Genomic DNA, 913,342 nt, shown 5'->3' on the forward strand with positions numbered 1-913,342 from the left:
CGGCACCTCCGCCGCGACCGCCGCCTCGGCGATCGCCCGGCCGTCCGAGCCGCCGCCGACGGTGGTGAGGACGAAGGGCTCCTCGACCACGGAGTGACCGGCGCCGAGCCGGCCGTTCGCGAGGAAGCCGGTGTGCGCGACGAGGTCGTGCAGCCCACGCGGGATCTCGCCGGTGGCCGCCGGGTCGTGCACGGTCGGGTCGCCGTAGACCCAGACGGCGTCGTACAGCTCGCGGACGGCACCGGCCCCGCCGATCGCCTTCCACTCGGCCGAGGTCGCGGAGCGGCGGTCGAGCACGTCGCGCAGTCCGAGCACGACGACCGCGGCGGGATTCGCAGAGCGGACGGCGCGCAGCGCGGGCTCGAGCTCGCCGTGCACGCCGAACGCGTGCCGGTCGACGATCACCAGGTCGGGGGCGAAGGCGGCGAGACCGGCGCGGACGACGTCGCCGCGCAGGCTCGTCAGGGTGCGCAGCTCGACGTCGAGGTGGCGCGAGCGGTAGCCCTGCTCGCCGGTGGTGACGCCGGGGAGCGCGAGCCAGTCCCAGCCGTCGGGCGCGGCGAACGCGGTGGCGGAGGACTGACCCGTCACCAGCAGGCCGGTCACCTCCTCACCGAGCAGCTCGGGCAGCGCGCTGTTCAGGGCGTGCGCGAGAGCGACGTTGCGCCGCACGTGGCCGAGCCCCACCGAGTCGTGCGAGTACAGGGCGATGCGGATGACCATGTCGTTCCCCTCGAAGGCGATGAGCGCGGCCCGGTGGCCGCGGCGGATCCTCGACCCGTGCTCACAGCCTCCCGACGGGGCGTAAGCCGGGTGTGAGACGAAGATGAGAGCCGTCTCATCTGCGGCCGTCGATCCCCTCGGGTCCCTCGTCCCCCTCGGCTCCCTCAACTCGCTCGGGAAGAGAAGCGGCCGCCCTCGCGTTGCACGCTGCATGCCTTCGACGAGCAGCACTGTCACCGCCCCCTCCCGCGCCTCGATCGACACCACCGAGTCGGCTCGCGCCGGCTGGGAGTCGTGGCTCGCGCGCCGCGCCGAGCGGGTCACCGGCCCGCGCGGCGACCTGGCCCTGGTCGAGACCCGCTGGCTCGAGCCGGGCGAGAGCGTCGACGACGAGGCCGCCCTGGCCGGCTACGGGCCGACCGCGACCCTCACGCGCATGCGCCGTGCGAGCCTGGACACCGGTGAGGAGGAGTACGGCTACCGCGTCTGGGACGCGGCCTCCGAGGGCATCCGCTCGTTCGACGCGATCGAGACCTTCCCCTTCGACGCCGCCTGGGTGCTCGAGGCCTGGTTCGAGCCGGTCGACGACGCGCGCACCATCCCGTTCGAGCACCTGCGCGACAACGGGGCGACGCGCGACCTCGTCGTGCCCGGCGACATCACCTTCTCGCTCGTCGACGACGGGCGGGCGCACGAGTACACGGTCGCCGCGTTCGACGACGGCGGCACGCTGCTCGTCCCGTTCGGCGACCCGACCAACCGCAGCGACGACCCGGAGCTGAAGAGCTATCCGGTCGGTCGGTTCCTCGTGGTGCAGCGCCTGGGCGGAGCAGCGGACGCCGGTACGCCCGGCCCGGTGCTGCTGGACTTCAACCGCGCCTACATCCCGCCGTGCGGGTTCTCGCCGCACTACAACTGCCCGCTGCCGCCCGCGCAGAACCGCCTCGGCGTCGCGGTGACCGCCGGCGAGCGCCGGGTGCTGCGCGCGGCGTAGATCGCCGAAGGGTCAGCTCGGCGCGAGCAGGCGGTCGAGGGCCTCGGGAAGGTGCCGCAGCACCGAGACGTGGCCGTCGGCCGGGTGCTCGCGCAGCTCGGCGCTCGGGAGCAGCGCCCGGAGCCGTCGCGCGTGCTGCGGGGGGATCACCCGGTCCCGGCCGCCCTGGACGAGCACGACCGGGCAGCGGATCGCCGCGAGGTCCACTCCCCACGGCGCGGCGAGGGCGACATCGTCGTCGATCAGGCCGCCGTCGCCCCACTGCTCCGAGCGCGCGACGTCCTCGCCGAGGGCCGCCCACTCCCCCTCGAGGGCCGCGTAGTCGGCAGCCACGAACGACTCGGGGTCGAACTCGTCGGTCTCGGCGAAGCGGGCGCGCGCCTCGCGGCCGTCGCGGGCCGCGGCGAGACCGCCCGGAGCGGCCATGCCGTCGAACCAGGCGGGGTCGCCGTCGTACGGCGCGGGTGAGGCGAGGACGGCGACCCCGTCGACCCGGTCGGGGAGCAGTGCGGCGCAGGCCAGGGCGTGCGGTCCGCCGCCCGAGGCACCCGCGGTGAGGATCCGGTCGAGGCCCAGCGCGTCGAGCACGGCGCGGACGTCCTCCGCCGCGGAGGCGACGTCGCGGCCGGGCCGCGCGCTCGAGCCGCCGTAGCCGGGGCGGCCGTAGGAGACGAGCCGGAGTCCGCGGGCGCGGGCGGCCTCGAGCACCGGCGCGAGCAGGGCGCCGGTCTGCGGGGAGCCGTGCTGCCAGAGCACCGGCCGTCCCTCGTCGCCGCTGTCGTGGGCGACGAGCAGCCGCCCCTCGGCGGTCGCGACCTCGGTGGTCTGCACCACGTCCTGCTCCTCTCCCCCGCGGACCGCGGTCCGCGGATCGTCGTTCCGGACCGCTCAGCCGCCGGTCAGCGCCGTGCGTCGCGCCACGAGCTCGTCGAGAAGGACGCGCTCGTCGAGGGCGGCCCCTCGTCCGCCGCGGCCGGCGAGCTGCTGCTGGCGCACGTGCGCGAGCCGGGTCGCGGAGCGGAGGAAGCCGCGCATCGCCCGCGGCCGGTCGCCGCCCGCCACCCGTGCCCAGCGCAGCGCGGTGCGGCGGCCCTCGGCGGTGCCGATCATCCGCACCTCGGTCGGCGAGAGCCAGCCGGCCGCCGCGTAGTCGCCGAGGCGCTCGAGGGTGACCCGCCGCTCCTGCCTGCGCAGCAGCACGACGACCACCACGGCGACCACGAACAGCGGCACCTGCACCACGCCGTAGAAGCCGAACCAGTCGGACACCAGGAAGGACGAGCCGTTCCAGAGGGCGTGCAGGAACGCGGCGAGCGCGAGGCCGAGGAGGGCGACCGGCAGCCGCGCGGCCGGCGGTCGGTTCATCGCGAAGCCCAGCGCCGCGCCGAAGCAGGCGGTGAAGAGCACGTGCGCGAACGGCGAGAGCACCCCGCGGAGGAAGAAGGTGACGGCGAGCGAGCCGAGCCCGCCCTCCACCAGCGCGCTGCCGAAGTAGAGGATGTTCTCGACGAAGGCGAAGCCGGAGGCGACGACCGCCGCGTAGACGATGCCGTCGACCGGTCCGTCGAAGCTGCGGCGCCAGATCAGCAGGATCAGCAGGACGCCGAGGCCCTTCGCCGACTCCTCGACGATCGGCGCCTGGATCACGGCGCCGACGAAGTCCGACTCGCTCGGCTGCGCCCCGGTGGCGTAGACCGCGATCTGCACACCGAGATCGACCAGGAGCGCGATCGCGACGGAGCCGGCCGCTCCCCAGAGGAACGCGAACCAGAGGCCGAGCGGCGCCTCGGGCTCCCAGCGGTCGACCCAGCGGACACCGGCCAGCACGACGAGCAGCGGCACCAGTGCGACGACCGCGCAGATGCCGGCGGCGGTCGCACCGAGCCCGGAAACGACGTAGGCGAGGACGAGCAGGAGCAGGACGCCCAGCAGTGCGACGCCGATCGCACCCAGCACCGTCGGGACGATCGAGGGTCGGGCGGGGGCCGGCGGCGGGTAGGCGCTCATGGGGTCCGAGAGTAGGGCACCGGCGGCCGCGCGGTCCGGCGGTTGACAGGGGGCCCCGGCCGGGCCGTGTCCGATTCCCGCGATCCTCCGGCCCCGGGGCGTGCCAGTCTCGGAGCATGGTCGAGGATCCGCTGTTCGAGGAGCGCTACCGCGCGGTCGCCTCGCGCGACTCCCGCTTCGACGGCCGCTTCATCACCGGCGTGCACTCGACCGGCATCTACTGCCGCCCGAGCTGCCCCGCCGCGACGCCCCGTCCGGCGAACGTGCGCTTCTACCCGACCGCGGCCGCCGCGCACGAGGCGGGGCTGCGCGCCTGCAAGCGCTGCCTGCCCGACGCGGTGCCCGGATCGCCGGAGTGGAACCTGCGCGACGACACCGCGGCGCGGGCGATGCGGCTGATCGGCGACGGCGTGGTCGACCGCGAGGGCGTCGAGGGGCTGGCCGGGCGCCTCGGCTACGGCGCTCGCCAGCTCGGGCGGATCCTGCGGGTCGAGCTGGGCGCTCCGCCGCTCGCCCTCGCCCGGGCCCAGCGCGCGCAGACCGCCCGGCTGCTGCTCACCGGCACGGAGCTCCCGGTATCCGAGGTGGCGTTCGCCGCGGGGTTCGCGAGCATCCGGCAGTTCAACGCGACGATCCAGGAGGTGTACGAGCGCAGTCCGAGCGCGCTGCGGGCGTCGGCGCGGGGCGGGCGGTCCGAGGCGGCCGTGCACGCGGGGGCGACCGTGCTCGCGCTGCGGCTCGCCGTCCGGGCGCCGTTCGATCCGGGGGTGCTCGCCGCGCTCGGGGCCGACGCGCTGCCGGGACTGGAGGAGGCGGGGCCGGGGCGGTACTCCCGCTCGCTCGCACTTCCCGGCGGCCCGGCGGTCGTGCGGCTCGAGCAGGACGGCGAGGCGATCCGCTGCACCGCGATCCTGGTCTCGGTGGCGGATGTCGGCCCCCTGGTCGCCCGGGTGCGCCGGCTGCTCGACCTCGACGCCGACTCCGCGGCGATCGACGAGGCGCTGGGTGCGGATCCGGTGCTGGCGCCGCTCGTCGCCGCGACGCCGGGAATCCGCCTGCCCGGCTCCGTCGATCCGGCCGAGACCCTGCTCCGCCCGCTGATCGGGCGCGGCGCCACGGCGGCCGCCGCGCGTGCGGCGCTGACCCGGCTGGTGGCGGCGCTCGGCGAGCCGCTGCCCGCTGCCCTCGCGACCGGCGGCGTCACCCGCGCCTTCCCGTCACCCGCGGCGATCGCGGAGAGCGGTGCGGACGTCCTGCCCGGCCCCGCCGGCCGGGTCGGGACTGTGCGCCGGATCGCGACCCTCCTCGCGGACGGGACGCTGCGCCTGGATGCGGGCCCGCCCCGCGAGGACCTCGTCGAGCGGCTGCTCGCCGTCGACGGCATCGACCCGGCGACGGCCGGCGCCGTCGCGGCGCGGATCACCGGCGACCCGGACGTGCTGCCGGCCGGCGACCGCGCCGTACGCACCGGCGCCGCCGCGCTCGGCCTCCCCTCGACCCCCCGAGCCCTCGCCGAGACGTCCCGCCCCTGGGCCCCCTGGCGCAGCTACGCCGCCCGGCACCTCGCCGCACACTCACCGCGAGATGCCACTTGAGTACGCGACACGCCGCGAGAAGTGAGCACAAGTGGCATCTCGCGGAGGGAGAGGGGGCGGGCTACTCGGCGGGGGGCTCGATGATCGGGAGGGACGCCGTCATCGCCTCGATGCCGGAGAGCCGGGCCGGCGAGATGAGCCGCAGCACCTCCTCGCGCGACATCAGGCCCGCCTCGACGACGAGGTCGGCGACGTTGCGGCCGGTGGCGAGCGCCGCCTTCGCGAGGGCCGCCGAGGCGGTGTAGCCGATGCTCGGGGTCAGCGCGGTCACCACTCCCACTGAGGAGGCCACCATCGCCTCCAGGCGGTCGATGTTGGCGGTGATGCCGTCGATGCAGTTGATCCGGAGAGTGAGGCAGGCCTGCGTCATCCAGGTGATGCTCTGCAGGAGCGAGTGCGCGATGACCGGCTCGAACGCGTTCAGCTGCAGCTGACCGGCCTCGGCCGCCATGGTGACGGTGACGTCCGCGCCGGCGACCGAGTACGCGACCTGGTTCACCACCTCGGGGATCACCGGGTTCACCTTGCCGGGCATGATGCTCGAGCCCGCCTGGCGCGGCGGGAGGTTGATCTCGCCGAAACCGGCCTGCGGACCCGAGGAGAGCAGGCGCAGGTCGTTGCAGATCTTCGACAGCTTGATCGCCGAGCGCTTCAGCGCGCTCGAGAACGACATGAAGACGCCGGTGTCGCTGGTGGCCTCGACGAGGTCCTGCGCCATCTCGAGGTCGAGGTCGGTGAGCTCGTTGAGGTGGCGGACGGCGGCGGCGCCGTAGCGCGGATCGGCGGTGATGCCGGTGCCGATCGCCGTCGCGCCGATGTTGACCTCGGCGAGCAGCCAGATCGTCTCGGAGAGGCGCGCGTGATCCTCGCCGAGGGTGGTGGCGAAGCCGTGGAACTCCTGGCCGAGGGTCATCGGCACGGCGTCCTGCAGCTGGGTGCGCCCGACCTTGAGCACGCTGCCGAACTCGACCGCCTTCCGCGAGAACGAGGCCTGGAGCAGCGCGAGCTCGTCGAGCAGGCGCCGCAGCGACCAGGTCATCGCGATCTTGATCGACGTGGGGTAGACGTCGTTCGTCGACTGGCTGCGGTTCACGTCGTCGAGCGGGTGCAGGAAGGCGTAGTCGCCCTTGGGCCGCCCGGCGATCTCGAGGGCGACGTTCGCGACGACCTCGTTCGCGTTCATGTTCGTGGAGGTGCCCGCGCCGCCCTGGATCACGCCGACCACGAACTGGTCGTGGAACTCGCCGTCGATGATGCGGCGGCAGGCCTGCTCGATCAGCTCGGCCTTCGCCGGGGCGAGGCTGCCGATCTCGGTGTTGGCCCGGGCCGCGGCGAGCTTGACGGTCGCGAGGGCGCGGACGAGATCGGGGTAGATCGAGATCGGGCGCTTGGAGATCGGGAAGTTGTCCAGTGCACGCGCGGTGTGGATGCCCCAGTAGGCGTCGGCCGGGATGTCGAGCGGACCGAGCGAATCGGTCTCGGTGCGGGTGGCGGCGTCCACGGGGGGTCCTTCCGGCGGGGCCTGCGGGCCGGTGCTCTGCGGGCCGGTGCTCTCGGGGTCGATGCTCTCGGGGAGGGTGGTCGAGGCGGATGTCACGTCAGCTCCGTCGCTGTCGTCGTGCGGCCCCGAAGGGTGCAGGGGGTCCGCGAACTGCGCCGCCAGCCTACGCCGGGGCCTCGTTCCGCCGGGTCGAGGGCGTTCGGCCCGCCCGCGGACTCACCGCCGGCCGGGCGGAACGGCGGCGGCGGCGCGGAGAGACGGGCGTGCCACTGATCAGGCCACCTCCACCGAAGCGGCCGTCGAAGGACCGCGACGGCCACGGTGGCCCTTCTTCTCGCTCTCACGAGCGGCGCGACGGGGCCACTCTGGCAGCATCACCTCGAGATCGGATGCCCCATGCTCGCCCTGCTCCTCGTCCTCGCGCTCCTCGCCGCCGTCGCGGTTCCGCTCGCGCTCGCGGTCCGTCGGGACGGGTACTCCCCCGTCGCGTTCGACCGCGCCTACGACAGCCGGGGCGGCGGCGCCTGAGACGGCGCCACCATCCCGCCGCGCCCGCGCTCAGTCGACGCGGTCCGGCTCCGGAATGCTCGGCGCCGCCTGCAGCCCGCCGCTCAGCGCGTAGCGCTCCTCGGGAGAGAGGACGAGGCGCTTCCGGCCCCAGACCGCGAAGCCGATCAGGATGATCACGTAGACCACGGCGATGGCGATGATCGCCGGCTGGAACGCGTCGTTGAAGAGGAAGCCGAGGAAGATCAGCACGTTGATCAGCGCCGCGATCACCGCTCCGGGGACGCCCCACGGGCTGCGGTAGGGGCGGCTCGCGTTCGGGAACCGGCGGCGCAGCAGCACGAACGACACCATCTGCATGAAGTAGGCGACGACCGCACCCCAGACCGCGATGTTCAGCACGATCGCGCCCGCGACGGCGCCGACGTTGTCCGGGTCGAGCCGGCTGAGCACGTCGACCACGACGAGCGCGACGAAGCCGATCGCGGCCCCCACGGTCAGCGCGATCCACGGCGTCTGGCGCTTGCCGGTGAGCGAGAAGACCCGCGGGTAGTAGCCGGCCCTCGAGAGCGAGTACATGTTGCGCCCGTAGGCGAACATGATGCCCTGCAGCGAGGCGAGCAGCCCGATCAGGGCGAAGAGCGCCAGCACGGCCGCCACACCGTCGCCGACCATCGCGCGGAAGCCGTCGAGCAGGGGCTCGGGCGACTCGCCCATCACCTCGGAGCCGATCAGCGCCGTGTTGAGGAAGAGGACGAGCAGGCCGGTCACGATCAGGGTGCCGCGGGCCCAGAAGCCGGCGCGGGGGATGTCGCGGACCGGGTCGTGCGCCTCCTCGGCCGCGAGCGGCAGCTCCTCGATCCCGAGGAAGAACCACATGGCGAACGGCAGAGCGAAGAGGATCGGCAGGACGCCGTGCGGGAGGAAATCGCTCTGACCGGCGTCCGGCGCGATGTTCCACAGGCTCGACCAGTCGAGCGCCGGCGAGAGCAGAGCCATCACGGAGAAGGCCAGGAGGATCGCGATGGACACGATCGAGACGACGATCGCGAAGCGGAACGAGATCGCCGCGCCCGCCGAGTTCAGCGCGACGAAGACGATGTAGAGGACCAGCCACCAGATCCACATCGCGCCGGAGAGGTCGAAGCCGAGCAGTTCGCTCGTCACCCCGTTCGCGTACTGCGCCGAGAAGAAGACGACCACGGCGGTGGTGGCCACGTACTCGATGGTCTCGGCCAATCCCGTGACCAGGCCGCCCCACGGCCCCATCGCCGAGCGGGCGAAGGAGTAGGCGCCGCCGGTGTGCGGCATGGCGGCGGACATCTCGCCGATCGAGAAGATCAGGCCGTAGTACATCACCACGAGGACGGCGAAGGCGATCAGCATCCCGCCGAAGCCGGCGAAGGCGATGCCGAAGTTCCAGCCGGAGAAGTCGCCGGAGATGACGGCGGCGACCGCCAGCCCCCACAGGCCCCAGACGCCGGCGGAGCGGCGCAGGGTGCGCTTCTCGAAGTAGCCGGCCTCGGCCTCGCGATAGGTCACCCCCGCGGTGCTGGTGACGTTCGCGGAGTCGGGTCCGGACGCCGTCGGGCGCCGCGCACCCTTGCTCGTCGGAGTCTGCTTCGTCTGCTCTGCCATCGGGTCTCCTCGGCTCGGGTGGTCCGAGCATAGGGACCTCAATGGACGCTGGGAAGACCGATGGCGTTACGACGGTGTGAACGGCGCGATCCGAGGGGTCCGATCAGCAGCGCGCATCCTGCGCCGCCAACACTGACGTCACTCCGTCGGCGACAGCGGCTGTGCTTCAATGGACCTCGATCCGACCAAGCGGCCTCGTCCGGCCACCCGGCGGAGTGACCCCCGGAGGCATCCCATGGCACCTGTCAGCGCCGAGAGCAGTGCCGCCGATCGACGCCGTGCCGCCGACCCCGCCCCCGTGCGGGGCATGCTCACCCTCGAGCGACTCGACGCGCTCATCGAGGCGGGCGAGATCGACACGGTGATCGTCGCCTTCACCGACATGCAGGGCCGGCTCGTCGGCAAGCGCATCTCGGCGCGGCTGTTCCAGGACGACGTCGCCGCGCACGGCGCCGAGTGCTGCAACTACCTGCTCGCCGTGGACGTCGAGATGAACACCGTCGCCGGCTACGCGATCTCGAGCTGGGAGCGCGGCTACGGCGACATGAAGATGATCCCGGACCTCTCGACGCTGCGTCTCGCGCCGTGGCTTCCGGGGACCGCGCTGGTGACGGCCGACCTCACCTGGCTCGACGACTCTCCGGTCGGCGAGGCGCCGCGGCAGATCCTCCGCGCGCAGCTGGACCGCCTCACCGAGCGCGGCCTCGAGGCGTTCGTCGCCACCGAGCTCGAGTTCATCGTGTTCGACGACTCCTACCGCGAGGCGTTCGCGAAGGGCTACCGCGGCCTCACTCCGGCCAGTGACTACAACATCGACTACGCGCTGCTCGCCTCGACCCGGATGGAGCCGCTGATGCGGGACATCCGGGTGTCGATGGAGGGCGCCGGCCTGTACTGCGAGGGCATCAAGGGAGAGTGCAACCTCGGCCAGCAGGAGATCGGCTTCCGCTACGACGCCGCCCTCGTCACCTGCGACAACCACTCGATCTACAAGTCGGGGGCGAAGGAGATCGCCGACAAGCACGGCAAGAGCCTGACCTTCATGGCCAAGTTCAACGAGCGCGAGGGCAACTCCTGCCACATCCACCTCTCGCTCCGCGGCACGGACGGCACGCCCGTCTTCGCCGAAGCGGAGAGCGAGCACGGGATGTCGCCGCTGTTCCGGCACTACCTGGCCGGCCAGCTCGCCGCGATGCGCGAGTTCACCCTCTTCTTCGCGCCGAACATCAACTCGTACAAGCGCTACGTCGACGGGTCGTTCGCGCCGACCGCCGTCGCCTGGGGTCTCGACAACCGCACCTGCGCCCTGCGCGTCGTCGGCCACGGCGCCGGGATGCGCGTCGAGAACCGGGTGCCGGGCGGCGACGTCAACCAGTACCTGGCCGTCGCCGCGCTCGTCGCCGCCGGGCTGCACGGCATCGAGAACGAGCTGGAGCTCGAGGACGTCTGCACCGGCAACGCCTACGGCTCGGGAGCGCCGCGCGTCCCGACGACGCTGCGCGAGGCCGCCGACCTGTTCGAGTCCTCCGCCCTGGCGAGGGCCGCCTTCGGCGACGAGGTCGTCGACCACTACGTGAACAACGCCCGGGTGGAGCTCGCCGCCTACGACGCCGCCGTCACCGACTGGGAGAGGGTGCGCGGCTTTGAGCGGCTCTGACCTGCGGACGGACTCCGAGCAGGGTCCCGTCGCCCCGCGTCCGATCATCGGGCTCACCACCTACCGCGAGCGCGCCGTCTCCGGCGTCTGGGACGTCGAGGCGTCCTTCCTGCCCGCGAACTACATCGACTCGGTGACGCGGGCCGGCGGCGTGGCGCTGCTCCTGCCGCCGCAGCCCGCCTCGGCGGAGACCGCTCGCGCCGTCGTCGAGCGCCTCGACGGGCTGATCGTCTGCGGCGGCAAGGACATCGACCCCGCCCGCTACGGCCAGGAGGCGCACCCGGAGACCGACGCGCCCCGCCCCGAGCGCGACGCGTGGGAGGACCACCTGATGACCGCCGCGCTCGAGGCCGACCTGCCGTTCCTCGGCATCTGCCGCGGCGCGCAGCTGCTCAACGTCTCGCTCGGCGGCACCCTGCACCAGCACCTGCCCGACGTCGTCGGCGACCGCCGCTACCAGGCGGGCGGCGGAGTGTTCTCGCACGTCGACGTCGCGGTCGAGCCGGAGTCGCGCCTGCGCGGACTGCTCGGCGAGGACGCCGTCGTCGCGCAGGTGTACCACCACCAGGCGGTCGACCGGGTCGCCGACGGCCTCGAGGTCGCCGCGCGGACCGCCGACGGCACCATCGAGGCGCTCGAGCTGCCCGGACGCCGCTTCGCGCTCGGCGTGCAGTGGCACCCGGAGGAGGACACCGCCGACACCCGCCTCTTCACCGGCCTGGTGGCCGCCGCGCTCGCGCACCGCTCGAGCACCGGCACGGCAGAAGGCTCCTCCCTCAGAACCCCGAAGGACGCACTCCGATGACCCCGCCGACGACGACGCCGACCCCGCCGACGACGACGCAGACCCTCGTCGACCCCTCGACGGGCGCCGCCTTCGACGAGGTCGCCCTCGCCGACCTCGCGACCGTCGACGCCGCGATCGAGCGCGCGGCCGTGGCGCAGCACGGCTGGGCGGCGCTGGCCCCGCCCGACCGGGCCCGCGCCCTCCGCCGCTTCGCCGCCGCCGTGGACGGCGCGATCGAGGAGCTGGCGCGGCTCGAGACCCGGAACTCCGGTCACCCGATCACGCAGTCGCGCTGGGAGGCGGGGCACGTCCGCGACGTCCTCGAGTACTCCTCCGCCGCTCCGGAGCGCCTGCTCGGCGCGCAGATCCCGGTCGCGGGCGGGCTCGACGTGACGCTGCACGAGCCGCTCGGCGTCGTCGGGATCATCACGCCGTGGAACTTCCCGATGACGATCGCCTCGTGGGGCTTCGCACCGGCGCTCGCCGCGGGCAACGCCGTCGTGCTGAAGCCGGCCGAGTGGACGCCGCTGACGAGCCTCCGCCTCGCCGAGCTGGCCCTCGCGTCCGGACTGCCGGAGGGGCTCTTCCAGGTGCTGCCCGGCCGGGGCGACGTCGTCGGCGAGCGCTTCGTGACCCATCCGCTGATCCGCAAGGTCGTCTTCACGGGATCGACCCGCGTCGGCAAGCGGGTGATGGCGGGCTGCGCCGACCAGGTGAAGCGGGTCACGCTGGAGCTCGGCGGCAAGAGCGCGAACATCGTCTTCGCCGACTCCGACCTGGAGCGCGCCGCGAGCACCGCCCCGTACGGGGTCTTCGAGAACGCCGGTCAGGACTGCTGCGCCCGCAGCCGGATCCTGGTCGAGCGGCGCGTCCTCGACCGCTTCCTCGAGCTGCTCGAGCCGGCCGTCCAGGGCGTCGTCGTCGGCGACCCTCGGGACGAGGGGACCGAGATGGGCCCGCTGGTCTCCGCCGCGCACCACGAGCGCGTCGACGCGTTCGTCCCGGAGGGGGCGCCCGTCGCGTTCCGAGGCTCGGCCCCGGCCGGCCCGGGCTTCTGGTTCCCGCCGACCGTGCTGCTGCCGGCGAGCGGCGACCCGGTCTGGCGCGAGGAGGTCTTCGGCCCGGTGGTCTCCGTGCTCCCCTTCGAGGACGAGGCCGACGCGATCCGCCTCGCCAACGACACCGACTACGGCCTCTCCGGCTCGATCTGGACCCGCGACCTCGGCCGCGCGCTGCGGATGTCGCGGGCGGTCGAGGCCGGGAACCTGTCGGTCAACTCGCACTCCTCGGTCCGCTACTCGACGCCGTTCGGCGGCTTCAAGCAGTCCGGGCTCGGCCGTGAGCTCGGACCCGACGCGGCGCTCGGCTTCACCGAGACCAAGAACGTCTTCTTCGCGGCCGACTGACCCGGCCCCGCCCCACCCCTGCACCCTCCCTCGAAAGGCCGCACCATGGCGCTCCCTCCCCTCGACACCACCCCGATCGACCTCACGCAGCGCCTCGCCGGCAAGGTCGCCGTCGTCACCGGCGGCGCCAGCGGGATCGGCCTCGCCACCGCGACGCGCTTCGCCCGCGAGGGGGCGCGCGTGGTGATCGCCGACGTCGACGTCGCGCGCGGCACCGAGGTGGCCGAGGCGCTCGGCGGGATGTTCGTCCGGGTCGACGTCACCAGCGAGGCGGAGGTCGACGCCCTCTTCCAGGCCGCGGTCGACGCCTACGGCTCGGTCGACATCGCCTTCAACAACGCGGGCATCTCGCCGCCCGACGACGACTCGATCGAGACCACCGAGCTGCCGGCCTGGGAGCGCGTGCAGGACGTGAACCTCAAGTCGGTCTACCTCTGCTGCCGCGCGGCGCTCCGGCACATGACGAAGCAGGGTCGCGGATCGATCATCAACACGGCCTCGTTCGTAGCGGTGCTCGGCTCGGCGACCTCGCAGATCAGCTACACCGCGTCGAAGGGCGGCGTGCTCGCGATGAGCCGCGAGCTCGGCGTGCAGTTCGCGCGCCAGGGCATCCGGGTGAACGCGCTCTGCCCGGGCCCGGTCAACACCCCGCTGCTGCAGGAGCTCTTCGCGGCCGACCCGGTGCGGGCCCAGCGGCGGCTCGTGCACATCCCGGTCGGGCGCTTCGCCGAGCCGGAGGAGCTCGCCGCCGCGGTCGCGTTCCTCGCCAGTGACGACGCCTCCTTCATCACCGGGGCGACGTTCCTCGTGGACGGCGGCATCTCCTCCGCCTACGTGACCCCGGAGTGAGCGCGGACACGGGGGCGGGCGGGGCGGACGCCGACGCGGAGGGCCGCCCGGCGGCCCCCGCGGCGAGCGCCGCGGAGGCGGTCCTGCGACGGCTGCTCCGCGGCAACGCCTTCGAGGAGACGGTGCAGCGGCTGATGCAGACGGTGAACCTCGGACTCGTCGCGCCGGGCGAGCGGCTGCCCGCCGAGCGCGAGCTCGCCGCGCGGCTCGGCGTGGGGCGCGACACCCTGCGCGACGCGATCGCCTCGCTCGCGGACGCGGGATACCTGGTGGTGCGGCGCGGCCGGTACGGCGGGGCCTTCGTGGCGGAGGAGCTGCCGGCGGCCCCGGTCGGCCGGCGCGGCTTCGACCGGGCCGAGATCGACGACGTGGTGGGGCTGCGCGAGATCCTCGAGGTGGGTGCTGCGCGGCTCGCGGCCGGAGCGGATCTGACGGCCGCCGACCGCGAGCAGCTGTTCCAGGCCCTTGCGGACGTCGAGGGCGCGAGTCCCGAGGACTACCGGCGGCTCGACTCCCGGCTGCACCTGACCATCGCCGAGCTGGCCGGCGTCCCGTCGCTCCTGCCGCTCGTGGCGGAGAGCCGGACGCGGGTGAACGCGCTGCTCGACGACATTCCGCTGCTGCCGCGGAACATCGCCCACGCGGACGAGCAGCACCGGGCGCTGGTGACGGCGATCCTGACCGGGCGGGCGGCGGAGGCGGCCCGGCTGATGACCGAGCACGTGCACGCCTCCGCGGCACTGCTGCGCGCGTTCCTGACCTGAGCCGGGAGCGGCCGCCCGGTCAGCTGACGTCGGTGCCCGTCGCGATCGCGACGAACGGCACCAGCAGGCCGAGGAAGAGCAGGGCGACGACGAAGAGCGCGACGAGGCCGATCATGACCGAGTTGAGGACGATGCCCCAGACGGCGAGCGTGCGGCCGGTGGGCTCGCGGCGGAGGCCCAGGATGCCGAAGACGAGCCCGGCGACGGGGGCGATCACCGTGAGGCCGAAGAAGACCGAGGTGACACCGAGGATGAGGCTGGTCAGCGAGAACGGAGTGGACGGGGCCGGGTCGGCGGCGACGGGCGGGACGCCGTACGGGGCCGGGTGCTGGGCGGCGGGCCGCTCGGACTGCGGGCGCTGCTGCTCGGCCTGCGGACGCTGCTCCGGCGCGGGATCGGTGAGGACGGCGGTGGAGCCGTAGACCTCGGTCGGCTGCTCGTCGGCGGGGGTGCGGGTGGACGGGGTGGACTCGGCGTTCGACACGGTCGGTGCTCCTTCTGCGGGGTGCGGTGCCGGGGGCGCCCGGCGATGCCTCCACGCTACGGAGGACGCGGATCCACCCCCATCCGGCTAACCCCCGGGCGGGAGGGGGAACCCCCCGCTCGCTCCCGGGGGCCGGTGCGAGACTGGGACGACCGGCGGTGCGCCGGGACGATCGCGAGGGAGCGGCCGCGGATGGACGACGACGAGACGCTGCGCCGCCGCCGCGACGGCCGCGGGGCCCGCGCGATCTGGCTCGCCGGACTCTCCGCGCTCGCGGGCTTCGTGATCCTCTCCCCGCTGATCTCGGTCACGGCGACGGTGCTGGCCTGGGGCGCCCGGCGTCGCGGCGGCACCCTGAGCGACCGCAACGGCGTCGTCGCCGTCAACTGGCAGCTGACCTACCTCGCGCTGCAGCTGATGCTCGTGCCGCTGCACCTCGCGCTCGTCTCGGTCCGCGACACCTGGGGCGGCGGCTGGCCGACCCTCACGATCGCGGCCATCCTCGGCCTCTTCGTGCTGAACCTCGTCCTCTGCGTCGTGCTCGGCGTCCGCTCGGGTCGCGGCCGGAGCGTCCGCCTCGTCATCGCGGTGCCGTTCGTCCGTTCCTCCCGGCCGGTGCGCTGACCGGACACGCCACCCGCCCTCTCTACCGGATCAGCACTTGATCGCGCCGTGGATGATCCCCCCCAGCAAGCCGACCGTCGCCGAAGTGATCGCGCCGGGCCCGGTGATCGCCCCGACGAAGCCTCCAACGGCGGCGCCCGCAATGCCCGATTCCGAGACGCAGTGGCCCCACTCCTTCGAGCTCCAGTCGCTGGAGAGGGTCAGTGCCGCCGCACCGCTCAGTTGTGAAGGAGCGAAGTGGAAGGTGATCGTGTCGGAGTCATCGACCGTCCAGCTACCCCTCACGGTCTGCTTGCCTTCGACACTGACCTTGGTGGGAAGGGCTTCCGACGTGACGTTCCCGTCGGTGACGCGGACCTTACCGTCTTTGGACTTCACGGGTCTGGCTCCGCCGCCGACGTCGAAGGTGACGGTCGAGGCGGTTGTGCGCTTCACCGTCATCTCGACGTGACCACTGGACTGCACCTGTGCCGGTGCGTCCGCTGCGGTCGACGCCGCGGCGACGGGTGCTGCGCTCAGCACAGCCGCGCAGACGACCATCGCCGTCACTGCCGTTTTCGCGATCTTCATATGGTTGCTCCTCTTGATCGGTTCACCGGCGCTGATCGCGCCGGAGGTTGAGCAGGGTGCAGATGATGAGAACGACGATCGAGCTGACCAGGATCTTGACGAGCAGATCCCATGGGTCGGTCGCGCTGACGGCATCAGCGACGGTGTTGCCGCAAAACGTCCCGACGAAGAGCAGCACGAACAGCGACCAGGGCTCGAGCTTTCTCCACGTCGGCTCCTGCTTCCGTCGATCCGCTGGCTGCTCTGAGTTCTTCATCACGGGAACCATACCGAGATGGCTACGACGCGCTTGCCATCGGCGGCGGTCCTCCGGCATTGGCGCGCGACGTCGCCTCATCCGCCAGCGGTCAAGATCTCCGGTGGCCAGTCCGGCCTCGGAGCAGGAGCCTGCACGAGCGCGTCGAGCCCGCCAGCGCGGGATGGCAGGCTGGTCGGGTGACGCCGATCGCCTTCCCCCCGCCCGTGTCCGTGGTCGCCGACGACGGGACGCGGATCGCGACCTACGCGCTCGGCGACGAGGGGGCGCCGACCGTGCTGGCGGTGCACGGGTTCGCGTCGAACGCGGTGCTGAACTGGGAGACGGCGGGCTGGCTGCGGACGCTGACCCGCGCGGGCTACCGGGTGGTCGCGCTCGACCAGCGCGGGCACGGCGCCAGCGAGAAGCCGCATCGCGCCGGCGCGTACGGGGTCGACCTGATGGTCGCCGACATCGTGCGCGTCGTCGAGACCTACGACCTGATCGCTCCGCACTACCTCGGCTACTCGCTCGGCGCACGGATGGGCTGGGTGCTCGGGCTGGAGCATCCGGAGCTGCTCGGGACGCTGAGCCTGGGCGGGCTCACGGTCGGCGAGCCGCTGCGGCACTTCGACGCGGCGGCGGCCCGGGCGCGGGTGGCCGACGGCGGCGAGATCGACGACCGGTTCACGCGCGCCTTCATCGGCATGGCGGAGGGCGTCGCCGGGAACGACCTGGCCGCGCTGGTGGCGGTGGCCGACGGGGTGCGCGGCGGGGCGCATCCGGAACTCGGCGCGCACCCCGACCTGCCGACGCTGATGGTGACGGGCGGGGCCGACCCGATCGCGCCCGGTGGGGCGCGGCTGGCGGAGGAGGCCGGGGCGCGCTTCGTCAGCGTCCCGGGTCGCGATCACACGAGCACGGTGCCGGCGCGGGCGTTCAAGGACGCCGTGCTGGCGTTCCTGGCGGAGCACGCCTGACGCGTGCGGGTGGGCCGGCGTGCGATCCGCAGGCGATCCCGGCGGGAGCGCGCTCGCGTCCGCGCGGGGGCGCCGGCGAAGCGCCGGATCACCTGCAGATCGGACCGGGACCGCCCGTGGAGGCGCGCGGCGTAGCATCGCGGCATGCTTGCGATCCGCGTCGAGAACCCCGGCCCCGACTCCCGCCTCGTGCTCGGAGAGGTGCCCACGCCCTCCCCCGGACCGGGCGAGGTGCTGCTCCGGGTGACCGCGGCGGGCGTCAACCGCGCCGACCTCGGGCAGCGCGCCGGCGTGTACCCGCCGCCGGCCGGCGCCTCGGAGATCCTCGGCATGGAGGTGTCCGGGACCGTCGTCGGCCTCGGTCAGGGCGTGACGGGCGTCGCGGAGGGCGACGAGGTCTGCGCGCTGCTGTCCGGCGGCGGCTACGCCGAGCACGTCGTCGTCGATGCGGGACTGCTGCTGCCGGTGCCCGAGGGCGTCGACCTGATCTCGGCCGCCGCGCTGCCCGAGACGACCGCGACCGTGTGGTCCAATCTGGTCCTCGTCGCCGGGCTCCGCGCCGGCGAGACGGTGCTGATCCACGGCGGCGGCAGCGGGATCGGCACCACGGCCATCCAGATCGCCTCCGCGATCGGCGCGCGGGTCGCGGTGACGGCCGGCAGCCCGCGGAAGCTCGACGCCTGCCGTGCGCTCGGCGCGGACATCCTGATCGACTACCGCGAGCAGGACTTCGTCGAGCGGATCGCGGCCGAGACCGAGGGCGGGGTCGACGTGATCCTGGATCCGGTCGGCGGTGACTACCTCGCCCGCGACGTCGAGGTGCTCGCCCTCGGCGGCCGGGTCGTCTTCATCGGCAACCAGTCCGGCGCGCAGGGCTCCCTCGACATCGGGACGCTGATGCGCAAGCGCGCGGCGGTGCACGCCACGACCCTCCGGGCCCGGCCGCTGGAGGAGCGGCGCGCGATCATCGGCGCGGTGCGGGAGAACGTGTGGCCGCTGGTCGCGGACGGCACCGTCCGGCCGGTGGTCGACGAGGTGATCCCGCTGGCCGAGGCCGAGCGGGCGCACGAGCGGATGACCGCCTCCGGGCACATCGGCAAGCTGCTGCTCACGCCGTGACCGCGCGCTGACCGCGGAGCATCAGCCGAGACTCCTCGTCGACCGCGATCGGTAATGAAGGGGCGGCTCAACTGATGCTCTGCGGCGCGGACGGGTCAGACCGCCGCGCGGAGCAGGCCGAGCGAGCGGTTGATGCCGTCGACGTCGACGCTCGCGGGGTCGAACGTCGCCTCGGGGGCGAGCCCGAGGGCGTCGAGCGCCTCCGCGTGGTCGGCGGACGACGGGTCGGTCGCGGCGCGGACGGTGTCGGCCCAGGCCGCGGGGCCGCCGGGGGCGTCGAGCGGAGCCGCGCCGCGCGCGCCGGTGCAGCGCGGCAGGGCGGCGCCGAGCGGCGACACCGACTCGAGGCGGATGACGTGCCGCCACTCGTCCTCGAGGTCGTAGACGTAGAACAGCTCGTCGCCGACGCTCTCGAGCACCTCCGCGAGCGCGACGCCGCCCTCGTCGACCAGGTCGGAGCCGAGCTCCTCCGCGTCGGCCGGCGAGCCGATCGGCGCCTGCTCCTCGTCGGGCACGCCGACGCTGAAGAAGTGCGGCTGGGCGTCGGTCCAGCCGAGCGAGAGCTGCAGGGCGAGGTGCAGATCGCGCAGCGACGACTCCGAGGACAGCTCGAGTCGGCGCCAGACGACCGGCTTGGTGCCGAGCAGCGAGACGTGCAGGGCGTAGGCGGAGTCGGTGTCCTCGGTGGCCTCGTCGAGGATCTCGAGGCGGGTCGCGTCGCGGGCGCCGAGCAGGACGATGCTCGCGCGGACGACCGAGGCGAGGACCGGCTGCAGGCCCTCGGGCAGCACGTAGCCGAACTCCGGCGAGTGCAGCAGCAGGCCGAGCTCGGCGGCGTCGTCGAGCATCCGCTCGGCCGCGCCGACCATCCGCTCGCGCTCGTCCAGGGCGTCCTCGAGCGAGACGTCGAGGTCGGCGGCGAGCTCGTCGACCAGCTCGCCGACGACGAGGCCCTCGTGGATCTGCGCCTGGCAGGCGACCGCGATCCGCACCAGCACGGCGTCGGTGGTGGTGATCGCGCGCTCGCGCGGCGAGAAGGCGCCGTTCTCGGTGTCGGCGGCGGCGAGCGCCTCCTGCGCGCTGACGAGCCAGAGCTCGACGAAGCGGGCGATGTAGGCGATCCGCTCGACCGAGGCCTCGTGCGCGTCGGAGCTGCGCCAGAGCGGTGCGGACTCGCCGAGGCTCGCGGTGGAGCCGTCGGCGTCGAGCACGGCGGAGGCGACCAGCGCGTCCCACCAGGCCGAGACCGGGATGCGGACGGCGTCGTCGCTCGGCGAGGAGCCGGCGGAGGAGACTCCGGCCTCGACGACGATCTCGCGGGCGGCGCGCTCGGAGACGGTCGCTCCGTCGGTGGCGGCGAGGTGCTCGACGACGACGTCGGCCGCGTGCACGAGGGCGGTGGCGCGTGCGGCGGAGAGCATCTCGGCGTCCGGGACCTCGTCGAACTCGAGCAGGTCGTCGAGGACGGCCTCGACGAAGGAGCCGGCGAGGTCGAGGACCTCGTCCAGCACGGCCTGGCACTCGTCGAGCTCCTCGTCGGTGCCGGTCCAGAGGTCCTCGTCCGTCAGGAAGTCGAGGAAGTGCTCGACGACCTCGGCGACGGTGAAGAGGGTGTCGTCCAGGTCGGCCTCGCTCTCCTCCCCGGAGAGGTCGGCTTCGATCTGGTCGAAGACGGCCTCGAGGAGCTCGGCGTCGGGCTGGGCGAACGAGCCGCGCGGGCGGAGGTCGCGGGTCATGGCGAAGAGGTCGGTGAGGACCTCGACGGCCTCGTCGACATCGAGGTGCTCGTGCAGGACGGCGACGTCGGCGAGGTGCGACCGGTACCAGCTGCGGAACCGCACCATCAGCGCGGTCTCGGCGGTGCGGCCGCCGCCCTGGCCGCCGGAGCCGCCGGAGCGCCCGTTCCCGGATCGTCCCTGATTGCGCTTCTTGCCCATCGTTCCTCCGCGACCGCTCCCCCTCGACGACGGAGCAGTACAGCCTACCCAGTGCGGGCGAGCCGGGTCACGCCCGCGGGGCTCCCCGCGGTGAACGCCGGGCGAACGCCGCGCGCGCTCGTCGCGCCTCCCTCGGCGCGGTCTCCCGGGTCGATCCGTCGCGAACGGCGGTGTCGCGCGCGTCGACAGGTGCTTCCCCGACGGATCGATCGGTGCGTCGGCGGTGCGGCCGCGCGCGGGTCGGCGTAGCGTCGGGCCATGGGTGCATGGAGTGGAGAGCCGTTCGGCAACGACACGGCGAGCGACTGGGTCTACGAGCTCGACGAGGCCGGCGACTGGCAGTACGTCCGCGAGGCGCTGGACGCCGCGGTCGGGCCGGCGCAGGTGGACGCGGATGCGGCGACCCTCGCGATCGCGGCCGCCGAGGTGGTCGCCCGCGGACTCGGCCGGGAGGGCGGTCCGCACGCCGACACGATCACGCACTTCGTGCAGCGGGCCGGGCGTCCGGACGACGAGCTCGTGGCGCTCGCCCTCGCTGCGCTGGCCGCCTCCGACTCGCCCGGCAGCGAGCTGACCGAGCTCTGGGAGGAGGCCGACCCGGAGGAGTGGCGCGAGGCCAACGACGCGGTGCGGAGCGTGCTCGAGGAGGCCTGATCGCGAGTGCCCCTTCCGTCTGCAGCGACCCGCGCCTCCCGCCGCACTAGCGTGGCGAGGAGCGGCCGGAGCAGGTCGCGACGAGAGCGACGAGGGGCGACGATGCCGGACTTCACCACGGACGACGGGGTCCGGCTGAACTGGACCGAGCAGGGCGACCCGGCCGGGCGGCCGGTGGTGCTGATCGCCGGGTTCAAGGCGCCGGCGACGAGCTGGAAGCCGCAGCAGGGGCCGCTCGCGGAGGCGGGCTACCGGGTGATCTCGTTCGACCGGCGGGGGCACGGGCTGTCCGAGCGGACGGAGGCCGGCGCGACGATGCTCCGGCACGGCGCGGATGTCGCGCAGCTGCTCCGGCACCTGGATCTGCGCGGCGCGGCGCTGGTCGGCGGGTCGATGGGCGGGAACTCGATCTGGGCGTTCCTGGCCGGCACCGCGGGAGGCGCGGCGGGAAGCACCGACGAGAGCACCGGAGAGAGCGCCGGAGAGAGCCGCGTCGACCGCATCGTGATCGTCGACCAGACACCGCGCATGCTCAACAGCGACGACTGGCCCTACGGCTTCTACGACTACACCGAGGCGAACCGCGACACCCTCTTCGCGACCACGATCCCGGATCCCGGCCGCTGGAGTGTCGCGTCCAAGGGGCCGGTGCGGATCGCGCGGCTGCTGAAGGCACTCGGCGGCGGCGAGCGCCGGGAGCTGACGGGGACCGAGCGGCGGCTGCTGAACGACCACGCGAGGGCCGACTGGCGTCCGGTGATCGCGCGGACGAGCGTGCCGGTGCTCTTCGTCGCCGGGCGCGAGAGCGAGTTCTGGCCGGCCGAGCACGCGGCGGCCGCGGCCTCGCTCGCTCCGCGGGGCGACTCCCTCGTCATCGAGAAGGACGGCCACGCGGCGAACATCGAGCAGCCGAAGGCCTTCACCGCGGCGCTGCTGGAGTTCCTGGCGCGCTGATCTCGGGAGAACCGACAGCGGGGGCTCAGCCCGGGAACGCCTTGCCCGGGTTGAGCACGCCGAGCGGATCGAGCGCGTCCTTGATCGAGCGGTGCATCCCGAGCACGCGCGGGCCGAGCTCGTCGGCCGCTCCCGGCAGCTTGAGCAGCCCCACGCCGTGCTCGCCGGTGACGGTGCCGCCGAGGTCGAGGCAGTCCTCGACGATGCGGTCGAAGGCGCTCTTCGCCCGGGCCTTCGCGGCCTCGTCGCCCTCGGGCGCGATGATCAGCGGGTGCAGGTTGCCGTCGCCGGCGTGGGCGATGGTCGCGATGACGACGTCGTGGTCGGCGGCGGCCGAGCGGATGCGGGCGAGCATCTCGGGGACGGCGCGGCGCGGCACGCAGACGTCCTCGGTGAGCACCGGACCGAGGCGCTCGAGCGCCGGGTAGGCCAGGCGGCGGGCGAGGAAGAGCCGGTCGACCTCGTCCTGGTCGGTGGCCTGCTCGACCGAGAGCGCGCGGGCGCCGGCCATCAGCGCCTCGACGCGGTCGGCGGCGGTGCGGCCCGCCTCCCCCGGCTCGTCGACCTTGGCGAGCAGCAGCGTGTCGACGCCGTGCGGGAGCCCGAGGTGCTGCCAGTCGTCGACGGCGCGCAGGCAGGTGCTGTCGATGATCTCGAGGGCGGAGGGGATGATGCCGGCGGCCGAGATCGCGGCGACCGCGACTCCGGCGTCCTCGAGCGAGCCGAAGGAGCCGACGATCGCGCGCTGCTCACGGCCCGCGAGCGGGAGCAGGCGGAGCGTCAGCTCGACGATGATGCCGAGTGTGCCCTCCGAGCCGACCATCAGGCCGGTGAGGTCGTAGCCGACGACGCCCTTCGCGGTGCGGCGGCCGAGGCTGACGAGCGAGCCGTCGGCGAGGACGACCTTCATGCCGAGGACGTAGTCGCGGGTGACGCCGTACTTCACGCAGCAGATGCCGCCGGCGTTGGTGGCGGCGTTGCCGCCGATGGTCGAGATGGCGGAGCTGGCCGGGTCCGGCGGATACCAGAGTCCGGCCTCGGCGACGGCCGCCCGCAGCGCGTCGTTGATCACGCCGGGCTGGGCGACGACGAAGCGCTCGTCCGCGTCGATCTCGAGGACGGCGTCCATCCGCTCGAGCGAGACCACGAGGCAGCCGGCGAGCGCGTTGGCCCCGCCGGAGAGGCCGGTTCCGGCTCCGCGCGGGACGACGCTCAGACCCGCGCGGGCGGCGACGCGGACGGCGTGCGCCACGTCCTCCGCGCTCTCGGCGAGGACGACCGCGAGCGGCAGGCCGTGGGGCGCCCACTCGGCGTCGTCGTGGCGGTAGGCCTCGCGGACGTCGGCGTCGGTGAGGACGCGGTCGCCGAGCAGCGTGCGCAGATCGGCGAGCACGCGGTCCCCGGCCGGTGGCCCGTCCTGGGTCCGCTTGTGATCCTGGGTCTGCATCGGCACCGTCTCCACGACGGACGAACCTACACCCGGCGCCTGCGGCCTGCGGCTCACCGGGCCCTCACGCGCCGAGCCCGGTGATCAGGGCGCGGTGGAAGAGCTCGCCGCGCTCGAGGGCCGCGATGTCGGCGCGCTCGTCGACGCCGTGGATCGCGGCGCGCTGCTCCTTCGTCATCAGGAGCGGTGCGAAGCGGTACACCGCGGGGGCGAAGCGGTGCAGGTGGCGGGAGTCGGTCGCCGCGTTGATGACGTAGGGGACGACCGCCGCCTCGGGGTGCGACACGGCGAGCGCCGCCCGCAGCGCCGCGAAGGGGGCGCCGTCGCTCGGCGACTGCGGCGACGGGTCTTCCCCCAGCACCACCTCGACGGTCACCTCGCGGTCGCGGATCCGCCGGCGGACGCGCTCGGCGGCCCCGGCCGCGGTCTCCCCGGGGGCCAGGCGCAGGTTCAGCACGGCGGTCGCCTCCGCCGCGAGCACGTTGTCGGCGGTCCCCGCGCGGAGCATCGTCGGCGCGATCGTGGTGCGGACCAGGGCCGCCGTCTCGCCGCCGAGCGCCGCGAGCACGGGCGCGGCCAGCTGCGGCCGGGCGCCGAGCAGTCGGTAGAGCGCGCCGCGGGCGCCGGGTGCTCGGTCGGCGAGGAGCGCGAGCGCGCGGGCCAGCGCCTCCGGGACCCGGGCGGGGAAGGTCGAGGGCGTGACCCGGGTGATCGCCCGCGCCAGGCGGCCGACCGCGGTGAGTCGCGGCGGGGCGGAGGCGTGACCGCCGGCGGAGCGCGCGGTCAGCCGGAGCGTGAGCAGGCCCTTCTCGCCGACGCCGATCATCGCGACCGGCCCGACGACACCGGGCAGCGGCGCCTCGACGACGGCGCTGCCCTCGTCGAGCACGAGCCAGGGAACGATCCCGCGCTCGTGCAGCGTCTCGGCGATCGCGCGGGCCGATGCCCCGCGCACCTCCTCGTCGCCGCCGAAGGCCAGCAGGACGTCGCGGGCCGGCACGACGCCGGCGGCCAGGAGGTTCTCGACCGCGTCGAGCACGACGACGAGCGGGCCCTTGTCGTCGAGGGCCCCGCGGCCCCACACGGCGCCCTCGACGATGTCGCCGCCGAAGGGCGGATGCGTCCAGGCGGCGGGGTCCTCGACCGGCACCACGTCCAGGTGCGCCATCAGGACCAGCGGGTCCGCACGGGAGTCGCGGCCCGGCCAGCGGTAGAGGAGTCCGCGGTCGGTGATCCGCTCGGGCTCGAGATGCTCGTGAGTCAGGGGGTAGAGCTCGCGGAGCAGCGCGAGCGCCTCGTCGACGGTCTCGAGCTCGGCGGAGACGGTGCGGAGGCGGATCAGGCGCGCGAGCCGCTCAGGCAGACCTTGACGCGGAGTGTTGTCGTGCAGGGGGTCCTCGATCCGTCGCGGGGCGTCCGCTCATCGTGGCGCACGGGGTGGCGCCCGGGGAGACGGACGCGGCGTCGTCCGGGAGCCCTGCGGGTCGACCGGACGGGACGAACGAGCGTCCCGCTCGGCTCCGGAGACCCTCGGGTCCGGGTCCGAGCACTGGCCCGCGTGTTTCGAGCATGAGAAATCACGCAGCGATCTCGCGGCAGGGGTTGCGCCTGGCGCCCGTTCTCGTTGGAATCACCGGATGACCGAAACGACGAACGCCGCCGCCAGTGCCCCCGCGAAGGGCGGAGGGTCGCTGAAGAAGGTCATCACCGGCCCGCTGCTCTTCGCCTTCATCGTCGGCGACACCCTCGGCGCCGGCATCTACACGCTGGTCGGCACGATGGCCGCCGACGTCGGCGGGGTGATCTGGCTGCCGCTGCTGATCGCGCTCGTCATCGCGCTGCTGACCGCCGGCACCTACGCCGAGCTGATCACCAAGTACCCGCACGCCGGCGGTGCCGCCCGATACGTGGACCGGGCGTTCGGCAAGCCGTACCTGTCGTTCCTGGTCGGCTTCCTGATGATGGCCTCCGGCATCACGACCGCCGCCTCGCTCGCCAACGCGTTCGCCGGCGACTACCTCGGCGCGCTGCTCGACGTGCCGCCCGCGCCCACCGCGATCGTCTTCATCGCGATCCTCACGCTGATCAACCTGCGCGGGGTGAAGGAGTCGCTGACCGCGAACCTGGTCGCCTCGGTGATCGAGGTGAGCGGCCTGGTCATCGTGATCGTCTGCGCCGCGATCTTCTTCGGCGGCGGCAACGGCGACGCGGCCCGCGTCTTCGAGTTCAACCCCGACGTCGCGCCGCTGCAGGGCGCGTTCGCCGCCTCCATCGTCGCCTTCTTCTCCTTCCTCGGCTTCGAGGCCGCGGCGAACATGGCCGAGGAGGTCCGCAACCCCTCGAAGGTCTACCCGCGCGCGCTGTTCGGCGCCCTGATCACCGCCGCCGTGGTCTACCTCCTGATCGCCCTGGGAGCCGTGATCGTGCTGCCGAACGAGGAGCTCGCGGAGTCGACGGGCCCGCTGCTCGACGTGGTCGCGGCCAGCGGAGTGGCGGTGCCGCCGTGGCTGTTCGGCCTGATCGCGCTCATCGCGATCGCGAACGGCGCGCTGCTGTTCATGGTGATGGCGAGCCGGGTGGGCTTCGGACTGGCGAAGTCGGGCCTGATGCCGAGCGCCTTCGGCCGCGTCCTGCCGAACCGCCGCACCCCCTGGGTCTCGATCGTCGTGGTCGGCGGGGTGACCATGCTGCTCAGCCTCGTCGGCGATGTCGGCACGCTGGCCGAGACGACCGTGCTGCTGCTGCTCCTGGTCTTCATCTCCGCGAACATCTCGGTGCTGGTGCTGAAGAAGGATCGCGTCGACCACCCGCACTACTCGGTGCCGCGCGTCGTCCCGGTCCTGGCGATCATCGCGAGCGTCGTGCTGCTGACGCAGCAGACCGGCGTGGTCTGGCTCGGGACCGCCGGCTACGTGGTCGTCGGGACGCTGCTGTTCCTGGCGACGCGCTTCGGCAAGAAGAAGCACGCGGAGCAGACCGCGGCGGCCGAGAGCGAGGACGCGGACCGCTCCTGAGCCGGAATCGGCGCGTCGGCCGCGCACGATCTCGGCTGAGAGAGGTGGGCGTCCCCTGTGGGGCGAGGCCCACCCGATTCAGCTGATGTTGCGCGGCGGGTGTGGGACCGTGGGGCATGTCCGTCTCCCTCGCGCCGTTCCCGCTCGCCGAACTCGCCGAGTGGATGTCCGTCCAGCGCGCGTCCTACGTCGCGGACCGGATGCGCGCGGGCGACGACGAGGCCGCGGCGTTGCGGAACGCCGACGCGAACGACGAGCGACTGTTCCCGGGCGGCGTCCTCGCACCGGGCCACGACGTGCTGCGGGTCCTCGACGACGGGCGCCCGGTCGGCGTGATCTGGGTGGGGCCGCACCCGCAGGAGCTCGAGGGCGTCGCCTCCATCTGGGACGTCGAGGTCGACCCGTCGGAGCGCGGCCGCGGGTTCGGCCGCGCGGCGATGCTGCTGGCGGAGGAGCACGCCCGCTCGCGCGGCTACCGGGCGCTCGCGCTGAACGTCTTCGGCTTCAACATGACGGCGCGGGGACTGTACGAGTCGCTCGGCTACGAGCCGACGTCGCTCCAGATGCGCAAGGAGCTCGGCTGACCGGACGCGGAACGGGCTATGGCGTCACCGCGGGGCCCGGTTCGGGTCCGTTCGGCGTCGGACCGAGAGTCGAGTGGACGCAGAACGGCCCGAGGACCGGTCGGACGCGGCACACTCCTCCTCGCACGACGGGGTCAGCGGGACCGCCGCTGTAGGTTGGCAGCCATGCCCGATGACGACGTCCTCGACGCCCTCCGCGCCTTCGTCCGGGAGCGGGAGTGGGCGCAGTTCCACTCGCCGGAGAACCTCGCGAAGAGCATCAGCATCGAGTCCGGCGAGCTGCTCGAGTGCTTCCAGTGGGGCGGGAGCGACCTCCCGGCGGCGATCGAGGAGCTCGCGGACGTCCTGACGTACTGCTTCCTCCTCGCGGACCGGCTCGGGGTCGATCCCGGCGCAATCGTCCTCGACAAGCTCGAGAAGACGCGCGCGAAGTACCCGGTGGAGAAGGCGCGGGGTCGGAGCGAGAAGCATGACCGGCTTTGAGCTCGAGCGGCTGCCCTTCGACGGGGACCGGGTGCGCGCCTGGGGAGCCGCCGATCCCCGCCACCGCAACTGGCCCGTCGTCTACGTCCTCGACAGCGCCTCGGAGGTCTACGTGGGCGAGTCGCTCAACGCGGAGGCGCGACTGCGCCAGCACCTGGACTCGCCGGCCAAGAGCCGACTCGATCGCGTGCGGGTGGTCTTCGACGACACCTTCAACAAGTCGGCCTGCCTCGATCTCGAGTCGTTCCTCCTGCGGATGCTCGCCGGCGAGGGACGTCTGACCGTCCTCAATCAGAACGCCGGCATCACCGACGCCGACTACTTCGACCGCGCCTCTTACCGGGAGACGTTCGACGAGGTCTTCGAGGTGCTCCGCACCCAGGAGCACCTCTTCCAGCGGACGCTCCCGGAGATCGTCAACAGCGACCTCTTCAAGCTGTCGCCGTTCAAGGCGCTCAACCACGATCAGGCCGTCGCCGTAGAGGACATCCTCGAGGGGCTGTTCGCCGACCTCGAGTCCGGCGAGCGGAGCACCGTCGTCGTGCAGGGCGACCCGGGGACCGGGAAGACCGTCGTCGCCATCTACCTGCTGAAGCTCTTGCAGGACATCCTCCGGCACGATCCGGAGGAGCCGCTGGACGCCGACTCCGTCTTCAGCGAGTTCTTCACCCCGGGGCACGCCGAGCTGCTCGCGACGCTGCGGGTCGGACTGGTCGTGCCGCAGCAGTCGCTGCGCGGATCGATCTCGCGGGTGTTCACCCTCACGCCGGGGCTGTCGAAGGACCTCGTGCTGACGCCGTTCCAGGTCGGCGAGAGCGAGGAGCCCTTCGACCTCCTGCTCGTCGACGAGGCGCACCGGCTCAGCCAGCGCGCGAATCAGCCGTCGGGGCCGCTGAACCGGAAGTTCATCGACATCAACAAGCGCCTCTTCGGCGAGGACTCGCTGGAGCACACGCAGCTCGACTGGATCCGCGCGCGGAGCCGGCACACGATCCTGATGCTGGACACCGCGCAGACCGTGCGCCCGGCGGACCTGCCCGCGACAGTCACCCGAGCCGTTCTGGCGGAGGCGTCGGCCGCGGGTCGTCTCTACCCGCTCCGCTCGCAGATGCGCATCGCCGCCGACAAGGACTACGTCGGGTACGTGCGAGCCGTGCTGTCCGACGATCCGCCCCGCGCTCGCGAGGACTTCGGCGAGTACGACCTCCGCTTCTTCGACGATCCGAGCGAGCTGCGGCGGGCCGTCGTGCAGCGCGACCGGGAGCACGGCCTCTCGCGCCTGGTCGCCGGGTACGCGTGGAAGTGGGTCACGAAGACGGACAAGAGCGCGTTCGACATCGTGATCGGCGACGAATCCCTCCGCTGGAATCAGACGCAGCGCGACTGGATCAACTCCCCCGGCGCGATCGACGAGGTCGGCTCGATCCACACGGTGCAGGGCTACGACCTGAACTACGCGGGCGTGATCATCGGGCGGGACCTGCGCTACGACACCGTTTCGGGCCGCATCGTCTTCGATCGCGCGCACTCCTTCGACAAGAAGGGCCGCGAGAACAACAAGAAGCTGGGAATCACCTACAGCGACGAGGACCTGCTCTCGTACGTCCGCAACATCTACACGGTGCTGCTCACGCGCGGGATCAGGGGGACGTACGTGTACGTCTGCGACGAAGCGCTGCGCGAGCACCTGGCCCGCTGCTTCTGAGCGGGGAATCGCGGAGCCGCAGACGTTCGGAGTCAAACGACACGACGAAAACCAGTACAGGTATACTGCACCTGAACCGAATTCTGCTGACGAGAGGGCGAGCGTGGACGCCGCGACCGTGCCGGACCTGCTCGACTACCGCGGTCTGGCTGCGCAAGGCCTCACCCGATACGGCCTCGACGGCTTGATCCGGACGGGCGAGTTCGAGCGCATCGCTCCCGGCCTGTTCCTGCGATCGGGGCTCGCCGACGACACGACGGCGGCATGGATCGCGATCGCGGCGAAGAACGCGGACGCCACGCTGTGCCTGCTCACGGCGCTCTCGCTGCACGAGCTGACCGACGAGATCCCTTCTCGAAGCGACGTCGCTGTTCCACGCGGCGCTCAGACGGTCACCGTGCATCACGCCCTCCTCACCTGGCACCGGTTCGACGCCGGCACGTTCGGCGTCGGTCGCGGTGAACACGCACTCCCCGGCGGGATGTCGATCGGCCTCTACTCGGCCGAGCGCACCCTGATCGACGTCTTCCGGCTGCGGCACGTCTGGGGCACTGACCTCGCGCTCGGCGCGCTCAAGCAGTGGCTCCGCAGGCGGGGCAGCAGCCCGGGTGCGCTGCTCGCGATGGCTGAGGACTTCCCGATGGCGCGTCCCGCACTCCAGCAGGCGCTGGAGGTTCTTCTGTGAGCCCTGGTCCGCAGCACGGCACCCCGGCGGGAGACGCGATTCTCGCCATCCGCGCCTTCGCCCGGCAGTCCGGCGCGGACGTGCAGGAGCTGATGACCTTGTACGCGCTCGAGGGGCTGCTGGCGCGGATCGCGCTCTCCGAGTACCGCGAGGACTTCGTTCTCAAGGGCGGTGTGCTGCTCGCCGCATTCGCTACGCGCCGCCCGACGAAGGACATCGACCTCCAGGCGACCGGACTCGACGGTGACCCCGAGGAGGTCGCGGAGCGTGTTCGAGCGATCGCGGCGCTGGGGTGTCCCGACGGCCTCGTCTTCGACCCCTCCGCGGTCACCGCGACGACGATCCGCGACGAGGACGAGTACGCCGGCGTGCGAGTGAGACTGACCGCGCGGCTCGCCTCTGCGCGGTTGACCATCGGGATGGACGTGAACTTCGGCGACCCGATCTGGCCTGCGCCGCGCCTCATCGACCTGCCGCGCGTCGTTCCTCTCGGCCTCCCACCCGTGACAGTGCTCGGGTACCCGCTGACGATGGTGCTCGCCGAGAAGATCATCACTGCCGTCGACCGCGGTGTCGCCAATACTCGATGGCGCGATTTCGCAGACGTCCACGTGCTCACACGACTCCACTCGGTCGACGCAGGAGAGCTCCGCACCTCGATGACCGCTGTCGCCGAGTACCGCGAGGTCGCGCTGGCGCCCCTCCTGCCCGCGCTCGCGCCTATGAGCGAACGAGCGCAGCAGAAGTACCGCGCCTGGCGTACCCGCTCGCACCGTGACGGCGAGCTCCCCGAGGCGTTCGGCGACCTGCTCGGCGCGGTCGCGCGCTTCAGCGACCCGGTGCTGTCCGCCGCAGTGCCAGGTCGATGGAATCCTGTCGTCGCGACCTGGGAGTGACGGTGAGGCTTCGCTGCCGACCGGCGCGGGGATCCGGGACGACGAGGCTGCACGAGCCCGCGCTCGAGGTCGGTGTCGCCCGACGCGGTCAAGGGCCGGAGAACGCGACAGCGATCGCGCCGCTCGGGACGGAGGCGGCGGCGAGTGTGGCCGCGGCGCGGTCGGCGTCGCTCGTCAGGGTCACGGCGAGGTGGTCGGGGTCGGCGCGGAAGGCCGCGACGGGGACCGCGGACGAGATCGCGGTCCAGAGGCGCTCGGCGTCGTCGAGCCAGGGGCCCGGGGTGCCGCTGACGAGGAGCGCGCGGTCGGCGCTCTGGACGCTGACGTGGGGTGCCGGGGTGTCCGGGAGCAGGGCGGGGGCGCTCCGGGCGAGCGCGAAGGCGTCGGCGGCGGTCGCGCCGTCCGACAGGAAGAGGCTCAGGCCGCTCACGCGGTCCTCGCTGTCGTCGGCGGCGAGGGCGAGGGACTCGACTCGCGGGTCGTCCCGGAGCGAGAGCGCGGCGGCGATCCGGCCGGACGTGAGGTCCTCGTCGCCGGACACGGGCAGAGTGAGGTCCTCGGCGTCGAGGAGGATCCGCACGTCGCCCGTCGGGCGCTTCGCGGCGAAGGCGGCCAACCGGTCGGCGAGGGACGTCACGTCGGCGTCGGAGAGGTCCTCGCGGGCGACGACCTCTGCGCTGACTCCGCCGGTGAAGGGCATGTCCTCGACCGTCGCGAGCTCGAGGTCGGCGACCGCGTCGTCGCTGCCGAAGGTGCGTGTGAAGTCGGCGCGGAAGGAGTCACCGCTGCAGCCGGCGAGCAGGAGTACAGCCGTCAGGACGACGGCGGCCCGGCCGAGCCCGCGCACCCTCCCCTGTCTCATCGGGCCAGCGTACGTCCGGACCGCGGAGTGCACGGGGAGTGGACGGATCGCCCTCCGCGTGCTCGTCGAGCGAGGGGAGCGTGTCGATCCGGCGCGGAGGGTCCGGTGGGAGCCGTCGAGGCAGCCGTTGGTGACGGATCGATGCTGTGGCGAGTAGTCGGGGCCGGCACCCGCCGGCACGACGCCGGGCCGCCCGCGTCGAGGGCGGGCGGCCCGGGTCGTCAGCTCGTCGAGGGGACGGCGGTGGGATCGGCCGACGGGGCGGGCTCGGCGGCCGAGGTCGACGCCACGCCCCGGCCGAACGCCTGGCCCTGCAGGATCGCTCCGAGGTCGACGCCGGTCGCGGACTTGACGCTGTCGAACGTGGCCGAGAGGCTCGCCGCCTGCTCGCGGGCGATGTGGGTGGCCGCGGTGTCGCCGCCGATCAGGGTGATGGTGCCGACGTTCTGGTAGCCCTTCGCGAACTCCGCCATGAGGGAGGGCAGCTGTCCGATGAGCTCGCGGCCCAGGATCGCCTCCTGGTTCTCGCGGAGCGCTTCCGCCTCGGCCTGGATCGCGGCGGCGCTCGCCTCACCCTTGGTCCGGATGGCCTCCGCCTCGGCGGAGGCGTTCGCGCGCAGGGCCTCGGCCTCGGCGCCGGCCTTGGCCCGCAGAGCGTGGGCCTCCGCCTCGGCGCGGGCACTCACTGCCGCCGCCTCGGCCGCGGCAGACGCCTGACGCGCCTCCGCCTGGCGCTGGACGGCGTAGGCCTCGGCGTCGGACACCTGCTGCGCGACCTGGCGGTCGGTCTCGGCCTTCTTCGCGCGCCCGTAGGCGTCGGCGTCGGCCTCGGTCTGGCGCCGGTACTTCTCGGCGTCGGCCACGCGCTTGACGTCGGCGTCGAGCTCGGCCTGCCGGTTCTCGGCGCGCTGGACGAGGACGGCCTGCTCGCGCTCGGCGCGGGCCAGGTTCTCGGCCTGCTCGGCCTCGGCGTTGGCGCGGCCGACCTCGGACTTCGAGGCGGCGGTGTTCTTGTCGAAGGCGGTCTGCTCGATCAGGTTCGCCTCGTCGGTGGCGAGCTGACGGGCCTTGACCTCGCGGGCCGCGTTGATCCGGGCGACGTCGGCCTCGCGGCGGACGCGCTCGATCTCCTGCGCGCCGAGCGCCTCGATGTAGCCGTTGCGGTCGGTGACGCCCTGGATGGCGAAGGAGTCGAGGACGAGGCCCTGGGCGAGCAGGTCGCCCTTGATGCCCTCGGCGATCTCGTCGCCGAGCTTCTGGCGGTCCTGCATGACCTCCTCGACGCTGAGCTTCGCGACGACGCCGCGCAGCGCGCCCTCGAGCTGCTCGGTGGTGAAGACGTCGATCGACTGGTCCTGCGAGGCGAACCGCTCGGCGGCGGCGCGCACCTGATCCGGCGTGGAGCCGATCTTCACGAGGGCGACGCCCGCGAGGTGGATCGTGACGCCGTTCTTGGTCTGAGCGACCGGCTCCATCTTGATCTGCCGCGACCGCAGCGAGATGCGGTCGGAGCGCTGGGTCAGCTTGTTGACGAAGGCGCCGCCGCCGGTGATCACGGTCATGTTGGACGTCAGCCCGTCGTCGCCCTTCTGCTTCTTCCCGACGATCACGATGGCCTCGTCGGCCTGCGGGACCTGGTACCAGGCGCGGAAGATGAAGAAGCCGATGATGGCGAGCAGCAGCACGACACCGACGACGATGCCGGCGCCGACGACCCAGAGCAGATCAGAATTCATGGACGAGGGACCCCCTTCTCGGAACCCGCGCAGGGCGGGTTTCTGAGCGATGTACAGCTTCATCGTGGCACGGACGGGGTTCCCGGGCGTCGGCCGGACGGCGGATGCGTCGCCCTCCGCGCGGGACGAGCGCCGGTGCCCGGCGGGAGCACGCCGCGGCCGGAGCGACGGGCGACGAGCGGGCGGAGATGCCGTGATCACGGCAGGAGCGGATGCTGCAGGAACGATCACAGCGAGAGCGATGCGATGGCCGCGGTCTCAGCGAGAGGAGACTCAGCAGCGGGAGACGCCGGGAGGATCTGCCACTCTCGCGAGCAGTTCAGTGCTGGGGTACCTGGACTCGAACCAAGAACAACTGAACCAGAATCAGTCGTGTTGCCAATTACACCATACCCCAATGGTCATCCGGCGGTGAGGTCGGGACCAGGCGGCGACCGGAGTGGAACTCGGCGCCGAGAGACGACAGTACCCTACGGACGCACGCCGCTCAAATCGGCTCCGCGATCGTGCACGGCGAGGGCCTCCGACTCGGGGGCGGCCTCGCCGAGGCGGGCGCGGACGAGGTCGCGGTTGATCGCCGAGGCGACCTGCGCGCCGGAGCCGGCGGCGACGATCAGCTGCTGCGGGCCGGGCGCGGTGACCTCGCCGGCGGCGTAGAGGCCGGGGACGGAGGTGCGGCCGCCCGCGTCGACGCGGAGGAAGCCGTCGGGGTCGACCTCGGGGCCGGCCGGGTCGAGGTAGTCGAGGACAGGGACCCAGACCGGGCGGACGAAGGCGCCGGTGCGCGGGATCACGTCGCCGTCGGCGAGGGCGACGCCGGTCATCACGGCGCGCTCCCCCACCAGGTCGGCGACGGGGCGGCGCTCGATGCGGATGCCGATCGAGTTGAGCAGCGATTCGTCGGTGTCGCTGACCACGCCGACGCCGTTGGTGAAGACGATGAGGTCGGTCGACCACTGCGAGAGCAGCATGGCCCGCTCGGCGAGGTCGGCGGTCTCGCCGATCAGGGCGAGCGGCTCCCCCGCCTTCTCGTAGCCGTCGCACTCCATGCAGCTGTGCACCGCCGTGCCGTAGTAGGCGCGGAGGCTGGGCAGCGTCGGCAGGCGCTCGGACAGGCCGCCCGCGACGACCACCGCCGTCGCGAGCACGGAGCGGTCGGCCGAGCCGCGGACGCCCTTCGCGGTGACGACGAACTCGCCGCCGGAGCGCTCGACGGAGGTGACCATCGCGTTGTGCACCTCCGCCTCCTCGTACTGCTCGAGCTCGGCGCGGCCGAGGCGGCGCAGCTCGAGCGGCGAGACGCCGTCGCGGGTGAGGAAGCCGTGCGAGTGCAGGGTCGCCGCGTTGCGCGGGCGGTTGCTGTCGAGCAGCAGCACGCTGCGGCGCGCGCGGACGAGGTTCAGCCCCGCCGAGAGCCCCGCGGGGCCGGCGCCGATGATGACGACGTCGTAGTGGCCGCCCTGCACCTCCGCCACGATCAGCTCCGAGTGTCGGCGAGGCGGGCGAGGCGGGCGATCGACTCGGACTTGCCGAGGATCTCCATCGACTCGAACAGCGGCGGCGAGACGCGGCGGCCCGAGATCGCGGTGCGCAGCGGCCCGTAGGCGATGCGGGGCTTGAGGCCCAGGTTCTCGATCAGCGCGCCGGCGAGCGCCTCCTGGATCGAGGCGGTCAGCCACTCCCCCTCGGGCACGAGCTCGAGGGCGCCGATCGACGCGGCGAGCACCTCGCCGGCGTTCGCGGGCAGGCCCTTCAGCGCGTCCTCGTCGTAGGCGAGGGCGTCGGCGGTGGTGAAGAGGAAGCCGAGCATGCCGGGCGCCTCGCCGAGCAGGCCGATGCGCTCCTGCACGAGCGGGGCGGCGGCGTCGAGGACGGCGCGCTGGTCGGCGGTCGGCTCGCCCGCGAGGACGCCGGCGGCGATCAGATAGGGGATCGTCCGCTCGGTGAAGTCGTCGACCGCGAGCAGGCGGATGTGGTCGCCGTTGATCGACTCGGCCTTCTTGAGGTCGAAGCGGGCCGGGTTGGGGTTCACGTCGGCGACGTCGAAGGCGGCGATCATCTCGTCGATCGAGAAGACGTCGCGGTCGTGGGTGAGCGACCAGCCGAGCAGGGCGAGGTAGTTGACCAGGCCCTCGGGGACGAAGCCGCGGTCGCGGTGGTGGAAGAGGTTGGCGGAGGGGTCGCGCTTGGAGAGCTTCTTGTTGCCCTCGCCCATCACGTACGGGAGGTGGCCGAAGCGCGGGACGAAGGTCGTCAGTCCGATGTCGATCAGCGCGTGGTACAGCGCGATCTGGCGGGCGGTGGAGGGCAGGATGTCCTCGCCGCGGAGGACGTGGGTGATCTGCATCAGCGCGTCGTCGACCGGGTTCACCAGGGTGTAGAGCGGCTGGCCGTTGGGGCGGACGACGACGAAGTCGCTGAAGGAGCCGGCCGGGAAGGTGATCTCGCCGCGGACGAGGTCGTCGAAGGAGAGGTCGGCGTCCGGGACGCGCAGGCGGAGCGCCGGGCTGCGGCCCTCGGCGCGGAAGGCGGCGCGCTGCTCCTCGGTGAGGTCGCGGTCGAAGTTGTCGTAGCCGTGCTGCTTGGCGCGCCCGGCCGCCTCGTTGCGGGCGTCGACCTCCTCCGCGTTCGAGTAGCTCTCGTAGAGGTGGCCGGAGGCGAGCAGGCGCTGGATGACGTCGGTGTAGACGTCGCTGCGCTCGGACTGGCGGTAGGGGCCGTGCGGGCCGCCGACGCCGACGCCCTCGTCCCAATCGAGCTTCAGCCAGCGGAGCGCGTCGATGAGCTGCTCGTAGCTCTCCTCGCTGTCGCGCGCCGCATCGGTGTCCTCGATCCGGAAGACGAAGGTGCCTCCCGTGTGCCGCGCGTAGGCCCAGTTGAACAGGGCCGTGCGGATGAGGCCGACGTGCGGCGTCCCGGTCGGGGACGGGCAGAAGCGGACGCGGACGTCGCTCCCGGTCGCGGTCGTGAACGGGTGCGCGTCGTGGGCGCGATCGGAGGGCGGGGTGAGCTCAGACATACGGGGCGATTCTAGCGGCGGGGCGGGGAGGGGCGCCCGGACTGGACAGGGGGCTGCTCGGGCGTCGGTCGGGCCGCGGGATCCGATCCGGCTCGCGGGCGGCCGGCGCTCTTAGCGCGAAGCAGTGCTCCGCGTCAACGGACTTCTCGAACGGGAGGAGCAGTGGTGGCCTGTGCTCACTGCTTCTCCCCGGGGCCGCTCGACGACGAGCGCGTCGCACCCTGCCGCCCCGGACGCGCCAGCATGCCCGGAAAGGGGTCCCGATGAGCACGGTCGTTCTCGACACCGCCCTCTCACCGCTCGCCCCTGCGACCGACTCGCTGAGCGAGCCCGCCTCGCCGCGCGAGGAGAAGGACGCCCGCACGCTCTCCCTCTTCCACGCGGCGGCCGGCGCCGACGACGCCGAGGGGGCGCGGATCCGCGAGCGCATCGTGCTCGACCACCTCGGGCTGGCCGAGGCGATGGCGAACCGGGTGTCCCGCGGCGGCGGCGATCGCGCGGACCTCCGGCAGGTCGCCTACGTCGGGCTGGTCAAGGCCGCCCGCCGCTTCACCCCGGAGCGCGGCGACAGCTTCGCCGCCTTCGCCGTGCCCACCATCACCGGCGAGCTCAAGCGCCACCTCCGCGATCTCGGCTGGATGATCCGCCCGCCCCGCGGCGTGCAGGAGCTGCACCGCCGCTCGGCCGTCGTCGCCGACGAGCTGGCGCAGGAGCTCGGCCGCCACCCCAGCGACCGGGAGATCGCCCGCCGGCTCGGGGTCGAGCCGTCCGAGGTGGCCGACGCGCGCTCCGCCGGGCACCCGCTCTCGCTCGACGAGACGGTCGGCGAGACCGGCGTGCGGCTGGGCGAGACGCTCGGCGGCGAGGACGAGGACCTCGCGGCCATCGACCGCCGGCACGGCCTCGCCCAGGCGCTCGCCGAGCTCGAGAACGGCCAGCGCGAGCTGCTCCGGATGCGCTTCGTCGAGGAGATGACGCAGCAGCAGATCGCCGATGCGCTCGGCACCACGCAGATGCAGGTCTCGCGGCTGCAGCGCCGGATCCTCGCGCAGCTCGCCGACCGCCTCGGCGCCCCCTCGCGCAGTCATCAGCCGCCGAGCCGCGCGCGGGTCGCGTCGGTCGCCGTGGTCACGCCCGTCCACCCTGCTGCGCGGCTGCGGACCGCCTGAGGTGCGCGTCGGCGCGCGACGGCAGAGCGGCGAGCGCGTCGAGGACGTGCTCGGTCCGCACCGCGAGCAGCGCCGGATCGGGCTCGGACGAGAAGACGTCGCCGCGGCGGAGCGACGCGTCGGTCAGCACGACATGCGGGCCGCTGACCGGCGGGCCCCAGGCCTCGGGCGGCGCCGGTCCGAAGATCACGACCGACGGGATGCCGTACGCGGAGGCGAGGTGCGCGGCGCCGGTATCGACGGTGACGAGCACCTCGGCCGCGGCGACGACCGCTGCGAACTCGCTCAGGTCGATCGCGCCGGCCAGCACCTCGCCGGTGCCGGCGAGCTCGGCGACGCGGCGGGCGCGGTCGGCCTCGTTCGCGCCTCCGGTGTAGACGACGCGGTGCCCCTCGGCGGCCAGCGACCGAGCGACGGCGGCGAAGCGCTCCTCCGGCCACTCGCGCGAGCCGTAGAAGGCGCCGATGTGCACGATCGCGGCGCCGGCGACGGGCGCGGGCACGTCCGGGACGGCGATGCCGACGTCCTCGGGGTCGGCGTCGAGGCCGATCGAGTTGACCAGCCGAGCCCAGCGCGCGCGCTCCAGCTCGCCGTCGAGCCAGAGCGGGCGGGGGTCGTCGTGGCTCGCGTCGGGATCGAGGGCGGGCACGCGGAACTCGAGGCGGCGCTCCGGCTCGAGCGCGATCAGGGCGTCGCGCGACTCCGGGCCGTTGCCGTGCAGGTTGACGGCCAGCTCGATGCGGCCGGGCGCGACCGGCAGCGGATCGTCCAGCCCGCGCAGGGTCGGCACGAGGGCGTCGAGGCCGTCGATCAGGTCGACGATCGGCTCCAGCCAGGGCGTCGTCGCGAGAATCAGCCGGTGCTCGGGGAACCCGCGGCGCAGGGCCTTGAGGGCGGGGACGGCCACGAGGATGTCGCCGAGCTTGAGGGCTCGCAGCGCGAGGATCTCCGGGGTTCCGTCCGGGGCGGTGAGAGCGCGCACGGCGCCTCCTTCCTGTCGGAGGTCCCGTACCCCGCTCCGGCGACCTCAGACGCGCGGATCTCCGGCGAGCCGGGCGGCGGACGGCGGTCAGGCCCCGACGCGCCCGAGCGGACGACTTCTCCTCCCCCGCGTTTGGAACCCCGATCAGGGGGGTACGAGGGAGAGGTGAACGACTCGATCCAGACGGGCTCGGCGCACCGCACCGCGGAGGACGCCGCCGCCCCGCGTGCCCCGCGCCTGCGCGGGATCCTCTTCGACCGCGACGCGACCCTCGTGGTCGACGTGCCCTACAACGGCGATCCGGCGCTGGTCGAGCCGATGCCCACCGCGCTGGACGCGGTCGAGCGGGCCCGCGAGGCCGGACTCGCCCTCGGCGTCGTGACGAACCAGTCGGGCATCGCCCGCGGCATCATCGACCGTGCGCAGGCCGACGCGGTGAACCGCCGGGTGGACGAGCTGTTCGGCGGCTTCGACGCCTGGATGCTCTGCCCGCACGGCCCCGAGGACGGCTGCGGCTGCCGCAAGCCCGCGCCGGGCATGGTCCTCGACGCCGCGGAGTCCCTCGGACTGCCCGCCGACTCCCTCGCGGTGATCGGCGACATCGGCGCCGACGTCGGCGCGGCGGCGGCGGCCGGCGCCCGCGGCGTCCTCGTGCCGACCCCGGTCACCCGGGCCGAGGAGGTGGCCGCCGCACCGCTGCGCGCGGCGACGCTCCTCGAGGCGGTCGAGCTGCTCCTGGCGATGCAGCCGGACGAGGACTCCGAGTGACGCGCCGCGTGCTGGTGGCCCGGCTCGACAGCGCAGGCGACGTGCTGCTCTGCGGCCCCGCCGTGCGCGCGATCGCCGCCGACGCCGAGGTGCTGCTGCTCGCCGGTCCGCAGGGGGCGCCCGCCGCGGCGCTGCTGCCGGGGCCGGTGGCCGTGCGCACCTGGTCCTGCCCGTGGATCGGCGACGCCTCGCAGCCGGTCGACGCCGCGCTCGTCGCGGAGCTGCGCGCCATCGTCGAGGAGTTCGCCCCGGACGAAGCCGTGATCCTCACCTCCTTCCACCAGTCGCCGCTGCCGCTGGCCCTGCTGCTGCGCCTGGCCGGCGTCGCGCGGATCTCCGGCGCCTCCGTCGACTTCGCGGGCGCCCTGCTCGACGTGCGGCTCGTCCCCGGCGAGACGCTCGAGGAGGACCAGCCCGAGCCGGAGCGCGCGCTCGCCATCGCGGCGGCCGCGGGCTTCGCGCTGCCCGAGGGCGACGACGGGCTGCTGCGGGTCGATCGCGGCGGCGCTCTGCCCGCCGCGCTCGAGGGCGTCGGACCGTACGTGGTCGTGCACCCCGGAGCGGCGGTGCCCGCGCGCGCCTGGCCGTCCGAGAACGCGGCGCGCGCCGTCGAGCTGCTCGCCGACTCCGGAGTCGCGGTCGCCGTCACCGGCGGGCCGGGCGAGCGCGCGCTGACCGCCCTCGTCGCAGGAACCCGCGGCATCGACCTCGGCGGCGCCACCGACTTCGCCGGTGCGGCCGAGGTGCTCGCCCGCGCCGAGGTCGTGATCAGCGGCAACACCGGGCCGGCGCATCTCGCGGCGGCCGTCGGCACGCCGGTGGTCAGCCTGTTCGCGCCCGTCGTCCCGGCGATCCGCTGGGCGCCGTACGGCGTGCCGGTGGCGCTGCTCGGCGATCAGACCGCGGCCTGCGCCGGCTCTCGCGCCCGCGTCTGCCCCGTCCCCGGCCACCCCTGCCTCGCGGGGGTGAGCGCCGAGGAGGCGGTCGCCGCCGCCCACCGGCTCCGCGCGCTCCCGCGCCGCGACTCGACGACATCCACCACGACACCCACGGAGGCGCTCGCATGAGGATCCTGCTCTGGCACGTGCACGGCGGCTGGGCGGACGCGTTCGTCCGCGGCTCCCACGAGTACCTGCTCCCGACGACCCCCGCCCGCGACGGCTGGGGCCTCGGCACCGGCGGCCGCGACTGGCCGCGCACGATCGAGATCGCCCCGGAGGAGCTGCGCGACGCCGACGTCGACGTCGTCCTCCTCCAGCGTCCCGAGGAGCTCGCCGAGGCGGAGCGCCTGCTCGGCCGGCGGCTCGGCCGCGACGTCCCGGCGGTCTACGTCGAGCACAACACGCCCCGCGGCGACGTGCCGGACAACCGCCACCCGCTCGCCGACCGCGACGACCTCCTCCTCGTCCACGTCACGCACTTCAACGCGCTGATGTGGGACACCGGATCGACGCGCACCACGGTGATCGAGCACGGGATCAACGACCCCGGCCCCCTCTACACCGGCGAGCTGGCGCGCTTCGGCGTGGTCATCAACGAGCCGGTGCGCCGGCAGCGGGTGACCGGCACCGATCTGCTGCCGCGCTTCGCCGCGGTCGCGCCGCTGGACGTCTTCGGGATGAAGACCGAGGGCCTCGTCGGGACGCCCGGGCTGCCCGCCGACCGCCTCGACGTGCTCGGCGACGTGAAGACCGGCGCGATGCACGCGGAGCTGGCCCGCCGCCGGGTCTACCTGCACCCGTTCCGCTGGACCTCGCTCGGCCTCGCGCTGCTCGAGGCGATGCACCTGGGGATGCCGGTCGTCGCGCTCGAGACCACCGAGGCCGGCCGCGCCGTGCCGCCCGAGGCGGGCGCCATCTCGAACGACCTGGACGCACTGGCCGCCGCCGCCCGCGCGCTGATCGAGGACCCGGAGCGCGCTGCCGTCGCCGGAGCGGTCGCCCGCGAGGCCGTGCTCGCCCGCTACAGCCTCGGCCGCTTCCAGCGCGACTGGGACGAGCTGCTCGGCGACCTCACCCGCAGCCGGCCCGCCCGGCGCGACCTGTCCACCGCCGGAACCGCCGGAACCCGCGAAGGGAGCTCCCTGTGACCTCGACCCGTTCCCTCTCGATCGCGATGGTCTCCGAGCACGCCAGCCCGCTGGCGACGCTCGGCGGCGTCGACGCCGGCGGCCAGAACGTGCACGTCGCCGCGCTCGCCGACGCGCTCGCGCGCCGCGGCCACCGCGTCACCGTCTACACGCGGCGCGACGACGCCTCCCTCCCCCGCCGGGTGCCCTTCACCTCCGGCGTCGAGGTCGTGCACATCGACGCGGGCCCGGCCAGCAAGGTGTCCAAGGACGAGCTGCTGCCGTTCATGGGCGACTTCGCCGTCGACCTCGCGAACGACTGGCTCGATTCCCGCCCCGACCTGGTGCACAGCCACTTCTGGATGTCCGGGGTCGCCGCGCTCGACGCGTCCGAGCGGGTGGAGCGGGCGACCGGGCGCCGCGTCCCGGTCTTCCACACCTTCCACGCGCTCGGCGTGGTGAAGCGCCGCCAGCAGGGCGCGCTCGACACCAGCCCCGAGGAGCGCGCCTGGCTCGAGCCGGGTGTCGGCCAGCGCGCGGACGGCGTCGTCGCCACCTGCTCCGACGAGGCTTTCGAACTGAAGGGCCTCGGCGTGCCGACCGCGAGCATCTCGGTGGTGCCCTGCGGTGTGGACCTCGAGCGCTTCACGCCCGACGGACCCGTCGCCGAGCGCACCGGGCGGGTGCGCCTGATGAGCATCGGCCGCCTCGTGCCCCGCAAGGGCATGGGCCACGCGATCGAGGCGCTCGCCCGCCTGGTCGCCGACGGCTGCGACGCCGAGCTGGTCGTCGTCGGCGGCTCCGGCTCGGGCGACGCGCTCATCGCCGACCCGGAGTACCAGCGCCTGCACGGCGTCGCCGAGGGCCTCGGAGTCGCCGACCGCGTCGTCTTCGCCGGCCAGCTCTCGCAGACCGAGATGCCGGCGACGCTCCGCTCCGCCGACATCGTGATCTGCGCGCCCTGGTACGAGCCGTTCGGCATCACCCCGCTGGAGGCGATGGCCTGCGGCGTGCCGGTGGTCGCCTCCTCCGTCGGCGGGCTGATCGACACGGTCGTCGAGGACGTCACCGGCGTGCACGTGCCGCCGCGCGACCCCGAGGCCCTCGCCGCGGCCCTCGCCGCGCTGATCGCCGACCCCGAGCGCGCCCGCGCCTACGGAGCCGCCGGCCGCGCCCGCGTCGAGTCCCGCTACTCCTGGGACCGCGTCGCCGCGGACACCGAGCGCGCCTACCTGACCACCCTCGCCGGACTCGGCGACGGCGGTGCCGCCATGAGCGGCACCGCTCGCACCTCCCTCTCCTCCACCCCCCGGAAGGCGGCCCCGCGCAGATGAGCATCGACACCGTTCTGGACACCCCGACGGACACGCCGTCCGACACCTCGACGGACGCCGCCCGGCGCCTCGTCGACGACCACGTCGCCCGCGCGCTCGACGTCGTCGCGCAGCTGGAGCGGCACTCCGACCGGATCGTCGCCTGGGGCGTCGAGCTGGCGGACCGCCTGCACACCGGCGCCCGCCTGCTGGCGGCCGGCAACGGCGGCTCGGCCGCGGAGGCGCAGCACCTCACCGCCGAGCTGGTCGGCCGCTTCGACGGCGATCGCATCCCGTTCTCCGCGATCTCGCTGCACTCCGAGACCTCGAGCCTCACCGCGATCGGCAACGACTACGGCTTCGACCACGTCTTCGCCCGCCAGGTCACCGCGCACGCCCGCAGCGGCGACGTCGTCGTGCTGCTCTCGACCAGCGGCCGCAGCGCCAACCTGCTGCACGCGGCCGAGGCGGCCCGCGCGGCCGGCGCCCGCACCTGGGCGCTCACCGGCGACGGGCCCAACCCGCTGACCGAGGCCTGCGACGAGTCGATCGCCCTCGAGGGCCACGGCTCGAACGTGCAGGAGGCGCAGCTCGTGCTGGTGCACGCGCTCTGCCGGGCGTTCGAGCACCGGATCCGCGTGCGGACGGGGGCGGCCGCGTGAGCCGGCTGCGGATCGCCGTGGTCGGCGACGTGATGCTCGACGTCGACCTCTCCGGGCCGGCCGAGCGGCTGAGCCCCGACGCGCCGGTGCCCGTGGTCGACGTGTCGACCCGCGGAGTGCGCGCCGGCGGCGCCGGGCTCGTGGCGCGGATGCTCGCCCGCGACGGGCACGACGTCGTGCTGGTGACGGCGCTGGCCGATGCGGCCGATTCCGACGCCGCCGAACTGCTCGCCGCGCTCGACGGTGTGCGCGTGGTGGCCGGGCCCTCCGGTGCGCCGACCCCCGTGAAGACGCGCGTCGCGGCCTCCGGTCAGGCGGTCGTCCGCTTCGACCGCGGCTGCGAGCGCCCGCCGGTGCCGACCGTGACCGAGGAGATGCTCGCCGCGCTCGGCGAGGTCGACGCGGTCGTCGTCGCGGACTACGGCCGCCGGCTCACCGAGGACGCCTCGCTCCGCGCCGCCCTCGACGCGCTGACGGTGCCGCTGGTCTGGGATCCGCACCCGCGTGGGACCGCTCCCGTCGCCGGGACGACGCTCGCGACGCCGAACCTCGGCGAGGCGACGGGCTTCTCCGGGGCCTCCGGCCGCGGCGTCACCCTCGCCGAGACCGCGGCGACGACGCTGCTCGAGCGCTGGGGCTGCGGCGCGGTCGCCGTGACGATGGGCTCCGGCGGCGCCCTGGTCCGCTCGCGCGGCGCCGGCGTCCCGGTGGTGCACCCGGCCGCTCCCGTCCCGCCGACCGACCCGTGCGGAGCAGGCGACCGCTTCGCCGCCTCCGCCGCCGTCGCGCTGGCCGGCGGCGCCACCCGTCCGAGGCGGTCGGCGCGGCCGTCGCCGCCGCCGGGGCCTACCTGCTCGCGGGGGCGTCGCCTCGCTCGCCGCTCCCGCCGACACCGCCGCCCTGCACGGGGCCTCGGGAGTGGACGCGCTGCGCGTCGCCGAGGCTGTCCGCGGCGCCGGCGGCACCGTCGTCGCGACCGGCGGCTGCTTCGACCTGCTGCACGCCGGTCACGCCCGCACCCTCTCGGCCGCCCGGGCGCTCGGCGACTGCCTGATCGTCTGCCTGAACTCGGACGACTCGGTCCGGAGGCTGAAGGGACCGGCCCGGCCGATCATCCCCGAGGACGACCGGGTCGACCTGCTGCTCGCTCTCGAGTGCGTCGACGCCGTGCTCGTCTTCGGCGAGGACACCCCCGACGAGGCGCTGCGCCGCATCCGCCCGGACGTCTGGGTGAAGGGCGGCGACTACTCCGCCGAATCGCTGCCCGAGACCGCGACGGTCGCCGAGTGGGGCGGCCGCGTCCTGACGGTGCCGTACCACGCCGGCCGCTCGACCACCCATCTCGCCGCCGCGCTCGCGCGCGTCGGCTGACCGCTGTCGGCTCCGGCCGATCATCACCCGGCCGGCCCCGCCGACCGCCGCCCCACCACGTCGGCCCCGCCGACGACGAGGATCCTGGAAGGGACACCCATGACCACCACCCCCACCCCCATCGGCCGCGTCCTGATCACCGGAGGCGCCTCCGGACTCGGAGCCGCCGTCGCGGCCGCCGTCACGGCCGCGGGCGGCACGCCGATCGTCCTCGACCGCGACGTCTCGAACGTGCAGGAGGGCGTCGCCGCCTACCAGGTGGACGTCGCCAAGACCCGCGAGGCCGAGAAGGCCGTCGTCGAGATCGCCCGCGAGCACGGCGGCCTCGACGCCGTCGTCACCGCGGCCGGCATCGACCGCTGCGGCCGCCTCGTCGACGTCGACCCGGAGGAGTGGGAGCGCGTGATCTCGGTCAACCTGCTCGGCACCGCGGCCGTCGTCCGCGCCGCACTGCCCTTCCTCACCGAGACCCACGGCCGCGTCGTCACTGTCGCGTCCTCGCTCGCGATCAAGGCCGTCTCGGACGCCACCGCCTACTGCGCGTCGAAGTTCGGCGTGCTCGGCTTCACCCGCGCTCTCGCGGCCGAGACCAAGGGCGAGATCGGCGTCACCACGCTGATCCCCTCCGGCATGAAGACCCGCTTCTTCGACGACCGCGACGCCCAGTACAAGCCGGGCCCCGACGCGCTCCTCAACGACCCGGAGAACGTCGCGAACGCCGTCATGTTCGTCCTCGGCCAGCCCCGCGGCTGCGAGGTCCGCGAACTCGTCATCACCCACGAGGAGGAGCCGTCCTGGCCGTGAGCCGCTGACGCCTGACGCGTCCGCCCCCCTCCGCGAGATGCCACTTGAGTACGCACGCCTCGGCGTGTCGCGTACTCAAGTGGCATCTCGCGGTTGGGGGACGTCAGCGGGTGGAGGCGAGGACGCCGCGGACGTCCTCGAGGACCCGGGCGACGGGGACGTCGTCGACGAAGGACAGCTCGTGCTCGCAGCGCTCGGCCGTCCAGCCGACCTGCGTGACGTCGACGTCGCAGACCGGGCAGCGGACGGTCCAGCTGAGCTGGAGGCGGTGGCGCTGCCGGCCGAGCGGCTGCGCGTTGATCGCGTTGCCGACCCAGAAGACGCCGACCGTCGGCGCGCCGACCGCCGCCGCGAGGTGCCGCGGACCGCTGTCGTTGCCGAGCACGAGGTCCGCGAGCGAGAGCAGCGGAGCGAGGTCCGGCAGCTCGACCGCGTCCGCCCAGGACACCGCGCCGGGGGCGGCCGCGACGATCGCGTCGGCCGCGCGCGCGTCGGAGGCGTCGCCCACGACGAGCACGCGCGCCCCGTCGGCCAGCAGCGCGCGGGCCACCTCGGCGAAGTTCGCGGAGCTCCAGCGGCGCCGCACGTCGGTCGCGCCCGGGTGGATCAGCACCAGCGGTCCGCCGGCGGGCAGCGCGGCGGCGAGCCGGTCTCGGCGCTCCGGGTCGACCTGCAGCGACGGCTCGAGCCGCACCGCCGGGGCCCCGGCGAGCCCGACGATCTCGAGCGCACGCAGCATCTCGTGCTGGTAGTAGACGTAGGGGATCGTGCGCTCGAGCTCGAGCGCGTCGTCGGTGCGCGAGCCGATCGTGTGCCGCGCGCCGAGCCGCTGCAGGAACGGGTTGGAGTAGCGGCCGCCGCCGTGCAGCTGCACCGCGAGGTCGAAGCGCCGCGCGCGCATCCGCTGCGTGAAGTCCTCGACGACCTGCGGGTCCTCCCCCTCGCCGTCGCGGACGCCCTGAGCCACCGGCAGGATCTCGACGTCGCTCACCGGCGACTCGACGCCCTGCAGCAGCACGCGGTGCGCCGGAGTGCCGAGCAGCACGATCTCGGCGCCCGGGTAGGCGGCGGCGAGCGCGTCGACGGCGGGCAGCGCGAACAGCAGATCGCCGAGTCCGCCGCCGCGCAGGACGGCGATCCTCTCGACTCCGTCGAAGCGGTCTCGGAGCGGGGCGATGGCGACCACGGTCGTTCCTCTCGGTGGGCGGAGCGCGACGGCTCCGGGGAAGGGGCACTCCTCCTCTTCCCCGCCGGGGGCGATCCGAAACCGTCGACGAGCGGTCGGGGCCCGTCCGACATCAGCTGAGAAGGGAGGGCCTCCGCTGTGGGGGGGAGGGACCCTGCTCTCAGCTGATGTCGTGCGGCAGCAGTCCGCCCGGCCCGCTCAGCGCTGCGGGTGGATGTGCACCTTGCGCGCCGACTCCGAGCTCGCCGCGGCGAGCGCCTCCGCGTAGTCCGCGAGGCCGAAGGTGTGCGTGACCATGCGCGCCGCCAGGTCGGGGAGCGTGACGACGTCCTCGACCGCGGCCGGGTAGGAGGTGGCCAGCGACTGCGAGCCGACGATGGTCAGCTCCCGGTCGAACAGGTCGTACGGGAAGAGATCGATCGACGCGGTCGGGCTCACCACGCCCATCTGCAGCAGCGTGCCGCGCTCGGCGAGGCGCACGAGCGCGTCGGACACGGCGGAGGGGTGTCCGCTCGCCTCGATCACGAGGTCGACATCGTGCTCGCTGCTCCGCTCGCCCGGTGCGAAGACGGCATCGACGCCGAACTCGACGGCGGCCTGGCGGCGGACGGCGCTGGGCTCGACGACGTCGATCCTGGCGCCGCCGCGGGCACGCACCAGTGCTGCCGCGAGCAGACCGATGGAGCCCGCTCCGTAGATCAGGACCCGCTGCCCCGCGACGGGGCCGACGCGGTCGAGGGCGTGCAGGACGCAGGCGAGGGGCTCGATGAGGGCGCCCGTGGTCCAGTCCATCCCCTCGGGGAGGCGGAAGACGACGCCGACCGGCACGCGGACCAGCTCCGCCACCGCGCCGTCGGAGGTGACGCCGATCGGCACGAGGTTCCGGCAGAGGTTCGTGGCGCCGACGTCGCACTGATCACAGTGCCCGCAGGCGACGTTCGGATCGACGCAGACGCGGTCGCCGACCGCGAACTCCTCGACGTCCGCGCCGATCTGGACGACGATGCCGGCGAACTCGTGGCCGGGCACGACGGGGAAGGTGCCGGTGGGGTAGTCGCCGGAGGCGAGGTGGATGTCGGTTCCGCAGATGCCGACGACCTCCGGCGCGATCACGACCTCGCCGAGCCCCGCTACCGGGTCGGGCAGCTCCGCGACGTCGATCGAGCCCCTGCCGTCGAGAACCACTGCGCGCATCTGAACACCTTCCGCTGTCGGGGCCGAAGGCGATCCTCGGCCCTGAGGACCCGCCGCCGCCCTGTGCGGGCGTGGCGAGTGCTGGACAAAGGCTAGCAATGTTTGTACGTACAGTCCAGACGAACCGCCCGCCATCGGGACAGGAGGAACGAGGGTGTCCGCGCGGCACCCGGTTGCGGCCGGACAGCACGCTGCTCCTGTCCGGCCGGTGAGGACAGTCCGTGCGTTACTGTCGGAGGGCCCGCCCCGAGAGGGCGGAGGACATCGATCGGAGACTGCGATGATCCCGCCCATCGAGCGCGACTCCCCCGTCCCCTACTACGAGCAGCTCTTCGGGATCCTGAAGCAGCGGATCGTCTCGGGCGGCATCCCCGCCGACGAGCGGCTGCCGAGCGAGCTCGAGCTGGGTCGCGAGTTCGGGTTGTCCCGCGCCACCGTCCGCCAGACGCTGCAGAAGCTCGAGACCGAGGGCTTGGCCCGCCGCGTGCCGCGCCGCGGGGTGTTCGCCGCCGCCCCCGAGCGGACGACCGGCTGGACCGTGCAGGACACCGCGGGCTTCCTCGACTCGCAGCTCCGGCACGGGCGCACCGGGATCGCGACGCGGGTGGTCGACGCGCGCTCGCTGGTCCCGCCCGAGCACGTCGCCCAGGCGCTGCGCCTCGCTCCGGGCACGCCCGTCTTCGCCCTCGAGCGCGTCCGCTCCCTCGACGGGACGATCGCCATGTTCAGCACCAACTGGTTCCCGAGCGAGGTGGCGCGCACGATCTCGACCGCGCAGGACGTCCTCGACGGCACCGGCTCCGTGGACAGCACCCTCCGCCGCGCCGGGTTCACGACCGACGGTGCGCACCGGATCATCCGGTCGATGCGCGCGCCGCAGCACGTCGCGACGCAGCTGCAGATCGGCTCGGAGGACCCCGTGCTCCGGGTGCGGTCCAGCTCCTGGAACCGGGACGGCTTCCGGTTCGACTACTACGAGACGTGGGTCCTGACGGACGTCGTGCCGCTGGAGGTGCTGGTCTCCGCGAGCTGAGCGCGGGTCCCCTGCCCGTGCACGCTCAGGCGCGCGGAGGAGAGCCGCCGAGCACCACGGCCGGCTCCGGATCCCAGCCGACGGCGCGCGCCGCGAGGAGCGCCGCCGAGACCGCGGTGACCTCCGGCTCGAAGATCGGCGTCGTCCGGTAGCCGTTCACCGCCGACTTGATCTCGACCCAGCCGGGCGAGTGCACCCAGCCGCCGGCGAGCCGCACTTCCGGCCGCTCCGGGGCTCCTCGGCGGACCGCGTCGACGGCGTCGCGCCCGGCGATCGCGAGCGCCCCCAGCACGGCGGACGCCCGCGCCCGCGGGTCCCGCGGGGCGTGCAGCGCGTAGGACGGACGTCCCCCGCCGCGACGACCCGGCACGAAGTACCCCGAGTCGAGGACCGGCAGCGGCTCGGAGCGCCCCGCCAGGAGGTCGCGGAGGTGCCCGTCGACGGCCGGGTCCTCCCCCGCCCAGGCCACGTTGCGCGCCAGCTCCTCGACCCGGAGCAGCGTCACGCCGGCGGAGCGGATCCCGGGCGCGACGTCGACCTGGTCCCGCCGCCCCGCCTCCGGCAGCGGCGACTGCGTCACGACCACCTCGGCCGTCCCCATCGAGTCGAGGACCGCTCCGGGCGCGATCTGGTCGACGCCCCAGCCGCCGATCGGATGGTCGTGCCCGCCCGCGACCACGACCGCGTCTGCGGCGAGCGCCCCCGCCTCGCGCAGGAGCGTCGAGCGGAGCGCGCCGACCACGTCCCCCGACCGCACGACCGGCGGCAGCAGCTCGACCGACCCGAGCGTGGCGTCGATCCGCTCGGAGGCCCACCGGCGATCCCGCGACCGCCAGGCCGCCGTGCGCGAGGCCAGGGTGTCGCTGAGGAACGGGCGACCACTCCAGACGACGCCGGAGTAGTCGGCCAGGGCGATCCAGGACGCGGCGCGACCCTCGAGAGGCTGCGTGCGCGCCCAGGCCCAGCCGACGAGGGTGCGGACAGGGTCGGTCTCGGCGTCGAAGCTCTCGTCGTCGTGGAGGCGTGGCCGCAGCGACCGGAAGACGCCCTGCCGACGCGGGTCGAACCAGGCGAGCGCGCGGGTCAGCGGGCGCAGGCCCCCGTCCACCAGGACGCCGTCCTCGCCGACCCCGACGGAGCAGATCGCCCGCACCACGCGGACGCCCCCGCAGACCTCGACGACCATCTCCTCGACGCAGCGGAGCAGTGTGACCGCGTCGACCGAGAGCTCGCCGTTCTCCCGTGGCGTCGCCCGGCCGGCCCGCGCGACGACGCGGCCGGCGGCGTCGAGCGCGACCACCTTGACGTTCGTGCTGCCGACGTCGACTCCGCAGGCGACCGCGTCCCGCTCCGTGCTGCGCACCCGTCCACACCCTCCTCGACGCCCCGATCCATTCTCGCCACTCCCCGGTCAGGAGGCGGAGCGGCGCAGGAGAGCGGGCGCGGCCGCGGAGTCGTAGCCGAGCGCGGTCTTCGCCGCCGCGTGCTGCGCGAGGATCTGCGGCTGGGACGCCGAAGGCTGCAACTCCGTCGCCGTGCTCGTCCACTCGGGGAAGGCGCCGGACAGCGCGACCGCGGCCTGCATCGCGGCTCCCTTGGTCACGTACTCGTCGGGGTCGGGCAGGAGCACGGGGAGCTCCACGAGCTCGGTCAGGATCCGCTGCACCGCGAGGCTCCGCGCGGCGCCGCCGATCAACAGCAGGCGGCGGGGGCGGATACCGCACGCGCCGAGGGCGTCGAGCATCTCGACCTGGCTCGCGAGCGTCCCCTCGAAGACCGCCCGGGCGAGGTTGGACCGGGTGAGGCTGGTGAGCGAGGCCCCGTGCAGCGACCCGCGCGCGTCGGGCAGATCCGGCGTCCGCTCCCCTTCGAAGTACGGCAGGAGGGTGAGCCCCTCGGCCCCCGGTGCCGCGGCGAGCGCCAGGTCGGACAGGTCCGCGTAGCTGCAGCCGAGCAGCGCCGCGCCGAGCTCGAAGTTGCGGGCGGCGTTGAGCGTCGCCACCAGCGGCAGGTGGGCGCCGGTCGCGTCCGCGTAGTCGCAGACGTAGCCGGCGTAGTCGCGCACCGGCGAGGACGACCGGGTGTAGACGACTCCGGAGGTGCCGAGGGAGAGGACGACGTCGCCCTCCTCCAGGCCGAGCGCCAGCGCCGCGGCGGCGTTGTCGCCGCTGCCGATGCCGAGCGCGAGCCCGGCGGGGATCCCGGGAGCGCCGGCGCCGGTGAGCCCGGCCGCGGCGAGCGGCGGCAGCACTTCCGGCAGCAGAAGGTTCCGGCCGAAGGCGTGCTCGACGAGGTCGCGGTCGTACTGCCCGCTGGCGGCGGACCAGTACGCGGTCCCGCTCGCCTCGGAGCGGTCGGTGACGAGAGCGCCGATACCGCCCTCGCGCCCGCGCAGCCGCCAGGTCAGCCAGTCGTGCACGATCGCCACGGCCGCGGTCCGGCGCGCCGCGTCGGGGTCCGTGTCGCGCAGCCAGCGCAGCTTGACCGCGGTGTCGGAGAGCGTGATCGGCAGCCCGGTGCGCCGGATCCACTCGTCGCGGCCGAGCTCGGCGTTGAGGTCCCGCATCTGCGCGTGCGAGCCGGTGTCGTTCCAGAGCGGAGAGGCGCAGACGACCTCGCCGGCCGCGTCCAGGAAGACAGGGGTGTGCTGCTGCCCGCTGACGGAGACCGCGAGGACGTCCTCCAGGCCGCCGGCGCGGTCGACGGCCCGCAGCAGCGCGGTCCACCAGACGTCGGGGTGCACGATCGTCTGCGGCGGGTGCTCGGCCTTCCCCTCGCGGACCGCCCGCCCTGTCTCGAGATCGCGGACCGTGACCTTGCAGGCCTGGGTGGAGGAGTCGATCCCCGCGACCAGCCTCGCCGGAGCGCCGCGCGTCACGACGGCAGTCCCCGGAGGTGCTGCCACTGCTCCGCGGTCCGGGCGGACCATGCGGCGAGCAGGGCGCGGCGGTGGGGATCGGGGTGCACTTCGAGCGGGTCGCAGTCCTCCCAGCGCGCCGCGACACCGCTGGCGAGGGCCTGCGCGCCTCGCGAGACGACCTCGGGGAAGCGCGAGACGCTGAGGCTCGTGCCCAGCAGGTCCGCTTTCAGCTGCAGCCAGAGCGGGTTCCGGCTCGCCGGACCGATGACCTTGATGCGCTCGGGCCGCTCCGGGAACAGCGCAAGCACGTCGCGGAACTGCACCGCGAGCCCGAGGAAGCAGCCCAGGACGAGCTCGTCCCGGCCGGTGTCGCTGCGGAGCCCCGCGATGATCCCGCGCGCCGCTGCATCCTTCGCGGGCGGAGGGCTGCCGCGGAACTGCGGAAGCACGAGCGGGAGTGCGTCGACGTCGACCCCGCCCTCGAGGTAGCGGCGGTGCGCGGTGCCGATGGTCGTCGACAGCTCCTCGGCGTCGATCCCGAGCAGCGACTGCAGGGTGGCGAAGGCGGACCCGCCGGTGGGGATCGAGGCGAACAGGGTGGACCCGGCGCCGGTGCAGGCGATCCCGTTGGCGAGCTTCGCGCGCTCGGCGTCGGCGCCCAGCTCGGGGACGTCGCGCAGCAGCAGCAGGCCCTCGGTGGTGCCGGTCGAGTTCAGCAGCTCCCCCGAGCGCAGGTCCGCCCCGATGGCGCCGACCATGTGGTCGTGACCGGCGACGTGGACCGTCGCGTCCGGCGGGAGCCCCGTCTCCCCGGCGGCCCCGGCGCTGAGGGGCGTGCCGTCCGCCGCCGTCCGCAGCTCGGGCAGGACCTCGACGCCGACGCCGAGCAGCGCCGCCACCTCGGCCGACCAGGTGCGGGTGCCGAGGTCGAGCGCCATCGTGCGACTGGCGAGGGAGTACTCCGACCAGCGCCGCCCGGTGAGGGTCGCGGCCAGGTGCTCGGCGATGTTCAGCCACTGCGCGCCGGCGGCGTCCTCGCCCGCCTGCTCGAGGGCCCAGGCGATCTTCGACAGGCCGTAGTTCGCGTTGACCGGCAGACCGGTGGAGCGGTAGACGAGCGAGCGGTCCGCGGCGGTGAGCCCGGCGAGCCGCTCCGCTCCGCGGTGGTCGTGCCAGAGGATCATCGGCGATGCGAGCGAGCCGTCCGAGCGGACGAGGCCGCCCGACTCCCCCACCGCGGTGATCGCCAGCCGCTCGACGCCCGCGCGGAAGGACGGGTCGAGGCCGCGCACGAAGGCGATCAGCCCGCCCCGGAGCAGGTCGACCTCGTAGATCTCGCCCCATGCGTCCTGCCGCGTCGGCGTGCCCTCTCGCGCCGAGGCGACGAGGCCGCCGTCCGCGTCGAAGGCGCACAGCTTCACGCTGGTCGTCCCGATGTCGATCGTGATGGTGGGGAGCATGCCGGCTCCCGTCAGGCGACCGAGGGGTTCAGCGTGCGGATGCGCCGCTCGACCACGTCAGCGATCGCCGCCACCGCGCTTGTGGACACCCGGATCAGCGAGGCCTCCCGGTTGTTCGCGTTGTAGGCCTCGCCGAAGGCGCGGATCATCGCGTTCCGGAGGTCACTGGCGACGTTCACCTTCACGACGCCGAACTCGTGCAGCCGGGCGAGCTGCTCGTCCGGCAGCCCCGAGCCGCCGTGGACGACGAGCGGGACGCTGCTCGCGGCGCGGACCCGCGCCAGGAGGTCGAAGTCGATCGTCGCGCCGGGCACGTAGCCGTGCTGGTTGCCGACCGAGACCGCGAGCATGTCGCAGCCGACGGCGTCGATGAAGTGCTTCACCTGATCAGGGTCGGTGGTGCTCGCGTGCTCGGGTGCGACGTCGTCCTCCTTGCCGCCGATGCTGCCGAGCTCCGCCTCGAGGGCGATCTCCGGGGCGCAGAGAGCCCGTGCCTGGGCGGAGACGCGCACGTTCTCCTCGTAGGGGTGCTCGGAGTAGTCGATCATCACCGAGGTGAAGTCGGCGGCGAGCGCGCCCTCCACGGCGGAGAGCTCCTTGCCGTGGTCGAGGTGCAGCGCGACGGGCACGTCCGTCGACGCCAGGCGCCGGCTGACCATGTCGTGGATGTACTCGTAACCCGAGAGCGCGACGTTCGTGGGCGCCACCTGGATGAAGGTGGGCACGCCGACGCGCTCGACCGCCTCCACGATCCCCATCGTCGTCTCGATGTTGGTGGTGTTGAACGCTCCGGCGACGAGGCCGCGGGAGGTGCACTGGCTGATGACGTCGATTCCGCTGACCAGGGGCACGGCGGGTCCTTTCGTGTGGTGCGCCGGGGTGGCCGGCGAGGAGCGGGACGCGCCGAGGGGTCGCTCCCGTGGGAGGGGAGGCGGCGATCGCCGCGCGCCCCTCGGGATCAGCGGCCCTCGGCCGGAGCCGCCGGGGCGGTGGAGCCGGAGAGGTCGTCCAGCGGGCGGCCCTCGGCGACGACGCGCTGCGCCTCCTCCGGCACCTGGAGCCAGCGGACCGAGACGCCCGCGAGCACGTAGAGCGCGGCGAAGACGATGGTGACGCCGCCGGCGCCGATCGGCCCGAGGAGCAGCGCCACAATCAACGGACCGACGAAGGTCGCCGCTCCCGCGCCGAGGTTCAGCACGGCGATCGAGTTGCCCTTCTGGCCCGGGGCCATCAGCGACATCAGGACCGAGATCGGGGTGAAGCCGGCGAGCGTGATCCCGAACAGAGCGGCGCAGAGCGCGGCGACCCAGTACTCGTCGCTGACCGCCGTCGGCAGGAAGTAGAACGCCAGAACGCTCACGGCGGAGCCGATGCAGCCGAACCAGCGCAGCGTGCGGTGCCAGCCGAGGCGATCGCTGAGGACGCCGAAGAACAGGTTCGCGAAGATGTTCGAGGCACCGAGGATGAAGACGAGCTGCAGCCAGCCCGCCGTGCCGAAGCCGAGATCGACCGCGAAGACGGTGGGGAAGAACACGAAGAGCCCGAACTGCGGCGCCGTGTTGACCACGCGGACCAGGCAGCCGAGGCCGACCCGGGGCTGGGTGAAGGCGATGGCGACGCTGTTCACCAGGCTGCGGCCGGTGCTCACCCCGGGAGCTGCGAGGCGGCCGCCGCCACGGGCCTTGCGCAGACCGACGAGGGAGACGAGACCGCCGAGGACCACCAGGCCGAGCGAGAGCCAGAACGTCTCGTACTCGCCGAGGACGGGGACGGTGCCGGAGGCGACGAGGGAGCCGAGCGTCGGCAGGCCGCCGGTGAAGGCGAAGTAGAACCAGCCGACGGCCGAGCCGAGGCGGTGCGCCGGGCTCGCGCCGAGCACCCAGACCAGGAAGCCGTAGGCGAAGAACGGGTAGGCGATGCCGCGCAGCCCGTACACGATCAGCATCAGGGTGAAGTTCTCGGAGGGGAGCGCCACCGCGAGGAACACCACCTGCAGGCTCGCCCAGAGGACCAGGCCGATGACCATCACCCGGCGCGGGCCCCAGACGTCGGAGAGGGCACCGGAGAGCCAGGAACCGAGGGTGACCATCAGCCCGTAGACCGTGATGATGACGGCCGCGTTGGTCTCCGACCCGGCGCCGTTGTCGGCGAGGTAGGGCGCGATGTACCCCGACTCGACGCCGTCGCCGATCATGAAGAGCAGGAGGCCGACGAAGCCCCAGACGAGGGGCTTCGGCAGGCCGATCCTCTCGATGAACGAATGCGGCTCGGGGCCCTGAGCGCGGATGCTCGTCGTCGCTGACATGCGGATCCTTCGGTCGTGGTGCGGGAGGAGTTCCGCGAGGCGGTGGGCCGAGGGCTCGGACGCGGGAGGAGAGATGCGCTGACCGCCTCATGCGGACTGTACGTACAGAACGTACCATGAGAACGCCGGCCACGGCGAGGGCGTCAGCCGTCCCGGCGAGACGGCCGTGCGCTCTCGGGCGCTCAGTCGACGGCGAGCGTCCCGCGCCGCACCTTGCCCGCGTCGTCGCGCAGCGGCGAGCGCTGGAGCCGCAGAGCCCGCGGCGCCCGCGAGCCGAGGTGCTCGCGCGCGAAGGCGAGCAGCTCCTCCTCCGTCACGTCGCTCTCCGCGATGTCCACCACCGCCTCCACCGCCTGGCCGAGCTCGGCGTCCGGGACGCCGAAGGCGACCGCGCCGCGCACCGCCGGGTGCTCCTCCAGCACCCGCTCGATCTCGGCCGGGTAGATGTTCACGCCACCGCGCAGGATCTGGTCGTCGGCCCGGTCGAGCACCGTCAGGTAGCCGTCCGCATCGACGGAGCCGAGGTCGCCGAGGGTGTCCCAGCCGTCCTCGGTCCGCTTCGACTCCCCACCGAGGTAGCGGTAGGTCGGCTCCCCACGGCGCAACTGCACGAGCCCCGGCTCGCCGACCGCGCACTCCGACCCGTCCGACCGCAGCACCCGCAGCTCCGTGCCGCCGATCGGCCGGCCGACGCTCCCGGGCCGCTCGAGCCACTCGTCGCCGCGGATCATCGTCAGCCCGTTCGACTCGCTGCCCGCGTAGACCTCGACGACCCGCTCCGCGCCGATCCACTCGATCAGCGCGCGCTTGTCCGCGGGCGGGCACGGCGAGCCGAGGTGCAGCACCGTCTCGAGCGAGGAGACGTCCACGTCCCGGTGCCCGGGCGTCCGCAGCAGCCGGTGGATCATCGTCGGCACCAGCAGCGCCCAGGTCACCCGGTGCTCCGCGATCGCCGCGAGCACCCGCGCCTCGTCGAAGCGCGGCAGGACCACCAGCCGCTGCCCGGTCAGCAGCCCGCGGAAGGCGTAGGTGAAGGTCGCGGAGTGGGTGAGCGGCCCGGCCACGAGCTGCACCCCCTCCCGAGGCAGGAAGGCCGCGACCGGCTGCGAGGGATCCATCAGCGCGGGCGCCGCCGCGAGCACGATCTTCGGCCGCCCGGTGCTGCCGGAGGAGGCGGGCGCCTTCCACGACGCAGCCCAGATGTCGGGCAGCTCGTCGTCCGGCAGCGCCGGGTCGGGCTCGAAGCCGGCGGGGACGAACGGCACGCCGTCGAGCTCGACCCCGATGCTCAGCGAGGGCCGCCCGAGCGCGCCCACCTCGGCGAGCTCCCGCGCCGACAGCCCGCGCGACAGCGGCTGCGGCGTCGCGCCCGCCTTCCAGATCGCCGCGCAGGCGAGCACCAGCTCGGCGCTGTTCGACAGCGAGACCGCGACGAGCGAGTCCGGAGTGACGCCGAGCGCCGCGTAGGCGCGCGCGAGCCGGTTGGAGGCCCGGTCCAGGGCGCCCGCGGTCAGGGTCGCGTCATCGGCGACGACCACGACGCGCTCGGGGTCCTGCTCGGCGAGCGCCGAGAAGCAGCGCGAGAACGACCGGCGCATCACACGCCCACGGATCGGCGGCCGAGGTGAGCCCGGTACAGCGCCTCGTGACTCGCGGCGACGTCGTCCCAGGAGTGCGAGAACGCGAGGTCCCGCCCGGCCCCGGGCTCCGGCGCCTCCCCCGCGAGCGCCGCGGCGAGCGCCTCCCGGATCCCCGCCACGTCGCTCCCGTACGCCACCGTCTCCCCGAACACCTCTCGCAGCACCGGCAGATCACGCGCGACGACCGGCACCCCCGCGGCGAGCGCCTCCATCGCCGCCAGCCCGAAGCCCTCCTTGGTCGAGACGAAGCCGAGCACCGCCGCACCCGCGACGAGTGACGCGAGCCGCTCCTCCGGCACCGTGCCGAGCACGACCGGCGTCACCCCCCGCTCGGCCGCCCGGCGCTCGAACTCCTCGCGGTAGCCCCGGTAGTCGAAGAGCGTCTCCCCGCCGCCGAAGACCAGCGACGCGCCCGGCGCGAGCCCCGCGAACGCCTCCAGCAGGTCGATGCTGCCCTTCCGCGGCTCGATGCCGCCCAGCGCGAGCACGTAGCGGCCGAGCTCGGCCCGCCACTCCCCCGCCGAGTCGCCGTCGGCCGCGGCGGCGAACCGCGCGGCGTCGACGCCGTTCGGAATCACCGCCGGCAGCCGCCCCCACCCCGCCGCGACCTCGTCCGCGACGGCCTGCGACACCGCGAGCAACCCGGCCGGTCCGGTGATCGCGCGCTCGTGGCAGGCGATCAGCGCCGGCGTCGTGAAGGCGTCCAGGTGGTGCACCGTGCGGAGCAGTCCGCCGGCCCCCGCGAAGCCCGCGTCGAGCGCGGCGTTCGCCGAGATGCAGTCCTGCGCGTGCACGACGTCCCACTCCCCGCCGTCCTCCCCCAGCGCCACCGCGAGCGCGTCGAGCGAGCGGACGATCCGGTCTCCGACGTCCTCCCCGTCGCGCGCCGCGAACGGCACGACCCGGACGGCCACCGCGCGGTCGACCGCGCGGAAGAAGGCGGAGTCGCCGCCGCGGCCGAGCGTCCAGACGGTCACCTCGTGCCCGCGCCGGGCCAGCGCCTCCGAGAGCGCGAGCGTGTGCACCACGCCGCCCCGGGGCTTCGTGGAGTAGGTCAGCTGCGCGATCCGCACGGGGTCTCCTTCGGGCGGGGCGGCACCCGCACGGGCGGGCGGCACCGGTCGGTCGGGCGGTCCCGCGGCTCAGCCGGTGGGAGCCGCGCGGTGGTACGCGTGCTCGGCGCGGTCGCGCAGGTGGTCCATGCTGCGGCGGGCGCGGGCGACGGAGGCGGAGACGTCGTCGGTCGCGACGGCCAGCCCGCCCTTCGCCCAGGTCTTCGCGAGGATCTCGCCGGCCGGGTCGACGACCTTCGCCTGCCCGAGGAAGCGGAGCCCGCCGAGCACGCCGGTCTGGTTCGAGGAGACCAGATACACCTGGTTCTCCGCGGCGCGCGCGCAGTCGTAGAGGTCGAACAGGTGCGCCTGGCGGTCGTTCCGGATCCGGTCGGAGCGGTCGGTGACGCTGGCCGGCCAGGCGCTGAGGCAGCAGAGGATCTCGGCCCCGTCGAGGGCGAGGGAGCGCGCCGACTCCGGGAAGGTCTTGTCGAAGTCGATCATCATCCCGATCCGCCCCACGGCGGTGTCGAAGGAGCGGAAGGAGTCGCCGGCCGCGTACGCCTCCGACTCGCCCAGCGGCAGGTGCACCTTCCGGTGCGTCCCGATCACCTCGCCGCCCTGCACGCAGACCGCCGAGTTGTAGCGCCGCACCTCGCCGCCCTCGAGCGCGCGCTCCGCGATGCCGAAGCAGACGGTGGTGTCGCCCGCCATCGCCGCGACGGCCGCGACCTCCGGACCGTCGACCTCCACGGCCTGCGGCAGGTCGTCGGGGCCGGGGTGGTGCATGTCGAGGAGGTAGCCGCCGAGGGTCGCGTCCGGCAGCACCAGCAGGTCGATCCCGCGCTCCTGCGCGCTCGCGATCATGCCGGGCAGCTTGACGAGGGTGCGCTCGATGTCGCGGCCGAAGTGCGCCGCGACCGCGGCCATCGTGATCGTCGACATGGTCCTTCTCTCCCGCCCTCTGCAGGCGGACGGTGCGGCAGGGCGGACAGGAAGCCGTCGCCCTCCGCTGCCCCGCGCGGCCGGACGGCGCGCTCGGGGCGAGCACGTGGCCGTCACCGTACCGCGGCGCCCTCGAGCCGGTCCAACCGCGCGCCGCCGAGCAGTTGCTGCACCACGTGCTCCGCATCCCGCGCGATCGCCTCGAAGCGACCGGAGCCCCAGGTGTTCAGCCAGGGCAGCCCGAGGAAGTGCAGCCCGGGCACGGCGGTCGCGCCGCGCCGGTGGGTGGGGTGCCCCGCGCCGTCGAAGACGCCGATCTGCATCCAGGAGTAGTCGGCCCGGAAGCCGACCGCCCAGACGATGCTCGTGATCCCGGCGGCCGCCAGGTCGAGCTCCTCGATCTCGCGCTCCGGCCGCCAGACCGGCGCGTACCGGGCCTCGGTCGGCGCCTGGATGCCCGAGCGCTCGATGTAGGCGTCGATGTCGTTCTTGATCGACTCCGCCACCGAGTCCGCGTAGTCGAGCGACGCCTCCGCCGTCGGCGCGAAGCAGAGCGACGCACCGTCGACCTGCTGCAGCCGGCCGTAGAGCGTCATCCCGTCCCGCGCGAACGCACGCAGATCGATGTCGCGGCCGCCGCCGCGCCCGGTGACGTAGTGGTTGGTCGACTCCCGCTTGGAGAGCCCGCCGACCTGCGCGTGGACGGGCACGTCGTAGACGCCCATGTCGGCGAGCCAGGCCACGCAGTCGCGCCCGCGGTAGAAGCGGGCGACCCGCGGAGCGGTGCCCAGCGCCAGGTGCACGTCGCGCCCCTCGAGGAAGAGGTCCTCCGCGATCTGCGCGCCGGACTGGCCGGAGCCGACCACGAGCACCCCGCCCTCGGGCAGCGCCGCGGCCGAGCGGTAGTCCGCCGAGTGCAGCTGGACGATCGCGTCCGGGATGCGGTGCGCGACCGCCGGCAGCACCGGCCGGTGGTAGCCGCCGGTGGCGACGACGACCTGGTCCGCCGTGATCGTGCCGCGCGAGGTGACGATCTCGAAGGCCCCGTCGGCGCCCTCGCGCAGCCGCAGCACCTCGGTGTCCTCGGCCACCGGCGCGCCGAACGACTCGGCGTAGCGCCGCACCCAGGCGTGCACCTCGTCGCGGGTCATGAAGCCGTCCGGGTCGTCGCCGTCGTAGGGGTAGCCGGGCAGCCGGCACTGCCAGTTCGGCGTGACGAGCGTGAAGTTGTCCCAGCGGCGGTCGATCCAGTCGTGCGCGATGGTGTCGCGCTCGATCACGAGGTGCTCGATCCCCTGGTCCGTGAGCAGGCGGCTGATCGACAGCCCGGCCTGGCCGGCGCCGATCACGGCGACCGGGAGGTGCCGGCCGCTCTCGAGCGCGGTCACGCGCGCATCCCCTGCCCGGACGCGGGGACGGAGGACGGAGGGAGCGGCGGATCCATCGCCAGCACCCGCACCCGCCCGCCGTCGAAGCGCGCGGCGGCCGCGAGGATCTCCGACTCCTGCTGCAGCGCGGAGGTGCAGGCGAAGCCGAACTTCGCGCGCACCCGCTCGCTCGCCAGCCGCAGCGCCTCGGTCGAGCGCCCGACGAAGTCCTCGAGCGGGTAGCTCTCGCCCTCGGCGAGGTAGTCGTGCATCACCAGGCTCGGCGAGTAGCAGCGCTCCTCGACGCCGTCCGGCCAGCGGACGTGGAAGGTCATCTCAGGCATGGACCAGCCCTCCGCTCCAGACGCGGTCGATGTCGTAGGCGTCCGGCCGGCGGTCGCGGAGGTGGAACATCCCGCCGCGCATCGCCTCGAAGGTGCCGCGCACGTCGATGTCGGCGACCGCCATGCCCGAGCCGAGCAGCGTCGTCGCGAGGATGTTGCCGCCCGGATCGACGACCTTCGCGTTGCCCACGTAGCGCAGCGACCCGAAGGTGCCGGACTGGTTCGACGCCAGCCAGAACACCTGGTTGTCCAGCGCCCGGGCGATGTCGAACTGGTTGAAGCGGTAGGTCCAGCGGTCCTCCTGCAGGTTCTCCGCCGTCGCCGTCCGCGCGGCCGGCCAGGCGGAGAGCGAGGCGATGATCTCCGCCCCGTCCAGCGCCATCGAGCGGGCCGCCTCCGGGAAGGCCTTGTCGTAGCAGATCTGCAGCCCGACCCGGCCGACCGGGGTCTCGAAGACCGAGTAGCCGGGTCCGGGCGAGTACGACATGTGCTCGCCGAGCGGCTGGTGCACCTTGCGGTAGCTGCCGTAGATCTGCCCGCCGTCGAGCAGGGCGGCCGCGTTGTAGCGGGTCTCGCCGTCCGCGTCGAGCTCGCAGAAGCCGATCGCGACCAGCAGGTCGCCGGCGATCTCCTGCACCCGGCGCAGCTCCGGCCCGTCCAGCGCGATCGCCGGGGGCATCGAGCGGGTGGTCGTCTTGACGGTGTCGCCGTGGTTGCCGAGGGAGGAGAGGTAGCCGCCGATCGCGGCCTCGGGCAGGACGAGGAACTCGACCCGCTTCTCGCGGGCCTCCTCGGCCAGCGCGGCGATGAGCGCGTAGTTCTGATCGAGGTCGCGGGTGAAGTTCGCCGCGACCGATCCGACGACGGTCATGGCGTCGGCCTAGAGGTTGTAGGTCGAGTTGATGATGGCGCCCTTGCGGGCGTAGTGGATGACGGCGTCCTGGACGTCGAGCGGGTGGCAGGGGATGGTGCCCTCGATCAGGTCCTCCTCGCGCAGACCGTGCAGCGCCATGCCGAAGCGGCAGACGAAGACGCGGTTGCCCTCGTCGATGAAGGTCTTCAGAGCGTCGTTGATGTTCTGCTCGCCGGGGAAGCCGGAGTCGCCTACGGTCGGGAAGCCGCGGGTCGCCATCGCGTTGATCGTGCCGGGGCCGTAGAAGTAGACGGCCGACTCGAAGCCCTTGCGAGCCGCGCGGGTCGCCTGCAGGATCGCGACGAAGCTGACCGAGGACTCGTGCGCGATGCCGTGCACGAGCGTGAAGTAGGACTGGCCGGGCTCGGCCTGGTAGTCGGGGAAGACCTTGGTGGAGCCGTAGAGGTTGCTGCCCTTGGGCAGCGAGGGGTGCGCGATCTCGGAGCGCGACTTCTCGATGTTCGCGCTGATCTGCTCCTCGATCGAGGCCTGGTCGTCGCTGCTGTGGTCGGCGGGGGTGGTCTGGTCGTCGGTCATGAGAACCTCCGGGGTTCGGTGAGGAGCGCGCCGGGCGGGGCGCGAGCGAGTGGTGCAGGGACAGGAGTGCCGGGTGGAACGGGCGGTGCTGTGATGCAGAGGCCGGCGTCGCTCGAGCGGGACAGACGACGAGCGGAGCGACGGGGCCGGGTCGGGTGCGTTCGTCCCGACTGCGTCCAGTCAAGGCCGCTCGTGTTTCGAAGTGGTTTCGGCCAGAAGAAGCCTGCGTGACGCCGGGGACGAGTCCGGACACCCGCCGGATGTAACACGATCGCGTTCCCGATGTCATCGCTCCGAAACACCGCGTTGACCTAATGGAGGCTCACGACGTCGGACTCCGCCGTCGCGCACCGCTCGACTCGACACTCCGAGGAGCACCATGACCGATCTGCAGACGCCCCGCTTCCGCACCGCCGATCCCGCCCCCGTCTCCCCCGCCGACTCCGACGCTGCCGGCTCCTGCGCCGCCGACGCCTGCGGCTCGGCGCCCGTCCGGCGCACCGGCTCCTCCGCCCTGCGCACCCGCGTCGACATCGCCCTGCAGGGCATCCGCGTCGACGCCCCCGTGCACCGCGAGGCCGGCGCCGGCCCGAGCGACGACGGGCACGTGATGCTCGGCGGCCTCGGCGCCGCCATCCCCGTGAACCCGAAGAGCCCCTACGCCGTCACCAACGGCCGGCTCCTCCTCGACGGCGCCGACATCGGCCTCGACGTCGAGCCGGTGAAGCGCCCGCGCTTCTACGACCTCAGCACCGCCGACGGCGTCTCCTACGAGAAGATCGCCCGCCTGCACGGCCGGAACATCCTGGCCACCACCGTCGTGCAGACCTGCATGCGCTACGACGAGGCCGAGCGCTGCCGCTTCTGCGCGATCGAGGCCTCGCTCGCCAACGACTCCACCATCGCCGTGAAGACCCCCGCGCAGCTCGCCGAGGTCGCCGAGGCCGCCGCCCGGCTGGACGGCATCCGCCAGATGGTGATGACCACCGGCACCTCGAAGGGCCGTGACCGCGGCGCCCGGCACCTGGCCCGCTGCGTCCGCGCGGTGCTGCAGGCCGTCCCCGGGCTGCCGATCCAGGTGCAGTGCGAGCCGCCCGAGGACCTCGCCGCCCTGCAGGAGCTGAAGGACGCCGGCGCCCTCTCGATCGGCATCCACATCGAGTCGATGGACGACGACATCCGCCGCCGCTGGACCCCCGGCAAGGCGCGCGTCTCGACCGCGAAGTACTGGGAGGCCTGGGACGAGGCGGTGCGGATCTTCGGCCGCAACCAGGTCTCGACGTACCTCCTCGTCGGCCTGGGCGAGGACCCGGACGAGCTGGTCGCCAGCGCCGGCGAGCTGATCGAGCGCGGGATCTACCCGTTCGTGGTGCCGTTCCGGCCGCTCAAGGGCACGCTGGCGACGGAGGTGGACCACGTCCTGCCGCCGGCCGGCTCGCTGCTGGAGAAGGTCAGCGAGCAGGTCGCCGCGCTGCTGATCGCCGCCGGGATGCTCTCCTCCGGGCAGAAGGCGGGCTGCGCGGCCTGCGGTGCCTGCGGTGTGCTGAAGACCGCCGGCGCCTGATGGAGCTCTCGATCCTCGAGGGGGTCCGGGCGGTCGCGCCGGCCGCCCGCGACGCCTTCGTGGTCGTGGTCGCGGACCCGGCGGAGGTGTCCGCGTACCGCGCGCTGCGCCGCGAGGTCTTCGTCGGCGAGCAGGGCCTCTTCGACGCCGACGACCGCGATGCGCTCGACGAGGATCCGCGCACCGTCGTGCTGGTCGCCCGCTCGGCCGACGGCGTGCTCGGCGGCGTGCGGATCGCGCCCGCGCTCGAGCAGGACCTCGGCTGGTGGACCGGCAGTCGGCTGGTCGTCCGCCGCAGTGCCCGCGGCGGCGCCGGGATCGGGGCCGCTCTGGTCCGGGCCGCCTGCGCCGAGGCCGAGGCGCGCGGCGTGCTCCGCTTCGAGGCGACGGTGCAGACGCAGAACGAGGTGCTCTTCCGCCGGCTCGGCTGGGACCGGCTCGGCGCCGTCGAGGTCGCGGGGACTCCCCACGTGCGGATGCGCTGGCCGATCGACCGGTTCGACCGCCTCGCGCGCGGTGCGAAGGCCGCGCTCGGTCCGCTGCTCGACGCCTTCGCCGGGCAGCTCGGCGGACCGGGCTTCCGCGGCGACGACGGCGCGCCCGTCCCCGGCTCCGACCTCGTCGCCGTCTGCGACGCGATCGTCCCCTCGATGGTCGAGCGCGACCCGGAGTGGGCGGGCTGGTGCTCGGTGCTCGTCAACGTCAACGACCTCACCGCGATGGGCGCGGACCCGGTCGGCCTGCTCGACGCGGTCGGCGCGCGCGACGCCTCCTTCGCCGCCCGCGTCCTCCGCGGCCTGCGCGCCGGCGCCGAGGCCTGGGGCGTGCCGCTGCTCGGCGGGCACACCCAGCTCGGCGTCCCGGCTGCACTCTCCGTCACCGGCCTCGGCCGCACCGCGCGGCCGGTCCCGGGCAGCGCTCCGGTCGGGCACGAGCTGAGCCTCACCGCGGACCTCGCGGGCGGCTGGCGCCCGGGCTACGCCGGCCTGCAGTGGGACTCGACCTCGGAGCGCCCGCCGGAGGTGCTCCGCGCCCTCGCGGCGAGCATCGGCGCCGGCGCGCCCGACGGCGCGAAGGACGTCAGCATGGCGGGCCTCGTCGGCACCGTCGGCATGCTCGCCGAGGCGTCCGGCGCGGGCGCCGACATCGAGGTCGCCGCGATCCCCCGCCCGGCCGCCGCGGGCCTCGCCGACTGGCTCTCCTGCTTCCCCGGCTTCGCGATGCTCACCGCCGACCGCCCCGGCGCCTCCGGCATGGGAACGCCGCACACGACGACCGCCGCCATCGGCCGCGTCGTCCCCGGCGAGGGCGTGACCCTCCGCTGGCCCGACGGCGAGACCACCCCGGCGATCACCTCCGCCGTCACCCGCCTCGGCGCCGCCTGATGCTGGTCGAGTAGCCCCGCAGGGGCGTATCGAGACCCACCGTCACCAGCAGGGCGGATCTGCAGACTCCCGTTCTGACGGCGGTGGATCTCGATACGCCCGCTTCACGGGCTACTCGATCAGCAGGGATCCGCCCTCACCTGATGTTGTGCGGAGCGTTCCGTTTGAGCCGCCCCGGCACGGGTACCGGAGGTCTGCACGCGCGTCCGCGACCCCTGCGGACGCCTCCGACCGAGAGGTGACCGTGACCATCGACACCGCGACCCCCGCCGCCGGCACGACCGGCGCCACCGCCGACCTCGCCGCCGACGCCGTCTCCCGCGCCCGCGCCGCCTTCCCCGCCTGGGCCGCCACCGCGCCCGCCGAGCGCGGCGCCCTGCTGCGCGCCGCCGCCCACCGCGTGGCCGCCCGCGAGCAGGAGCTCGCCGATCTCAACACCGAGGAGACCGGCAAGCCCGCCGGCGACGCCCTCGGCGGCGTCCGCGCCGGCGTCGACACCCTGCTGCAGTACGCCGAGCTCGGCCCCCTGCACCGCGGGAAGAGCCTGCGCGGCGGTGCTCTCAACGTCGACCTCGCCCTGCCGCACCCGCGCGGCGTCGTCCTCGCGCTCACCCCCTGGAACGACCCGGTCGCCGTGGCCGCCGGCATGCTCGGCGCCGCGATCGTCTCCGGCGACGTCGTCGTGCACAAGTCCAGCGAGCGCAGCCCCGGCACAGGCGCCCTCTTCACCCGCCTGCTCGCCGACGCCCTGCCCGAGGGCGTGCTGACCCTCGTCGAGGGCGACGGCGCCGTGGGCGACGCCCTGGCCCGCACCGACGGCGTCGACGTCCTCGCGCACGTCGGCTCGACCGCCACCGGCCGCGCCCTGGCCCGGATCGCCGCCGTCACCGGCGCGCACACCATCCTCGAGAACGGGGGCAACGACGCGCTCGTCGTCGACCGCGACGTCGACCCGGTCTGGGCCGCCGAGCAGGCCGCCCTGGGCGCCTTCGCCAACGCGGGCCAGATCTGCACCTCCGTCGAGCGGATCTACGTGCACCGCGACATCGCCGAGGCCTTCACCGCCGCGCTGGTCGTCGAGGCCGAGCGCTGGCGCGACGGCCCGCTCCCCCGCCTGGTCGACGCCCGGATGCGCGACGCCGTGCACGAGCACGTCACCTCCGCCGTCCGCGACGGCGCCCGCGTCCTCACCGGCGGCGAGCCCGGCGACGGCACCTTCTACCCCGCCACCGTCCTCGCCGACTGCACCGACGAGATGCTGGTGATGACGGAGGAGACCTTCGGCCCCGTCGCCCCCGTCCTCGTCGTCGACGACTTCGACGAGGCGCTCACCCGCGCCGCCGCCGGCCCGTACGGCCTCGCCGCCACGGTGCTGACCGCCGACATGGAGCACGCGCACCGCGCCGCGGCGACCCTCCCGGTCGGCACCGTCAAGATCAACGGCGTCTTCGGCGGCGCCCCCGGCGGCAGCGCCCAGCCGCGCGGGACCAGCGGCTCGGGCTTCGGCTACGGCCCGGAGCTGCTCGACGAGATGACCACGACCACCGTCGTGCACTTCGGCCTCCCCGTCCTGCCCGGCGGCGCGCGATGAGCCTCGAGGGCTCCGCGCTCCAGCGGGCGAGCGCGCTGGTCGCGCACGTGCGCGAGCGGCCGCCGGTCGTCGCGGTCGTCGGCGACCTCATCCTCGACTCCTGGTGGCTGGGCGAGGCGGAGCGGGTGACCCGTGAGGCCCCCGCTCCGGTGCTGCGCCTCGAGGACGTCGTCGACGTCGCCGGCGGCGCGGCCAACACCGCGGCGAACCTCTGCGCGCTCGGCGCCGTCGTCCGCACGGTCGGAGTCGCGGGCCGGGACCCCGAGGGCGACCGCCTCCTCGCCGCGCTCGAGCGCGCGGGCCTGGACACCGGCGCGATCGTCCGCAGCGACGCCGCCACCACCATCAAGACCCGGGTCGTCGGCGGCGACAGCGTGATGCTGCGCGTCGACTCCGGCCCGCACCGCCCGTCCGACCCCGAGCTGGCCGAGCTCGCCGAGGCCGCCGTCCGCGCGGCCGACGGCGCCGACGCCGTGCTCGTCTGCGACTACGGCTCCGGGATCCTCCGCGAGGCCGTCGAGCGGGTGCTCGCCGTGCAGCGCCCCGGCCTCCTCGTGATCGACGCGCACGAGCTCGCCGACTGGGCCTTCGCGGCCCCGGACCTGGTCACCCCGAACGCGAAGGAGGCGGAGCGCCTCCTCGGCACCCCGCTCGGCCGCGGCAGCGAGCGCGCCGCCGCCGTCCGCGCCGCGGCCGAGAGGCTCCGCGAGCGCTCCGGCGCCCGCCACGTCGTGGTCACCCTCGACCGCGACGGCTCGACCGCGCTCGACGCCGACGGCACCGTCTCCCGCACCTTTGCGCAGCCCGCGGAGGAGAAGCAGGCCTCGGGCGCCGGCGACACCTTCGCGGCCACCGCGACCCTCGCGCTCGCCGCCGGCCGCTCGCTCGCGACCGCCGTCGACCTCGCGCAGGCCGCCGCCGACGTCGTCGTCCAGCGCCCGGGCACCTCCGTCTGCACCGCGGACGACCTGCTCGCCTCGCTCGCCGCCCCCGGCGCCGTCGTGCTCGGCGAGGACGGACTGGTCGAGGTGCTCGCCGAGGAGGCCCGCCGCGGCCGCCGCATCGTCTTCACCAACGGCTGCTTCGACGTCCTGCACCGCGGCCACACCGCATATCTCCGCCAGGCGCGCGAGCTCGGCGATGTGCTGGTCGTCGCCGTCAACGACGACGACTCGGTCCGCCGGCTGAAGGGCGAAGGCCGCCCGATCAACCCCGAGGGCGACCGCGCCGGCGTCATCGCCGAGCTGGGCTGCGTCGACTACGTCACGCTCTTCAGCGGCGACACCCCGATCCCGCTGCTCGAGCGCGTGCAGCCCGACGTCTACGTGAAGGGCGGCGACTACGCCCCCGACATGCTCGCGGAGGCGGTGGTCGTCCGCTCCTACGGCGGCACCGTCACCACCGTGGGCTACGTCTCCGAGCACTCGACGACCGAGATGGTGCAGCGCATCCGATCGTCGTCGGCGCCGTGAGCAGCCGGCGCTGGTCGGGGCGCTGGGGCCGCGACCTGCCGCCGGAGACCCCGGCCGTCGACGTCCTGATCCCGACGGTCGGCCGCTCGGCGGAGCTGGCGGCGACCCTCGCCGGGCTCGCAGCGCAGGACGACCCGCCGTTCCGCGTCATCGTCAGCGACCAGTCGGACGCCGCGGTGACGGAGACGGATCCGACCGTGGTCTCGATGCTGCGGATCCTCGCCGCGCAGGGGCGCGCTCCGCTCGTCCGCCGGCACCTCCCCCGGCGCGGTCTCGCGGAGCAGCGGCACTACCTGCTCTCGCTCGCGACGGCGCCGGCGGTGCTCTACCTCGACGACGACGTCTGGCTCGAGCCGGGCACCCTGGCGCGGCTGCACGAGGCGCTCGGGCGCCTGGACTGCGGCTTCGTCGGCTCGGCGGTGCAAGGGCTGTCCTACCTGGGCGACGAGCGGCCGCACGAGCAGACCGCGTTCGAGCCCTGGGACGACCGGGTGCAGCCCGAGCGGATCCGGCGCGGGACGCCGGAGTTCGAGCGCTGGCCGCTGCACAACGCCGCGAACCTCACCCACGTCGCCGCCCGCCTCGACGTCCCGGAGGGCGCCTGGCGCGCCTACCGCGTCGCCTGGCTCGGGGCGTGCGTGCTCTACCGTCGCGAGGCGCTCGTCGCCTGCGGCGGCTTCGACTTCTGGGAGCAGCTGCCCCCGGAGCACAGCGGCGAGGACGTCGCCGCGCAGTGGCGCGTCATGGAGCGCTTCGGCGGCGCGGGGCTCGTCCCCAGCGGTGCCGTGCACCTCGAGACGCCCACGACGGTCGCCGACCGGCGCGTAGACGCCTTCGACCGGCTCTTCACCGAAGAGCACCAGCACTGACCGAACGACGAAAGGACAGCACGATGGATGCACCCAACCCGATCCAGGTCCAGAAGTACCTCGCCGGGATCGACTACCCGGCCTCGAAGGACACGATCGTCGAGACCGCCGAGAAGGAGGGCGCCGACAGCGACGTCCTCGACGCCCTGCGCGCCATCCCCGAGGGCGACTACGACAAGCCCACCGACGTGAGCTCCGCCGTCTCGAACGTCTGACCCCTCCGCGAGATACCACTTGTGAGCACGACACGCCGTGTCGCCCGCCCACAAGTGGCATCTCGCACGTGGCGCCCGGGGCGGACAGCACCCGGGTGCGGAGGTCGCACCTGCGGTGCGGCTGCCCCTTCACGCTGATCGAGCACCCCGCGTCACGATGAAAGGTCGCACTCCGGTGCGGCTGCCCTTCCATGCTGGTCGAGCAGCCCCGGAGGGGCGTTTCGAGACCCGCCGTCCTCAGCAGGACGGTCTGCACACCGTTCTCTTGACGCCGGTGGATCTCGATACGCCCGCTGCGCGGGCTGCTCGATCGGCATGAAGGCCGCCTGCGGGGCGAATCGCCCCCGTCAGGGAAGACGTCGCCCACGCATGCCGGCCGAGCACTCACCTGCAGTGGACCGGGTAGAGACCATGACTCTTCATGCTGGTCGAGCAGCCGTCCGCAGGACGGCGTATCGAGACCCCGGCCCGCCGGCGGCTACGCCGAGACCGGCTCCCGCTCCCTCAGCACGCCGGACTCCAGCGCCGCGAACGACAGCACCTTGTACCCCTCGGACTCGAAGAAGATCGTCGCGCGGTCGTCCTCGACGCTCATCACGGTGCCGGCACCCCACTCGCGGTGCTCCACCGCCTCGTCGACGCTCAGCGGGGCGTCGGATCGAGCCCCGGACGCCGCCTCGTCGGCCGCCTCCTGACGCGCCTCGTGCCGCTCGCAGCCGTCGCAGTTGCCGCACCACTCCGGACCCTCGACGCCGAAGTAGTCCAGCAGCACGCGCCGCCGGCACTGCGAGGTCTCCGCGTAGGCCCGCATCATCGACAGCCGCGACTCCGCGATGCGCTCGCGGGAGGAGAGCTCCTCCTTCACCGCGCGGACCGCGTCGTCCCCGCTGGCGTCGCTCACGGCCCGCAGGCCGCCCTCGGTCTGGAGCAGGTCCGCCTCGGCCAGGTCGTTGACCAGCCGCGCGACGGTGCGCGGCGACTTGCCCAGCGCCTCCGCCAGCTCGTCGACCTGCACGCCCGGCTTGTCGGACACGGCCGCCCACACCACGCGCAGCGCGGCCGGCTCGACCCGACGCTTGGCGAAGAAGCGCCGCAGCCCGAGGTCCTCGAGCCGGTAGTGCAGCGCGGCCGTGGCCGGCTCGCTGTCGCGGCCGGCGCGCCCGATCTCCTGGTAGTACGCGTCGAGCGACTCGGACGTCGTGGCGTGCAGAACGAAGCGCACGTCGCCGCGGTCGATCCCCATGCCGAAGGCGGAGGTGGCGACCACGACGTCCAGCTCGCCGTCGCGCCAGCGCCGATGCACCTCGCGCCGCTCGCTCGTCTTGAGCCCCGCGTGGTACGCCGCGACGGAGCGGCCCTCGGCGGCGATCTCCGCCGCGTACGTCTCGGTCTCCTTGCGGGTGGCCACGTAGACCAGCCCCGGGGCGGTCCAGCTGCGGGCCTCCTCGGCGACGGCCGCGCGCTTCTCGTTCTCGCTCTCGTGACGGTGCACCACGAGGCGGATCTCCGGGCGGTCGACGCCGTGCACCTGCACCTCGGGGTCGGTCATGCCGAGGCGCTCGATGATCTCCTCGCGCACCGGCCGGGAGGCGGTCGCGGTCATCGCGAGCACGGGCGGGTCGCCCAGCGCGCCGCGGACGTCCTTGAGGCGCAGGTAGTCCGGGCGGAAGTCGTGCCCCCAGGAGGAGACGCAGTGCGCCTCGTCGACGACCAGGAGCGAGACGCCGGCCGCAGCGAGCCGGGCCACGTTCTCCGCCTTCGCCAGCTGCTCTGGAGCGAGCAGCACGTAGAGCGGTCCGCCCTCGTCGATGCGCTCCCAGGCCCGCGCGACGGCGGCGGCGCCCTGCGCGGAGTTGATGGCGACGGCGGGCGGCGCGGCCGGCGCGGCCTCGATCGAGGCGAGCTGGTCGGCCTGCAGCGCGACGAGCGGCGAGACGACGAGCACGACGCCCCCGCGGTCGGCGCCGGCGATCTGGTAGACGGCGGACTTGCCGCCGCCGGTGGCGAGGACGAGCAGCGTGTCGCGGCCCGCCGCGGCCGACTCGATGGCTTCGCGCTGCCCCGGCAGCAGCGACGTCCAGCCGAAGTCCTCGCGGGCGATGCGGTCCACGGTGCTGCGCGTGGTGCGGGCGCGCCCGGCGGTCGTCGTCGTCGCGGCAGCGGCCTTCGCGGTCGTCTTCTTCGCGGTCGTCTTCTTCGCGGTCGTCTTCTTCGCGGTCGTCTTCTTCGCGGTCGCGGTCTTCTCGGCGGCGGTCTTCGTCGTGGCGGCGGTGCCGGTGCTGCGGGTCGTGCGGGGCGAGCTCATGCTTCGACGCTACGTCTCCGCCCCCGCCGAGCGTCTCCGCTTGACAGCTCCGGGGAGCACGGTGAAGCCATCGCCCCGGCCCCTGCTGATCGAGCACCGGTGGCCCGGACGTGCTGGTCGAGCAGCGCCGCAGGCCACCCCATGCTGGTCGAGTAGCGCCGGAGGCGCGTATCGAGACCCGCCGCCGTCCGACACCTGTCAAGACCCTGCCGCCCGCCGCCCCCCGCGTGCTCGGATGAAGGCTCCGACGAGAGGAGCCCCCGTGCCCGAGAACGTGAACGAGGACCTGCCCGAGCAGGAGTCCGACCTGACCCCGAACACCGGCGGCGCCCAGACCGTGCTCCCCGGCGAGGACGCGAGCGACGCGAGCGCTGCGGGCGCCGCTCCCGGCGGCACCGCGATCGACCGCGGCGTCTCCGACACCGTCACCGAGGGCGACAGCGGAGGCGACACCGTCTCCGGCGACGCCGACCTCCCGGACGACACCGACGGCCCCGTCACCGACGACTGACCCGACCCCCGCGAGATGCCACTTGTGCACGCGACACGCCGTGAGAAGCGTGCACAAGTGGCATCTCGCGACGAGCGTCAGGCCCGGGACACCACCGGGCTGAAGAGCGTGCCGATGCCCTCGATGTCGATCGCGACCGTGTCGCCGTTGGCGATCGGCCCGACGCCGGCGGGCGTCCCGGTCAGGATGATGTCACCCGGCAGCAGCGTGAACACCCGCGAGACGTAGGCGATGATCTCGGGCACCCCGTGGATCATGTCGCCGGTGTTGCCGGACTGCAGCCGCCGCCCGTTCACCCGCGTCTCGAGCGCGCTCTCGTTCCAGACGAACTCGGTCTCGATGACCGGCCCGATCGGGCAGAACGTGTCGTAGCCCTTGGCCCGCGCCCACTGCCCGTCCGACTTCTGCAGGTCGCGCGCCGTGACGTCGTTCGCGATCGTGTAGCCGAAGACGACGTCCTCGTAGTCCTCCGCCCGGACGTTCCGCGCGATCGCCCCGATCACGACCGCGAGCTCGCCCTCGAACTCCACCTGCTGGCTGTCCTCGGGCAGCACGATCGGCTCGTCCGGCCCGATCACCGAGGTGTTCGGCTTCAGGAACATCAGCGGCTCGGCCGGAGCGTCGCCGCCCATCTCGGCCGCGTGGTCGGAGTAGTTCTTGCCGATCCCGATCACCTTCGAGCGCGGGATCACCGGCGCGAGCAGCTTCGCCTCGGCGAGCGGGATCCGCTCCCCCGTGGTCTCGAAGCCCGCGAACATCGGGTCGCCGGCGAGCACGACCAGGTCGTCCTCGTCCAGGATCCCGAAGTGGATCGCGCCCCCGTTGTCCCCGGAGCGCTGCGTGGCGAATCGTGCGATCTTCATGCGTCCAACCTCGTCATCCAGCCGTGCGCGTCCTCGCGACGTCCGTACTGGATGTCGGTCAGCTCCTCGCGCAGCGACATCGTCAGCGCGCCGGCCGGCGCGCCCTCGTGGCCCACCGAGAAGCCGTCGCCTTTGAGCTCGGCGATCGGCGTGATGACCGCCGCGGTCCCGCAGGCGAACACCTCCACCACGTCGCCGGACTCGACCCCGTCGCGCCACTCGTCGATCGACACCTGGCGGCGCTCGACGCGGTGGCCGCGGTCCTCGGCCAGCTGCAGCACGCTGTCGCGGGTGATCCCCTCGAGGATCGAGTCCGACTCCGGCGTGACGAGCGTGCCGTCCTTCTTCACGAGCACGACGTTCATTCCGCCGAGCTCCTCGATCCAGCGCGACTCCTGCGAGTCGAGGAAGAGCACCTGCGCGCAGCCGTGCTGGTACGCCTCCTGCTGCGGCAGCAGCGACGAGGCGTAGTTGCCGCCGGTCTTCGCCGCTCCCGTGCCGCCCTTGCCCGCGCGGGCGAAGGACGTCGACAGCCAGATCGACACCGGGGCGACGCCGCCGGAGAAGTAGGCGCCGGCCGGGCTCGCGATCACGTAGTAGCCGACCTCCTCGGCCGCGCGCACCCCGAGGAACGCCTCCTTCGCGAACATGAACGGCCGCAGGTACAGGCTGGTCTCCGGCTCGGACGGCACCCAGGCGCCGTCCGCCGCGATCAGCTGACGCAGCGACTCGACGAACAGCTCGGTCGGCAGCTCGGGCAGCGCGAGGCGGCGGGCGGAGCGCTGCAGCCGACCGGCGTTCGCCTCGGGGCGGAAGGTCCAGATCGAGCCGTCCGCGTGGCGGTAGGCCTTCATCCCCTCGAAGATCTCCTGCGCGTAGTGCAGGACCGCCGCGGCGGGGTCGAGCTGGATCGGGCCGTAGGGCTCGACGCGCGGGTGGTTCCAGCCGTCGGCGCGCGACCAGCGGATGTCGACCATGTGGTCGGTGAAGTGGACCCCGAAGCCGGGGTTCGCGAGGATGCGGGCGCGCTCCTCGGCGGAGCGCGGCGCGGGGTTGGCGGTCACCTCGAAGGCGAGGTCCTGCGCGGGGAGGGTGTCGGTCATGAGGGGTTCTTCCTGGAGTGGCGTGGGGGCCGGTGGGGAGCGGGGGCCCGGAGGGAGCGGGTCAGCGGAGCCGGGCGACGACGGAGTCGCCGATCGCGGCCGTGGAGCGCGGGGTGCCGTCGCGCGACTCGATGTCGGCGGTCACGGCCGCCGTCACGCGGGCGGCCTCGTCACCGCGACCCAGGTGGTCGAGCAGCAGCGCCACCGACAGGATCGCGGCGGTCGGATCGGCGAGCTGCTTCCCGGCGATGTCGGGCGCGGATCCGTGGACCGGCTCGAACATGCTGGGGAACGCGCCGTCGGGGTTGATGTTGCCCGAGGCCGCGAGTCCGATGCCGCCGCTGATCGCGCCGGCCAGATCGGTCAGGATGTCGCCGAACAGGTTGTCGGTGACGATGACGTCGAACCTAGCAGGATCGGTCACCAGGAAGATCGTCGCCGCGTCCACGTGGAGGTAGTCGACGGCCACGTCCTCGTAGGTGGCCCCGATCTCGTCCACGAGCCGCTTCCAGAGCGAGCCGGAGAAGACGAGCACGTTGGTCTTGTGCACCAGCGTGAGCTTCGAGCGGCGCGCGCGGGCCAGCTCGAAGGCGTGCCGGACGACGCGCTCGACGCCGTAGGCCGTGTTCACCGAGACCTCGTTCGCGATCTCGTGCGGCGTCCCCTGGCGGATCGAGCCGCCGTTGCCGACGTACGGCCCCTCGGTGCCCTCGCGCACGACGACGAAGTCGACCTCGCCGGGTGCCGACAGCGGCGACGGCACGCCCGCGTAGAGGCGGGTCGGCCGGAGGTTGACGTAGTGGTCGAGCGCGAAGCGCAGGCGCAGCAGCAGCCCGCGCTCGATGTTCGCGTCCTTGAGGCGCGGGTCGCCGGGCACGCCGCCGACCGCGCCGAGCAGGATCGCGTCGTGCGCGCTGATCGAGGCGAGGTCCTCGTCGGTGAGGACGTCGCCGGTCTCGAGGAACCGGCCGGCACCGAGCGAGAACGGCGTCCTCTCGATCACCAGGTCGGAGTCGGCGATGACGGCGTCGAGGACCTTCACGGCCTCGGCGATCACCTCCGGTCCGATCCCGTCTCCGGGGATGACGGCGAGCTTCACGGTGCGGGTCATGGCGGTCCTCAGACGTGCGGGGGGCACGGGCCGGGGTGCTGCGCGTCCAGAGCACTGGGCGTGCGGAGCACTCGAGCGTGCGGGGCAGGAGACCAGCCCAGCGTACTCTCGGGCCGCTCCTCCCGCCGGTCGCGCCGCGTCAGCTGCGGCGCAGCCGCCAGGCCGCCACGACGCCGGCGAGCAGCACCAGTCCGACGCCGATCCAGGCCGACCAGCCGACGCCCGCGTCGAACGCGGCCCCGGCCGACGCCAGCAGGCTCGACGCCGACTCGGCCGGGATCTCGCCCGCGACCGCCACGGCACCGCCCAGTGTCTCCCCCGCGCGCTGCGCCTGACCGGCGTCGAGGCCCGCGGGCAGCACCACACCACTGCGGTAGGCCGCCGTCAGCACCGTGCCGAGCGTCGCCGTGCCGAGCACCGCGCCCAGCTCGTACGCCGTCTCCGACACCGCCGAGGCGGACCCGGCCTTGTCGGCGGGCGCGTTCGCGAGCACCAGCTCGTTCGAGACCGTCTCGGCCGCTCCGATCCCGAGGCCCAGGAAGGCGAACGAGACGGCGACGGTCAGCGCGGAGGCGCCGCCGGGCGCCGCACTGCCGATCGCGAGCAGCGCGTAGCCCACCGCCGAGATCACGAGTCCGGCCGGCACGACGATCCGCGGCGAGATCCGCCGGGCGATCGGCACCACGCCGAGTCCCGCGCCGATCATCACCACGAGTCCCGGCACCAGCACGAGCCCCGCCTCGAGCGGCGAGAGGCCGACCACGAGCTGGAGGTGCTGCGAGACGAAGAACAGCCCGCCCACCAGCGCGACGACGCTGAGCAGGTTGACCAGGATGGCCGCGCTGAACGAGCCGCGGCGGAAGAGCGAGAGGTCGAGCATCGGCACCTCGCGGCGCTGCTGCCGGCGCACGAAGAGCACGCCGCTGACGACGCCGACCACGAGCGAGAGCACCGCGACCGCGTCGATCCCGTGCTCGGCGGCCGACTTGATCGCGTAGACGATCGGGGCCATCGTCGCGAGCGAGAGCACGATGCTGACCACGTCGACGGGCCCGGGCCGCGGGTCGCGCGACTCCGGCACCAGGATCGGCGCGAGCACCACCAGCGGCAGCAGCACCGGCACGGCGAGCAGGAACACCGAGCCCCAGGGGAAGTTCTCCAGCAGCACGCCGCCGACCAGCGGGCCGACCGCCGAGCCGACCGCGAAGCCGGTCGCCCAGATCGCGATCGCCATCCGGCGCTGATCGCGGTTCGGGAAGAGGCTGCGCAGGAGGGAGAGGGTCGAGGGCATCAGCGTCGCGCCGAAGAGACCGAGCGCCGCGCGGGCGGCGATCAGCGCGCCGGCCGTCGGGGCGAACGCCGCGGCGACGGAGACGACCGCGAAGCCGACCGCGCCGATCAGCAGGAGCCGGCGCCGGCCGACCCGGTCGCCGAGGCTGCCCATCGCGACCAGCAGTCCGGCGAGCACGAGCGGGTAGGCGTCGACGATCCAGAGCAGCTCGGTGCCGGAGGGCCCGAGGTCCTCGGCGATCAGCGGCAGCGCGAAGTTGAGGACGGTGTTGTCGACCGAGACGAGCAGCACCGGCAGCATCAGCACGGCCAGCGCGAACCAGGCGCGGCGGCCGACGCGGGGACCGTCGGGCTCGACCGCGGCTCCGGTGACGGCGGAGCCGGTGATGGTGACGGTGGCGACGGGTGCAGTGCGGGCGGACACAGTGGTGCTCTCTCTCGAACGGGGTGATCGCGACCGAGTATACCGTCCAGCCGGTACAGTAGCCAGGGGTTGAACCGGGATCCGTCCCTAGGATGGAGCCCATGCCCGCCGCCCCCGCCCGCGACCGCGTCCTCGACGCGTTCGAGGCCCTGCTGATCGACCAGGGCGAGCGCGCGGCCACCCTCGACGCCGTGGCGAAGGCCGCCGGCGTGTCCAAGGGCGGTCTGCTCTACCACTTCCCCTCGAAGGACGCCCTCGTCGACGGACTCGTCGGGCGCCTGGACGACCGGCTCGCCGAGGACATCGACCGCATCCGCACGTCCGACGAGGGCGTCGTCCCGTACCTGATCCGCACGTCGTTCGCCGCGGACACCCCCTTCGACCGCACGATCCTCGCCGTCTCGCGCGTCGCCCAGGGCCACGACGAGCGCGCGAGCGCCGGCCTCGCCCGCATCCACGACAGCTGGTACGCCGTCGTCGCCGAGGCCGTCGGCGACCCCCTGGTCGCCCGCGCCATCGTCCTGATGAGCGACGGCCTCTACTACAACTCCGCCCTGCTCCCCACCGGCGACAGCCCCCGCGGCGAGGCCGCCGACGTCCTCGCGGTCATCGCCCGCCTCCTCCCGAGCTGACCCCGCAGGACCAGCCGCCGAAGGAGCAGCCGCCGTCCCCGCCGACGAAGGAGCGGCCGCAATCGCGCCCGCCCGCCCTCTGTGCCGGTCGACCGGCCGTCCGAAGGACGCGGCTCATGCTGGTCGAGCAGCCGGCCGCAGGCCGGCGTATCGAGACCCGCCACCGCCAGCACGCCGGATCGCGATACGCCCGCTCCGCGGCCTACTCGATCAGCAAGCAAGGAGCAGCCGCTGGCGCGCCTGCCACGCGCTGCCCTGCCATGCCGAAGGACATGCTGGTCTAGCAGCCGGCCGCCGGCCGGCGTCTCGAGACCCGCCGCCTACAGCCGCACGGTCCCCTCGATCAGCGTCGCCGTCGCTCCGCCGATCCACACGTCGTCGCCGACGCGCTCCACGAGCACGCGCCCCGCTCGCCCCATCGCGGTCCCCTGCGCCGCGACGTACCGCTCGGGCGCCAGCCCGGCCCCGATCAGCCACTGCGCGATCCCCGCGTTCAGGCTCCCCGTCACCGGATCCTCCGGCACCCCCGCGTCCGGGATGAACGCGCGCACCTCGAAGGCGCACTCCGCCCCCGCCGGATGCGGCCCGACGACGCCCACGGCGAGCCCGCCGAGCCGCGCCGAGTCCGGCCGGATCGCGAGCACCCGCTCCGCCGACTCCAGCCGCAGCGCCAGCCAGCCCGGACCGTTGTCGGCCCACTCGTGCCCGAGGATCTCCTCGCGCGCGAGCCCCAGAGCGGCGGCCGCGCGCGCCAGCGTCGGCTCGTCCACCAGCCCGGTGCGCTGCCGCGGCGGCGCCGCGAACGCGATCGCCCCGTCCGACACCCGCAGCCGCACGAGCCCGGCCGCGCACTCCTGCACCAGCACTCCGGCGTCGCGCGGCACTCCCCCGGCCGCGAGCCACGCGTGCGCGCTGCCGAGCGTCGGGTGACCGGCGAAGGGCAGCTCGCGCCCCGGCGTGAAGATCCGCAGCCGGTAATCGGCCTCCGGCGTCGTCGGCGGCAGCAGGAACGTCGTCTCCGACAGGTTCGTCCACCGCGCGAACGCGGCCATGTCCGCGTCGGCCACGCCGTCGCCGTCGACGACCACCGCGACCGGATTGCCGAGGAACGGCTCCGCGCCGAACACGTCGACCTGGGCGAACCTGCGCTGCACGGAACTGCGCTGCACGGCGCCGTCCTCTCTCGTCGTGGCGGGCGGAGTCCTACTCCGTGATGTCGATCTCCTGCATCAGATCGGCGTCGATCGCGACGCGGACCTTCTCCAGCAGTCCGTCCGGCGCCGGCGAGTCGATCGTGATCACCGAGAGGGCCTTGCCGCCCGCCTCGGTGCGCGCGATCTGCATGCCCGCGATGTTGACCGAGGCCTCGCCGAACTCGCGCCCGTAGACCGCGACGATCCCGGGCCGGTCGACGTAGCTCATCACCACGTGGTGCTTCGCGAGCGGCACCTCGACGTCGTAGCCGTTGATCGCGACGAGCTTCTCGACCTGCTTGGTGCCGGTCAGCGTGCCCGAGACCGAGATCTGCGAGCCGTCCGAGAGAGCGCCGCGGAGCGTGATCACGTTGCGGTACTCGTCCGAGACCGCGTCGGTGATCAGGCGCACCTCGATGCCGCGCTGCTCCGCCAGCACCGGCGCGTTGACGTAGGACACCGTCTCCGACACCACGTTGCTGAAGACGCCCTTGAGCGCCGCGAGCTTGAGGACCTTGACGTCGAAGCCGGCCAGCTCGCCGCGCACCTCGACGTCGATCGAGGTCACCGGCGAGGCGGCGAGACCCGAGAAGACCTGGCCCAGCTTCTCCACCAGCGGGATGCCGGGGCGGACGTACGGGTCGATGACGCCGCCCGCGACGTTCACCGCGTCCGGCACGAGCTCGCCCGAGAGCGCGAGGCGCACCGACTTCGCGACCGAGACGCCCGCCTTCTCCTGCGCCTCGTCGGTCGACGCCCCGAGGTGCGGAGTGACGACCACGTTCTCGAGGGCGAGCAGCGGCGAGTCGGTCGGCGGCTCCTTGACGAACACGTCGAGCCCGGCGCCGGCGATGGTCTTCGCGACGAGGGCGCGGTGCAGCGCGTCCTCGTCGATCAGCCCGCCGCGGGCGACGTTCACGAGGAACGCGGTCGGCTTCATCAGCGCGAGCTGCGCGTCCGAGATCATCCCGGTGGTCTCCGGCGTCTTCGGCATGTGGATGGTGATGAAGTCGCTCTGCGCGAGGAGCTCCTCGAGCGGCAGGAGCGTGACGCCGAGCTGCTGCGCGCGGGAGCTGGTGACGTAGGGGTCGTAGGCGACGACGTTCACGCCGAAGGCCTGCAGGCGCGCGGTGATCAGCGCGCCGATGCGGCCGAGCCCGATGATGCCGACCGTCTTCTCGTAGAGCTCGACGCCCGTGTACTTCGAGCGCTTCCAGAGGCCCTGCGCGAGCGCGCTGTGCGCGGCCGGGATGTGGCGGGCGAGGCTCAGGATGTGGCCGACGGTGAGCTCGGCGGCCGAGATGATGTTCGAGGTCGGCGCGTTCACCACCATGACGCCGGCGGCGGTCGCGGCCGTGATGTCGACGTTGTCGAGTCCCACGCCCGCGCGCGCGACGACCTTCAGCGAGGGGGCCGCGGCGATCGCCTCCGCGTCGACCTGCGTCGCGGAGCGGACCAGGATCGCGTCGGCCGAGCCGAGCGCCTCCAGCAGCGCGGGGCGGTCGGTGCCGTCCACGGAGCGGATCTCGAAGTCGGGACCGAGGGCGTCCACGGTGGCGGGCGAGAGTTCTTCGGCGATCAGGACGACCGGCTTAGTCACGAGAGGCGCTTCCTTCGGGGAGGGGACGGAGCGGGCACCGAGCACGGGGCGCGGTGGAGCCCCCGCCACTGTAGCGGAGGGCCGCAGCCGCCCCCGGCCGTGTGACGCCCGCTCTCGACAGCGGGCGCCACGACCGACTAGAGCGAGACCAGGCTCTCGAATCCGAGGATCAGCTGCACGTCGAGCGAGAGGGCGGCCGAGAGGCAGAGCCCCGCGAACAGCAGGCCTGTCCGGGCGAGGAGCCCGCGGCGGCGACCGAGCACCAGCGCCAGCACGAAGCAGACCACCGGCAGCAGCAGCCCGAGCAGCAGCACGATCCAGCCCGTGCCGTTGAGGTCGGTGCCGAGCGTCGCGGCGTAGGTGCGCAGCCCGACGAGGTTGCCGATCCCCTCCCAGACGTCCCAGGCGAAGAGGAGCGCGAAGACCGCGGCGATCAGCACCGAGAGGAGGAGGCGCCGGCGCGGGTCGCTGCGGCGCGCGCCGCCGCCGAGGGTCGCCTTCGCCGAGCTGTCGGCCGAAGTGGAGTCGGTCGAGGTGGAGTCGGTCGCGGTGGAGTCGGCCGCGGTGGAGTCGCTCATCACGCGCCCTTCAGGAACGGCAGGGGGGCCAGCAGGATCAGCCCGGCGATCAGCCAGAGCACGCGGGTCCTCGTGCGGGCGCTCCGCGTGCCCAGCAGCACCGCGGCGAACCAGGCGGCCGGTCCGGCGACCGCGAGCCAGAGACCGAGCCCGTAGAGCCCGCCGCCGAGCGGGTCGCCCGCGAAGGTCGCGGCGATCGTGGCGTTCTGGCGGGTCGCGGTGATCATCCAGCCGATCGTCCAGAGGAGGTAGAGGCCTGCGGCGACGCCCATCGCGACCAGCAGCACGGAGGAGGCTGCCGCCGCGTCGGCGGCGTCGCGCTCGTCGTCCGGCTCGTCGTCCTCGAGCCCGTCCTCGTCGTCCTCGCGCAGCTCGTCCGGCAGCTCGTCGACGTCGCCGTCCCGTGCCTCGCGCTCCCGGGGAGCCGAGCGGACCGCCCGCGGCGCCTTCCGCCGCACAGGCCCGTCGCCCGCGACCAGCGTCGGGTCGCCGCCCTCGCCCGCCCAGCTGAGCGCGTCGTCGTCCCGGTCGTCCTCGGGTCTGCTCTCGATCACCGCAACACCCTAGCCGCGCGTCCCTCGCAGTCGGCTCGGAGCACCCCGACACCTCCCCGCCACCGCGCGGTCACCCCCCGGCCTCCCCCAGGCGGGACCCTTCGGGGATGGCGGAGCAGTCGGGGACGGACGAGCGCGCGGCGGAGGGCGGCCGGCGCCGCTACGTCGCGATCGGCGACTCCTTCACCGAGGGCGTCGGCGACCCGCACCGGCTCCTGCCCAACGGCGTCCGCGGCTGGGCCGACCGCGTCGCCGACCGCCTCGCCCGCGCCGAGCCCGGCTGGGAGTACGCGAACCTCGCCATCCGCAGCAAGCGGCTCGCGCAGATCACCGCCGAGCAGCTGACGCCCGCGCTGGAGCTGCGGCCGACCCTGGTGACGCTCTACGCCGGCGGCAACGACATCCTCGACCTCGGCACCGACATGCGCGTGCTGATCGACGGCTACGAGCACCTGGTCGACGCGCTCGCGACGACGGGCGCCTCGCTCGTGCTCTTCACCGGCTTCGACATCCCCGGGCTGCCCGCACCGCGGATGTTCGTCAAGCGCAACCGCGTCTACAACAGCGCCGTCCGCCGGATCGCCCGCGAGCGCGGCGCCGTCCTCGTCGACTACTGGCGGATGCAGGCGTTCCGCGAGCCCGCGATGTGGTCGAGCGACCGGATGCACCTCTCCAAGCGCGGGCACCGCGTGCTGGCGGCCGAGGTGCTCGACGTCCTGGGCGTCCCGCACACCATCTCCGCCGGCCCCTGGGACGCGCCCGAGCCGCTCACCCCGCGCGAGCTCCTGCGCGACCAGTACCGCTGGGCGCACGACTGGGTGCTCCCCCTGGTCGGCCGGAAGATCCGCCGGGTGACGCTCGGCGACCACCTCGCTCCGCGCTGGCCCGAGCCCGTGCTCGTCCCGCCGAAGGGCGGCCTGCGCCGCCTGGCCCGCGACGCCGCCTCCTGACGGGCACTCCCCCACAGAGCATCAGCCGAGAGCACACCGCATCCGCCATCAGCGATGAGCGGCGGTCTCCGCTGATGTTCCGCACGATCAGCCGCCCGCATCGCCCCGCGCGTCCCTAGGACAGCAGCGGCAGCAGGGCCACCAGCAGCAGGGCGAACGCGAGCATTACGATCGGCGCCGCCCGCCCCGCATCCGAGCTCAACGGCGCGGCCCGCCTCCCGGTGCCGGTCAGACCGCGGCGATCGATCGCCGCCACTCCCCCGCGCACCGAGAGCGGCCCCTCTTCGAGATCGCCCGGCCAGCGCTCGACCAGCAGCCGCCGACTGCGGGCCAGTGCGGCATCGGAGGCACGCAGAACGGCCAGCGGCAGCGCGTTGGCCTGCGACGAACCGATTCCGGCCGCCGCGCCGGCCGCGACGACGACCACAGCCGTGACCACCGCCCCCTCCGCCGCCTGCAGTGCGATGGCCGCGACCAGCAGGAGCACCCCGATGAGCGCGATGACGACGCCCGCGAGCGAGAGCACCGAGAACAGCGCCGAACTCGCCTTCAGATCCCGCGTGGCCGCCCGCCCGCGGGCCTCTGCCCGCGCCGAGCGCGACGGCGCGAGGATGCCGGGCAGATCGGCCGGCGACAGCGCGTCCTCCGGCAGCCGCACATCGAAGGGCAGGTCCGCGGTCTCGGCGAGGTCGTCCCGCCCGAGATCGGCCGGCACCGGCCAGGCCGCGCGGGCGAGGCGCGCCGCCGCGTCCTCCGTCCGCCGCCGCAGCGCCGAAGCGGTGGCGACGAGCAGCGTCCCCGCGATCAGCGCGAGCGCGAAGGCCGTGACCGTCCGCAGCGCGACCGGCGCCGACTCGAGGATCCCCCCTGACGCCAGCGCGAGCGCCGCAGCGAGCCCACCACCGGCGACCCCGCAGAGCACGACCCCCGCGGACACCTCGTACGACAGCCCGTCCCGTGCCGCCGCCACGCCCTCGTCCCACTGCCGCAGCCGCCGTGCCCGTCGCTCCATCCGCCCCACGCTACCCGCGCCCCCCGTGGTGCGCATGCTGATCGAGCAGCCCGCGCAGCGGGCGTATCGAGCGGAGGGGGCGCCTCCGGCGCCACCGCGGGGCGGGGAAGCGGCAGACGTTCATGCGGTGGTGGGTCTCGATACGCCCCTGCGGGGCTACTCGACCAGCATGTCTGCGGGCGTCTCTTCCAAGTAGATCCGCCAGCGCCAGAACGACGGTCAGCAGACCATCCGTGCTGGCGACGCCGGGTCTCGATACGCCCCTGCGGGGCTACTCGACCAGCATGTCTGCGGGCGTCTCTTCCAAGTAGATCCCCAGCTTCAGACCACCGTGGATGGAGTGCAGCGGAGGAACGCCCCCTCGTGCTGATCGAGTAGCCCCTAGAGCGGGCGTATCGAGATCCTCCAGCTTCAGACGCCGACCCTGCAGACCCGCCCTCCCGACGACTTCAGGTCTCGAGACGCCCCTCCGGGCCTGCTCGCCCACCGTGGAGCGAGGGCCGATGCGAGTCGACCCGTGACGGGCTTCGGCCGAGCAGCAGGGCCCGAGACGGGTCGACTCGACTGACGCGCAGGTGTCGAGTGGACGTGGGCAGGGGCCGGCGCAGAGCTCAGCGCCCGTTTCGGGTCCGTTCGCGAATCATGCAGATCGAGTGGACCGCGCAGCGGGCGTATCGAGATCCACCAGCGCCGGAACGAGGGTCTGCAGACCCGCCCTGCGGAAGACGGCGGGTCTCGATACGCCGCTGCGCGGCTACTCGACCAGCATGAGATGCGGCGCCCGACCAACATGAGGTGCGGCGCCCGACCAACATGAGGTGCGGCGCCCGACCGAGGCGGACCACCCCCGGACGCGACGGAGCCCCGGCCCCGCCGGCGTCCACCGCGAGTGCGGTGGCCGTCGACGGCCCAGGGCTCCGAGGTCCGTCAGTGCGGGCGACTAGCGCGCGACGCTGCCGTCCGTGTAGTCCTCGTCGGTCTGCTTCCAGGCGAAGAGCTTGCGCAGCTCGCGGCCGGTCTCCTCGATCGGGTGCTTCTCGCCCTTGGCGCGCAGCTCCTGGAACTCGGGCGCTCCCGCGTCCTGGTCCGCGATGAAGCGCTTCGCGAAGGCGCCGCTCTGGATGTCGCCGAGCACCGCCTGCATGTTCTGCTTGACGCTGGGGTCGATGACGCGCGGGCCCGACACGTAGTCGCCGTACTCGGCGGTGTCGGAGACCGACCAGCGCTGCTTGGCGATGCCGCCCTCCCACATCAGGTCGACGATCAGCTTGAGCTCGTGGAGGACCTCGAAGTAGGCGATCTCGGGCTGGTAGCCGGCCTCGACGAGGGTCTCGAAGCCGTACTGGACGAGCTGCGAGGTGCCGCCGCAGAGCACGGCCTGCTCGCCGAACAGGTCGGTCTCGGTCTCCTCGGTGAAGGTCGTCTTGATGACGCCGGCGCGGGTGCCGCCGATGGCCTTCGCGTAGGACTTCGCGGTCTCCCAGGCGGTGCCGGTCGCGTCGTTCTCGACGGCGATGATGTCCGGGATGCCGCGGCCGGCCACGAACTCGCGGCGCACGGTGTGGCCGGGGGCCTTCGGCGCGATCAGGATCACGTCGACGCCCGCGGGCGCCTCGATGTAGCCGAAGCGGATGTTGAAGCCGTGCGCGAAGGCGAGCGTCTTGCCCTCGGTCAGCTTGTCCGCGATCTGCTCGCTGTAGATGGCGCGCTGGTGCTGGTCCGGCGCGAGGATCATGATCAGGTCGGCCCACTCGGCGGCGTCGGCGACGCTCTTGACCTCGAACCCGTCGTCCTCGGCCTTGGCGGTCGACTTCGACCCCTCCTTGAGAGCGATGACGACCTGGACTCCGGAGTCGCGGAGGTTCTGCGCGTGGGCGTGGCCCTGCGAGCCGTAGCCGACGATCGCGACCTTCTTGGACTGGATGATGGAGAGATCGGCGTCGGCGTCGTAGATGAGCTCGGTCACGTGATGCTTCCTTTTCTGTGGATGGAGTGGGCGGAGCGGAGAGCGGCGCGGAGCCGTCAGTTCTTGAAGACGCGCTCGGTGATCGACTTCGAGCCGCGGCCGATGGCCAGCAGACCCGACTGGGCGATCTCCTTGATGCCGTAGGGCTCGATGACCCGGAGGAACGCGGTGGTCTTGCCCGAGTCGCCGGTGACCTCGATCACCAGGGCGTCGGTCGCGACGTCGACGACGCGGGCGCGGAAGAGGTTCACGGCCTCGAGCACCTGCGAGCGGGTGACGTTGTCGACGCGCACCTTCACGAGCAGGTGCTCGCGGTGCACCGACTGGTCGGGGTCGAGCTCGACGATCTTGATGACGTTGATCAGCTTGTTCAGCTGCTTCGTCACCTGCTCGAGCGGGAGGTCCTCGACGTCGACGGCGACCGTGATGCGCGAGAGCCCCTCGAGCTCGGTCGGCCCGACGGCCAGCGACTCGATGTTGAAGCCGCGGCGTGCGAACAGTCCCGCGACGCGGGTGAGCAGTCCCGGCTTGTCCTCGACGAGCAGGGAGAGAACGTGGTGGGTCATGCGGTCTACTCCTCGTCGTCCCAGGTCGGGCTGTGGTCTCGGGCGTACTGGACGTAGCTGTTCGAGACGCCCTGCGGGACCATCGGCCACACCATGGAGTCGCGGCTGACCACGAAGTCGATCACGACCGGCCGGTCGTTGGTGGCGATCGCGAGCTCGATGGCCGCGTCGATCTCCTCCGGCTTGGTGACCCGGATGCCCAGGGCGCCGTAGGCCTCCGCGAGCTTCACGAAGTCCGGCACGCGGATGGTGTCGTGCCCGGTGTTGAGGTCGGTGTTGGAGTAGCGGCCCTCGTAGAACAGGGTCTGCCACTGGCGCACCATGCCGAGCGAGGAGTTGTTGATCACCGCGACCTTGATCGGGATGTCGTTGATCGTGCAGGTGGCGAGCTCCTGATTGGTCATCTGGAAGCAGCCGTCGCCGTCGATCGCCCAGACCGTGCGGTCGGGCTCGCCCACCTTGGCGCCCATCGCCGCGGGAACGGAGTAGCCCATCGTGCCGGCGCCGCCGGAGTTGAGCCACGAGTTCGGGCGCTCGTACTTGATGAACTGCGCCGCCCACATCTGGTGCTGGCCGACACCCGAGGCGAAGACGCCCTCGGGACCGGTGATCTCGCCGATCCGCTTGATCACGTACTGCGGCGAGAGCAGGCCGTCGACCGGCTCGGTGTAGCCGAGCGGGAACTCCTCCTGCAGGCCCTTGAGGTAGGTCCACCAGTCGGCCGTGTCGGGCGCCGCGCCGTCGATCGCCTTCGCGAACGCGTCGGTGAGGTCCGGCAGGACGTCCTTGAGGTCGCCCACGATCGGCACGTCGGCCGTCCGGATCTTCGAGATCTCGGCCGGGTCGATGTCGACGTGCACGACCTTGGCGTTCGGCGCGAAGAGCGCCGCCTTGCCGGTCACGCGGTCGTCGAAGCGCGAGCCGAGCGCCAGGATCAGGTCCGACTCCTGCAGCGCGAGCACCGCGGGGACGGTGCCGTGCATGCCGGGCATGCCGAGCTGCTGCTCGTGCGAGTCCGGGAAAGCGCCGCGCGCCATCAGCGTCGTGACGACGGGGGCACCGCAGGCCTCGGCGAACGCCAGCAGCTCGGCCGCCGCGCGGGCGCGGATGATGCCGCCGCCCACGTAGAGCACGGGCTTGCGCGCCTCGGCCAGCAGCTGCGCCGCGGCCTGGATCTGCTTGCCGTGCGCCTTGGTCACCGGGCGGTAGCCGGGCAGGTCGATCCTCGGCGGCCAGACGAACGGCGCCGCGTCCTGCTGCGCGTCCTTGGTGATGTCGACGAGCACGGGGCCGGGGCGGCCCGTCGTCGCGATCAGCACGGCCGAGGCGAGCGCCGAGGGGATGTCCTCGGGGCGCGTGACCAGGATGGAGTGCTTGGTGATCGGCATCGTGATGCCGACGATGTCCGCCTCCTGGAAGGCGTCGGTGCCCATCAGCGTCGAGAAGACCTGGCCGGTGATCGCGAGCATCGGCACGGAGTCCATGTACGCGTCGGCGATCGCGGTGACGAGGTTGGTCGCACCCGGCCCGGAGGTCGCGATGCAGACGCCGAGCTTGCCGGTCGCCGCGGCGTAGCCCTCGGCCGCGTGGCCGGCGCCCTGCTCGTGGCGGACCAGGATGTGGCGGATCTTCGACGAGTCCATCAGCGGGTCGTAGACGGGCAGGATCGCGCCGCCGGGCAGGCCGAAGACGTCCTCGATCCCGAGCATCTCGAGCGAGCGGACGACCGCCTGCGCTCCGGTGAGCGACTCGGCGACGGGCGCGACCGCCGGCGCGGACGCGGCGGTGCGGGGTGGCTGGGGTGTCGGTGCGGTGGGCACGGCGGACGGATCCGGGGTCATGCGGGTGTCGATTCCTTCGAAGCGTGATGCGGCGGCGGGCACCGGGGGCTCGGGGTGCGAGCGAGCGGTGCCCGGGAGGCGCGAATGCGCGGCCGGCCCGAGCGGGCCGGGATCAACCCGTGGTGGCGCCCTCGGCGGCCGAGCGGACGAGCTTGGCGTACTTGGCGAGGACACCGCGGGTGTAGCGCGGAGGGAGGGGCGCCCAGCCTTCTCGGCGGGCGGCGAGCTCGGATTCGTCGACGAGTAGGTCGATCGATCGAGCGGCGATGTCGACCCGAATCGGGTCTCCGTCGCGGACGAATGCGATGGGACCTGCGTCCACCGATTCGGGAGCTATGTGGCCGATGCACAGGCCGGTTGTGCCGCCTGAGAATCGTCCGTCGGTCAACAGTAGTACATCTTTTCCGAGGCCGGCCCCCTTGATGGCGGCCGTGATGGCCAGCATCTCGCGCATGCCCGGGCCGCCCTTGGGGCCCTCGTAGCGGATGACCACCACGTCGCCCTTCTTGATGTCGCCGTCGGTCAGCGCGTCCATCGCCGCGCGCTCGCGCTCGAAGACCCGCGCGGGGCCCTCGAAGACCGAGGCGTCGAAGCCGGCCGTCTTGACGACCGCGCCCTCGGGAGCGAGCGAGCCCTTGAGGACGGTCAGGCCGCCGGTGGCGTGGATCGGGTTGTCGAGAGTGCGGATGACCTCGCCGTCCAGCGGCGCGATGTCCATCGCCGCGAGGTTCTCGGCGACCGTCTTGCCGGTGACCGTGAGGCAGTCGCCGTGCAGGAGGCCCGCGTCGAGCAGGGCCTTCATCACGGCGGGGACGCCGCCGTGGCGGTCCACGTCGTTCATGACGTACTTGCCGAACGGCTTGAGGTCGCCGATGTGCGGGATCGTGTCGCCGATGCGGTTGAAGTCGTCGATCGTGAGGTCGACCTCGGCCTCGTTGGCGATCGCGAGCAGGTGCAGGATGACGTTGGTCGAGCCGCCGAACGCCATGGCCACGGCGATCGCGTTCTCGAACGCCTCCTTGGTCAGGATGTCGCGCGCGGTGGTGCCGTTGCGCAGCAGCTCGACGACCGCCTCCCCCGACTTGCGGGCGAAGTAGTCGCGGCGGCGGTCGGCCGCGGCGGGCGACGCGGAGCCGGGCAGGCTCATCCCGAGCGCCTCGGCGACGCTGGCCATCGTGTTCGCGGTGTACATGCCGCCGCACGAGCCCTCGCCCGGGGCGAAGGCGCACTCGATGCGCTTGGCGTCCTCCTCGGACATGATCCCGGCCTTGACGCCGCCGACCGCCTCGAAGGAGTCGATGATCGTGATGTCCTTCTCGGTGCCGTCGGACAGCTTGACCCAGCCCGGCGCGATCGAGCCGGCGTAGACGAAGACGGCGGCGAGGTCGAGGCGCGCGGCGGCCATCAGCATGCCGGGCAGCGACTTGTCGCAGCCGGCCAGCATGACGGTGCCGTCGAGGCGCTCGGCCATCATCACGGTCTCGACGGAGTCGGCGATGACCTCCCGCGAGACGAGCGAGAAGTGCATGCCCTCGTGGCCCATCGAGATGCCGTCCGAGACGGAGATGGTGCCGAACTGCAGCGGGTAGCCGCCGCCCGAGTGCACGCCCTCCTTCGCGCTGCGCGCGAGGCGCTCCAGCGAGAGGTTGCAGGGGGTGATCTCGTTCCACGACGAGGCGATGCCGATCTGGGGCTTCTCCCAGTCGTCATCGCCCATTCCCACGGCGCGCAGCATCCCGCGCGACGTCGTGGCCTCGATGCCGTCCGTGACGGTGCGCGAACGAGGCTTCCAATCGATTTCCGGCATGTGACGAGGCTACCGCCTCGCACGCGGTGCTCCCGCGCTCCGCAGCGCGCTCCGATCCGTCGCGAACGGTCGTGTCGGCGGCCCGGGGGCAGCCGTTCGCGCCGGATCGACGGGACGGGCTCAGCCCGCGGTGGCGCGGAAGTCGGCGAGCAGCGACAGCACGTGGGCGATCTGCTCGGGCCCGCGGACGCGGTAGGCGGCCGAGGTCGTGCCGGCGCCGCTCTTGACGCCGACGTCGCCGGTGCCGAGGACCGCGAAGGCGTCCTCGTCGGTGACGTCGTCGCCCGCGTAGAGCACGGCGGTCGCGCCGGTGTAGCGGCGCAGGTGCTGCACGGCCTCGCCCTTGGTGGTCGAGCGGACCGAGAACTCGAGCACGTTCTTGCCCTCGCGGACGGTGACGCCCTCGACCTCCGCGCGCGCCTCGGAGAGGGCGACGACGTGCGCGACGCGGCTGTGCCGGTCCGTCGCGAGGCGGGTGTGCAGGGCGAAGCCGGCCGGCTTGTCCTCGATCCAGACGTTGTCGATGCCGCGGGCGATGCCCTTCAGCACGTCCTCGAGCACGCCGACCTTCGCCAGCTCCGTCTCGTCGAGGCGGACGGCGTCGTCGCCCGGGTCCAGGCGGATCTCGATGCCGTGCGAGCCGACCAGCAGCGCCTCATCCGGCAGCTGCGCGACCTCCTCGAGGCTGCCGAGCGCGCGGCCGGAGACCAGCGCGACGCGGGTGCCGGGCAGCGCGAGCAGCCGGAGCACGGCCTCGCGCGCCTCGGGCAGGGCGCGGGCGCCCGCAGGGTCGTCGACCTCCGGGGCCAGCGTGCCGTCGAAGTCGAGCGCCACCAGCAGCCGTCCGGTCGCGGCGAGCTCGCGCAGCGCGGTGACGAGGCGGTCGGGCACGCCGGGCAGGTGCTCGCCGGGCGTCGGGGCGACGACGGTCATCGCGTCGCCTCCGCGTGGTCGCCGCGGGCCTCGTCGCGGCGGACGTCCTCGTGGTGCGCGTCCTCGGCCGCGCGACCGCGGACGCCGTCCTCGTGGTGCTCCGCCTCCTGGCCGAGCGGCGCCTCCTGGCCGCGCGCGGCCGGGTGCACGTCGAGCTGCTGGCCCGCGGCGTGCTCGCTCAGCGCGTCGAGGAAGCTGGCGGACCAGCGCGAGACGTCGTTCTCGAGCACGCGGCGGCGCAGCGCCCGCATCCGGCGGGTGCGCTCGGCGCGCGGCATCCGGGCCGCGCTCTCGATCGCGTCCTTGAGACCGGAGATGTCGTGCGGGTTGATCTGCACGGCCTGCTTCAGCTCGTCCGCGGCGCCGGTGAACTCGCTCAGCACGAGCACGCCGTCGTTGTCGAAGCGGGAGGCGACGTACTCCTTCGCGACCAGGTTCATCCCGTCGCGCAGCGCCGTCACCAGCATCACGTCGGCGGCGAGGTAGAGCGCCACCATCTCCTCGCGCGGGTAGCCGTGGTGCAGGTAGCTGATCGCCGGGTTGCCGATGGTGCCGTAGTCGCCGTTGATCCGGCCGACCTGCAGCTCGATGTCGTCCCGCAGGAGCTTGTAGGTCTCCACCCGCTCGCGGCTCGGGCTCGCGACCTGGACGAGCACCGCGTCCTTGGTGCTGAGGCGGCCGTCGGCGAGCAGCTCGCCGAACGCCTTGAGCCGGTGGCCGATGCCCTTGGTGTAGTCCAGGCGGTCGACGCCGAGCATGACCACCTCGGGGTCGCCCAGGTCGGAGCGGATCTGCCGCGCCCGCTCCTGGATCTCGGGGGTGCGCGCCATCGCCTCGAACGCGGCGGAGTCGATCGAGATCGGGAAGTGGCGGGCGACCACCGGGCGGACGCTGGCGCCGCGGCGCGAGCGGTTGACCCGGCGGGTGCCGTCGACCGCGTCGTCCTCGACGGGCACCTCGACGACGGTGCTGCGGGTGTCGTAGCCGAGCAGGCGGCGGACCGCGCGGAGGAAGCTGCCCGCGTCGCCCTGGCGCTGGAAGCCGATCACGTCGGCGCCCAGCAGGCCCTCGACGATCTGCTTGCGCCACGGGAGCTGGGCGAAGATGCCGTAGGGCGGGAACGGGATGTGGTTGAAGAAGCCGATCGTGACGTCCGGGCGCAGCTCGCGGAGCATCTTCGGCACCAGCTGCAGCTGGTAGTCCTGCACCCAGACGACGCCGTCCTGCTCCGTGACGGCGGCGGCGGCCTCGGCGAAGCGGCGGTTCACCCGGACGTAGGCGTCCCACCACTCGCGGTGGTAGGTGGGCGGCGCGATCACGTCGTGGTAGAGCGGCCAGAGGGTGTCGTTGGAGAAGCCCTCGTAGTAGTCCTCGAGCTCCTGGGCGCTGAGCGCGACCGGGACGATCTGCACGCCGTCGTTCTCGAACGGCGCGACCTCCTCGTCCGCGACGCCGGGCCAGCCGACCCAGGCGCCCTCGTTGGCGCGCATCACGGGCTCGAGCGCGGTGACCAGCCCGCCGGGCGAGGTCTTCCACGACGCGGTGCCGTCGGCGTCGACGACGCGGTCGACGGGGAGGCGGTTCGAGACCACCACGAACGCGTTGCGTGCGGTCGAGACGGGGGCGTCCGCGGTCGCGGTGTCCCGGTCGTCGGTGCTGTCGTCGGTGCTGTCCTCGAGGGGTGCGGGGGCGGAGGCGGAGTGCGGAGGAATGGTGGGTCCCGATCGTCGGTCGTGCCGTCTTCGTACCCGGGGAGGCTACCAGCCGCACTCGGACGGGGGCCGGGTCTCAGCCCTGAGCGAGAGCGAGCGCCAGCACCGCGCCGCCGACCGTCGGCACCACCGCGACGGCGCCGAGCAGCGCGTACTGCCGCCAGGAGATCGTCACGCCGAGCGCGGTCAGCCGCTGGTGCCAGAGCAGCGTGGCGAGCGAGGCCCACGGGGTGATCAGCGGCCCGGCGTTCACGCCGATCAGCAGGGCGACGAGGCGCACCGGATCGGCGGCGACCGGCTCGAGCGCGAGGTAGGCCGGCAGGTTGTCGACGAGGTTCGCGGCCACGACGCCGGAGCCCGCGAGCCGGAGCAGGTCGCCCACGCCGCTCCCGTCGCCCGCGACCACGGCGAGCGCCGCTCCGAGGCCGAGCTGGTGCGCAGCCTCCATCACGACGAAGAGACCGGACGCGAAGACGACCAACTGCCACGGCAGGAGCGAGACCTTCAGCGCGGATGGCCGCCGCACCGCGAAGAGCACGACGAGGGCGAGCGCCGCGACGGCCGCGGGGATCCACACCTCGAGCCCGGAGACGAGGGCGGGCAGCAGCAGCGCGACGACGACGCCGGCGCCGATCAGCAGGACGCGGTCCTCGACCGGGGTCCGCTCCCCCGTCCGGTAGCGGCCGGCGAGCTCGCGGCGGTAGCGGATCGCGAGCACGAGCACCGGGATCACGGCCGCGACGAGCGCGGGCGCGGCGGTCAGCGCGGCGAAGGCGAGCGGCCCGTCGACGCCGAGCCGCCTCTCTGCCAGGAGGTTGGTGAGGTTCGACACAGGGAGCAGCAGGGAGGCGCAGTTGGCGAGCCAGACGGTCGCCATCGCGAACGGCAGCGGCGACACCCGCACGTGCGCGGCGAGCAGCACGACGACCGGCGTGAGCAGCACGGCGGTGGTGTCGAGGGAGAGGAAGACGGTGCTGACGATCGCCATCGCGACCACGAGGAGCCAGAGCAGAGCGGTCCGCCCGCGGCCCCAGATCGCGGCCCGCTCGGCCACGACCGTGAAGACTCCGGCCTCGGACGCCAGCTCCGCCACCACGGTGACGGCGACCACGAAGGCGAGGATCGGCGCCGTGCGCTCGACCAGCTCGCCGAGCGCGTCCATCGGCAGGACCCCGGTGAGGGCGGCGATCGCGCCGAGCACGAGGAGCACCGCCCCGATCACAGCCGTGCGCATCTCGTATCCGTTCTCCTCGGTGCCCGCCGCGGCCCGGCGTCGAGCAGCGGTTCACCGTAGCGGGCGGAACCGGCGACGGAGCCGCCCGATGGCCGTCGGCGGTGTCAACCGTTGGGAGGGAAGCGGGCCGCACCGCTAGCGTCGTGGTGAACACAGGAGGCAATCGATGCGCAAGTTCATTCTCAATTCCAGCGTCATCAGCGCGATCGTCGGAGGCTGGTCCATCCTGCAGACGACGCGCAAGGGTCCGCGCGACTGGCGGCTGGCCCTGCAGTGGGTCAGCTGGGCGATCGCGCTCGCGGTCGCCATCGGCTCGGTCTCCTACGACTCGAAGGAGCTCGTCAAGGAGCAGAACGGTAAGAAGCGCGACCGCTGACCGCCGCACCCCTCTGACACGCCGCGTGCCCTGGGCCGCGGCGTGTCAGCGCGCTCCGGCGCCCTCGCCCCGGGACACTGGAGACTCAGCACGCGGCACGGGAAACGGGGTTCGTCATGAGGTTTCGTCTGAGGCGCCGCCAACCGGCCCCCGAGGTCGTCGCGGCCCCCGCGCTCACGCAGGACCAGCTCTTCGCCGTCGTGCACGAGCGCCTCTCCGCCTTCGTCGGCGCCGAGGGCGCCTGGGTCGTCACCCGGCGCAGCCACGACGACCGCGACCCGATCTTCCACGGGATGCTCGCCCGCTCGCTCGCCCACGAGCTGTCCGCCGCGATCCAGTCCGAGCAGCTGCGCGCCGGCGTCGAGGCCACCGCGAACCCGGTCACCTCCGCCATCCCCGTGATGCGCGCCTCCACTCCCCCCGTCACCGCGGAGCCGGCCGCCCCCGTTGTCGAGCCCGCCGCCCTCACCTGGGACCCGAAGCCGATCGCCGTCTGGGCCGAGCCCGACGCCGCGTCCGTCGCGACCTCCGCCGACGCCACCCGCTGACCCGAGGGTCCCCTGCCTGCTGAGCCCGTCGGGTCTCGATACGCCGCTCCGCGGCTGCTCGACCAGCATGTGCTGCGTCAGAGCGCGTCGAGGATGTCGTTCTTCAGCGCCTCCGCGCGGGGTCCGAAGACCGCCTGGACGTTCTCGCCCACCTCGAGCACACCGGCCGCCCCGAGCGCCTTCAGCCGCGCCTGATCGACCAGCGAGCGGTCGCCGACCTCGACGCGCAGGCGCGTGATGCACGCGTCGACGTGGACGAGGTTGCCGCGCCCGCCGAAGGCCGCGATGAGCGACTCGGCCTCGGACTCCGGCGGGTCGTTCGTGACGGGGGTCGGCTCCGGCGCTTCGACAGCGGCGGAATCGCCCTCGTCCACGCCGGAGACGACGTCCTCGCGCCCGGGAGTGCGCAGGTTCCACCTCGTGATCACGAGCCGGAACAGCAGGTAGTAGACGACGGAGTACACGACTCCCATCACCACGAGCAGCCCGACGTTCTTCGCGGCGGGCGCCGTGCCGTAGAGAAGCAGGTCGACGAGCCCGGCGGAGAACGAGAAGCCGAGGTGGACGTCGAGGAGGTCCGCGAAGGCGAGGGACAGACCGGTCAGCACGGCGTGCACGACGTAGAGCGGGAACGCCGCGAACATGAACGCGAACTCCAGCGGCTCCGTGATGCCGGTGAGGAAGGCGGTCAGGCCGGCCGCACCGAGGATGCCGATCGCGGCGGCGCGCTGCGAGCGGTTCGACACGTGGATCATCGCCAGCGCCGCCGCCGGGAGTCCGAACATGAGCACCGGGTAGAAGCCCGACGTGAGCGCGCCCGCCGTCGGGTCCCCCGCGGCGAAGCGGGTCAGCTCCCCCGTGACGACACCGCCGTCGGCGTTCGTGTACGAGCCCTGGAGGAACCAGACGTACGAGTTGAGGATGTGGTGCAGCCCGAGGGGGATCAGCATCCGGTTGGCGAAGCCGTAGACGAAGGCGCCGAGCGCCCCGGTGCCGCCGATGAAGGCTCCGAGACCGGTGAGGCCGGACTCGAAGACCGGGTAGAACCAGCTGAGACCGAAGCCGACGACGAGGCACGCGAGCGAGACGACGATCGGGACGAACCGCCGGCCGCTGAAGAAACCGAGGGAGGCGGGGAGCTGAACGGTGTGGAACCGGTCGAACAGCACGGCCGTGAGCAGACCGACCACGATCCCGCCGAAGACGCTGTAGTCGATCTGCGCCTGGTCGCCGGCGGCCGTCGTCCGCCCCGCCAGGACGATCGGCGACAGGACGGTGAAGACCTTCGCGAGCACGAGGTGGCCGACGACGGCCGCGAGCGCGGTCGAGCCGTCCGGCTTCCTGGTGAAGCCGATGGCGACGCCGACGGCGAACAGCAGCGGCAGGTTCTCGAAGAGGGCGCCGCCCGCCGCGCTCATGGCCGTGAAGAACGGGCCCAGGACGGGCACGTCGATCCGCCCGAGCAGGTCCGGCTGCCCGATCCGGAGGAGGAGCCCCGCCGCGGGCAGGACCGCGATCGGGAGCATCAGGCTCTTGCCGAGGCGCTGCAGTCCGGCGAAGCCGCGGACGGCCGGGCGACGGCGCGAGACGGGCGCGCTCCCGGGGCGGGCGGTCATGCGGAGAGCAGAGGGTCGCCGGCGAGGACGGACGCGCCGTCCGCCGCGAGGACGTCGACGTGGTCCGCCGTGCACTCCAGCACGACGACGGGGACGACGGGCGGGAGTCCCGCGGCGACGATCGCGGGGACGTCGTAGGCCAGGACGGGAGTCCCCGCCTCGACACGGTCGCCCTTGGCGGCGAGGATCGTGAATCCGACGCCCTTCAGCCGCACCGTGTCGATCCCGAGATGGACGAGCACCGCCCGACCGCCGTCCGCGACGACCACGAACGCGTGCGGCAGGACCTGGAGCAGGATCCCGCGGACCGGGGACACCACCTCGACGGCCTCAGCAGGAGGCTCGATCGCGACCCCCGCTCCCATCACGCCGGCCGCGAAGAGCGGGTCGGGGACGGCCGAGAGGGGCACGGCGCGCCCGGCGAGTGGGGACAGGACGACGACCACGGAGACTCCCTCGAACCGGAGACCGGCTCGTGCTCACCACCGGTCGCCGATCACAGTAGGTCGGCGCGGAGCCCGGCCGAGCTGTGGCGCGAAACGCCCTGCGCGCCTGCCGACGGGTCTCGATACGCCGCTGCGCGGCTACTCGACCAGCATGAACTCCCCTGCTGATCGATCAGCACTGCAGAGGGCGTCTCCGCTTCACGCGGATCGAGTAGCCCTCGCAGAGGGCGTATCGAGATCCCGCGCGCTCAGACGGTCGGCCAGCTCTCCGGGCCCTCGCTGCCGGCCGGGTACTCGTCCAGCGGCACGTCGTCGGCGCGCCAGGCGTCGATCGCCGGCTGGACGATCCGCCAGCACTCCTCGGCCGCGTCGCCGCGGACCGACAGCGACGGGTCGTCGTCGAGGATCCCCGAGATGACCTCGCCGTAGGCCAGCAGCTCCCCCGCCCCGAAGGTCGCCTCGAGCGATGCGCGCTCGAGCGTGTAGGGGTCGCCGGGGCCGTTGATGTTCAGCTCGAGCGCCATCTGGTCCGGCGCGAGGAAGAGCCGCAGCACCGACGCCTCCGCCGTCCCGTGGAAGCCGGCCGGCAGGTGCGGCACCGGCTTGAAGCGGATGACGATCTCGCGCCGCCGCTCCCCCAGCGCCTTGCCCGAGCGCAGCGTGAACGGCACTCCCGCCCAGCGCCAGGTGTCGATCTCGACGGTCAGCTCGGCCAGCGTCTCGGTCTTGCGCGCGGGGTCGACGCCCTTCTCGTCCGCGTAGGCCGGCAGCTGGCGTCCGTCGACCGAGCCGGCGGCGTAGCGCGCCCGCCGCGAGCTCGCGGTCAGGTCCTCGCCCGCCAGCCGCGTCGCGCGCAGGACGATGCCCTTGGCATCGCGCAGGTCCGCCGCGTCCAGCGTCGACGGCGGCTCCATCGCGACGACCGCGAGCACCTGCAGCAGGTGGCTCTGGATCATGTCGATCAGCGCGCCGGCGCCGTCGTAGTAGCCGGCCCGCCCCTCCAGGCCCAGCTGCTCGTCGTAGACGATCGCGACGCTCTCGATGTGCTCCGCGGACCACAGCGGCTCGAGGATCCGGTTCGCGAAGCGCAGCCCGAGCAGGTTCATCACCGTCGCGCGGCCGAGGAAGTGGTCGACGCGGTGCACGCGATCCTCGGGGACGAGGGCGGCGACGCGCGCGTTCAGATCGCGGGCGCTCTCCTCGTCGGTGCCGAAGGGCTTCTCGAGCGCGAGCACGGTCCCCTCCGGCAGGTCGTGCGCGGCGAGCGCGTCGCAGGCCTTCGCCGCGACGGCGGGCGGCAGGGCGAAGTAGATCGCGACCGGGCCCTCGCAGCTCGCGAGCAGCGCGGCGAGCGCCTCCGGATCCGTCACGTCCACCTGCTGGTACCGGGTCCCCGACACGAGGGCCTCGATGCCGGCGCCCGAGGCCGTCTCGGTCGCGAACGACGTGGTCACCACCTGGTGCCAGTGCTCCTGCGTCCAGTCCTCCTGACCGGCGCCGACGAGGTGCAGGCGGCGATCGGGCTCGCGGGTCAGGAGCTGACCGACAGCGGGCAGGAGGAGGCGGGCGGACAGGTCCCCCGTCGCACCGAGGATGAGCAGCGTGGAGACCGACTGAGGCATGCGCCACACCCTACGGCGCCCCCGCCGACGGTTTCCCGGCCTTGACGGGGGCGCGCCCCGGTCGGTGGTCCTCGGACCTCGCAGGAGCGCCCAGCGTTCTGCTGCCAGGATCAGCGCATGGTCTCCCCGATCGAGGACTACGCCGTCCTCTCCGACTGCCGCACCGCCGCTCTCGTCTCCCGCGACGGCGGCATCGACTGGCTCTGCCTCCCCCGCTTCGACTCCGCCTCGATCTTCGGCGCGCTCCTCGGCGGTGACGACCAGGGCCGCTGGTCGCTGCGGCCGGTGGACGCGGAGGCGACCGTCGAGCGGCACTACCTCGGCGACACCCTCGCGCTCGTCACCACCTGGACCACCGCGACCGGCGTCGTCGAGGTCACCGACATCATGCCGCTGCGCGACGACCGGGCCGAGCTCGTGCGCCGCGTCCGCGGCGTCTCCGGCACAGTGCGGATGCGGCAGGAGCTGCGGATCCGGTTCGACTACGCCCGCACGCTGCCGTGGGTGCGCCAGGAGGGGACGGACGAGGATCCGCTGCTCGTCGCCGTCGCCGGCCCGGACGCGGTCGTCGTCCGCGGCGTGCGCCTCTCGGCGACCGATCACGTGCACGCGGCCGAGTTCGACACGGCGCCCGGCGAGACGGTCGACCTGTCGATGGCCTGGTTCCCCTCGCACCAGCGCGCCCCGAAGGTGCTCGACGTCGACAAGGCGATCGAGCGCACCGTCCGCTGGTGGACGGAGTGGGCGGGCGCGATCCGCTACGACGGCCCCTACCGCGAGGCCGTGGTCCGCTCGCTGCTCACCCTCCGCGCCCTCACCGACGACCAGACCGGCGGCATCGTCGCCGCCGCGACCACGTCGCTCCCCGAGGAGTTCGGCGGCAGCCGCAACTGGGACTACCGCTACGTCTGGCTCCGTGACGCCTCCCTCACCCTCGAAGCCCTGCTCGCGCACGGCTTCGAGAAGGAGGCGCAGAAGTGGCGCGCCTGGCTGCTCCGCGCCGTCGCCGGAGCCCCCGAGGACGTCCAGATCATGTACGGCCTCGCCGGCGAGCGCGACCTGGCCGAGCGGGAGATGCCGAGCCTGCCCGGCTACGACGGCGCCTCGCCCGTCCGGATCGGCAACGCGGCCGTCGACCAGTACCAGGCCGACGTCATCGGCGAGGTGATGGTCGCCCTGCACGAGGCGCGCGCCGCCGGAGTGGACGAGACCGAGTTCTCCTGGCCGCTGCAGCGCGCGCTGCTCGGCTTCGTCGAGAGCAACTGGCAGCGGCCCGACAACGGCATCTGGGAGATCCGCGGCGAGCCGAGGCACTTCACCCACTCCCGGGTGATGATCTGGGCGGCGCTGGACCGCGGCGTCCGCGCGGTCCGCGAGCACGGCCTCGACGGTCCGGTCGAGACCTGGGAGCGGCTGCGCGACACCGTCCGCGCCGAGATCGAGGAGCAGGGCTTCGACGCCGAGCGAGGCCACTACGTGCAGTCCTACGGCTCCAGCGAGGTCGACGCCTCCCTGCTCGTCCTGCCGATGGTCGGCTTCGTCGCCGCCGACGACCCGCGGATGCTCGGCACGGTCGCCGAGCTCGAGCGGGCGCTGATGCACGACGGCCTGCTGCACCGCTACCGGACGGAGTCCTCGGTCGACGGCCTGGCCGGCGGCGAGCATCCGTTCCTCGCCTGCTCGTTCTGGCTGGTCAGCCAGTACGCCGCCTCCGGCCGCCTCGACGACGCCCGGACGCTGATGGACCGCCTCGTCGGGCTCAGCAACGACGTCGGGCTGCTCTCGGAGGAGTACGACGTCGAGAACCGCCGCCACGCGGGCAACACCCCGCAGGCGCTCTCGCACCTCGCGCTGGTCCAGGCCGCCGACGCGATCGCGGCGCACCGGTGAGCGCCCGGCGTGCCGCGCCGCGTCGGCGCCGCCCTCTCCGGATCGTCCTGCTGAGCCTGGGCGGGCTCGTCGCGGTCGCCGTCCTCGCCTTCCTGACCTGGTCCTCGATCGTGATGGGCCCGGACGCCGAGGCCCTCGCCCGTGTCGACGCGGATCCCGCGGTCGCCGTCGAGCGCACCGACACCGCGATCGTGCTGACGCCGACCGACGACGCCGGCACCGCCCTCGACGGGGTCGGGCTCGTCTTCGTCCCGGGTGCCAAGGTCGACGCCGCCGCCTACGAGGCGACCCTCGCGCCGCTCGTCGAGGCCGGCGCGAGCGTGGTGATCACCCGGCCGATCCTCAACCTGGCCTTCTTCGACCTCCGCTCGCTCGAGAGCTTCACCGCGCAGGCCGGCGGCGTCGACGAGTGGCTGGTCGGCGGCCACTCCCTCGGCGGCGTGAAGGCCTGCCAGTGGGGCGAGGACCCCGAGGTCGCGGGTCTCGTGCTCTTCGGCAGCTACTGCGCGAACGACCTCTCCGCGTCGGCGCTGCCGGTGCTGAGCGTGAGCGGCTCGGAGGACGGCCTGAGCACCCCGGAGAAAGTCGCGGCGGCGAGCGACCAGCTGCCCGCCGACGCGCGCTTCGTCGAGATCGACGGCGCCAACCACGCCGACTTCGGCTGGTACGGCCCGCAGCCGGGCGACGGCACCGCCACGATCAGCCACGAGGAGGCCGACGCGCGGATCGCCGAGGCGCTGCTCGCCTTCGCGTCCGACCAGGCCTGATCCGGGCCCGGCCGCGGCCGCGCTCAGTCGCGCGGGCGGCCGTCGCGGTCGGGCGTCTCGCGCAGGTCGATCAGGCCGGTGAAGAGCGCGCCGCGCTCGTTCGACTGCTGGTCGCCCGAGAACAGGTTGTCCGGCGCCGAGCGGGTGCGGCTGCGCGGTACGGGCGCGGTGCCCGCCTCCTCGTGCTGCATCTCGACGCGCTGGCGCGGCAGGGCGATCGGGTCGCTCTCGTGCAGCCAGGTGACCAGCCGCTCACGGACGTAGCAGCGCAGGTCGAACAGCGTCGGCGCGTCCTTCGCGGTGACGAGCACGCGGATGCGGACGTAGCCGCCGACCGCGTCGGTCACCTGCAGGACGCCCACCCGGTGATCCCAGAGCTCGGTCTCCTCGAGGATGCGGTGCAGCTCGGTGCGCATCTCCTCGGGGCGCACGCGCCAGTCGAGGTCGAGCTCGACGGCGCCGAGCAGCTCGGAGCCGGTGCGGGTCCAGTTCTGGAACGGCTGCGTCGTGAAGTAGTTGGTCGGCAGCACCAGGCGGCGGTCGTCCCAGAGGTGCACGACCACGTAGGTCAGCGTGATCTCCTCGATCCGCCCCCACTCGTTCTCGACGATGACCACGTCGTCCAGGCGGATCGCGTCGCTGAAGGCGAGCTGCATCCCCGCGAAGATGTTGGTCAGGCTCGACTGCGCCGCGAGACCGGCGACGATCGAGAGCACACCGGCGGAGGCGAGCAGGGACGCCCCGGCGGTCCGCGCCTCGGGGAAGGTCAGCAGCGAGGCGCCGATCGCGATCACGACGACGGCTGCGACGGCCACGCGCCGGATGATCGTCATCTGCGTGCGCAGGCGCCGCGCCCGCCGGTTGTCGGCGGTGTCGGTGCGGTAGCGCTCCGCGCCGAGGTCCTCGAGGAAGACGAAGGTCGCGCCGACCAGCCAGGCGGCGGCGCCGATCGTGGCGATCTGGAAGATCCGGTCGACGAGCCCCGGCCAGGTGTCGCCGGAGACGGTCGCGGCGAGCGCGGCCCAGACGGCGATGGTGAGCAGCAGCACGCGGAACGGGATGCGCACCCGGCGGATCAGCAGCCGCGCCCAGGTCTTGCGCTTGCCGATCGAGCGGATGATCAGGGCCACGACCGCGGTCACGACGACGGCGATCACGACGGCGATCAGGACGGCGAGGGCGATGGAGCCGACTTCTTGCAGGGCGTCTTCGGGCACGGCGGTCCTTTCGGGAGGGGGACGGGCGCGCACCATCGAGCGGATCGGACGAAGAGGGCAGCCTCCCACGGACGAGGCGGGGAGCGCAGGGAGCGCAGCCGCACGTTGCGGGGATGCCCAGGCGGAGAGCGGCGGCGTCGCGCGCTCCGCAAACGACGAAACGCCCGCCGGAGTGGCGGGCGTCTCGAGTGGTGCACCCCCTCGGACTTGAACCGAGAACCCACTGATTAAGAGTCAGTTGCTCTGCCGATTGAGCTAGAGGTGCGTGGTGACCGGCGAATCGTGCGTGCCGAACCGAGGGATCACATTACCAGCGCCCACCCCCGTTTCGTCAAATCGACACTCGGACACCCCGCTCGCTGCCGATCGAGCAGTCCGCGCCTCATGCTGATCGAGCAGTCCGCGCCTCATGCTGATCGAGCAGCCCGCGCAGCGGGCCTATCGAGATCCACCGGGTCCGGACGGCCGGTCGCCATAACCCGTCCCTCGGAGGCGGAGGGTCTCGATACGCCCCTCCGGGGCTGCTCGACCAGCATGCAGTGCGCCCCTCCGGAGCTGCTCGAGCAGCAGGGAGACGCGCGTCCACACCGCGCTGGCACCAGGCCATCGGCGGGGTCGCTCAGTATCGTGGACGCGTGACCCTCGACGACGACCTCCGCCTCGCCCTCCGCCTCGCCGACGCCGCCGACGCGATCTCGCGCGAGCGCTTCCTCGCGCTCGACCTCGTCGTGGACACCAAGCCCGACAGCACGCCCGTCTCGGACGCCGATCGGGCCGTCGAGGAGGCGATCCGCGCGATCCTCGCCGCCGAGCGCCCCGACGACGCGATCCTCGGCGAGGAGTTCGGCACCTCCGGCGACGCCGCTCGGCAGTGGATCCTCGACCCGATCGACGGGACGGCGCACTTCGTCCGCGGCGTCCCGATCTGGGCGACGCTGATCGCTCTCGCGATCGACGGCGTCCCGGTGGTCGGCGTCGTCTCGGCCCCCGCCCTCGGCAAGCGCTGGTGGGCCTCGAAGGGCTCCGGCGCCTGGGTCGACGAGAGCCGGGCTCCCCTGGGCAGCCTCGACCTGCCGGACGGCCTGCGCGGCGTGCTGGTCGCCCCCGCCGCGGAGGAGCCGCGCCGCCTGCAGGTCTCGCGCGTCGCCTCCCTCGCCGACGCCACCTTCAGCTTCAACAGCATCCAGCAGTGGGACGGCGCCGGCCGGCTCGAGCAGCTGCTGGAGCTCGCCCGCACGGTCTGGCGCGACCGGGCCTACGGCGACGCCTGGCCCTACATGCTCGTCGCCGAGGGCCTCATCGACGGCGCCGGCGAGTTCGACGTGAAGCCCTACGACCTCGCCGCCCTGGTGCCGATCGTGCAGGAGGCGGGCGGCCGCTTCACCTCGGCCGACGGCGAGGACGGCCCCTGGCACGGGAGCGCCGTCGCGACGAACGGCCACCTGCACGACGAGGTCCTCGCGATCGCCGCCCGCCGATGAGCCGGCGCCGCTCGGCTCTCCTCGCCGCGGTGCTCCTCGCGGCCTCCCTGCCGCTCGCGGCGTGCTCCTCGGTCGTCGGCTCCGGCGGACCCGACGCGGTGCGCGACGAGACGGGAGCGGTCGTGACCGCGGGCACGGTCGACCCCTTCTCGATCGCCAAGGGCGACTGCCTCCAGGAGCCGGACGACGACCGCGTCGCCGACGTCGAGGCCGTCCCCTGCGCCGAATCGCACGATCTCGAGGTCTTCCACGTCTTCGCGCAGCCCGGCGACGACTACACGAGCCGCAACACCCTGCTCGCCCAGGCGGACGCGGGGTGCGAGCCCGAGTTCGGGGCCGTGATGAGCATCGCCTACGGCGACTCCGCCCTCGAGTACCGCAGCTTCGTGCCGTCCGAGGTCAGCTGGCGGCACGGCGACCGCGCGATCCTCTGCGCCGTCTTCGACCCGGCGACCGGAGCGAGCACCGGCAGCCTCTTCGGTGCCGCGCGCTGAGGCGGGAGGCCGGTGCCCCGGCCGACGCGGTCAACCCCCTCCGCCCGTCGTTTGACAGCACCGCAGCGCGCGCGCATCGTGGGAGCACGGTCGGACACGGCCGACCAACGGCTCGGGGGCGCCGCGATGCGCTTCAGGAGTCGGCTATGCACGAGCACGCGGGAGACACCCCGGAGAGCCCCGAGCCGGAGCGATCGGCGACGACGGAGCACGTGCTCCGCCCGGCGGACACCCTCTTCACCCGCCTGCAGCAGCAGAGCGCGCTGCTCGCCGCCGCCGAGGCACTGGCCGGATCGTCCGACGACGCGGTCCGGCGCTGGGGCCGGCTGGTGCACGACTACGCGCTGATCTCCGACCGGGTGGTGTCGGTGCACGGCGACGCCGAGGAGGCCGTGCTCGGCTGGCTGAAGCCCCGCGGCGTCGTCGCCCTGCTCGTGACGGAGGACTGCGTCGACGACCACGCGGTCGAGCACCTGGCAGCGGCCCTCGGGGCGATGAACGCAGTGACGCTGACCGTGGACGGAGAGCGCTCCGACCGCCTCGCGCCCCTCACGAGCACACTCGAGCGGCTCCTGCCGAGCGCGTTCGCGGAGCTGCGCATCGATGCCGAGGCGCGCTACCCGGTGGGGGCGACGGCGGCGGTCCTCACGCGGCAGCACCTCTACCGGGCCTGGACTCCGCCGCTGACGCTGGACGCGCCCACGGGTGGGGACGTCCGCGACGACGACGAGCGCCTGGCGCTGCTGACCCTCTACGGGCGGGTCCGTCAGCTCGACGTCCGGCCGGAGTGACCGGACCGGCGCAGCATCCGTACCGTGCAGCATCCGTACCGTGCTGCATCCGTACCGTGCAGCAGCAGCCCCGTGGAGCAGCCGCTGCGGCGGGAGCGCGTCCTCCTCGTGTGCGACGACGACCGGTGGTGGAGATGGGGGGAATCGAACCCCCGTCCATCGCTGTGATTCTGCGCCTTCTACGGGTGTAGCCAGTGAGAGCGTTCTGCTCGGCCCCGACCGTTACCACTGGCGCATCGGTCGACGGGCCCAGCCCGAGTGCAAGTCCCGCGTCGCCCTCAGGCGTAACGACGCAGCAAGTCCTCTAGATGACGCCAGGATCCGGGGCGAGGACGCACCCACGGGCTGACGGACTATCTACTCTGGCTTAGGCAGCGAGAGCGAAGTCGGTGCGCTTCTGTTCGGCACCTGTGTTTTTCAGAGATCGTTAACGAGATAACCCTGAATCCTCGACCCGCTTCTCGCAGTTTCGCAGGCGATGTCGAAACCGATCATCCCCGCGAGCACTCGCCGGCCGATGGCCGGGTGGAGTGGGTCGTCGTCGCACACTGTGGAGTTACGAGGCAAGAGTCTACCTCGTCGAGCGGGCCGTGACCCGTCGACGGCGCAGATCGAGCAGTCCGAGCACCAGCGCCAGCGCGATCAGCCCGAGGGTGACGAAGTAGCCGTTGCGGAAGGCGTCGTGGTACTGGTCGAGTCCCTCGGCCATCCCGGCCTCGCTGGCGAGAGTGGCGAAGAACACCGCCGAGGCGCAGGCCGTGCCCACCGCCGTGCCGACGCGCTGCCCGAGCTGGCCGACCGAGCCCGCGACGCCGCCCTGCTCGGGCGAGATCTCGGCCAGCGTCAGGGTCTGGTTCGGCGAGACGACGAAGCCGCCGCCCGCGCCGGCGACGAGCATCGCCGCGCCCATCCCGTAGGCGGCCGTCTCGGCCGGCAGCAGCTCGGCGGCCAGCAGCACGAGGGTGAAGCCGATCACGACGAGCACGATGCCCAGCACGACGAGGGCGCGGCCGTAGCGCTGGACGAGCTTGCCGCCGTACCAGGCGGTCACCGCGGAGCTGAGGGCGAACGGGATGCTCACCATGCCCGCGAACACGGGCGCGAGGCCGAGGCCCTGCTGGAGGAAGAGCGTGGTCAGCAGGAAGGTCGCCGGGATGGCCGCGAAGTAGGAGGTCGCGACCAGGATCCCGTTGCGGTACGAGCTGGTGCGGAAGATCCGGAAGTCGATGACCGGGGTGCGGTCCTTCGCGGCGTAGTGCGCCTCCCACTTCACGAAGGCGTACGCGGCGACGACCGCGAGCAGCAGCCAGAACCAGCGGAACGGCGAGTCCGTCGAGGCGCCGGTGGTCAGCAGGAACGGCAGCATGAAGGCGAAGATCGTGACGCCCAGCAGGAGCAGCCCGACCGGATCGAGCGAGGTGTCGCCCTGCGGGGTCCGCTGCACCTTCGGCAGCAGCTTCCAGGCGAAGACGAGGGCGGCGATGCCGAGCGGGATGTTCATCCAGAACAGCAGGCGCCAGCCGTCCTGCTCGCCGCCGATCGCGATCAGCAGACCGCCCAGCGTCGGGCCGAAGGCCGTGGAGAGCCCGATCACGGCGCCGAAGACACCGAAGGCGCGGGCCCGCGCCGCCCCGGTGAACAGCTGCTGCACCAGGCCGAGCACCTGGGGCATCTGGATGCCGGCGGCGACGCCCTGGACGAAGCGGGCGACCACGAGCAGCTCGATGGTCGGCGCCACGGCGCAGAGCAGGCTCGCGAGGGTGAACGCGGTGAGCCCGACGAGGAACAGCAGTCGCCGCGACTTGATGTCGCCGAGCCGACCCGACGGCACGAGCGAGAGGCCGAACGCGAGCGCGTAGCCCGCCACGATCAGCTGCAGCTGGCTCGGGTCCGCCGAGAGCGACTTCTCGATCGAGGGCAGCCCCACGTTGACCTTGGACAGGTCGAGGATCGTGAAGGCGGCGACGGAGACCGCGACGGCGAAAGCCCGCCAGCGCGTCCTCTCCTCCGCGGCGGTGGTCGGCGCGTCGGGAGCGTTGTCGGGAGAGGTCACGACGTCCAGTCTCTCAGGACCGCAGGGCACGCCTCCCCCGCTTGCGGGACGTCGGCGCGGGCGCCCTACTCGCCCATGCGGCGGCGGGTCGACATGGCGCGGTCGGCCTCGCGGCGGTCCTGGCGCTCGCGGAGCACCTGGCGCTTGTCGTAGTCCTTCTTGCCCTTGGCGACCGCCAGCTCGACCTTGGCCTTGCCGTCGCTGAAGTAGAGCGAGAGCGGGATCAGCGTGTACCCGCCCTCCTTCACCTTGTTGTGGATCTTGAGGATCTGCGCCTTGTGCAGCAGCAGCTTGCGCTTGCGCCTCGGCGGGTGATTCGTCCAGGTGCCCTGGGCCCACTCGTTGATGTGCACGGCGTCGAGCCACGCCTCGCCGCCGTCGACGAAGGCGTAGCCGTCCACGAGCGACGCGCGCCCGTTGCGGAGCGACTTGACCTCGGTTCCCGAGAGCACGAGTCCCGCCTCGTAGGTGTCCTCGATGAGGTAGTCGTGGCGCGCCTTGCGATTGGTCGCGACGACCTTCTGTCCCTGTTCCCTGGGCACGGCTGCTCCTTCGGTCCGAGAGCGATGGTGGGCCACCCCGATCGGGGCAGCCCACCAGTATACGGCCGCACGCGGCCGATCGCGCCGGGCGGTCTAGACCCGCAGGTACCGCGCGATCGCCACGTTGGCGGAGATCGCCGCCAGGATGATCCCCACCACGATGAGGATCGGCACGACGATCAGGGCGTCGTCCACCCCGACGAAGGACGTCAGCGGGATCCGGTAGGCGAGGAAGCCCTGCACGAAGAAGACCACGATCGCCACGACCGCGACTCCCGCGAGGATCGAGCCGAGCAGCGCCGCGAACACGCCCTCGAGGATGAACGGGGTCTGGATGAACCGGTTCGACGCGCCCACGAGCCGCATGATGCCCAGCTCCCGTCTCCTCGAGAACGCCGACAATCGGATCGTCGTCGCGATCAGCAGCACCGCCGCCACGAGCATCAGCACCGCGATGCCGATGGCCGTGTAGCTGGCCGCGTTGAGGATCGAGAAGATCTGATCGAGGTACTGCTTCTGGTCGGTGACGCTCTCGACCCCCGAGACGCTGGACAGGCTCTCCACGAGCACGTCCGACTGCGTCGGGTCCTTCAGGTTGATCCAGAAGGTCTGGTTGAGCAGGTCGGGCGTGACGTACTCGGCCACCGGGTTCCCGGCGAACTGCTCCTGGAAGTTCGCGTAGGCCTGGTCGTGGTCCTCGAAGTAGGAGCGGTCGATGTACGGCGCCAGCGTCGCGCCGGCGAGCTGCGTCTCGACGGTGTCGATCTGCTCCTGGGTGGCGTCGGACCCGCTGCAGTTCGCGCCGCCGGAGGTGGCCGTGCACATGTACACGGCGACCTGGGCCTTGTCGTACCAGAAGTTCTTCATCTGGCCGATCTGCATCTGCAGCAGGATCGCGGTGCCGACGAAGGTGAGCGAGATGAAGGTCACCAGGATCACCGAGACGACCATGGAGACGTTGCGCCGGAGGCCGCTCGAGACCTCCGACCAGATCAGTGCGTATCTCACTTGACGGGTCCTACATCCTGCTGGTCGTCCCCGGACTCGTCGCCCTCGCCCGCGTGGGCGCGCAGCCCCAGGCGGGCCGCGAGCGACTCCTCGGGGAGGGCCCCGGTGTCGGCGGGGAGGTAGATCGGGCCGGTCTGGCTCTGCAGCTCGACCACGCGCGGCGAGACGGGGGTCTCGGCCGGAGCGGGGGGCGGCGGCACGACCGGGTTCGACCGGGTGGTGGGGCGGGCCGGAGCGACGTGCGTCTCGGGAGCGGCGGCCGAACGGCGGCCCTCCGGGACGCGGGGCTGAGGCGCGGTCTGCTGCAGGCGCGGGCGCGCGAACGCGGCGCCGTGCTCGGGGAGCTCCGGAGCGGCGGCGGCGGGCGCCGGTTCGCGGCGCAGGTCGACCTCGGGGACCTCGGCGGGCGCGAGGGCGCTCTCGGTGATCACGGGGACGGCGATCGAGGAGGTGGTCGTCGGGTGGTCGTCGGCCGCGACGACCACGACGCCGTCGTGCACGACGGTGATGCTCTCGGTCTGGCCGTAGCCGCCGCGGCTCTCGTCGCGGACGATGCTGCCGGCCGAGAGCTCGATGACGCGGCGCTTCATCTGGTCGACGATGCCGGCCTCGTGGGTGGCCATGATCACGGTCGTGCCGCCGGCGTTGATCCGCTCGAGCAGCGCCATGATGCCGGCGCTGGTCGTCGGGTCGAGGTTTCCGGTCGGCTCGTCGGCGAGGAGGACCGCGGGCTTGTTGACCACGGCGCGGGCGATGGCCACGCGCTGCTGCTCGCCACCACTGAGCTCGTGCGGCAGGCGCGCGGCCTTGCCGGCGAGGCCCACCATCTTGAGCGTGTCGGGGACCGCCTCCTGGATGTAGCCCTTCGACTTGCCGATCACCTGGAGGCTGAAGGCGACGTTGTCGAAGACGGACTTGTTCGGGAGCAGCCGGAAGTCCTGGAACACCACGCCCATGTTGCGGCGGAAGTAGGGGACCTTGCGGCTCGAGATCTTGCCCAGGTTCTGCCCGAGCACGTGGATCGAGCCGGAGGAGGGCCGCTCCTCCTTGAGGATCAGGCGGAGGCAGCTGGACTTGCCGGACCCGGAGGCGCCGACGAGGAAGACGAACTCGCCCCGGAGGATCTCGAGATCGATGGCGTTGAGGGCGGGTCTCGTGCCACCCCGATACTGCTTGGAGACGTTGTCGAAGCGAATCATGTCGGTACGAGGGTAAGCGACGATTCCGGAGAGTGACCCGTCCGGCCGCCCGGCGCGCCGAGCGGCCGGCGCTCCGGCGGGCCCGACCCGGGAGTCAGGCGCCCCGCGACTCCCCCGGTCGCCGCACCAGGGCGACGACGAAGGAGCAGGCGGAGACGGCCGCGCAGGCGAGGAGAGCGATCGCGAGAGCGGACGACGCCCTCTGCGCCTCGGGAGCCGGCATCGACGTCGCCGGCTCCGTCCCGACGCTGACGAGCGACAGCCAGACGAGGAGGCAGACCGCCGCCGCGGCCGCCGTCGTCGCGATCACGGGGGCTGTGCTCCCCCCTCGCTCGGCACCCCACGCGCGCCCGAGGAGAGCGGCGGCGCCCAGCAGCAGCAGGCCGGCAATCGCCAGCGCCACCGCGAAGCCGGCCCGCCACTCCTCGTCCGGCACGGCGTCGAACGCACCTGTCCGGTTGCCGATGACGGACGCGACGACGAACGCGGCCGCCGCGAGCGCGAGAGCCGCGCCGCCGCGCCCCGCGAGGGAGGCGGAGCGGCGGGCGCTCGTGCTCATCGTCCGTGCGGGTCGCCGCGGGTCAGGCGGACTTGCGCCAGCGGATGCCGGCGGCGATGAAGCCGTCGAGGTCGCCGTCGAAGACGTGCGAGGGGTTGCCGACCTCGTGGTCGGTGCGGAGGTCCTTGACCATCTGGTACGGCGCGAGCACGTAGCTGCGCATCTGGTCGCCCCAGCTGGCAGTGATGTTGCCGGCCAGCTCCTTCTTGGTCGCGGCCTCCTGCTCCTTCTGCAGCAGCAGCAGGCGCGACTGCAGCACGCGCATGGCGGCAGCGCGGTTCTGGATCTGGCTCTTCTCGTTCTGCATCGAGACGACGAGGCCGGTGGGGAGGTGGGTCAGGCGCACCGCGGAGTCGGTCGTGTTGACCGACTGGCCACCGGGGCCCGAGGAGCGGAAGACGTCGACGCGGATGTCGTTGTCCGGGATCTCGATCGCGCCGGCCTCCTCCATCAGCGGGATGACCTCGACCGCGGCGAAGGACGTCTGGCGCTTGCCCGCGGCGCCGAAAGGGCTCATCCGCACGAGGCGGTGGGTGCCGGCCTCGACGGAGAGGGTGCCGAAGGCGTAGGGCGCGTCGATCTGGAAGGTGGCGGACTTGATGCCCGCCTCCTCCGCGTAGCTCGCGTCCATCACGGTCGCGGAGTACTTGTGCTTCTCGGCCCAGCGGAGATACATCCGCATCAGCATCTCGGCGAAGTCGGAGGCGTCGACGCCGCCGGCGCCCGCGCGGATGGTGATGACGGCGGGGCGGTCGTCGTACTCGCCGTCGAGGAGGGTCTGCACCTCGAGCTCGCCCATCGTCTTCTGCAGGGCCTCGAGCTCGGCGATCGCCTCCTGCTCGGACTCGGCGTCGTCCGCCTCGTTGGCCATCTCGACCAGGACCTCGAGGTCGTCGAGGCGGCGCTCGATCGCGGTGATCCGCGCGAGCTCGGACTGGCGGTGGCTGAGCGCGCTGGTCACCTTCTGCGCGTTCTCGGTGTCGTCCCAGAGGTCGGGGACGCCCGCCTGCTCGTTCAGCTCCTCGATCTTCGCGCGGAGCTCGTCGACGTCGATGACGGCGAGGATGTCGGAGAAGGTGGAGCGGAGAGCAGTGATCTGCTCGGTGAAGTCGTTGTCCAGCATGGTGACCCCAGACTACCGGGGCCGCCCCGGGTCGCCGCGGGCCACCCTCCCGGGAGGCGCTCGGCAGGGGGCGCTTAGGATGGGGCCAGTGAGCAGCACCGCCGAGCGCCCGTTCCCCGTCGGGCCCCTCCTGCTCTCGACCTTCCTGCCGACCCTGCTCTTCTCGGTCGGCGAGGGCGCGATCATCCCGCTGCTGCCCGCCGTCGCCGGCGACCTCGGGGCGACGCTGGCGATCGCCGGCCTCGTCGCGGGCATGATCATGATCGGCGAGCTCGCGGGCGACATCCCGAGCGGCTGGATCGTCTCGCGGATCGGCGAGCGCGGCGCGATGCTCGGCGCCTCGGGCGCCTCGATCCTCGGGCTGGTGATCTGCCTCGTCTCGACCTCGTGGGTGACGCTGACCGTCGGCGTCTTCCTCATCGGCCTCGCGACGGCGGTCTTCGCGCTCGCGCGGCACGCCTTCATGACCTCGTTCGTGCCGATCAGCCACCGGGCGCGGGCGCTGTCCTCCCTCGCCGGGGTGTTCCGGGCGGGCTGGCTGATCGGCCCGTTCCTCGCGGCCGGTGTCGTGCACCTCAGCGGCTCGGTGGAGTCGATCTTCTGGGTGCACATCATCTGCTGCGTCGCCGCGGTGGTCGTGCTGCTGCTCGTGCCCGACCCGGCGACGGTGCTGCGCCGCGCGGCGGCCGCCTCGGCCGCCGCCGACCCCGCGCTCGACACCGCCGCCGAGGCCGCAGCCGTGCCCGAGTCCTCCCCCGGACTCGTCCGCACCCTGCGCGCGCACCGCGGGGTCCTCGCCCGGATGGGCTCCGGGGCGGCCGTGATCGGCGCTCTGCGGGCGAGCCGGACGCTGATCCTCCCGCTCTGGGCGGTCAGCCTCGGCCTTGCCGAGACCGACACCGCGATCATCATCGGCGTCGCCGGCGCCCTCGACTTCGCCCTCTTCTACGCGGGCGGGCAGGTGATGGACCGCTTCGGCCGCGGCGCCACCGCGATCCCGTCGATGATCGGCCTGGGCGTCGGGCACCTGCTGCTGGTGGCGACGCTCCTCGCCGCGGACCCGGTGCCGTGGTTCGTCGCGGTCGCCTGCGTCCTGGCGGTGGCGAACGGGATCGGCTCGGGCATCCTGATGACCATCGGCGCGGACCTCGCACCGCCCGACGATCCGGCGCCCTTCCTCGGCGCCTTCCGCTTCACCGGCGACGCGGGCAACGCCGCCGCGCCGATCGCGGTCTCGGCGCTGACCGCGGCGGTCTCGCTGCCGTTCGCCGCGGGGGCGATGGGAGTGCTCGGGCTGGCGGGCGCCGCCGCGCTCTCGCGCTGGATCCCGCGGTACCTGCCGCACCGGCGCCCGCGCGGCTGACCCTCTCGCGGCTCCCTCCTCGACGTCCCCTCCTACACTGGAGCCCGCACGCGGGAGTGGTGGAATGGCAGACACGCAGGATTTAGGTTCCTGTGCCGAGAGGCATGTGGGTTCGAGTCCCACCTTCCGCACGAGGGGCGGCACGGGGCGCCGCAGCGCGCCACCTTCGGGGGCCGCCCCGGTCGTCTTCCCGGTTTCGCCGGTACAGTGAGCGCGGTCGAGCCGCCGCAGACCGAGGACCGGCTGCGGCGTCGGCCGGCCGGACGGCACCGATCGACCGAACGGCACTGATCGACTGGAGAACCGTTGAACCACGCCGCCCTCATCCCCTGGCTGGACCCGGAGACGATCCTCACCTCGTTCGGTCCGTGGGGCGTGCTCGTCGTCTGCCTGATCGTCTTCGCCGAGACCGGCCTGCTGATCGGCTTCCTCTTCCCCGGCGACACCCTGCTCATCATCACGGGCCTGCTCGCGCACGAGAACGCCTCCAACGGCGGGCTCGGCGTTCCCATCTGGGTGATCTGCCTCGCGGTCGGCTTCTCGGCGTTCGTCGGCGGCGAGGTCGGCTACCTGATCGGGCACAAGGCGGGTCCGCGCATCTTCGAGCGCAAGGAGTCCGGCCTCTTCAGCGTCGAGAACGTCAAGCGCACCAACGCCTTCTTCGAGCGCTTCGGCGGCCTCGCCGTGATCCTCGCGCGATTCGTGCCGATCGTCCGCACCTTCGCGCCGATCGCGGCCGGCGTCGCCCACATGAACTACCGCAAGTACAGCCTCTACAACCTGATCGGCGCTCTGATCTGGGGCAGCGGAGTCACGCTGATCGGCTGGCTGCTCGCGTTCATCCCGCCCGTCGCGGACTTCGTCTCGCACTACATCGACGTCATCCTGATCGGCGCCGTGGCCCTCGCGATCATCCCGACGGTGTTCCACTTCCTCCAGCAGCGCCGCAAGGCCCGCCTGGCCGCCGACAAGGACACCGACGCGTCCGAGGCGAGCGCGCTCGTCCTCGACCCGACCGCCGTCGACGACGAGCGCCGCAAGCACTGATCCGCTGACCCCCTCCCGCGAGATGCCACTTGTGCACGCGACACGCCGTGTCGAGCGTGCACAAGTGGCATCTCGCGGGGGAGCGGCTGCGCCCCGATCAGGACAGGGTCGTCGCCAGGGCGGTCAGCTCGGCTCGGAGGGCGGTGAAGGCCCGGGCTCGGTGGCTGCGGGCGTTCTTCTCGGCGGGGGCGATCTCCGCCGCCGAGAGGGCCGAGCCCGAGGGGACGAAGACCGGGTCGTAGCCGTGGCCGTTGGTGCCGCGCGGACCGGCGGCGATGGCGCCGTCCCAGCGGCCCTCGACCACGATCTCGCAGCCGCCGGGCAGGACGGACTCGGGGACGACCAGCGCGATCGTGCAGACGAAGTGCGCGCCGCGGTGCTCCGGCTTCACGTCGGCCAGCTGCGCGAGCAGCAGCTCGTAGTTCGCGACCGCGTCGTGCGCGTGTCCTGACCAGCGGGCCGAGAAGATGCCCGGCGAGCCGCCGAGCACGTCGACGCAGAGACCGGAGTCGTCCGCGAGGGCGACCAGGCCGGTGTGCGCCGCCGCGGCCCGCGCCTTGATCAGCGCGTTCTCGGTGAAGGAGACGCCGTCCTCGACCGGCTCCGGCCCGTCGTAGGCGCGGACGCCGACGCCCGGCAGCGCGCCGGCCAGCATCGCCCGGAACTCCTCGACCTTGCCCGCGTTGTGGGTGGCGAGGACGAGGTCGAGGCTCACGCGTCCTGCCCTGCGGCCAGGGCCTCGGCCTGGAACCGCGCCAGGTCGGCCGCCCCGCCGACGGCGAGGTCGAGCAGCGCGTCCAGCTCGCGGCGGTCGAAGGGGGCGCCCTCGGCGGTGCCCTGCACCTCGACGAAGAGGCCGCGGCCGGTGACGACGACGTTCATGTCGGTCTCCGCGCGCACGTCCTCGACGTAGGCCAGGTCGAGCATCGGGACGCCGTCGATGATGCCGACCGAGACCGCGGACAGGCTGTCGATCAGCGGCTGGGCCTTCTGGCCGACGTACTTCTTGCCGCGGGCCCACTCGATCGCGTCCACCATCGCCACGTACGCGCCGGTGATCGCCGCGGTGCGGGTGCCGCCGTCGGCCTGGAGGACGTCGCAGTCGATCACGATCGTGTTCTCGCCGAGGGCCTTGGTGTCGACGACCGCGCGCAGGCTCCGGCCGATCAGGCGCGAGATCTCGTGGGTGCGTCCGCCGACCTTCCCCTTGACGGCCTCGCGGTCCATCCGGGAGTTGGTCGCGCGGGGCAGCATCGCGTACTCCGCGGTGACCCAGCCCTTGCCCTTGCCCTGCAGCCAGCGCGGGACGCCGTTGGTGAAGGACGCGGTGCAGAGCACCTTGGTGTTCCCGTAGGAGATCAGCGCGGAGCCCTCGGCCTGGGTGCTCCAGCCGCGCTCGATGGTGATCGCGCGCAGCTCGTCGGGCGCGCGGCCGTCCTTGCGCTTCGCGGTCGGCTGGGCGGTGGCGGGCTGGGCGGCGGTGCTGTCGGTCACTCGGGTCTCCCTGGAGTCGTGCGGCGCGCGGCCCGGTCGAGCTCGCGCAGGTTGATCGTGCCGGTCTCGACGAGGTCGACGCTGGAGACCTCGGGACCGAGGAAGCGCCGGGCGAGGCGGACGAAGTCGCTCGACCCGGTCTCCTCCCAGCGGTATGTCGGCGGGGCGGCGGCGGTGCGCTGCAGTCCGTGCGCCACCAGGGTCCGGTAGACGTCGAGCGCGGTCTCCTCGGCGCTCGAGACCAGTCGCACGTCCGGCCCCATCACATAGGCGATGGCGCCGCGCAGCAGCGGGTAGTGCGTGCAGCCGAGCACGAGGGTGTCGACGCCGGCCTGCTTCATCGGCGCGAGGTACTCCTCGGCGAGCGCCAGCAGCTCGTCGCTCCAGGTGACGCCCGCCTCGACGAACTCGACGAAGCGCGGGCAGGCGGCGGTGACCAGCTCGAGGTCCGGTGCGGCGACGAAGGCGTCGTCGTAGGCCCGCGAGCGGATCGTGCCGACGGTGCCGATCACGCCGACCCTGCGGTTGCGGGTGTCGCGGACGGCGCTGCGCACGGCCGGCTGGATGACCTCGATCACCGGGATGCCGCGGCCGATCGTGTAGCGCTCGCGGGCGTCCCGCATCATCGCCGCGGACGCGGTGTTGCAGGCGATCACGAGCAGCTTCGCGCCCTGGTCGACCAGGGTGTCGAGGGTGTCCAGGGCGTAGGCGCGGACGTCGGCGAGGGGCTTGGGCCCGTAGGGCGAGTGGGCGGTGTCGCCGAGGTAGACGATCGACTCGTTCTGCAGCTGGTCGATCACGGCGCGGGCGACGGTGAGTCCGCCGACGCCGGAGTCGAAGATGCCGAGGGGTGCGTCCGTCACGGAGGAAGAGCCTACCCGCGCCCGGGAAGGGTGCCCCGTGCAGGGAACGGTGCATGGAACACTGGTCGGATGGACGCGACGGCCTTCCTCACCGACCGCTACGAGCTGACGATGGTCGAGGGCGCTCTCGGCAGCGGCACCGCCGACCGGCGCTGCATGTTCGAGGTCTTCGCCCGCAGCCTCCCGCCGGGCCGCCGCTACGGGATCCTCGCCGGCACCGGCCGCCTGCTCGAGCTGATCTCCCGCTTCCGCTTCGGCGACGCCGAGCTCGACTGGCTGCGGGAGAACCGCGTCGTCGACGCCCGCACGCTGGACTGGCTGGCCGACTACCGCTTCCAGGGCGACATCTGGGGCTACCGCGAGGGCGAGGTCTACCTGCCCGGCTCCCCCGTCCTCATCGTGGAGGCGCCCTTCGCCGAGGGCGTGCTGCTCGAGACGCTCGTGCTGAGCGTGCTCAACCACGACAGCGCCGTCGCGAGCGCCGCGGCCCGGATGGTCTCGGCCGCCGACGGCCGCCCGCTCGCCGAGATGGGCTCGCGCCGGGCCGGCGAGCGCTCGGCCGTCGCCGCCGCGCGCGCCGCCCACATCGCCGGCTTCGGCGCCACCTCGAACCTCGAGGCCGGCCGCAGCTGGGGCGTGCCGACGATGGGCACGTCCGCGCACGCGTTCACGCTGCTGCACGACTCCGAGGAGGACGCCTTCCGCGCGCAGGTCGCCGCGCTCGGGCCCGGCACGACCCTCCTCGTCGACACCTACGACGTCCCGGCCGCCGTCGACCTCGCGGTCCGCGTGGCCGGCACCTCGCTCGGCGCCGTGCGGATCGACTCGGGCGACCTGCCGCAGCAGGTCGCCGCCGTCCGCGCGCAGCTGGACGGCCTCGGCGCGACCGGCACGAGGATCACCGTCACGAACGACCTGGACGAGTACGGCATCGCAGCGCTGGCTGCCTCCCCCGTCGACTCCTACGGCGTCGGCACCTCGGTCGCGACCGGCTCCGGCCACCCCACCGCGGGGATGGTCTACAAGCTCGTCGCGCACGAGGACGACGCGGGCGAATGGGTCTCGGTCGCGAAGAAGTCGGCGGCCAAGGCCTCCATCGGCGGGCGCAAGTCGGCGGGCCGGCGCCTGACCGAGGACGGCGTCGCCGTCGAGGAGGTCGTGCACGTCGGGGCGGGCCCGGAGGGGGCCGTCGGCGAGGACGAGCGCGCCCTGCTGGTGCCGCTCATCGAGGACGGCCGGATCCGCGACGAGCACCTCGGCATCGAGGGCGTCGCCGCCGCCCGCGAGCACCGGGCGAACGCCGTGCTCGAGCTGCCGCTGGACGCACTGCGCCTCGGCCGCGGCGACCCGGTGATCCCGACCCGCTACGCCTGAGCACAGCACCCCGAACCGGGGCGGGCCCGCGAAGGGGCGGGCCCGGCTCCCGATGCGGGCCGGGCCGCGCGCCCTACTTCATCCGGGCGTAGATCTCCTTGCAGGAGGGGCAGACCGGGAACTTCTCCGGGTCGCGGCCCGGCAGCCACTTCTTGCCGCAGAGGGCGCGGACGGGCTTGCCGGTCATCGCGCTCTCGAGGATCTTGTCCTTCGGGACGTAGTGGGAGAAGCGCTCGTGGTCGCCCGGCTCGATCGTCTCCTGGTTGAGGAGCTCCTCGAGTTCGCGGTCGAGGGTGGCGGTTCCTCCGCCTCCCTCGAGGGGGTCGGTGCTGCTGTTCTCGAATCGGGACGTCATGGCTCCGATCCTACGCTTGGAGCGCGGGAGCGGGCGGGGCTCGGCGAGGCTCAGTAGCGGCTGGTGAACGAGACCAGCTCGGCCGCGCGGCGGTCGAAGAGGAAGCCGCCGAGCAGCACGCCGAGGGCGAAGACGCCGACCGCACTGGCGAGACCGGCGAGGATCGCCTGGTCCCGGTCGCCCTCGAAGAACAGCGCCTGCACCGCGAGCACGACGGCCGGCGCCGCGAGCAGCAGCCCGAGCCCGAAGGCGAGCGCCTGCGCGCCGGCACCGCCCGCTCCGGGCGCCTGCGGCTGCACGAAGGCGCTGTCGCCCGGCCGCGGCGCCGGATAGGCGAGCCGCGCCGAGAGGGCGCTCGCGACCCCCGCGGGCACCAGCAGGAGCGCGGCGTTGACCGCGAGCAGAATCGGCAGCGCGTCCTCGAGTCCGGAGGTGGCGCTGCTGACCAGCGAGCCGAGCACGACGATCGGGAGCCCGAGCAGCAGCGTCGGGAAGGCGCGACCCAGCCGGTCCGACCAGCCGCGCACCCCCGCGGCGGCGTGCAGCCAGAAGGCCGAGCCGTCGTAGGCCACGTCGTTGTGCAGGAACCAGCCGAGGAAGAGCGCGACGAGCGGCACGGGCAGCAGCGAGAGCAGCGGGAACGGCACCCCCACCACGGCGAGGAGCAGCACGGCGAGGACCGGGAGCAGCGGCACGGCGACGAGCGAGGCCTGGTAGCGGGGGTCGCGGACCCAGTAGGTCGTGCTCCGCGCCGCGATCGCCCCGGTGCGGGTGCCGCCGAGGACGTCGAACCAGCCGAGGCGGAGGCCGCGCGGCGGACGGGAGGTGCGCTCCGGTCGCCCGGTCAGCGCGCGGACCACCAGCCACCAGAGCGCCGCGGCGGCGGCGAGGGTGAGCAGCGCGGTCAGCAGCGGGCCGGCCGCCGCCCCGGACGCGGCGCTCGGCGCGATCGCCCATGCGGCGCCGAAGGGCGTCGGGGCCAGGACCTCGGCGAGGCGCTCCAGCGCCCCCGAGCCCTGGCCGCCCCAGTCCAGCCCGGCGGCGAGCACGAGGGCGACCGGCACAGTGAGCAGGAGGACGAGGCCGAGCACCGCGAGCAGCTCGCGCGCGGTGCGCGAGGGGACCAGCGCCGACGAGGCGGCGAGCCCGATGCGGGTGAGCAGCGCGGCCGTGAGGACGCCGAGCAGCGGGCCGGCCACGGCCAGGACCCCGGCGTCGGGGAACAGCCGGATCGTCGCCGCTGCCACGACGACGAGGCCGAGCACCGGCACCGAGACGAGCCCTGCCAGCGCGAGGGCGGCCGCGAGCCGGCCGCTCGGGATTCCGAACAGCCGGAACGCGCGCGGGTCCATCGGGTCCTTCGGCCCGAGCAGGAACGGGAGCACCAGGAAGCCGAGAGTCAGCACCGCTCCCCCGGCGACGACGGCGTCGCGGGCGAGCCAGGAGCCCGGCTCGATCGTGCCGAGGCCGGCGAGGAGCGCCGCCGTGGACAGCACGACGACGAGGAGGCCGAGCAGGGCGCCGCCCGTCCGCCGCGCGCCCGAGCGGAAGGCGCCGAGCAGGACGTCGAGCCTCAGCCGGAGAAGTCGTGCAGCCACTGCAGCCCCTCGGCGATCTGCTTGCCGCCCGCGAGCTCGAGGAAGCGCTCCTCGAGCGTCGCGGTGCCGGCGACCTCCTCGACGGAGCCCGAGGCGAGGACCTTCCCGCCCACGATCACGGCGACGTCGTCGCAGACGCGCTCGATGAAGTCGAGTCCGTGGCTGGAGAGGACGACGGTGCCGCCGCCCGCGACGAAGCGGCGCAGGACGGTGATCACGGCCGCGGAGGAGACCGGGTCGACCGATTCGAACGGCTCGTCGAGGACGAGGACGCGGGGGGCGTGGATCATGGCGCCGGCGAGCGCGACCTTCTTGGCCATGCCCGCGGAGTAGTCGGAGATCAGGCGCTCGAGAGCGTCGGTCAGGCCGAGCGCCTCGGCCAGCTCGACCGTGCGCTGATTGGCGGTCCTCCGGTCGATCCCCCGCAGGGCCGCGGAGTAGTAGAGGAACTGCGCACCGGTGAGCCGGTCGAACAGGCGCAGGCGGTCGGGCAGCACGCCGATCAGCGGCTTCGCGGCGCGCGGGTCCTTCCAGACGTCCACGCCGTGCACCAGCACGCGGCCGGAATCCGGGCGGAGGAGCCCCGTCATCATCGAGAGCGTCGTGGTCTTCCCCGCTCCGTTGGGGCCGATGATCCCGTAGAAGGTGCCGGCGCGGACGGCGAGGTCGATGCGGTCGACCGCCACCGTGCGGCCGAAGGTGCGGGTGAGGGCGTGCAGCTCGAAGACGACGGGGTGCTCGGGATCGGCGGCGGGCTGCACGGGATCGGCGGCGGGCTGCACGGGCTCCGCGGCGGGAGCCGGCGGCACCGCGGAGGCGGACTCGACGGGAGTCTGCGACTCGGCGGCCGGAGCGTCGTCGCGCTCGGATTCCTCGGCGTTCGTCGCGGACGTCATCCCGCTACGGTACCAAGTCGCCCCGGACGGCGACGGGGCGCGCCGGGCCCCTCGGGGCGGCGCGCGAGATCCGCCCCGCCGACACGGCTCCTGGCAACCCCTGGCCTTCGAAGGCGTGCACAGTACACTAAGTGGCGACCCAGGAAGCGATCAGGTCGCTGCACGCCGGTGAAGGATCGCTACGCGGCGGTGAACACCTCGCTCCGCGGCGACTCGACTCGAGGAGAACACATGACGAGCAAGCCCTTCCAGGCCGCCCCCACCGGCGGTTCCACCGGCACGCCCGCCTCCGTGGTCATCCTCGCCGCGGGCATGGGGAGCCGGCTCGGCCGCTCCCTGCCGAAGCCGCTGACGCCACTGAACGACGGCCGCACGATCATGCAGCAGCAGTTCGACAACATCCACCACGCCTTCGGCACGAAGGTCCCGGTGAGCATCGTGGTCGGCTACAAGCTCGAGCACATCATCGAGGCGTTCCCGTCGGCGACGTTCGTCTACAACGAGCAGTACGACCAGACCAACACCTCCAAGAGCCTCCTCCGCGCCCTGCAGGCCTCCGGCCAGGGCGGCGTGCTCTGGATGAACGGCGACGTGGTCTTCGACCCGCGCATCCTCGACCGCACCGCGGACCTCATCGCGAAGGACGTCTCCTTCGTCACCGTCAACACCGCGAAGGTGTCCGACGAGGAGGTCAAGTACACGACCAGCGCCGAGGGCTACATCGACGAGCTCTCCAAGACGGTGAAGGGCGGTCTCGGCGAGGCCGTCGGGATCAACTACGTCTCGGCCGCCGACAAGCCGGCGCTCATCCGCCAGCTGGCCCGGGTCGACGCCCAGGACTACTTCGAGCGTGGAATAGAGTTGGCGATCGAGCAGGACAGACTGCTCGTCGAGCCGATGGACATCTCCGACCTCTACGCCGTCGAGGTGGACTTCGCCGAGGATCTCGAGCGGGCGAACCTCTTCGTCTGAGGCTCGCGACTCGTCCGGCTCGAACCGAGCCGTGCGAGGGGAGTCTTCCGCCGTGAGCAGTCCCGCACGCGTCGACGATTCGGCGACGGCCCTGCGTCCGCACCGCTCGCGGGCCTGGCGCTACCGGCACTCGCTCTGGCTGCTGACCAAGCGCGACCTCACGGTCCGCTACGCGACCAGCGCTCTCGGCTACGTCTGGTCGGTGCTCGACCCGCTGGTCATGTCGGGCATCTACTACTTCGTCTTCACCGTCGTCTTCCAGCGGTCGGTCGGCGAGGACCCGTACATCGTCTTCCTGCTCGCGGGCCTGCTGCCGTGGATGTGGTTCAACCAGGCGACCTCGGACGCGACCCGGGCCTTCCTCCGCGAGGCGAAGCTCGTGCGCTCCACGTCGATCCCGCGCACCATCTGGGTCGGCCGGATCGTGCTGTCCAAGGGCATCGAGTTCGTCGCGAGCCTGCCCGTGCTCGTGCTCTTCGCGGTCGTCGCGGGGGCGTCGGTGACGCCGGCGATCCTGCTCTTCCCGCTCGCGATCCTGCTGCAGGGCGTGCTCACCCTCGGTGTCGGCCTGCTGGTGGCTCCCCTGGTCGTCTTCTTCCGCGACCTGGAGCGCGCGATCAAGCTCGTGCTGCGCTTCCTCTTCTACGCCTCGCCGATCATCTACTCGACGGCGAACCTGCCCGAGGCCGTCCGCCCGTGGGCCGCGCTCAACCCGCTCAGCGGGATCTTCGCGCTCTACCGCTCCACCTTCTTCGCGAGCGAGCTCGACCTGCCGCTCATCCTCACCTCCGTGCTGATCTCGTTCCTCGTGCTCGGTCTCGGTCTGATCGTCTTCCGCCGCTCCGAGCGCGCGGTGCTGAAGGAGCTGTGACGGTGGCCTCCGCCGATGAGCACCGTGCCGGCGACGCCCCCGTCGGCCACGCCCCTGCCGGTGACGCTCGCGTCGTGATCGAGTGCCGGGGTCTCGGGATCCGGTTCCGGCGGAACCGCCGCGGCCGTCGCTCCTTCAAGGACCTCTTCGCCGGCGGTTCGCGCCGGTCGCGGCCCGGCGAGTTCTGGGCGCTGCGCGGGCTCGACGTGCGGGTGCACGCGGGCGAGGCGATCGGCGTCGTCGGCCGCAACGGCCAGGGCAAGTCGACGCTGCTGAAGCTCGTCGCCGGCGTCGTGCTTCCCGACGAGGGCGTGGTCGAGGTGCGCGGCGGCGTCGCCCCGCTGATCGAGATCACCGGCGGCTTCGTCGCCGATCTCAGCGTCCGCGAGAACGTCTACCTCACCGCCGGGCTGCACGGCATGTCCAAGCGCGAGGTCGACGACCGCTTCGACTCGATCATCGAGTTCGCCGAGATCGGCGACTTCCTCGACACCCCGTACAAGCACCTCTCCAGCGGGATGAAGGTGCGGATCGCCTTCTCGGTGGTGTCGCGGCTCGAGGAGCCGATCATCCTCGTCGACGAGGTCCTCGCCGTCGGCGACAAGGCCTTCCGCGAGAAGTGCTACGCCCGGATCGAGGAGCTCCTCGCGGCCGGCCGGACGCTGTTCTTCGTCTCGCACAACGAGCGCGACCTCCGCCGCTTCTGCACCCGCGGGCTCTACCTGGACAAGGGCGCCCTGGTGCTCGACGGACCGATCGATCAGGTTCTGGCCCGGTATTCTGAGGACTACGCGCCGAAAGCGCAGCCCGCCGCGGAGTGACGGCAGGTCGAGCCGGAGCGTTCGGCTCCGCGCTCCTCGGATCCTCACGACGCAGGAGTGCAGACATGTCCTCGAAGAAGGACCGCAAGGACCGCGACGAGCTCGAGCAGGCCGGCAGTGCCGGCGTCGAGAACGCGCAGCTGGCCCGAGTGCTCGATCGCGTCCTCGCCGTGCAGCGCCCGGCGGTCCTCGCGAACATCCGGGCCCTGCGCCGCCGCCGCCCGAACGCGACTCCCGAGCAGCTGATCACCTCGCTCGAGCGGCAGTACCTCTCCAGCGTCGCCGCCGGAGGCGCGGCCATCGGAGCGACCGCGGTCGTCCCCGGCATCGGCACCGCCGCCTCCGTGGCCCTCTCCGGCGCCGGCGCCATCGGCTTCCTCGAGGCGAGCGCCCTCTTCGCGCAGTCGGTGACCGAGGTGCACGGCATTCGCCTCGAGGACCCGGACCGCGCCCGCGCCCTCGTGCTCACGCTGATGATGGGCTCCTCCGGCAGCGAGCTGGTGCGCCAGGTCGCCGGGCACGCCACCGGGACCAGCACGGGGATGAACCAGTACTGGGGCTCGGTGGTGACCAAGGGGCTGCCGTCGTTCCTCGTCGGGGAGCTCGCCGACCGGGCCAAGAAGTCGTTCGCGAAGCACTTCCTCGCGCAGCAGAGCGCCGGGCTGGTCGGCCGGGCGATGCCGTTCGGGATCGGCGCCGCGCTGGGCGGGGTCGGCAACGCGATGCTCGGCCGCAAGGTCGTGCAGAGCGCTCGGGACGCCTTCGGGCCGGCCCCGCGCGAGTTCGGGAACGTCTTCGTGCTCCCGCCGACGAGGGCGGAGCGGAAGGCGCTGGCCGCCGGTGCCGACCCGCTCGAGCTCTACGTCCGCGACTACGGCGGCACCGGCGAGAAGGTCGCGCTGCTGCTGCACGGCCTCGGCTCGGACTCGCGGATCTGGTACGCGCTGGTGCCGACGCTGCACGAGCACGGCTACCGCGTCGTCGCGCCGGATCTCGCCGGCCACGGCGGATCGCCGAAGTCGCCGGCCTACTCGGTCGAGCACTGGGCGGAGGACGTGCGCGCCTCGGTGCTGCAGTCGCCCGACCTGATCGTCGGGCACGGCCTCGGCGCGGTCGTCGCCGCGCGGCTCGCCCCGGACTACGGCGCCGAGCGGCTGATCCTGCTCGACCCCGCCTTCTCCGACGCGAAGGGCCTCACCAGCGCCCTGCGCCGCGGGGGCTCGATCGCGCACGTCGAGAAGGGCGACGCCGACGAGCTGCGCCACCGCCACCCGATCTGGACCGACGAGCAGATCGAGCTCGACGTCTCGGCGCACGCACTCTGGGACCCGGAGTCCGCCTCCGGCCTGACGGCGCGCGGTGCGGCCGACGCTCCCGACGTCTTCGCGGTGCCGACGCTCGCCGTGCTGCCGGAGGACCCGCTCGGCCACTCCTCGCTCAGCGGCGTGCTCGCCGACCACGGCGCCGAGGTGCGCACGGTCCCCGGCGCCGGCGCCTCGATCCTCCGCGAGGACCGCGCGGCGCTCATCGCGGCCCTCGCCGACCGCCTCTAGCCCCGGCCTCTGCGGAATCGAATCGCCGGGGCGATCCGGTTCCCGGGTCTCGAGACGCCGCTGCGCGGCTACTCGACCAGCATGGAGGGCCGCGGTTCGCTCAGCAGGCCGTCCAGCAGGCGCTGCAGCCGCCGCAGCAGGCGTAGCCGCAGTAGTTGCAGGCGTCGCAGCAGACGCAGCATGCTGATCGAGTGGCGGCCGCGGGGCGCGTATCGAGATCCACCCACCGAACAGACGTCGGTCTCGATACGCCGCTGCGCGGCTACTCGAGCAGCATGGGCCGCGAGCAGCGCGAGGAGCTTCACTTCTTGGCCTTGGCGGCGGCCTTGGCCGCCTGCTTCGTGGCGCGGACCTTCGCGAGGGACTCGGGCGAGACGATGTCGGCGACCGAGCGGAACGAGTCCTCCTCGCCGTAGGCGCCGGCGGCCTCGCGCCAGCCGGCGCCCTCGAAGCCGCGGCGCTTGCCGAGCAGGGCGACGAAGATCCGGGCCTTCTGGTCGCCGAAGCCCGGCAGCGCCTTGAGGCGCGCGAGCACCTCGCGGCCGTCGGGGTCGTCGCGGGTCCAGATCGCCGAGGCGTCGCCGTCCCAGTCGTCGACGATCGCGCGGCAGAGGGTCTGCACCCGGCCCGCCATGTTGGCCGGATAGCGGTGGATCGCCGGGGGCGTGCGCGACAGCTCGGAGAAGCGGTCCTCGTCGAAGTCCGCGATCGCGGCCGCATCGAAGGACGACCCCTCCTCGGCCAGGCGCTGCTCGAGCTTCAGCGGCCCCGAGAACGCCGTCTCCATCGCGACCTGCTGATCGAGCAGCATCCCGATCAGCAGGGCGAGCGGGTCGCGGGTGAGCAGCGCGTCGGCGTCGGCGTCGTCGGTGATGTGCAGGGCGGAGTCGGCGGTCATCCTCCAGGGATACCACGGACGCCGGGACCGCCGCCGAGCATCGCCCGGACGGTGCGGTCGATCGTGCTGAGCGCGGTGGTCAGCTCGAGATCGCTCGCGCTGCCGTAGCCGAGCACCAGCGCCTCCTCCTCCGCCCGGTCGGCCAGCGCGTAGTCGTCGAGCGGTGCGACGAGGAGCCCCTCCGCCGCGAGCGCCGCCACGACCGCCACCGCCGAGAGCGGCGCGGGCAGCCCGAGCACCACGTGCAGCCCGCCGTCGAGCCCGCGGGCCGAGCCCCACTCGATCCCCTCGGAGAAGTCGCGGACCAGCCCGCGCCGATGCGCGTAGCGCCGTCGCGACCGGGTCAGGTGCCGCCGGAAGCCGCCGCCCGCCATGAAGGCGGCGAGCGCCTCCTGCGTCGGACCGGAGACGGAGGCGTCGCGCTCGGCGTCGACCCCCCGCACCGCCGCGTGCAGCCACGACGAGGGCGGCAGCGCCAGGTACGCCACCCGCAGCCACGGCGACACCGTCTTCGAGAACGAGCCGACGTGCGCCACTCCCCCGCCGCCGTCGAGCGACGCGAGCGCCGGCAGCGGTGCGCCGACGTAGCGGAACTCGCTGTCGTAGTCGTCCTCGATCACCAGGAGCCGCTCCGTCGCCGCGCGGCGCACCAGCTCCAGCCGGGCGGCGAGCGCCAGGCGTCCTCCGGTCGGGTACTGGTGCGACGGAGTGACGATCACGACATCGGCGCCGCTCGTCGCGAGCGCGTCCAGATCGATCCCGTCGGCGTCGACCGGCACCCCGACGACCTCGTGCCCCTCGGCACTCAGCCGCCGCCGCACCGCCGGGTAGCCCGGGTCCTCGACGGCGACCCGCACCGAGCGCCCGAGCGCCGCGGCGGCCGCCCGCACCAGCAGGGCGACGGCGTCCGCGGTCCCGCTCGTCACGAGGACGTCCTCCGCCTCCACGTCGATCCCGCGCGAGCGCCGCAGCTGCTCGGCGACCTGCGCCCGCAGCCCCGCGTGCCCCGCCGCCGACGGCAGCTCCGAGGGCGGAGCCGAGAGCGCCGGGCGCCAGGCGGCCCGCCACTCGGGCCCGTCGAGGTCGCGCGTGTCCGGCCGCCCCGGCCGCAGGTCGAGCCGCACGGGCGCCGGCACCACCGCCGACTCCGCTCGTTCCACCCGCGATCGAAGGGGCACGACCACCCCGTCGGCCGCGACGGTCACCGCCGCGCGCGGGTGCGCGACGAGGTAGCCCTCGCCGACCAGCTGATCGACCGCCGCGACGACAGAGCCGCGCGAGACTCCCAGCTGCTGCGCGAGCACCCGGCTGGACGGGATCGCCTCCCCGGCCCCGTAGCGCCCGTCGAGCACCGCCGCCCGCAGCGCCTCGGCCAGCCCCGAGCGGACGGAGCCGCGCTCCGGCACGCTCAGCAGAAGCGGCACTTCGAGATCGCCGGACGCCATGGACTCCCCCGCTCTGGACCACTCGACACGTGCTCCCCTGGCATCCTCGCAGATCCAGCCCGGCCGCGATCCTCGAGCCATGGACACTCTCAGCACCACCGACCGCACGCGCGTCACCCGCCTGCGCGACCGCCAGGTCCTCGACCGCGACGCCCTCGACGCCCTGCTCGACGAGGCCCTGATCGCGCACGTGGCCGTCGTCCGCGACGGGGCCGCGATCGTGCTGCCGATCCTCTTCGCCCGCGATGGTGAGGACCTGCTCCTGCACGGCTCCAGCGGCGGCGGCCTCCTGCGCGAGGCCGCCCGCGGCTCGCTGCTCACCGTCGCCGTGACCCTGGTCGACGGCCTGGTCGTCGCCCGCTCCGCGTTCGACAGCTCGATGAACTACCGCTCCGCGATGATCCTCGGCCGCGCCGAGGCCGTCGAGGGCCCCGGCAAGGCCCGCGCCCTCGACCTGCTGACCGAGCGCTTCCTCCCCGGCCGCCCCGCCGAGACTCGGCCCAGCACCGCCCGCGAGATCGCCGCGACCCTCGTCCTCCGCCTTCCCCTCGCCGAGGCCAGCCTCAAGATCCGCGCCGCCGGCCCCTCCGACGACGCCGACCAGACCCCCGGCGTCTGGGCCGGCACCGTCCCCCTGGTCACGCGCACCCTGCCGCCGGTCCCGGCCTCCGGCTCCGCGCCCGATCTCCCCGCCTCCGCGATCGCCTTCACCGGCACGGTCGACGGCACGCTGCCGCCCTTCCGCTGAGGCCGCACCTGCAGGAGAGGACGAGCCTGCTGGCCCGCCCCACTGAGGACGGCGGGTCTCGACACGCCCCTCCGGGGCTACTCGACCAGCATGGATGCGCCCCTGCAAGGCCACTCGACCAGCACGCCTACGGCGCCGTCATGCTGATCGAGCAGCCCGCGCAGCGGGCGTATCGAGATCCACCAGCGTCGGAAGACCAGCCTGCAGACCCGCCCTGCTGAGGACAGAGGATCTCGATACGCCCCTGCGGGGCTGCTCGACCAGCATGCTGCCGCTGAGGCCCTCCGCCGGGCACGAGGCGCGGGTGCGGTGCCTCGTCGCGGCTCCTGGCTCGGGCCTGGCGGGCGCGCCGCAGGCGCGCGGGAAGGAGCCGCGACGAGGTACCGCACCCGCGCCGTCGCGCAGCGACGCGCCGAAGTGGACCCTACTTCGTGTCCTGCCTCGGGAACACGACCTTCTGCACCACGATGATCACCGACGCCGCCACCGGGATCGCCACGAGCGCCCCCAGCACCCCCGCGAGCGTCCCGCCCGCGACGGCCGCGATCACGACGACCGCACCCGGCACGGACACCGCGCGGTTCATGATCCGCGGGCTGAGGACGTACGCCTCGACCTGCATGTAGACGAGGTAGTAGATCGCCGCGACGAGGGCCGTCACCGGCGAGGCGAGCAGGCAGGCGAGCGAGATGATCACGGCGCCCGAGATGGTTCCGACGAGCGGGATCAGCGAGCCGAGGAAGGCGACGCAGGCCAGCAGCGCCGGCACCGGACCGCCGATGATCAGCAGCAGGATGAAGGTCAGCACGCCGTTGACCGCCGCGAGCGACACCTGGCCCACGACGTAGCGGCCCACCGCGCCGGTGATCTCCTCGCCGACCTCGCGCGCCTTCGGGCGGTGGGAGGCCGGGGCGAAGCGGTAGGCGACCGACTTCATCGAGCGCAGCGACGCGAGGAAGTAGAGGGTGAGGATGAGCACGATGATCGCGCCGGTCACGCCGCTGGCGATGCCGCTGCCGACCGCGAGGATGCCGCCGCCGAGCGAGAGCAGGTTGTTGGGGTTGCCGATGAAGCTCTGCACGTTGCCGATGAGCGAGTCGACGTCGACGACACCGCTGAGCTGCCGCTCGAGGTCGAGCACCCACGGCTGCGAGGCGATGTCGGAGACGATCCGGGGAGCGCTGGTCACGAAGATGGTGAGCTGCTCGATCAGGATCGGGATGATGTACAGCAGCAGCCCGGCGAAGATCAGCAGCACCGAGGCCAGCACGATCGTGATCGCCAGAGCGCGCGGGATCCTCTTGCTCTCCAGCCAGGAGACGAGCGGGTCGAGACCGAGCGCGAAGAACAGCGCGACGAAGACGTAGGTGAGCACGGTGCCGAGCGAGACGACGAGTCCGCCGACCACGAGTGCGACGAGCACGCCGAGACCGCCGAAGAGGCCGATCCGGAACGAGCGGATGGTGAACTGCGGCCGCTCCGGGTCGCTCGACACCACGATGTCGGGCTCCACCGCGGGCTGGGCCGGCGCAGCGGGGCGCCGGCGGGAGCGGGCGAAGGCGCGCGGGGTGATCATGCGTCGAGCGTAGCGGGGCGCGAACGGCCGCCCGTTCCGAGGCGGAAGGCTTGACGAGGAGCCGCTGCCGGGGCGCTCGCCGGGCCCTCAGCGCTCGGGGTCGCGCTCGTCGACGGCGACGTCGTCGCGGTGGAGCTCGGCGTGCCGGTCCCACTCGGCGAGCAGCTGCTCGACGGCGGCGTGGAAGCGGGCGGTCGCGGCTCCGGGGCTCGTGTCGCCGAAGTAGTGGGCGACCCAGCGCTCCAGCCGCTCGACGGCCGCGTCGTCGTGCTCGACGCTCTCCAGCCGCGCGACGACGCCGCCGGCGTCCTCGGCGCGGAGCCACTCCGCATCGCCGAGGTAGCCGGACTCGTCGACGTCCGCCGCCGGGCTGATCGGCCGGGTCACCAGCAGCGGGCGGCCGGTCGCCAGCCGGTCGTAGACCATCGCCGAGACGTCGAGCACCGCGACGTCGGCGGTGAGCTGCCAGCCGAGCTCCGCGGAGGTGTCGTGCACGTGCCGGGCGGCCGGATCAGCCGCGTTCGCCGCCGCGATCAGGGCGACGATCTCGCGGGCGGCCGCCCCGTAGGCCGGGTCGACGGCGCCGCTGCGCGGGTGCGGCCGGTAGACGAGGCGGTAGCGGCGGTCGGCGAGCACGGCGCGGGTGAGCGCGACGCCGTGGGTGCGGATCGAGCCGTAGCCCGCGGCCGGGCGGTCGCCCTCCCAGGTGGGGGCGTAGAGCACGACCCGGCGCTCGTCCGCGGGGTAGGGCGTGCGGCCGGAGACGTGGTCGGCCTGCGGGCGGCCGATGGCGAGGGCTCGCTTGTCGAAGTCGAAGTCCCAGAGCACCCGGCGCAGGCGTGCGAGCGCGGCGTCCCCGGCGATGAAGCTGTAGTCGTAGGCCTTGAACTGGTTCGTCGTCATGTACATCTTGTCGCTCTCGCCGTGGTTGACGAAGACGTGCCAGCGGCGCCCGTAGCGCATCATCTGGAAGTTGCGCGCGTTCTGGTTGACGTAGAGCACGATCCGCAGCGGCTGCTCGTCGATGGCGGTCTCGAGGTCGGCGACGGAGCGCACGTGCGCGACCGGCACGGGGCTCTCACGCAGCAGCGCGCGGGTGGCGGTCGCGTTCCGGGAGAGGATCACGACCGGGTGGGTCTTCGCGAGCTCCTGCAGCGGCGCGTACCACTGGCGCAGCTGGTAGAGGTTGATGTCGCCGTCGGCGAAGTAGACGCCGATCTCGAAGACGCCGGGCGTCAGCGGCGCGCGCTCGGCGATCGCGCGGGCGACGTCGCGGCGAGCCCGCCGGGCGGTGAGCAGGTCGCGGGCCACTCCGCGCGCCAGCGTCGCGTCCCGGAGCAGGCGGGCGAGGACGTCGCGGGGTGCGGGTGTCATCGGTCCAGGCTACAAGCCCGGGTTCTGCCTGCCGATCGAGCAGTCGGAGCGGCGACCAGCATGTGGTGGGCCCTTGCGAGGCTGCTCGGCCAGCAGGGATCGGTGTCCTCCGGCACTCAGGGCGCCGGGGTCACCCGGAGCCAGACGAACTGCAGGGGCGCGAGGCGGAAGCCCTCGCGCAGGTCGACGGCGATCTCGGTGACCAGGTCGAGCGCCGCCGGCGCGAAGCCGCCGAAGCGCTCCGGAGCGATCTCCTGCGCCTCGTCCGAGACGTTCGCGAGGACGAGCACCGCCTCGCCGTCGCCCGGGCGCTGGTAGCCGAGCACGTGGTCGTTCACCGCGTCGAAGACCGTGAGGGCGTTCCCCGCGAACAGGTCGGTCCGCTTGCGGACCGCGATCAGGTGCAGCAGCCCGCCGAAGATCTCGGCGGCGTCGGCACCCGGGGTCTCGCGCTCGGCGTAGCGGGCAGCGGGCCGGCGGGGCCGGTTCACCCAGCGGGAGTCCCCCGCGGTACTCGGATCGTCCAGGTAGCCGTGGTCGTTCAGCTGGCCGACCTCGTCGCCGAGGTAGAGCAGCGGCAGCCCGCCGGTGCTGAGCGCGATCGAGTGGGCGAGCAGCACCCGGTCGATTCCGTACGGGTCGCCCGCCTCGACTCCCGCGAGCGAGGCGGTCGTGCCGGACACGCGCCGGTCGCCCGTCCGCGGGTTCTCCTGGAACGGCACGCCCCGGGCGAAGGTCCCCTCGAAGCGGTCGGTGTAGAAGTCGTTGAGGAAGCGCCGGTGCCCGGCCGCGTCGATGCCGAACTCGGCCGCGTCCTCGTCGGCGAAGGTCCAGCCGATGTCGTCGTGCCCGCGGACGTAGTTGACCCACGCCGTGCCGGCCGGCAGCGCGTGGCGCCGCTCGAGGGCCTGGGCGAGCAGCCGGACGTCGCGCGTCGCGAGCGCCTCCCAGGTCAGGGCCATCTGCAGCGGGTTGTAGGAGAGCTGGCACTCCTCGAGGTCGATGTACTCGATCACCTCGTCGGGGTGCACGATCGCCTCGGACTTGAACAGCAGCGACGGCGCGGCGAGCCGGCAGACCTCGTTGAACGCGCGCAGCAGCAGGTGCGCCTCGGGCTGCGACTCGCAGGTGGTGCCGAGCTCCTTCCAGATGAAGGCGACCGCGTCCATCCGCAGCGCGTCGACGCCCTGATTGGCGAGGAAGAGCATCTCGCCGGCCATCGCGCGGAAGACCTCGGGGTTCGAGTAGTTGAGGTCCCACTGGTAGCGGTGGAACGTCGCCCACACCCAGCGCCCGTCCTCGAGCGGCACGAAGGAGCCGGGGTGGTCGTCCGGGAAGATCTCGCGGGTGGTGCCCTCGAACGCGTCGGGCTGCTCGCGATCCGGGAAGATCCAGTAGTAGTCCTCGTAGCGCTGCTCGCCCGCGAGCGCCTTCCGCGCCCACTCGTGCTCGTTCGAGGTGTGGTTGAAGACGAAGTCGACGACCAGCGCGATGCCGTGCTCGCGCAGCTCGCCCGCGAGCAGTCGCAGATCGTCCATGTCGCCGAGGTCAGGGCGCACGCGGCGGTAGCTGGACACCGCGTAGCCGCCGTCCGACTCCCCCTCCGGAGCATCGAAGACCGGCATCAGGTGCAGGTAGTTCAGCCCGATCTGGCGGAAGTACGGGATCTCGGCGCGCAGCCCCGCGAGGTCGCCGGCGAAGCGGTCGACGTAGCAGACGCCGCCGAGGGCCTTGTTGGAGAGGAACCAGTCCGGGTGCTGCCCGCGGGCGCGATCGAGCGCGCGCAGGTCCTCCGGGCGCTCCTGCCAGGAGGTCGCGGCGAGCTCGACCAGGGCGACGATCTGCTCGACGAGGTCGTCGCGGCGCGCGTAGACCGCGGCGAGCAGGTCGACCAGGCGCGGGAGGCGCGCGTCGAGCCGCGCCTGGAACTCCGGATCGGCGACTGCTCCGCCGACGGTGTTCACGCGGGAGCGCACGGCCGTGATCAGGTCGTCGGGGGTGGGCACCGGCTCGTCCAGCACTGCACCGGGCAGAGCTGTCGAGGGGGGCTGCGTCGAATCGAACACCGTCGTCCTTCCGAGGGGCGTCCGCCCGGCGGGGGGCGGATTCCCCGATGCTAGACGATCGGGGGACGCCCGGCGACCGTCATGCGCAGCAGCGTCCGGCCTGCCACAATGCGGCGCTCCCCGGGGTCGGCGGTCCAGCCCTCGCGCCAGCCGGCGAACCAGGCCCGCAGCGCCCGGCGGTCGTTCCGCCAGCGCAGGCACTGGATCGCGGTCCACGAGCCGACGTAGGCGAGCGCGAGCGGAGCCGGCAGAGAGCGCCGGGCGAGCCACACCCGGTTGCGGGCGTTCAGCCGGTAGTAGTCGGCGTGCCGGGTCTGCTGGATCACCGGGTGCTGAGCGACGAGCTCGCCCGCGTACCAGGTGCTGCGCCCGGTGTCCCAGACCCGCCAGGCCAGCTCGATGCCCTCGTGCGCGTAGAAGAAGGGAGCCGCCCAGCCGCCGGTCTGCTCGAAGACGTCGCGCCGCAGCACGACCGCGCCCTCCCAGACCGAGAACACCGGTCCGGAGCGGCGCGGGTCGCCCTTGAGGATGCGCGGGGTCCAGCGGCGGGGCGCGGGAGTGCCGTCGACGCTGTCGACCCGCGGTTGCACCATGCCGATCCGGCGCGGCGAGGCGAGCAGCGCGACCGCGTCGCGGAGGAAGCTCGGCGACGGCACGCGCGCGTCGTCGTCGAGGAAGAACAGGTAGTCGCCCGCGACGACCGGCACGCCGGCGTTGCGGCCGGCCGGGATGCCGAGGTTCTCCGGCAGGGCGAGCGCGCGGACGCCGTCCGGCAGGTCCTCGGGCGCCCAGCCGTTGCCGACGCAGACGACGTCGAGTTCGACCCCCTCCTGCGCGAGGACGCTCGCGAGCCCGGCCGCCAGGTCGTCGGGGCGCGTGCCCTGGGTGAGCACGACGACGCCGACGCGCGGCACCGCGCCGGTCACCCGCTCAGGACCGGACACGCTTGGAGGCCATGATCGCGACGAAGTGGCCGACGAGCGCGAGGAGCGCGAGCGGCAGCAGCGCCGACACCAGCACGCGATCGGCGGTGCCGGCGCCCACCACCAGTCCGACCAGGCTCGCGGCGAAGGCCAGCATGGTCAGCTCGACCGAGTGGTACAGCCGGTGGAACGGCAGGAACCGCGCGGCGCGGCGCAGGCGCGCGAGGGACGAGGAGGACGGCGTCGCCTCCCCCTTCGTGTCGGCGAGCCTGGTCAGCCCGGCGTTCGCCCGCGCGACGTGCACCATGTCGTTGAGCGCCTTGTTCAGCACGATCACCAGCGCCAGAGCGAGGCCGATCGTCGTCCACAGGAAGTCCTCGGGGGCGTCGAACGGGAGGCCGGCGGCGCGCAGACCGAGGGCGATCGGGATCAGCGACTCGGTCGTGTAGTGGCCGACCTTGTCGAGGAAGACGCCCGCCGGCGACGAGGTCCGGCGCCAGCGCGCGACCTCGCCGTCGCAGCAGTCGACGAGCATCTGCAGCTGCCCGAGGATCAGCGCGAGGGCGGCGCCGGCGATCCCGGGGATCAGCAGCGCGGCGGCGGCGCTCCAGCCGACCAGGATCATCAGCCCGGTCACGCCGTTGGCCGAGATCGAGGTGCGCAGCAGCAGCATGGTCAGATACGGCGAGAAGCGGCGCAGGTAGAGCGAGGCGGTCCAATGCTCCGCGTTGCGGCGTCCGCGGACCTCCGGCGGCTGGGCGACCGCGCGGAGCTCGGCGATCGATCGCGGTCTGGCGGTGCTGGTCATGCGTCCCTCGCGGTGTCGGCGGCGGTGTCGGCCGTGCCCTGGTGGCGGTGCGCCGCGATGTTGCTGGTGAGGCCCGCGAAGCCGAGCACGAAGCCGGTGCCCCAGGCGACGTGGATCGAGGGGATCACGACGAGGAACCACAGCATCGCGCGCGGCCCGTCGGCGCGGGCGACGGCGAGCGTCGCGGCCGCGACGAGCAGCAGGTAGCCGACCGGGACGACGAGCCCGAGCAGCAGCCACGGCGCGGCGCCGAGCAGCGCCTGCACCGCTCCGGCGACGCCGGCGAGCAGGCCCAGGGCGAGCAGCGCCACGAGGACGGGGGGTGCGAAGTAGCGGAGGGAGCGCGACGCCGGGAACAGCCGGGTCAGCTCGCCCCGCCACATCCCGGTGGAGAGGAACTGCCGCAGCAGCGCCCGCATCGACGGCCGGGGGCGGTAGGTGACGGTGAGCCGCGGCGTGAACCAGACGAGTCCGCCCGCCTCGCGCAGCCGGCGGTTGAGCTCCCAGTCCTGCCCGCGCTTGAACCGCTCGTCGAAGAGCCCGGCGCGCTCGAGGGCGGAGCGTCGGAAGACGCCGAGGTACACGGTGTCGGCCGGACCCTCCTCGCCGCCGACGTGGTGCGGGGTGCCGCCGAGGCCGATCCGCGAGCCGTAGGCGCGGGCGACGGCGCGCTGGAACGGGGTGAGCCCCTCGGCCGCCATCACTCCCCCGACGTTCGCGGCGCCCGAGCGCTGCAGCGCCTCGACGGCGATCCGCGCGTAGTCGTGCGGGAGGACGGAGTGGGCGTCGACGCGGACGACGACGGGGTGCTGCGACGCGCGGATCGCCGCGTTCAGCCCGGCGGGAGTCGAGCCGACGGGGTTGGCGACGACGCGGATCCGCTCGTCGGCGGCGCTGAGCTCGGCGACGAGCCGCTCGGTGCCGTCGATGCTCGGCGCCAGCGCGAGGACGACGTCGAACGGGCCGGCGTAGTCCTGAGCGAGCAGCGAGTCGACCGCCGCCCGCACGTGGGTGACCTCGTTGAGCACGGGCATCACGTAGGAGACGCCGGGCAGATCGGGGAGGTCGTCCGTCGGGATCTCGGGCTGCATGGGTCCAGTTCGTGAGGCGGGGCCGGGCGTCCTGACCGGACGCGGGCGCCCCACACTACCAGCGGCCCGCGCGCCGCCCCGCGGACGAGCAGCCGCCCCCGGGGACGGATCCCCGGGGGCGGCTGCTCGGTGCGGAGAGGGTCAGCTGGTGGCCATCGTGCCCAGCGTGACGTCGAGCTCGAAGGTCTTGCCGCCGCGCACGTAGGTCAGCTGGACGTCCGCGCCCGCGGCCTGCGCGCGCACCTGGGCGGTGAGGTCGGAGGCGCTCGTGATCGGCGTCCCGGCCACTCCGGTGACGATGTCGCCCGCGGCGAGACCGGCGGCCTGGGCGGCTCCGCCGCTGGTCACCTCCTGGATCCTCGCGCCGAGGACGTCCTCGGTGGAGTCCGAGACGCTCGCGCCGAGGAGGCCGTGCGTGGCGGAGCCGTTCGCGATGATCTCCTTCGCGACGCGCTCGGCGACCGCGCTGGGGACGGCGAAGCCGACGCCGATGTTGCCCGACTGCCCGCTCGACCCCGAGGACTGACCGGCGCTCGCGATCGCCACGTTGACGCCGATCAGCTCGCCGTCGCTGTCGAGCAGCGCGCCGCCCGAGTTGCCGGGGTTGATCGCCGCATCGGTCTGGATGACGGGCAGCGAGATGGTGCTCGTCGCGGGCGTCTGCTGGGTCTGCCCGGGGATGTCGAAGTTGAACGGGCTCTCGGTGCCGCCGCTCGAGCTGTCGCCCGAGTCGTCGGGGGCGGCCGAGGAGGCGACCTGGATGCTGCGGTTCAGCGCGCTCACGATGCCGTCGGTGACGGTGCCGGAGAGGCCGAGCGGAGCGCCGATCGCGACGGCGGTGTCGCCGACGTTGACCTCGGAGGAGTCCGCGAAGGTGATCGGGACCAGGTCGGTCGCGTCCGCCAGCTTGATCACGGCGAGATCCAGCGTCGGGTCGGTGCCGACGATCGTCGCGGTGAAGATGCGGCCGTCCGACGTGGTGACGGAGACCGCGCCGTCCGAGATCTGGCCGTCGAGGGTGACGACGTGGGTGTTGGTGAGGACGTAGCCGTCCTTCGAGAGGACGATGCCCGATCCGGTGCCCGACGAGGAGCTGCCGGCGACGGCGATCGTCACGACGCTCGGGGTGGCCTTGGCGGCGACGGCGGTCGCGGTGGTCGCGTCCTCGGCGTTGTTCACCGTGATGGTCTGCGAGCCGCTGGAGGACACCACGCGGGTGCCGGCTCCGTTGGAGGCGGACCAGAGGCCGAAGACGCCGGCGCCGGCGACCCCGCCGACGACCGCGCCGATGGCGAGGGCCGCGACGACGCCGACTCCGGCGCGGCGCTTGGTCGCAGCGGTCGAGCCGAGCGGGGGCTGGCCGCCGCCGAAGGAGCCGTTCTCGCCGACGGGCGGCTGCTCGGTGCTCTGCACCGTGTGCGCGGCCGGAGGCGCGAACTGGCCGTAGCGCGGGGTCGGCGGGACCGGCTGCGCCTGGTTGCCCTCCGCGGAGTTCGAAGTGTAGGACGGGAGGGGCTCGGTGGCCCCGGTGGACGACGACGGCGCTCCGGTGCCCGCGGGGGAGGTGGGCTGTCCGGGGGTGTGCTCGCCGGAGATGGGCTGGTTCGCCTCGTGGCGGCGATCCTCCGGCGTGCGGGGATCCTCCGGCTGACGAGGACCGTCGTGACTCTCGGTCATGGGTGGTGCTCCTTCCAAGCGGGGATAGCTTGACCAGCGAACCTGTGCGTTCCTTATGACGGGCCTGCGAGCGGCACGCCAATGCCCGAGGGGCGCGGGAGCGGCCACTCAGCCACCAGACTGGCGGGGTGAGCATCCCCGGATCCTGGACCCGCGCCGCCGCCGGCGCCGGTCTTCTCGGCCCGAGCGGCGAGGTCGCCGCCACCGTCTTCAGCGAGATGAGCGCGCTCGCCGCGCGGACCGGGGCGATCAACCTCGGCCAGGGCTTCCCGGACGAGGACGGTCCGCAGGAGGTGCTCGAGGCCGCGCGCGCGGCGATCTCCGCAGGCCTCAACCAGTACCCGCCCGGGCTCGGCTTCCCGGTGCTCCGCGAGGCCGTCTCCGCGCACCAGCGGCGGTTCTACGATCTCGCCGTCGACCCGGACGGCGAGGTGCTGGTCACGACGGGCGCCACGGAGGCGCTCGCCGCGACGCTGCTCGCGCTCCTCGAGCCCGGTGACGAGGTCGTCACCTTCACTCCGCACTACGACGCCTACGGCGCCCTGATCGCGCTGGCCGGCGGCGTGCACCGCACGGTCCCGCTGCGCGGTGCGGACTTCCACGTCGACCACGAGGAGCTCGCCGCCGCGGTCACCGACCATACCCGCGTCATCCTCGTCAACGATCCGCACAACCCGACCGGCTCGGTGCTGCCCGCCGAGACGCGCGAGCTGATCGTGCGTCTCGCGCACCGGCACGACGCGCTGATCGTGACGGACGAGGTCTACGAGCACCTGCGCTTCGACGGCGCCCACGTGCCGATCGCGACCCTGCCCGGGGCCCGCGAGCGCACCCTCACGGTGTCGTCGGCCGGCAAGACCTTCAGCACCACCGGCTGGAAGATCGGCTGGATCACCGGCCCGCGCGAGCTGATCACGGCGGTGCTCGCCGTGAAGCAGTTCCTGACCTACGTCAGCGGATCGCCGTTCCAGGGCGCGATCGCCGTCGGCCTGGAGCTCCCCGACTCCTTCTTCACCGGTATCGCGACGACCCTGGAGCGCAAGCGCGACGTGCTGTCGGCAGGGCTCGCGGCGGCCGGCTTCACGGTGTCACGATCCGCGGGGTCGTACTTCGTCGTCGCCGACGCCACTCCGCTCGGCTGGGACGACGGGGTCGCCTTCTGCCGGGCGCTGCCCGGGCTGACCGGAGTGGTCGCGGTGCCCGTGTCGGCGTTCTGCAGCGCCGCGGACGCCGACGCCTACCGCTCGCTCGTGCGGTTCGCGTTCTGCAAGCGCTTCGAGGTCCTCGACAGCGCGGCGGAGCGGCTAGCGGGACTCGCGCGCCGCGGCTGACCGGCGGCCGGCCCGGACGGGGCGGACCTCGAAGCGCCGCAGCGCGAGGGCGGGGTTCTTCTCCCGGGCCGCGGCGATGCGCTCCTGCGAGAGCCAGGCGACCGCGACGTCCTCGACCTCGCCGAGCGTCGCGATCTCGACGCCCATCGGGTCGACGATCATGCTCGTGCCGACCCCGATCGGCGGGGTCTGGTCCGCGGCGACGAGGTAGATCGTGTTCTCGAGCGCGCGGGCGGTGACCAGGGTGCGCCAGTGCGCCTCCTTGAGCGGGCCGCGGACCCACTCGGCGGGAGCGGCGACCACGTCGGCGCCCGCGTCGACGAGCCAGCGGGTCACCTCGGGGAAGCGCAGGTCGTAGCAGGTCTGCAGGCCGACCACGAGGCCGCCGACCTCGAAGGTCTGCGGGACGTCGATCTCGCCGGGCGCGACCCAGTCGGACTCGGTCTGGCCGAAGGCGTCGTACAGGTGCAGCTTGCGGTACGTCGCGACGACCGCTCCCCCGGCGTCGACGGCCACGAGCGTGTTGGCGATGCGCCGGCCGTCGTCGACCGACTCGACCATGCCGGCCACGAGGTGGACGCGGAGCTCGCGGGCGATCACGCCGAGCCCCTGGACGAAGGGGCCGTCGAGCGCCTCGCCCGCCGCGACGAGCTCGGGACCGAGCGGATCGACGAAGAACGAGCTGTACTCGGGCAGGACGACGACGCTCGCGCCGCGCTCGGCGGCGATCCCGGCGAGCCGGCGGATGACGGCGAGGTTCGCCGCGCGGTCGTCGGTGGGGGCGAACTGCGCGACGGCGAAGCCGACGGCCGCCGCGCTCGCGGGCCGAGCGGCCTTTCGCGCCGAGGCCCTGCGCTGCGCCGCCATCAGCTCGGCGGGTAGAGGAAGAGCGCGACGCTCGAGGCCGGGACCGTCCGCGCGTGGTACGCGTGGTCGTTGCCCCAGTTGTACTCCTCGAGCGAGACGGTGCCGTCGGCGTTGACCGACTGGACGTACGCGACGTGGTTGCCGTTGAACCAGGCGACCGCGCCGGGGACCGGGGTGCTGCTGGTCTCCCAGCCGTGCGACGCCCACTGACCGGCCCAGGCGTAGGCGCTGCCGCCGCCGGGGGTCATGTTGCCCCAGGTCCACTTGAACGGAGCCCCGGTGGAGCCCTGGTCGCGGTTGAGGCGCCAGGCGACGAAGTCGACGCACTCGCGGTAGTAGTAGCGCAGCGGCGAGAGCCCGCCGCCCTGGTCGTCGGTCAGCGCGTCGCGCCAGGGGTAGTCGTCGCCCTCCTCGCGGGGGGTGACGGAGCTGCTGGTGCCGCCCGAGCGGCTCGGGGACGCGGCGGCGGAGGACGTGCCGGAGGCCTCCTCGGCGGCTGCCGCTGCTGCGGCCGCGGCGGCGTCGGCCGCCGCCTTCTCCGCGGCGGCGGCGAGGGCGCGCGCCTGAGCGGCGGCCTCGTCGAGCTGCGCCTGCGTGGGCGCGGTGAAGGAGTCGCGGATGACCTGCTCCTGCACGGCGGTCGAGGCGACGGTGAGCTTCTGGTTGCCGAGCGCCTGGACGCGGGCGGCGGCCTCGATCGCGGCCTGCGAGTCGGGTGCCGTGTCGAAGGAGTAGGCGGGCAGCGCCATCACGGCGACCATTCCGGCGATAGCGGCGGCGGCGACGGTGCTGACGGTGGTGCGCAGGACGCGACCCCGGCGGCGGCGGACCGGCGCGACGCTCGCGAGGACGGGCGTGCGCACCGCGACGGGGGCGACGGGCACCGGGCGGGTGCGGGGGGTCGGACGCTGGGCCTGCGCGGCGGACTCGGCGTCCCGCCGGCTGCGCCGGGTGAGGTGGATCCCCTCGCTCGCGGACCCGTCCCGGGTCGCTCCTGCGGTCTCGTCCACCTGTTCGTCGCTCACACCAGCACCCTTCGCATCCCGGACGAGGATAGCGTGCGCCCCGGCCCGACACACCGAGCGACTCGGGGCTCCCGCCGAGTGGGCCCCTCCTGCTGATCGAGCAGCCCGCGGAGCAGGCGTATCGAGATCCACCGGCGCCAGAACGACGCGTCGGCAGACCCGGCCTGCGGGAGGCGGTGGGTCTCGAGACGCCCCTGCGGGGCTACTCGACCAGCATGCGCGACCACAGTCCCACGTCAGCAACGTGCTCCTCGTGATCCAGCGACCGGCGGAGTAGCGTCGCGCGCAGGCGCGGCGACGGCGCCGCGCGGACGGGAGCTGGTCATGATCCGGAGCGAGCGGGCCTTCAGCGGGTTCAGCGTGCAGGACGTCGAAGCGGCGAGGGCGTTCTACGGCGACGTCCTCGGGCTCGAGGTGTCGGTGAACGCGATGGGGATCCTCGACATCGCCCTGCCCGGCGGCGGGAGCGCCATCGCCTACCCGAAGCCGAACCACGTGCCGGCCGAGTTCACGATCCTGAACTTCGCCGTCGAGGACGTCGATGCGGCGGTCGCGGCCCTCAACGACTCCGGCGTCGTCACGAAGATCTACTCGGACGGCGAGATGCCGACCGACGAGAACGGCGTCATGCGCGGGCGGGGGCCGACGATCGCCTGGTTCCGCGACCCGTCCGGCAACGTCCTGAGCGTCATCGACGCGGTTTCATAGCGCCGTCGGAGACCGCGGTTGACGACGGAAGCCCGTTAACGACGAAAGCCGGCCGCTTTCGCGACCGGCTTCCGTCTTCTTGTTGCGGGGGCAGGATTTGAACCTACGACCTCTGGGTTATGAGCCCAGCGAGCTACCGAACTGCTCCACCCCGCGGCACAAGAAGAGACATTACACGGGGATCAGAGCCGATGCAAATCGCGGACGAGGGCGGGGCGGGTGGTGCTCCGCGCGGGACGACCGTGGACGCTCAGTCCGGCTTCGTCGCGGTCCACGCGACACCCTCGAGGGCGCCCGCGGCCGCGTCGAGACCGGTCCCGCGGAGGGCCGCGGCGACCGCGTCCGCCGAGCGCTCCCAGGTGTGCACCGCCGGGTCGACGACGCGCGGGCGCGCCTGCACGCCGACGACCGCCGTGCCGCCGGGAACGAGGAACCACTCGACGATCCGCGCCCACTCCTCGAGATCGGGGAGCCACGCGATGGCGTCCAGGGTCGTCACGACGGCGTCGAACCCGTCGGGCTCGGGCAGCATGTGCCGCAGCTCGTAGAGGTTGGTGCAGACGAAGCGGGTGCGCTCCGCGAGACCGCGCTCGCTCGCCGCCTGCCGCGCCAGGCGGACGGCCGGCATCGAGAAGTCGACGCCGATGACGTCCTGCCCGCGCTCGGCCAGCAGGAGCGCGTCCGCGCCGGCCCCGCACTGCAGGCGCAGGACCCGCGCGCCGGCCGGCACCGCCGCCGTGAACGCCCGGAGGGGCGCGCCGTCGCCGGCACGCCCCTCCCAGTACTCCCGGTTCGGATCGAGCCACTCCCCTGCACGCAGGTGCTCGCCACGATCGACCTGGACCATCGGCCTACTGCTGCCCCTCGGCCGCCAGCGCCCGCTGGAGCGCCTCCGTGAGCTGCTCGTCGGCCGCCGCGAACGCGGTCAGGTCGCCCGCGCGGAGGGCCGTCTCGCGGGCGGCGAGAGCGGTGCTCGCGTCGCTCAGCGCCGCCTGGAGCTCGGTCTGGTCACCGGTCGGGGTGCCGCCGGTCTCCGTGCCCGCGTCGCCCGTCCCGGTGTCACCGGTCCCCGGGTCCGCCGTGTCGGTCGGCGTCGGGGTCGGCGTGACGACCGTCCCGGTGTCGCCCGCGTCCGCTCCCGAGTCGCCGCCGAAGAGGCTGTCGAGCGCGGCGTCGAGGGTGTCCTCGAAGGCGATGTCGTCGCCGAACGCGACGAGCACCTTCTGCAGGAGCGGGAAGCTCGTGTCGCCGTTCGAGCTGACGTAGATCGGCTGGACGTAGAGCAGACCGCCGCCGACCGGCAGGGTGAGCAGGTTGCCGCGGGTCACGGTGGTGTCACCGCGCTGCAGCAGCGCGAGCTGGTTCGCGACCGTCGGATCGGTGTTGAACGCGTTCTGCACCTGACCCGGGCCGGGCACCGTGTCGTCGCTCGGCAGCTCGAGCAGGCGGAGCGTGCCGTAGCCGTCGGCCACCGCGCCCTCCGTCGAGCCCGCGTCCGAGTCGGCGACGAGATACCCGGTGAGCACGTTGCGGCTCGCCGCGCTGCCGGGTGTGCTCGCGGGGATGTACGTGGAGTACAGCGAGTACGACGGCGTCTCGACGTCGGGCGTCTGCAGCGTCAGGTAGTACGGCGGCTGCAGGGTGTCCCCGCCGCCGACCGCCGCGGCGCTCGCCCCGCCCGAAGTCGGGTCGTTCGGCGTGGACCACGCGGCCTCGCGGGAGTAGAAGGATCCCGCGTCGGTGACGTGGTAGGTGCCGAGCACGGCGCGCTGCACCTTGAAGAGGTCCTCCGGGTAGCGGACGTGGCTCAGCAGGTCGGCCGACATCTCGCTGATCGGCTCGACGGTGCTCGGGAAGATCTTCTGCCAGGTCTGCAGGATCGGGTCCTCGGTGTCCCAGGCGTACAGCGTGACGCTGCCGTCGTAGGCGTCGACCGTGGCCTTGACCGAGTTGCGGATGTAGTTGACGTCGTCGGTCGGGAACTGCTGCTGCGTGTTCGTGTCGGCGATCGCCTGCGAGAGGCTCTGCACCTCCGAGTACGGGTAGTCCGCGGACGTGGTGTAGCCGTCGACCACCCAGACCACGCGGCCGTCGACGACGGTCGGGTAGGCGTCCGAGTCGAGCGTCAGGTAGGGAGCGACCTTCTGGACGCGCTGCACCGGGTCTCGGTCGTAGAGGATCTGCGACTGGTCGTTGACGCCGTCCGAGAGGAAGATCTGCTCGGACTGGAACTTGATCGCGTAGACCAGCTTCTTGAAGACGTTGTCGAGCGACGGTCCGCCCTCGCCGTCGAACGTCGTGTAGGTCTGCTGCTCGCCCTCGGTGCCCGACGGGTAGTCGAGCTCGATGTTGCGGTCGCCGGTGCCGCCGACGATCGAGTAGCCGGGCGAGTTCTCGCCGAAGTAGATCCGGGGCTCGTAGTCGCCGAGGTCGCCGGTCGTCGGGACGCCGGACTCGATGAAGACGGGCTCGCCGTCGGCGGAGCGCTGGTTGCCGTAGGCGGCGACCAGGCCGTAGCCGTGGGTGTAGACGAGGGTCTGGTTGTACCAGGTCTGGTTGGTGCCGAGGCCGTTGAGGTTCAGCTCGCGGACGCCGACCACGGCGTCCTGCGTCGAGCCGTCGATCGAGTAGCGGTCGACGTCGAGCGCGTTCTGCTGGTCGCCGAAGGAGTAGTACTGACGGAACTGCTGCAGCTGCGAGAAGGCGTCGGTCACGACGGCCGGGTCGAGGATGCGGATGTTCGCCGTGGTCTCCGCGTCGGAGCGCAGCGCGCCCGGCTCGGCGTCGGTGGTCGCGTCGTACGGGATGACCTGGACGTCCGAGACGCCGTAGGCCTGCCGCGTCATGTCGATGTTGTCCTGGATGTACGGCTGCTCGAGCGTGCGCTCGTTCGGCTCGACCTGGAACTTCTGCACGACCCAGGGGTAGAGCGAGCCGACGAGCAGGCTCGCGACGATGAGGAGCGCGGTGCCGATGACGGGCAGACGCCAGCGGCCGATGAAAGCCGTGATGATGAAGAGCACGGCGATCAGCGCGGAGATGGCGGCGAGGATCTGCAGGCCCGGGATCGTCGCGTTGACGGAGGCGTAGGTCGCGCCGGTGATGCGGGCGCCCTGACGGCTGAGGGTCGCGTACTGGTCGAGCCAGAGGCTGACCGCCTGCACCAGCAGGTAGAGCGCGGCGATGATCGCGAGCTGGATGCGCGACGACTTCGAGATCCGCACCTCGCGGCCGTTGATCCGGATCGCACCGTAGAGGTAGCCGGTGGCCAGGGTGGCGAGCGCCGAGATGATGAGGACGGCCGAGGCGAAGCCGACGATGCTCTGGTAGAAGGGCAGCTCGAAGAGGTAGAAGGACGTGTCCAGGCCGAACAGCGGATCGACGTCGCCCGAGGGCGTGCGGTTCCAGAAGGTCAGGCTCGTCTGCCAGCGGGTGGACGAGGAGACGCCGGCGAAGAGGCCGAGCACGGCCGGGATGCCGAAGGTTGCCAGGCGCCGCAGCGGCTCGACGACCTGCTGGTAGCGGTCGATCTGCGAGTTGAGCTTCGCGTAGACCGGGCGCAGCCGGTAGGCGAGCGTCAGGCTCACGAAGACGGGGACGGCCATCGCGACGAAGCCGATGACGAAGAGCCCGCCCGCGGCGAACCACTGCGTCGTGAGCACCGAGAGGAACCCGAGCTGGTCGTACCAGAGGATGTCGGTGTAGAGACCGGCGAAGACGAAGAACGCCACCACCAGCACGGCGACCACCACGACCGTGACGGCGAGAACGCTCCGTCTCTTGCGCGGGGGGGCTTCGGTTGCTGCAGAACTCACGGATAAGCCTCTTGCTGTAGAGATGTGACGGGAGGCTCCCCATGGTAGGCGACGACCGCCGGGGGGACCTGAGCGTCGCCCTCAGGGAGCGGGCCCGCGCTCCGCCCTGAGCGGACAGGGCGGCTCGGGCGGGCGGTGGATCTCGATACGCCCGCTCCGCGCGCTACTCGATCAGCATGAAGGGAGCGCGTCGCGACTCGATGCGACTCGGAGACGCCGGCACCACCGCATGCTGGTCGAGTAGCCCGCAGGGGCGTATCGAGACCCGCCGTCGCCGGCCGGAAGACCGCCGTCGTCAGTTGATCGGGGTAGCGCCGTCGCAGGTCGGCAGGGCGTCCGTGTCGCCCGCGGCGACGCCCTCCAGCGCGGCGAGGGAGTCGTCGAGGGTGGCGACGCTGAAGACCTCGAGGCCGTCGGGGACGTGTCCGACGACCTCGTTGCAGTTGTCGGCGGGCGCGAGGAAGTACTGCGCCCCCGCGTCGACCGCTCCGAACATCTTCTGCCGGATGCCGCCGATGGCGCCGACCTCGCCCGCGGCGTCGATGGTGCCGGTGCCGGCGACGGAGGCGCCGCCGTTGAGCGCGCCCTCGGTGAGCTTGTCGATGATCCCGAGAGCGAACATCATCCCGGCGCTGGGCCCGCCGACGTCGTCGAGCCGGATGTCGACCTCGAAGGGGAAGTCGAAGGCCGCTCCGGCGACGATGCCGATCACGGCCGCTCCGTCGTTGTCGACCGGGGTGACCTGCACGTCCTGCTCGGCGCCGCCGCGCTCGACGGTGAGGGTGACCGGCTGCTGCGTGCCCGAGGCCTGCACGGCGGCGCGGAGGGCGGCGACGTCGGCGACCGGCTCCCCCGCGACGGCGACGATCTCGTCTCCGGTCTCGAGCGCTCCGGCGGCGGGCGAGTCCTCCGGGACCTGCACGACCGAGACGCGCTGGCCGATCGGGTAGCCGAGCTCCGTCAGCGCCGCGGCGATCGCCTCCTGCTGCGAGTCGGTCATCTCGGCCTGGTTCACCTGGTCCCGCTCCTCGACCGTCGAGGACGGCGGGAAGATCTGCGCCACCGGGACGACCGCCTTGGTGCGGTCGAACCAGGCGCCGGCGACCTCGATCCAGGTCGGCAGGCTCTGCGGGTTGCCGACCACCGAGACGGTCAGCATGTCGAGCGTGCCCTCCGTGGGGTAGGTCGTCTCGTCGGGGATGGAGATCAGCGGCACGTCCTCGCCGCTCGTGCCGAGGGTGTCGAAGACGGGACCCGGCTGCTCGATGACGTAGGGGGCGGGGGTGACGCCGAGACCGACGACCAGCGCGACGCCGGAGAAGAGGACCGCGGGGCCGACCCAGGCGCGCCGGCCGCGCGGAGAGGACGGGCGCGGGTCGACGGAGAACAGCAAACGGGGGCCTCTCTGGGGACGTGCGGGGCGGCGGCGCCGGCGTGTTCGCGGCGGGCGGAAGCGGGTCGGGGCCGGGCGGTCGACTTCACGTCGTGGCTCCGGACGCTCGGGCTAACGTAGCTTGCACGACTGGGAGTCGAGTCACGATCCGTCGCCCGAACCGGGTGGGCGGAGTCCGGCTCCGTGCGACGAGAGAGGGCTCCCCGAATGGCCGAAGGCGACAACGCGGACCGACCGGGCGGCGGCTCGGAGGACGAGTTCCGCGACATGCTGCGGCAGTTCCTCTCGGGGAACGGCCCGATCGACCCGAGCCAGCTCGCGGGCGCCGCCGGGCTGCCCAACGACCCGGTCGCGCTGCAGAACCTGCTCTCCCAGCTGCAGAGCGCGATGCAGCAGTCGGGCGGCGGCATCAACTGGTCGCTCGCGCTCGAGCAGGCGAAGCAGCTGGCCCGCGCCGACTCCGCGCCGGTGACCGACGCCGTCCGCGCACCGCTCGACGGCGCCTTCGGCGTCGCGGCGCTCTGGCTCGACGAGGTCGCCTACGTCTCCGAGCTGAGCCGTCCGCCGCGCACCATCAGCCGGCTCGAGTGGATCTCGCTCACCATGCCGGTCTGGACGCAGCTCGCGGAGCCGGTCGCGCTCAGCATCTCCGACGCGCTCACCGGCGTGATGCGCGATCAGGCCCCGGAGGAGATGAAGGCGATGATCGCCGGCGCCGAGGACATGATGCGCGGCATCGGCGGCACCCTCTTCGCGCTGCAGCTCGGCCAGGTGGTCGGCCAGCTCGCCGCCGAGGTCGTCTCGGGCGGCGACATCGGCATCCCGCTGCTGGAGGAGAACGATGCGGCGATCCTGCCGCAGAACGTCGCGGCCTTCGGCGAGGGCCTCGACATCCCCGTCGACCAGGTGCAGATCTACCTCGCGGTGCGCGAGCTCGCCCACGCGCGGCTCTTCCGGCACGGCAAGTGGCTGCGGCTCGCCCTGATCTCGCAGATCACCGACTTCGCCCGGGGCATCACGATCGACACCAGCCGTCTCGAGGAGCTGGCCGAGAACTTCGACCCCTCGAACCCCGAAGAGCTGCGGGACGCGATGACGTCCGGCGCGCTGATCCCGCCGAAGACCGAGGAGCAGCTCGCCGCGCACGGCCGCCTCGAGACGATGCTCGCGCTGATCGAGGGCTGGGTCGACGTGGTCACCGCGGCGGCGACCACCCGCCTGCCCAGTGCCGGCGCCATCGCCGAGACCGTCCGCCGCCGGCGCGCGTCCGGCGGGCCCGCGGAGTCGGCCTTCGCGACGCTCGTCGGCCTCGAGCTGCGGCCGCGCCGCCTCCGCGAGGCCGCCGCGATGTGGCAGGCCGTCACCGACGCGGTCGGCCCCGAGGCGCGCGACGCGCTCTGGTCGCACCCCGACGTCCTCCCCGGCTCGGCGGATCTGGACGACCCGTCGGCCCTCGTCGCGCGTCTGGGCGCGGAAGCCCGCGGCGAGACACCGGAGCCCGACGAGATGGACCTCGCGCTCGAGGAGCTGCTGAACGGCACGACCCCCGCGGCGCCGGAGGGCGACGGGACCGACGGAGGCGCGGACGGCCGCCGCTCCGACGACGAGGGCACCCCGCCCACCGGCGACCGGCCGGTCTGATCCGGTCGCGGGAGGCGTCCACGACCTGTGGACAACTCCCGCGCCGCGGGGCCGCTCTCGGCCATGATCGCCCGATGGTCCTCCGGCTCGATCCCCGCTTCCCCCTCCTCTGGCGCTCCGCGACCGCGATGCAGATCGGTCTCGACCACCCGCAGGTCGTGCTCGAGGGCGTCGGCTACGCCGAGGAGCTGCTGCTGCACGCCCTGCGGATCGGCACGAGCGCGGGCACGGCTCGGCTGATCGCGACGCGGGCCGGCGCCGCGGACGCGCGCGTCGACGAGCTGCTCGCCGCGCTGCGACCCGTGCTCGTGCGGAGCATCGACCCCGATCCGCCCGCGTCGCCGCGGGTCGTGGTCGAGGGGGTCGGCTCCGCCGCGGACGCTCTGCGCAGCCTGCTCCGCGGCGAGGGCTGCGAGCTCGTCGGCGACGACGCGCTGCCGGAGCTCGCGGTGCTCGTCGCGGACTACGCCGTCGCTCCCGCCCGCGCCGCGCACTGGCTCTCGAGCGACGTGCCGCACCTGGCCGTGGTCTTCGGAGACGAGGCGGTCCGCATCGGCCCCCTCGTCGAGCCGGGCGGCGGGCCCTGCCTGCACTGCGCCTACCGCGACCGGATCGACCTCGATCCGGAGTGGCCGCGGCTGGTGATCCAGGTCCTCGGCACGACCGCATCGACCCGCACCGCCCTCTCCAGTGCCACGATCGCGGTCGCGGCCGCCGACGCGGCGCTCCGGCGGCTGCACGCCGGCTGGACCGGGCTGCGCGGCACCGAGCGGACCTACTCCGATGCCTCCGGCGCGTTCAGCGAGCGCCGGCTGGAGCCGCACCGCGAGTGCGCGTGCCGATCTCTGCGAGGAAGCGCGACGGCTCCCGCCGCGTGACCCGGCCGACGGTCGACTGCGACCAGGACAGCCGCAGGCGCTGCCGGGCGCGGGTGATGCCGACGTAGAGCAGCCGGCGCTCCTCGTCGATCGCCTCGAGGCCGTTCGCGTAGGAGATCGGCAGCAGGCCCTCGGTCAGCCCCATCAGGTGCACAGACTCCCATTCCAGGCCCTTCGCCGAGTGGAAGGTGGCGAGGGTGACGGCCGCGCGGTCCGGCTCGTGGTGCACCTGCTGGCGCGCGAGGAGGTCGTCGGTGAACTGCTTGAAGCTCCAGCCGGCGGGCGCCTCGTCGACGAGGCGGGCGAGCGTGTCCAGCGACTCCCAGCGCTCGCGCACCGCGCCGGGCGCGGACGGCGGCTCGGCGCTCCAGCCCAGCGAGCGCAGGACGTCGCTGACCGACTTGAACAGGGGCTCGCCCGAGATGGAGACGGAGGCCGCGCGCAGCTGCATCACGGCCTGCTTCACCTCGGGCAGGTCGAAGAAGCGCTTGCCGCCTCGCAGGTGCGCCGCGACGCCGCGCTCGTGCAGCGCGCGCTCGAGGATCGCCGACTGCGAATTGGTGCGGAAGAGGATCGCGATGGCGGAGGGGCGCACCCCCGCCTCGATGTCGGCGGCGACGCGGGCCGCCACTCCCCTGGCCTCCGCGACGTCGTCGGGGTAGGCGTCGATCGCCGGCTCCAGGCTCTCGGCGGCGGCGGAGGCGCCGGCGACGGGCTTCTCGACGACGGAGTGCAGCACGAGCGCGCCGGGCCGGCCGCGCATCAGGCGGTTCGCGGTCTGCACGATCGGCGGCGCCGAGCGGTAGTTCTCCTCGAGGCGGACGACCGTCGCGGCCGGCCAGCGCGAGCCGAAGTCGAGCAGGTAGTCGGCGCGGGCGCCGGCGAAGGAGTAGATGGTCTGGCTCGCGTCGCCGACCACGCAGAGGTCGCTGCGGTCGCCCAGCCAGAGCTCGAGCAGCCGCTGCTGGAGCGGGTTGACGTCCTGGTACTCGTCGACGACGAAGAAGCGGTACTGCTCGCGGACCTGCATCGCCATCGCCGGCTCGGACTCGAGCATGCCCGCAGTGACCAGGAGGACGTCCTCGAAGTCGATCTGCCGGCGCTGGTCCTTCAGGCCCTCGTACTCGTCCACCATCGCGACGGTCTGCTCGAGGGTCAGCCGGCCGGGCAGCGCCCGGGTCCGCGCGGCGACGGCGTACTGCTCGAGCGAGAGGGCGGAGACCTTCCGCCACTCGATCTCGGCGGAGAGGTCGCGCAGGGTCGCGGTGTCCAGCTTCAGCCGCAGGCGCTCGGCCGCGTGGCCCAGCAGCCGGGCCTTGCCGTCCAGCAGCTGCGGCATCGTGCCGCCGACCAGCTGCGGCCAGAAGAAGCCGAGCTGCGAGAGCGCGGCGGCGTGGAACGTCCGGGCCACGACGCCGCCCGCGCCGAGCACGCGCAGCCGGGAGCGCAGCTCGGCGGCCGAGCGGCTCGTGAAGGTGAGCGCCATCACGCGGGCCGGCGTGTAGACGCCGGTCGCGACGCCGTGCGCGATCCGGTGGGTGATGGTCCGCGTCTTGCCGGTGCCCGCGCCCGCCAGGACGCAGACCGGGCCGAGCAGCGCCTCCGCGGCCTCGCGCTGCCCCTCGTCGAGTCCGTCGAGCAGGGTCACGCGACGATGGGGCCGTTCTCGAGCGCTCCCCCGTACCAGTCCTCGATCATCGCGCGGGCGATCGACGAGCGGCCGGGCAGCAGCACCGACTCGAGCGAGTCGTGCAGCTGCTGGCGGGTGAACCAGCGCAGGGCGACGATCTCCTCGCCGTCCGGGAGCAGGTCGGCGGGGGCCTGGTCCTCGGCGAGGCGCGCGGTGAAGCCGATCATCAGCGAGGCGGGGAACGGCCAGGGCTGCGAGCCGAGGTACTGCGGGTCGACGACGCGCATCCCGGACTCCTCGAAGATCTCGCGGACGACGGCCGCCTCGAGCGACTCCCCCGGCTCGACGAAGCCGGCCAGCAGCGAGAAGCGGCCGGTGCCCCACATCGCGTTCGAGCCGAGCAGCAGGCGGTCGTCGGCGTCGAGGACGCAGACGATGATCGCCGGGTCGGTGCGCGGGAACACCTGGCTGCCGTCGGCCGGCGAGCGGCGGACCCAGCCGCCCTGCTCGATCACGGTCGCCTCGCCGTTGCGCGGCGAGAAGCCGTGCGAGGCGTGCCAGTTGACCATCGCGAGCGCCTCGGTGAAGAGGCCGGCGTCGCGGTCGCTGAGGTGCTCGGCGAGGGTGCGCAGGGCGCCCCAGGCGGCGTCGTCGGGCTCGAGGGCGCCCGCCTGCTCGTCCGTGAGCACGGCCGCGACGACGGGGGTGCCCGCGGGCTCGCCCTCGGCGTCGACGGTGGTGCGGCCGAGGTAGAGGCGGAGGGCGCCGGCGGGCACGTCGGTCGTGGGGCGCAGCGCGAGGCGCTCCCCGTCGACGAGGGCGCGGTCGCCGCGGAGCAGGAGGACCCGGGTGGCGGCGTCCGCGTCGAGCTCGTCGAAGAGATCGTCGCGCGCGCGGGCGAGGTAGTCCCGGTCGACCGCCTGACGGGCGAGCGGGAGGCGGTCGGAGAAGGACGGGATCATGCGGGCTCATTTCGAAGCGGTGCCGGGGGGACGGCCGGTGCGGGGCCGAGGAGATGGCGGGCCGGGCGGCGGCCGGGAGGAGCGCGACTCCTCGACGGCATCGGCTGGTCAGCGCGTGGCGACCGGCCGGTCGGGCGCCCGGCGACCTACCCTGGTGAGCATGGCCAGATCCCATCTCACTCTAGCCGCGCTGGCCACTTCGGCCGTCGAGGGCCTCGACGTCCGGACCGCGCGCGCCTTCACGCACTCGACGCACGGGGACTTCGACTCCGCTCTGCTGACCACGCGCGACGGCGCCCGCCTGGTGGTGCGCGTGCCGACCTCGCCGCTGGCCGAGCAGGAGCAGCTCGGCGACCTCGTCGCCCTGCGCGCGCTGACCGCCGGCATCCGCAGCCGGCTGCCGTTCGATCTGCAGGAGAGCATCGGGCAGACGCCGTTCGACGGCACCCGCGGCGTCGTCTACGAGTACCTCGAGGGCGACCGCGTGCTGATCGACGACGTCGCGGCCTCGAGCGGACTCGCCGACTCGGTCGGGCGTGCGATCGGGGCGATCCACTCGCTGCCCGCGTCGTTCGTCCAGGAGGCTGGGCTGCCCGTCGCCTCGGCCCGCGACAGCGTCAACGAGTCGGTCGCCGTGATCGAGCGCGCCGCCGACACCGGTCACGTGCCCGCCGCGCTCGTCGCGCGCTGGGAGTCGGCCTCCTCGGACGAGGCGCTCTGGCAGTTCGACCCGACGGTCGTGAACGGCTCGATGACCTCCGACTCCTTCCTCCGCTCCGGCGACTCCGTCAGCGCGGTGCTCGGCTGGGCGGCGCTGCGGGTCGGCGACCCGGCCCGCGATCTGCACTGGCTGCTCAGCGCACCGGGCGCCGGCACCGCCTTCGCGGCGTACTCCCGGATGCGCGCCGGTGCGGTCGACCGCACGATCCGCCAGCGCGCCCAGCTCTACGCCGAGCTCGAGCTCGCGCGCTGGCTGCTGCACGGCACCGAGACCGAGGACTCGGCGATCGTCGACGACGCGGTCGGGATGCTCGACCTCCTCGTCGACAGCGTCCTCGGCGACCTGTCCGCGCCGCTGTCGACCGACACCGGCCCGGTGCTCGAGGTCTCCGAGGTCGAGGAGCTGCTGAACCGCACCCCCGGCGCGCGGACCGGCTCCTCCGCTCACGGCCGCGGGCTCGCTCCCGTCGCCGAGGAGAGCGACTCCGAGAGCTCGCGCTCCGAGTAGAAGCGCTCGGGCCGCAGCACGAGGTCGTCGGCGACGAAGTAGAACACCGCGTCGACGCTCTCCAGCGGCACGCCCTTCCAGCGCGAGTAGGCGAGGCGGTACAGCGCGAGCTGGAACTGCTTGAGCTCGAGATCGGCCGCGTCCTTCGGGGCGCGGCCGGTCTTCCAGTCCACGATCTGGAAGCCGTCCTCCGTCCGGTACACTGCGTCGAGCTTGCAGACGACGACGTGCCCGGCGAGCTGCAGGTGGATCTCGATCTCGACCGCCTCCGGTCGGCGGTCGGCCCACTCCGAGCGCTCGAAGGTGTCGATCAGGCCGGCCAGCTGCTCGCCCTCGGCGCTCTCCGCGGTCGCCCCGCCGTCGTCGAGCTCGTCGGGGAAGGTGTCGACCGACTCGGACTCGCCCTGGATGCCGAAGCGGTTCTCGACCCAGGAGTGGAAGGTCGTGCCGAGCCGGGTCTGCCGGTACGGCCGCTCGGGCATCGGCCGCCGCAGCTGCGCCACGACCTCGGCCGGCGTGCTGACGATGTCCTTGAACCGCGACGCCGGGATGCGGGTCGGCAGGCCGACGCGCTCGCCACCCGCGAGGCGCACGGCGCGCTCGGCGAGGAGCAGGCGGATGTCCGCGCCCCGGGCGCCCAGCAGCGCGGGCTCGGCGATGCGGACCCGCTCGGCCGCCGCGCGCACCCGGTCGCCGCGGGCGCCGAGCGGGTCGTGCGGCCAGTGGAAGGTGCGCGGGGCCTGCTCGAGCGGGTTCTCGAGGTTCGACGGTTCGACCGGCAGCTCCGGCAGAGTGCGGGCCTCCGCGAGGTCGCGCAGGAAGACGCCCGGCCCGCGCGGCTTCGCCTGCCCGGCCCACCAGGAGCCGCTGAGCAGCAGGTGGTGGCGGGCCCGGGTGACCGCCACGTAGGCGAGCCGGCGCTCCTCCGACTCGTTGCGCTCGCGCAGGGTGTCGCCGAAGTCGGCGATCGCGTCGACCACCTCCTTCTGCGTCGCGCAGCCGCGCCAGGCGAGGTCCGGCAGCTCGGCGGCGTCGCCGCGGAAGGCGTAGGGCATCGCGCCCAGGCGCACCCAGCCGCGGAAGCCCTCGACCGGCGTGCCGGGCAGCTCGCCGTCGACCATCCGCGGCACGGCGACGAGGTCCCACTCCAGGCCCTTCGAGCCGTGGATCGTGAGCAGCTGGACGGTGCCGGGCTCCGGGTCCTCGGGCCGCGGCGCGAGGCCGTCGCGCTTGTCCGCGAGCACCAGCCAGCGGAGGAAGCCGCGCAGCGACGAGCCGGTCCCGGCGCCGCGGTCGTCGGTCTGCAGGTAGCCGGACACCGCCTCGCGGAACGCCTCGAGGTTGGCGCGGCCGTCGCTGCGCGACTCGTTGGCCTCCACCTCGATGTCGAGGCCGAGCTCCTGCTCCACCAGCGTGACGAAGTCGAGCAGGTCCAGGCCCGCCCGGGCGCGCAGCCGGGCGAAGAGCGTGCCGGCGTCGTGCAGGCGGCGCAGCCCCTCGTCGCTGAACGAGGACAACGCGGAGTGATCGATCCGGCCGTCCTCGCCGGGCCGCCGCGAGGCGATGAAGTCGAGGGCCTCGATGATCGAGCCGCCCTCGCCCTCGGTGACCGAGGCGCGCATCCGCTCGCGCACCTCCTCGGGCAGCAGCCGGTGGGCGTGGTCGCGCGAGGCGAGCCAGGAGGCGAGGTCGCGCAGCGCGCGCAGGTCGCGGACGCCCAGGCGCCAGCGCGCGCCGGCCAGCAGCCGGACCAGCTCGCTGCCCGCCGCCGGGTCCTCCACCACGGTGAGCGCGGCGACGAGGTCGGCGATCTCGGGCTGGCGGAGCAGGCCGCCGATGCCGAGGATGTGGTACCGCACGCCGTGCCGAGCCAGGGCGGCGGCGAAGCGGTCCATGTGCGCACGGACGCGGAAGAGCGCGGCGGCCGACGGCGGCGCCTCCCCGCGCTCGGCGCTCGCGGCGAGGCGGCCGGCGAACCAGCGCGCGACGTCGTCGGCCTCGTCCTCGATCGTCTCGGGGAAGGTGAGCTCGACGGCGTGGTCGGAGGCGCCCGGACCGGCCGCGAGGCGGTCGACCGGCACGGCGCTGCCCGCGGTGAGCGGCGCGACGACGGCGTTGGCCGCGGCCAGGACTCCGTGGCCGTTCCGCCAGCTGGTCGACAGCGAGAAGCGGGCCGCGGAGCCGAAGTCGAGCGCGAAGCGGCCGAGGCCCTCCGCGCTCGCCCCGCGCCAGCCGTAGATCGACTGGTGCGGGTCGCCGACGGCCATGACGCCCTGCTCGGCGAAGAGCCGGGCCAGCAGGCGGGTCTGCAGCACCGAGGTGTCCTGGTACTCGTCGAGCAGCACGACCCGGTAGCGTGCGCGGTGCTCGTCGACGACGCGGGGCACCCGCTCGATGATCCGCAGCGCCAGCGCCACCTGGTCCGAGAACTCGACGAAGCCGCGCTCGGCCTTCGCCTCCTGGAACCGCTCGGCGAGCGCCGTCAGCACCGGCAGCGCGCCGACGGCCTGCAGCGCCTTCTCGAGCTCGCGGTAGAGACCGGAGCCGCTGGACCCGCGGGGCAGCTCGCCGAGGCGGAGGAAGTCCTCCGCGAAGCCGGCCACCTCGGCCGGGTCGGCGAGGTTGTCGGCGAGGTCGTGCGCGAGCGCGACGGTGAGGTCGGTCAGGCGGTCGATGCTCGCCTCGACCTCGAGGATGCGCGGGTCGGCGGTGTCGGCGACGACCCCGCGCGCCAGGTGCCAGGCGGAGGCCTCCGAGAGCACGGTCGCGTCGCCCTCGCGCCCGATCAGGGCGGCGTTGTCGCGGAAGATCGTGTTGGCGAAGGCGTTGTAGGTCGAGACGGTCGCGGCCTCGAACGGGTCGGGCTCGGTCTGCCCCTCCCGCAGCGGCAGCAGTCCCGCGGCACCGAGCTGGTCGATGCGCCGGCCGATCCGCTCGCCGAGCTCGGCGGCGGCCTTGCGGGTGAAGGTGAGGCCGAGGACCTCCGACGGCGCGGCGAGGCCGTTGGCGAGCAGCCAGAGCACGCGGTTGGCCATCGTCTCGGTCTTCCCGCTGCCGGCGCCCGCGACGACGAGGGCCGGTTCGAGCGGCGCCTCGATGACGGCGCGCTGCTCGACGGTGGGCGGGCGGAGGTCGAGGGCCTCCGCGATGGTCAGGGCGTCGATCACGGGCGGTGTCCCTCCTCGGGGCTCGCAGCAGGGTCGGGAGCGGGGTCGGCGGCGGGATCGGGGTCGGCGGCGTCGAGGGAGGAGCCCTCGGGAGCGGCGGTCTCCTCCTCGTCCGTCTCGACCTCGTCGAGGGCCAGCAGCCCGTCGCCCGACACCTCCGGCACCGCGTGGATCCGGTAGCGCAGAGCGTCACCCGGCGAGAAGGGGACCGCATCGAGCAGCCCCGAGAACCCCGACGACGCCATCCCCCGCGCGGCGGCGCGGACCCGCGCGCGCAGCGCCTCGAGCTCCTCCTCGCCGAAGCGGGGCTGGACGACCTCGCGGTAGAGCGAGCCGCGCACTCCCTTCGCGACGAAGAGCAGCTTCGCGCCGCCGCCCTCGTCCGCGCCGGCCGCCTCGATCGCGCCGCTGGCGACCGCGAGCTGGTAGCTGCCGAGCTGCGCGTGCTCGGCGATGTCGGCCTGGCGGGGCGTGCTCCGTCCGGTCTTGAGGTCGACGATGACGACGGAGCCGTCCGGTGCGCGCTCCACCCGGTCGATCGAGCCGCGGATCCGGGCGGGCGGCACGTCGATCTCGAACTGCTGCTCGCGCCCGAGCACCGCTCCGCCGCCGCGCTCGAAGTCGGCGAGGTAGGCGGCGAGCCCCTCGACCAGGCGCCGGGTCACCCGCAGCTGCCGCTCGCCGAGCCACGGCGACTCGAAGACGAGCTCGGGCCAGCGCGACTCGAGCTCGGCCCAGAGCGCCTCCGGCTCGGTGCTCGCCGCGTTCTCGAGCACCCAGTGCACGAGCGTGCCGACCCCCATCGCCGTGCTCGTCGTCGAGCCCGAGACGGCGTCGACGAACCAGTCGAGCGGCGAGCGCTCGAACGCCTCGAGGCGGCTGGGCGAGACCGAGACCGGCCGCGCCGGGTCGTCGAGATCGAAGAGCGGCTCGGTGGTGGAGGGCTCGAGGACGCCGTACCAGGAGGCCGGATCGGCGCCGGGCACCTCGGCCAGCGTGAGCGCGCGCAGCCCGCGGATCGCCGCCGGCGCCTCGGCCGAGTTCGGCGTCGTCGCCGTGCGGCGCAGGCCCGCGACCGCCCCGCGCAGGGTCAGCGGCACGGCCGACGCCGCGTCGAGCCTCGGGGCGTCGGGCGGCGTGAGCCGGAAGAAGAGGGACGGCGTCTCGTCCTCGCCCGCGACGGCGCTCAGCACGAGCTGCCGGCGGGCCCGCGAGGCGGCGAGCGCGAACATCCGCAGCTCGTCGTCGAGGGTGGCCTTCCGGCCGTCGAGCGGCAGGTCGCCCTCGCCGCGCGCGCGCCGGATCAGCCCGTCCGGGTCGAGCAGCGAGCCGCGCTGGCGCAGGTTCGGCCAGACGCCGTCCTGGAGCCGCGCGACGACGACCACGTCGAACTCGAGACCGACGACGGAGGAGGGCGTGCCGATCAGCACCGCGTCCTCGACCGAGCGCGGCGCCAGCGTGTCCTCCGGCACCTCCGCCTCGAGGATCTCGGTGACGAAGCCGATGGCCGAGTGGCCGGGCGCCCGCTCCACGAAGCGCCGCGCCGCGCTGAAGAGCGCGACGACGCCGTCGAGGTTGCGGTTCGCCTCCGCCGCGGTGAGACCGGTGCCGAGCGCCAGCTCGCGCCAGGACGAGGCGACGCGGCTCGACTCCCAGGCCGACCAGAGGAGCTCCTCGATCGACCCCTGCTCGGCGTGCAGCCGGCGGACCCGGTCGATCGTGACGGCGAGGCGCTCGGCCTGGCGCGCCGGACCCGAGTCGATCGTGGCGAAGCGGCCCGGAGCCTCGAGCGCCTCGACGAGCAGCGGATCGCTCGCGCGGATCCCGCCGCCCGCGAGCTCCTCGGCGCGGAGGGCGAGCCGCAGCCGCCGGAGCCCGAGCCGGTCGACGCCGCCGAACGGGCCGAGCAGCAGCTCCGCCGCCAGCTCCGCATCGAGCGGCCGCTCGCCGACCGCGACGCCGACGAGGACGAGCAGCGCCCGGGCGGCGTGGTCGTCGCGGAGGGCACGGCCGGCCAGCACGGAGCGGGTGGGGACCTCGGCGACGGCGAGCGCCTTCAGCAGCGGCTGCACCGCCGCACCGGAGCGGACGACCACCGCCATCCGCCGCCACGGCACGTCGTCGCGCAGCCGCCGCTCGCGGAGCAGGCGCGCCACGGTGGCCGCCTCGCGCGCCGCCGTCGGCGCGTGCAGCACGAGCACGGGAGCGGGCGCCCCCTCCTCGTCGGCGCGAGCCTCGGCGGCGCGCTGCCGGCCGGCCGCGGCCGTGCCGATCCGCTGGGTCGCCGCGGAGACGAGCGAGCGCAGGGCGGCGCCGTGCCGGTGCACGCGGCCGAGCACCAGGGTCTCGGCGTCGCGCACGCCGATCGCTGGGCCGAAGCGGCCCAGGGTGTCGGAGGCGGCGCCGCGGTACGCGCTCGTCGCGACGTCCGGGTCGCCGAACGCGATCACGGTGACCCCGCGCGCGGCGAGGGCGCGCAGCAGCACGACGGTCGACTCGCTCGCCTCCTGCATGTCGTCGACGACGACGAGGCGCAGCTCCCGGATCCGCTCGCCGCCGCCGCCGTCGCGGATCGTCTCGGCGGCGAAGGCCGCGAACTCGGCCGCGTCGAGCCTGGTGCCGGCCTCGGGCGACATCCACTCGACGACCTCGCGGAACTCCTCGAGCACCGCCGCGGCGGCCGACCACTCGCCGCGGTCGGCGTCCACCGCGAGCCGGCGGATCGCGTCCGGGTCGAGACCGTGCTCGGTCGCCCGCATGCCGAACTCGCGCAGCTCGGTGCGGAAGGTGCGCAGCCGCAGCACCTCGGGGCTGAACTCGTCGGGCCAGCGCGGCCCGGTGCCCTCCTCGAGGTGCCCCTCGAGCAGCTCGGAGAGGATGACGTCCTGCTCCCCGCCGGTGAGGAGCGTCGGCCGGTCGATGCCGAGCTCCTTCGCCGCGGCGGTCACCGCCTCGAAGGCGAGCGACGTCGCGGTCCGCGCCAGCGGCCCCCGCGTGGGCACGCCCAGGCGCAGCGCGAGCACGTCGCGCAGCGCGGTCGCGGCGGTGCGGCTCGCGGCGAGCACGGCGATCGACTCCGGCTCGTAGCCGCGCTCGAGCACGCGCTCGGCGACGAGCTCGACGATCGTCCGGGTCTTGCCCGTGCCGGGGGCGCCGAGCACGGCGGCGCTGCGGCCGTCCGCCAGGGCGAGCACGGCGCGCTGCGACTCGTCGAGGGCGACCCCCTCGGCGGCGGGGTCGTCGCGGGCGGGAGCCTCGTCGGAGGCGGGTGCCGGGGTTCGAGGAGCGCTCACGCGACCACGCTAACGAAGACCGCCGACACTCCCGCCCGCCCCTCGCGCGGCCCTCGGGAGCCGGGTCCGCTCAGCGCGAAACCGGCGCCGGGCGCCGGGCGCGGTCCCGTATCCTGACAGCCACGTCCCCTCCCGAAAGGCACTGCTGGTGGAAATCCGTATCGGAATCGTCAACACCCCGCGCGAGCTCAACTTCGAGTCCTCGCTGTCCGTGGCCGAGGTCGAGAAGACGGTGACCACCGCGCTCGAGGCGGGCGCCAAGGTCCTCCGCCTGCGCGACGAGAAGGGCAAGATCTACATCGTCCCCACCGAGACCATCGCCTTCGTCGAGGTCGGCTCCGAGGAGTCGCGCCGCGTCGGCTTCGTCGCCTAGCCCCTCCCGACGGTCACGTCGTGGAGCTCCTCTTCGTCACGCTCGGCGGGATCCTCCTGGGTCTCGCCGCCCGCTACGGGCTGCCGCACCGGCATCTGCACGGGTCGGTCCTGGTCCCCGCGCTCGGCGGCGTCGTCGCCGCGGTCGTCTGGGTCGCGCTGACCTGGGCCGGTCTGCCCTGGGACGGCGGACTGATCTGGATCCTCGCGCTCGGCCTCGCGGCCGTCGCGGTCCTCGTGGCCGACGTCGCTCTGGGCCGGGCGCGCACCCGTCGCGACGACGCCGCGCTCGAGGCGATGCTCGCGGGCCGGGTCGCCCCGGACCGCGTCGCTCCCTGAGCGCACCCCACCACCACGCCGAGGCGCGGGAGTCCTGGACTCCCGCGCCTTCGTCGTTCCCGGGGCGGGGACCTCAGGCCGGCAGCGCCTCGACCCGCTCCGTCGCCACGAGCGTTTCCGCCAGCGCCGCGCGGATCGGCTCCACGATCGGCAGCACCCCGGCGAAGTCCGCCGCGAGCCGCTCGGCGGCCGCGCTGAGCGGTCCGCCGCCGATGATCACCGCTTCGGCTCCCGCCGCCTGCGCCCGCAGCACCGCGGTGCGCAGCTCGCCGTGCAGCCGCTCCGGGTCGTCGAGCTCCTCGGCGGGCGAGAGAGTGAGGAAGCAGCCCGCGTAGGCGGGGAGGCCGCCCGACTCGGCGACGAGCGCGCGGATCACCGGCTCGAGCCGTCCCGTCGTCGTCGCGATCGCGAAACGGCGTCCGCCGGCACTCGCAGCGCGGACGGCGGCGGCGCCGATCCCCACGACCGGCAGTCCGGTGGCCGCCGCTGCCCCGGCGGCACCCGGATCCCCGAACGCCGCGACGACGATCGCGTCCGGAGTGTGCGCCAGGGCCGCGCGGCGGGCCGCGGCGACCACGTGCTCAGCCGCGGCCGCGAGGGCGGCGGGAGTGGTGATGATCGAGGGCCCGTGGGCCGCCGTCTCCCCCACGATCCGGACGTCCTCGCCCCGCACCGCGTCGCGGGCGACGGCCACCAGGAGCCGGGTGGTCGCGACCGAGGTGTTCGGATTCACGACGACGACGGTGCGCTGCACGCTCAGTCCTCCGCCATCGGGCGCCCGACGGTCTCGCGCGGGAACTGCACGGCGATCGCGCAGATCGCGAACAGCCCGGCGAGGAGGGCGAACATCCCGCCGACCCCCGAGGCGTCGAGCACGGCGCCGGCGAGGAGGGGGAACAGACCGCCCGACAGCGAGCCGAGGGCGAGGATCACCGAGGTGCCGAGTCCGCGGATCCGCGTGGGGTACTGCTCCGGAGCGAACAGCCAGATGGTGGTGTTGAGCACGATCACCGAGAAGTTGAAGAGGAAGCCGAAGACCAGCACCAGCGCGACGGTGGTGCCCAGGAAGCCGAAGCCGAGACCGGCGCCGATCCCGAGCAGGGCGGCGATCGTGAGCGTGAGCTTGCGCGGCAGCCGGCGGGCGGCGAGGGCCGCGACCAGCGCTCCGACCAGCGAGCCCGACTGCATCACGAGGGTATACCAGAGCGCACTGGTGATGTCGAAGCCGCGGGAGGTGAGGATCAGCGGGATGAGGGTGAGCATCGAGATCTGCGCGGCGTAGGACATGCAGACCGCGACGCCCAGGGCGATCGTCGTGCGGCGGTGGCGGCGGCCGAAGAGCTCGGTCCAGCGCGGAGTGGTCGCGGCGACCACGGGCCGGTCGGCGGCGCCGCCCAGGTAGTCGACCTCGTTCTCGACCGGGCGGTGCAGCCGGCCCTGGGCGAGCCGGTTGAGGACGGTGTTCGCCTCGGCGACGCGGCCGCGGGCGGCGAGGTAGCGGGGAGTCTCGGGCAGCGCGCGCCGGTAGACCACGACCGCGAGAGCCGGGATCACCAGGATCCCGAAGAGCCAGCGCCAGCGGTCGTCGCCGGTGAAGACCGAGAAGACGATGACACCGAAGAGCGGGGCGAGCATGTTGCCGAGGCCGGCCGCCGCGACGTTGATCAGGCCGACGGCCGTGCCGCGGTGCTTGGCCGAGAAGAACTCGGCGAGCATGATCACGGCCGTCGCGATCTCGCCGCCCAGGCCGAGGCCGACCAGGAAGCGCGCGGCGACGAGGATCTCGTAGCTGGGCGCGAAGGCGCAGAGCAGCGAGCCGACCGCGAAGATCATCAGGTTCGCGCCGAGGAGGGTGCGCCGCCCGATCCGGTCCATCACCACGCCGGCGAGGACGCGGCCGAGTGCGACCGCGGTGAAGGTCGCCGTGTTGAGCAGGCCGATCTGCGCGCCGGCGAGCCCCCAGTCGGCGGCGAGGATCGGACCGGCGACGCCGACCGTGTTCTGCTCGATGGCGTCGAAGAAGACGCCGAAGAGGATCATCGCGACGATGCCCAGGTGCGCGCTCGTCACTCCGATGCGCGAGTAGGCGGCCTCGATGCGGTCGCCCATCGTCGTGGCGGGGGGCGGATTCGTGACGGTGCTCATGGGGCGGGTCCTTCCGGCGGAGTGGCGAGGGAGGCGCTCGGTATACCGAGGCACGTCGATCACGGTAGATCCGATCCGGCGCCGGGGTGTTTCAGGCAGATGAAGACGGCGTTACAAGGGCCGCCAGGTCCGTCCTCCGCCGCCCGCTACCCTTCGAGGACGGAGAACGGGTAGACCGACTGGAGCGCCGATGCCGACGAAGAGCCCTGCGCAGACGATGTCGCAGCGCGTGTACGAGGAGCTGCGCGCACGGATCCTCGACGGCCGGCTGCCGGCGGGCGAGCCGATCCGCGAGCGCGACCTGGCGACCGAGCTCGCCGTGTCGCGCGTCCCGATCCGCGAGGCCCTGCCCTGGCTCGAGCTGGCCGGCCTGGTCACCGTGCGCCCGCGCAGCACCGCCGTCGTGTCGATCGTCCGGCGGCGCGACGTGGACGAGCTCTACGACATCCGCTCCGCGCTCGAGCCGCTCGTCGCCCGGAAGGCCGCGGAGGCGGTGGCCCGCGGCGCCGACGCCTCGGCACTGACCGCCGTGGTCGCGGAGGCGAGCGCCGCACTGGCCGCCGGCGACCTCGCGCGCTTCCACTCCGAGAGCGGCCGCATCCACGGCGCGATCGAGGCGATCGCGGGCAACCGGCTCCTGATCACCACGATGCAGCCGCTCGACGAGCGCAGCAACCGCCTCAACATCGCCAACATCCAGGCCGAGCCGGGCGTCCGCCACGAGGAGCACGTCCGGCTCGCCGAGGCGGTCGCCGCCGGCGACGCCCCGCTCGCCGTCTCCGTCGCCCACGCCCACGTCGAGTGGGGCCGCGCCCGCACGATCGCCACGCTGGCCCACGTCCCCGGCTTCATCGACGACTGACCGGGCGGCCGCGCACTTCCTCCGTGCTGATCGACCGGCCGGTGGCTGTCGCCTTCATGCTCATCGAGTAGCCCGCGCAGCGGGCGTATCGAGATCCACCACCGTCAGAACCTGACTCTGCAGCCCCGCCCTGCTGACGACGGCGGGTCTCGATACGCCCCTCCGGGGCTGCTCGACCAGCATGAGGTGCGGCACAGACCGAGCTCCGGCTGACAGCCGCGCCGGCGGGTCAGGCCGTCAGCCCGAGCGCGTCCATCCGGCGGGTGTGCGAGGCGATCAGCTCGGTGAAGACCGGCTCGATCCGCGACTCGTCCGAGTCCGGGTTGCCCGAGCCCATCAGCGCCGAGCGGGCGACGAGGAGCGTGTCGCCGACCAGCCGGCGCCCCCAGACCGCCAGCCGGGAGCCGAGCCGCTCGTCGGCGGCGATCTCGCGGCGGAGGATCGCGACGAGCCCGTCGATGCCGGTGTCGGCGCCCAGGGTCTGCGCGATCCGCGGTCCGACGTCGTTCGGCAGCCCGCCGGTGAGCCGGATGAAGAAGTCGTCGAGCAGCCCAGCCGTGATGTACGCCGACAGCAGCGTCTCGTGCAGGTCCGCGCCGCGGGTGAGGTGCTCGAAGGTGTCGATCGCGGGCCGGAACGGCGCCATCGCCTCACTCGGCTCGACGTCGCGCCGGCGCAGCTCGGCGACGACCGCGTGGTGCTTCGCGAGCGCGGTGCCCGCCGCCGCCGAGATCGCCTCCTTGTCGGCGAGGTCGTCCGTGCCCGCCACTCCGCGGGCCAGCGCCTCGAAGACGGCCAGCTGGAGGTAGGCGACCTGCCCGAGGTAGGGCAGCAGCTCCGGGGTCAGATCGGCCAGGTCGACGCGGTCGCGCTTGCTCGTCGCCTCGCCGCGCGGGGTCAGTCGGGGGGCTTCGCCGAGCGGACGTCGACGTCGGAACCAGGCTGCCATCCGATCAGTGTAGAGCGCGCGCCGCCCGCGCTTCCGGGCCCGGCGACCCCCGTGGCGGTAGACTCGCCGGGATGTCACCGGCGCTGGATCGGTGACCCTGCGCCCGAGTCGTACAGGGGCGTGGACCGTTCGACACGACAGGCGCTTCACTCCGTGACTTTCTCCGACCTCAAGATCGACGACGACATCGTCGCCGCACTCGCCGCCAAGGGCATCCTCGAGCCGTTCCCGATCCAGGAGCAGACCATCCCGCTGGCCCTGCAGAAGCAGGACATCATCGGGCAGGCCAAGACCGGCACCGGCAAGACCTTCGGCTTCGGCCTCCCCCTCATCCAGGCCCTCGGCAATGACCCCGAGCCCGGCGTCAAGGCGCTGATCGTGGTGCCGACCCGCGAGCTCGCCGTGCAGGTCACCGAGGACATCGAGCTCGCCGCCTCCAACCGGCCGACCAAGATCGTCTCCATCTACGGCGGCAAGGCCTACGAGGGGCAGATCGAGCAGCTCAAGGCCGGCGCGCAGATCGTCGTCGGCACCCCGGGCCGCCTGCTCGACCTCGCCGGTCAGCGCCTGCTCTCGCTCGCGAGCGTGCAGACGATGGTGCTCGACGAGGCCGACAAGATGCTCGACCTCGGCTTCCTCTCCGACATCGAGAAGCTCTTCGCGCAGACCCCGGCCACCCGCCACACCATGCTCTTCTCGGCGACGATGCCCGGCGCGATCGTCGCGCTGGCCCGCCGCTTCATGAACAAGCCGATCCACATCCGCGCGACCGACCCCGACGAGGGCATCACGCAGGCGAACATCAAGCACATCGTCTACCGGGCGCACTCGCTCGACAAGGACGAGGTCATCGCGCGCATCCTGCAGGCCGAGGGTCGCGGCAAGACCGTCATCTTCACCCGCACCAAGCGCGCGGCCGCCCGCATCGTCGAGGAGCTGAACGACCGCGGCTTCAACGCCGCCGCCGTGCACGGCGACCTCAACCAGGAGCAGCGCGAGCGCGCGATGGCCGCGTTCAAGGCAGGCAAGAAGGACATCCTGATCGCGACCGACGTCGCGGCGCGCGGCATCGACGTCAACGACGTCACCCACGTGATCAACCACACCATCCCGGACGACGACCAGACCTACCTGCACCGCGTCGGCCGCACCGGTCGCGCCGGCAAGACCGGCATCGCCGTGACCTTCGTCGACTGGGAGGACCTGCACAAGTGGGCCCTCATCAACCGCGCGCTCGAGTTCGGCCAGCCCGACCCCGTCGAGACGTACTCCTCGTCGCCGCACCTCTACGAGGACCTCGCCATCCCCGCCGGGACGAAGGGGCGGCTGAAGCCGACCCCCATGCCCGCCGAGGCGAAGGCGGACGCGCGCCCCGAGCGCTCGACCCGTCAGCGTGAGCCGCGGGAGCCGCGCGAGGGCGGCCGCGAGCCGCGCCGCCGCAACCGCGGCGGTGACTCCGCCGAGTCCTCCCCCGCCACCGCCGAGACCGAGTCGGTGCCCGCCGGCCAGGCGCCCTCGAGCGAGAGCAAGGAGCACCACGACGGCAACAGCGAGCCCCGCCGCCGCACCCGCCAGCGCCGCCGCAGCCCCCGCCCGGACGGCTCCGCGTAGGCCTTCGCCCCCAGGTCTCGAGACGTCCGCTCCCCGGGCTGCTCGATCAGCAGGAGAGACCTGCTGGTCGAGGAGCTCCGCAGGAGCGTCTCGAGACCCGCCCGCCGTACCGACGGCGCGGCTCAGATCACGCGCGCCGCCCCGCGGATGGCGTCGACCGTCGCGCGGGCGGTCGTGTTCTCGCCGAGCCGGTTCGGCTTGCCCGTGCCGTGGTAGTCGCTCGACCCGGTCGTGACCAGGGAGTAGCGCGCCGCCAGCTCGCGCAGCCGCCGCTTGCCCTCGCCGGTGTTCTCGCGGTGCTCGACCTCGAGTCCGAAGAGCCCGGCGTCGACGAGATCCGGCAGCAGCGACTCGATCACGATGCCGCGGGTGCTCGTCGCCGGGTGGGCGATCACGGGGACGCCGCCCGCGGCTCGCACGAGCCGCACGGCCTCGACCGGGTCCGGTGCGTAGTGCGGCTGGAAGTAGCCGCCGCGCCAGTCGAGGATCCCCGCGAACGCCGCCGAGCGGTCGGTCGCGAGTCCGCGGGCGACGAGCGCGTCGGCGATGTGCGGCCGCCCGATCGTCGTGCCGGGGCTGGTCTGCGCGAGGACGTCCTCCCAGGTGAGGTCGTAGTCGGCCGCGATCGCCGTGACGATCGCCTGCGCGCGGTGCGAGCGCTCCGAGCGGATCCGCGACGTCTCGGCGGCCAGACCCGGATCGGCCGGATCGGGCAGGTACGCGAGCACGTGCACGCTCGCCCAGCCGACACGGGAGGACAGCTCCATGCCGGTGAGCAGGTCGATCCCCGCGTCGCCGGCCGCGGCGATCGCCGCCTCCCAGCCGCGGGTCGTGTCGTGGTCGGTGAGCGCGACGCCGTCGAGACCGGCCGCGGCCGCCGCTCGGACGAGGACCTCGGGCGGCTCGGTCCCGTCGGAGACGAGCGAGTGGGTGTGGAGGTCGTACCCGCCTCCGGGGACATGCATGGTCGCCATCGTAGACGCGCGTCCTGCGGACTCCCCGGGATCGATGCCCTAGCCTGAGCCGGGATGGGGACACGACTGGTCAAGTTCGCGGTGGCGCTCGCAGTGGCGCTCGTGCTGCTGGTGGTCGCGGCACCCGGCTTCTTCGGCATCGCCGGTCAGACGCCCTTCGCGCAGCTGGTCTCCTTCCGCTCGGCCACGGCCCTCGCCGCGGTCGCCGGAGCGGTGGTCCTCGTCGTCGTCGCCGTGCTCGTCGAGCCGGTGCGCCGGCTCGCCCTCGTCCTGAGCGCGATCGGGGTCGCCTTCGCGCTCGTCCTCGGCGGCCTGCAGGCGGTCCGCGGGAGCGACTCCGCCCCGCCGCGCGCGCACCGCCTCGGCGATCTGCGCGTCCTGAGCTGGAACCTCCTGCACGACGGCGTGCCCGCCGAGATGGTCGCAGCGCTCGCGAACGCGAACGCCAGCGACGCCGTCGCCCTGCTCGAGGTGTCCCAGGAGCGCGCCCAGCAGGTCGTCGACGTCCTCGCGGCCGCCGGCCGGCCGATGACGCTGCACCTGGTCGCGGGCACGGGCCCCGCCGACGGCACGGCGCTCCTGCTCTCGCCGTCCCTCGGCGGCTACTCCGTCGACGCCGCGAGCACGCCCACCGCGACCAGCCCCTCCCTCGTCGCCCGCCCGGACACGGCGGAGCGCCCGGTGATCGCCGCCGTGCACACCACCGCTCCCCTGCCCGCGCAGACGACCGAGTGGCGCAGCGACCTCGCGCGCCTGGCCGATCTCTGCACCGCCGAGGAGGACCTGGTCGTCCTGGGCGACCTCAACTCGACGCTCGACCACTGGTCGGCGCTCCCCGGCGACTCCGATCTCGGCGGCTGCGCCGACGCCGGGCGACTCGCGAACGCCGCCGCCGTCGGCACCTGGCCGACGAGCCTCCCGACGGGCCTCGCCGCTCCGATCGACCACGTGCTGTTCTCCGGCCGCTGGGACGTCTCCGGCTTCGACGTGCTCAACGACCAGGACGAGGCCGGCAGCGACCACCGACCGGTGATCGCTCAGCTCTCCGTCCGCGGGATGGTCAAGGAGTCCTCCTGATCGTGCTCTCGACCGCCGCTCGCGGCGGGAGGAGGAGAATGGGGGGATGACGAACACGGACGAGCAGACCTCCACCGCGGCACCGGAGACCGTCGCCGCCGCCCCGACGCCGCGCGCGACGACCAACCGCTCCACGACGCCCGGCTCCGACCGGTTCCGCGACTTCATCGCGTCCGGCTGGGCCGACCGCGAGGAGGCGCTGCCCGCGCCGCGCGAGCAGGCCGCCTTCGCCGCGGGCCGCCGCGAGCGCCTCTCCGCTCTGCACACCGGCGTCCGGCTGATCGTCCCCGCCGGGCGGCTGAAGCAGCGCGCCAACGACACCGACTACCCGTTCCGCGCGCACTCCGCCTTCACCTGGCTGACCGGCTGGGGCTCCGACTCGGAGCCGGGCGCCGTCCTGGTGCTCGAGCCCGCGGGCGAGGGCCACAGCGCGACGCTGTACTTCCGCGAGCGCGCCGGTCGCGACTCCGACGAGTTCTACGCGAACTCCGAGATCGGCGAGTTCTGGATCGGCCCGCGGCCCTCCCTCGCCCAGGTCGCGAGCGACCTCGGCCTCGAGACCCGGGGCATCGCGGAGCTCGACGCCGTCCTCGACGCGGCGGGCGCCCCGGTCGCGGTCCTGCGCGAGGCCGACCCGCTGGTCACCGCGCGCCTCGACGCGCGCGCGAGCGACGCGGAGGGCGACGCGGAGGGCGACGCGGCCGATCGCGACGCCGCTCTCGAGCGCGACGTCTCCGAGCTGCGCCTGGTCAAGGACGAGTACGAGATCGCCGAGCTGCGCGCCGCCGTCGACGCCACCGCCCGCGGCTTCGAGGACGTCCTGGCCGACCTGCCCCGCATCGTCCGGCACGAGCGCGGCGAGCGCCTCATCGAGGGCGTCTTCAACGGCCGCGCCCGCGCCGACGGCAACGCGGTCGGCTACGACACGATCGCCGCGGCCGGCGCGCACGCCTGCATCCTGCACTGGACCCGCAACGACGGGCCGGTGCGCCCCGGCGACCTGGTCCTCCTCGACGCCGGCGTGGAGCAGGAGAGCTACTACACCGCCGACATCACCCGGACCTTCCCCGTGGACGGCCGGTACACCGAGGCGCAGCGCCGCGTGCACGAGACGGTGCGGGAGGCGGCCGACGCCGCGTTCGCGATCGTCCGCCCCGGCATCCGCTTCCGCGAGGTGCACGCCGCCGCGATGGCCGTCATCGCCCGGCGCACCGCCGAGTGGGGACTGCTGCCGGTGAGCGCAGAGGAGGCGCTCGAGGCGGACAACCAGCAGCACCGCCGCTACATGGTGCACGGCACCAGCCACCACCTGGGTCTCGACGTGCACGACTGCGCGAAGGCCCGCCGCGAGATGTACCTGGACGGGATCGTCGAGGCCGGCATGGTCTTCACGATCGAGCCCGGGCTCTACTTCCAGCCCGACGATCTGACCGTCCCTGCGGAGCTGCGTGGCATCGGCGTCCGGATCGAGGACGACGTGCTGGTCACGGGGGACGGCGCCGAGAACCTCTCGGCCGGGATCCCCCGCTCGGCCGACGACATCGAGGCGTGGATGGCGCGGCTGGCCGGCTGAGCTCCGCGCGACGACGGTGCGGGGGCGTCGGCGCTCAGGCGGCGACGGCCTCGACCGACGTGCGCTGGGCGGTGGCGCGCGCGAGTCCCTCGAGCAGGACGGCGAGCTGCCCGGCGGGCGCCGCCGGGTCCTCCGGGTGCCACTGCACCCCGACGATCGGCGCGTCGCGGTGCTCCAGCGCCTCGACGACGCCGTCCTCCGCCCGGGCGACGACCCGGAGGCCGGGAGCGAGCGCGTCGACCGCCTGGTGGTGCGCGCTCTGCACGGCGAGCGCCTCCGCGCCGAAGAGGCCGCCGAGGGCCGAGTCCGCGGCGAGCACCACGTCGTGGCGGTGCATGCGCTCGTGCACCGGCGCATCGGCGTTGAGGTGCGCGGCCTCCGGGCCGAGGTCGGGGACGAGCGTGCCGCCGAGGGCGACGTTGACGATCTGGAGGCCGCGGCAGATGCCGAGCAGCGGCGTGCGGCGGGTCAGGGCCCGGCGGACCAGCGCGATCTGGGCGGCGTCGGCCTGCTCCGCGTGCGGACCCTCGCCGGCGTAGCCGCGGGCGACGCCGTAGCGCTCGGGGGCGATGTCCTCGCCGCCGGCCAGCACGATCGCGTCGGCGCCGAGCGTCTGCTCGAGCAGCGCCGCTGTGCCGAGGTCCTCCGCGGCGAAGCGCTCCGCCTCCCAGCCCAGCTCGCGGGCGAGACCGAGGATGCGTCCGTTCAGCATCTGCACGTAGGCGTGGTACTCGTCGCGACCGGGGCGCGTCGAAGCGACTTCGACGATGGCGAGCGTTCCTGGCATGCCTCCATCCTGGGCACGGGCGCGCGGCGGGTCGAGCGGCGACGACACGGGCGGTAACACTGGGCCCGTACGATCACGGAGTGACCTCGCCGACCCCGTCCCTCCCGGAGCGTCTGCACCGCTCCCGGGCCGACGTCTCCGTGCTCGCGGGCACCACCTCCGAGCGGCAGGTGCGACCGCTCCGCGAGGCGATCGAGGCGGCGGCCGAGCACGACGACGACGCCGCCGCGCTGCTCGACGCCGTCGAGGCCCAGACGGCGCTGCTCGAGCGCGCCGAGACGCAGCTGAGCGCGCTGGAGCGCTCGGTGCGCGACGACCTCGACCGCGCGGCCACCCTGACCGACGTCCGGACCACGGCTCAGCTCGCCTCCGCCGCCGATGTCGCGACCGCCTGCGCCGCCGCGACCGCCCTGCTGCTCAGCGTCGACGACGCCCGCGCCTCGGACGTCCGGCACGATCCCTCCGCCGTGCTCGCCCTGCTGCTCGAGGCGGACGCCGCGCTCGACGCCGTGGTCGCCGGCTACCGCGATCCCCGCGCGCAGGCCGAGCGGCAGCTGCTCCTGGTCGAGGGCGCGCGCACGGTCGCCCTGCTCGGGGCGGATGCGGTCGCCCTGCTGGCCGCCGTCCACGGGGACCGGGTGAGCGCCGCGCCGCGCATCCTCGCGGACGAGACCCGCGCCCAGCTGGACGCGGCTCTGCGCCTCGCTGCCGCCGACCCGTCGGCGGCGCTCGAGCAGGCGCGGGCCGCCGACGACCGCGCCCGCTCGGCACTCGACGAGGCGCTGCTCGACCTCGACGGCCCCGGGGCGCCGTCCGCGGATCCGCTCGCGGCCGCGCCCGGCGAGCTCCCCGCCGCCTGATCCGCGCGGGCGGCGCACCCGCCTCCGCACCTCGGAGCCGCGTGCCATAGTGAGGGACATGGCGTCCTTCCTCGTTGTCCCGCAGTGGCAGGGGTCCGCGTCGACGCGGGCCATGCGCCTGGTCGACGGAGCCGAGGCGATCCGCGGCGATCTGCCCTCCTCCGCCACCGTCGTCGTCGACGTCCCCGCCGAAGCGGGCGATGCTCAGGACACGGGAGTCCGCCGCTACGCGTCCGTCGCAGTGACCGCCGAGCGGGTCCGCGAGGCGCTGGCGGGCCGGCCGGGACCGATCGTGACGATCGGCGGCGACTGCGGGGTGGAGTTCGCGGCGATCGGGCACGCGGTCCTCAGCTCGTCCGAGCCCGTCGCCCTGGTCTGGTTCGACGCGCATCCGGATGCGAACACTCCGGAGACCTCGCCCAGCGGCGCGTTCTGCGGCATGGTGCTCTCGGCCGTCCTCGGCCGCGGCGTCGGACTGCTCAGCGCGTCCGCCGCGGACCGCATCGCCGACGAGCACGTCGTCCTCGCGGGCGTCCGCGCCTCGGACCCGGGCGAGCTCGAGGGACTGCTCGAGCGCGGGGCGACCCACCTCGGTGTCGACGCGCTCGATCCGGAGGCGCTCGTCGCCGCCGTCGAGGCGACCGGCGCGGGCTCGGTCTACGTGCACATCGACCTCGACGTCCTCGACCCGGCCGAGGTCGCCGGTCTCTTCGACCCCGTGCCGTTCGGCGTCCCCGCCTCGCGGCTGGTCGAGTGCCTCGCGGCGCTGCGGGCCCGGTTCCCGCTCGCGGGCGCGGGGCTCACCTCGTTCGCACCCTCCTCGCCGACCGCCGCGGTCGACGACCTGCCGACGATCCTGCGCCTGGTCGGCGCGACGACCCGCGGAGTCTGAGCCTCGGCGCTCCCCGGCGTCGGACTGCGCCGGCCCGGCCTGAGCGCCGACTCCGAATCGGCGCCCCGCCGCGACCCGGTGTCGGCGGCACCGGGCAAGATGGACGGACGCGACCCGAGCGGAGGACCGATGAGCGACGACCGGCGACGTGTGCGCACCGAGCGGCGCGGGCACGTGCTCGAGATCGTCCTCGACCGGCCCGAGAAGCGCAACGCAGCCGACTTCCGGCTCCTCGGCGAGCTGGCCGCCGCGTACGGCGAGCTCGACCGCGATCCGGAGCTGCGCGCGGGCGTGGTCCTCGCCGAGGGCGCGCACTTCACCGCCGGCCTCGACCTGGCCGACATCGGTCCGCGACTCGGTGGCGACGGCCTCGACTTCGTGCCCGAGGGCGGCCTCGACCCGTGGGCGATCCGCACCCGCCCGGTGGCCAAGCCCGTCGTGATCGGCCTCCAGGGCACCTGCCTCACCCTCGGCATCGAGCTGGCGCTCGCGAGCGACGTCGTCCTCGCCGAGGAGTCGACCCGCTTCGGCCAGATCGAGGTCGCCCGGGGCATCCTGCCCTTCGGCGGCGCGAGCCTCCGCTTCCCGCGGGCCGCGGGCTGGGGCGACGCGATGCGCTGGATCCTCACCGGCGACGAGTTCGACGCCCGCGAGGCGCACCGGATCGGCCTCGTCCAGGAGGTGGTGCCCGACGGCACCGTCGCCGAGGCCGCCCGCGCCCTGGCCGAGCGGATCGCCGCGCAGGCTCCGCTCGCCGTCCAGGCGGCACTCGCGAGCGCACGGCTCGCCGTCACCTCCTCCGACGCCGAGGCGGCCGCCGCCCTGCCCGCCGAGCTGGCCAGACTCGCCGCGTCCGACGACGCGCGGATCGGCATGGAGGCCTTCCTCTCCCGGACGCGAGCGGAGTTCACCGGCCGATGAGCGAGCAGGCACCCGCGACCACGTCCCTCCCGACCACCACCGCCCCCGCGGCCCGGCACACCTCCGTCCTCGAGGCCCAGCGCGAGCGCGCGGCGCAGCAGCTCGAGGTGCGCCTGCGCTACGGCGACCAGGTCTGGGAGCTGCGCGAGGTCGACCACTTCGCCGTCTTCTCCCGCCGCTCCAAGGCGCGCCGGGCGGGCCGCGCCCTCGTCGCCTCCGGCTTCGAGATCGCGATCTCGCGCCTGCGCCTGCGCCTCGTGCTGGTCGCGAGCCACCACGCCGCGGTGGACGAGGAGGCGACGACCGCCTTCCTCCGCCAGGTGATCGAGGTCGTCGAGCGCGAGGGCGGCCGCTACGACGGCTGGCGGGCCGAGATCGTGCCCGCGCACTGACGATCCCCTCCGGGCCGCACGGCGCCGGAGTCCAGGACAGAACGGGCGAACCGCCCCCGAGAACGATCCGGAGAGACCATGACCACGCCGAGCACCGACGCCGCCACCGACACCGCGGCCGCCGACACCTTCGATCTGATCGTCATCGGCGCGGGCCCGGTCGGCGAGAACATCGCCGACCGCGCCGTGCAGGGCGGGCTGACCGCCGCGATCGTCGAGAGCGAGCTGGTGGGCGGCGAGTGCTCCTACTGGGCCTGCATGCCGTCCAAGGCGCTGCTGCGCGCGCCGATGGCGCTGCGGGCCGCCCGCGACCTCCCGGGAGCGGCCCAGGCCGTCACCGGCGGCGTCGACGTCGCCGCGCTCCTGGCGCACCGCGACTCCGTCACCAGCGGCTTCGACGACCACGGCCAGGTGCAGTGGCTCGAGGGCGCCGGCATCGAGCTCGTCCGCGGTCACGGCCGCCTCAGCGGCGTCCGCGAGGTCAGCGTCACCGCCCCCGACGGCTCCGTCCGCGTCCTGCACGCCCGGAGCGCGGTCGCCGTCGCGACCGGCACCAGCGCCGTCGTCCCCGACATCCCGGGTCTGCGCGCCGCCTCGCCGTGGACGAGCCGCGAGGCGACCAGCGCCGAGATCGTCCCCGGCCGCCTGGTGGTCGTCGGCGGCGGTGTCGTCGCCTGCGAGATGGCGACCGCCTACGCCGGCATGGGCTCGACCGTGACCCTGCTCGCCCGCAGCGGACTGCTCGCCCCGTTCGAGCCGTTCGCCGGCGAGCTGGTCGGCGACGCCCTCCGCGAGCTCGGCGTCGACGTCCGCCTCGGCGGCTCACCCGCGTCCGTCGAGCGCCGCGCCGACGGCACCGTCGCGGTGACCCTCGAGGGCGGCGACGTCGTCGAGGCCGACGAGATCCTCGCCGCCACCGGCCGCGCCCCGCAGACCCGCGACATCGGCCTCGAGGTCGTCGGCCTCGAGCCGGGCGACTCCCTGAACGTCGACGACACGATGCTGGTGCTCGGCGAGGACGGCTCCCCTGTCGGCTCCGGCTCCCCGTGGCTCTACGGCGTCGGCGACGTCAACCACCGCGCACTTCTCACCCACCAGGGCAAGTACCAGGCGCGCGCCGCCGGAGACGTCATCGTCGCGCGCAGCACCGGCGGCGAGGTGAAGGACGCGCCCTGGGGCGCGCACGTCGCCACGGCCGACCACGAGGCCGTGCCGCAGGTCGTCTTCACCGACCCCGAGGTCGCCTCCGTCGGCCTCACCGCCGCCGCGGCCGAGAAGGCCGGCTACCGCACCCGGGTCGTCGACTACGAGATCGGCTCCGTCGCCGGCGCCTCGCTGGCCGCCGTCGGCTACACGGGCACCGCCCGGATGGTCGTCGACGAGGACCGCAAGGTCCTGCTCGGCGTCACGTTCGTCGGCAAGGAGGTCGGCGAGCTCGTGCACTCCGCGACGATCGCCGTCGTCGGCGAGGTCCCGCTCTCCCGCCTCTGGCACGCCGTCCCCTCCTATCCGACCATCAGCGAGGTCTGGCTGCGCCTGCTCGAGACCTACGGGCGCGACAGCGCGTGAGCGCCCTGCGGCGCGCGGTCGCGGTCGTCGCCCTCGACCCGGCGATCACCCGGCCCGGCTACCTCTTCGCCTGCGCGGTCGGGCTGGCCTGGGGCGCGCTCTGGAGCACGGGCCCGATCGAGCGCCGCAACGGGCTCGTCGTCTTCACCGGTCTGCCCTCGTGGGCGTTCGGCCGCGGCGGCTCCTGCGTCGGCACGAGCTACCTGACCGGCACCAACGCGTCGGACGGCGTGCTGGAGCACGAGGCGGTGCACAAGGAGCAGTGGCGCACCTACGGGATGTGGTTCCCGCTGCTGTACTTCGTCGCCGGGCGCGATGCGCTGCAGAACCGCTTCGAGATCGAGGCCGGGCTGGAGAAGGGCGGCTACGTCCGTGGTCGCTGATCAGACGGGGCGCGTCGTCGTCCTCACCGGAGCCAGCTCCGGGATCGGCCGGGTCGCGGCCGGTGCGCTGGCCGCGGCCGGCGCCCGAGTCGCCGTCGTCGGCAGGAACCCCGAGCGGACCCGCGCGGTCGCCGAGGAGATCGGCGGCGATCCGTTCGTCGCCGACTTCGACCGCCTCGACGACGTGCGCGACCTCGCCGCGGCCCTGCTCGCCCGCTACGACGGCATCGACGTGCTCGCGAACAACGCCGGCGGTCTCGTCTCGCACCGCGGCGAGACGGTCGACGGGCACGAGCGGACGATCCAGAGCAATCACCTGGCCCCGTTCCTGCTGACGCGGCTCCTGCTCCCCCGCCTGATCGAGACGGGCCGCGAGCGTCCCGGCGCACGGGTGATCGGCACCGCGAGCGCCGCCCACCGGATCGGCCGGCTCTCGCTCGACGACCTCGACCGCCGGCGCGGGCCGTGGCTGGGCGGCTGGCGCGCCTACGGCACCTCGAAGCTCGCCACGATCCTGTTCGTCCGAGAGCTGGCCGAGCGCCTGCTGCCGACCGCCGTCGACGCCTACTCGTTCCACCCGGGCGTCGTCGCGACGGGCTTCGGCGCCGACTCGCGCCTGATGTCGCTGCTGTCGCTGAGCGGGTCGCCGGGCATCTCGGCCGAGGCGGGCGCCGTCCCGCTGATCACACTCGCGTCCGAGTCCGACGTCGGCGCGGCGAGCGGCAGCTACTTCGACGGGCTCCGGCCGGACGGCGCCGTCGCCGCGCAGGCGCGCGAGCGCCAGCTCGGCCGGGACCTCTGGACGCTCTCCAGCCGCCTGGTCGGCGTGCCCACCGCGCTCTGACGCCGCGGAGGGCGCGCCGCGCCGCTAGTTGGCCTCGGAGCGGCCCGTCCGCCAGTAGCCCATGAACGCGACGCGCGTCCGATCGACACCGAGCTCGGTCACGAGGCAGCGGCGGATCAGCTTGATCGCTCCCGCCTCGCCGGCGATCCAGGCGTAGAGCCCGGGGTCGGTCCGCTCGGCGGGCACCTCCCAGAGGATCCCGCTGTCCACGTCCACGTCCGACACCTCCACACCGCGGTGGTGCGCGGTGAGGAACCGGGTGGCCCAGCCGCGCACGGACTCGCCGAGCTGCGCGCCCGGCGTCGTCCAGGAGCGCACCAGCCAGTGCACGCGGACCCCCTCGGGGTGCCGCAGCGGCAGGCGGTCCTCCGCGCTCGGCACCTCGAGGAAGGCGGCGCCGGTCGCGGACGCCGGAAGGCTCTCGAGGATCGCGCTGATCGCCGGGACCGCCGTCTCGTCGCCCGCCATCAGGAGGGTCGTCGCGGCGCCCGGGTGCCACTCGACGCCGCCGCCGGCGAGCTCCGAGCGGGTGTCGGGCGCGATGATGACGACCTGCGCGCCGACGCGGGCCGACTCCACCCAGGCGGAGGCGGGACCGGTGTCGCCGTGCGCGACGAAGTCGACGTCGACCTCGGCCTGCTCAGGGCGGGCCGCGCGGATCGTGTAGGTGCGCAGCGGGTTCCGCAGCTCGTCCGGCAGCTCGCGCCAGCGGGTGTACCAGTCGGGAGCGAGGCCGTCCGGTCCGCTCTCGTCCGCCACCGAGCCCATGAAGTCGTGCGCGCTCGAGGTCGGCGTCGGCACGACCAGCTTGATCCGCTGGTCCGGGCCGGTGCAGCCGACCGAACCGAGGTCGTCACCGGTCAGCGTGATCCGGATGAAGTGCGGCGCGATCCGGACCGCGCGGGCGACGGTCGCGAGGTACGGCCGGTAGGCCGGGCGGGCGGGGGCTTCGGTCAGCGGAGGCACCTGTCCAGTCTCGCAGAGAAGGTAAGCCTTACCTAATCCTGAGTGGCTCTCAGCGAGCGGCGTGCTCCGCGGAGACGCGCAGGCGAGCCTCGACGTCGGCGGCGAGCTCCGCCACGACGGCGCCCTCTCCGCCGACCCAGGCGCAGAAGTCGTGCCGGTCGTCGGCCCACGGGTAGTCGCCGTCGACGACGGACATCTCGCCCATCCAGGCGCGCACCGCGCGGTCGAGCGCGACGCCGCGCGCGCAGGCGAGACCGGTGCCAGGAGCGCCGGAGCGCTGCGAGCGGCCGAGCCAGGTGACGCAGACGCGGCCGGGGGCCGACAGCGGCGGCAGGCCGCGGGCGTCATCCACCTCGACGAAGACCTGGCCCCGTGCGTTGGCGGGCAGGGCGTCGAGCATGCTCTGGATCCACGGCACGACGGTCTCGTCGCCCGCGATCAGGAACTGCTTGACGTCGACCGGCTCCGAGCCGTCTCGTCCCTCGAACATGCACATCGGAAGTAAGTATAGGCATGCCTAACCTGAGCGGCCAAGGGCCTGGAGCTGCCCGTTCGCCGGGTGTCAGCGGGCGCCCGGCTGCCCCGACGTCACCACTGCGGCGGGTGCCGCCGCTGCCAGCGCGCCCGCCGCTCGAGCTGCGCGCCGATCGAGAGCAGCACGGCCTCGCCGCCGGGGCGCCCGATCAGCTGGATCCCCATCGGCAGCCCGTCCGCCGTGACGCTCAACGGCAGCGCGATAGCGGGCAGCCCGCTCACGTTCACGAACGAGGTGTACGGCGTGTAGCGCACCTGCTGCTCGAAGTCGTGCTCCGGATCCTCGGCGTCGTACCAGCCGACCGGTCGCGGGGTCATCGTCATCGACGGGGTGAGGATCGCGTCGAACGGCGCGAAGGCGGCGATCACCGCGCGCTCGTAGGCGGAGAGCACCCCCGCGGCCTCGACGATCTCGCGCGCCGAGCGCTTCCGCCCCTCGCGGATCAGCCACTGCGTGAGCGGCTCGAGCAGCTCGAGCTCGTCGCCCTCGATCGGGAGCGTCGACGCCCCGCTCTGCCAGAGCATCCGGAAGGCGTCGGGGTAGGCGGCGGACGGCGGCAGCAGCGCGTCATCGAGTCCGTGGCCGAGCGCCGAGAGAGCCGCGATCCCCTCGTCCAGGGCGGCGCGCGCCTCCGGGGCGAGCCCGATGTCGTACTCCTCGTCCCACGGCGAGGCGGTCAGCACGCCGATCTGGAAGCGGCCCTCCCCGCGCACCGCGGCGCCGAGGAAGGAGCCGTCGCCGTCGCCCGGCGCGGCCAGCGCCGTGCGCTGCGGGACGACGCCGTTGCGGCGCTCGAGCATCCCCTCCAGCAGCATGCCGGCGTCGGCGACCGAGCGCGTCAGCGGTCCGGCGACGACGAGGCCGCCCACTCCCCCCACGCCGGACAGCGCCGGCACCCGCCCGCGCGAGGGCTTCAGGCCGACCAGGCCGCAGGCCGCGGCGGGGATGCGGATCGAGCCGCCGCCGTCGGAGCCGGGCGCGAACGGGAGCAGACCGGCGGCGACCGCGGCCGCCGCGCCCCCGCTGGAGCCGCCCGCTCCGAGCGAGGTGTCCCACGGAGTGACCGTCGGCGGCCCGACCCGGTTCTCGGTGTAGGAGGGCATCCCGAACTCGGGGGCGGCCGTCTTGCCCAGGCTGATCGCGCCCGCGGCGTCGAGCACCTGGACGATCTCGTCCGACGCATCGGGCACGAACGACTCCCGCAGCCTCGACCCGAAGGTGGTGCGCACGCCGGCCCGGCGCCAGAGGTCCTTGTCGCCGCTCGGCAGTCCCCAGAGCAGCGCGGTGCGCGGGACGGAGTCGAGCGCGGCCGCGCGGGCACGCGCCGTGTCCGCGGTCACGGTGGTGAAGGCGCCGAGCTCGCCGTTCCAGCGCTCGATGCGGGCGAGGTAGTGCTCGGTCAGCTCGAGCGGGGTGATCTCGCCGCGCTGCAGCCAGTCCCACTGCTCCTGAGCGCTGAGGTGGTGGAGTTCGAACATGGAACGACCCTATTCCGCCGCCTCAGCGCTGGACTGTGAGCGCTGAGGTCGGGCGGAACAGGGTCGTGGGCTCGTCCGCGCTACGCGGCGCGGCGGCCGATCTCGCGGACGCCGTCGTCGGTTCCGAAGCGGCTGCCCGGGGTGAGGACCGTGTCGCGGTCCACCCGCGCGCCGGTCGCGACGACGGCCGAGCCGCCGATCCGCGAGTAGCTGCCGATGTGCGCACCGGGGCCGATGATGGCCTCCGGTCCGACGTGCACGTTCGCGCCGATGAAGGCGCTGTGCCCGATCATCGCGTCGCGGTCGACCCAGCTGCCGGCGCCGATCCACGCGCGCTCCCCGACGGTGGCGCCGGGTTCGACGTAGGCGCCCGTCTCGACGTACGCCGACGCGGAGACGCGCGATCCCGGAGCGACCATGCCGCGTCCGTTCGCGTGCCGGCGGTAGACGATCTCCTCGTCGGCGCCGCGCACTCCCCGCCCCTTGCTCATTCCTGTTCCTGCCATCTGCCTCGAGCTCCTCCGAGCGATCCGATGGGCGAGGCACTCGGGCCCCACCCCGCTATCGGAGACAACAGCGCGCGGGGGTCGCGCATTCCCCGTGCGGGGGGCACTCAGGCTCGGGGCTCGACGACGTCCGCGACGGCGGTGACCACGGAGCGGAACCGCTCCGGCGCGTCCCGGATCCGGCGCCGGGCGAGCACGCCCGCGAGCGCGGACGAGGCGCCGGACGCGACGAGCTCGCACTCGACCCGCGAGCCGTCCTCGTCCGCCAGCACCCGCCACTGCTCGAGGCCGACGACCGGCAGCCGCCGCTCCAGGCCGTCCGCCGAGCGCTCGAACGCCGGGCCGTCGTCGGACGCGAGCACGTCGGCGAGCGCCGCGAGCACCGCGGCGGGCTCGGCGTGCAGGATCGAGGCGAGGGCGAGAAGGCTGCGCATCGCGGCAGTCTCCCATGCCGGACCGGACCCCCTGCTGATCGAGCAGCCCCGACTCATGCTGGTCGAGTGGCCCCGCAGGGGCGTATCGAGACCCTCAGGCAGACGCCGTCAGGAGCGCTCGTCCAGCACCCTCCGCAGCCAGTCGAAGGAGGCCTTCGGGACGCGGTCGCGGCTGCGGGAGTCGAGCGCCACGAGTCCGTGCGGCCGCGTGTAGCCGTGCTCCCACTCGAAGGCGTCCACGAGGGTCCAGAGCTGGACCGCCTCGAGCGGCAGCCCCTCGTGGACCGCCTCGGCGAGCGCGCCGAGATGCGCGCCCAGCCAGCGGATCCGCTCCGTGTCCACGATCTCGCCCTGCCGGTCCGGCAGGTCCGGGTAGCTCGCGCCCAGCTCGGTCAGCACCAGCGGCGGCAGCCGGTCACCGTAGCGCTCGACGAGGCCACGCAGCACCGACACCGGCGCCCAGGGCGCGAACGGCGAGCCGTCGCCGGTGCGGTCGAGCTCGGGCCAGGGCCGCGCGTGGAAGGGCAGCGCCGGCGGAGCGCCCGGCCCGGTCGGCAGCGACGGATCGCGACCCGCGGCGATCCGCTGCGGCGCGAGCGGCGCGACGCCGTAGAAGTCGAGAGGGGCGCCGATGCGGGCGAGGTCGACCGGATCGACGCCCGCGAGCGGCGCGAGGAACGGCGGCAGCTCCTCCGGCCCGGCCGGGTAGGCGCCGGTGAGGACGGCATCCGCCACGAGCCGGTTCTGCAGGACGTCGGCGAGCGCCGCCCACGCGCCGTCCCGCTCCGACTCGCTGGCCGGCTCGACCACGGCCTGCGCGTCGACGAGGCCGATGCGACCGGCGAGATCGGCGGAGCGGAGCGCCTCGACCGCGACGGCGTGCCCGAGCAGCTGGTGGTGCAGGGCGGGCAGCGCGCTGAACAGCCGGCCGGCACCCGGCGCCTGGTTCTTCAGCGCGTAGCCCTCGAGGAAGACGGTCGACGGCTGATCCAGCGTGATCCAGTCCGCCACCCGGTCGCCGAGCCGCGAGCCGATCTCGAAGGCGACGTCGCCGAAGCGGAAGGCCGTGTCGCGGTTCATCCAGCCGCCGCTGAGCGCGGAGGGGGTGTCCCGGTGCTGCAGCGTGAGCGCGATCCGGAGTCCGGCCCCGGCCAGCTCGTCGAGCAGGCGGTCGTAGAAGCCGAGCCCGCCGCGGTCGATCGGCCCGCGCCCGTCGGGCTGCAGCCGGGTCCAGGAGATCGAGAGCCGCAGCTCGTCGACGCCGAGGTCGACCAGCAGGGCCAGGTCCTCGCGCCAGCGCAGGACGAAGTCGGTGGCGAACTCGGGCGTCGCCTCCTCGGCGATCGTTCCGCGCCGCAGCGCGAAGTCGTCCCAGACGGAGCGGCCGCGCCCGCCCGCTTCGAGCGATCCCTCGGTCTGGAACGCGCTCTGCGCGAGCCCGATCCGCAGACCCGCCGGCAGCAGTCGCCCCAGCTCCCGTGGATCGTCGAAGCGCGCGGTCTCGGCGCGCACCTGCTGCCGATCGCGTCCGCGCGCTGCGTCCTCGCTCATCTTTCCTCCGAGTCGTCGATGGGTATATTGTCGCGGAAGCGCTCTCCCGCTCCGACCAGCCGCTCCCCCGCGGGGCGGACGCGGATCCGCCCTCCGGTGTACATCCGGCAACGGAGGCGCGCCGCGCTTGACACCACCCGCGTGCCCCCGTGCAATGGACGCACCGTGATTCCGAGTGTCGCCGCGTCTGTTCCGGGGGGTTCCGCGACGAGGGGTCCGTCGGTCGTCCCGACGGGTCGCCCTCGCCGCTCCCCCCGTTCGTCGCGCCGTCGTCCGGCCGCCCTCCTCCTCGTGCTGCTCGGCGCGCTGGGCGCCGCCGCCGGCCTGACCGCGCCGAGCGCGCAGGCCGCGGCGCCGCTCACCATCACCTCCCCCGTCTCCGGCACCGTGCTGCCCAGCGGCGCGGTCACCGCGACCGGCACCGGTACCGCGGGCGACCAGATCCAGATCGGCCTCACCGGCAGCACCGAGCCGCTCTGCATCACCACGGTCGGCGCCGACGACACCTGGAGCTGCGCGCTCGATCTCGACGACGGCCGGATCCGCCTGACGGCCGTGGAGCTCCTCGCCGCCGGCGGCACGACCTCGGCCCGCACCGAGATCGCGGTCCTCAGCGCCCCCGTGATCGAGTCCGTCGACGGCTCGGCCACCTCGGCGGGATCGGTCAGCGGCACCGCCTACCCGGGAGCGAGCGTCGCGGTCACCTCCGACGGCGGCGCCTCCTGCCTCGCGACCGCCGACGGCGCCGGCCGCTGGTTCTGCCAGCTCGCCCCCACGCCGGCATCCGGGAGCTACCGCGTCACCGCCACCCAGTCCGCCTCCTTCGCCGGGAGCACGGTGTCGCCGGCCAGCGCCGCCGTCTCGCTCGTCGTGGACACCGCCGCGCCGGTCGCGCCGACCCTCACCTCTCCCGGGCCCGGCGCCGCCCTCCCGCTCACCGGCGCCGTCTACGCCGGCTCGGCCACCGAGGGCACGCGGGTCTACGTCTACGTCGACCTCGTCAACACCTGCGACGCGCCGATCACCGGCGGCGCCTGGACCTGCACCGGCGGCACGGTGACGGCCGGAGCGCACCGCGTCTCGGCGATCGCCGGCGACGCGGCCGGCAACTACAGCTCGCGCAGCCCGTGGATCGACGCCACCTTCTCGGCGGCCACCACGACGCCCTCCGCCGCTCCCTCCGCGACCGCCCCCGGCACGAGCCCGGCGACCCCCGGGAGCACGCCCACCACCGCACCCGGCTCGCCGACGGCCCGGCCGACGATCCCCGGGAGTACTGCGACGCCCTCGCCTGCACGCCCCGGTCAGACGGCGCCCGCGCCCGAGCCCGCGCCCTCCGACGGCGCCACCGCCGCGCCGGCGCCGGGCGCCGCGCCGAGCGACCCGCCGACCACCGGACCCGCTCCCGTCCCCGACGGCGGCTCGGCGCCCGGCGGCTGGAGCGCCGCCACCGGGATGACCACCGCGCTCTCCTCCGGCGCCCCCCTCGGCACCATGGCCGACTGGATGCGCTCGCTCGCGCTGGCGGTCGCCTCCCTGGCCCTCCTGGTCGTCCCCGCCCGTCTCGCCGTCGCCGGCCGGGTGCCGCGCGAGGCGCGCACCTGGCGCCTGACCGGCCGCAACCGCGCGCGGGTGGAGTACGACGACCGGCCCGAGCCCGCGCCCGTCTCGACACGGACCATGGTCGTCGGCATGATCGGCTGCGCCGCCGGCCTCGTGCTGCTCTCGGGCCGGGTCGACGGGCAGCCCGCCTACCTGCGCCTGCTGATCGCCGTGATCGTCGCGGTCGCCCTGGTGAACACCGTCGCCGCGGGCGTCCCCGCGCTGGCCGGGCGCCGCCTCGGTCTGCCCGGCATCCGCGTGGTGGCCTCGCCGCGCGCGCTGCTGCTGGTGGCCGGCGCCGCGCTCCTGTCCCGCTTCGCGGGCCTCGACCCGGCCTTCCTCTTCGGAGTGGTGATCGGGCTCGTCCTGCCCGAGAACGCCTCGGCCGTCGCACGCGCGAAGCTCGCGACGGTGCGGGTGGTGTCCCTGCTCGGTCTCGCCGCCGTGGCCTGGGGCGCCTCCGCGGCCGTCCCCGCCGACGGCTCCTTCGCCGCCGTCCTCATCGCCGAGGTGCTGAGCGCCACCACGCTGCTCTCCGTCGGCTCGAGCGTCGTGCTGCTCTTCCCGGTCGGCCGGCCCGCGGGGCAGAGCATCCTGCGCTGGTCCCCCGTGCTCTGGCTCGGGCTGACGCTGCTGGCGAGCACGGTGCTGTTCCTCCTGCTCACGCCGACGATCGCCGCCTGGGCGACCGACGGCGGCGGCGGGCCGGCGCTCTTCGCCGTGATCGCCTTCACGGCCGTCTGCACGTCGATCTGGGCCTGGCGGCGCTTCGTCGACGTCGGCGAGTAGCGCCGGGGCGGACTCCGGCCCGGCGGCCCGGGTGCGGGCTCAGCCGATCGCGGCGAGCTCGCGCACGTCGTCGTCCGGCAGCACGTCGACGACGGCGCCGACGGTCATGTCGGTGAGGGTCGCGATGCCGTCGTAGACGCTGAGGAACGCGGTGTCCGCCGCGTCGCGGCCGGTGGCGATCCGCACCAGGCTCGACCGCGGCGCCAGCGTGGTCGCGTCGACCACCCGCCAGGAGCCCTCGATCCACGCCTCGGCGACCGCGTGGAAGTCCATCGGCGCGAGCCCCGGCGCGTAGACAGCGACCAGCCGGGCCGGCACGTCGAGCGCGCGCAGCAGCGCCACCACGAGGTGGGCGAAGTCGCGGCAGACCCCGCGGCGGGCGAGCAGCGTCCGCTCCGCGCCGTCGGTCGGCAGGCTGGACCCGGTGACGTAGGCGAGCCGGGTGCCGACCCAGGAGCTGACCGACGCGAGCAGCGCGGCGCCCTCGAGCCCCGCGAACTCGGCGCGCGCGGTCGCCCAGAGGATGTCCGACTCGGCGTAGCGGCTCGGCCGCAGGTAGCGCAGGCGGTCGACCTCCTCGCCGGGCAGCGGCTCCAGCACGCCGCCGACGCTCGCGGTGTAGTCGACCACGAGCCGGCCGACGCCGGCCTCGAGGACGTGCAGGCGGGTGCCGTGCTGGTCGAGCACCTCGCGGGCGGCGACCTCGCGCCCGTCGAGCTGCAGGGACACCGTCTCCGGTGCGCCGTAGGCCTCCGCGACCGCGATCGAGAAGACGAGCGTCGCGCGTCGCGCGACGTCGAGGGTCAGCCGGGCCGAGACGTCGCGCTTCACGCGCCCTGCTCGCCCTTCGGCGGCGGGGTGGGAGCGGCGTCCGGCTCCTGCACGAGCTGCAGCCCGCCGGAGGAGTTCGCGGAGACCGTCAGCAGATCGATCCAGGTCCGGTTGATCGACGGCACCCGGCCGCCGAAGTACTTGAAGTAGAGCGGCACCGACGGGTCGAGCCAGATGCTGGAGCGGCCGTCGCCGACCGCGGGGTCGTCGCGCCAGGAGAAGAAGAAGCTCTCGCGGCGGCGCAGCTTGTTGGCGATGACGATCTGGACGTGCGTGAGCGTGCGGTCGTCGAACTCGATCTCGACGCCCGAGGCGCCGTAGAGCAGCTTCCCCATGGAGGCCTCCCGACCGCCCGTCGCCGGGCGGTGCATGACAGTGCCCAAGGGCACGAGAAGAAGGAGACGCCACGAGGCGCCGCCGGGCCGTCCGCCCCCGGGACGGCGGCGCAGGCGCTCCGTCCGGGCGAGGACCGCCCGGCCACGACTCTATGCGAGGGCGGCGTCCGCCGCGGGGAATTGACGGGATCGGGCCCGGCCCGGTAGCCCGGATCGGAACTCCTGTGCTCCCGCACGACTCACCGTCCGCGCGTCACGGCGATGTCGGAGGTCGGACGTACGGTACCCGCATGATCGAATGCGGAAGCTGCGGAACCGATGCCGTCGTCCTGGACCGCTCCGGCGGGACCGACCCCGAGGGAGTGGGCTCGGAGGAGCTCGTCGTCCTCTGCGCCGAGTGCGCCCCCGGCGAGATCACCGCCGCCCTCGAGGCGGCCCTGCTCGACGGGGCGCGACACACCGAGGCGGTACCGCTCAGCAAGAGCGCCCACGCCCGAGCGGCCTAGCCGGGGGACTGCGTCCGCTCCGACTCCGGATCGCCGCGCGTACCAGCTGTGCACCGGCGCGACGCCGCGATCGTCGACGTGTGTGCAGCACACGCCGAGTTCGGACGTCCCGACGAGTTCTCCCCTCAATGGCTGAAGCCCCGCAAGCGGGGCTTCAGCCCGGCGACGTTCCGGAGGCCGGCCCGTCGTACGTTCACGCTGCGTCGGGGTCCGAGAGACCAGCGCGCTGGCGCCGAGAGAGTGCCCCCACTGGGACTCGAACCCAGACTGAGACGATTTTAAGTCGTCTGCCTCTGCCGATTGGGCTATGGGGGCGACCACCGGGCGGCGCGCTCTCGCGCACCGCCCGAGGGTGCGGTCAGGCCTTGGCGGGCTCGCCGCCGACGGTCACGGGCGCACCGGCGGGGCCGGGGGTCTCGGCCGGCGCGGAGACGGCGGCCGGAGCGGCCGGACGGGGGCGCGACGCGTAGGTCTCGAAGGAGCCGCGCGGGTACTCGCGGGCCTCGATCGAGGCGATGTCGCGGCCGAGCCAGAGGTTGTTCCACCAGCCCCAGACCACGCGGAACTTGCGCTCCCACGAGGGCATGGCGAGACCGTGGTAGCCGCGGTGCATGACCCAGGCCGGGAAGCCCTTGATCGCGATCTTGCCGGACTGGAAGACGCCGATGCCGATGCCGAGGCCGGCGACCGCCCCCGCGTTCTTGTGGAAGTAGTCCTTGGGCGCCTCACCACGGAGGACCGCGATGATGTTGGTCGCCATGAGCTTGCCCTGGCGGACGGCGTGCTGGGCGTTCGGCACGCAGAAGCCGCCGACGCCGCCGCCGGTGAGGTCGGGGACGGCCGACACGTCGCCGGCGCCCCAGGCGCCCTCGACGATGACGTCGTCGTGGCCGACACGGAGGTCGGCGCGCACGCGCAGTCGGCCGCGCTCCTCGATCGGGAGGTCGGAGTTCTTGATCGACGGGTTCGCCATGACGCCGGCGGTCCAGATGATCAGGTCGGACTCGAAGCTCTCGCCGGTCGACAGCTCGATGACGCCGCCCTCGGCGGACTTGAGCTGCGTGTCGAGGTGCACGGTGGCGCCGCGCTGGTCGAGGTTCTTGAGGACCCAGTGGCTCGTCTCGAGCGCGACCTCGGGCATGATGCGGCCCATCGCCTCGACGAGGTGGAACTTCGTCTCCTCGAAGTCGATCTCGGGGTAGCGCTTCAGCAGCGCGCTCGCGAACGAGCGCAGCTCGGCGAAGACCTCGATGCCGGCGAAGCCGCCGCCGACGACCGTGACCGTCAGCAGGCGTGCGCGCTCGGGGCCGGCCGGCAGGGTCGCGGCCTTGTCGAAGTTGGTGAGGATGCGATCGCGGATGGCGGTCGCCTCCTCGATCGTCTTGAGGCCGATCGCGTTGTCGGCGACGCCGGGGATCGGGAAGGTGCGCGAGACGGAGCCCGCGGTGACGACGATCTGGTCGTAGACGAACTCGTAGGGCTCGCCGACCGTCGGGGTGATCGTGGCGGTCTTGGACGCGTGGTCGATCTTGGTGACCTTCGCGGCGAGGATCGCGGTCTTCTTCAGGTGGCGGCGCAGCGAGACGATCGCGTGACGCGGCTCGATGGATCCGGCGGCGACCTCGGGGAGGAAGGGCAGGTAGGCCATGTAGGGCAGCGGGTCGACGATCGTGACCTCGGCCTCGTTGGCGCGGAGGTACTTCTCCAGCTTCCACGCGGTGTAGAAGCCGGCGTAGCCGCCTCCGACGATCAGGATTTTGGGCACGGTGAACACTCCAGAGGGATGGACAATGCGAACACCCTGCTTCTCGCGAAGTGCCCGCTCTCGATGCGGGTGGCAGCACTGACCCCGACTGGGAATCAGCCTAGCGAACCGCGCGTCGAATCGCGTCGACCCGCCGGGCCTCGGAGCCGGTCAGACCTCGAGCGGCCGGCACTCGCAGCGCTCGGGCGACCAGGAGGCGCGGGCGAGCGCCAGGTCGCCGATCGGGTTCACTCCGGGGCCCGCGGCGAGCGCGTGACCGGCGAGGGCGTGCAGGCACTTGACCCGCGTCGGCATGCCGCCGGAGGAGATGCCGGCGATCTCGGGCACGACGGCGATGCTCTCGCGGTCGGCGAGGAAGGCGCGGTGCGCGGCGGCGTGGGCGTCGCGGAGCGCCTCGTCCTCGGCCAGGAGCTCGTTGTACTCGACCATGACCTGGGTGGCCTCGAGCTGCGAGATCGCGGCGGTCGCGGCCGGGTGGGTCAGGTAGTAGAAGGTGGGGAACGGGGTGCCGTCGCTGAGCCGCGGACTGGTCGAGACCACCGTCGGGTTGCCGCAGACGCAGCGCGCGCTGATGCCGACCACGTCGCGGGCGGGGCGGCCCAGCTGGGCGGAGACCACGGCGATGTCGTGCTCGGTGGGCGGGTCGAACGGGGGCGTGGTCACGGAGGACTCCAGGGGGCGCGGGGACCGGAGGGAACTCTCCAGTGTAGGCGGCGGCCGGGCGAGGGGGCCGGGGTCAGGGAGTGGGCGTGAGCTCCGCGGTCGTCGGGTCGCCGAGGCCGGAGACCGCGATCGAGGACAGCAGCGAGCCCGCCCAGTCGCTCGGCGTCTTCTGCACCGAGTTCGACGCCGGCTGTGCGGCCTGCTGCGCGACCGCGATGTCGTCCAGGACGAGGTAGCTGACCTCGCCCGGCATCACGAAGTAGAGGCGCTCGCGCGCCTGGGCGCGGACGAAGGCGGGGTCGGACCAGCGCACGCGCTGCTCGTCGAGGTTCTGCGACTGCGTCTTCGCCGCGTCGACCGAGCGCTGCAGCTCGGCGATCTCGGCGCGCTGCTCGACGAAGTTCTTCACGCTCGGCGCGAGGACGACGACGGCCAGGATCATGATGCCCATCACGAGCAGCGTGAAGCCGGAGCCGCGGACGCCCGCGACCCAGGCCGAGGACGGCGCGACCGGCGGCCGCTTCGCGCGGGGGGTGCGCGAGGACTTCGGGGCGGACGAGCCGGGCTTCGTGCCCGGGCGCTTGGAGCCGCTCGTCGTGGAGCCGGTCGTCGAGCCCGGCTTCTTCGACGCGGACGGCTTCGACGCTCCGGGCGCGGCGGCTGCGGACGTCGAGGCGGCGGGCTTCGAGGTCGACGAGGCCGGCGTCTCGGCGGCGGCCGGGCGGCGGGGCGCGCTCCCGGGAGCGGAGGGCCGGCGGGGCGGTCGGGCCATGGGCGGGTGCCTCCTCGAGCGGTGGAACGGGTGAGGGCGGAACGGGAGCGGCCCCGGTGCCCGCACCGAGGTGCTGGGCTCCGGGGCCGCTCCGGCGGGGAGAGACTACGCGGTGAAGCGCGGGAAGGCGGAGCGACCCGCGTACGTCGCGGCGCCTCCCAGGATCTCCTCGATGCGCAGCAGCTGGTTGTACTTCGCGACGCGGTCCGAGCGCGCCGGGGCACCCGTCTTGATCTGGCCGCCGTCCACCGCGACCGCGAGGTCGGCGATGGTGGTGTCCTCGGTCTCGCCGGAGCGGTGCGAGAGGATCGCGGTCATGCCGCTGCGCTGGGCGAGGGCCACGGCGTCGAGCGTCTCGGTGAGCGTGCCGATCTGGTTCACCTTGACCAGGATCGAGTTGCCGGCCTTCTCGGCGATGCCGCGGGCCAGGCGCACCGGGTTGGTGACGTAGAGGTCGTCGCCGACGAGCTGCACCTTGTCGCCGATCTCGGCGGTGAGGTGGGTCCAGCCGGCCCAGTCGTCCTCGTCCAGCGGGTCCTCGATCGAGACCAGCGGGTAGTTGGCGACGAGGTCGGCGTAGTAGGCGGAGAGCTCCTCGGCCGAGAGCTTCTTGCCCTCGAAGGTGTACTTGCCGTCCTCGAAGAACTCGGAGGACGCGACGTCGAGCGCCAGGCCGATGTCCTTGCCGGGGGTGAAGCCGGCGGCCTCGACGGCCTTGAGGATGAAGTCGAGCGCCTCGCGGTTGGTGGGCAGGTCGGGGGCGAAGCCGCCCTCGTCGCCCAGGCCCGTGGCGAAGCCGGCCTTCTTCAGCTGCGCCTTGAGCGCGTGGTAGATCTCGACGCCCCAGCGCAGGCCCTCGGAGAAGGACTCGGCGCCCAGCGGGACGGCCATGAACTCCTGGATGTCGACGCCGGTGTCGGCGTGCGCGCCGCCGTTGATGATGTTCATCAGCGGGACGGGCAGGGTGTGCGCGTTCGGGCCGCCGACGTAGCGGAAGAGGTCGAGGTCGGCCGACTGCGCGGCGGCCTTGGCGACCGCGAGGCTGACGCCGAGGATCGCGTTCGCGCCCAGGCGCGACTTGTTCTCGGTGCCGTCGAGCTCGATCAGCTCGGCGTCGACGAGGCGCTGGTCGGTGGCGTCGAAGCCCTCGATGGCCGGGCCGATCTCGTCGATGACGGCGTCGACGGCCTTCTGCACGCCCTTGCCGAGGTAGCGCTCGGCGTCGCCGTCGCGCAGCTCGTAGGCCTCGAAGGCGCCGGTGGAGGCGCCGGAGGGGACGGCCGCTCGCGAGGACGCGCCGTCCTCGAGCAGGACCTCGACCTCGACCGTGGGGTTGCCACGGGAGTCCAGAATTTCTCGGGCGACGACTGCCTCGATAAGGGCCACAACTATCTCCTCTTGACGGGTGGGCTCCCGGAGGGCGGGAGCGGTCGGGAAGGAGTCTACTGACCGCCCCGGAACGGGAGGAGTCCGCGAGGCGTCGCTAGACTCCCAGGGCCCTGACGGCAGCCGCGCCGCACGGCCGCCGATCCGCTCCCGCCCACCGGAGGACCCCGTGACCAGCACCGCCGCCGCCCTCGTCGAGCGCCTCACCGAGGTCGTCCCCGACTTCCCGAAGCCCGGCATCCTCTTCCGCGACCTCACCCCGGTCTTCGGCGACGGCGAGGCGCTGCGCGCGGTCGCCGACGCGCTGATCGAGCCGTACCGCGGGCGGATCGACGCGATCGCCGGCGTCGAGGCGCGCGGCTTCCTCCTCGCCGCGGCCGCCGCCTACTCCGCGGGACTGGGCGTCGTGACGATCCGGAAGCCCGGGAAGCTGCCGCGGACCGTGCTGAGCGAGCAGGCGACGCTCGAGTACGGCAGCACCGTGCTCGAGGTGCACGAGGACGCGATGCCGAAGGGCTCGCGCCTGCTGCTCGTCGACGACGTGCTGGCCACCGGCGGCACCCTCGACGCGAGCTGCCGCCTCATCGAGCGCGCCGGCTGGTCCCTCGAGGGCATCGCCGTCGTGATGGAGCTCGACGGCCTCGGCGGCCGCGACCTCCTCGCCCCGCGCCGCATCGACGCGATCGTCACCGTCTGACCCGTCCCCTCTCGCTTCCGCGAGATGCCACTTGTGCGCGCGACACGCCGTGTAAGGCGTGCACAAGTGGCATCTCGCGGAAGGGAGCAGACGTGCGTCAGGACAGGGAGAGCGACATCCGGGACAGGACGAAGGTCTCGATGACCTGGACGACCATGTAGAGGATCAGCGAGACGCCGGTCACGATGACGACGGCGGACCAGATGTCGTCGAAGCGGGCCTGCGCGGTCCAGCCCGCGATGCCGCCGCCGATGCCGTCGCCGGTGGAGAGCCACTCGGCCAGCAGCGCGCCGGTGATCGCCCCGGGGACCGAGACGCGGACCGCCGCGAAGAGCGAGGGCAGCGCACCGGGGATGGCGACCTTGCGGATCGCGGTGAGCGTGGATCCGCCGTAGACCGAGACGACGTCGAGCATCTGCGGCGAGGCGTTGTTCAGGCCGAAGGCGATCGTGACCAGCGCCGGGAAGAGCACCACGATGCCGCCGACCACGGCGACCGAGGCGACCGTGCCCTGGCCGAAGACCAGGATGATCAGCGGCGTCATCGCGATCAGCGGGACCGAGCGCAGCAGCAGCGCGAACGGCATCAGCGCGTGCTCGATGCCCTTGGAGAGCCGGAACAGGATCGCGACCAGGATCGCGACGACGAGACCGGCCGCGAAGCCGATGAACGAGTCGACCATCGTGACGGCGAAGAGCGCGCCCAGCTCGGCGCGGTGCTCGGCCGCCGCCTCGTCGGTCACCAGGTGCGCCCAGACGTCCCACGGCCCCTTGATCACGTACGGCGAGACGCCGCTGAAGAGGATCACGCCGATCCAGATCACGAGGACGATCGCGATGGTCGACAGCGCGATCAGGAGGCTCTTGCGCAGGCTCTTCAGCGTGGCGCCGAGGGCGGCGCTGCGCAGCTGACGGCGGAGCTCGTCGACCGCGATGATCTGCGTCGGGCTCGACTGCTCGGTGCGGTCGGGGATCGTGGAGGTCATGTCATGCCCGCTTTCCGGAGGACCACGGGGCGATGAGGCGCCCGATCAGGCCGACGAGGCCGTAGCCGATCAGGGCCACCGCCGCGCAGAGGAGGAAGAGCGCCCAGACACGCGGTGAGTTCAGCGAGACCTGCGCCGCGACCAGGATCGGCCCGACCCCGGTCTCGATCTTGCCGAAGTACTCCCCCAGGATCGCGCCGAGGAAGGCCGCGGGGACCGCGATCTGCAGCGCCGAGAGGATGTTCGGCAGAGCGGCGATCGCGCGGACCTTGCGCAGCTGGGTGAACTTGGTGCCGCCGTAGACGGTCACGACGTCGAGCGACGCCTTGTCGGCCGCCTTGAGGCCGAGCAGGCTGCCGACGACGGTGGTGAAGAAGACCGAGAGCCCGGCGAGGAAGATCGCGGTGGCGCTCGGCTGCCCCGGCGCGTCGGAGCCGCCGAGGATGAGGAGCACGAGCGTCCCGATCGCCACGATCGGCACGCAGTAGGTGACGACCGCGAGCTGGGAGACGATCCCCTCCAGCCACGGCACGACCAGGACGAGCGCGGACAGCACCAGGGCGACCAGGTTGCCCCAGAAGTAGCCGACCGCGGCCTCGCCGATCGTCACCGAGAAGTTCGCCCAGTAGAAGGCGGGCCCGTCCTCGGCGATGGTCTGCGCGACCTGGATCGGCGTGGGGACCGGCGCATAGGTCGTGCCGCCGGTGGGGGCGGTGACCAGGGCGATCAGCCACCAGACGGCGACGATGCCGACGATGCCGATCAGCCCCGACGCCCAGGGCGGCAGGGAGCGCGAGCGGCGCTCGGTCGTCGGGACGGGAGCGGGGAGCAGCGTGGCCACGGTGCGCCTCAGTGGTCGTCGGCGGCCGCGCCGCCGTCGCCGAACAGCAGCTCGGACGCCTGGTCGACGTACGCGTGGAACTCGGGGGTGCGCTGCATCTCGGGGGTGCGCGGACGGGGCAGGTCGATCTCGATGATCTCCTTGACCCGGCCGGGCCGCGGGCTCATCACGGCGACCTGGTCGGAGAGGAAGATCGCCTCTGAGATGCCGTGGGTGACGAGGAGGGTCGTGGCAGGCTTCTCGGTCCAGATCCGCAGCAGCTCGAGGTTGAGCTTCTGCCTCGTCATGTCGTCGAGCGCGCCGAACGGCTCGTCGAGCAGCAGCACCTCGGGCTTGAGGATGAGGCAGCGGGCGATCGAGACGCGCTGGCGCATGCCGCCGGAGAGCTGCGCCGGCTTCGCCTTCTCGAAGCCGCGCAGGCCCACGAGGTCGATCAGCTCGTCGATGTAGGACTGGTCGACCGACTTGCCCGCGATCTCGAACGGGAGGCGGATGTTCGACATCACGCTGCGCCAGGGCAGGAGCGCGTGGTCCTGGAAGGCGATGCCGAGCTTGTTGTCGCGGCGCAGCTCCTTGGGCGTGCGGCCGTCCACCCGGATAGAGCCCGAGGTGGGCTCCTCCAGCCCCGCGAGAATGCGCAGGATGGTGGACTTGCCGCAGCCCGAGGGGCCGAGGAGCGCGAGGAAGCTGCCCTGGTCGGTGTGCAGATCGGTGTCCTGCAGCGCGGTGACGCTGCGAGAGCCCATCCGGAACGTCTTCGACAGGCCGTGGATCTGGATGCCGGTGCCGCCGGCACCCTGCTCGCGCAGAGTGCCGGCGTCGGTCGTGTCGGTCACGAGTGGTGCCCTCCGTGGTGCTGGTTCGATGACCGCGGTCAGGCGGCGTACTTGACGAGGTCGGGGTTCTCCTCGTAGACCTCGGCGAGGAGGCTCATGTCGAAGAGGTCGGCGGCGTCGACCTCGATGCCGGCGCCCGAGAGCGACGCGAGCGTCTCCTCCTGGAGGCTGTCCGAGATCGTGAAGAGGCCGTTCGAGGCGGTCTCGTCCGAGACGACGAGCTCCTCCGACTGGATAGTGGAGCCCTTCTTGGAGGACTCCTCGTCGAGGCCGAGGTCCTTGCCGTAGGTCTCGATCGCGAGCATCGCGCCGGCCTCCGGGTCGTTGACCGCGTCGGTCCAGCCCTTGATCTCGGCGACGAGGAACGCCTTGAGCGCCTCGCGCTTGTCCGCGATGGCCATGTCGGTGACGGTGAAGGTCTCGGCGACGAACGGGAGGCCGTTGTCGGCGAAGGGCAGGTTGACGACCTCGTAGCCCTCGGCGGCGACGGTGATCGCCTCGTTGGTCAGGTAGGCGATGAATCCGTCGACCGTGCCGTTGATCAGCACGGACGGGTCGTACTCGACCGGGACGACCGTGAGGTCGGACTCGGAGAGGCCGTTCGCCTTGAGCAGCGCCTGGAAGAGAGAGGTGTTCGACGCCTGGACGCCGATCTTCTTGCCGGCCAGGTCCGCGGGGGTGGCGATGTTGCCGGCGGTCGCGATCGAGAGGACCGTGAACGGGTTCTTCTGGTAGGTCGCGCCGATGATCTTGAGCGGCGCCTCCTGGGTCGCGACGACGGTGCCGACCGAGACGGCGTCGCTCAGCGCGACGTCGGCCGAGCCCGAGAGCAGCTCGGCGGTGCCGGTGGAGGGGCCCGCGGTCAGCGTGACGCCGGCGAGGCCGGCCTCGGTGTAGTAGCCCTTGGAGTCGGCGAAGAACTCGCCCGCGAACTCCTCGTTCTTGATCCAGGAGAGCTGGACCTTCAGGGTGCCGAGGTCGCCGCCGTCCTCGGCCGAGGCGCCGGAGGAGTCGGAGGCGCAGGAGGCGAGGACGGAGACTCCGCCGAGGGCGAGACCGGCGACGCCGGCCATGCGCAGGACGCTGCGGCGGTCGAAGGTCTGCGCGGTGCGGAAGGGCGACAGGGGCAAGGGGGACTCCTCGGGTAAGGCGGTGGAAGCTGCTGTGGTGCGCGGGTCGCGACGGGTGCCCTGCCGGGCGCGCCAAGCCGCGCCGATCGGGGTGCCTCGACGCTATCCTCGGGAGATTTCTCCGGTGTGTCCGCAGATTTCGCGGGTATTAAGGGTCTCACGGATCCGCCAACGATCCGACCGCTCCGCCCGTCCCTCCCGGCGGATCGACTGAGGCCCCTCTCAGCTCAGCCGAGCGGCTTGAACGCGAGATCCGCGGCCGTCACGGCATCGCGAGGCACGAGTGCGAAGCGCGTGAAGCCGGCAGCGGCGGCCCGGTCGAGCAGCGGTGTGAGGTTCTTGGCGCGGCGCTCGAGGCGCACGCGGGAGCCGGCGGCGATCAGCTCCTGCTTGAGGGCGAGCAGCAGCTCGGGGGCGGCGTCGCGCTCGTGCACGAGGACGATCGCGTCCGGCCGCTCGTCGAGCGGCACGTCGATCAGCTCGACGATCCGCTCGAAGCCGATCGAGAAGCCGCAGGCCGCCACCTCCTGGCCGAGGAACCGGCCGATCATGCCGTCGTAGCGCCCGCCGCCGCCGACCGACGAGCCGGAGGAGGGGTGTGCGATCTCGAAGATGGTGCCGGTGTAGTAGCCCATCCCGCGCACGAGCGTGGGGTCGAAGCGGAGCGAGACGCCGGTCGGCAGCGAGCGCAGCGACCGGGCGAGCGTCTCGAGGGCGAGCACCGCCTCCGGGTCGATTCCCTCGGGCAGCACGCCGAGAATCGCGGACTGCTCGAGCGCCACTCCCCCGGCGGCGACGTCCGCCTCGATACGGGCGAGGTAGCCGCCGAGCACGGCCGCGGCGTCCGGTCCGTCGGCCTCGAGCTCGGCGACGACTCCGCTCGCGCCGATCTTGTCGAGCTTGTCGATCGAGATGAGGGCCGGGCCGAAGCGCTCGGGCGCGAAGCCGCAGTGCTCGAGGATGCCGGTGAGGATCCGGCGGTCGTTGATGCGGATGGTGCACTCGCGCAGGCCCAGGGTGTCGAGGGCCGCGGCGGTGGCGGTGATCAGCTCGACCTCGGCGAGCTGCCCCGGCTCGCCGATGATGTCGATGTCGCACTGCACGAACTGGCGGTAGCGACCCTTCTGCGGGCGCTCGGCGCGCCAGACCGGGGCGATCTGGACCGAGCGGAAGACGGTCGGCAGCTCGGCGCGGTGGCTGGCGTAGAAGCGGGCGAGCGGGACGGTGAGGTCGAAGCGGAGGCCGAGGTCGGCGAGGCCCGAGGCGTCGTCGGCGGCGGCCGCCGCGGCGAGGTCGTCGTGCGAGAGGCCGCGGCGCAGCACGCTGAAGGCGAGCTTCTCGTTGTCGCCGCCGAGGCCCGAGTGCAGGCGCTCGAAGTCCTCGACGACCGGGGTCTCGATCTCGTCGAAGCCGTGCGCCGCGTAGACCCGGCGGATCACTCCGAGCGCGTGCTCGCGCTTCGCCTTGTCGGCCGGGAGGAAGTCGCGCATGCCGCGGGGCGGGGTGATCGCAGAAGCCATGCGGCGATTCTCCCAGACCGTCGACCGGTGTTCTCCGGCCCTCCGCGCCGCCGTCGTCCGGCCGGTCGGGGGTGTCGGCTAGGCTCGCCGCGCTCGCGCGGTCAGGGGGATCGCCGCGACTCGACGAGGGGGACTCGATGGAGACGCACGCTGATGCCGGCATCGTCGCGGAGGGGGTGTCGCGGGCGTTCGGGTCCGTGCACGCCGTGCGCGACGCCAGCTTCGAGGCCCGGCCTGGTGAGGTCACCGCGCTGATCGGGCCCAACGGCGCGGGCAAGACGACGCTGATGCTGCTGCTCGCGACGCTGCTGCGCCCCGACGCCGGCCGGCTGCGGGTGGCCGGGCACGACCCGGTCGAGGAGTCGGCCGCCGTGCGCGCCGCGCTCGGCTGGATGCCCGACGTGCTCGGCTCCTGGGCGAGCCTGACCTGCCGGGAGACCCTGCGGACGACGGGGCAGCTGTATGGGCTGCCACGCCCGGATGCCGAGGCCCGGGCGGACGAGCTGCTCGGGCTCGTGGATCTGGTCGAGTTCGGCGACCGGCCGACCCGGGTGCTCTCGCGCGGCCAGAAGCAGCGGCTGAGCCTCGCCCGAGCGCTCGTGCACGACCCGTCGGTGCTGGTGCTCGACGAGCCTGCCTCGGGGCTCGATCCCGGCGCGCGGATCGCGCTGCGCGACCTCGTGCTGCGGCTCGCCGGCGAGGGGCGCACGGTGCTGGTCTCGAGTCACGTGCTCTCCGAGCTCGACGAGATGGCGACCGCGGCGGTCTACCTCGACGGCGGAGTGACGGCCTCGCAGGAGGCGGTCGCGCGCGCGTCGCGGGCACTGCGGGCCTGGCGGATCGACGCGGTGCGGCCGCGCGGGGCGGAGCTCGCCGAGGTCGTCGAGCGGCTGACGGGCGTGCCGGTCCGAGTGGAGCGCGACGCGGCCCTCGTGCCGGTCGTCAACGATGCGGCGGCGGCCGAGCTGCTCGCGCGGCTGGTGTCGGCCGGGGTCGCGGTCAGCCGCTTCGCGCCGGCGGTGGGTGAGCTGGAGCACACCTTCTCGGATCTGACCCGCTCGGCCGGGGAGCCGGGGAGTGCCGCGCGGCCGGGGAGTGCCGCGCAACCGCGCACCGAGAACGAGGAGGACGCCCGATGAGCGCCGAGACCACCGCCCGGCCGCTGCCCTTCCTGCAGGGCGTCGGCATCGTCCTCCGGCTCGAGCTCGCGCAGCGGGTGCGCGGGACCTCGTCCTTCGTCCTGCTCGGGCTGTTCTTCCTGCTGGTCGGCGCGGTCACCGGGCTGCTGGTGGTCGCGACCGGCGTCTTCTCGGGCAGCGGCGCCGTCGTGGGCGGCTTCCTCTACTCGACCCTCGTCTACTTCGTGCTGCTGCTGGGCAGCCTGGTGACGCCCGCGCTCTCCGGCACGGCCGTGAACGGCGACCGCGACGCGGGGACCCTCGCGACGACGCAGGTCACCCTCGTGACCACGGCGCAGCTCGTGCTCGGCAAGTTCGTCTCGGCCTGGCTGGTCGCGCTGGCGTTCCTCGCGAGCACGGTCCCGTTCCTGCTCGTCGCCGTCGGGGTCGGCGGGGTGTCGCTCGCCTCCGCGTCGGTCTCGGTGCTCGTGCTCGCGGTGCAGCTGGGCGTCGTCGCGGCGATCGGAGTGGGTCTCAGCGGGATCCTCGACCGGCCGCTGATGTCGGTCGTCACCACCTACCTGGTGGTCGCGGCGATGAGCGTCGGGTCGCTGATCGCGTTCGGGCTGCTGACGGCGGTCACGACCACGGAGCAGCAGACCGTCTTCGTCGACGACGACGAGGGTATCTGCGGACCGGACTACGAGACGCAGGTGGCGCGGGCCGACTACTACTGGGGGCTGCTCGCGCTGAACCCGTTCGTCGTGCTGGCCGACGCCGTCCCGCCGCAGCTCGACGAGTACGGCTCGCCGGAGGACCTGTTCACCGGGCTCTCGCTGCTGGTGCGGCAGGCGCAGATCGCGCCGGAGCCGGTCGTCGAGCTCTCCTGCTCCGGCTACACCGGCTCGACGCGGCCGAACACTGCGGAGGAGGTCTTCGACGCGACCGTCCCGTCCTGGTTCGTCGGTCTGACGCTGCAGCTGGTGCTCGCGGTCGGGCTGCTGCTCGGCGCGATCCGCCGGACGGCGACGCCGGCGGCGCGCCTGCCCCGCGGGCGCCGGGTCGCCTGACGGTCGGCCTTCCTGCTGATCGAGCAGCCCGCGCCTCATGCTGATCGAGTAGCCCGCGGAGCGGGCGTATCGAGATCCCCGTGATCAGCACTCGAGGCGACAGTCACCCCTCCCGGCGCTCCAACTCCACCGCGCGGATCTCGTCCTGCAGGTCGCGCGTCGCCGTGCGCAGCGCGCGCTCGGCGTCGAGCCCCTGCGCCCGCGCCGACGCGACGATCGCGAGCAGCAGCGGGCCGAGGTCCTCCTCCGACTCGATCGGCAGCGGCCCCTCCCCCGCGTCGACGATGCCGAGCGTGGTGGCCTTGCCGATCACCTTGTCGGCCAGCGCGAGAGCGGGCATGCCCTGCGGGATCCCATCGAGGACGCTCGTGCGGTGCGGCTTCTCGGTCTTCTTCAGCTCGTCCCAGACGGCGATGACGTCGTCGGCCGTCTCCGCGGTCGCATCGCCGAAGACGTGCGGGTGGCGCCCGATCATCTTGGCGTTCATGTGCGCCGCGACGTCCTCGATGGTGAACGGCTCCGGTCCGTCGGCGGCGAGGTCGGAGTGGAACAGCACCTGGTAGAGCACGTCGCCGAGCTCCTCGATCAGGTCGGCCCGGTCGCCGGCCTCGATCGCGTCGACAAGCTCGTGCGACTCCTCGATCAGGTAGCGCACGAGCGACTCGTGAGTCTGCTCGGCGTCCCACGGGCAGCCGCCCGGGGCGCGGAGGACGTGGACGGTGCGGATGAGCTCGTCGAGCCGGGGATGCGCGGTCACCCGGCCATCCTCGCATCCGCTCTCGTGCCCTGATCCGTGGATACCGGTCGCGCGGCCGCCGTCGCGGGCCGCACATCCGCCGGTCATCGGCGCGTAACACGCGCCGACTACGGTGACCGCGGGACGCGACCGCGGCCCGGAACAGGAACGCCACCGTGACCGTCACCCCTCCCGCCACCGGCACCGCCCTCGATCGCGGCGCCCCGCCGAGCGCCGAGCTGCACATCCACATCGAGGGCACGATCGAGCCCGAGCACATCGTCGAGATGGCGCGCCGCAACGGCATCGCGCTGCCGACGGAGGACCTCGACGCCCTGCGCGCGCGCTACGCCTTCCAGGACCTCGCCTCCTTCCTCGAGCTGCACTACTCGAACCTCACCGTCCTGAAGACGGAGCGCGACTTCTTCGAGCTGGCCACCGGCTACCTCGATCGCGCGAAGCTGGCGAACGTCCGCCGCGCCGAGATCTTCTTCGATCCGCAGACGCACCTGGGCAACGGGGTCGCACTCGACGTCGTGATGGGCGGGCTCACCCGTGCGCTCGGGCGGAGCGAGGAGACGCACGGCATCTCGACCGACCTCATCATGTGCTTCCTGCGCGACCTCGGGGCCGACGCGGCCGACGAGATGCTGACGGCGATCCTCCCCTACCGCGAGCACATCATCGGCGTGGGGCTCGACTCGAACGAGGTCGGCTTCGGGCCGGAGCTCTTCATCGACGTCTACGCGCGGGCCGCGGCGGAGGGCCTGCACCTCGTCGCGCACGCGGGCGAGGAGGGCGGCCCGGAGACGGTCGCCGAGACCCTCGAGCTGCTGAAGGTGGAGCGGATCGATCACGGCATCCGGGCGATGGAGGACCCGGCGGTCGTGGCGATGCTCCGTGTGCAGGGCGTGCCGATCACGGTCTGCCCGCTGTCGAACGTGGCGCTGCGCGCCGTCGACACGATGAAGGACCACCCGCTGCCGGCGATGCTCGACGCGGGACTGATCGTCACGGTGTCCAGCGACGACCCGCCGTACTTCGGCGGCTACGTCGACGCGAACTACCGCGCGCTGGTCGAGGAGCTCGGGATGGACGACGCGCAGCTCGAGCGCCTCGCGCTCAACTCCTTCGACGCCGCCTTCATCTCCGCCGAGGACCGCACCCGCTGGCAGGCCGAGGTCCGCGCCCACTTCGCGTCCTGACCCCCTCCGCGAGATGCCACTTGTGCACGCGACACGCCGTGAAAGGCGTGCACAAGTGGCATCTCGCGGGGAGGGCTAGCCCTCGGGGTGCGGGGCGAGGTCGGGGGTCGCGCGGTCGAGGTCGGCGGCCTCCTCCTCGGGGCGGGGGGCGATCGTCTCGTCCTCCTCGAGCTCGGGGATGCTCGGCTCGTCGGGAGCGGGGATGCGCGGCGGGACGGAGTGCTCGTCGGAGGCGGTCATGATCGGTCCTTCGTTCGGGGTCGGAACCGGCGCGCGGGCGGCACGGCGGCGGTCAGCTCGCGACGGCGGCGGGCTCGGGGAAGAGCGCGTCGAGCAGGTTCGCGACCCAGTCGATCAGCGCGCGGTCGCCGAGCGGGACGCCGTCGAGCACCGGCATCGGCACGACCACGGCGTTCGCCTGCTGCAGGTACTTCGCGGTCGGGTACATCCGGCGCAGGCGCACCTGGATCGAGTCGGCGAGGTGCGCGGGCGCGACGCGGACGTTCGAGCCCATCGCGACCACGTCGCTGAGGCCGGCGCGCTGCGCGCGCATCCGCAGCCGCGAGACCAGGACGAGGTTCTCCACCGCCTCGGGCAGGTCGCCGTAGCGGTCGGTCAGCTCCTCGACCACGAGGTCGACACTGCCCTCCTTCGCGGTCGGCGAGGTCGCCGCGGACAGCTTCTGGTACGCCTCCAGACGCAGCCGCTCGCTGTCGACGTACTCCTCCGGGATGCGCGCGTCGACCGGAAGCTCGAGCCGCAGCTCGGTCTGCCCTTCGGCGACCTCGCCGCGGAAGCCGTCGACGGCCTCGCCGATCATCCGCAGGTAGAGGTCGAAGCCGACGCCCTGGATGTGGCCGGACTGCTCGCCGCCGAGCAGGTTGCCCGCGCCGCGGATCTCCAGGTCCTTCAGCGCGATCTGCATGCCGCCGCCGAGGTCGGAGTTCGCGGCGAGGGTCTGCAGGCGGTCGTGCGCGGTCTCGGACAGCGGCTTCATCTCGTCGTAGAGGAGGTAGGCGTAGGCGCGCTCGCGGCCACGGCCGACGCGGCCGCGCAGCTGGTGCAGCTGCGAGAGGCCGTACTTGTCGGCCCGGTCGACGATCAGGGTGTTCGCGTTCGGGATGTCGAGGCCGGTCTCGACGATGGTCGTCGAGACGAGCACGTCGAACTTGCGCTCCCAGAAGTCGACGATGATCCGCTCGAGCTGCGACTCGCTGAGCTTGCCGTGCGCGACGGCGATGCGCGCCTCCGGCACCAGCTCGGCGAGCTGCGCGGCGACGCGGTTGATCGTCGAGACGCGGTTGTGCACGAAGAACACCTGGCCCTCGCGCAGCAGCTCGCGCCGGATCGCGGCCGAGACCTGCTTCTCCGAGTACGGGCCGACGAAGGTGAGGATCGGGTGGCGCTCCTCCGGCGGCGTCGCGAGCGTCGACATCTCGCGGATGCCGGTGACCGCCATCTCGAGCGTGCGCGGGATGGGCGTGGCGCTCATCGAGAGGATGTCGACGTTCTTCTTCAGCGCCTTCAGCTTCTCCTTGTGCTCGACGCCGAAGCGCTGCTCCTCGTCGATCACGAGCAGGCCCAGATCCTTGAAGACGATGTTGTCGCTGAGGAGGCGGTGGGTCGCGATGACCATGTCGACGGTTCCGTCGGCGAGGCCCTCGATCGTCTCCTTCGACTCCTTCGCGCTCTGGAAGCGGCTGAGGGCGCGCAGGTGCACCGGGAAGCCCGCGAAGCGCTCCTGGAAGGTCTCGAGGTGCTGGCGCACGAGCAGCGTGGTCGGCACGAGCATCGCGACCTGCTTGCCGTCCTGGATCGCCTTGAACGCGGCGCGCACGGCGACCTCGGTCTTGCCGAAGCCGACGTCGCCGGAGAGCAGGCGGTCCATCGGGATCGGCCGCTCCATGTCGGCCTTGACCTCGTCGATCACGGTCAGCTGGTCGGGCGTCTCCGCGAACGGGAACGCCTCCTCCAGCTCGCGCTGCCACGGGGTGTCCGGCGGGAAGGAGTGCCCGCGCGAAGCCATCCGGGCGGAGTAGAGCTTCACCAGCTCGACCGCGATGTCGCGGACCGCGCGGCGCGCCTTGCTCTTGGCCTGCGCCCAGTCGCTGCCGCCCATCTTGCTCAGCGCGGGCGCCTCGCCGCCGACGTAGCGGGAGAGGAGGTCGAGCTGGTCCGTCGGGACGAGCAGCTTGTCGCCCGGGAAGCCGCGCTTGCTGGGCGCGTACTCGAGGACGAGGTACTCGCGTCGCGTCTTCACGGCGTTCCGCCCGCCGCTGGAGACCTCGCGCTGCGAGAGCTCGACGAAGCGGCCGATGCCGTGGGTGGCGTGCACGACGAAGTCGCCGGGGCTGAGCTGCAGCGGGTCGACGACGTTCTTGCGGCGCGAGGCGAGCTTCTTCACGGCGCGCGAGTCGTAGCCGACGGTGCGGCCGTAGAACTCGGTGTCGGTGAGCAGAGCGACCTTGGCGCCGTCGACCTCGAAGCCGTGGTCGACGTTGGCCTGGAGCACGTAGGCGAGGCCGGGCTCGAGCTCGGCCGGCAGGTCGGGCACGATGCGCGCGGCGACCTCGTGCTCCGCGAGCACCTGGTCGGTGCGCTCGACCGTGCCGGTGCCGGGGGCCGTGAGCACGACGCTCCAGCCGTCGGCGAGCCGGGCGCGCACGTGCGCGAGGGCGCCCTCGACCGCACCGCCGAAGCCGGGCACGGGCTCGCCGTCGACGCGGACGGCGAGGATCTCGTCGATCCCGAGGTTCTCCGGCAGCACCTCGGCCTCGCCGGCGGCGGGACCCTGGCGGAAGGTGCTCATCGTCCACCACGGGTGGTCGGGGGTCTCGGCGCCGGGGGCGCTGAACTTCACGGCGTCGCGGAGGGCGCCGAGCGAGATGAACTCACCGGAGGCCAGGTCGATCGGGGCCTCGGCGCCGGCGGTCGCGGCGCTCCACGCGGCCTGGAGGAACTCGCGGTTCGTCTCGGCGAGGCTGATCGCGCGGGTGGCGACCCGCTCCGGAGCGAGCACGGCCACCGCGGCGCCGGCCGGGAGGTAGTGCGAGATCGGGACGAGCCGCTCCAGCAGCGCGGGGGCGAGCGACTCCATCCCCTCGACCGGGATGCCCTCGGCGATCTTCGCGAGCATGGCGGAGAGGCTCGGGAACTCGTGCAGCATCTCCCGGGCGCGCTGGCGGACGGCCGGCACGAGCAGAAGCTCGCGGCTCGGCGGCAGCACGACGGAGTCGGCCTCCCCCGGCAGCGAGCGCTGGTCGGCGACGGAGAAGCCGCGGATGGAGTCGACCTCGTCGCCGAAGAAGTCGATGCGGCTCGGGTGCTCGGCCACGGCCGGGAAGACGTCGAGGATCCCGCCGCGGACCGCGAACTCGCCGCGCCGGGTGACCATGTCGACCCGCGAGTAGGCGAGGTCGACCAGCTCGGACGAGATGCGGCCGAGGTCGTAGCCGCGGCCGCCCTTGACCAGGCGGATCGGCGCGATGTCGGCGAGGTTGTCGGCGACCGGCTGCAGCGCGGCGCGCACCGAGGCGACGACGACGAGCGGCTTCTCGCCGGTCCAGGTCTTCATCCGGCGCAGGGCGTCGAGGCGGCGGCCGACGATCTCGGCACTGGGGCTGAGGCGCTCGTGCGGCAGCGTCTCCCACGCCGGGAACTCGACGACCTCGGCGTCCGGCAGCACGCAGCTGAGCGACGCGCGGACGTTCTCGGAGTCGCGGCCGGTCGCCGTGACGACGAGGGCGGCCTGCGGACGGTCGACCTCCGCGCGGCGCTCCAGGAGACCCGCCAGCAGGGGGACGCGGAGGCCGTCGGCCACGGAGAAATCGGCGTCGCGGATCGCGAACGCGAGAGCGTCGTCGAACGTGGAGGCGCGCGAGAGCGCCGAGATGATCCGGTTGAGAGGCACCGGAGGAGTTTACTGCCGACCTCCGACACCGGCCTCGGCCAGTGCCGGACGTCGGTCCACGCCGGTCCCTGCCCGGCGCGGCGCGGTTGGGTCGGGCGCGGGGTGCGTTCCGCAGAGCGTCCTGCGATCGGCTCTTCGAAATCGCTTGGCACGCGATTTCGAAATCGCCTTCGGGGCGGTCGGCTGGTCTGCCGGGTGCTGCATCTCGATCCGTCAGGAGTGGTCGGCTGGGAGTAGCTGAGGCGACCGGTCTTGACGGATTGGGTCCGCGTTCGGGACAGGGGCGAGGTCGAGTCGTCAGGAGTGGTCGCTCGGGAGTGGCTGGAGCAGCCGGTTGCGACGGGGCGGCGCACGGCAGCGCGGGCGCGGCCGCCGCGCTGGGGACGGTGGGTCTCGATGCGCCCCTCCGGGGCTACTCGACCAGCATGGAGGGGGACATCGCCCTCTGCCGGGCGTCCACTGCATGCTGATCGATTAGCCCGCGGAGCGGGCGTATCGAGATCCACCACCGTCAGAACGCGAGTCTGCAGACCCGACCTGCTGGTGGTGGTGGGTCTCGATACGCCCCTCCGGGGCTGCTCGACCAGCAAGAGCCGCCCAGCGGGCCCGTATCGGGATTCGCGCAGGGCGGCGCTACGGGGTCGTGTGGACCTTCAGCTGGGCGGCCTGGAGGCCGGCGTCGGCGATCAGCTCGACGGCGTCGGCGGCGTCGGCGATCAGGATCGGCAGGGTCTCGCGCTCGGGGCCGGCGAAGTCCTTGAGGACGAAGTCGGCGGCGGGCTGGCGGCCGGGCGGGCGGCCGATGCCGACGCGCACGCGGAGGAAGTCGGCGCCGTCGGTCGCGGCGAGGATGTCGCGGATGCCGTTGTGGCCGCCGTGGCCGCCGCCGTTCTTGAGGCGCAGGGTGTCGAAGGGGATGTCGAGCTCGTCGTGCACGACGATCAGGCGCTCGGGCGCGAGGGAGTAGAAGTCGAGCAGCTGCGCCGTCGGGCCGCCCGAGAGGTTCATGAAGCTGTTCGGCTTGCCGAGGACCAGCTTCGGCCCGCCGGGGCGCAGGAAGCCCTCGGCGACGACCGCATTGGCGCGGTTGTGCCGGCGGAACGAGCCGCCTATCCGGGAGGCGAGCTCGTCGAGCACCATCTGCCCGACGTTGTGCCGGTTGCGCGCGTACTGCGCGCCCGGGTTGCCCAGTCCGACGACCAGCCAGGTCTCGCCCATCTCGTTTCCTCTTCTCGATGCGCTCAGCAGCGACGTCTTCCACGGGGCAGGACCCCTGAACGCGGAACAGGCCCGCTCGCGATCGCGGCGGGCCCGTTCGTGCGGGTGGTGCTCCGACTACTCGGCGGCCTCGGTGGGGGCGGCGGGCTCGGTGGGCTCGCCCTCCTCGCCCAGGTCCTGCTCGACCTCCTCGGTGACGTTCACGATGAGCGCCTCGGGGTCGGTGAGCAGCGTCGCGCCCTCGGGGAGGGTGACGTCGGCGGCGGTGATCTGCGTGCCGGCCTCGAGTCCCTCGACCGAGACGACGACGTTCTGCGGGATCTTCGTGGCGTCGACCTCGAGCGAGAGCGTGTTCGCCTCGGTCGAGACGAGCGTGCCGGGAGCGGCCTCGCCCTCGACGTGCACGGGGATGTCGACCGAGACCTTCTCGCCGAGGCGGATGACCGCGAGGTCGATGTGCTCGATGATCTGGCGGACCGGGTCGCGCTGGATGTCCTTGACCAGCGACGTCTGGGCGACGCCCTCGATGTCGAGCTCGAGGATCGCGTTCGCCTTGCGGACCAGCAGGAGGATCTGGTGGCCGGGGAGCGTGACGTGCACGGGCTCGGTGCCGTGGCCGTAGAGGACCGCGGGGATCTTGTTCTGGGCGCGGATCTTGCGGGCCGCTCCCTTGCCGAACGAGGTGCGGACCTCGGCGACGACCTTGTTGGTGAGTTCTGCCATGGTGTTTCTCCTGGACGGCGTCGTGCGCCGCCTGCTCGGGTCCCGGCCTGGGGCCGCGGACGGGGTTTCGACTCGAACGCGTGTCTGCGTGAGGAAAGGTCCGCGGCGCTCCTTCCGGAGCTCCACCTGGTTCCACCGCGTCGATCACGGATGCACGGGGCATCCCTCGCCGAAGTTCAGCTGCCCACCCTACCGGCCGCGCGGCCGAGCCGCCACCCGCGGGCGCCCCTACCGCGCCCCCAGCCGGGCTGGCTAGCGTGCGGGCATGACTTCTGACGACTTCGGCTCCTACGTCGAGAAGAACGGCTTCCACCGCGACACCAACTACATCCCGACCCGCATCACCGCGGACGGCCGCGACGGCTACCCGGTCGAGGCAGGCCGCTACCGGCTCGTCGTCTCGCGCGCCTGCCCGTGGGCGAACCGCGCCGTGATCGTCCGCCGACTGCTCGGCCTCGAGGACGCGCTCTCGATGGGGATCTGCGGCCCGACGCACGACAAGCGCAGCTGGACCTTCGACCTCGACCCGGGCGGCGTCGACCCGGTGCTCGGCATCCCGCGCCTGCAGGACGCGTTCCTCGCACGCTTCCCCGACTACCCGCGCGGCATCACCGTGCCGGCCATCGTCGACATCCCCACCGGCCAGGTCGTCACCAACGACTACCCGGTGATGACGCTCGACTTCTCGAGGGAGTGGACGCAGTTCCACCGCGAGGGCGCTCCCGACCTGTACCCGGAGAAGCACCGCGACGAGATCGACGAGGTCGCCGAGCTGGTCTTCCAGGACGTCAACAACGGCGTCTACAAGTGCGGCTTCGCCGGGTCGCAGAAGTCGTACGAGCGCGCCTACGACGCGCTCTGGGCCCGCCTCGACTGGCTGGAGGAGCGCCTCAGCACGCAGCGCTACCTCGTCGGCGACACGATCACCGAGGCGGACGTCCGCCTCTTCACGACGCTCGCCCGCTTCGACGCCGTGTACTACAGCCACTTCAAGGCCAACCGGAACCTGCTCTCGGCGATGCCGGCGCTCTGGGGCTACGCCCGCGACCTGTTCGCCACTCCGGGCTTCGGCGACACCATCGACTTCCAGCACATCAAGTCGCACTACTACGAAGTCCAGCGCGACATCAATCCGACCGGCGTCGTGCCGAAGGGCCCGGACCTCTCCGGCTGGCTCGTCCCCTCGCACCGCGAGGAGCTCGGCGGCCGCCCGTTCGGCGACGGCACCCCGCCCGGCCCGCCGATCCCCTCCGAGGTCGTCCCCGAGGGCCACGGCGCCTGACCTCCCTGAACGGCCGTGCTCGAGAGGTTCCACCTCCGTGCACGGCCGCTCACGGCTGCGCGTCCGACCCCAGCGCTAGCCTGAACGGGTCCACCCTGAACGTGTACGTCGAGGAGAACCGTGTCTGACCAGCCCACCGCCACAGCCAACATCGGAGTCGTCGGTCTGGCGGTGATGGGCTCGAACCTGGCCCGCAACCTCGCCAGCCGCGAGGGCAACACCGTCGCCGTCTACAACCGCTCGTACGGGCGCACCGAGACGCTGATCACCGAGCACCCCGAGGCCGGCTTCGTCGCCTCGGAGACCATCGAGGCCTTCGCCGCCTCGCTGAAGACCCCGCGCACCGCGATCATCATGGTCCAGGCCGGCCGCGGCACCGACGCCGTGATCGAGCAGCTGACCGCCGCGTTCGAGCCCGGCGACATCATCGTCGACGGCGGCAACGCGCTCTTCACCGACACCATCCGCCGCGAGAAGACCGTCCGCGAGACCGGCATCCACTTCGTCGGCACCGGCATCTCCGGCGGCGAGGAGGGCGCGCTCAAGGGCCCGTCGATCATGCCCGGCGGCTCGGTCGAGTCGTACAAGACGCTCGGACCGATCCTCGCGTCGATCGCCGCGGTCGCCGAGGGCGAGCCCTGCGTGACCCACATCGGCACCGACGGCGCCGGCCACTTCGTCAAGATGATCCACAACGGCATCGAGTACGCCGACATGCAGCTCATCGCCGAGGCGTACGACCTGCTCCGCACCGTCGGCGGCCACGAGCCCGCCGCCATCGCCGACGTCTTCGACGCCTGGAACAAGGGCGACCTCGAGTCGTACCTGATCGAGATCACCGCCGAGGTGCTCCGACAGGTCGACGCCGACACCGGCAAGCCGTTCCTCGACATCGTGCTCGACCAGGCCGGCTCGAAGGGCACCGGAGTCTGGACCGTGCAGAACGCGCTCGACCTGGGCGTGCCCGTCGGCGGCATCGCCGAGGCCGTCTTCGCCCGCGCCGTCTCCTCCAAGCCCGCGCAGCGCGCCGCCGTGCAGAAGCGCGTCACCTCGCGCCCCACCCCCGTCGCCCTCTACGACGGCTTCGAGGACGACGTCCGCGCCGCCCTCTACGCCTCGAAGGTCGTCGCCTACTCGCAGGGCTTCGACGCGATCATCGCCGGTGCCGAGAAGTACGGCTGGGAGATCGACAAGGGCGCCGTCGCGAAGATCTGGCGCGCGGGCTGCATCATCCGCGCCCAGTTCCTCAACCGCATCGTCGACGCCTACGCCGAGAACGCCGAGATCACGACGCTGCTCGAGGACCCGTACTTCGCCGAGGCCGTCGCCAACGGCGAGGCCGCCTGGCGCCGCATCGTCTCGACCGCCGCACTCTCGGGCGTCCCGATCCCCGGCTTCGGCGCCGCGCTGTCGTACTACGACTCGCTCGCCTCCGAGCGCCTGCCCGCCGCCCTCGTGCAGGGCCAGCGCGACTTCTTCGGCGCGCACACCTACCAGCGCGTCGACAAGGAGGGCACCTTCCACACGCTGTGGTCGGGCGACCGCACCGAGGTCGAGCAGGACCCGTCCACGCACTGACCCGCTGCCGCCGCCCGCGCGGCGCTCACGCAGAAGGCGCCCCCACCCGTCGGATCCTCGGATCCCGCGGGCGGGGGCGCCTTCGTCGTGGGGAGCGCGCGCCGGGTCAGCGCAGCCATACGGTCGTGGCGGGCGGCAGCAGGCCGCCGTCGAGCGGGGCGCTCGCGAGCAGCACCTCGCCCTCGGGCAGCTCGACCGGCTCCTCGCCGAGGTTGGTCACCGAGTGCCAGCCGTTCGGGCGCGCGAAGTGCAGCACGCCGGGCTGCGCGTCCCGCCACTCCAGGCTCTCGTCGGTCTGCAGCTCGTGCCGGAGCGCGAGGGCGCGGCGGTAGAGCGCGAGCGTCGAGTCCTCGGCGAGCTCCTCCGCCTCGACGGAGGAGTCGGCGAACCAGGCGGGCTGGGGCAGGTGCGCGCCGCCGGGGCCGAAGCCGAAGGAGTCGCCGGTCGACTCCCACGGCAGCGGGACGCGGCAGCCGTCGCGGCCGACGTCGGTGCCGCCGCTGCGGAAGAACGTCGGGTCCTGGCGGTCGGCGTCCGGGATGCCGGCCACCTCGTGCAGGCCGAGCTCCTCGCCCTGGTAGAGGTACGCCGAGCCGGGCAGCGCCAGCAGCAGGAGGGTCGCGGCGCGGGCGCGGCGCAGGCCCAGGGCGCGGTCGAGCACCGGCTCCGCTCCCCCGCTGAGCAGCCAGTGCTTCGCAGGCGCGGTCTCGGCCGCTCCCTTCTGCGGCAGGCCGTAGCGGGTCGCGTGCCGGACCACGTCGTGGTTCGACAGCACCCAGGTGGTCGACGAGCCCGACTCGGCGGCCAGCTCGAGGTTGAAGGTGATCAGCCGGCGGAACTCCTCCGCGTCGAGGCCGGCCTCGAGCAGGTCGAAGTTGAAGGCCTGGCCGAGCCCCTCGGGGCTCGCGTACCGGGCGCGGCGGGAGGCGTCGACCCAGGCCTCGGCGACGGCGGTGCGCGGCGGGTCGTAGGAGTCGAAGAGGGCGCGCCACTCGGCGTAGACCTCGTGCACCTCGTCGCGGTCCCAGAACGGGTGGCTGCCGTCGAGTCGCTGGCCGTCGATCTCGGCGGCCGTGGGGAGCGGCTCGGTGAGGTCCTTGACCAGCGAGTGCGCCACGTCGATCCGGAAGCCGTCGACGCCGCGGTCGGACCAGAAGCGCAGGGTCTCGAGGAAGTCGTCGCGGATCTCGCGGTTCGCCCAGTTCCAGTCGGGCTGCTCCTTCGCGAACAGGTGCAGGTACCACTGGCCGTCGCCGACCGGCTCCCAGGCGGGGCCGCCGAAGACGGACTCCCAGTCGCTCGGCGGCAGGGCGCCGCCCTCGCCGCGGCCGTCGCGGAAGACGTAGCGCTCCCGGGCGGGCGAGCCCTTCGGGGCGGCGAGCGCCTCCTGGAACCACGGGTGCAGATCGGAGGAGTGGTTGGGGACGATGTCGACGATCACGCGGATGCCGCTCTCGTGCAGCCGCGCCGTCATCTCGTCGAACTCGGCGAGGGTGCCGATCCGCGGGTCGACGTCGCGGTAGTCGGCCACGTCGTAGCCGCCGTCGGCCAGGGCCGAGGGGTAGAACGGGCTGAGCCAGACCGCGTCGATCCCGAGCTCGCGCAGGTACGGGATGCGCTCGAGGATGCCGGCGAGGTCGCCGATCCCGTCGCCGTTCGCGTCCGCGAAGCTCCGCGGGTAGATCTGGTAGACGGCCGCCTGCCGCCACCACTGGGCGTCCTCGGTCGTGCCGCTCCTGGTGAGTACCGTGTCCGTCACGGGGGTCCTTCCGTTCTTCGTGATGTGTGGTGTGTGGTGGTGGTTCGTCGTCGGCCGGCGCCCGCCGCTCGGTGACGGTGGGTCTCGATACGCCCCTGCGGGGCTACTCGACCAGCATGTTCGGGGCCGGCTCGTGCGCAGCACGGCACCCTCGCCTCCCGGAGTCGAGCCCGCGGGTCTCGGGGTGGTCGGCTGCAAGGCGGAGGAGGGAGGCGTAGCGGAGCTACGGCGACCGACGACAACGCCGCAGACGGCCGCCCCGAGGCCCGCGAGCCCTACTTGATGGCGCCCTGCGTCACGCCCGACATGACCCAGCGCTGGGTGAACAGGTAGACGATGATCGCCGGGGCCATCGCCATCAGGTAGGAGGCGAAGGCGACGTTGTAGTCGTTGCTGAACTGGGTCTGGAAGATCTTCTGCAGCACGGGGAGCGTCTGCAGCGACGGGTCCGAGGTGATCAGCGACGGCATCATGAAATCGTTCCAGGAGGCGAGGAAGGCGAAGATGCCGACCGTCGCGCTCATCGGGGCGAGCAGCGGGAAGACGAGCCGCCAGAAGACCTGGTTGGTGCTCGCGCCGTCGAGCCGGGCGCTCTCCTCGAGCTCCTCGGGCAGCGAGCGCAGGAACGCGGTGAAGAGCATCACGCTGAAGCTCAGCTGGAACATCACGTGCAGAACGGCGACGCCGAGCGGGTTGTCGAGTCCGACGAGTCCGGTGAGCGAGACCTGCGAGAGCGCGAGCACCGGGAACGGCAGGAACATCGCCGCGAGCAGGTAGAAGAACGACCAGCGGTAGAGGCGCTTGTCCCAGTTCCGCGAGATCGCGAACGCGGCGAGGGCCGAGAGCACGATCGTGCCGCCGACCGTGATCGCCGAGACGAAGACCGAGACGGCGAAGCCGCGAGGGAAGTCGGTCAGGTTCCAGGCCTGGACGAAGCCGTCGACCGAGAACGGCAGCGGGATCGAGAAGGCGTTGCCGTCGACCGCCTGGGCGCCGGTCTTGAAGGCCATGGTCAGGGTGACCCATAGCGGGCCGATCACCGAGAGGGCGCAGACCACGAGGACGAGGGTGAGCAGGAGGCTCGAGCGCCGCCGCTTCCCGCCGCGACGGGCGTCGGCGTCGACGGCGGCCCGGGTGCCGGGGAGGGACGGGGCGAGGGGGACCTGGCTGGTCATCAGAAGGCCGCCTTTCCGCGCGAGACGCGCAGCTGTACGAGCGCGATCACGAGCGCGATGAGGAAGAAGATCGTGGCGTTGGCCATCTGGTAGGCGTAGTCGCCGCTGGTGAAGCCCGAGAAGATCGTCATCGCGACGCTGCGGGTCGAGGTTCCGGGGCCTCCGTCGGTCAGGCCGACGATGATGTCGTAGGAGTTGAGGAAGTTCTTGAAGCCGATCACGAGGTTGATCACGACGTAGCCCGCGACCAGCGGCAGCGTGATCGAGCGCAGCTGCCCCCAGCTGGAGGCGCCGTCGAGCGAGGCGGCCTCGTAGACGTCGCCGGGGATCGAGAGCACGCCGGCGATGTAGATCAGCAGCGCGGAGGGCACGGCCTGCCAGGCGGTCACGATCACGATCGCGAGCCAGGCGAGGTTCGGATCCGCGAGGATGCTGTCGGCCAGCGGCGTCGCTCCGACCGACTGCGCGAAGGCGGGCAGCGAGTTGGAGAAGAGGAAGTTGAAGACGAACGCGATGATGATGCCCGAGACGACCATCGGCAGCACGAACACGGCCCGCAGCGCGACCTTGCCGCGGATCTGCGAGGTCAGCGCGATCGCCAGGAGGAACGCGACGACGTTCACCAGGAGCACGGTCACCAGCGCGAGCCCCACGGTGAACCCGTAGGAGGCGAGGATCGCCGGGTCCGAGAACAGCGCGACGTAGTTGGTCAGGCCGATGAAGCTCCACTCGCCGAAGCCGATCGAGTCGGTGAAGCTGAAGAAGATCCCCATCAGGGCGGGCAGGGTGATCGCGAGCGTGAAGAGCACGAGCGCGGGGAGCAGGTAGAGCAGGAAGGTGCGATCGGCGCGCGGCTTCCGTCGCGGGGCGGCGGCCGGCCGAGGAGTCGCGGCGGTGCGCTCCTCCGGGCGGGCGGGGGCGGAGAGGGCCATGGTGTCTCGTCTCTGAGAGGGGGTCGGGGAGGTCTAGGAGCGGAACGCGATGCGCGCCCAGTCGGCGTCGATCGTGCGCAGCGTGGCGGCGGGGTCGGACCCGAGGGCGACGCCCTGGACGTAGTTCTGCAGCGGGATGTTCTGCGGCACGAGCTGCGAGGCGCCGAGGCTGAACGCCGCCCGGTCGTAGAACTCCTGCAGCTCGACGAGCGTGGGCTGGGTGACGGCGGGGGCGTCGGTGGTGACGCCGAAGGCGTTGTTGTCGGCGTTGTAGGCGTCGATGATCTCGGGCTGCATCAGGAAGGAGAGGAACTCGCGCGCCGCCGCCTTCTTGGTCGAGGCCTCCGGGATCCACAGCGCGAGGTCGACGTTCACCCGCACGCGGCGCTCGTCCGGGTCGTCCGTCATCGGCAGCGGGAAGGCGCCGATCGAGAGGTCCGGGGCGGTCTTCGCGATCTCGCTCAGCGCCCACGGGCCCTGGAAGTACATCGCCGCCTCGCCGTTCGAGAAGGCGAGGTTGCCGTCGCCGTAGGCCCGGCTGGCGGCGTTCGGCTGCGCGTAGCCGGCGAGCCGCACCATCTGCTCGACGGGAGCCGCGAAGTCCTTCTCGAACGAGACCGGCGAGGAGGGACCGACGTCGGCGCCCTGCTCCTTCAGCTGCGAGAAGAAGGCCTCGAGGTCGACGGTCCCGCCGACGGAGTAGTCGAACAGTCCCTGCGCGACCGTCCACGGGTCCTTGTAGGTGCCGTAGATCGGCGTGATGCCCGCGGCCGTCAGCGCGTCGCAGACCGCGAGGAACTCGGTCCAGGTGGTCGGCACCTCGAGGTTCTGCGCGGCGAAGATCTCGCGATTGTAGAGCACCGCCGACATCATCAGCGAGTAGGGCAGCACGCTGGTGCGGCCCGGGTAGGACGCGGTCTGCTCGATCAGCGGCTGCAGGTCGGGATTGATCCGCTTCGCCTCGGCCATGTCGGACAGGTCGCTCAGGGCGCCCCGCTCGACGAACCGCGCGACCTCGAAGTTGTAGTTGAGGCAGCCGAGGTCCGGCGGATTGGTGCGGACGAAGCCGGCGGAGAGGTTGGAGGAGAAGTCGTGCACGACCCGCACCCGCGACTGCGCGGCGTGGAAGCGCTCGATGACCTCGTCGAAGTAGCCGATCACCTCGGGCTTGGACTGGAAGAAGGTGATCTCGGTGACCCCGCCCGAACCGGAGGGGGAGGCGCAGGCGGCGAGGCCGAGCGCGGCGGCGCCGGCCGTTGCCGCGGTGAGGAGGGTGCGCCGGCTGAGGGCGGTGGTGGTGAGGGGCACGTCGTCGTCTCCCGGGTTGCGGATAAGTTGCTTCAGTGACTAAATCTAGGTAATAGATCTAGTACGCGATGTACTGTTGCAGCCGATCCGGCCGAGGTCAAGGGGAGCGTGGAGAAGATGTCCGACAGCAGGCTCTCCGCGAGCACCGGCTCGTTCCAGCGCCGGCGCAGCGCGCTCGACGTGCTCGAGCGCGCCTGGACCGGCGAGGCGATGACCGCCTCCGCCCTGATCGAGCGCACCGGCCTCACCCGATCGACCGTCATCGCTGTCTGCGACGACCTGATCGAGCTCGGCTGGCTGGAGGAGCTGGAGAACCAGCGCGCCGCCGGCGACTACGTGAAGGGCCGCCCCGCGCGCCGATACGCGCTGCGCCGCCGCGCCGGCGTCGTCGTCGGCGTCGACGCCGGGCAGCACAGCGTCGGCGTCTTCATCGCCGATCTGCTCGGCGAGACCCTCGTCCGGCACGTCGAGCCGGTCGACCACGAGCGGGTCGAGGACCTCCCGCACGAGCGCCGCGTCGCCGACATCGACCGGATCCTCGACCGCGCCCTCCACCTCGCCGGCGTGACCGACGACGAGGTGCTCGCGCTGACCCTCGGCGTCCCGGCACCGGTCGACGCGCTCGGCCACTCCCCCGCCGGCGACAACGGCTTCTGGGGCGCGATGAACCCCGGTCTCGTCGACCACTACTCCGGCCGCGGCTGGTCGCCCGTGGTCGACAACGACGCGAACCTCGCCGCGCTGGCCGAGGGCTGGCGCGGGGCCGCGATCGACTGCGACGACTACCTCGCCCTGCTCTCCGGCGAGCGGCTCGGCGGCGGCATCGTCCTCGGCGGCTCGCTGCTCCGCGGCGCCCGCGGGCTCACCGGCGAGATGCGCTACCTCGACCTGGTCGAGGGCGTCGGCTCCGCGGAGGGCATCGCCGCCCTCGCGCGCACCTGGGCCCGCGAGGCACTGGCCGTCCCGGGGCGGCCCGCGTCGCTCCTCGACGCCGTGGCGAAGCCGGGAGCGGCCGAGGTGCTCGCCGCCGCCGACGCGGGCGATCCGCTGGCCGCCGCCGTCGTCGCGCGGCTGATCGACCGCCTCACCGCCATCACCGCGACCGTCGCCAATCTGCTCGACGTCTCGCTGATCGTGGTCGGCGGGGCGCTGGCCGCCTCGGCCGGTCCGCTGCTCGCCGCGGTCTCGGAGCGCCTGGTGGGCGAGGTGCACGCCCCGGCGCCGCGGATCGTGCCCTCGACGCTCGGCGATCAGGCGGTCGCTCTCGGCGCCGTCCGCTCCGGCCTCGTGCGGGTGCGCGCGGATCCGCTCGCGCTCCGGCTGCCGAGCCGCCCGGTCGAGACTGCCGCACTCGCCTGAGGCCCCGCTACCGCCGGAAGGCGCGGACGATCAGCAGCAGCGCGAGCAGGACGGCGACCGCGGCGGCCGTCGCCGAGGGCAGCGCGAGCAGGAGGACCAGGGCACCCGCCGCCGAGACGACCGCGGGCCAGCGCGCTCCGGCGACTCCGCGGTCGAGCCGGCGCAGGATCAGCGCGATCAGCGAGGCGGCGACCGCGAACGCGAGCAGGGCGTCGGCGTCGAGGACGACCACCGCGAGCACCGACACCAGGCAGACGGCGAGCTGACCCGCGGCGGGCACCCCGGTGCGGCGGTTGCGGTGGTCGAAGGGGCTCGGGATCTCGCCCGCATCGGCCAGGCGGACCAGCGCCGAGGCGTCGCGCCGGGTCAGGGCGATGAGCGCGAGGAGGGTGGCGAGCACGGCCGCGATGCCGACCAGGGCGGCGGCCGGGGTCCCGGCCGCGACCGCGGAGAGCGAGGCCGGGACGTCGGCGAGCTCCTGCGGACCGACGAGCAGGAGCAGCCCGGAGCCGATCAGCGCCGCGACGAGGGCCGTGACGCCGATCGCGGGCAGCGACCGCCGCAGCGCCGGAGTCTCGCCGGTCTGGGCGGGGGCGAAGAGGAGGAGCAGGAGGGCGGCCGCCGTGACGCTGCCCTCCGCGCCGCCGATGACCGTCTCGGACGGGGTCGCGACGGGGTGCGCCAGGGCGAGGATCACGGCCGAGGCCAGCAGGAGGAGGAGCACGAGGCCCAGGAGCACCCGCGCCAGTCCGGGTGGGAGGACTCCCCCGCGGAGCACGAAGAGGGTCGTGCCGACGATCAGGAGCACGGCGACCGGGCGGGCGCTCGCGCCGACGACCGAGTCCGCGGCGGTCAGCGCGACGGCGGACGCCGCGAGCGCGCGACCGGCGAGCCCGAGCCACTCCCCCGTGGGCCCGTCGTGCACCTCGCGACCGGAGTCGGCGACCGCGCCGACGACGGCCATCGCCGCCGCGAGCCCGAGTCCCAGCAGCAGCCACCAGCCGGCCTCGAGGGCCGCGGGCGACCAGACCAGGAACAGCGCGGGGACCGCGACCGACGCCTGCGACAGCTCGGGCGCGCGCAGCAGACCCCCCGTCCGGGTCATATCACCATGCGCGCGCATTCACTCATGCTAAGGCGTCGACCGCCTCCCGGAGCGAGCCGGAGGCCGCCGACCGCGGCAGCTGCGCGGACATTTCGCGCACCCTTGCTGATCGAGTAGCCCGCGCAGCGGGCGTATCGAGATCCACCGGCCTCAGACGCGGGTCTGCAGACCGCCCCACGGGCGACGCCGGGTCTCGATACGCCGCTCCGCGGCTACTCGACCAGCATGTGCCGCGCGGAGCGCGGACGTCTCCAGGCTGCGGCTTACGCGTCGCCGTCGAACATGGAGGTGACGGAGCCGTCGTCGAAGACCTCGTGGATCGCGCGGGCCAGCAGCGGGGCGATCGGCAGGATCGTCAGGCGGTCCCACTTCTTCTCCTCCGGCAGCGGCAGGGTGTCGGTGACGACGACCGAGTCGATGAACTCGGAGCTGAGCAGCTCGCGGGCCGGGTCGGAGAAGACGGCGTGGGTCGCGGCGACGACGACGCCGATCGCGCCGGCGGCCTTGAGGGCCTCGGCAGCCTTGGCGATGGTGCGGCCGGTGTCGATCAGGTCGTCGACGAGGAGGCAGACGCGGCCGCTGACCTCTCCGACGATCTCGTGCACCGACACCTGGTTGGCGACCTTCGGGTCGCGGCGCTTGTGGATGATCGCGAGCGGCACGCCGAGCTTGTCGCTCCAGATGTCGGCGACGCGGACGCGGCCCATGTCCGGCGAGACGACGGTGAGGGTCGAGGGGTCGAGCTTCTCGCGGAAGTGCTCGAGCAGCACCGGCATGGCGAAGAGGTGGTCGACGGGGCCGTCGAAGAAGCCCTGGATCTGCGCGGCGTGCAGGTCGACCGACATGATGCGGTCGGCGCCGGCGGCCTTGAACAGGTCGGCGACGAGGCGGGCCGAGATCGGCTCGCGGCCGCGGCCCTTCTTGTCCTGGCGCGCGTAGGGGTAGAACGGCGCGACCACGGTGATCCGCTTGGCCGAGGCGCGCTTGAGCGCGTCGACCATGATCAGCTGCTCCATGAGCCACTCGTTGATCGGCGAGGTGTGCGACTGCAGGACGAAGACGTCCCCGCCGCGGACCGACTCGCCGTAGCGGACGTAGAGCTCGCCGTTCGCGAAGGTGCGCCCCTCGGTGGTGACCAGCTCGGTGCCCAGCTCGTCGGCGACCGCTTCCGCCAGTGCCGGATGCGCCCTCCCCGAGACCAGGACCAGGCTCTTCTTGTTGCTGGCGGTGATGCCCGTCACTGTGCTCCGCTTCCTCCGGTCGCGCGGTCGGTGCCCTCGGGCTCCGACGCCTGGGCGGCCTCGGCGGCGGTGGCCGACGCGGTTCCCGGACGATGGGTCTGCACCCATCCGGCCATGTTGCGCTGCGGAGCGACGGTGATGCCGAGGGCTCCGGCGGGGATGTCCTTGCGGATGACCGTGCCGGCGCCCGTGTACGCTCCGTCACCGATTCTAACGGGGGCGACGAAGACGTTGTGCGACCCGGCGCGCACGTGCGACCCGACGACGGAGGACGCCTTGTTCACCCCGTCGTAGTTGGCGAAGATCGAGCCGGCGCCGATGTTCGACTCCTCGCCGATCGTCGCGTCGCCGACGTAGGAGAGGTGCGGCACCTTCGAGCCGGCGCCGATCGTCGCGTTCTTGGTCTCGACGTAGGTGCCGATCTTGCCGCGCTCGCCGAGCACGGTACCCGGACGCAGGAACGAGAACGGGCCGACCTGCGCCTGCGCGCCGATGACGGCCAGTGTCGCGTCCGAGCGCTTGATCACCGCGTCCTCGCCCACCTCGCAGGAGTCGAGCGTCGTGTCCGGTCCGATGATCGCTCCGGAGGCGATGACCGTCGGCCCCTTGATCTGCGTGCCGGGGAGGATCTCGACGTCGGGCGAGAGCACCGCGTCGACGTCGATCCAGGTCGTCGCCGGGTCCTGGATCGTGACGCCCTCGAGCTGCCAGCGGCGGACGATCCGGGCGTTCAGCTCGAGCGCCGCGTCCGCCAGCTGGGCGCGGTCGTTGATGCCCGCGACGAGCCAGCGGTCCTGCACCGGGACGGCCTCGATCGCGCGGCCGGCGGCCTTGAGCGCGGCGGCGGCATCGGTGAGGTACTTCTCGCGCTGCGCGTTCTCGACGCCGATCGCACCGATCACCGCGCGCAGGGCGGCCGCGTCGAAGGCGTAGACGCCGGCGTTGGTCTCGGTGAGCGCGAGCTCGGCGTCGCTCGCGTCCTTCTGCTCGACGATCGAGGCGAAGCCGCCGTCGGCGCCGCGGACGATGCGGCCGAAGCCGGTCGGGTCCTCGAGCACGCAGGAGAGCATCGTCAGGGCGTTCGCCGCCGCGAGGTGCTCGTCGACCAGGCGGCGCAGGGTCGGGGCGTCGAGCAGCGGGACGTCGGCGCTGAGCACCACGACGGTCCCGTCGAAGTCGTCCGGCAGCGCGGCGAGGCCGAGCTCGACGGCGCGGCCGGTGCCGGGCACCTCGTCCTGATCGACGACGAGGGCCGCCGGCGAGTGGTCGAGAACCGCGGCCGCGACCCGCTCGCGCTCGTGCCGCACGACCGTGACGACGTGGCCCGCGTCGAGCGAGGCGGCCGTGTCGAGGACGTGCCCCAGCAGCGGGCGCCCGGCGAGGCGGTGCAGGACCTTGGGGGTGCGGGACTTCATCCGGGTGCCCTGACCGGCGGCCAGGATCACCACCGCGAGCGTGCTGTCGACCATGGTGCGCGTGCTCCTCCGTCCGGCACCGGTGCTCGGTGCTCGAGCTCCGCCACCAGGATTCGAACCTGGACCGGACAGCTCCAAAGGCTGCCGTGCTGCCGTTACACCATGGCGGACCGCGCTCGCGCGCGCCGTCCATCCTGCCATCCGCCCGCCCTCGCCGTCGCCGTGGCGCCCTCGGCCGGGAGGCTCCCGGCGACTCCCGGTCCGTGCACCCGCCACAATGGACGGGTGAGCGCGAATGACGAGGTGGACGGCATCGTCGACGCCTGGGTGCGCGAGCGGCCCGACCTCGACTTCACCCCCCTGCAGGTCTTCTCGCGGATGCGCCGGCTCGCCAAGCAGCTGGAGCGGGCGCGCGGCAGCGCCTTCGGCCGCTCGGAGCTGGAGACCTGGGAGTTCGACGTCCTCTCCGCGCTCCGCCGCGCCGGCTCCCCCTACCGGATGAGCCCGAAGCAGCTGCTGCAGGCGACGATGGTCACCAGCGGCACGATGACCAACCGGATCGACCGGCTGGTCGAGCGCGACCTCGTCGAGCGGCTCGACGACCCGAACGACGGACGCGGCGTGCTGGTGCAGATGACGCCGTCGGGCCTCTCCCGCGTGGACGCGGCGATCACCCGGCTCGTCGACGCCGAGCAGGAGCTGCTCGGAGCCCTCACGCACGCGCAGCAGGAGCGGCTGGCGCAGCTGCTCCGCAAGCTCTCGCTCGACTTCGGCTGACGCCCGCCGCGCTCCGGCTGCGGAGCATCAGCTGAGACCGTCCCTCCTCGCCGATCGCCGATGAGACCGCCTCTCAGCTGATGTTCTGAGCCGCACTCAGCCCTCGAGCAGCTCCGAGAGCTCCAGCCAGCGCAGCTCGAGCCCGGCCGCCTCGTCCTGGTGCTCGCGCAGCTTCGCGTTCAGGCCCAGGATGCCGTCGTAGTCGTCCGGGTCGTGGGTCGCCATCTTCTCGTGCACGGCGGCGGACAGCTGCGTCAGCTTGTGCAGGCGCCGGTCGATCGCCGACACCTCCTTCTCGGCGGTGCGCCGCTCGGCGCCGCCGAGGCCGGACGGAGCCGGAGCGGACCCACCCGTCGAGCCGCCCGCGGGCGCGCCCTTCTCCAGCGCGCGGCGCAGGTCGAGGTACTGCTCCACTCCCCCGGGCAGGTGGCGGAACGCGCCGTCCATCACGGCGTACTGCTGATCGGTGACCCGCTCGAGCAGGTAGCGGTCGTGCGAGACGACGAGGAGCGTGCCCGGCCAGGAGTCGAGCAGGTCCTCGATCGCGGCGAGCATGTCGGTGTCGAGGTCGTTGGTGGGCTCGTCGAGGATCAGCACGTTCGGCTCGCTCAGCAGGATCAGCAGCAGCTGCAGCCGACGGCGCTGACCACCGGAGAGGTCCTTCACCGGCGTCGACAGCTGCGCGCTGGAGAAGCCGAGTCGCTCGAGCAGCTGCCCGGGCGTCATCTCCTTGCCGCCGATCGAGTAGCTGGTGCGCTGCTCGGCGATGATCTCGCGGACCGGCTGGTGCTGCACCTCGGTCAGCTCACGCAGCTGCTGGTCGAGGATCGCGACGCGGACGGTCGTGCCGCGCTTGACCTTGCCGCTGGTGGGCTGCACGCTGCCGGCCACGAGGCCGAGCAGCGTCGACTTGCCGGCGCCGTTCACGCCGAGGACGCCGGTCCGCTCGCCCGGCGCGATCCGCCACTCGATCCGGTTGAGCACGGTCCGCTCGCCGTAGCGGACGGTGACGTCGAGCAGGTCGACGACGTCCTTGCCGAGCCGCGAGACGGCGAGCTGCGACAGCGAGACGGAGTCGCGCACGGGCGGCTCGTTCTCGATCAGCTGGTTCGCCGCGTCGATGCGGAACTTGGGCTTGGCCGTGCGGGCCGGAGCGCCGCGGCGCAGCCAGGCCAGCTCCTTCTTCATCAGGTTCTGCCGCTTCGACTCCATGGTCGAGGCCATCCGGTCGCGCTCGACGCGCTGCAGGATGTAGGCCGCGTAGCCGCCCTCGAAGGGCTCGACCAGGCGGTCGTGCACCTCCCAGGTGGCGGTGCAGATCTCGTCGAGGAACCACCGGTCGTGGGTGACGACCGCGAGGCCGCCCGAGGTGGCGGCCCAGCGGCGCTTGAGGTGCTCGGCGAGCCAGGCGATGCCCTCGACGTCGAGGTGGTTGGTGGGCTCGTCGAGGAAGACGACGTCCCAGTCGCCGACGAGCAGCTTGGCCAGGGCGACGCGGCGGCGCTGGCCGCCCGAGAGCGCGCCGACGACGCCGTCCCAGGGGACGTCGCGCAGCAGCCCGGCGATGACGTCGCGGGTGCGCGCGTCTCCGGCCCACTCGTGCTCCTCGAGGCCGCCGACGACGGCCTGGGCGACGGTGAGCTCCTCGTCCACGGTGTCGGCCTGGTCGAGCATGCCGAGCGTCACGCCGCGACGGTGGGTCACCCGGCCGCCGTCGGGCTCGATGCGCTGCGCGAGCAGGCGGAGGAGGGTGGACTTGCCGTCGCCGTTCCGGCCGACGATGCCGATGCGGTCGCCCTCCTCGATGCCGAGGGAGACGTCGTCGAAGATGACCCGCGTGGGGTACTCGAGGCGGAGCGACTCAGCGCCCAGGAGATGTGCCATAGGGGCCGAGTTTACCGGGGGCCGCCTCCGCGGATCCCCACGAGCGGACGCGGTGCGCTCAGGCGACCGTCACGGTGCGCATGTGCCAGCCGGTCGCGCCGTCCGGGGCGGGCGGCGCCTCGTCCTGGGTCTGCACCAGGCCCTCGGAGTCGGTGGCGCGGACCAGGACGACGTGGTCGCCCGCGATCGCGTCCCACTCGTAGACCCACTGGATCCAGGTGTCGGCGGTGACGGCCTCGGCGAGGCGCGCCTCCTGCCAGGCGCCGCCGTCGATCTGCACCTCGACCTTCGAGATGCCGGTGTGCGGCGCCCAGGCGACGCCCGCGACCGCGACCGTGCCGGACGGGACGGCCTGGCCCTGGCGCGGGACGTCGATGCGCGACTCGACCTTGATCGGGCCGCGCTCGGTCCAGCCGCGGGTCGACCAGTAGGCGACGTCGTCCTCGAACGTGGTGACCTTGAGCTCGGTGACCCACTTGGTCGCCGAGACGTAGCCGTAGAGGCCCGGGACGACCATCCGCACCGGGAAGCCGTGCTCGACCGGGAGCGGCCGGCCGTTCATGCCGACCGCCAGGAGGCTGGCGCGACCCTCGTCGGTCAGCACCTCGAGCGGGCTGGAGGCGGTGAAGCCGTCGATGCTGCGGGAGAGCACCATGTCGGCGCCGGCGGTCGGGCGGGCACGGGCGAGCAGCTCGCGGATCGGGTAGCCGAGCCAGAGCGCGGTGCCGATCAGGTCGCCGCCGACCTCGTTCGAGACGCAGGAGAGGGTGACGAGGTGCTCCTCGAGCGGGAGGGCGAGCAGCTCGTCCCAGGTGAGGGTGATCTCCTCCTCGACCATGCCGGTGATCGTCAGCGACCAGTCCGCCGGGTCGACGCTCGGCACGGAGAGCGCGGTGTCGATCCGGTAGAAGTCGTCGTTCGAGGTGACGTAGCGGCTGATGCCCTCGATGTCGTCGAGGACGCCGGTCGCGGGGATCGGCGCGGCGGTGGCGGCGGGGGTCGGCAGCACGACGGCCTCGCGGACCGCAGTGACGGCGGAGGCGGCGGCCGTGACGACCCGCGCGCCCACGCCCGCGACGACGGCGGCGGCGCCGGCGATGCCGACCAGGCGGAGGAAGGAGCGGCGGTCGGTCGAGCCCTGGGCGGGCTCCTCGTCCCAGGCGCGCAGGCGGGCGGAGGCGGCGCGCAGCACCATCGCGCCGGCGACCATGCCGACGACGCTCGGCGCGGCGTCGATGCCGGAGGCGCCCTCCCGGCTGACGGCCGCGAGCGCGCCGAGTCCGGCGACGGCGGCGAGGAGCAGGACGCCGAGCGGGGTCTTGCGGTACTCCAGCAGCCCGGCGGCGATCGCGAGCAGGGCGACCGCGAGGCCGAGCGAGACGAGGAGGACGAGCTTGTCGCCGGTGCCGAACAGGGCGATGACCGTGTCCTTGACGCCCGGCGGGACGATGTCGATCACGAAGCCGCCGACCGCGACCAGCGGACTGCCGCCGGCGCCTGTGAAGACGGCGACGAGCTCGGCGGTCGCGAGGGTGACGGCGGCCGAGACGAGTCCGGTGAGGATCGCGAACAGTGCTACTCGTCTGGGGGCCATGAGCGGCACTCTAGGCCACGAGATCGAGCGTTCTCTGCGGACCGCGGGCGGGGTCTCGATACGCGGTGCGCGGCTACTCGACCAGCATGGAAGGCCGCTGCGCGCGAGTGGGCGAGTCGCTCTCGGCTCTTGATGATCGAGTAGCCCTCGAAGAGGGCGTATCGAGATCCACCGTCTCCAGCAGGTCGGGTCTCGATGCGCCGCTCCGCGGCGAGTCGACCAGCAGGCAGTGGCGGCTGCTCGACCTGCGTGGTCAGGTGGAGAGGAGGCGGGCGCCGTGGACCGGGCCGGAGACGCGGACCGCGCGCATCCGGGCGGCCGTCAGCTCGAGCTGCAGGTCGAGCGCCGCGTCGGCGTCGGGCAGGAGGAAGGCGACCGTCGGGCCGGAGCCGGAGACGAGGCCGCCGAGGGCGCCGCTCTCCTCGCCGCGCTCGAGGATGCGCGCGAGCCCGGGCTGCAGGTGCAGCGCCGGCGCCTGCAGATCGTTGTGCATGGCGTCGGCCAGCATGGCGGCGTCCCCCGCGCGCAGGGCCTGGAGGACGTTGGGGTCGATGCTCGGCGTCGCGGAGATCGGCCGGAAGTCGTGCAGGTGCCGCTCGCGGTGCCGGTCGAGCTCGCGGTAGACCTCGGGGGTCGACAGGCCCTGCTCCGAGAGCACGAGCACCCACTCGAAGCGGCCCTTGGCGAGCGCGGGGCTCAGCTCGTCGCCGCGGCCGACGCCGATCGCGGTGCCGCCGGTGAAGGAGAACGGGACGTCGGCGCCGAGTCCGGCGGCGATCCCGAGCAGCTGCTCGCGGGTGCAGGCGGTGCCCCACAGGGCGTCGCAGGCCAGCAGGGTCGCGGCGGCGTCGGCCGAGCCGCCGCCCATCCCGCCGGCGATCGGCACGTTCTTCTCGATCTCGAGGTGCACGCCGCCGCGGTAGCCGGTCGCCCGGGCGAGCGCACGCGCCGCCTTGATCGCGAGGTTCGACCCGTCGACGGCGAGGCCGCGGGTGTCGATCGAGCCGGAGAACTCGACCGAGAAGTCGGGCGCATCGCTCGCGCGGACGTCCTCGTAGAGGGACAGCGACTGGAAGGCGGTGGCGAGCTCGTGGTAGCCGTCCTCGCGGACGGCGCCGACCTTCAGGTAGACGTTGATCTTGCCTGGCGCTCGCGCGTGGACCCGGTTCGACGTCGTCGCGCGATGGGCCATGCGACCACGCTACAGGGTGGCGGAGCCGCGCTCGTCCGCGGCGGGAGCGCTCTCGTCGGCGTCCTCCGCGTCGCCGTCGACGTCGCCGTCCTCGCTCGCTGCGGCGGGCACCGCGCCGCCACGGACCGGCACACGTGCCGGGTCGAGAGCCCGACCGAGGGCGGTGAACGCCGCGACGTCGAGCTCCTCGCCGCGGGCCGTCTGCGGCACTCCGGCCGACTCGAGCGCGGCGATCGCGGCGGTGCTGTCGCCGAAGAGCGCGGCGAGCGACTGGCGGAGCATCTTCCGCCGCTGCGCGAAGGCCGCGTCGACCACCGCGAAGACCGCCCGGCGCAGGGTCTCGTCGCCCGGCTCCTCGCCGCGCTCGAACGAGACCAGCACGCTGTCGACGTTGGGGACGGGCCAGAAGATCTGCCGGGAGACGGTGCCGCCGGTCGTGAAGGAGCCGAACCAGGACGCCTTCACGCTCGGGCCGCCGTAGACCTTGGAGCCCGGGCCGGCCGCGAGGCGGAGCCCGACCTCGGACTGCACCATCACCACGCCGGAGCGGATGCTCGGGAAGTGCTCGAGGAAGTGCAGCAGCACCGGCACCGAGATGTTGTACGGGAGGTTCGCGACGAGCCGCACGGGCTCGCCCGGCAACTCGAGCACCTTCATCGCGTCGGCGCGGATCACCGTGAGCTCGGCGGCGGGCGCCATCAGCTGGACGGTGCGGGGCAGCTGCTCCGCGAGCCGGCCGTCGATCTCGACGGCGACGACCCCGGCACCCGCCTCGAGCAGGCCGAGGGTGAGCGAGCCGAGGCCCGGGCCGATCTCGACGACGCTCTCGCCCCGCTCCACGCGGGCGAGCTTGACGATGCGGCGGACGGTGTTGGCGTCGTGCACGAAGTTCTGGCCGAGCTTCTTCGTCGGGGTGACGTCGAGCAGCTGGGCGAGATCGCGGATCTCGGCGGGTCCGAGCAGCTTCGGGACGGCGTCCTCGTCGGGCCCCGCCTTCGCGGCGTGCCGGCCGGTCATGCCAGCTGCCCGACCGGCTCCGACGGCTCCGAGCCGACCTCGCCGCCCCACTCGCCGTAGACCTGCTCGGTGTTCGAGGCGATCGTGGCGGCCAGGTGGCCGACGTCGGTCTCGAGCGTCGCGGCCATCGAGCGGAGGGTGTGCGGGATCAGGTAGGGCGCGTTCGGGCGGCCGCGGAACGGCTCCGGAGTGAGGTAGGGCGCGTCGGTCTCGACGAGGATCAGGTGCCGCGGTGTGGCGACCAGGGCCTCGCGCAGCGACTCCGCGTTCTTGAACGAGACGGTGCCGGCGAAGGAGAGGTACCAGCCCTCGTCCGCGCACATCCGCGCCATCTCGGCGTCGCCGGAGAAGCAGTGGAAGACGGTGCGCTCGGGGGCGCCGACCCGGCGGAGGGTCTCCATGACCTCGCGGTGCGCGTCGCGGTCGTGGATCTGCAGCGCGATCCCGGTCTCCTTCGCGATGCGGATGTGCTCCTCGAACGAGCGGAACTGGGCGGCGCGGCCGCTCTCGCCGGTGCGGAAGAAGTCGAGGCCGGTCTCGCCGACGGCGCGCACGCGCGGCTGGGTCGCCAGCTCGGCGATCACGGCGAGAGCGTCGTCGAGCTCGCCGCGCTCCTCGAGGGCGGGCGCCTCGTTGGGGTGGATCGCGACGGCGGCGAGCATGCGCGGCTCGGAGGCGGCGCGCTCGGCCGACCAGCGGCTGGTCTCGACGTCGGTGCCGACCTGCACGACGCCGCGGACGCCGACCGTGGAGGCGCGGTCGAGCTGCTCCCGGTAGTCCAGGGGCTCGAGGCCGTCGCTGATCTCGAGGTGCGTGTGGTTGTCGTAGACGGGGACGACGAGCGCCTCGGGCAGCGGCGGGTACGTCAGGTCGCGGCCGGACGTGTTCTCGCGGGCGCGGACGTGCTGGCTGTCGGTCATGCGTCCAGGCTACCGGGGCGGGGCGGCGGGGCCCCGGAGGGTGGATCCGGAGAACCCGCGCCGGCGGACGGTGGATCTCGATACGCCCGCGCAGCGGGTTGCTCGATCAGCATGAGAGCGCCCGCGGAGCGGGCTGCGGGCTCCTCCAGCAGGCGAGGCAGCCGCAGCACAGCATGCTGGTCGAGCAGCCGCCGCAGGCGGCGTATCGAGATCCCGGCTCAGGACTCCGGGACCTCGATGCGGGGGAAGAGCGGCGCGAGGGTGCCGACCGTGGTGCCGACCGGCAGCTGTCCCCACTCCCCCGCCGCGCGGAGCGGCTGGGCCGTGAGGGCGCCGAGCGCGTCCTGCACGCCGAGCGCCTCCCAGAGCGCGGTGGTCGCGCGGGGCACGACCGGCGAGAGCAGCACGGCCAGGGCGCGCAGCCCCTCCGACGCCGTGTAGAGCACGGTGCCGAGGCGCTCGCGCTCGTCCCTCTTGGCGAGCGCCCAGGGCTCCTGCTCGGTGATGTAGCCGTTCAGCTCGTCGACGATCGTCCAGACGGCGGTGATCGCGTCGTGGATGGCGAGGGTCCCGATCGAGCGGTCGGCCGCGGCCGCCGCCTCCGCGACGGTCGCCTGCACGCGCTCCTCCGCCTCGGTCGGCGCCGAGGGCTCGGGCACGACGCCGTCGTAGTAGCGGTGCAGCATCGCGATCACCCGCGAGGCGAGGTTGCCGAAGCCATTGGCGAGCTCGGCCTGGTACCGCGCCGCGAGGTCCTCCCAGGAGAAGGAGCCGTCCTGCCCGAAGGTGATGGCGCGCATGAAGTAGTAGCGGAACGCGTCCGAGCCGAAGGTGTCGGTGATCTGCTCCGGCGCGATGCCGGTGAGCTTCGACTTCGACATCTTCTCGCCGCCGACGAGCAGCCAGCCGTGGCCGAAGACCTGCTTCGGCACGTCGAGCCCGGCGGCCATCAGCATCGCGGGCCAGATCACCGCGTGGAAGCGGAGGATGTCCTTGCCGACGATGTGGGTCGCCGGCCAGCGGCGCTCGAACTCCGCCTCGTCCTGGCCGTAGCCGACGGCGGTGATGTAGTTGAGCAGCGCGTCGAACCAGACGTAGACGACGTGAGAGTCGTCCCACGGCACCTTCACGCCCCAGTCGAAGCTCGAGCGCGAGATCGAGAGGTCGGCGAGGCCCTGGCGGACGAAGCTGACCACCTCGTTGCGTGCCGACTCGGGCTGCACGAAGTCGGGGCGCTCCTCGTAGAGCGCGAGCAGCCGCTCGGTGTACTCGCTCATCGTGAAGAAGTAGTTCTTCTCCTTGAGCAGCTCGACCGGCTTGGAGTGGATCTTGCAGACGTACTGGCCCTCGTACTCGCCGGTGCCCTCGTCGAGGTCGGAGAGCTGCTTGTACTCCTCGCAGCCCACGCAGTAGTAGCCCTCGTACTCGCCGGTGTAGATCGCGCCCTGGTCGTAGAGCTTCTGCAGGAACTTCTGCACGTTGAGCTCGTGGCGCGGCTCCGTCGTGCGGATGAAGTCGTCGTTGGCGATGTCGATCGTCGACAGCAGCGGCTGCCACGCGTTCTGCACGAGCCGGTCCGCCCACTCCTGCGGGGTCGTGCCGTTCGCGGTGGCGGTGCGGAGGATCTTCTGGCCGTGCTCGTCGGTCCCGGTCAGCAGCCAGGTGTCGTCGCCCGCCTGGCGGTGCCAGCGGGTGAGGACGTCGGCGGCGACCTCGGTGTACGCGTGCCCGATGTGGGGGACGTCGTTCACGTAGAAGATCGGGGTCGTGAGATAGAAGGAGGCGCCGTCGGACATGGCGACCATCCTAGGGTTCGGCGCCGGGGCCTCCCGCTGTGTGACGGAGCGGTGCCGGACGCGACCCGGGCCGGCTCAGCCGCGACGCGAGGCGAGGGCCGCCTCGTAGAGCGCGCGCTTGGAGAGTCCGGTGATCTCCGCGACCTCGGCCGAGGCCTCCTTCAGCCGCGCGCCGGCCGCGACCCGCTCGAGGACGTCGGCGAGTCCGTCCTCCAGGGAGGCCTCCCGCTCGGGCGCGCCCTCGACCACCAGGCAGATCTCGCCGCGGAGGCCGTCGGCGGCCCACTCGGCGAGCTCGGCGGCGGTGCCCCGGCGCACCTCCTCGAACATCTTGGTCAGCTCGCGGCAGACCACGACCCGGCGCTCGGGGCCCATCGCCTCGACCAGATCGGCGAGGGAGTCGCCGATGCGGTGCGGCGACTCGAAGAAGACCATCGTCCGGCGCTCGTCGACGAGGGAGCGGAACAGCGTGACCCGCTCGCCGTGCTTGCGCGGCAGGAAGCCCTCGAAGCTGAAGCGGTCGGTCGGCAGGCCCGAGACGGCGAGCGCCATCAGCACGGCGGAGGGGCCGGGGAGGGCGGTCACCCGGACGCCGGCGGCGACGGCCGTCTCGACGAGGTGGTAGCCCGGGTCCGACACCGTGGGCATGCCGGCGTCGCTGAGGACGAGGAGGTCCTCCTCGCGGGCGAGCTCGACCAGCTCGGCGGAGCGCTCGCGCTCGTTGTGGTCGTGCAGCGCGTAGAGCTGCGGCCGGTTCTCGATCCCGAGGGCCCGGAGCAGCTGGATGGTGACCCGGGTGTCCTCCGCCGCGATGTGCCGGGCGCTCTCGAGCGCCTCGACGAGCCTCCGTGTCGCGTCGCCGAGATTGCCGATGGGCGTGCCGGCCAGGATGATCATCCGTCCATCCTCCCAGTCGCCGCCCATCCGCACCGGAACGCGGCCCTGCGGCGGAAGCGCGCGCCGTTAGCATGGCCGGGTGACGGACCGACCGCAGCGCGACTTCGACGACCTGCTCCTCGACTCCGCGGGGGCCTCGCGGTCCGTGCCGGTCGGGCCCGCGGACGGGAGCACGGACGGGAGCGCCGCGCCGGCCCACGTGCGCGGGAGCGCTCCGGACGTGCCCCGCGGCTCCTGGTTCGACGACGTGCACGACCGCCTCGTCGCGACCACCGTGCGCCGCCGGCTCTGGGAGCTGGGGCTGCCGATCCTGGTCGTCCTGGTCGCCGCCGTGCTCCGGCTCTGGAACCTCGGCCACCCGCGCTCACTCGTCTTCGACGAGACCTTCTACGTCAAGGACGCCTGGACCCTCTGGAACCTCGGCTTCGAGGGCGCCTGGCCCGAGAACCCCGATCCCGGCTTCGCCACCGGGGCCGTCGACGTCTTCACCGGGGCGCCGTCCTTCGTGGTGCACCCGCCGCTGGGCAAGTGGATCATCGGGCTCGGGATGGGGCTGCTCGGCGCGGACGACAGCGTCGGCTGGCGCCTCGCCACCGCGATCGTCGGGATCCTCGCGGTCGCCCTCGTGATCCTCATCGGGAAGCTGCTCTTCCGCTCCACCTTCCTCGCCTCGCTCGCCGGCCTGCTGCTCGCGATCGACGGGCACGCGATCGTGATGTCGCGGGTGTCGCTGCTCGACGGCGTCCTGATGTTCGTGGCCCTCTGCGGTGTCGCCGCGATCCTCCTCGACCGGCGCTGGGCCGAGGAGCGGATGGCCGCGAAGGTCGCCGCGGGCGACCTGCCGAGCTGGGGTCCGGTGCTGTGGTGGCGGCCCTGGCTGCTCACCGCCGGCCTGATCTTCGGTCTCGCGGCCGGCGTGAAGTGGACCGGGATCTACTTCCTCGCCGCGTACGGCGTCTACGCCGTGGTCGTCGACGCCCTGCTGCGCCGGCGCGCGGGCGTCCCCTTCTGGGCGAGCGGGGCGATCCTCAAGCAGGGGCCCGTCACCTTCCTCCTGGTCGTGCCGATCGCGCTGATCGCCTACGTCGGCACCTGGCTCGGCTGGCTGCGCACCTCCGGCGGCTGGGCGCGGCAGTGGGCGACGGAGGCGCCGGGCAACGCCTGGACCGGCGCGCTCGCCTGGGTGCCGGACTGGGCGCAGAGCCTGTGGCACTACCACGTGCAGATGTACGACTACTCGATCAACCTGCGCGCCACGCACCCCTACGAGGCGAATCCGCTGACCTGGCTGCTGATGCTGCGGCCGACGAGCATGTACTTCGTCGACCAGGCCACCGGAGTCGACGGCTGCGCGGCGGTGCGCTGCGACGAGGCGATCACCTCGGTCGCGAATCCGCTGATCTGGTACGCCGGCGTGCTCGCGCTGGTCTACCTGCTCTACCGGCTCGCGCGCTACCGGGAGTGGCGCGCCGGCTTCGTGCTGATGGGGATCGTCGCGGGCTACCTGCCCTGGATGCTCTACCTCGACCGCACCGTCTTCCAGTTCTACTGCGTGGTCTTCGAGCCCTACATGATGCTGGCGCTCGCCCTGACGGCGGGGGTGGTCATCGGCGACCGCGGTGACGAGCGCGGCCGGCGCACGCGGGGCATCGTGATCGTGCTGATCTTCGTGGTGCTCGCCGCCGCGCTGACGGCCTACTTCTACCCGCTCTGGACGGGGCAGCAGACGTCCTTCTCGTTCTGGCAGGCGCACATGTGGCTGCCCTCGTGGGTCTGATCGCCCGGATCGGTCCCGGGCTCGCGGTCTGCGCGGCCGCGGCGGTGCTGGCGTTCGCGGTGCACCTGGCCATGCCCGCCGTGCCGATGCTGACGGCGGCGGTGGCGCTCGGGATCCTGGTCGCGCAGCTGCCGGCCTCCCGCCCGCTGCTCAGCGGCCGGCTGGCACCGGGGCTCAAGTTCTCCTCGCGCACGCTGATGCGCACGGGCATCGTGCTGCTCGGGCTCAAGCTCTCGCTCGTCGACATCGCCGCGCTCGGCTGGGGCGCGATCCTGATCGTCGTCGCGATCGTGCTCGCGACCTTCGGTCTGACCTACGGCCTCGGGCGGGCGCTGCGGCTGCCGGGGCGCGAGCCGCTGCTGCTGGCCGCGGGCTTCTCGATCTGCGGGGCCTCGGCGATCGGCGCGATGGCCGGAGCGACCCGGGCGAAGGAGCAGGAGCAGGCGGTGCCCGTCGCACTGGTCACCCTCTGCGGGACGCTCGCGATCGCGGTGCTGCCGGCGCTGCGGTATCCGCTCGGGCTCTCCGACGTCGAGTTCGGGCACTGGGTGGGCGCGTCGGTGCACGACGTCGGCCAGGTGGTGGCGACCGCGCAGGTCGCGGGGGCGTCGGCGCTCGCGATCGCGGTGGTCGTGAAGCTGGCCCGCGTGGTGATGCTCGCGCCGATGGTCGCGGTGGCCGCCGCGGTGACCCGGCGTGCCGGCGCCGAGGGCGGTCCGCGGCCGGCGATCGTGCCGCTGTTCGTGGTCGGGTTCCTCGCGGCGGTGCTGGTGCGGACGCTCCTGCCGCTGCCGGAGGGCGTGCTGGTCGCGGCGGACACGGCGCAGACCTGGCTGCTGGCCGCCGCGCTGTTCGCGCTCGGCAGCGGCGTGCGGCTGCGCGCGCTGCTGACGACCGGCTGGCGGGCGCTGGTCGTCGCGCTCGCGTCGTGGTTCGCGATCGCGGCGATGGCGCTGGCGGCGGTGCACGCGACGCTGTGACGCTCGGCCTGGACGAGCACTCCGAGCCTGGGACTGTTACGGGATGCGACGCCTCCGCGCCGCGGTGTCGGCGGCGCCCGCTAGCGTCGATCGCATGGCAGATCGCGAGTACGGCTTCAAGACGCGGGCAATCCACGCCGGCAACATCCCCGACCCGGTGACGGGCGCGCGAGCGCTGCCCATCTATCAGACGAGCGCGTTCGTCTTCGACGACACCTCCGATGCGGCGGCGCGCTTCGCGCTGCAGAAGTACGGGAACATCTACTCCCGGCTCTCCAACCCCACCGTCGCCTCGTTCGAGGAGCGGGTCGCGAGCCTCGAGGGCGGCCTCGGCGCCGTCGCGACCGCCTCCGGCCTGTCGGCGCAGTTCATCACCTTCGCGGCGCTGGTCGGCGCGGGCGACCACGTCGTCTCCTCCGCCAACCTCTACGGCGGCTCGATCACCCAGCTCGACGTGACGCTGCGGCGCTTCGGCGTCGAGACGACATTCGTGCAGTCGAGCGATCCGGCGGATTACGCCGCGGCGATCACCGACAAGACCAAGGTGCTCTACGCCGAGACGATCGCGAACCCCTCCGGCGAAATCGCCGACATCGAGGGCCTCGCTGCCGTCGCGCACGCCGCCGGCATCCCGCTGATCATCGACTCCACCGTCGCCACGCCGTACCTCGTCCGCCCGATCGAGTGGGGCGCCGACATCGTCATCCACTCGGCCACCAAGTTCCTCGGCGGGCACGGCACCACCCTCGGCGGCGTCGTCGTCGAGTCGGGCCGCTTCCACTACTCGGCGGAGAAGTTCCCGCTGCTGCACGACGCGGTCGCCTCCTACGGCGGTCTCTCCTGGGACGGCAACTTCGGCGAGTACGGCTTCCTCACCCGCCTGCGCGCCGAGCAGCTGCGCGACATCGGCCCGGTCCTCGCCCCGCACTCCGCGTTCCTGCTCGCGCAGGGCGTCGAGACGCTGCCCTACCGGATCCAGGCGCACGTCGACAACGCCCGCCGCGTCGCGGAGTGGCTCGACGCCGACCCGCGCATCGAGGCGGTCTACTGGGCGGGCCTGCCCGCGCACCCGCACCACGAGCGTGCGCAGAAGTACCTGCCGAAGGGCCCCGGCTCGGTGTTCAGCTTCGTGGTCAAGGGCGGCCGCGCCGTCGGCCAGACCTTCATCGAGTCGGTCGACCTCGCCAGCCACCTCGCGAACATCGGCGACGCGAAGACCCTGGTGATCCACCCCGCCTCGACGACGCACGCGCAGCTCACCGAGCAGCAGCTGCTGCACGCCGGGGTGCTGCCGGGCCTCGTCCGGCTCTCGGTCGGCATCGAGGACGCGGACGACATCATCTACGACCTCGACCAGGCGCTCACCCGCGCGGTCGAGGAGCACGGCACGCCGGACGCACCGACCGAGCTGCCGGACGACGTCTCGGTGACCATCGACTCCCCGACCGTGGAGGTCTGACCATGAGCGACACCGCCCTCGCGCCCGCTGCCGCCGAGGCCGACGACACCGTCGTCGCGCACCTGTCCAACGGGCTGAGCTGCTCCGTGCCGACGAACTCGCCCCTGGCGAAGCTGCTGAAGTCGCAGCGCACCTGGGTCGGACCGGACGCGAAGAAGCGGCTCGAGATCCTCCGCCGCGCGAAGACCGTCGCGATCGTCGGCGCCTCGCCGAACGCGGCGCGCTCGTCCTACTTCGTCTCGACCTACCTCCAGCAGTCGAGCGACTACGAGCTGTTCTTCGTGAACCCCAACGCGAAGGAGATCCTCGGGCAGCCCGTCTACAAGAGCCTCGCCGATCTGCCCGTCGTGCCGGACATCGTCGACGTGTTCCGCAAGGCGAGCGACATCCCCTCGGTCATCGACGACGTCGTCGCCATCGGCGCGCCGACCGTCTGGGTGCAGCTCGGCATCTGGAACCAGGAGGCCGCGGAGTACGGCGAGTCGAAGGGCCTCACCGTCGTGATGGACCGCTGCATCAAGGTCGAGCACGCGCGCTTCCACGGCGGCCTGCACCTCCTCGGCTTCGACACCGGCCAGATCACCTCCCGCAAGACCCTCCGCTGACGCCCCTCCTCCTCCCGCGAGATGCCACTTGTGCACGCTTTCCTCGGCGTGTCGCGTGCACAAGTGGCATCTCGCGGAGGGGGGGCAGGGGTGCGGGGTCAGTCGCCCTTCACGTTGACGAGCTGGCGGAGGGTGTGCCGGATCTCCACGAGATCGGCCGCGTCGGCCATCACCCGGTCGATCGGCTTGTAGGCCGCCGGGATCTCGTCGAGGAAGGCGTCGGTGTCGCGGTACTCGATGCCGGTCATCGCCTCGCGCAGCTGCTCGTGCGTGAAGGCCTTCCGCGCCGCCGACCGCGAGTACTCGCGCCCCGCACCGTGCGGTGACGAGTTCAGCGACATCGCGTCGCCGCGCCCGGCCACCACGTACGAGGCCGTCCCCATCGAGCCGGGGATGAGGCCCGGCCGTCCGGCGTCGGCCTGGATCGCACCCTTCCGGCTCACCCAGACGTCGCGGCCGAAGTGGCGCTCCTTCTCGGTGAAGTTGTGGTGGCAGTTGATCCGCTCCCGCTCCTGGACGCCGCCGCCGATCCACTCGGAGAGCTGCCTGATCACCCGGTCCATCATCTCCTCGCGGTTGAGCAGGGCGAACCGCTGCGCCCAGCGCAGCTCGGCGACGTAGCGGTCGAACTGCTCCGTCCCCTCGACCAGGTAGGCGAGATCCGGGTCCGGCAGGGCGATCCAGTGCTGCTCGCAGTACTCGCGGGCGATCCGGATGTGCTCGGTCGCGATCCGGTTGCCCACGCCCCGGGAGCCGGAGTGCAGGAACAGCCAGACCGCGTCGGTCTCGTCGACGCTCACCTCGATGAAGTGGTTGCCGCTGCCGAGCGAGCCGACCTGCAGCCGCCAGTGCTTCGCGGAGCGCGCCGGGTCGAAGCCCGCCGCGGCGGCGAGCGCCTCCAGCTCGGCGACCCGCGGCTCGGCGGTCGCGACGATCGTGCGGTTCGCCGCTCCCGCCGACAGCGGGACCGCGCGCTCGATCTGCCGCCGCAGCTCGCCCAGGTCGCGGCCGGCGAGGTCGCTCCGGGAGAACTGCGTGCGCACGGCGATCATGCCGCAGCCGATGTCGACGCCCACGGCCGCCGGGATGAGCGCGCCGAGGGTCGGAATGACCGAGCCGACCGTTGCGCCGCGCCCGAGGTGGGCGTCGGGCATCAGCGCCAGGTGCGGATGGATGAACGGCATCTCCGAGGCTGTGAGTGCCTGCTGCCGCGCGTTGTCGTCCAGGATGCTCGCCCAGGAGACGAGCCGCTCCGTGATTCTCTGCATGGTCCTTCCTCTCGTGAAGGCCCGGCAACGCCGGGATCGGGGTGGGACGCGCTCGGGGCGGCAGGATGCCGCGAGCCGACCGCGAGGCCCCTCCCCTGCAGAGGAGTGCCGACGCGCGAGGGCCCCGAGACGATGTCGTCCGGGGGCCTGGGCGATGGCCTAGGGGTGCCGGACGACGCCGGGCTGGAGGTTCGCGGGACCGCGCTTCGAGCGTTCGAGCTCGACCGCGCCGGCGAGGGCGCGGGGGCGGTCGGCGACGAGCAGCTCGACGCGGGTCGATCGGTACGCGGTCACGGGCTGCTCCTTCCGGGCGTCGGTGGGCGCACTCCGGTGATGCGCTCGCCGACGGTAGCAGCGCCCCGCACGGGCGTGCAACCCGGGCGTGTCGCGGGACACCGCCCGTCGCGAGGTCCAGGCGCAGGATCCTCCTGGCCCACGCCTGAGCGCCTCCCCCGTGAGTCGGAGTCTCCTCCGCATCGCGTGCGCGGTCTCTGGGCGATCCCTCCGTGTCCCCGGATCCGTGACAACGACAGGAGTAGGCAGGACGGGCAAGGGAGAAGCGAACTCCGCCGATCGTGACAACGAATCAGGCCGCCCGGCGGCCACGAAGAGGTGTACGAAACGATGAGAACCACCCGTCCCACCCCAGTCACCCAGCGCCCCAGGCGCCTCCTGATCGCGGGGGTCGCCTGCGGCGCCCTCGCCTTCGGGTCGGTCGCCACGGCACCCGCGGTCTTCGCGGCCGAGGCGCCCGTCAGTGCCGCAGCCGCCTCGGCCGCCGCCTGGCCCGTCGTCGCCGAGGGCGAGAACAGCGCCAACGCCCGCACCGTGCAACACCTGCTGAACGCCGCCGGCGCCTCCGTGGACGCCGACGGCGTCTTCGGCCCCGCCACCGCCGCCGCGGTGACCTCCTTCCAGAGCGCTCGCGGTCTCTCGGCCGACGGGATCGTCGGCGCCCAGACCTGGGCGGCCCTGATCACGACGGTGTCCTCCGGGGACTCCGGCGAGGCGGTCAGCGCGCTCCAGGTCCAGCTGAACAAGGTCGGCGCGAGCCTCACGGTCGACGGCGCGTTCGGCGCCGCGACCCTCGCCGCCGTGAAGAGCGTCCAGTCGGCGGCCGGGCTCACGGTCGACGGCGTCGTCGGACCGCAGACCTGGCAGTCGCTCGTCGGCGCGGGCTCGGGCACGACGCCCGACCCCGGCCAGCCGGGCGAGACGTTCGCGACCCTCAGCGAGGAGCAGCTCGCCAACGTCCGCACGATCATCGCGGAGGGCAAGACGGCCGGCGTGCCCGAGTACGGCTGGGTCGTCGCCATCGCGACGGCGATGCAGGAGTCGCGTCTGCGGAACCTCTCGGGCGGCGACCGCGACTCGGTCGGCCTCTTCCAGCAGCGCCCGTCGGCGGGCTGGGGCGACGCGGCCGACCTCGTCGACCCCGTGTACGCCTCGAGGGCCTTCTACGGGGCGGCGAACAGCCCCACCACCAACACCGGCCTGACGGACGTCGCCGGCTGGGAGTCGATGTCGGTGACCGAGGCGGCGCAGGCCGTGCAGGTCTCCGCCTACCCGGACGCCTACGCGCAGTGGGAGACCCTGGCGCGCGAGGCCGTCGAGAGCGAGGGATGAGGATCATGAGCACCACGGACATCAGCACGACCACCACCACGAGGGCTCCCGAGACCCGGCGTTCACGGGGCCTCGGCGCCCGCGCCCTCGCGGCCGTCACCGCCCTCCTGCTCGCCCTCGGCGTCAGCGTCGGGACCGCGACCAGCGCCCAGGCGGCCGACTGGCCCGTGCTCTCCTCCGGCGCGTCCGGCGAGGACGTGACCACCGCGCAGTACCTGCTGCGCTCGTCGGGTCAGTCGCTCGCCGTCGACGGAGCGTTCGGCGCCGGCACGCAGTCGGCGGTCACCTCCTTCCAGTCCGGTGCGGGCCTCGCGGCCGACGGCGTGATCGGCGCGGCCACCTGGGGCGCGCTGACCGTGACCGTGCAGAGCGGCGCCTCCGGAGACGCGGTCAGCGCCGTCCAGACGCAGCTGAACGCGAACGGCGCGTCCGTCGCGGTCGACGGTGCCTTCGGAGCCGCGACCACCGCCGCGGTGCAGAGCTTCCAGGGCGGTGCGGGACTGACCGCCGACGGCATCGTCGGTCCGGCCACGTGGAAGGCGCTGATCGCCGGCACGGGCGGCGGCACCACGCCTCCCCCGTCGGGCGACGCCGCCGCGACCGCGCAGGCCATCCTCGACAACCCGGGGATCGAGCTCTACGAGCTCGGCTCGGACGCCGCCTCCACCTCGCTCGCCAACATCCGCGACACGGCCGCCGGCCGGCCCGCGAAGACGAGCCCCGAGGGCGACGCCGGTGTGACCTCGGTCGCGCTGAACCCCGCCATGCTCGACGCGCTGCTGAAGCTGAACACGCAGTACGGCCACACCCTGCGGGTCACCTCCATCGCGGGTGAGGACCACTCCACCGGCTCGGGCCACTACACCGGCGACGCGGTCGACATCGACCTGATCGACGGCGTGCGGGTCATCGAGGGCGCCGACCACCAGGCGATCCAGAACGCCTGCGCCGAGATGGGCGCGACGCTCACCCTCGGCCCCGGCGACGCGGGCCACTCGGACCACGTGCACTGCGAGTTCTGACACCCGGGACCCCGGTTCCGATCCGCTGAACCACGGGGGCGGGCGCTCGAAGGGGCGCCCGCCCCCTTCTGCGCGCGAGGCGTAGTCTCGGCGGATGAGTGCTTACGTCTCCGCCTTCGACCTGTTCAGCGTGGGGATCGGCCCCTCGAGCTCGCACACGGTGGGGCCGATGCGGGCGGCCCTGGCCCTCGCCGAGCGGCTGCGCGACGCGGGGCTGCTCGACCGGGTGAGCCGCGTGGTCTGCACCCTCTACGGCTCGCTCGGCTCGACCGGCATCGGTCACGGCACGCCCGATGCCATCGTCGCCGGGCTTGCCGGGCTGCACCCGGAGACCTGCGATCCGGAGGAGGTCCGCGGGGCCTGGAGTCGCCTCGACCAGGACGGCTCGATCCTGCTCGCGGGTGCCGTGCGCCTCCCGATGACCCGCGACGACATCGCCTTCGAGCCGCGCACCCGACTCCCCGAGCACCCGAACGCCCTGACCTTCAGCGTCTGGCTCGGCGACGCGGCGCTGCCCGAGTGGGAGGAGACCTACTACTCGATCGGCGGCGGCTTCATCCGGCGGGCCGGCGAGCGCGCCGAGCTGGCCTCGCTCGCGCCGCACCCCTACCCCTTCGTCTCCGCGCTCGACCTGCTCGCGACCTGCGACCGCACGCGCTCGAGCATCGACGAGATCGCCGCCGCCAACGAGCGAGCGCTGCACCCCGGCCTCGACGTCGACGCGCGGCTCGACGCGATCTGGGACGCGATGGCCGCCTGCGTCGAGCACGGCCTGGCGACCGAGGGCGTGCTGCCCGGCGGGCTCGGCGTGCAGCGCCGCGCCTCCGTCCTGCGCGGCAGGCTCGAGGCCTTCGAGGACGACCCGCTGGACCGCGCGCGGGCGACCTCGGTGGAATGGCTGCACGCGTTCGCCCTCGCGGTGAACGAGGAGAACGCGGCCGGCGGGCGCGTCGTCACCGCGCCGACGAACGGAGCGGCGGGGATCATCCCGGCCGTCGCTCACCACTACCTCCGCTTCGTCCCCGGGGCGGACCGTGCGGGGATCCGGCGGTTCCTGCTCACCGCGACGGCGATCGGCTCGCTCTGCAAGACCAACGCCTCTATCTCGGGCGCGGAGGCCGGCTGCCAGGGCGAGGTCGGCTCGGCGTGCGCGATGGCGGCCGGCGCGCTCTGCGCGGTGCTCGGCGGGACGCCACGGCAGGTGGAGAACGCGGCCGAGATCGCGATGGAGCACCACCTCGGGCTGACCTGCGACCCGGTCGGCGGCCTGGTGCAGATCCCGTGCATCGAGCGCAACGCGATCGCGGCGTCGACGGCGGTCAGCGCGGCCCGGCTGGCGCTGCACGGCGACGGGACGCACCGGGTCTCGCTGGACACCGTGATCGAGACGATGCGGCAGACGGGCATCGACATGTCCTCGAAGTACAAGGAGACCAGCGAGGGCGGTCTCGCGGTCAACGTCATCGAGTGCTGAGCAGCACCGCCGTGTGACGCCGGATGAAGCGGCGTGACACGCCGATCTGCGGAGCGTCGGGGGTCGGACCTAGCGTTGTCCGAGTGAGCAGCTCCCCCTACCTCGCCCGGCCGATCGTCTCGACCCAGTGGCTCGCCGACCACCTCGGCCGCGAGCACCTCGTCGTCGTCGACGCGAGCGTCCTGCTCGTGACCGGCTTCGACGGCCGGCCCGGCTACCTCGGCGGCGATGAGCAGTACCTCCTCGAGGGCCACGTGCCCGGCGCGGTGTTCGGCGACCTGCTCGCCCAGCTCTCCGACCCCGACGCGCCCTTCCCCTTCACCAGGCTCGACCCCGAGCGCTTCGCCGCGGCGACCGCCGCTCTCGGCATCGACGACGACTCGGTGGTCGTCGTCTACGACTCCGCGGTGGGCCAGTGGGCGTCGCGCCTGTGGTGGCTCCTGCGCGCCGCCGGGCACGACGCGGTCGCGGTGCTCGACGGCGGCCTCTCCGCGTGGCGCCGCGAGGAGCGCCCGATCGAGACGGGCCACGTCGAGCCGCGGGCCGCCGGGGGCGTCACCGTGCGCCCGGAGCGCCCGCTCTGGATCGACAAGGCCGGGGTCGAGCGCGTCGTCCGCGGCGAGGAGCCCGGAGCGCTGGTCTGCGCCGTGCCGCCGAGGGAGTTCACCGGGGAGCAGGGGCGCCGTCCGCGCCTCGGCCACCTCCCCGGCTCGGTCAGCGTCCCGGCCGTGCGCCTGGTCGACCGCGAGGACAACACGCTCCTCCCGCCGGAGCGGCTGCGGGCGCTCTTCGGCGAGAGCCTCGAGGCCGAGCGGATCGTCCTCTACTGCGCGGGCGGGATCGCCGCGACGGCCGACGCGCTCGCGCTGGCCGTGCTCGGCGTGGACACCGCGGTCGTCTACGACGGCTCGCTGAACGAGTGGGCCGCCGACCCCGACGCCCCGCTCGTCGTCACGGCCGCATGAGCAGCTCCTCCGGCAGCTCGGTCGTCGGCAGCGCGCAGACGAACGCCTCGCAGGAGTAGGCCGTCGGCAGGCCGTCGCGCGACGTCCGGCCCTCGAACAGCTCGAAGCCCGCGAGGGCCCACTCGGCCGCCGCGCCGTCGCTCACCACCGCCAGCACACCCAGCCCGGTCTCCCGTGCGCCGCGCTGCAGCTCCGTGCGCGCGCCGTCGTCGGGAACCACGACGACCAGCTGCGTGACCGGTCGCGCGAGGTGCTCCGCCAGGGCGAGCACGCCGCCGAACCCCATCGGCTGCCCGAGCGCGCCCGGCCCGATGCCCGCGACCACGGCCTCCGCCGCGTCCCGGTAGCGCCGCTCCCCCGTCAGCAGATACAGCCCGTGCGCCGCGTCGGCCGCCGCCGAGAGCCCCGAGGGGTAGGCGCCCTCGGACGGATCCGCCGCCAGCAGCAGCCCGCGCGCGGTGAGCGCCGGGTCCCCGCCGCCCGGCAGCGCGAACGGCGGCCAGGACGGGGCCGCATCCAGCGCCCCGTCGATCAGCGTCCGGGCGACGACCGCGTAGCGCGGCGCCCCCTCGGCGAGCGCCAGCTGCAGCAGCCCGCCGGCGAGCATGCCGAGATCCTCCAGCGCCGGGCGCGCGGCGGAGACGGAGTCGCCGAGCGAGGCGCGGACGCTGACGCGCCCGTCGACGAGGTGCCGCTCCAGGAGGAGATCGGCGGCGTCGCGCGCGGCAGCGATCCAGTCCTCCCGGCCCAGGGCCCGCCCGGCTCGCGCGAGCGCTCCGATCGCCAGCCCGTTCCAGCCGGTGACGACCTTCTCGTCGAGCGCGGGCGGGGTCAGATCCGTGCGGTCCTCGGCGAGGTAGTAGCCGCCCTCCGAGCGCTGCCCGTCGACGATGCTCTCCGAGTCCTGCGCGCTCGCGAAGCCCCCGCTCGGCCGCCGCAGCGTCTCGAGCAGGAAGGACGCGACGCCCTCCGCCACCGCGGCGAGCGCCTCCCGGTCGGTGCCCTCGCGCCCGAGCAGCACCGCCGCCACATCGAGCAGCTGGGCGTTGTCGTAGAGCATCCGCTCGTAGTGCGGATCGCTCCAGTCCTGGCGGGTGGCGTAGCGGAAGAAGCCGCCGTCGCGATCCCTCAGCGGCGAGCCCGCCAGCGTCAGCAGCGTCCGCTCGGCCAGCTCCGCGCCGTCGTCCCGCGACGCCAGGAGCCCGAGCACCGGCGCCACCGGGAACTTCGGCGCCCCGCCGAACCCCCCGTGCACCCGGTCCTCCTCCTCGGCGAGCGCCCCGACGGCCGCCGCGAGCGCCGCGTCGTCCGGGAGCGCGTCTCCCGTCGGCACCACCGCCGTCGCCTCCCGCAGCGCCGCGCTCAGCGACCCCGCCGTCGCCTGCACCTCGTCGCGCCGCAGCCGCCACGCCTCCGACACCGCGTCGAGCACGTCCGAGAACGCCGGCACCCCGCCGACGGCCCGCGGCGGGAAGTACGTCCCCGCATAGAAGGTCTCCCCGGCGGGAGTCGTGAACACCGTCAGCGGCCAGCCCAGATTCCGCGTGAACGCGCTCGCCGCCGTCAGATACGCGGTGTCGACGTCCGGATGCTCCTCGCGATCCACCTTGACCGCCACGAACCCGTCGTTCAGCCGCGCCGCCAGCACCGGATCCGAGAACGACTCCCGCGCCATCACATGACACCAGTGGCAGGTCGCGTACCCGATCGACACCAGCACCGGCACGTCCCGGCGCACCGCCTCGGCGAACGCCTCCTCCCCCCACGGGAACCAGTCCACCGGGTTGTCGGCGTGCGAGCGGAGGTACGGACTGACACTGGAGCGAAGTCGTTCGGCCATGCCCTCCACGCTAGACGCCGCCCCGCCCGTGGGGCCGTTCATGCTGATCGAGTAGCCCGCGCAGCGGGCGTATCGAGATCCACCACCGTCAGGAGATGAGTCTGCAGACCCGCCCTGCCGACGACGGCGGGTCTCGATACGCCCCTCCGGGGCTGTTCGACCAACTTGAAGGGACGCCGCGGCCACGCCGCCCGCTGAGGACGACAGGTCCTGAGACGACCGAGTCTCATCCCGAAGGGATGGACGCCCCCTCGCCGCTGTCTCACCCCGAAGGGGTGGACGCGGTGCCTCGTCCGCCCCACCCGTCAGCACGTCAGACGCCGAAGGACGCCTCAGCGCTCGAAGAACCACCCCGTCGGCCGCTGCGGCCCCGGCGACCCGCCGCCGCTCGCCCGCCGGCCGAAGACCAGGTACGCGATGCTCCCCGCGAACGGCAGGATCACGATCAGCGCCACCCAGCCGACCTTCGCGACCTTCGACAGCCGCCCGTTCGCCAGCACGCCCCGGATCGCGAGGATCAGCAGGACGATGTTGAGGATCACGAGGAGGGACTGCGTGCTCACACTCGGCTCTCTGCTCGGTCCGCGCTGCGGGAGCGGCGTCCCGCGGGATTCCGCGGGAGGACCTGGGCATCATGTCACGGCGCCGTAGGATGGAGGGCTCATGTCAGACGTCCTCAGCATCCGGTATCCTCCCGAACTCCCCGTCTCGGCGCGCAGGGACGACATCGCCGCCGCCATCCGCGACCACCAGGTCGTGATCGTCGCCGGCGCCACCGGCTCCGGCAAGACGACCCAGCTGCCGAAGATCTGCCTCGAGCTCGGCCGCGAGAGCATCGCCCACACGCAGCCGCGCCGCATCGCCGCCCGCACGATCGCCGAGCGCATCGCGGAGGAGCTCGACGACGAGGTCGGCGGGCTCGTCGGCTACCAGGTCCGCTTCACCGACAAGGCGAGCGCGTCGACCCGGATCAAGCTGATGACCGACGGCATCCTGCTGAACGAGATGAACCACGACCGGATGCTCGCCCGGTACGACACGATCATCATCGACGAGGCGCACGAGCGCAGCCTCAACATCGACTTCCTGCTCGGCTACCTGCACCGGCTGCTGCCGCGCCGCCCGGACCTGAAGCTGATCATCACCTCCGCGACGATCGATCCGCAGAGCTTCGCCGAGCACTTCCGGGACGCCTCGGGCGCGCCCGCGCCGATCATCGAGGTCTCCGGCCGCACGTATCCCGTCGAGATCCGCTACCGCCCGCTCGTCGCCGAGGAGCCCGAGGAGGAGGACGACACCGACGTCCCCGACGCCACCAGCGGCAGCCGCGACCTGATGACCGGCATCGCCGACGCGCTCGCCGAGCTGGCCCGCGAGGACCAGGGCGACGTCCTCGTCTTCCTCTCCGGCGAGAACGAGATCCGCGACGCCGAGGACGCGATCCGCGGGCGGAACCTCCCCGGCACCGAGGTCCTCCCCCTCTACGGCCGGCTCTCGGCCGCCGATCAGCACCGCGTCTTCGAGCGCGGCCGCACCCCGGGCGTCCGCCGCCGGGTGGTCCTGGCCACCAACGTCGCCGAGACCAGCCTCACCGTGCCCGGCATCCGCTACGTGATCGACGGCGGCACCGCCCGCATCTCCCGCTACAGCGCCCGCTCGAAGGTGCAGCGCCTCCCGATCGAGGCGATCTCGCAGGCCTCGGCGAACCAGCGCTCCGGCCGCTCGGGCCGCACCAGCGCCGGCATCGCGATCCGCCTCTACTCGGAGGAGGACTTCGAGCGCCGCCCCGAGTTCACCGACCCGGAGATCCTGCGCACCGGCCTCGCCGCCGTCATCCTGCAGATGATCTCGCTCGGCCTCGGCGACATCGCCGGCTTCCCGTTCCTCACCCCGCCCGACTCCCGCGGCATCAAGGACGGTCTCGATCTCCTCACCGAGCTCGGCGCCCTCCGATCCCCCGCCTCCCCCGCCGACTCCCCCTCGCGAGATGCCACTCATGAGGGCGACACGCCGAAGAAACCCGTCACAAGTGGCATCTCGCGGGGGGCCGACAAGGCGCCTCAGCTCACGAGGATCGGGCGGGATCTCGCCCGGCTGCCGATCGACCCGCGGTTCGGCCGGATGGTGATCGAGTCGCGCAAGCACGACGTCAGCCGCGAGGTGATGGCGATCGTCGCCGGGCTGACGATCCAGGACGTCCGGGAGCGGCCGCTCGAGCGCCGCGCGCAGGCCGACCAGCAGCACGCCCGCTTCGTCGACCCGACCAGCGACTTCCTCACCCTGCTCAACCTCTGGAACTACGTGGAGGAGAAGCAGGCCGAGCTCTCCTCCAGCGCCTTCCGCCGGCTCTGCAAGGCCGAGTACCTCAACTACCTCCGCGTGCGCGAGTGGCAGGACGTCTTCCGCCAGCTGCGCCAGCTGGCCCGGCCGCTCAAGCTCGAGCTCGGCGAGCCGAAGGTCGACCCAGACGGGATCCATCGGAGCCTCCTCGCCGGTCTGCTCTCGCACCTCGGCATCAAGGACACCACCTCGCAGCAGGCCCAACGCGCGGCGAAGAACCGCGAGCGCCAGAGCGTCCAGTACGTCGGCGCCCGCAACGCGAAGTTCTCGATCTTCCCCGGCAGCGCGCTGGCCAAGAAGCAGCCCGACGCCCTGATGAGCGCCGAGCTGGTCGAGACGAGCAAGCTCTTCGCCCGCTCCAACGCCGCGATCGATCCGGCCTGGGCCGAGGCGATCGCCGGCGACCTGGTGAAGCGGCAGTTCAGCGAGCCGCACTGGGAGAAGGCGCAGGGCGCGGCCGTCGCCTACGAGAAGGTCACGCTCTACGGCGTGCCGATCATCGCCCGGCGCCGCGTGCAGTTCTCCCGGATCGACGCCGGCTACGCCCGCGAGCTCTTCATCAGGCACGCGCTCGTCGAGGGCGAGTGGGACGCCCGGCACGCCTTCGACCGCAAGAACCGGGCCCTGCGCGCCGAGCTCGAGCGGCTCGAGGAGCGGACCCGCCGCCGCGATCTGCTCGTCGACGACGAGGCCGTCTTCGACTTCTACGACCGCCGCGTCCCGCGCGACATCACGTCCGTCCGCTCCTTCGACTCCTGGTGGCGCACTGCGCAGCACGACGAGCCCGATCTGCTGACCATGACGCAGGAGACCCTCCTGCCCGAGGACGCGGAGCAGATCGACGAGACCGCGTTCCCGACCCAGTGGCGCCAGGCCGACCAGCGCTTCCGGCTCTCCTACCGGTTCGAGCCGGGCACGGAGGAGGACGGCGTCACCGTGCACGTGCCGCTCGCGCTGCTGCCGCGCGTCACCCCGCTCGGCTTCGACTGGCTCGTGCCGGGGCTCCGCGCCGAGCTCGTCACCGCGATGATCAAGGCGCTGCCCAAGCACCTGCGCCGGAACGTCGTCCCCGCGAACGACTGGGCGCGCAAGCTCACCGCCGCCCTCCCCCAGGACGTGCCGAACCCGCCGACCGAGTCGTTCGCCGCGACCCTCGCCGGCGCGATCCGCCGCGAGGCCGGCGTCGTGATCGACGCCTCCGACTTCGACCTCGAGCGCATCCCCGCGCACCTCCGCGTCACCTTCGCGATCGCCGACGAGCGCGGCCGGACCGTCGCCGCCGGCAAGGAGCTGGCGCCGCTGGCCGAGCGCCTGCGCGGCCGGGTCCGCGACGAGGTCGCGCGGGTCGTCGAGGCGCGCGTGCCCGACGCCCTCGAGCGCCGGGGGATCAAGACGTGGGACATGGCGGAGCTCCCCCGCGTCACCGACACCCGCCAGGGCGGCAACACGATCCGCGCCTACCCCGCGCTGATCGACGACGGCGACTCCGTCTCGATCCGCCTGCTCGCGACCGCCGAGGACCAGGCGCGCGAGCACCCGCGCGGCGTCCGCCGGCTGCTGCTGCTCGCGACGCCCAGCCCGGTCGCCTACGTGCAGCAGTACCTGACCGCGAACGAGAAGCTCGTGCTCGCGCAGAGCCCGTACCAGAACACGACGGCGCTGTTCGGCGACTGCCTGCTCGCCTGCGTCGACGCGGTGCTCTGGCGGATGAAGCCGGACGGCATGCTCTTCCTCCGCGCCGAGTTCGACGCGGTCCGCGACCGGGTCTCGGGCAGCGTGATGGACTCGATGTTCGAGACCGTGAAGACCGTCACCACGATCCTGACCACGGCGCGCGGGGTCGAGAAGGCGCTCAAGGCCTCGACGAGCATGGCGCTGCTGCCGGCGCTCACCGACGCCCGCGAGCAGCTCACCGGCCTCGTGCACCCGGGTTTCGTCTCGGCGACCGGGCTCGAGCGGCTGCGCCACCTGCCGCGCTACCTCGCCGGCATCACCGAGCGCTTCACCAAGATCGGCGAGAACGTCGGCCGCGACCGGGTCTGGCTGAACGAGGTGCAGGCCGCACAGGAGCTGTACCGCTCCTCGGGCGGCACGATCCCGCTGCCGCCGCACGCGCCGGAGCGCCTGGTCCGCGCCCGCTGGCTGATCGAGGAACTGCGGATCAGCTTCTTCGCGCAGAGCCTGGGCACTGTCGAGAGCGTGTCGCTGCAGCGGATCCGGAAGGTGCTCGCGGGCTGACCGGGGTCGCCGCCGACCGGTTCGGCGGCCGTCGCCGGCGGGCCGCCGCGGGCCGCTAGTGTCGTCCGGTGGGCAGCTACACCGAACTCCTGAGAACCCCCGGCGTGGGTCGCATCATCGCGGCCCAGCTCACCGCGCGCTTCCCGTTCGGGATGCTCTCGCTCGCCTTCCTCCTGCACGTGGAGCGCGTGCACGACTCCTACGCCGCGGCCGGCCTCGTGCTCGGCTCGATGTCGATCGGCCAGGCGATCGCCGGTCCGCTGACCAGCCGCCTGATGGGCCGGCTCGGGATGCGGCGCGTGCTCACCGCGACCCTGATCGTCTGCGCGGCCGCGATCATCGCGATGGCGCTGCTCCCGCTGGAGATCTGGCAGTTCGTCGTCATCGGCTTCGTCTCGGGCCTCAGCATGCCGCCCGTGCAGCCGGCGGTCCGGACGATCTACCCGAAGATGGTGCCCAGCTCGCAGCTGACCCCGCTGTTCTCGCTGGACGCCTCGGCGCAGGAGATCATCTGGGTGCTCGGCCCGGTGCTGACGACGTTCGTCTCGATCCAGATCTCGACCGTCGCGGGCATCCTCACCGCCGCGTTCTTCCTCGTCGGCGGCGGGATCTGGTTCATCGCCTCGCCCGAGGTCGGCCGGGTGCGGATCCCGCGCTCGCGCCGCCGACTCGGCGTCGTGCTGACCAAGCCGCCGGTGCTGCTCGCGACCGTGGTCGGCTTCCTGCTGGTCGGCGCCTGCGCCGCGGTCGAGGCCGGCGTCGTGGCGGTCTTCGGCGAGGGCGGCGTGGAGTCGGGCGTCGTCCTGGCGATCTTCGCGGCCGGCTCGCTCCTCGGCGGTCTCACCCTCGGCCACATCCCGATCAGCCGCTGGGCGACCGCGCGGCGGATGCTGATCGTCACCGTGGGCATGGGCCTCGCGGCGTTCTCGACCGACTTCTGGTGGCTCTCGATCACGCTCTTCCTGGCCGGCGTCGGCATCGCCCCGGCCCTGGCCGCGCTCTTCACGATCACGGCCTCGAGCGTGAAGTTCTCCGACACCGCGGAGGCCTACGGCTGGGTCGGCACGGGCCAGCTGATCGGAGCCGCGCTCGGCTCGGCCATCGCCGGCGTGCAGATCGACCGGTCGGGCCCGACCGCCGCGATCGTGGTCGCCGCGGTGTTCGCCTTCGTCGGCTTCGCGGTTCCGGCGCTCGGCCGCCGCTTCCACCCGGACCTGCGCGGGCGCGACGCGAGCCCGCTGCCGGACACCGAGCCGGTGGAGCTGCCGACCTGAGTCGTCGTCCTCGACGACTCTCTCGCGGAGGCGCCTCCCACCCGGCTCCAACCCGGCTCCGTTGAAGCTCCCAGGCTGTCCCCCCTAGGGTGGGGCTCGCCGAGGAGACGGAGGGGCCGCCGATGGGACTGCGCGACGACGCGGAGGAACTCGTCCGCCAGCATCAGCGCGAGGCGGAGGAGGCGCACGTCCTCGACCCCTGGGCCGACCCCGAGACGCCCGAATGGGCCGGCGAGCTCGCCGCGGCGCTCTGGCAGGGCTCCTTCCGACCGAGCCCCGTCTACTACCGCGCGGAGGACCCCTCGCACGCCTGGCGCGGACCGCATCCGATCCGGGTGCACCACCTCGGCTTCGGCTGGCAGATCACCGCGCGGCGCCTGCGCTCCGGCGCGATCGTGCCGAGCACGGTCGTGCTGCTCGAGACCGGCACGCTCTGGCTCGGCCTCGGGCCCGCCCGCCGACCGGGCCGCGGACTGCGCGGCCTCGGCGAGCAGGGGATGGTCGAGGGGCTGCAGCCCGGCCACGACGACTACTTCGCCGTCCGCCGCTTCGTGCACTCCAGCCAGGCCGCGCGGGACGACCGCCGTCTGCTCTTCGGCGTCGCCGGCCTGGCCGCGCTGATCGAGGACACCGTCCGCGTCGGCCCGCACGGCGAGCTGCACTGGCACCTCTGAGCACGGGCACCTCTGAGCACGGGCACCTCTGAGCACGGGCACCTCTGACGGCTTTCGCGAGATGCCACTTGTGACCGGTTTCCGCGGCGTGTCGTGCTCACAAGTGGCATCTCGCGGAGGGGGAAGAATGGGGGGATGAGTGTTCCCCTGATCCCCCTCAACGACGGGCGGGCGATCCCGCAGGTCGGGCTCGGCGTCTACAAGGTCGGCGACGACGAAGCGGCCCGTGCCGTCGCGACCGCGCTCGAGGCCGGCTACCGGCACGTCGACACGGCGACCCTCTACGGCAACGAGCGCGGCGTCGGCGAGGGGATCCGCGCCAGCGGCCTCCCCCGCGAGCAGGTCTTCGTCACCACGAAGGTCTGGAACGACGACCACGGCTTCGATGAGACCCTCGAGGCCTTCGACCGCAGCCTGGAGCTGCTCGGCACCGACTACGTCGACCTCTACCTCGTGCACTGGCCGATCCCCTCCCGCGACCGCTACGTCGACACCTACCGCGCGCTGGAGCGGATCCGCCGGGAGGGCCGAGCCCGCTCGATCGGCGTCTCGAACTTCGCGATCGAGCACCTCGAGCGCCTCCTCGGCGAGACCGAGGTCGTCCCCGTGATCAACCAGGTCGAGCTGCACCCGCGCCTCCCGCAGGAGGAGCTGCGCGCCTTCGACGCCGAGCACGGCATCGTGACCCAGGCCTGGTCGCCGCTGGCCCGCGGCCGCCTGCTCGACGAGCCGGTGCTCGCCTCGATCGCCGCGAAGCACGGCGTCTCGCCCGCGCAGGTGGTGCTGCGCTGGCACGTGCAGCACGGGGTCGTCGTGATCCCGAAGTCGGTGACGCCCGCGCGGATCCGGGAGAACCTCGACGTGCTCGGCTTCGCCCTCGACGAGGAGGATCTGGCAGGAATCCGCGCACTCGCGACCGGCGAGCGCACCGGACGCGACCCGAGCCTGGACTGACGCGCCCTAGCCTGTCGGCATGACGACGCGAGCCCCGGAGACGAGAACCGCCCTCCTCCTGCACGGACTCGGCGGGGCCTCCGGCACCTGGTGGCGGGTCGCCGCGGCGCTGACCGCCGCCGGCTGGAGCGTGACGGCCCCGGATCTGCGCGGTCACGGCACCGGTCGCCGCGGCGGCTCCTCCCGGCACGACGACTACGCCGACGACGCGCTCGCCCTGCGCGCGCCCGGCGGGGCCTGGGACCTGGTCGTCGGCCACTCCCTGGGCGGGGCCGTGGCGGTGCGGGCGGCGGCGCGCGACACCGGCTGGGCGCGGCGGCTGGTGCTCCTCGATCCGGTGCTGCGCCTCGAGGAGTCGGAGCGGGCGGGGGTCCGGGCCGGCGAGGTCGCCGCCCTCGCGGTCACCGCGGACGAGCTCGCGGCGGCCGAGCCGCACTGGGACGAGCGCGATCGGGCCGAGAAGCTCCGGGCCGCGCACGCCGCCGATCCGGCCGCCGTCGCCGCGACGATCGACGACAACGAGCCGTGGGATCTGCTGGCCGACGTGCCGACGCTCCGGGCGCCCGTGCTGGTGCTCGGCGGCGACCCGCAGGTGTTCACGATGTTCCCGCCGTCCGTCGCCGCGCGGGTCCTCCAGGGCAATCCGCGCGTGCGCTACGCGGTGGTCGCGGGCGCCGGCCACAGTCCGCAGCGCGACCGCCCCGCCGAGACGCTGGCGATGCTCCGCGAGTGGGCCGAGAGCGACGCCACGGCCTGACTCCGTGCATGGCCGCTCACGACAGGCCATGTTTCCGCGCGGTGACAAGTGCCTCGAAGGGGTGTCTTTAGCGCCTGGCCTGTGAATACGCTCGCAGAGGGCACCGTCGCTTCTCAGCACAGCGAGAGCGACGGAGACCGTCGGTCCGACGGCCGCCGCCCTCGACGAAAGGGACCACCTGTGGCTCACCCCGCTACTGAAGACACCTCCGGCGCACGACGTCGGCGTCCACTCCTCGGCTCGGCCGCGATGATCGGCGCCGGCGCGCTGGTCGCCGGCTTCGCCTTCGCTCCCGCAGCGAGCGCCGCCGAGCCCGCCGACTTCGCCGACACGGTGACGGTCGACGGCATCATGACCCACCTCGAGGCCTTCCAGGCGATCGCGGACGCCAACGACGGCAACCGCGCGATCGGCACCGAGGGCTACGAGCTCAGCGGCCAGTACGTCGAGGCCGTGCTGAAGGCCGCCGGCTACACCACCGAGCGCCAGGACTTCACCACCACCACCCAGACGATCGACGAGTTCTCGCTGACCACGACCCCCGCGGTCGAGGGCATCCCGATGTCGTTCACCCCCTCGACTCCCGAGGGCGGTGTCACGGGCGAGCTGATCCAGCCGGTCGACCCGCTGGGCTGCGACGCCGACGCCTGGGCCGGACTCGACGCGACGGGCAAGGTCGCCCTGGTCAGCCGCGGCACGTGCAGCTTCTCGGAGAAGTCTGCCGCTGCCGGCGCCGCCGGGGCCTCCGCCGTGATCATCTACAACAACGCTCCCGGCGAGCCGCTGAACGGCACGCTCGGCGCACCCGACGACAGCTACATCCCCTCCGTCGGCGTCACCCTCGAGGAGGGCCAGTCGCTGATCGCTGCGCTGCCGACGACGGCGACGCTCGTCCTCGAGCAGACGACCACCGACACCGACACCTTCAACATCATCACCGAGACCCCGGGCGGCGACCACGACAACGTGGTCATGCTCGGCGCACACCTCGACGGTGTGCCCGAGGGCCCCGGCATCAACGACAACGGCTCCGGATCGGCGACGCTCCTCGAGACCGCCGTGCAGCTCGCTGACGCGGGCGAGACGACCAACGCCGTGCGCTTCGCCTGGTGGGGCGCCGAGGAGGTCGGGCTCGTAGGCTCGTACACCTACGTCGACTCGCTCTCCGAGGAGGAGGCCGGCGACATCGCGACCTACCTGAACTTCGACATGGTCGCCTCGCCGAACTACGTCGTCTCGGTCTACGACGCGAACGAGTCCACCTACGAGGCTCCGGTCGAGGTGCCCGCGGGCTCCATCGCCACCGAGAAGGCGTTCACGGACTACTTCGACTCGATCGACCAGCCCTGGATCGACACCGCGTTCGACGGCCGCAGCGACTACGACGGCTTCATCTCCGCCGGCATCCCGGCCTCGGGCCTGTTCACGGGAGCGGACGACATCAAAACCGAGGAGGAAGCCGCGCTCTTCGGCGGCACCGTCGGCATCCCGCACGACCCGAACTACCACTCGGCCGGCGACGACCTGGCGAACATCAACCAGGAGGCGCTCGGCATCACCTCGAAGGCGATCGCCTTCGTGACGGCCTCGTTCGCCGAGGACACCTCCGCGATCGACGCCGAGAAGGACCCGACCACGCCGGAGCCGGAGCCCAGCACCCCGCCGTTCGTGCTCCCCACCAAGGAGCAGGTCCTCGGACTGATCGCCGCCGGCCTCTCGCCGCGCGAGATCGCGGCCGAGCTCGGCATCACCGAGGCGATCGCCCGCCCCTACGTGCAGCAGATCATCGACCGCTACGGCATCACCGACCGGGCGAGCGCTGAGCGCCTGATCCGCGAGTACCTCGCCGACCGCGGCGTGCTCATCGGCGGCTAGCCGCCACCGCACCACCCGAGGCGTCCCGCTCCGGTCGACCCGTCCCGCTCCGGCAGGACGCCTCGACGGGGGCGGGACGCCTCACCCGTTCTCGGGCGGCCGAGTAGGAGAAGCCGCTTCTCGTCTCCGAGGTGGATAAGTACGCCGCGGCGGCCCTTCATGCTGGTCGAGTAGCCCCGCAGTGGGCGTATCGAGACCCGCCGTCGTCGGCAGGGCGGGACTGCAGACTCGACTCCTGACGCTGGTGGATCTCGATACGCCCGCTGAGCGGGCTACTCGATCAGCATGAGGTCGCCGCTCGCCGTCAGCCGCGGCGGGCGCGGGCGAAGGCCTCCTCGACGTCCTCGTCCGGGTCGGCGAGGAGGCGGAGGGTCGCCAGGGCGTGGAAGCGGCGGGCGTCCTCCTCCGACCGCGCGGCCACCTCGAGGACGGGGGTCGCGGCGTCGCCGAGCATCAGCAGGGCGCGGGTGAGGGCGCGCTGGTCCGGGCGGTCCCGCTCGCCGAGGTGCTCCGCGAGCTGCCGGGCGAGGGCGGGCCGCTCGGGCTCCGGGGCGAGCCCTGCGGCGGTGCGCCAGGCCGCGTGCGCGACCGCGGGGTGCTCGTCGTGCAGCAGCGCGGGCGTGATCGCCGGGAACGCGCGCGGGTCGCCCACCTTCGACAGCGTGTGCAGCGCCTGGCTGCGGGCCTGCGGAGTCTCGGACTCGAGCTCGGGCAGCAGCAGGTCGACGGTGACGCCGGGCTCGTGCCGGGTGAGGGCCCAGGTGAGCATCTCGCGGACCCCGAAGTCGGGCTCCACCGCGCAGCGCGCCACCAGCACCTTGGCGTACTCGTCGGCGGGTCGGGTGCCCGCGGTCATCGCGGCCTGCAGCCGGGACGACGCGTCGGGAGCGGTCAGGGCGGCGCGGAGCCTGTCGGCGGGCCGGTTCTCGTCAGTCATCGCCGCCCATTCGACACCCGCCGCCCGAAAGGACGTCGAGTGCCGCCCCTCCCCTCCCTCCCGCGAGATGCCACTTGTGACGTGATCCCTCGGCGTGTCGCGCTCACAAGTGGCATCTCGTGGGAGGGGCAGGGCTTCCCGCCGCGGCGGCGCACGGTGTTCACTGGGGCCATGCGAGCCATCTGGAAGGGCGCGATCACCTTCGGCCTGGTCAACGTGCCGGTGAAGATCTACAGCGCGACCGAGGACCACGACGTCCCCCTGCACCAGGTGCACGACAAGGACGGCGGCCGGATCCGGTACCAGCGCAAGTGCGAGATCTGCGGCGAGGTCGTCACCTTCGACCACATCGACAAGGCCTACGACGACGGCGAGCGCACGGTCGTGCTCACCAAGGACGAGCTGAAGGCGCTGCCGGAGGAGCGCGACCGGGAGATCGACGTCGTGCAGTTCGTGCCGAGCGAGCAGGTCGACCCGATCATGTTCGACCGCGCCTACATCCTCGAGCCCGACTCCTCCTCCCCCAAGGCCTACGTGCTGCTGCGCCGCACCCTCGAGGAGACCGACCGCACCGCCATCGTCGAGTTCGCGCTCCGGCAGAAGACCCGCCTCGCGGCGCTGCGGGTGCGCGGCAAGCTGCTGATGCTGCAGACGCTGCTCTGGGCGGACGAGGTCCGCGAGGTCGAGTTCCCGTCGCTCGAGGGCACCACCCGGATCGCGGCCCGCGAGCTGGAGATGTCCTCGCACCTGGTCGACTCCTACTCGGAGGACTTCGACGCGTCGAAGTTCCAGGACTCGTATCAGGCCGAGCTGCGCACCCTCATCGACGCGAAGATCGAGCAGGGCGACGCCCTCGACACCTCCGCCACCTTCGGCGAGAAGCCCGAGGAGGAGGGCGGTGGCGAGGTGCTCGACCTGATGGAGGCGCTGAAGCGCTCGGTCGAGCGCAGCCGCGGGGCGAAGGCGGGGGCGTCCGCGGACTCCGAGGAGAAGGCGCCGGCGAAGAAGCGGGCGACGAGGAAGAAGGCGGACGACGACGAGGACGCCGCCGCCGAGGACGACGCGGCGCCGAAGAAGACCGCGGCCAAGAAGACGACGGCGAAGAAGACCGCTGCGAAGAAGAGCGCCGACGACGAGAAGACCGCGCCGAAGAAGATCGCTCCGAAGAAGAAGCCTGCCGCGAAGAAGACGGCCGCCGAGCAGGACGACGCGGCGACCGAGAAGGCCGCGTCCTGACCCCTGCCGGCCCGGCCCGTCGGCTCAGACCAGCTCGTCCACGTCGTCGAGGTCGACCGCGACCGAGCTGATCAGCGCGAGCAGCGCCTCCGCATAGGCGTTCTCGGCGATCTCGTCCTCGAAGACGCGCTCGCCGCCGCCGAGCTCGGCCGTCACGGCGAAGCGCACCGGCCCGCCGTCCTCGACGCGGCGCAGCGAGCGGAACGTCCCGCGGAGCAGCTCGCGCAGCTGGTCCTCGCGCGGCAGCCAGAGCGAGTCGTCGAGCGCCACGGAGTCGAGCGCCCACTCGGTCGTGCCGTTGAAGCCGAGCACCGTGCCGGTCTCGTACTCGTGCGGCTCGATGGTCATGTCGCTCACGGTGAAGACGTCGCCGTCGAACCCCTCGCGCTCGATGCGGAAGCGGTCGCCGGTGACCGGTGCCCAGCGCAGCCCCGCGGTCCGCAGCGCCCTGGCGAGTTCGAAGGAGATCATCCCCTGATCATGGCGCGCGTTCCCGGACGGAGGCCGCGAAGACGGGCCTTCGGTCCCGATGTCGGTGGGTGAGTTTACGTTCATGAAACGTCCGGTTCACAGGCCGGGCACCCGCACTGCATAGCGTGGCTCACTGTGCCCCTTTCAGGGGCGAGGGTCGCCGTCGACGTGCGGTGACGCACCACCGCTCCCCGGGGCGGCGATCGAGAGGACCACTATGCCCGACTCCCCCGACCTCCTCGCGCAGAGGCCCCGCGCCCGCGCACCACGGAGAGGCCTCGCGCTCGCGGCCCTCGCCGGCCTGGCCCTCGTCGCGTCGCCGCTGGTCGCGACTCCCGCCGCCGCTGCTCCGAGCGGCGACGAGCTGGTCATCAGCGAGGTCTTCGCCCGCGGCGGCTCGGCCGGCGCGACCTACACCAACCGCTTCGTCGAGCTCTACAACCCGACCGGCGCCGACGTCGCTCTCTCGGGCCTCTCGCTGCAGTACCGCTCGGCCACCGGCACGGCGAACCCGACGACGACCGTCGCGCTCACCGGCACCGTCCCCGCCGAGGGCCACTTCCTGATCGCCGGCGCGAGCAACGGCACGAATGGCGCGCCGCTCCCCGCCGCCGACCAGACCGCGAACGGCCTCAACATCGCGGCCGCGGGCGGCACGCTCTTCCTGGTCGAGGGCACCGCGACCCTCGTCGCCCCGCCGACCGGCACCGCCGAGCAGCCCGAGGCGGTCCTCGACCTCCTCGGCTACGGCACCTCGAACACCTTCGAGGCGGCGGCGGCCACCGCGCCCACCCTCACCGAGTCGATCGCCCGCGCCGACACCGCGACCGGCGACACCGACTCCAATGCCGCCGACTTCACCGTCGGCGCGATGACGCCCGAGGCCGCCGGCGGCAGCGCCCCGGAGCCGACGCCGGCGCCGACCGGGACGGCGACCCCCACGGCGACCCCGACCGCCCCGCCGACCACTCCGCCGACGACGCCGCCGACCACCGCGCCGACCGTCTCGATCGCCGAGATCCAGGGCACCGGAGCCGCCTCCCCGCTCGTCGGGCAGACCGTCACCACCACCGGTGTCGTCACCGCGCGCTACGCGACCGGCGGCTACAACGGCTACGTGATCCAGACCGCCGGCACCGGCGCGCAGACCACCGGCCGCACCGCCTCCGACGCCGTCTTCGTCTACTCCTCCGCCTCGGTCGGCGCCGTCGCGATCGGCGACAACCTGCGCATCACCGGCGCCGTCAGCGAGTTCAACGGCCTCACCGAGCTCACCCCGACCTCGGCCGCGACCGTCGAGAAGCTCGGCACCCCCGCCGTCGCGCCGATCCCCGCCGCCGTGGGCCTCCCCCGCACCGTCGAGGAGCGCGAGACGCTCGAGAGCATGCTGATCGCCCCGCAGGGCGCCTTCACCGTGACCGACACCTTCGACCTCAACAGCTTCGGCTCCGTCGGCCTCGCCGCCGGCGACTCGCCGCTGCTGACCCCGACCGAGGTCGCCCGCCCCGGAACGCCCGAGCTGGCCGCGATCGTCGCCGACAACGCCGCCCGCGCGATCGTCCTCGACGACGGCGCCTCGATCAACTTCCTCGGCGCGGCCGCGAACAAGGCGATCCCGCTGCCCTACCTCACCCCGACCGAGCCGATCCGCGTGGGCGCCCCGGCGACCTTCACGACCCCGGTCGTCCTCGACTACCGCAACGGCGGCTGGTCCTTCCAGCCGACGACCCAGCTGACCGTCGAGAACGCTGCGACCGTGCAGCCCGCGACCTTCGCGAACACCCGCGAGGCGGCCCCCGAGGCCGTCGGCGGCGACCTCTCGATCGCGTCCTTCAACGTGCTGAACTACTTCTCCACCACGGGTGACTCGATCACCGGCTGCACCTTCTACACCGACCGCGACGGCGACCCCGTCACGGTCAACAGCGGCTGCGACGCCCGCGGCGCCGCGAACGCGGACGACCTCGAGCGCCAGCAGGCCAAGATCGTCACCGCGATCAACACCCTCGGCGCCGGCGTCGTCTCCCTCGAGGAGATCGAGAACTCGGCGAAGTTCGGCAAGCCGCGCGACGAGGCCCTCGCCACCCTGACCGCCGCGCTCAACACCGCCGCCGGCTCGGAGCTGTGGGCCTACGTGCCCTCGCCCGCCGCCCTCCCCGCGCTCGCGGACGAGGACGTCATCCGCACCGCGTTCATCTACAAGAAGGCCGTCATCGAGCCGGTCGGCGAGTCCGTCATCCTGAACGACGGCGTCGCCTTCTCGAACGCCCGCAAGCCGCTCGCCCAGGAGTTCCGCCTGATCGGCGACAGCGCCAGCGAGTTCGTCGCGATCGTGAACCACTTCAAGTCGAAGGGCTCCGGCTCCGGAGTCGACGCCGACCAGGGCGACGGCCAGGGCGCCTCGAACGCCTCCCGCGTCAACCAGGCCACCGCGCTCGTCGCGTTCGCCGACCGCCTGAAGACCGAGAAGGCCACGGACCTCGTCTACCTGCTCGGCGACTTCAACGCCTACTCGCAGGAGGACCCGATCCAGGTCCTCCGCGATGCCGGCTACGTCGACCAGGGCGCGAAGGACGGGAAGTACTCCTACTCCTTCGACGGCGCGGTCGGCTCGCTCGATCACGTCTTCGCCTCCCCGGCGGCCGACGCGACCGTGACCGGTGTCGACACCTGGAACATCAACAGCGGGGAGTCGGTGGCGCTGGAGTACAGCCGCTACGACTACAACGCGACGATCTTCTACGACACCTCGGCCTACCGCTCGAGCGACCACGACCCGGTCGTCGTCGGGCTGGACCTGCCCGAGACCGCTCCGGCGACCGTGATCGACGTCGCGACCAGCGCGAAGACCACGCGCCTCGCCGTGCTCCGCACGCTGACGGTCACGGCCGTCAACAACGGCCCCGAGGCGGTCGCGATCGAGATCTCGACGCCCTACGGCACGCGGACGAAGAGCTCGGTGAAGCCCGGCCAGTCGTTCACGACCTCCTACCTCACGGTGCTCCGCCCGATCAAGGCCGGCACCGCGACGATCGAGGTCACCGCGAAGGACGGCACGGAGCGCACGTACCAGCAGGCGTACAGCGCCCGCTAGAGCGTCGGCCCGCCGGCCGACGCACGACCGACCGCAGGGGCGGGTCCGCTGAGAAGCGGGCCCGCCCTCGTCGCGCCACCCCTGACGTCGCGCGGTCTCGGCTCCTAGAGTGCGGAGCATGCCCGAGGGAGACAGCGTCCACCGTCTCGCCGCCCGCCTGAGGCGAGCGGCGGACGGCCGGACCGTCGCGGACGGCGAGCTGCGCTCGGGCGACGCGGCCGGCAGCTCGCTCGAGGGTCTGCGGATCCTCGAGCACGACACCCACGGCAAGCACCTGCTCACCCGCTTCTCCGATGGTCTGACCCTGCACACCCACCTGCGGATGCAGGGGTCCTGGACGGTCACCTCGCCCGGGCGCTCCGTGCCGCGGGGCGTGCAGAAGGACGTCCGCGTCCGGCTCCGGCTCGACGACGGGGTCGCCCTCTGGGGCATCGACCTCCCCGTCGTCGAGCTGCTGCCCACCCGCGACGAGGCGCAGGCGATCGGCCACCTCGGTCCCGACCCGCTCCGCGCCGACTGGAGCGCGGAGGAGGCGGTCGCCCGCCTGTCCCGCGTGCCCGAGCGGCCGGTCGTCGCCGCCCTGCTCGACCAGCGCCTGATGGCGGGGCTCGGCAACCTCTGGGCGAACGAGGTCTGCTTCCTCCGCGGGCTCTACCCCTGGCGGCCCGTCGGCACCGTCGACGTCCGCGCCCTGGTCGCCACCGCCGCCCGGGGCCTGCGCGCGTCCGTCACGGTCCCCGGGATGTTCCAGACCACCACCGGTGACACGCGTCGCGGCGAGCGGCACTGGGTCGCGGGCCGCGCCGGCCGGCCGTGCCTGCGCTGCGGCACCACCGTCCTCGTCCGCGCCGAGGTCCGCGACGACCCGGAGCAGCGGCGCACCTGGTGGTGCCCGCACTGCCAGCCCGAACCCGCCGACTCCGGGCAGTGACCCGGGCGGCGCGCCTGCGTAGGCTGGGCGGCAGGACGAGCGGAGGGGTCGCATGAGCGAGAACGTCTGGGGATCGCCGGAGCCGGCGTCGCGGCGCGAGGAGCCGGCGACCGGGGTCGAGCGATCCGGCACGCCCCCGCAGCCGCAGGAGGCCGCCGAACCCGACGTCGAGCTCGCCCGCCCCGAGGACATCGAGCGGGCCCAGGCCGTCAAGGACCTCAAGCGCCGGCGCGACTTCGCCGGCTCGGTCGGCGGCTGGATGACCGTTTCCGCGATCAGCACCGGCGTCTGGTTCGCGACGGGCGCCGACGGCTACTTCTGGCCGGTCTGGCCGATGCTCGGCATCGGCATCGGCGTGGCCAGTCAGGCCGCCGCCCTCTGGGGCCCGGCCAAGAAGGAGATCACCGAGGCGGACATCGCCGCACAGATGCGCAAGCGCGAGCTGCGCGGCCGCTGACGGCCGGTCTCCCGCCTCCACGCTGGTCGAGCAGCCGCGCAACAGCGTCATGCCGGTCGAGCAGCCGAGCAGCGGCGTATCGAGACCCACCCACCGACAGCACCCGCCTCGCCCGGCACCCCCCTCCCAGGACTCCCGTCGACCCCGGCTGCTAGGGTGCGTTCGAGCGCGCCGACGTCCCGACGGCTGCGCTCACGGCACAGCGTGGCGCGCCGGACCCGAGGCGTGCCGCCTCCGGCACCGCCCACTGACGGTTTGGACACCCTTGGCCGACTCCTCCTCGCCCTCCTCCGCGCAGCCTCCCTTCGACGCGTCGCAGTTCCACGAGCTCCCGCCGAAGCGGCCCTCCCGCCGGGCCGTCGTGCTCGGCGCGGTCGGCGCCGGTCTCGGCCTCGTCGCCCTCGGCGGCGGCGGCTACGCCGCGTACCGCGCCCTGCAGCCCGACCAGCCCGGCGTCTCCGGCGAGCCGGGCACCCCGGCCGCCGAGCTCGATCTGCTCGCCGGCGTCCCGACCCCGACGCCGTCCTTCGGCCCGAACGGCACCCACTGGCCCTCGCGGACCCCGTGGTTCACCGGCGACGTCGATCTCGAGGTCGAGGTGGAGTGCTCCTGGTCGGCGATCAGCGAGGCGATCACGACGGCGCTCGACACCGCGGGCCCCGCCGACACCATCCGCATCCTCGTCGCACCGGGCGAGCTGCCCGGCGGCGGCGCCGGCTCGAGCTCGTCTCCGATGATGCAGGACATCGGCACGCTCGATCGGGACACCCGCGTCCTCGTCTACCCGCGCGACGGCTGGGGCACGGTCACCACCGCCAACTCCTGGCGCCTGCTCCGCGTCTACAACGTCGCGCTCGTGGGCATCGTCACCAACGGCGCCTTCCTCGCCTCCGGCTGCAGCAGCTCCGCCTTCGCCCGGATCACCACCAACGCCTACAACGTCTACGGCGTCGACGGCACCGACTTCACCGAGAACGTCGAGCTGGTCGAGGTCGTCGTCCCCGACGCCCAGCTGCGCGACGAGGACGTCTCGAGCATGCGCACCCCCACCGACGGCGCGGGCGGCCTCCGCCACATCTTCCGCATCGGCTGCTACACCGCTCCCGCCTACAAGGAGAAGGGCTCCGGCGCGCACACCGACACCGTGCAGTTCTCCGGCCAGGGCGGCAACTACTACGGCGACATCACGAGCATCGACTGCATCGACTTCGCCTCGACGAACACCGCGTTCCAGATCGGCTCTGCGCAGAACGTGCGCTACCAGCACTGCCTGGTCGTCGGAGCGGACGTCGTCAAGCGCGTCTTCCCCGTCCCGGACGAGGCGGATCAGGACGGCAGCTTCGGCGCCTCCAACGGTCCCGGCGTCGAGTTCGGCTGCTCGGCGCTCGACAGCACCTTCATCGGCCCGATGGGCGCCGCCACCTGGGCGTCCGTCTCGGGGTCGACCGCGGGCTACGAGACGACCGGCGCCGCCCCGAAGGAGGGCGAGTGGATCATCGACGAGTCGATCCTCGAGTGGACCGCCGACGACGTGCACGAGCGCAGCCCGCAGGTGACGAGCGAGTACCTGGCCCAGATCTGGGCCTGACCGGCTCTCAGCCCGAGTGCCGTCCGGCCCGCGCGGGTCGCGCCAGCGATGCGAGCGGCGCCGGCACCGTGAACAGCGGATCGCCTGGGATCAGCGCGAGCACCCGGCGGATCCCGAGCGACAGCACGACGATCGCCGCCGTGAGCACCAGCGGGTAGAGCAGCGCCGCCACCGGCCTCTCGAGCAGTCCGGTCAGCCACGCCGCATCCGAGTTCGCGACGAGCGACCACAGCCCCAGCAGCGGCACCTGCAGCAGGTAGATCGGCAGCGTCCGGCGTCCGATCGCCGAGCCGACCCGCGCGGCCGGCGCCCAGCGGCAGAGCAGGGCGGCGCAGGCCACGGCGAGCGGGATCGCGCTCGCGCTGACGACGAACCCGGCGATCTGCGCGACGGGCCCGTCCGCGACGCGGCCGCCGACGACCGCCAGCAGGAACACCCCGAGCGGCGCGAGCAGCACCAGCACGCCCGGCCGCGAGAAGCGGCGCAGCTGCTCGGCACCGAGGACGCCGAGCGCGAAGAAGACGAAGTTCGCCAGCAGCGCGTCGCCGAAGAGGATCACCCGCAGGTTCGTCGCGAGGAACCAGGCGGCGGTGCCGAGCAGCAGGATCCCCCACCAGGGCACCCGGAGCGCCCGCAGCAGCACCAGCACGGCCGGGTAGAGCGCCAGCGCGAAGAGGAACCAGAGCGTGGTGGTCGGGAAGACGAACTGCAGCAGGACGCGGTCGAGCGAGTCGATCGAGTGCGGGAAGTCCGGTCGCGCGAGCAGGGCGAAGAACACGGCGTAGAGCACGACCCACACCGCGTAGAGGTAGTAGTTCGAGACGAGGCGCACGCGGGCGGAGCCGCGCCGCCAGCCGCGGAGGAGGCCGGACTGCGCCAGCAGCCCCGCGAGCGCGAACAGGATCGGCATCCGGATGCGCCCGAGGGAGCCGCCGACCTGGTCCCAGAGCGCGGCGACGGAGGACGCCGGGTCCGCGACGGTGGCGAAGCTCCAGATCAGGACGTGGAAGAGGACGACCGCGAGGACGCCGAGGCCGCGGGTCGTGTCGATCCAGGCGAGCCGCTCGCGCGCGACGAGCGCGTCCCCTGATCCCGTTGCCACGCGAACCAGTATGAGGGCTCGATGTGTCGCGGCAAACGCGACGTGCGGCGCCCAGCATCGGTTTGCGGGGGCAGCTCGCGGCGTTCGGCCGCGCGAAGGGCCGTCAGCTCGCGCCGTCGAGCCGCCCGACAGCGGTGACCCGCACGACCGCGGCACCCGCCTCGTCCGACTCCGCGAGATCGACCGTCGCCGAGATGCCCCAGTCGTGATCACCGGCCGGATCGTCGAGGATCTGCCGCACCCGCCACTCGGTGGGTGTCTCGGTCACGAGCAGCATCTTCGGCCCCCGCGAGTCCGGGCCGATCCCGATCGAGTCGTGCTCGTCGTAGTAGTCGTCGAGCGCCTCGCCCCACGCGTCGGCGTCGAAGCCCGCCGCCGCGTCCAGCTCGCCGAGCGCCTCGTGGTCGTCCAGCGCCGCGAGGGTGACCCGCCGGAACAGCTCGTTGCGCACCAGCACCCGGAACGCGCGGTGGTTCGCGGTGAGCCGTCGCGGGGCGGGCGGCACGATCGCCTGGTCGGCGGCGTGCAGGGCCGGGTTGACCAGCTCCTCCCACTCGTCGACCAGCGAGGAGTCGACCTGGCGCACCAGCTCGCCGAGCCACTCGATCAGGTCGTGCAGCTCCTCGTTCTTGATCTCGTCGGGGATCGTCTGCCGGGCGGCCCGGAACGCGTCGGAGAGGTAGCGCAGCACGAGGCCCTCCGAGCGCGAGAGCTTGTAGAAGGCGCAGTACTCGCCGAACGACATCGCCCGCTCGTACATGTCGCGCACGACCGACTTGGGCGAGAGCTCGAAGTCGCGCACCCACGGCTGGACGGCGGTGTACGTCTCGAAGGTCGCCTCGAGCAGCTCCTGCAGCGGCTTCGGATGGGTGACGCTCTCGAGCAGCTCCATCCGCTCCTCGTACTCGATCCCGTCCGCCTTCATCGCGGCGACCGCGTCGCCCCTGGCCTGGAACTGCTGGGCGCCGAGGATCTGCCGCGGATCGTCGAGCGTCGCCTCGAGCACCGAGATCACGTCGAGCGCGAAGGTCGGCGACTCGGGGTCGAGCACGTCGAACACGGCGAGCGCGAACGGCGAGAGCGGCTGGTTGAGCGCGAAGTTGGGCTGCAGGTCGACGGTCAGCCGGATGCGGACCACGCCGTCGCGGTCGACGATCTGCTCGACCACCTCCGCGGTGCGCAGCGTGCGGTAGATGCCCAGCGCGCGGCGGGCCAGCTGGAGCTGCCGCTTCCACGGCTCGTGGTTGTCGAAGATCAGCGCGTGCACGTTCGCGAAGACGTCGCCGCCGCGCGCGATCACGTTGAGGAGCATCGACGAGGTGATGGTCATGTGCGAGGTGAGCGTCTCGGGCTCGGCGTCGACGAGCTTGCGGAAGCTCGGCTCGCCCCAGCTGACGAAGCCCTGCGGTGCGCGCTTGCCGACCCATTTGCGCCGCTTCTTCGGGTCGTCGCCCATCTTGTCGAGCGCCTTGCGGTTCTCGGACTCGTGCTCGGGCGCCTGCACCACCACGGTGCCCGCGGTGTCGTAGCCCGCGCGGCCGGCCCGCCCGGCGATCTGGTGGAACTCGCGGGCCGAGAGCTGGCGGCTCTTCACGCCGTCGTACTTGGTCAGCGCGCTGAGCAGCACCGTCCGGATCGGCACGTTGATGCCGACGCCGAGGGTGTCCGTGCCGCAGATGACCCGCAGCATGCCCTGCTGGGCCAGCTGCTCGACCAGGCGGCGGTACTTCGGCAGCATGCCCGCGTGGTGCACGCCGATCCCGAGCCGGAGCAGGCGCGAGAGGGTCTTGCCGAACGCGGTGGTGAAGCGGAAGCCGCCGATCACCTCGGCGATGCGGTCGCGGTGCTCGCGGGTGGCGATGTTGGCGCTGGTCAGCGCCTGCGCGCGCTCGAGCGCCGCGGCCTGCGAGAAGTGCACGACGTAGACCGGAGCCTGGTTCGTCGAGAGCAGCTCCTCGATCGAGTCGTGGATCGGCGCGATCTCGTAGAAGAAGTGCAGCGGCACCGGCCGCTCGACGCCGGTGACGGTGGCGGTCTCGCGCCCCGTCCGCCGGGTGAGGTCCGCGGCGAGCGCCGTCACGTCGCCGAGCGTCGCCGACATCAGCACGAACTGCACGTGCGGCAGCGTCAGCAGCGGCACCTGCCAGGCCCAGCCGCGGGACGGGTCGGCGTAGAAGTGGAACTCGTCCATCACGACCTGGTCGACGTCGGTCTCGGCGCCGTGCCTCAGCGCCAGGTTCGCGAGGATCTCGGCGGTGCAGCAGATGATCGGCGCGTCCGGATTCACCGAGGAGTCGCCGGTCACCATCCCGACGTTCGCGGCGCCGAAGACGTCGACCAGCGCGAAGAACTTCTCGGACACGAGCGCCTTGATCGGGGCCGTGTAGTAGCTGCGCCGGCCGTTCGCCAGCGCGGCGGCGTGCGCCCCGATCGCGACCAGCGACTTCCCGGTGCCGGTCGGCGTCGACAGGATCAGGTTCGCCCCCGACGAGATCTCGATCATCGACTCGTCCTGCGCCGGATACAGCGGCAGCCCGCGCGCCTCGGCCCACTCCGTGAACGCCAGATACACCGCGTCGTCGTCGACGCGCCCGTCGGCGTCGGGCGTCGGCATCCGTTCGAGCAGCGTCAGACTCATCCCCCCATCCTCCCGGAGTTTCCTGCGGAGGGCCGCCGCGGCTCGAGGAGTCGCGCGGCGGCCCCTCAGTGCCGGCGGAGCAGCCGCGCAGCGCCCCCTCCATGCTGGTCGAGCAGCCGCGCAGCGGCGTATCCAGACCCGCCCACCCGACGACAGTGGATCTCGATACGCCCTCTCCGAGGGCTACTCGATCAGCATGCTGTTTCCAGCCGCTCAGCCGCGCAGCGGCGTATCGAGACCGCGGGTCAGGCGAGCGCGCGCTCGACGTAGGGCCGCAGGTCGGCGGCGAGGCGCAGCTCGCCCGCGGCCTCGGCGTCGAGGAGGGTCTGCGCGTCGTCGGCGCGGCGCTCGACGAACCAGCGGCGCAGCGGCACGGCGCGCTCCGGGCGCGAGAGCACCTCGATCGTGTCGCCCGCCTCGATGCTCCCGCGGTGCAGCACGCGCAGGTAGGCGCCGGTGCGCCCCGCCTCGGCGAAGCGCTTCACCCACTGCGGCTCGCCGAGCACGCGCTGGAACGTGGCGCACGGCGTCCGCGGCATCGTCACCTCGACCTCGACCTTCTCGCCGATCCGCCAGCGCTCGCCGATCACGGCGCCGGTGAGGTCGAGTCCCTCGACGCGCAGGTTCTCGCCGAACCGGCCTGCGGGCATCGGGTAGCCGAGCCGCTCCGCCCACCACTCGGCGTCCTCGCGGGCGTAGGCGTAGAGCGCCTTCGCCTCGCCGCCGTGGTGCGCGCGGTCGGCCTGCACGTCGGCGTAGACCCCGAGGTCGCGGATGACGACCGGGCCCTCGACGGGGCGCTTGTCGATCGCGGTCACGCCGACGAGGCCGGGGTCCGGGAGCAGGCGGTCGACGCGGCAGACGGCGAGGAGTCGGGGCATGCGGTCATGCTCTCACCGCCGGGCCCCGCTCGCGCGCAGAGGCTCGCCGGTGAGCGGTGCGCGGGGGGCTCGCCGCGTAGGCTCGCCGGGTGCGCGCCGCCCTCCCCGCTCCCCGTTTCGATCCGCTCGTCCTCGACGGCCTCGCGGAGGGCTTCGCCGGCGACACCGGCGCCCGCGAGCACGCGGAGGGGCTCCGCTTCGACGGCGTCGACCTCACCGGAGCGGACCTGACGGCCGCCTCCTTCAGCGAGTGCGTGCTCGACGGCGCGGTCCTCGAGCGGGCGCAGCTGCGCGCCGCCTCCCTCGTCGAGTCGCGACTCGAGCGGCTGGACGTGCCGGGGCTGTCCGCGCCCCGCAGCCGCTGGCGCTCGATCGAGCTCGCCTCCTCCCGGCTCGGCTCGGCCGAGCTCTACGAGAGCACCTTCGAGCAGGTCCGGATCTCGGACTGCAAGCTCGGCTACGTCAACCTGCGCGGAGCGACCCTGCGCGACGTCCTCTTCGAGCGCTGCACGATCGACGAGCTCGACCTCGGCGGGGCCACCGGTTCGCGGGTGGCCTTCACCGACTGCGACGTCCGCTCGCTGGAGGTGCCCGGCGCGAGGATCCAGGACCTCGACCTGCGCGGCGCCGAGCTGCACGTGCTCGGCGGCCTCGACGGACTCCGCGGCGCCGCGCTCACCGAGCTGCAGCTCAGCCTGATGCTGCCGCTGTTCGCCGAGCACTTCGGCGTGCGCGTCCTCGGCTGAGGCGCACCGCCGCCGCTAGGCGCGCCGGCGCCCGATCCGCCGGCTGAGCGCCCGGCGACCGAGCAGGAACACCCCGAGCACGATCGTGGTGACGACCACGAAGCTCAGCTGCACGCCCTGCCCCGAGAGCACCCGCAGCAGCATCCCGCCGGCCACGGTCACGATCCAGACCACGAGCCCGGAGACGAGGATCCGGTCGGGCGTGCGCCAGGCGCGCGCGATCACCCAGCCCAGCAGCAGGGCCGCGGCGAACGGCCACAGCGTCACGAGGAAGCCCTCGAGCACCGAGCCGCCGTCGTGCGTCCGCCGCCCGATCAGGACGAAGACCGCGACGAGGACGACGTCGAGCGCCAGCCCGAGCCCGGCGCGGCGGGTCACGCCGGCTCCGTCACGAAGTCGATCAGCTGCTCGACCCGGCCCAGCAGCGCGGGCTCCAGGTCCTTGAAGGTGCGGACCTGCCCGAGGATGCGCTGCCAGGCGCGCGCGATGTCGGCCTGCTCGTCGTGCGGCCAGCCGAGCGCCTGGCAGATGCCCTTCTTCCACTCGATGGAGCGCGGGACGTCCGGCCAGCGCTCGAGTCCGACGCGGGCGGGCTTGACCGCCTGCCAGACATCGACGAAGGGATGGCCGACCACGAGGACGTGCGCGCCGTGCGGCCCGGCGGCGACCGCGTCGGCGATCCGCGACTCCTTCGACCCGCGGACGAGGTGGTCGACGAGCACGCCGATCCGCCGTCCTGGACCGGGGGCGAAGGCGCGGACCAGCTCGTCGAGGTTGTCGACGCCCTCGATGTACTCGACGACCACGCCCTCGATCCGAAGGTCGTGGCCCCAGACCTTCTCGACCAGCTCGGCGTCGTGCCGGCCCTCGACGTAGATGCGGCTCGGCAGCGCGACGCGCGCCTTCGCGTCGGCGACGTGGAAGGAGCCGGAGGCGGAGCGCGCCCGGCCGAGGTTCGCGTCGCGCTTGAGGCCGGGAGCCTTGAGCGACACCGGCTTGCCGTCGATCAGGAAGCCGGGGCCGATCGGGAAGACCCGGACCTTGCCGAAGCGGTCCTCGAGCTTCACCATCCTCAGCTCCACGCCGATGACGGCGCCGACGAAGCCGGAGGCGACCTCCTCGACCACGAGATCGCGCTCGGCCTCGACCACCGCGACCTCGACCGTGTTCTTCGCCCGCCAGTTCCCGGCGAGCACGTCCTGCTCGTACCTGTCCTCGTCCATCGCCTCGAGGGTAGCCCGCTGCTGCGGATGATCATCACTCTCGATTACCAGAATGTATTGCGATGCGTTTATGGATCTGGTCCACTGGTCGTGGCTGCCGACCGGCGGCCGCGTTCCTCCGAAAGGCAGCACCATGAGCACCACCGACCTCCACGCCGAGCACGACGTCACCGAGCACGAGCACGGCGACGGCTGCGGCCACACCACCGTCCAGCACGACGACCACGTCGACTACGCGCACGGCACCCACCGCCACGCCCTGCACGGCGACCACTACGACGAGCACGGCGCGCACGCCGAGCACGCCGCCGCCGCCGACCGGTCCTGACCCGTTCGGCGGATCTCGATACGCCCCCTGCGGGGGCTACTCGATCAGCATGAAGGAGCCGCCGCCGCCCTTGCATGCTGGTCGAATAGCGCGAAGCGCGTATGGACCCGCCGGCGACGAGCATGACGCTGCAAGACCCCGCTCCCAGCCGCGGTGAGTAGGCTGAGGGGGTTACAACGTGCTCCGGGGTCGGTGAGAGTCCGAACCGGCGGTGACAGTCCGCGAGCCGCTGACCACTTCGGTGGGAGGCGGTTGACCTGGTGGAATTCCGGGACCGACGGTGAAAGTCCGGATGGGAGGCAGCACGAGCGTCGCGCGCGAGCGCGGCGCTGAACGACGGTGCCCGCGCACCGCCGCTCGCACCCCGGAGTTCGGCGACGAACGGAACCGGGAATGACGATCGACTTCGAGCACGCGATGCGCAGGGCGCTGGCCCTCGCCGAGCGCGGCCCCGCCCGCGGCGTGAACCCGCGCGTCGGCTGCGTCCTCCTCGCGCCCGACGGCTCGGTGCTCGCCGAGGGCTGGCACCACGGCGCCGGCACCGCGCACGCGGAGGTCGACGCCCTCTCCGCCCTCGCCCCCGGCGCCGCGACCGGCGCCACCGCCGTCGTCTCGCTCGAGCCCTGCAACCACACCGGCCGCACCGGCCCCTGCAGCCGCGCCCTGATCGACGCCGGCGTCGCCCGCGTCGTCTACGCCGTCGGCGACCCGGGCGACCGCTCGGCCGGCGGCGGCGACACCCTCCGCACGGCCGGCGTCGAGGTGGTCGAGGGCGTCCTCGCCGAGGAGGCGGAGGAGTTCCTGCACGTCTGGCTCGCCGCGACCCGCCGCCGCCGCCCCTGGGTGACCCTCAAGTGGGCGTCCACGCTCGACGGCCGCACCGCCGCCGCCGACGGCAGCAGCCGCTGGATCACCGGCGCCGCGGCCCGGCAGCGGGTGCACGAGCAGCGCGCCGCCGCCGACGCGATCCTCGTCGGCACCGGCACGGTCCTCGCCGACGACCCGAGCCTGACCGCCCGCGGCGACGCCGGCGAGCTCCTCGCCGAGCAGCCGCTCCCCGTCGTCGTCGGCGAGCGCGGCCTCCCCGCCGGCGCCCGCGTCCTCGAGCACCCGCGCCGCCCGATCCTCGAGCGGACCCACGACCTCGCCGCGGTCCTCGACCGCCTCTACGACGCCGAGGTGCGGAACGTCTACGTCGAGGGCGGCCCGACGCTCGCCTCCGCCCTGGTCGCCGACGGCCTCGTCGACGAGTTCCTCGTCTACCTCGCCCCGGCGCTGCTCGGCGGCCCGCGACTCGCCCTCGACGACCTGGGTGTCGAGAGCATCGCCGGCGCGCACCGCCTCGACCTCCGCTCCGTGGAGGTCCTCGGCGGCGACCTCCTCGTCACCGCCCGGCCGGGCTCCCCCGCCCGCCGGCCGCCCGCCCCGCAGAAGGAGTCCTGATGTTCACCGGAATCATCGAGGAGGTCGGCGTGGTCACGGCGGTCTCGGCAGGGACCGACGCGATCCGCCTGACCGTGCGCGGCCCCCTGGCCGTCGAGGGCGCCCGCCACGGCGACTCCATCGCGGTCTCGGGCGTCTGCCTCACCGTCGTCGACCAGTCGGCCGACGGCTTCACCGCCGATGTCATGGCGCAGACCCTGCGGATGTCGACCCTCGACGGCGTCGCGGTCGGCGACTCCGTGAACCTCGAGCGCGCGGCGCTGGTCGGCGACCGCCTCGGCGGCCACATCGTCCAGGGCCACATCGACGGCACCGCGACGCTGCTCGCGGTGACGCCCGGCGACGCCTGGCGGGTGCTGCGCTTCTCGCTCCCCGCCGAGGCGGCACCGCTGGTCACCGACAAGGGCTCGATCGCGGTCGACGGCGTCTCGCTGACGGTCTCGGCGATCAGTCCCGCCACGGAGCCGGAGCAGTGGTTCGAGGTGTCGCTCATCCCCGAGACCCTCGCCGCCACCACCCTCGGCGCCCGCGCCGTCGGCGACCGCGTCAACATCGAGACCGACATCCTCGCCCGTCACGTCGAGCGGATGCTCGCGCTGCGGTCCGTCACCAGCACCGGAGGTCGAGCATGAGCCTCGCCAGCATCCCCGAGGCCGTCGCGGCCCTCCGCGCCGGCCGGCCGATCATCGTCGCCGACGACGAGGGCCGTGAGAACGAGGGCGACGTCATCGTCTCGGCCCAGCTCGCGACACAGGAGACGATCGCCTGGATGGTCCGCCACTCCTCGGGATTCATCTGCGCGCCGATGACCAACGAGATCGCCGACCGCCTGGAGCTGCCGCTGATGGTCGTCGACAACGAGGACCCGCGCGGCACCGCCTACACGCTCTCGGTCGACGCCGCCGACCGGCTCTCCACCGGCATCAGCGCCTCCGACCGCGCGCACACGCTCCGCGTGCTGGCCGACCCGGACGCCACCCCGTCGCGGCTGCACCGCCCCGGCCACATCCTTCCCCTGCGCGCCGTCGAGGGCGGCGTCCGCGAGCGCGACGGGCACACGGAGGCGGCGGTCGACCTGATGCGCCTCGCCGGGCTCGAGCCCGTGGGTGCCATCTCGGAGATCGTGGCCGAGGACGGCGAGATGATGCGCCTCCCCGGTCTGATCGCCCTCGGCGAGCGCGAGGGCGTGCCGGTCACGACCGTCGCCGCGCTGATCGCCTATCTCGAGGAGCACCACGCCGAGCTCGACGCGACCAGCGTGGAGCCGGCCCGCGACACTCCGCGGGTGAGCTTCGAGGTCGAGACGACCGTGCCGACCACCCACGGCCCGTTCCGGCTGCGCGCCTACCGCGACCGCCAGACCGGCGCGGACCACGTCGCCGTCGTGGCCGACCCCGTCGGCGACGGCCGCGGGACACTCGTGCGCGTGCACTCGGAGTGCCTCACCGGCGAGGCCTTCGGCTCGCTGAAGTGCGAGTGCGGGCCTCAGCTCGACGCGGCGCTCGACACGATCCAGCGCGACGGCGGCGTCGTGATCTATCTGCGCGGGCACGAGGGCCGCGGTATCGGGCTGATCAACAAGCTCCGCGCCTACCGGCTGCAGGAGGACGGGCTCGACACCCTCGACGCCAACCTCGCGCTCGGCCTGCCCGCTGACGCGCGCGACTACGGCGCCGCCGTCGGCATCCTCGAGGACCTCGGCGTCACCGACGTCCGCCTGCTCACCAACAACCCCGAGAAGGTGCGCCAGCTCACCGACCGCGGCATCACCGTCTCCGAGCGCGTGCCGCTGGTGGCCGGCGTCGGCGCCTTCAACCAGGGCTACCTCGCGACCAAGCGCGACCGGATGGGCCACTTCAGCGATCTCGACGCCCTCGTCGGACTCGACCCCCTCGACGCCGGACCCTCCGGCGCGACACCGAAGGAGTAAGCCATGGCCGGTAGCGGCGCCCCCACCACCTCCACCGTCGACGGGAGCGGCCTCCGCGTCGTCGTCGTCGCCGGGACCTGGCACCAGCAGATCACCGACGGGCTGATCGCCGGCGCGAAGGCCGCGCTCGACGAGTCCGGCGCCTCCTGGTCGCTCGTGCGCGTCCCCGGCTCGTTCGAGCTGCCGGTCGCCGCGAAGGCCGCCCTCGAGGCGGGCGCGGACGCGGTGGTCGCCCTCGGCGTCATCATCCGCGGCGGCACCCCGCACTTCGAGTACGTCTCGGACGCGGCGACCTCGGGCCTGACGAACGTCTCGATCCAGACCGGCAAGCCGGTCGGCTTCGGCGTGCTCACCCTCGACACCGAGCAGCAGGGCCTCGACCGCGCCGGGCTGCCCGGCTCGAAGGAGGACAAGGGCCGCGAGGCGGCGGAGGCGGCGATCGCGACCGCACTCGTCCTCCGCGAGCTGCGCGGCTAGCGGGCGACCTCGCACGCCGCTCTCCCGCGGCGCTCAGCGCCGGCGACCCCCTTCTCGGGGGCGCCGACGCTGAGTGCTGAGAGGCGCTCTTGCTGGGAGACCGCGGAGTAAAGTGGACGGGTCGTCACGAGCGGCCCTACCCTCCCTCCCCCTCGGCCCCCGCGGCCCGCAGCGCCCGATCGACGCCGCCCCCGCCGGCACCGGGAGACCCCTCCATCGGAGCAGCCCTCTTCCATGTCTTCTTCCCGTACCGCAGCCGACGCTCCCGCCGCCGCCCCGCAGAACTCGCGGGGCCGGGTGATCCTGGCGAGCCTCATCGGCACCTCGATCGAGTTCTACGACTTCTACGCCTACGCGACGGCCGCCGTCCTGGTCTTCCCGTCGCTCTTCTTCGTCAACGAGGATCCGGCGGTCGCCCTCCTCGCCTCCTTCGCGGTCTTCGGCGTCGCCTTCATCGCCCGCCCGATCGGGTCGATCATCTTCGGCCACTTCGGCGACCGCGTCGGCCGCAAGGGCACCCTCGTCGCCTCGCTCCTCACGATGGGCATCGCGACCTTCCTGATCGGCTGCCTGCCGACCGCCCTCACGCCGGGCTGGGAGTTCCTCGCTCCGTTCCTGCTCGTCGTGATGCGCTTCTGCCAGGGCCTCGGCCTCGGCGGCGAGTGGTCCGGCGCGGCGCTCCTGGCGACCGAGAACGCCCCCGCGAACAAGCGCGCCATCTACGGCACCTTCCCCCAGCTCGGCGCCCCGATCGGCTTCATCGTCGCGAACGTGCTCTTCCTGGTGCTGGCGAGCACCATGAGCGACGAGACCTTCGCCGCCTGGGGCTGGCGCGTGCCGTTCCTCGCGAGCGCCGTGCTCGTCATCGTCGGCCTCTACGTGCGCCTCAAGCTCGTCGAGACCCCCGCGTTCCAGAAGGTCGTCGACAACGGCGAGGTGGCCAAGCTGCCGCTCGCCCGCGTCTTCAAGACCAGCTGGCGCCCGCTCATCCTCGGCACGTTCATCATGCTGGCGACCTACGTGCTCTTCTACCTGATGACCACGTTCACGCTGACCTACGGCACCACGCCCTCCGACGCGGCGACCCCGGGCCTCGGCTACAGCCGCAACGACTTCCTGATCATGCTGATCGTCGGCGTCGTCTTCTTCGGGATCTTCACGCTGGTCTCCGGACCGCTGGCCGAGAGGTTCGGCCGCCGCCGCACGCTGCTCGTCGTCACCTCGGCGATCCTCGTCTTCGGCCTGCTCTTCGTCCCGCTGTTCAGCGGCGGCTTCGCCGGCGTGATGGCGGTGCTGATCCTCGGCTTCACGCTGATGGGCCTCACCTTCGGCCCGATGGGCGCGGTCCTGCCCGAGCTCTTCCCGACCAACGTCCGCTACACCGGCTCGGCGATGTCGTACAACCTCGCGTCGATCCTCGGAGCGGCGCTCGCCCCGATCATCGCGGTGGCGCTCTGGCAGTCGGCCGGCGGCAGCACCCTGCTGGTGGGCCTCTACCTCAGCGGCGCGGCGGTGCTGACGCTGATCGCCCTGCTGCTCTCGAAGGAGACGCAGCACACGGCGTACCACGACAACGTGTCGTAGGGCGCTCCTGCCCTGCACGTCCGGCCCGTCGGTTCCCCCGGCGGGCCGGACCTGTCTCCGGGCCTCGCAGCGGGCCGTCGCCCCGCGCCGCGCGTCAATGCGAGTTGACAGCTCCCGAGCGGGGCGCGCAGACTGGACGTCAATCGCGGTTGACACATCGGCGAGCGCGACCGACGGCCCGCTCGCAGCAAGGAGGAGGCAGAATGAACGACGGCACGATCACGACCCTCGCGGGGGACGCCGGCGCCGACGACCCGATCACCGCCCTCCGAGCGATCCACGGCCTGCGCGCCGAGCTCGACCGGGCCGAGGCGCTCGCCGTGCGCCGCGCGCGGAACGCGAACGCCTCCTGGCAGCTGATCGCGCTCTGCCTCGGCGTCAGCCGCCAGGCGGTCCACAAGAAGTACGGCAGGGCATGAGCGAGGACGAACGAGCGATGAGCAGCACCACGGAGAGCACGCGCGGCGGACGGCGGCCCCGCCGCGGCAAGGACGACGGCCCCCGCGCCTCCTTCTCGCAGCTCGTCCCCTACCTGCTGGAGCACCGCGGCATCCTCTCGGTCGTGGTCGTGCTCAGCCTCTTCGGCGCCGCCGCCAGCCTCGCCCAGCCGCTCGTCGTCGGCCAGGTCATCACCCGCGTGCAGGACGGCCTCGACCTCGGCCCGCTCGTCTGGGCGCTCCTCGTCCTCGTCGTCGCCTCCGGCCTGATCTCCGGCTTCGCGCACTACCTCCTCCAGCGCACCGGCGAGGGCATCGTCCTCTCCAGCCGCCGCCGCCTCGTCGCGCGGCTGCTCCGCCTGCCGATCCGCGAGTTCGACGCCCGCCGCACCGGCGACCTCGTCTCCCGGGTCGGCTCCGACTCCACCCTCTTGCGCGCCGTGCTCACCCAGGGCCTCGTGGACTCGATCGCGGGCTCGCTGCTCTTCGTCGGCGCGATCGTCGCCATGGCGATCATCGACTGGGTGCTGCTGCTGATCATCGTCGTCGTGGTCGCCGTCGCCCTCGGTGCGGCCCTCACCCTCGGGCGCGGCATCCGCGTCGCCAGCCGGAAGGCGCAGGAGAAGGTCGGCGACCTCGCCGCCGCCGTGGAGCGCGCGATCAGCGCCGTCCGCACCATCCGCGCCGCCGGCGCCACCGACCGCGAGATCGCCGTCGTCGACACGCACGCGACCGAGGCGTACCGGCTCGGCATCCGCGTCGCGCACATCTCGGCGCTCGTCGTCCCGGTCGCCGGGATCGCGATGCAGGTGGCCTTCCTCGCCGTGCTCGGCGTCGGCGGCTACCGCGTCGCCTCGGGCGCGATCGACATCGCGCAGCTCGTGTCGTTCATCCTCTTCCTCTTCATGATGGTGATGCCGCTGGGCAACTTCATCGGCGCGATCACCTCGGTCAACTCGGCCCTCGGCGCGCTCGGCCGGATCCAGGAGATCATCGACCTGCCGATCGAGGGCGACGGCGAGCGCGACGGCGGCGGCCTCGGCCCGGGCGTCGCGGACTCCGCGATCGCCTTCGACGACGTGGTCTTCTCCTACGACGAGAAGGCCCTCGACGTCGACGAGGACGCGCGCGACCGCACCGTCCTGCGCGGCGTCTCCTTCACGGTCCCGCGCGGCAAGCGCACCGCCCTGGTCGGACCGTCCGGTGCCGGCAAGAGCACGATCCTCGCGCTGATCGAGCGCTTCTACGACCCCGAGGCCGGCGTGGTCCGGCTCGGCGGCGTCGACATCACCGCGATCGACCGCGACGCCCTCCGCGCCCAGATCGGCTACGTCGAGCAGGACGCACCGGTCCTCGCCGGCACCCTCCGCGAGAACCTCGTGCTCGGCCGCCCCGACGCCTCCGACGAGGACTGCCTGCGGGTGCTCGACGCCGTGAACCTCACCGACGTGCTCGAGCGCAACCCGCTCGGCCTGAACGCGCCCGTCGGCGAGAGCGGCGTGATGCTCTCCGGCGGCGAGCGCCAGCGCCTCGCCATCGGCCGCGCGCTCCTCGCCGCGCCGCCGATCCTGCTGCTCGACGAGTCCACCTCGAGCCTCGACGGTCTGAACGAGCAGCGCCTCCGGCTGGCGATCGACGCCGTGGCCGAGAACCGGACGCTCCTCGTCATCGCGCACCGCCTCTCGACGGTCGTCGACTCCGACCAGATCGTGGTGCTGCAGAAGGGCGAGGTCGTCGGGATCGGCACGCACTCCGAGCTCGTCGAGTCGACGCCGCTCTACCGCGATCTGGCCAAGCACCAGCTGCTGGTCTGAGCCGGGCGGCCGGGCCTTCGGGCGGCCGTCAGCGCGGCGGCATCCGCAGCGCGCCGTCGAGGCGGATCACCTCGCCGTTGAGCATCGGGTTCTCGATCACGTGGCGCACCAGCGCGGCGAACTCCGACGGCCGGCCGAGCCGGGCCGGGTGCGGGACCGCCGCGCCGAGCGCCGTGCGGGCGGCCTCCGGCAGCCCGGCGAGCAGCGGGGTGTCGAAGGTGCCGGGCGCGATCGAGACGACGCGGATCAGCGCCGCGGCCAGCTCCCGTGCCAGCGGCAGGGTCAGCGCGGCGACGGCGCCTTTCGAGGCGGCGTAGGCGGCCTGGCCGATCTGCCCCTCGAAGGCGGCGATCGACGCCGTGGTGACCAGGACGCCGCGCTCGCCGTCGACCGGCTCGCCCTGCGCGATCGCGGCCGCGGCGAGCCGCAGGACGTTCAGCGTGCCGACGGTGTTGATCCGGAGGACCCGCTCGAAGGCGTCGAGCGCCAGCGGCCCGTCGCGGCCGAGGAGCCGGCCCGGGGTGGCGACGCCTGCGCAGGTCACGGCGATCCGCAGTCCGTCGGCGGCCGCCACGGCCCGCTGAACGGCGTCGGTGTCGAGGACGTCGCCCGCGACGCGCCGGACCGACTCCGGCAGGTCGGCGCTGTCGAGAGCCGCCGGCAGATCGAGCACGACGACCCGCGCTCCGGCCTCGGCGAGGGCGCGCGCCGTCGCGGCTCCGAGCCCCGAGGCTCCGCCGGAGACCAGCGCCGCGCAGCCCTCGACGCGCATCAGGGCGCGATCGTCGGGGCGGGCGCGTCGGTGGACAGCGCCTCGGCGGAGCAGTCGGTGAGGGTGCGGTCGTAGTCGGCGATCGCCTCCTGGGCCGCCAGCCACTCCGTCTCGCTCACGGACCCGTCCGGCGCGGTGGGCCGCTCGTTCAGGCCGTAGCGCGCGAGGCAGCGGGTGATCAGCTGCGAGACCGTGTCGCCGCCGTCCGTGATCGCGTCGGTCGCTCCCGGCGCGGGGTCGGTCGCCCGGATCGTCCGCGCGGGGGTGGCGCCCGAATCGGGGACCTCGGCCGGGTCCAGCGCGCAGCCGGCGGTCAGCACCAGCAGCAGCGCGGCGGCGGGCGTGAGCAGCGCGCGGGCGGCGGAGGGCCGGGAGCGCTCGGACATGGACGACCTCGAGGAGTGGGCGGTGGCGGAGGAACGGGGCGGCAGCGGAGGGCCGGTGCCGGGCGGTTTCGTGGCGAGCGTAGCGCAGGCCCGCGGAGCGGCGTGCCAGGCCTGCGCGGAATGACGGACCACGGCCCGGACGGGGGTCAGGGCGCCGCGAGTGCCCACATCGCGACCGCGCTCGCGGCGGCGACGTTGAGCGAGTCGATCCCGTGCCGCATCGGGATCTGCACCGCGACGTCCGCTGCGGCCAGCGCCTCGGCGGTGAGCCCCTCCCCCTCGGTGCCGAGGACGAGTGCGACCCGCTCCGGAGCGGCGGCGGCGAAGTCGCGCAGCGGCACCGCCTCCGGCGTCAGCGCCATCGCCGCGATCGTGAAGCCCGCGTCGTGCAGCAGCGCGCGGGTGCCCGGCCAGTCGCCCACCCGCGTCCACGGCACCTGCAGCACCGTGCCCATGCTCACGCGGATCGCGCGGCGGTAGAAGGGGTCGGAGCAGCGCGGCGTCACCAGCACGGCGTCGGCGCCGATCGCGCCGACCGAGCGGAAGATCGCGCCGACGTTGGTCGGGTCGACCACGTTCTCGATCACGACCACGCGGCGCGCGTCGGCGAGCAGCTCCGCGGGGTCGGCCAGCACCGGCCGGTCCAGCGCGGCGATCAGGCCGCGGTGCAGCGTGTAGCCGGTCAGCTCGGCCAGCAGCTCGCCGGGCCCGGTGAACACCGGCACGTCCCGGCCGCCGAGCAGCCGCTCGGCCTCCTCGACGGAGCCGCCGAGGGAGAGCACCGAGCGCGGCCGGTGCCCCGCGGCGAGGGCCCGCTCGAGCACCAGCGCCGACTCCGCGAGGTAGAGCCCGTGCGGGCCGCGGGCGTTCTTCAGCGCGACGTCCGTGGCGTGCGCGTAGTCGCGCAGCCGGGGATCCTCGAGCGAGCGGACCTCGATCAGCTCCACGGATCAGGCGAAGGGATCGGGGGTGAGCGTGTACTTCGTGCTGAGGTACTCGTGGATGCCCTCGAGGCCGCCCTCGCGGCCGAGGCCCGACTGCTTGACGCCGCCGAACGGCGCCGCCGCGTTGGAGACGACGCCGACGTTGAGGCCCATCATCCCGGTGGCGAGCCGCTCGATCATCCGCTGACCGCGGGCGAGATCGCGGGTGAAGACGTAGGAGACGAGCCCGAACTCGGTGTCGTTGGCGAGAGCGACCGCCTCGTCCTCGTCGCGGAACGGCACGATCGCGAGCACCGGGCCGAAGATCTCGGTGCGCAGGATCTCGCTGCCGGGCGCGACCCCCGCGAGCACCGTCGGCTCGTAGAAGTGCCCCGCTCCGTCGACGCCGTGCCCGCCGATGCGGATCTCCGCGCCGCGGTCGACAGCGTCCCGGACGAGCGAGGCCGCCTTGTCGACCGCGCGGTCGTCGATCAGCGGACCGATCGTGACGCCCGCCTCGGTGCCGCGGCCGACGGTCAGAGCGCGGACCCGCTCGGTGACGCGAGCGGCGAACTCCTCGGCGATCGACTCGTGCACGAAGAACCGGTTCGCGGCCGTGCAGGCCTGCCCGATGTTGCGGAACTTCGCGAGCATCGCGCCCTCGACCGCGCGGTCGAGGTCCGCGTCCTCGAAGACGACGAACGGCGCGTTGCCGCCGAGCTCCATCGAGGTGCGCAGCACGCCCTCGGCCGCCTGCTGCAGCAGCGTCCGGCCGACCGGGGTCGAGCCGGTGAAGGAGAGCTTGCGCAGCCGCGGATCGGAGAGGATCGGCTCGGACAGGGCGCCCGCCGACGAGGTCGTGACGACGTTGACCACGCCGTCGGGCACTCCCGCCTCGGCGAGCAGGGCCGCGAAGGCCAGCGTCGTCAGCGGCGTCAGCTCGGCCGGCTTCACGACGACGGTGCAGCCCGCGGCCAGGGCCGGGGCGATCTTGCGCGTCGCCATCGCGAGCGGGAAGTTCCACGGGGTGATCAGGTAGCACGGGCCGACGGGGTGCTGCGAGACGATCATCCGCCCCGTGCCCTCCGGGTTCACGCCGTAGCGACCGGAGATGCGCACCGCCTCCTCGCTGAACCAGCGGAGGAACTCGCCGCCGTAGGCGACCTCGCCCAGCGCCTCGGCGAACGGCTTGCCCATCTCGAGCGTCATCAGGAGGGCGAAGTCGTCCTTGCGCTCCTGCAGCAGGTCGAAGGCGCGGCGGAGGATCTCCGCTCGCTTCCGGGGTGCCGTCGCGGCCCAGGCCGGCCCCGCCTCGACGGCGGCGTCGAGCGCACGCAGACCGTCCGCCGGAGTCGCGTCGGCGATCGTGCGGATCACCTCGCCGGTGGCCGGATCCTCGACGTCGATCGTGCCGCCGCCCGAGCCGTCGACCCAGGCGCCGCCGATGAGCAGCTGCGCGGGGACGCGGGCGAGCAGGGCCGCCTCGGCGGCGCTTCGAACGACGGAATCACTCACGAGAACACTCTTCCTGTGCGGATCGAGTCGCGCGGACCCCGCACGACGATGCTTCTCAGTCTACGACCGGCCCCCGGCACTCCTCAGGAGCCGGTCGCCGCTGTGGACGGACGAGCCCCTGTGGAGGAGGCCTCGACGTGCACGCCCGCCTCGGCGAGCTCGCGCAGCGCGGCGGCGCTCGCCTCGGCCGACACTCCGGCCACGAGGTCGGAGAGCACGCGGACCTCGAGGCCTGCCGCGCGCGCATCCAGAGCCGACGCCCGCACGCAGTAGTCGGTCGCGAGCCCCACGACGTCGAGTCCGGTCACGCCCAGGCGCTCGAGGAGCGCCGGCACCGGCTCGCCGTCGACGGTCGCCCCCTCGAAGGCCGAGTAGGACGGCCGACCCTGGCCCTTGCGGATGTGCGCATCGACCGCGTCCAGGGCCAGCGCCGGGTGGTACTCCGCCCCCGGGGTCCCCGCGACGCAGTGCACCGGCCAGGTGTCGACGTAGTCGGGCTCGGCGGCGAAGTGCCCGCCGTTGTCGGAGTCGCCGTCGTGCCAGTCGCGCGAGGCGAGCACGGCCGCGTAGCGATCGGCGCTCGCGGCGAGGTGGGCGGTGATCCCCTCGGCGACGCGGGTGCCGCCGGCGACGGCGAGCGCGCCGTTCTCGGTGAAGTCGTTCTGCACGTCGACGATCAGGAGTGCCGTGGTCATGGTGGTCCTCTCGGGTCGGGAATCGGGGCTTTCGCGCGCGGTCAGGAGTCGGAGAGCGCGCCGCCGCAGCGGTAGACGCCGGTGACGAGCGTGTCGATGGCGGTCTTCGCCGAGTCGGAGACGTCGCCGAGCGCGTAGACGGCGAAGGTGAGCGCGGTGCCGTCCTGGGCGTCGACGACCCCGGCGAGCGTGTAGCCGCTGTCGATCCAGCCGGTCTTGGCGCGGACCGCGCCGTCGGCCACCGCGTTGTCGCCGGCGAAGCGGTCGGCGTAGGACAGCGAGCCGGTGCGCCCCGAGACGGGGAGCCCGTCGAGGAGGACAGCGAGCTGCCCCTCCCTGGCCTGCACCTTCCGCAGCAGGCTCGTGAAGTACGCGGGGGCCACCGCGTTGTCGTCGCTCAGGCCAGAGCCGTCGACGATCGCGATCCCGGTCGTGTCCACTCCGTAGCCGGCGAGACCCTGGAGGACCCCCGCCTGCTCGGCGCCGAAGGTGTTGCCCGAGCCGGTGCGGATCGCGACCAGGCGGGCGAGCATCTCGGCGATCGCATTGTCCGAGACGAGCAGCATCTGCTGCACGAGCGTGCTCACCGGGGCGGACTCGACGGTGCCGAGCACCCTCGCGCCCGCCGGGGCGGTGCCGGTGCTCACCGTCGGCGAGCCGGTCAGCTCGTCGGCGAAGGCGTCGCCCGCCCGGCCGATCGGGTCCTCGCCCCGGCGGGAGGTGGAGGCGGTCGGGTCCGCGCGGTCGCCGTCGACCTGCAGGGCGGTGATCTCGGGCATGTAGCCGTCGGTCTGCTCCTTGCGGTTCCAGCTCGGCTGCCAGGTGTCCCCGGAGTAGAGCGACGCGTCGAGCACGACGGACGAGATCGCGGTGCCCGCCGTCGCCGGATCGGCGTCCCAGGCGCTCTCGACCTGGGCGGCGAGGTCGTCGAGGTGCGCGGCGCCGGCGTAGACCGACTCCTGACCGCTCGGCAGCCGGCTCAGCGTGAGGTCTCCCCCGCCCACCAGCACGACGCTGCCGGGAGCGTCGCCCGCGACGACGGTCGTGGCGAACCGGGTGTCGGGGCCGAGGACGGCGAGCGCGGAGGCGGCGGTGAGGATCTTGAGGGCGGAGGCGGTGCGCGAGGCGGTCGTGCCGCCGCGGTCGAAGAGCACCTCGCCGGTCGCGGCGTCGACGACCCGCGCCTGCATCGAGCCGAGCCGCGGGTCCGCGGCGAGCCCGGCGACGGAGCAGGTGCGCAGCGCCTCTGCGGTCTCGGTGCCGGCGGGGCGGGCGGTGGGCGTCGGCGTCGCGGCGGGCGGGGTCGTCGGCGCGGTCGCCAGTGCGGAGGGCGAGGGCGCTGCGGCCGGAGTCGTCGTGCGCCCGATGGCGGTCCCGGCGCCGAAGGCTCCGATGCCGAGCAGCACGGCGACGGCGGCCACCGCGGCCACGAGGGCGCGCGGTCGGCGGCGGGGCGGGGTGTCGGTCATCCGGACCAGGGTAACCGGCCGGGATCGACGGGCCCTGAGGGCGATGACGGCACTCGCGGCTGCACCACGACGACGAAGACGGAGCCGCCTGTCGGAATCGAACCGACGACCTTCTCATTACGAGTGAGACGCTCTACCGACTGAGCTAAGGCGGCGTGCTCGCGGGGCGATGGCCCCGGACACGATTACACAGCATAGCCTGCTCGCGGGCCGGGGCGTGAATCGAGGCGCGGAGCCCGCGGGCTACTCCGCGAGGGCGCCGCGGAGCTCCTCGAACGAGTGCACGATGAGGCCCGGCAGCGCATCGCGACCGTCGTGATCGACCCAGCCCGCCCACGCGTGCCGCATGGCCGCGAGACCGAGCAGGGTGAGCATCCTGGCCCGGCTGCGCACCGCCTCGGCGTCCGTCCCGCCGCGGGTCAGGCGCTCGGCGACCAGGTCCTCGATCGCCACCTCGAACTCCCGCATCCCGGCGATCTTCAGGCCGACGAGCTGGGGGTGCTCGCGGAAGAGGCTCCGTCGCAGCAGGTGCAGCTCGCGGTCCTCCTCCCCCGGGACCTCCGCCGCCGCGACGAAGACGGCCTGCAGGTCGGCGAGCAGCGGCGCAGCACCGGCGAGGAACGCGGCCGCGGTCTCGTCGGAGATCACGGGCAGACCGCCGACGAGGGCGTCCTCCTTCGAGGCGAAGTAGTTGAAGAAGGTGCGGGTCGAGACATCGGCGGTGCGCGAGACGTCCTCGATCGTCACCCGGTCCGGACCGCGCTCGCTCGCGAGCCGCAGGACCGCGGTCTCGATGGCGCGCCGGGTGGCGAGGCGCTTGCGCTCGCGCAGGCCCGGCTGCTCCGGAGCGCTGCGGCGCTCCTGCTCGGTCAGCACTGCGGGTCCTCCTCGGGGACGACGCCCTCGAGCAGGTAGGCGTCGACGGCGTCGTTCACGCACGCGTTCGACTTGTTGTAGGCCGTGTGCCCCTCGCCGTCGAAGGTGAGGAGATGCCCGTCGGACAGCTCGCCCGCCAGCGCCTGCGCCCAGACGTAGGGGGTCGCCGGGTCGTTGGTGGTGCCGACGACGAGGATCGGGGCCGCGCCCTCCGCCGTGATCGGCTCGCGGGAGCCCTCGAAGGCCGCCGGCCACTCGCCGCAGAGGATGTCGCCGTAGGCCAGGTAGCGGCCGAGCGTCGGCGCCGCCGCCTCGAGCTCGGCCGCGTCTGCTCGCATGGACTCCGTCTCGGAGTCGTAGGCGTAGTCGACGCAGTTGATCGCGAGGAAGGCCTCGGTCGTGTTGCCGTCGTAGCCGCCCTCGGCCGTGCGGCCGTTGTAGGCGTCCGCGTACTGGAAGGCGATCTCCGCTCCGCCCCGGCGGACGTCGGTGAGCATCTCGCTCAGCCCGCCCCAGGACGAGGCCGAGTAGAGCGGGTAGACGATCGCTGTGAGCAGCGTGCTCGAGCCGAGCTGCCGACCGTCCTCCGCGCGGATCGGCGAGGCGTCGACCCGCGCGAGCAGCGCGGCGACCTGCGTGAGCGCGTCGTCGACGGTGCCGGTGAAGGGGCAGCCCTCCGAGCCGAGGCAGTCGGCGAGGTAGGCGCGCAGCGCGCTCTCGAAGCCGATGGCCTGCTCGCGCACCACGTCGAGCGACGTCGCCGCCGGGTCGATCGCGCCGTCGAGCACGAGCCGGCCGACGCGGTCGGGGAAGAGCCCGGCGTAGGTGGCGCCGAGGAAGGTGCCGTAGGAGTAGCCGAGGTAGTGCAGCGACTCGTCGCCCAGCGCCGCGCGCAGCACGTCGAGGTCGCGCGCCGCGCTGGTCGTGCCGACCTCCGGCAGCAGCGCGCCGCTGCGCTCCTCGCAGGCCGCGGCGAAGGCGGCCGAGGCGGTGCGCTGGGCGGCGATCCACTCGTCGCTGCCGCGCTCACCCGGGACGATGTCGTACAGGTAGGAGTCGAGGCCGGCGGCGTCGAGGCAGGACACCGCGGTAGAGGCGCCGACGCCCCGCGGGTCGAAGCCGACGACGTCGAAGCGGGCCGCGAGCTCGGCGTCGACCGCGTAGTCGAGGCTGTCCCGGACGAGCTCGACTCCGGAGCCGCCGGGCCCGCCGGGGTTCACCAGCAGGGAGCCGATCGCGTCGCCGCCCGTCGCCGGGTGGCGCACCAGGGCGATCGAGGCGGTGTCGCCGGTGGGCTCGTCCCAGTCGAGCGGGACGGTCGCGTCGGTGCACTGCATGCCGTCGCCGCACTCGTCCCAGACCAGGGTCTGGCCGTAGTACTGCTCGAGGCCGGCCTCGACCGGCTGCGCGGCGGGCGTCGACGTGCGCTCGGGCGACGGCCCGGGCGCGAAGCAGCCGGAGAGCAGGGCGACCGCGGCTCCGACGGCCGCGATCGCCGACCAGCGGCCCGCGCGCCTCATGCCGCCACCGGGCGCCGGGCGGCGACGACGAGCATCGCCTCGAGCGCGAGGACGGGCGAGACGTTCGCGTCGATGCGCTGGCGCGCCGTCGCGACGGCGTCGAGCACCGCGAGCGTGCGGTCGGGGGCGGTGGACCGGGCCAGCGCGGTCATCTCGGCGCGCACCTCCTCGTTGATCACGCCGCCGGGGGCGCCCAGCTGCAGGCGCACGACGTCGCGGTAGAGCGACAGCAGATCGACGAGGATCCGGTCGAGGCCGTCGCGGAGGCTGCGCGTCGCGCGCCGCTTCTGATCCTCCTCGAGGGTCCGCAGCTGCGAGCGGAGCTGCGCTGGGATCGTGCCGCCGGGCTCGACGCCGAGCGAGCGCAGCGCCTGCTGCCGCTCGACCTCGTCGCGCTCGAGCGTGTACGCCTTCGCGTCCTCGGTGGCGACCTCGATCATCCGCGCGGCGCCGAGCACCGCGTCCGACACCCCGCGCAGTCCGAGGGCGATGCGGAGGGTCTCCTCGCGCCGCTCGCGGGCGTTCGCATCGGTCGCGAGCCGGTGCGCCATGCCGATGTGGCTCTGCGCCTGCCGGGCGGCGCGCTCGGCGGTCGCCGCGTCCACGCCGTCACGTCGCTCGAGGAGGCCCGCGACGTCCTCGACGCTCGGCACCCGGAGCCGCACCGAGCGCACGCGCGAGCGGATGGTCGGCAGCAGGTCGGCCTCGCTGGGCGCGCAGAGGATCCAGACGGTGCGCTCCGGCGGCTCCTCGAGCGCCTTGAGCAGCACGTTCGAGGTGCGCTCGCTCATCCGGTCGGCGTCCTCGATGACCATGACGCGGTAGCGCGAGACCGACGGCGAGTACTGCGACGAGGAGACGAGCCGGCGCACCTCCTCGATCGAGATGATGACGCGCTCGGTGGCGAGCACCGCGAGGTCGGGGTGCGAGCGGGCGGCGACCTGCGCGCAGTCGGGGCACTCGCCGCAGCCGCCGCGGCGGCAGAGCAGCGCGGAGGCGAACGCGTAGGCGAGGTTCGACCGGCCGGAGCCGGGGGGCCCGGTGATCAGCCAGGAGTGGGTCATCGCGGACGATTCGCGGCCGTTCTCGTCGCGGGGGGTCGAGGCGTCGCGCAGGGCGCCGATGGCGTGCTCCTGACCGACGAGCTGGCTCCAGACACTCACGGTTCCAGGCTAACCGCGGGGTCCGACAGCGGGCCGCGCGCCGCGAGGACCGGCGTCGAGCATCGGCTCGATGCGCGCGCGGACGGCGTCGGCGAGCTCGTCGACGGGGCGGCTGGCGTCGAGGACGAGGAAGCGCTCGGGGTCCGCGGCGGCGAGGTCGAGGAAGGCCTGGCGCACGCGGCCGTGGAACTCCGCCTTCTCGGCCTCGAGCCGGTCGTAGCGGGTGCGCGCGGCGTCGAGCCGGGTGCGGGCCACGGCGGGATCGAGGTCGAGCAGCACCGTGAGGTCGGGGCGCAGGTCGCGGGTCGCCCACTCCGAGAGGGAGCGGACCTCCGCGGCGTCGAGCACCCGGCCGGCACCCTGGTAGGCGACGGAGGAGTCGATGTAGCGGTCCTGGACGACGACCTCGCCCCGCTCGAGCGCGGGGCGGACGAAGGTGCCGATGTGCTGCGCGCGGTCAGCGGCGTAGAGGAGCGCCTCGGCCCGCGGATCGATCTCCCCGCGGTGGTGCAGCACGATCTCGCGGATCTGCACGCCGACATCGGTCCCGCCCGGCTCGCGGGTGCGCCGCACGGTCTCGCCGCGCGAGCCCAGCCACTCCTCGAGCAGCCGGGCCTGCGTGGTCTTGCCCGCGCCGTCCCCGCCCTCCAGGGTGACGAAGAGGCCGGTCACGACTCCGTCGCGCCCGTCGTCTTCGCCGCGGTGCTGCGGGCTCGGGTGGTGGCGGGCTTCTTCGCGGCGGTGGTCTTCGCCGCCGTGGACTCAGCGGCCGTGGTCTTCGCCGCCGTGGTCTTGGCCGTCGTCGCCTTCGCCGCCGTGGTCTTCGCGGCGGTGGTCTTCGTCGCCGTCGTCTTGGCTGCCGTGGTCTTCGCCGCGGGCTTCTTGGCGGGCGCCCGCTTGGCCGGGGCCTTCTTGGGCGCCGGGCCCTTCGCCCGCTTGTCCGCGAGCATCTGGACCGCCTGCTCGAAGTCGATCTCCTCGATCGGCTGGCCCTTGGGGATGGTGACGTTGGTCTCGCCGTCGGTCACGTAGGCGCCGAAGCGGCCGTCGCGGATCCGGATCGGCTTGCCGCTGACGGGGTCGGCCTCGAACTCCGCGAGGGCGCTCGTGGCGCGCTTGGCGCCGTACTTCGGCTGGGCGAACACCTCGAGCGCGGTCGGCAGGTCGACCTCGAAGATCTGGTCCTCGCTGGTGAGTGAGCGGCTGTCCGTCCCCTTCTTCAGGTACGGGCCGTAGCGGCCGTTCTGCGCGGTGATCGGCTCGCCCGACTCCGGGTCCTCGCCGACGGTGCGCGGCAGGTCGAGCAGGCGCAGCGCGGTGGCGAGATCGACGGTCGCGACGTCCATCGATTTGAAGAGCGAGGACGTGCGCGGCTTCACCGCGGCCGGCTTCTTGGCGCCGCGCTTGGCCGGCGCCGACTCGACGACCTCGCCGGTGGCGGGGTCGGCGGTGGTCTCCGGCTCCGGGTCGACCTCGGTCACGTACGGGCCGAAGCGGCCGTCCTTGACCACGACGGTCTTGCCCGAGTCCGGGTTGCTGCCGAGCACGCGGTCGGTCTGCACGGGGGCGTCGACCAGCTCCTGCGCCTTCGCGGGCGTGAGCTCGTCGGGAGCGAGCTCGAGCGGCAGGTTGACGCGGCGCGGCGTCTCCTGCCCCTCCTCCTGGGCGACCTCGAGGTAGGGGCCGTACTTGCCGATGCGCAGGGTGATGTCGTCGGTGATCCGGACCGAGTTGATGCTCTTCGCATCGATCTCGCCCAGGTTGTCGACCACGTGGCGGAGCCCCGGCTGGTCGCCGCCGCCGAAGTAGAAGCGGTTCAGCCAGTCGACCCGGTCCTCCTCGCCGCCGGCGATGCGGTCGAGGTCGCCCTCCATCGCGGCGGTGAAGTCGTACTCGACGAGGTCGGAGAAGAACTCCTCGAGCAGGCGCACCACCGAGAAGGCGATCCAGTTGGGCACGAGCGCCGTGCCGCGCGGGGTGACGTAGCCGCGGTCGACGATCGTCGTGATGATCGAGGCGTAGGTCGAGGGGCGCCCGATCCCCAGCTCTTCGAGCGACTTGACGAGGCTCGCCTCCGTGTACCGCGGGGGCGGGGACGTCTCGTGGCCCTTGGCCTCGACCTCGGCGACGACGAGGCTCTGGCCGACCTCGAGGACGGGCAGCTTGGCGTCCTTCTCGTCGCGGGCGCCGTGGCGCTCCTCGTCGCGGCCCTCCTCGTAGGCGAGCAGGAAGCCGCGGAAGGTGATGACCGTTCCGGAGGCGGTGAACTCGGCGGTGCGCTCCGTGTCGCCGGCCGGGTTGGCGAGCAGGGTGACCGTCGCGGTCGAGCCCTTCGCGTCGGCCATCTGCGAGGCGACGGTGCGCTTCCAGATCAGGTCGTAGAGGCGGTGGTCGTTGCCGCGGAGGGTGCCGGCGAGCTGGTCCGGGGTGCGGAAGGTCTCGCCCGCGGGGCGGATCGCCTCGTGCGCCTCCTGCGCGCTCTTGTTCTTGCCGGAGTAGAGGCGCGGCTTCTCGGGCACCGTCTCGGCGCCGTAGAGCGAGGCCGCCTGCGAGCGGGCGGCGTTCAGCGCCTGCTGCGAGAGGTTGGGCGAGTCGGTCCTCATGTAGGTGATGAAGCCGTTCTCGTAGAGCGACTGGGCCACGCTCATCGTCTGGCGCGCCGAGAAGCGGAGCTTGCGCGCCGCCTCCTGCTGGAGCGTCGAGGTGGTGAACGGAGCGGCGGGGCGGCGCGAGTAGGGCTTGGACTCGAGGTTCGAGACGCGCACGAGCGTCTTCGGGTCGCGCAGCGCCTCGGCGAGGGCGCCGGCGGACGACTCGTCGAGGACGGTGACGTCGCCCTTGAGCTGTCCGCGGTCGTCGAAGTCGCGGCCGCTGCCGATCCGCTTGCCGTCGAGGCGCGCCAGGCGGGCGTCGAAGGCCGCCGAGGCGTCGGCCTCGGGGGCGAGGACCGTCGCGAGGTCCCAGTAGGAGGCGGAGACGAACGCGAGGCGCTCGCGCTCGCGGTCCACGACGAGGCGGGTGGCGGCGGACTGCACGCGGCCGGCGGAGAGCCCGGGCCCGACCTTGCGCCAGAGCACCGGCGAGATCTCATAGCCGTAGAGGCGGTCGAGGATGCGGCGGGTCTCCTGCGCGTCGACGAGAGAGGTGTCGATGTCGCGGGTGTTGTCGCGGGCCTTCTGGATCGCGTCCTTGGTGATCTCGTGGAAGACCATCCGCTTCACGGGGACCTTGGGCTTGAGCTCCTCGAGGAGGTGCCACGCGATGGCCTCGCCCTCGCGGTCCTCATCAGTGGCGAGGAAGAGCTCGTCGGCGTTCTTCAGCGCGCGCTTGAGATCGGCGACCGTCTTCTTCTTCTGGTCGGAGACGACGTAGTAGGGCTCGAAGCCGTTGTCGACGTCGACGGAGAACTTGCCCAGCCCGCCCTTCTTGAGCTCGGGCGGCAGGTTCTTCGGCTCGATGAGGTCGCGGATGTGCCCGACGGAGGCGAGCACCTCGTACCCCTCGCCCAGGTACTGGGCGATGGTCTTGGCCTTCGCCGGCGACTCGACGATCACCAGCTTCTTCGTGCCGGACACAGTTCTCCTCGATTGATGCTGTCGGGTCGGACGATTCAGTGGATCCGACGGGTCCCCTTCGGCGGGGAGGCGGTGCGCGGCGTCCGCACGAGGAACGACGATCCGTTCGCGTCGGCTTCGGGCGCCCGACAGGCACACCATACACACTGACCCCGGGCGTCCCGCGCCGCCGTCCACTCGCCGCGGGCTGGGAGCGCCCCGGTCGCCGCCCGGCGATCCGCCGGATCGCCCGGGCCGCACCCCGTGACGGATCGCGGCGATCGGCGCATGATGACAGGCATGGCAACGACGCACCCCACCTCCGCTCCGACCATCTCCGCCTACACCGCGAAATTCCTCGACGGACCGCTCGAGGGCAAGACCCTCCGCCGCTCCTACGGCGAGGCCACGGCCCCGGCGGGCCGCCTCGAGATCCCGGCCGCCCGCGAGGGCGCCCGCTACCTCTATCTCCTCGCCGGCGCGCTCGAGCACGAGGAGGGCGGCGGCGCCCGGCCCACCGCTGCGGCCTACCGCTACCTGCGGGTCAGCTCGGACTGAGGACCGGGAGCTCCTCCCCTCCGGCTCCGCGTCGGCTCGCTGCCGCGGTCACGGCGGGGGTCCGGCGCGCGATCGGGCGGGCAGCGCGAGCGGTCCGACGGCCACGACGACCTCGACGGTCGCGATCCCTTCTTCCAGCGCGCACCCCGCGAGGGTCGCGGTCATTGCTCCGGCGACCCGCTCGGCCTCCCCGCACGGCTCTCCCGGGAACAGACCGGAGGCCGCGTCCGCCGCGGCGAGCGCCGCCGCGTCCGCCGCCGCCACCGCCCGCTGATGCCCGACGACTCCCCCGCACCCGGCGAGCACGGCCGCCGTGACCAGGATCGTCGCCGCGACGACCCCGACCGCGACGACCGCCGCCGAGCCGTCCTCCCCCGCGCGGTCGCCCTCTCCCCCCACCCGTCGGCCTCGGCCTCTCCACCTGCCCCTCCGTGGACTCATCGCCCTCCTCCCAGCGCGCAGGACCGGATCGAGACCGGCAGCGCCACCGCCGGCAGCGGCCGCAGCTCCGCGGCGACGTCCACGCAGACGAGCCCGCCGTCCGCCGAGGTCGCCACGCTCGCACCCGCGTCCGCCCGGGCCACCGGACGCACCGGATCGTCCCCGCGCGCCAGCGAACGCGCACCGTCGGCCGCCGCATCGACGAGCCGGACGTACTGCGCCGAGGCCGCGACCGAGCCGAGGCAGAGCGCCAGCACGACCACTACCGCCGGCAGCACCACCGCCAGCTCCGCCGTCGCAGAGCCCTCCTCGCCCCGACCGCCTCCGCCCGGCCGGCCCTCCCCCGCTCGGACCATCGCCCGGGTGCCGCCGAAAGAGCACCGCACCGCTCATCCCCCCGAGGTGAGCGCCCGCGTCACCAGGTCGGTGAGGATCCCCCTCACCTCGTCGCCTTTGAGGATCACCACCAGCAGACCCGCGAAGCCGACCGCCGCCATCGTGGCGATCGCGTACTCGGCGGTGGCCGAGCCCTCCTCGTCGCCCCAGCGCCGCAGAGGCCCCGCCTCCCAGGCGGGCTGCGGGAAGCACTCCCGCGCCGCCCCGAGGCCCGCCGCCCCGATCATCCCCGCCCCGATCGTCCCCGCACCGTTCCTCCGACTGCCGTCCATCGCTCGCTCCGTTCGCCTTCGCTGCCCCCACTCGAGGATCGTCGAGCCCGGAGCCGCCCGGAGCCGCCCCCACCCGAACGGTGGAGAGACGAGGAAGGAGCGGCCTGTGGAGAGCGCCCGCGCACCCGCTCACCCCTGCTCCGCGAACGTCGACAGCAGCACCGAGATCATCATCGGAGCCACCCCCAGCAGCAGGAACGCCGGGAGCACGCACACTCCCAGCGGCAGCAGCAGCGTCACCCCGAGCTTCGCCGCCCGCTCCCGCGCCTCGGACGCCGCCCGCACCCGGGCCAGCGCCGCCTCGCTCCGCAGCAGCCGCCCCGCGGGCACCCCCCGCCGCGGCCGACAGCGCGAGCACCGGCTCCGCGGCCTCCAGCGCCGGCGGTCCCGACGCGAGCCCGCACTCGTCGAGCGCCGCCAGCACCCGCTCCCGCCCGCCGCCGATCGATCCGCCGCCCGCGAGCGCCACCGCGAGCAGGTCGAGCGCCAGTCCGGCGCCGGATCGCCCGGGCCGGCGCCGCGGACGAGACGCCGCGTCCACGCGGCGGCGGCGAGCATCAGCCCGAGCCCGCCGCCGAGGCAGACGAGCCCCGCCACCGTCCCGAGCAGCACGCCGAGCACGTCGAAGCCGAGCAGCGTCCCGAAGCCGAGCGCCACCAGCGGCAGCACCCCGACCACCCGGCTCGTCGCGAGCGGACCCGCCAGAGCGACCTCGATGTCCCGCCGCGCCCGGCCCAGCTCGCGCATCGACTCCGCCAGCTCGGCGAGGGCTGCGGCGATCGGAGCGCCGGAGTCGGCGGCGACCCGCCAGCAGGCGGCGAGCGCCGCCCACGCAGTCTCCTCGCCGTGATCGCGCGGGCGTCGCGCGACGCCCTTCCCACGGCGGATCGCGCGCACACCCGCCCGCGCGCCCCTCTCCCCCGGCGAGGCGCGGGCACACCGGCCAGGATCGCCGCCGTGACGTCCCCGCCGCGGGCCGCCTCGACCGCCACGGCGCGCAGCAGCCGGCGGCGGCGCGCCGCTCCCGCCGCCTCCGAGCCGTCCGACGCCGCGAGGTGCCCGAGCGCCGACGCCGGCGCGACACCCGCGGCGAGCAGCACCGCCAGCCGGTGCACCACCGCGGCCACCTCGTCGATCCCCCCGTCGCGTCTCACGACGAGGACCGGCGCGGCCGGGCGCCCTCCTCGATCCGCAGCCGCCCGGCGGGATCGAGTCGGAAGCAGCCCGAGGCTGCGAGCCGGCGCCGGCCGCCCCGCCGCTCGAGGTGCAGCACCAGGTCGATCGCGCTGACCGTCTGCCGCGCGACCGCCTCCGGCCCCATGCCCGCGAGCGAGCCGAGCGCCTCCAGCCGCGCGGGGACGTCGGCGAGCGAGTTGGCGTGCAGCGTCCCCGCTCCCCCGTCGTGCCCCGTGTTCAGCGCCGAGAGCAGATCGCGCAGCTCGACCCCGCGGCACTCGCCGAGCACGAGCCGGTCCGGTCGCATCCGCAGCGCCTCGCGGACGAGACGGTCGAGACCGACGCCGCCGGCTCCCTCGAGGTTCGCCTGGCGCGCCTCGAGCGAGACGACGTGCGGGTGCGCGGGCCGCAGCTCACCGACGTCCTCGATCACGACCAGGCGCTCGTGCGGGGGCGCGCAGCCCAGGAGCGCGCCGAGGAGCGTGGTCTTGCCCGAGCCGCCGGCACCCGTGACCAGGAGGTTCCAGCGCGCCTCGACCGCCCGCCGGAGCAGGCCGCGGCCGGCGTCGTCGAGCATCCCCGCCGCGTGCAGCTCGTCGAGACTCCAGGCGTCGGCCCGCGGGACGCGCACGGAGATCAGCGTCCCGGCGGTCGCCACGGGCGGCAGCACCACATGCACGCGGACTCCGTGCGTGAGGCGCACGTCCACGCACGGGCTCGCCTCGTCGACGTGCCGGCCGCCCGCCGCGACCAGCGACACCGCCAGCCGCCGGGCACCCGCGGCGTCGAGCGTCCACGACGGGACGCGGACCGCTCCGCCGCCGCGGTCGAGCCAGAGACCGGAGTCCCCGTTGACGAAGAGGTCGGTCACCGCAGGGTCCGCCGCGAACGGGGCGAGCAGGCCCAGCGCCGCCGCCGCGGGACGGACCGGCGCGGACCGCGGTGCACCGCCGTCCTCCTCACCCGGTGGGCGAGGTGCGTCCGGGCGATAGACGGCGGGAACGAGCGGGACGAAACCGGTGGTCATCCGGGAACGCTAGGAGCGCGCGCTCGCCGGTGGCGCGCAGAAGACCGCAGCGGTGGACGGCGGGGCCGAGGACGCCCCTGGGGAGGAGCGACGTGCCCGGCGCGTCCTCGCGCGAGCCGGAGACGCATCCGGCCGACTGCGAGCCGACCGTGCGGATCCTCCGGGGAGCTGAGCGCTCGACCAGCGGAGGGAAGAGAAGGGGGCGGCACCCATTGGGGGGAACAGGTGCCGCCTCGGCGGCGCTGGATTGGGGGGAATCACTTGCGCCGCTGAGCCGAAGTTCATTCGGCCGTATGCAACGTTAGGGCACGGAGGCCGTTTCGCCAAGTCCGATTCGCGTTCTGAGCCGACTCTTCACGAAACCCCGCCGGACGGTCAGCTTCGCGTCGCCCCCTCCCCGCCCCGGAGCCGGACGCTACGGTGGTCCGGAACCGACCACGCCGGACGGCGCACGTCGCACTCGCGAAGGAGCGAATCGCAGATGTCCACACCCCTCGACGCGTCCGGGGCCGCCGGCTCGAGCGCCATCGACAGCCTCCAGCAGGAGACGCGGCGCTTCCCGCCGCCCGCGGAGTTCGCCGCCGACGCCGCCGCGACCGCCGGGCTGGCCGAGCAGGCCGCCGCCGACCGCCTCGCCTTCTGGGCCGACCGCAGCCGCGAGCTGCTGCACTGGCACCGGCCGTTCACGCGCACCCTCGACTGGAGTGAGCCGCCCTTCGCGCGCTGGTTCGACGACGGCGAGCTCAACGTCGCCTACAACTGCCTCGACCGGCACGTCCTCGCCGGCCACGGCGACCGCGTCGCGATCCACTGGGAGGGCGAGCCCGGCGACAGCCGCGACCTCACCTACGCGGAGCTCACCGCCGAGGTGAAGCGCGCGGCCAACCTCCTCACGAGCCTGGGCGTGCAGGCCGGCGACCGTGTCGCGATCTACCTGCCGATGATCCCCGAGGCCGTCGTCGCGATGCTCGCGGTCGCCCGCCTCGGCGCCGTGCACTCGGTCGTCTTCGGCGGCTTCAGCGCCGAGAGCCTGCGCGCGCGGATCGACGACGCGGAGGCGAAGCTCGTCATCACCGCGGACGGCGGCTGGCGCAAGGGCTCGGTCTTCCCGCTCAAGCCCGCCGTCGATGCGGCGCTCGCCCTGGACGGCGGCGGGTCGAGCGTCGAGCACGTCCTCGTGGTCCGCCGCGGTGGCAACTCCGTCGAGTGGAGCCCGGGGCGCGATCTGTGGTGGCACGAGGAGATCGTCGCGGTCGACGCCGACCACGTCGCCCGTCCGTTCCCCGCCGAGCAGCCGCTGTTCATCCTCTACACCAGCGGCACGACCGGGAAGCCCAAGGGCATCCTGCACACCAGCGGCGGCTACCTCACCCAGGTCGCGTACACGCACCGCACCGTGTTCGACCTCAAGCCCGAGACCGACGTCTACTGGTGCACCGCCGACGTGGGCTGGATCACCGGGCACAGCTACGTGGTCTACGGACCGCTCGCGAACGGCGCCACGCAGGTCATGTACGAGGGCACGCCCGACACCCCGCACGCCGGGCGCTGGTGGGAGATCATCGAGAAGCACGGCGTGACGATCCTCTACGCCGCCCCCACCGCCGTCCGCACCTTCATGAAGCTCGGGCGGCAGATCCCGCAGCGCTTCGACCTGTCCAGCCTGCGCCTGCTCGGCTCGGTCGGCGAGCCGATCAACCCCGAGGCCTGGATCTGGTACCGCGACGTCATCGGCGGCGGCCGCACCCCGATCGTCGACACCTGGTGGCAGACCGAGACCGGCGCGATCATGGTCTCCCCTCTGCCCGGCGTCACCACCCTCAAGCCGGGCTCGGCGCAGGTCCCGGTCCCCGGGATCTCGATCGACGTCGTCGACGACTCCGGCGCCCCGGTCGGCGCGGGCTCCGGCGGGCTGCTCGTCATCACCGAGCCCTGGCCGTCGATGCTGCGCGGCATCTGGGGCGACCCGGAGCGCTACGTCGAGACCTACTGGTCGAAGTTCGGCGATCGCTACTTCGCCGGCGACGGAGCGCGGCTCGACGAGGACGGCGACCTCTGGCTGCTCGGCCGCGTCGACGACGTGATGAACATCTCGGGCCACCGCCTGTCGACGGCCGAGATCGAGTCGGCCCTCGTCTCGCACCCGGTCGTCGCGGAGGCGGCCGTGGTGGGCGCGGCGGACGAGACCACCGGCCAGGCCGTCGTCGCCTTCGTCATCGCCAAGGCGAGCCGGGCGGAGGCGCTCGCGGGCGGCCACGACGAGCTCGAGGCCACGCTCAAGGCGCACGTCGCCGAGCACATCGGCGCGATCGCCCGGCCCAAGCGCATCTTCATCGTGCAGGAGCTGCCGAAGACCCGCTCCGGCAAGATCATGCGCCGGCTGCTGCGCGACGTGGCGGAGGGCCGCGCCGTCGGCGACACGACCACGCTGGCCGACACCCAGGTGATGGCCGTCATCTCCTCCGCGGTCGCCGCCGAGGACTGAGCCGCCGAGGACTGAGCCGCCGAGGACCGGGCCGCGGACGACGGGCCCGCCGGGAACGCCGAAGGGCGCCGCCTCCGAGAAGGAGAGCGGCGCCCTTCGGCGTTCGGGCCGGGGCCCGGATCAGGCGAACGCGACGATCAGCTCGACCTCGACCGGAGCGTCGAGCGGCAGCTCCGCCACGCCGACGGCCGAGCGCGCGTGCCTGCCCGCCTCGCCGAAGACGTCGCCGAGCACCTCGGAGGCCCCGTTGATCACGCCGGGCTGGCCGTTGAAGCCCGGCGCGGAGGCGACGAAGCCGGTGACCTTGACGATCCGGGTCACCCGGTCGAGCGAGCCGATGACGTCGGCGATCGCGGCCAGTGCGTTCAGCGCGCAGACGCGGGCCAGGTCCTTCGCGACCTCGGGCTCGACGCCCGCGCCGACCTTCCCGGTCGCCGGCAGTGCGCCGTCGACGAACGGGATCTGCCCGGCCGTGAAGACCAGGTTCCCCTCGACCACGGCCGGGATGTAGGCGCCGGCCGGCACCGCGACCGCGGGGAGCTCGATGCCCAGCTCGGCCAGGCGCTCGGCGATCACGCGCCGGCCTCGGCGACCGGGCGCTTGAGGTAGGCCACGAGCCCGCCCTCGGGCCCGGTGACGATCTGCACGAGCTCCCAGCCCTCGGAGCCCCAGGTGTTCAGGATCGCGGTGGTGTTGTGGATCATCAGCGGCGTCGTGATGTATTCCCAGCGGGGAACGGACATGGCTCTCCTCGTGAGGCAGGGGTGCGGATGCCGGGCGGACCGCACCCGGAGGAGTCGGCGCCGGCGGGTCGAGCCGCGTCCCGTGTCAGGAGCGGCGGTTACGCTGATTCTATGTCGGGGGCAGTCGGGAACAGGGTCGTCACGTCCATCGGCGCCGCGGTCGGAGGACTGATCGGGATCGTCGCCATGAGCGTCATCGCCGGAGTCCTCGTCGCGGCGTCGGTCACCCCGGCGATCGCACTCGGAGGCATGGCGGCGAACAACACGGTGACGATGTTCGACAACCTCCCCGAGTACCTCGAGATCGGCACGCTCGCCGAGAAGAGCGACGTCTACGCGAAGGACGCGAACGGCGGGGACGTGCTCCTCGCCTCGTTCTACGCGCAGAACCGCGTCGAGGTCGGCTGGGACGACATCTCGCCGTTCGTGAAGGACGCGGTCGTCGCCTCGGAGGACCCGCGCTTCTACGAGCACGGCGGCATCGACCTGCTCGGCACGATCCGCGCCGCCGCCACGGTCGCCTCGGGCGGCAACGTGCAGGGCGGCTCGTCGATCACGCAGCAGTACGTCAAGAACGTGCTCGTGCAGAAGGCGGAGGCGCTCTCGGACCCGATCGAGCGCGACGCCGCCTACCGCGAGGCCACGGAGACCACCGCCGAGCGCAAGGTCGCCGAGATGCGGCTCTCGATCGGGCTCGAGAAGGAGTACCCGAAGAACGACATCCTGCTCGGCTACCTCAACATCGCGCTCTTCGGCGGCACGGTCTACGGGATCGAGGCGGCGGCGCGCTACTACTTCGACACCAGCGCGCGCGACCTCACCCTCGCCCAGTCGGCCGCCCTCATCGCGATCGTCAACAACCCGGAGAAGTTCCGCTTCGACCGCCCCGACGACCCGGCGAACCTCGCCGTCGAGGGCTACCCCGAGACGCTCAACCGCCGCAACTACATCCTCACCCGGATGGGGATCGAGTCGAAGGTCACCCCGGAGCAGATCGGCGAGGCCGCCTCGACGCCGGTCGTCCCCGTGATCACCGAGCCGAGCACCGGCTGCCAGACCGCCGGCATCGCCGCCTACTTCTGCGACTACGTGACCTGGGTGATCAAGAACGACGACGCCTTCGGCGCGAGCCAGGACGAGCGCGACGCGACCTTCAAGCGCGGCGGCTACCAGATCTACACGACCCTCGACTCCGACCTGCAGGAGGCGGCGGTCGCGGCCACCGAGGACTGGGTGCCGAAGTCGATGGCGCGGGTGAACATCGGCAGCGCGAGCGTCTCGGTCGAGGTCGGCACCGGGCGCATCCTCGCGATGACCCAGAACAAGGACTACTCGAACGACCCCGACGTCACCGGCGCCAACTACACCAGCGTCAACTACAGCACCGACTTCGGCTACGGCGGCTCCAGCGGCTTCCAGGTCGGCTCCACCTACAAGGTCTTCACCCTCGCCGAATGGCTGCAGGAGGGCCGCGCGCTGAACGAGACCGTCGACGGCACCCGTCGCGCCTACACGACCTTCCGCGACAGCTGCGAGCCCGACGGCACCTACTACGGCGACAGCTGGGACCCCAAGAACGACGAGGGCGGCAACGGCGGCGTCTACTCCGCGCTCGACGCGACCAAGGGCTCGATCAACACCGGCTTCGCCGCGATGGCGCAGCAGCTCGACCTCTGCGGCATCCGGAACACCGCGCTCGCGATGGGCGTGCACCGCGCCGACGGCACCGAGCTGCAGAAGTTCGCACCGACCATCCTCGGCACCAACGAGATCGCGCCGCTGACGATGGCGACCGCCTTCGCGGGCTTCGCCAACAAGGGCACCGTCTGCACGCCGATCGCGATCGACCGGATCGTCGACCGCGGCGGCGCCGATGTCGCGCCGCCCGCGAGCACCTGCACGCAGGGCATGTCCGAGCAGGTCGCCGCGACCGCGGACTTCGCCCTCCAGCAGGTGATGACGGGCGGCACCGGCCGGGCCTCCGCGACCGGCACCGGCGTCCCGCACATCGGCAAGACCGGCACCACCGACAACGCCGTGCACACCTGGATGGTCGGCGCGAGCACCGAGGTGGCCACGGCGACCTGGGTCGGCAACGTCAGCGGCTTCACCTCGATGCGCGGCTTCAGCCTCAATCGGGTCAACGCCGGCCAGGTGCGCCACCAGATCTGGCCGCGGATCATGCGCGTCGCCGACCAGAAGTACGGCGGATCGGCCTTCCCGTCACCCGAGCAGTCGCTCGTCGACGCGCCGCAGCAGGCGGTGCCCGAGGTGACCGGCCAGAACCCCGCCGCCGCCACCGCCCGTCTGCGCGAGCTCGGCTTCGTCGTGACGGTCGACCCGAACCGCGTGCCCTCCGACCGACCCGCGGGCTCGGTCGCGCAGACGAACCCGCCGGCCGGCTCCCGCCTCACCCGCGGGGCCCCGATCGCACTGCAGATCAGCGCCGGTCCGTCCACCCCGCCGCCCGGCGGCTGACGCCGGGTCGTCCCCCGCGCCGCGTCGGGCAGACTGTACGCGGTCGCTCCCGCGCCCCGCCCCCGACGAGAGAAGGATCCATGACCGGACGCAGCGCTCGCCCCCTCACCACGGCCCTCGCGGCCGTCGCCGCCGTCGGGAGCGCCGCCGCCGTCTGGGGCATCGCGATCGAGCGGACGCTGTTCACCGTTCGCCACGTGCCCGTCCCCGTGCTCCCCGCGGGCTCCGCTCCGCTGCGGATCCTGCACGTCTCCGACCTGCACATGGCGCCGTGGCAGACGAAGAAGCAGGACTGGATCCGCTCGCTCACCGCCCTGGCGCCCGATCTGGTCGTCGACACCGGGGACAACCTGGGCCACCGCGACGGCGTCCTCGGCATCCGCCGGGCACTCGAGCCCTTCGCCGGCGTCCCCGGCGTCTTCGTCAACGGCTCGAACGACTACTTCGGCCCGCGGGTGAAGAACCCGCTGCGCTACTTCCGCGGCCCGTCGAAGAACCCCGCGCGCAACGCCAGCGACCTCGACACCCGGGCGCTGACGGGCTTCTTCACCGACGAGCTCGGCTGGCAGGACCTCAACAACACGGCGACCAGCCTCGACGTCCGCGGCACCCGGGTCGAGCTGTTCGGCGTGGACGACCCGCACATCGGCCTCGACCGGATCGACCTCGTGGCGGGCGCCGTCGACGAGTTGCGGGCGTCGGAGGACGAGCCGGCCGGCGTCAGCATCGGCGTCGCGCACGCGCCCTACCAGCGCGTCCTGGACGACTTCGTCGCCCGCGGCGCCGAGGTGATCCTCGCGGGCCACACCCACGGCGGGCAGGTCTGCGTGCCCGGCTTCGGCGCGCTGGTGACCAACTGCGACATCCCGCGGGACAAGGTCTCCGGGTTCTCCAGCTGGGACAACGGCCTGCGCAGCGCGCACCTGAACGTCTCCGCCGGGGTCGGCACCTCGATCTACGCGCCGGTGCGCTTCGCCTGCCGCCCCGAGGTCAGCCTGGTGACGCTCGAGCCGGTGGCCTGAGCGGCCCTCGCCCGGCATCACGGCGGGTGTCCGACACCGCCGCCGAAATCGGCTACTATTGACGAGGCTCGTGAGCGGTTCACCGCGAAGAGTCCACCGGGGTGTGGCGCAGCTTGGTAGCGCGCCTCGTTCGGGACGAGGAGGTCGTGGGTTCGAATCCCGCTACCCCGACCGGTGAGAAGCCCGGCCAGGATCGATGATCCGGGCCGGGCTTCTGCGTTCCCGGGCTTCTGCGTTTCCGCGCATCGTCGTTCCCGGGCTTCGTCGTTCCCGGGGCGCAGCCGGACGGGACCGCACGGACGGCGCCATCGCGTCGACGATCCGGCGCCATCGCCGACGCACCGCGAGCGCGCCGGGAAGACTGGGACGCTCTCGCGCTCGCCGTCGACGCGCTCCCTCCCGTCGCCGCGGCGACCCTCGCCGAGACGAGCACCGTGCCCCGATCGCTGACCCGCCTCACCGTCCTCGCGGCGATCGTCTACGCCCTGGTCCTCGCGGCCGTCGTCTTCTGGCCCACCCCCGTCGACGGAGGGCGCACGGACGAGCTCCGGCAGATCCTCGACAGGCCGCGACGCGAGGGGCTCGAGCTCCTCGACTACACCCGCATCGAGGCGGCGGCGAACGTGCTGCTGTTCGTCCCCCTGGGGCTGCTCGCCGCACTGCACCTGCCTGCGCGCAGGGCCTGGCTCGCCGTCCTGCTCGGCATGCTGACCAGCACCGCCGTCGAGGCCGTGCAGCTCCTGCTGCTCGCGCAGCGCCACGCCGACCTGCACGACGTGCTGGCGAACACGATCGGCGCCGCGGTCGGCGCGGCGATCGGGGCCCTCCTGCGCGGCCTGCTCCTGGCACGACGACGCCGGAGGGCCGTGGAACCGGACGGCGCTCCTGCGCGCGTCCCGCTCCACGGCGCCTCCGGCGTCGTCGAGGATCCAGCGGTCCCGCCCCGGTCGGAGCGTCGCTGACCGGCGACCGCTCGACAGCGGCGGACGATCAGCGGCTCGGGGGCCGGTGAGGGAGGATCAGCGGCCGAGGCCGCGGTACTCCCAGCCGGCGGCGCGCCAGGCGTCCTGGTCGAGGCAGTTGCGGCCGTCGACCACGAACTTCCCGGCCACCTTCTCGCCGGCGGCGGCGGGGTCGATCGCGCGGAACTGCTTCCACTCGGTGACGACCACGACGGCGTCGGCGCCGCGCAGGGCCTCGTCGATGTCGGTCGTGTAGGTGATGTCGGGGTAGCGGCGGCGCGCGTTCTCGATCGCCTCCGGGTCGGTCGCGACGACCTCGGCGCCCAGGTCGTGGAAGCGCGTGGCGACGTCGAGCGACGGCGAGTCGCGGACGTCGTCCGACTCCGGCTTGAAGGCGAGGCCGAGCACGGCGATCGTCTTGCCCTCGACCGAGCCGCCGAGGCCCTCGGTGACGAGGTCGACGACGCGCTGGCGGCGGCGCAGGTTGATCGCGTCGACCTCCTTGAGGAAGGCGACCGAGTCCCCGACGCCGAGCTCGTCCGCGCGGGCCGAGAAGGCGCGGATGTCCTTGGGCAGGCAGCCGCCGCCGAAGCCGATGCCGGCGTTGAGGAAGCGGCGGCCGATGCGCACGTCGTAGCCGATCGCGTCGGCGAGCTGCGTGACGTCGGCGCCGGTGACCTCCGCGATCTCGGCGATCGCGTTGATGAACGAGATCTTGGTGGCGAGGAAGGCGTTGGCCGAGACCTTGACGAGCTCGGCGGTCGCGTAGTCGGTGACCACCAACGGGGTCTCGGCGGCCAGAGCCGTCGCGTAGACCTCGTCGAGGGTCGCCTTCGCGGCCTCGCCGGCCGCACCCGCGGGCACGCCGTAGACGAGGCGGTCGGGGCTGATCGTGTCCTCGACGGCGAAGCCCTCGCGGAGGAACTCCGGGTTCCAGGCGAGCGTCGCGCCGCTGGCGGCGATCCGCTCGGCGAGGCGGGCGGCGGTGCCGACCGGGACGGTCGACTTGCCGACGACGAGCGAGTCCGCCGTCAGCAGCGGCAGGATCCCGTCGATCGCGGCGTCGACGTAGGTCATGTCGGCGGCGTTCTCGCCCTTCTTCTGCGGCGTGCCGACCGCGATGAAGTGCACCGAGGCGTCGGCGGCGTCGGCCGTGTCGGTCGAGAAGCGGAGGCGGCCCGAGGCCACGCCCTTGGAGAGGAGCTCGGGCAGACCCGGCTCGAAGAACGGAGCAGTGCCGGCCGAGAGGGCCTCGATCTTCCCCGGGTCGACGTCGATGCCGATGACGTCGTGGCCGAGCTCGGCCATCGCGGCGGCGTGGACGGCTCCGAGGTAGCCGCAACCAATGACAGAAAGCTTCACGGGATTTCTCCGAATCGTAGGCGGGTCGATGTCGCGTCGGCGACTGCGTGAGGGAGGAACAGGTGGAGCAGAGGGAGCCCGCGCGGCGCGCGCGAGGTCAGCTCCGCGCCAATGCTCTCAGATCCCGGGAGATGTCGTGGACGGCCGCGGCGATCTCCTGAGCGACGCGGACGTGGGTGCTCTCGCTGCGGCCGATCGGATCGTCGATGTCGTCGCCGTCCCCGCGGGGCGCTCGACCGCGGTTCGCGGCGGCCAGGCGGACCACTGCGCGCAGCCGCGCAGCGGGGTCCTCGACCTCCGGGATCGGCACCTCGGCGAGGACGAAGGGCAGCACGCGGGCGAACTCGCTGAGGGTGAAGCCGCGCAGCAGGAGCGGCGGGTGCCGCCGCGACGCGTCGACGAGGTGCTCGCGGGTCATGGCGAGCATCAGGTCCGCCTCCCCCGCGACGGCCTCGGTGAGCTTCGCGCTGAGGTGGCCCGAGGTGTCGCCGCCGAGCTCGGCCGAGAGGCGGGCCGAGGTCGGCTCCATCGGGTAGCCGTCGCGGGTCTGCACGCCCGCGCTGCGGAAGGCGAGGAGCGCCGCTCCGGTCGGACCGGTCAGGTCGCCGAGCTCGGCCCGCAGGAGCTGCTCCGCCATCGGCGAGCGGCAGATGTTGCCGGTGCAGACCGCGAGGACGGTGAAGACCGGGGCCGAGGACGGCGTGGCCGCCTCACCGGGACGCCAGCCGCGCCGGGCGCGCCGCAGGCCGTCGTCACCCGGGAACGTCATCCTCGACCGCTCAGACCGCGGACGGGGCCGGTGCGGGGGCCGGCTGGGCCGCGGCGTCGGGGCGGGCGCCCGACTTCTGCGAGCCGTAGTAGCTCGTGTAGTAGTAGCCGTACCCGCGGCCGACCTGCCCGCGCGGGGGGACGCGGTTGAGGATCACGCCGAGGGTGTGGCCGCTGACCCGCTCGAGGTTCTGGATCGCCTTGCCGAGCTCGTCCGTCGTGGTCCGGCCGGCCGAGATGACGACGAGGGCGCCGTCGGTGCGGGCGGTGAGGATCGCGCCGTCGGTGACGGGCAGCAGCGGCGGGGCGTCCACGATGACGATCGCCTCGCGGGCGATCTCGTGCAGGAGGATGTCCATCCCGTTCGAGCCGAGCAGCTCGCTCGGGTTCGGCGGGATCGAGCCGGCGCCGAGGATCCAGAGGTTGCCCGAGGGGCCCCAGGGCTGGAGCACGTCCTGCAGCTCGGCCTTGCCGATCAGCAGGTCGGTGAGGCCGACGCCGGGGACGAGACCGAAGGACTTCGCCACGGTGGGCTTGCGGAGGTCGCCGTCGACGACGACGGTGCGCTGCCCGGAGGCGGCGAGCGTGACGGCGAGGTTCGCGGTCACGGTCGACTTGCCGTCGGAGGGCAGCGGACTGGTGACGACGATGATCCGCGGCGGGCTGTCGACGTTCATGAACTGGAGGTTCGTGCGCAGCTCGCGCAGCGCCTCGGCGAGAGCGTGCTTGCCGTCGGACTTCACGTAGTCGGTCGTGTCCGCCTCGGGCACGATGCGGTTGGTCTCGTTCAGCCGCTTGTCGATCGGGAGCGTGCCGACCACGGGGAGGTCGAACAGGCGCTCGACCACCTCGGCGGTCCGGATCCGGCGGTCGAGGGTGTTGCGGACGAAGGCGTAGACGAGGCCGAGCACGAGACCGGCCAGCGCGCCGACGCCGAGCACGAGGCGCACGTTCGGGAACTCGGGCGCGGACGGCAGAGCGGCCGACTGGACGCCGGCGAGGCTGACGGTGTCGCCGGCCCCGGACTCCTCGTTGACCTGCTGGATGCGGATCGCGATCGCGTCGATCCAGGCGTCGGCGAGGGTGCGCGCGCCCTCGGGGGTGGACGCCGTCGCGCGCACGTCGAGGATCGGCGACTCCGGGTCCGGGGTGACCTGGACCGCGGTGATGAGGGACTCCGCGCTCACGTCGAGGCCGAGGTTGGCGATGACGATCTCGGCGACGTTCCGCGACTTCGCGATCGGCACGTAGGTCAGGGTGCTCGACTTCGCGACCGAGTCGGCGATCTGGCGGAGGTAGATCGCCTGGCTCGGGTCGCCTCCGGCGTCGGCGACCGCCGCGGAGACGAGTCCCTGCGCCTCGGCCGCGTAGCGCGGCTTCTGGGTCAGCGACCAGCCGTAGGCCACGAGAGTGCCCAGGAGCACGGCCGCGACGAGGGCGAGCCAGTGCGTGCGGAGAAGTCGCAGGACGTCTCTAAGTTCCACAGTGTCAAGTTCCTTCACTGGTTCGGACCGAGCGGCGAGCGCCGGAGACGGGCTTCAGAATTGTTGCACGCCGGTATGACGGGCCCGTTTCCGGACCGGTCAGGCGTGCACCCCTTCCGGGGCTGGCCGGGGCGGAGCACCGCTCGTGATCACGCCGAGACCGCGCAGCTCGTCGACGGCCGCGGACACGGCGGCGGCCGCATCGATCCCCTCCGGCGGACCGCCGAGCTCGGCCAGGACCGCGGCGACGAGGGCGGGCTGATCGACGCCGTCGCCGGCGGCGCGCCACACCGTCGGACCGATGCCGGCGAGCCGGATCACCGTGTTCTCGCGGAAGACGAGGACCTCGCCGCTGGGCAGCAGGAGCGCGTCGTCGACGCGCGCACGGCGGACCGACCCGTCTCCCGCCGCGTCCTCCACGTCGATCGGCAGAGCGAGGACCTCGTCCCAGATCGACGGTGCCGGCTCCTGGGAGGCGGCGAGCAGGCCGTCCACCAGGGGGAGCACGCCCTCCGCCTCGGAGTAGACCAGTCGTTTCACGCCACCGACGGAGGCGAGCGTGCGAACCAGGTCCCAGAGCGCCCTCGGGCGGGAGGCGAGGTAGGAGGTCTGCGGGACCAGGTCGTCGATCGCGTCGGTCGGATCGACCTGCTCGAGGCGGGGCTCGTCGACGCCGTCGCGGCGATCGAGCAGCACGACGCCCGCCAGCACGAGCGGCGCCTGCGGGAGGGGGCGCAGTCCGAGGTCGACCGGCGAGAGCTGCGCCTTCGGCGCGCTGCCGGTCAGGGGCTTCACCGACAGCGGCTTCGGGTAGGGCAGCACGCCGCCCTCGGGAGTGACGGCGACCGTCTCGTCGGTGACGTAGCCGAAGCGCGCGCCCAGCACCCGCGAGGCGGTCGTCTTCCCGGTGCCGGAGGCGGCCACGAACGCGAGGACGCGGCCGTCGTCGGCGGCGACCCCGCAGGCGTGCAGCATGAGCAGCTCCGCGCGGCGCTCCCCGATGGCCTCGAGCGTGAGCGTCGAGGTGAGCGACTCCTCCAGCTGAGCGACGGAGTGCGCCTGGACCCGGACGCCGGCGCCGGTGCTCGCGGCCGGGCCGAGGACGTCGGCGGAGATCACGCGGGCCTCGGCGGTGTCCTCAGCCGCGCAGGACTGCCAGCTGCTCCTGATTCGCGCGACGTCCTCGTCCGAGAGCCCGGGACCGAGCTCGACGCGGAAGGGCACCTCCAGGATCGCGAGCGACAGGCTCCGCGACGGGGTCTTCTCCGCGCCGGCGGGCTCGGCACCCGTCCGGTCCGCGCCGGTCAATAGGCCCCGTCCCTCGCCAGGACCGCGCGCGCGGTCTTGAAGAGGATGACGATGTCACCGGTCATCGACCAGTTCTCGACGTAGTAGAGGTCGAGGCGGACGGTGTCCTCCCACGAGAGGTTCGAGCGGCCGCTGACCTGCCAGAGGCCGGTGATGCCGGGCTTCATCAGGAAGCGGCGGTGCACGTGCTCCTCGTACTGCTCGACCTCGCGGGCCAGCGGCGGGCGGGGGCCGATCAGCGACATGTCGCCGCGGAAGACGTTGAGGAACTGCGGCAGCTCGTCGAGGCTGAAGCGGCGCAGGACGGTGCCGACCTTGGTGACCCGGGGGTCCTTCGCCATCTTGAAGAGGATGCTGTTGCCCTCGTCGCGCTGCTGCGCGGCCAGCTCGGCCAGGCGCGCCTCGGCGTCCACCACCATCGAGCGGAACTTGAGCATCTCGAAGGTCGAGCCGTTCAGCCCGATGCGCTCCTGCCGGAACAGGATCGGACCCGGGCTCGTCGTCTTCACCAGCACGGCGACGACGATCAGCACGGGCGCGCTGAGGATGATCAGCATCGTCGACGCGGCGATGTCGAACAGCCGCTTGGCGAAGCGCTGCCGGCCGTCGAAGCGCGGGGTCTCGACGTGGATCAGCGGGAGTCCGGCGACCGGACGGGTGTGGATGCGCGGACCGCCGATGTCGGTGAGGCTCGGCGCCACCACCAGGTGCTCGCGACCGGGCTCGAGGGTCCAGCTGAGCTCGCGGATCCGCTGGGGCGCGAGCTCGTCGGAGCTCGTGACCACGACGGTGTCGGCGCCGGTCGCGTCCATCACCGCGCGCACGCCGTCGATCCCGGAGAAGCCGTGCAGCGAGAGACCCGCCAGCTCCGCCTCGCTCGTGAGCGCCTCGGCGCCGCCGACGGAGGTGGAGACCGCCCCGACCAGCTTGTAGCCGGCCTCGGTGCCGCGGCGCAGCTCGCGCGCCGTGTGCAGCACGCTCGCGCGGGAGCCGAGCAGGACGACCTGGCTGGAGAAGCGGCCGACCTTGCGCTGGCGGGTGAGCCAGGAGCGCCAGACGAGGCGGCCGACGCAGATCAGCAGGATCCCGGCGGGGAACGCCGTGATGATGTAGCCGCGCGCCAGCAGGATCTGCAGGAGGTACGCGATGATCGCGACGATGCCGAAGAGCCAGATCGAGGAGTCGACGATCCGCCGGTACTCGACGTAGCCGGTGCCGACGATGCGGCGGTCGCGGGTGTCGAAGACCTGCAGGGCGAGGAGCCAGCCGATCGAGAGCACGACCGAGACCCAGGTGTAGCTGACGGCGATGTCGACGGGGTTGTTGAAGCCCACGTCGGAGTTCAGGTCGAGGTCGAACCAGAACAGCTGCGTGCCGAAGACCGAGACGAGGATCGCGATCACGTCGGTGGCGAGAAGACGCCGGCGGTAGTCCTGCTCCCAGGACGGACGGCGCTTGGGCGGGGTCCCCTGCGTCGCCGTCGATCCCCCCGGCCGCGCGTGCGGCGTCGGAAGGCCTGGATGCGTTTCCGGTGATGTCACGCCCGCAAGGCTACCCACATCCTTGTTTCGGATGGGTCACGCAGGATGAGCACATCTCGGCACTGCTAGCCGCGCAGCCGCCCGCGGCTCTCCTGGAGGTAGCAGGAACCGCAGAGCGATTCGTAGGTGACCTCGGCTCCGTCGATCGCGACCTGGTCGCCGTCGAAGACGAACCGGCCGTCCACGACCCGGCCGTTGAAGATCGCCTTCCGGCCGCAGCGGCAGATCGTCTTCAGCTCCTCGAGGCTGTGCGCGATCTCGAGGAGCCGCCTGCTGCCGGGGAACGCGGCGGTCCGGAAGTCGGTCCGGATGCCGTAGGCGAGGACGGGCACGTTCTCCAGGATCGCGATCCGGAGCAGATCGTCGACGTGCGACTCGGGCAGGAACTGCGCCTCGTCGACGAGCAGCGCGCTGACGTCGCGGGCCGTCTCGGCGAGGACGCGCGCCCGCGCGGCGGAGAAGACCGCGATCGGATCGCCGTCGGGCTCGAACAGGATGTCCACCGGACGGGTCACGCCGAGCCGCGACACGATGAGCTCCTCGCCCTTGGTGTCGACCGCGGGCTTCGCGAGCAGCACCCGGTGCCCGCGCTCCTCGTAGTTGTGCGCGGCCTGCAGGAGCGAGGTGCTCTTGCCGCTGTTCATCGCTCCGTAGCGGAAGTAGAGCTTCGCCATCAGATCCTGTCTCTGCTCGGTCGCGGGCTGCACCCGCGGGTCGCGCCGTGCGCGGCCGTGGTCGTCGTCGTGGTCGTCGTGGTCGTCGCCGTCGTGATCGTCGCGGTCACTCGAGGAAGCCGTCCTCCGCGGCCCGGCGGATCAGATCGGCGCGCCGGCCGGCCGGCCGACCGACCTTCACGTACTTCTGCCGGACGCGGCGGAGGTAGGTCTTCGCCGTCTCGAACTGCACGTTCATCCTGGCGGCGACCTCGGGAGTGCTGGCGCCGGCCACGTAGAGGCGCAGCGCCTCCAGCTCCCCCGCGCTCAGCCGGGGCCGCTGCTGGGCGGCCACGCCGATCGGGAGGGGGCGCCACTGCGAGGCGGATCCGGCGGTCGAGCGCATGGCCATCGCCGAGCGCGCCGCCTCCATCACGTCCTGCATCGACTGCGCCTTCGTGAGGTGCCGCGCGGCCCCCGCCCGCAGCGAGCGCTCGCGGATCTCCTCGTCCTCGTGCTCGGCGAGGACGATCACGGTCGCTCCGGCGGCTCGACAGGTGCGGATCCGCGCCTCGATCGAGATCGGCTCGCTCAGCTCGAAGTCCATCAGGACCACCTGGGTCGGGAACACGGTGCTGGTGACCAGCTCCATCCAGGTGCCGGCGCTCACCACGAGCTCGAAGTCGGGCGCGTTGGCGGCGATCCAGCTGCTCATGCTGTCCAGGAGCAGCTCGTGGTCGTCGAGGATGCCGAGCCGGACCGGCCGGGCGGCTCCCTCGGCGGGCGGGGTCTCGGCGGACCGGGTCTCCGCCGACCTGGTCTCGGCGGACCGGGTCTCCGCCGTGCGGACCTCCGCGGCCCGGGCGGAGGAGCCGGACGTCGGCTCACCGGGGCGAGGGAGCATGCGACGATCCTAGCCGCGGGGACGCGGACGACCGCGGCGGCCTCAGAACAGCGTCGGCTGGCCGACCCCGGGCAGGACCGAGGCCCCGTCCTCGCCCAGCTCGCGGAGGATCAGACCGCCGTTCCGGAGGCCGTCGTGGCGCGTGCCCGCCTCGCCGTCCTGCGGTCGGCCGTGCTCGCCGCCGAGCGTCCGGAGCGTGCCGAGCGAGGCGAGCGCCGAGGCCCCCCGCGCGATCGGGCCGAGCGCCGAGGACCGCATCGAGCCCGTCGCCGGGTCGGCCTCGCCCTCCTCCAGCCGGTGGTCGCGCATCAGCGGCCGGATCCGCGCGGACAGCCAGCGGCGGTACTCGACCGGCGCGTAGGCGGAGCGCCCGGGATAGAGGGACCGGTAGCGGTCGAGCAGCTCCGGGTGCTCCTGCGCGAGCCACTGGAGGAACCACTCCTTCACTCCGGGCTTGAGGTAGAGCGTGGAGTACATGATCGTGCTCGCTCCCGCCTCGCGGCAGGCGCGGAGCGAGGCGTCGAGGTGGGCGCGGGTGTCGGTGAGGAACGGCAGGATCGGCATCAGGAAGACCGAGCACTCGAAGCCCGCCTCCCTCGCGGCGGTGACGGTCGCCAGCCGGGCCGCGGCGGTCGGCGCGCCGGGCTCGATCGAGCGCTGCAGGTCCTCGTCGAACACGGCGATCGAGACGCCGAGGTCGACGGGCACGTGCTCAGCCGCCTCGCGCAGCAGCGGCAGGTCGCGCCGGAGCAGCGACCCCTTGGTGAGGATCGACAGCGGGGTGCCGGAGGCGGCGAGCGCGGCGATGATGCCGGGCATCAGCCGGTAGCGGCCCTCCGCGCGCTGGTACGGGTCCGTGTTCGTGCCGAGCGCGACCGGGTGGCGCTCCCAGCTGGGACGGGCGAGCTCGCGGGCGAGCACCTCGGCGACGTTCACCTTGACGACGATCTGCGAATCGAAGTCGCTGCCGCCGTCGAACTCGAGGTACTCGTGCGTGGGCCGGGCGAAGCAGTAGGTGCAGGCGTGCGTGCAGCCGCGCATCGGGTTGATCGTCCAGCCGAACGGCATCTTCGACGAGGAGTGCACCCGGTTCAGCGCCGACTTCGCGAGCACCTCGTAGAAGGTGATGCCGTCGAACTCCGGGGTGCGGACGGTCCGGACGAGCTCGGTGAGCTTGACCAGGCCCGGGAGCGCGGCCTCGTCCGCCGCGCCGATCGCCTGCCCGCTCCACCTCATGCGTCCATTAGAACATGTGTTCGAACATTCCGATGGATCCATGCTGGTCGAGTAGCCCCGCAGGGGCGTATCGAGACCCACCGTCCTCAGCAGGGCGGGTCTCCAGACCCGTCTTCTGACGACGGTGGATCTCGACACGCCCGCTGTGCGGGCTACTCGATCAGCGTGCTCATCCCGCCCTCGGTGCTCAGACCGAGGCGCGGAGCGCGAGCGCCTCGGAGGTCGCGGCGACGGTGCGCTCCGCCGTCTCCGGGGCGTCGTTGAGCGTGGAGCCGTAGCTCGGCACGAGCGAGCGGATCCGCGGCTCCCAGGCCTTCATCCGGTCGGGGAAGCAGCGCTTGACGATGTCGAGCATGATCGGCACCGCCGTCGAGGCCCCGGGCGAGGCGCCGAGCAGGCCGGCGATCGTGCCGTCCGCGCCGGTGATGACCTCGGTGCCGAACTGCAGCACGCCGCCCTTCTTCTCGTCCTTCTTCATCACCTGGACGCGCTGACCCGCGGTGATGAGGTACCAGTCCTCCGAGCGGGCGGTGGGCAGGAACTCGCGCAGAGCCTTCATCTTCTTGTCGCGGCCCGCCAGGACCTCGCCGAGCAGGTACTTCATCAGGTCGAGGTTGTCGCGGGCGACGGCGAGCATCGGGCCGATGTTGTGCGGGCGGATCGAGAGCGGCAGGTCGAGCCAGGAGCCGCGCTTGAGGAACTTGGGCGTGAAGCCGGCGTACGGGCCGAACAGCAGCGACGCCTGGCCGTCGACGACGCGGGTGTCGAGGTGCGGGACCGACATCGGCGGGGCGCCGACGGCGGCCTTGCCGTAGACCTTCGCCTGGTGCCGGGCCACGATCGCCGGGTTGTCGGTCCGGAGGAACTGGCCGGAAATGGGGAAGCCGCCGAAGCCCTTGATCTCGGGGATGCCCGACTTCTGCAGGAGGTGCAGGGCACCGCCGCCGGCCCCGACGAACACGAAGCGGGCGACGACCTTCTTGGGGGTGCCGCCGACCTTCTGCTTGAGGTCCAGGCGCCAGGTGCCGTCCTTCTGCCGGGTGATCCCGGTGACCTCGTGGCCGGTGTCGAGGGTGCCGCCGTGCGCGACGACGTGGTCGAAGAGCTGGTGGGTGAGGGCGCCGAAGTCGACGTCGGTGCCGGCCGGGATGCGCGTGGCGGCGTAGGGGCCGCCACCGGCGGGGCGCTGCTCCATCAGCAGGGGAGCCCACTCGTGGATGGTCTTCGTGCTCTCGGTGAACTCCATGCCGGCGAAGAGCGGCTGGTCCTTCAGCGCCTCGTAGCGCTTGCGGAGGTACTCGACGTTGGCCTCGCCGTGCACGAAGGTCATGTGCGGGGCGGAGTTGATGAAGCTCGAGGGCTCGCGGATGTCACCGGCCTCGACCAGGCTCGACCAGAACTGGCGCGAGATCTGGAACTGCTCGTTGATCTGGATCGCCTTCGCGGGATCGACGGAGCCGTCGGCCGCCTCGGGCATGTAGTTCAGCTCGCAGAGGGCGGCGTGGCCGGTGCCCGCGTTGTTCCAGGGGTTCGACGACTCCTGCGCCACGTCGCCCAGGCGCTCGTAGGCGGCGATGGTCCAGTCGGGCTGGAGCTTGGTGAGGAGTGCACCGAGGGTGGCACTCATGATGCCCCCACCGATGAGGGCGACGTCGACCGGTTCCGAGGAGTTCACGAGAGTCGAGTTTACCGTCGGGCGCCGGGCGGCAGGCGGGCCGGGGGCCCGCTCCCCCATCAAATTGACGGCTTTTCCCGTCGGGGGTCGGCGGGGGCGGCCGATGCTCGGACACGTGGGTCTCGATACGCCGCTCCGCGGCTACTCGACCAGCATGCAGGCGCCGCGGCGCAGGCGGGCGCTCCATGCTGATCGAGCAGCCCTCGCAGAGGGCGTGTCGAGATCCGCGCCGGGTCAGGCGACGGGCTGCTTGGCCGCGATCAGCTCGGCGATCTGCACGGCGTTGAGCGCCGCGCCCTTGCGGAGGTTGTCGTTGCTGATGAAGAGGGCGAGGCCGCGGCCCTCGGGGGCGCCCTCGTCGGCGCGGATGCGGCCGACGTAGCTCGGGTCGCTGCCGGCGGCCTCGAGCGGGGTCGGCACCTCGCGCAGCGCGACACCGGGGGCGTCGGCGAGCAGCTCGCGGGCGCGCTCGGGGCTGAGCGGCGCGGAGAACTCGACGTTCACCGAGAGCGAGTGGCCGGTGAAGACCGGCACGCGCACGCAGGTGCCGGAGACCAGCAGGCCGGGCAGCTCGAGGATCTTGCGGCTCTCGTTGCGGAGCTTCTTCTCCTCGTCGGTCTCGTTCAGTCCGTCCTCGACGAGGCTGCCGGCGAACGGGATGACGTCGAACGCGATCGGCGCGACGTATTTCTCCGGTGCCGGGAAGGCGACCGCCGAGCCGTCGTGCACGAGGTCGAGCAGGTGCTCGTCGGCGACGGCCGCGCGGACCTGACCGGCCAGCTCGTTCGCTCCCGCGAGCCCGCTGCCCGAGACGGCCTGGTAGGTGCTGACGATGAGGCGGGTGAGGCCGGCCTCGCGGTCGAGGACCTTGAGGATCGGCATCGCAGCCATCGTGGTGCAGTTCGGGTTCGCGATGATGCCCTTCACGGCCTGCTCGATCGCGTGCGGGTTCACCTCGCTGACGACCAGCGGGACCTCGGGGTCCATCCGCCAGGCGCTGGAGTTGTCGATGACCACGGCGCCCGCGGCGGCGAAGCGGGGCGCCTGCGCGCGCGACCCCGTCGCTCCGGCCGAGAAGAGCGCGATGTCCAGGCCCGAGGGGTCGGCGGTCTCGGTGTCCTCGACCACGATGTCCTCGCCGCGGAACGGCAGGGTCGTGCCGGCCGAGCGGGCGGTCGCGAAGAAGCGGATCGACGCGATCGGGAAGTCGCGCTCCTCGAGGAGGCGGCGCATGACGGTGCCGACCTGACCGGTGGCTCCGACGACTCCGATGTGGAGGGGGGTGCTGCTCATGCTGTGCTCTTTCGTCCGTGCGGCGCTCGCGGGAGGAGCGGACCGAGGGTGCTGGCGGGAGGTGCCGGGGCGGGCTCCCCGGAGACGGTACCGAACGCCGGAGGAGGCGCGGGGACCGGAGGGTGCGATCGGCAGGATCGCGGGGGCGTTCGGCGGTCAGCGACCGGTGCCGGCGTAGACGACGGCCTCGTCGTCCGCGTCGAGACCGAAGGCGGTGTGCACGACGCGGAGGGCGTCGTTCACCGTGTCGGCGCGCGTGACGACCGAGATGCGGATCTCGCTCGTGGAGATCATCTCGATGTTGATCCCCGCCTCGTAGAGGGAGCGGAAGAGCTTGGCCGAGACGCCCGCGTTGGTGCGCATGCCGGCGCCGACGAGCGCGAGCTTGGCGATCTGGTCGTCGTACTGCAGCGACTCGAAGCCGACCTCGTCCTTCTCGGCGTTCAGCGCGGTGAGGACCGTCTGGCCGTCGGCCTTGGGCAGCGTGAAGGAGATGTCGGTGCGGCCGGTCGCGGCGGCGGAGACGTTCTGCACGATCATGTCGATGTTCGAGCCGGTCTTGGCGACGATCGTGAAGATCTGCGCGGCCTTGCCCGGGATGTCGGGCACGCCGACGACGGTGATCTTGGCCTCGTTCAGATCGGCGGCGACTCCGGCGATGATCGGCTCTTCCACGGGCTGTCCATTCTTCTCGGTGCTTCCGGGGGCGTCCTCGCCGGGCACGGCGTTGTAGACGATGGTGCCCTCGTTGGGGCTGAACGAGGAGCGCACGTGCAGCGTGACCCCGTGACGGCGGGCGAACTCGACGGCGCGGATGTGCAGGACCTTCGCGCCGGCCGCGGCGAGCTCGAGCATCTCCTCGCTGGAGATGCGGTCGAGCTTGCGGGCCTTCTTGACCACCCGCGGGTCGGCGGTGAAGACGCCGTCGACGTCGGTGTAGATCTCGCAGGTGTCGGCACCGAGGCCGGCGGCGAGGGCGACGGCGGTGGTGTCGGAGCCGCCGCGGCCGAGGGTGGTGATGTCCTTGGTGTCGCGGTTGAAGCCCTGGAAGCCGGCGACGATGACGACCGCGTTCTCGTCCAGCGCGGCGCGCAGGCGCACCGGGGTGATGTCGACGATGCGGGCGGCGCCGTGCTGGGCGTCGGTGATCATGCCGGCCTGGCTGCCGGTGAAGGAGCGGGCGTCGTAGCCCATGCTCTTGATCGCCATGGCGAGCAGCGCCATCGAGATCCGCTCGCCGGAGGAGAGCAGCATGTCGAGCTCGCGCGGGGCGGGGATCGGCGTGACCTGGTGGGCCAGCTCGAGCAGGTCGTCGGTCGTGTCGCCCATCGCGGAGACGGCGACGACCACGTCGTTGCCCGCCTGCTTCGTGGCGACGATGCGCTTCGCGACCCGCTTGATGCTCTCCGCGTCGGCGACGGAGGACCCGCCGAACTTCTGGACGATCAGGCTCACGCGCTACTCCCGGGTCAGTGGCTCGGGCCGTGGCGACCCGACGCAGGAGTCTACCGGCGGCCGCATGCGCGAGGGGTCATGTTGCGGCGAGGCCGCCCGGACCGCCGGCTCGGCGTCAGTTCTCGACGAGGCGGCGGCCCTCGAAGGCGCGGCCGAGGGTGATCTCGTCGGCGTACTCGAGGTCGCCGCCGACGGGGAGGCCGGAGGCGAGGCGGGTGATCCGGATGCCGAGGGTGCTGAGCATGCGGGAGAGGTAGGTCGCGGTGGCCTCGCCCTCGAGGTTGGGGTCGGTCGCGATGATGACCTCCTGCACCTCGCCGTCGGCCAGGCGCTGCAGCAGCTGGCGGATGCGGAGCTGGTCGGGGCCGATGCCGTCGATCGGGCTGATCGCGCCGCCGAGCACGTGGTACAGCCCGCGGAACTCGCGGGTGCGCTCGATGGCGGGGACGTCCTTCGCCTCCTCGACCACGCAGATGACGGCGCGGCTGCGGCGGGGGTCGCGGCAGATGCCGCAGGTGGCCTCCTCCGCGACATTGCCGCAGATGTCGCAGAAGTGCACGCGGTTGCGCAGCTCCAGCAGGATCTCGGCGAGACGCGTCACGTCGAACGTCTCGGTCTGCAGGATGTGGAACGCGATGCGCTGGGCCGACTTCGGGCCGATGCCGGGGAGCCGGCCGAGCTCGTCGATCAGCTCCTGGACGATGCCTTCGTACATGCGGGCGCCTCCTCTCGGGGAGCGGATTCGGGGGTGAGGAGTGCGGGAGCGAGGAGCGGCGCGACGGTCATCCGCCGGTCACCCGCGGACCGCGGGGGACGTGCGGCTGCTCCTCGATGAACTGGGCGCCGAGGATCTCGCGCACCACCGCCTCGCCGTAGCGCTGACGGCCGTCGGCCGTGGCCGAGCGGGTGGTGCGGGTCACCGGGCGGGGCGCCGGCTCGGGTCGCTCGCGGGCGCGGACCGGGGCAGGAGCGACGGGGGCCGGGGGCGCGGTCGGCTCGCCGGGAGGGGCGACCACGGCCCAGGAGTCGGGCATCGGCGGCTCGACCGGCGGCATGTCCTCCTCCGGCGGCTCCTCGTCGAACGGCGGCTCGTCGTCCGAGCTGCCGGCCGACGCGGCGGCCGGGCGGACCGGGGGCTCCTGCGCGGGGACGACCGGGGCGGAGCGCGGCGACGGGGCGAGGACGGGGACGTCGGTCGGCTCGGGAGCGACGACCGTCTCGATCGCGGGCTCGGCGGCGACCTCGGCGGGAGCCGGATCGGCGGGGATCGCGACCGTCGCCCACTCGTCGGGGTCGCTCGGGGCGGCCGCCGCAGCGGGCTGCTCGGCGGCGGCGGGCGGTGTCGCCTCGACGGCCGCTCGCTCGGCCTCGGGCGCGGTCGCGCGCGGCTCGACGCGGGCGATGTACTTGACCCGGAGTCCGAGGACCTGCTGGATCGCCTGGCGCAGGTGCTCGCTCACTCCCGGCTGACCGGCGCTGCCGGCCATCTTGAACGAGTCGACGTCGTTCTGGCTGGGGAAGGAGAGGGTGAGGACGTCGTCCTTCAGCGCCCGCACCTGCGCGGTGTAGGCGACGAGCCAGGCCGTCATCCGGGCCTTCTGCACGACCTCGAGGATCTCGGGCCAGCTGTCCTTCATGCGCTGCAGTGTGACGCCGCCGGGCTCGTCCGCCGCGGAGGGATGGGGCGCCGCAGCGGGCGCGGCCGACGGCGGAGCCGTGGCGCCGGACGGAGTCGAGGCGGCGGGAGTGGAGTCGGCAGGAGCGGGGTCGGCGGAAGTCGCGTCGGCGGCGGCACCCGCGACGGCGTCGGGCGCGGAGGGCGCCCCGGCCGAGCCGGAGCCGGCGTCGACCGACGCGGCGGAGACGACCGGTGTCTCGACGCGGGGGGCCGCGGCGATCGACTCGGGGACCGACTCCGGCGTCGCGGCGTGCGACGGGAGATGCGGCTCGGGCATGCGCGAGTCGGATGCGCGCGTCTCGGGTGCGCGGGATGCAGCGGCACGGGACTCGGGCGCGCGCGACCCCGGAGCGCGGGAGTCGGCCGCCGGCCGCGTCGGCGCCGGGGCGGCCGGCGCCGCCGAGGGCGCCGGCACGACGACGGACGCCGGGGCGGCCGCCGTGCCCGCGCCGTGCACGAGGGTGCGCGCGATCATCAGCTCGAGGTGCAGCCGCGGCGAGGTCGCGCCCGTCATCTCGGTGAGCGCGTCGTTGACGATGTCGGCGATGCGCGAGAGCTCGCCGAGTCCGAGGGCGCGCGACTGGCCGGCCATGCGGTCGAGCTCGTCCTGGGAGACGCCGCGCAGGACCGCGGAGGCCGCGCCGCCGGTGGCCGCGACGACGATGAGGTCGCGCAGCCTCTCGAGCAGGTCCTCGACGAAGCGGCGCGGGTCCTGGCCGGTCTGGATGACGCGGTCGACCGCGCCGAACGCCTCGGCGGAGTCGTGCTCGGCGAGCGCGTCGACGACCTCGTCGAGCAGGGCGCCGTGGGTGTAGCCGAGCAGCGCGACCGCCCGCTCGTACTCGACCGTCTCGTCCTCGGAGCCGGCCATCAGCTGGTCGAGCAGGGACAGGGTGTCGCGGACCGAGCCGCCGCCGGCGCGGACGACCAGCGGGAGGACGCCCGCGGCGACGCCCACCTTCTCGCGCTCGCAGAGCTCCTGCGTGTAGTCGAGCATCTGCGCGGGCGGGACGAGCCGGAACGGGTAGTGGTGGGTGCGCGAGCGGATCGTGCCGATGACCTTGTCGGGCTCGGTCGTCGCGAAGATGAACTTCACGTGCTCCGGCGGCTCCTCGACGATCTTCAGCAGCGCGTTGAAGCCCTGCGGCGTCACCATGTGCGCCTCGTCGAGGATGAAGATCTTGAAGCGGTCGCGAGCCGGGGCGAAGATCGCGCGCTCACGCAGGTCGCGCGCGTCGTCGACGCCGTTGTGGCTCGCGGCGTCGATCTCGACCACGTCGAGCGAGCCCTGGCCGTCGCGGCTGAGCTCGACGCAGCTGTCGCAGACGCCGCACGGCGTGTCCGTCGGGCCCTGGGCGCAGTTGAGGCAGCGGGCGAGGATGCGCGCCGACGTCGTCTTGCCGCAGCCGCGGGGGCCGCTGAAGAGGTACGCGTGATTGACGCGGTTGGTGCGCAGCGCCGTCATGAGCGGATCGGTCACCTGGGACTGGCCGATCATCTCGGCGAATGTCTCCGGCCGGTACCGGCGATACAGGGCTGCTACCACCCGACAAGAGTAGCCGCGACCTCCGACACCGGACGCTGGTCGCCGACGCCGCCGCCTCCCGTAGCCTCGAGCCCGTGACAGGCCGCCCGAGCACTCCCCCGTTCGACGCCGTCGTCCTCGCCGGAGGACGCGGCGAGCGCCTCGGCGGCGCGGCGAAGCCCCTGCTCGAGCACGACGGCTCGACGCTGCTCGCGCACGCTCTCGCGGCGGTCGCCGAGGCGCGGAGGATCGTCGTCGCGGGGCCCTCCTTGCTCCGCGGCGGTGTCGGATCAGCGCTCCTCGTCCAGGAGGAGCCCGTGTTCGGCGGACCGGTCGCCGGTCTCGCCGCGGCACTGCCCCTGCTCGCGCGGACCGGCGCTCCCGACTGGATCGCCGTCGTCGCCGCCGATCTCGTCGATCCGGCCCCCGCCCTCGATCGACTGCGGGCGAGGGCCGCCGCCGCGGATCCCGCGACCGACGCCCTGCTCGCCGTCGACGAGGACGGCCGCGCGCAGCTCCTGCTCGGCCTGCACCGCCGGCACGCGCTGACGGCCGCGGTCGAGCGGCTGCCAGAGGCGGACGGCGCCTCCGTCCGCGCGCTGCTGGGCGGGCTGGCCGTGGTGCTCGTCGAGGTGCCGGCCGGATCGACCGCGGACGTCGACGATCCCGCGGACGCCCTCCGCCACGGCATCTGCGTGCCGGACGGGAGACGAGTGCCGGATGCGGATCGCCTGCCGGGCCCAGAATGAACGCGTGACCGACGAGACGAACGAGACCTCTCCCTCCTCCCCCGACTCTCGCGAGGGCGACGGCGCCCGCGAGGACACCGCCGCAGTGCTCGCCGCCTGGTGGGACGAGCTGAGCGCCGCCCTCGGGCTCGCCGACGTTCCGGTCGAGCGCGACGCCCTGCTCTCCCTGGCCGGCGACGCGGCGCACGGCGTGGTGCGGCCCGCCGCTCCGCTGACGACGTTCCTCGCCGGCTACGCGGCGGGCCTGCAGGGTGGCGACCGGGCGGCGATCGACGCGGCGGTGCGGACGTCGCTCGAGACCATTCGCATGCGAACGCACGAATCCTGAGACGCTACTCCCTCCCCCTCGATCCGGCACCAGGCTTCGGGCGTACGGTTCGCTCGAGCCTCGACGCCGCGGCCCTCCTCCGGACGATCGCGGCGCGGCTCCCGCGGGCGCTCACGCACCGCGGTCGCATCCCGTGAAGGAGAACCGCATGTCAGGCAACAGAGCCGTCGCCTACAAGAGCCCCGGCGTCGTCGAGGTCATCGACATCGACTACCCGACCTTCGAGCTGAAGGACGGACCGGGCGTGAACCCGGCGAACATCGGCAGGAAGCTGCCGCACGGCGCGATCCTCCGCACCGTCTCGACCAACATCTGCGGCTCGGACCAGCACATGGTCCGCGGGCGCACCACGGCCCCCGCCGATCTCGTCCTCGGGCACGAGATCACGGGCGAGGTCGTCGAGGTGGGGCCGGACGTCGAGTTCGTCAAGGTCGGCGACATCGTCTCCGTGCCGTTCAACATCGCCTGCGGCCGCTGTCGCAACTGCAAGGAGCGCAAGACCGGCATCTGCCTGAACGTGAACCCCGACCGCCCGGGCAGCGCCTACGGCTACGTCGACATGGGCGGCTGGGTCGGCGGGCAGGCCGAGTACGTGATGGTCCCCTACGCGGACTGGAACCTGCTCGTCTTCCCCGACCGCGACCAGGCGCTGGAGAAGATCCTCGATCTGACGATGCTCTCGGACATCTTCCCGACCGGCTTCCACGGCGCGGTCACCGCGGGCGTCGGGGTCGGCTCGACCGTCTACGTCGCGGGAGCGGGCCCGGTCGGGCTCGCCGCGGCCGTCGGTGCGCAGCTGCTCGGCGCGGCCGTCGTGATCGTCGCGGACCTCAACGAGGAGCGGCTCGCCCAGGCGCGCTCGTTCGGCTGCGAGACCGTCGACGTCTCGAAGGGCGACCCGGCCGGGCAGATCGAGCAGATCCTCGGCGTGCCGGAGGTGGACTGCGGTGTGGACGCGGTGGGCTTCGAGGCGCACGGCAACGGAGCCGACTCGGGCACCGAGGCGCCGGCCACGGTGCTGAACTCGCTGATGTCGATCACCGCGGCGGGCGGCGCCCTCGGCATCCCGGGGCTGTACGTCACCGGCGACCCGGGCGGAGTGGACGAGGCGGCGCAGGAGGGCTCGCTCTCGATCCGCCTCGGCCTCGGCTGGGCGAAGTCGCTGTCCTTCACGACCGGCCAGTGCCCGGTGATGAAGTACAACCGGTCGCTGATGATGGCGATCCTGCACGACAAGGTGCAGATCGCGAAGGCGGTGCAGGCCACGGCCATCACGCTGGACGAGGCTCCGCAGGGCTACGCCGACTTCGACAAGGGCGCCGCGAAGAAGTTCGTGCTGAACCCGAACGGCTACCTCGGCTGATCCCGCCGACGGCGCCGGGTCCGCGGATCCGGCGCCGTCGCTCCCGCGCGGTCGCCGCGACCAGAATGGACGGATGAGCGAGACCGACTGGGACGGCGCCCGCGCGCGGATCGCGGAGGCGACCGCTCCGGGGCCGCTCGAGACCGTGCCGCTGCGCGAGGCGGAGGGCTGCGTCACGGCGGGCGCCCTGCTCGCGCCGCGGCCGCTCCCCCACTACGACTCCTCCGCGATGGACGGCTGGGCGATCCGCGGCGCGTCGCCGTGGCGGCTCGGACCGGGCAGCGCCGAGCCGATCGTGACCGGCGGGGTCGTGCCGGAGTGGTGCGAGGCCGTCCTGCCGAGCGAGCGCGGCCTGGTGGCCGGCGAGGTGCTCTCCTCGGAGCAGCCGCTGCCGCTCGGACGGCACATCCGCAGCGCGGGCGACGAGGCTCCGGCGGGCACCGCGCTCGTCGACTCCGGGGTGCGGCTGCGGCCGGCGCATCTCGCACTGCTGGCGATCGCGGGCTTCGACGAGCTCGTCGTGCGCCGGCCGGCAGCGGTCGACCTGCTCTTCACCGGCGACGAGGTCGACACCGCGGGGATGCCCGGGACCGGCCGCGTCCGGGACGCGTTCACGCCGCTGCTGCCGCCGCTGGTCGCGCGCTGCGGAGGTGCGATCGGCTCCGTCGCCCGGCTCGGCGACGACGACGAGGCGGTCGCCCGCGCGCTGCTCGCGACGACGGCTCCGCTGCGGGTCACGACGGGCGGGACCGGGCGCTCGCGTGCCGACGCGGTGCGGCGAGCTCTGGGGCTCGCGGGAGCGACCGTCCTGGTCGACGGGGTCGCGATGCGGCCGGGGCATCCGACGCTGATCGCGGTGCTGCCCGACGGGGCGGTCGTGCTGGCGCTGCCCGGGAATCCGCTCGCGGCGTTCCTGGCGGCGCTGTCGTTCCTGCCGCCGGCACTGGATGCGGCGAGCCGGGCCGGTGCGTCCGCGCTGCGGCGGGGTGTGCTCGGCGAGCCGCTCGGGCGGGCCGGGTCGACCGTGCTCGTGCCGGTGGTCGAGGCGGACGGCGTCTGGCGGGCGGTGCACGGGATCCGCTCGCACATGCTCTCGGGGCTGACGGTGGCGGAGGCGGTCGCGGTCGTCCCGTCGGGCGGCAGCGGGGCGGGTGAGACGGTGCGGCTGCTGGCGCTGCCGTGGTGAGCGGGACCGGACTGCTGGCGGGGCGGGTCTCGATACGCCGCTCCGCGGCTGCTCGACCAGCGTGAGGGCGAGCCGGCCGCTGGGCGGCCGACGGGTCAGGCGGCCGGCTCCAGGCGGACGACGACGGACTTGGAGGTCGGGGTGCCGCTGACGGCCGCGGTGGAGTCGAGCGGCACCAGCACGTTCGTCTCGGGGTAGTAGGCCGCGATGCAGCCGCGCGGGGTGTCGTAGGCGATCACGCGGAACGACGGGGCCCGGCGCTCGAGGCCGTCCTCCCACTCCGAGACCAGGTCGACCATCGCACCGTCGGCGAGGCCCTGCTCGGCGATGTCGTCGGCGTGCACGAAGACGACGCGGCGCCCGCCGTGCACCCCGCGGTAGCGGTCGTCCTTGCCGTAGATGGTGGTGTTGAACTGGTCGTGCGAGCGCAGCGTCTGCAGCAGCAGGCGCCCCTCGGGCACCTTCGGGTACTGCAGCGGATTCGCGGTGAAGCGGGCGAGGCCGGTCGCGGTGGCGAAGCGGCGCTCGTCGCGCGGCGGGTTCGGCAGGACGAAGCCGCCGGGCTCGTTGACGCGGCGCTCGAAGTCCTCGAAGCCGGGGACGACCGCGGCGATGTGCCGGCGGATGAGGCGGTAGTCCTCGCGCAGCGCCGCCCAGTCGACGACCGGGGTGTTCGGCCGGTCGGCGAGCAGGCGCTCCGCGATCCCGGTGAGGATCGCCACCTCGGACTGCAGGACCGTGCTCGGCGGGGCGAGCCGCCCGCGGGAGGCGTGCACGGCGCTCATCGAGTCCTCGACCGTCACCCGCTGCTCCCCCGTCGCGCGCTTGTCCGAGTCGGTCCGGCCCAGGGTCGGCAGGATCAGCGCGCGCCGGCCGGTGACGACGTGCGAGCGGTTGAGCTTGGTCGAGACGTGCACCGTGAGCGCGAGCGAGCGCATCGCGGCCTCGGTGACGCCGGTGTCCGGAGTCGCCCGGGCGAAGTTGCCGCCGAGGCCCATGAAGACGCGGGCCTTCCCGTCGCGCATCGCGCGGATCGCGGCGACCGTGTCGGTGCCGTGCTCGCGCGGCGAGGTGAAGGAGAACTCGCGGTCGAGGGCGTCGTGGAAGGAGTCGGGCATCCGCTCGAAGATGCCCATCGTGCGGTCGCCCTGCACGTTCGAGTGGCCGCGGACCGGGCAGACGCCCGCGCCCGGCTTGCCGATGCTGCCGGTCAGCAGCAGGACGTTGACGACGTCCTTGAGCGTCGCGACGGAGTGCGCGTGCTGGGTGAGCCCCATCGCCCAGCAGACGATCGTGCCCTCGCTCGCGGCGATCAGCTCGGCGATCGCGCGGATCCGCGCCTCGTCGATCCCGCTCGCCCGCTCGATCTCAGACCACTCGGTGCCGCGGATCTCGTCGAGGTAGCCGTCGAGGCCGTCGGTGCTCTCGGCGATGAAGGCGCGGTCGAAGACGCCGCCGCGCGCCTCCTCCGCGTCGAGGAGCGCCTTGCCGAAGCCCTGGAAGAGCGCCTGGTCGCCGCCGAGCCGCACCTGGAGGAAGTGGTCGGCGAGGGCCGTGCCGCCGCCGATCATGCCGCGGACGGTCTGCGGGTTCTCGAAGCGCAGCAGCCCCGCCTCGGGCAACGGGTTGATCGCGACGATGGTGCTTCCCGCGCGCTTCGCCCGCTCGAGCGCGGTGAGCATCCGCGGGTGGTTGGTGCCGGGGTTCTGGCCGGCGACGATCAGCAGCGGCGCGCGCTCGACGTCGCGGAGGCTGACCGTGCCCTTGCCGATGCCGATCGTCTCGGTCAGGGCCGAGCCGCTGGACTCGTGGCACATGTTGGAGCAGTCGGGCAGGTTGTTGGTGCCGAAGCCGCGCACCAGCAGCTGGTAGACGAACGCGGCCTCGTTGGAGGTGCGGCCGGAGGTGTAGAAGATCGCCTCGTCCGGATCGGCGCAGGCGCGCAGCTCGTCCGCCACGACGTCGAGGGCCTCGTCCCAGCCGACCGGCCGGTAGTGCGTGGCACCCTCGTCGAGGAGCATCGGCTCAGTGAGGCGGCCCTGCTGGCCGAGCTGGTAGTCGTCCCAGCCCTCGAGCTCGATCAGCGAGTGCGCGGCGAAGAAGGCGGACGTGACGGTGCGCAGCGTCGCCTCCTCGGCGACCGCCTTCGCGCCGTTCTCGCAGAACTCGGCGACGTGCCGCTTGTCGGACTCGGGCCAGGCGCAGCCGGGGCAGTCGAAGCCGGTCTTCTGGTTGACGCGGAGGAGCGTCTCGGCGCTGCGCAGCGGACCCATCTGCTTGAGCGAGATCTGCAGCGCGTGCGCGACGCCGGGGATGCCGACCGCCCGCCGCTTCGGGGCGCCGACCGTGACGGCGCTCTCGTCGATCGGCTTCTCGCGGGCTTCGGCGTCATCGACCATTCCTGCATCGTACGTCGGGGAGCGGGTGGGAGGATGAGCGCCTGCCGTCCGGGCTCTCAGGTCGCGGGGCGGTGCGCCGCCGCGTCGAGGAGGACCCCATGAGCCGTGCCATCGCCCGGACCCGTCTGATCGCGGTCCGCGCCGGGGAGCCGACCCGCCGCCGCGAGGACGTGCTCGCCGTCGAGGAGCCGCTGGAGATCCGGGTGGGCGGCCGGCGGTTCAGCGTCACCATGCGCACGCCCGGGGAGGACTTCGACCTGGTCGCCGGGTTCCTGGTGTCGGAGGGGGTGCTCACCTCGACCGATCAGCTCGCGGCCATGCGCTATTGCGCGAGCGGCGCGGGGCCGGGCGAGAACACCTACAACGTGATCGACGCGAGCGTCCGCGGGGGCCGCGCGGAGATCCTGCTCGACCGCGAGCGCTCGGTGTACACGTCGAGCTCGTGCGGCGTGTGCGGGCTGGCGTCGCTCGAGGCGGTCGCGACGGAGTCGGCGTGGAGCGTGGCGGAGGATCCGCTGCGGGTGTCGACCGAGCTGCTCGTGTCGCTGCCGGACCGGCTGCGGGAGGCGCAGGCCGTGTTCGAGCGCACCGGCGGCCTGCACGCGGCCGGGCTGTTCGACGCGGACGGAACGCCGCTGGTGCTGCGCGAGGACGTGGGGCGGCACAACGCGGTCGACAAGGTCGTCGGCTGGGGGCTGCGCGAGGGGCGGCTGCCGCTGCGGGGCACCCTGCTGCAGGTGTCGGGCCGCGCCTCGTTCGAGCTCGTGCAGAAGGCCGTGATGGCGGGCGTCCCCCTCCTCGCGGCGGTCGGCGCCCCGTCCTCCCTCGCCGTCGACCTCGCCCGCGACTCGGGCCTCACCCTCATCGGCTTCAGCCGCGGCGGGGGCTTCAACGTCTACGCGGGCGACGCCCGCCTCGCGGACTGACGCGGCATCTCCACACGCCCTTCCCGCGACACCTCGACCACCACGCAGCGCGCGCTGACCGCGGAAGGCACCAGCTCGCGCGCCAGCGCGGCCCTTCCACGGCTCGCACGTCCGCCGGCGACGTCGCCGAAAGCAGCTCGCGCGCAGCGCGGCCCCACCGCTGCTCAGGCGACCACCGAGGACGTCGGCCGCACCGGGCTTGCACGGGCAGGGCAGAGGGCCGCGACCCGGAATCGCGTGCCAGCGATTCAGGGCAGCCCGACGCGACCCGCTCCGCGAAACGCTCCCACCCCTGCAAGCCGACCGCGAGTCGTCTAGCAGCGAAGCTGCTAGACGACCGACAAGGACTGCCGGGCGATCTCGAGCTCCTCGTTGGTGGGGATGACGAGGACGGCGACGCGGGAGTCGTCGGTGGAGATGCGGCGGGGGCCGCGGTCGCGGGCGGTGTTGCGCTCGGGGTCGAGCTCGATGCCGAGGCCCTCGAGGCCGCGGAGGGCGCCGGCGCGGACGGCCGGGACGTTCTCTCCGACTCCGGCGGTGAAGACGATCGCGTCGACGCGGCCGAGCTGGGCGTAGTAGGCGCCGACGTAGTGGCGGAGGCGGTGGTAGTAGACCTCGAGGGCGGCCGTCGCGGTCTCGTCGCCGGCCTCGGCGGCGTCCTGCACGTCGCGCATGTCGCCGCGGCCGGAGAGACCGAGGAGTCCGCTGCGGCGGTTGAGGACGGTGTCGAGCTCGTCGGTGGAGAGGCCGGCCTTGCGGGCGAGGTGGAAGACGACGGCGGGGTCCAGGTCGCCGGAGCGGGTGCCCATCACGAGGCCCTCGAGCGGCGTCATGCCCATCGAGGTCTCGACGGAGGCGCCGCCGTCGATCGCGCACGCGGAGGCGCCGTTGCCGAGGTGCAGGACGATCGTCTTGAGGTCGGAGCGGCGGCGGCCGAGGAACGCGGCGGCCGCCTCGGAGACGAACTTGTGCGAGGTGCCGTGGAAGCCGTAGCGGCGGATGCGGTGCTTGTCGGCGAGCTCGGCGGGGATGGCGTAGGTGGACGCCGCGGCGGGGATCGTGTGGTGGAAGGCCGTGTCGAAGACCGCGACGTGCGGGACGTCCGGGAAGGCCTTCTGCGCGGCCTCGATGCCCTCGAGGTTGGCCGGGTTGTGCAGCGGGGCGAGGTCGCTGAGGTCCTCGATGTTGATCTTCACGAGGTCGGTGACGACGGTCGGCTCGTAGAAGCGCTTGCCGCCGTGCACGACGCGGTGGCCGACGGCGATCGGCGGGAACTCGTCGAGGCTCGGGCCGTGCTCGGCGAAGGCGCGGATCATCGCGTCGAAGCCGGCCGTGTGGTCCGGGATCGGGGTCTCGAACTCGACCGTGTCGCCGTCGTGGCTGTGCTTGGTGCGGCCGGTCTCCTCGCCGATCCGCTCGACGAGGCCGCTGGCGAGCGTCTCCTCCGTCGTCATCTCGATGAGCTGGTACTTGAAGGACGACGAGCCGCTGTTGACGACGAGGACGACGGACACGGTGGGACTCCTGGGGGTTCGGGGTCGGACGGGGCGCTCGGGCGGGTGGCCCTCAGCGCACGACGGGGATGGCGGAGGTCGGCGGGACGATGGCCTGGGTCGCCGCCTGGATCGCGGTGATCGCGACGGTGTTGACGATGTCCTGCACGAGCGCGCCGCGGGAGAGGTCGTTGACGGGCTTCCGCAGGCCCTGCAGGACCGGCCCGATCGCCACGGCACCGGCCGAGCGCTGCACGGCCTTGTAGGTGTTGTTGCCCGTGTTGAGGTCCGGGAAGATGAACACCGTCGCGCGACCGGCGACCTGCGAGCCGGGCATCTTCGAGGCGGCGACGGCCGCGTCCGCGGCGGCGTCGTACTGGATCGGGCCCTCGACGAGCAGGTCGGGGCGGCGCTCGCGCACCAGGGCGGTCGCCGCGCGGACCTTCTCGACGTCGGCGCCCGCTCCGCTCTCGCCGGTGGAGTAGGAGAGCATCGCGATCCGCGGGTCGATGCCGAACTGCTGCGCCGTCTCGGCGGAGGAGATGGCGATGTCGGCCAGCTGCGCCTCGGTCGGGTCGGGGTTCACGGCGCAGTCGCCGTAGACGAGGACGCGGTCGGCGAGCGCCATCAGGAACACGCTCGAGACGACGGAGACGCCGGGGCTGGTCTTGATGATCTCGAAGCCGGGGCGGATCGTGTGCGCGGTGGTGTGCGCGGCGCCCGAGACCATGCCGTCGGCGAGGCCGAGCTGCACCATCATCGTGCCGAAGTAGGAGACGTCGGTGACGGTGTCGTAGGCGTGGTCGAAGGTGATGCCCTTGTGCGCGCGGATGCGGGCGTACTCCTCGGCGAAGCGGTTGCGGTGCTCCGGGTCGAGGACGCTGAGGACGCGGGCGCCGTCGATGTCCAGGCCGAGGCTCGCCGCGCGGGAGCGCACCTCGACCTCCTCGCCGAGGATCGTCAGGCGGGCGATGCCGCGCTTGAGCACGGTCGCGGCGGCGCGGAGGATGCGGTCGTCGCCGCCCTCGGGCAGCACGATGTGCCGGTCGGCGATGCGGGCGCGCTCGATCAGGCCGTACTCGAACATCAGCGGCGTGACGACCTCGGAGCGGCCGACGTCGAGGAGGGTGAGCAGCTCGACCGGGTCGATCGCCTCGGCGAACAGGGCGAGGGAGGTGTCGCGCTTACGCGGCGAGTCGGCGGCGAGGCGACCGCGCGCGGCGGTGACGCGCACCGCGGTGTCGTAGGTGCCGAGCTCGGTCATCACGATCGGCAGGCGGTTGTCGACGCCCTCGATCAGGCGGACGATCGGCTCCTGCAGCTCGAAGCCGCCGTTGAGGATGATCGCGGAGACCGTCGGGAAGTTGCCGGAGGCGTGCGCCATGATCACGGCGAGCACGACCTCGGGGCGGTCGCCGGGGACGATGACGACACCGCCCTCCATCAGGCGCGGCAGGACGTTGACCATCGACATGCCCGCGACGACCACGCCGAGGGCCTCGCGGCCGAGCAGCTCCGGGTCGCCCGCGACGAAGACGCCGTCGACGGCGTCGATGATGCGGGAGACGCTCGGGGCGACGAGGGACGGGTCCTCGTGGATCGCCCAGACCGGGGCGCCGGCGGGGAGGGCCTCGCGGATCGCGGCGACGGCCTGCTCCGAGGTGCCCGGGTCGGCGCGGTTCGCGACGACGCCGATGAGGCTCGCGTGCGCGGTGCGCAGCTCGACGGCGGCGAGCTCGGTGATCTGCCGCATCTCGTCGGGCGTGCGGGCGGGGGCCTGGCCGAGCTGCTCGCTCCGCGACGGGTCGCGGCCGGTGAGGACGAGGAGGACGGGGGCGCCGAGGTTGGCGGCGATGCGGGCGTTGTAGCCGAGCTCCGTCGGGCTGCCGACGTCGGTGTAGTCCGAGCCGAGGATCACGACCGTGTCGCACTGCGCCTCGACGGCCTTGTGGCGCTCGACGATGCGGGAGAGGGCGGCCTCGCCGTCGGCGTGGACGTCCTCGTACGTGACGCCGATGCAGTCGTCGTAGGCGAGACCCGAGTCGGAGTGGCCCAGCAGCATCTCGAGCACGTAGTCGCGCTCGGAGGTGGAGCGGGCGATCGGGCGGAAGACGCCGACCCGCTGCACCTGGCTGCTGAGCAGGTCGAGGACGCCGAGGGCGACCGTGGACTTGCCCGAATGACCTTCGGCGGACGAGATGTAGATGCTCTGAACCATCGGCGCAAGCCTAGCGACGGGGGCCCTCCGGAGGCTGGGCGGGTGCCCCGGATGGGAGAGCGTGCAGGAGCGGCGGGGTGTGGAGGAGAGACGGGCGGTCGTCGCCGCCCGGGCCCATGCGACGTAGCCCGGAGCCTGCGGCGTGCCGGAGCCAGGCGCCCGCAGGGCGGCGCCGCCCGCGGGCGGCGCGCAGGCGCTCGCGCCGCTTAACGGAAAAGACCCCCCGCGCACCCGCCAGAGCCCGGTTACCCTTGCTGCGTTTCCGCCCTGGGGGAGTTGGCCTGGATGGCGCCACGCGGGGAGCCGGGAGACAGTCTAACCGACGTCGGCGGGGTGCGGGCACGGCCGTCGCGGTGCTGTGGTCAGCGGAGGGCGCCGGCACCGGCTAGTATCGATGAGTCGCGGCCACGGTCGCGCCAGGAGGATTCGCCTAGTGGCCTATGGCGCACGCTTGGAAAGCGTGTTGGGTGCAAGCCCTCGGGGGTTCGAATCCCCCATCCTCCGCCGAACGGCGCCGCACGCTCTCGCCAGCTGCGGCGCCGTTCTCTGTTTCCCGGCGCCCACGCGACGTCTTCTTCGCGAGCACCTTGCTCCTCGGAACGGTCGAATCGCGTCGGTCACCGCCTTCTTCGCGCTCACCGCACCGGCGGTAGGACGACCGTGCCAGAATCGCACGCATGACGGAGATGAACTCCCGCGTCCTCGGCTTGCGCATCCGCGAGACCCGGTCACGCCGCGGGATGAGCCAGGACGAGCTCGGCGCAGCGGTCGGCCTGGAGCGCTCCGTCGTGAGCAAGATCGAGGCCGGGGTCAGAAGGGTGACAGCCCTGGAGCTGTCCGATATCGCGGCAGCCCTCGGAGCGCGGATGTCGGAGTTCTTCGAGGACGCCGCTCCGGCGGTCGTCGCTCACCGATCGAGCCGAGGGCTCGACACCGTGGACTCGAACATCGATGGGCTCCTGTCCGGACTCGTGCGGGACGTCGAGTTCGTCGCGGGACTGAACGCCGCGAAGCTGCCTCGAGCGGTCGACGACACCGGTGCGCGTCCGCGGTGGACGCCACCCACCACCGGCCGCGAGGCGGAAGCACTCGCGGTCCGCGCTCGGGAGCTTCTCGCGCTTCCCGAGGACGCCCCGGCTCGCGATCTGAGCGAGCTCGTCAGCAAGGCCGGGCTGCTCGCCTTCTCCTCCGACATCGGGGCCGACACCGCCGACGCCGGGTCCGTGCAGTACACGCTCGGCGGGATCGCCATCGTGAACAGCCACATGAAGGTCGGGCGCCGGCGGTTGGCGCTGGCGCACGAGCTGGGACACCATCTCACCGCCGCCGCGTACGTCGTCGACTGGCGCGTCAGCGAGCACGGACTCGATTCCGTTCCCCTCGAATCCAAGCTCGACCGCTTCGCTCGCGCGGTCCTGCTTCCCGAGCAGGCGCTCCTGCGCGAGTGGCCGACTCTCGTCGAGACCTCGGGCGCACGGAGCGCCGCGATCCTCACCGCGAGCAGGTACCGAGTCGACTTCGCCTCGCTCGCCTCGCGCTTGCGGGAGCTCGACCTCGTCAGCCAGGACGACGACGCGGTGGTCCGCCAGTGCAAGCCGATCGCTGCGGACTACATCGAGCTCGATCTTCATGCTCCCCCCGAGGAGCTCACGGGGACGAGCGTGCCTCGGCAGTTCTCGAAGGCGGTGCTCGATCTGGTCAGGACCGAGCGGATCAGCCGCGAGCGCGGCCTGGACCTGCTGCGTCGAACTCTCGCGGAGGATGATCTTCCCGAGGTCCGCCCGCGGCGCGCCGACGAGATCTGGTCCTTCGTCTCATGACAGTGCCGGCGGAGGCGCTCGTGTTCGACACCGGACCGATGCGCCACTTCGCAGCGGAGGGCTGGCTGGGGGTCCTCAAGTTCCTCGCGGGAGACCGCCCGGTCGTCATCCCCGACGCCGTCGAGCGGGAGCTGCGCAGCGCGCCGGGAACCGTCTTCGACGGGCTCGATCTCTCGAGCCACACCTGGATCAAGGTCTTCCGGTCGACCGACCTGGACTTCCTGAGTGCTGTCGCGAGCTTCGAGGACAGGCTCGTCGCGGACCGGAAGAACGTGGGCGAGTGCGCGGTCCTGGCCCTGGGCCAGCGGTTCGGCTGCGAGCTGGTCATCGATGACGCCGTAGCCCGGTCCGTCGCGCGGGAGCACGGCCTCCGCTTGACCGCAACGGTTCCGCTGCTCTGCCAGGGGATACGGTCGAAGCTGCTCACGCTGGCGATGGTCGAATCGCTCGTGGACGATCTGCTGCAGGGCGAGTACTTCCTGCCGTTCGGGAGGGGCGGATTCAGGCAGCACGCGCTCGAGACCGGCCTTCTCGAGTACGAGGACATCTGACGACGCTCGCAGCCTCTCGACCGATCGAGGGGAGTCCGGTCAGCGGGTGAGGCGCAGGAGCCACTCGTCGAGGAGGGCGCTCTCGGCCGCGCTGAGGCCGTCGACGCCGGGCAGCGCGGTGCGCAGGGCGACCGCGTGGGCGGCGAAGGCGCGGGCGGCGGGGTCGGTCGGGCCCGCCTCCGTCGTGGTGATCGCGGCGAGGACGGCCTCGCGGGAGCGGGCGGAGAGCTCGTCGTCCGGCGCGGACGCCAGCGTCAGCGTGCAGCCGAGGGCGGCGGACTGCAGCAGGCGGGCGGCGTGCTCGACCTCGACGGTGAGGCGGCCGGCCTCGGCGACGGCGCGGACGTGGCCGGCGAGGACGCCGCGGGCGAGGCGGGCCGCCTCGGACTCCTCCCCCGGCCGCCCGGTGAACATCAGGGCGTAGAGGTGCGGCTCGGCGAGCCCGAAGGCGATGTGGTGGTCCCAGGCGGCGCGGAGGGCGTCGACGGGGTCGGCGGGTGCGTCGACGGCGTCGAACTCGGCCTGGGCGGAGGCGAAGCCCGCGGCGGCGACGGAGTCGAGCAGGCCGCGGAGGTCGCCGAAGGTGCGGTAGATGGTGGGCGCCTGGACGCCCGCCGCCGAGCTGATCGCGCGGGTCGAGACCGCGTCGCGGCCGCCCTCCGCGAGCAGCGCCGCCGTCGCGCTGAGGATGCGGTCGCGGGTCGTCGGGCTCTCGGTCACGAGTATCGACGCTAACACGGCGGCGTTAGCGGTCGTGCACGGGGAGTGCCGGTGACGTGGATCTCGATACGCCCGCGGAGCGGGCTACTCGATCAGCATGAAGGGCGGCGGGGCCGGCTCCACCAACAGCACGAGGGGCGTCGGCACATGCTGGTCGAGTAGGCGCCCGCAGGGCGACGTATCGAGACCCGCCCGACTGGCCACGGTGGATCTCGAGACGCCCGCTGCGTGGGCTACTCGATCAGCATGGAATCCCGCTGCGCGGGCTACTCGATCAGCAGGGGCAGCGCGCGGCGCAGCCCGAGCGGGCCGCGGGCGCTAACGGGGTGAGCTCGAAGGCGGAGGAGGAAGCGATACCGGCGGCATCGCGCCCGACGACAACGCCGCAGATCGCCCCGTCAGCGCTCATGCGCCGCGGCCGCTGGCGCCGCCGGCTGCAAGGCGGAGGAAGGAGCGATACCGGCGGTATCGCGACTGACGACAACGCCGCAGACGGTGGTGTCAGCGGCCGCGGCGGGCGGTGCCGAAGATGCCTCGGACGACTTCGCGCAACAAGGTCTTCCCGACCGAGGACCCGAGGACCTCCTCGACGACCGTCTTGTCGCGGCGGGTGGAGCGGGAGCGGGTGGTCGGCGCGGTGCGGCGGCGGGAGCGCTCGGCGGCCTCGTCGGCGCGGCGCTCGGCGGCGGCGCGGTCCTTGGCACGGCGGGCGGCGTCGCGGGCGTCCTCCTTCGCGCGGCGGGCGTCGTCGGCGGCCTGCTCCTTCGCGCGGCGGGCGGCCTCCTCGGCCTGCTCCTCGGCGGCGACGCGGGCCTCCTCGGCGTCGGCGGCCGCGTCGAGGCGGCGGGTGAGGATCTCGCGGGCCGAGTCGCGGTCGAGCGGGGTGCCGTAGCGGGCGAGCAGCGGGGAGCGCAGGACGCTCGCCTCCCGCTCGGCCTCGGGGGTCGGCGCCATCGAGCCGCGCGGGGCGCGGAGCCGGGTCCAGGCGACCGGGGTCGGGGCGCCGCGCTCGTTCATCACCGTGACGATCGCCTCGCCGATGGGGAGCGCCTGCAGCACTTCGCCGAGGTCGTAGTCGCTCTCGGGGTAGGTCGAGACGGTGGCGCGCAGGGCCTTCGCGTCGTCGGGGGTGTGCGCGCGCAGCTGGTGCTGGATCCGCGAGCCGAGCTGGGCGAGGACGTCGCTCGGCACGTCCTTCGGGGTCTGCGTCACGAAGACGATGCCGACGCCCTTCGAGCGGATCAGCCGCACGGTCTGCGTGATCGCCGCGAGGAAGTCCTTCGACGCGTCGCGGAAGAGCAGGTGCGCCTCGTCGAAGAAGAACACCAGCTTCGGCCGGTCGAGGTCGCCGACCTCGGGCAGGTCGTTGAAGAGATCGGCGAGCAGCCACATCAGGAACGTCGAGAACAGCGCGGGCTTGTCCGCGACTCCGGGGACCTCGAGCAGGCTGACGACCCCGCGGCCGTCGGGCGCGAGGCGGAGGAACTCGGCGGTGTCGATCTCGGGCTCGCCGAAGAAGACGTCGGCGCCCTGGTCGGCGAAGGCGATCAGCTCGCGCAGGATGACGCCGGCGGTGGCCTTGGACAGCCCGCCGAGCTCGGCCAGCTCGGCCTTGCCCTCGTCGCCGACGAGGTAGGTGAGGACGGCGCGGAGGTCCGAGAGGTCGACGAGGGGCAGCCCGGCGCTCTCCGCGTAGTGGAAGACCAGGCCGAGGCTCGACTCCTGGGTGTGGTTGAGGCCGAGGACCTTCGCCAGCAGCAGGGCGCCGAAGCCGGTGACCGTCGCGCGGACGGGGACGCCGGTGCCGATGCCGCCGAGCGCGAAGTACTCGGCGGGAGCCGCCTCGGGTGTCCAGTCCTGCCCGATGGTGCGGGTGCGGGCGAGCAGCTTCTCGTCGGGGGTGCCGGGGGTCGCGAGTCCGGACAGGTCGCCCTTGATGTCGGCGGCGAAGACGGGGACGCCGTGCGCGGAGAGCTGCTCGGCGAGGACCTGGAGCGTCTTGGTCTTGCCGGTGCCGGTCGCGCCGACGACGAGGCCGTGGCGGTTGAGCATCCCGAGCGGGAGGCGGACGGGGACGTCGGCGCGGGCGTCGCCGTTGACGAGGGCGCCGATCTCGAGGGCGGGGCCGGTGAAGGCGTAGCCGGTGCGGACGGCGTCGACGGCGGACTCGGCGAGCGGTCCGGGGGTGGGGGCGGCGGACGGTGCAGGGGCGGATGCCGCAGCAGGTGCAGGCGCGGACGCCTCGACCGGAGCGGGCACTGCGACGGGTACGGGCTCCTCCCCCGGCACGCCGTCGACGAGCCGCACGTCGTCGACGAGCCGCACGTCGTCGACGACCGCGGCCGCCTCCTCCGGACCGGCGACCGCCTCGAGGGCGGCGGCAGCCGCCTCGGCGCGGGCGAGCGCCTCCGCGGCCTCGGCCTGCAGTCCTCGGGCAGCCTCGAGGGCCGTGCGTGCGTCGTCCCTCGCCGAGGCGAGCCCGTCGTCGTTGCTCATGCGCTCAGCCTAGGCTCGCGGCGCGACCCGGGCCCCGCTCCCGCTCAGTCCTCGCGGACGTGCCACGGCTGGCCGTAGCCGCCCTCCTCGAGCGGGCGGGCCATCAGCTCGAGGAACGGCTCGGCGTCGAACGCCTCCGGTCCGAGCACGCCGGAGCCGGACCAGGCGCCGGTCGCGAGCAGCTCGAGGGCGATCACCGGGTTGAGCGCGGTCTGCCAGACGACGCACTGGGTGCCGTACTCCGCCATCGTCCACTCGTTGTCGCTCACGTGGTAGAGGTACACCTCGCGGTGCGCGCCGTCCTTCGCGCCGGAGACCCAGAGGCCCGCGCAGGTCTTGCCGGTCATCCGCGGGCCGATGCTCGCCGGGTCGGGCAGGCCCGCGGCGACCACGTCGCGCGGCGAGACCAGCACGGGACCGTCGGCGGAGCGGACCCGGACGGGCTCGGTGCGGTCGAGTCCGAGCAGGTTGAGCGTGCGGAGGACGCCGATGAACTCGGCGCCGAGGCCGTACTTGAAGGTGACCCGCTTCGCGTCGAGCCAGCGCGGCATCAGCAGCACCTCCTCGTGCTCGACGTTGACGCACTCGACGGGGCCGATCCCCTCGGGGAACTCGAACACCTCCGGCTCGGAGAACGGCGGCGTCGTGAACCAGCCGCGGTCCTTCTCGAAGATCACCGGCGGGTTCAGGCACTCCTCGATGGTCGTCCAGATCGAGAAGGAGGGCGCGAAGATCTCGGCGCCGGACTCGTCGCGGACGACGAGGTTCGCGCCGTCGCGGACGCCCAGCTCGTCGATCTCGTCGAAGAGGTGGTCGGCAGCATAGCGGGCGAAGACGTCGGAGAGACCGGGCTCGACGCCCATCCCGACCAGGGCGAGACGGCCGGCGGTCTCCCACTCGGGCGCGGCGGCGAACTGCTCGTCGCCGAGCTTGAGGCCGGTCTTGGCGTGCGGCTCCTCAGGGTGCGGCCGGGAGAGGCTCATCGCCATGTCGACGTAGTCGGCGCCGGCGGCGAGGGCGCCCGCGAAGATCGTCGGCACGAAGGACGGCTCGACGGCGTTCATCACGTGGGTGGCGCCGTGGGCGCGGGCGACGGTCTCCACGTTCTCCGCGTCGGAGGCGTCGATGCGCGCGGCGACGAAGCGGTTCTCGAGGCCGTCGGCGCCGTGCCGCTCGAGGATCCAGGCGACGGTGCGCTCGGCCCGGGCGAGCTCGTAGTCGCAGACGACGATCTGCTCGAAGAAGGTGCGGCGGGCGGCGATCTTCGCGAACGCGTCGCCGACGCCGCCGGCGCCGACCAGGAGGATTCTCATGCAGCCACCGTAGCGACGGAATCGCTCGTGGTTCAAGGCCCGGACCGCGGGAATCGGGAGGCGGGGTGGATCCGCACGACGGAATCCGTCACTCCTGCTCCGTCTCCTCCGCGATCTCGAGGAGGCGGATGAAGCGCGAGAGCCGCTCGAGCGCCGCCATCGAGGTGGGCGGCGACGCGGCGAGCGCCGGTGAGTGCACGAGGTAGGCGGCCCACTTGGCCCGCGAGATCGCGACGTTCAGCCGGTTGGGCAGCAGCAGGAACTCGAGGCCGCGCGGGACGTCGGCGCCGGAGGAGGCGGCGAGCGAGACGATCGCGACGACCGCCTCCCGGCCCTGGAAGAGGTCGACGGTGCCGACGAGCGTCTCCTCGAGCCCGGCCGCGTCGAGGGCCTCGCGGAGCAGGGCGCCCTGCGCGTTGTAGGGGGCGACGACGATGACGTCCGCGGCGGTCAGGGCGCGCTCGCCGTGCTCGTCCGTCCAGGCGCGGCCGACCATGGAGAGGGCGATCTCGACGACGCGGCGCGCCTCGTCCGGCGAGGAGGTGGTGTCGCCGGCGTGCACGACCGGCGCCGCGTGCAGCCCGGGCGCGACGCCGTCGAGCCGGCGCTTCGCCGGGGCGCGCGAGGAGAGGGCACCCTCGTAGGAGAGCTCGGAGACGGCCGCGGCGAGCGCGGGGTGCATCCGGTAGGTCTGCGCGAGGAAGTAGCCGAAGGCGGGCGGCAGGACGTCGTGGCCGTCGGCGAGCCAGCCGAGCGCCGACTCGTCGACCGGCTCCGGGTGCGAGCCCTGGCTGACCTGCGGGAGCTGCTGCGGGTCGCCGAGGAGGAGCACGCGCTCGGCGGCGATCGCGGAGGCGATGGTGGGCGCGAGCGAGAACTGCCCGGCCTCGTCGATCACCAGCAGGTCGAGCGAGCGGCGCGGGACGCTGCCCGCGTTGGCGAAGGTCCAGGCGGTGCCGCCGACGACGCAGCCGCCGCCCTCGGCGAGCGCGGCGAGGGCCGCGCCGTTCTTCACCGGCGTCCAGGCGACGGCGGCGAGCGCCTCCGCGGAGCTGCCGGCCTTGGGCACCTTCGCGACCCGGGCGCGGTCGACGCCCTTCGCGACGACCGCGGTCAGCACGTTCTCGACGACGGAGTGCGACTGGCCGACGACGCCGACCCGCCAGCCGTGCTCGGTGACGAGCCGGGCGATCACGTGCGAGCCGACGTAGGTCTTGCCGGTGCCGGGCGGGCCCTGGACGGCGAGCGTGGCGCGCTCGAGGCCGAGCAGGGTCTCGACGACCGCGCTGATGACGTCGTCTCCCTGCACCGGCGCCACGACGGCGGGCGGCACGCGCCGGAGCACGTCGAGGGCGGGGTCGGCGAGCAGCGCGGGCAGGGCGTCGAGCACCTGGCCGCCCCACTCCGCGATCGCCTCGGGCTGCGGGGCGGCCCGGGGCGGCGGCGCGGGCGCGAGGGCGATCGGGACGTCGTCGTGCGGGTCCTCCCCCGCGCGCAGGCCCTCCTTGAGCAGCAGCACGATCCGCTCGCCGTCGTCGGACGCGGCGAGGATCTCGGCGCGGTCGGAGGCGCCGCGCATCCCCGGACCGGGAGACGGCGCGCCGGGCGGCGCCGGGGAGTCGTAGACGAGGAACGGCTTGGCGCCGATGCCGAGCCGGCTGCCCGGGGCGAGGCGTCCGAGGATCCGCAGCTCGCGCGAGAGGGTGCGCGCCCTGGCCGGCGTCGACCAGTCGCGGACGACCTCGACCCGCTCCACGACGACCACGTCGCGGGCGTCGGCCCAGTCGTCGAGCGGCTGGCGCAGCCGGTCGAAGTGCTCCTGCCAGAAGGTCTTGGCCTCGCGGCGGTGATAGTCGATCGCCGCACCGGCGAGGGCGAGGGCGGTCTGGTCGGGGGTGCGCTCGCGCGGCTCGATCCCCTCGACCTCGGCGAGGAGCGCGACGGCGACGGGGTCGGGCTCGCGGGGCACGGGCAGGTCGACGTCGACGAGCGGGAGCGGCTCCTCCTCGCGGGCGGGGACGAGCGAGCGCAGCCAGTCGCGCAGGCGCAGGGTGGAGCGGCAGTCGTAGGCGTTGTACTCGCCGATCTCGGCGAGGCGGCGCTCGCCCTCGGCGCGATCGGCCGCCGCCTTCCCCGGATCCTTCTCGGCCCGCTGCAGCAGCGCCCGCGCCTCGACGTACTCGCTGATGCTGTCCGCCGCGTTCGTCACCCCCTCGACGTCGCGCGCCTCCTCGCCCATGTAGAGCGGCTCGAGCTTCTTGATCGAGTAGCTGCGCGAGCCGACGCGCAGCGCCCGGCGGACGACCGGGTAGAGGTCGACGAGGACGCCGTCGCGCAGGAGCGCGTCGATCTCCTCCTCCCCCGTGCCGTGCCGCTGCGCGAGCGAGAGCAGGTGGCTGCGCTCGTAGGAGGCGTAGTGGTAGACGTGCATCCGCGGGAAGCGCGCCCGCCGCTCGCGGAGGAGGGCGAGGAAGTCGACGAGGGCGCGGCGCTCGGCCGCCAGGTCGTGCGCCCAGAACGCGGTGAAGACCTCGTCCTCATCGACCATGCCGAAGAGGTAGTCGAGGCCCCACTGGCCGTCCTCCGCGTGCAGGGGGTCGCCCTCGAAGTCGAAGAAGAGGTCGCCCGGGTCGGGGGCGGGCAGGGCGTTCAGCACGGAGGCGTCGACGACCTCGACGACGGGGACGTGGTCGGCCGAGGCCTCGGTGGCGAGCTGCAGGCGGGCCTGGGAGCGCAGCGTCTCGGCGGCGCCGGCGCTCATCCCGGGGACCGGCCCCTCGCTGACCGCGAGCGCGTCGAGGGTGGTGATGCCCGCGGCGGCGAGCTTCGCGCGCTGGTCGAGGCGCATGCCGGCGACCAGGATCGGGTCCCGGTGGGCCTGCACCTCGGGGGCGCAGAGGCCGCAGCGGCCGCAGGCGGTGAAGCGCGGATCGCCCCAGGCCACCGGCTCGGTCGCGGCGAGGTGCTCCTCGAGGACGGTGCGCAGGCGCGCCCGCTGGACCCGCTGCACCGGGGCGATCGTCGCGAGGTCGTGACTGGTGGTCGTGCCGTCGCCGAGGACGAGGTGCACGCGCTCGCCCACGCGGATGCCGCGCGCCGCCATCTGCTCGGCGTACGCGGCGAGCTGCAGCAGCGCGGGGATCTTCGCGTGCCGGGCGAGCTTGGTGTCGTAGACCTCGTAGGCCCCGTCCTCGGTGCGGAGGAGGAAGTCGGAGAAGCCGATGAAGCTGCCGTCGTAGAAGGTGGCCTGGTAGAGCACGTCGACGCCCGCGCGCATCGCCTCGACCGCCTCGTCCGCGGCCCTCGCGTAGTCGGCGCGCTCGGGGCGGGCGAACTCGAGGACCTCGTGCGTGCGCTTCAGCTCGGCGAGGAAGGCGACCTCGTGCTCGTCGCCGAGGACGGCGGTGCGCTGGAGCATCGCGTCCTCCTCGAGGACGACGCGGGACGCTCGGCCGAGGGTCGCGTCGAGCCGGCGGAGCACCGCCCACTCGCAGGCCGACCAGGAGGAGAGATCGGTCGGGCTCGTGACGATGCGGCCGTCCTCGAGATACATGCGATTCCCTCCGAGGCCGCCGGGCGACGACCGCCTCCAGGGTAGGGCGACCCTCCGACACCGTTGCGTGCGAGGCTGGGCGGGTGACCAGGGCGCGCTTCGAGATCATCCCGTCGGACGGCATCGGCGAGGAGGCGGAGCGGGCGTTCCCCGATCCGGCAGCGGTGACGCTGACCGTCACGAGCCTGCCGAAGCACGGGACGGAGCGGACGATCGACGCCGCGGTGGAGCTGGCCGGCCGCGGCTTCCGGGTCGTGCCGCACCTCGCGGCGCGGAACGTGGACGGGCGCGACGCCCTGGAGCGCGCGCTCGGGCGGATGCGGGACGCGGGGATCGACGAGGCGTTCGTCGTCTCGGGCGACGCGAAGAGCGCCTCCGGCAGCTACTCGACCTCGCTCGAGCTGATCCGCGACGCCCGCGAGCTGCGGCCGGAGCTCGCCGTCGACATCGCCGGCTACCCCGAGGGGCACCCGCACCTCTCGGACGAGAGCATCGCGAAGCACCTGCGCGAGCGGGCGCCCTACCTCCGCGGGATCGTCACGCAGATGTGCTTCGACGTGGACGCGGTGGTCCGCTACGCCGACGGGCTGCGGGACTCGGGGATCGACGCGGAGCTGTGGGCCGGAGTCCCGGGGCCGGTCGAGCGGGCGAAGCTGCTCTCGCTGGGCGCGCGGATCGGCGTCGGATCGTCGCTCAACTTCCTGAAGCGCAGCTCGTCGGTGGCGGGCGGGCTGCTGCGCGGCCGCCGCTTCGACCCGTCCGCGTTCGTCGCGCGCCTCGAGGCCGCCGCGGGCGACCGCCTCGCCGGCCTGCACGTCTACACCTTCAACGAGCTCACCGGCCTGCGCGACTTCTGACGCACGCCGCGAGATGCCACTTGTGAGCGGCTTTCACGGCGTGTCGAGCTCACAAGTGGCATCTCGCGGAGGGGATCAGCGCGTGAGGCGGACCCAGATCGGCGGGTGGGGGAGCTCGGACTCGGTGCGGAGGCGGCCGGCGAGGGGGGCCCAGACGATCAGGGCGACGGCCAGGCCGAGCAGGAGGCCGCCGATGGTGTCGCTGAGCCAGTGCGCGCCGAGGTAGGTGCGGCTGGCCATCATCGCGACGGAGTAGAGGAAGCCGGCGATCCAGACCCAGAGCAGCGGGAAGACCAGGGCGAGCACCATCGCCGTGGTCGAGGCGTTCGCGGTGTGGCCGGAGGGGAAGGAGCCGTAGTCGCTGGTGACCAGCATGTCCTCGGGGCGGGCGCGGCCGACCAGCTCCTTCACGAGCTGGGTGGCGCCGACGCTGACGAGGGCCGCGACCGCGTAGTAGAGCGCGGCCCAGCGCCGGCGGAAGACGAGCAGCACGATGATGATGGCGACCGGGATGATCGCCGTGCCGACGATGCCGGCGCCGACGGTGTTCATGATCAGCGCGGGGACGTCCCAGACGCTCGAGCGGTGCTCGACGACCTCGTCCATCCACTCGACGTCGAACGAGAACGCCGACGTGGGGCGGAAGGCGATGATGACCGCGAGGACGATCGTGACGGCCAGCGCGATCGAGGCGGAGATCAGCGGCCAGCGGCGCGAGACGTGCCGGGCGGCCTCCGTGGTGAGGACCTTCGAGACGACGTCGTCCGAAGGGGCGCGCCGGTGGAGGCGCTCGCGCTGCACGGCGTCGGGCTGGGCGACGCCGGGCTCGGTCTTCAGGGGGTCGTGGCGAGGATCCATCCGGACATGATGCCGTCGTCGGCCGTTCACGCGCTGGGGGTTGCGGGCGGGCGCGGCGAGTCCCGGCTCGGAGGAAGCACCTCCGGCACGCGGGAATCGGCGAATTCCGCGAGCCGGGGCGGTTCCGCGAGCCGGAGGTCCGGCTCGGCGGCTCAGTCCTGCAGGGCCGGGACCGTCCGGGGGCGGACGACGAGCCAGAGCGCCAGGATCGACACGGCGGCGGTCGCCATCATCACGCCGGCCATCGGCACGGCCGACTCGGCACCGAAGACGCCGGAGATCGGCGAGAGGATGCCGGCGGTGCCGAAGTTCACGGCGCCCAGCAGCGACGCCGCGGTGCCCGCCTCGCGGCCGTGGTTGACCAGCCCGAGCACCTGCACGCAGGGGAAGCTGAAGCCGCAGGAGGCGATGAAGAACCAGAGCGGGACGAGGGTGCCCCAGATGCCGAAGCCCAGCACGTCGAACAGCGCGATCAGCCCCGCGGTGACGAAGAGCGAGACGGTGGTGACGGCGAGGATCCACTGCGGGCCGACCCCGCGGCGGCTGAGGAACGAGGACGCCTGCACGCCCGAGACCACGCCGAGCGAGTTGACCGCGAAGAGCAGGCCGTACTGCTGCGCGTCCAGGCCGTAGAGCCCCTGGAAGAGGAACGACGAGCTGGAGAGGTAGGTGAACAGACCGCCGAAGGTCATGCCGCCGATGATCGCGACGCCGACGAAGACCCTGTCCGAGAGGACGGCCCGGTAGCGCTGCACGAGCGAGCGGGAGTCGCGGTCGGCCCGCGCGACCCGGGGGCGGGTCTCGACGATCAGCAGCGCGACGGCCAGCATCACCAGCAGGCCGTAGGCGGCGAGGAAGACGAAGATGCCGCGCCAGTCCATCACCAGCAGCAGCTGCGAGCCGATCACCGGGGCGAGCACGGGCGCCAGCCCGGAGACCAAGGCGAGCCGCGACAGCATCTTCACCAGCGGACGCCCGCCGAAGAGGTCGCGGACCATCGCCATCGCGACGACACCGCCCGCGGCGGCGCCGGCTCCCATCAGGAAGCGGAAGACGCCGAGCGAGACGATCTCGGGCGCGAACGCCGCGCCCACGCAGGCGAGGACGTGCAGCGAGGTCGCGAGCAGGATCGGCAGCCGGCGGCCGACCACGTCGCTCCACGGGCCGACGACCAGCTGCCCGAGCGCGAAGCCGAGCGTCGTGCCGGTGAGGGTCAGCTGCACCGCCGCCTCCGACACGTTCAGCTCGCCCTGCAGCGCGGGGAAGGCGGGGAGGTAGAGGTCGATCGTGAACGGGCCGAGCGCGGTGAGCGCGCCGAGGACGATCACGTAGACGAGGCGCTGACGGTTGGTCAGGGCGTCGCCGGCGTGCCGGTGCACGGGGATCGAGCCGGTGGGGGTCGGGGCGAGAGAGGTCACGGAGCCTTCCTGCGGAGCGCAGAGCGGAGAAGGGAGAGGGGCGTCGCGGAAGGGCACCGCCTCTACCGCCAAGCGACGGGAGGCCGGATTCATTCCTCGACTATCGAATCAATTCGACCGGTGTCGCGCAAGAGCGGAAGCCGACCTCGGGAGCCGGAGTGCGCCTGCGGGATGCCCGGAGCGACGCTCAGGCGGCGGGCCGCGCCCCGCCGACCGGGTGCAGCTCGGCGGTGAGGGGGTCGGCGAGCAGCCGCTCGAAGGCGAGCTCGGCCGCGCCGAGCATCAGCAGGTCGGCGCCGAGCTCGGTGCGGGCGATGCGCACGGAGTCGAGCGCCACCCGGAACGGCCCGCCGCGGCCGAGCCGCTCCTCGAGGAAGCCCGGTGCGACGCCGACGAGCGCGCCGAGGAAGCCGCCGAGCACCACCAGCTGCGGGTTGAAGATGTTGACGACGTTGCGCAGCGCCACGGCGAGGTGCCCGAGCTGCCGCTCCACCTCGGCCCGCACCGCGGGGTCTCCGGAGGCGGCGAGCGCCTCCTCGAGCCGCTCGCTGACGTCGGCGCTCTCGTCGAGTCCGAGCACCCGCAGCAGCTCCGCCCGGCCGACCTCAGTCTCGAGGCAGCCGACCGCGCCGCAGTGGCAGTCGACACCGGCGCTGTTGACGAGCGTGTGGCCGATCTCGCCCGCGTAGCCGTCGATGCCGTGCAGCGGGGTGCCGCCGACGATCACGCCGGCGCCGACGCCGCTCGCGCCGCCGTTGAGGTAGACGAGGTGCGAGACCTCGCGTCCGGCGCCGAGGACGCTCTCGGCGAGTGCGCCGAGGTTGGCGTCGTTGGCGGAGAGCACCGGCAGACCGGTCGCCTCGGCGAGCATCCGCGAGAACGGCTCGTCGGTCCAGCCGAGGTGCGGGCCGATCCGGACGAGGCCGTCGGCGTCGCGGACGAGACCGGGGACGGCGACGCCGATGCCGACGGTGCGGGCGTCCGCCGGCAGCTCGGCGACCAGCTCGGCGATGGCGCCGGCCGCGAGCGCCGCCGCGGCCTCGGCGCTCGGCACGGCGGCGGTGCGGCGGATGCGGCGGCGCACCTCGGCGTCCAGGCCGACGACCGCGACCGTGACGGCGTCGATCTCGGGGTTCACCGCGATCGCGACGACCCGGGGATCCGCCTCGACGATCGGGCTCGGCCGGCCCACCTGGTTGAGGGTCTCGGGCTGCAGCTCGCGCACGACACCCAGCTCGACCAGCTCGCCGACGAGGGCGGCGATGGTGGAGCGGTTGAGGCCGGTGAGGCGGGTCAGCTGCGAGCGGGAGCGCGGGCCGACGCGGTGCACGAGCCGGAGGATCGCGGACAGATTGTGCCGGCGGACCCGGTCGAGGTTGTTGCCGCGCGTCGCGTTCTCGGCCATTCCGCGGTCTCCTCTGCTCTCCGGGGCCAGCCTATCCGCGGGTGGACGCGCGGTCCGCCGCACGACATCAGCTGAGAAGGGCGACGAACCCCCATGGGCGATGAGTCGCCTTCTCCGCTGATGTCGTGCGCGGACCTCGCCGGTCAGGACCCCGCGCGGGTCCAGGTCCAGCTGCCGGCGGGCGCGTCGACGCTCACGTCGCCGCCCGAGCGGGTCACCGTGAACACCGTCTCCGCACCGGAGTCGTGCGCCGGCACCCGGACGACCGTCTCGCCGTCAGCCCCCGGGAACACCCGCAGCTCGAGACCGTCGACGTAGTCGTACTCGGCGACGTCGCTGCGCGCGCCGACAGGGATGACCGCGCCCTCGCGGACGTAGAGCGGCAGCGAGTCGAAGCCGTGCACCTCGCGGCGCCACTCCCCCGCCGAGTCGGTGCTCTCGCCCGTCCACCAGTTCGTCCAGCGGCCGCGCGGCAGGTAGAACTCGACCGAGCCGTCGGGGGTGAACACCGGCGCGACCAGCAGGTCGTGGCCGAGCATGTACTGCGTGTCGAGGTGCGCCGCGCTGCGGTCGTCCTCGAACTCGAGCGTCATCGGCCGCATCACCGGGGTGCCGGTGCGCGCCGCCTCCGCCCCCGCCGCGTAGAGGTACGGCATCAGAGAGAGCTTCAGCCGGGTGAACAGCCGCGTGACGTCGACCGCCTCCTCGTCGAACGCCCACGGCACCCGCACCGACGACGAGCCGTGCAGCCGCGAGTGCGAGGAGAGCAGACCGAAGGCGAGCCAGCGCTTGAAGACGCCCGGGTCGGGCGTGCCCTCGAAGCCGCCGATGTCGTGCGCCCAGAAGCCGAAGCCGCCGAGCGCGAGCGAGAGCCCGCCGCGCAGGGTCTCGGCCATCGAGACGTAGGAGGAGGTGTTGTCGCCGCCCCAGTGCACCGGCAGCGCCTGCCCGCCGACGGTGGCGCTGCGGGCGAAGAGCGCCGCGCGGCCCGCGCCGAGCTCCTCCTCGAGCACCTCGAACACCGCCCGGTTGTAGAGCTGCGTGTACCAGTTGTGCATGCCCTCGGGGTCGGAGCCGTCGAACCACGCGACGCCCTCGGAGGGGATGCGCTCGCCGAAGTCGGTCTTGAAGGAGTCGACGCCCTGGCGGACGAGGACCCGCAGCTTGTCCTGGAACCAGCGGGTCGCCTCCGGGTTGGTGAAGTCGATCAGCGCCATGCCGGCGACCCACAGGTCCCACTGCCAGACGTCGCCCGCGGTGGTGCGCAGCAGGTAGCCCTTCTCGCGGCCCTCCTCGAACAGCGCCGAGGCCTGCGCGATGTAGGGGTTGATCCAGACGCAGGTGTGCAGGCCGCGCTCGTGCAGGCGGGCGAGGATCCCCTCCGGGTCCGGGAAGGTGCGCGGGTCCCACTCGAGGTCGGTCCACTGGAACTCGCGCATCCAGAAGCAGTCGAAGTGGAAGGCCGACAGCGGCAGCTCGCGCTCGGCGAAGCCGTCGATGAAGGAGTTCACCGTCTCCTCGTCGTAGCTGGTGGTGAAGCTCGTGGTGAGCCAGAGGCCGTAGCTCCAGGCGGGGACGATCGCGGGGCGGCCGGCCAGCCCGGTGTAGCGCCGGAGCACGTCCTTCTTGGTCGGGCCCTGGATCACCAGGTACTCCAGCGCCTCGCCGCCGACGGAGAACTGCACGCGCTCGACGGTCTCCGAGCCGATCTCGAAGGAGACCAGGCCGGGGTCGTTGACGAGGACGCCGTAGCCGTGGCTGGAGAGGTAGAAGGGGACGTTCTTGTAGGCCTGCTCGGAGGAGGTGCCGCCGTCGGCGTTCCAGACGTCGACGGTCTGGCCGTTCTTGACGAACGGGCCGAAGCGCTCGCCGAGGCCGTAGACGAGCTCGCCGACGCCGAGGTCGAGCTGCTCGTGCAGGTAGGCCTTCCCGTCGGGGCCGGTGAGGTAGCCCTCGGCCTTGTGCCCGGAGCCGGTGAGGCGGGTGCCGGTCGCGGTGTCCCAGAACTCGAGCGACCAGGGCGCGCCCTGCGCGACGCGGACCTCGAGGTCGCCGGTGCGCAGCACGCCGCCGGTCTCGGTGAGGCTCGCCTCGCCCACCGCGTCGTCGACCAGGTCGAAGCCGCGGCGGGTCGCGGTGCCGCGCCAGTGCTCGATCCGGACCTTCGCGACGCCCTCGGCCGGGGAGGACACGGTGACGGTGAGCGTCGGGCGGTTCAGCACGTCGCCGCGGCCCTGGATCACCTTGGTCGGCGCGATCACCTCGAGGGAGGTGCCGTGGGAGCGGATGTCGTACGCCTCCTGCGCGAAGAGGGGCGTGAATCCGGCCCTCGTCTGCCAGAACCCGTCGGTGAACTTCATGGGGTGGTGCCTTTCTGATGGGAGGCCGATGCCGGGAGCGAGGTCGAAGCGCTTCGATTCCCTACCGGGCGCGCCGGGGGGATCAGCGGCGCGGGCCCCGGTGGAAGGACCCGCGCCGCGGTGAGAAGGGGCTACTTGACCGCGCCGGCGGTGATGCCGCGGGTCAGGGTGCGCTGGAAGATCAGGAAGAAGATCAGCGTCGGCAGCAGACCCAGCAGGGCGCTCGCGCTGGTCGTCGTGACGTCCATGATCTTGTCGCCCTGGAGGCTGGAGATCGCGATCGGGACGGTCTGCGTCGCGTCGCTCACCAGGAAGACCAGCGGGATGAGGAACTCGTTCCAGGTCCAGATGAAGAAGAAGATCATCAGCACCGAGAGCGTCGGCCGCGAGATCGGCACGATCACCCGGGTGAGCACCTGCCACTTCGAAGCGCCGTCGAGCGCCGCGGCCTCGAGGATCTCCTTCGGGAAGGTGCCGTAGACGCTGGAGAGCAGATAGGTGCCGAACGCCGACTGGATCACGGTGAAGATGATGATCACCGAGAGCTGGCTGTCGTAGATCCCGACCGCCTTGAACATGTAGTACAGCGGGTAGAGCAGGGCCTCCTGCGGCAGCATGTTCGCCAGCAGGAACAGGATGATGATCCAGCTGCGGCCCTTCACCCGGCCGATGCCGATCGCATAGGCGTTGAGCACCGAGAGGGCGACCGCGAGGATCGCGACCGAGCCGGAGATCAGGATCGAGTTGCCGAGCTTCTCCGGGAAGTTCACCCGCTCCCAGAAGGTCGAGAGGCCGTCGAAGGAGAGACCGGTCGGGAAGGCGAGCGGACCGCCGACCGAGTACTCGGCCGGGGTCTTGAACGAGTTGAGCAGGATCAGCAGCACCGGGCTGATGATGACGAGCCCGATCACGACGGCCACGACCAGGATCGCCCAGTCGCCGAGGGTGCGCTTGGTCGCGCCCTTCGAGGCCTTGGGCGCCTTCTTCGGGGTGGTCAGATCGGTGTCGTCCGTGCCGGCCTGGGTGAACGGCAGGGCTTCGATGGCCGACATCAGCGGGCTCCTTCGCTGCGCTCGACGCGCTCCTGGGCGCGGATGAAGAGGACGGCCAGGATCACGATGACGATCGTCAGCGCGGTCGCGATGGTGGCGCCGTAGCCCACCTGCTGCTTCTGGAAGAACTCGGTGTAGGAGTAGTAGCTCGGCACGATGGTCGAGTCGCCCGGGCCGCCGCGGGTCAGCGCGTAGATCGGGCCGAAGACCTTCAGCGCGGCGATGGTGCAGGTGAGGGTGACCACGAAGACCTCGGGGCGGATGATCGAGATCGTGATCCAGCGGAAGCGCTGGAACCAGTTCGCGCCGTCGAGCTCGGCGGCCTCGTAGAGCTCGGGGTCCACGCGCTGCAGCGCGGCCATGAAGATGACGACCGGGTAGCCGAGCTGGACCCAGATCATCACGACCATGATCGAGAGCATCGCGGTGTCGGGCTTGCCGAGCCAGTCGTGCGCGAGCGAGCCGAGGCCGACCGCCTCGAGGATCGAGTTGAGCGCGCCGTTGTCCGGGCGGAGGATCCAGCCGATCACGATGGCGGCGATGACCGTCGGCAGGATCTGCGGGAGGTAGTAGGTCGCGCGGAGGAAGGAGGCGATCCGGCCGCCGAACTTCTTGCCGACCAGGTCGAAGAGGATCGCGGCGAGGAGGAGGCCGAGGATCGTCGGGACGATCACCATCGCGATGATCATGTAGACGGAGTTCAGGAACGACGTCCAGAACTGGTCGTCGCCCATCAGCTCGATCCAGTTGTCGAGGCCGATGAAGATCGGCGGCTTGATGCCGCGCCACGAGGTGAAGCTGATGTAGACGTTCCAGATCAGCGGAATCAGCACGATGAACACGAAGAGCACGAAGCCCGGGATCAGGTAGAGCCAGTATCCGCCGGAGCGCTTCTCGCGGGGCGGCTTCTCCGCCGTGGGAGGCGGCGGGGCGCTCTCCGCGCGACGCGGAACGGTCGTCGTCATGGGTACTCCTAGAACGTGGGGGCTGTATGAGGGGGCCGCGAGATGCCACTTGTGCACGGCTTTCACGGCGTGTCGCGTGCACAAGTGGCATCTCGCGGAAGGGGGGCGGGCCCTCTTTGCTGGTCGAGTAGCCCCGGAGGGGCGTATCGAGACCCGCCCCGTCAGTGGCGGAGGTTCGGAGGCGGCTGATGCGACCCCATTGAGGGGTCGCCGTCGCGTCGTCGAGGCTGCCGCGGCTATTCCGCGCCTGTGGGCGCGGGGCTGGCCGCCTTGAAGTGACGCTGTCGCGTCACTTGATGTCGGCGACGCCGTCGTCGTACTTGGACTGGAGCTCGGTGAGCATGCCGCTGGGGTCGGTCGAGCCGTTGATGAGCTCCTGCGAGGCGGCGACGAGGTCGTCGTAGAAGGTGGCGGTGGGCCAGTCGGGGTAGAAGGAGAGCTGGTCCTCGTCGACGACCGTCTTCCACTGCGACAGCAGCGCCTTGCTCTTCTCATCCGTGATGGCGGTCTCGTCGACGACCAGCGGGATGCCGCCGTTGTTGCCGATGAGGTTCTGGATCTCGGGGCGCATCGTGATGTCGATCCACTTGAAGGCGAGGTCCTTGTTCTTCGCCGTCTCGGGGATGACCCAGTGGTTGCCCGCGGAGCCCATCGTGAACTCGGCGCCCGGGAAGAGGAACGTGTCCCACTCGAAGCCGGTGATCTCGGTCTTGAAGCGGCCGAACCACCACGAGCCCGAGAAGAAGATCGGGTACTCGCCGGAGATGAACGCGGTGCCCGCGTCCTCGGCCTTGAGCCCGGAGGCGTCGGCCGAGAAGTAGCCCTTGTCGACGTAGGTCTGCAGCTGATCGGCCGCGTAGCTCCAGGCCGCGTCCTCGAAGTCGACCTCGCCGGTGTAGGTCTGGTAATCGGTGATCCACTGGCGGTCGGCCTTCAGCAGCGCGAGCTGGTAGAAGAGCTGCTGCAGCGGGTACTCCGCGCCGGCCTCGGCGAGCGGGGTGATCCCCTTGGCGACGAAGGCGTCGAGCACGGCGGTAAACTCGTCGTAGGTGGTCGGGACCTCGAGGCCGTTGGCCGCGAAGACGTCCTTGTTGTAGTAGACGAAGGTGAACTCGCCGTAGTTGGGGATGCCGTACCAGGAGCCGGAGCCCATGATGCCCTGCTCGTCGTACTTCGCGGTGGTCTGCAGCGCACCCGGGATCAGCTTGTCCCAGCCGTAGAACTCGACGGCCTCGTCGAGGTTGGTGAGCAGGCCCTGGCTCGAGAGCAGACCGCTGGTCGCGTTGCCCTTGTTGTACTCGACGACGTCGGGCGCGGAGTTGGAGTTGAAGATCTGGCTGGCACCGGTGCGCAGCTGCTCGAAGGCCTTGAACTCGTAGGCGATCTCGGCGCCGGTCTCCTTGGTGAAGATGTCGCGGGCGGCGAGCCAGGCGATGCCGCGGTCGCTGTCGGGGGTCTCGAAGTCCCACATGGTCAGGGTGCGGCCGGCACCGTCGACGTCGGTGGCGAGGGCGTCGGAGCCGGCGTCGGAGCCGCCCCCGGAGCAGGCGGCGAGCGCGAACATCGCGCCGATGCCGACACCGCCGGCGATCAGGCCGCGGCGGCTCAGCGAGCCGACGGTGGCGGCGGAGGGGCGGTGGAAGGCGGTGCGGGGACGAAGCGACATAGCGGGAGTTCTCCTTCAAACGGTGCCGCGGGGCTGTGGACGAGGGGCTGTGAGTGGTCGGTCGTGCGAGTCGAAGAGCGCTCTCTGGGCACGTGACGGGTGTCGAAGCGTTTCGACGATCGGCGCGGAGAGGCGGAGGCGAAGAGGACGGGGACAGGTCAGGGAGCGGTCGGCGCCGGAGCGCCGGCCGGGGCGAGCGCGACGGAGCCGCGGTCGACGTAGTGGGGCGGGAGGAGGTCGACGCCGGTGCTGCGACCGGAGTCGATCTGCTGGAGGGTCCGGGCGACGGCCGCGCGGCACATCGCGTCGAACGGGAGGGGGATGCTGCTGACCGGCACGGGGAGCGCCGCGCCGTCGTAGCTCGCGCAGGCCGCGAGGACCGACAGGTCGCCGGGGATCGAGAGGCCGCGCTCGACGAGGCGCTCGATCGCCGCCTCCGCCACCGGCTCGTTGCAGTGCAGCACGAGGGCGGACACGCCAGCGGCGAGCAGCGCGTCGACCGCCGCCGACGCGCTCGCGCGGCCGATGTGCGGGCGCTCCACGCTGAGGGCGAGGCCGAGGGCCGCGCACTCCGCCTCGAAGGCGTCGTCGAAGCGGCGGACGAAGCCGGCATTGCGGTCGGTGTACGACTGCGGGTGCTCGATCAGGCCGATCGAGCGGTGGCCCTGCTCGGCGAGCAGGCGGACGCTGCGGCGGGCGGCCTCGGCGAAGTCGAGGTCGACGCAGGCGAGCTCGTGCGCGTCGGCGGGGACGCCGATGAAGGTCGCCGGGACGGCGGCCGCGCGGATCAGGGCCGCGCGGTCGTCCTCGTCGTCGACGCCCATCAGCACGACGCCGTCGACGAGGGAGGAGGAGGAGACGCGGGCGATGCCGCTGGAGGCCTCGTCCGTGACGAGGAGGAGGACGTCGTAGTCGGACTCGCGGGCCCGCTCGAGCACCTCGGTGACGAAGCGCATGTGAGTGGGCAGGTGGAGCTCGCCGCGCATCGGCGCCGACAGGGCGAGGATGTGGGTCCGCGCTCCGGCGAGCATGCGGGCTCCGGCGTGCGGCCGGTAGCCCAGCTGCCGGACGGCCTCGTCGACCCGCTGGCGGGTGGAGGCGGCGATCGATCGCTTGCCGGAGAGGGCGTAGGAGACGGTGCTGATCGAGACTCCGGCCACGCGGGCGACGTCGTGGATGCTCGCCATCGTTCCTCCTGCCGGACCTCGTCGTCGGTGCCCGGCCGCTCCGCCCTGCTCGGGAGAGCAGTGCTTCGAAACGCTTCGACCGGGTTGCTGCTGAGCACTGTACGCACAGTCGAAACGCTTCCGCAAGGAATTCGTCGGGCCACGCCACATATCAACGCGAGACGTCGCGTCGATCGATCAGCACAGTGACGCGAGACGTCGCGTCGATGGAGGAGCACAGTGACGCGAGACGTCGCGTCGATCGAGGAGCACCACCGCGCGACACGTCGCGACGACCGTTGCGCCGCACGCCCCCGATCGATATGTTGGGCGCAACAACAATTCGGCGACGTCGCCGGAAAGGATTCGGATCAATGTCCCTGACCCCCACCCGCGCCGACAAGTTCTCGTTCGGCCTCTGGACCATCGGCTACAACGGGACGGACCCGTTCGGCGGCCCGACCCGGAAGCCCCTCGACACCGTGCACGCGGTCGAGAAGCTGAGCGAGCTCGGCGCCTACGGCCTCACCTTCCACGACGACGACCTCTTCGCGTTCGGCTCGTCGGACGCCGAGCGCCAGACCGAGATCGACCGCCTCAAGGGCGCGCTCGAGTCGACCGGCCTCGTCGTGCCGATGGTGACCACCAACCTCTTCAGCGCCCCCGTCTTCAAGGACGGCGGCTTCACCTCGAACGACCGCGACGTGCGCCGCTTCGCGCTGCGCAAGGTCCTCCGCAACATCGACCTCGCCGCCGAGCTCGGCGCGCAGACCTTCGTGATGTGGGGCGGCCGCGAGGGCGCCGAGTACGACTCCGCGAAGGACATCCGCGCGGCCCTCGAGCGCTACCGCGAGGCCGTCAACCTGCTCGGCGACTACGTCACCGACAAGGGCTACGACATCCGCTTCGCGATCGAGCCCAAGCCCAACGAGCCCCGCGGCGACATCCTGCTGCCGACGCTCGGCCACGCGATCGCGTTCATCGACTCGCTCGAGCGCCCCGAGCTCGTCGGCGTGAACCCCGAGGTCGGCCACGAGCAGATGGCGGGCCTGAACTTCACGGCCGGCATCGCCCAGGCGCTGTACCACGGCAAGCTCTTCCACATCGACCTCAACGGCCAGCGCGGCATCAAGTACGACCAGGACCTCGTCTTCGGTCACGGCGACCTGCACAACGCGTTCTCGCTCGTCGACCTGCTGGAGAACGGCGGCCCCGGCGGCGTCCCGGCCTACGACGGCCCGCGCCACTTCGACTACAAGCCCTCGCGCACCGAGGACGAGACCGGCGTCTGGGACTCGGCCGCGGCCAACATGCGCACCTACCTCCTGCTCAAGGAGCGGGCCGCGGCCTTCCGCGCCGACCCCGAGGTCCAGGAGGCGCTCGCGGCGTCGAAGGTCGGCGAGCTGTCGACCCCGACGCTGAACGAGGGCGAGTCGTACGACGACCTGCTCGCGGACACCGCGTCCTACGAGTCGTTCGACACCGACGCGTACCTCGGCGGCAAGGGCTTCGGCTTCGTCCGCCTGCAGCAGCTCGCCACCGAGCACCTGCTCGGCGCGCGCAGCTGACCCACCCGGGCCGCTCCCCTCGCAGGGCGCCCTGAGACGGACGGGATCCCGTGCCTCGGCACAGGGTCTCGTCCGTTCTCGCATGCTCGGGCGGAGGCCCAGCCCCTCCCCCGCGGAGGCCGCGCCTCCGTCCCCACCCCGCGCAGGCGACGCCTCCGCACCCCGACTTCAGCGGAGGCCGCGCCTCCGCGCCGCCACAACGAACGGAGACGGCGATGACGCTCGTCGCAGGGATCGACTCGTCCACCCAGAGCTGCAAGGTGGTCGTCCGCGACCTCGACACCGGAGCCGTGGTCCGCACCGGCCGCGCCTCGCACCCGGACGGGACCGAGGTCGACCCGGCCGCCTGGTGGGAAGCGCTGCAGATCGCGCTCGCGGACGCGGGCGGACTCGACGACGTCGCCGCGATCTCGGTCGGCGGCCAGCAGCACGGCATGGTCGTGCTCGACGCGGACGGGCGGGTCGTCCGGCCCGCGCTGCTCTGGAACGACACCCGCAGCGCCGGCGCGGCCCGCGATCTGATCGAGGAGCTCGGCGCCGAGGCCTGGGCGCAGCGCACCGGCAGCGTGCCGGTCGCCTCCTTCACCGCCACCAAGCTGCGCTGGCTGCGCGACGCCGAGCCGGAGAACGCGGCACGCGTCGCCGCCGTGGCGCTCCCGCACGACTGGCTGACCTGGCGCCTGCTCGGCTACGGGCCCGACTCCGCACGCGGGCCGCAGCTGGACGCGCTGACGACCGACCGCTCCGACGCCTCCGGCACCTCGTACTGGGGCGCCGACGGCTATGACCTCGACCTGCTCGAGCGCGCGCTCGGCCACCGGCCGCTCCTCCCCCGCGTGCTCGGCCCGTCGGAGCAGGCGGGCACCACCGAGGGCGGCCTCGTCGTCGGCCCCGGCGCGGGCGACAACGCCGGCGCGGCACTCGGCCTCGGCGCCGGCCCCGGCGACGTCGTGGTCAGCATCGGCACCAGCGGCACCGTCTTCGCCGTGACCGACGACCCGGTGCGCGACGCCTCGGGCACGGTCGCGGGCTTCGCGGACGCGAGCGGGCGCTTCCTGCCGCTGGTCGCGACGCTCAACGCGGCGCGGGTGCTGGCCTCGACGGCAGGGCTGCTCGGCAGCGACTTCGACGCCTTCTCGGCGCTCGCGCTCGAGGCCGAGCCGGGCTCCGGCGGCCTCGTGCTCGTGCCGTACTTCGAGGGCGAGCGGACGCCGAACCTGCCCGACGCGACGGCGAGCCTGCACGGGATGACGATCGCGTCGACCACGCGGCCGAACCTGGCGCGCGCGGCGATCGAGGGCATGCTCTGCGGCCTCGCCGACGGCCTGGACGCCGTGCGGGCGCAGGGCGTCGAGGCGCGGCGCATCCTGCTGATCGGCGGGGCGGCGCAGAACAGCGCCGTGCAGCTGGCCGCCTCGCAGGTCTTCGACGTGCCGGTGGTCGTGCCGACGCCGGGCGAGTACGTCGCCGACGGCGCCGCCGTGCAGGCCGCCTGGGCGCTGACCGGCGCGCGCCCGACCTGGGAGGTCACCTCCCTCGCCGAGCCGGCGCCGGACCACCGCCCGGTCATCCGCGAGCAGTACGCGGCGGCCCGCGCCTGACCCGGCTGCAGAGGGCGGGTCTCGATACGCGCTGCGCGCTACTCGACCAGCATGGGGAGAGAGCTGTCGCCCATCGGGCGTCCTCCGTTCCATGCTGATCGAGGAGCGCGCGCAGCGGGCGTATCGAGATCCGGCGATCAGCTCGTCAGGCCGTCGACGTACTCCCGGTTCTCCGCCAGCCACGACTCGAGGGCCGCGTCCTGGTCGTCCGCGCCCTCGTTGAACAGCGCGTTCTCGAGCGAGTACAGCGTGTCCGAGTCCATCCGGAAGTCGCGCAGCCAGCTGCTCAGCGTCGGGAAGTCGCTGTCGAAGGACGCGGAGCCGAACGCGTGGATCCCCTCGGCCTCGCCGAGCAGTCCCTTCGGGTCCTCGAGATCCTTCACCGGGAACGCATCGTAGGCCCAGTGCGGACGCCACAGCGTCACCGCGATGTTCTCGCCGGCCGCCGTCGCACTGGACAGCTCCTGCAGCATCGCCGGCGTCGAGGAGGTCAGGTACTCCATCCCCTCGAGGCCGTAGCCGGGGATGACCGCGTCGGTCGTGACCCCGTTGAGCCCCGAGCCGGGCTCGATGCCGACCAGGCGGTTCCCGACGACCTCGGGGTTCGCCGCGAGCTCCTCGAGCGTGTCGATCGGCGCGTCCTCGTTCACCGCGATGGTGAGCTTCGCGTCGTCGTTCCAGGCGCCGAGGTCGACGATGCGGTCGCCGTACTCGTCGAGGTAGTCGCCGTGGGTGATCGGCAGCCAGGTGTCCAGCGCCAGGTCGTAGTCGCCGCTGGCGAGGCCCGAGAAGCCGGGCGCCACGTCGATACTCTGCAGCGTCACGTCGTAGCCCTCCTCCTCGAGCACCGCGCCCCAGAGCCGCGACGCGGCGATGCCCTCGTCCCAGCCCTGGAAGACCGCGAGGGTGACGTCGGTGCGGTCGCCGTTGTCGACGGACGCGGTGGTCGCCGGGCCGGCGACCGCGGAGGCGCCGAGCGACGCGACGACGCCGACCGACACCGCAGCGATCGCCGTGCGCGTCGCGACGACGGCCTTGCGGCTGCTCGCCCGGGCGACACGGGCCGGCGACGGCGCACCGAGGGCGCTCGTCATCCGGTCGAGGATGATCGCCAGGATCACCACCGCGATGCCGGCCTCGAAGCCGAGCGCCACGTCGATCCGGCCGATGCTGGCCACGACGTCGCCGCCGAGACCGCCGGCGCCGACCATGCCCGCGATGACGACCATCGAGAGCGACAGCATGATCACCTGGTTGAGCCCGGCCAGGATCGACGGCAGCGCGAGCGGCAGCTGGATCTGGCGGAGGATGCGCCACTTCGACGAGCCGAAGGACTCGCCCGCCTCGACCAGCTCGGAGTCGACACCGCGGATGCCCAGCTCGGTCAGCCGCACGCCCGGTGCCATCGCGAAGACGATCGTCGCGACGATGCCCGGCACGACGCCGACGCGGAAGAGGATCAGCGCCGGGATCAGGTACACGAACGCCGGCATGGTCTGCATGAAGTCGAGGACCGGGCGCAGGATCGCCGAGGCGGTCCGGTTGCGGGCCGCGAGGATCCCCAGCGGCACGCTCAGCGCGATCGCGACGGCGGAGGCGACGAGCACCAGGGCGAGCGAGTCCATCGCGTTGCCCCACTGATCGACGCTCGCGATCAGCAAGAGTCCGACCGCGGAGCCGAGTCCGAAGACCCAGCCGCGCGCCGCGTAGGCGAGCACCGCGATCAGGGCGATGACGACCCAGAACGGCGGGGTCGCCAGCACGAAGTCGACGCCGGTGTAGGCGGCGCCGAAGACGGTGCGGAGGAGGTCGAACACCGGCTGGAAGGTCTGCGTCAGCACGTCGACGACGGTCTCGGCGGCGGCGCCGAGCGGGAGGCGGAGGTCCGGGTTCATCGCACGCCCCCCTCGGTCGCGAGCACGGCGTCGTCGACGGGGCCGCCGGTCGCGTGCAGGGTCGCGGTGACCAGCTCGGTCGGGAGCGTGGCCGGCGGCTCGACGAGCGGCAGCTCGCCGGTGGCGGTGCCGACGTTGCCGAGCGCGGCGAGGAGCGTCACGCGCGGGATCGCCCCGAGGAGCCGCCCCGCCTCGTCGACGACGGCCACCGGCAGCGCCGACTCGACGGCGGGCTCGATGATCTCGCTGAGCGCGGTGTCGGGGCCGACGCTGACGACCGCCTCGGTGACGACGAGCGAGAGGTCGGTGATGCTCGCGCGCACCTGCTCGATCACGTCGCGGTCGCGGACGGTGCCGAGGAGGCGGCGGCCGGCACCCACGACGAAGGCCGCCGCGGTCTGCTGGTCGCGCATGGTGCGCAGCGCCGCGCGCGGGCCGGCGGCGAGCGTCACGACGGAGCGCGCCGGCTCCATCACGGCCGAGGCGGTGAGGACGCGGGCGCGGTCCACGTCCTGCACGAACTGGGCGACGTAGTCGTTCGCCGGGTCGGTGAGGATCTCCTCCGGCGTGCCGATCTGGACGATGCGGCCGTCGCGCATCACGGCGATCCGATCGCCGAGGAGCATGGCCTCGTTGAGGTCGTGGGTGATGAAGACGATGGTCTTGCCGAGCTCGTGCTGCAGCTCGATCAGCTGCTCCTGCATCTCGCGGCGGATCAGCGGATCGAGCGCCGAGAACGCCTCGTCCATCAGCACGATGTCGGTGTCGGCGGCGAGCGCCCGGGCGAGTCCGACTCGCTGGCGCATGCCGCCGGAGAGCTCGTCGGGCAGTTTCTCGTGCCAGCCGGCGAGTCCCGCCCGCTCGACCGCGAGCAGTGCCCGCTCGCGGCGCTCCGCGGCGGGGACGCCCTGGATCTCGAGCGGGTAGGCCACGTTGTCGAGCACGGTGCGGTGCGGGAGCAGCGCGAAGTGCTGGAAGACCATCGAGATCGACGAGCGGCGTACGCGGCGCAGCTCCTTCTCGGAGACGCCGGTGATCGAGGCGCCGTCGATCAGCACCTCCCCCGCGGTCGGCTCCTGCAGGCCGTTGAGCATGCGGATGAGCGTCGACTTCCCGGAGCCGGACAGCCCCATCACGACGAAGATCTCGCCGCGGCGCACCTCGAAGGAGGAGTCGATCACGGCCGCGGTGCCCTGGCCGGCGAGGTCGGCGCGGTCGGCGCCCTCGCGCAGCCGCCGCACGACCTCCTCGGGCCGGCGGCCGAAGACCTTGAAGAGGTTCCTCGCCTCGAGGGCCGGGCCCTCCCGCTCGAGGGTCGCGGTCGCGGCTCGGTTCCCTGGCTCGCTGATGTCCTGGTGGTTCTGCTGCACGTGCACTCCGTCGGCGCGCAGGGACGCATCCCTGCACTCTCATCTCGTGGTGCCGGGTCGGGTGCGGGGGACGACCGTCTCTCCAGCCTCCGCGGGCGACCCGCCGCGGGTGAGCGGCGAGGCGTGGAGGCGATTCCGGATCGTCCGGGAGGCGGCCACGGGGCCGCCTCGCGCACCCGTTGACCGTACGCTCGCGGCACGTCGGGGAGGACGCCGCACGAGCGCGGACCGATTCATCGGGGTCTCGAGGACCGCCGTCCACGGTAGCCGCGGGTGCCCGTTCGGACAAACGGAGGGCGCCGCCTCCGGGGGTCTGCAACGATGCAGAGCCGGGCTATCGAGTGCGTCTGAGCCGGTCAGCGCCCCTTTCCACACCGTTGCCCGATCGTTACCCGCGGATGCCCGCTTGCGCCCGGATGATCGAGCGGTCCGCGCAACCGGCACCCCTGCCGCTCGAGACCCATGCTGATCGAGCAGCCCGCGCCGCGGGCGTATCGAGATCCACCCACCTGCAGACGGCGGGTCTCGAGACGCCGGCCTGCGCCCGGCTGCTCGACCAGCGGGGAGTTTCAGTCCGTCGTCTCGCCCGCCGGCCCGGACGGCGCTGCGACGCCGACGCCGCCGATGGGCTCGCCCTCCCAGGAGACGAGCGACCACTCCGAGCCGGAGCCCTCGAGGATCACGACGCCGGTGTTGTCGAGCAGGTGGTCGGCGATGAAGTGAGCGTCGAGGTCGAGCGAGCGCAGCCCCGCCCAGCAGCGGATCGCGGCGCCGTGGCTGACCAGCGCGACGACGTCGTGGCCGGTCGCCTCCGCCTCCGCGACCACCGCGTCGTAGCGGGCGGCGAACTCGTCGCCGGTCTCGCCGCCGGCCAGCTGCAGCGAGGTCTCCCCGCCGGCCCAGCGGAAGACCGTGCCCATGTACTCCTCCACCGCGGCCTCGTCGCCGCGCATCTCCAGGCCGGCCGCCGCGATCTCGCGGATCCCGGCGCGCTCGACGGGCTCGAGCCCGAGCGCGGCGGCGAGCGGCGCGGCCGTCTCGTGCGTGCGCCGCATCGTCGAGACGAAGAGCGCGCCGATCGACTCGTCGGCGAGCGTCGCCGGAAGCGCCGCCGCCTGGCTGCGGCCGAGGTCGGTGAGCCCGGGGCCGGGGATGCGGGTGTCGAGGATGCCGTCGACGTTGGAGGGGGTCTGGCCGTGGCGGATCAGGAGGAGGCGCATCCGTCCACGCTACCGGCGGCCGCCGACAGGGCTGCTGAGCACCGGGCGGTCGCGGGCATTGCCGGAACCGCAGGCGACTGCGACGATGAGCCGCGGCGGACCACGGCGGCCCGCGCGAAGGAGACTCCCATGGCTGACGGCTTCACGAAAGAGGAGCGCGCCGCGATGAAGCAGCGCGCCGCCGAGCTGCGCGAGGAGGCGAAGCGGCAGAAGAGCGCCGACAAGACCGCCGCCGAGAAGGCCGATGCGGAGGCGGCGATCGCGGCGATGACGGATGTCGAGCGGCCGATCGCGCAGATGCTGCACGACGTCGTCGCCGCCGAGGCGCCCGAGCTGCTGCCGAAGACCTGGTACGGCTTCCCCGCCTACGCCCGCGCCGACGGCAAGGCGATCATCTTCTTCCAGCCGGGCGCGAAGTTCGGCACCCGCTACTCGACGCTCGGCTTCCAGGACGGCGCGCAGCTCGACGACGGCAGCATCTGGCCGACCGCCTACGCGCTCACCGCGGCCGACGACGCGACCCGCGCGACCGTCGCCGCGCTGGTGCGTCGCGCGGCCGGCGTCGCCTGAGCAGGCACTGCTGGCGGCCGAGCAGCCCGCGTCTCCTGCTGATCGAGCAGCCCGCGCAGCGGGCGTATCGAGATCCACCGTTCTGCAGACGCGGGGTCTCGATACGCCGTCCCGCGGACGGCTACTCGACCAGCATGTTTCGGCGCGCGACCGGCATGGTTCGGCGCACGACCGGCATGTTTCGGCGCGCGACCAGCATGGTTCGGCGCACGACCGGCATGGGTCGGCGCGCGACCGGCATGGTCCTGTCCGCGACCGGCATCGCATCGCCGCTCAGCGCAGCAGCACCGGTCCCGCGTCGACCGCGAGGCGGAACAGCGAGTACGGGTAGGCCCGCAGGTCCGTCCCGCCTTGGTAGTCGGCCTGGCGGTGCAGCTGGTTGGCCGTGACGTAGAGGTGGCCGTCTGTCGCGAGCGACATCGTGTCGGGCCAGAGCAGCCGCTCGTCGTGCACGAGCGTCTCGATCGTGCCGTCGGTGCGGCGGCGCACGATCGCGTTGTTCTCGTAGCTGGTGGCGTAGAAGCGGCCCAGGTCGTCGGTCTCGAGCCCGTCCGCTCCGCCGCCCTTGTCGCCCTCGTCGACGACCGTCGCAGCGACGTCCTCGTCCGAGACGCCGCGGTCGACCAGCGCGTCGGTGGCGACGCTGTACCAGCGCCGCGAGGCGAGCGGGCAGTACCAGAGCCGCTCGCCGTCGGCCGAGATCGCGATGCCGTCGGCGCCCATCGTGACGGGCTCCGGGTCGCCGTCGGCGGGCCGCTTCATCAGCACCCGCCCCTCCGCCATCGGCACCAGCTCGGGCGGCGTCAGCGCCTTCGTGCTCGGGTGCTCGTGCAGCCGGCGCCACGCGCTGCCGGACTCGAGGTCGACGACGATGATCCCGTTCGGCCCGGAGTCGGCGGAGTCGGTGATGTAGGCGATCCCGCGCCGCAGATCGAAGCGGATGTCGTTCAGGTAGGTCGTCGGCAGGGCGACGTCCGGCTCGAGGACGATCACCTTCTCGACGGTGTCCGTCGCCAGGTCGACGCAGACGAGCTTCGGCCCGCCGCGCTTCGTCGGCTGGAACAGCGGGCTGCCCGTGTCCAGGATCCACAGCCGGTCGGCCGGATCGACCACGATGCTCTGCACCGAGACCAGCGCCTCCGCGTCGTCGTCCCCGTCGGGCGAGTTCCACGCCTCGTCCGGGAACGGCACCGCGATGCCGTCCCGCAGCTCGACGACCGTCGCGGGGACCTCGTCGCCCCACTTCGGGAAGTTCACGAAGATGCGGCCGGTGTGCGACACGCTCACACCTGTCGGCATCGGCCCCTCGGTGAACTCGTGCACGAGCTCCAGCTCGCCCAGCGGCTCGTCGACCGGGCGCGGCCTGCCGTGCGAGTCGTCGTCGTCCTGTCCCCAGAAGCCCATCGGTCGTCCTCTCGTCGGTGCCCGCGGTGACGCGGAGCGGTGCTGATGGGCGGGCCGTCGCGCCGGTCGTGCGCCGGTGCGCGTCTCGCCTGCTCCTTCATCGTCGGTCCACCCCCGCTCCGCTGGCGAGGTGCTGGCCATCCCGCCGTCGAGCGCCTACCCTCCCGCCCACCGCCGCTCCCCCGCCCACCTCCGGCACGCGGAACCGTCTCCGGCACGCGAAAGGCTCCCGAAACGACGAGCCCGAGATCGTTCCGCGAGCCGAACCTCCGACGCGCCACCTCCGGCACGCGGAAACACCTCCGGCACGCCGGAACCCGCTGATCCCGCGAGCCGGACGGCGTTCGGCGAGCCGGAGTCCGCAGGAGCCGCCCGCCCCGGATCCGCGCCGCAGAACGACCCACGAGCCGAACCTCCGCCCCACCCACCTCCGGCACGCGGAGCCACCCCCGGCACGCCGCAACCGCACAATCCCGCGAGCCCGGCCCCATCCCGCGAGCCGGACCTCCGCGCACCCCCGCGTCCCCCCTGAGAGGGGTTCCGCCCCGCGGGAGACGTAAGGTGTGCTCACACGCGCCCGCGGACGGGCGGGCCCCGCATCGCAGCGGCACCCGCGTCCCCGCGACGAAGCGCCGCCCGATCACAGGAAGCCACGGTGCCCGATGCCGGAAGACAAGCCCGCGCCGCGGGCCCCGAGCATCTACGACGTCGCCCGGGCGGCCGGAGTGTCGCACCAGACGGTCTCCCGCGTGCTCAACGACCACCCCAGCCTGCGCGCCGAGACCAAGAAGCGCGTCCTCGACGTGATGGCCCAGCTCGACTACCGGCCCAATCTCGCCGCCCGCGCCCTGGTCACCAGCCGCACGCGCACGATCGGCGTGCTCTCCTCGCAGAGCCTGCAGTTCGGCCCCGCGTCGAGCATCCAGGCCATCGAGGTCGCCGCCCGCGACGCCGGGTACCTGGTCGTCACGGCGAACGTGGACGGCACCGACGGCGACTCCATCCGGGCCGGGATCCGGCACCTGCTGAACCAGGCGGTCGAGGGTCTCGTGGTCATCGCACCGCAGATCCGGGTCTTCGACATCCTCTCCGGCGTCGCGCTGCGGATCCCGAACGTCACTCTGCAGACCACCGACGCCGAGCGCGACGACGCGCTCTACGTCGACCAGATGGCCGGCGCGCGGATGGCGACCGCGCACCTCATCGAGCTCGGCCACACCGAGATCGTGCACCTCTCCGGACCGCAGGACTGGATCGAGGCCGAGGCCCGGATGCGCGGCTACCTCGTCGAGCTCGGCGACCGGAATCTGCCGCTGCGCCCGCCGATCCTCGGCGACTGGAGCGCGGAGCGCGGCCACCACGTCGGCCTCGAGCTCAGCCGGCTCCTCGACGTCACCGCGGTCTTCGCCGCGAACGACCAGATGGCGCTCGGCGTGATGAGCGCGTTCCACGAGCGCGGCATCCGCGTCCCGGAGGACGTCAGCGTCATCGGCTTCGACGACATCCCCGAGGCCGCGTACTACTGGCCGCCGCTGACGAGCGTGCGGCAGGACTTCGCCGAACTCGGCCGCCGCTGCGTGGCCGCGCTGCTGAGCCTGATCGAGGGCGAGCGCCCCGAGGCGTCGGCGCCGATCGACCCGCAGCTGATCGTCCGCGGCTCCACCGCGGTGCCCCGCTCCGCTCCGGCCGCCGTCGGCGCGGCGCACCGATGATCCGCGCCGTTATCGAGTCGAGACATGCACGGTGGCACGATTGCCGCCGACAGGTCTAGCATCACTCCATGTGATCGCTCACATGAGCGTCCCGCCGCCGCCGGCCCCCCGCGGCAGCCCAGCACCCGCTGCATTCAATGACGAAGGAATCACAGTGACCACAATGAAGCGCGCACTCATCGCCGGCATCGCCGGTGGCGCGATGATCCTCTCCCTCGCCGCCTGCTCGAGCGGCTCCGGCGACTCGGGCTCCGGCTCGGGCGACGGCGGCCTCGTCGGCGTCGCGATGCCGACGAAGTCCTCCGAGCGCTGGATCGCCGACGGCAACAACGTCAAGTCGCAGCTCGAGGAGGCCGGCTACCAGGTCGACCTGCAGTACGCCGAGGACGACATCCCCACCCAGGTCTCGCAGCTCGAGAACATGATCACCAAGGGCGCCAAGGCCCTGATCGTCGCCTCGATCGACGGCACCACCCTCACCAGCGTCCTGGAGGAGGCCGCGGCGAACGACATCCCCGTCATCGCCTACGACCGCCTCATCCGCGACTCCGAGAACGTGGACTACTACGCCACGTTCGACAACTACAAGGTCGGCGTCCAGCAGGCCACCTCGCTCCTCGCGGGCCTCGGCCTGACCGACCTCGAGGGCACCGCCGCGGCGAGCGCCCCCGCCGGTCCGTTCAACATCGAGCTCTTCGCCGGCAGCCCCGACGACAACAACGCGACGTTCTTCTTCAACGGCGCGATGGACACCCTCAAGCCGTTCATCGACGCGGGCACCCTCGTCGTCGCGTCCGGTGAGACCGAGTTCAACACCGTCGCCACGCTGCGCTGGGACCCCGAGGTCGCCCAGAGCCGCATGGAGGACATCATCACCAAGACGTACTCCGACGGCTCGAAGATCCAGGGCGTCCTCTCGCCCTACGACGGCCTCAGCCGCGGCATCATCTCCGCGCTGACCGACGCCGGCTACACCGTGGGCACCGACTTCCCGGTCATCACCGGCCAGGACGCCGAGCTCGACTCGGTCAAGGCGATCATCTCGGGTGAGCAGTACGCGACCATCTACAAGGACACCCGCGAGCTCGCCAAGGAGGCCGTCTCCATGGCCCAGGCCGTCCTCGAGGGCACCGAGCCCGAGGTCAACGACACCGAGACGTACGACAACGGCGAGAAGGTCGTCCCGTCCTTCCTGCTCGAGCCGGTCATCGTCACCAAGGACCAGATCCAGTCCGTGCTGGTCGACGGCGGCTACTACACCGACGCCGAGGTCAACGGCTAAGCACCGCCTCCACTGAAGTCAGCACTACCCCGGGAGGGCGCCCATCGGGCGCCCTCCCCCACTACGAAGGAAGGGAGGCACGCGTGACCACGAACATCCTCGAGATGCGCGGCATCACCAAGACGTTCCCGGGCGTGAAGGCGCTCCAGGACGTCACGCTGAACGCCGAGCGCGGCGAAGTCCACGCGATCTGCGGAGAGAACGGCGCCGGCAAGTCGACGCTGATGAAGGTGCTGTCGGGCGTGTACCCGCACGGCACGTACGAGGGCGACATCGTCTTCGAGGACGAGGTGATGCAGTTCGCCAGCATCCGCGACTCGGAGGCGAAGGGCATCGTCATCATCCACCAGGAGCTGGCCCTCAGCCCCTACCTCTCCATCGCGGAGAACATCTTCCTCGGCAACGAGGTCCGCGGCTTCGCCGGTCTGATCGACTGGAACAAGACCAACGCGGAGGCGGCCTCGCTGCTCGCCCGGGTCGGCTTGAAGGAGAACCCCACCACCAAGATCCAGGACATCGGAGTCGGCAAGCAGCAGCTCGTCGAGATCGCCAAGGCGCTCTCCAAGCGGGTCAAGCTGCTCATCCTCGACGAGCCCACCGCGGCGCTCAACGACGAGGACTCCGACCACCTGCTCGATCTGATCCTGCACCTCAAGCAGCAGGGCATCACGTCGCTGATCATCAGCCACAAGCTCAACGAGATCAAGAAGATCGCCGACACCGTCACGGTCATCCGCGACGGCAAGACGATCGAGACGATCGCGCACGACGACGTGACCGAGGACCGGATCATCAAGGACATGGTCGGCCGCGACCTCGACCACCGCTACCCGGACCACACGCCGCACATCGGCGAGGAGATCCTCCGCGTCGTCGACTGGACCGCGCACCACCCGCAGGACCCGACGCGCGTCATGGTCGACAAGGTGAACCTCACCGTGCACCGCGGCGAGATCGTTGGCATCGCGGGCCTGATGGGCGCCGGCCGCACCGAGTTCGCGATGAGCCTCTTCGGCCGCTCCTACGGCAGCCGCATCTCCGGCCAGGTCTTCAAGGCCGGCAAGGAGATCAAGATGCGCAACGTGTCGGAGGCGATCGCCCACGGGCTCGCCTACGCCACCGAGGACCGCAAGCACTACGGCCTCAACCTGATCGACGACATCAAGCGGAACATCTCGCTCGCGTCGCTGCCCAAGGTGTCCAGCGCCGGACTCGTCGACGACAACCGCGAGTTCGAGGTCGCCAACGAGTACCGCGGCAGCATGAACATCAAGTCGCCGACCGTGCTCGCCAAGACCGGGAAGCTCTCCGGCGGCAACCAGCAGAAGGTCGTCCTGTCGAAGTGGATCTACTCCGACCCGGACGTCCTGATCCTCGACGAGCCGACCCGCGGCATCGACGTGGGCGCGAAGTACGAGATCTACACCATCATCAACCGGCTCGCGGCGGAGGGTAAGGGGATCATCGTCATCTCCTCCGAGCTGCCCGAGCTGCTCGGCATCTGCGACCGCGTCTACGCGCTGTCGGAGGGCCGCATCACGGGCGAGCTGCCCATCGCCGAGGCCACGCCCGAGGCAGTCCTCACCCTCATGACCCAGGAGAAGCAACGATGACCGATCTGCAGAACACCCCGCCGACGGCGGCGGGAGCGCAGGTGAACCCCACCGAGAACGCGTTCACCAAGCGCCTCAGCCACGTCCTCAGCGACCTGGGCAAGAACGGCATCTTCCTCGCCCTGATCGTGGTGGTGCTGCTCTTCCAGATCATGACCAACGGGATCCTCCTGCGTCCGCAGAACATCTCGAACCTGATCGTCCAGAACGGCTACATCCTCATCCTCGCCATCGGCATGGTGATGGTCATCGTGGCCGGGCACATCGACCTCTCGGTCGGCTCCATCGCCGCGTTCGTCGGCGCCATGTCCGGTGTCTTCGCCGTCAACATGGGCCTGCCGTGGTTCGTCTCGATCGTGCTCTCGCTGCTCATCGGAGCTCTGGTGGGCGCCTGGCAGGGCTTCTGGATCGCGTTCGTGGGGATACCCGCGTTCATCGTGACCTTGGCGGGCATGCTGATCTTCCGCGGCCTGGCGCTCGTCGTCCTCGGCAACGCGAACATCGGCTCGTTCCCGATCGAGTACCGCGCCCTGGGCAACGGCTTCCTCACCGACCTGTTCGGCGAGACCGAGGGTCTCGACCCGCTGTCGCTCGGCGTCGGCGCGCTCGCGATCATCGCGTTCACCGTGCAGTCGGTCCGCACCCGCCGCGGCCGCCAGAAGTACAACCAGGGTGTCGAGCCGGGCGCCTGGTTCGTCACCAAGCTCGTCCTCATCGCGCTCGTCGTCGCCGCGTTCGCCTTCGCGCTCTCGTCGTTCAAGGGCATCCCGGTGACCCTGATCGTCCTGGCCGTGCTCGTCCTCGTCTACGGCGTCGTGATGAACCGCTCGGTCTTCGGCCGCCACGTCTACGCCATCGGCGGCAACCTGCACGCCGCGGAGCTCTCGGGCATCAAGACGCGCAACGTCACCTTCTGGCTGTTCGTCAACATGGGCGTCCTCGCGGCGCTGGCCGGTCTCGTCTTCACCGCCCGCCTCAACCTGGCGGGTCCGAAGGCCGGCGACGGCTTCGAGCTCGAGGCCATCTCGGCCGCGTTCATCGGCGGCGCGGCCGTCCAGGGCGGCGTCGGCACCATCGGCGGCGCGATCCTCGGTGGTCTGATCATCGGCGTCCTGAACAACGGCATGTCGATCATGGGCATCGGCATCGAGTGGCAGCAGGCGGTCAAGGGCCTCGTGCTCCTGCTCGCGGTCGCCTTCGACGTCTACAACAAGCGCCGCTCCGGCGGACGCTAGCCGCTCCGGTCGTGGCCGACTGGTCGCGGTTCCTGCCGCTCAGCTCCGGAGCCTCGGTCGACGAGTCGGGGGTCAGCAACGACTGGCGCCCGCTCGTCGCGGATCGGCTCGACCGGCTCGCCGTCCTGGCCGCCTCCCCCTCCTTCACGGAGGGCGGGGCGGCCAGTGCCGTCTCCACCCCTCTTCTCGGCGCCCTCGTCGTGCGGCTCTCCAGCAGTACGACGCAGCGGCTCGCCTCCCGCCTCGGCGCTCGCGAGGCCGCCGATCCCCCCGCCCCGGCAGCGCTGCCGGCGGCGATCACCGCCCTCGCGACCGCCCGCCGCGCCGGTCGCGGCCCCACCGGCGTCGCCGAGCTCGTCGAGGTCGTCCGCGTCGAGCTGGCCCTCGCCCCGGAGACGGTCCTCCCCGAGAAGGTCTCCGGCGCCGTCGCGCTCGACCGCTTCCTCCGCGCGCCGCTCGCCATCCGCGCCGCCGCCCGCGGCAGCTCCCTCGTGCCGACGGACGCCTCCTGGTCGCTCGGCTCCGGCCCCGCCGTCCGCGCGCCGGCCACCGAGATCCTGCTCTTCCTGCTCGACCTCGGCCCCTTCCCCACCTCGGTCGCGCCGGAGGAGTAGCGAGCGCCAGAATCCGGACGATCGACGCCTGCCGAGAGTCCCGCTGACGACGGATGTGAAGATGTTTCACGTCCGTCTTCTCCTTCTCCGCTCCGAGGATCTCCATGACCACGCTCCACCACGACCGCCCGACGACCTCCGGCCGGCGTCGCCCCCGCTCCCTCGACATCGCGGTCGCGACCGCACTGACCGTCGGTCTCCTCGGCGGTGCGGCCACCGCCGCCCACGCCGAGGCCCCTTCGACGGGGTCGCCTGCGCCCTCGTCGGGAGTCGCCGCTCCCGTCGAGCACCCCGGCATCGACGGGCACTTCACCGGAGTGCTCGACACCGAGGACGGCCGACCCGTCACCGTCGGCACGTACATCACCTGGACCGCTGAACTCGCCAACACCGGCGACGTCGAGATCCGCACCATCCACGGCATCGACGTCAACCTCGCCCCCGGCGAGACCACCACCAACTTCTCCTGGCGGAAGCAGGTCACCCAGGCCGACCTCGACGCCGGCACGGCCACCATCAGCTTCCCCTACGACGCCACCACCGCCTCCGGCCTGGCCTTCACCTCCCCCGCCATCACCGGCACCCTCGCCCTGCCGCCGCGGCCGGCGGCGAACTGACGCGAGCCCTGGAGTCGAGGGACTGCATGCCACCCCGCAGGGAACACGCGACGGGAGAACCCTGCGCAGGAGGCGCCGGGTCGCCCTCCACGAGCAGCCGCGTCCTCGCCCGTCAGGACCTCCTCGCCCTGCGCGGACTCGTCAACACTCTCCATTCGCTCCTGCTGGCCGAGATCGTCGACAGTCATGCGGTCGGCAGGATCAGGGTGTCGCTGAACGAGACCGGTCTCCTCGCGGGAACGGAGGCCACCGATCCCGCCGACATCGACATCCGCCAGGCACTCGAGGACCTCTTCCACCGGTTGCTCTACGTCCTGGAGGAGACGGACGAGGTCGACGGCCGTCATCCCGTCTGGTCGGGTGATGACGAGAGCGCGTCCGGCACGTCGTAGAGAGGGCTCTCCCCGCGACGCCCTGTGGAGGTCGTCACGTCTCGGCTCGTCGGTCGGGCGGGCCTGCTGCCGCGGACTCGTCCACCGGAGCCGGCCGTAGCATCGGAGGATGACGCGCTCACTGCCGAGAAGCACCCCCTCCGCCCACGACCTCGACGCCGCGGGCGTCCTCGATCTGCTCGACGCGATCGAGGCCGCGCCCGGTGTCGAGCTGCACGGCCTGATGGTCGTGCACGGCGGCGACGTGGTCGCGGAGGGCTGGTGGGCTCCGTACTCCGCCGAGCGGCTGCACCTGCTCTACTCGCTCAGCAAGAGCTTCACCTCGGCGGCGGTCGGCCTCGCGGTCGGCGAGGGGCTCGTCGATCTCGATGCGACCGTCCTCTCCTACTTCCCCGAGCTCGACGCCGAGGTGACGGATCCGCGCTCCCGGGCACTCCGCGTCCGGCACGTCCTCGCGATGGCGAGCGGCCACTCCGCCGAGACGATCGACCGGGCCCGTGAGCTCGATCCCGTCGACATGGTCCGCGGCTTCCTGCTGCTGCCGCCCGAGCAGGAGCCCGGCAGCGTCTTCGCCTACAACCAGCCCTGCACCTTCGCGGCCGCGGCGATCGTGCAGCGCGTCACCGGTCAGTCGTTGACCGAGTACCTCCGCCCCCGGCTGCTCGATCCGCTCGGCATCGGCGAGGTCGCCTGGATCCGCGACGCCTCCGACCGCGAGATCGGCTACAGCGGGATGCACACCACGACCGAGGCGGCCGCCGCCCTGGGACAGCTGCACCTGCGGGAGGGCCGCTGGGGCGACCGCGCGATCCTCTCGCCGGAGTGGGTGGCCGAGGCGTCCACCGCGCAGGTCGCCACTCCCCCGAACGACGGACCGGACTGGGAGCAGGGCTACGGCTTCCAGTTCTGGCGCTCGCTGCACGGCTACCGTGCCGACGGCGCCTACGGCCAGTTCAGCCTGATCGTTCCGGAGCACGACCTCGTCGTCGCGATCACCGGCCAGAGCACCGACACCGGCGCGCTGCTCGCGGCGGTGTGGGAGCACCTGCTGCCGGCGGTCGGCCGCGGATCGACGGCGGACGCCGACGCGCAGCTGCTCGAGCGCCTCGGCTCGCTCGGGCTCGCGCCGCTCCCCGCTCCGTCCACCGCCCCCGAGCCCGCGCGCTTCACGGCTGCGGCCGACTCGGCGGTCCGCTCGCTGACCGCGGTGGAGATCGCGGGCGACGACGCCGGCTGGACCCTCGCGCTGATCGAGGGCGAGGAGCGGCTGCTGCTCGCACCCGGCTCCGGCGAGTGGGTCGTCACCGACGTCGTCGCGGCGAGCGCCGGCACGGGCGAGGGCGGCACCCTCCTGGTCGACGTGATCTTCCTCGAGACGCCGCACCGCCTGCACCTCGTGCTCGACCCCGCCGCCGGCAGCGTCTCGGCGCGCTGGGCGACGGAGCCGCTGCACGAGGGGCCGCTCGCGCTGCTGCGCGCCCCGCGCTGAGCCGGGGCTCCTCACTCAGGGCCCTGCGCGAAGGGACCGGCGACGGGCCCCGCACACTCTGCGGGGCCCCGTTCACGTCCACTCGCGAGCTCCGACGCAGGCGAGTGGACCCGTGTCGGGGTCTGCGGACGGGGCGGGACCCGTTTCGCGTCCGCTTGGCGCGGAGGCGCCTACGTCGATCCATTCGGCGCACTGGTCTCGCGGAACGTCGGTGGTCCGCTGTAGCGTCGAGAGCGGATGTTAACGTCAACATCGTCCCGGCGTGCAAAGGAGCACAGCATGAGATCCCGACAGTCATCGGCACGGAACCGCTCGGCACTGGCGGGAGTGGCCGCGGTCGTCGCGGCCCTCCTCCTCGGAGTCGGAGCGTCACCCGCGACGGCGGCGCCCTCCGGAGTCGTCACCGATCCGAACGACGGAGTGCCGCGGACCAGTCCGCCGCCCGTCTACACCGACTACCCCGCGGTCCAGGACCCGGGCCGCGGCGCCGCCGGCTACTTCCAGCCCTCCTGGTACGACACCGACGGCCGCCACATCCAGGCGCACGGCGGTCAGATCGTGACGACCGAGGAGAACGGCCAGGAGGTGCAGTACTGGTACGGCGAGGACCGCACCAAGGGCTACTGGAACAGCCCCGGCGTCGCCGTCTACCGCTCGACGGACGGCCACAACTGGGAGAACGAGGGCGTCGCGCTCCGCAGCGTCGCCGCCCCCGGCGACCTCGAGGCGCCCTACTTCGACGCCCTCTACGACACCGTCGACGACGCGGGCCAGCCGCGCGCCGACCGCATCGCCGAGCTCGACCACCACCTCGACACGACGCAGTCCTCGCCGAACACCGCGATCTTCGAGCGCCCCAAGGTCCTCTTCAACGAGAAGACCGGCAAGTGGGTCATGTGGTGGCACTCCGACGGCCGCATCACGCCGGGCGGCAGCACCTACGCGCGGTCGATGGCGGGAGTCGCGACCTCCGACAGCCCGACCGGCCCGTTCACCCTGCAGGGTGTCTACCGGCTCTACAACCGGACGGACTACCAGGCCTGCACGACCTCGGCCGTCCCCGGCCAGGCGCGCGACATGACCGTCTTCCAAGACGAGGACGGCACCGCCTACATCTCCTACTCCTCCGAGGAGAACTACTCCCTCTACATCGCGAAGCTCGACGCCGACTACACGAACGTCGAGCGCACGACGACGACGGACACCCTTGACGCTGGTCAGTACTCGGCCGACGGCACCTACCCGTACGTCTTCGCGGATGGCACGGCGGGCGCACCCGTCCGCGGGACCGACTTCCAGATCGTCAAGGAGTGCGGCCACCTCGAGGCGCCCGCGATCTTCGCGAACGGCGGGAAGTACTACACGATCGCCTCCGGAGCGACCGGCTGGGCGCCCAACCCGCAGACCTACTACACCGCCGACTCCATCCTCGGCTCGTGGATTCGCGGCGTGGAGAAGGGCGACGTCAACGAGAACGTCGCCTACAACGCGATCCCCGAGGGCGGTGACGGACTGCTCTCCATCGGCGACGGCCGGAAGACCACCTTCGGCTCGCAGTCGACGAACGTGCTGACGCTCGCGCCCGGGAAGTACGTCTACATGGGCGACCGCTGGAACGACGGCGAGTCGGACTCGAACTACGTCTGGCTGCCGATGACCGTCGGCGAGAACGGCCGCCTCGAGATGCGCAATCCCGCCACCGAGGACCCGGCGCGCTGGGCGAACGGCTGGAACGAGTCCTACTGGGACGGCAAGGGCGTCGGAGTGGGCACCTGGTCCGTCGCCGACGACCGCCTGCCCGACACGGTGCGCCGGAACGCCGACGTCGCCGCCGCCCTGCCCGCGACGGTGTCCGTGACGACCGGCTCCGGCACCCGCGACGTCGCGGTCACCTGGGCGCCGACCGGCCCCGCGCTCCTCGGCACGCTGACGGTGACAGGCACGCTCGCCGCCGACTCCGAGTTCGCGACCGGCCGCACCTTCACGCGCACGATCGAGGTCGCGGAGCCCGGGATCGCGAACCTCGCGCCCGGCGCCTCGCTGACGGTCTCGAGCCGCGCCGACCTCGCGCCGACGCTCGTCGACGGGAACGTGAAGGCGAAGGGCTGGGACGACTGGACCGGCACCGGCTACCCCCGCGACAGCCGGCTCGCCTTCTCCTGGAGCAGCCCGCAGAACCTCGACTCGGTGACGGTGCACGCCTTCAAGGACGGTGCGACGGCGACCTGGCCCTCGCGCATCGAGGTCGAGTACCAGGCGAACGGCGCATGGACCACGAGCACCGTTGCGGCGACGCTCTCGCAGGCCGCGACCGACGCCGCGCCGACGGTCGCCCTCGACCTGTCCTCGCTGCCGGACACCACCGGACTCCGCCTGCACCTGACGAGCGCCGCGAACACCTGGCAGTCGATCTCCGAGGTGCAGATCTGGGGCACCGCGCCGCCCGTGAACGTCTGCCGGGTGAAGGGCGCCGCCGTCTCGGCGTCGTTCAGCCAGACCAAGTGGGCGACCCTGCCCGCCGGCAACGCCTGCGACGGGAGCGTCGCGACGGCGTGGTCGACCTGGACCGACCAGGCGTTCGCCGGCAGTGCGGACTTCACGCTGACCACCACGGAGGCGCACCGCGTCGCCGGGCTGTCGTTCACCAACACCGAGGGAACGCTCGCCTCGGTGAGCATCGCCTACCGCGGCACCGACGGCGTCTGGCGCCCGACCTCCGCGCAGAACGTCGCTCCCGCGGCGAACGGCGCGCTGACGACGATCCCCTTCACCGCGGTCGACGCCACGGGGCTGAAGCTGAGCTTCTCGACGCCGAACTCGTACCTGAAGATCACCGAGATCGTGGTGCCCGAGGCGGCGGCTCCGGCGCTGACGGTGCCGGCCGTCGTGTCGTCGCGCTGCATCGCCGGCAAGGCGGTGCTGTCGGTGACGGCGACCAACGGCGAGAGCGCGCCGATCGGCGTCACCGTCTCGTCCGCGTACGGCCAGAAGGCCTTCGCGAGCGTCGCGGCGGGCGCGAACGCCGCGCACAGCTGGACCACGCGCCAGACCGCGATGCCGTCCGGTGAGGTCACCGTCACCGCGACGTCCGGCCCGGCCACCCTCGAGCAGAAGGTGAGCTACCCGGCCCGCACCTGCTGACACCCCCGGATCTCGAGGCGCCCGCTGCGCGGTCTGCTCGATCAGCAGGAATCGCGCAGCGGCGACGGTCGGTGCTCGCGCACGGCCCCCTCTGCATGCTGGTCGAGTAGCCGCGGAGCGGCGTCTCTGCATGCTGGTCGAGTAGCCCCGCAAGGGCGTATCGAGACCCTTCCACTCCAAGGACGTCGGTCTCTTCCCCGCCCTGCGCTGGCGCCGAAGGCGCCCGCTCCGCGGGCTGCTCGATGAGCAGGGGCGTCCGCCCCTTCCCCACTGCACCCGGAAGCGGGGTCTCCCCCGCCCGCCCGCCACTGATAGGAATCTCAGGCCGGTGCATCGCCGCGACCGGCAGAACGGGAACCTCAGTGATCCGCACCACCCGCGCCGTCCTCGCGACCGCGGTCCCCACCGCCGCCGTCGCGCTGAGCGTCCTCCTCGCCTCGGCCGCTCTCGCTCCGGAGGCGGTCACCGCTCCCGAGAGCACGGCCACGGCCGCGCCCGTGCCCGTCGCCACGTCCTCCGTCTCGTCGACGGCACTGCCCTGGCCCTCGACCGCCGCGCGCAGCGGTCGCGAGTCCGTCACGGACGCGGCGACCGCCTGCTGCGCAGCGCCCGCGGCGACGAGCGCGGCCACTCCCGCCGCCGCCCCGGGTGACGACGCCACGCGACTGGACGCCACGCCACCCGCCTCCACGTCGCCCGCCTCCCCCGACGGACCCGCCCCCACCGCGACTCCCTCCCCCGAGACCCCCGACCGCGTCCCCGAGCAGCAGGACGCCGGCGGCGTCGACGTGGGCGTCAGCATCGACCCGCCCGCCGTCCCCGGAGTCCTGTCGATGACCGTCGCCGACTCGTCCGCCACTCTCGTCGAGTCCGGCTCCACACCCCTGCGCCGACGGTTCGTCGGCGCGCTGCCCACCGTCACGGTCACCGACAGCCGCGACCCCGCGCCGAGCCCGGCCGCCTCCGGCTGGTACGTCCTCGCCTCCGCGAGCGACTTCACCGGCACGAGCGGCCGCACGATCGGCGCCGAGCACCTCGGCTGGACCCCGGAGCTCACGGGCACCGGTGACGCGGTCTCCGCGGGCCCCCGCGTCGCAGGGACCCTCGACGGCGGCCCGGGCCTCAGCGACGCGGTGCTCCTCAGCGCCGCCGACGACTCCCCCGGGGCGTCCGGCTCGTGGTCCGCGACCGCCGCCCTCCTGCTCGGCACCGAGCCGACCGTCGCGGCCGGCGGCTACCGCTCGACGCTCACCCTCTCGCTCTTCGAGTGAGCCGGCCCGGCTCTCACTCCCCGAGCGTCGCCAGGATCTCCTCCGCCCGCACCGCGACGGCGTGCTCCCGTTCGGCGAGCTCGGCGAGCGCCGTCCGCTCCCGCGCGATCAGCGCCGCCTGATTCCGCGCCTCCAGCTCGCTCAGCGTCTCGACGAGCGCCGTCTCCTCCTTGCAGCCCACGTCGATCAGCGCCGTCCGGACCGCGTCCTCGCGCTCGACCGGCACCTCCGGCGTCCCCGGCGAGCGCTCGCCGGTCCGCAGCACGAGCCCGTGCTCGACCAGGCAGGCGCTCCACCGCGCGCGCACCGCGGCCCACTCGCGCGTCGACTCGGCGGCCGACCTCGCCCGCTCGCGGATCCGCCGCGGCAGCTCCGTGGTCGCGAGCGACGCCGCGTCCGCGCTGTCGCGGCCGAGCTCGGGCAGGTGCTCCGTCGACTCGAGGCAGTCGGCGAAGGCGGGCCCCCAGCCCGCGTCGGCCCGGCTCGCCGCGACGACCGACTCGTCGAGCGCGCGCATCATCGCCGTCCGCTCCGCGTCGAGCTCGTAGCCGGAGCGCGCCGCCTGCTCCCGGGTCCACACCCCGTAGACGCCGTCGGCGAGCGGCGGACGAGGCACGGGCCCGAGCTCGGCCGGCGGGTAGGACCGGCCGCTCTCTCGGAGGCAGGCGTCGAGCAGCAGGGCGTTCGCCTGCACCAGCCGCCCTTGAGCGGCCGGGTCGAGGAAGTACGCGTCGATCGGGAGCTCGATCGTGCCGGCGGACCGGTCGAGGACGGCACCGGCGTCGGCGGAGGCGGCGATGTCGACGTCGACGCCGGACGCGAGATCGGGCGACTCCCGTTCCGCGCAGCCCCCGAGCACCAGCGAGGGGAGCGTCAGCGCGACGACCGCGGCACGACGTCGGCGGATCCACCGAGCGGAGGGAGCGGGCGCACGGGCGCCTCCCGGACGGTCGGGCAGGCGGAGACGGCCGGGCATGCAGGACTCCCGAGGACTCGGTGGGAGGAGAGTCCTCGGAGAGTAGAGCGCTCGGGCGTCACCGCCGCTCGGCGGCGCCCGCCGTCGGGTGTCCCGGCGCGCACCGCGCGCCGTCAGTCCTGCGCGACCGCGACCGTGACGACCAGCGCCGAGTGCACCACCGGCTCCGAGACGGCGAGATAGCCCTCCGAGCCCTCGATCCACGCCTCCGTCGCCCCCTCGCGGGTGCGGAAGAGCACGTGCTCCTCGCCGGACGCACCGCGCCCGTCGGCCTTGACCACGGCGCGGGTCCGCAGCTCCTGCAGCACCTGCTCCGCGCTCGTGCTCCCCGACGCGATCCGCTCGCGCACCGCGCGGGCCCGGGCGGCGGCGATGCCGATCTCGCGACCGGTGGCGAGCGCGGCGACGACGGCGCCGTCGCAGTGGGCGATGCTGATCCGCATCCGCTCGAGCGCCGGGTGGTCGCCGCCGAGCACGGGGCGCCCGTGCGGTCCGCTGCACTGCCCGCAGCGCGCGTCGACGCGGACGTCGAGCGGATCGATCCCGAGCGTCTCGGCGGCGAGCTCGCGGACCAGGACCCGGCCGAGGAGGAAGCCGTCGCGCACCTCACGGCGCCCGGTCGCCTCGTAGCGCAGACGCTCGGCGAGGGTGAGCAGCCGGAGCATCCGGTGCCGGGCGGAGTCGAGGACCTCGGGGCGCGCCCAGCGCAGCTGGACGTCGTCGGTGGCGAGGAGGGGGAGACCGGTCATGCGCCGCACGGTACGCCGCGCAGGCGACATCGGCGTGACGGGCCGGTGGCCGGGCGGCGTCCGGGCGGCCACAGCCGAGGAGCATCCGCGTCGTCTTGAATGGGGCGGGTGCAGACCTTCCTCCCCGTCCCCGACCTCCGCGCGAGCGCTCGCGCCCTCGACAGCAAGCGGCTCGGGAAGCAGCGGATCGAGACCCTGCAGATCATGCGGGCGCTCACCGTGCCCGGCTACGGCTGGCAGCACCACCCCGCGGTGCGGATGTGGCGCGGCTACCGGCCGGCGGTGATGGCCTATCAGCGCGAGACCTGCGACGCCTGGACCGACCGCGGCTTCGCCGACACCTGCCTCGAGAAGACCGAGGCCGCCCTCGCGCTCGACCCCGACGACACCGCGCTGTACCGCGCCGGCGAGATCGAGCTGCCGCCCTGGTTCGGCCGCGACGACGTGCACCTCTCGCACCGCTCGAAGCTGGTGGAGAAGGACCCGGAGCACTACGCGCCGCTCTTCCCGGACACCCTCCCCGGGCTGGACTACGTCTGGCCGGTCACCGCCTGACGGCCGCCGTCGGAGCGCCGCTCCGGGCGTCCGCACGGGCTCCCGCGGCGTCCGAGACGCTCGTCGCCCGCGCACAGGCCCTTTTCAGGCCCCGGACCGGCCCTTCGTCATTCGCGGTTCTGCGGTTAGTCTGTCGGGGTTGACCCGGCGCAGTGGGCGTCCGGGGCGTCGGTGGCGGCCGTCGTGATGATCGGGGGTGACCCGAAGGAGAAGGTTTGGCGTCCGACAGCAGGACAACCGGTGGCGTGATCAAGGCGATCGTGGGCTTCCTCGGCATGAGCGTCGTGGCAGGAGTCCTCGTGACCGCCACCGTCACTCCTGCTGTGGCGATCGCCGGCGTCGCCGCGAACCAGTCCATCGGAGTGTTCGACGGTCTCCCCGAGTACCTCGAGGTCGACAAGCTCTCCGAGAAGAGCAACATCTACGCGACCCGCGCCGACGGCTCCCCGCAGCTGCTCGCCTCCTTCTACGTCGAGAACCGCGTCGAGGTCCCGCTGGACCAGATCTCGCAGTTCGCCAAGGACGCCGCCGTCTCCGGCGAGGACCCCCGCTTCTACGAGCACGGCGGAGTCGACCTCCCCGGCACCCTGCGCGCCGTCGCGCAGACCTACGTGCTCGGCAACGACACCCAGGGCGGGTCCTCCATCACGCAGCAGTACGTGAAGAACGTGCTGGTCGAGAAGGCCGTCCGCAACATCACCGACGAGGCCGAGCGCGCCGCCGCCATCGACGCCGCGACGCGCACCTCCCCCGAGCGCAAGCTCCGCGAGATGAAGCTCGCGATCGGCCTCGAGAAGGAGTACTCGAAGGACCAGATCCTCCAGGGCTACCTCAACATCGCCTTCTTCGGCGGCACCACCTACGGCATCGAGACCGCCGCCAACTACTACTACAACACCACCGCCGCGAACCTCACCGTCGCCCAGGCCGCGAGCCTCATCGCGATCGTGAACAACCCGGCCGTGCTCCGCCTCGACCAGCCGGACAACCCCGACAACGGCGCCGCGAACGGCTACCTGCGCAACAAGGACCGCCGCGACTACATCATCGGCAAGATGCTGGAGGAGGGGAAGATCTCGCAGGAGGATCACGACGCCGCCGTCGCGTCGCCGATCGAGCCGCAGATCACCGAGCCGAGCACCGGCTGCTCCACCGCCGGCGACGCGGGCTACTTCTGCGACTACGTCACCAACATCCTCAAGAACGACAAGACGTTCGGCGACGACGAGGACACCCGCTGGACGAACTTCCGCCGCGGCGGCCTCGACGTCTACACGACGCTCGACGTCGATCTGCAGAACGCGGCCGTCGCCGCCGTCAACGCGCAGGTCCCGCAGACCTGGAACTTCGACGTCGGAGCGGTCTCCGTGAGCGTCGAGGTCGGCTCCGGCCGCGTCCTCGCGATGACGCAGAACAAGAAGTACTCGCAGGATCCGGACGTGCTCGCGGCCGACCCCTCCTACAGCGCCATCAATCTCAGCACCGACCGCGCCTACGGCGGCTCCTCGGGCATCCAGCCCGGCTCCACCTACAAGCTCTTCACCCTGGTGGAGTGGCTGAAGGAGGGGCACAGCATCAACGAGTCCGTGGACGGGACGCGGAAGGCGATCTGGGGCAGCTTCGAGGACTCGTGCGCACCCGGCGGCACCAACTACGCAGGCTCGACCAGCGCCAAGAACGACGAGGGCGGGAACGGCCAAGTCGGCACCGCCGTCGACTTCACCAAGACCTCGCTCAACACGGGCTTCGTCGGCATGGCCCGCGAGCTCGACCTGTGCGCCATCCGCAACACGGCGGCGGACATGGGCGTGAAGCGGGGCAACGGCGAGGAGCTCGAGCACAACCCGTCGTCCGTGCTCGGGACCAACTACGTGTCCCCGCTCTCGATGGCCGGCGCCTTCGCCACCATCGCGTCCGGCGGATCGACGTGCGACTCGATCGCGATCGACAAGATCGTCGACGCGACCGGAGCCGAGCAGCCCGTCCCTGCAGCGAACTGCCGCCAGTCGATCGACCGCAACGTCGCCGCTACGGCGGCTGTAGCCCTCCAGTCGACGTTCACGAACGGCGGCACCGCGGTCGCCTCCCGCACTCCCGACCGCATCCCGCTGATCGGCAAGACCGGAACCACCGACGACGCCGTCGCTACTTGGATGACCGGGGCGAGCACCCGCGTCGCGACCGCCGTGGGTGTCTTCAACATCAAGGGTGCCGCGAGCCTCCGCGCTCCGCGCTACTCCTTCGACACCGGATCCGCGGCGACCGCCCGTCACCGCATCTGGCCGGTGGTCATGGCCGCCGCCAATGCGAAGTACGGCGGCACCACGTTCCCCGAGGCCGACGGCTCGCTGCAGGTCGTGCCGCGTGTGAACGTCCCCGACGTGACCGGCCTCTCGGTCGGCGACGCCCGGGCGAAGCTCGAGTCGGCCGGCTTCAGCGTGACCGAGGGCGCCGCCGAGGCGAACTCCGCCGCGTCGGGCACCGTCGTCCGCCAGAGCCCGTCCGGCACCGCGACCCGCGGCACCACGGTGACGATCATCCCGAGCTCGGGACCCGCGCCCGCCCCCGCTCCCGCCCCGACCGCGGATCCCGCCGCTCCGGCGGCCCCTGCGGCCGGTCAGCAGACGGTGCCGAACGTCGTCGGCCAGGACCTCGAGACCGCCAAGGCCGCGTTCGCCTCGGCCGGCTTCTCGAAGATCACCCTGTCCTGCACCGAGAACGGCAACGCCCCCGACGCCGGCCAGGTCACCGGCCAGGACCCCGCGGGCGGCACCGGCGTCGCCCCCGACGCCACCCTCCGCGTCTCGATCACCGCCAAGAAGTGCCCGTAGCCCCCCCTCCGGCACGTGAAACCGCCTCCGGCTCGCAGAACCCCCCCCCCGGTTCCCGCGAGCCGGAGCCGTTTCCCGTGCCGGCGGCCGCGCCTCCTATCGGCCGAGAAGCCCCGCACGGGCGTCTCGGCTCATGCCGGCCGAGTAGCTCCGCAGGGGCGTATCGAGACCCACGGTCATCAGCAGGGCGGGTCTGCAGACTCAGCTTCTGACGGTGGTGGATCTCGCTACGCCCGCTCCGCGGGCTGCTCGATCAGCAGAAGAGGGCCGCGTCAGCCGCGGCCGCGCAGCGCGCCGACGATGGCGACCGTCGCGTAGTGCACGATCAGCGCCGCGATGCCGAAGCAGGCCAGCCCGCCGCTCGCCTCCGACCAGGGGCGGTGCGCGTCGGTCATGCTGCCGGGCATCACGATGTCGAGGGCGAAGAAGCCGACCGCGAGCCCGAAGCAGACCAGGCTGATCACCAGGAGCGCGCGGACCGCCTTGCCGACCGGATCGTAGTAGCGCGGGTTCGACATCGTGCCTCCGGTTCTCGTCCCTCGTGTCTATCCGCCCGCGCGACCCCCCGCAACCACTCGACACCCCGTCTCCTCCTCCCCCCGGACGCGCGAAACCCCCGGCTCCCCTCCGCGAGATGCCACTTGTGCGCGCGACACGCCGTGAAACGCGTGCACAAGTGGCATCTCGCGGGAGGGACGCCGGGGGCGTCACCTCACCAGAAGGTGCGGGGTCAGGCTGCCAGGGGCAGGGTCGCCTTCGAGGTGACGACCAGGTCGCCGGCGATCGCGTCGACGCGGACGGCGCCGCCGTCGGTCACGTCGCCGGAGACGAACAGGTCGGCGATGCGGTCGTCGACCCAGCGCTGCACCAGGCGGCGGAGCGGCCGGGCGCCGTACTGCGGCTCGTAGCCGTGCTCGGCCAGCCAGTCGATCGCGGCCTCGGTCACCTCGAGCGACACCTCGCGGGAGGCGAGGCGCGCACGGCTGGCCTCGAGCACCAGCCCGACGATCTCGCGCAGCTGCGCGTGGCCGAGCCGACGGAACAGCACGATCTCGTCGATCCGGTTGAGGAACTCCGGTCGCATCGCCTCGCGGAGTCGGCCCATCACGCGATCGTGCAGGTCCTTCTCCGAGGCGAAGCCCTCGGCCGACTCGTCGCTCTGCGCGACGAAGCCGAGCGCACCGGAGCGCGAGGCGAGGAACTCCGACCCCAGGTTCGAGGTCATGATGATGACGGTGTTCCGGAAGTCGACCGTGCGGCCCTGGCCGTCGGTCAGGCGTCCGTCGTCGAGCACCTGCAGCAGCAGGTTGAAGACGTCCGGGTGCGCCTTCTCGATCTCGTCGAAGAGCACGACCGAGTAGGGGTTCCGGCGCACGCGCTCGGTCAGCTGACCGGCCTCGTCGTAGCCGACGTACCCGGGAGGGGAGCCGACCAGTCGCGAGACGGTGTGCCGCTCGCCGAACTCGCTCATGTCGAAGCGGATCACCGACTGCTCGTCGGCGAACAGCGAGCCGGCCAGCGTGCGGGCCAGCTCGGTCTTGCCGACGCCGGTCGGGCCGAGGAAGAGGAAGGAGCCGACGGGCCGCGAGGAATCGCCCATCCCGGTCCGGCTGCGGCGCACGGCGCGGGCCACCGCAGCGACCGCGGCGTCCTGGCCGATGACGCGCCGGTGCAGCTCGGTCTCGAGCTGCGCGAGCCGGTCGCGCTCCCCCTCGGTCAGCCGCGACACCGGGATGCCGGTGGCACGGGCGACGACCGCGGCGATCTCGGCCTCGCCGACGACCGCCTCCTGCGAGACGGCTCCGCCGGCGGTCGCCGCGTCGAGCGACGCCTGAACCGCGGTGATCTCGTCACGCAGGCGAGACGCCTCCTCGTAGTGCTCGGCCGAGACGGCCGCGTTCTTGTCGCCCTCGAGGGTCGCGAGCTGCGCGAGCAGGGCGTCGGTGTCGACACCCGCGCCCAGCTTCAGGCGCAGGCGCGCGCCGGCCTGGTCGATCAGGTCGATCGCCTTGTCGGGCAGCACCCGGTCGGGCAGGTAGCGAGCGGAGAGCTCGACGGAGGCGCGCAGGGCGTCGTCGGTGAAGGCGACGCGGTGGTGCTCCTCGTAGGCGCCGCGGAGGCCGTGCAGGATCGCCACGGCGTCCTCGATGCTCGGCTCGCCGATGCGGACCGGCTGGAACCGGCGCTCGAGGGCCGGGTCCTTCTCGATGGTGCGGTACTCCTTGAGCGTGGTCGCACCGATGAGGTGCAGCTCGCCGCGGGCCAGCCGCGGCTTGAGGATGTTCCCCGCGTCCATGCCGCCCTCGCCCGCGCCGCCGGCGCCGACAACGGTGTGCACCTCGTCGATGAAGACGATCAGCTCGCCCGAGTGGGCCGCGATCTCGTCCATCGTCGTGGTGAGGCGCTCCTCGAAATCGCCCCGGTAGCGGGTGCCCGCGAGCATGGCGGGCAGGTCGAGCGAGACGACGCGCTTGTCGCGCAGCTGCTCCGGGACCTCGCCGGCCACGATCGCGCGGGCCAGGCCCTCGACGACCGCGGTCTTGCCGACGCCGGCCTCGCCGACGAGCACCGGGTTGTTCTTGGTGCGGCGGCTGAGGATCTCGACGGCCTGCTCGATCTCGTCGGAGCGGCCGATCACCGGGTCGAGCCGGCCCTCGCGGGCGAGCTCGGTCAGGTCGGTGCCGAACTTGTCGAGCATCGGGGTCTCGGACGCGGGCGCGCCCTGCTCGGGGACGGACTGCTCGCCGGCGACGGTCTCGCGCAGGCCCTGGGTGAGCGCCTCGGCGGTCACGCCCGCGCGGGCGAGGACCTGCCCGGCGGGCGCGTCCTGGCCGAGCACGAGCGCGAAGAAGAGGTGCTCGGGGTCGATGTAGGTCGAGCCGCTGGAGCGGGCGACCTGGTAGGAGTGGAAGAGCGCGCGCTGGGCGCTCGGGGTGATGGTCGCCGCGTTCTGCGAGGCCGGGGCCTCGCTCGCCTGCGGCAGGCGCGCCTCCGTGGCGGTCGCGATGGCGCCGGGGTCGACGCCGATGCGGCGGACCGCCTGCGACACGGCCTCGTCGTCGACGAGGACCCGCAGCACGTGCAGGGCGTCGAGCTCGGTCTGGCCGCGCTCGAGGGCGAAGCGCCCTGCGGACTGCAGGATGCTCTGGGTGCGTGCGCTGAGGAAGCGGCTGAGGTCGATGGACCGCGCCGCGCGGGCGCGCTCACCGTCGAGGTAGCGGGCGAGGAAGTCGTCGAACGAGCTCGCTCCGGCCTCGTTGTAGTTGTCGGGCACCAGTCCTCCTGAAAGAGTTGAGTCACTTGCACTCAAGTTCAACGCAGGGGGCCCTCCCCTATTCCCGTCCGCGAGATGCCACTTGTGCACGCCTTCCACGGCGTGTCGCGTACGCAAGTGGCATCTCGCGGAGGGGGGCAGACGAAGAGGAGGCACGGACCCTGTCCGGTCCGTGCCTCCCTGTGCGCCGACGCGCGTTTCTCCGGGGTGGGAGCTCTAGGGGACGATGTGGCCCGCGGCGCGGAACAGCTCGTACCACTCCGGCCGGGTGAGCGGCAGGTCGGAGCCGAGGGCTGCGTCGCGCACGCGCTGCTCGTTCGTCGTGCCGAGGACGACCTGCATCTTCGCCGGGTGGCGGGTGATCCAGGCGGTCGCGACGGCGAGGGGCGGGACGTCGTACTTCGCGGCGAGGCGGTCGAGGACCGCGTTCAGCTCGCCGTACTCGGGGTTGTCGAGGAAGACGCCGGTGAAGAAGCCGCTCTGGAACGGGGACCAGGCCTGCACGGTGATGTCGTTGAGGCGGCAGTAGTCGAGGATGCCCGCGTCGCGCATGACCGACTGGTCCTCGGCGAGCATGTTCGACGCCACGCCCTGGGCGATCATCGGCGAGTGCGTGATCGAGAGCTGCAGCTGGTTCGCGACGATCGGCTGGTTCAGCGACTTCTTCAGCAGCTCGATCTGGTACGGCGTCTGGTTGGAGACGCCGAAGTGCTTGACCTTGCCGGCCGCGTGCAGCTCGTCGAAGGCGCGGGCGACCTCGTCGGGCTCGACCAGCGCGTCGGGGCGGTGCAGGAGGAGCACGTCGATGTAGTCGGTGCGCAGCGCCTTCAGCGAGCCCTCGACCGACTGCATCAGGTGCTCGTAGGAGAAGTCGAAGTACGGACCGTCGCCGACGATGCCGGCCTTGGTCTGCAGGACGACCTGCTCGCGCTCGGACGGAGTGAGCGCCAGCGCCTCGGCGAAGCGCTCCTCGCAGCGGTGCAGCTCGCCGCCGTAGACGTCGGCGTGATCGAAGAAGTCGATGCCGGAGTCGCGCGCGGTGCGGACGAGGTCGCGGATGGCGTCGTCGGTCATGTCGGGGATGCGCATGAGGCCGAGGACGACGTTCGGGGAGTCGAGGCCGGAGGCGCCGAGGGGGACGTGCTTCAAGGGAGTGCTCCTTCGTTGGATACCTCGACCACGGTACGGGCGCCGCCTGTGCGCCGTCCAACAGGGGGCGCTGGTGCGATTCATGCGCCGGAGTGGTGAATCGCACTCGTTGCCGGGGAGACGCCGCGGTGGGAGGCTGCCGCCATGACGATCGAGGTGCGCCCCGCCGCCGTCTTCGACGATCTGGCGACGATGAACGGCCCGAAGCGGCCCGATGCGAGCGTGTGCTGGTGCCTGAGCTACCGCCTGCTCTCCTCCGCCGAGAACAACGCCCTGCGCGGCCCGGCCCGCGGCGAGCGGATGCGCGAGCTCGTCGCGCAGGACCCGCCGCCCGGCGTCCTCGCCTACGACGGCGGCGAGGTGGCGGGCTGGGCCGCCGTGCACCGCCGGGCCGACACGAGCTACGCGAAGAACCGGAGGATCCCGCACGTCGACGACCTGGACGTCTGGAGCGTCTGGTGCATCCGCGTCCGCCCCGGCTTCCGCAGGCGCGGGATCTCGCACGCCCTGCTCGCCGGCGCCGTCGACTTCGCCCGCGCGCACGGCGCCCCGGCGATCGAGGGCTACCCGGTCGACAACGCCGGCGCGCGGGTCGAGCAGACAATGGCCTACGTCGGCACCCGCGCCCTTTTCGAGAAGGCCGGCTTCTCGCACGCGGCCGACACCACCTCGGTGCTCAACGGCTTCCCGCGCGTGCTGATGCGGCTGCCGCTGAAGTGAATGCGCCGACCGGCCGCGGTGCTCGCGTTCATGCTGATCGAGTAGCCCGCGGAGCGGGCGTATCGAGATCCACCAGCGTCGGACGACGGTCTGCATACCCGCCTTCTGAGGACGGCGGGTCTCGATACGCCCCTGCGGGGCTACTCGACCAGCATGTGACACGCCCCTGCGGGGCTGTTCGACCAGCGGGACGCCGCTCGTCGTGCGGCGCGGAGCGACTCCTCGATCGGCAGGGACCGGCCTGTCGACGAGAGCCCTCGCGCCACTTCGCCATGACGTTCCTTCGGCCGTTACCGTGTCGACGTGCAGACAGGCTCGATCGACACCTCAGCGGTGGTGCGCCGCGCCCGCGAGGACATCGGCCTGTCGCAGGACTCACTCGCCCGCGCCGCCGGGCTCCGTCGGTCCGATCTCGCTGCGATCGAGTCGGGAACGCGACGGGTGGGCCCGGAGCAGCTCACTCGGATTCTCAAGGCGGCGCGCCTTCGTCCCTCGCTGGCTCTCGAACTGCTCGCCGACCAGGTGCGGGCCCTCGCGGCCGAACACGGGTTGCACGACGTCCGCGTCTTCGGCTCGACGGTCCGCGGCACCGATCACGAACACAGCGACATCGATCTGCTCGTCGCCGCAGATCCAGCCGTCGACTTCCTCGGTCTCGCGGCTTTCCGCGGTCGGGCTGCGGAGCTGCTCGGCTTCCCGGTCGACGTCGTCGTCGACGACTGCGACAACGAGGTCGTCCGCGCGATACGCCAGGAGGCAGTACCGCTCTGAGCAGCTCCACCCCGCTCGCGGCGCTGCGGGAACGGCTGACGCGAAGAGCCTCCGCGCACCGACCGCGGAGACGAGGAACGGCTCCTCACCCGGAGGGGAGGAGCCGTTCGCCGTGGAGGCCGGGACGTGGTGTCGACGCCTAGAAGTCCCAGTCCTCGTCCTCGGTGTTCACGGCCTTGCCGATCACGTAGGAGGAGCCGGAGCCCGAAAAGAAGTCGTGGTTCTCGTCCGCGTTGGGCGAGAGGGCCGACAGGATCGCGGGGTTCACATCGGTGACCTGCTTGGGGAACATCGGCTCGTAGCCGAGGTTCATCAGGGCCTTGTTGGCGTTGTAGTGCAGGAACTTCTTGACGTCCTCGGTCAGGCCGAGCTGGTCGTAGAGGTCCTGGGTGTACTGCGCCTCGTTGTCGTAGAGCTCGTAGAGCAGCGAGAACGTGTAGTCCTTGATCTCGTCGCGCTTGGCCTGGTCGACCAGCTCGAGTCCCTTCTGGAACTTGTAGCCGATGTAGTAGCCGTGCACGGCCTCGTCGCGGATGATCAGGCGCACCAGGTCCGCGGTGTTGGTGAGCTTGGCGCGCGAGGACCAGTACATCGGCAGGTAGAAGCCCGAGTAGAAGAGGAACGACTCGAGCAGCGTGGAGGCGACCTTCCGCTTCAGCGGGTCGTCGCCGCGGTAGTAGTCCATGACGATGGACGCCTTCTTCTGCAGGTTCGGGTTCTCGACCGACCAGCGGAACGCCTCGTCGATGTCCTGGGTGTTCGACAGGGTCGAGAACACCGAGGAGTACGACTTCGCGTGCACCGACTCCATGAACGCGATGTTCGTGTAGACGGCCTCCTCGTGCGGGGTGAGCGCATCGGGGATCAGCGAGACGGCGCCGACCGTGCCCTGGATGGTGTCGAGCAGGGTCAGACCCGTGAACACGCGCATCGTGAGCTGCTGCTCGTCGTGGGTCAGCGTGTTCCACGACTGGATGTCGTTGGACAGCGGGACCTTCTCGGGCAGCCAGAAGTTGCTCGTGAGGCGGTTCCAGACCTCCACGTCCTTGTCGTCCTGGATGCGGTTCCAGTTGATGGCGTCGACGTGGCTGACCAGCTTGAGCTTCTCAGGGGGAGTCATGATCTCTTCTTCGTGCGGATAGGTCGTTCGAGACTGTCGGGGGATCGACGGGGGACGTTACAGCATGCAGCTGACGCAGCCGTCGACCTCCGTGCCCTCCAGCGCGAGCTGGCGGAGACGGATGTAGTAGATGGTCTTGATGCCCTTGCGCCAGGCGTAGATCTGCGCGCGGTTGATGTCGCGGGTGGTCGCGGTGTCCTTGAAGAACAGCGTCAGCGAGAGGCCCTGGTCGACGTGCTGCGTCGCCGCGGCGTAGGTGTCGATGATCTTCTCGTAGCCGATCTCGTACGCGTCCTGGTAGTACTCCAGGTTGTCGTTCGTCATGAACGGCGCCGGGTAGTAGACGCGGCCGAGCTTGCCCTCCTTGCGGATCTCGATCTTCGACGCGATCGGGTGGATCGAGGACGTCGAGTTGTTGATGTACGAGATCGAGCCGGTCGGCGGGACGGCCTGCAGGTTCTGGTTGTAGATGCCGTGCTCCATGACCGAGGCCTTGAGCGCGCGCCAGTCGTCCTGGGTGGGGACGGCGATGCCGGCCTCGGAGAAGAGGCGGGAGACGCGCTCGGTGGCGGGCGTCCACTCCTTCTCGGTGTAGGTGTCGAAGAACTCGCCCGAGGCGTACTTCGAGTCGGCGAAGCCCTCGAAGGTGGTGCCGCGCTCGATCGAGATGCTGTTCGACGCGCGCAGGGCGTGGAAGAGCACCGAGTAGAAGTAGATGTTGGTGAAGTCGATGCCCTCCTCGGATCCGTAGTGGATCCGCTCGCGGGCGAGGTAGCCGTGCAGGTTCATCTGGCCGAGGCCGATGGCGTGCGACTTGTCGTTGCCGTCCTCGATCGAGCGCACCGAGGTGATGTGCGACTGGTCGGACACCGAGGTGAGGCCGCGGATCGCGGTCTCGATGGTGCGGCCGAAGTCGGGCGAGTCCATCGTCAGCGCGATGTTCAGCGAGCCGAGGTTGCAGGAGATGTCCTTGCCGATGCTGTTGTAGGAGAGGTCCTCGTTGTAGGTCGTCGGGGTGTTGACCTGGAGGATCTCGGAGCACAGGTTGGACATGTTGATGCGGCCCTTGATCGGGTTCGCCTTGTTCACCGTGTCCTCGAACACGATGTAGGGGTAGCCCGACTCGAACTGGATCTCCGCGATGGTCTGGAAGAACTCGCGCGCCGAGATCTTGGTCTTCTTGATGCGCGGGTCGTCGACCATCTCGCGGTACTTCTCGGAGATCGAGATGTCGCCGAAGGGCAGGCCGTAGACGCGCTCGACGTCGTACGGGGAGAAGAGGTACATGTCCTCGTTGTTCTTCGCGAGCTCGAACGTGATGTCGGGCACGACGACGCCGAGGGAGAGCGTCTTGATGCGGATCTTCTCGTCCGCGTTCTCGCGCTTGGTGTCGAGGAACCGCAGGATGTCGGGGTGGTGCGCCGAGAGGTACACCGCGCCGGCTCCCTGGCGGGCGCCGAGCTGGTTCGCGTAGCTGAAGCTGTCCTCGAGGAGCTTCATCACGGGGATGATGCCCGAGGACTGGTTCTCGATCTGCTTGATCGGCGCGCCGGCCTCGCGGATGTTGGAGAGCGAGAGGGCGACGCCGCCGCCGCGCTTGGAGAGCTGCAGCGCGGAGTTGATGCCGCGGGCGATCGACTCCATGTTGTCCTCGATGCGCAGGAGGAAGCAGGAGACGAGCTCGCCGCGCTGGGCCTTGCCCGTGTTGAGGAAGGTGGGGGTCGCGGGCTGGAAGCGGCCGGCGACGATCTCCTCGACGAGGGCGATCGCCAGCTTCTCGTCGCCCTGCGCGAGGCCGAGGGCCGACATGACGACGCGGTCCTCGAAGCGCTCGAGGTAGCGCTTCCCGTCGAAGGTCTTCAGCGTGTACGACGTGTAGTACTTGAAGGCGCCGAGGAAGGTCGCGAAGCGGAACTTCTTCGAGTAGGCGAGGTCGTTCAGCTCCTGGATGAAGTCGAACGAGTACTGGTCGAGGACGGCCTTCTCGTAGTACTCCTTCTCGACCAGGTAGTCGAGGCGCTCCTTGAGGGAGTGGAAGAAGACGGTGTTCTGGTTGACGTGCTGCAGGAAGTACTCGCGCGCCGCCTCGCGGTCCTTGTCGAACTGGATCTCCCCGTTCGGGCCGTACAGGTTCAGCATCGCGTTGAGCGAGTGGTAGTCCATCTGCGCGGCGTCCCGGGGGGCGTCGATCACTGCTGCGTCCAAAACGAGTCCAATCCTTCGTCGACGGCGCGGACGTCGTCGGGTGTGCCGAATACTTCGAAACGGTAGAGATGCGGCACCTCGCACTTGCGGGCGATGATGTCGCCGGCGAGGCAGTAGGCCTCGCCGAAGTTGGTGTTGCCGGCGCCGATGACGCCGCGGAGCAGGGCGCGGTTGCGCGGGACGTTCAGGAAGCGGATGACCTGCTTGGGAACCGCTCCCCCGCCGTTGCCCCCGCCGTAGGTGGGGAGGACGAGCACGTACGGCTCGTCGACGTGGAGCGTGTCGACCGCGGCGCCGTCCCGCCGGGAGTGCAGGGGGATCTGCTGCGCGGGCCGCCCGAGCTTCTGCATGAAGCGGTGGGTGTTGCCCGAGCTGCTCGAGAAGTACACGAGTCCGCTCATCGCGCGCCTCCCCCGTCCTTCCGTCGTCCGCCCTCGCGGGCGCTTGCGGACCCGCTCCCGCGGATCCTCCGCCGGCCCGGGGCAGAACCTGCGCACCCGGACCGGCGAAGCTGTGTGCTCTGCCTCCGTCGCCGTGTCCTGACCAGCCCCTCTCTGAGGCGTCTGGTCGGTCAGCTGCAAGGCGGAGGAAGGAGTCGTAGCGGCGCTACGGCGACTGACGACAATGCCGCAGACGGCCGATCAGACGCCTCAGAGAGCGGAGATCTTGTCGGGGCGGAAGCCGGACCAGTGATCGTCGTCCGTGATGACGACCGGGGCCTGGAGGTAGCCGAGCGCCTTGACGGCGTCGAGGGCCTTCTCGTCGACGGAGAGGTCGAAGATCTCGTAGTCGATGCCCTTGCTGTCGAGGGCCCGGTAGGTCGCGGTGCACTGCACGCAGGAGGGCTTGGTGTAGACCGTCACAGCCATGGGTGTCGTCCTTTCGGAAGGAGGTGTCCCGAGGGCCGGATCCGGTGCCGCGCCGGGGGTCCGGGCGGGCGGGAGGCGGTCGTGGGGAGTTGTGATGTGGGGTGGTGCGGGGCGCTCGGCGACCGAGCGGCGGTGCCGGTGGGCCTCTCGGCCCGACCTGCTCAGCAATACTACATATAGTGGGCGGCCCGGCGGCAGCCCACTAGGAGTAGTAGTTACATCCGTGTAGTTATCCACCGGTCCTCCCCCGGTCCATCCACAGGCCGGGGCCCGCGGACCCGCGGAAGGACGCGGATCTCGCCGAGTTATCCACCGCTGTGGACAGTCGCGACGGGTTCCCTGGGTACAACGCTCCACGGCGTGTCGGCATGCCCGACATGCGGGTGCTCGGGCGCGATCGGACCACTACATGTGGGGGTCGTCGCACGTCGCGGGCCATACGTCGACGCTACGGCCGACCACCGACATCGGCGGCCCCGCGAGCGGGCTGCGGACGGGTCGAGGCGGCGCGGCGGACGGGTTCCTGGGGACGGGGCAGCACGGGCCGCAGGAGGGCTCTCGACGGGTGATCAGGAGGCGCGTGCGAGCTCCGCCGCGACCGCCCGCAGGTGCGGCAGCGGGTCGGCGATCGCCGCCGCCGCCGAGCCCGCCGCCTCGGTCAGCGAGGCCGCCGCGGCGAAGGCGGTGGTCGGCGCCTGGATCGCCCCGGCGACGAGCATCGCCCGGGCGCCGGCCGCCTCCGCGAGCCCGAGCAGGTAGGAGGGCACCTTCCCCGCCATCGACTGCGCGTCGAAGCGGCCCTCGCCGGTCAGGACCACGTCGGCGCCGGCGACGAGCGCCGGGAGCCCGAGCGCCTCGCCGACCGCGGCCGAGCCGGGGGCCAGGCGCGCGCCCCAGGCGAGCAGGCCGAAGCCGGTGCCGCCGGCCGCGCCGGTGCCCGCCTCCTCCGGGTCGGCGTCGAGGTGCGCCGCGAGGTGGCGGAGGCCGTCGTCGAGGCGGAGCACGTCGTCGACGGTCGCGCCCTTCTGCGGCCCGAAGACGTGCGCGGCTCCGGAGTCGCCGAGCAGCGGGTTGGTGACGTCGCTGAGGATGCGCGCGCCGCCGGCCGGGACGGGGCGCAGCGCGTGCCGGTCGACGACCGCGAGCTCGTGCAGCGCTCCGCCGCCGTCGCCGAGCTCGTGCCCGGAGACGGTGAGGAAGCGCGCGCCGAGCTCGCGCAGCGCCCCGACGCCGCCGTCGGTGGACGAGCTGCCGCCGATCGCGAGAAGCACCGCATGGGCGCCGGCGTCGAGCGCGGCGGCGATCGCCCGGCCGAAGCCGCGGGTGTGCGCGGTGAGCGGGCGCAGCGGGTCGAGCAGCGTGATGCCGCTCGCGGAGGCGAGCTCGACGACCGCGGTGCCGTCGGGCAGCAGCAGCCAGGCCGTCTCGACGGGGCGGTCGTCGGGGCCGGTGACGGTGAGCGCGTGGCGGCGCGCCTCCGGCACCGCGACCGCGAACGCGTCGACCGTGCCCTCGCCGCCGTCGGCCATCGGCGCGAGCACCAGCTCGTCGCCGGGCCGCGCGCTGCGCCAGCCCTCGGCAAGCGCCTCCGCCACCTCGACGGCGGTCGCCGACCCCTTGAAGGAGTCGGGCGCGATGATCACTCTGCGGGCTCCGCTGCTCATGCGCTCCAGTCTGGCAGCGCACCGCCCACCCGCGGACAGGCCGCGAGCGGACACTCGATGGGGTCTGAACAAGAAGCAGGGGCCCTTCCGCGGCCACTCGCTCGCGCCCTGTGGAGAACGCGAGCGGGCCTCTCCAACCCTCGGGCAGGATGGCGCGATGCCGCGGCCCGCCCCCCTCCCTCCCGCGCTCGCGGGGCGGGCGTTCTCGGTGCGGGAAGCGCTGGCAGCGGGGGTCGGGATCGAGCGGCTGCGCGCGAGCGATCTCGAGGCACCGTTCCGGGGAGTCCGTGTTCCCCGGGGCGAGGCCGTGACCGTGGCGCAGCGCGCTCGTGCGTATGCGACCGTCATGGAGGGTGCGGTCTTCTGCGGCATCACCGCCGCCCGGCTGTGGCCGCTCGATCTGCCGCGGGAACCGCCCGGCGAGCCGCTGCACGTCGCAGTGCGGCCGCCGGCCCACGCGCCGCGCGGAGGCGGTCTCGTCGGCCACTCCCTCGGCGACCCCCGCCTGCGTGCCGTCCGCCGCGGCGGGCTCCTCCTCGCGGACGGAGCGAGTCTCTTCCTCCAGCTCGCCTCGGTGCTGTCGCTGGAGGACCTCGTCGCCGTCGGCGACGCGCTCGTGCTGGCCCCTGTCCGGCCTCAGGCGGGGCGGCCGTGGGTTCCGCTGCGCGAACTGAGGAGGCGGCTCGAGGGTCATGAGGGGCGGGGCGCCCGCGCGGCCCGGCGGGCACTCGACCTCGTCCGCGAGGGGGCGGAGTCCCGCCGCGAGACCCTCCTGCGCCTCGCGCTCGCGGCCGCCGGTCTCCCCGAGCCCGAGCTGCAGGTGGAGCTCTTCGACGCCGACGGGAGGATCGGGCGGGTCGACCTGCTGTTCCGCCGATGGCGGGTGGTCGTCGAGTACGAGGGCGACCACCATCGCACCGACCGAGCACAGTGGGACCGCGATCTGATCCGCTACGAGCGCCTCGCCGCCGCCGGGTGGACCGTCGTGCGCATCGCCTCCGCCTCCTTCGACGCGGACCTCCACGGCTGCGCTGACCGCGTCCGCCGAGCCCTGCTGGCCGGCGGCTGGCGCCCGTCCCGCTGACCGCACTCGCCCGCTCCGCGTCCACTCGACGTCGACGCGCCGCACGAACAGACGCGAACAGGGGGCCGGCACTCGTACATGCCCCGGCATGCGTCCACTCGCGGATCGATCCGCAGCCGCCTCCCCGAAGAGACTCGACATGGGGTCCGGCTCGTGCGCACACCCCCGCACGCGTCCACTCGACGGCCACGGCCCGCTCGAATGGACCCGAACGGGGCGAAGGTAGACGTGCAGACCCCATCGCGCGTCCGATGGTTCCCACGACAACGCGGCAGGCGGCCGTGCGGAAGCCGAACCGCCCGCGGGTCTCCGCGCGGTGAGCCGCAAGGCGGAGGAGAACGCGATACCGGCGGTATCGCAACCGACGACAACGCCGCAGGCGGCCGTGCGGACACCCACCGACCCGCGGGGCTCCGCGCGGTCGGATGCAAGGCGGAGAAGGAAGCGATACCGGCGGTATCGCGCCCGACGACAACGCCGCAGGCGGCCGTGCGGACACCCACCGACCCGCGGGGCTCCGCGCGGTCGGATGCAAGGCGGAGAAGGAAGCGATACCGGCGGTATCGCAACCGACGACAACGCCGCAGGCGGCCGTGCGGAGGCCCGCGGGCCTAGCGGGGAACGGACAGGCGGAAGCCGCGCTTGATCACGGTGGCGACGAGGCGCGGCTCCGGGAGGGCCTGGCGGAGGCGGCTGATGGCGACGTCGACGGCGTGGTCGTCGAGGGGCTCGGGGGCGGCGGCGGCGAGGACGGAGCGGGCGACGGTGGCGCCCTCGGCGGCGACCAGGGTGCGGAAGAGCGCCAGGGCGACGGGGGTGAGGGCGACGCGGGTGCCCGCGAGCAGGGCGTGCCGGCCGCGCAGCTCGAGGGGCCCGAAGTCGGTGTCGATGCGGGGGGCGGACTGCTCGAGGTGCTCGCAGGTGAGGCGGATGAGCGCGCCCATCCGGAAGCGGTCGGGGACGATCGGCAGGATCTGCGCCTCGACGAGGGGCGCGGCGGTGACCGGGCCGACGGCGGCCGCGACGACGGTCTCGCGGAAGGCGGCCTGGAGCTCGTCCAGCCGGCCGGCCGCCTCTGCGACGGTGAAGAGCGCCTCGACGGCGGGGGCGCTGGTGAAGGTGACGGCGTCGAGGCCGCCGCAGCAGATCGCCTCGATCAGCCGGAGGACGCGGGCCGAGTCCTCGTGCGCGCTCCAGCGGTAGGGGGCGGCGGTGAGGACGGTCGCGCCGGCGTCGGTGAGGCGCTGCAGCTGCGCCGGGTCGGTGAAGCCGTGCAGCTGGACGGCGACGGTGCGGCCGGCGGCGCCCTCGCGCAGGGCGAGGTCGACGAGGGAGGTGGTGGTCTCGCGCTCGCTCATGCCGTGGTCGTCGAGGCCGGCGGCGCGGACGGCCCCGCGTGCCTTCGGGCCGCGGACGAGGATCCGGGCGTCGGAGAGAGCGTCGGTCAGGTCGTCGCCGAGACCGGCGGCGTCGGCCGCCTCGAGCCAGCGGCGCATGCCGTAGGAGGTGGTCGCGAGCAGCACGTCGGGCCGGGCCGCGACGATCGCGCGGGTCTCCTCCTCGAGGACACCCTCGGTGTCGACGCCGCGCATCCGGATGGTGGGCGCGTGGGTGACGTCGGCGCCGCGGCGCTCGAAGGCGGCGATCAGGTCCTCGGAGCGGCGGTCGGAGGTGACGCCGATCCGGAAGCCGACGAGCTGGTCGGGCCGGAAGCCGGGCGAGGCGGCGTCGGGATCGGGCCCGTCGGCGCCGGGCCCGGCGCTCGCGGTCCTGACGGCACCGGTCGCCTCAGCACCGGCCGCACTCCCGCCGGTCGCCTCGAAACCGCTCGCCTCGGTGCCGGTCATCAGCGGCCCCCTCGGGCGGTCACAGGGTGAGTGCATCGACCGCGCGGGCGATGCTCTCGGGATCCCGAGCATCATCGCACGCCGCCTGGCGCACCACCTCGCCGATCACGATGACCGCGGGCGAGCGCGGCGCCAGCTCGGCGAGCAGGCCGAGCACCCCGCCGACGGAGGAGATCGTGGTGCGCTGGGCGTGCGACCAGCCGCGCTCGACGATCGCCAGCGGCACGCCGGCCGGCATCCCGGCGCGCTGCAGCCCCGCGACGAGGTGCGGGAGCGTGTTCACGCCCATCAGCACGACCAGCGTCCCGCCCAGCCCGGCCAGGTGCCCCAGCTCCTCCTCGCTGAAGGGCGCGTGGCCCGAGACGACGGTGAAGGCGCGGCTCACCTCGCGGTGGGTGACGGGGATGCCGGCGGCGGCGGGGACCGAGATCGCGCTCGTGACACCGGGGACGATCGTGAACGGGACGCCGGCGACGCGGCAGGCGCGCACCTCCTCCGACCCGCGGCCGAAGACGAACGGGTCGCCGCCCTTCAGCCGGACGACGTCGAGTCCGTCGAGGGCGCGGGAGACCATCAGCCGCTCGATCTCGTGCTGCGGCACGGCGTGGTGGCCGGGGGTCTTGCCGACGTCGATCAGCTCGGCGCCGGGCGCCCAGTCGGCGAGGCCGTCGTGCGGGCCCAGGCGGTCGAAGAGCACGACGTCGGCCTCGCGGAGGGCCCGGTGCGCGGCGAGCGTCATCAGCTCGGGGTCGCCGGGGCCGCCGCCGACGATGCTCACATGGCCGACGGAGCGGCACGCGGCCGGCTCCTCGTCGACCAGCCAGACCCCGTGCCGCGCGGCCTCGGCGGCCGCGGCGGATCGGAGGGATCCGGCTCCCTCGACCCAGACGAGCAGGGCGGGGCGGGCCGCGGGCAGGAGCGACGCGGAGGCGAGGCGCACGCACAGCGCGTCGTCCGCGTCCCAGCGCTCGACCCGGGCGCCGGCCGCGCGGTGGCGGGCGAGCACGCGGCGGGTGCCGGCGACGCTGCCGACGACGAGGACGCGGCGGCCGGTGAGATCGACGGAGAGCTGCATCACGCCTCCGATCCGGGAGCAGAGGGAGCGAACGGCGCGAGCGTCGCAGGCGCCGGCACCGACGCCGACGGCCCCACCACCGAGACCGCGCCCGGCCCGATCGGGATCGACGTCCCGGCCACGAGCACCGGCCCGTCCGAGCGCTCGTCGCGCCCCGCCGGCCGGCTCTGCCCGCGCTCGCGGACCGTGCTCACCCGCGGATCCGCGGTGTCGGGCGCGTTGACGAAGGAGCGGAAGCGGCGCAGCCGGTCCGGGTCCGCGAGCGTCGCCGCCCACTCGTCCACGTAGGTGTCGACGTGGGTCGCCATCGCCGCCTCCAGCTCGGCCGCGATCCCGAGCGAGTCCTCGCAGACCACCTCCTTGACGTGGTCGAGGCCGCCGGGCAGGTCCTCCTGCCAGCGCGCGGTCCGCTGCAGGCGCTCGGCCGTGCGGACGTAGTACATGACGTAGCGGTCGATGTAGCGCACGAGCGTCTCGTCGTCGAGGTCCTGGGCGAGCAGCTGCGCGTGGGCCGGCTGGTAGCCGCCGTTGCCGCCGACGTAGAGGTTCCAGCCGGTGTCGGTCGCGATCACGCCGATGTCCTTCCCGCGCGCCTCGGCGCACTCCCGGGCGCAGCCGCTGACCCCGAGCTTGAACTTGTGCGGCGAGCGCAGGCCGCGGTAGCGCTCCTCCAGGAGGATCGCCATGCCCACCGCGTCCTGCACGCCGTAGCGGCACCAGGTCGAGCCGACGCAGGACTTCACGGTGCGCAGCGATTTGCCGTAGGCCTGGCCCGACTCCATCCCGGCGTCGACGAGGATCCGCCAGATCTCGGGGAGCTGCTCGAGGCGCGCGCCGAACATGTCGATCCGCTGGCCGCCGGTGATCTTCGTGTAGAGGCCGTACTGCTCGGCGACCTCGGCGATCACCTTGAGCTTGGCCGGCGTGATCTCGCCGCCGGGCACCCGCGGGACGACGGAGTAGGTGCCGTCCTTCTGCATGTTGGCGAGCGCGCGGTCGTTGGTGTCCTGGAGCGGCGCCTGGCCGGCGTCGAGGATGTAGCCGTTGGTCTGGGTCGCGAGCACGGAGGCGATCACCGGCTTGCAGACGTCGCAACCCAGGCCCGAGCCGAAGCGCTCCATCACCTGCTCGGCCGAGGACAGGCCGAGGATCCGGACCGATTCGAACAGCTCGCTCCGGCTCAGCGAGACGTGCTCGCAGAGCGCGCGCGACACCTCGACGCCGGCGCGGGTGAGCTCGGTGTCGAGCAGCTTCTTCACCAGCGGCACGCAGGAGCCGCACTGGGTGCCGGCGCGGGTGCAGGCCTTCAGCGGGCCGAGCTCGGTGCAGCCCTCGCCGATCGCGTGGCGGACGTCGCCGACGGAGACGTTGTTGCAGGAGCAGAGCTGCGCGTCGTCGGGCAGATCGCCCGAGGGCGCCTCGCCGCCGGCCGCCGCGAGGTAGGCGCTCGGCTCCGCGGGCAGCTCGCGGCCGAGCAGCGGGCGGAGCGAGGAGTAGGGCCCCGCGTCGCCGACGAACATGCCGCCGAGCAGGGTGCGCGCGTCGTCCGAGACGACGATCTTCTGGTAGAGCCCGCGGGCGGGATCGGCGTAGACGACCTCGAGCGCCCCCTCCCCCGCGCCGAGCGCGTCGCCGAAGCTGGCGACCTCGACCCCGGAGAGCTTGAGCTTCGTCGCGTCGTCCACGCCCGGGAAGGTCGCGTCGCCGCCGAGCAGGCGGTCGGCGACGACCTCGGCCATCGCGTTGGCGGGGGCGACGAGGCCGACGGTGCGGCCGTCGATCGCGGCGACCTCGCCGATCGCCCAGACGTGCGGGCGGCTGGTGCGGCAGGCCTCGTCGACGACGACGCCGCCGCGGGGCGCGACCTCGATGCCGACCGCGCGGGCGAGCTCGTCGCGCGCCGTGATGCCGATCGAGAAGACGACCATGTCGGCGCCGATGCTGGTGCCGTCGGTCATCGTGACGCCGAGCACCGTGCCCTGCGGCGAGGTGAGGACGGCGGTGGGCCGGTTGCCCAGGTGCAGCGTGACGCCCTGGGCCGCGATGATGCGGCCGAGCGCCTGCCCCGCGCCCTCGTCGAGCTGGGCGCTCATCAGCCAGCGGCCGGAGTGGATCAGCGCGGTGCGCGCGCCGAGCCGGTGCGCGCCGCCCGCGGCCTCGAGGCCGAGGAGGCCGCCGCCGACGACGACCACGCTGGCTGGACGGCGGCGGCGGGCGCGGAAGGCGGCGAGGTCCGCGACGAGGCCGTCGACGTCCTCGAGGGTGCGGTAGACGCGGCCGTGCTCGGCGCCGTCGATCGGCGGCACGGTGGCGGAGGAGCCGGTGGCCAGCACGATCTCGTCGCCCTCGAACCAGCGGCCGTCCGCCAGCTGGACGCGGCAGCGCTCCGGATCGAGCGCGACGACGCGGGAGGAGGTGACGAGCGTCGCCGACTCCCAGAGCGCGCCGTCGCCCAGGGTGAGGTCGGTCATCCCCTCGAGGCGCTTGGAGAGGGCGACGCGGTCGTAGGGGTGGTGCGCCTCCTCCCCGAAGACGGTGATCTCGAGGGCGATGGCGCCGGCGCGGGCGACGAGCGCGTCGACCAGGCGGTGGGCGGCGGGGCCGGCGCCGACGACGAGCACGCGTCGGGGGCCGGTGGGGATCGCACCTCGGGATGTCATGGGCTCCACCGTAGGCAGGCGCGGTTTCGCCCCCGTTGCCCCTGCGTAACGTCGTGTGACCGACCTCTCACGACAGCGGACCGGCATCGTGAGGGCTTCGTTACGCCCGTGACTCCGGAGGGGTGCTCCCGCGAAACGTGGGCTCTCTACCGTGGGCCTCACCGCCGCCGACCGGCCGCGGACGGCACTCCTCTCGGAAGGCGGGACGATGACCCTCCTCGATCAGCACGTCCCGGGCCGCACCGCTCCGGCCGGCACCGCTCCGGCCGCGACCTGGGTCCCCGTCTGCAACCGGCTCGAGCTCGAGCCGCTCTGGGGCGAGGCCGCTCTCGTCGGCGGTGTGCAGCTCGCGCTCTTCCTCCTTCCCGACGGCCGCGTCTTCGCCGTCTCCAACCTCGACCCCGCGACCGGCGCGGCCGTGCTCTCCCGCGGCATCGTCGGCTCCCGCGCGGTCGACGGCGTGCAGCGGGCGACGATCGCCTCGCCCCTGCACAAGGACGTCTTCGACCTCGAGACGGGCGTCTGCTACACCTCGCCGCGGCTGCACCTCGCCACCTGGAGCGTGCGGGAGACGGGCGGCGTGATCGAGGTCGCGCAGCGGACCGCGCTGGTCTGCGCCTCGCACGGCACCTCCGACGACGACGGCCGCACTGCGGTCGCCGCGCTGGTCCAGGCCGTGCGCGAGGCGAACCCCGCCGCGGACGTCCTCGACTCCTTCGTCGACGTGCAGCAGCCCGACGTGCCGGCCTCCCTCGGCACCCTCGAGCCCGAACGCTCGGCCGTCGTCGTGCCGCTGCTGCTCTCGGCCGGCTACCACGTGCACGTCGACCTCGCCGAGGCAGCGGCGGAGGCGGACCGCCCCGTCCGCGTGACCGGCGCCCTCGGCCCGGACCCGCGGCTCGCCCGCGTCCTGGCCCGCCGTCTGCGCGAGGCGGGACTCGCCGACGGCGACCGCGTCGTGCTGGCCGCGGCCGGCTCGAGCGATGCCGGTGCGGTCGCCGACTGCTGGGCCACCGGCCGCCTCCTGGCCGCCGAGCTCGGCCGCGACGTCGCCGTCTCCTTCATCTCGGCCGCCGAGCCGCGCGTCCCGGAGGCGGTGGCCGCCGAGCGCGCCGCCCACCCCGGCGCCCGCGTGCTGGTCTCCACCTACCTCCTCGCCCCCGGCTACTTCGCCTCGCTCGCCGCCTCGGCGGGCGCCGACCTCGCCACCGCCCCGCTGCTCACCGCCGTCGACCCGCCCGCGCGCGAGCTGGTCGACATCGTCTCCGAGCTCTTCGGCCGCAGCGCGTAAGCGCTCGACCGCCCGACGCCCTCACTCCCCGCACTCTCTTCGGCGCGCCCGCGCCCACTCCCCGGAGGATCCGATGACTGCTGCACCGCCCACCACCGCCGCCGCCACCACCGGCCCCGCGACGACCACCCCGTCGGGCCTCACCCGCCGTCCCGGCCGCTGGATCGACGGCTGGAACCCCGAGGACCCCGCGCAGTGGCAGGCGGAGGGGCGCGGCGTCGCCGGCCGCAACCTGCGCTGGTCGATCTTCGCCGAGTTCCTCGGCTTCGTCGTCTGGCAGCTCTGGTCGGTCGTGGTCGTCCAGCTGCCCGCGGCCGGCTTCGACTTCAGCACCGGCGAGATCTTCTGGCTGATCTCGATGCCGAGCCTCGTCGGCGCGACGCTGCGCATCCCGTACACCTTCATGGTCCCCCGCTTCGGCGGACGGAACTGGACGATCGTCTCGGCCGGCCTCCTGCTCATCCCGAGCATCGGACTCGCCATCGCGGTGGGGAACCCGGACACGCCGTTCGGCGTGATGCTGCTGGTCGCCGCGCTGGCCGGCTTCGGCGGCGGCAACTTCGCCAGCTCGATGGCCAACATCACCTTCTTCTACCCGTACGCGCAGAAGGGCTACGCGCTCGGCCTGAACGCCGCGGGCGGCAACCTCGGCGCCTCGGTGGCGCAGCTGATCGTGCCGATCGCCGTCACGATCGGCGCCGCGGCGACGGTGAACCTGCCGCTCGCCGGCCTCATCTGGGTGCCGCTGATCGTCGTCGCGATGATCGGGGCCTGGAAGCGGATGGACAACCTCTCGACCGCGAAGGCCGACGTCGCCGCCTCCCTCGCCGCGCTGCGCGAGCCGCACCTCTGGCTGCTCGCGGTGCTCTACATCGGCACCTTCGGCTCGTTCATCGGCTTCGCCGGCGTCTTCCCCAAGCTGATCGTCGACACCTTCCCCGAGTTCTCCGGCTTCACCGTCGGCTCCGCGACGCTCACCCTCGCCTTCCTCGGCGCCCTGGTCGGCTCGCTCTCGCGGCCCTACGGCGGCCGGCTCGCCGACCGCTTCGGCGGCGCACCCGTGACGATCGCCGCGTTCGTCGCCATGGGCGCCGGGATCCTCTTCGTCATCGCGACGCTGCCGCTCGGCAGCTTCTGGCTGTTCCTCCTCGGCTTCCTCGTGCTGTTCGCCTCGGCGGGCATCGGCAACGGCGCGACCTACCGGATGATCCCGACCGTCTTCGCCCTGCGCGCCCGGCAGAAGGGCGACGACGGGGTCGGCGCGCAGCGCACCTCCGCCGCGGCGCTCGGCCTGATCTCGGCGATCGGCGCCTACGGCGGGTTCGTCATCCCGCAGCTGCTCGGCTACTCGAAGACGACCTTCGGCGACTACACGACGGCGCTCGGCTGGTTCGTCGCCGCCTACGCGGTGATGCTCGCGATCACGGCGGGCGTCTACCTCCGCCTGGCCGCGAAGACGGGGACCCGGATCTGACGATGACCGCCGCACCCGCCCCGACCGACTCGCACTGCCCGTACTGCGCCCTGCAGTGCGCGATGACGCTGACCCGGGTCGACGACCCGACGCCGGTGAGCATCGCGGGGCGGGAGTTCCCGACCAACCGGGGCGGGCTCTGCGCGAAGGGCTGGACGGCCGCGGAGCTGCTCGCCAGCGGACAGCGGCTGCGCGCACCGCTGATGCGCGGGGCGGACGGCACCTTCACCGAGGTGACGTGGGCGGAGGCGCTCGACGCGGTCGCGGCGGCCGTCACGACGGCGCAGCAGCGGCACGGAGCGGACGCGGTCGCGGTCTTCGGCGGCGGCGGGCTGACGAACGAGAAGGCCTACCAGCTGGGCAAGTTCGCACGGGTCGCCCTCGGCACCTCGCGGATCGACTACAACGGCCGGTTCTGCATGTCCTCGGCCGCCGCCGCCGGCAACCGGGCCTTCGGCGTCGACCGCGGGCTGCCGTTCCCGGTGACCGACCTCGACGAGGCCGACTCGATCCTGCTGCTCGGCTCGAACGTCGCGGCGACCATGCCGCCGTTCCTGGCGCACCTGGCCGGGGCGCGCTCGCGCGGCGGGCTGATCGTCGTCGATCCGCGCCGCTCCGCCACCGCCCGGCTCACCGAGGACGGTGCCGGACTGCACCTGCAGCCCGCACCCGGCACCGACCTCGCGCTGCTGCTCGGCCTCACCCACCTCGTCCTCGCTGAGGAGCTGGCCGACCGCGACTACCTCGCCGCGCGCACGACCGGGTTCGACGCGGTGCGCAGGAGCGTCGCGTCCTGGTGGCCGGAGCGCACCGCCTCCGTCACGGGCGTGCCGGCCGAGCTGCTCCGCCGCACCGCCCGCCGCCTCGCCGCCGGTCGCGCCTTCGTGCTGACCGGCCGCGGGGTCGAGCAGCACGTGGACGGCACCGACACCGCGACCGCCGCGATCAACCTCGCGCTCGTGCTCGGGTTGGTCGGGCGGCCGGGCTCCGGCTACGGCACCCTCACCGGGCAGGGCAACGGCCAGGGCGGTCGCGAGCACGGGCAGAAGGCCGACCAGCTCCCCGGCTACCGCTCGATCCGCGACCCGGAGGCGCGGCGGCACGTCGCCGACGTCTGGGGCGTGGATCCGTCGACGATCCCCGGTCCGGGGCTGCCGGCCGTCGCACTGCTCGCCGAGCTCGGCCGCTCGGTGCACTGCCTGCTCGTGCACGGCTCGAACGTGGTCGTCTCGGCGCCCGACGTCGACGCCGTGCGGGCCGGGCTCTCGGCGCTGGACACGCTCGTCGTCTGCGACTTCTTCCTCTCCGAGACGGCGGCCCTGGCCGACATCGTGCTGCCGGTGCCGCAGTGGGCGGAGGAGGAGGGGACGATGACGTCGCTCGAGGGCCGCGTCCTGCGCCGTCGCCGCGCGCTCGACCCGCCCGCCGGCGTCCGCAGCGAGCTGTGGATCCTGAGCGAGCTCGCCCGCCGCCTCGCCGCGCCCTCGACCTGGTCGACCGAGCCGGCGGAGGTGTTCGACGAGCTGGCCCGCGCCTCGGCCGGCGGCGTCGCGGACTACTCCGGGCTCTCGCACGCGCTGCTCGACACCGGGGTCGCCGCGTACTGGCCGTACCCCGCCGGCAGCACCGGCACTCCGCGGCTCTTCGGCGAGCGCTTCGGCCACCCCGACGGCCGGGCCAGGATGGTCGCCGTCAGCACCGCTCCCCCGGCGCCGGTCGACGTCGGCGACGAGCTGACGCTGATCACCGGCCGCTACCTGCAGCAGTACCAGTCGGGCACGCAGACCCGGCGGGTCGCCGAGCTCGACGCGGCGCGGCCCGAGGCGCGCCTGGAGATCCACCCCGCCACCGCCTCCCGGCTCGGCGTGCGCGACGGCGGGCCGGTCTCGGTCGGCAACGCGCGCGGGGTGGTGCGGGCGCGGGCGAGCGTCACGGCCGACATCCGGCACGACACGGTCTTCCTGCCGTTCCACTACGCGGGCGAGCAGTGCGCCAACCTGCTCACCGAGGCGGTCGTCGATCCGATCTCGTCGATGCCGGAGTTCAAGCGGACGCGGGTCTGGATCCGCGCGGAAGGGGTGCTCGATGCCTGAGCGGACGACGGCCGAGAACGGGATCGCCGCGCCCGAGCGGGTCGTCCTGCTCGGCTACGGACCGGTGGGCGCGCGCTTCGTCGAGGAGCTGCTGCCGGCTGTCCGCGCCGGGTCGGTCGCGCTGACCGTGGTCGGCGCCGAGCCCGCGGACGCCTACAACCGCGTGCTGCTGGCCGAGTACGCCGTCGGCCGGGCGACCCGCGAGCGGCTCGATCTCGGGGACCGCGCCACGGCCGAGGCGGCGGGCGTGGTCTTCCGGCTCGGTGCCGCCGCCGTCGGCCTCGACCGCGCGCGCGGGGTCGTCCGCCTGCACGACGACGAGCGGCTCCCCTACGACCGCCTGGTCTTCGCGACCGGCGCCCGGGCGAACGTGCCGACCCTCGTCGGGATGGAGCGCTCGCGGCGCGACCGGCGGGTGCGCTCGGCGCTGCCCGCGACGCTCGATCAGGGCGCGAGCCCGCTGCCCGAGCGCGTCGTCGCACTGCGCGACCTCGACGACGCGCACGTCGTGCTCGACGCGGTGCGCGCCCGCTCCCGCATCGTGGTGCTCGGCGCCGGAGTGCTCGGGGTCGAGTTCGCGCTCGCGGCAGCCGAGCAGGGCGCCGACGTCGTGGTCGTCTACCACGGCGACATCCCGATGGGGCGGAACCTCGACCACGGCGGCGGGCGGATGCTCGCCGCGGCCGCCCGCGCCGCCGGCGTCGACATGGTGTCGCACGCCCGCTCCGAGAGCATCCTGCTCGCCCACGACGACCTCGGGCGCGCGCACTTCCAGGCACTGGTCTGCGCGGACGGCAAGCAGATCGAGGGTGATCTGCTCGTGCTCTCCTGCGGTGTCGGAGCGCGCACCGAGCTCGCGGCGAGCGCCGACCTCGCGGTCTCCACCGGGATCCTCGTCGACGAGCACCAGCGCAGCTGGACGGATCCGCGCGTCTTCGCGATCGGCGACTGCGCCCATGTCGCGACCCGCGGCTCGGTGCTGCCGGACGGGCGCGTGCCCGGCGGCCCGAGCGGGCTGATCGGGCCGGGCTGGCAGCAGGCCGACCGCCTCGCGGCCCGCATCGTCGCGGAGGCGGCGGGTCGCGTCGCCGACGAGCGCGTGCCGGCCGCGCGCCCCGCCGTGGTGATGCTGAAGGCCGAGGGCGTCGATCTCGTGGCGGGCGGCGACCCGACGGCCGAGCCCTGGGACGCCTGCGACGGCGTCCCGCACCCCGAGGTGACCGTGTGGGCGGACCCCGCCCGGGGCGGCTACGCCAAGCTCGTCACGGTCGGCGGAGTGCTGCGCGGCTTCGTGTCGGTCGGCCTGCCGCGGGTCGGCGCCGAGCTGACGCTCCTGTTCGAGCGCGGCTCCGAGCTGCCGGCCGACCGCTCGAGCCTGCTGCGGCTGGATGCTCCGGACGCGGGAGCGGCGCCGACCGGCGACCCGTTCGCTCCGGACGCGACGGTCTGCTGGTGCAACGGCGTCTCGGCCGGCACGATCGCGGACGCGGCCGCCGCGGGCCACGACACCGTCGCCTGCATCGGCTCGGCCACCCGCGCCGGCACCGGCTGCGGCGGCTGCACGGGCCGGATCGCGGAGCTGCTGGCCCGCACGGCCGTCCCGGCCTGAGAGCCGGCGACGGCGCCGCCCCGCCGTCGGACGGATCCTGCCGCCTCGGACGCCGCGGACCAGCAGAGGACGTCCCACGGGCTCGACCCCGGGCCGCCCAGGCGGTCGCGTCCAGCGCCTCCGCGAGGCGCCGCGTCACTCGCCGAGCGGATGCGGGAGGACGAGCACGAACGGACCCGAATCGGGCCCCGGTTCCCGCGTGCACCCCCGCCGGCGTCTCCTGACTCAGAGGGCACGACGCGAGTGGACCCGAACCGGGCGCCGGAGGCTCTGCAGAACCCGCTGCGCGTCGTCTCGCCCGCTGCGCCCTGCACGAGGGGACCCGAACGGGGCATCGGCAGAGGTGCTCGCCACTTTCTGCTGCTTCAGCCCCCGATCACCAGCAGAAAGTGCCGAACGGATCGTTGAGATCCGAGGCTCGCGCGCTCAGTCGGCGGCGGGGGCCGAATCGAGCTGCTCGGCGGAGTCCAGCGCCTCCGCGAGGCGCCGGGTCACCGCGCGCAGCTCGAGCTCGGCGCCGCGGACGCGCTCCTCGAGGTCGGCCGTCCGCGATTCGCCCGCGGTGAGCAGCGGCGGCGTGACGGCCAGCGACTCCTCGGTCTCGCGGCGCAGCTCCGCCAGCGCGGCCCGGTCCTCGTCGAGGGCCGAGCGCAGCCCGGCCGTCTCCTCGCGCAGCGCCGCGTTCTCCGCGCGCACCGCCGCGAGCTCCTCCCGCAGCCCCGCGAGCTCGCCGCGGACGCCCGCGACCTCCTCGCGCACCTCCTCGGTGCGCAGCCGCGCCTGCTCGAAGTACGGCGCGACCATCCGGTGCACCGCCTCGCGCAGCGCGACGCCGCCCCGGCCGAAGCGGGTCGGCGCGGAGGCGGGGTCGGCCCTGAAGTCGTGGTCGTCGGTCATTCGTCGTCCCGTCCCGAGAAGCGGCGGTGGAGCACGTCCATCGCGCGGTGGTCCTTGTCCATGATCTCGGCCTCGAGGGCCGTGTCGGCCACGCGCTCGGCGAGGCCCGGTCGCGAGCGGCGCTCCAGCGACCGCTCGAGCAGCTCGATCGAGCGCTCGAACGAGAGCGGTCCGCGGGCCGCCGCGCGCCCCCGCCGGCCGAGGGCCTCGAGGTCGGTCGCGCCCGTCACCACGTCGCTCATCGCCTCGAGCAGCGCGGGCGCCGAGCGGCGGATCTTGACGCAGTCGACCCCGTCGACGAGGAACTCGGCGACTCCGCTGGCGGCGGTCACGATCGGCACGCAGCCGGCCGCGGCCGCCTCCACCGGCGCGACGCCGAAGGGCTCGCCCGCCCAGGTGGGGAAGAGGAAGGCGTCGGCGCGGCCGTGCGCGGCCAGCACCTCGTCGCGGGGGCGCGCCCCGTGGAAGGTCAGGACGCCCTCGAGCCCCAGCGACTCGGCCCGGGCACGATAGCCGTCCACGTCGCCGTCGCCGTAGAGGTCGACCCGGAAGTCGCGGGTGCGCTCCGCGAGCGCGGCCGACGCCTCGAGCACGAGATCGACGCCCTTGTGCTCGCCGAGCGACGCCGCGAAGGTGAAGCGCGTGACGCCGCCCTCCCGGTACTCCCGCGGGCCGTCGTCGGCGGGCACGACGACGCCGCGGCCGATCACCTCGACCTCGCCGAGCTCGAGCCCGCCCGCCTCGATCGCCTCGACGAGCGAGCGGCTCACCGCCACGATCTCGCCGCGGTCGAAGTGGTCGACCCGGTCGGCTCCGTAGACCGACAGCACCCTGGCCGAGAGCCCGTCGACGAGCGCGTTCGGCGTGCGGTCGCCGAGGTTCCACATCCAGCCCGCCTCGACCCGGCGCAGCAGGTCGACGATCGCGAGCCCGCCGATCCCGAGCAGGTTGAAGGCGACCACGTGCGTCGGGGCGAAGTCGCGCAGCTCCTCGAGCAGGATCCGGGTGTTCTCGAACCGCGACACCGCGCTCTCGTGGTGCATCAGCTGGGCGATCTCGCCGCCGGTCTGCGGCAGCGGGAAGTAGGTGCGCAGGCTCAGCGTGCGGTGCACCTCGACGCCGGACGGCTCGGGCGGCAGGTAGGTCGGCGTGGTCAGCACCCGCACGTCGTGGCCGCGCGCGGCCATCGCCTCCGCGACGCGGGCGCAGGTCATCTCGTAGCCGCCGAGCACCTGCGGCGGGTAGAGGTTGCTGAGGAAGAGGAGTCTCATGCGGTCGCCCCCTGCCGGGCGGCGTCCGCGGCGATGCGGGCGGTGACCTCGGGCGTGTAGCTGGCGCCGGCCTGGCGGTCGTTGCCGCCGTCCCAGTAGTTGACGAGATAGAGGCCGGTCTGCTGCGTGCGCGGGACGAACGGGAAGAGCTCGGCCGCCGGCTCGATCTGCGCGACGCGGTAGCCCGCGTCCACCGCGCGCACGTGCAGCCAGATGTCGTCGGCGTCGGGGGCGACCTCGCGGAAGGCGTCGCCGTGCTCCGCGATCGCGACCATCAGCTCGCTCGGGAACAGCTGCCCCGACACCGACGTGCCGAAGACGTCGAACGAAGCCCGCGTGTCCGCGACCGGCGGCCAGCTCGTGTACGGAGCGACGACGCCGTCGGCGACGAGCACCCGGTGCGCGCGGTAGCAGAGCACCGTCTCGCGCGGATAGCGCGAGCGGGCGTCGAGCAGGCCGCGGAGCCAGGTGCGCGGATAGACGATGTCGTCGTCGGAGGTGACCAGGTCGCGCTCGCCCGCCCGCCCGGAGAGCAGGTGCGGGTAGTACTTGGTGTGCACGCGGTAGCCGTCGACCAGCCGGATCTCGAGGCCGCGGCGGCGCAGGCGGCGGAGGCTCGCGGGCAGCGCGGCGAACAGCGCGGGATCGTCGAGCCAGAGCACCAGCCGGGCCGGGCGGACGGTCCCGCGGGCGATCGACTCGATCGCCACGTGGACGCGCTGGATGCGCTCGCCGTGGGTGGTCATCGTGACGACGACCTCGCCGGCCGGGTCGACGACCGGGCGGCGGGAGACGCGGTTGGCGAGGTCGAGGCCGAGCAGCTCGCGGCGGAAGGCGAGCGAGCGCGGGTGGTCGATCGGGCGGGCGGCGACGGCCGCGGCGCGGCGCGCGCGGAGGCTCTGCGGCGCGGATCGCGCACCGCGCGCGAGGCGGAGCAGGCGGGTGCGCGGGCGGATCCGGGCCCCCAGCGCGGCGAGGCGCGTGCGGGGCCGGAGACGTCGGCCGAGCGCGGCGAGGGCGGGATGCATCGATCCAGGATAGTCAGGCGCCCCTGGACGCCCGTGGTCTCAGCGGCCGCCGACGACCGCGTAGGCCCGCACCGGGAAGGTGCCGAAGCCGCTCACCTTGGGCGGCACCGCGGTGAAGCGGGCGCCCGTGGCGGGGAGCTGCTCGAGGCCGGTGAGGTGCTCGACGACGTGCACTCCCGCGGCGAGGAGCAGGCTGTGGGCGGGCCGCTCGCCGACGCCCTCGACGTCGTCGATGTTGAGCGAGTCGATCCCGACGAGCACCGCGCCGCCCGCGATCAGCGCCTCGGCGCCGGCCGCCGTGAGGAAGGGCGCGCCGCTCGCGTACCCGGGCGTGGCGAAGTGCGCGTCCCAGCCGGTCGAGAGCAGCACGGCGGCGCCGGAGACGTCGAGGCCGTCGAGCGCGTCGCGGCCGATCCCGCGCTGTCCTGCCGCGCGCGCGTCGACGACGACGGCGGGGAGGTCGACCAGCGTCTCGAGGTCGAGTCCGGCCAGGTCGGCGCCGCCCTCGTAGCGGTGGAACGGGCTGTCGAGGTAGGTGCCGGTGTTGCCGATCATCTCGATGACGTCCATCGCGAACTCGGTGCCCGGGGCGTACGCGGCGCGCGAGTCCTCCCGCGTGAGGTGCGGCCGGATCCGCGGGGCGGGCAGACCGGGGTAGGTCACCAGGCCGTCCGCGACGGTGTGGCTGAGATCGACGAGGCGGCGCGCGGAGGAGATCATGCCTCCGATCGTCGCAGTGGCAGGATCATCGCGTCCCTCGAAGAACTGCCACGGGCCGCCGGAGGAGCGCCAGTCCGCACGCACCTCCGGCTCCGCCGCTACTTCTTCGGCAGGGCCGCCGAGAGGTCCGCGATCAGGTCGCTCGGGTCCTCGATGCCGACCGAGAGCCGCACCAGCGACTCCGACACCTCGAGCGGCGTGCCCTTCACGGACGCGTGCGTCATCTCGCTCGGGTAGCCGATCAGCGACTCGACGCCGCCCAGCGACTCCGCGAGCTGGAACAGCTCGGTCGACTCGGCGAACTTCCGCGCCGCCCGCGGGGTCGCCAGCTCGACCGAGAGCATGCCGCCGAAGCCCGACATCTGGCGCTTCGCCAGCTCGTGCCCCGGGTGCGTGGGCAGCCCCGGGTAGTGCACGGCCGTGACGGCGGAGTGCTCGGCGAGGAACTCGGCGACCGCCTGGGCGTTCTTCGAGTGGCGCTCCATCCGGATCGCGAGCGTCTTGATGCCGCGCACGGTCAGCCACGCGTCCATCGGTCCGGAGATCGCGCCGACCGCGAACTGCAGGAAGCCGATCTTCTCCGCGAGCGGGCCGGAGCGCAGCGCGAGCGCCCCGCCGACCACGTCCGAGTGCCCGCCGAGGTACTTCGTCGTCGAGTGCACGACCACGTCGGCGCCGAGCGCGAGCGGCTGCTGCAGCGCCGAGGAGGCGAAGGTGTTGTCGACGACGACGATCAGGTCGTGCGCGTGCGCCAGGTCGGCCAGCTCCGCGATGTCGCTGATGGTCATCAGCGGGTTCGACGGCGTCTCGACCCAGAGCATCTTGGTCTCGCCGGGGCGGATGGCGTGCTGCACCTCGCGCAGGTTCGACATGTCGACCGCGGTGTTGGAGATGCCCCAGGCCGCGTGCACCCGGTCGATCAGCCGGTGGCTTCCGCCGTAGGCGTCGTTGCCGAGCACGATGTGGTCGCCGGGAGCGAGCGCCGCCCGGATCAGCGTGTCCTCGGCGGCGAGGCCGGAGGAGAACGAGTAGGCGACGTCCGCGCCCTCGAGCGAGGCGATCAGCTCCTGCAGGGAGTCGCGGGTCGGGTTCGCCGAGCGGGCGTACTCGTAGCCGCCGCGGAAGCCGCCGATCCCGTCCTGGACGAAGGTCGACGTCATGTAGACGGGCGGGACGACCGCGCCGGTGGTCGGGTCGAACTCCTGACCGGCGTGGATGGCACGGGTGTCGAAGTGCTGCTTCTTGGGCATGATCGCGGGCTTTCCGGGTCGAGGGGTGGAGAAGAAGGGGAGGGGGAACGGCGCTCAGGCCGTCGCGAACGACAGGAGGTCCTGCCGGGTGATCACGGCGACGGGCTTGCCCTCATCGGTGACGAGCAGGGCGTTCGCCTCGCTCAGAGCGGCGCGGGCGGCCGTGATGCTCTCGCCGAGGCCGATCAGGCGGAGCGCATCGCCGGCCCAGGGGCCGATCGGATCGGTCATCGAGGTCGCACCGCTGAAGACGCGGTCGAGCAGCTCGCGCTCGTCGACGGCGCCGACGACCTCGCCCATCACGACCGGCGGCTCGGCGGTGAGGACGGGCAGCTGCGAGACACCGTAGGTGGTCATGATCTCGATCGCGTCGCGGACCGTGTCGCTGGGGTGCACGTGCACGAGGGCCGGCAGGTCGCCCGTGCTCGGGTTCGCGGCGCGGGCCGAGAGCACGTCGCGGACCGTGCCCTCCTCGCGGTGCTCGAGGAAGCCGTAGGAGCGCATCCAGCGGTCGTTGAAGATCTTGCCGAGGTAGCCGCGCCCGCCGTCGGGGAGCAGCACGACGACCACGTCGTCGGGTCCGAGCTCGGCGGCCGCCTTGAGCGCGACCGAGACGGCGAGGCCGCTCGAGCCGCCGACCAGCAGGCCCTCCTCGCGGGCGAGCCGGCGGGTCATCGCGAACGACTCGGCGTCGCTGGAGGCGATGATGCGGTCCACCACGCTCGGGTCGTAGGCGCTCGGCCAGAAGTCCTCGCCGACGCCCTCGGTCAGGTACGGGCGCCCGCCGCCGCCGGAGTAGACCGAGCCCTCCGGGTCGGCGCCGACGATCTGCACGCGGCCCTCCGACACCTCCTTGAGATAGCGGCCGACGCCGCTGATGGTGCCGCCGGTGCCGACGCCCGCGACGAAGTGGGTGAGCTTGCCGGCGGTGTCGCGCCAGATCTCGGGACCGGTGGTCTCGTAGTGGCTGAGCGGCCCGTTGAGGTTCGCGTACTGGTTGGGCTTGAAGGCGCCCGGGATCTCGCGCGCCAGGCGGTCCGAGACGGAGTAGTAGGAGTCCGGGTCCTCGGGCGCGACGGCCGTCGGGGTGACGACGATCTCGGCACCGTAGGCGGTGAGCACGTTCCGCTTGTCCTCGCCGACCTTGTCGGGCAGGACGAAGACGCAGCGGTAGCCGCGCTGCTGCGCGACGAGGGCCAGGCCGATGCCGGTGTTGCCGCTGGTCGGCTCGACGATGGTGCCGCCGGGCTTCAGGAGCCCGTCGCGCTCGGCCGCGTCGATGATGCGCGTCGCGATGCGGTCCTTCGAGGAGCCGCCGGGGTTGAGGTACTCGACCTTGACCAGGACGGTGGCCTGCACGCCGGAGGCGACCGGGCCGAGCTTCACCAGCGGGGTGTCGCCGATCAGGTCGAGCACCGAATCGGCGTACGCCATCCCGGTGTCCGGGCGTGCGGGAAGGGCTCGATCGAGGGTCATCTGTCCAGCGTATCAACCGCGGATCGGCGGATGACGGGGGCCGCCGAGACGCTCGCAGGCGGCTCCCGCTCGGCCCGGGAGGGAGTGGTTCGACGCCGGGGAGTGCCCTATCGTGGGGGTCCTCGCGTCACCGCCGACCGGAACGGACACCGCCTGCAATGACCCCTCCGATCACCGCCACGACGCGGGGTCCGGCCGACGCGCGCCTGCTCAGACTGCTCGGCCCCGCCATGGTCGCCGGAGTCGCCTACCTCGATCCGGGCAACGTCGCCAGCAACATGACGGCGGGTGCCCGCTTCGGCTATCTGCTCGTCTGGGTGGTCGTCCTCGGCAACCTGATGGCCTGGCTGATCCAGTACCTCTCGGCCAAGCTCGGCCTGATGACGGGCAAGTCGCTGCCCGAGCTGCTCGGCGAGCGCCTCCGCGGGCGCTGGGGCCGGCGCGCCTACTGGCTTCAGGCCGAGACGGTCGCGATCGCCACCGACCTCGCCGAGGTCATCGGCGGGGCGATCGCGCTGAACCTGCTGTTCGGGCTTCCGCTGCTCGCGGGCGGACTCGTCACCGGGGCCGTCTCGCTGGTGCTCCTGGTGATCCAGACCCGCGGCGGCGCGCAGCCGTTCGAGCGCGTGATCACAGCGCTGATGGTCGTCATCGCGGTCGGCTTCACCGTGGGCGTGGTCGTCGATCCGCCGGACGCGGGCGCCGCCGCCGCCGGGCTCCTCCCCCGCTTCGACGGCTCGGAGTCGGTGCTCCTCGCCGCGTCGATCCTCGGCGCCACGGTCATGCCGCACGCGATCTACGCGCACTCGGCCCTCGCGCGGGACCGCTTCGGCCGCGTCGACGGGGTGACCGCCCGCCGGAGGATCCTCACGGCCACCCGGATCGACGTCACCGTGGCCCTCGCGATCGCCGGCACCGTGAACCTCGCGATCCTCCTGCTCGCCGCGCACTCGCTGTCCGGCGTCGCCGGCACCGACAGCCTCGAGGGCGCGCACGCCGCGATCGGCGCGGCGCTCGGGCCGGTCGTCGCGACGCTCTTCGCAGTCGGCCTCCTGGCCTCCGGACTCGCCTCGACCTCGGTCGGCGCCTACGCCGGCGCGGAGATCATGCACGGGCTGCTGAACCTGCGGGTGCCGCTCGTCGCCCGCCGCCTGGTCACGCTGATCCCGGCGCTGATCGTGCTCGGGATCGGCTTCGACCCGACCCGCGCGCTCGTGCTGAGCCAGGTCGTGCTCTCCTTCGGCATCCCCTTCGCGCTCGTGCCGCTCGTCGCCCTGACCCGGAACCGCGCCCTGATGGGCGACCAGGCGAACCGCTGGTTCACCACCCTCGGCGCGATCCTCGCCGCCCTCTTCCTGATCGTGCTGAACGGCCTGCTCCTCTGGCTGACCTTCACCGCGTGAGCGCGGCGCTGCATGCTCACCGGCTGACCCGCAGGCGCTGCATGCTCACCGGCTGACCCGCAGGCGCTGCATGCTGGTCGAGCAGCCCGCAGGGCGTCTCGAGACCCGCCCCCAGCCAGCACTCCCACCGCGCATTGATCCGATCCGGAGCCTCGCTCGTTATCCTCTGAGAGCGCCTCTCAGGCGCCTGCGCCCTCCCCGGCGCGCCACCCCGACTCAGAACGAGAGACGCCACCGTGCCCAAAGACACGATGTCCGCCAAGAACCGCGCCCGCCAGGACAAGGTCGAGGCCTACAAGCGCGAGCAGGCCAAGCGCAAGCGCAGCGGCCGGATCTGGATCTGGTCGCTCTCGGCCCTCGCCGTCGTCGCGATCGGCGGCATCGTCGCCGTGACCGTCTTCGGCAACCAGCAGATCGTCGAGGCCCGGCAGATCGACGGCCTGCAGACCTTCGAGAACGACGCGACCCACGTCGCCGGTGCGGTCGAGTACGAGCAGACTCCCCCGGCGGGCGGCCCGCACAACGCGGTCTGGATGAACTGCGGTGTCTACAGCGAGCCCGTCCCGAACGAGAACGCCGTGCACGACCTCGAGCACGGCGCCGTCTGGGCGACCTACGACCCGTCCCTCCCTCAGAGCGAGGTCGACGCCCTCATCGCCGCGATGCCCGACACCTACGCGGTCGTCTCGCCCTACGAGGGACTCGAGTCGCCGATCGTGCTGAGCGCCTGGGACGCCCAGGTCGCCATCGACTCCCCGGAGGACCCGCGCATCGACGCGTTCGTCGAGCGCTTCTGGCAGGCCTCGACCGCGCCCGAGCCCGGTGCCCCGTGCACCGGAGGCATCGATGCGCCCGGCAAGCAGTAGGGGCCGCCTCCTCGTCGCGGCCGTCGCCGCCGTCGCCCTGCTCCTGGGCGCCGCGGGCGGCTACCTCTTCGGCGCCCTCGCCCCGTTCTCCTCCACGGCCACGCCGTCGACGACGAGCGCGGAGGCCGGCTTCGCCCGCGACATGCAGGTGCACCACCTCCAGGGCGCCGAGCTCGCGATGATCGCGCGCGACCGCAGCACCGACGACGAGGTCCTCACCGTCTCGAAGGACATCCTGCTCACCCAGCAGCAGCAGGCCGGCCAGCTGTTCGGCTGGCTGAACTCCTGGGGCCTGCCGCAGGCCGCTCCCGAGCCGTCGATGACGTGGATGGGCCGGCCCACCCTCGCGGGCGCGGCCGACGAGCACTCGTCGATGGGCATGTCCACGGAGGAGGACGTCGTCCCCGAGAGCATGCCAGGCCTCGCGACGCCCGAGCAGATCACCGAGCTCGGCACGCTGACCGGCCGCGACTTCGACCGCCGGTTCCTGGAGCTGATGATCGCCCACCACCGCGGCGCGATCGACATGGCCGAGGCGCTGCTTGCCCGCAGCCGCGCCACGGTCGCCACCGACTTCGCCTCCTCGGTCGTCCAGGCCCAGGAGGCCGAGATCTCCCTGATGGAGCAGATGCTCGCCGACCGCCCGGCCGCCTGACCTGGAACCTCCGACTCGGACTGTCTCACCATTGAGACAGAACAGAGTAGTGTCTCGAACATGAGACTCGGCGAGCTGAAGACGGCGCAGAAGGAGCTCGGCTACTCCGTCGATCTCCTCGCCTCCCGTGCGGGTCTCTCGCGCGCCACCGGCTACCGGATCCTCTCGGGGCAGACCGACCCGCGCCTCGACGACCTGCGGGAGCTCCTGCTCGCGGTGGGCCTCGATCTCGATCTGTCGGTCCGGCCCCTCTCCGATCCGCACGCGGCGTCGGCCGCGCGCGCGATGCTCGGAGACCTCTCGGTGGCCCCTGGCGACGAGGAGATCGCGGCCTGGACCGCTCGGCTCACCCGGTACTCGCGCGGGGAGACGGCGCTCCTCCTCGGCGAGGCCGGTCGAGCGTCCGCACCGCAGCACCGGCCGGGTGCCGTCGCCCTCGCAGGCCCGCGCTGGAGCATCGACCGCCTCGCCTCCGCGGGGCACGCCTCCGAGGAGCCGTGGGCGCTCTCCGGAGCGGCCGCCTTCGATGCGATGGGGTACGACCTGCAGGGGGTCTCGGTGCTGTGGACCACGGACCCGCGCCGGGTCTCACAGCTGCTCGCCGACACTCTGACGCCGACGACCACCGAGCACGCCGACGTCCTCGTGGTCCCCGCGCCCGCGCCCCTGTTCCAGGGCGCGGTCGACGTCGAGGGAGTCGTTTTGGTGTCCCCGCTGCAGGCGGTGCTCGACGGCATCGGCCTCGGCGGTGACCTGGCGGCGATCGCCTCGGAGCTGGGACGGGAGTGGTCGTGACCGACGAGCAGCGACCCGGACCCGGCTACCGGCGTCGCCCGACCGGCGGACGGACCGAAGGACCGGCGGACCGCTCACTCCCCGCCGCGGACAGCACCCTCCTGCGCGAGCGGACCGGCATCACCTGGACCGCGTCGACGATCGAGTGGAACCGCCTCGTGGCGACCACCTCCGAGCGCGCCCGGTTCCGCTTCCGCGCCTCGCTGCCCGACCTCGTCTGGAACGCCGCGGCACTCGAGGGCAACACCTTCACCCTCCCCGAGGTGCGGACCCTCCTCGAGGGCGTGACCGTCGGCGGCAAGCCGCTGGCCGACGAGGAGCAGGTCCTGGCGTTGAGTCAGGCGTACAGCGATCTGGACCAGCTGGTCGGCCGGAGCGCCTTCGCCCTCCGCAAGGACGTGTCGGACACCCTTCACCGCACGGTCGCGGCGAAGGAGGCGATCGAGTCCGGCCACTTCCGCGGCGAGGGAACCGTCTCCGGCGGCGGCAGCGTGCGACTCGCGAACGGCGGCTTCGTCGCCGGCGTCGAGCACGGGACCGGCGGCGAGGCACTGATCGAGCGCTTCGACTCGCTCGTCCGCTTCCTCGAGACGCTGCCCGAACCGAGGGAGCGGGCCGTGGCCTACTTCGCAGCCGCGACACGGAGCCAGTTCTACTTCGACGGCAACAAGCGCACCGCCCGCCTGATGATGACGGGAGTGCTGATGAGCGCCGGCATCGACGCCGTCAACATCCCCTACAGCCGCCGCCTCGAATTCAACCGCGCCCTCGACGAGCTGTCCGAGACGGACGACGCGACCAGCCTGATGCGCTTCGTCGTCGACTGCGCCTGACACACGGACACCCCCGCGCCGCCGCCGACGCGCGTCAGGAGCTGAGGGCAGTCTCGACCTGCTGGGCGTAGAGGGAGGCGTAGAGACCGCGGCGCTCGAGCAGCTCGAGGTGGGTGCCGGACTCGACGATGCGGCCGCCGTCGACGACGTGGATGACGTCGGCCGAGACGACCGTCGAGAGGCGGTGCGCGATCGCGATGGTGGTGCGGCCGCGGGCGGCGTCGTCGAGGGCGGTCTGCACGATCCGCTCCGAGACGGTGTCCAGCGCGCTCGTCGCCTCGTCGAGGATGAGCACGGCCGGGTCCTTCAGCAGCACCCGCGCGATCGCGAGGCGCTGCTTCTCGCCGCCGGAGAGCCGATAGCCGCGCTCGCCGACGAGGGTGTCGTAGCCGTCGGGGAAGGACGCGATCGTGTCGTGGATGTTCGCGGACCGCGCGGCCGCCTCCAGTTCCTCCTGCGTCGCTCCGGGGCGCGCGTAGCGGAGGTTGTCGGCGATCGTCGCGTGGAAGAGGTACGTCTCCTGGCTGACGATGCCGATGTGCGAGACCAGCGACTCCTGCCGCAGCTCGCGGACGTCCGCGCCGGCGAAGCGGACCGACCCTTCGGTGACGTCGTAGAGCCGGGGCACGAGGTACGAGATGGTCGTCTTGCCCGCACCGGAGGGCCCCACGAAGGCGACGAACTGGCCGGGCTCGATCGAGACCGAGACGCGGTCGAGGGTCGGCCGGACGTCGTCGGTCTGGTCGGGGTAGCGGAAGACGACCTCGTCGAGCTCGACCCGGCCGAGCTCGCCGTCGACGTCGCGGGCGCCCGCACGGTCGGCGATCGCGGGCTTCAGGTCGAGGTACTCGAAGATGCGGGCGAAGAGCGCGCCGGCGGTCTGCAGGTCGAGCGCGACGCGCATCAGGCCCAGCAGCGGCCACATCAGCCGCGCCTGCACGGTGGTGAAGGCGACGACGGTGCCGGCGGTGACGGTCGTCCCGCCGAGGATCAGCCAGGCGGCGACGAGGTAGACGACCACGGGGATCACCGAGAGGAAGATCTGCACGGTCGCGAAGAACCACTGCCCGGACATCTGCTGGCGGACCTGGAGCTCGATCTGCCGGCCGTTCTCGTCCGCGTAGCGGGTGACCTCCGACTCCTGGCGGCCGAAGCTCTTGGCGAGCAGGATGCCCGAGACGCTCAGCGTCTCCTGCGTGATCGCCGTCATCTCGGACAGCGACTCCTGCGTCTTCGTGGCGATCCGGGCGCGGACCTGGCCGACCCGGCGCTGGGCGATGACCAGGACCGGGGTGAGCACCACGGCGACGATCGTCATCTGCCAGGACAGCAGGAGCATCGCGACGACCGCCGCGATCACGGTGACGGTGTTGCCGAGCACGCTCGAGACGGTGTTGGTGAGCACGCTGGCCACGCCGCCGACGTCGTTCGCGAGGCGCGACTGGATCACGCCGGTGCGGGTGCGGGTGAAGAAGCCGAGCTCCATCGCCTGGAGGTGGCGGAACAGCCGGATCCGCAGCTCGCCCATCACGCTGTTGCCGACGGTCGCGGTGAGGAAGGTCTGCCAGACGCCGAGCACGGCGGAGACCACCCAGATCAGCACCATCACGCCGACGAGCTCGAGCAGGACGGGGAAGTCCGGGCGGCCCGACTCCGGGAACAGCCCGCGGTCGAAGGCCAGCTGGGTGAGCAGCGGCGGCACGACCGTCAGTGCGGCGCCGACGAGCACGAGGGCGACCGTGAGCGTGAGCTTCGTGCGGTGGTCGCGGAAGAGCGAGGCGATCCGGGAGAAGAGGTGGTCGATCCTCGGGGCGTCGGAGTTCTTGCGCCGCTGGGCGTCGGGGTCGCTGCTGGAGATCTTCCCGCGCACCGCGCCCGCGCGCATCCCGCCGCCGCTCGCGACGTCACCCATCCTGCTCATCGCTCGACCATAACCCCGCCCGCCGACACCGCCCGCGGCTTCCGCCCACGGCGAAGATGTGCTCAGCGGCGGGCGCTCGGCGGCGACCCTGCCGACCATGTCGGGCCGCGTTCGCGGACTCGACTCACCGGGTCTCGATACGCCGCGTCCCGCGGCTGCTCGACCAGCATGGAGGGGACCACCGTCCGCAGGCCGCCGGTCGGTCCACCGCCTGGCCGGCGCGATCATGCTGGTCGAGTAGCCGCCATCGGCGGCGTATCGAGACCCACGCGGACGAAGGAAGGCCCAGGCCCTGCGTGAGCAGGACCCGGGCCTCCGAATGGAACGGCGATCAGCCCTTCGTGGCGCCGGCCAGCAGGCCGCGGACGAAGAAGCGCTGGAGGGCGAAGAACACGATCAGCGGGACGATGATCGAGATGAACGCTCCGGCCGTGAGGAGCTCCCACGACTGGCCGTACGAGCCCGAGAGGTCCTGCAGCGCCTTCGTGATCGGGAGCCCCTGCCCGGAGGTGAAGACCGTCGCGACCAGCAGGTCGTTCCAGACCCACAGGAACTGGAAGATGCCGAACGAGGCGATCGCCGGGACCGAGAGCGGCAGCACGATGCGGAAGAAGATCTGGCCGTGGCCGGCTCCGTCCACGCGCGCCGCCTCGATGACCTCGCCGGGGATCTCCGAGATGAAGTTGTGCAACATGAAGATCGCCAGCGGGAGCGCGAAGATCGTGTGCGCGATCCACACCTTCGCGTACGAGCCGTCCAACCCGTTCACCCCGAGCCCGGGCAGGATGTAGAGGTTGCCGATGCGCAGGCCGTCCGAGAACAGCTGCAGCAGCGGGACGAGGGCCATCTGGATCGGCACGATCTGCAGCGAGAACACGAGCACGAACAGCGTGTTCCGGCCCTTGAAGTCGATCCAGGCGAACGCGTAGGCCGCGAGGCTGGCGATCGTGATCGGGATCAGCGCCGCCGGCAGCGTGATGACCAGCGAGTTCACGAACGCCTTGCCCAGCGTCAGGCTGTCGCCCGAGTTCAGCGCGTTCGCGTAGTTGTCGAGGGTGAAGCCGGGGTTGGCGAAGATCGTCCACCAGCCGGTCGTCTTGATGTCGTTCGCGGGGCGGAACGACGAGATGAACAGCCCGAGGGTCGGGATGGTCCAGATCGCCGCGATGATCGCGGCCGCGAGGGTCGCTCCGCGCGAGGTGGTCGCCTTGCGGACCTTGCCGCTGGCCGCCTCGATCTTCGACTCGCCGCGGGCGAGCGAGCGCTCGGTGCTGCGGTCGACCGGAACCTGGATCGGAGTGGGCGTGACGCTCATCGGATCTCCCTCTGCTTGGCGAGCTGGCGGGCGTTGTAGACGACGATCGGGAGCACGAGCAGGAACAGGATGACCGCGAGGGCCGCGCTGTAGCCGCTGCGGGCGCCGAGCTGGAACTGGCGGACCATCTCGAAGGCGAGGACGGTGGTGTCGGAGCGGCCGCCGGTCATCGCCGAGACGATGTCGAAGACCTTCAGCGAGGCGATCGAGATCGTGGTCAGCACGACCACGATCGAGGAGCGGATGCCCGGGACGACGACGTTCCAGAACGACTGCCAGGCGTTGGTGCCGTCCAGCGACGCCGCCTCCAGCTGCTCCGAGGGCACGCCCTTGATGGCGGCCGAGAGGACCGTCATCGCGAAGCCGGCCTGCGTCCAGATCAGCACGACGACCAGGAACAGCGTGTTCCACGGCTCGAGGCCCAGCCAGTCGACGGGAGAGCCGCCGAACGCGGTGAGGATGCCGTTGAGGACACCGATCTGCTCGCCCTGGCGGGTGTCGTAGAAGAACTTGAAGATGATCGAGGCGCCGACGAACGAGATCGCCATCGGCATGAAGACCAGCAGCTTGAAGAACTTCTCGCCGCGGCTCTTGTCGATGAAGACCGCGTAGGCGAGGCCGATCGCGGTGGCGGTGATCGGAGCGAGGAGCACCCAGACCACGGTGTTGAGGAAGGCGGTCACGCCGTCGGGGCTGGTGAAGACCCAGATGAAGTTGTCGAGGCCGGCGAATCCGGAGCCGTCGTTCTTCATGAAGGCGTTCAGCGCGGTCGTGATCGTCGGGTAGATCAGGCCGATCAGGATGAAGAAGGCGGCCGGGGCCATGAACGCGATCAGCTGCAGTCCGTAGCCCGCGCCTTTGCGGGACCGGAAGTCGAGCAGGAAGAGGATGCCGCCGAGGACGGCCGCGACGACCGCGACCCACATGACCGAGTTGTACAGGCCGAACGCGAGCAGGAGCACGACCGGCAGGACGACGGTCACGGCGAGACGGAGGACCGTGTAGCCGGTGCCGCGCCGCGGGGCGATCTCGACGAAGAAGAGGATGATCGCGACGACCGCCGCGAACGCCAGAAGGATGATGGGGATCTGCGCGAGCGGGGGGATGCTCGCCAGCCACTGGAAGAAGCCGGACATGGACGCCCTTTCGAGTGCGACTCTGAACTCTGGTGAGGCCCGGTCCGGCCGGACCGCGGGTGCGATCGGGCCGGACGGGCATCGGTCGAGGGCCGCCGCTCCGAGAAGCGGCGGCCCTCCACCCGACTGCTAGGAGGTGTAGCCGGCCTGGATCTCCTCGAGGACCTGATCGGTGCTCGAGCCGTCGATCCAGTCGACCATGCCCTTCCAGAAGCTGTCGGCGCCGACGGACTTCGGCATGAGGTCCGAGCCGTCGAAGCGGAACGTGGTGTCCGGGTCCTGGAGGATGCCGATGGAGTCCTTCAGGATGTCGCTGCCGGCGTTCTCGGCGTCGAGGCCCGTGTTGGCCGAGATGACTCCGCCGAGCTTGACGCGGCTGTTGGCCCAGTCGGCGCTGGCCAGGTACTCCTGGACCTTCGCGGTGTCCTCGTCGTTCGAGAACGCGGCGACCATCTCGCCACCACCGGTGACGGCCTGGGGGTCGTCGGCATTGGTCGGCGGGGTGAGGAAGGCCCAGACGTCGCCGTCCTCGGCCACGTTGGCGCCGGCCGAGATCAGGAAGCCCTCGAAGAACGAGGCCTGGTGGGTCAGGGCGCAGGTGCCGTTCGCGATGTTCTGCGCGACGTCGCCGAAGGCGGTCGAGTTGATCGAGGAGACGTCGCCGTAGCCGGCGTTGACCAGGGTCGGGTCGAGGAGGATCGAGCCGACGGAGTCGAACGCCGCCTTGATCTCGGGGTCGGTGAACGGGGTGTCGCCCGCGACCCAGGAGTCGTAGACGTCGGGGCCGGCCTCGCGGAGGACGGCGTCCTCGATCCAGTCGGTGCCCGGCCAGCCGGACGCCTCACCGGAGTTGAAGCCCGCGCACCAGGACGGTCCGCCGGTCTTCTCGGCGATGGTCTTGCCCAGCGCCTCCATCTCGTCCCAGGTGGTGGGAACGGAGACGCCCCACTCGGCGAACTTCGCCGGCGAGTACCAGATGTAGCCCTTGACGGACGCCATCAGCGGCGCGCCGTACTGCGTGCCGTCGACCTGGCCGTACTTCTGCCAGTCCTCGGACCAGTTGTTCTGGACCTCGGTCAGGGCACCCTCGGGCAGCTCCTGGACCTTGCCGGAGGCGACGGTGTCGGCGAGCAGACCGGGCTGCGGGAAGATCGCGAGGTCGGGGGTGTCGCCACCCTGGACCTTGATGCCGATCTGCTTCTCGAACTCCTTGTCGCCGGTGTACTTGATGTCGATGCCGGACTCCTCCTCCCAGTCCGCCCAGGACTGCTCGAGAAGGGTGGCCTCGTCGCCGTTGATGGTGCCGTAGACGTTGACGACGCCGTCGGCGGTGCCGACAGTGCCGGCGGAGCTGCCGCCGCCGGCGTTGGGGTCGTTCGGGTCGCTGCTGCTCGAGCAGCCGGCGAGGGCGATCCCGGCCGCTGCGAGAACGGCGACGGGAAGGGTGATACGGCGGTGCAGGGATGACCGCATGGTTCCTCCTCATTGAGTGGTGGTTCAGCCGAGGGCCGGTGCCGTCCGGCGGGCCGGCGGGCTGAGGCGACTCGAAGCAGGTGCTGCGACGACTCGGATGCTGTTGGTGGTTCCGTGCGAAGACTCTCCGAGCGGAACACCGGGTTCGTGTGGACTCGGGCCTCCACGGAGGGAAACCTTTCCACAAGTTCGATGAAAGCACAACGGCGCCGATAGAGCGCTCTCTGAGATAACGATCCGGCGACGAACCGCGGGAAATCGGGCCGCCCGCCGCGGGAGATCGATCTCGACGCTCCCGGTCGCGTCGCGCCCGGGGTATAACTTTCTGGAACCGTTTCCAGCATCGACGCCGGACGGACCGGGAGGAACGCCGTGCCAGGCATCGAAGAGGTCGCCGAGCTCGCCGGAGTGTCGAAGGCGACCGTGTCGCGCGCGCTCAGCGGCCGCGGCTACGTCTCCGCGGGGACGAAGCAGCGGGTCGAGCGCGCCGCGTCCAGCCTCGGCTACGTCGTCTCGGCGAACGCCTCGAGCCTCGTCACCGGTCGCAGCAACAACGTCGCGGTGATCATCCCGGTGATCAACCAGTGGTTCTTCGGCGGCATCATCGAGGGCATCGAGCACGCCCTGCTCGCCGCCGGCTACGACGTGCTCCTCTACAACATCGACAAGCACCACGACGCGCGCCGGAGCGTCTTCGAGTACTACCTCGTCCGCAAGCGCGTCGACGCGATCGTCGCGGTGACCCTCGAGATCTCCCCGGACGAGACGGAGGCGCTGCTCGCGCTGGGCAAGCCGATCGTCGGGATCGGCGGCTCCCTGCCCGGCATCCCCACCTTCAGCATCGACGACGTCGCCGCGGCCCGCCTCGCCACCGAGCACCTGCTCTCGCTCGGGCACGAGCGGGTCGTGCACATCGGCGGGCTCACGGAGGAGGAGATGGACTTCCACGTGCACACGAAGCGGCACGAGGGGTTCCGCCAGGCCCTCGCCGCGGCCGGACTCGAGCAGGGGCCCGGCCACTTCGTGCCGACCCGGTTCGACATCCCGGGCGGGCACCGCGCCGGGCGCCAGGTGCTCGGCGACCCTCGGACCCGGCCGACCGCGATCTTCGCCGCGTCCGACGAGATCGCGATCGGGATCATCCTCGCCGCCCGCGAGCTCGGGCTGTCGGTGCCGGAGGACGTCTCGATCATCGGGATCGACGACCACCCGCTCGCCGAGCTGTTCGGCCTGAGCTCGATCCGGCAGGATCCGCGGCAGCAGGGCGAGCTCGCGGTCGCGCTGGTGCTGGAGGCGCTGGCGGCGCTCGGCCGGGGCGAGGCGCCGCCGCCCGCCCGGCACACGACCATCCCCGCCTCCCTCGTCATCCGCACCAGCACGTCGGCGCCGCGGGGAGCGAGAATCGGAGCATGAGCGACTCCGCCGCCCCCTCCCCCGTCGTCCGCGACGCCCCCGAGCGCTCGCGCTTCGAGATCTCCGTCGGCGGCGAGGTCGCGGGCTTCGCGGCCTACGCCCGCCGCGGCGACGAGGTGGTGCTGACGCACACCGTCGTCGACGACGCGTGGGAGGGGCACGGCCTCGGCAGCGTCCTCGCCCGCGCCGCGGTCCTCGCGGTGACGGACGCCGGCGGCACGGTCGTCCCCCGCTGCCCCTTCATCGCGGCCTGGCTCCGCAAGCACCCGGACTCGGGCGCCCGCGTCCGCTGGCCCGAGGACTGAGCCGAGGCGGCCGCGCCCGCCCCCTGCTGATCGAGCAGCCCGCGCAGCGGGCGTGTCGAGATCCATCACCGGCAACACTGACTGCTGATGATCGTGGGTCTCGATACGCCCCTCCGGGGCTGCTCGACCAGCATGGGAGGGAACCCCGCCGCTCACGCCGGCGGGGTGCGGGAGCCGATCTCCTGGAGCGACCAGGTGTTGCCGTCGGGGTCGGCGAAGTGGGCGTACTTCACGCCGCCCATGTCCTGCACGTCCGAGAGCTCGAGCCCGCGCCCGACCAGCTGGGCGCGTGCGGCGACGATGTCGTCGACGACGAGGTGCAGCCCGCGGACGACGCCGTCCTCCGGCCCGGGCCCCATCCCGGTGCCGATCACGATCGAGCAAGCGGAGCCGGGCGGCGTCAGCTGGACGATCCGCATCGACGGCGAGGGCCGGACGTCGTGGTCCACGTGGAAGCCGACGACGTCGGCGTAGAACGCCAGCGCACGGTCGACGTCGGAGACGGGCACGGGGACGAGTTCGAGTCGCATCTGCACGCGCTCATCCTGCACGAGTCGCTGACGGAGGTGGCTCTCGATGCGCCCCTCCCGGCTACTCGACCAGCATGCGTGCGCAGGAGGGCGCGGCGAACTCAGTCGCGCGGGGCGACGACGAGGCGCTCGTGCATGATCTCGACGGCGCGCTCGAGGACGCGGCGGTCCTCGGGGCGGAGGTCGGCGAAGATCGGCGTGAGGGCGTCGCCCAGCTGGGTGCGCCACGCGCTGAGCGCCGCGGCGCCGTCGGGGGCCAGGCGGATCTGCCAGGCCCGGGCGTCGGCCGGATCGGCGATGCGGTCGAGCCAGCCGGTCTCGACGAGGTTCTTCACGATCTTGGTCATCGTGGGCTGCGAGACGCGGCTCTGCGTCGCCAGTTCGCCCAGGCGCATCGGCCCCATCGACAGCAGCACCGAGAGGGTGCGCCAGACCGCCTGGGACTCCTGGTTGTCGGTGGCCTGCGCGGCGAGCCGGGTGATCCGGTGCGTCACCGAGACGAAGTCGCTCAGCAGCTCGCTCAGCGAGACCTCGCTGGGCGGCACGTCGCGCGCCGGCAGGCCGGCGAGCGGGTCGATTGCAGTCACCCGCCGATTCTAGAGGCTGCGTCCCGCGACACCGGGAAGGCAGGGCACCCCCGGTCGGGGCGGCGCAGCAGCGGGAACGACGAAGGGCGCCGCCTCCGAGGAGACGACGCCCTGCGCCGGTGGGCCCGCCCGGAGGCGGATCCGTGCACCCGAAGCGGGTGCGAGGGGATTACTTGACGGTGACGGTCGCGCCGGCGGCCTCGAGCTGGGCCTTGGCCTTCTCGGCGGTCTCCTTGTTGACGGCCTCGAGGACAGCCTTGGGGGCGCCGTCGACGACAGCCTTCGCCTCGCCGAGGCCGAGGCTCGTGAGCGCGCGGACCTCCTTGATGACCTGGATCTTCTTCTCGCCGGCGGCCTCGAGCACGACGTCGAACTCGGTCTGCTCCTCGACCTCTTCGGCCGGGGCGGCCGGGCCGGCGACGCCGGCAGCCGCGACGGGCGCGGCGGCGGTGACCTCGAAGACCTCTTCGAACTTCTTCACGAACTCAGAGAGCTCGATGAGCGTGAGCTCCTTGAAGGCCTCGATGAGCTCGTCCTGCGTGAGCTTTGCCATGATTTTTCTCCTTGTTGTTTCTTGTCTACGAACCGCGTGCACGCTGCCTCCCGGAGGGAGACGTCAGCTCGCGGACTCCTGCTTCTCGCGCAGTGCCTCGACCGTGCGAACGGCCTTGGACAGCGGGGCCTGGAACAGGTAAGCCGCACCGAAGAGCGAGGCCTTGAAGGCGCCGGCGAGCTTGCCGAGCAGCACTTCACGGGACTCGAGGTCGGCGAGCTTGCCCACCTCTTCAGCGGTCAGCGGGTTACCGTCGAAGTAACCGCCCTTGACCACGAGGAGAGGGTTTGCCTTGGCGAAGGCACGCAGCGACTTCGCGACGGCGACGGGGTCGCCGTGCACGAACGCGATGGCCGAAGGGCCAGCGAGCTCGGCGTCGAAGGACGAGATCCCGGCGTTGTTCGCCGCGATCTTGGTCAGCGTGTTCTTCACCACGGCGTAGGTCGCGTGCTCACTGATGTCCTTGCGCAGCGTCTTGAGCTGAGCAACAGTGAGACCGCGGTACTCGGTCAGCAGAACGGCGGTCGAACTCTGGAACTTCTCCGTGAGTTCGGCGACCGAGGCTTCCTTGTTCGCCATGGGTACTCCTGTGAATTCTCGTGCCGGTAGCCCGAAGGCACGCAAAGAAAAAGGCTCCGGCGCAGGAGCGCGGGAGCCTGGGGATCGCGATGAACGCGGAACTGGTCTCTTGCACACCTGCGCGGGCCATTCGCTTCGCGAATCCTTCGTCCGGCGGCGATCCGCGGGGCCTGGGCCCTGCTCGTGCGCACACCGGAAACCGGCGGTCTTTGGCTTCGGGAAGCGTACGACGTCGACGGGCCCGTGCGCAAGTCGGCCCGACACGGGATGCTGGAGGGATGACAGGCTCGCCCTCCGCCTCCGACCCCGAACCCGGCGCGCACGACGGCGCCGACGCGGACGCCGACGGCACGACCGACACCGCGATCGCCGCCGTCGAGGGCGAGCTGAGCACCCTCTTCAACCGGGTGCGCGACGCGATGCGCTCGGCCGCCGAACGACTCCACCCCGAGCTCAGCACCGCGGGCTACCGGACGCTCGCCACCCTCGAGCGGCGCGGCCCGATGCACTCGGGCGCCCTGGCCGAGCTGCTCGAGACGGACAAGTCCTCGATCAGCCGGCAGATCTCGGCGCTGGACCGCCTCGGTCTCCTCCAGCGCTCCCCCGACCCCGACGACGGACGCGCGACGATCCTCTCCGTGCCGCCGGAGACCGCCGAGCGGATGCGGGCGATCCGCAGCTCGCGCCAGGCGCTGATGCACGAGGAGCTGCGCCGCTGGGAGGCGGGGGACGTCGAGCTCTTCGCCGTCCTGCTGCGCCGCATCACCGCCCTCGACATGCGCGGCGCTAGCACCGCCCAGACCGGGGGACAATCGGGCGCGGGCCCGGAGCCGACCGCGTAGCGTCGCGGGAGATGGAACAGCTCGCCCCTCCCTCCCTCCCTGCTGACGTCGACGGCGCCCTGGCGCTCGCCCGCACCCTCTCCGCGGACCCGCCTCGGCCCGGCACCGGCCGCACCGCCGAGCTGCATGCGCTGCTCGAGCGCCTCGCCCGGCACGACCTCGGCGTCGCCCGGGCGATCGAGCCGCATCTCGACGCGCTCGCGATCCTCGGCGAGGCGGGGCTGAGCGCCCGGGACGCCGGAGTGGACGACGACGCGGTCTGGGGCGTCTTCGCGGCGGAGGGCGGCGACGAGCCGCTCATCGCGACTCCCGACGGCGACGCCTGGCGGCTGGACGGCGTGAAGCCCTGGTGCTCGCTGGCCGGGCGCCTCGACGCGGCCCTGATCACGGCGCACGTCGGCGAGGGCTCCGGCGAGCGCCGCCTCTTCGCCGTGCGCCTCGGCGACGGCACCGCGACCCCGGAGGAGAACGCCTGGCACCCCCGCGGCCTGATCGAGATCCCGAGCGGGCCGGTGCGCTTCTCCGGCGCCCGGGCTCAGGAGGTCGGCGCCCCCGGCTGGTACCTCTCGAGGCCCGGCTTCGCCTGGGGCGGCATCGGCGTGGCCGCCTGCTGGCTCGGCGGTGCCCGGGGCGTCGCCGCGGCGCTGGCCCGAGCGGCCGCCCGCCGCGAGGATCCGCACCTGCTCGCGCACCTCGGCGCGGTGGACACCGCTCTCTCCGCCGGCCGGCGCGCGCTCGACGAGGCATCGGCGCTGATCGACGCCGGCGAGGCCGAGGGGAGCCGCGGCTCGCTGCTGGCCAAGCGGGTCCGCGGCACCGTCGCGAGCGCCGTGGAGGAGGTCCTGCTGCGCGCCGGCCGCGCCCTCGGGCCCGCTCCGCTCGCCCTCGACGCGGAGCACGCCAAGCGGGTCGCCGACCTCGCTCTCTACGTCCGCCAGCACCACGCCGAGCGCGACGACGCGGCCCTCGGCCGCGCGGTCCTCGCCAGCGGGGAGGCGGAGGAGTGGTGAGCCGGGTCATCGCCTTCGACGGGCACCTCGAGGGCACGCCCGTGGAGCACTGGCGCGAGGACGGCCGGCTCGATCGGCTCCCGGTGCTGTCCGCGGACGCGCTCCTCTCCGTCGACCGCGTGCTCGTCGTGGTCGCCCACGCCGACGACGAGACGCTGGGCTGCGGCGGCACGATCGCCCTCGCCCGCCGCCTCGGCGTCCCCGTGGACGTCGTGATCGTGACGGACGGCGGTGCGGCCCACGGCGCCTCCTCCCCCGGGGCCGCGGCCGCTCTCGTCGCCGAGCGGCGCGCCGAGGCCCGCGCGGCGCTCGACGAGCTCGGCGCCGGCATCGGCCTCGCCTTCCTCGACGTCCCCGACTCGGGCACGCCCGAGCACCGCGACCGGATCCTCGCGGATGTCCTCGCGCGCGCCGGCGCCGAGTCCGGCCGGGTCCTCCTGCTCTCCACCTGGACCGGCGACGGCCACCGCGACCACCGCGTGGTCGGCGAGGTCTGCACCGAGGCCGCCGACGCCCTCGGCCACCCGCTGCTCGCCGCGCCGATCTGGCTCTGGCACTGGGCCGCGCCCGACGACGCCGAGGTGCCATGGTCCGCCCTCGTGCGCGTCGAGGCCGACGACGATCTGCGGGCGCGCAAGGCCCGCGCCCGCGAGCGCTACCCGAGCCAGACCGCGCCCGGGCCGGCCGGCACCGCCCCCGTCCTGCACCCGCGCTTCGTCCGCGCGTTCGCCGGCGACGACCGCCTGGTACGGGTCCGCTGATGGCGACCCCGGGGCTAGCGCACGGCGATCCGACCGACAAGTGGCGGAGAGAAGCCGCGATCCTGCCTAGGCTCGGAGGCACGAGCGGGCGCGGCCCCGACGACGAGGACACGGGGATGAGCTACTTCGACGAGCTGTACGAGCGGCACGAGGACCCCTGGGGGTACACGAGCCGCTGGTACGAGGAGCGCAAGCGCGCCCTCACCCTCGCCAGCCTGCCCGAGCGGCGCTACGACTCCGTCCTCGAGATCGGCTCCTCGATCGGCGTGCTCGCCGAGGCCCTCGCCGCGCGGGCCGAGCACCTGCTCGCCCTGGACGTCTCGGCCGCCGCCGTGGAGCGGGCCGCCCGCCGCCTCGCGCCGCTCGAGCACGTGCGCGTCGAGCACCACGACATCACCCGCGGAGTGCCGGAGGGCCCGTTCGACCTGATCGTGCTCTCCGAGGTCGGCTACTACCTCGGCCGCGAGACGCTCGAGCGGACGCTCCGCGGGGTGCGCGACCGCCTCTCCGCCTCGGGCGAGCTGGTCACCGTGCACTGGCGGCACCCGATCGACGGCCTCGAGCTCGACGGCGACGCCGTGCAGAGCGCCGTCGCCGGTCTCGGGCTGCGGCGGATCGCCCGGCATGAGGAGGAGGACCTGCTCCTCGAGGTGCACTCGCGCGACGGCCGCTCGGTCGCCCGGCGGACGGGGCTGCTGTGACCCGGATCGAGCAGGTGCTGATCGTCGTGCCGGCCCACGACGAGGAGGAGCGGATCGGCGCCGCCGTCGCGTCCGTGCTGCGCAGCGCCGAGCACCTCGCCCTGGCGCATCCGCCGATCGTGGTCCGGCTGATCGTCGCGGCCGACGGCTGCACGGACGCGACCGTCGAGCGCGCCCGGGCCGCCGGCGCCGAGGTGCTCGAGCTCGAGCGCTGCGGGGTCGGCGCCGCGCGGGCGGCCGGCATCGCGCACGCCCTCGGCACCGTCTCCGTGCCGGACGACCGGGTCTGGCTCGCGAACACCGACGCCGACACCGTCGTGCCGGAGGAGTGGCTGCTCGAGCACGTCGAGCACGCCCGCCACCACGACGCGCTGGTCGGCACCGTCCGGCCCGACCCCACCGACCTGTCGCCGGCGATGTACCGGCGCTGGCGGCGCACGCGCGAGCAGGAGGAGTCGGTCGGCAGCATCCACGGCGCGAACCTCGGGGTCCGCGCGAGCGCGTACCTGGCCGCCGGCGGCTTCGGCGGCGAGCCGCTGCACGAGGACGTCCTGCTGGTGGAGCGCCTGCACGCCGCGGGCGCGCGGGTCGGGGCGACCGACCGCGGCGAGGTGACCACCTCCGGACGCCGCCGCAACCGCGTGGACGGCGGCTACGGACCGTATCTGCACGACCGGTTCGCGGACGCTCCGGTGCACTGACGCTCCTCCGACCGCGCGGACCTCTGCTACAACGCGCGGGCGCAAGCAGATCGGCGACGCCGTTGTCAACGGTCCGGCCCTGAATTGTCACGGCATCCGCAGGAGAGTGGAATGGGGGCCGAGCACGACCCTGTGCTCTCTCCGATGGAAGGGTCACCGCATGAATCCCCGCCTCGTCCTGCTGGCGCTCGTCGCCCTCGCTGCGTACGTCTTCGGCGCCCGCGCCGGTCGCGGACGCTACGAAGAGCTCCGCCATCTCGCACTCGGCGTGTGGAACGACCCCGCCACGAAGAAGACGCGCAAGAAGCTCAAGAAGACCTCGAAGCGCGAGGCGAAGCACTTCACCGCGGTCGCCGACAAGGCACGCGCGAAGGTGCAGCGCTCACTCCGCTGATCGACATCATCTGCAAGGACGCCTTCACGACAGGCGTTGACGCTCGCACCGGAACGGCCGGTCGAGCACACTACGAAGGAGACACATCATGGGCATCATCGGTTGGATCGTCCTCGGCCTCATCGCCGGCGCACTCGCAAAGCTCATCCTGCCCGGCAAGCAGGGCGGCGGATGGATCATCACCATCATCCTCGGCATCGTCGGAGCCCTCCTCGGAGGATTCATCGGCGGCGCGCTCTTCGGGCGCGACGACCCGATGGGCTTCAACCTCGTCAGCATCATCCTCGCCGTCGTCGGCGCGATCATCGTTCTGCTGATCTACGGCGCGATCACCGGCCGCAAGTCCCGCGCGTAGTCACGCGACCCTCGAAGGCCCCCGGCATCCGTGCCGGGGGCCTTCGTCGTTCCCCGGCGCGGTGACGGCGCGGGGCGTCGTGGAACCGGCGCCGGACGACCGCCGATGTTCGCGAGCCGCGCAAGGCCTTGCACCTGGGAGGCCGCGGGGCGTGGACTGTACTCCGGCCGCATGCTCTCCGATGCGGTCGATCCCCGGACGAAAGGACGCTCGAGTATGAGCACGGACGCGAACACTGTCCCCACGATCACCCTCAACAACGGAGTCGAGATCCCGCAGCTGGGCTTCGGTGTCTTCCAGATCGACCCCGCCGAGACGAAGGACGCGACCCTCGCCGCCCTCGAGGTCGGCTACCGCCACATCGACACCGCCGAGATGTACGGCAACGAGGCCGGCGTCGGCGAGGCCGTGCGCGCCTCCGGCCTCGACCGCTCCGAGGTGTTCGTCACCTCGAAGCTCAACAACGGCTTCCACGCCCGCGAGGACGCCCTCCAGGCGATCGACGACACCCTCGCCGAGCTGAAGTTCGACTACGTCGACCTCTTCCTCATCCACTGGCCGCTGCCGAAGGTCGGAGACTACCTGGAGACCTGGAAGGCGATGGAGGAGATCTACCGCAGCGGCAAGGCGAAGGCGATCGGCGTCTCCAACTTCCAGACGAACCACCTCAACCGGCTGCGCGCCGAGGCGACGATCGTCCCGGCCGTGAACCAGATCGAGGTGCACCCCTTCCTCACGCAGGACGAGCTCCGCGCCTACGGCGTCGAGCACGGCATCGCGACCGAGGCCTGGTCGCCGATCGCGCAGGGCAAGGTCCTGGACGACGAGGCGATCGTGCGCATCGCGAGCAGCGTCGACCGCTCCCCCGCGCAGGTCGTCCTCCGCTGGCACCTCCAGCGCGGCGACATCGTCTTCCCGAAGTCGGTCACGCGCAAGCGCGTGGAGGAGAACTTCGCCCTCTTCGACTTCGAGCTGGACGACGAGTCGATGACCGCGATCTCCGCGCTCAACCGCGACGAGCGCACCGGCCCGAACCCGGACGAGTTCAACTACATCCCGAGCTGACCCTCGGCTCCTGAGCCGGCTCCTCCGGCTCGCACGAACGCCTCCGGCTCGCGGGATCCTCGGATCCCCGCGAGCCGGAGGCGTTTCCGCGTGCCGGGCGGTGGTGGCTACTGCGCGTCGCGCCAGGAGTGCTCGGGGGCGTAGCCGAGGACCTCGCGGGCGTGGTCGATCGAGAGCAGCGTGTCGTTCACACCGAGCTCGCCGCGCAGCTCGACGCCGGGGAAGACCTCGGCGACCAGCTCGTCGTTCGGACGGGTCATCACGGTGTCGGCCGCCGCGATGATGAAGCGGTCGAAGCCGGGCTCGCGGTGCGCGAGGGCCTTCTCGACCGCCTGGGCGCCGTCGCGGCCGTCGATGTAGCCCCAGAGGTTCCACTTGCGCAGCGTCGCGTCGGCGTCGAAGGACGGGAACTCGGCGTAGTCCTCCTCGTTCATCACGTTGGAGAAGCGCAGGCCGATGATCGTGAGGTCCTCGTGCCAGCGGCAGAGCTCGATCGCGAGCTGCTCCTCGAGGTGCTTGGTGAGCGAGTAGACCGACTCCGGGCGGGCCGGGTACTTCTCGTCGACCGGGATGTAGGGCGGCGGCACGTCGAACGGCAGGCCGAGCACCGTCTCGCTGGACGCGTAGACGATGCTGCGGATGCCCGCGCGGATCGCCGCGTGGAAGACGTTGAACGTCGACGACATGTTGTTCTGGAAGGTCGCGATGTCGGGCACGATACCGGGCGCCGGCACGGCCGCGAGGTGCACGACCGCGTCGATCCCCTCGTAGCGGTCGCCCACGGCCTGCAGGGCGTCGACGACCTGCCCGTAGTCGGTGATGTCGATGCTGATGACGCCCTCGCCGCGGGTTCCCGCGCGGTCGAGGACGAAGACGTCGTGGCCGGATTCGCGGAGGCGGGTGACGACGCTGCGGCCGAGTTTCCCGGATCCACCGGTGACTGCGATTCTCATGCCTCGAACGCTAACGGGCCGCGGGCCTGCGGACGAGGGGCTGGCGGATCAGCCCGCGACGTGGAGGGAGATGCCGCCGCCGACCTCGGGCGTCGTCTCGTCGGCGACGAGCTCGGTCCAGCGGCGCAGCACGGCGGCGCCGGCCTCGTCGTTGATCGCGCCGTCGACCACGAGGATCGGGTACGGCTTGTCCGGGACGCCCTCCGCGGGGCGCACGTCGACGTGGGCGACGTCGTAGGCGTGCTCGGACAGCCAGTCGGCCATCGCGTAGTCGCTGCGGGAGTCGCCGACCGTGCGCCAGCGCTGCGGGATCGGGCCGGTGGCGCCGAGCAGCTCGACGGCGCGCTGAGCGCCGAGGTCCTTGCCGAGGCGGTTCGACTCGATGTCGGTGGAGATCACGGTCGGGTCGATGCGGTACTCGACGGCGCCGGTGTCGTTCGGGTAGCGGATGCCGCGGCGCTCGACGCCGAGGCCGGCCGCGGTCATGATCTGCAGGGCGTCGGCGTCGAAGACGAGCTGGCGCTCGAGGTAGTCCTCGCTGGAGAGGTCGACGAGCTGCTCGGCCGAGACCATCGCGCGCTTGGTCTCGTCGAAGAAGACCAGGTCGTCGTAGTCCTCGCGGATCATCCGCTCGAGGTCGCGGGCGACGGCCTCCGGGATCGCGAGCGACTCGTCCACGATCGGCTCGGAGGTGCCGCGGTAGTCGACGGTGAACCAGACGGCGCCCTTCTCGCAGACGCAGACGATGCGCGCATCGGCCGAGACGCCGCGCTCGAGCAGCGACGGCAGCACCCGCTCGCGCAGGAACGCGTCGGAGCGGCCGGTGTTGAAGACGAGCGGGATGCCCGCGTTCGCGAGGGTGACGAGGTCGTCGGCGATCGAGGCGATGGCGATCGTGCGGCTGATCGGGCTGGCGATCGGCCCGTCGACGTCGAGGAGCAGGCCGAGCGGAGGTGTGGTGGAGGTCATCGTCTCCATTCTGCCGTGCGCGCGCGTCCGGCCGTCCCCGCGAGATGCCACTTGTGCACGCTTTCGACGGCGTGTCGCGTGCACAAGTGGCATCTCGCGGCGGGGAGGAGGTCAGTCCGTGGTCAGGACGAGGGTGCGCTGCGTGAGGGTGCCGTCGGGGGACTCGACGGCGAGGGTGATCAGTGTCTCGGCGTCGCGGCAGGGGACGGAGAGGGCGGAGTAGCCGGTCACGGAGAGGTCGACGGGGTCGCCGGACTGCGCATCGGTCGTGCCGACGGCGAGACGGGCGGCGACGCCGCCCTCGGTCTGCCAGGAGAGCGCGACCGGGACGGAGGCGGTGCGGTCGCCGGCGCAGTCGATCGTCGCGGGCGAGGCGGTGAAGGAGAGGACGGCGGCGGCGGCGGATTCGGGGGCGGCCGAGGCGACGACTCCCTCGGTCGGGGAGGCGGCCGAGGGGGCGTCTGCGGCGGGGGCGGTCGTCTCCGCCGCGGGCCCGGTCGTCGCGGCCTCGGTGGGCGCGGTCGACGGGGCGGCGGCGGCCGAGGCGGAGGGGGCGACCGGGGTGGACGTCGGGGCGCCCGCGCCGTCGGCCGGGCGGACGAGGAGGACGATCGCGACGATCACGGCGACGAGGCCGAGGACCGCGAGGACGATCCCGAGGGTGCGGGCGGTACGGGGCGGCATCGGGACTCCTCGGTGGTGCGGGTGCTGTGGTGCGTCGGTGCGGAAGTGCGGGCGTTCGGAGGTGCGGAGGTGCGGGCGTGCGGAGGTGCGGAGGTGCGGTCGTGCGGCGTTGCGGTCGTGCGGAGAGAGCGAGGCGGGAGGGCCGGCGGATCGTGCTCGCCGGCCCTCCCGGGGCGGAGGCTACGCCTCCTCGGCCTCGCGGCGGCTGCGGGCGATCAGCAGGGCGCCGAGACCGAGCACGACAGCACCTCCCGAGAGCAGCAGCCAGGGGCCGGTGTCGACGCCGGTCGACGCGAGGCCGCCGGTGCCGGGCGTCGCGACGGGTGCCGCGGTCGCCGTGGCGGTGGGCTCCGGAGCCGCGGTGGGCGCGACCGTCGGAGCGGCGGTCGCGGTCGGCTCCGGCGTGGCGGAGGGCTCCGGGGTCACCGTCGGCTCGGGAGTCGCGGTGGGCTCCGGGGTCGCGGTCGGCTCGGGCGTGGCCGTCGGCTCGGGAGTCGCGGTCGGCTCCGGCGTCGCGGTCGGCTCAGGAGTCGCCGTCGGCTCCGGCGTCGCGGTCGGCGTCGCCGTCGGCTCCGGCGTCCCCGGCAGCTCGACGGCCGCGCCCTCGGGCGCCACGGCGAGCAGCGCTCGGGCGACGTCGCTGAACGCGCCGACCGGGTGGTTGCGGAAGACCGGCGAGGTGCCGAAGAGGAAGCCCTCGGTGCCCGACTCCGTCGCGAACGAGACGGCCGAGGCCTGCCCGGCCGCGTCGCTCCGGGACTGGCCCTCGGAGGCGACCCAGTGCCCGGCGACGAAGGTGTCCTCGGCGGCGTAGCTCTGCTCCACCGTCACGGACGCGTCGAAGCCGTCGAACCAGAGGGCCGGCGAGACGAAGGCGGTGTCCTGCGGATAGTCGCCGAGGATCCCGTCGGCCGGGGTCTCGACCGAGACGATGCCGTTCGAGCCGCCGGTGCCGGTCTGCGCGGTCAGCGTCGCCAGGCCGAAGTCGGTCGCGAAGGCCGCTCCCGCTCCGCCGCGGCCGACCACGTCGCCGCCCGCCGCGAGGAACTCCTCGACGGCGGTGCGGCCCGCGGCCTGCTCCGGGGTGAAGGACAGCGCGCGGCCCAGCAGCAGCACGTCCGCGTCGGTCAGGACGGTCTCGCCCGAGGCGAGCGTCTCGGCCGTGACGGCGACCGCGTCGGCGAAGCCGAGCTTGGCCAGCGCGTCGCGGTCCTCGTGCGAGCCGGAGTAGGCGACGCGGACGGCGGAGAGCGCGGTGCCGTCCTCGTCCTCGATCCGCTCGGCGGTGGTCGCCGAGAAGTCGACGCCGAACTCGGCGGCGGCGGCCTTCGCGGCGGCGAGGCCGTCGGCGTCGGCGCGGAGGGCGATCGTGCCGTCGGCGAACTGCTCGAGCGCGACTCCGGCGCCCAGGAGCGCGTTCACCGCCTGGTACTCGAGCACGCCGCGCGGCTCGAAGGCGAGGTAGCCGGCGTCCGCGGGGACGCTGCCGCTCGGAGCGACCGCGGTGACCGGCTCGAGCTCGACGGCGGGCATCGGGTCGAGCGTGGAGCCGACCGGGATCACGTCGGCGCCCCAGAGCAGCGAGAGGCTCCAGGCCGAGACGTCGTACATCTCGGGCACGCGGTCGGAGATGTCGGTGCCGTCGGCGAGCAGCACGTTCGCGAGGCCGCGGACGGGCTGGTGCATGTCGACGACGTAGGAGCCGGCCTGGTAGGTCGTGCCGCCCGCGGTCATCGCCGTGGTCGTGCGGTCGACCTCGACGCCGTGCGCGAGCAGCTGCGCGACGAGGGTCTCGGCGTCGGACGCCGAGCGCTGGGCGTCACCGGCGGGGATGACGTAGGCGCGGGGGTACTCGGTCGTGTAGACGTCGGTCTTGTCCCAGATCTCGGTCCACTCGGTCGGCGTGCCGGCCGGCAGGTCCGAGGCGGAGACGTCGGCGGGGATCTCGACGGCGGGGGCGCCGGTGACGCCGCGCTCGAAGATCTGCACCTGGTTGCTCAGCAGGGCGTCGCGGTTGGCCTCGATGTAGTCGACCGAGGCGTCCATGACGATCCCGGCGATCTCGATGTCGATGTCGGCGTTCGCCTGGCCCTCGGCGATCTGCTCGGGCGTCTCGTTGTCGGTGCGGCCCAGCGGCAGCTCGACCGTGTTGGTGATCGCGCCCTGGAAGGCGACGTACTGCGGCGCGAAGATCGGGGGCCAGTCGTCCCAGCCCGCGCGGATGTCGCGGTAGGGGATCAGGATCTGGCCCGTGTTCTCGGTCGTGACGCTGCCGTCGGCCGCCTTGTAGGTGTTGCCGGGCACGTCCGCCTCGACGACGCGGCGCTCGATCTCGAGCGCGGTCGCGTAGGCGTGCGGCAGGAACAGGTCGTACTCGTAGTTTTCGCCGTGCGGCGGGCCGCAGGGCTCGACCTGCAGGATGCCGGTGTAGCCGTGGATGTCGATGAAGTAGGTCGGCTGCAGGACGCTGGAGAGGTCGCGGATGACGGCCGCCTCGTTGGTCGCTCCCGTGATCATGTCGCGGTTGGGGTCGTAGCCCGCCGCGACGGCGCGCTGGCCGAGGGCCCGGCCGTCGGGGTTGTTGGTGACGGTGAAGTAGAGGCGGTTGCCCTCGAGGAGCGCCTCGGTCTCGGCGTCCTCGGCGGTGGCGACCTTCTCGATGTAGTCCAGGATCGCGTCGGATCCCTCCCACTCGTTGCCGTGGATGTTGCCGTTGAACCAGGTCGGCACCTTGTACTCGGCCATCAGCTCGGCGTCGGCTGCGGCCGCCTCCGGCTCGTTCTTCAGGCGATCGCGCCACTCGGCCTGCTGCGCGGTCTCGGCGGCGGACTCGGGTGCGGTGACGGTGACCAGGTAGATGTCGCGGCCGAGGCCGGACTTCCCGACCACCTGGGTCGAGACGCGGTCGGAGCGCGCGGCGAGGTCGTTCAGCGCCGGCGCGATCTGGTCGTACGGCGTGACGCCGCGGGTCAGCGAGGCGTCGGTCGGATCGACCGCGACCTCGGTGAGGGCTTCCCGGTAGGGGTAGCTCGCGGGCTCGGTGATCGGCGCCGAGGCGGGGCGGACGAGGTCCACCCGCTCGAAGGCGGAGGGTGCGGCGGCGGTCGGTGTCGCGGTGGTGGTCGCTGTCGCGGCGGGCGCGATCAGCAGACCGCCGGCGGCGAGCGCGAGGGCCGCGCAGCCGGAGGTCAGGGCGGTGCGTGTTCTCAAGCGGAGATCTTTCGTGTCGGAGGTCGGCGCGGACGAGGCTCCGCGCTCGCTCCTGCGTCATCGACCTCGAAGCAACGTGTGAACCCTCTCAGGAACCTAGGCCACCCGTGTTTCCGGCACGTGTCACGCCCGCCCCCCCCTCGCGAGATGCCACTTGTGCGCGCGACACGCCGTGAAAGGCGTGCACAAGTGGCATCTCGCGCTGGGGGTCAGCGGGGTCAGCCCAGGAAGAGGGAGAGGAGGAGCACCATGCCGAGGGCCAGGACCGAGGCGAGGGAGACGCCGACCGTCACCGACTTGAGGGCGCCGCGGACGGACTGGCCGAGGAAGCTCTGCAGCAGCCAGAAGGTGTTCGAGGTGACGTGGATGCAGAACAGCGCGCCGGAGCCGGCGGCGAGCGCGATCAGCAGCGGGTCGAGTCCGAGGGTCGCGGCGACCGGGGCGACGACGCCCGCGGCGGTGATCGCCGAGAGGGTGACCGAGCCGACGGCGATGTGCAGCACGGCCGCCATCACCCAGACCAGCAGCAGCGGCGCGGAGGCGTTCGCCGAGAAGTAGCCCTTCAGCACCTCGCCGAGGTCGCCCTCCGCGATCACCGCGGCGAGCGCCCCGCCGACGCCGGTGAGCAGGAAGATCTGGCCGCCGTCCTGGAAGCCCTTCGCCACCGCCTTCTCCATCCGCGCCGTGCCCGCGACCGAGCGGCCGACGAGCCCGGTGGCGATCACGGCGAGCAGCAGCGCGATCACCGGGTTGCCGAGGAACTGCAGCACCGGCACCTCCGCGCCCGCGACCGAGAGCACGGCCTGAGCGGCGATGAGCAGCAGCGCGAGCAGCATCGGGGCGAACAGCAGGAGCAGCGGGCGCTCGCGCGGGGCGTCGGCGTCGTGCGCGACGGCGGAGTCGAGCGCTCCGGCGGAGTCACGGCCACCGTCCGTCCCGCGCTCGCCGCCGTCGGACGGGCCTCCCGCGGATCGTGCGGACCCGGCCGAGGCCGACCCGCCGGCGGCCTCGCCCTCCACCCGCTCCCCCGCCGGCACCGTGGCGAGCCCGGCGGTCTCGTCGCGGACGACGAGCTGCTCGTCGCGCGCCGGGTCCCAGAAGCCCATCCGGAAGGCGAGCGACATCAGGAGGATGGTGAGCACCACGGTCGGCGCGACCACCGCGAAGCCGCCCAGCATCATCACGCCGAGCGGCACCCCGAGCAGCCCCGCGAGCGCCACGGCCGCGAAGCCCGGCACCATCATCACGATGCCCATCTCGAGGCCGACGGCGAAGGTGACCGCGACGATCCCGGTGCCGTTCCGGCCGAGCCGCGGCGCGATCCTCCGGGCGAGCGGTGCCGCGATGACGATCAGGGCGTCGACGAAGATCGTCTGCAGATACGTGGCGAAGGACAGCCCCAGCGCGTAGGGGATGCCGCGCTTGCCGAAGACCCGCAGCAGCCCCTCGACGAGGCGCACGACGGCGCCCATCTCGTTGAGCATCGCGCCGATCAGGACGCCCCAGCCGATCAGGAGCCCCGCCTCCATCATCACCTCGCCGAAGCCGCGGGTCATGGTCGAGACGGTGTCGACGGGACCGAGCCCGGTCAGCAGCCCGATGGCCGCGGCGCCCACGGCGAGCGCGAGCACCGGATTGAAGCGGAAGCGGACGATCGCGACGACGACCACGACGATGACCAGGGCGACGACGCCGAGGGTGTACCACTCCGGCATGACGCCTCCTCCGCCCGCGGCGGCGCGGGTTCTCACACCCTAGGGGTGCGCGCCGCCGCCGCGGGAGTCGGCGGGCCGCATCGGCGAGTCGCCCGGGAGGGCTCGTTCTCCAGCCCGGGAACGAGCCTTCTCGGGCGACTCAGGAGCTCCGGGCCTGCGCGACGGGGGCTCGGCGTCGTGCAGGAGGAGGGAATAGCGTGGCGGGATGGCACTGACGCTTCCCGAGCCCCGGCTCCCCTCGCTCCTCGACTCCCCGGTGCTGCGCTGGGGAGTCCTCGCCCCCGGCTCGATCGCCGGCACCTTCGTCGACGCGCTGCAGAAGCACACGCGGCAGCGGGTCGTCGCCGTCGGCTCGCGCTCCCAGGAGCGCGCGGACGAGTTCGCGCGGCGCTTCGGCGTCGAGCGGGCCTCGGCCGGCTACGAGGCCGTCGTGAACGACCCGGAGGTCGACGTCGTCTACATCGCCTCGCCGAACTCGGAGCACGCGCGCCAGGCCCTGCGCGCGATCGCCGCGGGCAAGCACGTCCTCGTCGAGAAGCCGTTCGCCACCACGGCGGGCGAGGCCGAGATGATCGTCCACGCCGCGCGCGACGCCGGCGTCTTCGCGATGGAGGCGATGTGGATGCGCTACCTGCCGCAGATGGACGTCGTCCGGCAGCTGCTCGCGGACGGCGCGGTCGGCGATCCCGCGCTGGTCTCCGCCGACTTCGGCGCCGCGTTCGCGTTCGACCCGGCCAGCCGCATCTTCGATCCGGCGCTGGCGGGCGGCGGCCTGCTCGACGTGGGCGTCTACGCCTCCTCGTTCGTCTCGATGGTGGCCGGCGCCCCGCAGAGCACCGTCGTCGCCGGCGCCCTGACCTCGACCGGGGTGGACGCGATGGCGACGATCGTCGGGCGGCACGCGCACGGCGTCCAGTCGGTCGCGACGTCGACCGTGCTCGCCGACACCCTGCACGCCGCGAGCGTCGCGGGCAGCGAGGGGCGGATCGACGTGCACCCGTCGTTCTGGACGCCGAGCGGCGTCACCCTGACCCGCGGCTCCGACAGCGCCTCGTGGCGTGACGAGACGGGGCTGCAGGGCGGCGAGGGCCTCGCCTGGGAGGCGGTGCACCTCGCGCAGTACGTGGCGGAGGGGCGCACCGAGTCGCCGGTGCACCCGCTGGACGAGACGGTGCAGGTGGTGCGCACGCTGGACGAGGCGCGCCGGCGCCTGGGCGTCGAGGTCTGACGCGCGGAAGTCCGATCTGCAGATGATCCGGCCACCCCGCGCCGCTCCTGCGCGGAGGAGAGCGCCTTCCGGGCGGGGTCGCCCGCGGATCGAACAGGCACCCGACAGTCGTCAGCCCGCCGGCAGCTCCACGCGGAAGCTCGTGCGCCCCGGCTCGGACTCGACCAGCACGCGTCCGCCGTGCGCGTCGACCACCGCCGCCACGATCGCGAGGCCCAGCCCCGTCGAGCCGGTCGTCCGCGCGCGGGAGGAGTCGCCACGGGCGAAGCGCTCGAACAGCACCGGCACCAGCGCCTCGTCGATGCCCGGACCGGAGTCGGTGATCGTCACCACCGCGATCGGCCGGCCGCGCTCGTCCCGGTCCTCGGCGAGCGCCGCGACGACGCGCGTCCCCGGCGGCGTGTGGACGGTGGCGTTCCGCAGCAGGTTCGCGACCACCTGGTGCAGCCGGAAGCCGTCGCCGCGGATCTCGATCGGCTCCTCCGGCAGGTCGAGGTCCCACTCGTGGTCGGGTCCGGCGACGTGCGCGTCCGATACGGCCTCGATCAGCACCATCGTCAGATCGACCGGCTCCGTCTCGAGATCGCGGCCCTCGTCCAGGCGCGCCAGCAGCAGGAGGTCCTCGACGAGCGAGGTCATCCGGGTCGCCGCCGACTCGATCCGATCGAGCGAGTACTCCGCTGCCCCGGAGAGCTCGACGTCGCCGCGACGGGGCAGCTCGGCGTAGCCGCGGATGGCCGCGAGCGGCGTGCGCAGCTCGTGCGAGGCGTCGGCGACGAACTGCCGGACCTTGTTCTCGCTGGCCTGGCGCGACTCCAGAGCACCGCCGACGTGGTCGAGCATGCGGTTGAAGGCGGCGCCCACCCGGCCGACCTCGGTGCGGACGTCGGCGTCCTCCTCCGGCACGCGCTCGATCAGCTCGACCTCGCCGCGCTCCAGCGGCAGCTCGGCGACGCGGGTCGCCGTCGCCTCCACCCGCTCGAGCGGGCGCAGCGCCACCCGGATGATCGCGGTCGCGATCAGGGCGACCAGCAGCATCGCGAGCAGGACGACGACGACCACGACGGTGGTGAGGGTGCCGAGCGTCTCCTCCGTCTGGCCGAGCGGGACGCCGACGAGCACGACCGCGCCGTCGACGAGCCGCGCCTCGACCCGGTACTCGCCGAGGGCGCCGCCGAGGTCGAGCGTCGTCGCGTCGCCGAGGCTCTGCACAGCGTCGGCGAGGACGGAGTCGGCGGGCTCGGCGAACTCCCGGCAGGACCCGGAGCTGTCGATGTACGCGCCGGTGTAGGCGCCGGTCGACCCGAGCACCGCGGTGATCGTCTGGGTGTCCTGGTTCGGCCGCCCCGCGAAGTCGCCGCTCGGGCAGGTCGTCGCGCGCTCGATCGCGCTGGAGCCGGCGAACTGGCTCGGCCCGTCGAATCCGGCCAGCCGGTCCAGCGACTCCGAGAGCTGGGTCTCCGCGTTGTCGTAGAGGATCCCGCGCAGGGACAGCACGCTCACCGTGCCGACGATCCCCGCGGTCACCGCGACCAGCGCGACGACGGCGACGACCATGCGGCGCCGCAGCGTCCACGGCGCGCGGCGGGCCGCGTTCGAGCGCCGCAGCGCGGACCGGGTGGCGAAGTCGCCGAGTGTGGGACGCAGCCGCCCGCCCCCGGTCGTCACTGCTCGGCGGGCTTCAGCAGGTAGCCGGCGCCGCGGACCGTGTGGATCATCGGCGAGCGCCCGGCGTCGATCTTCTTGCGGAGGTAGGAGATGTAGATCTCGACCACGCTCGATCTGCCACCGAAGTCGTACGACCAGACCCGGTCGAGGATCTGCGCCTTGCTCAGCACACGGCGGGGGTTCCGCATCAGGAAGCGCAGCAGCTCGAACTCCGTCGCGGTCAGCTCGATGTCGGTGCCGGCCCGGCGCACCTCGTGGCTGTCCTCGTTCAGGACGAGGTCGCCCACGACGACCTCCGGGTCGTCGGCGTCGTTGGCGAGCAGGGTGGAGCGGCGGATCAGCCCGCGCATCCGGGCGACGAGCTCCTCGAGCGAGAACGGCTTGGTGACGTAGTCGTCGCCGCCGGCGGTGAGCCCCGCGATGCGGTCGTCGAGCGCGTCCTTGGCGGTGAGGAAGAGGACCGGGGTCTCGCTGCCGTCGGCGCGGATCCGCTGGAGCACCTGCAGCCCGTCGATGTCGGGCAGCATCACGTCGAGCACGATGACGTCGGGGCGGAACTCGCGGGTGATCGTGATCGCGGAGCGGCCCTCGGCAGCGGTGCGCACCTCCCAGCCCTCGTAGCGCAGCGCCATCTGCAGCAGATCGGTGAGGGTGCTCTCGTCGTCGACGACGAGGACGCGGATCGGCGTGCCGTCCGCTCGCTTGAGGCGGGTGCGCTGCGCGGAGGCGAGGTGCTTCGAAGGGGCCGGGGTGCTCATGACTCCCCAGTATCAGGAGTTTCCTATGAGCGCGCTATGCCCGGGCGATGGCCCGGCTGTGCGCGGCCGGAGAGCGACGGCGGCGATGGACGCCCGGCCGGCTTTCTCCGAAAGCGGAAGTCCCCCTCTCGTCCCGAGCGGCGAAGCCGCGTCGCGTCTCGGCTGTGAGGAGGAGGACGCGGCCGTGCCCCTCTGCATGCTGGTCGAGGAGCCCCGCAGGGGCGCATCGAGACCCGCCGTGACCAATAGGGCTCGCGTGCAGACCCGTCCATCAGGGGCGGGCGGATCTCGAGACGCCCGCTGCGCGGGCTACTCGATCAGCATGGGCTTGCCGCCCTAGCGCTTCGGCGCCCGCGCCGACTCGTCGGCCGGATCGGCGTCGAACTCCTCCGGGTCGACGACCGCCGAGCGGGCGTAGCCGCGCACGCGCCGGTCGATGAAGGTCGCGAACCAGAGCAGCACGCCGATCACGAGCAGCACGGCCGCGATCTCGTACTGCGCGATGTCGCGACCGGAGGTGATCGGCAGCACCAGGTAGACGCAGGCGATCGCGCCGAGCACCGGCAGCACGGTCGGCGTCCGGAAGTGCTCGTGCTCGACCGGCTGGCGCCGCAGCACCAGGACCGCGACGTTCACCACCGCGAAGACCGCGAGCAGCAGCAGCGACGTGGTGCCGCCGAGCAGGACCGCGATCGGGTCGGAGGGGTCGCGCGACACGTACGCGGTGAGCAGCAGCGCGAGGACCGTGGTGAACAGGATCGCCGCCCACGGCGTCCGCCGGCCGGCCAGCACGTTCTTCAGGAACGGCGGCAGCACGCCCTGCTTGCTCATCCCGTAGAGCAGTCGGCTGGCCATCATCATGTTGATCAGAGCGCTGTTCGCGACGGCGAAGAGGGAGATGAACGGCAGCAGCGTCGAGATCGGGAAGTCCGGCGCGGCCGTCTCGACGACCGTCACGAGCGGGGTGTCGTTGCCGGCCAGCTCGCCGATCGGCACGATCGCGACGGCCAGCGTCGAGACCAGCACGTAGACGACGGCCGTGATGCCGAGACCGGTCAGCATCACCTTCGGGAAGATGCGGCTCGGATCCTTGGTCTCCTCGGCCATGTTGACCGAGTCCTCGAAGCCGACCATCGCGAAGAAGGCCAGCGAGGTGGCGGTGCTGATCGCGAGCAGCAGCGACTTGTCCTCGGGCGTCTCGAAGGCGACGACCCGGGAGAAGTCGGCCTGGCCGCCGAAGACCGCGAAGGAGCAGACGAGGATCACCAGCAGCAGGCCCGACAGCTCGATCAGGGTGAGCACCACGTTGAGGCCGACGCTCTCCGCGACTCCGCGCAGATTCACCAGCGCGATGCAGACCATGAAGATCAGCGCGATGCTCAGCCGCGTGCCCGCGCCGTCGCCGAGGCCGAAGCCGATCGCGAAGTTGCTCGCGAACGCGCCGGAGGCGGCCGAGGCCGAGGTGATCCCGCTCGCCATCACGGTGAAGCAGACCAGGAAGGTGACGAAGTGGATCCCGAACGCCTTGTGCGCGTAGAGCGCGGCCCCGGCGGCCTGCGGGAACTTGGTCACCAGCTCGAGGTAGGAGCAGGCGGTGAGCGTCGCGACGACGAAGGCGATCACGAACGGCAGCCAGGCGGCACCGCCCACCTCCGAGGCGACCTGCCCGGTCAGGGCGTAGATGCCGGTGCCGAGGATGTCCCCCACCACGAACAGCAGGAGGAGCTTGGGGCCGAGGACCCGCTTGAGCTCGGGAGGTGCCGTCTTCTCGCTGGTCGCCGTCATGATCGCGCCTCCATCGGTTCGTACCGGGTGGCGCGAGCCTAGGGCCGCGCGGGAGGCAGGGGGAAGCCCCGGGGACGGAACGACGGCGCGATCGCGCCCGGGAACGCAGAAGCGCCAGGACCCCGAACCGGTCCTGGCGCTTCTGTGGTGGTCGGATCAATGGGGACGACGGACTCCGCCTTCCCCCGTGGTCGAGACCTAGATCGGGAGGCAGACCCCGAGGAAGCCGGTCAGCGGGAAGGCGGAGACACCGGTGAGGTTCGCTGCCGCGGTGTTGTTCCCGGTGTTGGTCTCCGTGTAGCCGGCGGGGACGCTGGCGAGGGAGAGCCGGAACTCGGCCACGGCGAAGACCCCGAGGACGCCCGTGATGTCGATGATCGCCGACGGGGTCGCCGTCACGATCGTGAAGGTGATGGTGTTGTTGACGAGGACGCCGACGTTCGCACCCGTGGCCGAGACACCCACATTGGCCAGGCGCGGGCTGGTCAGCGTGAAGGTCGTGCCGGCGGGGATGTTGCCGGTCACGGCGGACACCGTGAAGCGCGGCACGGCGTTGCCCACCGTGAGCGTGCGGCAGGTGCGCGAGACGACGATGTCGACGGTCGCGTTCGACGCGGCGGCGGCGGGCGTGGCGATGGCGACGGCGACGACCGGCACGCTCCACGCAGCGGTCTTGGCGAGGTTTCGGCGGGAGATGGAGTTCTCGGGCACGGGTTCCCTTTCGAGAGGAGTGGGGTCGGAGGCCGTGCGTCGGAGGAACCCCCCACGTCCGGACAAGGGGAAAGCTAGGGAGCTGTCCCCCTTTCGATCCACACCGCCGGAGCCGGCGAGGATCCTTCGCTTCCGTCTGATCCTGGGAGCGCTCTGAACGCGGCCTCTGAGGTCGAACACTCGATTCCGCGCCGTTCCGGGCACCGCCGCTCGCCGCTCCCACGGCCGAGGGCTCGCCCGCGGTCCGATCCGCCGGGCGCAGGCTCGCCGCGCGGCCCGATCAGGCGTCGCGGAATCGCGCCCCGCTGGCGGGCCCGGACGGATCCGCCGCCGGGTCAGCCGTCGTCGAGGTCCTCCGCGGCGCAACGCAGCCGCAGCAGCACCTGCAGCTCCAGCACCTGCTCCCGCCACTCCCGGCCGAGCAGCCGATCGAGGGCCGCGAGCCGCTGGTGGACGGTGTCGGCGCCAGCACCGCGGGCCGCGACGTCGCGATCCTCGGCCTCGCCACGACCCTTCCGCAGGCGCTCGCTCATCGGCGACTCAAAGACGACAGAGACGACTCGGATAGCCGGCCTTCCTACTGTCGGGACGTCGAGCGGGCCCCTCCGCTCGTCCTCCCCGACCGAAGGACGCCATGTTCGCCACCTATCTCCGGCGAGAGCTGACCAACCGCCGCCGGCAGACGATGATCATCGCCGCCGGTATGGCGCTCGCCATCGCCCTCGTGATCCTCGTCACCTCGTTCTCCGCCGGCGTCCGCAGCGCCCAGGCCTCGGTCCTCGAGTCCGTCTACGGCGTCGGCACCGACATCACCGTGACCCAGGCCGCCGCCGCGCCGACGGAGGGCGAGGCCCCCGGCCAGCGCTTCGACTTCGGCTCCACCGACGGCACGACCGACGACGGCACCACCTCCGTCAGCCAGTCACGCCTCGAGGCCGACCGCGGCACGACCACGTTCGACGCCTCGGCCGTCGCCACCGCGCAGGGCGTGACCGGCGTCTCCGCTGCGATCGGCGTTCTCTCGCTGAACAACACCACCTTCAGCGGGCAGCTGCCCGGCTCCTCCCAGCAGGGCGGCACGGACGGCACCGCGGACCAGGGAGCAGCGGGCACCGCTCCGGCGGCCGGCGAGGCGCCCACGGGCGGCCCGGACGGCGCGGGCGGCTCCTCCTTCGGCGTCGACTCCTTCTCGGTGCTCGGCCTCGACCCGGCCGGCTCCGCGATCGGCCCCCTGGCCGACGTGAGCCTCACCGACGGCCGCACCTTCACCACGGACGACGCGGGCCAGGACGTCGTCGTCGTCGACTCCTCCTACGCGACCACGGCCGCGCTGTCCGTCGGCTCGACCGTCGACATCGGCGGAACCGCCTTCAGCGTGATCGGCATCGTCACGACCGACTCCACGGACGCGAGCACCGCCTCCGACACGTACATCCCGCTCGACGTCGCCCAGACCCTCTCCGGCCAGGCCGGCCTGATCTCCTCCGTCTACGTCCAGGCCGCCTCCTCCGAGGACATCTCCTCGATTCAGACCGCCCTGCAGACCGCGCTGCCCGACGCGACCGTCTCGACGCAGGCCGATCTCGCCTCGAGCGTCTCCGGCTCGCTCTCCACCGCGGGCGACCTGGTCGCGAACCTCGGCACCTGGCTCTCGCTGCTGGTCCTCGCCGCCGCGTTCCTGATCGCGATCCTGTTCACCGTCTCGGGCGTCACTCGGCGCACCCGCGAGTTCGGCACGCTCAAGGCCATCGGCTGGAGCAACGGCGCGATCGTGCGCCAGGTGGCCGGCGAGTCGGTCGTCCAGGGGCTGATCGGCGGCACCGCGGGCATCGTCCTCGGGCTCGTCGGCGTCACGATCGTCAATCTGATCGCGCCCACGCTCTCGGGCACCTCCACCAGCACCTCGGCGATGGGCGCCGGTGGTCCCGGCGGCGGCTTCGGCGGAGGCGGCCCCGGCGCCGCGCAGACCGCCGCGGCCACCGAGGTGGCGCTCTCGCTCCCCGTCACCGTGCCGGTGATCCTGCTCGCGGTCGGCCTCGCCGTCCTCGGCGGGCTGCTCGCCGGAGCCCTCGGCGGCTGGCGCGCCTCGCGCCTGCGCCCGGCCGCGGCGCTCCGCTCGGTCGGCTGACCCCCTCGACTCCTCGTCCCCTCGTCCCCGGAAGGACACCCGCATGTACACCCTCACGAACGTCACCAAGAGCTACGACGGAGCGAAGACGAAGGTCACCGCGCTGAAGGACGTCACCCTCACCATCCCGGACGGGCAGATGGTCGCGATCCAGGGACCGACCGGCGGCGGCAAGTCGACGCTGCTGCAGATGCTCGGCGCGCTCGACCGGCCCACCTCGGGCACCGTCGTCCTCGGCGAGCACGAGATCTCCTCGGCGGGCGATGCGCGCCTCGCGGCCATCCGCGCGCGGGAGGTGGGGATCGTCTTCCAGAGCTTCAACCTCATCCCGACGCTCACCGCGCTCGAGAACGTCGAGACGGCCCTCGCTCCGCAGCGCATCCCGCGGGCGGAGCGGGCCGAGCGGGCGAAGGCGGCGCTCGCCTCGGTCGGCCTCGCCGACCGCCTCGACCACCTGCCCGCCGAGCTCTCCGGCGGTCAGCAGCAGCGCGTCGCGATCGCCCGCGCGCTGGTCAAGAACCCGACGGTGCTCCTCGCCGACGAGCCGACCGGCGCCCTCGACGAGGACACCCGCGACGACATCATGACGCTGCTCGAGACCCTCTGGAAGGACCTCGGCCTCACCCTCGTCATCGTCACCCACGACTCCACCGTCGCCCGCCGCGCCCAGCGCCGCCTGCACCTCAAGGGCGGCCACGTCCGCGACGTCGCCTGACGGCGGAGGAGCACACATGCTGGTCGAGTAGCCCCGCAGGGGCGTATCGAGACCCGCCGCCCCCAACAGGGCGGATCTGCAGACTCACGTCCAGACGTCGGTGGATCTCGATACGCCCGCTGCGCGGGCTACTCGATCAGCAAGTGTGCGGGCACAGCTCGGCGGACGTGCCGCCGACCGCCTCAGCCCGCGTGCTCCCGCAGGAACGCCAGCGCACGCGGCCACGCGTCGGTCGCCGCGTCCGCCCGGTACATGCCCTCGTTCGCGTCGTTGAAGAACGCGTGCCCCGCCCCCGGATACACGACGACCTCCACCTCCTTGCCCGCGGTCGCCTCGCGGATCCCGGGCACCTGCGCCATCAGCGGTTCGTCCTGGTCGCCGTAGAACGCGAGGACCGGCACCCGCAGCGAGCCGAGCTCCTCCGCCGAGGCCGTGTTGTGCCCGTAGAACGGCACCGCCGCGGCCACGCGCGGCTCCGCGAGCGCGAGGGCCCAGCTGAAGGTGCCGCCGTAGCAGAAGCCGGTGACGGAGACGCTCGTCGTCCCCTCCTCGCGCAGGAGCCGCTCGACCAGCGCCCGGAGGATCGCGACCGTCCGCACCGCGTGCTGCGGCGTGAACACCGGGGCGAAGAAGGTCCGCAGCTCGACCTGGCGCGGCAGCCGGCGCACCGGGTGGTCGTAGTCAGCGCGCTGCTCGGTCTCGAGCTGCTCGAGCAGCCCGCTGTCGGCGAGCAGCTCGGGCGCGACGACCCGGAAGCCCTCGGCCGCGTACCGGTCGGCGACCGAGCGGATGTGGCCGTCGACCCCCCACACCTCGTGGATCAGGATGAGGACGCGCCCGCCCTCCCCGCTGCAGTACACCGGTACATCGTGGTCGGCCAGGGTCCAGGTCTCATCGCTCGTGGGCATCTGCGCACCCTAGACCCGCGAGCCGGGAGCGCACCCACTGGCGGTCCTCCGGCACGCAGAACCTCGTCCGGCTCGTCGAAACGGCCGACTCCCGCGAGCCGGAGCCGACTCCGCGAGCCGGAGGTGCTCCGGAGTCGCGATTCCCGCGAGCCGGAGCCGTTCCGACGTGCCGGAGGTGACGTGCCGGAGCTGTCCCGGAGTCGCAGTCAGCCCGCCGCAGGCGTGAGCGGCGGCGCGACGAGGATCTCGTCCCACTCCCCCTCGGGCCTCTCGTAGCGGAAGCCGTGCCGCTCGTAGAGCCGGCGGGCGGCGCTCCCCCGCAGCACGTCGAGCCGGAAGGGCCGATCGGCGCGCCCGTCCTCGAGCATCACCCGCCGGAGGACCGCCGCCCCGATCCCGCGCCCCTGCGCGGCGGTCGCAAGGTAGAAGTGCTCGATCCAGACCGCGTCCTCCTCGAGGCGCGAGGCGATGCAGCCGACGAGCTCGCCGTCCACCTCGATCACGCGGGTGTGCTCCGGCCGGTAGCCGTCCAGGAAGCGGTGACGCACCCGGTGCTCGTCGTAGCGGTCGAGCCGGTCGAGGTCCGGCCGCATCACGACGGCGCGCAGCTCGGCTATGACCGGGGCGTCGTCGAGCGTCCCGGGACGGAGGCTCCAGTGCGCGGCGCGCTCAGCGCCCACGGGGCTTCCGGGTCCGCCGCACCGCCGGCCGCGCGGTCCCGCCGGGCCGGGCGGGCTTCTTCTTCCCGCCGCCCGCCTTCTCGCGCTTCTCCCGCGCCTCGCGGGCCTTCGCCTTCGCCGCCTTCGCGCGCGACTCGACCTTCGGGGTCGCCGCAGTGCCGCGGGTCGTGTTCGCGCTGCGGCCGCGGACGACGCCGATGAAGTCCTCGACGTCGTCGGTCTTGTCCTCGGTCGCCCAGGCGAGGCGGATGCTGGTGGGCGCGACGCCGCTGACCGGGACGACCCGCACGTCCTTCCGGCTGTGCACGCGGGCGACCGACTGCGGCACGATCAGCACGCCGACGCCGGCCGCGACCTGCTCGACCGCGTCGTCGAGTCCGGCCATCCGCGGCAGCGCGCGGCGGGTCCCGTCCGCGATCTCCACGGCGAGCGCCGCCCACTCCGGCACCGTCGCCGGCTCCTGCAGCAGGTGCTCGTCCGCGAGGTCGGCGACGTCCATCCCCTCGGCGTCGGCGAAGGCGTGGTCGCGGGGCAGGACCACGACGGGCTGCTCCTCGTAGAGCAGGATCGAGCTGACGGAGTCGCTGCGCACGTCGCCGCGCACGAAGACGATCTGCGCGCGGCCGTCGCGCAGCACCTCCTCCTGCTCGCTCTCGGCGATCGGGAGCACCCGGAGCCGCAGGTCGGGTCGGCGCTCGGCCCAGACGCGGGTCCACTTGGTCGGCGTGACGCCGGGCACCAGCGCGATCAGGAGGGCCGGGCCCTCGGGCTCGGCGACGTCCCGCTCGGCGTCGTCCGGCTCCGCGTCGTCGAGCACGGCGTCGTCCGGCACGGCGTCGTCCGGCTCCGGCGTCTCGAACTCCGTCTGCGCGGCGTCGGCCCTGTCGTCCAGGCCGCCCGCGTCCTCGCGGTGTGCCGGCTGCTCGCGGGGGTCCGGCTCGTCGCTCATCCGTCCAGGGTAGGTCCTGCGCACCCACCGGTAGGGTTGCCGCATGGCCAAGGCGACACAGACGATGAAGGCTGCGACCGCGGCGAAGAAGCTCCAGATCTTCTTTCCCGCGACTCCGGAGGAGTTCCAGGAGTCGGCGATCACGCGCGAGCAGTACGACGACCTCGTCGCGAACCCGCCGGAGTGGCTGACGAAGCTCCGCGAGACCGGCCCGCACCCGCGCCCGGTGATCGCCTCGCGCCTCAACGTGTCGATCTCGGGCCTGGCCCGCGGCGGCATCGACGAGGCGCTCACGACCGAGCAGATCCAGGCCCTCCTCGACGAGGTCCCCGAGTGGCTCCGCGTCGAGCAGAACTCCTACGCCGAGGTCCGCCGCGAGCAGGCCCGCCTGAAGGCCGAGCGCGCCGCCAAGGACGCCGAGTCCGCGTAAGCCGGACTGCCGCGAGATGCCACTTGTGCACGCGACACGCCGTGAGAGGCGTGCACAAATGGCATCTCGCGGAGGCGGCTAGGCCGGGACGTCCACCCAGGCGCCGGCCGCCGACGCGTCGAGCACGGCGTCCGTGATCCGCGCGGCGCGCAGGCCGTCGGCGAAGGTCGGCAGACCCTCGACCTCGGCACCCGCGACGGCGGCGTAGGTGTCGCGGGCGAACGCGGTGAACGCGTCCTGGTAGCCCATCGGATGCCCGCTCGGCACGATCGAGAGCCGTGCCGCATCGGGGCGGAGGATCGACCCGTCGCGCGGGATCAACGCAGCGCTGTCGCGCCGCCCGACCCACAGCGTCTCGGGCAGCTCCTGCTCGAACCGCAGCGACTCCTCGAGCCCCGAGACCTCGAGCACCAGCTCGTTGCGGTGCCCCGCGGTCACCTGCGAGACGAGCAGCGTGCCCACGGCGCCGCCCGCGAGACGCACGATCACTCCGGCCGCGTCCTCGGTCTCGACCCGACGGCCACCGCGCTCGGCGTGCACGGTGCTCGTGAGCGAAGCGAGCGCCGCGATCCGCTCGCCCGTGACGAACTCGAGCAGGTCGACCAGGTGCGAGCCGATGTCGGCGAAGGCGCGCGAGCGCCCGCCCGCCGCCGGGTCGACGCGCCAGTTGTCGTCGGAGGCGCCGAGCAGCCAGTCCTGCAGGTAGCTGCCGCGCACCGTGACGAGCCGCCCGGCCTCGCCGGCCGCGACCCGGGCTCGCGCCTCGCGCACCATCGGGTGGAAGCGGTAGGCGAACGGCACCGTGGCGACCACTCCGGCCTCGGCGGCGGCCTCGACGAGCGCCGTCGCCTCCGCCGTCGTCGCCGCGAGCGGCTTCTCGCAGACCACGTGCTTGCCCGCCGCGATCGCCGCGAGCGCGAGCCCGGCGTGCGTCCCGTTCGGCGTGCAGACGTGCACCACGTCGATCGAGTCGTCCTCGATCAGCGCGCGAGCGTCGTCGTAGGCGACCTCGAATCCGAGCTCACCGGCCGCCCGCTCGCCCTTCGCCGGGCTGGAGGAGGCGATGCCCGCGAGCACCGCGCCCGCACTGCGGGCCGCCCGGCTGTGCACGGCGGCCATGAAGCCGCCGCCGAGCACGCCGACCCGCAGGGGTCCGCCCATCAGACGAGCGTCGCTTCGCTCGGGTCCCAGTCCTCGGGCAGAGCGGGGCGCGGCGCGACGGTGCTCTCCACGAGCACCTTCTCGCCGGTCTCGGCGGCCTCGAGCAGCGACAGCATCACGTCGGTCACGTGGTACGCCAGGTCACCCGACGCCGCCTCGGGGCGGTCGGCCCGGATCGCGCGGGCGAGCTCGAGCACGCCGGTGCCGCGCGAGGCGGTCGAGCCGGTGGCCGGGATGACCTCGGGCTCGGACCCGCCGCGCCGGTACAGCGTCAGCTCGCCGTCGTGCATGTTCGGGTCGGGCAGCACGAGGGTGCCCTCCGAGCCGTTGATCTCGACGAAGCCCATCCGCGGCAGGCTCGACTCGAAGCTCCAGACGCCCTGCGCCGAGGCGCCCGACTCGAAGCGCAGGAGCCCGCCGATGTGCGTCGGGATCGTGACGGGGAACTCGGTCCCCTCGCGCGGGCCGGAGCCGACGGTGCGGGTCGCGCGCGCCTGCGAGGAGACCGCGGTGACGCTCTCGACCGGGCCGAGGTTCTGCACGAGGGTCGTGATGTAGTACGGCCCCATGTCCAGCAGCGGGCCGCCGCCGGTGGTGAAGAAGAACTCGGGGTTCGGGTGCCAGCCCTCGGGGCCCGGGCCCTGGAAGAGGGTGATCGCCGAGAGCGGCGTGCCGATGGCCCCGCTCTCGATGATGCGCTGCGCGGTCTGCAGGCCGGCGCCGAGGAAGGTGTCGGGCGCCGTGGCGACGCGCAGCCCCTTCTCCTTCGCGAGGGCCAGCAGCTCCACGCCGCTGTCGCGGTCGAGCGAGAACGGCTTCTCGGTCCAGACGTGCTTGCCCGCCTCGACGGCCTTCCGCGCCACCTCGACGTGGGCGGCCGGGATGGTGAGGTTCACGACGATCTCGATGCCGGGGTGCGCGAGCAGCTCGTCCACCGTGCCCGAGGCCGGCACGCCGAAGGCCTCGGCCTGCGCCCGCGCGCGGTCGAGGTCGATGTCGGCGACGAAGAGGACCTCGAGGTCGGGGAAGACGGTGAGGTTGGTCAGGTACTGCGTGCTGATGTTACCGGCGCCGATGACGCCGACGCCGACGCGCCCGGTGCCGCTCATGCGCCGAGCTCCGAGACGTAGCGGCGGCCGGAGGCGAGGCCCTCGAAGACGTCGCCCGCGTAGGCGTCGAACTCGAGGACGGCGAGGGACTGCGGGGCGGCGGCGAGGATCGCCGGGACGTCCATCGCGCCCTCGCCCGCGGGCAGCTGCTCCAGCGTCTCCTTCGAGATCGGCCCGTCCTTGATGTGCAGGAACTGCACGCGGTCGCCGAGGCGGCCGAGCACCTCGACCGGGTCGTCACCGCCGACCGCGGCCCAGTAGGTGTCCAACTCGAGGACGATGCGCGGATCGAGCAGGCCCGCGAGGTGCTCGAAGGCGCTGCGGCCGTCGACGCGGTTCTCGAACTCGAAGGCGTGGTTGTGGTAGCCGAGCGCCAGCCCGCGCGACGCGGCGGAGTCGACGAGCGCATTGAGCTCGTCGGCGACTCCAGCGACGGAATCCGCACTGGTCCAGCGCTCCGGGTCGACCATGGGGTCGATCACGGTCTGCACGCCGAGCGAGGCGGCGATGTCGAGGATCTCCTCGACCGGCGCCCCGGTCTCGAGGAGGCGGGCGTGCGCGCTCGGCGCGGTGAGCCCGCTGGCCGGGAGTGCGGAGCGGTAGGCGTCGGCGCGGTTCACGACGTCGAACAGCTCGACCTTCGCGAAGCCGAGGCCGGCGAGCCGGTCGAGCGCGGCGGGCAGGTCGGCGGCGAGCGCGTCGCGGACCGAGTACAGCTGGACGGAGAGGTCTGGGGGTGTGGCCACCGGGGGGTGCTCCTGATCGACGTCGAACATTGGTCCCCCGACCCTACGCGGACTTTTGCTTGCAGCCAAGCAAAACCCCGTCGAGTGGCGCGGGAAAGCGCGCTCCCGACGCGCAGAAGACGTGTTCGCTGTGGTTGACTCCAGCCATGTCCCCGCGTCGCCGCTCCTCGATCAGCGCGGTGGGCGAGCTGCTGCTCCTGCTGTCCGACGGGGCGCCGCGCACCCGGGCCGACGTCGTCGCCGAGACCGGCCTGCCGCGGGCCGCCGTCTCCGCCCAGCTCGACGCGCTGATCGCCACCGGACTCGTCGCCCGCCGCGACGACGCCCCCTCCTCCGGCGGGCGCCCGGCCGGCCGCGTCGCCTTCGACGCCCGCGCGCGCAGCCTCCTCGTCATCGACTTCGGCGCCGCGCACGCGACCGTCGCCCTCACCGACCTCGACGGCCGGGTGCTGGCGGAGCGCCGCGAGGCGATCGCGATCGCCGACGGCCCGCAGATCGTCCTCGGTCACGCCCTCGACGTCGCCGGCGCGCTGCTCCAGGAGGCTCCCGGCGCCGGTCCGCTCGCGGGCGTCGGCGTCGGCGTCCCCGGCCCGGTCGAGCACGCGACCGGCCGCCCGGTGAAGCCGCCGATCATGCCCGGCTGGGACCGCTTCGACATCCCGTCGTCCGTCGCCCGCAGCCTCCCCGTGCCGGTCCTCGTGGACAACGACGTGAACCTCCTCGCCCTCGGCGAGCACGCCGCCCACTACTCCGACGTCGACGACCTCCTCTACGTGAAGGTCTCCACCGGCATCGGCGCCGGCATCGTCAGCGGCGGCGCCCTCCAGCGCGGGGCCCTCGGCGCGGCGGGCGACCTCGGCCACGTGCAGGTGCCCGGCGACCGCGGCGAGGCCGACCTCGAGGCCATCGCGAGCGGCTCGGCCATCGCCCGCCGCCTCACCGCCGCGGGCCTGCACACGGCCGCGGGACTGCCGGTCTCGAGCACCTCCGATGTCGTCGCCCTGCTCACCGCGGGCGAGCCGACCACCGTCGAGCTGACCCGCGCCGCCGGCCGCGACCTCGGCGAGGTGCTCGCGACCTGCGTCAACCTGCTCAACCCCTCCGTCATCGTCATCGGCGGCAGCATCGCGGAGGCGAGCCACGAGGTTCTCGCCGGCGTCCGCGAGGTGGTCTACCGCCGCTCACTCCCCCTGGCGACCCGCGCCCTCGACATCGTGCAGGCCTCCGGCGACACCGGCGGCGGCGTCCGCGGCGCCGCCCTGATGGTCCGCCGCCACCTGCTCTCCCCCGCCGAGGTCGACGCCTTCCTCGGCGCCTGACCGCTCCGCGCGCTCCGTCGTCGAGTGGACGGTCGACGGGCTCCGCGAGATCCGCCGACCCCTGTTCGCGTCCTCTCGCTCGTGGCGCCGACTCCGACCGGACGCCTATCGGGGTGTGCGCGCGCCTCGCGCCCCGTTCCGCGTCCGCTCGCGCCGCTGGCGGCGGGGACGGAGGGCCGCTCAGCGGAGCGGGCCGGCCGCGAAGACGGAGGTGTAGACCGCGACCCGCAGCTGCTCGACCGACCGCGCCGCCCCCTCGGCGAGACCGCCGGCGTCGATCGCACCGCGGAGGATCTCGACGCGCCGCTCCTCCGAGACCGCCCGGACGAAGGGCAGGATGCGCGCGGCGTCCAGGATCGCGAAGGCGAGGACGCCGCGCTCCCCCGCCGGCTCGCCCTCGACGAGGGCGGTCAGCTCGGCGAGGAGCGCACTGCGCCGCGCGTCGTCGAGCACCGTGATCCGCACGGTCGGCAGCATCCCGAGGAACCGCGAGCGCTGCACGGTCAGATCGCCGCGCGCCTCGAGCTCCTCGAGCCCGGCCCGGAGCGCGTCCTCGCCCAGCTCACCGACGACGGCGCCCGGATCCGTGGTGCGCTCGAGCACGGCGGCCAGCGCCGCAGGCAACCGGGACGCATCGACCGTGACGAGCTGCCCCTCCTCGAGGCGCAGCGCTCCGGAGAGCACCGCATCGGCCACAGCAGCCGCTCCGGCCGCCTCCGAGGGGCCGGTGCCGCCACCCGCCCAGGCGCCGTCGCGGGTGAGGCAGAGCAGGATCACGTCCGAGGTGAAGGAAGCCATCCGGCATGGTAGCGATGCTCCAGGACAGTGCGCGGCGCCCTGACGTGCAATCGCACCTCCCCCCGCCGACGGCGTGCCGGTTGGGCAGGACGGCCCGGGAGGCAGAGAATGAATCGGTGCCCGATCTGCAGCTCTCGTTCCCCTGGGAGACGCAACCCGTCTTCGTGGACGCGAAGCCGCCGCACCTCCGACGGGTCGTGGCCGACTCCTCCGACCGCGTCGCCTGGCTGCGCGCCCGCTCGCGGGGCATCACCGCGACCGACGTCGCGCGCCTGTCCTCCCCCGCGGCCATCGACCGCGCCGCGCTCGACAAGCTCTACGGCTCGAGCTTCAGCGGCAACGCCTTCACCGACCACGGCCGCGCCCGCGAGCCGGAGATCGCCGCCTGGGTGCTCCGCGAGCACGCGATCGAGCCGAGCAGCACCCTCTTCCACGCGAGCCAGGAGCGCCGCCACCTGGCCACTCCCGACGGCATCGGCCTCCGCGAGGACGGCCGCCTCGAGCTCTGCGAGATCAAGACGACCTCGAAGCAGTGGCGCAGCATCCCGCGCCACTACCTGCGCCAGGTCTTCTGGCAGCAGTACGTCCTCGGCGCCGAGCGCACCCTCGTCGTCTGGGAGCAGCACCGCGACTTCGTGCCGATCGACGCCGTGCCCGAGTTCCGCTGGGTCGACCGCGACGAGGACGAGATCCACGTGCTGGTCCGCCTCGCCGGCATGCTGATGGCCGAGCTGCACGAGAGAACCCGCGCGGGCCGGAGATGACCGCCCTGCTCCTGCACGGCCTGGGCGGCGACCGCTCCCAGCCGCTCGGACTCCTGCGCGCAGCGCTGCCGGCCGGCACCGAGGTGATCGCCCCGGACGTCCGGGCGCACGGCGCCTCCGAGCTGATCGGCGGCGCCGCCGACTTCTCGCTCGACGCCCTGGCCGACGAGGTCACCGAGCACGTGATCCGGGCCGGAGCCGCGCACAAGCCCCTCACGGTCCTCGGCATCTCGATGGGCGCCGCGATCGCCCTGCGGCTCGCCAGCCGCAAGGTCCTGCCGATCGACCGCGCCGTCTTCGTCCGCCCCGCCTTCACCGCGGAGCCGCTGCCGGACAACCTCACGGTCTTCCCCGTCATCGCGCAGCTCCTGCACGACCACGGCGCCAAGCGCGGCGAGCGGCTCTTCCGAGCGTCCGGCCTCTTCGAGCGCGCGGCCCAGGTGTCGCCCGCGTCGGCAGACGCGCTCTGCCTGCAGTTCCGGTCGCCGCAGGCACAGGAGCGGGCCGTCCGCCTGGCCGAGATCCCCCGCAACGCCGCCTACCGCGACTCCGGCGAGCTCGGCGGGGTCATCGCGCGCACACTGGTGATCGCGGCCGACCGCGACCCGGTGCACCCGGTCGCGGTCGCCGAGCAGTGGGCTAGGGCTCTTCCGGACGCAGACCTCGAGCGGGTCCCGTCGCGGGACGCCGGTCTGGCGCAGCAGCAGGAGCGGATCCGCGGCCACGTCCGGGAGTGGCTCGGCCGCTGAGCTCCTCGCCGGCCAGCCCACCCTTGAACTCCTCGCCAGCGAGCCCACCCTTGAACTCCTCGCCAGCGAGCCCACCCTTGAACTCCTCGCCCGCCAGGACGAGCCCGACGACGGCCAGCCAGAGCACCGCGATCGCCGTCGCGACGAACTCGAGGGTGCCGCCGACTCCCAGCCACAGCCGCAGCAGCGAGAAGATCGCGCCGGTTCCTGCCACCAGGGCCACCGCGACGCCCGCGACCAGTGACAGCCGGGCGACCCCGGGCCGCTCCCGCGCCGTGGCGAGCTGCAGCATCGCCAGGCACGCCGCGGAGAAGCCGAGCACCGCGGCCGACGTGTGGATCAGGTCCTGCCAGCTGAACGCCGGACCGACCGGCAGCGGGCAGCCCGCCGAGCAGGTCACCTGCGAGGCGAGCGCGAAGCACAGCGCGGCGAGGAGGATCGCCAGCGCCGGCCGGAAGCCGGGCAGCAGCCGCGTCCGCACCGCTCGCGCCCCGACGGCGATGGCGACGCCGCCGGCCGCGACCAGCAGCAGGGCGATGCGGAAGGTCCCGGCGGTCGGCAGGTCCGGTGCGCCCATCTCGCTGACGTAGACCCAGCGGCTGGTGCCGATGCTGAAGCGCGCGGCGAGCAGCAGGGCGAGCCCCGCGAGGACCAGGAGCGCTCCGACCACGAGAAGGGGGCCGTTCGCTCGTCGTCGCACCTGCTCATCGTGCCAGACCGCACCGGGGGTGCCGCTCAGGAGGCGGGTCACCGCCCTGCCCTCCCGTACGGGGGACACAGAGGCTTTCTTCTCGGAGGGGTGACACCGCCGAAACAGCCCGGACTCATTACCGGGCTTGACTGAACGCGGCGCGCGGAAGCGGGGTCGGTCGGGGCGGACAGCCGCCTCCCGCCTGCTCGAAGGACCACCGGCGCCGGATCAGGAAAGGGCGATGATGCACAACAGCGCGCTCGGCCACGGCCTCGCGATCGGCGACATCCCGGAGGAGGTGGTGCTCCCCGACACGATGACGGCGGCGGTCATCGACGCCCCGGGCGACTGCTCGGTCCTCCACCTGGCGACGGTGCCCACGCCGACCGCGATCAACGCCGAGTTCGCCGTCAAGGTGATCGCGGCGGGAGTGAACCCGCTCGATGTGAAGACGCGAGCGGGCAAGGGAGTCGCCGCGCAGATCCCCTCCTACCCGGCGGTGCTCGGCCACGACTTCTCCGGCATCGTCGTCTCGAGTCCGTACCCGGCGCACCCGCTGCGCCCCGGCGACGAGGTCTACGGCTTCGTGATGGTGCCGCGCTACTCCGGCTCCTACGCGGAGTACGTCAGCGTCCCGAGCGTCTCGCTGGCCCGCAAGCCGTCGACGCTCTCGCACGTCGAGGCGGCGGGGGTGCCGCTCGCCGCGCTGACCGCCTGGGGCATGGTCGTCGAGCTGGCGAAGGCGCACGAGGGCCAGCGGATCCTGATCCACGCCGGGTCGGGCGGCGTCGGTCACTTCGCGGTGCAGTTCGCCGCCTACTTCGGCGCGTCGGTGATCGCGACCGGCTCGACCCGCAATCTGCAGTGGCTCCGCGAGCTCGGGGCGGACCAGGTCATCGACCACACCACCGAGCGCTTCGACGAGCTGCTGTCCGGCGTCGACGTGGTGATCGACCTCGTCGGCAACGTGCACGACAGCACGGGCTCCCGCTCACTGTCGGTGCTGCGCCCCGGTGGGCTGATCGTCAACGCGCCGACCGGCAGCTGGCCCGAGTTCTTCCAGGAGGCGGCCGCCGCGGGCGTGCGCGCCTCCACCTTCCGGGTCGCTCCCGACGGCGCGACCCTCGGCGTCGTCTCGCGCCTGCTCGAATCCGGCGACGTCCGCGTCTTCATCGACGGCGTCTACCCGCTCTCCTGCGCCGGCGAGGCGCACGCGCAGCTCGAGACCGGCCACACCCGCGGCAAGCTCGTCCTCACGGTCGCCGAGGGCTGACCCCTCCCCTCCTGCGAGATGCCACTTGTGCACGCGACACGCCGTGTCCGGCGTGCACAAGTGGCATCTCGCGGCGGGGAGCAGGGCGTCAGGGCAGGGGGCGCTCGAGGACGAAGTCCTCCTCGAGCCGGCCGCCGACGAGGAAGTGCCGGATGCCGACGGGCGCGAAGCCGTGCTTCGCGTAGAAGCGACGCGCGCGCTCGTTCTCCTGGTTCACGCCCAGCCAGACGCTGAGGGCGCCGATCGCGCGCGCCTCGTCGAGGGTCGCGGCCATCAGCCGCGCCGCGATCCCCGAGCCGTGACGGTCGGGCAGCGCGTAGCACTTGCTGAGCTCGATCGTCGGCCGGACCGTGACCGCGACCTCCGCCTCGGGGTCGGACGGCTCGCCCCGCACGAGCATCGTGTAGCCGAGCGCGCGCGAGTCGTCCTCCGCGAGGAACAGCACGCGACAGGGGTCGGCGAGGTAGCCGCGGAACCGCTCGACCGACAGCACGGTCCGGATGAAGTCGGCCTTCGCCTCCTCGGTGACGTGCGGAGGGCAGGCGAGCGGGAACGTCGCAGCGGCGACCGCCGCGAGCTCCTCCGCGTCAGCGGGCTGTGCGCGGCGGACGGTCACGGGGTCGGCGCTCGGGCGGAGGGAGTCGGACACGCCGTTCAGTATGCCCGGCGCGCGCGGCTCCCCCGGGACGACGAAGGAGGGGACCCGCCGAAGCGGATCCCCTCCTGTCACTGCCTGCGCAGCTCAGTGCTGTGCCGAGGCTCAGGCCAGGACGTTGACGTCCAGCGGGATGCCGGGGCCGAAGGTCGTCGAGACGGCGGCCTTCTGGATGTAGCGGCCCTTCGAGGAGGACGGCTTCAGGCGGACGATCTCGTCGAGAGCCGTCTTGAAGTTCTCCTGGAGCTGCTCCTCCGTGAAGGCGGCCTTGCCGACGACGAGGTGCACGTTGGCGTGCTTGTCGACGCGGAACTCGATCTTTCCGCCCTTGATCTCGGTCACGGCGCGCGCCACGTCCGGGGTCACGGTGCCGGTCTTCGGGTTGGGCATGAGGCCGCGGGGGCCGAGCACCTTTCCGAGACGGCCGACCTGGCCCATGAGCTCCGGGGTCGAGACCGCGGAGTCGAACGAGGTGTAGCCGCCGGCGACCTTCTCGATGAGCTCGGCGCCGCCGACCTCGTCGGCGCCCGCGGCGATCGCGGCCTCAGCGGCCGGACCGGTCGCGAACACGATGACGCGGGCGGTCTTGCCCGTGCCGTGCGGCAGGATGACCGTGCCGCGGACCATCTGGTCGGCCTTGCGCGGGTCGACCCCGAGCTTGAGCGCGACCTCGACGGTGCTGTTGAACTTCGCCGAGCCGGTCTCGCGCGCGAGCGCGACGGCCTCGTCGGCGGTGTAGAACTTGCCCTCTTCGAGCTTGGCGGCGGCGGCCCGGTAGGCCTTCGACTTCTGTGCCATGTTGTTTCTCCTTGAAACGAGAATGTGGTTCTAGAGCCTGGCGGGCTCTCCCACGGTGTGAGTTCTGGAAAGGCGGAGGACTAGCCCTCGACCGTGATGCCCATCGAGCGAGCCGTGCCGGCGATGATCTTCGAGGCGGCCTCGATGTCGTTCGCGTTGAGGTCGGTCTGCTTCGCCTCGGCGATCTCGCGGACCTGCGCCATGGTGAGCTTGGCGACCTTCACGGTGTGCGGGGTCGACGAGCCCTTGGCGACGCCGGCCGCCTTCTTGATGAGCTCCGCCGCGGGCGGGGTCTTCAGGATGAAGGTGAACGAGCGGTCCTCGTAGACGGTGATCTCGACGGGGATGACGTTGCCGCGCTGCGACTCGGTCTGCGCGTTGTACGCCTTGCAGAACTCCATGATGTTGACGCCGTGCTGACCGAGCGCCGGACCGATCGGAGGGGCCGGGTTCGCGGCGCCCGCCTTGATCTGGAGCTTGATCAGGCCGGTGACCTTCTTCTTGGGGGCCATTCAGGATTCCTTTTCTCAGGGTTCGAGTGGTCGGGGGCTCCCGGCCGCTCTCCCGCGCACCCGGCGGGGCCGGATCGCGGTGGAGGAGGGTCGGTCGGCGCGCACGAGAACGGGCGCCGACACGAAAACCCGTACGAGCTTACACGGCGAAGGCCCTCCCCGACAGTGCGGGAAGGGCCTCGGCCGGACGGCGTCCGTCGTCAGAGCTTGGTGACCTGGTCGAACGACAGCTCGACCGGGGTCTCGCGCTCGAAGAGCGACACGAGCACCGTGAGCTTGCCGCTCTCGGGCTTGATCTCGCTGATCGAGCCGGGAAGACCCGCGAACGAGCCCTCCTTGATCGTGATGGTCTCGCCGATCTCGAAGTCGACCTCGGCGGGCAGCACGCGCTGGGCCTGCTTCTGGCCCTTGACGCCGGCCGTCTTGGACGGCGCGACCTCCTTGATCTCGACCAGGCTCTTCAGCATCGTGAAGGCCTCCTCGAAGCGCAGCGGCGTCGGGTTGTGGGCGTTGCCCACGAAGCCGGTGACACCCGGGGTGTGGCGGACGACCGACCACGAGTCCTCGTTGAGGTCCATGCGCACCAGCACGTAGCCGGGGATGCGCACGCGGGTGACCATCTTGCGCTGGCCGTTCTTGATCTCGACCACGTCCTCCATCGGGACCTGGACCTCGAAGATGTAGTCCTCGGCCTCGAGCGAGACCTTGCGGTTCTCGATGTTGGACTTCACGCGCTTCTCGAAGCCCGCGTAGGAGTGGATGACGTACCACTTGCCCAGCTTGCCGCGCAGCTCGGCGCGGAACGCCTCGTACGGGTCGATGTCGGCGAGGTCCTCGCCCTCGGCCTCCGCGTCCTCCGCGGCGACCTCGGCCTCGTCCTCGACGGCCTCGAGGGCCGCTTCGGCCTCCTCGACGGTGTCGATGTGCGCGGCCTCGTCGACGGCCGAGTCGGCCTCGGGGTCGTCGACCGAGCCGATCGCGTCGAGCGCGGCCTCGAGGTCCGACGCGAGGTCGTCCTCGGACTCGTTCTCGTCGATGATGCTCAGCGCGCCCTCCTCGGCGGGCTCGACGGCGTCCTCGGCCTGAGCCTGGGTGTCGCCCTCCTGAACCTCGTCGACCTCGGACGACTGCTCGGCGGCGGTGGCCCAGTCGACGTCGTCGCGGTTTCTGTCAGACACTCGTAACTCTCTCTCGATCGATCGGCCGCGTCCCGTCCGGGAATCGCGTGCCGCTGCCGTCGGCGTCCCCCGCTCGTGCGGACGGGACGCTCCCGGGTCGGGTGGCGGGGGTCAGGCCGCCGGTGTGCCGAACACGTAGGTCACGGCGAGCGCGAACACCCAGTCCAGCAGCGACACCAGCGCCATCATGATCACGACGAAGATCAGGACCACGACGACGTAGTTGCCGAGTTCCTTCCGCGTCGGAGTGACGACCTTCTTCAGCTCGGCGATGACCTGCCGGATGAAGAGGGCGATGCGCGCGAACGGACTGCGCCGCGCCTCGCGCTGCTGATTGGCGATCGCGACGACGTCCTCGCTCGGCTCGTCGACTGCTTTCCCGGCCACCTGCACGCACCTTTCCCGCACCGGAACCTCCGGTGTGGCCGACCGCCCGTGGGCGGTCCTGGACCGATGACCGCTGCATCGCGGGGACCGCGTGCGACGGGCATCGATGTGCAGGGCGGACAGGGCTCGAACCTGCAACCTGCGGTTTTGGAGACCGCTGCTCTACCAATTGAGCCACCGCCCTATGGATGCCGTTGCGAGCATCCGAGGAGGAGCCGAACTCTTCCGAACCCCACCGCGGCCCTCTCGGGCGCTGCACCTGGACGGCGCTGCACCCTGGATGGCGCTGTGAATCCTGGCAGCGTTCGACTACCGCAGACGAGTGTACGTGGACCCGCTGGACGTGTCCAGCCGGGCGCAGCCCGTCGCCCGCCGCCCTCCGCGCCCGCGCGATACGCTGGCCGTCGTGTCCTCCACCACGCGCATCTCCGCCCGCATCGCCGCCATCGCCGAGTCCGCGACCCTCAAGGTCGACGCGAAGGCGAAGGCCCTCCAGGCCCAGGGGCGGCCCGTGATCTCCTACGCCGCGGGCGAGCCCGACTTCACGACGCCGCAGCACATCGTCGAGGCCGCGTCGGCCGCGGTGCTGGACCCGAAGAACTACCGGTACACCCCGGCGGCCGGCCTCCCCGACCTCCGCCAGGCGATCGCCGAGAAGACCGCGCGCGACTCCGGCTGGGCCGTCGAGGCGTCGCAGGTCGTCGTCACCAACGGCGGCAAGCAGGCCGTCTACCAGGCGTTCCAGACGCTCCTCGACGACGGCGACGAGGTGCTCGTGCCGACCCCCTACTGGACGACCTACCCCGAGGCGATCAAGCTCGCCGGCGGCGTCCAGGTCGACGTCTTCGCCGGCGCGGACCAGGGCTACCTGGTCACCGTCGAGCAGCTGGAGGCCGCGCGCACCGAGCGCACCAAGGTCCTCCTCTTCGTCTCCCCCTCCAACCCCACCGGCGCGGTCTACTCCGCCGAGCAGACGCGTGAGATCGGCGAGTGGGCCGAGGAGCACGGCCTCTGGATCATCGCCGACGAGATCTACCAGAACCTGGTCTACGCGGCCGAGGGGCAGGACGACGCGAGCCCGCTCACGCGCGCGACCTCGATCGTCGAGGCCGTCCCCGCGCTGCGCGACCGCACGATCCTCGTCAACGGCGTGGCCAAGACCTACGCGATGACCGGCTGGCGCGTGGGCTGGATGGTCGGCCCCGCCGACGCGATCAAGGGCGCCTCCAACCTGCAGTCGCACCTCTCGAGCAACGTCTCGAACATCTCGCAGCGCGCCGCCATCGCCGCCCTCACCGGCCCGCAGGAGCCCGCCGAGGAGATGCGCCTCGCCTTCGACCGCCGTCGCCGCGCCATCGTCGACGCGCTGAACGCGATCGACGGCGTCGACTGCCCGACCCCCGGCGGCGCGTTCTACGTCTACCCGGACGTCCGAGGACTGCTGAACCGCGAGTGGGACGGCGTCACCCCGACCACCTCGCTCGAGCTCGCCGACCTCATCCTCGAGAAGGCCGAGGTCGCCACCGTCCCCGGGGAGGCCTTCGGCCCCAGCGGCTACCTCCGCCTCTCCTACGCGCTCGGCGACGACGCGCTGATTGAAGGCGCGAAGCGCCTTCAATCGCTGTTCCGTTGAGCTGATCTCCTCCTTCGTCGTCGATCAGCCGCGGTCGGCCGTTTGAGGTGGGCGCGTTCCGCAGAGCGTCCCGCGTCCACGCACGACGATTCGCTGGCACGCGAATCGCCGGTTGCGTTCGGCCCTGCTGCCGTGCCGACGGAGTTCCTGAGCTGATCTCCTCCTTCGTCGTCGATCAGCCGCGGTCGGCCGTTTGAGGTGGGCGCGTTCCGCAGAGCGTCCCGCGTCCACGCACGACGATTCGCTGGCACGCGAATCGCCGGTTGCGCTCGGCCCTGCTGCCGAGACCCCGGGCGGTGTCTCTTCCTGAAGTGCGGGGCTTCGCGGGAGGCCGGTCGTGGGCATGACACGCCGAGTGGGGGAGCGCAAGTGGCATCTCGCGGGGGCGGATGACTGGGCTCGGGGGACAGGACAGGGCACGCTGGGGGGATGACGCCTGACGACGCCGTCCGAGTCCGTGATCTGCGGAAGGACTACGGGGGTGCGCCCGCGCTGAGCGGAGTCTCGTTCGAGATCGCGCGCGGGGAGACGTTCGCGCTGCTCGGCCCCAACGGAGCGGGCAAGTCGACGACGATCGAGATCCTCGAGGGGTACCGGGACCGCTCCGGCGGCGAGGCCTCGGTGCTCGGCGTGGATCCGCGCCACGGCGACCTCGCCTGGAAGTCGCGGCTCGGGATCGTGCTGCAGTCCAGCGGCGAATCGGGCAACGCGACGGTCCGCGAGCAGATCGCGCACTTCGCGAGCCTCTACCCGAGCCCGCGGGACGTCGACGAGACGATCGAGGCGGTCGGACTCACGGCCAAGGCGCGCTCGCGCATCGGCAAGCTCTCCGGCGGGCAGCGCCGCCGCGTCGACGTGGCGCTGGGGATCGTGGGCCGCCCGGAACTGGTGTTCCTCGACGAGCCGACGACGGGCTTCGACCCGGAGGCGCGGCACTCGTTCTGGGACCTCGTCGCCCTCCTCAAGAGCGAGGGCACGACCATCCTGCTCACGACGCACTACCTGGACGAGGCCGCCCAGCTCGCCGACCGGGCCGCGGTCATCGCGGGCGGGCGGCTCCTCGCGATCGGTCCGATGGACGGGATCGGCGGCGAGGAGGCCCGCGTGCCGATCGTGCAGTGGCGGGAGGACGGCGCGCGGCGTCGACGGCGCACGACGGAGCCGGCCCGCGTCGTCGCCGAGCTCAGCGCCCGCCTCGGCGAGCCGACGGCCCTCGAGGTCCTCCGGCCCAGCCTCGAGGACATCTACCTCGACCTGATCCGCGACGACCGTGCGGGCGAGACCGCCCTCGACGTGATCGGAGAGCCGGCATGAGCGCCGTCACCGCACCCCGCCCCGCGCTTCGCACCGGCGTCGGCCGCACCCTCCGGCTCGGCGCAGCGCGCGCCCGCTACGAGGTGCGCTCCTACTTCCGTGCGCCCGACCAGGTCTTCTTCACCTTCCTCTTCCCCGTCCTGCTGCTCGCGATCTTCTCGGTCGCCTTCGGTGACGGCGCGGTCATGCAGGCCGACCCGCAGGATCCAGGGATCAGCATGGCCGAGTACTACGTGCCGGGACTCGCAGCGGCGGGCATCCTGCTCTCCGGCGTGCAGAACCTCGGAGTCGACATCGCCATCGAGCGCGGCGACGGCACGCTCAAGCGCCTCGCGGGCGCTCCCCTGCCCGTCCTGAGCTACTTCCTCGGCAAGTTCGGCCAGGTGCTCGTCACCAGCGCCGCGCAGACGGCGCTGCTGCTCGCGGTCGCTGCGACCGCCTTCTCCGTGCCGCTGCCGACCGACGGCGGCCGCTGGGCGACCTTCGCCTGGGTCTACCTCGCCGGGGTCGCCACCTCGGCGATCCTCGGCATCGCGGTCTCCGCACTCCCCCGCACAGGCAAGAGCGCGACGGCGGTCATCGTGCCGCCGCTGCTCGTGCTGCAGTTCATCTCGGGCTCCTACCTCTCCTTCACGACGCTGCCGGACTGGCTGCAGACGATCGCGAGCGTCTTCCCGCTCAAGTGGATCGCGCAGGGCATGCGCGCGGTCTTCCTGCCTGCCGACTTCGAGCAGGCCGAGGTGAACGGCGCGTGGGACCTGGCCGGAGTCGCGATCGTGCTCGGGATCTGGCTGGTGCTCGGCCTGATCGCGAGCCGCCTCACCTTCCGCTGGATCCGCCGCGACGCCTGACGGCACCGCTGCCGGCGGATCCCGACGCGCCGCTCCGCGGGCTGCTCGATCAGCAGGCTGGCGCGCGCTGCGCGATCTGTGGCGCGTCAGACGGTGGTGCCGACGACCACGGGCTCGGGGTGCAGGAGGATGCCGAACTCGGCGAGCACCCGGCCCTGCACGTAGCGGGCGAGCTCGGCGATCTGCTCGGCGGTGGCGCCGCCGCGGTTCGTGAGCGCGAGGGTGTGCTTGCTCGACACCGCCGCGCGCGAGCCCGGGAGCGAGAAGCCGCGGGCGACCCCCGCGTGCTCGATCAACCACGCGGCGCTGAGCTTGACGAGCGCGTCGGGCGCGGACGGCGCGGGCAGCCGGATCGGCGCGCCCGCCTCGACGTCGGCGAGCGGCGTCACCAGGGGAGCCTCGCTCGCGGGGGTCTCGGGCCAGCGCGGGGCGGTCGGCGGAAGACCGCTCGCGGCCGCGACGGTGACGATCGGGTTGGTGAAGAAGGAGCCGGCGCTGGCGGTGTCCGGATCGTCCGCATCGAGCACCATGCCCTTCGCGCCGCGCAGCCGCAGCACGCTCGCGCGCACCTCGGCGAGCGGCACGCGATCGCCCAGTTCCGCGCCGAGCGCGCTGGCGAGCTGCCCGTAGGCGACGGGGGCGCCGAGGCCCGCACCGCCGACGTCCTCGAGCGCGAACTCGACCGCGAGGACGGCGCCGCGTCGACCCTGCTTGACGGCGGACGTCCGGTAGCCCAGCTCGAGCTCCGCCGCCGTCAGCCGCACGGGCTGGTGCGCGCCCTCGTCCAGGAAGTCGACCGCGACGAGGGTGTCGGAGAGCTCCTGACCGTAGGCGCCGATGTTCTGGACCGGCGACGCCCCGACCGTCCCGGGGATGCCGCTGAGCGCTTCGAGCCCGGCCCAGCCGCGCTCGACGGTGGCCGCGACGAGGCCGTCCCACGACTCGCCCGCCTGCACGCGCAGGTGCACCGCGCCCGGCCGGTCGGACGCCAGCCGCTCGATACCGGTCGTGCGGACCCGCACCACCGTCCCCTCGACACCCTCGTCGCCGACGAGGAGGTTGGAGCCTCCCCCCAGCAGCAGCCAGGGCTCGTCGTCGGCCCAGACCTCGCGGAGGGTCGCGATCAGCTCGGCCTCGGTGGCCGGCTCGAGCAGGCGCTCGGGGACCCCTCCGACGCGCAGAGTGGTGAGGGTGGAGAGGGCGGGTGCTGTCATCGGGGCGCGATCAGGCCAGCGAGACGCGCGCCTGGGCCTTGCCGAGCACGGCCTGGCCGCCGAAGGTCACGGCGAGGTCGATGCGCGCGGTCCCGGCCTCGGCGTCGAGCGCTCCGACCTTCGCGACGACGTCGAGCTCGGCGCCCTCCTTCGGGTCGACGACGACCGGCCGGGTGAAGCGGACCTGGTAGTCGACGACGCGGCCGGGGTCGCCGACCCAGTCGACGACGACCTGGACGGCGGTGCCCATCGTGAGCATGCCGTGCGCGAGCACACCCGGCAGCCCGACCTCGGCCGCGACGTCGTCGCGGTAGTGGATCGGGTTGAAGTCGCCGGAGGCGCCGGCGTAGCGCACGAGCGAGCCGCGCTCCAGGTGGAAGCGCCGCTCGCCGACGACGTCGCCGACGGTGAGCTCGGACAGGAGGGGGCGCTCGGCGCTCATTCGTCTCCCCTGACGACGAGGGTGGACAGGGCGGTGACGACGTGGTCGCCGTCGGCGTCGACCATGGTCGACTGCGTGGTGATCATCGAGTGCGCGCCGAGCTGCTTGATGCTCGCGACCGAGAGGGTCGCGGTCAGCTCGTCGCCCGCGACGATGGGGCGCGAGTAGCTGAAGCGCTGGTCGCCGTGGACGACGCGGCTGAAGTCGATCCCCGCGTCGGGGGCGGCGAGCAGCTGGGCGAGCGTGAACTCCTGGATCACCACGGCGAAGGTCGGCGGGGCGACGACGTCGCGGTAGCCCGCGCGGCGCGCCGCCGCGGGGTCGAGGTGGAGGGGGGACTCCGCGGAGACGGCGCGCGCGAACTCGCGCACCTTCTCGCGTCCCACCTGATAGGGCTCCGTCGGCGCGAACACGCGCCCGGTGAGGTCGGGGTTCACTGGCACCCGGCCATCTTAGGCGCTGGCCTCGGAGGCCCCTGCGGGCCCCTCCCCCCTCGATGAGGGTCATGCACGTATGACCATCGGCAATTACCCACGCGAGTATGGGTGACCCGGGCCGATTCTTCTCCGAAGCTGGCGAGCATGTCCACACCTGACCCCGAACGCGACTGGATGACCTACGCCCGCGAGCTCGGCACCAACCTCCACCGCGCCCGCATGGCCAAGGGCGAGAGCCAGGAGCGCATCGCCCATGCGGCCGGCCTGGCGGGCTACACCTACCAGAAGTTCGAGAAGGGCGAGTCGAAGCCGGGCTCGCCCGCGAACCCGCAGCTGAAGACGCTCTTCGCGCTCTGCGAGGCCCTCGACATCGAGCTGTCGGACCTCCTGCCGCCGAACCCGCCCCGCTCATCGGGCGGCACCGGGGCCCAGTAGCCCCAGCGCCTCCTCGACGCCGCGCGCGAGGCGCGCCGCGGCGCTGAGGTCGAGGTCGATCGCGCCGAGTCCGTCGGATTCGAGCCGCAGCCGCTCCTCGGCCCGGCCTCCCGGCCGGCACAGCGAGACGTGCACGACGGCGGCGACGGGATCCGCGGCCGCCCCCGCGTCGCACCAGAGCACCAGCGGGATCGAGTGCGCCCGCGAGCGGTGCAGCCGCTCCTCCGCGCGCTCGATCTCGTCGTGCTCCCCCGCGCACCAGCGGGGGCAGCCGTCGTCGTCTCGCCTGTCCTGTCGTCCATCCATGTTCCGCACCAATCGTTCGAGGCGCACAGCACACCAGGCGGCACCGACATCGAGGCGGGCCCCCCGACCGGATCCCCGGAGGGTGTGGACAGGCACCCGGCACCTCCCCCCTGTGGAGGAATGCAGTCACTGTGCCATACCGGGATGGCGGCGCGGCGGGCCGCGTCAGCGGTGCACGATCAACCAGGTCGCGACCGCCCTCGTGGAGCCGCGGTTGATCATCCGGTGGCCGCGCTCGCACGGGAACGTGATCGCGTCGCCCGCCGAGAGGACCACGGTCTCGTCCTCGAACTCGACGGTGAGCTCGCCCTGGGTGACGGTCCCGATCTCGACGCCGTCGTGCCGGAGGAACCGGCGGTGCGCGGTCGAGGTCGCCCCCGGAGGGTAGGTCGACTCGAAGAAGTCGACGGCGTCGACGGGCCGGGGCGCCAGCCGGCGGAAGAGCACGCCGCCCTCGAGCACGACCGGAGCGACCTCCCCCGCGCGCACCACCGCCGTCGTGATCGCCGGAGCCGCGCCCTCGGTCGGCGGCACCGGAGTGGGCACCGGAGTGGACGCCGGCGCCGACGCCCCGGCGGCGGTCGTGTCGAAGACCGCGGAGAGCGGCACGCCGAGGGCGCCGACCATCGCGATCAGGCGCCCGACCGACGGCTGCATCGCCCCGCGCTCGATCTGCGAGACGGCGCTGGCGGAGATGCCCAGCTCGCGGGCGAGCGCGCGCAGCGACATCCCTGACGCGAGACGCAGCTCGCGCAGGCGCGCGCCGACGCCCTCGTGGCCCGTCTCGAGGAGGACGCCGGCGACGTCCGGAGCCGCGCCGGGAGCGGGATCGGGGGCGATCTCGTCGGTCGGCATGCGGGGCGTCGTCCTCTCCTCGGTGATCGTCACACAGCTGTAACGGGCGCGAAACGAACCTCGCCGCGCGGAGCCCTAGGTTCTCCCGTGTGAAGTCATCACTTCACACGATCCGAACGCCCACCGCTCGCGCGGAGGCGGCCGATCGCCTCGGCCGACCGCCTCGACCACCCTGACACATCCGCTCCGTGCGCCGACCCGCGCACGCCCGCCCGAGAGGTGGATCCACCATGACCGACCGCGCCACCGCACCCCGCATCGAACCCTCGCCCGCAGCGCCCGCCGAGAGCGCCGGCCTCGCCGGCCCCTCGCTCGTCAAGCCGGGCTACGACGACCGCCTCGCCAACGAGGACCTCGCCCCGCTCGTCAAGCAGCGCTGGACGAGCTACAACATCTTCGCGTTCTGGATGTCCGACGTGCACAGCGTCGGCGGCTACGTCACCGCCGGCTCGCTCTTCGCCCTCGGCCTCGCCGGCTGGCAGGTGCTGGTGGCCCTCGTGGTCGGCATCGTCATCGTGCAGGTCTTCTGCAACCTCGTCGCGAAGCCCAGCCAGGTGACCGGCGTCCCCTACCCGGTGATCAACCGCGCCATCTTCGGCGTCCGCGGCGCGAACATCCCCGCGATCATCCGCGGGCTCATCGCCATCGCCTGGTACGGCGTCCAGACCTACCTCGCCGCGCAGTCGCTGAACATCGTGTTCCTCAAGTTCTTCCCGGCGCTCGCCTCCTGGAACACCCCGGAGGCGTCCTTCCTCGGCCTCTCGGCACTCGGCTACCTCTCCTACTCGATCCTCTGGGTCGCGCAGGCCGCGCTCTTCTGGCGCGGCATGGAGTCGATCCGCCGCTTCATCGACTGGGCCGGCCCGGCCGTCTACGTCGTGATGCTCGTGCTCGCGATCTACCTGGTCTCGCAGGCCGGCTGGGAGAACATCTCGCTCAACCTCGGCTCGGGCGAGGTCCTCGACCTCGCGTCGTCGATCCCGGTGATGATCTCGGCGGTCGCGCTGGTCGTCTCCTACTTCTCCGGCCCGATGCTCAACTTCGGCGACTTCTCCCGCTACGCCCGCAGCTACCGCGCCGTGAAGAAGGGCAATCTCCTCGGCCTGCCGATCAACTTCCTCTTCTTCTCCCTGCTCACCGTGATCACCGCCTCCGCGACGGTCCCCGTCTTCGGCGAGCTGATCACCGATCCGATCGAGACGGTCGAGCGGATCGACACCTGGTTCGCCGTCCTGCTCGGCGGGCTCACCTTCGTCATCGCGACGATCGGCATCAACATCGTCGCCAACTTCATCTCGCCCGCGTTCGACTTCTCCAACGTCAACCCGAAGAAGATCAGCTGGCGGATGGGCGGCATGATCGCGGCGGTCGGCTCGGTGCTGCTCACCCCGTGGAACTGGTACTCGAACGACACCGCCATCCACTACACGCTCGGCATCCTCGGCGCCCTGATCGGCCCGCTGTTCGGCGTCCTGATCGCCGGCTACTACCTGGTCAGCCGCCAGCGCGTCTGGGTGGACGACCTCTACACGATGAGCGAGAAGGGCCGCTACTGGTTCTCCCGCGGCTTCAACCCCAACGCCGTCTGGGCCACCGTGATCGGCGGTGTCCCCTCCGTCCTCTCGGTGCTCGTGCCGCGCTGGATCGAGGAGGCGGGCGGACCGTCGTTCACCTGGCTCGGCGACTACAGCTGGTTCCTCGGCTGCGGCCTCGGCTTCGTCGCGATGGCCCTCCTCGAGCGCCGCGCTCCCCGCATCGGCCGCCTCGAGGAGGACCTCGCCAACGTGAGCGACGGCAGCGCGGTCTGACCCGCGCGCTCCCCCCCCCCGCCCGCCACTGACACCCGACCCCACCCGGGCGGCCGCCTCGCCATCCACGCCATCCTCCAGAAGTCGCGGTAGTCGCGCGTGACTACCGCGACTTCTGAGGAGTGGCAGGTGGTGAGTCGGGCGCCGTCGCCGTTCCACCCCCGCAGCATCCCGAGGAGCGCCCGTGCGCATCACCGTCGTCAATCCGAACACCAGCGAGCGCATGACGGGAGCGATCGGCCGCGCCGCGCGGTCCGTCGCCTCCGTCGGCACCGAGATCGTCGCCGTCACTCCGCCGATGGGGCCCGCCTCGATCGAGAGCCACTACGACGAGGCGCTGGCCGTCCCGGGGCTGCTGCACGAGATCGTCCGCGGCGACGCGGCGGGCAGCGACGGCTACGTCGTCGCCTGCTTCGGCGACCCGGGTATCGACGCGGCCCGCGAGATCGCCCGCGGGCCGGTGATCGGCATCGCCGAGGCCGCGATGCACATGGCCTCCCTGGTCGGCCGGCGGTTCAGCGTCGTCACCACGCTCTCGCGCACGAGCGGACGGGCCTGGGACATCGCGCACCGCGCCGGCTTCGACCGGGCCTGCGCGGGAGTGCACGCCTGCGACATCCCGGTGCTCGAGCTCGACGACCCGCACTCCGACGCGCGCCGGGTGATCCTCGAGGAGTGCGCCGCCGCCCTCGCGACGGACGGCTCCGACGTGATCGTGCTCGGCTGCGCCGGGATGGCCGACCTCTGCCGCGACCTCTCGCACGAGCTCGGGGTCCCGGTGATCGACGGGGTCGCCGCCGCGGTCCGGCTGGTCGAGAGCCTCGTCGCGATGGGAGTCACGACCTCGCGCCGCGACGAGTTCGCAGCGCCGCGCCCGAAGGAGATGACGGGGCTGCTCGCCCCGTTCGCGCTGGCCTGAGGCGAGCGCACGACGCGGGACGCACGAAGTGCCCGGGAGCAGACGCTCCCGGGCCCTTCGTGTGCAGCGGCTAGGACTGCTGCGCGCTCCGGTGACGGCGCGTCGCGACGAGCGACACGAGGCCGAGCGCCAGCAGGGCGGCCGCACCGGAGACGAGGCCCGCGGTCTCGACACCGGTCTCGGCGAGCGCCGAGCCACCCGAGGTCGTGGTCACGGCGCCGGACGCGACGGTCAGGTGGATCTGATCGCCGACGTACTCGCGTCCGGTCTCACCGCCGTCCACGAATCCGACGATGGTGACGCGGACGTCGTTGTGACCGGGAGTGGTCGCGTAGGTCCGCGTCGCACCGGGGAAGTAGCCGCCGTCAAAGGGGATCGACCCGAGCAGAACCGGCGTGAAGCCGTCGAGCTCGTTCGGCCGCTCGTAGTCGAAGGACCAGATCCGGACCTCGCCGCGCGGGACGCAGGCGATGGTGCCGATCTCGGGGACGGTCACGGTCACGGAGCGGACACCGGCGGTCGCGGTCACCGGGCCCGAGAGCGACTCGACGACGTAGTTGCGGTTCGCGCCGAGGCAGGCTTCGAGGTCGGTGGCGTAGAGCGTCGCGACCTGCGTGTACGGCTCGAGGATCCACATCGGGGACCCACCCACCGACTGGATGACGGTGACGGTGACGGTGTACTCGCGGCTGGTGCGGACCGGGACGGTCAGGGTCCCGCCTGCGTAGCCCTCGTCTCCGACGACGACCTCGGCGCTGGCGATGTCGTCCGTGGTCTCGGTGAGGGTCGGCATGATCGCGAGGATGATCGTCGATCCGTCGGTGCAGTCCGCCAGCTCGGAGGGCGGCACGGTCGCCGTCACGGTGCCCGGCCGGGTCAGGTCGACCGTGAGGGCCGCGGCGTCGAAGGGGAGAGCCGGCGGCACGAACGGGTCGCAGCCGGGCGCGGCGGGCTGCGGCTCGGCAGGCGTCGGCTCGGGAGTCGCGGTCGGGGTCGTCGTCGGCCCGGGAGTCGCGGTCGGGGTCGTCGTCGGCACGACCGTGGGAGTCGCGGTCGGCGTCGCCGTCGGCGTCGCGGTCCCGGTCGGCTGCGGGGCCGCGGTCGGGACAGCCGTCGGTGTCGGGGTCGCGGTCGGAGTCGACGTCGCGACGGCGGTCGCGGTCGGCTCCGGAGTGCTGGTCGACGCGGCGGCGGCCGGGGCGATCAGGCCGCCGGCGAGGCCGACGACGAGGGTGAGGCACGCGAGACGCGAGCGCGAGCGGAGAGAGGTCCCCCGGAGAGACATGGATGTATTCCTTCTCGAGAATGTAGAAGCGGGATCGGCGCCGAAGCTGCCCCCGTGGCGCCTGGCTGATGTCTATCAGCGGCCTGAACATCCGCACATCCCCCGCGAGGACGCGCTCTGCATCGATCGCGTAACGGCGTCTTCACGAGATCTGGGCGCGCCTCTCAGGCGGCTCGATCGACCGCCGACCGGACCCTCCCGCGGGCACGCCGAAGACCCGGAAGCGACGACTCCCGGGCCCCGGCGGTGGCCGGTCGTGCTGCGGTCTAGGACCGCTGGGCGGTTCGGCGGCGGGCGATCACGAGGGCTGTGAAGCCGGCGAGCAGCAGGGCTGCGGCGCCGGTCGCTGCACCCGCGGCATCCGAGCCGGTGTCCGCGAGCCGAGTGCCGCCCGAGGTCGTGGTCGCCGTCGTGGTGGTGGTCTTCGCTGCGGTCACGACGAGGAACTCGCGCTCATCGTCGGGCTGGTTCACGCTCGGGGCGAAGACCTGGAACAGACCCCCGCTCTCGCCGTCGACGACCCCGCCGGCCAGGACGACCACGAAGTACCGGCCAGGGGCGAAGGATCCGGAGACGGTAGCCCCGTCGAAGGTCGAGTCGCTCCGGAGCGGGCCGAGCTCGACGCCCTCCTGCTCGTCGTTGCCGTCAGCTAGCTTGACCAGGACCCGGAACTCCAGCTCGTCGAAGCAGTCGGCGAGCGTCAGCGCTCCCACGGTGACGTCGATCCGGCCGACGCCGGCGACGGCGTCGACGGTGAAGGGCTCGTTCGTCTGAGAACGGTCCAGGCCCGCGGCGCAGGTGTCGAAGGCGCTGAGCACCGTGACGGTCTGCTGGAACACCGAGCCGTCGACGGCCGTCGAGACCGACACGGTCCAGTCGTCCGAATACGGCAGGGCGACCTCGATGATGCGCGGCGGCAACCCCTCGGCGGGGACCTGCTCGACGGTGTCCAGGGCGACTCCGACGCCGCCGTCCTGGGCGATGCGGTAGAAGATGCTCGCCGCACCGACGGGGCCCGTAGCGGAGCGGGCGGGCACCGCCAGCGTGATCGTCCCGGGGGCAGTGCTGACGGAGATCGCGCCGTCGAAGGTCACAGTGCCGGGGATCGGGGCGGGAGAGGCCGTCGGCGTCGTGACGGGGGTCTCGACCGGAGTCGGAGTCGCCGTCGGTGTCGCAGTCGCCGTCGCGGTCGCAGTCGCCGTCGGCGTCGCGGTCCCGGTCGGCTGCGGCGTCGCGGTCGGGGCCGCGGTCGGGACAGCCGTCGGGGTGGGGGTCGCGGTCGGAGTCGACGTCGCGACGGCGGTCGCGGTCGGCTCCGGAGTGCTGGTCGACGCGGCGGCGGCCGGGGCGATCAGGCCGCCGGCGAGGCCGACGACGAGGGTGAGGCACGCGAGACGCGAGCGCGAGCGGAGAGAGGTCCCCCGGAGAGACATGGATGTCTTCCTTCTCGAGAATGTGGAAGCGGGATCGGCGCCGAAGCTGCCCCCGTGGCGCCTGGCTGATGTCTATCAGCGGCCTGAACATCCGCACATCCCCCGCGAGGACGCGCTCTGCATCGATCGCGTAACGGCGCTTCTGCGAGGATCGAGCCATGGCGATCCTCCGCGACCTGGCCCTCGGTGCACGGCTCTTCGGCAGGGGGTTCGGCACCTGGGTCCGCTCGCCCCGGGCCATGCTCCTCGGCGCGATCCCGCCCCTGATCGTCGGCCTCGTCTTCGTCGGCGTGCTGGTGCTCGTCCTCACCCGGATCGACGGCGTCGTCCTCGCACTGACGCCGTTCGCGGACGACTGGGACGAGTCCTGGGCGGGGACCGTCCGCCTGCTGATCTCGATCGCCGCGGTCGGCGCGCTGGTGGCCCTCGGCGTCGTCCTGTTCGCCGCCGTCACCCTCCTGGTCGGCGATCCGTTCTACGAGCGGATCTGGCGCGGGGTCGAGAACGAGCTCGGCGGCGTGCCCGACGAGCACGAGACGGGGTTCTGGAGCGGACTCGGCCGCTCGCTCCGCGACTCCGGGGTGCTGGTGGCCACCTCGCTCGGGATCGGCGTCGTGCTGGTCCTGCTCGGCGTCATCCCGATCGTCGGACAGGTGATCGGCCTGATCGCCGGCGCGCTCGTCGGCGGCCGGGCGCTCGCCCTCGAGCTGACCGGGTTCGCCGGGGACGCGCGAGGCCTGACCCTCCGCGACCGCCGCCGCCTCCTCGGCGAGCGCCGCGCGGTGTCGCTCGGCTTCGGCATCGCGGTCTACCTGACCTTCCTCGTCCCCGGCGGCGCGGTGGTCGCCACGCCCGCTGCGACGGCCGGGGCGACGCTCCTGCTCCGGACCCTCCGCGGCGAGTCGACGGAGCGGATCGAGCCCGCAGCCGACGCCGCGACCGCCTGATCGGGTGGCCGCCCGAGCGGCCGCTCCCCTAGACTTCCCCCGTGCTCACGTCGACCCTCCGCCCCTGGTGGCCCGCCTCCTAGGCAGGCCGACGCGCAGACTCCTCTCGCACACGACCGCCTCGACCGGGCGGTCGTTCTGCATGTCGGGGCCCGGGTGAGGGACACCCCGACCCAAGGACCACGATGACCTCGCTCCTCTCCCGCATCCTCGCCTCCGACGGATCGCTGCCGTTCGCGGTCGTCCTCCGGCAGGGCCGGACGGACGTCGACGTCTTCACGGGCGACGTCGTCGACGTCGACGGCCTCGCCGACATCCCGCTCGACGGCGCCGACGTGCTGACGCTCGTGCCCTACCGCCAGGTGCGCGAGCGCGGCTTCGCGGCCAAGGACGACGGCGCTCCACTGCGCAACCTCGTGGTGCGCGAGCGCGAGAGCGTGCCGCTCGCCGAGGTGCTGCGGCTGCTGCCCGAGCGCGAGATCCCGGTCGAGGAGCGCGGCTTCGACGTGCCCGACGAGGAGTACGCGGAGATCGTCCGCCGGGTGATCGACGACGAGATCGGCCGGGGCGAGGGCGCCAACTTCGTCATCAACCGCGCGTTCGTCGCGCACACCGATGCTCCCGCGGTCGAGGCGGTGCTGGCCTGGTTCCGCCGGCTGCTCACCGACGAGTCCGGCGCCTACTGGACCTTCGCGATCCACACTCCCGGCGCCGACGGCTCGCCGGCCGTCACCGCGGTGGGCGCGACGCCCGAGCGCCACGTCTCGGTGCGCGACGGCGTGGCGATGATGAACCCGATCAGCGGCACCTTCCGCCACCCCGCGGCCGGCCCGACCGGCGCCGAGGTCCTCGCGTTCCTCGCCGACGTCAAGGAGAGCGAGGAGCTCTTCATGGTGGTCGACGAGGAGATGAAGATGATGAGCGCGGTCTGCCCGAACGGCGGCCGGATCCTCGGCCCGTTCCTCAAGCAGATGTCGCGGCTCAGCCACACCGAGTACCTGCTCGAGGGGCGCACCGACCTCGACGTCCGCGAGGTGCTGCGGCTGACGATGTTCGCGCCGACCGTCACCGGCTCGCCGATGGAGAACGCCTGCGCCGTGATCGCGGAGTACGAGAAGGAGCCGCGCGGCTACTACTCCGGTGTGCTCGCGCTGTTCGAGCCGGAGGAGCACGGCTACACGGTCGACGCGCCGATCCTGATCCGCACCGCCTACCTCCGCGAGGACGGCCGGCTCACCGTGCCGGCCGGGGCGACGCTCGTGCGGCACTCGACACCGGAGGGCGAGGTCGCCGAGACCCGCGCGAAGGCCTCCGGCGTGCTCTCCGCGCTGGGGCTGCTCCCCCACCGCGACATCCCGCCGGCGATCGACCTCAACGCGCAGCCCGGCGTGCAGGAGGCGCTCGAGGCGCGCAATGAGCGGCTCGCCTCGTTCTGGCTGCGGCCGCAGGCCCCCGAGCACATCGAGGGTCTCGCCGGCCACACCGCCCTCATCGTCGACAACGAGGACCAGTTCACGACGATGCTCGCGCACCAGCTGCGCCACCTCGGCATGGACGCCCGGGTCGAGCGCTGGTCGAGCGTCGAGGACGTACTGAGCGACGACCTCGTCGTGTTCGGGCCCGGTCCCGGCGACCCGCGCGACGACTCCGAGCCGCGGATCGCGCGCCTGCGGGCGCTGATGACCGAGCGGCTCGCCTCGGAGCGGCCGATGCTCGCCGTCTGCCTCAGCCACCAGATGCTGTCGCTGCTCGCCGGGCTGCCGGTCGAGCCGCTGCCCGCGCCCCGGCAGGGCGTCCGGCTGGCGGTCGACGTCTTCGGCGAGGACGCGGCGATCGGCTTCTACAACACCTTCTCGTCCGTGGCCGGCGCGGACGTGTCGAGCACCCCGCTGCTCGACCTCGAGATCTCGCGGGACCCCGCGACGGGGATCGTCGACGCGCTCCGCGGCGAGGCGGTCGCATCGGTCCAGGGCCACCTCGAGTCCGTGCTCTCCTCCGACGGCCTGCGCACCCTCGAGCGCCTGGTGCGCACCGCGACGTCGCAGCCGGCGCGCGCGTGAGCGACGTCCGGCTGATCGCGTCGCCGTCCTACTCCGCCGAGCTGCGCGAGGCGGTGGCCGCGAGCGTCCGGGCGGCGGCGGAGGCGGCGCGCGGCTGGTACGGGCGCGGCGACAAGCTCGCCGCCGACGCGGCCTCGGTCGCGGCGATGCGCGCGGTGCTCGCCGAGGCGCCGTTCGACGGTGTCGTGGTCATCGGCGAGGGCGAGAAGGACGACGCGCCCATGCTCGCGAACGGCGAGCGGCTCGGCCGGGCCGGCTCGCCCTCCTGCGATGTCGCGGTGGATCCGCTGGACGGCACGCGGCTGACGGCGGAGGGGATCCCCGGCTCGGTCTGCGTGATCGCGCTCGCGCCGCGCGGCACGATGCTCGATCCGCGCGACGTCTTCTACATGGACAAGCTGGTCTGCTCCGGTGCGGGGGCGGGGGTCGTCGGGCTGGACCTGGCTCCCGGCGAGAACGCGCGACGGCTGGCGGAGGCCCTGGGCAAGCCGGTCTCCGAGCTGGTGGTCGCCGTCCTCGACAAGCCGCGGCACGCCGGACTGATCGCGGCCCTGCGGGACGCCGGCGTCGCGCTGTCCCTGCGCGGCGAGGGCGACGTCTCGGTCGCGATCGAGGCGGCCGACCCCTCCGGCGCCGTCGACCTGGTGCTCGGCATCGGCGGCACCCCCGAGGGCGTCGTCGCCGCCTGCGCCGTCCGCGCCCTCGGCGGCGTGATGGAGGGCCGCCTGGCTCCGCAGACGGACCTCGAGCGGTCGAACGCCCTGGCCGCCGGCCACGACCTCACCCGCTTGCTGACCCTCGACGACCTCGTCTCCTCCCCTGACGTCCTCTTCGCCGGCTGCGAGGTCTGATCCTTCCCCTCCCTCCCGGGGTGCGGTCGGCGACCGGCGGCTCGGCCGCGCTCGACGCGGGTCCACCCACGGTCGCGTCTTCGTGAGTTCCGAAGAGGGGTAGGTGGTTGTTCCTCAATGAGGGATCATATTCGTATGGTCGAGGCGCCGGGCCCGGCCGCACCGCGAGGAACGGCGACGATGACATCGACACGAACGACCCCCTTCACCCTCTATCAGGTGCACGTGCGGGGTCAGTGGCAGGCCTGGTAGAGCCGGAGCCCGACCATCGACACGACCGTGCCGTCGCGCTTCGCACTGGTCCTCACCGATCTGCGGTCGTCGTTGCGCTGGCCGCAGGCGCTCCTCGGTGTGATCCTCGTCGTCGGTCCGACCGCCCTCGGGCTGGCGGAGGTGGGCGGCGGTGTCTACCGCGACGAGCTGGACGTCTACTCGCAGTTCATGATCTCCCCGATGATCGTCCTCTTCCCCGTCTTCATCACGACGGCCTGCTGCAGCGGCACCGCTGCCGAGATCAGGAACAGGTTCGTCATCCTCGTCCGCGCGCGGACGGATCTCCGGTCCTACCTGACGACCCGGGTGCTCAGCGTCGCCCTCGGAGGATTCGTGCTCGGCTTCGTCGCCGCACTCCTTCCCGGACTGATCGCCTTCGGGATCTGGCCGGAGCTGGGTGCGCCCTTCATCGATCCGGTCGTGTACGGACTCGCACCGGACGAGGTGGAACGGAACGCCCTGGAGCGCGTGAACTACTCGCAGCTGCTCGCCTTCGGCTGGCCGGTGTACCTGATCGGCTACTCCTCGGTGCTGGGCGCCTGGGGCGCGATCACGGCGATGGCCGGGGTGCTCGCACTGGTCGCACTGAAGAACCTGGGGCTGGCGATGGTGCTGCCCGCAGTGATCTTCTTCGTCGAGACGATGGCTGTCGCTCTGGTCGACCGGCCGCTTCTCGGATTCATGTACGGAGCCTTCCCGTTCGGTCTCGATCAGGCGCCGATCGGCATCATGGTCCTGCCGCTCGCGGTCGCTGGAGCCGCGACGGTTCTCGCCGCACGGCGGATCCTCGGTAGAGCCCAGCGACTCCCGGCGCTGACATGATCGCCTCGCTCTCCCGCCGTGTCCGCCTGCTGCTCGCCGGCTGGGCCCTCGCAGCTGCCGCCGCGTACTCGATCCACCAGCGGATGCTCTGGGCCGCGTCGGGTTCCTCGTTCGGATTCGTCGACCTGGCGATCGAAGTCGTGAACGACCCGCTCTTCGTCTGCTGCGGACTGGGAGCGCCCTGGTGCATCGCCTTCTTCCTGGCGTCGAGATCCCTCCCGCCGGAGGCGGTGTGCATCCGGGCCGGATCGCTCAGGAACGCTCTCCTCGTCCTCCTGCGCAGCGACGCGGCGAGCGCTGCGGTCGTCCTGTTCGGGGTGCTGACGACGTGCTGGGTGTGCTCGCTCGGGCTGGCGAACGACGTCGCGCGCGTGCCCGGATCGGTGAGTGCGCTGCTCGCGGACGTCGCGCTGCCCCCGCCCGTCGGAGTGCTGCTCCAGCTCCCGCTCCTCCTGCTCTTCCTCGCGACGATCGGGTCCCTCCTCTCCGCCTGCTGGGTGCTCTCGGGCGGGAGTGTCCTCGTCGGGGTTGCGGCGACGGTGCTGCTCGGCTGGTTCGCCGTCTCGGCGGCGGGGGGACTCCCGAGGGACTCCGCCGTCAGCTCGGCCTTCCTCTCCAGCTCGTCGCTCCATCTCGGGCGGCCGTTCGGCGTGCTGGGCGCCTTCGTCGTCCTGCTCTCGATCGAGGTCGTGCTCCTCGGCGCGATGCGGGTGCAGGACCGCCGGCTGTCCGGAGCGGCGCGGTCACGGGGTGCCGGATGGGCGGTGTACGTGCTCCTCCTCGGTTCGGTCGCACTCGGACCGACGGGGCTCCGGTCGGCCGCAGAGGGGCTTCCGGCACCCGGGATCGAGGGGAGCGTCCTCGGTCCTCTCTTCGCGGGCCCTGTCGGCGCTCTCGCACCCACTCTGTTCTCCGTCCTCATCATCACCGGCTTCGCGCTGACCTGGCAGCTCAGTGAGCTCGATCCCCGACGCCCGATCCTCCGCTGCGAGCTGATCCGGTTCGGATCGAACGGCGCTCGGAATCGGCGGCTCGGCGCGGGGCTCCTCGCCCGCGCGCTCGGGGTGAGTGCGCTCGTCGCCGCTCTGGCCGGTGCCGAGGCGCTGCTTCGGGGCGCACCCGGCGAGCTCGCGTCCTTCGCCGACCCGGTGGTGGGGTTCCAGCTCCTGGTCAACGGAACGCTGCAGTTGATGCTGGTCGCGGCCGTCTCCTCCGCGTTCGCGCCGCTCGCCGGATCGGGTGCGCTGCCCGCCGCCTTCTCCGCCGGGCTGGCCTTCCTGCCGAGCAAGCTCCTCGAGGGCAACCCGCTCGCCGTTGCGGGCCTCTGGAGATGCGCAGGGGGCTGGCCGAGCGTCCTCCACGGGACGGCGCTGGCGCTGGGGAGCGCCTGCATCGTCCTCGTCGCAGCAGGCATCGCGTCTCGACTGGCCGAGAGGCATCCCAGAACAGAAAGAGGTCGCCCATGACGAACGCCATCACGGTCGAGGGTGTGTCCAAGAGCATCCGCGGGCATCTGCTCTACAGCGACGTGGCGTTCGAGCTGCGCCGAGGCGGTCTGTACGCCCTCCTCGGCCCGAACGGCTCCGGGAAGTCGGTCCTGCTGCGACTGCTCTGCGGATTCCTGAGGCCGGACTCGGGCAGCATCAGCGTCGACCCGGCGATCTCGCCGGAAGGGCGGACGTTCCCGGACGGCTTCGGGATCACGATCGACGGCCCCGCCTACATCGCAGGCCTCTCCGCGGAGCAGAACCTCCTGCGACTGGCCGCGATCCGCAAGCGCATCGGGATCGAGGAGATCCGCGCGACGCTCGCCTCGGTACGTCTGCAGAGCACGGGGCGCTCAGCGGTCCGCACCTTCTCCTCGGGGATGAAGCAGAAGCTGTCCCTCGCGCAGGCTCTGATGGAGGACCCGAAGGTGCTCCTCCTCGACGAGCCGTTCACCGCGCTCGACACGGAGAGCGTCGCGGTCGTCAAGGACCTCCTCCGCGAGCGGGTGGCCGAGGGGGTCACCGTCCTCCTGACGATGCACGGCGAGGCGGACTTCCTCGCCGAGTGCGACGGCGTCCTCCGGATCGAGAACCGCACGATCTCGATGCTCTGACGACCGGTCGTCTCCGCGAGATGCCACTTGTGCCCGCCTTTCGCGGCGCGTCGCGCGCACAAGTGGCATCTCGCGGAGGGGGTGCGGCGGGGACGACGAAGGCCCCGGCTCGACGTGCGAACCGGGGCCTTCTCGATGTAGCGGGAGCGGGACTTGAACCCGCGACACCACGATTATGAGCCGTGTGCTCTAACCACCTGAGCTACCCCGCCGCACGTTTCCGGAGGCTGGCCTGCCGGGAACGGAGCCCCCTGTGGGAATCGGACCCACTACCTCTTCCTTACCAAGGAAGTGCTCTACCAATGAGCTAAGGGGGCGCACCTGCGGGTCTGACTGCCCCTCTCGGGGCGTGCCCGCGATTTGGCACCGTTAGACGATAGCACCTCCACGGGGCGGTGATGACCGCGGGGTGGAGGGGGTGGTCCGGGCGGGGTGGGTCTCGATACGCCCGCTTCGCGGGCTACTCGACCAGCAAGGGACGAGCCGTCCCCTGCGCTGGTGGAGCAGCTGCGCACCGGGGCCCTTCATGCTGGTCGAGTAGCCCCGCAGGGGCGTATAGAGACCCGCCGTCGTCAGCACGTGGGTCTTCAGACTCCTGCTCTGACGCCGGTGGATCTCGATACGCCCGCTGCGCGGGCTACTCGATCAGCATGGACTTCCCGATCTCGACGCGGCGATCCCTGCTCGGGACCCGGCTACGAGCGGCTCGCCGTGTCGAGCGCGGCCAGCTCGTCCGCCGTCAGCTCGAGCGTCGCGGAGGCGACGAGGGCGGGCAGCTGCTCCATCACGCGGGCGCTCGCGATCGGCGCCGCGACGCCGTCCTGCAAGCGGAGCCACGCGAGGGCGACGGTCGCGACCTCGGCGTCGTGGGCGGCCGCGGCCGCGTCGAGGGCCGCCAGCACCCGGCGTCCGCGGGCGTCGAGGTACTGCGCGGCACCGGAGGCGCGCGGGCTGTCGGGCGTCGAGCCGTCGCGGTACTTGCCCGTCAGGAAGCCGGACGCGAGCGCGTAGTAGGGGACGACGGCGAGCCCGGCCTCGCGGGCGAGCGGCAGGACGTCCGCCTCGATGCCGCGCTCGACGAGGTTGTAGTGCGGCTGGACGGCGACCGGTGCGTGCAGGCCCTCCTCCTTCGCGAGGCGCAGCCACTCCGCGATGCGGTCGGCGCTGAAGTTCGAGACGCCGATGGCGCGGACGAGGCCCTCGTCGACGAGCTCGGAGAAGACCCGGGCGATGTCCTCGAGCGGGACGGCGTCGTCGTCGAAGTGCGCGTAGTAGAGATCGATCCGGTCGGTGCGCAGGCGCTGGAGCGAGGCGCGGGCGGCCTTGCGGACGTTGTCGGGGGCGAGACCGGTGAACTCGGGGTGCCTGCTGACCTTGGTCGCGATCACGACGTCGTCGCGCGAGCCCGAGCGGCGCGAGAGCCACTCGCCGATGATCGTCTCGGACTCGCCGCCGTGGTTGCCGGGGACCCAGGCCGAGTAGGAGTCGGCCGTGTCGATGAAGTCGCCGCCCGCGGCGACGTAGCCGTCGAGGACGTCGAAGGAGGTCTGCTTCCCGGCGGTCCAGCCGAAGACGTTGCCGCCGAGAGAGAGCGGGAAGACCTCGATGCCGGAGTCGCCCAGGGGCGTGCGGGTGAGGGAGTCGTGGGACGGAGCTGCGCTGTCGGTCGTCATCCCCCGATTCAACTCGCCGCGGGCCGCACTGCCGATCCCCCGCCGCGCATGCGGAGCAAGCACTCAGCCACTCGCGGCGCGCTGGGCGTCAGCCGCCGAGCGGGTAGTCGGCGTAGGCGAAGCGCGTCGAGTCCGGAGACCAGCCGGCGACGTTGATCGTGCCCTGGCCGCCGAAGAGCGACTGCACCACCCGGCCCGGGGACGTGTCGCCGTCCGCGCGCCCCTCGAGCGCGATCAGCCGCAGCTCGACCGGCAGGTTCTCCGGGTGCCCGGCCGTCCCCGCGGGGTACGCCAGGTAGAGCAGGTGCGCGCTGTCCGGCGACTCGTGCGGGAACCAGTCGACCGTGTCCGAGGCCACGAACCGCTCGATCCCGGAGCCGTCGAGACGCATCCGGAACAGCTGGGCGACACCGCCCTCCCGCTCGGAGTTGAAGAAGAGCCGTTCCCCGTCCGCGGAGAAGTCGACGCCGTCGTCGGGGTGCGCGTCGTCGGTCAGCGCGGTCAGCGGACCGCCCTCGGCCGGCATCGTGAACACGTTGGTGACCCAGCGCCCGGTCGCGTCCTCGCCGCCGCCGATCAGCGCGAGCAGCCGGCCGTCGGGCGAGACGCCGTGCAGGTAGTGCTTGAAGCGCGGCACGGGTCCGGCGGAGGTGAGCCGGCGCGCGGGTGCCGAGCCGTCGAGCGCGACCGCGTAGAGGTGGCCGTCGCGGGCCGAGACGTAGGCGGTGCCGCCGCCGGGAGCGAGCACGTGGTCGTTGTTGAGCTCGTCCGGCACCCCGTCGAGCGGGATCGCCTCGAGGGCGGCGGGCCCGACCGGCGCGTCCCCGAGAGGCAGCCGGAACAGCCCGCCGTCCCCGTTCACGACGAGGAACGACCCGTCCGGCGACCAGTTCGGCGCCTCCACGAGCAGCTCCGCGGAGGAGAACACCGTCGTCGCCTCGCCGCTCGCGACGTCGAGCACGCGGATCCGGCAGGTCTGGTCGGGGAGCAGTGAGCGGGCCATGCGCACCACGGTAGGGGAACGGAGGTCGTCAAGCCCGTCCGCACTCAGGTTCCGGCCGCCCGCCCTCCCTTATCCTTGTCTGGACAACTGTGCTGAGTGGAACCGGGGAGGACTGTGTGATGCTCCTCACCCTCGCGATCACGTTCGCCCTCGCGGTGGTCACGCCGTGGATCGTCGACCGCTTCGGCCCGAAGGTCTTCTACGCCCTCGCGCTCGTGCCGGCCGCCACCTTCGTGTCGACCGCGGCCTCGCTGCCGACGGTCCTCGCCGGCGGGGAGCTCCGCGAGGAGATCCCGTGGATCCCCTCCCTCGACATCTCCCTCTCGTTCCGGCTCGACGCGCTGTCGATCGTCCTCGCGCTCGTCGTCAGCGGCGTCGGCGCCCTCGTCCTCGCCTACTGCGGCAGCTACTTCAAGAGCGACGAGCCGTCTCTCGGCCGCTTCGCCGCCCTGCTCTTCGCCTTCGCGGGCGTGATGTACGGGCTGGTCACCGCCGACGACGTGATCATCCTCTTCGTCTTCTGGGAGGCCACGAGCGTCCTCTCCTACCTGCTGATCGGGCACTACAGCGGGCGCAAGGAGAGCCGTGGAGCCGGCCTCCAGGCGCTGCTGGTCACCACCCTCGGCGGCCTGGCGATGCTCGTCGGCGTGATCATCCTGATCGTCGAGTCCGGCACCTCGAGCCTCGCGGGCATCGTCGCCGCCGCGCCGTCCGGCCCGATCGTCTCGGTCGCCCTCGTCCTGGTGCTGCTCGGCGCCTTCTCCAAGTCGGCGCTCGTCCCCTTCCACTTCTGGCTGCCGGCCGCGATGGCCGCGCCGACCCCGGTCAGCGCCTACCTGCACGCCGCCGCGATGGTGAAGGCCGGCATCTACCTCGTCGCCCGTCTCGCTCCCGGCTTCGCGGACGACGCCGTCTGGCTGCCCGTGATCGTCAGCGTCGGCGTCTGGACGATGCTCGTCGGCGGCTGGCGCTCGCTCCGCCAGTACGACCTCAAGCTCGTCCTCGCCTACGGCACCGTGAGCCAGCTCGGCTTCCTGACCGTCGCGGTCGGCTTCGGCTCGCGCGACGCGGCGCTCGCCGGGCTCACCCTGCTGATCGGCCACGCGCTGTTCAAGGCGCTCCTGTTCCTCGCCGTCGGCATCGTCGACCACCGCGCCGGCACCCGCGACCTGCGCAAGCTCAGCGGTCTCGGCCGCCAGGCGCCGGTGCTCGCGGGCGCCGCGCTGCTCGGCGTGCTCTCGATGGCCGGCATCCCGCCGCTGCTCGGCTTCGTCGCCAAGGAGGCGGTCTTCACCAGCCTGCTGTCCGCGATCGAGCAGGGCTCGTTCTGGGCCTGGGTCGCGCTGATCGGACTCGTGCTCGGCTCGATCCTCACCGTCGCCTATTCGGCCCGCTTCTTCTGGGGCGCGTTCGCCCGCAAGAAGGGCCTCGAGGACACCCACCTCCACGCGGAGCCGTGGACCTTCACCGCACCCACCGTCGTCCTCGCCGTCGTGAGCGTCGTCGGCGGCATCGGCGCGTCCCTCCTCGACCCGCTGGTCGCGGTGTACGCGGACACGCTCCCCTACGGCGCCCCCGACGCCGACCCGCAGCTCGCCGCGGCGGCCGAGGAGTCCGACCACGGCGGCTACCACCTCGCGCTCTGGCACGGCTTCGAGCCGGCCCTCGCGCTCAGCGCCCTGGTCATCGCGATCGGCCTGCTGCTCTTCGCGAAGCGGATCGCGGTCGCGCGGATCCAGTCCCGGGTCCCGAACACGATCGACTCCGCCGAGGGCTACTGGGCGACCGTCCGCTGGCTCGACCGCGTCGCCAGCACGGTCACCGAGTTCGTCCAGCGCGGCTCGCTCCCCCGCTACCTGACGGTGATCTTCGCGGTCTTCGTCCTCGGCGTCGGCGGCGCCGCGGCGCTGAACCGCACCTGGCCCGGCGACCTCGTCTTCTGGGACTCGCCCGGCCAGCTCGCCGTCGCCGCCGTGATGATCCTCGCGGCGATCCTCTGCGCCGTCGCGCGCAACCGCGTCGCCGCCGTGCTGCTCGCCGGCGCCACCGGCTACGGGATGGTCGCCCTCTTCGCGATCCAGGGCGCCCCGGACCTCGCGCTCACCCAGGCGCTGATCGAGACGATCACGCTGGTCGTCTTCGTCCTCGTGCTGCGCCGCCTCCCCACCCGGATCGCGCAGAAGCACCAGCCGATGCGCAAGCGCCTGCGCGCGGTCATCGGCATCGCGGTCGGAGCGGTCATGGCCCTCGCCGCGACGATCGCCCTCGGCGCCCGCACCGCGACCCCGATCTCCGTCGACCTCCCCCGCCTCGCGTACGAGGAGGGCAAGGGCCGCAACATCGTCAACGTCCTGCTCGTCGACATCCGAGCCTGGGACACCATGGGCGAGATCTCCGTGCTCGTCGTGGTCGCCACCGGTGTCGCGAGCCTGATCTTCCTCTCCAGCCGGGCCGGCGGCGCCCCGCGTCTCGAGCACCCGACCGCCGCCGACCGCGAGGAGCGGGCGACCGACCTCACCGCGCCCTCGGCCGACGCGGAGAAGACCGGCGACCGCGGCTCCTGGCTGGTCGCCGGCCGGACGCTCCGCCCCGAGAACCGCTCGATCGTGCTCGAGGTGCTGGTGCGCCTGCTCTTCCACCCCGCGATGATCGTCTCGGTCTACCTGCTCTTCACCGGTCACAACACCCCGGGTGGAGGCTTCGCGGGCGGTCTGCTCGCCGGTCTCGCACTCGTCGCGCGCTACCTCGCCGGCGGCCGGTTCGAGCTCGGCGAGGCCGCGCCGATCGACGCGGGCAAGGTCCTCGGCCTCGGCCTGCTCTTCGCGGTCGGCACCGCCGTCTCCTCGCTCGCCTTCGGCCTCGAGGTGCTCGAGTCGAGCTGGCTCGACCTCTACCTTCCCGTCCTCGGCGAGCTGCACCTGGGCACCTCCACCCTCTTCGACATCGGCGTGTACCTGATCGTGATCGGCCTGACCCTCGACATCCTCCGCAGCCTCGGCGGCGAGGTCGACCGCCACGGCGAGGAGGCCGAGCAGGGCGACCCCTCGGGCGACGGCGTCACCCACTCGACCGACAGCACCCCCGGACCCGGCGCCGGCACGGTCGACGGCCTCGAGACCAAGCTGCCGACCGGGTCGACCGTCGTCGGCGGACCGGGCAGGGGGGACGAAGCATGAGCATCACCCTCGTCCTCGTCGTCGTGATGGCGGTGATGTACGCGGCGGGCGTCTACCAGATGCTCGAGCGCAGCCTCACCCGGATCCTGATCGGCTTCCTCCTGGTCGGCAACGCGACGAACATCCTGATCCTGCTGATGGCGGGCCGCTCGGGAGAGGCGCCGTTCGTCACCGATGACGGCCGCTCCTACGAGCAGATCGCCGAGGAGATGGCCGACCCGCTGCCGCAGGCGCTGATCCTGACGGCGATCGTGATCACCTTCGGAGTGTCCGCCTTCCTCCTCGCGATGATCTACCGGCGCTGGCGCCTCGCCAACGCCGACCAGGTCGAGGACGACGAGAACGACGCCTCCGTCCGCGCGGACGCGGCCGGCATCTCGGCCCAGACCACCGCCGACGACCGGGCCCTGGACGTGCTGCTCGAGTCCAGCGACGAGGGCACCGCCTCGAAGCACGCGGAGAGCGCCATGACCGACGACAGGAAGGAGGACCGATGAACGTGCTGATCCCCCTCGTCGTCACCCTCCCCCTGCTGGGAGCCGCCGTCGCGCTCGTGCTCGGCCGGCACCGCCGCGCGCAGATCACGGTCAACATCGTCACGCTGTCGACGGTGCTCGTGATCTCCTCCGTGCTGCTCGTCCTCGTCCTCACCGGCCAGGAGGGCGGCAGCGCCGTCTACGTGGGCGGCTGGGAGCCGCCGTGGGGCATCGTGCTGGTCGTCGATCCGCTCGCCGCCCTGATGCTCGTGATCACCTCGGTCACGCTGCTCGGCGTCCTGCTGTTCTCGGTCGGCCAGGGCCTGGTCGACGGCAACCGCGAGACGCCGGTCACGATCTTCCACCCGACCTATCTGATCCTCTCGGCGGGCATCCTCAACGCCTTCGTCGCGGGCGACCTCTTCAACCTCTACGTCGGCTTCGAGATCCTGCTCGCGGCGAGCTACGTGCTGATCACCCTCGGCGGCACCGCGCCGCGGATCCGGGCGGGCACGACCTACGTGGTCGTCAGCCTGGTCTCGAGCGTGTTCTTCCTCTCCGCGATCGGCCTGCTCTACGGCGCCACCGGCACCGTCAACATGGCGCAGCTGTCGATCCGGATCGCCGAGCTGCCCGCCGACGTCCAGCTGGTGCTGCACGTGGTGCTGCTGCTGGGCTTCGGGATCAAGGCCGCGGTCTTCCCGCTGTCGTTCTGGCTGCCCGACTCCTATCCCACCGCTCCGGCGCCGGTCACGGCCGTGTTCGCCGGCCTGCTCACCAAGGTCGGCGTCTACGCGCTGATCCGCACCGAGACGCTGCTCTTCCCGGGCGGCAGGCTCACCGAGGTGCTGATGGTGGTCGCGCTGCTGACGCTGATCGTCGGCATCCTCGGCGCCGTCGCGCAGGCGGACATCAAGCGGATGCTCTCCTTCACGCTGGTCTCGCACATCGGCTACATGGTCTTCGGCATCGCGATCGGCACGGAGGCGGGCTACGCCGCGACGATCTTCTACGTGATCCACCACATCACCGTGCAGACCACGCTCTTCCTCGCGACCGGGCTGATCGAGCGCGTCGGCGGCACCACGTCGATCCTCCGGCTCGGCGGGCTGCTGAAGGCCTCGCCGCTGCTGGCGCTTCTCTATTTCATCCCCGCGATGAACCTCGGCGGCATCCCGCCGTTCACCGGCTTCCTCGGCAAGGTCGGCCTCTTCGTCGCCGGCACCGAGTCGGCTGCGGACCAGCCCTCCTGGCTGATCTGGGCGGTCATCGCCGCGGGCGCCGTCACCTCGCTGCTCACCCTCTACGCCGTCGCCCGCGTCTGGAACATGGCGTTCTGGCGCCGCCAGGAGGAGGTGCCCGGCTACGAGTCCCCGCTGATCGACCAGCTGCAGGAGGACCCGCACGACACCGGCACCGTCCGCACGCGGCACTCGCCGCCGATGATGGTCCTCGCGACCGCCGGCATGGTCGTCTTCGGCGTGGGCCTGACGATCGCCGCCGGTCCGCTCTACGACGCCAGCGAGCGAGCCGCCGCCGCGGTCGCCGATCCCTCCACCTACATCGCCACCGTCTACCGCGACTCGTCCTTCGGAGAGGAGGGCCCCCGATGAGCCCCCGCCGCCGCGTCGACTTCTGGAACCGGTTCGCGATGTTCGTGACCCTGGTCGGCATCTGGGTGCTGCTCTGGGACGACGTCTCGGTGCTCTCGATCGTCTCGGGCTTCCTCGTCGCGCTGATCATCACCCGCGTCTTCTACCTGCCGCCGGTGGAGTTCTCGAACCGGGTGAACCCCTGGCACCTGCTGGTCTTCCTGCTGCGCCTCGCGCTCGACATCGCGGTCGCGTCCGTCCGCGTCTCGTACCAGATCCTCACCCTGCCGGTCCCGGTGCGCAACGCGATCGTCGCCGTGCACCTGCGCAGCCGCTCCGAGGGGATGCTGGTCTGGACCACCGAGGCCGTCTCGCTCGTGCCCGGCTCGCTCGTGATCGACGTCGACCCCCAGCTGAACGTCCTCTACCTGCACGTCCTCGGCGTCACCCACGACGAGGGCCACCGGATCGACGAGGTCCGCCGCACGGTCCTGCGCACCGAGGCGCGCATCGTCCGGGCGATCGGCTCGCGCGAGGACGTCGCCCGGGTCGGCGAGCCGCTGGGCGAGGACGCGGGGGTGCTCCGATGATCGACTGGCTCGTCTGGATCCTGGTGCCGATCTTCGGCGCGGCCGCCCTGCTCGCGCTCGTGCGCATCCTGATCGGCCCGTCGGTGCTGGACCGCGTGGTCGCCGCCGACGTGCTCGTGGCGACGATCCTCTGCGGCCTCGGCGCCGAGATGGCGATCAACCACCACGCGACGACGCTGCCGGTCGCGCTCGGGCTCGCGCTGTTCGCGGTCTTCGGCTCGATCAGCGTCGCCAAGTTCATGGCCAACCGCGAGGAGGACTGACATGGACGTCTTCTTCGACGTCGTCACCGCCGTGCTCGTCATCGTCGGCGGACTGCTCTCGCTGATCGCCGCGATCGGGCTGCTCCGCTTCGGCGATCTGCTCTCCCGGATGCACGCGGGCACGAAACCTCAGGTGCTCGGCATCATCTGCGTGATGCTCGCCGTCGCGATCCGGAACCCCGGCTTCGCCGCCGCGGGCACCGTCGTCCTCGTGATCGGCTTCCAGCTGCTGACCGTGCCGATCTCGGCGCACATGGTGGGTCGCGCGGCCTACCGGGCCGAGGCGGTCTCCACCGGCTACCTCGTCTCGGACGAGCTCGCCGACGCCGTCCAGCGCGCGGACGACGCCTCGCGTGCGACGGGCCCGGAGACGGCGCACGCCTCGGACGAGGCCGCCGAGCGCTCGAGCGCCCCGCAGCCCGAGGACGAGGACGGCCCGGCCGCGACGGCCTAGCCCCCGGTCATCGTGCGGAGCGCGAAGCCGCCGACGGCGAGCGTCACCGCGAACAGCCCGCCGACGAGCAGCACCAGCAGCGGCACCACCCAGAGCAGGGCCCTTCGGCGTCGGGTGCGGGCGGCTTCGGGGGTCTCTTCGCTCACCCGTCGACCCTAGGCCAGACGGGCGCCCCGCCGGGCCGGCCTGCTCCGGGCCGCCCGCTACCCTTGATGCCATGACCCTGGACTCCGCTCTCTCCGGCGCGCCCGAGAACTCCTCCGCGCCCGAGAACTCCCCCGTCTCGTTCCCGGAGGCGGCCGACCGGCCCGGCGCGGAGTGGTGGCGCACCGCGGTCATCTACCAGATCTACCCGCGCTCCTTCGCAGACGCCGACGGCGACGGCATCGGCGACCTCCCCGGCATCACCTCGCGGCTCGACAGCCTCGCCGAGCTCGGCATCGACGCGATCTGGCTCTCCCCCTTCATGACCTCGCCGCAGAAGGACGCCGGCTACGACGTCGCCGACTACTGCGACGTCGACCCGCTGTTCGGCTCGCTGGCCGACTTCGACGCGATGCTCGCCCGCGCCCACGCTCTCGGGATCCGCGTGATCGTCGACCTCGTCCCCAACCACTCCTCGAGCGCGCACCGCTGGTTCCAGGCCGCGCTGGCCGCTCCCGCCGGCAGTGACGAGCGCGCCCGCTACCTCTTCCGCGACGGCCGCGGCGCCTCGGGCGAGCTGCCGCCGAACAACTGGGAGTCGGTCTTCGGCGGCCCCGCCTGGACGCGCGTCACCGAGCCCGACGGCGCGCCCGGCCAGTGGTACCTGCACCTCTTCGACACCTCGCAGCCCGACTTCGACTGGACGGACAACTGGGTGCGCGAGCGCTTCCGCGAGGTCCTGCGCTTCTGGCTCGACCGCGGCGTCGACGGCTTCCGCGTCGACGTGGCGCACGGGATGATCAAGGCCGAGGGCCTGCCCGACTACACCCCGCCCGCCGACAGCGGCTCGATGGGCGGCGTGGCGCCGGGCGACGACGCCGAGCCCGTCACCGCTCCCTACTGGGCGCAGGACGGCGTGCACGAGATCTACCGCGACTGGCACGCGCTGCTCGCCGAGTACCCGGCCGACCGCGTGCTCTGCGCGGAGGCGTGGGTGCAGCCGCTCTCGAAGCTCGCCCGCTGGGTGCGCCCCGACGAGATGCATCAGGCCTTCAACTTCGCCTACCTCGAGACGCCGTGGGCCGGGCCCGCGCTGCGCGACATCATCGACTCCTCGCTGAGCTCGTTCGCCGCGGTCGGCGCGCCCTCGACCTGGGTGCTCTCGAACCACGACGTCGTGCGCCACGCGAGCCGCCTGGCCCTGACCGCCGACAACCCGCAGGGCTACGGCATCGGCCCGCGCACGCCCGGCCTGCCCGACCCGGTGCTCGGCCTCCGCCGCGCGCGGGCCGCGACGGCGCTGATGCTCGCGCTGCCCGGCTCCGCCTACGTCTACCAGGGCGAGGAGCTCGGCCTGCCCGAGGCGATCGACCTGCCCGACGCGGCACGTCAGGACCCGACCTGGTTCCGCACGAACGGCGAGCGCTACGGCCGCGACGGCTGCCGGGTGCCGCTGCCCTGGGAGGCGGAGGCGCCCGCGTACGGCTTCAACGACTCCGGCGACTCCTGGCTCCCCCAGCCGGGCGACTGGGCGCCGTTCGCGCGCGACCGCCAGGTCGGCGTCGAGGGGTCGACGCTCGAGCTCTACCGGGCGCTGCTCGCGGTGCGCCGCGCGGAGGACCTCGGCTCGGGCGCGATCGAGTGGCTCGAGGGCTACCCGGAGGAGGTCGTGGCGTTCCGCAACGGCGACCTCACCGTGATCGCCAACACCGGCTCGTCGCTGGTGGAGCTCCCGGTCGGCACGGTCGTGCTCTCCTCGGAGGAGCTGCACGAGCCGGCCCTGCCGGGCGACACGACGGTCTGGCTGCGCGAGGGCTGACGTCCGGCTCCAGGGTTCGATCTGCAGGCGATCGGCCGCCGCGGGCTGCGCTCCTGCGGCGGAACGGGCGCTCGGGCGTGGATCGCCTGCAGATCGAACGGGAGCAGGCGGGCGGGAGGCGGCTCAGCGCCCGGCGTTCGCCTTCAGCCAGAGGTAGGAGTCGACCTTGGTCACGCCGTCGAGGCGGATCTCGAAGTGCAGGTGCGGCCCGGTCGACATGCCGGTCGTGCCGACGAGGCCGAGCAGCTGGCCGACCTTGACCGGGTCGCCCTCGTTGACCGCCGCGGTGCCGTGCTGCATGTGCGCGTAGACGCTCGAGACGAGCTGGCCGTCGATCTCGTGGTCGACGATGACGTGCACGCCCAGCGAGCCCTCGCCGTCGATCACGGTGCGGACCACGCCGTCGGCGATCGCCTGGATCGGCGAGCCGTTCCCCGGGTTGAAGTCGGTCCCGCCGTGGTTGACCGAGCAGCCCGCGCAGTTGCGGTAGCCGAAGCGGTCGCCCACCGGCACGCCGACCGCGAAGGGCCACTGGATCGAGGCGTTCGGGTCGTTGGTGAAGCCCGCGTCGGAGGTGCGGCCGATGGCGGCGATGTCCGTCTGGGTCTTGCGCTCCTGCACGCCGAAGCCGTCGCGGGCGACGGTCTCCGCGCTGACCTCGCCGGTCGTGAACGACTGCGCGCCGCGGTCGACGGTGCCGCCGGGCGCGACGACGAGGTTCTGCGCCTGCACGTCCTCGGCGGTGAGGAGCGACGTGGCCGGCAGCGAGGTCGCGGCCACCATCGCGGCGACGAACGAGAGCGCGACGAGCCCGCCGATGCGGCGGCTCGAGCGCACCGGCCGCAGCGGCGCGACCCGGGGAGCCGAGACGGGCGAGGGCGGCGTGGAGCGGACGGAGGCGACGCGGAGCTCGGCGTCGCGCAGGTCGGCCGCACCGACGGCCACTCCCTCGGCCTGCGCATCGGCGGCGAGGGCCTGGGCGCGCTCGCGCTCACGCAGCTCGCGACGGGTGAGGGGTGGGAGGGATTCGCCGGGGGTCGATGCGGAGGCAGCGGGCAAAGGCGAATCGGGGCTCACGAAATCCGGATCTTCCGTCGGGGGCAGGGGACGAGGGGCGCTCCGCCAGGGAGTCGAAGCGCTTCTCGGGGATCCGCGACCGCATCCTGTGCGAATGTCACGAATTCATAAAGGATAACCACGGACTCCCGATCCGGCCAGAGCGGGTCGCCTCGAGGCCGGATCCTCGTCGTCCGGTCCGCGCGCGGCGCTCGGATCCTGCGCGATCATGCGCGCGCATGCACCGACTCCGCGCGGAGTCGGCTCCGCTCACACCTCGTCGGCCCGCAGCCGGCGCAGAAGGGCTTCGAGCTCGCTGAAGATCGGCTCGGGGGCCGCGATCAGCAGGCCGTTGCCCGCGGGCCGGCCGTCGAAGCCGGCGACGACGGCTCCCGCCTCCTCCGCGACGAGGGCGCCGGCCGCGAGATCCCAGGGGTTCAGCCCGCGCTCGTAGTAGGCGTTCAGCGACCCGGAGGCGACCGAGCAGAGGTCGAGCGCCGCCGAGCCGATGCGGCGGATGTCGCGGACCGAGCCGAGCAGCTCCTGGACCACGGCGCCCTGCCGCATCCGGCGCGCGGCGTCGTAGCCGAAGCCCGTGCCGACCAGCGCCAGCGAGAGCGAGGCGGGCGGAGTGACGTGCAGCGCGACCCCGTCCCGCTCGGCCCCGCCACCCCGGCTCGCGGTGTAGACCTCGCCCGTCGCGCCGTTCACCACCGCTCCGGCGAGCGCCGTCCAGGTCTCGGGCTCCGGCTCGCCCTCGACCACGGCGATGCTGACCGCGTAGGAGGGGATGCCGTAGAGGTAGTTGACCGTGCCGTCGATGGGATCGACGACCCAGGTGAGTCCGCTCGTCCCGCCGCCCGCGCCCGACTCCTCGCCGAGGAAGCCGTCGTCCGGCCGGGCCTCGCTTAGGCGGCGGCGGATCAGCTGCTCGACCTCGCGGTCGGCCGCCGTCACCACGTCCTCCGGCGACGACTTCGACGCGGCGATCTCGACCCCGTCCTGGCGGCGCTGCCGCGCGAGGTGCGCCGCCTCGACGGCGATCGAGCGGGCGATGGCGAGGAGGGAGGCGTGGGCGCTCATGCGTCCAGCCTAGGGACCGGGCGGTCAGACGGGGCAGACGGCGACCGGGCCCGCGGAGGATCATGGGGGCATGAGCGCCGCCGTGACCCTTCAGCCCCCGATCGCCGTGACCGGAGCCACCGGGGCGGTGGGCGGCCGCGTCGCGCGTCTGCTCGCCGAGGCCGGCCTCCCCCTCCGCCTCCTCGCCCGCGACCCCGCCCGAGCGCCCGAGCTGCCGGGGGCGACGGCGGTCCGCTCCTCCTTCACCGATCCGGGCGACGCGCTCGACGGCGTCCGCCTGCTGCTGATGGTGTCGGCGGCCGAGAACGAGGACCGGCTCGCCGAGCACCTCTCGATGGTCGCGGCCGCCGCCGCCGCGGGCGTCGAGCACGTCGTCTACACGTCCTTCGCCGGCGCCTCCCCCACCGCGACCTTCACGCTCGCGCGCGACCACGCCGCGACGGAGGAGGCGATCCGCGCGTCCGGCATGGCCTGGACGTTCCTCCGCGACAACCTCTACCTCGACTTCGTCCCCGCGATGCTCGGCGACGACGGCGCGATCCGCGGCCCGGCCGGGAGCGGGCGCGCCGCGATCGTGGCCCGCGAGGACGTCGCCCGTGCCGCCGCCGCGATCCTGCGCGCCCCGGAGGAGCACCGCGGCGCGACCTACGAGCTGACCGGCCCCGAGGCCCTCACCTTCGACGAGATCGCCGCGGTCCTCACCGCCGCCGGCCGCCCCGCGGTCTTCGTCGACGAGACCCTCGAGGAGGCGCGTGCCTCCCGCCGCCGCTGGAACGCCCCCGACTGGCAGCTCGACGCCTGGATCAGCACCTACACCGCCGTCGCCGCCGGCGAGATGCAGCACGTCTCCGGCGACGTCGAGCGCCTGACGGGCCGCGCCCCGCTCTCCCTCGCGCAGTTCCTCGCGGCGTCGCGACCAGCACGCGGGCAGGGCGCTTCATCGGCCGCGCAGTGATCGGCCGCGCAGCGGACGGCCCTTCCCATGCTGGTCGAGTAGCGCCACAGGCGCGTATCGAGACCTGCCGTCATCAGCAGGGCGGATCTGCAGACTCATCCTGCTGACGTGGGTGGATCTCGATACGCCCGCTGCGCGGGCTGCTCGATCAGCATGAAGGGCGCCTGCCTGCACATGCTGGTCGAGTAGCCGCGGCACGCGGCGTATCGAGACCTCCGTGATCAGCACGGCGGGTCTGCAGACTCGACTGCGGACGCAGGTGGATCTCGATACGCCCGCTGCGCGGGCTCCTCGATCAGCATGAGCACTGAGCGCCGCGGCGGACGAGCAGCAGTCGACCGCGCGGCGGACGGCCCTCCTCGTGCTGGTCGAGCAGCGCCGCAGGCGCGTATCGAGACCCACGCGCGCGAAGGACCGGGAGACGGAGGAAGCCCCGCTCGCCGCCTCGGGAGGCTGGTGCGGGGCTTCGATCGTGCAGTCGTTCGGTCTCGATGCTGTGGCGAGTGAGGGATTCGAACCCCCGAAGGCTACGCCGTCTGATTTACAGTCAGATCCCTTTGGCCGCTAGGGTAACTCGCCGTCGCGCACCCGACCGGGAGTCGTGCTCTCGACCGAAGGCGCTGGACAAGGATACCCACGCGCTCCCCGGATCGGAAATCGGCGTCAGCCCGCCGCCGCCGCGTACCGGGAGGCCGCCTCGGCGACCTTGCCCGCGTAGCTCGTCGCCGGGTTGTAGGCCGCGATCGCGTCGCGCCAGCCGGACTGCGTGGTGAGGTCGCCGCCCGCCTGGCAGAGGTACCGCGCGGCCGTGACCGCCTGCTGGTCGACGTTCTGCGGGTCCCAGCCGGTCGACGCCCAGCGCATCCAGGTGGCGGGGATGATCTGCAGCGGCCCCATCGCGCGGTCGGTCTCCGGATCGCCGTCGAGCGCGCCGCCGTCGTTGTCCTCGACGCGGTCGAACTGCGTGCCGTCCAGCGAGGGGCCGTAGATGGGCTCGGTCGGTCGCCCGTCCTCACCCAGCTCGCCGCCGAAGATCGTTCCGTGCCGGCTCTCGACGTAGCCGATGCCGGCGAGCGTCGCCCAGTCGAGCCCGCAGCCGGGGTCGACCGAGGAGGTCAGCAGCGCCGCGCCCGCGTAGGCGGTGAGCGCCCGCACCGGGATCCCGCTGCCCTCGGCGGTGCCGGCGAGCCAGTCGCCGCTCGTGAGCCGCCGGACGGGCGTCGCCGCCGTCTCGTCCGGATCCTCGAGCAGTGCCGGGTCGGCTGCGGCGGGCGCGGCGGCGGCCGGCGGCACGGTCACCAGTCCGTCCTCGTACTCCACCGCGGGCTCCGCGGGACGGGTGCAGCCGACGAGCACGAGGCCGACGAGCGGCAGGATCAGCAGGGCGGGGAGGCGGCGCACGGTCCCTTCGTACCAGGCGCGCCTCCGGATCCGCCCCGCCGGGGCGCGAAAGCTAAGCTCGAAGGCATGGCAGATTCAACGTTCGACGTCGTCAGCAAGGTCGACAAGATGGAGGCGGACAACGCCCTCAACCAGGCCCACAAGGAGGTCGAGCAGCGCTACGACTTCAAGAACGTCGGCGCCTCGATCGCCTGGAGCGGCGAGAAGATCCTGATCAAGGCGAACACCGAGGAGCGGGCGAACGCCATCCTCGACGTCTTCCAGACCAAGCTGATCAAGCGCGGCATCAGCCTCAAGAGCCTCGACTCGGGCGAGCCCTTCGCCTCGGGCAAGGAGTACCGGATCGAGTCCACGCTCAAGGACGGCATCGACCAGGAGCAGGCGAAGAAGATCAACAAGCTGATCCGCGACGAGGCGCCCAAGTCGGTCAAGTCGCAGATCCAGGGCGACGAGCTGCGCGTCTCGTCGAAGAGCCGCGACGACCTCCAGGCGACGATGGCGCTGCTGCGCGGGGCCGACCTCGACCTCGACCTCCAGTTCGTCAACTTCCGCTGAGGGATGTCGCACTCCGAGAGCACGCCGACCCGCCCCGGCATCGACGCCCCCGACGCGCGGGGCCGCACCGGCCTCGACCGCGAGGGCCACGACCTCACCGGCAACCCCGACGTCGTCGTGAAGTCGGTGACCCTCCTCTCCAGCCACTGGTACGTCCTGCGCACCACCGAGTTCGAGTACCGCCACCGCGACGGCCGCTGGACCACCGAGCACCGCGAGACCTACGACCGCGGCAACGGCGCGGCCGTGCTGCTCTACGATCTCGAGGCGCGTTCCGTCGTGCTGGTACGCCAGTTCCGCTACCCCACCTATGTCAACGGCAACCTCGACGGCATGCTGCTCGAGGTGCCGGCGGGGCTCCTCGACGAGGACGGTCCGGAGGAGGGCGCGCGCCGCGAGGCGTCGGAGGAGACCGGCCTCGAGGTCGGCCGGCTCGAGCACGTCTTCGACGCGTTCATGAGCCCCGGCTCGATCACCGAGATGCTGCACTTCTACGCCGGGCCCTACCGCGCCGGCTCGAGCGACGGCGTCTACGCCGGACTCGCCGACGAGGGCGAGGACACCGAGCTGGTCGAGCTGTCCTTCGACGAGGCGCTCGCGCAGATCGGCGTCCAGATCATCGACGCGAAGACGATCATGCTGCTGCAGTGGGCGGCTCTGAGCGGCCCGTTCTCGCGCTGACGCCGGGCGCACCAGCAGAGGCTCTCCGGAGGCCGTCCCGTCAGGCCGTGTAGGCCCGCAGCGCGTCGCCGGTGCGTGTCTGCGCGCCGGCGACGAGGTCCGCCGGCGTCCCCTCGAACACGATGGTCCCGCCGTCGTGCCCCGCGCCGGGGCCGACGTCGATGATCCAGTCGGCGTGCGCCATCAGCGCCTGGTGGTGCTCGATCACGATCACCGTCGAGCCGGAGTCGACGAGGCGGTCCAGCAGGCCGAGCAGGTTGTCGACGTCGGCGAGGTGCAGGCCCGTCGTCGGCTCGTCGAGGAGGTAGACCGAGCCCTTCGAGGCCATGTTGATCGCGAGCTTCAACCGCTGCCTCTCGCCGCCGGACAGCGTGTTCAGCGGCTGGCCGAGGGTGAGGTAGCCGAGCCCGACGTCGACGAGGCGGGCCAGGATCGTGTGCGCCGGCCCGGATCCGAAGAACGCCGCCGCGTCGACGATCGGCATCGAGAGCACCTCGTGGATGTTCCTCCCGCGGAGCCGGTACTCGAGCACCTCGGCGGTGAACCGCTTGCCCTCGCACTCCTCGCAGACCGACGAGACGGTCGCCGCCGGGCCGAGCTCGGTGAAGATCAGCCCGGCGCCCTTGCAGACCGGGCAGGCACCCGCGGAGTTGGCGCTGAACAGGGCGGCCTTGACGCCGTTCTCCTTCGCGAAGGCGGTCCTGATCGCATCGAGCACGCCGGTGTAGGTGGCGGGGTTGCTGCGCCGCGAGCCGCGGATCGGCGACTGGTCGGCGACGATCACCCCCGGCCGCTCGGCCAGCGAGCCGTGGATGAGCGAGGACTTGCCCGAGCCGGCGACGCCCGTGACGACGGTCAGCACGCCGAGCGGGACGTCGACGTCGACCCCGCGCAGGTTGTGCATCGAGGCGCCGCGGATCTCGGCGACCCCCGTGCGCCGCCGCACCTCGCTCTTGAGCGGCACCCGGTGGTCGAGGTGGCGGCCGGTGAGGGTGTCGGACTCGCGCAGCGCCGCGACCGACCCCTCGAAGCGGATCTCGCCGCCGTGCGAGCCCGCCCGCGGACCGAGGTCGATGACGTGGTCGGCGACCGCGATGATCTCCGGCTTGTGCTCGACGACGAGCACGGTGTTGCCCTTGTCGCGGAGCCGCCGCAGCAGCTCGATCACCCGCGAGACGTCGTGGGGATGGAGCCCCGCCGTCGGCTCGTCGAAGACGTAGGTGATGTCGGTGAGGCTCGACCCGAGGTGCCGCACCATCTTCACCCGCTGAGCTTCGCCGCCGGAGAGCGTGCCCGACTCGCGGTCGAGCGAGAGGTAGCCGAGCCCGACCTGCACCAGCGAGTCAAGCGTGCCCAGCAGCGCCTCGACGATCGGGGCGACGGAGGGGTCGCGCACGCCGCGCAGCCACTCCGCGAGATCGGTCGCCTGCATCGACGAGCACTCGGCGATGTTCCGGCCGCCGATCAGCGAGGAGAGCGCCGCGCGGGTGAGCCGGGCTCCCCCGCATTCCGGGCAGGCGCCGAAGGTGGCCACCCGCTCGGCGAAGGCGCGGATGTGCGCCTGCGCGGCCTCCTTCGCGAGGTAGAGGCGCGTGACCTTCACCACCAGGCCCTCGTAGGTCATGTTGATGCCGGCGATCGGCATCTTGGTGGCCGGCTTGTAGAGGAAGTCGTCGAGCTGCTCGGGGGTGAACTCGGCGATCGGCACGTCCGCGGGATAGAGCCCCGATTCGGCGAGGCTCTTCCAGTACCAGCCGCCGACGACGAAGTTCGGGATCGCGTCGAGCGCACCGCCCTCGAGCGACTTCGAGCGGTCGAGCAGCGCGTCGAGGTCGATGTCCGAGACTCGGCCGGTGCCCTCGCAGCGCGGGCACATGCCCTCGGGCAGGTTGAACGAGAAGGCGCCGCTGGTCCCCACGTGCGGATCGCCGATCCGACTGAAGAGGATGCGGAGCATCGTGTAGGCGTCGGTCGCCGTGCCGACGGTCGAGCGGCCGTTCGCCCCCATCCGCTCCTGGTCGACGACGATCGTCGCCGACAGCCCGTCGAGCGACTCGACGTCCGGCCGGGCCGGCGAGCCCATGAACTGCTGCAGGAAGGCGGAGTAGGTCTCGTTGATCAGCCGCTGCGACTCGGCCGCGATCGTCCCGAACACGAGGGAGGACTTGCCGGAGCCCGAGACACCCGTGAAGACGGTGATCCGCCGCTTCGGGATGTCGACGTCGACCCCGCGCAGGTTGTTCTGGCGGGCGCCGCGCACCCGGATCACGTCGTGCGGGCCCGCGTCGCGCGGCCCCGCCTCTCCGAGGGTCGAGGGGGTCATGCGGTCTCCGTCCGTCAGCGGTGCCCGAATCCTAGGGGAGCCCTCCGACATCCGGGAGACGCCGAAGGGCCCCCGGATCGCTCCGAGGGCCCTTCCGACGGACGCGCCTCAGCTCGAGACGGTCTCGCCGCGCGAGATCGATATCATGTCCTCGCGCGGGACGACCTTGACGCGGACGCGGCCCTGCGGAGCGCCGAGCGCCTGCTCGTGCTCGTCGAGGCGGTGCCAGCCGTCGAGGTCGGTGTAGGCGACGCCGCGCTCCTCGAGCAGGGCGACGACCGCCGACTCCTCGGGGTGAGCCGGGGTCCACCAGGACGCCTGGTCGTTGAGCACGTGCCCGACGGTCTCCATCGCATCCGACTTGGTGTGGCCGATGAGGCCGACCGGTCCGCGCTTGATCCAGCCCGTGGCGTAGACGCCGTGCACCGGCTCGTCGTGGTCGTCGAGCACCTGGCCCTCGCGGTTCGGGATCACACCGCGCATCTCGTCGAACGGCAGGCCGTCCAGCGGGGAGCCGAAGTAGCCGACGGCGCGGTAGACGGCCTGGACAGCGATCTCGCGGATCTCGCCGGTGCCGCGGGTGCCGCCCTCGCCGTCCGGCTCGGTGCGCTCGTAGCGGATGGCCGACACGCGGCCGGTGCCGTCGTCGACGAGCTCGAGCGGCTTGGCCCAGAAGTGCAGGTGCAGGCGGCGCGAGGCCGAGCCGACCTCGCGGGTGCGCCACTGGTTCAGCACCCGGTTGATCACCATGACCTGCTTGTTGGTGTCGATGGCCGCCTGCGAGGCGGGGTCGAGCACGAAGTCCTCGTCGGCGACGATCATGTCGACGTCGCGCAGCTCGCCGAGCTCGCGCAGCTCGAGCGGGGTGAACTTGACCTGCGCCGGGCCGCGGCGGCCGAAGACGTGCACGTCGGTGACGGGCGAGGCGGCCAGCGCGTCGTAGACGTTCGGCGGCACCTCGGTGGGCAGGAGGTCCTCGGCGTGCTTGGCGAGCATCCGCGAGACGTCGAGCGCCACGTTGCCGTTGCCGATGACGGCGACGGAGGAGGCCTCGAGCGGCCAGGTGCGCGGCACGTCGGGGTGGCCGTCGAACCAGCTGACGAAGTCGGCGGCGCCGTACGAGCCCTCGAGCTCGACGCCGGGGACGTCGAGCGGGGCGTCGCGGATCGCCCCGGTCGAGAAGATGACCGCGTTGTAGTGCCGCTTGAGGTCCTCGAGCGTGATGTCGGTGCCGAAGTGCACGTTGCCGAAGATCCGGATGTCGCCGCGGTCGAGCACCTCGCGGAGCGCCGTGATGATGCCCTTGATCCGCGGGTGGTCCGGTGCGACGCCGTAGCGGACGAGGCCGTAGGGCGCCGGCAGGTGCTCGAACAGATCGATCGAGACGTCGTACTTCTTCTCGGCCTTGATCATGAGGTCGGCGGCGTAGATGCCCGCGGGACCCGCGCCGACGATGGCCAGCCTGAGCTTGGTCATTGCATTCCTCCTGCCGGGGCGCCGAGGCGCGTCTCCGGACTCATTCCTGCGGCGCTCGAACGCGCCGCGACGATCGGGGTCAGCCGTTGCGGTCGACGACCGTGTCCGCGAAGCGCGTGAGCGCCTTGCGGACCGGCCCGTCGGGCAGCGGAGAGAGGGCGGCGACGGCCTCGTCGGCCCAGCGGTGGGCCTCGGCGAGGGTCTGCGCCGTCACGGGGTGGTCGCGCAGCTGCGCGATGGCGTCGGAGATGTCGGCGCTCTGCTCGTCGGTGTGCGCGATCGCGTCGTTGGTGCGGCTGACGTAGCTCTCGATGCGCGCGAGCAGGACGGCCGCATCGCGGTCGGTCGAGGCCCGCTCGCGCAGACGCAGGATCGGCAGCGTCGAGACGCCGGCGCGGATGTCGGTGCCCGGGTTCTTGCCTGTCTCCTCCGGCTGCGGCGACAGGTCGATGACGTCGTCGACGATCTGGAAGGCGACGCCGATCTTCTCGCCGAAGACGCGCACCGCCTCCTCGAAGGGAGCGGGCGCCTCGGAGAAGACGACGCCGGTGCGCGCGGCGGCGGCGATCAGCGAGCCGGTCTTGTCCGCCAGGACCCCGAGGTAGTGCTCGACCGGGTCCTCGCCCTCACCCGGGCCGACGGTCTCGTGCAGCTGGCCGAGCACGAGGCGCTCGAAGGTGTCGGTCTGCAGGCGGATCGCGCGCTCGCCGAGCTCGGTCATCAGCTGGTTCGCCCGCGCGAAGAGCAGGTCGCCGGTGAGGATCGCGACGTTGTTGCCCCAGACGGTCTGCGCCGAGGGCACGCCGCGGCGCTTCTCCGCCTCGTCCATGACGTCGTCGTGGTACAGCGAGCCGAGGTGGGTGATCTCGATGGCCTGCGCGGCGCTGAGCACCTCGGGGGTGTTGCCCCGGCCGAGCTGCGCCGTGAGCAGGGTGAGCATCGGCCGCACCCGCTTGCCGCCGGCCTCGAGCAGGTAGCGCGTCGACACGTCCGCGACCGCGTCCGCGAACGAGAGCTGCTGGACCATGCCGGCCTCGACCCGTTCGAGCCCGTCGTCGATGCTGCGGGCGAGGGCGCGGTCCGGCGCGGTCGAGAAGATGCGCTCGGAGAGGCCGAGCTGCGCCGTCAGAGACGGACTGCGGCGGGCGACGGGCGCACTGGCGTTCACACTCAAACCCTAACGTCTCGGCCCGGCAGGCCCCTGGGCGCGCATCAGGTCGCCGCGATCGGCTTGACCCCGCGGTGCAGGGCCACGATGCCGGCGGTGAGGTCGCGGTAGGCGACGCGCTCGAAGCCGGCGGCGCGGAGCCAGCCGGCCACGACCTTCTGCTCGGGCCAGGCGCGGATGGAGTCGCCGAGATAGTCGTACGCCGGGTCGTTCGAGGAGGCGAGGCCGACGATCACGGGCATGACCTTCGTCAGGTAGAAGTCGTAGGCGGCGGCGAGGGGCTTCAGCGGCGGGGTCGAGAACTCGCAGATCACGACACGGCCACCGGGCTTCACGACGCGGAAGAACTCGGCGAGCGCCGTCCGCGGCTCGGCGACGTTGCGCAGGCCGAAGGAGATGGTGACCGCGTCGAAGGACTCGTCCTCGAAGGGGAGCTTCATGGCGTCGGCCAGGACGAACTCGATGAGCTCGTTCTCGGCGTGCCGGCGACGGCCGACCGAGATCATCCCGCGGGAGAAGTCGGCCGCGACGACCTGCGCCCCCGAGCGCGCGAGCGAGGCGCTCGAGGTGCCGGTGCCGGCCGCGACGTCGAGGATCCGCTCGCCCGGCGCCGGGTTGACGGCGCGGGTCGTGGCGATCCGCCAGAGGTGGTCGTTGCCGACGGACAGGACGGTGTTCGTCAGGTCGTAGGCGGGCGCCACCGTGTCGAACATGGCAGCGACCTCGTCGGGCCGCTTGGTGAGGTCTGCCTTTGTCACGATCATCGAGTCTAGGGCGAGGAGCGGGGCGGCGGCTGTGCATCGCCCGCCCTTGCACATCCGCTCAGACGACCACCGCCGGCCGGAGGACGAGCCGGGAGGAGAAGGGGCGGGCGGAGGTGCCGGGGCCGCCTTGCTCCGCCTAGCTGCGGCGGCCCCGGACGAGGAAACGGTAGCAGCGGGCCCCCGGGTGAGGGGCGCTGCGGCGCACAACGTCTCGCTTTCCAGCGCGGGCGTACTGTGGAGCAGTGACATCGACCGGGGCCGGGGCTCCTCCCCTCCACGCCGAGACGACTCCGCTCGACGGCCCGCAGGAGCTGCTCCCCCGCGTGGATCCGCGGCGTCCGCTGCTCTGGCAGCGTGGCGGGGCCGGCCTGGCCGGGCTCGGCGAGGCGCTGCGGCTCGAGTTCTCCGGCCCGGACCGCATCCGTGAGGCCTCGGCCGCGTGGCGCGAACTGTCGGCCTCGGCCGTCGTCGCGGATCCGCTCGGCGTCCCCGGCACGGGGCTCGTGGCCTTCGGCGCCTTCGCGTTCTCGAGCCGGTCGAGCGCCCGCAGCGTCCTCATCGTCCCCCGCGTCGTGATCGGCTCCCGCGGCGGACGGTCCTGGCTGACCCGCATCGGCACCGCCGACCGGTCGACGGCTTCGCCGCGCGTCCCCGACTCGGTTTCGTACGGCGACGAGTACCGGCTCCCCCTCCTCCCCGGTGCGATGACGCCCGACGCCTACCGCGCCGCCGTCGCGTCGGCCGTCGGCACGATCCGCTCGGGCGCGCTCGAGAAGGTCGTGCTCGCCCGCGATCTGCAGGGACGGCTCCCCCGCGACGCCGACCGCCGCCGCCTGCTGCGCGATCTCGCCGACGGCTACCCCGACTGCTGGACCTTCTCGGTCGACGGCTTCCTCGGCGCCAGCCCGGAGACACTGGTCGGCGTGGACCACGGCGCGATCACGGCGCGCGTCCTCGCCGGTACCAGCGCTCGCGGCGGCGACGCGGAGGAGGACGCCGCGATCGCGCGCGCACTCCTCGCCAGCGCGAAGGACCGCTCCGAGCACGCCTTCGCGATCGCCAGCCTCCTCCGCGAGCTGCGCCCGCACACCGGCTCGCTCTCCACCACCCCCGAGCCCTTCGCGCTCGAGCTGCCGAACCTGTGGCACCTCGCGACCGACGTGCGCGGCACGCTCGACGACGGCTCCACCGCGCTCGACCTCGTCGACGCCCTGCACCCGACGGCGGCCGTCGCCGGCACCCCGACCGATCGGGCGCTGGATCTGCTCGAGGAGCTCGAGCCGTTCGACCGCGGCCGCTACGCCGGTCCGGTGGGCTGGATCGACGGCAACGGCGACGGCGAGTGGGCCGTGGGGCTGCGCAGCGCCCAGGTCTCGGCCGACGGCGCCGTCACCGCGTGGGCAGGCGCGGGCATCGTCGCCGACAGCGACCCGGACGCGGAGCTCGCGGAGACCGGGATGAAGTTCCGCCCGATCCTCGACGCGCTGGGCTGACCGGTGCTCGTCCCTCCGGGCCGGCGCTAGCGCTCGAGCGCGATCTCGACGATGCCGGGGCCCTCGCCGGGCGAGGTGAGGGCCTGCTCCAGCTCGCCGCGGGTGGCGACGAGGCGGTGCGACCAGCCGTAGGCCCTCGCCAGCGCGGCGATGTCGACGGTCTGCGGCGTGAACTGCACGCGGTCGAAGGCGTCGGGCGCCGAACTGGTCGCGACCTCGAGGCCGTCGAAGATGGTGCCGCCGCCGTCGTTCACCACGACCAGCTGCACCCGGGGCCGGCGCTCGCCCGGGGCGAGCAGCAGTCCGCCCGCCTCGTGCAGGAGGGTGAGGTCGCCGAGGACGACGCGGGTGGCGCCGCCCGAGCCCGCGTCGCCGGACTGCGAGGCGACGGCGATGCCGAGCGCGGTCGAGACCGTGCCGTCGATGCCGGCGAGCCCGCGGTTGGAGTGGACGGTGATCCGCTTGCCGGGCAGCGAGCCGTCCGCGACGCGGATGAGGCGCGAGGCGCCGAAGAGCAGGCGGTCGTGCGGCCAGGTGACGCGCCAGACCGCCGCGACGACGAACTCGCGGGTGAGCGCTGCGCGGATCGCGGTGAGGGCGTTGCGGGCGTAGCCGCGGCGGTCCTCGATCGACATCGAGCCGCCGTCGGGCGCCTCGGGGATCGCGTCCGGATCGGCGTCGGCCAGGAGCGCTCGGCTCGCCGACACCCAGGTGCCGGCCCAGGCGCGCTCGGACCGCTCGGGACGCGGAGAGCCCTCGGGGCGGACGACCGCGAGGGCGCGGACGCTGCGCGCGCGACGGCCGGGGTTGTAGAACTCGCGGCGTCCGCGGTCGACGACGATCACCTCGACGTCCTCGCGGCGCAGGAGCTCCGGGACCTCGCGGGACAGCGTGGGGTGACCGAGGACGATCGCGCGACGCACCCGGCCGCCGAACTCGGGCTCGGCGAGGAGCCGGCGCCAGGCGACGACCAGCTGCGGCCCGAAGCGGGCGCCCGAGGAGACCTCGGCGAGCAGCGGCCAGTCGCCGGCGCGGGCGAGAGCCTCGGCCTCGGCTCCCGCCTTGTCGCCGGCGATGACGACGGTGAGGGGCTCGAGCGGTCCGGCCGTGATCGTCTCCGGAGCGACGACGACGTCGTCCGGTGCAGGTGCGGCGGATCCCGCGGCCGGCACGTCGAAGGCCGGGAGGCGCGAGGACAGCGGGTCGCGGAAGGCCAGGTTGAGGTGCACGGGACCGCCGGGACGCAGCGCGGCCGCGTAGGCGCGGTCGGCGAGCGCGCAGGCCGACTCCGCCGTCGACAGCGCGTCGGGCGCGGCGACGTCCTCGAAGAGGCGGACGGCCCGGCCGAACAGCTCGACCTGGTCGGTGGTCTGGTTGGAGCGGATGCCGCGCAGCTCGCCGGGACGATCGGCGGTGAGCACGATCATCGGCACGTCGGACGCGTCGGCCTCGAGCACGGCGGGGTGGAGGTTCGCGGTCGCGGTGCCGGAGGTGGTGATCAGGAGTGCGGGCACACCGGTCTCGAGAGCGAGCCCGAGGGCGAGGAACCCGGCCGAGCGCTCATCGATGCGGACGTGCAGACGGATGCCGCCGCGGGTCTCGAGCTCGGCCGCGACGAGGGCGAGCGCCTGCGAGCGGGAGCCGGGAGAGACGACGACGTCGCGGACTCCGAGCGCGACGAAGCGGGAGAGGAGGTCGACCGCGGAACGGGTGGAGGGGGCGACCGGAGCCGCGTCAGGCATCCCGACGGCCGGTGCCGTCCGACTCGCCGGAGTCGTCGAGATCGGCGAGGTCGCGCTCGAGCTGGGCGATGCGCTCGGCCTGCTCGCGCTCCTTCTCGGGGTCGCGCTCGCGGCGGAGGGTGCCGAGGAAGTCGGGGTCGTCGTCCGGGGCCGTGAAGCGGCGGTCGTCGGAGCGCTGCTTGCGCGGGCGGCCGATCCAGAACCAGAGGCCGGCGCCGATGATCGGCAGGAGGAGGACCACGAGGACCCACGACCACTTGGGGATCGCGCGCACCGCGTGGCGGTTGCTCAGGGCGACGTCGATCACGGTGTAGACCGTGAAGACGGCGAGGGCCACGAGCAGGCCGATGAACAGGCGGATCATGGTGTCCAGTGTACGTCCGGGGTCCTCGAAGGAACCGGGCGCACGGATGCTGGACAGGGAGCTCCCGGGGTGCTCACGGACGCGCATGCGGGGGCCGACGTACACTTGCCCGGTGAAACTGAGCCGCGCGGTCGTCGTCTACTCGCTCCTGCGTCTGGCCATGTTCGCCGGCGTCTTCGTGCTGGTGTACCTGCCGGCGCGCTCCTTCGTCGACTCCGAGCTGACCGCGGCCGTGACCGCCGGCTTCGTCGCCGCCATCGCGAGCATGTCGCTCTCCTACATCGTGCTGCGCAAGCCCCGCGAGCGCATCGCCGAGGCGATCTACCAGCGCCGCAAGGACGTCCCGCGCACGCCGACCGACGACGACATCGAGGACGCCGCGGTCGACGCGGCCCGCGACGGGCGCCCCGGCGCCTGACCCCGCCACTCGCGGAGCCCGCGCAGCGGGCGCCCTTTGCTGATCGAGTAGCGCGCGCAGCGCGCGTATCGAGATCCACCACCGTCGGCACGGTGGTCTGCAGACGCGGCGTCTCGGTGATGGAGGGTCTCGATACGCCCCTGCGGGGCTACTCGACCAGCATGAGGGGTTGGTCAGAAGGCGAGGGCTGCGCCGAGGATCGCGGCGTAGGCGAGGCCGCTCAGGCTGGTCAGCTGCAGGGCGAGGATGAGCTCCTTCGCCGTGCGCGCGGTCAGCGTGATGAGGATGGCCGGCAGGACCGCCAGCAGGACGAAGAGCGTGAGCCAGGCCAGCGGGTAGAACAGCGCGAGCACCACCGCGATGCCGAACGGCACCAGCACGAAGGCGCTGTACATCGCCCGCGCGATGGTCGGACCGACGACGACCGCGAGGGTCCGCTTGCCGGAGAGGCGGTCCGTCGGGATGTCGCGGATGTTGTTGACCATCAGCACCGCGCAGGCGAACAGGCCCGCGGCGACGGCGCCGAGCCAGGACTCCTGGTTCGCGCGGCCGATCTGCACGAACGTGGTGCCGACGGTGGCGACGAGTCCGAAGAAGACGAAGACGAAGAGCTCGCCGAGGCCGAGGTACCCGTAGGGACGCCGGCCGCCGGTGTAGAACCAGGCGGCGGCGATCGCGGCGGCCCCGATGATCAGGAACCACCAGAAGCCGGACAGCACCGTGAGCACGAGGCCCGCGACGCCCGCGATGCCGAAGAAGACCAGCGCGACCGTGAGGACGGCGCGGGGCTTCGCGGCTCCGGATCCGGTGAGGCGGGAGGGGCCGACGCGGTTCGCGTCCGTGCCGCGGATGCCGTCGGAGTAGTCGTTGGCGTAGTTGACGCCGATCTGCAGCGCGAGCGAGACGACGAGGCAGAGCAGGGCGCGCACCCAGTGCCAGCCCTCGTCCGTCACCTGGGTGGCCCCGGTGCCGATCAGGACGGGGGCGATGGCGAGCGGGAGGGTCCGCAGCCGCGCTCCGGCGATCCACTCGCGCGGGCCGGCGGGCTCGACGACGACGCGGCGGGGGTCGCCGCCGGGGCGACCGCTCCGGGGCTTCGCCGACGGCTTCTTCTTGCGACTCGAACTCGACACGGAGGGAATCCTACCGAGTGGGCCGTGCCGCTCCCCCGGCGTCGGCCGTCCGGCGAAGCGTCGTTCCCCGCCCCCGTCCGGGCCCGTCGTCAGACCTCTCCGGCCGCCGCGAGGGTCTCGAGCGCCCGGCGGTCGGGCTTCCCCGAGGCGAGCAGTGGGATCTCCGCGACGGCGAGCACCGCCGCCGGACCGGCCGCGCGCCCGAGCCGCTCCACGACAGCGGAGCGCAGCCGGGCCAGGTCGACGTCCGGGGCCTCCGTCGCGACCACCGGCACCTCGCCCCACTGCGCATCCGGCCGGCGCACCACCACCGCGTCGGGCAGGAGCCCGTCGCGCAGCACCCGCTCGACCGCGTCCAGCGAGACCTTCTCCCCGCCCGAGACGATCACCCGGTCGAGGCGGCCGGTGACACTCAGTCGGCCGTCCTCGACGACGCCGGCGTCGCCGGTGCGGTACCAGCGCTCGCCGTCGAGCGAGACGAAGGCGGCGGCGCTGCGCTCCGCGTCGAGTCCGCCGTCCGCGTCGAGGTAGCCCTCCGCGAGGGTCGGACCGCCGAGGAGGACCTGGCCGTCGACGACGCGCATCCGCACGTCGCGCAGCGGGACGCCGTCGTAGACGCAGCCGCCGGCGGTCTCGCTCGAGCCGTAGGTGAGCCGGATCCGCACGCCGAGCGCTGCCGCCCGCTCGCGCAGCGCCTGCGGGGTCGACTGGCCGCCGATCAGCAGCGCGTCGAAGGAGGCGAGGACCGCGGCCTCGGCGGGGTCGCTCTCGGCGAGGTCGAGCAGCCGCGCGAGCTGCACGGGGACGAGGGACGAGTAGCGCCGCTCCCCCGCCGGCATCGTGCGCGCGAGCGCGAGGAAGGCGGCGGCGTCGAAGGCGCCGGCGGGGAGCACGACGGGGTCGGCGTCGGCGGTCAGCGAGCGCACCAGCACCTGCACGCCCGCCACGTAGTGGGTGGGCAGGCAGAGCAGCCAGCGGCCGGGACCGCCGAGCTCGGCGAGTGTCGCGGAGGCGCTGGTGAGCAGGGCGGAGGTGCTGAGCGCGACCCGCTTGGGCGGGCCGGACGAGCCGGAGGTCTCGACGACGACGGCGACGCGCTGCGGCACGACCGCGTCCGCCTCGGGCTCGGACTCCCTCGCCGGGGGCCCGATCCGCACGGCGGGGCCGCTGCCGTCGAGCGCCGCGCGCAGGGCGATCAGCACCTTCTCCGGAGCGGGATCGACGGAGGCGAGCGGGCGGGTCATCGCCCGGCCGCCGGAACCGGAGCCGCCACGGTCAGAACTGCCACGGGAAGGGCGACCAGTCGGGCGCGCGCTTCTCGAGGAAGGAGTCGCGCCCCTCGACGGCCTCGTCGGTGCCGTAGGCGAGGCGGGTGGTCTCGCCGGCGAAGAGCTGCTGGCCGACGAGTCCGTCGTCGACCGCGTTGAAGGCGTACTTGAGCATGCGGATCGCGGTGGGCGACTTGGTCAGGATGGTCTCCGCCCACTCGAGGGCGGTCGCCTCGAGCTCGGCGTGCGGGACGACCTCGTTCACGGCGCCCATCTCGTAGGCGCGCTGCGCGGAGTACTCGCGGGCGAGGAAGAACACCTCGCGCGCGTTCTTCTGGCCGATCTGCCGGGCGAAGTACGCGGAGCCGTAGCCGGCGTCGAAGGAGCCGACGTCGGCGTCGGTCTGCTTGAAGCGGCCGTGCTCCGCGGAGGCGATCGTGAGGTCGCAGACCACGTGCAGCGAGTGCCCGCCGCCGGCCGCCCAGCCGGGGACGGCGGCGATCACGACCTTGGGCATGAAGCGGATCAGTCGCTGGACCTCGAGGATGTGCAGGCGCCCGTTGCGGGCCGAGTCGATGCCCTCGGCGGTCTCGCCGTCGGAGTAGCGGTAGCCGTCGCGGCCGCGGATGCGCTGGTCGCCGCCCGAGCAGAACGCCCAGCCGCCGTCGCGCGGGCTGGGGCCGTTGCCGGTCAGGATGACGACGCCGATGCGCGGGTTGGTCCGCGCGTCCTCGAGCGCCCGGAACAGCTCGTCGACCGTGCGCGGGCGGAACGCGTTGCGCACCTCCGGGCGGTCGAACGCGACCCGGGCAATCCGGCCCGAGCGGTCGTGGTGGTAGGTGATGTCCTCGAGACCGTCGAACCCGTCGACCGGCGCCCAGCGGCGCGCGTCGAACAGCTCGGAAACCTGCGTGCTCATGGCCTCGACCCTACTGTCGAGGGCTGGGGGCAGGATCGGTCCCGCTGCACCCTGCTGGTCGAGCAGTCCGCAGGGCGTATCGAGACCCGACCTCCACACTCGAGACGACGTGGATCTCGAGACGCCCGCTGCGCGGGCTGCTCGATCAGCATGAGATGCGCCCGCTCCGCACGCTCCTGCGTCGGCGGGCATCCCGGAGACGCGAAGAGGGACCCCGCGGTGGCGGGGTCCCTCGACGGGTGGTGCGCTGGTGCTACTTCGCGGCGGAGGTGGTGCGGTTCTCGGCCGACACCATCCAGGCGTACTGCTCCAGGCTCTGGATGATCGCGTGGAGGAGGTCGGCGCTCGTCGGGTCCTCGTCGTCCACCTGGTCGTGCACCTCGCGCATGGTGGCGGCGGTGTTCTCGAGGCGGATGGTGACGAGGTCGACGGTCTCGGCGGTGTCGATCTCGCCGTGCGGGTACTCCGGCAGCGTGGTCGTCGCGGCGACGGTGTCGCTGCGGCCGTCCGGGATGCCGTGCAGCGCGCGCATGCGCTCGGCGATGTCGTCGCTGAACTCGCGCGCGGCCTCGATGATCTCGTCGAGCTGGAGGTGGAGATCGCGGAAGTTCTTGCCGACGACGTTCCAGTGGGCCTGCTTGCCCTGGACGTGCAGCTCGATCAGGTCGACGAGGACGATCTGGAGGCTGTCGAGCAGCTCCTTGGAGGCCTTGAAGCCCTTCTCGGCGTTCTGGCGGCGGCTGGTCTTCGCTCCGGAGCCCGCGGGGGCTTCGACGTGGCGTTCGAGGGTGGTGGTCATGGACCGTTCCTTTCTCTGACAGTGCCGGGATGCGGAAAACCCGACTTCGAGTGTGACTCATGGGGCTGGACGTCACCCGGACGCACACGGTGCGCGCCCTGGACGACGCCGGGACAGGGGGCTAGATCGTGGCGACCGAGCCGGAGTCGACGCGGTAGTTCGAGCCGTTCACGAACGAGGCGCGCTCGGAGCAGAGGAACGCGATGACGGCGGCCACCTCCTCGGGCCGGCCCCGTCGCTTCAACTCCAGGTACGGCCGCTCCTCGTCGAGGAAGGACGAGATCGCCTCCTCCTTCGAGGTGCCGTTCTCGTCGGCGCGCTTGTCCATCATCGCGTCGGTCATCGGCGTGTGGATGAAGGCCGGCGAGACGGCGTTCACGAGCAGGCCCTCGAGGGCGTACGAGCGGGAGAGGCCCTTGGCGAGCGCCAGCACGCCGGCCTTCGCGGCGCAGTACGGCAGCTCGTCGTCGTAGGGCTGCACCGCGTCCTCGGAGGCGGTGAGCACGAGGCGGCCCCAGCCTCCGGAGCGCAGATCGGGCAGGAACTCGCGGACCAGGCGGACGGGACCGAGCAGGTCGGTCTCGATCGTGCTGGTCCAGCCCTCGTCGTCGATCTCGTGGAACAGGCCCTGAGCGCCGGTGACTCCCGCGCACTGCACGAGGATGTCGATCTCGCCGACGGCCGCGGCCGTCCGCTCGTGCAGGGCGGCGAGCTCGGACTCGCTCGTGACGTCGGCGGCGAAGGCGTGCAGGGTGCCGTCCGCGGCGCCGAGGCGGGCGGCGGCCTCGTCGAGCTTCCCCTGGTCCTTGTCGCTGAGGACGACGGTGACGCCCTCCGCGAGCAGGAGCTGGGCGGTGTGCCAGCCGATGCCGGAGTCGCCGCCCGTGACGAGGGCGGTGCGCCCGGAGATGCCGAGGTCCATCAGTGCTGTTCCCTTCTCACGACCCCGGCTGCGCGGAGCGCGCCGAGGTGATGACTCCGGTCTACGCGGCCCCGCCGGAGCCCCTCAACCCGCTTGCGCGAACGCGTTCGCGGGTCTACCGCGCGTGGACGTGCCGATCGCGAAGACCGCGCCGGAGAGCGGAGCGTCGCGCAGCTGCTGCTCCTCGAGGTTCTCCCGCGCGGTGCCGACGAAGAGGGTCGCGCCGTCGGGGCCGCCGAAGGCGACGCCCGTGACGTTCGGCGCCGGGATCGCGATCTCCTCGAGCAGCTCGCCGGCGGCGCTCCAGTGCAGCACCGCGCCCTCGCCGTTGGCCCCGGCCCAGAAGCCGCCGTCGACGTCGAGCGCGAGCCCGTCGAACGCGCGTCCGGTGAGGAACGGCTCGGGCTCGCCGAGCTCGTCACCCGGTCCGTAGGCGGCGCTGTAGACCGTCGAGGCAGCGGTGTCGGTGAAGTAGAACGTGCGGCCGTCGTCGGACCACTCGAACCCGTTCGCGACGCCGAAGCCGCCGAGCAGCGTCTCGAGCGCGCCGTCCGCGTCGATCCGGTAGAGCGCGGCGTCCGGCTCGCCCGTCGTGAGGTTCATCGATCCCGCCACGAAGCGGCCGAACGGATCGCACTTGCCCTCGTTCATCCGCAGGCCCGCGTGCACGTGCTCGATCGGAGCGAGCTCCCGGGTGACGGCGAAGCACTCGTCGAGCAGGACCACCCGGTCGCCCAGCGCGGCGACGAAGCCGCCGCCGCTGACCGGCTGGAAGGAGCCGAGCGGCGCCTCCACGGCGACCACACGGTCGTCCGAGCCGTCGACCGCTCCGTCCCAGGCGCTCACGTGCACGGTGCCGGTCGAGATGTCGGCCCAGTGCAACCGCCCGCGGTGCCAGAACGGGCTCTCGACGAGGATCGCGCCGGTGTCGCGGAAGACCCGCGCCTCGAGGCCCATCAGCGCCCTCCGACCTTCTCGGGGGCCAGCTCCTCGATCGTGATCGCGGCGTTGATCAGCGCGAGGTGGCTGAGGCCCTGCGGCAGGTTGCCCCAGAAGGCCAGGTCGTCGACGGCCACCATCTCGGACATGATCCCGACGTCGTTCGGGACGGTCGCGACCAGCTCGTCCATCAGCGCGATCGCCTCGTCGTGGCGGCCGACGCAGGCGAGCGCGCCGGCGAGCCAGAACGAGCAGGCGACGAAGGGGTGCTCCTCCGCCTCCATGCCGGAGTAGCGGAACAGCAGCGCGCCCCGACCCAGCTCCTTCACCAGCGCGTCGATCGTCGAGATCATCCGCTCGCCGCGCTCGTAGCCGCTCGGCGCGTGCAGCAGGACGGAGGCGTCCAGCTCCTCGGTGCCCGGGTACATCACGTAGGAGCCGAGCTCCTCGGACCAGCAGTTCTCCTCGATCCAGTCGCGGATCCGGTCGCGCTCGAAGCGCCAGCGGTCCGGACTGCCCGCCACCTGGCCGAGCTCGGCGAGGTGCACGGCGGCGTCGAGCGCCTGCCAGCAGCCCATCTTCGACGAGGTGTAGTGCTGCTCCTCCTCGAGCTCCCACATGCCCGCGTCGCGGTTGCGCCAGAGGTCGCAGGTGGTGTCCGCGACGCGCGCGAGCAGCCGGCCGGTCTCGATGTCGAGGACGTTGCCCTCGTCGACGTAGATGCGGCAGATGTCGAAGAGATCGCCGAAGACGCCGAGCTGCAGCTGGTTCTGCGCGCCGTTGCCGGCGACGACCGGGCCGATCCCCGCGTAGCCCGGGACGTCGTACTCGCTCAGCTCCGTCGGCAGCGAGCCGTCGAGGCCGTAGAAGATGTGCAGGTCGGGGCCGTGCTCCTTGATCGTGCGCAGCAGCCAGGAGAGCGCGGCGTGCGTCTCCTCGCGCAGCCCGAAGCGGACCAGCGCGTGCGCCGTGTACGCGGCGTCGCGCACCCAGGCGAAGCGGTAGTCCCAGTTCTTGCCGCCGTTGGGCGACTCGGGGAGGGACGTGGTGGCCGCGGCGGCGATCGCTCCGGTGGGCGAGTAGATCAGCAGCTTGAGGGCGAGCGCGCTGCGCTGCACCGCGCCGGCCCAGGGACCGTCGTAGGAGAACTCGTCGGACCAGGACTGCCAGCTGGCGAGCGTGCGGTCGATGCCGCGGTCGACGTTCACGGCGACCGGGAAGTGCAGGGGCTCGTCGTGCGTCGCGGAGACGACCAGGACGTGCCGCTCGCCGCCCGCCGTCGCGACGAAGCCGCCGGCCAGCTCGTCGCCGGCGCCGGAGGGCGCGCTGTCGTCGACGGGCCCGTGGTCCTTGCCGGTGACGCCGATGGTAATGTCGCCCGCGCGGATCAGCGAGCGGCCGTCCGCGTTCTGGATCCACGGCGAGAAGGTGCCGAGGCCGGTGCCGGGGCGGACGACCCAGCGCATCCGCACCTCGCCCTCGGTGCACTCGATGCGGCGCGCGAGCTCGGCCCACGGGAGCCGGCCGGCGATCCCCGTCACGAGTGCGTCGGTCACCGTCACGGTGCCGGACTCGGTGGTGAAGGTGGTCTCGAGCACGTTCGTGTCGTCCACGTAGCGGCGGGTCGTCTCCGCGGGCTCCTCCGGCGCGAGCTCGATGCAGCCGCCGGTCTTCGCGTCGACGAGCGCCGCGAACGCCGGGATCGAGCCGAGGTCGGGGACCGGCAGCCAGTCGACGCTGCCGTCGCTCGCGATCAGCGCGACCGTCCTCCCGTCGCCGATCGCCGCGTAGTCGCGCAGGGGTCTGGTCGCTCGGGGTTGGGCCATGCCCTCACGCTAGGCGGCGCACGGGCGATCGGCTCGGGCTTGCGGGGTCACCGCGATCCCGGTACCGACGCGGGTCAGGTCGCCGCGACTCCGCCGTACGCCTGCATGCGCTCGGTGAACTCGGCCCGGTCGCCCTCCTCGAGGATCGAGTTGGCGTAGCCGGCGAGGAAGGCTCCGCTGTCCGGCGGGGTGAGCCCGACGTCGTCGAGCATCCGCTCGACCTCTCCGGTGCTGTCGGCGCCGAGATCGACGAGGCCGATCTCGATCGCGGGCACGTCCTCGACCGTGGAGTAGGCGGTGACGATCCACAGCGCGGCCCCCGCCTCCTCGTCGCTCAGACCGCCCTCGTACTCGTAGCCGACCTCCGACCACTCCGCCGGGGTGTCGGCGACGTCCACGGCATCGAAGCCCAGCGGAGCGACCGCCGCGGTGAAGACGTCGACGACCGCCTGCTTGGCGGCGTCGGAGCCGAGGTCCGCGTCGGCGTAGCTCGTGGCCGAGATGTAGTCGTAGAGGAGGGACGGCCCGCCGTAGCCGTTCTCGGAGCGCTCGTAGTACTCGTCGTCGGCCGAGGTCCAGCCGTCCAGGACGGTGGCCTCGATGGCGGAGACGGCCGCCTCGGACTGCGCGATCGCGGTCTCGGCGGACGGCTGCGCGAGGACGAGGGCGGCGTCGCCGTCCTGGTAGCCGGGGTAGTCGTAGAGCGGGTCGGCCGGGTCGCCGCTGTCCGGGCCCTCGGTCGCCTCGCCGAACGGCTCGTCGGTGAAGCCGGGCGCCGCCGTCGGCAGGGCGTCGGCGGTCGCGTCGATCGCCGTGCCCAGGCCGAGCGCGAGCAGCGTGCCGAGCACGCCGGTGTAGACGACGCCGACGACGATGCTCGTGCCGAGCGCGATCCAGCCGCCGGTGCCGAGCGGCCGGGGGCGGGGCGCCCCGGGGACACCGGACGGAGCCGCCGGGCTCGTCGGGGGCGGGCTCACGGGTACCTGGCTCATCGCGTCCCTCCGGGGTCGAGCGTCGTCGACGCCAGTCTCGCACGGGCCGGGCCACCGGCCGTCGGCGCCGATCCTCCCCTGGGCACGCGGCGCTCCGTGTGCCACGCTGGCCCCGCGCGCCGGAGACGACCGGCCGCGGTGGGAGGCGTCGTGAACCGGATCGAAGCGGGCTTCGGGACGGTGGTCGGCGTGATCGCCGTCGGAGCGATGGCGGCACTCGCGTCCGTCGCCGGCGCGGGAGGCGCTCGGGAGGCGGAGGCCGCCGCGCAGACGGTCGTCGTCACCGCGTCCGACCCGGCCGCCGACGCACTCGCGGACATCGAGATCTGGAGCACGCCGGCCGCCGACGCGCCGGCCGCTCCGACGGGCGCGCCGATCGACTCCGCCGAGGCCGCGATCGCCGTCGTGCGCCCGCTCGAGGGCCCGGGCGTCGATGCGGGCAGCGAGCGGGCCGTCCGGGTCAGCGCCGACTCCGTCTACGGCGAGAACGGCTCGCTGCGGGCCTCGGGACAGGTGATCGCGGCTCCTCCCGGCCTCGCTCCCGAGGACTCGCTCTGGCTCGTCGGCTACACCGGTGAGATGCCGGCGCCCTTCGGCGTCATCGACCTCACGCTCGACCACCTCGTGCTCACGATCGACGCCGCGACCGGCCACGTGCTCAGCAGCGGGGGCGGCGAGGGCGGGCTGCCCGCGGTCTTCGACGACGCGGGCTGAGCGCCGCCCGTCCCGGCCCGCTCCCGCGGCGGAGGATGATGGCGGGATGGACGATGTCGTGCCTCCCGCTCCCCCGCTCCCCGCTCCCCTGCCCTCGCTCGGCGAGGTCGACGCCGGACTGCACGTCGTCGCGCTGCCGCTGCGCACGCGCTTCCGCGGGGTCGAGCACCGCGAGATCGCCCTGGTCCGCGGGCCGGAGGGCTGGACCGAGTTCTCCCCGTTCCTCGAGTACGGACCCGCGGAGTCGGCCGCCTGGCTGCGCGCCGCCCTCGACTACGGCTGGAGCGAGCAGCCCGCCCCGCTGCGCGACCGCATCCCGGTGAACGCGACCGTGCCGGCCGTGGACCCGGACGAGGTCGCCGCGATCCTCGCGAGCTACCACGGCTGCCGCACCGCCAAGGTGAAGGTCGCCGAGCGCGGGCAGACCCTCGCCGACGACGTGGCGCGGGTCGCCGAGGTGCGCCGGGTGCTCGGACCGGAGGGGCGGATCCGCGTGGACGCGAACGGCGGCTGGAACGTCGACGAGGCGGAGCACGCGGTGCACGCCCTCGCCTCCGCCGACCTCGAGTACGTCGAGCAGCCGTGCGCGAGCGTCGACGAGCTCGCCGATCTGCGCCGCCGGGTGAAGTGGATGGGCATCCCCGTCGCCGCCGACGAGAGCGTGCGGAAGGCCGCGGATCCGCTCGCCGTCGCCCGCGCCGGAGCCGCCGACCTGCTCGTGGTGAAGGCCCAGCCGCTCGGCGGGGTGCGGCGGGCGCTGGATCTCGTCGCCGAGGCGGGACTGCCCGCGGTGGTCTCGAGCGCGCTGGACAGCTCGGTGGGGCTGGCGATGGGAGCGGCGCTCGCCGCGGCACTGCCCGAGCTGCCCTACGACTGCGGCCTCGGCACGGCCTCGCTGCTCGCCGCGGACGTCACCGAGCGGCCGCTGCGGCCGGTCGACGGCGCGATCCCGGTCGAGCGGGTCGAGGTGTCCGAGCCGCTGCTGCTGCGCCATGCGGTCTCGCCGGAGCGGCTGGACTGGTGGCGCGACCGCCTCCGCGAGACGTGGGCGCTGCTCTGAGCCACTGCGGACTGGTGCGCCCCGGCTGAGGCGCTCCGGCCCGCCCCGCCCCTGATCAGGCGGGCGGCACGAGCACCGAGATGACGGCGGAGTCGTCGGCCGCCGCGAGGCCCTGCGCCGCGCCGAGCAGGAACAGCTGCTCGGCCGCGGCGGCGACCGGGGTGGCCAGCCCGGCCGCGCGCGCGGCGGTCGTGACGATCCCGAGGTCCTTGACGAAGATGTCGAGGCGGCTCAGCACCTCGGCCCCGCCCTCGTCGCCGGCCTGCAGCATCCGCGGGCCGCGGTTGCCGAGCATGAACGAGCCGGCCGCACCGGCGGACAGCGTCTCGAGCGTGGCAGCCGGGTCGAGGCCGAGCTTCGCGGCCAGCGCGAGCGCCTCCGCTCCGGCGGCGATGTGCACGCCGCAGAGCAGCTGGTTGACGGTCTTGAAGGCCTGGCCGTCGCCCGGGCGGTCGCCGATGACGCTGAGGGTCGAGGCGAGCAGGTCGAGCACGGGGCGGGCCTGCTCGCGGGCGGCGGGGGTCGCGCCGACGACGATCAGCAGGTCGCCCGCCCCCGCCCGCACCGGTCCGCCGCTGAGCGGGGCGTCGACGAGATCGACCCCGTGCTCGGCGAGCGCCGCCGCGACGTCGGTCACCTCGGCGATGCCGACCGTGCTGGTCATGATGACGACCGAGCCCTGGCGGAGCGCGGTCGCGATGCCCTCGGATCCGGCGCCGCCGAAGAGCACCTCGCGCAGCTGAGCGCCGTTGCGGACGGCGAGCAGCGTCGCATCGGCGCCCGCGACCGCCTCTCGGGCCGAGCCGAACGGCGTGATCCCGGCCTCACGGGCCAGCGCGAGCCGCGGCTCGGCGATGTCGAAGCCGTGCACGGTCAGCGAGCCCGCCAGGCGGGTCGCCATCGGCAGGCCCATCGCGCCGAGTCCGAGGACGGCGACGGTGTACTCGGGGGCGGGGGCGGGGGCGGTGTCGGGTGCGGTCACGGGGTCCTCCAGGGGATCGGGGCGGATGCGGATGCGCGGTCAGAGCGCGGGAGCGCGGAGCGTCGCGGCGACCTGCGCGAGCGACTCGTCGTCGCCGACGTTGCCGGCGAAGACGATGTAGGGGATGCCCGTGGCCGGCCCCTCGACCGGCTCCCAGAGCGAGACCAGGCCGGGCAGCATCGGGCCCCGCACGATCGCGCGCCGGATGCCGAGGCCCTCCGAGGCGACGTCGCTCGAGGTGATGCCGCCCTTCGCGATGACGAAGCGCGGGCGGACGCGGGCGAGCACGCCCTGCACCACGGTGACGACGGCCGCCGAGACGCGCCGCGAGATGTCGAGGCTCTCCTGCGGGTCGTCGGTGCGGCGGAGCGAGCGGCTGGTGTGCACGGCGACGTCGCCGTCCGCGAGGGCCGCGACCGCCGCCTCGACGAGCTCGGCGAGGTGCGCCGGCGCGCGCTCGGGGTCGACGGCGCGGTCGACGTCGATCTCGAGCGTCGCGCGGAGCGAGCCGGTGGCCGCGAGCCGCGCCAGCTGCCGCGAGGTGAGGCCGACGTGCGAGCCGACGACGACGAGGCCGCCGCGCGCCCGCGCGTCCGCGTCGGCTCCGCTCGGGAAGACCTCTTCCGCGGTGAGCGGCGGGTGCACCTCCTGGCCGATGCGCGCCCGGACGAACGGCGGACCGACCCGGTAGAGCACGCGGAGCCCGGCCTCCTCCGCCTGCGCGAGACCGAGGGCCAGCAGCCGCAGGTCGTCCTCGGTGACGGCGTCGACGACGACGGGCACGCCGCCGCGGAGCGGAGCGAGGACGGCGGCCACGGCGTCGGCACCGGCGCGGATCGTGTCGAGCCCGAGGGCGACGACCTCCGCGGCCGGCCGGCGCCCGCCGGTCTTCTCCTCCACCCACTCGCGCAGGTCGGAGTGGGCGTAGCCGAACGTCGAGTCGCGGGCGAACTCGGTCTCGGCGACCGGCTGCAGCCCCTCCTCGCCGCGCATGTAGTGGACGCCGCCGATCGTCACTCGGCCCGCGTCGGGGAACGCGGGCACCAGGAGCACGGCATCCACCGCGCCGTCGAGGGCGTCCGTGATGGTGTCCGTCTCGAGCGGGAAGTGCCCGCGGAGCGTCGAGTCGCCGCGGCTGACGAAGGCGACCGGCACGTCGAGGGAGCGGGCGGCGGCGAGCGCGCCGGCGACGATCGCGCGGTTGCGCTCGGCGGCGTGCTCGGGTGCGAGGCTCCGGGTGTTGCTGAGGACGTACACGGCGGGCGCGCCGGTGGCGAGCGCCCAGCGGAGGTCCTCCTCCGCCCAGCTGGTCAGCACCGGCAGGTCGGCGACGGACTGCGTGCCGGTCGGATCGTCGTCCAGCACCACGAGGACGGGCGTGCGCTCCGTCCGCGTGCGGGCGACGGCGGCGGCCTCGACCGGCACCTGCGCGGGGTACTGCTGCAGCAGCGTCGTCTCCGAGATCACCGGTACTCCTTCGTCCTGGGGTATCAGATATCTTACAAGTAGCCCGACGTGCGCGGAAGAGCGAGCACGGATCGAGCGGCACATCCAGCGCCACCCCTGCTGATCGAGCAGCCCGCGCGGCGGGCGCATCGAGATCCACCACCGCAGCCGGCCGGCCGCCTAGTCGGAGGAGTCGTCGGCGGAGAGCACGTAGCGGCGCAGGTCCTCGGCCGTCTGGGCGATGTGGTCGGCCATCGCGGCGCGGGAGGCGTCCGCGTCGCCGGCCCGGATCGCCTCGAGCACCGCGCGGTGCTTGACCAGGGCGTTCCGCTGGATCTGCACGAGCGCGGAGGTCTGCTCGCGCTCCGTCCGCATCACCTTGGCGAGCGGCGCGAAGACGGCGGCGACGAAGACGTTGCCGGTCGCGGCGAGGATCACGTCGTGGAAGGCGATGTCGGCGGCGACGAACGCGGCCAGGTCGCCGCTCTCGTGCGCGGCGGTCATCCGCTCGAGCTCCTCCTCCAGCCGCGCGAGATCGGCGTCGGTGCGGCGGACAGCGGCGAGCGCCGAGGCGCCGGTCTCGATCATCTCCCGCACCTCGATCAGGTGCAGCGACGCGGCGGCGGAGTCGACGCCCGACGCGGTCGCGCGCAGGATCGGCTCGAGATCGCTCCAGCGGGCGACCGGGTTCACCGTGCCGCGCTTGCCCCGGCGCGCATCGATGACGTTCAGGCCCTGCAGGCGACCGAGCGCCTCGCGCATCGTCGCCCGGCTCACGTCGTGCGCGAGCGCCAGCTCGCCCTCGCTCGGCAGCTCGGAGCCGATCGGGATGCGGCCGGCGACGATCTCGTCGAGCAGCGCGTCGGCCACGGTGGCGACGAGGGACGGACGCGGCACGGGCCCCTCCTCGTCTCGAGCACCGGCCGGGCGGCGGGCACCGGTTCAGGCTACCCGCGGTCGGGGCGGCGCCGCCGGAGGGCCAGAATGGATCTGCTCCGGCCGCCGATGCCCGCCGCACCCCTCCCCCTTCGAGCATCGGAGTCCCGTGACCGCACCCACCGTCCCCGTCTTCCTCGACTGCGACACCGGCATCGACGACTCCCTCGCCCTGGCCTACCTGCTGCGCTCGCCGCTCGCCGACCTCGTCGGCATCAGCACCGTCAGCGGCAACACCGACGCCCGCCAGGCCGCCGTGAACAGCCTGGGCCTCCTCGCCCTCGCCGGGCGCACCGACGTCCCCGTCGCGGTCGGCGCGCACGACTTCCTCGAGGAGCCCTACTCCGGCGGGTCCCCGCACGTGCACGGCGAGAACGGCATCGGCGGCGTGCTGCTGCCCGCCGGCGCGGAGCCGGTCGACGAGGACCCCGCGGACCTGCTGCTCCGCCTCGCCCGCGAGCACGAGGGCGAGCTGCGGCTGATCGCGATCGGCCCGCTGACGAACCTGGCGCTCGCGCTGCGGAAGCACCCCGAGCTGCCGTCGCTCCTGCACTCCGTCACGGTGATGGGCGGCGCCGGGCTGGCGCCGGGCAATGTGACCGCGGTCGCCGAGGCGAACATCTGGCACGACCCGGCCGCCGCGGCCGAGGTCGTGGCCGCGGACTGGGACCTCACGCTCGTCCCGCTGGACGTGACGATGAAGCACCTCCTGGACGAGGAGCAGCGCGACGTCCTGATCCGCTCCGCCGACCCGCTGGCGTCCGCGATCGGGCACGCGCTCGACTACTACTTCGACTTCTACGTCGGCCACTTCGGCGATCGCACGGCCGCGCTGCACGACCCGATGGCCGCCGCCATCGCCGTCGGCGCCCTCGAGCTCACCTCGGCCCCGCGCGTCCCCGTCGAGGTCGACACCTCCTTCGGCCCCGGCCGCGGCCAGACCCTCCCCGACCTCCGCGGCCTCTACCGCGACATGCACCCCGAGGGCGCCCGCACCCGCTTCGTCCTGTCGCTCGCCGCGCCGTTCGCGCCGCACCTGATCGACGTGATCACGGGCGCCTGACCGGATCCGCTGCGCTGCTCACCCGCTGCCGAGCAGTCCGCTCCCCGCGGCGCATCGAGGTCCACCACTTCTCGCAGGCCGCTGAGGGGCTGCTCGACCGGCAAGGGTGCGGATGCGCGTGCTCGCCCCAGCGAGTGGACCCGGAAAGGGGCCCGGCGCATCCGCAGGACCCGATCCGAGTCCACTCGCGGGAGCGGCCGCCGTCGACTGGACGCGAGCGGGGCCCTGCGCGCTGCGCAGACCCCGTTCCCGGTCGGGTCGATGGGCGGAGGAGCGACCCGACGACCACCCACTGATCCACGTGGGTCTCGTCAGGTCCCGAGGAGCTGCTCGACCAGCAAAGGGGTAGGACGGCCTCGTAGACCGCGGACACCCGTGCTGATCGAGGAGCCCGCGCAGCGCGCGCATCGAGATCCACCCGTGTCAGAAGACGGGCCGGCAGACCACCGTGCTGACAACGGCGGATCTCGATACGCCCCTGCGGGGCTACTCGACCAGCATGCAGGGGCGGGGCATCCGCCTGCTCCGATCCTCCGGAAGTCCGCCGAAGCCGCTCGTCGCGCAGCGACGGTCGTGTTCCCGAAGGCTCGTCGCGCAGCGACGGCTGTGCGCCTGGAGGCTCGTCGCGCAAGGACGGCCCTGCTCCCGAGGCTCGTCGCGCAGCGACGGCTGTGCTCCCGAAGGCTCGTCGCACAGCGACGGCCCTGCTCCCGAGGCTCGTCGCGGAGCAACGGCTGTGCTCCCGGAGGCTCGTCGCGCAGCGACGGCCCCCGCCCCCCGTCAGTACCGATCTGCGGGTGCTGGTGGGTGTGATCGCAAGGCGGAGGAGTGGTGCGTGGCGGCGCCACGGACCGCGACGACAACGCCGCGAGCGCGCCCGCCAGCGCCCGCAGATCACATGCCGGTGTCGAGGCCGGAGTAGGCGTGGAGCCCCTTGAAGAAGACGTTGACGACGCCGAAGTTGAACATGACGGCGGAGAAGCCGATGATCGCGAGCCAGGCGGAGGGGGTGCCGCGCCAGCCGCGGGTGGCGCGGGCGTGGATGTAGCCGGCGTAGATGGTCCAGATGATGAAGGTCCAGACCTCCTTGGTGTCCCAGCCCCAGTAGCGGCCCCACGCCTTCTCGGCCCAGACGGCGCCGGCGATGAGGGTGAAGGTCCAGAGGATGAAGCCGATGATCGTGACGCGGTAGGCGAGGTTCTCGAGGGTCAGCGAGCTGGGCAGGGTACGCAGGAAGCGGAGGACCGAGGGGGCGCTCTCGCCGCTGGTCTCCCTCCGCGACTGGAGCAGCTGGGTGACGGAGAGCGCGAAGCCGAGGGCGAAGAAGGCGGTGCCGAGGATCGCGACGAGCACGTGGATGACGAGCCAGTACGACTGGAGTGCCGGCGGCAGCGGGACGACGTCGACGTAGTAGTTGACGGTCGCGACGCCGAGGAGCACCAGGACGAGGCCGGTGATGAACGCGCCGAGGAAGCGGAGGTCCCAGCGCAGCTGCACGGCGAGGAAGACGCCGATGATGAGGACGGTCCCGGTGATCGAGAACTCGTACATGTTGGCCCACGGCACGCGGCCGGCGGCGATGCCGCGGAGGACGGTCGCGCCGAGGTGCAGGACGAAGGCGAGGAGGGTGAGCGAGAAGCCGATCCGCATGGCCTTGGAGCGGGACGGAGCGTTGTAGACCTCGTCCTCGACGCGGCTGCCGAGGCGGGAGAGCGTCGCTGTGCGGCCGTTGCCCCCGGCGGAGGCGGAGGCGACGGTGGCCCTGCCGCTCGCGGCGCGGTCGGCGGCGGCGCTCGAGGCGACCTTCTCGGCCTCGCGGACGACCTCGATCGAGTCGCCGTCGGCGACCGACGAGCGCCGGGCCAGGTCGATGGCGAAGAAGATGAAGGCCAGGGCGTAGATGCCCATGGCGGAGTAGAGGCACAGCACCGAGTACTGCGAGAGGGTCTCGATCACTCCTCCAGGGTAAGCGACGGTGCCGTGAGGCGCCCCTGCACACATGCACAGGTTGGATCACTTGACCGCGGCCACCGCGGAGTCCGGTCCCGGCCGGCGTCAGGGCCGGCCGGCGTCAGGGCCGGCCGGCGTCAGGGCTGGTCGAGCGGCGCGTGCCGGTCGGCGATCGTCCGGACCGCGCGGGTGAGCTGCGGGTCCTCGCCGCGGGCGAGCCCGGCGTACTCGAGCGTCAGCCCGCCGTCCGCCCCGCTCGTCGCCTTCACCCAGACGCGCCGGCGCGGCACGAACAGCGAGGTGAGCAGCCCCGCGAGCACGAGGATCGCGAAGAGCAGCACCCAGCCCTGGGTCGCGTCGTGGTGGATGTCGAACGAGGCGAAGCGCTTGACGCTGTCAGTGCCGACGACGGAGGTGTCCGCTCCGACGTTGTCGAAGGTGACCGTGCCGAGGCCGTTCGGCAGGTCGGCGGAGTCGCCCGGCTTGAGCGTGATCGACGCCACCCCGGTCGTCCCGCCGGTGAGGCGGGTCAGCGTGTCCGTGTTCAGCACGTAGACGGAGGTCGGCACGCCGCCGTCGAGGCCGAGGTCGCCCTCGAAGACGTTGAGCGAGAGCACCGGGTACTGCAGGTCCGGGAAGATCGAGGTCGACGCTCCGGAGGGCAGCTCGTCCTGCGTCGGGTAGAAGAAGCCGGTGAGTCCCACCTGCTCCGCGAGGCCGTCGGTCACCTTGACGACGCCCACCGAGGTGAGGTTCGCGTCCTGCGGGAGGAAGGGCACCGAGTCGGTGAAGATCGCCTTCCCCGAGGGGTCGCGCACCGTGATCGTGGGGGCGTAGCCGTTGCCGAGCAGGTAGACGTTGGTCCCGCCGATCGCGAGCGGGTCGTTGACCTTGATCGTCTCGTCGGAGGAACCTCCGTCGCGCTGGGTGGTCGTCACGTGCGCAGTGAAGTCGACGGGCTGACCGAGCGCCTGCTGGTTCTGCTCCTCGTACTCCACGTCGAGCGAGTCGAGGGTGAGCTGGTACGGGTCCAGCTGGCCGCTGTCGAAGAACCGGCCCGGGTTGAACGAGTCGTAGCCGGCCAGGTTGTTCGCGAAGCCCTGCGAGCCCTCGACCAGCACGCGCTGGCCGCTGTAGCCGAAGCCGCCGCCGATGCCCACGGCGACGAGGATGCCGACCAGGGCGGAGTGGAAGACGAGGTTGCCGGTCTCGCGCAGGTAGCCGCGCTCGGCCGAGACGCTCGACCAGCGCCCGCGCGGGTCGTCGTGGCGCTCGGTGCGGTAGCCCGCCCGGCGCAGGACGGCCTGCGCGGAGGCGATCGCCTCCTCCTCACTCGCGCCCTCGACCTCGCGGACGGTGTAGCCGGCCAGGCGCTGCAGGCGGGCGGGCGTGCGCGGCGGGCGCGAGCGCATCGCCTCGAAGTGGTGCTTCGTCCGGGGGATGATGCAGCCGATCAGCGAGACGAACAGCAGCAGGTAGATGCTCGAGAACCACGCCGAGGTGTAGGTGTCGAAGGCCTGCACCTTGTCGAGCAGCGGCGCGAGGTCCGGATTGTCGACGAAGTACTGGGTGACGCCGTTGGGGTCGGAGGAGCGCTGCGGCACGAGCGAGCCCGGCACCGCCGCGATCGCGAGCAGCAGCAGCAGGAACAGCGCGGTGCGCATGCTGGTGAGCTGGCGCCACATCCAGCGGACCCAGCCGGTGAAGCCGAGGGTCGGCTGCGTGATCGAGCCGTCGGAGTCGAAGTGGTCGGCCGGGCGGAACGACGCGTCAGCCCTCTGCTGGGTCGCGTCGGCCGTGGAGGCGCCCTCGGGGGCGTCGGTGCTCGAGCCGGACTCAGAGCGCGGGCTGGAAGCCATTGATCACCTCGAAGAGTGCTCCGTAGACGAGGGTGTTCCACAGGCCCGTGACCATCAGGACTCCGATCAGGACGAGGGCGACGCCGCCGGCGATGTTGATCGCGCGGATGTGGCGCTTGACGAACGCGAGGGTGGTGGTGACCCAGCTGAAGCCGAACGCCACCAGGAGGAAGGGGATGCCGAGCCCGAGGCAGTAGACGACCGTCAGCAGCGCACCGCGCCAGGGCGATCCGGCGCCGTAGCTCAGGGCGAGGATCGAGGTCAGCGTCGGGCCGAGGCAGGGGGTCCAGCCGACGCCGAAGACGATGCCGAGCAGCGGGGCGCCGATCAGTCCGGTCGCCGGGCGGAAGCCGGGCCGGAGCGTGCGCTGCAGGAAGGAGAGCTGGCCGATGAAGACCAGCCCCATCGCGATCACGAAGACGCCGAGCACGCGGGTGATGACGTCGCCGTAGGCGCGCAGCCAGAAGCCGACCGAGCCGGCGGCGACCCCGAAGAGCACGAAGACCAGCGAGAAGCCGAGCACGAACAGCAGCACGCCCAGCACGACCCGGCGGCGTCCGCGGGCGGCGCGCTCGCCGGCGTCGGTGAAGCCGCCGACGTAGGCGAGGTACCCCGGCACGAGCGGGAGCACGCAGGGCGACGCGAACGAGACGAGCCCGGCCAGCAGCGCGATCGGCACCGCGAGGAGGAGCTGGCCGCTGATGACGACCTCGCTCACCGCGCTACTCCGACTCCGCGAGCGTGTCGCCCACGAGCGTCGAGAGGATCGACGCCTCCTGCAGCTGGCCGAGGATGCGCGAGGCGACCCGGCCCTCCCTGTCGAGGACGATCGTGGTGGGCACCGCGTTCGGCGGGACATCGCCGGTGAAGGCGAGCTGCACCGAGGAGTCGGTGTCGACGATGGAGGGGTAGCTGATGCCGTAGTCGGCGGCGAAGCTTGCGGCCGTCGGCGCCTGGTCGCGCACGTTGACGCCGACGAACGAGACGTCCTGGCCCTCGAACTCGGTGTTGACCGCCTGGAGGTCGGCGGCCTCGGCGCGGCAGGGAGCGCAGCTGGCGTACCAGAAGTTGACGACGACGACCTGGCCGGCGAGGTCGGCCGAGTCGATGGTCGCGCCGTCCTCGTCGGTCCCGGTGAACTCGATCGTCTCGCCCCGCTGGTCGACCGGCACCTCCGTGATCGTGCCGTCGCCCGAGATGAAGCCGTTGTTGGTGCCCTGCCGGTAGTCCTCGGCGAGCTTGTCGCGGGTGCAGCCGCTCAGCGCGAGGGCGCCGACGAGCACGAGCACGCCGAGCGCGCGGGTCCGGCGCATCAGACCGCTCCGACGTCGGTGGCGAGGCCCTGGAGGCCGGCCGCCGGGTCGGAGTAGCCGACCTCGACGAAGCGGTCGCCCCGGCGCTCGAAGGTGGTGATGCTCGAGAGCGCGCAGCGGCGCTTGCGCGGATCGTGGAAGAGCTTCTCCCCCGCGATCGCGCGGTGGGTCGTCCAGATCGGCAGCTGGTGGCTGACGAGCGCAGCGTCGCCGGAGGCAGTGCCCTGCCAGGCGGACTCGAGCGCCGCGTACATCCGCGCCGAGATGGAGAGGTAGGGCTCGCCCCAGCTGGGCTCGAAGGGGTTGCGGAGCAGCGGCCAGCTGCGCGGGTCCTTGAGTGCCGAGTTGCGGGCGGCGACGCGCTTGCCCTCGAAGCGGTTGGTCGGCTCGATCAGGCGCTCGTCGGTGACGATCTCGAGCTCGAAGGCCTGCGAGATCGGCTGGGCCGACTCCTGCGTGCGCTGCAGCGGCGAGGCGAAGAGAGCGGTGACGGGGCGGCGGCGCTCGAGCAGGTCGTCGGCGGCGGCGCGCGCCATCCGGTTGCCCAGGTCCGAGAGCCGGAAGTGCGGGAGTCGCCCGTAGAGGACCCGGTCGGGGTTGAAGACCTCGCCGTGCCGCACGAGATGGATCTGATCGGCAACCACGAGCGTCAAGTGTACGGAACGCCGCGTGGAGGAACGCCGGGAATAGGGACGGCCGATCCGCACCTCTGCCGAGCTCGGCTGGAGCGGCCGGTCAGCGCCGCGCGCTCACCGCCGCGGAGAGCCGCCGCACGAGCGAGCCGGGCAGGTGGCGGACCACGCTGATCGGCACGCCGAACCGCCAGGAGGGGATCGAGACGACCGAGCCGCGCGCCACGTCGCCCAGGAACTCCTCGACCACCGCGTCCGCGTCCAGCCAGAGGAAGGAGGGGATGGAGGCGGTGTCCATCGCCGCGCGCTCGTGGAACTCGGTGCGCACCCAGCCCGGGCAGAGCGCGGCGGCCCGCACGCCGCTGCCGCGCAGCTCCACCGCCAGCGACTGGGTGAAGGCCGTCGCCCAGGCCTTGATCGCCGAGTACGGCCCGAGGTGCACGAAGCCGGCGACGCTCGACACGGTGAGGATCGCCCCGCGCCCGCGGCCGACCATCGCCTGCGCGGCGGCGCCGGAGAGCACGGACACGGAGCGGACCATCACCTCGAACGCCTCGTCCTGCGCCGCGACGTCGGGCTCGGCGAAGCTGCCGTCGATCCCGAAGCCGGCGTTGTTGACCAGCACCCGGACGGGCCGCTCGGGGTCGACGAGCCGGACGCGCACCCGCTCGACGTCGTCGCGGTCGGAGAGGTCGGCGGGCAGCACCTCGACCTGCGGGGCGCCGAGCGCGCGGAAGGCGGCGGCCGCCTCCTCGAGCCGGCCCCGGTCGCGCGCGACGAGGACGAGGTCGAAGCCCCGTCGGGCGAAGGCGCGCGCGAACGCGGCGCCGATGCCGGTGGACGCTCCGGTGATCAGTGCGGTGCTCATGCGGGCGACGCTACCGCGCCGCGGACCGCCGGCCCTCCGGCACCGCGGCGCCTGCCTCGCCGGCCGACAGCCGCCCGTCCCGCATCGTCGCCACGCGATCCAGCCGCGGGAGGTGCGCCTCCTCGTGCGTCACCAGGAGCGTCGCCGTCCCGCGCTCGCGCGTGAGGCGGACGATCAGGTCGATGATCGCCGTGCCGCGCTCGGTGTCCAGAGCGCTCGTCGGCTCGTCGACCAGCAGCACCGACGGCGCGTTCATCAGCGCGCGGGCGATGTTCACCCGCTGCCGCTGACCGCCCGAGAGCTGCGCCGGGCGGGCGTGGGCGCGGTCGGCGAGACCGACCTCCGTGAGCAGCTCGTCCGCCCGCGCCGACGCCGAGCTCCGCCGCTTGTCGCCGAGCCGGTCCATCACCAGCAGCTGCTCGCGGGCCGTCAGCGCCGGCAGCAGGTTCGCCTGCTGGAAGACGATCCCGATCCGCGAGCGGCGCAGCCGTGCCGCCCCCGCGCGGGACAGCCGCGACACGTCGTCGCCGTCGATCAGCACACGGCCCGAGTCCGGGCGGATCAGCGTCGCCGCCAGCGCGAGCAGGCTGGACTTGCCGGAGCCGCTCGGGCCCGTCAGCCCGGTCACGGTGCCCGGGCGGCAGTCGAGGTCGGCCCGGTCGACGGCGGTGAGGCGCGAACCGCCGTCGTCGAAGGTGAGGGTGGCGTCCCGCAGTTCGATCATCGTGCGCTCCCGAGGGCGGTGAGGGGGTCGGTGGAGACGACGGTGCGCAGGGCCGCGGCGGCGCCGAGCAGTCCCAGCGCGATCATCAGGGCGACCGGGACCAGCGTGGTCACGGGGCTGAGCAGGAACGGCAGGGCCGAGCCGGCGAGCGAGCCGAGCCCGAGCACCGCGAGCAGCCCCGCGCCCGTCCCCGCGATCAGCACGACGAGGGCCTGGCCGAGGGCGTCCCGGAGCAGTGAGGGTGTCGACGCGCCGAGGGCCTTGAGCACGGCGATGTCGCCGGAGCGCTGCATCGTCCAGACCGTGAAGAACGCTCCGACGACGAGCGCGGCGATCCCGAAGAGCATCGCGACCATCAGCAGCAGCGAGCCGATCTCGGACCGGAACGAGCCGATCGCGGTGAGCGCGGCGAGCGGAGCCCGAGCGATCGTGCCGGTCGCCGCCTCCCCCGCCGCCCAGTCCGGCGAGCCGCGCACCGCGAGGACGGTCGCGTCGGCCGGCGTGCCGAGCGAGGCCGCGAGCGCTCGCCAGGCGGCGAGCGGGAGGCGGACCACGGGGGTGTGGCTGTACCAGTCGTCGCCGCCGATCGAGGAGACGACGGCGGAGGTGCCCGCGATGCGCACGGCGTCGCCGACTCCGACGCCGAGCGCTTTCGCCGCGGGAGCCGAGAGCGCGATGCCGCCCGGGTCGGCCGAAGCCCCGAGCGCCGCGTCGACGCCGAGGACGGCGACCGCGACGCGCGCTCCGTCCGCCTCCGCCCGGGCCTGCAGCACGCCGAGCGGCTCGACGGAGACGACTCCCGGGAGCGCCGCCCACTCCGCCTCCTGCTGCGCGGTGACCGCGGAGTCGGCGAACGAGGGCGCGTCGTCCCCGGCCGAGAAGACGAGCCGGTCGGCGGGCACGCCGAGGACCGCCGAGACGTTCTGCAGGGCCAGCCCGCCGGTCAGCCCGGAGAGGAACCCCACCAGGAGGGTGAGCAGCGCGACCACCGCGCCGATGAGCAGGAATCGGCCGCGAGCGGAACGCAGCTCGCGCCAGGCGACGAACACGGGGACCTCCAGGGAGTCGATGCCGCGGGATCGGCGGCCCCTCCAGCCTGGAAGCGGCGCGGATCCGGCGCATCGTGCGGTCGACCGGGGGCGCCGCCCGCTCTTCGAGGGACGGCCGCCTCCTCCTTTCGCACGATGACAGGCAGCCCCGCGGTGCGTAGCGTTCCCCCGTGCCGCACACCCCGCTCGCCCCCGTCCTGACGGGACTGCGCGCGGGACTGCACCTCCTGGTCGGCGGTCTGCTCGCCCTCGTCGCCGTGCGCACGCTCGTCGAGCCCGGCCCGCGCACTCCGGCGGTGCTCCTGCTCTGCCTCCTCCTGCTCGCCGCGTACCTCGCCGGGCCGCGCTGGACGGCCCGCTCGCGGCGCCGCGGGAGGCTGCGGCTCGCGGGAGTGACGCTCGCCTGGGCCGCACTCGTCCTGCTCGAGTCCGACGCCGCCTACCTCGCGTTCCCGCTGTTCTTCCTGGCGATGCACGTGCTGCCCCCACGGGCGGCGGTCGCCGCGGTGCTCGGCCTCACGGGCATCGCCGTCGCGGCCCTCGGCTGGGACGACCGGTGGAGCATCGGCGGGGTCGTCGGCCCGGTGATCGCCGCCGGCATCGCGATCCTGATCGGCCTCGCCGCGCGCGCCCTCGCCCGGGAGGCGCGCGAGCGGGAGGAGCTGCTCGCCGAGCTCCTCGCCACCCGCGACCGGCTCGGTGCGAGCGAGCGCGCGGCCGCCGTCGCCGAGGAGCGCTCGCGGCTGGCCCGCGAGATCCACGACACCGTCGCGCAGGGTCTGTCGAGCATCCAGATGCTGCTGCACGCGGCCGAGCGCGCCGACCCGGGGCGACCGGGGATCGAGCACGTCCGCCTCGCCCGGGAGACCGCCGCGGCCGATCTGGACGAGACGCGGCGCTTCATCCGCGAGCTCGCCCCGCCGGCTCTCGACAGCGAGAGCATCGACGGAGCGCTGCGGCGACTGGCCGGCACGCACTGGGAGCGCTCGGGCGTCGTCGTGACGGTCGACGCCGAGGACGGTCGCGCCCTGTCGATGCAGACGCAGACGGCGCTGCTCCGGCTCGCCCAGGGCGCGGTCGCGAACGCGCTGCAGCACTCGGGAGCGAGCACGGTCGCGCTGACGCTCCGCAGCGACGGGCGCACCGCCCGTCTCGAGATCGCGGACGACGGGGCCGGGTTCGATCCCGAGGCGGCCGCCCCCTCAGCGCGGCCGGACTCCTTCGGCCTGCGGGCGATGCGCGAGCGGGCCGAGCAGCTCGGCGGGCGGCTGGAGGTCGAGTCGTCGCCGGCCGGCACGACGGTCCGCGCCGAGCTCCCCGCCGGCGGCACCCCGTGATCCGCGTCCTCCTCGTCGACGACCACCCGATCGTCCGCACCGGGCTGCGCGCGCTGATCGCCGCGGACCCGGGTCTGACCGTGGTCGGCGAGGCCGGCTCCCCCGCGGAGGCGATCAGCGCCGCCGCCCGCCTGCACCCGGACGTGGTGCTGATGGACCTGCGCTTCGGCGCCGACCGCGAGACCGGCGTCGACGCGACGCGGGCGCTGCGCTCCTCAGCCGCGCCGCCCTCCGTCCTCGTCCTCACGACCTACGACACCGACGCGGACATCCTGGGCGCGGTGGAGGCCGGCGCGAGCGGCTACCTGCTCAAGGACGCGCCGCCGGAGGAGCTGCTCGCCGCGATCCGCGCTGCCGCCGCCGGCGAGAGCGCGCTCGCCCCCGCCGTCGCCGCGCGGCTGTTCGAGCGCCTCCGCTCCCCCGCGCCGCGGCTCAGCGCCCGCGAGACCGAGGTGCTCGCCCTCGTCGCCCAGGGCCTCAGCAACACCGAGGTCGCCGCCCGGCTGTTCGTGACCGAGACCACCGTCAAATCGCACCTCGCGCACGTGTTCGCGAAGCTCGGCGTCACCTCCCGCACCGCGGCGGTCTCGGCCGCGCGCCGCTCGGGCGTGCTGCGCTGACCCCCCGGCGGACCCCGCGGGTAGACTCCCCTACCGTGACCGACGAGACCCGCCTCCCCCGAACCACCGTCAGCAAGCTCGCCGCCCTCGAGGACGGCCCGGTGCGCGTCGCCGGCTGGGTCGAGACCGTGCGCGATCAGAAGAAGGTGCAGTTCGTCGTCCTCCGCGACGAGTCCGGCGCCGTGCAGCTGGTGAACCCGGCCGTGCGCGAGGCCGTCGAGGGCGACGACGCCTCCGCCGCGAAGCTCGCGATCACCGAGGCGATCTCCGGACTCGCGCAGGGCTCGTTCGTGAGCGTGACCGGTCAGCTCAAGCACGACGAGCGCGTGAAGCTCGGCGGCCTCGAGGTCAAGCTCGAGTCGCTCGAGATCGTCAGCGCGTCGATCCCCGAGGCGCCGATCGCGGCCGACTCCGGCATCGACAAGCGGATGGACTGGCGCTTCCTCGACCTGCGCCGCCCCGAGCAGAACCTGATCGCCCGGGTGCAGACCACGTTCGAGCACGCGCTGCGCACGTACTGGATCGAGCACGACTTCATCGAGATCCACACCCCGAAGCTGATGGCGAGTGCCTCCGAGTCGCGCGCCGAGCTCTTCGAGGTCGAGTACTTCGAGACCAAGGCCTACCTCGCGCAGAGCCCGCAGTTCTTCAAGCAGATGGCGCAGCCGGCCGGCTTCGGCAAGGTCTTCGAAGTGGGGCCCGCGTTCCGCGCCGACCCGAGCTTCACCTCCCGGCACGCGACCGAGTTCACCAGCGTCGACGCCGAGGTCTCCTGGATCGACTCGCACGAGGACGTGATGGAGCTGCACGAGCAGCTCATCGTCGCCGGCCTCACCGCGGTCGTCGAGAAGCACGGCGAGGCGATCAAGGCACTCTTCGACATCGACCTGCGCGTGCCGACCACGCCGTTCCCGCGCATCCCGCTCGCCGAGGCCAAGCGGATCGTCGCGGAGCGCGGCTACGAGGTGCCCCGCGCCGACGACGACATGGACCCCGAGGGCGAGCGCCGCATCGCGGCCTACGTGCAGGAGGAGTTCGGCCACGACTTCGTCTTCCTGACCGACTACGCCTCGAGCATCCGGCCGTTCTACCACATGCGCCGCGAGGGCGACGGAACGATCACCAACAGCTACGACCTCATCTACAACGGCGTCGAGATCTCCACCGGCGCGCAGCGCGAGCACCGCGTCGACGTCCTCGTCGAGCAGGCGCGCGAGAAGGGCCTGGAGCCGGAGGAGCTCGAGTTCTACCTCGACTTCTTCCGCTACGGCGTCCCGCCTCACGGCGGCTTCGGCATGGGGCTCTCCCGCGTCATCATGCTGATGCTCGGGCAGGCCAACCTGCGCGAGGTCACGTACCTCTTCCGCGGGCCCACCCGCCTGCTGCCTTAAGGCATGGCGGGCCGGGGTCTCGATTCGCCGCTGCGCGGCTACTCGACCAGCATGAAGGTGCGCACGGGTTCACTTCGCGCTGCACGCGCGGGCGTCCGTCTCATGCTGATCGAGTAGCCCTCGCAGAGGGCGTATCGAGATCCACCCGCTCGCAGGACGGCGGATCTCGATACGCCGCTCCGCGCCTACTCGACCAGCATGTGGAGCCGCGTCAGCGGGGCAGGCGCTCGTACGGCACGCGGCGGCTCAGCCAGCCGAGCACGCCGGCGACGGCGGCCGCGACCGTCGCAGGCACGAGCAGCAGCCAGAGCGCCGAGGTCACGGCGACCAGCGCGAGCGCCACCGCGGCGACCCCCGCGCCGATCGCGAAGTTCCAGCGCACGTCGGTCACCACCCCGGCCTCCGGCCGCGCCCACAGCACGACGAGCGCCGTCGCGATCGGGCCGAGGAACAGCCCGAGCACGAACCAGCGCCAGCGCGAGCGCCCCTTCTGCTCGGCGAGACCGGCCGTGACGATCGCGAGAGCGAACCAGAGCCAACCGGAGCCTTGGGTGAGTGTCATGCCCGGAGCCTACGGCGCGGGCAGGATCATGAGGTCGAGGTAGTCGGTCAGGCAGGCCACCATGTCGACCGCGTCGTTGTCCAGCAGCCACTGCAGCTGGATGCCGTCCCAGAGCGCGATGATCGAGGCGGCGACCCGGTCCGGATCCGCCCCCTCGCGCAGCCGCCCCTCGGCACGCAGCTCGCGGAGCTGCCCGGCGTAGTCCGCGCGCAGCCGCTGGAAGCGCGAGGCGAAGAAGTCGCGCCCCGGATGCTCGTCCGTCGTCGACTCCCCGCAGAGCACCGCGTAGAGCTCGATCACGCCGGGCGCCGTCTCGTTGTAGCGGGTCTGGCGCACGATCCCCTCGACGAGCCCCTCCTCCGGATCGACGGGCGTCGAGCCGTCGCCGGTGATCAGGTCGCGGTGCCGCAGCACGGCCAGGAGCAGATCCGTCTTCGACGGGAAGTAGTGCAGCAGGCTCGTCTGGCTGAGCCCGACCCGGTCGGCGACGTCCTGCAGCGAGCCGCGAGCGTAGCCGCGGGCCGCGAAGACCGCGTGCGCCGCCTCGATGATCGCGCGCCGGCGCTCGGCCGACTTCGCATAGGGACCGCGGCGGGTGCTGCGGGCGGGGGTCGCCTCCGTCATCAGCCGCTCCTCGCCCTCGAAGTGCCGGCTGCGCAGCCGGTCGATCGCCCAGCGTAGCGCGCGCTCGGAGCGACCCGGCGGCGCCGGCTGCCAATTTCGAGTAAGCACTCGAAATTGTGGTAGCGTCCCGATCAGCCGGGCGGACTGGTCCCGGACTCCACCACGATGAAGTGAGGGAAACATGCACCCGTTCACACGACGGCAGCTGCTCGCCGCGGGCCTCGGCACCGCGGCACTCGGCGGCCTGACCGCCTGCGCGACGCCCGGCACCGTGTCGGTCAACGCCGGCGCGGCGATCCCGGCGGCCACCGGCCCCGTCCGGCTCCAGTACTGGGCCTGGCTCAAGGACCTGCAGAAGGTCTGCGACGTCTGGAACGCCTCGCACCCCGAGATCCAGGTCGACGCGGTCTGGATCCCCGGCGGCAACGCCGGCGGCTATCAGAAGCTCTACTCGGCCCTCGCGGCCGGCGGCGGCCCCGACCTCGGCCAGGTCGAGATGCGCTCGCTCCCCGAGTTCCTGCTCGTCAACGGCCTCGTCGACCTCAACCGCTACGGCGCCGAGGACTACGCCGACCTGTACGACCCCACGCTCTGGGGCCAGGTCAGCTACACCGGCGGCGTCTACGGGATCCCGCAGGACAGCGGCCCGATGGCGTTGTTCTACCAGCCCGAGATCTTCGACAGCGTCGGCGCCGAGACGCCCACCACCTGGGACGACTGGGCCGCGGTCGCGACCGAGCTGCGCGGCGTCGACTCCTACATCGACTGCTTCCCGCTCGCCGACGCGTCCGTCTTCGCGGCCTTCGCGACGCAGGCCGGCGCGCAGTGGCTGAAGGCGGAGGAGGACGGCTGGGTCATCGACATGACCGACGAGGCGACGACGAAGGTCGCGTCCTTCTTCGACACCGCGATCGACCAGGACCTGGTCGAGGTCGGCTACGGCGCCTACTCCCCCGCGTGGTTCGCGGCCGCCGCGAACGGCGGGATCGCCTCCTGCACGACGGCGAGCTGGGGCGACGCGCTGATCGAGGGCGTCAGCGGCGGTGCCGGCAAGTGGCGCGCGGCGCCGATGCCGGTCTGGGAGGGCACGGGCTACGGCTCGAGCTTCCTCGGCGGCTCGACGGCGGCCGTCTTCGCCAACAGCAGGCATCCGAAGGAGGCGCTCGAGTTCGCCGTCTGGATGACCACCTCGCAGGAGGGCATCGACGCGATGATCGCCAACAGCGGCATCGGCTGGTCCCCGGCGGTCGGCGAGATCGGCTCGGTCCGCAAGGGCCCGAGCGAGTTCTTCAGCGGGCAGAACTACAACGAGGACGTCTTCGTCCCCGCCGCGACGGAGCAGAACCCGGACTGGTCCTGGTGGCCGGTCACGCAGCAGTCGTTCAACATCCTCAGCGACGGATTCCGGAAGAAGGCGTCCGGGACCACCCTCGTCGACGCCGTGGCGCAGGCGGAGCAGCAGATCATCACGGTCTTCCAGAACAAGGGCCTCAGCATCAGGAAGGCCTCCGCATGACCACCACGACCTCCCCCGCCGCCGCCGCGGTCGCCGCCACCTCGAAGGCGCCCGGCGCCTCGAAGCGGAGCCGCGCGGTCACCCGCGCCCCGTGGATCCTGCTCGCGCCCTTCCTCGCGCTCTTCGTCCTCACCTTCATCATCCCGATCGTCGTCGCCATCGGCTCGAGCTTCACGAGGGTGACCCGCTCGGGCCTCTTCGGCGAGGCGGGCGTGACCAGCGGCTTCGCCGGCTTCGACAACTACGCCCAGGCCCTCGCCGACGGCAACTTCATCGCCTCGATCGGCCGGATGTTCCTCTTCGGCATCGTGCAGGTGCCGATCATGATCGCGCTGTGCACGGTGCTCGCGCTGATGCTCGAGTCCGCGTCCGCGCGCTTCCCGGGCTTCTTCCGTGCCGCCTACTTCCTGCCCTACGGCGTGCCCGGCGTCATCGCCACGATCCTGTGGTCGTTCCTCTACGTGCCCGGGCTCAGCCCGATCATCGACGCAGCGAACGTGGTCGGCCTCGACCCCGACTTCCTCGGCGCGAACTCGGTGCTCTGGTCGATCGCGAACATCTCGCTGTGGAGCTACACCGGCTACAACATGCTGATCATCGTCGCTCAGCTGAAGTCGATCCCGGTCGAGCTGTACGAGGCCGCGAAGGTCGACGGAGCCTCCACCTGGCGGGTCGCACGCAGCATCCAGCTGCCGCTCATCCGCCCGGCCCTCGTGCTCACGACGATCTTCTCGATCATCGGCACGCTCCAGCTCTTCGCCGAGGCGCAGGTGCTGAAGACGGTCGCGCCCGCGATCGACAGCCAGTACACGCCGAACCTCAGCGCGTACACCACCGCCTTCGCCTACAACGACTACAACGTCGCCGCCGCGCAGGCCGTGCTGATCGCGCTCGTCGCGTTCGCCCTCTCCTTCACGTTCCTCTCGATCTCGAACAGGAAGTCCTCATGAGCACGACGGAGCGCGCCACCGCCGATGCGCCCACGACCACCGGCATCGTCACCGCCGACCGGCCCGCGAAGGCCGGCCGCGGCCCCGACCGCTCGGCCGGGCGCAACCGCGCCTCGACGATCATCGTCACCGCGATCCTCGTCGTCGTCGCGGTCTACTTCCTGATCCCGGTCTACTGGGTCGTCGTCGCCGCGACGAAGACCACGGGCGACCTCTTCGCCACCTACGGCTTCTGGTTCGCGCCGACCTTCGCGCTCTGGGACAACCTGGGCCAGGTGCTGACCTACGACGGCGGCATCTTCGTCCGCTGGTTCCTCAACTCCGTGCTCTACGCCGGCGTCGGCGCTCTGCTCGCGACCTACCTCGCGGCCGCGGGCGGCTACGCGCTGGCGAAGTACGAGTTCACGGGCAGCAGACTCGTCTTCGGCACGATCCTCGCGGGCGTCCTCGTCCCCGGGACCGCCACCGCGCTCCCGCTGTTCCTGCTCTTCAGCCAGATGGGCATCGCGAACACCTACTGGAGTGTGCTGATCCCCTCGCTGGTCTCGCCCTTCGGCCTGTTCCTCTGCCGGATCTACGCGCAGGCGACGGTCGACACGGCCATCATCGAGGCGGCCAGGATCGACGGCGCGAGCGAGCTGCGGATCTTCCACACCCTCGGGCTGCGGATCCTCACCCCGGCGCTGGTCACCGTGTTCCTCTTCCAGCTGGTCGGGATCTGGAACAACTACTTCCTGCCGCTCGTGATGCTCTCCGACACCGAGCTCTTCCCGATCACCCTCGGCCTGAACAACTGGCTCAGCCAGGTGGACCGGCTGCCCGAGTTCTACGAGCTCACGACCGGCGGCGTCCTGCTGTCGATCATCCCGCTCGCCATCGCCATGATCGTGCTGCAGCGCTTCTGGCGCGGCGGCCTGACCGAAGGATCCGTGAAGTGACCCTCGCCCCGACGTCCTCCCACTACCTCGCCGACACCGGCCCCGGCTCCGGCCGGCGCCGCGCCGCCCGCTCGTGGCTGCACTCCGACGCCCCGACGCTCCCGCTCGACGGGGACTGGCGCTTCCGCCTGCTCCCCGCCGCGCCGGGGACGCCCGGCGGTGCCGACGCGCTGCCCGAGGGCGAGGGGGTGGACGACGTCGGGGCGGAGTCCTTCGACGACTCCGGCTGGGACGTCCTGCCCGTCCCGTCGCACTGGGTCCTCCAGGGCGACGGCCGCTACGGGCTCCCCGCCTACACCAACGTGCAGTTCCCCTTCCCGACCGAGCCGCCGTTCGTCCCGGACGAGAACCCGACCGGCGACCACCGCCGCACCTTCGAGCTCCCGGAGTCGTTCGCCGGCGCCGAGGCGGTCGTGCTCCGCTTCGACGGCGTCGAGTCGCGCTACCGCGTCTGGGTCAACGGCGTCGAGATCGGCATCGGCTCCGGCAGCCGCCTCGCGCAGGAGTTCGACGTCACCGAGGTCGTGCGGCCCGGCGAGAACCTCGTCGTCGTCCGCGTGCACCAGTGGTCGGCGGCCAGCTACGTCGAGGACCAGGACCAGTGGTGGCTGCCGGGGATCTTCCGCTCCGTGCACCTGATCGCCCGCCCGGTCGGCGGCGTCGAGGACGTCTTCGTGCGCGCCTCCTTCGCCGCCGGCGCGGGCCGGATCGAGACCGAGCTGACGGCCGGTGACGCGGCCTTCCCGGTCACCCTCCGCGTCCCCGAGCTCGGCATCGAGACGGTCTGGGCGAGCGCCGGCGAGGTCGGCCCGATCGAGGTCCCGGCCGTCGAGCCGTGGTCGGCGGAGGCGCCCCGGCTCTACGACGCCGAGGTCTCCTCCTCGGGCGAGACGGTCTCGCTCCGCCTCGGCTTCCGCACGATCGAGATCCGAGGGGACCGCTTCCTCGTCAACGGCGAGCGCGTCGTCTTCCACGGCGTCAACCGCCACGAGACGCACCCCGACCGCGGCCGCGCCTTCGACGAGGAGTTCGCCCGCGCGGACCTCGCGATGATGAAGCGGTTCAACGTCAACGCGATCCGCACCAGCCACTACCCGCCGCACCCGCGCCTGCTCGACCTCGCCGACGAGCTGGGCTTCTGGGTGATCCTCGAGTGCGACCTCGAGACCCACGGCTTCGAGCGCTACGGCTGGGCCGGCAACCCCAGCGACCACCCGGCCTGGCGCGAGGCGTACCTCGACCGGATCGAGCGCACCGTCGAGCGCGACAAGAACCATCCGAGCATCGTGATCTGGTCGCTCGGCAACGAGGCCGGCACCGGGGCGAACCTCGCCGCGATGTCGGCGTGGGTGCACGGCCGCGACCCCGAGCGCCCCGTGCACTACGAGGGCGACTACACCGGTGCCTACACCGACGTGTACTCGCGGATGTACTCGTCGATCCCCGAGACCGAGCAGATCGGCCGCGACGACTCGCGGTCGCCGCTGCTCGGCTGCACGGCCGGCGAGTCCGCGCGCCAGCGCTCGAAGCCGTTCCTGCTCTGCGAGTACGTGCACGCGATGGGCAACGGCCCCGGAGCGATCGGCCAGTACGAGGACCTCGTCGACCGCTACCCGCGGCTGCACGGCGGCTTCGTCTGGGAGTGGCGCGACCACGGACTGCGCGCCCGCACTCCCGAGGGCGTCGAGTACTACGCCTACGGCGGCGACTTCGGCGAGGTCGTGCACGACGGCAACTTCGTGATGGACGGCATGGTCCTCTCCGACGGCACGCCGAGCCCGGGGCTGTTCGAGTGGAAGCAGATCGTGGCGCCGGTGCGCGTCACGGTCGAGCTCGACGCCGTGCTGATCGAGAACCGGCGGCACGACGCGTCGACCGCCGACCTGCGCTTCGAGTGGCGGGTCGAGCTCGACGGGCGGATCACCGCGGAGGGCGTGCTCGACGCTCCGGCGATCGCGGCGGGCGACTCCGCTCGCGTGGCGCTGCCGGCGCTCGACGTGCCGACCGGCGGCGAGGCGTGGCTGAGCGTCGACGCGGTCCTCGCGTCGAGCACGGTCTGGGCCGAGGAGGGGCACGTGCTCTCCACCGGTCAGCGCCGGCTCTCCGCGCCGGCACCCGTCCCCGCCTGGGCGCGCTCGCCCCGCGACGGCGCGCCCGTCGAGGGCGCCCTGGGCCTCGCGAGCTTCCGCAACGGGCGGCTCACCGCCCTGGCCGGGCTGGCGGTCGACGGCCCGCGCGCCGAGCTCTGGCGCGCGCCGACCGACAACGACGAGGGCGACGGCTTCCCCGCGTACACGGACGGCGACCCGTACACCGGCAACGGCAACGGCGTGCCCGCGCCGTCCTCCGCGAGTCGCTGGCGCGAGGCGGGCCTGGACCGCCTCGTCGGCCGCGTCGAGTCGGTCGACACCTCGTCGGGCGTCCGCCGGCGGACCCGCTGGTCGGCCGCCGACCTCGATGCGGCGCTCCTCGTCGAGGAGCAGTGGAGCACCGACGGCGACGCGGTCGTCCTGCGCGTCGACCTGGTGCCGACCCGCGGCTGGGGCTCGGTCTGGCCGCGGCTCGGCGTCCGGCTCGACCTCCCGGCCTCGGTCGACGGCGCCGAGTGGTTCGGCACCGGTCCGCGGGAGTCGTACCCGGACAGCCTCCGCGCCGCCCGGGTCGGCCGCTTCTCCGCCGGCATCGACGAGCTGAAGACGGAGTACGCGCGCCCGCAGGAGAACGGGCACCGCAGCGCCGTCCGCGAGCTGGTCCTCCGCGAGGGCGGGACCGATCGCCTCCGCATCGAGGCGGCGCCCGACCTGCACGGCCGGCTCCCCGGCTTCACGCTCGCGCGCCACACCGCGCACGAGCTGACCGCCGCCGGGCACCCGCACGAGCTGCCCGCCTCCACCCGCTCGGTGCTCACGATCGACGCCGCCCAGCACGGCCTCGGCTCGCGCGCCTGCGGCCCGGACGTCTGGCCGGACTTCCAGCTGCGCCCGGAGGCTCGCACCATCCTGCTGCGCTTCACCGCGGCCGGCTGACAGACGGCGGGTCTCGATACGCCCTCCGGGCTACTCGACCAGCAAGGAAGGACGGCTGCGCCGCGCCGCCTCGGAGCAGGCGCCCGCATCCCTGCTGATCGAGGAGCCCGCGCGGCGGGCGCATCGAGATCCACCACCGTCAGCACCCGGGTCTGCAGACCCGCCCTGCTGAGGACGGCGGGTCTCGGCACGCCCCCGCGGGGGCTGCTCGACCAGCACGGGGGCGCGCATCCGCCGACGCCCTCTTCCGGACATGTCCGCTAGCGGCGCTTGCGGTGGGTGGGTGCCACTCCGGACACTGGGTCCTGCCTGGTCGGCGCAGAACGACCACTCGGGGCGACCCGAACCCTCCCCGAGTGGTCGGGACCCTTCCCGGCACCTGGGCCGCGAAGCGCGGACGAGACCTGCGCCGCTAGACCTCGGCCGGTCCGTCCGGGGCCGCTCGGCCCCCCTCCGCCGACCAGGCTGCTCCCAGCGCGAACAGCGTGGGCGCTCCGTAGTGCTCCATCGCCGCCGAGATCCGGCGCCGGCCCGTGCGCGGGTTGATCCCCAGCCGGTGCGACGCCGCCTCGAGGGTCATGCCCGTCCGCATCAGGCGGAGCAGCGGCGTCCAGCTCTGCTCGGCCGTGCCGACCGGCAGCGCCCGCCGCCACAGCTCCTCGAAGTACGCGCTGACCAGCCCGGCCAGCGCCTCGTGCCGCACACCCAGCACGCTCGTCGGCCGGGTCTCGCCCCACTCGAACGGCACCGCCAGGTACTCGCCGTCGACCCAGAACCAGCTCGGCATCGTCTCGAGCAGGCGGTACTCCACGCCCGCCTTCTGATACGCCTCGATCCGCGCGAGCACGCGAGGATCGCGCACTCCCTCCGCGGGGATGATGACGCGCACCCGGTCCTTCGCGGCGAGCGCCTGGCCGAAGCGCTGAGCCCGCTCGGTCGGCGGATCGAGGAAGCGCTCGACGTCCGGGAGCACCGCGATCAGCGTCCCGGAGTCGCTGCGGACGAGGTCGAACCAGAGATCCTCCGACGCGTGCGGCCCGTGGCGCAGCAGCGTGGGGACGAGATCGTCCGCCGCGGCGCCGACCGACCACGCTCCGAGTAGCGACGGCAGGTCTCCGATCAGGCGCTCGATGCCGTCCAGCGCGTCGAGGGTGGCGCGGCGGGCCGCCACGGTGTGCTGGAGCACGGTGTCCGCCGCCCAGTCGGCGGGCGGGACGTAGCCGATCTCGTCGCCCTCCCCGGCGAGGAGGCCGAGGCCGCGGAACCGGTCGACGGCGGTGCGCACGTCGGCCGGGTCCAGGTGGACGAGCTCGGCGGCCGCCGCGATCGTCCGGGGACGGCCGCGATACAGGGCCGCGATCAGACTGTCGTCGCGCACCGGGGTCCCGTGCCCGTCACCGGCTGCCGGCGGCCGCGGTCCCGCCGGAGCGGGGGCGTCGCGGCGGAGGAGCGCCTCACTGCTCGGTCGGGTGCGGCAGCGGCCCGCCGATGAGCAGGTCGTCGTTCTCGCGGCGGCGGCGCAGGACGACGGCGGTGACGAGTCCGGCGATCAGCAGCGCGACGAGCACGCCCGCTCCGATGGTGAGGCCGACCCCGGCCGAGAGCCCGCCGGTGCTGGCGGCCGCCGGCGGCACGGCGCCCGCCTTCGCGGAGGTGATGGCGATGCCGCAGACCTGCGCGGCGTCGGGGGCCGTCGCGGTCGAGCCCTCCCCCGGGTAGGCGACGGTGACCGCGGCGGTGCGCTTGCTGACCGAGCCGACCGCGACGAGGCAGTAGACCTCGGCCGTGGGTTCCGCGACGATCGCGTCGCCGAGGTCGAGGTCGGACCAGCCGAGTGCGTCGACGCGGACCGAGAGGTCACCGGCCGCGAGGTCCGCCTGGACGCCGGCGGTCGTGAAGGCGCCCACCGTGACGCTCTCGACCGGGCCGAAGCCCCAGACCGCTCCGCGCGGCGTGGCCGCCTCGGAGCTGGAGGCCTCGCGCGGCTCGACGAGGATGCCGGGAGCGGAGGAGGCGATCAGAGCGAACGTCGTGGTCGCCGACGAGCCGCGGTCACCCGAGATCGTCACCGTGTAGGTGCCGATGGAGAGGAGCGCGGCGGTCGGCACGGTGGCCGATCCGGTGCTGGTCGTCTCGCCGTCCTGGCGGTTCTCGACGGTCAGCGGGGTCTCGGTGCCGGCCGGCGCCTTGAGCGTCGCGGTGGCGTTCTCCTCGCGCTGGAATCCGGCGTAGGCGACGCCGACTCCGTAGAAGCGGGCCAGATCGACGGTGAGCGCGCCGGGGTCGACGCCGGCGTCACGGGTCAGGAACACCGAGACGGCGGGGCCGCCGGCGGTCTCGGTCCCGGGGACGGGAGCCGCGGCGGGGTCGGCCGCGGAGGTCGAGAGCAGGGTCCGTCCGGGCGCGGAGGCGCGGGGCGGCGTCGCGCCGGCCTCGGTCGTCGTGGTGCCGCCGGCGGTGCCGCTGCCGCCGCCGGTCGAGCCGGAGTTGGACCCGCCGGTGCTGCCGCCGCCGGTCGAGCCGCCGCCCGTGCTGCTGCCGCCGGTCGAGCCCCCGCCCGTGGAGCCGCCGCCGGTCGATCCACCACCCGTGGAGCCGCCGCCGGTCGATCCACCACCCGTGGACCCGCCGCCGGTCGATCCACCACCGGTGGACCCGCCACCGGTGGAGCCGCCACCCGTGGAGCCGCCACCCGTGCCGGGCGACGGGTTGCCACCGCCCGTTCCGGGGCTCTCGTTGCCGCCGGTACCAGGGTTGCCTGCCCCAGTTCCGGGAATCTCCGGGTTGGGCGCACTCGGCGGGTCTTCGGGCGGAATCCCTCCGACAGGCGGAGGAGTGTCCTCGGGCGCCGGGGCCGGGACCGGCGTCAACTCCGGCTCTCCGCCACCGGATGTCGGCTCAGGCGACGGAGCCGGTACTTCTTCGGTCGGCGGCGTCTCGACGGGAGACGGAGCTTCCGTCGGCACCGGCGCCGCGACGCTCGTCGACGGGTCGTCGGGCAGGTTCTCGGCCTGAGCCGACGCGGGCAGCGCGAGCCCGGCGAGGAGCAGGGCGAGCGTGAGCGCGGAGGCCGTGGAGCGGCGACGCTGCTGCAGCAGACGCTGTCGAGACATGGATGTTCCTCCCCGCGAGACGCCGAACGCACCCCGAACGTGGGGAGCGAGCCTCCCCGTGAAGAGACTATGCGCGATCCGCGAGCGCTCGAGGGAACTCCAGTCCCCCATCCGAGGGGCCTTCTACAACATTCCGATCACGGCGGATCCGCGGGTTCGCGCGGGGATCAGGCGCGCTCGAGCAGCGCCCGGCGCAGTCGATCCGGATCGACGCGCCAATAGGTGTGCACGCGCCCGTCGAGGAGCACGACCGGGATCTCCTCGACGAACCGCTCGTGCAGCTCCGCGTCGTCGAGGATCGAGGCCTCGGCGAGCGAGACGTCCGGAGCGCCGGGGACGTCGGCGAGCTCGGCCAGGACCTGCTGGACCACGGTGCGAGCGTCGTCGCAGAGGTGGCAGCCCGGCTTGCCCACGAGAGTCAGCGCGACGTCCATCCGCCCAGTTTAGCCGGGGCGGTCACGGACGACGCGGGGGGTCGACGCCCCCGGAACGCAGACGAGCGCCCGACCCCAGAGGGGCGGACGCTCGAAGGGGAAGAGGCGCGAGCCTACTTCTTGTTGCGACGCTGGTGACGAGTCTTGCGAAGCAGCTTGCGGTGCTTCTTCTTCGCCATACGCTTGCGACGCTTCTTGATGACAGAACCCACGAAGACCTCACAACGTTCAGGGGGTCGACCGCCCGACGGACGGCCGCTTACGAAAAACTGGCTCCCGCGAGCTTACACGACGCGGCCCCCGCCGAGGATCCGCGCCCGAGGTCCCGCTCGGACGAGCCGCGCGACCTCCTCACTTGCGGATGCGCAGCGCCTCCGCGACCTTCGTCGCCCCCTCGCTCACGCCGCGCTGGATGTCCTGCACGACCGCGCTGACCTGGTGCGTCCGCTCGGCGAGCGCCCGGCCGAGCGACTCGGCTCGAGCGGCCGCCGCCGCGTCGAGCACGGCGGCGCCGTCGTCGGCCTCGTCCGCGGCGCCGAAGGGCAGCAGCCAGTCCTCGACGGCGACGAGCGGCGCGTACTGCAGCGCGTAGATGCGGTGCTGCCCGCTCTCGCGGACGGTGACGAGCCCCGCCTCGCGCAGCACCTTCAGGTGCTTGGACACCGTCGGCTGGCTGAGCTCGAGCTTCGCGACGATGCGCGAGACGCTCATGCCGCCCGCGCCCTCGACCCGCTGCTCCAGCAGGAGGGAGAGGATGTCGCGGCGGGTGCCGTCCGCGATCACCGCGAAGATGTCAGCCATGTGCCCAGGGTAGTCAGCGCCCTGCGCGCGGGGCAGGGTGTCGCCCGTGCGTATGCCCCGCAGCGCATGGCGTACCGGCGACCCGGGCGCCGACCGCCGAGCGGGTAGCATGGCCGCGATCGAGTGGAGGGCCCGCCGTGGTGGTTCGGCAGCAGTTCCGCAGCCCCGTGGGCGTCTCGCCGGCCTCGCCGTGGTCGAGCTTCGCCCGGGCGCGCGACCTCGTCGACGACTTCGCCGGCCGCTCGCCGTCGCGCTTCGCGATCATGATCTTCTCGGCGCTGATCCTCGTCTTCACCCTGCTCTTCTCGCTGCCGGTGTCGAGCACGACCGGCGCCGTCACCCCGCTGCACGACGCCTTCTTCACCGCGATGTCGGTCATCTGCGTCACCGGTCTCGCCACGGTGGACATGGCCACGCACTGGTCGGCGTTCGGGCACTCGATCGTCTTCATCGGCGTGAACATCGGCGCGCTCGGCGTGCTGACGCTGGCGTCGATCATGGGCCTGGCCATCTCGCGCCGGCTGGGGCTGCGCGCCAAGCTGATGGCCGCGAGCGACTCGAACCCGCTCCGCATCCACTCCGGACCCGTCGCCGAGGGCCAGGCCGTGCGGCTCGGCGAGATCGGCGGCCTGCTCGCCACGGTCGCGATCAGCGCTGCCGTGATCGAGATCGTGGTCGCCCTGCTCCTCTTCCCGCGGATGCTGATCGACGGCATCCCGGTCGGCGAGGCGATCTGGCACTCCTTCTACTACTCGGCGATGGCGTTCACGAACACCGGCTTCGCCCCGAACGCCGCGGGCCTCACGCCGTTCGAGGACGACTACTGGTTCCTCGGGATCCTGATGATCGGCGTCTTCCTCGGCTCGATCGGCTTCCCCGTGATCTACGCGTTCTCGCGCGGCTGGCGGCGACCGCGCAAGTGGTCGGTGCACGTCAAGCTCACGCTGGTCACGTCGCTGATCCTGCTCGTCGCGGGAGCCGTGCTCTACATCGTGCTCGAGTTCGACAATCCGACGACCTTCGGCACCCTCGACGCGGGCGACACCGTCTTCCAGTCCTTCTTCCTGTCGACGATGACGCGCTCGGGCGGGTTCTCGACGATCTCGATCCCCGACCTCAACGGCTCCAGCCTGCTCGTCACCGACATGCTGATGTTCATCGGCGGCGGCTCGGCCTCGACGGCCGGCGGGATCAAGGTGACCACGCTCGCGATCCTCTTCCTCGCCGCGTTCGCCGAGGCGCGCGGCAACAACGACATGGAGGCGTTCGGCCGCCGGATCCCCAACGACGTGCTGCGCCTCGCGGTCTCGGTCGTGCTCTGGGGCGCCACCACCGTCGCCGTCTCCTCGGTCCTGATCCTGCACATCACCAAGGCGTCGCTGGACCACGTCCTCTTCGACGTGATCTCGGCGTTCGCCACCTCCGGCCTGTCGACCGGGCTCACCGCCGAGCTGCCGACGTCGGGTGTCTACGTGATGGCGCTGACGATGTTCATGGGCCGCGTTGGTACCGTGACTCTCGCTGCCGCGCTCGCCGCGAGCCAGCGCAGGCAGTTGTTCAGACGACCGGAAGAGAGGCCCATCGTTGGTTGACCGCATCAGGTACGACGCCCCGGTGCTGGTGATCGGCCTCGGTCGCTTCGGTGCCGCCACGGCCGGCCAGCTCGACCGCCTCGACCGCGAGGTGCTCGCGATCGACGCCGACGCCGGACTCGTGCAGAAGTGGTCGGAGCGGGTCACCCACGCGGTCCAGGCCGACGCCCGCTCGCTCGACGCCCTCGCCCAGATCGGCGCGCAGGACTTCCAGGTCGCCGTCGTCGCCGTCGGCTCCTCGATCGAGGCGTCCGTGCTGATCACCGCGAACCTCGTCGACCTCAAGATCCCGCAGATCTGGGCCAAGGCGATCTCGCGCTCGCACGGCAAGATCCTGGAGCGGATCGGCGCGAACCACGTGATCTACCCCGAGGCCGAGGCGGGCGAGCGCGTCGCGCACCTGGTCTCGGGCCGCATGCTCGACTTCATCGAGTTCGACGACGACTTCGTGCTCGCCAAGATGTACCCGCCGAAGCCGATCCGCGGCCTGACCCTCACCGAGTCGGGCGTGCGCCGCAAGCACCGCGTCACCGTCGTCGGCGTGAAGAGCCCGGGCAAGCCGTTCACCTACGCGACCGAGCAGACCGTCGTCTCCAACCACGACCTCATCGTCGTCAGCGGCACCCCCACCGACATCGAGCGCTTCGCGGCCCTGGGCTCCTGACCCCCTCTGCGAGATGCCACTTCGGTACGCCTCGCACGGCGTGTCGCGTACCCGAGTGGCATCTCGCGGGAGGAACGGCGGGCGTCAGGAGGCGGCGAGCTCGCGGGCTCGGGCCAGGGCCGCGTCGGTGGCGCGGGTGAAGAGGGCGGCGAGGTCCGCCTCCTGGAGGACGGCGATCGCGCGCTCGGTCGTCCCGTTCGGGCTCGTGACCCGGCGGCGCAGCTCGGCCGGGTCCTCGCCGGAGTGCACCAGCAGCTCGGCGGCGCCCCGGAAGGTGCCGGTGACCATCGTCGCCGCCTGCTCGGGCGTGAAGCCCTTGGCGAGCGCCGCGGCGGTCAGCTCCTCGACCAGGAGGAAGACGTAGGCCGGCCCGGATCCCGAGATCGTCGACAGCGCGTCGAGCTGCGATTCCGGCACCTCGACGACCTCGCCGACGGTCTCGAACAGCCGGCGCACCAGCGCCAGGTCGCCCTCGCTCGAGCGGGTGCCGGCGCTCAGGCCGGTGACCGCCCGGCCCACGACGGCCGGGGTGTTCGGCATCGAGCGGAGCACGGCGACCGAGACGGGCAGGTGCGCCTCGAACGTCGCGACGGTCACGCCCGCTGCGACGCTCACCACGATCGTCCCCGGGGCGAGAGCGTCGGCGATCTCGTCGAGCAGCGCGGGCACCATGTGCGGCTTCACGGCCACGAGCACGACGGCGGCGCCGTCGACCGCGCGCCGGTTCGCCTCCGGGTCCTCGGCGGTCGCGAACGCGGTCACCACCGGGTGGCCGCTCCACCGCGCCGCCTTCTCCGCATCGCGGTTGGTCACGCGGACGCCGCCCTGCACCTCCACACCCGGAGCGAGCAGTCCGCTGAGGATCGCGCCTCCCATCGAGCCGAGCCCGAGGACGGCGATGGACGGGAGCTGCACGGGTGCGTCGGTCATCCGCCCATCGTACGAACGCGCGGGCGGCGAGCGCGCGCCCGACTCGTCCGAAGGGGATCCTGCCGCCCGGCCCCCGCCTCCTAGGATGGGCCGACCACCCCCGAGCACCAGCACCCCGACGAGTCACCCCGAGGAGACCCCGTGAGCGCATCCGGAGGCGGTTCCGCCATCATCGCGGCGCTGGCCGCGAACCTCGGCATCGCCCTGACCAAGCTCGTCGCCTGGTTCTTCTCCGGCTCGGCCTCGATGCTGGCCGAGGGCGTGCACTCGCTCGCCGACTCCGGCAATCAGCTGCTGCTGCTCCTCGGCGGCCGCAAGTCGCGCAGAGCCGCCGACGAGGAGCACCCGTTCGGCTACGGCCGCGAGCGCTACGTCTACGCCTTCGTCGTCGCGATCATCCTCTTCTCCGTCGGCGGTGTCTTCTCGATCTACGAGGGCGTCGAGAAGATCGCCGAGCCGCACGAGCTGGAGAACGCCTGGCTGCCGATCCTCGTCCTGGTCGTCTCGATCTGCCTCGAGGGCTACTCGCTGCGCACCGGAGTGAAGGAGTCGAACAAGGTCCGCGGACAGCAGTCGTGGCTGCAGTTCATCCGCCGGGCGAAGGCGCCGGAGCTGCCCGTCGTCCTGCTGGAGGACGTCGCCGCGCTCACCGGTCTCGTCTTCGCGCTTCTCGGCGTCGGCCTCTCGGTGATCACCGGGAACACCGTCTTCGACGCGATCGGCACGATCATGATCGGCACGCTGCTGGTCGTCGTCGCGATCGTCCTCGGGGTCGAGACGAAGAGCCTCCTGGTGGGCGAGGGCGCGACCCCGGCCGACGCCGCGGCCATCCGCACGGCGATCGAGGCGGGCGCGGACGTCGAGCGGATCATCCACATGAAGACCCTCTACCTCGGCCCGGACGAGATCCTCGTCGCCGCCAAGCTCGCCTTCCCCGCCGCCGAGACGATGGCCGAGCTGGCCGCGGGGATCGACGCGACGGAGAAGCGCATCCGCGACGCGGTCCCGGCCGCCCGCGTCATCTACCTCGAACCCGACGTCGACCGCGGAGCGGCGCCGACGACGGAGGAACCCACCGCCTCCGCCGGGAGCGCCGGCTGATGCGCCGGGTCCTCGCGATCGTCAACGAGCGCGGCGCCGGGCTCGGCGCCCTCGAGCCGATGCTGCGCGACCGGGGCTTCGCCGTCGACGCGGTCGCGGGCACCGACCTCGACTCCGTCGACATCCTCGCGCCCGACCTGGTCGTCACGCTCGGCTCGAGCGCCGGCGTCTACGAGACGGCGCGGCACCCCTTCATCTCGCCCGAGATCGCCCTGCTGCAGGACCGGCTGCACCACCGCCGCCCGACCCTCGGCGTCTGCTTCGGCGCGCAGCTGATCGCCGCCGCGCTGGGGGAGCAGGTCCGCCCCGGCCCGACCCGCGAGGTCGGCTTCCGCGGCATCGTCGCGACCGAGGCGGGGCTGCACTCGCCGCTGCGCCACCTCGCCGACGTCCCGGTGATGCAGTGGCACAGCGACACCTTCGACCTTCCAGCGGGCACGACGCTGCTCGCCTCCTCCCCCGCCTACGCCGTCGAGGCCTTCGCGATCGACGAGTGGCTTCTCGGCGTGCAGTTCCACCCCGAGCTCACCGGCGACCTGGCCGCGCGCTGGCTCGAGGGCGACGCCGACTACGCGGCGGGAGCGGGCTACGGGCTCGAGCAGCTCGACGACGACGTGCGCGAGGGCCGCTTCGAGCGGATGCGAGCGGCGACCGAGGCCGCGCTCGGCGAGTGGGTCGGCGCGCAGGGCTGAGAAGGGGCGGGCCCGGGGATCCCCGGGCCGCCGGGTGCTCAGCGCCTGGCCGCGAAGAAGTCGAGCAGCAGCCGCGCGCCCTCGTCGGCGCGCAGTCCCGGGTACACCTCGACGACGTGGTGCAGCCGGCGGTCGCGGAGCAGGTCGTGCACCGAGCCGGCCGCCCCCGCCTTCTCGTCCCACGCCCCGAAGACGACGCGGTCGAGCCGGGAGGCGAGGATCGCGCCGGCGCACATCGCGCACGGCTCGAGCGTCACCACGAGGGTGCAGCCCGCGAGCTGCCAGTCGCCGCGTGCGGCCGCGGCCTCGCGCAGCGCGACCACCTCGGCGTGCGCCGTCGGATCCCGGTGCAGCTCGCGCTCGTTGCGCCCGCGCCCGATCACCGCGCCGTCGGGATCGACGACCACCGCTCCGACCGGGACGTCGCCCCACTCGGCGGCCCGGCGCGCCTCGTCGAGCGCGAGCCGCATCCAGGCGTCCGCCTCGGCGGGGAGGGGGAGGTCGCTCTCGCGCATCGCGCCCCCTCGTCCGGCTCCGGCCGGCTCCGACCGGCAAGTAGATTGAGCTTATGCGCGTCCATGTAGCCGACCACCCGCTGATCACGCACAAGCTCACCGTGCTGCGCGACAAGCGCACCCCCTCCCCCACCTTCCGGCAGCTCGCCGAGGAGCTGATGACCCTGCTCGCCTACGAGGCGACCCGGGGCGTCCGCACCCGCACCGTCACCATCGAGACGCCGGTCACCACGACCACCGGCCTCGCGCTGAGCGATCCGCAGCCGCTGGTCGTGCCGATCCTGCGCGCGGGCCTCGGAATGCTCGAGGGCATGGTGAAGCTGATCCCCACCGCCGAGGTGGGCTTCCTCGGCATGGCGCGCAACGAGGAGACCCTGGAGCCGACCACCTACGCCGAGCGGCTCCCGGACGACCTCTCCAACCGCCAGTGCTTCGTGCTCGACCCGATGCTCGCCACCGGCGGGTCGCTGATCGCGGCCATCCAGTTCCTCTTCGACCGCGGCGCCGTCGACGTGACCGCCGTCTGCCTGCTCGCCGCTCCCGAGGGCCTCGCGGCCGTGGAGAAGGCCTTCGGCGGCAAGGACGTGACCATCGTCCTCGGCTCGCTCGACGAGAAGCTCAACGAGCTCGGGTACATCGTCCCGGGGCTCGGCGACGCGGGCGACCGCCTGTACGGGCTCGCCGGCTGAGTCGTTCCGGGCGCCCCGCGCGGCGCCCGGAACCCGCCAGTACGGGCGGACCTGTTGACGAGGTCCGCCGCCATCCGCTTTACTTTCGACCATGACTGACAACGCGCACGCCCTGACCTCCCTTGAGGCCATCGGGGATGCCGGCATGATGATGGCCGGCGGCCTCGTCCTGCGCTGTCGAATGTGCGCCTGAGGAACCACCCTCGCCGGTTCTCCGCACAGCCTCCGCCCCCGATCGCACTGATCGAGTCGATCCTCTGATCGGCCGGGCGTCGCAGGCGCGGCGAACCCCTGGATGCCCCGCATCCGCCCCTGCCGGACCGCACCTCGTGCACCGGCACTCGCGCGCACACCCGGATCCGCTCCCCGGACACTCGTCCCGGATCCGACCAGCCCAAGGATTCGTCATGTCCCTCCTCCACGCCCGTCCCGTCACCGCTCCCGCCGACGCCCCCCGCCTGCAGGCCGCACCCGAGCCCGCGGCCTCCGCCCCCCGCCTCCGCGCCGTGCCCCAGGGCACCGAGGCCCGCGGCTTCGCCCTCTACGTCGGCATCGACGAGGCCAAGGCCCGCGCCGCCGGCATCGACCTCGGCCGCCTGGTCGAGGAGCTCAAGCGCGTCACCGCCGAGTTCGCTCCCGACGCCGAGACCTACGCCTCCGTCGCCCTCGCCCCGCAGGGCGCCGGCGGCCGCGACGTCGACGTCGTCCGCCTCGCCCTCCAGGACCCGGCGGCCGTCGCCCGCCGCCGCGCCGACACCGAGCCCGACCTCGACCGCGCCCCCGGGGGCGTCGTCATCGACATCTCGCGCAAGCGCGTCATCCTCGACGACGAGACCACCGCCCTCACCTACAAGGAGTTCGAGCTGCTGCAGTACCTCGTCCTCCGCGAGGGCCGCACCATCGAGCGCGCCGAGCTGATCTCCTCGCTCTGGGGAGCCGCCGACGACGACGCCCCCAACGAGCGCACCATCGACGTCCACGTCCGCCGCCTCCGCGCCAAGCTCGGCCGCTACGAGGACATCGTCCGCACCGTCCGCGGCGTCGGCTACCGCTTCGACCGCCACGCGGACGTCGCCATCCGCTACGCGTCGACCCCTAGCCCCGATCTGTTCTGAAGTGCTGCGCGAGCGCGAGCGCTCGCTCCGCCGCGGTCGGCTCCGCGGATGGTCGCGTTCCACAGAGCGTCCTGCGTACGGCTCGTGGAAAACGCTGACACGCGTTTTCCACCTGACGCCTTGCGGGCAGCGGCTGGTCGTCCGCCCCGAGTCGGGCGAGGAATCGGTGGCGGCACGACATGCTGGTCGAGTAGCCGCGGAGCGGCGTATCGAGACCCACGCACAGACGGACGGTGGATCTCGATACGCCCGCGGAGCGGGCTACTCGATCGACATGCAGGGGGCGGGCTCCACCTGCATATCGGTCGAGGAGGCGCGGGACGCGGCGTATCGAGGCCCCGCCTGCAGGGGCGACAGAGGGTCACAGGGAAACGTCAGGAAATCGGTCCTTGCGGCGTTATCGATCCGTTATATAGTTCAAGTGCGTCGACCGTTTGCTGTGGCGGGAAGCGCGAGAAGTGATTGCAGGACACTCTTGGTGCAAGGGAATGAAGGCCGGCCGCTCGCCTCAGCGGCCGGCCTTCTGTCGTTCCCGGACTGAGCGCCGCCTCCGCGCGCCGCCCTCCGCCCCGCTCCGCGCCGCACGCGCCGGACGGGCGTCGAGACGCCGTATCCTGAACGGAACACAAGGAGGATGCGTGAGCTCGAGACGTGCGGTCGCCGCGTGGGAGTCGCTGTTCCGAGCGCAGGTGCACGTGATGCGGGCGCTGAGCACCGACTTCCCCTCGAAGGAGATCTCGCTCAACGAGTACGACGTCCTCTTCAACCTCACACTGCAGCCCGGCCGCCGGGCCAGGCTGCGCGACCTCAACAAGCACGTCCTCCTGACGCAGCCGAGCGTCAGCCGTCTGATCGACCGTCTGGTCGCCCGCGGCTGCGTGACCAAGAGCGAGGACCCGACCGACGCCCGCGGCACGGTCATCCAGATCACCGACGAGGGCTACGCCCTCTTCCGCCGCGTGGCGATGACGCACATGCAGACGATCTCGGACCACGTCGGCTCCGCCCTCGACGACGACGAGCTCGACCAGCTGACCGCCCTCTGCGACAAGCTGCGCGACCGCGTCGCCTCCGCCTGACGACTCCCGCCCGCCGCTAGCACGCACCGCCGCCGCGCGGCCAGCACTTCGCGCGGGCGCCGCACTCGCGGATCATGGAGGCACCATGAGCAGCTCCTCCCCCACCCTCGTCTGGCTCCGCGACGACCTGCGTCTCGCCGACAACCCGGCCCTCCGAGCGGCGATCGATCGCGGCGGGCCCGTCGCCGTCTGCTACGTCCTCGACGAGGAGTCCGACGGCATCCGCCCGCTCGGCGGCGCGGCGCGCTGGTGGCTGCACGGCAGCCTGCTCGCCCTCGCGGGCGACCTCGAGGAGGCGGGGGCGTCCCTGATCCTGCGCCGCGGACCGGCCGAGGCCGTCGTGCTCCAGCTCGCGGAGGAGCTCGGCGCCGGCGCGGTGCACTGGAACCGCCGCTATGGCAAGGCTGAGCGCACGGTCGACGCCGCGATCAAGGAGGCGCTGCGCGACCGCGACGTCGAGGCCGAGAGCCACCAGGGCTCGCTGCTCTTCGAGCCGTGGACCGTGCAGACCGGCGGCGGCGGGCCCTACTCCGTCTACACGCCGTTCGCGCGCGCCTGCCGCAACCGCGGCACCCCGCGCGCTCCGCTGCCGCGGCCGCGCGAGATCGACGGGACCGACACGGACGCGGCCTCGGACGACCTCGACGACTGGCAGCTGCTGCCCACCAGCCCCGACTGGGCCGGGGGGCTCCGCGAGCGCTGGGTCCCGGGCGAGAAGGCGGCGGCGAAGCGGCTGCGCGCGTTCCTCGCCGAGCAGCTCGACGACTACGCCGACGACCGCGACCTCCCCGCGCGGGACGCGACCTCGAACCTGTCGCCGCACCTGCGCTGGGGCGAGATCAGCCCGTTCCAGGTCTGGCACGCGCTCGAGGAGGCCCACGCGAAGGGGCAGCACCGCGGCGAGGGCAGCGACCGCTTCCTCTCCGAGGTGCTGTGGCGCGAGTTCTGCTACCACCTGCTCTTCCACTGGCCCGACCTCGCGACCACGAACTTCGACTCGCGCTTCGACTCCTTCCCCTGGGGCCACCCGGGCGAGGACAAGATCGACGCCTGGCACCAGGGCCGCACCGGCTACCCGCTGGTCGACGCGGGGATGCGCGAGCTGTGGAAGACCGGCTACATGCACAACCGCGTCCGCATGGTCACCGCCTCGTTCCTGATCAAGAACCTGCTGGTCGACTGGCGGGTGGGCGAGGACTGGTTCTGGGACACCCTCGTGGACGCCGATCCGGCGAGCAACGCCGCGAACTGGCAGTGGGTCGCGGGGTCCGGCGCCGACGCGTCGCCGTTCTTCCGCGTCTTCAACCCGGTGACGCAGTCGAAGAAGTTCGACCCCGACGGCGGCTACCTGCGCGAGTACGTGCCGGAGCTCGCCGAGCTCGACCGCGCCGTGATCCACGAGCCGTGGACGCTCGGCGAGACCCTGACGCCGGAGGCGGACGGCTACCCCGCGCCGATCCTCGACCTCAAGGAGACGCGGGTGCACGCCCTGGACGCGTTCGCGGTGATCAAAAGCGCGAAGCGCGACATCTCGCGCCGCGACTCCGACGACTGACGACGCGGGCCGGCCCTCGACGACTCGGCCCTAGATGTACATCGCGGGGTCGATCCAGAAGGCCGGATCCGCGAGGGCGTCCTCGGCGCGGCCCAGCACGCGCAGATCGCGGGCCGGGATCCCGACCAGCACGGCGCCGTCCGGAGCGTCCTTCACCACGACCGCGTTCGCGCCGACGCTCACGTCCGAGCCGAGCACGATCGGGCCGAGGATCACGGCCCCCGCGCCGACGACGACCCGGTCGCCGAGCGTCGGGTGGCGCCGCTCGCGCTTGGCCGACTTCCCGCCGAGCGTGACGGAGTGGTACAGCATGCAGTCGTCGCCGATCCGCGCCGTCTCGCCGATCACGACGCCCATGCCGTGGTCGATGAAGAGCCGGCGGCCGATCGTCGCGCCGGGGTGGATCTCCACTCCGGTCGCCGCGCGGGCCGCCTGCGCGAGCAGCCGGGCCGGCAGCCGGGCGCCGCGCCGCCACCAGCGGTGCGCGACGCGGTGCACCCAGACCGCGTGCAGCCCGGGGTAGGCGAGCACCACCTCGGCCGCACTCCGCGCCGCCGGGTCGCGCAGGCGCGCTGCCGCCACGTCCTCGCGGAGGCGTGCGAGGACGGTGGGACGTCCGGGCGCGCCGGAACCTCCGGACGGGCGGGGACGGGGGGATCCGGCGGGGCTCAGCTGCGGAGGTCCTCGTAGAGGACGGTCGAGATGTACCGCTCGCCGAAGTCGCAGACGATCGCGACGATGGTCTTGCCCGCGTTCTCGGGCCGCTTGGCGACCTCGAGGGCCGCCCACATGATCGAGCCGGAGGAGATGCCGCCGAGGATGCCCTCCTGTGCGGCCATCGCGCGCGCGACGCGCACCGAGTCCTCGAGGGTGACGTCGATGATCTCGGTGTAGACGTCGCGGTCGAGGTTGGCCGGCACGAAGTTCGCCCCGATCCCCTGGATCTTGTGCGGGCCGGCCGTCCCCTGCGTGAGCAGCGGCGAGTCGATCGGCTCGACGCCGATGATCTGCACGCCGGGCTTGCGCTCCTTGAGGACCTGGCCGACGCCGGTGATGGTGCCGCCGGTGCCGATGCCGGCGACGAAGACGTCGACCTCGCCGTCGGTGTCCGCCCAGATCTCCTCGGCGGTGGTGCGGCGGTGCACCTCGGGGTTGGCGGCGTTCTCGAACTGGCGGGCGAGCACGGCGCCGGGGGTCTCGGCGACGATCACCTGCGCCCGCTCGACCGCGCCGCGCATGCCCTCGGAGCCGGGGGTCAGCACGATCTCGGCCCCGTAGGCGCGCAGCAGGACCCGGCGCTCGGTGGACATGGTCTCCGGCATCGTCAGGATCACCTTGTAGCCGCGCGCCGCGCCGACCATGGCGAGCGCGATGCCGGTGTTGCCGCTCGTGCCCTCGACGATCGTGCCGCCGGGCGGGAGCTCGCCGGACGCCTCGGCGGCGTCGACGATCGCGATGCCGATCCGGTCCTTCACGCTGTTCGCCGGGCTGTAGAACTCGAGCTTGGCGAGGACGACGGCGCTGTCCGCGCCCTCCAGCCGATTGATGCGGACGAGCGGGGTCCTGCCGACGAGCTGCGTTACGTCGTCGTGGATGCGTGCCATGGTTGTGTGCTTTCTGCCGGGGCCGACCGCCCCGGGGCCCCGGGACGACAGGTGGTGCGGTGCTGCCGCCGCTCCCCTCTCGGGGACGCACCCTCCACGATACGGATGCGGCGTCGCGACGGCAGCCTCACGACGGCCCGGGCCGCCGGATTCCCGCTCGGGCCCCTGCCGCTCTCCAGGACCGACACCTCTCGTCACAGGTGCATCTCGTCCTGCAGGAGGACCCCCTCCTCCCGGGCGCGTCGCGTACCATGACCGGGGGGATTCGCACGACCGGCGCGACGCTCCCGCCACCCTGCATTCGCGCGGCACCACCGCGCCGGAAGGACCTCCCGCTCCATGGCTCTCCCCACCGCATCCCGCAGCTCCGCTCGACCGCTGGGGATGTCGTTGCGGGCAGTGCTGGGCTTCATCGGGATGAGCGCCGTGGCGGGCGTCCTGATCACCGTCGGCGTCACTCCGGCGCTCGCGCTGACGGGCCTCGCGACGAGCAACACGATCGGCATGTTCCAGAACCTGCCCGGCTACCTCGACGCCGGCCAGCTGATGCAGCGCACGAACATCTACGCGGGCGACGGCACCACCCTCCTCGCCTCCGTCTACAACCAGAACCGCGTCGAGGTCGGCTGGGACGAGGTCGCGCAGACCGCCAAGGACGCCGCGGTCGCCGGCGAGGACCCGCGCTTCTACGAGCACGGCGGCATCGACCTGCAGGGCACGCTCCGCGCGCTCGCGGTCACGCTGACCGGGGACGACCTGCAGGGCGGCTCGTCGATCACGCAGCAGTACGTCAAGAACGTGCTCGTGCAGAAGGCCGAGTCGATCACCGACGAGGCCGAGCGCGACGCCGCCTACAAGCTCGCCACCGACCCGACCCCCGAGCGCAAGCTCAAGGAGATGCGCCTCGCGATCGGCCTCGAGAAGGAGACGTCGAAGGACGACATCCTGCTCGGCTACCTCAACATCGCGCTCTTCGGCGGCACGGTCTACGGCATCGAGGCCGCGGCCAACTACTACTACGGGATCCCCGCCAGCCAGCTCTCGGCCTCGCAGGCCGCGTCGCTGCTGGCGATCGTCAACAACCCGTCGAAGTTCCGCTTCGACGACCCGACCGACGAGGCGAACGGCGCCGCGAACGGCTACGCCGCGACCAAGGAGCGCCGCGACTACATCCTCGGCGAGGAGCTGAAGTACTCGAAGATCAGCCAGGAGGTCTACGACGCGGCGATCGCCGAGCCGATCACGCCGAACATCACGGAGCCCTCCACCGGCTGCGCCACCGCGGGCAACGCGGCGTACTTCTGCGAGTACGTGCTGAACGTGCTGCGCAACGACGAGGCGTTCGGCGCCGACGACGACGAGCGCTACCAGCGGATCCGCCAGGGCGGCTTCGACATCGTCACGACCCTGGATCTCGACATCCAGCAGGTCTCGCAGGCGGCGATCAACGCCTACATCCCGTCGTACGACCCCCGCTTCCAGGTCGGCGCGACCGCCGCGTCGGTCGAGGCCGGCACCGGCCGCGTGCTGTCGATGGTGCAGAACACGAAGTACAGCCAGGACGAGGAGTTCCTCGCCGCGAACCCCGGCTTCAGCGCGATCAACCTCAACGTCGACGTCGACATGGGTGGCACCGCCGGCGTGCAGACCGGCTCGACCTACAAGGTCTTCACGCTCGCGCAGTGGCTGCAGGCGGGCCACACCCTGAACGAGTCGTTCCCCTCGCCGACCTCGGGGTTCCGTTCATACCCGCAGAAGTGCGACACCGCGAACGACGGCTACTACGCGGGTGCGCGGTTCGCACCGCGGAACGACGTCGCGTCCGAGGACGCCTCGTCGATGACCGCGGTCCAGGCGACGGCGAACTCGATCAACACCGGCTTCATGGGCATGGCCAACCAGCTCGACCTCTGCGACATCCGCACGACGGCGGAGTCCTTCGGCATCCACCGGGCCGACGCCAAGGAGCTGCAGAGCGGACCGGCAGCCGTTCTCGGGACCAACGAGATCGCACCGCTCACCGTCGCCAACGCCTACGCCGGCATCGCGAACGACGGGACGACCTGCGCCGCGATCGTCATCGACCGGATCACGGACAGCTCCGGTGCGGCCGTCGCGCCGCCCGCCTCATCCTGCACGCAGTCCGTGACCCCCGAGGTGGCTCGAGGAATGCAGTACGCCATGCAGCGGGTCATCACCTCCGGTACCGCCACCGCCTCGGATCCGCGCGACGGCATCGAGCACATCGGCAAGACGGGTACCACCGATGAGGCGGCGGACGTCTGGACCGCCGGTGCCAGCCGCTCCGCGTCGCTCGCCGTCTGGGTCGGCAGCATCAAGGGCTTCGACGACGGATCGAAGCAGAACCTCCGCACCACGCGCCTCACCGGCGAGGAGGGGACGATCCGTGCCGCTGACGCGCGTCACGCGATCTGGAAGCCGATCATGACGGCGCTCGACCAGAAGTACGGCGGCGACGACTTCATCGACCCGCCCGCCTCGATGCTCGCGTCGTCCCCGCGCACCGCCACGCTGACCGAGGTGCCGGACGTGACCGGGCTGACGGTCGCCGCGGCCACCGCGACGCTCACCGCCGCCGGCTTCTCCGTCGGCAGGAGCGAGCCTGTCGGCTCGACGTCGATCCCCGAGGGGTCCGTCGTCTCGACGACGCCCAGCGCGGACGAGACCGTCTTGCGGGGTGCCGTCATCCCGCTGCAGGTGAGCACCGGCGAGGCGTCGAAGAACCCGGGCGACAGCGCCGACATCAACGGCACGCTGCTGACCACCGCATCCGAGTGACGTCGCCGAGCCGCCGCACCTGACGGCGTGCGCCACCCCCTCTCACGACACCGGCCGTGCAGGACGTCGGCGATCCGGCCCTCACCCTGACCACGTCGGGTCACTTCATGTGCAGGCACGGCTGCGGGGTCACGTGGTCGTCGCGCGGAGGCAGTGCCGCGGCCGACTCCCGGCAGCGGGCGGACGTGTTCCGCGCCGGGCAACGGAGCCGCGGGCGCGCCTGGGCGGGGATGTCGGGAGCGTCGCCTAGGGTGCTGGTGCACCGAGAGGATCCATCCTGAAGCGTCCGAACGTTCCCGTCTTCCAGCCCCGTCGCACCGTCCACGGGGCCCTCGGCGCGCTGTTCGGATTCGTGATCGTCAGCGTGCTGGCGGGGCTGCTCGCGACGATCGTCGTGGCTCCGGCGGTCGCGCTCACCGGGGCGGCCACCTCGGGAACGATCTCGGCGTTCCAGTCGCTGCCGAGCTACCTCGAGGTCGGCGAGCTGATGCAGAAGACGGACGTCTACGCGGGCGACCCCGAGGACCCGACGCTCCTCGCCTCCTTCTACGACCAGAACCGCATCGAGGTCGCCGCCGACCAGATCGCGGCGCCGGTCTTCGACGCCCTCGTCTCGAGCGAGGACCCGCGCTACTACGAGCACGGCGGCATCGACCTGCAGGGCACCCTGCGCGCCGTCGCCAGCACCTACCTCCTCGACGCGGCGCCGCAGGGCGGCTCGTCGATCACGCAGCAGTACGTCAAGAACGTCCTCGTGCAGAAGGCCGAGTCGATCAGCGACGAGACCGAGCGCGCGGCGGCCTACGCGGAGGCGACCGCGACCACTCCCGAGCGCAAGCTCAAGGAGATGCGCCTCGCGATCGGGGTGGAGAAGGAGTACTCGAAGGACGAGATCCTCCTCGGCTACCTCAACATCGCCCTCTTCGGCGGCACCGTCTACGGCATCGAGGCCGCGGCCGAGTACTACTACGGCGTCGACGCGGCCGACCTCTCGGTCGGGCAGTCCGCCGCGCTGCTGGCGATCGTCAACAACCCGGAGAAGTTCCGCTTCGACCGCCCCGACGACCCCGACAACGGCGAGGCGAACGGCTACGCGCTGACCACGAGCCGACGCGACTACATCCTCGACCGGATGCTCGAGTACGGGAAGATCGACGCCGCGACCCGCGACGCCGCGAAGGCCGCGCCGATCGAGCCCGTCATCACTCCCCCGTCGACCGGCTGCCAGACCGCGGGCAGCGCCGCCTACTTCTGCGACTACGTCTCGCACGTGCTGCGCAACGACCCGGCCCTCGGCGACACCGCCGACGAGCGCTACGCGGCGCTCAAGCGCGGCGGGCTCAAGGTCTACACGACGATCGACCTCGCCATGCAGGACACCTCGGCGCAGGTCATGGCCGACCAGGTGCCCGCGACCGACCCGCGCTTCGACGTCGGGGCCGCGGCCGTCGGTGTGGAGACCGGGACCGGGCGGATCCTGAGCATGGTGCAGAACAAGAAGTACAGCCAGGACCCGGAGCAGATCGCCTCGGCCGACGGCGCCGAGTACTCGGCGATCAACCTCTCGGTCGACGCGGCCTACGGGGGCGGCAACGGCTTCCAGCCGGGCTCCACCTACAAGGTCTTCACGCTGATGGAGTGGCTGCAGGACGGGCACACCCTGCTCGAGCAGTTCGACGCGAAGAACAAGAACTGGACCGGCTTCCAGGACAGCTGCGAGGGCCCGCAGGACTACGGGGTGTTCAATCCGAACAACAACGGCGGGCAGATCTTCCCCGCCTCGCTGAACGCACTGGAGTCCACGATCGACTCCATCAACACCGGCTTCGTCGGCATGGCACACCTGCTCGACCTCTGCGACATCCGCAAGACCGCGGAGGCGTTCGGCGTGCATCGCGCGGATGCGACCCCGTTGCTCGAATCCCCGGCGACCGTGCTCGGCACGAACGAGATCGCCCCGCTGACCATGGCCGTCGCCTACGCGGGCGTCGCGAACGACGGCCGGACCTGCAGCGCGGTGGCCATCGACTCGATCGTCGGGCCCGAGGGGCAGGACATCGAGGCGCCCGCCTCGACCTGCACGCAGTCGACGACGACGGCCGTCGCCCGTGCCACGCAGTACGCGCTGCTCGAGGTCACCTCGCAGGGCACCGGTCAGGCGGCGAGCCCCGGCGACGGCATCGAGCACATCACCAAGACCGGCACCACCGACGGCGCGGCCGACGGCTGGACGCTCGGCGCCTCCTCCGAGGTCGCCCTCGCGGTCTGGGTCGGCAGCATCTCCGCCCTGAACGACGCCGGCAAGCGGATGGCGCTCGATTCGATCGACTTCGACAGCGGCTCGGCGATCCTCGCGCGGCACCGGATCTGGAATCCGGTGATGACCGCGTTCGACCGCGAGTACGGCGGCTCCGCCTTCGCGAAGCCCGACCAGTCGCTGGTGAAGGCGCCGATGGTGACGATCCCGGACGTGACCGGGAAGAGCGTCGACGCGGCCGTCAGCGCGCTGAAGGCGGCGGGGTTCGTGGTCGGCGGGATGAGCCAGGTCGACTCGTCGGTGCCCGAGGGCCAGGTCGCCGGGACGGACCCGTCGGCCGGGACCTCGGTGATCCGCGGTACGGAGATCGGCGTGCGGATCAGCACCGGCTCGACCGCGACGAGCCCGCCGCAGCCGTCGGTCTGAGCCTCAGCGCGCTCCGCCGTCAGTGGTGGAAGCGGTGCACGACCGCGTGACCCCTGCCGCGGCCGATCAGCCAGCGGTTGACCGGCGTCGTGACCACGAAGGCCAGGGCGAGTGAGCCCACCAGGGAGCCCCAGAACAGGCCGCTCGCGAGACCGGCGTCCATCGCACCGGGGATCGCCAGCATCGCCGTGTTGTCGATGACCTCCATCACGGCGATCGAGACGGTGTCCGCGGCGAGCGCGATGCCGACGGCGGCGCGCCAGGAGACCCCCGCGCGGAGCACGCCGCGCATCGTCAGGGCATAGCCGAAGGCGAAGGCGAGCACGATGGAGAGGACGACGGTGCCGAGGTTGTGCAGCCCGAGTGCGGTGCCGAGCACCATGCCGAGGACCTCGCCGATGGCGCAGCCGGTGAGGCAGTGCAGGGTGGCCGTCGCGGCGGTCCGCCAGGACGTCGTGGCGGAGGACGTGTGCGTGCTGTGGTCGTGCGCGGCGTCGGTCATCGGTGCTCCCTCGGTGTCGGTCACCGTGGTGCAACATACCCCCGGGGGGTATATTCCCGCGGCGGGCGATTCCCTGTGACCGAGGGGTCAGAGCTGGACGGCGGCGGCCGGCAGGAGGCCGAACTCGACCAGCTCGGCGTCGGTGAGGAGGCGGCTGCGGATCATGAAGCGCTTGCCCTCGGGGGCTTCGACGCTGAAGCCGCTCCCCCGCCCGTCGACCAGGTCGACGGTGAGGTGGGTGTGCTTCCAGTACTCGAACTGCGTCCGCGACATGTAGAACTCGATCGGGGCGAGCCCGTCGACGTGCAGCGTCTCGACGAGCACGTCGGACGCTCCCGTGCGGAACATCCCGACCGGGAAGCACATCGGCGAGCTGCCGTCGCAGCACCCGCCGGACTGGTGGAACATCAGCGGCCCGTGCAGCTCGCTCATCCTCCGCAGCATGCCGGCTGCCGCCTCGGTCACGTCGACTCGCGTGCTGTCCATGGGCGGTGTCCTCTCGGGGTGGTGTGTCGGCGGGGGGTCTCGATACGCCCGCTGCGCGGGCTGCTCGACCAGCACGGAAGGGCCCGCAACCGCGGGAAGCGCGACCCGGATCCCGGGTGCGAAGCGGAGCGAGGACGCCTTGCTCCCGCATCCGCTGGAGGACGTGGGTCTCGATACGCACGCGATGCGGGCTACTCGACCAGCATGTCCGCGGCACGTGCGAAGCGGAGCGAGCGCCACCACCGCGTCCGGGCGGGGCGGCAGCAGGGGAGAGCGCGGAGCGCGAATCCGCGTGCCAGCGGATTCGCGGAGCGCGACGCTCCCCGCTCCACTCGGCGCGACCACCTCGGTCAGCCGACCGCGGCGGTGACGACGAGCGGAGCGAGGAATCGCCGCACAGCGGCTCAGAAGAAGCCCATCGGTCCTTCCGCGTAGGAGACCAGGAGGTTCTTCGTCTGCTGGTAGTGGTCGAGCATCATCTTGTGGTTCTCGCGGCCGATGCCGGACTGCTTGTAGCCGCCGAAGGCCGCGTGGGCGGGGTACTGGTGGTAGGTGTTCGACCAGACGCGGCCGGCCTCGATGGCGCGGCCGGCGCGGTAGAGCTGGGCGCCGTTGCGGCTCCAGACTCCGGCGCCGAGGCCGTAGAGGGTGTCGTTGGCGATGGCGATGCCGTCGTCGAAGTCCTCGAACGAGGTGAGGGCGAGGACGGGGCCGAAGATCTCCTCCTGGAAGATGCGCATGGAGTTGCGCCCCTCGAAGACCGTCGGGTTGACGTAGTAGCCGCCGCTGAGCTCACCGCCGAGGTCGGCGCGGTCGCCGCCGATGAGCAGCTTCGCGCCCTCCTGCTTGCCGATGTCCATGTAGGAGAGGATCTTCTCCAGCTGGTCGTTGGAGGCCTGCGCGCCGATCATCGTCGAGAGGTCGAGCGGGTTGCCCTGCTTGATCCGGCCGACGCGCTCGAGTCCGTCGCCGACGAAGTCGTCGTAGATGGACTTCTGCACGAGGGCGCGGGAGGGGCAGGTGCAGACCTCGCCCTGGTTGAGGGCGAAGAACGAGAAGCCCTCGAGCGCCTTCTCGTAGAAGGAGTCGCGCTCGGCGGCCACGTCGGCGAAGAACACGTTGGGGCTCTTGCCGCCCAGCTCGAGCGTGACCGGGATGAGGTTCTCGCTCGCGTACTGCATGATCAGGCGGCCGGTCGTCGTCTCCCCGGTGAAGGCGATCTTGCGGATCCGCGGGTGCGAGGCGAGCGGGGCGCCGGCCTCGATCCCGAAGCCGTTGACGATGTTGAGGACGCCCGCGGGCAGCAGGTCGTGGATGAGGTCCATCAGGACGTGGATCGACGCGGGGGTCTGCTCGGCGGGCTTCAGGACGATGCAGTTGCCGGCGGCGAGCGCGGGGGCGAGCTTCCAGACCGCCATCAGGATCGGGAAGTTCCAGGGGATGATCTGGCCGACCACGCCGAGCGGCTCGTGGAAGTGGTACGCGATGGTGTCGTGGTCGATCTCGGAGACGCCGCCCTCCTGGGCGCGCAGGGCGCCGGCGAAGTAGCGGAAGTGGTCGATCGCGAGCGGGATGTCGGCGGCGAGGGTCTCGCGGACCGGCTTGCCGTTCTCCCAGGTCTCGGCGACCGCGAGCAGCTCGAGGTTCGCCTCCATCCGGTCGGCGATGCGCAGGAGGACGTTCGCGCGCTCGGCGGGGCTGGTCTTCCCCCAGCTCGGGAACGCCTTCCAGCCTGCCTCGACGGCGCGGTCGACGTCCTCGGCGGTGCCGCGGGCGATCTCGCAGAAGGGCTTGCCGGTGACGGGGGTGATGTTCTCGAAGTACTGGCCCTTCGCCGGGGTGACGTACTCGCCTCCGATGAAGTGGTCGTAGCGCGAGCGGAACGAGGCGACGGATCCCTCCGTGCCCGGGTTGGCGTAGACCGTGGACTCCGGTTCCTTCGGTGCCTGGTCGGCTACCGGGTCGGCGTACAGCGTCATGTGGACCTCCATCGACGTCGTTGTCGGGTGAGTGCGGGGTGTCGCGCTCGGTCCGACCGTACGTCGCGGGAGGTTGCACACCGTTGCACGGCCGCGACGACGGACACGTCGGCCGGGTGCCGGTCAGCGCTGCTCGGCCTCGAGCTCCTCGAGGTGCGCGACGATGCCGGCGCGGCGGGGCGAGCGCCGCGGCAGGATCCGCAGCAGCTCGGCCCAGACCTCCACGTCGTCGTGGCCGTCGGGTCCGTGCGCGTAGGCGAGCAGCGTCTCGGCGGCGGCGCTGGTGAGCACGGTGGCGCGCACGCGGGCGCGCAGCTCGTCGGCGATGGCGCGGACACCCGGCGCCTCGGAGCCGGGCAGCGGGGCGCCCGCGTAGGCGTCGAGGGCCAGCCGGTGCGCGCCGCGGTCGAGCAGGCCGACCACCTGGCGCGCGTCGAGGTCGACCGGGCTGGCGAGGCGGTACGGACGCGAGAGCGGGACCAGCCGCGGGAGGCGCGGCTCGAGGATCCGGCGCAGGCGCACCATCTCGGCACGCACGGTGACCACGGCGTCCTCCCGCCCGTAGAGCAGCTGGGCGAGCACCTCGGCGGACAGCCCCGCTCGGTGCCAGGCGAGGAGGGTGAGGATCTCGGCGTGCCGGGTGGAGAGCTCGAGCTCGACGCCGTCGGCGGTGACGACCCCGGTCTCGCGGCCGAGGACGCGCAGGCTCGGCGCGCGGGCGGCCGCGGGCCGCGGGTGCGCGCGGCGCGGGCGCTGCAGCCGCTGCACCATCAGCTGGCTCTCGACGGCCGCCGCGGTCGCCTCCATCAGCGGCAGGGTCTGCGGGGCGACGACCTCCGCGCCGCCGGTGATGTCGATGACGCCGAGGATCTCGTGCGTCTCGGGGTCGTGGATCGGCACCGCGGTGCAGCTCCACGGGTGGACGAGGGAGGCGAAGTGCTCGGCGCCGTGGATCTGCACGCCGTGGTCGAGCACGAGGGCGGTCCCGGGGGCGGAGGTGCCGACGTCGGGCTCGGCCCAGGCCGCGCCCTCGACGAAGAGCATCCGCTCGGCGGAGCTCTTCAGCGCCTGATCGCCGTCGATCCAGAGCAGCCGCCCCAGCGCGTCGCCGACGGCGACGAGAACGCCGCTGTCCTCATCGGCGTCGCGGACGAGGAGGCGCCGGATGACGGGCAGCACCGAGGCGAGCGGGTGGCCCATCCGGTACTCGCGCAGCTCGTCGCTCGAGAACGACAGCGGGGCGGTGAGCCGCTCGGGGTCGAGGCGGTGGCGGCGCGCCCGCTCCCAGGACGCCTCGACCAGCGGGCGGCGGCGACCGCTGCCGGGCAGGGCGAGCCAGGGGTTGGTCATCGGATCCGCCCCTCGTCGTCGATCGGTGAGGCGCTCGGGCGCCGCGGCAGGGCAGAGGCTACTCCGCGAGGCTCGACGGCGCCTCAGGCGCGGGACTCGAGGCCGATGCCCGGCGCGCGACGCCCCTCCCCCGGCGCGCGGGCAGCGCCAGGAGCAGCACGGCGAGCATGAGCACCGCGACGCCGACGACCGCCTCGGCCGTCAGACGCTCGCCGAGCAGGGCCACGCCGAGGAGCGTCGCCGTCGCCGGCTCGACGAGGGTCAGCGTCGAGACCGTGGCGGCCGGCAGGAGGCGCAGGCCCCGCGCGAAGAAGGTGTAGGCGACCGCGACCGTCACGACTCCGAGCCAGAGCACGGCCGGGACGGACCCCGCGAGACTCGCGGGACCGCCCACCAGCAGCACCGGGAGGGCGAGCAGCGCGGCCGTGCCGAACTGCGCGCCCATCGCGGCCACCGGGCTGAAGCCGCGCTCGAGCAGCAGCTTGCCGCAGACGGCGTAGAGCGCGTAGGAGGCGCCCGCCCCGGCCGAGCCGGCGAGACCGAGTGCCGACACTCCGCTCGCTCCGCCGCCGGTGAGCAGCCCCGCGAGCAGCACGACGCCGACCGCGGCGAGCGCCGTCGAGACGAACCAGCGCGGACTCGGGGCGGTGCGCAGCACGAGCCACTCGAGCAGCCCGGTGAAGGCGGGGGCGGAGCCGAGCGCGACGATCGTGCCGACCGCGACGCCGTTCTGGGCGGTGCCGGTGAAGAAGGCGGGCTGGTAGGCGGCGACGCCGGCCGCGCCGAGGAGGACGAGCAGCACCGTCGAGACGCGCAGGCGGCGCCGGGGGCGGCGGGGAGCGCGTGCCGTCTCGACCCCGAGCAGGGCGGCCAGCAGCGCTCCGCCGAGCACGATCCGGGCGGCGCCGAGCAGCAGCGGATCGACGCCCTCCGCACCGAGCGACTGCGCGGTCCCGGTGGTGCCGAAGCAGACCGCGGCGAGGACGATCGCGCCGATGGCGGAGCCGCGTGACCCCATCTCCGCCCCGTCCCCGCGGCCGATCGACGCGCGGGCTCCAGTCTGGCAGCGGCGGACCTCCCGCCGTTCAGCTTCCGGGACCGGGATGGCGGTACGGTCGAAGCGAAGGCGGGTGGAGCATGGGCATCGCGGAACCGTTCGACGTGGAGAGCTACCGTCGCAGCGCGCACGGCAGCCTCCACGACCACTTCTCGATCCGCGAGTTCGAGGAGGCGCCGCTGGATCGCGAGGCGATCGTCGCGTCCGCCTACCTCCGCGCTCTCGAGCACGCTGCCGTCGTGCGGGTGCTGCCGCTCGCTCGGGCGCACCCCGACCCCCGGGTGCGGACGTTCGCGACGACCTGGGCCGCCGAGCGGCACCGCATCGCCGACGCGCTCGGCGAGGTGCTGGCCGCCTCGCCGCGGATCCGCGGCGTCGACACGACCCCGGCCGAGCCCCGCCCCCGGCCCCGGCTGCTGCGAGACCGGTCCGCGCGGCTGCTCGCGGGGCCGATCGCCCTCGCGCTGGCGGTCGACGCGCAGATCGCGCTGCACGCCTACCGCCGGCTGGCGCGGCTGTCGCTGCACCCCGAGATGGAGCGGCTCGCCGAGACGATCGCGGCGATCCTGGAGCGCCACGCCGACTTCTTCGGCGAGCTCGCCGGGGACACGATCGGTCGGCCGCTGCGGCGCCGGGTCGTCGCGGCCGCCGTGCTCGCCGCGGTGCGGCTGCCGGTGGGCGAGGCGGCGCTGCCCGAGGAGCTGGCCCGCGAGGGACGCGAGCTGGTCTTCGGCCGCGACGACGGCGGGCTCGACGGGATCGACGCGGGTGTCGTCGCCCTCTATGCGCTGCCCTGCACGGCGGCGCGACGGCTGCTGCGGCCGCACCGGACGCTGCCGCTGCGCGCGGCGGTGCAGGCGGGTCGGATCGGTGCCGACGTGGTCGCGGGGGTGCGGGAGCTGCGGCTGCTGATCGCGGACTGAGGCGGCGGCGATCCCGGGAGCCGGGGTCGTCGAGGACGGTCTCCGCGCTACGCCGATTCCCGCTGGACGAGGCTGACGGGCAGGATCGGCTGCCGGTCGACCTCGCGTCCCTGCAGGACGGCGACGACGGTCTCGGCAGCGATGCGGCCCATCTCCGCGAGGGGCTGGCGGATGGTCGTGATCGGGGGGTCCGTGGTGGTCGCGATGACGACGTCGTCGAAGCCCACGACCGAGACGTCCGTCGGCACGCGTCGTCCGGCTGCCCGGAGGACGTGGATCGCGCCGTGCGCCATCAGGTCGGAGGAGGCGAAGACGCCGTCGAGGTCGGGATAGCGCTGCAGGAGGCGCACCATCGCGGTCACACCGCTCTCGACCGTGAACGCACCGTGCGCGAGGGGCGTGTAGTCGATGCCCAGGTGCTCCAGTTCGTCGCGCCAGCCGCGCAGCCGCTCACGAGCGGGCTTCATGTCGTGGGGGCCGGAGATGATGCCGAGCCGGCGACGGCCGGACTCGGCCAGCACTCGCGCGGCGAGCCGTCCGCCCCCGTAGTTGTCCGCGTCGATCACGAGCGCGTCGTCCGCGAGGGCGACACGCGGTCGGCCCACCCAGGCGATCGGCGCGGGAGAGTCCGCCAGCTCCTGCGTCACCTGCGTCATCTCGTTCTGCAGGATCACGATGGCCCCGTCGACCGCGCGCGTGCGGAGGAGCCGGGCGACGCGGCCCCTGTCGTCGTAGTCCGCGGGCAGCAGGACCGGCTGGACTCCCTGCGCGTGCAGGCTCGCCGCGGCGCCCTTCAGGACCGCCGTGAGGATCGTCCCGGGCAGGCGGTCGAGATCCTCGAAAGCGACGATCAGCGCGATCGAGCCCGCGCGTCCCCCGCGAAGCATGCGCGCGGCGCCGTTCGCCTCGTAGCCGAGCTGCTTCGCGGCACGCTCCACGGCGGCGGTCATGCCGGCGTCGACGTTGGTCCTGCCCGCGAGCACTCGAGCGGCGGTCGCGCGCGACACCCCCGCGATGCGCGCGACGTCCACCAGTGTCGGTTCAGCCATCGCCTGTCCTTCTGTCGAGGAGGAGCGACTGTCACGGCGTCGCGGGAGCGCCACGAGTCACCGTCCTGTGCTCCGAAGACACAGGATGTCAGAGTTCGATTCGTGCACTGTCAGGTGACGCCGAGAGGTCGCTGACGCGGCGGGACGCAGTCCCGCGTGATGTCGGATTTCCCCTCCCGCCGAAACACCGGCGTCACCTGCCTGGGGTACGGTGACCGCCGGGGTTCGCGAGGAGACGCATGCACGGAGGACGACGGCTGGCACGGCGCCTCGGCGTCGGCGCCCTCGCCGCGCTCGTGCTGGCGGTCGGCGCCGGGATCCCGGTCTACGTGCTGCCCGCGACCGATCCGGTCCCCGAGCACGCCGACGCGGTCCTCGTCCTCGGGCCGCCCACCCGCGCGCGCACCGAGCTCGGCCGCGACCTCGTCGAAGCGGGCGTGGCCGACACCCTGGTGATCTCGGTCTGGGCCTCGGATCTCGCCGCGGCTCCCGGCGAGAACGACGTCGTGGCCTGCGACGAGCCCGACATGGACGTGATCTGCTTCACCGCCGACCCCGGGACGACGCAGGGCGAGGCGCGCGCCCTCGCCGACGACGCGCGCGCGGACCACTGGGGCAGCGTCGTCGTCATCACGCAGACCCCGCACATCGCCCGGGCGCGCCTGCTGCTCGGCCGCTGCTTCGACGGCGAGCTCTCGATGGTGTCCTCCGGCGAGCCGTACACCTTCGGCGACTGGGCCTACGAGTACGTCTACCAGACCGGCGCGTTCGTGAAGGCGCTCGCGGACCCGGCCTGCTGACCGGACCCGCGCCGGCCCGGGCCGCTCAGCCCAGCAGCTCCCGCACGTCCTCCGCGGTGATGCCGCCGGTGGCCGCCGCGCCGTCGTCGGACATGACGGCCGCGAACAGGGCGGCCTTCGCCTCCTTGAGCGCCATCACCTTCTCCTCGATCGTGTCCTTCGCGACGAGCCGGTAGACCATCACCGAGCGGGTCTGGCCGATCCGGTGCGCGCGGTCCACGGCCTGCGACTCCGTCGCCGGGTTCCACCACGGGTCGAGCAGGATGCAGTAGTCGGCCTCGGTGAGGTTGAGGCCGAAGCCGCCCGCCTTCAGCGAGATCAGGAACACGCCCGCCTCGCCGGAGCGGAAGCGGTCGATCACCTCGTCGCGCTTCTTGGTGGCGCCGTCGAGGTAGGCGTACTCGACACCCGCCGCGTCGAGCCGGCCGCGCACCCGGCCGAGGAAGCGGGTGAACTGGCTGAAGACCAGCACCCGGTGCCCCTCGGCGAGCGCGTCGGCGAGGAGCTCGTCGAGCAGGTCGAGCTTGGTCGACGGCACGGTGGCGTGCGCCTCGTCGACGAGGGCCGCGTCGAGCGCGACCTGGCGGAGCACGGTGAGCGCGCGGAAGATCGCGAAGCGGTTCTTCTCGAAGTCGCCGATCAGTCCGAGCACCCGCTGCCGCTCGCGGGCGAGGTAGGTGTCGTAGACCTTCCGCTGGCGGGTGCCGAGCTCGACCTCGATGGTCTGCTCCTGCTTGGGCGGCAGCTCCGTGGCGACGAGCTCCTTGGTGCGGCGGAGCATCAGCGGGCGGATGCGGCGCCGCAGCTGGCTGAGGCGCTCGGTGTCGGCGTCGCGCTCGATCGGCTTCTGGTAGTACTCGGCGAAGCCGGCCGGCGAGGGGAAGAGGCCCGGAGCGACGATCGACAGGAGCGACCACAGCTCCATGACGTTGTTCTCCATCGGCGTGCCCGTGATGGCGAGCTTGAACGGCACGTCGAGGCGCCGGGCGAGCTGGTGGGTGGCCGACTGGCGGTTCTTGACGAACTGCGCCTCGTCGAGCAGGAAGCCCGACCACTGGATGCCGGCGTAGGACTCGTAGTCGAGGCGGAACAGGGCGTAGGAGGTGACGACCAGCTCGGCCTCGCCGATCATCGTCGAGAGCGCCTTGCGCTTCTTCTTCGAGGTCTCGTCGATCCCGACCACGCGCAGGCCGGGGGCGAAGCGCTTGGCCTCGCCGACCCAGTTGGGCACGACGCTCGTCGGGGCGACGACGAGGAACGGGCGCGGCGAGGTGCCCGCGCTCTCGGCGGCCGCGCGCTGCTCCTGCATCACCCGGGTGACGAGCGCGAGCGACTGCACGGTCTTGCCGAGGCCCATGTCGTCGGCGAGCACGCCGCCGAGCTGGTTGTCGTAGAGGAAGGACAGCCAGTCGTAGCCGAGCTGCTGGTACGGCCGCAGCTCGACGGCGAAGCCCTCGGGCAGGGCGCGCGACTCGAGGGCGCCGGTGGCGGTGAAGCCGGAGAGGCCCTCGACCGAGCGGCGCCAGGCCGCGGCCTGCGCCTCGACGACGCCGAGCTCGACCAGCTCGTCCCAGAGCGAGGACTGGAAGCGGCTGATCCGGAGCGTCTCGCTCGGGTCGTCGGAGAGCTCGCGCGCCTCGGCGATCAGCTCGCGGAGGCGGCCGAAGCGCTCGTCGTCCAGGGCGAAGTAGACGCCGCTCGGCAGCACCATGTACTCGTCGCCGCGGGCCAGGGCGAGGAAGATCTCCGCGAGCGGGACCGCCTCGTCGTTGACCGTGACCGAGATCTCGAGGTTGAACCAGTCGCGGCTGTCCGGCTGGGCGACCGTCTGCACGGCGACGACCGGGGCCGTCTCGGCCTCGCGGTACTCGACGCGCTGGCCGATCTCCTCGATCTCGACGGTGCCGAGCTCGCGCAGGCGCTCGACCTCGCCGGTGAGGAAGCCGACGGTCTGCATGCCGCGCAGGTCGAAGGTCGGGCGGAGGCGGCGGCTCGAGGGCGAGACCAGGGCGGGCGTCGACTCCGGGTCGATGCCGGCGCCGCCGAGGGAGTCGAGGATCCGCTGCTCGGCCTCGGCGTCGCGGTAGCCGGACTCGTCGTCCAGGCGGAGCGGCAGGCGCTCGGCCTCGGTGCCGCGACCGCCCTCGATGCCGTAGCGCCACCACCAGGAGCCGCGCAGGCCCGCGCCCTCGGTGTGCTCGAGGGTCAGGCCGAGGCGCGGCTCGGGGACGGGCGGCGCCTCGAAGGAGCCGTCGCGCGACACGATGTCGAAGAGGCGGTGCAGGCGCTGGTAGTGCTCGGTGAGGAAGGCCGACTCCTCCTGCTCCGGGATGCGGATCGGCTCGCTGCTCCAGAGGAAGGTGCGCGCGGAGGAGACCAGCGGGGCGGCGAACGGCACGAGCGTGACGGCCTTGCCGCGCAGCTCGTCGCCCTCGTCCCAGGTGTAGAGGCCGACGGCGGGGTCGCCGATGAAGCCGAAGTGCTCGGGCGCCGGGTGGTCGCCGATCGCGACGAGCGAGCGCAGCTCGAGGCCGGCGGGGGTGCGGGTGACGTCGATCGAGGCGGTCGCGGTGGTGTCCAGGATCTTCAGCGGGGTCTGGTCGCGGTCGCCCATGACCAGGCCGATGCCCGCGCGGACGGCGCCGTGCAGGGCCGCCCAGATCGCCTCGCTCCGGCACTGGTCGAGGTAGAGCCAGGTGTCGGGCGAGTAGTAGCTCGAGGCGCTGTGCCCCGAGAGCAGGCCCTGCATCTCCCGCACGACGTCGATCTGGCGCTCGTCGTAGTCGTGGCTGTAGTGCAGGTAGCCGAGGTCGCGCCAGCTGGTGCCGGTGCGCACCCAGCGGTCGCGGTCGCCCATCCGCACCGGGCGGACGCCGAGGCGCGGGCGCGGCTCGGGCGGCGGACGGTAGCTGTTGTAGCGGCCGGGCGGGCGGCGCACGGGCTCGCCGGGGAGGAGCTCGAACTGGAGGCCGAGCGGGATGCCGGAGTGCGAGCGCTCGGCGCCGGCGAGCAGCGGAGCGAGGGCGCTGCGCCACTCCGGGACCGCGTCGACGGCGGCCTCGCCGGGGAACGGGCCGCTCAGGGCGCCCTCGCGCTCGCGGCGCAGCGCCTCGATCAGCACGGCGGCGACGTGCTTGCACTCGTGCTTGACGGGGCAGCTGCAGGCGCCGCCGAGGAGGATCGAGTGGTCGCCCTCGTCGCGCAGCTGCACGCTCACCGCGTAGGGCGAGCGGCCGGAGCCGCGGACCTGGCCGAAGAGCCGGGTGCGGCCGCCGAACCACTGCAGCTCGGCGACGCGGCCCTCGTCGGCGTAGGCGACGCCCTTGTCGAGGGCGGCCGAGCCGACGAGACCCCGGATGTCCTGCTCGCTGAACGGCTCGCGACCCGCTGCCCCGGGCGCGGCCGAGGGCGGCAGCACTTCCTCGGGGGGACTCCGGCGGGCCATGGACCTCACACTCTCCGCGCACCGACCGGAGCGCATCCGTCCATTCAACCCGATTCCGGAGGCGCCGTGAGCCGCGGGGCGGGATCCGTGCCCTCGGCGCCCGCTCCTACGATGGACGGATGCCCCGCCTGTCGATCGTCTCGGCGCACACCTCGCCCCTCGAGCAGCCCTCGACCGGCGACGCCGGCGGGATGAACGTCTACCTCGCCGGGGTGCTGCCCGAGCTCGCGGCGCTGGGCTGGGAGGTCACCGTGCTGACCCGCGGCGAGGGCGTGCGGCGGCTCGCGCCGGGCGTGGCGGTGGTCGGGGTGCCGGTCGAGGCGGCGGACAAGTACGCGCTCGCGGCGTCCGCGCCCGCCTTCGCCGCGGCGGCCGAGGGCGCGGACGTCGTGCACTCGCACTACTGGGTGTCGGGGCTGGCGGGGGCGCTGACCGGCGCTCCGCACGTGCACTCGATGCACTCGAACTCGCTGGCGAAGAACGTGCGGTTGGTGCCGGGCGACGTGCAGGAGCCGGAGGAGCGGATCCGCGCCGAGCGCTCGGTGCTGGCCTCGGCGGACGCGGTGGTGGTCGCGGGGGCGTCGGAGCGGTCGGACGTCGTGGGCGGCTACGGGGTGGATCCGGCGCGCGTGGTGGTCGTGCCGCCCGGGGTGGATGCGCGGTTCTCGCCGGGTGCCGAGGAGCGGGCTCGGGAGATCGTGCTGCTCGGGCGGGTGCAGCCGCTGAAGGGGCAGCTGCTCGCGGTGGAGGCGCTGGCGCGGATCCCGATGGACGAGCGGCCGCTGCTGCGGCTGGCGGGCGGGCCGGCGCCCGGGCGCGAGGGATACCTGGAGGAGGTGCGCTCGACGGCGCGCGACCTGGGCGTGGACGAGTGGGTGAGCTTCGAGGGCGTGGCCGACCGGAAGACGGCGGCGGCGCTGCTGCGGCGGGCGCGGATCGCACTGGTGCCCTCGGCGGCGGAGACGTTCGGGCTGATCGCGCTCGAGGCGGCGGCCAGCGCGACGCCGGTGCTCGCGCGGCGGACGACCGGGCTGGTGGACGCGGTCCGCGACGGCGGGAGCGGCGTGCTGATCGACTCCGGCGACCCCGGGGCGTGGGCGGCGGAGATCCGCCGGCTGCTGGGCGACGACGCCGAGCGCGCGCGGCTCGGCCGCGGCGGGGTGCAGTGGGCGGCGGCGCACAGCTGGGCGGCGGCGGCGGCGCGCCTGGACGCGGTGTACCGCGGGCTCCTGCGGACGCGCTGACGCCGACATGCTGATCGAGTAGCCCTCGCCGAGGGCGTATCGAGATCCGGCGTCATTCGGTGGGCGGGTCTCGATACGCCGCTGCGCGGCTACTCGACCAGCAGGGAAGGGAGCGGCCCGCGCGGCGGGCCGCCCTCCTCATCGCGCGGCCCGCACTGCATGCTGATCGAGTAGCCCTCGCCGAGGGCGTATCGAGATCCACCGTCGTCCGGAGGGCGGGTCTCGATACGCGCTGCGCGCTACTCGACCAGCATGCAGACGCGCCGCGACCGCCGGCTAGTCGGCGATGGCTGTCGCGCCCGGGTCGAAGTGGGCGCCGCGGGTCGAGCGGTACCAGGGGGCGAGGCGATCGGGCGAGACGGCGACCATGGCGGCGCCGGTGAAGCCGGCGTCGTTGCCGAAGCGGGCGGAGACGATCTCGGTGCCGAGGTCGAGGAAGCGGGCGAACTCGTCGAAGACGTGGGCCGCCGCTCCGCCGATCACGAAGAGCTGCGGCGAGAGCAGCATCTCGAGGTGCCGGTAGTAGACGTTGAGGCGCCCCGCCCACTCCTCGAGGGTGATGCCCTCGCGGCGGACCGCGGAGAAGCCGACGCGCGGCTCGAAGTCGGGGCCGTCGATGTGCACGTGGCCGAGCTCGGAGTTGGGGATGACCTCGCCCTCGTAGACCAGCGCGGTGCCGATCCCGGTGCCGAGCGTCGTGAGCAGGCAGAGGCCCTCGCGGTCGCGCATCGCGCCGAACTCGCGCTCGGCCACACCGGCCGCGTCCGCGTCGTTGACGACGACGACGTCCACGCCGGTCGCCTCGGACAGCAGCGCCTGCGCGTCGATCCCGACCCAGCGCTGCGAGACGTGGGTGGTCTGCCGGACGATGCCGCCGCGGACGATGCCGGGGAAGCCGACGCCGACGGGGGTGCCGGCGATCGGCGAGACGTCGCGGACGATGCCGGCGATGGCCGCGGCGAAGTCCTCGGGCTCCTTGCCGGCGGGGTTCGCGACGGCGAAGCGGCGGGCGGCGCGCTCGCCGGTGGTCACGTCGACGAGGGAGGCCTTGATCGAGGTGCCGCCGATGTCGACGCCGACGGCGAAGCGCGGGAGGAGGCCGTCGTCGGGCTGGGTCACGGATGCTCCGTCTGGGAAGTGGTGGCGAGGACTGACCTCGGGCTCGCGGGAACGCGGACGGCTCGTCGGATCACGGGATCCTGACGAGCCGTAGGCGATTCTACGAGCCCGAGGTCGGAGCCGGCTCGGAGGTGGCGGCGAGCGCGTCCAGGAGGTAGGCGATCACCGGCTCGTAGAGGTGCACGGCGAGGCCGTCGTCGATCGGCACGACCACCTCGATCGAGCCCTGCGCCTCGGCGACGAAGACGGCGGGGTCGTTGCAGTCGGCGATCGCGATCGTCGGCAGGCCGCGCCGCCCGGAGGCGCCGGCCCAGCCGTGGTCGGCGACGACGAGGTCGGGGCGGACGCCGAGCGCCTCGAGCTCGTCGAGCAGCGCGTTCATCGGCTCGGCCGAGTGGGTGTGCTGAAGGCTGCCGCCGCGGTAGGCGCAGGTGACGCCGCCGGTGCACCACAGCCGCTGGTGCTCGTCGGCCAGGGCGACCCGGACGCCGTCGGGGCGGGCGAACGGGAGGGCGTTGACGTCGATCACGCGGGCGCCGGCCGCCGTCGCAGCCGCGGCGAGCCGGCGGTAGACGTCCAGCAGGGTCGCGGGATGCGCGGTGGCGAAGAGGATCAGCGCACCCTCGCGAACGGCGCGCGCGAAGCGGTCGCGGTAGGCGTCGAGCGCGGCGACGGTGAGGGCGGCGTCGATGCGGTCCTGCCCGTGCTCGAACGCCGGGTCGGTGCTGATGCCGACCCGCTCCCCCATCAGGGCGAGCAGGCTCTCGACGTCCCAGTGCTCGGCGACGTCGACGCCGTAGAGGTGGGCGGGCTCGCGGGCGGCCAGGCGGCGCAGGTTGCCGAGGTTGCTCGCGCGGCCGGTGAGGACGGCGCCGGTGAGGAGCGACTCGTCGAGGATCGCGGCGAGCGCGGCGGCGGACAGCGGCATGCGGAGGGGCCTTCCGGTGGGGGTCCCTCGAGCGTAGTCAGAAAGTCGTGCTTGACGAGTGACAGTCGCCGATATATCGTTACTACATCGCCGACAGATCGTGAGCACTCGCTCCGACGGGCGAGACGGATTTCGAGAGGAATCCCCTGACACGAGAAGAGACACCATGAACACCAGGAACTCCTTCCACGACCACAGCGACCGCTTCGACCGCTCGCACGGCGAGCACGGCCACGGCGGCCACGACCAGCCCGGCCGGCGCGAGCGCCGCGGCCCCGGCGGTCACGGCCGCGGCTTCGGCCCCGGCTTCGGCTTCGGCCCGGGCTTCGGCGGCTTCGGCCCCGGCTTCGGCGGCCCCGGCTTCGGCCGCGGCGGCGGACGAGCCCGTCGCGGCGACGTCCGCGCCGCCCTGCTCTCCCTCCTCGCCGAGAAGTCCTCGAACGGCTACGGCCTGATCAAGGCGATCGCCGAGAAGACGAACGGCTCGTGGCGCCCCAGCCCCGGCTCGGTCTACCCCACGCTCCAGCAGCTCGTCGACGAGGGCCTGATCACGGCCGTCGGCGAGGGCCGCGGCACCGAGTACCAGCTCACCGACGCGGGCGGCACCTACGTGCGCGAGCACGCCGACGAGCTCGCCGCCGCCTGGGAGGCCACTCCCGGCGCGAGCGACGCGGACCGCGAGTTCGTCGAGAACATCGGCAAGCTGATGGGCGTCGTCCAGCAGTTCCGCGGGGCCTCGGAGGCGCAGCGCGCCGCCGCCTCCGCGAAGCTCGACGAGACCCGCCGCGCGCTGTACCTGATCCTCGCCGACTGACGCGGCTCCGCCGCCGGTGGATCTCGATGCGCCCGCGGAGCGGGCTACTCGATCAGCATGAATCGCCACGAGACGGCGGACACCATGCTGGTCGAGTAGCCCCGGAGGGGCGTATCGAGACCCACCGTGCCGAACCGCGCGGGACTGCAGACTCAGCGTCTTGACGGTGGGGATCTCGATACGCCCGCGGAGCGGGCTACTCGATCAGCATGAAGGGCACGCCCGCGGAGCCGGGGCTACTCGAACAGCATGAAGAGGGCACGCCCGCGGAGCCGGCCGCTCGATCAGCAGGCCGGACATCGGACGCCCCTCGCGCACTCGCGCTGGGGGCGTCGTCGTGTCAGCGGTAGGAGGCGGCCAGGCGGGCGAGGCCCTCGTCGAGGGTGACCGCCGGCGTCCACTGCAGGTCGGCGCGGGTGGCGCGCTGATCGAACCAGTGCGCGGTCGAGAGCTGCTCGGCGAGGAAGCGGGTCATCGGCGGCTCGTCCTCCCCCGGGCGCACCGCCCAGACGCGCTCGACGAGCGAGCCCGCGGCGCGCGCGACGCCCGCGGGCACCGACCAGGCCGGAGGGCGCACGCCGGCGGCCCGGCAGATCCCGGCGAGCAGCTCGGCCACCGGCCGCGGCTCGCCGTTCGTGACGACGTAGGCGCGGCCGTGCACCGCCTCCGCCCGGCCGAGCGCGGCGACGATCGCCGAGGCGGCGTTGTCGAGGTAGGTGGAGTCGATCAGCGCCTGGCCGTCGCCGAGCAGCGGCAGCCGGCCGGTGCGGGCGCGCTCGACGATGCGCGCCACGAGCTGGGTGTCGCCCGGACCCCAGACCAGGTGCGGGCGGACCGCCACGACGGCGAAGCCCGGCGCGTCGGCGGCCAGCGCGAGCAGCTCGGCCCGCGCCTTCGTGCGGGCGTAATCACCGCGGGCGCGCTCGGGATCGGCCGGCTCGGCGCCCTCGCCGACGATCGAGGCTCCGGCGTGCGCCACCGACGGCGAGGACACCTGGACGAACCGCGCGACACCCGCCTGCGCCGCGGCGGCCAGCAGGCCCCGCGTCCCGTCGACGTTCACCCAGACGAAGTCGGCCGGGTCGCCCGCGAGCGAGACCTTCGCCGCGAGGTGCACGACGCCCTCGCGGCCCTCGACCGCGGCCTCGACGGCGCGAGCGTCGGCCAGCGAGCCGCGCACGTCCTCGACACCGCTCACTCCCGACGGACGGCGCTGGAACGTGCGGACCTCGTGTCCCTCGGCGACGAGCCCCGCCGCCACGGCGCCGCCGAGCAGCCCGCTCGCTCCGGTGACGAGGACCCTCACGGCGCGACCGTCCGGCCGCCGGCGAGGATCGACTCCGCCCAGCGCGCGAGCGCGGCCCGGTCGATCTTGGAGTTGTGCCGGATGTCGGTCGGCAGCGCCGGCACCACGAGCACGGCCGCGACCGGTGCGCCGACAGCCGCGCGGACCTCGGCGGCGAGCTCCTCGGACGCGAGCTGCGTGCGGCGGGCACCCTCGTGCCGCTCGACGACCGCGACGAGCTGCGCGACGCCGCGGGGCCCGACGCGGACGAGTGCGGCGCGGGAGACGGCGGCGACGCGCGCCTCGATCCGCTGCTCCGGCCCGACGGGAGTCACGACGCCGTCGGCCGTGACGATCACGTGCGGCAGGCGGCCCTCCACCCAGAGCCGGCCGTCGGCATCGATCCGCCCGACGTCGCCGGTGCGGTGCCAGCGCTCGCCCGGCACGGCGCCGCGGCGTGCGGCGCGGTCGGTCAGCCAGAGCCGCTCGTAGTGGTCCTCGACGTGCCCGGCCGAGACGACGATCTCGCCGGTGACGCCGACGAGCTCGGCCGGCTCGGGAGCGGCGCGCCCGTCGTCGTCGAGCGGCGCGATCCGGAGGCGGACACCCGCGGCGGGGACGCCGACGCAGACTCCTCCGCGCGGGTCGTCGTCCGCCGCGGCCGCGCGGATGCCCTCGAGCGAGGCGTCCGTCAGCAGCAGTCCCTCGGTCATCCCGTAGGGCGTGCGGGCCGACGCGTTCGGCATCAGCGCCTGCGCCTGCGCGAGCAGCCCCTCGGCGACGGGAGCGCCTGCGGAGAGGAAGGTGCGGACGCCGGCGAGCGCGCGGTGGTCGTCGGCGTCGAGGTCGCCCGCGGTGGCGACCACGTTGGCGAGCGCGGCGGGCGAGAGGAAGAGGACGGTCGCGTCGACCTGCGCCGCCGCGGCCGCCACCGCCCGCGCAGTGAGCGTCCGCGGCGAGGTGACGTCCATGTCCGGCGTCGCGGAGCGGGTGCCGAGCGCCGGGCCGAGCAGGGCGAACGGCGCGAAGCCGGCGACGAGTCCGGTCCCCGGGCCGATCCCGTACTGGCGGGCGAGGGCGTCGCGGACCCCGGCGAGCTGGCGGTGGGTGTAGACGACGCCCTTCGCGGGGCCGGTCGAGCCGGAGGTGAAGAGGATCGCGGCGGTCGCGTCGGCCGCGGGCGGCTCACCGATGGCGTCGGTGGAGGCGGCCAGCTCCGCGCGGCCGAGCTCGATCAGCTGCCCGAGCGAGGTGTCGACGCCGAACGCGCGGGCGGAGGCGCGCGGCAGCGTCTGCGTCGAGACGCGCCCGCCCGGCCAGCCGAGCGCCCGGGCGACGGCGAGGCCCGGCAGCGCGCCGACGACGAGGTCCGGCCAGGCGCCGCGGACGGCGCGGGTCAGTCCGCGCAGGCCGAGGCCGGCGTCGGCGACGACCACGACGGCCCCGATCCGGAGGCAGGCGTAGAGGAGCGCGGTGAGGTCGGCACCGGGCGGCACGAGCAGCGAGACACGGTCGCCGGGCGCGACGCCCGAGGCCCGGAGTCCGGCGGCCAGCTCGCGGACCCGCCGCGAGAGCAGGCGCCACGAGACGGAGCGCGGACCGTCGCCTCCGGGCGGCGCCATCTCGACCAGCGCGAGCGAGTCGTCCTCGACGCGCTCGTCGAGGTGCCGCCAGAGCGGCTCGATCGGAGCGGTCGGGCGGCGCACGTCGGGCGCCTGGACGCCCGCGGTGACGTCGCCGAGCCAGGTGAGGACGGCGGCGGAGTAGTCGACGTCCTCCGCGAGCAGGTGGCCGGTGCCCTCGAAGCGGTGCACCTGCGCGTGCGGGAGGCGGTCGACGAGGTCGTCGAGGTAGCGGTCGGAGAAGATCGGGTCCAGCGGGCCCCAGAGCAGCAGCGCGGGGGTCTCCAGCGCGCGGACGCCTGCGGCGATCCGCTCCAGCTCGGCGTGGCTCGGGTGCGCGGGGCCGACCGGGATGTCGGCGACGAACCCGCCGACCCCGCCCCGTCGCTCCGCCGAGCGGTAGGGCGCGCGGTAGCCGTCCTTGATCGCGGCCGGGATCGCCGGGTGCCCGAGGGCGAGCGTGGTCTCGAGGAACGCCGGCGTGCCGACCGTCGAGGCGCCGAGGACGCCGGAGGCGAGGGCCAGCCGCAGCGGCGCGGGGATCGGCGCGTCGGCCGGCTGGTGGATCGCGGTGTTGAGCAGCATCGTGCCGCGCAGGAGCTCCGGGTGGTCGACCGCCCAGCCGAGCGAGACGACTCCGCCCCAGTCGTGGCCGAGGGTGACGACGTCGCGGAGGGCGAGCACATCGGTGAGGTTCGACAGCTCGCGCACGCGGTCGGCGAGGGCGTGCAGCTCGCCGGTGCGCTCGGAGAAGCCCATCTCGAGCTGGTCGACGGCGACGACGCGCCAGGCCGGCTCTCCACGGCGGGCGGCCGCGACGGTGGCGGCGGCGAGGGCCCGCCAGAGGTAGGACCAGGTCGGGTTGCCGTGCACGCAGAGGATCGTGCCGACGGGCTCGACGCCCGCGAGCGCGTCGTGCGTGTCGAGCAGGTGCCAGCGGCGCGGGACGCCGTGCGCGTCGGGGGCGTCGACGAGGCGCGACCAGGACGGATCGAGGCCGTCGAGACCCGCCGGCGGCAGCTCCGCCGCCGAGGTCGAGCCGAGTGCGCGGCGGATCCTGGCGGCCGGGTGCCGGCCGGCGGCGGCGCTCACCAGGCGATCTCGAGCATCGCGGTGTTGATGCCGGAGCCGACGCCCAGCAGCAGGACGCGGTGGCCCGGCTCGAGGGTCTTCGACTCCTGCGCGAGGGTGATCGGGATCGACGCGGGGCCGACGTTGCCGAGCGTCGGGTAGGTGGTGGGCACCAGCTCGGGGTCGATGCCGACGGCCTTCACGAAGGCGTTGGTGTGCACGTCCGACACCTGATGCATGATGTAGCGGTCCATCCCGCCCCAGCTCCAGTCGCGCTTCGCCTCCTTCCAGGCGGAGACGACGAGCTCCATGCCGCCCTTGAGCAGAGCCTTCGCGTCGGTGAACATCCCGTCGACGCTTCCGACGCAGAGCTCGTTGAACTGGGTGGCCGCGCGGGTGATGCCGCCGAGGATCCGGTGGCCCTTGGGGTGCTCGTCGGCCGGGCCGAGGATCGCGGCCGCGGCGCCGGACCCGAGGGTCAGGCTCGCGAACTCGCTCATGAAGTCCTTGCGCTTGATGCCCTCGCGGCTGAGGCGCTCGATCGTGTTGACCTGGATCTCGTCGGCGTCCTCGCCGTCGATGATCATCGCGTACTTGATCTGCCCGGAGTCGATCAGCTGGGCCGCGAGCGTCATGCCGTTGACGAAGCCGAGGCAGGCGTTCGCGATGTCGAAGTTGATCGCGGAGGACGGCAGCCCGAGCCCGTGGTGCAGGCGCACGGCGACCGAGGGCTCGAGGTGCTTGCGGGTCACCGAGGTGTTGATGATCAGCCCGATCTGATCGGGCCGGATGCCGGCCTCGGCCAGGGCGCGCTTGCCCGCCTCGATCGCGGCGCCGTCGAAGCCCTGCTCGGGGCCCCAGTTGCGCCGCTCCTGCACGCCGGCGACGCGCTGGAGGAGTCCGGTGGGGAGTCGCAGCCGCTTCAGCGCCGGCGCCAGTCGCGCGTCGATCTCTTCCGACGTGGTCACCCGGGGGGCCATCGTGGTAGCGACGGACAGCAATGCGACGTTGCGGTGCGTGGTCGTTGCGTTTCCGTCCAACGGAACTCCCTATCGAATTGTCGATCTCGGCATGTGCCCCCGTGATTTTACGCTGTCGTTCACCCGACGCTTGCTGGACGCCGGCTGGACGGCGGCGACATGCACACTCTGTGGGCCTGCTGCGCGCTCTGGCGCGGAATCGCGCGCGTTCTCGCGGGTGTTCTCCGCGATGGCCACAGGCGACCCTCCGGTGTCAACCGCCCGGCGCTCGGCAGCGGGAGGGGCGTCAGGTGCCCATGGCCCAGGGCTCGCGGTCGCCGCGGAGGCGGGCGGCGAGCGCCATCGCCTGCTCGTCGGTGAGGGTCGCCACGTAGTCGACGACGCCGCGGGCCCGGCCGAGGCGCTGCAGCGACTCCGCGTCGACGCGCGGGCGGCCGCGCTCGCCGGCCGGCAGCCACTCGGGGCGGTCGGCACGCAGGCGGAAATAGCCGTCGGTCGCCAGCTCGATCAGGTCGAGCAGCTTCTGCGGGGCGCGCGGGCCGTCCCGCGGGTCGTCGAGCCAGGCGTCGAGGTGGGTGACCAGCGTCCCGAGCACCTGCGACTGGCCGCGCTGGTAGGTCGCGAAGTCGGGCCGGTCGATCACGAAGCGGGTGTGCACGAACTTCAGCACCGCGACGTCGTGCCAGGCGTCGGGCAGGAGGGTCAGGTGTCCCGAGCGCACGTTCGGCTCGGCGAGCACGAGCACCGAGCGCTGCAGCCGCCCGATCCAGGAGGAGACGAACGACTCGATCGCCCGCTCGGTGCGGGTGGAGCCGTCGAACGGCACCGCGAGCAGCCCCTCCACCAGCTCGGTCGAGACCCGCTCGACGGAGGAGCGGAAGTGCTCGTCGCTGGCGATCCACGGGTCGCGGGCCACCAGCCTCCGCCGCAGCATCTCCAGCGAGTGCCCGGGCGCCCGCGCCCACAGCTCCTCGGCGTCGAGGGCGGCCAGCGCGTTCTGCTCGCGCAGGAACGCCCGGAACTCCACCGCGACGGCCGCCTGCTGCAGCACGCCGGCGCGGTAGAAGTCGTCGAGGTCGTGCAGCGAGTAGGCGATGTCGTCGGCGACGTCCATCACCGAGCACTCCAGCGTCTGCTGCCAGGGCGCGATCGCGGTGAAGCCGGTGCGGGAGTCGAGCAGGTCGTCGAGGTCGAGCGTGTAGGCCGAGAACTTCGGCGGCGCGGTCTCCCAGCGGCTGGCGGTCGAGCCGCGCGGCAGCTCGGTCGGGTCGGCCGTCTCGAGGTCCGGTCGGCAGACCGTGCGGCCCCACGGGTACTTGAGCACCGCGGCGCGGGAGGCGGCGGTGAGGTTCAGCCCCGCCTCCACCGTCTCGCAGACGTCGAGCTCGGAGAGGATCCGGAAGGACTGCGCGTTCCCCTCGAAGCCCTCCTCGAGGCCGAGCTTCTCGCGGGCCAGGCGGTCGAGCGCCTGCTCGCCGAGGTGCCCGAACGGCGGGTGGCCGAGGTCGTGCGCGCTGGCCGCGGCCTGCACGACGACCGGGTCGCAGCCGCCGAGGCGCTCGACCAGCTCGCGCTGGGCCGTGTCCGTGGTGGTCAGCTGCATCGCGATCGCGCGGGCGACCGCGGTGACCTTGATGGAGTGGGTCAGCCGGTTGTGCACGACCTGGCCGACGCCCGAGGGCGAGATGACCTGCGTGACCGCGGAGAGCCGGGCGAAGTAGGGCGAGAAGCGGATCCGCTCGAGGTCGACCCGGTACTCCGGGAACTCCTCGCCGGTGGCGAAGCGGTCGACCGGCTCCGGAGTGCGGCGGTCGCGGCGGGTGTCGTGCGCCCGCTCGTCCGTCTGCGGCAGTGGCGGTGTCGCGTCGTGCATGCGCCCACCCTACGGGCGGAGCTCCCCCGGCTCCTCGCGGCCCGGCTCCTCGTGCTCGGAGCGCGCCCGCGGGGCGACGGCGATCAGCACGGCCGCGGCGACGACCGCGCCGAGCACGTACGCGGCGATGTCCAGCCAGGAGAAGGTGCTGCCGACGACGAGGCGCAGCGGCGGCCACAGCTCGACCAGGCGGGCGGCGGCTCCGATCGCCTGGAGCTGCTCCATCGCGATCGACCAGGCGAGGGCGATCCCCGCCGCGGTCACCGCCGGGATCCGCGGCAGCAGCACGCAGACCAGCAGCGCGACGAGCACGACGTAGAGGACGCTGCCGGCGAGGTCGGCGAGCAGGCCGACCAGGAGGAAGCGCAGGGCGAGGCCGAGTGCGAGCGCGGCGATCGCGGCGAGCGCGAACGGCAGCCGCGCCCTCATCGCGCCTCGCGGGCGCGGCGCACCCGGTCGAGGGCGAGGAGGAAGGTGCGGTCGTCGGCGACGGTCCAGCCGAGCGGCCCCGGCGTGGCGACGACGAGCGGCACCAGCACCCGGCGGCGCGCCCGCGCGGCGAGGGCGGCGGCGGAGGCACGGGCCGCCTCGGAGACCAGGCCGCGGAAGCCCTGACCCGCGGCGGCGCCCTGCTCCGGTCGCGCCGCCAGCACGGCGAGCACGACGGCGCGGACGCGGAAGGCGCCGTGCGCGACCGTGCCGACCTCGACCGAGAGCACGTCGCTCCAGGACGCGATCGCCAGGGCGTCGGCGCGCTCCCCGGCGAGCGCAGGCCCGTCGGGCCGAGGGTGACGACGCCCGTGGCGTCCGGAGCGACGGCGGCGGCCGGGGCCGCGATCCGCCGCAGCGCCCGGTCGAACTCGCGGCCGCGCAGCAGCGCGACCCCGTCGGCGACCGCCGCGAACTCGGCCAGCCGCCGCCGGTTCTCCGGAGACGTCTGGCGCAGCTGCGCGGCGAGCGCGCCCCGCGCCCTGCGGGCCTCGGCTGGCGAGGTGATCAGCGCGGTCGGCTCGAAGCGGCGGCGCGGCGGGAGCGCGTCGGACGGCAGCGGATGCGCCGAGGCGTGCGGCGGCGGGGCGCCCCAGTCGGGCGGCGGTGCTGCGGCCATGTCCCCTCCTCCGGCGCGCTCGGGATCGCGATGCTCCTCCGGAGATTCTCTCCCCTCGCGCCTCCGCCTTGCCCGCGAGAAGCACCCGGTCTACGATGGGTAGTACCCCCGGGGGGTATCACTGAACCACCGGACCCCCCGCCCCACGCAAGGAGAGCAGCATGACCGCGCACCTCGATCTCGGACTCACCGCCAAGGGAGCCGCCGGCGGGTCCGGGGGCGGCTGCGGGTCGGGCGGCGCCTGCGCCTGCGGCGGTCACGACTCGGCGCACGGTGGCGGCCACGCCTCCGCCGGGGGCACCTCGGTGCAGAGCTTCGGCGTCGCCGGGATGACCTGCGAGCACTGCGTCCGCAGCGTCACCGAGGAGCTCGCCGCCTACCCCGAGGTCGACAGCGTCGACATCTCGCTCCTCCCCGACGGCGTCTCCACCGTCACCGTCGGCTCGTCCCGTCCGCTCGGCCGCGAGGAGATCGCGGCCGCCGTCGCCGACGCCGGGTACCGCCTCGCGCCCCTGGCCTGACGTGACGGACGCAGAGACGACCGGCCGCACGGAGACACCCGCCGAGCTCGAGCTCGCCATCGGCGGGATGACCTGCGCGTCCTGCGTCGCCAAGGTCGAGCGCCGCCTGGACGCGCTCCCCGGCGTCCGCGCGAGCGTCAACCTCGCCCTGGAGCGCGCCACGCTCGCGCTGCCCGAGGGCACCACGGCCGCCGACGCGATCGCCGCGGTCGAGGCCGCCGGCTACACGGCGACGGTCACCGGAGCGGCCCCTGTCGCGGACGACGGCGCCCCTTCCCGCGAGGAGGAGGCCGCCGAGTCCGAGCGCCGCGTCCTGCGCACCCGCCTCGCGGTCTCGGCCCTGCTGGCCGCGCCGGTCGTGCTGCTGTCGATGATCCCCGCGCTGCAGTTCGCGAACTGGCAGTGGCTCTGCCTCACCCTCGCCGCGCCCGTCGCGGTCTGGGGCGCCTGGCCGTTCCACCGCACCGCCTGGCGGGCACTGCGGCACGCGACGACCACGATGGACACCCTGATCAGCCTCGGCACCACCGCGGCCTTCGCCTGGTCGCTGTACGCCCTCTTCCTCGGCGACGCCGGCCGGCCCGGCATGAGCATGCCGTTCGAGCTGCTCGGCACCCGCTCCGGGCACGACGAGATCTACCTCGAGGTCGCCGCCGCCGTCCCCGTTCTGGTGCTGGCCGGCCGCTGGCTCGAGGCCCGCTCCAAACGCGACGCCGGCGCCGCCCTGCGCGCGCTGCTGGAGCTCGGTGCGAAGGAGGCGACCCGCGTCGCCGCCGACGGCTCCGAGGAGCGCGTCCCCGCCGCCGCCCTCGCGGTGGGCGACCGGCTGCGGGTGCGGCCCGGCGAGGTCGTCGCCGCGGACGGCACCGTCCTCGACGGCTCGAGCGCCGTCGACGCGAGCCTGCTGACCGGCGAGAGCGTGCCGGTCGAGGTCGGCCCGGGATCCGAGGTCACCGGCGGCGTCCTCAACGCGCACGGCGTGCTCACCGTCCGGGTCGACCACGTCGGCTCCGACACGACCCTGGCCCGGATGGGCCGCTTGGTCTCGAAGGCGCAGGCCGGCAAGGCGCGGGTGCAGCGCCTCGCCGACCGCGTCTCCACCGTCTTCGTGCCGGTCGTCGTCGTGCTCGCGCTCGCCACCCTCGTCGGCTGGCTGCTCTCCGGCGCAGACCTCGCCGCCGCCGTCTCGCCCGCCGTCGCCGTGCTGATCGTCGCCTGCCCCTGCGCGCTCGGTCTCGCCACGCCCACCGCCGTCCTCGTCGGCACGGGCCGCGGCTCGCAGCTCGGCATCCTGATCCGCGGACCCGAGGTGCTCGAGACGAGCCGCCGCGTCGACACCGTCGTCCTCGACAAGACCGGCACGCTGACCACCGGCGCCTTCTCCGTCGCCGCGGCGAGCGACGACGAGTCACTCCGCCTGCTCGCGGCCGTCGAGCGCGGCTCCGAGCACCCCCTCGCCGCGGCGATCGTCCGCGGGGCCGAGGAGCGCGGGCTGGCCGTGCCCGAGGCCACCGGATTCCGCGCAAGCGCGGGCTTCGGTGTCCGCGCGCGGGTCGACGGCCGCCTCGTCGTCGCCGGGCGCCTGCGCTGGCTCGAGGAGCAGTGGGGCTACGCACCCGGCGACCTCGCCGCCCGCGCCGAGCAGGCCGCGACCGACGGCGGCACCGTCGTCGGGATCGGCTGGGAGGGCGAGCTGCGCGGCTTCGCCGTCCTCCGCGACGAGCCGCGGCCTGAGGCGGCGCGCACGGTCGCGTCGCTGCGCTCCCGCGGGCTGCGCGTGCTGATGCTGACCGGCGACAACCCGCGCGCGGCCGCCGCGGTCGCCGCCGCGGTCGGCCTCGACGAGGTCGTCGCCGAGGTGCTGCCGGAGGAGAAGCTCGCGGTGATCGAGCGGCTGCGATCCGAGGGCCGCACGGTCGCCTTCGTCGGCGACGGCGTGAACGACGCGGCCGCCCTCGCCGCCGCCGACCTCGGCATCGCGATGGGCGCCGGCTCCGACGCGGCGATCGAGGCGAGCGACGTCACGCTGGTCGGCGACGACCTCGCCCGCGTGCCCGACGCGCTCCGGCTCGGCCGCCGGACCCTGGGCGTCATCCGCGGCAATCTCTTCTGGGCCTTCGCCTACAACGTGGCGGCGATCCCGCTCGCGATGGCCGGCCTGCTCGGCCCGCTGGTCGCGGGCGCGGCGATGGCGTTCTCCAGCGTCTTCGTGGTGCTGAACAGCCTCCGGCTGCGCTCGTTCCGCGCGGAGTGACGTGGGCGGAGTGACGTGGTTGGCTGGGTCCATGCGCACCGAGACCCGCCAGGGCGTCCCCCTCCTCCTCGTCGACGACGACGGGCCCGCCCTCTCCAGCTCGGAGGACGCGCTCGGCATCATCGGCGAGATCTACGGCAGCGACGCCGAGACCATCGTCGTCCCGGTCGGCCGCCTCGATCCGGAGTTCTTCCGGCTCCGCTCGGGCATCGCCGGCGAGTTCGTGCAGCGCTTCGTGATGTACGGCAAGCGGCTCGTGGTCGTCGGCGACATCACCGAGCAGGTCTCGGCCTCGAGCACCCTGCACGACTTCGTCGTCGAGTCGAACAGCGGCGACCACCTCTGGTTCGTCCCGGCGCTCGACGCCCTCGACGCGCGTCTCGGCGCCTCCCCGACCGCCGAGGAGCCCGGCGCCGACGGCGGGGTGGAGCCGACTCCCGGCCCCGCGCGCTGATGCCGGCGGAGCACCCCGGCGAGCCGCTGCTGCGCCTGGACGGCCCGGTCCGGCTGCTCCTGCTCGCCGACACCCACCTCCCCACCCGCGCGAAGGCGCTGCCCGACGAGGTCTGGCGGGCGGCCGACGAGGCGGACCTGGTCGTGCACGCCGGCGACTGGGTCGACGAGGCGACGCTGGACGCCTTCGAGGCGCGGGCGGCACGGCTGCTCGGCGTGTGGGGCAACAACGACCCCGCCGGGCTGCGGGTGCGCCTCCCCGAGGTCGCCCGCGCGGAGATCGCGGGCCTCGACGTGCGCGTCGTGCACGAGACCGGCCCCGCGGCGGGGCGGGAGGCGCGCGCCGACGCCGCCCACACCGGCGCCGACCTGCTCGTCTTCGGCCACAGCCACATCCCCTGGGACTCGCGGACGCCGGCCGGGATGCGACTGCTGAACCCCGGCTCGCCGACCGACCGCCGCCGCCAGCCGGCCTGCACCTACCTCACCGCGGTCGCGGACGCCGGCGAGCTCCGCGACGTGCGCCTGGTCGCGCTCCCGGTGCGTGTGCCGACCCGCTGAGCGACGAGCGGACCGCTGCTCCGACGCCCGCCTTCGAGACCGCTCAGCCGCGGGACGACCTGTTCCGGTCGGCGGCGCAAGGGGGTCACAGCGGAATATGGTCGGCCTAAGCTCTCGGAGATGACCAGCTCACACGACCACCCCGATTCCGCGCACCTGCGTCCGGACGGTCTCGACGACGCCACCGTCGCTGCGCTGGGCAAGCTCTCCGAGGCGCTCGAGACCGTCGAGCACGCGCGCGGCCTCCTCTACGGCTTCCACCGGCTGACCGGCGCCGCCGACCTCGCGCTCGGCGAGGCGGTCGACGCCTTCCGGGAGGCGGGGCGCGACGAGCTCGCCGACTCCCTCGAGAAGGAGCTGGTCGGCCGCAACGTCATCGAGGGCCGCTGGACCTTCCAGATCGTCGAGGACTACGACGACGGCTACTACGCCGCGTTCCGCGACCAGGAGCGCGCGGCACGCGACGAGCTCGCCGCCGGTCGCCGCCACCTCTTCGAGTCCGAGATGAAGGAGGACCGTCGCTCGCACGGTCTCCGCCACCACGAGTCCCGGCCGGATCCCGAATGAACTCCGTGATCCGGATGCACGCCTCCCCGATGCGCGTGCGCGCCGTCACCCCCGGCGCCGACCGGCGCGGGACTCAGGTGCCGACCCCCACGACGCGCCGCACCAGCCTCAGCATCGACGGCCGCCGCTTCCTGCTCGCCCTCTCCTTCGACACCGAGGAGCTGGAGAAGAAGCTCGTCGAGGCCGTGCGCGAGCGCGGCGGGATGGTCAGCTTCACCGTCGCGGGCGACCGCGAGGTCTGCGTGCTCGTCTCCCCCGGCGTCGCGGTCATCCTCGAGCACGAGGACGTCCCGGTCGACGAGTTCGAGCCGGATGACGCCGTGCAGTACGACGACGTCGAGTACCTGACCTAGGCGCGGCCGCCCTCCTCCGCCGGGCGGATCGCGCATTGCGCTGTCCGAATATTGACACGAGTAAACCTCGTTGTTGACACGAGTAAACTCAGGTGCTCGAATGGGTCCGCCGCGCCACCGATCGTCGTCGGCAGTAGGAGAAACCCATGACCTTCACCCTCGGAATCGTCGGCGCCGGCCAGTTCAGCCGCCACTTCGCCGACCTCTTCCACCGCCACCCCGGAGTCGGCGCGATCACCGTGACCGACGTCCTCGACGGCCGCGCGGAGGCGCTCGTCGAGTCGGAGGGACTCGCCGGGACCCACGAGAGCTTCGAGGCGATGCTCGCCGATCCGGCGGTCGACGCCGTCGCCCTGTTCACGCAGCGCTGGACCCACGGCCCCCTGGTCGCCCGGGCGCTGCGCGCGGGGAAGCACGTCTACTCCGCCGTCCCGATGGCGAGCGACGCCGACGAGATCGCGGAGATCATCGAGCTGGTCTCGGCGACCGGCCTGACCTACATGATGGGCGAGACCAGCCAATACAACCCGGCGACGGTGTTCGCCCGCCGCAAGTTCGAGGAGGGCGCCTTCGGCCGCGTCTTCTACCTCGAGGGGGACTACCTCCACGACATGGACCACGGCTTCTACGACGCCTACCGCTACAGCGGCGGCGAGGACTGGAAGGCGACGGCCAGCTACCCGCCGATGTGGTACCCGACCCACTCCATCGGCGGCGTGCTGGGGGCCGTGCCGAGGCACGCGACCAGCGTGAGCTGCACGGGCATGCGCGACCACCTCGACGACGGGGTCTTCGACACCGACGTCAGCATGTTCGGCAACGACTTCTCGAACATGACCGCGCTGTTCGAGCTCGACGGCGGCGGCTCGATGCGCATCAACGAGTTCCGCCGGGTCGGCTACCCGTCCTTCCTCCGCGAGAGCCGCTTCCGCTTCTTCGGCACGGCCGGCGTCTTCGAGCAGCTCGTGCAGACGAGCGTCTGGCAGACCGGCGAGGGCGTCGAGGACGTGACCGAGCAGCTCGCCACGACCGCGACGATGGCGGACGACGACCCGCGCCTCGAGAACGTCTCGCCCGCGCTGCGCGCCGCCTTCGTCAGCGGCCACGCACCGGTGCACGAGGCGGAGGCCGCGCGACTGCCGAGCGAGCTCGAGGGCGCGCCGAACGGGCACGAGGGCTCGCACCACCTCCTGGTCGACGACTTCGTCCGGGCCGTCACGACCGGCACCCTGCCGACCGTGAACGCCTGGGTCGCCGCCCGGTACACCCTGCCCGGGCTGGTCGCGATGGAGTCGGCGCGGCAGGACGGGGCGCGACTGCCCATCCCCGACCACGGCGACGCCCCGGTCGCCGTCGGCGAGCCGCTCCCGGTGTCGGCGCGGGTCTGACGCACTGAGCGGGGGCGGGCGCAGTGCCCGCCCCCGCCTCTCAGAGCGCCGGGTCCGGGCTCCCCGCGAGGAACGGCTCGAAGGCGTCGGCGCCGTCCGGGCCGACCCAGTCGTACTCGACGACCTCGTCGCCCGCCGACCACCGCGAGGGCGTCGGCGAGTGCAGCCAGTCGAGCGGAGCGACTCCCCCGGGCGTGCCGCCGTCCAGCGCCAGCCGCAGCGCCTGCGCGAGGTCGGCGTCGACGGCGTCGGTCCGCGTCGCGGGGTCGACGGAGACGAAGAGCGCGGTCCCGCTGCGGGCGACGAGATCGAGGAAGCGGCGGTTCAGGGCCCAGTCGGTGCTGCTCGTGCTGGGCACGCAGTCCGCGTCGAGGGTGAAGAACGCGTCGTGCTGCGCGAGGCGGAACGCCAGGGCGTTGACGCCGACGCGGCGGGTGCGGTCCCAGTGCAGGCCGGACGTGTCGTCGCCGACCCGCTGGGCGTGCACGAGCCCGGCGGCGAGATGCCCGACGACGTTGCAGCCCAGCACCAGCGCCTCGCCGGCGGCGGCGCGCATCGTCGCGTAGAAGCGCACGAGCGCCTCGGCCGTCGTCACGGAGCGGTCGTGCAGCGCGGGCCCGGAGCCGGGCGCCGCGCCGAAGTCCGGACCCCACGCGCCGAGGAGGTCGTAGGTCGAGAAGTCGTGCTTGATCAGCTCGAAGCCCCAGCCGGCGAGGCGCGCCGCGTCCTCCGCGACGAGCTCGAGCACGGCGGGCGAGCTGGGGTCGAGGGCGAGGGCCCCGTCCCGCCCCGCACGCACTCCCTCGAGCGGCTCCTCGCGCGTCAGCAGCGGCCGGAACCACACCCCCGGCCGCACGCCCTCCGCCCGGACGGCCTCCGCGGCCGCGGCCATGTCGGGGAAGCGATCGGGTCGTCCCGCCCGCCAGGGACCCGGTGAGGCCGCGAGGCCGTCGGCCGTCCCGGCCGAGCTCCAGCCGTCGTCGACGACCCCGAACGGGCGCACCGCGTGGTCGCCGACGAGGTCGGCGATCGTGCGCGCGTCGCGGACGACGGCGGCGAGGCCGAAGTCGCGCCCGTAGGCGTAGTACCAGTTGTTCGCGCCGACCAGGGGTCCGCCCGTCGTGAGCGGCTCCGGGCAGAGCCGGCGGAGGAGCGACCGCTGGGCGGAGAACGCGCCCTCCTCGCCGGAGATCCTGTGCACGACCGCCGCGGTCAGCGTCCGGTCGCCGGGGACGACCGCCGCGCCGCCGCTGCGCAGATCGAGGGTCAGCGTGACTCCGCGCCGGTCGACCTGCCAGAAGGCGAACGACGCGCCGCCCACCTCGACGCCCCAGCCGTCGGTCGTGCCCGTGCGCGGGTGGTGCACGAGGGCCGTCCAGGGCAGGATCCGCTCGGCGCGGACGCCGCGCCACTCGAGCTCGCCGTAGGAGCGCTCCCAGGCGTCCCCGAGCACCAGGCAGTCCTCGGGGATCGCCCGGGCCCACCGCAGCCGCACTCTCGACACGGCGGCGACGGCACCGACGTCGACCCGCAGGCCGCCCGATGCGGTCTCGGCGAGGTGGACGCGGACGCCCGAGCCCCGGAGGTCGGCGAAGCCGCCGTCGGGGTCGATCTGCGCGTCGATGCGCGCGGGATCCGCGAGTGGAGTCGTCATCACTGCTCTCTCTCCGGCCCGGCAGCACTGCACGGAGCCGAGGTCGACAGTAGCCATGTAAGAACATTCTTCCCAGTCTTGAATACTCCTGGTTACTCGTGTAGCTTCCTTCGCAGCACGCTCCCGCGCACCGCGGAACGGGCGCTTCTCCACCTGCTCGGATCATGACGAAGGAGTCATCTCTTGCTGCTTTCACGACGCTCGAACGCGCGACGAACCGGGTGCGCACGATGACGGCTCTCCGCGAGGGGCGGGCCCGCGAGGGCGCCGCCGCGGTCCGGATCCGCCCGACGATGTCGCTCGGCCGGCGCCGCGCGCGCCGCTCCGAGCTGCTCGTCGCGCTCGCCTTCATCCTCCCGGCCGCCGTCGGCTTCGGAGCGTTCTACGTCGTCCCGACGATCCGCGGCATCTACCTGAGCTTCACGGACTACAACCTGATGAGCGCGCCGTCGTACATCGGATTCGACAACTACCTGCGCCTGGCGAAGGACCCGCTGTTCTGGAACTCGGTCGGCGTCACCCTCGAGTACGTCCTGATCAACATCGTCGTCCAGACGGTCGTCGCGGTCGGCCTCGCCGTCCTGATGCACCGCCTCACCCAGTCCGTGGTGATCCGCGGGGCGATCCTGCTGCCCTTCCTGATCTCGAACGTCATCGCGGCGATGATCTGGTTCCTCCTGCTCGACTACCAGCTCGGCCTCGTCAACAGCGTCATCGAGAGCCTCGGGCTCACCCGCATCCCGTTCTTCGCCGACTCGAACTGGGCGATCCCGACGATCGCGCTCGTCAACGTCTGGCGGCACATGGGCTACACCGCGCTGCTGGTCTTCGCCGGCCTGCAGCTCATCCCGAGCTACGTCTACGAGGCGGCCGCGATCGACGGCTCGAGCGAGTGGCGCTCGTTCTGGAAGATCACCCTGCCGCTGCTGCGGCCGGTGCTCGCGCTGGTCCTCGTGGTCACCGTGACCGGCTCGTTCCAGGTCTTCGACACCGTCGCCGTGACCACCCGAGGCGGCCCGGTCAACGCCACGAGGGTCATGCAGTACTACATCTACCAGGTCGGCTTCGGCGAGAACGACTTCGGCTACGCCAGTGCGATCTCGGTCGTCCTCCTCGTCATCCTCGCCGGCGTCGCGCTGATCCAGCTCCGGCTGCTGCGCGCCGACCAGTCCGACCTCGCGTAAGGAACGCCGATGACCACTGCAGCTCCCGTCGCCCTCGATCCCGCCGCCGCCGCGTCCCCCGCGCCCGCTCCCCGGCGCACCCGGCCGGCGCGCCGACCCTCCCTCGGCCGCGTCGTCGCCTGGATCGCGCTGATCCTCGCCCTCGTCGTCACCCTCTTCCCCTTCTTCTGGATGGTGCGCACCGCGTTCTCGACCGGGAACGCCCTCGCCACCGACACCACCTCGCTGCTGCCCGTCGACTTCACCTGGGGCGCCTTCGCCCGGGTCCTGGGCTTCTCCACCCAGGAGCAGGCCCTCGCCGAGGGCGGGTCCGGCGCCTCCGTCAATTTCTGGCTCTACCTGCGCAACTCGGTCGCCTACGCCACCCTGGTCACCCTCGGCCAGCTGCTCTTCTGCTCGCTGGCCGCCTACGCCTTCGCGCGACTGCGCTGGCCCGGCCGCGACGCCGTCTTCTTCCTCTTCCTCACCGCGCTGATGGTCCCGCCGATCTTCACCGCCCTGCCCAACTTCGTCCTCATGCGCGATCTCGGGCTGCTCAACTCGTTCATCGGGCTCTCGCTGCCCACGCTGCTGATGACCCCCTTCGCGGTGTTCTTCCTCCGCCAGTTCTTCCTCGGCATCAGCCGCGAGATCGAGGAGGCGGCGGAACTCGACGGAGCGGGCAAGCTGCGGATCTTCTTCCGCCTGATCGTGCCGATGAGCACGGCGCCGCTCGCGACGCTGGGCATCCTCACCTACATCAACACCTGGAACGACTACTTCTGGCCGCTGCTCGCCGGCAACACCGAGGAGAGCCGGGTCCTCACCGTCGCCCTCGGCGTCTTCCGCTCGCAGACCCCGGGCGGCAGCCCCGACTGGGCAGGGCTCATGGCCGCGACCCTCGTCGCCGCCGTCCCCGTCCTCCTCCTCTTCCTCGCCTTCGGCCGTCGCATCGTCGACTCCATCGGCTTCTCGGGCGTCAAGTGACGCGCCCGCCCCTCTTCCCCTCCTCTTCTCCTCTCCGCTCCCCTCTCCTCTCCCCTTCCCCGTCCACTTCCCCTCTCCCTCTCCACTCCCTTCCCTCCCGTGCAATGAAGCAGCAGACAGGAACCAGCACCATGACCCGCATCCTCCGACGATCCGCCGCCGTCCTGGCCGGCACCACCGTCCTCACCCTCGGACTCACCGGCTGCGTCGGCGGCTCCGGCGGCGCCGCGAGCGGCGGCGGCGACAGCGCCGACATCGACACCAGCTCCGCTTCCGGCACCATCGACTACTGGCTCTGGGACAACAACCAGAAGGCCGCCTACCAGCAGTGCGCCGACGACTTCCACACCGCGAACCCCGACGTGAGCGTCACCATCTCGCAGTACTCCTGGGACGACTACTGGACGAAGCTCACGAACGGCTTCGTCGCCGGCACGGCCCCCGACGTCTTCACCGACCACCTCTCGAAGTTCGCGGACTTCGTCAACAACGGCCAGGTCGTCTCGCTCGACGGCGTCGTCGAGAAGGACGGCGTCGACGTCTCGCAGTACCAGAAGGGCCTCGCGGACCTCTGGGTCGGCGAGGACGGCCAGCGCTACGGCCTGCCGAAGGACTGGGACACCACCGCGATCTTCTACAACAAGGCGCTCGTCGAGGACGGCGGCTACACCGCCGAGCAGATCGCCGGACTGGACTGGAACCCGGAGGACGGCGGCAGCTACGAGAAGGCCATCGCGCACCTCACCGTCGACGTCAACGGCGTCCGCGGCGACGAGGACGGCTTCGACAAGACCCGCGTCGCCGTGTACGGCCTGGGCCTCGACGGCCAGTCCGGCGGCGGCAACGGCCAGACCCAGTGGTCGATGTACGCCGGCACCACCGGCTGGAGCTACACCGACAAGAACCCGTGGGGCACGAAGTACAACTACGACGACGAGCGCTTCCAGGCGACGATCGGCTGGATGGCGAAGGTCATCGACGAGGGCTACATGCCCTCCCTCGCGGCCGTCACCGGCAGCGACTCGACGCAGACCTTCGGCGCCGGCAAGTACGCGATGATCACCAACGGCTCGTGGAACATCAACTCGTTCTACGGTCTCAAGGACATCGAGGTCGGCACCGCTCCGACCCCCACCGGCCCCAACGGCGCGCGCGCCACGATGTTCAACGGACTGGCCGACTCCATCTGGTCCGGCTCGGACAACAAGGCCGCCTCGGCCAAGTGGGTCGAGTACATGGCCTCCGCCGACTGCCAGGACGTCATCGGCGCCGCCGGCGTCGTCTTCCCGGCCATCCCCTCGGGCTCGGACGCGGCGCAGGCCGCCTTCGCGGAGCGCGGGATCGACGTGACGGCCTTCACCGGCCAGGTCGACGAGGGCACCACGTTCCTCTTCCCGATCTCCGACAACGCGGCGAAGATCAACGGCATCATGGTGCCGGCCGTCGACGCGGTGTTCGAGGGACAGGCCGACCCGTCGTCGCTCTCGTCGGCGAACGATCAGGTGAACGCGCTGTTCCAGTAGCCCGTCGGCCAGACTGGCGGAGAGGGGGCGCTCTGTCCCCCTCTCCGCCGATCGTCGCTTTTCTCGAGGAGGCACCCCGTGCCGGACATCAGCACGCCGCGCAAGCGCCCGACCCGCAACGACGTCGCCGAGCGGGCCCAGGTGAGCTCGGCCGTCGTCAGCTACGTGATGACCGGGGCGAAGCACGTCACCCCCGAGACGGCCCAGCGCGTGCGGACGGCGATGGAGGAGCTCGGCTACCGGCCGAACTCCACCGCTCGCGCCCTGCGCACCGGCAGGACGCACACCCTCGCCCTCATCGTCGCCGACGTGAGCAACCCCTTCTTCTCCGAGTACGCCCTGCAGCTCGAGATCGCCGCCACGGAGCGGGGCTACGCGCTGCTGATCGCGAATTCGCACGAGAGCCTGGAGACGGAGGTGCGGCTCCTGGACGAGATCGCGCAGCGCGGGGTCGACGGCGTGCTGCTCTCGAGCGTCCGGCACGCGAGCGACCGCTCCTCCCTCGACTCGATCCCCGTTCCCGTGATGTGGATCGACGCGTTCCACCCCGCGGAGGGCGCCGCCAGCGTCGGGGTCGACATCCGCCACAGCGCTCGCACCGTGGTCCGGCACCTCGCCGAGGTGCACGGCTGCCGCTCCGTCGGCCTCGTCATCGGCGCGAGCTCGCAGCAGACCACCGACCCGCGCGTGCTCGGCTGGGCCGAGGCGATCGAGGAGATCGGCCTGGAGCCGGGACCGGTGGTCACGACGACCTGGACCCGCGAGGGCGGGATCGAGGCGGCGCGGATGCTCCTGGACACCCCGAACCGGCCCGACGCCGTCTTCGCCGGCTCGGACCTCCTCGGCATCGGCGTCCTCCGCGGCGCGGCCGACCTCGGGCTCCGGGTCCCGGAGGACCTCCGGATCGTCTCCTACGACGGCACCGCGGAGTCCGCGTTCAGCGTCCCGCGGCTCACCTCCTTCAAGCAGCCGGTCCGCGAGATGGCCCGCGCTGCGATCGACACCATCATCGACTTCACGCCCGACCGGGCACACCACACGCTGTTCCGCGGGGAGCTGCTCCTCCGGGAGTCCTGCGGCTGCGCACCGTCCGCGCCCTGATCGGGCAGAACAGCCCTGATCCGGGCAGAACAGGAACACTCACCGTGACACTCGCCACCCCCTCGACCGGAGTCGTCCTCCGCAGCGCCGGAGTCGCCCTCGTGCTGGATCTCAGCGACTCCCTGCTCCCGATGGTCGCGCACTGGGGCGCGGACTGCGGGCCGCTCGACCGGGCGGCGTTCGACGCGCTGGTGCTCTCCGGCACCGCCCCGGTCGGTCCGAACGACATCGACGAGCCGATCCGCCTCGCGGTGCTCCCCGAGCACCGCACCGGCTGGACCGGCCGGCCGGGCCTCAGCGGATCCCGCGCGGGCGCGGCCTGGTCGCCGTCCTTCCGCACGACGAGCCTCGAGCTCGACGGCGCCGCCCTGCCGACCGGAGCGATCGCCGACTCCGGGGCGGGCACGCTCGTCGTCCGCGCCCAGGACGACGTCGCCGCGCTCGGCCTCGAGATCGTGATCGTCCTCGACCCCTCCGGCGTGCTGCGGATGCGGGCGGCGCTCACCAACCTCGGCGCCGACGGCTATCAGGTCGACGAGCTGCTGCTCAGCCTGCCCACGCCGCCCTCGGCGAGCGAGATCCTCGACTTCGCCGGCCGCTGGGGCAAGGAGCGCGTGCCGCAGCGCTCGGCCGTCACCATCGGAGCGCACCGCCGCGAGGGCCGGCACGGACGGACGGGAGCGGACGCCGCCACCCTGCTCAGCGTCGGCGAGCCCGGCTTCGGCTTCGCCCGCGGCGAGGTCTGGGCGATCCACACCGCGTGGTCCGGCAACCACGTGCACCAGGTCGAGCGCGTCCACACCGGCGTGCAGACCCTCGGCGGCGGCGAGCTGCTGCTGCCCGGCGAGGTCCGGCTCGCGCACGGCGAGACCTACACCGGTCCGTGGATCCACGCCGTCCACGGCGACGGACTCGACGAGGTCGCCCGGCGCTTCCACCGGCAGCTGCGCGCCCGGCCGGGTCACCCGCACTCGGCGCGGCCCGTCACGATCAACGTGTGGGAGGCCGTCTACTTCGACCACGACCTCGACGCGCTCGTCGAGCTGGCCGACCGCGCCGCCGACCTCGGGATCGAGCGCTTCGTGCTCGACGACGGCTGGTTCGGGAGCCGCCGGGACGACCACTCGGGGCTCGGCGACTGGACGGTCTCGAGCGACGTCTGGCCGGACGGACTGCACCCCCTGGTCGACCACGTGCGCTCGCTCGGCCTGCAGTTCGGGCTCTGGTTCGAGCCCGAGATGGTCAACCCGGACTCCGACCTCGCCCGGGCGCACCCCGAGTGGATCCTCTCGACCGGAGACAGGATGCCCCCCGAGTCGCGCTGGCAGCAGGTCCTCGACCTGGGCGATCCGGATTGCTTCGCCCATCTCCGCGACGCGATCCTCGCGATCCTCGACGAGTACGACATCGGCTACATCAAGTGGGACCACAACCGCGACCTCACCGACGCGGGTCGGCGCCCCGACGGCGCCCCGGGCGTGCACCGGCAGACGCTCGCGGTGTACCGGCTGATGGACGAGATCCGGACTCTGCACCCGGGGCTCGAGATCGAGTCCTGCTCCTCGGGCGGAGCGCGGGTCGACCTCGAGATCCTGGAGCGGACCGACCGCGTCTGGGTCTCCGACAACAACGACCCGCTCGACCGGCAGCAGATGAACCGCTGGACCACCCAGCTGCTGCCGCCCGAGCTGATGGGCACCCACATCGCGTCGGGCGCCTCGCACACGACGGGCCGCGTGCACGACCTGTCCTTCCGCGCTCTGACGGCGCTGTTCGGCCACCTCGGCGTCGAGTGGGACCTGCGCTCCGCCGGCGACGAGGAGCTCGAGGAGCTGCGCCAGTGGATCGCCCTGCACAAGCGGCTCCGGCCCCTGCTGCACGGGGGCGACCTCGTCCGGCTGGACCACCCGGACGAGACGATCGCGGTGCACGGCGTCGTCGCTCCCGACCGCTCGGCCGCCGTCTACTCCTACGTCTCGCTCGCCCGCGCCGGCGTCGTCTCCCCCGGGCGGGTCCGCCTGCCCGGCCTCGATCCGGAGTCGGTGTACCGGGTGGCCCCGGTCGTCGTCGGCACGCGGGGCCTCGCCGACCGCGACGCGATCTGGTGGCCGCAGGACGGCGGGGTCTTCGAGCTGTCCGGCGCCCTGCTCGGCCGCGCGGGTCTCGTCCCGCCGCTCCTGCACCCCGAGCGCGGGGTGCTCTACGAGGTGACGCGGGTCGGGAGCGTGCGGCCGCTCGCGAGCTGAGGCGGATGACTCCGGTCGTGCGGGCGCGGGCGGCACGGGCGGCACGGGCGCGGTAGGTTCGCTGCGATGAACACCTCGCGACGGGTCACTCGACGCGACGTCGCCCGCCTGGCCGGCGTCAGCGACGCCGTCGTGACGTACACGCTCACCGGCACCGCGCCCGTCGCCGAGGCGACCGCGGCCCGCGTGCGGGCGGCGATCGCCGAGCTCGGCTACCGGCCGAACGCCACCGCGGCCGCCCTGCGGACCGGGACCTCGCGGACGATCGCGCTGCTCGCCCCGGTCGGGAGCCGTCGGGTCTTCACCAACCCGTTCTTCACCGAGCTGGCCAGCGCCGTCGAGGACGCGGCGCGCGCCCGGGGCCTCGATCTGCTCGTGATCACGTCGATCCCGGACGTCGACACCCTGCACGCCCGCCTCCGCGATCTGACGGCCCGGCAGATCGCCGGGGTGCTCCTCCTGGCGGGCGGCTCCGTCGACCGGGGCCCGATCGACGCCGTCGGCGTTCCCTGGCTGCAGCTCAACAGCAGCGACGAGACGGCGGCGAACGGCGTCGGGATCGACCTGGAGGCGGGCGCGGTGCTGGCGACCCGCCACCTGGTCGAGTCGGGCCGGCGCCGGATCGCCTTCGTCGGCGACGTCGAACGCGACGACCGCGGACGCTTCGAGGCCCGTCGGCGCGGATGGGAGACGGCCTGCGTCGACGCCGGGCTGCAGCCGGGTCCCGCGCTCCAGGCCGACTACTCCCGCGAGGGCGGGTGGGCCGCCGGCCGCGTCCTGACCGGCCTGTCCCCCCGGCCCGACGCCGTCTTCGCCGCCTCCGACCTGATCGGGATCGGCCTGCTCCGCGCGCTCCGGGACGCGGAGCTCCGAGTGCCCGGCGACGTCGCCGTGGCGAGCTTCGACGGCACCTGGGAGGGCGAGTACAGCGCGCCGCCCCTGACCTCGCTCCGGCAGCCTCTCGAGCAGCTGGCCGAGGCCGCGCTCGACCGCCTGCTCGGCGGCGTCACCGGCTCGATCCTCCTCGAGGGGAGCCTCGTCGTGCGCGCCTCGTCGCGCTAGTCGGGGACGCTCGGCCCGGTCGCACGCCTCAGACGGCGCCCGTCGACGCCCAGAGGTGGAAGGCCGCGTGGGCGCGGTGCGGCCGCCAGGCCTGCGACGCCGCGTCGGCCGCCGCCGTGCTGATCCCGCCGAGTGCGCGGCGCAGCACGAGGTCGCCCGCGGGGAACGCGTCCGGGTCGCCGAGCAGCCGGAGCCCGAGGTAGTCGGCGGTCCACGGGCCGATGCCGGGTATCGCGAGCAGGAGCCGCCGCTGCTCGGCCAGATCGCCGGCGCGGTCGAGCACGAGTCCGTCGGCGAAGGCCGCGGCGACGGCGCGGACGGTCGCCGCGCGGGCCCGGGTCACGCCGATCGCGGCGCGCAGCTCCTCGATCGGTCCGGCGAGGAGGGCCGCGGGCGTCGGGAACGAGCGGAGGCCCCACTCGCCCTCGCCGCCGAACGCGGTGACGACGCGACCGCCGAAGGTCCGGGCCGCCGCCACCGACACCTGCTGGCCGAGGACCGCCATCACCGCGGCCTCGAACGGCTCGGGGTACTGCGTCGCCCGCAGGCCCGGACGGGCGGCGACCATCGGCGCGAGCAGCGGGTCGCGGGCGAGGGCCGCTCCGACCCCCTCGACGTCGGAGTCGAGGTCGAACCAGGCGCGGACGAGCGGGAGCACGGCGGCATCGGTCGTCGCGACGCGGACACCCACGGGAGCCAGCTCGAGCGCGAGCGGCACCGCCCGCGCGCCGACGGTGACGAGCCGCTCGAGCCGCCGCCCGTCGTCGGAGACCCGCTCGACGCCGGGCAGCGAGTGGTGCAGGAGGAGGTTCGCGGCACCGACGACGTCGAAGGGGCCGTTCGCGACGAGCTCGACGGGGAGCGCGTCGACGGGGTGGGGATCGACGGTGCGGGGATCGACGGTGCTCAGGGGAGGAGCACCACCTTGCCGCGTGCGCGGCCCGACTCCACCAGCGCGAGCCCCTCCGCCGCCGAGGCGAGGGGGAAGGAGGGGCCGAGCACCACCTCGAGCTCGCCGCGACCGGCGCGCTCGAGCAGCGGCGCCCGGGCGGCGTCGCGCAGGGCGGTGCCGGGATCCGCGCCCGCTCCCCCGCCGAGCAGGAGGACGCCGAGCTCCGCGCCGCGCTCGAAGCCGGCGACGGTGGCGATGCGGGAGCGGTCCGCAACGAGCGCGACGGAGGCGTCGAGCGCCTCGTCGGTGCCCGCCGTGTCGAGGGCGACGTCGACGCCGTCGGGCGCGAGGGCGCGCACCCGCTCCTCCAGTCCCGCGCCGTAGCGGACGGACTCGGCGCCGAAGCGCTCGACGACCGCCGCGCCCCGCTCGCTCGAGGTGCCGAGGACGCGCGCTCCGCGCTCGCGCGCGAGCTGGACGAGGAGGGTGCCCACGGCCCCGCTCGCGCCGTGGACCAGGACGGTGTCGCCGGCGGAGACGCGGGTCGCCTCGAGCAGGTGCACCGCGGTCGTGCCCGCGAGCAGGAGCCCGGCCGCCTGCTCCCAGGCGAGCCTGGACGGCTTCGGCAGCACCGAGGCGGCCGGGACGACCATCTCCTCGGCGTACCCGCCGGAGACGCGGAAGGCGACCACCTCGTCCCCGACGCCGAGGGCCCCGAGCGGCCCCGTCGCTGCATCCCCCACGGCGGTGACCACGCCGGCGACCTCGCTGCCGGGCCGGACGGGCGTGCGCCCGCGACCGAAGAGGCCGCGGAGGAGCTTCGCGTCGGCGGGATTGACGCCCGCCGCGCGCACGCGGATCCGCACCCGGCCGGGACCGGGCTCGCCCGGCTCCACCGTCACCGCGCGGAGGGCCTCGGGCCCGCCGAAGTCGTCCGCCTGCATCGCCAGCACCACCGGAACCGCCTCTCGCGCGGGCCGCGACCGCCGGGTGACGATCAGGGAGGGTCCGAGCGGGGCCGACGCTAGCAGCAGCCGCCGACACGGGGCCCGGACACCGGGCGATGAGTGTCGAACGAGTGTCGGACAACCGAGAACGCGCGTTCCCTCTGCGCCTACGATGGAGGGATGACGCCGCGAACGCTCGAAGGCCCGCCGCCCCGCGAGGCGATCCTCGCGGCGGCCGACCGCCTCTACTACGAGCGCGGGATCCAGTCCGTCGGGATGGACGCGCTGCGCACCGCCGCGGGCGTCTCGCTCAAGCGCCTCTACTCGGAGTTCCCGAGCAAGGAGTCGCTCGTCCTGGCCGTCCTGCAGGCGCGGCACGAGCAGTGGACGCTCGGCGTGCGCACCCGGGTCGCCGCCGCGACGGGGGCCCGCCCGAAGCTCCTGGCGATCTACGACTTCCTCTTCGACTGGTTCTCCGAGGACTCCTTCCGCGGCTGCAGCTTCATCAACGCCTTCGGCGAGTTCGGCTCGTCCAACCCCTCGGTCGCCTCGCTCGCCCGCGAGCACAAGGACACCTTCCAGAGCTTCCTCGCCGCGCTCGCGGCGGAGGTGGGCGGCGGCCCCGAGCTGGCCGCCCAGCTCGCCCTCCTCGCCGAGGGCGCCCAGACCACCGCCGCCATCTCGGGCACCCCCGAGTCCGCGCTGCACGCCCGCCGCGCCGCCGAGATCCTGATCGACGCGGCGACCCGCGCGGCCTGACGCCGTCGCGCCTCCCCTGCTGATCGAGTCGCCCGCAGGGCGCCCCATGCTGGTCGAGCAGCCGCCCCCGGCGGCGTATCGAGACCCTCCACCGTCGGGCATCCGGGATGCAAGCCTCCTCCCCAGTCCCCGATCGGTCCGCGCTCTCCCCGATCGGCCTGCATCCCCGCTCCGGTGTCGGTGGTCCCTGCTTCAATACGCGTATGACAGAGGACGAGACGGCAGCAGCACTCGCGGAGGTGCGCGACTGCTTCGACGGTGCCGCGGCCGCCGAGCGCGCCGACTCTCCGACACGCCTCCGAGCAGCGGAACGGCTGCACCGCGGCTATCGCGTCGCGCTCACCGTCCCGGGGGCGTTCGCCCGCGGCGCGTCCCGCAGCGAGACCCGCGACCTCGTCGAGCGCTCGATCCGCGCCGAGCTCGCGGTAGCGTTCGGCGTGTCCGAGCGGGACGTCTCCGGCCGCCTCGAGACCGCGCAGATGCTGATGGAGCATCTCCCCCTCACCCGCGCACTGCTCCGCGACGCGCGGATCCTGTGGGAGGTCGGCGAGGCGATCCGCCGAACCGCGAGCAGCCTCCCCGAAGGCTCCCGCGCCGCTCTCGATGAGCGCGCTTCCGACGCCGCCGTGACGATGACCACCACGCAGCTGCGCCGCGCCCTGCGCCGCTGGCGCGAGGAGCTGCACGAGCAGCCCCTCGCCGAACGGCACACCCGCGCCCGCGAGGACCGCGCAGTCCGGATCACACCGGACGTCGACGGGATGGCGACGCTCTGCGTGCACGGGCCGGCTCCGGCAGTGACGGGCGCCTACGACCGGCTCCGCCGCATCGCCCGCACCCTCCGCGACGACGGCGACCCGCGCACCCTCCAGCAGCTCAGCGCCGACGCCGCGATCGACCTGCTCTGCGACGGCGACATCGCCGGGACGACTCCCGACGCCGAGCGCCGCCCCGACCCGACGTTCGTCCCCGGCATCCGCGCCGAGGTGCGGCTCACGCTCGCGGCGTCCACCGCCGTCGGCCTCGACGACGCCCCGGCGGAGCTGGACGGCTACGGTCCCGTCCCCGCCGAGATCGCCCGCGAGCTGATCCGGACCGCTGCGTCGTTCACCCGGGTGCTCACGGACTCGGACACCGGCGCCGTCGTCTCGGTCGGCCGCACCTGGCGCGTCCCACCGCCGCAGATGCGCCTGCACCTCCAGCTCCGCGATCAGACCTGCCGCTTCGCGGGCTGCACCCGCCCCGCCGCGACCTCTGAAGTCGACCACACGATCGAGTGGAGCAACGGCGGTGAGACCTCCCTCGACAACCTCGTCATGCTCTGCACCGCGCACCACCACGTCAGGCACGGCGAGCAGTGGAGCTACGTCAAGGACGACTCCGACGGAACCATCACCTGGACGACCCCCACCGGCCGGCGGGTCGGCAACCGCCCACCACGGCTCCCCGGCCGTCCGCCGGACCCACCGCCCGGGCCCCGCTTCGACGACACACCCGCACCGTTCTGACGGTGGTGGATCTCGATACGCCGCGCTGCGCGGGCTGCTCGATCAGCAGGGAGCCGGGCTGTCAGGCCTCGGTGCCGCCGGGTGGGCCGACGACGAGAAGGGCGGCGAAGACCGCGGCGACGGCGGCCAGCACGAGGGCGGCCGCGAGGACCGGACGGCCGAGCGCCCAGCGCAGCAGCCGGCTCGGGAGCCGCCGGTCGCGCGGGTCGGCGCCGGCCTCGCGACGCCACTCCCCCTCGAGGAGTCCGCGCCGCTCGAAGCCGCGCTCCAGCGGGACGGTCGTGTAGGGCACCACGGCGCTGACGAGAGCCAGGAAGGTCGCCCGCGCCGACCAGCGCTGGTTCACCGCGAGGACGAGGGCGGCCGCCCCGTAGGCGAGGAACGCGAAGCCGTGGATCGGCCCGGCGACGCTGACCGGCCAGTCCCCTGCTCCGAGGGCGTACTTGAGCAGCATGCCGACGAGCAGGAGGGTCCACGTCACCGCCTCGAGGATCGAGAGGAGGCGGAACAGGCGGCGGGGGCTCATGGGATCGGCTCCGTTCGGGTCCGCGGCACAGCCCCGGACGGTCGGCGTCGGTCGACGGTCGGCAGTGGTCGACAGTCAGGGCGAGACTACGACAGCCCTCCTCCCGGGCGGCTGAGCGCGGCGCGGAAGAGAGCTTCAGCCGAGGTGGCCGAGGAGCGCGAGCGTCGAGGCGACGCCGACCGCCGCGGCGGAGAGCGCCGCGATCGCGCCGTGCACGCCGGTGCGCAGCGTCGACGTCCGCGGCTCGTCGCGCAGCTGCGACCACAGCCGGCGGGCGACCTCCTCCGCCGAGGGCCGCGCCGCGGGGTCGAGTCGCGTCATGTCGGCGAGCAGTGCGCGCCAGCGGGCGGGGACCGACGCCGGCACGACGGGCGCGTGGTGCATGCGCTGCAGCGAGATCTCGAGCGTGGTGCCGGTGTAGGCGCGGCGGCCGGAGACGGCCTCGAGCAGGACCAGTCCGAGGGAGTAGACGTCGGACGCCGGACCGACCGTCCCGGAGCCGAGGCTCTCGGGGCTGAGGTAGGCGGCCGTCCCGACGAGGACGTCGGAGCGGGTCAGCCGGGCGTCGTCCACCGCGCGGGCGATCCCGAAGTCGCTGAGCTTCGCCTCGTGCAGCGAGCCGGCGGCGGGCATCGCGCGGGAGCGGACCAGCACGTTCTCCGGCTTCACGTCCCGGTGCAGGACGTCGCGGGAGTGCAGGTGCGCCAGCGCGTCGGCGAGCTGCGCGCCGACCTCAGCGAGAAGCCGCTCGTCGCCCGACGCGAACCAGTCGGCGGCGGGATCGGCCGCATCGAAGTACTCGAGGACGAGGAAGGCGAGCGCCCCCTCCTCCGTCGCGATCTCGCCCTGGTCGAGGATCTCGACGATCGACGAGTGGCGGGAGTCGATCAGCAGCCGCACCTCGCGCTCGCGGCGCGACCGCTCGTTCGGAGTGCCGGCGACCTCGCGGTAGACCTTCACCGCGACGGAGCGCGCCAGGCGCAGGTCGCGAGCCCGGAAGACCGTGGCGCTGCCGCCCTCGCCGATGCGCTCGAGCAGGAGGTAGCGCTCGGCCAGGGTCGTGCCGAGCAGCGGGTCCGCGAGCGGGAGGACCGGTGCGGTGTCGAGCATCCCGTCCTCCTGTCCGATGAGATCTGATCCGGTGAGATCGCTAGCTCGTCTAACTAGCTGATCCATTCGTACCCTGTGCGGCCCTCGCGGACAAGCACCAGGACGGGGTTGTACATGACTAGATCTTCTTGCTACATGACTGTCTAAGCTGTGGTGCATGGATGAGGTCGCGCTGACTCGACCGGCTGCCGTTCGGCACCCGGGCACTGCGAGCGCGCCCGGCGCCGCCGAGGTCCTCGGCGCGATGCGCGCGTTCCGGACCGCCGAGAGCGCGATGCGCCGGCGCACCCGCGGATCGATGGGGATGGGCGAGAACGACCTCCTCGCCGTGCAGTTCCTCATGCGCCGCCAGCAGGGGGGCCAGCACGTCAGCCCCAAGGACCTCGCCGCCTACCTCGGCATCTCCTCCGCCTCGACGACCGTTCTCATCGACCGGCTGGTCAAGAGCGGGCACGTCGTCCGGCAGCCGCACCCCAGCGACCGGCGCGCGATCCGCATCGTCGCCACCCCCACCTCGCACCGCGAGGTCCGCGAGACGCTGGACGACATGAACCAGCGGATGCTGGAGGCGGCCGAGCGGCTCTCCCCCGAGGAGGCGAGCGCAGTGGTCCGCTTCCTGCAGACCGTGCGCGAGATCGTCGAGGCGCCCGGCGACGGCCTCGAGGACCTCGATGACGACGTCGCGCCCGAGCTCACGGTCGAGCGACGCCGCGCCTGAGCGGCCTCCCGACTCGCGGGCACGGCCCGCCTCTCCGTCGCGCCCTCCGCGTCACCGATCGTTCATCCGGCCGGCTTGACATGGTTAGTCAAACTAGTAGAGAGTCTGTCTAGCGACAGGGTGCACCCATCCTGTTCGACGTGCGACAGGGAGAAGACCATGGGCAGCATCATGTACGGCACTCCTCCGGCGGCCATCGAGGTCGACGACCGGACTCTGGCTCACCTGCAGATCGTGATCATCAACAAGTTCCGCCGGGACGAGCGCTTCCTCCTGACGCTCGACGCCAGCCCGAACGCGGGGACCGGGCGCCGCGGCGTCTGGATGCACCCGACCATCCCGATCCAGTTCGACTTCAAGGGCAGCCGCCAGCCCACCATCAACCCCGAGTGGATCGAGGCCCTGATGGAACGCGCCAACAGCGGCGCCGGTCTGCGCATCGTTCCCGAGCCGGTCGGCGCCGCCGCCGTGCCGCTGCGGCGCGCGGAGCCCGCCGCCTGACCCGTGGTTCCGCGGTTCGTCGCACACTTCTCCGATGACTGTCGGACTCTCCGAACTCTCTCGCAAGGGCTGGACATCCCGCGCCACCCCTGACTGACAGGCCTACACTTCGAGGGCGGTCCGGGTTCGTTCCGGCGGGCTCGACCCCGTGGCCGCACGCATGACCGGACGCCGGGTAGCGAGCCCCCCTCTCGTGGGCCCGGCGTCCGGGTGCGCGGCGCACCCGAAGCGTCTCCGCGAGGCCCGCCGACAGGAGTCGGCGACATGACGATCGACACGACCATCGCCCCGCGCGCCTCAGCCGGGGTCCACGAGGTGCGGCCCGGCGACGAGTTCACCGCCGTCGTCTCGGACGATCTGGAGTGGTGGCGCGTCGTCGCCGTCCTCGGGATCCGCGTGCTCGCGGAGCGGATCCGCAGCGGCGACCGGCACACGTTCACCCTCCGCTTCGTGCGGTACCGCCTCGCGGTCGCGCAGGGCGACTCGATCTAGGCGGCCTGCTCGCTAGGCGGCCTGCTCGGCGCGCGCCGGTCGCGGGATCCGTGCGAACAGCCGGTCGAAGACCTGCCGCCGGTCGAACTGCAGGGCGTACTCGCGCGCGGCCGTCGCGCGCTGCGCCCGGTCCTCCGCCGTCAGCTCGAGCACCACGTGGTCCAGCAGCGCGGCGATCGTGTCCGGATCCTCGACCGGGGTGATGAACGCGTGCTCGCCGACGGCCTCGCCGATCCCGCCGGTGAGCGTGGTGATGACGGGGCCGCCGCCCGCGAGCATCTTCTCGGCGAGCGCGATGCCGAACGTCTCGACGAACTCCGGGCGCGGCTTGCTCGGCAGCACGAACGCCGAGCAGCCGGCCATCAGGTAGGGCTTCTCGGCGTCGCCGACGTCATCGAGGAAGCGGATGCGGTGCGCCAGCGGCGAGGCGGCCGCGAGGCGGCGCAGCTCCGCCTCCTGCGGTCCGCGTCCGGCGATCACGAGCTCGCGGTCGGCGTGGACGCCGCTGCGCTCGTAGCCGGCGATCAGGTCCTCGACCCCCTTCGCCTCCGTCAGTCGGGAGAGGAAGAGCACGTAGCCGTCGGTGCGGAGGCCGCGGGCGCGCACGACCTCGTCGACCACGGCGGGATCGAGTCCGGTGTAGGCGTCGGAGTCGATCGCCGGGTAGGAGATCTCGATGCGCGCGCGGCACTGCTCGGCGAACCGGGTGCCGTGGACGGCGTCGATCCGCTCGGCCTCCTCGACGATCAGGTCGCGGGTGTACTCGGAGACGGCGACGCAGTGGTCCTGCGACAGGTACGAGGCGAAGATGTGCGCGGCGGCGCCGAGGCGGCCCTCCTCGACCGCCCGGCGGACGACGTTGGTGACGTCGGAGCCGACCGCCTCGGCGACCGTCGTGACGTCGACCGGCAGGCCGGTGCTCCAGGCCGCGCGCAGGGCGTCCGCGACCGCGAGAGTGTGCGGGCTGAGGTAGAGCGAGAGGCAGACGGTGGGCACGCCGTCGGTGAACAGCTCGACCAGGCGGCCGACCATGCCGGCGAGGAAGCGGCCGTCCGGCACCTTGTAGTCGCCGACGGGCTCCGGTCGCTCGACGATGATGCCGTCGCTGTAGGGGAGGACCGCGTCGAGCGGCTTGAGCGGGAGGCCGGCGGCCTGGAGGCGCTCGATCGGCCAGGTGACGATGCGCACCTCGTCGAAGCCGCGCTCGAGGGCGGTCTCGGCGAGGTTGCGGGCCTCGACCGAGTGCCCGCAGATCACCGGATCCGCGCGGACCACGATGACGAGTCGGTTCTGCACGGTGTGGGCGTGCGTGCTCTGGTCCATGGGGCTCCTCCTGAATGCTGGGTGCGGGTGGTCGGTGCGGGTGGCGGGTGCGGCGTGCGGGTGGTCGGCGGTGCGGGTGGTCAGCGGTGCGGGAACGACGGCGGCCGGTGCTCGGGGGCGCTCCCCCAGCCGACGGGCTCGGCGCCGAGGTGCAGCGTCAGCTCGCCGCCGCGGTGCAGCTCGGCCGCGGTGATCCAGCTCGCCTCGAGCGGTGCGCCGTTCAGCTCCGCCCGCTGCACGTACTGGACGGGTCCGCCCGGCACCGGCTCGATGAAGCCGGTGGTGCGGATCTCGACGTCCGCGCCGCCGATCGCGAGCGAGGCGCGGGCGAAGGCGGGCGCGTTGACCAGGAGCAGGCCCTGGCCGGCGACCGGGAAGAGCCCGAGGCTCGCCCAGACGTACCAGGAGCTCAGACCCCCGGAGTCGTCGTTGCCGGGCAGGCCGCCGCGGCCGGCGCCGAAGCGCTGGTGCAGCACCCCGTGCACGACCTCGGCCGTGCGGTCGGGGCGGCCCGCGTAGTGGTACGCCCAGGGTGCGTCCATGTCGGGCTCGTTGTTCAGCCCCTCGAAGCGGCCGAGGGCCGAGCCCGCGAGCATCTCGGCGCGGTCCGGGCGCAGTCCCGGCTGCACGACGGGCTCGGCGCCGTAGCCGAAGAACTCGTCCAGCTGCACGACGAAGGCGTCGTCGCCGCCGCTGATCGCGATGCGGCCGGCCATGTCGTGCAGCAGGCGGAAGGAGTAGTTGTGCCTGGTGCCCTCGTAGTAGGTCGAGTCCTTGAGCAGGCCCGAGCGCAGGTCGTAGGCGTTCACCCACTGGGCGGCTCGCTCCTCGAGCTGGTCGGCGAGGACGTGGTCGCCGACGTGCCGCGCCACGACCGCGGTGCACCAGTAGCCGTGCGCGAGGTCGAGGGTGTGGCTGATCGGGTGCGCCTCCCCCGCCGCCAGGAACTCCTCGCCGTAGGTGCGCTTGAGGTCCTCGCCCATGTGCACGAGGGCCGCCTCCCAGTCGATGCCGGGCAGGCCGAGGCGGCAGAGGTCGGCGAGGAAGGTGTGCGCGAGGGCGCTGCCCTGGCGGGAGAAGCGGTCGCTGCCCTTGGCCATCCGGTAGCCGATCGGGAAGTTGCCCTCCTCCTCGCAGATGGTGAGCAGCGCCGCGCCGACCTCGACCGCGCGCTCGGGGACGAGCGCGGTGAGCAGCGGGAGCTGAGTGCGGTAGATGTCCCACATCGTGCTGAGGTCGAAGACGAACGGGCCGTCGCTCGGCCAGAACGGGCTCTCGTCCGGCGCCAGGCACGGCTTGATCAGCGAGTGGTAGAGCGCCGTGGCGAACACGGTCTCGCGCTCGGTCGAGGGGGTGTCCACGGCGACGGTGCGCAGGCGCTTCCGCCAGGTCTTGCGGGTGCGGTCGCGGCGCTGGTCGAAGCCGCCGATCGTGGCCGGGACGTCGCGGTGCAGGTTCTCGCGGGCGCGGTCGGTGCCGCGGAGGGAGAAGCCCATCCGCAGCTCGACGGTCTGCCCGGCCGTGCTCGGTCCGGCCCACATCAGTCCGAACGGGCGCAGGGTCGTCGGGCGGATGTGGTCGAAGTCGAGCCGGGTGCCGCCGGGCATCAGCCGCCGGTCGTACCAGAGCATCTGCCGCCATTGCAGGGCGTCGCACTCGAGGTGGACGGCGAGCGGTGCGCCCTCCATCACGACCTCGCCTGCCGCGACGCCCGGCGAGATCGAGTGCAGCTGCGCGCGGAGCGGGATCGTCGCTCCGGACGGGATCGCGAGGCCGCCGAGCGAGAGGTCGACGACCACGCGGGCGCTGCGGTGCTCGGGGAAGGTGTAGCGGTGCACGACCGAGGCGGGCCCGACGGTCAGCTCGGCGCGGATCCCGGAGGAGAGGGTCGCGGCGTAGTAGCCGGGCTCGGCGACCTCGTCCTCGATCGCCCAGCTGCGGCCGAGCTCGTCGAGCGGCTCGAGCATCGGCGTGACGCGGAGGTAGTTGTAGTACTTGCGGATCGCGCCGGTGCCGGACTGCTGGAAGTGCGTGAAGCCGGAGGCGACGAGGCCGTCCTGGATCGTCGGCGGGACCCCCTCGAGCGCCAGGTCGTAGCGGCCGTAGCCGGTGGGGTAGGCGCCGGAGTAGGAGCACGCGGACACCATCCCGAGCGGGAAGGTCGCGCCCGGGTGCGTGTTGCCGATCTGCGGCTTCGGCGACCACCAGGTCGCCGCCAGCCCGGTCGCGTCGGGGAGCTGTGTCGCCTCGGTGCCGAGGAACGGGTCCACCCGCTCGATCACCGGGTGCCCACCCGTCCGTACCCCGCCGCCGCCATGCCGTGACGCTAGGCAGCGCGGGGGGACGCAGGGTGTCGGCCGGGTGTCCGCGGGGCGACGGGTCGGCGACCGGACGGGGCCGCCGACCCCCTACCGCGCGCCTACGGGATCAGGCGCTCCGCGCGATAGCGGTCGAACAGGGCCGTGAAGGAGTCGACCGTGCGGTGGTGCACGCCGAAGCCGGCCAGGCGCGACTTGCTGATGTCGGTGACCACCTCGATCTGCCGGCCGAGATCGGCGTCGGTGTGCCACCAGGAGGCGACGCGCTCGAGGTCGGGCTCGATCAGGTCGTGCTCGCGGACGAGGCGCTGCCAGACGTCGTCGGCGCCGGCCATCTGCTGCTCGAGGGGCTGCGGCTCCTCGCCGGGGCCGACGGGCTCGACGCCGAAGTGCTCGGCGATCCGCGACCACATCCAGCGCCAGCGGAAGACGTCGCCGTTGACGACGTTGAACGCCTCGTCGCGGCCCGCCTCGCTCGTCGACGCCCAGAGCATCTGCTCGGCGAGGACGGTGGAGTCGGTCATGTCGGTGAGGCCGTTCCACTGGGTGAGCGAGCCGGGGAAGACGAAGGGCGTGCCCTGGGCGCGGTGGATCGACGCGGCGACGGCGAGGGTGAGGCCCATGTTCATCGCGTTGCCGACCGCGTGGCCGATCACGGTGTGCGAGCGGTGCACCGACCAGGTGAAGCCGTCGCGCTCGGCGGCGGCGAAGAGCTCGTCCTCCTGCGCGTAGTAGAAGTTGGGCGCGTCGAGGCGCTCCTCCTCCTCGTGGAACGGGGTGTCGGGCATCGCGCCCTGGCCGTAGGCCTCGAACGGGCCGAGGTAGTGCTTGAGCCCGGTGACGAGCGCGACGTGCTGGAGCGGCGCGTGCGAGAGCGCGGCGAGGAGGTCGCGGACCATGCCGCCGTTGACGGCGATGTTCTCCTCCTCCGTGGCCTGGCGCGACCAGGCGGTGAAGAAGACGTGGGTCGGCTTCTCGTGGGCGAGCACGCGGGCGAGGTCCTCAGCGGAGCGGAGGTCGGCGGAGAGCGGGGTGACGCCGGGGCGCTCGGCGATCGGCCGGCGGGAGAGGGCGGTCACGGGCCAGCCGCGCTCGGTGAGCAGGTCGACGAGGGCGGAGCCGCCGATGCCGGTGGCGCCGACCACGAGGGCGCGCTGCTCGGGAGTGGGGACCTCGGGAGTGGGGACGGTGGACGGGTCTGCTGCGGAAGTCATCCCTGAGGACAACGCGCGTCCCGGCCTGGCATTCCTGGGCGCGTCAGCCGACGGCGGGCAGCGGCTCGCCGTGGCCGTCGAAGGAGAGCTCGACACCGGCCTCGGCGCACTCGCGGGCGATCAGGTCGAGGGCGTTCCAGAAGGACGGACTGCGAGCAGGTGTCCGCGCCAGATCAGTGAGGAGCGCCAACTTCGCGAGCCGTGCCGCGTCCGCAGCGGTCGACGTGGAGTTCTCGTACTGCAACGCGTCGAGAGCGATCTCGACCTCCTCTCGCCTCTGTGGCACGGGATCCGCCGCGAAGGCGTTCCACGAGTCCTCCACGGGAGGGCAGAGGGCCGGGTCCTGGGTCTGCCCGGGGAGGGCGCAGGCGGTGAGGAGCAGGACGGGCGCGGCGAGGAGCGCCACCGCCGCTCTGCTCCTCCGCCACATCCGAGTGAGCGTACCGACCGCTCGGGACTCGGGTGTCGGAGGCGCGGGGTAGCGTCGGTGGGTGCGTGCTCCGTGGAAGAACCGTGAACCCGGGGCGCGGCTCCCCCGCGATGTGAAGGTCCTCGGGATCGTCGCCTTCTTCGTGATGCTGGGGTTCGGCGTCGTCGTGCCGGTGCTGCCGGTGTACGTGCGGAGCTTCGGGGTCGGCTACGTCGAGGTCGGCGCGGTGGTGTCGGCGTTCGCGCTGATGCGGCTGGTCGCGAATCCGTTCGTCGGGCCGCTGGTCGACCGGGTGGGCGAGCGCATCGTGCTGGCCGTCGGCATCGGGATCGTGGCGGTGTCCAGCGCGCTCGTCGGGCTCGCCGGCGACTACGCGCACCTGCTGCTGCTGCGCGGGGCGGGCGGGATCGGCTCCGCGATGTTCTCGGTCGCCGCGATGACGCTGCTGCTGCGGACGGCGGATCCGGAGCGGCGGGGCCGGTCGATCGGCTTCTACCAGGGCGGGTTCCTGCTCGGCGGCATGGCGGGACCGGCCGTCGGCGGCGTCCTGACGGCGATCTCGCTGACCGCTCCCTTCTTCTTCTACGCGGGGACGCTCGCGATCGCCGGGCTGGTCGGGCTGGTGCTCCTGCAGCGGCCGGACCGGGACGCGGAGGCGAAAGCGGCCGTCGCGGCGCCGAAGCCGATGCGGGAGGTCGCCCGCGATCCGCGCTACCAGAGCGCCGTGCTCGCGAACTTCGCGCTCGGCTGGTCGGCGATGGGCGTGCGCGCGACGCTCGTGCCGGTGCTCGTCGTCGAGGGGCTCGGCGACGAGCCGGCCTGGACGGGCATCGCGTTCGCCATCGCGGCGGTGGTGCAGACCATCGCGCTCGCGCCGGCCGGGCGCTTCGTCGACACGGTCGGGCGGCGGCCCGCGCTGATCGGCGGGTTCGCCGTCGCGGCCGTCGCGATGCTGGCGATGCCGCTGGTGCACGAGCTGTGGCTGCTGATCGCGCTGCTCTGCGTGTACGGAGCGGCGGCGGCGTTCATGGGGACGGCGCCGGGCGCGCTCGTGGGCGACGCGGCGGGTGAGCGCGGCGGCAAGCCGGTGTCGTTCTTCCAGGCGGCGTCGGACCTCGGCGGTGTCGTCGGGCCGCTGCTCGCGGGGGCGCTCGCGGACGCCGCGTCGCCGACGGCCGCGTTCGCCTCGGCGTTCCTGCTGCTCGGGCTGACCGCGGTGGTCGGGCTGCGGGTGCCGCGGCGCTGACCTGGCGGATCTCGAGACGCCCGCTCCGCGGGCTACTCGATCAGCAGGAAGCGGCTACGTGTTGCGGCCGCGGGCGTCGACCGGCCAGGTGGCGGTGCCGCCGTCGGCGAGGAGGACGCGGTAGTCGTCGGCGAGGTTGACGGCGACGCAGACGTGGTTGGGGGCGATGCGGATCCGGGTGCCGAGCGGCAGATCGACGCCGGTGATCGTGGAGTGGTGCTCCGAGAGGACGGTGATGCGGGCCTCCGGGTGCTCGAGCAGGCGGCCGAAGCCGGTCGAGGCGGCGCCGCGGTCGGAGGAGAGCACCTTGCTGCCGGCGTCGGCGATCAGGTGGTCGTCGCGGCGGGCGACGATCGTCGCGAGCACGGTGACGGCGATCGACTCCGGGCCGATGGTGCCGATCTCCCACTGCTGCGCGTCGCCGAGGGCCGAGACGCCCGGGCGCAGCTCGGTGAGGACGCCCGTGTCGGCGAACTCGAGGGACGGAGTGGAGCCTCCGCTGATCACGCGGGCCGTGACCCCGGCGTCGGCGAGCGAGGCGGCGGCGGCCGTCAGCGCGGCGGCCTCGTCGCGGGCCGCGGCGCGGCGGCCGTCGAGGGCGTAGCTGTGGCCGGGGAAGGTGAAGACGCCCACGACGTCGAGCCCCGCCTCGACCGCGGCGGCGGCGACCGCGCCGGCCTCCTGCGGCGGCACTCCGCTGCGGTGGTGGCCGGAGTCGACCTCGACGACGACCTCGAGCCCCGCCGGGATCGCGGCGGCGAGACGGCGCGCCGACTCCGCGGAGTCGACGCCGACCCGGACCCGCGCCCGCTCGAGCACCCCGCGGAGGCGGGCGGCGCGCTCGGCGTCGAGCCAGAGCGGGTAGGCGATGAAGAGGTCCTCGACGCCGCCGGCCGCGAACACCTCCGCCTCGGACACCGTCGCGACGGTGAGGCCGACCGCGCCGGCCGCCAGCTGCCGCCGGGCGATCTCGATCGACTTGTGCGTCTTGGCGTGCGGGCGCAGCGCGACGCCGCGGTCGCGGGCCGAGCGGGCGGTGGCCGCGATGTTGCGGTCGAGGATCGACTCGTCGAGCACGAGCGCGGGCGTGGGGACGCTGTCCGGGATGCGAGGCACGGGGCGATCATAGGGCGGCTCTCCTCTACGGTGAAGGGGACCCGAAGGAGTGCCGCATGCGCGAGCAGGAAGCTCGAACCCATCACGAGGACGCCGCTGCGCGCGCCGCCTCGTTCGGCAAGGGGATGCTGGCCGCGACCTACGCCCTGCGGCACGAGAAGGGGCTCGACGTCGTGTTCGTGCTCCGCGACACCGGCCCCGACTTCCTGATCGGGATGGGCGCGGCCTCGGACGACTTCCGCTCCGTCCTCTCCGTGGGCCTCGACAGCCGCGACGGCGTGCTCCGCCCCACCGCGAGCCACACGATCGACGGGCGCCGCCGCGGCGTGCCCGCCCGAGTGGTCTTCCGCGGTGACGGCGCGCTGGTCATCGAGGCGAGCCCCCTGCCGTTGCGCGACCGCCCCGCGTCACTGAAGTGCTGGTCGTTCGTCCGCGCGGGCGAGGAGGAGCACTACTCCGACGTCTCGGGCTTCGTCGCCCCGGCCCTCGCCGACCTGCCGCCCGTGCCGCTGAAGACGCGACCGCGGGCTCAGGCGCGCCGCTAGGGCCCGCCGGACGCGGGACCGCCGTCGCGAGCACGCGGGATCGTGTCCGACAGGCCCTAGGGTGTGGTCAGACCGGTCCGCCGCCGGTCGCCCGCGCCCGACGGAAGGCCGAGCTCCATGGATCCCGACGACTCCCCGACCCTCGAGCAGGCTCCGCCGCAGCGGCGGATCGTGACCACGCGCACCGGCGCGGTCGTCGCCGTCGGCGCACTCGGCGCCGTGATGCGCACCGAGGGCGCGATCTACGGCACGGTGCTCTCGCTCACGCTGATCGCCGTCGGCTGGAACGAGGACACGGACCTCGACGTCCTGCTCTTCCTTCTCGGCTCGGTGACCGTGTTCTGGATCGCGCACCTGTACTCCGGGACGATCGCCCGCCTCCCCGAGTCGGATCCGACTCCGCGCTCCGTCCTCGCCGCTGTGCGCGACACCGCTCGGCACTCGATCGGGATGATCGCCGCGATGGTCGTGCCGGCGCTGCTGCTCGCGCTCGGCCCGCTCGGCGTGCTGGACGAGTGGACGGCGTACTACCTGGCGCTCGGCGCGGGCGTGGCGATCCTCGCCGCGCTCGGCTACCTGATGTCGGCGCGGCGCGGCAGCTCGTGGCGGCGCCGACTGCTCAGCACGCTCGTCACGACGCTCCTCGGGTTCGTCGTGGTGTGGCTGAGCACGCTGGTGCACTGACGCCCTGGTGCACTGAGCACTCCGGCTGCCAGGCTGACGGGATGACCTCTCAGCCCTCCGCGCTCCGTCCCTTCGGCCCGTCGGGCGCCACGGTGACCCGGCTCACCCTCGGCACCTCCTGGAACCCCGACCGCGTCGGCTCGCTCGGCACCGTCCCCGCGCTCGAGCGCGTGCTCGACTCCGGCGCCGGCCGCCCCGTCTCGGTGATCGACACCTCGAACGAGTACGCGCTCGGCCACAGCGAGCGCCTGATCGGCGAGGCGCTGCGAGCGCGCGGCGGGGTGCCGGAGGGGGTCACCGTCGTCACGAAGCTCGACCGCGACCCCGAGACGGGCAGCTACTCCGCCGAGCGGATGCGCCGCAGCCTCGACGAGAGCCGCGAGCGCCTGGGCATGGACGTCCTGCCGCTGCTCTACCTGCACGACCCGGAGCGCATCTCCTACGACGAGGCCTTCGCCGAGGACGGTCCGGTGCGCGCGCTCGTCGCGATGAAGGAGGCGGGCGTCGCGCTCTCGATCGGCATCTCGGGCGGGCCGGCGCCGATGCTGCGCCACTACGTCGACACCGGGCTGTTCGACGCGGTCATCACGCACAACCGCTTCACGCTGGTCGACCGCTCCTCCGAGGAGCTGATCGACGCCTCCGTCGAGCGCGGCGTCGTCGTCGTGAACGCGGCCGTCTACGGCGGCGGGGCGCTCGCGCGCTGGCCGGAGCCGGTGCGCTCCTACGCCTACGCGCCCGCGCCGCAGGAGATCGTCGACGCCGTCGCCGCGATGGGCGAGGCCTGCGAGCGGGCTGGAGTGCCGCTGGCGGCCGCGGCGCTGCAGTTCTCCACCCGCGACCCGCGCGTGACGACGACGGTGGTCGGCGCGACGACCGCCGAGCACTACGACGCGTTCGTCGCGGACGACGCGCTCGACATCCCCGACGCGCTCTTCGAGGAGCTGGAGTCGCTCGCGCCGCCGAGCTCGGTCTGGCAGGAGGCGCCGGGGTCGAGCTGGCCGCGCTGAGCGACAGCGGGGCCGCACCGGACGTCCGCGGGCATAGTCGGGCCGCTCCGTCGGTTGGGCCTGGAGTGACCGACACGACTGACACCCCGACCGACTCGCCCGCCCTCTTCCAGCCGCTGACCCTCCGCTCGCGCACCGCGCGCAACCGCGTCTGGGCCGCGCCGATGTGCCAGTACTCGGTGGAGGCGCAGGACGGCGTCCCGACTCCCTGGCACCTCGTGCACCTCGGCTCGCTCGCGCGCGGCGGGGCGGGGGTCGTGATCGTCGAGGCGACCGGCGTCGTCCCCGAGGGGCGGATCAGCCCCTGGGACACCGGGCTCTGGAACGACGCGCAGCAGGCGGCCTGGGCGCCGATCGTCGACTTCGTGCACGGGCAGGGCGCCCTCGCCGGCATCCAGCTCGCGCACGCCGGCCGCAAGGCGTCGACGTACCGCGAGTGGAGCGGGCGCGGCTCCGTCCCCGTCGACGAGGGCGGCTGGGAGAGCGTCGCCCCCTCCGCCGTCGCGTTCGAGGGCTACGCGGCGCCGCGGGCGCTCGACGCCGAGGAGCTGCCGGGGATCGTCGAGGCGTTCCGCGCCTCCGCCCGCCGCGCCGTCGACGCGGGCTTCGACGTGATCGAGCTGCACGCGGCGCACGGCTACCTGCTGCACCAGTTCCTCTCGCCGCTCTCCAACCACCGCGAGGACGCCTACGGCGGAGTGCTCGAGAACCGTGCGCGGCTCCTGCTCGAGGTCGTCCGCGCCGTGCGCGCCGAGATCGGCGAGCTGCCGCTGCTGGTCCGCTTCTCGGCCACCGACTGGGCCGAGGGCGGCTGGACGCTCGAGGAGACGATCACGGTCTCGGAGTGGGCGCGCGACGAGGGCGTCGACCTCTTCGACGTCTCGACCGGCGGACTCGTGAAGGGGACCGACATCCCGGTGGCACCGCTCTACCAGGTGCCGTTCGCCCGCGAGGTGGGCCGGGCGACCGGCGCTCCCGTCGGGGCGGTCGGGCTGATCACCACGGCTGAGCAGGCCGAGGGCGTGGTGGCCGGCGGCGACGCCGACGTGGTGCTGCTGGCGCGCGAGCTGCTGCGCGACCCGCACGCGCCGTCGCGGATGGCCCGCGAGCTCGGCGCTCCGCTCGGCCTCGTGCCGCCGCAGTACGCTCGCGCCTGGCGCTGAGACGACGAAGGGCCGGGGGCGTCACCGCCTCCGGCCCTTCCGTTCGTGCTGCTACTTCTCGTCGGCCTCGCCCTCGGAGTCGCTCGGGGCGTCCTCCTCGGGGTTGAAGTGCGAGTCGCCCGAGACGCCCAGGGCGATCCCGTCCTCGGAGTCGGGGATGGTGCCCTCGGTGCCGAGGCCGCCGTCCTCAGGAGTCCCGGTGTCCGGGGTGCTGTCGTCCGACATCGGGGCTCAGGCCTCGACGTCGCCGCGCCAGGCGCCGTCCGGCGTGCCCTTGGACTCGATGTACTCCTTGAAGTTCTTCAGGTCCTTCTTGACCGCGTGGCTGCCGGCGCCGACGAGCGAGCCGACGGTCTCGAAGAAGCCCTTCGGCTCCCAGTCGAGCTGCACGGTGACGCGGGTCTCGGTGTCCGAGAGCTTGTGGAAGGTGACGACGCCGGCGTGGTCGGTCTCGCCGCCGGTGCTGTTCCAGGCGACGCGCTCGTCGGGGTGCTGCTCGGTGATGTTGGCCTCGAACTCGCGCTCGACGGGGCCGACCTTCACCTTCCAGACGGTCAGGACGTCGGTGACCTGCTGGATCGACTCGACCTCGTCGAGGAACTTGGGGAACTCCTCGAACTGGGTCCACTGGTTGTACGCGACGGACACGGGGACGTTGACGTCGACGGTCTCGATGATCTGCGACACGGTAGTGCTCCTTGATGTCTCACTCGGTGTGCGGCAGGCCGCTGCTGCGGTCGCCTCCCTCGACGGTAGAGGCGAGCCGCCTGGGAGTTCACGTGGTTGCGGCTGGACGCAGACGTGGTACAACCCGGGAGCGGCGGTCGCCTGCTGGTCGAGTAGCCGCGCAGCGGCGTATCGAGACCCGACGTCTGCAGAACGGTGGATCTCGATACGCCCTCTGCGAGGGCTACTCGATCAGCATGGGGCGCGGGTCAGTCGTCGGTGCCTGCGTAGCGGTAGGCGGTGAACGTCGGGGTGCCGGTGGTGGCGTAGAGGCCGAGGACGCGGCCGGTGAAGGAGGTGGCGGTCTCGGCGGTGAAGGAGCGGCCGTCGATGCGGGCGAGGGTGCGGGAGACGCCGCCCGCCTCCGCGCGGAGCACGAGGAAGTCGCTGGTCATCTGGCCGGGGCCGAAGCCGACGCCGGCGTCGCGCTCGGACTCCAGCATCAGCGTCACCGGGCCCTCCGGCAGCTCGGCGATCCACTCCTGCTCGAAGGACGGGATCACGGCGCGGGCGGTGACCCGCGTGCCGGAACCGGTCGACTCCGCCTCGACCGACGCGAACGTCGTCTCGTCGTAGCGGACGGCGAGCCCGCCGACGCCGGCCGAGACGTCGACGACGACCGAGGCCTGCATGGTCTGGGTGAGCTGGCGGCGGCCGACGAACGTGGGCTGCGGGTGCCGCAGGGTGCGCCCCTCCCCCGGCAGCGACAGCCGGCCGTCCGCCACGGTGGCGAGCGCGGTCGGCAGGCGGCGCACACCGATCCAGCCCGCGTCGAGCGGACCGGAGAAGTCGACGTCGTCGCGCAGCGGACCACGCGGCGCGAGCGCGACGGGCTCGGCGACCGGCCAGCCGTCCGCCCAGGTCACGCGGGTGACGAAGGTCTCGCGGCCGAGCGCCGAGAAGGCACGGGTCGCCCCGCGCGGGCGGACACCGAGCAGGACGAGCAGGGTCTCGCCGTCGGGGCCCTCCACCAGGTCGCCGTGGCCGGTGTTCTGCACCGGGCGGGTGGTGCCGCGGGCGGTGAGGAACGGGTTGCCGGGCGCGGTCTCGAACGGGCCGACCGGGGAGTCGCTGCGGGCGATCGAGACGCCGTGGCCGCGCTCCGTGCCGCCCTCGGCGATGAGGAGGTACCAGACGTCCCGGCCGTCGACCGAGCGCCGGTACAGGTGCGGCGCCTCCGGGAAGCCGCCGCCGGTGCCGGACCAGAGCGAGCGCGGCTCCTCCAGGATGCGGCCGGCCGCGAGGTCGACCCGCACCTGCTGGATGCCGAGGTGCGCGCCGGCCTCCCCTCCGCTCAGGATCAGGCCGGAGTAGGTGACGAACGCGGTGCCGTCCTCGTCCCAGGCGAGATCCGGGTCGATGCCCTGGAGGGGGCCGCCGTCGGCATCGGTCAGGACGGTGCCGTCGCTCCACTCCCCGGCCGGGTCCGCCGCGGTGAAGACGACGGTGCCCACTCCCGCGGGCACCGACACGATCACGTGGAAGAGGCCGTCGTGATGGCGGATGGTCGGCGCCCAGACGCCGAGGCCGGTGGGCACCTCCTCCACGCCGATCTGCTCGGCGCGGGTCGCGACGTTGCCGACGCGCTCCCAGGTCTCGAAGTCGGTGCTGCGGTAGACGGGGATGCCCGGCAGGTACTCGAACGTCGAGGTGACCAGGTGGTAGACGCCGTCGACGCGGACGACGCTCGGGTCCGGGTTGAAGCCGGGGATCAACGGGTTGGGGAAGGGGGCGCCGACTCCGCCGATCGCCACTCCGCCCGGCACGACGGCCGCGCTCATGCGCGCAGCTCCAGCTCGGTCACCAGCGGGACGTCCTCGAGCGAGGTGCCGAGGCGGATCGTGAACGCTCCGGCCTCGTACTCCCAGCCGTCGTTCCAGGTGGCGAGCAGGCGGGTCGGGACGGTCACGGCGATCTGCGCGCTCGCGCCCGCCTCCAGCGTCGCGCTCTCGAAGCCGACCAGCCAGCGCACCGGGCGCTCGACGGCGGAGTCGCGGCGCTCGGCGTAGGCCTGCAGCACGACCTTGCCGGCGCGCTCGCCGGTGTTGACGACGTCGACGAGGAGTTCGACGTCCTCGCCGCCGCGGACGGGCTCGGGCGTCGAGACCGAGACGAGCTCGAACGAGGTGTAGCCGAGGCCGTGGCCGAAGACGTAGGCCGGCTCGACCTCGCTGCGCAGCCAGGCGCGGTAGCCGATGTGGATGCCCTCGTCGTAGTGCAGCTCGCCGTCGGTCGGCAGCGTGGAGAGGACGGGGACGTCCTCGATCGCGACCGGCCAGGTGGTGGGCAGGCGTCCGCCGGGCTCGACGCGGCCGAGCAGGACGTCGGCGACCGCGTCGCCCATCTCCTGCCCGCCGAAGTAGCCGACCAGCACGGCCGCGACCTCGTCGCGCCACGGCAGCAGCACGGGGGCGCCAGCGTTGACGACCACGACGGTGCGCGGGTTGACGGCGGCCACGGCGCGCACCAGCGCGTCCTGCTGGCCGGGCAGGTCGAGCGAGCTGCGGTCGTAGCCCTCGGACTCGACCGCGGAATTCGTTCCGACCACCACCAGGGCGACGTCGGCGTCGCGGGCGAGCGCCACCGCCTCCGCGATCAGCTCGTCGGCGGGGGTGGCGTCGGGCTCGAGGCCGTAGGTGAAGCCGAGTGCGCCCTCGAGGTCGCCCTCGGCGTGCACGATGTCGTACTCGATCCGGATGTCGACGGGCGTGCCCGCGGTGACGGTCAGCGGCGCGGAGACCGACGGCGGGGCGAGCAGCGCGGCGCCGAGGTCGGAGCCGACAGCGGCCAGCGTCTCCTCGAGGAAGAGCGCGCCGTCGACGTAGACGCGGGCGGTGCCGGCGACGGCGAAGCCCAGGCGGACGGTCGCGTCGGCGGCGGGGGTGAGGATCGTCGAGAACTCGACGCGGGCCGAGGCGGCGATCGGCGCGGTGCCGCCGAACCAGACCAGCGAGGTGGCGCGGCGGTCCTCGACGAACAGCTCGGCGCCGTCCTCGGCGAGGAAGCGGACGCGCTGCCCGGGCTCGCCGGTGACGGGGTTGGTGATCGTCTCGAGGACGAGCGGGGCGACGCCGTCCTGCACGACCGCGCCGAGGGCGTAGTCGACGCGGGCGTGCGGCAGCGCGGCGCGGACGCCGTCGAGCGGAGTGACCACCTTCTCGGGGAGGACCGTCGCGGATCCGCCGCCCTGAGTGCGGGCCTCGCGGGCGTTGTGGCCGATGACGGCGACGGAGGTGAGCGCCGAGGCGTCCCAGGGCAGCTCGCCCTCGTTGCGCAGCAGCACGCTGCCGGCGGCGGCGGCCTCGCGGGCGAAGGCCCGGCCGTCCTCGACGAGGACCGGCTCGGCGACGGCGGGCTCGAAGCCCTCGAGCGCGCCGACGCGGGCGGCGAGGCGGAGGATGCGGCGGACCTTGCGGTCGACGACGGACTCCTCGATCGAGCCGTCCCGGACGGCGGCGACGAGCGCCGCGCCCCACGGGCCGTCGGGGCCGGGCATCACGAGGTCCTGCGCCGCGCGGGCGCTGTCGACGGTGCGGACCGCGGTCCAGTCGCTGATGACGACGCCGTCGAAGCCCCACTCGCTGTTCAGCGGGGTCTCGAGCAGGTCGCTCTCGGTGGCGGTGGTGCCGTTGATCGAGTTGTAGGAGCTCATGACGAGCCAGGCGCGGGTCTCGACGATCGCGCGCTCGAAGGCGAGCAGGTAGAGCTCGCGCAGCGCGCGGTCGCCGACGCGGACGTCGACGGTGAAGCGGTCGGTCTCGGAGTCGTTGGCGATGTAGTGCTTGGGAGTGGCGCCGACGCCGTTCTCCTGCACGCCGGCCACGTAGGCCGCGGCGAGATCGGCGGTGAGCACCGGGTCCTCGCTGAAGCCCTCGAAGTGGCGGCCGCCGAGGGGCGAGCGGTGCAGGTTGATGGTCGGGCCGAGGACGACGTCGACGTCCTTGCGGCGCGCCTCGACCGCGGCGGCGGCGCCGTAGCGGCGGGCGATCGAGCGGTCCCAGGAGGAGGAGAGGGCGGTTGCGGAGGGCAGGTTGAGCGAGGGCGAGCGCTCGTCCCAGACCTCGCCGCGGACGCCCGACGGGCCGTCCGAGACGAGCATGCGGCGCAGGCCGATCCTCTCGATCGGCCAGGTGGTCCAGAAGTCGCGGCCGGTGAGCAGCTGCACCTTCTCCTCGAGGTCGAGGCGCCCGATCAGCTCGGTGAGCAGGGCGTCGGCGTCGGGTCCTTCGGCCGGGATGCGGGGAGCAGTGGAGGTGTCGGTCACGGTGACTCTTTCTCTCTCGGGAGGCGACGTCGTCGTCCCTCAAAACCTAGCAGTAGTAAGTTTCTGACGGTGCGCCCCGCCCCGGCCCCTTCCGCGAGATGCCACTTGAGTACGCGACACGCCGGGTGAGGCGTACCGAAGAGGCATCTCGCGGAGAGGGGACGGACGCGCAGCGCGTCCAGGGGGCGGGTGTCAGGGGTGGGCGGCCACGAAGGCGCGGCGCTCCTCGCGGCGGGTGGCCTGGCGGACCGGGTCGGCGACCGGGGCGGCCAGGAAGAGGCGCTGGGTGTAGGCGTGCTCCGGGCGGGAGGTGACCTGGTCGCCGTCGCCCCACTCCACGATCTCGCCGTGGTACATCACGGCGACGCGGTGCGAGAGGTGCCGCACGACGGCGAGGTCGTGCGAGACGAAGAGGTACGCGACTCCGGTGCGCTCCTGGATCTCGGTGAAGAGGTCGAGGACGCGCGCCTGGGTGGAGAGGTCCAGCGCCGAGACGGGCTCGTCGCAGACGATCAGCCGCGGCTCGAGGGCGAGCGCCCGGGCGATCGCGATCCGCTGGCGCTGACCGCCGGAGAACTCGCGCGGCAGGCGGTCGGCCGCGGACTGCGGCAGCCCGACCTGATCGAGCAGCTCGCGCACCCGCTGGGAGGCGACCTTGGCGTCGACCTTCCGCACGGTGAGCGGCTCGACCAGGATCTGCTCGATCGTCAGCGACGGGTTGAGCGAGGTGTACGGGTCCTGGAAGACGACCTGGATCTCGGAGGAGAGCCCGCGGCGCTGGCGCCGGTCGAGGTGCGCGATGTCGCGCCCGTTGTAGAGGATCTCGCCGCCGGTGACCGGGGCGAGCCCCAGGACCGCGCGGCCGAGGGTGGTCTTGCCCGAGCCGGACTCGCCGACCAGGCCGACCGTCTCGCCGGGGCGGATGTCGAGCGAGACGCCCTTGAGCGCCTGGAACGGCTTGGCGCGGAAGCCCTTGCCCGGGTACTCGACGACGACGTCCTTGACGTCCAGCAGCAGCTCGGACGGTGCGGCGGGTGCGGCGCTCATCGGCTCGACTCCTTCACGGCGGTGGTGGCGACGAGGGGTCCGCGGGCGGGCCCCTCCTCGAGGATCGCGTCGAACAGGGCGCGGGTGTAGGGGTGACGGGGGTCGGCGAAGATCGAGCGCACGGGCCCGGTCTCGACGATCCGGCCGTCGCGCATGACCGAGACGCGGTCGCACAGGTCGGCGACGACGCCGAAGTTGTGCGTGACGAGGATCATGCCCATGTTCAGCTCCGACTGCAGCTCGCGGAGCAGGTCGAGCACCTCGGCCTGCACCGTGACGTCGAGCGCGGTGGTCGGCTCGTCGGCGATCAGCAGGTCGGGGTCGCAGGAGACGGCGCCGGCGATCAGCACGCGCTGGGCCATGCCGCCGGAGACCTCGTGCGGGTAGGCGTCGAACGTGCGCTGCGGGTTGGGGATGCCGACCCGGGCGAGCAGGCCGAGCGCCCGCTCCTTCGCCGCCGCCTTCGAGAGGCCGAGGCAGATCCGCATCGGCTGCACGAGCTGCGTGCCGATGGTGAAGGAGGGGTCGAGGTTCGACATCGGCTCCTGCGGGATGTACGCGATGCGCTTGCCGCGGAGCTTGGTCATCTCCTTCTCCGACAGGTGCGCGAGGTCCTTGCCGTCGAAGACGATCGAGCCGCCGGTGATCCGGCCGCCCTCGGGCAGCAGGCGCAGCACCGACCAGGCGGTCTGCGTCTTGCCCGAGCCGGACTCGCCGATCAGGCCGTGGATCTCGCCGCGGCGGACCGCGAGGGACACGTCGTGCACCACGGTCTTGACCGAGCCGTCGTTCTGGCCGTAGCCGACCGAGAGGTTCGTGACGCGGAGGATCTCCTCGGCCACGTTCTTGTCGGTACCGGTCGCGCCGGCCTCCTCCTCGTGCACGACGGTCTTCGGCGCCGCGGCGTCCTCGTCGAGCATGGTCTGGATGCCGATCGTGGACAGGCTGGTCGGCACCGTCGCGGGGGCCGAGGCCGACTTGCGCTTCTTCGAGCGCTTGGCTCCGGAGGCGCTGCGCTCGAGCTCGTCGCGCATCGCGTTGCCCAGCAGGGTCAGCGCGATGGAGGTGAGCGCGATCGCGAGGCTCGGCCAGAGCATCAGGATCGGGGCGTTGAAGACGTTGGAGAAGCCGTCGTTGAGCATCGAGCCCCAGGTGGGGATCGACAGGTCGCCGAGGCCGAGGAACTCGAGTCCGGCCTGGATCGCGATGGCGATGCCGGCGACGAGCGAGGCCTGGATGATGACGGGAGCGCGGACGACGGTGAGGATGTGCCGGGCGATGATCCGGCCGTTGCTGAGGCCGGAGACCCGGGCCGCGTCGACGAAGAGCTCGCCGCGCACCGCGGTGACGGAGGCGTAGACCAGCCGGTGGAAGGCCGGCGAGAGCAGCACGCCGAAGATGGCCATCGAGAGCCACATCGAGGGGCCGATGACGGCGCGGGCCGCCAGCAGGACGACGAAGCCGGGCAGCGCCATCACGAGGCCGGAGGTCCAGGCCGAGACGGAGTCGAACCAGCCGCCGAAGTAGCCGGCCAGCAGTCCGCTGGTGACGCCGATGACGACGGCGACCGCGAGCGCGACCAGGGCGCCGGCGAGGCTGAACTGCGTGCCGAAGAGCAGTCGCGAGAGGACGTCGCGGCCCGCGCTGTCGGCGCCGAGCAGGTGCGCGGCGCCGGGCTCGGCGAGCACGTCCTGCAGCGAGGCGCGGTTCGGGTCGGCCGGGGCGAGCAGCGGCGCGAAGATCCCGGAGAGGACGACGATCGCGAGGAAGACGAGCGAGACGAGCCCGACCGGGTTGTGCAGCAGGCGGCGGAAGAGGTGCGTGCGGGCGGCGCGCTCCTCCACTCCGACCGACGGGGTGCTGGCGGGCAGCGGAGTCGTGGCGGTCATGAGAGTCGCACCTTCGGGTTGAGCCAGCCCTGGAGCAGGTCGATGAGCAGGTTGACGATGACGACGATGATCGCGGTGACGAGCACGAGGCCCATCACCAGCGGGATGTCGCCCTGGGTGGTCGCGGTGACCGCGACCTGGCCGAGACCGGGGATCGCGAAGATCTGCTCGACGATGACGGCGCCGCCGAGGAGGCCGATGAACTGCACGGCGAGGACGGCGAGCGCGGGGCCGCCGGCGTTGCGCAGCACGTGCTGGAAGACGATCCGGTTCGCGGGCAGGCCGCGCGAGCGCAGGGTCCGCACGTAGTCCTGGCGGAGCGCGTCGATGACGGAGCCGCGGACCTGCTGGGCGACACCGGCGATGCCGCCGATCGCGAGGGCGATGATCGGCAGGGTGACCGTGGCGATCCAGCCCGAGAACGAGTCGGTGAGGGTGACGTAGCCGGTCGGCTTGAACCAGCGGAGGTTGATCGCGAAGACGGTGACGAGGCCCAGCGCGATCAGGAAGCCGGGGATCGCGAAGCCGAGGATCGACACCAGCTGCACGAGCTTGTCCGCCCAGCCCCGGCGGACCGCGGCCCAGACGCCGAGCACGACCGCGACGATCGCGGAGATGATCGTGGCGCCGATCACCAGGGAGAGCGTGACGGTGACGCGGGTGGAGATGGCGGTGGTGACCGCCTGCCCGGTGAACCAGGAGCTGCCGAGGTCGCCGGTCACGGCGTGGCCGAGCCAGCCGAGGTACTGCGTCCAGATCGGCTGGTCGAGGCCGAGCTGCGCGGCCCGCTGGGCCACGGCCTCCGGCGTCGCGTTCTGCCCGAGGATGCGGCGGGCGATGTCGCCGCCGCCGAGATAGAGGAGTGCGTAGGCGACGACGGAGATCAGCACCACGAGGATGATCCCCGAGACGACGCGTCGCAGGATGAACCTGGTCATCAGTGGTCCTTCGAACGGAGGAGGGCGCGGGCCTGATCAGCGGATCGGTGACGCGCGGAGAAGAGGGAGCGGGGGCCGGCGTCGAAGCCGGCCCCCGCGTTCCGGATCAGGCCGGGGTGATGTTCCAGAGGTACGGGTAGGCGTTGCCCGTCTGGGTCTCGACCTTCGTGTTCGCGTCGGTCACGAAGCTCGACTGCTGGCGGTACCAGGGGGCGAACCAGGCGTTCTCGACCGTGTAGGCGTTGACGGCCTGGACGGCGGCGGCGTAGCCGGACTCGTCCGCGGTGCGGACGGCCTCGATCAGCGTCTCGAGCTCGGGGTCGGCGTTCTTGAAGGGGTTGAAGATCGCATTGGGGCTGAGCTCGAAGTTGATCAGGGCCCAATCGGGGTCCTGCTGCAGCGTGAGCCAGGTGGCGGCGTACTTCGGGGCGAGCACGTCGGCGATGAAGTTGTTGCCGGCGTCGGTGTAGGTGACGGTGATGCCGACCTCGGAGAGCTGCTGCTGGATCAGCGTGAAGGTCGAGGAGCCGACGAGCGAGCTCGAGGGCATGTTCAGCTCGAAGCCGTCCGGGTAGCCGGCCTCGGCGAGCAGCTCCTTGGCCTTCTCGGGGTCGTAGGGGTAGTCGTCGTCGAGCGACTCGTCGTAGCCCTCGGAGGAGGTCGGGAAGATCTGCGTGGTCGGGGTGCCGTAGCCCTGGCCGATGGCCGTCAGCAGCGACTCCTTGTCGAACGCGTAGTTGATGGCCTGGCGGACGCGGACGTCCTTCAGGGCCGGCGCGATGGTGCCGTCGCGGTCGAGCAGCAGCAGACCGGTCCAGTTGAGCTCGAAGGCGTTGACGGTGAAGCCCGACGCCTCGATCTCCTTGAGGTCGTTGTTGTCGACCGTGTTCGCCGCGTTGACCTGACCGCCCTTGATCGCGTTCACCAGAGCGGTGGAGTCGCTGTAGACGTTGATGTTCAGGTTGTCGTAGTGGACCGAGTCCTCGTCCCAGTAGCCGTCGCGCTTGGTGAAGGCGTAGGAGGTGCCGATCACGGTCTTCGACGCGTCGAGCTCGTAGGGGCCGGAGCCGACCGGGACGGTCTGGATGTCGGCGGACTCGAAGGCGGAGGGCGCCTCGACGAGGCCGGCGTTCTGGGTCAGGTAGAAGAGGAACGTCGGGTTGGCCTGCTTGAGGGTCACCGTGACGGTCGAGGCGTCGGTCGCGACGGCGTCGGCGAGGTCGGCCATCTTGTTCGTGTCGGGCGAGTTGCCGTCGCGGAAGCGGATCAGGTTCTGCGCGACGGCGTCGGCGTCGAGCGTCGAGCCGTCGGAGAAGGTCACGCCGTCGCGGATCTTCAGGGTGAGGACCGTGTTGTCCTCGTTGTAGGTCCACTCCGACGCGAGGCCCTCGGTGATGGTGCCGTCGGGCTCGGCCCGCAGCACGCTGTCGTAGACGGCCTGCATGTACGGCGACTCGTTGGCCCAGTACGAGTCCGCCGCGGCGAACGTCGACAGGGTCTGGATCGCACCCAGCGTGAGCGTCTCGCTCGAGCCGCCGGAGGCGCCGCCGCCGGAGTCGGCCGCGCAGCTGGTCAGGCCGACCATCGTGGTGACGGCGATCGCAGCGGCCGCCAGCCTCTTCCATCGGAACATCTTCGGTCTCCAGGTTCTCCCGGTTCTCCCATGAACCGGTGCCGAGGAAGCTAACACGAAAAACAGATGACCCCTAGGTTTTGGGAAGAAAAACTTCGGCCCGTTAGGTTTTCGTGATTTTCGTGACCGTTCACATCCCGCGAGGCGCTTGGAACTGCACGCTGACGGGGAGCTTTCCGAAAGCCGACTCGGCACCAGGTTTTTGACTCGGAAACCTCTAGCGGCTAGGTTTCTCGCACCGGAGGCTCCGTGCCCCCTCGCAACGATGCGCCTGGAGGCACTTCATGGCACTCCCCACCTCTCCCCCGCGGCGACCGCGCGGGCAGTACGCCAAGACCGCCGCCCGGCGCGCCGAGATCGTGGCCGCGGGCCTGGAGGTCTTCTCGGCGAGCGGCTACCACGCCGCGTCGCTCCGCGAGATCGCCGAGAAGGTCGGGCTCAGCCAGGCCGGCGTGCTGCACCACTTCGCGAACAAGTGGGAGCTGCTCTCGGCGGTGCTCACCCTCCGCGACGACCACTCGATCGTCCGGGTGCCCAGCGGCGACGCCGTTCCCGGCATCGAGACGGTCCGCGCGCTGATCGACCTCGTCGCCTACAACACCGAGATCCCGGGGCTCGTCGAGCTGCAGTGCGTGCTCTCGGCGGAGGCGACCCACGCCGACCACCCGGCGCACGAGTACTTCGCGAACCGCTACCGCTTCATCGTCGACCTGTTCACCGGCGCGTTCGGCGACATGCTGACCCGCGGGCAGCTCGTGCCGGGCGTCGATCCGCGCAGCGCCGCGATCCGCGTGATCGCGACCATGGACGGGCTGCAGGTGCAGTGGCTGCTGCAGCGCGACGCCCTCGACATGCAGGCCGAGTTCCGGCGCACCGTGCAGACCCTGACCACCGTGGAGGTGTGACCGTGGGCTTCTCCCGCGAATCGACCCTGGCCGCCGTCCTCGACCACGGGGAGGCGGGCGACGTCGTGCGCCGCTTCGTGCCGGGCGTCGTCAACTCGCCGCTGCTGGTGCAGCTGCGCTCCGCTCCGGTCGGACTCGTCGTGGGGATGGACCCGCTGCTGAAGGCGGACCCCGAGCGCGAGGCGTCGTTCTGGGCGGCGCTCGACGCGGTCGACGACTCCGGAGCGGCGGCGCCGCGACCGGAGCGGGCGGCCGTGCTGCCGCGGGTCGATTACGAGGGCGAGGACGTGGCTGTCGCGTCCGCCGTGGTGCGACCGGTCGCTCCCGGCACCGTGTGGGCTCCGGTCGAGGTCGTCGTCGACGGGCCGTCGCACGGCAATCCGTTCGTCGACGTCGAGTTCTCGGCGGAGTTCTCGCTCGGCGACGAGACGGTGCGGGCCGGCGGCTTCTACGACGGCGACGGGGTGTACCGGGTGCGGTTCCTGCCTCCGACCGCCGGCGTCTGGAGCGTGACCACCGCCTCCACCGCGCGCTCGCTCGACGGCCTCACCGCCTCCGTGACCGTCGAGGCCGCCCTGCCCGGCGCGCACGGGCCGGTGCGGGTCGCCGACACCTTCCACTTCGCGCACGAGGACGGCGCCCGGCACCTGCCGCTCGGCACGACCGCGTACGCCTGGACGCACCAGAGCGAGGCGCTGCAGGAGGCGACTCTCGCCACGCTCGCCGACGCGCCGTTCACCAAGGTGCGGCACTGCGTCTTCCCGAAGGCGTACCTGTACAACACGAACGAGCCGGAGCTCTACCCCTTCGAGCGCGACGGCGACGGCTGGGACTTCGACCGGCCCGTGCCCGCGTTCTTCCGCCGGCTGGAGGAGCGGATCGCGGACCTCGACGCGCTCGGCATCCAGGCCGACGTGATCCTCTTCCACGCCTACGACCGCTGGGGCTTCTCGGACATGGGCCGGGCCGCCGACGACCTCGTCACCCGGTACGTCGTCCGGCGCCTGGCCGCCTCGCCGAACGTCTGGTGGTCGCTCGCCAACGAGTACGACCTGCTCTGGTCGAAGACGGTCGACGACTGGGAGCGCCTCGCCGCGCTCGTCGTCGCCGAGGACCCGGTGGGCCACCTGCTCTCGATCCACAACTGCTTCGGCTTCTACGACTACTCCCGGCCGTGGATCACGCACGCGAGCGTGCAGCGGATCGACGTGTACCGCACCGCCGAGAACACCGACGCCTGGCGCGAGCAGTGGGGCAAGCCCGTCGTGATCGACGAGTGCGCCTACGAGGGCGACATCGACCAGGGCTGGGGCAACATCACCGGCGAGGAGATGGTCCGGCGGTTCTGGGAGGGGGCGGTCCGCGGCGGCTACGTCGGCCACGGCGAGACGTACCTCAACGACCGCGAGGAGCTGTGGTGGTCGAAGGGCGGCGAGCTCGTCGGCGACAGCCCGGCGCGCATCGCCTTCCTGCAGCGCATCACGGCCGAGATGCCGGGCGGGCGGATCGACCCGCTGCCCTCGGACTGGGACGCGCCCTGGGGCGGGGGCGGCGGCGTGCAGCTGGTCTACTTCGGCTTCAACCGGCCGCGGTTCCGGCAGATCGTGCGCGACCCCTCCGACTCCTGGATCGTGGACGTGATCGACACCTGGGGGATGACCGTCTCGCGGGTGCCCGGGGTGTTCTCCGGGTCGTTCCGGGTGGAGCTGCCGGCGCGGCAGTTCATGGCCGTGCGGCTGACGCGGGTGGTCTCGTGAGCGGGGGCGGGGGCGGGGACGCGGTTGTGGGCGCAGTGCCGCCGCGGGTGCGGGTGATCTCGGACAACGACTACTCCGGCGACCCGGACGGACTGGTGCAGCTCGCGCAGCACGCGCTGTCGCAGTCGGTCGAGCTGGCGCTGGTCGTCGGCTCGCGGCTGCGGCCGGGGGATCCGTTCGACGCGTCCGATCGGACCGCCGACAACGCCGCTGCGGCGGCGCGCGAGGTGCTCGCGCTCTGCGGGCGCCGGGACGTGCCGGTGGTCGCGGGGTCGAACGCTCCGGATGCTGGTGTCTCGGCGGCGGCGCGCGCGATCGTGGCGGAGGCGCTGCGGGACGACCCGCGGCCGCTGTACCTCTGCGCCGGTGCCGGGCTGACCGAGGTCGCGGCGGCGCTGCGCCTCGAGCCGTCGATCGCGTCGCGGATGACGCTGGTCTGGATCGGCGGGCCGGAGCACCCCGGCCTGGCCGTCCCTCCGCCCGGCGCGATGCCGATCGAGTACAACCTGCTGATCGACGTGCCCGCCGCCGCCGAGGTGTTCGCGTCGGCCCTGCCGATCGAGCAGTTCCCGCGCGACGCGTACCGCCAGCCGCTCGCCTCCGTCGCCGAGCTGCGCGTGCGGATGCGCACCGCCGGCGAGCTCGGCCGGCACCTCTACGACGCCCTCGACGGCGTCTTCCGGATGGGCGCCGCGCACGGTCTGAGCCTCGGGGAGACCTACGCCCTCGGCGACAGCCCGCTCGTCCTCGCGACCGCCCTGCTCTCCGCCTTCGAGCCCGACGCCTCCTCCAGCCGCACCGCACGGGTCCCCCGCCCCTCGATCACCCCCGACGGCCAGTACGGCCCGCGCGCCGGCGACGGCCCGGACCTCCGCGTCTACACCCACGTCGACACGCGCCTCCTGCTCGAGGACCTCTACGCGAAGCTGGCGCTGCGCGCCCTGGAGGCCTGAGCGCGGGGCGAGCCCGCCGATGCGAGTGGACGCGCACCGGGCTCTGCGGAGGCCCGTACGCCCGTTCCGCGTCCACTCGACGCACCCGGAGTCACCGACTGGACACTTCTCGGGTCCCGAGCGGCAGCTGGAGCCCGAAACGCGTCCACTCGTGGAACGCACCCACCCCTGCTGGTCGAGCAGCCGCGCGGCGGCGTATCGAGACCGACGTGTCCGAGCGCCGGCCGCACGTGTCGGGCTGGATCCGGCGCGCGGTTCGACACTTTCTGTGGTTTCGAGCCTGCGGAACCAGCAGAAAGTGTCGAATCGGGATGACCGGCGCACGTGGTCCGGCGCAGACGGTCGTCTGCGTGCGTGGCGGACGACCGTTCGTGACGGATCGGAGCGGGAGCGGGCTCAGCGCTGGGGGTCGCCGCCGAGCTGGCCGATGGGGGGCAGGGGGCCGCCGTCGTCGGCGCCGGTGCGGCGCCAGCGGGCGACGGCGTTGCCGAGGTGGTAGATCACGAGGGCCGCGGCCGCGCCGAGGACGATGCCGCCGAGCTCGAAGCCGCCGGAGCTCAAGGAGAAGCCGGCGATCGCGATGACGAGGGAGACGGCGGCCGTGTACTGGTTGACCGGGCGGGAGAAGTCGACGCGGTTGTCGATCCAGATCTTGATGCCGATCACGCCGATGAGGCCGTAGAGCGCGGTGGTCGCGCCGCCGAGGACGCCCGCGGGGATCGAGTTGAAGACCGCGCCGACCTTGGGCGAGAGGCTCAGCAGCACGGCGGTGACGCCGGCCACCCAGTAGGCCGCGGTGGAGTAGACGCGGGTCGCGGCCATCACGCCGATGTTCTCGCCGTAGGTGGTGGTGCCCGAGCCGCCGAACGCGCCGGAGACGGTGGTGGCGATGCCGTCCGCGATCAGGGCGCGGCCGGTGTGCTGGTTGACCGAGGAGTCGGTCATCGTCGCGACGCCGCGGACGTGGCCGACGTTCTCGGCGATGAGCACGAGCACGACGGGGAGGAACATCGCGATGCCCGACCACGTGGATCCGGAGGCGAAGTCGGGGAAGGTGAACGGCGGCAGGCCGACCCAGGCGGCGTCGGCGACGGCGGAGTAGTCGATCTCCTGGCGCATCAGCGCGACGACGTAGCCGATCACGACGCCGACGAAGATCGAGACGCGGCCGAGGAAGCCGCGGAAGAAGACGCTGCCGAGGATGATCGCGGCGAGCGTGACCGTCGCGGTGACCGGCGCCTTCTGGAAGCTCGACCAGGCGGTGGGGGCGAGGTTGAAGCCGATCAGCGCCACGATCGCGCCGGAGACGACCGGGGGCATCAGGCGGTCGATCCAGCCGAGACCGGCGAACTGCACCACGAAGCCGACGAGCGCGAGCAGCACGCCGACGGCGACGACTCCGGCGAGCGCCGATCCCGTGCCGCCGACCGCCGTCGCCGCGGTGACCGGGGCGATGAACGCGAAGCTCGAGCCGAGGTAGCTGGGCAGCTTGTTGCGCGTGATCAGGAGGAACAGCAGCGTGCCGACACCCGAGAAGAGCAGGGTCGTGGCGACGGGGAAGCCGGTGAGCACGGGCACGAGGAAGGTCGCGCCGAACATCGCGACGACGTGCTGGATGCCGATCGCGACGGTCGCGGGCCAGTTGAGCCGCTCGGCGGGGCCGACGACGGCTCCGGGCGCGACGGTGCGGCCGTCGCCGTGCAGGGACCAGATGGGCATGGGGCTCCTCGGCGGAAGGGGTGGGGAGGGGGCGCTCCAGAGTAGCGAGGCGGCGGGCGGGCGGCGGCGCCCTCCCGTGACGCAGCCGGGAGCGCGTTCGGCGCGCCGGTGAAAGAACGGCGGGCGTGCCGGACAGGAGGGAGCATGAGGCACATGCCAGCTCCCCTCGCGGGTCCCGACCGCTTCGCCGCGCTCGCCGGCGCGGTCGCCGAACCCGTCCGCCGCTACCTGTGGCGCCGCACCGACGAGGCCACCGCCGACGACGTGCTCGCCGCCACCCTCGCCGTGCTCTGGCGCCGCGTCGCCGACGTGCCGGAGGACGACCCGATCGCCTGGTCGATCGGCGTCGCCCGGCTGCAGCTGCAGAACGCGCGGCGGATGCAGCGCCGCCAGGTGCTGCTCACCCACCGGATCGCCGTCGTCGACCCGCCGCAGGAGGTGCGCGACCCGGACGGGCCGTCCGCCACCGACGACGCCGTGCGCTTCGTGCTCTCGCGGCTGCGCGAGTCCGACGCCGAGCTGCTGCGGCTCTGGTCGTGGGAGGAGCTGGACGCCCGCGGGATCGGCGAGGTCCTCGGGATCACGCCGAACGCGGCGTCGATCCGGCTGCACCGGGCGCGCCTGCGCTTCGCGGAACTGTACGAGAGCCGCACCGAAGACCCGACGACGACAGAAGGAGGAGCACGATGACTGCGATCGAGGACTCGGAGCTGCGCCGGCTGGTGCGCTCGACCGACCCGGCGGAGGGGCTCGCTCCGCTCACCCGCGCGCAGCTCGCCGAGCACCGGGAGCGGGCGATGGGCGCGCAGGCGTCGGGCGAGCCGGGCACCGTGTCCGATCCAGGCGGCTCGGACCCCGTCCGCCGCCGCCGCTCCCCCTGGCTGATCGTCGGAGTCGGCGCGCTCGCCGTGGGCGCCGCCGCGTCGCTCCTGCTCCCCTTCGCCCTCGGCGTCACCACCGGCGGCTCCGCCTCCGCGCTGCGGCTGCCCGCGACCGGCGGACCGATGGACCAGTGCGCCCCGGTCACCGCCGAGGCGCTCGCGCCGTCGCAGCTCGCCTTCCGCGCCGAGGTCGCCTCGATCGACGACGGCACCGTCACCCTGCGCGTGATCGACCGCTTCGCCGGCGATGTCGGCGACGCGGTGACGGTGACCCAGGCGGCGGAGTCGGCCGTCGACGGCGCCCCGATCGTCTTCGAGCGCGGCATCGACTACCTGATCGCCGCCGACGGCGACACGATCCTCACCTGCGGGCTGAGCGCGGCCGACTCCCCCGAGCTGACGAGCCTGTACCGGGAGGCGTTCGCGCAGAGGTAGCCGAGGGCCTCAGGAGAAGAGCCCGAGCACCCACCCGAGCACCAGCGGGCCGAAGGCCACGGCGAGCACCCCGAGCCCGAGCACGAAGCCGACGAGACTCGCGCGGGCACCGCGGAGCCGGTCGTCGGCGCGCAGGCGCTCGCGCGCTCCGAGCGCGAGCACGATCGCGGCCACCGCCAGCGCGGAGGCGAGCAGAGGGATCCCGACGAGCAGCGCGCCGAGCACGGCGGCGCCCGCACTCGCGAGCGCCCGGGTGTCGACGGGTCCCGGGGCCGTGCGCGCCTGCTCGCTCATCCTCCGAGCCTGGCACACCCGTGCGCGCCCGGCACGGATCCCGCCCGGCACGGACCTGAGCGGCACGGACCCCGAGCGGCACGGATCCCGCCCGGCTCGGACCACGCCTGCGCGGACGCCTCGAACGGCGCGGCCCCTCGCGCCCGCCCGGGTCGCACGCGCACCCCCTCGGTGGCAAGGGGCTCTGCAAACGCCCCCAGCGCGGCGGAGGGTGGAGGCACCGACGATCCTTCTGGAGGCAATGGTGTACTTCCACGTTCAACGACTCATCAACGACATCGAGCAGGACGAGCCGGATCCGGCCGCCGCGAACGCGCTGCAGGAGGGCCTCGGCGGGCAGTTCGGCGAGATGCGCACGATGATGCAGTACCTCTTCCAGGCGATGAACTTCCGCGGCGCGGACGCGAAGCCGTACCGCGACCTGATCCAGGGCATCGGCACCGAGGAGATCGGCCACGTCGAGCTGATCGGCACGACCATCTCGCGCCTGCTCGACGGCTCGCCGCGCTACCAGGGCAAGCCGACCGACCCGCTGGACACCCCGGGTGCCGGCGGCGCGACTCCGCTGAACATCGCGCTCGACACGGGCAACATCCACCACTACCTCGTCGGAGCGCAGGGCGCCCTGCCCGTCGACTCGGTCGGCAACCCGTGGAGCGGCAGCTACGTCTACAACTCGGGCAACCTCGTGCTCGACCTGCTCTACAACCTCATGCTCGAGTCCACCGGGCGGCTGCAGAAGTGCCGCATCTACGAGATGACGCAGAACAAGACCGCTCGCTCGACCATCGCGTACCTGATCGTCCGCGACCAGGCGCACGAGAACGGCTACGCGAAGGCACTGGAGACCCTCGGCATCGACTGGAAGAAGACCCTGCCGATCCCGAAGACCAACGCCGAGAAGTTCCCCGAGGTGAAGAAGCTGGTCGACCTCGGCCTGCAGAGCAAGCAGTTCACCTTCGACCTCGAGGGCGCGTCCGAGGCGGGCAAGATCTTCCGCGGCGCCTCCCCCTCGAACGACGGCACCGACCTCTCGGCGAACGAGCAGGCCCCCGAGGGCGTTCCGTCGACGATCGCGCCGGAGCGCTTCGAGGAGTTCTCGCCGGGTCTGGACCCCGAGCTGCTGAAGCTCATCCAGACCACGGCCGAGATGGAGCTGGACGAGATCACCTCGTTCTACGGCCCCACCGCGAAGTAGCACGACCCCTCCGGTCCCGCGCGGTCGCTTCCGCGCGGGACCGGTCCGTCCCCAGGAGACAGGCCCATGCCGACCTTCCGGCTCCTCGAACCCCGCCGCATCGCGGGCGTCCCCCTGCGCGAGCTGGGCGACACGTCGATGCCGAGCGGAGACGGCGATGTCCTGATCCGCAGCGTCACGCTCGCGCACCGCGAGATCTCCCCCGGCGCCCTGTTCGCCGCGCTGCCCGGCCGGCGCCGGCACGGGGCCGACTTCGCCAGCGAGGCCGCCGCGGCCGGAGCGGTCGCCGTGCTCACCGACGAGGCCGGGCTCGCGGCCGCGCGGGCGAGCGGCCTGCCGGTGCTGCTCTCCCCGGACCCGCGGGCCGCCCTCGGCGGGATCGCCGCCCGCGTCTACGGCACCGACCGCGACCGGCCCGAGCTGCTCGGCGTCACCGGCACCAACGGCAAGACCAGCACCGTGCACCTGCTCGACGCGGTGCTGCGCCGGCTCGGCGTGCCCTCCGGCCTCAGCTCGACCGCGGACCGCCGCAGCCGCGACACCGTCGTCGCCAGCCGCCTGACCTCGCCCGAGGCGCCCGAGCTGCACGCGCTCCTCGCTCGGATGCGCGAGGACGGCGTCGCCTCCGCGGCGATCGAGGTCAGCGCGCAGGCGCTCATCCGCTCGCGCGTCGACGGCCTCGTCTTCGACGTCGCCGGCTTCACCAACCTCAGCCACGACCACCTGGACGACTTCGGCGACCTCGGCGCCTACCTCCGGGCGAAGCAGCGGCTCTTCACCCCCGAGCGCAGCCGGCGCGGCGTCGTCGTGGTCGACACTCCGGAGGGCCGGACGGTCGCCGCGGAAGCGGAGGTCCCGGTCGTCACCGTCGGCTCCACCGCGGAGGCGGACTGGCAGGTGGACGTCCTCGCGCTGAGCGCCGACGCGACCCGGTTCCGCCTGACCGCGCCCGACGGCTGGACCCTCACCACCTCCGTGCCGCTGATCGGCCGGCACATGGCGTCGAACGCGGCGCTGGCGCTGGTGATGCTCGCGACAGCCGGCCACGACCGCGACGCGCTCGCCCACGCCGTCGCCGACGGCATCGACGTCGCCGTACCGGGCCGCACCCTGCTCGTCTCCGGCGAGGCCGGGCCGCGGCTCTACGTCGACTTCTCGCACACCCCCGACTCCGTCGCCCGCACCGTCGACGCCCTCCGCGAGGTCACCCCGGGCCGGGTGCTGGTGATCCTCGGCGCGGACGGCGACCGCGACCCGAGCAAGCGCGCGCCGATGGGCCGCGCCGCCGCCGAGCGTGCCGACCTGCTGATCGTCACCGACCACCACCCGCGCTTCGAGGACCCGGCGCGGATCCGCCGCGCCCTGCTCGACGGCGCCCGCGACGGCCGCTGCGAGGTGCAGGAGATCGCCGAGCCCGCGCTCGCCGTGCGCGCCGCCGTCGGCCGGGCCGGGGCGGACGACTCGATCCTCTGGGTCGGCCCGGGCGACACCGACTACCGCGTGGTGCTGGATCAGGACCTGCCGTACTCGCCGCGCGCCGATGCCGCGCTCGCTCTGGCGGAGGCGGGCTGGGCGGTCTGACGTCGTGCTTGACTGGCCGGGTCGTCGCGACCGGAGGGGGTGCAGGTGTTCTCCTCCCTCCCCGTGCGCCGGGTGCAGAAGCACCCGTCCGCGCTCGAGTACGTCGTCTGGCCCTCGACCCTGCCGCCGGTGCGCCAGGTGCTCGACGAGGGCTGGGACCTCGGCCCGGTCTCCGTGATCACCGGTGAGAACGGCTCCGGCAAGTCGACGCTGCTCGAGGCGATCGCGCTCGCCTACGGGCTGAACGCCGAGGGCGGCTCGACCGGCGCGATGCACTCGACCCGCGTCTCGGAGTCGGACCTCTCCCAGCAGCTGCAGCTCGTGCGCGGGGCGGGCGCCTCCAAGCGCGGCTTCTTCCTCCGCGCGGAGACGATGCACGGCTTCTTCACCTACCTCGAGGACATCGGCCTCGGCGACGCGGACTACCACGAGCGCTCCCACGGGGAGTCGTTCCTCGACATCGTGGTGAACCGCTCCCGGATCCGCGGGCTGTGGCTGCTCGACGAGCCGGAGTCGGCGCTGTCGGTCTCGGGCTGCCTCGCGCTGATCGGCCAGCTGCGCTCGCTGGTCGCGGGCGGCTCGCAGGTGATCCTCTCGACGCACTCGCCGGTGCTCGCGGCGCTGCCGGGCGCTGACCTCTACGAGCTGGGCGAGTGGGGCCTGCGCCGCGCGGAGTACGACGACCTGGACCTCGTGCGGACCTGGCGCGGCTTCCTCGGCGACCCGCAGCGCTACCTCCGGCACCTGGCATGACCGGGGCCGCGCACACCATCAGCTGAGGAGGGTGGGCCTCCTCGGTGGGGGGAGGGACCCCCTTCTCCGCTGATGGTGTGCGGGGCTCACCGGCAGGCCGGCGCCGTCAGGCCGTTGAAGGCGAAGCTCTCGCCGGGATGCGCGGGCCGGATCGACGTGCGGAGGTGCTCGAAGGCGGCCTGCGTCGTCCCGCCCGTGCCGGGCGTGGCCCCGCAGTCCATCGACGACGAGGCGAAGGAGTCGACGACGGGGCCGGAGCCGTCGGCCGCCTCCGCCGCGATCTCGGCGCCGATCGCGTAGCCGCTCCCCCGGTCGGCCAGCGCCGTCATCGTGCCGAGCACGCGCGGCCAGAGGACCGAGTCACGGAGCGAGCGCGGGGCGGCTGTCCCGGGAGCACCGGTCAGCGAGACGCTCAGGACCGTGCCGTTCAGGTGGACCGTCGACTCCCGCACCCCCGAGAACGCGCCGTCGATCTCGTGGGCGAGGCGCACGATCTCGTCGGCCGGGCGCTCCTCCTGCACGCGGATCGAGGCGGCGCCTCGGGTGTCGGTCGCGGGCTGCTCGATCGTCCAGTCGAGATCGCCCTCGGTGATCGCGGAGCGCTGGTCGAGGAGCAGATCGAGGGCGTCGAGCGCGGTCGCCGCACCCGCCGGGGCGAGGGCGATCGCGAGGACGGGGTAGGACTCGACCGTCCGCACCGAGAGGCTCCCGTCGATGCCGCGGCGCAGGGCGTCCCAGGCCTCGACGGGTGCGGTCCGGTCCCGCGGATCCGCGATCGCCAGGACGTCGTCGCCGGCCCGCAGCACCAGCTCGCTCGAGCGCCGCCCCGCCGGAGCCGTGCCGAGCGCCGCGTCGATCGCCGCGGACGCCGTCGCCGCGAGCGCGACGAGGCGCTCCGCCGGGCAGTCCTCCCGGGCGGTGACGTCGACGTCGAAGACCGCCGGCTCGTCGCGCGACAGCGGCGGCGCCGGACGCCACTGCGCCCTCGCGCTCTCGACGCAGTCGTCGGCCGACAGCGCCAGCTCGAGTCCCTCCGCCGGCCCCGTGCCGGTCGCGACGACCGCGATCGTCAGCAGCACCGCCGCGCCCATGAGCGCCCGTCCCCGTCGTCCCATGCCGATGCCCCCGTCCGCTCTTGCCGCTGGTGCGGTCGAGGTGACAGTATCGAGATTCGATACGAAACGCACGTCTTTCGATACGCCAGCCTCTCCCGCCGCACCCCTCACGACCCAGCACTGTCACGACCCCGCACTCTCACGACCCAGGAGCCCCGCATGCCCCGACCCGTCCTCCTCGCGCTCCGCACCCTCCTGCTGGTGCTGCTGCTCGGCTGCGTGCTCGTGCAGCTCGCCGTCGGCCCGGTCGCCCGCGAGGCGCTCGACGGCGGACCGGTCGACGCGGTGCTCGTCGCGGTCGTGGTCGCCGGACTGCTCTGCGTCGAGGCCGTGCTGATCGCGGTCTGGCGGCTGCTCAGCCTGGTCCGCGACGACACGCTCTTCGCCGGCGACCACCGCTCCGACCTCTGGGTCGACCTCGCGATCGGCGCCTTCGTCTCCGGCGCGGTCCTCGCCGTCGTCGGCGCCGTGGCCTCGCTCGTCGCGGTGCCCGCGCCCGTCACGGCCCTCGCCTTCGGCCTCGTCGCCGTGGCGAGCGCGACGACCGCGCTGATCGTCGTCGTGATGCGGCGCCTGCTGCACCTCGCGGTGGAGCAGCGCAGCGAGCTCGCCGAGGTCGTCTGATGGCGATCGTGCTGCACCTCGACGTCGAGCTCGCCAAGCGCAAGATGTCGGTGACCGACCTGGCCGCAGCGGTCGGCATCACCACGGCGAACATCTCGATCCTCAAGAACGGCCGCGCCAAGGCGGTCCGCTTCTCCACCCTCGACGCGATCTGCGCAGTCCTCGACTGCCAGCCCGGCGACATTCTGAGCCGCGTCCCCGACGAGGAGGGGAGCGATGCCGAGCTCGCCGCAGGCGCCACCCGCTGAGAGACCAACGCACCTCGACCGCCGCATCTTCGCTGCGGGGGCCTGGCAGCTCGTGGCGGTCGTCCTCCTCGGCGTGCTGGGGCCAATCGCTCCCCTCTACCGCGTCGCCGGCACGAGCGGGCAGGAGGCGCTGGCCTGGGGGACCATCGTGGTCGGTGACGTCGTGCCGTCGCTGCTTGGGATCGAGCTGGTGATGCTCGCCGGCGGTCCGATCTGCCTCCTGGCCGGCTGCATCCTCCCCGGGATCCCGCGGGAGCCGTCGAGGACCAGGACCGCCCTCGGCGTCCTCAGTGCCGTCCTCCTGATCGTCTGCGTGCCGTGCGCCGTCTTCTTCTCACTGCTGTTCAGCACCAGCACCTACTCCGTCCTCCGGTCCGCGAGCGACGACGGCTGCCGCGTCGTGGTGCGCGAGTTCGGGTTCCTCCGCGCGGCGGGTGGGTCCCTCGGCCTGGTGCGGCCGGGCTCGGTCGTCGCGGAGTGGCTCGAGGACTACTCGGCGAGCGACGGCCACCAGCCCTTCAGCGCGGGCGACTACGAGCTGAACTGGAGCGGGGAGACCGCCCGGCTGCGCGTCGGCCTGACTCCCGCCGAGCCCGCGTCGCTGGTGGAGGACGGCCTGCTCGACTGCTCCCGCTGAGAGCGCTCCCTCCGCACCCCGCGAAGGGGGACGTCGGGCGCGCTCGATCGTCTCCGCGCCGAAACAGGCGTGCAACATCCGGCTCCGAGACTGGGGAGGTTCCAAGCCCCCTCCCACTCGATCCGAAGGTTGTCGCTTGTCCCCCTCCCCCTCGTTCCGGAGGGTCGTCCGACTCTCCGCCGCCACCGCCCTGTGCACCGGGCTCGCACTCGGCACCGCCCTCGCCGCCCCCGCGGCGCTCGGCGCGACCACTCCCCCCGTCGACGCGGCCGCCCCCGCCGTCGTCGACCTCAGCATCACCGACGCCCTGGCGCTCCTGCAGTCCGGCGCGACGACGTCCGTCGCCCTGACCCAGCGCTACCTCGACCGCATCGCCGCGTACGACGACCCGTACGGCGACCAGCCCGGTCTCGCCGCCGTCATCCTCGCCAACCCGGACGCGCTCGCCACAGCGGCCGAGCTCGACGCCGAGCGCGCGGCCGGCTCGCTCCGCGGCCCGCTGCACGGCATCCCGATCCTGGTGAAGGACAACTACGCCACGTTCGACATGCCCACCACCGCGGGCAGCGCCTCCCTGCACACGTACCAGACCAAGCTCGACTCGACGGCCGTCCAGCGCCTGCGCGACGCGGGCGCGATCATCCTCGCGAAGACCAACATGGCCGAGTTCGCCTGGCACGGCACCTACACGCTCAGCTCGGAGCGCGGCCGGACGAACAACCCCTACAACCAGGCCAACAGCGCCAGCGGCTCGAGCGGAGGCACCGGCGCGGCCGTCGCCGCCGGCTACGCCCCCGCGGGCCTCGGCACCGACACCTGCGGCTCGATCGTCGGACCGAGCGCGCACCAGAGCCTCGTCGGCTACCGGCCGACCATGGGCCTGACCAGCGTCACGGGCATCGTCCCGCTGTCGCCGCGCCAGGACGTCTCGGGCCCGATGACCACGACCGTCACCGACGCCGCGCTGCTGATGGAGGTGCTGGCCGGCTACGACCCGACCGACCCGCTGACCGTCATCGCGGACCAGCAGGACAGCTCGGCCTACGTCGAGGGGCTCAGCGACACCGCGCTCGAGGGCAAGCGCATCGGCTACGTGCGCTGGGACTACGAGGAGGACCCGGCCCGCCCGGGCCTCGCCGAGACCACCGGGCTCGTCGACCAGGCGGTCCTCGACCTCGCCGCGCAGGGCGCCGAGATCGTGCCGGTGCCGACCTTCACCCGCGAGTTCGTGGCGAACACGCTGGTGAGCGGCGGCTACCTCGACCTGCGCCCCGGCATCGACGCGTTCTTCGCGGACACCGAGGCGACCTGGCCCGAGGGCCTCGCGGGTCTCACGGAGCCGGCCGACGCGCTGACCTTCTCGGACGTCATGGCGGACGGCAAGACCTCGCTGCTGCCGGACGACGTCGCGTTCTTCGAGAGCAACGCGGACATCCCGAACCCCGCCTACGATGCGGCGATCGCGGCGCAGGACGCGGGCAAGCTGGCGATGGACCAGTTCTTCGTCGACAACGACCTCGACGCCCTGGCCATGCCGACCAGCGCGACGGCGGCGACTCCCGACTGGGCGGGCACGACGTTCTGCGACGTCGGCGCGAACACCGGGGTGCCGACGGTCTCGCTGCCCGCCGGCTTCACCTCGACCGGGACCGCCGCCGGCCTCGAGCTGGCCGCCCCGCGCAGCCAGGACGCGGCGCTGCTGGCGATGTCGTACGACTACGAGCAGGCGACGCTGAACCGCGTCGCGCCGGCCTCGACCCCGGAGCTGGCGGCCGCGCCGACCCCGGAGCCGACGGCCACGCCGACCGCGCCGCCGGTCGAGCCGACGGCTGAGCCCACGGCCGAGCCGACCGTGGCACCGACCGCCGAGCCGACCGTGGCGCCGACGGCCGTGCCGACCGCGACCGCCGGGCCCGTCGCTTCGGCGCCGACCGCGACGCCGAAGCCCACGGCGAAGCCCGGCGCCGCTCTCGCGCACACCGGCGCCGAGGGCACGACCGGCCTCGCCGCGCTGGCCTTCGCCCTCATCGCCGGCGGCGCGGGTGCGCTCGCGCTGACGGCGACGCGCCGGAGGACCGCTCAGAAGTAACCACCGCACGGCACGCGGGGTCGGCGGGTCTCCGCCGGCCCCGCTTCCGCGTCTCGGCTGCGCAGCTCACTCGCCCGACCTGCGCCCTCATGCTGATCGAGTAGCCCGCGCAGCGGGGGTATCGAGATCCACCACCGCTGGAAGGCGAGTCAGCAGACCCCGCATCCCGCCGGCACCGCTCAGGCGGCCACCGCGACCGGCTGGATCCGCGCCCGAGGCGCCCAGCCGAAGGCGATCGCCGCGACGGCGAGCGAGAGCTGCCCGACCCAGGGCAGCACCGCCGACACGAGCGACGCGTCGTAGCCGCTGGTCGCGAACGAGTCGGCGATCGACATCCCGATGCCGAAGCCGGTGAAGAAGCGGAAGAAGATCGCCGCGCCGGCCAGCGAGAGCATCACGATCACGAGGCGCCGCGGAGTGAGGGCGTCGCCGACCCGGTGCGCGGCGAGCGCCGCCACCAGCAGGGCCGGCACCGTCCAGAAGGCGGCCCAGACCGCCGTCAGCACGAGCGTGCCGTTCAGCGAGAAGCCGTCGCGCTCAGCCAGGAGCCGGTAGATCGTGCCGAGCTCGGTGCCCGGGACCTTGGCGAGCGGATTCCACACCAGCAGGTCGATCGCGCCGACCACGACGACCGCGAGCACCAGCGCCGCCCCGCCGAGGGCGACCGGGACGCGCCGAGCCCGCGGGGCCGTCCGGTGCCCCCACACCACCGGCCGTGTCCCGCCGATCACCGCGACGCCCGTGGCGAGCCCCGCGCTCGCCACCAGGAAGCCGAGGAACAGCAGCCACCACGGCGCCCCCGGCACCAGCGCGCCGACCGTCACCATCGCCGGGCCCGCGATCGCCGCGAGCAGCGAGACCTTCGCGAGCCGCGTCTCCGCGGCGCGGGCGGCCCCGATCATGTGCGCGACCCCGACCAGCCCGACCACCAGCGCCAGGACCACGAGCGCCCGCCCCGTCGACTGCACGATGCCGACCACTCCCCCGGACACCCCCTCCGGGGCGACGCCGCCGCCGGTGAGGTACCCGCCGATCAGGATCACCGCGGCCGCCGTCAGCAGCCCGAGCCCGCGCCGCGCCAGCCGTCGCGGCCGGAGGAACCGCGGCTCCCCCGAGTGCACCGGCAGCCCGCGGTCGAGCGTCGCGCTGAGCACGAGCGCGCCGAGCACGACGTCGCCGCGCCGAAGGCCCGCCTCGTCCGCGCCGGCGACGTCGGCCCGCCACTCCTCGAGGTAGCGCTCGCGCGCGAGCGGAGGGAGGAGGAGGGCCAGGAGTCGCAGCAGCAGGTCGATCACGCGCGGGCCTCCGCTCCGGAGAGCCGGACCGCCCGGGCCGCGGCCGCCTCGAACCGCGCGACGGCGGTGGTCGCCGCCTCCGCCCCGTCGCTCGTCAGCTCGTACAGCCGGCGCCGCGGACCGCTGCGCTCGGTCTCCGCCTCCCACGCCGACGACACCCAGCCGGCGCCCTCGAGCCGCTCGAGGATCGGATACACGCTGCCCGCCGGCCGCCCCGTGCCCTTGATGACGAGCATCCCCCAGGTCGGCCCGGAGGCGTCGAGGAGCGCGCGGAGCACGTCCGCGGTCGCGGCGGTCATGCGGCTGAGCGGAGTCATGCGCCGAGGCTACCTATGTAGAGATAGGCCGGTCAATCGAGCGGCTGCGATACTCGCGGCATGACGCAGTACAACCCCGCCGTGTTCCCCGAGCCCACCCCCGGCATCGGCCCGCAGGCCCCGAAGACCGGCAACGGCCTCGGCCTCGCCTCGCTGATCATCGGCATCGCCTCGCTCGTCGGCGCCGTCGTCCCGATCGTCAACTACGTCTCCGGCTTCGTCGCCTTCGTCGGCGTCGTGCTCGGCGTGATCGCGCTCTTCCTCAAGGGCAGGAAGAAGGGGACCGCCATCGCCGGCGTGATCCTCAACGCCGTGGCGATCCTGCTCTCGATCATCCTGGCGATCGTCTACACCGCCGGCTTCGCGACCGGCATCTCGAACGCGATCGCGACCGCGCAGGCCTCGGCGACGTCCGGGCCCCCGCAGCAACTGGTCTACGAGGTGACCGGCGCCGGGACGAGCACCTCGATCTTCTACACCACGCTCGACGGCACGAACTCCGGCGTGGAGCAGGTCGCCGGCCAGCCCCTCCCCTTCACCGAGGAGCAGCAGGTCGACAGCGGCGCCGCCTTCCAGGCCTTCTCCCTCACCGCGACGAACGGCGCCGACGACGAGGGCGACATCACCTGCCGCATCACCCTCGACGGCGAGGTCCTCGCCGAGGAGACCGCCACCGGCGCCTTCGCCTCCGCCGTCTGCGTCGCGACCCCGCAGTAGGGGCCCGCTGCGCATTTGTCATCGGTCCTCAAGTCGGCGGCTGCCTCGACACTTTCGAGGACGACGGGTTCCCCATCGACGCGACGGCGGGATTCGAACCCGCGTCAGCGGTGTTGCAGACCGCTCCCTGGCCTCTCGGGCACGCCGCGATGACGGCGGGAGACGGTGCTCGAGCACCGGATCCCGCGTCCATCCAGGGTGCTGCCCGGGCGCTCGCGAGCGAAGTCCACTACCCCCGATGACGGGGTGTTCCGCCGTGTGACGTGGTGGGCTGCACGATCGCGAGTGGACGAGGGCCTAGCCTCCGAGCGTGAACGAACAGTCCGAAGCGGCGATCAAGAACAGGACGTCGAGCACTCGCAGGCGCCGCACCCTCGTGATCGGCGGTGTGCTCGCCGTGCTGGTCGCGATCCCGGCCGGGCTCGTGGCGCTCGCGCTCAGCGACTGGGGCGACCCGACGGCCGGGACGATGCCTCCGGAGGGCGACGGCCGGGTGCTGGTCGCGCGGCTGCTGCCCGTGCTCGACGACGACGCGGCGATCGCCGAGCTCGTCCCCGCGGACACGGCCGAGCAGCGGGCGACGATCACACGGTTCTGCTCCGAGCTGGTCGGGACGGATCCGGTGGTGACGATCTACGACGCGATCGTGCCGACGCCCTTCAGCGTCTCCCTGCACACGGTGCCGGAGCCGGGAGTCGTCCCGCACCAGTGCGCGCTCGGGTTCAGCTGGGTGAAGGACGAGGGCTGGCACGTCGGCGCGGAGGAGAGCCGCCTGGGCTGACCCCGCGCCGACGCGGACGGCTACTTGCGGAACATCCGGGCGGTCGTCTCGAAGAGGCCCTTCACCGGGCGCTGCTGCTCGCCCTGCTGGGCACCGAGAATGATGATGACGGCGGTCAGCACGGGGATCGCCCACTGGGTGACCTTCTGGACGCGGAGCGCGGTGGTCAGCTCGTCGGAGTTGCTCGACGACGCCTCGGTGACGCCCTTGGCGCCCTCCTCGGCGTGCTTGGCCTGGGTCGCGCCGGCGATCGCGGCGGTGACGGAGGCGGCACCGGCGAGACCGGTGACGATCGTCTTCACGACGGTGTTGGTGCGGCTCTCCTGCTGGTTGGCGAGGCGGGTCTTGTTGGCGAGGATCAGGCCGATGCCGCCGACGCCGTGCGCCGCGATCGCCGCGAGCTGCACGGGGGTCCAGCGGGCCCAGCCGTTCGACGCGAGGCGGAGGCGCTCCGAGGGGTCGGAGGAGGTGGACGCGGCGCCGTTCAGGCCGACGGCGCCCATCAGGGAACCGCCGAACCAGGCGGCGGCGCCGAGGTCGTGGAGGCTGCGGACGAGCGTGTTGCGTGAGGGCATGGAGGCCTCTTCCTGTGCGTGGGTGGTCTCGGACGGCTGACTCCCGACGCTACGCGCGTGGCCGTGGATGGCACGGGGCTTGACCTCTCGCCCGCGGGGCGCTCGAGTGGATCCGGAGCGCTCGAGTGGAGCGGTACCGACCCGAGGAGCGAGCGCGATGAGCGACGAGACGACCGATGACGAGAAGCGCGGGATCCGCGACGACTTCCACGACGCCGTGAACATGACGGTGAAGGAGATCGAGGCGTGGCTCGAGAAGGACGAGTCGAAGGACGTCGGCCAGAAGCCGGCGAGCGGCGGCGAGTCGGTCGGCCACCACAGCGGCCGCCGGATCATCGACATCCTCGGCACGAAGCAGGCCGACCTGAGCGACGACGACTATGCGCACATGAAGAAGGTCACCGGCTACGTCGCCCGGCACTCGAAGCAGCGGCCCTCCGGTGACGTGACCGAGACGAAGTGGCGGTACTCGCTGATGAACTGGGGGAACGACCCGCTGAAGGGGTGACCGCGGCACTCACTGCCGAGGCGTCCCCGAACCGTCGATGCGTCCAGGTGCAGCGGGACGCCTCGGCGGGAGCGGGACGCCTCGGCGGCCGACGTGCCTGCGGTGGGTGGATCTCGATACGCACGCTGCCCGCGCTACTCGATCAGCATGGAGCAGGCGCCCGCCGAGCATGCTGGTCGAGTAGCCGCCGCAGTCGGCGTATCGAGATCCCGCTCAGTCGACCGCGCAGCTCGCGTCGATCGGGCCGATCACGCCGTCGGTCACCGGGACGATGCCGCAGTTCGGGAAGCCCGCGCGCGGACGGTGCGCGGGGTCGATGGCGCGCAGGAGGCTGCCGAGCACCGTCCCGTGGGTGACGACGAGCACGTCGCCGTGCTCGGCGGCCGGCAGGATCAGCGCGAGCGCCGCCTCCACCCGCTCGCGCACCGAGGCGGCGGTGTCCGCGCGGCCGGAGGGGTCGTGCCGGTGGATCGCGTCGATGACGCTGTCCAGGCCGGCGTCGGTCATCCGCGGCCAGTCCGCCGAGGCCGGCACGTACGAGTAGCCGTGGTCGGCGAAGACCGGCTCCCAGAGCGACGCGTTCGGCTGCCCCTCGAAGCCGCCGAAGTGCCACTCCCGCAGCGTCGTCGTCGGCACCGGCTCGATCGACGGATGCCCGGCGAGCGCCGCCGCGGCCGTGGTCCGCGTGCGCGTCAGATCGCTCATGAAGGCCGCGACCAGCGGCACCCCGCGCATCCGCTCCCCGAGCGCCGCGATCTGCCGCTCGCCCCGCGCGGTCAGCGGCGAGTCGCACCAGCCCTGCAGCTGGCCGTTGACGTTGAACAGCGTCTGGGCGTGCCGGACGAAGTGGACGGTGCCGCGGGTCATGGTGCTCTCTCCGTAGTGACTGACAGGACGGACGGGACTGATGGGCGCCCTACTCCGGCGCCGCCCGCGCGATGTGCAGCGCCAGGAACGCCACCTCCTCGTTCGGCAGCTCCGCACCGTACTCCGCCCGCACGAACGCGCGCACCCGCTCCGCCGACGCGACGGCCCGCGGATACCGCGTGCTGAGGCTCGTGAAGAGGAAGTCGTCCGAGCTGACCAGCAGCCCGCCCGAGAAGAACCGCTCGGCGAAGTACTGCAGGTGCGCCACGAAGCGGGCCGAGCGCAGGTCCTCGCGGTCGAGCGCCGCCCCGCTCGTGTGCTGGATGATCGCGGTGACCGAGCGGATCAGCTGCACGATCCGCAGCGAGTCGATGCCGACCTTACCCAGCTCCGCGTTGGCGAGGTGGAAGGCCACGTTCGCCGCCTCGTCGTCCGGCACGTCGACGCCCAGCCGCGAGCGCATCGCCGCGACCGCCCGCTCCCCCACCGCGTACTGCACCGGATACACCGAGCGCATCTCCCAGGCCAGCCGGTTCGCGACCGCGAGCCCGCGCCGCTGGCGCTCCACCGCGAAGTGCAGGTGGTCGGTCAGCGCGAGGTACACGTGCGGGTCGAGCTTCAGCCCCTGCTCCTCCGCGTCGGCGACGACCGCGCGGGTCAGCTCGACGAACTCCGGCGGGATCTGCGCGAGCAGCTCGACGAGGTTCCGCTGGTCGGCGTCGTCGAGCGCGACGAACACCTGGTCCACCGCGGACGCCTCGATCACCTCGCCCGCCTTGGCGCCGAAGCCGATCCCCTTGCCGAGCAGCACCCGCTCGGCGCCGCGCTCGTCGACGACGAGCACGACGCTCGAGTTGAGCACCTTCTTGATGGTCTGCATGCGTGTCTCCGTCGACGGCGTCTGCGCGGCCCGGCGGGCAACTGGAGCGAGAAGGGTCATCCCAGGTCGGCGCCGTTGGACGCGATGACCCGCTGGTACCAGTAGAAGGAGTCCTTCCGGTACCGGTTCGTGCTGCCGTGGCCGAGGTCGTCCATGTCGACGTAGACGAACCCGTAGCGCTTCGAGATCTGCGAGCTGGAGGCGCTGATCAGGTCGATCGGCGCCCAGCTCACGTAGCCGAGGAGCTCCACACCCTCGTCCACCGCCTGGATCATCTGCTCGAAGTGCGCGCGGAAGTAGTCGATCCGGTAGGGGTCGTGGATGCGGGGATCCTCCCCCTCATTGTCCGATGCGACGAGCTCGTCGCGCATCCCGAGCCCGTTCTCGACGATGAACAGCGGCTTGCCGTAGCGGTCGTAGAGGTCGATCAGCGAGATCCGCAGGCCGACCGGGTCGATCTGCCAGCCCCACTCGCTCGACTCGAGGAACGGGTTCTTCACGCCGAGCACCGTGTTGCCGGGGGTGCGCTCGGCGTCCGGGCGCACCGACTCCGTCATCGACATGTAGTAGCTGAACGAGATGAAGTCGACGGGGTGCTCGCGCAGCAGCTCGGCGTCGCCCTCCGCGAACGGGATCTCGACGCCGCGCGCAGCGAGCGCGCGCAGGGCGAGGCGCGGGTAGGCGCCGCCGGCCTGGACGTCGGTGCAGAGGTAGAGCATCCGCTCCTTGGCCTGGGTGGCCGCGACGTCGTCGGGGTGGCAGGTGTTCGGGTAGGTCGTCAGCATCGTGAGCATGCAGCCCATCCGCGCCTCGGGCCAGAGCTCGTGCAGCGTCTTCGTGACCGACGCCGACGCGACGAACTGGTGGTGCAGCGCCGTGTAGCAGGCCTGCTCGACGCTGCCCTCGACGGTCTCCTCGATGATGCCGCCCGAGGTGAACGGGTGGCGGATGATCCCGTCGATCTCGTTGAACGACAGCCACATGTCGACCAGGTGGCCGAAGCGCTCGAAGCAGGTGCGGGCGAAGCGCTCGAACAGCTCGATCGTCCGGCGCTCGACCCAGGCGTTGTGCTTGAGCGCCAGGGTGAGCGGCGGGTCGTAGTGCGAGAGCGTGACCAGCGGCTCGATGCCCAGGCGCCGCATCTCGGTGAAGAGTGCGAGGTAGTAGGCGATGCCCTCCTCGAGCGGCTCCGCCTCCTCCCCCGTCGGGTAGAGCCGGGTCCAGGCGATCGAGACGCGGAGGGTGGTGAAGCCCATCTCCGCGAAGAGCGCCAGGTCGCCGGGGTAGCGGTGGTAGAAGTCGATGCCGCGGCGCTTGGGGTAGTACTCGGTGTCGTCGTCCGCCATCGCCGCGGTGATGCTCGCCACCGTGTTCTGATGGTGGATCGCGTACTCCTTGGGGTCGGCCTTCGGCTTGTAGGAGGCGACGTCACTGACGGCCGGCCCGCGCCCGCCCTCGCGCCACGCGCCCTCGACCTGGTTGGCGGCGAGTGCGCCGCCCCAACGGAATCCCTCAGGCAGCGCCATCGGCGAGCTCCTTCTCTTTCTGGGTGACGGTGATGATCGCATCGCCCGCCGACACGCGGTCGGCGGCCTCGATGAGCACGGTGTACTCGGCCGAGTTGGTGATCAGCACCGGGGTGGTGGTGTCGTAGCCGGCGGCGGTGATGGCCGCGAGGTCGGCGGTGAGCAGCAGCTGCCCGGCCTCGACGCGCTCGTCGACGGCGACGTGCACGTCGAAGGGGGCGCCGTCGAGCTGGACGGTGTCGAGACCGACGTGGATGAGGGCCTCGACCCCGTCGTCGCGGCGCAGGCCGATGGCGTGCTTGGAGCTGAGGACGGCGATGACCGTGCCGGCGAACGGCGAGCGGACGACACCGTCGGTGGGGCGGATGGCGATGCCCTCGCCGAGGACGCCGGCGGAGAACACGGGGTCGTTCACCTCGCTGAGCGGGATGACGTCGCCGCTGAGCGGGGCGGTGAGAGCGGTCGCGTCGTCGGCGTCCTTCGCGACCACGTCGCCGAGCGCCTGGACGCTGGCGGAGGCGTCGTCGCGCCAGATGATGAAGGAGACGACGAACGAGACGGCGACCGAGATCAGCAGGCCGATGACCGCGTTGAGCAGGTTCCACGGGTTGAGCCCGTCGATGAACATCGAGATACTCGCGACGCCCGGGCTGACCAGCGCGAACGCGGCGACCTGGGTGGCGCCGATGTAGGCGCCGCCGACGACGCTGCCCGAGATGACGGAGATCAGCGCGCGCTTGTTCTGCAGGGTGACGCCGTAGAGGGCGGGCTCGGTGATGCCGAAGAGGGCGGAGAGTCCGCCGGAGAAGGCGGTCGCGCGCAGCGCCGCGCTCTTGGTGCGCAGGGCGATCGCGAGGCTGGAGCCGGCTTCGGCGGCGTTGTGCGCGAGGGAGGAGGCGAGGTAGAAGGTGTCCTTGCCCGCGCTGGCCATCGTCGCGATGGTCGGCGGGATGAAGGCCTTGTGCATGCCGACCGAGATGATCAGCGGCAGGACGCCGGCGAGGAGCGCGACGGCCACCCAGCCGAGCGCGCCGTAGAGGCCGATCAGGGCGCCGGTGAGCATCGAGCCGAGCCAGTAGCCCAGCGGGCCGAGCAGGAAGATCGTGGCCGGAGCGACGATGACGAGGCACATCAGCGGCACGTAGAAGGTGCGGATCGGACCCCACGAGTGCTTCGTGAAGAAGCGCTCGACGACCGAGAGCAGGAGGACCGCGAGGATCGCCGGGAACACCTGCGCGTTGTAGGCGATCACCGGGACGGGGATGCCGAAGAGGGCGACTCCGCCCTCCTGGTTGAGCAGCGTGGTGAAGGCTGGGAAGACCAGGACTCCGACGAGTCCGAGGGCGAGCGGTCGATTCACGTCGAGCTTCTTGGCGCTCGTGTACGCGACGAGGAGCGGCAGGAAGCCGAACACCGCGTCCGGGATGGCGGACAGCAGCTTGAAGTTGTCGCTGGCCGGATCGAGCCAGCCCACCGCGGAGGCGAGGACGAGGAACGACTTGAAGATCCCGGCGCCGGCGATGGCCGGGATGATCGGCGTGAAGACGCTGACGACGAAGTCCATGATCGTTGCGCCGAGGCGCTTGAGCGACCGGGGCTGCTCGGTCTTCGGGGCGGTCGCCTCGGTGCCGCCGCGCAGCTTCTCGACCGCCGCGTACATCTCGGCGACGCCGTTGCCGACGATGACCTGCGTCTGCGGCCCCATGACGACGCCGATCACGCCGGGCACCGCCTTCAGGGCGTCGACATCGGCCTTCTGGTCGTCCGCGAGCGCGAAGCGCAGGCGGGTCGAGCAGTGCTGCAGCTTCGAGACGTTGCCGGCGCCGCCGACGTGCTCGAGGATCGCCTTCGCGCTGTCCTGGGTACTCATCGGTACTCCTTCGGGTGTGTGGGGGACGCGCGCTTCCCTGCGCTGTGCTGCGTCGCGTTCTTGCCGCTTCCGTCGCTGTCCCCGCCCCGTCGTCGGCGCGCCAGGAGGCGTCCGGGCACAAAAAAAGGACCCGACGACGCTTCGTACGCGTTTCGTCGGATCCTGCCTGCACGACCAGTCACATGTCCGAGAGCGAACGTAACACGGGGGTGGCGGGGGCGTCAAAGACGGGGCGGAGGCGCGGCTTGCTCAGCGGCCCGGCCTCGAAACCAAGGCTGAGCGCCTGGAGGGCTGCACACTCCGGCGAAGAGCGCCCCTCAGCCTTGGTTGTGAGGGTGCCCCATGATGGAGTCGTGGATGTCCTCGACGTTGTTGCTGCCGTCATCGAGAGCGACGGCCGCATCCTGGCCTGCCGCCGCCGACCGGAGAAGGACGCCGGCGGCAAATGGGAGTTCCCGGGCGGCAAGGTCGAGGCAGGCGAGACGCACGAGCAGGCGCTCGCTCGAGAAATTCGCGAGGAGCTCGGCGTCGAGATCGAGGTGGGCGAACTCTTGACCGTCGACGACACCGCAGGCTCGACGCGCGTGATCCGGCTCTCGTGCTTCTGGGCGACGCTCTCCTCGGAGAGTCCTACGTCTAGCACCGACCACGACTCGATGCTGTGGGTCACGCGCGCTGACCTCACACCACTGGAGTGGGCACCCGCCGATCTACCCGCCGTCGCCCTCCTGACGGCTTAGGGATCGACGAGGTCGAAGCCGTCGTCCGTGCGGATCGCGGTGATGATCCCGAGCCTCCCAATCAGTTCGAGGAGATCTGACTCGGGACGACCCGGCAGCAGGATGACGGGAACAGCTGCCCAGCCGAGGCCATTGGCGACGTGGGCGTAATCAAGAACCTGGCCGATTGCAGTGCGCACATAGGCGCGAGCAGTCGACTTCTTGGCCTCGACGATCCAGCCGCTGGACTTCACGTAGAGATCAGGCTCAATCCGGGTGGAGCCGACGGGAAGGGTGAGCCGACTCGGCGGAGTTCCATTCTCCGCCAGCCACTCACCGAAGGCCGCCTGCAGTTCGAATTCCACGCGGGAAACCACCCGCTCCTCGATCGGGCTCAGGTCCGCACCCGCGATCACAACATCGGACGATTCCGGTGCAGACCACTCGGAGAGCTCCGCCGACGCCACCGGCTGACCGCCATACGCAGGGAGCGTCGAGACGTCGGCGCTGATCGGAACAAGGGTGAAGATGATGCCCTGCCGAAGCGTCCCCTCGGTGTCGGGGATGGTCTCGAAGCGGTAGGTCGGAGTCCCCGTCGTGAAGGCTCCGATGTAGGTCACGCTCGTTCCCTGCACCGTGAAAAGCCGGATGACGCGGTTCTGGACGGCGGCGTCGCGAAGAGCAAGATTACCGCGGAGAAAGACCTGATCGCCGATCTGGCCCTCGCCTGTGTACGAGTAGGAACCGTCCTCGCGCAGGCCCTCGAAGCGGTCGTACCCGTACCGGGCGCCCTTCGCTGGGTCGGTGAAGATCAGGATCTCGCCGAGCGATTTCGGCGTGGAGATGCCGCCCTGCTGCTGACCGCCGTACGCGGCATGCACCGATCGTCTTCGAACCTGATCTCCGGGAACGAGCGTGAACCGCGTTCCCGTAGCACGACGAGAAATCCGAGTCCGAACGAGGTCGGCCTGCTCGTCAGTGAGAGCCCAACGGGTGGTGTCGGGATCGAGATTGCCGAAGCTTTCTCGGAGAACAGAGCGAATGCGCTTTTGAGACACTCCCAGCTCGAGGGAAAGATCAGCGGGAGTGAGAGCGGGCATAGCCCGAGAGTAGAAACATCAAGGGGAAGAACTAGCGAGAGACGCTCGTGTCTGGGGTTGAGTCTCACTGTGCCCTCTCTCTCGCAGGCGGAGGACAACGAGTATTTTTGCCTAGCTCGGTCGAGTGTGCTCGGACCTCATCCCGGAATGGCGCAAGAGGAGCGTCGCCCTTTTGCGGTCACCGCCCGGCGAGAATCACGATCCCTGACGCGACCAGAAAGGCGGCGACAGTAACTGCCGCGCCTGCCACCGGGATCCACCAGATGCGGCGGGACCTGTCGGGGCGGAAGAGTGCGACGAGCGTCGCGAGGGCGGACAGGCCTACTGCTCCGGGGACGATCCACATCGTCTCGCCCAGAACCGAGACGCCGTCCAGGCGGTTGTCCACGCGGTTCGCATCGAAGGTCAGGTTCTCGATGAGGACGACGACGAACAGGATCGCGCCGAGCACGAGCAGGAAGACGAGCACCAGGATCGCGGTGACGCGGTCCTCGCCGGCCGATAGGCGGCGGGCGGGGCGCATACGGGTAGCCGGTCGGTCGAACGGATCCGGGTCGTCCCAGTCCGCGTCCGAGTCGAAGGTCATAGTGCCCGCAGGCTAGCCGAGCAAAGCCCGCAGGCACCGCGGCCCGCCTACGCCTAACTGGGTCAACACCCGACCAGCACCGCCTCCGGCCCCACGCGGTCCTGCACCCCGAGCGCCAGCTCGTCTGCCCCGAGCACCCCTCGAACTACTCGAGACGTCCGCAACGCAGCTCCGCGGCCGACTGCGACTGCTCCCCGGGCCCGCAATGCTGTTCGACTAGTTCGTGACGTCCGCGGCGGCGACGAGGCCATCTGCGGGGCGCGGGCGAGTCGACCAGGCACGCGAACGCGTGCGGTCGGCTGATTGCCTTAATCGCTGTTAAATCTCGCCCTATTCCATGCGGCGCGCCCACTCACCTTGCAGACGCTCTCGACCAGCACCAAGCACCGCGACGTATCTGGCCTCGAGGCGTGTTGATCGCCAGAGCCAAGGAGTGAGCGGCCAGCCCGAGGGACCCGGCGAGGCTGCAAGACTGGAGATCGGTCTACCGGATGGTGGTCAACGGCCCTTTCAAGCGGCGGAGTCCCTGCACGTATCAACGAGAAGATTTCGTGACACGTAGCGCAGGGGACCTTTCCATCCGAATCTCCTCGGTATAGGGTCTGCACACGATGATCAAACAGGCTAGCTCCACCAAACGCACGACCGTGTACCGCATGATCGAGGAGACAACACTTGAGTCGGCCATCCGCGAGAAGTACAGGGCTAGCGACTCGAACTATACGGTCGAGAGTACAAAAGTCGACACACTGGACGCTCTCTTGGTTTCAGGTTCCATCTCGAACGAGAGCGCCTGGGTGAAGGACCTCGCGCTCCTCGCGGGGAAAAAAATTCGCTTGACGAACACTTCCCCCGGAGCCGTGCTCGCAATTAAGGACGACCAAGATCAAGTCTGGGCAATTTCTTGGGGCATAGGCTTCCACTTTTTAGAATTTGAGCGAATCGACTTCCGCTTTGGCGCGCGAGTGGTTGCACGTTCGGCCGCGCCGTCCGAACTGAAGTCGATTACGCGAACTATTCTCGACCACCGTTCGAGAGTGGACCGGAGCACACAGCCGTCCGGAGGGACGATGCGAGACCTCGGTGTCGATGAGTACGGTGAAGTAGTGAACCGCATCGAGGCGCGCGCCATAATTTCGAACCTGTCAGTTGGTGAGAAGGTGATTCAGCTCCGCGCTGCAGATTCACTAAATCTCCCACTTGCCAAGAGTCCCGAGAAGCTTGTCAAAGATCTTAAGGCGCTCAACGATCTGCTTGAGCTGCCTGTCCTCCCCGGTCTCGAGGGAATCGAACAGTTAGTGGCCTTGAAGCCGAAGGATCCCGTTGTCGTCGCGCTCGACAACCAACTGTACGAAGCGATTTCGAATGCCGATGGCGACAGAATGAGCATAAGCTGGCCACACGAGCGCTTGGACCAATGGGCGCCTTTCGCGAGCTGTAAAGTTAGCGGCTTTGGCGACCACAAGTCAAAATTTTTCGAGTACGCTCCCGACCTAGATGAGATCTTGTCTTGGTTCAAAGACACTCCGGTGGAGACGATCGCGTCTCGCCTGAGCCTTATTCAGATCGAACTCTTCAGCGAAAACAAGCCATCACCCGCCACCGTCGCCTCCAACGCCGTCCCGCTTCGTCGATGGTTGACCTTCGAGGTTCAGGTCGACGAGCGCAGGTACTGCCTGCACGACGGCAGCTGGTATCGAATGGACGACCAGTACCTTGATCGCATTGACAAACGAGTACGCGAGATCCTCACCACCACCCCCTCCCTTTCGCTGCCCGCATGGCCTGCGGGCGAGAATGAAGCGGACTACAACATCCGTGCTGCGAAGCTACTCGGCGGCTACTCGCTTGATAGGAAATTGATCTCAACACCCTTACATTCTCGCGGCGGAATTGAGCCCTGCGATATTTACGTGAATCCGGGCCAGCTAATTCACGTGAAACGAGGTCGGGATTCGGCATCCATGAGTCACCTACTAGCACAGGCACTTGTCTCAACAGAGTCCTTAGCAAGGGATGAAAATGGGCGCCGAGCGTGGATGGATCGCGTTGCTGCCGTATCAGACGGGCGGTTCGCGGACGCTGGGATAAGTGAAGTTATTCTAGGCATTGGTCGACCTAAGCCGCTCGACGTTGACAGCTTGTTTACTTTCACCAAAGTAAATCTAGTTAAGCAATTTGATGCGCTCAAGTTTCTCGATGTCGCCGTTCGCCTCGTGACGATCCCTGAGGCCTAAGAATCGATTGCTTTTGCGTGGGAGCAGTCAGTTCCGGGCAGCGGTGGCACGGCTGGTGGCAGCTCGCCAGCACGCCCTCCGCCGCCTTCCGGTTTTTCGCCAGGTACCGCCAGCTTCACGCCCCCTTACCGGCACGAACGACTGCTCGACGTAGCCACAGCGAAGCTCCGGGGCAGGCGGCAGCCACTCTCGAGCCGGCATCACTCTTGGTCTGGTTCGTGTGTCATCCGAGACGGTGACATGGTTCGCCAGGTCGCTCGCGAATGCCAGCAGCTGCTCGTCCGATCAGGCTCATGCACCTTCATATCAAAGCCGACTCAGGGCGTCGAAGTGGTTGATTTGCAGAGGGCGGTAGGTGTCGCCCCCGAATATGACCGACACCGTTGCTCCATTGGATGGGTAGGTCATGGCGCCGGTAAGAACCTTGCAGTCGAGCCGGGCTCGAGGACCAGGTTGAGCAGCGCTTCAGTGCACCGCGACGAAGGCGAGACCCGAAGCGAGAAGGAACGCGAGGACGGCGCCGAGCACGCCGGTCGCGGGGATCCACCAGATCCGGCGCGATGTGCCGCGTCGGACGAGGGCGACGATCGTCAGGAGGACGGTCAGGGCGACGACTCCGGGGACGAACACGGTCGTCGCGCTCAGGAGCTCGTAATCGCACTCACCCAAGGCTCCGCCGCACCGATCCGCCGCCAGGTGCTCGACCAGGACGAAGAAGGACAGGACGGCACCGAGCATCAAGAGGAGGACGAGTAGCAGGATCGCCGTACCGCGGTCCTGGCGAACGGAGAGGCGGCGCCCGGACTTCCGGCGCGGTGGCCGGTCGAACGGGTCCGGGTCGGCCCAGTCCGCGTCCGAGCCGAAGGCCATAGTGGCGCTCAGGCTAGTGGAGCACGGCGCAGGCTCCGCGGGCGGCACAGCCCCGGCGCGCGTCAGCACCCGACCAGCACCGCCGCCGCCGCCGCTCGGCCCTCCGCCCCGACCACCAACCCGTACTCGCCCAGAACCCCTACGAACTGCTCCACGTACCCGCAGCGCAGCTCTGCCGCCGGCGGCAGCCACTCTCCCGGGCCCGCGTCGCCCTTGGACTGGTTGATGTCGTCCGAGGCGGCGACGAAGTTCGCCGGGTCGTTTGCGAACGTCAGCCGCTGCTCGTCCGACCGCGCCCACGCGCCGTGGTGCCGCGCCCAGCCGAGAGCGACGACGTGGTCGATCTGCACCTGTCGGGACATGTCATTCCCGGAGGCGAACGACACCGCAGCGCCGTCGTACGGGTTGATCAGCGTGCCGGGGAGCACCTCGCAGTCGCGGGTGCCCGGTCTGAAGACCGGGTCGAGCAGGTCGCGGCCGAGGAGGAAACTAGACGGCCTTGACAGTCCCTCTTGTACCTATGCCGCCAACTGATTGTCTATCTGATGTTCGATCAATCGATCACTGACAAGAAAATTACTTGCCGCGCGCGCTTGAGCGGCCTCCCCAAGGTCGCCAGCAAGAAGCTCTTCAATCCCGGCAGCGGGCGCAAGCAACTCTGCAGCGAAAGCACGCTCAAGTTTGTCCGTGTAGCTACTACCCCGCGTAAGAAGCGAAGATCGTGTCAGTGGATCTGTTATCTGACGCGCGATTGTCCGAGCACCGAGGAACCGGCCGCGCGGAGCGGATCGCTCGACCTCCGGACCGACAACCGTCTCCGCCGACGTGGCGCTGATGCGAGTAAGGGCTTCTATGTTGCCAGGAGGCGAAACATTAACATTCGTCAGAACAACGTAATCTTCTATCGGCATTGCCTCGACAGCTGACAGGCCGAGCACCTCGCGAAGGGCTCGAGCTCGCTTATAACCCTCGCGCCACGGAGCAGCCCTCGAAACTCCACGGAACGCCTCCATACCCGACAGCCGCTCCCTCGGACCTGTGTTCCGGGACGTGCCATCTTGAAGCGCTGTGCGTATCCATTCATCGGCCGCCTCTAGTTCTGAAAAAGGCACGGCACGAGCGATGTCCGCGAGGAGGGAGCTGTCAGAAATAACGTCAGCAGCCGCCTCTAGCCGACGAGCATCTTCCGCCTGCATGTCGAATGGATCGAAACCCCATGACGCGGCTACGACTGCAAAGTCACGCTCTTCGTCGTCAAGCCCTTGAATCGCATACCACTCTTCTTGCAACAAGGTGTCAGCTATATTGCTTTCTTCTAGGCGTCTTACAGTTGAGTCGACAAAGCGACTTAGTGTCCGGCGTACTTCATCTGCATCAAGCACTGCGCTGACGTTACCGAGCAAACGTACTCTATCGTCCGGGGACTGGCGAGGCGCCGCGTGAATCCACATTTGCTGACGATCTGAGCGTAATGTCATTGCAGGCCAGGGAAATCCCTCTCCTGCGCCAGACAGATCTAAACCCGAGTAGTAAGGAGTATGAGACGCCGTTTCAACCGCCCACCAATTTAATGCAATCCATTCCGCCAGAGGATAAGCCGAAACGTCAATTCCCTCGCGAATTTGACCCGGCGCCTCGCGCTCTTTCACAAGCGTTGCGACTTCGTCGCCGACCGTGATCTGCAGACGCGCCCACGTCGCTCGCAGCTCGGGAGTACGGACTTGCGGGGCAGACTCCCAGTTGCAGTCGATTCTCATCATCGAACTATCCGATCCCTTAAAACTTTAGGCACGCTCGCTTCCGCGACAGGATATCCTTTATAAGTCCCAGCAACGGCGTTCACCAAGCGAGCCTCAAACCAGCAACCGTCCTGCCAATCCCAAACATATCTGGGGAACAGTCCCTGATCGCGGTAAGCGCTAACGCTCCCACGCCTGATCGCATCTGCCAGCCAACTCGAAAGGCGATCGGCATCATTGAATTGCGGGGGACATGGTGTCGCATCCGAGCGAAGCTTTGGTTGCCCAGCAAAAGACGGGTACGTCTTGTGCTCAGCGGACCCGATATACGTGGCAGCGGCTGCCCAGGCTTCAAGTTCGGCTGGCGCGGGCGCGACGGCGAGCGCCTGGGGGCGCGGGCGTTGTCTACCGGGCGTTCTCATCCGACCACCGTATCGGCAGACCGTTCGCAATGGGGATGCTGGGCTGCCTTGACATCGGATACAGGTTGCTGTTGCGATCGAGGCGCGGTTTCAGCCGGCCGTAAGACGGCGGGCGAGCTGGCCGCGAGCGTCGCCCCAGGCAGCAGGGTCCGAGCGAAGGCTGTGGCATTGCCCTGGTTGGGGCCTTTCCGCAGGGATGCGCATCAGCACCCGACCAGCACCGCCTCCGCCGCCTCCCGGTCCTCCGCCCCGATCGCCAGCCCGTACACCCCCAGCACCCCCACGAACTGCTCCACGTACCCGCAGCGCAGCTCCGGGGCCGGCGGCAGCCACTCCCCCGGGCCGGCGTCACTCTTGGACTGGTTCGTGTCGTCCGAGGCGGCGACGAGGTTCGCCGGGTCGTTCGCGAACAGCACGCGCTGCTCGTCCGTCCACGCCCACGCGCCGTGGTGCCAGGCCCAGCCGAGGGCGACGACGTGGTCGATCTGCACCAGCCGAGAGGTGTCGGTCCCGGAGACGAAGGACACCGCGGTGCCGTCGTAGGGGTCGACGAGCGTGCCGGAGAGGACCTTGCAGTCGCGGGTGCCGGGCTTGAAGACCGGGTCGAGCAGGTCTCGGCCCAGGACGTCGTTGCGGGTGTCGCAGCCGTTGCGGTCGACGTCTTTCCAGGACTCGCCGAACAGGTCGCGGTCGTAGGGGACGTCGGCGCGGCCGTCGTCGACGGGGAGCGCGGCGAGGGTCGCCAGCGCGAGCACGGCGGGGTCGGCGGAGTCCGCCGTAGGTGACGCGGGGACGGACGCGGTCGGCGCGGTCGGCGCAGCAGCGGCGGACGGAGTGGCCGTCGCGGGAGGGATCGAAGCAGGCGCGGTCGACGCAGGACCAGCAGCGACGCCGGACGACGCAGATCCCGCACCGGGAACCCCGACCGTCTCCCCCACTCCGACCACCGCGAACGCGACCGCAGCGACCCCGACGGCCGCGACGATCCACACCCACCACGGCGCCCGCCGCACCCGCCGATACCGGGCCGGAGCCCCCGGCCGCCCAGCGCCCCGCGAGAGCCCTGGAGCCCCCACCCGCCGCACCCCACCGGGTCGCGGCGGCGGCGGCCTGCCGACCACCGACTACACCCCCGAGTCGCCGTCGGCCGGGACGACGGGCGCCGACGCCCGCACCGCCCCGTCCCACAGCCGGATCGCCGAACGCGGCACCGGCCCGACCACATCGACGCGCCACACCAGATCCACCGGCGACCCCGTCGACGCCTCGAACGGCACGACGTGGATGGGCGCCGACGGGTCGAAGCGCAGCCGCTCCTGCAGCCGCGACGGGGCGACGAGGAAGCTCGTCACGCGCTCGTGGTAGCGCTCACCCACCTGCAGCTCGGTCAGCACCGTGGCGCTCACCGGGGTCATCGGGTCGGCGCGGGTCAGCGAGTCGAGCAGGAAGTCGTCCCACGGCACGTCGAGCTCGACGCCCTCGAAGTCCTCGGGGCGGCGCAGCGCGTTGAGCGGATTCGTGCCCATCGGGCGGACCCGCGGGCGGGCGATCGCCTCCTCGTCGCGCTGCACGGAGGCGACGATGTCGGCCAGGCGCGGGGCGGCGATCCGGGTGAGCAGCGACTCGTCGTCGAGGGCGCGCAGCAGCATCCGCCGCGTGTGGTTCGACGAGTGCGGGAGGTCCTCGTCCAGCGCCGACAGGCCGAAGCCCTGGCCGGCTCCGTAGTCGGCCGCCATCTCCTGCACGAGCGACTCGAAGGCCTCGTGCCGCCAGCCGCGGCGGACGAGCTTGGACGTCATCGCGGCGCGCATGCGGGCGACCGCGGCCGTCTCCTCGCCGCTGACGGTCGCCAGGCGCACCGCGAACGGCATCGCGCCGCGCTCGACGTCGAAGGTCTCGTGCTGCAGCCAGACGGGCGGCACGTGCCACGGACGGTGCACGGCCTTGGACAGCAGCACCAGCCACTCGACGGCCTGGCGGTGCACGGAGCGCAGGCGCGCGGCCTCCTCGCGGGCACGGCGGGCGCTGCGGCCGTAGTGCGCGAGTCGGGTGCGCTCGAGCTGGATCCGCCGCTCGAAGCGCGACCAGCCGGCGTGGTACCGGACGAGCGACACCAGCGTGATCAGCACTCCGGCCCCGGCGAGGCCGACCAGCACCCACAAGAGCACAGAGGTGATCAGCCCGGGATCGAAGGTGCCGGCGGGCTGCCGCGAGGCGTAGTCGTTGACGAACCAGATGCCGACGCCGACCACGATCGCGAGAGCCAGCACGGTGACCCAGCCGACGAGCAGCGTGCGGTGGAACTCGCGGCGCAGGCCCAGCAGCTCGCCGGGTCGCTGCGGGCGGATCGCGTCGATCTCGCCCGTGAGGTACGCGACCTCGTCCTCGGCGCGGCGGCGCTCGGCGCCGATCCGGTCGAGGAAGCGCCAGACGAACGAGGAGCTCTGCCGGCCGGCCCACAGGTCGTACTCGCCGAGCGCCTGCAGGCGGCCGGAGCGGCGCGCCTCGGCGTCGTGGGCGGAGACGACTGGCTCCGCGGGCTCGGGAGCCTCCTCCGCGGGGACCTCGATCTGGACGACGGTCCGCGGCTCGGCGGCCTCGCCCTCGACGAGCGTCTCCTGCGCGGGCGGCGCGAACGCGGCGGACTCGAACGGCGCGGGCTCGGGCTCGGACGACTCGGGCTCCGAAGCGACCGGAGCGTCAGGCTCCTGCACCGACGGCACCGCCGCAGCCGCGACAGCCGCCTCCGACGCCGACACCCAGTTCTGCAGCCGCTCCCGCGGATCCGCGAGCGCCAGCGCGTACCAGTCCACCCGCTCGGGGAACCCCGGCGGCACGTCATAGCCCGACGACACCCACGGGTCGTCCGGCAGCGCAAGCACGTCGCCCACCCGGCCGAACACGGGCACGGCCCCCTCGACGGGCGCGAAGCCCGCGTCGCGGAGGTCGGCGCTGCCGTCGAGCGCGCCGAAGACCAGCTCGCGCAGGCCCGCCCAGAGCTGCGGCGTGGTGCGGACGTGCGCCATCGCGGCGGGCGCGTCGGCCTCGGCGCGGGCGCGGCCCTCGTCCTCGCGGAGGTGCTCGAGGTCGGCGACCAGGAGCCGGTCGCGGACGTCCAGCACCTCGTCGTAGTCGGCCCCGACGACGGCCGAGCCCTGCGAGGTGTGCAGGGCGCGGGTCACCGAGCGGTTCGCGCTCGAGGTGATCCAGAGCACGGCCCAGCGCGGGATCTGCACGAGCTTGCCCGCCGAGAAGGCGAAGAAGCGGCCGATCTGCGCCCAGAAGCCGATCCGCTCGGGCTCCGGCACGTCGAGCGAGCCGGCGGAGTCGTAGGTGAGCGCGCCGCCGTCCAGGCGCAGGGCGCCCGCGACCATGCTCTCGACGTAGCCGGCGATCTGGCCGTCGTCGATGTAGGCGGTGCCGGGCGGCGGCGGGCTGACGCTGGGGTCGATCAGCAGCGAGTCGGGGCGGGCGGCGTTCTCGAGCACGCCCGCGGCGACGCGGCGGCCGAGCGACTCGGTCAGCACCGCGTTGAGGAACACCCGCGAGATCCAGACGGAGTCGCCGCCGTCGGACTCGCGGCTCATCAGCTCGACGCTGCCGTCGGTGACGCCGTTCCACAGCCCGGCGACGCTGGCCAGGTGGGTGAGCGTGAAGCCGGTGAAGCGCTCGTCGTCGCGGACGAACGCGTCGCCGGACCACGGGCTCGAGCGGTCCTCGGGCGAGGCGATGACGACGAAGCCGTGCTCGTGCGCCTCCACCCGCTCGCGCAGCTGGAACGCGGTCGGCGCGCAGATCAGCGTGACCCGGCGCAGCTCGGTGGTCTGATCGGCGAGGGTCGCCGACGGGTTCGGCAGCGGCATCGAGGTGCGCACCCAGCGGCTGACGAGGTCGGCGACCGCGTCCTGCGCCTCGTCGGTCTCGCGCTCGGGCAGGGCCGAGCGGAGGGTGACCAGGCGGACGAGGGCGAGCGGCTCCTCCGCGAGCGCCTCGAACAGGTCGACCGCGATCGCGACCGACTCGAGGTCGGCGCCCACGCCGAGCACCACGGCCTCGATCTGCGGCGGCGCATAGGGCGAGGTCTTGACGTGCTCGGGCAGCACCCAGAGGGCCTGGCCGAGCAGGCCGGTCTTCGTCCACTGCGCCGCCAGCTCGAGCAGGGTCTCGCCCTGCGCGCCGCTGGGCAGCAGGACGATCGCCGCCTTGCCGTCGGGCCAGAAGCCGTCCGGGCGCATCTCCGGGGGCACGCTCAGACTCCGGAGTCGCGCGGACCGGTCGAGACGACCGACGACACCAGGCCGAGCAGCGCCTCGCGGAACTGCTCGCGCATCTCCCAGGTGACCGGGTAGTCGTAGACCGAGACCATGTCGTCCTGCTGCACGATGTCGCTGTCGAAGCGGGCCAGCTCGGCGGTCAGATAGGCCTGCACGGCGGAGCGGCGCGACGCGAGGTCGCCGTCCGCACTGCCGGCGCGGGACGACTCCGGCACCGGAGCGCCGGTCGGCAGCGCGCCGGTCTGCAGCCACTCGGCCAGCTCGGTCTCCTCGCCGCGGCTGCCGCCGAGCGAGATCAGCACGCGGTAGGCGGCGAGCGGCGCCAGCGTCCCGTCGACGTTGCAGAGCGCCATCGCGATGGCGAGCGACTGCAGCACGACGCCGGGGAAGTCGGCGGGGCGGGCGTTGCGCTCGCTGAGCAGCGGGTGCGGGAAGTCGGCGAGCGCGCGGGTCGACGGGTCCCAGACGGAGAGCTTGGGGCCCTTCTCGCCCTGCGAGGCGTCGACGGCGAGGCGGCCGAGGGCCTTGGCGACGTACCAGCCGCGGATCATCGACTCGATCGCGCGCGGGTCCGCGGGGATGCTCTCGCCGAGCAGGCGGGCGCGCTTGAACTTCCAGAACGCCTCGCGGCTGTCCTGGGTGTTCGACTGCGCGAGCCAGCCGCGGGCGATCGGCTCCATCACGGAGTCCATCACGATGGGCTCGTAGGGGAAGCCGGACATCGCGAAGACCTCGATGCCGTCGACCTTCTGGTCCTGGAACCACGACTCGCTGGTCGCGTCGTCCCAGACGCCCATCTGGCCGAGCACGCCCTTGGTCACCTCGTACATCTCGGTGCCGGCGCGGAACGGGATCGAGCTGAAGACCAGCGAGGTGTCCTCGTTGATCGCCTTGCCGTGCACGGCGCGCAGCAGCGCCGGGTTGAGCTTGACCAGCGGCTCGCTGGCGCCGAGGGCGGCCTGGAGCTGCTCGCGGTAGCGGTCGCGGCGGGCGGCGAAGACGTCGGGCGGCAGCACCTCGGAGTCGAAGAAGCCGAGCAGGTCCTCGCCGATGTAGGCGGCGAACGGCGTGCCGTCGCGCTTCATCCAGGCGCGGGCGCGGCCGACGTAGACCTCGGGGTCGGTCGCGAGCTCGAAGGAGGCGCGCTGGGCCGGGTTGGCGACGGCCGGGTCCGCGGTGACGGTCGGCTTCCAGGTGCGCGGGTTGCCGACGAGCGACCAGGCGCCCGTGTCCGACTCGCTGTCCGGGCTGACGCCGACGAGCTGGTCGGCGAGCACGCGCAGCACGGCGTCCTGGTACTTGGCGTCGCCGTCGACGGAGGCGCGCACCAGCTTCTGGAACTCGGCCGGGTACTTCTCCGGCTCGACGAGCATCCGCTCGTTGGGCGCGGGCGAGTACTTGCGCGGGACGGTCTCGTCGACGCGGCGGGGCCAGAACTCGTAGGCGTTCTCGCGGTCGTCGCTGGTCTTCCGCGAGTGCACGCGCTGGAGCAGCGCGGTGCGGGAGCCGTCGAGGTAGTCGGCGAGCGGGCCGAGGAAAGTCTCGCGCAGCTCGGCGAGCAGCGCCCAGGCGGAGTCGCGCAGGGCCGCCTCGGAGGACCACTCGAGCGCCTGGCCGAGGCGCTGGATGGCGAACTGCACCGCCTCCTGGTCGGGGCGGATCGACTGCTGGTTGGCCGAGGTGCGCAGCTCGTCCGAGACGAGCGAGCTGAGGGTGCCCACCCACTCCTCGTGCTGGCGGGCCTCGACGCCCAGGGCGTCGACGGTGCCCTTGAGGCCGCGCTCGAGGCGGCGGAGCATCGCGGTGACGACGGGCAGGCCGTCCTGGGCGACGTAGCGCGAGACCGTCTCGAGGATGTGACCGGGCATCGTGCGCGTCCACTCGTCGAGGCGGCGCTGGCGCGCCTCGCGGTCGCGCTGCAGCAGGCGCGGGCTGTGCCGGGTGAACTCGTTGACGAGCCGGTCGGTCCAGGTGGTGATGTCGGTGCCGCCCTGGCGGTCGAGCGACTCGGGGCGGGCCAGCTCGTCGTCGGCGCCGCGCTGCAGCTCGGCCTTGATCAGGTCGAGGGTGCTCTGGTCGCGCAGCGCGTCGGTGACGTCGTTGTGCTCGGCGGTCTCCTCGTTCAGGCGCAGCTCGCGGAGGAAGCGCTGGTACTCGCTGTCCGCCGACTTCTCGATGTACTCGCGCTCGGTCATCCGCTCGAACTGCGGGTCCTCCTCGGCGTGCGCGAAGAGCATCCGGTCGATCGCGGAGCGGGCGAAGCGCTCGGCCGAATACTCGAGGAAGCGCTCGCGGCCGAGGGTGACGCGGCCGAAGCCGATGGAGGAGAACGGCGGCGAGTGGTGCGCCGGGCTCATCAGCCCGGAGTTGTCGGGCAGCACGTTGGCGGCCGAGCGGGCCTGCCAGTTGCCGGACGAGTAGGCGATCATGTCGTCCTGCACGCGCTCGTCGATCATCCACGCGGTGAGGCTGGTGGCGACGGCGTCGTAGACGGCGTTCTGGTCCTCGAAGGTGACCTTGCTGTTGCTGCGGCCGACGATGAACGGGTACGCGGCGCCGACGCGGTCCATCGCGGCGCCGTAGGAGGGGGCGACGCCCTTGGTGCGCAGCAGCTCGAGGGTCGCGGCGGAGGGGGTGTCGGTCCAGAAGCCGTTCATCGTCTCGGAGATCGCGGCGAGCGCGTTGCCGGGCATGCCCGCGGTGACCGAGAGCTGATCGAAGACGTCGGGCGCGTAGAGCATGCTGAAGAACTGGTTCGACCACGGGTACTGCTTCGCGGTCGACTTGATGATCTCGATGATGTCGAGGAACTGGCCGGCTCCCGAGCCGCCGGCGACCGACGAGATGACGATGACGATCGGGCTGCCGTCTCCGCCGTCGTCGCGGGCGCGCAGGCGCTGGCCGAGGGTCTGCAGCTCGGCGAGCGACTCGGCGTCGTTCATCTTCCCGATCGCGAGGCGCGCGGCCTGGGCGATCTCCTTGGTGGCGGCGAGCGCGACGGCGCGGCCGACGGCGCGGTACTGGCCGGCGCCCTTGGTCACGTCGACCTTGACCAGGCGCGGGTCGGGCAGCTGGCGCTCGATGTCGTGGCGCATCGCGTTGTTGGTCGCGTGGGCGCTCGTGATCGAGCCGTGCACGATGTCGAAGGTCGCCGCGGTGCTGACCAGGCCGCGGTAGTCCTGCCGGGGCAGGAACGGCGCCTGGTACTCCATGCCGTCCTGGACGGTGGGGGTGTCGAAGTGCAGGAAGCGCCAGGCGGCGGGGATGCCGCCCTCCCAGCCGAGCTGCTGGAGCTTGAGCTCGAGCTGGTACTTGATGCCGCGGAGGGTCTTGCCGCCGGAGCCGCCGACTCCGATCAGGAGGAAGGGTCTGAGCATGAGGTCCTGCTTTCGTCTGGTCGCGCGGTGTTCCTGCGGTAGCGCGGTGTGTCGTGAGGCGGGTCTGTGGGAGGCGCGTCGCGGTCAGCGACTGCGCGGCGGAGGGGTGCGGGGGCCGGCCCGGCCGGGTGGCGGCGGCGGCGGGGTGGAGCCGCCGGGCCGCGGGGCGGCGGTCCCCAGGGCGGCCGGGCGCGCCCTGCGTCCGGGGCGGAGGGCCGCCGGGGCGCGGGGGGCGAGGGGGCGGGGCGGGGTCGCGGTGGGGGTGCCGCTCTGGGCACTCCGCGGCGGCACGGAGGAGCGGGCCTCGGCGGCCGCGGGCTGGGCTGCGGGAACGGGCTGCTGCGGCTCCCGGCGCTCCGGGCGCTTCGCCGCGCGTTCGCGGCGCAGCACCTCGACGGTCTTCCAGGCGGGCTCGCCGGAGTCGCGGAGCAGGTCCTCAAGGCGGCGGTCGTACTGCGCCTCGTCGTCGCGGTCGACGCGGTGGTAGAGCACGGCCGTGGCGCGCACGGGCTCGTCGCCGCGGGGACGCTCGAGCTCCTGCTCCGAGACCACGATCGCCCAGAAGACGTCGAGCGGGAGCGCCGAGAACTCCACTCCGCCGTTCCCGAGCGGTCGCCCGGCGGAGGTGCCGCGGGTGCCGGTGCGGGAGGCGACGATCACGCCGCCGGCGGGCGGGCCGACGCGGTAGCTGGGCGCCTTCAGCGGCCACCACGGCACGTGCGCGCGGAGGCGGCCGAGCTCGGGGTCGGGCAGCTCGCGCACGCCGGTCTCGCTGCGGAGGTAGCGGAAGCGCTCGTCGAGGCGGCCGCTGGTGAGCGCCGAGCGGACGCCCTCGGGCGTGATCTCGACCGGCAGCGTGCCGCGCTGGAACGAGCCCTCCATCGCGATCTTCGCCTTCGCCCGGTTGAAGAGGTACAGGCCGAGCAGCGGCAGGAGCACGCCGAGCAGCAGGAGGACGAGCGCGACCAGTCCGATCGCCGCGGCGTTCACCGGGAAGGTCGAGGGGAAGGAGATCGCGACGGTCTGCGGGGCGCTGCTGCCGTCGCTGGTGCGGATGTCGAGGGGCAGGGTCGCCGAGACGGTGGAATCGGCGGGGGTGTCGTTCTCCGCGGCGACGGTCAGCACCGCGGAGGCGCCGGTCGCCACGACGATGCAGTCGCCGGGTGAGAGCGCCACTCCGGTCGGACCGGTGAAGGTCCAGATCCAGCCGCCATCGCGGTCGGCGTTGTCGCTGGTGACGGTCGGCGCGTTCGCGAGGCAGACCTGGCCGTCGGTGCCCGCGGTCGGACCCTGGATCGCGAGGGTGCCCTCCGCGCGGCCGTCGGCGCCGGTCAGCTCGCTGAGCACGATCGGCGAGGCGACGCTCGGGAACGCGGCGGGCAGCACGGTGGTGATCCGCTGCTGTGTGGTGACGGGGGCGAGCTCGATCGCGTGCTCGGCCGTGGTCAGCGGCTCGAGCGAGGCGGTGACGAGCAGCTCGGAGGCGGTGACGTCGGAGGGCAGCGGCAGGGTGATCACGCCTGAGGCCGCGTCGATCGCGGCACCGGGCAGGGCCGTGATCGCGCCGTCGGCCGCACTGGTCGCGGTGAAGTCGGCCCGGCCGAAGACGGAGAGGTCGACCGGGTCGCCGGCGGGATCCTCGACGCGGGCGGTGAGGGTCGCGGAGAGCAGGCCGCTCTCGCCGCGCTCCACCTGGTTGGCGTCGTCGAAGACGATCCGCAGGTCGCTGAACGCGAAGACCTCGGCGGTGCCGGGCGAGGTGAGCGTCCACTGCCCCTGCAGCTCGGGCCGGTCGACGGTGATCTCGAGCCGGGAGACGCCGGAGGACTGCGTGACCGTGACCTCGGGGGCTGTGGCGGAGGCGGAGAGGGTGCCGAGGCCGGAGGAGGCGGGCGCCTGCAGTGTCCAGCCGTCCTTGACCACGGCCTGGATCCGCGCGACGCCCGGGTCGATCCAGAAGGAGCCGTTCGCGTCGAGCGCCTCGGAGGCGCCGCCGGCGATGCGCGCGCCGAGCTGGAGGAAGACGGAGGCGAGCGCGTCGGGGTCGGAGGCGTCGACCACGGCGCCGCGGACGGAGCCCTCGGGCGCGACGGCCGGCCCGCAGGTCGCGGTGCCGCCGCCGTAGGCGCCGCTGCCCTCGACGAGCGGCCACATCACGCGGGCCTCCTCGCGCTGCTCGCCGTCGGCCAGGAGCGTGCCGAGCACGACGACGCCGGCCTGGCGGAGGGCCGCGAGCAGGCCGTTGCCCTCGGGCTCGTCGCCGTCGGGGTCGATCCGCACGCCGCAGAGCGCGTTGGTCGCGTCGGCCGTGGCCTGCGCGGAGCCGAGATCGATCTCCCCGTCGGTCAGCCAGATGACCAGCTGGCAGGCGGAGCCGGCGCTCGGCTGGCTCTGCAGCGCGGTCTGCACGCCCTGCAGTCCGGCCAGCCAGTTGGTGCCGCCGCCGGGCGTCTTGTCGCGGATGACGCCGGCGAGCGCCTCCGGGCTCTCCTGCGACCACGGCCGCCAGTCGACGGCCGGCTCGAACGCGCGGCTGAAGAAGGCGGCGCCCCAGTTGACCGTGAGCGAGTCGCGGAGGCCGCCGAGCTCCTGCAGGCTGCCCGCGAGGATGCCGGCCCGCGCGACGTCCGGGTCGGAGCCGCGGCCGTCCTCGCCGCCGGTGTTCAGCGAGCCGGAGCTGTCGACGAGGTAGTAGACGTTCAGGACGTCGGAGGAGGAGAGGCAGGTGCGGAGGTCCTCGATCGCGCCGCGGCCGATGTCGGTGAGCGAGGCGGTCTGCGTGCTGGTGGTGGTCGCCGCCTGCGCGGGCTGCGCCGCCGCTCCGAGCCCGAGGGTCAGCAGGAGCGCGGTGACGGCGATCGCGAGGGCGCGGCGGATCACCGGCTCAGCCACTCGGAGATCGGGACGCTGATGTTGAGGACGTGCCAGGCGCCGAGGACGAGCGCTGCGGCCGACAGCCAGTAGAGGGCGCGGGTGAAGCGCGCGTCGGGCACGAAGCGGCGGGCGTCGCGGAGGGAGTGCGCGCGCTGGGAGGAGAGGTCCCAGCCGGTCGCGAGGAAGACGAGCAGCGGCGTCAGGACGTAGCCGGCGACGCTCAGCCAGACGGCGCTGCCGCGCACCAGCGGCAGCGGCAGACCGAGCACGCGGACGGGCGCCGAGGCGACGGAGGCGGCCACAACGGCCAGCGCGAGGCTCACCACGATCCCCGCGGCACCCACTGCGAGAGGCAGGGGGCTGGCGGTTCGGCGGGCCGCGAGGGCCCGGTCACGCACGGTCGACACCGCTCCACCCTCCGCTGTCGCAGCTGAACGCTCCCTGTTGGGGGCGGTCCTCCAGTATGCGGACCCCGCTGCGAGCCGCCAAACCCCGCGGTGGGGCGCCCGGGTGCCGAGCATGCTGATCGAGTAGCGCGCGGAGCGCGCGTATCGAGATCCACCACCCCCTGCACGCCAGGTCTCGATACGCCGCTCCGCGGCTACTCGACCACCATGACTCCGCCACCACTCGACCAGCGCGCGCAGCTCGTGCTGATCGAGTAGCGCGCGAGGCGCTCCGTCCCTGCTGATCGAGTAGCGCGCCCCGCGCGCGTATCGAGATCCACCCCGCCCGCACCCCCGGCCGCCCGCGCCCGCCCGGATGGTTGACTGGCCCCATGGAGATCGTTCTCGGAGTCGTCGGCCTGCTCGGCGGCCTCATCGTCGCGGCCGCCGCCGTGGTCGCCGTCGTCATCGGCCGGCGCCGCGCGAAGCCGGCCTCGCTGGTCGACATCGACGTGCGCCTGTCGCACGCGGGCGACGACTGGTGGCGGGTCACCGCGACGGTCCGCAACCTCGGCCGCACCGACCTCCCCCCGACGACCTTCGTCGCGGACCGCCCGATCTCCTTCACCCTCGCCGGCTCGTCCTCCGCCGAGTGGTACGGCGCCCCGCCGCAGACCCCGGAGTGGTCGATCGACCCGTCCGGCTCCCTTCTGCTCGCGCCCGTCCTCCTCTTCCGCGGCGTCCCCGTGAGCGCGACGGCCGTCGTCCGCGGTCGCCCGGAGGTCCGCATCGACGCGCCGCTGCGCTACATCCCGGTCCGCGAGAACGTGGTCGAGACGACGGGGGCGGCACCCGCCTGGGGCGAGCCCGCGGCCGCCTCCGCTACTGCCTCTCCCGCCTCCTCCACCCCGCCCGCTCCGCAGCGCCTCGTCGACGCCCCCCTCGAGCCGCGCCCCGAGCGCGAGAGCGTGCTCCGCGGCGGCTTCGGCATGTGGTCGGCGATGGCGGCGGGGGGGCTCGGCGCCGTCTTCGTCGGCGTCGGGATCGCACTCTCGCTGGCCGGACTGAACTCGACGCCCCTCGGCTCCTCCGGCGTCGTGCTGATCGGCGCCGGCCTGACCGGCCTCGTCGGCACCCTCGTCATCCGCCTGCTCCGCCGCTGGCTCGAGCCGCCGGCGCTCTGGCGCACCCCGCGCCAGCGCCTGCACCGCCCCGGCACGATCGTCGTGCTCGTCCTCGCCTACGTCGGCCTCGCGCTGTTCTGCCTCGAGTTCCTGGTCGAGGACGTCAGCGGCGACACCACCTGGGTCGCGGGAGTCGCCGTGCTGCTGCTCTTCGCCGCACTGCTGGGCACGGGACTGGTGGGCTTCCTCCGCCTGGTCGTGCTGCTCGGCGTGCGGCGCGCCTCGCGAGGCGCGACCGCCTGACCGCCGCCACGCCGACGCTCACCGCCGCAGCGCCTCGATCGGCTCGATCCGCGCGGCCCGGATCGCCGGTGAGAGCCCGGCAAGCACCCCGACGAGGGTGCCGAGCAGCGGTGCACTCGCCGTGACCAGCGGATCGAGGATCGCGGTCCACTGCTGCAGGGCCGCGTTCGCGACGACGACCGCGATGCCGGCGGTCGTGCCGAGCAGACCGCCGAGGGTCCCGGTGATCCCGGTCTCGAGCAGGATCTGCAGGAAGACGTGGCGCGGCCGAGCGCCGATCGCGCGCCGCAGTCCGATCTCGGGGGTCCGCTCGAGCACCGCCACCAGCGTCGTGTTCGCGATGCCGACCGCCCCGATCAGGAGGATCACCGCGGCGAGCGCCAGGAAGAGCTCCGCGAGCGAGGCGGTGACGCTCTCCGCCAGCGCGAAGCGATCCGGCGGCGCGGAGGTCTTCATCGTCGCGGGAGCATCCGGCCGCAGCGCGATCGGGAGCTGCTGCGCGACGACACCGGCGGCGCCGACCTCCGTCTCCACGAGCAGCACGGCCGGCGCACTCGTGCTCGGCGGCCCGTAGACCTGCCGGGCGACCGCGGCCGGCAGGTAGATCGTCGAGGCGGCGAGCGGGTCGCGCCCGGCCTCGCCGAGGATCCCGACCACCGTGTAGCCGACCCCGCCGAGGAAGACGCTCGCCTCGCCCGCCACCGGCGGCAGGCCCAGCTGCCGCGCCGCTCCCGCCCCGACCACGGCGACCGGGACTCCCCGCTCCTCCTCCCACTGCTGAATCGCGCGGCCGGAGCGGAACGACACCTCGGCGGCTCCGAACCAGCCCGGAGTGGCCGCCGCGACGGTCATCGGGACGGCTGAGCCGAGCCCGTCCGGACGAGCGGAGACGGGGGTGGACCCGCTCGGCAGCGTCCAGCTCACTCCGGAGGCGACGACCCCGTCCAGCCGGTCCGCCCTGCTCTCCGCGTCGGGCGGGAAGCTGTCGACGGTGTCGGAGGCGTCGCTCCCGCCCGCGTCGGTGACGGTCACCTGCGTCGCCTGCAGCAGCGAGAACTCCTGGGAGATCTGCCCGGACGCCGTCGCCGTGAGCCCGAGGACGACGACGAACGCGCCGACGCCGAGCAGCGGGCCGAGCAGGGTGAGCACCGTGCGGGTCGGGCGCTGGACCAGCCCGGCCAGCGCCTCGCGCAGGAGGTCGGCGGCTCGCAGACCGCTGGTCGGGAGCGACGGCGCCATCAGCGCAGGCGCCCGTCGCGCATCCGGACCGTCCGGCCGGCACGGGCGGCGGTCGCGGAGTCGTGGGTGACGACGACGACCGAGACCCCGTCGGCGTGCAGCTCGTCGAAGAGGTCGAGCACGCGCTCCGCGGAGCCCGAGTCGAGGTTGCCGGTCGGCTCGTCGCAGAGCAGCAGGCTCGGCCGGATCACGAGCGCGCGGGCGATCGCCACCCGCTGCCGCTCGCCGCCGGACAGGGTCCGCGGCAGCGCGTCGAGGCGATGGCCGAGCCCGACGCGCTCCAGCGCCTCCCGAGCTCGCGCCGTGCGCTCCGCCGTGCGGATCCGGGCGTAGAGGAGACCGAGCGCCACGTTCTCGGTCGCGGTGCGATGGCTGAGCAGGTGGAAGTCCTGGAAGACGAAGCCGATGCGCAGCCCGCGCAGGGAGGTGCGCTGTACCTCGGTCAGCCCGACCACCTCGATGCCGTCGAAGCGGTACTCGCCTCCGCTCGGGGTGTCGAGGAGGCCGAGGAGGTGGAGGAGGGTCGTCTTGCCCGAGCCGGACGGCCCGACGAGCGCCAGGTAGTCGCCGCGCGCGACGGTGAGGTCGATCCCGGTGAGCACGGTCGTCTCGGGCGGGCCGGGGAAGCTACGGCGGACGTCGACGAGTGAGATCACGGGGGCCTCGGCCTCAGCCCCGGACTCAGCCGACGACGACACGGTCGCCCTCATCGAGCACGGCGCCCTCGGCAGGAGTGACCTCGACCTCGCCCTCGGCGATCAGCCCCGTCGACACCGGGACGGCCACGCGCTGCCCGCCCTCCGATTGCAGCACGGTGACGAAGGTCGTGCCGTCGTCGGCCGACTGCACAGCGACGACCGGCACGACGAGGACGGGCGCCGGAGTCTCGCCGACGGTGACCGTCACCCGGACGTTCCGGCCGCGCCAGTCGGCGGGCAGTGCCGGCGACGGCGTGACCGTGAGAGGGAAGCCGGGCGCGGACTCCGTGCCCTCCGCCGCGCCCTCGGCGGCGCCTCCCCCGCTGTAGGCGCCGAGCGCGGTGACGGTCCCCTCGGCCTCCCGGTGGTCGACGTCGTCGACGACCACGACCCTCTGCCCGGTGGCGAGGGACTGCTCGCGGCCGGCCGGCACGACCGCGGAGACGACGGGATCGCCGACGTCGAGGGTGATCAGCGCTCCGGTCGCGCCCGCCAGCGGCGCTCCGACCGCGAGGTCGAGGCTGCCCACGGTGACGGGGAAGGAGGGGATGAAGACGGTCTCCGCGAGCGGCATCTCGACCCCCGTGCGTGCTCGAAGCGCCGCGAGGGCGTCCTCGGCGTCGCCCTCGGCGCGGGTGGCGAACTCGACCGCGAGCCGCGCCTGGGCCTGCGCGACGTCGTCGACGGCCTGAGCGAACTCGAGCGCGGCGCTGGCGCGCTGCTGCTGGGCGGTGACGACGGCCTGCTGGGCGCCGCTCAGCTCGGCCGCCTCGCCCTCGTTCACGTCGGCGGTCGTCAGCGCGTCGAAGCCGCGAGCGGAGTAGAGGGCGGCGACCGCGTCCTTCGTCGCGCCGCCGAAGTGCCCGTCGACGTCGTCGGCCGCCAGATGGCCGAGCGCGACCAGCGCGTTCTGCAGCTGCTCGACGTCGGCTCCCTCCGCCCCGGGCTTCAGGTCGCGGTAGGCGGGGGTCGCCCCCGGCAGCGCGAGGACCGGTCGACCCGAGACCTGCGCGAGGACGTCCCCCGCCTGGACGGCGGCACCGACCGCCTTGGGCAGCGCCGTGACGATCGCCGCTCCGCCCGCGGTGGAGACCGCCGGCAGCACCCTGATCGTGCTCGCCGCGGCGACGGTTCCCCGCACGGTGACCGTCCCGGTGAGGACGCGGCGCGCCACCGGCTCCGTGAGCGTCGTCGGCGGAGGTGCGGCCTGGTCGGCCGCCTGCTGCGCGGGCGAGCGGATCGAGAGCGAGAGCACCAGCCCGGCGGTCGAGAGGACCGCCGCCGCGATCGCCGCCCAGAGCAGCAGCCGCTGCCGCCGCTCCACCGGGGACCGTCGGGGAGCAGGCGAATCCGTCACGGTGCGCTCTCCCTCTCGCCTCTCGATAGTGCTGATTCTTCTCGCTCCGTCTCTTGCGCGACTGTCCTCTCCTCTCATGAGAAGACAGATCAGAAGAAGGCGCAGCAGAGCCTTGAGAAGACATTCCCGAACAATCGCTTCACCGAATGTCGATATCTTCACGCCTCGACCACTCCGGCGACCCCTGCGAGGTTATCGAGGCCGATCGCCGAGGGGAACGGTCGGCGCGTATCGTCGCCTCTCTTCCGGGCCGAACCCCTGCAACGGCGCGGGGCAACGCCTCGATCGGAACAGCCGACCGTCGATTACGCGCCGACCCTGGCCACTGCCGCCGACGGCCTCTACCGTTGCCCGCATCACCCGCTCGGAGAGGGAAGAACGCCGACCCTCGATCGGCTTTCTCCGCGGCGATCCGCCTCTCGCCGACGCCTTCCGCGTGCGGTCCTCGCTCGAGCCCGAAGAGAAGAAAAGGGATCACTCATCATGACCAGGCATTCACTGACCAAGGCGATCGTCGCTGCCGGCATCGGAGCCGGCCTCGCGATCAGCGCCGCAGCCCCCGCCCACGCGATCACCCGACCGGCCTGCGGCGACCGCACCGATTTTCTGAAGTTCTTCACTGGCAACCACTGCTACGCGAACAGCGGCACCGCCGCGGATCGGCTGACCTCGCAGCAGACAGTGGGTGCGGGCAACAACGGCGGATTCTTCACCCTGTCCGGCGGTGGTGACGTCCCCTTCGAGCCGGGATGGGGCACCAGCTACGCGACGCCGCAGACGGTGATCGTCGAGCACATCGACTGACCGCCGGAGGAACGCGGTGAAGACTCGAACGCTGAGGGCGACGGTGGTCCTCCTGCTGTCTGCTCTCGCTGTCGCCGGTGTTCTCAGCGGGTGCGCGCCGGGAGTGCCGTCAGGGGACGAGAGCGGGGAGCCCGCCCGTCCCGAGCCACCGCTCGGTCCCATCAGCACCCCGACGGATCCGTCGCAGATCGTCCGGCCGATCGATCAGTACATCCCCGATACGCAGCTGGTCCTCCGGCTCGTGCGCGCCGAGCGCGCGAAGCAGATCGCCTGCCTGCGCGACGGCGACGACGAGCGGATGATCGAGTGGCCCCTCGACGAGGAGGCGGTCCTCGCCTTCCTCGGCGACGGCCAGGTCGAGGACATCAGGTCGAAGCTCTGGGGGTTCTTCGATCCGGATAACGCGAGTCGCTTCGGCTATGCACGCGCGGGCGGGGACCTCGGCGCCCTGCCGAGTGGCATGCCGCCGGGGGTCACACCCGACGAATTCGCCGCGTGCTCGATGTCCGTGCACGGGTCCTTCCCCCTCGGCGACGGGGGCGGGGCGTTCTCGGCCCGGTACCCGTCCGCCCTCCCCGACGGCGGACCGCCGGTCCCCTCCGGAGACAGCCGCGTCGAGGCGGTGGTCGGGGCCTGGAGCGCCTGCATGACGAAGCGGGGCTTCGACTACCCGGATCCCGTGAGCGCGGAGTTCGATCCGCGGTGGGGCGTCGGCGCCTCGAACGTCGGCGCCGAGCAGATCGCGACCGCCACCGCGGACATGGACTGCAAGGCCGAGACGAATCTCGTGGGGATCGAGCTGGCCGTGCAGTCCGCGTACGACCAGGAGTACATCGAGTCCCATCGGGAAGCGCTCGAGAACATGGCGGAGGTCATCGCCGACTACATCGGCGACGTTCCGGACGACGAGAAGCGCTGAGCGGGTTCGCCGCTCACCCTCGCGGCGGGGCGGTCGACTCGCGGACGACGAGGCTGGTGGCCAGCTCGATGCGGTGCGAGAGGGGCGGGATGCCGTCGTGCATCCGGACCAGGGTCTCGAGGCCGAGGCGGCCGAGGTCGTGCATGGGGGTGTGCACCGTCGAGAGCAGCACGGCGGTCGGCAGCGCGGCGAAGGTGTCGTCGTAGCCCATCACGCTCAGGTCCTCGGGGACGCGCAGGCCGGCTGCCATCGCGGCGCGGATCGTCTGCAGGCCGTCGATGTCGTTGGTCGCGACGACGGCGGTCGGCGGATCGTCCAGAGCCAGGAGCGCAGGGACGACGTGCTCAGCCGATCCCATCCCCTGCTCGGAGACGAGGGCCGGGTCCTCCGGCAGGCCGGCCGCGGCGAGCGCCTCTCGGTAGCCGCCGTAGCGGGCGCGCAGCCCCGGGTTGCGGGCGTCGCCGCCGACGAAGGCGACCCTCCGGTGGCCGAGCGAGACGAGGTGCTCGGTGGACTGCTGCCCGCCCACCCAGTGGTTCGAGCCGACGCTGACCACGGACGGGTCGAGCGGGTTCGGCGCATCGACCGCGACGAGCGGCAGCGCAGCCTCGGCGGCGGCCGCGACGATCTCCGCGTCGATCGCGGTGGTGACGGCGAGGATCCCGAGGTGCCCCTTCGCCGCGACGGAGCGGACGAACGCGGCGTCGAAGCGCAGCGTCTCGTCGGCGGAACCGCTCGGCGCGAGGACGCCCGTGGTGACGTCGACGCGCTCGCTCTGCGCGCCTCCGACGACGCCCTCGAGCACGCGCAGGGAGTAGACGCTGAGCAGGGTGTCGAAGACGACGGTGACGCCGCCGCCGACCCGGGGCGCCCTGGTGCTCGGGCTGTAGCCGAGCTCGCGGAGGGACTGCTCGACCCGCGCGCGCGTGGCGGCGGAGGCGCCCGGCCGGCCGTTCAGCACCTTCGACGCGGTCGCCTTCGACACACCGGCGTGCGCCGCGACGACGTCCAGCGTGACGCGCGTGTCCGGCGTGCGGGCCACAGGCCCCTCCTCTCAACGGTGCCCCGACCCTACCGAAACTGTTTCCTCCCCGCCCCCCTGGCCTGGTGCGCGCCCCGTCGCGCCCCGCGAGATGCCACTTGTGCACGCGACACGCCGACAGAAGCGTGCACAAGTGGCATCTCGCGGAGGGGAGGGAGGGACTCGGGGCGTCATATCGATTCGACCGGCATGGGCCCCGCTGGTTGGATACCGAGTATGAGTAGGCATGTCGTCGTCGTCGGGGCCGGGCTCTTCGGGGCCGCCACCGCGCTGCACCTCGCGCGCGGGGGCGCCCGGGTCACGCTGGTCGAGTCGGGGGACGCGGCGCGCGGCACCACGGCGGCCGGCGCGGGCTTCGTCGGGCTGTGGGCCGCGGGCTACGCCTGGTACTGGAACGAGTCGGAGCGCGACCTCGAGCAGTACGGCCTCGACTTCTACCGCGCCCTCGCCGTCGACCCCGACCGCGGCGGCGTCGACATCCTCCTCCGCGAGACGGGCAGCGCCTGGCTCGCCGTCACCGAGGAGGGCGTCCGCGACCACCTCGGCCCGCTCGCCGAGCACCCGCTGCGCCCGGAGGGCGCGCGCGAGCTCTCGCCGCAGGAGGCCGCCGAGCTCGTCCCCGGCCTCGACGCGAACGCGGTCACCGGCGGCTTCCTCCAGCCCGACGGCATCCAGATCAGCGCTCCCGACGCCGCGCTCGCCCTGGTCGCCGCGGCCCGCGCGGCCGGAGTCGAGATCGTCGAGCACGCGCCCGTCACCGAGGTCCTCGCGACCGACGGCCGCGCGAGCGGCGTCCGCACCGCCGACGGCCGCATCTTCTCCGGCGACAGCGTCGTGCTGGCGGCGGGGTCCTGGACGAACGAGCTGCTCGCCCCGCTCGGCCGCCGCCTCCCGCTGGCCCGCGTGGTCGCGAGCCGCCTCACCACCGCGCCCTTCGGCCTCCCGCACCTGCCGACCCTGATGCTGCCCGAGCTCGGCGGCCTCTGGGTCCGCGAGCACCTCGGCGGCCTCACCTACGGCAACGGCGTCGGCTACGAGCCGCTCGGCGAGTCCGCCGCCGACCGCCGCCCGCAGCGCACCGACCTGGTCGAGGCGATGGACGCGCACCTCGCCCCGCTCATCGCGCGACTGCTCCCCGCCTCCGCCGACGCGCTGCGCGACACCGAGTGGACGCAGGGCGTCGTCTCCTACACCGCCGACCGCCGCTTCCTCGCCGGCCCCGTCCCCGAGCTGCCCGGGCTGTTCGTCGCCGCGGGCGACAACGAATCCGGAGTGACGCACGGGCCCGGTCTCGGCCGTCTCGTCGCCGAGCTGGTCCTCCAGGGCGTCTCGACCCTCGGCGACGCCGAGCTCTACGCCCCGGCCCGCTTCGCCGCTCAGCAGTTCCCCGACGAGGCCGCCGTGCGCGCGGCCATGCCTGCCCGGCGGCTGGTCGACGCCGTGGGCGCCCGGTGAGCGGCCGCGACGTGGTCGTCGTCGGCGCGGGCCTCGTCGGCGCCGCCACCGCGCGCGCCCTCGCCGAGCGCGGCGACCGGGTGCTGCTGCTCGAGCGGTTCGAGCGCGGCCACGACCGCGGCTCCTCGCACGGCGAGACCCGCATCTTCCGCCGCGGCTACGCGGAGGACGACTACCGCGCGCTGACCGGCCGGGCCGCCGCCGAGTGGGCACGGCTCGAGCAGGAGTCGGGCCGGAGCCTCTTCACCGCCACCGGCGCGATCGACCACGGCGACGCCTTCGCGCTGCTCGCGATCGAGGAGGCCTTCGCCCGCGACGGCATCCCGGTCGAGCGGCTCGACGCGACCGAGGCCGCCGCGCGCTGGCCCGGCCTGCGCTTCGAGACCGACGTGCTGCTGCACCCGGAGGGCGGACGGCTCGACGCCGCCGCGGCGATCGAGGCGCTGCTCGGCTCCGCGGAGTCGCACGGCGCGGTCGTCCGCGCGAGCACCGGCGTCCGGGCGATCGAGGAGCGCGAGGGCGGCGTCCGCGTCGTCACCGACGAGGGCCCGCTGCTCGCGGACGCGGTCGTCGTCGCCGGCGGCTCCTGGACGCCGGGACTCGTGGGCGGGCTGGTCGCCGCGGCCGGCCGCTCCCTCCCGCCGCTGCGGATCACGCAGGAGCAGCCCGCGCACTTCACGACGGACCTGCCGCTCGACGCCTGGCCGAGCTTCGTGCACCACCGCGGAGACGAGCCGACGATCTACGGCCTGGCGACCCCGGGCGTCGGCGTGAAGGTCGGCGAGCACGGCACCGGCCGCGTCGTCGATCCGGACCACCGCGACTTCCGCGCCGAGCCCGAGCGGCTCGCCCGGCTCGTCGAGTACGTCGCCGACTGGCTGCCGGGTGTCGACGCGGCGAGCGCCGACCCGATCTCCTGCCTCTACGACATCACGCCGACGGAGGACTTCGTGCTCGACCGCGTCGGCCGCGTCACCCTCGCGACCGGCTTCTCCGGCCACGGCTTCAAATTCGGGCCCGTGCTCGGCGAGCTGCTGGCCGACCTCGTCGACGGCGCCGACGCGCTCGACCGCTTCCGGCTCGCGACCCTCTAGATCTCCACCACTCCCCCGCACCACGGACGAAAGCAGCAGCATGCAGACACTCCGCGCCCTCGGCGCCCTCGCCGCCCTCGGCACCGCCGTCGCCCTCGCCGGCTGCACGGCCCCCGGCAGCTCGAGCGACTCCGCCTCGGGCGAGCGCCTCGTCATCGGCACGACCGACTCGATCGTCTCGCTCGACCCGGCCGGGGCCTGGGACCGCGGCAGCTTCACGCCGCAGAACCAGATCTACCAGCACCTCCTGAGCTACGCGGACGGCTCGACCACGCCCGTCCCCGAGGCCGCCGAGGAGTGCGGCTTCGACGACGCGACGACCTACCGCTGCTCGATCGCGCCCGGCCTGACCTTCTCCAACGGCGACGAGCTGACCGCGTCGGACGTGGTCTTCTCGTTCCAGCGCGTCGTCGACATCGCCGCGGACAACGGCCCGTCGCCGCTGCTCGCGAACATGGAGTCTGTCGCGCAGGACGGCGACGACGTCGTCTTCACCCTCGCGGTGCCGAACGACCAGACCTGGCCGTACGTGCTCTCGAGCATGGCCGGGCCGATCGTGGACGAGGAGGTCTTCCCCGCCGACGCACTGCTCGACGACGCCGACGTGATCGGCTCCGGGCCCTACTCCGTGCAGAACTACGAGGCCGGCGGACTGCTGCAGCTCGCCGCGAACGAGTCGACCTCGAGCCCCGCGCCGAAGACCGCCGACGTCGTGCTGCGGCCGTACACCTCGTCGACCAACCTGCGGCTCGACGTGGAGAACGGCGCCGTGGACGTGGCCTACCGCTCGCTCACCGCGACCGACGTCGAGGACCTGCGCGGCAACTCCGACCTGCAGGTCGTCGACGGTCCCGGCGGCTCGGTGCGCTTCCTCACCTTCAACGTCAACACCCAGCCCGGCGGCACTCCCGAGCAGAAGCTCGCGATCCGCCAGGCCGTCGCCTCGCTGGTCGACCGCGACGAGCTGTCGGAGCAGGTCTACCGCGGCACCTACACGCCCGCCTACTCCGTCGTGCTCGACGGGCAGACCGGCGCGACGCAGGCCTTCGCCGACGCCTACGGCACGACCCCCGACGCGGACGCCGCCGCCGCGATCCTCAGCGCCGCCGGCGTCTCGACCCCGGTGACCCTGCCGCTGCAGTACACCTCGGACCACTACGGCCCGGACTCCGACCAGGAGTACGCGCTGATCAAGTCGCAGCTGGAGTCGTCGGGCCTGTTCACCGTCGACCTGCAGTCGACCGAGTGGACCAGCTACGTGAAGCAGCTCTCGCCGGACGCCGGCTACCCGGCCTACCAGCTCGGCTTCTTCCCGGACTACCCGGACCCTGACAACTTCCTCCGCTCGGCCTACTCGACCACCGGCGCCTCGGTCGCGAACGGCTACTCGAACCCGGCCGTCGACGCCCTGATCGACACCGAGGCGACCGCGACCGACCCCGCCGCGCGCGCCACCGCGATCGAGCAGATCCAGGCGCAGACCGCGACGGACGCCCCGATCGTCCCGCTGCTCCAGGGCCGCGAGACCGTCGTCGCCGCCGCGGGTGTCACCGGCATCGAGGACACCCTCGACGCGACCTACCTCTTCCGCTTCGGAGCCCTCGCGAAGTAGCAGCGGAGCGGCCCCTGCATGCTGGTCGAGTAGCCGCGCAGCGGCGTATCGAGACCGCGCGCCGTCAGCGCTCGACGAGCTCGCCCTCGACCCAGCCGTCGGGGGCGTCCTCACTGTCCGCGGACGCGGGCCGCACCCGGCGGTGCTGCGCCGCCGCGACGGCGAGCACCACGAGCAGCCCGAGCGCCGCGGTCATCACCGGCCCTGCCGCCTGGGACAGCGCCGCCCGCCAGACGATCTCGATCGGGGCGGTCAGCGAGTCGCCCTGCCACTGGTTCGGCAGCACGAGGATGATCGCCGGGATCGCGAGCAGCGCGGCCCAGAGGACCAGATCGAGGACGACCGCCCCGATCCACCAGGCGCGACCCGGCGTCATGCGCGCGACCGCCGGACGGCCTGCACGACGACGGCGGCGGCGAGGGAGGCGAAGCCCACGGTCAGCAGCGGCGTGGCGCTGAACTGCAGCAGCAGCCGGACGTACTGCTCGTACTCCAGCCGCTCGTAGACCGTGCTCGTCGTGTAGATGGCGAGCGTCGACCACCACAGCGCGGCGAGCCCGAGCGGGATGAGCACGACGCCGGCGACGGCGAGGGTCAGCGGGACCCGTCGGCCCAGAGGACGCACAGCCGTCGGCGCCTCGGGCTGCGGCGTCTCCGCGACGTCCCTCTCCTCGGTGGCCTCGACATCGGCGGGATCCGGCACGAACGAGAGGCCGGCGAACGGCGACTCCGGCTCAGCCACTTCCAGGGGCGGGCCCGAATCCACCCGCGCGGCCCGCCCTCCCGCCCGCCGCGGGCGTCGGTACGCCTCCTCCTCGCGGTGGCGCACCTCCGGCGCGGGCCCCTGGTACCCGCGCTGATAGGCGGCGTGGAACCGCGGATCCGTTCTGCTGCTGTCGACCATGACCGCCCCCGCCTCGTGCACTCGGAGTCTCATCCTGTCGCACGGCCGCCCGCGGAGGGAGACCGCATCGTCAGGAGCGGCGGCGACCGCCTCCCGCGGGCAGCAGCTCGACGAGGACGCCCTCGCCGAGCTCCGCGTCCTCCCCCGGGTCGCCGACCACGTCGGTGGCGGCGGCCTCGGAGCCCGGGCCGGCGCGCACGAGTCCGATCGCGAGGGTCGCCGCGGTCATCGCGAAGGCCGCGGTGCCGAGTGCCGGCGCGACCGGCCAGAGCAGACTCGACACGATCGCCGCCAACGGCACATCGTCACCGTCGGAGTAGCTCCAGTTGTCGGGCTGCACCGCCGCCAGAACGCAGGCCCCGAGGGCCAGCGCCCACAGCAGTGCGGTGTATCCCAGGAGCAGACGCCACCAGCCTCCGCGTCCGGTCACGAGCGCGCCACCCGCACGGCGATCGCCGCGCCGACCGAGAGCAGCCCGATGGTGATGGCCGGGCCGGCCAGGTAGCTGGTCAGCGCGCTGACGAACTGATCGAACTCGGTCTGCTGGAACCCGACAGTGCCGTACATCGTCGAGGTGACGTTCCAGACCAGGCCCAGCCCGGCCACCAGGAAGAGCCCGCCGAGCACGGCGAGCGCGATCGGGACGCGCCGATCCAGCGCGGACGGCCTGCGCGGAGCGGCCGGCGCGGACTCCGTCTCGATGTCATCGACCGGCGCCGGCTCCCCGTCCGGCTCGACGCCCGCGGCGCCACTCGGCAGTGGCGAGGCGATCGGCGGAAGCGAGGAGCTCGGCAGCCGCGCCGGGCCCGGTCGCCGCACGCGGACCGGCGCCACCTCCTCGGGAGCCGTCGCCCGACGCCGACCGCCGACCGAGTCACCTCCGCGAGGGCGTCGGAACCGCTCCTCGGAGGACGACGCCCGATCAGCCGGGAGCCCCGAGGCCCCCTGCCCCCGGTACCCGCGCTGGTAGGCGGGATGGAACCGCGGATCCGTCCGGGTGCTGTCGGCCATGAAGTCCCCCACTCCGTGCGCGAGCCCCCATCCTGTCGCAGAAGCACGGCGACCGGCCAGGCCGTCAGCGCACGGAGGCGACGCTCGCGCGGCTCGGCAGGCTCACGCAGCCGGCGCCGACGAGCAGCAGGGCGATCATCACCGCGGTCAGCGCGCCCCAGCCGCCCGCCTCGACGACGAAGCCGAGCAGCCAGCCGCCGACGCCCGAGCCCACGTAGAAGGCGATCGTGTAGACGGCGCCGGCGTGGCCGCGGAGGGCGGGGGCGGCCCGCGCGCCGGTCCAGGCCGCGCCGGTGGCGTGCACGGCGAAGAAGCCGGCCGAGAAGAGGACGAGCCCGATGACGACGACGACGATCAGCCCCGAGAGCATCACGAGCAGGCCGACGATCATCGCCGCGACGCCGATCCGCATCAGCACCCGCGGGCCGAGCCGCGGCGCCCAGACGCCGGCGAGCCGGGAGGTCGCGGTGCCGGCGAGGTAGGTGAGGAAGAGCAGCGAGACGAGCGCCGGCGGCAGCGCGAACGGCGCGGCCTCGAGCCGGAAGGCCAGGTAGTTGTACACCGCGACGAACACGCCGACGACGAAGAACGTCTGCGCGGCGACCGCGAGCAGGACCGGGTCGCGGAGCACCTGCGCGATCTTGCCGCGCCAGCCGCCCTCGCCCCGCGGCGCCCGCGCAACACCGCCCCGGGGAGCCAGCAGGACGAACGCGACGGCCGCGAGCGCGCAGACGATCGTGACGGCGAGCAGCGCGCCCCGCCAGCCGACCACCGCGGCGAGCGGACCGGCGAGCAGCCGTCCGGCGGCCCCGCCCAGCGTCGTCCCGGAGACGTAGGCCGCGGCGGCGGCGGTCGCACCCGCCCCGCCGACCCGGTCGTGGATCGCCGCCACGGCGAGTGCCGGCACCGCGCCGAGCGCCGCGCCGCTGAGGAACCGCAGCACGAGCAGCACCTCGAAGGACGGCGCGACGCAGGCGAGCAGAGCGAGCACGACGGAGGAGAGCACCGCGATCCGCATGGACTCCAGCCGACCGATCCGCTCGGCGATCGACGCCCAGGGCAGCACCATCAGCGCGAGTCCGACGGTCGCCGCCGAGACCGTCAGTGCCGCGTCCGACGCGGAGATCCCCCACTCGCGGGAGAACTGCGGGAGCACGCCCTGCACCGCATAGAGCTCGGCGAAGGTGGCGACGCCGGCGGCGAGCAGCGCGATCGTCAGGCGGCGCTGCGAGACGGTGGGAGCGTCGACGGCGGGGTGGACGCTGGTGCTCATCCTCCGAGGCTAGAACCGCGTGAAGCGCATGACCAATGCCTGTCGCGTGCCGACCTATACGCTGCAGACATGGATGAGCCCGCGATCCTCCGGCTGCTGCCGACGCTCGTCGCCGTCGCGCAGACCGGGAGCGTCACCGCTGCGGCCGCCGAGCTCGGCGTGCCGCAGCCCACCGCCAGCCGCTCGCTCGCGCGCCTGTCCGAGCTGGTGGGCGCCCCGCTGGTGCGTCGCGAGGGCCGCGGCGTCGTGCTGACCGAGGCCGGGCGGCGGCTCGCGGACGTCGCGCAGGACGGCCTGGCGCTGATCCGCGCGGGACTGACCGAGGTGCAGCAGGCCCGCGACCTCGAGGACGGCCGCATCGCGATCGCCTTCCAGACCCTGCTCGGCGAGACGTTCGTGCCCGACGTGATCCGGCGCTTCCGCCGCCGCTGGCCCCGCGTCGGCTTCGGCCTCCGCCACGGCTCGCGCGCGCTGTGCCTGCGAGCCGTCGCCGACGGCGAGTCGGAGCTGGCGATCGTCGCCGACCCGCCGGAGCTGCCGGGCACCACCACGACCACCCTCTACACGGAACCGCTGCTCGCCGTCGTCGACGACCGGCACCCGCTCGCCTCCCGCCGCTCCGTGACGGTCGAGGAGCTGCGCGGCCTCGACCTGATCATGCTCTCGCCCGGCTACGGACTGCACGAGTCGGCCCGGCGACTGCTGTCCTTCGAGGGGCGCGACCCCGAGCCGGCCTTCGAGGTGGGCGACTACCGGGCCGCACGCGGACTGGCCGCGGCGGGTCTCGGCCTGACGATCCTGCCGCCGAGCCCGTCCTCGATCGAGGACGGCGTGCGCGAGATCCCGATCGACGATCCGCGGGCCGTCCGCGAGATCGGGGTGCTGGTCCACGACACCGGGAATCCGGTGGTGCCGGAGTTCGTCGAGGCCCTGCGGGCGGCGGCCGGAGCGCGGGCGAGAGTCCGCTGACGCTCGAGGACTCTTCTGTCAAGCACAGGCACGCGGGGCTCCTGTGCAGGATGCTCGGAGAGGATCCACTTCCCCCCTCACCGCTCACCACCAGCAGCCAGGACGGTCCCGGTCATGATCCTTCTCCGCACCCACTCCAACCGCTGGATCGCCCGCGCCCGCCGCACCGGCGTCGTCCACGGCCTGATCACCTTCGCCGACGACCTGCCGCAGCCCGTCTTCCGCACGCTGCGCCTGGACGCCGCGACCGGCGAGCGCGTCCTGCTCCGCGACACCGACACCCTCGAGGTCGCCTTCGCGGTGCTGATCGCGGCCGTCGAGCGGGCACGCCTGGCGGAGGTCGCGGCACCGGTGCAGGACGACGTGGACCCCGCGGCACAGACCCCTCTCGCGCCGGTCGCTGTCCTCGCCGAGCCGGACTCCTTCGAACCGGACGAGCCCACCGACCCGCTGGAGGACGCCGTCGCGGCGTGACCCGCGCGACGTACCGCGCCAGTTCTCTAAAACCTTCCGAACGATTTCGTTCGCATGGTTTTAGACTGGGGACATGAGCCGCGACGACCTCTCCGCACGCCTGAGCGAGCTGCTGCTCGACGTCGGGCTCAGCACGCGCATCACCGGCTTCCGCGAGCTGCGGATCACCACGCCCTCCGGCGCGGACCTGCACGTGCGCCTCGTCATCACCCCGCGGCCGCCCACCGCCTCGGAGATGCGCGCCCAGGCGAAGCGGTCGACCGACGGCACCGTGACCGGGTTCGTCGTGCCGCGAGCGAATGCGATCGCGCGGCGACTCGCTCTCGACGACCCGCGGCTCGCGCTGTTCGGCACGGACGACGGCACGGTGATCCTGGACAGGCAGGACCTGTCGTCCGCGACGGACGAACGGCCCGCCGTCCCCCGGCGTGTGCCGTACGCGCGCTTCGCCCTCCTGCGCGCGCTGATCAGGACCCGCGAGCCCCGCTCGCAGACGGAGCTCGCGGCGGAGTGCGGCGTCTCGCAGATGTCGATCTCGAAGCTGCTGCGCGCCGACCCGCTCCTCGCCGAGCGGACCGAGCACGGCTGGACCGCCCGCGACCCGCAGGCGCTCATCCGGCGATTCCTGGCGGAGTACCCGGGCCCGGGTGGGCTCTCCCAGTACTGGTACTCGGTCCGACCGGTCGTCGAGCAGGCGGAGCTCGCCGCCGCGGCGGGCGTGCCGGCACTGCTCTCCGGAGACACGGCCGCCGACCTGCTGGCACCGTGGAGGATTCCGAGGTCCGCCGTCCTCTACACCGATCGCGGCCTCGCGCTGGAGAGCGTCGGCTTCGCCGAGACCGACTCCCGCGAGGCCACACTGCGCGTCGTCATTCCGAGGGACCCGACGATCCGGGCGACCGCGGCCGCCTGGACACCCGGGGGCAGGACGGTCGACCCTCTCCTCACCGCATGGGACGTCCTCGCCAGTGGCGGTGCGGACGCGGACGACGCAGTGGATCGCCTTCTGCTGCCCTGGACGTCGGAGACGCGATGAGGTCCGTCACGCTCGCCTCGACCTCGCGCTCCGAGGACGCCGCGCTCCAGGCCCTTCGCGATGCGTCGCTCGCGATCTCAGGCCTCGCGGAGGCCTGCATCATCGGTGGGCAGATGACCGCTCTGCTCAGCGCCGCGTTCGGACGTGCCGCGACGATCGCCCGGCGGACCATGGACGCGGACGCTGCCGTGTCCCCGACGATCGCCGCCGCGGGGTCCCTCCACGACCTGCTGACCGACCGCGGATACCGCGCGCAGGCGAGCAACCGGTACGTGCTGGACGACCGCGTGATCGACGTGCTCGTTCCGGCGACGTCCGGCGCCTTCGAACCCGCCGAGTACGGTGGGCGCTCCTTCGACAGCGCACCGGGACTGCATCTCGCCCTCGTCGGCATGCTCGATCTCGAGGTGACGGCGATCCTGCTCGACGGCACGCCGGTGCGCTTCCGCACGAGAGTCCCCGGGGTCGAGAGAGCCCTCATCGTGAAGGCGCTCGCCTACGAGTCCGGCCGCAGGCAGAAGGATCTCGTCGATCTCTTCAACCTGCTGTCGATCCGAGACGAGTACGAGCCCGCCGAAGTCGGGGGATGGCGGATCGGCGAGAGCGCAGGGACAGGGGCGCGGCGGGACGCGGCGGCAGTCCTTCGCAGACTCGCCGGAGCAAGGGGGCTGCGCATGATCCTCCGAGGATCCGACGTGCCGGACGGACGCTTCGTCTCGCTCCTCCGCAGCTACATCTCCCAGGGATGACGGCGCGAGACCGAGCAGCGAGGGGCCGCCCCTCCCGGCACGGCCCCCTCCGCACTCAGAGCGTCAGCGTGTGCGCGCCCGAGGCGAGCTCGCGGTCCTCGGTGCCGGCCGTGCGGACGACGGCGGTCGCGCCCTCCGGGACGGTGACGGCCAGCTCGATCGCGTCGCCGCGGCGGTCCCAGCGGACCGAGGCGAGGCCGTGCGGGGTCTCCAGCGTGGACTCCGCCCAGTCGAGGTCGGTGCCGGGCTGCGGGGCGACCAGGAGGCGGGAGTAGCCGGGCTCCAGCGGCGCGAGGCCGCCGACGACGCGGTGCAGCCAGTCGGCGACGGCGCCGAGCGCGTAGTGGTTGAAGCTCGTCATCTCGCCCGGGTTGATGGTGCCGTCGGGCAGCATCGAGTCCCAGCGCTCCCAGACCGTGGTCGCGCCCATCGTCACCGGGTACAGCCACGACGGGCACTCGCGCTGCAGCAGCAGGCGGTACGCGGCGTCGATGTGACCGGTCGAGGAGAGCGCGTCGGTGATGAAGGGCGTGCCCGCGAAGCCGGTCGAGATCGTGTAGCCGCTCTCGGCCACGAGCTCGGCGAGGCGGTCGCCGGCCCAGCCGAGCTCGTCGTCGTCGAGCAGGCCGAAGACGATCGCGAGGGAGTAGACGGTCGTGCAGTCGCTGAAGACGCGCTGGTCCGCGACGTACTTCGCGCGGAAGGCCGCACGCAGCTCGGCCGCCATCTCGGTGAACTCCTGCGCGTCCTCGGTGCGGCCGAGCACGGCGGCACTCTCGGCGACGATGCGGGCCGTGCGGTAAGCGCAGGCTGTGGCGACGACGCCGGTGTCGGCCTTCGCGTCGGCCGGCTTGTCGGGCGCCGCGTCGGGGTCGAGCCAGTCACCGAACTGGAAGCCGGTGTCCCAGACCCCCGAGTCGGAGAGCTTCGAGCGCACCCGGCGGGCGTGCGAGGCCATTGAGGCGAACGACTCCTCGAGCACCGTCGGGTCGCCGTAGGCCTCCCAGACCGCCCACGGCACCCAGGCCGCGGCGTCGCTCCACAGCGCGGTCGAGTCCATGGGAGGGAAGCTGGTCTCGGCCGCGCGGCGCTTCAGCACGTCCGGCACGACGAACGGGACGGCGCCGTCGTGGTGCGCCTGCTCGAGGGCGAGGTCGCGCAGCCAGTCGCGGAGGAAGTCCTCGGCGTCGGCGAGGTAGACGGCGGTCGAGGCGAACGCGGCGATGTCGCCGGTCCAGCCGAGGCGCTCGTCGCGCTGCGGGCAGTCGGTCGGCACGTCGAGGAAGTTGCCGACCATGCCGCGGTAGACGTTGTCGTGCAGCTGGTTGACGAGGTCGTCGGAGCTGCGGAAGGTGCCGATCCGGCGCAGGTCGCTGGAGACGACGACCGCGGTGAGGGCGCCGTCGGCGATCGACTCCTCGGGCCAGCCCTCGACCTCGGCGTAGCGGAAGCCGTGGAAGGTGAGGGTCGGCTCGAAGACGTCCGCGCCGCCCGAGAGGGTGAAGCGGTCGGTGGCCTTCGCCTCGCGCAGCGGGCGCACGCCCAGCTCGTCGTCCTCGAGGACCTCGGCGTGGCGCAGCGTGACGACGCTCCCCTCCGGGCCGGTGATCTCGACGCGCAGCCAGCCGACCAGGTTCTCGCCGAAGTCGACGAGGGTGCGGCCGGACGGGCTCGTCCAGATCTTCTGCGGCGCGACCTCGCGGAGGCGGCGCACCGGCGGCGCGACGTACGGCTCGAGCTTCGCCAGGTCGACGTCGAGCTCTCGGGTCGCGGTCCAGGCGGAGTCGTCGAAGCCGGCGCTCTTCCAGCCCTGCGGCTCGAGGCGGGCGTCGATGTCCTGGCCGTCGTAGATGCTGTCGGCGGTCGTCGATCCGGTCGCGGCGCGCCAGGAGTCGTCGGTCGCGACGATCTGCTCGGCGCCGTCGGCGAAGGTGATCCGCAGCTCCGCGAAGCCGGCGATCTCGGTGCCGTAGGGCTCGGCGCCCTCGCCCCAGGTCAGCCGGCCGCGGTACCAGCCGTCGCCGAGCGCGAGGGCGAGGACGATCGAGTCGCCCGAGATCAGGCTCGTCACGTCGTGCTCGGAGTAGCGCAGGCGCCACTCGTAGCTCGTCCAACCCGGGGTGAAGAGCTCGTCCGAGACGGGCTCGCCGTCGATCCAGGCCTCGACGATCCCCAGCGCCGAGAGGCGGAGGGTCGCGGAGACGACCTCGCCGTGCCCGGTCTCGAGGGCGGTCTCGCGGCGGAGCAGCGGGGCGGCGTCCAGGGCGGCGGCGGGCGCCGTGAAGCGGGCGGTCCAGTCGGTCATCATCGTCCTTCTGTCAGGAGTGGTCGGGAGTGAGCGGGTGTCAGGAGTGATCGGGGGAATCCGCGGTGGTGGTGTCCGCGGGTGTCGGGCTGGTCTGGTGGTGGCGCGGTGCCCCCGGCACGGAGGAGGAGCGGACGCGCAGCACGGGCGTGAGCTCGAAGTGCACCGCCTCGGTCCGGCCCTCGAGCCGCTCCAGCAGGAGGCGCACGGCACGGTCGCCGAGCTCCTCGCCGGACTGGTCGACGGTCGTCAGCGAGATGCCGGGGTGGCCGGCGACCTCGATGTCGTCGTAACCGACGATCGCGACGTCGGCGGCGGTGAGCCCCAGCTCGTCGCGGGCCCAGAGCGCGTCGAGGGCGAGCGCGTCGTTGCCCGCGAAGACCGCGGTCGGCCGGTCCGGCGGGCGGAGGAGCTCGAGCGAGCGCTCGTACGCGTCGAGGCGCTCGGTGCCGAGGTGCACGACGTGCAGCTCGTCCGAGAGCCCGGCCGCCGCCATCCGCTCGCGGTAGCGGACGAGGCGCACGGAGTGCGGCGCCGCCGCGACCCGGCTGGTGATCTCGTCGCTGATGGTGAGGTGCGCGATGCGGCGGTGCCCGAGCTCGAGCAGGTGGTCGAGGACCAGGTCGGTGCCCGCGACGTCGTCGTTGGTGACCGTGTCGTAGCCGGTGGAGTCGTCGTGCCGGCCGAGCATCACGATCGGCGTCCGCGCAGCGAGGCGCTCGAGCCAGGCCGGCTCGACCATCGGCGAGACCGCGATCAGCCCGTCGACCTGGCGGTCGAAGAGCGCCTCGATCGCGCGGAAGCCCTCGCCGGAGTCGCTCTGCGCGGGGGCGACGATCAGCTGGTAGCGGCTGCCCTCGAGCGCGGCGGACGCGCCGGTGACGATGCGGTTGAAGAAGGAGTTGCCGAGCGAGGGGACCTCGACGCCGATGGTGAAGCTGGCGCCGCGCATGGCCCGGGCCGCGACGCTCGGCCGGTAGTCGAGCTCGTCGATCGCTGCGGTGACCCGCTCGCGCATCGACGCACTGACGCCGTAGGCGTTGCGGATCACCTTCGAGACGGCGGCTCGCGAGACACCGGCGTGCAGGGCGACGTCCTGGATGGTCGCGGGGCCGCGGCGACCGGTGTCGGTCGAGCTCATCGTCGCCCCCTCGCGTCGTCGGTCGTGCGTGCCTGTGGTGATCGGACGGCGCCCCGATCGGGGCCTCCGCGAACGCCACTGTAACGGTTCACCTGCCATTGTGTAGATCGATCCACGAATTTTCGCAATTTCGTTGACACGTTTCACGACGCGGACGTAGGTTCTCCCTGCGTCGCCCCGCCGCCCGGCCTTCTCACCGGCCCGGCAGGCAGGTCGGCCGCCCCCGGGCACCCCCCGCAACGAAGAAGTTGTCCCTACATGGAGGTAGTGATGTCGACCCGACAGAACCGGCGAGCAGTGCTCGCCCTCGGCGCAGGAGGAGCGGCTCTCGCTCTCGCGCTCACCGGCTGCAGCACCGGAGGCGGCGGCGGCGATTCCGCCGACGGATCCACGCTGAGCGTGCTCATCGACAACCAGACGGCGACCGTCGAGCTCTGGGACGCGCTGAAGACGAAGTTCGAGGAGGAGAACGACGGCATCACCCTCGACATCGAGACCCGGCCGCAGGGCAGCGAGGGCGACAACCTGATCAAGACGCGCCTCGCCACCGGCGAGATGAACGACGTCTTCGCCTACAACTCGGGCTCGCTCTTCCAGGCGCTGAACCCCGACCAGAACCTCGCACCGCTCTCGGACGAGCCCTGGGTCGATTCGCTCGACGAGGGCTTCCGCACCGTGGTCTCGACCGACGCGGACCTCTACGGCATCCCGCTCGGCCAGGCGATGGGCGGCGCGGTCCTCTACAACAAGGACGTCTACAGCTCGCTCGGCCTGACCGTGCCGAAGACCTGGGACGAGTTCATCGCGAACAGCGAGAAGATCAAGGCCGCCGGCGACGTCGCGCCGATCATCCAGACCTACGGCGACACCTGGACCTCGCAGCTCTTCGTGCTCGGCGACTTCGCCAACGTGCTGGAGCAGGACCCGGAGTGGGCGACGCAGTACACGGCGAACGAGGCCAAGTACGTCGACGAGCCGGCGCTGGCCGGCTTCGAGCACCTGCAGCAGGTCGCCGAGTCGGGCCTGGTGAACGAGGACTACGCCTCGGCCACCTACGACGACGGCGTCCGCATGGTCGCGACCGGCGAGGGTGCGCAGTACCCGATGCTGACCTTCGCGGCCGGCCCGCTGATCCAGAACTACCCGGACTCGCTCGACAAGGTCGGCCTGTTCCCGCTGCCCGGCGAGTCGGCCGACTCCAACCCGCTGACCGTCTGGCAGCCCAACGCGGTCTACGTGCCGAAGTCGACCGAGGGCGCGAAGCTCGAGAGCGCCAAGAAGCTGATGGCCTTCCTGGTCACCCCCGAGAGCTGCGACATCCAGAGCGAGATCGCGGCACCCCAGGGTCCGTTCGTGATCGACGGCTGCACGCTGCCCGACGACGTGCCCGCCCTCGTGTCGGACATGCAGCCCTACTTCGACAGCGGTGACACCGGCCTCGCGCTCGAGTTCCTCTCGCCGATCAAGGGACCGGCGCTCGAGCAGATCACCGTCGCCGTCGGCTCGGGCATCACGCCCGCTGCGGAGGGTGCTCAGCAGTACGACGACGACGTCACGAAGCAGGCCAAGCAGCTCGGCCTCGACGGCTGGTGAGCCTCGGGGGCCGGGAGCGGAGGCAGCCCCTCCGCTCCCGGCCCCTTCCCCCGGGCGCACCGCCCTCCTACCCCTCCCCCGGCCGATCGACGGAGATCTGATGACCGCAACGATGGAGAAGCGCCCGGCCCGGCGCTCCGAACCCTCCCGCTCCCCCGAGCCGCCGAAACGGCGCAAGGCCATGAAGAGCCCGTACCCGACGTGGTTCTACCTCCCGGCCGGCGTCTTCTACGTGGTCCTGTTCCTCGTCCCGACGGTCGCCTCCCTCTACTTCTCCCTCACGCGCTGGACGCTCTTCGACTCGACCTTCATCGGCTTCGAGAACTTCGTCGAGTTCTTCCAGGACCCGGCGCTGACGACCGGCTTCGTGAACACCTTCATCTACGCGGCGATCACCTCGGGCCTGAAGATCGTGCTCGGCATGGCCCTCGGGGTGCTGCTGAGCTCGCAGATCATCGGCCGCGGCTTCCTCCGCAGCGTGGTGTTCTTCCCGGTGCTGGTGTCGACGATCGGCATCGGCATCACCTTCAAGGTGCTGCTCGACCCGTTCGACGGCCTGATCAACCAGGGCCTCGCGACGATCGGCCTCGCCGGCCCGGGCTGGCTGACCGACCCGCAGTGGGCGCTCTTCTCGGTCGCGCTCGTGGACGTCTGGAAGGGCGTCGGACTCGCGACGCTCATCTACATCGCCGGCATCGTCGCGATCCCGCAGGACTACTTCGAGGCCGCCCGCGTCGACGGCGCCGGCGCCTGGCACAACTTCCGGCACATCACGCTGCCGCTGCTGCGCCCCGCCACCGTCACGGTGATCCTGCTCTCGCTGATCGGCGGACTGCGCTCGTTCGATCTGATCTGGGCGATGACCAAGGGCGGTCCGGGCTTCACCAGCGACGTGGTCGCCTCGGTCATCTACAAGCAGTACCAGGCCGGGTTCTACGGCCTCTCGACCGCCGGCAACGTCATCCTCTTCCTCGTCGTCGCAGCGCTGATCTTCCCGCTGTCGGCCTGGCTCAACCGGAAGGACAAGGAGCTGTGACCACCACGCCGCTCACGCCCGCCCCGCTCTCGCCGACCCCGCTCCAGGACGACCCGCTGCGCGCGAAGGTGCGCCAGCGCGGTGTCGGCCGCGGCTCCCGGACCTGGCGCTACGGCGGCGGCATCCTCGCCATCGTCCTCGCCGTCCTCGTCTTCATCGTCCCGTTCCTCTTCATCGTGCTCACCGCCGCGAAGACGCAGCAGGAGTCGTCGCTGCTCGGCTTCACCCTGCCGACCCAGTGGGTGTTCCTCGAGAACCTGCAGGAGGTGGTCTCGGCGCGGAACTTCGTGCTGCTGCGGGCCTTCGCGAACAGCGCGATCCTGACGATCGTCTCCGTCACGGTGATGGTGGTCCTGGCCGCGATGGTCGGCTACGTCCTCCAGCGCCGCCGCTCGAAGTGGAACCCGCTCGTCAACGGCTTCGTCCTGGCCGGCCTGATCATCCCGCCCGCCGTCGTCCCGACGATCTGGGTGCTGCAGGGCCTCGAGCTCTTCAAGACGCTGCCCGGCCTGATCGCGGTGCACGTCGCCTTCGGCCTCTCCTTCTGCATCCTGCTCTTCCGCGCCTTCGTCTCGACGATCCCCCGCGAGCTGGACGAGGCGGCGACCATCGACGGCGCCGGCCCCTTCCGTCTGTTCTTCACCGTGGTGCTGCCGCTGCTGAAGCCGGTGATCGTGACGGTCATCGTCGTCCAAGCCGTGACGGTCTTCAACGACTTCACCTACGCGCTGTACTTCCTGCCCGGCGACGACAACGCGACCGTGCAGCTGACGCTGTACAACTTCTCCTCGCAGTCCGTGTCCTCCTGGAACCTGCTCTTCATGGACGTGCTGCTCATCACCATCCCGCCGCTGGTGATGTACATCTTCTTCAACCGCCAGATCGTCGCCGGCATGACGTCCGGAGCGGTCAAGGGCTGAGCCGGGCCGTCGGACCGCACCTCCGTCTCGCCGCCGCCGGACGCCCTTCGAAACCCCGAGGAGGCGTCGGGCGGCGATTCTGCGCGCGTTCCGCGCCGCGACGACGAAGCGCCCTGCTCCAGCGACACTCGCCGCCTCCGAGTCCGCTGGACAGTGACGACCGCCGTCGGCCTCCCTCCCAACGACCTCCCTGCCGCATCCTGCGCCGCCACCTTCCGTGGCGCGAAGTATCGGGCCCGTCTCGACGCGCCGCAGCAACGCCTTCACGCGAGGGGGCCTCGCCACGCTCGAGACCCGCCGATGCCCGCGGTCCTGCGGATTCCGCCGGCACTGCGTCAACGGCGACGGCTGCGTGGCGTAGAGATCGACCACTGTACGGGAGGCCTCGGTCGCCTCGCAGACGCACGAAGAACTCGCAAAGCATGACCACGGCTGCACAAGCCGAAACATCCTCGTATTCTTCCTGATCAACCGCGAAGGGCGGGATCGAAGTGTCTTCGCACGCTCGAAGACCTCGGTCATTCAGTCACGAAGGAGTGCAGCTAATGGTCATGCAGAAGAATCACAGAACGGTCTTCACCGTCATGTCGAGTATGGTCGCGGCAGCGGTCGTCCTCGCCGCAGCGAGTCCAGCGCAGGCGATCCCTAGAGTCGAGAGCACCGAACCATCTCCGGCGGCCGACTTCTCGACCGAGGTCGTTCCCGCGACCACCACTGTGGTGACCGACGCCGGAGCGGTATCCGTGGGCATCACCCTCCCCGGCGCGGTGTCGTCCTCCGCGGTGGTCGACCCGGGCACTCTCCCGGACGGTCTCTTCGACGGAGCAGGCGAGCCGGTGCTGACGACGACCTTCGGTGACGCAGCGATCAGCAGCTATGCGACGGAGAAGGGCACGCAGACGCTGATCCAGGTGGACTCCGCCGATGCGGCCCACGATTACCGCTTCCCCCTCTCGCTTCCCGCCGGCGCCAGCGCGACCGTAGAGCCCGACGGGTCGGTCGCCGTCCTATCGGCCGCGGGTGATCTGCTCGGTGGCTACGAGATCCCCTGGGCCTACGACGCCCTGGGCAGTCCCGTCGGCACGAGCTTCACCCTGGACGGGAACACCCTCGTCCAGACGGTGGAGTTCGACGAGGCGACTGCCTTCCCCGTGATCGCCGACCCGAGCGACGCTTGGGGGTGGGCCGCGTGTGTGGCCGCAGTGGCCGGTGCCGTGGCAGTGAACGCGAACATCGCGAACAAGGTCGCCTCCCTGGTGTCCCGGTTCGGAAACATTCAGAAAGCCTTCGAGGTGATTTATCGCGCATGGAAGACCACCTCCAACGCGGAGAAGCGGCGGCAGGCGATCATCAACGCCGCCGGCGATCTGGTCCTGGAACTGGCCGGGGTGATCTCGATAAAGCAGGCCTGCTTTGACTCCTGAGAAGAGGAACAGTGCGCCGTTCGCACTCACCATGTTCGCGATCGGCAGCCTGTTCGTCTTCCTCGCCGCCGCCGAGAACCGACCCGCGTGGTGGATCGTTCTCTTCGGGATCATGCTGCTCACGACCGGGTACAGCGCTTTCGTCGAATTCCGTCGGCGTAGGCAGTAGAACCGGGAGAGGGTTCATGTTCTCCGCCGCCGCGGAGTGCAAGCCGAGCTGGTGGATCTTCCTCACCGCGATAGTCCTCCTCGGGACCGGCATCGGCGCTTTCGGTCACTTCAGGCGGCGGGGGCGTTGAAGACACTGTCCCCTCCTTGCTCGAGTAAGCCACCGTTCGAGTGAGACATTCCACCCAGGCCCCACGAGAGCGGGCAGAGCGAGCCGATCTTGACGGCCGCTCTGCCCGCTCTTCGCGTCGGGCCACTCCGCCTGTCGGCTCCACGCGGTCGGCGAAGCGGGCAGGACGAAGCGTACGAACTCCGGAGCGGTCAAGGGCTGAGCGGGGCCGCCTCTCCGTCGGCCGGATGCTCCCCCGCCGGGCACCGCTCGGTCCAGCGGGCGACGTCGGACGGGGGCTCGGTCGTGGGGAGGTCACGGGGGCCGACGAGCCGGCGCAGCCGGGCCGGCCGGCGCGAGCGGGTCAGCGCCGTCCGCCAGCGGATGTCGACCACCGCGCGCTGGAGCGGGTCGATCGGCTGGAGGACGCCGTCGATCCGCTCCTCGATGCGCACGAGCGGCGGGCGGACGAGATGCAGGCGTCGGCCGGGCTCGCGTTCCGGGTCGGTCCGGCCTGCCCGGGTGCGCAGCTGCTGCTCGAGCTGCTCCGGGTCGCTCGCCGACCAGGCGCTGACGCCGACGCGGCCGTCGGGCAGGGCGAAGCGCTCGGTGATCCGCAGCGGAAGCTCGTCGTGGGGGTGCGTCATCGTTCTGACCTTCCGGTGGGGAGAGAAGAGGGGAGTCCGCGCTCGGCGGGAGTCGTGGCCCGTCGTCTCCGCAAGCGCCGCGCCGCGAGGAGACCGCCGCCCGAGAGCAGGAGCAGTCCGGCCACCAGCCCGACCGGACCCGCCGCCGCGCCGGAGACGGCGAGCGCCGTCGGCACGGGACCGACCGGAGGCACGGTCACCCCGGCGCAGCTGGCTGTCGGCTCGTCGTCGCAGGGGTGCTGGACCGAGGTCGGCGGGAAGCCCGGCGGCAGCCGCTCGATCCGCGCGCGGTTCGCGATCGTCCAGCCGTCGACTCCGTCGGCGACCCGCCCCGTCACGGTGAAGACCGTCGAGGCGCCGGGCGCCAGGGCCAGGCCCTCGACCTCGAGATCGGCGGAGGCGGGCCCGCCGTCCCGCGAGATCGTCACGTCGGACAGGTGCTCGAGGGTCGGGACATCGGTGAGGGTGAAGCCCTCCGCAGGTCGTGGGCCGATGTTGGCGACGACGATCCGGAAGCCGGCCCGGCCGCCGTGCGCGACGGTCGGCTCCGACGCGGTCTTCGCGATCGCGAGGCCCCGGTCGTCGCCGGGCACGGGGATCTCAGGCGCGGGTGACCCGGGCACGGGAGTCTCCGGCACCGGGGTCTCGGGTACCGGTCTCTCAGGCACGGGGATCTCGGCGCAGGAGAACGCGGCGTCGTCCGGGCACGGGTGCCGAACCGTGGGAGGCTCGAAGCCGCCCGGCTGCTGCGAGATCGTCGCCCGGTTCGGCACGGTGAGCGCGTCCCGGCCCTCGGCCACCCGGCCGCTGACATGCAGGGTGATCTGCCCGCCCGCAGGGATCGCGAGCCCGGTCACGGGCTCCGTCGCGGGCTGGACGCCTCCGGCGCCGTTCTCGATCACGGCGTCGAGGAGATGCTCGAGCACCGGGACGTCGGTGACGGTCACGTCGGCGGCGTCGAGAGAGCCCGAGTTGCCCACGACCACGTCGAAGCCGGCCTGCCCGCCGTGCTCCGCCGACGACTGAGCGGCCGTCTTGTCGATCCACAGCGCCCCTCGGCCGATCGTGTGCGGGACGGTCGCGCAGGGGTTCTGCTCGGTCGCGACTCCCGAGGCAGAGGGTGCGAAGGCGGCCCCCGCGAGGCAGGCCGTGTTCGCGAGGGTGCGGTCCCCCGGCCGGTCCGTGCGCACGACGACCTCGAAGGAGAGCTCGGCGACGGTCCCGACCGGCAGGGTCCCTGCCGCCCAGACCAGCCGGCCCGTCGCCGGATCGACCGTGGCCGTGCCGTGCGAGGTCCGGATCGAGGCGGCGTCGAGGTCGGCGTCGTCGAGGACTCCCTGGTCGAGGTGGTCGACGACGGCCGCGTCGCGGGCGTCCCCCGAGCCGTCGGAGGTGAGCGTCAGCCGGTACGGCACCCGCGCGCCCGGCCGCAGCGGGACGTCGGACGGCACCGACGAGCTCTTCGTCAGGGTGACATGAGGGGTGAGAGCGCCGAGCCCGGCGACCGCCGTCGCGCCGTCGGAGCCGGCGGCCCAGTCGTCGATCGCGCGCAGATCGCCGTAGGAGCCATGCACGGCGTCGTTCACGTTCGGCACGCGACCCCGGCCCGAGTCGTCCGCCTCCCAGCGGTGGACCCCGGCGCTCGAGTCCGCACCGTCCGTCGGCGAGGTGACGGCGGACGTCGCCGAGTAGCGCTCGCCGTTCGAGCCTGCGAGCAGATGGTCGTCCCAGTGCAGGGCGGCCGGGGACGCCTCGCCACCGGTCGAGCGCACGACGGACAGACCGCCGGCCGACGTCTCCGCATCGACCCGGGTGACGTGGAACTCGTTCGTCCGCCCGACCGAGGCGCGGAAGCGGACGCCGGGATCGGCGGTGTCGACCGCGTCGCCGCGCGCGTCGAGGCCGTTCCAGGCGATGTCGAACGGGCCCGGCTCCGCGACGATGCGGGAGAGGTGGACATCGCGCGGGCCGTCGTAGGCCCCGTCCCCGTCGGCGTCGATGTCGGCCGCGACCGTGCCCGGCTGGGTGCCGAGAGTGCCGACGAGGGTGCCCGCGTTCGAGCCGGAGCCGGAGCGTCGATAGGCGAGCCCCTCGATCGTCGGGGCGGCGTAGGCGGGCGCGATCGCGGCCGGGAGATCGGCCGCGGGCGGGTCCAGGAAGAGCTTGTACGTCTGCAGGCCGTCGATGCCGGAGCGTCCGGACGCCTGGACGTACTGCGCGCCGACGCCCTGCGCCTCGGTCGACTCCGGCATCGGCACGGACAGGTACGACGGATCGGAGGACCCGACCCGGACGTTGCCCTTGTTCGTCGCCTGGAGCGTCGAGGCGAGGCCGTCGTAGTCGCGGAGCGTCAGGTCGTAGCGCGCCCCGGTCTCGGTGACGGCGTGCAGCGTGAAGGTCGCGCGGCGGTCCGCGGGTGTCGCGTAGCTGGTCCTCGCCCCGGACTGGATCCCGTAGGAGGTGGACCAGACCCGGCCGGCCAGCGGTGCGCCCGATGCCGCCGCGACCGCGATGCTCCAGACCAGGTTCACCGGCGCAGTGACGTCGTCGTCGGTCACGATGACGCGGAAGACCCCGGTCTCCTCGGCGACGAACTCGCCTCCGGCCGCGACGGACGGCGGAGCGCCCCGCGGGAAGACCTGCGTGTCGAGCACGCCGCCGTCCGGCGCGAGGATCGAGGCGGTGCCGCCTCCGCTCTCGCCCTCCCCCGTGCCCGACCCGCCCTTCAGCGGGTGCAGATCGGCGCTCAGCCGCTCGCCCTTCTGCAGCCAGGCCGAGACCGTGGTCGCCCCCGCGTTGGTGGATCCGCCGTGCAGCAGGGTGTTCTCGATCGTCCGATGCGGCGACGCCTGGGCCGCGCCGGCGGGCGGAGTGGTCGCTCCTGAGCCGAGCAGCCCGCCGACGAGAGCGGCGCACACCCCCGCTCCCAGCACCGGCCGGACGACCCTCTCTCTGCGGCGACCGGCACACCCCTGCCGTTCCGTTCGACTCATCCGTTCGTCCCTCTCCTCGGCCGCCCGCGCTCACCGCGCCGGCGACGGTCGTTCAGCCCCGTGGAAAGGAGAGTAATGCTCAGGTCGAAGCGGTCGGGGGCGATGGCGGCGATCTGTGGACGACTCGGTGGATCGGGTCGTAGGGAGGAGTGGCGTCTCCCGCGCCGGACCGGGACGGGGCGCGCTGTCCGTGCCACGCTCGTGGGGATCGGAAGGCCGTGGTGACCACCGCACCCCCTCCGCGCCGAACCGCTCGAAGGCCCGCCAGGGCGCCCGCTCGAGGGCCGAGGCGTTCCCGTGGGTGTCGCGGACGAGACGGCCTGAGCGGAGTGCTGCGCGGGCTACCCGATCAACATGAGTGGACCCGCCCCGCGGGTACCTCGGTCAGCATGTGCCGGCCCGCTGGGCGGCCTCTCGACCGGTAGAGCGGCCGCTCAGGCCGGAACGCGCTCGCGGGCGGCGCGGGGCTTCGCGGCCGAAGTGAGCAGCGAGGCGAGGGCGACCAGCACCAGGACGACGGCCATCGCGCCGCGGAGGCCGAAGTGCTCGCCGAGGAAGCCGAGCAGCGGCGGGCCGACGAGGAAGGCGATGTAGCCGGCGGTCGCGACGGCGGCGACGGCGGAGGTCGGGTCCTCGCTCTCGCCCGCGGCGGAGAGGGTGACCGGGAAGCCGAGGGCCGCGCCGAGACCCCAGAGGACCACGGCCGCACCCGCCACGACGGCGTTGTCGGCGAAGACGACGATGCCGATGCCGACCGCCGAGACGAGGGTGCTGGCCAGCAGGACGGTCGCCTTGCCGAACCGGGCCAGCAGCGGGGTGCCGAGGAAGCGGCCGACGGTCATCGCCGCGGCGAAGGCCGTGAACACCACGGTGCCGACGGTGGCGGACACGCCGTGGCCGTCGACCATGAGCAGCGGCAGCCAGTCGGTCGCCGAGCCCTCGGCCAGCGCCAGGGCGAGCACGATCAGCCCGAGCATCAGCACGCGCGGCTGCTGCCAGACGGGCGTCGAGCGGACCTTCTCCCGGGGAGCGCCCTCGACGGCGCGCTCCACCCGGCCGGTCTCGACGGGGATGGAGCGGATGACGGTGACCAGGAGCGCGAGCGCGACCACCGCGACCCCGACGAGCTGCCAGACGACGGGGAAGTCGATCGCCGTCAGGCCGATGCCCGCCACCGCGCCGGTGACGGTGCCGAGACTGTAGAAGCCGTGCAGCGCCGGCAGGACCGAGCGGCCCGTCAGCGTCTCGAGCGCGGCTCCCTCCACGTTGAGCGCGATCTCGGAGATGCCGATCCCGAAGCCGACGAGGGCGAGGCCGGCCGCGACGCCGAACGGCGTCGAGAGCTCGGCGAACACGCCGGTCAGGGCGATGCCGGTGACGAAGGACGCGCCGCCGATGACGACGGTGAAGCGCACTCCCTGCCGGCGCACGACGGTGGCCGAGGAGAGCACTCCGCTCATCGAGCCGACCGAGAGGCCGAGCAGGACGAGGCCCATCTCGGCGGTCGAGGCGGCGAGCAGGTCGCGGACCGCCGGGGTCCGCACGACCCAGGAGGCCATCCCGATGCCGAAGACGAGCATGAAGGCCGAGATGGCCAGGCGGCGCTTCGCGGCGGAGACGGGGCGGGACGGCATGAGGACGACCGTATCGTCCGGGAGTGGACGGCAGGCGCCGCAGGACGATCACGGCGGCCGTCAAGCGCCTCCGCCGGGGAGTGACTCGCGGCTACCGTGCGAGGAGGCCCGCGGCACCACGACGCCCGCCCGCTCGACCACGTCCGGAGGACCCCATGCCCGACCAGTACACCTTCACGAACCCCGCCACGCAGTACCCGAACGTCACGCCGCCGGTGCAGCAGCAGCCCGAGCCCGGCCTCCAGTCGCGGATGACCCCGGTCCCGGACCTCGGCGAGGACAGCTATCGCGGCACCGGCCGCCTGACCGGGCGCCTCGCGCTGATCACGGGAGCCGACTCCGGCATCGGCGCGGCGGTCGCCATCGCCTTCGCCCGCGAGGGTGCGGACATCGCCCTCGCCTACCTCCCCGACGAGGAGGAGGACGCGCAGCACGTCGTCGAGGTGATCCGCGCGGCCGGCCGCACCGCCGTGACGATCCCCGGCGACTTGACCGATGCGCAGTACTGCCGCGACCTGGTCGAGAAGGCAGTCGAGGGGCTCGGCGGGCTCGACACGGTCGTCAACGTCGCCGGCAAGCAGGTCTGGCAGGACGACGTGCTCGAGCTCAGCGACGAGCAGTTCGAGACGACCTTCGCGATCAACGTCTTCGCGCCGTTCCGGATCATCAAGGCCGCGCTCCCGCACCTCCCCGCGGGCTCGACGATCATCAACACCGCCTCGGCCGAGGCGCACACGCCCGCGCCCGACCGCCTCGACTACGCGATGACCAAGGGCGCGATCAACAACCTCTCGAAGGGGCTCGCCCAGCAGCTCGCGGCGAAGGGCATCCGCGTCAACGTCGTCGCGCCGGGACCGACCTGGTCGGTGCTGCAGGTGACGGCGGGCGTCGACCCGGAGAGCCTGCCCGAGTTCGGCTCCAGCGAGTCCCCGATGGGCCGCGCCGCGCAGCCGGCCGAGCAGGCGCCCGCGTACGTCTTCCTCGCGTCGGCGGAGTCGAGCTACGTGGTCGGCGAGACCCTGAACGTCAACGGCGGGATGGTCTCGCCGTAGCTGGTCGCGCCAGGTCGGCGCCCGCCCTCTACCGTGGAGGCATGAGGACGAGGCGATGGCTCCTACCGGCGGCGGGCGTGCTGCTCGTCGTGATCGGGATCGTCGTCGCTGCGACCACTCCGAGCGAGGTGTCGTTCGGCTGGTTCGCGTACGCGCCGCTCTCGGAGACGATGTTCTCGCCCGTCGGCACGAGGGTCGTCACTCCCGGCCTGGCGACCGCCGCCGCGCTGATCGTGCTCGGCCTGCTCGTGCTCGCGTTCTGCGCGGGCTGGCTGCTCGCCCGCCGGCGACCGCGGATCGCGAGTGGGGCATCGGGACAGGGCTCCTGACGCCTCGGTCCGCGCGCCTGCGCTGAGGTGCGGTGACGATGCGGCGCAAGGCGGCGACGGACCTCCGGCTCGCGGAACGCGGTCCGGCTCGCAGAATCGAGCAGATCCCACGAGCCGGAGCTGAGCAGGGAACCCTCCCGCGAACGGACCCGAATCGGGCCCTGCGCGCGAAGCAGAGCCCGATCCCCGTCCACTCGCGCGCCGCTCCGACTGCGAGTGGACGGGGAACGGGGCCCGCGCGGGGGCCGGGGCCCGTTCCGGGTCCGGTCGCGGAGCCGCCCCCGGGAGCCGGCGCGGCACTAGGGTGAGCGCACCCGCCGCCGCTCCGATCCCGGTGCGCCCGGACGGGGCAGCGAGAGGCGGCGCCGTGGTCCCCGACATCAACCCGTGGGCGGTGGCCCTGGCCACCCTGTCGACCATGCTCGTCGGCTCGATCTGGTACACCCCGAAGGTCTTCGGCACGCTCTGGATGCGCCTGACCGGCATCAGCCGAGAGCAGATGAGCAGCCGCAGCGCGGTCGTCCCGATCCTGGTCACCGTCGTGGTCAGCCTGGTGACCGCGCTCGTCCTGGCCGGCTGCGTCGACATCGCGCACGCCTTCTACGGCGGCAGCTGGTTCGCGAACTCGGTGATCACCGGGCTGTTCCTCTTCGCCGGCTTCACCGCCGCGCGGATGATCACCCACGACGCGTTCGAGGGCCGGCCGGCGAAGCTGACGATCCTGAACATCACGCACGAGCTCGTCACGATCCTCGTGATGGCGGTGATCATCGGGCTGCTGCCCGTCTGACGTCGGGCCGGCTCAGTGCCGGTCAGCTCTCGGGCAGCTCGGCGAACGTGCGCTTGGCGCCGTTGTACCGATCCGGAGAGGACCGCGCGGTGAGGGACGCCCCCAGTGTCGCGTCCGGTCACCGCCGCGACAAGAGCGACGGCGGCCGGCCCCCGCGTCAGCGGTCCGCGCGCGCGTCCTCCGGAGCCTCCGACCGCCCCCCGGCGGCCGGCGCCGCCAGGCTCTCGCGGTGCAGGCGCTCCGCCTCCTCTCCGCCGACGGCCTCGCCGCGCGCGACCATGCCGGACTGGTCCGACAGCGGGATCTGCTTGAGCAGCAGCGCGAGCACGAAGGCGATCGCGATGAAGGGCAGGAGGTACCAGAACACCGGCGCCAGCGACTCGGCGTAGGCGCGGACGACGCCGTCGCGGACCTCGTCCGGCAGGGCGTTCAGTGCCTGCGGGTCGAGCGTCGCGGTGGCCGCACCGACGTCGGCGACGCCCGCGTCGGTGAAGACGCCGGTCAGCTTCTCGGCGAGCGAGTTGGTGAAGATCGTGCCGAACACAGCGACGCCGAGCGAGGCGCCCACCTCGCGGAAGTAGTTGTTCGTGCTGGTCGCCGTGCCGATCATCTCGGGGGCGACGGCGTTCTGCACGACCAGGACGATGACCTGCATGATCAGGCCGAGCCCCGCGCCGAAGAAGAAGAGGTAGACGCAGATCAGCGGGATCGGCGTCTCGGCGGTCAGCGTGGTCATCGCCGCCATCGCGAGGCCGGTCAGCAGCGCGCCGACGATCGGGAACGCCTTGTAGCGGCCGGTGCGCGAGATCGCGATGCCCGAGTAGATCGACGTGCCCATCAGGCCCGCCATCATCGGCAGCATCAGCAGGCCCGACGCGGCGGCGGACGTGCCGGACGCCATCTGCAGGAAGGTCGGCACGAACGCGATGGCCGAGAACATGCCGAGGCCGAGCGTGAGGCCGATCGCCGTCGCGTTCACGAAGATCGGGTTGCGGAAGAGGCTCAGCGGGATGATCGGGTCCTCGGCCCGCGACTCCACCCAGATGAAGCCGGCGACCGCGGCGACCAGCCCGGCGCCGAAGGCCCAGGTCTCGAGGGCGCCCCAGCCGTGCGCGGCGTCGCCGCCGAAGTCGGTGAAGAAGATCAGGCAGGTGGTGGCGATCGAGAGCAGCAGGACGCCGGGGACGTCGATCCGCTTGGTCGCGCGCTTGCTCGGGAGCGTCAGCGCGAACCAGGCGATCGCGAAGGCCGCAATGCCGACCGGGATGTTGATGTAGAACGCCCACTGCCAGGTGAGGTGGTCGACGAAGAGGCCGCCGAGCAGCGGACCGGCGACGGCCGAGAGGCCGAAGACCGCGCCGAGCGGACCCATGTACTTGCCGCGCTCGTTGGCGGGCACGATGTCGGCGATGATCGCCTGCGACAGGATCATCAGCCCGCCGCCACCGAGGCCCTGCAGCGCGCGGAAGACGACGAAGGACCAGAAGTCGCCCGCCAGCGCGCAGCCGACCGAGGCCAGGGTGAACAGCGCGATGGCGATCAGGAAGAGCGTGCGGCGGCCGAGGACGTCGCCGAACTTGCCGTAGATCGGCATCACGATCGTGGTCGCGAGCAGGTAGGCGGTGGTGATCCAGGCCTGGTGCTCGACGCCGCCGAGCTGGCCGACGATGGTCGGCATCGCGGTCGAGACGATGGTCTGGTCGAGGCTGGAGAGGAGCATGCCGGCGATGAGCGCGGAGAAGATGATCCAGATCCGGCGCTGCGTAAGCAGGAGCGGAGAGGCGGTGGCGGGGGCGGTCATGGTGTCCTCGGGGTCGGGTGGGGCGTGAGGGAGCGGGAGGCCGGTCGGCGTCGGAGGGGCCGGTCAGCCCAGGAGCAGGCGCGTCACGGCTGCGATGCGCTCCTGCGCGAGGCGCTCGAGCGGAACGGAGCCGTCGGAGTCGAGGTAGGCGCCGGCCGCGCTGCGCACGACGGTGCCGGCGGTCTGCACGGCGAGCAGCACGGACGGGTCGGCGGGGTCGAGCCCTTCGCGCCGCGCGACGAGGTCCGCGACGAGGAGGTCGCGCTGGGTGCCGACGTCGAGCAGGGCCTGCAGGAGCTTCGGCTCGCGATCGGCGACGGCGACGAACTCGCGGACGCTGTCGGCGTTCAGCCCGATCGCGGCGAAGTGCACCGCGCCGAGGGCGACGAGGGCCTCGAGCAGCGAGACGCCGGGGCGGCGGGTCAGGAACTCCGTGACGCTGTCGTCGTCGAGGCCCTCCTCGGGCCGGCCGACGATCGCGTACTCCTTGCTCGGGAAGTAGTTGAAGAAGGTGCGGCGCGAGATGCCGACCTCCTCGCAGAGCTCCTCGACGGTGAAGCCCGAGAAGCCGTGCCGGATCGTCAGCTCGCGGGCGGTGCGCGCCAACTCACTGCGCCGCTCGGCGGCGCGCTGGTCGCGCCGGGTCGCGGTCGCATTTTCTTGCATGCTGTGCATCCTTGCACTCTGCGCCCCGTAGTGCAAGACATGAGCTGCTGCGGTGGTCCGACCCCCGTCCGGGGGACTATCGGGCCCTGGAGCCGAGCTGGAGCGTGCCGGGCGATACCGTCGTCGCTGAGACGGGACGCCGCTTCGGCACGCAGACAGCGGCACGCAGACGACGGCACACAGACAACGGGGGAACGATGTCGCAGCAGACCAGCCGGGACCCGGCGATCGAGGCGGAGGCGCCGAGCGACCGCGACCGGCGCACCGCGGTCATCGAGGCCATGGGCCTGATGGGCTCCGGCCCCGAGGAGCGCTTCGACCGGATCACGCGGATGGCGCAGGAGCTCTTCCGCGTGCCGGTGGCCGAGATCCACATCCTCGACGAGACCACGCTCTTCACGAAGTCGCCGCAGCCCGAGGGGCCGGTCTCCTACCCGCGCGCAGGGACCTTCTGCGACGCGACGCTCGCCAAGCGGAGCACGCTGGTCGTCCCGGATCTGGGCGCCGACGGCGCGTGGGCGCAGCACGTGCACGTGTCCGGCCCGCCGCACGTCCAGTTCTACGCCGGCCGCCCGCTCACGGTGGACGACGGCCTGCAGCTCGGCACGCTCTGCCTGCTCGACTTCGTCCCGCGCGCCCTCACCGCGGAGGAGGAGCTGCTCTTCGAGGAGTTCGGCCAGTGGGTGGAGCGCGAGCTGCGCGACACCGCGGAGTGGGACCGCGCCGCCGACGTGCAGGCCCGCCTCGCTCCCGCCGCCTTCCGCCACCCCGCCGGCTACGACCTCGCGGGGGCGTCGCTGCCCAAGTGGCAGATCTGCGGCGACTTCTACAGCTGGACCGCCACCGAGGCGATCGTCGACCTGACCCTCGTCGACGTGATGGGCAAGGGCACGGGGGCCGCGATCCTCGCCGCGGGCATCCGCGCCGCGTTCCGCGCCCGGGCCGGCGGTGCACCGGACGAGGTGGTCGCGGCGGTCAGCGAGCAGCTGCAGCCGGACTTCTCGGCCACCGAGACCTTCGCCACGCTCTTCCACGGCCGGCTCGACACAGGGACCGGGCGGGTCGACTTCGTCGACGCGGGCCACGGGCTCACCGTCCTGCTCCGCGCCGACGGCACGTTCCACCGTCTCGCCGCCCTCGGGCTCCCCCTCGGCATCACGGAGGACGGCGGCTGGGTCACCCAGACCGTCGATCTGGCGGTCGGCGACTCCCTGGTCTCCTTCACCGACGGGGTGCTCGACCTCTTCGACGGGACGCTGCAGTCGCTCGTCCTCGCAGCCGACCTCGTCCGCACCTCCGAGGGCGCCATCGGCTTCCTCACCGCCCTGACCGCGCTCGCCGGCTCCGGGCGCGCGATCGACGACATCACCGCGCTCCTCGTGACGCGGACGCACGACTCCGCACGCGCCGCCGCGGAGACCGATCAGGAGCAGGCATGACCTTCAGCACCGAGACGATCGCTCCGGGCGTCGCCGTGATCACGGCGGCGGGCCGGCTCAATCTCACCGCGGCACGGGAGCTGCGCACCGAGGTGCGGAGCGCTCTCGACGAGGGCAGCAGCCGCATCGTCGTGGAGCTGAGCGAGGTCTCCTTCATGGACTCGTCCGGGCTCGGCGCGCTCGTCGCCTGCCTCAAGAGCGCCCGCCAGGCCGGCGGCGATCTCCGGATCGCCGCACCGAGCGCCCAGGTCACCATGGTGCTCGAGCTCTCCAACCTCGACCGCGTGCTCGTCGGCTACGACTCGGCCGGCGACGCGTACCGTGACTGAGCGCACCCTCGCCTTCCGGACCCCGCCGGACGACATCGAGCTCGTGCACGACCTGCTCGACTCGCTCTTCACCGAGCGCGTCGACGTCGGCGCCCGCGACCGGATGGAGTTCGAGACGGCGCTCGTCGAGCTCGTGTCGAACGTCATCCAGCACGCCGTCTCGACGACCGCGGTGCTCTGCCGCCTCGTCGTGACCGTCGACGACGACGCGCTCCGGGCCGAGCTGATCGACACCGCCGATCCGCCCGGCGTCGACACCGGCCCGCGGGAGATGCCCGACGCCTTCGCCGAGTCCGGTCGCGGTCTCGCGCTGATCACCGCGCTCGTGACCGTCTTCGACTACGAGCGCACCTCGAGCCGCAATCTGTGGTCGATCAGCAAGGACCGCTCGCCGCAGGCCTGACGCGCACAGTCGCGCGGGCTCAGCGGATCGTGTGCGCCGTGATGACCGCCGCGGCCCGCGCGAGATCCTCGACGACCTCGTCCTCGCCCAGACGCGGCGACGCCCGCAGCACCTCGACGCTGACCGCGTCGTAGCGCTCGTCCACTGCCGCGAGCAGCGCGGTGCCGGAGTCGGTCAGCCGGAGCAGGACGCTGCGCCGGTCCTGCGGGTTCGACACCCGATCGAGGTGGCCGGCCTTGGCCAGGCGGTCCAGCAGCGCGGTGACCGCGCCGGTCGTCAGGGACAGCTCGAGGCCCAGCCACTTCGGCGTCAGGCCGGGCGAGTCGGCGAGCGCCTCCAGCGCGCCCAGCTCCGAGATGCCGATCCCGAGGTCGAGGGCGACCGCGGTGCGCAGGTCGCGCTGCGCGGTCTCGAGCGCCCGCAGCGCCTGCCGGAGGGCGGCGCCGGCGGACTGCGCGCCGCCGTCGGCGGGGGGCGTGTTCTCGGGATCCATGCGGGCCTTCTCGCGGGTCGGAGCAGGCTCCTCGCCGACGGAGCGGCTGTGCCTACAACAGGGGGTATTGGAACGATTGCAAAGTATCTTTGCCATCAAGTAACTTACTCGACAAGCCAGAAAACATCCCCACAGCGAACTGCACGGCAGTTCACCTTCTACCCGATCAGGAGTCCTGTCATGTCGAACCACACCGCAAAGCGCAAGCGCGTCCGTTTCGCCCCCCTCGTCCTCGCCACCAGCGTCGCCGCCGCCGCGCTGCTGTCGGTCTCGATGTCCGGAACCCTCTCCGGCTTCGTCGCCAGCATCACCAACACCAACAACACCGCGGCCTCCGGCTCGCTCGTGATGGAGGAGAAGTCGACCGGCGCCAACCCCGTCACCTGCCTCAGCACCGACGGCGGCTCGGTCAGCACCAACACCGCGACCTGCTCGACCATCAACAAGTTCGGCGGATCGACCACCATGATCCCCGGCCAGACCGTCACCACCGCGATCACGATCAAGAACGCCGGCACCGTCTCGGCCAACACCTTCACCCTCACCCCCGGTGCCAAGTGCGAGCAGACCGCCAACACCGCCGCCGGCACCCTCTCGGGCACCGCGACCGACTTCTGCTCCAAGCTGAACGTCGTCATCACCTCCGGCAGCACCACCGTCTACAGCGGCACCGCCGCCGCGCTCGCCGGCTCGGCCGCCAAGTCGCTCGCCACCGCCCCCGTCACCGCCGGCACCAGCACCCCCTTCACCATCGCCGTCACGCTCGACTCCTCCGCCGGCAACACCTACCAGGGCCTGTCCGGCTCGCTCCCCCTCACCTGGACCTTCGCCAGCTGATCGAGCCTCCCCGGCTCACGCCGACCGAGGCACGCGCCCGATCCATGCCGATCGGGATACGCGCCCGGTCCATGCTGATCGAGTAGCCCGCAGAGCGGGCGTATCGAGATCCACCACCGAAGACCGCTTCCCCCGAAGCACCCGCCCCACCCCGGAAACACCCCGAGAAACACCCCCCGCAACACCCGACACCCGCACCCCGGGGGCCGCCGCCCAGGCGGCCCCCTCCCCGCCGAGGAGGTGGACCGATGACCACGCTGCAGACCCGCCCCGCACCCGCCCTCCCCGGATCCACCGCCTTCCCCACCGGCAGCACCACCCCCACCACCCCCACCACCTCCGGCACCACCCCCGAGCCCCGCTCCCCCCGCACCCGCCTGCGCACCGTCGCGACCTGGACCGTCACGGCCCTCGTCGCCGCCCTGGTCGTCGCCGCCTTCCTCTTCCATGCCTCGGGCGGACGCTGGTTCATCGTCCAGACACCCTCGATGGGCACCGCCGCCCCCGTCGGCACCCTCGTCCTCACCGCCCCGACGCCCCTCGAGGACATCCGGGTCGGCGACGTCGTCAGCTTCCACCCCACCACCACCCCCGACGAGACCTACACCCACCGCGTGGTCGAGCTCGCCGACGACGGCACCCTGGTCACCCGCGGCGACATCAACGGCGCGACCGACCCGTGGGCGACCGGCGCCGAGCAGCTGATCGGGAAGGTCGTCGTCGCGCTCCCCGGCGCCGGCTGGCTCGCGAAGGGCCTCCCGATGCTCCTCGCCGGCACTGTCCTCGTCCTGCTGCTCACCCGCCTGCTCTCCTCCGCCACCCACCGCGCCGCGATGCGGGTGCTCGGGATCTCGCTCGTCGCCTCCTTCACCGTCTTCGTGCTCCGCCCGTTCGTCGGCATCGTCGTCCTCGAGGCGACCGTCGAGGACGGACGGACGGACGCCTCGCTCGTCTCGGTCGGCATGCTGCCGATCCGCGTCACGGCGGTCGGCGGCACGCACGTCGATCTGGTCTCCGGCCAGGTCGGCGGCATCCAGGTGCCGGCCAACGGCGAGGACTTCTACAACGTGTCCTCGGCGCTGCATCTGCCGCTCTGGGGCTGGATCCTCTTCGGCGCCCTCTGCGCCGCCCCCGTGCTCTGGACCGTGCTGGTCGGGCTCCCCGCCGGAGCCGAGCCGGTCGGCGAGCACGGCCGCCGCGCCCGCACCACCGGGACCGAGCCCACCGAGACCGAGCCCACCGGGACCGAGCCCACCGAGACCGCATCCTCCCGGCCCGAGCCCGTCGAGAGCGACCCCGCGCGATGAGCCGCCACCGCCGCACGCGCGCCGCCTCGCCCCGCACCACCCTCGCGGCCCTGCTCGTCGCCGCCCTCTCGGCCGTGCTCTTCCTCGCCCCCGCCACCTCGGGCGCCTACGTCGCCTCCATCCGCAACTCGAACAACACCGTCGGCAGCGCGGCCGCCTTCTTCACCTGCGACTCGGCGCTCGCCGCCGACAAGGGCGACGCGCTGTTCTCCTACACGCTCGCTCAGGCGACCGGAGCGACGACCGCCGTCGACACCGACTCCGGCGCCTACCCCGGCACCTACCGTCCGGCGATGACCAGCTCCGCGACCACCCCGAAGGCCTGCCCGCGCGACGCCGGCGGCTCCTGGCTGCTGAACGGCACGAACGGCTTCCTCAGCACGCCCCTGCTGCTGAACAACCCGACCACCTTCAGCACGGAGATCTGGTTCAAGACCACCGTCGCGGGCGGCAAGCTCTTCAGCTTCAACACCAGCCGCGACACCGCGGGCAGCCAGTACGACCGGCACACCTACATCGGCGCGGACGGCCGCCTCGTCTTCGGCATCTACAACAACGGCGTCCAGTCGATCACCAGCCCGAACGCCGTGAACGACGGAGCCTGGCACCACGTCGTCTCGACGATCTCGCCGACCGCCGGGATGAGCCTCTGGCTCGACGGAGCGAAGGTCGCCGGCAACACCGCTTTCCGCAGCCCGGAGAACAGCAACGGCTACTGGAAGATCGGCTACGACACCCTCGGCGGCTCCTGGACGAACGTCGGCCCGGCCTCCTTCTCCGGCAGCCTGCGCTACGCCTCCGTCTACTCGACCGTGCTCACCGCGACCCAGATCCAGAACCACTACAACGCCGGCCGCTGAGTCCCTGCTCCGCCCCGCTGCGCCCCGCACCGCGCCTGCACCGCCTCGCCCCGCCCCGCCCTGCCTCGCCCTGCCCTGCCCTGCCCCGTCCCCTCCGCACCCGAACGGATCCCGCCATGACCAGCACCCCCGCGCCCGGCCTCTCGCGCCGCTCGCTCACCTCGACCGCCCTCTGGACCGTCCCCGTGATCGCCGTCGCGGCGGGCGCTCCCCTCGCCGCCGCGTCGACCGCGCCCTGCACGAGCGTCACGCAGTTCGCCGCGACGAACGCGAGCGGCAACCCCGCCGTCCTCGGCGCGACCTCCGCCTCCGGGCGCACCTCGACCATCCGCATCACCTCGACCCTCGCCGCCGGCACGGTCGACCTCTCCGGCGGCACGCGCTACAACATGAGTCAGAACGGGTCGGGCTGGGCCGGAAACGCCCCCGGCGGCGTCCCCTCCGAGTACTCCTTCTCCGGCTTCGGCCCGGCGGGCGCCCTCGTGCTCAACCAGCGCCGCGCGGGCGATCTCACCGTCCTCCCGAGCCCCGGATCCGACGCGCAGACGCTGACCTTCGAGTTCCGGGACGCCGACGGCGCGCTCTTCGACCCCGTCGACTTCCAGCTGACGATCTTCGACATCACCTCGAACACCGACGCGAACTCCTGGGTGCCGACCTACTGGGACGCCGTCGGCTTCAGCACCGCTCCGACCTCGATCGCCACCTCGGGCTCCCTCGCCGGCGCCGGCGCCGGCACCCTCGCCGACCCCTTCCGCCGCGCGACCGGGAACGAGTACACGACGGCGGGCGTCACCCGCTCCGACACCTTCCACTTCGGCGTCTTCCCCTCGGGCAGCACCCTGACCTACACCCAGCACGACGGCCGTCAGGGCTGGCACTTCGTCTCGCTCACCGACCTCCGCTTCGGCGCCGACGACTGCTGAAGCGGTCCCGGACGCGTCGCCTGCGACGCTCCACTTCCGAGGCCCACGCGAGAGCGTGGGTCTTCGTCGTCTCCCCGAGCGCTGTCAGGATGAGGGCATGCGCGCTCTCGTCCTCGACTCCGTCCGCGGCGAGCCGGAGGTCCGCGAGGTCCCGGCACCGGTGGCACCGGCCGACGGCGTCGTCGTGCGGGTGCTGGCCACCGGTCTCTGCCGGAGCGACTGGCACGCCTGGGCCGGGCACGACGACATCGCCTTCCCGCACGTCCCGGGGCACGAGCTCGCCGGCGTGATCGCCGAGGTCGGGCCCGAGGTCCGGAACTGGGCGGTCGGCGACCGGGTGACCGTGCCGTTCGTCTGCGGCTGCGGCCGCTGCGAGTGGTGCCTGCAGGGCGACGCGCAGGTCTGCCCGGACCAGGAGCAGCCCGGCTTCACGCACTGGGGCTCGTTCGCCGAGCTCGTCGCGCTGCACGCGGCCGACACCAACCTCGTCGCGATTCCCGAGGGTGTCGACGTCGCCACCGCCGCGAGCCTCGGCTGCCGCTTCGCGACGGCCTACCGCGCGCTGGTCGGCCGGGCGCGGGTGCAGCCCGGCGAGTGGGTGACCGTGATCGGAGCCGGCGGCGTCGGCCTCAGCGCCGTCATGGTCGCGCACGCGCTCGGCGCCCGCGTCATCGCCGTGGACCGGAACGCCGCCGCCCTCGAGGTCGCGGCGAGCGTCGGAGCGGAACACGTCCTCCTCGCCGACGGCAGTGATCTGCCGGCCGCCGTGCACGCGCTCACCGGCGGCGGGAGTCACGTCGCGGTCGACGCCGTCGGCAGCGAGCAGACCTGCGCCGACGCCCTGCTCAGCCTGCGCCGCCGCGGCCGGCACGTGCAGATCGGCCTGCTGCCGCCCGTCGAGGGCCACCCGCGCGTGCCGATGGCGCGCGTGATCGCCTGGGAGCTCGACGTCCTCGGCAGCCATGGGATGGCGGCGCGCGACTACCCCGGCATGCTCCGGCTGATCGAGCAGGGCGTCCTCGCCCCGCAGCGCCTGATCGAGCGGACCATCGGGCTCGAGGAGGCGGCCGTGCTCCTCCCCGTCTTCGACCGCGCGAGCCCGGCGGGCATGACGATCATCGACCCCACTGGTCGCCGGTAACCGCTTTCCGATACGCTGGCCGGATCATGCAGCCCACACGAGACGACCGCCGCCCGCTCTCCGGAGTCCGACCGTGATCCCGCGGATCGGGCTCGTCGGCATCGGCGGCTACGGCGCCTCGCACCTCGGTGCCGTCCTCGCGGCGCACCGCGACGGCCGCGTCCGCCTCATCGGCGTCGCCGATCCGCGGCCGCCGGTCGAGGGGCTGCTCCCCGACGGCGTCGCGCACCACCCCGACGCGACCGGCCTCTTCGCCGCCGGCGGCACCGACATCGTCATCATCAGCACCCCGATCCACACCCACGCCGCGATCGCGCTCGCGGCGATGGACCACGGCAACGACGTCCTGCTGGAGAAGCCGCCCGCCGCCTCGCTCGCCGAGTTCACGGCGATCAGCGAGCGCGCCACGGCCACCGGCGCCCTCGTGCAGGTCGGCTTCCAGAGCCTCGGCTCCTCGGCGATCCCGGCGATCCGCGCGGCCGTCGCCGACGGCGAGATCGGCGACGTCCAGCGCTACGGCGCCTCCGGAGTCTGGGTCCGCGACGACCGCTACTGGTCGCGCTCCCCCTGGGCCGGCCGGCGCACGCTCGACGGCGCGGTCGTCGCCGACGGCGTCCTGACCAACCCCTTCTCGCACGCGACCGCCACCGCCCTCGCGATCGCCGGCGCCGACCGGCTCGAGGACGTCGTCGACGTGCGCCTCGACCTGCGGCGTGCGAACGACATCGAGGCGGACGACACCTCCGTCGCCGTGCTCACCCTGGCCGACGGGCTCCAGGTGACGACCGCGGTCACCCTCTGCGCCGAGCGGCCGGAGGAGCCCTCCGTCGAGATCGTCGGCACCCGCGGGACGATCCGCTTCTACTACACGCTCGACGTCGTGCAGCTGGAGCGGGACGACCTGCCGCCGCGCACCGTCCAGTACGACCGGATCACGCCGTTCGAGGGACTGCTCGCCGCCCGCGAGCTGGGCACGCCCCTGCACGCCGGGATCGAGCGCACCGGCGGCTTCCTCCGCCTGCTAGAGGCGGTGATGGCGGCTCCGTCGCCGCGCTCGCTGCCCGCGGACGCCTGGCGCGAGGTGCAGGACATCGAGGGGCGCCATCGCGTCATCGACGGCGTCGAGCACGCGCTGCAGGAGGCGCTGCGCCGCGAGACGACGTTCGACGCGCTGGGTCTTCCCTGGAGCTGAGACTGTCACTCCTCTGAGAAGAAGAAGCCCGGTCCGCCGCTCACCCTCCAGCGTCGGCGGACCGGGAGTTCAGAGGTGCGCCGACTTCAGGTGCGGCGAGACGGTCCCGCCGAACGACGCGACCACGCGCTCCGCCACCTCGGGGTACGACGTGTCCCAGACCTCCTGGTGGAAGATCTCGACCTCGACGTCGCCGGTGTACCCCGCCTCGACGACCGCGCGGGTCAGCGAGGCGAAGTCGATGACACCCTCTCCCGGGTAGCGGCGGGCGAGCAGCACGTCGGCCGGCAGCGGGGTCGCCCAGTCGCAGACCTGATAGCTCGCGATCCGGCCCTCGGCTCCGGCCCGGGCGATCTGCGCGAGGACCTGCGGGTCCCACCAGAGGTGGAAGGTGTCCACGACGACGCCGACCGCGGCCGCGTCGAACGGCGCGGCGAGATCGAGCGCCTGGCCGAGCGTCGAGACGACGGCGCGGTCGGACGCGTACATCGGGTGCAGCGGCTCGATGGCGAGCTGCACGCCCGCCGCCGCGGCGTCGTCCGTGAGCTCGGCCAGCGCCTCCTGCACGCGGGCGCGAGCGCCGATCACATCGCGCGAGCCGGTCGGCAGCCCGCCGGCGACGAGCACGAGCGCGGGTGCGCCGAGCGCGGCGGTCTCCTCGATCGCGCGGCGGTTCTCGTCGATCGCCGCCCGCCGCTCCGGCCCTTCGGGCGCCGTGAAGAAGCCGCCGCGGCAGAGGGAGGAGACGCGCAGCCCCGAGTCGGCGACGAGGCGCACGGCCTCCGCCAGCCCGACCTCGGCGACCGGCTCGCGCCAGAGGCCGATCGCGGACATGCCCGCGCCGGCCGTGGTGTCGAGCGCCTCGGCGAGCGAGGCGCGCTTGATGGTGGCCTGGTTGAGCGAGAGGCGCGGGTCGGCGCTCACGCGTGCACCGCCTCGACCAGGTGCAGCGCCTCGACGCCGCGGGTCACCTCGACGCCGTTCAGCGCGAGCAGCCCGGTCCAGCGGTCGGCCGCGAGCTCCGGCCGCTCCAGCGCGCCGGACGCGTTCGCGAGCCGGACGATCTCGGACAGGTGCGGCAGCGAGCGCGCGGAGTGCAGACCGCCCACCATCGAGAAGGCCGGCTGGTGGCCGTTCAGCCAGGAGAGGAAGGCGACGCCGGTCTTGTAGTACTGCGTCGGCGCGGCGAAGACCTGGCGCGAGAGCGCCTCGGTCGGGGCCAGCACGCGGCGGTACTCGGCGACGTCGCCGGCGTCCAGCGCCTGGATCGCGGCGGAGGCGCTCGGCGCCAGCGCGGCGAAGGCGCCGAGCAGGGCGTCCGACCAGCGCGGCGTGCCGTCGGCGTCCGGAGCGCCCTCGATGAGGCCGACGTAGTTGAAGTCGTCGCCCGTGAAGAGGGTCGCGCCCTCGGGCAGCCGCGAGCGCAGCGCGATCTCGGCATCCGCGTCCAGGAGCGACATCTTGATGCCGCGCACCGAGTCGAGGTTGTCCTCGATGATCCGCCGCACGACCGGGAACGCGTCCACCGGGTCGGCCGCGCCGAAGTAGCCCTCGAGCACGCTGTCGAACGCAGTGCCGAGCCAGTGCAGGACGACCGGCTTCGTGGCGCGCGCGAGCACGGCGGCGTAGACGCTCTCGTAGTCGGCGGCCGACTCCGCGGCGCGGGCGAGGTGGCGGCTGGCCATCAGCACGACCTCCGCCCCCGCGTCCTCGGCGAAGGCGAGCTGCTCGACGTAGGCGTCGATGACGGTGGCGAGCGGAACCACGTCGTCGGTGAGCTGGTCGGTGTTGATCCCGACCACGAGCGCCCCGCCGACCGAGGCGGCCTCGGCCGCGCTGCGGCGGATCAGCTCCTGCGTCGCCGTCCAGTCCAGGCCCATGTTGCGCTGCGCGGTGTCCATCGCGTCGGCGACGCCGAGGCCCCAGGACCAGACGTGGTGGCGGAAGCCGAGCGTGGCGTCCCAGTCGATCTGGGCCGGGTGGCCGGGACGGTTCTCGCCGTGCACGAGCGGCACGACGTGCGCGGCGGCGTAGGCGGTGCGCGAGCGCAGCGGCGCGGTCGGCCTCGTGTGCGCGGGCGCGGGCAGCAGCTCGATCGAGCGGGTCACGCCGTCGGCGCCGAGGAGGGTCAGCCCGGTCACTGGACGGCGCCCGCCTGCGCGAGCGCCTCGGCGTCCGCAGCGGCGTCGAGGGCGGCGACGTCGATCCGGCGCCCGTCGCGCGAGGACTCCAGGCCGAGCTCGGCCAGGCGCACGCCGCGGGCTCCGGCGAAGAAGTCGTACTCGTGCGGAGCGTCCTCGACCACGTGGCGGATGAACTGCTCCCACTGGGTCTTGAAGCCGTTCTCGAACACGTCGTTGACGGGCAGCTCCTGCCAGTCCTCGGCGTAGTCGTGGGTCTCGGGCAGGTCCGGGTTCCACGTGGGCTTGGGCGTGGCGACGCGCGGCTGGATCTTGGCGCCGAACAGGCCGACGACGGCCGAGCCGAGGGTGCCGTCGACCTGGAACTCGACGAGCTCCTTGCGGTCGACGCGCACCGCCCAGGAGGAGTTGAGCTGGGCGGTGATGCCGCCGGCGAGGTCGAAGATCGCGTAGGCGGCGTCGTCGGCCGTCGCCGTGTATGGCGCGCCGTTCTCGTCGACGCGGGTCTCGATGTGGGTGGTCGCCTTGGCGTAGACGCCCTCGATCGGTCCGAAGAGGTTCTCGAGCACGTAGTTCCAGTGCGGGAACATGTCGACGATGATGCCGCCGCCGTCCTCGCTGCGGTAGTTCCAGCTCGGGCGCTGGGCGGCCTGCCAGTCGCCCTCGAAGACCCAGTAGCCGAACTCGCCGCGCACGCTGAGGATGCGGCCGAAGAAGCCGGAGTCGATCAGGCGCTTGAGCTTCTGGAGGCCCGGCAGGTAGAGCTTGTCGTGCACGACGCCGTTCTTGATGCCGGCCTCCTTGGCCAGCTCGGCGATCTCGAGCGCCTCGGCGTAGGACTCCGCGGTGGGCTTCTCGGTGTAGATGTGCTTGCCCGCGGCGATCGCCTTCTTGATCGCGGGGACGCGCGCCTTCGTCACGAGGAAGTCGGCGTACACCTGCCACTTCGGGTCGGCGAGCGCGGCGTCGAGGTCCGTCGTCCAGTTCGTCAGGCCGTGCTTGCCGGCCAGCTCGGCGAGCTTCGCCTCGGAGCGGCCGACCAGCAGCGGCTCGACCTGCACGCGGGTGCCGTCGGAGAGCAGCACGCCGCCCTGCTCGCGGATCGCCAGGATCGAGCGGACGAGGTGCTGGCGGTAGCCCATCCGGCCGGAGGCGCCGTTCAGGATGATCCCGAGGGTGGGGGTGGTCGGCTCTGACACGGTGCGCCTTTCGGAGGAGGGGAAGCGTTTTCCTGATGCTAGCCGCGGAGCGGGCCTGTGGGCAAGCGCTTTCCCATCCAGGGGAGGAACGGTGGTGGGCGGGTCTCGATACGCGCTGCGCGCTACTCGACCAGCATGTGCGCGCGTCCACGCCGAAGCGCCTCGCGCGCACTGCATGCTGATCGAGTAGCCCGCGGAGCGGGCGTATCGAGATCCCCCCACCGTCAGAACGGTGCGGGCACGTTGTCGAAGCGCGGCCCCGGCGGCCGTTCCGGCGGCCGCCCGGGCAGTGGGGGTGGTCGGTCGCTGATCCGCCGTCCGGTCGGGCTCGTCCACTCGAGCGTCCCGTGGTCGTCGACCCGGTCGTAGCTCCACTGCTCCCCGTGCCGGACGTGGTGGTGGCTCGTGCAGAGCATGACGAGGTTCTCGAGAGACGTTTCACCGCCGTTGCGCCACTCGAGGGTGTGGTCGGCCTCGCTGGTCGAGGCAGTCCGGGTGCAACCGGGGAAGCGGCAGGTCTGATCCCGCAGCTGGAGGTGCAGGCGCATCTGCGCGGGCGGGACGCGCCAGGTGCGGCCGACCGAGACGACTGCCCCGGTGTCGGAGTCGGTGAGCACCCGGGTGAAGGACGCAGCCGTGCGGATCAGCTCGCGCGCGATCGCCGCGGGCACCGGGCCGTAGCCGTCGAGGTCCGCAGGGGCGTCATCGAGACCGACGGCGGTGGACGCCGCGAGGGTGAGCCGCACCTCCGCGCGGACGCCGGGGACGAACGTCGGGTCGGGCCGGTGCTCGCCGTTCGGCGTGGTGCCGGCGATGTCCCCGTCGCAGAGCAGATCCATCGCCGCGTCGGCACTCAGCTGCTGGAGCGTCCGGGGATCGCCCTCGTCGCGGAGAGTGCGGGCGATGCGGCGCAGGCGGTCGTGGGCGCCGGAGACGGCAGGCGCCGACCCGTACACACAGAGCGTCGCCATCCCGTCGACGTCCGGGGTCACCCACACGGCGCGGTCCTCGCGGGCGCGGGCGTGCCGCGCGGCGAGAGGATCCTCGTGCAGCTCCTCCCGCCAGCGGCTGAGGGCTCGGCGCAGCTGCGTCGTCGTCATCGTGAGAGCCCCGTCCGCTGCGCGCTCGTCGAGTGCGGAGCGGGAGGCTTCCGGGAGGCTGCTCGCGGTCCTGCAGATCGCTTCGCAGGCATCCCAGAGGATCCGGCCGTCGCGCAGCAGTGCGCGGGTGAGCGGCAGGTGCTCCATCAGCAGCTGGGCGGTCTCGAGGCGGCGGGAGACCTCCTGCTCGGACAGGCCGATCGCGGCCGCCATCTCGGCTCGGACCGAGCGCTCGACGAGGTCGCGGGTCTCGCTCCGGGTCGCGCCGCGGGCGAACGCCTGCGGGACGGTGAGCGCGACGCGGTAGCCGCGGTGCAGTCGCTCCGCCGCCCTCAGGCGCGTCGGCGAGGCGGCGCGCTCGGCTGCGGCGGAATCGTCGAAGCAGTCGCGCACCTCCGCGAGTGCCGCTGCCGTCTCATCCTCTGTCATACGCGTATTCAAGCAGGGACCACCGACACCGGAGCGGGGATGCGGGCCGATCGGGGACAGCGTGCTCAGAGTGCGGGCTGGGGAGGAGACTCGCTCCCGGATGTCCGGCGGTGGTGGGTCTCGATACGCCGCCGAAGGCGGCTACTCGACCAGCATGCAGGGCCGCCGGAGGCGGCTGCTCCACCAGCATGCGGAGCCCTGAGGACCACTCGATCGGCATCCTGCAGCGGAGTGCCTTCTCATGCTGGTCGAGTAGCCCGCGCAGCGGGCGTATCGAGACCCACCACCGTCAGAACCCCTACCGCGGGCTACTCGACCGGCGAAGAAGCCGCGGTCCGCCGCGGGGTGCTCGCCCGCAGCACGACGCGGGTCGGCAGCTCGACGGACGCGCCGTCGGCCTCGTCGCCGAGGGCCGCGGCGACCGCCCGCTCGCCGAGCGCGGCCAGCGGCACGGCGACCGTGGTCAGCCCGGGGTGCACGTCCTCCGCGATGGGCGCGTCGTCGAAGCCCGCGACGCCCATGCCCGCGCCGGGCTCGACCCCGGCCGCGCGCATCGCGGAGGCGACGCCGACGGCCATCAGGTCGGTGACGGCGAAGACGAGGTCGATGTCAGCGGAGAGCCCGGCCAGCAGCGCGGCGGCCGCGTCGAACGCGCCGTCCCGGGTGAGCGGCGCCTCGACGATGAGACTCGGATCGACGCTCACACCGGCCGCAGCCAGCCCCTCGAGGAATCCCGCGACCCGGTCCGACGACGTGAGCACCGCCTCCGGACCGCGCACGATCGCGCAGCGCCGGTAGCCGGCCTCGGCGAGCGCCGCGGCGAGCGCCCGGGCTCCCGCGCGGTTGTCCACCTGCACCGAGGGGAACGGCAGCCCGCCCTGGCTGATCATGGCGACCCGCCCGCCGGACGCCTCGTAGGCCTGCAGCTCGGCGATCAGCGCGTCGCGGTGGCGGTCGGCGGCGAAGCGGCTGCCGGCGAGCACGATGGCCCGCGGCCGCCCGCCGCGGAGCGAGCGCACCAGGCCGAGCTCCTTGTCCGGGTCGCGGTCGGTGACGGCGATGCGCACGTCCAGCCGCGCCGCGTCGGCGGCGCCGATGACGCCGGACGCGATGCCCGAGAAGTAGGGGTCGGTGATGTCGCTGACGAGCAGCGCGATCGTCGAGGTGGTCCCCCGCGCGACGGCCTGCGCCGCCGGGTTCGCGGAGTAGCCCAGCTCGGCCGCGGCCGCCTCGACCCGCTCGCGGTACTCCCCCTGCACCTTGCGGGCACTGCCGTTGAGCACGCGCGACGCGGTGGCCAGGGACACCCCCGCCGCACGGGCGACGTCGTGCAGCGTCGCGGCGGCGGTCGTTCGTCGTGCTGCCACGGTGCTCCTCGGGGTCCGGCGGCGGCTTCCCGCGCGCTCGCCAGTGTACGGAGGAGCGGGCGCGCTCAGCTCGCGTCGAGCGGCGACACCCCCGTCAGCTCGACGGCGCGGTCCCAGAGCCGGCGCGCGCGGTCGCGGTCGCGGGCCGCGCGGTTCGGATTCACCTGGCGCGGCGCCCCACGGACCTCGCCGAGGCCGCCCGGTCCGTAGTAGGCGCCGGAGCGGGCGTCGGGCGAGGTCGCCGCGAGCAGCGTCGGCAGCGCGCCGTCGTCACCGCTCTGCCCGACCGTGCGCATCAGGGTGCCCATCAGCGCGCCCTGTCCCGCCGTCGCGTGGGTGTGCAGCTCGGTCACCGACATGCCGGGGTGCGCGGCCATCGAGCCGACGCTCGAGCCCGCCCGGCGCAGGCGCCGGTGCAGCTCGAACGCGAAGACCAGGTCGGCCAGCTTCGACTGCCCGTAGGCCGGCCACGGGCTGTAGCGGCGGCGCTCCCAGTTCAGGTCGTCGAAGTCGAGGGTGCCGAAGCGGTGCGCGAGGCTCGAGAGCGACACCACCCGGTCGGCGATCCGCGGCAGCAGCAGCCCGGTCAGCGCGAACGGCCCGAGGAAGTTGGTGCCGAACTGCAGCTCGAAGCCGTCCGCCGTGCGCCCCTCCGGCACCGCCATGATGCCGGCGTTGTTGACGAGCACGTCGATCGGCCCGGTCGCCTCGGCGAACTCGCGCACCGAGGAGAGGTCGGCGAGGTCGAGTCGCCGGACGACGACATCGCCGCCCATCCGCTCGGCCGCCCGCTCGCCCTTCTCGACGGTCCGGCAGGCGAGGACGACGTGGGCGCCGTGCTCGGCGAGCGCCCGCGCGGTCGCCTCCCCCAGTCCGCTGTTCGCACCGGTGACGACGAACGTCCTGCCGGTCTGGTCGGGGATGTCTGCGGCGCTCCAGGAGGTCATCCTCCCACCCTAGATTCCGGGCGTGCACGCCACCTGGACGCCGGTCAGTCCTCGGTCCAGCGGTACCAGTGCGCCACCGTGACCGGGCCGAGCTCGAGGAGAGGAGACGCGTCGCGGCGCCGGCGCTCCTCCGCGCTCCCGGTCAGGCCGATCCGCGCCTCGGGCGACATCGGCAGGATCTCCAGCAGGATCTCTCCCGCTCCGACCGCCCCGGCGCCCAGCTCGTCGAGGTCGAGGACCCACGGCCCGCCGTCCCAGAACTGATCGGCCACGACCTCGCCCCCGACGAGGATCCGCGCGACGTCGCCTGCCCAGTGGATCTCGAGCTCCCGGCGCCGAGCACGGGAATCGAGTGCGGGGACGTCGAGCCGGTGGACCGCCGCGGCGGCGAAGTCGGCGTCCCGCGGCGCGGAGGCGCGCCCCGCGGACTCGCCGTAGGAGGCGGGCACGCCGGCACCCTCGCGGACCAGCGCGACGCCGACCTCGACCGCGCCCCGCGGTGATGCGGCGGATCCGGGAACGGGGACGAAGCGCTGCCGCTCGACGTCCCAGGCGCGCGGCGGACGGCTGCCGTGCCGCAGGTCGCCGGCGATCCGGCCCGAGCCGTCCGTCCAGACCGGATCCTCGGAGAGGACGAGGCGGCGGCGCCCGGCCTCGACGAGCACCGACGCCTCATCGCCCGCCTCCGCGGACAGGATCAGCACCGAGCACGCTCCGCCCGCGCCGCGCGCCCGCACCAGCACCGGCTCGTCGACGTCGAGCCGGAGGATCCGCCCGTCCTGCCGCACGCCGTCGACCTCGAGCTCCGCGCCCTCGGCGAAGGCCAGCTCCGCGGTGACGCCGCGCGCCGCGACCAGCACCAGCGTCGGCTCCGCCCCGTCGAGGAGCGTCAGCGGCGTCGCGGTCGCCCAGTCCAGCCGCACCCCGCCGACCGTCAGGCCGACCGGCCAGACCGCCAGCGTCCCCGCCGGCACCGCAGTGCTCACGGAGGGGAACCGCACGGTCTCGTCGTCCAGGCCGACCTCGAGCAGCACACCCGGGTGCTCCGGCAGCGGCTCGTGCGGCTGGTGCCAGGTGACGAACACGAAGCCGCTCGTCCCGTCGCTGCGCAGCGCCCAGCGCAGGGTGTCCGTGTCCTGCTGGCTCGAGGGCAGCTCGTCCGGCAGCGTCGACGGCATCTCCGCGAGCCGCTCGCCGAACGCCTCGAGGAAGGCGTGCTGGCGCCGCAGCAGCGCGAGCGTCGGCGACGGCCGCCCGCTCGCGCCGATCGGCGCGCGGAAGTCGTAGTCGAACCGCGGCAGGTCGTTCGGGTAGCCGGTGGCCTGCGACTCCTGCAGCCCGTCGACCGTCACTCCACGCGGGTTCGTCCCGCCGGCGTACATGTAGTACCCCTGCCAGGCCGAGCCGTTGCCGATCTTGGTGTGCGCGACCGCCGCGATGTCGAGCGGCTGCACGGCCGGGCGCCGGTGGTAGGCGGTGGCCATGCCGCCGCCGAGCTCGCAGGTCGCCGGCGGGTAGTCGAGCGAGGGGGCGCGGGGCGTCACCGCGTCGGTCGCACCGCGGACGTCCGCGCCGATCCCCGGGTCGTCCCACTGGTGGCTGAAGAAGAAGTGGTCGCGGAAGGTGGTGTCCCACGGCGAGTCCGACTCGACCCAGAAGCCGTCGGCGTAGCCGCCGAAGAGCGGCAGGACCTCGTCCAGCGGGAGGTCCGCGCCGCCCCAGCCGGTCGACGTCCAGATCGGCGCGGTCAGTCCCGCCTCGCGGGCCAGGCCCTTCAGCGTCCGGATGTGCTCGGGCTGGTCGTAGATCTCGTTCTCGAGCTGGATCGCGACGACGTTGCTGCCGGGCCCGCAGCGCGAGGCCAGCTCGCCGCCGAGGGCGCCGAACCAGTCCCGGACGAGCGCCAGGTAGCGGGGATCGTCGGTCCGGTGCCGCACGTCGGCGTCCTGCACCCAGTCGGGGAACCCGCCGTTGCGGACCTCGCCGTGGCACCACGGCCCCACGCGCAGCACGACGTCCAGCCCGACCTCGGCGCACAGGTCGACGAACGCGCCGACGTCGAGGTCCCCGTCGAAGCGACGGGCGCCGCGGACCTCCTCGTGGTGGATCCAGATCGTGTAGAACGCCACGACGGTGACGCCGCTCGCGCGCATCAGCCGCAGCCGCTCCTCCCACCGCGCCCGCGGCACGCGGCTGCAGTGCAGCTCGCCCGACACCGGGACGAACGGCCGGCCGTCGCGCAGCACGGAGCGGCTGGTCAGCCGCCAGCGGTCGTGGCGGTCGACCGTGTTGCTCATCGCGGGCTCCCGGCGCTCGGCGGCCCACGGGAGGTGCCGCACCGACGCGGCGGTGACGGTGTCCTGGCGTGCTTCGGTCATGGAGATGCTCCTTCGGATCCGGCCGATCGATCCCGTCCACGCTAGCGGGGGCGGATCCGGGGCCTCCCCCTCAGCGCCGCGCCCGCGTCGACGCCCGCACCACCAGCTCCGGCAGGAACACCGTCTGCCGCGGGATCAGCTCCGGGTCCGCCGCCTCCTCCAGCAGCACGCGCAGCGCCGTCCGCCCGATCACCGAGCTCGGCTGCCGCATCGAGGACAGCGGCACGGCGGCGGCCGCGGCGAACGAGATGTCGTCGAAGCCGATCAGCGCGATCTCCTCCGGCACCAGCATCCGCCCGTCCACGGCGAGCGCCTGCAGCAGCCCCAGGGCGACCAGATCGTTGGCCGCGAAGAGCGCGTCGGGGCGGTCGCGGCGCGGCCGGGCCAGGATGCGCGCCCCGGCGGCGACCCCCTGCGCGACGGTCAGCGCCGTCGTCGCGACCACCTCGAGGTCCACCGCGGCGTCGCTGTTCTCGACCGCGACCCGCGCGCCGGCGAGCCGGTCGGTGACCTGGCGGATCTCGAACGGCCCGCCCACGAAGGCGAGCCGGCGCCGCCCGGTGGCGATGAGGTGCTCGGCCGCCATCCGCCCGCCGGCCACACTGTCCACCGAGACCGAGCTGTAGCGGCCGTCGCCGCTGAAGCGGTCGACCAGCACGACGGGCACGCCCCGCCCGCGCAGCTTCTCCAGCCGCTGCGAGATGTCGCCGTAGGGAGCGATCAGCACACCGCGCACCTGCTGCTCCTCGAAGAGGTCGAGGTACTGCCGCTCGCGCGACGGGTCCTCATCGGTGTTGCCGTAGAGCACGGCGATCTGGTGGCGGGACGCCTCGTCCTCGGCCCCGCGGACCACGTCGTTGAAGAACGGGTTCTGCCCGTCGAGCACCACGAAGCCGACGGTCGAGCTCACGCCGTTGCGGAGCTTGCGCGCGGCATCGTTGCGCACGTAGCCGAGCGACTCGACGGCGGCGTTCACCCGGGCGAGCGAGTCGTCGGAGACCTCGTCCGGCCGGTTGAGCACGTTGGAGACCGTGCCGACCGAGACGCCGGCGCGCAGGGCGACGTCGCGGATGCTCACTCGCGCCACTTCGCCTCCCCTGGGACGCCGAGCCGCCTTCCGCGTTGACCGCTCCGGCTCAGCGTCCCTATAGTAGCGATGAAGCTGGATGAATCGATTCAGGTCCTCTTCATCCGAAGCCGGGACCTGATCGCGATTCCCCTCGATGAGGAGGTACCACCCGTGGCATCAGATCCGCCACCCGCACTCGAACTCGCCCGCGTGGTCAAGGCGTTCGGCGCCGTCGTCGCGCTGCGCTCGGGCACCATCGCCGTGCACCGCGGGTCGATCCACGCCCTCGTCGGCGAGAACGGCGCCGGCAAGTCGACGCTCGTGAAGATCATCGCCGGAGTGCACCAGCGCGACGCGGGCGAGTTCCTCCTCGACGGCGAGCCGGTCGACTTCTCCTCGACCGCGCAGTCGAAGGCCGCGGGCATCGCCGTGATCTACCAGGAGCCGACGCTCTTCCCCGATCTCAGCGTCACCGAGAACATCTTCATGGGCCGCCAGCCGCGCGGTCGCCTCGGCCGCATCGACCGCAAGGCCATGCGCACCGAGGTCGTCGGCCTCTTCGAGCGCCTCGGCGTCCGGATCGACCCCGACCGCCCCGCCGAGGGCCTCTCCATCGCCGACCAGCAGATCATCGAGATCGCCAAGGCTATCTCGCTCGACGCGAAGGTCCTCGTGATGGACGAGCCGACCGCCGCGCTCTCCGGCGTCGAGGTCGAGCGCCTCTTCACCGTCGCCCGGTCGCTCCGCGACGAGGGCCGCGCGCTGATCTTCATCTCGCACCGCTTCGACGAGGTCTTCTCGCTCTGCGACACCATCACCGTGATGCGCGACGGCGCCTACATCTCCACGACCGCCACCACCGACGCCACCGTCGACGGCATCGTCCGCGAGATGGTCGGCCGCGACATCACCGAGCTCTTCCCCAAGCAGACGACCGAGATCACCGACGTCCTGCTCGAGGTCGCCGGCCTCACCTCGGCCGGCGTCTTCCACGACATCTCCTTCACCGTCCGCGCCGGCGAGATCGTCGGCCTGGCCGGCCTCGTCGGCGCCGGCCGCAGCGAGGTCGCCCGCGCCGTCTTCGGCGTCGACCCGTACGACTCCGGCTCGGTCACTCTCGCCGGTGGCCGGATCCCGGCCGGCAGCCCCTCCGCCGCGATGCGCGCCGGGCTCGCGCTCGTCCCCGAGGACCGCCGCAAGCAGGGCCTCGTGCTCGACTCCTCCGTCTCGCGCAACATCACGATGGCGATCCAGAAGTCGCTGTCCAAGGGCGGCCTGATCACCGGCCGCCGCGAGAACACGGCCGCCCGCGACTGGGCCGCGCGCCTCGAGGTGAAGACCGACGCGCTCGACACCGTCGCCGGCACCCTCTCGGGCGGCAACCAGCAGAAGGTCGTGCTGGGCAAGTGGCTCGCCACGGATCCGAGGGTCCTGATCATCGACGAGCCGACCCGCGGCATCGACGTCGGCACCAAGTCCGAAGTGCACCGGCTGCTCTCGCAGCTCGCCGGGGAGGGAATGGGGATCCTGATGATCTCGTCCGAGCTGCCCGAGGTGCTCGGCATGGCCGACCGCGTCCTGGTGATGCGCGAGGGGCGGATCACCGCCGAGCTCGACCGCTCCGACGCCACCAGCGAGACCGTGATGCTCGCCGCCACCAGAGGGGCAGCCGCATGAGCACCGCCCAGGCGCCGGCGCAGAAGCGCGTGCCGGCCGCGAAGCCCAACGCCTTCTCCTCCGGCTTCGGCTCCTTCGTCCGGGCCCGCGAGACGGGAATCCTGCTCGCGCTGGTCCTCGTCGTCATCGCGACGACCGCGAAGAACCCGACCTTCCTCTTCTCCCCCGACGGCTGGCGCGACCTGCTGCTGACCCCGTCGATCCTGATCCTGATCGCGGTCGGCCAGGCCATCGTGATCATCACCCGCTCGGTCGACCTCTCGGTCGGCTCGATCCTGGGGCTGACCGCCTACCTCACCGGTCGCCTCTTCCTGGACATGCCGGGCATCCCGATCCTCGCCGTCTTCGCCGCCGGCATCGTCTTCGGCGGACTGCTCGGGCTGATCAACGGCGCGCTCGTCGCGTTCGCGAAGGTCCCGGCGCTGGTGATCACCCTCGGCACGCTCTACGCCTACCGCGGCATCAACGTCGCCTGGACGGGCAGCGACCGGATCAACGCGTCCGATATGCCCAAGGACTTCCTCGCCCTGGGCACCGGCCAGTTCCTCACCATCCCGTACCTCACGATCATCGCCCTCGTCGTGCTGGTCGCCGCGGGCTGGTACCTGCGCAACCAGCGCGCGGGCCGCGAGTTCTACGCGATCGGCTCCGACCCGGACGCGGCGCGGCTCTACGGCCTGCCCGTCACCCGGCGCATCCTCGTCGCCTTCGTCGTCTCCGGCGCGCTGACCGGCCTGGCCGGCGTGCTCTACGCCGCGCGCTACGGCACCGTCAACTCGCAGGCCGGCTCCGGCTACGAGCTCGACGCGGTCGGCGCCGCGGTGATCGGCGGCGTCGCGATCTTCGGCGGCTCCGGCACGGTCTGGGGCGCGGCGATCGGCGCCGTGCTGCTGCTCACCATCAACCGGGCCCTGCCGATCCTGGGCGTGCCCGACTTCTGGCAGCGGGCGGTGGTCGGCGTGCTGATCATCGGCGCGATCGTGCTCGACCGCGTGCTCTCCCTCCGACAGTCCCGCAAGCTCCTCGAAGAGAGGGACGACTCCTGATGAGCCTCGTCACCGACACCACCGCCGTGCGCACCGCGCGCGAGTACCGCGACTACGCCCGCCCGGCCTGGCAGCGGATCCTCTTCAGCCGCGAGACGGCCATCGTCGTGCTGCTGATCCTCGTGATCGTCGTCGCCTCCGCCTCGGTGAAGAGCTTCGACAAGCCGATCACCATCACCTACCTGTTCCTCGACATCGCGCCGACACTGCTGATCGCGCTGCCGATGACGCTGATCATCATCACCGGCGAGATCGACCTGTCGGTCGCCTCCACGGTGGGCCTGGCGAGCGTGCTCACCGGCACGCTGCACCAGGCCGGAGTGCCGTTCGAGGTCGCCGCGCTGATCGCGATCGTGGCCGGCGCCGCCGGCGGAGCGCTGAACGGCTTCCTGGTCACCGTCGTCGGGCTGCCCTCGCTCGCCGTCACCATCGGCACGCTCGCCCTCTACCGCGGGCTCGCCGTCGGACTGCTCGGCACCACCGCCGTCACCGACTTCCCCGAGTTCTGGACCGACCTCGCGAAGGCCAAGCTCGTCGGCCCGGTGCCGCTCGTGGTGCTGCCGTTCGCGATCCTGGCGATCGTCTTCGCGGTGGTGCTGCACTCCACCCGCTTCGGCCGCGGCGTCTTCGCCATCGGCCTGAACGACGAGGCGGCGATCTTCTCCGGCGTGAACGTGAACCGCACCAAGTTCATCCTGTTCGTGGTCTCCGGCGCCGTCTCCGCGCTGGCCGGCATCTACTACACGCTGCGCTACGGCTCCGCCCGCGGCGACAACGCGACCGGGCTCGAGCTGCAGGTGATCGCGGCGGTCCTGCTGGGCGGCGTCTCGATCTTCGGCGGCCGCGGCGCCCTGCACGGCGTGATCGCCGGCGTGATCCTGATCGGCGTGATCGCCTCGGCCCTGCGCCTCGCGAACGTCACCTCCGACGTCATCAACATCATCACCGGAGTGCTGCTCGTGCTCTCGGTGGTGTCCACCAGCTTCCTGGCCTGGCTGTCGCGACTGCGGCGCTCGGGCAGGAGACGCCCCTGATCCCGCATCACCGGCACAGCACCCGCACCACCCCGCACCACCCCGCACCACCCCCACAGCACCTCGACGAAAGGCAGACGATGATGTTCTCCTCCCGTGGGCGCCGCTTCGGCACCCTCACCGCACTGGCCGTCTCGGTCGCGCTCGTCGCGACCGGCTGCTCCGCCTCCGACGGCGACTCCGGCGGCGACTCCGGCTCCGGCGAAGGCTCCGGCGACTACTCGATCACCTTCCTGCCGAAGAACCTCGGCAACGCGTACTTCGACACCTCCGACGCCGGCGGCGAGAAGGCGATCGAGGAGTTCGGCGGCACCTACGCCGAGGTCGGACCCGCCGAGGCCTCGCCCGACGCGCAGGTCTCCTACATCAACACCCTCACCCAGCAGGGCGCCGGAGCGATCGTCGTCTCGGCGAACGACCCGAAGGCGATCTGCGACGCGCTGAACGAGGCGCGCGACAACGGCACCAAGGTCGTCACCTTCGATTCCGACACCAACGCCGACTGCCGCGACCTCTACATCAACCAGGCCACCGCCGAGGGCATCGCCAAGGCGCAGGTCGACCTGATCACCGAGCAGATCGGCGACAGCGGCGAGGTCGCGATCCTCTCCGCCTCCGCGAACGCCACGAACCAGAACGCCTGGATCGAGCTGATGGAGCAGGAGCTCACCGCGAACCACCCCGACGTGACCCTCGTCGACACCGTCTACGGCGACGACGACGACCAGACCTCGTTCGACAAGACCGCGGCCCTGCTGCAGACCCACCCCGACCTCAAGGGCATCATCTCGCCCACCACGGTCGGCATCGCCGCCGCCGCCCGCTACCTCTCCACCTCGGACTTCAAGGGCGAGGTCGCGCTGACCGGTCTCGGCACGCCGAACCAGATGCGCGAGTTCGTCGAGGACGGCACCGTCACCGCGTTCGCGCTGTGGAACCCGGGAGACCTCGGCTACCTCGCCGCCTACGCCTCGAAGGCCCTGATCGACGGCGACATCACCGGCGCCGAGGGCGACACCTTCGAGGCCGGCGACCTGGGCTCCTTCACGGTCGACGCCGACGGCACCGTCCTCCTGGGCGACCCGTTCACCTTCACCGCGGACAACATCGGCGACTTCGACTTCTGATCCGTCGCAGTCGTGCTGATCGCGGCATGCTGATCGAGTAGCGCCCGCAGGGCGCGTATCGAGATCCACCGCCCCTGACACGGTGGGTCTCGATACGCCGCTCCGCGGCTGCTCGACCAGCATGGCTGCATGCCGCTCGAACAGCTTCCGCAGGGCGACGCTGTTCATGCTGATCGAGCAGCGCCCGCAGGGCGCGTATCGAGATCCACCGAATCCGAGCGAAAGGCCCCACCCCATGCAGCGCGTCTGCTTCCAGCTCCAGGTGCGACCGGAGCTCATCCCCGAGTACACCCGCCGCCACGCCGCGATCTGGCCCGACATGGCCGCCGCCCTGAAGGCCACCGGCTGGAACAACTACTCCCTCTTCCTCCGCCCCGACGGCCTGCTGATCGGCTACTTCGAGACGCCGTCCCTCGAGGCCGCCCGCGCCGGGATGGCCGCCACCGAGGTCAACGCCCGCTGGCAGGCCGAGATGGCCGAGTTCTTCGTCGAGCTCGACGGCGCCCCCGACACGGACTTCCTGCAGCTGACCGAGGTCTTCCACCTCGAGGACCAGCTCTCCTGACTCCTCTCCTCCTCCCCGACACCCATCGGACAGAGCCGCGGCTCCGAATGATGCACGGGGTCGATCGAGGAGGTCGCAAGGATGTCGTTCAACAGTCGCCGCTGGCAGGTGCGCACCATCGTCGCGCGGGTCCGGGCTACCGCCGCCGTCGGCACGGCGGGCCTGGACACCGCCGCCCGCGCTGACCGCAAGCTCGAGATCCTCCGGGTCGCGGACGGCGTCGACGCCGGCCGGGTGAGCAACGACCAGGCCGTCGCCGCCTTCGAGCGGCTGGCGGAGGAGCTCCGTCCGCACCCCGAGGCCCGGCTCGGTTGACGCACCGTCGTCAGGGCGCGCGGTGACCGCCGACGCCCCGTCCGCGCAGGACGACGTCGTCCCGCCCCTCGCCGACGGCGACCACGCCGCGTTCCGCCGGCTCTACGAGCGCACTGTGCGCCGCGTCCGCTCGATCACCGTCGGCATCCTGCAGGACCACGCGCAGGCCGAGGAGGTCGCGCAGGAGACCTACTTCGAGCTCTGGCGCTCGGCGGCCCGGCACGCGGTCCTCGAGGAGCAGCAGCACCTCGTCGCCGTGATCGCCCGCCGACGCGCCATCGACCGCGTCCGCGCCGCGCAGTCGTCCCGCGAGCGCGACCACCGCTACGCGATCCACAGCTACCTCCGCGAGATCGACGAGGCGGAGACCCGTGGCGAGATCGTCGGCGAGTTCGGCCGCGCCGCCGTCGAGATCCGCCGCCTCGCCCCGAAGCACCGCGACCTGCTCTTCCTCGCCTACGTCCGCGGCCTGTCCCACTCCGAGATCGCCGCCGAGCTCGACCTCCCCATCGGCACCGTCAAGACCCGCCTCCGCGACACCCTCGCCCGCCTCCGCCGCGAGCTGACGACCCCGTCCCCCTGACGCCCCTGCACGCCGGTCGAGCAGCCACGCCCTGCATGCTGGTCGAGCAGCCGCGCAGCGGCGTATCGAGACCAATCCCCGTCAGAGGGCCGGGTCTGCAGACTCCCCCCTCCGCCCACGACGTGGCCCCCGCCCTCCGCGCGCGGAGAGCGGGGGCCACGGCGACGCCGTCAGCGCGTCAGAGCGTCTGCGCGAACGGGTCGAAGTCCACCGGCACCGCGGGCACCGGTGCGGACAGCGAGCTGTCGATCGCGACGAACTCGCCGCTCTCGGCCGACTCCTGCGCCGACAGCATGACGTCGAGCACGTGGAAGCCGAGCTCGCCGGTGGCGACGTGCGGACGGTCCTCGGCGATCGCGCGGACCATGTCGAGCAGTCCGAGGCCGCGGCCGACGACCGTGCCCTTCTGCTCGATCTCGGTCCACTCCTGCTCGCCCCACTGGCCGTCGGCGATCGAGGTGCGGGCCTTCACATACGCGGTGCGCCCCTCGAACTGGTTCGGGTCCGGGATCACGATCGACCCCTCCGTGCCGTGGATCTCGAAGACGCCGTGGCGCTCGAGCGCGGAGTCGAAGCTGAGCAGGCTCGACGCCTGCGGCCCGGCCGCGAACGAGGTCAGCACCTGCAGCGAGGTCGGCACCTCGACCGGGAACGTCGTCCCCGCGTCGGGTCCGGAGCGGATGACCCGCTCCTCGAGCTTCTTGCGCCCGAGCGCGGCGACCCGCGCGACGGGTCCGAACAGGCTGACGAGCCCGGTGAAGTAGTACGGACCCATGTCCAGCAGCGGGCCCGCGCCCTCCGCGAAGAGGAACGCCGGGCTCGGGTGCCAGAGGTCCGGTCCGACCGTCTGGAAGACCGTGGACGCGAACATCGGCTCGCCGATCACGCCGTCCGCGATCGCGCGCTTCGCGGTCTGGAAGCCCGGGCCGAGCAGCGTGTCCGGCGCCGAGCCGACGCGCAGCCCCTTGGCGGCGGCGTCCTGCAGCAGCTGCGCGGTGCCGGCGCGATCGAGGCCCAGCGGCTTCTCGCTCCAGACGTGCTTGCCCGCGGCGATCGCCGCGGCCGAGACCTCGACGTGCGCGGCGGGGATCGTCAGGTTGACGACGACCTGCACACCGGCGTGCGCGAGCACGTCCTCGGCCGAGCCCCAGGCGGGGACGCCGTGCTTCTCGGCCTGGCTCTTCGCCCGGTCGAGCAGCAGGTCGCCGACGATCAGGACCTCGACGTCCGGGAAGGACGCGAGGTTCTCGAGGTAGGTGTCGCTGATGACGCCGACGCCGATGACGCCGATCCCGACGGGGCCGCTCATGCCGCGTACCCGCCCTTCACGAGGAAGTCGTAGCTGGCCTGGATGTCCGCGAAGACGTCGCCGGGGGCGTTGTCGTACTCGATGACGGCGTACTTGATGGCACCCTCGCCGGCCTCGAGCGCCTCGACGAGCGGCACGTCGCCCTCGCCCGGGCGGCGCTGGTCGAGGGTGTCCGAGCCGAAGGCCGCGGCGCCGGGGGCGAACGGGTTCTCGGCGGGCGCGATGCCGTCCTTGACGTGCACCGCGACCAGGCGCGAGCCCAGCTTCGACACCAGCGCGGGGCCGTCCTGGCCGCCGGTCAGCGCCCAGAACAGGTCGAGCTCGATCTCGACGCGCTCGTCGGTGGTCGCCACGAAGCGCTCGTAGGCGGTCCGGCCGTCGAAGGAGGCGATGAACTCCTGCGCGTGGTTGTGGTAGCCGACCTTGAGGCCGAAGGTCGCGGCGACCTCCGCGGCCTTGTTCAGGCGGTCGGCGATGTCCGCGACGCCGTCCTCGGTCAGCCAGCGCTCGGCCGAGACGAACGGGTCGATGACGGTCTGGATGCCGATCTGCGCGGCCGCCTCGAAGACGACCTCGGGGGCGGGCGTGGGGATGGAGCCGTCCGGCGTCCACAGCTCGTCGGAGAGCAGCGGAGCGTGGCCGGTCGGCGAGGCGAGACCGCTCGCGTCGAGCGCGGCGCGGATCTCGGCGGGGCGGCGGACGAAGTCGAACGCCTCGACGTTCTTCAGGCCGATCGCCGCGAGCTTCTCGAGCGAGCCGTTCGGGTCCTCGGAGAACTCCTTGGCCAGCGTGTAGAGCTGGATGGAGGCCAGGGGCAGAGTCATGATCGATGTCGCTTTCACTGGTGATGGTGGTGCGGGCAGGACTGTCGTCTCCGACCAGCCTGTCCTATGGACGTCCGAGAAAGGCCTATCGGACTTTCTTGATGGGGAGGATGACGAGTGCGCCGACCACCGCGGCCAGTGCGCAGACCGTGAACCACAGGCCGTAGTTGTTGCCGGTCGGGTCGCTCACGTAGACGAGGATGCCGCCGACCAGCGGGGCGAGCGTCTGCGGCAGCGCGTTGGCGATGTTGAAGACGCCGAGGTCCTTGCCCGAGTCGTCGGGGTTCGGCAGCACGTCGACGACGAGCGCGAGGTCGACGCCGACGTAGATGCCGTAGGCGAGGCCGAGGACCGCCTCGAGGACGTAGAAGGCGCCGATGTCCTGCACGAAGATCAGCGCGAAGGTGCCGACCGCGAAGAGCGCGGTGGAGCTCCAGACGAACACCTTGCGGCGGCCGATCCGGTCCGACAGCCAACCGGCGAAGTAGCTCGCGCCGACCAGCGTCACCGTGTAGATCAGCACGCTGGTGGTGATGACGGCCGGGATGCTGCCCTCCTCGACGCCGATGTGGTTGAGGAGGTAGAAGAAGCGGAAGGTGGTGAAGCCGAAGCTCGCGAAGATGATCAGGAAGCGCGACCACCAGGCCAGCGCGTAATCGGGGTTCTTCACCGGGCTGACCCAGAAGGTCTCGGCCCAGTCGCGCAGCGTCGCGCGCGGCGGCGCCTGGGGCAGGCGCTTGTCGGGCAGGACGACCGCGAAGACGACCATCGCGACGATCGCCAGGATCGACGGGGCGACGAACATCACGACCAGCTGACCGGCGAACGCCTGGGCGACGTACGTGCCGCCGAGGATGCCGACGTTCTGCGCGATCCCGAGCGCCGCGGTGATCTTGCCGCGCTGGAACTTGGGCACCTGGTCGGCGAGCGTCGCGGTGAAGGGCGCGAGCGTCATGTTCGCGCCGAGCTGGGCGAGCGACCAGCCGACGGTGGCGACGAGCAGGGTGGGGGCGAGCGCCATGATCGCGAAGGCGACCGTCATCAGCACCGTGCCGGTGACGATCCAGATCCGGCGGCGGCCGAAGCGGCTCGTGGTGCGGTCGGAGAGCCGGCCGACGACGACGTTCGCGATCGTGGCGAAGAGGGCACCGAAGCCGCCGAGCACCGCCGCGGCACCGGTCGCGCCGTCCTGCGCGATCTCGCCCGACTCCACGAGCGCCTGGATCTTCAGGCCGATGCCGACGACGGCCGGACCCAGCAGCGCGATGAAGAAGATCAGCTGCGCCGCGAGCAGCCAGAAGACGTAGCCCCTCGTCGCCGGCTCGGTCGGCTCGGAGAACGCGTGATGCCCCCGCACCGTCGCCGTCGCGGTGGTCATGCCCGAGGGCATCCCCGCCGCGGATCCGCTGGACGTCGTCATGATCGTTCCCTCTCGTCATCGAGTGTGCAGAGCCGAGCAGCGCCCAAAACCTTGCGTCGTGTGGTTTTGAGTATGCAGGGCCGCTCGCCCCGCCGCAACCGTCGGCCGCTCGAGACCGGTCCACGAGTTGCGCAAGATCCTGCCCCGACGACGCTAGCCCTCCCCCTCGCGCCGCCGCCGCCCCTCCCCCGCGCTGGCGCGCGATGTCCCGCGAGCAGACCCCGGACGTCGGACTGCACGCCCCTCGGCGCCGAACCGCGGACGCCCCGACGGACGAACGTACGCTCGAAGCATGTCGACCATCAGCGTCACCGACGCGTGCGCGAACTTCTCCGAACCGATCATCCGCTCACGCACCGAGACTGTCGTCCTCGTGCGCCGAGGACGTCCGGAAGCCGTGCCCATCAGCCCCGAGCAGTACGAGTGAATGAGGGACGCTCTCGAGGACGCAGAAGATGTGAAAGCCTTCGACGCGGCGCTGGCGGAGGACGGCGACGACATCCCCTGGTCAGAGGCGGAGGCGGAACTCGGCCGTCTGCGAGCGGACGAACGACCTCAGTCCGAAGATGCGGAGGCTGCACTTTGAACCAGGCGTTAAACCAAGAACGGCCCGCCGAAGCGGGCCGTCCTGTTCTGTCTCAACCAGAGTGCGCCCGGAGGGATTCGAACCCCCAACCTTCTGATCCGTAGTCAGATGCTCTATCCGTTGAGCTACGGGCGCAGTCCATCGCGTGGCCTTGGGGGGCGCACGCAACGAGGTACGACTATACACATCGGGGAGCCCCTCCGCGAATCGAGCGGGCGCCCGCCCGGGCCCGCGTACCGTGGCAGTCATGGAGGCCGCCGCGATCGAGCTCGTGCGCTTCGTCGTCTCGCCGCTGCACCGGTTCGAGGGGCGGCCGGCGGACGGCCCGATCCCCTCCGAGGGCAACGAGCAGCCCGAGCGGATCGAGATCCGCGCGGGACTCGGCATCGTCGGTGACCGCTACTTCGCCCAGCGCGCGCACCGCACCGCCGCGGTCACCCTCTTCGCGATCGAGTCGCTCGAGCACGTCGCGGCGGAGCTCGGCCGTGCCGCGTTCGACCCCGCCGACACCCGCCGCAACATCATCGTGCGCGGCGCCGACATCGACGCGCTCGCCGGCCGCACCTTCGCGGTGGAGCAGGGCGGCGAGCGGATCGAGTTCCAGGGTGGCCGCCCGGCCAACCCCTGCGCCTGGATGGACGTCTCGCTCGCGCCCGGAGCGTTCAAGGCGATGCGGCGCCGCGGCGGCGTCCGCTGCGCTCCGCTCACCAACGGCCTCCTCCACATCGGGCCCGCTCGGCTGATCCTCCACCGCTCCGAGGACATGCTGATCTGAGCGGATCGGCCAGCGCCTAGGCTCTCCCCCGACCCGTTCCCGCCAGGCCGCTGCGCCGCGACACCCGAGGAGGCGCCCGTGCCCTACCCCGGCCGCCCCCTGCGCGCCCTCGCCTCGAGCGTCCGCCACGGCCTGCGCGACGTCTTCTCCACCACGCGCTCCCGCCGGCGCGACCCGCGCCGCCGCTACAAGAACACCGACGTCTCCGTCCTTCGCGTGCCCCGCCGCGACGTCTACGCCCGCGTCAACACCGTCGGCCACACTGGCGAGCGCACGTTCGTCCTCGTCCCGGGCATCGGCGTCGCCGCCACCTACTTCGAGCGGCTCGCCCCGGCGCTCAACGAGTTCGGCCCCGTGCACGCCCTCGACCTGCCCGGCTTCGGCGGCGTCCCGCACCCGCCGAACGCCCGGCACATGACGATCGGCGACTACGCCGAGCTGGTCGGCGCCGTCATCGACGACCTCGGCCTCGACGACCCGGTCGTCCTCGGCCACTCGATGGGCACGCAGGTCGTCGCCGAGCTGGCCGCGCGCCGCCCCGAGCTCACCACGATCGTGCTCCTCGGTCCGGTGATGAACCCGCACGAGCGCCGCATCCCCGTCGCCGCCTGGCGCTTCGCCCAGTCGAGCGTCCGCGAGCCGGTGCAGGTCGCCGTCCTCGCCGCCGCGGCCTACCTGCTCTGCGGCCCGCGCTGGTTCTCGCGGGTGCTGCCCGAGATGATGCAGTACCGGATCGAGGACGTGCTGCCGAGGATCCGCGCCTCCACGCTGGTCATCCGCGGCGAGTTCGACCGCCTCGTGCCGAGGGAGTGGGCCGAGGAGGTCGCCGAGTCGATCCCGCATGCCCGCGCGTGGGAGATCCCGGACGCCTCGCACTCCGTGATGCACGCCCACGCGGAGGAGGTCGCCCGGCTCTGCGTCGAGCACGCCCGCGCCCCGCAGCCCGACCGCGACGAGGCCGAGCTGCGCCGCTTCCCGGACGACGAGGTCGACCGCTCGCAGGAGGACGCCCCGATCGAGGACCCGCTCGGCGCGATCCGGGGAAGGGTGACCGAGCTCGCCGGCATCCTCGTCGACGACGACTCCCTCATCGCCGAGGGCAAGACCCAGCACGCCGAGGCGACCGACCCGGCCGCCCTGCAGGAGTCCGACACCGACGCGGGCGACGGCGATTCCGGCCCCGACCTCTTCGACGCCCCCGCCGCCGCGCGCTGACAGCGCGGCCCGCTCAGGACTCCTCGCCCACGATCTCCTCGCGGATGCGCCGCAGGTCCTCGGCGAGCGCCCCCAGCAGGATCCAGTGCTCCGGGTGCGGCGTCACGATCACCAGCGGGGCGGTGAGCGCCGGCAGCTCGTCGGTGATCGGCTCCGGCTCGGGCACCGCGACCGAGGACTGCACGAGCAGCCGCAGGTCGTGCGCCGCCCGGTGCAGCTGCACCGCGATGTCGCCGATCGTCGGCTCCCCCACCAGCTCCTGGTCGTAGAGGTCGTGCACCGTGCGGGTCATCCCGCGCACCCGCGTGACGATGCGGGCCAACCGTGGTGTGACGGAGTCCAGCGCCAGCAGCCGGTCGCGGTGCGCGGAGCGGCGCGGATTCAGCCGCAGCGACTCCTCCCCCGTGGCAATAGCCTCCTCCGCCTTGGTCTGCATGGTCTGCAGCAGCCGCGCGTTGATCAGCAGCTCGCTGAGCCGCTCCCGGCCGACCTTCGTCTCGAGCACGTCCCCCAGGTCGTCCAGAGCCGCGGCGAGCTGCGCGGTGAGGTCGCCGACGGCCCGCTCCGCCGGCGCGAGCGTGATCGGCGGGACGATCAGCGCGTTGACGACGATCCCGACGGCCGCGCCGATCAGCGTCTCCAGGATGCGGTCGACGGCGTAGTTCGGCGTGACCGAGCCGACCGAGAGCACGAGCATCGCGCTGATCGGGATCTGCACGGCGGAGGCGGGCGTCAGCCGCACCGCCCAGCCCACCGCGATCGCGGCGACGATCGCGCCGAGGACGATCACGCTCTCGTCACCGAAGAGCGTGCCGATCAGCGAGCCGACGACGACGCCGATGATCACGCCGACGCTGCGCTCGAGCGCCTTCGAGAACGACTGGTTGACGCTGGGGGCGACCACGAGCAGCGCCGCGATGGCGCCGAAGACCGGCAGCGTCCCCGGGAAGATCAGGGCCGCGATGATCCAGGTGACGACGGTCGCCGCCGCCGTCTTGACCAGCTGCAGCACCGGCGGCCGCGTGTCCACGGTGAAGCTGGACGTGAGGCGCATGGCTCCACGGTAGCCGCGGCCCGATGGCGCGGTCACTGCTTCGGCGCCGCCTCGATGCTCGCGAGCACCGCACGCAGCCCCTGGGCGGCGTCCTCCCGGAGCGACTCGGGCACCGCGGCCAGCAGCTCCCGCTCCACGTCGAGCACCTCGGGGAAGGCCGCGTCGACCAGGGCGGTCCCCTCGTCGGTCAGCGCGATCAGGGCGCCGCGCCCGTCCGCCGGGTTCGCGGTCCGCAGCACCAGCCTGCGGCGCTCGAGCGCGTGCAGCCGCTTCGTGACGGCGGGAGCGGAGGCGAGGCCGATCGTCCGCAGCGTCGTCGGCGACTGCGGCGCGGCCAGCCGGCGCAGCGTCGTCAGCACGTCGAATTCACCGCGGGTCAGCTCGAAGGCCGCGAGCCGTTCCTCCGTCGCCCGCACGAGCAGAGCGGAGGCCCGGATCAGTCGCCCGGCGATGTCGACGGCCGTCGTGTCCAGCTCGGGCCGCAGCCGGTGCCAGCCCGCCCGGATCTCGTCGACGGCGTCCGGGGCGTCATCCGCGGCGTCATCGGGAGACCTGCTCGACACAAGATGATTCACGAGTAAAGTATAACTGGTTCACCCGTGAACGACCTCTCCGGCCGGTGCCGCTCGGATCCACCCGCCGACCCGAGGACTCCGATGCCCGCCACCCCCTCCCTCCGCAGCGCGCTGCCGCACCCGCGCGAACTGGTCGCCTTCGGCCCGCACGACGGCGCCCACCGCGTCGCCCTGCGCGCCGGCGTCTCGATGGCCGTGCCACTGCTGGTGCTCTGGGTGTTCGGCCGGACCGACCTCGCGCTCTACGCGACCTTCGGCGCCTTCACCGCGCTCTACGGCCGCCGGCACACGCACCGCCCGCGCCTGCTGATGCAGGCCTCGGCCGCCGCCTACCTCGTCGCGATGGTGACGATCGGCACCGCCGTCGCCCTCTCGCCGCAGCGCGACTGGCTGATCATCCCGGTGGTGACCCTCGCCGCCGTCGGCGCCGCCTACCTCAGCGACGCCCTGCACTGGCACCCGCCCGGTCCTCTCTTCCCGGTGTTCGCCGTCACCGCCTGCGCCTCGGTGCCCGTCGAGGCGACGCGGATCCCGGAGGCGTTCGCCCTCGCCGCCGCCTCCGCCGCCTTCTCGCTGCTCGTCGGAGTGAGCGGGATCGCCGCACCGCGCGCCCGCCTGCTGCCCGCGACGCCGTGGCGCCCCTCCTTCCGCGCCGCCGCCGCCCGCCCCGCTACCCGCGCCGGGATGGTCCGCTTCGGCGCCGTCGTGCTGATCGCCGGCGCGATCCCCACCGCGACCGGCCTCGGCCACCCCTACTGGGCGATGGTCTCGGCCGTCGCCGCCGTCTCGGGCGCCGACGCGACCGCCCGCCTCGTCCGCGCGGGCCACCGGATGCTCGGCACCGTCGTCGGCGTCGCGATCGCCGCGGCGCTGCTCGCGCTGCCGCTGTCCCCGCTCGCCACGATCGGCGTCGTCGTGCTGCTGCAGATGCTCGCCGAGCTGGTCGTCGGCCGCAACTACGGCCTGACCCTCGCCCTGATCACCCCGCTCGCGATCCTGATGGTCGAGCTCGCCCACCACACCGACGAGTTCGTCCTGCTGCGCGACCGCGCCCTCGAGACCGCGATCGGCGTCGCCGTCGGCGTGGGCGCCACCCTCCTGTCCCACGCGATCGCCACCCGCACGCACAGCGGAACCGCCGCCACCCGCTGACCGCCGCGCGCCTGCGGAGCACATCGCCCAACTCCAGATCTGCTCCAGATTCAGACACGATCTGGAGCAACGGGGCGCTCGGGTGGGGACCACAAGCGGACTGTCGTGCGGCTCCCCCAGCAGAGCGATCGCGCGTCCGGGCACGACGGAACCCCCGGTCGGCTCGCGCTGACCGGGGGTTCCACGGCGGGGGTCGGCGGGCGCCGGACCCGATGGGCCCGCCCGCCCCCGCACGAGGCGTGGAGTCGCGCGGCGGTTTCCCCCCACCGCGCGGCCCTCACGCCTCAGCTAGGCGACGAAGCTCCACTTCTGGTGGTTGCCTCCGTTGCAGGACCAGGTGCCGAGCTGCCGGCCCGCGGTCGTGCTCTCGTCGGGCACGTCGAGGCAGGCGCCGCTCGCGCGGTTGACGATCGTCTGACCGCTCACCTGCCACTGCGTCGTCTGCCCGGACGTGCAGGGCGCCTGCACCAGCGCACCGCCGGAGCCCGAGGTGCCGGACTGTGCGAGGCAGAGCCCGCTGTGCTGCGTCTGGAACTGCACGTAGCCGCCGGCCGAGGCGCGGGCGAACACGGCGTTCGACCCGTTGCCGCAGGTCCACTGGACGACCTTCGAGCCGGTCGTGGTCGAGTCGTCGGCGACGTTCACGCAGAGACCGCTCGACGCGGACTTGATCGTCGACCGCGGCAGCGCCGGAGCGGCGTTCACCGTTCCCGCCGCGGTGTCGATGACGACCCCGTCCACCTCGGGCATGGCGACCGAGGTGTTCGTCGGGAACCGCAGCGGCTGCCAGACGTAGCTGGAGTCGTTCACCGCGCCGTTGTTCGCGCCTGCCCAGCGGTCGCCCATGTAGAGGTAGGACGTGCCGGCCGTGCCGCTGATCGTCGCCACATAGGTCGGCTGCGAGCGGTTGCCGGTCGGCCCGCCGAAGTCGGTCGGCGTCGACCAGGGTCCGGTGATCTTCGTGGCCGTGGAGTACTTGTTCTGGTTCGGGCTCCAGCCGGTGGTCCCGGACGAGAGCGCGAAGTAGACGCCGTTGCGCTTGAAGATCGTCGGCGCTTCGCGGGACTGGTTCTCCCAGTGCAGGCCCTGGAACGACTCGACGTTCGTGTAGGACGCGTTGAGCTTGAAGATCGCCGTCGACGCGTTCGTCGTGGGGATGGCCGTCGACGAGAAGAGGTACGCCGACCCGTCGTCGTCCTGGTAGACCGTCATGTCGCGCGACTCGTAGCCGAGCGGCCGGAAGCTGCCCTGGTAGGCGTAGGAGCCGTCGATCGTGCTCGACGTGGCGACCGCGGTCCGGCCCTCCCAGTAGTTCTGCCCGTTCTCCCAGTGCATCCAGAGCACGTACTTCTGGGTGGCGGCATTGTAGACGAGCTTCGGCCGCTCGATCGTGGAGACGTTCAGCTCCGGCGCCGAGTTCTTGGTGAGGATGTCGCCGCGGAACTCCCAGTTCTTGAAGTCCGTCGAGCGGTAAAGCGGGACCGAGATGAACCGGTTGTCCGCGTCGGTGCTCTGACCGACCCAGTAGTAGTACTGCCCCACCTTGAGCAGCCCGGCGCCGTGGCCGTGGATCGGCTGGCCCTGGGTGGTGAGGAACTGCGTGCCGTTGGTGACGGTCTGCGGGGCCGCGGTCGCGGGCGCCAGGCCCGAGACCGCGACCAGCGCGGCGGTGGCGAGCGCCATGAGCGCCAGCCTGATCCGTTCTCGTCGTTTCGTCATTGAAACTCTCCTTCTAGTTGAGGGTCATCGAAGGGACGACCCACGTGGTGGTCGACATCGCGGGAGCGGATGCCGTGAACCGGTTGCCGGCGAGCGCGGCCGAGGGCAGCGCCGCGAGGTCCTGGGAGCCGCTCGTGCGCACCCCCGAGGCGGTCGCGGTGGCGGGAGCGAAGCGGGTGAGGTCGTAGGTGACCGTCGCCGGCGTCGAGGTGGTGTTGACCGTGACGAGCACGACGCGCCGGCCGGCCTCGTCGTGGAAGGCGACGGTGTCGTTGTCGCTCACCCCGATGACCCGGTAGCCGCGGCGGACGTACCGGCTCCACTGCGCCATCGCCCAGAACTTCTTGTTGCGCGTGTACTTCGACAGGTCGACGGACGCGTTGTTGAGGTCGGTGTCGAGCATCCCCCAGCCGCCGGAGTCGACCGCCTGCCAGTAGGCGAACGCACTCGCGCCCAGCCACTTCACGTCCCAGAGGATGTTCTGCGAGAGCGCCATGCCGCTCGCGTCGCCGTTGCCGTGCTCGGAGTCCCAGATCCGCACGCCGCGCGCCGCAGTCTTGAAGCCGGTCCGGTCGGAGCCCTCGTAGCTGTGCACGTTGTACTGGCCGACGAGGCCCCGGGTCTGCGAGGACCAGCTGTTCACCGTGTCGCGGCCGACGTCGATGCTCGTCTCGTCCGATGCCGCGATCCGCGTCGGCGACCCCTGCCGGGCGAGCTCGTCCGCCAGGGCCGTGAGCATGATCGCCTGATTCGCCGGGTACATCCGGTTGCCCTCCTGGCGGTTGCCGAAGGTCCAGTAGGGCGCACTCGGCTCGTTCACCGGCGACAGCGTGCGGAACGGGACGCCCCACGTGGTGCGGAAGCGCTCGTTGACGGTGACGAGGTACCGGGCGAAGGCCCCGTAGCTGTCGGTGCGCAGGTTCTCGGCGGCGTTCCTGCCCCCGGTGACGCTGCCCGAGATCGTCATCCACCAGGGCGGCGAGTTCGCGAACGACTCGGCGAGGAACTCGCTCGCCGGGATCCGCGACTTCGCCGCCTGCAGGAACCAGCGCTGATTCGCGTCCGCCGACCAGTCGTACGCCGCCGAGGCGGAGGCGAGGTAGCCGGGGATGCGGGCGCGCAGGTCCATGTGCCCGGGGTAGGCCGGGTTCTCGCCGCCGCCGATGTTGTAGCGGACGATGTTCAACCCGAGACCCTTGTCGCGGTCGAAGAGCAGATCGGCGTACGTGTCGCGCACGGTCGCGGTGCCGCCGATCCGGTGCGCGAACCAGCAGAGCGCCGTGCCGAAGCCCTCCCACACGGGTCCGCGCTGCGCCGGGTCGACGACCGCGGTGCCGGTCGCGGCGTGTGCGGGCGCGGCGCCCGATCCGGCGACCGCTGCCACCGCGCTCGACAGCGCCGCCGTGCCCGCGAGGGCGAAGAGCCCTCTCCTGTCCGTCTCCATGGGTACCTCCTCGTACCGTCGTGCGACTCCGGTGCCGCCCGGATGTCCACGTCAACATCATTCCGAGGAACGTAGCATGACAACGCAACCACGACCCGCACACAGTGATGGTCGTTCGATGCACGGTGTGCAGCGAGGGCGGTCGTCGCGAGAAGCAGCGCACCAGGCTCCCCGCGGCGCAGGTGGGATCAGCTCACAGAACTAGTCGACCCTGTTGCCCCTGACTGCTGAGACGACGAGCGCACCGGAACTGATCACCGCCGGCACGAAGCCGAGCAACGACTCCGCCGGGAAGCCCTGAACGATGAGCACGACGCCGGCTGCGAGGCCCCCGATGGCGAGAAGCTGCGCCCCGATGGTTCCGACGATCACACCGAAGGATTCCGCCCTGGTGAGCCGAGTCAGCGCTCCCGCGCGAGCGTGTTCGTTCGCGACATGCGCATCGACGATCTTCTCGGCACTGCCCGGAACGACGCGCTCGTATCCCTCGATCCTCGCGACCGGAGGGAGAGGACCTCGAAACGATCGGCTTCGTGCGATCGCCTCTACCGTGCCGGAGCGCTCGGACTCTTCTTCGATTTCTGCGTCGAGCGTTCGATCGACGAGACCACGGTCGGCGTCGGGTGACCAAGCGCCTTCTTCCTCTCACTCAGACGACGTCTGTCGCCCGTCGCTCCCACGAACGCGCCGTGCGTCAGGCCCCTGATCGCTGCTCGCGCTGTCGGTGTCATCTGCCAGACCTGCGTCCTTCACCATGCGAGAGGCAGCTCTCGCCATGTTGACGACCGAGAGCCCAGGCAAGGACGTCATCCGCTCGACCGCCGACACGGCCGGCTGCGCCCCAGGGAGGAATCGCCCTTCGTCTTTGTGCGACTCATCAGCGAAAGGCACGGGAACGACAGAACCCCCGGTCGGCTCTCGCTGACTCGGGGGTTCTGACTGGCGGTACCGGTGGGATTTGAACCCACGGTGGACGCAAGCCCACACATGTTTTCGAGACATGCTCCTTCGGCCGCTCGGACACGGTACCGAGGACGAGTGTACGCGAGGCTCAGGAATCCCGCCAATCGGCGCGGGAACCGCGACCGGGCGCGGGTCGGACCGCAGAGCCGCGGCTCAGGCGGGCCCGGGCAGGAGGAAGGCGAGCACGCGTTCCCACTCGGAGACGGCGAGCAGGTGGCCGCGACCGGGCACGACCTCGAGGCGCGAGTCCGGCAGGCGGGCGGCGTACCACTCGCCGTGCAGGCGGCCGACGGCGGCGTCGTCCGCGCCGTAGAGGAGGAGCGCCGGAGCGTCGACCGTCTCGACCGCGAAGCCCCACTCCTGCAGGGTGTAGCCGACGATGTCCGCGGCCTGGCCGAGGTTGCCCTGGGCGACAGCGCGCTCGAGCATCGCCAGGATCCGCTCGCGGACGCCGGGCGCCTCGAGCACGTCCGCGTCGGCGGCGTCCCCGCCGAGCACGCCGAGCAGCGACTCGGGGCTGGGCGACGGACCGAACGCCGTGTCGAGCGCGGCCGCGAGGGAGCGGACGGCCTCGTCCAGCGGCAGCTCGCGCAGCTGCTCGAGCATGGCCCGGTTCTGCTCGCCGACCCATGGCACGGCGTCGTCGGGCGCGGGCGTGCCGAGCACGGCGACGCGCTCGACGAGGCCCGGGTAGTTGGCCGAGAGGGCGAGGGCGACGAGGCCGCCCGCCGACCAGCCGGCCGCGCTGACGGAGGCGATGCCCACGGTGGCGAGGTACTCGGCGATGTCAGCGGCGGCCTGCTCCGGACTCGCGCCGGCGCCGGCACCGGCGGGATCGAGATCCGTGAGCAGCGCCGAGGCGCCGTAGCCGGGGCGGTCGAACGAGAGGAGTCGCACGCCGTGCCGGGCGGTCGTCGCGGGGTCCGGGTCGAGGCCGGCGGCCCCGGGCGCCGGGTGCGCGAGCACGACGACGTGCTCGGCGTCCTCCGGGCCGGACCAGGTGACTCCGAGCGCGCGGCCGGACTTGAGGGTGTGCACCGTCGAGGACATGTGCTCAGTCTTCCGCAGACGACCGACACCGCCCGCGCGCCGCTCGGGCACCCGCAGGACTCCTCCCCCGCGAGCCGGGTGGACGCACTCTCCACCGTCCGGGCGCGGCGCGTCGCGGTGTCGGCGGCACCCGCTATCGTCGAAGACACGTTCGAAGGAACGCTCCGATGTCGGAGGCCGGCCGTAGTGTCGCCGGTGCTCCACTCCCCCCGCACTCCCCCCCGGCCCGGAAGGACCCCATGGCCTCCTCGAAGACGCGCACCGCCGCCTACCGCTGCTCCGAGTGCGGCTGGACGACCGCGAAGTGGGTCGGCCGCTGCGGCGAGTGCCAGCAGTGGGGCTCCGTGATCGAGAGCACCGAGCGCACCGGCCTGGTCCGCGCGGTGGCCGCCGTCGCGCCCACCGCGGCGCGGCTCGCGAAGCCGATCACGCAGATCGAGACCACCTCCGCCGCGCACCGGCCCACGGGCGTCGGCGAGCTCGACCGCGTGCTCGGCGGCGGCATCGTCAACGGCGCCGTCGTCCTCCTCTCCGGCGAGCCGGGCGTCGGCAAGTCGACCCTGCTGCTCGAGGTCGCCTCCCGCGCCGCAGCCGAGGGTCAGCGCGTGCTCTACGTCAGCGCGGAGGAGTCCGCCGCCCAGGTGCGGATGCGCGCCGAGCGCACCGGCGCCATGCACGACAGCCTCTTCCTCGCCGCCGAGACCGACCTCGCCACGGTCCTCGGCCAGATCGACGAGGTCCGGCCGGACCTCCTCATCGTCGACTCCGTGCAGACCGTGGCGAGCGACACGGTGGACGGCCTGCCCGGCGGTCCGAGCCAGGTCCGCGAGGTCGCGGCGACGCTCATCCGGGTCTGCAAGGAGCGCGCGCTCCCCCTCGTCCTCGTCGGCCACGTCACCAAGGACGGCTCGATCGCCGGCCCGCGCCTGCTCGAGCACCTCGTCGACGTCGTCTGCCACTTCGAGGGCGACCGCCAGACGGCGCTCCGCTTCGTCCGCTCGCTCAAGAACCGGTTCGGCCCGACCGACGAGGTCGGCTGCTTCGAGATGACCGCCGAGGGCATCGCCGAGATCCCCGACCCCAGCGGCCTCTTCCTCAGCCGCACCCGCTTCCCCACCCCGGGCATCTGCGTCACCGTCGCGATGGAGGGGCGCCGCGCCCTGCCCGTCGAGATCCAGGCCCTCGTCATCGCGAACGACGGCGACCACCCGCGCCGCGTCACCAACGGTGTCGACGCGTCGCGGGTCGCGATGATCCTGGCGGTGCTCGAGCGCCAGGCGGGCATCCCGCTGCGCCGCTGCGACGTCTACGTCTCGACCGTCGGCGGAGTGAAGCTGATGGAGCCGGCCGCCGACCTCGCCATCGCCGTCGCCATCGCCTCGGCGCACGCCTACACCCCGCTGCGCCCCGGGATCGCGGCCTTCGGCGAGATCAGCCTCTCCGGAGACATCCGCCCGGCCTCCGGCGCCAAGCAGCGGGCCAACGAGGCCACCCGGCTCGGCCACCCCTCCCACCTCGACTCCAGCGCCTTCACGCTGTCGAGCGCGATCACACACGCCCTCGTGCCCGTGCCCGCCCGCATCCCGGTCGGCTGAGGGCGGCACGCCGAGCCGCACGCCGCGCAGGCCCCGCGAGAGGCGGCACCGAGCGGGCTAGACCCCGCCTCCGCCGCCGCCTCCGCCGCCGCCACCGGAGCTGCCGCCGCCGCCCGCGCCGCCGCTCGACGAGCTCGACGACGACCCGACGTAGCTCGACGCGGACGAGGAGAACGACGCGACGCTCCCGGCGAACGCCGCCGCCTGGAAGCCGGCCCGCCCCGAGTACCAGCCCGGGCTCTCCCCCGTCTGCTCGTACGCGCTAGCCAGCGCCGCCGACCACTCCTTCTCGAGACCGAGGAGGACGGCCCACGGCAACAGCCGCTCGGTGACCTCGACCACCTCGATCGGCCCGACGCTGCGACGGTCGGCGCCCCGGGGCGACTGCAGCATGGCGAAGCGGTCGGCCTCGGCCAGCCGCAGATACAGCGTCAGCCCCTTCAGGTGATCGCGCAGCTCCGCGCCCGCCGCCGTCAGCGGCACCTTCGCGAGGAGGACGCAGATCGCGGCGCCCAGCGCGACCGCCACGAGCACCAGGACGAACGGGAGCGGCCCGCCGAGCTTCGCGACCAGCAGCAGTGCACCGCCTAGGACGGCGCCGATCGACGCGACCACCGCCAGCAGGGCCAGGAGCACCGAGCCGCGCACCGTTCCCGGTCGCCGCAGCCCCTCCTGCGTCACCCGCTTCGACATCCCCGTCTGGAACGCCGACACGGCCTTCCCGAGCTCCTTGTCCTTCTCGCTCAGATCGCGGACCTCGCCCGGCCGGGGCGCCGCACCGAAGGCGATGTCGAAGAACTCGCGGTCCACGGGAGGGATCGCCCGCGGCCGGCCGGCGCGTCGCGGCGAGGCCGTCGCGGGGTCGAGCACCCGGAGCAGGAACGCCGGCTTCTTCGCCGACCCGCCCTTCGCCGACTCCTTCTCCTCGACCCGGACCAGCCCGCGGACCGCCGCGTCCAGGAGCGCCGTGGCCGGCGCGTTCCACGACCTGCCGCGCAGCGCCGCCGAGAGGAAGAGCCCCTGGGCGGGCGGCTCGTACTCGGCGATCACCGTCGGACGCCCGGGGGCGTCGCGCAGCACCGTCGCCCGCCGGTGGACCGCCGCGACGAGCACCCCGAGCAGCACCAGCAGCGACCCCAGCTGCACCCACGCCCAGGCGGAGGCGAAGTAGCCGTCGTCGCGCGGCGTGAAGGTCCCGGGAGCGAAGCCGACCGCGACCGTCACGTTCTCGTACGCCGCCAGATCGGTCCCGCTCGCGGTCACCACGGCGCCGTCGCGGCCGATCGAGCAGCCGTCGGTGGACCCGGCCGCGCCGCGGTAGCAGGCGGAGGTGCCGGTCGCTGCGTCGACGAGTCCGCCGGTGAGCCGGATCGTGATGTCGTACCGGTCGAAGGGCTGGCGCCAGGCTGTGCCGTTGGCGTCCCAGTAGAACTCGTCCTCGCCGCTGCTCGTGCCGGAGCCGGGCAGCGTCACGTCGTGCTGGGTGTAGGTGAAGACGTAGGTCTGACTGCCGCTGACGAAGCCGTCCGCGGCACTCGTCACGAGCAGGATCCCGTCCTCGGTCTCGGTGTCGACGGGCCGCGTCCGCCCCTCTCCGTCCGTCACCGACACCAGGTCGACGCCGGTCGGGTAGCCCTGGTATTCGAGCGGGATCGCCCGCTGCATCCCGCGGTTCTGGTCCTCGGGGAACTCCGCGACGAAGGTCTCGACCGTCGTCAGCGTCGAACGCCCCTCGGCGTCGCGGCCGAGGTCGTAGTCGACGGCGTAGCGGGAGAAGCGGAAGTCGTCCACGCCGCGTGCCGGCCCGCCGACGGGAGCGGCGCCGACGAAAGCCGCGGCGACCGGCTCGGCCTCGTGAACCGCCGCCAGCGGTCCCGCCGTCGCCGCGGGTGCCCCCGCCAGTGCGGCCAGGAGCATCACCACGGCCGCTCCCCCCGGGAGCCCCGCTCCGCGCACTCCGGAGCCCCGGCCCCTCGACGTCGTCGCGGACAGGAGCCGGCCGAGCATCCACATCATGTCCGCGAGCGTACGCGCGCGTGTCCCGCGCCACCTCCCCCTCAAGGGCGACAGCCGGGGCGCGATGACCGGCCTACTGCAGCAGGAACTGCGTCGTCGAGCCCGAGGGGATCCCCGCGACCGACACCGACAGGTTGTACGCCGCGCCGCCCGCCTCGACCGCCTCGCGCCCGCCGGAGCAGGTGTCGGCCGAGGAGCGGGTGCGGTCCCAGGTGATCGAGCTGCCCGTGACCGAGGTGCCCGCCTGCAGCAGGATCTCGAGGTCCGCCGCGCCCGTCTGGCAGTCGGTCGAGGTCCAGACCGGGTCCGAGCCGCTGGTGATCGTGAAGACCTGCCCGCTCGTCCCGGCGTTGATCACGCAGTCGGCGCTGGAGATGTTGGCGAGCGACAGCGAGAGCTGCGGCGCCTCGTCCGGCCCGTAGCTCGTCGCGTCGGTCACGGCCGTGACCGCGACGGTGTCCGCGGTGCAGGCGGCAGCGTCCGCGGGCGGTGAGCCCTCCGGCGCCGTCGACGGGTAGAGCGTCGGCAGCGCGGACGCCGTCGGACTCGCGCTCTCGGCGGCTCCGCGTCCGCCCGCCCAGGGCTGGAGCGAGACCAGCGCGGCGATCCCGGCGACGATCACCAGCAGCGCGAGGATCAGGCCGGCCCTGCGCCGCCGGTAGACCCGGGAGGGCAGGCGGCGGGGAGGCGGAGTCACCGACACAGGCTACGACGTGCGCGCGCTCAGAGCGTCTTGAGCATGCGGGTGTTGCCGAGCGTGTTCGGCTTCACCCGGGCGAGGTCGAGGAACTCGGCCACGCCCTCGTCGGGCGAGCGCAGCAGTTCGGCGTACACCTCGGGGTCGACGACCTTCTCGCCGATCGGCGCGTAGCCGTGGCGCTCGAAGAAGCCGACCTCGAAGGTCAGGCAGAACAGGCGCTTCAGACCGAGCTCCCGCGCGTCGTTCTCGAGGCGCTCCAGGATGTGGTGGCCGACCCCGCGGCCGAGCCAGTCCTGCGAGACGGCGAGAGTGCGCACCTCCGCGATGTCGTCCCACATCACGTGCAGCGCGCCGCAGCCGATGGCCGTGCCCTCGCCGTCCTCCGCGATGCGGAACTCCTGGACCGCGCCGTAGAGCACCACGCGGTCCTTGCCCAGGAGGATGCGCTCGTTCACGAGCGGCTCGCTGAGCTCCTGGATGAAGGGGACGTCGCTCGTGCGCGCGCGGCGCACCGGGTACTTCCAATCGGCCATCCGTCCAGCGTAGGGCCGAACGACGACGAGCCCGCCCCTCCGGAGGGAGGGACGGGCTCGCTGTCGTGCTGCGGTGCTCCTGTGCTACGCCATCAGGTCGGGCGTCGCCGGGCCGGCGGTCGCCGCTCCCGCCGTCGCACCGGCGCTGATCGAGATCAGGCGCGGCGTCGTCGTGAACACGAACTTGTTCTCGAGGAAGTCCACGTGCACGTGGTCTCCGGAGCCGAGCTGGCCGTGCAGGATCTGCTCGGACAGCTGGTCCTCGATCTCGCGCTGGATCGCGCGGCGCAGGGGGCGGGCGCCGAGGGCCGGGTCGAAGCCGACCTCGATCAGCCGCTCCTTGGCCGACTGCGTCAGCTCCACCGTCATGTCGCGGTCGAGCAGGCGGTCGCCGAGGCGGCCGATGAACAGGTCGACGATCTGGAGCAGCTCCGGCTTCGACAGCTGCGGGAAGACGATGACGTCGTCCACGCGGTTGAGGAACTCGGGCTTGAAGTGCTTCTTCAGCTCCTCGTTGACCTTGCCGCGCATGCGGTCGTAGCCGGTGGCGTTGTCGCCCTCGATCTGGAACCCGACGGGACCACCGGCGATGTCACGCGCACCGAGGTTGGTGGTCATGATGATGACGGTGTTCTTGAAGTCGACGACGCGCCCCTGGCCGTCGGTCAGACGACCCTCCTCGAGGATCTGGAGGAGCGAGTTGAAGATGTCGGGGTGGGCCTTCTCGATCTCGTCGAAGAGGACCACGCTGAACGGCTTGCGGCGGACCTTCTCGGTGAGCTGGCCGCCCTCCTCGAAGCCGACGAACCCGGGAGGGGCGCCGAACAGACGCGAGACGGTGTGCTTCTCGCCGTACTCCGACATGTCGAGCGAGATCATCGCGTTCTCGTCGTCGAAGAGGAACTCCGCGAGCGCCTTGGCGAGCTCGGTCTTTCCGACGCCCGTGGGGCCGGCGAAGATGAACGATCCCGAGGGGCGCTTGGGGTCCTTGAGGCCGGCGCGCGTGCGGCGGATCGTGCGCGAGAGGGCCGCGATGGCCTCCTCCTGCCCGATGACGCGCTGGTGCAGCGCCTTCTCCATGAAGACGAGCCGCGAGGACTCCTCCTCGGTCAGCTTGAAGACCGGGATGCCCGTCGCCTGGGCGAGGACCTCGGCGATCAGGCCCTCGTCGACGACACCGGTCGCCTTGACGTCGCCCGACTTCCACTTCTTCTCGAGGCGCAGGCGCTCACCGAGCAGCTGCTTCTCCTCGTCGCGGAGCGACGCGGCCTTCTCGAAGTCCTGGTCCTCGATCGCGGCCTCCTTCGCGGTGCGGACGACGGCGATCTTGTCGTCGAACTCGCGCAGCTCCGGCGGGGCCGAGAGGATCGAGAGGCGCAGGCGCGCGCCGGCCTCGTCGATCAGATCGATGGCCTTGTCGGGGAGGAAGCGGTCGCTGATGTAGCGGTCCGCGAGGTTGGCGGCGGAGACGATCGCGCCGTCGGTGATGGACACCTTGTGGTGCGCCTCGTAGCGGTCGCGCAGGCCCTTGAGGATGTTGATCGTGTGGGGCAGCGACGGCTCCGCGACCTGGATCGGCTGGAAGCGGCGCTCGAGCGCGGCGTCCTTCTCGAAGTGCTTGCGGTACTCGTCGAGCGTGGTCGCGCCGATGGTCTGCAGCTCGCCGCGGGCGAGCAGCGGCTTGAGGATCGAGGCGGCGTCGATCGCGCCCTCCGCGGCCCCTGCGCCGACGAGGGTGTGGATCTCGTCGATGAAGGTGATGATGTCGCCGCGGGTGCGGATCTCCTTCGTGACCTTCTTCAGGCGCTCCTCGAAGTCTCCGCGGTAGCGGGAGCCGGCGATGAGCGAGCCGAGGTCGAGCGTGTAGAGCTGCTTGTCCTTCAGCGTCTCGGGCACGTCGCCGCGCACGATCGCCTGGGCGAGGCCCTCGACGACGGCGGTCTTGCCGACGCCGGGCTCGCCGATCAGGACGGGGTTGTTCTTGGAGCGGCGGGAGAGGATCTGCATGACCCGCTCGATCTCCTTCTCGCGCCCGATGACCGGGTCGAGCTTGTTGTCGCGCGCCGCCTGCGTGAGGTTGCGTCCGAACTGGTCGAGGATCTGCGAGCCGCCCTGAGGCTGCTGCTGCTCACCGCCCACGGCGACCTGCTCCTTGCCCTGGTAGCCCGAGAGGAGCTGGATGACCTGCTGGCGCACCCGGTTGAGGTCGGCGCCCAGCTTGACGAGCACCTGTGCGGCGACGCCCTCGCCCTCGCGGATGAGGCCGAGCAGGATGTGCTCGGTCCCGATGTAGTTGTGGCCGAGCTGCAGCGCTTCGCGCAGGGACAGCTCGAGGACCTTCTTCGCACGCGGCGTGAAGGGGATGTGGCCGGTGGGCTGCTGCTGCCCCTGGCCGATGATGTCCTGGACCTGCTCGCGCACCGCGTCGAGCGAGATGCCGAGGGACTCGAGCGCCTTGGCGGCCACTCCCTCGCCCTCGTGGATCAGGCCGAGCAGGATGTGCTCGGTCCCGATGTAGTTGTGATTGAGCATCTTGGCCTCTTCTTGGGCCAGGACGACGACGCGCCGTGCGCGATCGGTGAATCTCTCGAACATGCTGTCACTCCCTACAGAACCCGCAGGGGTGGGCTCCGATAGCTCGACTGTAGCCAGCGCTCCCCCCGGTCGGACCCCCTGTTCGCCCTGGGCGTGAGGGGCTATTTCCATGCACAGGCATAGAGTTCAGGCATGAGCAATCTGGAGGAGCATCCGGACGAGCACGCGGTCGCCTCCGAGCCCGCCGCGACGTCGCCCGTGGAGATCCTCGAGGCGCGCCTCGTGCCGCTCGGCGGACCCCGCGCGATCGAGGTGCGGCGCACGCTCCCCCAGCGCTCGCGCTCCACGATCGGAGCCTGGTGCTTCGCCGACCACTACGGCCCCGTGCGCCTCGGCGAGGAGGCGGGCATGGACGTCCCGCCGCACCCGCACACCGGGCTGCAGACCGTCAGCTGGCTCTTCGAGGGCGAGATCGACCACCGCGACAGCGTCGGGAGCCACCAGCTGGTGCGGCCCGGCGAGCTGAACCTGATGACCGCCGGGCGCGGCATCTCGCACTCCGAGGTCTCCACCGGCGCCCAGCCCGTCCTGCACGGCGTGCAGCTCTGGGTGGCGCTGCCCGAGGAGGCCCGCCTCGGCGATCCGTTCTTCGAGCACCACCGCGGAGTGCGGGTCGCGCTGCCCGGCGCGGTGGCGCAGGTCTTCGTCGGCGAGCTGCTCGGCGCCTCCGTGCCCGCGAGCGTCTTCACCCCGCTCGTCGCGGCGCAGCTCGACCTGGAGCCGGGCGCGCGGGTCGAGATCCCGCTCGACATCGCCTGGGAGCACGGCGTGCTCGTGGACGCCGGCCCGGTCGGCGTCGACGGCGTGGACGTGCGGCGCTCCGACCTCGCCTACCTCGCGCCGGGTCGCGGCACGCTGGTGCTGACCGCCGGCGACGAGGGCGCCCGCGTCGTGCTGATCGGCGGCGAGCCGTTCCCCGAGCAGCTGGTGATGTGGTGGAACTTCGTCGGCCGCAGCCACGACGACGTCGCCGCGGCGCGCGAGCGCTGGCAGGACGACGTCATCGCGGGCGGCGACGCACACGGCCCGTTCGGCACGGTCGCGGGCTACCCGGGTCGAGCGCTGCCCGCGCCGACGCTGCCGACGGTCCGGCTGAAGCCGCGCCGGCGCGCCTGATCCGGCGCGCCGGCAGCGGCCGGGTCAGGAGGCCTCGGCCGCCTTCTCCTTCTCCTTCGCGGCGCGCTTCTCGGCCGCCTCGCGGTCCGTCGCCTCGGCGGTCTCGCGGAAGGCGCGCCGCGGGTCCTGCAGGGCGCTCATCGGCGAGAGGTCGCGTCGGGAGACCGCGTCGACGATCCAGCCGGCGATGATCCGCCACTTGCGATCGAAGGTCGGCATCGCCGCCCCGTGGTACGCGCGGTGGGCGAGCCAGGCGGGCACCCCGCGCAGCTTCACGCCCTTGATCAGCCCGGCGCCCTTGCCGATCCCGTACTCGGCGACCGTGCCCACGGAGGCGTGGCGGTACTCCTCGACCGCGCCACCGGTGATGTCGCCGATGATGTTCCGCGCCAGCAGCTTGGCCTGCCGGACCGCGTTCTGCGCGTTCGGCGGGTAGTAGGCGGGCTGCTTCGCGGCGGTCAGGTCGGGCACCTGCGCGCCGTCGCCGGCGGCCCAGGCCGCCCCGACGGGCTCGCCGTCCTCCGTGATCACGCGCAGGCGCGCGTCGGCCATGACGTGGCCCTTCGGTCCGCGCGGCGCGTCCGTCGCGTCGAGGATCGGGTTCGGCTTGACGCCGGCGGTCCAGACGATCGTCGCCGCGGGGATCCGCTCGCCGCTGGAGAGCTCGACCACGCCGTCCTCGCAGGAGGGCATCGTCGTCTTCAGGTGCACGTGCACGCCGCGCTCGCGGAGGTGGTCGAGCGTCCAGACCGAGAGCTCCTGGCCGACCTCCGGCGCGACGCGGTCGAGCGCCTCGACGAGGTGCCAGGTGACGTCGCCCATCGACAGCGACGGCTGCGCGGCGAGGGTGCGGCGGCTGAGGTCGAGCAGCTCGCTGAGCGCCTCGACCCCCGTGTAGCCGCCGCCGACGAAGACGAAGGTGAGCAGGCGCCGCCGCTCGACCGGGTCGGTGGTCAGAGCGGCCTTCGCGATGTTCTCGATGACGCGGTCGCGCAGGTGCGCGGCCTCCTCGACGGTCTTGAAGCCGATCGCGTGCTCGGCGAGACCGGGTGTCGGGAAGGTGCGGGTCACCGCTCCGAGCGCGAAGACGACGTGATCGAACGGCAGCGTGCGGCTGGTGCCGTCGATCGCCGCGACCGTCGCCGACCGGTCGGCGATGCTGACGCCGGTGATCGCGCCGCGCACGATCCGGGTGCGCTTGAGCGCCTGCACCAGCGGCACGGTGACGTGCCGGGGCTGGACGTGCCCGCCCGCCACCTCGGGGAGGAGCGGCTGGTAGGTCATGTAGGGGTTCGGCTCGACGACGGTGACGTCGATCGGCGTCGCCCCGCGGAGCTTCTCGAGGCCCCAGGCCGTGTAGAGGCCGACGTAGCCGCCGCCGAGGATGAGGATGCGCGTCGTTCTGCTCGCCGCCATGACGTTTCCCTTCTGAAGAGCCGGCCCGCGAGGACCGGTCGCCCGCACCGTGCTGAGGACGCTCCGACGCTACGCCGGGCTTCTCGGGCGGGCCAGGGCCTTGCGCACGGCGCGGCGACCCGCAAGCGCGAGCCGGGGGCGCGGGTCCGCTCAGCCCGCGGCGAGGTCCTCGCCGTTCAGCCGGCGCCGGTACTCGCTCGGCGACAGCCCGGTCTCCGTCGCGATGGCCCGCCGCAGCCGCTCGGGCGAGGAGAAGCCGGAGCGCCGGGCGATGTCGCTCAGCGGCAGCGCGGCAGAGTCCGGCGTCCCGACGAGTCGCAGTGCGTTCTCGGTGCGGACGTCCGAGATGAGCTTCCGGAGGGTCGAGCCGCGCTCGTCCGCCACCGCGCGCTGCAGCGTGCGCAGGCTGACCCGGCAGCGCCGCGCCACCGTGCTCGGGTCGAGCGTGGGGTCGCTGAAGTCGGCCTGGATGACCTGCAGGGCGGCCTCGACCATGTCGTGCAGGCCGAGGCGCTCGCGCGTGCCCTCCTCCCGCTCCGAGCCGAGCAGCCGGGCGAGGCGCAGGACGGTGCCCTCGAGGTACTCGGCCTGCACCGCGTTCTCGGGGTCGAGCTCGGCGAGGAACGCCCGCAGCATCGTCCGCGCAGTCGCGGTGGTCGAGGTGGCGGGGACGACCCGGACGGGGTCGGCGCGACGGCGCTCCGAGACGCCGTTGTCGGCGCAGAGCACGAGGAGGCGGACCGGGCGGGACGAGCGGACGACGACCGGGTCCTCCGTGGAGAGGGCGAGCCCGCCCTCGTCGACCTCGAGCAGGTCGGCCGACGCGTCGACGGCGAGCGAGCCCTCCATCGGCAGCACGAAGACGGAGGAGCCGTCGACCGCGCTCGACCCTGGCCAGCGGATCGCGAACGGCGTCGAGACGACGTGCAGCACGCGGACGCGCTCGGTCGCGGCGATGGCGAGGTCCATCCGGAACCCCGCCGTCGTCGGGACCGACACGTCGACCGTGCGGCGGAGCGCGGCGACGCCCTCCGAGCCGCGGAGCCGGACGGCTCGGGCGCCGGCGCTGAGCGGGATGCAGAGCGGATTGCGATGAGCGGGGCGAGGGATCACGGTGGCGACTCCGTTCGAAGGTGAGCGAACGTCGACGAACGCTCGCCTTCGGAGCGTAACAAGAACTGAGGGAGTCTCGCCATCCCTGAGCGAAGCTCGAAGATCCCCTATTGGAGGGCCGAGGTGAGCCGGGCGAGATTGTCGAGGATCGTCGAGCGCAGCGGCTGCTGCCGCCACTCCCGCAGCGTCAGCTCCCGGGAGTGCTCCCGGTAGTCCTGCTGCACCTCCCGGAGGTCCTCGACGAAGTCCGCGCCGCGCACCATCAGCGACACCTCGAGGTTGAGCGTGAAGGAGCGCATGTCCATGTTGCTCGAGCCGATCACGGCGACGTCGTCGTCGATGGTGAAGTGCTTCGCGTGCAGGATCGTGGGCTTGCGGTACATCCAGATCCGCACGCCCGCGGTGAGCAGCGTCTCGTAGTAGGAGCGCTGCGCGTGGTAGACCACGGCCTGGTCGCCGATCTCGGAGACGAAGAGCTCGACGTGCACGCCGCGGCGGGTGGCGGTGGTGATCGCGTAGAGCATCGCCTCGTCGGGGACGAAGTACGGGCTCGTGATGATGATCGACTTCTGCGCCGAGTAGAGCAGTGCGAGGAAGAGGCGGAGATTGTTCTCGCCGTCGAAGCCCGGCCCGCTCGGCACCACCTGGCAGTCGATCGTGTCGCGCTGCTGCAGCGCCTCCATCGGCGCCGACTCGCGCAGGAGCAGCTCGTCCGTCTCGCTGTACCAGTCGGTGATGAAGATGGCGTTGATGCCCTGCACCACCGGGCCCTCGAGGCGCACCATCAGGTCGTGCCAGTGCAGGCCGCGCCGGATGTTGCCGCGCTTGTTGTAGCTGGAGTCGACGACGTTCTGCGAGCCCATGAAGGCGGCGTTGCCGTCCACGATCAGCAGCTTGCGGTGATTGCGCAGATCGGGCCGCTGGTACTGGCCGAGCCAGGGGCGCACGGGGAGCATGTAGGACCAGTGCGCGCCGGCCCGCTCCAGCGCCCTGAGGCGGCGGTGCGTGCCGGTGTAGTAGCCGGGGACGCGGATCGACGCGATGTGATCGAGCAGGATCCGCACCGTCACGCCGCGCGCGACCGCGCGGTCGAGAGCGTCGAAGAAGGGAGCCGTCGTCGTGTCGGCGGCGAGGATGTAGAACTCGCAGTGCACGTAGCTGCGGGCCCGGTCGATCTCGTCGGCCATCGCCCGGATCGTCTGCTCGTAGCCGCCCTGCAGCCGGGCGTCGTTGCCGCCGACGAGGGGCATCGCGCCGAGGTTGCGGTTGAGCGTGACGACCGACTCGAGCCAGAGCGGCCACGGGTGGTTGCGCGCGACCCGGTCGATGCCCTCCGTCGACTCGAGGATGAAGCGGTTGATCTCCTCCTGCTTGCGCCGGCGCTTGCGCGGGAGGCGGTAGCTGCCGATGAAGAGGAAGAGCAGGATGCCGACGTAGGGGATCAGGAAGATCGCCATCAGCCAGGCGAGGCCGGTGGTCGGGCGGCGGTTGCGCGGGACCACGATGACCGCGATCACGCGGACGACGAGCTCGACGACGATGGCGCCCACCGCGAGGACGAGCGACCAGTCCGGTCCGTTCACCTCGGGCTCTACGCGGCGTCGCGCGGGGGCAGACCGCGGCGGGCCCGCTCCTGCGCCTCGATGCGGTCGTAGGCGCGGCGCTCGTTGCGGTCCGAGCGGATCAGCGCGCGCATGATGAACCAGAAGAGGAGGCCGATGGTGACGGTCGGCACGAGTGCCCACAGTCCTTGATTCCACAGCTCCCAGTCCATGGGGGCGATCCTACCCGGCCGGGCCGGGAGCGGGCCCGGAGCGGCCGCTCAGCGAACAGCGGCGCCGGCGGACGCGCGGGCCGACAGCTGAGGGCGCTCAGCTGCTCTCGATCGAGCGGTTGAGGGCCGACGCGTCGGCGTTCAGCCCCTCGAGCTCGGAGCGCAGGCCGTCGTAGACCGCCACGTCGGTGTCGATCGCGGCCCGGGTGGCGTCGATCGCGGCGCCCCGCGCGAGCAGGTCGGCCCGCTCGGCGTCGAAGGCGGCGTCCGAGGCGAAGTCGCCGCTGTCCGCCCGGGCGTTGAACGAGTCGATCTCGGCGTTCAGCGCGTCGTACTCGGCGTTGTTGGCGTCGATGCGCGCCGTGAGGTCCGCGTACATCGCGTCGATGCGGGCGACCAGCTCGGTGATCCGGTTCTCGAGATCGGTGAAGACGGCCTCGTACTGGGCGTTCAGGCCGACCACGATCGAGCGGTCGGCGAAGTACTCGGCGTAGTGCGCCTCCAGCGCGGGCGGCAGATCGGCGACTTCGGTGCCGAGGATCGAGTGCAGCTCGTTGACGCGCTCGCCCAGCCCGCCGGTGCGGTAGAGCTCCAGGCGCTCCGCGATCGGGCCGTCCTGCGGGAGCGCGGCGTAGGCCGCCTCCAGCTGGGCGCCGACCTCGGCCTGCTCGGCCGCGTCCATCCGCACCCACGCGGCGTGCAGCATCTCGTGGGCGGCGGTGACGTCGCGGATCCCGTCGAGGTCGGGGTTCTCGACGTCGGAGATGTAGATGTCGCTGCCGGTGTAGCAGCCGAGCACGATCTCGTCGGAGGCGCCGTAGCCGCAGAGCGCGTTGAAGCCGGCCGTCGGCTCCACCGAGGGGTTCGAGGCGTAGTAGAGCGCGCGGCCGCGGGTCGACATCGCGGTGCGGTCCGCGAAGCCGGTGATCGTGCCGTCGGGAGTGAACGACTGCGCGGCCCGCTGATCGGCGAGCGCCCGGCCGAGGTCCGCCGAGTCGACGAGCACCGAGGTGGCGACCGCCGCGCCCACGCCGAACTGCGCGAGCGTGAGAACTCCCGCGACGACCGTCGCGACGATGCTGGATGCCCTGACCACGCCCTCGAACCTACTTGACCAGCGGGAAGAGGATGGTCTCGCGGATCCCCAGACCGGTGACGGCCATCAGCAGGCGGTCGATGCCCATGCCCATGCCGCCGGTCGGCGGCATGCCGTGCTCGAGCGCGCGGAGGAAGTCCTCGTCGAGGCGCATCGCCTCGTCGTCGCCGGCCGCGGCCTGCTGCGCCTGCTCGACGAAGCGCTCGCGCTGCACGACCGGGTCGATCAGCTCGGAGTAGCCGGTGGCCAGCTCGAAGCCGCGGACGTAGAGGTCCCACTTCTCCACGACGCCCGGGATGCTCCGGTGCGCGCGCACGAGCGGCGAGGTGTCGACGGGGAAGTCCATGACGAAGGTCGGCCGGACGAGGCCGCCCTTGACGAAGTGCTCCCAGAGCTCCTCGACGTACTTGCCGTGGGTGGGCACATGCACCTCGACGCCCTCGCGCGCGGCGAGGGTCTCGAGCTCGACCAGCGGGGTCTCCGGCGTGATCGCGATGCCGGCGGCCAGTGAGAGGCTCTCGTACATCGAGATCCGGTCCCACTCGCCGCCGAGGTCGTACTCGGTGCCGTCGGCCCAGGTGACCACGTGCGAGCCCGCGACGGCGAGCGCCGCGTTCTGGATCAGCTCCTGGGTGAGGTCGGCGATGCTCGAGTAGTCGCCGTAGGCCTGGTACGCCTCGAGCATCGCGAACTCGGGCGAGTGCGTCGAGTCGGCGCCCTCGTTGCGGAAGTTGCGGTTGATCTCGAAGACGCGGTCGATGCCGCCGACGACGGCGCGCTTGAGGTAGAGCTCCGGCGCGATGCGGAGGTAGAGCTCGGTGTCGAAGGCGTTCGAGTGCGTGGCGAAGGGGCGGGCGGAGGCACCGCCGTGCATCACCTGGAGCATCGGGGTCTCGACCTCGAGGAAGCCGTGGTCGACGAAGGTCCTCCGGAGCGAGGCGTTGACGGTGGAGCGGGCGATCACGGTCTCTCGGGCCTGGGGGCGCACGATCAGGTCGAGGTAGCGCTGGCGCATCCGGGTCTCGTCGCCGAGCTCGTTGTGCAGGTTCGGCAGCGGGAGGATCGCCTTCGCCGCGATGCTCCAGTCGGAGACCCAGACGCTCAGCTCGCCGCGCTTGCTGGAGAGGACCTCGCCGGCGACGAAGAGGTGGTCGCCGAGGTCGACGAGCTCCTTCCAGCTCGCCAGCGACTCCTCGCCGACGTCGCCGAGCGACACCATCGCCTGGATCCGCGAGCCGTCGCCCGCCTGCAGCGTCGCGAAGCAGAGCTTGCCGGTGTTGCGCTGGAAGACGACGCGGCCGGCGAGGCCGACCTGCTCACCCGTCCTCACGTCGGGCGCGATGCCCTCGTGGCGCGCGCGCACCGCCGCGATGGTGTCCGTGACCGGGACGGAGACGGGATAGGCGCCGCCGCCGAGGTCGTCGGCGGCGAGCTCGATCAGGCGCTCGCGCTTGGCCAGGCGCACGGCCTTCTGCTCGGAGGCCTCCTCGGGCGTGGGCTCGGACGGGGGCACGGGGGTGCCGGGGGTGTCGACCATGTCAGAACGCGGGTGCTTTCGGTTGGAGGCGGCGGGCGCGATCAGGCGAGCAGGATCGGGCCGTTGTCGAGGAGCCGGGTGGAGCCGACGACCGCGGCGACGAGCACGAGGGCCGGGCCGCGGTGGTCGTCGTCGACCGGCAGGAGCGTCGCCGGATTCGCGACGACGAGGTAGTCCAGCTTAACCAGCGGCTCGCCCCTCGAGGCGGACTGCGCGGCGGCGACGACGGCGTCGAGCCCGCGGTCGGCGGCGGAGGCGGCGGCCTCGAGCAGGAGCGGGATCGTGCGGGCGGCCCGGCGCTCGCGGGCGTCGAGGTAGCGGTTGCGGCTGGAGAGCGCGAGGCCGTCCTCCTCGCGGACGGTGGCCACGCCCTCGATCGCGACGGGCAGATCGAGGTCGCGCACCATCCTGCGGACGAGGAAGAGCTGCTGCGCGTCCTTCTGCCCGAACATCGCGACATCGGGCTGGACGATGTGGAGGAGCTTCGAGACGACGGTCAGCATGCCGTCGAAGTGGCCGGGGCGCGAGCGGCCCTCGTAGAGCGAGCCGACCTCCCCGGCGACGACGCGGGTGGAGGAGGGGCCGTCCGGGTACATCTCGGCGACGCTCGGCGCGAAGACGTGCTCGACGCCGCGCTCCTCGAGCAGGGCGACGTCGGCCGCCAGGTCGCGCGGGTAGCGGTCGAGGTCCTCGTTCGGGCCGAACTGCAGCGGATTCACGAAGATCGACACGACGACCACGTCCGCGATCTCGCGCGCCCGGTCGACGAGGGCGAGGTGCCCGGCGTGCAGCGCGCCCATGGTCGGCACGAGGGCGATGCGCGCCCCCGAGCGCCGCGCCTCCTGCAGCGTCCCGCGGAGCTCGCCGATGCGTTCGATGGTGCTGATCACCCGAGAACCCTACCGGCGACGCGGAGACCGCTGATCGAGCACCCCGCGCAGCGGGCGCCACCATGCTGATCGAGCACCCCGCGCAGCGGGCGTATCGAGATCCACCAGCGTCAGAACACGAGCCTGCAGAGCCGCCCTGCTGATGACGGCGGGTCTCGATACGCGCCTGCGGCGCTACTCGACCAGCATGCGGGGGCCGCCGTTCATGCAGGAGGGCGTCAGCCGGCCGCGCGGCGGAGGGCGTCGTCGACGGAGGAGCGGACGAGGCTGGAGAGGAAGAAGCCGGGCTTGTCGACGCCGATGCCGGCAAGGAGGCCGGCGGCCTGCTCGACGATGGCGGTCGAGAAGGTGGTCGCGGTCGAGACGGCCTCGGCGTAGGCGGCGCGGTCCGCCTCCGCGACGGTGACCGGCTCGCCGCCCATCTCGACGACGAGGGCCTGCGCGATGGGCAGCACCGGGCCGGGCGCGGTTACCGCGAAGTAGGTCTCGGCGAGGCGGGCGAGGTCGAGGCTCGTGCCGCTGAACGCCATCGCCGGGTGCACGGCGAGCGGGATGACTCCCGAGGCGAGAGCCGGCGAGAGCACACCGAAGCCGTGCTCGGCCGCGGTGTGCAGCACGAGCTGCCCGGGCTGCCAGGCCCCGGTGGCGGCGAGTCCGGCGACGAGTGCGGCGATCTCGCCGCCCGGGACGGCGATGATCACCAGCTCGCTCCGCTCGACGAGATCCGGGATCGCGAGCACCGGGGCGCCCGGCAGCAGTGCGTCGACGCGCTCGCGGCCGGCGTCGCTCGTCGTGGCGACGCCGATCACGGCGTGCCCGGCGTTGGCGAGCGCGGCGCCGAGCACCGGACCGACGGGTCCGGCGCCGATGATCCCGACGCCGAGGCGTCCGTCGCGGCGGGCGTCAGGCATACGGGTCCCCCTCGGGTGCGGCCCACGCGTCGCGGGGCGTCGGGGCGTCGACGGCGCGCCGCCCCCAGTGGTGGCTGGCGTCGCGCTCGGCCGCGGCAGTCCCTGCCCGGCCCACGCGCTCGAAGAAGGCGAGGCCGTCGGCGACGCTCATCACCGGCACCAGCGGCGTCACCGGCCCGGCGACCGTGTGCACGCGCGCGGAGGCCAACCCGAGCATCCGCTGGAGCGGCCCCTGCTGCACGCCGACGCTCTGCATGCGGGCGAGCGGGACGACCGTGACGCGGCGCCAGACGGCACCGCTGCGCAGCACCACGACGTCCTCCGCGAGGCGGAACCCCGTGCGCCGCCAGGAGAACGGGCGCAGCAGCATCGCCGAGCGGGGCGCGCTGGTGAAGCCGGGGGCGTCGCGGCGGCGCAGCGCGTCGCCGACCGGGGTCGCCTCGGCGCCCTCGTCCGCGCCCGGCAGCAGCAGCGACAGGACCCGCTCGACCGCGGCGAGATCGCCGACCGGCAGGATCGTCGTGTTCGGCTCGCCGTTCGCACCGCGCGAGGCCGCGTGGCCGGCCCGGTCGATCTTCACCTGCCACCAGCCGAACGGGCGCCAGAGCAGCGGCTGGGTGATCTCGACCGCGTGGATCCGGCCGGGCGGCAGGGTGTCGCTGCTGGTCGAGAGCACGCCGTAGCCGACGCGGACGCCGTCGGGCGTCGACGCGATCGAGTAGCGCAGCGAGCGGACGAACTGGCGGACGTAGTAGCTGCCCGAGCCGATCAGACCGGGCAGGATCGCGAACAGCACGTAGGGCGAGCCGTAGACCGAGGTGAAGACGACGGCGACCACCGACACCAGCAGGAAGAGCGTGAAGCCGCTGAACACCAGCGAGCCGAGCAGCCGGCCCGGCGGGATCGAGACGACCGACTCGGGCGGCGCGTCCTCGGCCGGCTCGCCGAACTCCTCGATCCGGCGCGCGAGGAAGCCGCCGGCCGGGGCCTCCCCCGCGACCGCCTCCCGCTCGCGCACGCCGGAGGCCAGCCGCAGGATGTCGCGGCGGAGGGCGTCGACCAGCCGCGAGCCGAGGTAGGAGAGCTGCACGTTCGCGTCCTGGCCGGCGACGCTGACCTCGAGCTTGGCCGCGCCGAACAGCCGGGCGAACAGCGGGCGCTGCACCGCGATGCCCTGGATGCGGTCGAGCCGCGCGCGGCGGTTGGTGCGGAACAGCACGCCCGAGCGCACCTCGACGATCTCGTCGGTGATGCGGAAGGTGTGCATCCGCCAGGACAGCCAGAAGGCGAGCACGGCCACGGCGAGACCGGCCGCTACGGCGAGCAGCGCCCAGCCGATCAGCCCGCGGTCGATCAGCGCGTCGACCGGATCGCCGCTCTCGTAATCGCCGCCGGGGCCGGGGAGGAAGAGCTCGAGCAGGCGCTCGCGGAGGTTCGTGATGAGGAGGCCGAGGACGACCAGCAGGCCGATCCCGCCCTTGAGCACGGGCGTCGCCGGGTGCAGGCGGTGCCACTCCCCGTCGGCGAGGTCGGTCTCGATGCCGCGGACGGCCGCAGGAGCCTCGCTCACAGGCCGGCCCGGCGCGACTCCGCCAGCTCGACGAGCCGATCGCGCAGCTCCTCGGCGTCGCCGTCGACGAGCCCGGGGATGCTGACGCCGGTCGCCGCGGCGGCGGTCACGAAGCGCAGGTCGGCCAGGCCGAGCGCGCGGGCGAGCGGGCCGCGGTTGACGTCGATCAGCTGCATGCGCCCGTAGGGCACCGAGACGAAGCGCTGGAACATGATGCCGCGACGGAAGAGCAGGTCGTCCTCGCGCAGCTGGTAGCCGTAGGCGCGAGCACGGCGGGGCGCGACGATCAGCAGCGTGACGGCGAGGACAGCGGCCGCGAGGACGAGGATCCAGGCCCAGTCGACGCCGATCAGGAGCATCCCGATCGGCATGACGAGGAGCACCGCGCTCGAGACCACGGCCGAGACGACCTCGACGGCCACGTACTTGGGCGAGACCCGGCGCCACAGGCCGGCCAGGTCGAGGCGGTCGCCCCCGGAGGACCCGGGAGCGGCGGGGTCGAGCCGGACGCCCTCCTGCTGGACGGCGTCGTGCTCCGGCTGGACCGCCTCGCGCTCCTGCTCGATCGCCGCCTCGCGGATCCGCGCCTCACGACGGCTCAGCGGCTCCGAGGTCAGCGGCTCCGCGCTCAGCGGCACCGGGGCGGCCGAGGGGGTCGCCTCCTGGTCGTCGGCCATGATGACGTCCTCCCTGCCTGCGTCCGAGCGTGCGTCGGCGTCAGGCGTGGTTCACCTCGCCGACAGCGGGGTCGTCGTCATCGGTCGGCGGGATGGTGCACAGGTGCTCGGCGACCAGACCGGCCACCAGCAGGACGATCGCGCCGACGATGGCGGACACGTCCTGCCACACGGAGCCTAGCGAAGGCACCACCGGCCTGCTCAGCAGGTAGACGAGCACCCCGCCGGACGCCCCGAGCAGCAGCGCGCCGACGAGGCTGGAGGCCTTGGCCAGCACGACCACGCGCATCGCGCGGAAGGGATCGATGGGGCGGCGGAGCGTCCCCTTCGTCGCACGGTGGATCGGGATCGCGAACCCGATCACGAGCGCCGCGACCACCACGAGCGTGAGCGGGACCGTGAGCGGCGGGATCAGCACCGGGCGCCCCGCGGCGGCGATCGCCAGGTCGATCAGGAAGCCGACGACGGCCCCGGCGAGGCCGAGGCCGAGCAGGGAGCTGATGCGGGTGCGCTTCACGGAGTGCTGCTCTCGGGGTCGGTGCGGCCGGGGGCGGTGCTCGGTGCGGTGGTGGTCGTTCCGCGGGAGGCGTCTCCCGAGGACCGCGTGCGCCGCCACGCTATCGCCTCGGGCCGGTCGGTCACCCGGTCCGTCGCTCTCGCGCGGAGCTCCGCGACCGGTCCGCGCCCCGGCAGGACGGCGTGCGGGTCGACGTCGAGCCACGGCTCCAGCACGAAGGCGCGCTCGCCGGCGCGGGGGTGCGGGAGCGTGAGGTGCGCGTCGTCGCGGACGACCCCGCCGACGGCGACGACGTCGATGTCGAGTGTGCGGTCGCCCCAGCGCTCCTCGCCCTCGCCGCGGACCCGCCCGCCCGCGCTCTCGATCGCGGCGGTGGCGGCGAGCAGGTCGTCCGGCTCGAGGGTCGTCGATCCGATGACCACGGTGTTGAAGTAGGCGGGCGCGTCCTCGTCGACGCCGTCGAGCTTCCAGGCCGGCGACTCGACCACCTTCGACACGGCGTCGATCCGGAGCCCGGGTGTCGTCGCGAGGGACCGGACGGCGGTCTCGAGGTGCGCGAGCCGGTCGCCCAGGTTGCTGCCCAGGGCGAGGACGACGCGGCGCTCGGGGAGCAGCCGCTGCGGCCGGGGCCTCACGGGCGGACCCGGGTGATCTGCACGGCGACGTCGTCGAACGGCAGCGGGATGGGCGCGTCGGGCTTGTGCACGGTGATCCGCACCACCTCGGCGGCAGCGAAGCTCAGGGCGACCGCGGCGAGGCGCTCGGCGACGGTCTCGATCAGGTCGACCGGGTCGCGGGTGACGGCGTCCGCCAGGGCGATCGCCAGCTCGCCGTAGTGCACCGTCTCGGCCAGAGCGTCACCGCTCGCGGCAGGGGCGAGGTCGAGCCAGACCGTCGCGTCGATGACGAAGTCCTGGCCGTTCTCGCGCTCGAAGTCGAAGACGCCGTGGTGCGCGCGCACCCGCAGCCCCGTCAGGGTGATCGAGTCGCGCAGGGCGAGCGCGGCGGCGTCGAGACGCGGCGCAGTGGCGGCGGCGCGGGCGGGGTCGGTCACGGGAGCTCCTCCTGGAGGCGGGCGCCGAGCGCGAGGGCGCGGGCGCTCGAGCGGACGTCGTGCACCCGGACGCCCCAGGCGCCGCGGTCGACGGCGGCGAGGCTCAGCAGCGCCGTCACGTCGTCGCGCTCCGCGGCGGTCGAGCCGGCCGGCGCGAAGGGCGCGAGGAAGCGCTTGCGCGAGTGGCCCACCAGCACCGGCAGCCCGAGCGAGACGATCGCGTCCAGGTGGACGAGCAGCGCCCAGTCGTGGCCGCCGTCCTTCGCGAAGCCGAGACCGGGGTCGAGGATCAGGTGCTCGTCGCGGATCCCGGCCGCTCGGGCGGCGTCGACGCGGCGCTCGAGCTCGGAGCGCACCTCGGCCACCACGTCGGCGTAGGAGGCGAGCGCCGTCATCCCCGCACTGTGGCCGCGCCAGTGCATCGCGATGTAGACCGCTCCGCGCTCGGCGACGAGCGGGAGCATCGCCGGGTCGGCGAGCCCGCCGGAGACGTCGTTGACGACGACCGCGCCCGCGTCGAGCGCGGCCTCGGCGGTCGCCGCGCTCATCGTGTCGATGCTCACGCGGACGCCCTCGGCCGCGAGGGCGCGGACCACGGGGAGCACGCGGGCCTGCTCGGCTGCGGCGTCGACGCGCGCGGCACCGGGCCGGGTCGACTCGCCGCCGACGTCGACGACGTCCGCACCGAAGGAGGCCGGCCCCTCCCCCGAGGGCCGGGTCATGCCGATCCCGTGCCGGACCGCGTCGTCGACGGAGAGCCAGCGGCCGCCGTCGCTGAAGGAGTCGGGGGTGACGTTGAGGATCCCGAGGAGGGCGGCGCGGTGGCCGGGGACGAGATCGGTGACGACGGGACCCACGTCAGACCTCCCGCGCGGCGCCGATCAGCGCGATGATCTCGGCGCGGGCGGCGGGGTCGGCGAGGGTGCCGCGCGCGGCGACGGTGACGGTCGAGCTCGCGGTCTGCCGGGCTCCGCGCATCCGCACGCAGCCGTGCTCGGCGTCCACGACGACCAGCACGCCCTCGGGCGAGAGGCCGGCGTCCAGGACGTCCGCGATCTGCTCGGTGAGGCGCTCCTGGAGCTGCGGGCGCGAGGCGACGGTCTCGACGACCCGTGGCAGCTTGCCGAGCCCGACGACGCGCTCGCCGGCGCGGTAGGCGATGTGCGCGACGCCGGCGAAGGGCAGCAGGTGGTGCTCGCAGACCGAGCGGAACGCGAGGTCGCGCACGACGACCGTCTGCGTCGCGGGCGGCTGCTCCCCCTCCTCGACGACGGCGAACGTCTCGGCGAGGTGGACGGCCGGGTCGAGGTCGAACTCGCCGAAGAACTCCTCGTAGGAGTCGGCGAAGCGCTGCGGCGTCGTCGCGAGCCCCTCGCGGCCCGGGTCCTCCCCGATGGCCGCGAGGAGCTCGGCGACGGCGGCCTCGATGCGCGCCCTGTCGACCGGCACGGTCCTGCTACGCCGTCGTCGGGCGCGGGTTGATCAGCGGCGGCCGCTGCGGGGCGGCGGGCTCGGAGCTCTCCGAGACGACCGCGCCGTCGGTGGCCCCGGCGTCGATCGGCGCCTTGGCCGGCGGCATCGGGATCGGCGGGAGGTCGGACAGCGGGCGCTTGTCGCTCGAGAGCCACTGCGGTCGCTCGTCGATCTTGCGGACGTCCTTGAAGATCTCGGCCAGCTGGTCGTGGTCGAGCGTCTCCTTCTCGAGGAGGTCGGCCGCGAGGCGGTCGAGGATGTCGCGGTTGGCGTTGATGACCTGCCAGGCCTCGTCGTGCGCCTGCTCGATCAGCTGCCGGGTCTCGAGGTCGACGCGCTCGGCGATCTGCTCGGAGTAGTCGCGCTGGTGGCCCATGTCGCGGCCGAGGAACATCTCGCCCGAGGACGAGCCGAGCTTCACGGCGCCGACGGTCGACGACATGCCGAACTCGGTGACCATCTTGCGCGCGATCGAGGTCGCCTTCTCGATGTCGTTCGAGGCGCCGGTGGTCGGATCGTGGAAGACGATCTCCTCCGCCACGCGGCCGCCCATGGCGTAGGCCAGCTGGTCGAGCAGCTCGTTGCGGGTGGTCGAATACTTGTCCTCGAGCGGCAGCACCATCGTGTAGCCGAGGGCGCGGCCGCGCGGGAGGATCGTGACCTTCGTGACCGGGTCGGTGTGGCGCATCGCCGCTGCGGCGAGGGCGTGGCCGCCCTCGTGGTAGGCGGTGATCAGCTTCTCCTTGTCGCGCATCACGCGCGTGCGGCGCTGCGGACCGGCGATGACGCGGTCGATCGCCTCGTCGAGAGCGCGGTTGTCGATCAGCTGCGCGTTCGAGCGGGCGGTGAGCAGCGCGGCCTCGTTGAGGACGTTCGCCAGGTCCGCGCCGGTGAAGCCCGGCGTCTTGCGGGCGACGACCTCGAGGTCGACGCCGCCGGCGAGCGGCTTGCCGCGGCCGTGCACCTCGAGGATCTTCTTGCGGCCGAGCATGTCGGGGGCGTCGACGCCGATCTGGCGGTCGAAGCGGCCCGGGCGCAGCAGCGCAGGGTCGAGGATGTCGGGGCGGTTCGTCGCCGCGATCAGGATGACGTTGGTCTTGACGTCGAAGCCGTCCATCTCGACCAGGAGCTGGTTGAGGGTCTGCTCGCGCTCGTCGTGCCCGCCGCCCATGCCCGCGCCGCGGTGGCGGCCGACGGCGTCGATCTCGTCGACGAAGATGATGGCCGGCGAGTTCTCCTTGGCCTGCTGGAACAGGTCGCGGACGCGGCTCGCGCCGACGCCGACGAACATCTCGACGAAGTCGGACCCGGAGATGGAGTAGAAGGGGACACCCGCCTCGCCCGCGACGGCGCGGGCCAGCAGGGTCTTTCCGGTGCCGGGAGGGCCGTAGAGCAGGACGCCCTTCGGGATCCGCGCGCCGACGGCCTGGAACTTGGCCGGCTCCTTGAGGAACTCCTTGATCTCGTGCAGCTCCTCGATCGCCTCGTCGGCGCCGGCGACGTCGCCGAACGTGACCTTGGGCGACTCCTTCGAGACGAGCTTCGCCTTCGACTTGCCGAACTGCATGACGCGGTTGCCGCCGCCCTGCATGCCCGAGAGCATCAGCCAGAAGAACGCGCCGATCAGCAGGATCGGGAGGAGGAAGCCGAGCGCGGAGAGGAACCAGTTGGTCTGCGGGACCTCGTCGTCGTAGCCGTCCGAGGGGGCCGCGGTGGTGACCGCGTCCACGACCTCGGCGCCGCGCGGTGCCACGTAGTAGAACTGCACCTGCTTGCCGTTGTCGCCGTCGTCCTGCGCGAGGGTCAGGTCGACGCGCTGCTCGCCGTCGACGATCTTCGCGGAGTCGACCTTGCCGTCGGACAGGAGCTGGAGCCCCTCCTGCGTGCTGATCTGCCGGAAGCCCGACATCGTGATCAGCGAGGACCCGATCCAGACCGCCACGATCGCGAGGACGACGTAGAGAATGGGACCCCGGAAGATGCGCTTGACGTTCATGAATGTTGCGGGCGCAGGCCCGGCACCTTTCTGACGAGGAAATGTGAGTGTCAGGCTACCTCCCGCTCTCTGAGCGCGCGCCACGCGTTCGCCCTGGGCGGAGGAAGCGTCGGCTGGGCGCTCGGCCCCCTCTTCATGCTGATCGAGCAGCCCGCGCAGCGGGCGTATCGAGATCCACCGGCGTCAGAAGACGAGTCTGCAGACCCGCCCTGCTGGGGACGGCGGGTCTCGATACGCCCCTGCGGGGCTACTCGACCAGCACGACGCTCACCACCGGGACGCGGAGCGGCTTCGCGGCTGCTCGACCAGCGTGCTGAGCCGCTCCGGTCAGGCCGTCTCGAGCAGCGGCTCCGGGTCGCGCAGCGCCGGGGTCAGTCCGCGGCGGCGGCGGGCGGCGGCCAGCACGGTGACGGCGAGGGCGCCGAGCAGCCAGAGCGAGAGCACCAGCACGGCGTTCGCGACGCCGATGCTCCCGCCGGCGATCAGGGAGCGGAACGCCTCGACCGTGTAGGTCAGCGGCAGCACCCCGTGCAGCGCCTGGAAGAAGGCGGGCGCCGTCTCGATCGGATAGGTGCCGCCGGCCGAGGAGAGCTGGAGCACGATCAGCAGCAGCGCGAGGAAGCGACCCGGGGCGTCGAGCAGGGCGATCAGCGCCTGGTTGATCGCGACGAAGGTCAGGCTGGTGAGGACCGCGATCCCCATCAGCGCGGGGAGCTGCGCCATGTCGACGCCGACGCCGAAGCGGATCACCAGCGCGGCGAGCACGCCCTGCGCCACCGCCATCAGCGCACCCGGGAGGTAGCTGCGCAGCGCGATCACCCAGGCGGGCCGGCGGGCGGCCAGCAGGCGCTCGCTCAGCGGCGCGCTCATCAGGTAGAAGGCGAGGGCGCCGACCCAGAGCGCGAGAGCCATGAAGTAGGGCGCGAGTCCGGAGCCGTACTCGGGCACGCGGTTCAGCCGCTCGGTGTCGAGTGCGACGGGAGCCGCGGCGACGGCGCTCAGCGAGTCCGCCTGGTCCGCCGTGTAGGACGGGACGTCGGCGGCGCCGTCGGCCAGCTTCCCGGACAGCGTCTCGGAGCCGGTCGCGAGCGAGTCGATGCCCGAGGCGAGGCTGCCGGCGCCGGTCGCGGCGTCCGCGGTGCCCTCCGCCGCTCCGGCGGCACCGGTGGCGAGGGTGTCGGAGCCGGAGGCGAGGGTCGCCGTGCCCGAGGCGAGCGCGCCGGCCCCGCTCGCGGCGGAGTCGAGGCCGCTCGTCAGCGGGTCGACGCTGCCGGCGAGGGTGCCGGCGAGGGTGCCGGTGCCGGCGGCGACCTGCGCCGCTCCGGAGTCGAGGGAGGCGGCGCCGGTCGCGAGGGACTGCGCCCCGGTGCTGAGCGACTGCGCGCCGGAGTCGGCGGACGCCGCTCCGGAGGCGAGGGACTGCACGCCCGTCGTGAGGTCCGCAGCGCCGGAGGAGACGGAGGCGGCACCGGCCGCGAGCGCGGTCAGACCGCCGGAGGAGTCGCCGACGAGCGCCGAGGAGCCCGCGGCGAGGCTCTGCGCGCCCTGGTCCGCGGCGGTCGCACCGGCCGAGACCCCGGCGGCCCCCGTCTCGAGCTGCGTGAGGAGCGCGAGGCGCTCGGCGTCGGTGAGAGTGCCGTAGCCCGCGATCAGCGACTGGAGACCGGTGTCGACCGACGCCGCTCCCGTGGCCAGCGCGGGAGTGCTCGCGGCGAGCGCCGCCGAGCCGTCCCGCAGCGTCCCGGCTCCGTCGAGCGCTGCCGTCGCCCCGTCGGAGACGGAGGAGGCGCCGTCCGCGAGGGTCTGAGCACCCGCCGCCGCTGTCGTCGCTCCGGAGGACAGCGCGGCGGTGCCGGTGGCGAGGCTCGCCGCTCCGGTCGCGAGGTCCGCGGCGCCCCCGTCGAGGGTCTGCGCGCCCGAGGCGACCGACCGAGCGCCGGTGTCCAGCGCGGCGGCGGACGACGGCAGCGCGGCCGTCCCGTCCGCCAGCTGCTGCAGCCCGGAGGAGAGGGTCGCCGCACCGTCCGCGGCGGAGTCGGCGCCGGCGCGGAGCGAGTCCGCTCCGGTCGCGAGCTGTGCCGTGCCGTCCTGGAGCTGCTCGAGGCCGACGACGAGCTCATCCGAGCCGCTCGACGCGGTGGCCGCGCCGTCAGCGAGCTGCGTCGCACCGTCGGCGGCCTGCTCGAGGCTGTCGTGCACGTCCGTGAAGCCGACGTAGACGTTCTTCAGGTAGCTCTCGCCGACCTGCTTCTCCAGCGTCTGCGTGACGGTGCTGCCGATCGTCGCGGCGATGTTGCCGACGATCAGGTTGGCGCCGTCGTTCGTCGCGATGGAGAGCCGGGCCGCGGTCGCCGCCGACGGGTCGTCCCCGCCGACCGAGGCGACGTCGGCCGAGAAGCCGGCCGGCACCGTCAGCACCGCGTACACGGCTCCGGAGGCGAGCTCGCTCGCGGCCTCGTCGGCGTCGGTCCGCGTCCAGGCGAAGTTCGAGGAGGACGTGCTCGACGTCAGCTCGTCGGTCAGCGCGTCGCCGAGGGCGAGGGCCGAGCCGTCGGACGCGGTCGCGCCGGTGTCCTCGTTCACGATCGCCGCGGGAACGGTGTCGAGGTGGTGGGTCGGGTCGAGGTTCGCCGAGGTCAGCAGTCCCGCGTAGATCAGCGGGATGAGCGCGATCGCGGAGAAGACGACGACGAGGCGCGGGGAGACGGAGCGCAGTCGGTGGAGGAGGCGGGGTGAGCGGCGGGCGGCGGAGGCGGGCATGGTCCTTCTACTTCGAGGAGTCGGTGACGAGGGCGGTGAGGCGCGTCGTCGCGACTCCGGTGACGAGGAGCTCGGCGATCTCGGCCGAGGCGGCGGCGGCGGAGCGGCGGTCGTCGCCGTCGAGCAGCCAGCCGACGACGAGCCAGACGGTCCCCGCGCTGAGGAACACGGCGAAGCGCTCGACCCTGGCGCGGTCCCCCGCCTCCTCGGCGGCCAGCGGCGAGAAGGTGAGCAGCCGCTGCGCGAGGAAGGCGACGACCGACTCCTGGACGGAGCGGGCCGTGCCGCCGCTCAGCGCGCGGCGGTAGAAGTCGGCGTGCTCGAGGAGTCCCGAGAGCAGGCCGTGGACGACGCGGGGCACCGCGGTCTCCCAGACGTCGAGCGGCGACGGCGGCACGACCTCGGCGAAGAGCGCGTGCATCCGCTCGAGCGCGGCGGCCTCGAGCAACGAGGGGACGTCGCCGAAGTGCTGGTAGAAGGTCGGCCGGCTGACCCGGGCGGCGGCGCAGAGGTCGGTGATCGACGGCTGGTCGTCGCCGGGGCGATCGAGGGCGGTGGTGATCGCGGCGATCAGCTGATCGCGCGAGCGGGCGAGGCGGGGGTCGGCCATGACGCCTCCTTTACGTTCGTAATTTACATTACATCCGTAAAGCAGTCAGGGGAAGGCATCCCGTCATGCTCATCGAGCAGCCCGCTCAGCGGGCGCAGCGGGATCCACCGGGCCAGCGGTCGGGTCTCACGCGCCGTCGGGGTCGGCCGCGAGGATCGTCGCGATCTCGGTGGTGTCGATCACGAGGGTGTCGTGCGGAGTGAGGCCGGGGCTCTTCGGGGTCGGCACGGGCAGGCGCACCAGCAGCGCGCCGGGGTCGACGCTGAAGCGGCCGCTGGTGGTGCGGCCGATCGGATCGCCGTCGAGCTCGGCGAGCACGGGCTGGTCGAGTTCGAAGGAGAACTCGCGCCCGGGCCACTGGTGCAGCGAGGCGAGGCCGTTGCGGTTGCCCGTCGCGACGTCGAGGGCGAGGCCGAAGCGGCGGCGCAGCAGCACCAGCTCCAGATCGCCGTCGTCGAGCACCGCGCCGGCGGCGAGCTCGATGTTCGCCACGACCGAGCTGCAGTTGCACGCCAGCACCATCAGCGTGCGGGTCGGCGGCTCGGGCTTCCCGTCGATGGTCAGCGTCACCTCGAAGCCGGCCTTGAACATCACCTCGGCACCGGCCGCGACGTACGCGCCCCAGCCGACGCGCTTCTTCAGCTCGTCGTCGGTCTTGTCCATGATCTCGGCGTCCAGGCCCACGCCGCCCATCACCATGAAGACGCGCTCCTGACCGTCGTCGAACGTGGCCGTGCCGACGTCGACCGCCCGGTCCTGGCCCAGCAGCGCGATCTCGACAGCATCGGCGAGCGACCCGAGCGGGATGCCGAGGTTGCGGGCGAGCAGGTTGCCGGTGCCGCTGGGCAGCAGGCCGTACGGGACTCTCGTCCCCCGCAGCACCGAGGCCACCGCGCGCACGGTGCCGTCGCCGCCCATCGCGCAGACGAGATCGGCGCCCGACTCCAGTGCCGCGCGCGCGGCCCCGGCTCCCGAGTCGTCGACGCTGGTCTCGAACCAGAGCGGCTCGCTCCAGCCCGCCCGGCGCGCGACCGTGGCGACCACGTCCTCCGCCGCGCCGACGTCGTCGAACTTGCTCGGGTTGATGACGACGGCGACCACCGGGCGCGCGCTCGCGGATCGGTCGGAAGAGGCTCTCACGGACTCAGTCTGCTGTGCCGCGCGCCGGGTCCCGCACCGAGCGCCGCTCGAGCGTCGCCGCCGCCTCCGTCGCGAGGACCGCGCCGAGCTCGGCCGAGAGCGTCGCCGGAAGGGTCGGCGGCGCGTCCCAGCGCGGGCCGGCGAGCAGCACGCCGCCGCGCTCGCTCGAGCGCCACAGGGCGTCGACGCTGCCGGAGACGAAGCCGCGGAGGCGCTCGGCCGACGCCGGGTCGACCCCCTCCGCCGTCGCGAGGTCGACGAGGTGCCGGTAGGCGATGCCGCCGAACAGCGCGCCGTCGCCCGCGCCCTGGTCGACGAGGACGCCGCCGGGGGCGAGGCGCGTGAGCAGGTCGTCGGCGGTGCGGGAGGCGTGCCCGAGCAGCCGCGCATCCGGACGCAGACGGTGCAGCGCCAGCGCCGCACCGATGTAGACGCCGTGGTTGTAGCTGAACGCCCAGTCGTCGCGGGCCGAGCCGCCCTCGCGGCCGATGCCGTCGGCGACGAAGCCGGTGTCGTCGTCGCGCAGGCGCACGTGCAGCCAGTCGAAGGCGGCCCGGGACAGCTCCTCGCGGCCGTCCGGGCGGAGGCGCTCCAGCCGTGCGCCGAGGATCGCGAACGGCCCGTTCGCCGGCGCGTTCTTGTAGTCGAGCTGGCGGCGGCGCCAGGCGAGGCTCGCACCGTGCCGGAGGTTCCAGCCGCGGGCGACCGCGAAGCGCCAGAGCCGGTCGGCGCGGTCGAGCCAGCGCCCCTCCCCCGTCGCCTCGCCGAGCCGGGCGAGAGCTCCGCCGAGCCACATCATGTCGTCGAAGTAGCCGTTGACGAGCCGGCCGCCGTTGCGCAGCCGGACCGTGCGGTGGATCCGGACGGCGCGCTCGAGGTGCTCGGCCTCTCCGGTGCGCTCGAACGCGTCGACGGCGGCGTCGATCGCGTGCGCGAGCCACCAGTAGTTGAAGACGAGGTCCGCCCGCAGCGAGGTCGGGTAGCTCATGTGGTAGCCGAGGACCGGCACCCCGAAGAGCCGCTCGAGACTCGACTGGGCCGCGTCCGCGCGGGCGCCGGCCGCGGAGCGGCTAGGCGTAGACGTGGGGAGCGAGGATCGCGACATCGCGGAGGTTGCGGTAGCGCTCGGCGTAGTCGAGGCCGTAGCCGATGACGAAGTCGTTCGGGATGTCGAAGCCCACGTAGGCGACGTCGACCTCGACCTTGGCGGCGCGGGGCTTGCGGAACAGCGCGCAGATCTCGACCGACTCGGCGCCGCGGCTGCGCAGGTTGCCCTGCAGCCAGGAGAGGGTGAGACCGGAGTCGATGATGTCCTCGACGATCAGCACCTTGCGGTCGGTGATGTCGGTGTCGAGGTCCTTGAGGATCCGGACCACGCCCGAGGACTTCGTGCTGCTGCCGTAGGAGGAGACGGCCATCCAGTCCATCACGATGTCGAGCTTGAGCTCGCGGGCGAGGTCCGCCATCACCATCACGGCACCGCGGAGCACCCCCACGATGAGCAGGTTCTCGCCGGCGTAGTCGCGCTCGATGGCGCGGGCCAGGTCGCGGATCCGCTCGTGGATCTCGGCCTCGGTGAAGAGGACCTCGGTGATGTCGTCGGCGATGTCGGCTGCTTCCACCCGGCCACTCTACGGGCGAGGGCCCCGTGCTCCCTCCCGCGAGATGCCACTTGTGCACGCCTTCCACGGCGTGTCGCGCGCACAAGCGGCATCTCGCGGCGGGGGGATCACACGGGGGCGAAGACGAGAGTCGCGGACACCCGGGTGGCGCGGACGCCCGGGAGGTCGACGCCCTTCTGGCCGTGCCAGTCGGTGACGAGGGCGGCGACGGCGAGGGTCTGCGCGCGGGAGAGGGCGACGCCGAACTCGTTCTGCACGACGAGGCGGATGATGCGCTGGCGCAGCGCCGGCGGGTCGGCGGCCAGGCCGCGCGCGTCGACCGTGACGTGCCCGTCGTCGTTCTGGCCGACGAGCTCGAGCGCCCAGTCGAGCGCCATCGCGTCGAGCGCGTCGCCGTCCTCGCGGAGCTGGTCGGCCGTGCGGGCGAGGGCCTCGGCGACTCCGGGGCCGAGCTCGTCCTCGAGCACCGGGAGGACCGTGCCGCGGACGCGGACGCGGGTGTAGCGCGGGTCGGCGTTGTGCGGGTCCTCCCACGGCTCCAGCCCGGCGTCGTCGCAGGCCGCCCGGGTGCTCGCGCGCCGGATGCCGAGCAGGGGGCGCCGCAGCACCCCGCTCACCGCCGCCATGCCGTGCAGACTCGCGGCCCCCGCACCGCGCGCGAGTCCGAGCAGCACCGTCTCGGCCTGGTCGTCGAGGGTGTGCGCGAGGAGGACCGCCGCGGCACCCGTCGCCTCGACCGCGTCATCGAAGGCGCGGTACCGCGCCGTGCGCGCAGCCGCCTCCGGACCCTCGCCGTCCAGCAGCACGGACACGACCTCGCGCAGCACGGGGGCGAGACCGAGGGCGTGCGCCTGCTGCGCCGCGCGTCGGGCGACCTCCGCCGAGCCGTCCTGCAGCCCGTGGTCGACGATCACCGCTCCGGCCCGCCGACCGCCGCGCTCGGCCTCGAAGGCGACCGCCGCCGCGAGGGCCAGCGAGTCGGCTCCCCCGCTCAGCGCGACGAGAACCAGGGCGCCCGGCTCGAGCTCGTCGAGGCTCGCGCGCACCGCGCGCCGGATGTCGGCGACGGCGGGAGTCAGGCGAGGGCGATCGGGCACATCAAGTAACGTTAGGCCAGCGATCCGGCCTGCGAGCGCGCGCGTCCGCACGCGTTCTCCCGGCCGGTCCGACCCGCCGATGCGCCGCCCGCGGCGCCACCGACTCAAGGAGCGAACATGGCCGCATACGACGTCGTCGTAGAGATCCCCAAGGGCAGCCGCAACAAGTACGAGGTCGACCACGAGACCGGTCGCGTCTACCTCGACCGCGTGCTCTTCACCTCCTTCGTCTACCCGACGGACTACGGCTACTTCGAGAACACCCTCGGCCTCGACGGCGACCCCGTCGACGCGCTGGTGCTGCTCGAGTACCCCGTCTTCCCGGGCGTGGGCGTCTCCGTCCGCCCCGTCGGCGTGCTCAACATGAGCGACGAGGCCGGCTCCGACGCCAAGGTGATCGTGGTCCCCGCGAAGGACCCGCGCTGGCAGCACATCCAGGACATCGCCGACGTCCCGGAGCAGACCAAGAACGAGATCAAGCACTTCTTCGAGCGCTACAAGGACCTCGAGCCCAACAAGTGGGTCAAGGTCGAGGCCTGGGGCGACGCCGCCGAGGCGGAGCAGATCGTCCAGGACGGCATCAAGAAGCTGGCCGAAGAGGGCCACTGACCCTCACGGGCCACTGAACGACGGAACCCGCCCCGTCGAGTCGACCGGCTGCTGCCGGCGCCTCGAGGGGGCGGGTTCTTCTGTCGCTGCGGCGCTACGCCGTCGGGCGGCCGACCATGCCGGTCGGGGTGCCCCAGATCGAGTGCACGCGCACCGGCGAGTTGGGGTTGGGCGCCTCGATCATCTGGCCGTCGCCGAGGTAGATCGCCACGTGGTAGTAGTCACCGGGCGAGTCCGACCAGAAGAGCAGGTCGCCGCGCTGGCGCTGGCTGTAGGGGACGAGCTTGCCCTCGTTCGCCATGGTGTTGTACTGGTTCGTCGCGGAGTGCGTGCCGATGTACTCGCCGGCGCTCGCGTACGACTGCTTGGTGAGACCCGAGCAGTCCCAGACGTCCGGGCCCATGCCGCCGAGGACGTAGCGCTCGCCGAGCTGCGCCATCGCGTACGAGATCGCGGTCTCGACCTGGTCGACCTGCGGCTCCGGGTTCGCCACCGGGACCGGAGCGGGCGGCGGTGCAGCCGGCTGCGGGAGCTGGACGACGGGCGGCGGTGCGGGGGCCGCCGGCGCGGCGGGCTGCTCCGGGGCCGGCTGCTGCTGCGGCGCCTCGGGCTGCGGGGCGACAGGCTGCTGCGCGATCGGGGCCGAGGGCTGGTTCGCGGCCGGCGCGGCCGGGCGGGAGCCGGACGACGAGGAACCCGACGACGAGGAGCCGGACGACGGCTGAGCCGCGACGGGAGCGCTCGCGGCGGGCTGAGCGGACGCAGCGTCGGCCTCGGCCTTCGCGGCGGCAGCGGCTGCGGCCGCCACTGCCTTGCGCTCCTGCTCGCCGGCGAGGAACGCGGTCTCGATCTCGACGGTGGAGTCCTTGAGCAGGGCGAGCTGCGCGATGAGCTCCTCCGACTTCGCCTCCTGCGCCGCGAGGGCGCTCCGGGCGGACGCGGCGGCGCTGTCGGCGCCGGTGCGCGCCTCGTCCGCGGCGTCGGACAGCTTCTGGTGCTCGACGACGGCGACGTCGGCCTGCTCGGCGAGCGACTCCGCGGTCTGCTTGTCGGCGAGGGCGTCGGCGTAGACGCGCTGCGACTGCTCGGAGAGCTGCGACATGGCGCCGAGCTGGTACAGCAGATCGCCCGCGTCCTGGCCCTTCGCGACGAGGCTCATCGAGAGGTCGCCACCGGCGGAGCGGGAGAGGTGCGCGGCGAGGAGGCCGGCACGCATCTGCGAGGTGTGGGCCGTCGACGCCGCCTCGTTCGCGCGGTCCTCGAGCTCGGCGACCGCGGCGGCCGCGGCGTCGAGCGCCTCCTGGGCCTGGCGCCAGGCCTCCGCCTTCTTCATCGCGACGAGCGACGCGTCGTCGACCGAGGTCTGCAGCCCGCCGATCAGGGCGGTGATCGAGTCGATCTCGGCCTGCTTGCTCGCCTCGTCCGTCTTCGCGTTCTGCACGTCGTCCCACGACGGGTACGCCGGGTCGTCCGCCTGAGCGGGCACGATGCCGAGGGAGGCCGTGACGGCGGTCACCGCGAAGGCGGCGGAGACCGCCAGCGGAAGCCGGCCCTTCCAGGCCCGCTCGCGCGGGGCGGGGGTGAAGCTGCGGGCGGTCTTCTGCGCGTCAACCAAGTGTGACTCCTCGTGCGGCCATGAAGGGCTGAGCGTCGACGGCGGTGCCGTTGACGCGGGTCTCGTAGTGCAGGTGGCAGCCGGTGGAGGCGCCGGTGGTGCCGACGGCGGCGATCTGCTGGCCCGCCTCGACCCGCTGGCCGACGCTGACGTAGATGCCGCCGGGCATGATGTGCGCGTAGCCGGTGCTGATGCCGTCGCCGTTGCTGATCTCGATCCAGTTGCCGTAGGTGCCGAACCAGCCGGCGTAGGTCACCGTTCCGCTGTGGGCGGCGAAGATCGGAATGCCGCAGCCGCCGGCGATGTCGGTGCCGCGGTGGTAGGAGCTGGTCGAGCCGCCGCCGGTGGAGAGGCTGCCGCGCGGCCCGAAGGTGCCGGTGATCCGGCCCGACGCGGGGCGCACCCAGCCGGAGTCGCTGACGGCCGTCGAGCCGCCGCCGGGCGAGGGGACGACGGGGGCGCTGTAGCCGCTGCCGCCGCCGCTGGAGCCGCGCGACGGAGCCGCCGCGGCTGCGGCCGCCGCTGCCTCGCGAGCGGCCGCGGCCTGCTGACGCGCGAGCTCGGCCTGCGCCTGACGGGCGGCCTCCTGCTCGGCGAGGACGCGCTGGCGCTCCGCCTCGCGCGCGGCGACGCCGGCCTCATACTCGGCGACCGTCGTCGACTCGGTGTCGCGGAGAGCGGCGAGCTGCTGCTCGAGCACGATGCTCTGGTTCTGCTGCTCGGTGAGAGCGGCCTCGGATGCGGCCTGGGCGGCGGTCGCCTCGGCGAGCTTCGCCTCGGCGGCGACGCGGAGCTTCTCCCGCTCGGTCTGGGCGACCTGGGCCTGAGCGCCGAGCGCCTCTGCGGCGTTCTTCGTGGTGCTCGCCTGCTCGTAGATGGCGTTGGAGCGCTCGACGAGCTTGGTCATGTTGCCGATGCGGCCGAGGAGGTCGTCGGCCTTGCCGCCCTCGCCGTCGAGGAAGATGTTGACCGAGAGGTCGGTGCCGGTGGTGCGGTAGAGCTGCGCGGCGAGCAGACCCGCCTGCTGCGTCGCGGCGTCGGCCTGGTCGGCGCTCGCGGTGGCCTTCGCCTCGAGCTCGGTCGCCTCGTCGGACGCCTTGTCGAAGGCGTCCTGCGCCGCGAAGTACTCGTCGCCGCGCTGCTGGGCGACCTGCTGCGCCGCCGCGACCTCGCTCTGCAGGTCGTCGATCAGCGAGAGGATGCTGTCCACCTGGGCGGCCGCCGCCTGGGTGTTGCCCTTCGCCGCCTCGACGTCGGCCCAGCTGGGGTACTCGACCGCCTGGGCGGGAGTGGCGACCAGCAGACCCGCGACCAGGGCCACCGCGGCCGAGACGAGTGCCGTGCCGCGGAGTCGGCCGATCCGCGGCGCGCCGGAGCGGCGTGCGGGGCGGTTGCGGCGCGGGGAGTGGATCATGGGACCTCGGTGCTGGAGACGGAGTACTCCCCCGGCGGCGGTGCGGCTCCGTCGCGAGGAAGTGACGATTCCGACCCACCCTAGTCAAGCCCCTCCCGTACGCCTAGGGATCGGCGTCGCCCGTCCGGGGCACAGGCGCGCTTCGACGTCCCCTGTCAGACCGGTGCCGCGCGCCTCGTGCAGGCCGATTTTGCATATCGGGCCGGCTGTCCCTATGCTTGCGTGTCGGTAGTCATGGTGGGTCGGCCGCAGGGTCGCCCCGGCGAGCTTCCGGCCCCATCGTTTAGTGGCCTAGGACACCGCCCTTTCACGGCGGCAGCACGGGTTCGAATCCCGTTGGGGTCACGGATGAGGGCTACCACAGCAAGAGAAGATCACCACCGCAGAACGGCCGGAGACGGACGGACTGTGAAAATCGAACAGCCTCGAAGGCAGTATGCTTGTCTTCGCAACGAGGCCCTGTAGCGCAGCTGGTTAGCGTGCCGCCCTGTCACGGCGGAGGTCGCGGGTTCAAGTCCCGTCAGGGTCGCAGAGAGGCCCTTCCGAGAGGAAGGGCCTTTTCCAGGAGATGACGAGTTCGTCTCCTCGCGGCATCGATGCTCTCGAGCATCACCGCCTGCACGGCTCTGTAGCTCAGTTGGTAGAGCGCACGACTGAAAATCGTGAGGTCACGGGATCGACGCCCGTCGGAGCCACGGAAACCCTCGCCTAGCTTCTACATGGCGGGGGTTTCTTCCGTTGACGGGTCGTTCCCGAGCCCGACCGGTCGGGCTGCGCCTCACTCCGCAGAAGTCGGCGTCCTCGATGCAGGAGTACGACGGATTTCGGGCAGCGGTGCTCGAAAGCGGCTGCTCGGCTCGTCGCATCGGCCTCGGCTCGCGAGAACGGCTCGATCCTGCGAGCCGGACGTGGTTCTGCGAGCCCGAGGTGCGCTCCGGGCGCTCAGCTGGGCTGCGTAGCCTGGGCGGGCCATGAATCCCGCCGCCTTCCCGCCGCCCGATCCGTCGACCGTCGCCCCTGAGCAGCCGCCTGCCGTCGTGCCGGCGCCGGGTGGGTCCGCCTTCGCGTGGGCGCCGCCGCGCGAGCCGCAGCCGTCGATCGACGCTCCGTACTCCTCTCTCCTCTATCTGCCGGATCCTCGGGTGCGGTGGGGGCTGCCGACGGCGGCGCTGACGATCGCCGGCATCGTGCTGCCGCTCGCGCTGCTGATCCTGCTGTTCGGCTTCGGGGTGCTGCCCTACTCCCCCGGGCTCGTCTTCGCGGGCTCGTTCGCCAGCTACCTGGTCGCGCTCGTCGTCCCGTTCGCCGCGTCGAAGCTGCGCGGGCTGGGGTCGCTCGCCGCGGACTACGGGCTGCGGTTCCGCTGGATCGACGTGCCGATCGGCATCGGGATCGGGATCGGCGTGCGGATCGCGATCGTCGCCGTGCTGATCGTGTTCTCGCCGCTGCTGGGCGAGGCGGAGAGCAACCTCGAGCTCGACCCCGACCCGCTGTGGTTCGTGCTGAGCTCCGTGATGATCCCGGTGCTGGTCGCGCCGATCGTCGAGGAGATCCTCTGCCGCGGGGTGGTGATGCGGGCAGTGCGCAACCGGATGCTGCGGACCAAGGGGGACGCTCCGGCACCGACCCGTGGGCGCCGCGTCTGGGCGGCGGTGTTCAGCGTGGTCGCGTCGACGCTGGTCTTCGCTCTGCTGCACGGGCACCAGATGGTGAACCCCGCGACGGTGGTCACGCTGGGGACGACGACGGTGATCGCCGGGCTGGCGCACGGCTGGATCTCGACGGTGACCGGGCGGCTCGGCGCGGCGATCGTGTCGCACGCGACGCTGAACGGGTCCGCGGTCCTGCTGCTGGTGCTGGTGACGGCGCTGGGGTAGTCCCGGCGACGGTGGATCTCGAGACGCCCGCTGCGCGGGCTGCTCGATCAGCAGGGGATCGGAGCGGGCTGCCCGATCGGCATGCCGCGGGGTCAGACGTCGATGATGCGGAGGACCGGGTCGAGGGGGAGCTCGCCGCGGACCTGGCGGTGCAGGCGCTCCATGTCGGCGTCGAGGGCGGCGGCGGTGTGCGCGGCGTCGGACAGGCCGTCGAGCAGCTGCTGCGGGACCTGGCGGTCGTACTTGTAGTAGATCTTGTGCTCGAGGCTCGCCCAGAAGTCCATCGCGATGGTGCGGAACTGGACCTCGACGCAGACGTCGACCGAGCCTCCCGAGAGGAACACCGGCACCTCGACGATCGCATGCAGGCTCTTGTAGCCGTTGTCCTTCGGGGTGGCGATGTAGTCCTTCACCTCGAGGACGCGGACGTCGGCCTGCGAGGTGAGCATGTCGAAGACGCGGTAGACGTCGGAGACGAAGCTGCAGGTGATCCGGACGCCCGCGATGTCGGTGACGGCGGCGGCGATGCCCTCGAAGGAGGTGTCGCAGCCCTTGCGCTCGATCTTCTCGATCAGACTGTCGGCCGACTTCAGCCGGCTCGACACGTGCTCGATCGGGTTGTACTCCCGCATCTCGCGGAACTCCTCCTGCAGGATCGTCACCTTCGTGACGATCTCGTCCATGCCGAACTTGTACTGCAGCATGAACCGCGCGAAGTCGTCGCGGAGGGCGCGGATCTCGGCGACCGTGCCGGCGTCGAGCGCCTGCGCGACCTCGTCGCTGAGCGGGGGGACGGCGGGCGCCGCGCGGTCGGGAGATCGGGGTTCCACGGGGAGTCACCCTACGCGCGGGCACCTCGGGCCCGGATGTGAAGCGCCATCGGGGTTCCGAGGAGTCGCTGCTCCGTCCCGCGGGGGACGATCCGCGAGACCCCCTTTGGCTAGCGTCGGAGGATGATCTCCGCCTTCAACGTCTTCGGCATCCTCTACCTCGTCGCCGCGATCGCCGTCGTGGTGCTCGTCCTCGTGCTCGGCGTGCTGCTCTGCCGGCTGGTGATCGCCGCGCGGGAGAACCAGCTGGCGACCGCTCGGCTGCGCGAGCTCCAGATCGAGCGGCTGCTCCTCGACGAGGAGTGACCGCCACCCGGAGCCGACGCGCCGGTCAGGGCAGCGCCGGGTGCGCCTCCGGACGCGAGACCTTCGGGATCAGCAGCCCGAGCACCACGGCGACCACCGCGCCGATCGCGCCGATGACGAACGTCGTCTCGAACGCCTCCGAGCTCGGCAGATCGACGGCTCCGACCGAGACGGTGAGCTGCGCCAGCACGGCCGCGGTGACGGCGGAGGACAGCGTCGTGCCGAGGGTGCGCATCAGCGAGTTCAGGCCGTTCGCCGCCGCGGTCTCCGAGGCCGGGACCGCGTGCATGATCAGGGTCGGCATCGCGGCGTAGGCGAGGCCGAGGCCGACGCCGATCAGCGCGTTGATCACGAGGATCTGCCAGACCTCCGCGCCGAACGGGAGGATCAGCAGATAGGAGACGGCGATCAGCGCCGCTCCCGAGACCAGCACCAGGCGCGGCCCGGACTGCGCCGAGAGCCGGGCGGCGAGCGGCGAGGTCGCCATCATCGCCAGACCCGAGGGCGCCAGGACCAGGCTCGCCACGATCAGGCTGAGGCCGAAGCCGACGCCCGACGCCGCGGGCAGCTCGAGGCGCTGCGGCAGGGTGATCTGCGCGCCGAAGAAGGCGAAGCCGACGGCCACCGAGGCGAGGTTCGTGAACAGCACGGCCGGTCGGGCGGCGACCCGGAGGTCGACGAGCGGGCTCTCCTGGCGCAGCTCGTACCAGCCCCAGATCAGCAGGACCGCGACGCCGCCCAAGCCGGAGCCGAGGATGCCGGGGCTCGTCCAGCCGGCGTCGTTGCCGCGGGAGACGGCGATCAGGATGCCGCTCAGGCCGATCGCGAGGCCGATCGTGCCGACGACGTCGAAGCGCCCGGGCGAGCGCAGGGTCGAGACGGGGATGACGAGGAGCACGAGGACGATGTCGAGGACGCCGAGTCCGGCGGACATCCAGAACAGCACGTGCCAGTCGAGGTTCTCGGCGACCAGCGCGCTGAGCGGCAGACCGAGCGCGCCGCCGATGCCGAGCGTCGCGCTGACCAAGGCGATCGCGCCGGGCAGGCGGTCGCGGTGCAGGGTGTCGCGGAGGATCGAGATGCCGAGCGGGATGACGCCCATCACCGCGCCCTGCAGCGCCCGGCCGACGACGAGCGTCCAGACGTCGTCCGCGAAGGCGCAGACGATCGAGCCGATCACCAGGACGACGAGGGCCGCGAGGGCCATCCGGCGTTTGCCGTAGAGGTCGCCGAGCCGCCCGGAGACCGGGGTGAGGATGCAGGCGCTGAGCAGGGTCGCGGTGATCACCCACGCGGTCTCACTGCGGTCGGCGCCGAGGAGCGTGGGCAGCTCCGACTGGATCGGGACGACCAGCGTCTGCATGAACGAGGCGCTCATCCCCGCGAAGGCGAGGACGGCGGTGATCAGGCGGGGGCTGGGAGAGCGGGTCAGCGAGCGTCTGTCGGAGTCGGGCACTGCGGTCCTTCGTGTCGGCGGCGTGCGGGAGCGGGGCGCCGGGGGTCCGGCGTCCTGCGGGGCGGGTCGTATTGCTCAGCTTTGCATCGCCGGGCCTCTGAGCCGAACCGACCGATGCTCGGAAACCTTCCCGATCGCTCTACCGGGCGGCCGCGGGCGGGACGAGGATGGGCGCATGATCGAGATCGAGAGCTGGATCGCCGGCTACGAGAAGGCCTGGGCGACGGACGACCCCGCCGATGTCGCGGCGCTCTTCACCGAGGACGCGGAGTACTTCACGGCGCCGTACGCGGAGGCGATCACCCCGCGCGACGCCATCGTGGAGTGGTGGGTGGCGGAGAGCGAGCCGGACGACCCGACGTTCGCCTGGGGGCTGGTCGCACTGACGGAGACGACGGCGGTCGTGGAGGCGCGGACCATCTACCCGTCGGACCGGACGTACCTGAACCTGTGGGTGATCCGGTTCGCGGAGGACGGGCGGGCGTGCTCGTTCACGGAGTGGTACATGGAGGAGCCGAGCGACTCGGTGAGCTGAGGGGGCGGGTCTCGATGCGCCGCTGCGCGGCTGCTCGACCAGCATGCGGCGGCGGGCAGGGGTCAGAGGGCGGAGCCCGCGACGGCGAAGGTGTCGCAGGCGGTGGCGTCGGCGTCGAAGCCGGCCTGGAACCAGCGCTGGCGCTGCTCGGCGGAGCCGTGGGTCCAGCCCTCGGGGTCGACGGTGCCGGTCGCCTGCTCCTGGATGCGGTCGTCGCCGACGGCCGCGGCGGCGCTCAGGGCGTCCCGGTACTGCTCCGTCGTCACCGGCTTGAGGAAGGGCGTGCCGGTCTCGTCGGGCACGGTGGAGGCGTCGCCGACCCAGGCGCCGGCGTAGCAGTCGGCCTGGAGCTCGAGGCGCACGGAGTCGGAGTCCGGGCCGGTGCCGCTGCGGTCGGCCGACTCCATCGCGCCGGTCAGGCTCTGGATGTGGTGGCCCCACTCGTGGGCCAGGATGTACATCTGCGCGAGCGAGCCGCCCGAGGTGTCGAAGCGGGTGCGCAGCTCGTCGAAGAAGTCGGTGTCGAGGTAGATCGTCTGGTCCGGCGGGCAGTAGAACGGGCCCACCGCGGCGGTCGCGTTGCCGCAGCCGGTGCTGGTCTGGTCCTCGAAGACGATGACGCCGCCGGTCGTCGTGTAGCTCGCGCCGATCGCGCCCGCCGCGCCGGCCCAGTAGCGGTCGAGCGACTCCGCCGCGCCCTCGAGCCGGCAGTCGACCTCGGCGTTGGCGTCCGCGCCGGTGTCGCAGTCGACGGCCTCGCTGGTCACCTGGTCCGGCGAGGTTCCGCCGCCGCCGACGAGACCGCCGAGCCCGGAGAGGTCGACGCCGAGCAGCTGCGAGAGCAGGGCGAGCACGACGACGCCCACCGCTCCTCCGCCGACCGCGATGCCGGTGGTGCGGCCGCGCCGGCGGACCTTGCCGCCGCTGAGCTGGGAGTCGTCGTTGAAGGTCATGCGGTCAAACTAGCGCCGACCGCGGACGCGCTGCCCGGGGTTGCGGACGGCGCGGCGGGACGGGATCAGCCCCAGCGCGACTCGCTGGCGTCGCGGATGATGTCGAGCAGCGCCTCGCGCAGCGGACCGTGGTCGAGGGTGCCGGGCAGCATGTCGACCTCGAGCCGGTGGGCGCGCTGCCAGGCCTCGACGCCCTTGTCCGTCAGGGACACCAGCTGCCGGCGGCGGTCGGCGGGGTCGCTCACGCGGGAGACGTGCCCCTCGCGCTCGAGGCGCTCGATCGTGCGCGACATGGTCTGCACCTCGACGTGGGCGGAGGCGGCGAGCTCCTTCTGCGCGGCCGGGCCGGCCTGCAGCAGGTGCAGCACGACCAGGCCCGCGTGGGTGAGGCCGATCTCGGCGAGCGCGCCGTGCCAGGCGTGCTCGACCATCCGGGACGCCGTGGCGAGGAGGCGGCCGGTGGGCCAGCCGTCCATCCCCGAGTCCTCGTCCGCGCGCATCCGCCCAGGCTAGTCCGCCCCGCCGGTCACGCGAGGCGGGCGGTCGATCGGCTCAGGAGGCGAAGCGGTCGGTGGCCTCGATCAGCGCGTCGAGGATGCCCGGCTCGTCGAACGCGTGGCCGGCGTCGGGGATCAGGTGGAAGTCCGCCTCGGGCCAGGCCTTGTGCAGGTCCCACGCGGTGAACGCGGGCGTGCACATGTCGTAGCGGCCCTGGACGATGACGGCCGGGATGCCGCGCAGCACGCCGACGTCGCGGATCAGCTGCCCCTCCTCCAGCCAGCCCTTGTGCACGAAGTAGTGGTTCTCGATCCGCGCGAAGGCGAGGGCGAAGGCGGGATCGGACCACGCCTCGATCATCTCCGGCTTCTGCAGGAGCGTGACGGTCGAGGACTCCCACGTGGTCCAGGCGACGCCGGCCGGTCCGTGCACGGCGGGGTCGGCGTCGTGGAGCAGCCGGTAGTAGGCCTCGATCAGGCTGCCGCGCTCGCCCACGGGGATCACCGAGGTGTAGCCCTCCCAGAGGTCCGGGTAGACCGCGGCGGCGCCGCCCTCGTAGAACCACTCGAGCTCGGCCCGGCGCAGGGTGAAGATGCCGCGGAGGACGAGCTCGGTGACCCGCTCGGGGTGCGACTCGGCGTAGGCGAGGGCCAGCGTGGAGCCCCAGGAGCCGCCGAAGACCTGCCAGCGCTCGATGTCGAGGTGCTCGCGGAGCTTCTCGAGGTCGGAGACGAGGTACCACGTGGTGTTGGTGGAGAGGTCGGCGTCCGGCTCGCTGGCGTGCGGGGTGGAGCGGCCGCACATCCGCTGGTCGAGGAGCACGATCCGGTACTTCTCCGGATCGAACAGGCGGCGGTGGGCGGCCGAGGCGCCGGCGCCCGGTCCGCCGTGCAGGAAGACGACGGGCTTGCCCTCGGGGTTGCCGGAGGCCTCCCAGTAGATCTCGTGGCCGTCGCCGACGTCGAGCATCCCGGTGTGGAAGGGCTCGATCTCGGGGTACAGAGTGCGCATGGGCCGCACACTACTGACGATCAGGGACGGGGGCCGCGATTGGGTTCGGCCCGGCTCCGGATGGGGGCGGGGGTTGCGGATCGGGGGGAGGTGGTGGGTGGGTCTCGATACGTCGCTGGGCGGCTACTCGACTGGCATGGGGCGGGCCGCTCCGCCAGCAGGCACGAGGGAGCGCCCTCGGCCCCGGAGGGTCGAGGGCGCTCCCTTCATCAGTGGTGCGTCAGGCGCAGGGGCGGGCCGGGTAGGCGGCGGTCACCTCCGCGGAGACGGGGGTGCCGTCGATCGTCGCCGAGGCGCCGACCGTCACCGCGCCGGCGGGCAGGCTCACCTGCCGGGTGGTGAAGGCGTGCGAGACCGTCGCGCCGGCGGCGACCGACGCGAACGTCTTGGTGCCGTAGGCGGTCGTCATCGTCACCGCGGCGGTCGCGTCGGACGCGTTCGTCGCCTGCGCCGTGATGATCGCCTTGCCCGCGATGCAGCGGGTGGAGGCGCTCGCCGCGAGCTCGAGGGCCGGGGCCGCCTCGCCCTCGGTGAAGGCGAAGGTGTCGAGCTCGAACAGGTCGCCGGTCGGGCCGGAGTAGCTGAAGTACACGTCGTGCACTCCGGTCGCTCCGGTCAGCGTCGTGCTCAGGTCGGCCCACTCCCCCGTGGCCCCGGTCACCGCGAGCGTGCCCGCGACGGGCCCGGTCTCGGAGTCGAGACGCACGGTGATGCTGCCGCCGGCCTGCAGGGCCTTCGCGCGGGCCGAGAACGTCGCCGCTCCCGTGTCGCCGAAGTCGACGGCCGAGAGGGCGGTCCAGTCGCCGCTGTCGAGGTCGCGCAGGGTCAGGTTCTGCGTCGCTCCGGCGCCGGGGGTGCCCAGCGGTCCGGTCGCGATGCCCTTGCTCCAGCCGATCGTCTCGGCCGGGAAGGTGCGGAACGGGTCGAAGTCCTTGACCTGGTCGACGCCGGCGTAGTCGCCGACGACCTGCTGGACCGTGCCGTCCGCGTTGAACTGCAGCTCCTGGATGTGCGGGCTGCGGTAGCCCTGGGTGGTGTCGCCGTTGATCCGCTTGTTCAGCGTGGGCGCGTGGTAGGTGAAGTAGTACTTGCCGCCGAGCTCGAAGACCGACTGGTGGTTGTTGCCGCCCGTCCCCGCTCCGAAGAAGCGGCTCTGGTTCGGGAACATCACGCCGGCGTACGCCTCCTTGGGCCACGACATCGGGTCGTCCGAGATCATGTAGCCGATCTCGCCGCCGCCCGGGTAGCCGGGCACGCGGGTCTGGTTGCCGCCGAAGTCGGTGCCGCCGAAGTGCGACGAGTAGGAAAGGTAGTACTTGCCCTCGCGCTCGAAGACCTGCGCCGCCTCGAACGCGACCGGAGCGTCGACCACGGCGGCCGTGCCCTCGGTGGAGATCATGTCGTCACCGAGCTCGATCACGCGGATGTTCTTCGGGTTGTTGAAGCGCTCGGCCGCGGGGAGGGCGGTCGAGGCGGGTCCGCCGCCGAAGAACAGGTAGCCCTGGCCGTCGTCGTCGATGAGCGGCGCCGGGTCGAACTTCCACGCGACGTCCGCACCGGGGGTGGTGTCGTTGATCAGCGTCGAGGTGCGCTGGCTCGTCCACGGGCCGACCGGCGAGTCGCCGGTGATCACGTTGCTGGAGCCGCCGCCGTTGGCGTAGTAGAGGAAGTACTTGTCGACGCCGTTCACGGTCTTCTTGGCCATGCCGGGCGCCCACGAGTTGCCGGTGAAGGGCGCGACTCCCGCGGAGCCGGCGACCTGGATCTCGCCGTGGTCGGTCCAGTTGACGAGGTCGTCGGAGGAGATCACGGTGATCTGGTTGATCTTCCCGTAGTCGATCCCGGGAGAGACGCCCGTCGCCGGGTTCGGGGCGTAGCCCTGGGTGTCGTTCGTCATGTACATGTACACGCGCCCGTTCTCCACGAAGCCGAAGCCGTCGGCCCCGAACTTCCAGCCGATGAGCGGGTTGTGATCGCCGGGCAGCTTGCCGACGACCTCGATGGTCTTCGACGCGGGGGCCGGCGGCGCGGCGCCGACGAGCGAGACGTCGTCGAGCGTGTAGTCCATCAGGTGGGTGTCGGGCGCGGCCGACGGGGTGGCCGTCCACGGGGTCTCGAAGAACAGCCGCGCGGTGGCGACGCTCTGGCCCGCAGGGATGGTGAAGGAGCCGGTGATCGACGCCCACTGCCCCTTGGTCGCGGTGACGCTCGCGAGGTTCGTGTAGGTGCCTCCGCCGTAGTGCATCGTGGCGAAGAACTGCTTGGTCGCGGGGCCCGCCGCGTTCTCGTACTTGATCTGCGCCTTCACCTGGTAGGTCTGACCGGCGGTGACCTTGCCGGTCAGGTCCTGCATGGCTCCCGCGCCGGTCGTGGTGCGCCCGGTGACGAGCGCGGCGCCCGACCCCGTCTTCGCATCCGCCGTCACGGCGATGCTGCCGGCGTCGGCGGCGTTGCCGTTGTTGACGAACCAGTTCGCCACGCCGTTCTCGAACCCGCCGTTGACGATGAGCTCTTGCTCGGCGGCGGACGAGGTCTGGGCGGCGAAGGGCGCCACCAGCAGTGCGGTGAGGGCCGCTGTCGCCAGCAGCCTCAGTCGCAGCCTGCCCTTCGGGGCGGCTTCTTGTCGTGTTCTCACGAATCCTCCTTGATCGCGTCGTTCTGGGTGTCGTCGTCGGCGGCGAGCGCCGGCGACGGGTCGGGGGTCGCGGGCGGGCGGCCTCGAGGACCGGCCGCCCGCGAGGGTCAGCCGCAGGTCGCCGCCGGGTGCGGCGCGCGGACCGTGGTGCTGACGGGGGCGCCGTCGACGACGGCGGTCGCGGTGACCGTCGCCTCGCCGGCCGGGACGCTCGTCGCTCGGGTCGTGAACGCGTGGCTCGCGTTCCTCTCGGGAGCGACGGCGGCGAACGACTTCGCGCCGGAGGCGGTCGTCATCTCGATCGCGACGGGCACCTGCTCGCGGTTGGTCGCCTTCACGGTGACGACGACCTTCCCGGCGATGCAGCGCGTGCTCGACTCCGCGGTGACGTCGAGCGACGCCGCTCTCAGCGTCCCGAGGCGGGCCAGCTGGTAGCTGAGCGCGCGCTCGGGGGCGTCGAGCCGGTTCTGCGTGCCGGCGGTCGTGACGGCCTGCGCCTTCACGAGCACCGACCGCATCGCGGCCCACGCGTCCGCCGGGTAGTCGGCCTCGCGGAGGGTCGCGGCGTGCGCGATCGCGGCGTCGAGCGGCGCGCGGTCGAGCGCCTTCCCCTCCGAGGAGAGCGTGTCGCTGAGCAGGAACTCGTCGACGTCGACGTGACCGCCGGTCGTCTGCGTGGCGTAGCTGAACAGCCCGAGACGGTGGCCCATGAAGTGGGTCAGCGTCCCGTCGAGCGTCTGCGGGCCGACGCGGCTGCCGAGCGCCCTCCACGTCGTGCCGTCGAGGCTGTAGGAGAAGGTCGTCCAGAGCTGCCCCGCCGGGTCGTTCAGCTCCAGGTCGGCCTTCAGGTGCACCTCGGCACCGGCGGGCAGCACGGCGGTGGTCCCGGGGAGGAACGCCTCCACGGCCGCCTGGTCGAAGGTCTGCGCGAACGGCTGGCCGCGGTTCACCACTCCGACCGTGTTCACGCCGTCCACCCGCTTCACCGCGACGTACGAGAAGCCGCGGTTGTAGGCGGCGAGGCCGGCGACGTCCCCGTCCTTCATCCCCGACACGTCCAGCGTCGCCTCGGCCGACTGCTTCGGCGCGACGATGCGCTGCGAGAGCGTGTTGCGCGCCTCCTCGAGCCAGGTCAGCTCGGGCGAGTCCGACAGCTTGGTGTGCCGGTACTCCCCGGTGACGACCTTGCCGTTCGTGAGGCGGAGCCAGCCCTCGCGCTCGGTCAGCGACCAGTAGCGGTTGTCGGGGGCGTGGTTCCACTGCCAGGCCGGGTCCAGGCGCGAGCCGTTCGGCGCGATCTCGGCGGCGGACGGCTGCTCGGTCGTCGGAGCGGCGCCGATGATCGACACGTCGTCGAGGAGGTACTCGACGCTCGAGGACGCGGGCTGCGGGTTCCCCCACGGCGTCTCGACCGCGAACTTCACACTCGAGACGCTCGCGTTCTGCGGCACGGTGTAGCGCCCCGTGATCGTGGTCCACTGTCCCTGCGGGACGGCGGCGGTGACCATGGTCTGCGGTCCGGCGCCGAAGTCGGCGCAGAGGTTGAAGCGGACCGAGGCGGGGCCGCTGGTGTGCTTCACCTTCGCGGAGACCGTGTAGGTGACGCCGGGCTGGAGCTTCGCGGCCAGGATCTGGCTGGGTCCGGAGCCGTTCAGGGTCCTGGTGCCCACCTTCAGCGCGGCGGTGCCCGAGGCGGGATCCGAGCTGTCGGCGGTGAGGGTCGCGCCGAACTGGCCGGCCCACGGCGCCGTGCCCGACTCCGCCCCCGGGTTCTGCAGCAGCTCGACGCCGATCAGCGCCGGGTCGATGCTCGGGGCGGCCGGGATCGTCCACTCCTCGTCCTGGTAGGCCTTCGCCGGCGCGTCGTTGTCGAAGTCGTCCGAGACGACGAGGCTCTTCTGGCTCTCGAACAGCTCCTCCTCCGGGCTCAGGCGGATCGGCTTCGGGAAGCTGCCGCCCACCGGGACCGAGCCGTTCGTGCCGAAGGTCGGCCAGCCGTCCTTCCAGGTCGCCGGGATCAGACCCGGGATGCGGCCGGTCGGGAAGCTGTCGCGGAAGAACATGCCGTGCCAGTCGGTCGTGCCGTCCTCGCGGGCCATCGGCACGAGACTCCCCTGCGCGAAGCCGCTCGAGTTCAGCACTCCGCGGCCCTCGTAGGGGTTGCCGCCGTCGGCGGTGGCGTAGCGGCCGAGCAGCTCGGACGAGCGGAACAGCGCGACCTGGCGGCCCTGACCCGAGGGCCAGGTGATGATCACGATGTAGTACTGGCCGTCGATGTACTGCACCTGCGCGCCCTCGAACAGGCCGCCGAGGTAGCCGGCGCCCGGGTAGTCGGACGTGCGGAGGATGTCCGGATACTCCCCGACCACCGTCGTGAGGTCGTCGCTGAGCTTCACCGCGCTGGTCGAGCCGGAGCCGTAGAAGATGTAGGGCGTGCCGCCGTCGGCCTCGTCGAAGAACAGCGACGGGTCGTGGAAGGCGCGGCCGAGCGCCGTGCGGGTCCACGCCCCGTCCTCGATGTCGTCGGTCGAGTAGAGGTAGGAGCCGCCGAGGTTGTTGGTGTTGAACACGACGTAGTACCGGCCGTCGTGGTACCGCAGCGACGACGCCCACTGGCCGTTGCCGTAGGAGCTCTGGCCGTTGCGCAGCGAGAACCGGTCGCCGATCTCGAGCCGGTCGAAGACGTAGTTCACGATCTCCCAGTTCACGAGGTCGTAGGACTTCATGATCGGAGCCCCGGGGCTCAGATGCATCGTCGTCGAGATCATGTAGTAGACGTCGCGGCCCTCGTCGTTCTCGGCCGCGGGCACCCGCTCGACGCTGACGTCGGGCACGTCCGCGTTGAGCAGCGGCACACGGTAGCGGCCGTCGCCCGTGTCGGTCGAGGTGTACGAGGGCTCCGACATCCAGCCGCTGGCGGCGCTCGCCGGGGCGGCCGAGGCGAGCAGGCCCGCCGTGAGCAGGGCGCCGACCGCGGTCATCGCGAGCGCCCTCGTTCCCGATCCGCTCATTCGAAGAGCGAGAGGGTCAGCACGGAGGAGTAGTCGCCGGGAGCGACGTCGGCCTCGGTCTTGAGCGTGAGGCCGGCCTTCACGGTCCACGAGCCCTCGGCGGCGACGCCCTGGGAGTCGAGCGCGATCGCGAGCAGCTCCTGGTCGACGAGGCCGACCGCGTCGGGGCCCTCGTCGAGCACGGTGTCGACCTGATCGCCCTCGGCGACCAGACCGGAGTCGCCGCCGTCGACGAGCTGCGGGGTCCAGCCGAGGTGGTCGGCGCCGATCGGCTGCTGGCCGGCGCCGCCGACGAAGTCGCTCGAGGAGCCGAGCACGTACCAGCCGGCGCCGGCGGGGATCTCGTCCGCGGCGCGGGTGTCGGTGACGGTGACCTCGGGCAGCTCGCCCGTGAACTGCCGCACGGTCGGCGTGGAGCCGCTCTCGGTCAGCACCGCGGCGGTGCCGTCGACGCTCATCGCGAGCACGCCGGGCTGCTCGACCTCGGCGATCGAGACGTTCACGTCGACCTCGCCGTCGCCGTACTCGGTGTCGGCGAAGGCGGCCGCGGAGCCGACTCCGGTGAGCAGCAGGCAGCCGGCCAGGGCGGCTCCGGAGCGGGCGAGCCAGGGAGTGGAAGGACGTCGCTTGTCCATGGGGTCTTCCTCCTCGATCGGCACCGTCGCCGATCAGTTCGAGCGCCGGGAGGGCGCGAGTGCGGAGCACCGGGAGCGGTGCGGGAGGACAGCGCGGGAGGGCGCCCGAGAGGCGGGCTCCGCGGCTGTTCCGACGATGAGGGCGGCGTCGGGCGATCGGCTCCTGCGCAGCAGCTTCCACAGCGTGCCTGCGCGAGCAGCAGCCGCCGATCCCCGTCAGCACTGAGGGGAAGGGGGCTGTTCCGTCGCTTGCCGTCCTCGACCGCTGAGCGGATGTTCAGCTAGTCTGTCGGCAATGTTACCGGGAACATTCGGGAGCGCAAGGGTGCGATCCGGATCCCGGGACGGGGTGGACAGGGCCTTCGACGGCGTCCACCGCGCGACGAGCAGCACGCGGCCGGGACGATCCGGACCAGCGGGAAGGGTGACCCACGTGCCCAGGGGGAGACTGCCGAGCTCGGGCTCGGCGACGGTGCTCGAGGACGCCGGCGGCGGAGTCGTGGGGGCGGACGCGGAGGCGCGGCCCGGGCTGATCGGTGTCGTGCTCACCGACGTCGAGCCGTTCAGCGCCGAGGTGCTGAAGGGCGTGGCGTCGGCGCTGCACGGGACGCGCTTCGACCTGCTCGCGAGCACGGGATCCAGCCACCAGGACGCGCCGGGCTGGGAGCGCGACTCGCTGCTGCGACTGCGCGACGCGCGCGTCGAGGGGGCGATCCTCGTCACTCCCGCCTCCGTGATCGGCGACCCGGGGCTGCCCCTCGTCGTCGTCGATCCGCTCACCGCGCAGACCGAGCTGCACTCGGTCGGCTCGGACGACTTCGGCGGCGCGGTGCTCGCCGTCCGCCACCTGATCGAGAGCGGGCACCGGCGGATCGGGTTCGTCGCCGGCCGCCCGGACCTCGAGTCGTCGCACCGGCGCGAGGCCGGCTACCGGCGCGCGCTCGCCGAGGCCGGGCTCGCCTACGACCCCGGGCTGGTGCGGGTGGGCTGCTACCACTACGAGCCGTCGGTGGCGGCGGCGACGGAGCTGCTCGGGCGCGCCAATCCGCCCACCGCGGTCTTCGCGGGGAACGACGTCTCGGCGATCGCCGTCATCGAGGTCGCGCGCGAGCTCGGCATCGCGGTGCCGGAGGCGCTGTCGGTGGTCGGCTTCGACGACGTGCCGGAGGCGTCGCGGCTCGTTCCGGCGCTCAGCACGGTGCGCCAGCCGATGCACAAGGTCGGCCGCGCGGCCGTGCGGATGCTGCTCGCGCTGATCGACGGGCGTCCGGTGCCGGAGCGACAGCTGCAGCTGCGCACCCGGCTGGTGCTGCGCGGGTCGACGGCGGCGCCGGGCGGGGACTGAACCGCACCGCTTCCTGCTGGTCGAGCTGCGCGGGCTGCTCGATCAGCAGGGGGCGTCTACCGTCCGCAGAGCGCTTCCGATGCGGCGCGCAGGCACCCGGACTAGCGTCGGCCGCATGAGCATGCAGCGCGTCCCCGTCACCGTCGCCGTCACCGGAGCGGGAGGCGCGATCGGCTACGCGCTCCTGTTCCGCATCGCCTCCGGGCAGCTCCTCGGGCCCGACGTCCCGGTCCGGCTGAGCCTCCTCGAGATCCCCGCCGGCCTGCGCTCCGCGGCCGGCACCGCGCTCGAGCTGCAGGACGGCGCGTTCCCGCTGCTGCGCGGGATCGAGGTCACCGACGACCCCGCCGCCGCGTTCGACGGCGCGAGCGTCGCCCTCCTCGTCGGCGCCCGCCCGCGCTCCGCCGGCATGGAGCGCGCCGACCTCCTCGCGGCGAACGCCGGCATCTTCGGTCCGCAGGGCGCGGCGCTCAACGAGCACGCCGCCGACGACATCCGCGTGCTCGTGGTCGGCAACCCGGCCAACACCAACGCCTGGATCGCGCGTGCGAGCGCCCCGGACATCCCGGCCGGGCGCTTCACCGCGATGACCCGCCTCGACCACAACCGCGCCGTCGCGCAGCTCGCCGCGAAGCTCGACGCTCCGGTCGACGCGATCTCGGGCGTCACGATCTGGGGCAACCACTCCGCCTCGCAGTACCCGGACGTCACCCACGCGGTCGTCGACGGCCGGCCCGTCACCGAGCTGGTCGACGCCGGCTGGCTGCACGAGGAGTTCGAGCCGCGGGTCGCCAAGCGCGGCGCCGAGATCATCGAGGTGCGCGGTGCCTCCTCCGCCGCCTCGGCCGCGTCCGCCGCGATCGACCACGTGCACGACTGGGTCACCGGCACCGAGTGGACCTCCGCCGCCGTCGAGTCCGACGGCTCCTACGGCGTGGAGGAGGGCCTGATCTCCTCGTTCCCCGTCCGCTCCGTCGACGGCGAGTGGCGGATCATCCCGGGCCTCGAGATCGACGCCCACTCGCGCGCGAAGATCGACGAGTCCGTCCTCGAGCTCCGCGCCGAGCGCGACGCCGCCCTGGCCTTCCTGGAGCGCTGACGCCGGTCGCGAGATGCCACTTGTGCACGCTTCTCACGGCGTGTCGCGTGCACAAGTGGCATCTCGCGGAGGGGGTCAGCGCTTCGGCGACTTCTCGGGGGTGGGGAGGGTGCCGGCGGCGCGGGCGGCCTCGTACCAGGCGTGCGCCTCCTCCTGGCGGACGGCCTCGGTGCCGCTCGCGATCGACGCGCGGATGTGCTCGGGGCGGTAGCCGAACGAGGCGACCAGGTCGCCGGCGTGCGGGCGCAGGCGCGCGAGCAGGCGGTCGATGTAGGAGGTGACGGCGAGCGCCCGCTGCGAGGAGAGCCGGCCGTGCAGGAGATACCAGGCGAGGTGCTTCTCGATCAGCTCGAGGCCGAACAGGTCGCGGAGCCAGGTCAGCACCGTGCGCGTCCCGTCGTCCTCGATCGAGGCGAGCGCCTCGGTGAACGCCTCCCACTGCAGCAGCTCCGCATGGGCCCGGGCGGCCTCGATCAGCTCGCTCTGGTGCGCGTTGAAGAGGCGGGCGGCCTCGTCGGCGGGCAGCTTCGACGCCGAGCGGAGGCGCGACGCGACTCCCGAGACCATGCTCTCGACGCGGTCCGTCAGCAGCTCGCGCTGCTCGTCGCGGAGCTGGCCGACCGAGCGGGCCGTCGAGCCGCGGTCGGCGACGACCTGCGCGAGCCGCCGCAGCCCGGAGTTGTTGACCGTCGCTCCGGCGACCTGGCCGACGGCGTAGCGGGCCAGCTCCCCCGGCTGCGCGTTCTTGAAGCGGCGGCCGACATCGGTCAGCAGGCGCTTGGCGACGAGCTGCAGCAGCACGGTGTTGTCGCCCTCGAAGGTCGCGTAGACATCGAGGTCGGCGCGGAGCTGAGTGAGCCGGTTCTCGGCGAGGAAGCCGGCGCCGCCGCAGGCCTCGCGCGCCTCCTGCAGGGTGTCGAGGGCGTGCCAGGTCGAGAGCGCCTTGAGGCCCGCGGCCAGCGTCTCGAGATCCTGCCGCGACTCGTCCGTGTCGTTCCTGCCCGAGAACACGTCGTCGAAGGCGCGCAGCAGCCGGTCGTGCGCGAAGCCGGCCGCGAAGGTGGTCGCCAGGCGCGGCAGCAGCCGGCGCTGGTGCCGCTGGTAGTCGAGCAGCACCTCCTCGCGGTCGCCTCCGCCGGTGAACTGCCGGCGCTGGTCGCCGTAGGTGACCGCGATGGTCAGCGCGATCTTCGAGGCGGCGACCGAGGCGCCGTCGAGCGAGACGCGGCCCTGCACGAGCGTGCCGAGCATGGTGAAGAAGCGGCGGCCCGGGCTCGCGATCGGCGAGGAGTAGCTGCCGTCGGCCGCGACGTCGCCGTAGCGGTTGAGCAGGTTCTCGCGCGGCACGCGGACGCGGTCGAAGTGCAGCCGGCCGTTGTCGATGCCGTTCAGGCCGCCCTTGAGACCGTCGTCCTCGCCGCCGACGCCGGGGAGGAAGGCACCCTCGTCGTCGCGGATCGGCACGTAGAACGCGTGCACGCCGTGGTTCACGCCGCGGGTGACGAGCTGGGCGAAGACGACGGCGGCGCGGCCGTCGACGGCGGCGTTGCCGAGGTAGTCCTTCCACGCGGCGCGGAACGGGGTGGTCAGGACGAAGTCGCCGGCCTCCTCGTCGAAGGTCGCGGAGGTCGCGATCGAGGCGACGTCGGAGCCGTGCCCGGTCTCGGTCATCGCGAAGGCGCCGGGGATCTCGAGGCTCATGATGCCGGGCAGCCACTTCTCGTGGTGCGCCTGCGTGCCGAGGTGCAGGACGGCGGCGCCGAAGAGGCCCCACTGCACGCCGGACTTGATCTGCAGGGACGGGTCGGCGGTGACCAGCTCCTCGAAGCCGGCGATGTTGCCGCCGTGGTCGGCGTCGCCGCCGAGGGCGACCGGGAAGGCGCGGTGCACGCCGCCCTCCGCCGCGAGGATGCTCATCTGCTGCGTGACCCGCGCGCGGTGCTCGGCCATCGGGAGGCCGTCGGTCCGGTGCAGCTCGGGGCGGGAGGTGAGGGCGCGGGTCGCGAGGCGCTGCTCGCGCCAGTCGCCGAGCAGCAGCTCACCGAGGGCGGCGACGTCGACTCCGGGGGCGCCGTCCTCGTCGAGCCGGGCGTCGACCTCGCTGCCGAGCACGTCGACAGGCGGGGTCGGGGTGATCGGGCCGGAGCGCGAGCGGCGGACCCGGGTGCGGGTTCCGGCGCGGTCGGCGGCGTCCGCGGCGGAGTGGGGGCGGGGCGCAGTGGTGCTCATGAGGAGGATCCCTTCGACCGTCTTCGGTTCGGACCGCTCGCGATCGGCCGGTGGGGTGGATCGAGCGGTCGATCCCGGCGCTGCAGTGCGTCGGGAGGCGGTGCTCCTGCACGGTAGGTCGGGCCGGTGGATCCCGGAAACGTTCCGTCGCGCGGCCACAAAGGGCGGCGGGAGCGAGCGGGCGCGGGTTGTCGGAACCTGCCAGCGTGGCGGGACGCGGATCCGCCGGTGGTGGGCCTCGGGTCTGCAGAGCCTTCGTGCCTAGGCGGGTGGGTCTCGATACGTCCCTGCGGGACTGATCGACCAGCATGGGGGGACCTGGGGTGGCGGGAGGGGCGTGGCTAGGCTCGGGGCATGAGCGAGCCGCAGCTGCCTCCGCCTCCGCCGCCCCGACGGGAGGACCGGCCGGACTGGCGGCCGCCCACCTCGATGGAGGCGGTGCAGGCGCTGGAGTCGGCCCGGCCGTCGGGTCCCGGCACACCGTGGAGCCCGGCTCGGCAGCGGCGCCCGGTGCGGGTGTGGGACCTGGTGCTGACCGTGGCGCTGATCCTGGGAGCGGGCGCCGTCACCCTGCTGCTGTCCTACTTCGGGCTGTTCTTCGCGATGGCGAGCGACGCGTGCATGGGCGCGAACGACTGCAACGGCGACCTGATCGGCTGGGGCGTGCTCGTCGCGGCCGCCGGGGTGTGGGTCCCGTTCCTCGCGGCGATCGCCGTCTCGATCGTGCTGCTGGTGGTGCGGCGGATCGCCTTTTGGGTGCCGATCGCGGGGCTCGCCCTGTCCTTCGGCTGCACCCTGCTCGGCGGCTGGATGGCCTCGACCGGCGCGGACGGCTGACGGCGACGGCTGACGGCGACGCTCAGGCCGACCGCGGGGTCGGCGCTGCCGGCGTTCCAGCGCCGCCGCGCCTCAGTAGGTGTCCCAGCCGGGGTCCTCGTCGGGCTCCTCCGGCGGGACCCAGTCGTCCTCGGGCGGGGCGGAGGACACCGGCGGACCGGAGCGCTCGCCTCCGAAGGACGGGCGCGCGCCGGACGAGCGGGCAGCCGTCGCCCGAGCGGCGGGCTGGCGGCGCGCCGGGGCCGGCTCCTGGTTCGCGTCGGGCTCGGTGATCTCGGGGGTCTCCCCGGCGACGACGGCGAGCACCGCCGCGCCGTAGGTGATCAGCTTCTTCTGCCCGACGCCGCCGATGACGCTGAGGGCGTCGATCGTGGTCGGCTCGACCGTCGCGATCTCGCGGAGGGTCGCGTCGTTGAAGACGACGTAGGCCGGGACCGACTGCGCGCGGGCCTGGGCGACGCGCCACTCCCGGAGCCGCTCGAACAGGGGCTGCGCCTCGGCCGAGAGGTCGGAGACGGTGGAGCGGCCGGAGCGCGACGAGCCGCTCGAGCGCGCGGGGCGCTCGGGCTCCTGCCGCAGCTCGACCTTGCGCTCGCCGCTCAGCACGGACGACGACTCGGGGGTCAGCACGAGCGTGCCGAAGCCGTCGTCGTTCACGCCGAGCAGGCTCTGCGCGAGCAGCTGGCGGGCGACCCCGCGCCACTGGGTGTCGCTGAGGTCGGCGCCGATGCCCCAGGTGGCGATCGTGTCGTGCTTGTGCTGGGTCGTCCGGGGCGTGGTCTTGCCGCGGAGGATGTCGATGATGTGGCCGGCGCCGAACTGCTGGTTGCGCTCGCGCTTCAGCCGGACGACCGTCGAGAGGAACTTCTGCGCGGCGACCGTGCCGTCCCACGAGGCGGGCGGCTCGAGGCAGGTGTCGCAGTTGCCGCAGGGGGTGCTCTCCTGGCCGAAGTAGGCGAGGAGGTTCATCCGGCGGCACTGCACCGTCTCGGAGAGGGCGAGCATCGCGTCGAGGTGCGCGGACATCCGCCGTCGGTGCGCGAGGTCGCCCGGCGACTCGTCGATCATCCGGCGCTGCTGGACGACGTCCTGCAGGCCGTAGGCGAGCCAGGCGGTGGAGGGCAGGCCGTCGCGGCCGGCGCGACCCGTCTCCTGGTAGTAGCCCTCGACCGACTTCGGCAGGTCGATGTGCGCCACGAAGCGGACGTCGGGCTTGTCGATGCCCATGCCGAACGCGATCGTGGCGCAGACGATGACTCCCTCCTCGCGGAGGAAGCGCGACTGCGCGGCGGCCCGGACCCGGGCGTCGAGACCCGCGTGGTACGCGACGGCGTCGAAGCCGGCCGCGCGCAGGGCCTCGGCCGTCGCCTCCACGCTCTTGCGCGAGAGCGCGTAGACGATGCCCGCGTCGTCCGCGTGCTCGCGCTTGAGGAAGTCGATCAGCTGCTTGCGCGGCTCGACCTTGTTGACGATCCGGTACTGGATGTTGGGGCGGTCGAAGCTGGAGATGAAGTGGCGGGCCGCGCCGAGGTGCAGGCGGGTGGTGATCTCGCGGTGGGTCGCCTCGGTGGCGGTCGCGGTGAGGGCGATGCGCGGGACGTCGGGCCAGCGCTCGGCGAGCTCGCCGAGGGCGAGGTAGTCGGGGCGGAAGTCGTGGCCCCACTGGCTCACGCAGTGCGCCTCGTCGATCGCGAACAGGGCGATGCGGCCGCGGGCGAGGAACTGCTTGGTGCCCTCGTTGCCGAGGCGCTCGGGGGCGACGTAGAGGAGGTCGAGCTCGCCGTCGAGGTAGGCGCGCTCGACGCGCTGGCGCTCGCCCATGTCCTGGGTGGAGTTGAGGAACTCGGCGCGCACGCCGTTCGCGCGCAGGGCGTCGACCTGGTCCTGCATCAGGGCGATCAGCGGTGAGACGACGACGCCGGTGCCCGGCCGGACGATCGAGGGGATCTGGTAGCAGAGCGACTTGCCGCCGCCGGTGGGCATCAGCACGACCGCGTCGCCGCCGCCGATGACCTGCTCGACGATGGCCTGCTGCTCGCCGCGGAACGAGCCGTAGCCGAAGACCCGCTCGAGGATCTCCTGGGCCGCGGCGGAGGACCCGGCCCCGGCGTCCGCGGTCGGGAGCTCGGCGGTCGAGAGGGCGGTCGCGGTGGGCTCTGTCACCCGTGGAACTCTACCCGCCGCCTCCGACGCGGCCCCGGGCGAGCGGCGTTCTGGGGACGGTCGCGGCGGGTGCGGGGTTGGGGAGGAGGGACGGGCACGGCGGGGTGGCGGCGGCTGGAGTGCCTCCGGCTCGCGATACGGCCTCGGGCACGCAGGAACCGGTCGATTGCACGAGCCGGAGGTGGACTCACGAGCCGAAGGTCGGCGGGAAGCGGGCGAGCGAGGAGCCTGCGGGCGAGGCGAGAGGCCGGCGGGCGGGGCGAGAGGCCGGCGGTGTCAGAGGTCGGTGATCGTCTTGGTGTCGCCGTCCCAGAAGCGGATGCTCGCGAGACCGACGGGAAAGGGCTCGCCGAGAAGGGGGACGGCCTGGGCGAGCTGCTCGGCGCGGAGTCGGCGGGACACGCTGATGTGCGGGGTCCAGGACTCGGGGAGCGAGGTGGGCACGGCGCCCGGCATCAGCTCGGTCGCGCGGGCGTGCAGGGCGTCGAGGGCGGGCGAGCGCACGGCTCCCCACGCCAGCACGAAGCGGCCGGCGTGCGGGAACAGCAGCACGGCGCCGAGCTCGACGGTCGCCGGGAGCTCGCCGAGCGCGCCTGGCAGCGGCGGGGTCAGCTCGGGGCCGGCGAGGAGGGTGAGGTGCGGGCGGTTGCTGGCTGAGGTGTGCAGCGCGAGGCTCGGGATGCCGGCCGCCTCGAGCGCCTCCCACTGGCCGCGGATCCGGGCCTCCGACTCCGGGTCGAGGAGGACTTCGAGGCTGCGCATGCCCCCATCCTGCCGCGCCGACCGGCCGCTCGCGGCTGCTCGCCCGGTCCGCGCCCGCGCGGCCGCGCGACCCTCCAGAAGTCGCGGTAGTCGACGGCGACTACCGCAACTACTGCGTACTCGACGCATCTCCGCCTGGCTCGGAGCGTGGAGGGCCGCGCGACCTTCCAGAAGTCGCGGTAGTCGGGCGCGACTACCGCGACTTCTGGGAAGTGGGGTGGGCGGCGACGGAGCGTGCGGGTCAGCCGATGGTCACCAGGGCGGAGAGCAGCTCCGGGGCGCGGCGGTCGAGGACGCGGCCGCCGACGCGGATGCCGACGAGGGCGAAGACCGTGCCGAGCACCAGGGCGGCGGCGAGCGCGGCGAGACCGAGGCCGACGCTCCCGCCGACCAGCGAGACCGTGCCGAGGACGAGCGACGGCAGCGACAGCAGCGCGGTCGCGCCCATGCTGACGAGCATCACGACGCTCGAGATCATCCCGGAGCCGGGCGGGGTCTTCAGCGGGCTGTCGCCGGGGGCCGGCACGGGGTAGACGACCAGCGCGGACGCGACGCTCGAGACGCCGAAGCCGCTGAGCACCAGCGCGAGCGACATGCCGAGGACGGCGGGGATCGACTCCGGCCGACCCGCGTAGAGGCAGGTGCCGACGGCGACGATCAGCACGGCCGGCACACCGATGAGGCCGGCGGCGATGACGCGGCCGGCGCGGTCGGCCGAGCCCGCGACTCCGGAGCTGACGTGCGCGGCCCAGGCGGTGCCGTCGTAGGAGACGTCGGCGCAGAGGGTCACCCCGAAGATCAGCGCGATGAAGAGGGAGGAGAGGACGACCAGCATCGAGCCGCCGCCCTGCAGCGCGCTGTAGAAGACGGCCAGCACGACCACCGCGGGGATCACCAGCAGGCCGCGGCTGTAGCGCGGATCGCGCCACCAGTAGCCGAGGGCCCGGGCGGCGATCGCGCCGGTCGGGGTGCCGGGGAAGCGGCCGAGGAGACCGATGCCCTGCGCGCCCGAGGCGGCCTGCGAGGAGGACGCGGCGGGCTCGGCCAGCGCGTGCCGGAGCGCCCGGGCCCAGAGCAGCACCACGACGGCGAGCGTGGCGACTCCGATCGCGAAGCGGGCGAGGGCGACCGCCCACTCCCCCGCGACCATCGCGCCGGGGACGCCCCAGATCGCACCGAGCGGCGACCAGCCGAGGGCCGAGGCGACGACGGGGAGGACGTCGAGGCCGTCGCTGATGACGGTGGTCACCCCGATCAGCAGCGGCCCCAGCAGGATCACGACCACGAGGACGACTCCGCCGATCACCTCGCGGTAGCGGCGGCTCGAGCCGAGGCCCGTGGTCAGCGCGCCGATGAGGCGCGAGGCGACGACGCAGGTCGCGACGCCGATCACCGCCGAGACGAGTCCGGGGAGGATGCCGACGGGGTGGCTCCACCACGCCGCGGCCGAGGCGAGCGCGCCCAGCGCGGTGACGATCCCCGGGATGCCGGCGAGACCGGCGGCCGCGAGACCGAGCATCAGCGTCCGGAGCGGGATCGGGAAGGTCGCCAGGGTCGGCAGGTCCAGGCTCTGGTCCGAGCCGGAGACGAAGATCGGACCGAGCACCCAGCCCAGCAGCAGCGCGGACCCGCCGAGGATCAGGGCGACGTTCGCGAACGCCGGGTCGGAGGCGCCGAGCGCGATCAGCCCGACGACCACCAGGCCGAGCACGCCGACCGCGTAGAGCCCGCCGACGATCACGCCGATCAGCTGCCAGACATTGCGGGTGAGCGTGTTGCGCAGCAGCAGCAGGCGCAGCCTCAGGAGATGCGCAACCATGCCGGGCCCTCCTGGTGGGTGCGGCCGCCGACGAGGTCGACGAAGCGCTCCTCGAGGCTGGAGCCGGCGCGGACCTCCTCGAGCGTCCCGGCGGCGAGGACGCGGCCGTCGGCGATGACGGCGACGCGGTCGCACATCCGCTCGACGAGGTCCATCGAGTGGCTCGAGACGATGACGGTGCCGCCGGAGGCGACGTAGCCGGTGAGGATGTCGCGGATGTTCGCGGCGGAGACCGGGTCGACGGACTCGAACGGCTCGTCGAGCACCAGCAGGCGCGGGGCGCGGACCAGGGCGCAGGCGAGCGCGATCTTCTTGGTCATGCCGGCGGAGTAGTCGACGACGAGGGTGCGGTCGGCGGGGTCGAGGCCGAGCAGGGCGAGCAGGTCGTCCGCGCGCTCGAGGACGGTCGGGCGGTCGATGCCGCAGAGCAGTCCGTAGTAGGTGATCAGCTGCAGGCCGGTGAGGCGGTCGAAGAGCTTGACGCCGTCGGCGAGCACGCCGATCAGCCGCTTGGCGGCGAGGGTGTCGCGCCAGACGTCGACGTCGTGGATGGTGACGGTCCCCGCGTCGGGGCGGAGCAGGGCTGTCGCCATCGAGAGCGTGGTCGTCTTGCCGGCGCCGTTGGGGCCGACGAGGCCGAAGAAGGAGCCGGCCGGCACGTCGAGGTCGATGCCGGCGACGGCCTCCTTGTCGCCGAAGCGCTTGCGGAGGCCGCGGATGCGGAGGGCGATCTCGTCCTGGCGGCCGGTGGCGTCGGGGGCGGCCCAGGCGGGGGCGGGAGTCGCGGTGCCGGTGGTGCTGTCGGTCGCGGTGGTGTCGATCGCCGCGTCCTGCGCGACAGCCGGATCGTGCTGCGGGGTGCCGGTCGGCGTCGTGCCGTTCGTCCCGTCCATGGGAGTCCCTTCGGTGCAGGTGTCCTCGGGGCCGCGGTGGGCGGCCGCTCGTCCACGGTAGCGAGGGGCGGCGTCGGCGGCATCAGTCGCGGGGAGGAGGGGCCGGGCAGCCCGGCGGATGACCTCGGGCTCGTGGAAGCGCGCTCGGCTCGCTCGAACCGGCGGATTCGGCGAGCCGGAGGTGGGACAGCGAGCCGGAGGTGGGGCGGGCTCCGGAGGAGGGGCGGAGGGGGCGTGTCTAGGCTGAGCCGCATGCCCACGCTCCTCCTCGTCCGTCACGGGCGCACCACGGCCAACACCGCCGGGATCCTCGCCGGACGCACCGCCGGGGTCCGGCTCGACGACGTCGGGCGCACGCAAGCCGCGCGCACCGGGGAGCGGCTGGCCGCGGTCCCGCTCGCCGCGGTCGTGTCGAGTCCGCTCGAGCGCTGCCGGCAGACGGCGCGGTACCTGCTGGAGCGGCAGGACGGCTCGCCGGCGACGCCGATCGAGAAGGGGATCACCGAGTGCGACTACGGGGAGTGGCAGGGGCGCTCGCTGCGGGACCTCGCGAAGGAGCCGATGTGGTCGGTCGTGCAGAACCAGCCGTCGGCGGCGGTGTTCCCCGGGGGTGAGGGTCTCGCCGGGATGCAGGCGCGCTCTGTCGCGGCGATCCGTCGGCACGACGCGGCGGTGGCGGCGGAGCACGGGGCGAACGCGGTGTGGGCGGCGGTCAGCCACGGCGACATCATCAAGGCGGTGCTGGCCGATGCGCTGGGCATGCACCTCGACCTCTTCCAGCGGCTGTCGGTCGGGCCGGCGTCGGTGTCGATCATCCGCTACGGCGCGGGGCGACCCGATGTGATCGCGATGAACACGGAGGCCGGCGACCTGGGCTGGCTGCGCGCGCCGGCGCCGGCCGAGGCCGAGGCGCCGGTCGGGGGCGGGGCGGGGCACGAGTAGCGGCGCACAGCATCAGCTGATGGTGTGCGGGGTGGATCTCCTAGGAGAGATCACCTGATACGTAGGGGAGATCCATGCTGATCGAGTAGCCCGCGGAGCGGGCGTATATCGAGATCCACCACTGTCAGAACGCGAGTCTGCAGAACCGCCCTGCTGACGGTGGTGGGTCTCGATACGCCCCTGCGGGGCTGCTCGACCAGCAGGAAAGCGGCGCCGCGCGTCCTTTCCCTCACCACCGAGACGCGAAACGGCTTCGCTGCTCGATCAGCAAGAAGGGGCGGCGCCCGCAAGGGCGTCTCCTTCGCGTGCAGGGGCGGGCCAGGCGGGCGCTCGTAGACTGGGGGCATGCCCATCGTGCACGGATTCGACTGGCCCGACCGCGTGGTCGTGGGGACGATCGGCTCCCCCGGCTCCCGCTCCTTCTACCTGCAGGCCCGCACCGGTCCGCGCGTCGTCAGCGTCGGGCTGGAGAAGCAGCAGTCCGCCCTGCTCGCCGAGAAGATCGATGAGATCCTCGACCAGCTGATGTCCGCCGAGGGCAACCCGGCGAGTGTGCCGCCCGGCACTCCGCCCGAGCTCGTCGACAACGAGCCGCTCGACCAGCCGGTCGCGGCCGAGTTCCGCGTCGGCAGCCTCAGCCTCGGCTGGGACCCGTCGACGGCGCAGGTGGTCATCGAGGCCTACCCGGTGGTCGAGGGCGACGACGAGGACGACCTCAGCATCGACGACTCCCCGACGCTGCCCGACGAGATGCTGCAGGTGCGGATCCCGGTCGGCACCGCCCGCGCCTTCGCCAAGCGGACGCTCGAGATCGTCGGCGCCGGCCGTCCGCTCTGCCCGCGCTGCGGCGAGCCGATGGACCCCGACGGGCACGACTGCCCTCTGACATGACCGACGCGTCCGAGCCGTCCGCCGAGCACGAGCCGCCGAGCGGCTCCGGGCCGCCCGGCGGCTCCGAGCTGCCCGACGATGCGGAGCTGCAGAGCGGCGCGCTCGAGCTCACCGGCCGGATCACGGTCGCCTCGAACGCGACGTTCCTCGGCAGCATCGGCGGCACCTCCGTCGTCTACAAGCCGGTCGCCGGCGAGAAGCCGCTCTGGGACTTCCCGGACGGGCAGCTCGCGGGCCGCGAGGTGTCGGCCTACCTCGCCTCGGAGGCGCTGGGCTGGAGCGTCGTGCCGCGCACCTGGCTCCGCGAGGGTCCGCTGGGCATCGGCATGGTGCAGCTCTGGCAGGACATCGATCCGGAGCAGGACGCCGTCGACCTGGTGCCCGCCGACGCGGTGCCCGAGGGCTGGCGGCACGTCCTCGACGGCAGCGACGCCGAGGACCGCGATATCTCGCTCGTGCACGAGGACTCGGCGGCGCTGCGGCGGATGGCCGTCTTCGACGTCGTCGTCAACAACGCGGACCGCAAGGGCGGGCACGTGCTCGAGATGCCGGGCGGCCACCGCTACGGGGTCGACCACGGCCTGACCTTCCACGTCGAGCACAAGCTGCGCACGGTGCTCTGGGGCTGGGTCGGCGAGCCGCTGACCGACGACGAGCTCGCGGCGCTGCAGCGCCTGCGCTCGGCGATCGACGGCCCGCTCGGCGCGGCGCTGTCCGAGCTGCTGCTGGACGAGGAGATCGCCACGTTCGCGAAGCGCTGCGACCGGCTGCGCTCCTCCGGCCGCTTCCCGGCGCCGCGCGGCAGCATGCCCGCCGTGCCGTGGCCGCTGTTCTGACCGCGTCCGGCGGGCCGGGCGCCCGGGAGCACCGGGCGACCGGACGCCCGAGGCGCTGGAAGCCCGAGGCGCTGGAAGCCAGAAGCGCTGGAAGCCGCAGCCGCTGGAAGCCCCGCCGCTAGAAGCCCCAGCCGCGGCCGAACAGCTCGTCGCCGGGCGGTCGCCCGCCGGGAGCCGCCCCGCGCGCGCCGAGGTAGGACGAGACGACGGCCGCGCCGAGGTCGTCCGCCTCCGGGTTCACGACCGAGCCGCCGACCCGGCGGGCGAGCGAGTCGATGAAGCGGGCGAGCCCCGGGTCGTCCCCCAGCCGGAAGAACGTGGTGTGCGCGCCGAGCCGGGTGGAGGCGTCGAGCTCGCGGACGGAGACGGCGACCGTCACCGGGTCAGGCGGGTAGTCGAAGTAGATCTGCCCGTCGGGCTCCAGGTGCGCGGTCGGCTCGCCGTCGGTGACGATCAGCAGCACCGGCTGCGCGCTGGGGTGCTTCCGGAAGTGCCGGTTGGCCAGCAGCAGGGCGTGGTGCAGGTTGGTGCCCTTCTCCCACTCGGCGTCGAGGCCGACGAGCTGCTCGACGTCCATCACCTCGGCCTGGCGGCCGAACGCGATCAGCTGCAGCTCGTCGCCGCGGAACCGGCTCGAGATCAGGGTGTGCAGGGCCAGCGCGGTGCGCTTCATCGGCACCCAGCGGCCGTCCATCGCCATCGAGAACGAGGTGTCGACGAGGAGGGCGACGCAGGCCTGGGTCCGCGCCTCCGTCTCCTGCACCTCGACGTCGCCGATCTCGATCCGGACGCCGGAGCCGGTCTCGCGGCCGTCGCCTGCGGTCCGGGTCAGCGCGTTGGTGAGGGTGCGGGTGACGTCCCACGCCTCGGTGTCGCCGAACTCCCACTGCCGGGTCGCGCCGGAGCGCTCGCCCGCGGCGCCGGCCCGGCGCACGTCGCGCGCGCCCTGGCGGCCGGACATCGTGTCGGCGATGTCGCGCAGCAGCGCCTTGCCGAGCTGGCGCATGGCCTTCGGAGTGAGGGTGAGCGCGCCGTCCGAGCCGCGGCGCAGGGTGCCGGAGTCGCGCAGCGCCTTCTCGAGGCGCTTGAGGGTCTGCGCGTCGACCGCCGCGTCGTCGCCGAGGCGGCGGGCCAGCAGGTCGAGGTCGAGGTCGTCGAGGTTCGAGCGCTCGTGCGGCTGCGCGAGCTGGTCGGCGAGCGCGTCGAGGTCGGCGAGCTCCTGGAAGACGCCGGTGCCGTCGCCGAGGCCGAGGCCCTGCTCGCCGTCCATCCGCTCGGAGCCGCCCCAGTCCTCGCCGGGGCGCAGGCCCCTCAGCGTCTCGTCGAGCTGCCCGAGCGACTGCATCAGCTCGGGCGTGCCGAACGCCTGCTGGGCGAGGGCGTCGAGCTCGTCGCGCTGCTGCTGGGTCATCGAGTTGCGCATCCGCTGGGCCGCGGCGGCGCGGGCGGCCAGGGTGTCGATCAGCTCGTCGACGGTCTCGGGCCGCTCGGGGAAGTACTCGCCGTGCTGGGCCATGAAGGCGTCGAACTGCTCGGGGGTGTCCTCGCCGCGGGCGTGCGCCTCGAGGAGCTGGTTGAGGTCGCGCAGCATCGCGTCGATCGCCGCGCGGTCCTCGTCGCTCGCGTTCTCGAGGGCCTGCTTCATGCCCTCGAAGCGCTGCTCGAGCATCTCGGCGCCGAGCAGCTCCTTGATCCTCTCGAAGTCGGCGCGCGCCTCGGGGCTCTGCCAGCGGTAGTCGGAGAGCTCGGAGACCGCGGCCGCCGGCGAGGGCGGGAGGCTGTCGAGCTGGATCTCGGCGAGGGCGCGGTCGCCGTCGTCCATCTGCGTGTCGCGGGCGAGCTGCTTGCGCTCGGCGAGGACGGCGCGGTCGAGCAGCTCGCGGACCTCGCGGAGGGTGCCGTCGAGGCCGTGCTTCTGCGTCAGCTCGCGCCGGCGCTCGGCGACACGGGCGGCGAGGTCGTCGAGACCCTGGGCGTCTCGGCCGCCGCGGCGGAGGAACTCGCGCATGGCGCGCTCGGGCGAGGTGCCGGCCATGACGTCCTCGCCGATGGCGTCGAGCGCCTCGGCCAGGTCGACGGGCGGGGCGAGCGGGTCGGGACCGCCGTCGTAGCGGGAGTAGCGGGCGTCGCGCCCGAGCCGGCGGTTGCCCCTAGGCACGCGCGGGCCCTCCGGCGGGCTGCGCCGCTCCGATGCGCAGCGGCTCAGCCATAGACGGCCTCGCCCCCGCCCGTCTCCTTGCTGAGCTTGCGCGAGAGGTAGAGGCCCTCGAGGGCGAGCTCGACGGCGCCCGCACGACGGCCGGACCCGGTGGCCTCGAGGCGGTCGGCGATGTCGTCGTAGAGGGTCGACTCGCCGAGCACGGGCAGGGCGGCGAGGAACTCCTCGGCCGTCACCTGCTCGCCGGTCGTGATCATCGCGCCGTTCTCGACGGCGGTCACGAGCGGGGTGAGGTCCAGCCCGCGCAGGTGCGCGCGGACCGTCTCGGCGGTGGCCTGGCGGAGGAGGTGGTCGAGGATCTCGTCCTCGCGGCCCTCCTCCCCCGACTCGAACTCGATCTTGCCGCCGAGCACGTCGACCGCGGTCTCGAGGTCGATCGGGCGGGCGACCGCCTCCTCCTCGCCGCGGCGCGTGGCCCGGTGCAGCGCGGCGGCGGCGATGGTCTCGGCGCCGGCGATGGCGAAGCGGGCGCTGACGCCGCTGCGCTGGTCGACCGAGGACGACTCGCGCAGGGCCCGGGTGAAGCGGGCGAGGATCTCGATCAGCGTGTCCGGGACGGTGGCCACGAGGTCGGCCTCCTGGCGGATCACCGCGATCTCGTCGACCAGCGCGGTCGGGTAGTGGGTGCGGATCTCGGCGCCGAAGCGGTCCTTGAGCGGGGTGATGATCCGGCCGCGGTTCGTGTAGTCCTCGGGGTTGGCGCTGGCGACCACGAGCACGTCGAGCGGCAGGCGCAGGACGTAGCCGCGGATCTGGATGTCGCGCTCCTCCATCACGTTGAGCATCGCGACCTGGATGCGCTCGGCGAGGTCGGGCAGCTCGTTGATCGCGACGATGCCGCGGTGGCTGCGCGGGATGAGGCCGAAGTGGATGGTCTCCGGATCGCCGAGGCTGCGGCCCTCGGCCACCTTCATCGGGTCGACGTCGCCGATGAGGTCCGCGACGCTCGTGTCCGGCGTGGCCAGCTTCTCGACGTAGCGCTCCTCGCGGCTGCGCCAGGCGACGGGCAGCTCGTCGCCGAGCTCCTCCGCCCGGCGCTTGCTGATCGAGGTGATCGGCTCGTAGGGGTGCTCGCCGAGCTCGGAGCCGTCGATGACGGGGGTCCACTCGTCGAGCAGGCCGTTGAGCGTGCGGAGGAGGCGGGTCTTGCCCTGGCCGCGCTCGCCGAGCAGCACGATGTCGTGCCCGGCGATCACCGCCCGCTCGACCTGGGGGATGACGGTGTCCTGGAAGCCGTGCAGGCCGGGCCAGGGGTCGCGGCCCTCGCGGAGGGCGTCGAGGAGGTTGTCGCGGATCTCGGTGCGGAGGGTCTTCTGCGCGTGCCCGGAGGCGCGCAGCTGGCCGAGGGTGCTGATCTGGGGGCGCATCACCTCGTCAACGCTACGCCGCAGGTCCGACATGCGGTGGGGGTGCGCGGGATCCGTCGGGGTGCTAGCGGCGGGCGCGGCAGCGGCTGAGAGGGCTCGAAGGTTCGGCGGGCAGCCTGGGGGGATGACCGGTCCCGTCCTCCGCTCGGCCCTCGTCGGCGCGACGCTCGCGCTCGGCGTGGGGCTCGCCTCCTGCAGCACGACTCCCGCCGCTCCCGGCCCCGAGGCGCGCGAGCTCGTCGGCGCGAGCAGCGTCGCGGAGGGGCTCGAGGCGCCGTGGTCGGTCGTCTTCGTCGACGACGGCACGGCGCTCGTCAGCGAGCGCGACAGCGGACGGGTGCTCGAGCTCGCGGCGGACGGCAGCACCCGAGAGGTCGGCGTCGTCGACGGCGTGGTCGCCGAGGGCGAGAGCGGGCTGCTCGGGCTGGCCGTCGACGGCCGGACCCTGTTCGCCTACTCGACCGCGGCCGACGGCAACCGGATCCAGCGGTTCGCGCTCGAGCGCGAGGCCGGGGCGTACGCACTCGGCGCGCCGGAGACGATCCTCGACGGGCTCCCGGCCGCTCGCACGCACGACGGCGGGCGGATCGCGATCGGCCCCGACGGCATGCTCTACGCGACCGTCGGCGACGCCGGGCGGCGCGAGGCGGCGCAGGACCTCGACGAGCTCTCCGGCAAGATCCTCCGGATGACGCTCGACGGCGCCGTGCCCGACGACAACCCGTACCCGGGGTCGCTGGTCTGGAGCAGCGGGCACCGCAATCCGCAGGGTCTCGCCTGGGCGGAGGACGGCACCCTGTTCGCGAGCGAGTTCGGGCAGGACACCTGGGACGAGCTGAACGTCATCGAGCCCGGCGCGAACTACGGCTGGCCCGAGGTGGAGGGGATCGCCGGCGAGGACGGCTTCGTCGATCCGGTGCAGCAGTGGGAGCCGGGCGCGGCCAGCCCGAGCGGGATGACCGAGCTGGACGGCGTGCTCTATCTGGCGAACCTGCGCGGCGAGGTGCTGCGCGCGGTGCCGGTCGCGGATCCGTCGGCCTCGACCGACTACGCCGTCGGCGAGTACGGGCGGCTGCGGGACGCGGTGGCGGCGCCGGACGGCGACCTGTGGTTCGTGACGAGCAACACGGACGGACGCGGGTCGCCGGGCGAGGAGGACGACCGGATCGTGAGCGTGCCGCCGCCGGCGTGACGCGCGCGCGACGTCCCGCTCCCGTCGAGGCGTCCGGGTGCTGCGGGACGCCTCGACGGTTCGAGGACGCCTCGGCGGGCGCCTCAGGCGCCGGGGGTCAGCAGGCCGCTCTCGTAGGCGGCGATGACGAGCTGGGCGCGGTCGTGGGCCGAGAGCTTGGTCATGATGCGGTTGACGTGGGTCTTGGCGGTGTGCGGGGAGATGACGAGGTCGTCCGCGATCTCCTGGTTGGAGCGGCCGCGCGCGACGAGCAGCAGGACCTCGCGCTCGCGGTCGGTCAGCTGGGCGAACTCCGGCGGCTCGACGAGCGGCGGGGACGCCGGCGGGGCGAGGACGTAGCGGGTGATCAGGCTGCGGGTCGCGGCGGGCGAGAGCAGGCTGTCGCCGGCGTGCACGGCACGGACGGCGGCGGCGATCTCCTCCGGCTCGGCGCCCTTGCCGAGGAAGCCGCCGGCGCCCGCGCGCAGGGCGGCGATCAGGTACTCGTCCTCCTCGAAGGTCGTGAGGATGAGGACCTTCGTCGCGGCGAGCTCCGGGTCGGCGCAGATCAGCGCGGTGGCGCCGATGCCGTCGAGCTCGGGCATGCGGATGTCCATCAGGACGACGTCGGGGCGCAGGCGGGTCGCCAGCTCGACCGCCTCGCGGCCGGTGCGCGCCTCGCCGACGACCTCGATGCCGCTCGCGCTGCCGAGGATGTCGGTGACGGCCTGGCGGATCAGGGGCTGGTCGTCCACGACGAGGACGGTGGTCATCGCGGGTCCTCCTCTGTGATCGACGGGGCCGGGAGCGGCGCTGCGGGCGGGACGGCCGCGGACGGCGGGGGCGACTGCGGCAGCGGCAGCGACGCCGCCACGCGGTAGCCGCCCGCCACCTCCCCCGTCACGACCGTGCCGCGGACGGAGGCCACCCGCTCGCGGAGTCCGAGCAGCCCGTGCCCGCTGCCGCGCTCGCGGTCCGGACCCGCGACGGCCGCGACCGGGTTCGCCACGACGATCTCGACGCGGTCGTCCGCCACCGCGACGAGGACGTGCGCGCGGTGCTCGGCGCCGTGCTTGTGCGCGTTGGTGAGCGCCTCCTGGACCACGCGGTACGCGACGAGATCGGCCGCCCCCTGGACGCGGTCGAGCGCGCCCTCGGTGCGGACGGTCACCTGCAGGCCGTCCTCGCCGAAGCGGCGGACGAGCTCGTCGAGGCGGTCGAGGCCGGGCTGGGGCGCCGTGCCGGCCGCCTCGTCGGTGCGGAGGACCTCGAGGAGGTCGCCGATCTCGCCGAGGACCGACCGGGCCGCACTGCGGATCGTGCTCAGCGCCTCCCGCGCCTTCTCGGGCCGGGAGTCGAGGGCGGAGCTCGCGACCCCGGCGTTGAGGCTGATCACCGAGATCTGATGCGCGACGGCGTCGTGCAGATCGCGGGCGATGCGCAGCCGCTCCTCGCTGACGCGGCGCCGCGCCTCCGACTCCCGGGTCTGCTCGGCCCGCTCCGCCCGCTCGGTCACCGCGACGATGTACTCGCGGCGGGAGCGCGTGGCGTCGCCGGCGGCCGCCGCGAAGAGCACCGTGACGGCGTACTGCACCGCCCGGGCGTCGAGGGGGCTCACCGCCGCGCCGACGACGCTCAGGAGCACCACCGCGACCACCGTGACCCCGGTCACGACGAGACCGACCCGGCGGGAGCTGCGGTTCGTCACCGCGAACATCGCGATCGCCGTCGCGAGGACGACGCCCGGCGCGAGCAGTCCGAGGACCGCCGCGGCGGCGGACAGCACGACGATCGCCGCGAGCACCGGGGTCGGCCGGCGCCGCCGCAGCGGCAGCAGGACCGCCGGCGCGAGCACGATCGCGAACTCGAGCAGGCCCGAGGGCCGCTGAGCGGACCCCTGGAACGGCGCGAACGCCGCGGCGACGATGATCGCGGCCGCGAGGGCGTCGCCGAGCCGGGACCGCAGCCGCGGGTGGGCCTGCATCCGCGGCGTCATCCCCACATCCTGGCGGAGTGCGCGCGCCGCGGCGTCACCCCGCCGCAGTGCTCCGCCTACCGCGACCGCGGTACGGCGGGGACACCCTGCGAGGGACGCGCGAGGGAGCGCCGCCGCCCAGGCTGGAGGAGCCGCCCCGGAACCCGCCGGGCGGCGGAGGGAGTCCCATGAGCACGCCCATCATCTCGGTGAGAGACGTCCGCAGGTCGTACGGCCGAGGCCAGAACCGCTTCGAGGCGCTGAAGGGCGTGAGCTTCGACATCCAGGAGGGCGAGAGCGTCGCGATCGTCGGCAAGAGCGGCTCGGGCAAGTCGACCCTGATGCACCTGCTCGCGCTGCTCGACGCGCCCAGCACCGGCGTGGTCGAGCTCGAGGGAGTGGACACGAGCACGCTCAAGGGGCGCCGGCTCGACGTCACCCGCAACCGCACCTTCGGCTTCGTCTTCCAGCAGTTCTTCCTCACGCCGAACGCGTCGGTGCTCGACAACGTCGTGCTGCCGATGAAGATCGCCGGGATCGGCCGGGCGGAGCGCAAGCGCCGCGGCCTCGCCGCCCTGGCCCAGCTCGAGCTCGACGACAAGGCCGGCAGCAGGGCCGTCGACCTCTCGGGCGGGCAGAAGCAGCGGACGGTCATCGCCCGCGCGCTCGTCAACAACCCGCGCATCCTGTTCGCGGACGAGCCGACCGGCAACCTGGACACGACGACCGGCGGGGTGGTCGAGGACATCCTCTTCGCGCTCAACCGCGAGAACGGCATCACCCTGATCGTGGTCACCCACGACGAGGAGCTGGCGGCGCGCTGCGACCGGCGCCTGATGATCCGCGACGGCCTGCTGGTCGAGGACTCCGCGGCGGTGGCCGCATGAAGGCCGTCGACCTGATCGGGACCGCGATCGCCAACACCTTCCGCTCCCGGACGCGCACGCTCCTGACGATCCTCGCGATCTTCGTCGGCGCGTTCACCCTGACCCTCACCAACGGGCTCGGCACCGGCATCAACGCCTACATCGACGACACGGTCGACGGGGTGGGCGCCTCGGACGTGATGACGGTGTCGAAGACCTCCGAGTCGGCGACGGGCCTCGGCTCCGGGCCGGTCGAGTACGACCCCGACGCGATCGCGAGCGGGGCCGCCGGGCCTCCCGGGCAGACCGTCGTCGCGCTGACCCCGGCCGACCTCGACACGCTCGCCGGAGTCGAGGGCGTGCTCGACGTGCAGGCGGTGAAGTCGATCTCGGCCGACTACGTGGCGGCGGGCGGCGACGGCGCGAAGTACGTGATCGGGACCGGGAGCCTCGTGGAGGGGCAGACCGTCCAGCTCGCCGCCGGGGCCGGCCTCGACGACGCGTCGACGCAGCTCCAGGCCGTGCTGCCGGTGTCCTACGTCGAGCCGCTCGGCTTCGCGGACGACGCGGCGGCCGTCGGGACGAGCGTGTCGATCGGCATCACCGACGCGCAGCGGACGCCGCACGTGGTCGAGGCGACGATCGTCGGCGTCGCGGAGGAGAGCATCGCGGGAGCGGGCGGGGGCCTCGTCACCAACGACGCGCTCACCGACGCGCTGTTCACGACGCAGAGCATCGGCGTGCCGGCGGACCAGGTCGATCGCTTCGCCCAGGCCAGCGTGCGCTTCGACGCCGCGGCGGACGACGAGCAGGTCACCGCGCTGAAGGACCGCCTCGCGGACGCCGGCTACACCGGCACCACGGTCGCGGACCAGCTCGGCACGATCAAGGCCGTCGTCGACGGGATCGTGCTGGTGCTCAACGCCTTCGCGGTGATCGCGCTGCTGGCGGCGAGCTTCGGCATCGTCAACACGCTGCTGATGAGCGTGCAGGAGCGGACCCGCGAGATCGGACTGATGAAGGCGATGGGCATGGGCAGCGGACGCGTGTTCGCGCTCTTCAGCATCGAGGCGGCGTTCATCGGCTTCCTCGGCAGCGCGATCGGCGCGCTGCTGGCGGTGGCGGCGGGGACCGGGCTGAGCGGGGTGCTCTCGGGCTCGCTGCTCTCGGACCTGCCCGGGCTGACCCTGATCGCGTTCGACCCGGTCTCGATCCTGACGGTGGTGCTCGTGGTGATGCTGATCGCGTTCGTGGCGGGGACGCTGCCGGCCGCGCGGGCGGCACGGGCGGATCCGGTGCAGTCGCTGCGGTACGAGTAGCACCCCGGAAGTTGTCGCTGCAGAGCATCGGCTGAGCGTGCGGCTCATCGCTCAGGGGCGATGAGAAGGCGTCTCAGCCGATGTTCTGCCTCCGTCAGCGCCCCTCGTACTCCGCGTCGGTGATGTGCTCGGCCCAGGCCGTGGTGGTCGACGGGTCGTCGGCGGCCTCGAGGACGGCGAGGTGCTCCATGAAGACGCCGGGCGCGGAGGCGTGCCAGTGCTCCTCGCCGGGCGGGGTGTAGAGGGTCTGGCCGGCGTGCACCTCGAGGACCGTGCCGTCGCGGCCGCCGAAGCGGGCGACGCCCGAGGTCACGTGCAGGTACTGGCCGCGGGCGTGCGAGTGCCAGGCGGTGCGGGCGCCGGGGGCGAAGCGCACCCGGGCCACGGTGGTGCGCTGGTCGGCGTCGTGCGGCACGACGATCGTGTCGAGCCAGACGTCGCCGGCGAACTGCTCGGGCGGGTTCTTGACGGAGGGCGTCGACGGTTCGATGTTCACGGGGGTCCTTCTTCCTGGACGGATGGACGGGCGGGGCGGGCTGGCGCCTCCGCCGCCACGCTAGGCCGGGGTCGGCGTGCGGGACAGGCCCTGGCGGTACACGTTCCGGCAGGGCCTCGCTCGCGCGGGGAGCGCTCGTAGGGTGGTCCGGAACGACCTCGACGAGCGGAGACGACGATGACCCACGCGCAGGACGACGAGCGCCGCCAGGCGGTGGCGGGGCCGACCCGCCCCTTCGGCGACGAGGTGTTCGAGGACGACGGGGGCACGACGCTGCGCTGGCTCGGCATGGCCGGGTTCCTGCTCACCTCGCGCGGCACGTCGCTGATGATCGATCCGCTGCTCGGCGGCTTCGACATGCCGGTGCTGATCGACTTCCCGATCGCCGCGTCCGCCGTGCCGCGGCTCGACGCGGTGCTGGTGACGCACAGCGACAACGACCACTTCAGCCGGCCGACCTGCCGGGAGCTCGCGCCGGTGACCACCGCGTTCCACTCGACGCGCTACGTCGCCTCGGAGATGACCGCCGAGGGGCTGCCGGCCCACGGGCACGGGATCGGCGACGCGTTCGAGGTCGGCGGCGTCGGCGTCCGGCTGACCCCGGCCGACCACGCCTGGCAGAACGCGTTCCCCGAGCCGGGGCAGCGCTTCTTCGAGGAGGAGGACGCCTGCGGCTTCTGGATCGAGACGGCCGACGGCACGGTCTGGGCGCCCGGCGATTCGCGGCTGATCCGCGAGCACCACCTGACCGGACCGAGCCCGGACGTGATGCTCTTCGACTTCTCGGACAGCGAGTGGCACTTCACCTTCGAGGGCGCGATCGAGATGGCGGACGCGCATCCGACGTCGCAGCTGCTGCTGCACCACTGGGGCTCGGTGGACTCGCCGGACTTCGCGCCGTTCAACGGCGATCCGGCGGACGTGCTGCGCGCGGTGTCGCATCCGGAGCGGGTGCACGTGCTGGCGCCCGGGGAGGCGTACCGGCTGGGCTGACGGGTCAGGCGGGACGGAGGAGCCCGGCTGGGCGGACGAGCCTGGCCGGGTGGGGAAGCCCGCGCTCGTCGAGCTCAGACCGCCGGCCGCGAGGCGGGGAGCACCAGGGCCGAGCGGCGGCCGAGCAGCCAGACCGTGAGCGCGAAGCCGCTCAGCACGGCGCCGGCGATGCAGACCGCGCCCCAGCCGCCGTGGGTCCAGAGGAAGGACGCGAGGGCCGAGCCGATCGCGCCGCAGACGAAGTTGGTCGTGATGAACGCGGTGTTGAGGCGGCTGCGCGCGGACGGGTCGACCTGGAACATCCGGGACTGGACCAGGATGTTGTGCCCCTGGATCGCGATGTCGAGCACCAGGATCGCGACGATCACGGCGACGATCGAGCCGCCGCCGAGTCCGCCGATCACCCAGGACGCCAGCACCGCCGTCCAGGCGATGCCGATCACCGGGAGCGCCAGACCGCGGTCGTGCAGGTGGCCGGCGCGCTGGGCGGCGATCGCACCGGCGAGGCCGATCAGGCCGAAGAGCCCGATCGTGCCGACGTCGAAGGAGAACGGCGGGGCGCTGAGCAGGAAGGTCAGCGACGTCCAGAACATCGTGAAGACGGCGAAGGACGTGCCGCCGAGGGCGAGGCTCCAGCGCACCGAGCTCTCGCGCCGGACGATCGCGAAGACCGAGGCGATCAGCGCCGGGTAGCGCAGCGTGGTCCGCGGCGGCAGCGACGGGATGGCGCGGGCGAGCAGCACGGCGAGCACGACTCCCGCGACCGCGGCGACGACGTAGACGGTGCGCCAGCCGGCGGCCTGCGCGATGAGGCCGCTGACGGTGCGCGAGACGAGGATGCCGGTCAGGATGCCGGAGACGACGGTGCCGACGACCCTCCCCCGCGTGGCGTCGTCGGCGAGATCGCCCGCGAGCGGGGCGAGGATCTGGCCGGCGACGGTGGTCAGGCCGACCAGCGCGAGAGTGGCGACGAGCACGGCGAAGGTGGGCGCGAGCGCGCAGGCGAGCAGCGCGAGGGAGGCGCAGAGCATCGCGGCGGGCACGAGGACGCGGCGGTCGAGCACGTCGCCGAGCGGGACGAAGAGGAGGACGCCGAGGGCGTAGCCGAGCTGCGTCGCGGTGACGAGCCAGCCGGCGGATCCGGTGCTCGTGCCGAGGTCGGCGGCGAGGAAGTCGAGCAGCGGCTGGGCCCAGTAGAGGTTGCCGACGGCGACGCCGCCCGCGATCGCGAAGAGGAGGGTGGTGCGGCGGTTCACTCGGTGGTCCTGTCGGCGGGGGCGGGGTGCGCGGCCGGGGTCGTCTGCGCGCTCTGCGTCGCCGACCAGCTCGCGAGCAGCTTCAGGGCGTCGTCGCTCGGCGAGCCGGGCTCCGCGCTGTAGATGAGGAAGTCGAGACCGGGGTCGCCCAGCGGCTCGAACGCCTCGTAGCTGAGGTGCAGGTCGCCGACGATCGGGTGGTGGAAGTGCTTGCTGCCGCTGGCGTGGTGGCGGACCTCGTGGGCACCCCAGCGGGTGCGGAACTCGTCGCTCCGGGTGGAGAGCTCGCCGACGAGCGCCTGGAGCTCGGCGTCGTGCGGGGCGCGGCCGGCCTCGGTGCGGAGGATGCCGACGGTGATGTCGGCGGCGGTGCTCCACACCGGGTAGAACGCCTCCGCGAGCTCGCGCTGCAGGAAGGCGAAGCGGGCAAGATTGACCGGGCGCTCCGGGAGCGCGTAGAGGTCGGCGTAGAGCGCGCGGAAGAGGTCGTTCTCGACGAGGACGTCGAGCCGGCCGTTGCGGACGAAGGCGGGGGCCGAGGTGATCGACTCGACCGCGAGCCGCATGCTCGGGCGGACGGCCGCGGGCGCACGCCGGCGGGAGCGCAGCGGCGAGCGCTCGGCCGCGCGGGCGAGGTCGAAGAGGTGCTCGCGCTCGGCGCGGTCGAGGCGCAGGGCGTCGGCGAGCGCGGTCAGCACCGACTCGGACGCGCCGCGGAGGTCGCCGCGCTCGATCCGCGAGTAGTACTCGATGCTCACGCCGGCCAGCTGGGCCACCTCGCTGCGGCGCAGGCCCGGCACCCGGCGGTTGCCGCCGGCGGGCAGCTCGACCTGCTCGGGGGTCAGCCGGGCCCGGCGGGAGGTCAGGAAGTCGCGCGCCTCGGGGTCGTTCGTCATGCCTGTCACGCTACGGCGCCGGGGCCTGGGGAGGGATGCCCTGCGGGGGCACCGGTGCGGCGGGCGGGTGCGTCCTGGGGAGCGAGGGCGAGCTCGCATGCTGATCGAGTAGCCCGCGGAGCGGGCGTATCGAGATCCACCACCGTCAGAAGACGAGTCTGCAGACACGCCCTGCTGAGACGGGTGGGTCTCGATACGCCCCTGCGGGGCTACTCGACCAGCATGGAAGGGGGCGTGCGGCCCTCCCTGCGCTGCTCGACCAGCATGAGAGGGCGCACCGGCCGGCTCCCTGTTCTTCACGTTTCAGGACGCGTTCTGTCCGCCTTCGTCGGCAGGGTGGAGGGCATGAGCGAAGCAGAGAGCGTCTTCCCCTTCCGCATCGACATCGCCGGGAGCGACGTCGAGGACCTCCGCCACCGGCTCCGGGCCGCGCGGCTCCCCGCGCCGCTGCCCGGCGACGGCTGGGACACCGGCGTGCCGACCGACAGCCTCCGCCGGCTCGCGTCGGCCTGGGCGGAGTTCGACTGGGCGCGGTACCAGGAGCGGCTGAACGAGGTGCCGCAGTTCAGCACGGTGATCGACGGGCAGACGATCCACTTCGCGCACGTGCGGTCCGCCGTGGCGGGTGCCGTGCCGCTGCTGCTGACGCACGGCTGGCCGGGGTCGTTCCTCGAGTTCCTCGGACTGATCGGCCCGCTGACCGATCCGGTCGCGCACGGCGGCGAGGCGGCCGACGCCTTCGACGTCGTGATCCCCTCGATCCCCGGCTTCGGCTTCTCGTCTCCGCTGGCTTCGGACGGCTGGACGACGCGGCGGATCGCCGAGGCGTGGCTGACGCTGATGGACCGGCTCGGCTACGACCGCTTCGCCGTGCAGGGCGGTGACCTCGGCGCGGGGATCTCGCCCGAGGTGGCGCGGGTGGCGCCGGAGCGGGTGATCGGCGTGCACGTGAACGGCACACTCGGCTTCGCGACCGACGTCGACGACGAGACGGCCGCGTCCCTGACGGAGCTGGAGCAGGACCGGCTGCGGCGGACCCGCACCTTCATGGTGGAGGAGTACGGCTACATCGCCCTCCAGTCGACCCGGCCGGGACTCGTCGGCGAGCTGCTCAGCGACTCCCCCGTCGCGCAGCTGGCGTGGATGCTGGACAAGCTCCAGGCCTGGACGCATCCGGCGGAGAGGCCGGCCGAGGAGATCGTGGGCCTGGACCTGCTGCTCGGGAACGCCTCGCTGTACTGGTTCACGGCGACGGCGGGCTCGGCCGCGTCGGTCGGCTACGCGCAGGGCGGCGACTGGGGTGCGCCCCCGGAGGACTCGGGAGTGCCGACCGCGGTGCTCTGCTTCGCGCACGACATCGGCATCCGGCGCTTCGTCGAGGACGCGCACACGATCGTGCGCTGGACGGACGTGCCCGAGCGCGGCGGGCACTTCGCGGCGCTCGAGGAGCCGGAGACGCTCGTCGCGGACGTGCGGGAGTTCCTGCGGCCGCTGCGGTGAGCGGGCGCGCGCAGGCGACCTCAGTTCGACCCGCAGGACATCCATGCTGATCGAGTAGCCCGCGGAGCGGGCGTATCGAGATCCACCACCGTCAGAAGACGAGTCTGCAGACACGCCCTGCTGAGACGGGCGGGTCTCGATACGCCCCTGCGGGGCTACTCGACCAGCAGGAAAGGGGCCGACGTCGTGCGCCCGCGAACGCGTCAGGGGCGGTCGAGGCGGGGGGCGGCGGCCAGGAGGCGGCGGGTGTAGTCCTCGCGCGGGGCGCCGAGGACGGCGGCGGCCGGGCCGGACTCGACGAGGCGGCCGTCTCGCATGACGGCGATGCGGTCGCTCATGTGCGCGATGACGCCGAGGTCGTGCGAGATCAGCAGCAGCGCGAGGCCGTGGCGGCGCTGGAGCTCGTCGAGCAGGTCGAGGATCTGCGCCTGCACCGAGACGTCGAGGGCCGAGACGGGCTCGTCGCAGATCAGGACGTCGGGGCGGGTCGCCAGGGCGCGCGCGATCGAGACGCGCTGGCGCTGGCCGCCGGAGAGGGTGCGCGGCGAGCGGCGCTCGAGCGACGGCGCGAGGCCGACGCTCTCGAGCAGCGCCGGCACCGACTCCGCGCCCGCATCGCGCAGCAGCCGGCCGACGCTCCAGCGCGGGTCGAAGGACGACAGGCTGTCCTGGTAGATCGCGCCGATCCGCGGGCGGAGTGGTCGCCGCGCTCGCTCGGTGGCGGCCGACCACGGGCCGCCGTCGAACTCGACCGAGCCCGCGTCCGGCCGGCGCAGCGCGAGCAGCAGGCGGGCGACCGTGCTCTTGCCGGAGCCGGACTCGCCGACGAGTCCGAGGGTCTCGCCGCGGCGCAGCTCGAGGCCGACGCCGGCGACGGCGGTGCGGGTGCCGCCACCGGGGCGGGGGAAGCGGGTGACGAGGTCCGTCGCGCGCAGCAGCAGCTCGCCGGGCGGCGCGGGCGGGACGACGGGGGCATTCGGTTCCGTCAGCCGCGAGCCGCGCGGCCGCCCGGCCGGGACCGCGGCGACGAGCGTCCGCGCCTGGATCGACTCCGGTGAGCGCAGCACCCGGGCCGCCGGGCCGTCCTCGACGACGCGGCCGTCCGCGAGCACGAGGATCCGGTCGGCGAGCCCGGCGACGACGGCGAGGTCGTGCGAGACCAGCAGCAGCGCCCGGCCGCGCGCCTTCTGCTCGGCGAACAGCTCGAGCACCCGGGCCTGCACGGTGACGTCGAGGGCGGTGGTCGGCTCGTCGGCCACCAGGAGCGGCGGGTCGAGGGCGATCGCGGCGGCGAGCAGAGCGCGCTGACGGAGTCCGCCGGAGAGCTCGCCGGAGCGGTCGCGCATCCGCTCCTCGGGGTCGGGCATGCCGACGCTCGCGAGCACCTCGGCGACGCGTGCCGACGCCTCCGCCGCCGAGAGCCGGGAGTGCAGGCGCAGCACGTCGCCGATCTCACGGCCGATCGGGCGCAGCGGATCGAGCGAGAGCAGCGCGTCCTGCGGCACGAAGCCGACGCCCGCTCCCCTGAGGCGGCGCAGCGACCGCGCGCCCGCGCCGATCACCTCCTGGTCGCCGACCCGGACGCTCCCGGTCGCCGTGCCGCCGCTGAGACCCAGCAGCGCGCGAGCGGTCACGCTCTTGCCCGAGCCCGACTCGCCGACGATCGCGACGCACTCCCCCGGCTCGACGCGGAAGGACACCCCGTGCACGACCTCGACGCCGTCGAAGGCGACGCGGAGGTCCTCCACCACGGCGGCGCTGCCCGCGCGCGCGGCGCTCATCGCGCGCCCCGCAGTCGCCCGCCGAGGACCGTGGTCGCGAGCGTGGTCAGCACGATCGCGAGGCCCGGGAACACCGTCAGCCACCAGGCGCTCGAGAGGTAGGTGCGGCCCGCGGAGAGCATCGCACCCCACTCCGGCGCCGGCGGCTCGGCCCCGAGGCCCAGGTAGCTCAGCGCCGACGCCCAGACGATCGCCTGGCCGACGCCGAGGGTCGCCAGCACCGCGAGCGGGCCGAAGGTGTTCGGCAGCACGTGCGCGAGCAGGATCCGCGGGGAGGAGTGGCCGAGCACCCGCGCCGCCTCGACGTAGCCGGAGTCGCGGATGCCGAGCAGCTGGGTCCGGAGGATGCGCGCGTAGCCGGGCGCGGTCGAGAGGCCGACCGCGACCGTCGCGGGGACGACTCCGGGGCCGGTGACCACGATCACCAGCAGCGCGAGCAGCAGCGCGGGGAAGGCGAAGAGCACCTCGAGGACGCGGCCGATCACTCCGTCGACGAAGCGGCCGCCGAACGCCGCGGCCACGCCCAGCACGGCGCCGAGCACGAGGCCGATGGCGGTCGCGCTGACTCCGATCAGGAGGGAGGCGCCCGCCCCGGCGATCAGGCGGCTGAGCACGTCGCGGCCCGACTCGTCGGTGCCGAGGGAGTGCGCGGCGGAGGGCGGGTCGAAGGCGTCGCGCGGGGCGATGGCGAGCGGATCGAAGGGGGCGAGGAGGTCGGGGGCGACGGCCGCGAGCAGCAGGAGGACGACGAAGGCGAGGGCGAGGAGCTCGCCGACGCGGAGGCGGCCGGCGGCCCGGCGCGCGGGGCGGGCGGCGCGCAGCTCGAGCTCGCTCATGCGCCGGCCTCCTGCGGGCGGGCGGCGGCGAGGCGCGGATCGACGAGGCGGGCGACGAGGTCCGTGGCGAGGGTGACCACGATGTAGGCGAGGGCGGTGACGAGCACGACGCCGGTGACGACGGGGACGTCGCGGACGGTCACCGCGGCCAGCAGCGTGCGGCCGAGACCGGGCCGGGCGAAGATCGTCTCGACCACCACGGCACCGCCGATCAGGTAGCCGAACGCCCAGCCCGAGAGCGAGACGCCCGGCAGCACCGCGTGCCGCAGGGCGTGCCGGAGCCGGATGCCGAGCTCGCCCTCGCCGCGAGCCCGGGCCGCGAGCACGAACGGCGACTCCAGCGCGTCGAGGAGGGAGCGCCGCATCACCTGGCCGAGGAAGCCGGCGAGCGGGATCGCGAGGGTCAGCGCGGGCAGGACGAGTCCGTTCGCGGAGCCGGTGCTGACCGGCGGGAACCAGCGCAGCGCGGTCGCGAAGACGGCGATCAGCACGGTGGCGAGCCAGAAGTGCGGGAGGGCGGCGGCGGTCAGCTCGAGGCCGGAGCCGATCGCGGCGGCCACGCGACCGCCGCGGGTGGACCAGAGCGCGGTGGCGAGGGCGAGGACCCAGGCGAGGGTCAGCGCGAGCGCGGCCAGGAGAAGGGTGCCGGGCAGCTGCTGGGCGAGGAGGTCGGCGACGGGGGTGCGCAGGGAGTAGGAGGTGCCGAGGTCGCCGCGGGCGAGGCGGCCGAGCTGGGTGAGGTACTGCACGAGCAGCGGCTGGTCGAGTCCGTACTGCTCGCGGACGGCGGCGAGCGCCTCCTCGGACGCCTGCGAGCCGGGGCCGCCGAGGATCGCCTGCGCGGGGTCGCCGGGGATCAGGCGGATGAGGAAGAACACGGCGGTCGCGACCGCCCAGAGCACCACGAGCGCGCCGCCGAGGCGGAGGAGGAGGAGGCGGATCATCGGGGGCTCCTCTCGGGGGTGCGGGTTCTGGCGGGCGGGTCTCGATACGCCGCTGCGCGGCTGCTCGACCAGCATGGTGGAGGCTGCGGCACCGCTCGACCGGCGGGCGACGCATGCTGATCGAGTAGCCCTCGCAGAGGGCGTATCGAGATCCACCCTGCTGGCGACGCCGGGCCTCGATACGCCGCGTGCCGCGGCTACTCGACCAGCATGGCGCTGCTCGACCGGCGGGCGACGCATGCTGATCGAGCAGCCCGCGGAGCGGGCGTATCGAGATCCACCGTGATCAGGACGCCGGGTCTCGATACGCCGCTTCGCGGCTGCTCGACCAGCATGCTCGGAAGCAGCGCGGGCCCGCAGGGTCAGAGCCAGGCGTCCGCGAACCAGGGGGTCGAGACGGTCGCCAGGGCGGCGACGCCCTGGACGGCCGAGCGGTGCAGGTAGTGGTTCTGCTGGTCGTAGAGCGGCAGGATCCAGTAGCCCTCGAGCACGATCCGCTGCGCCTGCGAGTAGAGGTCGGCGCGCTCGGTCTCGTCGACGGTCGCGCTCGCCTGCTCGAGCAGGGCGTCGAGGGCGGGGTCGTTCACCTGGGCGTGGTTGGCGAAGTAGCCGCTCGGCGCCGGGGTGATGCCGGAGGACGCGTAGAGGGTGCGCAGCACGTCCGGTCCGACCTTCGTGTACGGCGCGCTGACCAGCTCGTACTCGTTCGCGGCGAGCGCGGTGTACCAGCTGGAGAGGTCGAGCAGGCTGATCTGCACGTCGAAGCCGGCGACCTTCGCGGACGCCTGGATCTGCTCGAACAGCGACTGCTCGGCCGGGATCGACTGGTTGGTGCTCACCGGGAGGCGCAGGACGAGCGGCGCGCCGTCCTTCTCGCGGATGCCGTCGCCGTCGGAGTCGACCCAGCCCGCGGCCTCGAGGAGGTCCTCCGCGGCGGCGATCTCGTCGTCCGAGCCGGCGTCCTCGAAGAGCGACGGGTCGGAGTACGCGGTCGCCTCGCTGCTCGACAGCGGCGAGTACGAGCGCTCGGCGGTGCCGAAGAAGAGGGAGTCGATGGCGTCGTTCACACCGACGGCGCGGACGAACGCCTCGCGCACGCTCTCGTCGTCGAACGGCGCCTGGCCGGAGTTGAGCTCGAGGCGGTTCACCGAGCCGGGGCGGGGCGCGTCGATCTCGACCAGGTCGGAGGCGTCGGTCGCGGCCGCCAGGGTGTCGGGCTGGGCGTTGTCGATCACGTCGACCTCGCCGGCCTGCAGCGCCGCGTAGCGGGTGGCGGAGTCGGGGATGAAGCGCCAGGTGATGCTCGAGAGGTAGGCGGGGCCGTCGTGTCCCTCGCCGGTCGGGCCGGTCGCGGCGTCGTAGGCGTCGTTGCGGGTGAGGGTCACGTGGTCCTGCTTGACCCACTCCGTCACCGTGAACGGGCCGGTGCCGACGGGCGCCTCGCAGTTCGCCTCCTCGCCGCGGGAGATGCCGGTGGGCGACTCGATCGCGGTCCACGGCTGCGAGAGCGACTCGAGCAGCGCGCTGTCGGGGGCGCTGAGGGTGAAGCGGGCGACGGTCGGCGAGACCGCGGTGACCGACTCGACCTTCGCGACGGCGAGGTAGCCGGTGGAGGACTTGGTCGCCGGGTCCTGGAGGTGCGCGATGTTGGCGGCGACCGCCTCCGCGTCGAGCGGGGTGCCGTCGGTGAAGGTCAGGCCCTCGCGGAGGGTGAAGTCGTAGCTGAGCGCGTCGTCCGAGACGGTCCACGACTCCGCGAGCCACGGGGTGATGGTGCCGTCGTCGGTGCGGGAGACGAGCGACTCCAGGACCTGGGTGGCGAGCAGCGCCTGCGGGTAGTTGCCGCCGACGTGCGGGTCGAGGCAGGTGGGCTCGGCGTCGCCGGTCGCGTAGGTGAGGACTCCGTCGGCGACCGGGGTGCTGGAGCCTCCCCCGGTGTCGCCGTCGGACGCGGCGGTGCAGCCGGTCAGCAGGAGGGCGGAGGCCGCGAGGGCGGCGAGGGCGGAACGGCGCAGAGTCATGGCGGCTTTCGTCAGGAGGGGGAAGCCGCGTTTCTTGGACCCGGCCCACTAAACGCTACCAGCGCACTCAGCCTTCGGGCGGAGGTCCCCCGTTCTGCCCGTCTCCGCGAGATGCCAGTTGGGTACGCGACACGCCGAGAAAAGCGTGCACAAGTGGCATCTCGCGGAAGGGGGCAGACGGGTGGGTCAGCCGGCGGTCGAGGCGCGGACGACGAGCTCGGGCTGGAAGACGACCTGGCGGGGCTCGGACTCGAGGAGGAGCTCGACGGCCGTCGCGCCGATCAGGGCGCTCGGCTGGCGGATGCTCGACAGCGGCACGATCGTCGCGGTCGCGAAGGCGATGTCGTCGTAGCCGATCAGCGCCACGTCCTCCGGCACCCGCAGCTCGCCCAGCAGCATCAGCCCCTGCAGCACGCCGACCGCGACCAGGTCGTTCGCGCAGAAGACGGCGTCGGGGCGCTCGGCCGCGTCGCGCTCGGCGAGCGCCTGCCCCGCGGCCCGGCCGTCCAGCACGGTGAGCCCCGTCGTCGGCAGCACCTCGAGCGTGGCGCCCGGCACCGCCGCCACGGCCTCGCGCGCGCCGTCGAACCGGTCCGCGACCTGCCGGATCGACTCCGGCCCGCCGACCACCGCGATCCGGCGCCGCCCGAGCCCGAGCAGGTGCTCGACCGCGAGCCGGCCGCCCGCGACGTCGTCGACCGCGACCGACGAGAACGCGCTGTCCCCCGACTCCCGGTCGACCAGGACGCAGGGGATGCCGTGCGCACGGAGCCGGTCGAGCCGCGCCGACCCCTCCCCCTGCGGCGAGATCAGCACCCCGCTCACCCGCTGCTCCTCGAAGAGGTCGAGGTAGGAGTCCTCGCGGTCGGCCTCGGCGTCGGTGCTCGCGAGGAGCACGGAGAGTCCCGCCTCGGCGGCGCGCGCCTGGGCTCCGCGGGCGAGCTCGGCGAAGAACGGGTTGCCGGCGTCGAGCACGACGAGGCCGATGCTGCGGCTGCGTCCGGCGCGGAGCTGACGGGCCGCGTCGTTGCGGACGAAGCCGAGCTCGGCGATCGCGGACTGCACCCGGCGGACGGACTCGGCGCCGACCTTCTCGGGCCGGTTGAGCACGTTCGAGACGGTGCCGACCGACACTCCGGCGCGCGCGGCGACCTCGCGGACACTGATGGACGCCACATCGTCTCCTCTGGTCGTCGCGGATCGCAGGACTGCGCGCGATCCGGGAATCATCTCATCCGGCGGCACCGCGGCGGGTGTCCCCCTCAGCAGGCCTTTGACAGCCCGGGAAGCCGAGCGATACGCTCGCTCCACGGCGCTGTGAAACGATTCATACGGTGCCGCCCGGTCGGTGCCCACCGCGGACGGCCGGATCGCCCCGCAGAGAAGGACCCCACCGTGACCGACCTCAGCCCCGACGTCCTCCGCCAGCTCGAGCAGCAGGCGATCGAACTGCCCTCCTGGGCGTTCGGCAACTCCGGCACCCGCTTCAAGGTGTTCAGCACCCCGGGCACCCCGCGGACGATCCAGGAGAAGATCTCGGACGCGGCGAAGGTCAACGAGCTGACCGGCCTGGCCCCGAGCGTCGCGCTGCACATCCCCTGGGACAAGGTGGACGACTACGCGGCGCTGAGCGAGTTCGCCGCGTCGAAGGGCGTCGCGCTGGGCACGATCAACTCGAACACGTTCCAGGACGACGACTACAAGTTCGGCTCGCTCACGCACTCCGACCCGGTGATCCGCCAGAAGGCGATCGACCACCACCTCGCCTGCATCGACATCATGGACGCGACCGGCTCGCGCGACCTCAAGATCTGGCTCGCCGACGGCTCCAACTACCCGGGCCAGCAGGACATCCGCGGCCGTCAGGACCGCCTCGCCGACTCGCTCGCCGCGATCTACGAGCGCCTCGGCACCGAGCAGCGCCTGGTGCTCGAGTACAAGTTCTTCGAGCCCGCGTTCTACCACACCGATGTGCCGGACTGGGGCACCTCCTACGCCCACGTGGCCGCGCTCGGCGACCGCGCCCTGGTCTGCCTCGACACCGGCCACCACGCGCCGGGCACCAACATCGAGTTCATCGTCGCCCAGCTGCTGCGCCTCGGGAAGCTCGGCTCGTTCGACTTCAACTCGCGCTTCTACGCGGACGACGACCTGATCGTCGGCGCGGCCGACCCGTTCCAGCTCTTCCGCATCCTCTTCGAGGTGGTGCGCGGAGGCGGCTACGGCCCGGACTCGCCCGTCGCCTTCATGCTCGACCAGTGCCACAACGTCGAGGACAAGATCCCCGGCCAGATCCGCTCGGTGCTCAACGTGCAGGAGATGACGGCGCGCGCGCTGCTCGTCGACCGCGCGGCCCTCGAGGAGGCGCAGCTCGCCGGCGACGTGCTCGGCGCGAACGGGATCTTCATGGACGCCTTCTACTCCGACGTCCGCCCGGCCCTCGCGGCCTGGCGCTCGGAGCGCGGGCTGCCGGCCGACCCGATGGCGGCGTACGCGGCGTCCGGGCACGCGCAGGCCATCGCGGAGGAGCGCGTCGGCGGCACGCAGTCGAGCTGGGGCGCGTAGGTCTCGGCGGGAGCGCCCGCACGACTCAGGCTGGAAGGGCCGATCCGACCGTTTCTCGACGGATTCGGGGCTTCCAGCCTTCGTTGTGCACGGCAGTGAGGCGTGACCGGCCGGCGAGCGGAGTCCTGAGCGCCGTCGGGTGCTGAATCCGGGGGCCGATCGGGCCGTCCGGCTGACAGAGACGAACTCCGGCACGCGGAACGAGCTCCGGCACGCTTATTCAAGGCGTTTCGACGAGCCGGAGGGGTTTCCGCGAGCCCGACCTTGCTCCGACGCCTTCCGGCACACAGAAGCAGCTCCGGCTCGCGGAGTCACGGGATTCTCGCGAGCCGAGCGCGACTCCGCGAGCCGGAGGTCGCGCCCGGGGTCAGAGCGCCGCCCGGAGGCCGTCGACCAGGTCGTGCTGTGCGTCCCGGCCCGCGCGGGTCGGCACCAGCGGATACACGTGCAGCTGCCCGACGGCCTCGTGCAGCTCGAACGGCACACCGGCCGCCGCCGCCTTCTCGGCGAGGACGTGCGCGTCGGGGTTCAGCACGTCGCGAGTGCCGGTGTAGACGCTCAGCGGGCCGAGGCCGGAGAGGTCTCCGAAGAGCGGACTCACGATCGGGCCGAGCAGATCGAGCTCGCCGCGCCACTTCTCGGCCAGGACGCGGCCGCCGGGCGTGCCCAGCCAGGGGTCGCTCGGCTGCACCTCGGGGATGCGCGGGTTGCTCCAGGAGAGATCGAGTGCGGGCGAGATCAGCGTGGTCAGCGGCAGGACGACGCCCTCGTCGCGGAGGGCCAGGGCCGTCGACAGCGCGATCTGGCCGCCGGCCGAGTCGCCGGCGAGCGCCGTCGCGCCGTAGCGGTCGAGGCTCCGGTGCACCAGCGCGCGGACGCCGTCGCGCGCCTCGAGGGCGGTTCCGAACGGGACGAGCGGATAGATCGGGAGGGTCACCGCGACCGAGGCCTCCTCCGCGATCCGCGCCGCGAGCCACCAGTGCTGCGGCGCGATCTCGTTGACCCAGCCGCCACCGTGCGCGTAGACGACTCCGCCGCGGATCCGTTGCGGGCGGATCGTGTAGACCGGCCAGCCGCCGACCTGCTCGACGTCGACGCGGACTCCGGGTCGCAGCCGCGGGGGCGGGCCGTAGCGAGCCGGGCGGAGGGCGTTCGCGCGGATCCGCCGGCGAGCGCCGTCCGCCGTGACGAACGTTCGGTTGGCGCGGGCCAGGCGCAGGGCGAGCGGGACGAGGGCGTCGGGAACGGCGAGGGGCATGCCCCAGCTTCTCCCGCGGGAGTCGACGGAGCCTGTGCGCTCCGGCGCGAGGCGGATGCGGGCGCGGTCCCGTCGGGGTGGGCGCACTGTGCCTGGCACGTGAAGCGACGCTGGGCACGCGCGAACCGGCCGACACGACGAGCCGGAGGTGCCTTCGCGATCCGAAGGCGGGAAGGATTCCGGAGTCGACGGACGATGCCCTGCTTCAGTCGCCGCCCCCGCCGCCCCCGCCGCCGTCCGCACCGCCACCGTCCGGGGAGCCGCCGTCATCGGCGCGGCCGTCGCGGGTGTCCGACCCGCTCGAGGCGCTGTCGCCCGTCGCGGCGGTCGAGCCGCCGTCCCGCGGGGCCGGGCGCGCACCCGGTGCGCCGGCGCGCAACCGCAGGACGGTCGCGATGACCGATCCGACCACCGCGATGGCGACGACGAGGGCGACGAGCACCGCGATCTGCTGGTTCTCCACGTCCGGCTCCTGACTGCGTGAGTGCATCCTCAGCTCCACCGTAGCGAGCGGGGCTGGACGAGCATGCAAGGGCCGCCGCTGCGTCCTTTCCCTTCAAGGAGGATCACCTCGTCGGAGTGGGGGAACCCCATGCTGATCGAGTAGCTCGCGCAGCGGGCGTATCGAGATCCACCAGCATCAGAAGGACGAGTCTGCAGACCTGTCCTGCTGGGGACGGCGGGTCTCGATACGCCCCTCCGGGGCTACTCGACCAGCATGTGAGGGCCGCCGCCGCTTGCGTTCCCTCATCACCGAGACGCGAAGCGGCTTCGCCGCTCGATAGGCCTGCCGGGCTGCTCGGCCAGCAGGGTGGGCCGCCGCGGGCGCGCGCGCCGGGCGCTACGGTGACCCCATGCCGAGACAGCCGACGATCCGCGACGTCGCGGTCAGCGCGGGCGTCTCGTACCAGACGGTGTCGCGCGTGCTCAACGACAGCCCGCAGGTCCGGCCGCGCACCCGCGACAAGGTGCTCGCGGCCATCGACGACCTCGGCTTCCGTCGCAGCGCCGCGGCCCGTGCGCTCGCGGCGGGCCGCTCCGGGCTGATCGGCATCCTCGCTGCCGAGAGCCACAGCTTCTACGGCACCGCCACGGCGATGGCCGCGATCGAGCAGGCCGCGCGCGACGCCGGCTACCGGGTGCCCGTGGTCAACGCGGCGCCCGACGCGGAATCGCTGGCCGCCGCGCTCGAGCACTTGCAGCGCGAGGCGGTGGAGGCGATCGTCGTGCTCGCACCGCAGGAGCGCGCGCTCGAGGCGATCGAGAGCCTCGCGATCGGGGTGCCGTTCGTCACCCTCGGGGCGGCGGGGCGCGGGGCCGACCCTCGGCTCCTCGTCGACCAGGCCGCGGGTGCGCGACTCGCCGCCGAGCACCTCCTCGCGCTCGGCCACACCCGGATCGCGCACCTCGCCGGCCCGCAGCACTGGGTGGAGGCGCACGCCCGCCTCGACGGATTTACCGCCCGGATGGCCGAGGCGGGGCTGGAGCCGGCCGCGGTGATCAGCGGGGACTGGACCGCGGAGTCGGGCTACCGCGCGGGGCTGCGGCTGCTCGACGAGGTCGCCGACCTCACCGCGGTGGTCGCCGGCAACGACCAGATGGCGCTCGGGCTGCTGCACGCCTGCGCGGACCGCGGCGTCCGCGTGCCCGAGGACCTGAGTGTCGTCGGCTTCGACGACGTGCCCGAGGCCGCGCACTACCGGCCGCCGCTGACGACGATCCGGCAGGACTTCGCCGAGGTCGGCCGCCGCACGATCGGCGTGGTGCTGGCGGAGCTGCGCAGCGAGCCGGCCGCCGTCGACCGGCCGGTGCCGCCGGTGCTGGTGGAGCGGGACTCGACGCGGGCGGTCTGACGCGGAGGTCCGGCGACGGCGGGTCTCGATACGCCCCTGCGGGGCTACTCGACCAGCATGAGCACAGCGGGTCTCGATACGCCCCTCCGGGGCTACTCGACCAGCATGAGGACGGCGGATCTCGATACGCGCCCCGCGGGCGCTACTCGATCAGCATGAGCACGACGCAGGGCAGAGCGCGCGATCGAGAATCGCGTGCCAGCGATTCGAGACAGCGCGACGCGACCCGCTCCGCGGAACGCACCACGCACCCGAGCCGACCGCGCCGAGCCGCACAGGGGGCGGCTCGGAAGTGAGCACCTCAGCGCGCGATCGAGAATCGCGTGCCAGCGATTCGAGACAGCGCGACGCGACCCGCTCCGCGGAACGCACCACGCACCCGAGCCGACCGCGCCGAGCCGCACAGGGGGCGGCTCGGAATCGAGCACCGCAGCGCGCGATCGAGAATCGCGTGCCGGCGATTCGAGACAGCGCGACGCGACCCGCTCCGCGTGACGCACCACGCACCCGAGCCGACCGCGCCGAGCCGCGCGGGGAGCGGCTCGGAAGGAGGCACAGCTTGCCGACCGCGCGCCCGTTCGCCTACGCTGGCCCGTGGCTTTGTGAACGGTCACATGGCCCTCAGCGAGGAGTGCAATGGACCAGCGACGGCCCCCCGCCGAGGCGATCACGAGCGGCGCGACCGCCCTCGGGATCGAGCTCGGCTCCACCCGCATCAAGGCGTGCCTCGTCGACGCGGCCGACCCGTCCGTGGTCCTCGCCGTCGGCAGCCACGAGTGGGAGAACCAGCTCGTCGACCGCCGCTGGACGTACTCGCTCGACGCCGTGCACGAGGGGCTCCAGGCGGCCTACGCCGACCTCGTCGCCGACGCCGAGAAGCGCCACGGCGCCCGCCTCACCACCGTCGGCGCGCTCGGCGTCTCGGCGATGATGCACGGCTACCTCGCCTTCGACGAGGCCGGCGAGCTGCTCGTCCCGTTCCGCACCTGGCGCAACACCAGCACCGGCCCCGCGTCGGCCGAGCTGACCGAGCTGTTCGGCGCGAACATCCCGCTGCGCTGGTCGCTCGCGCACCTGCACCAGGCGGTCCTCGACTCCGAGCCGCACGTCGAGAGGATCGACTTCCTCACCACCCTCGCGGGCTACGTGCACTGGCGTCTCACCGGCGAGAAGGTCCTCGGAGTCGGCGACGCCTCCGGCATGGTCCCCACCGACCCGGCGACCCGCGACTACGACGAGACCGTTCTCGAGCGCTACGACGCCCGCGTCGCCGGCACCCTGCCGCCGCTGCGCGAGCTGCTGCCCGCCGTCCTCCCCGCGGGTGCCGCGGCCGGCGAGCTGACCGCCGAGGGCGCGCTGCTGCTCGACCCGACCGGCGCGCTCCAGCCCGGCGTCCCGTTCTGCCCGCCCGAGGGCGACGCCGGCACCGGCATGGTCGCCACCAACTCCGTCGCCCCGCGCACCGGCAACGTCAGCGCCGGCACGAGCATCTTCGCGATGGTCGTCCTGGAGCGCCCGCTCGAGAGCGTGCACCACGAGCTCGACCTGGTCGCCACTCCGGCCGGCGACCTCGTCGCGATGGTGCACTGCAACAACGGCGCGAGCGAGCTCGCGACCTGGGTCGGCCTGTTCTCGCGGTTCGCCGCGGCCTCGGGCGGCCCCTCCGACAGCGACGCCGTCTACGGCACTCTCTTCGCGGAGGCGCTGGCCGGCGAGGCCGACGCGGGCGGGCTCCTCGCCTACAACCACCTCGCGGGCGAGCCCATCGCCGGGCTCGTCGAGGGCCGCCCGCTCGTCGTGCGCACCCCCGACTCCCGCCTCACGCTGGCCAACTTCATGCGCGCGCAGCTCTACGGCGTGTTCGGCACGCTCGCGCTCGGCATGCGCGTGCTGGCCGGCGAGGGCGTCGTGATCGACGAGATGTTCGCCCATGGCGGCATGTTCCGCACGGCCGGAGTCGCCCAGCGCTTCCTCGCCGGAGCGCTCGACGCCCCCGTCTCGGTCGCCGCGACCGCCTCCGAGGGCGGCCCCTGGGGCATGGCGGTTCTCGCCGCCTTCCGCCTGCAGGAGGGGACGACGCTGGACTCCTACCTGACCGAGCAGGTCTTCGGCGACGCCGGCTTCGAGACGGTGGCGCCCGACGCCGCCGATGTCGCCGGCTTCACCGCCTACCTCGAGCGCTACCGCGCCGGCCTCGCCGTCGAGCAGACGGCCGTCGACACCCTCACCACGCAAGGAGACACCGCATGAGCACCGACACCACCGGCGCTGCCACCACGGGCTTCGGCCCCGACGTCGAGGCGGCGATCGCCCGCGTCCGCGAGGACGTCGCCCGCCTGCACGCCGAGCTCGTCCGCTACGGCCTCGTCATCTGGACCGGCGGCAACATCTCCGGCCGCGTGCCCGGCGCCGACCTCTTCGTGATCAAGCCGAGCGGTGTCTCCTACGACGACCTCGCGCCCGAGAACATGATCCTCTGCGACCTCGACGGCACCGTCGTCCCGGGCAGCCTCGGCTCCGAGCGCAGCCCGTCCAGCGACACCGCCGCGCACGCCTACGTCTACCGCGAGATGCCCGAGGTCGGCGGCCAGGTGCACACGCACTCCACCTACGCCACCGCCTGGGCCGCCCGCGCCGAGGCGATCCCCTGCGTCATCACCGCGATGGCGGACGAGTTCGGCGGCGAGATCCCGCTCGGCCCGTTCGCGATCATCGGCGACGACTCGATCGGCCGCGGCGTCGTCTCGACGCTCACCGGGCACCGCTCGCGCGCCGTCCTGATGCAGAACCACGGCGTCTTCACCATCGGCAAGGACGCGAAGGACGCCGTCAAGGCCGCGGTGATGACGGAGGACGTCGCCCGCACCGTGCACATCGCGCGCCAGGGCGGCGAGCTCGTCCCCATCCCGCAGGAGTCGATCGACGCCCTGTTCGACCGCTATCAGAACGTCTACGGACAGAACCCCACCGGAGCACTCGCATGACCCGCAGCATCATCCCCGACCTCGCGACCCGCACCGTCTGGTTCCTCACCGGCAGCCAGGACCTCTACGGCGAGGACACCCTCCGCCAGGTCGCCGAGCAGTCGCAGGCCGTCGTCGCGCAGCTCAACGAGTCCAGCGACATCCCCGTCACCATCGAGTGGAAGCCGGTGCTGAAGAGCTCCGACGCGATCCGCCGCACGATGATCGAGGCGAACTCCGACGACTCCGTCGTGGGCGTCATCACCTGGATGCACACCTTCAGCCCCTCGAAGATGTGGATCCACGGCTTCGACGCGCTGGCCAAGCCGCTGCTGCACTTCCACACCCAGGCGAACGTGGCCCTGCCGTGGCAGGACATCGACTTCGACTTCATGAACCTCAACCAGGCCGCGCACGGCGACCGCGAGCACGGCTACATCCTCAGCCGGATGAGCGTGCCGCGGAAGACGGTCGTCGGCCACGCCAGCGACTCCCGGGTCACTGAGTCGATCGGCATCTGGTCGCGCGCCGCGGCCGGCTGGTCGGCCTCGCAGAGCATGAAGGTCGCCCGCTTCGGCGACAACATGCGCAACGTCGCCGTCACCGAGGGCGACAAGACCGAGGCCGAGATCCGCCTCGGCGTCAGCGTCAACACCTGGGGCGTCAACGAGCTCGTCGAGCGCGTGGACGCCGCGACCGACGCCGACATCGACGCGCTGGTCGCGGAGTACGTCGAGAGCTACGACGTGGTGCCCGAGCTGCTCCCCGGCGGCGAGCGCCACGAGTCGCTCCGCTACGGCGCGGCGGTCGAGATCGGCCTGCGCTCCTTCCTGGAGGAGGGCGGCTTCGAGGCGTTCACCGACAGCTTCGAGGACCTCGGCGGGCTGCGTCAGCTCCCGGGTCTCGCCGTGCAGCGCCTGATGGCCGACGGCTACGGCTTCGGCGGCGAGGGCGACTGGAAGACCGCCGTCCTCATCCGCATCGCCGCGGTGATGGGCGCCGGCCTGCCCGGCGGCACCAGCCTGATGGAGGACTACACCTACGACATGACGCCCGGCGAGGAGCTCATCCTCGGCGCGCACATGCTCGAGGTGTCGCCGTCGCTGTCGTCGAAGCGCGCGTCGCTCGAGATCCACCCGCTGGGCATCGGCGGACGCGAGGACCCGGTGCGCCTGGTCTTCACCGCCGACGCCGGCGACGCGGTCGTCGTCGCGCTGAGCGACGTGCGCGAGCGCTTCCGCCTGGTCGCGAACAAGGTGACCACCGTCGAGCCGCCGCAGACGCTGCCGCACCTGCCGGTCGGCCGCGCCGTCTGGCAGCCCGCCCCCGACTTCGGCACCAGCGCCGCGGCCTGGATCACGGCCGGCGCCGCGCACCACACCGTCATGACGACGCAGATCGGCCTGGAGGCGTGGGAGGACTTCGCCCGCATCGCCGGCGTCGAGCTCCTCGTCATCGACGAGTCGACCACCCTCCGCGGCTTCGAGGCCGAGATCCGCTCGAACGCGGCCTACTACCGCCTGGCCCAGGGGCTGTAGGGACGACTGGACGACCGACGGCCGGCTCCCCGCGGGGGCCGGCCGTTCGTGTGTGTGCGACGGCTCGCGCCAGACGCCGTCGGCCGATGCTCGGCTGGTACCGTGCTCGCAACAGTTCAGCCCGCCCGGTGCATCCGGTGCGGGCTGGATCTCTTTCCGGGGGCGGAACGGGACACACGACCGACCCATGCTGGTCGAGTAGCCCCGCAGGGGCGTATCGAGACCCGACGTCGTCAGAACGACGGGACTGCAGACCGAGGTCTCGGCGACGGTGGATCTCGATACGCCCGCTGCGCGGGCTACTCGATCAGCATGGAGTGGGCCCGCTGTGCGGGCCGCTCGACCAGCGAGGAGCGCTCAGGCGCTGCAGAACATCAGCTGAGAAGGGGTGGCCTCCGCCATCAGGCGATGCCCCCTGCTCTCAGCTGATGTTGTGCGTACCCCCTGCTGGTCGAGTAGCCGCGGAGCGGCGTATCGAGACCCGACGTCGCCCGCACGGCGGGACTGCAGGCGCCCGGTCAGAGGCCGTCGCCGTCGAACCAGTCGTTCTGCCAGCGCCAGTCGATGGGGTCGCCGGTGCGCTGGTAGCGGATGTCGGTGGAGAGGCGGAGGCGACGGTCCGCGGCGACGTTGTCGAGCGAGGCGTGGACGATGAAGGGCGAGTGGATGAGGACGTCGCCGGCCCGCATGTCGGCGGCGAGCCAGCGCGCGTCGTGCTCGTCGGCGAGAGCCGGGAGGTCGGCCGTCAGCGAGCGGGGGCGGCCGAGGAGGCCGGTGCGCTCCAGCTCCTCGACGCGGAGATGCGAGCCCTCCAGGTAGACGAGCGGCCCGTTCTCGATCGGCGTGTCTCCGATCGGGATCCAGAGCGACAGCAGGTTGCGGGTGCCCTCACGCAGGTAGACGAGGTCGTAGTGCGCCTGGGTCGCCGTGCCGATGCCCTTCTGGCCGGGGCGGACCTGCCGGAGGATCTTCCGCCGGTGCAGGTGGATCTCGTCGGCCAGCAGCGTGCGCATCATCGCGAGGATCGCGGGCTGGCGGCAGAACGCGGCGTACTCCGGACTCGGGACGAGGGAGGCGAAGAGGATCTCGCGGAAGCGGGCGAGGTCGAGGTCCGCGCCGTCGTCGCGACCGGACTCCCACGCGTCCTCGTCCGCGAAGAGGCCGGACGGAGCGAGGGCCGCGCAGTACCAGCGGCGGAAGTCGAGCACGGTCTCCCGGTCGAGCAGCCCGCGGACGAGCAGGTAGCCGTCGCGGCGGAGCCGCCGCCACAGTGCGCCGTGGTCGGCCAGCTCCTCCTCCGGGACCTCGTCGAGCGGACCCCAGCGCTCCGGCGCCGTGCTCAGTGCGTAGCCGTTGGACGTCGGCATCGACGGCCTCCCTGCGATCGGATCGTGCGGCCCGTCCGCACTTCTGTCAGCATCGTGACGGCCGTCGATTCCTGTCACCAGGGACCGAGGCGACCCGGAGGAGGACTTTTGCACACCGCGCCGAGCGCTCGTTACCGGACCCCCGACACGTCGACGGGGCTCGGTCTGTACGTCTTCGGGGCCGGGCGGCGCGCGGGCGTCTCCTCCCCCGTCCGGCAGCGGGTGCTGCCGGAGAGCGCGGTGGTCCTGATCGCGGAGGGCCGGGGCGAGTTCCGGGTGGGAGGCGAGACGAGCGCCGTCGAGGCGGGCGATGCGCTGTGGGTGCCGGCGGGGGTCGAGCACTCCTACCGGTCGGCGGCGACCGGCTGGACGGAGCACTGGGTGCTGCTGGCCGGCACTGCGCTCGAGCACCTCGTGGCCGAGGGCCTGCTGCCGCGCGGGGCCGGAGTGCTGCACGTGCGAGGGGGCGACGCGGCGGGCCTCTTCGCCGCGGTGCTCGACGCGCTCGAGGACACCGGAACGGCCTCCGTCGCGCGGAGCAGCGCTCACGCCCTGCTGCTCCTCCTGCGGCTGTCGGACTCGCGCGAGCGGAGCCGGTTCGACCGGCGGATCGAGCGGATCGCCCTGTCCGGCGTGGGCGTCGAGGACGCCGCGCGCGAGCTCGGGCTGTCGCTGCGCGCGCTGCGGGCCCGGACGGAGGAGCGGGCGGGCGCCTCGCCGATCGAGCTGTTCCTCCGGATCCGCGTCGACGAGGCGAAGGCCCTGCTCTCGGAGGGGGACCTGCCGGTGTCGGCCGTCGCGCGGGCCGTCGGCTACGAGGATCCGGGGTACTTCACCCGCGTGTTCCGGGCGCGGGTGGGAGTCACGCCGAGCGGGTTCCGGAGGCGGCACCGGCGCTGACGGGGCGGCGGGGCGCGGCGCCGCGCGGTGGATCTCGATACGCCCGCTCCGCGGGCTGCTCGATCAGCATGAAGGGGGCCGCGCGGGCTGCTCGATCAGCATGAAGGAGGCCGCTCGATCGACATCGAGCGTGCGGCGCTGCACAACGTCAGCTGAGAAGGGGTGGCCTCCTCTGTCAGGCGAGGGGCCCTGCTCTCAGCTGATGTTGTGCGGACCCCTTTGCTGGTCGAGTAGCCGCGGAGCGGCGTATCGAGACCCACCGTCGTCAGCACGGTGGGCCTGCAGACCCAGCTCTCGGTGACGGTGGATCTCGATACGCCCGCTCAGCGGGCTACTCGATCCGCACGGAGTGGCCCGCTGCGCGGGCTGCTCGATCAGCAGGGAAGAGGAGCGCGGCGCCGGCCGCTCGATCGCGGCAGCCGGGCGGTCGGCGCCGCCGCCCCACTCAGCGGGAGGTGGAGAAGGCCGCGTCGAAGGCGTCGGTCGGGGGCGTGATCGCGTTGAGCTTGCGGACGAAGGCCAGGGACTCGGGGGCGCCGTCGAGGCGGTCCATGCCGGCGTCCTCCCACTCGACGCTGGTGGGGCCCGTGTAGCCGATCGCGTTGAGCGCGCGGAAGACCGGCTCCCACGGGACGGCGCCGTGGCCGGTCGAGACGAAGGTCCAGCCGCGGCGCGGGTTGGCCCAGGGCAGGTGCGAGCCGAGGACGCCGTTGCGGCCGTCGAGGTTGGCGATCGACTCCTTCACGTGCACGTGGAAGATGTGCTCGGCGAAGTCGAGGATGAACGCGACGCTGTCCAGCTGCTGCCAGACGAAGTGCGACGGGTCGAAGTTGAAGCCGAAGGACGTCCGGTGGCCGATCGCCTCGAGGGTGCGCTTCGCGGTCCAGTAGTCGTAGGCGATCTCGCTCGGGTGCACCTCGAGGCCGTAGCGCACGCCGACCTCCTCGAAGACGTCGAGGATCGGGTTGAAGCGGTCGGCGAAATCCTGGTAGCCGGCGGCGATCCACTCGTCGGAGGCGGGCGGGAACATCGCGACGCCCTTCCAGATCGACGAGCCGGAGAAGCCGTTGACCTGCTTCACGCCGAGCGCGGCGGCGAAGCGGGCGGTGTCCTTGAGGTCCTGCGCGGCCCGCTGGCGGACGCCCTCGGGGTCGCCGTCGCCCCAGACGCGGTCGCTGAGGATGTCGCGGTGGCGCGCGTCGATCGGGTCGTCGCAGACGGCCTGGCCGGTGAGGTGGTTCGAGATCGCGAAGACCTGGAGGCCGTTCTTCTCGAGGATGTCCTTCCGGCTCTGCACGTACTCCGCGTCGTCCCAGCGGGCGACGTCGATGTGGTCGCCCCAGCAGGCGATCTCGAGGCCGTCGTAGCCCCACTCGCCGGCGAGACGGGCCACCTCCTCGAACGGGAGGTCTGCCCACTGGCCGGTGAAGAGGGTGATCGGTCGCGTCATCGCGGAGTCCTTACTCTCGACTCCCGTGCGCCGTCGCACCGGGAGAGGTAATTTGAAGTTCCAGGCAACATATCAGGCGCTCCCTCGAGCCCGAAAGGAACCGATCATCTCCTCGATCGACAGCGCATCGTCGCGCACCGACCTCCTCGTCACCGCCACCGCCGCTCCCACCTGGGAGGAGGGGCTGATCGTCGGCAGCGGCCGCGTCGGCGCCGTCGTGCACGGGCCGGCCGATGCACTCACCGTGTCCCTGGCGCACGAGCGGTACTTCCTGCCCGTCAACGCGCGGCCCGCCGCACCCGATCTCGCCGGGGTGCGCGAGGAGCTGCGGAGCGCCCTGCTGGCCGGCGACGCCGAGGCCGCGAGCGAGGCGCTGACCCGCGGGGCGCGCTCCAGCGGCTACGACGGCGGACTGATCTGGACCGATCCGCTCGGGATCTGCGCGACCGTCTCGATCCGCACGGCCGGCGGCGTCGCCTCGAGCCGCCGCCTGATCGACCCGCTGCTGGGTGAGGTCGCCGTCGAGTGGGTCGACCTCGACGGCGGGCGGCACGCGGTGCGGCTGCTCGCTCCGCACGGCGGCGAGAGCGTCCGGCTCTGCGTGGAGTCCGACCGCGACACCGAGAGCGTCGTCGCGCTCGGGCTGGGCGCGGGGGACGCGACGTCGTTCGACACGGGGGTGCCGGACGCGTCGGCGGTCGTCGAGGCGAGTGTCGAGGGCGGGGCGGTCGGGCGGCTCATCGCCCTCGCCGGGACCGGCAGCGCGGAGACCGGGGGCGAGCGCGTCCGCGCGGTCGTCACCGCCGCCACCGGGGCGCCGTGGGAGGTCGACGGAGCGGTCACCCGTTCGGTCGCGCCGGTTGCGGCCGGCGCTCCCCGGCTCCTCCGCCTCGACCTCTCGCTCTCGGACGAGGAGCCGGTGTCGGACGACCTGTCGTGGACCGACCTGCGCGCGGCGCAGCGCGACGGTCACGGCCGCCTCGTCGGCGCCTCCGCGCTCGACCTCGACGGCGCCTCCTCCGCCGTGCTCACCGAGGACCTCTGGGACGAGGCCCGCGCCGGCGACGAGGGCGCGCGCCGGCGCGTCGTCGAGCTCGCGTACCTCAGCGGCCGCGCGAACATCGTCGCCTCGACCGGCGAGCTGCCGCCGACGCTGCAGGGCGTCTGGCAGGGCACCTGGCGGCCGGCCTGGTCCGCCGACTACACGCTCAACGGCAATGTGCAGAACGGGGCGATGGCCGGGATGATCCCGACCGGCACGCCCGAGCTCGCGCTGTCGATCCTGGAGCTGGTGCTGCCGCACCTCGACGACTACCGCGAGAACGCGCGCCTCGTCTACGGTGCGGAGGGGATGCTCCTGCCGTCGCGGATGTCGACGCACGGCCGCGCAGACCACTTCGCCGCGAGCTACCCGCACCTGTTCTGGACCGGCTGCGGCGGCTGGGTGCTGCGCCTCGCCGCCGACGCCGTCGCCGCGACGGGCGACCGCGGCATCGTCGACGACCGGCTGTGGGAGCTCGCGGAGGGCGTGCTCCGCTTCGCCGAGACCGGGACGACCGTGATCGACGGGGTGCGGCGGATCGTGCCGTCCTACTCCCCCGAGAACACGCCCGGCGGGGCGAGCTCGCCGCTGGCCGTCGACGCCACGATCGACGTCGCGGTGCTCCGCGACGCCGCCCGGGCGACCGCGCTGCTCGGGCGGGCCCGCGGCGACGACTCGCTCGACGAGCGCTGGGCGCGCGTGGTCGCCGAGCTGCCGGAGTACCGCGTGGCGGAGGACGGCACGCTGGCGGAGTGGATCGACCCGCGGTTCGCGGAGGAGATCGCGCACCGGCACGCCTCGCAGCTGTACCCGCTCTGGTACGGGGGCGATGCGGCCTTCGAGGGGGACGCTGCAGCTGCCGTGGCGTTGCGGGCGGCCGCGGCGGCGACGGTGGCGGCGAAGATCGCGTGGCGGGCGGAGGCGCCGACCGCTCCCCCGGGACGGATGGAGATGGCCTTCGGGCTGGTGCAGGTCGGCACGGCGGCCGCGGCGCTGGGCGATGCGGAGTCGGCGCTGACCTGTGCGGAGTGGCTCGCGGTCGAGCACTGGTCGCCGACGCTGACGACCCGGCACGACGCGGGGCGGATCTTCAACCTCGACGCGAGCGGCGGGCTGCCGGGACTGGTCGCGGCGATGCTGCTCGGCTCGGACGACGAGTCGCTGACGGTGCTGCCGGCGCTGCCGTCGGTGTGGGCGCGCGGTGCGGTGACGGGGCTGCTGGCGCGCGGCGGGATCGTGGCGGACCGGCTGGAGTGGGAGCCGGGACGCGCGTCGCTGTGGGTGCGGCGGGTCCCGAGTGCGGAGTGGCTGGCGCCGGCGGGCGGGACGCGGCTGCGGACGCTCCGCGACGCGGTGCTGCGGGTCGACGGGCGCGAGGTGTCGGCCGGGCTGCCGCTCGGCGCGGAGGCGGTGCGCGTGGACGTGGAGTGGCGCGGCTGAGGCCGCGAGGGGCCCTCCGGCTCGCGGAACGCGCCTCGGCACGCTGAGACACGCGGATCCGACGAGCCGGACGCGGAACCGCGAGCCGAAGATCAGCCGGAAGTCAGCCGGCGAAACCTCCGGCACGCGGAACACACCTCGGCACGCCGAAACAGACGGAACCAGCGAGCCGGACGCGGAACCGCGAGCCGACCTGGCCGTCGCCACCTACACCTACGAGTCGCTGCCGCCGGAGGAACAGCGTGCTCTTCCAAATGCCCAGCATGTGATCGATGCCATCACTGCTGACGATGGCCACGACGAGGCCGGTCGGCTGAAGAATGCGGAGTCACCGTGAGAGCGAGCATCGTCGCGCCGAGCCGGCTGACGGTTGCTTCCGTCGCCCCTCCCGGTGATCGCCGACATCAACGTTGTGTCAGTTTCTCAGTACGTTCAGCGGGGCCCTCGAACCACGCTCCGCCTGAGTCCTCGATGCCTGCCCTCGGGGCACACCAGCATTGCGGCTGCTCAGCGCTCGGTGTCGGCCCTCACTTCGCAGGTCGCGCTGCCGCTCCGAGGCGATCGGAGAGCTCGCTCGCGGCCTGTGACACGTACATGCCGAGCTTGTCGAGCTGCTCGCCGATGCGCGCTTTCGGGGCGCTGACGTTGACTGCGGCGACGATGCGACCGGAGTAGTCGTGCACCGGCGCGGAGGCCCCCACCACTCCGCGCTCGAGCTCCTCGTCCAGGGTCGCGTAGCCCCGCTCCCGGATGCGTGACAGCTCCTGGAGGAGCGACTCGAAGTCGGAGACGATCGCCTTCTCAGCCGGTGGCTCCTCGAGCACCGAGAAGCCCGCTGCCGCCATCATCGGATCGACCGGGCCGACCACCGGCCGGTCGTGACCGTGCTCGTCGTACCAGGCGCCGAGGGAGGCGCGGTCCCAGTCGCTGATCAGCACCCGGCCTGACGGCGTGCGCCACGCGGCGGTGATGACGCCCTCCCAGCCGGTGGTCCGCACCTCGTGGGGACTCAGCTCACTGAGGACGGTGAGCACATTGCCGCCGCGGAGCACGCAGAGGTGCGTGGTCTCGCGGGTCGACCGGGCGATGCGCCGCAGGAGCGGCCGCGACTCGGCGATGAGCGCCGCCTCCAGTGTGCGGGCGGCGAGGGAGAAGATCCGGCTGCCGAGGCGGTAGTTCAGTGACGTCGGGTCGCGGTCGAGCAGGCCTGCGTCGGCGAGGGTGGCGAGGCTCCTCGAGATCACGGCTTTGTCGCGTCCGGTGAGCTGGGCGATCCGCATCACACCCAGGCCGCCGGCCTGCTCGGCCTCCGCACCGCCGAGGAGCTCGAGGATCTCGACGTCTCTCGCGAGGCCCGAGGAGTTGCGCCGAGGGGCTGTCGAATCTGCGTCCATCAGGCCACGCTAAACCGCCGTTGTCATATCGACAACTGCCATTGTGTTTATGGCACCGCCGTTCGTACTCTTTCGGAGTCGCCACCTCGGCGGCCCCACTCGATGAAGAGAAAGGGAGTCCGCTGTGCCTGGACCCGACGTCTCCGGACTGATCGTCTTCCTCGGCCGCCGCTGGGACGACATCGCCGAGCTGCTCGTCGAGCACGTCCTCGTCGTGGCGATCTCGCTGGCGATCGCACTCGTGCTGGGGGTGCTGATCGGCCTCCTGGTCTGGGACCGGCCGATCGCCCGCTCGCTCTCGATCACCGCCGCCGGGATCGCGATCACCATCCCGTCGCTCGCCCTGCTGGCGATCCTGAGCCCGGTGCTCGGCCTCGGCTGGGCACCGACGGTCGTCGCGCTGGTCTTCTACTCGCTGCTGCCGATCATCCGGAACACGGTCGTGGGCCTGCGCGAGGTGCCGCCGCACGTGCTGGAGGCGGCTCGCGGCATGGGGATGGGACGGGTGCGGGTGCTGCTGACGACGCAGCTGCCGATCGCCTGGCCGATCATCCTCACTGGGGTGCGGGTCGCTGCGCAGCTCACGATCGGGATCGCGGCGATCGCGGCCTACGTCGCCGGTCCGGGGCTCGGCCAGTACATCTTCAAGGGACTCTCCTCCCTGGGCTCGAAGAACGCCCTCAACTACGCCCTGACCGGGACCGTCACGGTCGTGATCCTCGCCCTGCTGGTCGACGGCGCCTTCATCCTGATCACCCGCTCCACCACCTCGAGAGGACTGCGTGCCTGACATGAGCACCCCCGAACCCACCGACACCGGCTTCCTCTCGGCCATCTCGCAGCAGCAGGGCGGCGTCGCCATCGAGCTCGAGGGCGTCACCAAGACGTACCCCGGGCAGAGCGTCTCCGCGGTCGAGGACTTCTCGATGCGGATCGAGCCCGGCGAGCTGGTGATGTTCGTCGGCCCCAGCGGCTGCGGCAAGACGACCACCATGAAGATGGTCAACCGCATCATCGAGCCGACCAGCGGCGTGATCCGTATCGACGGCAAGAACGTGCTGAGCCTCGACCCCGATCAGCTGCGCCGGCACATCGGCTATGTGATCCAGCAGATCGGGCTCTTCCCGCACCTGACGATCGCCGAGAACATCGCCGTCGTGCCCAAGCTCCTCGGCTGGACGAAGCAGCGGACGGCCGAGCGCGTCGACGAGCTCCTGCGCACGGTGCAGCTCGATCCGGGGCAGTTCGCACAGCGCTACCCCAAGCAGCTCTCGGGCGGGCAGCAGCAGCGCGCCGGAGTCGCCCGGGCGCTCGCGGCCGACCCGCCGGTGATGCTGATGGACGAGCCGTTCGGCGCGACCGACCCGATCACCCGCGAGAAGCTGCAGGCGGAGTTCCTGCGGCTGCAGAGCGAGATCGGCAAGACGATCGTCTTCGTCACCCACGACTTCGACGAGGCGATCCGGCTCGGCGACAGGATCGCGGTGATGAGCGAGCGCTCGCGGATCGAGCAGTTCGACACTCCCGCGAACATCCTCGCGGCGCCCGCGAACGACTACGTCGCCTCCTTCATCGGAAGCGGAGCGGCGCTCAAACGGCTGGCGCTCCTCCCGGTCCGCAGCGCCCGCCTGGCCGGCGCCGGCCCCGCCGGCTCCCCTCGCGTCGCGCTGTCGGCGACGCTCCGCGACGCGCTGGATCTGCTGGTGCTCACCGGCGCCCCCTCGGTCGACGTGGTCGACGCGGGCGGTGCGGTGCGCGGCTCGCTCGACCACGCGGCGATCTCGGCCGTCCTGACCGGCGACGGCGGCGCGCTGCCGGTCGCGGGCGCCTCCGGACGGATGCTCTGAGATGGCCGCCACCGATACGGCCGCGCTCGCTCCTGTCGCCGCCGACCCTCTGGTGCGGAGCGGTCGTCCCGGCCGGGTGCTCCGCCGCGTCGCCGCGCCCGTCGCGGTCGCGGTCGTCCTCGCCGTCACGGTGCTCTGGCTGAGCAGCAGCACGCTCGACTCGATCGAGCAGCGGACGCTGAACCCGGGCTACATCCTCGCCCGCGTCGGCGAGCACGTGCTGCTCACGGTGACCGCCTCGGCCCTCGTCGCGGTGCTCGCCATCCCGGCCGGCATCCTCGTCTACCGCGCGAAGTCGCGAGTGTTCCACGGAGTCGTCCTCGGGCTCGCGAACATCGGCCAGGCCACGCCGGCCGTCGGCGTGGTCATCCTGCTCGCGATCGTCTGGCAGACCGGCTTCACCACGGCGCTCGTCGCGCTCGTCGCCTACTCCTTCCTTCCCGTGCTGCGGAACACGCTGACCGGCCTGGAGCAGGTGGATGCCGGAGTGCGCGAGTCGGCGCGCGGCATGGGCATGACTCCGAACCAGGTGCTGCGACGGATCGAGCTGCCGCTGGCCTCGCCGGTCATCCTCGCCGGGCTGCGCACCTCGCTCGTGTTCTGCGTGGGGGTCGCGACCATCGCGACCTTCATCAACGCCGGCGGTCTCGGCGACATGATCATCAACGGCCTGAAGCTGCAGCGCTACCCGGTGCTGCTCGTGGGCGCCGTACTGGTGGCGTGCATCGCGATCCTCATCGACTGGGCCGCCGGTCTCGTGGAGGACGCCGTCCGACCGCGCGGGCTCTGACCCGCCGCGTCACCACGCCCTCCGCTCCGTCCCGCCTCGCTCGACCTCCCTCGACTCAGCCCGCTCCGACCCGCCCACCACAGAAGGAACACTCATGAAGAAACGCACCGTCGTCATCGTCGCCGCGGCCGTCTCCGCCCTCACCGTCCTAAGCGGCTGCTCCGGCGGCGGCGGAGGCGCCGCCTCGGGAGGCGCCGGCAACGAGCTCGAGGGCCTGACCGGCCAGATCGGCTCGAAGGACTTCTCGGAGCAGTACATCCTCGCCCACATCACCACCGACCTCCTCAACGCCCACGGCGCCGACCTCGAGGCGAACACCAAGCTCGTCGGCTCGGCCAACGTCCGCCAGGCGCTCGAGAACAAGGACTTCGTCGGCTACTGGGAGTACACCGGCACCTCCTGGATCACCTACAACGGCAACACCGCGCCGATCCCCGGTGCCGAAGCCCAGTTCGACGCCGTGAAGGAGGCCGACGCCGCCAAGGGCATCGCCTGGCTCGACCCGGCGCCGCTGAACAACACCTACGCCTTCGCGATCCGCTCCTCCGAGGCGGAGGAGCTCGGCGTGAAGACGCTCAGCGACGTCGCGGAGCTGCCCGCCGACGACCAGACCTTCTGCATCGAGAGCGAGTTCTCCACGCGCGACGACGGCTGGCCCGGCCTCAAGACGGCCTACGGACTCGACGTCCCGGACTCGAACGTCACCCTGCTCGACACCGGCGTCATCTACACCGCGACGCAGAAGGGCGACGACTGCAACTTCGGCGAGGTGTTCCAGACCGACGGTCGCATCTCGGCCCTCGACCTCACCGTGATGGAGGACGACGAGCAGTTCTTCCCCGTCTACCAGGGCGGCTTCACGCTGCAGCAGTCGGTGCTCGACGAGTACCCGGCGATCGCCGACGTGATGGCCGAGGTCTCCCCGCTGCTCACCACCGAGGAGATGCAGAAGCTGAACGCGCAGGTCGACGTCGACGGCGAGGACCCGGAGGACGTCGCGAGCGAGTGGCTCGAGGACCAGGGGCTCCTCGGATGACCGCCGCTCCGCCCGTCCTGCAGCTCGGCGAGAGCTTCGTCGGCGACGGCGTCGATGCCGCGCACATCAACACGGTCTACGGCGCGCGCTCCGGACCGGCCGGCACGGCGTGGGCCACGGCGCTCGCCTCGCCCAGCGCCGGGCACGTGCCCTTCGTCGCCGTGCTGCGCCCGTCGCTGCCCGTCAAGCCGCTCACCCTCTTCGTCACCAAGGCGGCCCCGGCGAGCGACGCGCACGGCCTGATGATCTGGGGACCCGCCCAGGCCGGCGTCGCCGCAGGAGTCGCGGACGCCGTCGCCGAGGGCTCGATCGATCCGTCGCTCGTCGACGAGGCGGTCGTCATCGCAGCGGTCTGGGTGAACTCCGGCGCCGCCGACGCGGACGCCGTGTACCGGAACAACCGCACCGCCACCGCCACCGCACTGCGGAACGGGGCACAGAGCCTGCCCGCGCTGGACGACGTCCTCGCGGCCCGCTCCGCTCCCGCGAATCCCTTCTACACGGCACCCGCCGCATCCTGACAGGAGACCCGATCACTATGGCCCTAGGCACCACCGGGAACCGAGGCACCACCCCGACCGTCGGCTTCGTCGGCCTCGGCAACATGGGCTCCGGCATGACCCGGAACCTGCAGCAGGCCGGCTTCCCGCTCGTCGTCACCGACATCCGCCGCGAATCCGCCGACGAGCTGGTGGCCGGCGGCGCGATCTGGGCCGGCTCGGCCGCGGAGGTCGCGGCCGCCAGCGACCTGGTCATCACCATGCTGCCGACCCCGCGGCACGTCTCCGACGTCGTCCACGGCTCCGCCGGCATCCTCGCCGGGATCGCCGACGGCGGCACCTGGATCGACATGTCCACCTCGGTGCCGGAGGTCGCCGACCGGGTCCGGGCCGAGGAGGCGGACCGCGGACTGCGGATCCTGGACGCCCCGGTCAGCGGCATGGCCGTCGGGGCGGCGAGCGGCATGCTGCAGATCTTCGTCGGCGGCGACGCGGACGACGTCGCTCGCGTGCGGCCCGTGCTCGAGGCGATGGGCGATCCGGAGCGGATCCTGCACGTCGGTGGGCACGGCACCGGCTACGCGGTGAAGCTGATGATCAACCAGCTCTGGTTCTCGCATCTGGTCGCCACCGCCGAGGTGCTCGCGATCGGGACGAGAGCGGGCGTCGACCTGGGCGTTCTGCGGGACTCGCTGATCGCGAGCCCGGCCAACAGCACCTTCGTGGAGCGCGACGTGCTCTCGATCCTGACCGACGGCGACTACGACGAGGGCTTCGCGATCGCCCTCGCCTGCAAGGATCTCGGCCTCTCGATCGACCTCGCCCGCTCGGTCGGCGTCCCGGCCGAGCTGAGCGGGCTGGTCGAGCAGATCTACCGCCGCGCTCGAGCCTCCTACGGCGACCGGGCGGGCGAGATGACGCCCTTCCGTCTCTACGAAGACCTCATCGGGCAGGAGCTGCGGCTGTGATCCCGGCCGGCACCACCCCGAGTCCCGCCACGACGACCACCACGACGATCCAGGAGACCCGCATGACCACCGCCGCCGACGAGGCCGGGCTGCTCGCCCGCGTCCCCACGCAGCTCCTGCTCGGCTCCGGCTGGAGCGACTCCGCCGACGGCTCCGTCTTCGCGGTGCAGGACCCGGCGACGGGCCGCACGCTCGTCGAGGTCGCCGACGCCCGGCCCGAGGACGGAGTCCGTGCGCTGGACGCGGCCCACGCCGCCCAGCGCGACTGGGCCGCGACCGCACCGAGGCGGCGGGCGGAGATCCTCCGCCGCGCCTTCGAGCTGGTCACCGAGCGCACCGAGGACTTCGCGCTGCTGATGACGCTCGAGATGGGCAAGCCGCTCGCGGAGTCCCGCGGCGAGGTCGCCTACGGGGCGGAGTTCCTGCGCTGGTTCTCTGAGGAGGCCCCGCGCATCTCCGGCCGCTACGCGACGGCGCCCGACGGTGTGAACCGGCTGCTCGTGCTCAAGCGGCCCGTCGGACCGTGCCTGTTCATCACCCCGTGGAACTTCCCGCTGGCGATGGCGACGCGCAAGATCGCCCCGGCGATCGCGGCCGGCTGCACGATGATCCTCAAGCCCGCTGCGCTGACTCCGCTCACCGCGCTGCTGCTGGCCGACGTGCTCCGCGAGGCGGGGCTGCCGGACGGCGTGCTGAGCGTGCTGCCGACCACGAGCGCCGGAGCGGTGACCGGACCGCTGCTGCGCGACCCGCGGCTGCGCAAGCTCTCCTTCACCGGCTCGACCGAGGTGGGCCGGCGCCTGATCGCCGACTCGGCGGAGCAGGTGCTCCGGGTGTCGATGGAGCTCGGCGGCAACGCGCCGTTCCTGGTCTTCGACGACGCGGACCTCGACGCCGCGGTCGCCGGGGCGGTGCTGGCGAAGATGCGCAACGGCGGCGAGGCCTGCGTGGCCGCCAACCGCTTCCTGGTGCAGCGCGGCATCGCCGAGCGCTTCACCGCGGCCTTCGTCGAGCGGATGCGCGGCTTCGTCGTCGCCCGCGGCACCGAGCCCGGCTCCACCCTCGGCCCGCTGGTCGACGCCTCGACACGGGACAAGGTGGCCGGGCTGGTCGCCGGCGCGCTCGAGGACGGCGCCACCCTCGCCCTCGGCGGCGACGCCGTCCCCGGGGCGGGCTACTTCTACGAGCCGACCGTGCTCACCGACGTGCCGGCCGATGCGCGGATCCTGGACGAGGAGATCTTCGGCCCCGTCGCTCCGCTCGTCGTCTTCGACACCGAGGAGGAGGCGGTGGCCCTCGCGAACGCCACTCCGTTCGGCCTGGTCGCCTTCGCCTTCACGCAGGACCTCGACCGCGGCCTGCGGCTGGCGGAGGGGCTGGAGACCGGGATGCTCGGGCTCAACGCCGGCGTCGTCTCCAACCCCGCGGCGCCCTTCGGCGGCGTGAAGCAGTCGGGGCTCGGCCGCGAGGGCGGTGCTGAGGGGATCGAGGAGTACCTCGAGACGCGGTACGTCGGCATCGCCGATCCGCACCGCGCCCGCCCGGCCTCGCCGATCCCCGCCTGACCCCGCCCGCATCCGGAAAGGAACTCCGATGAAGATCACCGACTTCTCGACCGACTGGTTCTCGCTCGCCGGCCGCACCGCGGTGGTGACCGGCGGCAACACCGGCCTCGGCCGCGCGTTCACGCTCGCTCTCGCCACGGCCGGAGCCGACGTGCTGGTGCCCGGCCTCGCCGACGACGACGGCACCACCCGGCGCCTCGTCGAGGCGACCGGCGCGCGCTACGAGTTCCTCGAGGCCGACATCACCGCCCGCGGCACGCCCGCCCGGATCGTCGAGACCTGCGTGGAGCGCTTCGGCGCGCTCGACGTCCTGGTCAACTCCGCGGGCATCTGTTTGCTCGCGGACGTGGACGACTTCGGCCGCGAGCAGTGGGACCCCATGCTCGCCGTGAACCTCACCGCCGCGTTCGAGCTCGCCCATGATGCGTCACAGCGGATGCGCGAGCAGGGGGGCGGGAAGATCATCAACATCGCCTCGCTGTTCTCGTTCCTCGGCGGCAAGGGCTCGCCGGCCTACGCCGCCACCAAGGCCGGCATCGTCGGCTTCACCAAGGCCTACTGCGACGAGCTGGGCCGCGACGGCATCCAGGTCAACGCCCTCGCGCCGGGCTACTTCGCCACCGCGATCACCGCCGCCACGCGCGCCGACCCGGACGCGGACCGCCGGGTGCTCGAGCACATCCCCGCCGAGCGCTGGGGCGACCCCGCCGACCTGATGGGCGCGGTCGTCTTCCTCGCCTCCCGCGCCTCCGACTACGTCAACGGCCACGTCCTGGTCGTCGACGGCGGCTACCTCGTCCGCTGATGACCGCTCGCACACCTCTCTTGCCCGGCACGACCCTCCCGAAAGCGCAGGCCATGACCGCCTCCCGTTCCTCCCTCGACCGCACCGCGATCGTCGACGCCGTCACCGCGCTGCTCGGCGCCGAATCGGTCGACACCGACCCGCGCGAGCTCGAGCTCGCCTCCGTCGACCGCTTCAAGAAGTACCAGTCGGTGCACGGCATCTTCGACGGCCCCATCCCCGCCCTGATCGCCTACCCGCGCGACGCCGAGCAGGTGGCCGCCGTGCTCCGCTTCGCGAACGAGAACCTCGTCAACGTCGTTCCGCGGACCGGGCGGACAGCGACCGAGGGCGGCCTCGAGACGGTGATCGAGGACACGATCGTGCTCGACGGCTCCCGGATGGACGCGATCCTCTCGATCGACCCGGTCGACATGATGGCGACCGTGCAGTGCGGAGTCCCGCTGCAGCGCCTCGAGGACGAGCTGCGGAAGCAGGGCCTGACCACCGGGCACTCGCCGCAGTCGAAGCCGCTCGCCCAGTACGGCGGCCTGGTCGCCACGCGCTCGATCGGCCAGTTCTCGACGCTCTACGGTGCGATCGAGGACATGGTCGTCGGGCTCGAAGCCGTGTTCCCGGACGGGACGGTCGCCCGGATCAAGAACGTGCCCCGTCGTGCCGCCGGCCCGGACCTCCGCCACGTCGTGGTCGGCAACGAGGGCGCGCTCTGCGTGATCACCGAGGTCACGATCAAGGTGTTCCGCCACCAGCCCGAGAACAACCGCTTCTTCGGCTTCCTGGTCGATGACTTCGCCGACGGCGTCGACGCCCTGCGCGAGCTGGTCACGGCCGGCTACCGCCCGTCCGTCTGCCGTGCCTACTCCCCCGAGGACGCGAACCAGCACTTCGCGCACTTCGCCGGTGGGAAGAGCGTCGTGATCCTCGTCGCCGAGGGCCCGAAGCGGATCGCCGACGCCACCGCCGAGGCGATCGAGGAGCTGTTCGCCTCGCGCCCGCACGAGCGCGTCGAGACGGCGCTGATCGAGCGCTGGTTCGACGGCCTGAACTGGGGCCAGGACAAGATCGACGCCGAGAAGGAGACGATGCTCCGCGAGGCGCACCTCGGCTACACCACTGAGGTCTCGATCGACTGGTCCCGCGTGCGCGACCTCTACGACGCGATCATGACGCGGATCCGCACCGAGTTCCCCCGCGCGGACGACCTCACCATGCTCGGAGCGCACTCGTCGCACAGCTACCAGACCGGCACGAACCTCTACTTCGTCTACGACTACGCGATCCAGGTGCCCCCGCGGGAGGAGATCGTCGAGTACCACGTGCCGCTCAACGCGATCATCGTCGAGGAGTCGCTGCGCCTGGGCGGCTCGATGGTGCACCACCACGGGATCGGCAAGTACCGCACGCCGTGGACGCAGCAGGAGCACGGATCCGCCTTCGGGATGCTGACCACGCTCAAGGCCGCCTTCGACCCGCGCGGAGTGATGAACGCGGGCACGCTGATCGCCCTCGAATCGTGAGCGACGCGGACAGGACGCGCTACGTCGTCGCGGTGGACAACGGCTCGCAGAGCACGAAGGTGCTGGTCATCGACCAGGGCGGGGTGGTGCACGCCTCGGCGCAGCGCCGACTGCTCCCCTACCGGACGCCCGAGCCGGGCCGCGTCGTGCATCCCGGCGACGACGTGTGGGAGTCGATCGTCGAGGCATGCGCGGAGGCGATGGCCGCGTTCCGCGGGGACCCGGCTCAGATCGTGGGGCTGGGGTTGTGCACGATCCGGTTCTGCCGCGCGCTGCTCGACGCCGACGGGCGCCTGGCCGAGCCGATGCTGAGCTGGATGGACGAGCGCGTCTCGCGTCCGCACGTCCAGAGGCCCGGGGTCGCCTTCGTCACCACCTCCTCCGGTTACATCACCCACCGCCTCACCGGTGAGCGCCGGGATGCGGCGGCCAATCACCAGGGCGTCTGGCCGATCGACCAGCGGACGCGGCGCTGGTCCGAGGATCGCGCCGCCTACGAGGCGACTGGAATCCGGCCCGAGCAGCTGTTCGAGCTCGTCGACCCCGGCGAGCTCCTCGGGCAGGTCAGTGCGGAGGCGGCCGAGGCGCTGGGCCTGCCCGCCGGACTTCCGGTGTTCGCGACCGCGAACGACAAGGCCGTCGAAGCGCTGGGCAGCGGTCTGCGCACCGACGACCAGCTGCTGCTCTCGCTCGGCACCTACATCGCCGCGATGTCGACCGGGCCGTTCGCTCCCTCCTCCGAGGCGTACTGGGTGAACTTCGGCAGCGAACCGGGCCGCTACCTCTACGAGAGCGGCGGGATCCGCCGCGGGATGTGGACGGTGAGCTGGTGGCGCGAGCTGCTGGCGGGCGGGCTGACGGACGAGGAGCTGAACGCGGGCGCAGCGCTCGTCGCCCCGGGATCGGACGGCCTGATCGCGCTGCTCGACTGGCTGGCACCGGACGACGCCGCGCACCGGCGCGGGGCGCTGCTCGGCTTCGACGGACGCCAGGGCCGCTTCCACGTGCACCGCAGCATCCTCGAGGGCATCGCGATGACGATGCGCGGACACGTCGACCGGATGGAGCAGGCGCTCGGCCGGCGGTTCCGCGAGGTCGTCGTCTCCGGAGGCGGCTCCCGCTCCGACCTGATGATGAGCATCGTCGCCGACGTCTTCGACCGGCCGGCGCGCCGCGTCCAGGTGAACGACGCCGCCGGGATGGGCGCCGCGATCTGCGCACTCGTCGGCGCCGGCATCCATGACGGATTCGACGCGGCGATCGACGCGACCGTCCGCGAGCGGGACACCTTCCCGCCGCGCTCGGAACCCGCCTCGACCTACCGGAGACTCACCGCCCGGTACGCAGGTGTCTCCGAGTTCACCGATCCCCTCTTCCGCCATCTGCTCGACGAGGACAGGTAGAGGCCCGTCCTGGGCCTCTCCCCCGACGCTGACGACATGCTCGATCTGCAGGTGGCTCTCAACGGCGACACCGACCATCCCGCCATGCCCCGCACTGCGGAGGAGATCGCCGAGGACGCCGCCGCCTGCGTCGCCGCCGGAGCGACGCTCCTGCACCTGCACGCCTTCGACGACGACGGCCAGGAGTCGCTGGCGGCCGGACCGGTCGGGAGAATGCTGAGGGCGGTGCGCCGGACCTGCCCGGGCATCCCTCTGAACGTGACGACCTTCGCCGAGATCGTCCCCGATCCGCGGCAGCGCCTCCGGCTCATCGAAGGGTGGACGGAGCTGCCGGACCTCATCGCCGCCAACCAGGGCGAGGCGGGTATCGACGAAGTGACCGCCCTGCTCGCGCGCCGCGGAGTGGGAGTCGAAGCCTGCGTCCTCGCACCGTCCGACGTCGAGAAGCTCGTGCGGGCGGGAGCGCCGTCGCGATTCGTGCGCCTCGTGATCGAGCCCCTCGAGGCCGATGCCGACGACGCTGTCGCACTCGATGCCGAGATGGAGGCGATGGTCGCGGCGGCGGGCATCACTCTGCCGCAGCTGCACCACGGCATCGAACGCGCCTCCTGGCAGGTGAGCCGCCGCGCGATCGCGCGAGGACACAGCATCCGCACCGGGCTCGAGGACACCTCCGTGCTGGAGGACGGCACGTGGGTCTCGTCGAACGCCGAGCTGGCGGCAGCGGCGGCGGCCCTGATCAGCGCCGGCGGCTAGGACCGGATCCCGGTGGCGGACCACCGCAGCAAGTGCCATGGCGCCTGCTCCATCGCCCGGCGCAACCCACCCCACCGTCTGGGACTCACCTCGTCACCACCGGCCAGGACGTCGCTCTGCCCTCCCTCAGCCACCGGCACCCCTCCGCGGAGCCGTCGTCGCGCTCGAGGAGCAGCGGGCGCTGCCCTGCCGGCGGCGCTCCGCGTTCCAGCGCGTGCGACCGCGATGGATCAGCGCGGTGCTCAGGCGGCGGGCCGCGGGTAGGCGATCGCCCGGTCGACGCGCACGCGGACGGCGGCGCCGACCTCCGGCCGGAAGCCGTCGCTCCGGCAGCGCAGCGGCAGTCCCGCCCAGTCGAGGACGACGTCGTTGCCCGTGCGTCCGAAGAGGGAGGAGACGACGGTCGCGGTCGTGGCGTCGGCCGGGGCCGCCTCGATCCGGACGTCGTCGGGCAGGATCGCGACCTCGCAGTCGCCCGCGGGGCAGGGCCCGTCCAGCCGCTCCGGGTCCAGGCGCAGCGGGTGCGCCTCGGCGGTGAAGCCGTCGGTGGCCCGCCGGCCCGCGACGGTGGTCGCGTCCGAGAGGAACCGGGCCACGAGCGCCGAGGCCGGGCGGGCGAGGAGCTCGTCCGGTGCGGCGACCTGCTGGATCCGGCCCGAATCGAGGACCACGACGCGGTCGGCGAGCGCGAGCGCCTCCTCGCGGTCGTGGGTGACGTGGAGCACGGTGAGCCCCATCCGCCGGGTGAGCGACTGCAGCTCGATCCGGAGGCGGTCGCGCAGCGGCTCGTCCAGGGCCGAGAGCGCCTCGTCGAGCAGGAGGACCCGCGGCTCGGCGATCAGCGCGCGGGCGATGGCGATGCGCTGGCGCTGACCGCCCGAGAGTGTCGCCGGATCGCGCCGCTCGGCGCCCTCGAGCCCGACGAGCTCGAGCATCTCGGCGACGCGGCGCGCGCGCTCGCGCCGTTCCACCCCGGTCCGGCGGAGCGGGTAGTCGATGTTGCGGCCGACGTTCCAGTGCGGCCAGACGGCGTGCTGCTGGAAGACCATGCCGAGTCCGCGCGCCTCGGGCGGCACGAACGCCGCTGCGCTGGACACCACCGTGTCGCCGAGGCGGATCGTGCCGGAGGTGGGAGCGAGGAAGCCCGCGACCGCGCGCAGCAGGGTGGTCTTGCCCGACCCGGACGGGCCGACGAGCGCGATGAACTCGCCGTCGCCGACGCGCAGGTCGATCTCGGCGAGCCCGACGGCTCCGGACGGGTAGCGCAGGGACACGGAGTCGAGGGTGACGGAGGCCACGGAGACCTTTCAGCGGGGAGAGCGGGCGGCGAGTCCGAGACCGGCGAGCCCGACGAGGGTGACGAGGAGGGAGAGCGCGGCGGCGGTGTTGTAGGCGCCGGCCTGCTGGAGGTTGAAGATCGCGACGCCGAGCGTCTGCGCCCCGGGAGACAGGAGCAGGACCGACAGGGTCAGCTCCCTGACCGCCGTGAGCGCGACCAGGACGGCGCCGGAGATCGCGGCCGGCACGGCCATCCGGCAGGAGATGTCGACGAGCGCGCGCAGCGCCCCCGCCCCCGACACCCGCGCCGCCTCCTCCGCGGTGAGCGGAGTGGCACGCAGCGGAGCCGCGACCGCCTGCACGACGAGGGCGACGAACGACGTGATGTACGCGCAGAGGATCAGCCAGGGCGTGTTGAAGAGCCCGATCCGTGGGGCGAGGACGAGCCAGGCCACCGCGATCACGAGGCCCGGCACCGCCTGGGGCAGAAGAGCCACGGCTCGCAGTGCACCGTTGTCGCGGGACCGAGTCCTCGTCGTGAGCGCTCCGATGCCGAGCCCGAGGACTCCGCAGACGACGCCCGCGAGGGCGGCGAGCAGGAGGGAGGTCGTCGCTCCGGTCACCGTGTTCTTCGCCGTGACCGCGCGGGTCAGGTTGTCGAGGGTGAGGTTCTCGAGCGTGAGCGGCACGCCCGGCGCGGGGAGCAGCGCCTGGCTCAGCAGGGCGAGGAGCGGGAGGACGGTGAGGGCGAGAACGAACGCCCACGTCGCGAGGGCGGCGGCCCCCCGCGCGGGTCCGAGCGGGAGCCGCTGCGGGGTGGACGTCGAGGAGTCCAGCTCGACGCGCCGCCGGCTCAGCAGCAGGTCGACGACGAGGGCGGCGAGGGCGACGACGAGCAGCACGGCGCCGATCGTGGCGACGACCTCGAGGGGGCGGTCGACGGTACCCGACTGGATGTAGCGGTAGACGAGTGTCGAGAGGGTCGTGTACCGCTCGGGCAGCCCGATGATCGAGGGGATGCCGAAGTCCGCCAGGTTGCCGACGGCGATCAGGAGGAAGGCGGAGGCGATCGCGGGGCGCAGCAGCGGCACCGTGATCGTCGTGAGGGCGCGCAGGGCCGAGGCGCCGCCGATCCGCGCCGCCAGCTCGAGGTCGACCGGGATCCGCCGGATCGCGGCCGAGACGATCAGCATCGCGATCGGGTAGCTGTGGACGGTGAGCAGGAACAGGACCCCGTCGCCGCCGTAGATGCTCCACAGCGGGCCGCCCGTCAGGCCGCGCCACCACAGGTTGATCGCGCTGGTGGGCCCGGCGAGGCCGACCCACGCGATCGCGCCGACGAACGGCGGGACGAGCAGCGGACTGAGGGCGAGCATCCGCAGGGCGCGGCGACCGGGCAGGTCGGTGCGGTCCAGCAGCACCGCGAGCACCGTGCCGACGAGCACGGCTAGGGCGCCCGAGAGAGTGGAGGAGACGAGGCTGTTCACTCCCGCCTCGACGACGTCGCCCTCGAGCAGCGTGCCGAAGTGGTCCCCTCCCGCCGCGAGGACCAGGACCGTGCCGAGCGGCACGAGGACCAGGGCTCCGCAGACCGCCCACAGCAGCACCCGGAGCCCGGTGGCGCCGGAGAGCCGGGGCGCGCGCCCGCGACGCCGACCGGTGGCGGTCGGCGTCACGAGAGCGGAGGAGGCCGTCATCTACTGGAAGAGCGAGCCGAAGGTCGCGACCGCGGCGTCCTGGCTGTCGCGGATCGTCTGCAGGTCCGGCGAGAGGACGGTGATCTCGTCCATCGCCGGTGCACCCTCGGGGGTGCCGACGTCCGAGCGGACGGGGAGGTAGGACTGCTCGACCGCGAGCGTCTGCCCGGCCTCGCTCACGAGGAAGTCGACGAACAGCTCCGACGCGGCCTGCTCGTCCGTGTCGGCGAAGATGCCGGCCGGCTGCGAGACGTAGGGGACGCCCTCGCTGGGGTAGGCCACGGCGATCGGGGAGCCCTGCGCGGCGAGCTCGCGGACCAGGTAGTCCACCACGATCCCGACCGGCTGCGCGCCCGAGGCGACGGCCTGCGAGACCGGGCCGTTGCTGTCGGCGATCACCGGGCGGTTGGCGGCGAGCCCGGTCAGCCAGGACTCGCCGAGCGAGGGCTCGTCGAGCCAGACAGCGGCGTTGTAGGCGGCCGCCCCCGAGACGTCCGGGTTGGGCATCACGAGGCGGTCGGCGTAGGACGGGTCGGTGAGGTCGGCCCACGACTCGGGGGCGTCGGCCTCCTCGACCAAGCCGGTGTTGTAGGCGATGACGGTCGGGATGATCCGGGTGCCCGTGTAGTAGCCCTCGGGGTCGACGACGTCCTGGTTCAGAGCCTCGACGTCGGCGGGCGTGTACTGCAGCAGCAGGTCCTCGGCGGCGTAGTCCTCGAAGGTGCCCGCGTCCGCGGCCAGGAGCACGTCGGCCTGCACCGCGCCCGCGGTGCGCTCGGACTCGATGCGCGCGATCAGGTCGCCGGTGCCGGCGCGGAAGACCTCGACGGTGATCTCCGGGTGCTCCTCGGAGAAGGCCGCGACGAGGGCGTCCGCCTTGGCCTGCGGCTCGGAGGTGTAGAGCGTGATGGTGGCGGGCTCGGCGGCGGAGCCGCTCGCGGGAGCGGACTCGGCCGACTCCGCTCCTCCGCTGCAGCCGGCGAGGAGGAGGGTCGTGAGGGCGAGGGCCGGGACGGCGGCGGAGCGCAGGAGGCGGGGCATGGTGGTGTCCTTCTTCTGGAGGGGGTGGGATTCAGACGGCGACGGCGCGGCGCGCGGCCGTGACGAAGAGCGGTTCGGGGGTGCGCATGCTGACGGTGGTGGCGCCGACGGAGCGCGCGTCGAGGTGCACGAGCGAGAACATGGCGGAGTCGTGCCCGCTCACGGTGTCCGGCCCCGCGTTCATCACCTGGTGATAGGCGAGCGAGGGCCCGACCGAGACCGGGACGGAGCCGACGACCGCGGCGAGCGGATGGTGGAAGTGCCCGGCGAGGACGAGGCGGACGTCCGTCCCGGCGAGCACGGCGAGGAGCTCGTCGGCGTCGCGGAGGCCCTGCTGCGCGAGGGTCGGCAGCGGGGAGCCGAGCGGCGGGTGGTGCAGGGCGACGACGGTCCCGGAGGGGTGCGCCACGGCGAGCCGGTCGGCCAGCCAGCGCAGGCGGGCGGGCCCGAGGGCGCCGTCGCCGGAGTCGAGGAGGACGAGGCGCACCGTGTCGAGGTCGACGACGCGGTCGTGGCCCGCGGAGTGACCGGGCAGCACCCGGGCGGCGACGGGGTCGTCGTGGTTGCCGAGGGTGGTCAGCACCGGCGCGCCGACGCGGCCCTCGAGGCGCTCGAGGGCGCGGGCGAGCGAGGAGTAGGCGCTCGCGTGCCCCCGCTGCACGAGGTCGCCGGTGACGACGATCGCCTCGGGCGTGATGCCCGCGTCGAGGACGTAGGAGCCGACCAGGTCGAGCCGCCCGAGGCCGTCGACCGCCCCGTAGAGCAGCTCGCCGTCGGTCGCGTGCACGTCGCTGACGTGCACGATCGTGACGCGGCCGCTCTCGGTGCTCATCGTGCCGCCGTTCCCGCGTTCCACCCGGTGCGGAACGTCGTTACGGATCCAGGGTCGGTGCGCCCGATGAACGTCGGGTGACGAGGGCGAGACCTCGGCGCGAACGATCAGAGCTCGCCGATCAGAGCTCGTCGATCAGCGCCTCCGCGACCACGTCCCGCATGCCGGCGTCCGACGGGGCGAGGCGACGGGCCAGGCGGGTGTGCAGCGCGTGCAGCAGCACCGTCTGGTTCAGCCTGCTCAGGAACGGATCGACGCCGTGTCCGTCGCCGGTCGGCGAGCTGATGAGGGCCACCTCGGCCAGCCGCGCGAGCGGGGCCCGGGCGAAGCTCGTGACCGCGATGACGGCGGCTCCGCGCTCCGCGGCGGCACGGCAGGCCGCGAGTGTGTGGGCGTTCGCTCCGGAGTAGCTGACGGCGAGGCAGACGTCGCCGGGCACGAGCGCGTGCGCGGCGAACTGCTGCGCGAGGATGTCGGCCGGCGCCTCGACGGAGCGGCCGAGGGTGCTCAGCCGCAGCGCGGCGTCCTGAAGGGGCGGGCCCGAGAAGCCGTTGCCGACGAGCACCAGGCGGCGCGCCACGGCGAGGAGATCGGCGGCGCGGTCCACCGCCTCGGGATCCACTCCATCGCGGCCGAGGCACAGGGCGGCGACGGCCTCGTCGAAGACGGCACGGATCCCTCCGTCGGGGACCGCCGTCTCGACGCGGCTCGGCGGCGTCGACCGCGCCAGCTCGAGTCGGAGGTGCTGGAACCCGCGGAACCCCAGGCTTTGGCAGGCGCGGATCACCGTCGCAGCGGACGTCTCCGCAGCGGTCGCCAGCTCGGACGTCGACCACTCGACCACGTCCTCCGGCCGGCTGAGCACGACCCGCGCCACCCGGCGCTCACTCGGTCCCAGGCGCCCGGAGGCGGCCCGCAGCTGCACCAGGAGCGTGCTCTCACCGGTGGTCACGAGGATCGGGCGAGGCTCCGGCGTCGGCATCCGCGGAGCATAGCGAACCGACGTGACCCTCCCGCGCCGATTCCACAACACCTTTCAGCGGCTTCACCATCGACGACACCGCACACTGCTGCTCTGTCGCAGAGCTCCAGTTGTCGACATGAGCGATGATCGAGATCATGTGAGTTCACTGGTCGAGGGGTGTCCTCCGCAGACCCAGGTCAAGCTGAAGAAGAGAGTCGTGCCCGCGTGTCCGATGCGGTCTCTCCTGCACCCCTGCCGACGTCAGATCTCGGTGTGGCCCAGCTCGGCTCCTGCGAGCAGGCGGATCTCAGGCTCGGCGATCGACTCCAGCTCGAGCACGACGACGTCGTTGCGGCCCGCGCGCGTCACCGGCGCCGGCACGATCAGCGTGCGCTGCGGCCCGCGGCGCCAGTAGCGGCTGAGCAGGAAGCCGTTGACCCAGACGAGGCCCTTGCCCCAGTGCAGCGTGTCGACGGAGAGGTCGGCCTGCTCGACGACGTGGCCAAGCACGCCGACGTCTCTCGAGCGGCCGTCTCGAAGGTGATCCGCAACGCCTACGGCGTCAGCAGCACCATGCGCGATCTGGTGACGGCCTCGATCGACGAGTTGAACTACCGGCCGAGGGTCGCCGCCCGTGCCACGCGCGGCTCCACGTTCACGATCGGCGTGCAGCTCCCCCAGGTCGAGAACGGCTTCTTCACCCGCATCCTCCTCGGGATCGTCAGCGTCGTGCACCGCTCCGGCTATCAGTTGATCATCACTCCGATGATCGACAGGGTCAGCGGTACGACCGTGCTCGAGAGCCTCCTCGACCGGAAGGTCGACGGGATCATCGCGCCGGAGGTCAGCCGGGGTGAACTTCTGCACGCGGAACACACCTCGGCACGCCGAAACAGACGGAACCAGCGAGCCGGACGCGGAACTGCGAGCCGGAGATCGGCCGGAGGTCAACCGGGGGACGTCCGGCACGTGGAACACACCTCGGAACGCGGAAACAGGCGGATTCAGCGAGCCGGGGACGAATCCGCGAGCCGGAGGTCCGTCGGGGTGACCTCCGGCACGTGGAACACGCCTCGGCACGCGGGAACAGCCGGATCCGGCGAGCCGGAGGCGGTTCCGCGTGCCGGAGGTGCCGCGAGAGGTGCCGCCGCACCCCGCCCGCGCTCAGGCGCCCGACCGCCCGTAGCGGTCGTAGATGCGATTGCGGGCCGCCAGCTCGGCCGGCGGCAGGCGCTGGGCGTCGGCGATCTCGTAGACGCCGAAGGTGTCGCGCAGGCGCGAGGACGGGTCGACCTCGACGAAGGTGCACCAGGGCAGCCAGTGGTGGTGGCTGCGCAGCGTCTGGCTCGCGAAGTCGCCGCTCTCGTGGCCGAGGCCGGGCATCGCGTAGCCGACGCTGCCGTCGACGTCGGTCGACTGCCGGGTGTTGCGGTGCAGGAATTCCGCGACGTCCCGGTAGTGGTCGTCGCCGGTGATCAGGGACAGCCGGTAGTAGCTGTACGAGCAGGCCGCCATGTACACGTCCGCCCCGCCGCCGAGAGTGATGATGCTCTGGCCGCTGATCGAGTACCGGTTGAAGGGATGCTGCGGCCAGGGCGCGACCACCGGGAAGGACCACGCGTAGGTCCAGGTCTCGGTGTAGTCCGCGGCGCGGACGGCGCCCTCCAGCCAGCGGTGCTCCTCGGTCAGGTCGTAGAGCGCGAGGAAGCCGAACAGTCCGTAGATGCCGGCCTCCTTGTCCTGGATGTCGGCGTTGTCGCAGGTGCCGCCGCGGTACTCCAGGGTGCGGTGGATGTTCGCGAACGACCACTCGCCGGCGCGCACCGCGGACTCGCGGTAGCGCGCCTCCCCCGTCACCAGGTGCAGCTGGACGAGGAAGCGGATGACGCTCGGGGTGTTCGAGCGCGAGTCCATCCGCACCGAGCCGTCGGCGTTGTAGGCGCGGTGGAAGCTGCCGTCGGCGTCCTGCACCTCGAGCAGCCAGTCGGCCGTCCGCCGGCAGAACTCGAGCCAGGACGCGCGCTCGTCGCCGAGGCCGCGCAGGTGCAGGTAGGCGTCGAGGATCGCCTCGACGCCGTCGGCGAGCATCCGCAGGTAGTGCGGGTACGGCTCGAAGCCGCCGAGCGCGGGATTGAAGCACATCCGCGGCGGGCCCGACTCCGGCAGCGCGGTCCGCGCCCAGAAGTCGACGATGCCGACGCCCTGCTCGAACGCCTCGGGCACGCCCTCGCGGTCGCCGTAGCGCAGCAGCTGGTAGCCGATGCCGGGCTGCTGGCCGACGAAGCCGAACTGGAACGAGACGCTCGAGACGTCCAGGTCCGGCAGCTGGCAGGCGAACGGCAGCCCCCAGGCGTCGCCGTAGCGGCGGGTGAGCCGCTGGAGGATCGCCATGCCATTGTGGAAATGCTGCTCGTTGTCGACCTCGAACAGGTCGTCGCGGAGGCGCGCGTAGGCGCTGCGCCAGGTGGCGCGCATCATCGTCGCGAAGTCGTCGTGGCGGCCGAGGTCGACGGCGACGGCGTAGCGCTGGCGGAAGCCGACCTCGACCGGGTGGTTCACCCGCTGGAGCGACTTCGGCGCCGCGTCGTAGTCGAGGCCGGAGTAGGGGTTGTCGATCGGGCGCTCGCCGTCGGCGCCGGGGTAGACGTAGTCGATCGAGAGGCCGGCGGGCTCCTCGTCGAGCGGCGTCCGCACGCCGAAGCCGTAGTAGAGGTAGTTCAGCGTCGTGCCCTGCGGGCGGCTCAGGCCGATCGAGCCGACGGTGCAGTCCGGGTCGGTGAAGTTCTCCGAGCGCACCACGTCCAGGCGCGGCAGGGTGACGTCGGCCGCCCAGCGCGAGAGCGCCACGGTCTCGCCGTCCACAAGGCTCTGCGCGGCGAACAGCGGCAGCGCGTAGTGCGTCTCGGTGCGCCAGAAGTACTCGCTGCCGGGGTCGCGGCCCATCGCGTCGGCCGGGCCGAAGGCGTTGTCGCGGTACCAGGCGCCGGGCGCGAAACACTCGTAGTCGCGCAGCTCGGCGGACCCGGTCAGCCCGAGCGAGATCGCCGTCGAGAAGCCGAGGTCGCCGCCGGCCGCGAGCACCTCGACCTCGCGGTGCACGGAGAAGCCCGCGCCCGCGACGCGCCAGACGTCGGTGACGGCGAACGACGAGCCCGAGCGCACGGTGATCGTGCCGGTGGCGGTGAGCGCGCCGTCCGCGATCGAGACGTCGTCGTAGGGCGCGCCGGAGTACTCGCTGATCGCGGTGACGGTCTTGACGGTGACGCGCAGCGGGCGGTCGTTGGCGTAGAGGACGCGCTCGCCCGCGAGCACCTCGAGGCCGCCCGCGCGGGCGCGCAGGGTGTAGTCGCCGGAGCGGAGTTCCACGGTGGATCCTTCCTGGAGGGTCATGTCAGTGCTTCTCGTCGTGCGTGCGGATGTCGGCCGCGGGGGCGTCCGCCGGCCCCGGCTCGTCCTCGAGCCGCTGCGCCCCGGGATCGAAGCGCCGCGACCCCGGCCGGAACAGCAGCGCCACCCCGCCCTCCACGAGCGCCGCGAGCAGCAGCAGGATCGCGAACGGGATCAGCGAGATCTCGGCCCACGCGCCCATCACCGGCATCACCAGCCCGGCCGCCGTGAAGCTGACCGTGCCGAGGATCGCCGTGACGCTGCCCGCCTCGCTCGACGGGCCCTGGAGCGAGAGGTACTGCACCGGAGCGAAGCCGAGCGAGCGGCCCGCGAGCGCGAAGGTCAGCGCGCCGACGACGACGAGCAGCGGCTGCGTGCCGGTGAGCGCGAGCACCGCGACCACCACGGCGCCGACACCCGTGACGATCGCGGACGCGAACATCGCGAACCGCGGTCCGAACCGCGGCACGATCACCCGGCCGGTCGTCTGCCCGACCGCGATCGTCACGAGCGAGGTGACCAGGAACAGCAGCCCGTAGAGGTCCGGCCCCACCGCGTAGACGTTCGTGTAGAGGAACGGCGCGGTCGCCAGGTACGCGAAGCCGACCGACCAGCCGGCGGCCGACGCGGCGGCGAGCGCCAGCACCCGTGGCCGCCTCAGCATCCCGAACGAGTTCCGCAGCGACGGGCCGAGCCCGCCCTGGTGCCGCCGCTCGCGAGGCAGCGTCTCGGGCAGCACCAGCAGCGCGATCACGGTCGCGAGCGCTCCCCAGGCGGCGACCGCGAGGAAAGAGCCGCGCCAGTCGATCACCTTGGTCAGCTGCGCGCCGACGGAGGGCACCAGGATCGGGAAGACCGACACGATCACGGCGAGGTTCGCGAGCATCGTCACGAGCCGCTTGCCGCTGTAGAGGTCGCGGACGATCGCGGTGACGACGACGCCGGCCGCGGTGCAGGCGGCGCCCTGGACGAAGCGGGCCGCGAGCAGCACCGCCGTGTCCGAGGTCATCGCCGCGACGAGGCTCGCCGCGATGTGCAGCGCCGCCGAGACGCCGAGCGGCCACTTGCGGCCGACCGCGTCGCTGAGCGGACCCGAGATCAGCTGGCCGGCCGCGAAGCCGAAGGTCGCGCCGGTGACGACCAGCTGGGCGGTCGCGACCGAGACGCCGAGGTCGTCCTGCAGCGTCGGCAGGAAGGGCAGCACCAGGTCGATGGTGAGCGGCCCGAAGCCGACGAGCATCGCGAAGATCGGCAGCAGCAGCCGGCCGCGGGGCATCGCCCGGGTGGCGGAAGCGGCGGTGGTGGAGGCGGTCATGAGCGCGGAGCGCAGGTCACGGAGGGGGTCCTGTCCATCAGCTCCCGGCCGAGACCGGGAAGTAGAGCGAGAAGGGTTCGTCGACGACCTCGTGCAGAGGCCGGAAGCGGATCGCGGCGGGCTGGCCGAGGGCGCGGTAGCCGCGCAGCCACTGGGTCCACTGCCGCTCGTTGTCGGGGGCGAGCAGGGCGGGGGCGTCCTCGAGGCGGCCGCAGAGGCTCACCTCGCGGTCGACGAGTCCGGCCAGCACGACCGGCCCCTCGACGAATGCGACGGTGCCGGGCTCGTCCGGGATCGGCACGGCGCGGATCTCGGTGCCGAAGGCGAGGTCGACGCTCGTGCGGCCGCCGGGGTGCGTCAGCAGCAGCGCCCCGTCGAGGCGCTCGACCCGCGCGGTGTCGCCCGCGACGCCCGGCTCGCCGACGGTCCACTCCGGCACCCGGATCCGCACCTGCAGCGCGACCCCCTCCGCCGACTCCACCGAGACCCGGATCCGCGAGGCGGAGGGCCGGTGCGCGTCGCCCGCCTCCCCCGCGTTCGCATCCGGCCCCACGTAGCCCGCGTTGTCGAGCACCTCGACCCGCACGGACGCCTCGCCCGCGACGGTCGCCACGCGGACGCTCGCGTCGACGTGCTGCGCGATCGTCAGCTCGGCGTCGCCGCCGCGGTAGAAGACGAGCCCGGAGTGGCGGGTGTGCGCCTGCACCAGCGTGCCGTGGCAGCACCAGAAGTCCTCGGTCGGGCTGCCCCAGTCCTTGCGGGCGCCGCCCTCGAGCGGCAGGAAGTAGGCGACCATCCCGGTCGTCGGGTGCTGCTGGGCGAGCAGGCCGTTCCAGAGGTTCCGCTCGATGTAGTCGGCGTAGGCGAGGTCGCCGGTCCAGCGCAGCAGCACGTCGGCCAGCCGGATCATGTTGTAGACCGTGCAGTGCTCCTGCGTCTTCTCGCCGCGGCGGGCGGCGAACTCGAACGGCGGCGTCCAGATCTCGCCGGAGGTCTGACCGCCGGTGCAGAAGGTGCCGCGGCGGACGACCGCCTGCTCCCAGTAGGCCTCGACGATCCGCCGCCAGCGCTCGTCGCCGGTGACCTCGTAGGCGCGGGCGGCGCCGAGCACCTCGGGGATCGTGGTGTTGGCGTGCTTGTTGGTCAGCACGTCGCGGCCCGCGAGCAGGCCCTCGAAGAGCGAGCGGCGGTCGTAGCGCTCCAGCAGCTCGGCGTAGACGGGGTCGCCGGTGATCGCGAGCAGGTCGGCCCAGACCTCGAGCATGCCGCCGGTCTCGACCTCGAGGATCTCCTGGAAGGCGTCGTCGTCGAAGCCGCGGACCCACTCCAGCAGCGGGGTCGTCGCCGCGCGCGCCATCCGCAGCGCCCGCTCGTCGCCGAGGTCGAGGTGCAGATCGACCAGGCCCATCAGCAGCTTGTGCATCGCGTACTGCGGCGCCCAGATCGGGCGGCCGGTCGCGAGGCGGTCGAGGTAGCCGCGCGGGATCGCCCAGATCCAGCCGCCGCCGTTCTCCTCCTGGCAGCGCTCGAGGCCGTCGAGCACGGAGTCGATCCGGACGCGGAGCAGGGGATCGCCGGTGACCGCGACCTCGCGCGCCGCGGCCGAGAGCCAGTGGCCGAGGAAGTGCCCGCGCAGCTGCGAGCCCGGCGTCTCCCAGCCCCAGTGCCGGTCGAGACCGCGGGCCTCGCGCGACTCCTGGGACGGGTGCAGGTGCCAGCCCTGGTCGCCGATCCCGGCCTCGATACGGAAGTTCTGCAGCAGCCCCTCGTCGGTCAGCGAGAGCAGGTAGTCGCGGTTGAGCCGCCGCCGCGCGTCGAGCACTCCGCGCTCCAGGCGGGTCTCGTGCGGGGCCGGGTGGGTCAGCGGCATGGATGCTCCTCGTCGTCGAGTGGGTGGGGTGTGCGGACCGGCGCCCTGCGGAGGGAGGCGAAGGTCGAGATCGATCTCTCACTGTACTCAGCCCAGGATCGACGGTAGGAATGTCATCATGCAATCCCCGAGAGTGATCCATCTCGTCGCCGATGACGTCTCCGCCCTCCTCACTCAGTCGGGAGGCGACCTGCCCGTGCTGCTGCACTGGGGTCCGCGGATCGACGCGAGCGACGACGACCTCGCCGGTTTCGCAAGAACCCCCGAGAGGACGGGGATGGACGGCGGTTCCGACGTGCCCTACGAGCCCGGGATCCTCCCCGAGCACACCTTCGGCTGGGCCGGTCTGCCCGGACTCCGGGTGCACCGAGCGGGCGCCGGCTGGTCGCCGCGGCTCACCGTGGACGCCGTCTCGGTGGACGGCGAGGCCCTCGCGGAGGGCGCCGTCGTGCAGCGCGGGAGCGCCGCCGTGACGGTCGAGGCGCACGACGCGCAGGCCGGAATCGGGGTCGTCCTGGAGATCGTTCTCTCGCCCGCCGGACTGCTCCGGACGCGCGTCTCCGTCCGCAACGACGGCACCGGGCACCTCGAGGTGATCGGCGTCGACCCCGCCCTGCGGATCCCCACGGAGGCCCGCGAGATCCTGGACTTCTCCGGCCGCTGGGGCACCGAGAAGGTCCCCCAGCGCCACCCCGTCGTCACCGGCACCCACTCGCGCTCCTCGCGGCGCGGCCGCACGGGCCTGGACGCGACGACCGTCGTCGCGATCGGGACCCCCGGCTTCGACGCGGCCGACGGCCGGGTCTGGCTCTGCCACGTCGGCATCGGCGGCAACCACGAGCACGCCGTCGAGCGCGGCGACGGCTGGCTCGCCTTCCGCGGTGGCGAGCTGCTCCTGCCCGGCGAGGTGCGCCTCGCGAGCGGCGAGAGCTACTCCTCCCCCTGGATCTCCGGCAGCTTCGGCCACGGCCTCGACGCCGCCGCCGCCCGCTTCCACGCCTTCCTCCGCGGAGTCTCCCGCTCCTCGCACCGCCCGCGCCCCGTCACCCTGAACGTCTGGGAGGCGGTCTACTTCGAGCAGGACTTCGCGACCCTCGCCGAGCTGGCCGACCGCGCCGCCGCCCTCGGCGTCGAGCGCTACGTGCTCGACGACGGCTGGTTCCTCGGCCGCAGCGACGACCGCGCGGGCCTCGGCGACTGGACGCCCGACCCCGCCTCCTGGCCGGACGGCCTCCTCCCCCTCGCCGAGCACGTCCGCGGCCGGGGCATGGAGTTCGGCCTCTGGGTCGAGCCCGAGATGATCAACGAGGACTCCGACCTCGCCCGCGCGCACCCCGACTGGATCCTGCGCGCCCGCGAGGAGCTGCCGCCGCAGTTCCGCTTCCAGCAGGTGCTCGACCTGACCAACCCGGACGCGTTCGCGCACATCCTGGGGGTGCTCGACGGGCTGGTCGCCGACCTCGGCGTCGCGTACCTCAAGTGGGACCACAACCGCGATCTGATCGACGCGGGGCACCCCGCCACCGGCACCGCCGCCGTGCACGAGCAGACGCTCGCGCTGTACCGGCTGATCGACGAGCTGCGCGAGCGGCACCCCGAGCTCGAGATCGAGAGCTGCGCCTCCGGCGGCGGCCGCGTCGATCTCGGCATCCTCGAGCGCACCGACCGCGTGCACACCTCCGACAACCAGGACCCGCTGGACCGCTCGCGGATGCTGCGCTGGACCGGGCTGCTCGTGCCGCCGGAGATGCTCGGCTCGCACGTCGCCTCGCCGGTCAACTCCGTCACCGGCCGCACCAGCGACCTGCACACCCGCTGCGCGATCGCCTTCCTCGGCCACTTCGGCCTCGAGTGGGACCTCCGCGAGCTGGACGCCGAGGAGGAGCCGGTGCTGGCGGGCTGGATCGCGGCGTACCGCGAGCACCGCGCGCTGATCGCGACGGGCCGGGTCGTCGGCAGTGGCGACTCCGACCCCGACGCGCCGTCGCTGCGCGGCGTCGTCGCGACCGACGGCTCGGAGGCGCTCTACACGCTGGTCACGCCCGCGCTGACGGCCGACTCGCGCCGCCGGGTCCGGCTCCCGGGCCTGGACCCGCGGGCCCGCTACCGCGTCGAAGCCGCGCGCCCCGGCTCGCTCGGCCCGCCCTGGCAGAGCCCGCGCTGGCTGGAGGCGACCGTGCCGCTCGACTCCGACGCCCCGGCCCCCGCCTACTCGGGCAGCCTGCTGGGCGAGGCGGGCCTGGACCTGCCGACCTTCCACGCCGACCGCGCGATTGTCCTGCGGCTCGTCCGCGTCGACGCGTGAGCGCCGCCGCGTGAGCGCCGCCGCGTGAGCGCCGCCGCGTGAGCGCCGCCGCGTGAGCGCCGCCGCCCCGACCACTGCCGACTCGCCCGCCACCACCCTGGAGCACCCCGTGAACACCACCGTCACCGTCGACCTCGACCGGCCCGGCGCCACCATCAGCAAGCACGTCTACGGCCACTTCGCCGAGCACCTCGGCCGCTGCATCTACGACGGCTTCTGGGTCGGCGAGGACTCGCCCGTCCCGAACGCCGGCGGGATCCGCCTGGACGTCGTCGAGGCCCTGCGCGCCCTCGACATCCCCAACCTCCGCTGGCCGGGCGGCTGCTTCGCCGACCGCTACCACTGGACCAACGGCATCGGCCCGCGCGAGGAGCGCCCCGGCCTGATCAACACCCAGTGGGGCGGGGTCGCCGAGGACAACTCCTTCGGCACCCACGAGTTCATGGCGCTCTGCGAGCTGCTCGGCGCCGACGCCTACATCTCCGGCAACATCGGCTCCGGCACGGTCCAGGAGATGGCCGACTGGGTCGAGTACCTCACCGGCGCCGGGAAGTCGCCGATGGCGGACCTGCGCCGCTCGCACGGCCGCGAGGAGCCGTGGACCGTCCGCTACTGGGGCCTCGGCAACGAGACCTGGGGCTGCGGCGGCAACATGCGCGCCGGCGCGTACGCCGACCTCGCCCGGCAGTTCGGCACCTTCGTGCAGAGCGGCAACGACGTGCCGCTGCACCGCATCGCCGCCGGCGCCGACGGCGCGGACACGCACTGGACGCAGACGCTGATGGAGGTGATCCCCGAGATCGAGGGGCACCCCTTCTCCTCCGTGCCGTGGGAGTCGATCTCGGTGCACTACTACACGATCGGCGGCAGCTGGCACGCGAAGGGCAGCGCCACCGACTTCGACGCGGACACCTACTGGAGCACCATCGTCGCCGCGCAGGGCATCGAGGAGCTGCTGCGCTCGCACGCCGCCGTGATGGACGTGCACGACCCCGAGAAGAAGTACGGGATGGTGCTCGACGAGTGGGGCACCTGGTGGGACGTGGAGCCGGGCACGCACCCGGGCTTCCTCTTCCAGCAGAACACCATCCGCGACGCGATGGTCGCGGGGATCCACTTCGACGTCTTCCACGCCTTCGCCGACCGGCTCTCCATGGCGAACATCGCGCAGACCGTCAACGTGCTGCAGGCGATGCTGCTCACCGACCCCGACGGCGGCGAGATGGTACGGACGCCGACGTACCACGTGTTCGAGATGAACAAGGGGCACCAGGACGCGACGGTGCTGCCGACCACGGTCGCCGGGCCCACTCACGCGGTCGACGGGCGCGAGATCGCGCTCGCCTCCGCCTCCGCCTCGGTGAAGGACGGGCGCGTGCTGGTCTCGATGACCAACGTCGACCTCGACGAGCCGCTGGAGATCGAGCTGTCCTTCCGCGGCGGTTCCGTGACCGGAGCGACGGGGCGGCTCCTCACCGCCGACTCGCCCCAGGCGCACAACCGGCCGGGCGACGCCGACGCGGTCAGCCCGGTCGCGCTCGAGGGGCTGGAGACCACGGCGACCGGCCTGCGGGTGACGCTGCCGCCGCACTCCTTCGCGACGGTGTCGCTGGAGCTGGCCGGGGCCCTCGAGCCGACGGGCGCCGACGTGGCAGGGTCGAAGGCGTGACCGCCATGAGCACTGCCGCCGCACGCACCGAGGCCGCCCGCCGCCCGCCGATGGGCTGGAACAGCTGGGACTGCTTCGGCTCCTCCGTCACCGAGGACGAGGTGCTGGCGAACGCCGAGTACCTCGCCGAGCACCTGCTCCCGCACGGCTGGGACACGGTCGTCGTCGACATCCAGTGGTACGAGCCGGACCCGGGCACGAGCGACTACCAGGAGGTGTCGGAGCCGGTCCTGGACGACTGGGGCCGGCCGCAGCCCGCGGTGGGGCGCTTCCCCTCCGCCTCCGTCGCGGGGTTCACCGCGCTCGCCGCGCGCGTGCACGCCCTCGGGCTGCGCTTCGGCGTGCACCTGATGCGCGGCGTGCCCCGCCGAGCCGCCGAGCTCGGGCTGCCGGTGCTCGGCTCCGACGCGACCTGCGCCGACATCGCCGACCGCGGCAACGTCTGCCCGTGGAATCCGGACAACTACGGCGTCGACATGACCGCGCCGGGCGCGCAGCAGTACTACGACTCGGTGATGGCGCAGCTGGCGTCGTGGGGCGTCGACTTCGTCAAGCTCGACGACGTGCTCTACCCGCCGATCCAGGCCGACGAGATCGCCGCGCTCTCCCGCGCGATCGACGCGACCGGCCGGCCGATGGTGCTGAGCCTCTCGCCGGGCAAGCAGCTCTCGCTGGAGAACCTGGACCTGCTCCGGGACACGGCGCAGATGTGGCGGATCTCGGACGACTTCTGGGACGACTGGGGGCACCTGCAGGAGCAGTTCCAGCGCGCCGCGCGCTGGGCGCCGCACCAGCGGCCGGGCGCGTGGGCCGACGCCGACATGCTGCCGCTCGGCCGGATCGGCCTGCGGGCGCACGTGGGCGAGGACCGCCTCTCGCGGTTCACCCCCGCCGAGCAGCGCACGCTGGTGACACTCTGGTGCCTGCTGCGGTCGCCGCTGATGATGGGCGGGCACCTCCCCGACACCCCGCCCGAGACGCTCGCGCTGCTGACGAACGACGACGTGCTGGCGCTGCTGTCCAGCGAGGGCAGCCGCGAGATCGTCCGCGACGGCGACCTCGTCGTCTGGAGCGCCTGGCAGGGCGACGTGCAGTGGCGCGGCGTCTTCTGGCTCGGCGACACCCCGCGCGAGTACTCCGCGCACCTCGCCGACCTCGGCTGCACCGGCACCCCCGTCGACGTCTGGACGGGCGAGCCCCTCCCCGTCGTCGACGGCGCCGTCGCGCTGACCCTGGAGCCCCACGGCGCCCACCTGCTCCGCTTCGCCTGACGCCCGCCCATCATGCTGATCGAGTAGCGCCCGCAGGGCGCGTATCGAGATCCACCGCCGTCGGCACATCGGTCTCGATGCGCCGCTGCGCGGCTACTCGACCAGCATGGGGCGCGGCTCCTCCGAGTCTCACGCGCCATCATGCTGATCGAGTAGCGCCTGCAGGGCGCATATCGAGATCCACCGCCGAAGGACTCTCCCACAGGACCCGGGTGTGTGAATATTCTCACAACACGCTCCTGTGTACTTTTCCTCACAAGCCGGTAGCGTGAGGAATTACCCACAGGAGAGTCGCGACACGGGTCGGATTCCGAACCCTCAGGAGGAGCAGTGCCGACCATCAAGGCGCGCAAAGCGAGCGATCTCGCCTCGGTCGTCCGCGCCGTGCGCGAGGAGTCGGGGCTGACCCAGACTGAGCTCGCGGAGCGGATCGGCCTCTCGCGCGAGTACGTCGTGAACCTGGAGACCGGGGAGCCGACGCTCTACGCCAAACGGCTCTTCCGCATCCTGCACGAGCTCGGCATCACTGTGTCCCTCGAATACCGTGACGACGATGCCCGAGCTTGACCTCTTCCTCCACGACCGCCGAGTCGGCTCGGTATCACCCGCGGACGGCGGCCGCCGTGTCGACCTGCGGATCGCTCGTGACTACGACGAGGAGGTCGTCCTCACCGAGTCCTTCGCGACGATCCGCGGTCGAACGCCGGCCTCACTCCGCGTCTCCGACTTCCTCGGCGGCTACGTCCCCGAGGGGAGCCACCGGGAGCGGATGGCTGCGAAGCGCCGGATCGACAAGGACGACCTCTTCGCGCTCCTCACGGAGTTCGGCGGATCCGTCGCCGGCGCCGTCACCCTCCGCCGACCGGACGAGAATCCGCTCCAGAGCCCGTCCTACGAGCGACTGGACGACGCGTCCTTGTCGGCCAGGCTCACGCAGGCTTTGAAGGACAGCGACCAGGGGATCCCCGCCGACAGCCGGTCGACACTGCCCGGATTCCAGCCGAAGGTGCTCGTCGCGAGGATCGAGGGGGCCTGGGCCGCCCCCCACGGCCGCGCGCACTCGACGCACATCCTGAAACCTCAGATCCCCTCCCGCCCGCACCGCATCCACGACGAGCACTACAGTCACCTCCTCGCTCAGCACCTGGGGCTCGCGACGTTCGAGAGCTCCCTCCACACCGCCGCGATGACGACGTACCTCGCGATCGAGCGCTTCGATCGCGAGATCCACGATGGCGAGGTCCTCCTCCACCACCAGGAGGATCTCGCGCAGGCCCTCGGACTCGACTGGCGGGACTCGGCCGTCAAGTTCCAGGACCCCGCGTGGCCGAACGACCCTCGTCGCGCCTCCGCCGCGCGGATCGCCGAGCTGCTCGGGTCGATCCCGGAGGGGGCGGCCGCGGTTCGCGACTGGATCCGAAGACTCGCCTACACAGTGGCGATCGGCGACAACGACGCACACGCGAAGAACGTCGCCATCCTCCATCTCCCAGAGGGATCGAGACTCGCGCCGATCTACGACGCGCTGCCGAACCTCTTCCAGGACGGCCTCATCTCCTGGGACCTCGCACTCGCCGTCGACGGGCAGTTCGATCATCGCAGGATCTCGATGGAGCGGATCCTCGCCGAGATCACCTCCTGGCGGGTGATCGGCGAGAGGCAGGCCGACCTCCTCGTGCGCGAGACGATCGGGCGACTACGCGAGGCCCTCGACGCGGTGCCGGCACCGTCCGGGTGCTCCCCGGGTCTCCTCGAGCGACTCCGCTGGAACGCCGACCGGCTTCTCGATGACAAGGAGATCAGCGCACCCAAGAAGCGGAAGTGACGCGGCCCGCTCTGCGGCGCTCGACGAGACGCTCCGCGACTGCTCGACCAGCATGGGGCGCGGCTCCTCCGAGTCGCACGCGCCATCATGCTGATCGAGTAGCGACCGCAGGGCGCGTATCGAGATCCACTGCCGTCGGCACGTGGGTCTCGATACGCCGCTCCGCGGCTACTCGACCAGCATGGGAGGGGGGCGCCGCCCCGCGGATCTCCCGTGTCGCAGGCCTTCGCCGGAACGCGGAAGTCGCGGTGGTCGGGCGCGACTACCGCGACTTCTGCGTTCTCGGGGGGCGGGTCAGGACTCCGTGTCGACGAGGGCGTCGAGGCGGGCGACGTCGTCGGCCGAGAGGGGGAAGTCGACCTGGGCGTTCTCGCGGATGCGCTCGGGGGTGGTCGACTTGGGCAGGGGCAGGACGTCCTTCTCGAGGAGGTAGCGGATGCAGAGCTGCGCGACCGAGACGCCGTTCGCCTTCGCGATGTCGGCGAGGTCGGAGTTCTCGAGCAGGCCGCCGGTCGCGAGCGGCGAGTAGCCCTCGACGAGGATGCCGTTGCTGCGGCAGTAGTCGGTCGTCTCGTCCTGGGTGTTGCCGACGAACCAGCGGATCTGGTTGGCGTGCGGCTTCACATCCGTCGCCGCGATCAGCGACTCCAGGTCGTCGACGGAGAAGTTCGAGACGCCGATGGCGCGGGCGCGGCCGGAGTCGTAGATCTCCTCCATCGCCTTCCACGCGGCGATGTTGCCGTCGCGGTGGTCCGAGCCCATGTCCGACCACGGCCACGGCGCGTGGATCAGGTACAGGTCGACGTGCTCCAGCTCGAGCGCCGCCATCGTCGTCTCGAAGCTGTCCTTCGCGCCGGCGTGGTCCTTGACCTCGGCGGGCAGCTTCGTGGTGATGAACACCTCGTCGCGGGGGATCCCGCTGTCGCGCAGCGCCCGGCCGACGCTCGCCTCGTTGCCGTAGCCGCGGGCGGTGTCGATGTGGCGGTAGCCGGCCTCGAGGGCCGTGGTCACCGCGTCGTAGGCGTCGGCGCCGTCCTCGATCTGCCAGGTGCCGAAGCCGATCTTCGGGATCTCGACCCCGTTGGACAGAGTGAAGGTGTCGGTCAGTGCAGGCATGTCTCTCCTCGAGAAGTCCGGCCCCGCGCGCGTCCTCGCGCCGGGGGTGCTGCTGTTCACGGTAGGCGCGCGGGGCGCGGCGCGCAGGCCCCTTGCGCCTCATGCTGATCGAGTAGCGCCCGCAGGGCGCGTATCGAGATCCGGCGTCACCGGGAGGGGTGGGTCTCGATACGCCGCTGTGCGGCTACTCGATCAGCATGAGGAAGCGGCGGCTGCTCGACCGGCACGGTGGGGGCGGCGGGTCAGCCCCGCGTCACCGACCACGGGGTGCGGAGCGCGCGCTCGGCGAGCACGCGGCGCGCGCCCGTCAGGGCGACGTCGGCGGTCTGCGCGGCGTCGGCCGCGGACGGACCCGCGATCAGGCGCAGCGGGCCCGGATCCACGCTGAGCGCGCCGTCCTCGCCGGTCGCCGCGAGCCGCGCCGCGTCGACGTGGAAGTGCACGGTCAGCGACTCCCCCGCGGCGATCGGCACGCGCGCGTAGCCGAGCAGCTGCGCGGCCGGCCGCACCACGGGCGACGTCGGGTAGGCGGCGTACAGCTGCACCACCTCGACGGTGTCCTCTCCGCTGTTGCGGATCGTCACCGCGGCGTCGAGCGCCCCGTCCACCGCCAGCACGGCGGGCGCGGACAGCGCCTCGTACGCGATCGCGCCCCGGGTGAGCCCGAAGCCGAACGGGTGCAGCGGCGTGTTGTCGAGTGCGGTGATCCCCGGGTTCGACAGGCCCAGCGACGGCTGCAGGTACGTGGTCGACGCCGACGGCAGCCGCGGGATCTGCACGGGCAGGCGCCCGGTCGGCGAGACCCGCCCGGAGAGCACGCCGGCGACCGCGGCCGCCCCGTCCGCTCCGGGGAAGAACGCCTGCACGACACCGCGCGCCGCTCCGTAGGCGCCGAGCGCGTAGGGCCGGCCCGAGAGCACGACCAGCACGGTCGGCACGCCGGTCGCGAGGACCGCCGCGACGAGCTCGTCCTGGGCGCCCGGCAGGCGCAGGTCGGCCGCGTCGCAGCCCTCGCCCGAGGTGCCGTCGCCGAACAGCCCGGCCACGTCGCCGACGACGACCACGGCCGCGTCGCTCGAGCGCGCCGTCGCGACGGCCTCGGCGATCGCCGAGGTGTCGGCGGAGGTGATCGATCCGCCGGCCGCGAAGCGGACGCGCTCCTCGCCGAGCTCGGCGCGCAGGGCGGTGAGCACGGTCGGGATCTCGATCCCGAGGTCGTGCCCCGGGTGCTTCGAGAGCACGTGGTTGGGGAACGCGTAGCAGCCGACGAGGCTGCGGAACTGGTCCGCCGCGGGGCCGACCACCGCCACGGTGCCGGAGGCGAGCAGCCCGGTCACGTCCTCGTCGCGCAGCAGCACGATCGACTCCTCCGCGATCCGGAGCGAGATCGCCCGGTTGCGCGCGCTGTCGAGGTCGACCGACTCGGCGCCCTCGGGCACGAGGGGCCCGCCGTCGAGCAGCCCGGCCTCGAACTTGTGCCGCAGGTGCCGCTCGACGGAGCGGTCGAGGTCGCGCTCGTCGACGACGCCCTCGCGGATGAGGCGCGGCAGCTCGCCGTACGCCGCGGTCTGCGGCAGCTCGACGTCGACGCCGGCGCGGATCGCCAGGCGCCCCGCGTCAGCCGTGTCGACCGCGACGTGGTGCATCGCCTGGAGGAACGGCACGGCCCAGTAGTCGGCCACGACCGTCCCCTCGAAGCCCCACTTCTCCCGCAGGATCGTGGTGAGCAGGTGCCGGCTCGCGCTGCTGGGCACGCCGTCGATGTCGGTGTACGAGGTCATCACGCTGCGCGCGCCGCCGTGCCGCAGCGCGGCCTCGAACGGCGGCAGCACGGTGTCGGCGATCTCGTGCGGCCCCATGCTCACGGGTGCGTGGTTGCGGGCGCCGCGGGAGGCCGCGTAGCCGGCGAAGTGCTTGAGCGTCGCGATGATCCCCGCCGACTCGAGCCCGGCGACGTACGCGGTGCCGAGCTGCGAGACGAGGTACGGGTCCTCGCCGAGGGTCTCCTCGACGCGGCCCCAGCGGTAGTCCTTCACCACGTCGACGACGGGCGCGAGCCCCTGGTGGATCCCGAGGGCGCGCATGTCGGAGCCGATCGCCTCCGCCATCTCGCCGACGAGGTCCTCGTCGAAGGTGGCCGCCCAGGCGAGCGGCGTGGGGAACGCGGTCGCGCCGTACGCGGCGAGCCCGGTCAGGCACTCCTCGTGCGCGATGGCCGGGATGCCCAGGCGCTGCGAGCCGACGACCCGATCCTGCAGCTCGCGGAGCCGGCGCACGCCCTCCGGCACCGAGACGGGCTCGGTGCCGAAGACGCGGGTGAGCTGGCCGAGGCCGCCGTCGAACGGGTCGGCCGCGGTCTCGGGGCCGCCCTCGAGCTTCGGGGCGAAGTCGTCGGCGGAGTCGGTGAGCCAGACGGAGCCGAGCTGGGCCGCCTTCTCCTCGAGCGTGAGCTCGGCGGTGAGGAGGCGGGCCCGCTCGCTCGCGGAGAGGGAGCGGTCCCGCCAACCGCCGCGACCACCGCTCCGATCCCCGGTCTCGTCGGTGCGGTCGGAGGGGACGAGAGTGGTGGAGGCGTCGTGCATCAGCCCTTGAACGCTCCGTCCATGATCCCGGACACCATGCGGCGGCCGACGAAGAAGAACGCGATCAGCAGCGGCAGCGTGGCCATGAACGAGCCGCCCATCGCCAGTGCGACGTCGATCGAGCGGTTGGCCTGCAGCTGCTTCAGCGCGATCTGCACCGTGAACAGCTCCGGCGACTTCAGCACGATGAACGGCCACATGAAGTCATTCCAGACCGCGGTGAACGTGATCAGGCCGAGCACGAACGCCGCCGGGCGGACCACCGGGAAGGCGATGCGCCAGAACAGCTGCCAGGAGTTGGCGCCGTCGATGCGGGCCGCCTGGATCAGCTCGTCGCTGACCGTGGTCGACATGTGCTGGCGCATCCAGAAGATGCCGAAGGCGCTGGCCAGACCCGGGACGATGATCGCCTGGAGGGTGTCGACCCAGTCGAGGGCCGAGACGATCAGGTACTGCGGGATGATGCTCAGCTGCGCCGGCACCGTCATGGTGAGCAGCACGATCAGGAACAGCACGTTGCGGCCCGGGAACTGCAGCTTCGCGAAGGCGAAGCCGGCCATCGCGCAGAGGATCGCGGAGAGGACCGCGATGCTCAGCGACACGATCAGCGAGTTGAACAGCGACGCGATGAACGGGACGGTGTCGAACACCTTCTCCGCGATGGCGAAGAAGTTCGTGCCCGGGTACAGGCGCGGCGGGATCGACGTGACGGCGGTCGCTCCGACCGACGCGATGACGAACATGTAGTAGAGGGGGAACACCGAGACGAGCACGGCGACGACGAGGAAGACGTACGTCGGCCAGCCGACTCCACCGCCCTTGCCGCGGCGCCGCGGGAGCACCTTCGGGGTGTCGCCCGTGGCCACGGCGCGGGCCTGCGGGAGGGCCTGATCGATCACATCGGACATCAGACGGCCGCCTTCCGGGTGCGGGTGGACAGGTAGAAGTTGATCAGCGAGACGACCACGACGATCACGAACAGCACGACGCCGATGGCGGAGCCGTAGCCGAACTTGAACTGGCCGAAGCCCTGCTCGTAGAGGAACAGCGCGAGCGTCTGGCACTGCCGGCCGGCGCCGCAGGTGAGGCCCGATTCGGGAGCCACCAGGAGCGCCTCCGTGAAGATCTGCAGACCGCCGATGGTCGACATGATCACGGTGAAGACGATGATCGGGCGCAGCGCCGGGATGGTGAGGTGGCGGAACTGCTGCCAGCTGGAGGCGCCGTCGACCGAGGCGGCCTCGAACATCTCGCGCGGGAGCGACTGGAGCCCCGCCAGGTAGAGCAGCGTGTTGTAGCCGAACCAGCGCCAGAAGACCATCGTCGAGATGACGATCCAGGAGCCGTAGTTGGTGGCCAGGAAGTTGATCGAGGGCAGTCCGAAGATGCCGAGGAACCAGTTGATCAGGCCGAAGTTCTTGTCGAAGATCTGCGCGAAGACGATCGCGGTCGCCGCGACGGAGGTGATGTAGGGCACCAGCAGCGCCATGCGCCAGAAGTTCGCCCAGCGCAGCCGCGCGTGGTTGAGCAGGTGCGCCAGGAAGAGCGCGAAGAGCAGCTGAGGCACCGTCGAGATGATGAAGATGCCGAAGGTGTTGACCAGAGCGTTCCAGAACCGGCTGTCCGCGAAGAGCTGCTGGAAGTTCGCGAGGCCGACGAAGGTCTGCTCGCCGATCGGGTTCCAGTCGAAGAGCGAGACGTAGAACGTGAAGAGCAGCGGGAAGAGCCCGAAGACGATGAAGATGAGGAAGAAGGGCGCGACGTACGCGTAGGGGGCGATCCGCTCCGAGAGGGAGTTGCGGATCCTCGCGGCCTTCTGGACCGGGGCGCTGTGCTGCTTGCGCTGCTTGGGGGGACGTATGGCTGTCGCCGTTGACACGTGGGTTACCTCCGTCGAAGGGGCGGCCCGGCGCGCGAGGCGCCGGGCCGCTCGGGTGGGTGGGGCGATCAGCCGCCGATGGCCTGCTTGGCCGTGTCGAGGGCCGTCGTCCACGCCTTGTCGGAGGTGACGTTGCCCGCCTCCAGCTCGACGAGGGTGTTGAGCAGGGCGCCGTTGATCGGCGTCGTGTCGGGACCGTTGTAGAAGGAGGGGAACTGCTCGACCGAGGTGGCCATGACCTCGCCGATCTTCGAGTCGCCGAAGAACGGGTCGGTGTAGTTGCGGACCTCGTCGCTCGCGACCGCCTCGGTGGCGGCGGGCAGGGTGCCCGAGGCCGCGAAGTGGTCGGTCTGGCCCTCGGCGGACATCATCGTCTCGATGTACTGCCAGGCGGCCTCGGGGTGCTCGGCGCGGGCCGGGATGGCGATGACGCTGCCGCCCCAGTTTCCGCCGACGCCGGGGACGCTCGTGACGCGCCAGTTGCCCGCGGTGTCGGGGGCGTCGGTCTTGATGCCCGCGAGGATCCACGACGGCGCGATGGTCACGGCGAAGGCGCCGTTGGCGCGGCCGGGAGCCCAGCCCGAGGACCAGGCGGCGATGCCGGCGCTGATGCCGGCGTCCTTGGTGTCCACGGCGACCTGGAACGCGTCCTTCACCTGCGGGTTGGTGTCGTAGACGAGCTCGCCGTCGGGCGAGTAGTACTTCTCCGAGACCTGGTTGACGGTCGAGAAGAAGACGCTGGTCTCGATGTTGTCGACGAACGGCTTGCCGGTCGCCTCGGTGTACTTCTCGCCCATGGCGATGAAGGACGGCCAGTCCTTCCACATCTCGGCGACCTCGGCCGGGTCGGTCGGCAGACCGGCGGCCTCGAAGAGGTCGGCGCGGTAGGCGAAGCCCAGTCCGCCGACGTCGGTGGGGACGCCCACGACGGAGCCGTCGTCGGCCGTCGCCGCGGAGGCGGCCCACGGGAGGTACGCGGAGGCCACGTCGTCGCCGCCGAGGGTGCGCAGGTCGAGGAAGTTCGAGCTGTTGGCGACGAACTGGGGCAGGTCGTCGTTCTGGATCATGACCAGGTCGGGCACCTTGCCGCCGGCGAGCGCCGCGGTGAGGGCGGTGGCCGTCTCGGTGGTGCTGCCGACCTCGGAGAGCTTGATCTTCGCGTCCGGCATCTTCGCCAGGTACTCGTCGACGCTGTCCTTGGCGTTGATGCCGGTGAAGGACCAGAAGGTCGCTTCGGCGTTCGGGTCGTCGGACGCGCCGCCGCCGCTTCCGGATGAGCATCCGGTGAGGGCGAGGGCCACGGCGGCGGCTGCTGCGGCGACGGCCGTCAGTCTTCTGTTCACGATTGTTCCTCTTCGTCGGGGATTCGCGGTGGGTGGTCTCGCAGGTGGAGACCCAGGGGGCAGAGAACGATCTCTTGGACGCCAAGGTAGCCCGCGTTCGACCCGGGTGCAAGCGCGATCTTCGAGTCGTTACCGCAGCGTGAGATATCGATCTCCCCTAGTATTCAGAAGAACTTTCGCAAATCGGACCGCTTCGGCCCAGGGGGAGGCGTCCCCGTGGGACTCTGGAGATCGAGCATCCGGCGCCCCGGTCCGCTCCCCTCCTCGTTCAGAAGGATGCAGCCATGACCCGACCCACGCTCGTGGACGTCGCCCTGGCCGCGGGCGTGTCCCGCGCCACCGCCGCCCGGGTTCTCGCGGGCGGCACGAACGTCGACGTCCGCATGTCGGCGGCCGTCGAGCACGCCGCGAAGCAGCTCGGCTACGAGGCGAACAGCGCCGCGCGGATGCTCCGCGGCGGCCGCTCCGGGGCGATCGCGCTGATCGTCGCCTTCAACGAGCTCGACAGCCTCACCGGCACGTTCTTCACCTCGGTGCTCAAGGGCGCGGCGAAGGGGCTCTACGCCGCCGAGGTGCAGCCGGTGCTGCTGCCCGCGGACCACGACGACGGCGACCGCATCCCCAAGTTCCTCCGCTCGCGCGCGGTCGACGGAGCGATCGTGATCCTGCAGCACGAGATCACGCACCTCGCGCAGGCGCTCGCCGACTCCCCCGTGCCGATCGCCTGGGTCGGCCGGCCGCGGGTCGCCCTGGCCGAGGACGCGATCGTGATCGACTCCGACAACTACGGCGGCGGCCGGCTTGCCGCCCGCGCGCTCGCCGACTCCGGGCGGCGGCGGCTCGGGATCATCGCCGGCCCGCACGACATGGAGCCCGCCCGCGACCGCATCCGCGGCTGGCGCGACGAGCTGACGGAGCTGGGCCTGGACCACAGTCCGATCGTGCACGGCGAGTTCACCCTCGAGAGCGGCTCCGCCGCGATGGCGCGACTGCTGCAGCGCCACCCGGACCTCGACGGCGTCTTCGCCTCCTCCGACCTGATGGCCAACGGCGCGATCCGGGTGCTGCAGGCCTCCGGTCGGCGGGTGCCCGCCGACATCTCGGTGGTCGGCTTCGACGACGTGGTCATCGCGACCACCTCGGATCCGACGCTGACCACGATCCGCCAGCCGCTCGAGGACATGGGGCGCGTCGCCGCCGAGACCGTGGTGGCCGTGGTGGCGGGCCGCGAGGTCGACCGGCAGCCGATCCTCGCGACGACGCTCGTGCAGCGGGAGTCGGCGTGAGTGTCGGGCCGGCACCGCACCGGCTGATCGTCAGCACCGACGCCGCGAACGAGGCCGACGACCAGTTCGCGATCGTGCAGGCGCTGCTGAGCGCGACGCTCGACGTGCGGGCGCTCGTCGCCGCGCACTTCGGCCGGCCCGGGAGCCTGCGGGAGTCGCGCGCGGAGATCGATCGCGTGGTCGCCCTCGCCGGGGCCGACGTGCGGGTCGTGGACGGGGCGTCAGCGGCGCTGGTCGCCGGCGGTTCCGCGGAGTCCGTGGCGTCCGAGGGCTCGCGCGTGATCGTCGAGGAGGCGCTGCACGGCGAGGGCCGGCTCTGGATCGCCGTGCTCGGCCCGCTCACCGACGTCGCCGCGGCGCTGCTGGCGGAGCCGTCGATCGCCGAGCGCGACGTCGTCGTGGTCTGGGTGGGCGGCCCGCCCTACGAGGGCATCGCCGCGTACCACCCGGAGTTCAACCTGATCAACGACGTCGCCGCCGCGAACGCCGTGCTCGCCTCCGGAGTCGCCGTCTGGCAGATCCCGATGCCCGTCTACACGATGGTCGGCGTCGGCCACGCCGAGCTGCGCACGCGGCTGGGCGGCACGAGCCGGCTCGGCGACTACCTCGTCGACCAGCTGATCGCCTTCAACGCGACGATCCCCTACGGCCCGCTCGACTTCCGCTCCCTCGGTGACAGCCCCGCGATCGGCGCCGTGATGAACCCCGCCGGCGGCCGCTGGCGCGAGGTCCCCGCCCCGCGCTTCACCCCCGCCGGCGACCTCCAGCCGGGCGTCGGCCCGCACACCGTCCGCGTCTGCGACGCCTTCGACACCCGCTGGCTCCTCGAGGACCTCTTCGCGAAGCTCGTCGAGTTCGGCCGCGCCGCCCGCTGACGGCTGCCCTGGGCCGACTCCGGCGCACAACATCAGCTGAGAGCACCCGGCCTCCCCTGTCAGAGGAGGGACCCCCGTCTCAGCTGACGTTGCGCGCGACCTCGCCGGCAGAACATCAGCCGGATCGGGTGCAGACGGGGTCACGGTCAGGCGCGGGCGGCCTTGACGTAGGCGACGAGGGCGTTCGCGTGCCCATGGCCGAGACCGTGCTCGGTCTTCAGCCAGGAGACGACCTGCATGTGCGTCTCGGAGTCGAGCCGCTCGTCCACCAGGTCGAGCCACTCCTGGACCGGACGGCCGTAGGTGGTCTCGATGCTCGGGAAGTACGACGCGGGTCCCTTCGGCTTCGAGCCGTCGGCGGGAGGCTCCGGTGCGAGGACGCGCGAGGGGGTCATGCCGGTCACTGTAGCGGCGGCGGTGCGCCGCCCGACAGAGCGGCGGAGTGACGGACTGACGGAGTCATGCTGATCGAGTAGCCCGCTCCGCGGGCGTATCGAGATCCACCCAGCAGACGACACCGGGTCTCGATACGCGGCTGCGCCGCTACTCGACCAGCACGAACGGCCCGCCCCGCCCCACGGCAGCCCGCCGGCCGCACCATGCTGATCGAGTAGCGCCCGCAGGGCGCGTATCGAGATCCACCCGTCCGGGCACGGCGGGTCCGACCCGCGGCTGCTCGCTCACACCTCGGACCTCCGACGCGACGCGACGCGCCGACGCTCCCTCCGGTCCGCGCCGCGCCCTTGCTGACGTCGGTGATCGGGAGGAGGCTCGTGGCCATACACAGAAGGCCATGCCGGTACGGCCTCCTCGGTGATCGGCCCTTCTGAGAGCGGGAAGAGGAACGAGATGGAGTGGACGGCACCGGGAGCGGTGAGCTCCCTGTGCCGCGAAGTGCGGAGGGAGCTGCGCGGGGCGGTCGCCTCCCGGCTGCTCCTCGTCCTCCTGCTCGCCGGCGCCGCCTTCGCGGTCTGGAGCGCGGTGACGGACGTCGGCAACGCCCGGTCGACGGCGGCGCTCTTCGAGAGGACCGCCGCGGAGTACCGCTCGGCCGGGCACTCCGTCGAGGAGGCGCTGGCCGAGCCCGTGAGCGTGACCGGTCGCGGGGACGGGCGGACGGAGATCGACAACCCGCTGCGCTACGACTTCGAGGCGGCGACGGCGGCCTCGGCGGCGCTGACACCGCTCGGTGCGGTCGAGACCGGGCTGAGCCTCGCGGTGTTCCTGGTGACCCCGCTCCTCGGGTACGCGACGGGGCTCTTCGCGGCGACCACGGACCTCCGCGGCGGGTCGATCGTCGTGCGGTGGCCGCAGGTCCGTCGGGCGCGCACCTTCGTCGCGGCGAAAGCGGCGCTCCTCGTCACGGCGGTCCTGACCTTCGGCGCGGCGCTCGTGCTGACGGCGGCCGTCGCCGGACTCGTCACCGCGCAGCTGAGGCCGTTCCCCGTCGACGGAGGGGCGGCGCGGCCGTCCGCGGATCCCGCGGCGATTGGAGCAGTGGCGGTCGCCTTCGTGCTGATCGGGGTCGCGTTCGGTGCGCTGGGCTTCCTCGTCGCCACGGTGACGCGGGAGCGGGCGTTCTCGCTCACCGTCTTCGCCCTCGCTTACTACCTGGTGCCGATCCTGGGGACGAGTGACCCGCGGAACCTCGTGCCGAGCGTCGCGGCGCCGTGGCTCGCCTTCCACGGCGGGTTCCAGCCGCGAGCCGTCGGCGACCTCGGCGTGCCGGTGAGCGCGCTCACCCTCGGCGGCGGGGCCCTCCTGCTCCTGGGCGCGAGCGCGGCGGTGTGGTCGCTGCGCGACAAGACGCCGCGGGACGTCTGAGCGGCTCCGGCGCTGTCGCCCGCGGCGTCGACTGCGCTGGGGACGCGGGGTCTCGATACGCGGCTGCGCCGCTACTCGTCCAGCATGCAGGGGGCGGCGCCCTCCGATGCCTGGCCTGCAGCGCCATGCTGATCGAGTAGCGCCCGCAGGTTGCGTCTCGAGATCCAGCCGCCCTGGAGACGTCCGGTCTCGATACGCGGCTGCGCCGCTACTCGACCAGCACGGGGCGAGTGGGCCGCTCCTCGGGCGGCGCGGCCGCGCGGAGGGGCAGGCCGAGCGAGCCGGTGACCGCGGTGGACTGCTCGACCGGGAAGAAGTGGCCGCCCTCGACGACGCGGAGGCCGAAGGCTGCGCTGGTGCGGGCCGACCAGCCGCCGCCGCTCGCGGGTGGCGCGAGGCGGTCCCGCGTCCCGTGCCAGGCGGTCAGCGGGACGGAGACGGCCGCCGCGGGCGCGGGCGCGTAGCCGACGAGCAGCCGGAGGTCGGCCCGGAGGCCCGGGAGGAACAGCCGGCGCATCGGATTCGCGGGGAGGGCTGCGTCCACCGCCCCCAGCTCCGCGAGTGCGGCGAGGAAGTCGTCGTCACCGAGGTCGACGACGGGGGCGAAGGTGCGCCCCGTCGCGGCGCTCGGCGGGCTGCTGCCGAGCACCAGCAGCCGCTCCGGCGGCGGATCGCCTGCCGCCTCCAGAGTGCGGACCGCCTCGAACGCGACCAGCGCACCGAGGCTGTGCCCGGCGAGCGTCCACCGCCCGACCCGCGGCGCGGCCGCCGCGAGCGACCGGGCGGTGTCGAGCAGGGTCCCGCCCGGGATCCGCGGCAGGTGCGGCGTCTCGACCCGGGCCCGGCCCGCCAGGTCGCCTGCCCACCGGCGGCGGAGCAGCGCCGAGCCGCCTGCGGGCGGGACGAGCAGCACCGTCGGCAGGTCGGTCACCGCTCCGCCCCGATCGGCGGCGCGGCGGTCAGGCTGCTCGCCAGCGAGCCGGCCAGCAGGGAGCTGCCGACGAGCAGCCCACCGTAGCCCGCGCCCAGCAGCCGGTCGACGTCGTCCCGCGAGTCGATGCCGCTCGCGCTGACGGCCAGCGGCGTGCCGGTGGCGAGCACCTCGTGCACCAGCTCGAGACTGCGGCCGAGGCGGGCACTCCCGCGCTCCTGGTCGCGGATGTCCTTGTTGTTGACCGCGATCGCGCACTCGCCGGCACGCGGGACGGAGGCGATCTCCTCGGCGGAGATCACCTCCACGAAGGGGGTGAGCCCGACTCCGAGCGCGTGCTCGACGAGGATCTCCAGGCTCTCTCGCCGGAGGAGCTGCGCCGTCAGCAGCACCGCGCAGACGCCCGCCGCGGCGGCGCGGTCGAGCTGGGCGCGCCGGGTGAAGAAGTCCTTCTGGAGGACGGGACGGTCGGTCGCGCGCAGGACGTCGTCGAGCAGCGCGGCGTCGCCGCCGAACCAGCGGCCGGTGACCACCGAGAGGCACGGCGCTCCGGCGTCCTCGTAGAGCCGGACGAGCTCGGCGGCGCTCCGCCCGGCCGTGAGGTCGTCCCCGGCGGCGGAGCGGCGCTTGATCTCCATGATCAGCCGTACCTCCGAGGCGAGGACGGCGTCGACGAACGGCGCGGCGCTCACGCGAGCACCGCCCGGCGCTCGGCCCACGGCGACCACGCGGCCACCAGCGCGGACACCGCGGTCGCATCGAACGCGCCGGACGCGTTGCGCGCCGAGCTGTCGACGTCGATCCCCCGCCAGTGCTCGCTCGCCGCCAGGCCGACGAAGCGCTCGGCGTCGTCTGCGCCGAGGCCGCCGGCCACGAGGAAGGATCGGTCGAGTCGCTCCACCGCGCGCTCGAGAGCGGCCGGATCGGCGCGGATCCCGGTGCTGCCGATCCGGCCGCCGACGACGGTGTCGAGGAGGTAGCCGTCGGCGCCGGCGCACCCGTAGGCGCCGAGGAACGGTCCCTCGAGCAGGACTCCGGCGTCGAGATGGAGCACCTTGACGATCCGGCGGTCGCGCCCCGCGGCGTCGAGCCGTCGCCGGAGCTCGTCGACCACCGAGGGCCGCTGGAAGGCGTGCAGCTGGATCCAATCGGCGTCCAGCGCCGCGGCGGCGAGGGCGATCCCCTCCGCGTCGGACGAGAAGGTGACCAGCGCGCGGCGGATCGGGGCGTCCGCCTGTCCCAGATCCTGCAGTTGCGGCACGGAGAGCGAGCGGGCCGAGCCGGCGACTCCCCACCAGACCCCGGCGTCGCTCGCGCCCGCCGCGGCGAGCAGCGCGAGCTCGGCGGGATCGACCACTCCGCAGACCTTGACGATCGGCGCGGCCATCAGCGCAGGCCGATCATCGCGGCGACCCGGTTGTACTGGATCTCGTTCGTGCCGGAGTAGATCGGCCCGGCGACGGCGTCGCGCAGGTCCCGCTCGATCCCGTGCTCGCTGAGGTAGCCGCGGCCGCCGAAGATCTGCAGGGCGTCGAGGCTCGACTGGAGGTTGCCGCGGCTGGTGACCAGCTTGGCGATCGAGATCTCGGTGGTCGCCGAGACCCCGGCGTCGAGCCGGTCGGCGGCGGCCTGCAGCCACATCCGAGCCGTGTCAGCGGCGATCCGCATGTCGACCACCTTGTGCGCGATCGCCTGGTTGGAGCCGATCGTCCGGCCGTACTGCACCCGGTCGCGGCACCACTGCACCACTCGGGCCTCGCGACGGACCATCTCGCCGACGTTGACGGCGAAGGAGAAGAGGATCTCGCGTTCCATCACGTGATCGAGCACGAGGAACCCGCCGCCGACCCGGCCGACGACGCTCGATGCCGGGATCCGGCAGCCCTCGAAGGAGAGCTCGGCGAGCGGGCTGCCGGAGAGCCCGAGCGTCGGCAGCCGGCGGCCCACGGTGAAACCGGGGGTCCCTGCCGGGAGGAGGAACGCGGTGATCCCGAGCGGGCCCGGCACCTCCGAGGTCCGCGCGTAGACCACGTAGACGTCGGCGAGGCCGCCGTTGGTGACGAAGGTCTTCGCGCCGTCGAGCACGAACTCGTCGCCGTCGCGCACCGCGCGGGTCGCCATTCCGAGTGCGTCGGAGCCGCTGCCCTCTTCCGTGATCGCGTGCGCGGCCAGGAGCCGCCCGCCGACCACCTCGGGCAGCACGCTCGCCCGCTGCTCGGCCGAGCCGAAGCGCGCGAGCGCGACCGCCGTGCTGGCCATCGTGGTGACGGCCGCGAAGGAGAGGCCCGCGTCGTGGTTCAGCCGGCCGAGCCGCTCCAGCAGCGGCAGGCACTCGCGGTGGCTGAGCCCGGACCCGCCGGCCGAGCGGTCGAAGGCGGCGCCGAGGATCCCCGTCGAGCGGAGCCGGTCCCAGCCTGCGCGGTCGAAGACGGTCTCGTCCGCAGGGCGGTCGTGCGCGGTGCCGAAGGCGCGGTCGAGGCGCTCCGCGATGACCTCGGCGGTCGGCGGGGCCGCGCTGTCGAGGGCGCTGTCGGGGAGGGCGCTGTCGAGGATCGTCATGACTCGGCTCCTGCTCAGTACTGCGAGTAGCCGGACGGGTCGAGCCGGTGGCGCTCGGTGCCCGTGATCGGGGGATTGAAGATCGAGACGAGGTGGAGGTCCTCGTGCTCGGCGGCCCGCAGTTCGTGCGGGTCGTGCAGGTCGAGGGCGTAGAGGGTGCCGGGAACGATCTCGTGGACCGTGCCGTCCGCTTCCACCACCGCGCCGGAGCCGGAGAGGCAGTAGCAGGCCTCGATGTGCCGGCGGTACTGCAGCCGCGAGCTGGTGCCCGCGGCGACGACGGTGTGGGCGACGGCGAAGCCGAGGCCGTCGGCCTCGTTGACGAGGCGGTCGCTGGTGCCGTTTCCCCAGTCGACGGTGCGGACGTCGGAGCGCTTCCTGATGAGCATGACTGCTTCCTTCCGAGTGGTGGTGCGGTGGTGGTGGGTGGGTGGTCAGTGGGTGGGTGGTCGGTGGGCGGTGGATCCGTGCTCCGCCGGCGGGTCGCCCGCCGGATCCGCGGCGCCGGGCAGGAGGCCGGCGAGGAACGCGCGGAAGCCCGCGACGGCTCCGTCGCCGCCCGCGTCGAGCGACCGGACACCCGCGGTGCCGATGATCGCGGCGTCGACCCCGAGACCGGAGAGCCGCCGGACGTCCTCGGCCGTGGAGACGCCGAATCCGACGGCGATCGGCGCGGTGCCGCTGCGGCGCAGCTCGGCGACGGTCCCGGCGAGCTCTGCGAAGGAGTCCTGCGAGGGGGTGCCGCTGCGGCCGTAGCGGGCGACGAGGTAGACGTAGGCGGTCGCGTCCCGCGCGGCGGCGGCGATCGTCTCGGGCGAGGAGGTGCCGTGGTAGCAGGTGGTCACCACCGGCAGGCCGACGGCGTGGGCCTCCGCGAGGTACTGCGTCCGGAGCACCGGCGGCAGCCCGTGCACGAGGACGGCGTCGGCACCCGCCTCGCGGATGCCGCGCAGGCTTTCGCCGAGGTCGTGCCCGCGCAGAGAGTGGCTCCAGTCGACCAGGAGCGCGACTCGCAGGCGCGCCGTCCGCTCGCGAATCGCGGTGACCAGGCGCAGGGCGGCGGCGAGGTCGGTGCCGGCGGCGAGCGCGAGCCGGGCGCTCTCCCGGATCACCGGGCCGTCGGTCACCGAGTCCGGGAACGGGACGGCCAGCTCGAGGCAGTCGACGCCCGCCTCGTCCATCGCGATCGCGATCTTGAGCAGCTCGTCGTCGGGCGGATCGCCGGCGTTGAGGAAGAGGGCGAGTCCCGGCGAGCGTCCGGACTCCCCGCGCTCCACGAAGAACGGGCGGGCGGGCAGCAGCGTCCGCTCAGGCACCGAGCACCACCGCCTCGTGCGCCTCCGAGCGCAGTCGCTCGAGCAGGCTCGCGGCCGCGCCCGACTCCAGGCTCGACCGCGCGCGGTCGATCGCGGCGGGCAGCTCGGACTCGACCTCTGCCGCGAGCAGGACGACCGCGGCGTTCAGCGCGATCGTCTCGGTCACGGCCGTGCCGAGCCGGCCGGCCAGCGCGCGGACGAAGTGCTCGGCCGCCGCCTCCGGAGCGACGGAGCGCAGCTCGGCGAGCGAGCCGGCGCCGGAGACGAGCGCACCCGGCTCGATCCGCTCGACCCGCCCGTCCGGCCGCACCAAGCGGCTCGGGCTGACGCTGATCAGCTCGTCCGCGCCGACCGCGCTGGAGCAGATCCAGTGCGCCCGCTCGGGTCGTGCTCCCGCGAGGGCGCGGAGAGTCCGCTCCCCCGCCCGGTCCGACCGGCCCACGACCACGGCGGTGACCGGGACGCGGGAGAGGAACGGCCCGATCACGTTGAGGAGCGCGCCGAACTCGCGCAGTCCCACCGGGACGATCCGGCGCGCCAGGCGGACCAGCTGCACCGGGTGCGCGTGCCGCCCGGGGAAGGCGAGGCCGTCGCGCTGTCGGTACCGCTCCACCTGCTCGGCATCGGCGTCGGCGCGCACGCCGAGTCGTCCGAGCAGATCGGTGGAGCCGAGCGAGGAGGTGTAGGCCCGGGATCCGGACTTGAGGACGCTCGCCCCGGCCGCCGCGGCGGTGAAGGCGGCGGCCGTCGAGAGGTTCATCGTGGCGGGGCCGCCGCCGATGCCGACGATGTCGACCGCCGGGTCGGGGCGCGCAGCAGCGACCGGCGCGAGCGAGCGCACGAGGGCGACGAGCGTCTCCTCGCGCGGCAGCACCCGCGAGGCCGCGGTGAGCACCGCGACGAGCTCGCCCGGGTCACTGGAGCGATCCTCCACCCGCGCCCAGAAGGCGGCCCATTCCTCGACGGGGACGCACCGCCCCTCGTCGAGGAGGCGGACGAGCGGCGAGGCGGTCATCGTCCGTCGGAGCGGGCGCGCGAGACGAATCCGGCGATCGCGGAGATACTGCGGAAGTTCTCCGGGTCGAGGTCGGTGTCGTCGACCCCCACCTCGAACCGGCTCTCGATCCAGGCGATCAGCTTGAGGAGCCCGAGGCTGTCGAGCACTCCGCTGTTCATCAGGTCGAGGTCGGTGCCGACCCGCTCGGGCTCGGTGCCGGGGAGGAACTCCTCGACGAGGTAGCTCCGCAGGGCCTGGACGACGCCGTCGGAGCCGGGCTCCGCCGTCTCGGTGGTGGCGGGTCCGGTGGTGTCAGTGCTGCTCATGTCTGTCCCTTTCGAGGTGGCCGCGCGCCTGGGTGAGGGCGCGGGATCGGTCGGTCTTGCCGGTGATGGTCAGGGGGAAGGGGGCGTCGGTGACGTGGAGCTCGCTCGGCGCGCTGCCGCTGGCGAGGCGGAGCGCGGCGAAGGAGCGCAGCTCCAGCAGGTCGAGCGCGGACGGGAACGCGCGCTGCACGACCACGGCCAGTCGGTGGCCGGCGACCGGATCCGGCTCGGCGATCGCCACGGCGGCGCCGACGAGGGGATGGCTCTCGAGGATCCGCTCGACCTCGGCCAGGTCGACCGCGAGACCGCGGATCTTCACCCGCCGGTCCAGGCGGCCGAGCAATCGGGTGGGCTCGCCGGGCCGGCGGTCGACGAGGTCGCCGGTGCGGACGAAGACCCGCCCGTCGCCACTGCCGCCGTCTGCGTCGAGGGTGACGAAGCGCTCGGCGGAGGCGACCCGGTCGAGGTAGCCCTCGGCCTGGAACGGCGTGCTCACGAGCAGCTCACCGAGGCCGTGCTCGGTCGTCCCGCCGTCCTCGCCGCGCACCCGCACCAGCACGCCGGGGAGCTCGGTGCCGATCGGCAGGGCCTCGGCGCCCTCGTCCGCACCGATCTCGTGGGCGAAGCTGTCGTTCGTCTCGGTCATGCCGTAGACGTTGAGCAGCCGCGCCGCGGGGAACAGGGTGCGCAGGCCCGCGAGCAGATCGGCGTCGACGCGGTCGCCGGTGAGGATCAGGGTCAAGACCGAGCGCAGGGTGCGCCCCGGGGCCGTCGCGCTCTCGAGCATCAGCCGGTAGAAGGTGGGTACCGCCTGCACGAGGTCGATCCCGCCGTGCTCGATCAGGTCGAGGACGTGCCCGCCCCGCACCGCTCGCGCCGGCGGCACGAGGACCGCCCGCCCGCCGGCCGCGAGGGTCGCCCAGACCTCGAGGAGCGTCAAGTCGAAGTTGAGCGGCGCGAGGTTGAGCACCGCGCTGGCGGGCGAGAGCGCGAACTCCGTCCGCGCCCAGTCGCTGAAGCGCTCGACAGCATCGAGGCCGATCGGCACGACCTTCGGCACGCCGGTGGTCCCGGAGGTGGTGAGCAGCAGGCGCGCGGCGGCCGAGCCGTCCCCGCGGCGGCGCCCGCTGTGCCGCGGGACGGCGTGCGGGCGGACGACGACGGGGCCGCCGGGGCGCGGATCGACCAGGATCCGGACGTCCGCCGCGGCGACGACGGCGGCCGAGCGCTCCTCCGGCATCGTCGGTGCGAGCAGGAGCACCGACCGGCGGTCGGCAAGGGCGCCGAGTGCGAACGCGATGGTCCGCGGGGTCTTGTGGGCGAGGACGGCGAGCACGTCGTCGCCGGGCAGCGTCGCGGCGAGCTCGCGGCTCAGGGCGACCAGGGCCGAATAGCTGAGGGTCTCGTCGCCGCACTGCAGCGCCGGGGCGTCCGGCCGCGACCGTGCGTGCTCGAGGATCCGCGCGATCAGCGGCGCGACGGGTGCCGACGCGGGGGCAGGCAGCGGCTCCGCAACGAGGCCGCTCACGATCCGCTCCGCTCGAGGGTCGGCGCGATGCCGATCCAGGCGGCCTTGAGGGCGGGGCCCTCGGCCGTGCGCGCGCGGAGCACCAGCACGGCCGGGTCCTCCGCCGGGACCACCTCGACGGCGAGCTCGGAGTCGCAGAGCACGGGCGCCGAGAAGCGGACGCCCAGCGAGCGGATCCGGGACAGATCGCCGTCGAGCACCGCGTCGGCCGCGACCTCCAGTGCGAGGGCGACGACGCTCATCCCGTGCGCGATCGGGCCGTCGAATCCGGCGGCCCGCGCCGCTTCCGCGTCGACGTGGATCGGATTGTCGTCCCCGGAGACCCCGGCGTAGAGGCTGCTGAAGACCGCCGAGACCCGGATCGTCGCGTCGGCGACCGGGGCGCCGGGGAGCGGGCGCGCCGCGGGGGCTGCGGCCGGCCGGCCGGCGCCGTCCAGATGGGGGCGGAGCGTGTCGGGGTCGACGCCGCCGAGGAGGACGGTCGAGACGCCGGAGGCGATCTCCTCTCCCGCCGCCGTGAGCAGGATGCTGTCGACCGTGACCACGGTGCCGCGTGGGTCGGGACGGACCTCGCGCAGGCGGCAGCTCACCGAGGTCGAGGAGCCGGAGCCGAGCGGCAGCGACTCGAGCGGCGACGACGCGAGCAGATCGGGCCGGGCGAGGCGCAGCTCCTGGCCGAGGTGCACGACGTGCTCGATGCGGCCGGCGACCGCGCCGAGATACGCGGTGAGCGCCGGGTGCAGCGCGAGGAAGGCCGCGACCGGATTCGGCGCGTCGGAGCGCGCCGGGCTGCCGAGCGCGGAGCGGAGCAGGCCGCTCAGCGCCGCGGCGGCGGGCCGAGCCGGGGCGGGTGCGGGCGGTGCCGTGGGGATCGTCATCAGGAGTCCTTCCGAGGTGCGGTGGCGGTCAGGCGAGGACGAGGGCGGCGTTGTGCCCGCCGAAGCCGAACGAGGTGCTGAGGGCGGGCGCGGGCCGGATCGTGCGCGGAGTGCCGGCGACGACGTCGAGGGCGATCGCCGGATCGGTCCGCTCATGGTTCGCGACCGGAGGAACGAGTCCGCGCCGCGCCGCGAGCATCGCGACGACCGCCTCCAGGGCGCCGGACGCGCCGAGCAGGTGGCCGGTGACGCCCTTCACCGCGGTGACCGGGGGCACCCCGTCGCCGAAGATCCGGCCGAGGGCGCGCGACTCGACGGCGTCGTTCAAGCGGGTCGAGGTGCCGTGCGCGTTGACGTGGCCGACGTCGCCGGAGTCGACGCCCGCGTCGCGCAGGGCCGCGGTCATCACCTGCACCGCGCCGTCGCCCTCGGGATGCGGCATCGACAGGTGGTGCGCGTCGGAGCCGGCGGCGTAGCCGAGCACCTCGCCGTGGATACGCGCGCCGCGTGCCCGGGCGTCGGACTCGCGCTCGAGGACGACGAACGCCGCCCCCTCCCCCATCACGAAGCCGTCGCGGTCGGCGTCGAACGGCCGGCTGGCGAGCGACGGGTCACCCGATCGCGTCGAGAGAGCACCGAGCCGCGCGAAGGCGGCGAGCGTCACCGGGCTCAGCGTGGCCTCGCAGCCGCCCGCGAGGACGAGATCGGCGGAGCCGGCGCGCAGCAGAGCGGCGCCGGTGCCGATCGCGTCCGCCCCGCTCGCGCAGGTGGTCGCCAGGGTGAGCGCGGGGCCGGTCGAGCCGAGCGCCATCGAGACGGCGACCGCGGCCGCGTTGGGCATGGTGACCACCGGCATCAGCGGGCTGACCGCCTCCGTGCCGCGGTTCGCGAAGGCGATGCTCTCCGCGTCGCTGGTGGTGCGACCGCCGACCGCGTTGCCCACCACGATCGTGATGCGCTGCGGGTCGACCCGGGGTGAGCCGGCGTCCGCGACGGCGTCGAGCGCGGCGGTCAGGCCGTAGCGGGCGAACGGATCGAGGCGGCGCAGCTGCTTGGCCGAGACACCCTCCGGCACCCGGCGGTCGTCGACCTGGCAGCCGATCGACACGGGGTGCCCGGAGGCGTCGAACCGGTCGAGGACGCGAGCGGTGGAGCGGCCGAGGAGCAGCGCGTCCCAGACCGCCTCGACGGTGTCCCCCGCGGGGGTGAGCAGGCCGATGCCGGTGACGACGACGCTCTCGCGGGCGGTCACGACCCGCTCCCCGCGAGAGCCGGCGCCGTGCGCTCGGCCGCAGTGCGGGCGGTCGCGAGGGCCGGCGCCGTGCGCTCGGCCGCCGCGCGGAAGGCCGCGATCGCGGTGTCGATGTGGGCCGGCGAGTGCGCGGCCGTGATCGCGATCCGGAGGCGGGCGAGCCCGGTGGGGACGGCGGGGGTCACCACGGGGAGGCCGACGACGCCCTCCTCGCGACAGGCGGTGGCGAAGTCGTAGGCCTGCAGGTCGGTGCCGATGATCAGCGGGACGATCGCGGTGACGCTGTCGCCCACGTTCGCGCCCGAGGCGGTCATCGCCGCGCGGAACCGCTCCGACTCGGTCTGGATCCGGGTGACGCGCCACGGCTCGCGGCCGAGGATGCGCACCGCCTCGAGGGCGGCCGCGGTCTGCGCCGGGGCGAGGGCCGCCGAGAACAGGAACGGGCGGGCGCCGTAGCGCAGGTGATAGATCAGCTCGGGCGAGCCGGAGACCCAGCCGCCCATCGAGGGGATGCCCTTGGAGAGGGTGCCGAGCTTCACGTCGACGCGGACGGTGCGGTCGTAGTGCTCCTCGATCCCGCGCCCGGTGGCGCCGATTACGCCCAGGGCGTGCGCCTCGTCGACCATCAGCAGCGCACCGTGGCGGTCGCAGACCTCGCGCAGCGCCGGGAGCGGCGCGATGTCGCCGTCCATCGAGTAGACGCTGTCCACGACAACCAGGCGGATGCCGCCGGCCGGCGCCGCGAGGAGCCGCGCCTCGAGGTGCTCGGGATCGTTGTGGCGGAAGCGGGTGACCGTCGCGCCGCTCAGCTGGCAGCCGTCGACGATGCTGGCGTGGTCGAGCTTGTCGACGAAGACGTGGTCGCCGGGGCCGCAGAGCGCGCCGATCGTGCCGACGTTCGCGGCGTAGCCCGAGCTGAAGACCAGCGAGGCCTCGCGCTCGGTGAAGCGCGCCACCTCGTCCTCGAGCTCCTGGTGCAGCGGGGTGCTCCCGGCCAGGGCGCGCACGCCGTGGGCGCCGGTGCCGTAGGTGTCCACCGCCTTCGCGACCGCGGCGGCCAGGCGCGGATCGCCGGCGAGCCCGAGGTAGCTGTAGCCCGACATCATCAGCAGGCGCTCGCCGTCGACGTCGACGAACGGCGTCCCGGCGACCGGGACGTAGGGCCGGAAGCTGTTGCGGCGGTGCGGCGTCGACTCGAGCGAGCCGACCCGGCGCCCCGTGGCGGCGAGCTTCGCCGCCAGGAGGCCCGCCGAGTCCGGGAGGCCGGAGCCCGGGAGGCCCGGGCCGGGGAGCGCGGCCGAGCCGGGCAGCGCGGCGCCCGCGCCGACCGCCTCCGCTCGCGCCGGGGAGACGGTCGTGTCCGTCGCGGTGCCTGCAGTCATGGTCCTCGTCCTCCGTGCCGTCGATCAGTGACGAGGACGATGCAACGCGGCGGCCGCAAGAGCGGCGCAACCGGGACGCGAGCGGCTCGAGGCGCGGAGCGCTTGCGCCCCGAGGCCGCGGGCGAGGACGCGGCCGAGGACGGGGGCTCAGCCCGCGCGGTAGCCCTGCGGGCTCACTCCGTAGTGCTTCTTGAACGCGGTGCTGAAGCTGAAGGGGCTGCCGTAGCCGACCCGCTGCGAGATCGCCGAGAGGGTGAGCTGCGGATCGCGCAGCAGATCGGCGGCGAGAGCGAGCCGCCACTTCGTGAGGTACGCCATCGGCGGCTGCCCGACGATCGCGTGGAAGCGCCGGGCGAGGGAGGCGCGCGAGACCGCGACGCTCCCCGCGAGCGACTCCGTGGTCCAGTGCTGCCCCGGGTTCTCGTGCAGCAGCGTGAGCGCGTCCTTCACCACCGGATCGCGGTTGCCCAGCAGCCAGTCCGGCCGCGCCTCGCGGGCGATCTCGGACCAGGAGCGGACGGCCTGGATCAGCACGAGGTCGAGGAGGCGGTCGAGGATCGTGCCCTGCGCGATGCCGTCGCGGACGACCTCGTCAGCGAGCGCCGCCACCATCGGGTTGTCCTCGGCGCGCACCACGAAGGTCCGCGGCAGCGAGTCGAGCAGGATGCGCCCCACCTCGCCGGCGCTGCGGAACGTGCCGACCAGGAGCCGGTCCTCGCCGTCGACGTCGTTGCCCCAGGTGCGCACACCGGCCGAGAGCTCGGTCGAGAGGTCCCGTCCGTCCGGCCCGGAGCAGGCCTGGCCGCTGCCGATGTGCACGGTCGGCGAGAGCCCGAGCTCGGAGGAGAGCAGGTAGGGCGCCTCGCCGCTGACGACGAAGACGTCGCCCCGGCGCAGGTGCACGGCGGCCTCGCCGTCGGGGACCACCCAGCTGTGGCCGTCCAGCACGGCGACGAGGGTGAGCGGGGCTCCGTCGGCGACGTCGATGGCCCACGGCGGGCTCATCACGACGCGGAGGAGGAAGGCGTTGCGGGCGCGGGGCCCGTCGAGGAAGTCGGAGAGAGGGTCCACAGGCAGAGACGTTCGCGAATGAAGCTGAGTGAATGCAGAATTCACGCGCAGGTCTTTCCCGGCTGGTATAGATGCGACCAGCCACTCGATGAGAAGGACTCTCATGCTCATGTCCCGCCTGCTCTCCGGAGCCGCCGTCGTCACCTCCGGCGTCACCGCCGCCGTCTACACCTACTTCTCGGCCTCGGCCATGCCCGCCCTCGCCGCCGCCCCGCCCGCCGAGGGCCTCACGCGGATGCAGGAGTTCAACCGCGACGCCGAGCAGGCGCCGTTCCTGCTCTGCTTCTTCGGCGCGGCGGCGCTGAGCGTCGCGACGCTGGTGCGCCAGGCGCGAGCGCCCCGCGGTGAGCGCTCCGTCGTCGCCGTCGTCGGCAGCTGCCTCTACCTCGCCGGCTTCGTGCTCACGATCGTCTACCACGTGCCCCGCAACACCGCGATCGCGCAGCTCGACGCCTCCTCCGCCGCGTCGGCCGCGCCGTGGGCGGCCCTCGCCGCCGAGTGGACCGCCGGCAACACCGTGCGGGCCGTGCTCTCCGGCGCGGCGACCGTCTGCTTCGCCGCCGCGCTGCTGGCCCGTCGGGGAGTGCGCCGCGCGCGCCGGGTCCCGACGACCCGGTAGTGGCCGCCGAGACGGCGCCCGAGGGAGACGACGCCGCTTGCGCGCAGGTCCGCCTCCTCGGCGAGGTGGGCGCGATCGGGCTCGACGGCGTGCCGCGCCGGCTGAACAGCCCGCAGGCGCGCATCGCCGCGGCGCGCCTCGTGCTCGAGCGCCGCCGCTCCGGCACCAGCCGCCGCGAGCTCGCCGAGACCCTCTGGCCGGAGGAGCTGCCGGACACCTGGGCGTCCGCGCTGCGCAGCGTCGTCACCCGGGTGCGCCGCCTGGTCGAGGACCTCGGCCCCGGGGTCGTGCTGGAGTCGATCGGCGGGCGCTATCTGCTGCGGCTGCCCTCGACCGTCCGCATCGATCTCGAGGAGGCGGTCGAGAGCGCCGCCCGCGCCGGCGACGCCCTCGCCGACGGCCGGGCGGAGGAGGCGCGCGCGCTCGCGCGCTCCGCGGTCGCCGTGCTCGAGGGCGGCTTCCTGCCCGACCACGACTCGGAGTGGGCCGACGGCATCCGCCGCTACCTCGGCGACACCGTGGTGGAGGCGTACGAGGTGCTCGCCCGCGCCGCGCTGGCCGCCGCCGATCCGCCGACCGCGCTCGCCGCCGCGCGGGCCCTGGTCGAGCGCGCTCCCCTGCGCGAGAGCGGCTACCGTGCGCTGATGCAGGCGCAGGTCGACTCCGGGAACCGCGGCGAGGCGCTGCTCAGCTACGCGCGGCTGCGCACGATGCTCGGCGACGAGCTCGGGATCGACCCGTCGCCCGAGAGCGAGGAGCTCTACTACGGCCTGCTCTCGGCGGACGACGCCGCGGAGCCGGAGCAGCCGCGGGCCGCCGCCGAGTCCGCCACGGCACCACCGCCCGCCGAGCGGCCCTCCTCGCCGCGCCCGGAGCAGAGCAGCACCCGGCCGCCGGAGCGCAGCACGCGATGGGCGAACTCGTCCACCGTGCTGGTCTTCCCGAGGCCCAGCTCGCCCGTGACGATCGCCAGCACGGGCCGGCCGGGCGCCGCCTGCTGCGCTCCGGCGGCCGGGTGCTGCTCTGCTCCGGGCGCGGCGAGGAGGGCCGCTCGGCCGTGGGCCGGGCGCTGGCCGACCGGCTGGCGAGCCTGCCGCCCGCGGTCGCGGCCGCGGTCGAGCCGGCGATGGCCGCGCGGGAGGCGGGGCCGCTGATCCGCGCGCTGCACGCCTGCGCCCAGGGCGGGCCGCTCCTCCTGGTGGTCGACGACCTCGACCAGGCGGACACGGCGACGCTCGACGTGGTCCGCTCGCTGCTGCTCCCGCACGCCGGCGCGGAGCCGGCACCGGCCGTCTGCGTCGTCGCGACGGCCGACTCCTCGCGCCTGGACACCGGCACCCTGCGGCTGCTCCACGACCTCGACCGCGCCGGGACCGCCCGCCGGATCGACCTGCCGCGCTTCGACGCCGTCGACGCCCACGACTTCGTGTCGACGCTGCCCGCGGCGACGCAGGAGGACGCCGAGCAGCTCGGCCGGCTGCTCACCGCCTCCGGGGGCAACCCCTACGTGCTGGCCCGCCTGGTCGAGGCGGACCCCTCGCGACCCGACCTCGTCTCGACCCTGGTCGGCGGCCTCCGCGACTACACGCGGATCCGGATGCTCGGACTGCGGGCGGACGCGACCCGGTTCCTCCGCGCGGCGGCCGTCTCCGGGCCGGTCTTCGACGCCGAGATCGTCGGACGCGCGGTCGGCCTCGACGGCGACGCCGCCGCCGCGGCGCTCGAGGAGCTGGTGCGGCACGAGCTGATCAGCCCGGACGAGCCGCCCGTCTCCGCCGCCGTCTCCACCGCCGTCGTCTCCACCGCCGCGGTCTCCGCCGCCGCCCCCGACCCGCGCCGACCCGAGCAGTACCGGCCCGAGGAGTACCGCTTCGTGCACGGCGCCGTCTGCGACGCGCTCTACGCCGACCTCGCCAAGACCGAGCGGGTCCGGATCCACCGCCGCCTCGCCGACGAGCTGCGCGAGCAGGAGGAGCTCGGCGAAGCGACCGCCGGACAGCGCCTGATCGCCCTGTCGGCCGCGGCGCCGCGCTTCGACAGCGCCTCGATCGAGGCGCTGTGGCGGGCCGCCGACCGCGCGAGCGAGGCCGGCGACGTCGGCGACGCGGTGCGGCTGCGCACCGACGCGCTCGGCCTGGTGCCCTGCGGGGACGCCGAGCTGCGGACCCGGTCCCTCGCCGCCCTCGGTGCCGAGGAGCTGCGCGCCGGCGCCCCCGGCGGTCGCGGCCACCTGCTCGAGGCCGCGCTGGTCGGCCTCCGGCGCGGCGCGGTCGGCGTCGCCCTCTCGGCGGCGACCGGGCTCATCGAGCACCTCGCCGCCGATCCCGACGGGCGGGAGGACGCGCGGTCGACCGGCGAGCAGCTGCTGGAGCAGCTCGCAAGCCTCGACCAGCGGGTCCTCGACGGGGAGGACGCCGCCAGAGCGCTCGGGCACTTCCTCGCTCGGCACCTCCGCGGCGGAGGCGCCGCCGGCGATCCGGCCCTCCTCGCCCGCGCAGTCCGCACCCACCGCGCCGCACTCGACGAGTGCCGTCATCCGCTCGAGGGCGAGGCGCGCGTCGAGCTCGCGCGCGGTCTCGGCGCCCTGGCCGCGCGCGCCGGCGACCGCGAGGCGGCCCTCCTCGCCGCCCACCACGGTCTCGGCCGCGGCGATCCGGCGCTGCCCGGAGGAGACGGTGGAGTTCGACGCGGCGTGGACGAGCGCGCTGGACGCGCAGGCCGACCCCGGCCGGTTCGCCCACCTGCACGCCGAGCGCGCGCTGGTGCGCTCGACCGGCGGCCGCACGGCCCTCGCCGCCGCGGTGCCGCAGCCCGCGAGCGGGAGCGAGCAGGGGCCGCTCGGCGGCGACCTCACCGGCCGGCAGCGGCTCATCGCCCGCTGGCTCGGCTTCCACGACCCCGGCTCGTGGTCGGCCGCGGTCCCCGGCGCGCGCGGCGACACCGCCGCCGTGCCGCCGGCCGACGCGGCGCTCGCGGATCTGCTCGCCGGACGGCGCTCCGCCGCGCGCTCCCGGCTGCGGATGCTCCTCACCCTCGATGTGCCGCTCGCCCAGGACGACGCGACGCTGCACGACGCAGCGGCCCTCGCGATCGTCGCCGCCGCCTCCGGCGACCAGGACCTCATCGGCTCGGTGCGCCAGCGGCTGCAGCCCTTCGCCCTGGTGACGGCCGGGCACGGCTACCGCAGCGACGCCGGGCCGATGGCGTTCCACCTCGCCCGGCTCGCGTCGGCGGCGGGAGACCTCGACGACGCGGAGCGCCTCCTGCTCTCCGGTCTCACCGCGGTGGCCCGCTCGCGCTCGCGGGTCTGGGTCGCCGCGCACCAGCTCGGCATCGCCGCGGTGCTGGACGCGCGCGGGACGGCCGGCGATCTGGTCGCGGCGGCGGCGTTCCGGCAGGAGGCGCGGCGGGTCGTCGACGTCTCGGCCGTGCGGCTGGACCGCTTCGAGACCACGGGGGCGGTGCAGCGCTGAGGGCACCGACTCTCCAGGCCACCCCCGGCACGCCGAACCACGCGACTCCCACGAGCCCGAGCCCGTTCCACGAGCCGGAACCCGACCCGCCCGACCTCCGGCACGCCGATCGCCGCGCCGCCGCGCCGCCCCACGTCAGCAGACCGCCCCGCGCTCAGCGGGCCAGGACGACCCGCTCCACCTCGTCCTCGCCGAGCCGCCCGCGCAGCCGCGCGACGAACGCGGGCTCCTCGCCGACGGCGCCGACCACGAGCCGGACGTCCGGCAGCCGGCGGTCGCCGAGCATCCGCTCGAGCAGCACGCGGCTGAGCGGATCGAGCCGGTCCCCCGCGGTGATCACGAGGGTGACCGGACCGGCGGCCGCGATCGAGCGCAGCAGCCGGTCGAGCAGGTCGAGCGTCTCGCGGCCGGCCGGACCCGCCCGGTGCGCCTGCCCGCCCTCGGCCCGCCGCGCCAGCCCCGAGCGGTGCGCGATCTCGGGCAGCGACCGCGAGACCGCCGCCCACTCGTGCGCGGACTCGCCGGTCGCGAGCGCGGAGCCGCGGTCCTCGGCGTAGGCCGCGATCAGCTCGACCACGGCCGACAGCAGGCGTCCGCACTCGGCGCGCCCACCGGAGCGCAGCACGTGCGCGCCGGCGGAGTGGGCGCCGAGGGCCGCGTGCGCGACGGCGGTCTCGAGTGCGCCCGCGTCCTCCGCGACGAGCGACGTGATCCGCGAGGCGGGACGGATCCCGTCGATCCCGCGCGCCCGCACGGGAGCGCCGTGCAGGCGCCGGCGGGCCCAGTCGAGCCGCGCGCAGGAGGTCAGCCGGCGGGCGACCTCGGTCGGCCGGATCTCGTAGACGATGGCCGCGCCCTCGGACTCGGCCGACCCCTCGCGCCGCTCCCGGCGCCCGCTGTCGACGAGGTCGAGCCCGGCGCCGAGCAGCGGGCCGGCCAGCAGCGCGACCTCCGCGGTCGCCAGGCACTGGCCGGGCTCGGCGGAGGCCAGCAGCGCCGACACCCGGCCGGCGAGCGGCACCCCGCCCGTGCCGGGGCCCGCGGAGCCGGAGGCGATCGCGACGCTCCCGCCCCCGGCCGACCGGTCGTCGGAGCAGACCGCGCCGACCGCCGTCAGCGCGTCGAACACGCTCGGGAACGCGGCGGTGAGCACGCTCGCCCCGTCGCGCTCTCCGCGCCCGGGCGCGGTGCAGCCGCACCGCTCCCAGCGGCTCAGCTGCCGATCGGCCTCCTCGCGCGAGGGGCAGCGCATCGCCACCAGCACCACCGCCGCCGACTGCTCGACGACCCCGAACACCGTCTCGACCGCCCCGTCGATCACCCCCCCGGCCCCCCGTCAGACCGTGACGGGGGCGGGCGCCCAGACGCCGGTCGCCGCGACCTCGCGCGCGTAGTCGGTGAAGTCGCGCGGCTCGCGGCCGAGCGCCCGGCGGACGCCGTCGGTGACGCTCGCGTTGCGGCCGTCGAGGATGATCGTGAAGAGCTCGACGAAGTCCTGCGGCAGGCCCTCGCGCTCGAGCATCGCGCCGTACTCCTCCGGGGTCACCGGGGCGTAGACGATCTCGCGGCCGGTCGCGCGGCTGAGCTCCGCCGCCACCTCGGCGAAGCTGAGCAGACGCGGGCCGGACAGCTCGTAGACGGCGCCGTCGTGGCCGTCCTCGGTGAGCGCCGCGACCACCACGTCGGCGATGTCCTCGGCGTCGACGAACGGCTCGACCGCGTCGCCGGCCGGGATGGCGATGACGCCCTCGCGGACGGGCTCGAGGAAGAAGCTCTCGTCGAAGTTCTGGTCGAACCAGTTGCAGCGCACGATCGTCCAGCGCGCGCCGGCCTCCTGCAGGGCCTGCTCGCTGGCGAGCGCTCCCTCCTCGCCGCGGCCGGAGAGCAGCACCAGCCGCTCCACCCCGGCGGCCACGGCCAGCCGGGAGAAGTCGCCGATGAGCTCCGAGACGCCGGGGAAGGCGAGGTCGGGGTAGTAGGTGACGTAGACGGCCTTCTGGCCCTCGACCGCGGCGGCCCAGGTCGAGCGGTCGTTCCAGTCGAACGGCGGGGTGCCGGAGCGCGAGCCGACCCGCACCTCCACGCCCTTCGCCGTGAGCCGGTCGACCACGCGTCGACCCGTCTTGCCCGTTCCACCGATGATCAGCATGGGAATCTCCTTCGTCGAAGCGGTGCCGCGGGAGCGGCGGGGCGGCTGCGCCGGGTCGGGACCGACCGGCTCCTTCCGTCCTGCGTCCATGCAACCGGTCCCGCCGCGACGACGGAATGCGCGCGCGACTCAGCCCCATACGCGGCCGTCTCCGACTGCGCGCCTCCCGCCGCGGGCACGCCGACGACCCCGCTCGCCCCTCGGTGCAGGGGGGGGCGGGCGGGGTCGTGGCTGCGCGCGGTGGATCAGCCGATCGGCACGGGCGCCGGGCGGTGAGCCGCGGCGGAGGCAGGGGCAGGGGCTGAGGACTTCGCGACGTCAGCCGGGTGCGGGATCGCGCAGAAGTCGAGGTGTCGGGATCCTGTTCACTGCCGTCGAGCGGACGCTCGGCTGTTCTGCGGATTGTCGTTTCGCGCCGCCGAGAGCGTCCTGAAGTCTCGGCGGGAGTGGCGTGCCAGGCTGGGTGCGATGACCGAGAACACCGATCCGGCCGTGGTCGAAGTGGCCGACCCCCCAGGCCGAGCCGGACGAGCCGGCTCGGCCTGGGTCCCTTCGGAGAATGGCGCCGTTCGCCCTCACCGCCGCGGTCGCCGCCGGCGCAGGGAGCTTCGTCGGGCGCCTACTCCCACCGTTCGTCATCGATGACGGATTCTGGAAGGAGTTCGTCACATCGGCCGGGTTCGGTGGCGTGGCGGCTCTCCTAGCGGCCGTGATCGCCTTCTGCGCCGCGGCGTACACGAGCCATCGTTCAGCGCAGAACGCAGCTGCCGACCGCGTCCACCGCGACGTCGCGCCGAGGACGACCGCCTCCAACGGGAAGTGGCCGATCAGCGGTCCCAGTGGTGGGCGCGGTTCTCCTGGGCGACGGAGCAAGCCCTCGAGGAGAAGTCCAGAGACGTCGGTGTGGCGACCATGATCGGTCTCGTCGGCCACCCGTGGGCGAGCGCTCAGGACGCCGACATCGCCATCGCCGTTGCCGACGCCCTGGACCAGATGGATACTGAAGCCACCGAGAGTTCGCACGAGGAAGGCAGAACATGACCTCCACCACTGAGCAATCCCGTGCCCTCGTTCGTGAGCTCCGAGAGAAGGCGATCGCCGTCAAAGCCGCGCGCGGCGGCACCGAACTGCCGGTCGTGCGT

The 913,342-nt window shown here is 72.9% G+C and carries 799 protein-coding genes, 19 tRNA genes, 2 other RNA genes, 1 pseudogene and 1 riboswitch (1 of these 822 running past the window's edge); of the genes and pseudogenes, 348 read left to right on the top strand and 473 right to left on the bottom strand.

What is annotated here, in order from left to right:
* Positions 1–723, bottom strand: the 5' portion of a protein-coding gene (locus GTU73_RS13750; RefSeq protein WP_160090303.1) for a glycosyltransferase. It extends 462 nt beyond the left edge of the window; the window shows 723 of its 1,185 coding nt (coding positions 1–723); its start codon is at positions 721–723; its stop codon lies beyond the left edge, outside the window.
* Between the two features lie 211 nt (positions 724–934).
* Here GTU73_RS13750 and GTU73_RS13755 point away from each other — a divergent pair, with 211 nt between their 5' ends.
* Positions 935–1,717: a DUF1684 domain-containing protein gene (locus GTU73_RS13755; RefSeq protein ID WP_160090304.1), complete on the top strand. Its 783-nt coding sequence runs from the start codon at positions 935–937 to the stop codon at positions 1,715–1,717.
* Between the two features lie 12 nt (positions 1,718–1,729).
* Here the strand turns inward: GTU73_RS13755 and GTU73_RS13760 are convergent, their stop codons facing one another.
* Together GTU73_RS13760 and GTU73_RS13765 are read right to left on the bottom strand one after the other, a co-directional pair.
* Positions 1,730–2,551 carry an alpha/beta fold hydrolase gene (locus GTU73_RS13760; RefSeq protein ID WP_244231640.1) on the bottom strand — a complete coding sequence of 274 codons (822 nt, stop codon included), beginning with the start codon at positions 2,549–2,551 and terminating at the stop codon, positions 1,730–1,732.
* A gap of 54 nt (positions 2,552–2,605) precedes the next feature.
* Positions 2,606–3,724 (bottom strand): PrsW family intramembrane metalloprotease, encoded by a 1,119-nt coding sequence (locus tag GTU73_RS13765; RefSeq protein WP_160090305.1) that lies wholly within the window; start codon positions 3,722–3,724, stop codon positions 2,606–2,608.
* A 116-nt stretch (positions 3,725–3,840) separates the two neighbouring features.
* On the opposite strand from GTU73_RS13765, the gene GTU73_RS13770 reads away from it, so the two are divergent.
* Positions 3,841–5,319 (top strand): Ada metal-binding domain-containing protein, encoded by a 1,479-nt coding sequence (locus GTU73_RS13770; RefSeq protein ID WP_160090306.1) that lies wholly within the window; start codon positions 3,841–3,843, stop codon positions 5,317–5,319.
* 61 nt (positions 5,320–5,380) lie between these two features.
* Here GTU73_RS13770 and GTU73_RS13775 read toward each other — a convergent pair whose 3' ends face one another.
* Complete coding sequence (locus GTU73_RS13775; RefSeq protein WP_208543808.1) at positions 5,381–6,820, bottom strand: aspartate ammonia-lyase; 1,440 nt, start codon at positions 6,818–6,820, stop codon at positions 5,381–5,383.
* 396 nt (positions 6,821–7,216) lie between these two features.
* On the opposite strand from GTU73_RS13775, the gene GTU73_RS19510 reads away from it, so the two are divergent.
* On the top strand, positions 7,217–7,348 hold the full coding sequence (locus GTU73_RS19510) for a hypothetical protein (RefSeq protein WP_279392003.1): 132 nt from the start codon (positions 7,217–7,219) through the stop codon (positions 7,346–7,348).
* Between the two features lie 30 nt (positions 7,349–7,378).
* Here GTU73_RS19510 and GTU73_RS13780 read toward each other — a convergent pair whose 3' ends face one another.
* Positions 7,379–8,965 (bottom strand): amino acid permease, encoded by a 1,587-nt coding sequence (locus GTU73_RS13780; protein ID WP_160090307.1) that lies wholly within the window; start codon positions 8,963–8,965, stop codon positions 7,379–7,381.
* 307 nt (positions 8,966–9,272) lie between these two features.
* Here GTU73_RS13780 and GTU73_RS13785 point away from each other — a divergent pair, with 307 nt between their 5' ends.
* The 5 genes from GTU73_RS13785 to GTU73_RS13805 are packed head-to-tail and all read left to right on the top strand — an operon-like array spanning position 9,273 to position 14,428.
* Positions 9,273–10,622 carry a glutamine synthetase family protein gene (locus GTU73_RS13785; protein ID WP_160091384.1) on the top strand — a complete coding sequence of 450 codons (1,350 nt, stop codon included), beginning with the start codon at positions 9,273–9,275 and terminating at the stop codon, positions 10,620–10,622.
* Complete coding sequence (locus tag GTU73_RS13790) at positions 10,609–11,427, top strand: gamma-glutamyl-gamma-aminobutyrate hydrolase family protein (protein WP_244231641.1); 819 nt, start codon at positions 10,609–10,611, stop codon at positions 11,425–11,427. Before GTU73_RS13785 ends, GTU73_RS13790 begins: the two co-directional genes overlap by 14 nt.
* Positions 11,424–12,815 (top strand): aldehyde dehydrogenase family protein, encoded by a 1,392-nt coding sequence (locus tag GTU73_RS13795; RefSeq protein WP_160090308.1) that lies wholly within the window; start codon positions 11,424–11,426, stop codon positions 12,813–12,815. Before GTU73_RS13790 ends, GTU73_RS13795 begins: the two co-directional genes overlap by 4 nt.
* 45 nt (positions 12,816–12,860) lie before the next feature.
* On the top strand, positions 12,861–13,664 hold the full coding sequence (locus tag GTU73_RS13800; protein ID WP_133963194.1) for a 3-oxoacyl-ACP reductase: 804 nt from the start codon (positions 12,861–12,863) through the stop codon (positions 13,662–13,664).
* Positions 13,661–14,428: an FCD domain-containing protein gene (locus GTU73_RS13805; RefSeq protein WP_347877738.1), complete on the top strand. Its 768-nt coding sequence runs from the start codon at positions 13,661–13,663 to the stop codon at positions 14,426–14,428. The genes GTU73_RS13800 and GTU73_RS13805 overlap by 4 nt, the downstream gene beginning before the upstream one ends.
* Positions 14,429–14,447: 19 nt before the next feature.
* On the opposite strand, the gene GTU73_RS19370 is transcribed toward GTU73_RS13805, so the two are convergent.
* Complete coding sequence (locus GTU73_RS19370; protein ID WP_244231642.1) at positions 14,448–14,912, bottom strand: DUF4190 domain-containing protein; 465 nt, start codon at positions 14,910–14,912, stop codon at positions 14,448–14,450.
* A 192-nt stretch (positions 14,913–15,104) separates the two neighbouring features.
* Between GTU73_RS19370 and GTU73_RS13815 the strand changes: the two genes are divergently transcribed.
* On the top strand, positions 15,105–15,536 hold the full coding sequence (locus GTU73_RS13815) for a DUF4870 domain-containing protein (protein WP_160090309.1): 432 nt from the start codon (positions 15,105–15,107) through the stop codon (positions 15,534–15,536).
* 30 nt (positions 15,537–15,566) lie between these two features.
* Here GTU73_RS13815 and GTU73_RS13820 read toward each other — a convergent pair whose 3' ends face one another.
* Positions 15,567–16,106: a hypothetical protein gene (locus GTU73_RS13820; RefSeq protein WP_160090310.1), complete on the bottom strand. Its 540-nt coding sequence runs from the start codon at positions 16,104–16,106 to the stop codon at positions 15,567–15,569.
* Positions 16,107–16,128: 22 nt separating this feature from the next.
* Positions 16,129–16,362: a hypothetical protein gene (locus GTU73_RS13825; RefSeq protein WP_160090311.1), complete on the bottom strand. Its 234-nt coding sequence runs from the start codon at positions 16,360–16,362 to the stop codon at positions 16,129–16,131.
* 179 nt (positions 16,363–16,541) lie between these two features.
* On the opposite strand from GTU73_RS13825, the gene GTU73_RS13830 reads away from it, so the two are divergent.
* Entirely contained in the window at positions 16,542–17,321 is a 780-nt protein-coding gene (locus GTU73_RS13830) for an alpha/beta hydrolase (protein WP_160090312.1), read from the top strand.
* Between the two features lie 144 nt (positions 17,322–17,465).
* Positions 17,466–18,440 carry an NAD(P)H-quinone oxidoreductase gene (locus GTU73_RS13835; RefSeq protein WP_160090313.1) on the top strand — a complete coding sequence of 325 codons (975 nt, stop codon included), beginning with the start codon at positions 17,466–17,468 and terminating at the stop codon, positions 18,438–18,440.
* Positions 18,441–18,535: 95 nt separating this feature from the next.
* Here GTU73_RS13835 and GTU73_RS13840 read toward each other — a convergent pair whose 3' ends face one another.
* Positions 18,536–20,377 (bottom strand): plasmid pRiA4b ORF-3 family protein, encoded by a 1,842-nt coding sequence (locus GTU73_RS13840; protein WP_160090314.1) that lies wholly within the window; start codon positions 20,375–20,377, stop codon positions 18,536–18,538.
* A 258-nt stretch (positions 20,378–20,635) separates the two neighbouring features.
* Here GTU73_RS13840 and GTU73_RS13845 point away from each other — a divergent pair, with 258 nt between their 5' ends.
* The gene (locus tag GTU73_RS13845; protein ID WP_160090315.1) at positions 20,636–21,031 is read left to right on the top strand and encodes a DUF4259 domain-containing protein; all 396 of its coding nucleotides are present in this window, start codon (positions 20,636–20,638) and stop codon (positions 21,029–21,031) included.
* 102 nt (positions 21,032–21,133) lie between these two features.
* The gene (locus GTU73_RS13850) at positions 21,134–21,985 is read left to right on the top strand and encodes an alpha/beta hydrolase (protein ID WP_160090316.1); all 852 of its coding nucleotides are present in this window, start codon (positions 21,134–21,136) and stop codon (positions 21,983–21,985) included.
* Between the two features lie 25 nt (positions 21,986–22,010).
* Here the strand turns inward: GTU73_RS13850 and GTU73_RS13855 are convergent, their stop codons facing one another.
* The gene (locus GTU73_RS13855) at positions 22,011–23,432 is read right to left on the bottom strand and encodes an FAD-linked oxidase C-terminal domain-containing protein (protein WP_160090317.1); all 1,422 of its coding nucleotides are present in this window, start codon (positions 23,430–23,432) and stop codon (positions 22,011–22,013) included.
* 64 nt (positions 23,433–23,496) lie between these two features.
* Positions 23,497–24,834 carry a M20/M25/M40 family metallo-hydrolase gene (locus tag GTU73_RS13860; RefSeq protein ID WP_347877756.1) on the bottom strand — a complete coding sequence of 446 codons (1,338 nt, stop codon included), beginning with the start codon at positions 24,832–24,834 and terminating at the stop codon, positions 23,497–23,499.
* Between the two features lie 235 nt (positions 24,835–25,069).
* Between GTU73_RS13860 and GTU73_RS13865 the strand changes: the two genes are divergently transcribed.
* From GTU73_RS13865 to GTU73_RS13890, 6 genes are all read left to right on the top strand, one after another.
* Positions 25,070–26,446 (top strand): APC family permease, encoded by a 1,377-nt coding sequence (locus tag GTU73_RS13865; RefSeq protein ID WP_160090318.1) that lies wholly within the window; start codon positions 25,070–25,072, stop codon positions 26,444–26,446.
* A 116-nt stretch (positions 26,447–26,562) separates the two neighbouring features.
* Complete coding sequence (locus tag GTU73_RS13870; protein WP_160090319.1) at positions 26,563–27,030, top strand: GNAT family N-acetyltransferase; 468 nt, start codon at positions 26,563–26,565, stop codon at positions 27,028–27,030.
* Positions 27,031–27,195: 165 nt separating this feature from the next.
* Positions 27,196–27,513, top strand: coding sequence for a nucleotide pyrophosphohydrolase (locus GTU73_RS13875; RefSeq protein WP_160090320.1), 318 nt, complete (start codon positions 27,196–27,198; stop codon positions 27,511–27,513).
* On the top strand, positions 27,500–29,218 hold the full coding sequence (locus GTU73_RS13880; RefSeq protein WP_160090321.1) for a DUF2075 domain-containing protein: 1,719 nt from the start codon (positions 27,500–27,502) through the stop codon (positions 29,216–29,218). Before GTU73_RS13875 ends, GTU73_RS13880 begins: the two co-directional genes overlap by 14 nt.
* Positions 29,219–29,321: 103 nt before the next feature.
* Positions 29,322–29,903: a hypothetical protein gene (locus GTU73_RS13885; protein ID WP_160090322.1), complete on the top strand. Its 582-nt coding sequence runs from the start codon at positions 29,322–29,324 to the stop codon at positions 29,901–29,903.
* A complete protein-coding gene (locus tag GTU73_RS13890) occupies positions 29,900–30,799 on the top strand; it encodes a nucleotidyl transferase AbiEii/AbiGii toxin family protein (RefSeq protein ID WP_208543669.1) in 900 nt (299 codons plus the stop codon). Before GTU73_RS13885 ends, GTU73_RS13890 begins: the two co-directional genes overlap by 4 nt.
* Positions 30,800–30,887: 88 nt before the next feature.
* Here GTU73_RS13890 and GTU73_RS13895 read toward each other — a convergent pair whose 3' ends face one another.
* From GTU73_RS13895 to gltX, 5 genes are all read right to left on the bottom strand, one after another.
* Positions 30,888–31,661 carry a hypothetical protein gene (locus tag GTU73_RS13895; protein WP_160090323.1) on the bottom strand — a complete coding sequence of 258 codons (774 nt, stop codon included), beginning with the start codon at positions 31,659–31,661 and terminating at the stop codon, positions 30,888–30,890.
* A gap of 221 nt (positions 31,662–31,882) precedes the next feature.
* Positions 31,883–33,397: an SPFH domain-containing protein gene (locus GTU73_RS13900; RefSeq protein ID WP_123737241.1), complete on the bottom strand. Its 1,515-nt coding sequence runs from the start codon at positions 33,395–33,397 to the stop codon at positions 31,883–31,885.
* 325 nt (positions 33,398–33,722) lie between these two features.
* A tRNA-Gln gene (locus GTU73_RS13905) sits at positions 33,723–33,794 on the bottom strand.
* Between the two features lie 73 nt (positions 33,795–33,867).
* Entirely contained in the window at positions 33,868–34,863 is a 996-nt protein-coding gene (locus GTU73_RS13910) for an NAD(P)/FAD-dependent oxidoreductase (protein ID WP_160091390.1), read from the bottom strand.
* An 11-nt stretch (positions 34,864–34,874) separates the two neighbouring features.
* Positions 34,875–36,416, bottom strand: a complete 1,542-nt coding sequence (gene gltX, locus GTU73_RS13915) for a glutamate--tRNA ligase (protein WP_160090324.1) — start codon at positions 36,414–36,416, stop codon at positions 34,875–34,877.
* 263 nt (positions 36,417–36,679) lie between these two features.
* Between gltX and GTU73_RS13920 the strand changes: the two genes are divergently transcribed.
* Positions 36,680–37,585, top strand: coding sequence for a sigma-70 family RNA polymerase sigma factor (locus GTU73_RS13920; protein ID WP_160090325.1), 906 nt, complete (start codon positions 36,680–36,682; stop codon positions 37,583–37,585).
* Here the strand turns inward: GTU73_RS13920 and GTU73_RS13925 are convergent.
* Entirely contained in the window at positions 37,545–38,567 is a 1,023-nt protein-coding gene (locus GTU73_RS13925; protein WP_160090326.1) for a glycosyltransferase family 9 protein, read from the bottom strand. The genes GTU73_RS13920 and GTU73_RS13925 overlap by 41 nt on opposite strands.
* A 165-nt stretch (positions 38,568–38,732) precedes the next feature.
* On the opposite strand from GTU73_RS13925, the gene GTU73_RS13930 reads away from it, so the two are divergent.
* The 8 genes and pseudogenes from GTU73_RS13930 to GTU73_RS13960 all read left to right on the top strand — a co-directional run bounded on the left by GTU73_RS13930 (position 38,733) and on the right by GTU73_RS13960 (position 45,553).
* Positions 38,733–39,335 carry an HAD family hydrolase gene (locus tag GTU73_RS13930; RefSeq protein WP_347877739.1) on the top strand — a complete coding sequence of 201 codons (603 nt, stop codon included), beginning with the start codon at positions 38,733–38,735 and terminating at the stop codon, positions 39,333–39,335.
* Positions 39,332–40,402 (top strand): glycosyltransferase family 9 protein, encoded by a 1,071-nt coding sequence (locus tag GTU73_RS13935; protein ID WP_208543670.1) that lies wholly within the window; start codon positions 39,332–39,334, stop codon positions 40,400–40,402. Before GTU73_RS13930 ends, GTU73_RS13935 begins: the two co-directional genes overlap by 4 nt.
* On the top strand, positions 40,399–41,424 hold the full coding sequence (locus GTU73_RS13940) for a glycosyltransferase (RefSeq protein WP_160090328.1): 1,026 nt from the start codon (positions 40,399–40,401) through the stop codon (positions 41,422–41,424). Before GTU73_RS13935 ends, GTU73_RS13940 begins: the two co-directional genes overlap by 4 nt.
* Before the next feature lie 26 nt (positions 41,425–41,450).
* Positions 41,451–42,737 carry a glycosyltransferase gene (locus GTU73_RS13945; RefSeq protein WP_160091392.1) on the top strand — a complete coding sequence of 429 codons (1,287 nt, stop codon included), beginning with the start codon at positions 41,451–41,453 and terminating at the stop codon, positions 42,735–42,737.
* On the top strand, positions 42,734–43,378 hold the full coding sequence (locus tag GTU73_RS13950) for an SIS domain-containing protein (RefSeq protein ID WP_159422354.1): 645 nt from the start codon (positions 42,734–42,736) through the stop codon (positions 43,376–43,378). The genes GTU73_RS13945 and GTU73_RS13950 overlap by 4 nt, the downstream gene beginning before the upstream one ends.
* A gap of 32 nt (positions 43,379–43,410) precedes the next feature.
* Positions 43,411–44,121 (top strand): annotated as a pseudogene (locus GTU73_RS19575) (PfkB family carbohydrate kinase); the annotation flags it as partial.
* 175 nt (positions 44,122–44,296) lie between these two features.
* Positions 44,297–44,749 carry a D-glycero-beta-D-manno-heptose 1-phosphate adenylyltransferase gene (rfaE2, locus tag GTU73_RS19580; protein ID WP_347877740.1) on the top strand — a complete coding sequence of 151 codons (453 nt, stop codon included), beginning with the start codon at positions 44,297–44,299 and terminating at the stop codon, positions 44,747–44,749.
* 99 nt (positions 44,750–44,848) lie between these two features.
* The gene (locus GTU73_RS13960; RefSeq protein ID WP_127887118.1) at positions 44,849–45,553 is read left to right on the top strand and encodes an SDR family oxidoreductase; all 705 of its coding nucleotides are present in this window, start codon (positions 44,849–44,851) and stop codon (positions 45,551–45,553) included.
* 103 nt (positions 45,554–45,656) lie between these two features.
* Here GTU73_RS13960 and GTU73_RS13965 read toward each other — a convergent pair whose 3' ends face one another.
* Positions 45,657–46,739: a glycosyltransferase family 9 protein gene (locus tag GTU73_RS13965; protein ID WP_160090329.1), complete on the bottom strand. Its 1,083-nt coding sequence runs from the start codon at positions 46,737–46,739 to the stop codon at positions 45,657–45,659.
* A gap of 198 nt (positions 46,740–46,937) precedes the next feature.
* Complete coding sequence (locus tag GTU73_RS13970; RefSeq protein WP_160090330.1) at positions 46,938–47,933, bottom strand: alcohol dehydrogenase catalytic domain-containing protein; 996 nt, start codon at positions 47,931–47,933, stop codon at positions 46,938–46,940.
* Positions 47,934–48,213: 280 nt separating this feature from the next.
* On the opposite strand from GTU73_RS13970, the gene GTU73_RS13975 reads away from it, so the two are divergent.
* Positions 48,214–48,966, top strand: coding sequence for a GntR family transcriptional regulator (locus GTU73_RS13975; RefSeq protein ID WP_160090331.1), 753 nt, complete (start codon positions 48,214–48,216; stop codon positions 48,964–48,966).
* Between the two features lie 25 nt (positions 48,967–48,991).
* Here the strand turns inward: GTU73_RS13975 and GTU73_RS13980 are convergent, their stop codons facing one another.
* The 12 genes from GTU73_RS13980 to GTU73_RS14035 all read right to left on the bottom strand — a co-directional run bounded on the left by GTU73_RS13980 (position 48,992) and on the right by GTU73_RS14035 (position 62,389).
* Positions 48,992–50,329 carry an FGGY family carbohydrate kinase gene (locus GTU73_RS13980; protein ID WP_160090332.1) on the bottom strand — a complete coding sequence of 446 codons (1,338 nt, stop codon included), beginning with the start codon at positions 50,327–50,329 and terminating at the stop codon, positions 48,992–48,994.
* Positions 50,330–50,377: 48 nt separating this feature from the next.
* The gene (locus tag GTU73_RS13985; RefSeq protein ID WP_243598600.1) at positions 50,378–51,844 is read right to left on the bottom strand and encodes an FGGY family carbohydrate kinase; all 1,467 of its coding nucleotides are present in this window, start codon (positions 51,842–51,844) and stop codon (positions 50,378–50,380) included.
* A complete protein-coding gene (locus GTU73_RS13990) occupies positions 51,841–53,286 on the bottom strand; it encodes an FGGY family carbohydrate kinase (protein ID WP_160090334.1) in 1,446 nt (481 codons plus the stop codon). The genes GTU73_RS13985 and GTU73_RS13990 overlap by 4 nt, the downstream gene beginning before the upstream one ends.
* An 11-nt stretch (positions 53,287–53,297) precedes the next feature.
* Entirely contained in the window at positions 53,298–54,137 is an 840-nt protein-coding gene (locus GTU73_RS13995) for a class II fructose-bisphosphate aldolase (protein WP_160090335.1), read from the bottom strand.
* 107 nt (positions 54,138–54,244) lie between these two features.
* Positions 54,245–55,591, bottom strand: coding sequence for an MFS transporter (locus GTU73_RS14000; protein WP_160090336.1), 1,347 nt, complete (start codon positions 55,589–55,591; stop codon positions 54,245–54,247).
* Positions 55,592–55,773: 182 nt separating this feature from the next.
* Positions 55,774–57,189 carry an AMP-binding protein gene (locus GTU73_RS14005; RefSeq protein ID WP_244231859.1) on the bottom strand — a complete coding sequence of 472 codons (1,416 nt, stop codon included), beginning with the start codon at positions 57,187–57,189 and terminating at the stop codon, positions 55,774–55,776.
* Positions 57,189–58,304: an MSMEG_0565 family glycosyltransferase gene (locus GTU73_RS14010; RefSeq protein ID WP_160090338.1), complete on the bottom strand. Its 1,116-nt coding sequence runs from the start codon at positions 58,302–58,304 to the stop codon at positions 57,189–57,191. The genes GTU73_RS14005 and GTU73_RS14010 overlap by 1 nt, the downstream gene beginning before the upstream one ends.
* Before the next feature lie 69 nt (positions 58,305–58,373).
* Positions 58,374–59,228: a carbon-nitrogen hydrolase family protein gene (locus tag GTU73_RS14015; RefSeq protein ID WP_160090339.1), complete on the bottom strand. Its 855-nt coding sequence runs from the start codon at positions 59,226–59,228 to the stop codon at positions 58,374–58,376.
* A gap of 113 nt (positions 59,229–59,341) precedes the next feature.
* Positions 59,342–60,616, bottom strand: a complete 1,275-nt coding sequence (locus tag GTU73_RS14020) for an MSMEG_0569 family flavin-dependent oxidoreductase (protein WP_160090340.1) — start codon at positions 60,614–60,616, stop codon at positions 59,342–59,344.
* Complete coding sequence (locus tag GTU73_RS14025) at positions 60,613–60,939, bottom strand: MSMEG_0570 family nitrogen starvation response protein (RefSeq protein ID WP_160090341.1); 327 nt, start codon at positions 60,937–60,939, stop codon at positions 60,613–60,615. Before GTU73_RS14025 ends, GTU73_RS14020 begins: the two co-directional genes overlap by 4 nt.
* Positions 60,932–61,810 (bottom strand): carbon-nitrogen hydrolase family protein, encoded by an 879-nt coding sequence (locus GTU73_RS14030; RefSeq protein ID WP_123447958.1) that lies wholly within the window; start codon positions 61,808–61,810, stop codon positions 60,932–60,934. Before GTU73_RS14030 ends, GTU73_RS14025 begins: the two co-directional genes overlap by 8 nt.
* Positions 61,811–61,819: 9 nt before the next feature.
* Positions 61,820–62,389, bottom strand: coding sequence for an MSMEG_0572/Sll0783 family nitrogen starvation response protein (locus GTU73_RS14035; RefSeq protein WP_160090342.1), 570 nt, complete (start codon positions 62,387–62,389; stop codon positions 61,820–61,822).
* A gap of 379 nt (positions 62,390–62,768) precedes the next feature.
* Here GTU73_RS14035 and GTU73_RS14040 point away from each other — a divergent pair, with 379 nt between their 5' ends.
* From GTU73_RS14040 to GTU73_RS14065, 6 genes are all read left to right on the top strand, one after another.
* Positions 62,769–63,953, top strand: coding sequence for an MSMEG_0568 family radical SAM protein (locus tag GTU73_RS14040; protein WP_160090343.1), 1,185 nt, complete (start codon positions 62,769–62,771; stop codon positions 63,951–63,953).
* Positions 63,953–65,338 carry an MSMEG_0567/sll0787 family protein gene (locus GTU73_RS14045; protein ID WP_160090344.1) on the top strand — a complete coding sequence of 462 codons (1,386 nt, stop codon included), beginning with the start codon at positions 63,953–63,955 and terminating at the stop codon, positions 65,336–65,338. The genes GTU73_RS14040 and GTU73_RS14045 overlap by 1 nt, the downstream gene beginning before the upstream one ends.
* 250 nt (positions 65,339–65,588) lie before the next feature.
* Positions 65,589–66,929 (top strand): aldehyde dehydrogenase family protein, encoded by a 1,341-nt coding sequence (locus tag GTU73_RS14050; RefSeq protein ID WP_244231860.1) that lies wholly within the window; start codon positions 65,589–65,591, stop codon positions 66,927–66,929.
* The gene (gene rfaE2, locus GTU73_RS14055) at positions 66,926–68,401 is read left to right on the top strand and encodes a D-glycero-beta-D-manno-heptose 1-phosphate adenylyltransferase (RefSeq protein WP_160090346.1); all 1,476 of its coding nucleotides are present in this window, start codon (positions 66,926–66,928) and stop codon (positions 68,399–68,401) included. The genes GTU73_RS14050 and rfaE2 (GTU73_RS14055) overlap by 4 nt, the downstream gene beginning before the upstream one ends.
* Positions 68,398–69,270: a glycosyltransferase family 2 protein gene (locus GTU73_RS14060; RefSeq protein ID WP_208543671.1), complete on the top strand. Its 873-nt coding sequence runs from the start codon at positions 68,398–68,400 to the stop codon at positions 69,268–69,270. Before rfaE2 (GTU73_RS14055) ends, GTU73_RS14060 begins: the two co-directional genes overlap by 4 nt.
* A 23-nt stretch (positions 69,271–69,293) precedes the next feature.
* Positions 69,294–69,485 (top strand): DUF2795 domain-containing protein, encoded by a 192-nt coding sequence (locus tag GTU73_RS14065; protein ID WP_123705046.1) that lies wholly within the window; start codon positions 69,294–69,296, stop codon positions 69,483–69,485.
* Positions 69,486–69,963: 478 nt separating this feature from the next.
* Here GTU73_RS14065 and GTU73_RS14070 read toward each other — a convergent pair whose 3' ends face one another.
* Positions 69,964–71,790: a RecQ family ATP-dependent DNA helicase gene (locus GTU73_RS14070; RefSeq protein WP_208543672.1), complete on the bottom strand. Its 1,827-nt coding sequence runs from the start codon at positions 71,788–71,790 to the stop codon at positions 69,964–69,966.
* 262 nt (positions 71,791–72,052) lie between these two features.
* Between GTU73_RS14070 and GTU73_RS14075 the strand changes: the two genes are divergently transcribed.
* The gene (locus GTU73_RS14075) at positions 72,053–72,301 is read left to right on the top strand and encodes a hypothetical protein (protein ID WP_160090347.1); all 249 of its coding nucleotides are present in this window, start codon (positions 72,053–72,055) and stop codon (positions 72,299–72,301) included.
* Positions 72,302–72,378: 77 nt separating this feature from the next.
* Here the strand turns inward: GTU73_RS14075 and GTU73_RS14080 are convergent, their stop codons facing one another.
* The 4 genes from GTU73_RS14080 to GTU73_RS14095 form a co-directional block, all read right to left on the bottom strand.
* Entirely contained in the window at positions 72,379–73,164 is a 786-nt protein-coding gene (locus GTU73_RS14080; RefSeq protein WP_123734013.1) for a fumarylacetoacetate hydrolase family protein, read from the bottom strand.
* On the bottom strand, positions 73,161–74,267 hold the full coding sequence (locus tag GTU73_RS14085; protein WP_160090348.1) for a branched-chain amino acid aminotransferase: 1,107 nt from the start codon (positions 74,265–74,267) through the stop codon (positions 73,161–73,163). Before GTU73_RS14085 ends, GTU73_RS14080 begins: the two co-directional genes overlap by 4 nt.
* 61 nt (positions 74,268–74,328) lie before the next feature.
* The gene (locus tag GTU73_RS14090) at positions 74,329–75,378 is read right to left on the bottom strand and encodes a 3-isopropylmalate dehydrogenase (RefSeq protein ID WP_160090349.1); all 1,050 of its coding nucleotides are present in this window, start codon (positions 75,376–75,378) and stop codon (positions 74,329–74,331) included.
* 139 nt (positions 75,379–75,517) lie between these two features.
* Positions 75,518–77,056: an MFS transporter gene (locus GTU73_RS14095; RefSeq protein ID WP_244231861.1), complete on the bottom strand. Its 1,539-nt coding sequence runs from the start codon at positions 77,054–77,056 to the stop codon at positions 75,518–75,520.
* Positions 77,057–77,193: 137 nt separating this feature from the next.
* Between GTU73_RS14095 and GTU73_RS14100 the strand changes: the two genes are divergently transcribed.
* Complete coding sequence (locus GTU73_RS14100; RefSeq protein ID WP_160090350.1) at positions 77,194–77,724, top strand: TetR/AcrR family transcriptional regulator; 531 nt, start codon at positions 77,194–77,196, stop codon at positions 77,722–77,724.
* A 320-nt stretch (positions 77,725–78,044) separates the two neighbouring features.
* Here GTU73_RS14100 and GTU73_RS14105 read toward each other — a convergent pair whose 3' ends face one another.
* The 4 genes from GTU73_RS14105 to GTU73_RS14120 all read right to left on the bottom strand — a co-directional run bounded on the left by GTU73_RS14105 (position 78,045) and on the right by GTU73_RS14120 (position 81,649).
* The gene (locus GTU73_RS14105) at positions 78,045–78,893 is read right to left on the bottom strand and encodes a PhzF family phenazine biosynthesis protein (RefSeq protein ID WP_160090351.1); all 849 of its coding nucleotides are present in this window, start codon (positions 78,891–78,893) and stop codon (positions 78,045–78,047) included.
* A gap of 34 nt (positions 78,894–78,927) precedes the next feature.
* Positions 78,928–80,517 carry a phosphoglycerate dehydrogenase gene (gene serA, locus GTU73_RS14110; protein ID WP_160090352.1) on the bottom strand — a complete coding sequence of 530 codons (1,590 nt, stop codon included), beginning with the start codon at positions 80,515–80,517 and terminating at the stop codon, positions 78,928–78,930.
* Between the two features lie 137 nt (positions 80,518–80,654).
* The gene (locus GTU73_RS14115) at positions 80,655–81,095 is read right to left on the bottom strand and encodes a hypothetical protein (RefSeq protein WP_160090353.1); all 441 of its coding nucleotides are present in this window, start codon (positions 81,093–81,095) and stop codon (positions 80,655–80,657) included.
* A complete protein-coding gene (locus GTU73_RS14120; RefSeq protein ID WP_160090354.1) occupies positions 81,095–81,649 on the bottom strand; it encodes a DNA polymerase III subunit gamma/tau in 555 nt (184 codons plus the stop codon). Before GTU73_RS14120 ends, GTU73_RS14115 begins: the two co-directional genes overlap by 1 nt.
* Positions 81,650–81,756: 107 nt before the next feature.
* On the opposite strand from GTU73_RS14120, the gene GTU73_RS14125 reads away from it, so the two are divergent.
* Entirely contained in the window at positions 81,757–82,599 is an 843-nt protein-coding gene (locus GTU73_RS14125) for an SGNH/GDSL hydrolase family protein (RefSeq protein WP_160090355.1), read from the top strand.
* 115 nt (positions 82,600–82,714) lie between these two features.
* Here GTU73_RS14125 and GTU73_RS14130 read toward each other — a convergent pair whose 3' ends face one another.
* The 8 genes from GTU73_RS14130 to GTU73_RS14165 all read right to left on the bottom strand — a co-directional run bounded on the left by GTU73_RS14130 (position 82,715) and on the right by GTU73_RS14165 (position 93,670).
* Complete coding sequence (locus GTU73_RS14130; protein WP_160090356.1) at positions 82,715–83,611, bottom strand: hypothetical protein; 897 nt, start codon at positions 83,609–83,611, stop codon at positions 82,715–82,717.
* A 940-nt stretch (positions 83,612–84,551) separates the two neighbouring features.
* Complete coding sequence (gene ilvC / locus GTU73_RS14135) at positions 84,552–85,577, bottom strand: ketol-acid reductoisomerase (RefSeq protein ID WP_123734023.1); 1,026 nt, start codon at positions 85,575–85,577, stop codon at positions 84,552–84,554.
* A gap of 56 nt (positions 85,578–85,633) precedes the next feature.
* Positions 85,634–86,143 carry an acetolactate synthase small subunit gene (gene ilvN / locus GTU73_RS14140; protein ID WP_123447978.1) on the bottom strand — a complete coding sequence of 170 codons (510 nt, stop codon included), beginning with the start codon at positions 86,141–86,143 and terminating at the stop codon, positions 85,634–85,636.
* Between the two features lie 5 nt (positions 86,144–86,148).
* Complete coding sequence (locus tag GTU73_RS14145) at positions 86,149–87,984, bottom strand: acetolactate synthase large subunit (RefSeq protein WP_160090357.1); 1,836 nt, start codon at positions 87,982–87,984, stop codon at positions 86,149–86,151.
* A gap of 112 nt (positions 87,985–88,096) precedes the next feature.
* Positions 88,097–89,791: a dihydroxy-acid dehydratase gene (ilvD, locus tag GTU73_RS14150; protein WP_160090358.1), complete on the bottom strand. Its 1,695-nt coding sequence runs from the start codon at positions 89,789–89,791 to the stop codon at positions 88,097–88,099.
* A 120-nt stretch (positions 89,792–89,911) separates the two neighbouring features.
* Positions 89,912–90,724 carry a trehalose-phosphatase gene (gene otsB, locus GTU73_RS14155; protein ID WP_160090359.1) on the bottom strand — a complete coding sequence of 271 codons (813 nt, stop codon included), beginning with the start codon at positions 90,722–90,724 and terminating at the stop codon, positions 89,912–89,914.
* Positions 90,721–92,319, bottom strand: a complete 1,599-nt coding sequence (locus GTU73_RS14160; RefSeq protein ID WP_160090360.1) for a trehalose-6-phosphate synthase — start codon at positions 92,317–92,319, stop codon at positions 90,721–90,723. The genes otsB and GTU73_RS14160 overlap by 4 nt, the downstream gene beginning before the upstream one ends.
* Positions 92,320–92,512: 193 nt before the next feature.
* Positions 92,513–93,670 (bottom strand): SLC13 family permease, encoded by a 1,158-nt coding sequence (locus tag GTU73_RS14165; RefSeq protein ID WP_160090361.1) that lies wholly within the window; start codon positions 93,668–93,670, stop codon positions 92,513–92,515.
* Between the two features lie 166 nt (positions 93,671–93,836).
* Between GTU73_RS14165 and GTU73_RS14170 the strand changes: the two genes are divergently transcribed.
* Positions 93,837–94,046, top strand: a complete 210-nt coding sequence (locus GTU73_RS14170) for a hypothetical protein (RefSeq protein ID WP_123447985.1) — start codon at positions 93,837–93,839, stop codon at positions 94,044–94,046.
* A 116-nt stretch (positions 94,047–94,162) separates the two neighbouring features.
* Positions 94,163–94,594, top strand: coding sequence for a hypothetical protein (locus tag GTU73_RS14175; RefSeq protein ID WP_160090362.1), 432 nt, complete (start codon positions 94,163–94,165; stop codon positions 94,592–94,594).
* Positions 94,595–94,671: 77 nt separating this feature from the next.
* Here the strand turns inward: GTU73_RS14175 and GTU73_RS14180 are convergent, their stop codons facing one another.
* The 3 genes from GTU73_RS14180 to GTU73_RS14190 all read right to left on the bottom strand — a co-directional run bounded on the left by GTU73_RS14180 (position 94,672) and on the right by GTU73_RS14190 (position 98,278).
* Positions 94,672–96,210 (bottom strand): PTS transporter subunit EIIC, encoded by a 1,539-nt coding sequence (locus tag GTU73_RS14180; RefSeq protein WP_160090363.1) that lies wholly within the window; start codon positions 96,208–96,210, stop codon positions 94,672–94,674.
* Complete coding sequence (locus tag GTU73_RS14185; protein ID WP_160090364.1) at positions 96,207–96,656, bottom strand: PTS glucose transporter subunit IIA; 450 nt, start codon at positions 96,654–96,656, stop codon at positions 96,207–96,209. The genes GTU73_RS14180 and GTU73_RS14185 overlap by 4 nt, the downstream gene beginning before the upstream one ends.
* A gap of 248 nt (positions 96,657–96,904) precedes the next feature.
* Positions 96,905–98,278: a glucose-6-phosphate dehydrogenase gene (locus tag GTU73_RS14190; protein ID WP_167306051.1), complete on the bottom strand. Its 1,374-nt coding sequence runs from the start codon at positions 98,276–98,278 to the stop codon at positions 96,905–96,907.
* A 117-nt stretch (positions 98,279–98,395) separates the two neighbouring features.
* Here GTU73_RS14190 and GTU73_RS14195 point away from each other — a divergent pair, with 117 nt between their 5' ends.
* Positions 98,396–100,168 carry a glycoside hydrolase family 15 protein gene (locus GTU73_RS14195; protein ID WP_160090366.1) on the top strand — a complete coding sequence of 591 codons (1,773 nt, stop codon included), beginning with the start codon at positions 98,396–98,398 and terminating at the stop codon, positions 100,166–100,168.
* On the top strand, positions 100,165–100,935 hold the full coding sequence (locus tag GTU73_RS14200) for an alpha/beta hydrolase (RefSeq protein WP_160090367.1): 771 nt from the start codon (positions 100,165–100,167) through the stop codon (positions 100,933–100,935). Before GTU73_RS14195 ends, GTU73_RS14200 begins: the two co-directional genes overlap by 4 nt.
* A 23-nt stretch (positions 100,936–100,958) precedes the next feature.
* On the opposite strand, the gene GTU73_RS14205 is transcribed toward GTU73_RS14200, so the two are convergent.
* Positions 100,959–102,152, bottom strand: a complete 1,194-nt coding sequence (locus GTU73_RS14205) for a mechanosensitive ion channel domain-containing protein (RefSeq protein WP_244231644.1) — start codon at positions 102,150–102,152, stop codon at positions 100,959–100,961.
* 189 nt (positions 102,153–102,341) lie between these two features.
* Positions 102,342–102,417: transfer RNA gene (locus GTU73_RS14210), tRNA-Lys, on the bottom strand.
* A 370-nt stretch (positions 102,418–102,787) separates the two neighbouring features.
* Between GTU73_RS14210 and GTU73_RS14215 the strand changes: the two genes are divergently transcribed.
* The 3 genes from GTU73_RS14215 to GTU73_RS14225 all read left to right on the top strand — a co-directional run bounded on the left by GTU73_RS14215 (position 102,788) and on the right by GTU73_RS14225 (position 104,918).
* Positions 102,788–103,633, top strand: coding sequence for an inositol monophosphatase family protein (locus GTU73_RS14215; protein WP_160090369.1), 846 nt, complete (start codon positions 102,788–102,790; stop codon positions 103,631–103,633).
* The gene (locus tag GTU73_RS14220; RefSeq protein WP_160090370.1) at positions 103,630–104,127 is read left to right on the top strand and encodes a septum formation family protein; all 498 of its coding nucleotides are present in this window, start codon (positions 103,630–103,632) and stop codon (positions 104,125–104,127) included. The genes GTU73_RS14215 and GTU73_RS14220 overlap by 4 nt, the downstream gene beginning before the upstream one ends.
* 146 nt (positions 104,128–104,273) lie before the next feature.
* Positions 104,274–104,918, top strand: coding sequence for a hypothetical protein (locus GTU73_RS14225; RefSeq protein WP_160090371.1), 645 nt, complete (start codon positions 104,274–104,276; stop codon positions 104,916–104,918).
* A gap of 126 nt (positions 104,919–105,044) precedes the next feature.
* On the opposite strand, the gene ssrA is transcribed toward GTU73_RS14225, so the two are convergent.
* The 7 genes from ssrA to prfB form a co-directional block, all read right to left on the bottom strand.
* Positions 105,045–105,417, bottom strand: a transfer-messenger RNA (tmRNA) gene (ssrA, locus tag GTU73_RS14230).
* A 72-nt stretch (positions 105,418–105,489) separates the two neighbouring features.
* Positions 105,490–106,971 (bottom strand): MFS transporter, encoded by a 1,482-nt coding sequence (locus GTU73_RS14235; protein WP_167306052.1) that lies wholly within the window; start codon positions 106,969–106,971, stop codon positions 105,490–105,492.
* Between the two features lie 65 nt (positions 106,972–107,036).
* Positions 107,037–107,513, bottom strand: coding sequence for an SsrA-binding protein SmpB (gene smpB / locus GTU73_RS14240; RefSeq protein WP_123447996.1), 477 nt, complete (start codon positions 107,511–107,513; stop codon positions 107,037–107,039).
* Positions 107,514–107,606: 93 nt separating this feature from the next.
* On the bottom strand, positions 107,607–108,521 hold the full coding sequence (ftsX, locus tag GTU73_RS14245; RefSeq protein WP_160090372.1) for a permease-like cell division protein FtsX: 915 nt from the start codon (positions 108,519–108,521) through the stop codon (positions 107,607–107,609).
* Positions 108,518–109,720, bottom strand: a complete 1,203-nt coding sequence (gene ftsE / locus GTU73_RS14250) for a cell division ATP-binding protein FtsE (protein WP_160090373.1) — start codon at positions 109,718–109,720, stop codon at positions 108,518–108,520. Before ftsE ends, ftsX begins: the two co-directional genes overlap by 4 nt.
* 94 nt (positions 109,721–109,814) lie before the next feature.
* Entirely contained in the window at positions 109,815–110,279 is a 465-nt protein-coding gene (locus GTU73_RS14255; protein ID WP_160090374.1) for a hypothetical protein, read from the bottom strand.
* Positions 110,280–110,301: 22 nt separating this feature from the next.
* Positions 110,302–111,402: a peptide chain release factor 2 gene (gene prfB, locus GTU73_RS14260; RefSeq protein ID WP_160090375.1), complete on the bottom strand. Its 1,101-nt coding sequence runs from the start codon at positions 111,400–111,402 to the stop codon at positions 110,302–110,304.
* A gap of 88 nt (positions 111,403–111,490) precedes the next feature.
* Between prfB and GTU73_RS14265 the strand changes: the two genes are divergently transcribed.
* From GTU73_RS14265 to GTU73_RS14275, 3 genes are all read left to right on the top strand, one after another.
* Complete coding sequence (locus tag GTU73_RS14265) at positions 111,491–112,765, top strand: MFS transporter (RefSeq protein ID WP_244231645.1); 1,275 nt, start codon at positions 111,491–111,493, stop codon at positions 112,763–112,765.
* Positions 112,766–112,815: 50 nt separating this feature from the next.
* A tRNA-Leu gene (locus tag GTU73_RS14270) sits at positions 112,816–112,896 on the top strand.
* A 175-nt stretch (positions 112,897–113,071) separates the two neighbouring features.
* On the top strand, positions 113,072–113,812 hold the full coding sequence (locus GTU73_RS14275) for a VTT domain-containing protein (protein WP_160090377.1): 741 nt from the start codon (positions 113,072–113,074) through the stop codon (positions 113,810–113,812).
* Positions 113,813–113,909: 97 nt separating this feature from the next.
* Here the strand turns inward: GTU73_RS14275 and rdgB are convergent, their stop codons facing one another.
* Genes rdgB through murI form a run of 3 tightly spaced genes read right to left on the bottom strand, consistent with a single transcriptional unit; the run spans position 113,910 to position 116,169 of the window.
* Positions 113,910–114,527, bottom strand: a complete 618-nt coding sequence (gene rdgB, locus GTU73_RS14280) for an RdgB/HAM1 family non-canonical purine NTP pyrophosphatase (protein ID WP_160090378.1) — start codon at positions 114,525–114,527, stop codon at positions 113,910–113,912.
* Positions 114,524–115,306: a ribonuclease PH gene (gene rph / locus GTU73_RS14285; protein ID WP_160090379.1), complete on the bottom strand. Its 783-nt coding sequence runs from the start codon at positions 115,304–115,306 to the stop codon at positions 114,524–114,526. Before rph ends, rdgB begins: the two co-directional genes overlap by 4 nt.
* Complete coding sequence (murI, locus tag GTU73_RS14290) at positions 115,303–116,169, bottom strand: glutamate racemase (protein WP_123705080.1); 867 nt, start codon at positions 116,167–116,169, stop codon at positions 115,303–115,305. The genes rph and murI overlap by 4 nt, the downstream gene beginning before the upstream one ends.
* A 69-nt stretch (positions 116,170–116,238) precedes the next feature.
* On the opposite strand from murI, the gene GTU73_RS14295 reads away from it, so the two are divergent.
* Positions 116,239–117,543, top strand: coding sequence for a nicotinate phosphoribosyltransferase (locus GTU73_RS14295; RefSeq protein WP_160090380.1), 1,305 nt, complete (start codon positions 116,239–116,241; stop codon positions 117,541–117,543).
* 73 nt (positions 117,544–117,616) lie between these two features.
* Here the strand turns inward: GTU73_RS14295 and GTU73_RS14300 are convergent, their stop codons facing one another.
* The 3 genes from GTU73_RS14300 to GTU73_RS14310 are packed head-to-tail and all read right to left on the bottom strand — an operon-like array spanning position 117,617 to position 120,392.
* A complete protein-coding gene (locus tag GTU73_RS14300; RefSeq protein WP_123448008.1) occupies positions 117,617–117,898 on the bottom strand; it encodes a DUF3039 domain-containing protein in 282 nt (93 codons plus the stop codon).
* A gap of 50 nt (positions 117,899–117,948) precedes the next feature.
* Positions 117,949–119,496, bottom strand: a complete 1,548-nt coding sequence (locus GTU73_RS14305) for a hypothetical protein (RefSeq protein ID WP_160090381.1) — start codon at positions 119,494–119,496, stop codon at positions 117,949–117,951.
* Complete coding sequence (locus tag GTU73_RS14310; RefSeq protein ID WP_160090382.1) at positions 119,472–120,392, bottom strand: ABC transporter ATP-binding protein; 921 nt, start codon at positions 120,390–120,392, stop codon at positions 119,472–119,474. Before GTU73_RS14310 ends, GTU73_RS14305 begins: the two co-directional genes overlap by 25 nt.
* Positions 120,393–120,623: 231 nt before the next feature.
* Between GTU73_RS14310 and GTU73_RS14315 the strand changes: the two genes are divergently transcribed.
* The 4 genes from GTU73_RS14315 to GTU73_RS14330 all read left to right on the top strand — a co-directional run bounded on the left by GTU73_RS14315 (position 120,624) and on the right by GTU73_RS14330 (position 124,609).
* Positions 120,624–121,364: a phosphocholine cytidylyltransferase family protein gene (locus GTU73_RS14315; RefSeq protein WP_347877741.1), complete on the top strand. Its 741-nt coding sequence runs from the start codon at positions 120,624–120,626 to the stop codon at positions 121,362–121,364.
* Between the two features lie 91 nt (positions 121,365–121,455).
* Entirely contained in the window at positions 121,456–122,235 is a 780-nt protein-coding gene (locus GTU73_RS14320) for an ABC transporter permease (protein ID WP_160091398.1), read from the top strand.
* A 74-nt stretch (positions 122,236–122,309) separates the two neighbouring features.
* The gene (locus GTU73_RS14325) at positions 122,310–123,056 is read left to right on the top strand and encodes an ABC transporter ATP-binding protein (protein WP_160091399.1); all 747 of its coding nucleotides are present in this window, start codon (positions 122,310–122,312) and stop codon (positions 123,054–123,056) included.
* Between the two features lie 65 nt (positions 123,057–123,121).
* Positions 123,122–124,609 carry an alpha/beta hydrolase gene (locus GTU73_RS14330; protein ID WP_160090383.1) on the top strand — a complete coding sequence of 496 codons (1,488 nt, stop codon included), beginning with the start codon at positions 123,122–123,124 and terminating at the stop codon, positions 124,607–124,609.
* Positions 124,610–124,677: 68 nt separating this feature from the next.
* Here GTU73_RS14330 and GTU73_RS14335 read toward each other — a convergent pair whose 3' ends face one another.
* Genes GTU73_RS14335 through GTU73_RS14345 form a run of 3 tightly spaced genes read right to left on the bottom strand, consistent with a single transcriptional unit; the run spans position 124,678 to position 126,952 of the window.
* The gene (locus GTU73_RS14335; RefSeq protein WP_160090384.1) at positions 124,678–124,914 is read right to left on the bottom strand and encodes a hypothetical protein; all 237 of its coding nucleotides are present in this window, start codon (positions 124,912–124,914) and stop codon (positions 124,678–124,680) included.
* The gene (locus GTU73_RS14340; RefSeq protein ID WP_123447563.1) at positions 124,911–125,507 is read right to left on the bottom strand and encodes an HhH-GPD-type base excision DNA repair protein; all 597 of its coding nucleotides are present in this window, start codon (positions 125,505–125,507) and stop codon (positions 124,911–124,913) included. The genes GTU73_RS14335 and GTU73_RS14340 overlap by 4 nt, the downstream gene beginning before the upstream one ends.
* Positions 125,504–126,952 carry a PLP-dependent aminotransferase family protein gene (locus GTU73_RS14345; RefSeq protein ID WP_160090385.1) on the bottom strand — a complete coding sequence of 483 codons (1,449 nt, stop codon included), beginning with the start codon at positions 126,950–126,952 and terminating at the stop codon, positions 125,504–125,506. The genes GTU73_RS14340 and GTU73_RS14345 overlap by 4 nt, the downstream gene beginning before the upstream one ends.
* Positions 126,953–127,031: 79 nt before the next feature.
* Between GTU73_RS14345 and GTU73_RS14350 the strand changes: the two genes are divergently transcribed.
* Positions 127,032–127,700 (top strand): pyridoxamine 5'-phosphate oxidase family protein, encoded by a 669-nt coding sequence (locus GTU73_RS14350; RefSeq protein WP_160090386.1) that lies wholly within the window; start codon positions 127,032–127,034, stop codon positions 127,698–127,700.
* 424 nt (positions 127,701–128,124) lie between these two features.
* Here the strand turns inward: GTU73_RS14350 and GTU73_RS14355 are convergent, their stop codons facing one another.
* From GTU73_RS14355 to GTU73_RS14385, 7 genes are all read right to left on the bottom strand, one after another.
* The gene (locus GTU73_RS14355) at positions 128,125–129,276 is read right to left on the bottom strand and encodes an AI-2E family transporter (RefSeq protein WP_160090387.1); all 1,152 of its coding nucleotides are present in this window, start codon (positions 129,274–129,276) and stop codon (positions 128,125–128,127) included.
* An 87-nt stretch (positions 129,277–129,363) separates the two neighbouring features.
* Positions 129,364–130,650 (bottom strand): hypothetical protein, encoded by a 1,287-nt coding sequence (locus tag GTU73_RS14360; RefSeq protein WP_244231646.1) that lies wholly within the window; start codon positions 130,648–130,650, stop codon positions 129,364–129,366.
* A 116-nt stretch (positions 130,651–130,766) separates the two neighbouring features.
* Positions 130,767–132,626, bottom strand: coding sequence for an amylosucrase (locus GTU73_RS14365; RefSeq protein ID WP_244231863.1), 1,860 nt, complete (start codon positions 132,624–132,626; stop codon positions 130,767–130,769).
* Positions 132,627–132,766: 140 nt separating this feature from the next.
* The gene (locus GTU73_RS14370) at positions 132,767–133,642 is read right to left on the bottom strand and encodes a glycosyltransferase (protein ID WP_160091401.1); all 876 of its coding nucleotides are present in this window, start codon (positions 133,640–133,642) and stop codon (positions 132,767–132,769) included.
* A gap of 4 nt (positions 133,643–133,646) precedes the next feature.
* Complete coding sequence (locus GTU73_RS14375; protein WP_160090389.1) at positions 133,647–134,447, bottom strand: CDP-alcohol phosphatidyltransferase family protein; 801 nt, start codon at positions 134,445–134,447, stop codon at positions 133,647–133,649.
* Positions 134,444–135,538 (bottom strand): glycosyltransferase family 2 protein, encoded by a 1,095-nt coding sequence (locus GTU73_RS14380; protein ID WP_208543673.1) that lies wholly within the window; start codon positions 135,536–135,538, stop codon positions 134,444–134,446. Before GTU73_RS14380 ends, GTU73_RS14375 begins: the two co-directional genes overlap by 4 nt.
* Before the next feature lie 141 nt (positions 135,539–135,679).
* The gene (locus GTU73_RS14385; protein ID WP_160090390.1) at positions 135,680–137,215 is read right to left on the bottom strand and encodes a trypsin-like peptidase domain-containing protein; all 1,536 of its coding nucleotides are present in this window, start codon (positions 137,213–137,215) and stop codon (positions 135,680–135,682) included.
* A gap of 128 nt (positions 137,216–137,343) precedes the next feature.
* Between GTU73_RS14385 and GTU73_RS14390 the strand changes: the two genes are divergently transcribed.
* On the top strand, positions 137,344–138,546 hold the full coding sequence (locus GTU73_RS14390) for a pyridoxal phosphate-dependent aminotransferase (protein WP_160090391.1): 1,203 nt from the start codon (positions 137,344–137,346) through the stop codon (positions 138,544–138,546).
* Here the strand turns inward: GTU73_RS14390 and GTU73_RS14395 are convergent.
* The gene (locus GTU73_RS14395) at positions 138,520–139,413 is read right to left on the bottom strand and encodes a carbon-nitrogen hydrolase family protein (protein WP_160090392.1); all 894 of its coding nucleotides are present in this window, start codon (positions 139,411–139,413) and stop codon (positions 138,520–138,522) included. The two genes, GTU73_RS14390 and GTU73_RS14395, sit on opposite strands and share 27 nt — an antisense overlap.
* A complete protein-coding gene (locus GTU73_RS14400) occupies positions 139,413–140,438 on the bottom strand; it encodes a CHAP domain-containing protein (RefSeq protein WP_160090393.1) in 1,026 nt (341 codons plus the stop codon). Before GTU73_RS14400 ends, GTU73_RS14395 begins: the two co-directional genes overlap by 1 nt.
* Positions 140,439–140,762: 324 nt before the next feature.
* Here GTU73_RS14400 and GTU73_RS14405 point away from each other — a divergent pair, with 324 nt between their 5' ends.
* A complete protein-coding gene (locus GTU73_RS14405; protein WP_160090394.1) occupies positions 140,763–141,146 on the top strand; it encodes a VOC family protein in 384 nt (127 codons plus the stop codon).
* A gap of 82 nt (positions 141,147–141,228) precedes the next feature.
* Here GTU73_RS14405 and GTU73_RS14410 read toward each other — a convergent pair.
* The 4 genes from GTU73_RS14410 to GTU73_RS14425 all read right to left on the bottom strand — a co-directional run bounded on the left by GTU73_RS14410 (position 141,229) and on the right by GTU73_RS14425 (position 146,354).
* Positions 141,229–141,302, bottom strand: a tRNA-Met gene (locus GTU73_RS14410).
* A gap of 94 nt (positions 141,303–141,396) precedes the next feature.
* Positions 141,397–141,993 carry a class I SAM-dependent methyltransferase gene (locus GTU73_RS14415; protein ID WP_160090395.1) on the bottom strand — a complete coding sequence of 199 codons (597 nt, stop codon included), beginning with the start codon at positions 141,991–141,993 and terminating at the stop codon, positions 141,397–141,399.
* 4 nt (positions 141,994–141,997) lie between these two features.
* Positions 141,998–144,961, bottom strand: a complete 2,964-nt coding sequence (locus GTU73_RS14420; RefSeq protein WP_244231647.1) for a UPF0182 family protein — start codon at positions 144,959–144,961, stop codon at positions 141,998–142,000.
* A gap of 295 nt (positions 144,962–145,256) precedes the next feature.
* A complete protein-coding gene (locus GTU73_RS14425) occupies positions 145,257–146,354 on the bottom strand; it encodes a PDZ domain-containing protein (protein WP_160090396.1) in 1,098 nt (365 codons plus the stop codon).
* A 207-nt stretch (positions 146,355–146,561) separates the two neighbouring features.
* On the opposite strand from GTU73_RS14425, the gene GTU73_RS14430 reads away from it, so the two are divergent.
* Positions 146,562–147,995, top strand: a complete 1,434-nt coding sequence (locus GTU73_RS14430) for a zinc-dependent metalloprotease (RefSeq protein ID WP_160090397.1) — start codon at positions 146,562–146,564, stop codon at positions 147,993–147,995.
* Positions 147,996–148,069: 74 nt separating this feature from the next.
* A complete protein-coding gene (locus GTU73_RS14435) occupies positions 148,070–148,873 on the top strand; it encodes a hypothetical protein (protein WP_160090398.1) in 804 nt (267 codons plus the stop codon).
* Here GTU73_RS14435 and GTU73_RS14440 read toward each other — a convergent pair.
* Complete coding sequence (locus tag GTU73_RS14440; RefSeq protein ID WP_160090399.1) at positions 148,794–150,521, bottom strand: ATP-dependent helicase; 1,728 nt, start codon at positions 150,519–150,521, stop codon at positions 148,794–148,796. The two genes, GTU73_RS14435 and GTU73_RS14440, sit on opposite strands and share 80 nt — an antisense overlap.
* Positions 150,518–151,465, bottom strand: a complete 948-nt coding sequence (gene nudC / locus GTU73_RS14445; RefSeq protein WP_160090400.1) for an NAD(+) diphosphatase — start codon at positions 151,463–151,465, stop codon at positions 150,518–150,520. Before nudC ends, GTU73_RS14440 begins: the two co-directional genes overlap by 4 nt.
* Before the next feature lie 160 nt (positions 151,466–151,625).
* Here nudC and GTU73_RS14450 point away from each other — a divergent pair, with 160 nt between their 5' ends.
* A complete protein-coding gene (locus tag GTU73_RS14450) occupies positions 151,626–152,693 on the top strand; it encodes a phosphotransferase (protein WP_160090401.1) in 1,068 nt (355 codons plus the stop codon).
* On the opposite strand, the gene GTU73_RS14455 is transcribed toward GTU73_RS14450, so the two are convergent.
* Together GTU73_RS14455 and GTU73_RS14460 are read right to left on the bottom strand one after the other, a co-directional pair.
* Positions 152,630–155,860, bottom strand: coding sequence for an ATP-dependent DNA helicase (locus GTU73_RS14455; protein WP_160090402.1), 3,231 nt, complete (start codon positions 155,858–155,860; stop codon positions 152,630–152,632). The two genes, GTU73_RS14450 and GTU73_RS14455, sit on opposite strands and share 64 nt — an antisense overlap.
* The gene (locus tag GTU73_RS14460; RefSeq protein WP_160090403.1) at positions 155,857–159,153 is read right to left on the bottom strand and encodes an ATP-dependent DNA helicase; all 3,297 of its coding nucleotides are present in this window, start codon (positions 159,151–159,153) and stop codon (positions 155,857–155,859) included. The genes GTU73_RS14455 and GTU73_RS14460 overlap by 4 nt, the downstream gene beginning before the upstream one ends.
* A 148-nt stretch (positions 159,154–159,301) precedes the next feature.
* Here GTU73_RS14460 and GTU73_RS14465 point away from each other — a divergent pair, with 148 nt between their 5' ends.
* Both GTU73_RS14465 and GTU73_RS14470 read left to right on the top strand, forming a co-directional pair.
* Entirely contained in the window at positions 159,302–159,526 is a 225-nt protein-coding gene (locus tag GTU73_RS14465; RefSeq protein WP_123447586.1) for a DUF3107 domain-containing protein, read from the top strand.
* Between the two features lie 20 nt (positions 159,527–159,546).
* Complete coding sequence (locus tag GTU73_RS14470; RefSeq protein WP_160090404.1) at positions 159,547–159,864, top strand: hypothetical protein; 318 nt, start codon at positions 159,547–159,549, stop codon at positions 159,862–159,864.
* A gap of 73 nt (positions 159,865–159,937) precedes the next feature.
* Here the strand turns inward: GTU73_RS14470 and GTU73_RS14475 are convergent, their stop codons facing one another.
* A complete protein-coding gene (locus GTU73_RS14475; RefSeq protein ID WP_208543674.1) occupies positions 159,938–160,618 on the bottom strand; it encodes an aspartate/glutamate racemase family protein in 681 nt (226 codons plus the stop codon).
* A 2-nt stretch (positions 160,619–160,620) separates the two neighbouring features.
* Positions 160,621–162,009 carry an MFS transporter gene (locus GTU73_RS14480; protein WP_244231648.1) on the bottom strand — a complete coding sequence of 463 codons (1,389 nt, stop codon included), beginning with the start codon at positions 162,007–162,009 and terminating at the stop codon, positions 160,621–160,623.
* A 190-nt stretch (positions 162,010–162,199) separates the two neighbouring features.
* Here GTU73_RS14480 and GTU73_RS14485 point away from each other — a divergent pair, with 190 nt between their 5' ends.
* Positions 162,200–162,871: a GntR family transcriptional regulator gene (locus tag GTU73_RS14485; protein ID WP_160090405.1), complete on the top strand. Its 672-nt coding sequence runs from the start codon at positions 162,200–162,202 to the stop codon at positions 162,869–162,871.
* 229 nt (positions 162,872–163,100) lie between these two features.
* On the opposite strand, the gene GTU73_RS14490 is transcribed toward GTU73_RS14485, so the two are convergent.
* On the bottom strand, positions 163,101–163,820 hold the full coding sequence (locus tag GTU73_RS14490) for a ferritin-like fold-containing protein (protein ID WP_160090406.1): 720 nt from the start codon (positions 163,818–163,820) through the stop codon (positions 163,101–163,103).
* 153 nt (positions 163,821–163,973) lie between these two features.
* Here GTU73_RS14490 and GTU73_RS14495 point away from each other — a divergent pair, with 153 nt between their 5' ends.
* Entirely contained in the window at positions 163,974–165,431 is a 1,458-nt protein-coding gene (locus GTU73_RS14495; protein WP_160090407.1) for a DEAD/DEAH box helicase, read from the top strand.
* A gap of 122 nt (positions 165,432–165,553) precedes the next feature.
* Here the strand turns inward: GTU73_RS14495 and GTU73_RS14500 are convergent, their stop codons facing one another.
* Positions 165,554–166,396, bottom strand: a complete 843-nt coding sequence (locus GTU73_RS14500; RefSeq protein WP_244231649.1) for a PHP domain-containing protein — start codon at positions 166,394–166,396, stop codon at positions 165,554–165,556.
* Positions 166,397–166,459: 63 nt separating this feature from the next.
* Here GTU73_RS14500 and GTU73_RS14505 point away from each other — a divergent pair, with 63 nt between their 5' ends.
* Together GTU73_RS14505 and GTU73_RS14510 are read left to right on the top strand one after the other, a co-directional pair.
* On the top strand, positions 166,460–167,482 hold the full coding sequence (locus GTU73_RS14505) for an endonuclease/exonuclease/phosphatase family protein (RefSeq protein WP_160090409.1): 1,023 nt from the start codon (positions 166,460–166,462) through the stop codon (positions 167,480–167,482).
* Between the two features lie 46 nt (positions 167,483–167,528).
* Positions 167,529–169,055, top strand: coding sequence for an aminopeptidase P family protein (locus GTU73_RS14510; protein ID WP_160090410.1), 1,527 nt, complete (start codon positions 167,529–167,531; stop codon positions 169,053–169,055).
* A gap of 34 nt (positions 169,056–169,089) precedes the next feature.
* Here the strand turns inward: GTU73_RS14510 and GTU73_RS14515 are convergent, their stop codons facing one another.
* A complete protein-coding gene (locus GTU73_RS14515; protein WP_160090411.1) occupies positions 169,090–169,842 on the bottom strand; it encodes a gamma-glutamyl-gamma-aminobutyrate hydrolase family protein in 753 nt (250 codons plus the stop codon).
* Between the two features lie 80 nt (positions 169,843–169,922).
* On the opposite strand from GTU73_RS14515, the gene GTU73_RS14520 reads away from it, so the two are divergent.
* From GTU73_RS14520 to GTU73_RS14550, 7 genes are all read left to right on the top strand, one after another.
* Complete coding sequence (locus GTU73_RS14520) at positions 169,923–170,702, top strand: hypothetical protein (protein WP_160090412.1); 780 nt, start codon at positions 169,923–169,925, stop codon at positions 170,700–170,702.
* A 58-nt stretch (positions 170,703–170,760) separates the two neighbouring features.
* A complete protein-coding gene (locus GTU73_RS14525) occupies positions 170,761–171,594 on the top strand; it encodes an arginase family protein (protein ID WP_160090413.1) in 834 nt (277 codons plus the stop codon).
* Between the two features lie 129 nt (positions 171,595–171,723).
* Positions 171,724–172,515, top strand: coding sequence for a crotonase/enoyl-CoA hydratase family protein (locus GTU73_RS14530; RefSeq protein WP_160090414.1), 792 nt, complete (start codon positions 171,724–171,726; stop codon positions 172,513–172,515).
* The gene (locus tag GTU73_RS14535; RefSeq protein ID WP_160090415.1) at positions 172,512–172,907 is read left to right on the top strand and encodes a ribonuclease E inhibitor RraB; all 396 of its coding nucleotides are present in this window, start codon (positions 172,512–172,514) and stop codon (positions 172,905–172,907) included. Before GTU73_RS14530 ends, GTU73_RS14535 begins: the two co-directional genes overlap by 4 nt.
* 78 nt (positions 172,908–172,985) lie before the next feature.
* Complete coding sequence (locus GTU73_RS14540) at positions 172,986–174,476, top strand: NAD(P)/FAD-dependent oxidoreductase (protein WP_160090416.1); 1,491 nt, start codon at positions 172,986–172,988, stop codon at positions 174,474–174,476.
* Entirely contained in the window at positions 174,473–174,859 is a 387-nt protein-coding gene (locus tag GTU73_RS14545; RefSeq protein WP_160090417.1) for a Fe-S oxidoreductase, read from the top strand. Before GTU73_RS14540 ends, GTU73_RS14545 begins: the two co-directional genes overlap by 4 nt.
* Positions 174,849–175,703 (top strand): SDR family NAD(P)-dependent oxidoreductase, encoded by an 855-nt coding sequence (locus tag GTU73_RS14550; protein ID WP_244231650.1) that lies wholly within the window; start codon positions 174,849–174,851, stop codon positions 175,701–175,703. Before GTU73_RS14545 ends, GTU73_RS14550 begins: the two co-directional genes overlap by 11 nt.
* Positions 175,704–175,727: 24 nt before the next feature.
* Here the strand turns inward: GTU73_RS14550 and GTU73_RS14555 are convergent, their stop codons facing one another.
* The 6 genes from GTU73_RS14555 to GTU73_RS14580 all read right to left on the bottom strand — a co-directional run bounded on the left by GTU73_RS14555 (position 175,728) and on the right by GTU73_RS14580 (position 181,173).
* A complete protein-coding gene (locus tag GTU73_RS14555; protein ID WP_160090419.1) occupies positions 175,728–176,669 on the bottom strand; it encodes a siderophore-interacting protein in 942 nt (313 codons plus the stop codon).
* A gap of 49 nt (positions 176,670–176,718) precedes the next feature.
* Entirely contained in the window at positions 176,719–177,159 is a 441-nt protein-coding gene (locus tag GTU73_RS14560; RefSeq protein ID WP_160090420.1) for an SIP domain-containing protein, read from the bottom strand.
* Between the two features lie 98 nt (positions 177,160–177,257).
* Complete coding sequence (locus GTU73_RS14565) at positions 177,258–178,682, bottom strand: amidase (RefSeq protein ID WP_160090421.1); 1,425 nt, start codon at positions 178,680–178,682, stop codon at positions 177,258–177,260.
* An 80-nt stretch (positions 178,683–178,762) separates the two neighbouring features.
* Complete coding sequence (locus GTU73_RS14570) at positions 178,763–179,173, bottom strand: transferase (protein WP_160090422.1); 411 nt, start codon at positions 179,171–179,173, stop codon at positions 178,763–178,765.
* A gap of 122 nt (positions 179,174–179,295) precedes the next feature.
* Positions 179,296–179,622 carry a hypothetical protein gene (locus GTU73_RS14575; protein WP_160090423.1) on the bottom strand — a complete coding sequence of 109 codons (327 nt, stop codon included), beginning with the start codon at positions 179,620–179,622 and terminating at the stop codon, positions 179,296–179,298.
* 108 nt (positions 179,623–179,730) lie between these two features.
* Positions 179,731–181,173: a family 1 glycosylhydrolase gene (locus GTU73_RS14580; protein ID WP_160090424.1), complete on the bottom strand. Its 1,443-nt coding sequence runs from the start codon at positions 181,171–181,173 to the stop codon at positions 179,731–179,733.
* Positions 181,174–181,464: 291 nt separating this feature from the next.
* Here GTU73_RS14580 and GTU73_RS14585 point away from each other — a divergent pair, with 291 nt between their 5' ends.
* A complete protein-coding gene (locus GTU73_RS14585) occupies positions 181,465–183,564 on the top strand; it encodes a hypothetical protein (protein WP_160090425.1) in 2,100 nt (699 codons plus the stop codon).
* A 39-nt stretch (positions 183,565–183,603) separates the two neighbouring features.
* On the opposite strand, the gene GTU73_RS14590 is transcribed toward GTU73_RS14585, so the two are convergent.
* Together GTU73_RS14590 and GTU73_RS14595 are read right to left on the bottom strand one after the other, a co-directional pair.
* Complete coding sequence (locus tag GTU73_RS14590) at positions 183,604–184,395, bottom strand: transglutaminase family protein (protein ID WP_160090426.1); 792 nt, start codon at positions 184,393–184,395, stop codon at positions 183,604–183,606.
* Positions 184,392–184,730 carry an ATP-dependent DNA ligase gene (locus tag GTU73_RS14595; protein WP_068211888.1) on the bottom strand — a complete coding sequence of 113 codons (339 nt, stop codon included), beginning with the start codon at positions 184,728–184,730 and terminating at the stop codon, positions 184,392–184,394. Before GTU73_RS14595 ends, GTU73_RS14590 begins: the two co-directional genes overlap by 4 nt.
* 290 nt (positions 184,731–185,020) lie before the next feature.
* Between GTU73_RS14595 and GTU73_RS14600 the strand changes: the two genes are divergently transcribed.
* On the top strand, positions 185,021–185,236 hold the full coding sequence (locus GTU73_RS14600) for a hypothetical protein (protein WP_160090427.1): 216 nt from the start codon (positions 185,021–185,023) through the stop codon (positions 185,234–185,236).
* Positions 185,237–185,477: 241 nt separating this feature from the next.
* Here the strand turns inward: GTU73_RS14600 and GTU73_RS14605 are convergent.
* From GTU73_RS14605 to GTU73_RS14620, 4 genes are all read right to left on the bottom strand, one after another.
* Positions 185,478–185,551: transfer RNA gene (locus GTU73_RS14605), tRNA-Leu, on the bottom strand.
* Between the two features lie 43 nt (positions 185,552–185,594).
* A complete protein-coding gene (locus tag GTU73_RS14610; protein ID WP_160090428.1) occupies positions 185,595–187,001 on the bottom strand; it encodes an NAD(P)/FAD-dependent oxidoreductase in 1,407 nt (468 codons plus the stop codon).
* Positions 187,002–187,151: 150 nt separating this feature from the next.
* Entirely contained in the window at positions 187,152–187,664 is a 513-nt protein-coding gene (locus GTU73_RS14615) for a DUF501 domain-containing protein (RefSeq protein WP_160090429.1), read from the bottom strand.
* 73 nt (positions 187,665–187,737) lie between these two features.
* The gene (locus GTU73_RS14620) at positions 187,738–188,115 is read right to left on the bottom strand and encodes a septum formation initiator family protein (protein WP_160090430.1); all 378 of its coding nucleotides are present in this window, start codon (positions 188,113–188,115) and stop codon (positions 187,738–187,740) included.
* Between GTU73_RS14620 and GTU73_RS14625 the strand changes: the two genes are divergently transcribed.
* On the top strand, positions 188,108–188,470 hold the full coding sequence (locus tag GTU73_RS14625) for a hypothetical protein (protein WP_160090431.1): 363 nt from the start codon (positions 188,108–188,110) through the stop codon (positions 188,468–188,470). The two genes, GTU73_RS14620 and GTU73_RS14625, sit on opposite strands and share 8 nt — an antisense overlap.
* Before the next feature lie 71 nt (positions 188,471–188,541).
* On the opposite strand, the gene eno is transcribed toward GTU73_RS14625, so the two are convergent.
* Complete coding sequence (eno, locus tag GTU73_RS14630; protein WP_160090432.1) at positions 188,542–189,822, bottom strand: phosphopyruvate hydratase; 1,281 nt, start codon at positions 189,820–189,822, stop codon at positions 188,542–188,544.
* A gap of 169 nt (positions 189,823–189,991) precedes the next feature.
* Here eno and GTU73_RS14635 point away from each other — a divergent pair, with 169 nt between their 5' ends.
* Entirely contained in the window at positions 189,992–190,519 is a 528-nt protein-coding gene (locus GTU73_RS14635; protein WP_160090433.1) for an adenine phosphoribosyltransferase, read from the top strand.
* Positions 190,520–190,616: 97 nt separating this feature from the next.
* Here the strand turns inward: GTU73_RS14635 and GTU73_RS14640 are convergent, their stop codons facing one another.
* From GTU73_RS14640 to hisS, 5 genes are all read right to left on the bottom strand, one after another.
* Positions 190,617–191,504 (bottom strand): ABC transporter permease subunit, encoded by an 888-nt coding sequence (locus tag GTU73_RS14640; protein ID WP_208543675.1) that lies wholly within the window; start codon positions 191,502–191,504, stop codon positions 190,617–190,619.
* A gap of 1 nt (position 191,505) precedes the next feature.
* Entirely contained in the window at positions 191,506–192,345 is an 840-nt protein-coding gene (locus GTU73_RS14645; protein ID WP_244231651.1) for an ABC transporter permease subunit, read from the bottom strand.
* An 8-nt stretch (positions 192,346–192,353) separates the two neighbouring features.
* Positions 192,354–193,091, bottom strand: coding sequence for an ABC transporter ATP-binding protein (locus GTU73_RS14650; protein WP_123705595.1), 738 nt, complete (start codon positions 193,089–193,091; stop codon positions 192,354–192,356).
* 128 nt (positions 193,092–193,219) lie between these two features.
* Positions 193,220–194,311: an ABC transporter substrate-binding protein gene (locus GTU73_RS14655; RefSeq protein ID WP_244231652.1), complete on the bottom strand. Its 1,092-nt coding sequence runs from the start codon at positions 194,309–194,311 to the stop codon at positions 193,220–193,222.
* A 227-nt stretch (positions 194,312–194,538) separates the two neighbouring features.
* On the bottom strand, positions 194,539–195,831 hold the full coding sequence (hisS, locus tag GTU73_RS14660) for a histidine--tRNA ligase (RefSeq protein WP_160090434.1): 1,293 nt from the start codon (positions 195,829–195,831) through the stop codon (positions 194,539–194,541).
* Positions 195,832–195,968: 137 nt separating this feature from the next.
* On the opposite strand from hisS, the gene GTU73_RS14665 reads away from it, so the two are divergent.
* Together GTU73_RS14665 and GTU73_RS14670 are read left to right on the top strand one after the other, a co-directional pair.
* Complete coding sequence (locus tag GTU73_RS14665) at positions 195,969–196,970, top strand: ABC transporter ATP-binding protein (RefSeq protein WP_160090435.1); 1,002 nt, start codon at positions 195,969–195,971, stop codon at positions 196,968–196,970.
* On the top strand, positions 196,967–198,019 hold the full coding sequence (locus tag GTU73_RS14670; protein ID WP_160090436.1) for an ABC transporter permease: 1,053 nt from the start codon (positions 196,967–196,969) through the stop codon (positions 198,017–198,019). The genes GTU73_RS14665 and GTU73_RS14670 overlap by 4 nt, the downstream gene beginning before the upstream one ends.
* A gap of 103 nt (positions 198,020–198,122) precedes the next feature.
* On the opposite strand, the gene GTU73_RS14675 is transcribed toward GTU73_RS14670, so the two are convergent.
* Positions 198,123–198,776: a MazG family protein gene (locus GTU73_RS14675; RefSeq protein ID WP_123733558.1), complete on the bottom strand. Its 654-nt coding sequence runs from the start codon at positions 198,774–198,776 to the stop codon at positions 198,123–198,125.
* A 155-nt stretch (positions 198,777–198,931) separates the two neighbouring features.
* Here GTU73_RS14675 and GTU73_RS14680 point away from each other — a divergent pair, with 155 nt between their 5' ends.
* On the top strand, positions 198,932–199,960 hold the full coding sequence (locus GTU73_RS14680; RefSeq protein WP_160090438.1) for an adenosine deaminase: 1,029 nt from the start codon (positions 198,932–198,934) through the stop codon (positions 199,958–199,960).
* Between the two features lie 75 nt (positions 199,961–200,035).
* Here GTU73_RS14680 and GTU73_RS14685 read toward each other — a convergent pair whose 3' ends face one another.
* The 4 genes from GTU73_RS14685 to GTU73_RS14700 all read right to left on the bottom strand — a co-directional run bounded on the left by GTU73_RS14685 (position 200,036) and on the right by GTU73_RS14700 (position 205,811).
* Complete coding sequence (locus tag GTU73_RS14685) at positions 200,036–200,200, bottom strand: hypothetical protein (protein ID WP_160090439.1); 165 nt, start codon at positions 200,198–200,200, stop codon at positions 200,036–200,038.
* A 52-nt stretch (positions 200,201–200,252) separates the two neighbouring features.
* On the bottom strand, positions 200,253–203,870 hold the full coding sequence (gene mfd, locus GTU73_RS14690) for a transcription-repair coupling factor (RefSeq protein ID WP_160090440.1): 3,618 nt from the start codon (positions 203,868–203,870) through the stop codon (positions 200,253–200,255).
* Positions 203,871–204,503: 633 nt separating this feature from the next.
* Positions 204,504–205,088: an aminoacyl-tRNA hydrolase gene (gene pth, locus GTU73_RS14695; protein WP_160090441.1), complete on the bottom strand. Its 585-nt coding sequence runs from the start codon at positions 205,086–205,088 to the stop codon at positions 204,504–204,506.
* Between the two features lie 117 nt (positions 205,089–205,205).
* On the bottom strand, positions 205,206–205,811 hold the full coding sequence (locus GTU73_RS14700) for a 50S ribosomal protein L25/general stress protein Ctc (RefSeq protein WP_160090442.1): 606 nt from the start codon (positions 205,809–205,811) through the stop codon (positions 205,206–205,208).
* 265 nt (positions 205,812–206,076) lie between these two features.
* Here GTU73_RS14700 and GTU73_RS14705 point away from each other — a divergent pair, with 265 nt between their 5' ends.
* Positions 206,077–207,093 carry a glutathione S-transferase C-terminal domain-containing protein gene (locus tag GTU73_RS14705; protein WP_160090443.1) on the top strand — a complete coding sequence of 339 codons (1,017 nt, stop codon included), beginning with the start codon at positions 206,077–206,079 and terminating at the stop codon, positions 207,091–207,093.
* Between the two features lie 120 nt (positions 207,094–207,213).
* Positions 207,214–208,671 (top strand): NADP-dependent phosphogluconate dehydrogenase, encoded by a 1,458-nt coding sequence (gene gndA / locus GTU73_RS14710; RefSeq protein ID WP_132437722.1) that lies wholly within the window; start codon positions 207,214–207,216, stop codon positions 208,669–208,671.
* Positions 208,672–208,777: 106 nt separating this feature from the next.
* Here the strand turns inward: gndA and GTU73_RS14715 are convergent, their stop codons facing one another.
* The 4 genes from GTU73_RS14715 to GTU73_RS14730 form a co-directional block, all read right to left on the bottom strand.
* Entirely contained in the window at positions 208,778–210,430 is a 1,653-nt protein-coding gene (locus GTU73_RS14715; RefSeq protein WP_160090444.1) for a glycoside hydrolase family 13 protein, read from the bottom strand.
* A gap of 275 nt (positions 210,431–210,705) precedes the next feature.
* Positions 210,706–211,605 (bottom strand): carbohydrate ABC transporter permease, encoded by a 900-nt coding sequence (locus GTU73_RS14720; RefSeq protein ID WP_160090445.1) that lies wholly within the window; start codon positions 211,603–211,605, stop codon positions 210,706–210,708.
* Positions 211,605–212,537, bottom strand: a complete 933-nt coding sequence (locus tag GTU73_RS14725; protein ID WP_160090446.1) for a sugar ABC transporter permease — start codon at positions 212,535–212,537, stop codon at positions 211,605–211,607. Before GTU73_RS14725 ends, GTU73_RS14720 begins: the two co-directional genes overlap by 1 nt.
* 33 nt (positions 212,538–212,570) lie before the next feature.
* Positions 212,571–213,845: an extracellular solute-binding protein gene (locus GTU73_RS14730; RefSeq protein WP_160090447.1), complete on the bottom strand. Its 1,275-nt coding sequence runs from the start codon at positions 213,843–213,845 to the stop codon at positions 212,571–212,573.
* 117 nt (positions 213,846–213,962) lie between these two features.
* Here GTU73_RS14730 and GTU73_RS14735 point away from each other — a divergent pair, with 117 nt between their 5' ends.
* Positions 213,963–215,204 carry an ROK family protein gene (locus GTU73_RS14735; protein ID WP_160090448.1) on the top strand — a complete coding sequence of 414 codons (1,242 nt, stop codon included), beginning with the start codon at positions 213,963–213,965 and terminating at the stop codon, positions 215,202–215,204.
* Positions 215,205–215,211: 7 nt separating this feature from the next.
* On the opposite strand, the gene GTU73_RS14740 is transcribed toward GTU73_RS14735, so the two are convergent.
* From GTU73_RS14740 to GTU73_RS14755, 4 genes are all read right to left on the bottom strand, one after another.
* Positions 215,212–216,309 (bottom strand): hypothetical protein, encoded by a 1,098-nt coding sequence (locus GTU73_RS14740; protein WP_160090449.1) that lies wholly within the window; start codon positions 216,307–216,309, stop codon positions 215,212–215,214.
* A gap of 263 nt (positions 216,310–216,572) precedes the next feature.
* The gene (locus GTU73_RS14745; RefSeq protein WP_123447631.1) at positions 216,573–217,550 is read right to left on the bottom strand and encodes a ribose-phosphate diphosphokinase; all 978 of its coding nucleotides are present in this window, start codon (positions 217,548–217,550) and stop codon (positions 216,573–216,575) included.
* Positions 217,547–219,019 carry a bifunctional UDP-N-acetylglucosamine diphosphorylase/glucosamine-1-phosphate N-acetyltransferase GlmU gene (glmU, locus tag GTU73_RS14750; protein WP_160090450.1) on the bottom strand — a complete coding sequence of 491 codons (1,473 nt, stop codon included), beginning with the start codon at positions 219,017–219,019 and terminating at the stop codon, positions 217,547–217,549. The genes GTU73_RS14745 and glmU overlap by 4 nt, the downstream gene beginning before the upstream one ends.
* A 44-nt stretch (positions 219,020–219,063) precedes the next feature.
* A tRNA-Gln gene (locus GTU73_RS14755) sits at positions 219,064–219,135 on the bottom strand.
* 115 nt (positions 219,136–219,250) lie between these two features.
* Between GTU73_RS14755 and GTU73_RS14760 the strand changes: the two genes are divergently transcribed.
* Positions 219,251–219,742 (top strand): MarR family transcriptional regulator, encoded by a 492-nt coding sequence (locus GTU73_RS14760; RefSeq protein WP_244231653.1) that lies wholly within the window; start codon positions 219,251–219,253, stop codon positions 219,740–219,742.
* Positions 219,743–219,838: 96 nt separating this feature from the next.
* Here the strand turns inward: GTU73_RS14760 and GTU73_RS14765 are convergent, their stop codons facing one another.
* The 7 genes from GTU73_RS14765 to rsmI all read right to left on the bottom strand — a co-directional run bounded on the left by GTU73_RS14765 (position 219,839) and on the right by rsmI (position 229,042).
* Positions 219,839–221,626 carry an ABC-F family ATP-binding cassette domain-containing protein gene (locus tag GTU73_RS14765; protein ID WP_160090452.1) on the bottom strand — a complete coding sequence of 596 codons (1,788 nt, stop codon included), beginning with the start codon at positions 221,624–221,626 and terminating at the stop codon, positions 219,839–219,841.
* A gap of 58 nt (positions 221,627–221,684) precedes the next feature.
* Positions 221,685–223,220, bottom strand: a complete 1,536-nt coding sequence (locus tag GTU73_RS14770; RefSeq protein WP_160090453.1) for a molybdopterin-dependent oxidoreductase — start codon at positions 223,218–223,220, stop codon at positions 221,685–221,687.
* A gap of 253 nt (positions 223,221–223,473) precedes the next feature.
* Complete coding sequence (locus tag GTU73_RS14775) at positions 223,474–224,412, bottom strand: 4-(cytidine 5'-diphospho)-2-C-methyl-D-erythritol kinase (RefSeq protein ID WP_160090454.1); 939 nt, start codon at positions 224,410–224,412, stop codon at positions 223,474–223,476.
* Positions 224,413–224,421: 9 nt separating this feature from the next.
* Positions 224,422–225,429, bottom strand: coding sequence for a 16S rRNA (adenine(1518)-N(6)/adenine(1519)-N(6))-dimethyltransferase RsmA (gene rsmA, locus GTU73_RS14780; RefSeq protein ID WP_160090455.1), 1,008 nt, complete (start codon positions 225,427–225,429; stop codon positions 224,422–224,424).
* A complete protein-coding gene (locus GTU73_RS14785) occupies positions 225,426–226,349 on the bottom strand; it encodes a TatD family hydrolase (protein WP_160090456.1) in 924 nt (307 codons plus the stop codon). The genes rsmA and GTU73_RS14785 overlap by 4 nt, the downstream gene beginning before the upstream one ends.
* A gap of 218 nt (positions 226,350–226,567) precedes the next feature.
* On the bottom strand, positions 226,568–228,145 hold the full coding sequence (gene metG, locus GTU73_RS14790; RefSeq protein ID WP_160090457.1) for a methionine--tRNA ligase: 1,578 nt from the start codon (positions 228,143–228,145) through the stop codon (positions 226,568–226,570).
* Positions 228,146–228,220: 75 nt separating this feature from the next.
* Positions 228,221–229,042 (bottom strand): 16S rRNA (cytidine(1402)-2'-O)-methyltransferase, encoded by an 822-nt coding sequence (rsmI, locus tag GTU73_RS14795; RefSeq protein ID WP_160090458.1) that lies wholly within the window; start codon positions 229,040–229,042, stop codon positions 228,221–228,223.
* 79 nt (positions 229,043–229,121) lie between these two features.
* On the opposite strand from rsmI, the gene GTU73_RS14800 reads away from it, so the two are divergent.
* The 4 genes from GTU73_RS14800 (at position 229,122) to GTU73_RS14815 (ending at position 233,863) form a co-directional block, all read left to right on the top strand.
* On the top strand, positions 229,122–230,819 hold the full coding sequence (locus GTU73_RS14800; RefSeq protein ID WP_244231654.1) for a phospholipid carrier-dependent glycosyltransferase: 1,698 nt from the start codon (positions 229,122–229,124) through the stop codon (positions 230,817–230,819).
* Positions 230,798–231,799: a putative sulfate exporter family transporter gene (locus tag GTU73_RS14805; RefSeq protein WP_160090459.1), complete on the top strand. Its 1,002-nt coding sequence runs from the start codon at positions 230,798–230,800 to the stop codon at positions 231,797–231,799. Before GTU73_RS14800 ends, GTU73_RS14805 begins: the two co-directional genes overlap by 22 nt.
* Before the next feature lie 94 nt (positions 231,800–231,893).
* Positions 231,894–233,258 carry an O-acetylhomoserine aminocarboxypropyltransferase/cysteine synthase family protein gene (locus GTU73_RS14810; RefSeq protein ID WP_160090460.1) on the top strand — a complete coding sequence of 455 codons (1,365 nt, stop codon included), beginning with the start codon at positions 231,894–231,896 and terminating at the stop codon, positions 233,256–233,258.
* A 2-nt stretch (positions 233,259–233,260) separates the two neighbouring features.
* Positions 233,261–233,863: a CoA-binding protein gene (locus GTU73_RS14815; protein WP_160090461.1), complete on the top strand. Its 603-nt coding sequence runs from the start codon at positions 233,261–233,263 to the stop codon at positions 233,861–233,863.
* A gap of 98 nt (positions 233,864–233,961) precedes the next feature.
* On the opposite strand, the gene GTU73_RS14820 is transcribed toward GTU73_RS14815, so the two are convergent.
* Together GTU73_RS14820 and GTU73_RS19515 are read right to left on the bottom strand one after the other, a co-directional pair.
* The gene (locus GTU73_RS14820; protein ID WP_160090462.1) at positions 233,962–235,131 is read right to left on the bottom strand and encodes an RtcB family protein; all 1,170 of its coding nucleotides are present in this window, start codon (positions 235,129–235,131) and stop codon (positions 233,962–233,964) included.
* Between the two features lie 159 nt (positions 235,132–235,290).
* On the bottom strand, positions 235,291–235,425 hold the full coding sequence (locus tag GTU73_RS19515) for a hypothetical protein (RefSeq protein WP_279630796.1): 135 nt from the start codon (positions 235,423–235,425) through the stop codon (positions 235,291–235,293).
* Positions 235,426–235,755: 330 nt separating this feature from the next.
* Here GTU73_RS19515 and GTU73_RS19520 point away from each other — a divergent pair, with 330 nt between their 5' ends.
* From GTU73_RS19520 to GTU73_RS14840, 4 genes are all read left to right on the top strand, one after another.
* Positions 235,756–236,757 (top strand): peptidoglycan-binding protein, encoded by a 1,002-nt coding sequence (locus tag GTU73_RS19520; protein ID WP_160090463.1) that lies wholly within the window; start codon positions 235,756–235,758, stop codon positions 236,755–236,757.
* A 5-nt stretch (positions 236,758–236,762) separates the two neighbouring features.
* Positions 236,763–237,779 (top strand): peptidoglycan-binding protein, encoded by a 1,017-nt coding sequence (locus tag GTU73_RS14830; protein WP_244231655.1) that lies wholly within the window; start codon positions 236,763–236,765, stop codon positions 237,777–237,779.
* Positions 237,780–237,873: 94 nt separating this feature from the next.
* The gene (locus GTU73_RS14835; RefSeq protein WP_160090465.1) at positions 237,874–239,253 is read left to right on the top strand and encodes an L-serine ammonia-lyase; all 1,380 of its coding nucleotides are present in this window, start codon (positions 237,874–237,876) and stop codon (positions 239,251–239,253) included.
* An 83-nt stretch (positions 239,254–239,336) separates the two neighbouring features.
* A complete protein-coding gene (locus tag GTU73_RS14840; RefSeq protein WP_160090466.1) occupies positions 239,337–240,218 on the top strand; it encodes a rhodanese-like domain-containing protein in 882 nt (293 codons plus the stop codon).
* Here the strand turns inward: GTU73_RS14840 and GTU73_RS14845 are convergent.
* Positions 240,205–242,058: a DUF255 domain-containing protein gene (locus tag GTU73_RS14845; RefSeq protein WP_160090467.1), complete on the bottom strand. Its 1,854-nt coding sequence runs from the start codon at positions 242,056–242,058 to the stop codon at positions 240,205–240,207. The two genes, GTU73_RS14840 and GTU73_RS14845, sit on opposite strands and share 14 nt — an antisense overlap.
* Positions 242,059–242,390: 332 nt before the next feature.
* A complete protein-coding gene (locus tag GTU73_RS14850; RefSeq protein ID WP_160090468.1) occupies positions 242,391–242,621 on the bottom strand; it encodes a PLD nuclease N-terminal domain-containing protein in 231 nt (76 codons plus the stop codon).
* A gap of 100 nt (positions 242,622–242,721) precedes the next feature.
* Between GTU73_RS14850 and hrpA the strand changes: the two genes are divergently transcribed.
* The 6 genes from hrpA to GTU73_RS14880 all read left to right on the top strand — a co-directional run bounded on the left by hrpA (position 242,722) and on the right by GTU73_RS14880 (position 252,170).
* Positions 242,722–246,636 carry an ATP-dependent RNA helicase HrpA gene (gene hrpA / locus GTU73_RS14855; RefSeq protein WP_160090469.1) on the top strand — a complete coding sequence of 1,305 codons (3,915 nt, stop codon included), beginning with the start codon at positions 242,722–242,724 and terminating at the stop codon, positions 246,634–246,636.
* 68 nt (positions 246,637–246,704) lie between these two features.
* Complete coding sequence (locus tag GTU73_RS14860; protein WP_160090470.1) at positions 246,705–247,910, top strand: MFS transporter; 1,206 nt, start codon at positions 246,705–246,707, stop codon at positions 247,908–247,910.
* Between the two features lie 122 nt (positions 247,911–248,032).
* Complete coding sequence (locus GTU73_RS14865; RefSeq protein ID WP_160090471.1) at positions 248,033–248,584, top strand: hypothetical protein; 552 nt, start codon at positions 248,033–248,035, stop codon at positions 248,582–248,584.
* Between the two features lie 135 nt (positions 248,585–248,719).
* Entirely contained in the window at positions 248,720–249,538 is an 819-nt protein-coding gene (locus tag GTU73_RS14870) for an aldo/keto reductase (protein WP_160090472.1), read from the top strand.
* Positions 249,539–249,557: 19 nt separating this feature from the next.
* Positions 249,558–250,295, top strand: a complete 738-nt coding sequence (locus GTU73_RS14875) for an alpha/beta hydrolase (RefSeq protein ID WP_160090473.1) — start codon at positions 249,558–249,560, stop codon at positions 250,293–250,295.
* A gap of 249 nt (positions 250,296–250,544) precedes the next feature.
* The gene (locus GTU73_RS14880; RefSeq protein ID WP_160090474.1) at positions 250,545–252,170 is read left to right on the top strand and encodes a M28 family peptidase; all 1,626 of its coding nucleotides are present in this window, start codon (positions 250,545–250,547) and stop codon (positions 252,168–252,170) included.
* 304 nt (positions 252,171–252,474) lie between these two features.
* On the opposite strand, the gene GTU73_RS14885 is transcribed toward GTU73_RS14880, so the two are convergent.
* Positions 252,475–253,107, bottom strand: coding sequence for a HEAT repeat domain-containing protein (locus GTU73_RS14885; RefSeq protein ID WP_160090475.1), 633 nt, complete (start codon positions 253,105–253,107; stop codon positions 252,475–252,477).
* Positions 253,108–253,278: 171 nt separating this feature from the next.
* On the opposite strand from GTU73_RS14885, the gene GTU73_RS14890 reads away from it, so the two are divergent.
* Complete coding sequence (locus tag GTU73_RS14890) at positions 253,279–254,343, top strand: Ku protein (RefSeq protein WP_160090476.1); 1,065 nt, start codon at positions 253,279–253,281, stop codon at positions 254,341–254,343.
* Between the two features lie 24 nt (positions 254,344–254,367).
* On the opposite strand, the gene GTU73_RS14895 is transcribed toward GTU73_RS14890, so the two are convergent.
* Positions 254,368–254,814, bottom strand: coding sequence for a hypothetical protein (locus tag GTU73_RS14895; RefSeq protein WP_160090477.1), 447 nt, complete (start codon positions 254,812–254,814; stop codon positions 254,368–254,370).
* A gap of 217 nt (positions 254,815–255,031) precedes the next feature.
* Here GTU73_RS14895 and GTU73_RS14900 point away from each other — a divergent pair, with 217 nt between their 5' ends.
* The 4 genes from GTU73_RS14900 (at position 255,032) to GTU73_RS14915 (ending at position 260,884) form a co-directional block, all read left to right on the top strand.
* Positions 255,032–257,908, top strand: a complete 2,877-nt coding sequence (locus GTU73_RS14900; RefSeq protein ID WP_160090478.1) for an ExeM/NucH family extracellular endonuclease — start codon at positions 255,032–255,034, stop codon at positions 257,906–257,908.
* 118 nt (positions 257,909–258,026) lie between these two features.
* Positions 258,027–258,839 (top strand): DNA-formamidopyrimidine glycosylase family protein, encoded by an 813-nt coding sequence (locus GTU73_RS19525; RefSeq protein ID WP_160090479.1) that lies wholly within the window; start codon positions 258,027–258,029, stop codon positions 258,837–258,839.
* A 52-nt stretch (positions 258,840–258,891) separates the two neighbouring features.
* Complete coding sequence (locus GTU73_RS14910; RefSeq protein ID WP_160090480.1) at positions 258,892–259,296, top strand: 2TM domain-containing protein; 405 nt, start codon at positions 258,892–258,894, stop codon at positions 259,294–259,296.
* Positions 259,297–259,561: 265 nt separating this feature from the next.
* Positions 259,562–260,884 carry a hypothetical protein gene (locus GTU73_RS14915; protein WP_160090481.1) on the top strand — a complete coding sequence of 441 codons (1,323 nt, stop codon included), beginning with the start codon at positions 259,562–259,564 and terminating at the stop codon, positions 260,882–260,884.
* Positions 260,885–260,891: 7 nt separating this feature from the next.
* Here GTU73_RS14915 and GTU73_RS14920 read toward each other — a convergent pair whose 3' ends face one another.
* The 3 genes from GTU73_RS14920 to GTU73_RS14930 all read right to left on the bottom strand — a co-directional run bounded on the left by GTU73_RS14920 (position 260,892) and on the right by GTU73_RS14930 (position 265,505).
* Positions 260,892–261,986, bottom strand: a complete 1,095-nt coding sequence (locus GTU73_RS14920; RefSeq protein ID WP_160090482.1) for an acyltransferase — start codon at positions 261,984–261,986, stop codon at positions 260,892–260,894.
* 103 nt (positions 261,987–262,089) lie between these two features.
* On the bottom strand, positions 262,090–264,624 hold the full coding sequence (locus tag GTU73_RS14925) for a DEAD/DEAH box helicase (RefSeq protein WP_160090483.1): 2,535 nt from the start codon (positions 264,622–264,624) through the stop codon (positions 262,090–262,092).
* A 245-nt stretch (positions 264,625–264,869) separates the two neighbouring features.
* Positions 264,870–265,505: an MOSC domain-containing protein gene (locus GTU73_RS14930; protein ID WP_160090484.1), complete on the bottom strand. Its 636-nt coding sequence runs from the start codon at positions 265,503–265,505 to the stop codon at positions 264,870–264,872.
* A gap of 89 nt (positions 265,506–265,594) precedes the next feature.
* On the opposite strand from GTU73_RS14930, the gene GTU73_RS14935 reads away from it, so the two are divergent.
* Positions 265,595–266,251, top strand: coding sequence for a pentapeptide repeat-containing protein (locus GTU73_RS14935; protein ID WP_160090485.1), 657 nt, complete (start codon positions 265,595–265,597; stop codon positions 266,249–266,251).
* A 15-nt stretch (positions 266,252–266,266) separates the two neighbouring features.
* Here the strand turns inward: GTU73_RS14935 and GTU73_RS14940 are convergent, their stop codons facing one another.
* The gene (locus GTU73_RS14940) at positions 266,267–266,629 is read right to left on the bottom strand and encodes a DUF3054 domain-containing protein (protein ID WP_160090486.1); all 363 of its coding nucleotides are present in this window, start codon (positions 266,627–266,629) and stop codon (positions 266,267–266,269) included.
* Positions 266,626–267,474 (bottom strand): DUF3097 domain-containing protein, encoded by an 849-nt coding sequence (locus GTU73_RS14945; protein WP_160090487.1) that lies wholly within the window; start codon positions 267,472–267,474, stop codon positions 266,626–266,628. The genes GTU73_RS14940 and GTU73_RS14945 overlap by 4 nt, the downstream gene beginning before the upstream one ends.
* A 133-nt stretch (positions 267,475–267,607) precedes the next feature.
* Between GTU73_RS14945 and GTU73_RS14950 the strand changes: the two genes are divergently transcribed.
* The 8 genes from GTU73_RS14950 to GTU73_RS14985 all read left to right on the top strand — a co-directional run bounded on the left by GTU73_RS14950 (position 267,608) and on the right by GTU73_RS14985 (position 275,487).
* Positions 267,608–267,802 carry a zinc transporter permease gene (locus GTU73_RS14950; protein WP_160090488.1) on the top strand — a complete coding sequence of 65 codons (195 nt, stop codon included), beginning with the start codon at positions 267,608–267,610 and terminating at the stop codon, positions 267,800–267,802.
* A 175-nt stretch (positions 267,803–267,977) separates the two neighbouring features.
* Positions 267,978–268,111: riboswitch (FMN riboswitch) on the top strand.
* 84 nt (positions 268,112–268,195) lie between these two features.
* Positions 268,196–269,245: a bifunctional diaminohydroxyphosphoribosylaminopyrimidine deaminase/5-amino-6-(5-phosphoribosylamino)uracil reductase RibD gene (gene ribD / locus GTU73_RS14955; protein ID WP_244231656.1), complete on the top strand. Its 1,050-nt coding sequence runs from the start codon at positions 268,196–268,198 to the stop codon at positions 269,243–269,245.
* Positions 269,245–269,877 (top strand): riboflavin synthase, encoded by a 633-nt coding sequence (locus tag GTU73_RS14960; RefSeq protein ID WP_160090489.1) that lies wholly within the window; start codon positions 269,245–269,247, stop codon positions 269,875–269,877. Before ribD ends, GTU73_RS14960 begins: the two co-directional genes overlap by 1 nt.
* Positions 269,874–271,175 (top strand): GTP cyclohydrolase II, encoded by a 1,302-nt coding sequence (gene ribA / locus GTU73_RS14965; RefSeq protein ID WP_160090490.1) that lies wholly within the window; start codon positions 269,874–269,876, stop codon positions 271,173–271,175. Before GTU73_RS14960 ends, ribA begins: the two co-directional genes overlap by 4 nt.
* Before the next feature lie 3 nt (positions 271,176–271,178).
* Entirely contained in the window at positions 271,179–271,652 is a 474-nt protein-coding gene (gene ribH, locus GTU73_RS14970) for a 6,7-dimethyl-8-ribityllumazine synthase (protein WP_160090491.1), read from the top strand.
* 234 nt (positions 271,653–271,886) lie between these two features.
* The gene (locus GTU73_RS14975) at positions 271,887–273,236 is read left to right on the top strand and encodes an MFS transporter (RefSeq protein WP_160090492.1); all 1,350 of its coding nucleotides are present in this window, start codon (positions 271,887–271,889) and stop codon (positions 273,234–273,236) included.
* Positions 273,237–273,439: 203 nt separating this feature from the next.
* Entirely contained in the window at positions 273,440–273,655 is a 216-nt protein-coding gene (locus GTU73_RS14980; RefSeq protein WP_160090493.1) for a hypothetical protein, read from the top strand.
* A 17-nt stretch (positions 273,656–273,672) separates the two neighbouring features.
* Complete coding sequence (locus tag GTU73_RS14985) at positions 273,673–275,487, top strand: ABC transporter ATP-binding protein (RefSeq protein ID WP_160090494.1); 1,815 nt, start codon at positions 273,673–273,675, stop codon at positions 275,485–275,487.
* Positions 275,488–275,515: 28 nt separating this feature from the next.
* On the opposite strand, the gene GTU73_RS14990 is transcribed toward GTU73_RS14985, so the two are convergent.
* From GTU73_RS14990 to topA, 12 genes are all read right to left on the bottom strand, one after another.
* Positions 275,516–276,259 (bottom strand): SDR family NAD(P)-dependent oxidoreductase, encoded by a 744-nt coding sequence (locus tag GTU73_RS14990; protein WP_160090495.1) that lies wholly within the window; start codon positions 276,257–276,259, stop codon positions 275,516–275,518.
* Positions 276,259–276,645, bottom strand: coding sequence for a hypothetical protein (locus GTU73_RS14995; RefSeq protein ID WP_160090496.1), 387 nt, complete (start codon positions 276,643–276,645; stop codon positions 276,259–276,261). Before GTU73_RS14995 ends, GTU73_RS14990 begins: the two co-directional genes overlap by 1 nt.
* A gap of 146 nt (positions 276,646–276,791) precedes the next feature.
* Positions 276,792–277,592: an RNA methyltransferase gene (locus tag GTU73_RS15000; protein WP_160090497.1), complete on the bottom strand. Its 801-nt coding sequence runs from the start codon at positions 277,590–277,592 to the stop codon at positions 276,792–276,794.
* Positions 277,593–277,595: 3 nt separating this feature from the next.
* Positions 277,596–279,083, bottom strand: a complete 1,488-nt coding sequence (locus tag GTU73_RS15005; protein WP_160090498.1) for an NAD-dependent succinate-semialdehyde dehydrogenase — start codon at positions 279,081–279,083, stop codon at positions 277,596–277,598.
* Between the two features lie 83 nt (positions 279,084–279,166).
* On the bottom strand, positions 279,167–279,778 hold the full coding sequence (locus GTU73_RS15010; protein WP_160090499.1) for an isochorismatase family protein: 612 nt from the start codon (positions 279,776–279,778) through the stop codon (positions 279,167–279,169).
* A 41-nt stretch (positions 279,779–279,819) separates the two neighbouring features.
* Positions 279,820–281,247: a D-alanyl-D-alanine carboxypeptidase/D-alanyl-D-alanine-endopeptidase gene (gene dacB, locus GTU73_RS15015; RefSeq protein ID WP_160090500.1), complete on the bottom strand. Its 1,428-nt coding sequence runs from the start codon at positions 281,245–281,247 to the stop codon at positions 279,820–279,822.
* A gap of 82 nt (positions 281,248–281,329) precedes the next feature.
* Positions 281,330–281,402 (bottom strand) — tRNA-Thr (locus tag GTU73_RS15020).
* 88 nt (positions 281,403–281,490) lie between these two features.
* Complete coding sequence (locus tag GTU73_RS15025) at positions 281,491–282,123, bottom strand: TetR/AcrR family transcriptional regulator (protein ID WP_160090501.1); 633 nt, start codon at positions 282,121–282,123, stop codon at positions 281,491–281,493.
* Positions 282,117–283,643: an alpha/beta hydrolase gene (locus tag GTU73_RS15030; RefSeq protein WP_160090502.1), complete on the bottom strand. Its 1,527-nt coding sequence runs from the start codon at positions 283,641–283,643 to the stop codon at positions 282,117–282,119. The genes GTU73_RS15025 and GTU73_RS15030 overlap by 7 nt, the downstream gene beginning before the upstream one ends.
* Positions 283,640–284,806 carry a DNA polymerase III subunit delta' gene (locus tag GTU73_RS15035; RefSeq protein ID WP_160090503.1) on the bottom strand — a complete coding sequence of 389 codons (1,167 nt, stop codon included), beginning with the start codon at positions 284,804–284,806 and terminating at the stop codon, positions 283,640–283,642. Before GTU73_RS15035 ends, GTU73_RS15030 begins: the two co-directional genes overlap by 4 nt.
* 9 nt (positions 284,807–284,815) lie before the next feature.
* The gene (gene tmk, locus GTU73_RS15040) at positions 284,816–285,478 is read right to left on the bottom strand and encodes a dTMP kinase (protein ID WP_160090504.1); all 663 of its coding nucleotides are present in this window, start codon (positions 285,476–285,478) and stop codon (positions 284,816–284,818) included.
* Positions 285,475–288,381 carry a type I DNA topoisomerase gene (gene topA, locus GTU73_RS15045; RefSeq protein ID WP_160090505.1) on the bottom strand — a complete coding sequence of 969 codons (2,907 nt, stop codon included), beginning with the start codon at positions 288,379–288,381 and terminating at the stop codon, positions 285,475–285,477. Before topA ends, tmk begins: the two co-directional genes overlap by 4 nt.
* 279 nt (positions 288,382–288,660) lie before the next feature.
* Here topA and GTU73_RS15050 point away from each other — a divergent pair, with 279 nt between their 5' ends.
* Entirely contained in the window at positions 288,661–288,918 is a 258-nt protein-coding gene (locus GTU73_RS15050) for a hypothetical protein (RefSeq protein WP_160090506.1), read from the top strand.
* A gap of 48 nt (positions 288,919–288,966) precedes the next feature.
* Here GTU73_RS15050 and GTU73_RS15055 read toward each other — a convergent pair whose 3' ends face one another.
* From GTU73_RS15055 to GTU73_RS15075, 5 genes are all read right to left on the bottom strand, one after another.
* Positions 288,967–289,317: an Rv3654c family TadE-like protein gene (locus GTU73_RS15055; protein ID WP_160090507.1), complete on the bottom strand. Its 351-nt coding sequence runs from the start codon at positions 289,315–289,317 to the stop codon at positions 288,967–288,969.
* Positions 289,318–289,355: 38 nt separating this feature from the next.
* The gene (locus GTU73_RS15060) at positions 289,356–289,715 is read right to left on the bottom strand and encodes a TadE family type IV pilus minor pilin (RefSeq protein ID WP_160091411.1); all 360 of its coding nucleotides are present in this window, start codon (positions 289,713–289,715) and stop codon (positions 289,356–289,358) included.
* A gap of 33 nt (positions 289,716–289,748) precedes the next feature.
* A complete protein-coding gene (locus tag GTU73_RS19585; RefSeq protein WP_347877742.1) occupies positions 289,749–290,027 on the bottom strand; it encodes a DUF4244 domain-containing protein in 279 nt (92 codons plus the stop codon).
* 129 nt (positions 290,028–290,156) lie between these two features.
* On the bottom strand, positions 290,157–290,924 hold the full coding sequence (locus GTU73_RS15070; RefSeq protein ID WP_160090508.1) for a type II secretion system F family protein: 768 nt from the start codon (positions 290,922–290,924) through the stop codon (positions 290,157–290,159).
* Positions 290,925–291,177: 253 nt separating this feature from the next.
* Positions 291,178–292,230, bottom strand: a complete 1,053-nt coding sequence (locus GTU73_RS15075; protein ID WP_160090509.1) for a TadA family conjugal transfer-associated ATPase — start codon at positions 292,228–292,230, stop codon at positions 291,178–291,180.
* A 481-nt stretch (positions 292,231–292,711) separates the two neighbouring features.
* On the opposite strand from GTU73_RS15075, the gene acs reads away from it, so the two are divergent.
* The gene (gene acs, locus GTU73_RS15080; RefSeq protein ID WP_160090510.1) at positions 292,712–294,715 is read left to right on the top strand and encodes an acetate--CoA ligase; all 2,004 of its coding nucleotides are present in this window, start codon (positions 292,712–292,714) and stop codon (positions 294,713–294,715) included.
* 120 nt (positions 294,716–294,835) lie between these two features.
* Here acs and GTU73_RS15085 read toward each other — a convergent pair whose 3' ends face one another.
* Both GTU73_RS15085 and GTU73_RS18965 read right to left on the bottom strand, forming a co-directional pair.
* Positions 294,836–295,291, bottom strand: coding sequence for a RidA family protein (locus GTU73_RS15085; protein ID WP_208543677.1), 456 nt, complete (start codon positions 295,289–295,291; stop codon positions 294,836–294,838).
* Positions 295,288–295,458 carry a hypothetical protein gene (locus tag GTU73_RS18965; RefSeq protein WP_164861113.1) on the bottom strand — a complete coding sequence of 57 codons (171 nt, stop codon included), beginning with the start codon at positions 295,456–295,458 and terminating at the stop codon, positions 295,288–295,290. The genes GTU73_RS15085 and GTU73_RS18965 overlap by 4 nt, the downstream gene beginning before the upstream one ends.
* A 111-nt stretch (positions 295,459–295,569) precedes the next feature.
* On the opposite strand from GTU73_RS18965, the gene GTU73_RS15090 reads away from it, so the two are divergent.
* From GTU73_RS15090 to GTU73_RS15105, 4 genes are all read left to right on the top strand, one after another.
* Positions 295,570–297,936, top strand: coding sequence for a transglycosylase domain-containing protein (locus GTU73_RS15090; protein ID WP_160090511.1), 2,367 nt, complete (start codon positions 295,570–295,572; stop codon positions 297,934–297,936).
* Positions 297,937–298,016: 80 nt separating this feature from the next.
* The gene (locus GTU73_RS15095) at positions 298,017–298,958 is read left to right on the top strand and encodes a metallophosphoesterase (protein ID WP_160090512.1); all 942 of its coding nucleotides are present in this window, start codon (positions 298,017–298,019) and stop codon (positions 298,956–298,958) included.
* Positions 298,959–299,055: 97 nt separating this feature from the next.
* Positions 299,056–299,129 (top strand) — tRNA-Pro (locus GTU73_RS15100).
* 263 nt (positions 299,130–299,392) lie between these two features.
* Entirely contained in the window at positions 299,393–299,920 is a 528-nt protein-coding gene (locus GTU73_RS15105) for a VanZ family protein (protein ID WP_160090513.1), read from the top strand.
* 57 nt (positions 299,921–299,977) lie between these two features.
* Here GTU73_RS15105 and GTU73_RS15110 read toward each other — a convergent pair whose 3' ends face one another.
* The 13 genes from GTU73_RS15110 to GTU73_RS15170 form a co-directional block, all read right to left on the bottom strand.
* The gene (locus GTU73_RS15110) at positions 299,978–301,282 is read right to left on the bottom strand and encodes a UDP-glucose/GDP-mannose dehydrogenase family protein (protein ID WP_160090514.1); all 1,305 of its coding nucleotides are present in this window, start codon (positions 301,280–301,282) and stop codon (positions 299,978–299,980) included.
* A gap of 97 nt (positions 301,283–301,379) precedes the next feature.
* Positions 301,380–302,051, bottom strand: a complete 672-nt coding sequence (locus GTU73_RS15115; protein WP_160090515.1) for a low molecular weight phosphatase family protein — start codon at positions 302,049–302,051, stop codon at positions 301,380–301,382.
* A 10-nt stretch (positions 302,052–302,061) separates the two neighbouring features.
* A complete protein-coding gene (locus tag GTU73_RS15120) occupies positions 302,062–303,534 on the bottom strand; it encodes a polysaccharide biosynthesis tyrosine autokinase (RefSeq protein ID WP_244231657.1) in 1,473 nt (490 codons plus the stop codon).
* A 99-nt stretch (positions 303,535–303,633) separates the two neighbouring features.
* A complete protein-coding gene (locus GTU73_RS15125) occupies positions 303,634–304,842 on the bottom strand; it encodes a hypothetical protein (RefSeq protein WP_160090517.1) in 1,209 nt (402 codons plus the stop codon).
* Positions 304,839–306,383, bottom strand: coding sequence for a sugar transferase (locus tag GTU73_RS15130; protein WP_244231658.1), 1,545 nt, complete (start codon positions 306,381–306,383; stop codon positions 304,839–304,841). Before GTU73_RS15130 ends, GTU73_RS15125 begins: the two co-directional genes overlap by 4 nt.
* Before the next feature lie 65 nt (positions 306,384–306,448).
* Positions 306,449–307,057 (bottom strand): thymidine kinase, encoded by a 609-nt coding sequence (locus GTU73_RS15135; RefSeq protein ID WP_160090518.1) that lies wholly within the window; start codon positions 307,055–307,057, stop codon positions 306,449–306,451.
* Positions 307,058–307,163: 106 nt separating this feature from the next.
* Positions 307,164–307,940 (bottom strand): DNA-binding response regulator, encoded by a 777-nt coding sequence (locus tag GTU73_RS15140; RefSeq protein WP_244231659.1) that lies wholly within the window; start codon positions 307,938–307,940, stop codon positions 307,164–307,166.
* A 42-nt stretch (positions 307,941–307,982) separates the two neighbouring features.
* The gene (locus GTU73_RS15145) at positions 307,983–309,176 is read right to left on the bottom strand and encodes an Rv2578c family radical SAM protein (protein WP_160090519.1); all 1,194 of its coding nucleotides are present in this window, start codon (positions 309,174–309,176) and stop codon (positions 307,983–307,985) included.
* Positions 309,177–309,363: 187 nt separating this feature from the next.
* Positions 309,364–310,911: a malate:quinone oxidoreductase gene (locus tag GTU73_RS15150; protein ID WP_123705213.1), complete on the bottom strand. Its 1,548-nt coding sequence runs from the start codon at positions 310,909–310,911 to the stop codon at positions 309,364–309,366.
* A 174-nt stretch (positions 310,912–311,085) separates the two neighbouring features.
* Positions 311,086–312,144, bottom strand: coding sequence for an aspartate-semialdehyde dehydrogenase (locus GTU73_RS15155; RefSeq protein ID WP_160090520.1), 1,059 nt, complete (start codon positions 312,142–312,144; stop codon positions 311,086–311,088).
* Between the two features lie 156 nt (positions 312,145–312,300).
* The gene (locus GTU73_RS15160; protein WP_160090521.1) at positions 312,301–313,599 is read right to left on the bottom strand and encodes an aspartate kinase; all 1,299 of its coding nucleotides are present in this window, start codon (positions 313,597–313,599) and stop codon (positions 312,301–312,303) included.
* Between the two features lie 115 nt (positions 313,600–313,714).
* Positions 313,715–314,314, bottom strand: a complete 600-nt coding sequence (gene recR, locus GTU73_RS15165) for a recombination mediator RecR (protein ID WP_123447702.1) — start codon at positions 314,312–314,314, stop codon at positions 313,715–313,717.
* 67 nt (positions 314,315–314,381) lie between these two features.
* The gene (locus GTU73_RS15170) at positions 314,382–316,823 is read right to left on the bottom strand and encodes a DNA polymerase III subunit gamma and tau (RefSeq protein ID WP_160090522.1); all 2,442 of its coding nucleotides are present in this window, start codon (positions 316,821–316,823) and stop codon (positions 314,382–314,384) included.
* 74 nt (positions 316,824–316,897) lie between these two features.
* Between GTU73_RS15170 and GTU73_RS15175 the strand changes: the two genes are divergently transcribed.
* The 4 genes from GTU73_RS15175 (at position 316,898) to GTU73_RS15190 (ending at position 320,428) form a co-directional block, all read left to right on the top strand.
* Complete coding sequence (locus GTU73_RS15175) at positions 316,898–317,551, top strand: NTP transferase domain-containing protein (RefSeq protein ID WP_160090523.1); 654 nt, start codon at positions 316,898–316,900, stop codon at positions 317,549–317,551.
* A 4-nt stretch (positions 317,552–317,555) separates the two neighbouring features.
* A complete protein-coding gene (locus GTU73_RS19115; protein ID WP_160090524.1) occupies positions 317,556–317,879 on the top strand; it encodes a DUF6457 domain-containing protein in 324 nt (107 codons plus the stop codon).
* 148 nt (positions 317,880–318,027) lie between these two features.
* The gene (fdhA, locus tag GTU73_RS15185; RefSeq protein WP_123447705.1) at positions 318,028–319,242 is read left to right on the top strand and encodes a formaldehyde dehydrogenase, glutathione-independent; all 1,215 of its coding nucleotides are present in this window, start codon (positions 318,028–318,030) and stop codon (positions 319,240–319,242) included.
* 73 nt (positions 319,243–319,315) lie between these two features.
* Positions 319,316–320,428: a molybdopterin molybdotransferase MoeA gene (locus tag GTU73_RS15190; RefSeq protein ID WP_160090525.1), complete on the top strand. Its 1,113-nt coding sequence runs from the start codon at positions 319,316–319,318 to the stop codon at positions 320,426–320,428.
* A 95-nt stretch (positions 320,429–320,523) separates the two neighbouring features.
* Here the strand turns inward: GTU73_RS15190 and GTU73_RS15195 are convergent, their stop codons facing one another.
* On the bottom strand, positions 320,524–322,827 hold the full coding sequence (locus GTU73_RS15195; RefSeq protein ID WP_160090526.1) for an FdhF/YdeP family oxidoreductase: 2,304 nt from the start codon (positions 322,825–322,827) through the stop codon (positions 320,524–320,526).
* A gap of 98 nt (positions 322,828–322,925) precedes the next feature.
* On the opposite strand from GTU73_RS15195, the gene fdhD reads away from it, so the two are divergent.
* On the top strand, positions 322,926–323,753 hold the full coding sequence (gene fdhD, locus GTU73_RS15200) for a formate dehydrogenase accessory sulfurtransferase FdhD (RefSeq protein ID WP_160090527.1): 828 nt from the start codon (positions 322,926–322,928) through the stop codon (positions 323,751–323,753).
* A gap of 329 nt (positions 323,754–324,082) precedes the next feature.
* On the opposite strand, the gene GTU73_RS15205 is transcribed toward fdhD, so the two are convergent.
* From GTU73_RS15205 to ffs, 3 genes are all read right to left on the bottom strand, one after another.
* Complete coding sequence (locus GTU73_RS15205) at positions 324,083–325,267, bottom strand: acetate kinase (protein WP_160090528.1); 1,185 nt, start codon at positions 325,265–325,267, stop codon at positions 324,083–324,085.
* A gap of 52 nt (positions 325,268–325,319) precedes the next feature.
* Complete coding sequence (gene pta / locus GTU73_RS15210) at positions 325,320–327,464, bottom strand: phosphate acetyltransferase (RefSeq protein ID WP_160090529.1); 2,145 nt, start codon at positions 327,462–327,464, stop codon at positions 325,320–325,322.
* Between the two features lie 211 nt (positions 327,465–327,675).
* An RNA gene (gene ffs, locus GTU73_RS15215) (signal recognition particle sRNA small type) lies at positions 327,676–327,772 on the bottom strand.
* Positions 327,773–327,883: 111 nt separating this feature from the next.
* Between ffs and GTU73_RS15220 the strand changes: the two genes are divergently transcribed.
* The 3 genes from GTU73_RS15220 (at position 327,884) to GTU73_RS15230 (ending at position 329,835) form a co-directional block, all read left to right on the top strand.
* Positions 327,884–327,968 (top strand) — tRNA-Ser (locus tag GTU73_RS15220).
* 173 nt (positions 327,969–328,141) lie between these two features.
* A complete protein-coding gene (locus GTU73_RS15225) occupies positions 328,142–329,284 on the top strand; it encodes an XRE family transcriptional regulator (RefSeq protein WP_160090530.1) in 1,143 nt (380 codons plus the stop codon).
* Positions 329,285–329,304: 20 nt separating this feature from the next.
* Positions 329,305–329,835: a nucleotide-binding protein gene (locus GTU73_RS15230; RefSeq protein ID WP_244231661.1), complete on the top strand. Its 531-nt coding sequence runs from the start codon at positions 329,305–329,307 to the stop codon at positions 329,833–329,835.
* A 39-nt stretch (positions 329,836–329,874) separates the two neighbouring features.
* Here the strand turns inward: GTU73_RS15230 and GTU73_RS15235 are convergent, their stop codons facing one another.
* The 4 genes from GTU73_RS15235 to GTU73_RS15250 all read right to left on the bottom strand — a co-directional run bounded on the left by GTU73_RS15235 (position 329,875) and on the right by GTU73_RS15250 (position 337,917).
* Positions 329,875–330,555: a TetR/AcrR family transcriptional regulator gene (locus GTU73_RS15235; RefSeq protein WP_208543678.1), complete on the bottom strand. Its 681-nt coding sequence runs from the start codon at positions 330,553–330,555 to the stop codon at positions 329,875–329,877.
* Positions 330,556–331,056: 501 nt separating this feature from the next.
* On the bottom strand, positions 331,057–333,051 hold the full coding sequence (locus tag GTU73_RS15240; RefSeq protein WP_160090532.1) for a helicase HerA-like domain-containing protein: 1,995 nt from the start codon (positions 333,049–333,051) through the stop codon (positions 331,057–331,059).
* 44 nt (positions 333,052–333,095) lie between these two features.
* Positions 333,096–334,364 (bottom strand): saccharopine dehydrogenase C-terminal domain-containing protein, encoded by a 1,269-nt coding sequence (locus GTU73_RS15245; protein WP_160090533.1) that lies wholly within the window; start codon positions 334,362–334,364, stop codon positions 333,096–333,098.
* Between the two features lie 88 nt (positions 334,365–334,452).
* Positions 334,453–337,917 (bottom strand): bifunctional RecB family nuclease/DEAD/DEAH box helicase, encoded by a 3,465-nt coding sequence (locus GTU73_RS15250; protein ID WP_160090534.1) that lies wholly within the window; start codon positions 337,915–337,917, stop codon positions 334,453–334,455.
* 83 nt (positions 337,918–338,000) lie between these two features.
* Between GTU73_RS15250 and GTU73_RS15255 the strand changes: the two genes are divergently transcribed.
* Positions 338,001–338,774, top strand: a complete 774-nt coding sequence (locus GTU73_RS15255; RefSeq protein ID WP_160090535.1) for a methylenetetrahydrofolate reductase — start codon at positions 338,001–338,003, stop codon at positions 338,772–338,774.
* 75 nt (positions 338,775–338,849) lie between these two features.
* On the opposite strand, the gene GTU73_RS15260 is transcribed toward GTU73_RS15255, so the two are convergent.
* The 8 genes from GTU73_RS15260 to GTU73_RS15295 form a co-directional block, all read right to left on the bottom strand.
* Positions 338,850–339,632 (bottom strand): phosphatase PAP2 family protein, encoded by a 783-nt coding sequence (locus GTU73_RS15260; protein WP_160090536.1) that lies wholly within the window; start codon positions 339,630–339,632, stop codon positions 338,850–338,852.
* 152 nt (positions 339,633–339,784) lie between these two features.
* Positions 339,785–341,143 (bottom strand): multidrug effflux MFS transporter, encoded by a 1,359-nt coding sequence (locus GTU73_RS15265; protein ID WP_160090537.1) that lies wholly within the window; start codon positions 341,141–341,143, stop codon positions 339,785–339,787.
* Between the two features lie 94 nt (positions 341,144–341,237).
* Positions 341,238–342,455 (bottom strand): ROK family protein, encoded by a 1,218-nt coding sequence (locus GTU73_RS15270; protein WP_160090538.1) that lies wholly within the window; start codon positions 342,453–342,455, stop codon positions 341,238–341,240.
* A 143-nt stretch (positions 342,456–342,598) separates the two neighbouring features.
* A complete protein-coding gene (gene yicI / locus GTU73_RS15275) occupies positions 342,599–344,815 on the bottom strand; it encodes an alpha-xylosidase (RefSeq protein ID WP_160090539.1) in 2,217 nt (738 codons plus the stop codon).
* A gap of 131 nt (positions 344,816–344,946) precedes the next feature.
* Complete coding sequence (locus GTU73_RS15280; RefSeq protein ID WP_123447719.1) at positions 344,947–345,867, bottom strand: carbohydrate ABC transporter permease; 921 nt, start codon at positions 345,865–345,867, stop codon at positions 344,947–344,949.
* Positions 345,867–346,832 carry a sugar ABC transporter permease gene (locus tag GTU73_RS15285; RefSeq protein ID WP_160090540.1) on the bottom strand — a complete coding sequence of 322 codons (966 nt, stop codon included), beginning with the start codon at positions 346,830–346,832 and terminating at the stop codon, positions 345,867–345,869. The genes GTU73_RS15280 and GTU73_RS15285 overlap by 1 nt, the downstream gene beginning before the upstream one ends.
* Before the next feature lie 289 nt (positions 346,833–347,121).
* Positions 347,122–348,498 carry an extracellular solute-binding protein gene (locus tag GTU73_RS15290; protein WP_244231662.1) on the bottom strand — a complete coding sequence of 459 codons (1,377 nt, stop codon included), beginning with the start codon at positions 348,496–348,498 and terminating at the stop codon, positions 347,122–347,124.
* A 158-nt stretch (positions 348,499–348,656) separates the two neighbouring features.
* A complete protein-coding gene (locus GTU73_RS15295; RefSeq protein WP_160090541.1) occupies positions 348,657–349,685 on the bottom strand; it encodes a LacI family DNA-binding transcriptional regulator in 1,029 nt (342 codons plus the stop codon).
* Between the two features lie 353 nt (positions 349,686–350,038).
* Between GTU73_RS15295 and xylA the strand changes: the two genes are divergently transcribed.
* A complete protein-coding gene (gene xylA / locus GTU73_RS15300) occupies positions 350,039–351,232 on the top strand; it encodes a xylose isomerase (protein ID WP_160090542.1) in 1,194 nt (397 codons plus the stop codon).
* A 215-nt stretch (positions 351,233–351,447) separates the two neighbouring features.
* Positions 351,448–352,833, top strand: a complete 1,386-nt coding sequence (gene xylB / locus GTU73_RS15305) for a xylulokinase (protein WP_160090543.1) — start codon at positions 351,448–351,450, stop codon at positions 352,831–352,833.
* Positions 352,834–352,970: 137 nt separating this feature from the next.
* On the opposite strand, the gene GTU73_RS15310 is transcribed toward xylB, so the two are convergent.
* The 3 genes from GTU73_RS15310 to GTU73_RS15320 all read right to left on the bottom strand — a co-directional run bounded on the left by GTU73_RS15310 (position 352,971) and on the right by GTU73_RS15320 (position 357,318).
* A complete protein-coding gene (locus GTU73_RS15310) occupies positions 352,971–354,728 on the bottom strand; it encodes an ABC transporter permease/substrate binding protein (protein ID WP_160090544.1) in 1,758 nt (585 codons plus the stop codon).
* Entirely contained in the window at positions 354,725–356,077 is a 1,353-nt protein-coding gene (locus tag GTU73_RS15315; RefSeq protein WP_244231867.1) for a glycine betaine/L-proline ABC transporter ATP-binding protein, read from the bottom strand. The genes GTU73_RS15310 and GTU73_RS15315 overlap by 4 nt, the downstream gene beginning before the upstream one ends.
* Positions 356,078–356,667: 590 nt before the next feature.
* Positions 356,668–357,318, bottom strand: a complete 651-nt coding sequence (locus GTU73_RS15320; protein ID WP_160090545.1) for a histidine phosphatase family protein — start codon at positions 357,316–357,318, stop codon at positions 356,668–356,670.
* Between the two features lie 129 nt (positions 357,319–357,447).
* Between GTU73_RS15320 and GTU73_RS15325 the strand changes: the two genes are divergently transcribed.
* A complete protein-coding gene (locus GTU73_RS15325; RefSeq protein WP_160090546.1) occupies positions 357,448–357,888 on the top strand; it encodes a hypothetical protein in 441 nt (146 codons plus the stop codon).
* 273 nt (positions 357,889–358,161) lie between these two features.
* On the opposite strand, the gene GTU73_RS15330 is transcribed toward GTU73_RS15325, so the two are convergent.
* Entirely contained in the window at positions 358,162–359,292 is a 1,131-nt protein-coding gene (locus tag GTU73_RS15330; protein WP_160090547.1) for an L-dopachrome tautomerase-related protein, read from the bottom strand.
* Between the two features lie 662 nt (positions 359,293–359,954).
* Here GTU73_RS15330 and GTU73_RS15335 point away from each other — a divergent pair.
* The 10 genes from GTU73_RS15335 (at position 359,955) to GTU73_RS15380 (ending at position 372,658) form a co-directional block, all read left to right on the top strand.
* Entirely contained in the window at positions 359,955–361,004 is a 1,050-nt protein-coding gene (locus GTU73_RS15335) for a LacI family DNA-binding transcriptional regulator (protein WP_160090548.1), read from the top strand.
* Positions 361,005–361,167: 163 nt separating this feature from the next.
* Positions 361,168–362,286, top strand: coding sequence for a multiple monosaccharide ABC transporter substrate-binding protein (gene chvE, locus GTU73_RS15340; protein WP_160090549.1), 1,119 nt, complete (start codon positions 361,168–361,170; stop codon positions 362,284–362,286).
* Between the two features lie 83 nt (positions 362,287–362,369).
* Positions 362,370–363,899, top strand: a complete 1,530-nt coding sequence (mmsA, locus tag GTU73_RS15345) for a multiple monosaccharide ABC transporter ATP-binding protein (RefSeq protein WP_160090550.1) — start codon at positions 362,370–362,372, stop codon at positions 363,897–363,899.
* The gene (gene mmsB / locus GTU73_RS15350; protein ID WP_160090551.1) at positions 363,896–365,134 is read left to right on the top strand and encodes a multiple monosaccharide ABC transporter permease; all 1,239 of its coding nucleotides are present in this window, start codon (positions 363,896–363,898) and stop codon (positions 365,132–365,134) included. The genes mmsA and mmsB overlap by 4 nt, the downstream gene beginning before the upstream one ends.
* Positions 365,135–365,145: 11 nt before the next feature.
* Positions 365,146–365,748: a hypothetical protein gene (locus tag GTU73_RS15355; RefSeq protein WP_160090552.1), complete on the top strand. Its 603-nt coding sequence runs from the start codon at positions 365,146–365,148 to the stop codon at positions 365,746–365,748.
* Positions 365,749–365,852: 104 nt separating this feature from the next.
* The gene (locus GTU73_RS15360) at positions 365,853–366,365 is read left to right on the top strand and encodes a hypothetical protein (protein ID WP_160090553.1); all 513 of its coding nucleotides are present in this window, start codon (positions 365,853–365,855) and stop codon (positions 366,363–366,365) included.
* A gap of 206 nt (positions 366,366–366,571) precedes the next feature.
* Positions 366,572–366,757, top strand: coding sequence for a hypothetical protein (locus tag GTU73_RS15365; RefSeq protein WP_160090554.1), 186 nt, complete (start codon positions 366,572–366,574; stop codon positions 366,755–366,757).
* 109 nt (positions 366,758–366,866) lie between these two features.
* On the top strand, positions 366,867–368,246 hold the full coding sequence (locus tag GTU73_RS15370; protein ID WP_160090555.1) for a serine hydrolase domain-containing protein: 1,380 nt from the start codon (positions 366,867–366,869) through the stop codon (positions 368,244–368,246).
* Positions 368,247–368,525: 279 nt separating this feature from the next.
* Positions 368,526–371,387, top strand: a complete 2,862-nt coding sequence (locus tag GTU73_RS15375) for a glycoside hydrolase family 43 protein (protein ID WP_160090556.1) — start codon at positions 368,526–368,528, stop codon at positions 371,385–371,387.
* Positions 371,388–371,749: 362 nt separating this feature from the next.
* Entirely contained in the window at positions 371,750–372,658 is a 909-nt protein-coding gene (locus GTU73_RS15380) for a hypothetical protein (protein WP_160090557.1), read from the top strand.
* Between the two features lie 13 nt (positions 372,659–372,671).
* On the opposite strand, the gene GTU73_RS15385 is transcribed toward GTU73_RS15380, so the two are convergent.
* Positions 372,672–373,634: a hypothetical protein gene (locus GTU73_RS15385; protein ID WP_160090558.1), complete on the bottom strand. Its 963-nt coding sequence runs from the start codon at positions 373,632–373,634 to the stop codon at positions 372,672–372,674.
* Between the two features lie 113 nt (positions 373,635–373,747).
* Positions 373,748–374,383, bottom strand: a complete 636-nt coding sequence (locus GTU73_RS15390; protein WP_160090559.1) for a hypothetical protein — start codon at positions 374,381–374,383, stop codon at positions 373,748–373,750.
* Between the two features lie 99 nt (positions 374,384–374,482).
* On the opposite strand from GTU73_RS15390, the gene GTU73_RS15395 reads away from it, so the two are divergent.
* Together GTU73_RS15395 and GTU73_RS15400 are read left to right on the top strand one after the other, a co-directional pair.
* A complete protein-coding gene (locus GTU73_RS15395) occupies positions 374,483–374,938 on the top strand; it encodes an MSMEG_6728 family protein (protein WP_217274657.1) in 456 nt (151 codons plus the stop codon).
* A 245-nt stretch (positions 374,939–375,183) separates the two neighbouring features.
* Complete coding sequence (locus GTU73_RS15400; protein ID WP_160090561.1) at positions 375,184–377,769, top strand: transglycosylase domain-containing protein; 2,586 nt, start codon at positions 375,184–375,186, stop codon at positions 377,767–377,769.
* A gap of 272 nt (positions 377,770–378,041) precedes the next feature.
* Here the strand turns inward: GTU73_RS15400 and GTU73_RS15405 are convergent, their stop codons facing one another.
* From GTU73_RS15405 to GTU73_RS15415, 3 genes are all read right to left on the bottom strand, one after another.
* The gene (locus tag GTU73_RS15405; RefSeq protein ID WP_160090562.1) at positions 378,042–378,287 is read right to left on the bottom strand and encodes a hypothetical protein; all 246 of its coding nucleotides are present in this window, start codon (positions 378,285–378,287) and stop codon (positions 378,042–378,044) included.
* Between the two features lie 212 nt (positions 378,288–378,499).
* Complete coding sequence (locus GTU73_RS15410) at positions 378,500–381,043, bottom strand: ATP-dependent Clp protease ATP-binding subunit (protein WP_160090563.1); 2,544 nt, start codon at positions 381,041–381,043, stop codon at positions 378,500–378,502.
* A gap of 216 nt (positions 381,044–381,259) precedes the next feature.
* Complete coding sequence (locus tag GTU73_RS15415) at positions 381,260–382,192, bottom strand: aldo/keto reductase (protein ID WP_279630797.1); 933 nt, start codon at positions 382,190–382,192, stop codon at positions 381,260–381,262.
* A gap of 144 nt (positions 382,193–382,336) precedes the next feature.
* On the opposite strand from GTU73_RS15415, the gene GTU73_RS15420 reads away from it, so the two are divergent.
* Together GTU73_RS15420 and GTU73_RS15425 are read left to right on the top strand one after the other, a co-directional pair.
* On the top strand, positions 382,337–382,912 hold the full coding sequence (locus tag GTU73_RS15420; RefSeq protein ID WP_160090565.1) for a GNAT family N-acetyltransferase: 576 nt from the start codon (positions 382,337–382,339) through the stop codon (positions 382,910–382,912).
* A gap of 303 nt (positions 382,913–383,215) precedes the next feature.
* Positions 383,216–383,683, top strand: coding sequence for a nucleotidyltransferase domain-containing protein (locus tag GTU73_RS15425; protein ID WP_160090566.1), 468 nt, complete (start codon positions 383,216–383,218; stop codon positions 383,681–383,683).
* Positions 383,684–383,822: 139 nt separating this feature from the next.
* On the opposite strand, the gene nrdF is transcribed toward GTU73_RS15425, so the two are convergent.
* The 5 genes from nrdF to GTU73_RS15450 all read right to left on the bottom strand — a co-directional run bounded on the left by nrdF (position 383,823) and on the right by GTU73_RS15450 (position 389,541).
* The gene (gene nrdF, locus GTU73_RS15430; RefSeq protein ID WP_123447769.1) at positions 383,823–384,803 is read right to left on the bottom strand and encodes a class 1b ribonucleoside-diphosphate reductase subunit beta; all 981 of its coding nucleotides are present in this window, start codon (positions 384,801–384,803) and stop codon (positions 383,823–383,825) included.
* Between the two features lie 57 nt (positions 384,804–384,860).
* Entirely contained in the window at positions 384,861–386,966 is a 2,106-nt protein-coding gene (nrdE, locus tag GTU73_RS15435) for a class 1b ribonucleoside-diphosphate reductase subunit alpha (protein ID WP_123737423.1), read from the bottom strand.
* A 26-nt stretch (positions 386,967–386,992) separates the two neighbouring features.
* A complete protein-coding gene (nrdI, locus tag GTU73_RS15440) occupies positions 386,993–387,409 on the bottom strand; it encodes a class Ib ribonucleoside-diphosphate reductase assembly flavoprotein NrdI (RefSeq protein ID WP_123447770.1) in 417 nt (138 codons plus the stop codon).
* 249 nt (positions 387,410–387,658) lie between these two features.
* A complete protein-coding gene (gene nrdH, locus GTU73_RS15445; RefSeq protein ID WP_123447771.1) occupies positions 387,659–387,877 on the bottom strand; it encodes a glutaredoxin-like protein NrdH in 219 nt (72 codons plus the stop codon).
* Positions 387,878–388,446: 569 nt separating this feature from the next.
* Positions 388,447–389,541, bottom strand: coding sequence for a glycerate kinase (locus GTU73_RS15450; RefSeq protein WP_160090567.1), 1,095 nt, complete (start codon positions 389,539–389,541; stop codon positions 388,447–388,449).
* A gap of 346 nt (positions 389,542–389,887) precedes the next feature.
* Here GTU73_RS15450 and GTU73_RS15455 point away from each other — a divergent pair, with 346 nt between their 5' ends.
* Positions 389,888–390,625, top strand: coding sequence for a DUF559 domain-containing protein (locus GTU73_RS15455; RefSeq protein ID WP_208543679.1), 738 nt, complete (start codon positions 389,888–389,890; stop codon positions 390,623–390,625).
* Between the two features lie 611 nt (positions 390,626–391,236).
* On the opposite strand, the gene GTU73_RS15460 is transcribed toward GTU73_RS15455, so the two are convergent.
* From GTU73_RS15460 to nirB, 3 genes are read right to left on the bottom strand one after another with little or no spacing between them, the layout of a single operon-like run.
* The gene (locus GTU73_RS15460; protein ID WP_160090569.1) at positions 391,237–392,472 is read right to left on the bottom strand and encodes a uroporphyrinogen-III synthase; all 1,236 of its coding nucleotides are present in this window, start codon (positions 392,470–392,472) and stop codon (positions 391,237–391,239) included.
* 19 nt (positions 392,473–392,491) lie between these two features.
* Positions 392,492–393,547, bottom strand: a complete 1,056-nt coding sequence (cobA, locus tag GTU73_RS15465; protein ID WP_160090570.1) for a uroporphyrinogen-III C-methyltransferase — start codon at positions 393,545–393,547, stop codon at positions 392,492–392,494.
* Positions 393,547–396,207: a nitrite reductase large subunit NirB gene (gene nirB / locus GTU73_RS15470; protein ID WP_160090571.1), complete on the bottom strand. Its 2,661-nt coding sequence runs from the start codon at positions 396,205–396,207 to the stop codon at positions 393,547–393,549. The genes cobA and nirB overlap by 1 nt, the downstream gene beginning before the upstream one ends.
* A gap of 208 nt (positions 396,208–396,415) precedes the next feature.
* Between nirB and nirD the strand changes: the two genes are divergently transcribed.
* The 4 genes from nirD to GTU73_RS15490 all read left to right on the top strand — a co-directional run bounded on the left by nirD (position 396,416) and on the right by GTU73_RS15490 (position 402,674).
* On the top strand, positions 396,416–397,498 hold the full coding sequence (gene nirD, locus GTU73_RS15475) for a nitrite reductase small subunit NirD (RefSeq protein ID WP_160090572.1): 1,083 nt from the start codon (positions 396,416–396,418) through the stop codon (positions 397,496–397,498).
* 73 nt (positions 397,499–397,571) lie between these two features.
* A complete protein-coding gene (locus tag GTU73_RS15480) occupies positions 397,572–398,972 on the top strand; it encodes an MFS transporter (RefSeq protein ID WP_160090573.1) in 1,401 nt (466 codons plus the stop codon).
* 2 nt (positions 398,973–398,974) lie between these two features.
* Positions 398,975–401,065, top strand: coding sequence for a molybdopterin oxidoreductase family protein (locus GTU73_RS15485; RefSeq protein ID WP_160090574.1), 2,091 nt, complete (start codon positions 398,975–398,977; stop codon positions 401,063–401,065).
* Positions 401,058–402,674 (top strand): FAD-dependent oxidoreductase, encoded by a 1,617-nt coding sequence (locus GTU73_RS15490; protein WP_160090575.1) that lies wholly within the window; start codon positions 401,058–401,060, stop codon positions 402,672–402,674. Before GTU73_RS15485 ends, GTU73_RS15490 begins: the two co-directional genes overlap by 8 nt.
* Before the next feature lie 426 nt (positions 402,675–403,100).
* Here GTU73_RS15490 and GTU73_RS15495 read toward each other — a convergent pair whose 3' ends face one another.
* The 6 genes from GTU73_RS15495 to GTU73_RS15520 all read right to left on the bottom strand — a co-directional run bounded on the left by GTU73_RS15495 (position 403,101) and on the right by GTU73_RS15520 (position 409,274).
* Complete coding sequence (locus tag GTU73_RS15495; RefSeq protein WP_160090576.1) at positions 403,101–403,571, bottom strand: hypothetical protein; 471 nt, start codon at positions 403,569–403,571, stop codon at positions 403,101–403,103.
* Positions 403,568–404,842 carry a glycosyltransferase family 4 protein gene (locus tag GTU73_RS15500; protein WP_160090577.1) on the bottom strand — a complete coding sequence of 425 codons (1,275 nt, stop codon included), beginning with the start codon at positions 404,840–404,842 and terminating at the stop codon, positions 403,568–403,570. Before GTU73_RS15500 ends, GTU73_RS15495 begins: the two co-directional genes overlap by 4 nt.
* Entirely contained in the window at positions 404,839–405,870 is a 1,032-nt protein-coding gene (locus tag GTU73_RS15505; protein WP_160090578.1) for a glycosyltransferase, read from the bottom strand. Before GTU73_RS15505 ends, GTU73_RS15500 begins: the two co-directional genes overlap by 4 nt.
* A gap of 39 nt (positions 405,871–405,909) precedes the next feature.
* The gene (locus GTU73_RS15510; RefSeq protein ID WP_160090579.1) at positions 405,910–406,590 is read right to left on the bottom strand and encodes a cyclase family protein; all 681 of its coding nucleotides are present in this window, start codon (positions 406,588–406,590) and stop codon (positions 405,910–405,912) included.
* 98 nt (positions 406,591–406,688) lie between these two features.
* Positions 406,689–407,840, bottom strand: a complete 1,152-nt coding sequence (locus tag GTU73_RS15515) for a cystathionine gamma-synthase (RefSeq protein WP_160090580.1) — start codon at positions 407,838–407,840, stop codon at positions 406,689–406,691.
* Between the two features lie 54 nt (positions 407,841–407,894).
* Positions 407,895–409,274 (bottom strand): cystathionine beta-synthase, encoded by a 1,380-nt coding sequence (locus GTU73_RS15520; RefSeq protein ID WP_160091419.1) that lies wholly within the window; start codon positions 409,272–409,274, stop codon positions 407,895–407,897.
* A gap of 200 nt (positions 409,275–409,474) precedes the next feature.
* Between GTU73_RS15520 and GTU73_RS15525 the strand changes: the two genes are divergently transcribed.
* The 5 genes from GTU73_RS15525 (at position 409,475) to GTU73_RS15545 (ending at position 413,868) form a co-directional block, all read left to right on the top strand.
* Positions 409,475–410,719, top strand: coding sequence for an Nramp family divalent metal transporter (locus tag GTU73_RS15525; RefSeq protein WP_160090581.1), 1,245 nt, complete (start codon positions 409,475–409,477; stop codon positions 410,717–410,719).
* 236 nt (positions 410,720–410,955) lie between these two features.
* Entirely contained in the window at positions 410,956–411,585 is a 630-nt protein-coding gene (locus tag GTU73_RS15530) for a DUF3105 domain-containing protein (protein ID WP_244231663.1), read from the top strand.
* Positions 411,566–412,240, top strand: a complete 675-nt coding sequence (locus GTU73_RS15535; protein WP_160090582.1) for a DUF305 domain-containing protein — start codon at positions 411,566–411,568, stop codon at positions 412,238–412,240. The genes GTU73_RS15530 and GTU73_RS15535 overlap by 20 nt, the downstream gene beginning before the upstream one ends.
* A gap of 60 nt (positions 412,241–412,300) precedes the next feature.
* Positions 412,301–413,035 carry a hypothetical protein gene (locus GTU73_RS15540; RefSeq protein ID WP_160090583.1) on the top strand — a complete coding sequence of 245 codons (735 nt, stop codon included), beginning with the start codon at positions 412,301–412,303 and terminating at the stop codon, positions 413,033–413,035.
* Positions 413,032–413,868, top strand: a complete 837-nt coding sequence (locus GTU73_RS15545) for a hypothetical protein (protein ID WP_208543680.1) — start codon at positions 413,032–413,034, stop codon at positions 413,866–413,868. The genes GTU73_RS15540 and GTU73_RS15545 overlap by 4 nt, the downstream gene beginning before the upstream one ends.
* Positions 413,869–413,902: 34 nt before the next feature.
* Here GTU73_RS15545 and GTU73_RS15550 read toward each other — a convergent pair whose 3' ends face one another.
* The 4 genes from GTU73_RS15550 to GTU73_RS15565 all read right to left on the bottom strand — a co-directional run bounded on the left by GTU73_RS15550 (position 413,903) and on the right by GTU73_RS15565 (position 419,713).
* The gene (locus tag GTU73_RS15550; RefSeq protein WP_160091422.1) at positions 413,903–415,780 is read right to left on the bottom strand and encodes an ABC transporter ATP-binding protein; all 1,878 of its coding nucleotides are present in this window, start codon (positions 415,778–415,780) and stop codon (positions 413,903–413,905) included.
* A 340-nt stretch (positions 415,781–416,120) separates the two neighbouring features.
* Positions 416,121–417,104 (bottom strand): carbohydrate ABC transporter permease, encoded by a 984-nt coding sequence (locus GTU73_RS15555; protein WP_160090584.1) that lies wholly within the window; start codon positions 417,102–417,104, stop codon positions 416,121–416,123.
* Positions 417,101–418,240, bottom strand: coding sequence for a sugar ABC transporter permease (locus GTU73_RS15560; protein WP_160090585.1), 1,140 nt, complete (start codon positions 418,238–418,240; stop codon positions 417,101–417,103). Before GTU73_RS15560 ends, GTU73_RS15555 begins: the two co-directional genes overlap by 4 nt.
* A gap of 129 nt (positions 418,241–418,369) precedes the next feature.
* Positions 418,370–419,713, bottom strand: coding sequence for an ABC transporter substrate-binding protein (locus GTU73_RS15565; RefSeq protein WP_160090586.1), 1,344 nt, complete (start codon positions 419,711–419,713; stop codon positions 418,370–418,372).
* A 372-nt stretch (positions 419,714–420,085) separates the two neighbouring features.
* On the opposite strand from GTU73_RS15565, the gene GTU73_RS15570 reads away from it, so the two are divergent.
* Positions 420,086–421,126 carry a LacI family DNA-binding transcriptional regulator gene (locus GTU73_RS15570; RefSeq protein ID WP_160090587.1) on the top strand — a complete coding sequence of 347 codons (1,041 nt, stop codon included), beginning with the start codon at positions 420,086–420,088 and terminating at the stop codon, positions 421,124–421,126.
* Positions 421,123–421,431, top strand: a complete 309-nt coding sequence (locus tag GTU73_RS15575) for a GNAT family N-acetyltransferase (RefSeq protein WP_160090588.1) — start codon at positions 421,123–421,125, stop codon at positions 421,429–421,431. Before GTU73_RS15570 ends, GTU73_RS15575 begins: the two co-directional genes overlap by 4 nt.
* Positions 421,432–421,583: 152 nt before the next feature.
* On the opposite strand, the gene GTU73_RS15580 is transcribed toward GTU73_RS15575, so the two are convergent.
* From GTU73_RS15580 to rplJ, 4 genes are all read right to left on the bottom strand, one after another.
* Positions 421,584–421,967 carry a VOC family protein gene (locus GTU73_RS15580; RefSeq protein ID WP_244231664.1) on the bottom strand — a complete coding sequence of 128 codons (384 nt, stop codon included), beginning with the start codon at positions 421,965–421,967 and terminating at the stop codon, positions 421,584–421,586.
* A 95-nt stretch (positions 421,968–422,062) separates the two neighbouring features.
* Positions 422,063–422,548 carry a MarR family transcriptional regulator gene (locus GTU73_RS15585; protein ID WP_243732947.1) on the bottom strand — a complete coding sequence of 162 codons (486 nt, stop codon included), beginning with the start codon at positions 422,546–422,548 and terminating at the stop codon, positions 422,063–422,065.
* 169 nt (positions 422,549–422,717) lie between these two features.
* The gene (gene rplL / locus GTU73_RS15590; protein WP_055791021.1) at positions 422,718–423,101 is read right to left on the bottom strand and encodes a 50S ribosomal protein L7/L12; all 384 of its coding nucleotides are present in this window, start codon (positions 423,099–423,101) and stop codon (positions 422,718–422,720) included.
* Positions 423,102–423,164: 63 nt separating this feature from the next.
* Positions 423,165–423,680: a 50S ribosomal protein L10 gene (gene rplJ, locus GTU73_RS15595; protein WP_123447792.1), complete on the bottom strand. Its 516-nt coding sequence runs from the start codon at positions 423,678–423,680 to the stop codon at positions 423,165–423,167.
* A gap of 278 nt (positions 423,681–423,958) precedes the next feature.
* On the opposite strand from rplJ, the gene GTU73_RS15600 reads away from it, so the two are divergent.
* From GTU73_RS15600 to GTU73_RS15635, 8 genes are all read left to right on the top strand, one after another.
* A complete protein-coding gene (locus GTU73_RS15600) occupies positions 423,959–424,522 on the top strand; it encodes a MarR family winged helix-turn-helix transcriptional regulator (protein WP_160090589.1) in 564 nt (187 codons plus the stop codon).
* Between the two features lie 11 nt (positions 424,523–424,533).
* On the top strand, positions 424,534–425,532 hold the full coding sequence (locus GTU73_RS15605; protein ID WP_160090590.1) for an acyl-CoA dehydrogenase: 999 nt from the start codon (positions 424,534–424,536) through the stop codon (positions 425,530–425,532).
* Entirely contained in the window at positions 425,529–426,293 is a 765-nt protein-coding gene (locus tag GTU73_RS15610; protein ID WP_160090591.1) for a PIG-L family deacetylase, read from the top strand. Before GTU73_RS15605 ends, GTU73_RS15610 begins: the two co-directional genes overlap by 4 nt.
* A 116-nt stretch (positions 426,294–426,409) precedes the next feature.
* Positions 426,410–426,994 (top strand): SAM-dependent methyltransferase, encoded by a 585-nt coding sequence (locus tag GTU73_RS15615; RefSeq protein ID WP_160090592.1) that lies wholly within the window; start codon positions 426,410–426,412, stop codon positions 426,992–426,994.
* Positions 426,991–427,695: a glycosyltransferase family 2 protein gene (locus GTU73_RS15620; protein ID WP_160090593.1), complete on the top strand. Its 705-nt coding sequence runs from the start codon at positions 426,991–426,993 to the stop codon at positions 427,693–427,695. The genes GTU73_RS15615 and GTU73_RS15620 overlap by 4 nt, the downstream gene beginning before the upstream one ends.
* A gap of 160 nt (positions 427,696–427,855) precedes the next feature.
* Positions 427,856–428,089: a YtxH domain-containing protein gene (locus GTU73_RS15625; RefSeq protein WP_123447798.1), complete on the top strand. Its 234-nt coding sequence runs from the start codon at positions 427,856–427,858 to the stop codon at positions 428,087–428,089.
* An 88-nt stretch (positions 428,090–428,177) separates the two neighbouring features.
* Positions 428,178–428,444 (top strand): GlsB/YeaQ/YmgE family stress response membrane protein, encoded by a 267-nt coding sequence (locus tag GTU73_RS15630; RefSeq protein ID WP_056041656.1) that lies wholly within the window; start codon positions 428,178–428,180, stop codon positions 428,442–428,444.
* Positions 428,445–428,660: 216 nt separating this feature from the next.
* A complete protein-coding gene (locus tag GTU73_RS15635; protein WP_160090594.1) occupies positions 428,661–429,509 on the top strand; it encodes an aldo/keto reductase in 849 nt (282 codons plus the stop codon).
* Between the two features lie 107 nt (positions 429,510–429,616).
* Here GTU73_RS15635 and GTU73_RS15640 read toward each other — a convergent pair whose 3' ends face one another.
* From GTU73_RS15640 to GTU73_RS15660, 5 genes are all read right to left on the bottom strand, one after another.
* The gene (locus GTU73_RS15640; protein WP_160090595.1) at positions 429,617–430,462 is read right to left on the bottom strand and encodes an NAD(P)-dependent oxidoreductase; all 846 of its coding nucleotides are present in this window, start codon (positions 430,460–430,462) and stop codon (positions 429,617–429,619) included.
* 48 nt (positions 430,463–430,510) lie between these two features.
* Entirely contained in the window at positions 430,511–431,431 is a 921-nt protein-coding gene (locus tag GTU73_RS15645; protein WP_208543681.1) for a hypothetical protein, read from the bottom strand.
* A gap of 111 nt (positions 431,432–431,542) precedes the next feature.
* Complete coding sequence (locus tag GTU73_RS15650; protein ID WP_160090597.1) at positions 431,543–432,115, bottom strand: hypothetical protein; 573 nt, start codon at positions 432,113–432,115, stop codon at positions 431,543–431,545.
* Between the two features lie 180 nt (positions 432,116–432,295).
* A complete protein-coding gene (locus GTU73_RS19530) occupies positions 432,296–435,325 on the bottom strand; it encodes a M14 family zinc carboxypeptidase (protein ID WP_160090598.1) in 3,030 nt (1,009 codons plus the stop codon).
* Between the two features lie 218 nt (positions 435,326–435,543).
* The gene (locus tag GTU73_RS15660) at positions 435,544–437,040 is read right to left on the bottom strand and encodes an SLC13 family permease (protein ID WP_160090599.1); all 1,497 of its coding nucleotides are present in this window, start codon (positions 437,038–437,040) and stop codon (positions 435,544–435,546) included.
* Positions 437,041–437,245: 205 nt separating this feature from the next.
* On the opposite strand from GTU73_RS15660, the gene GTU73_RS15665 reads away from it, so the two are divergent.
* Complete coding sequence (locus GTU73_RS15665; protein WP_160090600.1) at positions 437,246–438,268, top strand: Gfo/Idh/MocA family oxidoreductase; 1,023 nt, start codon at positions 437,246–437,248, stop codon at positions 438,266–438,268.
* Positions 438,269–438,379: 111 nt separating this feature from the next.
* On the opposite strand, the gene GTU73_RS15670 is transcribed toward GTU73_RS15665, so the two are convergent.
* From GTU73_RS15670 to GTU73_RS15690, 5 genes are all read right to left on the bottom strand, one after another.
* Positions 438,380–439,936 (bottom strand): HAMP domain-containing sensor histidine kinase, encoded by a 1,557-nt coding sequence (locus GTU73_RS15670; protein ID WP_244231665.1) that lies wholly within the window; start codon positions 439,934–439,936, stop codon positions 438,380–438,382.
* Positions 439,933–440,694, bottom strand: a complete 762-nt coding sequence (locus GTU73_RS15675; protein WP_160090601.1) for a response regulator transcription factor — start codon at positions 440,692–440,694, stop codon at positions 439,933–439,935. The genes GTU73_RS15670 and GTU73_RS15675 overlap by 4 nt, the downstream gene beginning before the upstream one ends.
* 336 nt (positions 440,695–441,030) lie before the next feature.
* Positions 441,031–442,479 (bottom strand): APC family permease, encoded by a 1,449-nt coding sequence (locus GTU73_RS15680; protein ID WP_160090602.1) that lies wholly within the window; start codon positions 442,477–442,479, stop codon positions 441,031–441,033.
* A gap of 198 nt (positions 442,480–442,677) precedes the next feature.
* Complete coding sequence (locus tag GTU73_RS15685) at positions 442,678–443,190, bottom strand: hypothetical protein (RefSeq protein WP_160090603.1); 513 nt, start codon at positions 443,188–443,190, stop codon at positions 442,678–442,680.
* 335 nt (positions 443,191–443,525) lie between these two features.
* A complete protein-coding gene (locus GTU73_RS15690) occupies positions 443,526–443,723 on the bottom strand; it encodes a hypothetical protein (protein WP_160090604.1) in 198 nt (65 codons plus the stop codon).
* Between the two features lie 101 nt (positions 443,724–443,824).
* Between GTU73_RS15690 and GTU73_RS15695 the strand changes: the two genes are divergently transcribed.
* Both GTU73_RS15695 and GTU73_RS15700 read left to right on the top strand, forming a co-directional pair.
* Positions 443,825–445,318: an FtsX-like permease family protein gene (locus GTU73_RS15695; protein WP_160090605.1), complete on the top strand. Its 1,494-nt coding sequence runs from the start codon at positions 443,825–443,827 to the stop codon at positions 445,316–445,318.
* A 43-nt stretch (positions 445,319–445,361) separates the two neighbouring features.
* Positions 445,362–446,033 (top strand): ABC transporter ATP-binding protein, encoded by a 672-nt coding sequence (locus GTU73_RS15700; RefSeq protein ID WP_160090606.1) that lies wholly within the window; start codon positions 445,362–445,364, stop codon positions 446,031–446,033.
* Between the two features lie 182 nt (positions 446,034–446,215).
* On the opposite strand, the gene GTU73_RS15705 is transcribed toward GTU73_RS15700, so the two are convergent.
* The 3 genes from GTU73_RS15705 to GTU73_RS15715 form a co-directional block, all read right to left on the bottom strand.
* On the bottom strand, positions 446,216–446,941 hold the full coding sequence (locus GTU73_RS15705) for a dienelactone hydrolase family protein (protein ID WP_160090607.1): 726 nt from the start codon (positions 446,939–446,941) through the stop codon (positions 446,216–446,218).
* Between the two features lie 206 nt (positions 446,942–447,147).
* Complete coding sequence (locus GTU73_RS15710; RefSeq protein ID WP_244231666.1) at positions 447,148–447,621, bottom strand: GNAT family N-acetyltransferase; 474 nt, start codon at positions 447,619–447,621, stop codon at positions 447,148–447,150.
* Complete coding sequence (locus GTU73_RS15715; protein WP_160090608.1) at positions 447,611–448,570, bottom strand: LysR family substrate-binding domain-containing protein; 960 nt, start codon at positions 448,568–448,570, stop codon at positions 447,611–447,613. The genes GTU73_RS15710 and GTU73_RS15715 overlap by 11 nt, the downstream gene beginning before the upstream one ends.
* 43 nt (positions 448,571–448,613) lie before the next feature.
* On the opposite strand from GTU73_RS15715, the gene GTU73_RS15720 reads away from it, so the two are divergent.
* The gene (locus tag GTU73_RS15720; protein WP_160090609.1) at positions 448,614–449,000 is read left to right on the top strand and encodes a DUF5997 family protein; all 387 of its coding nucleotides are present in this window, start codon (positions 448,614–448,616) and stop codon (positions 448,998–449,000) included.
* Positions 449,001–449,078: 78 nt separating this feature from the next.
* Here GTU73_RS15720 and GTU73_RS15725 read toward each other — a convergent pair whose 3' ends face one another.
* Genes GTU73_RS15725 through GTU73_RS15735 form a run of 3 tightly spaced genes read right to left on the bottom strand, consistent with a single transcriptional unit; the run spans position 449,079 to position 452,016 of the window.
* Entirely contained in the window at positions 449,079–450,161 is a 1,083-nt protein-coding gene (locus tag GTU73_RS15725) for a Gfo/Idh/MocA family oxidoreductase (RefSeq protein WP_160090610.1), read from the bottom strand.
* Positions 450,161–451,270, bottom strand: coding sequence for a Gfo/Idh/MocA family oxidoreductase (locus GTU73_RS15730; protein ID WP_160090611.1), 1,110 nt, complete (start codon positions 451,268–451,270; stop codon positions 450,161–450,163). The genes GTU73_RS15725 and GTU73_RS15730 overlap by 1 nt, the downstream gene beginning before the upstream one ends.
* Entirely contained in the window at positions 451,267–452,016 is a 750-nt protein-coding gene (locus GTU73_RS15735; protein ID WP_244231667.1) for a sugar phosphate isomerase/epimerase, read from the bottom strand. Before GTU73_RS15735 ends, GTU73_RS15730 begins: the two co-directional genes overlap by 4 nt.
* 146 nt (positions 452,017–452,162) lie before the next feature.
* Between GTU73_RS15735 and GTU73_RS15740 the strand changes: the two genes are divergently transcribed.
* The gene (locus tag GTU73_RS15740; RefSeq protein ID WP_160090613.1) at positions 452,163–453,335 is read left to right on the top strand and encodes an ROK family transcriptional regulator; all 1,173 of its coding nucleotides are present in this window, start codon (positions 452,163–452,165) and stop codon (positions 453,333–453,335) included.
* A gap of 180 nt (positions 453,336–453,515) precedes the next feature.
* On the opposite strand, the gene GTU73_RS15745 is transcribed toward GTU73_RS15740, so the two are convergent.
* Positions 453,516–454,133, bottom strand: a complete 618-nt coding sequence (locus tag GTU73_RS15745) for a GPP34 family phosphoprotein (protein WP_160090614.1) — start codon at positions 454,131–454,133, stop codon at positions 453,516–453,518.
* 164 nt (positions 454,134–454,297) lie between these two features.
* Between GTU73_RS15745 and GTU73_RS15750 the strand changes: the two genes are divergently transcribed.
* Positions 454,298–454,897 (top strand): YqaJ viral recombinase family protein, encoded by a 600-nt coding sequence (locus GTU73_RS15750; protein WP_243581359.1) that lies wholly within the window; start codon positions 454,298–454,300, stop codon positions 454,895–454,897.
* Positions 454,894–455,646, top strand: a complete 753-nt coding sequence (locus GTU73_RS15755) for an alpha/beta fold hydrolase (protein ID WP_160090616.1) — start codon at positions 454,894–454,896, stop codon at positions 455,644–455,646. The genes GTU73_RS15750 and GTU73_RS15755 overlap by 4 nt, the downstream gene beginning before the upstream one ends.
* On the opposite strand, the gene GTU73_RS15760 is transcribed toward GTU73_RS15755, so the two are convergent.
* Positions 455,537–456,397, bottom strand: coding sequence for a DUF998 domain-containing protein (locus tag GTU73_RS15760; protein ID WP_244231668.1), 861 nt, complete (start codon positions 456,395–456,397; stop codon positions 455,537–455,539). The two genes, GTU73_RS15755 and GTU73_RS15760, sit on opposite strands and share 110 nt — an antisense overlap.
* Positions 456,398–456,653: 256 nt before the next feature.
* On the opposite strand from GTU73_RS15760, the gene GTU73_RS15765 reads away from it, so the two are divergent.
* On the top strand, positions 456,654–457,610 hold the full coding sequence (locus tag GTU73_RS15765; RefSeq protein WP_160091428.1) for an NADP-dependent oxidoreductase: 957 nt from the start codon (positions 456,654–456,656) through the stop codon (positions 457,608–457,610).
* An 88-nt stretch (positions 457,611–457,698) separates the two neighbouring features.
* Here the strand turns inward: GTU73_RS15765 and GTU73_RS15770 are convergent, their stop codons facing one another.
* The 6 genes from GTU73_RS15770 to GTU73_RS15795 form a co-directional block, all read right to left on the bottom strand.
* Entirely contained in the window at positions 457,699–458,259 is a 561-nt protein-coding gene (locus GTU73_RS15770) for a GNAT family N-acetyltransferase (protein WP_244231669.1), read from the bottom strand.
* Positions 458,260–458,370: 111 nt separating this feature from the next.
* Entirely contained in the window at positions 458,371–459,063 is a 693-nt protein-coding gene (gene rplA, locus GTU73_RS15775; RefSeq protein WP_123447821.1) for a 50S ribosomal protein L1, read from the bottom strand.
* Between the two features lie 80 nt (positions 459,064–459,143).
* Complete coding sequence (gene rplK, locus GTU73_RS15780; RefSeq protein ID WP_123447822.1) at positions 459,144–459,575, bottom strand: 50S ribosomal protein L11; 432 nt, start codon at positions 459,573–459,575, stop codon at positions 459,144–459,146.
* 200 nt (positions 459,576–459,775) lie between these two features.
* Positions 459,776–460,753, bottom strand: coding sequence for a transcription termination/antitermination protein NusG (nusG, locus tag GTU73_RS15785; protein ID WP_160090617.1), 978 nt, complete (start codon positions 460,751–460,753; stop codon positions 459,776–459,778).
* A gap of 111 nt (positions 460,754–460,864) precedes the next feature.
* The gene (gene secE / locus GTU73_RS15790) at positions 460,865–461,140 is read right to left on the bottom strand and encodes a preprotein translocase subunit SecE (protein ID WP_160090618.1); all 276 of its coding nucleotides are present in this window, start codon (positions 461,138–461,140) and stop codon (positions 460,865–460,867) included.
* A gap of 111 nt (positions 461,141–461,251) precedes the next feature.
* Positions 461,252–461,324, bottom strand: a tRNA-Trp gene (locus GTU73_RS15795).
* A gap of 222 nt (positions 461,325–461,546) precedes the next feature.
* Here GTU73_RS15795 and GTU73_RS15800 point away from each other — a divergent pair.
* From GTU73_RS15800 to GTU73_RS15810, 3 genes are all read left to right on the top strand, one after another.
* Positions 461,547–462,773: a pyridoxal phosphate-dependent aminotransferase gene (locus GTU73_RS15800; RefSeq protein ID WP_160090619.1), complete on the top strand. Its 1,227-nt coding sequence runs from the start codon at positions 461,547–461,549 to the stop codon at positions 462,771–462,773.
* A gap of 429 nt (positions 462,774–463,202) precedes the next feature.
* Positions 463,203–464,087 carry an ABC transporter ATP-binding protein gene (locus GTU73_RS15805; RefSeq protein WP_160090620.1) on the top strand — a complete coding sequence of 295 codons (885 nt, stop codon included), beginning with the start codon at positions 463,203–463,205 and terminating at the stop codon, positions 464,085–464,087.
* Positions 464,084–464,938 carry an ABC transporter permease gene (locus tag GTU73_RS15810; protein WP_160090621.1) on the top strand — a complete coding sequence of 285 codons (855 nt, stop codon included), beginning with the start codon at positions 464,084–464,086 and terminating at the stop codon, positions 464,936–464,938. The genes GTU73_RS15805 and GTU73_RS15810 overlap by 4 nt, the downstream gene beginning before the upstream one ends.
* Positions 464,939–465,024: 86 nt before the next feature.
* Here the strand turns inward: GTU73_RS15810 and GTU73_RS15815 are convergent, their stop codons facing one another.
* The 3 genes from GTU73_RS15815 to GTU73_RS15825 are packed head-to-tail and all read right to left on the bottom strand — an operon-like array spanning position 465,025 to position 467,037.
* Complete coding sequence (locus GTU73_RS15815) at positions 465,025–466,152, bottom strand: UDP-N-acetylmuramate dehydrogenase (protein WP_160090622.1); 1,128 nt, start codon at positions 466,150–466,152, stop codon at positions 465,025–465,027.
* Positions 466,153–466,162: 10 nt separating this feature from the next.
* Entirely contained in the window at positions 466,163–466,594 is a 432-nt protein-coding gene (locus GTU73_RS15820) for a MaoC family dehydratase (RefSeq protein ID WP_160090623.1), read from the bottom strand.
* Positions 466,591–467,037, bottom strand: a complete 447-nt coding sequence (locus tag GTU73_RS15825) for a MaoC family dehydratase N-terminal domain-containing protein (protein WP_160090624.1) — start codon at positions 467,035–467,037, stop codon at positions 466,591–466,593. Before GTU73_RS15825 ends, GTU73_RS15820 begins: the two co-directional genes overlap by 4 nt.
* Before the next feature lie 138 nt (positions 467,038–467,175).
* Here GTU73_RS15825 and GTU73_RS15830 point away from each other — a divergent pair, with 138 nt between their 5' ends.
* Entirely contained in the window at positions 467,176–467,466 is a 291-nt protein-coding gene (locus tag GTU73_RS15830; RefSeq protein WP_160090625.1) for a helix-turn-helix domain-containing protein, read from the top strand.
* Here GTU73_RS15830 and GTU73_RS15835 read toward each other — a convergent pair.
* Positions 467,440–467,772 (bottom strand): hypothetical protein, encoded by a 333-nt coding sequence (locus GTU73_RS15835; RefSeq protein ID WP_160090626.1) that lies wholly within the window; start codon positions 467,770–467,772, stop codon positions 467,440–467,442. The two genes, GTU73_RS15830 and GTU73_RS15835, sit on opposite strands and share 27 nt — an antisense overlap.
* Before the next feature lie 165 nt (positions 467,773–467,937).
* A complete protein-coding gene (locus GTU73_RS15840; RefSeq protein ID WP_160090627.1) occupies positions 467,938–468,627 on the bottom strand; it encodes an XRE family transcriptional regulator in 690 nt (229 codons plus the stop codon).
* 230 nt (positions 468,628–468,857) lie between these two features.
* Between GTU73_RS15840 and GTU73_RS15845 the strand changes: the two genes are divergently transcribed.
* Together GTU73_RS15845 and GTU73_RS15850 are read left to right on the top strand one after the other, a co-directional pair.
* Positions 468,858–470,435 carry an NCS1 family nucleobase:cation symporter-1 gene (locus GTU73_RS15845; RefSeq protein WP_160090628.1) on the top strand — a complete coding sequence of 526 codons (1,578 nt, stop codon included), beginning with the start codon at positions 468,858–468,860 and terminating at the stop codon, positions 470,433–470,435.
* Positions 470,436–470,619: 184 nt separating this feature from the next.
* Positions 470,620–471,354, top strand: a complete 735-nt coding sequence (locus GTU73_RS15850) for an aspartate/glutamate racemase family protein (RefSeq protein WP_160090629.1) — start codon at positions 470,620–470,622, stop codon at positions 471,352–471,354.
* A gap of 70 nt (positions 471,355–471,424) precedes the next feature.
* Here GTU73_RS15850 and GTU73_RS15855 read toward each other — a convergent pair whose 3' ends face one another.
* Both GTU73_RS15855 and GTU73_RS19125 read right to left on the bottom strand, forming a co-directional pair.
* Entirely contained in the window at positions 471,425–472,639 is a 1,215-nt protein-coding gene (locus tag GTU73_RS15855; protein WP_160090630.1) for a hypothetical protein, read from the bottom strand.
* 266 nt (positions 472,640–472,905) lie between these two features.
* Entirely contained in the window at positions 472,906–474,072 is a 1,167-nt protein-coding gene (locus tag GTU73_RS19125) for a hypothetical protein (RefSeq protein WP_208543682.1), read from the bottom strand.
* 158 nt (positions 474,073–474,230) lie between these two features.
* Between GTU73_RS19125 and GTU73_RS15865 the strand changes: the two genes are divergently transcribed.
* The 6 genes from GTU73_RS15865 (at position 474,231) to GTU73_RS15890 (ending at position 481,126) form a co-directional block, all read left to right on the top strand.
* Positions 474,231–475,019 (top strand): EI24 domain-containing protein, encoded by a 789-nt coding sequence (locus GTU73_RS15865; RefSeq protein WP_160090631.1) that lies wholly within the window; start codon positions 474,231–474,233, stop codon positions 475,017–475,019.
* Positions 475,020–475,204: 185 nt separating this feature from the next.
* On the top strand, positions 475,205–477,079 hold the full coding sequence (locus GTU73_RS15870; RefSeq protein ID WP_160090632.1) for a chorismate-binding protein: 1,875 nt from the start codon (positions 475,205–475,207) through the stop codon (positions 477,077–477,079).
* Entirely contained in the window at positions 477,076–477,930 is an 855-nt protein-coding gene (locus GTU73_RS15875) for a fructose-bisphosphatase class II (RefSeq protein WP_160090633.1), read from the top strand. Before GTU73_RS15870 ends, GTU73_RS15875 begins: the two co-directional genes overlap by 4 nt.
* A gap of 279 nt (positions 477,931–478,209) precedes the next feature.
* Positions 478,210–479,025 carry a hypothetical protein gene (locus GTU73_RS15880; protein ID WP_160090634.1) on the top strand — a complete coding sequence of 272 codons (816 nt, stop codon included), beginning with the start codon at positions 478,210–478,212 and terminating at the stop codon, positions 479,023–479,025.
* Positions 479,022–480,491, top strand: a complete 1,470-nt coding sequence (locus GTU73_RS15885) for a hypothetical protein (RefSeq protein ID WP_160090635.1) — start codon at positions 479,022–479,024, stop codon at positions 480,489–480,491. Before GTU73_RS15880 ends, GTU73_RS15885 begins: the two co-directional genes overlap by 4 nt.
* Positions 480,488–481,126: an ABC transporter ATP-binding protein gene (locus GTU73_RS15890; protein WP_160090637.1), complete on the top strand. Its 639-nt coding sequence runs from the start codon at positions 480,488–480,490 to the stop codon at positions 481,124–481,126. The genes GTU73_RS15885 and GTU73_RS15890 overlap by 4 nt, the downstream gene beginning before the upstream one ends.
* Positions 481,127–481,264: 138 nt before the next feature.
* On the opposite strand, the gene GTU73_RS15895 is transcribed toward GTU73_RS15890, so the two are convergent.
* From GTU73_RS15895 to GTU73_RS15910, 4 genes are all read right to left on the bottom strand, one after another.
* Positions 481,265–481,338 (bottom strand) — tRNA-Met (locus GTU73_RS15895).
* A 33-nt stretch (positions 481,339–481,371) separates the two neighbouring features.
* A tRNA-Thr gene (locus GTU73_RS15900) sits at positions 481,372–481,443 on the bottom strand.
* Positions 481,444–481,821: 378 nt separating this feature from the next.
* On the bottom strand, positions 481,822–482,799 hold the full coding sequence (locus tag GTU73_RS15905) for an aldo/keto reductase (protein ID WP_160090638.1): 978 nt from the start codon (positions 482,797–482,799) through the stop codon (positions 481,822–481,824).
* Positions 482,800–482,887: 88 nt separating this feature from the next.
* Positions 482,888–483,802 carry a PD40 domain-containing protein gene (locus tag GTU73_RS15910; protein WP_160090639.1) on the bottom strand — a complete coding sequence of 305 codons (915 nt, stop codon included), beginning with the start codon at positions 483,800–483,802 and terminating at the stop codon, positions 482,888–482,890.
* Positions 483,803–483,921: 119 nt separating this feature from the next.
* Between GTU73_RS15910 and GTU73_RS15915 the strand changes: the two genes are divergently transcribed.
* Genes GTU73_RS15915 through mnhG form a run of 6 tightly spaced genes read left to right on the top strand, consistent with a single transcriptional unit; the run spans position 483,922 to position 490,353 of the window.
* Positions 483,922–486,978, top strand: coding sequence for a Na+/H+ antiporter subunit A (locus GTU73_RS15915; RefSeq protein ID WP_160090640.1), 3,057 nt, complete (start codon positions 483,922–483,924; stop codon positions 486,976–486,978).
* Entirely contained in the window at positions 486,975–487,475 is a 501-nt protein-coding gene (locus tag GTU73_RS15920; protein WP_160090641.1) for a Na(+)/H(+) antiporter subunit C, read from the top strand. The genes GTU73_RS15915 and GTU73_RS15920 overlap by 4 nt, the downstream gene beginning before the upstream one ends.
* A complete protein-coding gene (locus GTU73_RS15925; protein ID WP_160090642.1) occupies positions 487,472–489,067 on the top strand; it encodes a Na+/H+ antiporter subunit D in 1,596 nt (531 codons plus the stop codon). Before GTU73_RS15920 ends, GTU73_RS15925 begins: the two co-directional genes overlap by 4 nt.
* A complete protein-coding gene (locus GTU73_RS15930) occupies positions 489,064–489,636 on the top strand; it encodes a Na+/H+ antiporter subunit E (RefSeq protein ID WP_160090643.1) in 573 nt (190 codons plus the stop codon). Before GTU73_RS15925 ends, GTU73_RS15930 begins: the two co-directional genes overlap by 4 nt.
* Positions 489,633–489,899 (top strand): monovalent cation/H+ antiporter complex subunit F, encoded by a 267-nt coding sequence (locus GTU73_RS15935; RefSeq protein ID WP_160090644.1) that lies wholly within the window; start codon positions 489,633–489,635, stop codon positions 489,897–489,899. Before GTU73_RS15930 ends, GTU73_RS15935 begins: the two co-directional genes overlap by 4 nt.
* A 1-nt stretch (position 489,900) precedes the next feature.
* On the top strand, positions 489,901–490,353 hold the full coding sequence (mnhG, locus tag GTU73_RS15940) for a monovalent cation/H(+) antiporter subunit G (RefSeq protein WP_160090645.1): 453 nt from the start codon (positions 489,901–489,903) through the stop codon (positions 490,351–490,353).
* Here the strand turns inward: mnhG and GTU73_RS15945 are convergent.
* On the bottom strand, positions 490,350–490,499 hold the full coding sequence (locus tag GTU73_RS15945) for a hypothetical protein (protein WP_160090646.1): 150 nt from the start codon (positions 490,497–490,499) through the stop codon (positions 490,350–490,352). The two genes, mnhG and GTU73_RS15945, sit on opposite strands and share 4 nt — an antisense overlap.
* A gap of 71 nt (positions 490,500–490,570) precedes the next feature.
* Between GTU73_RS15945 and GTU73_RS15950 the strand changes: the two genes are divergently transcribed.
* Positions 490,571–492,316 carry a glycoside hydrolase family 13 protein gene (locus GTU73_RS15950; RefSeq protein WP_160090647.1) on the top strand — a complete coding sequence of 582 codons (1,746 nt, stop codon included), beginning with the start codon at positions 490,571–490,573 and terminating at the stop codon, positions 492,314–492,316.
* Positions 492,317–492,439: 123 nt separating this feature from the next.
* On the opposite strand, the gene GTU73_RS15955 is transcribed toward GTU73_RS15950, so the two are convergent.
* Positions 492,440–493,375 (bottom strand): M23 family metallopeptidase, encoded by a 936-nt coding sequence (locus GTU73_RS15955; RefSeq protein ID WP_160090648.1) that lies wholly within the window; start codon positions 493,373–493,375, stop codon positions 492,440–492,442.
* 267 nt (positions 493,376–493,642) lie between these two features.
* On the bottom strand, positions 493,643–494,455 hold the full coding sequence (locus tag GTU73_RS15960; protein ID WP_160090650.1) for an inositol monophosphatase family protein: 813 nt from the start codon (positions 494,453–494,455) through the stop codon (positions 493,643–493,645).
* 70 nt (positions 494,456–494,525) lie between these two features.
* Between GTU73_RS15960 and GTU73_RS15965 the strand changes: the two genes are divergently transcribed.
* A complete protein-coding gene (locus GTU73_RS15965) occupies positions 494,526–495,410 on the top strand; it encodes an SDR family oxidoreductase (protein WP_160090651.1) in 885 nt (294 codons plus the stop codon).
* A 497-nt stretch (positions 495,411–495,907) separates the two neighbouring features.
* On the opposite strand, the gene GTU73_RS15970 is transcribed toward GTU73_RS15965, so the two are convergent.
* A tRNA-Tyr gene (locus tag GTU73_RS15970) sits at positions 495,908–495,989 on the bottom strand.
* Positions 495,990–496,073: 84 nt separating this feature from the next.
* Positions 496,074–496,811 carry a hypothetical protein gene (locus GTU73_RS15975; protein WP_160090653.1) on the bottom strand — a complete coding sequence of 246 codons (738 nt, stop codon included), beginning with the start codon at positions 496,809–496,811 and terminating at the stop codon, positions 496,074–496,076.
* Between the two features lie 66 nt (positions 496,812–496,877).
* On the opposite strand from GTU73_RS15975, the gene GTU73_RS15980 reads away from it, so the two are divergent.
* Positions 496,878–497,366: a YajQ family cyclic di-GMP-binding protein gene (locus tag GTU73_RS15980; RefSeq protein WP_123447856.1), complete on the top strand. Its 489-nt coding sequence runs from the start codon at positions 496,878–496,880 to the stop codon at positions 497,364–497,366.
* 3 nt (positions 497,367–497,369) lie between these two features.
* Positions 497,370–498,047, top strand: coding sequence for an NUDIX domain-containing protein (locus GTU73_RS15985; RefSeq protein ID WP_160090654.1), 678 nt, complete (start codon positions 497,370–497,372; stop codon positions 498,045–498,047).
* Between the two features lie 40 nt (positions 498,048–498,087).
* On the opposite strand, the gene GTU73_RS15990 is transcribed toward GTU73_RS15985, so the two are convergent.
* The 4 genes from GTU73_RS15990 to ubiE all read right to left on the bottom strand — a co-directional run bounded on the left by GTU73_RS15990 (position 498,088) and on the right by ubiE (position 503,778).
* Positions 498,088–500,370 carry an excinuclease ABC subunit UvrA gene (locus tag GTU73_RS15990; protein ID WP_160090655.1) on the bottom strand — a complete coding sequence of 761 codons (2,283 nt, stop codon included), beginning with the start codon at positions 500,368–500,370 and terminating at the stop codon, positions 498,088–498,090.
* Positions 500,371–500,478: 108 nt separating this feature from the next.
* The gene (locus tag GTU73_RS15995; protein ID WP_160090656.1) at positions 500,479–501,846 is read right to left on the bottom strand and encodes an FAD-dependent oxidoreductase; all 1,368 of its coding nucleotides are present in this window, start codon (positions 501,844–501,846) and stop codon (positions 500,479–500,481) included.
* 79 nt (positions 501,847–501,925) lie between these two features.
* Positions 501,926–503,014: a polyprenyl synthetase family protein gene (locus GTU73_RS16000; protein ID WP_160090657.1), complete on the bottom strand. Its 1,089-nt coding sequence runs from the start codon at positions 503,012–503,014 to the stop codon at positions 501,926–501,928.
* Positions 503,015–503,058: 44 nt separating this feature from the next.
* The gene (gene ubiE / locus GTU73_RS16005; protein WP_160090658.1) at positions 503,059–503,778 is read right to left on the bottom strand and encodes a bifunctional demethylmenaquinone methyltransferase/2-methoxy-6-polyprenyl-1,4-benzoquinol methylase UbiE; all 720 of its coding nucleotides are present in this window, start codon (positions 503,776–503,778) and stop codon (positions 503,059–503,061) included.
* 242 nt (positions 503,779–504,020) lie between these two features.
* On the opposite strand from ubiE, the gene GTU73_RS16010 reads away from it, so the two are divergent.
* Positions 504,021–505,271, top strand: coding sequence for an isochorismate synthase (locus GTU73_RS16010; RefSeq protein ID WP_160090659.1), 1,251 nt, complete (start codon positions 504,021–504,023; stop codon positions 505,269–505,271).
* Between the two features lie 26 nt (positions 505,272–505,297).
* Here the strand turns inward: GTU73_RS16010 and menD are convergent, their stop codons facing one another.
* Together menD and GTU73_RS16020 are read right to left on the bottom strand one after the other, a co-directional pair.
* Positions 505,298–507,013, bottom strand: coding sequence for a 2-succinyl-5-enolpyruvyl-6-hydroxy-3-cyclohexene-1-carboxylic-acid synthase (gene menD, locus GTU73_RS16015; RefSeq protein ID WP_160090660.1), 1,716 nt, complete (start codon positions 507,011–507,013; stop codon positions 505,298–505,300).
* Positions 507,006–507,377: a PLD nuclease N-terminal domain-containing protein gene (locus tag GTU73_RS16020; protein WP_160090661.1), complete on the bottom strand. Its 372-nt coding sequence runs from the start codon at positions 507,375–507,377 to the stop codon at positions 507,006–507,008. Before GTU73_RS16020 ends, menD begins: the two co-directional genes overlap by 8 nt.
* 112 nt (positions 507,378–507,489) lie before the next feature.
* On the opposite strand from GTU73_RS16020, the gene GTU73_RS16025 reads away from it, so the two are divergent.
* A complete protein-coding gene (locus GTU73_RS16025) occupies positions 507,490–507,795 on the top strand; it encodes a DUF4229 domain-containing protein (RefSeq protein ID WP_160090662.1) in 306 nt (101 codons plus the stop codon).
* Between the two features lie 173 nt (positions 507,796–507,968).
* Here the strand turns inward: GTU73_RS16025 and GTU73_RS16030 are convergent, their stop codons facing one another.
* The 8 genes from GTU73_RS16030 to GTU73_RS16065 form a co-directional block, all read right to left on the bottom strand.
* Positions 507,969–508,928, bottom strand: a complete 960-nt coding sequence (locus tag GTU73_RS16030; protein ID WP_160090664.1) for a 1,4-dihydroxy-2-naphthoate polyprenyltransferase — start codon at positions 508,926–508,928, stop codon at positions 507,969–507,971.
* Between the two features lie 89 nt (positions 508,929–509,017).
* The gene (locus GTU73_RS16035) at positions 509,018–510,172 is read right to left on the bottom strand and encodes an AMP-binding protein (protein WP_160090666.1); all 1,155 of its coding nucleotides are present in this window, start codon (positions 510,170–510,172) and stop codon (positions 509,018–509,020) included.
* Between the two features lie 31 nt (positions 510,173–510,203).
* On the bottom strand, positions 510,204–511,115 hold the full coding sequence (locus tag GTU73_RS16040) for a 1,4-dihydroxy-2-naphthoyl-CoA synthase (protein ID WP_160090667.1): 912 nt from the start codon (positions 511,113–511,115) through the stop codon (positions 510,204–510,206).
* 253 nt (positions 511,116–511,368) lie between these two features.
* On the bottom strand, positions 511,369–511,914 hold the full coding sequence (locus tag GTU73_RS16045; RefSeq protein ID WP_160090669.1) for a DNA starvation/stationary phase protection protein: 546 nt from the start codon (positions 511,912–511,914) through the stop codon (positions 511,369–511,371).
* Between the two features lie 121 nt (positions 511,915–512,035).
* A complete protein-coding gene (locus GTU73_RS16050; protein ID WP_160090670.1) occupies positions 512,036–512,836 on the bottom strand; it encodes an SDR family oxidoreductase in 801 nt (266 codons plus the stop codon).
* 84 nt (positions 512,837–512,920) lie between these two features.
* Positions 512,921–513,793, bottom strand: a complete 873-nt coding sequence (locus tag GTU73_RS16055; RefSeq protein WP_160090671.1) for an SMP-30/gluconolactonase/LRE family protein — start codon at positions 513,791–513,793, stop codon at positions 512,921–512,923.
* Positions 513,793–515,601 carry a glycoside hydrolase family 15 protein gene (locus tag GTU73_RS16060; RefSeq protein WP_160090672.1) on the bottom strand — a complete coding sequence of 603 codons (1,809 nt, stop codon included), beginning with the start codon at positions 515,599–515,601 and terminating at the stop codon, positions 513,793–513,795. The genes GTU73_RS16055 and GTU73_RS16060 overlap by 1 nt, the downstream gene beginning before the upstream one ends.
* A gap of 74 nt (positions 515,602–515,675) precedes the next feature.
* Positions 515,676–516,578, bottom strand: a complete 903-nt coding sequence (locus GTU73_RS16065; protein ID WP_160090673.1) for a hypothetical protein — start codon at positions 516,576–516,578, stop codon at positions 515,676–515,678.
* A gap of 165 nt (positions 516,579–516,743) precedes the next feature.
* On the opposite strand from GTU73_RS16065, the gene GTU73_RS16070 reads away from it, so the two are divergent.
* Together GTU73_RS16070 and GTU73_RS16075 are read left to right on the top strand one after the other, a co-directional pair.
* Positions 516,744–517,307: a hypothetical protein gene (locus tag GTU73_RS16070; RefSeq protein ID WP_160090674.1), complete on the top strand. Its 564-nt coding sequence runs from the start codon at positions 516,744–516,746 to the stop codon at positions 517,305–517,307.
* A gap of 46 nt (positions 517,308–517,353) precedes the next feature.
* On the top strand, positions 517,354–518,367 hold the full coding sequence (locus GTU73_RS16075; protein WP_160090675.1) for an o-succinylbenzoate synthase: 1,014 nt from the start codon (positions 517,354–517,356) through the stop codon (positions 518,365–518,367).
* A gap of 55 nt (positions 518,368–518,422) precedes the next feature.
* Here GTU73_RS16075 and GTU73_RS16080 read toward each other — a convergent pair whose 3' ends face one another.
* From GTU73_RS16080 to GTU73_RS16090, 3 genes are all read right to left on the bottom strand, one after another.
* Positions 518,423–519,349: an NAD(P)-dependent oxidoreductase gene (locus tag GTU73_RS16080; RefSeq protein ID WP_279630798.1), complete on the bottom strand. Its 927-nt coding sequence runs from the start codon at positions 519,347–519,349 to the stop codon at positions 518,423–518,425.
* Positions 519,350–519,388: 39 nt separating this feature from the next.
* A complete protein-coding gene (locus GTU73_RS16085) occupies positions 519,389–520,816 on the bottom strand; it encodes a four-carbon acid sugar kinase family protein (RefSeq protein ID WP_244231670.1) in 1,428 nt (475 codons plus the stop codon).
* Positions 520,817–520,975: 159 nt separating this feature from the next.
* The gene (locus GTU73_RS16090; RefSeq protein ID WP_160090676.1) at positions 520,976–521,692 is read right to left on the bottom strand and encodes a FadR/GntR family transcriptional regulator; all 717 of its coding nucleotides are present in this window, start codon (positions 521,690–521,692) and stop codon (positions 520,976–520,978) included.
* A gap of 148 nt (positions 521,693–521,840) precedes the next feature.
* Here GTU73_RS16090 and GTU73_RS16095 point away from each other — a divergent pair, with 148 nt between their 5' ends.
* Entirely contained in the window at positions 521,841–522,794 is a 954-nt protein-coding gene (locus tag GTU73_RS16095; protein ID WP_160090677.1) for a nucleoside hydrolase, read from the top strand.
* An 894-nt stretch (positions 522,795–523,688) separates the two neighbouring features.
* On the opposite strand, the gene ccsB is transcribed toward GTU73_RS16095, so the two are convergent.
* The 8 genes from ccsB to GTU73_RS16135 form a co-directional block, all read right to left on the bottom strand.
* Complete coding sequence (gene ccsB / locus GTU73_RS16100) at positions 523,689–524,702, bottom strand: c-type cytochrome biogenesis protein CcsB (protein ID WP_160091432.1); 1,014 nt, start codon at positions 524,700–524,702, stop codon at positions 523,689–523,691.
* Positions 524,703–524,881: 179 nt separating this feature from the next.
* Positions 524,882–526,603 (bottom strand): cytochrome c biogenesis protein ResB, encoded by a 1,722-nt coding sequence (locus GTU73_RS16105; RefSeq protein WP_160090678.1) that lies wholly within the window; start codon positions 526,601–526,603, stop codon positions 524,882–524,884.
* On the bottom strand, positions 526,581–527,321 hold the full coding sequence (locus tag GTU73_RS16110) for a cytochrome c biogenesis protein CcdA (RefSeq protein ID WP_160090679.1): 741 nt from the start codon (positions 527,319–527,321) through the stop codon (positions 526,581–526,583). Before GTU73_RS16110 ends, GTU73_RS16105 begins: the two co-directional genes overlap by 23 nt.
* A 4-nt stretch (positions 527,322–527,325) precedes the next feature.
* Positions 527,326–527,916, bottom strand: coding sequence for a TlpA disulfide reductase family protein (locus GTU73_RS16115; RefSeq protein WP_160090680.1), 591 nt, complete (start codon positions 527,914–527,916; stop codon positions 527,326–527,328).
* Complete coding sequence (locus tag GTU73_RS16120; protein ID WP_123446605.1) at positions 527,916–528,560, bottom strand: histidine phosphatase family protein; 645 nt, start codon at positions 528,558–528,560, stop codon at positions 527,916–527,918. The genes GTU73_RS16115 and GTU73_RS16120 overlap by 1 nt, the downstream gene beginning before the upstream one ends.
* 91 nt (positions 528,561–528,651) lie before the next feature.
* Positions 528,652–529,416, bottom strand: a complete 765-nt coding sequence (locus GTU73_RS16125; protein WP_160090681.1) for an SDR family NAD(P)-dependent oxidoreductase — start codon at positions 529,414–529,416, stop codon at positions 528,652–528,654.
* A 10-nt stretch (positions 529,417–529,426) separates the two neighbouring features.
* A complete protein-coding gene (locus GTU73_RS16130) occupies positions 529,427–530,140 on the bottom strand; it encodes an ABC transporter ATP-binding protein (RefSeq protein ID WP_160090682.1) in 714 nt (237 codons plus the stop codon).
* Positions 530,137–531,189 carry an ABC transporter permease gene (locus tag GTU73_RS16135; RefSeq protein ID WP_160090683.1) on the bottom strand — a complete coding sequence of 351 codons (1,053 nt, stop codon included), beginning with the start codon at positions 531,187–531,189 and terminating at the stop codon, positions 530,137–530,139. The genes GTU73_RS16130 and GTU73_RS16135 overlap by 4 nt, the downstream gene beginning before the upstream one ends.
* A 170-nt stretch (positions 531,190–531,359) precedes the next feature.
* Here GTU73_RS16135 and GTU73_RS16140 point away from each other — a divergent pair, with 170 nt between their 5' ends.
* From GTU73_RS16140 to aspS, 3 genes are read left to right on the top strand one after another with little or no spacing between them, the layout of a single operon-like run.
* Positions 531,360–532,526, top strand: a complete 1,167-nt coding sequence (locus tag GTU73_RS16140; protein WP_160090684.1) for a sensor histidine kinase — start codon at positions 531,360–531,362, stop codon at positions 532,524–532,526.
* Complete coding sequence (locus GTU73_RS16145) at positions 532,523–533,146, top strand: response regulator transcription factor (protein ID WP_160090685.1); 624 nt, start codon at positions 532,523–532,525, stop codon at positions 533,144–533,146. Before GTU73_RS16140 ends, GTU73_RS16145 begins: the two co-directional genes overlap by 4 nt.
* Before the next feature lie 35 nt (positions 533,147–533,181).
* The gene (aspS, locus tag GTU73_RS16150) at positions 533,182–534,537 is read left to right on the top strand and encodes an aspartate--tRNA(Asn) ligase (RefSeq protein WP_243615965.1); all 1,356 of its coding nucleotides are present in this window, start codon (positions 533,182–533,184) and stop codon (positions 534,535–534,537) included.
* Between the two features lie 211 nt (positions 534,538–534,748).
* On the opposite strand, the gene GTU73_RS16155 is transcribed toward aspS, so the two are convergent.
* Positions 534,749–535,099, bottom strand: coding sequence for a hypothetical protein (locus GTU73_RS16155; protein WP_160090686.1), 351 nt, complete (start codon positions 535,097–535,099; stop codon positions 534,749–534,751).
* Positions 535,100–535,108: 9 nt separating this feature from the next.
* A complete protein-coding gene (locus GTU73_RS16160; protein ID WP_160090687.1) occupies positions 535,109–535,723 on the bottom strand; it encodes a TetR/AcrR family transcriptional regulator in 615 nt (204 codons plus the stop codon).
* A gap of 181 nt (positions 535,724–535,904) precedes the next feature.
* Here GTU73_RS16160 and GTU73_RS16165 point away from each other — a divergent pair, with 181 nt between their 5' ends.
* The 4 genes from GTU73_RS16165 to GTU73_RS16180 are packed head-to-tail and all read left to right on the top strand — an operon-like array spanning position 535,905 to position 542,153.
* Complete coding sequence (locus tag GTU73_RS16165; RefSeq protein WP_160090688.1) at positions 535,905–537,239, top strand: extracellular solute-binding protein; 1,335 nt, start codon at positions 535,905–535,907, stop codon at positions 537,237–537,239.
* Positions 537,236–538,189: a sugar ABC transporter permease gene (locus GTU73_RS16170; protein ID WP_160090689.1), complete on the top strand. Its 954-nt coding sequence runs from the start codon at positions 537,236–537,238 to the stop codon at positions 538,187–538,189. The genes GTU73_RS16165 and GTU73_RS16170 overlap by 4 nt, the downstream gene beginning before the upstream one ends.
* Complete coding sequence (locus GTU73_RS16175; RefSeq protein ID WP_160090690.1) at positions 538,186–539,127, top strand: carbohydrate ABC transporter permease; 942 nt, start codon at positions 538,186–538,188, stop codon at positions 539,125–539,127. The genes GTU73_RS16170 and GTU73_RS16175 overlap by 4 nt, the downstream gene beginning before the upstream one ends.
* Positions 539,124–542,153 (top strand): glycoside hydrolase family 2 TIM barrel-domain containing protein, encoded by a 3,030-nt coding sequence (locus GTU73_RS16180; RefSeq protein ID WP_160090691.1) that lies wholly within the window; start codon positions 539,124–539,126, stop codon positions 542,151–542,153. The genes GTU73_RS16175 and GTU73_RS16180 overlap by 4 nt, the downstream gene beginning before the upstream one ends.
* A gap of 412 nt (positions 542,154–542,565) precedes the next feature.
* On the opposite strand, the gene GTU73_RS16185 is transcribed toward GTU73_RS16180, so the two are convergent.
* The 5 genes from GTU73_RS16185 to GTU73_RS16205 form a co-directional block, all read right to left on the bottom strand.
* Positions 542,566–543,531, bottom strand: a complete 966-nt coding sequence (locus GTU73_RS16185) for a hypothetical protein (RefSeq protein WP_160090692.1) — start codon at positions 543,529–543,531, stop codon at positions 542,566–542,568.
* Positions 543,532–543,607: 76 nt separating this feature from the next.
* Entirely contained in the window at positions 543,608–545,266 is a 1,659-nt protein-coding gene (locus tag GTU73_RS19130) for a hypothetical protein (protein WP_208543683.1), read from the bottom strand.
* A 167-nt stretch (positions 545,267–545,433) separates the two neighbouring features.
* A complete protein-coding gene (locus GTU73_RS16195) occupies positions 545,434–545,700 on the bottom strand; it encodes a glutaredoxin family protein (protein ID WP_160090693.1) in 267 nt (88 codons plus the stop codon).
* 113 nt (positions 545,701–545,813) lie between these two features.
* The gene (locus GTU73_RS16200) at positions 545,814–545,912 is read right to left on the bottom strand and encodes an AURKAIP1/COX24 domain-containing protein (RefSeq protein ID WP_003792170.1); all 99 of its coding nucleotides are present in this window, start codon (positions 545,910–545,912) and stop codon (positions 545,814–545,816) included.
* A gap of 139 nt (positions 545,913–546,051) precedes the next feature.
* A complete protein-coding gene (locus GTU73_RS16205; RefSeq protein WP_160090694.1) occupies positions 546,052–546,501 on the bottom strand; it encodes a metalloregulator ArsR/SmtB family transcription factor in 450 nt (149 codons plus the stop codon).
* A 260-nt stretch (positions 546,502–546,761) separates the two neighbouring features.
* Here GTU73_RS16205 and GTU73_RS16210 point away from each other — a divergent pair, with 260 nt between their 5' ends.
* Positions 546,762–548,093, top strand: a complete 1,332-nt coding sequence (locus GTU73_RS16210) for a potassium transporter TrkG (RefSeq protein ID WP_244231870.1) — start codon at positions 546,762–546,764, stop codon at positions 548,091–548,093.
* The gene (locus tag GTU73_RS16215; RefSeq protein ID WP_123446620.1) at positions 548,086–548,757 is read left to right on the top strand and encodes a TrkA family potassium uptake protein; all 672 of its coding nucleotides are present in this window, start codon (positions 548,086–548,088) and stop codon (positions 548,755–548,757) included. Before GTU73_RS16210 ends, GTU73_RS16215 begins: the two co-directional genes overlap by 8 nt.
* A gap of 84 nt (positions 548,758–548,841) precedes the next feature.
* Here the strand turns inward: GTU73_RS16215 and proC are convergent, their stop codons facing one another.
* Positions 548,842–549,687, bottom strand: coding sequence for a pyrroline-5-carboxylate reductase (gene proC / locus GTU73_RS16220; protein ID WP_160090695.1), 846 nt, complete (start codon positions 549,685–549,687; stop codon positions 548,842–548,844).
* A gap of 141 nt (positions 549,688–549,828) precedes the next feature.
* Between proC and GTU73_RS16225 the strand changes: the two genes are divergently transcribed.
* Both GTU73_RS16225 and GTU73_RS16230 read left to right on the top strand, forming a co-directional pair.
* On the top strand, positions 549,829–550,788 hold the full coding sequence (locus GTU73_RS16225) for a cation diffusion facilitator family transporter (RefSeq protein ID WP_160090696.1): 960 nt from the start codon (positions 549,829–549,831) through the stop codon (positions 550,786–550,788).
* Positions 550,788–551,480, top strand: coding sequence for a gamma-glutamyl-gamma-aminobutyrate hydrolase family protein (locus tag GTU73_RS16230; RefSeq protein WP_160090697.1), 693 nt, complete (start codon positions 550,788–550,790; stop codon positions 551,478–551,480). Before GTU73_RS16225 ends, GTU73_RS16230 begins: the two co-directional genes overlap by 1 nt.
* A 38-nt stretch (positions 551,481–551,518) precedes the next feature.
* Here GTU73_RS16230 and tadA read toward each other — a convergent pair whose 3' ends face one another.
* On the bottom strand, positions 551,519–551,995 hold the full coding sequence (gene tadA, locus GTU73_RS16235) for a tRNA adenosine(34) deaminase TadA (RefSeq protein ID WP_244231671.1): 477 nt from the start codon (positions 551,993–551,995) through the stop codon (positions 551,519–551,521).
* 53 nt (positions 551,996–552,048) lie between these two features.
* On the opposite strand from tadA, the gene upp reads away from it, so the two are divergent.
* From upp to GTU73_RS16255, 4 genes are all read left to right on the top strand, one after another.
* Entirely contained in the window at positions 552,049–552,684 is a 636-nt protein-coding gene (gene upp, locus GTU73_RS16240; protein WP_160090698.1) for a uracil phosphoribosyltransferase, read from the top strand.
* Between the two features lie 407 nt (positions 552,685–553,091).
* A complete protein-coding gene (locus GTU73_RS16245) occupies positions 553,092–553,799 on the top strand; it encodes a winged helix-turn-helix domain-containing protein (RefSeq protein ID WP_160090699.1) in 708 nt (235 codons plus the stop codon).
* A 698-nt stretch (positions 553,800–554,497) separates the two neighbouring features.
* Complete coding sequence (locus GTU73_RS19405) at positions 554,498–554,878, top strand: MarR family winged helix-turn-helix transcriptional regulator (RefSeq protein ID WP_244231871.1); 381 nt, start codon at positions 554,498–554,500, stop codon at positions 554,876–554,878.
* A gap of 85 nt (positions 554,879–554,963) precedes the next feature.
* Positions 554,964–556,433: a deoxyribodipyrimidine photo-lyase gene (locus GTU73_RS16255; protein WP_160090701.1), complete on the top strand. Its 1,470-nt coding sequence runs from the start codon at positions 554,964–554,966 to the stop codon at positions 556,431–556,433.
* 30 nt (positions 556,434–556,463) lie between these two features.
* Here the strand turns inward: GTU73_RS16255 and epsC are convergent, their stop codons facing one another.
* A complete protein-coding gene (gene epsC, locus GTU73_RS16260; RefSeq protein WP_244231672.1) occupies positions 556,464–557,015 on the bottom strand; it encodes a serine O-acetyltransferase EpsC in 552 nt (183 codons plus the stop codon).
* Positions 557,016–557,101: 86 nt separating this feature from the next.
* Positions 557,102–558,037, bottom strand: a complete 936-nt coding sequence (gene cysK / locus GTU73_RS16265; RefSeq protein WP_160090702.1) for a cysteine synthase A — start codon at positions 558,035–558,037, stop codon at positions 557,102–557,104.
* A gap of 339 nt (positions 558,038–558,376) precedes the next feature.
* Here cysK and GTU73_RS16270 point away from each other — a divergent pair, with 339 nt between their 5' ends.
* Both GTU73_RS16270 and GTU73_RS16275 read left to right on the top strand, forming a co-directional pair.
* The gene (locus tag GTU73_RS16270; RefSeq protein WP_160090703.1) at positions 558,377–560,836 is read left to right on the top strand and encodes a transglycosylase domain-containing protein; all 2,460 of its coding nucleotides are present in this window, start codon (positions 558,377–558,379) and stop codon (positions 560,834–560,836) included.
* 352 nt (positions 560,837–561,188) lie between these two features.
* A complete protein-coding gene (locus GTU73_RS16275; protein WP_160090704.1) occupies positions 561,189–563,519 on the top strand; it encodes a penicillin-binding protein in 2,331 nt (776 codons plus the stop codon).
* A gap of 19 nt (positions 563,520–563,538) precedes the next feature.
* Here the strand turns inward: GTU73_RS16275 and GTU73_RS16280 are convergent, their stop codons facing one another.
* The 5 genes from GTU73_RS16280 to GTU73_RS16300 form a co-directional block, all read right to left on the bottom strand.
* Positions 563,539–564,045, bottom strand: a complete 507-nt coding sequence (locus GTU73_RS16280) for a DUF4396 domain-containing protein (protein WP_244231673.1) — start codon at positions 564,043–564,045, stop codon at positions 563,539–563,541.
* 63 nt (positions 564,046–564,108) lie between these two features.
* Positions 564,109–564,507: a DUF779 domain-containing protein gene (locus GTU73_RS16285; RefSeq protein ID WP_123736755.1), complete on the bottom strand. Its 399-nt coding sequence runs from the start codon at positions 564,505–564,507 to the stop codon at positions 564,109–564,111.
* Between the two features lie 404 nt (positions 564,508–564,911).
* The gene (locus GTU73_RS16290) at positions 564,912–566,486 is read right to left on the bottom strand and encodes an aldehyde dehydrogenase family protein (RefSeq protein ID WP_160090705.1); all 1,575 of its coding nucleotides are present in this window, start codon (positions 566,484–566,486) and stop codon (positions 564,912–564,914) included.
* Positions 566,487–566,609: 123 nt separating this feature from the next.
* A complete protein-coding gene (locus GTU73_RS16295; RefSeq protein WP_160090706.1) occupies positions 566,610–567,836 on the bottom strand; it encodes a helix-turn-helix domain-containing protein in 1,227 nt (408 codons plus the stop codon).
* A 58-nt stretch (positions 567,837–567,894) separates the two neighbouring features.
* Complete coding sequence (locus GTU73_RS16300; RefSeq protein WP_160090707.1) at positions 567,895–568,854, bottom strand: EamA family transporter; 960 nt, start codon at positions 568,852–568,854, stop codon at positions 567,895–567,897.
* 119 nt (positions 568,855–568,973) lie between these two features.
* On the opposite strand from GTU73_RS16300, the gene GTU73_RS16305 reads away from it, so the two are divergent.
* The gene (locus GTU73_RS16305) at positions 568,974–569,816 is read left to right on the top strand and encodes a ferritin-like domain-containing protein (RefSeq protein WP_160090708.1); all 843 of its coding nucleotides are present in this window, start codon (positions 568,974–568,976) and stop codon (positions 569,814–569,816) included.
* Positions 569,817–569,863: 47 nt separating this feature from the next.
* Here the strand turns inward: GTU73_RS16305 and GTU73_RS16310 are convergent, their stop codons facing one another.
* Positions 569,864–570,865, bottom strand: coding sequence for a LacI family DNA-binding transcriptional regulator (locus GTU73_RS16310; protein ID WP_160090709.1), 1,002 nt, complete (start codon positions 570,863–570,865; stop codon positions 569,864–569,866).
* A gap of 239 nt (positions 570,866–571,104) precedes the next feature.
* Between GTU73_RS16310 and GTU73_RS16315 the strand changes: the two genes are divergently transcribed.
* Positions 571,105–571,665: a hypothetical protein gene (locus GTU73_RS16315; RefSeq protein WP_160090710.1), complete on the top strand. Its 561-nt coding sequence runs from the start codon at positions 571,105–571,107 to the stop codon at positions 571,663–571,665.
* A gap of 25 nt (positions 571,666–571,690) precedes the next feature.
* Here the strand turns inward: GTU73_RS16315 and GTU73_RS16320 are convergent, their stop codons facing one another.
* Positions 571,691–575,110 (bottom strand): DEAD/DEAH box helicase, encoded by a 3,420-nt coding sequence (locus GTU73_RS16320; protein ID WP_160090711.1) that lies wholly within the window; start codon positions 575,108–575,110, stop codon positions 571,691–571,693.
* Positions 575,111–575,229: 119 nt separating this feature from the next.
* Between GTU73_RS16320 and GTU73_RS16325 the strand changes: the two genes are divergently transcribed.
* Positions 575,230–576,354 (top strand): glycosyltransferase, encoded by a 1,125-nt coding sequence (locus tag GTU73_RS16325; protein ID WP_160090712.1) that lies wholly within the window; start codon positions 575,230–575,232, stop codon positions 576,352–576,354.
* A 276-nt stretch (positions 576,355–576,630) separates the two neighbouring features.
* On the opposite strand, the gene GTU73_RS16330 is transcribed toward GTU73_RS16325, so the two are convergent.
* Together GTU73_RS16330 and GTU73_RS16335 are read right to left on the bottom strand one after the other, a co-directional pair.
* On the bottom strand, positions 576,631–577,473 hold the full coding sequence (locus tag GTU73_RS16330; protein WP_244231674.1) for an ROK family protein: 843 nt from the start codon (positions 577,471–577,473) through the stop codon (positions 576,631–576,633).
* Between the two features lie 100 nt (positions 577,474–577,573).
* Positions 577,574–578,401 carry a phosphatase gene (locus GTU73_RS16335; protein ID WP_160090713.1) on the bottom strand — a complete coding sequence of 276 codons (828 nt, stop codon included), beginning with the start codon at positions 578,399–578,401 and terminating at the stop codon, positions 577,574–577,576.
* Between the two features lie 166 nt (positions 578,402–578,567).
* Between GTU73_RS16335 and GTU73_RS16340 the strand changes: the two genes are divergently transcribed.
* Positions 578,568–579,215 (top strand): PadR family transcriptional regulator, encoded by a 648-nt coding sequence (locus GTU73_RS16340; protein ID WP_160090714.1) that lies wholly within the window; start codon positions 578,568–578,570, stop codon positions 579,213–579,215.
* Positions 579,216–579,555: 340 nt separating this feature from the next.
* On the opposite strand, the gene GTU73_RS16345 is transcribed toward GTU73_RS16340, so the two are convergent.
* The 6 genes from GTU73_RS16345 to GTU73_RS16370 form a co-directional block, all read right to left on the bottom strand.
* Positions 579,556–580,521, bottom strand: coding sequence for an NAD-dependent epimerase/dehydratase family protein (locus GTU73_RS16345; protein ID WP_160090715.1), 966 nt, complete (start codon positions 580,519–580,521; stop codon positions 579,556–579,558).
* Positions 580,518–583,214, bottom strand: a complete 2,697-nt coding sequence (locus GTU73_RS16350) for an alpha/beta fold hydrolase (RefSeq protein ID WP_244231675.1) — start codon at positions 583,212–583,214, stop codon at positions 580,518–580,520. The genes GTU73_RS16345 and GTU73_RS16350 overlap by 4 nt, the downstream gene beginning before the upstream one ends.
* Positions 583,211–584,233, bottom strand: coding sequence for a 3-oxoacyl-ACP synthase III (locus tag GTU73_RS16355; protein ID WP_123446645.1), 1,023 nt, complete (start codon positions 584,231–584,233; stop codon positions 583,211–583,213). Before GTU73_RS16355 ends, GTU73_RS16350 begins: the two co-directional genes overlap by 4 nt.
* A gap of 226 nt (positions 584,234–584,459) precedes the next feature.
* Positions 584,460–586,046, bottom strand: coding sequence for a dGTP triphosphohydrolase (gene dgt / locus GTU73_RS16360; RefSeq protein ID WP_160090716.1), 1,587 nt, complete (start codon positions 586,044–586,046; stop codon positions 584,460–584,462).
* Positions 586,047–586,055: 9 nt separating this feature from the next.
* Entirely contained in the window at positions 586,056–586,475 is a 420-nt protein-coding gene (locus GTU73_RS16365; RefSeq protein WP_160090717.1) for a DUF2809 domain-containing protein, read from the bottom strand.
* Positions 586,472–586,765, bottom strand: a complete 294-nt coding sequence (locus GTU73_RS16370) for a hypothetical protein (protein WP_160090718.1) — start codon at positions 586,763–586,765, stop codon at positions 586,472–586,474. The genes GTU73_RS16365 and GTU73_RS16370 overlap by 4 nt, the downstream gene beginning before the upstream one ends.
* A gap of 550 nt (positions 586,766–587,315) precedes the next feature.
* On the opposite strand from GTU73_RS16370, the gene GTU73_RS19590 reads away from it, so the two are divergent.
* The 7 genes from GTU73_RS19590 to GTU73_RS16405 all read left to right on the top strand — a co-directional run bounded on the left by GTU73_RS19590 (position 587,316) and on the right by GTU73_RS16405 (position 593,251).
* Entirely contained in the window at positions 587,316–587,675 is a 360-nt protein-coding gene (locus GTU73_RS19590) for a heavy-metal-associated domain-containing protein (protein ID WP_160090719.1), read from the top strand.
* A 1-nt stretch (position 587,676) separates the two neighbouring features.
* Positions 587,677–589,929: a heavy metal translocating P-type ATPase gene (locus tag GTU73_RS16380; protein WP_279630799.1), complete on the top strand. Its 2,253-nt coding sequence runs from the start codon at positions 587,677–587,679 to the stop codon at positions 589,927–589,929.
* A gap of 31 nt (positions 589,930–589,960) precedes the next feature.
* On the top strand, positions 589,961–590,383 hold the full coding sequence (locus GTU73_RS16385; protein WP_160090720.1) for a DUF4180 domain-containing protein: 423 nt from the start codon (positions 589,961–589,963) through the stop codon (positions 590,381–590,383).
* Positions 590,383–590,943: a metallophosphoesterase gene (locus GTU73_RS16390; RefSeq protein ID WP_160090721.1), complete on the top strand. Its 561-nt coding sequence runs from the start codon at positions 590,383–590,385 to the stop codon at positions 590,941–590,943. The genes GTU73_RS16385 and GTU73_RS16390 overlap by 1 nt, the downstream gene beginning before the upstream one ends.
* Positions 590,944–591,063: 120 nt before the next feature.
* Positions 591,064–591,510, top strand: coding sequence for a hypothetical protein (locus GTU73_RS16395; protein WP_160090722.1), 447 nt, complete (start codon positions 591,064–591,066; stop codon positions 591,508–591,510).
* Complete coding sequence (locus GTU73_RS16400; protein ID WP_160090723.1) at positions 591,507–591,863, top strand: hypothetical protein; 357 nt, start codon at positions 591,507–591,509, stop codon at positions 591,861–591,863. The genes GTU73_RS16395 and GTU73_RS16400 overlap by 4 nt, the downstream gene beginning before the upstream one ends.
* A 146-nt stretch (positions 591,864–592,009) precedes the next feature.
* Entirely contained in the window at positions 592,010–593,251 is a 1,242-nt protein-coding gene (locus GTU73_RS16405) for a Gfo/Idh/MocA family oxidoreductase (protein ID WP_160090724.1), read from the top strand.
* A gap of 40 nt (positions 593,252–593,291) precedes the next feature.
* Here the strand turns inward: GTU73_RS16405 and GTU73_RS16410 are convergent, their stop codons facing one another.
* Positions 593,292–594,905 (bottom strand): hypothetical protein, encoded by a 1,614-nt coding sequence (locus GTU73_RS16410; protein WP_208543684.1) that lies wholly within the window; start codon positions 594,903–594,905, stop codon positions 593,292–593,294.
* 293 nt (positions 594,906–595,198) lie between these two features.
* Here GTU73_RS16410 and GTU73_RS16415 point away from each other — a divergent pair, with 293 nt between their 5' ends.
* From GTU73_RS16415 to GTU73_RS16440, 6 genes are all read left to right on the top strand, one after another.
* Positions 595,199–596,089, top strand: a complete 891-nt coding sequence (locus GTU73_RS16415; RefSeq protein WP_244231872.1) for a sugar ABC transporter permease — start codon at positions 595,199–595,201, stop codon at positions 596,087–596,089.
* 9 nt (positions 596,090–596,098) lie between these two features.
* Entirely contained in the window at positions 596,099–597,055 is a 957-nt protein-coding gene (locus tag GTU73_RS16420; RefSeq protein WP_160090725.1) for a carbohydrate ABC transporter permease, read from the top strand.
* Positions 597,056–597,186: 131 nt separating this feature from the next.
* Positions 597,187–598,578 (top strand): sugar ABC transporter substrate-binding protein, encoded by a 1,392-nt coding sequence (locus GTU73_RS16425; RefSeq protein WP_160090726.1) that lies wholly within the window; start codon positions 597,187–597,189, stop codon positions 598,576–598,578.
* 78 nt (positions 598,579–598,656) lie between these two features.
* A complete protein-coding gene (locus tag GTU73_RS16430; protein WP_160090727.1) occupies positions 598,657–599,679 on the top strand; it encodes a LacI family DNA-binding transcriptional regulator in 1,023 nt (340 codons plus the stop codon).
* Positions 599,680–599,723: 44 nt separating this feature from the next.
* On the top strand, positions 599,724–601,925 hold the full coding sequence (locus tag GTU73_RS16435; RefSeq protein WP_244231676.1) for an alpha-galactosidase: 2,202 nt from the start codon (positions 599,724–599,726) through the stop codon (positions 601,923–601,925).
* Between the two features lie 66 nt (positions 601,926–601,991).
* On the top strand, positions 601,992–602,987 hold the full coding sequence (locus tag GTU73_RS16440) for a LacI family DNA-binding transcriptional regulator (RefSeq protein ID WP_160090728.1): 996 nt from the start codon (positions 601,992–601,994) through the stop codon (positions 602,985–602,987).
* Positions 602,988–603,015: 28 nt separating this feature from the next.
* Here GTU73_RS16440 and GTU73_RS19415 read toward each other — a convergent pair whose 3' ends face one another.
* Both GTU73_RS19415 and GTU73_RS16450 read right to left on the bottom strand, forming a co-directional pair.
* Positions 603,016–603,897, bottom strand: coding sequence for an AlkA N-terminal domain-containing protein (locus GTU73_RS19415; protein ID WP_244231873.1), 882 nt, complete (start codon positions 603,895–603,897; stop codon positions 603,016–603,018).
* Positions 603,894–604,835 carry an NADP-dependent oxidoreductase gene (locus tag GTU73_RS16450; RefSeq protein ID WP_244231677.1) on the bottom strand — a complete coding sequence of 314 codons (942 nt, stop codon included), beginning with the start codon at positions 604,833–604,835 and terminating at the stop codon, positions 603,894–603,896. The genes GTU73_RS19415 and GTU73_RS16450 overlap by 4 nt, the downstream gene beginning before the upstream one ends.
* Positions 604,836–605,006: 171 nt before the next feature.
* Between GTU73_RS16450 and GTU73_RS16455 the strand changes: the two genes are divergently transcribed.
* Positions 605,007–605,585 carry a TetR/AcrR family transcriptional regulator gene (locus GTU73_RS16455; protein ID WP_160090729.1) on the top strand — a complete coding sequence of 193 codons (579 nt, stop codon included), beginning with the start codon at positions 605,007–605,009 and terminating at the stop codon, positions 605,583–605,585.
* 203 nt (positions 605,586–605,788) lie between these two features.
* Positions 605,789–607,093, top strand: a complete 1,305-nt coding sequence (locus tag GTU73_RS16460; RefSeq protein ID WP_160090730.1) for an HNH endonuclease signature motif containing protein — start codon at positions 605,789–605,791, stop codon at positions 607,091–607,093.
* Positions 607,094–607,154: 61 nt separating this feature from the next.
* Here the strand turns inward: GTU73_RS16460 and GTU73_RS16465 are convergent, their stop codons facing one another.
* The gene (locus GTU73_RS16465) at positions 607,155–607,619 is read right to left on the bottom strand and encodes a DUF3817 domain-containing protein (protein WP_160090731.1); all 465 of its coding nucleotides are present in this window, start codon (positions 607,617–607,619) and stop codon (positions 607,155–607,157) included.
* Between the two features lie 135 nt (positions 607,620–607,754).
* Positions 607,755–608,729, bottom strand: a complete 975-nt coding sequence (locus GTU73_RS16470) for a serine/threonine-protein kinase (RefSeq protein ID WP_160090732.1) — start codon at positions 608,727–608,729, stop codon at positions 607,755–607,757.
* 157 nt (positions 608,730–608,886) lie between these two features.
* Between GTU73_RS16470 and GTU73_RS16475 the strand changes: the two genes are divergently transcribed.
* From GTU73_RS16475 to GTU73_RS16485, 3 genes are all read left to right on the top strand, one after another.
* Positions 608,887–609,447 (top strand): MarR family transcriptional regulator, encoded by a 561-nt coding sequence (locus tag GTU73_RS16475; protein WP_160090733.1) that lies wholly within the window; start codon positions 608,887–608,889, stop codon positions 609,445–609,447.
* Positions 609,448–609,606: 159 nt separating this feature from the next.
* Complete coding sequence (locus tag GTU73_RS16480; protein WP_160090734.1) at positions 609,607–609,948, top strand: ATP-dependent DNA ligase; 342 nt, start codon at positions 609,607–609,609, stop codon at positions 609,946–609,948.
* Between the two features lie 264 nt (positions 609,949–610,212).
* A complete protein-coding gene (locus tag GTU73_RS16485) occupies positions 610,213–610,440 on the top strand; it encodes a hypothetical protein (protein WP_160090735.1) in 228 nt (75 codons plus the stop codon).
* Between the two features lie 12 nt (positions 610,441–610,452).
* On the opposite strand, the gene GTU73_RS16490 is transcribed toward GTU73_RS16485, so the two are convergent.
* From GTU73_RS16490 to GTU73_RS16505, 4 genes are all read right to left on the bottom strand, one after another.
* Positions 610,453–611,763: a glycosyltransferase gene (locus GTU73_RS16490; RefSeq protein WP_160090736.1), complete on the bottom strand. Its 1,311-nt coding sequence runs from the start codon at positions 611,761–611,763 to the stop codon at positions 610,453–610,455.
* An 80-nt stretch (positions 611,764–611,843) separates the two neighbouring features.
* Positions 611,844–614,045, bottom strand: a complete 2,202-nt coding sequence (locus GTU73_RS16495) for a glycoside hydrolase domain-containing protein (protein ID WP_160090737.1) — start codon at positions 614,043–614,045, stop codon at positions 611,844–611,846.
* Between the two features lie 137 nt (positions 614,046–614,182).
* Positions 614,183–615,295: an SDR family oxidoreductase gene (locus tag GTU73_RS16500; RefSeq protein ID WP_160090738.1), complete on the bottom strand. Its 1,113-nt coding sequence runs from the start codon at positions 615,293–615,295 to the stop codon at positions 614,183–614,185.
* A 43-nt stretch (positions 615,296–615,338) separates the two neighbouring features.
* Positions 615,339–615,701, bottom strand: coding sequence for a hypothetical protein (locus GTU73_RS16505; protein WP_160090739.1), 363 nt, complete (start codon positions 615,699–615,701; stop codon positions 615,339–615,341).
* Positions 615,702–615,786: 85 nt separating this feature from the next.
* Between GTU73_RS16505 and GTU73_RS16510 the strand changes: the two genes are divergently transcribed.
* Positions 615,787–616,971 carry an MFS transporter gene (locus GTU73_RS16510; protein WP_244231678.1) on the top strand — a complete coding sequence of 395 codons (1,185 nt, stop codon included), beginning with the start codon at positions 615,787–615,789 and terminating at the stop codon, positions 616,969–616,971.
* A 54-nt stretch (positions 616,972–617,025) separates the two neighbouring features.
* On the opposite strand, the gene GTU73_RS16515 is transcribed toward GTU73_RS16510, so the two are convergent.
* Positions 617,026–618,087, bottom strand: coding sequence for an alanine racemase (locus GTU73_RS16515; protein WP_208543685.1), 1,062 nt, complete (start codon positions 618,085–618,087; stop codon positions 617,026–617,028).
* Positions 618,088–618,143: 56 nt separating this feature from the next.
* Here GTU73_RS16515 and GTU73_RS16520 point away from each other — a divergent pair, with 56 nt between their 5' ends.
* The 4 genes from GTU73_RS16520 (at position 618,144) to GTU73_RS16535 (ending at position 621,489) form a co-directional block, all read left to right on the top strand.
* Positions 618,144–618,632 carry a hypothetical protein gene (locus GTU73_RS16520; RefSeq protein ID WP_160090740.1) on the top strand — a complete coding sequence of 163 codons (489 nt, stop codon included), beginning with the start codon at positions 618,144–618,146 and terminating at the stop codon, positions 618,630–618,632.
* Positions 618,633–618,749: 117 nt separating this feature from the next.
* Positions 618,750–619,316 (top strand): hypothetical protein, encoded by a 567-nt coding sequence (locus GTU73_RS16525; RefSeq protein WP_160090741.1) that lies wholly within the window; start codon positions 618,750–618,752, stop codon positions 619,314–619,316.
* Between the two features lie 41 nt (positions 619,317–619,357).
* Complete coding sequence (locus GTU73_RS16530) at positions 619,358–620,326, top strand: aldo/keto reductase (protein WP_160090742.1); 969 nt, start codon at positions 619,358–619,360, stop codon at positions 620,324–620,326.
* A gap of 65 nt (positions 620,327–620,391) precedes the next feature.
* Positions 620,392–621,489, top strand: a complete 1,098-nt coding sequence (locus tag GTU73_RS16535; RefSeq protein ID WP_160090743.1) for an NADH:flavin oxidoreductase/NADH oxidase — start codon at positions 620,392–620,394, stop codon at positions 621,487–621,489.
* 51 nt (positions 621,490–621,540) lie between these two features.
* Here the strand turns inward: GTU73_RS16535 and GTU73_RS18985 are convergent, their stop codons facing one another.
* The 8 genes from GTU73_RS18985 to GTU73_RS16570 all read right to left on the bottom strand — a co-directional run bounded on the left by GTU73_RS18985 (position 621,541) and on the right by GTU73_RS16570 (position 631,986).
* Positions 621,541–621,714, bottom strand: a complete 174-nt coding sequence (locus tag GTU73_RS18985) for a hypothetical protein (RefSeq protein ID WP_164874539.1) — start codon at positions 621,712–621,714, stop codon at positions 621,541–621,543.
* Between the two features lie 6 nt (positions 621,715–621,720).
* Positions 621,721–622,176, bottom strand: a complete 456-nt coding sequence (locus tag GTU73_RS16540) for an SRPBCC family protein (protein WP_160090744.1) — start codon at positions 622,174–622,176, stop codon at positions 621,721–621,723.
* Positions 622,177–622,424: 248 nt separating this feature from the next.
* Positions 622,425–623,996: a glycoside hydrolase family 43 protein gene (locus GTU73_RS16545; RefSeq protein ID WP_160090745.1), complete on the bottom strand. Its 1,572-nt coding sequence runs from the start codon at positions 623,994–623,996 to the stop codon at positions 622,425–622,427.
* Positions 623,993–626,452, bottom strand: a complete 2,460-nt coding sequence (locus GTU73_RS16550) for a glycoside hydrolase family 3 C-terminal domain-containing protein (protein ID WP_160091447.1) — start codon at positions 626,450–626,452, stop codon at positions 623,993–623,995. The genes GTU73_RS16545 and GTU73_RS16550 overlap by 4 nt, the downstream gene beginning before the upstream one ends.
* A 219-nt stretch (positions 626,453–626,671) precedes the next feature.
* Positions 626,672–627,526, bottom strand: a complete 855-nt coding sequence (locus GTU73_RS16555; RefSeq protein WP_127887476.1) for an ABC transporter ATP-binding protein — start codon at positions 627,524–627,526, stop codon at positions 626,672–626,674.
* Positions 627,523–629,415 carry a dipeptide/oligopeptide/nickel ABC transporter permease/ATP-binding protein gene (locus GTU73_RS16560; RefSeq protein ID WP_160090746.1) on the bottom strand — a complete coding sequence of 631 codons (1,893 nt, stop codon included), beginning with the start codon at positions 629,413–629,415 and terminating at the stop codon, positions 627,523–627,525. Before GTU73_RS16560 ends, GTU73_RS16555 begins: the two co-directional genes overlap by 4 nt.
* Positions 629,412–630,353, bottom strand: a complete 942-nt coding sequence (locus GTU73_RS16565; protein ID WP_160090747.1) for an ABC transporter permease — start codon at positions 630,351–630,353, stop codon at positions 629,412–629,414. Before GTU73_RS16565 ends, GTU73_RS16560 begins: the two co-directional genes overlap by 4 nt.
* 106 nt (positions 630,354–630,459) lie before the next feature.
* Positions 630,460–631,986: an ABC transporter substrate-binding protein gene (locus tag GTU73_RS16570; RefSeq protein WP_160090748.1), complete on the bottom strand. Its 1,527-nt coding sequence runs from the start codon at positions 631,984–631,986 to the stop codon at positions 630,460–630,462.
* A gap of 284 nt (positions 631,987–632,270) precedes the next feature.
* Here GTU73_RS16570 and GTU73_RS16575 point away from each other — a divergent pair, with 284 nt between their 5' ends.
* From GTU73_RS16575 to GTU73_RS16585, 3 genes are read left to right on the top strand one after another with little or no spacing between them, the layout of a single operon-like run.
* Positions 632,271–632,891 (top strand): TetR/AcrR family transcriptional regulator, encoded by a 621-nt coding sequence (locus GTU73_RS16575; RefSeq protein ID WP_160090749.1) that lies wholly within the window; start codon positions 632,271–632,273, stop codon positions 632,889–632,891.
* A 2-nt stretch (positions 632,892–632,893) separates the two neighbouring features.
* Positions 632,894–634,648: a DUF5605 domain-containing protein gene (locus GTU73_RS16580; RefSeq protein ID WP_167306054.1), complete on the top strand. Its 1,755-nt coding sequence runs from the start codon at positions 632,894–632,896 to the stop codon at positions 634,646–634,648.
* Between the two features lie 26 nt (positions 634,649–634,674).
* Positions 634,675–635,601: a nucleoside hydrolase gene (locus GTU73_RS16585; protein ID WP_208543687.1), complete on the top strand. Its 927-nt coding sequence runs from the start codon at positions 634,675–634,677 to the stop codon at positions 635,599–635,601.
* Positions 635,602–635,997: 396 nt separating this feature from the next.
* Here the strand turns inward: GTU73_RS16585 and GTU73_RS16590 are convergent, their stop codons facing one another.
* A complete protein-coding gene (locus GTU73_RS16590; RefSeq protein WP_160090750.1) occupies positions 635,998–637,320 on the bottom strand; it encodes a solute carrier family 23 protein in 1,323 nt (440 codons plus the stop codon).
* A gap of 153 nt (positions 637,321–637,473) precedes the next feature.
* On the opposite strand from GTU73_RS16590, the gene GTU73_RS16595 reads away from it, so the two are divergent.
* On the top strand, positions 637,474–638,010 hold the full coding sequence (locus GTU73_RS16595) for a sigma-70 family RNA polymerase sigma factor (protein WP_160090751.1): 537 nt from the start codon (positions 637,474–637,476) through the stop codon (positions 638,008–638,010).
* Positions 638,007–638,636 (top strand): hypothetical protein, encoded by a 630-nt coding sequence (locus GTU73_RS16600; protein ID WP_160090752.1) that lies wholly within the window; start codon positions 638,007–638,009, stop codon positions 638,634–638,636. The genes GTU73_RS16595 and GTU73_RS16600 overlap by 4 nt, the downstream gene beginning before the upstream one ends.
* 9 nt (positions 638,637–638,645) lie before the next feature.
* Here the strand turns inward: GTU73_RS16600 and GTU73_RS16605 are convergent, their stop codons facing one another.
* Positions 638,646–638,930 (bottom strand): hypothetical protein, encoded by a 285-nt coding sequence (locus GTU73_RS16605; RefSeq protein WP_160090753.1) that lies wholly within the window; start codon positions 638,928–638,930, stop codon positions 638,646–638,648.
* A gap of 244 nt (positions 638,931–639,174) precedes the next feature.
* Here GTU73_RS16605 and GTU73_RS16610 point away from each other — a divergent pair, with 244 nt between their 5' ends.
* The 3 genes from GTU73_RS16610 (at position 639,175) to GTU73_RS16620 (ending at position 642,462) form a co-directional block, all read left to right on the top strand.
* The gene (locus GTU73_RS16610; RefSeq protein WP_127888570.1) at positions 639,175–640,128 is read left to right on the top strand and encodes a manganese catalase family protein; all 954 of its coding nucleotides are present in this window, start codon (positions 639,175–639,177) and stop codon (positions 640,126–640,128) included.
* Between the two features lie 66 nt (positions 640,129–640,194).
* On the top strand, positions 640,195–641,709 hold the full coding sequence (locus GTU73_RS16615; RefSeq protein ID WP_160090754.1) for a UDP-N-acetylmuramoyl-L-alanyl-D-glutamate--2,6-diaminopimelate ligase: 1,515 nt from the start codon (positions 640,195–640,197) through the stop codon (positions 641,707–641,709).
* Positions 641,710–641,748: 39 nt separating this feature from the next.
* Positions 641,749–642,462 carry an AAA family ATPase gene (locus GTU73_RS16620; protein ID WP_244231679.1) on the top strand — a complete coding sequence of 238 codons (714 nt, stop codon included), beginning with the start codon at positions 641,749–641,751 and terminating at the stop codon, positions 642,460–642,462.
* 86 nt (positions 642,463–642,548) lie between these two features.
* Here GTU73_RS16620 and GTU73_RS16625 read toward each other — a convergent pair whose 3' ends face one another.
* Positions 642,549–643,577, bottom strand: a complete 1,029-nt coding sequence (locus GTU73_RS16625) for a hypothetical protein (protein WP_160090755.1) — start codon at positions 643,575–643,577, stop codon at positions 642,549–642,551.
* Positions 643,578–643,736: 159 nt separating this feature from the next.
* On the opposite strand from GTU73_RS16625, the gene GTU73_RS16630 reads away from it, so the two are divergent.
* The 4 genes from GTU73_RS16630 to GTU73_RS16645 all read left to right on the top strand — a co-directional run bounded on the left by GTU73_RS16630 (position 643,737) and on the right by GTU73_RS16645 (position 647,175).
* Entirely contained in the window at positions 643,737–644,201 is a 465-nt protein-coding gene (locus GTU73_RS16630; protein WP_160090756.1) for a DUF2975 domain-containing protein, read from the top strand.
* Positions 644,201–644,449, top strand: coding sequence for a helix-turn-helix transcriptional regulator (locus GTU73_RS16635; RefSeq protein ID WP_160090757.1), 249 nt, complete (start codon positions 644,201–644,203; stop codon positions 644,447–644,449). The genes GTU73_RS16630 and GTU73_RS16635 overlap by 1 nt, the downstream gene beginning before the upstream one ends.
* 52 nt (positions 644,450–644,501) lie before the next feature.
* Complete coding sequence (locus tag GTU73_RS16640) at positions 644,502–645,086, top strand: hypothetical protein (RefSeq protein ID WP_160090758.1); 585 nt, start codon at positions 644,502–644,504, stop codon at positions 645,084–645,086.
* Positions 645,087–645,222: 136 nt separating this feature from the next.
* Entirely contained in the window at positions 645,223–647,175 is a 1,953-nt protein-coding gene (locus GTU73_RS16645; protein ID WP_160090759.1) for an amidase family protein, read from the top strand.
* Between the two features lie 179 nt (positions 647,176–647,354).
* Here GTU73_RS16645 and GTU73_RS16650 read toward each other — a convergent pair whose 3' ends face one another.
* Both GTU73_RS16650 and GTU73_RS16655 read right to left on the bottom strand, forming a co-directional pair.
* The gene (locus GTU73_RS16650) at positions 647,355–648,470 is read right to left on the bottom strand and encodes a hypothetical protein (RefSeq protein ID WP_160090760.1); all 1,116 of its coding nucleotides are present in this window, start codon (positions 648,468–648,470) and stop codon (positions 647,355–647,357) included.
* On the bottom strand, positions 648,467–648,787 hold the full coding sequence (locus GTU73_RS16655) for a helix-turn-helix transcriptional regulator (protein WP_160090761.1): 321 nt from the start codon (positions 648,785–648,787) through the stop codon (positions 648,467–648,469). Before GTU73_RS16655 ends, GTU73_RS16650 begins: the two co-directional genes overlap by 4 nt.
* Positions 648,788–648,847: 60 nt before the next feature.
* Here GTU73_RS16655 and GTU73_RS16660 point away from each other — a divergent pair, with 60 nt between their 5' ends.
* On the top strand, positions 648,848–649,504 hold the full coding sequence (locus GTU73_RS16660) for an MmpS family transport accessory protein (RefSeq protein ID WP_160090762.1): 657 nt from the start codon (positions 648,848–648,850) through the stop codon (positions 649,502–649,504).
* A gap of 78 nt (positions 649,505–649,582) precedes the next feature.
* Here GTU73_RS16660 and GTU73_RS16665 read toward each other — a convergent pair.
* Positions 649,583–649,653 (bottom strand) — tRNA-Cys (locus GTU73_RS16665).
* A 161-nt stretch (positions 649,654–649,814) separates the two neighbouring features.
* Here GTU73_RS16665 and GTU73_RS16670 point away from each other — a divergent pair.
* Complete coding sequence (locus tag GTU73_RS16670; protein WP_160090763.1) at positions 649,815–650,285, top strand: hypothetical protein; 471 nt, start codon at positions 649,815–649,817, stop codon at positions 650,283–650,285.
* 20 nt (positions 650,286–650,305) lie between these two features.
* Here the strand turns inward: GTU73_RS16670 and GTU73_RS16675 are convergent, their stop codons facing one another.
* Positions 650,306–650,860 carry a hypothetical protein gene (locus GTU73_RS16675; protein ID WP_160090764.1) on the bottom strand — a complete coding sequence of 185 codons (555 nt, stop codon included), beginning with the start codon at positions 650,858–650,860 and terminating at the stop codon, positions 650,306–650,308.
* 157 nt (positions 650,861–651,017) lie between these two features.
* Between GTU73_RS16675 and GTU73_RS16680 the strand changes: the two genes are divergently transcribed.
* Positions 651,018–651,368, top strand: coding sequence for a DUF3140 domain-containing protein (locus GTU73_RS16680; RefSeq protein ID WP_160090765.1), 351 nt, complete (start codon positions 651,018–651,020; stop codon positions 651,366–651,368).
* Positions 651,369–651,581: 213 nt separating this feature from the next.
* Here GTU73_RS16680 and GTU73_RS16685 read toward each other — a convergent pair whose 3' ends face one another.
* Genes GTU73_RS16685 through GTU73_RS16700 form a run of 4 tightly spaced genes read right to left on the bottom strand, consistent with a single transcriptional unit; the run spans position 651,582 to position 656,511 of the window.
* The gene (locus GTU73_RS16685) at positions 651,582–652,235 is read right to left on the bottom strand and encodes a histidine phosphatase family protein (RefSeq protein ID WP_160090766.1); all 654 of its coding nucleotides are present in this window, start codon (positions 652,233–652,235) and stop codon (positions 651,582–651,584) included.
* Between the two features lie 49 nt (positions 652,236–652,284).
* A complete protein-coding gene (locus GTU73_RS16690) occupies positions 652,285–653,115 on the bottom strand; it encodes a PRD domain-containing protein (RefSeq protein WP_123732759.1) in 831 nt (276 codons plus the stop codon).
* 56 nt (positions 653,116–653,171) lie between these two features.
* Positions 653,172–654,641 (bottom strand): family 1 glycosylhydrolase, encoded by a 1,470-nt coding sequence (locus tag GTU73_RS16695; RefSeq protein ID WP_160090767.1) that lies wholly within the window; start codon positions 654,639–654,641, stop codon positions 653,172–653,174.
* Positions 654,628–656,511 carry a beta-glucoside-specific PTS transporter subunit IIABC gene (locus tag GTU73_RS16700; RefSeq protein WP_160090768.1) on the bottom strand — a complete coding sequence of 628 codons (1,884 nt, stop codon included), beginning with the start codon at positions 656,509–656,511 and terminating at the stop codon, positions 654,628–654,630. The genes GTU73_RS16695 and GTU73_RS16700 overlap by 14 nt, the downstream gene beginning before the upstream one ends.
* A gap of 353 nt (positions 656,512–656,864) precedes the next feature.
* Between GTU73_RS16700 and GTU73_RS16705 the strand changes: the two genes are divergently transcribed.
* On the top strand, positions 656,865–657,251 hold the full coding sequence (locus GTU73_RS16705; protein ID WP_244231680.1) for a (deoxy)nucleoside triphosphate pyrophosphohydrolase: 387 nt from the start codon (positions 656,865–656,867) through the stop codon (positions 657,249–657,251).
* Here the strand turns inward: GTU73_RS16705 and GTU73_RS16710 are convergent.
* Positions 657,248–658,330, bottom strand: coding sequence for a hypothetical protein (locus tag GTU73_RS16710; RefSeq protein WP_160090770.1), 1,083 nt, complete (start codon positions 658,328–658,330; stop codon positions 657,248–657,250). The two genes, GTU73_RS16705 and GTU73_RS16710, sit on opposite strands and share 4 nt — an antisense overlap.
* Before the next feature lie 178 nt (positions 658,331–658,508).
* The gene (locus GTU73_RS16715; protein ID WP_160090771.1) at positions 658,509–658,916 is read right to left on the bottom strand and encodes a hypothetical protein; all 408 of its coding nucleotides are present in this window, start codon (positions 658,914–658,916) and stop codon (positions 658,509–658,511) included.
* A 656-nt stretch (positions 658,917–659,572) separates the two neighbouring features.
* Here GTU73_RS16715 and GTU73_RS16720 point away from each other — a divergent pair.
* Positions 659,573–661,153 carry a DUF6119 family protein gene (locus GTU73_RS16720; protein WP_160090772.1) on the top strand — a complete coding sequence of 527 codons (1,581 nt, stop codon included), beginning with the start codon at positions 659,573–659,575 and terminating at the stop codon, positions 661,151–661,153.
* A 465-nt stretch (positions 661,154–661,618) separates the two neighbouring features.
* On the opposite strand, the gene GTU73_RS16725 is transcribed toward GTU73_RS16720, so the two are convergent.
* The 8 genes from GTU73_RS16725 to GTU73_RS16760 form a co-directional block, all read right to left on the bottom strand.
* Positions 661,619–662,023, bottom strand: coding sequence for a hypothetical protein (locus tag GTU73_RS16725; RefSeq protein WP_160090773.1), 405 nt, complete (start codon positions 662,021–662,023; stop codon positions 661,619–661,621).
* A 62-nt stretch (positions 662,024–662,085) separates the two neighbouring features.
* Positions 662,086–662,529, bottom strand: coding sequence for an HNH endonuclease family protein (locus GTU73_RS16730; protein ID WP_347877757.1), 444 nt, complete (start codon positions 662,527–662,529; stop codon positions 662,086–662,088).
* A 12-nt stretch (positions 662,530–662,541) separates the two neighbouring features.
* Complete coding sequence (locus GTU73_RS16735; protein WP_160090775.1) at positions 662,542–663,783, bottom strand: hypothetical protein; 1,242 nt, start codon at positions 663,781–663,783, stop codon at positions 662,542–662,544.
* A 604-nt stretch (positions 663,784–664,387) separates the two neighbouring features.
* Positions 664,388–664,939, bottom strand: a complete 552-nt coding sequence (locus GTU73_RS16740) for an HNH endonuclease family protein (protein ID WP_160090776.1) — start codon at positions 664,937–664,939, stop codon at positions 664,388–664,390.
* A gap of 369 nt (positions 664,940–665,308) precedes the next feature.
* On the bottom strand, positions 665,309–668,431 hold the full coding sequence (locus GTU73_RS16745; RefSeq protein ID WP_160090777.1) for a hypothetical protein: 3,123 nt from the start codon (positions 668,429–668,431) through the stop codon (positions 665,309–665,311).
* Between the two features lie 2 nt (positions 668,432–668,433).
* Positions 668,434–671,835, bottom strand: a complete 3,402-nt coding sequence (locus tag GTU73_RS16750) for a tubulin-like doman-containing protein (protein ID WP_160090778.1) — start codon at positions 671,833–671,835, stop codon at positions 668,434–668,436.
* A gap of 84 nt (positions 671,836–671,919) precedes the next feature.
* Positions 671,920–674,727: a hypothetical protein gene (locus GTU73_RS16755; RefSeq protein WP_160090779.1), complete on the bottom strand. Its 2,808-nt coding sequence runs from the start codon at positions 674,725–674,727 to the stop codon at positions 671,920–671,922.
* Positions 674,712–675,116: a hypothetical protein gene (locus GTU73_RS16760; protein WP_160090780.1), complete on the bottom strand. Its 405-nt coding sequence runs from the start codon at positions 675,114–675,116 to the stop codon at positions 674,712–674,714. Before GTU73_RS16760 ends, GTU73_RS16755 begins: the two co-directional genes overlap by 16 nt.
* 371 nt (positions 675,117–675,487) lie before the next feature.
* On the opposite strand from GTU73_RS16760, the gene GTU73_RS16765 reads away from it, so the two are divergent.
* A complete protein-coding gene (locus GTU73_RS16765; RefSeq protein WP_160090781.1) occupies positions 675,488–676,522 on the top strand; it encodes a hypothetical protein in 1,035 nt (344 codons plus the stop codon).
* A gap of 18 nt (positions 676,523–676,540) precedes the next feature.
* On the opposite strand, the gene GTU73_RS16770 is transcribed toward GTU73_RS16765, so the two are convergent.
* The 3 genes from GTU73_RS16770 to GTU73_RS16780 are packed head-to-tail and all read right to left on the bottom strand — an operon-like array spanning position 676,541 to position 679,783.
* Complete coding sequence (locus GTU73_RS16770) at positions 676,541–677,761, bottom strand: ABC transporter permease (RefSeq protein ID WP_160090782.1); 1,221 nt, start codon at positions 677,759–677,761, stop codon at positions 676,541–676,543.
* On the bottom strand, positions 677,761–678,417 hold the full coding sequence (locus tag GTU73_RS16775) for an ABC transporter ATP-binding protein (protein WP_320529529.1): 657 nt from the start codon (positions 678,415–678,417) through the stop codon (positions 677,761–677,763). Before GTU73_RS16775 ends, GTU73_RS16770 begins: the two co-directional genes overlap by 1 nt.
* Positions 678,418–678,442: 25 nt before the next feature.
* Positions 678,443–679,783, bottom strand: a complete 1,341-nt coding sequence (locus GTU73_RS16780; protein WP_160090784.1) for a peptidoglycan-binding domain-containing protein — start codon at positions 679,781–679,783, stop codon at positions 678,443–678,445.
* 516 nt (positions 679,784–680,299) lie between these two features.
* On the opposite strand from GTU73_RS16780, the gene GTU73_RS16785 reads away from it, so the two are divergent.
* A complete protein-coding gene (locus GTU73_RS16785; RefSeq protein WP_160090785.1) occupies positions 680,300–680,620 on the top strand; it encodes a hypothetical protein in 321 nt (106 codons plus the stop codon).
* A 16-nt stretch (positions 680,621–680,636) separates the two neighbouring features.
* A complete protein-coding gene (locus tag GTU73_RS16790; protein ID WP_160090786.1) occupies positions 680,637–681,539 on the top strand; it encodes a hypothetical protein in 903 nt (300 codons plus the stop codon).
* 13 nt (positions 681,540–681,552) lie between these two features.
* On the opposite strand, the gene GTU73_RS16795 is transcribed toward GTU73_RS16790, so the two are convergent.
* A complete protein-coding gene (locus tag GTU73_RS16795) occupies positions 681,553–682,581 on the bottom strand; it encodes a LacI family DNA-binding transcriptional regulator (protein ID WP_160090787.1) in 1,029 nt (342 codons plus the stop codon).
* 216 nt (positions 682,582–682,797) lie between these two features.
* Between GTU73_RS16795 and GTU73_RS16800 the strand changes: the two genes are divergently transcribed.
* The 3 genes from GTU73_RS16800 to GTU73_RS16810 are packed head-to-tail and all read left to right on the top strand — an operon-like array spanning position 682,798 to position 686,742.
* Positions 682,798–684,036, top strand: coding sequence for an FAD-binding oxidoreductase (locus GTU73_RS16800; protein WP_160090788.1), 1,239 nt, complete (start codon positions 682,798–682,800; stop codon positions 684,034–684,036).
* Positions 684,033–685,130, top strand: a complete 1,098-nt coding sequence (locus tag GTU73_RS16805; protein WP_160090789.1) for an FAD-dependent oxidoreductase — start codon at positions 684,033–684,035, stop codon at positions 685,128–685,130. The genes GTU73_RS16800 and GTU73_RS16805 overlap by 4 nt, the downstream gene beginning before the upstream one ends.
* A 40-nt stretch (positions 685,131–685,170) precedes the next feature.
* Positions 685,171–686,742: an ABC transporter substrate-binding protein gene (locus tag GTU73_RS16810; protein ID WP_160090790.1), complete on the top strand. Its 1,572-nt coding sequence runs from the start codon at positions 685,171–685,173 to the stop codon at positions 686,740–686,742.
* 64 nt (positions 686,743–686,806) lie between these two features.
* Here the strand turns inward: GTU73_RS16810 and GTU73_RS16815 are convergent, their stop codons facing one another.
* From GTU73_RS16815 to GTU73_RS16835, 5 genes are all read right to left on the bottom strand, one after another.
* Positions 686,807–687,118 (bottom strand): hypothetical protein, encoded by a 312-nt coding sequence (locus tag GTU73_RS16815; protein WP_160090791.1) that lies wholly within the window; start codon positions 687,116–687,118, stop codon positions 686,807–686,809.
* Positions 687,115–687,483 (bottom strand): hypothetical protein, encoded by a 369-nt coding sequence (locus GTU73_RS16820; RefSeq protein WP_160090792.1) that lies wholly within the window; start codon positions 687,481–687,483, stop codon positions 687,115–687,117. Before GTU73_RS16820 ends, GTU73_RS16815 begins: the two co-directional genes overlap by 4 nt.
* 232 nt (positions 687,484–687,715) lie before the next feature.
* Complete coding sequence (locus tag GTU73_RS16825; RefSeq protein ID WP_160090793.1) at positions 687,716–688,075, bottom strand: hypothetical protein; 360 nt, start codon at positions 688,073–688,075, stop codon at positions 687,716–687,718.
* On the bottom strand, positions 688,072–688,479 hold the full coding sequence (locus GTU73_RS16830; RefSeq protein ID WP_160090794.1) for a hypothetical protein: 408 nt from the start codon (positions 688,477–688,479) through the stop codon (positions 688,072–688,074). Before GTU73_RS16830 ends, GTU73_RS16825 begins: the two co-directional genes overlap by 4 nt.
* Before the next feature lie 241 nt (positions 688,480–688,720).
* Positions 688,721–689,929 carry an MFS transporter gene (locus GTU73_RS16835; RefSeq protein WP_160090795.1) on the bottom strand — a complete coding sequence of 403 codons (1,209 nt, stop codon included), beginning with the start codon at positions 689,927–689,929 and terminating at the stop codon, positions 688,721–688,723.
* 69 nt (positions 689,930–689,998) lie between these two features.
* Here GTU73_RS16835 and GTU73_RS16840 point away from each other — a divergent pair, with 69 nt between their 5' ends.
* The 4 genes from GTU73_RS16840 to GTU73_RS16855 all read left to right on the top strand — a co-directional run bounded on the left by GTU73_RS16840 (position 689,999) and on the right by GTU73_RS16855 (position 693,157).
* Positions 689,999–690,898 carry a LysR family transcriptional regulator gene (locus GTU73_RS16840; protein WP_160090796.1) on the top strand — a complete coding sequence of 300 codons (900 nt, stop codon included), beginning with the start codon at positions 689,999–690,001 and terminating at the stop codon, positions 690,896–690,898.
* Positions 690,899–691,012: 114 nt separating this feature from the next.
* Positions 691,013–691,372, top strand: a complete 360-nt coding sequence (locus GTU73_RS16845; protein ID WP_160090797.1) for a hypothetical protein — start codon at positions 691,013–691,015, stop codon at positions 691,370–691,372.
* Positions 691,373–691,445: 73 nt separating this feature from the next.
* Positions 691,446–692,408 (top strand): hypothetical protein, encoded by a 963-nt coding sequence (locus tag GTU73_RS16850; RefSeq protein WP_160090798.1) that lies wholly within the window; start codon positions 691,446–691,448, stop codon positions 692,406–692,408.
* Positions 692,405–693,157 (top strand): hypothetical protein, encoded by a 753-nt coding sequence (locus tag GTU73_RS16855; protein WP_160090799.1) that lies wholly within the window; start codon positions 692,405–692,407, stop codon positions 693,155–693,157. Before GTU73_RS16850 ends, GTU73_RS16855 begins: the two co-directional genes overlap by 4 nt.
* A gap of 55 nt (positions 693,158–693,212) precedes the next feature.
* Here the strand turns inward: GTU73_RS16855 and GTU73_RS16860 are convergent, their stop codons facing one another.
* Entirely contained in the window at positions 693,213–695,462 is a 2,250-nt protein-coding gene (locus tag GTU73_RS16860) for an alpha-L-rhamnosidase (RefSeq protein ID WP_208543688.1), read from the bottom strand.
* Positions 695,463–695,502: 40 nt separating this feature from the next.
* Positions 695,503–696,603 carry a LacI family DNA-binding transcriptional regulator gene (locus GTU73_RS16865; RefSeq protein WP_160090801.1) on the bottom strand — a complete coding sequence of 367 codons (1,101 nt, stop codon included), beginning with the start codon at positions 696,601–696,603 and terminating at the stop codon, positions 695,503–695,505.
* A gap of 270 nt (positions 696,604–696,873) precedes the next feature.
* Between GTU73_RS16865 and GTU73_RS16870 the strand changes: the two genes are divergently transcribed.
* The 5 genes from GTU73_RS16870 to GTU73_RS16890 all read left to right on the top strand — a co-directional run bounded on the left by GTU73_RS16870 (position 696,874) and on the right by GTU73_RS16890 (position 701,745).
* The gene (locus tag GTU73_RS16870) at positions 696,874–698,196 is read left to right on the top strand and encodes an extracellular solute-binding protein (RefSeq protein WP_244231681.1); all 1,323 of its coding nucleotides are present in this window, start codon (positions 696,874–696,876) and stop codon (positions 698,194–698,196) included.
* Between the two features lie 100 nt (positions 698,197–698,296).
* On the top strand, positions 698,297–699,232 hold the full coding sequence (locus GTU73_RS16875) for a sugar ABC transporter permease (protein WP_123705466.1): 936 nt from the start codon (positions 698,297–698,299) through the stop codon (positions 699,230–699,232).
* A 68-nt stretch (positions 699,233–699,300) separates the two neighbouring features.
* Positions 699,301–700,152 carry a carbohydrate ABC transporter permease gene (locus tag GTU73_RS16880; RefSeq protein WP_123447045.1) on the top strand — a complete coding sequence of 284 codons (852 nt, stop codon included), beginning with the start codon at positions 699,301–699,303 and terminating at the stop codon, positions 700,150–700,152.
* 545 nt (positions 700,153–700,697) lie between these two features.
* Positions 700,698–701,576 (top strand): hypothetical protein, encoded by an 879-nt coding sequence (locus GTU73_RS16885; protein WP_160090803.1) that lies wholly within the window; start codon positions 700,698–700,700, stop codon positions 701,574–701,576.
* The gene (locus GTU73_RS16890) at positions 701,566–701,745 is read left to right on the top strand and encodes a hypothetical protein (protein ID WP_160090804.1); all 180 of its coding nucleotides are present in this window, start codon (positions 701,566–701,568) and stop codon (positions 701,743–701,745) included. The genes GTU73_RS16885 and GTU73_RS16890 overlap by 11 nt, the downstream gene beginning before the upstream one ends.
* Positions 701,746–702,065: 320 nt before the next feature.
* On the opposite strand, the gene GTU73_RS16895 is transcribed toward GTU73_RS16890, so the two are convergent.
* From GTU73_RS16895 to GTU73_RS16905, 3 genes are all read right to left on the bottom strand, one after another.
* Positions 702,066–702,500 carry a hypothetical protein gene (locus GTU73_RS16895; RefSeq protein WP_160090805.1) on the bottom strand — a complete coding sequence of 145 codons (435 nt, stop codon included), beginning with the start codon at positions 702,498–702,500 and terminating at the stop codon, positions 702,066–702,068.
* Positions 702,497–705,418: a DUF11 domain-containing protein gene (locus tag GTU73_RS16900; RefSeq protein ID WP_160090806.1), complete on the bottom strand. Its 2,922-nt coding sequence runs from the start codon at positions 705,416–705,418 to the stop codon at positions 702,497–702,499. Before GTU73_RS16900 ends, GTU73_RS16895 begins: the two co-directional genes overlap by 4 nt.
* Before the next feature lie 509 nt (positions 705,419–705,927).
* The gene (locus GTU73_RS16905) at positions 705,928–707,127 is read right to left on the bottom strand and encodes an MFS transporter (RefSeq protein ID WP_160090807.1); all 1,200 of its coding nucleotides are present in this window, start codon (positions 707,125–707,127) and stop codon (positions 705,928–705,930) included.
* Between the two features lie 155 nt (positions 707,128–707,282).
* Between GTU73_RS16905 and GTU73_RS16910 the strand changes: the two genes are divergently transcribed.
* From GTU73_RS16910 to GTU73_RS16920, 3 genes are all read left to right on the top strand, one after another.
* Positions 707,283–708,179, top strand: a complete 897-nt coding sequence (locus GTU73_RS16910; protein ID WP_160090808.1) for an SDR family oxidoreductase — start codon at positions 707,283–707,285, stop codon at positions 708,177–708,179.
* Between the two features lie 41 nt (positions 708,180–708,220).
* Positions 708,221–708,508 (top strand): hypothetical protein, encoded by a 288-nt coding sequence (locus GTU73_RS16915; RefSeq protein WP_160090809.1) that lies wholly within the window; start codon positions 708,221–708,223, stop codon positions 708,506–708,508.
* A gap of 367 nt (positions 708,509–708,875) precedes the next feature.
* Positions 708,876–709,298: a DUF1761 domain-containing protein gene (locus tag GTU73_RS16920; RefSeq protein ID WP_160090810.1), complete on the top strand. Its 423-nt coding sequence runs from the start codon at positions 708,876–708,878 to the stop codon at positions 709,296–709,298.
* A gap of 157 nt (positions 709,299–709,455) precedes the next feature.
* Here GTU73_RS16920 and GTU73_RS16925 read toward each other — a convergent pair whose 3' ends face one another.
* On the bottom strand, positions 709,456–711,099 hold the full coding sequence (locus GTU73_RS16925; RefSeq protein WP_160090811.1) for an MDR family MFS transporter: 1,644 nt from the start codon (positions 711,097–711,099) through the stop codon (positions 709,456–709,458).
* Positions 711,100–711,162: 63 nt separating this feature from the next.
* Entirely contained in the window at positions 711,163–711,765 is a 603-nt protein-coding gene (locus GTU73_RS16930) for a TetR family transcriptional regulator (RefSeq protein WP_160090812.1), read from the bottom strand.
* Positions 711,766–711,962: 197 nt separating this feature from the next.
* Here GTU73_RS16930 and GTU73_RS16935 point away from each other — a divergent pair, with 197 nt between their 5' ends.
* From GTU73_RS16935 to GTU73_RS16945, 3 genes are read left to right on the top strand one after another with little or no spacing between them, the layout of a single operon-like run.
* A complete protein-coding gene (locus tag GTU73_RS16935; protein ID WP_160090813.1) occupies positions 711,963–713,204 on the top strand; it encodes a GAF domain-containing SpoIIE family protein phosphatase in 1,242 nt (413 codons plus the stop codon).
* The gene (locus GTU73_RS16940; RefSeq protein ID WP_160090814.1) at positions 713,201–713,533 is read left to right on the top strand and encodes an STAS domain-containing protein; all 333 of its coding nucleotides are present in this window, start codon (positions 713,201–713,203) and stop codon (positions 713,531–713,533) included. Before GTU73_RS16935 ends, GTU73_RS16940 begins: the two co-directional genes overlap by 4 nt.
* Positions 713,526–713,936, top strand: coding sequence for an ATP-binding protein (locus tag GTU73_RS16945; protein ID WP_160090815.1), 411 nt, complete (start codon positions 713,526–713,528; stop codon positions 713,934–713,936). Before GTU73_RS16940 ends, GTU73_RS16945 begins: the two co-directional genes overlap by 8 nt.
* A 19-nt stretch (positions 713,937–713,955) precedes the next feature.
* Here the strand turns inward: GTU73_RS16945 and GTU73_RS16950 are convergent, their stop codons facing one another.
* Positions 713,956–714,429: a MarR family transcriptional regulator gene (locus GTU73_RS16950; protein WP_160090816.1), complete on the bottom strand. Its 474-nt coding sequence runs from the start codon at positions 714,427–714,429 to the stop codon at positions 713,956–713,958.
* Between the two features lie 180 nt (positions 714,430–714,609).
* Between GTU73_RS16950 and GTU73_RS16955 the strand changes: the two genes are divergently transcribed.
* From GTU73_RS16955 to GTU73_RS16980, 6 genes are all read left to right on the top strand, one after another.
* Positions 714,610–715,266: a hypothetical protein gene (locus GTU73_RS16955; RefSeq protein ID WP_160090817.1), complete on the top strand. Its 657-nt coding sequence runs from the start codon at positions 714,610–714,612 to the stop codon at positions 715,264–715,266.
* Positions 715,267–715,514: 248 nt separating this feature from the next.
* Positions 715,515–716,573 (top strand): signal peptidase I, encoded by a 1,059-nt coding sequence (locus GTU73_RS19535; protein ID WP_160090818.1) that lies wholly within the window; start codon positions 715,515–715,517, stop codon positions 716,571–716,573.
* Entirely contained in the window at positions 716,570–717,433 is an 864-nt protein-coding gene (locus tag GTU73_RS16965) for a LamG domain-containing protein (RefSeq protein ID WP_160090819.1), read from the top strand. The genes GTU73_RS19535 and GTU73_RS16965 overlap by 4 nt, the downstream gene beginning before the upstream one ends.
* Positions 717,434–717,549: 116 nt before the next feature.
* On the top strand, positions 717,550–718,359 hold the full coding sequence (locus tag GTU73_RS16970) for a hypothetical protein (protein ID WP_160090820.1): 810 nt from the start codon (positions 717,550–717,552) through the stop codon (positions 718,357–718,359).
* A 97-nt stretch (positions 718,360–718,456) separates the two neighbouring features.
* Positions 718,457–719,500 (top strand): zinc-dependent alcohol dehydrogenase family protein, encoded by a 1,044-nt coding sequence (locus tag GTU73_RS16975; RefSeq protein WP_160090821.1) that lies wholly within the window; start codon positions 718,457–718,459, stop codon positions 719,498–719,500.
* 73 nt (positions 719,501–719,573) lie between these two features.
* Positions 719,574–720,692, top strand: a complete 1,119-nt coding sequence (locus GTU73_RS16980; protein ID WP_160090822.1) for a Gfo/Idh/MocA family oxidoreductase — start codon at positions 719,574–719,576, stop codon at positions 720,690–720,692.
* A gap of 69 nt (positions 720,693–720,761) precedes the next feature.
* On the opposite strand, the gene GTU73_RS16985 is transcribed toward GTU73_RS16980, so the two are convergent.
* From GTU73_RS16985 to GTU73_RS17020, 8 genes are all read right to left on the bottom strand, one after another.
* Positions 720,762–721,616 carry a sugar phosphate isomerase/epimerase family protein gene (locus GTU73_RS16985; RefSeq protein ID WP_160090823.1) on the bottom strand — a complete coding sequence of 285 codons (855 nt, stop codon included), beginning with the start codon at positions 721,614–721,616 and terminating at the stop codon, positions 720,762–720,764.
* A complete protein-coding gene (locus tag GTU73_RS16990; protein ID WP_160090824.1) occupies positions 721,613–722,833 on the bottom strand; it encodes a DUF993 family protein in 1,221 nt (406 codons plus the stop codon). The genes GTU73_RS16985 and GTU73_RS16990 overlap by 4 nt, the downstream gene beginning before the upstream one ends.
* On the bottom strand, positions 722,830–723,975 hold the full coding sequence (locus GTU73_RS16995; RefSeq protein WP_160091451.1) for a Gfo/Idh/MocA family oxidoreductase: 1,146 nt from the start codon (positions 723,973–723,975) through the stop codon (positions 722,830–722,832). The genes GTU73_RS16990 and GTU73_RS16995 overlap by 4 nt, the downstream gene beginning before the upstream one ends.
* Positions 723,976–724,256: 281 nt before the next feature.
* Positions 724,257–725,561: an HNH endonuclease signature motif containing protein gene (locus GTU73_RS17000; RefSeq protein WP_160090825.1), complete on the bottom strand. Its 1,305-nt coding sequence runs from the start codon at positions 725,559–725,561 to the stop codon at positions 724,257–724,259.
* 308 nt (positions 725,562–725,869) lie between these two features.
* Positions 725,870–726,928, bottom strand: coding sequence for a LacI family DNA-binding transcriptional regulator (locus tag GTU73_RS17005; RefSeq protein ID WP_160090826.1), 1,059 nt, complete (start codon positions 726,926–726,928; stop codon positions 725,870–725,872).
* Between the two features lie 65 nt (positions 726,929–726,993).
* The gene (locus GTU73_RS17010) at positions 726,994–727,875 is read right to left on the bottom strand and encodes an oxidoreductase (RefSeq protein ID WP_160090827.1); all 882 of its coding nucleotides are present in this window, start codon (positions 727,873–727,875) and stop codon (positions 726,994–726,996) included.
* A gap of 44 nt (positions 727,876–727,919) precedes the next feature.
* On the bottom strand, positions 727,920–730,253 hold the full coding sequence (locus tag GTU73_RS17015; RefSeq protein WP_160090828.1) for a beta-galactosidase: 2,334 nt from the start codon (positions 730,251–730,253) through the stop codon (positions 727,920–727,922).
* Positions 730,254–730,323: 70 nt separating this feature from the next.
* Complete coding sequence (locus GTU73_RS17020) at positions 730,324–731,340, bottom strand: LacI family DNA-binding transcriptional regulator (RefSeq protein WP_160090829.1); 1,017 nt, start codon at positions 731,338–731,340, stop codon at positions 730,324–730,326.
* A gap of 153 nt (positions 731,341–731,493) precedes the next feature.
* On the opposite strand from GTU73_RS17020, the gene GTU73_RS17025 reads away from it, so the two are divergent.
* From GTU73_RS17025 to GTU73_RS17055, 7 genes are all read left to right on the top strand, one after another.
* Positions 731,494–732,999, top strand: a complete 1,506-nt coding sequence (locus GTU73_RS17025) for a sugar ABC transporter ATP-binding protein (RefSeq protein WP_244231682.1) — start codon at positions 731,494–731,496, stop codon at positions 732,997–732,999.
* Positions 732,996–734,045 (top strand): ABC transporter permease, encoded by a 1,050-nt coding sequence (locus tag GTU73_RS17030; RefSeq protein WP_160090831.1) that lies wholly within the window; start codon positions 732,996–732,998, stop codon positions 734,043–734,045. The genes GTU73_RS17025 and GTU73_RS17030 overlap by 4 nt, the downstream gene beginning before the upstream one ends.
* The gene (locus GTU73_RS17035; protein ID WP_160090832.1) at positions 734,045–735,079 is read left to right on the top strand and encodes an ABC transporter permease; all 1,035 of its coding nucleotides are present in this window, start codon (positions 734,045–734,047) and stop codon (positions 735,077–735,079) included. Before GTU73_RS17030 ends, GTU73_RS17035 begins: the two co-directional genes overlap by 1 nt.
* Positions 735,080–735,159: 80 nt before the next feature.
* Positions 735,160–736,206: a rhamnose ABC transporter substrate-binding protein gene (rhaS, locus tag GTU73_RS17040; RefSeq protein WP_160090833.1), complete on the top strand. Its 1,047-nt coding sequence runs from the start codon at positions 735,160–735,162 to the stop codon at positions 736,204–736,206.
* A gap of 235 nt (positions 736,207–736,441) precedes the next feature.
* Positions 736,442–736,771 (top strand): L-rhamnose mutarotase, encoded by a 330-nt coding sequence (locus GTU73_RS17045; protein ID WP_160090834.1) that lies wholly within the window; start codon positions 736,442–736,444, stop codon positions 736,769–736,771.
* 81 nt (positions 736,772–736,852) lie between these two features.
* Positions 736,853–737,086 carry a hypothetical protein gene (locus GTU73_RS17050; protein ID WP_160090835.1) on the top strand — a complete coding sequence of 78 codons (234 nt, stop codon included), beginning with the start codon at positions 736,853–736,855 and terminating at the stop codon, positions 737,084–737,086.
* A 22-nt stretch (positions 737,087–737,108) separates the two neighbouring features.
* Entirely contained in the window at positions 737,109–737,669 is a 561-nt protein-coding gene (locus GTU73_RS17055) for a sigma-70 family RNA polymerase sigma factor (RefSeq protein ID WP_160090836.1), read from the top strand.
* Between the two features lie 178 nt (positions 737,670–737,847).
* On the opposite strand, the gene GTU73_RS17060 is transcribed toward GTU73_RS17055, so the two are convergent.
* The 3 genes from GTU73_RS17060 to GTU73_RS17070 form a co-directional block, all read right to left on the bottom strand.
* A complete protein-coding gene (locus GTU73_RS17060; RefSeq protein WP_160090837.1) occupies positions 737,848–738,978 on the bottom strand; it encodes a Gfo/Idh/MocA family oxidoreductase in 1,131 nt (376 codons plus the stop codon).
* The gene (locus tag GTU73_RS17065) at positions 738,975–739,802 is read right to left on the bottom strand and encodes a sugar phosphate isomerase/epimerase (RefSeq protein ID WP_160090838.1); all 828 of its coding nucleotides are present in this window, start codon (positions 739,800–739,802) and stop codon (positions 738,975–738,977) included. The genes GTU73_RS17060 and GTU73_RS17065 overlap by 4 nt, the downstream gene beginning before the upstream one ends.
* 85 nt (positions 739,803–739,887) lie before the next feature.
* Positions 739,888–741,222, bottom strand: coding sequence for an MFS transporter (locus GTU73_RS17070; RefSeq protein WP_208543689.1), 1,335 nt, complete (start codon positions 741,220–741,222; stop codon positions 739,888–739,890).
* 292 nt (positions 741,223–741,514) lie between these two features.
* On the opposite strand from GTU73_RS17070, the gene GTU73_RS19425 reads away from it, so the two are divergent.
* Positions 741,515–741,649, top strand: a complete 135-nt coding sequence (locus GTU73_RS19425; RefSeq protein ID WP_244231683.1) for a type II toxin-antitoxin system Phd/YefM family antitoxin — start codon at positions 741,515–741,517, stop codon at positions 741,647–741,649.
* Between the two features lie 221 nt (positions 741,650–741,870).
* Here GTU73_RS19425 and GTU73_RS17080 read toward each other — a convergent pair.
* A tRNA-Arg gene (locus GTU73_RS17080) sits at positions 741,871–741,943 on the bottom strand.
* A gap of 112 nt (positions 741,944–742,055) precedes the next feature.
* Here GTU73_RS17080 and GTU73_RS17085 point away from each other — a divergent pair.
* Together GTU73_RS17085 and GTU73_RS17090 are read left to right on the top strand one after the other, a co-directional pair.
* Positions 742,056–742,583 (top strand): MOSC domain-containing protein, encoded by a 528-nt coding sequence (locus GTU73_RS17085; RefSeq protein WP_123446774.1) that lies wholly within the window; start codon positions 742,056–742,058, stop codon positions 742,581–742,583.
* A gap of 78 nt (positions 742,584–742,661) precedes the next feature.
* Positions 742,662–743,798: an alpha/beta hydrolase gene (locus GTU73_RS17090; protein ID WP_160090839.1), complete on the top strand. Its 1,137-nt coding sequence runs from the start codon at positions 742,662–742,664 to the stop codon at positions 743,796–743,798.
* Between the two features lie 13 nt (positions 743,799–743,811).
* Here GTU73_RS17090 and GTU73_RS17095 read toward each other — a convergent pair whose 3' ends face one another.
* Positions 743,812–744,852, bottom strand: coding sequence for an FUSC family protein (locus GTU73_RS17095; protein ID WP_160090840.1), 1,041 nt, complete (start codon positions 744,850–744,852; stop codon positions 743,812–743,814).
* 32 nt (positions 744,853–744,884) lie between these two features.
* Positions 744,885–745,427 carry a MarR family transcriptional regulator gene (locus GTU73_RS17100; protein ID WP_160090841.1) on the bottom strand — a complete coding sequence of 181 codons (543 nt, stop codon included), beginning with the start codon at positions 745,425–745,427 and terminating at the stop codon, positions 744,885–744,887.
* Between the two features lie 81 nt (positions 745,428–745,508).
* Here GTU73_RS17100 and GTU73_RS17105 point away from each other — a divergent pair, with 81 nt between their 5' ends.
* The gene (locus GTU73_RS17105) at positions 745,509–746,579 is read left to right on the top strand and encodes an FUSC family protein (protein ID WP_160090842.1); all 1,071 of its coding nucleotides are present in this window, start codon (positions 745,509–745,511) and stop codon (positions 746,577–746,579) included.
* 288 nt (positions 746,580–746,867) lie between these two features.
* On the opposite strand, the gene GTU73_RS17110 is transcribed toward GTU73_RS17105, so the two are convergent.
* The 3 genes from GTU73_RS17110 to GTU73_RS17120 form a co-directional block, all read right to left on the bottom strand.
* Positions 746,868–748,298: an RICIN domain-containing protein gene (locus tag GTU73_RS17110; RefSeq protein ID WP_208543690.1), complete on the bottom strand. Its 1,431-nt coding sequence runs from the start codon at positions 748,296–748,298 to the stop codon at positions 746,868–746,870.
* Positions 748,299–748,311: 13 nt separating this feature from the next.
* The gene (locus GTU73_RS17115; RefSeq protein WP_160090843.1) at positions 748,312–749,742 is read right to left on the bottom strand and encodes a glycoside hydrolase; all 1,431 of its coding nucleotides are present in this window, start codon (positions 749,740–749,742) and stop codon (positions 748,312–748,314) included.
* Positions 749,743–749,943: 201 nt separating this feature from the next.
* A complete protein-coding gene (locus tag GTU73_RS17120; RefSeq protein WP_160090844.1) occupies positions 749,944–750,114 on the bottom strand; it encodes a hypothetical protein in 171 nt (56 codons plus the stop codon).
* Between the two features lie 63 nt (positions 750,115–750,177).
* Here GTU73_RS17120 and GTU73_RS17125 point away from each other — a divergent pair, with 63 nt between their 5' ends.
* A complete protein-coding gene (locus tag GTU73_RS17125; RefSeq protein ID WP_160090845.1) occupies positions 750,178–750,369 on the top strand; it encodes a hypothetical protein in 192 nt (63 codons plus the stop codon).
* Between the two features lie 313 nt (positions 750,370–750,682).
* Here the strand turns inward: GTU73_RS17125 and GTU73_RS17130 are convergent.
* Together GTU73_RS17130 and GTU73_RS17135 are read right to left on the bottom strand one after the other, a co-directional pair.
* A tRNA-Ser gene (locus GTU73_RS17130) sits at positions 750,683–750,772 on the bottom strand.
* An 86-nt stretch (positions 750,773–750,858) separates the two neighbouring features.
* Positions 750,859–751,755 (bottom strand): alpha/beta hydrolase, encoded by an 897-nt coding sequence (locus tag GTU73_RS17135; RefSeq protein ID WP_160090846.1) that lies wholly within the window; start codon positions 751,753–751,755, stop codon positions 750,859–750,861.
* 239 nt (positions 751,756–751,994) lie between these two features.
* Between GTU73_RS17135 and radA the strand changes: the two genes are divergently transcribed.
* Positions 751,995–753,350, top strand: a complete 1,356-nt coding sequence (gene radA, locus GTU73_RS17140) for a DNA repair protein RadA (protein WP_123705510.1) — start codon at positions 751,995–751,997, stop codon at positions 753,348–753,350.
* A gap of 57 nt (positions 753,351–753,407) precedes the next feature.
* Here the strand turns inward: radA and GTU73_RS19135 are convergent, their stop codons facing one another.
* The 4 genes from GTU73_RS19135 to GTU73_RS17160 all read right to left on the bottom strand — a co-directional run bounded on the left by GTU73_RS19135 (position 753,408) and on the right by GTU73_RS17160 (position 759,194).
* Entirely contained in the window at positions 753,408–755,366 is a 1,959-nt protein-coding gene (locus GTU73_RS19135) for a DUF2207 domain-containing protein (protein WP_160090847.1), read from the bottom strand.
* A gap of 73 nt (positions 755,367–755,439) precedes the next feature.
* Positions 755,440–756,063 carry a hypothetical protein gene (locus tag GTU73_RS17150; protein ID WP_244231684.1) on the bottom strand — a complete coding sequence of 208 codons (624 nt, stop codon included), beginning with the start codon at positions 756,061–756,063 and terminating at the stop codon, positions 755,440–755,442.
* Positions 756,064–756,089: 26 nt separating this feature from the next.
* The gene (locus GTU73_RS17155; RefSeq protein WP_160090848.1) at positions 756,090–756,599 is read right to left on the bottom strand and encodes an amino-acid N-acetyltransferase; all 510 of its coding nucleotides are present in this window, start codon (positions 756,597–756,599) and stop codon (positions 756,090–756,092) included.
* Between the two features lie 84 nt (positions 756,600–756,683).
* The gene (locus GTU73_RS17160) at positions 756,684–759,194 is read right to left on the bottom strand and encodes an ATP-dependent Clp protease ATP-binding subunit (RefSeq protein ID WP_160090849.1); all 2,511 of its coding nucleotides are present in this window, start codon (positions 759,192–759,194) and stop codon (positions 756,684–756,686) included.
* Positions 759,195–759,326: 132 nt separating this feature from the next.
* Between GTU73_RS17160 and GTU73_RS17165 the strand changes: the two genes are divergently transcribed.
* Positions 759,327–760,310: a pirin family protein gene (locus GTU73_RS17165; RefSeq protein WP_160090850.1), complete on the top strand. Its 984-nt coding sequence runs from the start codon at positions 759,327–759,329 to the stop codon at positions 760,308–760,310.
* Positions 760,311–760,334: 24 nt separating this feature from the next.
* Here the strand turns inward: GTU73_RS17165 and GTU73_RS17170 are convergent, their stop codons facing one another.
* The 22 genes from GTU73_RS17170 to tilS form a co-directional block, all read right to left on the bottom strand.
* Positions 760,335–761,726: an FAD-dependent oxidoreductase gene (locus GTU73_RS17170; protein WP_160090851.1), complete on the bottom strand. Its 1,392-nt coding sequence runs from the start codon at positions 761,724–761,726 to the stop codon at positions 760,335–760,337.
* Between the two features lie 150 nt (positions 761,727–761,876).
* Positions 761,877–762,839 carry an AraC family transcriptional regulator gene (locus tag GTU73_RS17175; protein ID WP_160090852.1) on the bottom strand — a complete coding sequence of 321 codons (963 nt, stop codon included), beginning with the start codon at positions 762,837–762,839 and terminating at the stop codon, positions 761,877–761,879.
* A gap of 107 nt (positions 762,840–762,946) precedes the next feature.
* Entirely contained in the window at positions 762,947–764,422 is a 1,476-nt protein-coding gene (gene cls, locus GTU73_RS17180; protein ID WP_160090853.1) for a cardiolipin synthase, read from the bottom strand.
* Between the two features lie 8 nt (positions 764,423–764,430).
* Positions 764,431–764,613: a hypothetical protein gene (locus GTU73_RS17185; protein ID WP_123446793.1), complete on the bottom strand. Its 183-nt coding sequence runs from the start codon at positions 764,611–764,613 to the stop codon at positions 764,431–764,433.
* A 97-nt stretch (positions 764,614–764,710) separates the two neighbouring features.
* Positions 764,711–765,709: a hypothetical protein gene (locus GTU73_RS17190; protein ID WP_160090854.1), complete on the bottom strand. Its 999-nt coding sequence runs from the start codon at positions 765,707–765,709 to the stop codon at positions 764,711–764,713.
* Between the two features lie 10 nt (positions 765,710–765,719).
* Positions 765,720–767,246 (bottom strand): lysine--tRNA ligase, encoded by a 1,527-nt coding sequence (lysS, locus tag GTU73_RS17195; RefSeq protein WP_160090855.1) that lies wholly within the window; start codon positions 767,244–767,246, stop codon positions 765,720–765,722.
* A 41-nt stretch (positions 767,247–767,287) separates the two neighbouring features.
* Positions 767,288–768,124: a pantoate--beta-alanine ligase gene (gene panC / locus GTU73_RS17200; RefSeq protein ID WP_244231876.1), complete on the bottom strand. Its 837-nt coding sequence runs from the start codon at positions 768,122–768,124 to the stop codon at positions 767,288–767,290.
* 230 nt (positions 768,125–768,354) lie between these two features.
* Positions 768,355–769,047: a DUF2520 domain-containing protein gene (locus GTU73_RS17205; protein ID WP_160090857.1), complete on the bottom strand. Its 693-nt coding sequence runs from the start codon at positions 769,045–769,047 to the stop codon at positions 768,355–768,357.
* Positions 769,040–770,617: a PH domain-containing protein gene (locus GTU73_RS17210; protein ID WP_160090858.1), complete on the bottom strand. Its 1,578-nt coding sequence runs from the start codon at positions 770,615–770,617 to the stop codon at positions 769,040–769,042. The genes GTU73_RS17205 and GTU73_RS17210 overlap by 8 nt, the downstream gene beginning before the upstream one ends.
* Complete coding sequence (locus GTU73_RS17215; RefSeq protein ID WP_160090859.1) at positions 770,614–771,294, bottom strand: PH domain-containing protein; 681 nt, start codon at positions 771,292–771,294, stop codon at positions 770,614–770,616. The genes GTU73_RS17210 and GTU73_RS17215 overlap by 4 nt, the downstream gene beginning before the upstream one ends.
* Before the next feature lie 40 nt (positions 771,295–771,334).
* Positions 771,335–771,811, bottom strand: coding sequence for a DUF3180 domain-containing protein (locus GTU73_RS17220; RefSeq protein ID WP_160090860.1), 477 nt, complete (start codon positions 771,809–771,811; stop codon positions 771,335–771,337).
* Positions 771,808–772,446 (bottom strand): 2-amino-4-hydroxy-6-hydroxymethyldihydropteridine diphosphokinase, encoded by a 639-nt coding sequence (gene folK / locus GTU73_RS17225; protein WP_160090861.1) that lies wholly within the window; start codon positions 772,444–772,446, stop codon positions 771,808–771,810. The genes GTU73_RS17220 and folK overlap by 4 nt, the downstream gene beginning before the upstream one ends.
* Positions 772,443–772,865, bottom strand: coding sequence for a dihydroneopterin aldolase (gene folB / locus GTU73_RS17230; RefSeq protein ID WP_244231685.1), 423 nt, complete (start codon positions 772,863–772,865; stop codon positions 772,443–772,445). Before folB ends, folK begins: the two co-directional genes overlap by 4 nt.
* Positions 772,862–773,722: a dihydropteroate synthase gene (folP, locus tag GTU73_RS17235; protein WP_160090862.1), complete on the bottom strand. Its 861-nt coding sequence runs from the start codon at positions 773,720–773,722 to the stop codon at positions 772,862–772,864. The genes folB and folP overlap by 4 nt, the downstream gene beginning before the upstream one ends.
* 1 nt (position 773,723) lies before the next feature.
* Positions 773,724–774,314: a GTP cyclohydrolase I gene (folE, locus tag GTU73_RS17240; protein WP_160090863.1), complete on the bottom strand. Its 591-nt coding sequence runs from the start codon at positions 774,312–774,314 to the stop codon at positions 773,724–773,726.
* 7 nt (positions 774,315–774,321) lie between these two features.
* On the bottom strand, positions 774,322–776,334 hold the full coding sequence (gene ftsH, locus GTU73_RS17245; RefSeq protein WP_160090864.1) for an ATP-dependent zinc metalloprotease FtsH: 2,013 nt from the start codon (positions 776,332–776,334) through the stop codon (positions 774,322–774,324).
* A gap of 327 nt (positions 776,335–776,661) precedes the next feature.
* Entirely contained in the window at positions 776,662–779,094 is a 2,433-nt protein-coding gene (locus GTU73_RS17250; protein WP_160090865.1) for a YhgE/Pip domain-containing protein, read from the bottom strand.
* A 7-nt stretch (positions 779,095–779,101) separates the two neighbouring features.
* Entirely contained in the window at positions 779,102–779,704 is a 603-nt protein-coding gene (locus tag GTU73_RS17255; protein WP_160090866.1) for a TetR/AcrR family transcriptional regulator, read from the bottom strand.
* A gap of 126 nt (positions 779,705–779,830) precedes the next feature.
* A complete protein-coding gene (locus GTU73_RS17260) occupies positions 779,831–780,844 on the bottom strand; it encodes a diacylglycerol kinase family protein (protein ID WP_160090867.1) in 1,014 nt (337 codons plus the stop codon).
* 4 nt (positions 780,845–780,848) lie between these two features.
* The gene (locus GTU73_RS17265) at positions 780,849–781,832 is read right to left on the bottom strand and encodes a glycoside hydrolase family 76 protein (RefSeq protein ID WP_160090868.1); all 984 of its coding nucleotides are present in this window, start codon (positions 781,830–781,832) and stop codon (positions 780,849–780,851) included.
* Positions 781,833–781,914: 82 nt separating this feature from the next.
* Positions 781,915–782,466: a hypoxanthine phosphoribosyltransferase gene (gene hpt, locus GTU73_RS17270; protein WP_123446809.1), complete on the bottom strand. Its 552-nt coding sequence runs from the start codon at positions 782,464–782,466 to the stop codon at positions 781,915–781,917.
* Between the two features lie 107 nt (positions 782,467–782,573).
* Positions 782,574–783,563 carry a tRNA lysidine(34) synthetase TilS gene (tilS, locus tag GTU73_RS17275; RefSeq protein WP_160090869.1) on the bottom strand — a complete coding sequence of 330 codons (990 nt, stop codon included), beginning with the start codon at positions 783,561–783,563 and terminating at the stop codon, positions 782,574–782,576.
* A 117-nt stretch (positions 783,564–783,680) separates the two neighbouring features.
* On the opposite strand from tilS, the gene ppa reads away from it, so the two are divergent.
* Positions 783,681–784,172 carry an inorganic diphosphatase gene (ppa, locus tag GTU73_RS17280; protein ID WP_160090870.1) on the top strand — a complete coding sequence of 164 codons (492 nt, stop codon included), beginning with the start codon at positions 783,681–783,683 and terminating at the stop codon, positions 784,170–784,172.
* A 94-nt stretch (positions 784,173–784,266) separates the two neighbouring features.
* Here the strand turns inward: ppa and GTU73_RS17285 are convergent, their stop codons facing one another.
* Positions 784,267–785,787 carry a C40 family peptidase gene (locus tag GTU73_RS17285; protein ID WP_160090871.1) on the bottom strand — a complete coding sequence of 507 codons (1,521 nt, stop codon included), beginning with the start codon at positions 785,785–785,787 and terminating at the stop codon, positions 784,267–784,269.
* Entirely contained in the window at positions 785,780–787,201 is a 1,422-nt protein-coding gene (locus GTU73_RS17290) for a M23 family metallopeptidase (RefSeq protein WP_244231686.1), read from the bottom strand. Before GTU73_RS17290 ends, GTU73_RS17285 begins: the two co-directional genes overlap by 8 nt.
* Before the next feature lie 272 nt (positions 787,202–787,473).
* Here GTU73_RS17290 and GTU73_RS17295 point away from each other — a divergent pair.
* From GTU73_RS17295 to GTU73_RS17310, 4 genes are all read left to right on the top strand, one after another.
* A tRNA-Glu gene (locus GTU73_RS17295) sits at positions 787,474–787,546 on the top strand.
* A 110-nt stretch (positions 787,547–787,656) separates the two neighbouring features.
* Positions 787,657–787,730 (top strand) — tRNA-Asp (locus tag GTU73_RS17300).
* A 93-nt stretch (positions 787,731–787,823) separates the two neighbouring features.
* Positions 787,824–787,896: transfer RNA gene (locus GTU73_RS17305), tRNA-Phe, on the top strand.
* Between the two features lie 276 nt (positions 787,897–788,172).
* Positions 788,173–789,078 (top strand): type II CAAX endopeptidase family protein, encoded by a 906-nt coding sequence (locus GTU73_RS17310; protein WP_160090872.1) that lies wholly within the window; start codon positions 788,173–788,175, stop codon positions 789,076–789,078.
* Between the two features lie 92 nt (positions 789,079–789,170).
* Here GTU73_RS17310 and GTU73_RS17315 read toward each other — a convergent pair whose 3' ends face one another.
* On the bottom strand, positions 789,171–789,782 hold the full coding sequence (locus GTU73_RS17315; RefSeq protein ID WP_160091456.1) for a GTP pyrophosphokinase family protein: 612 nt from the start codon (positions 789,780–789,782) through the stop codon (positions 789,171–789,173).
* A 249-nt stretch (positions 789,783–790,031) separates the two neighbouring features.
* Between GTU73_RS17315 and GTU73_RS17320 the strand changes: the two genes are divergently transcribed.
* Positions 790,032–790,214: a hypothetical protein gene (locus GTU73_RS17320; protein ID WP_160090873.1), complete on the top strand. Its 183-nt coding sequence runs from the start codon at positions 790,032–790,034 to the stop codon at positions 790,212–790,214.
* Between the two features lie 25 nt (positions 790,215–790,239).
* Here GTU73_RS17320 and GTU73_RS17325 read toward each other — a convergent pair whose 3' ends face one another.
* Positions 790,240–791,670 (bottom strand): MFS transporter, encoded by a 1,431-nt coding sequence (locus tag GTU73_RS17325; protein ID WP_244231687.1) that lies wholly within the window; start codon positions 791,668–791,670, stop codon positions 790,240–790,242.
* A 175-nt stretch (positions 791,671–791,845) separates the two neighbouring features.
* Between GTU73_RS17325 and GTU73_RS17330 the strand changes: the two genes are divergently transcribed.
* Positions 791,846–792,205 (top strand): nuclear transport factor 2 family protein, encoded by a 360-nt coding sequence (locus GTU73_RS17330; protein ID WP_160090874.1) that lies wholly within the window; start codon positions 791,846–791,848, stop codon positions 792,203–792,205.
* 62 nt (positions 792,206–792,267) lie between these two features.
* On the opposite strand, the gene GTU73_RS17335 is transcribed toward GTU73_RS17330, so the two are convergent.
* From GTU73_RS17335 to GTU73_RS17360, 6 genes are all read right to left on the bottom strand, one after another.
* Complete coding sequence (locus GTU73_RS17335; RefSeq protein ID WP_160090875.1) at positions 792,268–793,158, bottom strand: neutral zinc metallopeptidase; 891 nt, start codon at positions 793,156–793,158, stop codon at positions 792,268–792,270.
* Between the two features lie 65 nt (positions 793,159–793,223).
* Entirely contained in the window at positions 793,224–793,658 is a 435-nt protein-coding gene (locus GTU73_RS17340; RefSeq protein ID WP_160090876.1) for a MarR family transcriptional regulator, read from the bottom strand.
* Positions 793,659–793,710: 52 nt separating this feature from the next.
* Positions 793,711–794,667, bottom strand: coding sequence for a prolyl aminopeptidase (gene pip, locus GTU73_RS17345; RefSeq protein ID WP_160090877.1), 957 nt, complete (start codon positions 794,665–794,667; stop codon positions 793,711–793,713).
* Positions 794,668–794,887: 220 nt separating this feature from the next.
* Positions 794,888–797,302: a family 43 glycosylhydrolase gene (locus GTU73_RS17350; RefSeq protein WP_208543691.1), complete on the bottom strand. Its 2,415-nt coding sequence runs from the start codon at positions 797,300–797,302 to the stop codon at positions 794,888–794,890.
* A 107-nt stretch (positions 797,303–797,409) separates the two neighbouring features.
* Positions 797,410–800,313 carry a family 43 glycosylhydrolase gene (locus GTU73_RS17355; RefSeq protein WP_160090878.1) on the bottom strand — a complete coding sequence of 968 codons (2,904 nt, stop codon included), beginning with the start codon at positions 800,311–800,313 and terminating at the stop codon, positions 797,410–797,412.
* Positions 800,310–800,948 carry a hypothetical protein gene (locus GTU73_RS17360; protein ID WP_160090879.1) on the bottom strand — a complete coding sequence of 213 codons (639 nt, stop codon included), beginning with the start codon at positions 800,946–800,948 and terminating at the stop codon, positions 800,310–800,312. Before GTU73_RS17360 ends, GTU73_RS17355 begins: the two co-directional genes overlap by 4 nt.
* 433 nt (positions 800,949–801,381) lie before the next feature.
* On the opposite strand from GTU73_RS17360, the gene GTU73_RS17365 reads away from it, so the two are divergent.
* Both GTU73_RS17365 and GTU73_RS17370 read left to right on the top strand, forming a co-directional pair.
* Entirely contained in the window at positions 801,382–802,293 is a 912-nt protein-coding gene (locus GTU73_RS17365) for a substrate-binding domain-containing protein (RefSeq protein WP_160090880.1), read from the top strand.
* Positions 802,294–802,414: 121 nt separating this feature from the next.
* On the top strand, positions 802,415–803,392 hold the full coding sequence (locus tag GTU73_RS17370; protein WP_160091459.1) for a malate dehydrogenase: 978 nt from the start codon (positions 802,415–802,417) through the stop codon (positions 803,390–803,392).
* Positions 803,393–803,467: 75 nt separating this feature from the next.
* On the opposite strand, the gene GTU73_RS17375 is transcribed toward GTU73_RS17370, so the two are convergent.
* Positions 803,468–805,621 carry an acyl-CoA dehydrogenase gene (locus GTU73_RS17375; protein WP_160090881.1) on the bottom strand — a complete coding sequence of 718 codons (2,154 nt, stop codon included), beginning with the start codon at positions 805,619–805,621 and terminating at the stop codon, positions 803,468–803,470.
* Positions 805,622–805,975: 354 nt separating this feature from the next.
* Here GTU73_RS17375 and GTU73_RS17380 point away from each other — a divergent pair, with 354 nt between their 5' ends.
* Positions 805,976–806,458, top strand: a complete 483-nt coding sequence (locus GTU73_RS17380) for a DUF6264 family protein (protein ID WP_160090882.1) — start codon at positions 805,976–805,978, stop codon at positions 806,456–806,458.
* A gap of 72 nt (positions 806,459–806,530) precedes the next feature.
* Here the strand turns inward: GTU73_RS17380 and recQ are convergent, their stop codons facing one another.
* From recQ to GTU73_RS17400, 4 genes are all read right to left on the bottom strand, one after another.
* The gene (gene recQ, locus GTU73_RS17385; RefSeq protein WP_244231877.1) at positions 806,531–808,534 is read right to left on the bottom strand and encodes a DNA helicase RecQ; all 2,004 of its coding nucleotides are present in this window, start codon (positions 808,532–808,534) and stop codon (positions 806,531–806,533) included.
* A 363-nt stretch (positions 808,535–808,897) separates the two neighbouring features.
* A complete protein-coding gene (locus GTU73_RS17390; protein WP_160090884.1) occupies positions 808,898–809,383 on the bottom strand; it encodes a 2'-5' RNA ligase family protein in 486 nt (161 codons plus the stop codon).
* Between the two features lie 241 nt (positions 809,384–809,624).
* Positions 809,625–811,202 (bottom strand): transporter, encoded by a 1,578-nt coding sequence (locus tag GTU73_RS17395; RefSeq protein WP_160090885.1) that lies wholly within the window; start codon positions 811,200–811,202, stop codon positions 809,625–809,627.
* Positions 811,184–812,095, bottom strand: coding sequence for an ATP-binding cassette domain-containing protein (locus tag GTU73_RS17400; protein ID WP_160090886.1), 912 nt, complete (start codon positions 812,093–812,095; stop codon positions 811,184–811,186). Before GTU73_RS17400 ends, GTU73_RS17395 begins: the two co-directional genes overlap by 19 nt.
* A 252-nt stretch (positions 812,096–812,347) precedes the next feature.
* On the opposite strand from GTU73_RS17400, the gene GTU73_RS17405 reads away from it, so the two are divergent.
* The 3 genes from GTU73_RS17405 to GTU73_RS17415 all read left to right on the top strand — a co-directional run bounded on the left by GTU73_RS17405 (position 812,348) and on the right by GTU73_RS17415 (position 814,764).
* Positions 812,348–813,037, top strand: a complete 690-nt coding sequence (locus GTU73_RS17405) for a histidine phosphatase family protein (RefSeq protein ID WP_127887575.1) — start codon at positions 812,348–812,350, stop codon at positions 813,035–813,037.
* Between the two features lie 345 nt (positions 813,038–813,382).
* Positions 813,383–813,928: a DUF3090 domain-containing protein gene (locus GTU73_RS17410; RefSeq protein ID WP_123732666.1), complete on the top strand. Its 546-nt coding sequence runs from the start codon at positions 813,383–813,385 to the stop codon at positions 813,926–813,928.
* 68 nt (positions 813,929–813,996) lie between these two features.
* Positions 813,997–814,764 carry an SCO1664 family protein gene (locus GTU73_RS17415; protein WP_244231878.1) on the top strand — a complete coding sequence of 256 codons (768 nt, stop codon included), beginning with the start codon at positions 813,997–813,999 and terminating at the stop codon, positions 814,762–814,764.
* Between the two features lie 118 nt (positions 814,765–814,882).
* On the opposite strand, the gene GTU73_RS17420 is transcribed toward GTU73_RS17415, so the two are convergent.
* On the bottom strand, positions 814,883–816,922 hold the full coding sequence (locus GTU73_RS17420) for a VWA domain-containing protein (protein ID WP_160090888.1): 2,040 nt from the start codon (positions 816,920–816,922) through the stop codon (positions 814,883–814,885).
* Positions 816,923–816,966: 44 nt separating this feature from the next.
* Positions 816,967–818,349 carry a magnesium chelatase gene (locus tag GTU73_RS17425; protein WP_160091460.1) on the bottom strand — a complete coding sequence of 461 codons (1,383 nt, stop codon included), beginning with the start codon at positions 818,347–818,349 and terminating at the stop codon, positions 816,967–816,969.
* Positions 818,350–818,473: 124 nt separating this feature from the next.
* On the opposite strand from GTU73_RS17425, the gene GTU73_RS17430 reads away from it, so the two are divergent.
* Positions 818,474–819,541, top strand: coding sequence for a PQQ-dependent sugar dehydrogenase (locus tag GTU73_RS17430; protein ID WP_244231688.1), 1,068 nt, complete (start codon positions 818,474–818,476; stop codon positions 819,539–819,541).
* Between the two features lie 83 nt (positions 819,542–819,624).
* On the opposite strand, the gene GTU73_RS17435 is transcribed toward GTU73_RS17430, so the two are convergent.
* Together GTU73_RS17435 and GTU73_RS17440 are read right to left on the bottom strand one after the other, a co-directional pair.
* Positions 819,625–820,293 carry a response regulator transcription factor gene (locus GTU73_RS17435; RefSeq protein ID WP_160090890.1) on the bottom strand — a complete coding sequence of 223 codons (669 nt, stop codon included), beginning with the start codon at positions 820,291–820,293 and terminating at the stop codon, positions 819,625–819,627.
* Positions 820,290–821,516 carry a histidine kinase gene (locus tag GTU73_RS17440; protein ID WP_160090891.1) on the bottom strand — a complete coding sequence of 409 codons (1,227 nt, stop codon included), beginning with the start codon at positions 821,514–821,516 and terminating at the stop codon, positions 820,290–820,292. Before GTU73_RS17440 ends, GTU73_RS17435 begins: the two co-directional genes overlap by 4 nt.
* 167 nt (positions 821,517–821,683) lie before the next feature.
* Here GTU73_RS17440 and GTU73_RS17445 point away from each other — a divergent pair, with 167 nt between their 5' ends.
* Together GTU73_RS17445 and GTU73_RS17450 are read left to right on the top strand one after the other, a co-directional pair.
* Positions 821,684–822,382 carry an ABC transporter ATP-binding protein gene (locus tag GTU73_RS17445; protein ID WP_123446839.1) on the top strand — a complete coding sequence of 233 codons (699 nt, stop codon included), beginning with the start codon at positions 821,684–821,686 and terminating at the stop codon, positions 822,380–822,382.
* Entirely contained in the window at positions 822,379–823,680 is a 1,302-nt protein-coding gene (locus tag GTU73_RS17450; protein WP_160090892.1) for an ABC transporter permease, read from the top strand. Before GTU73_RS17445 ends, GTU73_RS17450 begins: the two co-directional genes overlap by 4 nt.
* Before the next feature lie 94 nt (positions 823,681–823,774).
* Here GTU73_RS17450 and GTU73_RS17455 read toward each other — a convergent pair whose 3' ends face one another.
* The gene (locus tag GTU73_RS17455) at positions 823,775–824,176 is read right to left on the bottom strand and encodes a cupin domain-containing protein (RefSeq protein WP_160090893.1); all 402 of its coding nucleotides are present in this window, start codon (positions 824,174–824,176) and stop codon (positions 823,775–823,777) included.
* Positions 824,177–824,353: 177 nt separating this feature from the next.
* Here GTU73_RS17455 and GTU73_RS17460 point away from each other — a divergent pair, with 177 nt between their 5' ends.
* Positions 824,354–825,169 (top strand): MBL fold metallo-hydrolase, encoded by an 816-nt coding sequence (locus GTU73_RS17460; protein ID WP_160090894.1) that lies wholly within the window; start codon positions 824,354–824,356, stop codon positions 825,167–825,169.
* A gap of 74 nt (positions 825,170–825,243) precedes the next feature.
* On the opposite strand, the gene GTU73_RS17465 is transcribed toward GTU73_RS17460, so the two are convergent.
* Both GTU73_RS17465 and GTU73_RS17470 read right to left on the bottom strand, forming a co-directional pair.
* The gene (locus tag GTU73_RS17465) at positions 825,244–826,425 is read right to left on the bottom strand and encodes an MFS transporter (RefSeq protein WP_160090895.1); all 1,182 of its coding nucleotides are present in this window, start codon (positions 826,423–826,425) and stop codon (positions 825,244–825,246) included.
* Positions 826,422–827,321, bottom strand: a complete 900-nt coding sequence (locus GTU73_RS17470; RefSeq protein WP_160090896.1) for a helix-turn-helix transcriptional regulator — start codon at positions 827,319–827,321, stop codon at positions 826,422–826,424. Before GTU73_RS17470 ends, GTU73_RS17465 begins: the two co-directional genes overlap by 4 nt.
* A 345-nt stretch (positions 827,322–827,666) precedes the next feature.
* On the opposite strand from GTU73_RS17470, the gene GTU73_RS17475 reads away from it, so the two are divergent.
* Positions 827,667–828,821 (top strand): epoxide hydrolase family protein, encoded by a 1,155-nt coding sequence (locus tag GTU73_RS17475; protein WP_160090897.1) that lies wholly within the window; start codon positions 827,667–827,669, stop codon positions 828,819–828,821.
* 203 nt (positions 828,822–829,024) lie between these two features.
* On the opposite strand, the gene GTU73_RS17480 is transcribed toward GTU73_RS17475, so the two are convergent.
* The 5 genes from GTU73_RS17480 to GTU73_RS17500 form a co-directional block, all read right to left on the bottom strand.
* Entirely contained in the window at positions 829,025–830,602 is a 1,578-nt protein-coding gene (locus tag GTU73_RS17480) for an ABC transporter ATP-binding protein (RefSeq protein ID WP_160090898.1), read from the bottom strand.
* Complete coding sequence (locus GTU73_RS17485) at positions 830,599–831,438, bottom strand: ABC transporter permease (RefSeq protein WP_160090899.1); 840 nt, start codon at positions 831,436–831,438, stop codon at positions 830,599–830,601. Before GTU73_RS17485 ends, GTU73_RS17480 begins: the two co-directional genes overlap by 4 nt.
* The gene (locus tag GTU73_RS17490; protein ID WP_160090900.1) at positions 831,435–832,382 is read right to left on the bottom strand and encodes an ABC transporter permease; all 948 of its coding nucleotides are present in this window, start codon (positions 832,380–832,382) and stop codon (positions 831,435–831,437) included. Before GTU73_RS17490 ends, GTU73_RS17485 begins: the two co-directional genes overlap by 4 nt.
* A gap of 362 nt (positions 832,383–832,744) precedes the next feature.
* Entirely contained in the window at positions 832,745–834,403 is a 1,659-nt protein-coding gene (locus tag GTU73_RS17495; RefSeq protein ID WP_160090901.1) for an ABC transporter substrate-binding protein, read from the bottom strand.
* Positions 834,404–834,589: 186 nt separating this feature from the next.
* Positions 834,590–835,579, bottom strand: a complete 990-nt coding sequence (locus GTU73_RS17500; protein WP_244231689.1) for a LacI family DNA-binding transcriptional regulator — start codon at positions 835,577–835,579, stop codon at positions 834,590–834,592.
* A gap of 219 nt (positions 835,580–835,798) precedes the next feature.
* Here GTU73_RS17500 and rhaI point away from each other — a divergent pair, with 219 nt between their 5' ends.
* Positions 835,799–836,968, top strand: a complete 1,170-nt coding sequence (rhaI, locus tag GTU73_RS17505) for an L-rhamnose isomerase (RefSeq protein WP_160090903.1) — start codon at positions 835,799–835,801, stop codon at positions 836,966–836,968.
* A gap of 367 nt (positions 836,969–837,335) precedes the next feature.
* On the opposite strand, the gene GTU73_RS17510 is transcribed toward rhaI, so the two are convergent.
* Together GTU73_RS17510 and GTU73_RS17515 are read right to left on the bottom strand one after the other, a co-directional pair.
* Positions 837,336–838,226: an alpha/beta hydrolase gene (locus tag GTU73_RS17510; RefSeq protein ID WP_160090904.1), complete on the bottom strand. Its 891-nt coding sequence runs from the start codon at positions 838,224–838,226 to the stop codon at positions 837,336–837,338.
* 205 nt (positions 838,227–838,431) lie between these two features.
* The gene (locus GTU73_RS17515) at positions 838,432–838,716 is read right to left on the bottom strand and encodes a hypothetical protein (RefSeq protein ID WP_160090905.1); all 285 of its coding nucleotides are present in this window, start codon (positions 838,714–838,716) and stop codon (positions 838,432–838,434) included.
* A 364-nt stretch (positions 838,717–839,080) separates the two neighbouring features.
* Between GTU73_RS17515 and GTU73_RS17520 the strand changes: the two genes are divergently transcribed.
* The 4 genes from GTU73_RS17520 to araA all read left to right on the top strand — a co-directional run bounded on the left by GTU73_RS17520 (position 839,081) and on the right by araA (position 844,580).
* A complete protein-coding gene (locus tag GTU73_RS17520; protein ID WP_160090906.1) occupies positions 839,081–840,079 on the top strand; it encodes a substrate-binding domain-containing protein in 999 nt (332 codons plus the stop codon).
* A gap of 636 nt (positions 840,080–840,715) precedes the next feature.
* Complete coding sequence (locus GTU73_RS17525) at positions 840,716–842,329, top strand: FGGY-family carbohydrate kinase (protein WP_160090907.1); 1,614 nt, start codon at positions 840,716–840,718, stop codon at positions 842,327–842,329.
* On the top strand, positions 842,326–843,063 hold the full coding sequence (locus tag GTU73_RS17530) for an L-ribulose-5-phosphate 4-epimerase (RefSeq protein WP_160090908.1): 738 nt from the start codon (positions 842,326–842,328) through the stop codon (positions 843,061–843,063). The genes GTU73_RS17525 and GTU73_RS17530 overlap by 4 nt, the downstream gene beginning before the upstream one ends.
* A complete protein-coding gene (gene araA, locus GTU73_RS17535) occupies positions 843,060–844,580 on the top strand; it encodes an L-arabinose isomerase (protein ID WP_160090909.1) in 1,521 nt (506 codons plus the stop codon). The genes GTU73_RS17530 and araA overlap by 4 nt, the downstream gene beginning before the upstream one ends.
* Before the next feature lie 518 nt (positions 844,581–845,098).
* Here araA and GTU73_RS17540 read toward each other — a convergent pair.
* Positions 845,099–845,947, bottom strand: coding sequence for a phytanoyl-CoA dioxygenase family protein (locus GTU73_RS17540; protein ID WP_160090910.1), 849 nt, complete (start codon positions 845,945–845,947; stop codon positions 845,099–845,101).
* 108 nt (positions 845,948–846,055) lie between these two features.
* Here GTU73_RS17540 and GTU73_RS17545 point away from each other — a divergent pair, with 108 nt between their 5' ends.
* Positions 846,056–846,847: an AraC family transcriptional regulator gene (locus tag GTU73_RS17545; protein WP_160090911.1), complete on the top strand. Its 792-nt coding sequence runs from the start codon at positions 846,056–846,058 to the stop codon at positions 846,845–846,847.
* A gap of 445 nt (positions 846,848–847,292) precedes the next feature.
* Here GTU73_RS17545 and GTU73_RS17550 read toward each other — a convergent pair whose 3' ends face one another.
* A complete protein-coding gene (locus GTU73_RS17550) occupies positions 847,293–848,297 on the bottom strand; it encodes a sugar phosphate isomerase/epimerase family protein (RefSeq protein ID WP_160090912.1) in 1,005 nt (334 codons plus the stop codon).
* Between the two features lie 25 nt (positions 848,298–848,322).
* On the opposite strand from GTU73_RS17550, the gene GTU73_RS17555 reads away from it, so the two are divergent.
* Positions 848,323–850,779, top strand: coding sequence for a glycoside hydrolase family 95-like protein (locus GTU73_RS17555; protein ID WP_160090913.1), 2,457 nt, complete (start codon positions 848,323–848,325; stop codon positions 850,777–850,779).
* Between the two features lie 527 nt (positions 850,780–851,306).
* Here GTU73_RS17555 and GTU73_RS17560 read toward each other — a convergent pair.
* Positions 851,307–852,173, bottom strand: coding sequence for an IclR family transcriptional regulator (locus tag GTU73_RS17560; RefSeq protein ID WP_160090914.1), 867 nt, complete (start codon positions 852,171–852,173; stop codon positions 851,307–851,309).
* Positions 852,174–852,297: 124 nt separating this feature from the next.
* Here GTU73_RS17560 and GTU73_RS17565 point away from each other — a divergent pair, with 124 nt between their 5' ends.
* The 11 genes from GTU73_RS17565 (at position 852,298) to GTU73_RS17615 (ending at position 863,360) form a co-directional block, all read left to right on the top strand.
* Entirely contained in the window at positions 852,298–852,963 is a 666-nt protein-coding gene (locus GTU73_RS17565) for an ABC transporter permease (protein WP_123736491.1), read from the top strand.
* A gap of 1 nt (position 852,964) precedes the next feature.
* Positions 852,965–854,020 (top strand): ABC transporter ATP-binding protein, encoded by a 1,056-nt coding sequence (locus tag GTU73_RS17570; RefSeq protein ID WP_160090915.1) that lies wholly within the window; start codon positions 852,965–852,967, stop codon positions 854,018–854,020.
* A 1-nt stretch (position 854,021) separates the two neighbouring features.
* The gene (locus tag GTU73_RS17575) at positions 854,022–854,810 is read left to right on the top strand and encodes an ABC transporter permease (protein WP_160090916.1); all 789 of its coding nucleotides are present in this window, start codon (positions 854,022–854,024) and stop codon (positions 854,808–854,810) included.
* A gap of 94 nt (positions 854,811–854,904) precedes the next feature.
* Positions 854,905–855,846 (top strand): glycine betaine ABC transporter substrate-binding protein, encoded by a 942-nt coding sequence (locus GTU73_RS17580; RefSeq protein ID WP_160090917.1) that lies wholly within the window; start codon positions 854,905–854,907, stop codon positions 855,844–855,846.
* Positions 855,843–856,367 carry a formaldehyde-activating enzyme gene (fae, locus tag GTU73_RS17585; RefSeq protein WP_160090918.1) on the top strand — a complete coding sequence of 175 codons (525 nt, stop codon included), beginning with the start codon at positions 855,843–855,845 and terminating at the stop codon, positions 856,365–856,367. The genes GTU73_RS17580 and fae overlap by 4 nt, the downstream gene beginning before the upstream one ends.
* Before the next feature lie 17 nt (positions 856,368–856,384).
* The gene (locus GTU73_RS17590; protein ID WP_160090919.1) at positions 856,385–857,314 is read left to right on the top strand and encodes an NAD(P)-dependent oxidoreductase; all 930 of its coding nucleotides are present in this window, start codon (positions 856,385–856,387) and stop codon (positions 857,312–857,314) included.
* 62 nt (positions 857,315–857,376) lie between these two features.
* Positions 857,377–858,879 carry an NAD-dependent succinate-semialdehyde dehydrogenase gene (locus GTU73_RS17595; RefSeq protein WP_160090920.1) on the top strand — a complete coding sequence of 501 codons (1,503 nt, stop codon included), beginning with the start codon at positions 857,377–857,379 and terminating at the stop codon, positions 858,877–858,879.
* Between the two features lie 28 nt (positions 858,880–858,907).
* Positions 858,908–859,684 (top strand): SDR family oxidoreductase, encoded by a 777-nt coding sequence (locus GTU73_RS17600; RefSeq protein ID WP_160090921.1) that lies wholly within the window; start codon positions 858,908–858,910, stop codon positions 859,682–859,684.
* 53 nt (positions 859,685–859,737) lie between these two features.
* Entirely contained in the window at positions 859,738–861,201 is a 1,464-nt protein-coding gene (locus GTU73_RS17605; protein ID WP_160090922.1) for an FAD-binding oxidoreductase, read from the top strand.
* A complete protein-coding gene (locus tag GTU73_RS17610) occupies positions 861,198–862,604 on the top strand; it encodes an FGGY family carbohydrate kinase (RefSeq protein WP_160090923.1) in 1,407 nt (468 codons plus the stop codon). The genes GTU73_RS17605 and GTU73_RS17610 overlap by 4 nt, the downstream gene beginning before the upstream one ends.
* 36 nt (positions 862,605–862,640) lie before the next feature.
* A complete protein-coding gene (locus GTU73_RS17615) occupies positions 862,641–863,360 on the top strand; it encodes a 3-keto-5-aminohexanoate cleavage protein (protein WP_160090924.1) in 720 nt (239 codons plus the stop codon).
* Positions 863,361–863,602: 242 nt separating this feature from the next.
* On the opposite strand, the gene GTU73_RS17620 is transcribed toward GTU73_RS17615, so the two are convergent.
* The 9 genes from GTU73_RS17620 to GTU73_RS17660 all read right to left on the bottom strand — a co-directional run bounded on the left by GTU73_RS17620 (position 863,603) and on the right by GTU73_RS17660 (position 875,744).
* Positions 863,603–864,658 carry an ABC transporter ATP-binding protein gene (locus tag GTU73_RS17620; protein WP_160090925.1) on the bottom strand — a complete coding sequence of 352 codons (1,056 nt, stop codon included), beginning with the start codon at positions 864,656–864,658 and terminating at the stop codon, positions 863,603–863,605.
* 9 nt (positions 864,659–864,667) lie between these two features.
* On the bottom strand, positions 864,668–866,335 hold the full coding sequence (locus GTU73_RS17625; protein ID WP_160090926.1) for an iron ABC transporter permease: 1,668 nt from the start codon (positions 866,333–866,335) through the stop codon (positions 864,668–864,670).
* Positions 866,336–867,376: an ABC transporter substrate-binding protein gene (locus GTU73_RS17630; RefSeq protein ID WP_160090927.1), complete on the bottom strand. Its 1,041-nt coding sequence runs from the start codon at positions 867,374–867,376 to the stop codon at positions 866,336–866,338.
* A gap of 31 nt (positions 867,377–867,407) precedes the next feature.
* Complete coding sequence (locus tag GTU73_RS17635; RefSeq protein WP_160090928.1) at positions 867,408–868,208, bottom strand: metallophosphoesterase; 801 nt, start codon at positions 868,206–868,208, stop codon at positions 867,408–867,410.
* A 121-nt stretch (positions 868,209–868,329) separates the two neighbouring features.
* Positions 868,330–869,190, bottom strand: coding sequence for a MurR/RpiR family transcriptional regulator (locus tag GTU73_RS17640; protein ID WP_160090929.1), 861 nt, complete (start codon positions 869,188–869,190; stop codon positions 868,330–868,332).
* Positions 869,191–869,433: 243 nt separating this feature from the next.
* Positions 869,434–870,039 (bottom strand): hypothetical protein, encoded by a 606-nt coding sequence (locus tag GTU73_RS19140; protein WP_208543692.1) that lies wholly within the window; start codon positions 870,037–870,039, stop codon positions 869,434–869,436.
* Between the two features lie 297 nt (positions 870,040–870,336).
* Positions 870,337–872,538, bottom strand: coding sequence for a hypothetical protein (locus GTU73_RS17650; RefSeq protein ID WP_160090930.1), 2,202 nt, complete (start codon positions 872,536–872,538; stop codon positions 870,337–870,339).
* A 25-nt stretch (positions 872,539–872,563) separates the two neighbouring features.
* Positions 872,564–873,874, bottom strand: coding sequence for an MFS transporter (locus GTU73_RS17655; RefSeq protein ID WP_160090931.1), 1,311 nt, complete (start codon positions 873,872–873,874; stop codon positions 872,564–872,566).
* A 37-nt stretch (positions 873,875–873,911) separates the two neighbouring features.
* Positions 873,912–875,744: a beta-L-arabinofuranosidase domain-containing protein gene (locus GTU73_RS17660; RefSeq protein WP_160090932.1), complete on the bottom strand. Its 1,833-nt coding sequence runs from the start codon at positions 875,742–875,744 to the stop codon at positions 873,912–873,914.
* A 118-nt stretch (positions 875,745–875,862) separates the two neighbouring features.
* On the opposite strand from GTU73_RS17660, the gene GTU73_RS17665 reads away from it, so the two are divergent.
* From GTU73_RS17665 to GTU73_RS17685, 5 genes are all read left to right on the top strand, one after another.
* Positions 875,863–878,049, top strand: coding sequence for an alpha-galactosidase (locus GTU73_RS17665; protein ID WP_160090933.1), 2,187 nt, complete (start codon positions 875,863–875,865; stop codon positions 878,047–878,049).
* Between the two features lie 109 nt (positions 878,050–878,158).
* Positions 878,159–879,718 carry an alpha-L-arabinofuranosidase C-terminal domain-containing protein gene (locus tag GTU73_RS17670; protein WP_160091461.1) on the top strand — a complete coding sequence of 520 codons (1,560 nt, stop codon included), beginning with the start codon at positions 878,159–878,161 and terminating at the stop codon, positions 879,716–879,718.
* A gap of 5 nt (positions 879,719–879,723) precedes the next feature.
* A complete protein-coding gene (locus tag GTU73_RS17675; protein WP_244231690.1) occupies positions 879,724–880,989 on the top strand; it encodes an alpha-galactosidase in 1,266 nt (421 codons plus the stop codon).
* Between the two features lie 330 nt (positions 880,990–881,319).
* On the top strand, positions 881,320–881,556 hold the full coding sequence (locus GTU73_RS17680) for a helix-turn-helix domain-containing protein (protein WP_160090934.1): 237 nt from the start codon (positions 881,320–881,322) through the stop codon (positions 881,554–881,556).
* Positions 881,543–882,814, top strand: coding sequence for a HipA domain-containing protein (locus tag GTU73_RS17685; protein WP_160090935.1), 1,272 nt, complete (start codon positions 881,543–881,545; stop codon positions 882,812–882,814). The genes GTU73_RS17680 and GTU73_RS17685 overlap by 14 nt, the downstream gene beginning before the upstream one ends.
* Positions 882,815–883,108: 294 nt before the next feature.
* Here GTU73_RS17685 and GTU73_RS17690 read toward each other — a convergent pair whose 3' ends face one another.
* From GTU73_RS17690 to GTU73_RS17710, 5 genes are all read right to left on the bottom strand, one after another.
* A complete protein-coding gene (locus GTU73_RS17690) occupies positions 883,109–883,930 on the bottom strand; it encodes an aldo/keto reductase (RefSeq protein WP_160090936.1) in 822 nt (273 codons plus the stop codon).
* A gap of 242 nt (positions 883,931–884,172) precedes the next feature.
* Positions 884,173–886,512 (bottom strand): glycoside hydrolase family 3 N-terminal domain-containing protein, encoded by a 2,340-nt coding sequence (locus tag GTU73_RS17695; RefSeq protein ID WP_160090937.1) that lies wholly within the window; start codon positions 886,510–886,512, stop codon positions 884,173–884,175.
* A complete protein-coding gene (locus GTU73_RS17700; RefSeq protein ID WP_160090938.1) occupies positions 886,512–887,420 on the bottom strand; it encodes a carbohydrate ABC transporter permease in 909 nt (302 codons plus the stop codon). The genes GTU73_RS17695 and GTU73_RS17700 overlap by 1 nt, the downstream gene beginning before the upstream one ends.
* Positions 887,420–888,391: a sugar ABC transporter permease gene (locus GTU73_RS17705; RefSeq protein WP_208543693.1), complete on the bottom strand. Its 972-nt coding sequence runs from the start codon at positions 888,389–888,391 to the stop codon at positions 887,420–887,422. Before GTU73_RS17705 ends, GTU73_RS17700 begins: the two co-directional genes overlap by 1 nt.
* Before the next feature lie 68 nt (positions 888,392–888,459).
* The gene (locus GTU73_RS17710; RefSeq protein WP_160090939.1) at positions 888,460–889,734 is read right to left on the bottom strand and encodes an extracellular solute-binding protein; all 1,275 of its coding nucleotides are present in this window, start codon (positions 889,732–889,734) and stop codon (positions 888,460–888,462) included.
* Between the two features lie 284 nt (positions 889,735–890,018).
* On the opposite strand from GTU73_RS17710, the gene GTU73_RS17715 reads away from it, so the two are divergent.
* Together GTU73_RS17715 and GTU73_RS17720 are read left to right on the top strand one after the other, a co-directional pair.
* Entirely contained in the window at positions 890,019–891,020 is a 1,002-nt protein-coding gene (locus GTU73_RS17715) for a LacI family DNA-binding transcriptional regulator (protein WP_160090940.1), read from the top strand.
* Complete coding sequence (locus GTU73_RS17720) at positions 891,017–891,895, top strand: nucleoside hydrolase (RefSeq protein WP_160090941.1); 879 nt, start codon at positions 891,017–891,019, stop codon at positions 891,893–891,895. Before GTU73_RS17715 ends, GTU73_RS17720 begins: the two co-directional genes overlap by 4 nt.
* 146 nt (positions 891,896–892,041) lie before the next feature.
* Here GTU73_RS17720 and GTU73_RS17725 read toward each other — a convergent pair whose 3' ends face one another.
* Positions 892,042–892,290: a DUF4287 domain-containing protein gene (locus GTU73_RS17725; RefSeq protein ID WP_123706483.1), complete on the bottom strand. Its 249-nt coding sequence runs from the start codon at positions 892,288–892,290 to the stop codon at positions 892,042–892,044.
* Positions 892,291–892,744: 454 nt separating this feature from the next.
* On the opposite strand from GTU73_RS17725, the gene GTU73_RS17730 reads away from it, so the two are divergent.
* A complete protein-coding gene (locus GTU73_RS17730) occupies positions 892,745–893,719 on the top strand; it encodes a hypothetical protein (protein WP_160090942.1) in 975 nt (324 codons plus the stop codon).
* A 208-nt stretch (positions 893,720–893,927) separates the two neighbouring features.
* On the opposite strand, the gene GTU73_RS17735 is transcribed toward GTU73_RS17730, so the two are convergent.
* The 13 genes from GTU73_RS17735 to GTU73_RS17795 form a co-directional block, all read right to left on the bottom strand.
* Positions 893,928–894,650, bottom strand: coding sequence for a thioesterase domain-containing protein (locus GTU73_RS17735; RefSeq protein ID WP_160090943.1), 723 nt, complete (start codon positions 894,648–894,650; stop codon positions 893,928–893,930).
* Positions 894,647–895,342, bottom strand: a complete 696-nt coding sequence (locus GTU73_RS17740) for an indole-3-glycerol-phosphate synthase (RefSeq protein ID WP_160090944.1) — start codon at positions 895,340–895,342, stop codon at positions 894,647–894,649. Before GTU73_RS17740 ends, GTU73_RS17735 begins: the two co-directional genes overlap by 4 nt.
* Positions 895,339–896,037, bottom strand: a complete 699-nt coding sequence (locus GTU73_RS17745) for an N-(5'-phosphoribosyl)anthranilate isomerase (protein ID WP_160090945.1) — start codon at positions 896,035–896,037, stop codon at positions 895,339–895,341. Before GTU73_RS17745 ends, GTU73_RS17740 begins: the two co-directional genes overlap by 4 nt.
* Positions 896,037–897,209 (bottom strand): acyl-CoA dehydrogenase family protein, encoded by a 1,173-nt coding sequence (locus GTU73_RS17750; RefSeq protein WP_160090946.1) that lies wholly within the window; start codon positions 897,207–897,209, stop codon positions 896,037–896,039. The genes GTU73_RS17745 and GTU73_RS17750 overlap by 1 nt, the downstream gene beginning before the upstream one ends.
* Before the next feature lie 14 nt (positions 897,210–897,223).
* A complete protein-coding gene (locus tag GTU73_RS17755; RefSeq protein WP_160090947.1) occupies positions 897,224–897,598 on the bottom strand; it encodes an ectoine synthase in 375 nt (124 codons plus the stop codon).
* A gap of 45 nt (positions 897,599–897,643) precedes the next feature.
* Positions 897,644–898,525, bottom strand: a complete 882-nt coding sequence (gene trpA, locus GTU73_RS17760; RefSeq protein ID WP_208543694.1) for a tryptophan synthase subunit alpha — start codon at positions 898,523–898,525, stop codon at positions 897,644–897,646.
* Complete coding sequence (locus tag GTU73_RS17765) at positions 898,518–899,540, bottom strand: hypothetical protein (protein ID WP_160090948.1); 1,023 nt, start codon at positions 899,538–899,540, stop codon at positions 898,518–898,520. The genes trpA and GTU73_RS17765 overlap by 8 nt, the downstream gene beginning before the upstream one ends.
* A complete protein-coding gene (locus GTU73_RS17770; RefSeq protein WP_160090949.1) occupies positions 899,537–899,848 on the bottom strand; it encodes an acyl carrier protein in 312 nt (103 codons plus the stop codon). The genes GTU73_RS17765 and GTU73_RS17770 overlap by 4 nt, the downstream gene beginning before the upstream one ends.
* Positions 899,835–901,376: an AMP-binding protein gene (locus GTU73_RS17775; RefSeq protein WP_160090950.1), complete on the bottom strand. Its 1,542-nt coding sequence runs from the start codon at positions 901,374–901,376 to the stop codon at positions 899,835–899,837. The genes GTU73_RS17770 and GTU73_RS17775 overlap by 14 nt, the downstream gene beginning before the upstream one ends.
* Complete coding sequence (locus GTU73_RS17780; RefSeq protein WP_160090951.1) at positions 901,373–902,254, bottom strand: MaoC family dehydratase; 882 nt, start codon at positions 902,252–902,254, stop codon at positions 901,373–901,375. The genes GTU73_RS17775 and GTU73_RS17780 overlap by 4 nt, the downstream gene beginning before the upstream one ends.
* A 28-nt stretch (positions 902,255–902,282) precedes the next feature.
* Positions 902,283–903,506 carry a beta-ketoacyl-[acyl-carrier-protein] synthase family protein gene (locus GTU73_RS17785; protein WP_160090952.1) on the bottom strand — a complete coding sequence of 408 codons (1,224 nt, stop codon included), beginning with the start codon at positions 903,504–903,506 and terminating at the stop codon, positions 902,283–902,285.
* Positions 903,503–904,888, bottom strand: coding sequence for an aminotransferase class I/II-fold pyridoxal phosphate-dependent enzyme (locus GTU73_RS17790; protein ID WP_160090953.1), 1,386 nt, complete (start codon positions 904,886–904,888; stop codon positions 903,503–903,505). The genes GTU73_RS17785 and GTU73_RS17790 overlap by 4 nt, the downstream gene beginning before the upstream one ends.
* A gap of 147 nt (positions 904,889–905,035) precedes the next feature.
* Entirely contained in the window at positions 905,036–905,959 is a 924-nt protein-coding gene (locus tag GTU73_RS17795) for an AraC family transcriptional regulator (RefSeq protein WP_160090954.1), read from the bottom strand.
* Between the two features lie 103 nt (positions 905,960–906,062).
* On the opposite strand from GTU73_RS17795, the gene GTU73_RS17800 reads away from it, so the two are divergent.
* From GTU73_RS17800 to GTU73_RS17810, 3 genes are all read left to right on the top strand, one after another.
* A complete protein-coding gene (locus GTU73_RS17800) occupies positions 906,063–906,578 on the top strand; it encodes an anthrone oxygenase family protein (protein WP_160090955.1) in 516 nt (171 codons plus the stop codon).
* Positions 906,578–907,732 (top strand): BTAD domain-containing putative transcriptional regulator, encoded by a 1,155-nt coding sequence (locus GTU73_RS17805; RefSeq protein ID WP_160090956.1) that lies wholly within the window; start codon positions 906,578–906,580, stop codon positions 907,730–907,732. The genes GTU73_RS17800 and GTU73_RS17805 overlap by 1 nt, the downstream gene beginning before the upstream one ends.
* 1,521 nt (positions 907,733–909,253) lie before the next feature.
* Complete coding sequence (locus GTU73_RS17810) at positions 909,254–910,051, top strand: hypothetical protein (protein ID WP_160090957.1); 798 nt, start codon at positions 909,254–909,256, stop codon at positions 910,049–910,051.
* Between the two features lie 154 nt (positions 910,052–910,205).
* Here the strand turns inward: GTU73_RS17810 and GTU73_RS17815 are convergent, their stop codons facing one another.
* Both GTU73_RS17815 and GTU73_RS17820 read right to left on the bottom strand, forming a co-directional pair.
* Positions 910,206–911,372, bottom strand: coding sequence for a hypothetical protein (locus GTU73_RS17815; protein ID WP_160090958.1), 1,167 nt, complete (start codon positions 911,370–911,372; stop codon positions 910,206–910,208).
* Positions 911,373–911,387: 15 nt separating this feature from the next.
* Positions 911,388–912,200: an NAD(P)H-binding protein gene (locus tag GTU73_RS17820; protein WP_208543695.1), complete on the bottom strand. Its 813-nt coding sequence runs from the start codon at positions 912,198–912,200 to the stop codon at positions 911,388–911,390.
* Between the two features lie 903 nt (positions 912,201–913,103).
* On the opposite strand from GTU73_RS17820, the gene GTU73_RS17825 reads away from it, so the two are divergent.
* Positions 913,104–913,241, top strand: coding sequence for a hypothetical protein (locus tag GTU73_RS17825; RefSeq protein ID WP_160090959.1), 138 nt, complete (start codon positions 913,104–913,106; stop codon positions 913,239–913,241).
* The last annotated feature ends 101 nt before the right edge of the window (positions 913,242–913,342 follow it).

The organism is Rathayibacter sp. VKM Ac-2804 (genome assembly GCF_009866655.1).
Classification (GTDB): domain Bacteria; phylum Actinomycetota; class Actinomycetes; order Actinomycetales; family Microbacteriaceae; genus Rathayibacter.

Excerpts from the sequence above, each read along its gene's own strand:
- GTU73_RS13755 (WP_160090304.1), top strand. The coding sequence starts at position 935 with ATGCCTTCGACGAGCAGCACTGTCACCGCCCCCTCCCGCGCCTCGATC.
- GTU73_RS13765 (WP_160090305.1), bottom strand. The coding sequence starts at position 3,724 with ATGAGCGCCTACCCGCCGCCGGCCCCCGCCCGACCCTCGATCGTCCCG.
- GTU73_RS13770 (WP_160090306.1), top strand. The coding sequence starts at position 3,841 with ATGGTCGAGGATCCGCTGTTCGAGGAGCGCTACCGCGCGGTCGCCTCG.
- GTU73_RS19510 (WP_279392003.1), top strand. The coding sequence starts at position 7,217 with ATGCTCGCCCTGCTCCTCGTCCTCGCGCTCCTCGCCGCCGTCGCGGTT.
- GTU73_RS13780 (WP_160090307.1), bottom strand. The coding sequence starts at position 8,965 with ATGGCAGAGCAGACGAAGCAGACTCCGACGAGCAAGGGTGCGCGGCGC.
- GTU73_RS13785 (WP_160091384.1), top strand. The coding sequence starts at position 9,273 with ATGCTCACCCTCGAGCGACTCGACGCGCTCATCGAGGCGGGCGAGATC.
- GTU73_RS13795 (WP_160090308.1), top strand. The coding sequence starts at position 11,424 with ATGACCCCGCCGACGACGACGCCGACCCCGCCGACGACGACGCAGACC.
- GTU73_RS13800 (WP_133963194.1), top strand. The coding sequence starts at position 12,861 with ATGGCGCTCCCTCCCCTCGACACCACCCCGATCGACCTCACGCAGCGC.
- GTU73_RS13815 (WP_160090309.1), top strand. The coding sequence starts at position 15,105 with ATGGACGACGACGAGACGCTGCGCCGCCGCCGCGACGGCCGCGGGGCC.
- GTU73_RS13820 (WP_160090310.1), bottom strand. The coding sequence starts at position 16,106 with ATGAAGATCGCGAAAACGGCAGTGACGGCGATGGTCGTCTGCGCGGCT.
- GTU73_RS13825 (WP_160090311.1), bottom strand. The coding sequence starts at position 16,362 with ATGAAGAACTCAGAGCAGCCAGCGGATCGACGGAAGCAGGAGCCGACG.
- GTU73_RS13835 (WP_160090313.1), top strand. The coding sequence starts at position 17,466 with ATGCTTGCGATCCGCGTCGAGAACCCCGGCCCCGACTCCCGCCTCGTG.
- GTU73_RS13840 (WP_160090314.1), bottom strand. The coding sequence starts at position 20,377 with ATGGGCAAGAAGCGCAATCAGGGACGATCCGGGAACGGGCGCTCCGGC.
- GTU73_RS13845 (WP_160090315.1), top strand. The coding sequence starts at position 20,636 with ATGGGTGCATGGAGTGGAGAGCCGTTCGGCAACGACACGGCGAGCGAC.
- GTU73_RS13850 (WP_160090316.1), top strand. The coding sequence starts at position 21,134 with ATGCCGGACTTCACCACGGACGACGGGGTCCGGCTGAACTGGACCGAG.
- GTU73_RS13855 (WP_160090317.1), bottom strand. The coding sequence starts at position 23,432 with ATGCAGACCCAGGATCACAAGCGGACCCAGGACGGGCCACCGGCCGGG.
- GTU73_RS13865 (WP_160090318.1), top strand. The coding sequence starts at position 25,070 with ATGACCGAAACGACGAACGCCGCCGCCAGTGCCCCCGCGAAGGGCGGA.
- GTU73_RS13870 (WP_160090319.1), top strand. The coding sequence starts at position 26,563 with ATGTCCGTCTCCCTCGCGCCGTTCCCGCTCGCCGAACTCGCCGAGTGG.
- GTU73_RS13875 (WP_160090320.1), top strand. The coding sequence starts at position 27,196 with ATGCCCGATGACGACGTCCTCGACGCCCTCCGCGCCTTCGTCCGGGAG.
- GTU73_RS13880 (WP_160090321.1), top strand. The coding sequence starts at position 27,500 with ATGACCGGCTTTGAGCTCGAGCGGCTGCCCTTCGACGGGGACCGGGTG.
- GTU73_RS13895 (WP_160090323.1), bottom strand. The coding sequence starts at position 31,661 with ATGAGACAGGGGAGGGTGCGCGGGCTCGGCCGGGCCGCCGTCGTCCTG.
- GTU73_RS13900 (WP_123737241.1), bottom strand. The coding sequence starts at position 33,397 with ATGAATTCTGATCTGCTCTGGGTCGTCGGCGCCGGCATCGTCGTCGGT.
- gltX (WP_160090324.1), bottom strand. The coding sequence starts at position 36,416 with ATGTCTGAGCTCACCCCGCCCTCCGATCGCGCCCACGACGCGCACCCG.
- GTU73_RS13920 (WP_160090325.1), top strand. The coding sequence starts at position 36,680 with ATGAGCACGGTCGTTCTCGACACCGCCCTCTCACCGCTCGCCCCTGCG.
- GTU73_RS13940 (WP_160090328.1), top strand. The coding sequence starts at position 40,399 with ATGAGGATCCTGCTCTGGCACGTGCACGGCGGCTGGGCGGACGCGTTC.
- GTU73_RS13945 (WP_160091392.1), top strand. The coding sequence starts at position 41,451 with ATGGTCTCCGAGCACGCCAGCCCGCTGGCGACGCTCGGCGGCGTCGAC.
- GTU73_RS13950 (WP_159422354.1), top strand. The coding sequence starts at position 42,734 with ATGAGCATCGACACCGTTCTGGACACCCCGACGGACACGCCGTCCGAC.
- GTU73_RS13960 (WP_127887118.1), top strand. The coding sequence starts at position 44,849 with ATGACCACCACCCCCACCCCCATCGGCCGCGTCCTGATCACCGGAGGC.
- GTU73_RS13970 (WP_160090330.1), bottom strand. The coding sequence starts at position 47,933 with ATGCGCGCAGTGGTTCTCGACGGCAGGGGCTCGATCGACGTCGCGGAG.
- GTU73_RS13975 (WP_160090331.1), top strand. The coding sequence starts at position 48,214 with ATGATCCCGCCCATCGAGCGCGACTCCCCCGTCCCCTACTACGAGCAG.
- GTU73_RS13990 (WP_160090334.1), bottom strand. The coding sequence starts at position 53,286 with ATGCTCCCCACCATCACGATCGACATCGGGACGACCAGCGTGAAGCTG.
- GTU73_RS14000 (WP_160090336.1), bottom strand. The coding sequence starts at position 55,591 with ATGTCAGCGACGACGAGCATCCGCGCTCAGGGCCCCGAGCCGCATTCG.
- GTU73_RS14005 (WP_244231859.1), bottom strand. The coding sequence starts at position 57,189 with ATGCGCCGGTCGTTCTCGCGCTGCTTCTCGGCGCTCGCCGAGCAGGAC.
- GTU73_RS14015 (WP_160090339.1), bottom strand. The coding sequence starts at position 59,228 with ATGTCGACGATCACGATGGCCGCGGTCGCGGCGCACTTCGGCCGCGAC.
- GTU73_RS14025 (WP_160090341.1), bottom strand. The coding sequence starts at position 60,939 with ATGCCTGAGATGACCTTCCACGTCCGCTGGCCGGACGGCGTCGAGGAG.
- GTU73_RS14030 (WP_123447958.1), bottom strand. The coding sequence starts at position 61,810 with ATGACCGTCGTCGGATCGGTCGCGGCGAACTTCACCCGCGACCTCGAT.
- GTU73_RS14035 (WP_160090342.1), bottom strand. The coding sequence starts at position 62,389 with ATGACCGACGACCAGACCACCCCCGCCGACCACAGCAGCGACGACCAG.
- GTU73_RS14040 (WP_160090343.1), top strand. The coding sequence starts at position 62,769 with ATGACCGATCTGCAGACGCCCCGCTTCCGCACCGCCGATCCCGCCCCC.
- GTU73_RS14045 (WP_160090344.1), top strand. The coding sequence starts at position 63,953 with ATGGAGCTCTCGATCCTCGAGGGGGTCCGGGCGGTCGCGCCGGCCGCC.
- rfaE2 (WP_160090346.1), top strand. The coding sequence starts at position 66,926 with ATGAGCCTCGAGGGCTCCGCGCTCCAGCGGGCGAGCGCGCTGGTCGCG.
- GTU73_RS14065 (WP_123705046.1), top strand. The coding sequence starts at position 69,294 with ATGGATGCACCCAACCCGATCCAGGTCCAGAAGTACCTCGCCGGGATC.
- GTU73_RS14070 (WP_208543672.1), bottom strand. The coding sequence starts at position 71,790 with ATGAGCTCGCCCCGCACGACCCGCAGCACCGGCACCGCCGCCACGACG.
- GTU73_RS14080 (WP_123734013.1), bottom strand. The coding sequence starts at position 73,164 with ATGAAGATCGCACGATTCGCCACGCAGCGCTCCGGGGACAACGGGGGC.
- GTU73_RS14085 (WP_160090348.1), bottom strand. The coding sequence starts at position 74,267 with ATGACCGACACCCTCCCCGCGCAGGACCTCGCCTTCGAGGTGACCGCC.
- GTU73_RS14090 (WP_160090349.1), bottom strand. The coding sequence starts at position 75,378 with ATGACCCGCACCGTGAAGCTCGCCGTCATCCCCGGAGACGGGATCGGA.
- GTU73_RS14100 (WP_160090350.1), top strand. The coding sequence starts at position 77,194 with ATGCCCGCCGCCCCCGCCCGCGACCGCGTCCTCGACGCGTTCGAGGCC.
- GTU73_RS14115 (WP_160090353.1), bottom strand. The coding sequence starts at position 81,095 with ATGAGCGACTCCACCGCGGCCGACTCCACCGCGACCGACTCCACCTCG.
- GTU73_RS14125 (WP_160090355.1), top strand. The coding sequence starts at position 81,757 with ATGGCGGAGCAGTCGGGGACGGACGAGCGCGCGGCGGAGGGCGGCCGG.
- GTU73_RS14130 (WP_160090356.1), bottom strand. The coding sequence starts at position 83,611 with ATGGAGCGACGGGCACGGCGGCTGCGGCAGTGGGACGAGGGCGTGGCG.
- ilvN (WP_123447978.1), bottom strand. The coding sequence starts at position 86,143 with ATGACCCACCACGTTCTCTCCCTGCTCGTCGAGGACAAGCCGGGACTG.
- GTU73_RS14145 (WP_160090357.1), bottom strand. The coding sequence starts at position 87,984 with ATGACCCCGGATCCGTCCGCCGTGCCCACCGCACCGACACCCCAGCCA.
- ilvD (WP_160090358.1), bottom strand. The coding sequence starts at position 89,791 with ATGCCGGAAATCGATTGGAAGCCTCGTTCGCGCACCGTCACGGACGGC.
- otsB (WP_160090359.1), bottom strand. The coding sequence starts at position 90,724 with ATGACCGTCGTCGCCCCGACGCCCGGCGAGCACCTGCCCGGCGTGCCC.
- GTU73_RS14165 (WP_160090361.1), bottom strand. The coding sequence starts at position 93,670 with ATGCGCACGGCTGTGATCGGGGCGGTGCTCCTCGTGCTCGGCGCGATC.
- GTU73_RS14170 (WP_123447985.1), top strand. The coding sequence starts at position 93,837 with ATGCGCAAGTTCATTCTCAATTCCAGCGTCATCAGCGCGATCGTCGGA.
- GTU73_RS14175 (WP_160090362.1), top strand. The coding sequence starts at position 94,163 with ATGAGGTTTCGTCTGAGGCGCCGCCAACCGGCCCCCGAGGTCGTCGCG.
- GTU73_RS14180 (WP_160090363.1), bottom strand. The coding sequence starts at position 96,210 with ATGACCGCCCGCCCCGGGAGCGCGCCCGTCTCGCGCCGTCGCCCGGCC.
- GTU73_RS14190 (WP_167306051.1), bottom strand. The coding sequence starts at position 98,278 with ATGCCTCAGTCGGTCTCCACGCTGCTCATCCTCGGTGCGACGGGGGAC.
- GTU73_RS14195 (WP_160090366.1), top strand. The coding sequence starts at position 98,396 with ATGGTCTCCCCGATCGAGGACTACGCCGTCCTCTCCGACTGCCGCACC.
- GTU73_RS14220 (WP_160090370.1), top strand. The coding sequence starts at position 103,630 with ATGAGCCGGCGCCGCTCGGCTCTCCTCGCCGCGGTGCTCCTCGCGGCC.
- GTU73_RS14225 (WP_160090371.1), top strand. The coding sequence starts at position 104,274 with ATGCACGAGCACGCGGGAGACACCCCGGAGAGCCCCGAGCCGGAGCGA.
- ftsE (WP_160090373.1), bottom strand. The coding sequence starts at position 109,720 with ATGATTCGCTTCGACAACGTCTCCAAGCAGTATCGGGGTGGCACGAGA.
- GTU73_RS14255 (WP_160090374.1), bottom strand. The coding sequence starts at position 110,279 with ATGAGCACGAGCGCCCGCCGCTCCGCCTCCCTCGCGGGGCGCGGCGGC.
- prfB (WP_160090375.1), bottom strand. The coding sequence starts at position 111,402 with ATGCTGGACAACGACTTCACCGAGCAGATCACTGCTCTCCGCTCCACC.
- GTU73_RS14295 (WP_160090380.1), top strand. The coding sequence starts at position 116,239 with ATGGACGCGACGGCCTTCCTCACCGACCGCTACGAGCTGACGATGGTC.
- GTU73_RS14300 (WP_123448008.1), bottom strand. The coding sequence starts at position 117,898 with ATGACGTCCCGATTCGAGAACAGCAGCACCGACCCCCTCGAGGGAGGC.
- GTU73_RS14310 (WP_160090382.1), bottom strand. The coding sequence starts at position 120,392 with ATGACGTCCGCGACGAACGCCGAGGAATCCGAGCGCGACGACGCTCCG.
- GTU73_RS14315 (WP_347877741.1), top strand. The coding sequence starts at position 120,624 with ATGACGAGCAAGCCCTTCCAGGCCGCCCCCACCGGCGGTTCCACCGGC.
- GTU73_RS14330 (WP_160090383.1), top strand. The coding sequence starts at position 123,122 with ATGTCCTCGAAGAAGGACCGCAAGGACCGCGACGAGCTCGAGCAGGCC.
- GTU73_RS14340 (WP_123447563.1), bottom strand. The coding sequence starts at position 125,507 with ATGACCGCCGACTCCGCCCTGCACATCACCGACGACGCCGACGCCGAC.
- GTU73_RS14345 (WP_160090385.1), bottom strand. The coding sequence starts at position 126,952 with ATGGCGTCCGGCGATCTCGAAGTGCCGCTTCTGCTGAGCGTGCCGGAG.
- GTU73_RS14350 (WP_160090386.1), top strand. The coding sequence starts at position 127,032 with ATGGACACTCTCAGCACCACCGACCGCACGCGCGTCACCCGCCTGCGC.
- GTU73_RS14355 (WP_160090387.1), bottom strand. The coding sequence starts at position 129,276 with ATGATCACCCCGCGCGCCTTCGCCCGCTCCCGCCGGCGCCCCGCTGCG.
- GTU73_RS14360 (WP_244231646.1), bottom strand. The coding sequence starts at position 130,650 with ATGACACCCGCACCCCGCGACGTCCTCGCCCGCCTGCTCCGGGACGCG.
- GTU73_RS14375 (WP_160090389.1), bottom strand. The coding sequence starts at position 134,447 with ATGACCAGCACCGCCAGACCGCGATCGATCGCCGAGCTCCGCGCGGTC.
- GTU73_RS14380 (WP_208543673.1), bottom strand. The coding sequence starts at position 135,538 with ATGCAGCCCGAGATCCCGACGGACGACCTCCCCGATCTGCCCGGCGTC.
- GTU73_RS14385 (WP_160090390.1), bottom strand. The coding sequence starts at position 137,215 with ATGACCGAGAGTCACGACGGTCCTCGTCAGCCGGAGGATCCCCGCACG.
- GTU73_RS14395 (WP_160090392.1), bottom strand. The coding sequence starts at position 139,413 with ATGGCGGCGCAGCGCAGGGCCTCGGCGCGAAAGGCCGCTCGGCCCGCG.
- GTU73_RS14405 (WP_160090394.1), top strand. The coding sequence starts at position 140,763 with ATGATCCGGAGCGAGCGGGCCTTCAGCGGGTTCAGCGTGCAGGACGTC.
- GTU73_RS14415 (WP_160090395.1), bottom strand. The coding sequence starts at position 141,993 with ATGGTCCAGGTCGATCGTGGCGAGCACCTGCGTGCAGGGGAGTGGCTC.
- GTU73_RS14430 (WP_160090397.1), top strand. The coding sequence starts at position 146,562 with ATGGCCGAAGGCGACAACGCGGACCGACCGGGCGGCGGCTCGGAGGAC.
- GTU73_RS14435 (WP_160090398.1), top strand. The coding sequence starts at position 148,070 with ATGGTCCTCCGGCTCGATCCCCGCTTCCCCCTCCTCTGGCGCTCCGCG.
- nudC (WP_160090400.1), bottom strand. The coding sequence starts at position 151,465 with ATGATCCCGTCCTTCTCCGACCGCCTCCCGCTCGCCCGTCAGGCGGTC.
- GTU73_RS14450 (WP_160090401.1), top strand. The coding sequence starts at position 151,626 with ATGGCCAGATCCCATCTCACTCTAGCCGCGCTGGCCACTTCGGCCGTC.
- GTU73_RS14480 (WP_244231648.1), bottom strand. The coding sequence starts at position 162,009 with ATGAGCACCGTCACGAATCCGCCCCCCGCCACGACGATGGGCGACCGC.
- GTU73_RS14485 (WP_160090405.1), top strand. The coding sequence starts at position 162,200 with ATGCCGACGAAGAGCCCTGCGCAGACGATGTCGCAGCGCGTGTACGAG.
- GTU73_RS14490 (WP_160090406.1), bottom strand. The coding sequence starts at position 163,820 with ATGGCAGCCTGGTTCCGACGTCGACGTCCGCTCGGCGAAGCCCCCCGA.
- GTU73_RS14500 (WP_244231649.1), bottom strand. The coding sequence starts at position 166,396 with ATGCATGTCCCCGGAGGCGGGTACGACCTCCACACCCACTCGCTCGTC.
- GTU73_RS14505 (WP_160090409.1), top strand. The coding sequence starts at position 166,460 with ATGGGGACACGACTGGTCAAGTTCGCGGTGGCGCTCGCAGTGGCGCTC.
- GTU73_RS14510 (WP_160090410.1), top strand. The coding sequence starts at position 167,529 with ATGACGAACACGGACGAGCAGACCTCCACCGCGGCACCGGAGACCGTC.
- GTU73_RS14515 (WP_160090411.1), bottom strand. The coding sequence starts at position 169,842 with ATGCCAGGAACGCTCGCCATCGTCGAAGTCGCTTCGACGCGCCCCGGT.
- GTU73_RS14525 (WP_160090413.1), top strand. The coding sequence starts at position 170,761 with ATGGCGTCCTTCCTCGTTGTCCCGCAGTGGCAGGGGTCCGCGTCGACG.
- GTU73_RS14530 (WP_160090414.1), top strand. The coding sequence starts at position 171,724 with ATGAGCGACGACCGGCGACGTGTGCGCACCGAGCGGCGCGGGCACGTG.
- GTU73_RS14535 (WP_160090415.1), top strand. The coding sequence starts at position 172,512 with ATGAGCGAGCAGGCACCCGCGACCACGTCCCTCCCGACCACCACCGCC.
- GTU73_RS14540 (WP_160090416.1), top strand. The coding sequence starts at position 172,986 with ATGACCACGCCGAGCACCGACGCCGCCACCGACACCGCGGCCGCCGAC.
- GTU73_RS14560 (WP_160090420.1), bottom strand. The coding sequence starts at position 177,159 with ATGTTCGAGGGACGAGACGGCTCGGAGCCGGTCGACGTCAAGCAGTTC.
- GTU73_RS14565 (WP_160090421.1), bottom strand. The coding sequence starts at position 178,682 with ATGTTCGAACTCCACCACCTCAGCGCTCAGGAGCAGTGGGACTGGCTG.
- GTU73_RS14570 (WP_160090422.1), bottom strand. The coding sequence starts at position 179,173 with ATGAGCAAGGGGCGGGGAGTGCGCGGCGCCGACGAGGAGATCGTCTAC.
- GTU73_RS14575 (WP_160090423.1), bottom strand. The coding sequence starts at position 179,622 with ATGCGCAGCCTTCTCGCCCTCGCCTCGATCCTGCACGCCGAGCCCGCC.
- GTU73_RS14580 (WP_160090424.1), bottom strand. The coding sequence starts at position 181,173 with ATGAGCGAGGACGCAGCGCGCGGACGCGATCGGCAGCAGGTGCGCGCC.
- GTU73_RS14595 (WP_068211888.1), bottom strand. The coding sequence starts at position 184,730 with ATGGGGAAGCTGCTCTACGGCGCCTCGGGCGTCGAGATCGAGTTCGAC.
- GTU73_RS14600 (WP_160090427.1), top strand. The coding sequence starts at position 185,021 with ATGATCGAATGCGGAAGCTGCGGAACCGATGCCGTCGTCCTGGACCGC.
- GTU73_RS14625 (WP_160090431.1), top strand. The coding sequence starts at position 188,108 with ATGCCCATCACGAGCAGCGTGAAGCCGGAGCCGCGGACGCCCGCGACC.
- GTU73_RS14620 (WP_160090430.1), bottom strand. The coding sequence starts at position 188,115 with ATGGGCATCATGATCCTGGCCGTCGTCGTCCTCGCGCCGAGCGTGAAG.
- GTU73_RS14640 (WP_208543675.1), bottom strand. The coding sequence starts at position 191,504 with ATGACCTCCACGATCCCCGACCGCACCGAGCAGTCGAGCCCGACGCAG.
- GTU73_RS14650 (WP_123705595.1), bottom strand. The coding sequence starts at position 193,091 with ATGGGCTCTCGCAGCGTCACCGCGCTGCAGGACACCGATCTGCACACC.
- hisS (WP_160090434.1), bottom strand. The coding sequence starts at position 195,831 with ATGGCTTCTGCGATCACCCCGCCCCGCGGCATGCGCGACTTCCTCCCG.
- GTU73_RS14665 (WP_160090435.1), top strand. The coding sequence starts at position 195,969 with ATGGAGACGCACGCTGATGCCGGCATCGTCGCGGAGGGGGTGTCGCGG.
- GTU73_RS14670 (WP_160090436.1), top strand. The coding sequence starts at position 196,967 with ATGAGCGCCGAGACCACCGCCCGGCCGCTGCCCTTCCTGCAGGGCGTC.
- GTU73_RS14685 (WP_160090439.1), bottom strand. The coding sequence starts at position 200,200 with ATGACCGCCTCCGACGAGCACTCCGTCCCGCCGCGCATCCCCGCTCCC.
- pth (WP_160090441.1), bottom strand. The coding sequence starts at position 205,088 with ATGGGCGAGACCTGGCTGGTCGTCGGACTGGGCAACCCGGGCGCGCAG.
- GTU73_RS14700 (WP_160090442.1), bottom strand. The coding sequence starts at position 205,811 with ATGGCAGAACTCACCAACAAGGTCGTCGCCGAGGTCCGCACCTCGTTC.
- GTU73_RS14705 (WP_160090443.1), top strand. The coding sequence starts at position 206,077 with ATGACTTCTGACGACTTCGGCTCCTACGTCGAGAAGAACGGCTTCCAC.
- GTU73_RS14720 (WP_160090445.1), bottom strand. The coding sequence starts at position 211,605 with ATGACCAGCCAGGTCCCCCTCGCCCCGTCCCTCCCCGGCACCCGGGCC.
- GTU73_RS14725 (WP_160090446.1), bottom strand. The coding sequence starts at position 212,537 with ATGGCCCTCTCCGCCCCCGCCCGCCCGGAGGAGCGCACCGCCGCGACT.
- GTU73_RS14735 (WP_160090448.1), top strand. The coding sequence starts at position 213,963 with ATGTCCGACAGCAGGCTCTCCGCGAGCACCGGCTCGTTCCAGCGCCGG.
- GTU73_RS14740 (WP_160090449.1), bottom strand. The coding sequence starts at position 216,309 with ATGACCCGGACGGGGGGTCTGCTGCGCGCGCCCGAGCTGTCGCAGGCG.
- glmU (WP_160090450.1), bottom strand. The coding sequence starts at position 219,019 with ATGGTCGACAGCACGCTCGCGGTGGTGATCCTGGCCGCCGGTCAGGGC.
- GTU73_RS14765 (WP_160090452.1), bottom strand. The coding sequence starts at position 221,626 with ATGGCACATCTCCTGGGCGCTGAGTCGCTCCGCCTCGAGTACCCCACG.
- GTU73_RS14770 (WP_160090453.1), bottom strand. The coding sequence starts at position 223,220 with ATGGCCCCCAGACGAGTAGCACTGTTCGCGATCCTCACCGGACTCGTC.
- GTU73_RS14775 (WP_160090454.1), bottom strand. The coding sequence starts at position 224,412 with ATGGCCCATCGCGCGACGACGTCGAACCGGGTCCACGCGCGAGCGCCA.
- rsmA (WP_160090455.1), bottom strand. The coding sequence starts at position 225,429 with ATGACCGGCCGGCACGCCGCGAAGGCGGGGCCCGACGAGGACGCCGTC.
- GTU73_RS14785 (WP_160090456.1), bottom strand. The coding sequence starts at position 226,349 with ATGACCGACAGCCAGCACGTCCGCGCCCGCGAGAACACGTCCGGCCGC.
- metG (WP_160090457.1), bottom strand. The coding sequence starts at position 228,145 with ATGTCCGACGGCGCCTCCTTCTATCTCACGACCCCGATCTTCTACGTG.
- rsmI (WP_160090458.1), bottom strand. The coding sequence starts at position 229,042 with ATGATCATCCTGGCCGGCACGCCCATCGGCAATCTCGGCGACGCGACA.
- GTU73_RS14810 (WP_160090460.1), top strand. The coding sequence starts at position 231,894 with ATGGCAGATCGCGAGTACGGCTTCAAGACGCGGGCAATCCACGCCGGC.
- GTU73_RS14815 (WP_160090461.1), top strand. The coding sequence starts at position 233,261 with ATGAGCGACACCGCCCTCGCGCCCGCTGCCGCCGAGGCCGACGACACC.
- GTU73_RS14820 (WP_160090462.1), bottom strand. The coding sequence starts at position 235,131 with ATGCAGAGAATCACGGAGCGGCTCGTCTCCTGGGCGAGCATCCTGGAC.
- GTU73_RS19520 (WP_160090463.1), top strand. The coding sequence starts at position 235,756 with ATGAGAACCACCCGTCCCACCCCAGTCACCCAGCGCCCCAGGCGCCTC.
- GTU73_RS14830 (WP_244231655.1), top strand. The coding sequence starts at position 236,763 with ATGAGCACCACGGACATCAGCACGACCACCACCACGAGGGCTCCCGAG.
- GTU73_RS14835 (WP_160090465.1), top strand. The coding sequence starts at position 237,874 with ATGAGTGCTTACGTCTCCGCCTTCGACCTGTTCAGCGTGGGGATCGGC.
- GTU73_RS14845 (WP_160090467.1), bottom strand. The coding sequence starts at position 242,058 with ATGGCCGAACGACTTCGCTCCAGTGTCAGTCCGTACCTCCGCTCGCAC.
- hrpA (WP_160090469.1), top strand. The coding sequence starts at position 242,722 with ATGTCAGACGTCCTCAGCATCCGGTATCCTCCCGAACTCCCCGTCTCG.
- GTU73_RS14865 (WP_160090471.1), top strand. The coding sequence starts at position 248,033 with ATGGGACTGCGCGACGACGCGGAGGAACTCGTCCGCCAGCATCAGCGC.
- GTU73_RS14870 (WP_160090472.1), top strand. The coding sequence starts at position 248,720 with ATGAGTGTTCCCCTGATCCCCCTCAACGACGGGCGGGCGATCCCGCAG.
- GTU73_RS14875 (WP_160090473.1), top strand. The coding sequence starts at position 249,558 with ATGACGACGCGAGCCCCGGAGACGAGAACCGCCCTCCTCCTGCACGGA.
- GTU73_RS14880 (WP_160090474.1), top strand. The coding sequence starts at position 250,545 with ATGATCGGCGCCGGCGCGCTGGTCGCCGGCTTCGCCTTCGCTCCCGCA.
- GTU73_RS14885 (WP_160090475.1), bottom strand. The coding sequence starts at position 253,107 with ATGACTGACGAGAACCGGCCCGCCGACAGGCTCCGCGCCGCCCTGACC.
- GTU73_RS14890 (WP_160090476.1), top strand. The coding sequence starts at position 253,279 with ATGCGAGCCATCTGGAAGGGCGCGATCACCTTCGGCCTGGTCAACGTG.
- GTU73_RS14895 (WP_160090477.1), bottom strand. The coding sequence starts at position 254,814 with ATGATCTCCTTCGAACTCGCCAGGGCGCTGCGGACCGCGGGGCTGCGC.
- GTU73_RS14900 (WP_160090478.1), top strand. The coding sequence starts at position 255,032 with ATGCCCGACTCCCCCGACCTCCTCGCGCAGAGGCCCCGCGCCCGCGCA.
- GTU73_RS19525 (WP_160090479.1), top strand. The coding sequence starts at position 258,027 with ATGCCCGAGGGAGACAGCGTCCACCGTCTCGCCGCCCGCCTGAGGCGA.
- GTU73_RS14910 (WP_160090480.1), top strand. The coding sequence starts at position 258,892 with ATGAGCGAGAACGTCTGGGGATCGCCGGAGCCGGCGTCGCGGCGCGAG.
- GTU73_RS14925 (WP_160090483.1), bottom strand. The coding sequence starts at position 264,624 with ATGAGTCTGACGCTGCTCGAACGGATGCCGACGCCCGACGCCGACGGG.
- GTU73_RS14930 (WP_160090484.1), bottom strand. The coding sequence starts at position 265,505 with ATGCCCCGACTCCTCGCCGTCTGCCGCGTCGACCGCCTGCTCCCGGAC.
- GTU73_RS14945 (WP_160090487.1), bottom strand. The coding sequence starts at position 267,474 with ATGGACGAGGACAGGTACGAGCAGGACGTGCTCGCCGGGAACTGGCGG.
- GTU73_RS14950 (WP_160090488.1), top strand. The coding sequence starts at position 267,608 with ATGAGCACCACCGACCTCCACGCCGAGCACGACGTCACCGAGCACGAG.
- ribD (WP_244231656.1), top strand. The coding sequence starts at position 268,196 with ATGACGATCGACTTCGAGCACGCGATGCGCAGGGCGCTGGCCCTCGCC.
- GTU73_RS14960 (WP_160090489.1), top strand. The coding sequence starts at position 269,245 with ATGTTCACCGGAATCATCGAGGAGGTCGGCGTGGTCACGGCGGTCTCG.
- ribA (WP_160090490.1), top strand. The coding sequence starts at position 269,874 with ATGAGCCTCGCCAGCATCCCCGAGGCCGTCGCGGCCCTCCGCGCCGGC.
- ribH (WP_160090491.1), top strand. The coding sequence starts at position 271,179 with ATGGCCGGTAGCGGCGCCCCCACCACCTCCACCGTCGACGGGAGCGGC.
- GTU73_RS14975 (WP_160090492.1), top strand. The coding sequence starts at position 271,887 with ATGTCTTCTTCCCGTACCGCAGCCGACGCTCCCGCCGCCGCCCCGCAG.
- GTU73_RS14980 (WP_160090493.1), top strand. The coding sequence starts at position 273,440 with ATGAACGACGGCACGATCACGACCCTCGCGGGGGACGCCGGCGCCGAC.
- GTU73_RS14985 (WP_160090494.1), top strand. The coding sequence starts at position 273,673 with ATGAGCAGCACCACGGAGAGCACGCGCGGCGGACGGCGGCCCCGCCGC.
- GTU73_RS14990 (WP_160090495.1), bottom strand. The coding sequence starts at position 276,259 with ATGCGCGTCGAGGGCTGCGCGGCGCTGGTCTCCGGCGGAGCCTCGGGG.
- GTU73_RS14995 (WP_160090496.1), bottom strand. The coding sequence starts at position 276,645 with ATGTCCGAGCGCTCCCGGCCCTCCGCCGCCCGCGCGCTGCTCACGCCC.
- GTU73_RS15010 (WP_160090499.1), bottom strand. The coding sequence starts at position 279,778 with ATGACCACGGCACTCCTGATCGTCGACGTGCAGAACGACTTCACCGAG.
- dacB (WP_160090500.1), bottom strand. The coding sequence starts at position 281,247 with ATGACCGACACCCCGCCCCGCCGCCGACCGCGCGCCCTCGTGGCCGCG.
- GTU73_RS15030 (WP_160090502.1), bottom strand. The coding sequence starts at position 283,643 with ATGAGGCGCGCGGGCCGCTGGTCGGCGATCGCGGCCGTCGGAGCCGCG.
- GTU73_RS15050 (WP_160090506.1), top strand. The coding sequence starts at position 288,661 with ATGGCAACGACGCACCCCACCTCCGCTCCGACCATCTCCGCCTACACC.
- GTU73_RS15060 (WP_160091411.1), bottom strand. The coding sequence starts at position 289,715 with ATGGTCCGAGCGGGGGAGGGCCGGCCGGGCGGAGGCGGTCGGGGCGAG.
- GTU73_RS19585 (WP_347877742.1), bottom strand. The coding sequence starts at position 290,027 with ATGGACGGCAGTCGGAGGAACGGTGCGGGGACGATCGGGGCGGGGATG.
- GTU73_RS15075 (WP_160090509.1), bottom strand. The coding sequence starts at position 292,230 with ATGACCACCGGTTTCGTCCCGCTCGTTCCCGCCGTCTATCGCCCGGAC.
- acs (WP_160090510.1), top strand. The coding sequence starts at position 292,712 with ATGTCCACACCCCTCGACGCGTCCGGGGCCGCCGGCTCGAGCGCCATC.
- GTU73_RS18965 (WP_164861113.1), bottom strand. The coding sequence starts at position 295,458 with ATGTCCGTTCCCCGCTGGGAATACATCACGACGCCGCTGATGATCCAC.
- GTU73_RS15090 (WP_160090511.1), top strand. The coding sequence starts at position 295,570 with ATGTCGGGGGCAGTCGGGAACAGGGTCGTCACGTCCATCGGCGCCGCG.
- GTU73_RS15095 (WP_160090512.1), top strand. The coding sequence starts at position 298,017 with ATGACCGGACGCAGCGCTCGCCCCCTCACCACGGCCCTCGCGGCCGTC.
- GTU73_RS15115 (WP_160090515.1), bottom strand. The coding sequence starts at position 302,051 with ATGACGTTCCCGGGTGACGACGGCCTGCGGCGCGCCCGGCGCGGCTGG.
- GTU73_RS15135 (WP_160090518.1), bottom strand. The coding sequence starts at position 307,057 with ATGGCGAAGCTCTACTTCCGCTACGGAGCGATGAACAGCGGCAAGAGC.
- GTU73_RS15140 (WP_244231659.1), bottom strand. The coding sequence starts at position 307,940 with ATGCTCCCTCGCCCCGGTGAGCCGACGTCCGGCTCCTCCGCCCGGGCC.
- GTU73_RS15145 (WP_160090519.1), bottom strand. The coding sequence starts at position 309,176 with ATGAGGTGGAGCGGGCAGGCGATCGGCGCGGCGGACGAGGCCGCGCTC.
- GTU73_RS15150 (WP_123705213.1), bottom strand. The coding sequence starts at position 310,911 with ATGGGGGAGCGGGCCCCCGGCCCGCCTGCCGCCCGGCGCCCGACGGTA.
- GTU73_RS15155 (WP_160090520.1), bottom strand. The coding sequence starts at position 312,144 with ATGAGCAGCACCCCCCTCCACATCGGAGTCGTCGGAGCCACCGGTCAG.
- recR (WP_123447702.1), bottom strand. The coding sequence starts at position 314,314 with ATGTACGAAGGCATCGTCCAGGAGCTGATCGACGAGCTCGGCCGGCTC.
- fdhA (WP_123447705.1), top strand. The coding sequence starts at position 318,028 with ATGTCAGGCAACAGAGCCGTCGCCTACAAGAGCCCCGGCGTCGTCGAG.
- GTU73_RS15190 (WP_160090525.1), top strand. The coding sequence starts at position 319,316 with ATGAGCGAGACCGACTGGGACGGCGCCCGCGCGCGGATCGCGGAGGCG.
- GTU73_RS15195 (WP_160090526.1), bottom strand. The coding sequence starts at position 322,827 with ATGGTCGATGACGCCGAAGCCCGCGAGAAGCCGATCGACGAGAGCGCC.
- fdhD (WP_160090527.1), top strand. The coding sequence starts at position 322,926 with ATGAGCCGTGCCATCGCCCGGACCCGTCTGATCGCGGTCCGCGCCGGG.
- pta (WP_160090529.1), bottom strand. The coding sequence starts at position 327,464 with ATGGTTCAGAGCATCTACATCTCGTCCGCCGAAGGTCATTCGGGCAAG.
- GTU73_RS15225 (WP_160090530.1), top strand. The coding sequence starts at position 328,142 with ATGACGGAGATGAACTCCCGCGTCCTCGGCTTGCGCATCCGCGAGACC.
- GTU73_RS15240 (WP_160090532.1), bottom strand. The coding sequence starts at position 333,051 with ATGAGCAACGACGACGGGCTCGCCTCGGCGAGGGACGACGCACGCACG.
- GTU73_RS15245 (WP_160090533.1), bottom strand. The coding sequence starts at position 334,364 with ATGAGAATCCTCCTGGTCGGCGCCGGCGGCGTCGGCGACGCGTTCGCG.
- GTU73_RS15250 (WP_160090534.1), bottom strand. The coding sequence starts at position 337,917 with ATGTATCTCGAGGACGGCCGCATCGTCACGAGCCCGACCGATCTCTCC.
- GTU73_RS15260 (WP_160090536.1), bottom strand. The coding sequence starts at position 339,632 with ATGGATCCTCGCCACGACCCCCTGAAGACCGAGCCCGGCGTCGCCCAG.
- GTU73_RS15265 (WP_160090537.1), bottom strand. The coding sequence starts at position 341,143 with ATGAATCCGGCCTCCCGTCGCTTGGCGGTAGAGGCGGTGCCCTTCCGC.
- GTU73_RS15270 (WP_160090538.1), bottom strand. The coding sequence starts at position 342,455 with ATGGCCGAGAACGCGACGCGCGGCAACAACCTCGACCGGGTCCGCCGG.
- yicI (WP_160090539.1), bottom strand. The coding sequence starts at position 344,815 with ATGAAGTTCACCGACGGGTTCTGGCAGACGAGGGCCGGATTCACGCCC.
- GTU73_RS15280 (WP_123447719.1), bottom strand. The coding sequence starts at position 345,867 with ATGTCGGCCATCGAAGCCCTGCCGTTCACCCAGGCCGGCACGGACGAC.
- GTU73_RS15285 (WP_160090540.1), bottom strand. The coding sequence starts at position 346,832 with ATGACGACGACCGTTCCGCGTCGCGCGGAGAGCGCCCCGCCGCCTCCC.
- GTU73_RS15290 (WP_244231662.1), bottom strand. The coding sequence starts at position 348,498 with ATGTCGCTTCGTCCCCGCACCGCCTTCCACCGCCCCTCCGCCGCCACC.
- GTU73_RS15295 (WP_160090541.1), bottom strand. The coding sequence starts at position 349,685 with ATGGCGAGCATCCACGACGTCGCCCGCGTGGCCGGAGTCTCGATCAGC.
- xylA (WP_160090542.1), top strand. The coding sequence starts at position 350,039 with ATGTCCCTGACCCCCACCCGCGCCGACAAGTTCTCGTTCGGCCTCTGG.
- xylB (WP_160090543.1), top strand. The coding sequence starts at position 351,448 with ATGACGCTCGTCGCAGGGATCGACTCGTCCACCCAGAGCTGCAAGGTG.
- GTU73_RS15310 (WP_160090544.1), bottom strand. The coding sequence starts at position 354,728 with ATGAACCCGGACCTCCGCCTCCCGCTCGGCGCCGCCGCCGAGACCGTC.
- GTU73_RS15320 (WP_160090545.1), bottom strand. The coding sequence starts at position 357,318 with ATGCGCCTCCTCCTGATCCGCCACGGCCAGACCCCCTCCAACGTCGAC.
- GTU73_RS15325 (WP_160090546.1), top strand. The coding sequence starts at position 357,448 with ATGGCTGACGGCTTCACGAAAGAGGAGCGCGCCGCGATGAAGCAGCGC.
- GTU73_RS15330 (WP_160090547.1), bottom strand. The coding sequence starts at position 359,292 with ATGGGCTTCTGGGGACAGGACGACGACGACTCGCACGGCAGGCCGCGC.
- GTU73_RS15335 (WP_160090548.1), top strand. The coding sequence starts at position 359,955 with ATGCCGGAAGACAAGCCCGCGCCGCGGGCCCCGAGCATCTACGACGTC.
- chvE (WP_160090549.1), top strand. The coding sequence starts at position 361,168 with ATGAAGCGCGCACTCATCGCCGGCATCGCCGGTGGCGCGATGATCCTC.
- mmsB (WP_160090551.1), top strand. The coding sequence starts at position 363,896 with ATGACCGATCTGCAGAACACCCCGCCGACGGCGGCGGGAGCGCAGGTG.
- GTU73_RS15360 (WP_160090553.1), top strand. The coding sequence starts at position 365,853 with ATGACCACGCTCCACCACGACCGCCCGACGACCTCCGGCCGGCGTCGC.
- GTU73_RS15370 (WP_160090555.1), top strand. The coding sequence starts at position 366,867 with ATGACGCGCTCACTGCCGAGAAGCACCCCCTCCGCCCACGACCTCGAC.
- GTU73_RS15375 (WP_160090556.1), top strand. The coding sequence starts at position 368,526 with ATGAGATCCCGACAGTCATCGGCACGGAACCGCTCGGCACTGGCGGGA.
- GTU73_RS15385 (WP_160090558.1), bottom strand. The coding sequence starts at position 373,634 with ATGCCCGGCCGTCTCCGCCTGCCCGACCGTCCGGGAGGCGCCCGTGCG.
- GTU73_RS15390 (WP_160090559.1), bottom strand. The coding sequence starts at position 374,383 with ATGACCGGTCTCCCCCTCCTCGCCACCGACGACGTCCAGCTGCGCTGG.
- GTU73_RS15395 (WP_217274657.1), top strand. The coding sequence starts at position 374,483 with ATGGGGCGGGTGCAGACCTTCCTCCCCGTCCCCGACCTCCGCGCGAGC.
- GTU73_RS15405 (WP_160090562.1), bottom strand. The coding sequence starts at position 378,287 with ATGTCGAACCCGCGCTACTACGATCCGGTCGGCAAGGCGGTCCGCGCG.
- GTU73_RS15420 (WP_160090565.1), top strand. The coding sequence starts at position 382,337 with ATGACGATCGAGGTGCGCCCCGCCGCCGTCTTCGACGATCTGGCGACG.
- nrdF (WP_123447769.1), bottom strand. The coding sequence starts at position 384,803 with ATGACTCCCCCTGAGAAGCTCAAGCTGGTCAGCCACGTCGACGCCATC.
- nrdE (WP_123737423.1), bottom strand. The coding sequence starts at position 386,966 with ATGGACTACCACTCGCTCAACGCGATGCTGAACCTGTACGGCCCGAAC.
- nrdI (WP_123447770.1), bottom strand. The coding sequence starts at position 387,409 with ATGAGCGGACTCGTGTACTTCTCGAGCAGCTCGGGCAACACCCACCGC.
- nrdH (WP_123447771.1), bottom strand. The coding sequence starts at position 387,877 with ATGGCTGTGACGGTCTACACCAAGCCCTCCTGCGTGCAGTGCACCGCG.
- GTU73_RS15450 (WP_160090567.1), bottom strand. The coding sequence starts at position 389,541 with ATGAGCAGCGGAGCCCGCAGAGTGATCATCGCGCCCGACTCCTTCAAG.
- GTU73_RS15455 (WP_208543679.1), top strand. The coding sequence starts at position 389,888 with ATGGAGGGTGCGGTCTTCTGCGGCATCACCGCCGCCCGGCTGTGGCCG.
- GTU73_RS15460 (WP_160090569.1), bottom strand. The coding sequence starts at position 392,472 with ATGACCGGCACCGAGGCGAGCGGTTTCGAGGCGACCGGCGGGAGTGCG.
- cobA (WP_160090570.1), bottom strand. The coding sequence starts at position 393,547 with ATGCAGCTCTCCGTCGATCTCACCGGCCGCCGCGTCCTCGTCGTCGGC.
- nirB (WP_160090571.1), bottom strand. The coding sequence starts at position 396,207 with ATGACATCCCGAGGTGCGATCCCCACCGGCCCCCGACGCGTGCTCGTC.
- nirD (WP_160090572.1), top strand. The coding sequence starts at position 396,416 with ATGACCCTCCTCGATCAGCACGTCCCGGGCCGCACCGCTCCGGCCGGC.
- GTU73_RS15480 (WP_160090573.1), top strand. The coding sequence starts at position 397,572 with ATGACTGCTGCACCGCCCACCACCGCCGCCGCCACCACCGGCCCCGCG.
- GTU73_RS15485 (WP_160090574.1), top strand. The coding sequence starts at position 398,975 with ATGACCGCCGCACCCGCCCCGACCGACTCGCACTGCCCGTACTGCGCC.
- GTU73_RS15490 (WP_160090575.1), top strand. The coding sequence starts at position 401,058 with ATGCCTGAGCGGACGACGGCCGAGAACGGGATCGCCGCGCCCGAGCGG.
- GTU73_RS15495 (WP_160090576.1), bottom strand. The coding sequence starts at position 403,571 with ATGACCGACGACCACGACTTCAGGGCCGACCCCGCCTCCGCGCCGACC.
- GTU73_RS15500 (WP_160090577.1), bottom strand. The coding sequence starts at position 404,842 with ATGAGACTCCTCTTCCTCAGCAACCTCTACCCGCCGCAGGTGCTCGGC.
- GTU73_RS15505 (WP_160090578.1), bottom strand. The coding sequence starts at position 405,870 with ATGCATCCCGCCCTCGCCGCGCTCGGCCGACGTCTCCGGCCCCGCACG.
- GTU73_RS15510 (WP_160090579.1), bottom strand. The coding sequence starts at position 406,590 with ATGATCTCCTCCGCGCGCCGCCTCGTCGATCTCAGCCACACCGTCGCG.
- GTU73_RS15515 (WP_160090580.1), bottom strand. The coding sequence starts at position 407,840 with ATGCCCAAGAAGCAGCACTTCGACACCCGTGCCATCCACGCCGGTCAG.
- GTU73_RS15520 (WP_160091419.1), bottom strand. The coding sequence starts at position 409,274 with ATGGCGTACGCCGATTCGGTGCTCGACCTGATCGGCGACACCCCGCTG.
- GTU73_RS15525 (WP_160090581.1), top strand. The coding sequence starts at position 409,475 with ATGACCCCTCCGATCACCGCCACGACGCGGGGTCCGGCCGACGCGCGC.
- GTU73_RS15535 (WP_160090582.1), top strand. The coding sequence starts at position 411,566 with ATGCGCCCGGCAAGCAGTAGGGGCCGCCTCCTCGTCGCGGCCGTCGCC.
- GTU73_RS15540 (WP_160090583.1), top strand. The coding sequence starts at position 412,301 with ATGAGACTCGGCGAGCTGAAGACGGCGCAGAAGGAGCTCGGCTACTCC.
- GTU73_RS15550 (WP_160091422.1), bottom strand. The coding sequence starts at position 415,780 with ATGGGTGACGTCGCGAGCGGCGGCGGGATGCGCGCGGGCGCGGTGCGC.
- GTU73_RS15555 (WP_160090584.1), bottom strand. The coding sequence starts at position 417,104 with ATGAGCGTCACGCCCACTCCGATCCAGGTTCCGGTCGACCGCAGCACC.
- GTU73_RS15560 (WP_160090585.1), bottom strand. The coding sequence starts at position 418,240 with ATGTCCGGCTTCTTCCAGTGGCTGGCGAGCATCCCCCCGCTCGCGCAG.
- GTU73_RS15565 (WP_160090586.1), bottom strand. The coding sequence starts at position 419,713 with ATGCGGTCATCCCTGCACCGCCGTATCACCCTTCCCGTCGCCGTTCTC.
- GTU73_RS15575 (WP_160090588.1), top strand. The coding sequence starts at position 421,123 with ATGAGCGACTCCGCCGCCCCCTCCCCCGTCGTCCGCGACGCCCCCGAG.
- rplL (WP_055791021.1), bottom strand. The coding sequence starts at position 423,101 with ATGGCAAAGCTCACGCAGGACGAGCTCATCGAGGCCTTCAAGGAGCTC.
- rplJ (WP_123447792.1), bottom strand. The coding sequence starts at position 423,680 with ATGGCGAACAAGGAAGCCTCGGTCGCCGAACTCACGGAGAAGTTCCAG.
- GTU73_RS15600 (WP_160090589.1), top strand. The coding sequence starts at position 423,959 with ATGACAGGCTCGCCCTCCGCCTCCGACCCCGAACCCGGCGCGCACGAC.
- GTU73_RS15605 (WP_160090590.1), top strand. The coding sequence starts at position 424,534 with ATGGAACAGCTCGCCCCTCCCTCCCTCCCTGCTGACGTCGACGGCGCC.
- GTU73_RS15615 (WP_160090592.1), top strand. The coding sequence starts at position 426,410 with ATGAGCTACTTCGACGAGCTGTACGAGCGGCACGAGGACCCCTGGGGG.
- GTU73_RS15625 (WP_123447798.1), top strand. The coding sequence starts at position 427,856 with ATGAATCCCCGCCTCGTCCTGCTGGCGCTCGTCGCCCTCGCTGCGTAC.
- GTU73_RS15630 (WP_056041656.1), top strand. The coding sequence starts at position 428,178 with ATGGGCATCATCGGTTGGATCGTCCTCGGCCTCATCGCCGGCGCACTC.
- GTU73_RS15635 (WP_160090594.1), top strand. The coding sequence starts at position 428,661 with ATGAGCACGGACGCGAACACTGTCCCCACGATCACCCTCAACAACGGA.
- GTU73_RS15640 (WP_160090595.1), bottom strand. The coding sequence starts at position 430,462 with ATGAGAATCGCAGTCACCGGTGGATCCGGGAAACTCGGCCGCAGCGTC.
- GTU73_RS15645 (WP_208543681.1), bottom strand. The coding sequence starts at position 431,431 with ATGACCTCCACCACACCTCCGCTCGGCCTGCTCCTCGACGTCGACGGG.
- GTU73_RS15650 (WP_160090597.1), bottom strand. The coding sequence starts at position 432,115 with ATGCCGCCCCGTACCGCCCGCACCCTCGGGATCGTCCTCGCGGTCCTC.
- GTU73_RS15660 (WP_160090599.1), bottom strand. The coding sequence starts at position 437,040 with ATGCCGGAGTGGTACACCCTCGGCGTCGTCGCCCTGGTCATCGTCGTG.
- GTU73_RS15665 (WP_160090600.1), top strand. The coding sequence starts at position 437,246 with ATGGCACTGACGCTTCCCGAGCCCCGGCTCCCCTCGCTCCTCGACTCC.
- GTU73_RS15675 (WP_160090601.1), bottom strand. The coding sequence starts at position 440,694 with ATGAGCACCCCGGCCCCTTCGAAGCACCTCGCCTCCGCGCAGCGCACC.
- GTU73_RS15680 (WP_160090602.1), bottom strand. The coding sequence starts at position 442,479 with ATGACGGCGACCAGCGAGAAGACGGCACCTCCCGAGCTCAAGCGGGTC.
- GTU73_RS15690 (WP_160090604.1), bottom strand. The coding sequence starts at position 443,723 with ATGAGCGAGCGCCTGCGGAAGGGTCGTGGCGAGGCCGAGGATCGCGAC.
- GTU73_RS15695 (WP_160090605.1), top strand. The coding sequence starts at position 443,825 with ATGTTCGCCACCTATCTCCGGCGAGAGCTGACCAACCGCCGCCGGCAG.
- GTU73_RS15700 (WP_160090606.1), top strand. The coding sequence starts at position 445,362 with ATGTACACCCTCACGAACGTCACCAAGAGCTACGACGGAGCGAAGACG.
- GTU73_RS15705 (WP_160090607.1), bottom strand. The coding sequence starts at position 446,941 with ATGCCCACGAGCGATGAGACCTGGACCCTGGCCGACCACGATGTACCG.
- GTU73_RS15715 (WP_160090608.1), bottom strand. The coding sequence starts at position 448,570 with ATGAGCGACGAGCCGGACCCCCGCGAGCAGCCGGCACACCGCGAGGAC.
- GTU73_RS15720 (WP_160090609.1), top strand. The coding sequence starts at position 448,614 with ATGGCCAAGGCGACACAGACGATGAAGGCTGCGACCGCGGCGAAGAAG.
- GTU73_RS15725 (WP_160090610.1), bottom strand. The coding sequence starts at position 450,161 with ATGGGCGGACCCCTGCGGGTCGGCGTGCTCGGCGGCGGCTTCATGGCC.
- GTU73_RS15730 (WP_160090611.1), bottom strand. The coding sequence starts at position 451,270 with ATGAGCGGCACCGGGCGCGTCGGCGTCGGCGTCATCGGCGCCGGTAAC.
- GTU73_RS15740 (WP_160090613.1), top strand. The coding sequence starts at position 452,163 with ATGTCCCCGCGTCGCCGCTCCTCGATCAGCGCGGTGGGCGAGCTGCTG.
- GTU73_RS15745 (WP_160090614.1), bottom strand. The coding sequence starts at position 454,133 with ATGGCTTCCTTCACCTCGGACGTGATCCTGCTCTGCCTCACCCGCGAC.
- GTU73_RS15755 (WP_160090616.1), top strand. The coding sequence starts at position 454,894 with ATGACCGCCCTGCTCCTGCACGGCCTGGGCGGCGACCGCTCCCAGCCG.
- GTU73_RS15765 (WP_160091428.1), top strand. The coding sequence starts at position 456,654 with ATGACGGCGGCGGTCATCGACGCCCCGGGCGACTGCTCGGTCCTCCAC.
- rplA (WP_123447821.1), bottom strand. The coding sequence starts at position 459,063 with ATGGCACAGAAGTCGAAGGCCTACCGGGCCGCCGCCGCCAAGCTCGAA.
- rplK (WP_123447822.1), bottom strand. The coding sequence starts at position 459,575 with ATGGCCCCCAAGAAGAAGGTCACCGGCCTGATCAAGCTCCAGATCAAG.
- GTU73_RS15805 (WP_160090620.1), top strand. The coding sequence starts at position 463,203 with ATGACGCCTGACGACGCCGTCCGAGTCCGTGATCTGCGGAAGGACTAC.
- GTU73_RS15810 (WP_160090621.1), top strand. The coding sequence starts at position 464,084 with ATGAGCGCCGTCACCGCACCCCGCCCCGCGCTTCGCACCGGCGTCGGC.
- GTU73_RS15815 (WP_160090622.1), bottom strand. The coding sequence starts at position 466,152 with ATGACAGCACCCGCCCTCTCCACCCTCACCACTCTGCGCGTCGGAGGG.
- GTU73_RS15820 (WP_160090623.1), bottom strand. The coding sequence starts at position 466,594 with ATGAGCGCCGAGCGCCCCCTCCTGTCCGAGCTCACCGTCGGCGACGTC.
- GTU73_RS15830 (WP_160090625.1), top strand. The coding sequence starts at position 467,176 with ATGTCCACACCTGACCCCGAACGCGACTGGATGACCTACGCCCGCGAG.
- GTU73_RS15835 (WP_160090626.1), bottom strand. The coding sequence starts at position 467,772 with ATGGATGGACGACAGGACAGGCGAGACGACGACGGCTGCCCCCGCTGG.
- GTU73_RS15840 (WP_160090627.1), bottom strand. The coding sequence starts at position 468,627 with ATGCCGACCGACGAGATCGCCCCCGATCCCGCTCCCGGCGCGGCTCCG.
- GTU73_RS15845 (WP_160090628.1), top strand. The coding sequence starts at position 468,858 with ATGACCGACCGCGCCACCGCACCCCGCATCGAACCCTCGCCCGCAGCG.
- GTU73_RS15855 (WP_160090630.1), bottom strand. The coding sequence starts at position 472,639 with ATGTCTCTCCGGGGGACCTCTCTCCGCTCGCGCTCGCGTCTCGCGTGC.
- GTU73_RS19125 (WP_208543682.1), bottom strand. The coding sequence starts at position 474,072 with ATGTCTCTCCGGGGGACCTCTCTCCGCTCGCGCTCGCGTCTCGCGTGC.
- GTU73_RS15865 (WP_160090631.1), top strand. The coding sequence starts at position 474,231 with ATGGCGATCCTCCGCGACCTGGCCCTCGGTGCACGGCTCTTCGGCAGG.
- GTU73_RS15870 (WP_160090632.1), top strand. The coding sequence starts at position 475,205 with ATGACCTCGCTCCTCTCCCGCATCCTCGCCTCCGACGGATCGCTGCCG.
- GTU73_RS15885 (WP_160090635.1), top strand. The coding sequence starts at position 479,022 with ATGATCGCCTCGCTCTCCCGCCGTGTCCGCCTGCTGCTCGCCGGCTGG.
- GTU73_RS15890 (WP_160090637.1), top strand. The coding sequence starts at position 480,488 with ATGACGAACGCCATCACGGTCGAGGGTGTGTCCAAGAGCATCCGCGGG.
- GTU73_RS15905 (WP_160090638.1), bottom strand. The coding sequence starts at position 482,799 with ATGACGACCGACAGCGCAGCTCCGTCCCACGACTCCCTCACCCGCACG.
- GTU73_RS15910 (WP_160090639.1), bottom strand. The coding sequence starts at position 483,802 with ATGGCCCGCTCACTGCTCCCCGACCAGACCTGCCGGATCCGCGTGCTC.
- GTU73_RS15915 (WP_160090640.1), top strand. The coding sequence starts at position 483,922 with ATGCTCCTCACCCTCGCGATCACGTTCGCCCTCGCGGTGGTCACGCCG.
- GTU73_RS15920 (WP_160090641.1), top strand. The coding sequence starts at position 486,975 with ATGAGCATCACCCTCGTCCTCGTCGTCGTGATGGCGGTGATGTACGCG.
- GTU73_RS15925 (WP_160090642.1), top strand. The coding sequence starts at position 487,472 with ATGAACGTGCTGATCCCCCTCGTCGTCACCCTCCCCCTGCTGGGAGCC.
- GTU73_RS15930 (WP_160090643.1), top strand. The coding sequence starts at position 489,064 with ATGAGCCCCCGCCGCCGCGTCGACTTCTGGAACCGGTTCGCGATGTTC.
- GTU73_RS15935 (WP_160090644.1), top strand. The coding sequence starts at position 489,633 with ATGATCGACTGGCTCGTCTGGATCCTGGTGCCGATCTTCGGCGCGGCC.
- mnhG (WP_160090645.1), top strand. The coding sequence starts at position 489,901 with ATGGACGTCTTCTTCGACGTCGTCACCGCCGTGCTCGTCATCGTCGGC.
- GTU73_RS15950 (WP_160090647.1), top strand. The coding sequence starts at position 490,571 with ATGACCCTGGACTCCGCTCTCTCCGGCGCGCCCGAGAACTCCTCCGCG.
- GTU73_RS15960 (WP_160090650.1), bottom strand. The coding sequence starts at position 494,455 with ATGAGCGCCCACGCCTCCCTCCTCGCCATCGCCCGCTCGATCGCCGTC.
- GTU73_RS15965 (WP_160090651.1), top strand. The coding sequence starts at position 494,526 with ATGAGCGCCGCCGTGACCCTTCAGCCCCCGATCGCCGTGACCGGAGCC.
- GTU73_RS15980 (WP_123447856.1), top strand. The coding sequence starts at position 496,878 with ATGGCAGATTCAACGTTCGACGTCGTCAGCAAGGTCGACAAGATGGAG.
- GTU73_RS15985 (WP_160090654.1), top strand. The coding sequence starts at position 497,370 with ATGTCGCACTCCGAGAGCACGCCGACCCGCCCCGGCATCGACGCCCCC.
- GTU73_RS15990 (WP_160090655.1), bottom strand. The coding sequence starts at position 500,370 with ATGACCCCCTCGACCCTCGGAGAGGCGGGGCCGCGCGACGCGGGCCCG.
- GTU73_RS15995 (WP_160090656.1), bottom strand. The coding sequence starts at position 501,846 with ATGACCAAGCTCAGGCTGGCCATCGTCGGCGCGGGTCCCGCGGGCATC.
- ubiE (WP_160090658.1), bottom strand. The coding sequence starts at position 503,778 with ATGATCGTGACAAAGGCAGACCTCACCAAGCGGCCCGACGAGGTCGCT.
- menD (WP_160090660.1), bottom strand. The coding sequence starts at position 507,013 with ATGCCTGACGCGGCTCCGGTCGCCCCCTCCACCCGTTCCGCGGTCGAC.
- GTU73_RS16020 (WP_160090661.1), bottom strand. The coding sequence starts at position 507,377 with ATGATCCGCCTGTTCATCGGCCTGCTCGTGGCCCTCGCCGTCTTCACG.
- GTU73_RS16035 (WP_160090666.1), bottom strand. The coding sequence starts at position 510,172 with ATGACCCGCCCGCTCGCCTCCGTCGATCCCGCTCCGGAGAAGGTGCTG.
- GTU73_RS16040 (WP_160090667.1), bottom strand. The coding sequence starts at position 511,115 with ATGAGCACGCAGGTTTCCGAGCTGTTCGACGCGCGCCGCTGGGCGCCG.
- GTU73_RS16045 (WP_160090669.1), bottom strand. The coding sequence starts at position 511,914 with ATGACCACCACCCTCGAACGCCACGTCGAAGCCCCCGCGGGCTCCGGA.
- GTU73_RS16050 (WP_160090670.1), bottom strand. The coding sequence starts at position 512,836 with ATGGACCTCGGCATCTCCGGGCGCACCGCCCTCGTCACGGGCGGCGAC.
- GTU73_RS16055 (WP_160090671.1), bottom strand. The coding sequence starts at position 513,793 with ATGGGCCTCGAGGCGCGGGTCTTCCGCGACACCGGCGCGATCCTCGTC.
- GTU73_RS16060 (WP_160090672.1), bottom strand. The coding sequence starts at position 515,601 with ATGGCCCAACCCCGAGCGACCAGACCCCTGCGCGACTACGCGGCGATC.
- GTU73_RS16075 (WP_160090675.1), top strand. The coding sequence starts at position 517,354 with ATGGACGATGTCGTGCCTCCCGCTCCCCCGCTCCCCGCTCCCCTGCCC.
- ccsB (WP_160091432.1), bottom strand. The coding sequence starts at position 524,702 with ATGGGCATCTACGCCCTGGCCTTCATCTTCTTCGCCATCGACCTGGCC.
- GTU73_RS16105 (WP_160090678.1), bottom strand. The coding sequence starts at position 526,603 with ATGGCTTCCAGCCCGCGCTCTGAGTCCGGCTCGAGCACCGACGCCCCC.
- GTU73_RS16115 (WP_160090680.1), bottom strand. The coding sequence starts at position 527,916 with ATGCGCCGGACCCGCGCGCTCGGCGTGCTCGTGCTCGTCGGCGCCCTC.
- GTU73_RS16125 (WP_160090681.1), bottom strand. The coding sequence starts at position 529,416 with ATGAGCACCGCACTGATCACCGGAGCGTCCACCGGCATCGGCGCCGCG.
- GTU73_RS16130 (WP_160090682.1), bottom strand. The coding sequence starts at position 530,140 with ATGATCGAACTGCGGGACGCCACCCTCACCTTCGACGACGGCGGTTCG.
- GTU73_RS16155 (WP_160090686.1), bottom strand. The coding sequence starts at position 535,099 with ATGACACTCACCCAAGGCTCCGGTTGGCTCTGGTTCGCTCTCGCGATC.
- GTU73_RS16160 (WP_160090687.1), bottom strand. The coding sequence starts at position 535,723 with ATGACGGAGGCGACCCCCGCCCGCAGCACCCGCCGCGGTCCCTATGCG.
- GTU73_RS16165 (WP_160090688.1), top strand. The coding sequence starts at position 535,905 with ATGCACCCGTTCACACGACGGCAGCTGCTCGCCGCGGGCCTCGGCACC.
- GTU73_RS16170 (WP_160090689.1), top strand. The coding sequence starts at position 537,236 with ATGACCACCACGACCTCCCCCGCCGCCGCCGCGGTCGCCGCCACCTCG.
- GTU73_RS16175 (WP_160090690.1), top strand. The coding sequence starts at position 538,186 with ATGAGCACGACGGAGCGCGCCACCGCCGATGCGCCCACGACCACCGGC.
- GTU73_RS19130 (WP_208543683.1), bottom strand. The coding sequence starts at position 545,266 with ATGTCTCGACAGCGTCTGCTGCAGCAGCGTCGCCGCTCCACGGCCTCC.
- GTU73_RS16195 (WP_160090693.1), bottom strand. The coding sequence starts at position 545,700 with ATGGACGTCGCGCTGACTCTCGTGGGCAAGCCGGGCTGCCACCTCTGC.
- GTU73_RS16205 (WP_160090694.1), bottom strand. The coding sequence starts at position 546,501 with ATGGCTGACATCTTCGCGGTGATCGCGGACGGCACCCGCCGCGACATC.
- proC (WP_160090695.1), bottom strand. The coding sequence starts at position 549,687 with ATGACCGACGCACCCGTGCAGCTCCCGTCCATCGCCGTCCTCGGGCTC.
- GTU73_RS16230 (WP_160090697.1), top strand. The coding sequence starts at position 550,788 with ATGCGCCGGGTCCTCGCGATCGTCAACGAGCGCGGCGCCGGGCTCGGC.
- tadA (WP_244231671.1), bottom strand. The coding sequence starts at position 551,995 with ATGCGCGAGAGCGACCTCCCCCTCCCCGCCGAGGCGGACGCCTGGATG.
- upp (WP_160090698.1), top strand. The coding sequence starts at position 552,049 with ATGCGCGTCCATGTAGCCGACCACCCGCTGATCACGCACAAGCTCACC.
- GTU73_RS16245 (WP_160090699.1), top strand. The coding sequence starts at position 553,092 with ATGTCCCTCCTCCACGCCCGTCCCGTCACCGCTCCCGCCGACGCCCCC.
- GTU73_RS19405 (WP_244231871.1), top strand. The coding sequence starts at position 554,498 with ATGCGGGCGCTGAGCACCGACTTCCCCTCGAAGGAGATCTCGCTCAAC.
- GTU73_RS16255 (WP_160090701.1), top strand. The coding sequence starts at position 554,964 with ATGAGCAGCTCCTCCCCCACCCTCGTCTGGCTCCGCGACGACCTGCGT.
- cysK (WP_160090702.1), bottom strand. The coding sequence starts at position 558,037 with ATGGCACGCATCCACGACGACGTAACGCAGCTCGTCGGCAGGACCCCG.
- GTU73_RS16270 (WP_160090703.1), top strand. The coding sequence starts at position 558,377 with ATGGCTCTCCCCACCGCATCCCGCAGCTCCGCTCGACCGCTGGGGATG.
- GTU73_RS16285 (WP_123736755.1), bottom strand. The coding sequence starts at position 564,507 with ATGGACAGCACGCGAGTCGACGTGACCGAGGCGGCAGCCGGCATGCTG.
- GTU73_RS16290 (WP_160090705.1), bottom strand. The coding sequence starts at position 566,486 with ATGACGCTGTACGCCGACCCGGTAGCCGACCAGGCACCGAAGGAACCG.
- GTU73_RS16295 (WP_160090706.1), bottom strand. The coding sequence starts at position 567,836 with ATGACCAACCCCTGGCTCGCCCTGCCCGGCAGCGGTCGCCGCCGCCCG.
- GTU73_RS16300 (WP_160090707.1), bottom strand. The coding sequence starts at position 568,854 with ATGGGGTCACGCGGCTCCGCCATCGGCGCGATCGTCCTCGCCGCGGTC.
- GTU73_RS16305 (WP_160090708.1), top strand. The coding sequence starts at position 568,974 with ATGGGCATCGCGGAACCGTTCGACGTGGAGAGCTACCGTCGCAGCGCG.
- GTU73_RS16310 (WP_160090709.1), bottom strand. The coding sequence starts at position 570,865 with ATGGCTGAACCGACACTGGTGGACGTCGCGCGCATCGCGGGGGTGTCG.
- GTU73_RS16315 (WP_160090710.1), top strand. The coding sequence starts at position 571,105 with ATGCACGGAGGACGACGGCTGGCACGGCGCCTCGGCGTCGGCGCCCTC.
- GTU73_RS16320 (WP_160090711.1), bottom strand. The coding sequence starts at position 575,110 with ATGGCCCGCCGGAGTCCCCCCGAGGAAGTGCTGCCGCCCTCGGCCGCG.
- GTU73_RS16325 (WP_160090712.1), top strand. The coding sequence starts at position 575,230 with ATGCCCCGCCTGTCGATCGTCTCGGCGCACACCTCGCCCCTCGAGCAG.
- GTU73_RS16335 (WP_160090713.1), bottom strand. The coding sequence starts at position 578,401 with ATGCCGCTGTCCGCCGCCGCGCTCGCCGCGATCCTCGACGAGTCGCTC.
- GTU73_RS16340 (WP_160090714.1), top strand. The coding sequence starts at position 578,568 with ATGAACACCAGGAACTCCTTCCACGACCACAGCGACCGCTTCGACCGC.
- dgt (WP_160090716.1), bottom strand. The coding sequence starts at position 586,046 with ATGCACGACGCGACACCGCCACTGCCGCAGACGGACGAGCGGGCGCAC.
- GTU73_RS16365 (WP_160090717.1), bottom strand. The coding sequence starts at position 586,475 with ATGAGGGCGCGGCTGCCGTTCGCGCTCGCCGCGATCGCCGCGCTCGCA.
- GTU73_RS19590 (WP_160090719.1), top strand. The coding sequence starts at position 587,316 with ATGACCGCGCACCTCGATCTCGGACTCACCGCCAAGGGAGCCGCCGGC.
- GTU73_RS16385 (WP_160090720.1), top strand. The coding sequence starts at position 589,961 with ATGCGCACCGAGACCCGCCAGGGCGTCCCCCTCCTCCTCGTCGACGAC.
- GTU73_RS16390 (WP_160090721.1), top strand. The coding sequence starts at position 590,383 with ATGCCGGCGGAGCACCCCGGCGAGCCGCTGCTGCGCCTGGACGGCCCG.
- GTU73_RS16395 (WP_160090722.1), top strand. The coding sequence starts at position 591,064 with ATGACCAGCTCACACGACCACCCCGATTCCGCGCACCTGCGTCCGGAC.
- GTU73_RS16400 (WP_160090723.1), top strand. The coding sequence starts at position 591,507 with ATGAACTCCGTGATCCGGATGCACGCCTCCCCGATGCGCGTGCGCGCC.
- GTU73_RS16405 (WP_160090724.1), top strand. The coding sequence starts at position 592,010 with ATGACCTTCACCCTCGGAATCGTCGGCGCCGGCCAGTTCAGCCGCCAC.
- GTU73_RS16410 (WP_208543684.1), bottom strand. The coding sequence starts at position 594,905 with ATGACGACTCCACTCGCGGATCCCGCGCGCATCGACGCGCAGATCGAC.
- GTU73_RS16415 (WP_244231872.1), top strand. The coding sequence starts at position 595,199 with ATGTCGCTCGGCCGGCGCCGCGCGCGCCGCTCCGAGCTGCTCGTCGCG.
- GTU73_RS16420 (WP_160090725.1), top strand. The coding sequence starts at position 596,099 with ATGACCACTGCAGCTCCCGTCGCCCTCGATCCCGCCGCCGCCGCGTCC.
- GTU73_RS16425 (WP_160090726.1), top strand. The coding sequence starts at position 597,187 with ATGACCCGCATCCTCCGACGATCCGCCGCCGTCCTGGCCGGCACCACC.
- GTU73_RS16440 (WP_160090728.1), top strand. The coding sequence starts at position 601,992 with ATGAACACCTCGCGACGGGTCACTCGACGCGACGTCGCCCGCCTGGCC.
- GTU73_RS16455 (WP_160090729.1), top strand. The coding sequence starts at position 605,007 with ATGACGCCGCGAACGCTCGAAGGCCCGCCGCCCCGCGAGGCGATCCTC.
- GTU73_RS16460 (WP_160090730.1), top strand. The coding sequence starts at position 605,789 with ATGACAGAGGACGAGACGGCAGCAGCACTCGCGGAGGTGCGCGACTGC.
- GTU73_RS16465 (WP_160090731.1), bottom strand. The coding sequence starts at position 607,619 with ATGAGCCCCCGCCGCCTGTTCCGCCTCCTCTCGATCCTCGAGGCGGTG.
- GTU73_RS16470 (WP_160090732.1), bottom strand. The coding sequence starts at position 608,729 with ATGCTCGACACCGCACCGGTCCTCCCGCTCGCGGACCCGCTGCTCGGC.
- GTU73_RS16475 (WP_160090733.1), top strand. The coding sequence starts at position 608,887 with ATGGATGAGGTCGCGCTGACTCGACCGGCTGCCGTTCGGCACCCGGGC.
- GTU73_RS16480 (WP_160090734.1), top strand. The coding sequence starts at position 609,607 with ATGGGCAGCATCATGTACGGCACTCCTCCGGCGGCCATCGAGGTCGAC.
- GTU73_RS16485 (WP_160090735.1), top strand. The coding sequence starts at position 610,213 with ATGACGATCGACACGACCATCGCCCCGCGCGCCTCAGCCGGGGTCCAC.
- GTU73_RS16490 (WP_160090736.1), bottom strand. The coding sequence starts at position 611,763 with ATGGACCAGAGCACGCACGCCCACACCGTGCAGAACCGACTCGTCATC.
- GTU73_RS16500 (WP_160090738.1), bottom strand. The coding sequence starts at position 615,295 with ATGACTTCCGCAGCAGACCCGTCCACCGTCCCCACTCCCGAGGTCCCC.
- GTU73_RS16520 (WP_160090740.1), top strand. The coding sequence starts at position 618,144 with ATGCGCGAGCAGGAAGCTCGAACCCATCACGAGGACGCCGCTGCGCGC.
- GTU73_RS16525 (WP_160090741.1), top strand. The coding sequence starts at position 618,750 with ATGGATCCCGACGACTCCCCGACCCTCGAGCAGGCTCCGCCGCAGCGG.
- GTU73_RS16530 (WP_160090742.1), top strand. The coding sequence starts at position 619,358 with ATGACCTCTCAGCCCTCCGCGCTCCGTCCCTTCGGCCCGTCGGGCGCC.
- GTU73_RS18985 (WP_164874539.1), bottom strand. The coding sequence starts at position 621,714 with ATGTCGGACGACAGCACCCCGGACACCGGGACTCCTGAGGACGGCGGC.
- GTU73_RS16545 (WP_160090745.1), bottom strand. The coding sequence starts at position 623,996 with ATGAGCGCGGCCGTCGTGCCGGGCGGAGTGGCGATCGGCGGAGTCGGC.
- GTU73_RS16555 (WP_127887476.1), bottom strand. The coding sequence starts at position 627,526 with ATGAGCGCCGCACCCGCCGCACCGTCCGAGCTGCTGCTGGACGTCAAG.
- GTU73_RS16560 (WP_160090746.1), bottom strand. The coding sequence starts at position 629,415 with ATGACCGCCACGACTCCGCTGCCCGCCAGCACCCCGTCGGTCGGAGTG.
- GTU73_RS16565 (WP_160090747.1), bottom strand. The coding sequence starts at position 630,353 with ATGACCAGGTTCATCCTGCGACGCGTCGTCTCGGGGATCATCCTCGTG.
- GTU73_RS16570 (WP_160090748.1), bottom strand. The coding sequence starts at position 631,986 with ATGTTCCGATGGAAGAGGCTGGCGGCCGCTGCGATCGCCGTCACCACG.
- GTU73_RS16575 (WP_160090749.1), top strand. The coding sequence starts at position 632,271 with ATGGCACTCCCCACCTCTCCCCCGCGGCGACCGCGCGGGCAGTACGCC.
- GTU73_RS16590 (WP_160090750.1), bottom strand. The coding sequence starts at position 637,320 with ATGCCCATCTGGTCCCTGCACGGCGACGGCCGCACCGTCGCGCCCGGA.
- GTU73_RS16595 (WP_160090751.1), top strand. The coding sequence starts at position 637,474 with ATGCCAGCTCCCCTCGCGGGTCCCGACCGCTTCGCCGCGCTCGCCGGC.
- GTU73_RS16600 (WP_160090752.1), top strand. The coding sequence starts at position 638,007 with ATGACTGCGATCGAGGACTCGGAGCTGCGCCGGCTGGTGCGCTCGACC.
- GTU73_RS16605 (WP_160090753.1), bottom strand. The coding sequence starts at position 638,930 with ATGAGCGAGCAGGCGCGCACGGCCCCGGGACCCGTCGACACCCGGGCG.
- GTU73_RS16615 (WP_160090754.1), top strand. The coding sequence starts at position 640,195 with ATGCCGACCTTCCGGCTCCTCGAACCCCGCCGCATCGCGGGCGTCCCC.
- GTU73_RS16625 (WP_160090755.1), bottom strand. The coding sequence starts at position 643,577 with ATGGGACGACGGGGACGGGCGCTCATGGGCGCGGCGGTGCTGCTGACG.
- GTU73_RS16630 (WP_160090756.1), top strand. The coding sequence starts at position 643,737 with ATGCCCCGACCCGTCCTCCTCGCGCTCCGCACCCTCCTGCTGGTGCTG.
- GTU73_RS16635 (WP_160090757.1), top strand. The coding sequence starts at position 644,201 with ATGGCGATCGTGCTGCACCTCGACGTCGAGCTCGCCAAGCGCAAGATG.
- GTU73_RS16655 (WP_160090761.1), bottom strand. The coding sequence starts at position 648,787 with ATGACTCCGCTCAGCCGCATGACCGCCGCGACCGCGGACGTGCTCCGC.
- GTU73_RS16660 (WP_160090762.1), top strand. The coding sequence starts at position 648,848 with ATGACGCAGTACAACCCCGCCGTGTTCCCCGAGCCCACCCCCGGCATC.
- GTU73_RS16675 (WP_160090764.1), bottom strand. The coding sequence starts at position 650,860 with ATGCCCTCACGCAACACGCTCGTCCGCAGCCTCCACGACCTCGGCGCC.
- GTU73_RS16680 (WP_160090765.1), top strand. The coding sequence starts at position 651,018 with ATGAGCGACGAGACGACCGATGACGAGAAGCGCGGGATCCGCGACGAC.
- GTU73_RS16685 (WP_160090766.1), bottom strand. The coding sequence starts at position 652,235 with ATGACCCGCGGCACCGTCCACTTCGTCCGGCACGCCCAGACGCTGTTC.
- GTU73_RS16690 (WP_123732759.1), bottom strand. The coding sequence starts at position 653,115 with ATGCAGACCATCAAGAAGGTGCTCAACTCGAGCGTCGTGCTCGTCGTC.
- GTU73_RS16695 (WP_160090767.1), bottom strand. The coding sequence starts at position 654,641 with ATGGCGCTGCCTGAGGGATTCCGTTGGGGCGGCGCACTCGCCGCCAAC.
- GTU73_RS16700 (WP_160090768.1), bottom strand. The coding sequence starts at position 656,511 with ATGAGTACCCAGGACAGCGCGAAGGCGATCCTCGAGCACGTCGGCGGC.
- GTU73_RS16710 (WP_160090770.1), bottom strand. The coding sequence starts at position 658,330 with ATGCCCGCTCTCACTCCCGCTGATCTTTCCCTCGAGCTGGGAGTGTCT.
- GTU73_RS16715 (WP_160090771.1), bottom strand. The coding sequence starts at position 658,916 with ATGACCTTCGACTCGGACGCGGACTGGGACGACCCGGATCCGTTCGAC.
- GTU73_RS16720 (WP_160090772.1), top strand. The coding sequence starts at position 659,573 with ATGATCGAGGAGACAACACTTGAGTCGGCCATCCGCGAGAAGTACAGG.
- GTU73_RS16725 (WP_160090773.1), bottom strand. The coding sequence starts at position 662,023 with ATGGCCTTCGGCTCGGACGCGGACTGGGCCGACCCGGACCCGTTCGAC.
- GTU73_RS16735 (WP_160090775.1), bottom strand. The coding sequence starts at position 663,783 with ATGATGAGAATCGACTGCAACTGGGAGTCTGCCCCGCAAGTCCGTACT.
- GTU73_RS16750 (WP_160090778.1), bottom strand. The coding sequence starts at position 671,835 with ATGCTCAGACCCTTCCTCCTGATCGGAGTCGGCGGCTCCGGCGGCAAG.
- GTU73_RS16765 (WP_160090781.1), top strand. The coding sequence starts at position 675,488 with ATGGAGATCGTTCTCGGAGTCGTCGGCCTGCTCGGCGGCCTCATCGTC.
- GTU73_RS16770 (WP_160090782.1), bottom strand. The coding sequence starts at position 677,761 with ATGGCGCCGTCGCTCCCGACCAGCGGTCTGCGAGCCGCCGACCTCCTG.
- GTU73_RS16785 (WP_160090785.1), top strand. The coding sequence starts at position 680,300 with ATGACCAGGCATTCACTGACCAAGGCGATCGTCGCTGCCGGCATCGGA.
- GTU73_RS16800 (WP_160090788.1), top strand. The coding sequence starts at position 682,798 with ATGAGTAGGCATGTCGTCGTCGTCGGGGCCGGGCTCTTCGGGGCCGCC.
- GTU73_RS16810 (WP_160090790.1), top strand. The coding sequence starts at position 685,171 with ATGCAGACACTCCGCGCCCTCGGCGCCCTCGCCGCCCTCGGCACCGCC.
- GTU73_RS16815 (WP_160090791.1), bottom strand. The coding sequence starts at position 687,118 with ATGACGCCGGGTCGCGCCTGGTGGATCGGGGCGGTCGTCCTCGATCTG.
- GTU73_RS16835 (WP_160090795.1), bottom strand. The coding sequence starts at position 689,929 with ATGAGCACCAGCGTCCACCCCGCCGTCGACGCTCCCACCGTCTCGCAG.
- GTU73_RS16840 (WP_160090796.1), top strand. The coding sequence starts at position 689,999 with ATGGATGAGCCCGCGATCCTCCGGCTGCTGCCGACGCTCGTCGCCGTC.
- GTU73_RS16845 (WP_160090797.1), top strand. The coding sequence starts at position 691,013 with ATGATCCTTCTCCGCACCCACTCCAACCGCTGGATCGCCCGCGCCCGC.
- GTU73_RS16850 (WP_160090798.1), top strand. The coding sequence starts at position 691,446 with ATGAGCCGCGACGACCTCTCCGCACGCCTGAGCGAGCTGCTGCTCGAC.
- GTU73_RS16855 (WP_160090799.1), top strand. The coding sequence starts at position 692,405 with ATGAGGTCCGTCACGCTCGCCTCGACCTCGCGCTCCGAGGACGCCGCG.
- GTU73_RS16860 (WP_208543688.1), bottom strand. The coding sequence starts at position 695,462 with ATGACCGACTGGACCGCCCGCTTCACGGCGCCCGCCGCCGCCCTGGAC.
- GTU73_RS16865 (WP_160090801.1), bottom strand. The coding sequence starts at position 696,603 with ATGAGCTCGACCGACACCGGTCGCCGCGGCCCCGCGACCATCCAGGAC.
- GTU73_RS16870 (WP_244231681.1), top strand. The coding sequence starts at position 696,874 with ATGTCGACCCGACAGAACCGGCGAGCAGTGCTCGCCCTCGGCGCAGGA.
- GTU73_RS16875 (WP_123705466.1), top strand. The coding sequence starts at position 698,297 with ATGACCGCAACGATGGAGAAGCGCCCGGCCCGGCGCTCCGAACCCTCC.
- GTU73_RS16885 (WP_160090803.1), top strand. The coding sequence starts at position 700,698 with ATGGTCATGCAGAAGAATCACAGAACGGTCTTCACCGTCATGTCGAGT.
- GTU73_RS16895 (WP_160090805.1), bottom strand. The coding sequence starts at position 702,500 with ATGACGCACCCCCACGACGAGCTTCCGCTGCGGATCACCGAGCGCTTC.
- GTU73_RS16905 (WP_160090807.1), bottom strand. The coding sequence starts at position 707,127 with ATGCCGTCCCGCCCCGTCTCCGCCGCGAAGCGCCGCCTGGCCATCTCG.
- GTU73_RS16910 (WP_160090808.1), top strand. The coding sequence starts at position 707,283 with ATGCCCGACCAGTACACCTTCACGAACCCCGCCACGCAGTACCCGAAC.
- GTU73_RS16915 (WP_160090809.1), top strand. The coding sequence starts at position 708,221 with ATGAGGACGAGGCGATGGCTCCTACCGGCGGCGGGCGTGCTGCTCGTC.
- GTU73_RS16925 (WP_160090811.1), bottom strand. The coding sequence starts at position 711,099 with ATGACCGCCCCCGCCACCGCCTCTCCGCTCCTGCTTACGCAGCGCCGG.
- GTU73_RS16930 (WP_160090812.1), bottom strand. The coding sequence starts at position 711,765 with ATGCAAGAAAATGCGACCGCGACCCGGCGCGACCAGCGCGCCGCCGAG.
- GTU73_RS16935 (WP_160090813.1), top strand. The coding sequence starts at position 711,963 with ATGTCGCAGCAGACCAGCCGGGACCCGGCGATCGAGGCGGAGGCGCCG.
- GTU73_RS16940 (WP_160090814.1), top strand. The coding sequence starts at position 713,201 with ATGACCTTCAGCACCGAGACGATCGCTCCGGGCGTCGCCGTGATCACG.
- GTU73_RS16950 (WP_160090816.1), bottom strand. The coding sequence starts at position 714,429 with ATGGATCCCGAGAACACGCCCCCCGCCGACGGCGGCGCGCAGTCCGCC.
- GTU73_RS16955 (WP_160090817.1), top strand. The coding sequence starts at position 714,610 with ATGTCGAACCACACCGCAAAGCGCAAGCGCGTCCGTTTCGCCCCCCTC.
- GTU73_RS19535 (WP_160090818.1), top strand. The coding sequence starts at position 715,515 with ATGACCACGCTGCAGACCCGCCCCGCACCCGCCCTCCCCGGATCCACC.
- GTU73_RS16965 (WP_160090819.1), top strand. The coding sequence starts at position 716,570 with ATGAGCCGCCACCGCCGCACGCGCGCCGCCTCGCCCCGCACCACCCTC.
- GTU73_RS16970 (WP_160090820.1), top strand. The coding sequence starts at position 717,550 with ATGACCAGCACCCCCGCGCCCGGCCTCTCGCGCCGCTCGCTCACCTCG.
- GTU73_RS16975 (WP_160090821.1), top strand. The coding sequence starts at position 718,457 with ATGCGCGCTCTCGTCCTCGACTCCGTCCGCGGCGAGCCGGAGGTCCGC.
- GTU73_RS16995 (WP_160091451.1), bottom strand. The coding sequence starts at position 723,975 with ATGGGCTACCGCCAGCACCTCGTCCGCTCGATCCTGGCGATCCGCGAG.
- GTU73_RS17000 (WP_160090825.1), bottom strand. The coding sequence starts at position 725,561 with ATGACAGAGGATGAGACGGCAGCGGCACTCGCGGAGGTGCGCGACTGC.
- GTU73_RS17010 (WP_160090827.1), bottom strand. The coding sequence starts at position 727,875 with ATGACCTCCTGGAGCGCCGCAGACATCCCCGACCAGACCGGCAGGACG.
- GTU73_RS17015 (WP_160090828.1), bottom strand. The coding sequence starts at position 730,253 with ATGACCGAAGCACGCCAGGACACCGTCACCGCCGCGTCGGTGCGGCAC.
- GTU73_RS17030 (WP_160090831.1), top strand. The coding sequence starts at position 732,996 with ATGAGCACCGCCCAGGCGCCGGCGCAGAAGCGCGTGCCGGCCGCGAAG.
- GTU73_RS17035 (WP_160090832.1), top strand. The coding sequence starts at position 734,045 with ATGAGCCTCGTCACCGACACCACCGCCGTGCGCACCGCGCGCGAGTAC.
- rhaS (WP_160090833.1), top strand. The coding sequence starts at position 735,160 with ATGATGTTCTCCTCCCGTGGGCGCCGCTTCGGCACCCTCACCGCACTG.
- GTU73_RS17045 (WP_160090834.1), top strand. The coding sequence starts at position 736,442 with ATGCAGCGCGTCTGCTTCCAGCTCCAGGTGCGACCGGAGCTCATCCCC.
- GTU73_RS17050 (WP_160090835.1), top strand. The coding sequence starts at position 736,853 with ATGTCGTTCAACAGTCGCCGCTGGCAGGTGCGCACCATCGTCGCGCGG.
- GTU73_RS17060 (WP_160090837.1), bottom strand. The coding sequence starts at position 738,978 with ATGAGCGGCCCCGTCGGGATCGGCGTCATCGGCGTCGGCGTCATCAGC.
- GTU73_RS17065 (WP_160090838.1), bottom strand. The coding sequence starts at position 739,802 with ATGACTCTGCCCCTGGCCTCCATCCAGCTCTACACGCTGGCCAAGGAG.
- GTU73_RS17070 (WP_208543689.1), bottom strand. The coding sequence starts at position 741,222 with ATGACGACGTCCAGCGGATCCGCGGCGGGGATGCCCTCGGGCATGACC.
- GTU73_RS19425 (WP_244231683.1), top strand. The coding sequence starts at position 741,515 with ATGTCGACCATCAGCGTCACCGACGCGTGCGCGAACTTCTCCGAACCG.
- GTU73_RS17085 (WP_123446774.1), top strand. The coding sequence starts at position 742,056 with ATGGAGGCCGCCGCGATCGAGCTCGTGCGCTTCGTCGTCTCGCCGCTG.
- GTU73_RS17095 (WP_160090840.1), bottom strand. The coding sequence starts at position 744,852 with ATGCGCCTCACGTCCAGCTTCACCGTGGACACGCGGCCGCCGGTGCTG.
- GTU73_RS17105 (WP_160090842.1), top strand. The coding sequence starts at position 745,509 with ATGCCCGCCACCCCCTCCCTCCGCAGCGCGCTGCCGCACCCGCGCGAA.
- GTU73_RS17110 (WP_208543690.1), bottom strand. The coding sequence starts at position 748,298 with ATGACGAAACGACGAGAACGGATCAGGCTGGCGCTCATGGCGCTCGCC.
- GTU73_RS17115 (WP_160090843.1), bottom strand. The coding sequence starts at position 749,742 with ATGGAGACGGACAGGAGAGGGCTCTTCGCCCTCGCGGGCACGGCGGCG.
- GTU73_RS17125 (WP_160090845.1), top strand. The coding sequence starts at position 750,178 with ATGCGCATCGACGATCTTCTCGGCACTGCCCGGAACGACGCGCTCGTA.
- GTU73_RS17135 (WP_160090846.1), bottom strand. The coding sequence starts at position 751,755 with ATGTCCTCGACGGTGCACACCCTCAAGTCCGGCCGCGCGCTCGGAGTC.
- radA (WP_123705510.1), top strand. The coding sequence starts at position 751,995 with ATGGCCTCCTCGAAGACGCGCACCGCCGCCTACCGCTGCTCCGAGTGC.
- GTU73_RS19135 (WP_160090847.1), bottom strand. The coding sequence starts at position 755,366 with ATGATGTGGATGCTCGGCCGGCTCCTGTCCGCGACGACGTCGAGGGGC.
- GTU73_RS17155 (WP_160090848.1), bottom strand. The coding sequence starts at position 756,599 with ATGGCCGATTGGAAGTACCCGGTGCGCCGCGCGCGCACGAGCGACGTC.
- GTU73_RS17160 (WP_160090849.1), bottom strand. The coding sequence starts at position 759,194 with ATGTTCGAGAGATTCACCGATCGCGCACGGCGCGTCGTCGTCCTGGCC.
- GTU73_RS17165 (WP_160090850.1), top strand. The coding sequence starts at position 759,327 with ATGAGCAATCTGGAGGAGCATCCGGACGAGCACGCGGTCGCCTCCGAG.
- GTU73_RS17170 (WP_160090851.1), bottom strand. The coding sequence starts at position 761,726 with ATGGCGGCGAGCAGAACGACGCGCATCCTCATCCTCGGCGGCGGCTAC.
- GTU73_RS17185 (WP_123446793.1), bottom strand. The coding sequence starts at position 764,613 with ATGGACTGGGAGCTGTGGAATCAAGGACTGTGGGCACTCGTGCCGACC.
- lysS (WP_160090855.1), bottom strand. The coding sequence starts at position 767,246 with ATGGTCGACACCCCCGGCACCCCCGTGCCCCCGTCCGAGCCCACGCCC.
- GTU73_RS17205 (WP_160090857.1), bottom strand. The coding sequence starts at position 769,047 with ATGCCTGACGCCCGCCGCGACGGACGCCTCGGCGTCGGGATCATCGGC.
- GTU73_RS17215 (WP_160090859.1), bottom strand. The coding sequence starts at position 771,294 with ATGGCCGACGACCAGGAGGCGACCCCCTCGGCCGCCCCGGTGCCGCTG.
- ftsH (WP_160090864.1), bottom strand. The coding sequence starts at position 776,334 with ATGAACGTCAAGCGCATCTTCCGGGGTCCCATTCTCTACGTCGTCCTC.
- GTU73_RS17250 (WP_160090865.1), bottom strand. The coding sequence starts at position 779,094 with ATGCCCGCCTCCGCCGCCCGCCGCTCACCCCGCCTCCTCCACCGACTG.
- GTU73_RS17255 (WP_160090866.1), bottom strand. The coding sequence starts at position 779,704 with ATGGCCGACCCCCGCCTCGCCCGCTCGCGCGATCAGCTGATCGCCGCG.
- GTU73_RS17265 (WP_160090868.1), bottom strand. The coding sequence starts at position 781,832 with ATGAGCTACCCGACCTCGCTGCGGGCGGACCTCGTCTTCAACTACTGG.
- ppa (WP_160090870.1), top strand. The coding sequence starts at position 783,681 with ATGGCCGCATACGACGTCGTCGTAGAGATCCCCAAGGGCAGCCGCAAC.
- GTU73_RS17290 (WP_244231686.1), bottom strand. The coding sequence starts at position 787,201 with ATGATCCACTCCCCGCGCCGCAACCGCCCCGCACGCCGCTCCGGCGCG.
- GTU73_RS17310 (WP_160090872.1), top strand. The coding sequence starts at position 788,173 with ATGAATCCCGCCGCCTTCCCGCCGCCCGATCCGTCGACCGTCGCCCCT.
- GTU73_RS17315 (WP_160091456.1), bottom strand. The coding sequence starts at position 789,782 with ATGCTGCAGTACAAGTTCGGCATGGACGAGATCGTCACGAAGGTGACG.
- GTU73_RS17320 (WP_160090873.1), top strand. The coding sequence starts at position 790,032 with ATGATCTCCGCCTTCAACGTCTTCGGCATCCTCTACCTCGTCGCCGCG.
- GTU73_RS17330 (WP_160090874.1), top strand. The coding sequence starts at position 791,846 with ATGATCGAGATCGAGAGCTGGATCGCCGGCTACGAGAAGGCCTGGGCG.
- GTU73_RS17335 (WP_160090875.1), bottom strand. The coding sequence starts at position 793,158 with ATGACCTTCAACGACGACTCCCAGCTCAGCGGCGGCAAGGTCCGCCGG.
- GTU73_RS17340 (WP_160090876.1), bottom strand. The coding sequence starts at position 793,658 with ATGCGCGCGGACGAGGACTCGGGGATGGACGGCTGGCCCACCGGCCGC.
- pip (WP_160090877.1), bottom strand. The coding sequence starts at position 794,667 with ATGCGCACTCTGTACCCCGAGATCGAGCCCTTCCACACCGGGATGCTC.
- GTU73_RS17355 (WP_160090878.1), bottom strand. The coding sequence starts at position 800,313 with ATGAGCGGATCGGGAACGAGGGCGCTCGCGATGACCGCGGTCGGCGCC.
- GTU73_RS17360 (WP_160090879.1), bottom strand. The coding sequence starts at position 800,948 with ATGGACAAGCGACGTCCTTCCACTCCCTGGCTCGCCCGCTCCGGAGCC.
- GTU73_RS17370 (WP_160091459.1), top strand. The coding sequence starts at position 802,415 with ATGCAGCGCGTCCCCGTCACCGTCGCCGTCACCGGAGCGGGAGGCGCG.
- GTU73_RS17375 (WP_160090881.1), bottom strand. The coding sequence starts at position 805,621 with ATGAGCACCACTGCGCCCCGCCCCCACTCCGCCGCGGACGCCGCCGAC.
- GTU73_RS17380 (WP_160090882.1), top strand. The coding sequence starts at position 805,976 with ATGAGCGAGCCGCAGCTGCCTCCGCCTCCGCCGCCCCGACGGGAGGAC.
- GTU73_RS17390 (WP_160090884.1), bottom strand. The coding sequence starts at position 809,383 with ATGCGCAGCCTCGAAGTCCTCCTCGACCCGGAGTCGGAGGCCCGGATC.
- GTU73_RS17395 (WP_160090885.1), bottom strand. The coding sequence starts at position 811,202 with ATGGTTGCGCATCTCCTGAGGCTGCGCCTGCTGCTGCTGCGCAACACG.
- GTU73_RS17400 (WP_160090886.1), bottom strand. The coding sequence starts at position 812,095 with ATGGACGGGACGAACGGCACGACGCCGACCGGCACCCCGCAGCACGAT.
- GTU73_RS17405 (WP_127887575.1), top strand. The coding sequence starts at position 812,348 with ATGCCCACGCTCCTCCTCGTCCGTCACGGGCGCACCACGGCCAACACC.
- GTU73_RS17410 (WP_123732666.1), top strand. The coding sequence starts at position 813,383 with ATGCCCATCGTGCACGGATTCGACTGGCCCGACCGCGTGGTCGTGGGG.
- GTU73_RS17425 (WP_160091460.1), bottom strand. The coding sequence starts at position 818,349 with ATGCGCCCCCAGATCAGCACCCTCGGCCAGCTGCGCGCCTCCGGGCAC.
- GTU73_RS17430 (WP_244231688.1), top strand. The coding sequence starts at position 818,474 with ATGACCGGTCCCGTCCTCCGCTCGGCCCTCGTCGGCGCGACGCTCGCG.
- GTU73_RS17435 (WP_160090890.1), bottom strand. The coding sequence starts at position 820,293 with ATGACCACCGTCCTCGTCGTGGACGACCAGCCCCTGATCCGCCAGGCC.
- GTU73_RS17440 (WP_160090891.1), bottom strand. The coding sequence starts at position 821,516 with ATGACGCCGCGGATGCAGGCCCACCCGCGGCTGCGGTCCCGGCTCGGC.
- GTU73_RS17445 (WP_123446839.1), top strand. The coding sequence starts at position 821,684 with ATGAGCACGCCCATCATCTCGGTGAGAGACGTCCGCAGGTCGTACGGC.
- GTU73_RS17450 (WP_160090892.1), top strand. The coding sequence starts at position 822,379 with ATGAAGGCCGTCGACCTGATCGGGACCGCGATCGCCAACACCTTCCGC.
- GTU73_RS17460 (WP_160090894.1), top strand. The coding sequence starts at position 824,354 with ATGACCCACGCGCAGGACGACGAGCGCCGCCAGGCGGTGGCGGGGCCG.
- GTU73_RS17470 (WP_160090896.1), bottom strand. The coding sequence starts at position 827,321 with ATGACGAACGACCCCGAGGCGCGCGACTTCCTGACCTCCCGCCGGGCC.
- GTU73_RS17475 (WP_160090897.1), top strand. The coding sequence starts at position 827,667 with ATGAGCGAAGCAGAGAGCGTCTTCCCCTTCCGCATCGACATCGCCGGG.
- GTU73_RS17480 (WP_160090898.1), bottom strand. The coding sequence starts at position 830,602 with ATGAGCGCCGCGCGCGCGGGCAGCGCCGCCGTGGTGGAGGACCTCCGC.
- GTU73_RS17485 (WP_160090899.1), bottom strand. The coding sequence starts at position 831,438 with ATGAGCGAGCTCGAGCTGCGCGCCGCCCGCCCCGCGCGCCGGGCCGCC.
- GTU73_RS17490 (WP_160090900.1), bottom strand. The coding sequence starts at position 832,382 with ATGATCCGCCTCCTCCTCCTCCGCCTCGGCGGCGCGCTCGTGGTGCTC.
- GTU73_RS17495 (WP_160090901.1), bottom strand. The coding sequence starts at position 834,403 with ATGACTCTGCGCCGTTCCGCCCTCGCCGCCCTCGCGGCCTCCGCCCTC.
- GTU73_RS17510 (WP_160090904.1), bottom strand. The coding sequence starts at position 838,226 with ATGCCCCTCGCCGTTCCCGACGCCCTCGTCCCGCTCGCCCTGCGCCTG.
- GTU73_RS17515 (WP_160090905.1), bottom strand. The coding sequence starts at position 838,716 with ATGCACTCACGCAGTCAGGAGCCGGACGTGGAGAACCAGCAGATCGCG.
- GTU73_RS17520 (WP_160090906.1), top strand. The coding sequence starts at position 839,081 with ATGCCGAGACAGCCGACGATCCGCGACGTCGCGGTCAGCGCGGGCGTC.
- GTU73_RS17525 (WP_160090907.1), top strand. The coding sequence starts at position 840,716 with ATGGACCAGCGACGGCCCCCCGCCGAGGCGATCACGAGCGGCGCGACC.
- GTU73_RS17530 (WP_160090908.1), top strand. The coding sequence starts at position 842,326 with ATGAGCACCGACACCACCGGCGCTGCCACCACGGGCTTCGGCCCCGAC.
- araA (WP_160090909.1), top strand. The coding sequence starts at position 843,060 with ATGACCCGCAGCATCATCCCCGACCTCGCGACCCGCACCGTCTGGTTC.
- GTU73_RS17540 (WP_160090910.1), bottom strand. The coding sequence starts at position 845,947 with ATGCCGACGTCCAACGGCTACGCACTGAGCACGGCGCCGGAGCGCTGG.
- GTU73_RS17550 (WP_160090912.1), bottom strand. The coding sequence starts at position 848,297 with ATGACGCGACCGATCACCCTCTTCACCGGCCAGTGGGCAGACCTCCCG.
- GTU73_RS17560 (WP_160090914.1), bottom strand. The coding sequence starts at position 852,173 with ATGGACGCAGATTCGACAGCCCCTCGGCGCAACTCCTCGGGCCTCGCG.
- GTU73_RS17570 (WP_160090915.1), top strand. The coding sequence starts at position 852,965 with ATGAGCACCCCCGAACCCACCGACACCGGCTTCCTCTCGGCCATCTCG.
- GTU73_RS17575 (WP_160090916.1), top strand. The coding sequence starts at position 854,022 with ATGGCCGCCACCGATACGGCCGCGCTCGCTCCTGTCGCCGCCGACCCT.
- GTU73_RS17580 (WP_160090917.1), top strand. The coding sequence starts at position 854,905 with ATGAAGAAACGCACCGTCGTCATCGTCGCCGCGGCCGTCTCCGCCCTC.
- fae (WP_160090918.1), top strand. The coding sequence starts at position 855,843 with ATGACCGCCGCTCCGCCCGTCCTGCAGCTCGGCGAGAGCTTCGTCGGC.
- GTU73_RS17590 (WP_160090919.1), top strand. The coding sequence starts at position 856,385 with ATGGCCCTAGGCACCACCGGGAACCGAGGCACCACCCCGACCGTCGGC.
- GTU73_RS17595 (WP_160090920.1), top strand. The coding sequence starts at position 857,377 with ATGACCACCGCCGCCGACGAGGCCGGGCTGCTCGCCCGCGTCCCCACG.
- GTU73_RS17600 (WP_160090921.1), top strand. The coding sequence starts at position 858,908 with ATGAAGATCACCGACTTCTCGACCGACTGGTTCTCGCTCGCCGGCCGC.
- GTU73_RS17605 (WP_160090922.1), top strand. The coding sequence starts at position 859,738 with ATGACCGCCTCCCGTTCCTCCCTCGACCGCACCGCGATCGTCGACGCC.
- GTU73_RS17615 (WP_160090924.1), top strand. The coding sequence starts at position 862,641 with ATGCTCGATCTGCAGGTGGCTCTCAACGGCGACACCGACCATCCCGCC.
- GTU73_RS17625 (WP_160090926.1), bottom strand. The coding sequence starts at position 866,335 with ATGACGGCCTCCTCCGCTCTCGTGACGCCGACCGCCACCGGTCGGCGT.
- GTU73_RS17630 (WP_160090927.1), bottom strand. The coding sequence starts at position 867,376 with ATGCCCCGCCTCCTGCGCTCCGCCGCCGTCCCGGCCCTCGCCCTCACG.
- GTU73_RS17635 (WP_160090928.1), bottom strand. The coding sequence starts at position 868,208 with ATGAGCACCGAGAGCGGCCGCGTCACGATCGTGCACGTCAGCGACGTG.
- GTU73_RS17640 (WP_160090929.1), bottom strand. The coding sequence starts at position 869,190 with ATGCCGACGCCGGAGCCTCGCCCGATCCTCGTGACCACCGGTGAGAGC.
- GTU73_RS17655 (WP_160090931.1), bottom strand. The coding sequence starts at position 873,874 with ATGACCGCCTCCACCACCGCCGCTTCCGCCACCCGGGCGATGCCCCGC.
- GTU73_RS17660 (WP_160090932.1), bottom strand. The coding sequence starts at position 875,744 with ATGCCGCTGACCCACCCGGCCCCGCACGAGACCCGCCTGGAGCGCGGA.
- GTU73_RS17665 (WP_160090933.1), top strand. The coding sequence starts at position 875,863 with ATGCAATCCCCGAGAGTGATCCATCTCGTCGCCGATGACGTCTCCGCC.
- GTU73_RS17675 (WP_244231690.1), top strand. The coding sequence starts at position 879,724 with ATGAGCACTGCCGCCGCACGCACCGAGGCCGCCCGCCGCCCGCCGATG.
- GTU73_RS17685 (WP_160090935.1), top strand. The coding sequence starts at position 881,543 with ATGCCCGAGCTTGACCTCTTCCTCCACGACCGCCGAGTCGGCTCGGTA.
- GTU73_RS17690 (WP_160090936.1), bottom strand. The coding sequence starts at position 883,930 with ATGCCTGCACTGACCGACACCTTCACTCTGTCCAACGGGGTCGAGATC.
- GTU73_RS17695 (WP_160090937.1), bottom strand. The coding sequence starts at position 886,512 with ATGCACGACGCCTCCACCACTCTCGTCCCCTCCGACCGCACCGACGAG.
- GTU73_RS17700 (WP_160090938.1), bottom strand. The coding sequence starts at position 887,420 with ATGTCCGATGTGATCGATCAGGCCCTCCCGCAGGCCCGCGCCGTGGCC.
- GTU73_RS17715 (WP_160090940.1), top strand. The coding sequence starts at position 890,019 with ATGACCCGACCCACGCTCGTGGACGTCGCCCTGGCCGCGGGCGTGTCC.
- GTU73_RS17725 (WP_123706483.1), bottom strand. The coding sequence starts at position 892,290 with ATGACCCCCTCGCGCGTCCTCGCACCGGAGCCTCCCGCCGACGGCTCG.
- GTU73_RS17730 (WP_160090942.1), top strand. The coding sequence starts at position 892,745 with ATGGAGTGGACGGCACCGGGAGCGGTGAGCTCCCTGTGCCGCGAAGTG.
- GTU73_RS17745 (WP_160090945.1), bottom strand. The coding sequence starts at position 896,037 with ATGGCCGCGCCGATCGTCAAGGTCTGCGGAGTGGTCGATCCCGCCGAG.
- GTU73_RS17750 (WP_160090946.1), bottom strand. The coding sequence starts at position 897,209 with ATGACGATCCTCGACAGCGCCCTCCCCGACAGCGCCCTCGACAGCGCG.
- GTU73_RS17755 (WP_160090947.1), bottom strand. The coding sequence starts at position 897,598 with ATGCTCATCAGGAAGCGCTCCGACGTCCGCACCGTCGACTGGGGAAAC.
- GTU73_RS17765 (WP_160090948.1), bottom strand. The coding sequence starts at position 899,540 with ATGACCGCCTCGCCGCTCGTCCGCCTCCTCGACGAGGGGCGGTGCGTC.
- GTU73_RS17770 (WP_160090949.1), bottom strand. The coding sequence starts at position 899,848 with ATGAGCAGCACTGACACCACCGGACCCGCCACCACCGAGACGGCGGAG.
- GTU73_RS17780 (WP_160090951.1), bottom strand. The coding sequence starts at position 902,254 with ATGACGATCCCCACGGCACCGCCCGCACCCGCCCCGGCTCGGCCCGCC.
- GTU73_RS17790 (WP_160090953.1), bottom strand. The coding sequence starts at position 904,888 with ATGACTGCAGGCACCGCGACGGACACGACCGTCTCCCCGGCGCGAGCG.
- GTU73_RS17800 (WP_160090955.1), top strand. The coding sequence starts at position 906,063 with ATGCTCATGTCCCGCCTGCTCTCCGGAGCCGCCGTCGTCACCTCCGGC.
- GTU73_RS17820 (WP_208543695.1), bottom strand. The coding sequence starts at position 912,200 with ATGCTGATCATCGGTGGAACGGGCAAGACGGGTCGACGCGTGGTCGAC.